The organism is Pseudomonas sp. S2_F07 (assembly GCF_054668325.1).
Window position 1 is genome coordinate 3,777,556 of the sequence record NZ_CP162758.1, and the last position, 837,445, is coordinate 4,615,000.

The 837,445-nt window shown below is 60.1% G+C and carries 719 protein-coding genes, 7 tRNA genes, 4 rRNA genes, 17 pseudogenes and 1 riboswitch (2 of these 748 running past the window's edge); of the genes and pseudogenes, 377 read left to right on the plus strand and 370 right to left on the minus strand.

What is annotated here, in order from left to right:
• The 6 genes from AB4O40_RS17180 to AB4O40_RS17205 all read left to right on the plus strand — a co-directional run.
• Positions 1-115: the end of an aspartate ammonia-lyase gene (locus AB4O40_RS17180; protein ID WP_046038891.1), read on the plus strand. Its footprint begins 1,310 nt before the window's first position; 115 of the gene's 1,425 nt are visible here — the last part of the coding sequence; its start codon lies beyond the left edge, outside the window; it ends in the stop codon at positions 113-115.
• A 485-nt stretch (positions 116-600) separates the two neighbouring features.
• Positions 601-2,052 carry an alanine/glycine:cation symporter family protein gene (locus AB4O40_RS17185; protein ID WP_056726826.1) on the plus strand — a complete coding sequence of 484 codons (1,452 nt, stop codon included), beginning with the start codon at positions 601-603 and terminating at the stop codon, positions 2,050-2,052.
• A gap of 100 nt (positions 2,053-2,152) precedes the next feature.
• A complete protein-coding gene (locus AB4O40_RS17190; RefSeq protein ID WP_460053801.1) occupies positions 2,153-3,157 on the plus strand; it encodes an asparaginase in 1,005 nt (334 codons plus the stop codon).
• A gap of 105 nt (positions 3,158-3,262) precedes the next feature.
• Positions 3,263-4,261, plus strand: coding sequence for an AraC family transcriptional regulator (locus tag AB4O40_RS17195; protein ID WP_223542662.1), 999 nt, complete (start codon positions 3,263-3,265; stop codon positions 4,259-4,261).
• 137 nt (positions 4,262-4,398) lie between these two features.
• Positions 4,399-5,427 (plus strand): histone deacetylase family protein, encoded by a 1,029-nt coding sequence (locus tag AB4O40_RS17200; protein WP_460053800.1) that lies wholly within the window; start codon positions 4,399-4,401, stop codon positions 5,425-5,427.
• 15 nt (positions 5,428-5,442) lie between these two features.
• Positions 5,443-6,543 (plus strand): polyamine ABC transporter substrate-binding protein, encoded by a 1,101-nt coding sequence (locus AB4O40_RS17205; RefSeq protein ID WP_056726822.1) that lies wholly within the window; start codon positions 5,443-5,445, stop codon positions 6,541-6,543.
• A 50-nt stretch (positions 6,544-6,593) separates the two neighbouring features.
• Here the strand turns inward: AB4O40_RS17205 and AB4O40_RS17210 are convergent, their stop codons facing one another.
• Together AB4O40_RS17210 and pdxR are read right to left on the minus strand one after the other, a co-directional pair.
• Positions 6,594-7,052, minus strand: coding sequence for a hypothetical protein (locus AB4O40_RS17210; RefSeq protein ID WP_056726821.1), 459 nt, complete (start codon positions 7,050-7,052; stop codon positions 6,594-6,596).
• Positions 7,053-7,402: 350 nt separating this feature from the next.
• Complete coding sequence (gene pdxR / locus AB4O40_RS17215) at positions 7,403-8,956, minus strand: MocR-like pyridoxine biosynthesis transcription factor PdxR (RefSeq protein WP_223542664.1); 1,554 nt, start codon at positions 8,954-8,956, stop codon at positions 7,403-7,405.
• A gap of 92 nt (positions 8,957-9,048) precedes the next feature.
• Between pdxR and AB4O40_RS17220 the strand changes: the two genes are divergently transcribed.
• From AB4O40_RS17220 to AB4O40_RS17230, 3 genes are read left to right on the plus strand one after another with little or no spacing between them, the layout of a single operon-like run.
• The gene (locus tag AB4O40_RS17220; RefSeq protein ID WP_056726819.1) at positions 9,049-9,672 is read left to right on the plus strand and encodes an FMN-binding negative transcriptional regulator; all 624 of its coding nucleotides are present in this window, start codon (positions 9,049-9,051) and stop codon (positions 9,670-9,672) included.
• A 10-nt stretch (positions 9,673-9,682) separates the two neighbouring features.
• Positions 9,683-10,129, plus strand: coding sequence for a GNAT family N-acetyltransferase (locus AB4O40_RS17225; protein ID WP_056726818.1), 447 nt, complete (start codon positions 9,683-9,685; stop codon positions 10,127-10,129).
• 16 nt (positions 10,130-10,145) lie between these two features.
• Positions 10,146-10,826, plus strand: coding sequence for a GNAT family N-acetyltransferase (locus AB4O40_RS17230; protein WP_056726817.1), 681 nt, complete (start codon positions 10,146-10,148; stop codon positions 10,824-10,826).
• A gap of 108 nt (positions 10,827-10,934) precedes the next feature.
• On the opposite strand, the gene oadA is transcribed toward AB4O40_RS17230, so the two are convergent.
• Complete coding sequence (oadA, locus tag AB4O40_RS17235) at positions 10,935-12,743, minus strand: sodium-extruding oxaloacetate decarboxylase subunit alpha (protein ID WP_409078199.1); 1,809 nt, start codon at positions 12,741-12,743, stop codon at positions 10,935-10,937.
• Positions 12,744-12,754: 11 nt separating this feature from the next.
• On the minus strand, positions 12,755-14,170 hold the full coding sequence (locus AB4O40_RS17240; RefSeq protein WP_008045577.1) for an acetyl-CoA carboxylase biotin carboxylase subunit: 1,416 nt from the start codon (positions 14,168-14,170) through the stop codon (positions 12,755-12,757).
• Positions 14,171-14,361: 191 nt separating this feature from the next.
• Here AB4O40_RS17240 and AB4O40_RS17245 point away from each other — a divergent pair, with 191 nt between their 5' ends.
• Positions 14,362-15,324: a LysR family transcriptional regulator gene (locus AB4O40_RS17245; protein ID WP_460053797.1), complete on the plus strand. Its 963-nt coding sequence runs from the start codon at positions 14,362-14,364 to the stop codon at positions 15,322-15,324.
• Here the strand turns inward: AB4O40_RS17245 and AB4O40_RS17250 are convergent.
• Together AB4O40_RS17250 and hexR are read right to left on the minus strand one after the other, a co-directional pair.
• Entirely contained in the window at positions 15,266-15,475 is a 210-nt protein-coding gene (locus tag AB4O40_RS17250; RefSeq protein ID WP_046038865.1) for a PA3496 family putative envelope integrity protein, read from the minus strand. The genes AB4O40_RS17245 and AB4O40_RS17250 overlap by 59 nt on opposite strands.
• A gap of 176 nt (positions 15,476-15,651) precedes the next feature.
• Complete coding sequence (hexR, locus tag AB4O40_RS17255; protein WP_007954250.1) at positions 15,652-16,518, minus strand: transcriptional regulator HexR; 867 nt, start codon at positions 16,516-16,518, stop codon at positions 15,652-15,654.
• Positions 16,519-16,854: 336 nt separating this feature from the next.
• Here hexR and AB4O40_RS17260 point away from each other — a divergent pair, with 336 nt between their 5' ends.
• Entirely contained in the window at positions 16,855-17,163 is a 309-nt protein-coding gene (locus AB4O40_RS17260) for a hypothetical protein (protein ID WP_056726814.1), read from the plus strand.
• A 248-nt stretch (positions 17,164-17,411) separates the two neighbouring features.
• Here the strand turns inward: AB4O40_RS17260 and AB4O40_RS17265 are convergent.
• Positions 17,412-17,728, minus strand: a pseudogene (locus AB4O40_RS17265) (transposase); the annotation flags it as partial.
• A gap of 200 nt (positions 17,729-17,928) precedes the next feature.
• Between AB4O40_RS17265 and AB4O40_RS17270 the strand changes: the two are divergent.
• A complete protein-coding gene (locus AB4O40_RS17270) occupies positions 17,929-18,243 on the plus strand; it encodes a hypothetical protein (protein WP_056726812.1) in 315 nt (104 codons plus the stop codon).
• Positions 18,244-18,314: 71 nt separating this feature from the next.
• On the opposite strand, the gene AB4O40_RS17275 is transcribed toward AB4O40_RS17270, so the two are convergent.
• Positions 18,315-21,185: an EAL domain-containing protein gene (locus tag AB4O40_RS17275; RefSeq protein ID WP_460053795.1), complete on the minus strand. Its 2,871-nt coding sequence runs from the start codon at positions 21,183-21,185 to the stop codon at positions 18,315-18,317.
• 256 nt (positions 21,186-21,441) lie between these two features.
• On the opposite strand from AB4O40_RS17275, the gene uvrD reads away from it, so the two are divergent.
• The 4 genes and pseudogenes from uvrD to AB4O40_RS17295 all read left to right on the plus strand — a co-directional run bounded on the left by uvrD (position 21,442) and on the right by AB4O40_RS17295 (position 25,418).
• Positions 21,442-23,625, plus strand: a complete 2,184-nt coding sequence (gene uvrD / locus AB4O40_RS17280) for a DNA helicase II (protein WP_056726810.1) — start codon at positions 21,442-21,444, stop codon at positions 23,623-23,625.
• Between the two features lie 21 nt (positions 23,626-23,646).
• A pseudogene (locus AB4O40_RS17285) lies at positions 23,647-23,784 on the plus strand (EamA family transporter); the annotation flags it as partial.
• Between the two features lie 209 nt (positions 23,785-23,993).
• On the plus strand, positions 23,994-24,872 hold the full coding sequence (locus AB4O40_RS17290) for a Tim44 domain-containing protein (protein ID WP_056726809.1): 879 nt from the start codon (positions 23,994-23,996) through the stop codon (positions 24,870-24,872).
• 138 nt (positions 24,873-25,010) lie between these two features.
• Positions 25,011-25,418 carry an SMI1/KNR4 family protein gene (locus tag AB4O40_RS17295; RefSeq protein ID WP_019694340.1) on the plus strand — a complete coding sequence of 136 codons (408 nt, stop codon included), beginning with the start codon at positions 25,011-25,013 and terminating at the stop codon, positions 25,416-25,418.
• 22 nt (positions 25,419-25,440) lie between these two features.
• Here the strand turns inward: AB4O40_RS17295 and AB4O40_RS17300 are convergent, their stop codons facing one another.
• The gene (locus AB4O40_RS17300) at positions 25,441-27,204 is read right to left on the minus strand and encodes a cation:proton antiporter (RefSeq protein ID WP_460053794.1); all 1,764 of its coding nucleotides are present in this window, start codon (positions 27,202-27,204) and stop codon (positions 25,441-25,443) included.
• Positions 27,205-27,490: 286 nt separating this feature from the next.
• Here AB4O40_RS17300 and AB4O40_RS17305 point away from each other — a divergent pair, with 286 nt between their 5' ends.
• Entirely contained in the window at positions 27,491-27,973 is a 483-nt protein-coding gene (locus AB4O40_RS17305) for an acyl-CoA thioesterase (RefSeq protein WP_056726807.1), read from the plus strand.
• A 93-nt stretch (positions 27,974-28,066) separates the two neighbouring features.
• On the opposite strand, the gene pdxY is transcribed toward AB4O40_RS17305, so the two are convergent.
• Positions 28,067-28,939, minus strand: coding sequence for a pyridoxal kinase PdxY (pdxY, locus tag AB4O40_RS17310; protein WP_056726806.1), 873 nt, complete (start codon positions 28,937-28,939; stop codon positions 28,067-28,069).
• 119 nt (positions 28,940-29,058) lie between these two features.
• On the opposite strand from pdxY, the gene AB4O40_RS17315 reads away from it, so the two are divergent.
• A complete protein-coding gene (locus tag AB4O40_RS17315; protein ID WP_056726805.1) occupies positions 29,059-29,472 on the plus strand; it encodes a DUF3301 domain-containing protein in 414 nt (137 codons plus the stop codon).
• A 4-nt stretch (positions 29,473-29,476) separates the two neighbouring features.
• On the opposite strand, the gene AB4O40_RS17320 is transcribed toward AB4O40_RS17315, so the two are convergent.
• Positions 29,477-30,448 carry a CobW family GTP-binding protein gene (locus tag AB4O40_RS17320; RefSeq protein ID WP_056726804.1) on the minus strand — a complete coding sequence of 324 codons (972 nt, stop codon included), beginning with the start codon at positions 30,446-30,448 and terminating at the stop codon, positions 29,477-29,479.
• A 27-nt stretch (positions 30,449-30,475) separates the two neighbouring features.
• Here AB4O40_RS17320 and AB4O40_RS17325 point away from each other — a divergent pair, with 27 nt between their 5' ends.
• Positions 30,476-30,832 (plus strand): hypothetical protein, encoded by a 357-nt coding sequence (locus AB4O40_RS17325; RefSeq protein WP_056726803.1) that lies wholly within the window; start codon positions 30,476-30,478, stop codon positions 30,830-30,832.
• 15 nt (positions 30,833-30,847) lie between these two features.
• Here AB4O40_RS17325 and zigA read toward each other — a convergent pair whose 3' ends face one another.
• On the minus strand, positions 30,848-32,053 hold the full coding sequence (gene zigA / locus AB4O40_RS17330; protein WP_056726802.1) for a zinc metallochaperone GTPase ZigA: 1,206 nt from the start codon (positions 32,051-32,053) through the stop codon (positions 30,848-30,850).
• Between the two features lie 142 nt (positions 32,054-32,195).
• Between zigA and AB4O40_RS17335 the strand changes: the two genes are divergently transcribed.
• From AB4O40_RS17335 to AB4O40_RS17365, 7 genes are all read left to right on the plus strand, one after another.
• The gene (locus AB4O40_RS17335) at positions 32,196-32,573 is read left to right on the plus strand and encodes a glutamine synthetase (RefSeq protein ID WP_223542670.1); all 378 of its coding nucleotides are present in this window, start codon (positions 32,196-32,198) and stop codon (positions 32,571-32,573) included.
• Positions 32,574-32,718: 145 nt separating this feature from the next.
• The gene (gene folE2, locus AB4O40_RS17340; protein ID WP_409078203.1) at positions 32,719-33,615 is read left to right on the plus strand and encodes a GTP cyclohydrolase FolE2; all 897 of its coding nucleotides are present in this window, start codon (positions 32,719-32,721) and stop codon (positions 33,613-33,615) included.
• Positions 33,612-34,280, plus strand: coding sequence for a metal ABC transporter ATP-binding protein (locus AB4O40_RS17345; RefSeq protein WP_056726801.1), 669 nt, complete (start codon positions 33,612-33,614; stop codon positions 34,278-34,280). The genes folE2 and AB4O40_RS17345 overlap by 4 nt, the downstream gene beginning before the upstream one ends.
• Positions 34,280-35,146 carry a metal ABC transporter permease gene (locus AB4O40_RS17350; RefSeq protein WP_056726800.1) on the plus strand — a complete coding sequence of 289 codons (867 nt, stop codon included), beginning with the start codon at positions 34,280-34,282 and terminating at the stop codon, positions 35,144-35,146. Before AB4O40_RS17345 ends, AB4O40_RS17350 begins: the two co-directional genes overlap by 1 nt.
• 11 nt (positions 35,147-35,157) lie before the next feature.
• Complete coding sequence (locus AB4O40_RS17355) at positions 35,158-36,033, plus strand: metal ABC transporter substrate-binding protein (protein ID WP_056726799.1); 876 nt, start codon at positions 35,158-35,160, stop codon at positions 36,031-36,033.
• Positions 36,030-36,590 carry a gamma carbonic anhydrase family protein gene (locus AB4O40_RS17360; protein WP_460053790.1) on the plus strand — a complete coding sequence of 187 codons (561 nt, stop codon included), beginning with the start codon at positions 36,030-36,032 and terminating at the stop codon, positions 36,588-36,590. Before AB4O40_RS17355 ends, AB4O40_RS17360 begins: the two co-directional genes overlap by 4 nt.
• Before the next feature lie 120 nt (positions 36,591-36,710).
• The gene (locus tag AB4O40_RS17365; RefSeq protein ID WP_223542672.1) at positions 36,711-37,589 is read left to right on the plus strand and encodes a His/Gly/Thr/Pro-type tRNA ligase C-terminal domain-containing protein; all 879 of its coding nucleotides are present in this window, start codon (positions 36,711-36,713) and stop codon (positions 37,587-37,589) included.
• 77 nt (positions 37,590-37,666) lie between these two features.
• Here AB4O40_RS17365 and AB4O40_RS17370 read toward each other — a convergent pair whose 3' ends face one another.
• The gene (locus tag AB4O40_RS17370) at positions 37,667-38,188 is read right to left on the minus strand and encodes a DUF3617 domain-containing protein (RefSeq protein WP_056726796.1); all 522 of its coding nucleotides are present in this window, start codon (positions 38,186-38,188) and stop codon (positions 37,667-37,669) included.
• 132 nt (positions 38,189-38,320) lie between these two features.
• Here AB4O40_RS17370 and cls point away from each other — a divergent pair, with 132 nt between their 5' ends.
• Entirely contained in the window at positions 38,321-39,760 is a 1,440-nt protein-coding gene (gene cls, locus AB4O40_RS17375; protein ID WP_056726795.1) for a cardiolipin synthase, read from the plus strand.
• On the opposite strand, the gene cfaB is transcribed toward cls, so the two are convergent.
• The 5 genes from cfaB to hflK (AB4O40_RS17400) form a co-directional block, all read right to left on the minus strand.
• Positions 39,757-40,941 (minus strand): C17 cyclopropane fatty acid synthase CfaB, encoded by a 1,185-nt coding sequence (cfaB, locus tag AB4O40_RS17380; RefSeq protein ID WP_056726794.1) that lies wholly within the window; start codon positions 40,939-40,941, stop codon positions 39,757-39,759. The two genes, cls and cfaB, sit on opposite strands and share 4 nt — an antisense overlap.
• Before the next feature lie 218 nt (positions 40,942-41,159).
• Complete coding sequence (locus AB4O40_RS17385) at positions 41,160-43,070, minus strand: cation-translocating P-type ATPase (protein WP_223542673.1); 1,911 nt, start codon at positions 43,068-43,070, stop codon at positions 41,160-41,162.
• Entirely contained in the window at positions 43,067-44,125 is a 1,059-nt protein-coding gene (gene hflK / locus AB4O40_RS17390) for a protease modulator HflK (protein ID WP_056726792.1), read from the minus strand. The genes AB4O40_RS17385 and hflK (AB4O40_RS17390) overlap by 4 nt, the downstream gene beginning before the upstream one ends.
• The gene (gene hflC, locus AB4O40_RS17395) at positions 44,122-45,162 is read right to left on the minus strand and encodes a protease modulator HflC (protein ID WP_223542674.1); all 1,041 of its coding nucleotides are present in this window, start codon (positions 45,160-45,162) and stop codon (positions 44,122-44,124) included. The genes hflK (AB4O40_RS17390) and hflC (AB4O40_RS17395) overlap by 4 nt, the downstream gene beginning before the upstream one ends.
• Positions 45,159-47,117 (minus strand): protease modulator HflK, encoded by a 1,959-nt coding sequence (gene hflK / locus AB4O40_RS17400; protein ID WP_460053787.1) that lies wholly within the window; start codon positions 47,115-47,117, stop codon positions 45,159-45,161. Before hflK (AB4O40_RS17400) ends, hflC (AB4O40_RS17395) begins: the two co-directional genes overlap by 4 nt.
• A 209-nt stretch (positions 47,118-47,326) precedes the next feature.
• On the opposite strand from hflK (AB4O40_RS17400), the gene lpdA reads away from it, so the two are divergent.
• Positions 47,327-48,727, plus strand: coding sequence for a dihydrolipoyl dehydrogenase (gene lpdA / locus AB4O40_RS17405; RefSeq protein WP_460053785.1), 1,401 nt, complete (start codon positions 47,327-47,329; stop codon positions 48,725-48,727).
• Between the two features lie 111 nt (positions 48,728-48,838).
• Here the strand turns inward: lpdA and AB4O40_RS17410 are convergent, their stop codons facing one another.
• Positions 48,839-49,312 (minus strand): Lrp/AsnC family transcriptional regulator, encoded by a 474-nt coding sequence (locus AB4O40_RS17410; protein WP_008045644.1) that lies wholly within the window; start codon positions 49,310-49,312, stop codon positions 48,839-48,841.
• 145 nt (positions 49,313-49,457) lie between these two features.
• Here AB4O40_RS17410 and AB4O40_RS17415 point away from each other — a divergent pair, with 145 nt between their 5' ends.
• Positions 49,458-50,087 (plus strand): LysE family translocator, encoded by a 630-nt coding sequence (locus AB4O40_RS17415; RefSeq protein WP_056726788.1) that lies wholly within the window; start codon positions 49,458-49,460, stop codon positions 50,085-50,087.
• 3 nt (positions 50,088-50,090) lie between these two features.
• Here the strand turns inward: AB4O40_RS17415 and AB4O40_RS17420 are convergent, their stop codons facing one another.
• From AB4O40_RS17420 to AB4O40_RS17440, 5 genes are all read right to left on the minus strand, one after another.
• On the minus strand, positions 50,091-52,205 hold the full coding sequence (locus tag AB4O40_RS17420) for a hypothetical protein (protein WP_460053783.1): 2,115 nt from the start codon (positions 52,203-52,205) through the stop codon (positions 50,091-50,093).
• Positions 52,192-53,388 carry a DUF3142 domain-containing protein gene (locus AB4O40_RS17425; protein WP_460053782.1) on the minus strand — a complete coding sequence of 399 codons (1,197 nt, stop codon included), beginning with the start codon at positions 53,386-53,388 and terminating at the stop codon, positions 52,192-52,194. Before AB4O40_RS17425 ends, AB4O40_RS17420 begins: the two co-directional genes overlap by 14 nt.
• Positions 53,389-53,497: 109 nt before the next feature.
• Positions 53,498-55,528 carry a pyridoxamine 5'-phosphate oxidase family protein gene (locus tag AB4O40_RS17430; protein WP_460053781.1) on the minus strand — a complete coding sequence of 677 codons (2,031 nt, stop codon included), beginning with the start codon at positions 55,526-55,528 and terminating at the stop codon, positions 53,498-53,500.
• A 63-nt stretch (positions 55,529-55,591) separates the two neighbouring features.
• On the minus strand, positions 55,592-56,218 hold the full coding sequence (locus tag AB4O40_RS17435; RefSeq protein WP_056726784.1) for a glutathione S-transferase family protein: 627 nt from the start codon (positions 56,216-56,218) through the stop codon (positions 55,592-55,594).
• Between the two features lie 119 nt (positions 56,219-56,337).
• Positions 56,338-57,240, minus strand: coding sequence for a LysR family transcriptional regulator (locus AB4O40_RS17440; RefSeq protein WP_414913585.1), 903 nt, complete (start codon positions 57,238-57,240; stop codon positions 56,338-56,340).
• Between the two features lie 563 nt (positions 57,241-57,803).
• Here AB4O40_RS17440 and AB4O40_RS17445 point away from each other — a divergent pair.
• From AB4O40_RS17445 to AB4O40_RS17465, 5 genes are all read left to right on the plus strand, one after another.
• Positions 57,804-58,961, plus strand: coding sequence for an AI-2E family transporter (locus tag AB4O40_RS17445; RefSeq protein WP_056726782.1), 1,158 nt, complete (start codon positions 57,804-57,806; stop codon positions 58,959-58,961).
• A 14-nt stretch (positions 58,962-58,975) separates the two neighbouring features.
• On the plus strand, positions 58,976-60,487 hold the full coding sequence (locus tag AB4O40_RS17450; RefSeq protein ID WP_056726781.1) for an efflux transporter outer membrane subunit: 1,512 nt from the start codon (positions 58,976-58,978) through the stop codon (positions 60,485-60,487).
• Entirely contained in the window at positions 60,480-61,598 is a 1,119-nt protein-coding gene (locus tag AB4O40_RS17455) for an HlyD family secretion protein (protein ID WP_223542681.1), read from the plus strand. The genes AB4O40_RS17450 and AB4O40_RS17455 overlap by 8 nt, the downstream gene beginning before the upstream one ends.
• The gene (locus tag AB4O40_RS17460; RefSeq protein WP_460053779.1) at positions 61,588-62,637 is read left to right on the plus strand and encodes a DUF2955 domain-containing protein; all 1,050 of its coding nucleotides are present in this window, start codon (positions 61,588-61,590) and stop codon (positions 62,635-62,637) included. Before AB4O40_RS17455 ends, AB4O40_RS17460 begins: the two co-directional genes overlap by 11 nt.
• 179 nt (positions 62,638-62,816) lie before the next feature.
• On the plus strand, positions 62,817-64,190 hold the full coding sequence (locus tag AB4O40_RS17465) for an MFS transporter (protein ID WP_460053777.1): 1,374 nt from the start codon (positions 62,817-62,819) through the stop codon (positions 64,188-64,190).
• A gap of 130 nt (positions 64,191-64,320) precedes the next feature.
• Here the strand turns inward: AB4O40_RS17465 and glmS are convergent, their stop codons facing one another.
• From glmS to rpmH, 21 genes are all read right to left on the minus strand, one after another.
• Entirely contained in the window at positions 64,321-66,153 is a 1,833-nt protein-coding gene (glmS, locus tag AB4O40_RS17470) for a glutamine--fructose-6-phosphate transaminase (isomerizing) (protein ID WP_056726778.1), read from the minus strand.
• A gap of 1 nt (position 66,154) precedes the next feature.
• Complete coding sequence (locus tag AB4O40_RS17475; RefSeq protein ID WP_008018362.1) at positions 66,155-66,931, minus strand: DeoR family transcriptional regulator; 777 nt, start codon at positions 66,929-66,931, stop codon at positions 66,155-66,157.
• Positions 66,932-67,133: 202 nt separating this feature from the next.
• Positions 67,134-68,501, minus strand: coding sequence for a bifunctional UDP-N-acetylglucosamine diphosphorylase/glucosamine-1-phosphate N-acetyltransferase GlmU (glmU, locus tag AB4O40_RS17480; RefSeq protein WP_056726777.1), 1,368 nt, complete (start codon positions 68,499-68,501; stop codon positions 67,134-67,136).
• Between the two features lie 113 nt (positions 68,502-68,614).
• Positions 68,615-69,040, minus strand: coding sequence for a F0F1 ATP synthase subunit epsilon (locus tag AB4O40_RS17485; RefSeq protein ID WP_007969909.1), 426 nt, complete (start codon positions 69,038-69,040; stop codon positions 68,615-68,617).
• A 45-nt stretch (positions 69,041-69,085) separates the two neighbouring features.
• A complete protein-coding gene (gene atpD / locus AB4O40_RS17490) occupies positions 69,086-70,465 on the minus strand; it encodes a F0F1 ATP synthase subunit beta (protein ID WP_008045671.1) in 1,380 nt (459 codons plus the stop codon).
• Positions 70,466-70,492: 27 nt separating this feature from the next.
• Complete coding sequence (atpG, locus tag AB4O40_RS17495) at positions 70,493-71,353, minus strand: F0F1 ATP synthase subunit gamma (protein ID WP_008045673.1); 861 nt, start codon at positions 71,351-71,353, stop codon at positions 70,493-70,495.
• Positions 71,354-71,403: 50 nt separating this feature from the next.
• Complete coding sequence (atpA, locus tag AB4O40_RS17500; protein ID WP_030132553.1) at positions 71,404-72,948, minus strand: F0F1 ATP synthase subunit alpha; 1,545 nt, start codon at positions 72,946-72,948, stop codon at positions 71,404-71,406.
• 21 nt (positions 72,949-72,969) lie between these two features.
• Positions 72,970-73,506, minus strand: coding sequence for a F0F1 ATP synthase subunit delta (locus AB4O40_RS17505; protein ID WP_008045680.1), 537 nt, complete (start codon positions 73,504-73,506; stop codon positions 72,970-72,972).
• A gap of 12 nt (positions 73,507-73,518) precedes the next feature.
• Positions 73,519-73,989: a F0F1 ATP synthase subunit B gene (locus AB4O40_RS17510; protein ID WP_008045681.1), complete on the minus strand. Its 471-nt coding sequence runs from the start codon at positions 73,987-73,989 to the stop codon at positions 73,519-73,521.
• Between the two features lie 58 nt (positions 73,990-74,047).
• Entirely contained in the window at positions 74,048-74,305 is a 258-nt protein-coding gene (gene atpE, locus AB4O40_RS17515; RefSeq protein ID WP_003097235.1) for a F0F1 ATP synthase subunit C, read from the minus strand.
• 133 nt (positions 74,306-74,438) lie between these two features.
• Positions 74,439-75,308: a F0F1 ATP synthase subunit A gene (gene atpB, locus AB4O40_RS17520; protein WP_056726776.1), complete on the minus strand. Its 870-nt coding sequence runs from the start codon at positions 75,306-75,308 to the stop codon at positions 74,439-74,441.
• Between the two features lie 16 nt (positions 75,309-75,324).
• Positions 75,325-75,732, minus strand: a complete 408-nt coding sequence (locus AB4O40_RS17525; RefSeq protein WP_008045685.1) for a F0F1 ATP synthase subunit I — start codon at positions 75,730-75,732, stop codon at positions 75,325-75,327.
• A gap of 148 nt (positions 75,733-75,880) precedes the next feature.
• Positions 75,881-76,753 carry a ParB/RepB/Spo0J family partition protein gene (locus tag AB4O40_RS17530; protein ID WP_056726775.1) on the minus strand — a complete coding sequence of 291 codons (873 nt, stop codon included), beginning with the start codon at positions 76,751-76,753 and terminating at the stop codon, positions 75,881-75,883.
• A 9-nt stretch (positions 76,754-76,762) separates the two neighbouring features.
• Positions 76,763-77,560, minus strand: coding sequence for a ParA family protein (locus AB4O40_RS17535; protein ID WP_056726774.1), 798 nt, complete (start codon positions 77,558-77,560; stop codon positions 76,763-76,765).
• A gap of 18 nt (positions 77,561-77,578) precedes the next feature.
• Complete coding sequence (gene rsmG, locus AB4O40_RS17540; RefSeq protein WP_007969895.1) at positions 77,579-78,223, minus strand: 16S rRNA (guanine(527)-N(7))-methyltransferase RsmG; 645 nt, start codon at positions 78,221-78,223, stop codon at positions 77,579-77,581.
• The gene (mnmG, locus tag AB4O40_RS17545) at positions 78,220-80,118 is read right to left on the minus strand and encodes a tRNA uridine-5-carboxymethylaminomethyl(34) synthesis enzyme MnmG (RefSeq protein WP_056726773.1); all 1,899 of its coding nucleotides are present in this window, start codon (positions 80,116-80,118) and stop codon (positions 78,220-78,222) included. The genes rsmG and mnmG overlap by 4 nt, the downstream gene beginning before the upstream one ends.
• 550 nt (positions 80,119-80,668) lie before the next feature.
• Complete coding sequence (mnmE, locus tag AB4O40_RS17550) at positions 80,669-82,039, minus strand: tRNA uridine-5-carboxymethylaminomethyl(34) synthesis GTPase MnmE (RefSeq protein WP_056726772.1); 1,371 nt, start codon at positions 82,037-82,039, stop codon at positions 80,669-80,671.
• 79 nt (positions 82,040-82,118) lie between these two features.
• The gene (yidC, locus tag AB4O40_RS17555; RefSeq protein ID WP_460053772.1) at positions 82,119-83,798 is read right to left on the minus strand and encodes a membrane protein insertase YidC; all 1,680 of its coding nucleotides are present in this window, start codon (positions 83,796-83,798) and stop codon (positions 82,119-82,121) included.
• 2 nt (positions 83,799-83,800) lie between these two features.
• Entirely contained in the window at positions 83,801-84,046 is a 246-nt protein-coding gene (gene yidD, locus AB4O40_RS17560; protein ID WP_010207715.1) for a membrane protein insertion efficiency factor YidD, read from the minus strand.
• The gene (gene rnpA, locus AB4O40_RS17565; RefSeq protein WP_056727027.1) at positions 84,039-84,440 is read right to left on the minus strand and encodes a ribonuclease P protein component; all 402 of its coding nucleotides are present in this window, start codon (positions 84,438-84,440) and stop codon (positions 84,039-84,041) included. The genes yidD and rnpA overlap by 8 nt, the downstream gene beginning before the upstream one ends.
• A 16-nt stretch (positions 84,441-84,456) precedes the next feature.
• Positions 84,457-84,591, minus strand: a complete 135-nt coding sequence (gene rpmH, locus AB4O40_RS17570) for a 50S ribosomal protein L34 (protein WP_003213577.1) — start codon at positions 84,589-84,591, stop codon at positions 84,457-84,459.
• Positions 84,592-85,157: 566 nt separating this feature from the next.
• Between rpmH and dnaA the strand changes: the two genes are divergently transcribed.
• From dnaA to gyrB, 4 genes are read left to right on the plus strand one after another with little or no spacing between them, the layout of a single operon-like run.
• Positions 85,158-86,678, plus strand: a complete 1,521-nt coding sequence (dnaA, locus tag AB4O40_RS17575; protein WP_056726770.1) for a chromosomal replication initiator protein DnaA — start codon at positions 85,158-85,160, stop codon at positions 86,676-86,678.
• A gap of 39 nt (positions 86,679-86,717) precedes the next feature.
• On the plus strand, positions 86,718-87,821 hold the full coding sequence (gene dnaN, locus AB4O40_RS17580; protein ID WP_007969885.1) for a DNA polymerase III subunit beta: 1,104 nt from the start codon (positions 86,718-86,720) through the stop codon (positions 87,819-87,821).
• Positions 87,822-87,841: 20 nt separating this feature from the next.
• Complete coding sequence (gene recF, locus AB4O40_RS17585) at positions 87,842-88,945, plus strand: DNA replication/repair protein RecF (protein ID WP_056726769.1); 1,104 nt, start codon at positions 87,842-87,844, stop codon at positions 88,943-88,945.
• Positions 88,946-88,950: 5 nt separating this feature from the next.
• Entirely contained in the window at positions 88,951-91,368 is a 2,418-nt protein-coding gene (gene gyrB / locus AB4O40_RS17590) for a DNA topoisomerase (ATP-hydrolyzing) subunit B (RefSeq protein ID WP_056727026.1), read from the plus strand.
• A 393-nt stretch (positions 91,369-91,761) separates the two neighbouring features.
• Here the strand turns inward: gyrB and AB4O40_RS17595 are convergent, their stop codons facing one another.
• The 4 genes from AB4O40_RS17595 to glyQ all read right to left on the minus strand — a co-directional run bounded on the left by AB4O40_RS17595 (position 91,762) and on the right by glyQ (position 96,173).
• Positions 91,762-92,541, minus strand: coding sequence for a lysophospholipid acyltransferase family protein (locus tag AB4O40_RS17595; protein ID WP_056726768.1), 780 nt, complete (start codon positions 92,539-92,541; stop codon positions 91,762-91,764).
• 83 nt (positions 92,542-92,624) lie between these two features.
• A complete protein-coding gene (gmhB, locus tag AB4O40_RS17600; protein WP_177336487.1) occupies positions 92,625-93,164 on the minus strand; it encodes a D-glycero-beta-D-manno-heptose 1,7-bisphosphate 7-phosphatase in 540 nt (179 codons plus the stop codon).
• Between the two features lie 4 nt (positions 93,165-93,168).
• The gene (gene glyS, locus AB4O40_RS17605; RefSeq protein WP_008045717.1) at positions 93,169-95,223 is read right to left on the minus strand and encodes a glycine--tRNA ligase subunit beta; all 2,055 of its coding nucleotides are present in this window, start codon (positions 95,221-95,223) and stop codon (positions 93,169-93,171) included.
• On the minus strand, positions 95,220-96,173 hold the full coding sequence (gene glyQ / locus AB4O40_RS17610; RefSeq protein WP_003187265.1) for a glycine--tRNA ligase subunit alpha: 954 nt from the start codon (positions 96,171-96,173) through the stop codon (positions 95,220-95,222). Before glyQ ends, glyS begins: the two co-directional genes overlap by 4 nt.
• 81 nt (positions 96,174-96,254) lie before the next feature.
• On the opposite strand from glyQ, the gene AB4O40_RS17615 reads away from it, so the two are divergent.
• The 3 genes from AB4O40_RS17615 (at position 96,255) to AB4O40_RS17625 (ending at position 98,052) form a co-directional block, all read left to right on the plus strand.
• Entirely contained in the window at positions 96,255-96,812 is a 558-nt protein-coding gene (locus AB4O40_RS17615; RefSeq protein WP_056726766.1) for a DNA-3-methyladenine glycosylase I, read from the plus strand.
• Between the two features lie 40 nt (positions 96,813-96,852).
• Entirely contained in the window at positions 96,853-97,740 is an 888-nt protein-coding gene (locus tag AB4O40_RS17620) for a lysophospholipid acyltransferase (RefSeq protein WP_008045719.1), read from the plus strand.
• A gap of 72 nt (positions 97,741-97,812) precedes the next feature.
• On the plus strand, positions 97,813-98,052 hold the full coding sequence (locus tag AB4O40_RS17625; protein WP_056726765.1) for a PilZ domain-containing protein: 240 nt from the start codon (positions 97,813-97,815) through the stop codon (positions 98,050-98,052).
• Here the strand turns inward: AB4O40_RS17625 and AB4O40_RS17630 are convergent, their stop codons facing one another.
• The 5 genes from AB4O40_RS17630 to def all read right to left on the minus strand — a co-directional run bounded on the left by AB4O40_RS17630 (position 98,053) and on the right by def (position 102,786).
• Positions 98,053-98,370 carry a tetratricopeptide repeat protein gene (locus AB4O40_RS17630; protein WP_177336489.1) on the minus strand — a complete coding sequence of 106 codons (318 nt, stop codon included), beginning with the start codon at positions 98,368-98,370 and terminating at the stop codon, positions 98,053-98,055.
• A gap of 174 nt (positions 98,371-98,544) precedes the next feature.
• Positions 98,545-99,921, minus strand: a complete 1,377-nt coding sequence (gene trkA, locus AB4O40_RS17635) for a Trk system potassium transporter TrkA (RefSeq protein ID WP_056726763.1) — start codon at positions 99,919-99,921, stop codon at positions 98,545-98,547.
• A gap of 22 nt (positions 99,922-99,943) precedes the next feature.
• Positions 99,944-101,254: a 16S rRNA (cytosine(967)-C(5))-methyltransferase RsmB gene (rsmB, locus tag AB4O40_RS17640; protein WP_409078211.1), complete on the minus strand. Its 1,311-nt coding sequence runs from the start codon at positions 101,252-101,254 to the stop codon at positions 99,944-99,946.
• Entirely contained in the window at positions 101,251-102,210 is a 960-nt protein-coding gene (fmt, locus tag AB4O40_RS17645) for a methionyl-tRNA formyltransferase (protein WP_409078212.1), read from the minus strand. The genes rsmB and fmt overlap by 4 nt, the downstream gene beginning before the upstream one ends.
• Before the next feature lie 69 nt (positions 102,211-102,279).
• Positions 102,280-102,786: a peptide deformylase gene (def, locus tag AB4O40_RS17650; protein ID WP_056726760.1), complete on the minus strand. Its 507-nt coding sequence runs from the start codon at positions 102,784-102,786 to the stop codon at positions 102,280-102,282.
• 184 nt (positions 102,787-102,970) lie between these two features.
• Here def and AB4O40_RS17655 point away from each other — a divergent pair, with 184 nt between their 5' ends.
• The 3 genes from AB4O40_RS17655 to AB4O40_RS17665 all read left to right on the plus strand — a co-directional run bounded on the left by AB4O40_RS17655 (position 102,971) and on the right by AB4O40_RS17665 (position 105,595).
• The gene (locus tag AB4O40_RS17655; RefSeq protein WP_056726759.1) at positions 102,971-103,795 is read left to right on the plus strand and encodes a hypothetical protein; all 825 of its coding nucleotides are present in this window, start codon (positions 102,971-102,973) and stop codon (positions 103,793-103,795) included.
• Between the two features lie 81 nt (positions 103,796-103,876).
• The gene (gene dprA, locus AB4O40_RS17660; RefSeq protein ID WP_460053767.1) at positions 103,877-104,983 is read left to right on the plus strand and encodes a DNA-processing protein DprA; all 1,107 of its coding nucleotides are present in this window, start codon (positions 103,877-103,879) and stop codon (positions 104,981-104,983) included.
• Between the two features lie 54 nt (positions 104,984-105,037).
• Positions 105,038-105,595 carry an L-threonylcarbamoyladenylate synthase type 1 TsaC gene (locus AB4O40_RS17665; protein WP_056726757.1) on the plus strand — a complete coding sequence of 186 codons (558 nt, stop codon included), beginning with the start codon at positions 105,038-105,040 and terminating at the stop codon, positions 105,593-105,595.
• A 151-nt stretch (positions 105,596-105,746) separates the two neighbouring features.
• Here AB4O40_RS17665 and AB4O40_RS17670 read toward each other — a convergent pair whose 3' ends face one another.
• Positions 105,747-106,724: an NADPH:quinone reductase gene (locus tag AB4O40_RS17670; RefSeq protein WP_056726756.1), complete on the minus strand. Its 978-nt coding sequence runs from the start codon at positions 106,722-106,724 to the stop codon at positions 105,747-105,749.
• A 163-nt stretch (positions 106,725-106,887) separates the two neighbouring features.
• Here AB4O40_RS17670 and hemF point away from each other — a divergent pair, with 163 nt between their 5' ends.
• Together hemF and aroE are read left to right on the plus strand one after the other, a co-directional pair.
• Positions 106,888-107,802, plus strand: a complete 915-nt coding sequence (gene hemF / locus AB4O40_RS17675) for an oxygen-dependent coproporphyrinogen oxidase (RefSeq protein WP_223542689.1) — start codon at positions 106,888-106,890, stop codon at positions 107,800-107,802.
• 13 nt (positions 107,803-107,815) lie between these two features.
• Complete coding sequence (aroE, locus tag AB4O40_RS17680; RefSeq protein WP_056726755.1) at positions 107,816-108,637, plus strand: shikimate dehydrogenase; 822 nt, start codon at positions 107,816-107,818, stop codon at positions 108,635-108,637.
• Between the two features lie 78 nt (positions 108,638-108,715).
• On the opposite strand, the gene AB4O40_RS17685 is transcribed toward aroE, so the two are convergent.
• From AB4O40_RS17685 to betC, 3 genes are all read right to left on the minus strand, one after another.
• Positions 108,716-110,284, minus strand: coding sequence for a SulP family inorganic anion transporter (locus tag AB4O40_RS17685; RefSeq protein WP_056726754.1), 1,569 nt, complete (start codon positions 110,282-110,284; stop codon positions 108,716-108,718).
• Positions 110,285-110,475: 191 nt separating this feature from the next.
• Positions 110,476-111,396, minus strand: a complete 921-nt coding sequence (gene choX, locus AB4O40_RS17690) for a choline ABC transporter substrate-binding protein (protein WP_056726753.1) — start codon at positions 111,394-111,396, stop codon at positions 110,476-110,478.
• Positions 111,397-111,412: 16 nt separating this feature from the next.
• Positions 111,413-112,927 carry a choline-sulfatase gene (betC, locus tag AB4O40_RS17695; RefSeq protein WP_409078213.1) on the minus strand — a complete coding sequence of 505 codons (1,515 nt, stop codon included), beginning with the start codon at positions 112,925-112,927 and terminating at the stop codon, positions 111,413-111,415.
• A 114-nt stretch (positions 112,928-113,041) separates the two neighbouring features.
• Between betC and AB4O40_RS17700 the strand changes: the two genes are divergently transcribed.
• On the plus strand, positions 113,042-113,992 hold the full coding sequence (locus AB4O40_RS17700) for a choline sulfate utilization transcriptional regulator (protein WP_056726751.1): 951 nt from the start codon (positions 113,042-113,044) through the stop codon (positions 113,990-113,992).
• Here the strand turns inward: AB4O40_RS17700 and AB4O40_RS17705 are convergent.
• Positions 113,989-114,651 carry an NAD(P)-dependent oxidoreductase gene (locus AB4O40_RS17705; protein ID WP_056726750.1) on the minus strand — a complete coding sequence of 221 codons (663 nt, stop codon included), beginning with the start codon at positions 114,649-114,651 and terminating at the stop codon, positions 113,989-113,991. The genes AB4O40_RS17700 and AB4O40_RS17705 overlap by 4 nt on opposite strands.
• 86 nt (positions 114,652-114,737) lie before the next feature.
• Between AB4O40_RS17705 and AB4O40_RS17710 the strand changes: the two genes are divergently transcribed.
• A complete protein-coding gene (locus tag AB4O40_RS17710; protein ID WP_056726749.1) occupies positions 114,738-115,064 on the plus strand; it encodes a DOPA 4,5-dioxygenase family protein in 327 nt (108 codons plus the stop codon).
• Here AB4O40_RS17710 and AB4O40_RS17715 read toward each other — a convergent pair whose 3' ends face one another.
• Positions 115,065-115,466 (minus strand): GFA family protein, encoded by a 402-nt coding sequence (locus AB4O40_RS17715; RefSeq protein ID WP_056726748.1) that lies wholly within the window; start codon positions 115,464-115,466, stop codon positions 115,065-115,067.
• Between the two features lie 432 nt (positions 115,467-115,898).
• On the opposite strand from AB4O40_RS17715, the gene AB4O40_RS17720 reads away from it, so the two are divergent.
• The 9 genes from AB4O40_RS17720 (at position 115,899) to AB4O40_RS17760 (ending at position 126,171) form a co-directional block, all read left to right on the plus strand.
• Complete coding sequence (locus tag AB4O40_RS17720) at positions 115,899-117,206, plus strand: CitMHS family transporter (RefSeq protein ID WP_056726747.1); 1,308 nt, start codon at positions 115,899-115,901, stop codon at positions 117,204-117,206.
• 85 nt (positions 117,207-117,291) lie between these two features.
• A complete protein-coding gene (locus AB4O40_RS17725; protein ID WP_056726746.1) occupies positions 117,292-118,059 on the plus strand; it encodes a TerC family protein in 768 nt (255 codons plus the stop codon).
• 288 nt (positions 118,060-118,347) lie between these two features.
• Positions 118,348-120,006 carry a Na/Pi cotransporter family protein gene (locus AB4O40_RS17730; protein WP_056726745.1) on the plus strand — a complete coding sequence of 553 codons (1,659 nt, stop codon included), beginning with the start codon at positions 118,348-118,350 and terminating at the stop codon, positions 120,004-120,006.
• A 56-nt stretch (positions 120,007-120,062) separates the two neighbouring features.
• Positions 120,063-121,439 carry a M16 family metallopeptidase gene (locus AB4O40_RS17735; RefSeq protein WP_056726744.1) on the plus strand — a complete coding sequence of 459 codons (1,377 nt, stop codon included), beginning with the start codon at positions 120,063-120,065 and terminating at the stop codon, positions 121,437-121,439.
• A gap of 140 nt (positions 121,440-121,579) precedes the next feature.
• Positions 121,580-122,608, plus strand: coding sequence for a DUF5924 family protein (locus AB4O40_RS17740; RefSeq protein WP_056726743.1), 1,029 nt, complete (start codon positions 121,580-121,582; stop codon positions 122,606-122,608).
• A gap of 54 nt (positions 122,609-122,662) precedes the next feature.
• Positions 122,663-123,811, plus strand: coding sequence for an ABC transporter permease (locus tag AB4O40_RS17745; protein WP_056726742.1), 1,149 nt, complete (start codon positions 122,663-122,665; stop codon positions 123,809-123,811).
• The gene (locus AB4O40_RS17750) at positions 123,808-124,611 is read left to right on the plus strand and encodes an ABC transporter ATP-binding protein (RefSeq protein ID WP_056726741.1); all 804 of its coding nucleotides are present in this window, start codon (positions 123,808-123,810) and stop codon (positions 124,609-124,611) included. Before AB4O40_RS17745 ends, AB4O40_RS17750 begins: the two co-directional genes overlap by 4 nt.
• A 1-nt stretch (position 124,612) precedes the next feature.
• Complete coding sequence (locus tag AB4O40_RS17755; RefSeq protein WP_056726740.1) at positions 124,613-125,551, plus strand: MlaD family protein; 939 nt, start codon at positions 124,613-124,615, stop codon at positions 125,549-125,551.
• Positions 125,548-126,171, plus strand: coding sequence for an ABC-type transport auxiliary lipoprotein family protein (locus AB4O40_RS17760; RefSeq protein WP_056726739.1), 624 nt, complete (start codon positions 125,548-125,550; stop codon positions 126,169-126,171). The genes AB4O40_RS17755 and AB4O40_RS17760 overlap by 4 nt, the downstream gene beginning before the upstream one ends.
• Positions 126,172-126,238: 67 nt before the next feature.
• Here AB4O40_RS17760 and AB4O40_RS17765 read toward each other — a convergent pair whose 3' ends face one another.
• On the minus strand, positions 126,239-126,889 hold the full coding sequence (locus AB4O40_RS17765; RefSeq protein ID WP_056726738.1) for an HAD family hydrolase: 651 nt from the start codon (positions 126,887-126,889) through the stop codon (positions 126,239-126,241).
• A gap of 26 nt (positions 126,890-126,915) precedes the next feature.
• Positions 126,916-127,461, minus strand: coding sequence for a gamma carbonic anhydrase family protein (locus AB4O40_RS17770; RefSeq protein WP_056726737.1), 546 nt, complete (start codon positions 127,459-127,461; stop codon positions 126,916-126,918).
• A gap of 88 nt (positions 127,462-127,549) precedes the next feature.
• Between AB4O40_RS17770 and prlC the strand changes: the two genes are divergently transcribed.
• Together prlC and AB4O40_RS17780 are read left to right on the plus strand one after the other, a co-directional pair.
• Positions 127,550-129,601, plus strand: coding sequence for an oligopeptidase A (gene prlC / locus AB4O40_RS17775; RefSeq protein ID WP_414913605.1), 2,052 nt, complete (start codon positions 127,550-127,552; stop codon positions 129,599-129,601).
• Positions 129,598-129,885 (plus strand): YheV family putative zinc ribbon protein, encoded by a 288-nt coding sequence (locus tag AB4O40_RS17780; protein ID WP_056726735.1) that lies wholly within the window; start codon positions 129,598-129,600, stop codon positions 129,883-129,885. The genes prlC and AB4O40_RS17780 overlap by 4 nt, the downstream gene beginning before the upstream one ends.
• A 41-nt stretch (positions 129,886-129,926) precedes the next feature.
• Here AB4O40_RS17780 and AB4O40_RS17785 read toward each other — a convergent pair whose 3' ends face one another.
• From AB4O40_RS17785 to AB4O40_RS17795, 3 genes are all read right to left on the minus strand, one after another.
• Positions 129,927-130,571 (minus strand): phosphatase domain-containing protein, encoded by a 645-nt coding sequence (locus AB4O40_RS17785; protein ID WP_223542695.1) that lies wholly within the window; start codon positions 130,569-130,571, stop codon positions 129,927-129,929.
• A gap of 126 nt (positions 130,572-130,697) precedes the next feature.
• On the minus strand, positions 130,698-131,282 hold the full coding sequence (locus AB4O40_RS17790) for a hypothetical protein (protein ID WP_409078215.1): 585 nt from the start codon (positions 131,280-131,282) through the stop codon (positions 130,698-130,700).
• Positions 131,283-131,384: 102 nt separating this feature from the next.
• Positions 131,385-131,684, minus strand: coding sequence for a hypothetical protein (locus AB4O40_RS17795; RefSeq protein ID WP_223542697.1), 300 nt, complete (start codon positions 131,682-131,684; stop codon positions 131,385-131,387).
• Between the two features lie 243 nt (positions 131,685-131,927).
• Here AB4O40_RS17795 and AB4O40_RS17800 point away from each other — a divergent pair, with 243 nt between their 5' ends.
• The 3 genes from AB4O40_RS17800 (at position 131,928) to AB4O40_RS17810 (ending at position 135,578) form a co-directional block, all read left to right on the plus strand.
• Positions 131,928-132,986: a PA0069 family radical SAM protein gene (locus AB4O40_RS17800; RefSeq protein WP_409078216.1), complete on the plus strand. Its 1,059-nt coding sequence runs from the start codon at positions 131,928-131,930 to the stop codon at positions 132,984-132,986.
• Between the two features lie 243 nt (positions 132,987-133,229).
• The gene (locus AB4O40_RS17805; RefSeq protein ID WP_008045785.1) at positions 133,230-133,961 is read left to right on the plus strand and encodes a carbonic anhydrase; all 732 of its coding nucleotides are present in this window, start codon (positions 133,230-133,232) and stop codon (positions 133,959-133,961) included.
• Positions 133,962-134,051: 90 nt separating this feature from the next.
• Positions 134,052-135,578, plus strand: a complete 1,527-nt coding sequence (locus AB4O40_RS17810; protein ID WP_056726730.1) for a SulP family inorganic anion transporter — start codon at positions 134,052-134,054, stop codon at positions 135,576-135,578.
• 57 nt (positions 135,579-135,635) lie between these two features.
• Here the strand turns inward: AB4O40_RS17810 and AB4O40_RS17815 are convergent, their stop codons facing one another.
• A complete protein-coding gene (locus AB4O40_RS17815; RefSeq protein ID WP_056726729.1) occupies positions 135,636-136,286 on the minus strand; it encodes a hypothetical protein in 651 nt (216 codons plus the stop codon).
• 369 nt (positions 136,287-136,655) lie between these two features.
• On the opposite strand from AB4O40_RS17815, the gene coxB reads away from it, so the two are divergent.
• From coxB to AB4O40_RS17835, 4 genes are all read left to right on the plus strand, one after another.
• Positions 136,656-137,783 (plus strand): cytochrome c oxidase subunit II, encoded by a 1,128-nt coding sequence (coxB, locus tag AB4O40_RS17820; protein WP_056726728.1) that lies wholly within the window; start codon positions 136,656-136,658, stop codon positions 137,781-137,783.
• An 82-nt stretch (positions 137,784-137,865) separates the two neighbouring features.
• Positions 137,866-139,458, plus strand: a complete 1,593-nt coding sequence (ctaD, locus tag AB4O40_RS17825; protein WP_056726727.1) for a cytochrome c oxidase subunit I — start codon at positions 137,866-137,868, stop codon at positions 139,456-139,458.
• Positions 139,459-139,575: 117 nt separating this feature from the next.
• Entirely contained in the window at positions 139,576-140,127 is a 552-nt protein-coding gene (locus tag AB4O40_RS17830) for a cytochrome c oxidase assembly protein (RefSeq protein WP_056726726.1), read from the plus strand.
• Between the two features lie 25 nt (positions 140,128-140,152).
• A complete protein-coding gene (locus tag AB4O40_RS17835) occupies positions 140,153-141,040 on the plus strand; it encodes a cytochrome c oxidase subunit 3 (protein ID WP_056726725.1) in 888 nt (295 codons plus the stop codon).
• A 16-nt stretch (positions 141,041-141,056) separates the two neighbouring features.
• Here the strand turns inward: AB4O40_RS17835 and AB4O40_RS17840 are convergent, their stop codons facing one another.
• The gene (locus AB4O40_RS17840) at positions 141,057-141,260 is read right to left on the minus strand and encodes a twin transmembrane helix small protein (protein ID WP_007969817.1); all 204 of its coding nucleotides are present in this window, start codon (positions 141,258-141,260) and stop codon (positions 141,057-141,059) included.
• A 71-nt stretch (positions 141,261-141,331) separates the two neighbouring features.
• Here AB4O40_RS17840 and AB4O40_RS17845 point away from each other — a divergent pair, with 71 nt between their 5' ends.
• The 5 genes from AB4O40_RS17845 to AB4O40_RS17865 are packed head-to-tail and all read left to right on the plus strand — an operon-like array spanning position 141,332 to position 145,231.
• Positions 141,332-142,072 (plus strand): SURF1 family protein, encoded by a 741-nt coding sequence (locus AB4O40_RS17845; protein ID WP_056726724.1) that lies wholly within the window; start codon positions 141,332-141,334, stop codon positions 142,070-142,072.
• Positions 142,038-142,631 (plus strand): hypothetical protein, encoded by a 594-nt coding sequence (locus AB4O40_RS17850; RefSeq protein ID WP_056726723.1) that lies wholly within the window; start codon positions 142,038-142,040, stop codon positions 142,629-142,631. Before AB4O40_RS17845 ends, AB4O40_RS17850 begins: the two co-directional genes overlap by 35 nt.
• A 10-nt stretch (positions 142,632-142,641) precedes the next feature.
• The gene (locus AB4O40_RS17855; RefSeq protein ID WP_056726722.1) at positions 142,642-143,712 is read left to right on the plus strand and encodes a COX15/CtaA family protein; all 1,071 of its coding nucleotides are present in this window, start codon (positions 142,642-142,644) and stop codon (positions 143,710-143,712) included.
• Complete coding sequence (gene cyoE, locus AB4O40_RS17860; protein WP_056726721.1) at positions 143,700-144,599, plus strand: heme o synthase; 900 nt, start codon at positions 143,700-143,702, stop codon at positions 144,597-144,599. Before AB4O40_RS17855 ends, cyoE begins: the two co-directional genes overlap by 13 nt.
• Complete coding sequence (locus AB4O40_RS17865) at positions 144,596-145,231, plus strand: SCO family protein (RefSeq protein ID WP_460053755.1); 636 nt, start codon at positions 144,596-144,598, stop codon at positions 145,229-145,231. Before cyoE ends, AB4O40_RS17865 begins: the two co-directional genes overlap by 4 nt.
• A 76-nt stretch (positions 145,232-145,307) precedes the next feature.
• Here AB4O40_RS17865 and AB4O40_RS17870 read toward each other — a convergent pair whose 3' ends face one another.
• The 3 genes from AB4O40_RS17870 to AB4O40_RS17880 form a co-directional block, all read right to left on the minus strand.
• Complete coding sequence (locus tag AB4O40_RS17870) at positions 145,308-146,078, minus strand: MetQ/NlpA family ABC transporter substrate-binding protein (protein WP_056726719.1); 771 nt, start codon at positions 146,076-146,078, stop codon at positions 145,308-145,310.
• A gap of 73 nt (positions 146,079-146,151) precedes the next feature.
• Positions 146,152-146,826 carry a methionine ABC transporter permease gene (locus tag AB4O40_RS17875; RefSeq protein ID WP_056726718.1) on the minus strand — a complete coding sequence of 225 codons (675 nt, stop codon included), beginning with the start codon at positions 146,824-146,826 and terminating at the stop codon, positions 146,152-146,154.
• Positions 146,826-147,833 carry a methionine ABC transporter ATP-binding protein gene (locus AB4O40_RS17880; protein ID WP_056726717.1) on the minus strand — a complete coding sequence of 336 codons (1,008 nt, stop codon included), beginning with the start codon at positions 147,831-147,833 and terminating at the stop codon, positions 146,826-146,828. The genes AB4O40_RS17875 and AB4O40_RS17880 overlap by 1 nt, the downstream gene beginning before the upstream one ends.
• Positions 147,834-148,043: 210 nt before the next feature.
• On the opposite strand from AB4O40_RS17880, the gene katE reads away from it, so the two are divergent.
• The gene (katE, locus tag AB4O40_RS17885; RefSeq protein ID WP_460053752.1) at positions 148,044-150,182 is read left to right on the plus strand and encodes a catalase HPII; all 2,139 of its coding nucleotides are present in this window, start codon (positions 148,044-148,046) and stop codon (positions 150,180-150,182) included.
• Positions 150,183-150,316: 134 nt separating this feature from the next.
• Here katE and AB4O40_RS17890 read toward each other — a convergent pair whose 3' ends face one another.
• Genes AB4O40_RS17890 through zur form a run of 4 tightly spaced genes read right to left on the minus strand, consistent with a single transcriptional unit; the run spans position 150,317 to position 153,119 of the window.
• Complete coding sequence (locus AB4O40_RS17890) at positions 150,317-151,033, minus strand: PA5502 family lipoprotein (protein WP_056726715.1); 717 nt, start codon at positions 151,031-151,033, stop codon at positions 150,317-150,319.
• Positions 151,034-151,070: 37 nt separating this feature from the next.
• Positions 151,071-151,859: a zinc ABC transporter permease subunit ZnuB gene (znuB, locus tag AB4O40_RS17895; RefSeq protein WP_046042679.1), complete on the minus strand. Its 789-nt coding sequence runs from the start codon at positions 151,857-151,859 to the stop codon at positions 151,071-151,073.
• Entirely contained in the window at positions 151,852-152,637 is a 786-nt protein-coding gene (znuC, locus tag AB4O40_RS17900) for a zinc ABC transporter ATP-binding protein ZnuC (protein WP_056726714.1), read from the minus strand. Before znuC ends, znuB begins: the two co-directional genes overlap by 8 nt.
• Positions 152,637-153,119: a zinc uptake transcriptional repressor Zur gene (gene zur / locus AB4O40_RS17905; protein ID WP_056726713.1), complete on the minus strand. Its 483-nt coding sequence runs from the start codon at positions 153,117-153,119 to the stop codon at positions 152,637-152,639. Before zur ends, znuC begins: the two co-directional genes overlap by 1 nt.
• 66 nt (positions 153,120-153,185) lie before the next feature.
• On the opposite strand from zur, the gene znuA reads away from it, so the two are divergent.
• Positions 153,186-154,106: a zinc ABC transporter substrate-binding protein ZnuA gene (znuA, locus tag AB4O40_RS17910; protein ID WP_460053746.1), complete on the plus strand. Its 921-nt coding sequence runs from the start codon at positions 153,186-153,188 to the stop codon at positions 154,104-154,106.
• 79 nt (positions 154,107-154,185) lie between these two features.
• On the opposite strand, the gene AB4O40_RS17915 is transcribed toward znuA, so the two are convergent.
• Positions 154,186-155,139 carry a homoserine kinase gene (locus AB4O40_RS17915; protein WP_056726711.1) on the minus strand — a complete coding sequence of 318 codons (954 nt, stop codon included), beginning with the start codon at positions 155,137-155,139 and terminating at the stop codon, positions 154,186-154,188.
• Between the two features lie 57 nt (positions 155,140-155,196).
• Positions 155,197-155,487 (minus strand): DUF2782 domain-containing protein, encoded by a 291-nt coding sequence (locus tag AB4O40_RS17920; protein WP_015092908.1) that lies wholly within the window; start codon positions 155,485-155,487, stop codon positions 155,197-155,199.
• 74 nt (positions 155,488-155,561) lie between these two features.
• On the opposite strand from AB4O40_RS17920, the gene polA reads away from it, so the two are divergent.
• A complete protein-coding gene (gene polA, locus AB4O40_RS17925; protein WP_056726710.1) occupies positions 155,562-158,366 on the plus strand; it encodes a DNA polymerase I in 2,805 nt (934 codons plus the stop codon).
• Between the two features lie 323 nt (positions 158,367-158,689).
• Here polA and yihA read toward each other — a convergent pair whose 3' ends face one another.
• Positions 158,690-159,334 carry a ribosome biogenesis GTP-binding protein YihA/YsxC gene (gene yihA / locus AB4O40_RS17930; RefSeq protein ID WP_046042671.1) on the minus strand — a complete coding sequence of 215 codons (645 nt, stop codon included), beginning with the start codon at positions 159,332-159,334 and terminating at the stop codon, positions 158,690-158,692.
• Between the two features lie 191 nt (positions 159,335-159,525).
• Between yihA and AB4O40_RS17935 the strand changes: the two genes are divergently transcribed.
• From AB4O40_RS17935 to AB4O40_RS17965, 7 genes are all read left to right on the plus strand, one after another.
• Positions 159,526-159,816, plus strand: coding sequence for a c-type cytochrome (locus AB4O40_RS17935; RefSeq protein WP_008002190.1), 291 nt, complete (start codon positions 159,526-159,528; stop codon positions 159,814-159,816).
• Between the two features lie 45 nt (positions 159,817-159,861).
• The gene (locus AB4O40_RS17940; RefSeq protein WP_056726709.1) at positions 159,862-160,491 is read left to right on the plus strand and encodes a c-type cytochrome; all 630 of its coding nucleotides are present in this window, start codon (positions 159,862-159,864) and stop codon (positions 160,489-160,491) included.
• A 200-nt stretch (positions 160,492-160,691) separates the two neighbouring features.
• The gene (locus AB4O40_RS17945; protein ID WP_056726708.1) at positions 160,692-161,333 is read left to right on the plus strand and encodes a thiol:disulfide interchange protein DsbA/DsbL; all 642 of its coding nucleotides are present in this window, start codon (positions 160,692-160,694) and stop codon (positions 161,331-161,333) included.
• 14 nt (positions 161,334-161,347) lie between these two features.
• Complete coding sequence (locus AB4O40_RS17950; protein ID WP_056726707.1) at positions 161,348-162,226, plus strand: endonuclease/exonuclease/phosphatase family protein; 879 nt, start codon at positions 161,348-161,350, stop codon at positions 162,224-162,226.
• Positions 162,223-164,202, plus strand: a complete 1,980-nt coding sequence (locus AB4O40_RS17955) for a GGDEF domain-containing protein (RefSeq protein WP_409078222.1) — start codon at positions 162,223-162,225, stop codon at positions 164,200-164,202. The genes AB4O40_RS17950 and AB4O40_RS17955 overlap by 4 nt, the downstream gene beginning before the upstream one ends.
• 92 nt (positions 164,203-164,294) lie before the next feature.
• The gene (locus AB4O40_RS17960) at positions 164,295-165,074 is read left to right on the plus strand and encodes an N-acetylmuramoyl-L-alanine amidase (RefSeq protein ID WP_223542701.1); all 780 of its coding nucleotides are present in this window, start codon (positions 164,295-164,297) and stop codon (positions 165,072-165,074) included.
• 76 nt (positions 165,075-165,150) lie between these two features.
• Positions 165,151-166,764, plus strand: coding sequence for an EAL domain-containing protein (locus AB4O40_RS17965; protein ID WP_056726704.1), 1,614 nt, complete (start codon positions 165,151-165,153; stop codon positions 166,762-166,764).
• 7 nt (positions 166,765-166,771) lie between these two features.
• Here the strand turns inward: AB4O40_RS17965 and AB4O40_RS17970 are convergent, their stop codons facing one another.
• Together AB4O40_RS17970 and algB are read right to left on the minus strand one after the other, a co-directional pair.
• Positions 166,772-168,562, minus strand: a complete 1,791-nt coding sequence (locus AB4O40_RS17970) for a KinB sensor domain-containing domain (RefSeq protein WP_056726703.1) — start codon at positions 168,560-168,562, stop codon at positions 166,772-166,774.
• Between the two features lie 10 nt (positions 168,563-168,572).
• On the minus strand, positions 168,573-169,919 hold the full coding sequence (gene algB, locus AB4O40_RS17975) for a sigma-54-dependent response regulator transcription factor AlgB (RefSeq protein ID WP_460053741.1): 1,347 nt from the start codon (positions 169,917-169,919) through the stop codon (positions 168,573-168,575).
• A 436-nt stretch (positions 169,920-170,355) separates the two neighbouring features.
• Here algB and AB4O40_RS17980 point away from each other — a divergent pair, with 436 nt between their 5' ends.
• From AB4O40_RS17980 to AB4O40_RS17995, 4 genes are all read left to right on the plus strand, one after another.
• Positions 170,356-170,643, plus strand: coding sequence for a hypothetical protein (locus AB4O40_RS17980; RefSeq protein WP_223542702.1), 288 nt, complete (start codon positions 170,356-170,358; stop codon positions 170,641-170,643).
• Between the two features lie 71 nt (positions 170,644-170,714).
• Positions 170,715-170,879: a DUF1328 domain-containing protein gene (locus tag AB4O40_RS17985; protein ID WP_003177151.1), complete on the plus strand. Its 165-nt coding sequence runs from the start codon at positions 170,715-170,717 to the stop codon at positions 170,877-170,879.
• 836 nt (positions 170,880-171,715) lie between these two features.
• Positions 171,716-173,047, plus strand: coding sequence for a glutamate/aspartate:proton symporter GltP (gene gltP, locus AB4O40_RS17990; RefSeq protein WP_056726700.1), 1,332 nt, complete (start codon positions 171,716-171,718; stop codon positions 173,045-173,047).
• A gap of 115 nt (positions 173,048-173,162) precedes the next feature.
• Complete coding sequence (locus AB4O40_RS17995; RefSeq protein ID WP_046042661.1) at positions 173,163-174,392, plus strand: nucleoside recognition domain-containing protein; 1,230 nt, start codon at positions 173,163-173,165, stop codon at positions 174,390-174,392.
• Here the strand turns inward: AB4O40_RS17995 and AB4O40_RS18000 are convergent.
• Positions 174,374-175,471: an aminopeptidase gene (locus AB4O40_RS18000; RefSeq protein WP_223542703.1), complete on the minus strand. Its 1,098-nt coding sequence runs from the start codon at positions 175,469-175,471 to the stop codon at positions 174,374-174,376. The genes AB4O40_RS17995 and AB4O40_RS18000 overlap by 19 nt on opposite strands.
• Positions 175,472-175,530: 59 nt before the next feature.
• Between AB4O40_RS18000 and AB4O40_RS18005 the strand changes: the two genes are divergently transcribed.
• Together AB4O40_RS18005 and AB4O40_RS18010 are read left to right on the plus strand one after the other, a co-directional pair.
• Positions 175,531-175,953 carry a PA0061/PA0062 family lipoprotein gene (locus AB4O40_RS18005; protein ID WP_056726698.1) on the plus strand — a complete coding sequence of 141 codons (423 nt, stop codon included), beginning with the start codon at positions 175,531-175,533 and terminating at the stop codon, positions 175,951-175,953.
• A gap of 40 nt (positions 175,954-175,993) precedes the next feature.
• Positions 175,994-176,413: a PA0061/PA0062 family lipoprotein gene (locus AB4O40_RS18010; RefSeq protein WP_056726697.1), complete on the plus strand. Its 420-nt coding sequence runs from the start codon at positions 175,994-175,996 to the stop codon at positions 176,411-176,413.
• Positions 176,414-176,418: 5 nt separating this feature from the next.
• On the opposite strand, the gene AB4O40_RS18015 is transcribed toward AB4O40_RS18010, so the two are convergent.
• Positions 176,419-176,652 carry a DUF1161 domain-containing protein gene (locus tag AB4O40_RS18015; RefSeq protein ID WP_056726696.1) on the minus strand — a complete coding sequence of 78 codons (234 nt, stop codon included), beginning with the start codon at positions 176,650-176,652 and terminating at the stop codon, positions 176,419-176,421.
• 178 nt (positions 176,653-176,830) lie between these two features.
• Positions 176,831-177,262 carry an OsmC family protein gene (locus AB4O40_RS18020; RefSeq protein ID WP_223542704.1) on the minus strand — a complete coding sequence of 144 codons (432 nt, stop codon included), beginning with the start codon at positions 177,260-177,262 and terminating at the stop codon, positions 176,831-176,833.
• Positions 177,263-177,502: 240 nt separating this feature from the next.
• Here AB4O40_RS18020 and AB4O40_RS18025 point away from each other — a divergent pair, with 240 nt between their 5' ends.
• Positions 177,503-178,504 (plus strand): LLM class flavin-dependent oxidoreductase, encoded by a 1,002-nt coding sequence (locus tag AB4O40_RS18025; RefSeq protein WP_056726694.1) that lies wholly within the window; start codon positions 177,503-177,505, stop codon positions 178,502-178,504.
• A 68-nt stretch (positions 178,505-178,572) separates the two neighbouring features.
• On the opposite strand, the gene AB4O40_RS18030 is transcribed toward AB4O40_RS18025, so the two are convergent.
• Both AB4O40_RS18030 and AB4O40_RS18035 read right to left on the minus strand, forming a co-directional pair.
• Complete coding sequence (locus tag AB4O40_RS18030) at positions 178,573-178,794, minus strand: DUF1161 domain-containing protein (RefSeq protein WP_056726693.1); 222 nt, start codon at positions 178,792-178,794, stop codon at positions 178,573-178,575.
• A gap of 121 nt (positions 178,795-178,915) precedes the next feature.
• On the minus strand, positions 178,916-179,131 hold the full coding sequence (locus AB4O40_RS18035) for a dodecin (protein ID WP_008045871.1): 216 nt from the start codon (positions 179,129-179,131) through the stop codon (positions 178,916-178,918).
• A gap of 157 nt (positions 179,132-179,288) precedes the next feature.
• Between AB4O40_RS18035 and AB4O40_RS18040 the strand changes: the two genes are divergently transcribed.
• A complete protein-coding gene (locus AB4O40_RS18040) occupies positions 179,289-179,612 on the plus strand; it encodes an ElaB/YgaM/YqjD family protein (RefSeq protein WP_056726692.1) in 324 nt (107 codons plus the stop codon).
• Here AB4O40_RS18040 and AB4O40_RS18045 read toward each other — a convergent pair.
• Positions 179,609-180,502, minus strand: coding sequence for a LysR family transcriptional regulator (locus AB4O40_RS18045; protein ID WP_056726691.1), 894 nt, complete (start codon positions 180,500-180,502; stop codon positions 179,609-179,611). The two genes, AB4O40_RS18040 and AB4O40_RS18045, sit on opposite strands and share 4 nt — an antisense overlap.
• 124 nt (positions 180,503-180,626) lie before the next feature.
• Between AB4O40_RS18045 and trpB the strand changes: the two genes are divergently transcribed.
• Together trpB and trpA are read left to right on the plus strand one after the other, a co-directional pair.
• Positions 180,627-181,847: a tryptophan synthase subunit beta gene (gene trpB / locus AB4O40_RS18050; RefSeq protein ID WP_056726690.1), complete on the plus strand. Its 1,221-nt coding sequence runs from the start codon at positions 180,627-180,629 to the stop codon at positions 181,845-181,847.
• Positions 181,847-182,659, plus strand: a complete 813-nt coding sequence (gene trpA / locus AB4O40_RS18055) for a tryptophan synthase subunit alpha (RefSeq protein WP_015092933.1) — start codon at positions 181,847-181,849, stop codon at positions 182,657-182,659. The genes trpB and trpA overlap by 1 nt, the downstream gene beginning before the upstream one ends.
• Positions 182,660-182,721: 62 nt before the next feature.
• Here the strand turns inward: trpA and AB4O40_RS18060 are convergent, their stop codons facing one another.
• From AB4O40_RS18060 to AB4O40_RS18105, 10 genes are all read right to left on the minus strand, one after another.
• Positions 182,722-184,683: a DUF7844 domain-containing protein gene (locus tag AB4O40_RS18060; protein WP_056726689.1), complete on the minus strand. Its 1,962-nt coding sequence runs from the start codon at positions 184,681-184,683 to the stop codon at positions 182,722-182,724.
• A complete protein-coding gene (locus AB4O40_RS18065; protein ID WP_056726688.1) occupies positions 184,680-185,000 on the minus strand; it encodes a DUF2388 domain-containing protein in 321 nt (106 codons plus the stop codon). Before AB4O40_RS18065 ends, AB4O40_RS18060 begins: the two co-directional genes overlap by 4 nt.
• A 28-nt stretch (positions 185,001-185,028) precedes the next feature.
• The gene (locus tag AB4O40_RS18070; RefSeq protein ID WP_056726687.1) at positions 185,029-185,346 is read right to left on the minus strand and encodes a DUF2388 domain-containing protein; all 318 of its coding nucleotides are present in this window, start codon (positions 185,344-185,346) and stop codon (positions 185,029-185,031) included.
• A gap of 107 nt (positions 185,347-185,453) precedes the next feature.
• Positions 185,454-185,771, minus strand: coding sequence for a DUF2388 domain-containing protein (locus tag AB4O40_RS18075; RefSeq protein ID WP_056726686.1), 318 nt, complete (start codon positions 185,769-185,771; stop codon positions 185,454-185,456).
• A gap of 324 nt (positions 185,772-186,095) precedes the next feature.
• Positions 186,096-186,311 (minus strand): DUF1127 domain-containing protein, encoded by a 216-nt coding sequence (locus AB4O40_RS18080; RefSeq protein ID WP_008018491.1) that lies wholly within the window; start codon positions 186,309-186,311, stop codon positions 186,096-186,098.
• Between the two features lie 319 nt (positions 186,312-186,630).
• Positions 186,631-188,124, minus strand: a complete 1,494-nt coding sequence (locus AB4O40_RS18085) for an acetyl-CoA hydrolase/transferase family protein (RefSeq protein ID WP_223542707.1) — start codon at positions 188,122-188,124, stop codon at positions 186,631-186,633.
• Between the two features lie 213 nt (positions 188,125-188,337).
• Positions 188,338-189,774, minus strand: a complete 1,437-nt coding sequence (locus AB4O40_RS18090) for an NAD(P)(+) transhydrogenase (Re/Si-specific) subunit beta (protein WP_460053733.1) — start codon at positions 189,772-189,774, stop codon at positions 188,338-188,340.
• On the minus strand, positions 189,771-190,124 hold the full coding sequence (locus AB4O40_RS18095) for an NAD(P) transhydrogenase subunit alpha part 2 (protein ID WP_056726684.1): 354 nt from the start codon (positions 190,122-190,124) through the stop codon (positions 189,771-189,773). Before AB4O40_RS18095 ends, AB4O40_RS18090 begins: the two co-directional genes overlap by 4 nt.
• A gap of 11 nt (positions 190,125-190,135) precedes the next feature.
• Positions 190,136-191,257 (minus strand): Re/Si-specific NAD(P)(+) transhydrogenase subunit alpha, encoded by a 1,122-nt coding sequence (locus tag AB4O40_RS18100; RefSeq protein WP_056726683.1) that lies wholly within the window; start codon positions 191,255-191,257, stop codon positions 190,136-190,138.
• Positions 191,258-191,693: 436 nt separating this feature from the next.
• Positions 191,694-192,593 (minus strand): LysR family transcriptional regulator, encoded by a 900-nt coding sequence (locus AB4O40_RS18105; RefSeq protein WP_056725192.1) that lies wholly within the window; start codon positions 192,591-192,593, stop codon positions 191,694-191,696.
• A gap of 157 nt (positions 192,594-192,750) precedes the next feature.
• Here AB4O40_RS18105 and AB4O40_RS18110 point away from each other — a divergent pair, with 157 nt between their 5' ends.
• The 8 genes from AB4O40_RS18110 to rrf (AB4O40_RS18145) all read left to right on the plus strand — a co-directional run bounded on the left by AB4O40_RS18110 (position 192,751) and on the right by rrf (AB4O40_RS18145) (position 201,186).
• Positions 192,751-193,932: an acyl-CoA dehydrogenase gene (locus AB4O40_RS18110; RefSeq protein WP_056725194.1), complete on the plus strand. Its 1,182-nt coding sequence runs from the start codon at positions 192,751-192,753 to the stop codon at positions 193,930-193,932.
• A gap of 11 nt (positions 193,933-193,943) precedes the next feature.
• A complete protein-coding gene (locus AB4O40_RS18115) occupies positions 193,944-195,164 on the plus strand; it encodes a CaiB/BaiF CoA transferase family protein (RefSeq protein ID WP_056725196.1) in 1,221 nt (406 codons plus the stop codon).
• Between the two features lie 574 nt (positions 195,165-195,738).
• Positions 195,739-197,275: ribosomal RNA gene (locus AB4O40_RS18120) — 16S ribosomal RNA — on the plus strand.
• Between the two features lie 122 nt (positions 197,276-197,397).
• Positions 197,398-197,474, plus strand: a tRNA-Ile gene (locus AB4O40_RS18125).
• Between the two features lie 10 nt (positions 197,475-197,484).
• Positions 197,485-197,560, plus strand: a tRNA-Ala gene (locus AB4O40_RS18130).
• A 234-nt stretch (positions 197,561-197,794) separates the two neighbouring features.
• Positions 197,795-200,688: ribosomal RNA gene (locus AB4O40_RS18135) — 23S ribosomal RNA — on the plus strand.
• Positions 200,689-200,845: 157 nt separating this feature from the next.
• Positions 200,846-200,961, plus strand: a 5S ribosomal RNA gene (rrf, locus tag AB4O40_RS18140).
• Positions 200,962-201,070: 109 nt separating this feature from the next.
• Positions 201,071-201,186, plus strand: a 5S ribosomal RNA gene (gene rrf, locus AB4O40_RS18145).
• Together the 16S, 23S and 5S rRNA genes with 2 tRNA genes alongside form the textbook arrangement of a ribosomal RNA operon.
• Positions 201,187-201,289: 103 nt before the next feature.
• On the opposite strand, the gene AB4O40_RS18150 is transcribed toward rrf (AB4O40_RS18145), so the two are convergent.
• From AB4O40_RS18150 to AB4O40_RS18170, 5 genes are all read right to left on the minus strand, one after another.
• Positions 201,290-201,757, minus strand: a complete 468-nt coding sequence (locus AB4O40_RS18150; protein ID WP_409079476.1) for an SRPBCC family protein — start codon at positions 201,755-201,757, stop codon at positions 201,290-201,292.
• Between the two features lie 22 nt (positions 201,758-201,779).
• Positions 201,780-205,187, minus strand: a complete 3,408-nt coding sequence (locus tag AB4O40_RS18155) for a non-ribosomal peptide synthetase (RefSeq protein WP_056727023.1) — start codon at positions 205,185-205,187, stop codon at positions 201,780-201,782.
• Positions 205,188-205,200: 13 nt separating this feature from the next.
• Positions 205,201-206,130, minus strand: coding sequence for a diiron oxygenase (locus AB4O40_RS18160; protein WP_460053729.1), 930 nt, complete (start codon positions 206,128-206,130; stop codon positions 205,201-205,203).
• A complete protein-coding gene (locus tag AB4O40_RS18165) occupies positions 206,127-206,903 on the minus strand; it encodes a DUF3050 domain-containing protein (RefSeq protein WP_056727021.1) in 777 nt (258 codons plus the stop codon). The genes AB4O40_RS18160 and AB4O40_RS18165 overlap by 4 nt, the downstream gene beginning before the upstream one ends.
• Positions 206,904-207,627: 724 nt before the next feature.
• Positions 207,628-208,338: a GntR family transcriptional regulator gene (locus AB4O40_RS18170; RefSeq protein WP_056727020.1), complete on the minus strand. Its 711-nt coding sequence runs from the start codon at positions 208,336-208,338 to the stop codon at positions 207,628-207,630.
• A 196-nt stretch (positions 208,339-208,534) separates the two neighbouring features.
• Between AB4O40_RS18170 and lapG the strand changes: the two genes are divergently transcribed.
• Together lapG and lapD are read left to right on the plus strand one after the other, a co-directional pair.
• Positions 208,535-209,227, plus strand: coding sequence for a cysteine protease LapG (gene lapG / locus AB4O40_RS18175; RefSeq protein ID WP_056727019.1), 693 nt, complete (start codon positions 208,535-208,537; stop codon positions 209,225-209,227).
• 14 nt (positions 209,228-209,241) lie between these two features.
• On the plus strand, positions 209,242-211,188 hold the full coding sequence (lapD, locus tag AB4O40_RS18180) for a cyclic di-GMP receptor LapD (RefSeq protein ID WP_056727018.1): 1,947 nt from the start codon (positions 209,242-209,244) through the stop codon (positions 211,186-211,188).
• 45 nt (positions 211,189-211,233) lie between these two features.
• Here lapD and AB4O40_RS18185 read toward each other — a convergent pair whose 3' ends face one another.
• Positions 211,234-211,572, minus strand: a complete 339-nt coding sequence (locus AB4O40_RS18185; protein WP_056727017.1) for a hypothetical protein — start codon at positions 211,570-211,572, stop codon at positions 211,234-211,236.
• A gap of 146 nt (positions 211,573-211,718) precedes the next feature.
• Positions 211,719-225,596, minus strand: coding sequence for a retention module-containing protein (locus AB4O40_RS18190; protein WP_460053726.1), 13,878 nt, complete (start codon positions 225,594-225,596; stop codon positions 211,719-211,721).
• A 356-nt stretch (positions 225,597-225,952) separates the two neighbouring features.
• Between AB4O40_RS18190 and AB4O40_RS18195 the strand changes: the two are divergent.
• From AB4O40_RS18195 to AB4O40_RS18225, 7 genes and pseudogenes are all read left to right on the plus strand, one after another.
• Positions 225,953-227,301, plus strand: a pseudogene (locus tag AB4O40_RS18195) (TolC family outer membrane protein).
• Between the two features lie 42 nt (positions 227,302-227,343).
• The gene (locus AB4O40_RS18200) at positions 227,344-229,500 is read left to right on the plus strand and encodes a type I secretion system permease/ATPase (RefSeq protein WP_056727010.1); all 2,157 of its coding nucleotides are present in this window, start codon (positions 227,344-227,346) and stop codon (positions 229,498-229,500) included.
• The gene (locus AB4O40_RS18205) at positions 229,490-230,854 is read left to right on the plus strand and encodes an HlyD family type I secretion periplasmic adaptor subunit (RefSeq protein WP_056727009.1); all 1,365 of its coding nucleotides are present in this window, start codon (positions 229,490-229,492) and stop codon (positions 230,852-230,854) included. Before AB4O40_RS18200 ends, AB4O40_RS18205 begins: the two co-directional genes overlap by 11 nt.
• Positions 230,855-231,237: 383 nt before the next feature.
• Positions 231,238-232,125, plus strand: a complete 888-nt coding sequence (locus AB4O40_RS18210) for a TauD/TfdA dioxygenase family protein (protein ID WP_056727008.1) — start codon at positions 231,238-231,240, stop codon at positions 232,123-232,125.
• Between the two features lie 18 nt (positions 232,126-232,143).
• Positions 232,144-233,169: an ABC transporter substrate-binding protein gene (locus tag AB4O40_RS18215; protein WP_056727007.1), complete on the plus strand. Its 1,026-nt coding sequence runs from the start codon at positions 232,144-232,146 to the stop codon at positions 233,167-233,169.
• Between the two features lie 5 nt (positions 233,170-233,174).
• Positions 233,175-234,035: an ABC transporter ATP-binding protein gene (locus tag AB4O40_RS18220; RefSeq protein ID WP_460053722.1), complete on the plus strand. Its 861-nt coding sequence runs from the start codon at positions 233,175-233,177 to the stop codon at positions 234,033-234,035.
• A gap of 21 nt (positions 234,036-234,056) precedes the next feature.
• Positions 234,057-234,923 carry an ABC transporter permease gene (locus AB4O40_RS18225; RefSeq protein WP_223542292.1) on the plus strand — a complete coding sequence of 289 codons (867 nt, stop codon included), beginning with the start codon at positions 234,057-234,059 and terminating at the stop codon, positions 234,921-234,923.
• 109 nt (positions 234,924-235,032) lie between these two features.
• On the opposite strand, the gene AB4O40_RS18230 is transcribed toward AB4O40_RS18225, so the two are convergent.
• The gene (locus tag AB4O40_RS18230; protein ID WP_460053720.1) at positions 235,033-235,998 is read right to left on the minus strand and encodes an RHS repeat-associated core domain-containing protein; all 966 of its coding nucleotides are present in this window, start codon (positions 235,996-235,998) and stop codon (positions 235,033-235,035) included.
• A gap of 182 nt (positions 235,999-236,180) precedes the next feature.
• Here AB4O40_RS18230 and AB4O40_RS18235 point away from each other — a divergent pair, with 182 nt between their 5' ends.
• The 8 genes from AB4O40_RS18235 (at position 236,181) to AB4O40_RS18270 (ending at position 246,283) form a co-directional block, all read left to right on the plus strand.
• Positions 236,181-237,101: a LysR family transcriptional regulator gene (locus tag AB4O40_RS18235; RefSeq protein ID WP_056727003.1), complete on the plus strand. Its 921-nt coding sequence runs from the start codon at positions 236,181-236,183 to the stop codon at positions 237,099-237,101.
• Between the two features lie 224 nt (positions 237,102-237,325).
• Positions 237,326-238,858, plus strand: coding sequence for an MFS transporter (locus AB4O40_RS18240; RefSeq protein WP_056727002.1), 1,533 nt, complete (start codon positions 237,326-237,328; stop codon positions 238,856-238,858).
• Positions 238,859-238,884: 26 nt separating this feature from the next.
• A complete protein-coding gene (locus AB4O40_RS18245) occupies positions 238,885-239,949 on the plus strand; it encodes an HlyD family secretion protein (RefSeq protein WP_460053718.1) in 1,065 nt (354 codons plus the stop codon).
• A complete protein-coding gene (locus AB4O40_RS18250) occupies positions 239,946-241,508 on the plus strand; it encodes an efflux transporter outer membrane subunit (RefSeq protein ID WP_409079065.1) in 1,563 nt (520 codons plus the stop codon). The genes AB4O40_RS18245 and AB4O40_RS18250 overlap by 4 nt, the downstream gene beginning before the upstream one ends.
• 79 nt (positions 241,509-241,587) lie before the next feature.
• The gene (locus tag AB4O40_RS18255) at positions 241,588-242,361 is read left to right on the plus strand and encodes an efflux RND transporter periplasmic adaptor subunit (protein WP_056726999.1); all 774 of its coding nucleotides are present in this window, start codon (positions 241,588-241,590) and stop codon (positions 242,359-242,361) included.
• The gene (locus AB4O40_RS18260; RefSeq protein WP_056726998.1) at positions 242,358-243,677 is read left to right on the plus strand and encodes an efflux RND transporter periplasmic adaptor subunit; all 1,320 of its coding nucleotides are present in this window, start codon (positions 242,358-242,360) and stop codon (positions 243,675-243,677) included. The genes AB4O40_RS18255 and AB4O40_RS18260 overlap by 4 nt, the downstream gene beginning before the upstream one ends.
• Entirely contained in the window at positions 243,678-245,774 is a 2,097-nt protein-coding gene (locus tag AB4O40_RS18265; RefSeq protein ID WP_460053716.1) for an efflux RND transporter periplasmic adaptor subunit, read from the plus strand.
• An 11-nt stretch (positions 245,775-245,785) separates the two neighbouring features.
• Positions 245,786-246,283 (plus strand): GNAT family N-acetyltransferase, encoded by a 498-nt coding sequence (locus AB4O40_RS18270; protein WP_056726996.1) that lies wholly within the window; start codon positions 245,786-245,788, stop codon positions 246,281-246,283.
• Between the two features lie 22 nt (positions 246,284-246,305).
• Here AB4O40_RS18270 and AB4O40_RS18275 read toward each other — a convergent pair whose 3' ends face one another.
• Both AB4O40_RS18275 and AB4O40_RS18280 read right to left on the minus strand, forming a co-directional pair.
• Complete coding sequence (locus AB4O40_RS18275; RefSeq protein WP_056726995.1) at positions 246,306-246,617, minus strand: DUF6916 family protein; 312 nt, start codon at positions 246,615-246,617, stop codon at positions 246,306-246,308.
• Positions 246,618-246,672: 55 nt separating this feature from the next.
• Positions 246,673-247,260, minus strand: coding sequence for a phage tail protein (locus AB4O40_RS18280; protein ID WP_409079067.1), 588 nt, complete (start codon positions 247,258-247,260; stop codon positions 246,673-246,675).
• A gap of 313 nt (positions 247,261-247,573) precedes the next feature.
• On the opposite strand from AB4O40_RS18280, the gene AB4O40_RS18285 reads away from it, so the two are divergent.
• From AB4O40_RS18285 to cysC, 4 genes are all read left to right on the plus strand, one after another.
• On the plus strand, positions 247,574-248,410 hold the full coding sequence (locus AB4O40_RS18285; protein WP_056726993.1) for a sulfotransferase family protein: 837 nt from the start codon (positions 247,574-247,576) through the stop codon (positions 248,408-248,410).
• Positions 248,411-248,541: 131 nt separating this feature from the next.
• Complete coding sequence (locus AB4O40_RS18290; protein ID WP_460154576.1) at positions 248,542-258,210, plus strand: Ig-like domain-containing protein; 9,669 nt, start codon at positions 248,542-248,544, stop codon at positions 258,208-258,210.
• A gap of 44 nt (positions 258,211-258,254) precedes the next feature.
• Positions 258,255-259,769, plus strand: a complete 1,515-nt coding sequence (locus AB4O40_RS18295) for a TolC family protein (protein ID WP_056726992.1) — start codon at positions 258,255-258,257, stop codon at positions 259,767-259,769.
• Complete coding sequence (gene cysC / locus AB4O40_RS18300) at positions 259,753-260,358, plus strand: adenylyl-sulfate kinase (RefSeq protein ID WP_056726991.1); 606 nt, start codon at positions 259,753-259,755, stop codon at positions 260,356-260,358. The genes AB4O40_RS18295 and cysC overlap by 17 nt, the downstream gene beginning before the upstream one ends.
• Positions 260,359-260,370: 12 nt before the next feature.
• On the opposite strand, the gene AB4O40_RS18305 is transcribed toward cysC, so the two are convergent.
• Complete coding sequence (locus AB4O40_RS18305; protein WP_460053713.1) at positions 260,371-261,129, minus strand: slipin family protein; 759 nt, start codon at positions 261,127-261,129, stop codon at positions 260,371-260,373.
• A gap of 2 nt (positions 261,130-261,131) precedes the next feature.
• The gene (locus AB4O40_RS18310; RefSeq protein WP_056726989.1) at positions 261,132-261,665 is read right to left on the minus strand and encodes an NfeD family protein; all 534 of its coding nucleotides are present in this window, start codon (positions 261,663-261,665) and stop codon (positions 261,132-261,134) included.
• 199 nt (positions 261,666-261,864) lie between these two features.
• Between AB4O40_RS18310 and AB4O40_RS18315 the strand changes: the two genes are divergently transcribed.
• The 11 genes from AB4O40_RS18315 to AB4O40_RS18365 all read left to right on the plus strand — a co-directional run bounded on the left by AB4O40_RS18315 (position 261,865) and on the right by AB4O40_RS18365 (position 271,007).
• Entirely contained in the window at positions 261,865-262,326 is a 462-nt protein-coding gene (locus AB4O40_RS18315; protein ID WP_056726988.1) for an aminoacyl-tRNA deacylase, read from the plus strand.
• Between the two features lie 138 nt (positions 262,327-262,464).
• Positions 262,465-262,710, plus strand: coding sequence for a DUF2789 domain-containing protein (locus AB4O40_RS18320; RefSeq protein WP_056726987.1), 246 nt, complete (start codon positions 262,465-262,467; stop codon positions 262,708-262,710).
• Positions 262,711-262,792: 82 nt separating this feature from the next.
• Positions 262,793-263,038 (plus strand): type II toxin-antitoxin system prevent-host-death family antitoxin, encoded by a 246-nt coding sequence (locus tag AB4O40_RS18325; RefSeq protein ID WP_046040690.1) that lies wholly within the window; start codon positions 262,793-262,795, stop codon positions 263,036-263,038.
• Positions 263,028-263,327: a type II toxin-antitoxin system RelE family toxin gene (locus AB4O40_RS18330; RefSeq protein ID WP_460053710.1), complete on the plus strand. Its 300-nt coding sequence runs from the start codon at positions 263,028-263,030 to the stop codon at positions 263,325-263,327. Before AB4O40_RS18325 ends, AB4O40_RS18330 begins: the two co-directional genes overlap by 11 nt.
• 132 nt (positions 263,328-263,459) lie before the next feature.
• Entirely contained in the window at positions 263,460-263,888 is a 429-nt protein-coding gene (locus tag AB4O40_RS18335; RefSeq protein WP_056726985.1) for a MarR family winged helix-turn-helix transcriptional regulator, read from the plus strand.
• Complete coding sequence (locus AB4O40_RS18340; protein WP_409079070.1) at positions 263,885-265,957, plus strand: FUSC family protein; 2,073 nt, start codon at positions 263,885-263,887, stop codon at positions 265,955-265,957. Before AB4O40_RS18335 ends, AB4O40_RS18340 begins: the two co-directional genes overlap by 4 nt.
• A complete protein-coding gene (locus tag AB4O40_RS18345) occupies positions 265,954-266,163 on the plus strand; it encodes a DUF1656 domain-containing protein (protein WP_056726983.1) in 210 nt (69 codons plus the stop codon). Before AB4O40_RS18340 ends, AB4O40_RS18345 begins: the two co-directional genes overlap by 4 nt.
• Complete coding sequence (locus AB4O40_RS18350) at positions 266,160-267,047, plus strand: efflux RND transporter periplasmic adaptor subunit (RefSeq protein WP_223541566.1); 888 nt, start codon at positions 266,160-266,162, stop codon at positions 267,045-267,047. Before AB4O40_RS18345 ends, AB4O40_RS18350 begins: the two co-directional genes overlap by 4 nt.
• Positions 267,044-268,492, plus strand: a complete 1,449-nt coding sequence (locus tag AB4O40_RS18355) for an efflux transporter outer membrane subunit (RefSeq protein ID WP_460053709.1) — start codon at positions 267,044-267,046, stop codon at positions 268,490-268,492. The genes AB4O40_RS18350 and AB4O40_RS18355 overlap by 4 nt, the downstream gene beginning before the upstream one ends.
• 93 nt (positions 268,493-268,585) lie before the next feature.
• Positions 268,586-269,221, plus strand: coding sequence for a hypothetical protein (locus AB4O40_RS18360; protein ID WP_056726980.1), 636 nt, complete (start codon positions 268,586-268,588; stop codon positions 269,219-269,221).
• 280 nt (positions 269,222-269,501) lie between these two features.
• The gene (locus tag AB4O40_RS18365) at positions 269,502-271,007 is read left to right on the plus strand and encodes a YdgA family protein (protein ID WP_460053707.1); all 1,506 of its coding nucleotides are present in this window, start codon (positions 269,502-269,504) and stop codon (positions 271,005-271,007) included.
• Between the two features lie 70 nt (positions 271,008-271,077).
• Here the strand turns inward: AB4O40_RS18365 and AB4O40_RS18370 are convergent, their stop codons facing one another.
• Positions 271,078-272,607: an FAD-dependent oxidoreductase gene (locus AB4O40_RS18370; protein ID WP_460053706.1), complete on the minus strand. Its 1,530-nt coding sequence runs from the start codon at positions 272,605-272,607 to the stop codon at positions 271,078-271,080.
• Positions 272,608-272,746: 139 nt separating this feature from the next.
• On the opposite strand from AB4O40_RS18370, the gene AB4O40_RS18375 reads away from it, so the two are divergent.
• Together AB4O40_RS18375 and AB4O40_RS18380 are read left to right on the plus strand one after the other, a co-directional pair.
• Positions 272,747-273,307 (plus strand): YbhB/YbcL family Raf kinase inhibitor-like protein, encoded by a 561-nt coding sequence (locus AB4O40_RS18375; protein WP_460053705.1) that lies wholly within the window; start codon positions 272,747-272,749, stop codon positions 273,305-273,307.
• 56 nt (positions 273,308-273,363) lie between these two features.
• On the plus strand, positions 273,364-273,633 hold the full coding sequence (locus tag AB4O40_RS18380) for a hypothetical protein (protein WP_414914090.1): 270 nt from the start codon (positions 273,364-273,366) through the stop codon (positions 273,631-273,633).
• A gap of 76 nt (positions 273,634-273,709) precedes the next feature.
• Here the strand turns inward: AB4O40_RS18380 and AB4O40_RS18385 are convergent, their stop codons facing one another.
• The 4 genes from AB4O40_RS18385 to AB4O40_RS18400 form a co-directional block, all read right to left on the minus strand.
• Positions 273,710-274,039: a hypothetical protein gene (locus tag AB4O40_RS18385; protein WP_095945016.1), complete on the minus strand. Its 330-nt coding sequence runs from the start codon at positions 274,037-274,039 to the stop codon at positions 273,710-273,712.
• 61 nt (positions 274,040-274,100) lie between these two features.
• A complete protein-coding gene (locus AB4O40_RS18390) occupies positions 274,101-274,631 on the minus strand; it encodes a DUF5384 family protein (RefSeq protein WP_056726974.1) in 531 nt (176 codons plus the stop codon).
• A gap of 11 nt (positions 274,632-274,642) precedes the next feature.
• Entirely contained in the window at positions 274,643-275,152 is a 510-nt protein-coding gene (locus AB4O40_RS18395) for a hypothetical protein (protein WP_056726973.1), read from the minus strand.
• A 318-nt stretch (positions 275,153-275,470) separates the two neighbouring features.
• A tRNA-Arg gene (locus AB4O40_RS18400) sits at positions 275,471-275,547 on the minus strand.
• Between the two features lie 349 nt (positions 275,548-275,896).
• Here AB4O40_RS18400 and gabD point away from each other — a divergent pair.
• From gabD to AB4O40_RS18415, 3 genes are all read left to right on the plus strand, one after another.
• Positions 275,897-277,339, plus strand: coding sequence for an NADP-dependent succinate-semialdehyde dehydrogenase (gene gabD, locus AB4O40_RS18405; protein ID WP_056726972.1), 1,443 nt, complete (start codon positions 275,897-275,899; stop codon positions 277,337-277,339).
• A gap of 196 nt (positions 277,340-277,535) precedes the next feature.
• Positions 277,536-278,813, plus strand: a complete 1,278-nt coding sequence (gene gabT, locus AB4O40_RS18410) for a 4-aminobutyrate--2-oxoglutarate transaminase (RefSeq protein ID WP_007994487.1) — start codon at positions 277,536-277,538, stop codon at positions 278,811-278,813.
• Between the two features lie 135 nt (positions 278,814-278,948).
• A complete protein-coding gene (locus tag AB4O40_RS18415; protein ID WP_056726971.1) occupies positions 278,949-280,163 on the plus strand; it encodes a response regulator in 1,215 nt (404 codons plus the stop codon).
• Positions 280,164-280,205: 42 nt separating this feature from the next.
• Here the strand turns inward: AB4O40_RS18415 and AB4O40_RS18420 are convergent, their stop codons facing one another.
• Both AB4O40_RS18420 and desA read right to left on the minus strand, forming a co-directional pair.
• The gene (locus AB4O40_RS18420; protein WP_056726970.1) at positions 280,206-281,195 is read right to left on the minus strand and encodes a GGDEF domain-containing protein; all 990 of its coding nucleotides are present in this window, start codon (positions 281,193-281,195) and stop codon (positions 280,206-280,208) included.
• A 216-nt stretch (positions 281,196-281,411) separates the two neighbouring features.
• Positions 281,412-282,596: a delta-9 fatty acid desaturase DesA gene (gene desA, locus AB4O40_RS18425; protein WP_056726969.1), complete on the minus strand. Its 1,185-nt coding sequence runs from the start codon at positions 282,594-282,596 to the stop codon at positions 281,412-281,414.
• A 146-nt stretch (positions 282,597-282,742) separates the two neighbouring features.
• Between desA and dibA the strand changes: the two genes are divergently transcribed.
• From dibA to AB4O40_RS18455, 6 genes are all read left to right on the plus strand, one after another.
• A complete protein-coding gene (gene dibA / locus AB4O40_RS18430) occupies positions 282,743-284,662 on the plus strand; it encodes a phosphodiesterase DibA (protein WP_409079077.1) in 1,920 nt (639 codons plus the stop codon).
• 203 nt (positions 284,663-284,865) lie between these two features.
• The gene (gene oscA / locus AB4O40_RS18435; protein ID WP_056726967.1) at positions 284,866-285,048 is read left to right on the plus strand and encodes a sulfur starvation response protein OscA; all 183 of its coding nucleotides are present in this window, start codon (positions 284,866-284,868) and stop codon (positions 285,046-285,048) included.
• A gap of 143 nt (positions 285,049-285,191) precedes the next feature.
• Positions 285,192-286,205: a sulfate ABC transporter substrate-binding protein gene (locus AB4O40_RS18440; protein WP_056726966.1), complete on the plus strand. Its 1,014-nt coding sequence runs from the start codon at positions 285,192-285,194 to the stop codon at positions 286,203-286,205.
• Positions 286,206-286,274: 69 nt separating this feature from the next.
• Entirely contained in the window at positions 286,275-287,093 is an 819-nt protein-coding gene (cysT, locus tag AB4O40_RS18445; protein WP_007972956.1) for a sulfate ABC transporter permease subunit CysT, read from the plus strand.
• A gap of 12 nt (positions 287,094-287,105) precedes the next feature.
• On the plus strand, positions 287,106-287,975 hold the full coding sequence (cysW, locus tag AB4O40_RS18450) for a sulfate ABC transporter permease subunit CysW (protein ID WP_007972954.1): 870 nt from the start codon (positions 287,106-287,108) through the stop codon (positions 287,973-287,975).
• Between the two features lie 3 nt (positions 287,976-287,978).
• Positions 287,979-288,968 (plus strand): sulfate/molybdate ABC transporter ATP-binding protein, encoded by a 990-nt coding sequence (locus AB4O40_RS18455; RefSeq protein ID WP_056726965.1) that lies wholly within the window; start codon positions 287,979-287,981, stop codon positions 288,966-288,968.
• Between the two features lie 89 nt (positions 288,969-289,057).
• On the opposite strand, the gene AB4O40_RS18460 is transcribed toward AB4O40_RS18455, so the two are convergent.
• Entirely contained in the window at positions 289,058-289,582 is a 525-nt protein-coding gene (locus AB4O40_RS18460) for an Mpo1 family 2-hydroxy fatty acid dioxygenase (RefSeq protein WP_056726964.1), read from the minus strand.
• A gap of 83 nt (positions 289,583-289,665) precedes the next feature.
• On the opposite strand from AB4O40_RS18460, the gene AB4O40_RS18465 reads away from it, so the two are divergent.
• Positions 289,666-290,352: a Crp/Fnr family transcriptional regulator gene (locus tag AB4O40_RS18465; protein ID WP_056726963.1), complete on the plus strand. Its 687-nt coding sequence runs from the start codon at positions 289,666-289,668 to the stop codon at positions 290,350-290,352.
• 208 nt (positions 290,353-290,560) lie between these two features.
• Here the strand turns inward: AB4O40_RS18465 and AB4O40_RS18470 are convergent, their stop codons facing one another.
• On the minus strand, positions 290,561-291,565 hold the full coding sequence (locus tag AB4O40_RS18470) for an AraC family transcriptional regulator (RefSeq protein WP_223541553.1): 1,005 nt from the start codon (positions 291,563-291,565) through the stop codon (positions 290,561-290,563).
• A gap of 100 nt (positions 291,566-291,665) precedes the next feature.
• Here AB4O40_RS18470 and AB4O40_RS18475 point away from each other — a divergent pair, with 100 nt between their 5' ends.
• Positions 291,666-292,739: a fatty acid desaturase gene (locus tag AB4O40_RS18475; protein WP_223541552.1), complete on the plus strand. Its 1,074-nt coding sequence runs from the start codon at positions 291,666-291,668 to the stop codon at positions 292,737-292,739.
• Between the two features lie 131 nt (positions 292,740-292,870).
• Here the strand turns inward: AB4O40_RS18475 and AB4O40_RS18480 are convergent, their stop codons facing one another.
• Genes AB4O40_RS18480 through AB4O40_RS18490 form a run of 3 tightly spaced genes read right to left on the minus strand, consistent with a single transcriptional unit; the run spans position 292,871 to position 296,907 of the window.
• Entirely contained in the window at positions 292,871-294,481 is a 1,611-nt protein-coding gene (locus tag AB4O40_RS18480) for an arylsulfatase (protein ID WP_460053698.1), read from the minus strand.
• A gap of 15 nt (positions 294,482-294,496) precedes the next feature.
• Positions 294,497-295,312: an ABC transporter ATP-binding protein gene (locus tag AB4O40_RS18485; protein ID WP_056726959.1), complete on the minus strand. Its 816-nt coding sequence runs from the start codon at positions 295,310-295,312 to the stop codon at positions 294,497-294,499.
• Positions 295,309-296,907, minus strand: coding sequence for an ABC transporter permease (locus tag AB4O40_RS18490; RefSeq protein WP_223541549.1), 1,599 nt, complete (start codon positions 296,905-296,907; stop codon positions 295,309-295,311). Before AB4O40_RS18490 ends, AB4O40_RS18485 begins: the two co-directional genes overlap by 4 nt.
• A 279-nt stretch (positions 296,908-297,186) precedes the next feature.
• On the opposite strand from AB4O40_RS18490, the gene AB4O40_RS18495 reads away from it, so the two are divergent.
• Positions 297,187-298,200: an ABC transporter substrate-binding protein gene (locus tag AB4O40_RS18495; RefSeq protein WP_056726957.1), complete on the plus strand. Its 1,014-nt coding sequence runs from the start codon at positions 297,187-297,189 to the stop codon at positions 298,198-298,200.
• A 78-nt stretch (positions 298,201-298,278) separates the two neighbouring features.
• On the opposite strand, the gene AB4O40_RS18500 is transcribed toward AB4O40_RS18495, so the two are convergent.
• The gene (locus AB4O40_RS18500; RefSeq protein WP_223541548.1) at positions 298,279-299,199 is read right to left on the minus strand and encodes a LysR family transcriptional regulator; all 921 of its coding nucleotides are present in this window, start codon (positions 299,197-299,199) and stop codon (positions 298,279-298,281) included.
• A 183-nt stretch (positions 299,200-299,382) separates the two neighbouring features.
• Here AB4O40_RS18500 and AB4O40_RS18505 point away from each other — a divergent pair, with 183 nt between their 5' ends.
• From AB4O40_RS18505 to AB4O40_RS18545, 9 genes are all read left to right on the plus strand, one after another.
• A complete protein-coding gene (locus tag AB4O40_RS18505) occupies positions 299,383-300,303 on the plus strand; it encodes a TauD/TfdA dioxygenase family protein (RefSeq protein ID WP_056726955.1) in 921 nt (306 codons plus the stop codon).
• A gap of 134 nt (positions 300,304-300,437) precedes the next feature.
• Complete coding sequence (locus AB4O40_RS18510; RefSeq protein WP_409079081.1) at positions 300,438-302,798, plus strand: TonB-dependent receptor; 2,361 nt, start codon at positions 300,438-300,440, stop codon at positions 302,796-302,798.
• Between the two features lie 258 nt (positions 302,799-303,056).
• Complete coding sequence (locus AB4O40_RS18515) at positions 303,057-303,866, plus strand: energy transducer TonB (protein ID WP_056726953.1); 810 nt, start codon at positions 303,057-303,059, stop codon at positions 303,864-303,866.
• A gap of 44 nt (positions 303,867-303,910) precedes the next feature.
• Positions 303,911-304,636, plus strand: coding sequence for a MotA/TolQ/ExbB proton channel family protein (locus AB4O40_RS18520; RefSeq protein ID WP_460053695.1), 726 nt, complete (start codon positions 303,911-303,913; stop codon positions 304,634-304,636).
• Between the two features lies 1 nt (position 304,637).
• Positions 304,638-305,039 (plus strand): ExbD/TolR family protein, encoded by a 402-nt coding sequence (locus AB4O40_RS18525; protein ID WP_007972930.1) that lies wholly within the window; start codon positions 304,638-304,640, stop codon positions 305,037-305,039.
• Positions 305,040-305,327: 288 nt separating this feature from the next.
• Positions 305,328-305,909 (plus strand): alpha/beta hydrolase, encoded by a 582-nt coding sequence (locus AB4O40_RS18530; protein WP_008045411.1) that lies wholly within the window; start codon positions 305,328-305,330, stop codon positions 305,907-305,909.
• 55 nt (positions 305,910-305,964) lie between these two features.
• The gene (locus AB4O40_RS18535) at positions 305,965-306,894 is read left to right on the plus strand and encodes a sigma 54-interacting transcriptional regulator (protein ID WP_460053694.1); all 930 of its coding nucleotides are present in this window, start codon (positions 305,965-305,967) and stop codon (positions 306,892-306,894) included.
• A 239-nt stretch (positions 306,895-307,133) separates the two neighbouring features.
• A complete protein-coding gene (locus AB4O40_RS18540) occupies positions 307,134-307,916 on the plus strand; it encodes a MetQ/NlpA family ABC transporter substrate-binding protein (RefSeq protein WP_056726949.1) in 783 nt (260 codons plus the stop codon).
• Between the two features lie 466 nt (positions 307,917-308,382).
• The gene (locus AB4O40_RS18545) at positions 308,383-309,543 is read left to right on the plus strand and encodes an RHS repeat-associated core domain-containing protein (protein WP_460053692.1); all 1,161 of its coding nucleotides are present in this window, start codon (positions 308,383-308,385) and stop codon (positions 309,541-309,543) included.
• Positions 309,544-309,578: 35 nt separating this feature from the next.
• On the opposite strand, the gene AB4O40_RS18550 is transcribed toward AB4O40_RS18545, so the two are convergent.
• Positions 309,579-310,775: an AAA family ATPase gene (locus AB4O40_RS18550; RefSeq protein WP_460154577.1), complete on the minus strand. Its 1,197-nt coding sequence runs from the start codon at positions 310,773-310,775 to the stop codon at positions 309,579-309,581.
• Positions 310,776-310,952: 177 nt separating this feature from the next.
• On the opposite strand from AB4O40_RS18550, the gene AB4O40_RS18555 reads away from it, so the two are divergent.
• From AB4O40_RS18555 to AB4O40_RS18565, 3 genes are read left to right on the plus strand one after another with little or no spacing between them, the layout of a single operon-like run.
• Positions 310,953-312,056, plus strand: a complete 1,104-nt coding sequence (locus AB4O40_RS18555; protein ID WP_056726946.1) for an efflux RND transporter periplasmic adaptor subunit — start codon at positions 310,953-310,955, stop codon at positions 312,054-312,056.
• The gene (locus AB4O40_RS18560) at positions 312,053-313,117 is read left to right on the plus strand and encodes an efflux RND transporter periplasmic adaptor subunit (protein ID WP_460053691.1); all 1,065 of its coding nucleotides are present in this window, start codon (positions 312,053-312,055) and stop codon (positions 313,115-313,117) included. Before AB4O40_RS18555 ends, AB4O40_RS18560 begins: the two co-directional genes overlap by 4 nt.
• Positions 313,114-316,164: an efflux RND transporter permease subunit gene (locus AB4O40_RS18565; protein ID WP_056726944.1), complete on the plus strand. Its 3,051-nt coding sequence runs from the start codon at positions 313,114-313,116 to the stop codon at positions 316,162-316,164. Before AB4O40_RS18560 ends, AB4O40_RS18565 begins: the two co-directional genes overlap by 4 nt.
• A 98-nt stretch (positions 316,165-316,262) precedes the next feature.
• On the opposite strand, the gene AB4O40_RS18570 is transcribed toward AB4O40_RS18565, so the two are convergent.
• The 13 genes from AB4O40_RS18570 to AB4O40_RS18630 form a co-directional block, all read right to left on the minus strand.
• On the minus strand, positions 316,263-316,892 hold the full coding sequence (locus AB4O40_RS18570; RefSeq protein WP_223541539.1) for a class I SAM-dependent methyltransferase: 630 nt from the start codon (positions 316,890-316,892) through the stop codon (positions 316,263-316,265).
• Between the two features lie 139 nt (positions 316,893-317,031).
• The gene (locus tag AB4O40_RS18575) at positions 317,032-317,388 is read right to left on the minus strand and encodes a DUF6124 family protein (protein ID WP_056726942.1); all 357 of its coding nucleotides are present in this window, start codon (positions 317,386-317,388) and stop codon (positions 317,032-317,034) included.
• A 360-nt stretch (positions 317,389-317,748) separates the two neighbouring features.
• Positions 317,749-318,393, minus strand: a complete 645-nt coding sequence (locus tag AB4O40_RS18580; RefSeq protein WP_056726941.1) for a methionine ABC transporter permease — start codon at positions 318,391-318,393, stop codon at positions 317,749-317,751.
• Entirely contained in the window at positions 318,383-319,504 is a 1,122-nt protein-coding gene (locus AB4O40_RS18585) for a methionine ABC transporter ATP-binding protein (RefSeq protein ID WP_460053689.1), read from the minus strand. The genes AB4O40_RS18580 and AB4O40_RS18585 overlap by 11 nt, the downstream gene beginning before the upstream one ends.
• Before the next feature lie 2 nt (positions 319,505-319,506).
• Positions 319,507-320,316, minus strand: a complete 810-nt coding sequence (locus AB4O40_RS18590; protein WP_056726939.1) for a MetQ/NlpA family ABC transporter substrate-binding protein — start codon at positions 320,314-320,316, stop codon at positions 319,507-319,509.
• A 129-nt stretch (positions 320,317-320,445) separates the two neighbouring features.
• On the minus strand, positions 320,446-321,798 hold the full coding sequence (locus AB4O40_RS18595; protein WP_460053687.1) for an LLM class flavin-dependent oxidoreductase: 1,353 nt from the start codon (positions 321,796-321,798) through the stop codon (positions 320,446-320,448).
• Positions 321,799-322,992, minus strand: a complete 1,194-nt coding sequence (locus tag AB4O40_RS18600; protein WP_056726937.1) for an SfnB family sulfur acquisition oxidoreductase — start codon at positions 322,990-322,992, stop codon at positions 321,799-321,801.
• Positions 322,993-323,030: 38 nt separating this feature from the next.
• Entirely contained in the window at positions 323,031-324,263 is a 1,233-nt protein-coding gene (locus AB4O40_RS18605) for an SfnB family sulfur acquisition oxidoreductase (RefSeq protein ID WP_460053685.1), read from the minus strand.
• A gap of 223 nt (positions 324,264-324,486) precedes the next feature.
• Positions 324,487-325,251 (minus strand): hypothetical protein, encoded by a 765-nt coding sequence (locus AB4O40_RS18610; protein ID WP_223541529.1) that lies wholly within the window; start codon positions 325,249-325,251, stop codon positions 324,487-324,489.
• A gap of 480 nt (positions 325,252-325,731) precedes the next feature.
• A complete protein-coding gene (gene tcyN / locus AB4O40_RS18615; protein WP_056726934.1) occupies positions 325,732-326,487 on the minus strand; it encodes an L-cystine ABC transporter ATP-binding protein TcyN in 756 nt (251 codons plus the stop codon).
• Positions 326,488-326,491: 4 nt separating this feature from the next.
• Entirely contained in the window at positions 326,492-327,157 is a 666-nt protein-coding gene (gene tcyL / locus AB4O40_RS18620) for a cystine ABC transporter permease (RefSeq protein WP_046040764.1), read from the minus strand.
• Positions 327,157-327,957: a cystine ABC transporter substrate-binding protein gene (tcyJ, locus tag AB4O40_RS18625; RefSeq protein WP_056726933.1), complete on the minus strand. Its 801-nt coding sequence runs from the start codon at positions 327,955-327,957 to the stop codon at positions 327,157-327,159. Before tcyJ ends, tcyL begins: the two co-directional genes overlap by 1 nt.
• A 294-nt stretch (positions 327,958-328,251) precedes the next feature.
• A complete protein-coding gene (locus tag AB4O40_RS18630) occupies positions 328,252-329,244 on the minus strand; it encodes a D-cysteine desulfhydrase (protein WP_056726932.1) in 993 nt (330 codons plus the stop codon).
• 190 nt (positions 329,245-329,434) lie between these two features.
• On the opposite strand from AB4O40_RS18630, the gene epsC reads away from it, so the two are divergent.
• Positions 329,435-330,361, plus strand: coding sequence for a serine O-acetyltransferase EpsC (gene epsC / locus AB4O40_RS18635; RefSeq protein WP_056726931.1), 927 nt, complete (start codon positions 329,435-329,437; stop codon positions 330,359-330,361).
• 348 nt (positions 330,362-330,709) lie between these two features.
• The gene (gene betT, locus AB4O40_RS18640) at positions 330,710-332,665 is read left to right on the plus strand and encodes a choline transporter BetT (RefSeq protein WP_223532864.1); all 1,956 of its coding nucleotides are present in this window, start codon (positions 330,710-330,712) and stop codon (positions 332,663-332,665) included.
• Positions 332,666-332,674: 9 nt separating this feature from the next.
• On the opposite strand, the gene AB4O40_RS18645 is transcribed toward betT, so the two are convergent.
• Together AB4O40_RS18645 and AB4O40_RS18650 are read right to left on the minus strand one after the other, a co-directional pair.
• Positions 332,675-332,935 (minus strand): hypothetical protein, encoded by a 261-nt coding sequence (locus AB4O40_RS18645; RefSeq protein ID WP_056726929.1) that lies wholly within the window; start codon positions 332,933-332,935, stop codon positions 332,675-332,677.
• A 166-nt stretch (positions 332,936-333,101) separates the two neighbouring features.
• Entirely contained in the window at positions 333,102-333,842 is a 741-nt protein-coding gene (locus AB4O40_RS18650) for an SDR family oxidoreductase (protein WP_056726928.1), read from the minus strand.
• A 120-nt stretch (positions 333,843-333,962) separates the two neighbouring features.
• Here AB4O40_RS18650 and AB4O40_RS18655 point away from each other — a divergent pair, with 120 nt between their 5' ends.
• Both AB4O40_RS18655 and mgrA read left to right on the plus strand, forming a co-directional pair.
• The gene (locus AB4O40_RS18655) at positions 333,963-334,853 is read left to right on the plus strand and encodes a LysR family transcriptional regulator (RefSeq protein ID WP_460053683.1); all 891 of its coding nucleotides are present in this window, start codon (positions 333,963-333,965) and stop codon (positions 334,851-334,853) included.
• Between the two features lie 134 nt (positions 334,854-334,987).
• The gene (gene mgrA, locus AB4O40_RS18660) at positions 334,988-336,025 is read left to right on the plus strand and encodes an L-glyceraldehyde 3-phosphate reductase (protein WP_056726926.1); all 1,038 of its coding nucleotides are present in this window, start codon (positions 334,988-334,990) and stop codon (positions 336,023-336,025) included.
• Between the two features lie 175 nt (positions 336,026-336,200).
• On the opposite strand, the gene tauD is transcribed toward mgrA, so the two are convergent.
• From tauD to AB4O40_RS18695, 7 genes are all read right to left on the minus strand, one after another.
• The gene (tauD, locus tag AB4O40_RS18665; RefSeq protein ID WP_056726925.1) at positions 336,201-337,043 is read right to left on the minus strand and encodes a taurine dioxygenase; all 843 of its coding nucleotides are present in this window, start codon (positions 337,041-337,043) and stop codon (positions 336,201-336,203) included.
• An 80-nt stretch (positions 337,044-337,123) separates the two neighbouring features.
• Entirely contained in the window at positions 337,124-337,957 is an 834-nt protein-coding gene (tauC, locus tag AB4O40_RS18670; protein ID WP_460053681.1) for a taurine ABC transporter permease TauC, read from the minus strand.
• A complete protein-coding gene (gene tauB / locus AB4O40_RS18675) occupies positions 337,954-338,748 on the minus strand; it encodes a taurine ABC transporter ATP-binding subunit (protein WP_056726923.1) in 795 nt (264 codons plus the stop codon). Before tauB ends, tauC begins: the two co-directional genes overlap by 4 nt.
• Before the next feature lie 15 nt (positions 338,749-338,763).
• On the minus strand, positions 338,764-339,741 hold the full coding sequence (tauA, locus tag AB4O40_RS18680; protein ID WP_046040783.1) for a taurine ABC transporter substrate-binding protein: 978 nt from the start codon (positions 339,739-339,741) through the stop codon (positions 338,764-338,766).
• A 226-nt stretch (positions 339,742-339,967) separates the two neighbouring features.
• On the minus strand, positions 339,968-341,551 hold the full coding sequence (gshA, locus tag AB4O40_RS18685) for a glutamate--cysteine ligase (protein WP_056726921.1): 1,584 nt from the start codon (positions 341,549-341,551) through the stop codon (positions 339,968-339,970).
• Positions 341,552-341,795: 244 nt separating this feature from the next.
• Positions 341,796-342,179: a PaaI family thioesterase gene (locus AB4O40_RS18690; protein WP_056726920.1), complete on the minus strand. Its 384-nt coding sequence runs from the start codon at positions 342,177-342,179 to the stop codon at positions 341,796-341,798.
• The gene (locus AB4O40_RS18695) at positions 342,179-344,503 is read right to left on the minus strand and encodes a Tex family protein (protein WP_056726919.1); all 2,325 of its coding nucleotides are present in this window, start codon (positions 344,501-344,503) and stop codon (positions 342,179-342,181) included. Before AB4O40_RS18695 ends, AB4O40_RS18690 begins: the two co-directional genes overlap by 1 nt.
• A gap of 359 nt (positions 344,504-344,862) precedes the next feature.
• Here AB4O40_RS18695 and ompR point away from each other — a divergent pair, with 359 nt between their 5' ends.
• Positions 344,863-345,603 (plus strand): osmolarity response regulator transcription factor OmpR, encoded by a 741-nt coding sequence (gene ompR / locus AB4O40_RS18700; RefSeq protein WP_056726918.1) that lies wholly within the window; start codon positions 344,863-344,865, stop codon positions 345,601-345,603.
• A 115-nt stretch (positions 345,604-345,718) separates the two neighbouring features.
• A complete protein-coding gene (locus AB4O40_RS18705) occupies positions 345,719-347,032 on the plus strand; it encodes an ATP-binding protein (protein ID WP_056726917.1) in 1,314 nt (437 codons plus the stop codon).
• 169 nt (positions 347,033-347,201) lie between these two features.
• On the opposite strand, the gene rimK is transcribed toward AB4O40_RS18705, so the two are convergent.
• Both rimK and rimB read right to left on the minus strand, forming a co-directional pair.
• A complete protein-coding gene (rimK, locus tag AB4O40_RS18710) occupies positions 347,202-348,107 on the minus strand; it encodes a 30S ribosomal protein S6--L-glutamate ligase (RefSeq protein ID WP_007972871.1) in 906 nt (301 codons plus the stop codon).
• Positions 348,104-348,583 (minus strand): retropepsin-like aspartic endopeptidase RimB, encoded by a 480-nt coding sequence (gene rimB, locus AB4O40_RS18715; protein ID WP_007983163.1) that lies wholly within the window; start codon positions 348,581-348,583, stop codon positions 348,104-348,106. Before rimB ends, rimK begins: the two co-directional genes overlap by 4 nt.
• Positions 348,584-348,799: 216 nt before the next feature.
• On the opposite strand from rimB, the gene AB4O40_RS18720 reads away from it, so the two are divergent.
• From AB4O40_RS18720 to AB4O40_RS18730, 3 genes are all read left to right on the plus strand, one after another.
• Positions 348,800-349,207: an RNA-binding S4 domain-containing protein gene (locus tag AB4O40_RS18720; protein WP_008045331.1), complete on the plus strand. Its 408-nt coding sequence runs from the start codon at positions 348,800-348,802 to the stop codon at positions 349,205-349,207.
• Between the two features lie 363 nt (positions 349,208-349,570).
• Positions 349,571-350,473 carry an Hsp33 family molecular chaperone HslO gene (gene hslO, locus AB4O40_RS18725; protein WP_056726916.1) on the plus strand — a complete coding sequence of 301 codons (903 nt, stop codon included), beginning with the start codon at positions 349,571-349,573 and terminating at the stop codon, positions 350,471-350,473.
• Positions 350,474-350,653: 180 nt separating this feature from the next.
• Positions 350,654-352,195, plus strand: a complete 1,542-nt coding sequence (locus tag AB4O40_RS18730; protein WP_056726915.1) for a phosphoenolpyruvate carboxykinase — start codon at positions 350,654-350,656, stop codon at positions 352,193-352,195.
• A 730-nt stretch (positions 352,196-352,925) separates the two neighbouring features.
• On the opposite strand, the pseudogene AB4O40_RS18735 reads toward AB4O40_RS18730, so the two are convergent.
• Together AB4O40_RS18735 and AB4O40_RS18740 are read right to left on the minus strand one after the other, a co-directional pair.
• Positions 352,926-353,051 (minus strand): annotated as a pseudogene (locus AB4O40_RS18735) (hypothetical protein); the annotation flags it as partial.
• Between the two features lie 3 nt (positions 353,052-353,054).
• On the minus strand, positions 353,055-353,447 hold the full coding sequence (locus tag AB4O40_RS18740; RefSeq protein WP_056726914.1) for a hypothetical protein: 393 nt from the start codon (positions 353,445-353,447) through the stop codon (positions 353,055-353,057).
• 203 nt (positions 353,448-353,650) lie between these two features.
• On the opposite strand from AB4O40_RS18740, the gene AB4O40_RS18745 reads away from it, so the two are divergent.
• Together AB4O40_RS18745 and AB4O40_RS18750 are read left to right on the plus strand one after the other, a co-directional pair.
• Positions 353,651-353,815 carry a hypothetical protein gene (locus AB4O40_RS18745; RefSeq protein ID WP_411741808.1) on the plus strand — a complete coding sequence of 55 codons (165 nt, stop codon included), beginning with the start codon at positions 353,651-353,653 and terminating at the stop codon, positions 353,813-353,815.
• Positions 353,816-353,999: 184 nt separating this feature from the next.
• Entirely contained in the window at positions 354,000-355,619 is a 1,620-nt protein-coding gene (locus AB4O40_RS18750; protein WP_409079088.1) for a hypothetical protein, read from the plus strand.
• A 1,136-nt stretch (positions 355,620-356,755) separates the two neighbouring features.
• On the opposite strand, the gene AB4O40_RS18755 is transcribed toward AB4O40_RS18750, so the two are convergent.
• From AB4O40_RS18755 to AB4O40_RS18775, 5 genes are all read right to left on the minus strand, one after another.
• On the minus strand, positions 356,756-357,109 hold the full coding sequence (locus AB4O40_RS18755) for a DUF1493 family protein (RefSeq protein ID WP_223541936.1): 354 nt from the start codon (positions 357,107-357,109) through the stop codon (positions 356,756-356,758).
• Positions 357,106-358,383, minus strand: coding sequence for a type II toxin-antitoxin system HipA family toxin (locus AB4O40_RS18760; RefSeq protein ID WP_409079089.1), 1,278 nt, complete (start codon positions 358,381-358,383; stop codon positions 357,106-357,108). Before AB4O40_RS18760 ends, AB4O40_RS18755 begins: the two co-directional genes overlap by 4 nt.
• Positions 358,380-358,871, minus strand: a complete 492-nt coding sequence (locus tag AB4O40_RS18765) for a helix-turn-helix domain-containing protein (protein WP_056726909.1) — start codon at positions 358,869-358,871, stop codon at positions 358,380-358,382. The genes AB4O40_RS18760 and AB4O40_RS18765 overlap by 4 nt, the downstream gene beginning before the upstream one ends.
• Before the next feature lie 203 nt (positions 358,872-359,074).
• Positions 359,075-359,371, minus strand: a complete 297-nt coding sequence (locus tag AB4O40_RS18770; protein WP_056726908.1) for a hypothetical protein — start codon at positions 359,369-359,371, stop codon at positions 359,075-359,077.
• 434 nt (positions 359,372-359,805) lie between these two features.
• Complete coding sequence (locus tag AB4O40_RS18775; RefSeq protein WP_056726907.1) at positions 359,806-360,096, minus strand: hypothetical protein; 291 nt, start codon at positions 360,094-360,096, stop codon at positions 359,806-359,808.
• Between the two features lie 449 nt (positions 360,097-360,545).
• Here AB4O40_RS18775 and AB4O40_RS18780 point away from each other — a divergent pair, with 449 nt between their 5' ends.
• The 3 genes from AB4O40_RS18780 (at position 360,546) to AB4O40_RS18790 (ending at position 364,550) form a co-directional block, all read left to right on the plus strand.
• Positions 360,546-362,480: a RecQ family ATP-dependent DNA helicase gene (locus AB4O40_RS18780; protein ID WP_056726906.1), complete on the plus strand. Its 1,935-nt coding sequence runs from the start codon at positions 360,546-360,548 to the stop codon at positions 362,478-362,480.
• Positions 362,481-362,726: 246 nt separating this feature from the next.
• On the plus strand, positions 362,727-363,953 hold the full coding sequence (locus tag AB4O40_RS18785; RefSeq protein WP_409079090.1) for a 3-hydroxyacyl-CoA dehydrogenase: 1,227 nt from the start codon (positions 362,727-362,729) through the stop codon (positions 363,951-363,953).
• A gap of 174 nt (positions 363,954-364,127) precedes the next feature.
• On the plus strand, positions 364,128-364,550 hold the full coding sequence (locus AB4O40_RS18790; protein WP_007972849.1) for an acyl-CoA thioesterase: 423 nt from the start codon (positions 364,128-364,130) through the stop codon (positions 364,548-364,550).
• A gap of 66 nt (positions 364,551-364,616) precedes the next feature.
• Here AB4O40_RS18790 and AB4O40_RS18795 read toward each other — a convergent pair whose 3' ends face one another.
• The 4 genes from AB4O40_RS18795 to AB4O40_RS18810 form a co-directional block, all read right to left on the minus strand.
• The gene (locus AB4O40_RS18795) at positions 364,617-365,105 is read right to left on the minus strand and encodes a glycine zipper domain-containing protein (RefSeq protein ID WP_056726904.1); all 489 of its coding nucleotides are present in this window, start codon (positions 365,103-365,105) and stop codon (positions 364,617-364,619) included.
• Positions 365,106-365,459: 354 nt separating this feature from the next.
• A complete protein-coding gene (locus tag AB4O40_RS18800) occupies positions 365,460-367,808 on the minus strand; it encodes an FdhF/YdeP family oxidoreductase (protein WP_460154578.1) in 2,349 nt (782 codons plus the stop codon).
• Entirely contained in the window at positions 367,805-368,644 is an 840-nt protein-coding gene (fdhD, locus tag AB4O40_RS18805; RefSeq protein ID WP_409079092.1) for a formate dehydrogenase accessory sulfurtransferase FdhD, read from the minus strand. Before fdhD ends, AB4O40_RS18800 begins: the two co-directional genes overlap by 4 nt.
• Before the next feature lie 92 nt (positions 368,645-368,736).
• A complete protein-coding gene (locus AB4O40_RS18810; protein ID WP_056726901.1) occupies positions 368,737-369,624 on the minus strand; it encodes a LysR family transcriptional regulator in 888 nt (295 codons plus the stop codon).
• Between the two features lie 128 nt (positions 369,625-369,752).
• Here AB4O40_RS18810 and lysM point away from each other — a divergent pair, with 128 nt between their 5' ends.
• Positions 369,753-370,193, plus strand: coding sequence for a peptidoglycan-binding protein LysM (lysM, locus tag AB4O40_RS18815; protein WP_007972838.1), 441 nt, complete (start codon positions 369,753-369,755; stop codon positions 370,191-370,193).
• A gap of 95 nt (positions 370,194-370,288) precedes the next feature.
• On the opposite strand, the gene yrfG is transcribed toward lysM, so the two are convergent.
• Positions 370,289-370,951 (minus strand): GMP/IMP nucleotidase, encoded by a 663-nt coding sequence (gene yrfG, locus AB4O40_RS18820; protein ID WP_056726900.1) that lies wholly within the window; start codon positions 370,949-370,951, stop codon positions 370,289-370,291.
• Between the two features lie 88 nt (positions 370,952-371,039).
• Between yrfG and nudE the strand changes: the two genes are divergently transcribed.
• Both nudE and cysQ read left to right on the plus strand, forming a co-directional pair.
• Positions 371,040-371,606, plus strand: coding sequence for an ADP compounds hydrolase NudE (gene nudE, locus AB4O40_RS18825; protein ID WP_056726899.1), 567 nt, complete (start codon positions 371,040-371,042; stop codon positions 371,604-371,606).
• Positions 371,603-372,430 carry a 3'(2'),5'-bisphosphate nucleotidase CysQ gene (gene cysQ, locus AB4O40_RS18830; protein WP_460053674.1) on the plus strand — a complete coding sequence of 276 codons (828 nt, stop codon included), beginning with the start codon at positions 371,603-371,605 and terminating at the stop codon, positions 372,428-372,430. Before nudE ends, cysQ begins: the two co-directional genes overlap by 4 nt.
• A gap of 133 nt (positions 372,431-372,563) precedes the next feature.
• Here the strand turns inward: cysQ and AB4O40_RS18835 are convergent, their stop codons facing one another.
• The 4 genes from AB4O40_RS18835 to rfbC all read right to left on the minus strand — a co-directional run bounded on the left by AB4O40_RS18835 (position 372,564) and on the right by rfbC (position 376,898).
• A complete protein-coding gene (locus AB4O40_RS18835; protein WP_056726897.1) occupies positions 372,564-373,019 on the minus strand; it encodes a thioesterase domain-containing protein in 456 nt (151 codons plus the stop codon).
• A 40-nt stretch (positions 373,020-373,059) separates the two neighbouring features.
• Entirely contained in the window at positions 373,060-374,454 is a 1,395-nt protein-coding gene (locus AB4O40_RS18840) for a sigma-54-dependent transcriptional regulator (protein ID WP_223541939.1), read from the minus strand.
• Positions 374,451-376,259, minus strand: coding sequence for a sensor histidine kinase (locus tag AB4O40_RS18845; protein ID WP_223541940.1), 1,809 nt, complete (start codon positions 376,257-376,259; stop codon positions 374,451-374,453). The genes AB4O40_RS18840 and AB4O40_RS18845 overlap by 4 nt, the downstream gene beginning before the upstream one ends.
• Before the next feature lie 93 nt (positions 376,260-376,352).
• Entirely contained in the window at positions 376,353-376,898 is a 546-nt protein-coding gene (rfbC, locus tag AB4O40_RS18850) for a dTDP-4-dehydrorhamnose 3,5-epimerase (protein WP_056726895.1), read from the minus strand.
• Positions 376,899-377,086: 188 nt separating this feature from the next.
• On the opposite strand from rfbC, the gene AB4O40_RS18855 reads away from it, so the two are divergent.
• The 10 genes from AB4O40_RS18855 (at position 377,087) to AB4O40_RS18900 (ending at position 387,016) form a co-directional block, all read left to right on the plus strand.
• On the plus strand, positions 377,087-379,999 hold the full coding sequence (locus tag AB4O40_RS18855) for an aminotransferase (protein ID WP_056726894.1): 2,913 nt from the start codon (positions 377,087-377,089) through the stop codon (positions 379,997-379,999).
• A gap of 322 nt (positions 380,000-380,321) precedes the next feature.
• The gene (gene aguA, locus AB4O40_RS18860; RefSeq protein ID WP_409079096.1) at positions 380,322-381,428 is read left to right on the plus strand and encodes an agmatine deiminase; all 1,107 of its coding nucleotides are present in this window, start codon (positions 380,322-380,324) and stop codon (positions 381,426-381,428) included.
• Positions 381,429-381,672: 244 nt separating this feature from the next.
• Positions 381,673-381,885, plus strand: coding sequence for a hypothetical protein (locus tag AB4O40_RS18865; RefSeq protein ID WP_008003171.1), 213 nt, complete (start codon positions 381,673-381,675; stop codon positions 381,883-381,885).
• A gap of 221 nt (positions 381,886-382,106) precedes the next feature.
• Positions 382,107-382,778: a DsbA family protein gene (locus AB4O40_RS18870; protein WP_460053670.1), complete on the plus strand. Its 672-nt coding sequence runs from the start codon at positions 382,107-382,109 to the stop codon at positions 382,776-382,778.
• 261 nt (positions 382,779-383,039) lie between these two features.
• Positions 383,040-384,326, plus strand: coding sequence for an OprD family porin (locus AB4O40_RS18875; protein WP_409079098.1), 1,287 nt, complete (start codon positions 383,040-383,042; stop codon positions 384,324-384,326).
• 248 nt (positions 384,327-384,574) lie between these two features.
• The gene (locus AB4O40_RS18880; protein WP_056726890.1) at positions 384,575-384,892 is read left to right on the plus strand and encodes a hypothetical protein; all 318 of its coding nucleotides are present in this window, start codon (positions 384,575-384,577) and stop codon (positions 384,890-384,892) included.
• Complete coding sequence (locus AB4O40_RS18885) at positions 384,882-385,166, plus strand: helix-turn-helix domain-containing protein (protein WP_056726889.1); 285 nt, start codon at positions 384,882-384,884, stop codon at positions 385,164-385,166. Before AB4O40_RS18880 ends, AB4O40_RS18885 begins: the two co-directional genes overlap by 11 nt.
• A 220-nt stretch (positions 385,167-385,386) precedes the next feature.
• Positions 385,387-385,608, plus strand: a complete 222-nt coding sequence (locus AB4O40_RS18890) for a tautomerase family protein (protein WP_056726888.1) — start codon at positions 385,387-385,389, stop codon at positions 385,606-385,608.
• On the plus strand, positions 385,605-386,261 hold the full coding sequence (locus tag AB4O40_RS18895) for a DsbA family oxidoreductase (protein WP_460053668.1): 657 nt from the start codon (positions 385,605-385,607) through the stop codon (positions 386,259-386,261). Before AB4O40_RS18890 ends, AB4O40_RS18895 begins: the two co-directional genes overlap by 4 nt.
• Before the next feature lie 44 nt (positions 386,262-386,305).
• On the plus strand, positions 386,306-387,016 hold the full coding sequence (locus tag AB4O40_RS18900; protein WP_056726886.1) for an SDR family NAD(P)-dependent oxidoreductase: 711 nt from the start codon (positions 386,306-386,308) through the stop codon (positions 387,014-387,016).
• Positions 387,017-387,342: 326 nt separating this feature from the next.
• Here the strand turns inward: AB4O40_RS18900 and AB4O40_RS18905 are convergent, their stop codons facing one another.
• From AB4O40_RS18905 to AB4O40_RS18975, 15 genes are all read right to left on the minus strand, one after another.
• Positions 387,343-388,131, minus strand: a complete 789-nt coding sequence (locus AB4O40_RS18905; RefSeq protein WP_112196099.1) for an SIR2 family NAD-dependent protein deacylase — start codon at positions 388,129-388,131, stop codon at positions 387,343-387,345.
• On the minus strand, positions 388,131-388,685 hold the full coding sequence (locus tag AB4O40_RS18910; protein ID WP_112196100.1) for a non-canonical purine NTP pyrophosphatase: 555 nt from the start codon (positions 388,683-388,685) through the stop codon (positions 388,131-388,133). Before AB4O40_RS18910 ends, AB4O40_RS18905 begins: the two co-directional genes overlap by 1 nt.
• Entirely contained in the window at positions 388,675-389,658 is a 984-nt protein-coding gene (locus tag AB4O40_RS18915) for an adenosine deaminase family protein (protein ID WP_112196978.1), read from the minus strand. The genes AB4O40_RS18910 and AB4O40_RS18915 overlap by 11 nt, the downstream gene beginning before the upstream one ends.
• 253 nt (positions 389,659-389,911) lie before the next feature.
• Positions 389,912-391,054 carry a beta family protein gene (locus AB4O40_RS18920; protein WP_112196101.1) on the minus strand — a complete coding sequence of 381 codons (1,143 nt, stop codon included), beginning with the start codon at positions 391,052-391,054 and terminating at the stop codon, positions 389,912-389,914.
• Entirely contained in the window at positions 391,051-392,271 is a 1,221-nt protein-coding gene (locus tag AB4O40_RS18925; RefSeq protein ID WP_460053665.1) for an ImmA/IrrE family metallo-endopeptidase, read from the minus strand. Before AB4O40_RS18925 ends, AB4O40_RS18920 begins: the two co-directional genes overlap by 4 nt.
• On the minus strand, positions 392,261-392,539 hold the full coding sequence (locus AB4O40_RS18930; RefSeq protein WP_058418254.1) for a type II toxin-antitoxin system HigB family toxin: 279 nt from the start codon (positions 392,537-392,539) through the stop codon (positions 392,261-392,263). The genes AB4O40_RS18925 and AB4O40_RS18930 overlap by 11 nt, the downstream gene beginning before the upstream one ends.
• Before the next feature lie 493 nt (positions 392,540-393,032).
• Positions 393,033-394,010: an integrase domain-containing protein gene (locus tag AB4O40_RS18935; protein ID WP_460053664.1), complete on the minus strand. Its 978-nt coding sequence runs from the start codon at positions 394,008-394,010 to the stop codon at positions 393,033-393,035.
• A gap of 1,052 nt (positions 394,011-395,062) precedes the next feature.
• Positions 395,063-396,052 carry an Abi family protein gene (locus tag AB4O40_RS18940; RefSeq protein ID WP_223541969.1) on the minus strand — a complete coding sequence of 330 codons (990 nt, stop codon included), beginning with the start codon at positions 396,050-396,052 and terminating at the stop codon, positions 395,063-395,065.
• A gap of 281 nt (positions 396,053-396,333) precedes the next feature.
• Positions 396,334-396,409: transfer RNA gene (locus AB4O40_RS18945), tRNA-Thr, on the minus strand.
• Positions 396,410-396,487: 78 nt separating this feature from the next.
• Positions 396,488-397,312, minus strand: a complete 825-nt coding sequence (locus AB4O40_RS18950) for an FkbM family methyltransferase (RefSeq protein ID WP_460053662.1) — start codon at positions 397,310-397,312, stop codon at positions 396,488-396,490.
• A gap of 343 nt (positions 397,313-397,655) precedes the next feature.
• A complete protein-coding gene (locus AB4O40_RS18955) occupies positions 397,656-398,885 on the minus strand; it encodes a methyltransferase (protein ID WP_460053660.1) in 1,230 nt (409 codons plus the stop codon).
• Positions 398,866-399,555 carry an ABC transporter permease gene (locus AB4O40_RS18960; protein WP_056725836.1) on the minus strand — a complete coding sequence of 230 codons (690 nt, stop codon included), beginning with the start codon at positions 399,553-399,555 and terminating at the stop codon, positions 398,866-398,868. The genes AB4O40_RS18955 and AB4O40_RS18960 overlap by 20 nt, the downstream gene beginning before the upstream one ends.
• Positions 399,552-400,247: an ABC transporter permease gene (locus tag AB4O40_RS18965; RefSeq protein WP_056725834.1), complete on the minus strand. Its 696-nt coding sequence runs from the start codon at positions 400,245-400,247 to the stop codon at positions 399,552-399,554. The genes AB4O40_RS18960 and AB4O40_RS18965 overlap by 4 nt, the downstream gene beginning before the upstream one ends.
• Before the next feature lie 72 nt (positions 400,248-400,319).
• Positions 400,320-401,069: an ABC transporter substrate-binding protein gene (locus AB4O40_RS18970; protein WP_015093061.1), complete on the minus strand. Its 750-nt coding sequence runs from the start codon at positions 401,067-401,069 to the stop codon at positions 400,320-400,322.
• A 13-nt stretch (positions 401,070-401,082) separates the two neighbouring features.
• Positions 401,083-401,856: an ABC transporter ATP-binding protein gene (locus AB4O40_RS18975; protein ID WP_007972784.1), complete on the minus strand. Its 774-nt coding sequence runs from the start codon at positions 401,854-401,856 to the stop codon at positions 401,083-401,085.
• 564 nt (positions 401,857-402,420) lie between these two features.
• Between AB4O40_RS18975 and gabP the strand changes: the two genes are divergently transcribed.
• The gene (gene gabP, locus AB4O40_RS18980; RefSeq protein ID WP_460053657.1) at positions 402,421-403,812 is read left to right on the plus strand and encodes a GABA permease; all 1,392 of its coding nucleotides are present in this window, start codon (positions 402,421-402,423) and stop codon (positions 403,810-403,812) included.
• 77 nt (positions 403,813-403,889) lie between these two features.
• Here gabP and vapC read toward each other — a convergent pair whose 3' ends face one another.
• From vapC to AB4O40_RS19010, 6 genes are all read right to left on the minus strand, one after another.
• Positions 403,890-404,297, minus strand: coding sequence for a type II toxin-antitoxin system tRNA(fMet)-specific endonuclease VapC (gene vapC / locus AB4O40_RS18985; RefSeq protein ID WP_056725829.1), 408 nt, complete (start codon positions 404,295-404,297; stop codon positions 403,890-403,892).
• Positions 404,297-404,527, minus strand: a complete 231-nt coding sequence (gene vapB / locus AB4O40_RS18990) for a type II toxin-antitoxin system VapB family antitoxin (protein ID WP_056725827.1) — start codon at positions 404,525-404,527, stop codon at positions 404,297-404,299. Before vapB ends, vapC begins: the two co-directional genes overlap by 1 nt.
• A 168-nt stretch (positions 404,528-404,695) precedes the next feature.
• Positions 404,696-405,145 (minus strand): hypothetical protein, encoded by a 450-nt coding sequence (locus AB4O40_RS18995; RefSeq protein WP_056725825.1) that lies wholly within the window; start codon positions 405,143-405,145, stop codon positions 404,696-404,698.
• A 6-nt stretch (positions 405,146-405,151) separates the two neighbouring features.
• Positions 405,152-405,568: a hypothetical protein gene (locus tag AB4O40_RS19000; RefSeq protein WP_008046520.1), complete on the minus strand. Its 417-nt coding sequence runs from the start codon at positions 405,566-405,568 to the stop codon at positions 405,152-405,154.
• Between the two features lie 108 nt (positions 405,569-405,676).
• Positions 405,677-406,651 (minus strand): alpha/beta hydrolase family protein, encoded by a 975-nt coding sequence (locus AB4O40_RS19005; RefSeq protein WP_409079112.1) that lies wholly within the window; start codon positions 406,649-406,651, stop codon positions 405,677-405,679.
• Positions 406,652-406,719: 68 nt separating this feature from the next.
• Positions 406,720-407,469: a DUF1016 N-terminal domain-containing protein gene (locus tag AB4O40_RS19010; RefSeq protein ID WP_460053654.1), complete on the minus strand. Its 750-nt coding sequence runs from the start codon at positions 407,467-407,469 to the stop codon at positions 406,720-406,722.
• A 253-nt stretch (positions 407,470-407,722) separates the two neighbouring features.
• Here AB4O40_RS19010 and AB4O40_RS19015 point away from each other — a divergent pair, with 253 nt between their 5' ends.
• A complete protein-coding gene (locus tag AB4O40_RS19015; protein ID WP_409079114.1) occupies positions 407,723-408,172 on the plus strand; it encodes a carboxypeptidase regulatory-like domain-containing protein in 450 nt (149 codons plus the stop codon).
• A 123-nt stretch (positions 408,173-408,295) separates the two neighbouring features.
• Here the strand turns inward: AB4O40_RS19015 and AB4O40_RS19020 are convergent, their stop codons facing one another.
• Together AB4O40_RS19020 and AB4O40_RS19025 are read right to left on the minus strand one after the other, a co-directional pair.
• The gene (locus AB4O40_RS19020; protein ID WP_409079115.1) at positions 408,296-409,087 is read right to left on the minus strand and encodes a TSUP family transporter; all 792 of its coding nucleotides are present in this window, start codon (positions 409,085-409,087) and stop codon (positions 408,296-408,298) included.
• Between the two features lie 41 nt (positions 409,088-409,128).
• Complete coding sequence (locus tag AB4O40_RS19025) at positions 409,129-410,208, minus strand: hypothetical protein (RefSeq protein WP_460053653.1); 1,080 nt, start codon at positions 410,206-410,208, stop codon at positions 409,129-409,131.
• A gap of 144 nt (positions 410,209-410,352) precedes the next feature.
• Between AB4O40_RS19025 and AB4O40_RS19030 the strand changes: the two are divergent.
• Positions 410,353-410,505: pseudogene (locus AB4O40_RS19030) on the plus strand (carboxypeptidase regulatory-like domain-containing protein); the annotation flags it as partial.
• 65 nt (positions 410,506-410,570) lie between these two features.
• Here AB4O40_RS19030 and AB4O40_RS19035 read toward each other — a convergent pair.
• The 8 genes and pseudogenes from AB4O40_RS19035 to AB4O40_RS19070 all read right to left on the minus strand — a co-directional run.
• Positions 410,571-411,944, minus strand: a pseudogene (locus AB4O40_RS19035) (calcium-binding protein); the annotation flags it as partial.
• 162 nt (positions 411,945-412,106) lie between these two features.
• A pseudogene (locus AB4O40_RS19040) lies at positions 412,107-413,624 on the minus strand (nidogen-like domain-containing protein); the annotation flags it as partial.
• A gap of 88 nt (positions 413,625-413,712) precedes the next feature.
• Positions 413,713-414,633 (minus strand): annotated as a pseudogene (locus AB4O40_RS19045) (calcium-binding protein); the annotation flags it as partial.
• Between the two features lie 1,596 nt (positions 414,634-416,229).
• Positions 416,230-416,305 (minus strand) — tRNA-Phe (locus AB4O40_RS19050).
• A gap of 102 nt (positions 416,306-416,407) precedes the next feature.
• Entirely contained in the window at positions 416,408-416,680 is a 273-nt protein-coding gene (locus AB4O40_RS19055) for an oxidative damage protection protein (RefSeq protein WP_007989188.1), read from the minus strand.
• On the minus strand, positions 416,677-417,744 hold the full coding sequence (gene mutY / locus AB4O40_RS19060) for an A/G-specific adenine glycosylase (protein ID WP_056725809.1): 1,068 nt from the start codon (positions 417,742-417,744) through the stop codon (positions 416,677-416,679). Before mutY ends, AB4O40_RS19055 begins: the two co-directional genes overlap by 4 nt.
• A complete protein-coding gene (locus AB4O40_RS19065; protein WP_409078516.1) occupies positions 417,741-419,972 on the minus strand; it encodes an AsmA family protein in 2,232 nt (743 codons plus the stop codon). Before AB4O40_RS19065 ends, mutY begins: the two co-directional genes overlap by 4 nt.
• Positions 419,973-420,050: 78 nt before the next feature.
• Positions 420,051-420,455: an acetyl-CoA sensor PanZ family protein gene (locus AB4O40_RS19070; RefSeq protein ID WP_223541784.1), complete on the minus strand. Its 405-nt coding sequence runs from the start codon at positions 420,453-420,455 to the stop codon at positions 420,051-420,053.
• Between the two features lie 232 nt (positions 420,456-420,687).
• On the opposite strand from AB4O40_RS19070, the gene AB4O40_RS19075 reads away from it, so the two are divergent.
• The 7 genes from AB4O40_RS19075 to AB4O40_RS19105 all read left to right on the plus strand — a co-directional run bounded on the left by AB4O40_RS19075 (position 420,688) and on the right by AB4O40_RS19105 (position 426,483).
• On the plus strand, positions 420,688-422,352 hold the full coding sequence (locus AB4O40_RS19075; RefSeq protein ID WP_056725802.1) for an OFA family MFS transporter: 1,665 nt from the start codon (positions 420,688-420,690) through the stop codon (positions 422,350-422,352).
• 247 nt (positions 422,353-422,599) lie between these two features.
• Positions 422,600-423,193, plus strand: coding sequence for an imidazoleglycerol-phosphate dehydratase HisB (gene hisB, locus AB4O40_RS19080; protein ID WP_003218037.1), 594 nt, complete (start codon positions 422,600-422,602; stop codon positions 423,191-423,193).
• Complete coding sequence (gene hisH, locus AB4O40_RS19085; RefSeq protein ID WP_056725801.1) at positions 423,193-423,831, plus strand: imidazole glycerol phosphate synthase subunit HisH; 639 nt, start codon at positions 423,193-423,195, stop codon at positions 423,829-423,831. The genes hisB and hisH overlap by 1 nt, the downstream gene beginning before the upstream one ends.
• Positions 423,832-424,089, plus strand: a complete 258-nt coding sequence (locus tag AB4O40_RS19090; protein WP_007989200.1) for a DUF2164 domain-containing protein — start codon at positions 423,832-423,834, stop codon at positions 424,087-424,089.
• Between the two features lie 42 nt (positions 424,090-424,131).
• Positions 424,132-424,869: a 1-(5-phosphoribosyl)-5-[(5-phosphoribosylamino)methylideneamino]imidazole-4-carboxamide isomerase gene (hisA, locus tag AB4O40_RS19095; protein WP_409078518.1), complete on the plus strand. Its 738-nt coding sequence runs from the start codon at positions 424,132-424,134 to the stop codon at positions 424,867-424,869.
• A gap of 9 nt (positions 424,870-424,878) precedes the next feature.
• Complete coding sequence (hisF, locus tag AB4O40_RS19100; protein WP_007972752.1) at positions 424,879-425,649, plus strand: imidazole glycerol phosphate synthase subunit HisF; 771 nt, start codon at positions 424,879-424,881, stop codon at positions 425,647-425,649.
• Positions 425,650-425,727: 78 nt separating this feature from the next.
• A complete protein-coding gene (locus tag AB4O40_RS19105) occupies positions 425,728-426,483 on the plus strand; it encodes a substrate-binding periplasmic protein (protein WP_056725798.1) in 756 nt (251 codons plus the stop codon).
• A 145-nt stretch (positions 426,484-426,628) separates the two neighbouring features.
• Here the strand turns inward: AB4O40_RS19105 and AB4O40_RS19110 are convergent, their stop codons facing one another.
• The 4 genes and pseudogenes from AB4O40_RS19110 to gpmI form a co-directional block, all read right to left on the minus strand.
• Complete coding sequence (locus AB4O40_RS19110; protein WP_409078519.1) at positions 426,629-427,405, minus strand: divergent polysaccharide deacetylase family protein; 777 nt, start codon at positions 427,403-427,405, stop codon at positions 426,629-426,631.
• A gap of 1 nt (position 427,406) precedes the next feature.
• Positions 427,407-428,726: a S41 family peptidase gene (locus tag AB4O40_RS19115; protein ID WP_056725795.1), complete on the minus strand. Its 1,320-nt coding sequence runs from the start codon at positions 428,724-428,726 to the stop codon at positions 427,407-427,409.
• Positions 428,727-428,757: 31 nt separating this feature from the next.
• Positions 428,758-430,051 (minus strand): annotated as a pseudogene (locus AB4O40_RS19120) (murein hydrolase activator EnvC family protein).
• A 251-nt stretch (positions 430,052-430,302) separates the two neighbouring features.
• Entirely contained in the window at positions 430,303-431,832 is a 1,530-nt protein-coding gene (gene gpmI / locus AB4O40_RS19125; RefSeq protein ID WP_409078520.1) for a 2,3-bisphosphoglycerate-independent phosphoglycerate mutase, read from the minus strand.
• Between the two features lie 153 nt (positions 431,833-431,985).
• On the opposite strand from gpmI, the gene AB4O40_RS19130 reads away from it, so the two are divergent.
• From AB4O40_RS19130 to secB, 3 genes are read left to right on the plus strand one after another with little or no spacing between them, the layout of a single operon-like run.
• Positions 431,986-432,399, plus strand: a complete 414-nt coding sequence (locus AB4O40_RS19130; RefSeq protein ID WP_008047735.1) for a rhodanese-like domain-containing protein — start codon at positions 431,986-431,988, stop codon at positions 432,397-432,399.
• Position 432,400: 1 nt separating this feature from the next.
• Positions 432,401-432,655 (plus strand): glutaredoxin 3, encoded by a 255-nt coding sequence (gene grxC, locus AB4O40_RS19135; RefSeq protein WP_008047737.1) that lies wholly within the window; start codon positions 432,401-432,403, stop codon positions 432,653-432,655.
• 56 nt (positions 432,656-432,711) lie between these two features.
• Positions 432,712-433,197 (plus strand): protein-export chaperone SecB, encoded by a 486-nt coding sequence (secB, locus tag AB4O40_RS19140; RefSeq protein WP_008047739.1) that lies wholly within the window; start codon positions 432,712-432,714, stop codon positions 433,195-433,197.
• 161 nt (positions 433,198-433,358) lie between these two features.
• Here secB and trmL read toward each other — a convergent pair whose 3' ends face one another.
• Entirely contained in the window at positions 433,359-433,814 is a 456-nt protein-coding gene (gene trmL / locus AB4O40_RS19145) for a tRNA (uridine(34)/cytosine(34)/5-carboxymethylaminomethyluridine(34)-2'-O)-methyltransferase TrmL (RefSeq protein ID WP_056725791.1), read from the minus strand.
• Between trmL and AB4O40_RS19150 the strand changes: the two genes are divergently transcribed.
• The gene (locus tag AB4O40_RS19150) at positions 433,813-434,253 is read left to right on the plus strand and encodes a hypothetical protein (protein ID WP_056725789.1); all 441 of its coding nucleotides are present in this window, start codon (positions 433,813-433,815) and stop codon (positions 434,251-434,253) included. The two genes, trmL and AB4O40_RS19150, sit on opposite strands and share 2 nt — an antisense overlap.
• Before the next feature lie 536 nt (positions 434,254-434,789).
• Here the strand turns inward: AB4O40_RS19150 and ntrC are convergent.
• The 6 genes from ntrC to glnA form a co-directional block, all read right to left on the minus strand.
• Positions 434,790-436,226, minus strand: coding sequence for a nitrogen regulation protein NR(I) (ntrC, locus tag AB4O40_RS19155; protein WP_056725788.1), 1,437 nt, complete (start codon positions 436,224-436,226; stop codon positions 434,790-434,792).
• Positions 436,223-437,308, minus strand: a complete 1,086-nt coding sequence (gene glnL, locus AB4O40_RS19160) for a nitrogen regulation protein NR(II) (RefSeq protein ID WP_056725787.1) — start codon at positions 437,306-437,308, stop codon at positions 436,223-436,225. Before glnL ends, ntrC begins: the two co-directional genes overlap by 4 nt.
• Positions 437,309-437,535: 227 nt before the next feature.
• Positions 437,536-438,156 carry a DUF4124 domain-containing protein gene (locus AB4O40_RS19165; RefSeq protein WP_223541781.1) on the minus strand — a complete coding sequence of 207 codons (621 nt, stop codon included), beginning with the start codon at positions 438,154-438,156 and terminating at the stop codon, positions 437,536-437,538.
• The gene (locus AB4O40_RS19170) at positions 438,153-438,668 is read right to left on the minus strand and encodes a DUF4124 domain-containing protein (RefSeq protein WP_056725784.1); all 516 of its coding nucleotides are present in this window, start codon (positions 438,666-438,668) and stop codon (positions 438,153-438,155) included. Before AB4O40_RS19170 ends, AB4O40_RS19165 begins: the two co-directional genes overlap by 4 nt.
• A gap of 25 nt (positions 438,669-438,693) precedes the next feature.
• The gene (locus tag AB4O40_RS19175) at positions 438,694-439,116 is read right to left on the minus strand and encodes a cupin domain-containing protein (protein ID WP_056725783.1); all 423 of its coding nucleotides are present in this window, start codon (positions 439,114-439,116) and stop codon (positions 438,694-438,696) included.
• Between the two features lie 178 nt (positions 439,117-439,294).
• A complete protein-coding gene (gene glnA, locus AB4O40_RS19180) occupies positions 439,295-440,701 on the minus strand; it encodes a type I glutamate--ammonia ligase (RefSeq protein ID WP_008002929.1) in 1,407 nt (468 codons plus the stop codon).
• Positions 440,702-441,029: 328 nt separating this feature from the next.
• Between glnA and thiI the strand changes: the two genes are divergently transcribed.
• Together thiI and typA are read left to right on the plus strand one after the other, a co-directional pair.
• Positions 441,030-442,484 carry a tRNA uracil 4-sulfurtransferase ThiI gene (gene thiI, locus AB4O40_RS19185; RefSeq protein WP_056725781.1) on the plus strand — a complete coding sequence of 485 codons (1,455 nt, stop codon included), beginning with the start codon at positions 441,030-441,032 and terminating at the stop codon, positions 442,482-442,484.
• A 139-nt stretch (positions 442,485-442,623) separates the two neighbouring features.
• Complete coding sequence (gene typA / locus AB4O40_RS19190) at positions 442,624-444,444, plus strand: translational GTPase TypA (protein ID WP_007989225.1); 1,821 nt, start codon at positions 442,624-442,626, stop codon at positions 444,442-444,444.
• A gap of 159 nt (positions 444,445-444,603) precedes the next feature.
• Here the strand turns inward: typA and AB4O40_RS19195 are convergent, their stop codons facing one another.
• The gene (locus AB4O40_RS19195; protein ID WP_056725779.1) at positions 444,604-445,044 is read right to left on the minus strand and encodes a YkgJ family cysteine cluster protein; all 441 of its coding nucleotides are present in this window, start codon (positions 445,042-445,044) and stop codon (positions 444,604-444,606) included.
• Positions 445,045-445,300: 256 nt separating this feature from the next.
• Between AB4O40_RS19195 and AB4O40_RS19200 the strand changes: the two genes are divergently transcribed.
• From AB4O40_RS19200 to AB4O40_RS19220, 5 genes are all read left to right on the plus strand, one after another.
• A complete protein-coding gene (locus tag AB4O40_RS19200) occupies positions 445,301-447,751 on the plus strand; it encodes a glycogen/starch/alpha-glucan phosphorylase (protein ID WP_460053645.1) in 2,451 nt (816 codons plus the stop codon).
• Positions 447,752-447,922: 171 nt separating this feature from the next.
• The gene (locus AB4O40_RS19205) at positions 447,923-451,129 is read left to right on the plus strand and encodes a DUF2339 domain-containing protein (protein WP_460053643.1); all 3,207 of its coding nucleotides are present in this window, start codon (positions 447,923-447,925) and stop codon (positions 451,127-451,129) included.
• Complete coding sequence (locus tag AB4O40_RS19210; protein ID WP_460053642.1) at positions 451,126-452,499, plus strand: DUF3999 domain-containing protein; 1,374 nt, start codon at positions 451,126-451,128, stop codon at positions 452,497-452,499. The genes AB4O40_RS19205 and AB4O40_RS19210 overlap by 4 nt, the downstream gene beginning before the upstream one ends.
• Before the next feature lie 203 nt (positions 452,500-452,702).
• A complete protein-coding gene (locus AB4O40_RS19215) occupies positions 452,703-453,713 on the plus strand; it encodes a class 1 fructose-bisphosphatase (protein WP_007975526.1) in 1,011 nt (336 codons plus the stop codon).
• Between the two features lie 3 nt (positions 453,714-453,716).
• Positions 453,717-454,319 (plus strand): DUF924 family protein, encoded by a 603-nt coding sequence (locus AB4O40_RS19220; RefSeq protein ID WP_460053640.1) that lies wholly within the window; start codon positions 453,717-453,719, stop codon positions 454,317-454,319.
• 136 nt (positions 454,320-454,455) lie between these two features.
• Here the strand turns inward: AB4O40_RS19220 and AB4O40_RS19225 are convergent, their stop codons facing one another.
• Entirely contained in the window at positions 454,456-455,220 is a 765-nt protein-coding gene (locus tag AB4O40_RS19225; RefSeq protein WP_460058086.1) for a methyl-accepting chemotaxis protein, read from the minus strand.
• Between the two features lie 141 nt (positions 455,221-455,361).
• Positions 455,362-456,348 (minus strand): annotated as a pseudogene (locus AB4O40_RS19230) (cache domain-containing protein); the annotation flags it as partial.
• Between the two features lie 281 nt (positions 456,349-456,629).
• Here AB4O40_RS19230 and AB4O40_RS19235 point away from each other — a divergent pair.
• Complete coding sequence (locus tag AB4O40_RS19235) at positions 456,630-456,884, plus strand: hypothetical protein (protein WP_056725770.1); 255 nt, start codon at positions 456,630-456,632, stop codon at positions 456,882-456,884.
• Between the two features lie 30 nt (positions 456,885-456,914).
• On the plus strand, positions 456,915-457,484 hold the full coding sequence (locus tag AB4O40_RS19240; RefSeq protein WP_056725768.1) for a lipocalin family protein: 570 nt from the start codon (positions 456,915-456,917) through the stop codon (positions 457,482-457,484).
• A gap of 117 nt (positions 457,485-457,601) precedes the next feature.
• Here the strand turns inward: AB4O40_RS19240 and AB4O40_RS19245 are convergent, their stop codons facing one another.
• A complete protein-coding gene (locus tag AB4O40_RS19245; RefSeq protein ID WP_409078523.1) occupies positions 457,602-458,966 on the minus strand; it encodes a formimidoylglutamate deiminase in 1,365 nt (454 codons plus the stop codon).
• Positions 458,967-459,112: 146 nt separating this feature from the next.
• Between AB4O40_RS19245 and hutC the strand changes: the two genes are divergently transcribed.
• The 17 genes from hutC (at position 459,113) to mdoH (ending at position 480,699) form a co-directional block, all read left to right on the plus strand.
• Entirely contained in the window at positions 459,113-459,823 is a 711-nt protein-coding gene (gene hutC / locus AB4O40_RS19250) for a histidine utilization repressor (protein WP_162135916.1), read from the plus strand.
• Positions 459,820-460,389: a HutD/Ves family protein gene (locus AB4O40_RS19255; protein WP_409078524.1), complete on the plus strand. Its 570-nt coding sequence runs from the start codon at positions 459,820-459,822 to the stop codon at positions 460,387-460,389. The genes hutC and AB4O40_RS19255 overlap by 4 nt, the downstream gene beginning before the upstream one ends.
• Positions 460,390-460,831: 442 nt before the next feature.
• Positions 460,832-462,514, plus strand: coding sequence for a urocanate hydratase (hutU, locus tag AB4O40_RS19260; RefSeq protein ID WP_056725762.1), 1,683 nt, complete (start codon positions 460,832-460,834; stop codon positions 462,512-462,514).
• Positions 462,515-462,725: 211 nt separating this feature from the next.
• Positions 462,726-463,694 (plus strand): ABC transporter substrate-binding protein, encoded by a 969-nt coding sequence (locus tag AB4O40_RS19265; protein ID WP_056725760.1) that lies wholly within the window; start codon positions 462,726-462,728, stop codon positions 463,692-463,694.
• Between the two features lie 70 nt (positions 463,695-463,764).
• Positions 463,765-464,616 (plus strand): ABC transporter permease, encoded by an 852-nt coding sequence (locus AB4O40_RS19270; RefSeq protein WP_046039591.1) that lies wholly within the window; start codon positions 463,765-463,767, stop codon positions 464,614-464,616.
• Positions 464,613-465,443 (plus strand): quaternary amine ABC transporter ATP-binding protein, encoded by an 831-nt coding sequence (locus AB4O40_RS19275; RefSeq protein ID WP_007975542.1) that lies wholly within the window; start codon positions 464,613-464,615, stop codon positions 465,441-465,443. The genes AB4O40_RS19270 and AB4O40_RS19275 overlap by 4 nt, the downstream gene beginning before the upstream one ends.
• 108 nt (positions 465,444-465,551) lie before the next feature.
• Positions 465,552-467,075 carry a histidine ammonia-lyase gene (gene hutH / locus AB4O40_RS19280; RefSeq protein ID WP_056725759.1) on the plus strand — a complete coding sequence of 508 codons (1,524 nt, stop codon included), beginning with the start codon at positions 465,552-465,554 and terminating at the stop codon, positions 467,073-467,075.
• Positions 467,076-467,188: 113 nt separating this feature from the next.
• Positions 467,189-468,721, plus strand: coding sequence for a histidine ammonia-lyase (gene hutH / locus AB4O40_RS19285; protein WP_056725757.1), 1,533 nt, complete (start codon positions 467,189-467,191; stop codon positions 468,719-468,721).
• Between the two features lie 124 nt (positions 468,722-468,845).
• A complete protein-coding gene (locus AB4O40_RS19290) occupies positions 468,846-470,252 on the plus strand; it encodes an amino acid permease (RefSeq protein WP_056725755.1) in 1,407 nt (468 codons plus the stop codon).
• A 17-nt stretch (positions 470,253-470,269) separates the two neighbouring features.
• On the plus strand, positions 470,270-471,475 hold the full coding sequence (gene hutI / locus AB4O40_RS19295; protein WP_056725752.1) for an imidazolonepropionase: 1,206 nt from the start codon (positions 470,270-470,272) through the stop codon (positions 471,473-471,475).
• Positions 471,476-471,485: 10 nt separating this feature from the next.
• The gene (gene hutG / locus AB4O40_RS19300; RefSeq protein WP_056725750.1) at positions 471,486-472,289 is read left to right on the plus strand and encodes an N-formylglutamate deformylase; all 804 of its coding nucleotides are present in this window, start codon (positions 471,486-471,488) and stop codon (positions 472,287-472,289) included.
• A 280-nt stretch (positions 472,290-472,569) separates the two neighbouring features.
• Positions 472,570-473,526, plus strand: coding sequence for a choline ABC transporter substrate-binding protein (locus tag AB4O40_RS19305; RefSeq protein ID WP_460053636.1), 957 nt, complete (start codon positions 472,570-472,572; stop codon positions 473,524-473,526).
• A 58-nt stretch (positions 473,527-473,584) separates the two neighbouring features.
• Positions 473,585-474,490, plus strand: coding sequence for an alpha/beta hydrolase (locus AB4O40_RS19310; RefSeq protein WP_460053635.1), 906 nt, complete (start codon positions 473,585-473,587; stop codon positions 474,488-474,490).
• Positions 474,491-474,594: 104 nt separating this feature from the next.
• On the plus strand, positions 474,595-475,566 hold the full coding sequence (gene pip, locus AB4O40_RS19315) for a prolyl aminopeptidase (protein ID WP_056725745.1): 972 nt from the start codon (positions 474,595-474,597) through the stop codon (positions 475,564-475,566).
• Positions 475,563-476,000 carry a D-aminoacyl-tRNA deacylase gene (gene dtd, locus AB4O40_RS19320; RefSeq protein ID WP_008047807.1) on the plus strand — a complete coding sequence of 146 codons (438 nt, stop codon included), beginning with the start codon at positions 475,563-475,565 and terminating at the stop codon, positions 475,998-476,000. The genes pip and dtd overlap by 4 nt, the downstream gene beginning before the upstream one ends.
• Before the next feature lie 321 nt (positions 476,001-476,321).
• Positions 476,322-478,136: a glucan biosynthesis protein gene (locus AB4O40_RS19325; protein WP_056725743.1), complete on the plus strand. Its 1,815-nt coding sequence runs from the start codon at positions 476,322-476,324 to the stop codon at positions 478,134-478,136.
• The gene (gene mdoH / locus AB4O40_RS19330; RefSeq protein WP_056725741.1) at positions 478,129-480,699 is read left to right on the plus strand and encodes a glucans biosynthesis glucosyltransferase MdoH; all 2,571 of its coding nucleotides are present in this window, start codon (positions 478,129-478,131) and stop codon (positions 480,697-480,699) included. Before AB4O40_RS19325 ends, mdoH begins: the two co-directional genes overlap by 8 nt.
• Positions 480,700-480,811: 112 nt before the next feature.
• Here the strand turns inward: mdoH and AB4O40_RS19335 are convergent, their stop codons facing one another.
• The 11 genes and pseudogenes from AB4O40_RS19335 to ubiE form a co-directional block, all read right to left on the minus strand.
• A complete protein-coding gene (locus AB4O40_RS19335; protein WP_409078611.1) occupies positions 480,812-481,684 on the minus strand; it encodes a methyl-accepting chemotaxis protein in 873 nt (290 codons plus the stop codon).
• 30 nt (positions 481,685-481,714) lie between these two features.
• Positions 481,715-482,749 (minus strand): annotated as a pseudogene (locus tag AB4O40_RS19340) (methyl-accepting chemotaxis protein); the annotation flags it as partial.
• A 161-nt stretch (positions 482,750-482,910) separates the two neighbouring features.
• Positions 482,911-483,618 carry a 16S rRNA (uracil(1498)-N(3))-methyltransferase gene (locus AB4O40_RS19345; RefSeq protein WP_460053632.1) on the minus strand — a complete coding sequence of 236 codons (708 nt, stop codon included), beginning with the start codon at positions 483,616-483,618 and terminating at the stop codon, positions 482,911-482,913.
• A complete protein-coding gene (gene tatC / locus AB4O40_RS19350; protein WP_007989278.1) occupies positions 483,615-484,409 on the minus strand; it encodes a twin-arginine translocase subunit TatC in 795 nt (264 codons plus the stop codon). Before tatC ends, AB4O40_RS19345 begins: the two co-directional genes overlap by 4 nt.
• Entirely contained in the window at positions 484,406-484,858 is a 453-nt protein-coding gene (tatB, locus tag AB4O40_RS19355; protein ID WP_082562979.1) for a Sec-independent protein translocase protein TatB, read from the minus strand. Before tatB ends, tatC begins: the two co-directional genes overlap by 4 nt.
• A 10-nt stretch (positions 484,859-484,868) precedes the next feature.
• Positions 484,869-485,141, minus strand: coding sequence for a twin-arginine translocase TatA/TatE family subunit (locus tag AB4O40_RS19360; protein ID WP_007989280.1), 273 nt, complete (start codon positions 485,139-485,141; stop codon positions 484,869-484,871).
• 25 nt (positions 485,142-485,166) lie between these two features.
• Positions 485,167-485,499: a phosphoribosyl-ATP diphosphatase gene (locus AB4O40_RS19365; protein ID WP_056725734.1), complete on the minus strand. Its 333-nt coding sequence runs from the start codon at positions 485,497-485,499 to the stop codon at positions 485,167-485,169.
• Positions 485,492-485,893 (minus strand): phosphoribosyl-AMP cyclohydrolase, encoded by a 402-nt coding sequence (gene hisI, locus AB4O40_RS19370; protein WP_007975565.1) that lies wholly within the window; start codon positions 485,891-485,893, stop codon positions 485,492-485,494. Before hisI ends, AB4O40_RS19365 begins: the two co-directional genes overlap by 8 nt.
• 81 nt (positions 485,894-485,974) lie before the next feature.
• The gene (ubiB, locus tag AB4O40_RS19375; protein WP_056725732.1) at positions 485,975-487,579 is read right to left on the minus strand and encodes a ubiquinone biosynthesis regulatory protein kinase UbiB; all 1,605 of its coding nucleotides are present in this window, start codon (positions 487,577-487,579) and stop codon (positions 485,975-485,977) included.
• A complete protein-coding gene (locus AB4O40_RS19380) occupies positions 487,576-488,199 on the minus strand; it encodes a ubiquinone biosynthesis accessory factor UbiJ (RefSeq protein ID WP_223541772.1) in 624 nt (207 codons plus the stop codon). Before AB4O40_RS19380 ends, ubiB begins: the two co-directional genes overlap by 4 nt.
• Positions 488,199-488,969 (minus strand): bifunctional demethylmenaquinone methyltransferase/2-methoxy-6-polyprenyl-1,4-benzoquinol methylase UbiE, encoded by a 771-nt coding sequence (gene ubiE, locus AB4O40_RS19385; RefSeq protein WP_007989286.1) that lies wholly within the window; start codon positions 488,967-488,969, stop codon positions 488,199-488,201. The genes AB4O40_RS19380 and ubiE overlap by 1 nt, the downstream gene beginning before the upstream one ends.
• A gap of 155 nt (positions 488,970-489,124) precedes the next feature.
• Here ubiE and AB4O40_RS19390 point away from each other — a divergent pair, with 155 nt between their 5' ends.
• The 3 genes from AB4O40_RS19390 (at position 489,125) to AB4O40_RS19400 (ending at position 490,939) form a co-directional block, all read left to right on the plus strand.
• Positions 489,125-489,400 (plus strand): polyhydroxyalkanoic acid system family protein, encoded by a 276-nt coding sequence (locus AB4O40_RS19390; RefSeq protein ID WP_015093124.1) that lies wholly within the window; start codon positions 489,125-489,127, stop codon positions 489,398-489,400.
• A 245-nt stretch (positions 489,401-489,645) separates the two neighbouring features.
• The gene (locus AB4O40_RS19395) at positions 489,646-490,068 is read left to right on the plus strand and encodes a phasin family protein (protein WP_056725728.1); all 423 of its coding nucleotides are present in this window, start codon (positions 489,646-489,648) and stop codon (positions 490,066-490,068) included.
• Positions 490,069-490,078: 10 nt separating this feature from the next.
• Entirely contained in the window at positions 490,079-490,939 is an 861-nt protein-coding gene (locus tag AB4O40_RS19400) for a phasin family protein (RefSeq protein WP_056725726.1), read from the plus strand.
• A gap of 132 nt (positions 490,940-491,071) precedes the next feature.
• Here the strand turns inward: AB4O40_RS19400 and AB4O40_RS19405 are convergent, their stop codons facing one another.
• From AB4O40_RS19405 to AB4O40_RS19450, 10 genes and pseudogenes are all read right to left on the minus strand, one after another.
• On the minus strand, positions 491,072-491,689 hold the full coding sequence (locus AB4O40_RS19405) for a TetR/AcrR family transcriptional regulator (RefSeq protein WP_460053630.1): 618 nt from the start codon (positions 491,687-491,689) through the stop codon (positions 491,072-491,074).
• Between the two features lie 59 nt (positions 491,690-491,748).
• Complete coding sequence (gene phaC / locus AB4O40_RS19410) at positions 491,749-493,431, minus strand: class II poly(R)-hydroxyalkanoic acid synthase (RefSeq protein WP_460053628.1); 1,683 nt, start codon at positions 493,429-493,431, stop codon at positions 491,749-491,751.
• Between the two features lie 116 nt (positions 493,432-493,547).
• The gene (gene phaZ / locus AB4O40_RS19415) at positions 493,548-494,402 is read right to left on the minus strand and encodes a poly(3-hydroxyalkanoate) depolymerase (RefSeq protein WP_056725721.1); all 855 of its coding nucleotides are present in this window, start codon (positions 494,400-494,402) and stop codon (positions 493,548-493,550) included.
• A 155-nt stretch (positions 494,403-494,557) separates the two neighbouring features.
• Positions 494,558-496,237, minus strand: a complete 1,680-nt coding sequence (gene phaC / locus AB4O40_RS19420; RefSeq protein ID WP_056725720.1) for a class II poly(R)-hydroxyalkanoic acid synthase — start codon at positions 496,235-496,237, stop codon at positions 494,558-494,560.
• Positions 496,238-496,495: 258 nt separating this feature from the next.
• Positions 496,496-496,867 (minus strand): gamma-butyrobetaine hydroxylase family protein, encoded by a 372-nt coding sequence (locus AB4O40_RS19425; RefSeq protein WP_056725718.1) that lies wholly within the window; start codon positions 496,865-496,867, stop codon positions 496,496-496,498.
• Positions 496,868-497,010: 143 nt separating this feature from the next.
• Positions 497,011-498,348, minus strand: coding sequence for an HslU--HslV peptidase ATPase subunit (gene hslU / locus AB4O40_RS19430; RefSeq protein ID WP_056725716.1), 1,338 nt, complete (start codon positions 498,346-498,348; stop codon positions 497,011-497,013).
• A gap of 54 nt (positions 498,349-498,402) precedes the next feature.
• Positions 498,403-498,933 (minus strand): ATP-dependent protease subunit HslV, encoded by a 531-nt coding sequence (gene hslV, locus AB4O40_RS19435; protein ID WP_007975582.1) that lies wholly within the window; start codon positions 498,931-498,933, stop codon positions 498,403-498,405.
• Between the two features lie 233 nt (positions 498,934-499,166).
• Positions 499,167-499,868: pseudogene (locus AB4O40_RS19440) on the minus strand (SPOR domain-containing protein); the annotation flags it as partial.
• 12 nt (positions 499,869-499,880) lie between these two features.
• Complete coding sequence (argS, locus tag AB4O40_RS19445) at positions 499,881-501,617, minus strand: arginine--tRNA ligase (protein WP_460053626.1); 1,737 nt, start codon at positions 501,615-501,617, stop codon at positions 499,881-499,883.
• A gap of 183 nt (positions 501,618-501,800) precedes the next feature.
• Positions 501,801-504,020, minus strand: coding sequence for a primosomal protein N' (locus AB4O40_RS19450; protein ID WP_056725711.1), 2,220 nt, complete (start codon positions 504,018-504,020; stop codon positions 501,801-501,803).
• Between the two features lie 295 nt (positions 504,021-504,315).
• Between AB4O40_RS19450 and rpmE the strand changes: the two genes are divergently transcribed.
• From rpmE to AB4O40_RS19465, 3 genes are all read left to right on the plus strand, one after another.
• Complete coding sequence (gene rpmE, locus AB4O40_RS19455) at positions 504,316-504,534, plus strand: 50S ribosomal protein L31 (protein ID WP_008047849.1); 219 nt, start codon at positions 504,316-504,318, stop codon at positions 504,532-504,534.
• A 35-nt stretch (positions 504,535-504,569) separates the two neighbouring features.
• Positions 504,570-505,358, plus strand: coding sequence for a thermonuclease family protein (locus tag AB4O40_RS19460; protein ID WP_056725710.1), 789 nt, complete (start codon positions 504,570-504,572; stop codon positions 505,356-505,358).
• Positions 505,359-505,540: 182 nt separating this feature from the next.
• Entirely contained in the window at positions 505,541-506,809 is a 1,269-nt protein-coding gene (locus AB4O40_RS19465; protein ID WP_056725708.1) for a malic enzyme-like NAD(P)-binding protein, read from the plus strand.
• Between the two features lie 256 nt (positions 506,810-507,065).
• On the opposite strand, the gene AB4O40_RS19470 is transcribed toward AB4O40_RS19465, so the two are convergent.
• Positions 507,066-509,507, minus strand: coding sequence for a penicillin-binding protein 1A (locus AB4O40_RS19470; RefSeq protein WP_411741804.1), 2,442 nt, complete (start codon positions 509,505-509,507; stop codon positions 507,066-507,068).
• A gap of 216 nt (positions 509,508-509,723) precedes the next feature.
• On the opposite strand from AB4O40_RS19470, the gene AB4O40_RS19475 reads away from it, so the two are divergent.
• From AB4O40_RS19475 to gspM, 24 genes are all read left to right on the plus strand, one after another.
• Positions 509,724-510,788, plus strand: a complete 1,065-nt coding sequence (locus tag AB4O40_RS19475; RefSeq protein WP_460160108.1) for a pilus assembly protein PilM — start codon at positions 509,724-509,726, stop codon at positions 510,786-510,788.
• Positions 510,788-511,354 (plus strand): PilN domain-containing protein, encoded by a 567-nt coding sequence (locus tag AB4O40_RS19480; protein ID WP_460053624.1) that lies wholly within the window; start codon positions 510,788-510,790, stop codon positions 511,352-511,354. Before AB4O40_RS19475 ends, AB4O40_RS19480 begins: the two co-directional genes overlap by 1 nt.
• Complete coding sequence (locus AB4O40_RS19485) at positions 511,351-511,974, plus strand: type IV pilus inner membrane component PilO (protein WP_223541764.1); 624 nt, start codon at positions 511,351-511,353, stop codon at positions 511,972-511,974. Before AB4O40_RS19480 ends, AB4O40_RS19485 begins: the two co-directional genes overlap by 4 nt.
• Entirely contained in the window at positions 511,971-512,495 is a 525-nt protein-coding gene (locus AB4O40_RS19490) for a pilus assembly protein PilP (RefSeq protein WP_056725698.1), read from the plus strand. The genes AB4O40_RS19485 and AB4O40_RS19490 overlap by 4 nt, the downstream gene beginning before the upstream one ends.
• A 13-nt stretch (positions 512,496-512,508) precedes the next feature.
• Positions 512,509-514,578: a type IV pilus secretin PilQ gene (pilQ, locus tag AB4O40_RS19495; protein WP_056725697.1), complete on the plus strand. Its 2,070-nt coding sequence runs from the start codon at positions 512,509-512,511 to the stop codon at positions 514,576-514,578.
• Between the two features lie 4 nt (positions 514,579-514,582).
• Positions 514,583-515,101 (plus strand): shikimate kinase AroK, encoded by a 519-nt coding sequence (aroK, locus tag AB4O40_RS19500; RefSeq protein ID WP_056725695.1) that lies wholly within the window; start codon positions 514,583-514,585, stop codon positions 515,099-515,101.
• 150 nt (positions 515,102-515,251) lie between these two features.
• The gene (gene aroB, locus AB4O40_RS19505; RefSeq protein ID WP_460053622.1) at positions 515,252-516,352 is read left to right on the plus strand and encodes a 3-dehydroquinate synthase; all 1,101 of its coding nucleotides are present in this window, start codon (positions 515,252-515,254) and stop codon (positions 516,350-516,352) included.
• A gap of 10 nt (positions 516,353-516,362) precedes the next feature.
• On the plus strand, positions 516,363-517,958 hold the full coding sequence (locus tag AB4O40_RS19510; RefSeq protein WP_056725691.1) for an AAA family ATPase: 1,596 nt from the start codon (positions 516,363-516,365) through the stop codon (positions 517,956-517,958).
• Positions 517,959-518,307: 349 nt separating this feature from the next.
• Positions 518,308-522,753: a glutamate synthase large subunit gene (gene gltB / locus AB4O40_RS19515; RefSeq protein WP_056725690.1), complete on the plus strand. Its 4,446-nt coding sequence runs from the start codon at positions 518,308-518,310 to the stop codon at positions 522,751-522,753.
• A 32-nt stretch (positions 522,754-522,785) separates the two neighbouring features.
• On the plus strand, positions 522,786-524,204 hold the full coding sequence (locus AB4O40_RS19520) for an FAD-dependent oxidoreductase (protein ID WP_007975602.1): 1,419 nt from the start codon (positions 522,786-522,788) through the stop codon (positions 524,202-524,204).
• A 252-nt stretch (positions 524,205-524,456) separates the two neighbouring features.
• The gene (gene hemE / locus AB4O40_RS19525) at positions 524,457-525,524 is read left to right on the plus strand and encodes a uroporphyrinogen decarboxylase (RefSeq protein WP_056725688.1); all 1,068 of its coding nucleotides are present in this window, start codon (positions 524,457-524,459) and stop codon (positions 525,522-525,524) included.
• A gap of 290 nt (positions 525,525-525,814) precedes the next feature.
• The gene (gene gbpA / locus AB4O40_RS19530; RefSeq protein ID WP_460053619.1) at positions 525,815-527,281 is read left to right on the plus strand and encodes an N-acetylglucosamine-binding protein GbpA; all 1,467 of its coding nucleotides are present in this window, start codon (positions 525,815-525,817) and stop codon (positions 527,279-527,281) included.
• 59 nt (positions 527,282-527,340) lie between these two features.
• Positions 527,341-527,907, plus strand: coding sequence for a cytochrome b (locus AB4O40_RS19535; protein ID WP_236709757.1), 567 nt, complete (start codon positions 527,341-527,343; stop codon positions 527,905-527,907).
• Positions 527,908-527,911: 4 nt separating this feature from the next.
• The gene (locus AB4O40_RS19540; RefSeq protein WP_409078537.1) at positions 527,912-528,454 is read left to right on the plus strand and encodes a hypothetical protein; all 543 of its coding nucleotides are present in this window, start codon (positions 527,912-527,914) and stop codon (positions 528,452-528,454) included.
• An 8-nt stretch (positions 528,455-528,462) separates the two neighbouring features.
• The gene (gene gspD, locus AB4O40_RS19545; RefSeq protein WP_460053617.1) at positions 528,463-530,382 is read left to right on the plus strand and encodes a type II secretion system secretin GspD; all 1,920 of its coding nucleotides are present in this window, start codon (positions 528,463-528,465) and stop codon (positions 530,380-530,382) included.
• A gap of 4 nt (positions 530,383-530,386) precedes the next feature.
• Entirely contained in the window at positions 530,387-531,859 is a 1,473-nt protein-coding gene (gene gspE, locus AB4O40_RS19550) for a type II secretion system ATPase GspE (RefSeq protein ID WP_460053616.1), read from the plus strand.
• Between the two features lie 3 nt (positions 531,860-531,862).
• The gene (gene gspF / locus AB4O40_RS19555; RefSeq protein WP_223541760.1) at positions 531,863-533,071 is read left to right on the plus strand and encodes a type II secretion system inner membrane protein GspF; all 1,209 of its coding nucleotides are present in this window, start codon (positions 531,863-531,865) and stop codon (positions 533,069-533,071) included.
• 3 nt (positions 533,072-533,074) lie between these two features.
• Positions 533,075-533,530: a type II secretion system major pseudopilin GspG gene (gene gspG, locus AB4O40_RS19560; RefSeq protein ID WP_056725671.1), complete on the plus strand. Its 456-nt coding sequence runs from the start codon at positions 533,075-533,077 to the stop codon at positions 533,528-533,530.
• A 42-nt stretch (positions 533,531-533,572) separates the two neighbouring features.
• Positions 533,573-534,001, plus strand: a complete 429-nt coding sequence (locus tag AB4O40_RS19565) for a type II secretion system protein GspH (protein WP_460053612.1) — start codon at positions 533,573-533,575, stop codon at positions 533,999-534,001.
• On the plus strand, positions 533,994-534,377 hold the full coding sequence (gene gspI, locus AB4O40_RS19570) for a type II secretion system minor pseudopilin GspI (RefSeq protein WP_460053611.1): 384 nt from the start codon (positions 533,994-533,996) through the stop codon (positions 534,375-534,377). The genes AB4O40_RS19565 and gspI overlap by 8 nt, the downstream gene beginning before the upstream one ends.
• Positions 534,370-534,912 carry a type II secretion system protein GspJ gene (locus tag AB4O40_RS19575; RefSeq protein WP_056725666.1) on the plus strand — a complete coding sequence of 181 codons (543 nt, stop codon included), beginning with the start codon at positions 534,370-534,372 and terminating at the stop codon, positions 534,910-534,912. Before gspI ends, AB4O40_RS19575 begins: the two co-directional genes overlap by 8 nt.
• Entirely contained in the window at positions 534,909-535,760 is an 852-nt protein-coding gene (locus AB4O40_RS19580) for a type II secretion system minor pseudopilin (protein ID WP_460053609.1), read from the plus strand. Before AB4O40_RS19575 ends, AB4O40_RS19580 begins: the two co-directional genes overlap by 4 nt.
• Complete coding sequence (gspL, locus tag AB4O40_RS19585) at positions 535,757-536,863, plus strand: type II secretion system protein GspL (RefSeq protein WP_223541758.1); 1,107 nt, start codon at positions 535,757-535,759, stop codon at positions 536,861-536,863. Before AB4O40_RS19580 ends, gspL begins: the two co-directional genes overlap by 4 nt.
• A complete protein-coding gene (gene gspM / locus AB4O40_RS19590) occupies positions 536,860-537,291 on the plus strand; it encodes a type II secretion system protein GspM (protein ID WP_056725659.1) in 432 nt (143 codons plus the stop codon). The genes gspL and gspM overlap by 4 nt, the downstream gene beginning before the upstream one ends.
• Here the strand turns inward: gspM and AB4O40_RS19595 are convergent.
• Positions 537,284-538,564, minus strand: coding sequence for an MFS transporter (locus AB4O40_RS19595; protein ID WP_413966567.1), 1,281 nt, complete (start codon positions 538,562-538,564; stop codon positions 537,284-537,286). The two genes, gspM and AB4O40_RS19595, sit on opposite strands and share 8 nt — an antisense overlap.
• A 118-nt stretch (positions 538,565-538,682) precedes the next feature.
• On the opposite strand from AB4O40_RS19595, the gene AB4O40_RS19600 reads away from it, so the two are divergent.
• On the plus strand, positions 538,683-539,585 hold the full coding sequence (locus tag AB4O40_RS19600) for a LysR family transcriptional regulator (RefSeq protein WP_056725655.1): 903 nt from the start codon (positions 538,683-538,685) through the stop codon (positions 539,583-539,585).
• A 520-nt stretch (positions 539,586-540,105) separates the two neighbouring features.
• The gene (locus AB4O40_RS19605; RefSeq protein WP_414914182.1) at positions 540,106-540,372 is read left to right on the plus strand and encodes a DUF6124 family protein; all 267 of its coding nucleotides are present in this window, start codon (positions 540,106-540,108) and stop codon (positions 540,370-540,372) included.
• Between the two features lie 93 nt (positions 540,373-540,465).
• Here the strand turns inward: AB4O40_RS19605 and AB4O40_RS19610 are convergent, their stop codons facing one another.
• From AB4O40_RS19610 to AB4O40_RS19700, 19 genes are all read right to left on the minus strand, one after another.
• Positions 540,466-541,692 carry a beta-ketoacyl-ACP synthase gene (locus AB4O40_RS19610; RefSeq protein WP_056725652.1) on the minus strand — a complete coding sequence of 409 codons (1,227 nt, stop codon included), beginning with the start codon at positions 541,690-541,692 and terminating at the stop codon, positions 540,466-540,468.
• The gene (fabG, locus tag AB4O40_RS19615) at positions 541,692-542,420 is read right to left on the minus strand and encodes a 3-oxoacyl-ACP reductase FabG (protein WP_056725650.1); all 729 of its coding nucleotides are present in this window, start codon (positions 542,418-542,420) and stop codon (positions 541,692-541,694) included. The genes AB4O40_RS19610 and fabG overlap by 1 nt, the downstream gene beginning before the upstream one ends.
• Positions 542,420-542,878 (minus strand): hotdog family protein, encoded by a 459-nt coding sequence (locus AB4O40_RS19620; protein WP_056725648.1) that lies wholly within the window; start codon positions 542,876-542,878, stop codon positions 542,420-542,422. The genes fabG and AB4O40_RS19620 overlap by 1 nt, the downstream gene beginning before the upstream one ends.
• On the minus strand, positions 542,875-544,071 hold the full coding sequence (locus tag AB4O40_RS19625; RefSeq protein ID WP_409078547.1) for a beta-ketoacyl-[acyl-carrier-protein] synthase family protein: 1,197 nt from the start codon (positions 544,069-544,071) through the stop codon (positions 542,875-542,877). Before AB4O40_RS19625 ends, AB4O40_RS19620 begins: the two co-directional genes overlap by 4 nt.
• Complete coding sequence (locus tag AB4O40_RS19630) at positions 544,068-544,592, minus strand: hypothetical protein (RefSeq protein WP_056725644.1); 525 nt, start codon at positions 544,590-544,592, stop codon at positions 544,068-544,070. The genes AB4O40_RS19625 and AB4O40_RS19630 overlap by 4 nt, the downstream gene beginning before the upstream one ends.
• A gap of 93 nt (positions 544,593-544,685) precedes the next feature.
• Positions 544,686-545,933 (minus strand): NAD(P)/FAD-dependent oxidoreductase, encoded by a 1,248-nt coding sequence (locus AB4O40_RS19635; protein WP_409078548.1) that lies wholly within the window; start codon positions 545,931-545,933, stop codon positions 544,686-544,688.
• A complete protein-coding gene (locus AB4O40_RS19640) occupies positions 545,920-547,080 on the minus strand; it encodes a sodium:proton antiporter (RefSeq protein ID WP_460053605.1) in 1,161 nt (386 codons plus the stop codon). The genes AB4O40_RS19635 and AB4O40_RS19640 overlap by 14 nt, the downstream gene beginning before the upstream one ends.
• Positions 547,077-549,416, minus strand: a complete 2,340-nt coding sequence (locus AB4O40_RS19645; protein ID WP_460053604.1) for an MMPL family transporter — start codon at positions 549,414-549,416, stop codon at positions 547,077-547,079. Before AB4O40_RS19645 ends, AB4O40_RS19640 begins: the two co-directional genes overlap by 4 nt.
• On the minus strand, positions 549,400-549,948 hold the full coding sequence (locus tag AB4O40_RS19650; RefSeq protein ID WP_223541756.1) for an outer membrane lipoprotein carrier protein LolA: 549 nt from the start codon (positions 549,946-549,948) through the stop codon (positions 549,400-549,402). Before AB4O40_RS19650 ends, AB4O40_RS19645 begins: the two co-directional genes overlap by 17 nt.
• Before the next feature lie 197 nt (positions 549,949-550,145).
• Positions 550,146-550,571, minus strand: a complete 426-nt coding sequence (locus AB4O40_RS19655) for an acyl-CoA thioesterase (protein ID WP_056725634.1) — start codon at positions 550,569-550,571, stop codon at positions 550,146-550,148.
• Positions 550,564-552,108, minus strand: coding sequence for an HAL/PAL/TAL family ammonia-lyase (locus AB4O40_RS19660; RefSeq protein ID WP_056725628.1), 1,545 nt, complete (start codon positions 552,106-552,108; stop codon positions 550,564-550,566). Before AB4O40_RS19660 ends, AB4O40_RS19655 begins: the two co-directional genes overlap by 8 nt.
• Positions 552,089-553,030, minus strand: coding sequence for an LpxL/LpxP family acyltransferase (locus AB4O40_RS19665; RefSeq protein ID WP_056725620.1), 942 nt, complete (start codon positions 553,028-553,030; stop codon positions 552,089-552,091). The genes AB4O40_RS19660 and AB4O40_RS19665 overlap by 20 nt, the downstream gene beginning before the upstream one ends.
• Positions 553,027-553,761 carry a glycosyltransferase family 2 protein gene (locus AB4O40_RS19670; RefSeq protein ID WP_414914188.1) on the minus strand — a complete coding sequence of 245 codons (735 nt, stop codon included), beginning with the start codon at positions 553,759-553,761 and terminating at the stop codon, positions 553,027-553,029. Before AB4O40_RS19670 ends, AB4O40_RS19665 begins: the two co-directional genes overlap by 4 nt.
• Positions 553,762-553,907: 146 nt before the next feature.
• Positions 553,908-555,587 (minus strand): acyl-CoA synthetase family protein, encoded by a 1,680-nt coding sequence (locus tag AB4O40_RS19675; protein WP_056725604.1) that lies wholly within the window; start codon positions 555,585-555,587, stop codon positions 553,908-553,910.
• Complete coding sequence (locus AB4O40_RS19680) at positions 555,584-556,129, minus strand: COG4648 family protein (protein WP_056725603.1); 546 nt, start codon at positions 556,127-556,129, stop codon at positions 555,584-555,586. The genes AB4O40_RS19675 and AB4O40_RS19680 overlap by 4 nt, the downstream gene beginning before the upstream one ends.
• On the minus strand, positions 556,126-556,380 hold the full coding sequence (locus tag AB4O40_RS19685; protein WP_007992314.1) for an acyl carrier protein: 255 nt from the start codon (positions 556,378-556,380) through the stop codon (positions 556,126-556,128). The genes AB4O40_RS19680 and AB4O40_RS19685 overlap by 4 nt, the downstream gene beginning before the upstream one ends.
• Positions 556,381-556,389: 9 nt before the next feature.
• Positions 556,390-556,650 (minus strand): phosphopantetheine-binding protein, encoded by a 261-nt coding sequence (locus AB4O40_RS19690; RefSeq protein ID WP_056725601.1) that lies wholly within the window; start codon positions 556,648-556,650, stop codon positions 556,390-556,392.
• Positions 556,631-557,440 (minus strand): lysophospholipid acyltransferase family protein, encoded by an 810-nt coding sequence (locus AB4O40_RS19695; RefSeq protein ID WP_223541755.1) that lies wholly within the window; start codon positions 557,438-557,440, stop codon positions 556,631-556,633. Before AB4O40_RS19695 ends, AB4O40_RS19690 begins: the two co-directional genes overlap by 20 nt.
• Complete coding sequence (locus AB4O40_RS19700; protein WP_056725598.1) at positions 557,416-558,141, minus strand: beta-ketoacyl synthase chain length factor; 726 nt, start codon at positions 558,139-558,141, stop codon at positions 557,416-557,418. Before AB4O40_RS19700 ends, AB4O40_RS19695 begins: the two co-directional genes overlap by 25 nt.
• A gap of 356 nt (positions 558,142-558,497) precedes the next feature.
• Here AB4O40_RS19700 and AB4O40_RS19705 point away from each other — a divergent pair, with 356 nt between their 5' ends.
• Positions 558,498-559,268: a ParA family protein gene (locus AB4O40_RS19705; RefSeq protein ID WP_015093167.1), complete on the plus strand. Its 771-nt coding sequence runs from the start codon at positions 558,498-558,500 to the stop codon at positions 559,266-559,268.
• A gap of 93 nt (positions 559,269-559,361) precedes the next feature.
• On the opposite strand, the gene trxC is transcribed toward AB4O40_RS19705, so the two are convergent.
• The 6 genes from trxC to AB4O40_RS19735 all read right to left on the minus strand — a co-directional run bounded on the left by trxC (position 559,362) and on the right by AB4O40_RS19735 (position 567,716).
• Positions 559,362-559,796: a thioredoxin TrxC gene (gene trxC / locus AB4O40_RS19710; RefSeq protein ID WP_056725595.1), complete on the minus strand. Its 435-nt coding sequence runs from the start codon at positions 559,794-559,796 to the stop codon at positions 559,362-559,364.
• Between the two features lie 73 nt (positions 559,797-559,869).
• Complete coding sequence (gene selO / locus AB4O40_RS19715; protein WP_460053599.1) at positions 559,870-561,333, minus strand: protein adenylyltransferase SelO; 1,464 nt, start codon at positions 561,331-561,333, stop codon at positions 559,870-559,872.
• Between the two features lie 48 nt (positions 561,334-561,381).
• Positions 561,382-564,750, minus strand: a complete 3,369-nt coding sequence (mscK, locus tag AB4O40_RS19720) for a mechanosensitive channel MscK (protein WP_056725591.1) — start codon at positions 564,748-564,750, stop codon at positions 561,382-561,384.
• 34 nt (positions 564,751-564,784) lie between these two features.
• Positions 564,785-566,527 (minus strand): potassium/proton antiporter, encoded by a 1,743-nt coding sequence (locus tag AB4O40_RS19725; protein WP_056725589.1) that lies wholly within the window; start codon positions 566,525-566,527, stop codon positions 564,785-564,787.
• Positions 566,528-566,847: 320 nt separating this feature from the next.
• Positions 566,848-567,276, minus strand: a complete 429-nt coding sequence (locus AB4O40_RS19730; RefSeq protein WP_460154583.1) for a hypothetical protein — start codon at positions 567,274-567,276, stop codon at positions 566,848-566,850.
• Between the two features lie 170 nt (positions 567,277-567,446).
• Complete coding sequence (locus AB4O40_RS19735; protein WP_460053595.1) at positions 567,447-567,716, minus strand: hypothetical protein; 270 nt, start codon at positions 567,714-567,716, stop codon at positions 567,447-567,449.
• 130 nt (positions 567,717-567,846) lie between these two features.
• Between AB4O40_RS19735 and AB4O40_RS19740 the strand changes: the two genes are divergently transcribed.
• From AB4O40_RS19740 to AB4O40_RS19755, 4 genes and pseudogenes are all read left to right on the plus strand, one after another.
• A complete protein-coding gene (locus AB4O40_RS19740; RefSeq protein WP_056725587.1) occupies positions 567,847-568,056 on the plus strand; it encodes a hypothetical protein in 210 nt (69 codons plus the stop codon).
• Positions 568,053-568,355 (plus strand): cell division protein ZapA, encoded by a 303-nt coding sequence (locus tag AB4O40_RS19745; protein WP_007981180.1) that lies wholly within the window; start codon positions 568,053-568,055, stop codon positions 568,353-568,355. The genes AB4O40_RS19740 and AB4O40_RS19745 overlap by 4 nt, the downstream gene beginning before the upstream one ends.
• Before the next feature lie 263 nt (positions 568,356-568,618).
• Positions 568,619-569,497, plus strand: a pseudogene (locus tag AB4O40_RS19750) (cache domain-containing protein); the annotation flags it as partial.
• A 204-nt stretch (positions 569,498-569,701) separates the two neighbouring features.
• Complete coding sequence (locus tag AB4O40_RS19755; protein WP_460160158.1) at positions 569,702-570,409, plus strand: methyl-accepting chemotaxis protein; 708 nt, start codon at positions 569,702-569,704, stop codon at positions 570,407-570,409.
• 119 nt (positions 570,410-570,528) lie between these two features.
• On the opposite strand, the gene AB4O40_RS19760 is transcribed toward AB4O40_RS19755, so the two are convergent.
• Both AB4O40_RS19760 and putA read right to left on the minus strand, forming a co-directional pair.
• On the minus strand, positions 570,529-572,331 hold the full coding sequence (locus tag AB4O40_RS19760; RefSeq protein WP_409078554.1) for an acyl-CoA dehydrogenase: 1,803 nt from the start codon (positions 572,329-572,331) through the stop codon (positions 570,529-570,531).
• 259 nt (positions 572,332-572,590) lie between these two features.
• On the minus strand, positions 572,591-576,541 hold the full coding sequence (gene putA / locus AB4O40_RS19765; protein WP_460053593.1) for a trifunctional transcriptional regulator/proline dehydrogenase/L-glutamate gamma-semialdehyde dehydrogenase: 3,951 nt from the start codon (positions 576,539-576,541) through the stop codon (positions 572,591-572,593).
• A gap of 460 nt (positions 576,542-577,001) precedes the next feature.
• Between putA and putP the strand changes: the two genes are divergently transcribed.
• The 5 genes and pseudogenes from putP to AB4O40_RS19790 form a co-directional block, all read left to right on the plus strand.
• Entirely contained in the window at positions 577,002-578,486 is a 1,485-nt protein-coding gene (putP, locus tag AB4O40_RS19770) for a sodium/proline symporter PutP (RefSeq protein WP_460053592.1), read from the plus strand.
• A 290-nt stretch (positions 578,487-578,776) separates the two neighbouring features.
• A complete protein-coding gene (locus tag AB4O40_RS19775) occupies positions 578,777-580,180 on the plus strand; it encodes a PAAR domain-containing protein (protein ID WP_409078555.1) in 1,404 nt (467 codons plus the stop codon).
• Positions 580,180-580,563 carry a hypothetical protein gene (locus AB4O40_RS19780; RefSeq protein ID WP_409078556.1) on the plus strand — a complete coding sequence of 128 codons (384 nt, stop codon included), beginning with the start codon at positions 580,180-580,182 and terminating at the stop codon, positions 580,561-580,563. The genes AB4O40_RS19775 and AB4O40_RS19780 overlap by 1 nt, the downstream gene beginning before the upstream one ends.
• A gap of 540 nt (positions 580,564-581,103) precedes the next feature.
• Positions 581,104-581,433 carry a hypothetical protein gene (locus AB4O40_RS19785; protein WP_409078557.1) on the plus strand — a complete coding sequence of 110 codons (330 nt, stop codon included), beginning with the start codon at positions 581,104-581,106 and terminating at the stop codon, positions 581,431-581,433.
• 21 nt (positions 581,434-581,454) lie between these two features.
• Positions 581,455-581,565, plus strand: a pseudogene (locus AB4O40_RS19790) (sodium:solute symporter family transporter); the annotation flags it as partial.
• A gap of 87 nt (positions 581,566-581,652) precedes the next feature.
• On the opposite strand, the gene AB4O40_RS19795 reads toward AB4O40_RS19790, so the two are convergent.
• Positions 581,653-582,147, minus strand: coding sequence for a DUF2165 family protein (locus AB4O40_RS19795; protein ID WP_056725574.1), 495 nt, complete (start codon positions 582,145-582,147; stop codon positions 581,653-581,655).
• 207 nt (positions 582,148-582,354) lie between these two features.
• Between AB4O40_RS19795 and AB4O40_RS19800 the strand changes: the two genes are divergently transcribed.
• Positions 582,355-583,191 carry a 23S rRNA (adenine(2030)-N(6))-methyltransferase RlmJ gene (locus AB4O40_RS19800; RefSeq protein WP_223541749.1) on the plus strand — a complete coding sequence of 279 codons (837 nt, stop codon included), beginning with the start codon at positions 582,355-582,357 and terminating at the stop codon, positions 583,189-583,191.
• A gap of 99 nt (positions 583,192-583,290) precedes the next feature.
• Here the strand turns inward: AB4O40_RS19800 and msrA are convergent, their stop codons facing one another.
• From msrA to aceE, 5 genes are all read right to left on the minus strand, one after another.
• Complete coding sequence (msrA, locus tag AB4O40_RS19805) at positions 583,291-583,941, minus strand: peptide-methionine (S)-S-oxide reductase MsrA (RefSeq protein ID WP_409078558.1); 651 nt, start codon at positions 583,939-583,941, stop codon at positions 583,291-583,293.
• Positions 583,942-584,140: 199 nt separating this feature from the next.
• Entirely contained in the window at positions 584,141-586,834 is a 2,694-nt protein-coding gene (locus AB4O40_RS19810) for a putative bifunctional diguanylate cyclase/phosphodiesterase (protein WP_056725568.1), read from the minus strand.
• Positions 586,835-587,063: 229 nt separating this feature from the next.
• Entirely contained in the window at positions 587,064-588,458 is a 1,395-nt protein-coding gene (locus AB4O40_RS19815; protein WP_409078559.1) for an alkaline phosphatase D family protein, read from the minus strand.
• Positions 588,459-588,730: 272 nt separating this feature from the next.
• Positions 588,731-590,695 (minus strand): dihydrolipoyllysine-residue acetyltransferase, encoded by a 1,965-nt coding sequence (aceF, locus tag AB4O40_RS19820; protein WP_409078560.1) that lies wholly within the window; start codon positions 590,693-590,695, stop codon positions 588,731-588,733.
• An 11-nt stretch (positions 590,696-590,706) separates the two neighbouring features.
• Positions 590,707-593,352, minus strand: a complete 2,646-nt coding sequence (gene aceE, locus AB4O40_RS19825) for a pyruvate dehydrogenase (acetyl-transferring), homodimeric type (RefSeq protein WP_056725562.1) — start codon at positions 593,350-593,352, stop codon at positions 590,707-590,709.
• A gap of 383 nt (positions 593,353-593,735) precedes the next feature.
• Here aceE and glnE point away from each other — a divergent pair, with 383 nt between their 5' ends.
• From glnE to AB4O40_RS19900, 15 genes are all read left to right on the plus strand, one after another.
• Entirely contained in the window at positions 593,736-596,675 is a 2,940-nt protein-coding gene (gene glnE / locus AB4O40_RS19830) for a bifunctional [glutamate--ammonia ligase]-adenylyl-L-tyrosine phosphorylase/[glutamate--ammonia-ligase] adenylyltransferase (RefSeq protein WP_056725559.1), read from the plus strand.
• A gap of 307 nt (positions 596,676-596,982) precedes the next feature.
• A complete protein-coding gene (gene waaF / locus AB4O40_RS19835) occupies positions 596,983-598,017 on the plus strand; it encodes a lipopolysaccharide heptosyltransferase II (protein ID WP_056725557.1) in 1,035 nt (344 codons plus the stop codon).
• A 1-nt stretch (position 598,018) separates the two neighbouring features.
• Positions 598,019-599,080, plus strand: coding sequence for a lipopolysaccharide heptosyltransferase I (gene waaC / locus AB4O40_RS19840; protein ID WP_460053588.1), 1,062 nt, complete (start codon positions 598,019-598,021; stop codon positions 599,078-599,080).
• On the plus strand, positions 599,080-600,201 hold the full coding sequence (locus tag AB4O40_RS19845; RefSeq protein WP_223541743.1) for a glycosyltransferase family 4 protein: 1,122 nt from the start codon (positions 599,080-599,082) through the stop codon (positions 600,199-600,201). The genes waaC and AB4O40_RS19845 overlap by 1 nt, the downstream gene beginning before the upstream one ends.
• Positions 600,202-601,008, plus strand: a complete 807-nt coding sequence (gene rfaP, locus AB4O40_RS19850; protein ID WP_056725551.1) for a lipopolysaccharide core heptose(I) kinase RfaP — start codon at positions 600,202-600,204, stop codon at positions 601,006-601,008.
• A complete protein-coding gene (locus AB4O40_RS19855; protein ID WP_046039745.1) occupies positions 601,008-601,742 on the plus strand; it encodes a lipopolysaccharide kinase InaA family protein in 735 nt (244 codons plus the stop codon). Before rfaP ends, AB4O40_RS19855 begins: the two co-directional genes overlap by 1 nt.
• On the plus strand, positions 601,739-602,491 hold the full coding sequence (locus AB4O40_RS19860) for a lipopolysaccharide kinase InaA family protein (RefSeq protein ID WP_414914203.1): 753 nt from the start codon (positions 601,739-601,741) through the stop codon (positions 602,489-602,491). Before AB4O40_RS19855 ends, AB4O40_RS19860 begins: the two co-directional genes overlap by 4 nt.
• Positions 602,491-603,942, plus strand: coding sequence for a lipopolysaccharide kinase InaA family protein (locus AB4O40_RS19865; RefSeq protein WP_460154584.1), 1,452 nt, complete (start codon positions 602,491-602,493; stop codon positions 603,940-603,942). The genes AB4O40_RS19860 and AB4O40_RS19865 overlap by 1 nt, the downstream gene beginning before the upstream one ends.
• Positions 603,943-604,183: 241 nt before the next feature.
• On the plus strand, positions 604,184-604,519 hold the full coding sequence (locus AB4O40_RS19870) for a YceK/YidQ family lipoprotein (RefSeq protein ID WP_460053586.1): 336 nt from the start codon (positions 604,184-604,186) through the stop codon (positions 604,517-604,519).
• A 167-nt stretch (positions 604,520-604,686) separates the two neighbouring features.
• Positions 604,687-606,444 (plus strand): carbamoyltransferase family protein, encoded by a 1,758-nt coding sequence (locus tag AB4O40_RS19875; RefSeq protein ID WP_056725542.1) that lies wholly within the window; start codon positions 604,687-604,689, stop codon positions 606,442-606,444.
• Positions 606,428-607,558 (plus strand): glycosyltransferase, encoded by a 1,131-nt coding sequence (locus AB4O40_RS19880; RefSeq protein ID WP_460053584.1) that lies wholly within the window; start codon positions 606,428-606,430, stop codon positions 607,556-607,558. The genes AB4O40_RS19875 and AB4O40_RS19880 overlap by 17 nt, the downstream gene beginning before the upstream one ends.
• Entirely contained in the window at positions 607,558-608,454 is an 897-nt protein-coding gene (locus AB4O40_RS19885) for an antimicrobial resistance protein Mig-14 (protein WP_056725538.1), read from the plus strand. Before AB4O40_RS19880 ends, AB4O40_RS19885 begins: the two co-directional genes overlap by 1 nt.
• Before the next feature lie 8 nt (positions 608,455-608,462).
• Positions 608,463-609,905, plus strand: a complete 1,443-nt coding sequence (locus AB4O40_RS19890) for a PIG-L deacetylase family protein (protein WP_460053582.1) — start codon at positions 608,463-608,465, stop codon at positions 609,903-609,905.
• Complete coding sequence (locus AB4O40_RS19895; RefSeq protein WP_056725537.1) at positions 609,902-611,056, plus strand: glycosyltransferase family 4 protein; 1,155 nt, start codon at positions 609,902-609,904, stop codon at positions 611,054-611,056. The genes AB4O40_RS19890 and AB4O40_RS19895 overlap by 4 nt, the downstream gene beginning before the upstream one ends.
• On the plus strand, positions 611,053-611,937 hold the full coding sequence (locus AB4O40_RS19900) for a glycosyltransferase (RefSeq protein WP_056725534.1): 885 nt from the start codon (positions 611,053-611,055) through the stop codon (positions 611,935-611,937). The genes AB4O40_RS19895 and AB4O40_RS19900 overlap by 4 nt, the downstream gene beginning before the upstream one ends.
• Positions 611,938-611,982: 45 nt before the next feature.
• On the opposite strand, the gene AB4O40_RS19905 is transcribed toward AB4O40_RS19900, so the two are convergent.
• Positions 611,983-613,206 carry an acyltransferase family protein gene (locus tag AB4O40_RS19905; RefSeq protein WP_056725531.1) on the minus strand — a complete coding sequence of 408 codons (1,224 nt, stop codon included), beginning with the start codon at positions 613,204-613,206 and terminating at the stop codon, positions 611,983-611,985.
• Positions 613,206-615,068: an O-antigen ligase family protein gene (locus tag AB4O40_RS19910; protein WP_056725529.1), complete on the minus strand. Its 1,863-nt coding sequence runs from the start codon at positions 615,066-615,068 to the stop codon at positions 613,206-613,208. Before AB4O40_RS19910 ends, AB4O40_RS19905 begins: the two co-directional genes overlap by 1 nt.
• A 154-nt stretch (positions 615,069-615,222) precedes the next feature.
• On the opposite strand from AB4O40_RS19910, the gene msbA reads away from it, so the two are divergent.
• Both msbA and hldE read left to right on the plus strand, forming a co-directional pair.
• On the plus strand, positions 615,223-617,025 hold the full coding sequence (gene msbA, locus AB4O40_RS19915; protein ID WP_056725526.1) for a lipid A export permease/ATP-binding protein MsbA: 1,803 nt from the start codon (positions 615,223-615,225) through the stop codon (positions 617,023-617,025).
• A gap of 252 nt (positions 617,026-617,277) precedes the next feature.
• Positions 617,278-618,699 (plus strand): bifunctional D-glycero-beta-D-manno-heptose-7-phosphate kinase/D-glycero-beta-D-manno-heptose 1-phosphate adenylyltransferase HldE, encoded by a 1,422-nt coding sequence (hldE, locus tag AB4O40_RS19920; RefSeq protein WP_046039763.1) that lies wholly within the window; start codon positions 617,278-617,280, stop codon positions 618,697-618,699.
• 156 nt (positions 618,700-618,855) lie between these two features.
• Here hldE and AB4O40_RS19925 read toward each other — a convergent pair whose 3' ends face one another.
• From AB4O40_RS19925 to AB4O40_RS19940, 4 genes are all read right to left on the minus strand, one after another.
• Positions 618,856-619,821 (minus strand): metal ABC transporter ATPase, encoded by a 966-nt coding sequence (locus tag AB4O40_RS19925; protein ID WP_223541741.1) that lies wholly within the window; start codon positions 619,819-619,821, stop codon positions 618,856-618,858.
• A gap of 32 nt (positions 619,822-619,853) precedes the next feature.
• The gene (locus AB4O40_RS19930) at positions 619,854-620,666 is read right to left on the minus strand and encodes an aldo/keto reductase (protein WP_223541740.1); all 813 of its coding nucleotides are present in this window, start codon (positions 620,664-620,666) and stop codon (positions 619,854-619,856) included.
• On the minus strand, positions 620,663-621,838 hold the full coding sequence (locus AB4O40_RS19935; protein WP_223541739.1) for an NAD(P)/FAD-dependent oxidoreductase: 1,176 nt from the start codon (positions 621,836-621,838) through the stop codon (positions 620,663-620,665). The genes AB4O40_RS19930 and AB4O40_RS19935 overlap by 4 nt, the downstream gene beginning before the upstream one ends.
• A gap of 147 nt (positions 621,839-621,985) precedes the next feature.
• Positions 621,986-622,318: a DMT family transporter gene (locus AB4O40_RS19940; RefSeq protein ID WP_015093202.1), complete on the minus strand. Its 333-nt coding sequence runs from the start codon at positions 622,316-622,318 to the stop codon at positions 621,986-621,988.
• A gap of 103 nt (positions 622,319-622,421) precedes the next feature.
• On the opposite strand from AB4O40_RS19940, the gene AB4O40_RS19945 reads away from it, so the two are divergent.
• Both AB4O40_RS19945 and waaA read left to right on the plus strand, forming a co-directional pair.
• Positions 622,422-623,342, plus strand: a complete 921-nt coding sequence (locus AB4O40_RS19945; RefSeq protein WP_460053579.1) for a LysR family transcriptional regulator — start codon at positions 622,422-622,424, stop codon at positions 623,340-623,342.
• Positions 623,335-624,612, plus strand: coding sequence for a lipid IV(A) 3-deoxy-D-manno-octulosonic acid transferase (gene waaA / locus AB4O40_RS19950; protein WP_223541738.1), 1,278 nt, complete (start codon positions 623,335-623,337; stop codon positions 624,610-624,612). Before AB4O40_RS19945 ends, waaA begins: the two co-directional genes overlap by 8 nt.
• A 100-nt stretch (positions 624,613-624,712) precedes the next feature.
• Here waaA and AB4O40_RS19955 read toward each other — a convergent pair whose 3' ends face one another.
• Positions 624,713-626,152 carry a TolC family outer membrane protein gene (locus AB4O40_RS19955; protein ID WP_056725518.1) on the minus strand — a complete coding sequence of 480 codons (1,440 nt, stop codon included), beginning with the start codon at positions 626,150-626,152 and terminating at the stop codon, positions 624,713-624,715.
• 205 nt (positions 626,153-626,357) lie between these two features.
• A riboswitch (TPP riboswitch) is annotated at positions 626,358-626,463 on the plus strand.
• Between the two features lie 165 nt (positions 626,464-626,628).
• Between AB4O40_RS19955 and thiC the strand changes: the two genes are divergently transcribed.
• Together thiC and cytX are read left to right on the plus strand one after the other, a co-directional pair.
• Complete coding sequence (thiC, locus tag AB4O40_RS19960; RefSeq protein WP_056725516.1) at positions 626,629-628,518, plus strand: phosphomethylpyrimidine synthase ThiC; 1,890 nt, start codon at positions 626,629-626,631, stop codon at positions 628,516-628,518.
• 159 nt (positions 628,519-628,677) lie between these two features.
• A complete protein-coding gene (cytX, locus tag AB4O40_RS19965; RefSeq protein WP_414914211.1) occupies positions 628,678-629,970 on the plus strand; it encodes a putative hydroxymethylpyrimidine transporter CytX in 1,293 nt (430 codons plus the stop codon).
• Here cytX and AB4O40_RS19970 read toward each other — a convergent pair.
• Positions 629,939-630,685, minus strand: coding sequence for an RsiV family protein (locus tag AB4O40_RS19970; protein WP_102669298.1), 747 nt, complete (start codon positions 630,683-630,685; stop codon positions 629,939-629,941). The genes cytX and AB4O40_RS19970 overlap by 32 nt on opposite strands.
• A gap of 224 nt (positions 630,686-630,909) precedes the next feature.
• On the opposite strand from AB4O40_RS19970, the gene AB4O40_RS19975 reads away from it, so the two are divergent.
• From AB4O40_RS19975 to AB4O40_RS20015, 9 genes are all read left to right on the plus strand, one after another.
• A complete protein-coding gene (locus AB4O40_RS19975; protein ID WP_056725510.1) occupies positions 630,910-631,527 on the plus strand; it encodes an NUDIX domain-containing protein in 618 nt (205 codons plus the stop codon).
• A complete protein-coding gene (locus AB4O40_RS19980) occupies positions 631,518-631,970 on the plus strand; it encodes a DUF1249 domain-containing protein (protein ID WP_007977461.1) in 453 nt (150 codons plus the stop codon). The genes AB4O40_RS19975 and AB4O40_RS19980 overlap by 10 nt, the downstream gene beginning before the upstream one ends.
• A gap of 112 nt (positions 631,971-632,082) precedes the next feature.
• Entirely contained in the window at positions 632,083-632,898 is an 816-nt protein-coding gene (cpdA, locus tag AB4O40_RS19985) for a 3',5'-cyclic-AMP phosphodiesterase (protein ID WP_056725508.1), read from the plus strand.
• A gap of 205 nt (positions 632,899-633,103) precedes the next feature.
• Complete coding sequence (locus tag AB4O40_RS19990) at positions 633,104-633,712, plus strand: YqiA/YcfP family alpha/beta fold hydrolase (protein ID WP_056725505.1); 609 nt, start codon at positions 633,104-633,106, stop codon at positions 633,710-633,712.
• A gap of 50 nt (positions 633,713-633,762) precedes the next feature.
• On the plus strand, positions 633,763-635,667 hold the full coding sequence (parE, locus tag AB4O40_RS19995; RefSeq protein ID WP_056725503.1) for a DNA topoisomerase IV subunit B: 1,905 nt from the start codon (positions 633,763-633,765) through the stop codon (positions 635,665-635,667).
• Complete coding sequence (locus AB4O40_RS20000; protein WP_056725501.1) at positions 635,667-636,656, plus strand: esterase-like activity of phytase family protein; 990 nt, start codon at positions 635,667-635,669, stop codon at positions 636,654-636,656. The genes parE and AB4O40_RS20000 overlap by 1 nt, the downstream gene beginning before the upstream one ends.
• Positions 636,653-637,177 (plus strand): retropepsin-like aspartic protease family protein, encoded by a 525-nt coding sequence (locus tag AB4O40_RS20005; protein ID WP_056725499.1) that lies wholly within the window; start codon positions 636,653-636,655, stop codon positions 637,175-637,177. The genes AB4O40_RS20000 and AB4O40_RS20005 overlap by 4 nt, the downstream gene beginning before the upstream one ends.
• A gap of 7 nt (positions 637,178-637,184) precedes the next feature.
• The gene (gene parC / locus AB4O40_RS20010) at positions 637,185-639,455 is read left to right on the plus strand and encodes a DNA topoisomerase IV subunit A (RefSeq protein ID WP_095943185.1); all 2,271 of its coding nucleotides are present in this window, start codon (positions 637,185-637,187) and stop codon (positions 639,453-639,455) included.
• 204 nt (positions 639,456-639,659) lie between these two features.
• Complete coding sequence (locus AB4O40_RS20015; RefSeq protein WP_056725495.1) at positions 639,660-640,373, plus strand: PqiC family protein; 714 nt, start codon at positions 639,660-639,662, stop codon at positions 640,371-640,373.
• Positions 640,374-640,658: 285 nt separating this feature from the next.
• Here AB4O40_RS20015 and AB4O40_RS20020 read toward each other — a convergent pair whose 3' ends face one another.
• Complete coding sequence (locus AB4O40_RS20020) at positions 640,659-642,176, minus strand: AhpA/YtjB family protein (RefSeq protein WP_056725493.1); 1,518 nt, start codon at positions 642,174-642,176, stop codon at positions 640,659-640,661.
• Positions 642,177-642,311: 135 nt separating this feature from the next.
• Between AB4O40_RS20020 and serB the strand changes: the two genes are divergently transcribed.
• Complete coding sequence (serB, locus tag AB4O40_RS20025) at positions 642,312-643,526, plus strand: phosphoserine phosphatase SerB (protein ID WP_056725491.1); 1,215 nt, start codon at positions 642,312-642,314, stop codon at positions 643,524-643,526.
• A gap of 119 nt (positions 643,527-643,645) precedes the next feature.
• Here the strand turns inward: serB and asd are convergent, their stop codons facing one another.
• From asd to AB4O40_RS20040, 3 genes are read right to left on the minus strand one after another with little or no spacing between them, the layout of a single operon-like run.
• A complete protein-coding gene (gene asd, locus AB4O40_RS20030) occupies positions 643,646-644,506 on the minus strand; it encodes an archaetidylserine decarboxylase (protein ID WP_056725489.1) in 861 nt (286 codons plus the stop codon).
• Positions 644,507-644,524: 18 nt separating this feature from the next.
• Entirely contained in the window at positions 644,525-645,340 is an 816-nt protein-coding gene (locus AB4O40_RS20035) for a rhodanese-like domain-containing protein (RefSeq protein WP_056725488.1), read from the minus strand.
• Between the two features lie 41 nt (positions 645,341-645,381).
• Positions 645,382-646,920, minus strand: a complete 1,539-nt coding sequence (locus AB4O40_RS20040; RefSeq protein ID WP_223541734.1) for an HDOD domain-containing protein — start codon at positions 646,918-646,920, stop codon at positions 645,382-645,384.
• 167 nt (positions 646,921-647,087) lie between these two features.
• On the opposite strand from AB4O40_RS20040, the gene motA reads away from it, so the two are divergent.
• Both motA and motB read left to right on the plus strand, forming a co-directional pair.
• A complete protein-coding gene (motA, locus tag AB4O40_RS20045) occupies positions 647,088-647,939 on the plus strand; it encodes a flagellar motor stator protein MotA (RefSeq protein ID WP_015093220.1) in 852 nt (283 codons plus the stop codon).
• 161 nt (positions 647,940-648,100) lie between these two features.
• Positions 648,101-649,147, plus strand: coding sequence for a flagellar motor protein MotB (gene motB / locus AB4O40_RS20050; protein WP_460053573.1), 1,047 nt, complete (start codon positions 648,101-648,103; stop codon positions 649,145-649,147).
• Between the two features lie 51 nt (positions 649,148-649,198).
• On the opposite strand, the gene AB4O40_RS20055 is transcribed toward motB, so the two are convergent.
• The 4 genes from AB4O40_RS20055 to rsgA all read right to left on the minus strand — a co-directional run bounded on the left by AB4O40_RS20055 (position 649,199) and on the right by rsgA (position 652,292).
• The gene (locus AB4O40_RS20055) at positions 649,199-649,690 is read right to left on the minus strand and encodes a toll/interleukin-1 receptor domain-containing protein (protein ID WP_460053571.1); all 492 of its coding nucleotides are present in this window, start codon (positions 649,688-649,690) and stop codon (positions 649,199-649,201) included.
• Complete coding sequence (locus AB4O40_RS20060) at positions 649,690-650,649, minus strand: caspase family protein (protein WP_409078569.1); 960 nt, start codon at positions 650,647-650,649, stop codon at positions 649,690-649,692. The genes AB4O40_RS20055 and AB4O40_RS20060 overlap by 1 nt, the downstream gene beginning before the upstream one ends.
• 2 nt (positions 650,650-650,651) lie before the next feature.
• Positions 650,652-651,059, minus strand: coding sequence for a TIR domain-containing protein (locus AB4O40_RS20065; protein ID WP_056725477.1), 408 nt, complete (start codon positions 651,057-651,059; stop codon positions 650,652-650,654).
• A gap of 201 nt (positions 651,060-651,260) precedes the next feature.
• The gene (gene rsgA / locus AB4O40_RS20070; RefSeq protein WP_007978809.1) at positions 651,261-652,292 is read right to left on the minus strand and encodes a small ribosomal subunit biogenesis GTPase RsgA; all 1,032 of its coding nucleotides are present in this window, start codon (positions 652,290-652,292) and stop codon (positions 651,261-651,263) included.
• Between the two features lie 107 nt (positions 652,293-652,399).
• On the opposite strand from rsgA, the gene orn reads away from it, so the two are divergent.
• Together orn and AB4O40_RS20080 are read left to right on the plus strand one after the other, a co-directional pair.
• Complete coding sequence (orn, locus tag AB4O40_RS20075; protein WP_223541729.1) at positions 652,400-652,942, plus strand: oligoribonuclease; 543 nt, start codon at positions 652,400-652,402, stop codon at positions 652,940-652,942.
• A 158-nt stretch (positions 652,943-653,100) separates the two neighbouring features.
• Positions 653,101-653,712 (plus strand): trimeric intracellular cation channel family protein, encoded by a 612-nt coding sequence (locus AB4O40_RS20080; protein ID WP_056725470.1) that lies wholly within the window; start codon positions 653,101-653,103, stop codon positions 653,710-653,712.
• On the opposite strand, the gene queG is transcribed toward AB4O40_RS20080, so the two are convergent.
• The gene (queG, locus tag AB4O40_RS20085) at positions 653,694-654,773 is read right to left on the minus strand and encodes a tRNA epoxyqueuosine(34) reductase QueG (RefSeq protein ID WP_460053568.1); all 1,080 of its coding nucleotides are present in this window, start codon (positions 654,771-654,773) and stop codon (positions 653,694-653,696) included. The two genes, AB4O40_RS20080 and queG, sit on opposite strands and share 19 nt — an antisense overlap.
• A gap of 63 nt (positions 654,774-654,836) precedes the next feature.
• Between queG and AB4O40_RS20090 the strand changes: the two genes are divergently transcribed.
• The 12 genes from AB4O40_RS20090 to AB4O40_RS20145 all read left to right on the plus strand — a co-directional run bounded on the left by AB4O40_RS20090 (position 654,837) and on the right by AB4O40_RS20145 (position 669,841).
• Positions 654,837-656,336 (plus strand): NAD(P)H-hydrate dehydratase, encoded by a 1,500-nt coding sequence (locus AB4O40_RS20090; RefSeq protein WP_460053566.1) that lies wholly within the window; start codon positions 654,837-654,839, stop codon positions 656,334-656,336.
• Positions 656,324-656,794 (plus strand): tRNA (adenosine(37)-N6)-threonylcarbamoyltransferase complex ATPase subunit type 1 TsaE, encoded by a 471-nt coding sequence (tsaE, locus tag AB4O40_RS20095; RefSeq protein ID WP_056725465.1) that lies wholly within the window; start codon positions 656,324-656,326, stop codon positions 656,792-656,794. Before AB4O40_RS20090 ends, tsaE begins: the two co-directional genes overlap by 13 nt.
• Positions 656,795-658,225 carry an N-acetylmuramoyl-L-alanine amidase gene (locus AB4O40_RS20100; protein ID WP_056725463.1) on the plus strand — a complete coding sequence of 477 codons (1,431 nt, stop codon included), beginning with the start codon at positions 656,795-656,797 and terminating at the stop codon, positions 658,223-658,225.
• Positions 658,222-660,132, plus strand: coding sequence for a DNA mismatch repair endonuclease MutL (mutL, locus tag AB4O40_RS20105; protein WP_056725462.1), 1,911 nt, complete (start codon positions 658,222-658,224; stop codon positions 660,130-660,132). Before AB4O40_RS20100 ends, mutL begins: the two co-directional genes overlap by 4 nt.
• Positions 660,132-661,103, plus strand: coding sequence for a tRNA (adenosine(37)-N6)-dimethylallyltransferase MiaA (gene miaA, locus AB4O40_RS20110; RefSeq protein ID WP_056725461.1), 972 nt, complete (start codon positions 660,132-660,134; stop codon positions 661,101-661,103). The genes mutL and miaA overlap by 1 nt, the downstream gene beginning before the upstream one ends.
• 93 nt (positions 661,104-661,196) lie before the next feature.
• Positions 661,197-661,457, plus strand: coding sequence for an RNA chaperone Hfq (gene hfq / locus AB4O40_RS20115; protein ID WP_003221112.1), 261 nt, complete (start codon positions 661,197-661,199; stop codon positions 661,455-661,457).
• A gap of 12 nt (positions 661,458-661,469) precedes the next feature.
• Positions 661,470-662,771: a ribosome rescue GTPase HflX gene (hflX, locus tag AB4O40_RS20120; protein ID WP_008048071.1), complete on the plus strand. Its 1,302-nt coding sequence runs from the start codon at positions 661,470-661,472 to the stop codon at positions 662,769-662,771.
• Between the two features lie 96 nt (positions 662,772-662,867).
• On the plus strand, positions 662,868-664,043 hold the full coding sequence (gene hflK / locus AB4O40_RS20125; RefSeq protein WP_056725459.1) for an FtsH protease activity modulator HflK: 1,176 nt from the start codon (positions 662,868-662,870) through the stop codon (positions 664,041-664,043).
• Positions 664,043-664,912: a protease modulator HflC gene (hflC, locus tag AB4O40_RS20130; RefSeq protein WP_056725458.1), complete on the plus strand. Its 870-nt coding sequence runs from the start codon at positions 664,043-664,045 to the stop codon at positions 664,910-664,912. The genes hflK (AB4O40_RS20125) and hflC (AB4O40_RS20130) overlap by 1 nt, the downstream gene beginning before the upstream one ends.
• 312 nt (positions 664,913-665,224) lie before the next feature.
• Positions 665,225-666,412: an ATP phosphoribosyltransferase regulatory subunit gene (locus tag AB4O40_RS20135; protein WP_056725456.1), complete on the plus strand. Its 1,188-nt coding sequence runs from the start codon at positions 665,225-665,227 to the stop codon at positions 666,410-666,412.
• Positions 666,413-666,466: 54 nt separating this feature from the next.
• Entirely contained in the window at positions 666,467-667,756 is a 1,290-nt protein-coding gene (locus AB4O40_RS20140) for an adenylosuccinate synthase (RefSeq protein ID WP_046039830.1), read from the plus strand.
• 150 nt (positions 667,757-667,906) lie between these two features.
• Positions 667,907-669,841, plus strand: a complete 1,935-nt coding sequence (locus tag AB4O40_RS20145; protein ID WP_460053563.1) for a methyl-accepting chemotaxis protein — start codon at positions 667,907-667,909, stop codon at positions 669,839-669,841.
• A 90-nt stretch (positions 669,842-669,931) separates the two neighbouring features.
• Here AB4O40_RS20145 and AB4O40_RS20150 read toward each other — a convergent pair whose 3' ends face one another.
• The 4 genes from AB4O40_RS20150 to AB4O40_RS20165 form a co-directional block, all read right to left on the minus strand.
• Positions 669,932-671,488 carry an ABC transporter permease gene (locus AB4O40_RS20150; protein WP_056725451.1) on the minus strand — a complete coding sequence of 519 codons (1,557 nt, stop codon included), beginning with the start codon at positions 671,486-671,488 and terminating at the stop codon, positions 669,932-669,934.
• Positions 671,488-672,498 carry an extracellular solute-binding protein gene (locus AB4O40_RS20155; protein ID WP_460053561.1) on the minus strand — a complete coding sequence of 337 codons (1,011 nt, stop codon included), beginning with the start codon at positions 672,496-672,498 and terminating at the stop codon, positions 671,488-671,490. The genes AB4O40_RS20150 and AB4O40_RS20155 overlap by 1 nt, the downstream gene beginning before the upstream one ends.
• Positions 672,499-672,680: 182 nt before the next feature.
• Positions 672,681-672,767: transfer RNA gene (locus tag AB4O40_RS20160), tRNA-Leu, on the minus strand.
• A gap of 167 nt (positions 672,768-672,934) precedes the next feature.
• Positions 672,935-673,021: transfer RNA gene (locus AB4O40_RS20165), tRNA-Leu, on the minus strand.
• 225 nt (positions 673,022-673,246) lie between these two features.
• Between AB4O40_RS20165 and rnr the strand changes: the two genes are divergently transcribed.
• The 11 genes from rnr to AB4O40_RS20220 all read left to right on the plus strand — a co-directional run bounded on the left by rnr (position 673,247) and on the right by AB4O40_RS20220 (position 690,045).
• Positions 673,247-675,874 (plus strand): ribonuclease R, encoded by a 2,628-nt coding sequence (gene rnr, locus AB4O40_RS20170; RefSeq protein ID WP_056725446.1) that lies wholly within the window; start codon positions 673,247-673,249, stop codon positions 675,872-675,874.
• A complete protein-coding gene (gene rlmB / locus AB4O40_RS20175; RefSeq protein ID WP_007973273.1) occupies positions 675,871-676,638 on the plus strand; it encodes a 23S rRNA (guanosine(2251)-2'-O)-methyltransferase RlmB in 768 nt (255 codons plus the stop codon). Before rnr ends, rlmB begins: the two co-directional genes overlap by 4 nt.
• 289 nt (positions 676,639-676,927) lie before the next feature.
• The gene (gene rpsF, locus AB4O40_RS20180; RefSeq protein WP_008048087.1) at positions 676,928-677,350 is read left to right on the plus strand and encodes a 30S ribosomal protein S6; all 423 of its coding nucleotides are present in this window, start codon (positions 676,928-676,930) and stop codon (positions 677,348-677,350) included.
• Between the two features lie 28 nt (positions 677,351-677,378).
• Complete coding sequence (gene rpsR, locus AB4O40_RS20185; protein ID WP_002551829.1) at positions 677,379-677,609, plus strand: 30S ribosomal protein S18; 231 nt, start codon at positions 677,379-677,381, stop codon at positions 677,607-677,609.
• 36 nt (positions 677,610-677,645) lie between these two features.
• A complete protein-coding gene (locus tag AB4O40_RS20190) occupies positions 677,646-678,539 on the plus strand; it encodes a YybS family protein (protein ID WP_056725445.1) in 894 nt (297 codons plus the stop codon).
• Positions 678,540-678,558: 19 nt separating this feature from the next.
• Entirely contained in the window at positions 678,559-679,005 is a 447-nt protein-coding gene (gene rplI, locus AB4O40_RS20195; RefSeq protein WP_007973276.1) for a 50S ribosomal protein L9, read from the plus strand.
• Positions 679,006-679,113: 108 nt separating this feature from the next.
• A complete protein-coding gene (dnaB, locus tag AB4O40_RS20200) occupies positions 679,114-680,511 on the plus strand; it encodes a replicative DNA helicase (protein WP_056725443.1) in 1,398 nt (465 codons plus the stop codon).
• A gap of 188 nt (positions 680,512-680,699) precedes the next feature.
• Complete coding sequence (locus AB4O40_RS20205) at positions 680,700-683,003, plus strand: YgiQ family radical SAM protein (RefSeq protein ID WP_056725442.1); 2,304 nt, start codon at positions 680,700-680,702, stop codon at positions 683,001-683,003.
• A 301-nt stretch (positions 683,004-683,304) separates the two neighbouring features.
• Positions 683,305-686,580: a transglutaminase family protein gene (locus AB4O40_RS20210; protein ID WP_056725440.1), complete on the plus strand. Its 3,276-nt coding sequence runs from the start codon at positions 683,305-683,307 to the stop codon at positions 686,578-686,580.
• Between the two features lie 88 nt (positions 686,581-686,668).
• Entirely contained in the window at positions 686,669-689,155 is a 2,487-nt protein-coding gene (locus AB4O40_RS20215) for a circularly permuted type 2 ATP-grasp protein (protein ID WP_223541724.1), read from the plus strand.
• Positions 689,155-690,045 (plus strand): transglutaminase family protein, encoded by an 891-nt coding sequence (locus AB4O40_RS20220; protein WP_223541723.1) that lies wholly within the window; start codon positions 689,155-689,157, stop codon positions 690,043-690,045. Before AB4O40_RS20215 ends, AB4O40_RS20220 begins: the two co-directional genes overlap by 1 nt.
• Before the next feature lie 224 nt (positions 690,046-690,269).
• On the opposite strand, the gene AB4O40_RS20225 is transcribed toward AB4O40_RS20220, so the two are convergent.
• Both AB4O40_RS20225 and AB4O40_RS20230 read right to left on the minus strand, forming a co-directional pair.
• Positions 690,270-690,449 (minus strand): hypothetical protein, encoded by a 180-nt coding sequence (locus AB4O40_RS20225; protein ID WP_007973286.1) that lies wholly within the window; start codon positions 690,447-690,449, stop codon positions 690,270-690,272.
• A gap of 68 nt (positions 690,450-690,517) precedes the next feature.
• A complete protein-coding gene (locus tag AB4O40_RS20230) occupies positions 690,518-691,105 on the minus strand; it encodes an LOG family protein (protein WP_056725436.1) in 588 nt (195 codons plus the stop codon).
• Between the two features lie 344 nt (positions 691,106-691,449).
• Between AB4O40_RS20230 and azu the strand changes: the two genes are divergently transcribed.
• Positions 691,450-691,896 (plus strand): azurin, encoded by a 447-nt coding sequence (gene azu / locus AB4O40_RS20235; protein ID WP_056725433.1) that lies wholly within the window; start codon positions 691,450-691,452, stop codon positions 691,894-691,896.
• A 150-nt stretch (positions 691,897-692,046) separates the two neighbouring features.
• Here the strand turns inward: azu and nadE are convergent, their stop codons facing one another.
• The 3 genes from nadE to AB4O40_RS20250 all read right to left on the minus strand — a co-directional run bounded on the left by nadE (position 692,047) and on the right by AB4O40_RS20250 (position 695,136).
• Positions 692,047-692,874, minus strand: coding sequence for an ammonia-dependent NAD(+) synthetase (gene nadE / locus AB4O40_RS20240; protein ID WP_056725430.1), 828 nt, complete (start codon positions 692,872-692,874; stop codon positions 692,047-692,049).
• Between the two features lie 4 nt (positions 692,875-692,878).
• A complete protein-coding gene (gene pncB, locus AB4O40_RS20245) occupies positions 692,879-694,105 on the minus strand; it encodes a nicotinate phosphoribosyltransferase (protein ID WP_460053557.1) in 1,227 nt (408 codons plus the stop codon).
• Between the two features lie 119 nt (positions 694,106-694,224).
• Positions 694,225-695,136, minus strand: a complete 912-nt coding sequence (locus AB4O40_RS20250) for a LysR family transcriptional regulator (RefSeq protein ID WP_056725427.1) — start codon at positions 695,134-695,136, stop codon at positions 694,225-694,227.
• Between the two features lie 175 nt (positions 695,137-695,311).
• On the opposite strand from AB4O40_RS20250, the gene amaB reads away from it, so the two are divergent.
• The 10 genes from amaB (at position 695,312) to AB4O40_RS20300 (ending at position 706,385) form a co-directional block, all read left to right on the plus strand.
• On the plus strand, positions 695,312-696,802 hold the full coding sequence (gene amaB, locus AB4O40_RS20255) for an L-piperidine-6-carboxylate dehydrogenase (RefSeq protein WP_056725425.1): 1,491 nt from the start codon (positions 695,312-695,314) through the stop codon (positions 696,800-696,802).
• A 144-nt stretch (positions 696,803-696,946) separates the two neighbouring features.
• Entirely contained in the window at positions 696,947-698,230 is a 1,284-nt protein-coding gene (gene amaA / locus AB4O40_RS20260) for an L-pipecolate oxidase (RefSeq protein ID WP_414914235.1), read from the plus strand.
• A 362-nt stretch (positions 698,231-698,592) separates the two neighbouring features.
• Positions 698,593-699,726: an ABC transporter substrate-binding protein gene (locus AB4O40_RS20265; protein WP_056725421.1), complete on the plus strand. Its 1,134-nt coding sequence runs from the start codon at positions 698,593-698,595 to the stop codon at positions 699,724-699,726.
• A 237-nt stretch (positions 699,727-699,963) separates the two neighbouring features.
• Positions 699,964-700,878 (plus strand): ABC transporter permease subunit, encoded by a 915-nt coding sequence (locus tag AB4O40_RS20270; RefSeq protein ID WP_008048116.1) that lies wholly within the window; start codon positions 699,964-699,966, stop codon positions 700,876-700,878.
• A gap of 3 nt (positions 700,879-700,881) precedes the next feature.
• On the plus strand, positions 700,882-702,165 hold the full coding sequence (livM, locus tag AB4O40_RS20275; protein ID WP_056725420.1) for a high-affinity branched-chain amino acid ABC transporter permease LivM: 1,284 nt from the start codon (positions 700,882-700,884) through the stop codon (positions 702,163-702,165).
• Positions 702,162-703,037, plus strand: a complete 876-nt coding sequence (locus AB4O40_RS20280) for an ATP-binding cassette domain-containing protein (protein WP_056725418.1) — start codon at positions 702,162-702,164, stop codon at positions 703,035-703,037. The genes livM and AB4O40_RS20280 overlap by 4 nt, the downstream gene beginning before the upstream one ends.
• Positions 703,034-703,750: an ABC transporter ATP-binding protein gene (locus tag AB4O40_RS20285; protein ID WP_056725416.1), complete on the plus strand. Its 717-nt coding sequence runs from the start codon at positions 703,034-703,036 to the stop codon at positions 703,748-703,750. The genes AB4O40_RS20280 and AB4O40_RS20285 overlap by 4 nt, the downstream gene beginning before the upstream one ends.
• A gap of 293 nt (positions 703,751-704,043) precedes the next feature.
• Positions 704,044-704,292 (plus strand): hypothetical protein, encoded by a 249-nt coding sequence (locus tag AB4O40_RS20290; protein ID WP_056725415.1) that lies wholly within the window; start codon positions 704,044-704,046, stop codon positions 704,290-704,292.
• A gap of 297 nt (positions 704,293-704,589) precedes the next feature.
• Complete coding sequence (locus AB4O40_RS20295; protein ID WP_056725413.1) at positions 704,590-705,351, plus strand: SDR family oxidoreductase; 762 nt, start codon at positions 704,590-704,592, stop codon at positions 705,349-705,351.
• 128 nt (positions 705,352-705,479) lie between these two features.
• Positions 705,480-706,385: a cation diffusion facilitator family transporter gene (locus AB4O40_RS20300; protein ID WP_056725411.1), complete on the plus strand. Its 906-nt coding sequence runs from the start codon at positions 705,480-705,482 to the stop codon at positions 706,383-706,385.
• Positions 706,386-706,408: 23 nt separating this feature from the next.
• On the opposite strand, the gene AB4O40_RS20305 is transcribed toward AB4O40_RS20300, so the two are convergent.
• The 7 genes from AB4O40_RS20305 to AB4O40_RS20335 all read right to left on the minus strand — a co-directional run bounded on the left by AB4O40_RS20305 (position 706,409) and on the right by AB4O40_RS20335 (position 711,561).
• Positions 706,409-707,542: an AGE family epimerase/isomerase gene (locus AB4O40_RS20305; protein ID WP_056725393.1), complete on the minus strand. Its 1,134-nt coding sequence runs from the start codon at positions 707,540-707,542 to the stop codon at positions 706,409-706,411.
• Between the two features lie 166 nt (positions 707,543-707,708).
• Positions 707,709-708,281 carry a HupE/UreJ family protein gene (locus AB4O40_RS20310; protein ID WP_056725392.1) on the minus strand — a complete coding sequence of 191 codons (573 nt, stop codon included), beginning with the start codon at positions 708,279-708,281 and terminating at the stop codon, positions 707,709-707,711.
• 29 nt (positions 708,282-708,310) lie between these two features.
• Positions 708,311-708,925, minus strand: a complete 615-nt coding sequence (gene ureG, locus AB4O40_RS20315) for an urease accessory protein UreG (protein ID WP_046039876.1) — start codon at positions 708,923-708,925, stop codon at positions 708,311-708,313.
• A gap of 22 nt (positions 708,926-708,947) precedes the next feature.
• Complete coding sequence (locus AB4O40_RS20320; RefSeq protein WP_056725391.1) at positions 708,948-709,622, minus strand: urease accessory protein UreF; 675 nt, start codon at positions 709,620-709,622, stop codon at positions 708,948-708,950.
• The gene (gene ureE, locus AB4O40_RS20325) at positions 709,619-710,119 is read right to left on the minus strand and encodes an urease accessory protein UreE (RefSeq protein ID WP_223541721.1); all 501 of its coding nucleotides are present in this window, start codon (positions 710,117-710,119) and stop codon (positions 709,619-709,621) included. Before ureE ends, AB4O40_RS20320 begins: the two co-directional genes overlap by 4 nt.
• Positions 710,120-710,327: 208 nt before the next feature.
• Positions 710,328-710,960: a TetR family transcriptional regulator gene (locus AB4O40_RS20330; protein WP_056725389.1), complete on the minus strand. Its 633-nt coding sequence runs from the start codon at positions 710,958-710,960 to the stop codon at positions 710,328-710,330.
• Positions 710,961-711,132: 172 nt separating this feature from the next.
• Positions 711,133-711,561 (minus strand): hypothetical protein, encoded by a 429-nt coding sequence (locus AB4O40_RS20335; protein WP_223541720.1) that lies wholly within the window; start codon positions 711,559-711,561, stop codon positions 711,133-711,135.
• A 388-nt stretch (positions 711,562-711,949) separates the two neighbouring features.
• Here AB4O40_RS20335 and AB4O40_RS20340 point away from each other — a divergent pair, with 388 nt between their 5' ends.
• Positions 711,950-714,019, plus strand: a complete 2,070-nt coding sequence (locus AB4O40_RS20340; RefSeq protein WP_460053551.1) for an AsmA family protein — start codon at positions 711,950-711,952, stop codon at positions 714,017-714,019.
• Between the two features lie 89 nt (positions 714,020-714,108).
• On the opposite strand, the gene AB4O40_RS20345 is transcribed toward AB4O40_RS20340, so the two are convergent.
• From AB4O40_RS20345 to AB4O40_RS20355, 3 genes are all read right to left on the minus strand, one after another.
• Entirely contained in the window at positions 714,109-714,807 is a 699-nt protein-coding gene (locus tag AB4O40_RS20345; RefSeq protein ID WP_460053550.1) for a hypothetical protein, read from the minus strand.
• 72 nt (positions 714,808-714,879) lie between these two features.
• Complete coding sequence (locus tag AB4O40_RS20350) at positions 714,880-715,653, minus strand: hypothetical protein (RefSeq protein ID WP_460053548.1); 774 nt, start codon at positions 715,651-715,653, stop codon at positions 714,880-714,882.
• Between the two features lie 240 nt (positions 715,654-715,893).
• Positions 715,894-716,796, minus strand: coding sequence for a LysR substrate-binding domain-containing protein (locus tag AB4O40_RS20355; RefSeq protein ID WP_460053547.1), 903 nt, complete (start codon positions 716,794-716,796; stop codon positions 715,894-715,896).
• Positions 716,797-716,917: 121 nt separating this feature from the next.
• Here AB4O40_RS20355 and AB4O40_RS20360 point away from each other — a divergent pair, with 121 nt between their 5' ends.
• The 3 genes from AB4O40_RS20360 to AB4O40_RS20370 all read left to right on the plus strand — a co-directional run bounded on the left by AB4O40_RS20360 (position 716,918) and on the right by AB4O40_RS20370 (position 718,860).
• On the plus strand, positions 716,918-717,556 hold the full coding sequence (locus tag AB4O40_RS20360) for an FMN-dependent NADH-azoreductase (RefSeq protein WP_056725382.1): 639 nt from the start codon (positions 716,918-716,920) through the stop codon (positions 717,554-717,556).
• Positions 717,557-717,862, plus strand: a complete 306-nt coding sequence (locus AB4O40_RS20365; protein WP_056725381.1) for a DMT family transporter — start codon at positions 717,557-717,559, stop codon at positions 717,860-717,862.
• 107 nt (positions 717,863-717,969) lie between these two features.
• Positions 717,970-718,860: an esterase/lipase family protein gene (locus tag AB4O40_RS20370; RefSeq protein WP_414918287.1), complete on the plus strand. Its 891-nt coding sequence runs from the start codon at positions 717,970-717,972 to the stop codon at positions 718,858-718,860.
• Positions 718,861-719,004: 144 nt separating this feature from the next.
• On the opposite strand, the gene AB4O40_RS20375 is transcribed toward AB4O40_RS20370, so the two are convergent.
• Entirely contained in the window at positions 719,005-719,880 is an 876-nt protein-coding gene (locus AB4O40_RS20375) for a DMT family transporter (protein WP_056725378.1), read from the minus strand.
• A 97-nt stretch (positions 719,881-719,977) separates the two neighbouring features.
• On the opposite strand from AB4O40_RS20375, the gene AB4O40_RS20380 reads away from it, so the two are divergent.
• The 3 genes from AB4O40_RS20380 (at position 719,978) to AB4O40_RS20390 (ending at position 722,332) form a co-directional block, all read left to right on the plus strand.
• Positions 719,978-720,772, plus strand: a complete 795-nt coding sequence (locus tag AB4O40_RS20380) for an AraC family transcriptional regulator (protein ID WP_056725376.1) — start codon at positions 719,978-719,980, stop codon at positions 720,770-720,772.
• Positions 720,773-720,836: 64 nt separating this feature from the next.
• Entirely contained in the window at positions 720,837-721,148 is a 312-nt protein-coding gene (locus AB4O40_RS20385) for a PsiF family protein (RefSeq protein ID WP_056725374.1), read from the plus strand.
• Between the two features lie 170 nt (positions 721,149-721,318).
• A complete protein-coding gene (locus AB4O40_RS20390; RefSeq protein WP_056725372.1) occupies positions 721,319-722,332 on the plus strand; it encodes an AI-2E family transporter in 1,014 nt (337 codons plus the stop codon).
• Between the two features lie 143 nt (positions 722,333-722,475).
• Here the strand turns inward: AB4O40_RS20390 and AB4O40_RS20395 are convergent, their stop codons facing one another.
• Positions 722,476-723,750, minus strand: a complete 1,275-nt coding sequence (locus AB4O40_RS20395) for an Hsp70 family protein (protein ID WP_008001051.1) — start codon at positions 723,748-723,750, stop codon at positions 722,476-722,478.
• 298 nt (positions 723,751-724,048) lie between these two features.
• On the opposite strand from AB4O40_RS20395, the gene AB4O40_RS20400 reads away from it, so the two are divergent.
• Both AB4O40_RS20400 and AB4O40_RS20405 read left to right on the plus strand, forming a co-directional pair.
• Positions 724,049-724,996: a DnaJ C-terminal domain-containing protein gene (locus tag AB4O40_RS20400; protein WP_056725369.1), complete on the plus strand. Its 948-nt coding sequence runs from the start codon at positions 724,049-724,051 to the stop codon at positions 724,994-724,996.
• 27 nt (positions 724,997-725,023) lie between these two features.
• Positions 725,024-725,329, plus strand: a complete 306-nt coding sequence (locus AB4O40_RS20405; RefSeq protein ID WP_056725368.1) for a chaperone modulator CbpM — start codon at positions 725,024-725,026, stop codon at positions 725,327-725,329.
• A gap of 195 nt (positions 725,330-725,524) precedes the next feature.
• Here the strand turns inward: AB4O40_RS20405 and AB4O40_RS20410 are convergent, their stop codons facing one another.
• Positions 725,525-726,652 (minus strand): sensor histidine kinase, encoded by a 1,128-nt coding sequence (locus AB4O40_RS20410; RefSeq protein WP_056725367.1) that lies wholly within the window; start codon positions 726,650-726,652, stop codon positions 725,525-725,527.
• Between the two features lie 247 nt (positions 726,653-726,899).
• On the opposite strand from AB4O40_RS20410, the gene AB4O40_RS20415 reads away from it, so the two are divergent.
• Positions 726,900-732,170, plus strand: coding sequence for a dermonecrotic toxin domain-containing protein (locus AB4O40_RS20415; protein ID WP_460053542.1), 5,271 nt, complete (start codon positions 726,900-726,902; stop codon positions 732,168-732,170).
• Positions 732,171-732,236: 66 nt separating this feature from the next.
• Here AB4O40_RS20415 and ureC read toward each other — a convergent pair whose 3' ends face one another.
• The 24 genes from ureC to AB4O40_RS20535 form a co-directional block, all read right to left on the minus strand.
• Positions 732,237-733,937, minus strand: coding sequence for an urease subunit alpha (gene ureC / locus AB4O40_RS20420; RefSeq protein WP_056725357.1), 1,701 nt, complete (start codon positions 733,935-733,937; stop codon positions 732,237-732,239).
• 169 nt (positions 733,938-734,106) lie between these two features.
• Entirely contained in the window at positions 734,107-734,415 is a 309-nt protein-coding gene (locus AB4O40_RS20425) for an urease subunit beta (RefSeq protein WP_056725355.1), read from the minus strand.
• Complete coding sequence (locus AB4O40_RS20430; protein ID WP_056725354.1) at positions 734,415-734,948, minus strand: GNAT family N-acetyltransferase; 534 nt, start codon at positions 734,946-734,948, stop codon at positions 734,415-734,417. Before AB4O40_RS20430 ends, AB4O40_RS20425 begins: the two co-directional genes overlap by 1 nt.
• 6 nt (positions 734,949-734,954) lie before the next feature.
• Positions 734,955-735,488 carry a GNAT family N-acetyltransferase gene (locus AB4O40_RS20435; RefSeq protein ID WP_056725353.1) on the minus strand — a complete coding sequence of 178 codons (534 nt, stop codon included), beginning with the start codon at positions 735,486-735,488 and terminating at the stop codon, positions 734,955-734,957.
• Positions 735,489-735,497: 9 nt separating this feature from the next.
• A complete protein-coding gene (locus AB4O40_RS20440; RefSeq protein WP_056725351.1) occupies positions 735,498-735,800 on the minus strand; it encodes an urease subunit gamma in 303 nt (100 codons plus the stop codon).
• A 157-nt stretch (positions 735,801-735,957) separates the two neighbouring features.
• Positions 735,958-736,797 (minus strand): urease accessory protein UreD, encoded by an 840-nt coding sequence (locus AB4O40_RS20445; protein WP_056725350.1) that lies wholly within the window; start codon positions 736,795-736,797, stop codon positions 735,958-735,960.
• 414 nt (positions 736,798-737,211) lie between these two features.
• Entirely contained in the window at positions 737,212-737,910 is a 699-nt protein-coding gene (urtE, locus tag AB4O40_RS20450) for an urea ABC transporter ATP-binding subunit UrtE (RefSeq protein ID WP_056725349.1), read from the minus strand.
• Between the two features lie 46 nt (positions 737,911-737,956).
• A complete protein-coding gene (gene urtD, locus AB4O40_RS20455; RefSeq protein ID WP_056725346.1) occupies positions 737,957-738,829 on the minus strand; it encodes an urea ABC transporter ATP-binding protein UrtD in 873 nt (290 codons plus the stop codon).
• Positions 738,826-739,905 carry an urea ABC transporter permease subunit UrtC gene (urtC, locus tag AB4O40_RS20460; RefSeq protein WP_056725344.1) on the minus strand — a complete coding sequence of 360 codons (1,080 nt, stop codon included), beginning with the start codon at positions 739,903-739,905 and terminating at the stop codon, positions 738,826-738,828. Before urtC ends, urtD begins: the two co-directional genes overlap by 4 nt.
• Positions 739,905-741,407: an urea ABC transporter permease subunit UrtB gene (urtB, locus tag AB4O40_RS20465; protein WP_056725342.1), complete on the minus strand. Its 1,503-nt coding sequence runs from the start codon at positions 741,405-741,407 to the stop codon at positions 739,905-739,907. The genes urtC and urtB overlap by 1 nt, the downstream gene beginning before the upstream one ends.
• 155 nt (positions 741,408-741,562) lie before the next feature.
• Positions 741,563-742,828 (minus strand): urea ABC transporter substrate-binding protein, encoded by a 1,266-nt coding sequence (urtA, locus tag AB4O40_RS20470; RefSeq protein WP_007996683.1) that lies wholly within the window; start codon positions 742,826-742,828, stop codon positions 741,563-741,565.
• A 225-nt stretch (positions 742,829-743,053) separates the two neighbouring features.
• Complete coding sequence (locus tag AB4O40_RS20475; RefSeq protein WP_223541711.1) at positions 743,054-743,353, minus strand: hypothetical protein; 300 nt, start codon at positions 743,351-743,353, stop codon at positions 743,054-743,056.
• Positions 743,354-743,498: 145 nt separating this feature from the next.
• Entirely contained in the window at positions 743,499-743,921 is a 423-nt protein-coding gene (locus AB4O40_RS20480) for a hypothetical protein (protein WP_056725333.1), read from the minus strand.
• Positions 743,922-744,118: 197 nt separating this feature from the next.
• Positions 744,119-745,129 (minus strand): FecCD family ABC transporter permease, encoded by a 1,011-nt coding sequence (locus AB4O40_RS20485; RefSeq protein WP_056725332.1) that lies wholly within the window; start codon positions 745,127-745,129, stop codon positions 744,119-744,121.
• On the minus strand, positions 745,126-746,085 hold the full coding sequence (locus AB4O40_RS20490) for an ABC transporter substrate-binding protein (protein ID WP_409078584.1): 960 nt from the start codon (positions 746,083-746,085) through the stop codon (positions 745,126-745,128). The genes AB4O40_RS20485 and AB4O40_RS20490 overlap by 4 nt, the downstream gene beginning before the upstream one ends.
• Entirely contained in the window at positions 746,082-746,870 is a 789-nt protein-coding gene (locus AB4O40_RS20495) for an ABC transporter ATP-binding protein (RefSeq protein WP_056725330.1), read from the minus strand. The genes AB4O40_RS20490 and AB4O40_RS20495 overlap by 4 nt, the downstream gene beginning before the upstream one ends.
• Positions 746,871-747,026: 156 nt before the next feature.
• Positions 747,027-748,406, minus strand: a complete 1,380-nt coding sequence (locus AB4O40_RS20500) for a PepSY-associated TM helix domain-containing protein (RefSeq protein ID WP_056725328.1) — start codon at positions 748,404-748,406, stop codon at positions 747,027-747,029.
• Positions 748,407-748,518: 112 nt separating this feature from the next.
• Complete coding sequence (locus AB4O40_RS20505) at positions 748,519-750,636, minus strand: TonB-dependent copper receptor (protein WP_056725326.1); 2,118 nt, start codon at positions 750,634-750,636, stop codon at positions 748,519-748,521.
• A 192-nt stretch (positions 750,637-750,828) separates the two neighbouring features.
• Positions 750,829-751,284 (minus strand): DUF2946 domain-containing protein, encoded by a 456-nt coding sequence (locus AB4O40_RS20510; RefSeq protein ID WP_056725324.1) that lies wholly within the window; start codon positions 751,282-751,284, stop codon positions 750,829-750,831.
• A gap of 21 nt (positions 751,285-751,305) precedes the next feature.
• A complete protein-coding gene (locus tag AB4O40_RS20515) occupies positions 751,306-751,785 on the minus strand; it encodes a copper chaperone PCu(A)C (RefSeq protein WP_056725322.1) in 480 nt (159 codons plus the stop codon).
• Positions 751,786-751,832: 47 nt separating this feature from the next.
• Positions 751,833-752,231 (minus strand): DUF2946 domain-containing protein, encoded by a 399-nt coding sequence (locus tag AB4O40_RS20520; protein WP_082562974.1) that lies wholly within the window; start codon positions 752,229-752,231, stop codon positions 751,833-751,835.
• A gap of 252 nt (positions 752,232-752,483) precedes the next feature.
• Positions 752,484-753,212, minus strand: coding sequence for a cobalt-precorrin-6A reductase (locus AB4O40_RS20525; RefSeq protein WP_409078588.1), 729 nt, complete (start codon positions 753,210-753,212; stop codon positions 752,484-752,486).
• Positions 753,209-754,306, minus strand: coding sequence for a cobalt-precorrin-5B (C(1))-methyltransferase (locus AB4O40_RS20530; protein WP_056725316.1), 1,098 nt, complete (start codon positions 754,304-754,306; stop codon positions 753,209-753,211). Before AB4O40_RS20530 ends, AB4O40_RS20525 begins: the two co-directional genes overlap by 4 nt.
• A complete protein-coding gene (locus AB4O40_RS20535) occupies positions 754,299-755,510 on the minus strand; it encodes a bifunctional cobalt-precorrin-7 (C(5))-methyltransferase/cobalt-precorrin-6B (C(15))-methyltransferase (protein ID WP_056725315.1) in 1,212 nt (403 codons plus the stop codon). The genes AB4O40_RS20530 and AB4O40_RS20535 overlap by 8 nt, the downstream gene beginning before the upstream one ends.
• A 168-nt stretch (positions 755,511-755,678) precedes the next feature.
• Here AB4O40_RS20535 and cobG point away from each other — a divergent pair, with 168 nt between their 5' ends.
• The 6 genes from cobG (at position 755,679) to AB4O40_RS20565 (ending at position 761,773) form a co-directional block, all read left to right on the plus strand.
• Complete coding sequence (gene cobG, locus AB4O40_RS20540; RefSeq protein WP_056726314.1) at positions 755,679-757,001, plus strand: precorrin-3B synthase; 1,323 nt, start codon at positions 755,679-755,681, stop codon at positions 756,999-757,001.
• On the plus strand, positions 756,994-757,620 hold the full coding sequence (locus AB4O40_RS20545; RefSeq protein ID WP_056725313.1) for a precorrin-8X methylmutase: 627 nt from the start codon (positions 756,994-756,996) through the stop codon (positions 757,618-757,620). The genes cobG and AB4O40_RS20545 overlap by 8 nt, the downstream gene beginning before the upstream one ends.
• Positions 757,620-758,351, plus strand: a complete 732-nt coding sequence (locus AB4O40_RS20550) for a precorrin-2 C(20)-methyltransferase (RefSeq protein WP_056725311.1) — start codon at positions 757,620-757,622, stop codon at positions 758,349-758,351. Before AB4O40_RS20545 ends, AB4O40_RS20550 begins: the two co-directional genes overlap by 1 nt.
• Entirely contained in the window at positions 758,351-760,054 is a 1,704-nt protein-coding gene (cobJ, locus tag AB4O40_RS20555) for a precorrin-3B C(17)-methyltransferase (RefSeq protein ID WP_056725309.1), read from the plus strand. The genes AB4O40_RS20550 and cobJ overlap by 1 nt, the downstream gene beginning before the upstream one ends.
• A gap of 206 nt (positions 760,055-760,260) precedes the next feature.
• A complete protein-coding gene (locus AB4O40_RS20560) occupies positions 760,261-761,076 on the plus strand; it encodes a hypothetical protein (protein WP_056725307.1) in 816 nt (271 codons plus the stop codon).
• Positions 761,077-761,122: 46 nt separating this feature from the next.
• The gene (locus AB4O40_RS20565) at positions 761,123-761,773 is read left to right on the plus strand and encodes a hypothetical protein (protein WP_056725305.1); all 651 of its coding nucleotides are present in this window, start codon (positions 761,123-761,125) and stop codon (positions 761,771-761,773) included.
• Between the two features lie 84 nt (positions 761,774-761,857).
• On the opposite strand, the gene AB4O40_RS20570 is transcribed toward AB4O40_RS20565, so the two are convergent.
• The 14 genes and pseudogenes from AB4O40_RS20570 to gcbA all read right to left on the minus strand — a co-directional run bounded on the left by AB4O40_RS20570 (position 761,858) and on the right by gcbA (position 780,521).
• Positions 761,858-762,454: a MarC family protein gene (locus AB4O40_RS20570; RefSeq protein ID WP_008053960.1), complete on the minus strand. Its 597-nt coding sequence runs from the start codon at positions 762,452-762,454 to the stop codon at positions 761,858-761,860.
• Between the two features lie 66 nt (positions 762,455-762,520).
• Entirely contained in the window at positions 762,521-765,298 is a 2,778-nt protein-coding gene (locus AB4O40_RS20575; protein ID WP_056725303.1) for a hybrid sensor histidine kinase/response regulator, read from the minus strand.
• 100 nt (positions 765,299-765,398) lie between these two features.
• Positions 765,399-766,694, minus strand: coding sequence for a phosphoribosylamine--glycine ligase (purD, locus tag AB4O40_RS20580; protein WP_056725301.1), 1,296 nt, complete (start codon positions 766,692-766,694; stop codon positions 765,399-765,401).
• 189 nt (positions 766,695-766,883) lie between these two features.
• Complete coding sequence (purH, locus tag AB4O40_RS20585) at positions 766,884-768,491, minus strand: bifunctional phosphoribosylaminoimidazolecarboxamide formyltransferase/IMP cyclohydrolase (protein WP_056725299.1); 1,608 nt, start codon at positions 768,489-768,491, stop codon at positions 766,884-766,886.
• Between the two features lie 82 nt (positions 768,492-768,573).
• Entirely contained in the window at positions 768,574-768,894 is a 321-nt protein-coding gene (gene fis / locus AB4O40_RS20590) for a DNA-binding transcriptional regulator Fis (RefSeq protein WP_015093301.1), read from the minus strand.
• Positions 768,891-769,902: pseudogene (gene dusB / locus AB4O40_RS20595) on the minus strand (tRNA dihydrouridine synthase DusB). The gene fis and the pseudogene dusB overlap by 4 nt, the downstream one beginning before the upstream one ends.
• Before the next feature lie 184 nt (positions 769,903-770,086).
• Positions 770,087-771,331: a DUF3426 domain-containing protein gene (locus AB4O40_RS20600; protein WP_460154588.1), complete on the minus strand. Its 1,245-nt coding sequence runs from the start codon at positions 771,329-771,331 to the stop codon at positions 770,087-770,089.
• A gap of 30 nt (positions 771,332-771,361) precedes the next feature.
• Positions 771,362-772,240, minus strand: a complete 879-nt coding sequence (gene prmA, locus AB4O40_RS20605; RefSeq protein WP_460053532.1) for a 50S ribosomal protein L11 methyltransferase — start codon at positions 772,238-772,240, stop codon at positions 771,362-771,364.
• Positions 772,241-772,470: 230 nt separating this feature from the next.
• The gene (gene accC / locus AB4O40_RS20610) at positions 772,471-773,829 is read right to left on the minus strand and encodes an acetyl-CoA carboxylase biotin carboxylase subunit (RefSeq protein WP_056725293.1); all 1,359 of its coding nucleotides are present in this window, start codon (positions 773,827-773,829) and stop codon (positions 772,471-772,473) included.
• Between the two features lie 17 nt (positions 773,830-773,846).
• Positions 773,847-774,311: an acetyl-CoA carboxylase biotin carboxyl carrier protein gene (gene accB / locus AB4O40_RS20615; RefSeq protein WP_056725291.1), complete on the minus strand. Its 465-nt coding sequence runs from the start codon at positions 774,309-774,311 to the stop codon at positions 773,847-773,849.
• Positions 774,312-774,359: 48 nt separating this feature from the next.
• Positions 774,360-774,812, minus strand: a complete 453-nt coding sequence (gene aroQ, locus AB4O40_RS20620; RefSeq protein WP_460053531.1) for a type II 3-dehydroquinate dehydratase — start codon at positions 774,810-774,812, stop codon at positions 774,360-774,362.
• A gap of 132 nt (positions 774,813-774,944) precedes the next feature.
• The gene (locus AB4O40_RS20625; RefSeq protein WP_223541705.1) at positions 774,945-776,690 is read right to left on the minus strand and encodes a protein-disulfide reductase DsbD; all 1,746 of its coding nucleotides are present in this window, start codon (positions 776,688-776,690) and stop codon (positions 774,945-774,947) included.
• A 161-nt stretch (positions 776,691-776,851) separates the two neighbouring features.
• Positions 776,852-778,798 carry a methyl-accepting chemotaxis protein gene (locus tag AB4O40_RS20630; RefSeq protein WP_223541704.1) on the minus strand — a complete coding sequence of 649 codons (1,947 nt, stop codon included), beginning with the start codon at positions 778,796-778,798 and terminating at the stop codon, positions 776,852-776,854.
• A gap of 52 nt (positions 778,799-778,850) precedes the next feature.
• Positions 778,851-780,521 carry a diguanylate cyclase GcbA gene (gene gcbA, locus AB4O40_RS20635; RefSeq protein WP_056725282.1) on the minus strand — a complete coding sequence of 557 codons (1,671 nt, stop codon included), beginning with the start codon at positions 780,519-780,521 and terminating at the stop codon, positions 778,851-778,853.
• Positions 780,522-781,007: 486 nt separating this feature from the next.
• Between gcbA and AB4O40_RS20640 the strand changes: the two genes are divergently transcribed.
• The 6 genes from AB4O40_RS20640 (at position 781,008) to AB4O40_RS20665 (ending at position 787,770) form a co-directional block, all read left to right on the plus strand.
• Complete coding sequence (locus AB4O40_RS20640; protein ID WP_046039967.1) at positions 781,008-782,075, plus strand: DUF2333 family protein; 1,068 nt, start codon at positions 781,008-781,010, stop codon at positions 782,073-782,075.
• Between the two features lie 3 nt (positions 782,076-782,078).
• The gene (locus AB4O40_RS20645) at positions 782,079-782,636 is read left to right on the plus strand and encodes an NUDIX hydrolase (RefSeq protein ID WP_056725280.1); all 558 of its coding nucleotides are present in this window, start codon (positions 782,079-782,081) and stop codon (positions 782,634-782,636) included.
• A gap of 280 nt (positions 782,637-782,916) precedes the next feature.
• A complete protein-coding gene (locus tag AB4O40_RS20650; protein WP_008053936.1) occupies positions 782,917-783,288 on the plus strand; it encodes a translation initiation factor Sui1 in 372 nt (123 codons plus the stop codon).
• 219 nt (positions 783,289-783,507) lie between these two features.
• Positions 783,508-785,421, plus strand: a complete 1,914-nt coding sequence (gene speA / locus AB4O40_RS20655) for an arginine decarboxylase (protein WP_056725278.1) — start codon at positions 783,508-783,510, stop codon at positions 785,419-785,421.
• Positions 785,422-785,653: 232 nt separating this feature from the next.
• Positions 785,654-786,973 (plus strand): type VI secretion system Vgr family protein, encoded by a 1,320-nt coding sequence (locus AB4O40_RS20660; protein ID WP_223541703.1) that lies wholly within the window; start codon positions 785,654-785,656, stop codon positions 786,971-786,973.
• On the plus strand, positions 786,970-787,770 hold the full coding sequence (locus AB4O40_RS20665) for a DUF4123 domain-containing protein (RefSeq protein WP_223541702.1): 801 nt from the start codon (positions 786,970-786,972) through the stop codon (positions 787,768-787,770). The genes AB4O40_RS20660 and AB4O40_RS20665 overlap by 4 nt, the downstream gene beginning before the upstream one ends.
• Before the next feature lie 32 nt (positions 787,771-787,802).
• Here the strand turns inward: AB4O40_RS20665 and AB4O40_RS20670 are convergent, their stop codons facing one another.
• Positions 787,803-789,152 (minus strand): MATE family efflux transporter, encoded by a 1,350-nt coding sequence (locus AB4O40_RS20670; RefSeq protein ID WP_223541701.1) that lies wholly within the window; start codon positions 789,150-789,152, stop codon positions 787,803-787,805.
• A 97-nt stretch (positions 789,153-789,249) separates the two neighbouring features.
• The gene (locus AB4O40_RS20675; protein ID WP_056725270.1) at positions 789,250-789,543 is read right to left on the minus strand and encodes a hypothetical protein; all 294 of its coding nucleotides are present in this window, start codon (positions 789,541-789,543) and stop codon (positions 789,250-789,252) included.
• 156 nt (positions 789,544-789,699) lie between these two features.
• On the opposite strand from AB4O40_RS20675, the gene AB4O40_RS20680 reads away from it, so the two are divergent.
• From AB4O40_RS20680 to AB4O40_RS20700, 5 genes and pseudogenes are all read left to right on the plus strand, one after another.
• On the plus strand, positions 789,700-790,002 hold the full coding sequence (locus AB4O40_RS20680; protein WP_007971343.1) for a MazG-like family protein: 303 nt from the start codon (positions 789,700-789,702) through the stop codon (positions 790,000-790,002).
• On the plus strand, positions 790,002-790,751 hold the full coding sequence (locus tag AB4O40_RS20685; protein ID WP_056725266.1) for a methyltransferase domain-containing protein: 750 nt from the start codon (positions 790,002-790,004) through the stop codon (positions 790,749-790,751). The genes AB4O40_RS20680 and AB4O40_RS20685 overlap by 1 nt, the downstream gene beginning before the upstream one ends.
• Before the next feature lie 12 nt (positions 790,752-790,763).
• On the plus strand, positions 790,764-791,372 hold the full coding sequence (locus AB4O40_RS20690) for a DUF4136 domain-containing protein (protein WP_056725263.1): 609 nt from the start codon (positions 790,764-790,766) through the stop codon (positions 791,370-791,372).
• A gap of 56 nt (positions 791,373-791,428) precedes the next feature.
• Positions 791,429-791,992 carry a DUF4136 domain-containing protein gene (locus tag AB4O40_RS20695; RefSeq protein ID WP_056725261.1) on the plus strand — a complete coding sequence of 188 codons (564 nt, stop codon included), beginning with the start codon at positions 791,429-791,431 and terminating at the stop codon, positions 791,990-791,992.
• Positions 791,993-792,139: 147 nt separating this feature from the next.
• Positions 792,140-794,121, plus strand: a pseudogene (locus AB4O40_RS20700) (pilus assembly protein TadG-related protein).
• Here AB4O40_RS20700 and AB4O40_RS20705 read toward each other — a convergent pair.
• Positions 794,118-796,859: a PAS domain-containing sensor histidine kinase gene (locus AB4O40_RS20705; protein ID WP_460053525.1), complete on the minus strand. Its 2,742-nt coding sequence runs from the start codon at positions 796,857-796,859 to the stop codon at positions 794,118-794,120. The pseudogene AB4O40_RS20700 and the gene AB4O40_RS20705 sit on opposite strands and share 4 nt — an antisense overlap.
• The gene (locus AB4O40_RS20710) at positions 796,856-797,296 is read right to left on the minus strand and encodes a TadE/TadG family type IV pilus assembly protein (protein WP_056725254.1); all 441 of its coding nucleotides are present in this window, start codon (positions 797,294-797,296) and stop codon (positions 796,856-796,858) included. Before AB4O40_RS20710 ends, AB4O40_RS20705 begins: the two co-directional genes overlap by 4 nt.
• A 75-nt stretch (positions 797,297-797,371) precedes the next feature.
• Here AB4O40_RS20710 and AB4O40_RS20715 point away from each other — a divergent pair, with 75 nt between their 5' ends.
• The 3 genes from AB4O40_RS20715 to AB4O40_RS20725 all read left to right on the plus strand — a co-directional run bounded on the left by AB4O40_RS20715 (position 797,372) and on the right by AB4O40_RS20725 (position 799,773).
• Complete coding sequence (locus tag AB4O40_RS20715) at positions 797,372-797,842, plus strand: prepilin peptidase (RefSeq protein WP_056725252.1); 471 nt, start codon at positions 797,372-797,374, stop codon at positions 797,840-797,842.
• A 114-nt stretch (positions 797,843-797,956) separates the two neighbouring features.
• Positions 797,957-798,730 carry a response regulator transcription factor gene (locus AB4O40_RS20720; RefSeq protein ID WP_460053523.1) on the plus strand — a complete coding sequence of 258 codons (774 nt, stop codon included), beginning with the start codon at positions 797,957-797,959 and terminating at the stop codon, positions 798,728-798,730.
• Between the two features lie 782 nt (positions 798,731-799,512).
• Entirely contained in the window at positions 799,513-799,773 is a 261-nt protein-coding gene (locus tag AB4O40_RS20725) for a DUF6124 family protein (RefSeq protein ID WP_056725249.1), read from the plus strand.
• Here AB4O40_RS20725 and AB4O40_RS20730 read toward each other — a convergent pair.
• From AB4O40_RS20730 to cpaB, 5 genes are all read right to left on the minus strand, one after another.
• Positions 799,770-800,660 carry a type II secretion system F family protein gene (locus tag AB4O40_RS20730; protein WP_056725246.1) on the minus strand — a complete coding sequence of 297 codons (891 nt, stop codon included), beginning with the start codon at positions 800,658-800,660 and terminating at the stop codon, positions 799,770-799,772. The two genes, AB4O40_RS20725 and AB4O40_RS20730, sit on opposite strands and share 4 nt — an antisense overlap.
• A gap of 2 nt (positions 800,661-800,662) precedes the next feature.
• Entirely contained in the window at positions 800,663-801,547 is an 885-nt protein-coding gene (locus AB4O40_RS20735; protein ID WP_460053521.1) for a type II secretion system F family protein, read from the minus strand.
• 9 nt (positions 801,548-801,556) lie between these two features.
• Positions 801,557-802,837 carry a CpaF family protein gene (locus tag AB4O40_RS20740; protein ID WP_056725242.1) on the minus strand — a complete coding sequence of 427 codons (1,281 nt, stop codon included), beginning with the start codon at positions 802,835-802,837 and terminating at the stop codon, positions 801,557-801,559.
• Entirely contained in the window at positions 802,834-804,024 is a 1,191-nt protein-coding gene (locus AB4O40_RS20745; protein ID WP_056725241.1) for an AAA family ATPase, read from the minus strand. The genes AB4O40_RS20740 and AB4O40_RS20745 overlap by 4 nt, the downstream gene beginning before the upstream one ends.
• Before the next feature lie 119 nt (positions 804,025-804,143).
• Entirely contained in the window at positions 804,144-805,091 is a 948-nt protein-coding gene (gene cpaB, locus AB4O40_RS20750) for a Flp pilus assembly protein CpaB (protein ID WP_460160109.1), read from the minus strand.
• Between the two features lie 322 nt (positions 805,092-805,413).
• Here cpaB and AB4O40_RS20755 point away from each other — a divergent pair, with 322 nt between their 5' ends.
• Positions 805,414-805,623, plus strand: a complete 210-nt coding sequence (locus AB4O40_RS20755; RefSeq protein WP_056725239.1) for a Flp family type IVb pilin — start codon at positions 805,414-805,416, stop codon at positions 805,621-805,623.
• Between the two features lie 67 nt (positions 805,624-805,690).
• Positions 805,691-806,104, plus strand: coding sequence for a response regulator (locus tag AB4O40_RS20760; RefSeq protein WP_056725238.1), 414 nt, complete (start codon positions 805,691-805,693; stop codon positions 806,102-806,104).
• A 598-nt stretch (positions 806,105-806,702) separates the two neighbouring features.
• Here AB4O40_RS20760 and AB4O40_RS20765 read toward each other — a convergent pair.
• A complete protein-coding gene (locus AB4O40_RS20765; RefSeq protein ID WP_460053518.1) occupies positions 806,703-807,557 on the minus strand; it encodes a MaoC family dehydratase in 855 nt (284 codons plus the stop codon).
• A 2-nt stretch (positions 807,558-807,559) separates the two neighbouring features.
• Positions 807,560-808,912, minus strand: a complete 1,353-nt coding sequence (locus AB4O40_RS20770; RefSeq protein WP_460053517.1) for a 3-oxoacyl-ACP reductase — start codon at positions 808,910-808,912, stop codon at positions 807,560-807,562.
• 216 nt (positions 808,913-809,128) lie between these two features.
• Here AB4O40_RS20770 and AB4O40_RS20775 point away from each other — a divergent pair, with 216 nt between their 5' ends.
• Positions 809,129-810,406, plus strand: a complete 1,278-nt coding sequence (locus AB4O40_RS20775; protein WP_056725235.1) for an acetyl-CoA C-acetyltransferase — start codon at positions 809,129-809,131, stop codon at positions 810,404-810,406.
• Positions 810,407-810,545: 139 nt separating this feature from the next.
• Here AB4O40_RS20775 and AB4O40_RS20780 read toward each other — a convergent pair whose 3' ends face one another.
• Together AB4O40_RS20780 and AB4O40_RS20785 are read right to left on the minus strand one after the other, a co-directional pair.
• Complete coding sequence (locus tag AB4O40_RS20780; protein WP_409078614.1) at positions 810,546-811,313, minus strand: methyl-accepting chemotaxis protein; 768 nt, start codon at positions 811,311-811,313, stop codon at positions 810,546-810,548.
• A 138-nt stretch (positions 811,314-811,451) separates the two neighbouring features.
• Positions 811,452-812,594 (minus strand): annotated as a pseudogene (locus AB4O40_RS20785) (cache domain-containing protein); the annotation flags it as partial.
• A gap of 343 nt (positions 812,595-812,937) precedes the next feature.
• Between AB4O40_RS20785 and AB4O40_RS20790 the strand changes: the two are divergent.
• Positions 812,938-813,831 (plus strand): PA4780 family RIO1-like protein kinase, encoded by an 894-nt coding sequence (locus tag AB4O40_RS20790; protein WP_056725232.1) that lies wholly within the window; start codon positions 812,938-812,940, stop codon positions 813,829-813,831.
• A 149-nt stretch (positions 813,832-813,980) separates the two neighbouring features.
• Here AB4O40_RS20790 and cueR read toward each other — a convergent pair whose 3' ends face one another.
• The 3 genes from cueR to AB4O40_RS20805 all read right to left on the minus strand — a co-directional run bounded on the left by cueR (position 813,981) and on the right by AB4O40_RS20805 (position 817,237).
• On the minus strand, positions 813,981-814,379 hold the full coding sequence (cueR, locus tag AB4O40_RS20795; RefSeq protein ID WP_056725231.1) for a Cu(I)-responsive transcriptional regulator: 399 nt from the start codon (positions 814,377-814,379) through the stop codon (positions 813,981-813,983).
• Positions 814,376-816,769, minus strand: a complete 2,394-nt coding sequence (locus AB4O40_RS20800; protein ID WP_460053515.1) for a heavy metal translocating P-type ATPase — start codon at positions 816,767-816,769, stop codon at positions 814,376-814,378. Before AB4O40_RS20800 ends, cueR begins: the two co-directional genes overlap by 4 nt.
• Positions 816,770-816,856: 87 nt before the next feature.
• Positions 816,857-817,237 (minus strand): hypothetical protein, encoded by a 381-nt coding sequence (locus AB4O40_RS20805; RefSeq protein WP_056725229.1) that lies wholly within the window; start codon positions 817,235-817,237, stop codon positions 816,857-816,859.
• A 148-nt stretch (positions 817,238-817,385) separates the two neighbouring features.
• Here AB4O40_RS20805 and AB4O40_RS20810 point away from each other — a divergent pair, with 148 nt between their 5' ends.
• Together AB4O40_RS20810 and AB4O40_RS20815 are read left to right on the plus strand one after the other, a co-directional pair.
• On the plus strand, positions 817,386-817,583 hold the full coding sequence (locus AB4O40_RS20810; RefSeq protein ID WP_046043755.1) for a cation transporter: 198 nt from the start codon (positions 817,386-817,388) through the stop codon (positions 817,581-817,583).
• Between the two features lie 90 nt (positions 817,584-817,673).
• A complete protein-coding gene (locus AB4O40_RS20815; protein ID WP_223542143.1) occupies positions 817,674-818,870 on the plus strand; it encodes a multidrug effflux MFS transporter in 1,197 nt (398 codons plus the stop codon).
• 8 nt (positions 818,871-818,878) lie between these two features.
• Here AB4O40_RS20815 and AB4O40_RS20820 read toward each other — a convergent pair whose 3' ends face one another.
• Positions 818,879-819,052, minus strand: a complete 174-nt coding sequence (locus AB4O40_RS20820) for a hypothetical protein (RefSeq protein WP_008050343.1) — start codon at positions 819,050-819,052, stop codon at positions 818,879-818,881.
• A 237-nt stretch (positions 819,053-819,289) separates the two neighbouring features.
• Positions 819,290-820,303 (minus strand): zinc-binding alcohol dehydrogenase family protein, encoded by a 1,014-nt coding sequence (locus AB4O40_RS20825; RefSeq protein ID WP_409078606.1) that lies wholly within the window; start codon positions 820,301-820,303, stop codon positions 819,290-819,292.
• A gap of 124 nt (positions 820,304-820,427) precedes the next feature.
• Here AB4O40_RS20825 and AB4O40_RS20830 point away from each other — a divergent pair, with 124 nt between their 5' ends.
• Positions 820,428-821,357, plus strand: coding sequence for a LysR family transcriptional regulator (locus AB4O40_RS20830; RefSeq protein WP_056725223.1), 930 nt, complete (start codon positions 820,428-820,430; stop codon positions 821,355-821,357).
• Between the two features lie 314 nt (positions 821,358-821,671).
• Entirely contained in the window at positions 821,672-822,406 is a 735-nt protein-coding gene (locus AB4O40_RS20835; protein ID WP_056725222.1) for a helix-turn-helix domain-containing protein, read from the plus strand.
• A gap of 54 nt (positions 822,407-822,460) precedes the next feature.
• Here AB4O40_RS20835 and AB4O40_RS20840 read toward each other — a convergent pair whose 3' ends face one another.
• From AB4O40_RS20840 to AB4O40_RS20865, 6 genes are all read right to left on the minus strand, one after another.
• Positions 822,461-823,414: an adenosine deaminase gene (locus tag AB4O40_RS20840; protein ID WP_008021924.1), complete on the minus strand. Its 954-nt coding sequence runs from the start codon at positions 823,412-823,414 to the stop codon at positions 822,461-822,463.
• An 82-nt stretch (positions 823,415-823,496) separates the two neighbouring features.
• On the minus strand, positions 823,497-824,462 hold the full coding sequence (locus AB4O40_RS20845; protein ID WP_056725221.1) for an isopenicillin N synthase family dioxygenase: 966 nt from the start codon (positions 824,460-824,462) through the stop codon (positions 823,497-823,499).
• A gap of 160 nt (positions 824,463-824,622) precedes the next feature.
• Positions 824,623-825,705 (minus strand): BMP family ABC transporter substrate-binding protein, encoded by a 1,083-nt coding sequence (locus tag AB4O40_RS20850; protein ID WP_056725220.1) that lies wholly within the window; start codon positions 825,703-825,705, stop codon positions 824,623-824,625.
• Positions 825,706-825,950: 245 nt separating this feature from the next.
• The gene (locus AB4O40_RS20855) at positions 825,951-827,309 is read right to left on the minus strand and encodes an 8-oxoguanine deaminase (RefSeq protein WP_008050330.1); all 1,359 of its coding nucleotides are present in this window, start codon (positions 827,307-827,309) and stop codon (positions 825,951-825,953) included.
• A 163-nt stretch (positions 827,310-827,472) separates the two neighbouring features.
• A complete protein-coding gene (locus tag AB4O40_RS20860) occupies positions 827,473-828,162 on the minus strand; it encodes an SDR family oxidoreductase (RefSeq protein ID WP_056725219.1) in 690 nt (229 codons plus the stop codon).
• A 19-nt stretch (positions 828,163-828,181) separates the two neighbouring features.
• Positions 828,182-828,538, minus strand: a complete 357-nt coding sequence (locus AB4O40_RS20865; protein ID WP_056726313.1) for a MerR family transcriptional regulator — start codon at positions 828,536-828,538, stop codon at positions 828,182-828,184.
• Between the two features lie 82 nt (positions 828,539-828,620).
• On the opposite strand from AB4O40_RS20865, the gene AB4O40_RS20870 reads away from it, so the two are divergent.
• On the plus strand, positions 828,621-829,055 hold the full coding sequence (locus AB4O40_RS20870; RefSeq protein ID WP_460053512.1) for a hypothetical protein: 435 nt from the start codon (positions 828,621-828,623) through the stop codon (positions 829,053-829,055).
• Positions 829,056-829,127: 72 nt separating this feature from the next.
• Here AB4O40_RS20870 and AB4O40_RS20875 read toward each other — a convergent pair whose 3' ends face one another.
• From AB4O40_RS20875 to AB4O40_RS20900, 6 genes are all read right to left on the minus strand, one after another.
• Positions 829,128-830,054 (minus strand): ABC transporter permease, encoded by a 927-nt coding sequence (locus AB4O40_RS20875; RefSeq protein WP_460053511.1) that lies wholly within the window; start codon positions 830,052-830,054, stop codon positions 829,128-829,130.
• Positions 830,054-831,160, minus strand: a complete 1,107-nt coding sequence (locus AB4O40_RS20880) for an ABC transporter permease (RefSeq protein ID WP_223542139.1) — start codon at positions 831,158-831,160, stop codon at positions 830,054-830,056. Before AB4O40_RS20880 ends, AB4O40_RS20875 begins: the two co-directional genes overlap by 1 nt.
• An 11-nt stretch (positions 831,161-831,171) precedes the next feature.
• Positions 831,172-832,737: an ABC transporter ATP-binding protein gene (locus tag AB4O40_RS20885; RefSeq protein WP_409078608.1), complete on the minus strand. Its 1,566-nt coding sequence runs from the start codon at positions 832,735-832,737 to the stop codon at positions 831,172-831,174.
• 539 nt (positions 832,738-833,276) lie between these two features.
• Positions 833,277-833,858, minus strand: a complete 582-nt coding sequence (locus AB4O40_RS20890) for an IMPACT family protein (RefSeq protein ID WP_056725214.1) — start codon at positions 833,856-833,858, stop codon at positions 833,277-833,279.
• A 6-nt stretch (positions 833,859-833,864) separates the two neighbouring features.
• Positions 833,865-834,515, minus strand: a complete 651-nt coding sequence (locus AB4O40_RS20895; RefSeq protein WP_008050321.1) for a TetR/AcrR family transcriptional regulator — start codon at positions 834,513-834,515, stop codon at positions 833,865-833,867.
• Between the two features lie 72 nt (positions 834,516-834,587).
• Complete coding sequence (locus AB4O40_RS20900) at positions 834,588-835,508, minus strand: LysR family transcriptional regulator (protein ID WP_056725212.1); 921 nt, start codon at positions 835,506-835,508, stop codon at positions 834,588-834,590.
• A gap of 139 nt (positions 835,509-835,647) precedes the next feature.
• Between AB4O40_RS20900 and aptA the strand changes: the two genes are divergently transcribed.
• Positions 835,648-836,997 carry an omega-aminotransferase AptA gene (gene aptA / locus AB4O40_RS20905; RefSeq protein ID WP_056725210.1) on the plus strand — a complete coding sequence of 450 codons (1,350 nt, stop codon included), beginning with the start codon at positions 835,648-835,650 and terminating at the stop codon, positions 836,995-836,997.
• A gap of 74 nt (positions 836,998-837,071) precedes the next feature.
• Positions 837,072-837,445: the 5' end (the start) of a CoA-acylating methylmalonate-semialdehyde dehydrogenase gene (locus AB4O40_RS20910; protein WP_056725206.1), read on the plus strand. It continues 1,120 nt past the right edge of the window; 374 of the gene's 1,494 nt are visible here — the first part of the coding sequence; its start codon is at positions 837,072-837,074; its stop codon lies beyond the right edge, outside the window.

An 837,445-nucleotide genomic window follows, 5' to 3' on the forward strand; every position in this document is an offset into this window, starting at 1 on the left:
CCGCGGCGTGCTGGAACTGGTGCGCGAAGAAGGTCTGCTCGACGAAGCCATGCTCGCCGACATCTTGCGCCCGGAAAACATGATTGCTCCGCGTCTGGTGCCTCTGAAGGCATAACCCGACGCGTTACTTGTAGCACCGCTCACCAGGTCGAGGGACTAGACACCTCTCACCTTTTGAGGGCTTGGGGATTTAGTCCCCAGGCCCTTTTTTTTAACTTCTTCGCGGGCAGGACGTTAAATGTTTTGTGTATTTGATACCGCCAAGATCGCAGCCTTCGGCAGCTCCTACATGTTTGACGTACACCTGTAGGAGCTGCCGAAGGCTGCGATCTTTTGATTCTGCAGCACCTCGTTTCGTCGCTTGCACCACTACTGTGCAGACGGGCGCGCCACTGATCGGTATAGTGCCGCCCCTCTTCGCATGAGCGGTCGTCGGTAGCGAGGCCACAACCCATGCGAAACCCGAACTAATAACAAACCCGCGATATGAAACCGGGACGAACGTCGAACCGCCCATTGTGCCGTGCGCCAAGGGGTGTAACTCGATGTGTCTGTCCGGCCAGCATTGTTGCCTACACAAAAAACAGCGAGGAATAATCCATGCTCGAAGTCATTAACGACTTCCTCTCAGGGAAAGTACTGATCGTGCTCATTGTCGGGCTCGGTAGCTACTTCACGATCCGCTCGCGTTTCGTTCAATTGCGTCACTTCTTCCACATGTTCGCGGTGTTCCGCGACAGCCTCAAAAGCAGCGCCGGGCAACTCAGTTCGTTCCAGGCCCTGATGCTCAGCCTCGCCGGCCGCGTCGGTGCGGGCAACATCGCCGGTGTCGGCATTGCCGTGACCCTCGGCGGCCCCGGTGCCGTGTTCTGGATGTGGGTGACCGCGCTGGTCGGTATGTCCAGCAGCTTCTTCGAATGCTCACTCGGCCAGCTCTACAAGCGCTGCGATTCCGAAGGCCAGTTCCGTGGTGGCCCGTCTTATTACATCCAGCACGGCCTGCAAAAACGCTGGCTGGGCATGCTGATGGCGTTCCTGCTGCTGGTAACGTTCGGCTTCGCCTTCAACGGCCTGCAAGCCCACGCCGTGACGCACTCGCTGAACAACGCCTTCGGCCTCGACACCACTTACACCGGCATCGGCCTGGCCGTGCTGTTGGGCCTGGTGTTCATCGGGGGGATCAAGCGCATCGCCAAGGTCGCCGACCTGTTGGTGCCGGTGAAAACCCTGGTGTACATCGGCGTGACCCTCTACGTGATCGTGCTGCAGTTCGACCATGTGCCGGGCATGCTGATGACTATCGTCAAGAGCGCCTTTGGTCTGGACCAGGCCTTCGGCGGACTGATCGGCAGCGCCATCGTCATGGGCGTGAAGCGGGGCGTGTTCGCCAACGAAGCCGGCCTGGGCAGTGCGCCGAACGTAGCGGCTGTCGCGGCGGTCGAGCACCCGGTGGCACAAGGTGTGGTCCAGGCGTTCAGCGTGTTCCTCGATACCTTCGTGATCTGCACCTGCACCGCGCTGCTAATCCTGCTCTCCGGCTTCTACACCCCGGGCTTCGAAGGCGACGGCATTGCCCTGACCCAGAACTCTCTGGCCGCCGTGGTCGGTGACTGGGGCCGGATGTTCATCTCCGTGGCCCTGGCTTTGTTCGTGTTCACCTCGATCCTCTACAACTACTACCTGGGCGAGAACAACCTGCGCTTTTTGATCGGTGAAAACCGCAAGGCGCTGATGGGCTATCGCGCGCTGGTACTGGTGCTGATTTTCTGGGGCGCCATCGAAAACCTCGGCACCGTATTTGCCTTCGCCGACATCACCATGACCATGCTCGCGTTCGTCAACCTGATCGCGCTGTTCCTGCTGTTCAAGGTCGGCATGCGCATCCTGCGTGACTACGATGACCAGCGCGCCGCTGGCATCACCACGCCGGTATTCGATTCGAGCAAATTCCCGGATCTGGATCTGGACCTGAAAGCCTGGCCGGCGAACCCGCCAGCACCCACCGCCAAAGCTGAAGCTGCTCCGGCAGGCGTGACCGCAGCGCAACGCTGATCGGTAGAAAACCGGGCGCATCCCCTGCGCCCGACGTGACACAGCTTGCAACCGGCGTCATGCTCGGAAACAAGCTGTCATCATTTTTGGAGAACCTCCCATGAATGCCCCGATCTATCCCGCCGCTCAGCACGTCATGGTGCTCTACACCGGCGGCACCATCGGCATGCAGGCCAGCGCCAACGGCCTGGCCCCGGCATCCGGCTTCGAAGCGCGGATGCGCGACTACCTGCACAGCCAGCCCGAGCTGGTGGTGCCGCAATGGCGCTTTCGTGAAATGTCGCCGCTGATCGACAGCGCCAACATGACCCCGACGTATTGGCAGCAGCTGCGTGAAGCCGTGGTCGATGCGGTGGATGTTCAGGGCTGCGACAGCGTGCTGATCCTGCATGGCACCGACACCCTGGCCTACAGCGCAGCCGCGATGAGTTTCCAGTTGCTCGGCCTGCATGCCCGCGTGTGCTTCACCGGCTCGATGCTGCCAGCTGGCGTGACTGACAGCGACGCCTGGGAAAACCTCGGCGGCGCGCTGGTTGCGCTGGGCCAGGGCCTGGCGCCGGGCGTGCATCTGTACTTCCATGGCGAACTGCTGGACCCGACCCGTTGCGCCAAGGTACGCAGTTTTGGCCGTCATCCGTTCAAGCGACTGGAGCGTCAGGGTGGTGGCGTGAAAGCGACTTCGGTTCCGTCGCAGCTGAATTACCACCAGCCCAAACAATTGGCGTGCGTCGCGGTGCTGCCGCTGTTTCCCGGCATCGGCGCCGAAGTGCTGGATGGCTTGCTCGACAGCGGCATTCAGGGCCTGGTGCTGGAGTGCTACGGCAGCGGCACCGGCCCGAGCGACAACCCCGGGTTTCTCGCCAGCCTCGCACGTGCGCGGGACAACGGCGTGGTCGTGGTAGCCGTCACGCAATGCCACGAAGGCGGGGTTGAACTGGACGTCTATGAAGCCGGCAGTCGCTTGCGCGGTGTGGGCGTGTTGTCCGGTGGCGGCATGACCCGTGAGGCGGCGTTCGGCAAGTTGCATGGGGTGTTGGGTGCGGGGCTTGATACGGAGGAAGTCCGTCGGCTTGTCGAACTCGACCTGTGCGGCGAACTGAGCTGAATCAACACATAACCCTGTGGGAGCGGGCTTGCTCGCTCCCACATTGGGACTCTCACCCGGCATACAACTTGCTGCGCTCCAGCCACCCCAAGGCTGGAAGTCCTCATGCTCCACTCCCACCTCACCACGCTCAACGCCGTCTCCCTGGTACTCGATGCCTTCAAGGCACAAGGCTTGTCCAGCGAAGCGCTGCTGGCCGGAAGCGGCATCAGTGCGGCGGATCTGAACCGTGCCGACACGCGCATCACCACCAATCAGGAAATGCAGGTCTGTGCCAACGCCGTCGCCCTCAAGCGCGACATCGGCCTGGAACTGGGCCGGCGGATGCACGTTTCCTGCTACGGCATGCTCGGTTACGCCCTGCTCACCAGTGCCACCTTCGGTGACGCTTTGCGTCTGGCGATGCGCTACCCGGCGCTGCTGGGAACACTTTTCGAACTGAGCCTGGAGGACGATGGCGAGCGCATCTGGTTCGCCGCCGCCGATTACCGCGAGAGCCCGGCCATGGCGGTGTTCAACGCCGAGTTCTGCCTGGTGTCGCTGAAAGTCACCTGTGACGACCTGCTCGGCCATTCCCTGCCCTTGCTCGGCGCACGCTTCGAACATGCCGCGCCCGACTACGAAGCGACCTACGCCGAACACTTCAACTGCCCGGTGCACTTCGACGCGCGGAACAATGCCTTCGCCTTCGACAAGCGCTGGCTCGACCAGCCACTGCCGCTGGCCGATGTCATCACCCATCAAGCCATGGCCGAACGCTGCCGCAAACAGAACATCGAGTTCACCGGGCGTCAGGCCTGGCTGGGACGGATCCGCCAATTGCTCAGCGCGCAACTGAATGCCGCGCCCGGGCTGGAAGGGCTGGCCGAGCAAATGAACTGTTCGGCGCGTACCTTGCGCCGGCATCTCAAGGACATGGGTTGCAGCTATCAGGAACTGCTCGACGAACTGCGCTTCGAGCAGGCCAAGCAAATGCTGTGCGAGGATCAGTTGCCGATCTATCAAATTGCCGAGGCGCTGGGCTTCAGCGAGACCGCGAGCTTTCGCCATGCGTTTGTGCGCTGGAGTGGTGTGGCGCCCAGCCAGTTCCGGCCACACGGATAAACCTGTGGGAGCAAGGGGCGAATTTCGGTCAAATGTTTTGGCCGTATCGATCCCCTTTTGGCCTTTCCTGCCGTTCTCCGATTCGTCGTGCGCCGCAACACTGGGGGCAACCGAATCAGCCCTGCGGAGAACAACAAATGCTGACGATCTACTCTGACGATCACCACCTGCACCATGGCCGCTGTGAACTCATCGACGGCCAGCTCAAGCCGTGCTTCGAGATGCCTTCGCGCGCCGACCACGTGCTGCAACGCGTGCAGAACCAGAACCTTGGCCCAGTCGAAGCGCCAAAGGACTTCGGTCTTGAGCCCATCGCGCGCATCCACACTCGCGACTACCTCGACTTCTTCAAGGGTGCCTGGACGCGCTGGACCGAATTCAACACCGACGGTGACCTGCTGCCCTACACCTGGCCTGCACGCACCTTGCGCCCGATCAAACCCACCAGCTTGCACGGCCAACTCGGTTATTACAGCTTCGACGGCGGCGCCCCGATTACCGCCGGCACCTGGCAAGCGGCGTACAGCGCAGCACAGGTCGCCCTCACCGCCCAAGCGGAAATCCAGCGCGGCGCCCGATCTGCTTTCGCCCTGTGCCGCCCACCGGGACACCACGCCGCCAGCGATTTGATGGGCGGTTATTGCTACCTCAACAACGCCGCCATCGCCGCCCAGGCGTTCCTCGATCAGGGCCACAAAAAAGTTGCGATCCTCGACGTCGATTACCACCACGGCAACGGCACCCAATCGATTTTCTACGAGCGCAGCGACGTGCTGTTCACCTCGATTCACGGCCACCCGGAAGCCGAGTTCCCGTTCTTCCTCGGCTATGAAGATGAACGCGGCGAAGGTGCTGGCGAAGGGTTCAACTTCAACTATCCGTTGGCCGCCGGTTCAGGCTGGGATACTTGGAGCGCAGCGCTGGAACAAGCCTGCAAAGAGATCGAAAGCTACGGTGCCGACATCATCGTCGTGTCCCTGGGTGTCGATACCTTCAAGGACGATCCGATCTCGCAATTCAAACTCGACAGCCCGGATTACCTGGCCATGGGCAAGCGCATCGCAGCGCTCGGCAAACCCACGCTGTTCGTCATGGAAGGCGGCTATGCCGTGGAAGAAATCGGCATCAATGCCGTAAACGTTCTCGAAGGTTTTGAAAGCGCTTAATGAGGAAGTAGAAGAATGAAAAGTCTTAAGCGTTTTATTTTTCCAGCCCTGTGCGCCACGCTGCTCAGCGGCACCGCACACGCGGAAGAGCGGACGTTGCGCGTCTACAACTGGTTCGACTACATCACCCCCAAGGCCCTGGAAGACTTCAAGACCCAGAACGCCCAGACCAAACTGGTCTACGACATCTTCGACACCAATGAAGCACTGGAAGCCAAGCTGCTGACCGGCAACTCCGGATACGACGTGGTGGTGCCGTCCAATGTGTTCCTCGCCAAGCAAATTGAAGCCGGGGTATTCCAGCCCCTGGACCGCAGCAAGCTGCCGAACTGGAACCACCTCGATCCCAAGCTGATGAAGCTGATCGAAGCCAACGACCCGGGCAACAAGTTCGCCGTGCCGTACATGTACGGGACCATCCTGATCGGATTCAACCCGGACAAGGTCAGGGCAGCCCTGGGCGCCGACGCGCCGGTAGACAGCTGGGACCTGATCTTCAAGGAAGAGAACATCAGCAAGCTCAAGCAGTGCGGCGTCGCCTTGCTCGACTCGCCTTCCGAGATTTTGCCGCTGGCCCTGCAACACCTCGGCCTGGACCCCAACAGCAAGAAGCCCGCGGACTACGCCAAGGCTGAAGCACTGCTGATGAAGATCCGTCCGTACATCACTTACTTCCACTCGTCCAAGTACATGGCCGACATTGCCAACGGTGACATCTGTGTCGCAGTCGGTTATTCCGGCAGCTTCTCGCAAGCCGCCAACCGCGCCAAGGAAGCCAAGAACGGTGTTGTTGTCGACATGCGCCTGCCGAAAGAAGGCGCGCCGATCTGGTTCGACATGCTGGCGATTCCGAAAGGGGCGAAAAACCCCGAAGACGCCTACACCTTCATCAACTACCTGCTGCAGCCGCAAGTGATTGCACCGGTCAGTGACTTCGTGGGGTATCCGAACCCGAACAAGGACGCCACGGAACTGGTCGATCCGGCGATTCGCAACAACCCCAACCTGTATCCGACCGACGCGGCGATGGGCACGCTCTACACCCTGCAACCGCTGCCGCGCGATGCCGAACGTGCGCGCACCCGGGCCTGGACCAAGATCAAGTCCGGGACTTGAGATAAGAAAAACCTCCTGCCGTTGCTGGCAGGAGGTTTTATTGTTAGAACTCAGGCCAGGCGATGCAAATTGGCCACCTTGAAAGTTGCTTCAATTTCTTTGTAAGGCGACTCTTCAATCAACTTGACGTTGAATGAGCCAGAGAACTCCTGTTGATTACCTTCACCACAAATATGAGCTCGACCAGACTCCGCAGGATATTCCAGATTCGGCTCCCCTGCATTTTCTATCATATAGCCGATGGTGACTTTTCCATCGAGACTGACATCATGCTCTCCGTCACCAAGATCTTCATCCGCCGCCACCGATATATATCGCCGATTATTTCCCTCATTAATGACTCCCACCACAATCTTTACACCAAAACTGATAAATCCTTGAACGTCATCGGCGTTAAAGGCCGCACCATCAATCGTTGCAGTAAAGTGGTCGCCCGTTACCTGCCGCAGGCCCTGGCACCTCGTTGCTTCCAGCGCTGCTTTCAGGCACTTTGCGTGTAAATGTTTCATAGTAATATTCCTTGATGAGTCCAAGCAAAAAAACACCCGAATTCAGGTCATGACTTCATAGAATCGAATGATAAATAAACTTATAAAACGGCAATAAGAATACACAACAGAAATTATCGATTTCGCTTGCGTGCACACTTCCTCCGTTACGCACAAATTATTTATGCGCATTGATGTGCTCGGTCAATCCTGAAAGTGTTTCATATAACTTTGTTACAACTACAACTTCGACATTTAACCATGTAGCCTGGCTACGACGTGGTGGGTTACCTGACCAGAAAAAGGACACCACAGAACTGTGTCGACCCGGCGATCCGCAGCCCCCCGTCGTTATCAAGACCTCGCACGTTTCAGCCAGCACGCCACACCGTCCGCAACCGTTGCAGCGCCGCCTCGATGGCCTTTTCGGGCACCGCGGCAAATCCCAGTACCAGACCGGCGCGTTGATCCATCGGGGTTGCGCAATCCGGCAGCCAATAACTGCTCAAGCCGTTGACCTCGACATCGACACTGCTCGCCAACTCGATCAGCTCGCGTTCACGGGCCACGCTGTCGACCGGCACCGTCATGTGCAGCCCTGCGGCGACGGTGGGCAGCTTGCCAATGCCTGGAATATCCAGCGGCCAACCGTTGAGCAAGGTATTGCGCCGACTCAGCGCCGCACGCCGCATGCGCCTTATGTGCCGCTGGAAATGCCCGGCTGCCATGAACTCGGCCATCACCGCCTGGGTGCTGACTTCGGAATGCCGTACGTCCACTGCACGTCGTTGCGCAAACGCCTGCACCAGCCCCGGCGGCAGCACCAGATAACCGAGACGCAATGCCGGAAACGCGACCTTGCCGAACGTGCCGACATACAACACCCGCCCGTGACGATCGAGTGCCGCCAAAGGCGCCAGTGGCGCGCCGCTGTAGCGGTACTCGCCATCGTAATCATCCTCGACGATCCAGCCTTGGGTGCGCTCGGCCCAGGCTAGCAGTTCCAGACGTCGCGCCAGGCTCATGACCACGCCGGTGGGATACTGGTGGGACGGCGTGACGTAGGTCAGCCGACAATCATCGAGTGCTGACAGTTCGCTGCAATTGATACCCTCGCTGTCCACCGCCACCCCGTGTAACCGCGCCCCCGCCACGGCAAAGGCATGACCGGCCGCCCGATACCCCGGATTTTCAATCGCCACCCCGTCGCCGGGCTCCACCAGCAACTGTGCACAAAGGCTGATTCCCTGCTGCGCGCCACTGGTGATCAAAATTTGCTCAGCTGTGCATTGCATGCCCCGCGAACTGCGCAAATACGCGGCGATCATCCCGCGCAGGCGTGCATCGCCTGCCGGGTCGCCGTAGCACAGCTGTTGAAAATCCGGCTTGCGCCAGAAAGCCGCATTCAGCTTGGCCCAGACCTCGAATGGAAACAGATCGAACGCCGGGACACCCACCCGAAATGCCCGGGGCGGACCGCTCGGAGGATTGGCTAAATGGTTGTTTTTGACCCGGGTCAACGGGTCGTTGTGGATAACTTTGCTGGATGAATCCACAGGTAAATCGAGCCATTTTGTGGATAAGGCTGTGGGTAACCCTGTTGAAAACCCTGTGGATACTTTTGTGGATAGTTTTTTTGCCGGCACGGTTGCCTGGGGCAATTGCGCGACATAAGTCCCGTCGCCTACCCGCCCTTCGATAAACCCTTCGGCGTACAACTGATCGTAGGCGCGCACCACGCTGTTACGGGAAATCGCCAGCGCGGCAGCCAGATCACGACTGGCCGGCAGACGCGTACCGCTGGCCAGTCGTCCGTCGAGCACACGCGTGCGCAATGCCTGGTAGAGCTGACGACTCAGCCCCTGGCGACGATCAAGTTCGATACCCGCCGGGTTGAAGGTCAGGGACAGTGGTTCGCTGGTCATCGTAATGGACCCATGAAATTGGTCGTTAATGGCTCTTACAACAGACCAATAGCCTGCCTAGGATGCAGGCATTCGCCAAGGAAAATATCTCCATGTATACGCCACGTGCTTTTGCCATCGACGAGTTGTCCCAACTGCATGAACTGATCCTCGCCACCCGTCTCGCCATATTGGTGACCCATGGTGAAAGCGGCCTGCAAGCCAGCCATGTACCGGTGCTGCTGCACTGCGAACAAGGTTCGAACGGCACGTTGTACGGGCATCTGGCCAAAGCCAATCCACAATGGAAAGACCTGCGCGACGGCGCCGAAGCCCTGCTGATATTTGCCGGTGCCGACGCCTACGTCAGCCCTGGCTTCTACCCAAGCAAGGCCGAACACGGCAAAGTCGTGCCTACCTGGAACTACGTCGCCGTACACGCCTACGGCCGAGCCGAAACCTTCAGCGATGGCGGACGGCTGCTCGACATCGTCAGCACCCTCACCGATCGTCATGAAGCTGGCCGCGCCCAACCGTGGTCAGTGGCCGATGCCCCCGCCGATTACATCGACGGCATGCTCAAGGCCATTGTCGGTTTCGCCATTCCCATCGACCGTCTGGAAGGCAAGCGCAAACTCAGCCAGAACCGCAGCCCCGCCGACATCGCCGGTGTGCGCGAAGGCCTGGCCGCCAGCCCCGACGTCAACGACCAAAGCCTCGCCCAATTAATGCGCTAAGGAGGTAACCATGAGTCAAATCGACATTCGCCAAGTCACCGCCGGTGATCACGCGGCCTGGTTGCCGCTGTGGCAAGCCTACCTGCGCTTCTATAAAACCGAACTGCCGGAGGCCGTTACCCAAAGCACCTGGCAGCGCATGCTCGATCCGAACGAGCCAACCCACGCCGCCCTCGCCTGGGCCGACGGCAAAGCGGTGGGCATGGTGCATTTCATCTACCATCGTTCGAACTGGGCCATAGAGAACTCCTGCTACCTGCAGGACTTGCTGGTGGTCCCGGAAACCCGTGGCACCGGTGTCGGCCGCCAGTTGATCGAATTCGTCTACACCACGGCCAAGGCCGACGGTTGCAACAAAGTCCACTGGCTGACCCACGAAACCAACGCCACCGCGATCCAGCTCTACGAGCGCATCGCCGAACGCCCGGGTTTCATCCAGTTTCGCAAAGCCATCTAAGTTCAAGGAGAACAGCATGTCGATTTCACTCGCCGACTGGAAAGGCGTCCCGGCCCCCACGACTCAACTGATCGAAGGGCGTTACATCCGCCTGGAAAAACTCGACCCGGCGCGCCACGGCGACGACCTGTTCAACGCCCTGCAAGGCCCCGGCGCCGACCCGAAGCTGTGGGACTACCTGCCTTACGGCCCCTTCCCTGAGCGCAGCGTCTTCAACGACTGGCTGAACAACCACGCGGCCAGTAGCGACCCGTATTTCTTCAGCGTAATCGACCGCGCCAGCGGCGAGGTCCAGGGCATACTCAGCCTGATGTCCATCGTCCCGGCCCAGGGCCGCATCGAAATCGGCCACGTTACCTTCGGCGCCCCGATGCAGCGCTCGCCGAAAAGCACCGAGGCGGTTTACCTGTTGGCCAAGGAATCCTTTGCCCTGGGTTACCGTCGCCTGGAATGGAAATGCAACAACGCCAACGCCCGCTCCAAATACGCGGCCGAGCGCCTGGGCTTCAGTTTTGAGGGAGTGTTCCGTCAGCACATGGTGGTCAAAGGACAAAATCGGGACACCGCGTGGTACTCGATTCTGGATTCGGAATGGCCGGCGATTGGCGCCGGGTTCGAGAAGTGGCTGAGCGATGAGAACCAAACCGCCTCGGGTCAGGTTAAAGGGTTGGTGGAGTGCAGAACGCAACAGTCCTGAATCCATAAAACCGCAGTCTTCGGCGAAGGCCGCGGGTTGAATTTCGGGCGAAAAAAAGGGGAGCACATGCTCCCCCGAGGTATAAAGCGTTGTATCGCGGCTGTTAACTCAGCCTTCGATCTCGATCAGGATCTCGCCCGGGTTCACCCGGTCGCCCTTGGCCACGTGAATGGCGGTGACTTTACCGGCGATGGCTGCCTGGACTTCGGTTTCCATCTTCATCGCTTCGGTGATCAGCACGGCCTGGCCTGCCTTGACGGTGTCGCCTTCCTTGACCAGCACGTCGACGATGTTGCCCGGCATGGTGGTGCTGACGTGACCCGGTGCAGTGGCTTGCTTGCGCTTGCTGCTGCCGCCGCCGACGAATTCGTTGAGCGGCTCAAACACCACTTCTTCCGGCATACCGTCGATGGACAGGTAGAAGTGACGCTTGCCCTCGGCCTTGACGCCGACGCCGGTGATGTCGACGCGGTAGGTTTCGCCGTGAACGTCGATGACGAACTCGGTTGGCACGCCTTCCCCACCAACAGAAGCGACGCCGCCGGCTTCAGGAATCGGCAGCAACACTTCAGGGGTCAGGGTGCCGGCAGCACGTTCTTCGAGGAACTTGCGACCGATGTCCGGGAACATGGCGAAGGTCAGTACGTCTTCTTCAGACTTGGCCAGTGCACCGATGTCGGCACGCAGCTTGGCCATTTCCGGCTTGAGCAGATCGGCCGGACGAACGTCGATCACTTCTTCGCTGCCGATGGCCTGGCGACGCAGTTGTTCGTTCACGGTGCCCGGCGCCTTACCGTAACCGCCTTGCAGGTACAGTTTCACTTCGTTGGTGATGGTCTTGTAGCGCTCGCCGGCCAGCACGTTGAAGAACGCCTGGGTGCCGACGATCTGCGAAGTCGGAGTCACCAGCGGCGGGAAGCCGAGGTCTTCACGAACCCGCGGGATTTCGGCCAGCACTTCGCTCATGCGATTGAGTGCGCCCTGCTCTTTCAACTGGTTGGCCAGGTTGGAGATCATCCCGCCCGGTACCTGGTTGACTTGAACACGGGTGTCGACGGCGGTGAATTCACTTTCGAACTGGTGGTACTTCTTGCGCACGGCGTAGAAGTACAGGCCGATCTCCTGCAGCAGCTCCAGGTTCAGGCCGGTGTCGAACTCGCTGCCTTTAAGGGCGGCGACCATCGACTCGGTACCCGGGTGGCTGGTGCCCCAGGCGAAACTGGAGATCGCGGTGTCGATGTGGTCGGCACCGTTTTCGATGGCCTTCATTTGGCACATCGCGGCCAGACCAGCCGTGTCGTGGGAGTGAATGAACACTGGCAGCGATTGCTCGGCTTTCAGCGCCTTGACCAGTTCGCCGGTGGCGTACGGGGTCAGCAGGCCGGCCATGTCCTTGATCGCCACCGAGTCGCAACCCATGGCTTCCATTTGCTTGGCCTGGCTCACGAAGGCCTCGATGGTGTGCACCGGGCTGGTGGTGTAGGCGATGGTGCCCTGGGCGTGTTTGCCGGCGGCTTTCACCGCTTCGATGGCCACGCGCAGGTTACGCACGTCGTTCATGGCGTCGAAGATGCGGAACACGTCGATACCGTTGACCGCCGCCTTGGCGACGAAGGCCTTGACCACGTCGTCGCTGTAGTGGCGGTAGCCCAGCAGGTTCTGGCCACGCAGCAGCATTTGCAGACGGGTGTTAGGCAGCGCCGCGCGCAGTTGGCGCAGACGCTCCCACGGGTCTTCTTTCAGGAAGCGAACGCAGGCGTCGAAGGTCGCGCCGCCCCAGCATTCCAGTGACCAATAGCCGACTTTGTCGAGCTTGTCGCAGATCGGCAGCATGTCTTCGGTGCGCATGCGAGTGGCGAGCAGCGATTGGTGGGCGTCGCGCAGGATTGTGTCGGTAACGTGGATTTGTTTGCTCATTGTTCTATTCCTCACAGGCCTGCGTGGGCGGCGATGGCGGCGGCGATGGCCAGGGCCAGCTCTTCGGGTTTGCGCTTGATCGAGTAGTTGGTCAGTTCAGGGTGGCTTTCAACGAAGCTGGTGTTGAACTGGCCGCTACGGAATTCCGGGTTACGCAGGATTTCCTGGTAGTACGCGGCGGTGGTCTTGACCCCTTGCAGACGCATGTCGTCCAGGGCGCGCAAGCCACGGTCCATCGCCTCTTCCCAGGTCAGCGCCCACACCACCAGTTTCAGGCACATCGAGTCGTAGTACGGCGGGATGGTGTAGCCGGTGTAGATTGCCGTGTCGGTGCGCACGCCAGGGCCACCGGGGGCGTAGTAACGGGTGATCTTGCCGAAGCTCGGCAGGAAGTTGTTCTTCGGGTCTTCGGCGTTGATCCGGAATTGCAGGGCGAAACCACGGTGGTGGATGTCTTCCTGCTTCACCGAAAGCGGCAGGCCGGAGGCAATGCGAATCTGCTCACGGACAATGTCGATACCAGTGATTTCTTCGGTGATGGTGTGTTCCACCTGCACCCGGGTGTTCATCTCCATGAAGTACACCTCGCCCTCGGCGAGCAGGAACTCCACGGTACCGGCGTTCTCGTATCCCACGGCCTTGGCTGCGCGCACCGACAGGTCACCGATGTAGGCGCGCTGTTCCGGGGTCAGTTGCGGGCTCGGGGCGATTTCGATCAGCTTCTGGTTGCGGCGCTGGATCGAGCAGTCACGCTCGAACAGGTGCACCACGTTGCCAAAGCTGTCGCCAAGAATCTGTGCTTCGATATGCTTCGGATTAACGATGCATTTTTCCAGGAACACTTCCGCCGAACCGAACGCCTTGGTGGCTTCGGAAATGACACGCGGGAAAGCCTGTTCGAGTTCTTCGCGGCTGTTGCAGCGACGAATGCCGCGGCCGCCACCACCGGAAGTGGCCTTGAGCATCACCGGGTAACCGATGCGATCGCCTTCGGTCAGGGCTTCTTCAATTCCCGACACGTTGCCTTCGGTGCCCGGGGTCACCGGTACGCCGGCCTTGATCATGCTGCGGCGCGCTTCGGTCTTGTCGCCCATACGGCGAATCACTTCAGCCGACGGGCCAATGAATTTGATCCCGCGTTCGGCGCAGATCTCCGCCAGCTCGGCGTTTTCCGAAAGGAAGCCATAGCCTGGGTGCAGTGCATCGCAACCGGTTTCCACCGCCAGATTCACCAGCTTGCGCGGGTTCAGGTAACCGGCCAGCGGCTCGGCACCAATGCTATGGGCCTCGTCCGCACGCTTGACGTGCAGAGCATGACGGTCGGCATCGGAGTAGATCGCGACCGAGCGAATGCCCATTTCGGCGCAGGCACGTACGATTCGTACGGCAATCTCACCACGGTTGGCGATCAGGATCTTTGTTATCACTTGGAGGTTCCCTTGAGCCGGTGGTACCCACGACCTGCTAGACCCAGGTCGACGCGTGACCAAATGTTTCAATTTGGTCGCAGGTCCACACTAGCGCCCACAAGGGATTAACAAAAATGAATAAAAATTGGGTCGTGCATAAGTAAAGACTTATAGTTGATTCACCAACCAGCGACGAGAGCGACCAGATAATGCGTAAGTCATTGATGCGTATGACTTTGCGGCAATTACAGATCTTCAACGAGGTCTGTGATTTGCGCTCCTACAGCCGCGCGGCCGAGGAAATGTCGCTCACACAACCTGCCGTCAGCCTGCAGATTCGTCAACTTGAAGAGCTGATTGGTCAGCCTTTGTTCGATTACGTCGGCAAAAAACTCTACATGACCGAAGCGGCTGAAGCGTTACAGCGGGCCAGCCGGGATATTTTCGGGCGCCTGGAAAACCTCGACATGCAGCTGTCGGACATGCAGGGCTCGTTGCAGGGGCAGCTGAAACTGGCGATCGAATCCAGCGCCAAATACTTCGTGCCGCATCTGTTTGCCGCGTTCAAACGCCAGCACCCGGAAGTGAACCTGCAACTGACGGTGGTCAACCGTGGCCAGGTCATTCGGCGCCTGTCGGACAACCGCGACGACCTGGTGATCATGTCCATGGTGCCCCAGGACATGGGCCTGGAATTCCTGCCGTTCCTGAACAACCCGATCGTCGCCGTGGCGCCACCGGATCACCCGCTGTGTCATATGGGGCCGCTGCGCTTGCAGGATCTGGAGCCCTACACACTGCTGCTACGCGAACCCGGCTCCGGGACACGGCTTGCGTGCGAAGAATACTTCAAAGAGAAGCGCGTGCACTTCAACCAGACTCAGGAAGTCTCGTCTGCCGAAGCTCAGCGTGAATGTGTGCTGGCAGGCCTGGGCGTTGCGCTGTTGACGCGCCACGCCCTGAGCCTCGAGCTGGCAACCGGTGGGCTGATCGAGCTACCGGTCGAAGAGCTGCCACTGTTTCGCAGTTGGTGCCTGGTGCAGGCCAAGGCGAAACGCCTGTCACCGGTGGCTCACGCCTTCCTGGCGTTTATCCGCAGCGAACGGATTCAGATCAGCGCGCTGGTTGAGCGTTTCGACGGGACGCCGAGGGAGATGCCTGCCAGAAATTGAGTTCCAATTCCGGGAAATCGCCTATTTCGGCCAGAAGCTGACGGCGTTCGCAGCGATCTTCAATGGCGCGACGGAATTCCATGCGGCGCTGATCTTCTTGCTGACGACGGGTTTTGACAGCGCTGTTGCGTTCTTCGTAGGGCATGGCCATTTCGAGTCTCCCAAGGCGAGTACGGGAGTTTCAAGATAGGCGCGGGGGATGACGGTTTGGCGGCTTGGGCGTTACAGGGAGATGAACATTCAGAAGCAAAGATCGCAGCCTTCGGCAGCTCCTACGCAGGAACGCGAATACCTGTAGGAGCTGCCGAAGGCTGCGATCCCTTGATCTTAGTCGTCAAGCGCTTTCACCGACTTGGGCGACAGCCGCAAGCTGCGCAGGCTGCGCTTGACGCTCTTGAGGTGGTTGACCAGGCTCGGGCCACGCGCCATGGCCACGCCCATCGCCAGCACGTCGATCACCACCAGGTGGGCGATACGCGAAGTCAGCGGCGTATAGATTTCAGTGTCTTCATGCACATCGATCGCCAGATTGACCGTAGACAGTTCAGCCAACGGCGTCTGGCTCGGGCACAAGGTGATCAACGAGGCACCGCTTTCGCGCACCAGGTTGGCGGTGATCAGCAGGTCCTTGGAGCGCCCGGACTGGGAAATGCAGATCGCCACGTCGGTTGGCTTGAGCGTCACGGCCGACATCGCCTGCATGTGCGGATCGGAATACGCCGCAGCAGTGAGCAGCAGGCGGAAGAACTTGTGCTGGGCGTCCGCGGCGACCGCACCCGAGGCGCCAAAGCCGTAGAACTCCACACGCTGGGCCTGGGACATCAGCGTCACCGCCCGCTGCAACTCCAGCGGATCGAGCTTCTCGCGAACCTCCATCAGCGTATGCAGGGTGGTGTCGAAGATTTTCAGGCTGTAGTCGGCGACCGAGTCATCCTCATGGATCGCAAACTGGCCGAAACTCGCACCTGCCGCCAGACTCTGGGCCAGCTTCAGCTTCAGGTCCTGAAAGCCGGAACAACCGATGGCACGGCAAAAACGCACGATGGTCGGTTCGCTGATGCCCACGCTGTGGGCCAGGTCGGCCATGGAGCTGTGCATCACGGCCGCAGGATCGAGCAGCACGTGGTCGGCGACCTTGAGCTCCGACTTGCGTAACAGGTGGCGAGACTGGGCGATGTGTTGCAGCAGATTCAAAGGGCTGGACTCTTTGTTATTGGCAGGTGCCGGGGATGTAGCACGCTTGTAGTTATACTACATGAATCGGCTTTTTGCCTGCTCAATGCGTTACCGAATCCCTCGATTTCACGCGCGGGCACCTCATGTAGCCCTCGTCGACAGATGCAAGCCAGTGATCGATCAGGCCCACGAGAAAAAGACAGCTTCTGCTCCAGCCACTGGAAGTTCATATAACAATAAAATCAAACATACAAATTTACATAGTCCACCAACAAACACCACCATTAACATATTCAACCTTGCTACATTAATTTCGCAGGAGCAAAACAACCTAATCAAAAGGAACTGAATACAATGAGCATTCAAACAAAAAACTGGACAGCACAAATTAACCGCATGCCTGGCGCCACTTATTTTCGAGTGTCTGGTACCGTAACTGTTACTGACTCAGGCATTATGCCAAAGCTTGTGCCAAGCCAGGTACAAGACACTCCCTTCCTGCCTCTGGAACTGATCCTTGAGGATCAAAAAGGCATTTTGCCAGTCTTAACAGACAGAGTTGTAGAATACAAAATACCTGGAATCCACGCCGTAACCAGCGTTGGAATTTTTTATAACGGAGAATTATTGCACCACATTGACAAAGTAATAATAACTGACTAATAACTTGTCATTCTTACGCAATACCGGGCCTCCCGCCTAGCAACTAATAACGGGAGTGGGGATTGCGATAACAATTCATTCGGTGCGCTACTCTCTTGGGGATGGTCTGACGTAGCGATGTGTTTCTGGCTGACTTCGGTCACCGCCGATTTTGAAAGTGACGCATCGATCCAAAAAACGCTGAGATCACTCACGCCCCCCTGTTTTTTAGCCGTCGCGAGCACCTCGCGGCGGCTATTCCCCACACTAAGGCGCATCTCTACTGCATGGCTCAGTAAATATCGGCGGGCCATCCACAGATTCGACAGTGCAAACAGCGTCACCCGCTGTGCGGTGTTCTTGGCCAGCCACGAAAGCCTGTCTTCACATAACCGAACTGGCGCTTGATCACCCGGAACAGGTGCTCGACCTTCACCCTTACCTGCGCCTCGGCTTTTTCGATCTTGCGCCTGGCTTTGTACAGGACGCTGCGCTTGCGCAGTTTTTGGTAGGTGCTACGCCGGGCGGCAATTTTCCAGATGACCTGGCGACCTTCATGCTCGGGGCGTTTCTCCACGCCGGTATAAGCCACCAACTAGTGCTTTTCCAGCAGGCGACAGAAGTTGAAGATCGTGGTTTCGTCGGCGGATCACTGCAGCCGAACCAATTCAATAGCTGCACACACCGCCTTACAAATCCAACCAACTTAACTCAAGCGTGACAAACCACGGCTGGATATATTAATTCCGCAGGAAGCAAAAAAATCATTTAAAGGAGCTACCTATCATGACCATTAAAACCAAAGACTGGTCCGCACATATTGACGGCATGCCTCCCGGCACCTGGATCAACGTCGAGGGCACCGTAACCGTTGCCCACTCTGGCATCACTCCGAAGCTGGAAATGGCCAACGCCTGCGAACCGCGCCTGGAGCTTAAATTGGAAAGTTCCAATGAAACGTCACTGCAGGTTGAAACCGATAAGCGTGTTAGATATTTCGCATGGGGGAATTACAACTCCGATTTCAAGTTCACCAGCGTTAGTATCTTCTACGAAGGCAAGTTGCTGCACCATATTGATAAAATAACGTTTACTAGCTAAAAGCATAAACTGCTTCCGGCAATTCAGGCGTCCCGCAGCCTCGTCTGCCTGATAGACGGGACGCCACCGTCTCAGCTTGCGGCTTGCGTGTGCAGTAAACCCGCCAACGTCTCGGCCTCAACTGGACGGCTGATCAAATAGCCCTGTACTTCATCGCAGCGCTCGGCTTTCAGGAACTCAAGCTGTTCTTCCCGCTCCACCCCCTCCGCCACGACCTTCAGCTTCAGGCCGTGAGCCATGGCAATGATTGCCCGGGTAATCGCCGCGTCTTCACTGCCCTCCCCCAAGCCACGGATAAACGCCTGATCAATCTTCACGTAGTCCACCGGGATTCGCTTGAGATAGCTCAGGGAGGAGTAACCGGTGCCAAAATCGTCAATGGCCAGTTTCACTCCGAGATCACGCAATTGCTGGAAGGTTGCGATGATGTGCTCGACGCTGTCCAGCAACTGGCTTTCGGTGAGTTCCAGCTCCAGCAGTTGCGGCGCCAGCCCGGTCTCTTCCAGCACCTGCCGCACCAGGCTGACCAGCTTGCCCTGGCGCAATTGATGCACCGACAGATTGACCGACACCCGTATCGCGTCCAGCCCCTGCCGTTGCCACTCACAGGCTTGCCAGCAGGCCTGACGCAGCACGAACTCACCGATCGGGCCGATCAATCCGGTTTCTTCAGCCAGGCCGATGAAATCCCCCGGCGGCACGCGTCCCATGGTCGGATGATCCCAACGCACCAAGGCTTCGGCGGCATTCAATCGGCCAGTGGCCAGGCACAGTTTCGGCTGGTAAAACACCTTCAGTTGTTTGTCTTCGATGGCTTTGCGCAGATGGTTTTCCAACTGTAAACGCTCCAGCGTGCTGGCTTGCAAGCTGTCGGTGTAAAACTGAAAATTATCGCCACCCAGATGTTTGGCGTGCTGCATCGCCATGTTCGACTGACTGACCAATGCCGATATTTCCCGCGCGCTGTCCGGCAGCAGGCTGATGCCCATCGATGCGCTGACCACCAGCTCATGCCCGTCAATGGTCACCGGCAAACGCAATTTGTTCGCCAGACGAGTCGCCACCCGGGCCAGGCTCGAAAGGTTACCGTAGGAATTGAACAGCACGGCAAACTCATCACCGGAAAGGCGTGCGATGGTGTCTGCTTCAGGCAATGCATTCACCAGTCGCCGGGCCATTTTCTGCAACAACTGGTCGGCGACTTCATGCCCCAGGCTGTCGTTGAGTTGCTTGAACCGGTCGAGATTGATGTGCAGCAACGCCAGGCTGCGGTAACCGCCCTGTCGCACCCGTTGATGAGCCTCGCTGAGTCGCTCGCGAAACATCGCGCGGTTGGCCAGACCGGTAAGTTCGTCGTAATGGGTCAGATAGCGCATGCGCTCTTCGGATTCTCGGCGAGCCGAGAGATCGGCGAAGAAACCCACAATATGGCTTACATTTCCCCGGGTATCGCGTACAGCATTCAGTTGCAGCCATTGCGGATACATCTCGCCGTTCTTGCGGGCTTCCACCAATTCGCCTTGCCAGCTCCCTTGCTGCTCCAGTGCCTGATGTATTGCAGCGTAATGCCGACGAGCATCGCGACTGCATGGCAACTCAACGACGTTGCGTCCGATCATGTCGTCGATGTCATAGCCGGTCACCTGACTGAAGGCTTGATTGATCGCGATCAGGACGTAGTTCGGATCGAAAATCACGATCCCTTCGCTGGCCGCCTCGAATACGGTTGCCGCCAGTTGCCGCTGCTCTTCCAGGCCTTTGCTGGCGCTGATATCGCGACGAGTGCCGACCATGCGAATCACCCGGCCGTTGTCGGCACGCTCGACTGCCCGCCCGCGGTCCTCGATCCAGACCCAGTGGCCATCGCCATGCCGCACGCGATACTCGATTTGATAGTCCTCGGTGCGGCCCTTCAAATGCTCGACCAGCGCCCTTTTCAGCCCAGGAAGATCCTCAGGGTGAAGGCGCGGCTTGAGGTGACGCAGTATCGCCGTGACCTGTTCCGGCTCCAGGCCGAACAATTCCTGAATCTGTGTGTGATGGACTTCGTCGGTTTGCAGATTCCAGTCCCATAACCCCAATTCGCTGGCTTTCAACGCCAGCGCCAGACGCGCCTCACTCTTGCTCAGCGCCTGGTTGGCGGCGTCCAGTTCCAGGCTGCGTTGAGCGACTCGGTTTTCCAGGTCGACCTGGATCTCTCGCAACTCGTCCTCGGCACGTCGGCGCTGCTCTATCTGAGTGGCCAGCTTCTGATTGAGCTGATCACTGCAGCTTTGCGCCTGCTGCAGATGCTCGATCAGTGCCTGATTCTGAAAGCGTCGCATCAAGCCCCGATCGATCAATCGATTCACCTGCCAGGCAACCACGCTCAACGCACCGAGCAGGATCAGCCCGAACCAGCCCCAACCTTGCTGCTGTTCGTCAGCGCCCCAAAACATATAGGCGATGGCCGGCAACAGGCAGGGCAAGGTGAATGACAGAAAGGCCGGCAAGCTGACCGCATAAGCCACGCTGGCCGAGAGCGCCGCGGCACCGATGAGGCCGAAGACCCAGGCTTGCTGAATGAAGTTATCGGCAGGAACCAGGGCAATGCCGGCACCTGCCAGCGTCAGACCGGTGAGACCGGAGCCCAGCAAAAACATCCGTCGCCAAACGGGATGGGCCTGACGGTTGGGAATGGCCGAGTCGAAGGCTGCGACCTGAATCACCCGCAATGCCACCAACGACAACAACCACACCAGCCAGACACTGACCAGAAAATAGCGCTGCGGGCTCCAGAGCAAACCGGCGCAGACCAGGCCATTGATCAGCATGAACAACGTGGGCAGCAGCGAACCTTGATACAACAGGCGCGTGCGTTCGACCGCCATTTCCATGGCGTACTGTTTACGGATCACCCGAGGCTCCACAGTGGGGCCCGACAGGTCGAAGCTGAGGGTCATAGGCGATGTTCTTGTTCTTATAATGATGAGCATGTGCCCGAAACTGCTCGGAGCATACACAAGCAATTGCCCGGACCAAACTGCTGCTGATCAATAAATCGCCAAATTTTTCGGCTGCCGATGCCGCTGAAAATGCTCAAGGCACGCCCCGCCAACGCCTGCAGCCGATGACTGACCAGTCGTCCTTCACATAACTTTCATCGGTTAAAGCAAAGCGGGGTTTGCCCGGTGTGTCGCGGCCCCCTAGAATGCCCCGATGCGCGATGATCTCTCCCTTCTGCTGAACTCCCTCAACGATGCCCAACGTCAGGCCGTAGCGGCCCCCGTGGGTCGTCAGTTGGTCCTGGCCGGTGCTGGTTCCGGTAAAACCCGAGTGCTGGTGCACCGTATCGCCTGGTTGATCCAGGTCGAAAACGCCTCGCCCCACTCCATCCTGTCGGTGACCTTCACCAACAAGGCCGCTGCCGAGATGCGCCAGCGCATCGAGCAACTGATGGGTATTAACCCGGCCGGTATGTGGGTCGGCACCTTCCACGGCCTGGCGCACCGCCTTCTGCGGGCGCACTGGCAGGAAGCGGGCTTGAGCCAGACCTTCCAGATTCTCGACAGCGATGATCAGCAACGACTGGTCAAGCGGGTGATCCGCGAGCTTGGCCTGGACGAACAGCGCTGGCCGGCCCGTCAGGCCCAATGGTTCATCAACGGTCAGAAAGACGAAGGCCTGCGCCCTCAACACATCCAGGCCAGCGGTGACCTGTTCCTGGCGACCATGCGCGGCATCTATGAAGCCTACGAGGCCGCCTGCCTGCGTGCGGGTGTCATCGACTTCTCCGAATTGCTGCTGCGCGCCCTCGATCTGTGGCGTGATCACCCAGGCCTGCTCGCTCACTATCAAAAGCGCTTCCGGCACATCCTGGTGGACGAGTTCCAGGACACCAACGCCGTGCAATACGCCTGGTTGCGCCTGCTGGCCAAGGGTGGCGACAGCCTGATGGTCGTAGGCGACGATGACCAGTCGATCTACGGCTGGCGCGGCGCGAAAATCGAGAACATCTACCAGTATTCCGAAGACTTCCCGGACGCCGAAACCATTCGCCTGGAGCAAAACTATCGCTCCACCGCCGGCATCCTGAAAGCTGCCAACGCCTTGATCGCCAATAACACCGGACGCCTGGGCAAAGAGCTGTGGACAGACGGCGGCGAAGGCGAAGCGATCAACCTGTACGCAGCCTTCAACGAACACGACGAAGCACGCTACGTTGTCGAAACTATAGAAAGCGCGCTGAAAACCGGCTTGTCTCGTAGCGATATCGCGATTTTGTACCGCTCCAACGCCCAATCGCGGGTTCTGGAAGAAGCCTTGCTGCGCGAGCGCATTCCCTACCGTATCTATGGCGGCCAGCGCTTCTTCGAACGCGCCGAAATCAAGAACGCCATGGCCTACCTGCGCTTGCTTGAAGGTCGTGGCAACGACGCCGCGCTGGAACGGGTGATCAACGTGCCGGCCCGTGGCATCGGAGAAAAAACCGTCGAAGCGATCCGCGACCATGCGCGCCACAGCGATGTGTCGATGTGGGAAGCGATGCGCCAACTGGTGGCCAACAAAGGCCTGACCGGTCGTGCGGCCGGCGCCCTTGGCGCGTTTATCGAGCTGATCGAGAACCTCGCCGCCAAGTGCATGGAAATGCCACTGCACCTGATGACCCAGACCGTCATCGAGCAGTCGGGGCTGATCGCCTATCACGAAGCGGAAAAAGGCGAGAAAGGCCAGGCCCGGGTAGAAAACCTTGAGGAACTGGTCAGCGCCGCACGCAATTTCGAAAACAGCGAGGAAGACGAAGAGCTGACGCCATTGGCAGCGTTCCTCGGTCACGCATCGCTGGAGGCCGGCGACACCCAGGCCGACGAGCACGAAGACAGCATCCAGTTGATGACTCTGCACAGCGCCAAAGGCCTGGAATTCCCTTACGTGTTCCTGGTGGGCATGGAAGAAGGCCTGTTCCCGCACAAGATGAGCCTGGAAGAACCCGGCCGCCTTGAGGAAGAACGTCGTCTGGCCTACGTAGGCATCACCCGGGCCATGCAGAACCTGGTGATGACCTATGCCGAGACCCGACGCCTCTATGGCAGCGAGACCTACAACAAGGTGTCGCGTTTCGTACGCGAAGTTCCGAAAGGCCTGATTCAGGAGGTGCGGCTGTCCAACAGCGTCAGCCGCCCGTTCGGTGGCAACCAGTCGATGAGTGGCAGCAACCTGTTCAGCGGCAGCGAGATTCCGCAGACCGGCTTCAGCCTGGGCCAGACCGTACGCCACTCGGTGTTTGGCGATGGCGTGATCCTCAACTTCGAAGGCGCCGGGGCCCAGGCCCGGGTGCAGGTGAACTTCAGCGAAGGCAGCAAGTGGCTGATGCTGGGTTACGCCAAGCTGGAAGCTATTTAAGGTCACACTGACAGTTTATCTGTGAAAGCGAGCCTGGCCTTGATTTTGTACGCCACGGGCCAATATCAATCATTGGGATCGATCTCTACGCAGAGCTATCTGTTCCTGCTGTTGTCGGGCCTTGCCACCGGTGCATCGTGGATCTGCTATTTCCCCGCATCGGTGTCACTGGTTTCCCTGCGACGCCAGGCAAGCGTCCTACAAGCCCTGTCCACTCATCTGACAGATCAAAGTCAAAAGGCCTTATTGCACTGACTGGAGCTGAACACGACCTGTCAGGCAAAAGCCCGAAACACTCTGCCGCTAGCCAGTAACACTTCACCTGTGCAACATGGCGCGCGTGCCTTCCACAAATGGGAATTCCCTTTATGAAACGTTTTCTTAGCATCGCCATGGCGTTGTGCATCGGCCTGACGATGAGTCTCGACGTCAATGCCGCCAAGCGCTTCGGTGGTGGCAAAAGCGCAGGCGCTGCGCCGACTCACCAGACCAGCCAGATGGCTCCTTCTTCTCCAGGCATGGGCGGCGCTGCGGCGACCGCTGGTGCTGCCGGTGCCGCTGGCGCTGCCGCCAAGGCTGGTGGCGCTTCGCGCTGGCTCGGCCCGCTCGCCGGTATCGCGGCCGGTGGCCTGCTGGCATCCATGTTCATGGGTGACGGCTTCCAAGGCATGCAGATCTTCGACATCCTGATCATGGCCGTCATTGCGTTCCTGGTCTTCCGCTTTATCGCCGCCCGTCGTCGCAAGCAGCAGGAGCAGTACGCCCCGGCCGGCCACGCGCCGATGCAACGTGAGGCGTTCGAACAAAAGCCTGCCGGTGGTTCGATCTTCGGTGGCTCGGCAGCACCTGTTGCCGCTCGCCCGGTGATCAACGCGCCAGCCTGGTTCAACGAAACAAACTTCGTCGAAGCGGCGCGCAATCACTTCCAGTCCCTGCAACAGCACTGGGACGCCAACGAAATGGACAAGATCGCCGAGTTCGTGACCCCGCAAATGCTGGAGTTCCTCAAGCGTGAGCGTGCTGACCTGGGCGACGGTTTCCAGTCCACCTACATCGATAACCTCAATGTACAACTGGACGGCGTGGACGATCGCGCCGACAAGACCATTGCCACCCTGACTTTCACTGGCGTGTCGAAAACCTCGCGTTTCGACCAGGGCGAAGTCTTCAGCGAAAGCTGGAACATGGAACGTGCACAAGGCGAAAACCAGCCTTGGCTGGTAGCTGGTATCCGCCAGAACGGCTGACTCCCTCCAGCGCTTCACTTGCAGTAAACAAAACCCCGGCCTCGGCCGGGGTTTTCTATTTCGCGGTTGCATCTATAGCAAGCTACTGTATAAACCGCCCCATATAAACCGCGCCATACAAGCAAGAGGATCCCGGACGTGGAAGAAATCATCGAACAACTGCGTGAAGCCAACGAACCGGTACCGGTCCCCTTGGAATTGCCCGACGAAGACCTGCTGGTCGAAATCGAAGAACAACTGTTCATCGACATTCCGTTCGTCTTCAGAGAGTTTCTGCTGACCGTCAGCGACGTGGTATACGGCAGCCTGGAACCGGTCACCGTGACTGACCCGCAATCCCACACTTACCTGCCCGACGTTGCCGCCAACGCCTGGGACGCCGGGGTCGATCGCAGCATGATTCCGATCTGCCAGGACGGTGACAATTACTACCTGGTCGAAGAAGACGGCACCGTGGTGCTGTGGTTGGCCGAAGAAGAGCTGCTCGCCGAAGAAACCTGGGAATCGGTATGGCACTGGGCGCGGGACGTCTGGCTGGAAAGTTGATCCAGTCAACGCCGCTGGGTGGTCAATGCCCGGACGACTCCTTGTGATTATCGAGGGTTTCCAGCAACGCCACCTGCATCCGCGTATGCACGCGAATGAACCAGCGCCACAGTAGCGCCGCCACGGCGGCCGCGACTACGGCGATCAATACCAGCAACTTGTTGGTCGGCAGAATACTGGCCGACAAGGCTGCCAACAGCAAAAAGATCACCAGCAGCGACAGGATCGGGATCACTTCGGCGATTACCCGGCGCACTCGCTGCGTATGGCGCCCGGCCATCTCCGGCTTCACGCCCATTTCCGCCAGCAACATCGACAGCGCCTTTAGCTTGCGGTACGCCGCAATCAAAAAAGGCAGCGATAACAGCAGCGCCCCACCCCAAATCAACGCCTTTTGCCAGCTCGGATCACTGATCCAGCCTTGCAGGTAAGCCGACATGCGTTCGGCGAAGTACGCGCCCGAAAAGAAGATTGCGATCACGAGCGCCAGATTGACTCCCACCTGCAGCAAAATCCTGCGAATCATGGATGCCAGTAACGCGCCCTCACCCTGAGGCTGGATGCTGCGCAGCCATTCGCCATACATCCCCAACACCCGTCCCAGGCGCTCTGGCATGACGCTGGCAAGCTTGATCGACAATGGATCCGCCGCGCGGATCAGATAGGGCGTCAGCAGGGTCGTGATCACCGAAACTGCCACAGCCACGGGGTACAGAAAGTTACTGGTGACCTGCAACGTCATGCCCAGTGCCGCGATGATGAAAGAGAATTCGCCAATCTGAGAAAGACCCATCCCGACCCGCAGCGAAGTGCGTCCGTCATTACCGGCGATAAATGCACCGAGGCCGCAGGACAGCATCTTGCCAAGCACCACGGCTATGGTGATTACGGCGATTGGCCAGGCGTACTGAAGCAGGATCGCCGGATCGAGCATCAGCCCGATGGCCACGAAGAAAATCGCACTGAAAAGATCGCGGACCGGTTCAATCAGTCGTTCAATTTTCAGCAGTTGCCGGGATTCCGCCATGATCGCGCCGATCAGGAATGCCCCGAGGACCATGCTGTATTCAAGCTTGACTACCAGCAGGCAGAAGCCAAAACACAGGCCCAGTACCGTGATCAGCAGCATTTCGTTGCTGTCGAATCTGGCGACGTAGGCCAGCAACCGCGGCACCATCAGGATGCCGATGACCAACGCGACGATCATGAACAGCGACAGCTTGCCGACCGTGGACAACACTTCACCGGAGCTGACCGTGCCGCTGACCGCGATGCTGGACAGCAGCGCGATGATGCCGATGCCCAGGATGTCTTCGACGATCAGCACTCCGAATATCAACTGGGCAAACCGCTCGTTCTTCAGCTTCAGATCATTGAGCGCCTTGACGATGATGGTGGTCGAGGAAATCGCCAGGATCGCGCCGAGGAACAGTGAGTCCATGGTGTTCCAGTCGAACCAGCGACCGATCTCGTAGCCGATCCAGATCATCAGCACGATTTCCAGGAATGCCGCGATGAATGCCGTGGCACCGACCTTGAACAACTTGCGCAGGCTGAACTCCAGGCCCAGACAGAACATCAGGAATATCACCCCGAGTTCGGCAAGGGTCTTGATGGTTTCTTCGTCATGGATCAGGCCGAACGGCGGGGTATGCGGGCCAATGATGAACCCGGCGACGATGTATCCCAGCACCACCGGTTGTTTCAGGCGATGGAAGACCACGGTGACCACACCTGCGATCAACATGATCACTGCCAGATCCTGAATGAAACTTATGGCATGCATGGCGTGAGACTCCCTGGGTGGCATTGCTCGATCCCCGGACGCAGGAAATATCTGATCGAGCAGAACAAAAATCGGAATTGCACGTAGGAAATGCCCTTGAGACAGGGCTTTTTGCAGGGTAACACCGCGACTTCTGGCAGAAAGGCGGTGCAATATATGGAAACAGATCGATCCGGCGTGACGGCGACCCTGCACCCGGCGTCCCGATAACTGTTGGTTTGAAAAAACCACTGAGGCACCCGCAGAGGTGCATCCCTCAAACCTGGCCTTGACCCGTGAGAATGCTATGGAACCCGGAAACGCCCAGCTGTCGATGACGGTATTGATGACCCCCGACATGGCCAACTTCTCTGGCAATGTCCACGGCGGCACCCTGCTCAAATACCTCGACGAAGTGGCCTACGCCTGCGCCAGCCGTTATGCCGGCCGCTATGTGGTGACCCTGTCGGTGGATCAGGTCATTTTCCGCGAGCCGATCCATGTCGGCGAACTGGTGACCTTTCTCGCCTCGGTCAACTACACCGGCAACACCTCCATGGAGGTGGGCATCAAAGTGGTGACCGAGAACATCCGCGAACGCTCGGTGCGCCACACCAACAGTTGCTTCTTCACCATGGTCGCGGTGGATGACCAGCGTAAACCTGCATCGGTACCGCCGCTGCAACCGGACAACAGCGAGAGCAAGCGCCGCTTCATCCAGGCTCAGCAGCGTCGCCAGATTCGTCAAGAGCTGGAAAAGCGTTATCAGGAGATCAAGGGCGACGCTTAAAGCTAAAGATCGCAGCCTGCGGCAGCTCCTACAAGTAGGTCACATTCCCTTGTAGGAGCTGCCGCAGGCTGCGATCTTTCTGCCCAAATCTGATTAAAAACTGATCGAGGTCGCCTCAAACCGCACCCGCGGATGCGCAATCCGATCCTGAGCCCGAACCAGTTCCAACTCGTAGCTGGCACAGGCCTGGGTTTCCAGCAGCACTTCATGCACCGCCGACGCCGCGAACTCGAACGCGGCCACCAGGCTGTCGCCCAACAGCACACGGGCCAGGAACAGGCCGGACGTCAAATCGCCCACGCCCACCGGCTGACGCGGGAACGCCAGCAACGGGCGCTGCAAATGCCAGCCGCCTTCGGCCGTCACCAGCAGCATCTCGAAGACCTCCGCCGGTTTACCGGGGTAGTCCAGATGCTTGACCAGCACCGCTTTCGGACCGCGCACCAGCAATGCACGCGCCATTGCCAGGCAATCGAACAGCGATTGCGGCTTGCGCCCGGAGAAGCTGTCTAGCTCCAATTGGTTCGGGCACATGAAGTCCGCCACGGCGGCGGCCTCTTCCAGCAGGAAATCACTGACTTCCGCCGGAACACTGCAGCCCTTCTCCGGATGCCCCATGACCGGGTCACACAGGTACAGCGCCTTGGGGTTCATCGACTTGATCCGCTCCACCCCCGTCAGGATCGCCCGGCCCTGGGCCGCACTGCCGAGGTAACCGGAGAGCACCGCATCGCAGTTGCCCAGCTCGCCAATCGCCGCGATGCCTTCGACCAGGTCAGGAATCTGGTGTGGCGCCAGCACTTCACCGGCCCACTGACCGTACTGGGTGTGATTGGAGAACTGCACGGTGTTGAGCGGCCAGACATTCACCCCGACCCGTTGCATCGGGAAAACCGCGGCACTGTTGCCGGCGTGACCGAATACCACGTGGGACTGGATAGCGAGCAAATGCGGTGTACGTTTCATGCGGTGGATTTCCGTAAAACGATTGAAATTCTAGCCGCGCAGTATGCGACTAAACGCAGCCTGTACGACAGACCAGCGACACAGTTAAGCTGACACTATCTTGTTGGAGCACCCTGTTGATGCTGACCCTTGGAAATATATTCGTGCTGATGCTGTTCGCCACTGCCGGCGCATGGCTATGGCACAACCACGGCTTGCGCGAGCGCGCGCTGGAACGGGTCAAGCAGCATTGCGGCAAGCTCGGGATTGAATTGCTAGACGGCAACGTGGCCTTGAAAAGAATCGCCTTCATCAAGGATGCCAGTGGTCGGCGACGCCTGGCCCGTGTGTATAACTTCGAATTCACCGTAACCGGCGAAAGCCGCCACAACGGCACCATCACCCAGTTCGGCGCTCACAGCGCACAGATTGAACTGGCGCCCTACCCGGTCCCGTTCGACGAAACCGAACCAGTGGTCGACGTGGCGAAACCTCGCGCGGAAGTGATCGAGCTGAGTCAGTGGCGTCAGGACCATACCAAGTGGCGGCCTTGAGCCGTTAACCCGATCCGGATCGGCACGCAGCCAGCTCACGCTGCAACTGTTCTGCATTCTGCGCTTCACTGAAAATCAGCTCGATACGCGAATCCTGCCGCCATTCACTGGGTTGCCAGTCCAGCGCCGAGTTATCCACCGCGTTCGCCGAGATCCAGCCGCTGGCACTGTGGATAACCAGCTTCGCCCGCCTCCAGCCAAGGCTTTCAAGCCACCGGCCAACCAGAGCGGCATCAAACACCTGGCTTGGGTGCCAACGCCATCCGATGCTCCAGCCTCCGTCCTGTTCCTGACGCAGGCAAATGGGCAACGCGGGATCGCTCCAGACTGCCGGCAGCTGCGCCAATCCCTTGGGCACGACGAAGTTATCCACACCTGCCCGCGCTTTGGCATTCAACCCCGGCAACTCGCTCAAGGGTAAAGCCGCCTGTTGCGTCCAGCACAGGGGGAGCGGCGGCAATTGCCCGGCGATTCGCTGGCGGATGTCTTCTTCGAGACCTTCAGACTTGTTCAACAGCAGCAGTCCCGCATGGCCCAGCGCTTGCTGCTGAACATCCGGCAGCGGTTTGCCTGCGGCGAGCGCCTGGGCATCCACCACCAGCACACAAGGCTGGACGGCCAACACGCCTTGCCACGGCGCTTCGTTCAATTGCCTGAGCAACTGCGCCGGATGCCCCAGTCCCGAGGGCTCTATGAACAGCCGATCCGGTTGTGCCTTGCGCAACAAGCGCCCAAGACCAATCTGAAACGGTGCACCGTTGACGCAACACAAGCAACCCCCGGCCACTTCCCCCAGTGCGATACCATCGGCGTCCTGGGTCAGTAGCGCAGCGTCGAGACCGATCTGGCCAAACTCGTTGATCAATACTGCCCACCGCTCGCCAGCCGGGCGCTGGGCCAGCAGGTGCTTGATCAGGCTGGTCTTGCCGGCGCCCAACGGGCCGGCAATGACATGAGTGGGGATATTCTGCAGCATGGTTGATGATTTCTGAGGAGGTGGTGGATGCGGTTGATCGGCTTGTCGTTGCTCCTGGCACTCGTTTCAGGCGAGGCGCTGGCCCAGGCTTGTGTGGTTCACAGCCAGGGCGAGCGGCTTGACGTCCAGGTTTGCCAGCAGAACCGCAACATCCCGCCAAAACTCTTCGCCGATGGTTTCTGCCAACCAAACCTGGCGGGACAGAAAGTCGATGTGCAGTACGTCGATCAATGCCCCGGCGGCGCATTTGGTATCTGCAGCAACGCCCAAGTCGCCAATATGCCCTACCGACAGGATATTCACTATTACGGCGTTGCCACCGACGCGGCGTATCTGCAGCCATACTGCGAGGCCCGGAGCCAGGGCATCTGGCTCAAGCCTTGAAGCGCCAGTAGTGGATCAGGCGGCTTCTTCGTACCAAGGGCCGAATGGATCAGGCAGCAAACGCCAACCCTCTACGCCCAGCGCCATTTCCTCATCGGTCAGCAGGCATGCGTCCAGCTCAGCCGTGAGTTGCGTGAAGTCGATGTCCTGGCCGATGAACACCAGTTCCTGGCGGCAGTCTCCGCTGTCGGCGGTCCAGTTTTTCATGATCCCGGCGGTACTTTCTTCGTCCTGCGGCCATTGGTTTTTCGGTACAAAGCGCCACCAGCGCCCGGCAAAACCATAGCGCATCAAACCACCGGCCTGAGACCAGCTGCCGGCGTCCATGTGCTTGCTCGCCAGCCAGAAAAAGCCCTTGGAGCGCAGCAGCTTGCCGTTATCCCAAGGACCGTCGATGAAGTTGAAGAAACGCTGCGGATGGAACGGCCGGCGCGCCCGGTAAGCACTGGAAGCAATACCGTACTCCTCGGTTTCCGGCACGTGTTCGCCGCGCAGTTCCTGCAGCCATCCCGGTGCCTGGGCAGCCTTTTCGAAGTCAAAACGACCGGTGTTGAGAATCTTGTTCAAGGGGATTTCACCCATCGCCATCGGAATGATTTCCGCCCGGGCGTTGAGCCGCTCAAGTATGGCGATCAGCTCCTCGCGTTGGTGGCTGCTGATCAAGTCGATCTTGCTGAGCAAAATCACATCGGCGAATTCGACCTGCTCGATCAACAGATCGGTAATCGAACGTTCGTCTTCTTCCCCAAGGGTTTCTCCTCGGGAAGCCAGGCTTTCGGCAGCCTGGTAATCGATCAGGAAGTTCATGCCATCGACCACCGTGACCATAGTGTCGAGACGAGCGATGTCGTTGAGGCTTTGGCCGCTTTCATTGCGAAAGGTGAAGGTTTCCGCTACTGGCAGCGGTTCGGAAATACCGGTGGACTCGATCAGCAGATAGTCGAAGCGACCCTCCCTGGCGAGTTGACTCACCTCCTCAAGCAAGTCTTCACGTAACGTACAGCAAATACACCCGTTGCTCATCTCGACCAACCGTTCTTCAGCGCGATTCAGGCTGACATCGCGCTGGACTTCGGTGCCATCGACGTTGATTTCGCTCATATCGTTGACGATGACTGCAACTCGCAACCCATCGCGATTACGTAGTATGTAATTAAGAAGTGTACTTTTTCCGGCGCCTAAAAAGCCGGAGAGAACGGTCACGGGAAGTCGATTGGACATCTGCATATTCCTCACAGGGATGCCCGGTCGCTGTGTCGGGCCTACACAATGTTATACTGTAACAATGCAAATAAACCATCCCATCTTGCCCGACAGTGCAAAGGACAGGATGCTGAACGCCGCTCCCCTCGCGAGAAAGCCCATGCGCAACGCCCTTAAATCTGCATTGATCATGCTTTCCCTGTTGGTGGCTGCCGACGCGATGGCACAGGTCCCGACCCTGGCCAAATGCACCCGCAGCGCCAATCTGCTGGCCTGCGAGGATGCGCAGGGCAACGCCTACAGCGTCAACACCGTCGGCAACACCCTTTATCTGCGGGGCTTCGAAACGGCCGGAAAACGCTATTGGGCGCAGACCAACAGCCGCTACGGCCAGCTGACGTTTTTCACCGGTATCGCTTCCGATGGCGAGGCCTGGGTTGGCTACAACCGGCGCGTCGGCTGGACCACGATCAACCGGTTTTCCAGCTCCGGCGGCAGCAGCGCCAGGTTCACTTGCAGCCGGATCGCTGGCTGTTAGGCCTCTTTGTTTTTCTGTTGATGGCGTGAAATCAGGCTGAGCATGTGGTGGTTGCGCGTGATGAAAGTCCGTTCATGAAAAAGGCATCGCCGATTTTATTGTTATACTATAACATGACAAATCAACTCCCACGATGGACCTGCTCATGAATGCGCTGACTCTGCCGGATATCGCCGCGCAGGCCTCACGCCAAGCCCTTCCACTGGAGTGGGTGGGCATGTGCGGCATTGCTCTTCCCGTTTTTTTTGATGGCCAACGATTGAACGCAAAAGCCGATGCCGGCGTTAGCCTCGACGATGGCAACGCGCGCGGCATTCATATGTCACGGCTCTATCTGGCGCTTGAATTGCTGGAGCAGGAAAACCTTTCACCGGTTTTATTGCGGCGGGTTTTGCAGCGCTTTCTTGATAGTCATGAAGGGCTGTCGAGTAGCGCACACCTAAGCATTCACGCCGATTTGTTGCTGAAAAGGCCGGCGCTGATCAGTCCATTGGCCGGCTGGAAAAGCTATCCAGTGACCATCGAAGCGCGCTTGAAAAACGCAATGTTCCACGTGGAACTAAAAATCGACGTGCCTTATTCCTCAACCTGCCCGTGTTCCGCAGCCCTTTCTCGACAGTTGATTCAGCAGCAGTTCATCGATGATTTCGCCAACAAGCCACCGCAACACGCCGACGTTTTAGCCTGGCTCGGCTCCCCGAACGGCATCATCGCTACCCCCCACAGCCAACGCAGCAGCGCAAAGTTGCGCGTACGGTTGGCCGATTTTTTGGACGAGTTGCCTCTGATCGCCATCATCAACGACGCCGAAGCCGCACTCGGCACCGCCGTTCAAACAGCGGTAAAGCGCGCCGACGAACAGGCCTTCGCCCTCGCCAATGGTCAGAACCTGATGTTCTGCGAGGACGCCGCACGCCGTTTGAATCTGGCCCTGAAGCGCTCCACAGGTATCAATGCCTTCCATATTCGTGTGACCCACGCCGAAAGCCTGCACGCCCATGACGCTGTAGCCGAAAGCCGTTTCAGCTGGGAGCTCGCATGATTGCTTGCCACGCTTTACGTTGGGGCGCACCTGGGCAGCCACTCACGCCAGCGCTGGACCTCGAACTGTCGCAGGGCAGCCTGACCGCCATCATCGGTGCGAACGGCTCCGGGAAAAGCAGCCTGTTGAAGGTCATCGCTGGCCTGCAAAAACCGTTGGCCGGAAAGGTTCGACTGAGTGTTCCACTCAAGCGCAGTCTGTCGTTCCTGCCCCAGCAACAACACCTGGACAGGCAATTTCCGATCAGCCTTCAGGCATTGATTGCCGCCGGTTTCTGGGGCAGCAAACAGTCACCGGAGATCCGTAGCCAACGACTGAAAACCGTCCTTGAAAACTGGTGCTTGAACGGCCTGGAAGATCGACCGTTGATGGCCCTCTCCGGCGGCGAATTGCAACGCGCCCTGCTCGCCCGATTGAGCCTGACCGATGCACCCTTGCTGTTGCTGGATGAACCCCACGCGGCCCTCGATGAAGTCGGCCAGGCATTGCTTTGGAAGCACATACACCAATGGCACCTTGAAGGCCGGACACAGGTGGTCGTGTGCCATGACCTCGCCGCTGTCCGCGAGCACATCCCACACACGTTGCAGATCAAAGGCAGCGGTTGCGTATACGGTCCGAGCACCGAACTGATCAGCCAACCACCACAAACGCAGGTGGCCTGATGATCGCTGCCGCGCATCTTTGGCAACCGTTCCACGAGTTCGTGTTCATGCGTCGGGCGCTGCTGGGCGGTTTGCTCCTGGCGTGCAGTACGGCGCCTCTTGGAGTGTTTCTGATCCTCAGGCGCATGAGCCTGATCGGCGATGCGGTCGCCCACGGCATCCTTCCCGGTGCGGCCCTGGGATTCTGGTTTGCCGGCTTGAGCCTCCCGGCGTTGACCATCGGCGGTCTCGGCGCTGGCCTGAGCATGGCCGGCCTTGCAGCCTGGATTACGCGGCGAACCGGCCTGCGAGAGGACGCCAGCCTCGCGGCGATCTACCCGATTTCCCTGGCCGGTGGCGTACTGATTCTCGGCATCGCCGGCAAACGCCTGGACCTGTTGCACCTGTTATTTGGCTCGGCGCTGGCGGTCGACGGCCCGACCTTGACCGGCATGCTTTGGGTCTCGGGCCTGAGCCTGATGGCCATGGCATTGATCTACAAACCACTACTGCTCGACACCCTCGACCCGCTTTTTCTGCAAACGGTCAGCCGACTCGGCCCCTTGGCCCACGGCGTATTCCTGACGCTGGTGGTGTTGAATCTGGTCATCGGTTTCCAGGCGATCGGCGCGTTGATGGTGGTCGGCCTGATGATGCTGCCTGCCGCCGCGGCGCGCTTCTGGAGTCGTCGTCTGCCGGTGCTGATCGTCGTCGCCGCCTTGCTCGGCAGCCTCTCGGTGTGGCTCGGTTTATTGATCTCGTTCTATTACTCGCTGCCCAGTGGCCCGGCAATCGTGCTGGTGGCCGGCGGTGGGTATCTGTTGTCCGTGGTGTTCGGGCCGGTGCACGGCTTGCTACGCCACCCGCCTTTGCTCACATCCCAATGAGGTGTTACCCGATGCGCGCTTTACTCGTGCTGTTCAGCTTGATGGTGTCGATGTCGCTGTCTGCCGCCGAAAAACTTCAGGTGGTCACCAGCTTCAGCATCCTTGCCGACATGACCCGCCAGGTCGGCAAAGATCATATCCAGATCACCAACATGGTCGGCCCGGACGCGGATGCCCATACCTACGAGCCGACACCGGACGACGCCAAAGCGCTGCTCAAGGCCAGGCTCATCATCAAGAACGGCCTGGGTTTCGAGCCCTGGCTGGATCGCCTGGTAACGAGCACAGAGACCCGGGCGCCAGTCATCAGCGCAAGCCACGGCGTCATCCCGCGTAGCCTGGATGAAGACGGCGAAACCGTTCCTGATCCGCACGCCTGGCATAATCTGGCGAACACCGAACTGTACATCGCCAACATTACCAAGGCGCTGATTGCCGCCGACCCGGCGAACGCCGCCGACTATGAGCGCAACAGCCAGGAGTACCTGAAACAGGTCTATGCCCTGCTCGCCGAAGCCAAGGCCAAGCTCGGTTCACTGCCACCGGGCAACCGCAAGATCGTCACGTCCCATGATGCCTTCGGTTATCTCGGCCAAGCCTACGGCATCGAGTTCATGGCGCCTCAAGGCCTGTCCACCGAGCGCGAACCTTCAGCCGCCGAAGTGGCCGCACTGATCACCCAGATTCGTCAAGCCAAGGTCAAGGCGGTGTTCATGGAAAACATCAAGGACGCACGCCTGCTCAAGCAGATCGCGGATGAAAGCGGCGCGCAGATCGGCGGCACGCTGTACTCCGATGCCCTGGCGGCGAGCGGTCCGGCCAGCACCTTCACCGGGTTGTTCGAGTACAACCTCAACACCCTGTACAACGCGTTGAGCAAGCCATGATCCGCAAGAACCCTTCCGGAGATTTACCGCTGATTGCCGAGTCGGCCTACGTCGACAAGACGGCGATCATCTGCGGCAAAGTGGTGATCGGCGAGAACGTGTTCGTCGGGCCCTACGCGGTGATCCGCGCAGACGAAGTCGATGACTCAGGCGACATGCAGCCGATCACCATCGGTGCCAACTCGAACATCCAGGACGGCGTGGTGATCCATTCCAAATCCGGTGCGGCGGTGACCATTGGCGAGCTCAGTTCCATCGCCCACCGCTCGATCGTGCATGGTCCCTGCATCGTGGGCAATCGAGTGTTCATCGGCTTCAACAGCGTACTGTTCAACTGTGTGGTCGGTGACGGTTGCGTGGTGCGGCACAACTCGGTGGTGGACGGTCGTGACCTGCCTGAAGCCTTCTACGTGCCCTCCACCACGCGGATTGGCCCCAACACCGACCTCTCGCAATACCCGCCGGTAAGTGTCAGTGCCTCGGAGTTTTCCGAAGACGTGGCGCGCACCAACGTCGATCTGGTGCGCGGCTACAAAGCCCTGCAAAACGAGTTCTGACGCGGGTGGCCAAAAACAGCCATCGTGTCAGGACAAATTGCCTGGCACGACAAACGTCTTAATGTTTACCCCTACGGTTTATGCGATAACGCTCGTTAGAAGCACGTGAGTACGCCGACCATGATCCAGATCACCCTGCCCGATGGTTCATTGCGTGAATACGACCAGCCACTGTCCGTGCACGAGATGGCCGCCAGCATCGGTCTCGAACTGGCCAGCGCAGCCGTAGCGGGTCGAGTCAATGGTGTATTGGTGGACTGCGAATACCTGATCGAGGCGGATGCCCGCGTCAGCATTGTCACCCCCCGGGAGCCGGATGGCCTGGAGATCCTGCGCCGCTCCTGCGCGTTGATGCTGGCCATGGCGGTCAAGCAACTGCACCCTCATGCGCAAATGCGTGCGGGAAAGGAATTGGGTGACGGTTTCTTTTACGAGTTCACAGTCGAGCAACCGCTGACCCCGGCAGACCTGCCCCTCATCGAAGCGCGCATGCAGTCACTGGCAGCGACCAATCACTCGATCCGTCGACGGCCGGCGCGCGAAGCAGTGCCGCTGTACCGTCTGGGGGACACCGAGTACCAAAGTCACGGACCGCACGTCCCCACCACCAAAGTCTTGCAGGCCTTTGCCCTCGATCACATCAGCGGCACGTTACAGCAACGGATCTACGGCACCTGCTGGTCCAGCCATCAGGAACTGCAACACTGGCGCGTTCCACCCCATGTGGTCGTCGTGAGCATGGATGACCGCCAGGCGACTTATGCCCAAGCGGTGACCGAATCCTTGCGCCAAAAAGGCGTGCGCGCCAAGGCCGATCTGCGAAACGAAAAAGTCCGCTACAAGATTCGCCAGCACAGCCAGACCGTGCCGTACCTGGTCGTGGTTGGTGAAAAGGAACAGGCTGGGGGGTTTGTCAGTGTGCGCAGCCGCACGGGGGAGGATTTTGGCCGGATGGCTGTCGAGGCGGCGTGTGAGTGGTTGAGTCGGCCGGGGATCTAGGAGGCTGGGTGGACGCCTTCGTCGGATCGTCGCCCGGAGCAAGCGGGCTTGCTCCGGGCGGCGATCCGACGAAGCTTTTAAGCTCTCGGCTTCACAGTGCCACAATCCTGCCCCAACCAGACGGCGCGGGATTCGAGGCTGCCCTTCTGCTGAATGCCGGTGGCGTTGAACGTCCCGTTGACCTTGGTGGTGAATTCGCGATCACTGAGGAACGTCGCCACGCCGGCACCCTGGGCTCTCGGGCAACTGAAACGGAATTTCCACTGATTGCCGGAGCGGTCGGTGATTTCCTGTTTGCAGCCAGACTGCGGATCGGTCAGCGGGATGTTGTCGGTCTTGACCTGCTCAGGGGTCAGGCACGCCCGGATCCCTTTTCCGCCCATGGTGATGCCCTGCTTTTCCAGTTGGGCGCGCTGCTCAGGGGTCATCTGGCTCTGGATCTGGCCGAGGATCAATTGCAGGTCCGGCATATTCTGCTCGTCGACCTTCATGTTGCTCGTGGTCATCTCCCACAATCCTGGTTGCAGCATTTGCGCGTGAGCCGCCACAGGAAGTGCCAAACCCAGTGCCATGGCCAAACCCAGCAGACGAACGTTCATCGAGTAACTCCTGATCAGTAGTGGCCGTTAGACGTCAGCCGCAAGCTTCGGTTCATGGGCGAATTAATTAGCGACATTCTGCACGGAACATGGTCTGTTAAGCACTGAATCTTCAGGAGCAAGGCAGCCCCCATGGATTATTTCGGACCGCATATTTTCGGTTATACCATCGCCCTGTTGCACTCGCTGGGCATGATCGCGGCCATACATGCTGTGTTGACCGTCCGTACCGCCCAAGGCTCGATCGCCTGGGCTCTGTCGCTGTTTTTCATCCCTTACCTCACGCTGATCCCGTACCTGATGTTCGGCCGCAGCACCTTTGATGGCTATATCAAGGCGCGGCGGCAGGCCAACGAGGAGATGCGCAAGGCCGTTTCCGAACTCAACTGGCGACCCTGGGTAGAGGAAGCGCTCACCGCCCGCGCGTCTTCTGCCTACGCCTCACTCAGAGCCATGCCCAAGCTCGGACACATGCCCTGCCTGGCCAATAACCAGACGCGACTGTTGATCAACGGCCAGGCGACATTCGACGCCATTTTTGATGCCATCAGCCAGGCCAAAGAAGCCGTGCTGATCCAGTTTTTCATCGTCCACGACGACCGCCTAGGCCAACTCCTGCAGACTTTGCTGTTGAAGAAAGCCGCCGAAGGCGTGGCGATCTACCTGTTGTATGACCGAATCGGCAGTCACTCCCTGCCCAACGGGTACGTGCAGGCTTTGCGTGATGGCGGAGTCGAGGTCAAGGCTTTTGGCCCCCGTAGTGGCTGGTTCAATCGCTTTCAGGTGAACTTCCGCAACCATCGCAAGATAGTGGTCGTAGACGGCATTCTCGGCTTCGTCGGCGGGCACAACGTCGGTGATGAATACATGGGCGAAAAACCGCCCCTGGCCCCCTGGCGCGATACCCACGTGCAAGTGCGCGGGCCAGTGGTGGCGTGCATGCAGGAGTCTTTCGCTGAAGACTGGTTCTGGGTGGCTCATGCCCTGCCGCCACTGATCCTGCCCGAGGTTTACCCGGAAGACGGCGTGCTGTGCCAGTTGCTCGCCAGCGGCCCGGCAGACGCCTACGAAACCTGCTCTCTGTTCTTTGTCGAAGCGATCCATGCGGCGACGGAACGGGTCTGGATCACCAGCCCGTACTTCATCCCCGATGAAGCCGTGTTCGCAGCGTTGCGCCTGGCGGTGCTGCGGGGTGTGGATGTACGGCTGCTGTTGCCGTCTCGACCCGACCACCGAATCGTCTACGCCGCCTCCAGCCTCTACGCCTTCGAAGCCGTGCGCGCCGGTGTGCGGGTGTTCCGTTACGAGCCCGGATTCCTGCACCAGAAAGTGGTGTTGATCGACAGCGAAATCAGCGCCATCGGCAGCGCCAACCTGGACAACCGGTCGTTCCGGTTGAATTTTGAAGTGATGCTGCTGACCGTCGACCGCGCCTTTGCCGCCGAGGTGGAACAGATGCTCAACGATGATTTCGCCAACGCCCACGAAATCGCCAAAGGAGAAGGCCGGGAGACCCACCGCCTGCAGCAGGTCGGCATGCGGGTCGCCCGACTTATTTCGCCGGTTCTCTAGAGGTAGATATCGTCACGGGTCCATGGCAGTTCATGACTGCCATCGGCGTGGGCCTTCACCGCGAGAATCTGGTGCAGGTTGATCCAGCCCCGGGCAAACGCGTAAGCGCAACCGGCCAGGTACAGCCGCCAGATACGCAGGGCTTGTTCCGGTACGAGTTTGGACGCCGCTTCGAGGTTGTCCTCCAGGCGCTCGCTCCAGTGATCGAGCGTGCGTGCGTAGTGCAGGCGCAAGCTTTCGACGTCGACGATCTCCAGCCCGGCCTCACTGATCTCGGCAGAGATCATTGAAAGGTGCGGCAGTTCGCCGTTGGGGAACACGTATTTCTCGATGAATTCGCCGGCACCGCGTCCCACCGGACGGCCATCGGTGTATTTGGCGGTGATCCCGTGATTCATCACCAGGCCGCCCTCTTTCACCGCACCGAACAGGGTCTTGCAGTACTCCGCCAAATTGGCGTGGCCGACGTGTTCGAACATGCCGACGCTGACAACCTTGTCGAAACGGCCATCCTGCGGCAGATCGCGATAGTCGAGCAGTTGCAGTTCGACCAGATCCTCCAGGCCCTCCGCTTTTACGCGTTCCCGGGCCAGGGCCAACTGCTCCTTGCTGAGGGTGATACCGAACACTTTCGCGCCAAACTCCCGCGCCGCATAACGCGCCAATCCGCCCCACCCGCAACCCACATCCAGCAGATATTCGCCGGGCTGCAGGCGCAGCTTGCGGCACAAATGACGGAACTTGGCTTGCTGGGCCTGCTCGAGGCTTTCGCTGCCGGTCTCGAAGTAAGCGCAGGAATACGCCATATCGCTGTCGAGCCACAGTTGATAGAACGCGTTGGAAAGGTCGTAGTGGTAGGAAATCGCCTTGGCGTCAGTCTCTTTGTCATGGGCACTACGGACAGGCTGGTTGTCGTCGTCTTCGTCCAGCAACGCCTGGCTCCATTCATCGCAGACGCGGATCACTTCGCTGATGGAGCCTTCGAGTTCCAGTTTGCCTTCGACAAACGCAGCACCGAGGGCGTCCAGGCTTGGATGGGTAAACTGAGTGACCATTTGTGGATCCTTGACCACAATCGTGACGCTGGGCGCCGGTCCCAGATTGAGTTCATGGCCATCCCAGAGTCTCAGGCGAAGCGGTAATTGCAGATTCTGTAAGGCCGGTGGAAGTTGCGCGAGCATGGAAATTCCCCTTGTTTCAGACGTCTGATCAGAGGGTAGACCATCTTTGAAAAATAGCTGGCTATCGAATTAACAGCCGTTTTCAATGATTCGCGAAGCCCACACCTGCCGCCGCGAACGCACAAAAAGATGTGCCCTCATTTCCAATGACTACGAACCGGGCGCACAGTTCTAAAAAAGATTAAGCACCGTGATCACCCGGTTTAGAGCATTCGCATTCAGGCTTCGTCCTTGAGCTTGAGCAACGGCTCCTGAAACCGCAGCAAACGACCGGCGTTACCCAACACCAGCAAGGTGCTGAGGTTATGCAGCAGCGCCGCAATCATCGCCCCGGCAGCGCCGAGCCAGCCAAACGCGGCGAAGGCCACGATAGCCAGGGTCCAGCCCAGACCGATGACCACATTCACCTGTAATGTCTGGCGGCACTGACGACTCAGGCGCACGCAGGTGCCGAGGCGGCGCAGGTCACTGCCGATCAGCACGATGTCCGCCGATGCCAGGGCGATGTCCGCACCGCCCGCGCCCATGGCCACACCCACCACGCCAGCCTTGAGGGCCAGGGAGTCGTTGATGCCATCTCCGACCACCATCGGCCGGAAACCGCTGTCGATTTCTTTCAGCACGCGGTTGAGTTTGTCTTCGGGCAGGGCTTGCGCTTCGACGTCACTGATCCCGACATCCCGAGCGAGCGTTTGCGCGACGCTGTGGCGGTCACCGGTGAGCAACAACTGGCGACCCAAGCCCAATTCACGCAACTCACCCAAGGCAAACTGCGCCTCGGGTTTGACGCTGTCGGCCAACAACAGCCAGGCGAGGAATTCACCATTGAGCGCCAACCCGGCAATCGGACCGTCATGATCGGGAACCGCCGTTGTGCTGATGCCCAGTTGCGCAAACAACTCCGGCCGACCGAGCGCCGCTTTGCCCTGCCCGGTCATCGCCACCACGCCCAGGCCCTGGCGCTCATGAATGTCGGAAAGCAGCAGGAAATGCTCCTGGGTCACCAACCCCGCGAGCGCACGACTGACCGGGTGACTGCTGGCCGAACCGAGGCTGGCAGCGAGCGTGAGGACATGGCTGCGATCCTCCAGCGGGCTGTCGATGGATTGCAGGCGCAAGGTGCCGAAGGTCAGCGTCCCGGTCTTGTCGACCACCAGCGAAGTCAGGTCCGCCAACTCTTCGAGGAACGCAGAACTGCGGATCAGAATCCCGTGGCGTGCCGCTACCGCCACCCCGGCAATCGCCGTCGCCGGTGCCGATAACACCAGCGCACAAGGACAGGCCGCCACCAACACGGCGAGCATCGCTTGAGCGTTGTTGGTGATAAACCAGGTCACCGCCGCCAGCAGCAACACCAGCACCATATAGCTGCCGGCGTAACGCTCCAGCAGACGAGTGATCGGCGGTTTCGAGCGCTCGGCGTTTTGCATCAGGGCGATGACTTTGCCGAGGGTCGACTCCTGGCCGGTGCGGGTCACCTCAATCCGCAGCAAACCGTCGAGGTTGATCGCGCCACCGAACACCGACATGCCGACGCCCGCCTCCATCGGTACCGATTCGCCAGTAATGGAGGCGGTGTCCAGACTGGCCTGACCGGACAATACCCGACCATCCGCCGGCACCCGGTCCCCCGCGCGGACCTCAATCAGGTCGCCGGCCTTGAGCGTGCCATTGTCGACTTCGATGACGGAGCCGTCCGCCTGAACTTTGCGCGCGTGACTGCGGGTCAGTTTGCCGAGGGCGTGAATCGCCTCCTGGGAACCGATCACGCTGCGCTCCTCCAGCACGTGACCGAAGATCATGATGATCGGCAACAGAGCCGCCGTCAGCAGATCCCCGGTGGCCCAGGCACCCAGCATGGCCAGGGCGATCAATTGATCGGTGATGCCATGCAAGCTTGGATAGCGCAGGCTGTACCAGGCCGAGCGCATGACCGGCACGGCGACCAACAACGAGGCAAACCCCAGCAGCAGTTGGCTGACGCCGGTCTGTTCCGGCGCCAGCCAGCGCCAGATCAAGCCCAGCGCGAGCAGGCCCAATGCAAGCATGGCCAGGGTCAACTGGCGCGCGGCGCGGCGCTGTTCGGCCGAAGACAACAGGCTCGGTGCAGCGGCGATTTGAGCAGTCATTGTGCAGCTCCCTGAATGATCAGGCGGGAATCGTCTTTGGGATCGACCGTCGTGACCGAACCGGCCTGGCCAAGAATTTTCGGCATCCGCTCGCGATAGATGCGCAGCAGCATTTGCGGGTCAGTGCCCTGTTGTTGCGCCTTGGCCAGGCTCAACACCGTGGCCGTGTCGGTGGATGCTTTGGCCAGTCGTTCACTGGCCTGGGCATGGGCGACTTGCAGTGTTCTGTCGGCTTGCTCGTTGGCAGTTTGCGTCAGCTTTTCGGCTTCGGTACGCGCATTAGCCACGGCTTTGTCGGCCTGCTGACTCGCTGTGAGTACCGCATTGAAGGCATTGACCGCCGGGCTTGGCAGACTCGATTGCACATCGACCCGCGCCACTTCGATCCCCAGTCCCTGCCCCGTCGCGGTGAGTTCGGCCAGCCGTTGATTGATGCCCTGTACCAGATCGCCTCGTAAGCGCTCGCGTCGCTCCGCCGCCTGACTGTCAGCGCCGATCAATTCCGGGCGAGCGACCAGGATAGTGTCCAGATCCCGTGCGGCGCTGAGTGCCACAGCGCTACGGGTGACCAAGCGATCCAATGCGGGCAACACATGTTCGCCTTGAAGCACAAAGGCGTAGGGTTCGGTGACTTTGTAGAAAACCCGCACATCGAGTTGCACGACACCGGCATCACCCGTTAGCAGATAGCCGGAGCCTGCAAGGGCATCGCTGATGGGCGTGGCAAAACTGGCCACGCGATCTGCCTGCATCGCGGCACCACTGCGCAACAAACCTTCCACCCGACGCTCGATCACCCGATCCGCCGCTGGCAACAAAATCACCTGCTCGAACGGTTGCGGCCAGGCCAACAACAGCCCGGCATTCTGAATGCGATCCAGCGCGCCGAAATGCAAAACCACTGCGCGATTCTGCGGGTCGATCTGCCGCACATTGGAAAACGCCCACGCCAATGCCGCCAACACCGTTACCGCATACAAGGCCAGAAACGCCAAGCGCCCAGCCTGAATCCAAGGGCTGCTCAACTCATTTGTTCCACGTGGAACCAAACTCATGGCTGCGATCCGGATTTGTTGTCGAGGCTTGGCGGACCGTCAACCAACACCCGGAACGGTGCGGCATCGGTGCGCAAAATCAGCTTGGTCCCAGGCGTCACCACCGTGCCCAAAGTGTCGAGCGAGCGCAGCAGGTTGTAGAGCTGCGGCGACCCCGCGTAGGCGCGACCGTAAATCTGCGCCGCTTCCACCCGCGATTGCGCTTCGATATCTGCCGCTTTCACGGTGGCATCAGCCTGCACAATTCGCGCATCGCGCTCGGCGGCGGAACGAATTTGCGCGGCCTCGCGCTTGCCGATGGCCGTGCGCTCAGTGGCGATGGTTTCACGCTCGGCGCGCATCCGGTCGACCGTCGCAGTGAGCGTCACCGAAGGCAGCGTCAATCGTTCGATGCCGACCTGCAACACGCGCACGCCATACGTGGTGAGCAGCTGCTGATCGATTTGCTTGCGCAGTTGTGTTTCGAAATCGGCGATACGCACTTGGCTGGCATCGGTATTGACCAGGCTCGCCAAATCAAAACTGCTGGCAGTGGTTTCCAGTGCGGAGCCGACAAAGGTACGAATCTGCCGCGCGGCTTCATCAGGCTGGTTCTGCACCGCGCGCATGAAACGTTGCACATTGTCCGGATCGCCCTGCACCTGCCAAGCCACGTAGGCCTGAACAATGATGCGCAAACCGTCCCGGGTGCCGACATCCTGCAAACCGCTGGACGTGGTGCGCAGCCGTAGATCCACCGGGATTGCCGCCTCGAACGGTGCCGGCCAGCGCCAACCCAGGCCGGGCTCCAGCAAGACTCGCGATGGATTGCCGAAGCGCGTGATCACTGTGGCTTCCCCCGAACGCACCTGAACCACGCTTGCAGCGGCGACCGCAAACGCCACCAGCAATGCCGCCCACCCCATCCGACGCCATGGGAATGGACCAGCCTCCTGAGGATCGCCGTGGTGATGGTGATGGCCGTGGTGGTGATGCCCGCCATGACCGTGATCGTGTCCGGCGTGGTCATCGTGATCGTGCGTATGGGACTGGCTCAATTGGCAGCTCCTGGCTGAGCGGTTTTACGCGACGGCGCAGGGTCAACCGGCAGCGTGAAAGTACGGAGGTCGATGGTCGGCGCGTTGCTGCTGCCGCCTAGACGATGATCGAGCACCAGCAACTTGGCGTTGGCCAAACCCTGGGACAACTGACTGAAATACTGCTCCAGCAAGAAGGCCTGGCCAGCGCTGGCATAGGCCTTTTGCTCAGCGTTGAATTTCAGGTTCGCGGCCTCGGCACCAGCATTGATTTCTCGGGCGCTGGCCGTCGCCTGATCGTGGGCAATACTGGCCTGCAACTGAGCCTGATTGATGGCCTCGGCAGCGGCGCCGTGTTCTCGGGCGATCAAGGCTTGCGCGCCAATCTGCGCCGCTTGCACGCCGTGATAGGCATTGGCTGCACCGGCCGGAGGATGAATCGCCTCGACCACCGTGGCGAGAATTTCCACGCCGCTGTCGAGTTTTTGCAAGTCAGCCTGGACGGCGCGGCCAATTTCTTCGGCCAGCCCTACCCTGTCCTCGCCAAGCAAACCGTCGAGTGTGCGCGAGGCGAAGTCGTGAACCAGGATTCGGCTGGCGGTGCTGCGAATCAACATCGGCACATCGGCACTGTTATAGGTTGCGGCCAATGCCGCCTGATCGCTCAGCCCGATGCGATAGACCAATCTCACGTCCATGTTGACGATCTGAAAGCTCTGCTTGTCGGCTCGGCTGCTGGCGATCACCTGGGATTTATCGTTCACATGGCTGGCGTCCCAGAGGCGATTGGCGATTGTCGGGGCCGGGCCTTCCGCAGGGTCTGCCTGAGCAGGGGCCGTGGTTTCTCCAACACTGGTAGCCAACTCGTGAACCACGCCATTCTCGACGTTCAACACCCGGCCCAATGGCCAAGGTAGACCCATGTGCAAACCTGGGCCAAACACCTCCACTGGCTTGCCGAATCGCTCGTAGATGCCACGCCCTTGCAGGGCAATCTCGTGAATGCCGGTCAGCGACCAGCCAACCAGCGACACCACCGCCAACACCGGCAGGAACGCCCGACGCATGTAAGTGAAGGCCCAGATCTGTCGCAGGTCGATGCCGAAGCGGTTATGCAATTCGTGCTGCAACGCCAGCAATGGCTGTGGTGGCCAGCGCAGCATGTCGGCGACAAAACTGCGCGCCAACAGCTCCGGCTCAAGGCGGTCCCGGCGCGGGCTGAACAGTGACAACACCGCGCGCAGCAACAGTTCTGCCGCCACCAGCCCCGGCAGCAGTCCGATCAACACCGCCAGGCGTATAGGCCATACCGAGGTTTCATCGGCAAACAACAGACAAAAAGCACCGAGCACCAGGCTGATAATCGCCACACGAGTCAATTGCGCCAACGCAGCGGCTTCAGGCCATTGCGCGGTGTTTTCCTGAGCCAGATGGCGCTCCATCACCAACAGGCCGAATGCCAACAGTAAGGAGCACGCTGCCCCGACAGTGGCCGACAGGCCCAGCGCTGCCGGAGGCAACGCGAGGTTCCAGGCCTGTTCCACGCCCAATAGCGCCAACAATGCCCAGCCGCCAAGCCACAGCGTCGGCGCGCCGATTTGCCCCAGCAGGTGCTGCGATTGCTGGCTGATCCGGTCCAGCAAACGCTCATACCACCCCGAAGGCGCGACAGACTCGTCGACAACGACCACCGGCACTTCGGGATTCATCGCCAGCGCACGCCACTGGGTTACCCACCAGGCCGATTGCAAACCGGCCATCAGCACCACAGACGCCGCGCTCAGGTTCAGCAGCAACGCCGGCCACAGTGTTTGCGACGAAAACAGCCCGGCAAACAGCGCCAGCAACACACCCACCGACGCGAGTACGCCCGCACCGATGGCGAACTGGCGCAAACGCCGCCCTTGAATGAACGCCTGCTGAAAGCGCGGCAACCCGGCTAACGGCGCTTGATCAACATCGAGATCGACTTGCATACCACTCCAGAGTGTCTTCGCTTACAGGGCCATTCGTTACGATATAACGGAAATGGTGAAATTTCCGTATTCAAGCGCGCTATCTAAAGATGCCCAACCTGTCGCTTGGCTGAAGCCTTGACCGAAATGCAGCCGAACGCACATATTACGATCGTAATTTTATCAAGGAACTACTTTTACCCATCCCCTTTCGATCCAGGAGTACATCCATGAGCACTTATGACGTCGTGATACTTGGCGGTGGCCCCGGCGGTTACAACGCGGCGATCCGCGCCGGACAACTGGGTCTGAAGGCCGCCTGCGTGGAAGGACGCGCCACACTCGGCGGCACCTGCCTGAACGTTGGTTGCATGCCATCCAAGGCGTTGCTGCATGCCTCCGAACTGTACGACGCGGCCATGGGTGCGGAATTCGCCAACCTGGGGATCGACGTCAAACCCAGCCTCAACCTCGCCCAGATGATGAAACAAAAAAATGAAAGCGTTACCGGGCTGACCAAGGGCATCGAATTTCTTTTTCGCAAGAACAAGGTCGACTGGATCAGAGGCTGGGGCCACATCGATGGGCCGGGCAAAGTCACGGTGACCGATAGCGCCGGCGGCAAGACAGTACTGAGCGCCAAGGACATCATCATCGCTACCGGTTCGGAGCCCACGCCCCTGCCCGGTGTAGACATCGATAACAAACGCATCCTCGATTCCACAGGCGCCCTGGCACTGACCGAGGTGCCCAAGCACCTGGTGGTGATCGGCGCCGGTGTGATCGGCCTGGAACTGGGTTCGGTCTGGCGCCGCCTTGGGGCGCAGGTGACGGTGGTCGAGTTTCTCGACCGGATCTGCCCCGGCGTGGACATCGAAGCCGGCAAAACCCTGCAGCGCTCCCTGAGCAAGCAAGGCTTGAGTTTCAAATTGAGTTCAAAAGTGACCAGCGCCACCAGTTCCGCCAATGGCGTTCAGCTCAGCATCGAGCCTGCCGCTGGCGGTGCCGCCGAGTTGCTGGAAGCGGATTACGTATTGGTAGCCATCGGGCGCCGACCTTATACACAGGGCCTGGGCCTGGAGAACGTCGGCCTCGCCACGGACAAGCGCGGCATGCTCGCCAACAAAGGGCATCGCACAGATGCCGCCGGGGTCTGGGTGATTGGCGACGTGACCTCGGGTCCCATGCTCGCCCACAAGGCCGAGGACGAAGCCATGGCCTGCGTCGAGCAGATTGTCGGCAAGGCGGGCGAGGTCAATTACAACCTGATCCCCAGTGTGGTCTACACCAAACCGGAACTGGCCAGTGTCGGCAAGACCGAAGAGCAGCTCAAGGCTGAAGGCCGGGCGTACAAGGTCGGCAAGTTTCCCTTCACCGCCAACAGCCGGGCGAAGATCAACCATGAAACCGAAGGCTTCGCCAAAGTGCTGGCCGATGAGCACACGGACGAAGTCCTGGGCGTGCATTTGGTTGGCCCGAGCGTCAGTGAAATGATTGGCGAATATTGCGTGGCCATGGAGTTCAGCGCCTCGGCCGAAGACATCGCGCTGACCTGCCACCCACACCCGACCCGCTCCGAGGCCTTGCGTCAGGCGGCGATGGATGTGGAAGGGATGGCGACGCAGATGTAATCCAAAGGACTGGCGGTGACGGGGCCACCGCCTTCGCGAGCAGGCTCGCTCCCACAAGGTTTGCGCTGTACCTGTGGGAGCGGGCTTGCTCGCGAAGGCAGGCGACTCGGTCTAAAGCGGCAAATGCTCCAGCGGCAGCGATCCCGGGGCCTTCACCGTATGAATCGCAAAGTTGCTGCGAATGTCGCTCACCCCCGGCAGCTTCAGCAAACGCCCGGTGAGAAAGCGGTCATAGGCACGCAAGTCCGGCACCACCACCTGCAGCAGAAAATCCGACTCCCCCGACACCAGAAACGCCGAAATCACCTCGGGCAATGCCGTCACCGCCAGGCGAAAGGCTTCGGCTTGTTCATCGTTGTGACGCTCGACCTTGACCCCGACAAACACCGTCAGCCCCAACCCCACTTCATCGCGATCCAGATTGGCCTGGTAGCCGCGAATCACCCCCGCCTCTTCAAGCATTCGCACCCGGCGCAAGCAAGGCGATGCCGACAGGCCGATCTCGTCTGCCAGTTGCACATTGCTCAGGCGGCCGTCCCGTTGCAGCGCGGCGAGAATCTTGCGGTCGTAAGCGTCCAGTTTCATGGTTTGGCAGATCCTGATGATTCAAGCTTGATTAAGTGGCAGATTATGCCAATACACGAGCGGATAGAAGCTGACAACGCAAGCACCTGCCCCGCCCTCCAGCCCTAGACTGGCACGACCAAATCGACAACGAACGGGGTGCAACATGCAAGGTCTCTGGCTGTTTTTCATGGCGCTGGCAGTGGTCTATCTGTTGCCGGGGCCCGACATGATCCTGCTGTTGCAGACCGGTGCCCGTCAGGGCAAAGGCGCCGCGCTATCTACGGCCGTGGGACTGGGCATCGCCCGGGGTTGCCATGTGGCATTGGCGGCGCTGGGGCTGGCGGCACTGTTCAAGGCCGCGCCATGGACCTTCGACCTGGTGCGCCTGGCCGGCGCCGCGTATCTGCTGTGGATCGGCATTCAGTGCCTGCGAACCACGATGCTGCCGAGCCTCACCAGCGCCGACACCACCGGCGAAAAACCACGTTGGGGCACGGCCATCCGACGCGGACTGCTGACCAACCTGCTCAACCCCAAGGCACTTTTGTTCTGCTCGGTGCTGCTGCCGCAATTCATCAACCCACAGGCCGGGCCGGTGCTCGGGCAATTTGCGACCTTGGGCGTGGTGCTGGTCGGCGTCGGTTTGCTGTTCGACAGCGCATACGCCCTGGTCGGCGCGGCACTCGGCCGTTGGCTGCAACGCAGCCCCTCAGCCCAGCGCCTGCAACAATGGTTGTTCGGTAGCCTGTTGATCGGTTTCGCCGTACGGTTGACCTTTGTGCAACAGGCTTGAACCTCACTGCGCCTTGCGGCGGCGATTGATCAGGAGTAATGCCGCCGCCGTGACCACAATCACGCCGCCATACTGCAACGGCTTCTTGTACGGCCGCAGCGCTGAACGCACGGCATCGGTAACCTGGGTCACGTAGCGCTTGTCGGCGTTCTGGAAGTCGGGATACGGGCATTGATGACCGAAATTGAACGCCCAATCCACGTACGGCCCCTCTTTGACATAGCGCTGGTAGAAAGCGTTTTCTTCTTCAAGACTGCTGTTCCAGCCTGCAGCCGCGCACAGCACTGCCGCAAAGGCCTGGCTGGTGTGAGGCAAATTGTCGGCCGCACGGCTGGCCAATGCCGTGGCCACAAAACGATAGTGATAACGCTCATCGGGCTGAGCAACGCTGGCCTGCTGGCGCTTCACTTCGCCCACGGTTACTAACGGCCCGACCTTGAGTTCGGTACTTTCCAGACTGTAGTTGCCGCCGAATGTGGCGTAATCCGGGGCCATTTCATAACCGAGGATTTCCATTCCCCACGTGCGCGCGACCCCGGCCGAGTTAAACAGCGCAGCAGCGCGAGTCGTGGGCCACCAGGCAGAATCCGCCTCTTTGCGTAATATTGCGTATGACTTGGCCTTGTTCTGCAAGTCGACGTTATCGAAGTACGCCGGCGCCTCCTCGTAATGCCCCTCGCGCAACAAACGTCGCCCCAGCAGATTGCGCAGGCTCGCCGCCACCGGCAAGGGCACATAATTGTCGCGGTCCTGCTGGCTGAGCGGCGGCGGTGCTGGCACCTGCGTGTCGACGTAGTGCTTGAGTTCTTCGAGGGTCAACACGCGCTCGGCAACGGTGGCAGCGTCGAACCAGTAAATGCTTTGGCTGCGATACAGCTGATCGAAGGCCTGCAGGTAATCCCCGCGTTGCAGCGCCAGGATCGCACTTTCACCCTCGACCCGGCATTTGGGCTGAAGCGTTTCGTAATCGTAGTCCGGTGTGCGGCGCTCGCCCCAGGATTCATTCTGCGGGAAGGCCTGGGCTGCTTTGGCATAGGCTGCGGCGGCCGCACTCTTATCACCCTCGCGCACCGCCAGCTTGGCCCGCAACCACCAGGCCAATCCGCCATCGCCGGCATGTTCGAGGAAAGCCTTGGCGCTGGCGTAATCACCCTGTTGATAATTCATCGCTGCCAGGCGGTCGGCGTTTTCGAGACTGCCACGAGTGCTGTTTTGCAGCAGCTTGATCATTTTCTGTTCGTTGGGCGGTTGATCGCCGAACGACCAACCCAACCGGCTGATCAGCGACGCGGTCACCAATTGCTGCACGGGTTGGCCCTTGAGCAACTCGGCTACTTGATCCTCCGGCAGCGTCATCAGGTCCGCCATCAACAGTTTCAGTGAGGTGTAACCTACTGCGGATCCGTGCAGATTCTGCGTGGCGTAGAGCTCGATGGCGCGGTTCCAGTCGCCGGCGGTGCGTACCACCCGGGCTTCTTCACCGAGGCTGGCGACACCCAGTTCCAGTGGGTCGCTGAAACCGTCGATGCTCAGTTGCCGGGTTTGCTCGAAGGCCTTGGCGGATTGTTCGAGCAGACCCGGAGCCGCATTGGCTTCGGCGCTCATGGCGAACAACGCGCGACCCAACGAGTAAGCCGCCCAGGTGCTGCGCGAAGCCCGTTGCTCGGCGGGCAAGGCCAGCACTTTCTTGAAATACCCGGCGGCCAAGGCGGGATCACCCGCGCCAAAAGCCACAGCGCCGGCCAGATACAATCTGAGCTCAGGCGGCAGTTGCGCCCCTTCGGTTTCAACCTGATGGGCATCCGTCAGGCTGCGCAGGTGTTTCACCAACACCTGTTGCTCAGCGGAAAGTCCCGCCTGCTCGGCTTGATCCCGCAGCGCTACAGCATCAGGTTCATCCGAGTAGTCGACGTTGGCGGTGACGTTCTTCAATCCGTTGATGGCGTGGCCGAGGCGGCTGATTTCGAAGCTGAAGTTGCCTTCCGGCAGTTCCGCCAACGACTGGCCACGGTTATCCAGCAGGCGCATGGGGAAGTCCGGGCCGCAGGCCAGCGCCGAACCCAGCGGCAGGCTTAGGCTCAGGCAAAGCAAATGACGCGGCCAGTTACGGGTGAACATTCGAACCTCCTTGATCAATGTGTGCGCAGCGAGCCCAACCAATGGCACGCTGTCCGCCGGCCGGTATTCGGCCATCGCGCAGGCGGGTGAAGGTAAGCAGATCCGGACGCTGTTGCAACGCGTAACCGGCCAAGGCATCGGCTCCCTCACAACCGCTGACCGCCAGTGTCAGGCGTTCGGGCCAGGCGCGGTCGAGGTTGCCTTGGTTGCTGATGCCGATGTCATAGAGGCCATTGTCGGCCGAGAGTTTCAGCGCCAACTGACTGTCGAGCACATCTCCACGCGCCACGGCGCGCAAGGTGGTCAGGCTCCAGGCCCGACGGTCGTTGGCCAATGGCAGGCGAAACCAGATCAGGCCCGCCAGATGTTTCGGTGGATCGGCCCGCAGCTCGGTACCGAGGGTGCGCAATGACTGCGGATCGGCGAGCAACTCCCGGCGCAGGCCTCCGCGCTCCACCGTGACTTCGCTTTCCACAACGGGCGCGCCACCCGCCGATGGCAGCAACCCCACGCCATAGGCTGGCAGCGCCAGATAGAAAGGTTTTGTCGTGATTCGGCTCCAGGCCTTCACCCATTGCCGGGCCTGATCGGCATCAAACAAACCACGACGCGGATCGCTCACCGCGTGCACCTGCAACACGCTGCTGTCGACTGTGGATAACAACGCCGGCAGTTCGCGACTGTCGAGCCAGGACGGCAACGCGGTGATGCTCAGGGGCAGCGACGTCGGCAGTGCTGCGCGCAACTGCGCGAGAAACTGGCGGTAGGCCGGCAGCCGAGCGTTACCGGCATCGTGGTCGATTTCCACGCCGGCGAGGTTCACCTCCTGCCCCTGCCAATCGCTGATCACCTGCCGGATTTGCGCGGTGATCTCATCCTGATCCAGCGCCTTGAGCTGCCCATCCAGGCGAATCACCGCAATCACCGGCCGACCATCACGCTTGAGCAGTGCCGGATCAATCCGGGCCTGACTCCAGCCGGCGTTGGGGAAAGCCTGCAAGGCCAGCACCCGCAGGGTCGAAAAATCGGCGCGGCTGTCCCGAAGGGCGGCGTCGTGGGCCGGTGTCCACTGCCGCTGCCAGACGTAAAGCTGTTGATCCAGCGGCGGTGCATCCTGTCTTTCGCAACCGGTGGTGAGCACCAGCGCCATCAGCAAGACCATCGAGCGAGTGAAAAAAACCATTGAAACGCCTGTTCCTGAAATGCAGAAAGGGCCTCTGCGGCCCTTTTTAGTTCTGCTCACTACCCTACCCAGCCATCGACCGGCGGGCAATGTTCGCCTGCAATGATCTTCAGATATCGAGTACCAACGGCTGCGCCCCCTGCGCCGGAATCGCACAGCAAATCAGCACCTGTCCGTCATCCGGCACCTCCGCTGGCGGCAGTGGGTAATGCACCTGGCCGCTGATCAGGCGCGTCTTGCAGGTGCCGCAGGAGCCGCCGCGACAGCTGAACTCCGGACGCAGGCCACGGCTTTCCGCCAGCTCCAGCAAGCTGCCGCCGTCTGGCTGCCAACGCGCCTCCTTGGCCGAACGCTGGAACATCACGGGCACGGATGTGGTGGCGGCGGACGGTTGCTCGATGACCACCGCATCGGGGTCCGGTCGCCGCCGCAAGGTGGACGGGCCGAAGGTTTCGGCGTGAATCCGCGAATCGCGAATGTCCAACTCGCGCAAGCCGTCGTACAGCGCCTGGGTAAAACTCCCGGGACCACAGACGACAAAATCCGGCTGATCGTAGTCCTCGACTGTCAGCAGATCCTTGAGCAGCACGACGTCGATCCGTCCACCGAGGTCGAAATCCTCTCCTTGCATCGCTTCGGCTTCCGGTTGGCTAAGCAAGCGCACCACCCGCACCGCGTCTCCGGCATCCTCGAGCAAGCGATCCAGCTCCCGGCGAAACGGCTGGTCGGCCAGCGTGCGCGAACTCTGGATTAACCAGGTCGGCCGTATACGACGGGTACGCAATCCTTGGTAAACCACCTCCCGCAGCATCGACAACAGCGGCGTGATGCCGACCCCGGCAGCCAGCAACACCAAAGGCCGACGCTCATGGGGCGCCACGGTGAAATGACCTTGTGGCGCCCGTGCTTCCAACAGGTCACCAACACGAATCTGCTCATGCAAATGCGTAGACACCCGCCCGTCACGCTTCACGCTGATGCGGAAAAAATCATCGGACGGCGCGCTCGATAAACTGTACGTGCGGATTTGCACATCGCCGTCAATGTTGAAGCGCAGGGGCAAATGCTGCCCGGCCTGGAACAGTGGCAACCCGGCCCCATCGGCGGACTCCAGGTAAATCGAGCGAATGCTGTGGCTTTGCGCTTCAATCCGCGCCACCCGCAACGGCCGCCATTGATCGCCCAGGGCCTTGGCCTGCAAACGCGCCTTGGCCTGCTCCCAGGTGCCAGTGAGCAAACTGGTGGGTGAAACACCGTCGAAACGCCAGCGCAACGCCAGGGCGGCGGGGCGACGTACCACCTGCTCGACATCGATTGTCCACAGGCGCTCGGCGCCCTGGAACGCCTCGACCTGAGGGCCGTCCAGGATGATTTCTGTGCGCCCGCTGAGCTGCAGCAAATCACCGGTATTGAAATCGATGAACAACAACCCGGCCCGGGGATTGAGCAGCAGGTTGCCCAAGGTGTTGAAATGCAGGTTGCCGGCGAAGTCCGGGATGGTCAGGCGATTGCCTTCCACCTGTACGAAACCGGCCTGACCGCCGCGGTGAGAAACATCCACCGAGCGTTCACCGTCGACGTCCACATAACTGGCAACGAAGAAGGTGTCCGCCTCGGCGATCATGGCTTTGGCCGCATCATCCAGTTCGCTGAAGTGCTGGGCGACACGCGTCGAGGGATCGGCCAGCGGCACCGAGCGAAACTGGCGCAGCTGAATGTACTGCGGGCAATTGCCGAAGGACTGATCCACCGTCACCGCGAAACCGTCCTTGGACATGGCGCGGACATGCCCATTGATGCGATTACGGCGGCGAGTGTGCAACTCGATGCCCAACAGGCCGATGGCCGAGCCGTCGCTCAACTGCGCGGGATCATCAAAGGCCGGCAGGCTGCGAAACTGCAGCAAGCCAGGTTCCGGCGAGTGCGCAAAACCGGGCTGACCTTCCAGGATGCTGGCCCAGGGATGACCCTCAGCATCCACCGCTGCGTACAGCATGAACGGCAATTGCTGATAGAAGGTTCGGTGCTGGTCCGGCATCTCGCTACGAATTACCTTACGACCGAACGCCTCCATTCGTTCGGCAACGCCCACATGCGCCTGCAATTGTTTCTCGCCGGCATGCCAGGGTGAACGGTCCATACGGCTGCTCCCTTGCGCCTGTGGCGCAGAACGGGGCGGCCCGGCAACACCGGGCCACCAGCATCAGGCGGTTTTTTGCAGGCCGGCGACGGTGCGTGGCATGCCGACAAACCCCGGCAAGGCTTCGATGCGGGCCAGCCAGGCGCGAATGTTGGCGTACTCGTCCAGCGACACATTGCCCTCAGGCGCGTGGGCGACGTAGCTGTAGACGGCGACGTCGGCAATCGTCGGTTCAGTGCCGGCCAGGTACGGCGTACTGGCCAGCTCGTGATCGATCACTTTGAGCACGGTATGGGCGTAGGCAATCACTTCTGCTGCGTTGTAAGGCGCGCCAAACACAGTGATCAATCTTGCCCGGGCAGGGCCGAAGGCAATCGGACCGGCAGCCGCCGACAACCAGCGCTGTACCTTGGCGGCCCCTACGGGATCAGCCGGCAGCCAGCGACCGTTGCCGTACTTTTGCGCCAGGTAAACCAGAATTGCGTTGGAATCGGCCAACACCACGCCTTGGTCATCAATCACCGGCACCTGACCGAATGCATTGAGCGCCAGAAACGCCGGTTGCTTGTGTTCGCCCTTGGCGAGGTCAACGAAGATCAATTCCGTCGGCAATTTCAGCAGGGACAGCATCAACTCGACACGATGAGCGTGGCCGGAACGTGGGAAGTTGTAGAGTTTGATCGCTTGCATGGTCGACACCTCGGGTGAGTGCTGCTGTTCAGGAGTGAGATGGGTCATATCTTCTACTCACATCTAAACCAACAGAATCACCAGCCAACGCAATCCATTATTTCAGCGGGTGAAATAATTCAACGCGTGAGCGCCGGATGCTCGCGCAGGGTCTTCACCGCGAAATCGACAAAACTGCGCACCCGGGCCGGCGCTTTACGCCCGCCCTGATAGACCACATGGATGGGCAATGGTGGCAGTTCGAATTCGGCCAGGATGATTTCCAGCTCGCCGGCAGCCACCTTGCTCGCCACTTGATAAGACAGTACCCGGGTGAATCCCAACCCCAGGCAGGCAGCCGTGATGGCCGCCTGATTCGCCGTCACCACCAGCCGTGGTTCAGCCCGGACACTCAAGGTTTCGCCGTCTTCAATGAATGGCCAACTCCTGAGTTGGCCAATTGCCGAGGTCGCGATAATCGGCGCCTGGGCCAGCTCCCGGGGATGCCTGGGCCGACCATGGCTGGCCAGAAATTGTGGTGAGGCGCAGATCACCCGACGCACCTCGCCGACCCGAATCGCATGCTGGTTGCTGTCGGGTAGCTCGCCGATACGAATGGCCACGTCGACGCCCTCCTCGACCACGCTCACCACCCGGTCCACCAGCAGCGCGTTGATGCAGACCTCGGGGAATTGCGTCAGATAATTCACCATCAACGGCGTGACAAACAGCTCGCCAAACAAGACCGGTGCGGTGATGGTCAGTTGCCCACGGGGATGGATATGGCTGCCTGCTGCCGAGTCCTCGGCTTCCTGTACCTCGGCGAGAATTCTCCGACAGTCCTCCAGGTATCGCTGGCCGGCCTCGCTCAAATACACACTGCGCGTGGTACGCGTGAGCAGTTGTGTGCCAATCCGCTTCTCCAGCGCCGCTACCGCTCGGGTGACACTGGCCGCCGACAGGCCCAAACCCCGCGCCGCCGCCGAAAAACCCTGCTCCTTGGCGACAGCAGCGAAGACCTGCATTTCCTGGAAGCGGTCCATGGGACTGTCCTCATTTCAGATAGATAAATCGCAACCGAAGACCGGAATTTTAATCGTTCAACTACATAGTTGGGCCCGCGACCATCAGGTAGAGCAATGGGCTACTGCACTCTAGCGCCGGCACCGTAAAAACCAAGCGTGTCACAAACCTTGATTATTGATAATTAATGAGGATTATTTTCTTGCGAGGGGTGCGACTGTTGGCAATTATCCTGAGCAGCCCGCTGCAACGGTTAATGCCCGGTAGAGAAAAAGAGCCATTGGTTCAGCTTCCAGACCGCTTCAGGCAGGGGCTCGCAGCGGACTCCATCAACTACAGCAGAATTCCAGCCTGTATAAACGGGCGGAATATACGACTGCTCCTATACTACAAACCACCCCGTTACCTATTGGGTTTTTGGTAGGTACCTCGTTGATGTTTTCTCTACTTAAAGTAAGGCGTTATGGGTTTTTTAACGCTTGGACGGCTGTCCGTCGATCCTGCTTTTTTGGATTCCCTTAGTAGGGAAGAGTTGAACTTCAACGGCCTGGCTAACCTGTGTGACACCGCAAGGAGTTCGACAATGTTGCGCACTAACATTTCCGCTAGAGCACTGTCCGGTGGTTTGCTCGACGTACTGATTCGCGCCGGGCTGATTACGGTGCTGGTACTGTTTTGCTTCCAGATCTTCCACCCCTTTCTCAACCTGATGCTCTGGGCAATGATTCTGGCCATCACCCTGTATCCACTGCATGGGCTCATCAAGCGCAAGCTGGTCAACAAGGACGGTCGTGCCGCCACCCTGATCGTGGTGGTAGCCCTGGCTTTGCTGATGGTGCCGATCTACTTGCTGGGCACCTCGATCAGTGAGTCGGTCCAGGCCACCCTGGCGATCCTCAAGTCCGATACGTTGCAGATTCCGCTTCCCAGCGAAAAAATCGCCTCCTTGCCACTCATTGGCGAGCCGCTCTATGGCTACTGGATGCAGGCCGCCACTGACATGAGTAGCGTGGTGATGAAGGTACTGCCCTATATCAAGTCCGTCGGCCTGACCTTGTTGGGCAAAATGGCCGACGTTGGCGTGGGCTTTCTATTGTTCATCGGTGCCCTGATCATTGCCGGCGTGTTCATGGCCTACGGCGAAAATGGCGAAAGAAGCGCCCTTGCCATCACCTCGCGCCTTTCCGGACCAGAACGTGGCCCTCGCATTACTGTGCTGTGCACTGCGACCATCCGCGCGGTCGCCCAGGGCGTAGTGGGCATCGCGTTTATCCAGATGTTGCTGGTTGGCGTGGGCTTCGTGCTCATGGGTGTCCCCGGTGCCGGGCTGCTGGCCATGGTGGCGCTGTTGATGGGAATCATGCAATTGCCGGTGCTGCTGGTGACCATCCCGGTGATCGCTTATGTCTTCGCCACCGAAGGGACCAGCCTGGCCACCGTCGTGTTTGGCATCTACAGCCTGATCGCCGGGATGGCCGACAACGTCCTCAAGCCATTGATGCTGGGTCGTGGCGTCGATGTCCCGATGCCGGTGATTCTGATTGGCGCCTTGGGCGGCATGGTGAGCGGCGGCTTCATCGGTTTGTTCATCGGGCCGGTTGCGCTGGCGGTGGGCTACCAACTGTTCTGGCAATGGGTCCAGGACCAACCGACTGTCGAGGTCCTGAACGAGACACCCGAGATCGAGGCGTTGAACGAGACACCGACGATAGAGGCAACGAACGATCAGCGTCCTGTCTGAGGAGTTTGCGCTTGATGCCACGCCCTGCTCGCATCAGCCGGCTTCTGCTCTGTGGCACCGTCGTCCTGGGGGGCTGCGTACAACTGGGCCCGGATTTCCAGTCGCCGGCCCAGCCCTGGGTCGACCACTGGAACAGCCCGGCCCTGGAGATCGCCGGCCAACAACACGCGCAACCTGACAGCCGTCAATGGTGGCGCGTGTTCAACGACCCGGTGCTGGACCATTTGATGGCCGAAGCCGATGCCCACAACCCCGACCTGCACGTCGCTGGCCTGCGGGTCATGGAGTCCCGGGCGCAATTGGGTATCGCCCTGAGTGGACGCTACCCGCAATTGCAGCAGGCCAGCGCCGACAGCCTGTACCTGAACCGTCGACAGTCGGGCGGCGCCAACCCCCAGGACACGAATTTCTGGCAACACAGCGTCGGCTTCGATATCGGCTGGGAGCTGGATTTCTGGGGGCGTTTCAGCCGTGCCATCGAGTCGGCCGATGCGTCCTGGTTTGCCGCCCAGGCCAACTACGAAAATGCCCTGGTGCTGTTGCACGCGCAGCTGGCACAAAACTACTACGCCTTGCGCACCGCCGAGGCGCGCCTGGCCATCGCCCGCAGCAACGCCAAACTGCAAAAACGCAGCTACGAGATCACCGAGCGCCTGTTCAACAGCGGGGCCGAAGCCGAACTCGATCTGCAACAAGCCAAAACCCAGTACCTGGGCACCCTGAGCACCATCCCGGACTTCGAGAGCCAGGTGGCGAGCCTGCGCAATGCGTTGTCCACCCTGATCGGCCAGCCGCCCGGCTCGATCCCTGACCTCAATCGCAACACCGGCTTAGTGCCGCTGCTCGATACCGCGGTCTTGCAAGATGTGCCGGCCAACCTCCTGGTGCGACGCCCCGATGTACGCGCTGCCGAGCTGCAAGTAGCAGCGCAGTCGGCATTGATCGGTGTGGCCGAGACCGACCTGTACCCCTCCATCAGCCTGCTGGGCAGCATCGTCTGGTCCGCCAGCTCGCTCAATGGTGCGTCCAACACCCTCGACATGGTGGCCGGCCCCAGCCTGCGCTGGGACATCTTCGACCACGGCCGGATCACCAACAACGTTCGCGTGCAGGACGCGCGCTTGCAGCAATTGATCGTTATCTACCAGGACAGCGTGCGCCAGGCGGCACGTGAGGCCGACGATGCCGCGACCGGCTTGATCAAGGCACTGGAGCGCGACCAAATTCTCAGTGACGCATCGGTGGCCGCCCAACGTTCGGTGACCCTGGCCAACGCCCAATACCGCGAAGGCTATTCGGATTTCCAGCGCGTGCTGGATGCCCAGCGAGCCCTGTTTGCCCAACAGGATACCTATCTGGTCAACCGTGGCACCGCGGTCAACAGCCTGATCGCCCTGTACAAGGCCTTGGGCGGAGGCTGGTACAGCGACCAGCCGATAGTCGACCCGGCCACCCGCAAACAAATGCAAGAACGGACCGATTGGGGCGATCTGCTCGACGAACCGAAGGAAAGTGCCCATGACTGACAGCCAACAACCGGCCGCCGAGAAAGCCCCGGCACCCGCCGCCGACCCTGCGAAAAAAGCGATCAACTGGGTGGTGCTGCTGATCATCCTGAGCCTGGTCTGGTACCTGATGGCCGACCGCTACACCCCCTACACGCAACAGGCACGGGTGCAGGCCTTCATTGTACCGGTGGCCGCCGAGGTATCCGGTCGGGTGACCAAGGTGCATGTACGCAACAACCAGGACGTCAAGGCCGGCGAATTGCTGTTTGAAGTCAATCCGGAGCAGTACCAGATCGCCGTCGATCGCGCCCGCGCCGACCTTGAATCGACCCGTCGCCAGGTAGGCGCCAACACCGCCGGCGTCGACTCCAAGCAAGCGTCCCTGCGTGCATCCCAGGCCAACGAGCTCAAGGCACGCCAGGACATCCAGCGGCTTGAACGCCTGTACAGCGAAGACCCGGGCACCATCTCCCTGCGCCGCCTGGAGATATCCCGCGCCACCCTGTCAGAGTCCATCAGCCAGGTCGCCGCTGCCAAGGCCGAAGTGCAACGTGCACGGGAACAACAGGGCGGTAACGAAGACGAAAACGCCCAGTTGCTCAGCGCCGCCAGCAACCTTGAAAAAGCCGAGCTGGACTTGGGCAATACCAAGGTCCATGCGCGCTCCGCCGGCCTGATCACCGACCTGCGCACCGATGTCGGCCAGTTCGCCGCCGCCGGTGCTCCGGTGATGACCCTGATCGCTATCCACGATGTGTGGATCAGCGCCGACATGACCGAAAACAATCTGGGAAGCGTGCAGCCCGGGACGCCGGTGTCCATCATCCTCGACGCCCACCCGGGCAGAATTTTCAAAGGCCATGTGCGCAGCGTCGGCTATGGCGTCGATATCGGCCAGACCACCCAGCCGGGCAGCCTGCCGACAGTAGAGAACAGTCGCGATTGGCTACGCCCTGCCCAGCGCTTTCCGGTCATCATCGAGTTCGAGCCCGGTGAGTTGACCGGCCCGCAAGGTATCCGGTCCGGCGGACAGGCCGAAGTCATGGCATTCCCGAGTGAAAGTAACCCGCTGAATATCCTGGGTCGCCTGTTCCTGCGCGTGATGAGCTGGATGTCCTATGCGTATTGAGCGTCCGGCCCGGGTTCAGCGCGCCCTGCGCCTGAGCTTCGGTACGGCGCTGTGCCTGGCGACGAGCTTTGGTCTGGCCCTGCCCATCCCGTTCCTCTCGCCGATGCTGGCGCTGATGATGCTGGCAGCGATGAACCGACCGTTGCCATTCAAGGCCAGCCTGGGCCTGATCCTGATCCTTATGCTGACCACCGGGACCGGCCTGCTGCTCATTCCCCTGCTGCGTTACTACCCGTTCAGTGGCGTGCTGCTGGTCGGACTGTGCCTGTTCATGGCCTTCGGTTATGGCCTGCGCGGCGGCAACCCGCTGGTGGCAACCTTCCTGGTGGTGGGCCTGACCTTGATCAGTTCGGCCGGAACCGCTGAATTCGCCTTGGCGCTTGAAGTGATCGTGGCCTTGGTCAAGGGCCTGTTCCTGGCCGTCACCACGCTGACCATCAGCCATTGGCTGTTTCCCGACCCCGCCAGTGCCCCCGCGGCCAAACCCGGCCCGAGCCTTACGCCAACCGAAAGCGGTTGGCTGGCGCTACGGGCCACGCTGGTGGTGCTGCCGACTTTCCTGCTGGCCATGATCGACCCGGCCAGCTACCTCCCGATCATCATGAAAGCCGTCAGCCTCGGCCAACAAAGCTGCGCGACCAGCGCTCGCACCGCCGGCCAGGAATTGCTCGGCTCGACCCTGCTCGGTGGCCTGATGGCGATCCTTTTCTGGTGCGCGCTGAGCCTGTTCGTCAACCTGTGGATGTTCTTTCTGTGGATGCTGCTGTTCGGATTGCTGGCGGCCAGAAAGCTCTATGGCCTGTCCCTGACCCGACAACCACCGAGCTTCTGGCTCAACAGCCTGGCGACCCTGATCATTCTGCTCGGCCAATCGGTGCAGGACAGTGCCGCGGGCAAAGATGTCTACACAGCCTTCGCCATTCGTATGGGCCTGTTCATCCTGGTGACCTTGTATGCCTGTGTGATGGTCTATCTGCTGGACACGCGGCGGCGTCGCCATGTCGCCAAGCCGGCACCTGAAGAGGGTCAGCCCGGTTGATAACACGGTACGAATCAGGAAAGCGTCTTGAATAAGTTAGAAAAGCCCCCCTCACATTCCTCGGACCCATCCAGTTACTGTAAGAAAACTCTCTAGTCAGTGAAGGCTGCATCCGTAACAAAAAGATTCTTGAACATCCTGCTTGTGCCGCCGCCCCTATCTGGATCAAAGATACATCCATGAATGGAAATTTTTCAGGTACTACTTGGGGTCTTCCCGATATCGACCGGCGCCTGCTGAAACTGCAATTCAGCTATTTGCTGATCACTCTGGGTGGACGGTGCAATCAACTGGCGGTGGCCTGGTGGGCCCTGCAGGTAACAGGCTCTGCGACCTACTTCGCCAACATGATTGCCTGTTCCATCGCGGCGGAAGTGTTAGCCAAACCCCTGCTGGGATGGCTGGGCGACAAGTACAACAAAATCCTCATCATCAAACTGACCTCATGGATCAGCCTGCTGACAGCGTTATTGATGGCGGTGCTGTCCGCCACGGAGGCGTTCAACCCTTGGGCGGTTGGCGTGCTGATGATGCTCAGCAGTGCGATCGTTGGCGTTCGCGACCCTCTCCAGGCGTCGATCATTCCTTTGTTTGCAGACGACGATAAAGTCTCCTTGGCCTTTCGGACCAAAAGTGTGATGTCGTCCTTATCTATTCTTCTGGGGCCGATACTTGCCAGCGGGTTGATTTACGGGTTCGGCATCACATTCGCCCTTGCCACCGATTTTTTTGCAATTCTCATCGCCGGTGCATTGATCGCAACCATCCCGGGCCACATCGGTGCAGTTGACCCATGCGAAAAAACACCACGTGCCAGTGGCTTCAGCATGATCTATTCCGGCTTCAAAGTAGTTTATGGCGTGAAAGTCGAATTTTACCTGGCGACTATTTCGATGCTGATCAATTTCGCGCTGTTTCCGTTTTTCACTATCTTGATCCCGCTGTATGTAAAGGACGTCATCCAGTACCCAGTCACTTACATCGGTCTTCTGGATTCGTGCTTCGGGCTGGGCATTTTGGCAGGTAGTTACAGAATCATCGGATGGTTATCCACCCGGTTACCTCGTGACATGTGCGTGTCCGCAGGTTTTGCGCTATTGGGAAGCAACCTCGTGGTGGTTGGGACTGTTTCATCGTCGTTCTTCATACCCGTAGCCTTTTTTGGCGGAGGTGTCGGCCTGATGTTGATCAACATTCCAACCTCTGCTGTGAGGTTGTTGGCGACGCCAAAGCTCCATCGCAACAGGGTTTTCGCCATAGTTTCATTTCTGTCTGCGGCGGCCAGCCCCTTGGGCAGCTTCGCGATGCCCTCCCTGATCATTTATCTAGGAGTCGAATTGACAATCACGCTGCTGGGCGCATTGGTTCTACTCTTGTCTTTACTGGTCTTTCTGGTACCCGATTTCACGACTTTCATGCGCTTGCGGGATACGCAGCTCAAAGATGCCTATCTGGTCAAATACCCTAAAGCGTTTACGCAGTGCGTGCCTCGACGTATAGCAACAAAAAGTCTAAGGAAAACATCAGAGACTGTGAATAAGTCTGAGTCCTAATACCAGACGATTTCCCTGGTAGGTCATAAACAAAATTTGGGCATATGGTGAAGACATAAAAGCCCCTGAAATCAGGGGCTCTTGTCAAAATTTATTGTCTGAAACCAGGTCTCTTTCACCTGTGGATAACTTATTCCACAGTAACCGACTTCGCCAAATTGCGCGGCTGGTCAACATCGGTGCCCTTGAGCACGGCGACGTAGTACGACAGCAGCTGCAGCGGGATGGTGTAGAGAATCGGCGACAGGATGTCGTGGATGTGCGGCATGTGCACCACGTGGGTGCCTTCACCGTTGGTCATGCCGGCCTTCTCGTCTGCGAAGACGATCAACTGGCCACCGCGGGCGCGGACTTCCTGGAGGTTGGACTTCAGCTTCTCCAGCAGTTCGTTGTTCGGCGCCACGGTCACCACTGGCATGTCGTTATCCACAAGCGCCAACGGGCCGTGTTTCAGCTCGCCGGCCGGATAGGCTTCAGCGTGGATGTAGGAGATTTCCTTGAGCTTGAGTGCCCCTTCCATCGCTACCGGGAACTGCGCGCCACGGCCGAGGAACAGCGTGTGGTGTTTCTCGGCGAACAGCTCGGAGATTTTTTCCACGGTGCTGTCCATGGCCAGCGCTTCGCCCAGACGGGTCGGCAAACGACGCAGTTCTTCGACCAGCGTCGCTTCGACGCCTTTGGCCAAGGTGCCACGAACCTGACCCAGGGAAAGCGTCAGCAACAACAGGCCAACCAGTTGCGTGGTGAAGGCTTTGGTCGATGCCACACCGATTTCGCGACCGGCCTGGGTCAACAGGGTCAGATCGGATTCACGCACCAGCGAACTGATACCGACGTTGCAGATCGCCAGGCTGGCGAGGTAGCCCAGTTCCTTGGCGTTGCGTAGCGCGGCCAGGGTGTCGGCAGTTTCACCGGACTGGGAAATGGTCACGAACAAGGTGTCCGGCTGCACCACTACCTTGCGGTAGCGGAATTCGCTGGCGACTTCGACCTGGCAAGGAATGCCGGCCAGTTCTTCGAGCCAGTAACGCGCGACCATGCCGGCGTGGTAACTGGTGCCGCACGCGACGATCTGTACGTTGCGTACTTTGGCGAACAGTTCGGCCGCCTGTGGGCCGAATGCCTGTACCAGTACCTGATTCTGGCTCAGACGACCTTCCAGGGTGCGCTGCACCACGGATGGTTGCTCGTGGATTTCCTTGAGCATGAAGTGGCGGAACTCGCCCTTTTCAGCGGCTTCGGCACCGTCGCGATACTGCACGGCTTCGCGCTCGACAGCCTGGCCGTTGACGTCCCAGATCTTCACGCTGTCGCGGCGGATTTCGGCGATATCGCCTTCTTCCAGGTACATGAAGCGGTCGGTGACCTGACGCAGGGCCAACTGGTCGGACGCCAGGAAGTTTTCCCCCAGGCCCAGGCCGATCACCAGCGGGCTGCCGCTACGGGCTGCGACCAGACGATCAGGTTGCTTGGAGCTGATCACTGCCAGGCCATAAGCGCCGTGCAGTTCCTTGACCGTTGCCTTGAGGGCCACGGTCAGGTCGCTCAGATCCTTGAGTTTGTGATTCAGCAGGTGAGCGATGACTTCGGTGTCGGTGTCCGAGGTGAACACATAACCCAGGGCCTTGAGTTGTTCACGCAGGGCTTCGTGGTTTTCGATGATGCCGTTGTGCACTACTGCCAGGTCGCCGGAGAAATGCGGGTGGGCATTGCGCTCGCACGGTGCACCGTGGGTGGCCCAGCGGGTGTGGGCGATGCCCAGACGACCGACCAGCGGCTCGTTGGTCAATGCCTGCTCCAGTTCACTGACCTTGCCCGGACGACGCAGGCGCTCGAGTTTTTCATCGTTGGTGTAGACCGCCACGCCAGCGCTGTCATACCCACGGTATTCGAGGCGCTTCAGGCCTTCGACGAGGATGGCGGTGATGTTACGTTCTGCGACTGCGCCGACAATTCCACACATGCTATTTCTCCTGACTGACAGCCGCGCATATCAAAGTGATGCCGCGGGCCTGAATCTGATCGCGAGCCTCAAGTGGCAGGCGTTCATCGGTAATAAGGGTATGGACACTGCTCCAGGGCAGTTCCAGGTTTGGAATCTTGCGGCCGATCTTGTCGGCCTCCACCATCACGACCACTTCGCGGGCGACTTCGGCCATGACTCGGCTCAGCCCGAGCAGTTCGTTGAAGGTGGTTGTACCGCGAACCAGATCGATGCCATCGGCACCGATAAACAACTGGTCGAAATCGTAGGATCGTAGTACCTGCTCGGCAACCTGCCCCTGAAAGGACTCGGAATGCGGGTCCCAGGTACCCCCGGTCATCAATAGCACCGGTTCGTGCTCAAGCTCGCTCAGGGCATTGGCGACATGCAACGAGTTGGTCATCACCACCAGGCCGGGTTGCTGGCCGAGTTCCGGGATCATGGAGGCGGTGGTACTGCCACTGTCGATAATGATGCGCGCATGCTCGCGTATCCGCGCGACGGCGGCACGGGCGATGGCTTGCTTGTATTTGGAAACCGGCTGACCAAGGTCCGCGACCAACTCCTGAGGCATGGTGATCGCCCCGCCGTAACGACGCAGCAACAGGCCATTGCTTTCAAGTGCCGCCAGATCCTTGCGAATCGTAACTTCCGACGTTTCGAAGCGCTTGGCCAACTCATCCACACTGACTTCGCCCTGCTCATTGAGCAAGGCGAGGATATTGTGACGACGCTGAGGGGTATTGCGCTTCGACATGAGCTGGTAAGTTTCGTTTCGAAAGATAACGGAAGCAATCAAAACCTATCAGCGAAACTTCGTCAAGCGCCATGCGATAAAAAGAGCTGTGGATAAGCTAAAAAAGATCGCAGCCCTCCGGCAGCTCCTACACAGGATTTTTGGTCACCCTGTAGGAGCTGCCAAAGGCTGCGATCTTTTGATCTAACGAACTGTGGATAACTCAGCTCTTCTTGATCTTCTCCGGCCGCTTCCAGCCATCGATGTTCCTCTGACGACCACGCCCGATGGCCAACTGGGATTTATCCACAGTTGAGGTAATGGTCGAGCCGGCCGCCGTGGTAGCACCATCCAGGATATCCACAGGCGCCACCAACGAGTTGTTGGAGCCAATGAACACATCTTCACCCAGCACGGTTTTCCACTTGTTCGCGCCGTCGTAGTTGCAGGTAATAGTGCCAGCACCGATGTTGGTGCGCGCGCCCACTTCGGCATCGCCCAGATAGGTCAGGTGACCGGCCTTGGCGCCTTCGCCCAGGTGAGCATTTTTCAACTCGACGAAGTTACCCACATGGGCTCGCGCTTCCAGCACGGTGCCTGGACGCAGACGCGCGAATGGGCCGGCATCGCTGCCTTCACCCAGAATGGCACCTTCGATATGGCTGTTGGCCTTGATGACCACGCCTTTGCGCAGGGTGCTATCCTTGATCACACAGTTCGGGCCGATCACCACATCGTCTTCGATGACCACCTTGCCTTCGAGGATCACGTTGATGTCGATCAGCACGTCGCGGCCTACTGTCACGTCTCCACGCACGTCGAATCGTGCCGGGTCGCGCAGCGTTACACCTTGAGCCATCAAACGACGACCGGCGCGCAATTGATAATGCCGTTCCAGTTCGGAAAGCTGCTTGCGGTCATTGGCGCCCTGCACTTCCATGGCATCGTGCGGCTGCTCGGTGTCCACCACCAGACCATCGCTCACGGCCATCGCAATGATGTCGGTCAGGTAGTACTCGCCCTGGGCGTTGTTATTGGAAAGTCGGCTCATCCAGTCGCCAAGACGGGCAAAAGGTAGCGCCAGAATGCCGGTATTGCCTTCGGTGATCTTGCGTTCAGCTTCGTTGGCATCTTTCTGTTCGACGATGGCCGCAACCTTGCCGGCAGCATCACGAACAATCCGACCGTAACCGGTCGGGTCATCCAGTTCGACGGTCAGCAAGCCCAACTGCTGCGGCCCCACCTTCTTGAGCAAGCGCTGCAGGGTATCGACTTCGATCAACGGCACATCACCGTAGAGCACCAGCACGGTGTCGGCCTGAATGAACGGCACGGCTTGGGCAACGGCGTGACCGGTACCCAGTTGTTTATCCTGCAGGACGAAGTTCAGGTCATCCGCCGCCAGGCGTTCGCGCACGGCATCGGCACCGTGACCGATCACGACGTGGATGCGCTGTGGATCAAGTTGCCGGGCGCTGTGGATAACATGGCCAAGCATGGAGTTGCCGGCAATCGGGTGCAAGACTTTCGGCAAAGCGGAACGCATGCGCGTGCCTTGGCCAGCAGCAAGAATAACGATTTCAAGAGACATGACTGGCTACCAATCCTGGGTGGTCAGCGGCTGCGACCAGGTTGTAAAAGTTGGAAAAGAAAAAAGGGTAGCCGAGGCTACCCTTTTTAATCAATCACACAACAAGTGCTGCCTTAGTGGCCGAACTTCTTGCGGATCTGCTGGACGGTGCGCAGCTGAGCTGCAGCCTCGGCCAGACGTGCGGCAGCAGAACCGTAATCGAATTCCGCGCCCCGCTCATGCAGTGCCTTCTCGGCAGCCTTGACGGCTTCCTGAGCGGAGGCTTCGTCCAGGTCGGCAGCACGTTGCACGGTGTCGGCAAGAACCTTGACCATGTTCGGCTGAACCTCGAGGAAACCACCGGAGATGTAATACACCTCCTCTTCCCCGCCCTGCTTGACCAGGCGGATCGGACCTGGCTTCAGATTAGTGATCAGCGGCGCGTGACCCAGGGCGATACCAAGATCACCCAGTGCACCGTGCGCAATCACCATCTCGACCAGACCGGAAAAGATTTCTCCTTCCGCGCTGACGATATCGCAATGGACTGTCATAGCCATCTGATTGCCTCAACCTAAATTAGCGCCCGTTGCCGGGCGCCGGGATTACAGTTTCTTGGCTTTCTCGATCGCTTCTTCGATGCCGCCAACCATGTAGAACGCTTGTTCTGGCAGGTGGTCGTAGTCACCGTTGAGGATGCCTTTGAAGCCAGCAATGGTGTCTTTCAGGGAAACGTATTTACCCGATGCACCGGTGAAGACTTCAGCCACGAAGAACGGCTGCGACAAGAAGCGCTGGATCTTACGAGCACGGTTTACCAACTGCTTGTCGGCTTCCGACAGCTCGTCCATACCCAGGATCGCAATGATGTCCTTCAGTTCTTTGTAACGCTGCAGAACATACTGAACGCCGCGAGCGGTGTCGTAGTGGTCCTGGCCGATTACGTTCGGGTCCAGCTGGCGCGAAGTCGAGTCGAGTGGATCGACCGCTGGGTAGATACCCAGGGAAGCGATGTCACGGGACAGAACGACGGTAGCGTCCAAGTGGGCGAAGGTGGTCGCTGGCGACGGGTCGGTCAAGTCATCCGCAGGTACGTATACCGCTTGGATCGAGGTGATCGAACCTTCCTTGGTCGAAGTGATACGTTCTTGCAGAACGCCCATCTCTTCAGCCAGGGTCGGCTGGTAACCTACTGCCGAAGGCATACGGCCCAGCAGTGCGGATACTTCAGTACCGGCCAGGGTGTAACGATAGATGTTGTCGACGAACAGCAGAACGTCGTTACCTTCGTCACGGAACTTCTCGGCCATGGTCAGGCCGGTCAGTGCTACGCGCAGACGGTTTCCCGGCGGCTCGTTCATCTGACCGTAAACCAGTGCCACTTTGTCCAGAACGTTGGAGTCCTTCATCTCGTGGTAGAAGTCGTTACCCTCACGAGTACGCTCACCCACACCGGCGAACACGGAATAACCGCTGTGCTCGATGGCGATGTTACGGATCAGTTCCATCATGTTTACGGTCTTGCCTACACCGGCACCACCGAACAGACCGACTTTACCGCCTTTGGCGAACGGGCAAACCAGGTCGATAACCTTGATGCCGGTTTCCAGCAGGTCGTTGCCGCCTGCCTGTTCAGCGAACGAAGGCGCTGGACGGTGAATGCCCCAACGCTCTTCGGTAGCGATTGGACCAGCTTCGTCGATCGGGTTGCCCAGAACGTCCATGATCCGGCCCAGAGTCGCTTTACCGACCGGTACGGAGATGGCTGCACCAGAGTCGACAACGTCCAGACCGCGCTTCAAGCCTTCGGTGGAACCCATCGCAATGGTACGAACCACGCCGTCGCCCAGCTGCTGCTGAACTTCCAGGGTGGTCCCGGCCGCGCTTTGTACAGTCAGCGCGTTGTAGATGCTCGGTACGCTGTCGCGTGGAAATTCCACGTCGATAACGGCGCCGATGATTTGAACGATACGTCCGCTACTCATAGCTGGATCCTCTGAATATTTGAACCGTTAAACCGCGGCAGCGCCGCCGACGATTTCCGAGATCTCTTGGGTGATCGCAGCCTGACGCGCCTTGTTGTAGACCAGCTGCAAATCGCTGATCAAATCACCGGCGTTGTCGGTAGCGTTCTTCATCGCGATCATCCGCGCAGCTTGTTCAGCCGCGTTGTTCTCGACCACCGCCTGGTAGACCTGCGACTCCACGTAACGGACCATCAAGCCGTCCAGCAGCTCCTTGGCATCCGGTTCGTAGAGATAGTCCCAGTGGTGCTTGAGGTCTTGATCCGGGGTTGCCACCAGTGGAATCAACTGCTCCACGGTAGGCTGTTGCGTCATGGTGTTGATGAACTTGTTGGACACCACGGACAGGCGGTCAATACGGCCGTCCAGGTAGGCATCCAGCATCACCTTGACGCTGCCGATCAGATCATTGATCGACGGCTCTTCACCCAGGTGGCTGATAGCTGCAACGACGTTACCGCCGAAGTTGCGGAAAAAGGCCGCACCCTTGCTACCAACGACACACAGATCGATCTCGACGCCGTTTTCGCGGTTTACCGCCATGTCCTTGACCAGGGCCTTGAACAGGTTGGTGTTCAAGCCGCCGCACAGACCACGGTCACTGCTCACTACGACATAACCCACACGCTTGATTTCGCGGTCGATCATGAACGGGTGGCGGTATTCCGGGTTGGCGTTGGCCAGATGCCCAATTACCTGGCGGATACGCTCCGCATAAGGACGGCTAGCAGCCATGCGCATTTGTGCCTTGCGCATTTTGCTGACCGCCACTTTTTCCATGGCGCTGGTAATCTTTTGCGTGCTTTTGATGCTCGCAATCTTACTGCGAATCTCTTTTGCGCCTGCCATGTAACACCTATCAGGTTAGCAAGCGGGAGCCTTGCGGCTCCCGCTGCGGCTTACCAGGTTTGGGTGGCCTTGAACTTCTCGATACCGGCTTTCATGCCAGCGTCGATTTCGTCATTGAAGTCACCTTTCACGTTGATCTTCGCCATCAAATCGGCGTGATCGCGGTTGAAGAAAGCAATCAGCGCTTGCTCGAAGCTGCCGATCTTGGCGATTTCAACGTCAGTCAGGAACCCACGCTCAGCGGCATACAGCGACAGCGCCATGTCAGCGATCGACATTGGTGCGTATTGCTTCTGCTTCATCAGCTCGGTAACGCGCTGACCATGCTCAAGTTGCTTACGGGTCGCTTCGTCCAGGTCAGAAGCGAACTGGGCGAATGCGGCCAGTTCACGGTACTGAGCCAGAGCGGTACGGATACCACCGGACAGCTTCTTGATGATCTTGGTCTGAGCGGCACCACCCACACGGGATACCGAAACACCGGCGTTCACTGCAGGGCGGATGCCCGAGTTGAACATGGCCGATTCCAGGAAGATCTGACCGTCGGTGATGGAAATCACGTTGGTCGGAACGAACGCGGAAACGTCGCCAGCCTGGGTTTCGATGATCGGCAGTGCGGTCAGGGAACCGGTTTTGCCGGTCACTGCGCCGTTGGTGAACTTCTCTACGTATTCTTCCGAAACGCGGGATGCGCGCTCCAGCAGACGGGAGTGGAGATAGAACACGTCGCCTGGGTAAGCTTCACGGCCTGGTGGACGGCGCAGCAGCAGGGAAATCTGGCGGTAAGCCACTGCTTGCTTGGACAGATCGTCATAAACGATCAGCGCGTCTTCACCGCGGTCGCGGAAGAATTCACCCATGGTGCAACCGGAGTACGGTGCCAGGAATTGCAGCGCAGGAGATTCCGAAGCACTGGCAGCCACGATGATCGTGTTGGCCAGGGCGCCGTTTTCTTCCAGCTTGCGAACCACGTTGGCGATGGTCGATTGTTTCTGACCGATTGCTACGTAGACGCAGAAAATGCCGCTGTTCTTCTGGTTGATGATCGCGTCGATCGCCAGAGCGGTTTTACCGATCTGACGGTCACCGATGATCAGCTCACGCTGGCCACGGCCGACAGGGATCATGGCATCGACAGCCTTGTAGCCAGTCTGTACAGGCTGGTCTACCGACTTACGCCAGATCACGCCTGGAGCAACTTTCTCGACCGCGTCGGTCTCGGTGTTGCCCAGTGGACCTTTGCCGTCAACAGGGTTACCCAGTGCGTCGACTACGCGACCCAGCAGTTCCTTACCAACCGGAACTTCCAGGATGCGGCCAGTGCACTTGGCGCTCATGCCTTCAGCCAGAGACTGGTATGCGCCCAATACAACGGCACCTACGGAGTCTTGCTCCAGGTTGAGGGCCATACCGAAGACGCCGCCCGGAAACTCGATCATCTCGCCGTACATTACGTCGGCCAGACCGTGAATCCGCACGATACCGTCAGATACGCTGACGACAGTGCCTTCGTTACGGGCTTGGGAGGTCACATCGAGCTTGTCGATGCGGCCCTTGATAATTTCACTTATTTCGGAAGGATTGAGTTGCTGCATTGCTCTGCTGCCCCTTCAAACTCAAGATTTCAATGCTTCGGCAAGTTTCGCGATTTTGCCGCGAATCGAGCCATCGATAACCAGGTCGCCGGCGCGGATGACGACACCACCAATAAGGGCAGCGTCCTCCGCAACTTGCAGGCGCACTTCCCGGTTGAGTCGTGCACTGAGAACCTTGGCGAGTTTGTCTTGCTGTTCTTGGTTCAATGCGAAAGCACTGGTCACTTCAACGTCTACCGACTTCTCTTGCTCGGCCTTGTACAGGTCGAATAGAGCGGCAATCTCCGGCAACAGCGGGAGACGGTCGTTTTCGGCAACGACGTGGATGAAGTTCTGTGCCTTGGCATCAAACTTGTCGCCGCACACGTCAATGAACGTGGCGGCCTTTTCTGCGCTCGTCAGTCGCGGGGCCTTGAGCACGCGCTGCATGGTGTCGTCTTCCGACACCGCTGCAGCCAGGCCGAGCATGGCTGACCAATTGGCCAGTTGCTGGTGGGCCTGAGCGTGCTCGAAGGCCGCCTTAGCGTAAGGTCGGGCCAACGTGGTCAGTTCTGCCATGATCGCCCTCGCTTAGATTTCAGCAGCCAGTTGGTTAACCAGCTCTGCGTGCGCGTTTTGATCGATTGTGGCACCCAGGATCTTCTCGGCGCCGCCGACTGCCAGCAAGCCCACTTGGGCACGCAGCGCGTCTTTGACACTGTTCAGTTCCTGTTCGATCTCGGCTTGAGCCTGAACCTTCACACGGTCAGCGTCGACACGGGCTTTTTCAACAGCCTCTTCGACAATCTGGTTACCGCGTTTCTTGGCTTGCTCGATGATTTCAGCTGCCTGAGCTTTCGCTTCGCGCAGTTGGTGACCCGCTTTCTCTTGGGCCAACTCCAGGTCGCGAGCTGCACGGCTGGCAGCGTCCAGACCATCAGCGATCTTCTTTTGACGTTCGTGCAGAGCCGCAATGACCGGAGGCCATACGAACTTCATGCAGAACAGTACAAAAATCAGGAACGCAACGGACTGGCCAATCAGGGTCGCATTAATGTTCACGCCAACACCTCGCAGTTACGTTGTCCATCACACCAAATTACCCGGAAGATCCGAGTAATTAGCCAGCGATTTGACCAACGAACGGGTTCGCAAAGGTGAAGAACAGAGCGATACCAACACCGATCATGGTTACGGCGTCGAGCAGACCGGCAACGATGAACATTTTAACTTGCAGCATTGGAACCATTTCTGGCTGACGCGCTGCGCCTTCCAGGAACTTGCCGCCCAGCAGGCCGAAACCAATTGCGGTACCCAGTGCGCCCAGGCCGATCAACAGTGCAACAGCGATAGCGGTTAGACCAACTACAGTTTCCATCTTTCCTCCCGACTTTTACGTCGTATGGTTTAGGTTTTTTAGATTAAAGCGGTAAAACAAATCGTTTCAGATGCCCCGTAAGGAGCACCTTCCCGTTTTACCGGGAAGGACATCAGACTAGTCGAGACTGGTCTTAATGGTTTTCTTCGTGTGCCATCGACAGGTAAACGATGGTCAACATCATGAAGATGAACGCCTGCAGGGTGATGATCAGGATGTGGAACACAGCCCACGCCCACTGCAGAACAACGCCCAGGCCACTAAGCCAGAGCAGACCGCTGCCGAACATCACAGCAATCAGAATGAAGACCAGCTCACCGGCGTACATGTTGCCGAACAGACGCAGAGCCAGGGAGATCGGCTTGGCGATCAGGGTCACGAATTCCAGCAGGAAGTTCACCGGGATCAGCAGGGCCTGAACGAAAATGTTCTTGCTGCCGAACGGGTGCAGGGTCAGTTCGCCGATGAAGCCGCCGATGCCCTTGACCTTGATGCTGTAGAAAATGATCAGTGCGAAGACCGAGATAGCCATGCCCAGGGTCGCGTTCGGGTCGGTGGTCGACACGGCGCGGAACGGGATGTGCGCATCACCGGAGATCAGGATGGCCAGCTGAGGAATCCAGTCGACCGGTACCAGGTCGACGGCGTTCATCAGGAACACCCAGACGAAGATGGTCAGTGCCAGCGGTGCAATCACCGGGCTACGGCCATGGAAGCTGTCTTTCACGCTGCCATCGACGAATTCGACCAATACTTCAACGAAGTTCTGCAAAGCACCTGGCTGACCGGAAGTCGCTTTCTTTGCCGCCATGCGGAAAAGAAGAACGAAGATCAGACCCAATGCGACCGACCAGCCGAGAGTATCGACGTGGAAAGCCCAGAAGCCCATTTCCTTGGCTTCTGCTGCGGTGTGGGCAAAGCCCCAGCCGCCGTTTGGGAGCTGACCGAAGGTCAGGTTCTGCAAGTGGTGCTGGATATAGCCCGAAGCGGTTGTTTCTGCCATGGTTGCCTCAAACGCCCTAAGGTCTCGAAAGTCTTGTTCTCATCAGCAGGGGAGCGAACCAGCTGACTGACTGAGTCAGCACGAAGGCACCGAATACTGCAATCGGCGCCAGTGGCTTCACACCTGCAAACACCAGTGCAAACAGCACTGCCGTCAAAATCAGTTTGCCTGCCTCGCCGGCATAAAAAGACCGGACGATGGACTGGGCCGCTCGAGCGCCGGAAAACCGAAATGCCCTGTGAGCGAAATAAACATTGGGTAGCAAGGCTATCAGGCCTCCGCAGAGTCCCGAGTACCCGGCAACGACTCCATATCGGTACCAAAGCGCCAAAGCGGCAATCAGCAATACGACAAATTGAGCCATTAACACCGGAAAAACTGCCAGGCGATGGAAGGGCAGGCGGTTTGGCGTGCGGGTTTCCATCACTTTTACTCTCCAATGGTCGGCTGCCGAAATTCAATAACTTGGCATAATTTGTGCCGACAAAATGCGCGCAGAGTATAGGGGCGGTTCTGCCCCTATTCAACTGTCAGGTAGTGATTTCCGACTGCGCGCTACATGAGGAAATGTTTCAGCGGATATGTGCAAGTACGCCTTGAAGCTCATCCAGTGAGTTGTAGCCAATCACCAACTGCCCTTTACCCTTCTTACCGTGGCGGATCTGCACCGCAGAGCCTAGGCGCTCGGCCAGGCGCTGTTCGAGACGAGCAATATCCGGGTCCGGTTTTGCCGCTTCCACAGGCTCCGGTTTACCACTCAACCACTGGCGAACCAGTGCCTCTGTCTGGCGCACGGTCAGCCCGCGTGCGACAACATGTCGCGCCCCTTCAACCTGTTGAATTTCCGGTAAACCGAGCAAAGCACGGGCATGACCCATTTCCAGGTCGCCGTGGGACAACATGGTCTTGATGACTTCCGGCAGGGAAATCAGGCGCAACAGGTTGGCCACGGTCACCCGCGACTTGCCCACGGCCTCGGCCACCTGTTGCTGGGTCAGCTGGAACTCCTGCTGCAAACGCTGCAGGGCCACCGCTTCTTCAATCGGATTCAGGTCTTCGCGCTGGATGTTCTCGATCAGCGCGATGGCGATCGCGGTTTCATCGGGTACATCGCGAACCATCGCCGGGATCGTTTCCTGCCCGGCCTGCTGGCTGGCGCGCCAGCGACGTTCGCCGGCGATGATCTCGAAGCGGCCGCCGCCGATCGGGCGAACCACGATAGGCTGCATGACGCCCTGGGCCTTGATCGACTGCGCCAGCTCTTCGAGCGCCTGCGGATCCATGTCACGACGCGGCTGGTACTTGCCGCGCTGGAGCAGATCAAGGGGAAGGTGCTGCAGCTCACGCAGATCGGCTTGCGCCGCTTGTTCTTCCAGCGAGCTGACAGTCGGACCACTCAACAGAGCATCCAGTCCACGTCCGAGACCTCGTTTCTTGACGGCCATGGGGATTCCTTAAGTTGCCTGAGCAGCGGCGATGCGTGAGTTTTTGCGTTGACGACGAACCATTTCGCCCGCCAATGCCAGGTAGGCAACGGCGCCTCGCGATGTTTTGTCGTACGCCAGCGCCGGCATGCCGTAGCTTGGCGCTTCAGCCAGACGGATGTTGCGCGGAATGACGGTGTCGTAGAGCTGCTCGCCGAAGTGTTCCTTGAGCTGCGCCGAGACATCGTTCATCAGGCTCAGGCGCGGGTCGTACATCGTACGCAGCAGGCCTTCGACCTTGAGGTTCGGGTTCAGCAGTTCAGAGATACGCTTGATGTTATCCACAAGATCGCTCAAGCCTTCAAGTGCGAAGTACTCGCACTGCATGGGGATAATGACCCCGTCGGCGGCAACCAGTGCGTTCAAGGTCAGCATCGACAGCGATGGCGGGCAGTCGATCAGAATGTAATCGTAGTTTTCCCGGATCGGCGCCAGCGCGCTGCGCAGACGGCTTTCCTTCATCTGCATTTCCAGCAGAACCACTTCGGCCGCGGTGAGGTCGCGGTTGGCCGGCAACAGCTGGTAACCACCATGCTCGGAGAAGTGCATGGCCTGGGCCAGGTCACATTCTCCGATCAGCAGGTCGTAGACCGAGTTTTCCAGGCCATGTTTATCCACACCGCTACCCATGGTGGCGTTGCCCTGTGGATCAAGATCGATCAACAGCACCCGGCGCTTGGTCGCGACCAGGGATGCTGCGAGGTTGATGCAGGTGGTGGTTTTGCCCACGCCACCCTTTTGGTTCGCAATCGCGAATACCTTAGCCATTCTTGCTTGTGTTCCCAATCATGCCGTGCGGCGCAGTATCAGCAGATGGCGTTGGCCTTGGCAACCAGGTACGGCCAGGGCGTGTTCGCTATCGAGGTGGAAGTCTGCCGGCAATGCTACCAGCTCATCGGCCGGATGAACGCCCTTCATTGCCAGCCAGCGTGTTTCGCTATCGCCGAGGTGGCGAGTCCAGTTGCTGAAGTTCTCCATGCTGCTGAACGCCCGGGAAATGATCCCGTTGAACGGTTGGGCAGGCTGGAATGCTTCGACGCGACTGTGGATAACTTGCAGGTTATCCAGTTTGAGTTCGAGTTTGACCTGGGTCAGGAAGCGGGTTTTCTTGCCGTTGCTGTCCAGGCAGGTCACCTGGGACTCGGGAAACAGGATCGCCAGCGGAATGCCAGGCATGCCGCCGCCACTGCCGACGTCGAGCCAGCGACCGTTTTCGATGAACGACATCACGCTCAGGCTATCGAGCAAATGACGGGAAACCATTTCGTCCGGATCACGCACGGCGGTGAGGTTGTAAGCCTTGTTCCACTTGATCAACAGGGCCAGGTAACCCAGCAACTGTGCGTGCTGGGTTTCTGTCAGCGTGACACCGAGTTGGCGAGCACCTGTGGATAACTCTTCTGCGTGTTGCGAAGTGACCAACGAACTCAAGCGCTTTGCTCCAACTGACGGCCCGCGCCGCGTTTTTTCAAATGAATCATCAACAGCGAAATGGCTGCCGGCGTAACGCCCGGGATACGCGAGGCCTGGCCCAGGGTTTCTGGACGGGTCGCGCCGAGCTTGCTCTGGATCTCCTTGGAGAGACCGGAAATATTCGTGTAATCGATATCCACAGGCAGTTTGGTGTCTTCGCTGGCGCGCAAGCGGGCGATTTCGTCCTGTTGACGATCGATGTAGCCGGCGTACTTGGTCTTGATTTCGACCTGCTCGGCAACCTGTGGATCTTCTGCGCCGCCACCGGTCACGGCGATCAGACCAGCGTAGTCGATTTCCGGACGACTCAAGAGATTGAGCAGGTTGTATTCGTGAGTCAGTGGCGTGCCGAATTTTTCGGCAATGGCATCGCCCTGTTCGGTGCCGGGGCGTACCCAGGTGCTTTTCAGGCGCTGCTCTTCCAGTTCGATGCTTTCGCGTTTTTTGCAGAAAGCTGCCCAGCGCAAGTCATCCACCAGACCCAGTTCGCGGCCTTTTTCGGTCAGGCGCAGGTCGGCGTTGTCTTCGCGCAGGATCAAGCGATATTCGGCGCGGGACGTGAACATCCGGTACGGCTCTTGGGTACCAAGGGTAATCAGGTCGTCGACTAACACGCCGATATAGGCCTCGTCGCGACGCGGGCACCAGGCCTCTTTGCCTTGCGCACGCAGCGCAGCGTTGGTCCCGGCCAGCAAACCCTGGGCACCGGCTTCTTCGTAACCGGTGGTGCCGTTGATTTGCCCGGCAAAGAACAGACCGCCGATGACTTTGGTTTCCAGGCTGTACTTCAAGTCACGTGGATCGAAGTAGTCGTACTCGATCGCGTAGCCCGGACGCACGATGTGCGCGTTTTCCATGCCGCGGATCGATTGCACGATCTGCAATTGCACGTCGAACGGCAAGCTTGTGGATATCCCGTTCGGATACAGCTCATGAGTGGTCAAACCTTCCGGTTCGATAAACACCTGATGGCTTTCCTTGTCGGCAAAGCGATGGATCTTGTCTTCGATCGACGGGCAATAACGCGGGCCGATCCCTTCGATCTCGCCGGCAGCGGAATACATCGGCGAACGGTCGAGGTTCGCGGCAATGATTTCGTGGGTGCGGGCATTGGTGTGGGTAATCCAGCAGCTGACTTGCTTCGGATGCTGTTCTTTGGACCCCATGAACGACATCACCGGGATCGGCGTATCACCCGGTTGCTCGGACATCACCGAGAAATCCACAGACCGGCCGTCGATACGCGGCGGAGTACCGGTTTTCAAACGACCCACACGCAATGGCAGTTCACGCAGACGGTGAGCCAGCGCGATCGATGGCGGATCACCGGCGCGACCGCCGGAAAAATTCTGCAAACCGATGTGGATAAGTCCACCGAGGAACGTGCCGGTGGTCAACACCACGGAATCGGCGAGGAAACGCAGACCCATTTGCGTGACAACACCACGGACTTGTTCCTGCTCGACGATCAGGTCGTCAGCGGCTTGTTGAAATATCCACAGGTTCGGCTGGTTCTCCAGGATTTCGCGGACAGCTGCCTTGTACAGAACCCGGTCTGCCTGCGCGCGGGTTGCTCGCACGGCCGGGCCTTTGCGGCTGTTCAACACGCGAAACTGGATACCGCCTTTATCGGTAGCCATGGCCATCGCACCGCCGAGGGCGTCGATTTCCTTGACCAGGTGGCTTTTGCCGATCCCGCCAATGGCAGGGTTGCAACTCATGGCACCGAGGGTTTCCACGTTATGCGTCAGCAACAGGGTTTTAACCCCCATACGTGCTGAGGCCAGTGCTGCCTCGGTACCGGCATGACCGCCGCCGATGACGATCACTTCAAAACGGGAAGGGAAATCCACCACGCACCTCGTGCCTGCTTAAGTAGGTAATTCAGGAATAGTTTGAGCTCAGGTTTTTGGACCTGGTCGACAAGTATAGGGACTTCGCCCTTCCTAAAGAACCCTTTGCACAAAATTTAACCAGCTGTGGAAAAGTCGGAGTTATAGAAATTAAAAAGAAAGAAATTTATTAAATCTTTGTTTTTATGTTTATTTCTATGCACCCTCATTTCTGTGGATAGATTGATATAGGCCTTTATTTTCAATGTGTACAGAGATTCAAAACCCTGTGTTCATGTGCCAATGAGGCCCTTGGATAACCGGTGTAAGCCTGTGGATGAAAGAGGTGGTTATCCACAGAGGTGGTTATGTTCAGTTTTCAGGCCCTGTTATCAACTGACCTTAGCCACGGTTATTCACAGGGCTTAATCCACAGAAAAGTGCCGTTTGCTCGAAATTCGGGTACAGGAATTGCGCTAAAGCAGACAAAGTCCGCTCGGCACTGGAGGTTTTTTTCAGAAATGGAGAGAACAGACAGGCACGAATGGCCTGTCTGTGAGTAACAGGTGGGCTACTTACCGATACAGAAGCTGGAGAAAATTCGCCCCAGCAGATCATCGGAGCTGAAAGCACCAGTGATTTCACCCAGCGACTGCTGAGCCTGGCGCAAATCCTCGGCCAGTAACTCGCCAGCGCCGGCCAGGGTCAATTGAGCGCGGCCATGCTCGAGGGCTGCACTGGCATGACGTAGCGCCTCAAGGTGTCGCCGGCGAGCGCTGAAGCTGCTTTCGGACGTTTGTTCATAGCCCATGCAGGCCTTGAGGTGTTCGCGCAGCAGGTCCAGCCCGACACCACCAGACTTGGCGCTCAGGCTGATGGTGACATGGCCGTCCGCGCTGACCTCCAGGGCAATGGCTTCGCCCGTAAGGTCGGCCTTGTTGCGGATCAGGGTGACTTTCGCGGGATCGGGACGGGTTTCGAGAAACTCCGGCCAGAGTGCGAAAGGATCGAGGGCTTCCGGGGCCGTGGCATCGACCACCAGCAGTACCCGATCCGCTTCGCCGATGGCTTTCAAGGCACGCTCGACGCCGATTTTTTCCACATGATCATCGGTATCGCGCAGGCCGGCGGTATCCACCACGTGCAGCGGCATGCCATCGATGTGGATATGTTCACGGAGCACGTCACGGGTGGTGCCGGCAATTTCGGTCACGATCGCCGCTTCACGCCCAGCCAGGGTATTGAGCAGACTGGATTTACCGGCATTCGGACGGCCGGCAATGACCACTGTCATGCCGTCACGCAGCAAGGCGCCCTGCCCGGCTTCGCGGATGACGGTGGATAACTCGTCGCGAACCTTGTCGAGCATGCTCAGGACGTGGCCATCGGCAAGGAAGTCGATTTCCTCTTCCGGAAAATCGATGGCCGCTTCGACATAGATGCGCAGGCCGATCAATTGCTCGGTGAGGTTATGCACACGCGACGAGAAAGCACCCTGCAGTGAGCGCAACGCGTTTCGCGCAGCCTGGGCAGAACTGGCTTCAATCAGGTCGGCAATGGCCTCGGCCTGGGCGAGGTCCAGTTTGTCGTTGAGGAAGGCGCGCTCACTGAATTCTCCCGGCCGGGCGAGACGGCAACCCAGTTCCAGGCAACGCTTGAGCAGCATATCCAGAACGATCGGACCACCATGGCCTTGCAGCTCCAGCACGTCTTCGCCTGTGAACGAGTTCGGGCCGGGGAAATACAAGGCAATGCCCTGGTCCAGCACCTCGTCGTTTTCACTGAAAAACGGACCGTAGTGAGCAAATCGCGGCTTGAGCTCGCGACCGCTGAAGGCCTTGGCCGCAACGCTGGCCAACGGCCCGGAAATACGCACGATGCCTACACCGCCTCGACCTTGAGCGGTGGCGACGGCTGCGATGGTTTCGCGAGGAACGCTCATAAACCGGTATCCAGACAAAAGTGACAGATAGCAAAACGCCCCACTAGGGGGCGTTTTGAGTGGTTATCCACAGTGTAAATCAGGCAGCTGCTTTAGCGGCTGCTTCGATCTTACGTGTGATGTACCACTGTTGGGCGATCGACAGGCAGTTGTTCACTACCCAGTACAGCACCAGACCGGCCGGGAACCACAGGAAGAAGAAGGTGAAGATGATCGGCATCAGCTTCATCACCTTGGCCTGCATCGGATCCGGAGGAGTCGGGTTCAGCTGCTGCTGGATGAACATGGTTGCACCCATGATGATCGGCAGAATGAAGAACGGATCCTTGATCGACAGGTCAGTAATCCACAGCATGAACGGAGCCTGACGCATCTCGACGCTTTCCAGCAGAACCCAGTACAGCGAGAGGAAAACCGGCATCTGCACGAGGATTGGCAAGCAACCACCCAGCGGATTGATCTTCTCTTTCTTGTACAGCTCCATCATGGCTTGCGACATTTTCTGCCGGTCATCGCCATGTTGCTCTTTCAGTGCAGCCAGTTTCGGTGCCACTGCACGCATGCGCGCCATGGATTTGTAGCTGGCAGCCGACAGCGGGAAGAAGATCCCTTTGATCAGCATGGTCAGGAAGATGATCGACCAGCCCCAGTTACCCACAATGGCGTGGATGTGTTGCAACAACCAGAAGATCGGTTGGGCGATGAACCACAGAATGCCGTAGTCGACCGTCAGTTCCAGACCTGGGGACAACTCTTTGAGCACGGCCTGGCTTTTCGGACCGGCGTACAGAACAGCGCTGGTCTCGGCCTTGGCACCCGGTGCAACACTCATCGATGGGCCGGTATAGCCGATGATGTAGTTGCCTTTGCTGTCTTTACGGGTCTGGACGACATTGTTTTCGCCCTTGGCCGGAATCCATGCGGTCACGAAGTAGTGCTGCAACCAGGCAACCCAACCGCCAGTGACGGTTTCTTTGAGCGGCGCCTTGTCCATGTCCTTCATGGACACTTTCTTGTACGGCTCGGAACTTGTCCACAGGGCGGCGCCCAGGTAGGTCGCGGTGCCGGTAGCCGTGGTCGACGAAGGATCGGCGCTGGCGTCGCGCTTCAACTGGGCAAACATCGCACCGGTCCAGGGCTGGGCGCTCTGGTTGTCGATCAGGTAGGAAACGGTTACGTCATACAAGCCACGTTTCACGGTGAAACGCTTGATGTAGTTGACGCCGTCCTTGCTGAACTTCAGGTCTACGACCATTTGGTCCTGACCGTCAGCCAGTTGATAAACCTTCTTCTCCGAGGAATAAACCGGACGACCGGCCGGATTTGCATCCGGACCGTTGGTGCCGATCAGACCGCTTTGCGCCAGATAAGTACGTTCGCCGCCGTTATCGAACAGCTGGAACGGAATTTCCGGGTGATCCTGACGACGCGGATACAGCGGCAGGGTCAACTGGGCAACATCGCCGCCTTGTGGGTCGATAGCCAGGTCCAGTACATCCGTTTTGATCTGGATGAGGTCCTTGCTCACAGCCGCCGGAGTTTCGGCAGGTGCGCTGGTGTCGCTTGCAGCACGTGGAATGTCGTCACTGGCGGAAGCGTTGGAGCCAGTTGCCGTTTCCGGCAGGCCCGGTGCAGTCGTACTGGAGGCAACATTCTGAGTCGGCAAGGCAGCCTGACCATAGTCCTGGTTCCATTTAAGAACCATAACGTAGGACACGATTGCCAGGGCGACGATCAGGATCGTGCGTTTGATATCCATGATTACTCGGCCATCGAAGAAGAACGGGAGGTAGGGATAGGTGGAACCGGGTCATAACCACCGGGATTCCACGGATGACAGCGACCTAAACGACGAAAGGTCAGCCAGCCACCGCGAAGAAGGCCATGATTTTCGATGGCTTCTAACGCGTAGCAGGAACAACTGGGGTAGAAACGACAGTGACTGGCCATCAGAGGACTAATGGCATAGCGGTAAAACTGGATCGGAACGAGTGCCAGTTTACGCATCTGGACTGTCTACCCCTACAGTTTCGGTTTTGACTGCTGGTACCGGCGAACTGCGAGCCAGACGCTTCCAGAGTTTGCCGAAATGCTGAATCAATTCGGGGTTTTCTACGTCGCCCAAACCTTTGCGCGCGACGATAACAATGTCCCAGCCGACCAGTGAATCCTGGTTCAGGCGAAACGATTCGCGCATCAGACGTTTGAGGCGATTGCGCTCGACGGAGAGCTTTACGCTCTTTTTCCCGATAACCAACCCGAGACGGGGGTGATCAAGATCGTTGTTGCGCGCAAGGAGCAGGAGATTTTTCCCCGGAACCTTGCCGGTAGGGGAGTCAAAGACTGCCTTGAATTGCCGGGGGGTAAGCAGACGCTTTTCCCGACTGAAGTCCTGACTCACCTCCAGTGCCGGATTATCAAACTGCCAGACGCGCACGACCTTTGGCGCGACGACGCGACAGGACGGCACGACCGTTCTTGGTAGCCATGCGAGCACGGAAACCGTGGGTACGAGCGCGTTTGATAGTGCTTGGTTGGAAAGTACGTTTCATTGTCGTGTTACCTGGTTCGTCCACAACGGGCCGGAATGGCCCCCGTTTTAAGAGACCGGGGATTCTAGAGAAAGCAAGCCTTCAGGTCAATTTCCAACCAGCGTTTCCTTATAAATAGATCTCCAGAGGTTTTTCGGCGCTTGCCCCTTACGTAGATATAAAAATAAGAAAGGAAAGTATTTAAAGCTTTTCTGTAAAGCTTATAAAAGCTAGGCCCGCACCCTTCTGTGGATAACTCAATTCAACCCTTGTTTTACCTGCTGTACAGAGAATGACAACTACAGTGGAAAACAGTGTTCAGCCTGTGCTGCGCTGTCGGATAACCTGTGTGTGAAAGCAGGCTTTATCCACAGGGTGGTTATCCACCGAGTTTCGCCCCCACTTGTGCAACGACCTTAACCCCGGTTATCCACAGAGCTTATGCACAGACCACTGGTCGCCTTTTTTGCGTATGAAAGGGTGATTCTTCTTGGTCGATGAACCACCTTCGTGTGGATAAGTCGGCGTCTGGTCGCTACAATGGCCGCTTGTTTTTGCCTCACCGGCTTTCAACTTAGGGGATATCCGTGTCAGTGGAACTTTGGCAGCAGTGCGTGGAGCTTTTGCGCGATGAGCTGCCTGCCCAACAATTCAACACTTGGATCCGTCCACTACAGGTCGAAGCCGAAGGCGACGAGTTGCGTGTCTATGCGCCCAATCGTTTTGTTTTGGACTGGGTCAACGAAAAATACCTGGGGCGTGTTCTCGAATTGCTCGATGAGCACGGCAATGGCATGGCGCCAGCGCTTTCCTTATTAATAGGCAGCAAACGCAGTTCGGCACCCCGTGCCGCGCCCAATGCTCCCCTGGCTGCCGCGGCTTCCCAGGCCCAGGCTGCTCAAGCGCCCGCCAGTCCGTCGCCGGCACCTGCCGCCGCGTCGACCAAGCGTGCGACGCAAAAAGTGGCCGAGGTCACCGAAGAAGAACCTTCACGTGACAGCTTCGACCCGATGGCCGGTGCCAGTTCGCAACAGGCACCTGTGCGCGCCGAGCAACGTACGGTGCAGGTCGAAGGTGCGCTCAAGCACACCAGTTACCTGAACCGCACCTTTACCTTTGAGAATTTCGTTGAAGGTAAATCCAACCAGTTGGCGCGCGCCGCCGCCTGGCAGGTGGCAGACAACCCCAAGCACGGTTACAACCCACTCTTCCTTTATGGTGGTGTCGGCCTGGGTAAAACCCACTTGATGCATGCAGTGGGTAACCATCTGTTAAAGAAGAACCCGAATGCCAAGGTGGTGTACCTGCATTCCGAGCGTTTCGTGGCGGACATGGTCAAGGCCCTGCAACTGAACGCGATCAACGAATTCAAGCGCTTCTACCGTTCGGTGGATGCGTTGCTGATCGATGACATTCAGTTCTTCGCCCGCAAGGAACGTTCCCAGGAAGAGTTTTTCCACACCTTCAACGCCCTGCTCGAAGGTGGCCAGCAGGTCATTCTCACCAGTGACCGCTACCCGAAGGAAATCGAAGGCCTTGAAGAACGCCTCAAATCCCGTTTTGGCTGGGGCCTGACCGTAGCGGTCGAGCCGCCGGAGCTGGAAACCCGCGTGGCGATCCTGATGAAGAAGGCCGATCAGGCCAAAGTCGAGCTGCCTCACGATGCCGCGTTCTTCATTGCCCAGCGCATTCGCTCCAACGTCCGTGAGCTGGAAGGCGCGCTCAAGCGTGTGATCGCCCACTCGCACTTCATGGGGCGCGACATCACCATCGAGCTGATTCGCGAATCCCTTAAAGACTTGTTGGCGTTGCAGGATAAACTGGTTTCTGTGGATAACATTCAGCGCACTGTCGCCGAGTACTACAAGATCAAGATCTCCGACTTGCTGTCCAAACGCCGTTCGCGTTCGGTCGCTCGTCCGCGTCAGGTCGCCATGGCGTTGTCCAAGGAACTGACCAACCACAGCTTGCCGGAAATCGGCGATGTGTTTGGCGGTCGCGACCATACAACGGTCTTGCACGCGTGCCGCAAGATCAACGAACTTAAGGAATCCGACGCGGACATCCGCGAGGACTACAAGAACCTGCTGCGTACGCTGACCACTTGATGAACACCAGCGCAGCTTATTAAGGCAAGGGACTAGACCATGCATTTCACCATTCAACGCGAAGCCCTGTTGAAACCCCTGCAACTGGTCGCAGGCGTCGTCGAACGCCGACAGACCTTGCCGGTACTTTCCAACGTGCTGCTGGTTGTCGAAGGCCAGCAATTGTCGCTGACCGGTACCGACCTGGAAGTCGAGCTGGTTGGTCGTGTTCAACTCGAAGAGCCGGCGGATCCGGGCTCCATCACCGTACCGGCGCGCAAGCTGATGGACATCTGCAAAAGCCTGCCGAACGATGCGCTGATCGACATCAAGGTCGACGAGCAAAAGCTTGTGGTCAAGGCTGGCCGTAGCCGCTTCACCCTGTCGACACTGCCGGCCAACGACTTCCCTACCGTGGAAGAAGGCCCGGGTTCGCTGACCTGCAGCCTGGAGCAAAGCAAGCTGCGTCGTTTGATCGAACGCACCAGCTTCGCCATGGCCCAGCAGGACGTGCGCTACTACCTCAACGGCATGCTGCTGGAAGTCTCCGCTGGTGTGATCCGCGCCGTGGCCACCGACGGTCACCGGCTGGCCATGTGCTCGATGCAGGCCGATATCGGTCAGCCGGATCGTCATCAAGTCATCGTGCCACGCAAAGGTATCCTCGAACTGGCACGCCTGCTCACCGAGCCGGACGGCAATGTCAGCATCGTACTGGGTCAGCACCACATCCGCGCCACCACTGGTGAGTTCACCTTCACCTCGAAACTGGTCGACGGCAAATTCCCGGACTACGAGCGTGTTCTGCCTAAAGGCGGCGACAAGCTGGTACTTGGCGATCGTCAGGCTCTGCGCGAAGCGTTCAGCCGTACCGCGATTCTGTCCAACGAGAAGTACCGTGGTATCCGTCTGCAACTGGCCAGCGGTCAGCTGAAGATCCAGGCGAACAACCCGGAACAGGAAGAAGCGGAAGAAGAAGTGGGCGTTGAATACAACGGCGGCTCCCTGGAAATCGGCTTTAACGTGAGCTACCTGCTTGACGTACTGGGCGTGATGACCACCGAGCAGGTTCGCCTGATCCTGTCCGACTCCAACAGCAGTGCGCTGGTACAGGAATCGGATAACGACGACTCGGCCTACGTTGTCATGCCGATGCGTCTGTAATCATGCCCAGCAGAAGCTAGATGTCCTTAAGTCGCGTCTCGGTCACCGCGGTGCGCAATCTGCACCCGGTGACCTTCTCCCCCTCCCCCCGCATCAATATTCTTTACGGCGCCAACGGCAGCGGCAAAACCAGTGTTCTGGAAGCCATCCATCTGCTGGGGCTTGCCCGTTCGTTTCGCAGCACCCGTCTGTTGCCGGTCATTCAATATGAACAACTGGCATGCACGGTCTTTGGCCAGGTTGAGCTAGCGGAGGGTGGGCATAGCGCCTTGGGCATATCACGGGATCGACAGGGCGAATTCCAGATCCGTATCGATGGGCAGAATGCTCGCAGCGCCGCGCAACTGGCCGAGATCCTGCCACTGCAGCTGATCAATCCGGACAGTTTTCGATTGCTGGAAGGTGCACCGAAGATTCGCCGGCAGTTTCTTGACTGGGGGGTGTTCCACGTGGAACCGCGCTTCATGTCAACCTGGCAGCGCTTGCAGAAGGCCCTGCGCCAGAGAAACTCTTGGCTTCGGCATGGTACACTTGACGCCGTTTCGCAAGCGGTTTGGGACAGGGAACTGTGCCAGGCCAGCGCTGAAATTGATGAATACCGCCGCGCTTATATCAAAGCCTTGAAACCAGTCTTTGAACAAACCTTGAGCGATCTGGTTGAGCTTGAAGGCTTGACGCTCAGCTATTACCGCGGCTGGGACAAGGACCGTGAACTGAGTACTGTGCTCGCCGGGTCTCTTCAGCGGGACCAGCAAATGGGGCATACCCAGGCCGGACCACAACGTGCTGATTTGCGGCTCAGACTGGGCGCGCATAACGCTGCGGACATCTTGTCCCGTGGCCAGCAGAAGTTGGTGGTTTGCGCATTGCGGATTGCCCAAGGTCACTTGGTCAGCCAGGCTCGACGCGGTCAGTGTATTTATCTGGTGGATGACTTGCCGTCCGAACTGGACGAGCACCACCGTCGCGCGCTTTGCCGCTTGTTGGAAGACTTACGCTGCCAGGTCTTTATCACCTGTGTAGATCACGAATTATTGAGGGAAGGCTGGCAGACGGAAACGCCAGTCGCTCTGTTCCACGTGGAACAGGGCCGTATCACCCAGACCCACGACCATCGGGAGTGAAGGCATTGAGCGAAGAAAATACGTACGACTCAACGAGCATTAAAGTGCTGAAAGGCCTGGATGCCGTACGCAAACGTCCCGGTATGTACATTGGTGACACCGACGATGGCAGCGGTCTGCACCACATGGTGTTCGAAGTGGTCGATAACTCGATCGACGAAGCTCTCGCCGGCCACTGCGACGACATCAGCATCATCATTCACCCGGATGAGTCCATAACCGTTCGTGACAACGGTCGTGGCATCCCGGTAGACGTGCACAAAGAAGAAGGTGTTTCGGCAGCCGAGGTCATCATGACCGTACTGCATGCCGGCGGTAAGTTCGACGACAACTCCTACAAAGTATCCGGTGGCCTGCACGGTGTAGGTGTGTCGGTAGTGAACGCACTGTCCAAAGAGCTTGTTCTTACGGTGCGCCGCAGCGGCAAAATCTGGGAACAGACTTACGTCCACGGTGTTCCACAAGAACCGATGAAAATCGTTGGTGAGAGTGAAACCACCGGCACCCAGATTCACTTCAAGCCATCGGCCGAGACGTTCAAGAACATCCACTTCAGCTGGGACATCCTGGCCAAGCGGATTCGTGAACTGTCCTTCCTCAACTCCGGTGTCGGCATCGTCCTCAAGGATGAGCGCAGCGGCAAGGAAGAGTTGTTCAAGTACGAAGGCGGCCTGCGAGCGTTCGTTGAATACCTGAACACCAACAAGACTGCGGTCAACCAGGTGTTTCACTTCAATATTCAGCGCGAAGACGGCATCGGCGTGGAAATCGCCTTGCAGTGGAACGACAGCTTCAACGAGAACCTGTTGTGTTTCACCAACAACATTCCACAGCGCGATGGCGGTACTCACCTGGTGGGTTTCCGTTCCGCACTGACGCGTAACCTGAATACCTATATCGAAGCCGAAGGTCTGGCGAAGAAGCACAAAGTCGCGACCACCGGTGACGATGCCCGTGAAGGCCTGACCGCGATCATTTCGGTGAAAGTACCGGATCCGAAGTTCAGTTCCCAGACCAAAGACAAGCTGGTTTCTTCCGAAGTGAAGACCGCGGTCGAACAGGAAATGGGCAAGTACTTCTCCGACTTCCTGTTGGAAAACCCGAACGAAGCCAAGCTGGTCGTCGGCAAGATGATCGATGCGGCACGTGCTCGTGAAGCGGCGCGTAAAGCCCGTGAAATGACCCGTCGTAAAGGCGCGCTGGATATCGCCGGCCTGCCGGGTAAACTGGCTGACTGTCAGGAAAAAGACCCTGCCCTTTCCGAACTGTACCTCGTGGAAGGTGACTCTGCTGGCGGCTCCGCCAAGCAGGGACGTAACCGTCGGACCCAGGCCATCCTGCCGCTGAAGGGCAAGATCCTGAACGTCGAGAAGGCGCGTTTTGACAAGATGATCTCTTCGCAAGAAGTAGGCACCTTGATCACCGCGCTGGGCTGCGGCATCGGCCGCGACGAGTACAACATCGACAAGCTGCGTTACCACAACATCATCATCATGACCGATGCTGACGTCGACGGTTCGCACATCCGTACCCTGCTGCTGACCTTCTTCTTCCGTCAGTTGCCGGAGCTGATCGAACGCGGCTACATCTACATCGCTCAGCCACCGCTGTACAAGGTCAAGAAAGGCAAGCAAGAGCAATACATCAAAGACGACGACGCCATGGAAGAGTACATGACGCAGTCGGCTCTGGAAGATGCGAGCCTGCACCTGAACGAGGATGCACCGGGTATCTCCGGCGAAGCCCTCGAGCGCCTGGTGAATGACTTCCGTCTGGTGATGAAGACCCTCAAGCGTCTGTCGCGCCTGTACCCACAGGAGCTGACCGAGCACTTCATCTACCTGCCAGCGGTGAGCATGGAGCAACTGTCCGATCACGCAGCGATGCAAGATTGGCTGGCCCAGTACGAAGTGCGTCTGCGCACCGTCGAGAAGTCGGGTCTGGTCTACAAGGCCAGCCTGCGTGAAGACCGTGAGCGTGGTGTGTGGCTGCCAGAGGTCGAACTGATCTCCCACGGCCTGTCGAACTACGTCACCTTCAACCGCGACTTCTTCGGCAGTAACGATTACAAGACTGTCGTTTCGCTAGGCGCTCAACTGAGCACCCTGCTGGACGACGGCGCGTACATCCAGCGTGGCGAGCGCAAGAAGCCGGTGACCGAGTTCAAGGAAGCCCTTGAATGGCTGATGGCTGAAAGCACCAAGCGTCACACCATCCAGCGATACAAAGGTCTGGGCGAAATGAACCCGGATCAGCTGTGGGAAACCACCATGGACCCAAGCCAGCGCCGGATGCTCAAAGTGACCATCGAAGACGCCATTGGCGCGGACCAGATCTTCAACACCCTGATGGGTGATGCGGTCGAACCACGTCGTGACTTCATCGAGAGCAACGCTTTGGCGGTGTCCAACCTGGATTTCTGATCCCGGTCGATACCAACGAAAAGGCCAACGCATTGCGTTGGCCTTTTTTATTGTCTCGCCGGAGCAACGCGCGGTCCCGTTGCGGCTCCTGTCTCACGATCTGTGGGCGAATCGAGTGTCGGATTAAGTTCGGTGGGATAGACATTCAGGCTGCAAATTCCGCTGTTTGCAGAATGAAACCGGGTGATCCAGGCCGCCCCGTCAGGTCGACAGCCAGTGTTTGTTCCAGGCATAAAAAAACCGGCTATATCAGCCGGTTTTTTTACGTCCAAAAAAAACTTATGCACGTTTTTATGGTTTTTATCATTCAAAAAAATATGTAAAAAAATCATAAGGTTACATACAAAAAACGACGGTTTTCAATGAAACGGTACACAGGTTATCCACAGAATCTCAGACAGCCACCTGATCGTTTGAAACCGGCGCTTGCGGAGCCGGTGGTAGCGAGCCCATTTCCCGTTGCATCTGCTCGTTCCACGCCTGGACCCGGTCGTTCAATTCAGCGATGGCTCGCGGTCCGGTGCCTGCGGCATACATCGGCTCGCCAATGATCACAGTGATGACGCCCTGCTTCTTCACCCAACCGGTTTTCGGCCAGAACTTGCCTGCGTTGTGCGCAATTGGCAGCACCGGCAATTCGGCGTTGACCGCCAAGGCGCTGCCACCGCGCGAGAACTTTCCAACGGTGCCGAAAGGAACGCGCGTGCCTTCGGGGAAGATCAGCACCCAGACATTGTCCTTGAGCAACTCATCACCCTTTTGCGCCACATGCTTGAGTGCGGCTTTCGGGTTGTCGCGATCGATGGCGATCGGTCGCAGCATGGCCATGGCCCAACCGAAGAACGGCACATAGAGCAATTCACGCTTGAGCACCTGGCTCAGCGGCGAGAAGTAGGCAGAGAGAAAGAACGTCTCCCACGTGCTCTGGTGATTCGACTGAATGACGCAAGGCCGTTCAGGTACGTTCTCGGCCCCCTTCACTTCGTAGCGAATGCCCAAAAACACTTTGCTCAGCCACAAGGCGCAGCGGCACCAGTACACGTTGATGAAGCGATAACGTGCCTTGAATGGCAGAAACGGCGCGATAAAAAAACTCAGGCTGCACCACAGCAAGGAGCTGGTGCCCAGCAGCAGGTAAAAGAGGAAGGTTCTGATGGCCTGCAATATCGACATGGTGACGTTTACCGTTGCGGGCAATACCCGCCTGTATAAAGCGCACTCCTGATCAATCCTTTGCCAGGAAATTCAGAAGCACTCTAATTGTGGATAAGTTCTGCGGCAATCGCCGCCAGATCGTCAAAAATCAATGTGCCAACCGGAAGGGTCAAGCCCTGAGTCTTTTCGCCTTTCCCGGTCTTTACCAAAACTGGCTGTGAATCGACGGCTTTGGCGGCTTCCAGGTCACCAAGGCTGTCGCCGACGAACCAGAGATTGGTCAGCGACACGTTGTAATGAGCGGCGATGGTTTTCAGCATCCCGGGTTTCGGCTTGCGGCAATCGCAGCCTTCGTCCGGCCCGTGCGGGCAATAGACGATCAGGCCGACTTCACCGCCCTGCTCCGCCACCAGCGCGCGCAAGCGCTCGTGCATGGCATCCAGGGTGGCGAGGTCGTAATAGCCGCGAGCGATACCCGACTGGTTGGTAGCGACCGCTACCGTCCAGCCGGCCTTGCTCAACTGCGCGATGGCTTCGATCGAACCGGGGAGTGGAATCCACTCCTCCACCGACTTGATGTAAGCGTCGGAGTCGTAATTGATCACTCCGTCCCGATCGAGAATCAGCAGTTTCAACAGCAATCCCTCAGCCCAGCAGCGAAATGTCGGCGACGCCGAGGAACAACCCACGCAGACGCGCCAGCAACGCATAACGGTTGGCGCGGACTTTTGCGTCCTCCGCGTTGACCATCACAGCTTCGAAGAACGCATCCACCGGCTCGCGCAGTGCAGCCAGGCGTGCCAGGGATTCGCTGTACTGACGCGAGGCGGCCATTGGCTGTACAGCCTGGTCAGCCTGCTGGATCGCCGAGTACAGGGAGAACTCGTTGGCGTTGTCGAAGTACTTGGCCTCCACGACTGTCGGAACGGAGCCTTCGACCTTGCTCAGCAAGTTCGACACGCGCTTGTTCACGGCGGCCAGGGCGGCGGCTTCCGGCAGTTTGCGGAAGGCCTGTACCGCTTGCACGCGCTGGTCGAAGTCCAGGGCCGAGCCCGGCTTCAGGGCACGTACAGACAGGTAGGTCGCGACATCGACACCTTCGTCTTCGTAGCGGGCACGCAGGCGGTCGAAGATGAACTCAAGTACCGATTCGTTCAGGCCGGCTGCCTTGACCTTGGTACCGAATGCATTCACAGCGAAGGCCACGGCGTCGTTCAGGTCCAGATCCAGTTGCTTCTCGATCAGGATACGCAACACGCCCAGTGCGGCACGGCGCAGGGCGTACGGGTCTTTGCTGCCGGTCGGCAGCATGCCGATACCGAAGATACCCACGAGGGTGTCGAGCTTGTCGGCGATGGCCACGGCCGCACCGGTCAGGGTGCTAGGCAGTTCAGCGCCGGCACCGCGCGGCATGTACTGCTCGTTCAGGGCCAGTGCGACATCTTCCGGCTCGCCATCGTTGAGGGCGTAGTAGTAACCGGCGACACCTTGCATCTCCGGGAACTCGCCGACCATCTCGGTCGACAGGTCGCACTTGGACAGCAGGCCCGCACGAGCAGCCCACGAAGCGTTGCCGCCAATGCGCGCTGCGATGTAAGCGGCGAGTTTGGAAACACGTTCGGCCTTGTCGTAGACGCTGCCGAGTTTTTCCTGGAACACCACGTTCTGCAGGCGCAGGTTGAAGTCTTCGAGCTTCTGCTTCTTGTCTTGCTTGAAGAAGAACTCGGCGTCGGTCAGGCGTGGACGAACCACTTTCTCGTTACCGGCGATGATCTGCTGTGGGTCTTTGCTCTCGATGTTGGCCACGGTAATGAAACGTGGCAGCAACTTGCCGTCGGCGTCCAGCAGGCAGAAGTACTTCTGGTTGTCCTGCATGGTGGTGATCAGGGCTTCCTGCGGCACGTCGAGGAAGCGCTCCTCGAACGAGCACACCAGCGGCACTGGCCATTCGACCAGCGCGGTCACTTCATCGAGCAGGGCTGGCGGAACGATTGCCGTGCCTTCCTGACGGGTGGCCAGCTCTTCGGTGCGCTTGCTGATGATCTCGCGACGCTCGTTGGCGTCGGCCAGAACGTAGGCGGCACGCAGGTCGGCCAGGTAGCTGGACGGCGAACCGATGCGCACGTTTTCCGGGTGATGGAAGCGGTGGCCACGGGAGTCGCGGCCGGCCTTCTGGGCGAGGATGGTGCAATCGATGACCTGGTCACCGAGCAGCATCACCAACCACTGGGTCGGACGAACGAACTCTTCCTTGCGCGCACCCCAACGCATGCGTTTCGGGATCGGCAGGTCGTTCAGGGAATCTTCGACGATGGTCGGCAGCAGGCTTGCGGTCGCCTTGCCGGCGATGCTCTGGCTGTAGCGCAGTTTCGGGCCGCTCTGATCGATTTCGCTCAGGTCGACGCCGCACTTCTTGGCAAAGCCCAGTGCCGCTTGGGTCGGGTTGCCTTCGGCATCGAACGCGGCCTGACGTGGGGGGCCGTCGAGGTTGATGCTGCGATCCGGCTGCTGGGTGGCCAGTGCGGTGATCAGCACGGCCAGGCGGCGCGGGGCGGCATAAACGGTTTTGCTCTCGTAGTTCAGGCCGGCAGCTTGCAGGCCCTTGTCGATACCGGCGAGGAATGCCTCGGCCAGGGTGTTCAGGGCTTTGGGTGGCAGTTCTTCAGTGCCCAGTTCAACCAGAAAATCCAGAGCACTCATTGTGCAGCCTCCAGCTTGGCCAGTACTTCATCACGCAGGTCCGGGGTCGCCATCGGGAAGCCCAGCTTGGCACGAGCCAGCAGGTAGGCTTGCGCAACGGAACGCGCCAGGGTGCGTACACGCAGGATGTATTGCTGACGCGCAGTCACGGAAATCGCCCGGCGCGCATCCAGCAGGTTGAAGGTATGGGAAGCCTTCAACACCATTTCGTAGCTCGGCAACGGCAGCGGCTGGTCGAGTTCGATCAGGCGCTTGGCTTCGCTTTCGTAGAAATCGAACAGTTCGAACAGCTTGTCGACGTTGGCGTGTTCGAAGTTGTAAGTGGACTGCTCCACTTCGTTCTGGTGGAACACGTCGCCGTAGGTCACTTTGCCGAACGGACCGTCAGCCCAGACCAGGTCGTAGACCGAGTCCACGCCTTGCAGGTACATGGCCAGACGCTCGAGACCGTAGGTGATCTCACCGGTCACCGGGTAGCACTCGATGCCACCCGCTTGCTGGAAGTAGGTGAATTGGGTCACTTCCATGCCGTTGAGCCAGACTTCCCAGCCCAGACCCCAGGCGCCGAGGGTCGGCGATTCCCAGTTGTCTTCGACGAAGCGGATGTCGTGGACCAGCGGGTCCAGGCCGACGTGCTTGAGGGAGCCCAGGTACAGTTCCTGGAAGTTGTCCGGGTTCGGCTTGAGGACCACCTGGAACTGGTAGTAGTGCTGCAGACGGTTCGGGTTTTCGCCGTAGCGGCCGTCAGTCGGACGACGGCTTGGCTGCACGTAGGCAGCGTTCCAGGTTTCCGGGCCGATGGCGCGCAGGAACGTTGCGGTGTGGAAAGTGCCGGCGCCTACTTCCATATCGTAGGGCTGAAGTACCACACAACCTTGCTCGGCCCAGTATTGCTGGAGGGCGAGGATCAAGTCTTGGAAGGTACGCACGGCTGGCGTAGGCTGGCTCACGAAATTCACCTGTTTCTTGGGCTGCGATTTAAAGAGCGGGAGTATACCCGATTCATTGCTGCGCACGCCCCCTGGAGCCTTATGCCACGCTGCTTTTGGTGTTCCGAAGATCCGCTGTACATGGCTTATCACGATCAGGAGTGGGGCACGCCGCTACGCGATGCGCAGGGTTTGTTCGAGTTGCTTTTGCTCGAAGGGTTCCAGGCCGGGCTTTCCTGGATCACTGTGCTGCGCAAACGCGAGCACTATCGCCAGGTGATGTTCGGCTTTGATGTCCAGCGCGTGGCGCAGATGAGCGATGCCGAAATCGACGAGTTGATGCTCGATCCCGGCATCATCCGCAACCGCCTCAAGCTCAACGCGGCCCGGCGCAATGCCCAGGCCTGGCTGGCGCTGGAGGACCCGGTGGCGTTTCTCTGGTCGTTCGTCGGTGGCGTGCCTGTGATCAATCATTTCAAGGATCGCAGTGAAGTCCCGGCCGTGACGCCGATCGCCGTGGAAATGAGCAAAGGCCTGAAAAAAGCCGGTTTCACGTTCGTCGGGCCGACCATTTGCTATGCGCTAATGCAGGCTTCGGGCATGGTGATGGATCACACCCGGGACTGCGACCGCTACGCGCAGTTGGCGAACGGCGGTTAGAATGGCCGCCTCGCGCACAGCACAAAATCAGGAGTGACCTGTGGATAAGTTGAAAGGCGCCTTGCTGGTAGGCGCTCTGCGGCTGTTTGCCCTGCTTCCGTGGCGGGCCGTGCAGGCCGTCGGCTCGGCGATTGGCTGGGTCATGTGGAAAACCCCGAACCGTTCCCGCGACGTGGTGCGGATCAACCTGTCCAAGTGCTTTCCGGACATGGACCCCGCCGAGCGCGAACGTTTAGTCGGACAGAGCCTTAAGGACATCGGCAAGTCCCTGACCGAAAGCGCCTGCGCCTGGATCTGGCCGGCCCAGCGCTCCATCGACCTGGTGCGCGAGGTTGAAGGCCTCGACATCTTGAAGGACGCCCTCGCCTCCGGCAAAGGCGTGGTCGGTATCACCAGCCACCTGGGCAACTGGGAAGTGCTGAACCACTTCTATTGCAGCCAGTGCAAACCGATCATTTTCTACCGCCCGCCGAAGTTGAAAGCGGTGGATGAATTGCTGCAAAAGCAGCGGGTGCAGTTGGGTAACAAAGTCGCCGCTTCCACCAAGGAAGGCATCCTCAGCGTCATCAAGGAAGTGCGCAAAGGTGGTGCAGTGGGCATTCCCGCTGACCCGGAACCGTCCGAATCCGCCGGGATCTTCGTGCCGTTCTTCGCCACCCAGGCGCTGACCAGCAAGTTCGTGCCGAACATGCTGGCCGGCGGCAAAGCGGTCGGCGTGTTCCTGCATGCCCTGCGCCTGCCGGACGGTTCCGGCTACAAAGTGATCCTTGAAGCTGCGCCAGAGGCCATGTACAGCACCGATACCGCGCAGTCCTGCGCGGCCATGAGCCAGGTGGTCGAGCGCTATGTGCGGGCATACCCGAGCCAGTACATGTGGAGCATGAAGCGCTTCAAGAAGCGTCCGCCGGGTGAAGAGCGTTGGTATTGAATCGATTGGCATGATCTGTGGATGACCCTGGACTCGGGGTTATCCACAACCGTTCACTCAAGGGCGCAGAAGATGTCCGAACACCGCAAGTCATTCCGCATCAAGATCAGTCACGAAAGCTTTGGCGATTGCCTGGGGCAGACGCGCAACCTGTCGACCACCGGCGTTTACGTCAAGCATCCGGGGTTGTCGACTTTGCCCAAAGGCGCGGTGGTTTACGGTCAGGTGCAGGGCTTACCCACAGGCGCGCCGCGGGTGCGTATGGAAGTAGTGCAGGTGGATGCCGAGGGAATCGGTTTGCGTTATCTCTGATCAGTACGCCTGACGCTCGAGCTTCTTCAGGAACACCGTCATTTCCTTTTCGGCCTGCTTGTCGCCATGGGCGCGAGCGGCTTCCAGACCTTGCTCCCAGGCTTGGCGCGCGGCCGTAAAGTCCGCCAGCGCCAGATGGGCCTTGCCCAGTAGTTTCCATGCCGCCGAATACTTCGGATCGAATTCGACGCAGCGTTGGAAATGCTCCGCAGCCTTGGCGTTTTCCCCCAGATCCAGATAGCCCTTGCCCAGGCCGAAGCGCAGCAATGAGTTATCCACACCCTTGGCGAGCATTTTTTCCAGGGATTCGATCATCAGTGGATTCCTTTTTGAGGTGTGTCAGGAAAATATCCGGTATCTGGAAGTCCGCTATCGCGAGCAAGCTCGCTCCCACAGTTGATCTTCAGAAACACAAATGCTGTGTACGACCGAGAACCCTGTGGGAGCGAGCTTGCTCGCGATGAGGCCAGTCTGATCGCCGAAAAATCCGGATCAGAAGAAGCTCAACCCCACATGAAACAGCTTCTCCACATCGCGAATATGCTTTTTATCCACAAGGAACAGAATCACATGGTCGCCCGCTTCGATCACGGTGTTGTCGTGGGCGATGATCACTTCTTCGTCGCGGATAATCGCACCGATGGTGGTGCCTGGCGGCAGGCCGATGTTCTCGATGGCCTTGCCGATCACCTTGCTCGATTTCGCATCGCCATGGGCAATCGCCTCGATGGCCTCCGCCGCACCCCGGCGCAGTGAGTGCACGCTGACGATGTCGCCTCGGCGCACGTGGGCCAGCAAGGTGCCGATGGTCGCCAGTTGCGGGCTGATGGCGATGTCGATGTCGCCGCCCTGGATCAGATCGACATAGGCCGGGTTGTTGATGATGGTCATCACCTTCTTCGCGCCCAGTCGCTTGGCCAGCAACGATGACATGATGTTGGCTTCGTCGTCGTTGGTCAGCGCCAGGAACAGGTCGGCGTCGGCGATGTTCTCTTCCATCAGCAGGTCGCGGTCTGAAGCACTGCCCTGCAACACTACCGTGCTGTCCAGTGTGTCGGAGAGATGACGGCAGCGCGCCGGGTTCATCTCGATGATTTTCACCTGATAACGGCTTTCGATGGCCTCGGCCAGACGCTCGCCAATCTGCCCGCCACCGGCGATGACGATGCGTTTATAGGTTTCGTCGAGACGGCGCATTTCGCTCATCACCGCGCGAATATTCGCCTTGGCGGCGATGAAAAACACCTCGTCGTCGGCCTCGATCACCGTGTCGCCCTGGGGCAGGATCGGCCGGTCACGACGGAAAATCGCCGCGACGCGGGTTTCCACGTTCGGCATGTGTTCACGCAACTGCCGCAGTTGCTGGCCCACCAGCGGCCCGCCGTAGTACGCCCGTACCGCCACCAGTTGCGCCTTGCCTTCGGCGAAGTCGATCACCTGCAAGGCGCCGGGGTGCTGGATCAGGCGCTTTATATAGTTGGTGACCACTTGTTCCGGGCTGATCAGAACGTCCACCGGAATCGCTTCGTTCTGGAACAGCTGCTCTTCGCGGGTCAGGTACGCGGCTTCGCGAACCCGGGCGATCTTGGTCGGGGTGTGGAACAGGGTATGGGCGACCTGGCAGGCGACCATGTTGGTTTCGTCGCTGTTGGTCACCGCGACCAGCATGTCGGCGTCATCCGCTCCGGCTTGGCGCAACACGGTCGGGAATGAGCCACGACCTTGTACCGTGCGGATGTCCAGGCGGTCACCAAGGTCGCGCAGGCGCTCGCCATCGGTGTCGACCACAGTAATGTCGTTGGCTTCACTGGCCAGGTGTTCGGCCAGCGAACCGCCGACCTGCCCTGCACCAAGGATGATGATTTTCATCCAGTCACTCCATTGAATCCATTTAACCGCGAGCGGCGGCGATCTTGATCAGCTTGGCGTAGTAGAAACCATCGTGGCCACCTTCCTGGGCCAGCAACTGGCGACCATGGGGCTGCTTGATGCCGGCCGCCGTGGCGAGGTCCAGTTCCCGGGCACCCGGCGTTCGGGCGAGGAAGGCTTCGATGACTTCGGTGTTTTCGGTCGGCAGCGTGGAACAGGTGGCGTACAGCAGGATGCCCCCGACTTCCAGGGTTTTCCACATGGCATCGAGCAACTCGCCCTGCAGCAGCGCCAGCGCGGCGATGTCGTCGGGTTGGCGGGTCAGCTTGATGTCCGGGTGACGACGAATCACGCCGGTGGCCGAGCATGGCGCGTCCAGCAGGATGCGCTGGAACGGCTTGCCGTCCCACCACGCCTGAGTGTCGCGACCGTCGGCGGCAATCAGTTCGGCGCTCAGTTTCAGGCGTTCGAGGTTTTCCCGCACTCGTACCAGTCGCTTGGCTTCAAGGTCTACGGCCACGACGCCGGCCAGTTTTGGCTCGGCTTCGAGGATGTGGCAGGTCTTGCCGCCCGGTGCGCAGCAGGCGTCCAGCACCCGTTGGCCTGGCGCGAGGTCGAGCAGATCGGCAGCCAGTTGCGCGGCCTCGTCCTGCACGCTGATCCAGCCCTCGGCGAAGCCTGGCAGGCCGCGCACGTCGGTGGCGGCTTCGAGCACGATGCCATCGCGGCTATAAATGCATGGCGTCGCGGCGATACCGGCGTCGGTCAACAATCCGAGATAGGCATCACGGCTGTGATGACGACGGTTGACCCGCAGAATCATCGGCGGATGCGCATTGTTGGCGGCGCAAATGGCTTCCCATTGCTCGGGCCAGAACGCCTTCAGGGATTTCTGCAACCAGCGCGGGTGGGCGGTGCGCACCACCGGATCACGTTCCAGCTCGGCGAAAATCGTTTCGCTTTCGCGCTGAGCATTGCGTAGCACAGCGTTGAGCAATGCCTTGGCCCAAGGCTTTTTCAGCTTGTCGGCGCAACCGACGGTTTCGCCGATGGCGGCGTGGGCCGGGACGCGGGTGTAGAGCAATTGATAGAGACCGACCAACAGCAACGCTTCGACATCGGCGTCGGCTGCCTTGAACGGCTTCTGCAACAGTTTGGCCGCCAGCGCGGACAAGCGTGGCTGCCAGCGTGCGGTGCCGAATGCCAGGTCCTGGGTGAAGCCGCGATCACGGTCGTCGACCTTGTCCATTTGTGTTGGCAGCGAACTGTTGAGCGAGGCTTTGCCGCTCAGGACTGCGGCGAGTGCCTTGGCGGCGGCCAAACGCGGATTCATTGAGCGTCCGCCGCTTGACCGAGGATCGTTCCGGTGGCGAATTTCTCACGGCGGCTGTTGAACAGGTCACTGAAGTTCAGCGCCTTGCCGCCGGGCAATTGCAGACGGGTCAGGCACAAGGCCTGCTCGCCGCAGGCGACGATCAGACCGTCCTTGCTGGCGCTAAGGATTTCACCCGGGGCGCCTTTGCCTTCAGCCAGATTTGCGGCCAGCACTTTCAGGGCTTCGCCGTTCAAGGTGCTGTGGGTGATCGGCCACGGGTTGAAGGCACGCACCAGACGCTCCAGCTCAACCGCCGGGCGACTCCAGTCGATGCGTGCTTCGTCCTTGTTCAATTTATGCGCATAGGTGGCCAGGCTGTCGTCCTGCACTTCGCCCTCCAGTGTTGCGGCGGCGAGGCCGGCAATCGCCTGGACCACGGCCGGCGGGCCCATTTCGGCCAGACGATCATGCAGGCTGCCACCGGTGTCTTCGGCGCTGATCGGCGTGGCGACCTTGAGCAGCATCGGCCCGGTATCGAGGCCGGCTTCCATGCGCATTACGGTCACGCCGCTTTCGGCGTCCCCCGCTTCCACGGCGCGCTGGATCGGCGCCGCACCACGCCAGCGCGGCAGCAGCGAGGCGTGACTGTTGATGCAACCCAGGCGCGGAATATCCAGCACCACTTGCGGCAGGATCAGGCCGTAGGCGACCACCACCATCAAGTCCGGCTTGAGCGCGGCCAGTTCCGCCTGGGCATCTTCGTTGCGCAGGGTCGGCGGTTGCAGCACCGGGATATTGTTCTCCAGCGCCAGTTGCTTGACCGGGCTTGGCATCAGTTTTTGCCCGCGACCGGCCGGACGATCCGGTTGGGTGTAGACCGCGACGATCTCGTAAGGGCTGTCGAGCAGGGCCTTGAGGTGTTCGGCGGCGAATTCGGGGGTGCCGGCAAAGACGATGCGCAGTGGCTCAGTCATGGGTGTTCTCTATTGCAAAGCATCTTGAAAAGAAAAAGGCTTGCCGCGGCAAGCCTTTGAAGGAGGGCATCAAGCGTTTTGGCGATGCTGTTTTTCCAGCTTCTTCTTGATGCGGTCGCGTTTGAGCGTCGACAGGTAATCAACGAACAATTTGCCGTTGAGGTGGTCGCATTCATGCTGGATGCACACCGCGAGCAGGCCTTCGGCGATCAGTTCGTAGGGTTGGCCATCGCGGTCCAGCGCCTTGACCTTGACCCTTTGCGGGCGATCGACGTTTTCGTAGAAGCCCGGTACCGAAAGGCAGCCTTCCTGGTATTGCTCCATCTCGTCGGTCAGGGGTTCGAATTCGGGGTTGATGAACACTCGCGGTTCGCTGCGGTCTTCGGAGAGGTCCATCACGACGATACGTTTGTGCACGTTGACCTGGGTAGCGGCGAGGCCGATGCCAGGCGCTTCATACATTGTTTCAAACATGTCGTCGACCAACTGACGCACTTCGTCGTCCACTACGGCCACTGGTTTGGCGATAGTGCGCAGACGCGGATCAGGGAATTCGAGGATGTTTAAAATGGCCATAAGCTTGATTAGTGCACGTGTGAAGTAAGGTCGGGTCGATGGCCTGGCGGTCCGAAGATGCAGGCTACCGTTGTAAAACGTAGCTCCCTTTTGTTGACAAGCAAGTCTTGATAAGCAAGCAGGGAGCGAGCCTCTGATGGCTCTGGCGTTTCACGCGAACGCACATAATAAAGGGATTCACCGCATGAGGAAATCACTACTCGCCCTGCTGCTACTGGCCTCGGCCGGTCTGGCCTACGGGCAAGTGCAACTTCGGGAAGATATTCCCACCATAAAGCTGTCGCCTCAGGTGCGTAGCAGCCCGGTAACCGAGGCTATCCCCGGTATTGCGCTGAAATCGATCAACAGCTTTTTGCTGAGCAACCGCATCGTCGACAAGGCCGAGGATTTCGACAAGGCGCCCTACATCGTCGCAGGCGATGCCGAGCGCGTGCTCAGTGGCGCGGGTGACCGCATTTTTGCCCGCGGCCATTTCGATCCGGCGCAACCGGCGTACGGCATCTTCCGCCAAGGCAAGGTCTACACCGATCCGCAGAGCAAGGAAATCCTGGGGATCAACGCCGATGACATCGGCGGCGGCGAGGTCGTGGCCATCGAAGGTGAGGTCGCCACCCTGGAGTTGCAACGCACAACCCAGGAGGTCCGCCTCGGCGATCGCTTGTTCGGCGGTGAGGAGCGCGCGATCAACTCGACCTTTACGCCCAGCACACCGAGCCACGAAATCAACGGTTTGATCATCGATGTGCCGCGTGGGGTCACGCAGATCGGCGAGTTGGACGTGGTAACACTGAACAAGGGGCAGCGCGACGGCCTGGCCGAAGGCAATCTGCTGGCGGTGATGAAGACCGGCGAAACCGTGCGCGACCGGATAACCGGTCAGCCGTTGAAAATTCCCGATGAGCGCGCTGGTCTGCTGATGGTTTTCCGTACCTACGACAAGCTCAGCTATGGGCTGGTGCTCAGCGCTTCGCGCTCGCTGTCGGTGATGGACAAGGTGCGAAATCCGTAAGAGAGCTTCACAAGTTACCAACAGAGTTATCCACAGCTTATTCCCGTTTGTACGGGTGCTTATTACGATCAAGGATGATCCATGTCGCTGCCTACTGTTACACCGGTTTCCCCCGCGGAACTGGAAGCTCGATTACGTCTGCACCGCTTGCCGGAACTCGGTCCGGCACGTTTCAAGAAGCTGCTTGAAGCCTTTGGCTCGGCGTCAAAAGCGATCAGCGCACCGGCCAGTGCCTGGCGCGCGCTGGGTTTGCCACTGGCCTGTTCCGAGGCCAGGCGTAGCACCGAGATCCGTGACGGCGCCAGTCATGCATTGGCCTGGCTGGAGCATCCGGCCCAGCATTTACTGATGTGGGACCAACCGGACTATCCGGCACTGCTGGCACAAATCAGCGATGCACCGCCGCTGTTATTTGTCGCGGGCGATCCGGGCATTCTGGAAAAACCACAACTGGCGATGGTCGGCAGCCGTCGCGCGTCCCGGCCAGGAATGGACACCGCTGCCGCGTTTTCCCGCAGCCTGGCCGGTGCCGGTTTTGTCATTACCAGCGGCCTGGCCCTGGGCATTGACGCCGCCGCGCACCAGGCCGCGCTCGACGTCGGTGGGCAAACAGTTGGTGTGCTCGGCACGGGGCTCGAGAAGTTTTATCCACAGCGAAACAGACGCCTGGCGGACGCCATGATCGCGTCGGGCAGCGCAGTGCTTTCGGAGTTTCCACTGGATGCAGGCCCCAGCGCCGGCAACTTCCCCCGGCGCAACCGGATCATCAGTGGTTTGTCTCTCGGGGTGCTGGTGGTCGAAGCCAGTGTCGCCAGCGGTTCTCTGATCACCGCGAGGCTGGCGGCGGAACAGGGGCGCGAGGTGTTTGCGATGCCTGGATCGATCCATCACCCCGGTGCCCGCGGCTGTCATCAGTTGATTCGGGACGGTGCGGTGCTGGTGGAAACTATCGAACATATCCTCGAAGCCTTGCGCGGCTGGCAACGACTGTCGTTATCCACAGAAACCTGCATCCCTGCAACGACTCACCCACTGCTGAAGCTGCTGCATGCCGCGCCTCACACCAGTGAAGCGCTGGCCGACGCAAGCGGCTGGGCCCTGCCGAAAGTGCTGGCGGCGCTGACGGAACTGGAAATGGATGGCCGCGCCGTGTGCGAATGCGGGCGCTGGTTTGCGCGGGTGAGCTAGGTTTTATAAACAAGATCGGTAAACTGCGCAGAGCCTAATTCTGGAGTGTTTTTCATGGTCAACAGTTGGCGTGTGCAACAAGCCGCGCAAGCAATTCGCGCCGGGGCGGTGATTGCCTACCCAACCGAAGCAGTCTGGGGCCTGGGTTGCGACCCCTGGGATGAGGAAGCGGTGGAACGTCTGCTGCTGATCAAGGGCCGGTCTGTGGACAAGGGGCTGATTCTGGTCGCCGACAACATCCGTCAGTTCGATTTCCTTTTCGAAGACTTCCCCGAATTGTGGATGGACCGCATGGCCAGCACCTGGCCGGGTCCGAACACCTGGCTGGTGCCGCACCAGAACCTGTTGCCGGAGTGGATTACCGGCGTGCATGAAACCGTGGCGCTGCGGGTCAGCGATCACCCTCAGGTGCGGGATTTGTGCGCGCTGGTCGGGCCGCTGGTGTCGACGTCGGCCAACCCGCAGGGACGTCCGGCGGCGCGTACGAGGATTCGCGTCGAGCAGTATTTCCGTGGCCAGGTGGATCTGGTGCTGGGTGGCAATTTGGGCGGGCGCAAGAACCCGAGCGTGATTCGTGATCTGGCGACCGGCAGGGTTGTGCGTCCGGACTAAAGCTGGATGGACATGTGGCGAGGGAGCTTGCTCCCGTTCGGGTGCGCAGCGCCCGCAAAAACTGCAGGCGCGTTATAACTGAAACTACACAGTTGCCGAATGCAGGGCTGCTGCGCAGCCCAACGGGAGCAAGCTCCCTCGCCACAGAGGGTTATGGCAGCAGAACAACCGAACCCGTCGTGCGCCGCGCCGACAACTCGGTCTGCGCCTTCGCCGCGTCAGCCAGTGGATAACGCTGGCTGATGTCCACGGTCAGCTTGCCGCCGATGATCATCTCGAACAACTCGTCGGCCATGCGTTGCAGGTTCTCGGCGTTGTTCGCATAAGTGCCCAGGGTTGGCCGGGTTACGTACAGCGAGCCTTTCCCTGCCAGGATCCCCAGGTTCACACCGTCGACCGCGCCGGACGCATTGCCGAAACTCACCACCAGCCCGCGTGGCGCGACGCTATCGAGTGAAGTCAGCCAGGTGTCCTTGCCAACACCGTCGTACACCACCGGGACTTTTTTGCCGTCGGTCAATTCCAGCACGCGTTGCGCGACATTTTCATGGCTGTAGTCGATGGTCGCCCAGGCGCCGTTGGCCTTGGCCAGCGCGGCCTTCTCCGCCGAGCTGACGGTGCCGATCAACTTGACGCCCAAGGCTCTGGCCCATTGGCAGGCCAGGGAACCGACCCCGCCGGCCGCGGCATGGAACAGGATGGTTTCGCCACCCTTGAGTTCATAAGTCTGACGCAGCAGGTACTGCACGGTCAGGCCCTTGAGCATCACGCCGGCGGCCTGTTCGAAGCTGATGGCGTCCGGCAGTTTCACCAGATTAGCCTCGGGCAAGACGTGAAGATCGCTGTAGGCGCCCAGAGGGCCGCTGCCATAGGCGACGCGATCGCCGATCTTGAAGCGGCTCACTTCGCTGCCCACCGCCTCGACCACGCCTGCACCTTCCGAGCCGACACCCGACGGTAGGGACGGTGGTGGGTACAGGCCACTGCGGTAATAGGTGTCGATGAAGTTCAGGCCGATGGCCTTGTTGGTCACGCGCACTTCCTTCGGACCTGGCTCGGCGGGCTGGTAATCCACATATTCGAGCACTTCGGGGCCACCATGGGCGCGGAACTGGATACGCTTTGCCATCAGAACTCTCCATAGGTCGTTTTACCAAGCTCCCTATCGGACTCCTAAGCTTGATCTTCGTCAACTGCGGCGGGGTGACTTGCGATGGTATGCTACGCGCCCATTTGCGCAGGCTGAGCTCCAATGGAGCGCCGCGTTGTTTTGCCCGATTCAAGGTGATGACATGACGACCCGCACCGAGGCCGTAAAAGCCTACCTGCTCGACCTGCAAGACCGTATTTGCGCCGCTCTGGAGGCCGAAGACGGTGGCACGCAATTCGTCGAAGACGCCTGGACCAGGCCGGCGGGCGGTGGCGGTCGCACCCGCGTGATAGAAAACGGCGCGGTGATTGAAAAGGGCGGCGTCAACTTTTCCCATGTCTTCGGCAGCGGTCTCCCACCGTCTGCCAGCGCTCATCGACCGGAACTGGCCGGCCGTGGCTTCGAAGCCCTCGGCGTTTCGCTGGTGATTCACCCGCACAACCCGCACGTGCCGACTTCCCACGCCAACGTGCGCTTTTTCATCGCGGAAAAAGAAGGTGAAGAACCGGTCTGGTGGTTTGGCGGCGGCTTCGACCTGACCCCGTATTACGGCAACGAAGAAGACTGCATCCACTGGCACCGTGTCGCCGAGCAGGCCTGTGCGCGGTTCGGCCCGGACGTCTACCCGCGTTACAAGGCCTGGTGCGACAGCTACTTCCACATCAAGCATCGTCACGAGCCGCGTGGCATCGGCGGGTTGTTTTTCGACGACCTGAACGAGTGGGATTTCGACACCAGCTTCGCCTTCATGCGCGCCATCGGTGATGCGTACATCGACGCCTATCTGCCCATCGTGCAGCGCCGCAAGAACGATGCGTTCACCGAAAAACAGCGGGAATTCCAGGAGTTCCGCCGTGGGCGCTATGTCGAGTTCAACCTGGTTTATGACCGTGGCACGCTGTTCGGCCTGCAATCGGGCGGACGTACCGAGTCGATCCTGATGTCGCTGCCGCCGCAAGTGCGCTGGGCCTACGACTGGAAGGCCGAGCCCGGCAGCGAAGAAGCGCGCCTGACCGAGTACTTCCTGCAAGACCGCGATTGGTTGGCCGAAGCCTGAACGAGGAATCCTGATGGACCGTTATGTCGTATTCGGTAACCCGATTGGCCACAGCAAGTCGCCGTTGATCCATCGCTTGTTCGCCGAGCAGACCGCGCAGAAGCTGGACTACAACACGCTACTGGCGCCACTGGACGACTTTTCCACCTGTGCCCGGACGTTTTTCCTCGAAGGGCGTGGCGCCAATGTGACGGTGCCGTTCAAGGAGGAAGCCTATCGGCTGGCGAACAGCCTGACGGCACGGGCGCAGCGGGCGGGCGCGGTGAACACCCTGAGCAAACTGGCCGATGGCAGTTTGCTGGGCGACAACACCGACGGTGCCGGGCTGGTGCGCGACCTGACGGTCAATGCCGGGTTCAGCCTCAAAGGCAAACGCATCCTGCTGCTCGGTGCTGGCGGCGCGGTGCGCGGTGCTTTGGAGCCGTTGCTGGCCGAGCAGCCGGCATCGGTGATCATCGCCAATCGCACGGTGGAAAAGGCCGAGTTGCTGGCGGAACTGTTCTGCGATCTGGGGCCGGTCTCGGCCAGTGGCTACGACTGGTTACGGGAGTCGGTGGACCTGATCATCAACGCGACGTCGGCGAGCCTGACCGGCGATGTGCCACCGATTGCTGCCAGCCTGATCGAGCCTGGCAAAACGGTGTGCTACGACATGATGTACGGCAAGGAGCCGACCTCGTTCTGCCGCTGGGCCAGCGAAAACGGCGCGGCAGTGGTGATGGATGGCTTGGGGATGCTGGCCGAGCAGGCAGCCGAGGCCTTCTTTCTGTGGCGCGGTGTACGCCCGGATACAGCGCCGGTATTGGCTGAGCTTCGCCGGCAACTGGCCCTTTAAAGTCAAAAGATCGCAGCCTTCGGCAGCTCCTACTGGTGATCACACAACCCGTAGGAGCTGCCGAAGGCAGCGATCTCTTTAATCTTCAAACCGGATCGGGCACTTCTGTGCCCCTTCCAGCTTCCTCAACTCTTCCACCACCTGCGGCCGGGCTCGGCGCAAGGTCAGGCTGCGGTCCTGGCGAAGCAGGCGCCGCGCTTCCTGGTGCAGCATTTCCACTCCTGAATAGTCGATGAAGTTGATCTGCTGCGCCTCGATCACCACGCGCGCGCCGTGCATGCGTTGCAGGCGCACTTGCAGGTAATGGCTGGCGCCGAAAAAGATCGAGCCGCCCACCCGCAGAATGTCTTCCTCGCCATCCCGCACATGCTGCACCCGTGGTTGCGATGTGCGCTTGAGGTAGAAAAAAAGCGAGGCCAGCACACCGGCGTAGATTGCCGTCTGCAATTCCAGCAGCAGGGTGGCGACGCAGGTCAGCGCCATGACCACGAATTCGGCGCGGCTGACCCGCAACAACGCGCGAATGCCGCGATGGTCCACCAGCCCCCAGGCGATCAACAGAATGCTGCCGGCCATGGCCGGAATCGGGATGTGCGCGATCAGGCTCGCGCCGAAGATCGCAAACAGCGCCACCCACAATGCCGAAAAAATCCCGGCCAGTGGCGAACAGGCCCCCGCTTCATAGCTCAGGCCTGAGCGAGTGAAGGAGCCGGCTGACAGTGATCCGGAAAAAAACGCACCGACGATGTTCGACAGGCCTTGGGCACGAACTTCCTGGTTCGCGTCGAGTAATTGCTGCGAACGTGCGGAGATCGAGCGGGCAATCGACAGGCTGGTGACCAACCCGAGCATTCCTACCGCTACCGCGCTGGGCAGCAGGCGCAGGATCAGATCAAGGTCCAGCGGCAATGGACTGAAGGGCGGCAGTTTGCCGGTAAAGGCGCTGACCAGTTGCACATGGCCGAACATTGATGGCCAGAGCCAAACCAGCAAGCCGCCGAGAACCAGGGTGATCAAGAGCGTCGGCCAGCGTGGCAGCAGCAGCTTGAGGATCACGCCCACCACCACCGTCGCCAGCCCCAGTGCCAGTGAAGGCTTGTCCATTTCGCCGAGATGGCGCAACAAGGTGATGAAGCTATCCAGCGCGGTAGCCTGACTGGGCAAGTCCAGTCCCAGCAGGTTAGGCAATTGACCGATGGCAATCACCACGGCGGCACCCAGGGTGAAGCCGAGCACCACCGAATGCGAGACGAAATTCACCAGTGCGCCAAAGCGCAGCAATCCCAGCATCCACTGAAAGAGGCCGGCAAGAAACGTCAGCAACAGGATCAACATGACGTAGTCCTGCGACGCAGGAACGGCCAGAGGACTGACGCTGGCGTACAAGACAATGGAGATGGCCGCCGTAGGACCGCAGATCAAATGCCACGACGAGCCCCACAGGCAAGCGATCAACACCGGGATGATTGCGGCGTACAGGCCGTATTCCGGCGGCAGGCCGGCAATCAGTGCGTAGGCAATGGATTGCGGCAACGCGAGAATCGCGCCGCTGAGGCCAACGATCAGGTCGCGACCGACACTGGCGCGGGTTTGCCGGGGCAGCCAGGTGAGGAAGGGGAAGAGTGAATGGCGGCTTGGCAGGGCCATGGGGCCTCTCGGTTGGGGATTTTGCGCAAGGGTAGCAGGACAACGCGATCATTGTGGCGAGGGAGCTTGCTCCCGCTGGACCGCGTAGCGGTCCCAAAAGGGCAATCACGATGTGTCTGACTCATCGAGGTAACCGGATTGCGTCTGCTGCGCAGCCGAGCGGGAGCAAGCTCCCTCGCCACAGGTAATCATCAGAGTTTCGCTTTGACCGCTGGCAGCGCATCCTTGCCGTCCACGGTCTTCACTCCATCGAGCCATTTATCCAACACCGCCGGGTTGGCCTTGATCCACGCCTTGGCTGCGTCGGCATTGCTGACTTTCTTGTTCACCACCTCGGCCATGATGCTGTTCTCCATGTCCTGGGTGAAGCTCAGGTTGCTCAGCAGTTTGCCAACGTTCGGGCAGGCCTGTGCATAACCTTTGCGGGTCAGGGTATGTACGCTGCCGGTGTCACCGAAGTATTTCTCGCCACCCTTCAGATAGTGCATTTTCAGCTGCACGTTCATCGGGTGCGGCGTCCAGCCGAGGAAGGTCACGAATTTCTGCTTTTTCACCGCGCGGGACACTTCCGCCAGCATCGCCTGCTCGCTGGACTCGACCAGTTTCCACTGGCCCATGTCGAAATCGTTTTTCTTGATGATCTCTTGCAGGGAGATGTTCGCTGGAGCACCGGAGCCGATGCCGTAGATCTTGTGGTCGAACTTGTCGGCGTATTTGTTCAGGTCGGCAAAGTTATGCACACCCGCGTCCCACACGTAGTCCGGAACAGCGAGGGTGAATTCGGTGCCGTCGAGGTTCTTCGCCAATTGCGTGACATCGCCGTTGGCGACGAACTTGTCATAGAAGCCCTGCTGCGCCGGCATCCAGTTACCCAGGAATACATCGACCTGGCCATCCTTCAGCCCGCCAAAGGTGATCGGCACCGCGAGGGTGTCGACCTTGGCCTTGTAGCCCATACCGTCCAGCAGAAACCCGGTGATGGCATTGGTCGCGGCGATATCGCTCCAGCCCGGGTCGGCCATTTTCACGGTCTCGCAACTCTGATCGGCAAACGCCGATGCACTGCCCAGAGCCAGGAGCCCGACCGTCAGTACTGTGGATAACCTTTGCATGGACTTCCCCTTAACATTATTGGTTTTGGCAGGGTTGTGGATAACGTGCTTTACGCTCCAGATCGTCGAGGTCGATGTGGTTGCGCATGTACTGCTGACTGGCGTCCACCAGTGGCTGGTGATCCCAGCTCTTCAGCTTGCCGAGGGTCAGCGCCTCGGCCACGAAGCGTCGGCGCCGCTGGCTGGCGAGCACCTGCTGGTGAATCGCCGGAATGTTCCATTTGGCCCGCGCTTCGACGAGAAAATCGTCGAACAACTGGCGATGTTGCGGCAAATGACTGAGTTCTTCCAGTTCGCGAGGGTCATTCTGTACGTCGAAGAGTAGGCAAGGGTCGTCTTCGCTGTAGATGAATTTGTAGGCACCGCGGCGAATCATCATCAACGGGCTGACGGTGCCTTCGGCCATGTATTCGCCAAACACCTCGTCGTGACCGCCCTGCCCTTGCAGGTGCGGGACCAGCGAGCGGCCGTCCAGCGGCAAGCCCGGTTCCAGCGAGCCGCCGGCCAGTTCGACGAAGGTTGGCAACAGGTCCGCCGTGGAAACACTGGCGCTGACCCGGCTGGCACCGAACTGCCCTGGTGCGCTGACTAGCAGCGGCACCCGAGCAGCCATTTCATACCAGTGCATTTTGTACCAGAGGCCGCGCTCGCCGAGCATGTCGCCGTGGTCGCCGGAAAACACAATGATGGTGTCATCAATCAGCCCGGTATCCTCGAGAGTTTGCAGGAGTTTGCCGACGTTGCTGTCGATATAGCTGCACGCGCCGAAATAGGCGCGGCGGGCGTCGCGGATTTTATCCACAGGCAGCGGCTTGTCCCACAGGTCGTAGACCTTGAGCAGACGTTGCGAGTGCGGGTCGAGGTCATGCGGGTCCGGGGTTACAGGCAGCGGAATGTCTGCATCGTCGTACAAATCCCAGAAAGCCTTGGGAATCGTGTACGGATCGTGTGGGTGAGTCATGGAAACGGTCAGGCAGAACGGCTGGTCGCCGTCCTCGCGAATATGGTCGAACAGGTACTGCTGGGCCTTGAACACCACCTCTTCGTCGAAATCCAGTTGATTGGTGCGCACGCACGGGCCGGCTTGCAGTACCGACGACATGTTGTGGTACCAGGTCGGGCGCACGTCCGGCTCATCCCAGTTCACTGCCCAGCCGTAGTCAGCCGGATAGATGTCACTGGTCAGGCGTTCTTCGTAGCCATGCAGCTGGTCTGGCCCGCAGAAATGCATCTTGCCCGACAAGGCGGTGCGGTAGCCGAGGCGGCGCAGGTAGTGGGCGTAGGTCGGTACGTCGGCGGGGAAATCGGCGGCGTTGTCGTAGGCACCGATCCTGCTCGGCAACTGGCCGCTGACGAGGGTAAAACGCGAGGGCGCGCACAATGGGCTGTTGCAATAAGCCGAGTCGAACACCACGCCTTGTGCGGCGAGGCGGCTGAGATTAGGCAGTTTGATGGGCGATGGGCCGTAGAACGGCAACATTGGCGCAGCCATTTGATCGGCCATGATGAAAAGAATGTTCTTGCGCTTCATGTGATCGCGGCATTCCATAGTGGATGTTTATGCGAGAGTGCTGGTTTCGAGAATGAAACCCTCACAGCTTGCGGTAAAGCCCACGCGCGGCAATGACTAGGATAAGCACAGCTTATGTATGACGCCCTTGGTGACCTGTCACTGGATCTGCTTCGTGCCTTCGAAGCGGCGGCCCGTCAGCGAAGTTTTACCGCCGCGGCGGTTGAGCTGGGCACCACGCAACCGGCCATCAGCCAGCAGATCAAGCGCCTGGAAGAGCAACTGTCGACACGCCTGTTCGATCGCATTTACCGTGGAATCGAACTGACTGAGGCCGGGCAGATCCTTTTCGAGCAGGTTCAGCTAGGTTTGCAGAATATCGACGCAGGATTGAGCGCGATCAGCGCACAGCAACAGCATGAAGTGCTGCAGGTGGCCACGGATTTTGCCTTCGCCGCCTATTGGTTGATGCCGCGTCTGCACCGCTTTCACGCGGCCAATCCGCAGGTGGATGTCAGCCTGGTCACCAGTGAACGCAGCCATAACATGCTACGTACCGATATCGATGTGGCGGTACTGTTCGGCGATGGCCGCTTCAAGCAGGGTGAAAGCCATTGGCTGTTCAGCGAAGAAGTGTTTCCGGTGTGCAGCCCGCAGTTGTTGAGCGAACGTCCCCTGCCCTTGCCGGCCCACGCATTGCTGGAGTTTCCGTTGCTGCACCTGCGTGGGGAGCACAGCAGTAACTGGTTCGACTGGAGTGGTGTGTTCCGCGAACTGGGCATCACTTCGCCCCCGGCACCCGGGCAGTTGCGCTTCGACAATTACACCTTGCTGATTCAGGCGGCGATTGGTGGCCAAGGCGTTGCCATCGGCTGGCGCCACCTTGTGGATAACTTACTGACGCAGGGGTTGTTGTGTCGACCGATCGGCGAAACGGTGATGTCGAGGCTGGGTTACTACGTGGTGTTGCCCCAGCGCAAACGACGCGGAGCGTTGATCCAGCAGTTTGTGGATTGGTTGATGGCAGAGCAGGCCAGCAGTGCGCAATCACTCAACGGCCTGACACTGCCGTCCATTGCGGTTTAGCTGTCGGTGGCGATGAAGTTGACGTGCTCTCGGATGTGCAGGTTCAAGTGCAATTCATCGGCAATGCCCGCGGCGGTGCGGGCCAGTCGTCCGAGTGGTTCGGCCAGTCCCGGCTCGAGGTTGCCCCCGATTTGGGCAAAATGTTCGATGGTCAGTCCCGGTATGCCGCGCGGTTCGTTAACCATCGTCCACTGCAAAGGGCTGCTCTGCAGTGCTTCGCGGATTTCCTCGGCGGCGTGACGTTCCAAGCTGTCCTCGGTTTCCGGATCGTCCAGCACGTCGAAATCACCCACCAGAAACAATCGGGCGATTTTTGCTGCCTGCATGCCATCGATTAGCGCATCTACTGCCAGCACCTGCTCTACCGGGCCCGGTACGATGGTTTTTTCCACGTGTTCGCTGCTGAACGGTAAACCTGGAGCGTCCAGTAGGCAGATGACCACGGAGCTGCCGGCCACACTCTGCTTGACCCGTTGCGCGTCGAACAGGTCGCCAGTCTTGGTGCGCAGCCCCGGACGGGGTGCCAGCGCATTGAGGTCATCGAGAATTGCGATCACTTCATGCTGGCGCCGCAGCATCTCAGCCATCAGCGCACTGCCCAAGCTACTCATGGCACCATAAAGCACCACTTTCACGACGGGGGTTTCGGCATTTTTCATGGCTGGGCTTCCTGTTTTCCAGCGCCTGTATGATGTTTGACCCGCAGGAACCAGCAAGGGTTCGAACAGTTTTCAGAGGGGTTCAGATGCAGCAGATCAGGGGTTACCACGCCCACGTTTATTTCGATGCCAGCACAATCGGGCTGGCGCGGGCCTTGTGTGAGCAGGCGGCGCAATTGTTTCCACTGAAAATGGGCCGCGTGCATGAGCGCCTGGTCGGTCCGCACCCGGACTGGAGCTGCCAGTTGGCGTTCGAGCCGCAGGTGCTGGGTGACGTGCTGCCGTGGCTGGCGCTCAACCGCAAGGGGCTGGTGGTGTTTCTGCACCCGGACACCGGCAACGATCTGCTCGACCACACCGAGCACGCGATCTGGATGGGCGCTATTCGGCCGTTGGACCTGACGGTTTTTTGATCAGAGTGTTTCTCCGGCCTCACCGGGCAGGTGTTCGTCCAGATGCAGCCACGGCAAGCGGCTGTCGGTCCAGATGTGCCGCTCGGCCGGCGCTTGCTCTGGATGGTCGAGGGTGGCGATGGTCAGGTCGATGCTTTTCGGGCTCAGGTGCGTCACCAGCGCCAGCTGCGCCCCGCAGTGGCCGCAGAAATATCGCGCGCAGGTGGATGAAGAATCATAGCGCGACGGCGTCCCGGCCAGCCATTGAAAGGCCGATACCGGCACGGTGATCCAGGTGGTCACGATGCCGCCGCTAACCCGTCGGCAAATCGAACAATGGCAGTGGGCGATATCGTGCAGCGGCCCGCTGAATTGATAGCGCAGTTGCCCGCAATGGCAGCCCCCGGTGTGAATTCTGTTCATGGCATTCCTCCTGATGCGTAGTTACCGACGTCTTCGTCGGATCGCCGCCCGGAGCAAGCCCGCTCCCACATTGGTTTTGTGTACGACTCAGATCCAGTGTGGGAGCGGGCTTGCTCGCGAAGGCCGTAACTCGGTTCACCTCCCCGCCCCAATCCGACGATCGGTTGCACATCCGGTCCTTGCTTTCATTGGCGAAAGCTGGCTGAAAGCTTCCCCGATTAGGATCGCCCCCACTACCGGCAACAGACCGGTTGGCCAATGCCAGCGTTTTATCGCTCGCACAGCCCATTTAACAACAACAATGGTGATTCTGATGTCCTCTTCTATCCGCCGCTTCGCTGCTACTCCGCCCGTACGTCTCGTGCTTCCCGTTCTGCGCTGATCCCGCCCGATCCGCCCATTCCCTAGCCGCGCTACGCCTGGAGTATTCCCATGCTGACTTTCCTTGGCTTCGCCATGGTCATCACGTTCATGTTCCTGATCATGACCAAGCGCCTGTCCGCGCTGATCGCCCTGATCATCATTCCAATCATCTTTGCCCTGTTCGGCGGTTTTTCGCCGAAGATCGGCCCGATGATGCTCGAGGGCATTACCAAGCTTGCGCCGACCGGCGTGATGCTGATGTTCGCTATCCTGTACTTCGCCCTGATGATTGACTCCGGCCTGTTCGACCCGGCTGTGCGCAAGATTCTCAAACTGGTCAAGGGCGACCCGCTGAAAGTTTCGGTCGGCACCGCCGTTCTGGCGCTCGTTGTCTCCCTCGATGGTGACGGCGCGACCACTTACATGATCTGCGTGGCCGCCATGCTGCCGCTCTACAGCCGTATCGGCATGAGCCCGCGGATCATGGCCGGCCTGATCATCCTCGCCGGTGGCGTGATGAACATGACCCCATGGGGCGGTCCGACCGCTCGCGCTGCCAGTGCGTTGCATGTGGACCCGTCCGACATCTTCGTACCGATGATTCCTGCGATGCTGGCTGGTGTAGTGGCGATCCTGGTCATTGCCTACTTCTACGGCAAGCGTGAGCGTGCACGCCTGGGTGAACTGCACCTGGTTGGCGATGAAATCGATCACAGCGAAATCAGCGTTTCGCAGTTCCCGGATGCCCGTCGTCCGAAGCTGATCTGGTTCAACGGCGCCCTGACCCTGGCCCTGATGGGCACCCTGATCGGTGGCCTGCTGCCGTTGCCGGTGCTGTTCATGGTGGCGTTCAGTATCGCCATGATCGTCAACTATCCTTGCCTGCAACAACAGAAGGATCGTGTCGCGGCCCACGCCGGTAGCGTGCTGGCGGTGGTCGGGTTGATCTTTGCGGCCGGTATCTTCACCGGTATCCTGACCGGCACCGGGATGGTCGACGCCATGTCGAAAAGCCTGTTGGCGGTGATTCCGGACTTCCTCGGCCCGTACCTGGCGGTGATCACGGCACTGGTAAGCATGCCGTTCACTTTCTTCATGTCGAACGATGCATTTTATTACGGCGTGTTACCGGTTCTTGCCGAAGCCGCCAGCCATTACGGTATAACCGCCGTGGAAATGGCACGTGCCTCGATCGTCGGTCAGCCCGTCCATCTGTTGAGCCCGCTGGTTCCATCGACCTACCTGTTGGTGGCCCTGGCAGGCATCGATTTCGGTGACCACCAGCGCTTCACCCTGAAGTGGGCAGTGCTGGTTTGTATCTGCATACTGATTGCTGCACTGCTGTTGGGGACTTTCCCGGTGTTCAGCACTCTATAAGCCCAAGACTCACCACTTCGGGTCCAGGCTTCGCTGTTTGAAGCCCGGGCCCGTTGTGGTTTAACAATCGCTCAAAGGAATACACATGGAATGGCTGACCAACCCTGAAATCTGGGTTGCCTTCTTCACCCTGACCGCCCTGGAAATCGTCCTGGGTATCGATAACATCATCATGATTTCGATCCTGGTCAGCCGCATGCCCAAGCACATGCAGGCACGCACCCGGATTTTCGGTCTGGCGCTGGCCATGATCACGCGAATCCTGCTTCTGCTGTCGATCACCTGGGTCATGCGCCTCACGGCGGACCTGTTCGTCGTATTCGGCCAGGGTATTTCCGGACGCGACCTGATCCTGTTCTTCGGTGGTCTGTTCCTGCTGTGGAAAAGCTCGCAAGAGATGTACCACGCGCTGGAAGGTGAAGATGAAAGCAACGACGAACCTTCGGGCAAGGGCGGAAACTTCCTCTACACCATCATCCAGATCGCGATCATCGACATCGTGTTCTCCCTGGACTCGGTGATCACCGCCGTTGGCATGGTCTCCCACGTACCGGTCATGGTCGCGGCAATCATCGTGGCGGTACTGGTGATGATGTGGGCATCCGGCACCATCAGTGAGTTTATCGACAAGCATCCATCGCTGAAGATGCTGGCGCTGTCGTTCCTGTTGATCGTCGGTACGGTGCTGATTGCCGAATCCCTGGACGTGCACGTGCCAAAAGGCTACGTCTACTTCGCCATGGCGTTCTCGCTGGCGGTGGAAGCGATCAACATCAGGATGCGCACTGCCATCGCGAAAAAGAAGAAACAGCAGGATCCGGTAAAGCTGCGCAAAGATATTCCGGGCCAGTAACCCGGTAGTACGCAACACCCTGTGGGAGCGAGCCTGCTCGCGATGGCGGTCTGTCAGTCAACATCAACGTTGGAGCTGATGGCCTCATCGCGAGCAGGCTCGCTCCCACTTTGTTTTTTGGCGGGTTGCATGAACGGGATTTCATGACAGTTTTGTTTCAATCCCTTCTTTGGCTATGCGATGCTGGCGCGCAGACCGTTAGCCAACTACAGCTTAAGTACAGAACGTAGAACGTTGCGCGGTACCGTCAACTTGCTCCTTTGGGGCGCTACACCACAGGGGGTCATTATGCTCACCCTGCTCAATTTGCTTTCTGCCGTGGCCCTGCTGATCTGGGGCACGCACATCGTCCGAACCGGCATCCTGCGGGTCTACGGCACCAACTTGCGGCATGTCATCAGCCATAACATGTCCAACCGCTGGCTGGCTTTCCTCTCCGGAATCGCTGTGACGGCGATGGTTCAGAGCAGCAACGCCACCGCCATGCTGGTCACTTCCTTTGTCGGCCAGGGCCTGATGGCGCTTACGCCGGCGTTGGTCACCATGCTCGGTGCCGATGTCGGTACGGCCTTGATGGCGCGGGTGCTGACGTTCGATCTGTCGTGGTTGTCGCCCCTGCTGATTTTTACCGGGGTGATTTTCTTTCTGTCGCGCAAGCAGACCCGACTCGGGCAGATGGGCCGTGTCGCCATTGGCTTGGGGTTGATCATTCTGGCGTTGCAACTGATTGTCGAAGCCGCGCACCCGATTACCCATGCCAAAGGGGTGAAGGTGATTTTCGCTTCGCTCACCGGCGACCTCCTGCTCGACGCCCTGGTCGGCGCGCTGTTCGCGATGGTTTCCTATTCCAGCCTGGCCGCTGTGTTGCTTACCGCGACTCTGGCGGGCGCCAACGTGATCAGCTTGCCGGTGGCCATCGGGCTAGTGATCGGTGCCAATATCGGCAGTGGTGTACTCGCTTTCCTCAGCACCAGCATGCAGAACGCCGCCGGGCGCCAAGTGGCGCTGGGCAGCCTGCTGTACAAACTGATTGGTCTTTTATTGATCATTCCGGTGCTCGATCCGCTGGTGCACTGGCTCGATGGCCTGGATTTCAGCCCTCAGGAAATGGTCATCGGCTTTCACCTGCTCTACAACATCGCGCGTTGCCTGATCCTGCTGCCAAGCGTTGGGCCGATGGCCAGGTTTTGTGCCTGGGTGCTGCCGGAGCGCCCGCTGGCCAACGGTACGGCCAAGCCCCGGCATCTTGACCCGACGGCGTTGGTCACCCCTGGCTTGGCGCTGGCCAATGCGGCCCGGGAAACCCTGCGCATGGGCGACCTGATCGACAACATGCTTGAAGCCATGCTGGATGTTTTGCACGGCAAGCAAACCGCCGTCACCCAGGAAATGCGCCGCCTGACCGACGATGTCGAAGCGCTCTACAGCGCGATCAAGTTGTACCTGGCGCAAATGCCCCGGGAAGATCTCAGCGATCAGGACAGCCGGCGCTGGGCGGAAATCATCGAACTGGCGATCAACCTGAAACTGGCCAGCGACTTGATCGAACGCATGCTGCGCAAGGTCCAGCAGCAGAAAACCTCGCAGCGCCGGTCGTTTTCCGAAGTCGGGCTGGACGAATTGACCGGGCTGCAAACTCAGTTGATCTCCAACCTGCGGCTCGGGATGTCGGTGTTTCTCAGTGGCGACCCGGAAAGTGCCCGCCAGTTGGTGCGTGAAAAACGTCGTTTCCGCGCACAGGAACGGCGCCTGGCCCACGCTCATGTCAGCCGCTTGCAACGAAAAATCGTGCAAAGTATCGAAACCAGTTCGTTGCACCTGGAACTGATCGCCGACATGAAACGTCTGAATTCGCTGTTTTGCAGCAGTGCCTACGTGGTGCTGGAAACATCGGAGACAGGTGCGCTGGTGGTCGACGATTTGAGCGACATCACTCATTCACCCTGAACGTCCGCAGTTGCCTGAAGTCTGTTGAACTTACGCCAGCCGTACGGAAGCTCGTTATGCGTTGTCTGTTGTTCGCTTGCCTGTTACTTGGCTCATTCCCGTCATTCGCTCTGGATCGCTTCCAGGTCGAGGGCTACACCCTGCGCAACGGTTTGCAGTTGCTGCTCAAACCCGGCACTGATCGCGGGCATGTGGCGATCCGGCTGGTGGTCGGCGTTGGCCTGGACGATTTCAAGTGTGAAGAAAAGGAGCTGCCGCATCTGCTGGAACACCTGTTGTTCAGCGGAATCGACGCCAGCGGCGAAGGCGGCCTGGAAGAAAGCATGCAGGCCCTGGGCGGTGAGTGGAACGCGTTCACCAGCAATGCCGATACGACCTTCGTCATCGAAGCCCCGGCGAAAAACCAGCGCAAGGTGCTTGACCTGTTGCTGGCGCTGCTGACCCAGACCCGCTTCGACGACAACGCCATCAACGCGGCCAAGCAAGTGGTCGAGCGTGAAGACGGCGGCCACTACTCGCACCTGCAACGCTGGCTCGATCGACAGGACCTCGGTCACACGGCCAGCAAACAACTGGCCGTGGAGCTGGGCCTCAAGTGCCCGGAGCGTGCGCAAGTCAATGACCTGACCCGTGAACAGCTGGAGCAGGTGCGCAAGGACTGGTATGCGCCGAACAACATGACCCTGATCGTGGTCGGCGACCTCGACAAGTTGCTGCCGGCCTATCTGGAGCGGGCGTATGGCGCGCTGGAAGCGATCACCCCCGGCGAGCATCCGCCGCTGCCGCAAATCCAGGCCAGCGCCGCCCATGAACGCACCTTGACCCACGGTCTGGTCGGCAACGGCGCCAAGTTACACTGGCTGGTGCCGGAGCCGGTACTGGAGGATGGGCACGATGAAACCTTCGATTTGCTCAAGGACTATCTGGATTGGGCGCTCTATCGCCAGTTGCGCCTGGCTCACGGTTTGTCCTACGGCCCGTGGGCGGAGCGCGAGGTGTTCGGCGGCGTGGGGTTCATGAGCCTCAATGCCGACCTTGAACGCGACGACGTGGCCGATGCCGAACAAGTACTTGAGGACCTGAAGGCCGGACTGCTCAAGGATGGCCTCAATGCCGATACCTTCAACCGCCTCAAGCAGGCCGCAATTGCCCGCCAGTCCTGGGCCGTGCAAGGCAACAGCGCGTTGGCCGACTACTACTGGAGCGCCATCGGCAACTACGAGGACGGTCGCTTCACCAACCCGACCCGGGAGCTGCAAGGGGTGACCCTGGAAGAAGCGAACAAGGCCGTGCGTGAGTTGCTCCTGCAACCGGGGTATTTGCGGATCGAGAAACCGTTGTTCAGTTATGACCAGTTGATGTGGCTGGCGGTCGGTGGGACGGGCTTGATCGTGTTGATGCTGGTGGGCTGGCGTTTGCATAGCAGGAAATAACCATTCCAGGTGACAACGGACTGAGAGGCCTTGCCGGTTCCCCCAGGTGCATGGTGTAACTGACCGTGAACCCTCGCCACAGAGCCGCACCAGCGGTACCCTGTCGAGGTTTTTTCCTACGACGACTGTGAAACCGCCGAATGCAAAACCTGACCTTTTTCGTACAGCGCATCCTCGAATTGATGAAGCGGTACCCTGGGGTCATTGCGCTCTGTGGTTTCATCTCGGGGGTGGGCAGTTTCATTCTGGTCGATCGCCAGCAAGGCCTGGCGAGCTGGATCACCACCATCATGCTGATCAGCTGGATCTGGCTGATGCTGGAAAACAGCCTGACCAAGCTGTTCAAGCGCATCTTCAAGCGAGAAATCCCGGAACCCTTGCTGCGTTACGCAACGCAGATGATCCATCAGGAAAGCCTGTTCTTTGTCCTGCCGTTCTTCTTCATCACTACGACGTGGAACAGTGGCCAGTTGTTTTTCACCGGGCTGCTCGGCGTCGCGGCGCTGATTTCGATCATCGACCCGCTCTACTACAAATGGCTGGCCCCACGGCGCTGGGCGTTTCTGGCCCTGCACACCCTGACCCTGTTCGCCGCGCTGCTCACCGCCTTGCCGGTGATCATGCACCTGACCACCGCGCAAAGTTTCAAATGGGCACTGGGTATCTCGGTGCTGCTGTCGTTCCCGAGCCTGGCGTCGATCTTCCCGATTCGTACCCTGCGCAATGCGCTGGCGATCTTGAGTATCACCTTGGGCATCGGCGCCGTTGGTTGGGAGCTGCGTTCGTGGGTGCCGCCAGCGACGCTGTGGATGACCGATGTGGCCATCAGCACGCAGATGCAAGACCGCACGCCGGGCGCCAGCCTCGACGAAGTCAGCGCCGAGCAGATTCGCAATGGCGGGCTCTACGCATACACCGCGATCAATGCCCCGCGTGGCCTGGACGAGCGGATTTATCACGTCTGGCAGTTCAACGGTAAAGAGGTCGATCGCATCCCCCTGGATATTCGTGGCGGGCGCAAGGAGGGTTACCGGGCCTGGACCCACAAGCAGAACTTCCCGGGCAACCCGGCCGGCAAATGGCAGGTTCGGGTGCTGACCGAAGATGGCCAGGTCATCGGCGTGCTGCGTTTCAAAGTCACGGACAGCACAGCGATCAAAGAAAAGTAATCCGGTTCGTGCTATTACGTAAATCTGCGTAATCACTGAACAAGCACGGAGCTTATGATCAGCAGCACGATGGCCGGCAACGCCCGATTGGACACGTCGATTACCCCAGCGCGGTTGCGGGTGACGGGCGACTGGACGCTTGCCCATTACGCTGACCTCAAGCTGTTGAGCGAAAAACTCCATGGCCAGTACGACGTCAACACCCCGATCGACCTCAATGGTCTAGGCGCCCTCGACACCGCTGGCGCCTCGCTGTTGGTCGAGCTGCTCGGCTCCGAGCGCCTCGGCCGTTCCGCCGAACACCCTGATTGCACACTCTCTGCCGCCGATCGTGCATTGCTGCAAACCGTCTACTGCTCGTTGACCGATTTCTGCGTACCGATCAAGGAACCGGAAGTCAGCGTTTCCATTCAGTTGCTGACCCGTATTGGCCGCGCGGTGGACACCGTCTGGCAGGACACCCTGCAACTGCTGGGTTTCGTCGGCCTGATCATCGAAACCATCGCCCGTGGCCTGTTCCGTCCCAAGCGCTGGCGCGTCACGCCGATGATCGCCCACATCGAACAGACCGGTCTCGACGCCGCGCCCATCGTTGCTTTGCTGACTTTTCTGGTGGGCGCCGTGGTGGCGTTTCTCGGCTCGACGGTGCTGGCCACTTTCGGCGCCACCGTCTTCACCGTGGACCTGGTGGGGTTTGCTTTCCTGCGCGAATTCGGTGTGTTGCTGACTGCAATCCTGATGGCCGGGCGCACCGCCAGTGCGTTCACGGCGCAAATCGGGTCGATGAAGGCCAACGAGGAAATCGATGCCATCCGCACCCTGGGCCTCGACCCCGTGGAGTTGCTGGTGGTGCCGCGGGTCCTGGCGTTGCTGATCGCCCTGCCGATGCTGACCTTCCTGGCGATGCTGTCGGGGATTATCGGCGGTGCCGTGGTCTGCGCGGTGGCGCTGGATATTTCGCCGGCGATGTTCCTGTCGCTGCTGCAAACGGACATCGGCGTTCAGCACTTTCTGGTGGGGATCGTCAAAGCGCCGGTGTTCGCCTTCCTCATCGCCGCCATCGGTTGCCTGGAAGGCTTCAAGGTCAGCGGCAGCGCTGAGTCTGTGGGCGCGCACACCACGTCGAGTGTGGTGCAGTCGATTTTCGTAGTGATCGTGATGGATGCGATTGCCGCGATGTTTTTCATGGAGATGGGTTGGTGAGTCGTATCCCCCGAGCGCCCTCCGAGGCGGTGATTGAAGTCCGTGGACTGTGCAACCGCTTTGGCCGCCAGAGCGTGCACGAAAACCTCGACCTGGACTTGTACAAGGGCGAGATCCTCGCCGTGGTCGGTGGCTCCGGCAGCGGCAAATCGGTGCTGCTGCGCAGCATTGTCGGGTTGCGCCAGCCCAGCGAAGGCGTGGTGAAAGTCTTCGGGAAAAACCTGCCGACCTTGTCCGAACACGAGCGTTCGCTGGTGGAGCGGCGATTCGGCGTGCTGTTCCAGAAAGGCGCGTTGTTCTCTTCGCTGACCGTGACCGAGAACGTCGCCCTGCCGCTGATCGAACACGCCGGCTTGAGCCGCAACGACGCCGAGCACCTGGCGGCGGTGAAAATGGCCCTGGCCGGGTTGCCGCTGTCGGCGGCGGAGAAATACCCGTCGTCGCTGTCCGGCGGCATGATCAAGCGCGCCGCCCTGGCCCGGGCATTGGCGCTGGACCCGGACATCCTGTTTCTCGACGAACCCACCGCCGGTCTCGACCCGATCGGCGCTGCCGCGTTCGACCAATTGATCCTGACCCTGCGCGATGCCCTGGGCCTGAGTGTCTTTCTGGTGACCCACGACCTCGACACGCTCTACACCATCACCGACCGGGTGGCGGTGCTGGCGCAGAAAAAAGTGCTGGTGGCGGATGCCATCGACAATGTCTCGGAAACCGACGATGCGTGGATTCACGAATACTTCCATGGCCCTCGCGGCCGCGCGGCATTGACGGCCGCCCAACAGCTCAATGAGGTCTGACATGGAAACCCGAGCCCATCATGTATTGATCGGCCTGTTCACCGTTATTGTGGTGACGGCCGCGCTGCTGTTCGGCCTGTGGCTGGCCAAGTCCAGTGTCGACACCGAGTTCAAGGACTACGAAGTCGTGTTCAACGAGGCGGTCAGCGGTTTGTCCAAGGGCAGCTCGGTGCAGTACAGCGGGATCAAGGTCGGCGATGTGATCTCGCTGCGCCTGGACCCGAAAGACCCGCGCCGGGTGCTGGCGCGAATTCGCCTGGCCGGCGATACCCCGGTCAAGGAAGACACCAATGCCAAGTTGGCCCTGACCGGCGTCACCGGGACTTCGATCATCCAGCTCAGCGGCGGCACGCCACAGAGCCCGACACTCAAGGGCAAGAATGGCAACCTGCCGACCATCGTCGCCTCGCCCTCGCCCATCGCCCGCCTGCTCAATGACAGCGAAGACCTGATGGCCGGGGTGACCACGCTGATGCATAACGCCAACCTGATGTTCTCCACGGAAAACATCGAGCGCATCAGCAATACCCTGGAGCACCTGGAGCAAACCACCGGGGCCATTGCCGATCAGCGCGGCGATATTCGCCAGGCCATGCAGCAACTGGCGTCGGTGGGCAAGCAGGCCAACACCATGCTGGAGCAGACCACGGCGCTGATGCGCAATGCCAACGGGCTGCTCAACGAGCATGGCAAGGAGGCGCTGGGCAGCGCCGAGCAGGCGATGAAGTCGCTGCAGGAGAGCAGTGCCACCCTCAACAAACTGATCACCGCCAATCAGGATTCGCTCAACAGCGGCATGCAAGGCCTCAATGGCCTGGGCCCGGCCGTTCGCGAGATGCGCGAAACCCTGAGTTCGTTGCGCACCATTACCACACGCCTGGAAGCCAACCCCAGCGGTTACCTGCTGGGCAGTGACAAGACCAAGGAATTCACACCATGAAGCTGATTCGGATTGCCCTCGTCGCTGGCTTCACGCTGATCAGTTCGTGCTCGATCCTGCCCAAGCCCGAGCCCTTCGAGGTCTATCGATTGCCATCGGCCCAGAGTGCATCGGCCAGCCATGGCACGCCGCAGCGCTGGTCGCTGCGCCTGAGCAAATTCCAGTCCAGCGAAGCGTTGAACAGTCCGAACATTGCCGTGATTCCCCAGGGTGATGTGATCAGCCACTACAAGGGTTCACGCTGGAGCGACCCGGCGCCGGTGCTGGTGCGCAATCGTCTGCTGGAAGGTTTCCAGTATGACGGACGGGTGCCATTGTTGAGCACCGATGACAGCATTTTCCAGACCGATCTTGAATTGGGCGGCAGCCTGCAGGCGTTCCAGACTGAATACCAGGGCATGAATGCCAGCGCGGTCGTGCGTCTGGATGCATTGCTGGTGCGCAGTTATGACCAGCGCATCCTCGCTAGCCGCCGCTTTGAAGTGCGCCAGCCACTCAGCGATGTGCAGGTTCCGGCGGTGGTGGTCGGGTTCGGTCAGGCGAACGATCAGTTGACCACGCAGGTGGTGAACTGGGCGGTTGAGCAAGGGCAGAAGTTAGCGCCACCGCCGAGACCTTGAGGAAGAACACAGTCCCCCTGTGGGAACGCCGCACCGCCGCTCCCACAGTTAATTTGTGCCGGCCTTATCAGCGCTGCAAAAACGCCTGATGCAACTCAGCCAGCGTTTCAAAGTGATACGCCGGCGCTTCGGCGCTCAACTCTTCATGGCTGCCGAACCCGTAGCCCACCGCCGCCGCGTCCAGGCCATTGCTGCGCGCGCCGATCAGGTCGTGCTTGCGGTCGCCGATCATCAGGGTGTTGGCCGGGTCCAGGCTTTCTTCGGCCATCAAGTGAGCGAGCAACTCCACCTTGTTGGTCCGGGTGCCGTCCAATTCACTGCCGTAAATCACCTTGAAGTGTTTGGCAAAGTCGAAATGCCGGGCGATTTCCCGGGCGAACACCCAGGGTTTCGAGGTAGCGATGTACAACTGACGCCCTTGTCCGCCCAAGGTTTCCAGCAGCGGCATGACGCCATCGAACACGCGGTTTTCGTAGAGACCGGTGACCTTGAAGCGTTCGCGGTAGAAATTCACCGCCTCCCACGCCTTCGGCTCGTCGAAGTCGTAGAACTGCATGAACGCCTGCAACAGCGGCGGGCCGATGAAGTGTTCGAGTTTCGCTAGGTCCGGCTCATCGATACCCAGTTTGCCCAGGGCGAACTGGATCGAACGGGTGATGCCTTCGCGCGGGTCCGTCAGGGTGCCATCGAGGTCGAACAAAACGGTTTGGTAATGCATGTCGAATCCTGAATAAGGGGGCCGGGTCAAAGCTGGTCGTAGCCTTCGGCCAGATGCAGATCCTTGAGCTTCACGTAGTTCGCCGCGCTGTAGGTGAAAAAGGCGCGCTCCTTGTCAGTCAGCGGGCGGATCTGCTTCACCGGACTGCCCACATACAGGAAGCCGCTTTGCAGATGCTTGCCCGGCGGCACCAGGCTGCCGGCACCGATGATCACATCATCGTCGACCACTGCGCCGTCCATGACGATGCTGCCCATGCCGATCAACACCCGGCTGCCTACCGAACAACCATGCAGCATGACCTTGTGGGCGATGGTCACGTCATCGCCGATCAGCAACGGAAAGCCGTCCGGGTTGAACGGCCCGGCGTGGGTGATGTGCAACACGCAGCCGTCCTGCACGCTGGTGCGCGCGCCGATGCGGATGCGGTGCATGTCGCCACGGATCACGGTCAGCGGCCAGACCGAGCTGTCTTCGCCAATTTCAACGTCGCCGATCACCACCGCCGAGCCGTCGACAAAAGCGCCTTTACCCAGCAGCGGCGTGTGGTTCTGATACTTGCGAAGGTTCACGATAGGGTTTCTCTCTGTTGCTGATAGCTGCGGTGAACGTCGATTGTAATTAAGATGGCTGCATGTTTCTCCAGCCAAGGTATCAACCGTGAGCGTGAACAACCCTCTTTTGCAGTCCTATGACCTGCCGCCGTTCTCCGCCATCCGCGCCGAACACGTACAACCGGCCATTGAACAGATCCTGGCTGACAACCGTGTCGCCATCGTCGAGATCCTCAAGACCCAGGTCAAACAGCCAACGTGGGCTGGCCTGGTGCTGGCGATGGACGAACTCAACGACCGCCTGGGCGCCGCCTGGAGCCCGGTCAGCCACCTCAATGCCGTGTGCAACAGCGCCGAACTGCGTGAAGCCTACGAGTCGTGCCTGCCGGCCTTGAGCGCCTACTCCACCGAAATGGGTCAGAACCGCGAACTGTTCCAGGCTTTCGAAGCCCTGGCCAACAGTCCGGAGGCCGCCGGTTTCGACGTGGCGCAGAAAACTATCCTGGAACACTCCCTGCGTGACTTCCGTCTGTCGGGTATCGACCTGCCGGAAGCCGAACAGAAGCGTTACGCCGAAGTGCAGAGCAAGCTGTCCGAACTGGGCAGCCGTTTCTCCAACCAATTGCTCGATGCCACTCAAGCCTGGACCAAGCACATCACCGATGAAGCCGCCCTCGCCGGCCTGACCGACTCGGCCAAGGCGCAAATGGCCGCCGCGGCTCAGGCCAAGGACCTGGACGGCTGGCTGATCACCCTGGAATTCCCGAGCTATTACGCGGTGATGACCTACGCCCAGGACCGCGCACTGCGTGAAGAAGTCTATGCGGCCTACTGCACCCGTGCGTCGGACCAGGGCCCGAATGCCGGCCAGAACGATAACGGCCCGGTCATGGAAGAAATCCTCGACCTGCGTCAGGAACTGGCCAAGCTGCTGGGTTTCAGCAGTTTCTCTGAGCTGAGCCTGGCGACCAAAATGGCCGAGTCCAGCGATCAGGTGCTGAGCTTCCTGCGTGACCTGGCCAAGCGCAGCAAGCCGTTCGCCACCCAGGATCTTGAGCAGCTCAAGGCTTATGCCGCTGAACAGGGCTGCCCGGATCTGCAAAGCTGGGACAGCGGTTTCTACGGCGAAAAACTCCGTGAACAACGCTACAGCGTGGCCCAGGAAGCCCTGCGCGCCTACTTCCCGATCGACAAGGTGCTCAGTGGCCTGTTCGCCATTGTCCAGCGCCTGTACGGCATCGAGATTGCCGAACAGAAAGGTTTCGACACCTGGCACCCGGATGTTCGCCTGTTTGAAATCAAGGAAAACGGCCAGCACGTAGGCCGCTTCTTCTTCGACCTGTACGCCCGCGCCAACAAGCGTGGCGGTGCCTGGATGGATGGCGCCCGCGACCGTCGTCGCACCGCTGGCGGTGTATTGCAAAGCCCGGTGGCCAACCTGGTGTGCAACTTCACCCCGGCCGACAGCGGCAAGCCTGCGCTGCTGACCCACGACGAAGTCACCACCCTGTTCCACGAGTTCGGTCACGGCCTGCATCACCTCCTGACCCGCGTCGAGCATGCTGGTGTGTCCGGCATCAACGGCGTGGCCTGGGATGCGGTCGAGCTGCCGAGCCAGTTCATGGAAAACTGGTGCTGGGAGCCGGAAGGACTGGCGCTGATTTCCGGTCACTATGAATCCGGCGAACCGTTGCCCCAGGATCTGCTCGGGAAAATGCTCGCGGCGAAAAATTTCCAGTCCGGCCTGATGATGGTCCGCCAATTGGAGTTCTCGCTGTTCGACTTCGAACTGCACGCTACCCACGGCGACGGCCGCAGCGTGCTGCAAGTGCTTGAAGGCGTGCGCGATGAAGTCTCGGTGATGCGTCCACCGGCCTACAACCGTTTCCCTAACAGCTTCGCTCACATCTTCGCTGGCGGTTACGCAGCGGGTTACTACAGCTACAAATGGGCTGAAGTACTGTCGGCCGATGCGTTCTCGAAGTTCGAAGAAGAAGGCGTGCTCAACGCCGATACCGGTCGTGCGTTCCGCGAAGCAATCCTGGCCCGTGGCGGCTCCCAGGAGCCGATGGTGCTGTTCGTCGACTTCCGTGGTCGTGAGCCATCAATTGACGCACTCTTGCGCCACAGCGGCCTGAGTGAGGACGCGGCAGCATGAGTGAGGGACCTGTGATTACGAAAAAACGCTTTATCGCCGGGGCGGTCTGCCCGGCATGCAGCGAGCCGGACAAATTGATGATGTGGAATGAAGACCAGGTCCCGCACCGAGAGTGCGTGGCCTGCGGTTACTCCGACACACTTAATGAGCAAGGGCTTTCGGTGCCCAAGGAGTTGGGTACGCGGGTTAACACCAGCGCACCCAAACCTGCCGACACCAAGGTTCAGGCGGTTCAGTTCTTCCCGAATCCGAAATTGAAGAAAAAGCCTGACGAACAACACTGAGTGAAAAAAAGCCCCCGTTGCGCCATGCAGCGGGGGCTTTTTTATTCGATGTGAGCGGACTTGAACCAGCTCTTCATCGAGCACGCGGCGAACGGGCTGGTGCTGCAGTCGCCATTGGCCAGGGCAGTGCGCAGTTTTTCCACATCAGCCTGCATCATGTAGCGGATGCCGTCCTTGAAGTGGGTACTGTCGCCAAAGCCGCCTTGGGTCATTTCGTTCAGTGCCTCTTCCTTGGTCCAGCCCTGCACCACCACCCTGTACATGGCCGCTATCAGTCCGGTCCGGTCGGAGCCATGCTTGCAGTGCATCAGCACTGGACCGTTGGCTTCGGCGGTTTGAATGGTACGCAGTGCCTTGAGTATGTCTGCATCATCTACGTGGTTGGTTCGATAAGGCAAATGAACTTGGGTGATTTTTGCCGTGGACAACCAGCTCGCGTCTGACTCGGGCAGAAAACTGACCACCGTGCCGACCCTGAGTCTTTCCAGTAACGGCAATGCCCCACTGTCCGGCAACGCACTGCGGTACAGCGTAGGCGACATCTGGAAAAGGTTGTACTGGACCTCGACTGGTTGCGCCCAGTCTGTTGGGCGAGTCGAGATGCTGTCGGCGGCAAGAGCTGGTGTGAGGTTGAACAATGCGACCAGCAACAGGCACATCGCAAGGATAAAGCGCAGTAAGGACATGCCCGAGTGACCGTTCAGGGAGAGAAAGGATGTTGGAATCCAGCTTCAACCCTGAGCGGTCAAAGGCCTGTGAGAGGACTGTCAATGAAACGTGAAAGGGTGTTGTCTGAGGTGACTGGCATGGACTTACAATTTGAGTTTGATGAATGATTTGACCAAGTCATCCATCCCCGGGACGTAAAAGATGCCGGAATGGGGATTGATCCTTCGTACTTTAAAATTTGCTCCATTGTCCACGGATAATGCAGTCATGAAATAGTCGAACTCCGGTTGATCACCATCTTCCATATCCAGCACTTCAATTTGCACCCCGATTCTCGGAGGAGGGACAGGTTCAATTGGTTTCTCTGGATCAAAGATATCAACAAGATCCTCTGGTTCAAGAGAGAGAAAAGCTCCGTCGCCAGGAGCAATTATCGGTTGACTGTAGAAGGCGAGAGCCAGCTTGGTAATGGCGTCGATATCTTTCTCATCAATACTTCGGTCTGGAGTTACGTTAATGTCAGACCATGGATCGTAGTCTAGTCTGTACTCTTCGATGTTCTCAGACTTTATGTGCAAGGTCATTGTCGTGACATTGCTGTAGAGGTTGAAAGATCGCTGGTCGGCACTATTGTCCGATTGTTTTCTTACTAACTTTATAATTACCTTATCAATTCCCGGTGTTTCTATCCGCTGTAGAAATACACCTGTATCGCCGGGTGTCCACATAATAATATCCCTATATATCCAATCTGCTACGCATGGACGTCATGCGTAGCAGGTCAAACCACATCGACATTCTCCTGTCGATTGCTTACTGCAAATCATCAATTATGGATTGACAATATCTGCATAAGCTTTGGCCAGTGCCAGCATTTTTACCTTGTCGGTTTCACCGATATTGCCATCACCCTCTACGTCTCTGACATTGTCAATACTGAAAGTCTGGCCACCGTCGCGAGACGAAGCAATGTAAATGGTGGAATCCAGCAGGCTCTCCGTCGGAGAGCCGTTACCATCCAGACTCGATTCTTTCAAAGCAAACTGCATGGAGACTAGCACTTCATTCGGGTCGACTATGGTAGGCCCAAGTTTTTGCAGAAAAATACCACGACGATTAAAAAACGACATTATTAAATCCCTTTAAGTTATTTCCATATGTCTGATTACAGCGACTAAACAATACAGACAAACATAATTTTTAGGCCACTCTTTATATGTAACTCTCAATTTCAAAGAGTTCTGGAGGCGTCCCATCCATGTTTGATGGTCAAGCTGTTAATTAGCCGTTTATACAAAAGGCGCCGAACGGCATTGGCTCGCCGATGAGTTCTGGTGTACTGTATAAGCATACAGTATGGTAAGGCGCTCACTATGAATATGCCATTGCCTCCTCGCGGACGCGGCACCGCGACCAACCCGCACAACCGCTTCGCCCCTAATCATTCGGTGGCCGAGGACGACGGTTGGTACCAGGAAGCACCCGTGACTCAAGGCACGGAAGTGCGCATCGAGACGGCGAAAACCATCATCACCCGCAACAATTCGCCGGACCTGCCCTTTGATCGCTCGATAAACCCTTATCGCGGCTGCGAGCATGGCTGCATCTATTGCTACGCACGCCCCAGTCACGCCTATTGGGACATGTCGCCGGGGCTGGATTTCGAGACAAAACTGATCGCCAAGACCAACGCCGTGGACGTACTGGAGGAGCAGCTGTCCAAACGTGGCTATCAATGCGCACCGATCAATCTGGGTTCCAACACCGATCCCTATCAGCCGATCGAGCGTGAATACAGGATCACCCGGCAAACCCTCGAAGTACTCCTGCGTTACCGACACCCTGTGACCATCGTCACCAAGGGCTCGCTGATTCTTCGCGACCTGGACCTGCTGACCGAACTTGCCAGCCAAAGACTGGTGGCGGTAATGATCAGCCTGACCACCCTGGATGACGAACTCAAACGCATCCTCGAGCCCCGTGCCGCAGCGCCCACGGCCCGGTTGCGGGCGATCAGGGTCATGCGCGAGGCGGGCATTCCGGTGGGCGTGCTGTGTTCACCGATGATTCCGATGATCAACGACAGCGAACTCGAAAGCCTGCTCGCCGAGGCCCATGCGGCCGGGGCGCAAAGTGCTGCCTACATGATGTTGCGCCTGCCGCTGGAAGTGGCGCCGCTGTTCGAAGAATGGCTGGGCGCCCACTATCCGCAGCGGGCGGCGCATGTGCTGAGCCTGATTCGCCAGAGCCGTGGCGGTGAACTCTACGACAGCCGCTTTGGTGCTCGAATGCGTGGTGAAGGCCCCTTCGCCGACCTGCTGGCACAGCGCTTTGCCAAAACCATCAAGCGCCTGGGGCTCAATCGCCGGGAAGGCTTTGACCTGGACTGCAATGCCTTTTGTCCGCCTGGTCGCCAAATGTCGTTGATTTGAGGACAATTGGCCTATGGTTGAGTACTGAAGATCGCGCTCACGCCTTAGGCTGGTCACGTTTTTTGTGACTTGGAACACGCATTCCAGAGCGTTTTATTCAGTTTCAATTAAGATTCGGCCGCTACCTTGTTCATCGAGTGACTGATGGGTCGAGATTTTTGGCCTGGATGTTTTTTAACAGCCACTGGCTTCACACCGGACCACCCGGGAAGACTCCCTGAGCCCGCCAATGAGGATGAATTGATGAGTGACAAGGATAAACAGCCGTTGGCTGCGTCGGCTTCAGCCCAACCCGAGGCCGAAACCGCCGATGCAGCGTTGCAGCATATCGTTGACGGCTTTTTGCATTTTCATCATGAGATCTTTCCTCAGCAGGAAGAGCTCTTCAAGAAACTCGCCACGGCCCAGCGGCCACGAGCGATGTTCATCGCCTGCGCCGATTCGCGCATTGTTCCCGAGTTGATTACCCAGAGCTCCCCCGGCGACTTGTTCGTGACCCGTAACGTCGGCAACGTCGTGCCGCCTTATGGGCAAATGAACGGCGGTGTTTCCACGGCCATCGAGTACGCCGTACTGGCGCTGGGAGTGCATCACATCATAATTTGCGGGCATTCCGACTGCGGCGCCATGCGCGCGGTGCTCAACCCGGACAGTCTGGAAAAAATGCCCACGGTCAAAGCCTGGCTGCGTCATGCCGAAGTGGCCAAGACCATGGTGCAGGAGAACTGCAACTGCTCTAGCGAAAGCGAAAGCATGCACATCCTCACCGAAGAGAATGTGATCGCCCAATTGCAGCATCTGCGCACCCATCCGTCGGTGGCCTCGCGCATGGCCAATGGTCAGCTATTTATTCACGGCTGGGTCTACAACATCGAAACCAGCGAAATCAAAGCGTACGACGCCGATCAAGGCTGTTTCCTGCCGCTTAATGGCAGCCTGCCAATTCCCGTGGCGACGCCCAAAGCGCGCTTCTAAACCCTCCTAAATCGTTGTGTGGTTCAGCCGAGGCTGCCGTTCAGGCAGCCTGGCTTTGCCATGCCTGAAGAAAACTTCGGGAGATTCACCATGCGTGCTGCTCGACTCAAAGCTGTTCTGCCACGGGAGCTGCTGGCTTCGGTGGTTGTGTTTCTGGTCGCCCTGCCCCTGTGCATGGGCATCGCGATTGCCTCGGGGCTACCGCCGGCCAAAGGACTGATCACCGGCATCATCGGTGGTCTGGTGGTCGGTTGGTTGGCCGGCTCGCCGCTACAAGTCAGCGGTCCGGCGGCGGGCCTGGCCGTTCTGGTATTCGAACTGGTTCGCCAACACGGTATCGCCATGCTCGGGCCCATTCTGTTGTTGGCGGGTTTGCTGCAACTGGTGGCTGGCCGTTTGAAGCTGGGCTGCTGGTTTCGGGTGACGGCACCCGCGGTGGTGTACGGCATGCTGGCCGGGATTGGTGTGCTGATCATCCTGTCTCAGGTGCATGTAATGCTGGATGCCGTGCCCAAACCCTCGGGCCTGGATAACCTGGCGGCCTTCCCGGCGGCGATGGCCCAGGCGTTGCCCTCGTTTGGCTGGCAAGCCGGGTTGCTCGGTTTGTCGACGATCGCCGTCATGTGGCTGTGGGAGAAATTCCGTCCGCAATCCCTGCGCTTCGTTCCTGGCGCGCTACTCGGCGTCGGTCTGGCCACGCTTGCCAGTCTAATGCTGGCGTTGCAGGTCAAGCGGGTCGAGGTACCGGCCAACCTGACGGAGGCCATCGACTGGCTAAAGCCAGCGGATCTGCTCAACCTGGCTGATCCGGCTTTACTGATCGCGGCGTTTGCGGTGGCCTTCATCGCCAGTGCCGAAACCCTGCTCTCAGCTGCCGCGGTTGATCGCATGCACAGTGGTCAGCGCTCGGACTTCGACCGGGAATTGTCGGCGCAAGGTATCGGCAACATGCTGTGTGGCCTGCTTGGGGCGTTGCCGATGACCGGCGTTATCGTGCGCAGTTCGGCGAATGTTCAGGCCGGCGCAACCACGCGGTTTTCGACCATTTTCCACGGCCTGTGGTTGTTGGCGTTCGTGCTGTTGCTGTCCAGCGTGCTGCAAAGCATTCCGGTGGCGAGCCTGGCGGGTGTGCTGGTTTACACCGGTTTCAAGCTGGTGGATCTCAAGGTCTTCCGTGGTTTGGGTCGGTACGGTCGGGCGCCGATGTTCACCTATGCGGCAACCGCGCTCGCCATTGTTTTCACGGACCTGCTGACCGGCGTGTTGATTGGCTTCGGCCTGACGCTGGTGAAGCTGGCGCTGAAAGCTTCGCGGTTGAAAATCAGCCTGATCGACCTGCCGCAGGAAGGGGAAATGGAATTGCGCCTGGTGGGCGCGGCGACCTTCCTCAAAGTGCCGGCGCTGACCCAGGTGCTGGGCAGTATTCCACCAGGCGTGACGGTGCATGTGCCGCTCAATAACCTGAGCTACATCGATCACTCGTGTCTGGAACTGCTGGAGGAATGGGGCCGGGCGAATGCGGCCAAGGGTTCGAAGCTGTTGATTGAATCGCGGGGGTTGAAGCGCAGACTCGAAGGCAGGGTTCGTACCAACACGGGCATAGGTGCGGCTGGCTGAAGCCCAATGTGGGAGCGAGCAAGCTCGCTCCCACAGGGGATTGTGTTTACCGGTGGATCAAGCCGCCGGCTGATCCAGTTCCAGGCCTACGCCCAAACGGCGGGACATGCACGGCCAGCGTTTCCACGCGGCACCGGTGTCCGGGCTATTGAGTTTGTCACGGTAGGCTTCCACCGACTCAAGTGCGAAACTTTCGTCGTTGAGCATCTCGTCAATGGTGTGATGCACCACTTCGTCCAGTTGGTTGGCAAATTCCTCACCGATCAATTGGTGAGCAATCAGGTTGGCGACAGTCATGTCCAAAGGGATCAGTGGCTGGCCGAAATGCTTGATGTACAGGTCGTTGACCTCTTCGACAAACCGGTGCGCCAGGTAAGCTTCATCCAGCAGGCTGTCGAGCCCGACATGGCCGGCCATGATGGCTGGCGGCTGGAGGAAGTACTGCTCGGCGATACTCAGCACCGGTTTGATCTGTGACTCAATGCCCGCTTCCCTTGCGACTTCATTGGCTGCATCCAGCAGATCGGGCACTTCTTCGATGTAGGCGGCGACAAATCGCGTCAGTACGCCGTTGGTATCGGCCTCCGGCAATTGGATCGCCGGGTGCAGATGAGGCAGCTTACTTTCCAGCTGACGCGTCAGCAGGCCGGTCTGGGCTTCGTGTTGTTGGGCTTTTTGGATCTGCTCGCGCAATGCGGCGGTGTTCATGAAAACTCCAGGAAACAAGGCAATGAAATAGGGAAGACATAACTTAGCTGGCTTACGAAAAATGCTAAGACGCATTTGTCATAATTATTTCATCCTTGAGACGGCCCCGTTATATCGGTTTGCCACCACTCGTCTGCATCCTTCTCCATTCGTGCCCTGCAACGCAAGTTAATGCTGTTTCAGATCATTTACGCCTTCGCATTGCGAGGTGAGAGTCGCTGTCTATACTCGGGGTGGAATGGAGTTAGCTGATGACGCCCGACTGCATATGCAGCAAGGCCCGGTGCTCAAGTTCGTAGTCTGATGCAGCCGCTCCCTTGCCGCAGGTGAAAGCCGGCGGGATAACAAGAACGATAAGGGGAACCCGCAATGATGCGACATCCACATGTCTGGATGGGCCTCCTGTTGTGGTCGATTTTCAGTCAGGCACAAGCGGCCTGGACTGTGAATATGGCGCCTGGAGCGACTGAAATCAGTCACGCAGTATTCGACCTGCACATGATCATTTTCTGGATCTGTGTGGTGATCGGCATCATCGTATTTGGTGCCATGTTCTGGTCGATGATTCTCCACCGCCGCTCGACCGGGCAGGTGGCCGCCAAATTTCATGAAAGCACCACCGTCGAAATCCTCTGGACCATCGTGCCCTTCCTGATCCTGGTGGCCATGGCGATTCCCGCTACCGCGACCCTGATCAAGATGTACGACGCCAGCGAGCCGGAAATCGATATCCAGATCACCGGCTACCAGTGGAAGTGGCACTACAAGTACCTGGGCCAGGACGTCGAGTTCTTCAGCAACCTGACCACTCCCCAGGATCAAATCCACAACAAGGAAGCCAAGGGCGAGCATTACCTGCTCGAAGTCGACAAGCCATTGGTGCTGCCGGTCGGCGCCAAGGTGCGCTTCCTGGTGACCTCCGCCGACGTCATCCACTCCTGGTGGGTGCCGGCTTTCGCGGTCAAGCGCGATGCGATTCCCGGGTTCGTCAATGAAGCCTGGACCCGCGTCGACAAGCCCGGCATCTACCGTGGCCAGTGCGCCGAGTTGTGCGGCAAGGATCACGGCTTCATGCCGACCGTGGTCGAGGTCAAGGAAAAGGCCGATTACGAAACATGGCTGGCCGAACGCAAGACCGAAGCCGCGCAGCTCAAAGAGCTGACCAGCAAGGAATGGACTCTCGACGAGCTCAAGGATCGCGGCGACAAGGTCTATCACACCACCTGTGTGGCCTGTCACCAGGCCGAAGGCCAGGGCCTGCCGCCGATGTTCCCGGCGCTCAAGGGCTCGAAGATCGCCACCGGGCCGAAAGATGCTCACCTGAGCATTGTCTTCCACGGCAAGCCTGGCACCGCCATGGCCGCATTCGGCAAACAACTCTCGGAAGTCGATATCGCGGCAGTCGTGACCTATGAACGTAACGCCTGGGGCAACAACAAGGGCGACATGGTCACGCCTAAAGAAGTGCTGGAGCTGAAACAGGCGGAAAGCAAATGACCCGGTCTATTGCGCACCTACGGAACCGGTCGGGGCTACGCACCCCGGCCTGCCCAGCCCATCTGTTTGCAGGAGACAGGACATGACTGCTGTAATCGATGAACATGTTCATACCGCCACCGACCACGCCCACGGCCCCGCCAAAGGCCTGATGCGCTGGGTGCTGACCACCAACCACAAGGACATCGGTACGCTGTACCTGTGGTTTGCGTTCTCCATGTTCCTGCTTGGCGGTTCGTTCGCGATGGTGATTCGCGCCGAGCTGTTCCAGCCGGGGCTGCAGATCGTCCAGCCGGAATTTTTCAACCAGATGACCACCATGCACGGCCTGGTGATGGTCTTCGGTGCGGTGATGCCGGCCTTCGTCGGCCTCGCCAACTGGATGATCCCGCTGATGATCGGCGCGCCGGACATGGCCCTGCCGCGCATGAACAACTTCAGCTTCTGGCTGTTGCCCGCGGCGTTCCTGCTGCTGGTATCGACCCTGTTCACCCCCGGTGGCGGGCCGAACTTCGGCTGGACGTTCTACGCGCCGCTGTCGACGACCTACGCGCCGGAAAGCGTGACCTTCTTCATCTTCGCCATCCACTTGATGGGGATCAGTTCGATCATGGGGGCGATCAACGTGATCGCCACCATCCTCAACCTGCGCGCCCCCGGCATGACGCTGATGAAAATGCCGTTGTTCGTCTGGACCTGGCTGATCACCGCGTTCCTGCTGATCGCGGTGATGCCGGTACTTGCCGGTTGCGTGACGATGATGCTGATGGACATCCACTTCGGCACCAGTTTCTTCAGTGCCGCCGGTGGCGGAGACCCGGTGCTGTTCCAGCATGTATTCTGGTTCTTCGGTCACCCCGAGGTGTACATCATGATCCTGCCGGCCTTTGGCGCCGTCAGCTCGATCATTCCGGCCTTTTCGCGCAAGCCGTTGTTCGGCTACACCTCGATGGTCTACGCCACGGCGAGTATCGCGTTCCTGTCGTTCATCGTCTGGGCGCACCACATGTTCGTGGTTGGCATTCCGCTGGTGGGCGAGTTGTTCTTCATGTACGCCACGCTGTTGATCGCGGTGCCGACAGGCGTGAAGGTGTTCAACTGGGCCAGCACCATGTGGCAGGGCTCGCTGACGTTCGAGACGCCGATGCTGTTTGCCGTGGCGTTCGTGATCCTGTTCTCCATCGGCGGTTTCTCCGGGTTGATGCTGGCCATCGCCCCGGCGGACTTCCAGTACCAGGACACCTACTTCGTGGTCGCGCACTTCCACTACGTGCTGGTGCCGGGGGCGATCTTCGGGATCTTCGCCTCGGCCTATTACTGGATGCCGAAATGGACCGGCCACATGTACGACGAAACCCTGGGCAAGCTGCATTTCTGGTTGTCGTTCATCGGCATGAACCTGGCCTTCTTCCCTATGCACTTCGTGGGGTTGGCGGGCATGCCGCGGCGGATTCCGGACTACAACCTGCAGTTCGCCGACTTCAACATGGTGTCGTCGATCGGCGCGTTCATGTTCGGCGCCACGCAGATCTTCTTCCTGTTCATCGTGATCAAGACCATTCGCGGCGGCCCGCCAGCACCGGCCAAGCCATGGGATGGGGCTGAAGGCCTGGAGTGGAGCATTCCGTCACCGGCGCCGTATCACACCTTCACCACACCGCCGGAAGTGAAATGAAACGCCTCGGTCCTGTGGGAGCTGGCTTGCCTGCGATGCATGCGACGCGGTGTGTCGGGCAGGCCGCTATCGCGGGCAAGCCCGCTCCCACAGAGTTCTGTGTGGAGGGCTTGGCCCATGGCTGACTCGATTTCGATGAAAAAACTGGTCACGCGCCTGCTGACCGTGGTGGTGGCGATGTTTGTGTTTGGCTTTGCCCTGGTGCCGATCTACGACGTGATGTGCAAGGCCTTCGGCATCAATGGCAAGACCGGCGGGCAGTACGAGGGTGAGCAAACGGTCGACACCTCGCGGCAGGTGCGCGTGCAGTTTCTGTCGACCAACACCGCCGACATGCCGTGGGACTTTTACCCCAAACATGATGAATTGACCGCGAACCCGGGGGCGGTGAACGAGATGATCTTCATCGCCCACAACCCCACCGATAAGCCGATGAGTGCCCAGGCCGTGCCGAGCATCGCGCCCAGCAATGCGGCGGCGTACTTCCACAAGACCGAATGTTTCTGCTTTACCCAGCAAGTGCTGCAGCCCGGTCAGCGGATCGAGATGCCGGTACGTTTCATCGTTGACCGTGACATGCCCAAGGATGTGAAGCACCTGACGCTGTCTTACACGCTGTTCGATATCACCGCCCGACATCCACCGGTAGCTGTAAACACTGGCGGCTGAGCGTGCCCGATAAGGAGAACAATAAATGGCAACTCATGAACATTATTACGTCCCGGCCCAGAGCAAATGGCCGATCATCGCCACGGTCGGGATGTTCGTCACGGTGTTTGGCCTGGCCACCTGGTTCAATGATCTGAAGGCAGCGCGTCCGGAATCCCACGGCCCGCTTATCTTTTTCGTCGGTGGGCTGTTGGTGGCCTACATGCTGTTCGGCTGGTTCGGTACGGTGATCAAGGAAAGTCGCGGCGGCTTGTACAGCGCACAGATGGATCGCTCGTTCCGCTGGGGCATGAGCTGGTTCATTTTCTCGGAGGTGATGTTCTTCATCGCCTTTTTTGGCGCGCTGTTTTATGTCCGTCATATCTCCGGGCCGGCGCTCGGTGGTGAAGGCGCCAAAGGCGTGGCGCACATGCTGTGGCCGAACTTCCAGTTCACCTGGCCGCTGCTGAGCAACCCCGACTCGAAACTGTTTCCGCCGCCCAAGGAGGTCATCAGCCCCTGGGGCCTGCCGTTGCTCAACACCGTGTTGCTGGTGAGTTCCAGCGTGACCGTGACCATTGCCCACCATGCCTTGAAGAAGGGCCATCGCGGCGCACTGAAACTCTGGCTGGCGCTCACCGTATTGCTCGGCTGTGCGTTCCTCACCTTCCAGGCCGAAGAGTACATGCACGCCTACCGTGAACTGGGCCTGACCCTGGGTTCGGGCATCTACGGCGCGACCTTCTTCATGCTCACCGGGTTCCACGGCGCCCACGTCACCATCGGCACCATCATCCTGTTCGTGATGCTGGTGCGGATCATGCGCGGGCACTTCGACAACGAGCACCAGTTCGGTTTCGAAGCGGCGACCTGGTACTGGCACTTCGTGGATGTGGTGTGGATCGGGCTGTTTGTTTTCGTCTATGTGCTCTGAGGCTGTGAGCTTTTAGTTACCAGGGGGCATGGGAAACCAGCTGGCCACTGAAAAAACCCCAGGTGATCAGGCCCAGGGTAATGGCGGCCAGAGTGACACGCACACTCAAGGCAATGACGAGGCGGTTTGAGCGGCTGTCGTCCTTGACCAGAAAAAACAGGCCGCTGAACAGGCTGACAACCGTGGCAATCAGCATCAGGACGATGGCTGCTTTGAGCATGGTGAGACTCCGGGGGGATAAGCGATGCACTTGAGTATAGCTATCGCGATGACCGACTTTCTGGCGATGCCATGAAGCGCTTTCGGCCGGGTATCGTGCCAACGCTGGTGGTGGTGCTGTTACTGCCGCTACTGGTGTTCCTGGGGTTCTGGCAATTGAGCCGGGGCGCGGAGAAAAGCGCGCTGCTGCAAACCTACGCCGAGCGCCGGGCCGCTGAGCCGATGGCCAGCACCGAACTGCAACACACGACAGACCCGGCCTTCCGTCGGGTTCACCTGTACGGCCGGTTTGATGCCGAACACAGCCTGCTGCTGGACAACAGTCAACGCAACGGCAGGGTTGGCGTCGAGCTGTTGCAACCCTTTCTAGATCAGGCCTCCGGGCTTTGGCTGCTGGTCAATCGCGGCTGGTTGCCTTGGCCGGAGCGCCGCACACCACCGCAATTCAAGACACCTGGCGAAGCAGTCAGCCTCGAGGCGTGGGTCTATGTCTCCCCCGGGGCGACGTTCCAATTGCACGCAGATCCCACAACGTTGACATGGCCGAAGCTGATTACGGCCGTTGAGCCAGACAAGCTCTGGACAGCACTGAACCGCGAAGGCTTTGCCTACGAACTGCGCGCCGAAACCGGCCCCGCCACCTATCAGGCCGACTGGCCCGTAGTCGCCATGGGGCCGGAAAAACACATCGCTTATGCCGTGCAGTGGTTCGCCATGGCGATCGCCCTGTTCGGCCTTTATCTCTATCTCGGCTGGCACAACGCAAAGGAGAAACACCATGGGAGCGGCCATGAATCCACCCAGCATGTCTGAGGCGAAACCGTCGGTGAACCGCCGCAAGGGCCGTATGCAACTGCTGCTGATCCTGCTCGGGGTGATCGGTCCGATGATCCTCGCCACCGGCATGTACAAGCTGAATTTCTGGGTGCCCGAGGGCCGCAGTTATCACGGCGAACTGATCGGCAACGGCCAGACCCGTGCGGACATCGGCGTGCAGGCCCAGGAAGAGCGTTGGCAGATACTGGTGACCGCGCCCAAGGATTGCGCGGTGGATTGTCAGCAACTGGTGTATCTGGCGCGGCAAATCCAGATCGGCCTGGGCCGCGATGCGTCCCGCGCCAGTCATGCATTGGCCGCTGCGCAGACGCTGAACAGCGATTACGAGTCTAAACTTCAACGCGAGTACCCGCAGTTGCAACGCTATTCGCTGGACTTGCCTGCCTACACTAAAGGCGCCCAGAGCAATGACACGCCGCATCTGTGGATCATCGACCCCCACGGCAATCTGGTGCTGCGCTACGACCCGTCGGTAAAGGGCAAGGACCTGCTCAACGATCTGCGCCACCTGCTGAAACTGTCGAACATCGGATAAGGGCATCGTCATGGCCAAGCCTGGATTTCGCCTCGCGTTGTTTGCCACCTTGCTGGCACTGATTGTGGTGTTGCTCGGCGCCTATACCCGCCTGACCCACGCCGGCCTCGGCTGCCCGGACTGGCCCGGCTGCTATGGCTTCATCAGCGTACCGAAAAGCGAAGCCCAGCTGGCCCATGCCGAATTGCATTTCCCGGACGCTCCGGTCGAGGCCCACAAGGGTTGGAACGAGATGGTCCACCGCTATTTCGCCGGCACGCTGGGGCTGTTGATCGCGGTGTTGGCCGGTCGTGCGTGGGTGCATCGCCGCCATCCCGGGCAACCGGTGAAGCTGCCGTTGTTTCTGTTGGCGGTGGTTCTTGGCCAGGCCGCGTTCGGCATGTGGACGGTAACGCTAAAGCTCTGGCCGCAGGTGGTCACCGGGCATTTACTGGGCGGCTTCGCGACCTTGAGCCTGTTGTTTCTGCTGACCTTGCGCCTGTCCGGTGTGCTGCCGGCGCTGACTGTGCCACGACGTTTACAGCACTGGGCGACGGCGGGGCTGTTGCTGGTGATCGGGCAAATCGCCCTCGGGGGCTGGGTCAGTTCCAATTATGCCGCGGTGGCCTGTATCGACTTCCCGACCTGCCACGGCCAGTGGTTGCCACCGGCGGACTTCGCCAACGGCTTTCACCTGACCCAGCACATCGGCCCGAACTACCTCGGCGGGCAACTGGACAGCGATGCTCGTACTGCGATTCACCTGACTCACCGTATTGGCGCCCTGTTGGTGACTTTGGTGCTGCTCGGTCTGGCCTGGCAACTGAAAACAGTCGGCATGACGCGCCTGGCAGGCCTGGTGCTGATTGCCCTTGGCGCACAAATCACCCTGGGCATCAGCAATGTGCTGTTCCATCTGCCGCTGCCGGTGGCCGTTGCGCATAACGCGGGCGGCGCGGCGCTGTTGCTGACCATGGTGTTGGTCAACTACCACGCCCGAACCAGTCTGGTCCGGGTCAAGCAAGCGCGCTGGCACTTCAGCCCGCGTAAACACTCAGCCGGGCCCATAACAATAAAAGGAGAGATGCCATGGCGATTCTGATCGGCGAACGTCCCAGTCAGGCGATCTGGCGTGACTACCTGGAACTGACCAAACCCAAAGTCGTGGTGCTGATGCTCATCACTTCACTGGTGGGGATGTTCCTCGCGACCCGTGCTGGAGTGCCGTGGACGGTGCTGATTTTCGGCAATCTGGGCATCGCCCTGTGTGCCGGTGGCGCAGCGGCGGTCAATCATGTGGTGGACCGGCGCATCGACGCGTTGATGGCGCGCACCCACAAACGGCCGCTCGCCGAAGGCCGGGTTTCGCCGACCGCTGCGCTGACGTTCGCGCTGGTATTGGCGGTCCTCGGGCAAGCCATGCTGCTGGCGTTCACCAACCCGCTGACCGCGTGGCTGACCCTCGCCTCATTGCTTGGCTATGCGGTGGTCTACACCGGATTCCTCAAGCGCGCGACTCCGCAGAACATCGTCATCGGGGGGCTGGCCGGTGCCGCGCCGCCATTGCTCGGCTGGACCGCCGCCACCGGTCACGTCAGCGCCGAACCGCTGCTGCTGGTGCTGATCATCTTCGCCTGGACCCCGCCGCACTTCTGGGCGCTGGCGATCCATCGCAAGGAGGAATACGCCAAGGCCGACATCCCGATGCTGCCGGTCACCCATGGCGAGCACTACACCAAGATTCACATCCTGCTTTATACCTTCGCATTGCTTGCCGTCAGCCTGATGCCTTATGTGATCCACATGAGCGGCACTCTCTACCTGGTCTGCGCGCTCGGGCTGGGCGCGCGGTTTCTGCAATGGGCCGTGGTGCTGTACCGTGGCACTCGGCCGCACGCGGCGATCAACACGTTCAAGTACTCTATTTACTACTTGTTCCTGTTGTTTATCGCCCTGCTCGTAGACCACTATCTATTGTTGAACCTATGACTCGAACCCAGAAAACCGTCTTCATACTCGTCGCCCTGGTTGCATTGATCCTGGGCCTGACCGTCAACAAGGTGCTGTCCGGGAAAAACCAGGGCGATCCGACGGCGCTGATCGACGCCGGCATCATCTTGCTGCCGCAGAGCCGTAATCTGCCGGACGTGACGATGACCAATCAGGACGGCCAGCCGGTCGCGATCAACGAATTGAAAGGCAAGTGGAGCCTGCTGTTCTTCGGCTACACCTTCTGCCCGGACATCTGCCCGACCACCCTCGCGCAGTTGCGGCAGATCAAGAGCGAGTTGCCGTCAGAGGCTGTGGATAAATTGCAAATCGTGCTGGTCAGCATCGACCCCAATCGCGATACGCCCAAGCAACTCAAGCAATACCTGGGCTACTTCGACCCGCAGTTCATCGGCCTGACCCCGGCGTCGACCGATGAGCTGCAAAAGATCGCCAACGCGGTGAGCATTCCGTTCATTCCGGCGGACACCAGCAAGCCGAACTACACCGTTGACCACAGCGGTAACCTCGCTGTCATCGGACCGGATGGCACTCAGCGCGGGTTTATTCGGGCGCCGTTGAATAATGCGAAGTTGGTGGCGCAGTTGCCGGTGATGCTCAAGCGCAACTAAGTGACACAGGGGTCTATATTTCAAGGCACAAAAAAGGGACGCACTTGGCGTCCCCTTTTTCGTTGCAGCAGTTCGATCAGAACGCCGGCACCACCGCGCCTTTGTACTTCTCGAGAATGAAGGCCTTCACTTGCGGGCTGTGCAGGGCAGCGACCAGTTTCTTCATCGCGTCGCTGTCCTTGTCGTCCGGGCGAGCCACCAGGATGTTCACGTAAGGCGAGTCGCTGCCTTCGATGAACAGCGCGTCCTTGGCCGGATCGAGCTTGGCTTCCAGCGCGTAGTTGGTGTTGATCAGCGCCAGGTCGACCTGGGTCAGCACGCGCGGGATGGTCGCGGCTTCCAGTTCGCGGATTTTCAGGTCCTTGGTGTTCTCGGTAATGTCTTTCACGGTCGACAGGATGTTGTTCGAATCCTTCAACTTGATCAGGCCGGCCTTGGCCATCAACAACAGCGCACGGCCGCCGTTGGTGGCGTCGTTCGGGATCACCACGTTGGCACCGCCAGGCAGTTCGGCAATGGTCTTGTACTTGCTGGAGTAAGCGCCCAGGGGCTCCAGGTGCACGCCGGCCACGGAAACCAGGTGGGTGCCCTTGGCCTTGTTGAACTCATCCAGGTACGGCTGGTGCTGAAAGAAGTTGGCGTCCAGGCGTTTTTCCGCGACCTGCACGTTCGGCTGAATATAGTCGGTGAATACCTTGACCTTCAGGTCCACGCCTTCTTTGGCCAGCGTCGGCTTCACGAATTCGAGGATCTCGGCGTGCGGAACCGGGGTGGCTGCGACGGTCAGGGTTTCAGCGTGGGCAGAGAATGCCGCAACGGCCGCGAAGGCCACGAGTAGTTTTTTCATTCAGCTAACTCCATGTGAGGTGCCCGCTTGCGGTGCCCGTTTGGCACCTGCCAGCGAATGGCCGGCTCATGTCTTACTTACGGGAAAAGTGGACGACCAATTTGTCGCCAACGGTTTGCAGTACCTGAACGAGTACCAGCAGCAACACCACGGTCACCACCATCACATCGGTCTGGAAACGCTGGTAGCCGAAGCGGATCGCCAGGTCACCCAGACCACCGGCGCCCACGACACCGGCCATCGCCGTGTAGGACACCAGTGTAATGGCTGTCACCGTAATTGCTGCGAAGATGCCCGGACGAGCCTCCGGCAGCAAGGCATTGGTGATGATCTGTCGCGTGGTCGCGCCCATGGCCTGGGTCGCTTCGATGATGCCGCGATCCACTTCACGCAGGGCGGTTTCCACCAGGCGTGCGAAGAACGGCGTGGCACCCACCACCAGTGGCGGGATCGCACCGGCGACACCGAGGGACGTGCCGGTGATCAACACGGTGAACGGGATCATCACGATCAACAGGATGATGAACGGCAGCGAACGCAGGATGTTCACCACCAGCGACAACATCGCGTAGACGCCTTTGGCTTCCAGCAACTGGCGCGGGCTGCACAGGAACAGCAGAACACCCAGGGGCAAACCGAGCAACACGGTGAACAGCAGCGAACCGCCGAGCATCAGCATCGTGTCGCCAGTGGCCAGCCAGATTTCGAACCAGTCGATATTGGCGAAGAAACTTGTCAGGGCTTCCATTAGCGCAGCACCTCCATGTGGACGTCGGCTGCGGTGAAGCGGGCAAAGGCCGCTTCCATGTCACCGCCGGTCACGGCCAGGGTCAGTTGCCCGTAAGGGATGTCTTTGATGCGGTCGATACGACCGGCCAGGATGCTGTAGTCCACACCGGTTTCCCGGGCGACAGTGCCCAGCAGAGGCGCGTAGGTCGCTTCGCCCTGGAAGGTCAGACGCAAGATGCGCCCCGGCACGTGAGCGAAGTCGTCACGCTGTTCGCTTTCGTCGATCTGCTCGTCTTCTTGCACGAAGCGCTTGGTGGTCGGGTGCTTCGGATGCAGGAACACCTCGGCCACCGAGCCTTGCTCGACGATCACGCCGGCGTCCATCACGGCTACCTGGTCGCAGACCCGGCGGATCACATCCATCTCGTGGGTGATCAAGACGATGGTCAGTTTCAGCTCGCGATTGATCTCGGCCAGCAATTGCAGGACCGACGCGGTGGTTTGCGGGTCGAGGGCGCTGGTGGCTTCGTCGCACAGCAGGATTTTCGGCTTGGTCGCCAGCGCACGGGCAATGCCGACACGCTGCTTCTGCCCGCCGGATAATTGCGCCGGGTACTTTTTGGCGTGGTCGGACAAACCGACTCGCGCCAGCAACTCGGCCACGCGGGAATCGATCTCGCTGCGCGACAGTTCGCCGGCCAGGGTCAGCGGCAGCGCCACGTTGTCGGCGACAGTCTTGGAGGCCAGCAGGTTGAAGTGCTGGAAAATCATCCCGACCTGCTGACGGAAGCGGCGCAGGCCGTTGGCGTCTAGAGCGGTGACTTCCTCACCGTCGACGATGATCTTGCCGCCGCTGGCGTTTTCCAGGCGATTGATCAGACGCAGCAGGGTACTTTTTCCTGCGCCGGAATGACCGATCAAGCCGTAAACCTGCCCGTTCTCAATCGTCAGACTGGTCGGATGCAGGGCGGGGATTTCCTTACCGGCGACGCGGTAGGTTTTATGGACGTTTTGAAACTCGATCACGTAGCGAACCTTGTGGGGCGCGTTAGAAAAGGATCAGCGGTTAGCCGGGCGCGCATTTTAGCCTGTCCGTATAGAGGTTCTTAGCATTTATTTCGCATTTGTCCTGTCATTTGGCAATAACGCGATCAAAGGTCAGAAAAAAGGAACGGCTGAAGAAATACGTCAGTCACTACTTAGGCCACTGGAATACGCCTGAGGAGTTCACGCCTGATGAGTATCAAGAAGCCTGCCGCCACCCAGAGTGCCCTGGCCGGGTCCGATACCCCGGACCGCCACAACACCAATGCCAAGCTCGACAGCCTGGAAACATTTCGCTCCGATGCCACTGAGCAGGCCTTGCGCACCAACCAGGGCGTGAAGGTGGCGGACAACCAGAACACCCTGAAGGCCGGGGGCCGCGGGCCGTCTTTGCTGGAAGATTTCATCATGCGTGAAAAGATCACGCATTTTGATCACGAGCGGATCCCGGAGCGCATCGTTCACGCTCGCGGGACCGGTGCCCATGGTTACTTCCAGAGTTATGAAAACCACTCTGTGCTGACCAAGGCCGGTTTCCTGCAGGATCCGGCGAAGAAAACCCCGGTCTTCGTGCGTTTTTCCACGGTGCAGGGGCCGCGAGGGTCAGGCGATACCGTGCGCGACGTACGAGGTTTCGCGGTGAAGTTCTTCACCGACGAAGGCAACTTCGACCTGGTGGGCAACAATATGCCGGTGTTCTTCATTCAGGACGCCATCAAGTTTCCCGATTTCGTGCATGCGGTCAAACCCGAGCCGCACAACGAAATCCCTACCGGGGGCTCGGCCCATGACACCTTCTGGGACTTTGTCTCGCTGGTGCCGGAATCGGCGCACATGGTGATGTGGGCGATGTCCGACCGGGCGATCCCGAAAAGTCTGCGCAGCATGCAGGGCTTCGGTGTGCATACCTTCCGCCTGATCAACGCCGAAGGAAAATCGCGGTTCGTCAAATTCCACTGGCGCCCCACGGCCGGCACTTGCTCGTTGGTGTGGGACGAAGCGCAGAAGCTTGCGGGAAAAGATGCCGACTACCACCGTCGTGATCTGTGGGAGTCGATCGAGATCGGCGACTATCCGGAGTGGGAGTTGGGGGTGCAGGTCATCGAAGAAGAAAACGAACATGCCTTCGATTTCGACATTCTCGACCCCACCAAGCTTATCCCCGAAGAGTTGGTCCCTATCACGCCGTTGGGCAAGATGGTGCTGAACCGCAATCCGGACAATTTCTTCGCCGAAACCGAGCAGGTTGCCTTTTGCCCCGGACATATCGTCCCGGGGATCGACTTTTCCAACGATCCTCTGCTGCAAGGTCGGTTGTTTTCCTACACCGACACGCAAATCAGCCGACTCGGCGGACCAAACTTTCACGAGATCCCGATTAACCGTCCGGTGTCACCCTTCCACAACGGCCAGCGGGATGCGCAGCACCGCACCACTATCGACAAAGGACGTGCCTCCTATGAGCCGAACTCCATTGATGGCGGCTGGCCAAAGGAAACGCCGGCCTCCGCTCAGGACGGCGGGTTCGATAGCTATCCGGAGCGCATCGACGCCAATAAGATTCGCCAGCGCAGCGAATCGTTCGCGGACCACTTCTCCCAGGCTCGCTTGTTTTTCCACAGCATGAGTGAGCATGAACGGGAGCACATCATCTCGGCCTATAGCTTTGAGTTGGGCAAGGTCGAGCGCGAAGCGATCCGCGCCCGGGAAGTGAACGAAATCCTCGTCAATATCGATCTGGAATTGGCCAGGCGCGTGGCGCAGAACCTTGGATTGCCTGCGCCCAGTCGAGGAACCGTCGAGGTGCGCAAAACCGCGCTGGATCATTCACCGGCATTGAGCCAGGCCAATCTGTTGCCGGAAAACATCAAGACGCGAAAAATTGCGATTTTGGCGGCGAACGGTGTCGATGGCGCCTCGATCGCTGCAATGAAGAAAGCGCTGAAAGCGGAGGGGGCCCACGGGATACTGTTAGGGCCGAGTTCGGCGCCAGTCAAAACGGCTGATGGCAAAACCCTTGCGGTCGAAGCTTCGATGGAAGGTTCTCCTTCGGTGGCGTTCGATGCGGTGTTCGTGCCGGGCGGAGCCGCGTCGATCAAGGCGCTGAGCACTGACGGAGTGGCACTGCATTACCTGCTGGAGGCATACAAGCATCTGAAGGCTATCGCGTTGCAGGGCGAGGCGAAGCAGTTGCTGGATGTGTTGAAGCTGGAGGCTGATGCGGGGTTGATCGTGGGTGCGGATGCGAAATTGATCAAACCGTTTTTGGCTGCAATAGGGCAGCATCGGGTTTGGGGTAGAGAGGCGAAGGCCAAGGCGATTCCGGCCTGAGAGTTTTACTGCCAGACAGGATGCCTTCGCGGGCAAGCCCCCTCCCACAGGGCTCCAGGTTGGTCACTTGTTTTGTGGCTAACTCGGGCATTGTGGGAGCGGGCTTGCTCCGGTCGGCGTTCCGACGATGCTTTTCAGGGTTTGCGCGGACTCAGAACCATCTGCGCCGGAACACTGCGCAAAATCTGCCGCTCCAGCTTCAGATCAAACTCAGGATCGAGCTTCTTCACTCGCTTGGTCAGCAAGTTAGCCAGCCAAGGGTAATCGTTGGTGCGTGGAGCCTGAATGCTTACATCACACTGAAAATTCACCACATCGGCGGCGATGGCATCCAGTTGGCGACGCAGTTTGCCCATATCGTTGATATTCAGTACGACAGTGGTGCTTTCAGCCATGGGGTCGATGACCTTGGCTTTTGGCTTGGCTTCGGCAGCCTTGAGGGCGGCTTCGGCCTTTTCCAGCTCGGCCTTGCGCGCCTGGGCAATCGAGCCGTTGACTCCGCCGGTCAGTGCCGGAGCCTTGGGCATCAACGCGCGGGCACGGCTCAGGGCGGTCGCGGCGGCATCCACGTCACCTTTTTGCAGTACGGTCTGGCTGCGGCGCAGATAGGCTTCGGCCAGTTGCCGCTGGTATTGCTCAAGGGAAGCATCGTTGGGCGATTCGGCCTGCAAGGCTGCCAATTGGTCTTCGGCGATGGCCAGTTCATCGCTGGCGATGTTTTGCTCCAGCTGCACGATGGCCATGGCCCGTGCATCGGCGGCCTTGGTGGCTTCCGATGGCGTGCTTTGGCAGGCGCCCAGCAGCAAAGAAAATGCGACAAGGAGCAGATAACGGGAGGCGAACGACTTCATTCCTGCGACTCTCTATTTGCGCAAAAAACGAGCAAGTCTACACCCCTCGACGGGGCAGAACAAAACTCAGCAGAAATAGCGCGGCGGCCGTCACCACAATCGACGGGCCGGCCGGGGTGTCCTTGAACCAGGACAACGCCAGCCCGCCACACACGGCGAGTATGCCCAGCAGGCTCGCGCCCAGTGCCATCTGCTCCGGCGAGCGGGCGTGACGTTGTGCCGCAGCCGCCGGGATGATCAGCAACGAAGTGATCAGTAACACCCCGACGATTTTCATCGCTACGGCAATCACCACGGCGATCAACAGCATCAAGGCCAGGCGTAATCCCGCCACCGGCAGGCCTTCGACCCTGGCCAGTTCTTCGTGCACCGTGATCGCCAGCAATGGGCGCCACAACGCAACCAGCAAGAGCAGTACAGCAGCACTGCCGCCAAGGATCCAGGCCAGATCGGTCGGGCTGATCGCCAGCAGGTCGCCGAACAGGTATGCCATCAGGTCGATCCGCACTTCGTGCATGAAGCTTAGTACCACCAGGCCCAGAGAGAGCGTGCTGGGTGCGAGAATTCCCAAAAGCGTGTCGGACGCCAACGGCTGGCGTTGTTGCAAGGTCACCAGCATCACCGCCAGCAGCAAGCAGCCAACAGTGACGGCAACGGTCGGGCTGACATCCAGCAGGAAGCCCAGGGCTACGCCGAGCAATGCCGCGTGAGACAGGGTGTCGCCGAAATAGGCCATGCGCCGCCAGACCACGAAAGACCCCAGCGGGCCTGCGACAACGGCCAGGGCCAAGCCTGCAAGCAGGGCGTAGAGCAGAAAATCAGCCATGCTTGCAGCTATCTCCGTGAACATGGGGTTGGCCCGGTGTGGGCGCCTTGACCACCGAGCCGTGCAAGTCGTGGGCGTGGTCGTGGTGGTGGTGATAAATCGCCAGGCTTTGTGCGTTTTTTCCGAACAGCTCGACGAAAGCCGGATCGCCACTGACCTGCTCGGGATGGCCGGAACAGCAGACGTGACGATTGAGGCAAACCACCTGGTCGGTGGTGCTCATCACCAGGTGCAAATCGTGGGAGACCATCAGCACGCCGCAACCGTGGCGGTCACGCAGGCGGGTGATCAGGCTGTACAGCTCAGCTTGGCCGGCCACGTCGACACCCTGTACCGGTTCGTCGAGTACCAACAGTTCCGGTTCGCGTAACAAGGCCCGGGCCAGCAACACGCGTTGCATTTCGCCACCGGAAACGTTTTGCACCGGGCTATCGATCACCTGTTCGGCGCCGACTTCCTTGAGTGCCGCCAAGGCCATCGCACGGTCCACGCCCGGTACCAGGCGCAAGAAACGCAGGACCGACAGCGGGAGGGTTGGATCGACGTGAAGTTTTTGCGGCATGTAACCGACCCGCAGTTTCGGCTTGCGCCAGACGCTGCCGCTGTCCGGTTTCAACAGGCCGAGCACGGCCCGCACCAGGGTGGTTTTGCCGGCACCATTGGGGCCGATCAGGGTAACGATCTGCCCCGGCTCGACGCTCAGTTCGATGTTGTCCAGCACCGGTTGCCCGGCGAACGTGACGGCAACCTGTTCAAGACGGATCAGCGCGTTGCTCATCAAGCCCCCTGGCAACCCGAGCAGAGACCGACCACTTCGACGGTCTGGCCTTCGACGACAAACCCGACATCCCTAGCGCTGGCGATGATCGCGTCGCTGATGGATTTTTGCTCAAGTTCGATCGCGGCGTGGCACGCACGGCAGATCAGGAACTGACCCTGGTGAGCATGTTCCGGGTGATTGCAGCCGATGAAGGCGTTGAGCGAGGAAATCCGATGGACCAGGCCGTTTTCCAGCAGGAAATCCAGCGCGCGGTACACCGTCGGCGGCGCGGCGCGGCGCCCGTCCTGTTCGCTAAGGACTGCGAGAATGTCGTAGGCACCCAGCGGCTTGTGGCTTTGCCACACCAGTTCCAGCACTCGCCGGCGCAACGCGGTCAGGCGCAGGCCTTGACGCGCGCACAGGGCATCGGCCTCGGACAAAGCGCTGTGAACGCAATGTGAGTGGTCGTGGGGACGGCTGGCGATCGGTGTTTTGAGCATGAGCGGCGACGACGATTGTGAGAGACGTTATTATGTTACCCGTTCTCGCCTCTTCGAGTGGTCATCGTGTCCCGACTTTTTTCTGTTTTTGTCGCATTTATCGCAAGTTTTCTGCTGATCGGTTCGGCGCAGGCCGAGGTCAAGGTCCTTACCAGCATCAAGCCTCTGCAGTTGATCGCGGCTGCAGTGCAGGACGGCGTGGCGATCCCCGAGGTTTTGCTGCCACCGGGTGCTTCGCCGCATAACTATGCGTTGCGGCCTTCCGACGTACGTAAGGTGCAGTCGGTGGACCTGCTGTACTGGATCGGCCCGGACATGGAAGGCTTCCTGCCACGGGTGCTCAATGGTCGTACGTTGCCTAACGTCGCCGTGCAGGATTTGCCGGGCATGAAACTGCGTCGTTTTGCCGAAGATAGCCACTCACACGCCGAAGAAGCCGACGAGCACGACCACGATCACCGTCCGGGCAGTCTGGATGCGCACCTGTGGCTGTCGCCGGTCAACGCCCGGGTCATCGCCACGAAAATGGCGGCTGACCTGATTGCCGCCGATCCTGCAAATGCCGCGCGCTATCAGAGCAATCTGAAAGCCTTCGACGAGCGTCTCGATGCGTTGGATGCGCGCCTGAAGAAACGCCTGGCCGATGTTCAAGGCAAGCCCTACTTCGTTTTCCACGAAGCCTTCGACTACTTCGAAGACGCCTACGGCCTCAAGCACGTGGGTGTGTTCAGCGTCGCGGCCGAAGTGCAACCCGGTGCCCAGCATGTCGCGGCAATGCGCGCGCGGTTGCAGGAAGTCGGCAAGACCTGTGTGTTCAGTGAACCACCGCTGCGGCCACGCCTGGCGGAAACCCTGGTGGCCGGACTGCCAGTGAAGCTGGCTGAACTGGATGCGCTGGGCGGGTACACGCCGGCGACCGCTCAGGGCTATGAGCAGGTGTTGGAGAAGTTGGGGAATGATCTGGCAGGGTGCCTGGAGTCGTTGTAACCGCTGAAACAAAAAGATCGCAGCCTTCGGCAGCTCCTACATTGCTCCGTAGGAGCTGCCGAAGGCTGCGATCTTTGCTTTAAAGGGCGAAAGGCAGCGGCGTATTGACCGTCTGGCGCTGCGCCAGGCGTAACTGGAACTCCATCGGATCGTGAATCAACACGTCCTGCCCGGCGAACGACTCCGCGGCGATCAAGCGTGACAACCAGAACCGTACGCAGGCGACCCGCAGCATGGTCGGCCACAACTCGGCTTCGGCGGCGGTGAACGGTCGCAAGGCCGCGTAAGCGCCGAGCAAGGCCCGCGCTCGTGGTCCATCGATCACGCCATCGTCGTCCGAGCACCAGTCGTTCAAGGCAATCGCCACGTCGTAGAGCATCGGCCCGGAGCAGGCGTTGTAGAAGTCGATCAACCCGGTCAGGTGCGTGCCTTCGAACATCGCGTTGTCACGGAACAGGTCGGCATGAATGTTCGCCCGTGGCAGTGCCAGGATTTTTTCTTTCTGCCGGGTGATTTCTTCCAGCGCCCGCTGCAGCAGCTCTTTCTGTTCGGCACCACCGAGGTGCGACAAAAACTGCGTGCCCTCTTCCAGCATCCAGTCCAGGCCGCGATCGGTTTTGCGCTTGATCATGTTGGCCTGGGTCGCCAGGTGCAGATGGCCGAGTAACTCACCTACCTGCGCGCAATGTTGCGCGTTGGCTTGCTTGATGTGTTTGCCGGCCAGGCGCGGTTGCAGCAACGCAGGCTTGCCCGCCAGTTCGCGCAAGGCCACGCCGTCGGTGGTGCGCAAGGCATAAGGCACCGGCAGGTCCGCGCCGTGCAGCACGTCGAGCAGTTCGATGAAGAACGGCATTTCCTGAACCGGGCCGCGCTCGACCAGGGTCAGGACAAATTCGCCCTGCTCCAGGCTGATAAAGAAATTGGTGTTTTCGCTACCGGCGGCAATCCCCTGGAAATCAAGCAGGCGGCCGAGGCCATAAGGGGCGAGAAAAGCTTCCAGCTCGGGCCGAGCCAGGGGGGTGAACACAGACATGTTTAAGCTGCCAGTACGGGCGCCGCTGTTGAGCCGGCGCCGATTGAAATTAAGAAACTACTTCCATTCGAAAATCTTCCACGACGGAATCAGCATATCGGGCTGATCCGAGCGGATAAAGTTACCGTCCGATCCATCTGCCCGCACCAGAAAGTACGGTTTTCCGCCCTTCGGTGTTACCTGAATGGCATACAGGAAGCCATTCTGGCGGTACTCCTTGATCGTGTTGTCGCCTTCCGTGCGAATAGTCACATCCGGTTCCGGCGATGGCGCATCGTCCGCCGCCATGACGGCCAGTGGTGTGATTGCAAACAAGCCAGCCAGCAACAGGCGATTTAGTGTGCGCATGATAACCTTGTCCCTTTGTCGTCAACGGTCCCGCTATTCTAGCGCCGGACCCGCCGAAAAGGTTGATCCTGCTCATGAGCCAAGCCCCCCTCGTCCTGGTGGACGGTTCTTCTTACCTGTACCGCGCCTTTCACGCACTGCCACCGCTGACCACGTCCAAAGGCCTGCCGACCGGCGCGGTCAAGGGCGTGTTGAACATGCTCAAGAGCCTGCGCAAGCAATATCCGAACAGTCCGTTCGCCGTGGTGTTCGACGCCAAGGGTGGGACTTTTCGCGATGAGATGTTCGCCGAATACAAGGCCAACCGTCCGAGCATGCCCGACGACATGCGCTTGCAGATCGAGCCGCTGCACCAGAGCGTGATCGCCCTGGGCTTCCCGCTGCTGTGCGTCGAAGGCGTCGAGGCCGATGACGTGATCGGCACCTTGGCCCGCAGCAGCGCGGCGGCGGATCGTCCGGTGATCATCTCTACCGGTGACAAGGACATGGCGCAACTGGTCGACGGTCACATTACCTTGGTCAACACCATGACCGGTAGCAGCATGGACGTGGAGGGCGTGAAGGAGAAATTTGGCGTCGCTCCGGAGCAGATCATCGATTATTTGGCGCTCATGGGCGATTCGTCCGACAACATTCCAGGTGTTCCGGGTATTGGCCCGAAAACGGCTTCCGGCCTGCTGGTCGGTGTGAACGGGGGCCTGACCGAACTCTATGCGCAGCTCGACATTGTGCCGACCCTGCCGATTCGCGGCGCCAAGACCCTGCCGGCCAAGCTCGAAGAGCACAAGGAAATGGCTTTCCTTTCCTATCGGCTGGCGACCATCAAGGTCGATGTGCCGCTGGACGTTGGGCTCGATGACCTGCAAATGGGTCCTGAAGATCCGGCCAAACTCTACGAGCTGTACACCCTGCTGGAATTCAAGAGCTGGTTGAACGACCTCGATAGGGATGCCAAGCGTCTGGAGCTGAGCGCTACCGCCGAGCCTGCACCGGCCGCCGATCTGTTCAGCGAACCAGAGGCCGAAGCGCCAGCCGCCGCTGCTGAAGCCGCCTATGAAACCATCCTCGATCAGGCGCGGTTCGATGCCTGGCTGGAAAAGCTGAACAACGCCAAACTGTTTGCCTTCGATACCGAAACCACCGGCATCGATGCGCAGCAGGCGCAACTGGTGGGCCTGTCGTTCGCGGTTCAGGCCAATGAAGCGGCCTACATCCCGTTGACCCATTCCTACATTGGCGTGCCGCAGCAGCTGGATCGCGATACGGTCCTGCGCGTACTCAAGCCGATTCTGGAAGACCCGAGCAAACTCAAGGTCGGCCAGCACGCCAAGTTCGACATGAACATCCTGGCCAACTGCGCCATCGGCGGCGATCAGGACAACGGCATTACCGTGCGTGGCATCGCCTTCGACACCATGCTTGAGTCCTACGTACTCAACTCCACGGCCACGCGCCATGACATGGACAGCCTGGCGCAGAAGTATCTGGACCACACCACAGTGAGTTTTCAGGACATCGCCGGCAAAGGCGTGAAACAGCTGACGTTCGACCAGATCGCCCTGGAGCAGGCCGGGCCCTACGCCGCCGAAGATGCAGATATCACCCTGCGCTTGCACCATGCCCTGTTCGAAAAGCTCTCGGCCATTCCGAGCCTGGCCAGCGTGCTGACCGACATCGAAATCCCGTTGGTACCGGTATTGGCGCGTATCGAGCGCCAGGGCGCATACGTCGACGCCGCCTTGCTGGGCGTGCAAAGCATTGAACTGGGCGACAAGATGGTGGCGCTGGAGCGTGAAGCCTTTGAGATTGCAGGTGAGGAATTCAACCTCGGTTCGCCCAAGCAGCTTGGCGTGATCCTTTACGAGAAGCTCGGCCTGCCGGTATTGAAGAAAACCGCCAAGGGCCAGCCGTCCACCGCCGAAGAAGTGCTGGCCAAACTGGCAGAAGACGACTATCGATTGCCGAAAGTGCTCATGGAATACCGCTCCATGAGCAAGCTGAAAAGCACCTACACCGACCGTCTGCCGGAGCAGATCAACCCGCGTACCGGGCGGATCCATACCTCGTATCACCAGGCAGTGGCGTCCACCGGGCGGCTGTCCTCCAGTGATCCGAACCTGCAGAACATCCCGGTGCGCACCGCCGAAGGGCGGCGCATCCGCCAGGCGTTCGTGGCCCCGGCCGGTTACAAGCTGCTGGCGGCGGATTATTCGCAGATCGAACTGCGGATCATGGCGCACCTGTCCCGGGATGAAGGGCTGATGAACGCCTTCCGCCACAATCTGGACGTACACACCGCGACCGCCGCCGAAGTGTTCAAGGTCGAACTGGCCGACGTGACCTCCAACCAGCGCCGCAGCGCCAAGGCGATCAACTTCGGCCTGATCTACGGCATGGGCGCGCAGAAGCTCGGCAAGGACATCGGCGTCGACACCAAGACCGCCAAGGCCTACATCGATACCTACTTCGCCCGGTACCCCGGCGTTCGCCAGTACATGGACCGCACGCGTGCCCAGGCCGCCGAGCAAGGGTATGTCGAGACGTTCTTCGGCCGTCGCCTGTACCTGCCGGACATCAATTCCAACAAGCCGCAAGAGCGCGCCGCCGCCGAACGCACGGCGATCAACGCGCCGATGCAAGGCACCGCTGCAGACATCATCAAGAAAGCCATGGTCGCGGTGGATAACTGGCTGAGCGTGTCGGGCCTCGACGCCAAAGTCATCTTGCAGGTGCACGATGAGCTGGTGCTCGAGGTGCGTGAAGACCTGGTCGACCAGGTTCGCGATGAAATTCGCGTGCACATGAGCGAGGCGGCGAAACTGGATGTGCCGTTGCTGGTCGAAGTGGGTGTTGGAAACAACTGGGATGAGGCTCACTGAGCCCCCTGAAAAGACCTTTTCTGCTGCGGCATAGTGCCGCGGCAGAAGGGCGCAAAAAACAGTTTGGTCCGAAGGGTTATCAGAGTTATTTCAAACCCATTTGAAAAAAATCTGAACTAATCTTGCACACCACCACTCAGAGTTACTGAATGGCTGGTGAAGCCCTTCGATGCTCCTATGTTGTGTTAAGTGTTGGCAGATATCTGGACCCCGCCCTAGCGGTCTAGAGCTTCAACCCCGGAACTTCTCCCTCCCCATATGAAGCCCGGGGTTTTTTTTGCCCCGAGAAAACTGCCCGCGTGCACCGCAGGCAGTTTTCGCACTTACTGGGCTTCTGCTTCGGCACCCTTGTCCGCCAGTTCCATCCAGCCGGCCAGTACGGTGTAGGCATCTTCCAGGCCCATGCGTTTCGGGGCCGAAAACAGCTGGATTGTCACCAGGTCGCCCCAGCCCTTGCGGATTTCCGCCTGAACCTTGAGCAGTGTGTTCTTGGCCGCGCCGTAGGTCAGCTTGTCCGCTTTGGTCAGCAGAATGTGCATCGGCATGCCGGCAGCCACGGCCCAGTCGAGCATCAACAGGTCGAAATCGGTCATCGGATGGCGGATGTCCATCATCAGGATCAGACCTTTCAAACTCTCGCGACCACCCAGATATGCCTCCAGGTGACGCTGCCAGTGTTGCTTGAGCGGGATCGGTACTTTTGCATAACCGTAGCCCGGCAGGTCGACCAGACGGCGTTCATCGTCTAGCTTGAAGAAATTCAACAGTTGCGTGCGCCCCGGGGTTTTCGAGGTGCGCGCCAGGCTGGCGTGCGTCAGGGTGTTCAAGGCACTCGACTTGCCGGCGTTGGAACGCCCGGCGAAGGCGACTTCGAAGCCCTCGTCATCCGGACATTGGTCGACTTTGGCGGCGCTGAGCATGAAGGTGGACTGTTGGCACAGACCGAGGATGGGATTCTTGAGTTGCATGGGATTTCCGATGTGGGCGGCGCCAGGAATGGGTGCGGCAAGCAGTGTCGCTTCCGTTTCAGTGACGCCAGTATATAATGCCGCAGATTTTGTGTGCGCTTTGTCCCAGCGTAGGATGAAGTTCACGAGAGCGACAGACCTTGATTGCGCACTAGAACGCAGCTCGCTCTCAACCCTGAAAAGGTCGTTTTATGACGAAATGGCTGCTAGCTGCCGGTGTATTGATGCCGCTTTACAGCGCTCAGGCTACACAGGATCCGGAAGCTGTGTACAACCGTGTTTGTGGTGCCTGTCATTCCGGCCAACTCCCCATGGCGCCGAAAAAAGGCGATCAGGAAGCTTGGACGCCGAGGTTGGCGAAAGGTATGGAGACGCTGGTGCAACACGTGACCCAGGGTTTCAAGGCGATGCCGCCGCGTGGTTTGTGCATGGACTGCAGTGCCGAGGATTACCAAGCCATCATCCTTTGGATGAGCGAGTAAGCCCGGTCCATAACTCTTAACCCTTAGCCGTAGTTGGATTAGCTGATGAAGAAATTGATCGTGAGTCTGCTGTTGACCGTGGGCATCTCCGGCATGGCCCATGCTGCAGGTGAGGCAGTACAACCGGGTGATGCAAAAGCCGGCCAGGCCAAAGCCGCCGTCTGTGGCGCCTGCCACGGCCCGGATGGCAACAGCATGGCGCCAAACTTTCCAAAACTGGCGGGTCAGGGTGAACGCTACCTGACCAAGCAATTGCACGACATCAAGTCGGGCAAGCGCACTGTTCTGGAAATGACCGGCCTGCTCACCAACCTGAGCGATCAGGACCTGGCGGACATCGCCGCCTACTTCGCCAGCCAGAAAGGTAGCGTCGGTGCCGCCGATCCGAAGATTGTCGCTCGCGGTGAAGCCCTGTTCCGTGGTGGTGACCTGGCCAAGGGCTTGCCAGCCTGCACCGGTTGCCACTCGCCAAATGGCGCAGGTAACGCGGCTGCCGGTTTCCCGCACCTGGGTGGTCAGCACGCTCAATACGTCGGCAAGCAACTGGTCGATTTCCGCAAGGAAGAAGGCGGCCGCACCAACGACGGCGATACCAAGCCCATGCAGAGCATTGCCAAGAAGCTGAGCGACGAAGACATCGCCGCGGTGTCCAGCTACATTCAAGGCCTGCACTAAGGCCGGCGGATCAGGCGTTGAGCGGCGAGCTTATCGCCTGCAGTGTTAACGCTCGATTAATCCGTCACAGCAAGTATAAAAAGGGTGGCCTTGGCCGCCCTTTTTTGTGGCCGCTGCCGTTACACTACAGAACTCAAGCCCGCCAGGATCTGTCCGATAACAAGTCGCGCGAGGCGATAAAATTTGTCCAGGAGTAAAGCATGCGTAATCTGATCATCAGCGCCGTTTTTGCCGCTGCCAGCCTGTTCGGCATGACTGCCCAGGCCGCTGACGCCCCCGCCGCGCCTTATGTCGAACTGACCAACCCTGTTCCGGTCGCCGTGCCTGGCAAGATCGAAGTGGTAGAGCTGTTCTGGTACGGCTGCCCGCATTGCTTCGCCTTCGAGCCAGTGATCAATCCGTGGGTCGAGAAGCTGCCTTCGGACGTGAACTTCGTGCGCATTCCAGCCATGTTCGGTGGCCCGTGGGACGCTCACGGCCAGATGTTCCTGACCCTTGAAGCCATGGGTGTCGAACACAACGTCCATGCCGCGGTGTTCAATGCCATTCAGAAAGAACACAAAAAACTGACCGACAAGAACGACATGGCCGACTTCCTCGCTACCCAAGGCGTGGACAAGGACAAGTTCCTTGCGACTTTCGACTCTTTCGCTATCAAGGGCCAGATCGTCAAGGCTCGTGAACTGGCCAAGAAGTACGAAATCTCCGGCGTTCCAACCATGATCGTCAATGGCAAGTACCGCTTTGACGTGGGTTCCGCCGGCGGTGCCGAACAGGCCTTGCAACTGGCCGACAAACTGATCGACAAAGAGCGAGCGGCTAACAAGGCTGCCGCCAACTAAGGGCAGTCACTGCCATGCGCCGATGGGGTACTGAACGCATCGTTGGCCTGCATGATCCGCGGGTCAACGAGCATCATCTGGAGTCCACGGGCTTGCCCGCAGACAGTCGTCTGCGCTTGCTCAGTTTCAATATCCAGGTCGGTATCAGTACCGAGCGCTACCGGCATTACCTGACCCGGGGCTGGCAGCACCTGCTGCCGCACACCGGGCGTGCCGATAACCTGCAGAAAATCGGCAATCTGCTGGGCGACTTCGATCTGGTCGCCTTGCAAGAGGCCGATGGCGGCAGCCTGCGATCAGGCTACGTCAATCAGGTCGAACACCTGGCCCAGCTCGGTGCCTTTCCCTACTGGTATCAACAACTCAATCGCAATCTCGGTCGCCTGGCCCAGCACAGCAATGGCGTGCTCAGCCGGTTGCGCCCATGGGCAATCGAGGATCATCCGTTGCCGGGGCCAAAGGGGCGCGGAGCCATTCTGGTGCGGTTCGGCGAAGGCCCGGAAGCGCTGGTGGTGGTCATGATGCACCTGGCGTTGGGCGCCCGGGCCCGCAGCCTGCAATTGGCCTACATCCGCGAGTTGATTGGCGACTACAAGCACCAGGTACTGATGGGCGACATGAACACCCATGCCAGTGACCTGCTGCAACATTCCCCGTTGCGCGATCTCGGCCTGCTTGCGCCGCAACTGGAAGCGACGTTTCCCAGCTGGCGCCCACAGCGCTGCCTGGACCATATCTTGCTGAGCCCGAGCCTGACCCTGGAAAAGGTCGAGGTGCTGGCACAGCCCATTTCCGATCACCTGCCGGTAGCGGTAGAGATTCGTTTGCCGGGTTCGCTCACGGCCGATGCATTGCCCGCATTGAGTCCTGCCCCTCGCGGAACCCCTGAATGAGCGACGAAGCACAGCGTTGGAAAGAGAAATACCTCAAAAGCATCGAACAACAGGAAAAGCTCGAACGTCGCTGGGACGCGCGGCTCGACTTGCTGCGTCGCGGGCTGGTGCGCAGCACCCTGGCGGCGGAAGGTACTGACCGCGCCGTTGACCAATGCATGAAAGAAATGCGCGAGGTCGTGCGCACCGACGACATGGACGCAGGCCTGGCCGCGCTGATTCCACGCCTTGAAAAGGCAGTGCTCGACTCGGAGCAGCGTCGGGAAACCCGGGTCAACCAGACCAGTGCCGCCCTCAATGCGCTGGTCACACAACTGCAAACATTGCCGTTGCCACGGGATGTGAGTCGGCCACTCAAGAGTTTCGCCAAGCAACTGGATGCGCGAGTCAGTCAGGCACGTGAGATACCCTTGCTGCTCAGCGAGCTGAGTGGCTTGCAGGGCAAGGCCCTGAGCCAGCTGGAGACCCCGACGGAGAATGGCCGGCCGGGCTTGCTGCAGCGGTTGTTCGGCGGTCGTGAAGCGGAGGAGGCAGCGGCATCAACGGTTATTTCTCCTGATCTGGTCTCTGTAGCCAGGAATCCTGCGGCAACTTTCCAGGTACCCCCCGCTGCGCGAGTTGAAGGTGAGTCTGCACCGACCGGGCCAACCGTGGCTGCGCCTGCTCCGGCAATCGTAGCTTTTGCCCACCCGGCTGTGGAACCTCAACCGGCCAGTGCCGTCGCGGCAGAAATCGAATCGGCCGGGCAGTCCGCCCCGGAAACCATCGCGACGACTCCTGAATCGGAAGCAAACCCTGACGAGCTGACCGCGCAAGTTTCGCCGGATAGCTTGCCTTTACCTCCGATGCCTATGGAGGATGTGGCCGTCGTCGATCAGGCGCTATCCGAACACGATATTCTCTATGCACTTCCGGATTCCCCCGAGCCCTCCTACAGCTCGGTGGCCAGTCACATCGAAGACACGCTGCTGGGGCTGCTCGACGACCTGACATTGCCCGAACGTCATCGCCCGCAAGCCGAATCCATGCGCGATCGTTTGAAAAACGGTCTGAACTGGTACGAATTGCTGCCGATCCTCGACGACTTCGCCACGTTGATGCTGGCTATTACCGACAGCGGCCAGCATGAGTTCGAAGCCTATCTGCAACGATTGAACGAGCGTCTCGAGTCGTTCCAGAGCAACTTGCAGGCCGCCACCGCAGGGCACGCCGACAACCGTTCGGCTGCGCGGCAGATGGATACGCAGATCCGTGAACAGGTCGATGGCCTGCAAAGCAGCATGCAGGAAGCGGCGGACCTGGAGGATCTCAAGCACGTACTGGAAAACCATCTCGAAGGCTTGCTGGGTACCATGGACCAGCACCAGAAACAACGCGATGAGCGCGAGCAGGAGGTCGCTGCGCGCTTGCACAGCCTGGCCGAACGGGTCGCCCATATGGAGCAGGAGGCCCAGGGTTACCGCGAGCACCTTGAAGAGCAACGGCAGAAGGCATTGGTCGACCCGTTGACCGGGCTGCCCAACCGTGCGGCCTGGAGCGAGCGCCTGGATCATGAAATCACACAATGGCAGCAACATGGCAACACGTTGTTGCTTGCCATGCTCGACCTCGATCATTTCAAGCGGATCAACGATAACTACGGGCACCTGGCCGGTGACAAAGTGCTGAAAATCATCGCCAGTGTGTTGCGCAAGCGGTTGCGCGGGACGGATTTCATTGCCCGGTTTGGCGGCGAGGAGTTTGTGCTGTTGATGCCATCCACGGTGCCAGCGGCGGGGTTGAAGTTGCTGGAAGCCTTGCGGGCCTCCATTGAGGCTTGTCCTTTCCACTTCAAGGGAGAGCCGGTGACCATCACCGTGTCTATCGGGATGACGGCGTTCAGGCCGGGTGAACACGGCGATCAGGTGCTTAAAAGAGCCGATCAGGCGCTGTATCGCGCAAAAAATGCCGGACGCAATCGCGTGGAGCCGGGCTGATCGTCAATTGTTCCATTTTGTTTGATTGCCGTCAGCCCGCCAGGCATTACGTTACACTGTTGCATTATTGTCTTGTGTGTACTGCCTTCGCCATGAAATATTTTGCTCTGATTGCGTCACTGATTCTGCTGGCCGGCTGCGCCGGCGGTCCCCGTTTTGACACCAGTCATCCCTCAGCCAATTACGACAGCCGTGTGCAGTTCGTGGTGGTGCATTACACCAATGCCTCGCTGGAGCGTTCGTTGCAATTGCTGACCCACGGTGAAGTCAGCAGCCATTACCTGATCGGCGACGACAAGGGCGCCACCATCTACAAGCTGATGGATGAAAATGTGCGAGCTTGGCACGCCGGGGAGAGCGAATGGAATGGCCGGACCTGGCTGAACTCCAGTTCCATCGGTATCGAAATCGTCAATCCGGGCTTCAAGGACACCCCGACCGGACGCGTGTGGTATCCCTACACCGAAGATCAGATCCAGTCGTTGATCGTATTGCTCAAGGACATCAGCAAACGTCAGGGCATCAAGCCTCGCGACATCATCGGCCATAGCGATATTGCACCTTTGCGCAAGCTGGACCCGGGGCCGCTGTTTCCCTGGAAGCGTCTGGCCGCCGAAGGCCTGGGTATCTGGCCGAATGAACAGGCGGTGGCGCGCCAGCAAATGTTGTTCGCCGAGCAGTTGCCGAGCATCAGCTGGTTTCAGGCGCAGTTGACCCGCCTGGGTTATGCCTCGCCACAAACCGGCGAGCTCGATGTCGCGACACGACATGTGATCGCGGCATTCCAGATGCATTTCCGTCCGGCGCACTTCGATGGCACTCCGGATGCGCAAACTGCCGCGCTACTTTTGGTGTTGAATCAGACAAAATAATGACGCCCGCCCGACGGTCAGGGCTTTTTTCCAATCAGCAGCTATAACTCATTGGTAATCCTTCGGATATTTCACAATGACCGCTGCTCGAGAGACCTTACGTAGTTGGTTCCATCGCCCCTGGTTCCTGGGGCTGATGTCTACTGTCTTGAGCGCAACGTTGTTGATGGCCGGCAGCCTGTTCGTTGCCATACACCAGGTCGAGCAAAACGAAAGCGAAGAAATGAATGCTCAGGGCGAACGCTTCCTCGCCCGCCTGGAACAGCTCTTCGGTCAACTGCGTGAAAGCCTTGACGACCTTGAAGCGCAACCGTTGCGCGGTTGCGATGCTGAAATGATCGCAACCCTGCAGCAGGTTTCGTTCAATTATCGCTTCGTCTACGAAGCTGCCTACATGGACTCCTCGCGAATCTGCTCCAATCGCCCCCGCCAGGAAGGGTTGTCGCTGAGTCGATCGCCAGACATCAAGGGCCCGACTTACAGCTATTGGCTCAACACCACCACCGAACCCGATGAAAACCGCGCCGCGCTGATGCTCGGGCGCGGGAATTTCCGGGTCGCGACCTCTCGCGGGCATTTGACCGATATGGTCGACCTGTCGCCGGGCAGCAGCCTGCTGGTAGTCCTGGACCATGGCGCGCGCGCGATTCCGGTGCTCGGCGCTTCTCAGGTATGGCCGCCGGACGAGGCCTGGCCACCGAAAAACCGTGATGCGCTGCAAATCACCCAGGCACGCCTGATATACCGGATGCCCACCGACAACCCGGAATATCAATTGGTGTTGATCAGCCCACGCACCGGCATGCATATCCCGGCGGTCTGGTGGTGGTTGCTGCCGGCCAGCCTCGCGCTGGGCATCTGCGTCGGGTTCCTGGTGTTTCTGCTGGTGCGCCAGCGGCAGTCGCTGGACGCCGAACTGACCGGCGCGATTCGCCGGGGCGAGTTGCAGGTGCTGTATCAACCGATCTTCGACCTCGATAGCCGCAACTGTGTCGGGGCTGAAGCACTGCTGCGCTGGCGCAGGCCGGACGGCACCCTGACCAGTCCCGACCTGTTCATTCCGATGGCAGAGAATACCGGGCAGATTCGCCAGATGACGGACTTCGTCCTGCAACGCCTGCTCGAGCAACTCGGCCAGTTGCTGCGTGCCAACCCGCAGTTGTACATCTCGGTCAATCTCGCGGCGTGTGATGTGATGGTTCCGCGGATCGGCCAGGTGATGGCGCGGTTGTTGACCCTGCACCGCGTCGCTGCGCGGCAAATTGCCTTTGAAGTCACCGAGCGCGGGCTGGTCGATGTGGTGGTGGCCCGGGAAAACCTGCAAGCGCTACGGGATGTCGGACACCAGGTGTTGATCGATGACTTTGGCACCGGCTATTGCAGCCTCGCCTATTTGCAAACCCTGCCGGTGGATTGCCTGAAAATCGACAAGGCGTTCATTGACGCGCTGGGCCATGACGCCGCCAGCAGCGGCGTGGCCCCGCACATCATTCACATGGCCCAGTCGCTGCACCTGAAGGTGATTGCCGAGGGCATCGAGCATGAGGCCCAGGCCGCGTTCCTGTGCAGTGAAGGCGTGAAGTTCGGCCAGGGCTGGCTGTTCGCGCGGGCGCTGAGCGCAGTGCAGTTCACTGAATTGATTACCCGGGGGCGACGTCGGGGAGGCCGGCGCCTGGATGACGAAGCGTGAGGGTGACCTAGACGGTCAGCGCCATGTAGAACTGAGTACCCTGCCCCGGCCGTGAATAGACGCCCATCCGCCCGCCATGCAATTGCACGATCTCCTTGCACAAGGCCAGGCCGAGCCCGGCCCCGCCTTTCTTGCGTCCGACCTGCACGAACGGCTCGAAGATCCGCCCCTGCTGGCCGTAGGCAATACCTTCGCCGTTGTCCTCGACGCTGATGATGACCCGGTCACCGTGGCGCCGGGCATGCAAACGTATCCGCCCGCCGGATCCGGTGTGCCGCAAGGCATTGTCGAGCAAGTTGTCGAGTACCCGCTCCAGTTGTGGCTGGTCGGCCTGTAACCGCGGCAAAGGCTCCTGCACCTCCACCAGCAGATTGATTTCCTGCTCTTCGGCCGCCGTGGCAAAGCGTGAGCGAGCCTGTTCCAGCAACGCCTCGATGGAACAAGGCGTCAGGGTGAGCTTCTGCAAACCGTTCTGGTAACGGGAGAAGTTCAGCAGGTCGTTGATCAACTGCATCAGCCGCTGCATCTCCTCATTCACGGTATCGAGCAGGTCGGCTTCCCGGGAGTCCTGGGCAAAGTGCGCGCGCTCACGGAACAATCCGAAGGCCATGTGCATGCCAGTGACTGGTGTGCGCAATTCATGGGAGGCGCGTAATACAAATTCGCTGCGTACCCGTTCGAAGGCACGCTGTTCCGTGACGTCATGCAGCACCATCACGGCGCCCAGAATATGGCCCTGGGTATGGCTGACCGGAGTCAGGCTGTAGGTCAGCAGTCGCGACTCGCCGTCGACTTCGACACTCAAGTCTTCCAGCGCCCGCTCCAGCGTGCCGCCGCGCAGTACCAGTTGCAGCTGCTCATCGAGCTCGGGGCGCTTCAGCGCCGTGCCCAACCCCTGACCCAGACGATCGGACTCCCAGCCCAATTGACGCTGGGCTACAGGGTTAAGGTGTTCCAGATGACCCTGGCGGTCGATCATCAGGAGTCCGTCGTCGATGCTATCGAGCACGGCCTGCAAACGCTGCTGACCGGCCAGCAGCTCATCGACGTTGGTGGCCTGATGTTCACGCAGTGCCTGGGCCATGATCCCGAAACGTCGGGTCAGCTGGTTCAGTTCCATCGCCGAAGAAATCGGCAGGGTGACATCGAAATTGCCCTGGCCGATATGGTCCGCCGCCTTGGCCAAGGCCTCGATGGGCTCCCCGAAACGTCGGGCGATAGCTTGCGCGGTCACGAAGCCGATGATCAGCACTGCCAGCCCCACCAGGCCAAGCAACCCTGCAATCAGCAATGCCTGCTCCCGGGCCTGTCGCTCGGTATCGCTGATGTTATCCAGTGCGCGCTTGTGCTCGGCGATCAGGCCATTGCGTAGTGCGTTGAATTTTTCCGTCAGGTTGTCGTGGCTGCTGAGCACATTCGACGGGTTCGGGGACGTTTCATAAGCCTGGATAAAGCTCTCGTAGTCGGCCTTGGCTTTTCTGAAGCCGTGCTCGCTTCCGGTATCTGCCGGCTCCTGGGCGATGCCTTCCTCCAGCAGTTCGAAGTAATGCTGCTTCGAGGCCGCGAAAGCGGCGGAGTCAGGCTTCTCGCTGAGCATGATGATCAATTGATCACCCAGGGTCTGACGCAGCTTGAGCCCCAGGTCCAGGGTGATGAAGTTATTGCGGATCAGTGCTTCCTGGCTGCCGGCCATCTGCATCACGCTGACCAACCCGAGCAAGAGCCCGAGCAACGCGACGGTGATCAGTGCGGAGATGCTCAGGAAAAGCCGGGTCCGTAATTTCATCGCCAGTTTCATCGGCGATTGCTCACAGGTTGTACTGCTTGCGCTTGCGGTACAGCGTCGAGGCGTCGATGCCCAGGGTTTTCGCCGCTTGATCCAGGGTGTCGGCGGTGGCGAGGACCGCGCCGATGTGGGCCTTTTCCAGCTCATCCAGGCTCAGTGCCGCGCCGATTCGCGGTGCATTGGTGACCGGGGTTTCAGCCATGCCCAGATGGCTGATCTCGACCCGCTCCTGCGGACAGATGATGCTCGCCCGCTCAATCACGTTGCGCAGCTCACGGATGTTGCCCGGCCAGCGATAACTCAGCAGCGCTTCCCGGGCCTCGTCGCTGAAGGCGCGCGCGGGACGGGCGTACTCCTTGACGAAGCGCGCCAGGAAACGGTCGGCCAGGTTGAGAATATCTTCGCGGCGTTCGCGTAGCGGTGGCAGGTGCAAGGTTATGACATTCAGGCGATAGAGCAGGTCTTCACGGAAACGACCATCGCGCACCATGTCCTCAAGGTTGAGGTTGGTGGCCGCAAGGATGCGCACATCGGCACGACGGGTCACCGGATCACCGATGCGCTCATATTCCTTGTCCTGAATAAAACGCAGCAACTTCGGCTGCAATGTCAGGGGAAAGTCGCCGATCTCGTCGAGAAACAGCGTTCCGCCATCAGCCTGGTTGACTCGCCCCAAGGTGCTTTCGCTGGCGCCGGTGAAGGCGCCGCGGCTGTGGCCGAAGAGTTCGCTTTCCATGAGCTCGGCGGTCAGCGACGGGCAGTTGATCGTGACGCAGGATTTCTTCGCGCGTTTGCTCCAGCCATGAATGGCTTGGGACAGTTCGCCCTTGCCGGTACCGGATTCACCCAGAATCAGAATATTGGCGTCAGTCGTGGCGACCTGACGGGCGGTTTCGAGTACCACTTTCATGGCTGGGCTGTGGGAGTCCAGACCATCCTTGGGCTTGCGCACCTCGCCTTCCAGGGCTTCCAGTCGCGCCGACAGTTGTCGAACTTCCAGTTGCTTGGCGGTTGCCAGACGCAATTGATCGGGGCTGCACGGTTTGACCAGATAATCGGCGGCACCGGCCTGAATCGCATCCACGGCCGTGTCGACGGCCGAGTGGGCAGTGACGATCACCACCCGCATCCAGGGCGCCTGGATACGCATCTGGGCCAGCACATCGAGGCCGTTGTCTTCACCCAGACGCAAATCGAGGAAGCACAGGTCGAAAACCTGTCGCTGCAACAGGGCATCTGCCTGCGCGGCGCTGGTGGCGGTGGCCACGCTGTAGCCTTCGTCTTCAAGGCAGTAACGGAAAGTACGCAGGATGGCGGACTCATCGTCCACCAGCAGAATGCGGCCTTGATGCTCAGTGGCGGATTCCATTTTCCTACGCTCCTTAAAGAATGATCTTAATTTAGTCCCGGAGAAATCGGGCAAGTTGCATGATTGATTCTGAGCCATTCCTGTCATGGCAGGGTAGCTCTCATCGGATGTATCGGTTAGCCACCTGACTTTGCGGGTCTTTTGATAGATACCCGGAATCTGCCAACGGCCAGCGTGAATTTCTGACCTCCGTACCCTCCTCTCAATTCAAAAAATTTACGCCTTCCTTCAGACCCGTCGTGCAATACGCACGACTGCATAGATGGCATCGTGCAGGATGCGCGCGAAGTGGTTTCCTTGGCGTTCATAACATATTGATATTAAAGGGAATTAATTCGTATCAAAGCTGGCATGCGCTCTGCAATTGTCTGATTAACCAGGGCATTCAAAAACAAGCGCCCGCTATCGAACCGACCCCAGTGGTAGGAGCCCCAGGATGAACCGTCAACGTGCCGCCCACCTGCAACTCTCGCCTGTGTATATCCAGCAAGGACTGTTTGCTGTTCTGGCGCTGTTGATTACCTTGCTTGGCGGCCAGCAGTTTCTGCGCTGGGAGCAGAGCCGGCAGCCGGAAGCGCCATGCCTGTCGATTCCGCATCCGACCCAAACCCATTTCAGCGCCGTCAGCAGTAGTCAGGCTGATAGCCCACCGATGCGCATGATGGATGTCGACCAGGCCGGGCCTGTGGGTGAGATACGTCATCAAGAGCGTTGGGTGTTTTAGACATAACTTCCGCCGCACCCCATGCGCCGGGAAATGCAGCACCTCTAAACAGAAGCGTAAGGAGAATCACCATGTTGAGCTGGGCAATCACATTCCTGATCATCGCCATCATCGCCGCTGTACTGGGCTTCGGTGGTATCGCGGGCACCGCCACGGGTATCGCCAAGATTCTGTTTGTCGTGTTCCTGGTGATGTTCATTGCTTCCTTCTTCTTTGGCCGTCGCGGTCGAGGCTGATATGAGAGGTTTGTTCAAGTCACTGGCAGCCGCCCTGCTGTTGGGCGGTAGTGCCATGGCATGCGGGCTGGCGTTTTCCCGACTTGCCTGAGGCCCCATCAAGGGCTTGCTGATAGAACAGAATTTGTACACGAAGGAGGCCAGCGCCTCTTTCCACCTGCGCCACCTGAGGAAGGCCGGCGCATGACCAAGGGGTCGGGACGTTCTGCCTGTTTCAGGGGCGGAGTGACCTACGGGTACAGGGAGTACCTGCGCAAGGGCCGGGTCAGGAGAAGCTACTGCGCAAGTTCGCCGGACCGCCAAGGCTCGACGGGCTTGCGAAGGGCTTGATCAAGCAACATATTGAAATAGAGCGCTCGTCTCTATTTCGTCAGTGTTATCCCGTCCTTATCCCTGTTACGTCGGAAAATACTTTTCTCGGTGTTTCATTGGTGACCGTATATCGAGAAAAATCACCTTTCTTTGGCCGCGATTTTTCCCTTCGCCCGGCGGGATTTTGCTGAAAAATCAACGCTCAGTCGCTGCTCAAAAAATATTCAATCTGCTCTGTGATGGCCGGTTCACGGCACTTATGCCTGCTGAAATGTCGTATTCGAACCGGTTGGGACGCGCGTTTCGCTAAAAAAACCTCATGCCGATTCTGCATAGGGTAGGCGTTTACGGCATTAGACGGCGCTTACCTGCATCGGAATAGTTGCGCCTTTTTTCGCCTGCCAGAGAGCGGCAAACACGCGCTCCGGGGCACCTTATACGGGGGGCAGATGCACTGGACTTTTTCGCCATAAGCGTTCCAGTTCGCGCATCTCCCTGAGTCAAACGCAAGTAAGGGTAAAAATATGAAGAAGGCAAAGCTTAGCCTCGCCTGGCAGATCCTCATCGGTCTGGTATTGGGGATAGCAATCGGTGCGCTGCTCAACCATTTCAGTGCCGAAAAAGCCTGGTGGATCAGCAACGTCCTGCAACCGGCAGGCGATATCTTTATCCGTCTGATCAAGATGATCGTGATCCCGATCGTCATCTCCTCTTTGATCGTCGGCATTGCCGGCGTCGGTGACGCCAAGAAGCTGGGGCGCATCGGCTTCAAGACCATCATCTACTTCGAGATCGTCACCACCATCGCCATCGTGGTCGGCCTGCTGCTGGCCAACCTGTTCCATCCGGGTGCCGGCATCGACATGAGCACCCTGGGCACTGTGGACATTTCCAAGTACCAGGCCACGGCGGCCGAGGTTCAGCATGAACACGCGTTCATCGAAACCATCCTCAACCTGATCCCGTCGAACATCTTCGCGGCCATGGTTCGCGGCGAAATGCTGCCGATCATCTTCTTCTCCGTATTGTTCGGTCTCGGTCTGTCGAGCCTGCAGGCGGACCTGCGTGAGCCGCTGGTGAAGATGTTCCAGGGCGTTTCGGAAAGCATGTTCAAGGTCACTCACATGATCATGAACTACGCCCCGATCGGCGTGTTCGCACTGATCGCGGTGACCGTTGCCAACTTCGGCTTCGCCTCGCTGATACCGCTGGCCAAACTGGTGATCCTGGTTTACGTCGCCATCGCCTTCTTCGCTTTCGTGATCCTGGGCCTGATCGCTCGCCTGTTCGGCTTCTCGGTGATCAAGCTGATGCGCATCTTCAAGGATGAGCTGGTACTGGCCTACTCCACCGCAAGCTCCGAAACCGTGCTGCCGCGCGTGATAGAGAAGATGGAAGCCTACGGCGCGCCGAAAGCGATTTGCAGCTTCGTGGTGCCGACCGGTTACTCGTTCAACCTCGACGGTTCGACCCTGTACCAAAGCATCGCGGCAATCTTCATTGCCCAGCTGTATGGCATCGACCTGTCGATCAGCCAGCAACTGCTGCTGGTACTGACGTTGATGGTCACCTCCAAAGGCATCGCCGGCGTACCGGGTGTGTCCTTCGTGGTACTGCTGGCCACCCTGGGCAGCGTCGGTATTCCTCTGGAAGGCCTGGCGTTCATCGCCGGTGTCGACCGTGTCATGGACATGGCCCGTACCGCGCTGAACGTGATCGGCAACGCCCTGGCGGTTCTGGTTATCGCTCGTTGGGAAGGCATGTACGACGACGCCAAGGGCCAGCGCTACTGGAACTCCCTGCCGCACTGGCGCAGCAAGGAAAAGCTGCCGGTAGGCGAGATTTCCAAGAGCTGATGTAATACCCCTTGTGGGAGCATCTGCCGCACCAGACAAACCCCGGAGAAATCCGGGGTTTGTCGTTTCTGGCCACCCCGCTATCATTCGCGGATCTTTTGGGGGGATTTGACTGATGCTCAATGGCCTGTGGCTTGGCTTCTTCATCGTGGCAGCCGTATCGGCGCTGGCCCAGTGGCTGATTGGTGGCAACGCCGGGATATTCGCGGCGATGGTGGAAAGCATTTTTGCCATGGCCAAGCTGTCGGTCGAAGTCATGGTGCTGCTGTTCGGCACCCTCACCCTCTGGCTGGGTTTTCTGCGCATTGCCGAGAAAGCCGGCATCGTCGAATGGCTGGCCAAGGCCCTGGGACCACTGTTCTTGCGCTTGATGCCTGAAGTCCCGCCGGGTCATCCGGCCATCGGCCTGATCACCCTGAACTTCGCCGCCAATGGCCTGGGCCTGGACAACGCCGCCACGCCGATCGGCCTCAAGGCCATGAAAGCACTGCAAGAACTCAATCCCAGCGCGACCGTCGCCAGCAACGCACAGATCCTGTTCCTGGTGCTCAACGCCTCCTCGCTGACCCTGTTGCCGGTGACGATCTTCATGTATCGCGCCCAGCAAGGGGCTCCGGACCCGACGCTGGTGTTCCTGCCGATCCTGCTGGCGACCAGTTGCTCCACCATTGTCGGCTTCCTGTCGGTGGCGTTCATGCAGCGCCTGCGCATCTGGGACCCCGTAGTGCTGGCCTACCTGATCCCCGGCGCCCTCGCCCTCGGTGCTTTCATGGCGTTGCTGGCGACCCTTTCGGCGACCGCTCTGGCCGGCCTGTCATCGATCCTCGGCAACTTGACGCTGTTTGGCCTGATCATGCTGTTCTTAGTGATCGGCGCGCTGCGCAAAGTGAAGGTCTACGAGGCTTTCGTTGAAGGAGCCAAAGAGGGTTTCGACGTCGCCAAAAACTTGCTGCCCTACCTGGTGGCGATGCTCTGCGCGGTAGGCGTACTGCGCGCGTCCGGGGCGCTGGACTTTGGCCTGGACGGGATCCGTCATCTGGTGGAATGGGCCGGTTGGGACACGCGTTTCGTCGATGCGCTGCCTACGGCGATGGTCAAACCCTTCTCCGGTAGCGCCGCCCGGGCGATGCTGATTGAAACCATGAAGACCTCGGGTGTGGACAGCTTCCCGGCACTGGTGGCGGCAACTGTCCAGGGCAGTACCGAAACGACGTTCTATGTCCTGGCGGTGTACTTCGGCGCCGTGGGCATCCAGCGTGCACGCCATGCCGTTGGTTGTGCATTGCTGGCCGAGCTTGCCGGGGTGCTGGGTGCGATCGGGGTTTGCTACTGGTTCTTTGGTTGATCGGCTCCGTCAGCCAAAGCCTTCAGCGCGGCCTTGCGCTCGTCCGTCGGCAAGGCGCCAAGCTTTTCCACGGCGGCGTAAAATTTAAGCCAGTCGCCATTCTCCTGCTGGAACAGTGCGGCAAAAGCCGGCACCCATTGGTCGTACAAGCCAAACGGCAATAGCCGGGCATTGTTCATGGGGGCATAGATCCAGGCGTCATAGCGTTTGTCTGCGTCCCACTGACTGTCGCGCAATTTCCGGTATTCGCTGCGCAAGCGCTCGAACTCGGCCGCCTTGCGCTGGCGCATTTGTTCAGTTGGCAGCGGCAAGGTGTAGAGCTTTTCCAGTCGGGTGCGGGTCTTGAGCACCAATTCAGTGAACTGGTCGCGCTGACGTGCCTGCGCATTGTTATCCGGTGGCAGCTGGCGGTAAGCGCGCCATTGGCGAGTACCTTCCTGCTCGACGAAGGTGGCGAAGGATTCGTTGAACTCCGTGTCGTCCTTCACATAGAAGCGCTGATGGGCCAGCTCGTGAAAGATCAACGTGGCCAGTCGCTCATCCCCCCAGCCCATCATCGAACTGATGATCGGGTCGTTGAACCAGCCAAGTGTCGAATAGGCCTCGACGCCGCCAATCGACACGTCCATGCCTTGCAAGCGTTGCAAAGCCGCTGCGCCGCGGGCTGCGCTCTGGCTGTAGTAACCGCGATAGGCCACGCAACCGGCTATGGGGAAACAGTGGTTTACGGGCTTGAGGGAAAATTCCGGCGTGGCGAAGACATTCCAGACGACGAAGGGACGCCCAATATCCGCGTACAAGCGGTAACTCTGGTTATCCGGCAGGTGCAATTGCTGGCTGGCGAAGGTTCGGGCCTTTTGCGATTGCTCCAGGTGTGTGCGCAGTTTTTGATCGCGCGCCGGGTCGGCAATCACGCTGGAAACAGGCTCCCTGGCTCGCAGCAACTGCAGTTGGCCGTTGGCCAGTTGGCTGTAATAGCTGGCGCTGGTGCAGCCGTTGAGCAACAAAAACAACAGGCTCGGAAACCAAACGCGAAAAACGCGATCAAGTAACCCAAGGCTAGGAAGCGGCCTGATCACAATAATTCTTCCTTGGAGAGTCTTTCCGCAAGACTATCCCGCTTGAATGGAGCTCCGCTATGCGCATGTTGATACTGACAGGAGGCCTGCTGATGCTGGCCGGCTGTGCTGGTTTCGGAATACCCCGCCACGATCCCGCGCAAGCCTGGATCGACCTGGACTCGAAGCAAGAAGATACGGCGCTGCAGGCGCTGGAGGTCGATGACAGGAACACCGACGATAAACGCTATTTCCAGGTTCAACCCGGTGGCCATGAGTTGACGGTCCGGTACCAATTCGCGGTCCAGCCCACCAATATCGGCCCAGACGCCGAGCCGTTGTGGCGCGATTGTCAGTTGAATGTGAAATTCAGCGACTTCAACGCGGGTGAGCGTTATCAGCTACAGGCAGGGAACATCGGGTTTCGGCCTTGGGCGAAACTCTACGATCAGCAGCGCAAAGTGATTGGGCGCGGCACGCCGGCAGGCTGTCAACACACCTGATCGGCGTTATGCTGGATGCATATCCCTTGGGACATCCATCATGCGCAGGTTGATGCTGTTACTCGCCGTCGGTGTTGTCGCGGGTTGCCAAAGCCCGATGCCGACACCCAATCCCAAAATGGCCTGGGTCGAATTCTCGACACCTTTCCCTAACGACAAGTTGTTGATGGCCGAAAGACTGGATAAACAACGCCTGCGCGACGGGCGTTTTTTCGAGGTCACGCCGGGCAGCCATGAACTGATCGTGCGTTTCGACTTTGAAGTACCCGGTGGCGGATTGGGCATGATGAGCGGCCCTTCGGAGCGGCTGTGCTACCTGACCATCAAATACGATCATTTCGAAGCCGGCCAGCGTTATGTGCTCGAAGGCCGTTCCATTGCCTTTACCCCCGGTGCCCGGCTGTACAACGCCAAACGCGAAATCGTTGCTGAAGACCGGGAATCCTACTGCCTGATGTGAATGGTTCAGCGGTCGTTTTTCTGGTAAATGATTTTCTTCGTGCCGTTTTCGCACGAGCCCACGACCATGTTCTGGTCATGAACCTCGTCGTTGGTGACGATTTCAAGCGTGTAGGAAGTGACGCCGCTGGCCTGGATCTTGGCTTCGATCTCGGCCTTGAGTTCTTCGCAGGGTTTCGGTGCCGCAAGGGCCGAAGTGGCCAGTGCGCAACAGATAAGCGCCAAGGCAAAACGTTTCATGGTGAAGCTCCTTTGAGGCAGCACGCACAATCGTGGTTTTCGCTGCTGTCATTTATTCGACCACAGTTTTAGCGGGCAAGTCTGTCGCGACGCAAAAAAGATCGCAGCCTTGAGCTCCTTTTACCGAATGATCCCGGCAGGTTGTGCAAGGCTGCGATCTTTTGTCTTCAATGAAAATCTAGCCGACCAACGTTGCCTCCAGGCTGATCTTCGCATTCAGCACTTTTGACACCGGACAGCCCTCTTTGGCCTTGTTGCTCAGCTCTTCGAACCGGGCCTGGGTCGCCCCGGGGATTTTTGCCTTCAGAATCAATTTAACTGCGGTAATCGCAAAACCGCCGTCCACATGATCCAGGGTGACTTCAGCCTGGGTATCGATGCTATCGGCCTTCAGGCCGGCATCGCCGAGAATCATGGAAAACGCCATGGAGAAACAGCCGGCGTGGGCCGCGCCGATCAGCTCTTCCGGGTTGGTACCCCGGCCGCCTTCGAAGCGCGCCTTGAAGCCATAGGGTGCTTCGCGGAGCACGCCGGTTTCTGTGGAAATCGAGCCGATGCCGGTTTTCAGATCACCTTCCCAATGAGCCGAAGCTTTCTTAACGATAGCCATGCCTGCCTCCTCAAGATTGACGCGAAACGTCGCGCCTTCGTGGTTTCCGTTTGCCTGGGTTGTGAGGATAGACGGTGGGGCAAAGTTCATCTCGTCCGATCAGTCTGCTTTTTTTGCGGGATTTTTTACCGGGCTATTGAAACTCGGGTATATGCCCTCATTGCATGAATCAGGCTTTTGGATTCGGCAGGTTTGCGTTCGCAAGAACAAACCTGCGCCCTCAATTGGAGAAGCAGGTTTATGAAACGACTGTCCGATATCAAGTTCTCGACCCTCGATCTGGTGCCGGTGCGCGAGAACGGCAGCGCGGCCCAGTCGCTGCGCAATTCGCTGGACCTGGCGCAGCACGTCGAGAAATTCGGCTACAACCGCTTCTGGGTGGCTGAGCATCACAACATGGATGGCATCGCCAGTTCCGCGACTTCGGTGCTGCTCGGTTATCTGGCCGGTGGCACGTCAACCATTCGAGTCGGTTCGGGCGGGGTGATGTTGCCCAACCACGCACCGTTGGTGATTGCCGAGCAGTTCGGCACCCTGGAAAGCCTTTATCCGGGCCGGATCGATCTGGGCCTGGGGCGCGCTCCCGGTTCCGATCAGATGACCGCACGTGCACTGCGCCGCGAACGCTCCGGCAGCGCCGACGACTTCCCGGAAGATGTGGCGGAACTGGTGCGCTACCTCGGGCCGCGTACCCCGGACCAACGCATCATCGCGATGCCGGGAACCGGGACCAATGTGCCGGTCTGGTTGTTGGGATCGAGCCTGTTCAGTGCGCAATTGGCCGGCGAGCGCGGTCTGCCCTACGCCTTCGCCTCGCATTTCGCTCCGCGCTACATGCATGAGGCGATTCGGGTCTACCGCAATCATTTCAAGCCGTCAGCCGTTTTGGACAAGCCCTACGTGATGCTCGGCGTGCCATTGGTGGCAGCCGATACCGACGAGCAGGCCGATTACCTGGCGACCTCGGTGTTCCAGCGGATTCTCGCCCTGATGCGTGGCCAAAGCCTGGTACAGCGTCCTCCGGTGAAGTCCATGGACGGCCTGTGGCTGCCCCATGAAAAAGATGCCGTGCACGATTTCCTTGGGCTGGCCATGATCGGCAGCCCGCAGAAAATCCGCGCCAAACTTGAGGTCCTGATCGAACAGACCCAGGCCGACGAGCTCATTTTCACCTGTGACCTGTACGAACATGCCGATCGCGTGCATTCCTACGAGCTGCTGGCGCAGGTCATGCGGGGTTGATACTCAAACGGCAGGCATAAAAAAGCCGGCGCCTTGGCGTCGGCTTTTTTATTCGGGCGAGAATCGGCCTACTTTTTATAGACGATCACTTTGGCGCCCTCTTCGCATTTGCCAACAACTTTCCCGCCGGCAGCGGCACCTTTGTCGACAATCTCCAGCGAATAACCGGATACGCCCTTGGCATCAAGTTTCGCTGCGATTTCGGCTTTCAGCTCTTCGCATGGCTTGCCGCCCGCCAATGCGCTCCCCGCAAGGCTCAACAAACCTACTGCCAACATAAACTTCTTCATCGGTTGCATTCCCTGGTCGGATCATAGGGGTAACCAGCCGTCAGCCGGACGCACTCATGGAGTGCTTTGCCATTCCCTATGGCATTCGACCGGCGTGCAAGTTCAGAAGACTAGCCCAAAGTCAGCTGCTGGCAATCCGGAATCCGACTTTCAAGGTCACCTGAAAGTGCGCAGCCTTACCGTCCCTGATGTGCCCACGGGTCTCGGTCACTTCAAACCATTCCATGTACTTGATGCTTTTGCTGGCCTCGGCCAGCGCGTTGTTGATCGCATCTTCGATACTGCTGGTGGACGAGCCGATCAGCTCGACTTTCTTGTAGGTGTGATGGTCAGACATGGCGTTCTCCTCGGCGTGTGAATTACAGACTAGCAGTGATTTTTCCTATTTCTTCTGTTGGCCGTTCTGAGGGTGAGGTTCAGATTTTCTGCACTTTCTCGAACCCGTGAAGTCCCAACCAACACACGCCACTCATCACCAATGCAGGAGAGCCACCATGGCCAACACCTCGTTACGTAAAGCCTCATTGCAAAGCATGGAAGCCGAGATCGAGAGTCTGCTCAAGTCTTTGGAAAGCCTGAAGGACGACACCTCGGACGAGTCGCGTAAAACCCTCAAGACCCTGAAAAGCAACGCCGAGAATGCCTTGAAACACTCGCGCCATCTGCTTGCCGATGCTTATGAAGAGGTCAAGGTCAAAACCCGCGAAACCGGGATTGCCACCCGGGACTACGCCCAGGACCACCCCTGGACAACTGCCGGTGTCGCCGTGGGCGCATTGGGCCTGCTGGCCGCTTATCTGTTGTGCAAGCGTGATTAATCCGCTCGACGCAGTTCGTTCTTGAGCCACTGCGCCAGTTGTCGGGCGCGCCCGTCCGCGGCGCGCTTGGGTAGCCACAACGCCAGTTGCGCCGGGGTTTCACTGAAGCCCCAAGGCGCAACCAGGCGCCCGGCCTTCAAGTCCTCCGTCACCAAGGGTTCGGGAGCAATCGCCACGCCCAGACCCGCGACGGCGGCTTCCAGCAAGTAATACAAATGTTCAAATCCCTGACCGTACTTCAGCGCCCTGGGGTCGAGCCCCCGTGGTTGCGCCCAGTTCGGCCAGGCTTGCGGGCGTGAGGTAGTGTGCAGCAAGGGTTCGTTCAGCAGCGCGGTTTCCGGCGCCTGCTTGAGCCGTTCATAGCCGACAAACCGCGGGCTCATGACCGGGCCGATGCGTTCGCTGGCCAGCTCAAAAACCTGCATGTCCGCCGGCCAGGGCGGCTCGGCAAATACCAGCAAGGCATCCAGCCCCGGTTTTCGCGGATCCAGATCGCCTTCGCCGGCCGACAAGTGCAGGCGCAAGTCCGGCAGGTCGGCATTGAGCCGCCCCAGTCGCGGGATAAACCAGCGCGCCAGCAGGCTTCCCGAGCAACCGAGCACGAATGGCGCATCGGCTGTGCTTTGTGTGAGTTCGGCGCAAACGCTGCGCAGGCGCTCGAAGGCTTCGCTGCTGGCATCACGCAGTCGCAACCCGGCATCTGTGAGTTTCAGGCCGCGACCGTCCTTGATGAACAGGCTTACGCCGAGGTGTTCTTCAAGCACCTTGAGTTGCCGGCTGACCGCACCGTGGGTGACGTGCAGCTGTTCCGCCGCCTGACTGACGCTGTTCAGGCGGGCAGTGGCTTCGAAGGCGCGAAGCGCGTTCAGCGGAGGAAGGTCATGGCTCATTTGATCTGTGAGTTTTCCTGACAGGTTGTGGCGATCTTATCGGTTTTCAGGTCGGGGCGTCAGGGGTAGAGTGAAGCCCACTATCTCTTTATGCATCACTTCACGCATTCAACTGGAGCGCCCCATGACCCAGACTAATCTGCGCAACGGCCCTGATGCCAACGGCCTGTTTGGCGCGTTCGGCGGCCGCTACGTTGCCGAAACCCTGATGCCGTTGATCCTCGACCTGGCCCGCGAATATGAGTTGGCCAAGGAAGATCCTGCATTCAAGGAAGAACTGGCCTACTTCCAGCGCGACTACGTCGGACGTCCAAGCCCACTGTACTTCGCCGAGCGTTTGACCGAGTTCTGCGGCGGCGCGAAGATCTACCTCAAGCGTGAAGAGCTGAACCACACCGGCGCGCACAAGATCAACAACTGCATCGGTCAGATCCTGCTGGCGCGGCGCATGGGCAAGAAGCGCATCATCGCCGAGACCGGCGCCGGCATGCACGGTGTGGCCACTGCCACCGTCGCTGCGCGTTTCGGTCTGGATTGCGTGATCTACATGGGCACCACTGACATCGAGCGTCAGCAGGCCAACGTGTTCCGCATGAAGCTGCTGGGTGCCGAGGTTATCCCGGTGGTAGCCGGTACCGGCACGCTGAAAGACGCGATGAACGAAGCCCTGCGTGACTGGGTGACCAACGTTGACAGCACCTTCTACCTGATCGGTACCGTGGCCGGTCCGCACCCTTACCCGGCGATGGTTCGCGACTTCCAGGCCGTGATCGGCAAGGAAACCCGCGAGCAGCTGCAAGCCCAGGAAGGTCGCCTGCCAGACAGCCTGGTGGCGTGCATCGGCGGTGGTTCCAACGCCATGGGCCTGTTCCACCCGTTCCTCGACGACCAGAGTGTCGAGATCATCGGCGTCGAAGCCGCCGGTTACGGTATCGAGACCGGCAAGCATGCGGCCAGCCTGAACGGCGGCGTACCCGGTGTGTTGCACGGCAATCGCACCTTCTTGCTGCAGGACGACGATGGCCAGATCATCGACGCCCACTCGATCTCCGCTGGCCTGGACTACCCGGGCATTGGTCCGGAACACGCCTGGTTGCATGACATCGGCCGCGTTCAGTACACCTCGGTGACCGACGACGAAGCCCTCGCTGCATTCCACCAGTGCTGCCGCCTGGAAGGGATCATCCCTGCCCTGGAAAGCGCCCATGCCCTGGCTGAAGTATTCAAGCGCGCACCGACCTTGCCAAAAGATCACCTGATGGTGGTCAACCTGTCCGGCCGTGGCGACAAAGACATGCAGACCGTGATGCACCACATGGAACAATCCAAGCAGGAGAAACACTGATGAGCCGCCTGCAAACGCGTTTTGCCGAACTCAAGGAACAGAACCGCGCCGCCCTGGTGACCTTCGTCACTGCCGGCGACCCGGGCTATGACACCTCCCTGGCCATCCTCAAGGGCTTGCCGGCGGCTGGTGCCGACGTGATCGAACTGGGCATGCCCTTCACCGACCCGATGGCTGATGGCCCGGCAATCCAGCTCGCCAACATCCGTGCATTGGGTGCCAAGCAGAATCTGGCAAAAACCCTGCAAATGGTTCGCGAGTTCCGCCAGGACAACAACGAAACGCCGCTGGTGCTGATGGGGTACTTCAACCCGATCCACATGTACGGCGTACCGCGCTTCATCGCCGAAGCCAAGGAGGCCGGCGTTGACGGCCTGATCGTGGTCGACCTGCCGCCAGAGCATAACGGCGAGTTGTGCGACCCGGCGCAGGCAGCGGGCCTGGACTTCATTCGCCTGACCACGCCAACCACCGATGATGTGCGCCTGCCGACCGTTCTCAACGGCAGCTCCGGCTTCGTCTACTACGTCTCGGTGGCCGGTGTGACCGGTGCCGGTGCCGCCACGCTGGAGCACGTCGAGGAAGCGGTCGCCCGTCTGCGTCGCCATACCGATCTGCCGATCAGCATCGGCTTCGGTATCCGGACTCCAGAACAGGCGGCGTCCATTGCGCGGCTGGCTGACGGTGTTGTGGTGGGTTCGGCGTTGATCGATCACATCGCCAATGCCACTTCCCCGGAACAAGCCGTCGATGGCGTTCTGAGCCTGTGCTCGGCGTTGGCCGAAGGCGTGCGTAAAGCCCGCGTCAGCTGAAGGTAAAGCTCCTGAACGCTGTAAACCTTGTGGGAGCAGGCTCGCTCCCACAAGGTGCGGTATCAAGGCAACTCTATCCCGCCTGATGCCTTGTGCAGTTTGCGCAGGTGCTCACCGATCTGCGTCACGTTGGCCTCGTTGGCGGCCATCTCGGCGGCGCGGCCCGGTTCAAGCAACGCCCTCACCTCCTTGTCCAGATCCCCGGACAGCGCCAGGAGTTGTTTCTGGCGCTGGCTGCTTTCCGCTTCCAGATGCTGCCATTCGCTCGGTTGTGGCAACCCGTAACCAGTGGTCCCCAGCAACTCTGCCGGGCGGCTGAGGAAGCCGCTGTTGGCGAGAATCTGCTTCAGTGTCTCGTTGGCCTTGTCCATGCCGCCGTTTTTAAGCTCCCGAGCGCCCAGATAGCGCTGCTTCACTTCGTCCTGGGCCAGCAACATCTGTCGACGGAAACTCGCCTGTTCCAGCAGCAGCAATGCTGCGCTGGTACGCAAATCGGCCTGTTCGAACCATTGCCGCCGCTCTGCGGCTTTAAGATCCAGCCACTCTTCGACAGTTTCCTGTTTGATCGGCATCTGCTTTTTCAACACTTCGAACATCGCTTGGTAGCGATCACGGAAGGAGTCGAAGCGATAACCCAGGCGCAGTGCTTCGCGAGGATCATCCAGCACGCTGGTATCGGCCAGACCGCGCCCCTTGAGCACTTCGAGCATGCCGTTGGGCATGATGTTGTCCAGACCAACCAGTTGCGGGTTGTTAGTGCTGCTACGCAGCAGTTTCAGTCCTTCTACCGCACAGTTATTGGACAGGAAGAAATAGTTGCCGTCGTAGCTCCAGTGCATTTCGGCGGCGTGCTCCACCACATCTTCGATCTCGCGGCGCGACAGGTTCAGTGGTACCGAGGCCAGGCTACGCAACTCGGTCTTGGTATATTCGTCGATTACCTGGGAAAGCGGCAGGACAAACAATCGCGACGGGTACTTGCCGACCAGCCCATTCCAGCTCGACATCTGCACATCACCGACAAATGCGCGGTATGACAGCACCAGATGCTGGTCCAGGTCCAGTCGGCAATCCGGTCCGCGAGGCCGGCCCGGTGCGCAGATGACCAGGCGCAACATGCTGTGACCCCAGTAGCTGAACAGGTTCTGGTTAGCTTCGGCCAACAGGTAATCGATGGCGTAAACCCGTTCAGGATCGACCTGTCCCAGTGGTGTTTTGGCGAAATCACTGCCGGCATTGAGGAAGGCGACGGTTTTGCCGCAAGCGTCTTTGGCAGCGGGTGCCCAGCCGAAGTGTTCTTTGTAGTAGCGGTACAACGCGGGACGACGGCAGGCATAGCTCGGATCGAGCAGGAAGTACTCGATATTGACCGCGACGAACTCCTTGGGGCTGCTCGTCTCGTAGATGTCCGGGCTGCGCGCGATCTGCCGGTTGTACTGTTCGCGTTCGCCACGACGGCCGACGTATTGCGGCCAGCCGGCGAGGTCGAGCAGGCGTGGATCATCGCTGAGGGTAAAGCGGCGGCCGGTCTGGCCGCGGCATTGGTCGGGGATGCCGACCAGCCCTGAGCTGCTGTCTTGGCGGGTACAGCGTTGAATCAGTGCACGCTCCGACTTTGGCCACAGGCGTGAGCGATCGTAGATGTGAGTCAGCTCGTGCAACACCGTGGCGAGCATTTCCCGGCGTACGGTGCCATGGGGGCGATGGGTTTTTTTGGTCGCGGCGCTGCCATCGGTGAGGCCGGCCAGCAGGTTGCGGTTCAGGTCGAGTTCGGACACCAGTGTCGCCTGACCGTAGGCATTTCTTGGCATGTCATCGGTCCAGCCGACATCGATGTGTCGATCGAGTTGCTCGACGAAGCGTGGCGGCAGTGCCTGCATGGCTTCATCGAGCAACGCCTGGCTGGCGTGCTGTTGCGCGGGTGTCAGACCTTCGGTCTTGAGCTGTAATTGAAGGCCGGCGTGGGCCGTGTTGCCGAACAGCAACAGGGCCCCGGCCAGCAGCCAGGCGCCTGGACGCTTCACAGTGCGAGGATGGCTTCAGCGAGATCCAGGTCACTGGCGTCACGGGCTTCCGGCACGCGGGTGCGCAGCAAATCGAAGGCTGATTCCAGATGAGCGCCACGTATGTCGCCATTGCTGGCAACGAAACTGGCGGCGTCGTCCTGGGCCTCGCGCACGATTTTCGAATCGCGAATGGACGTGGTGGTGTCGGAAGTGAAATCGAGGGTGCGCTGGGTAGCACGGATCAGGATATTACTGGTGGCAACCAGGGTATGTGCCTGGGCCACATCGGCCAACAGCAGCAGGCCTAAAGTGGCAGCAATCAGCGGGTTACGCATGGAATGACTCCAGAAAAAACAGGGATAACTATTGGACGAGAATTGCTTGTGCCAGTTCAAGGTCGCTGGCATGAAGTTTTACCTGGGTTCGGCGCAGATACCGCAGGGCCGACTCCAGTCGTGCGCCTCTTAGCTGGCCGTCACTGGCAATGAATGCCGCGGCGTCATCCTGGGCTGCGAGCAGCAGTTTATGGTCGAAGGGGGCGGAGGTCACCATGCTTGTGGCATATCCACTGGCCACGATCCCCTGGGTTGACAGGTTAAAGGCGTCGTAAGCATGGGCTGAACCTGAACAGGCAGCCGTAATCATGACTGGAGTGATCAACAGATTTGCAAGAAAACGCATGAGACTCGACAGTTAGAAGTGAGTCCCAAGGCTAGCGCAAGGCCCATTCCAGAGCCAGCACGGAAATATCGGGGCACGTCGAGCGTGTCCCCGAACAGAGCAGTCGATCAGATCGTCAGGATCGCCTGCGCCAGTTGTGCGTCGGTTGCGTTCAACTGGGGTGCCTGATGACGAATATGGTTGAGTGCGCTTTCCAGTTTCACCCCACGGATGGAACCTTCGCTGGCAACGAAGCTGGCGGCATCGTCACGCGCGGCGAGCACGATCTTGTCATCTTTGAATGAAGACGTGATGTCGGACGTCGCATCGGAACTGGATTTGAGTGCCCCAACGACTGCGTCGGTGGTCACGATAAAACTGGTGGCGTGGGAATTGGCAGCTACGGCAAGCAGGGCTGCAGCGCTGAGCAGGCGAAGTCGGGACATGGTGTAACTCCTAGGGTAAGCCGATTGGAAGATGGCGCAGTGTCTGCTGTGTCAGACGCTCGTTGCCCGCCAGGTTCTGATTGATAGTAGCTGTCTGTGCGTGACGCCGCGACAGTCTCATCGTGTTGATCTGGCGAAGTTTCCAGACTGTATCAAATCTGGTGAAGCAACTGTTCAGGTATAATTTTGGTTTGTTAAAACTGCACTGCTTTTTTCTTTCTTCTCCGAAACGACAAAGCCCGTCGTGGTTTCCCACGACGGGCTTTGTTTTTTCAATTCGGGTTGCTGGCGGTGGACCTTCAGGTCAGAGCCAGCGACGCTAACTTAGCGCCAGAACGGCTTGCTCAGCTCTTCGTAGCGTTGTGCTTCGCTAATCCCGGCATCAGCCAGCAGACGCGAATCCAGGCGAGCCAGTTGATGGCGGCTGGTGATGCGGCGCTGCCACAGCATCAGGTTGGCGATAACGCGCAGAGGCAGGGAAGCCTGGGTTTTTGCAGCAGTGTCTTCGAAGAACAGTTCGGAACTGAGTGTACGTTCCATGGTTGACATCCTTCCGCTTATGGCGGGATTAGGTAGTGGTTTAACTGGTGCCCATGATCCTCTTGTTTGCCTAGTCTCTGTAGATACAGTTCATCTGTATTGTGAGAGCTCAGTTAACTGTTTATAGGGGGTGTACTGGTCTAAATTGAGGCAACTGTACCTATCCGCACTATTAAGGTGCGAAATTGTTGTTTTTGTCCGAAAAGGTAGGAATTTTCCTTAGGAAATGACCAGTACAGCAGTACAGTTTTTTTCATATTTCGAAGAGGCAAGAGCAAGCTGACGAAACTGTGTTTGCGCCAGCTGCCATCTGTACTAATTACTTCTTCAGCATTTGCCCGGTTTCTTCCAGGTTGATGTGCCAGCTCAGGGCATCACGCAGGATGTGTGGGGTGTGCCCACCGATGGCGCACGCGGTGGTGAAGTAATCATTGAGCGCCTGGCGGTAATCCGGGTGCACGCACTGGTCGATGATGATCCGGGCGCGTTCCCGGGGCGCCAGGCCGCGCAAGTCTGCCAGGCCCACTTCGGTCACGAGGATGTCGACGTCATGTTCGGTGTGGTCGACATGGCTGACCATCGGCACCACGCTGGAGATCGCACCGCCCTTGGCGATCGACTTGGTCACGAACACGGACAGATGCGCGTTGCGCGCGAAGTCGCCCGAGCCGCCGATGCCGTTCATCATCCGCGTTCCGCAGACGTGAGTGGAGTTGACGTTGCCATAGATGTCGAACTCCAGCGCCGTGTTGATGCCGATGATGCCGAGGCGGCGCACGACTTCAGGGTGGTTGGAAATCTCCTGCGGGCGCAGGACCAGCTTGTCCTTGTAGCGCTCCAGATTGCCGAAGACGTCAGCATTGCGCCGGCTCGACAGGGTGATTGAACTGCCCGAAGCAAAACTCAGCTTGCCCGCATCGATCAGGTCGAAGGTCGAATCCTGCAGCACCTCGGAATACATCGTCAGGTCTTCGAACGGCGAGTCGATCAGGCCACACATCACCGAGTTGGCGATGGTGCCGATTCCGGCTTGTAGCGGGCCGAGCTTGTTGGTCATGCGCCCGGCTGCCACTTCCTGTTTGAAGAAGTCGATCAGGTGGTCGGCAATGGCCTGGGTCTCGGCGTCTGGCGCCAGCACAGTGGAGGGCGAGTCAGCCTGGTTGGTGACCACGATGGCGACGATTTTTTCCGGTGGAATCGGGATGGCGGTGCTGCCAATGCGATCGTCGACCTTGACCAGCGGAATCGGCGTGCGGGTCGGACGGTAGGTCGGAATATAGATGTCGTGCAGACCTTCGAGATTCGGGTTGTGCGCCATGTTGATCTCGACGATCACGTGCTTGGCGAAAATCGCGAAACTGGCCGAGTTGCCGACCGAGGTGGTTGGCACGATATGCCCTTGTTCGGTGATCGCTACGGCTTCAATCACGGCGATGTCCGGCAGCTTCAATTGCTGGTTGCGCAATTGCTCCACGGTTTCCGACAAGTGCTGGTCGATGAACATGACTTCACCGGCATTGATCGCCTTGCGCAGGGTGCTGTCGACCTGAAACGGCATGCGTCGCGACAACACACCGGCTTCGGTCAACTGCTTATCGAGGTCGTTGCCCAGGCTTGCGCCGGTCATCAGGCTGATTTTCAGCGGCGTGACCTTGGCGCGCTCAGCCAGCGCCTGGGGGACGGCCTTGGCTTCGCCTGCGCGAGTAAAGCCACTCATGCCGACGGTCATGCCGTCCTCAATCAGAGCGGCAGCGTCGGCAGCGCTCATCACTTTGTCCAACAACGAAGGCAGGCGGATACGGTCACGGTACATGGATTGTTATCTCGGGCAACAGGTAGCAGGACGTGCAGTCTAGTGAATTGCGCCGGCTTCTGTCCCGCTACCAAGGTCGCAATCGAGGCGTCTATTCCGGGCTTTTCAAGCAAAACACCGTTACCGGATCGGTAACAAAAGAATAGTTTGTCCGACGATTTGCACAAACAAAAACGCCCCGACGAGTCGGGGCGTTCCGTGTGCCGCAGAGGGTTACTCGACGGCCTTGACCATGTCTTCGATGACCTTCTTCGCGTCGCCGAACACCATCATGGTCTTGTCCAGGTAGAACAGCTCGTTGTCCAGGCCGGCGTAGCCGCTGGCCATCGAGCGTTTGTTGACGATGATGGTCTTGGCCTTGAACGCTTCGAGGATCGGCATGCCGGCAATCGGCGATTTCGGATCGTTCTTGGCGGCCGGGTTGACCACGTCGTTGGCGCCCAGCACCAGCACCACGTCGGCCTGGCCGAACTCGGAGTTGATGTCGTCCATCTCGAACACCTGGTCGTAAGGCACTTCGGCCTCGGCCAGCAACACGTTCATGTGGCCGGGCATACGACCGGCAACCGGGTGGATCGCATATTTCACGGTCACGCCGCGATGGGTCAGCTTCTCGGTCAGTTCCTTCAGTGCATGCTGAGCGCGTGCCACCGCCAGGCCGTAGCCCGGCACGATGATCACGGTGTCGGCGTTGGTCAGCAGGAAGGTCGCGTCGTCAGCCGAACCGGATTTCACCGGACGGGCTTCTTTGGAACCCGCCGGGCCGGCCGCCTCTGCCGTATTGCCGAAGCCACCGAGCAGCACATTAAAGAAGGAGCGGTTCATCGCCTTGCACATGATGTACGAGAGGATCGCACCGGACGAGCCCACCAGCGAGCCGGCGATGATCAGCATCGAGTTGTTCAGCGAGAAGCCGATGCCCGCCGCTGCCCAGCCGGAGTAGCTGTTGAGCATCGACACGACCACTGGCATGTCCGCGCCACCGATCGGGATGATGATCAGCACGCCGAGCACGAAGGCCAGGGCCAGCATCACGGCGAAAGCGGTGTAGTCACCGGTGAGCATGAAGGTCACGCCCAGGCCCAGGGTGGCCAGGCCCAGCAGCAGGTTCAGCTTGTGCTGGCCACTGAACTGTACCGGTGCCCCCTGGAACAGGCGGAACTTGTACTTGCCTGCCAGCTTGCCGAAGGCAATGACAGAGCCGGAGAAGGTGATTGCACCGATGGCGGCACCGAGGAACAGTTCCAGGCGGTTACCGGCCGGGATCGCGTCACCGAGTTGCTTGACGATGCCCAGCGACTGCGGCTCGACCACGGCAGCCACGGCGATGAACACTGCTGCCAGGCCGATCATGCTGTGCATGAAGGCGACCAGTTCGGGCATCTTGGTCATTTCAACGCGTTTGGCCATGATCGTACCGACAGTGCCGCCGATCAACAGGCCGACGATCACGTAGACGATACCGTCCTGGGCCAGTTCGGCACCCAGCTTGTAGATCAGGCCGACCGTGGTGAGGATCGCCAGGCCCATGCCGAGCATGCCGAACAGGTTGCCACGACGCGACGTGGTGGGGTGCGAGAGGCCCTTGAGCGCCTGGATGAAGCAGACCGAGGCGATCAAATACAGGGACGTAACCAGGTTCATGCTCATGCTTGCTGCACCTCAGCCTTGGCTGCTGTTGCGGTCTTGGCAGCCGGAGCTTTGGCCGCTTTCTTCTTGAACATTTCCAGCATGCGGCGGGTCACCAGGAAGCCACCAAACACGTTGACGGCGGCCAGGGCCACGGCCAGGGTGCCCATGGTCTTGCCCAGCGGGGTCACGGTCAGCGCCGCTGCCAGCATGGCGCCGACGATCACGATGGCCGAGATGGCGTTGGTCACGGCCATCAGTGGCGTGTGCAGTGCAGGTGTGACGTTCCAGACCACGTGGTAGCCGACATAGATCGCCAGCACGAAGATGATCAGGTTGTAGATACCGTGAGAGATCAGCATGTCTTCCATTGTTTTTATCCTCAGCCGTTCTTGCGCACGATCTGGCCGTCGCGGCACATCAGGCACGCGGCGACGATATCGTCTTCAAGGTTGATCACCAGTTGTCCTTCTTTATCGAACAACAGTTTCATGAAGTCCAGCAGGTTGCGGGCGTACAGCGCCGAAGCGTCAGCCGCCACGGCACTGGCCAGGTTGGTCGGGCCAACGATGGTCACGCCATGTTCGACGACCACCTGATCGGCCACGGTCAGCGGGCAGTTGCCGCCCTGGGCCGCCGCGAGGTCGATGACCACCGACCCCGGCTTCATCTGGGCCACGGTTTGCGCGCTCAACAGTGTCGGTGCCTTGCGGCCGGGAATCAGCGCGGTGGTGATGACGATGTCAGCCTGCTTGGCGCGTTCGTGCACGGCGGCGGCCTGGCGCTGCATCCAGCTGGCCGGCATCGGGCGGGCGTAACCGCCGACACCGACGGCGCATTCACGCTCTTCATCGGTCTCGTAGGGCACGTCGACGAACTTGGCGCCGAGGGATTCGATCTGCTCTTTTACCGCCGGACGCACGTCAGACGCTTCGATCACCGCCCCCAGGCGTTTCGCCGTAGCGATCGCCTGCAAACCGGCCACGCCAGCACCGAGGATCAGCACGCGCGCCGCTTTCACGGTGCCTGCCGCGGTCATCAGCATCGGCATGAAGCGAGGGTAGTGGTGAGCGGCCAGCAACACAGCCTTGTAACCGGCGATGTTGGCTTGCGACGACAGTACGTCCAGGCTCTGAGCGCGGGAGGTACGCGGCGCGGCTTCCAGGGCAAAGGCGGTAATGCCGCACTCGGCCATTTTGGCGATGGTTTCGTTGCTGAACGGGTTGAGCATGCCCACCACAACGGTGCCGCTTTTAATCAGCGCCAGCTCGCTGTCGCTGGGCGCGACCACCTTCAAAATCAGCTCTGCAGCAAACGCGTCATTGGCGCTGCCAATGGTTGCGCCTGCCGCTTCATAGGCACTGTCGACAACGCTGGCATTAATGCCGGCGCCGCTTTGTACAGTGACCTTATGGCCCTGGCCGATCAGCTTCTTGATGGTTTCCGGGGTTGCAGCAACCCGTGTTTCACCGGTCTGGGTTTCGAGAGGAACACCAATGTGCACGTCAAATCTCCTGCGTGATCTTATAGAGTAAACCCATGCACTACGGATGGTGCGGCTGGGGGCGGCCGATCAGCACGATCCCGCCAAATCAGGGCGGGGCGCGGCATTTTGCAGGCGAACTTTGTGCCCTTCAAGGGATTATGACGGGTGACGGAAAATTAACTACAAGTCACCCCGTGACCGAATGTCGCAACCAACCGGCTCAATCCCTTGTAGACCGTGCTTTTCAAGGATTCTGGCCGAAATTGAAGAATTTACACATCGGCCGTATGAATGATGCGGCATTGCCTTGAAATAGTGGCGCAAAGCCGCGTCATCAGGCGCTTGTGGGACGTTTGTACGACTTGTCGATACAGTTTGCTGTCATGCGACAAATACGTATATCTGTAGGGCTTTCATTTAGCTGACTACGGGGTCAAGTAACATTGTAGAGCCTTTATCCCTCTAGGCTGTAGCTGTGCGCCTGATTTACCAGCCAGTCACGAAATGCCCTCAACGACGCGGATTCGACCTTTCGCTCAGGAATCATCAGGTAGTAAGCCTTGATGCTGGACAGTGCCTGGGGGTTGGCGATCACCAGACGTTTCTCTTTCAACTCCCTTTGAATCAGGAACGGTGGGATCAGGGCAATGCCCATGTCGTGCATGGCTGCCTGGGCGAGCATGGAGAATAGCTCGTAGCGGGGGCCCGTCATGTCTCGCGGGACATTCAGGTGTTGGGAGTCGAACCATTGGCGCCAGGCATAGGGGCGGGTGGTTTGTTGCAGGAGAGGTAGGTCGGCGATTTCGCCGGGCGTCAGACAGGTCTTGTTTCCGAGCAGGTTGGGGCTGCAAACGGGCATCGGATTTTCACCCATCAACCTGTGGGATTCTGTACCCGACCAATCCGCATCACCGAAGTAGATGGCAGCATCAAAATCCGTGTCGGCGAACAGGAACGGCCGCGTGCGGTTGGTCAGGTTGACCGTCACTTCCGGGTGTTTCTGCTGGAAGTCCTTGAGGCGCGGCAGCAGCCATTGGGTGCCGAAAGTCGGAACTACGGCCAGCTCGATCACGTTGGTGCCCTGCTGGCCCATCACTGACAAGGTGTCGCGCTCAACGGCATCGAGCTGAGTGGCCACCCGACGGCTGTAGGAGAGTCCGGCTTCCGTCAGCTTGACCCCGCGCCGCGAACGTCGGAACAGCTCCACACTGAGGAACTCTTCAAGGCTGGCGATCTGTCGGCAAATCGCTCCTTGGGTCAGCGAAAGTTCCTGGGCGGCCTTGGTGAAGCTCTCGTGGCGTGCGGCAGCCTCGAAGCTGATCAGGGCGGTGGTGCTGGGTATCTTTCTGCGCATGTACGTCAATCTCACTAATACATCGCATAAAGGCTCTTTCGCGACGTTTCGGAGTGAGAAATTAGCACAACAGTATGCAAAATCCTCGTTTGCCGTAGCGCCGATCCGGGCCTAGGATCAGTCCACGTTATTTGACCCGATTCGAGAGGACACACTCATGGGCGGTAAAGCTAGCTTCAACTGGATCGATCCCCTGCTGCTGGATCAACAGCTCACTGAAGAAGAGCGCATGATTCGCGACACGGCTGCGCAATTCGCTCAGCAAAGCCTTGCGCCGCGCATCCTCGAAGCTTTCCGTCATGAGAAGACCGATCCGGCGATCTTCCGCGAAATGGGCGAGGTCGGCCTGTTGGGCGCAACCATCCCCGAGCAGTACGGTGGCAGCGGCCTGAACTATGTCAGCTACGGCCTGATCGCTCGTGAAGTCGAGCGCATCGACTCTGGCTATCGCTCGATGATGAGCGTGCAGTCCTCGCTGGTGATGGTGCCAATCAATGAATTCGGTACCGAAGCGCAGAAGCAGAAGTACCTGCCGAAACTGGCGTCGGGTGAGTGGATCGGCTGCTTCGGCCTGACCGAGCCTAACCACGGTTCCGACCCGGGCGCGATGATCTCACGTGCGCGCAAAGTCGAAGGCGGCTACAGCCTCACCGGCAGCAAGATGTGGATCACCAACAGCCCGATCGCCGATGTGTTCGTGGTCTGGGCCAAGGACGATGCCGGCGACATCCGTGGCTTCGTTCTGGAGAAAGGCTGGAAAGGCCTGAGCGCTCCGGCGATTCACGGCAAAGTGGGCCTGCGGGCTTCGATCACCGGTGAAATCGTGATGGACAACGTGTTCGTGCCGCAAGAGAACATTTTTCCGGATGTCCGTGGCCTGAAAGGTCCTTTCACTTGCCTCAACTCGGCACGTTACGGCATCTCCTGGGGTGCGCTGGGTGCAGCCGAGTTCTGCTGGCACACCGCTCGCCAGTACACCCTGGATCGTCAACAGTTCGGTCGCCCGCTGGCCGCCACTCAGTTGATCCAGAAGAAGCTGGCCGACATGCAGACTGAAATCACCATGGCGCTGCAAGGCTGCCTGCGTCTGGGTCGTATGAAGGACGAAGGGACCGCTGCAGTCGAAATCACCTCGATGATGAAGCGTAACTCTTGCGGCAAGTCCCTGGACATCGCGCGCATGGCTCGCGATATGTTGGGCGGCAATGGCATCTCCGATGAATTCGGTGTCGCGCGTCACCTGGTTAACCTGGAAGTGGTGAACACCTATGAAGGTACGCACGACGTCCATGCGCTGATCCTCGGTCGTGCGCAAACCGGCCTCCAGGCGTTCTATTAAGGAGAACGTCCATGGGCGCGCTATCGCATCTACGGGTACTGGATTTATCGCGGGTGCTGGCCGGGCCTTGGGCCGGGCAGATCCTGGCCGACCTTGGCGCTGAAGTGATCAAGGTCGAGCGTCCGGGTAACGGCGATGACACGCGCGCCTGGGGACCGCCGTTCCTTAAAGACGCTTATGGCGAGAACACCAGCGAGGCCGCCTATTACTTGTCGGCCAATCGCAACAAGCAATCGGTCACCATCGACTTCACTCGCCCTGAAGGGCAGAAGCTGGTGCGTGAGCTGGCGGCCAAGTCGGACATCCTGATCGAGAACTTCAAGGTCGGCGGTCTGGCGGCTTATGGTCTGGACTATGAATCGCTGAAGGCGATCAATCCGGATCTGATCTATTGCTCGATCACCGGGTTCGGCCAGACCGGCCCTTACGCCAAGCGTGCGGGTTATGACTTCATGATCCAGGGGCTGGGCGGCCTCATGAGCCTGACGGGGCGACCTGAAGGCGAAGAAGGTGCGGGGCCGGTGAAGGTTGGCGTGGCGTTGACGGACATCCTGACCGGGCTGTATTCGACTGTTGCGATCCTGGCTGCGCTAGCGCATCGGGATCACGATGGCGGTGGTCAGCATATCGATATGGCATTGCTGGACGTGCAGGTGGCTTGTCTGGCCAACCAGGCAATGAACTACCTGACGACAGGCAATGCGCCTAAACGCTTGGGTAATGCTCATCCGAACATCGTGCCCTATCAGGATTTTCCTACGGCGGATGGCGACTTCATCCTTACCGTCGGGAACGATGGGCAGTTCCGCAAGTTCGCGGAAGTGGCTGGGCAGCCGCAGTGGGCGGACGATCCACGTTTTGCCACCAACAAGCTGCGGGTGGCAAACAGGGCAGCACTGATTCCGCTGATCCGCCAGGCGACGGTGTTCAAGACAACCGCTGAATGGGTGGCACAGCTGGAACAGGCTGGCGTGCCATGCGGGCCTATCAATGACGTGGCGCAGATGTTTGCCGATCCTCAGGTCAAGGCGCGTGGGTTGGCTATCGAGCTGCCTCATGCACTGGCTGGGATGGTGCCGCAGGTGGCGAGCCCGATTCGACTGTCGCAAACGCCGGTGGAGTACCGTTTTGCGCCTCCTCTGCTGGGTGAGCACACGCTGGAAGTTTTGCAGCGGGTGTTGGGCCTGGATGCCGGGGCGGTGTCGGCATTCAAGGCTTCGGGCGTTCTCTGATAGGTCTCTTCTATATAGAGGGGTGTTTCGGCTCCTCTATATAGGCTCCCTTTGGGACGTTTTGCTGCTTATTGATAGAAAACCTAAATCAGTGCTTGACGGCAGATTCCAGATCTCTATAATTCGCCCCACTTCCGGCGCAGTCGAAACGGAAAACTCCTTGGCAAACAATGAGTTACGCAGTTTTCGACAGCAGGTTGCTTCAGTTCATCGAAGCCGAAAGGGAGTTGAAAAAGAGGTGTTGACAGCAGCGTGTAACGCTGTAGAATTCGCCTCCCGCTGATGAGAGATCTGAAGCGCAAGTGGTTGAAGTTGAAAAGGAAACTTGGAAAACTTCTGAAAATAACCACTTGACAGCAAATGAGGCTGCTGTAGAATGCGCGCCTCGGTTGAGACGAAAGATCTTAACCAACCGCTCTTTAACAACTGAATCAAGCAATTCGTGTGGGTGCTTGTGGAGTCAGACTGCTAGTCAACAGATTATCAGCATCGCAAGTTACTCCGCGAGAAATCAAAGATGTAACCAACGATTGCTGAGCCAAGTTTAGGGTTTTCTCAAAACCCAAAGATGTTTGAACTGAAGAGTTTGATCATGGCTCAGATTGAACGCTGGCGGCAGGCCTAACACATGCAAGTCGAGCGGATGACAGGAGCTTGCTCCTGAATTCAGCGGCGGACGGGTGAGTAATGCCTAGGAATCTGCCTGGTAGTGGGGGACAACGTTTCGAAAGGAACGCTAATACCGCATACGTCCTACGGGAGAAAGCAGGGGACCTTCGGGCCTTGCGCTATCAGATGAGCCTAGGTCGGATTAGCTAGTTGGTGAGGTAATGGCTCACCAAGGCGACGATCCGTAACTGGTCTGAGAGGATGATCAGTCACACTGGAACTGAGACACGGTCCAGACTCCTACGGGAGGCAGCAGTGGGGAATATTGGACAATGGGCGAAAGCCTGATCCAGCCATGCCGCGTGTGTGAAGAAGGTCTTCGGATTGTAAAGCACTTTAAGTTGGGAGGAAGGGCATTAACCTAATACGTTAGTGTTTTGACGTTACCGACAGAATAAGCACCGGCTAACTCTGTGCCAGCAGCCGCGGTAATACAGAGGGTGCAAGCGTTAATCGGAATTACTGGGCGTAAAGCGCGCGTAGGTGGTTTGTTAAGTTGGATGTGAAAGCCCCGGGCTCAACCTGGGAACTGCATTCAAAACTGACAAGCTAGAGTATGGTAGAGGGTGGTGGAATTTCCTGTGTAGCGGTGAAATGCGTAGATATAGGAAGGAACACCAGTGGCGAAGGCGACCACCTGGACTGATACTGACACTGAGGTGCGAAAGCGTGGGGAGCAAACAGGATTAGATACCCTGGTAGTCCACGCCGTAAACGATGTCAACTAGCCGTTGGGAGCCTTGAGCTCTTAGTGGCGCAGCTAACGCATTAAGTTGACCGCCTGGGGAGTACGGCCGCAAGGTTAAAACTCAAATGAATTGACGGGGGCCCGCACAAGCGGTGGAGCATGTGGTTTAATTCGAAGCAACGCGAAGAACCTTACCAGGCCTTGACATCCAATGAACTTTCCAGAGATGGATTGGTGCCTTCGGGAACATTGAGACAGGTGCTGCATGGCTGTCGTCAGCTCGTGTCGTGAGATGTTGGGTTAAGTCCCGTAACGAGCGCAACCCTTGTCCTTAGTTACCAGCACGTCATGGTGGGCACTCTAAGGAGACTGCCGGTGACAAACCGGAGGAAGGTGGGGATGACGTCAAGTCATCATGGCCCTTACGGCCTGGGCTACACACGTGCTACAATGGTCGGTACAGAGGGTTGCCAAGCCGCGAGGTGGAGCTAATCCCACAAAACCGATCGTAGTCCGGATCGCAGTCTGCAACTCGACTGCGTGAAGTCGGAATCGCTAGTAATCGCGAATCAGAATGTCGCGGTGAATACGTTCCCGGGCCTTGTACACACCGCCCGTCACACCATGGGAGTGGGTTGCACCAGAAGTAGCTAGTCTAACCTTCGGGAGGACGGTTACCACGGTGTGATTCATGACTGGGGTGAAGTCGTAACAAGGTAGCCGTAGGGGAACCTGCGGCTGGATCACCTCCTTAATCGACGACTCAGCTGCTCCATAAGTTCCCACACGAATTGCTTGATTCATTGAAGAAGACGATAGAAGCAGCTTTAAGCTCCAAGCTGATAGCTCCAAGCTAACAGTTGCGCGCTCGAAATTGGGTCTGTAGCTCAGTTGGTTAGAGCGCACCCCTGATAAGGGTGAGGTCGGCAGTTCGAATCTGCCCAGACCCACCAATTTTGTTATGGGGCCATAGCTCAGCTGGGAGAGCGCCTGCCTTGCACGCAGGAGGTCAACGGTTCGATCCCGTTTGGCTCCACCATATAACTGCTTCTGAAAGTTTAGAAATGAGTATTCCGATGTGAATATTGATTTCTAGTCTTTTGATTAGATCGTTCTTTAAAAATTTGGGTATGTGATAGAAAGATAGACTGAACGTTACTTTCACTGGTAACGGATCAGGCTAAGGTAAAATTTGTGAGTTGCTCTTAGGAGCTCAATCGAATTTTCGGCGAATGTCGTCTTCATAGTATAACCAGATTGCTTGGGGTTATATGGTCAAGTGAAGAAGCGCATACGGTGGATGCCTTGGCAGTCAGAGGCGATGAAAGACGTGGTAGCCTGCGAAAAGCTTCGGGGAGTCGGCAAACAGACTTTGATCCGGAGATGTCTGAATGGGGGAACCCAGCCATCATAAGATGGTTATCTTGTACTGAATACATAGGTGCAAGAGGCGAACCAGGGGAACTGAAACATCTAAGTACCCTGAGGAAAAGAAATCAACCGAGATTCCCTTAGTAGTGGCGAGCGAACGGGGACCAGCCCTTAAGTGGCTTTGAGATTAGCGGAACGCTCTGGAAAGTGCGGCCATAGTGGGTGATAGCCCTGTACGCGAAAATCTCTTGGTCATGAAATCGAGTAGGACGGAGCACGAGAAACTTTGTCTGAATATGGGGGGACCATCCTCCAAGGCTAAATACTACTGACTGACCGATAGTGAACTAGTACCGTGAGGGAAAGGCGAAAAGAACCCCGGAGAGGGGAGTGAAATAGATCCTGAAACCGTATGCGTACAAGCAGTGGGAGCCCACTTTGTTGGGTGACTGCGTACCTTTTGTATAATGGGTCAGCGACTTATTTTCAGTGGCGAGCTTAACCGAATAGGGGAGGCGTAGCGAAAGCGAGTCTTAATAGGGCGTCTAGTCGCTGGGAATAGACCCGAAACCGGGCGATCTATCCATGGGCAGGTTGAAGGTTAGGTAACACTGACTGGAGGACCGAACCGACTACCGTTGAAAAGTTAGCGGATGACCTGTGGATCGGAGTGAAAGGCTAATCAAGCTCGGAGATAGCTGGTTCTCCTCGAAAGCTATTTAGGTAGCGCCTCATGTATCACTGTAGGGGGTAGAGCACTGTTTCGGCTAGGGGGTCATCCCGACTTACCAAACCGATGCAAACTCCGAATACCTACAAGTGCCGAGCATGGGAGACACACGGCGGGTGCTAACGTCCGTCGTGAAAAGGGAAACAACCCAGACCGTCAGCTAAGGTCCCAAAGTTATGGTTAAGTGGGAAACGATGTGGGAAGGCTTAGACAGCTAGGAGGTTGGCTTAGAAGCAGCCACCCTTTAAAGAAAGCGTAATAGCTCACTAGTCGAGTCGGCCTGCGCGGAAGATGTAACGGGGCTCAAACCATACACCGAAGCTACGGGTATCATCTTCGGATGATGCGGTAGAGGAGCGTTCTGTAAGCCTGTGAAGGTGAGTTGAGAAGCTTGCTGGAGGTATCAGAAGTGCGAATGCTGACATGAGTAACGACAATGGGTGTGAAAAACACCCACGCCGAAAGACCAAGGTTTCCTGCGCAACGTTAATCGACGCAGGGTTAGTCGGTCCCTAAGGCGAGGCTGAAAAGCGTAGTCGATGGAAAACAGGTTAATATTCCTGTACTTCTGGTTATTGCGATGGAGGGACGGAGAAGGCTAGGCCAGCTTGGCGTTGGTTGTCCAAGTTTAAGGTGGTAGGCTGGAATCTTAGGTAAATCCGGGATTCCAAGGCCGAGAGCTGATGACGAGTGTTCTTTTAGAACACGAAGTGGTTGATGCCATGCTTCCAAGAAAAGCTTCTAAGCTTCAGGTAACCAGGAACCGTACCCCAAACCGACACAGGTGGTTGGGTAGAGAATACCAAGGCGCTTGAGAGAACTCGGGTGAAGGAACTAGGCAAAATGGCACCGTAACTTCGGGAGAAGGTGCGCCGGTGAGGGTGAAGGACTTGCTCCGTAAGCCCACGCCGGTCGAAGATACCAGGCCGCTGCGACTGTTTATTAAAAACACAGCACTCTGCAAACACGAAAGTGGACGTATAGGGTGTGACGCCTGCCCGGTGCCGGAAGGTTAATTGATGGGGTTAGCTAACGCGAAGCTCTTGATCGAAGCCCCGGTAAACGGCGGCCGTAACTATAACGGTCCTAAGGTAGCGAAATTCCTTGTCGGGTAAGTTCCGACCTGCACGAATGGCGTAACGATGGCGGCGCTGTCTCCACCCGAGACTCAGTGAAATTGAAATCGCTGTGAAGATGCAGTGTATCCGCGGCTAGACGGAAAGACCCCGTGAACCTTTACTATAGCTTTGCACTGGACTTTGAATTTGCTTGTGTAGGATAGGTGGGAGGCTTTGAAGCGTGGACGCCAGTTCGCGTGGAGCCAACCTTGAAATACCACCCTGGCAACTTTGAGGTTCTAACTCAGGTCCGTTATCCGGATCGAGGACAGTGTATGGTGGGTAGTTTGACTGGGGCGGTCTCCTCCTAAAGAGTAACGGAGGAGTACGAAGGTGCGCTCAGACCGGTCGGAAATCGGTCGTAGAGTATAAAGGCAAAAGCGCGCTTGACTGCGAGACAGACACGTCGAGCAGGTACGAAAGTAGGTCTTAGTGATCCGGTGGTTCTGTATGGAAGGGCCATCGCTCAACGGATAAAAGGTACTCCGGGGATAACAGGCTGATACCGCCCAAGAGTTCATATCGACGGCGGTGTTTGGCACCTCGATGTCGGCTCATCACATCCTGGGGCTGAAGCCGGTCCCAAGGGTATGGCTGTTCGCCATTTAAAGTGGTACGCGAGCTGGGTTTAGAACGTCGTGAGACAGTTCGGTCCCTATCTGCCGTGGACGTTTGAGATTTGAGAGGGGCTGCTCCTAGTACGAGAGGACCGGAGTGGACGAACCTCTGGTGTTCCGGTTGTCACGCCAGTGGCATTGCCGGGTAGCTATGTTCGGAAAAGATAACCGCTGAAAGCATCTAAGCGGGAAACTTGCCTCAAGATGAGATCTCACTGGGACCTTGAGTCCCCTGAAGGGCCGTCGAAGACTACGACGTTGATAGGTTGGGTGTGTAAGCGCTGTGAGGCGTTGAGCTAACCAATACTAATTGCCCGTGAGGCTTGACCATATAACACCCAAGCAATTTGACTACTCGAAAGAGCATCAGATTGCGGTGTGTGAAGACGAAACGAACCGAAAGTTCGAGATACTCACAAAACACCAAACTATCACATACCCAATTTGCTGAAGCGAGGCCATCCGGCCACGACTCAGTACCCGAATTTCTTGACGACCATAGAGCGTTGGAACCACCTGATCCCATCCCGAACTCAGCAGTGAAACGATGCATCGCCGATGGTAGTGTGGGGTTTCCCCATGTGAGAGTAGGTCATCGTCAAGATTAAATTCCGAAACCCCTATCTGCGTACGCAGGTAGGGGTTTTGTTTTTAGTAGAAGTCACCAGTTTTCACCGGCACGTTAAAGTTCTAACGGGCTGGTCACAGAATTTCTTGACGACCATAGAGCGTTGGAACCACCTGATCCCATCCCGAACTCAGCAGTGAAACGATGCATCGCCGATGGTAGTGTGGGGTTTCCCCATGTGAGAGTAGGTCATCGTCAAGATTGAATTCCGAAACCCCTGTCTGCTAACGCAGACAGGGGTTTTGTCGTTTCAGGGGTACTGAAAAGCTCGTTGTGGAGTCTCTCCACAACGGGCTTTTTCGTCTTAAGCAAACAGCTTCAGCACATTGTTCATCGCATCATCGGCAAAACCCTGTACGAAAGCCTTGAAGCCCGGTATCGCCTCGGCGCCACCTTGGGCAGGTTCGGCGATGATGGTCCAGGTGGCTCGGGACTGGCCCGCACCCAGTGGTTCAACGCTCATCGCTGCCCACAGATTGGCCACACCCAGGGTGTTGTAGATAGTGGTCCAGGTCATGTGCCGTGCCTGGTCGTCCCGGGAGTTGAGTTGCTCGACTACCAGGTTGCCATCCTTGAAAAACTTTTTGCGCAGCGATGACACACCATCACCGGTCATCTCAATGTGCGACAGCGCCGGGATGAAGCGATCGAAGCCGGCAAAATTGCCGACTACGGCCCATACCTGAGTGGCATCGGCAGGTACGTCCACCGAGGACGCCACGTGGCAGCCTTGAGGGTTTTTGATCAGCGTGTCGGGTTGCAGAGTGCTCATGGTCTTGCTCCGTTGGGTTGAGTCAGATGAAATTGATTTCTTTGAGGTAGTCGCAGCCGCGACGCAGCAGCGCCGGGGACTTTTGCGGGTAGTGCGTGCCCATCAGCCGAACACCGGCCTGGGCGTTGTCGTGACCGATCATCGAGATGTCGCCGATGTCCTCCTCGAAGCCGTTGAGGTAGAACCCCAGCACGCCGTACAACGCGTTGTCGCTGTCGACCCGACCCAGTTGCTGCTGCCAGTCGGCAACGCTGACCATCGCGAATTCGCGCCCTGCTTCGCGGAAGGACGCCACGTAGTTGTCCCAGCTCAAGGGCTCGGGGTTGTGCAGGTTGAATACCGCTTGCTCCGGCTGATAACGACTGGCGTGGAAAGCGATGAATCGGGCGAGAAAGTCCACCGGCATCAAGTCGAAGTTCAAGGCGAACTCCGGCACCTGCCCCAGCTGGATCGAGCCCTTGAGCATCAGCATCAGGCGATTCTTGTGCGGCTGGCACACGCCCGTGAGGCTGTTGAAACTGATGTTGCCGGGGCGGTAGAGATTGACCCGCACCCCAAGCTCCCGCGCCCGTTCGAGGATCCGCTCGCCGACCCATTTGGACAGGTTGTAGCCGTTCTTGATGTAGATCGGTGGTGTGGGTGCAGCCGGCAACTCAAGCACTCGGCCGTCGGCGGATATCGTGCTGGAGGCCGAGAGCGTCGAGACGAAGTTGAAGATTTTTTTGCTGCGTCCTTCGCACAGGCGCAAACATTCGAAAATCGGCTCGACGTTGTCACGGGCCAGCGACTCGTAATCGAGGACGTGATTGACGTTCGCCGCGTTGTGCACCAGTGCGCCAAACTCCTGATCCAGTCGCTGGTAAACCTCAGCCGCCAAACCGAGTTCCGGCCGCGTGATGTCTGCCGCGTAAACCCGCACCCGGTTCATATCCAGATGCTCCAGACGGTTCTCCCGCAACGCCTGGGCAAAGCGCTCGTCCGCCGATTGCCCGTTGCCATCGCGAACCAGGCAAGCGACTTCGCTGGCACCCCAGGCCAGCAACGCATCGACGATGTGTACACCGACAAAACTGTTGGCACCGGTGACGATCACCTTGTGCACATCGCCCATGCGGCTGACGGGCAGCGGCTGAACATCCAGCTCGCGGAAGGCATCGCGCATGGCCTGTTCGCTCAGCACTTCTTCGCTGCCGGAACCCCGCACCAAAGTCGCCAGTTTCTCGAGAGTGGGGAGTTCGATGAAACGGTTTATCGAGATGCTGCGCCCGAACTCCTCGCGCAATCGCAGGAGCATGCGCGACAGCAGGATCGAGTGCCCGCCCAGATTGAAGAAGCTTTCGTCGGTGGAAATATCGCTCGCCGGGAGCTCCAGCAACTCGGCCCAGATATCCAACAGCAGGGCCTCATCGGCGCTGGCGGGCAGACGTCGTGGAGAGTGCTCGGTGACGTTGAGCGCCAGCTCCAGAAGCGCCTTGCGGTCAACCTTGCCATTACTTGCATAGGGCATGGCTGTCAGCTCGGTCCATGCAAGGGGGCGCATGTAGTCCGGCAGGAGTTGTGTCGCGTGGGCCTTCAACTGGCGAACGCTATCGGGCTGGTCGTCCCGGGGCTGGGCAACGAAAGCCAGTATCCGTCGCTGGCTATCGATGACCACGGCAACCTGGCGGTACAACTGGCTGTCGCGCAGGCAGCGCTCAATCTCTTGCGGCTCGACCCGGAAGCCGCGAATCTTCACCTGATGATCACGCCGACCGCACAGCTCGATCCCTTCAGCCGTCCACTTTGCCATGTCTCCGGTGCGATAGACACGCAACCTCCGGCCATCAGGCAAGTTCAAGTGCAGATAGCGTTCAGCGGTTTGCTGCGGGTTGTTCAGGTAACCCAGGCACACACCCGGGCCGGCGATGTACAACTCACCAACGGTCTGTTCGGCCACGGGGTGAAAGTCGTCATCGAGAATCAACACCTGGCTGTTGGCGATTGGAGCGCCCAGAGAACGGTTGCTGTCGCCTGCCTGGAGTTTGCGCGCGGTAATCAGCACCGTGGCTTCGGTGGGCCCGTAGAGGTTGTAGAGCTTGCCCTGGCGGCTCAGTTGTTCGATGACCCACGGCTCGCAGACATCGCCGCCGGTCATCACATGATCCAGGCACTGCAATTGTTCCAGCGGGAGGATGCTCAACAAGGCCGGCGGTAAAAAGGCGTGGCTCAGTTGCCGATGACGAATCAGCTCCACCAGTTGCAGCGGATCGCGGCGTTGGTCATCGCCGGGCACGATCATCTCGGCGCCTTGCAACAGGGTGGGGAAGATGTCGATCAGCGATGAGTCGAATCCCAACGAAGAAAACTGTAATACCCGGCTCTGGCGGGTCAGCTGCACATAGTCGGCGTACCAGTGGGTGAAGTGCGCAAGGTTGGCCTGGCTGAGCAACACGCCCTTCGGATGACCGGTGGTACCCGAGGTGTAGAGCGCCATGCAAGGCGCATCGAGGTCGGGGCGTTGGCGCATCAAGGGTTGAGTGAGGTCTGCGTCATGGGCGTCGATTCTGCTGATGTCCAGCCCTGGCATCTCGTACGCCAGGGGATGCTCACCGTCATGCAGCAACAACACCGCGCCGGCATTCGACAGGATGTACTGCTGACGTTGCAACGGATGGCCCGGCTCCAGCGGCAAGTACACCGCGCCGCTGCCCAGGATCGCCAGGATTCCCGCATACAGCGCGCTGCATTTAGGTAAGCAGATCCCGATGACGACCGGGCCTTGATGCTGCTCCAGAAGCGGTCGCAGACGTTGCTCGATGGCGCGGCTGTGGGCGTGCAACTGGCGATAGTCGAGGGTGTCGCCGTCGATGCTCAAGGCCGGATGGTCGGCGCTCTGGATGCATTGCTGTTCCAGGCTTTCGATCATCGGCGTTAACGCGAGTTGCTGCAGTCTTGGGTCAGCGGTGGCATTGAGCCGATGCACGAACGTGAGGCTTTCCAGGAACCGCAGGCTCTCGATGCGCTCGAAGCGGGCAGATACGGCGGGTTCGACGAACCGAAAATAGTCGGCATCGCGCGAGTAGCGGCTGACCAGCAGCGCCACATGGTCAACCAGTGCTGTCATGGCCTGCATACGCAACGCCTGGCCGTTACCCGACGGTTCATCGGCGATGGGTGCGCGGCTCAGCAGTGTTGAACCATGCCAGCACAGTACGTCCAGCGATGGCAGGCCGGACGCCTGCGGCAGGCGAAGGCCCAACTGCAATGTCAGGCGTGGCGCCTGACAGGTGAACTCAAGCGACGTGCCATCGTCGATCAGTAGATCCGCAGGCCCCGGCATTTCGTCGAGTGCGGATATCCGCGTCAGTGAGTGACCGTGTTGTTCGAGTTCCAATGCCAGGTCGGTCAGGGCCTGGCTTTTTCCGGTGAGCAAGATGTCGAGACGTCTCATGATGGGCTCCTCGTCAAACCAGGTAGGCGCTGAGGGCGGTTTGTACGCACAGCGAATCGAGCAGCGAACTGCTGTGGAAAAACCGCACAATGTTGGCCACCAGCGGGTGATGGCGATTGATCGGGAAGGCCAGTGCAGACACTTCGTTCTTGAGGGCGTGACGCGTCGCGTCGTTGATCTGCAGTGCGTCGATCAAGCGGAAGTCGAAGGATTTCTGGATGTCGTTGGTCAGGTAATGAGCAATGAACACCGGCAGGATCTGCGCGATGCACTGGCGGTCTTCTGCACTTGCGGCATGCCAGTAGATGCGTACCAGCCGCGCCCAAAAACCGGAATGGCGCCCCTCATCGAGCAAGTGATCGGCCATCAGGCCCTTGATCGATTGCTTGACCGTGTCGTCCTTGGCGAACGCGGCGACATCACCGGTCACCGTGTTTTCGGCGATGGCCACACAGATCAGTTCTACGGCGCTGCGCAGGTGCTCCGGAGCGAGTGCCACGGCCACCGGTATCGCCCGGCTCAGCTCGATTTCATCCGGCAATTCAATGGGGGGGATGCCGGTCATGGCGATGGTCTGTTGCATGAAATCCATCGCCACCAGCGCGTGGTAATCCTCGTCCACCACCACAGTCATGGCGTCGTAGCGGCAGGCGAACGGAAACTCGACCGCAAAACGATTCTTGGCAATGCTGCGGGCGGTTCTGTCGACGATCTCGGTTTCGAAAATCACCACATCGCTGATGAACTTGTAGAGGGGCTGTACCAGGGCGAAGTCGCGCTGTTCCGGGCATTCGCGCAGAAAGGTTTCGCTTAACGCCAACGGTTGGCGGCTCAAGGGGTAGATCAGTTTGTCGTCGTTCTCCAGCACGCGGCGCGGGCGGGTGCGGATGGTCGCGCGGCTCTCCCAGGCGTCGGCGAAGGATTGGTAGTCGGCGGCGTTCATGCGTTCACCTCCACGACGTATTCGTTCATGCTCAGGCGCAACCCGTCCCACAGGGCGATACGACTTTCCACGGCAGCGATGGCGCTCGCATACACGTCTTCCTGCCGTTGCGGGTCGCTATCGACCAGTCGTGACAGGAGCTTTTCCGCTGCCGGGCCGTGGTCCTCGGAATCGACCTCAATGTGCCGTTCGAGGTAGTACCGGAAAGTCGGCGCTTGCTCGATGCCGATGCCCCAATCGTCGAGGATGCGCTGGAACATCTGCGGGATAACGCTCTCGCGACCGTGCAGAAACGCTGCGGCCACACTATGACCCGGCGCATGCAGTGCGGTGTGAAGCGTATGACGGACGAAATTGGCGGCCGCCGGATCGATCTTGACGCTCTGCAAGGCCATGTCGTAGTTCACGCCTTCTTGCTGCAGGGCCACGAAACGCTCGATGGCAACGGTGCAGGCGCCGACCTCGCGCATTGCATCCAGGTACAACTCGAAGTGGCTGTAGTGACCCAGAGCCGGGCGATCATCCGACTCCTCACCCAGTACGATCTCGTTGATCAACCGCGCGGCCTGGGGATCCTGCGGTGGAAGCCAGGGCAGTCGCACGCAGGTCAGCTCCTGTTGCAGGCGCTTGGTCAGCGACATGAAGTCCCATACGGCAAACACGTGGGTTTCCATGAAGCGTCGCAGGACCGGCAGCGAATGTATTTCAGAGAAGATCGGGTGTTTGCCAAGTTCTGATTTTTTTTGAAACAGACGTTCTTTAGTTGGTTTCATGGATGAGCCTGTAAATGATCCTTGGTGAGAAGTCATCAAGCACTGAAGTTCGTTGGAAGTTTTTTCCTGGCGAACGGGTACCTCAAACTAATTGATTTTTTTCAGTGCCATGGATGCCAAGTGGGTTAGGCGTTGCAGCCGTTTGTGGCTGGCGACGAAGAAAAACTAATACACATATAAAGTGTTGATCAAGTTGTTTTGTTGTTATTTCAATATTCAACTTTTTCGAGAATGACAAGTTCCAATAAAACTATTTAGGTTGGTTTTATTTTGGCGTAGTTACTCCTTCCGGCTTATATGAGTCAGAATTGAATAAAGAGTGAATGCCTCACTCGAAGTAACTTTTTACGGGCGTCGTTGGGAATGTCTGAGGGGGTGGAAGCGGGTCGCGAGCGATGCCGATCCTTCCGTTCCCGTGATGAGGCTCCTTCCTTCGCTTCTGGGGGCAGGGGTTGCTCCATTCGAACGGAGCGTCACCCGTTTTTTGTCCTGGTTATCCAGAGTGGGCGTAAATCGAGGTGGCCGCCATTACTGAGGCATCACGCAAATGTTGCAATGGTCGGGTTTCAAGGCGGCGAGGCGTTGCGGCGCGGTATGGCGCTGCAAGGGCGGCGTGGTATGGGGGAAGGGGATTTGTAATCAAATTATTCGCGGAGCATTTGGAGGGATGCGCGGCAAGCGGGGTGAACCCTTCGGTACGCTCCCCCGGGCTTGCCGCCGAGGGTTACTTCGACCTGTTCCTGGCCTGGACTTCAGGGCTGTTGAGGTAGCGCGTAATGACCTCGACCCCTCGGTTCAGGTGATGTTCGAGCAGCTTCACGGAGCGTTCGACGTCCCGCTCTGCAGCAGCCTGCAACAGTGCCTTGTGGTCATCCTGGGACAGTTTGCCCAGGCCCATGGCTTCCAGGTTGAAGCGCAGGAACCGCTCTTCTTCGTTCAGGCCGTCTTCGACCAGTTTCAACAGCCGGCGATTCGGCGCCTGGCTGTAAAGCGTCATGTGGAACAAGCGATTGAGCCGACCGATTTCGGTGTAGTCGCTTTCCGTTTCCAGTTCGTCGATGTAGCGGGCAGCCTCTTCGAGATCTTCTTCGCGAAGCAGTGGCACCGAGAGACGCAGGGCTTCGGATTCCAGCAGGATGCGCAGCGCGTAGGTTTCCACGGCATCGCCCTGGACCAGCGGCGCGACCACGGCACCCTTGTGGGCAACCACGTTGAGCAACGACTGTGCTTCGAGTTGGCGCAAGGCTTCGCGTACGGGCATGCGGCTGACGCCGAACAGGTCGGCGAGGTCTTGCTGGCGCAGGGCCGCACCGCAAGGAATGCGCCCGTCGAGTATGGCCGCGCGCAGGGTTTCTTCGATCACCGAGCGTGCCATGTGTGCGGGAATCGGCCCGTTGACCTTGATACGGCTGAGAGGGTTGGGCTTTTGTGTCACTAAACGCACCCTGATTGATGGAATATTTTTGGATCCAAATGACACTAGTAACTGACTGACTGCTTGTCAAACAGGCTCTCGAGTGCCTTTCTTGCAGTTTAGCGCGCCGCCAGTGATCTCACCGTGCCATTGTCTTTTTCCGGGCTAACCTTCACCATTCGAACGATTCCCTCCTGCCTATCCAGGATGCCTCGCATTGGCGGCAAGTTTAACGATCCCCCGGGTTTTACGCTGGCTGTGCAGCGCATTGCTGCTGACTGGCGTAATGCTGGGCAGCTTGAGCGCCGATTGGGATTTTTCCCTGATCAGCCGGCGGGCGCAGGCATTGTACGGACCTTTGGGAGAAGGTCAGCAACGCATTAATGATTGGCAATACTTATTGACTAGCCAGAAGCAGATCGGCGAGCTGGAACAACTCAATGTAGTCAATCACTTCTTCAACCAGCAGCTGCGATACGTCGAAGACATCGATCTGTGGCATGAAGTCGACTACTGGGAAACCCCGATCCAAGCCCTCTGGAAAGGCGCGGGCGACTGTGAAGACTACGCTATCGCCAAGTACTTCAGCCTGCGGCACCTCGGTGTAGCCAGTGAAAAGCTGCGTATCACCTATGTCAAGGCGCTGACCCAGAACCGTGCGCACATGGTACTGACTTACTACGCGAGCCCGGAAGCCGAGCCCCTGGTACTCGACAGCCTGATTGATGCAATCAAGCCGGCAGGCCAACGGAAGGATTTGCTGCCGGTCTACTCTTTCAATGCCGAAGGGATGTGGTTGCCGGGTGCCAAGGGCAATAAAAAGGTCGGCGATACCAAACGCCTTTCGCGTTGGCAGGATGTGTTGAAAAAAATGCAGGCCGAAGGATTCCCGGTCGAGACGACTAACTAGGAGCACGTGCTCAGATGTCTTTGTTCAAACAGCTGTTGATTGCTATCTGTCTGTTCCTGGTGGTCGCCTTCACCGGCAGTTTCATGGTCAGTCTGGAGAGCTCGCGTACTCAGTACGTCAACCAGTTGCGCTCCCATGCCCAGGACGCCGCGACGGCGCTGGCGCTGTCCCTGACACCGAACATCGACGACCCGGCGATGGTTGAGTTGCTGGTCAGCTCGATTTTCGACAGCGGTTACTACGCGAGTATCCGCGTGGTCGATCTGAAGACCGACCAGACCCTGGTCGAGCGTACGGGTATTCCGGCGGTCAACAATGTTCCGGACTGGTTCGTCAAACTGATCGGCCTTGAACCCGCCGGTGGTGATGCGATCGTCAGCCGTGGCTGGGAACAGGCTGCCCGGGTCGAGGTGGTCAGCCACCCGATGTTCGCGCTGGCCAAGTTGTGGCAAAGTGCTTTGGGTAGCCTGGGCTGGTTGCTGCTGTGTGGCGCGGTCAGTGCGGTACTCGGCGCGCTGTTGCTGCGTCAGCAATTGAGACCGCTGGATTACATGGTCAAGCAATCCCACGCCATCGCCCGGCGGGAATTCCTCAGCCTGCCGGAACTGCCGCGTACCCCAGAACTTCGCCGGGTAGTGCAGGCCATGAACCAGATGGTCGAAAAGCTCAAGGCGCTGTTCCAGGAGCAGGCCGAACGCAGTGAAAAACTGCGGGTCGAGTCCTATCAGGACTCGTTGACCGGGTTGGCCAATCGGCGATATTTCGAGATGCAACTGAATGCGCGGGTAAGCAACCCGGAGCAGGCCAGTTCCGGTTATCTGCTGCTTTTGCGGGTCAAGGATCTGGCCGGTCTCAACCAGCGACTCGGTGGCCAGCGCACCGATGAAGTGCTTAAGGCCGTCGGTGAGCAACTGTCTCGTGAGTGCGCCAAATACCCGGAAACCCAGAACCTGGTCACCCGTATCCGTGGCGGCGAATTTGCCGTACTGGCACCGGGGCTGGTGCGCGCGGAAGCGCTGCAATTGGCACAGAACCTCGACAGTGCCCTGGCCAGTCTTCACGCGACCGGCGCCACCGATGTGGCTGCCGTGGCGTCTATCGGCCTGGCGCCTTTTGCTCATGGCGACTCGCCGCAAACCGTTCTCAGCCTTGGCGACCAGGCGCTGGCGCAGGCCGAAGGCCAGGGCGAGCAGAACTGGGCCTGTATCGAGCACAGTCTCGCGGCCAGTGTCGGCGACGATCACCACGCCTGGCACCGGATGCTCGACCAGGCGCTGACACAGCGGCGTTTCGAGCTGTATTTCCAACCGGTAGTGGCCGCCCAGGACACGCAACTGGTGCTGCACTACAAAGTGTTGTCGCGACTGCTCGACGAACACGGCCAGACCATCCCCGCCGGGCGTTTTCTGCCCTGGCTGGAGCGCTTCGGCTGGACTGCACGTCTGGATCGGCTGATGCTCGAGCGGGTGCTGGAGCAAATGAGCGGGCATGAGGAGTCGCTGGCGCTGAACCTGTCGTCGGCTACCCTGGCCGACCCGCAGGCGCAAAACAAAATCTTCGAGATACTGCGCGCGCACTCCAACCTCGGCCCGCGCCTGACCCTGGAAATTGGCGAAGAGCAACTGCCTGACCAGGCGGTGCTGGAGCAACTGACCCGGCGCCTGCGCGAACTCGGGTTCTCCCTGAGCCTGCAACGTTTTGGTGGCCGCTTCAGCATGATCGGCAACCTGGCTCGGTTGGGGCTGGCTTACCTGAAAATCGATGGCAGCTACATTCGGTCGATTGACGAGGAGAGCGACAAACGCCTGTTCATCGAAGCGATCCAGCGAGCGGCGCACAGCATTGATCTGCCGCTGATTGCCGAGCGGGTCGAGACTGAAGGCGAGTTGTCGGTGATTCGCGAGATGGGGTTATACGGTGTACAGGGCCAGTTGTTCGGCGAGCCCAAGCCCTGGGGTTGATGTGATCGCTCCCACGCCGTGCGTGGGAATGATCGCAGGGGCGCGTCAGATCAGCCCGGTCTCTTCATCATCGATCAATTGGCTCAAGCCACCCAAGGCTTCACGGGCCTGGTTTCGGTCCATGAGCTTGGCCTGGGCCGCCGTCGGCAGGTCGGTGACGCGGATCACGCCTTTCTGGGTCAGCACCTGAATCAAGTCGTCGAGTACCCGGATCATTTCCAGGTCACTTTGCTTGAGCTGTTTGAGGCTGTTCTCCACAGCCGCGTTGGCAAACCAGGCCTGAATCTCATGATTGTCGGCCGCCAGCGTTTCCGTGGCCTCGGCGTAGGCGGCGGGTTCCACGCGTATCAACAGGCCCTGCGCATCGCGTTGCACGTAAAACATTGAGCATCCCTCGGAATGGAACCAGCGTCGTGCTGTCAGCAGCATAGGTCAACTGCACGCCAGTATGTGGCGCCGCGACGAAATCGTCACCGGGCAGTGGACGCAATCGTGACGACCGCCCCATAGGGGGCGGCCGTTTCCGTGCATCAGCTGTTGTTGTGATCGATTTTGATGGTCGGGTCGCTACCGGCAATCAGGTTGTGCAGGTTAGCGCTCGACCAATTGTTGCCTTCCAGCTTGATCGTCACGTCCGGCGTGGCGGCTGCGGCGTTGCCCGAGTTGAACTGGCCGGCCGAGCTGACTTGCAACGACGACACGCCATCGACGGTGCTGATCTTCAGGAAGTTGTCGATGGTGCTGCCGGTTTCGCCCTGCAACAGATCACGCAGGTCGATCCGGTCGCCTTCGCTGGCCTTGAAGTCCTTGATCACGTCGTTGCCGGTATCGCCCGCTTTCCAGACGAAGGTATCACCGCCGGAACCACCGATCAGGATGTCGCTGCCCTGTCCGCCCATCAACGTGTCGTTACCGGTGCCGCCGAGCAGGATGTCATTGCCCTTGCCACCGTCGAGGTTGTCGTTGCCGCCCGAGCCGAACAGGATGTCATTGCCGGCACCGCCCAGCAGGGTGTCGTTGCCGTCATGGGCACCGGACAGATCGAACGCGTTGTAATGCTCGGTGATGTATTGGTGCACATTACTGGTGGTGACTTTGCTGACTTCCACGCCGGATTGCTGCGCCACGAAGGCTTGCATGGCCTGGTAACCCTCGCCGGCAATGCCGTTGAAGCTCACCAGGTCGCCGAACAGGATGTCGTTGCCTTCGCCACCGCTGACGGTGTCGTGACCCGGCATCGTCGCTTCGGTGTGGCCGATGATCGAGTTGGCCAGATCCTTCGGATCGATGTTGGTTTGTGGCAATTGATTCGAGTCATACGGCTTCAGGTCGTTGAGGCTCACGCCGTTGTTGAGGCCAATAGCCTCGACATTCGACAGGTTGCTTAGCAGTGCAAAGCTGCCGGTGGAGTTGCTGGTGGTGTCCCAGTCAGTGCTGCTGCCGTCGCCGTCACGCCCCGAGAACTCGTAGGTGCCGTCACCCTGGGCATGCAGATAGCCGAAGTCCTTGGATGACCAGCTACTTCCGTTGCCGTTGCCGTTGCCATTTCCGTTATTGCCGTTGCTGCTCTTGGTCCAGACCGTCACTTGGCCCGAGGCGGAAATGTCGATCTGGTGCGTGCTGTCGGGGAACAGGCTGATCGCTTTACCCAACTGATAGTTACTGGTGGTGACCAGGCTATCGAGCGTTGTGCTGCCATACAGGGTCGGGTTGGTCGACTCGCCGCTCTGGTAGTAAGTCGGCTTGCCGTCAGTAATGAAATACGTGAGGTTCTTCGCCCCGGTGTTGGCCACGGCGTCCGCACTCTGGAACCAGTTGGCCGTGGTTTTGAATACGTCCTCGTAGTTGGTGCCGCCGCCGGACGACATCGAGTCCAGAGTCGCCTTCAACTGAGTCAGCGCATTCGAGTCATTGAGGTTCACCGACACCGACTTGTTGACCTGGGTGTCGAAGTCCACCAGGAAGATGTTCACCGTACCCGAGTTGCTGCCCAGGCTTTGCTTGAGGGTGTTGAACACCGACGTCAGCGAGTCCTTGGCCGAGCTGATCGACGACGAACTCATACTGCCGGAGCTGTCGACCATGAACGCGATGTTGTAGTTGGTGCCTGGCACCACGGTCAGGCCGCCGATGTCGGCGACGATGATGTCATTGCCGTCGGTGCCGGTGACGGTGTCATTGGCCGCGGTGGCGGTGACAGCGTTGTAGGCCGCCGGGTACACGGTCACGGGGATCTGCGAAGTGCTGCTGGCCGAACCACCCAGGGCCTCGGTGGAAGTCGAGGTCACGGTCAGGTTGAACTGGCCGTTGTAGTACGGTGGCGCGGTGACGGTCAGAGAGCCGAGGTTCCAGCCTGTCACATTGGCCTCGCCATTGGACGCGGTGACCGTGAAGGTATGTCCCGCGCCGTCGGTGAGCACCGAGCCGACCGGCATGCCGCTGATCTTCAGGCTCAGGCTTTCCGAGCCGTCGGTGTCGGTCAGCGCGGTGGTGATGGCGGACAGTTTCACACTGGTGCCTTCGGCGCCGGTATTGAGTTTGTAACCGTCGTAGTAGCCTTCGCCATTGGTGCCGTGCAAGTCGGACACGGTCACGCCGGCATTCACCAGGTCCGGGACGCCGGTGTAAATCGGTACGCCGGCACTGCTCAGGTCGATCGGCGTGCTGCCATTGACCGACAGGTTGACGTCATAGCTGCCCGGGCCACTCTGGTTGTGGTGGTAGATGTCCAGGGTGTAGTAGCCGCTGGTGGTCGGGGTGTACGAACCGTTGAGGTTGCCGCCCGCACCCCAGGTGATCGCAGCGACGTTCTTGCCGCCGATGGTCACCAGCAGGCTGTCATCGCCAATACCGCTGAAAGTGTAGGTCTTGCCGGCTTCGAGGTAGATCAGGCCGGAAGTTTTCGACGCCGTACCGGCGGTTACGCTACCGTCGGACTGCACGTTGGTCACGGTGCCTTTGGAGTTCGCCGTGCCAGCGGCGTCGATCACGTTTTTCAGCGTGGTCGAGTCCGCGCCATTGCCGCTGGTGCCCAGGCCCGACAGACCGGTCCAGACTTCCTTGATCAACCCGGTGGACCTTACGCTGTTGTCGGCAACGCTCAGGGTCGGGGCATCCGCCACTGGAGTGATGTCGATCTTGATCGTGCCGGTGTTGCCCAGCGTCTGGCCGTCGGTTGGCTGGAACTGGAGTTGCGCGTAGTCAGCCTTTTGGTCACCAGTGCCAGGGCCGTAACCGTCCACGCCCGACTCGTTAGCATCCGGCATGAAGCGAAGTTTGCCCGCGTCGATATCAGTCTTGCTGAACGTCTGGTTGGCGGCGACATCTTTCCAGGTCGAACCGTCCAGGTACTGCAGTTTGCCCTCGCCCGGCAGCTGGGTGATTTTCACGCCCAGGTTGGTGGCCGGACTGTCGATGTCGCTGACGCCGAAGGTCGACCAGCCGAGGATCAGCGGCGTGTCTTCGGTGCCGGTGACGTTGACCGGTGCTGCGACCGGTGCGTCATTGACCGCCACCACGTTGACCGTGGTGGTCGCGGTGTTGGAGTAGTTGCTGCCATCGGTCACCGTCACAGTGATGATGCGCGGCACGGTGCTCGGATCTTCACTGTTGTTGGTAAAGGTGATGTTTTTGATCTGCTGCATGTAGTCGGCCAGCGTCGCGTTACCTGACAGGGTCAGGGTGACGGTGCCGTTGGTGCTGTTGGCATTGATGGTAATGCCGTTGACGCTGTTGCCCAGGTTCAGGGCATCGCCGTCCTGACGGTTGGTCAGCACGATGGTCGCGCCGGTCAGCAGGGTGCTGTCCGGGTCGGTGATGCTCAGGTCGGTATCGCCAATCGACACGCCAGGGCCGGCAGTGTTTTCGGTGAACGTCACCTTGTAATCGGCTCCGGTGGCGCCGCTGGAGTTGTTGGCATCGAGGTCCAGTGCTGGCGGTGCGTCGTTGTCGATGATCGAAGTGCCGACGCTGCCGTTGGACGTGCTGATCTCCAGGTTCTCGAAGTTGCCTCCGGTGGCCGAGTCGATCTTGACCACGAAGTTTTCGGTGCTTTCGGTGATCCGGTCATCGATGGTCGAAATGTCGAACGGCACGCTGCTGGCATTCGCCGGGATCTTGACTGTCGTCACACCGGTGAAGTCCACACCATTGGCTGCGGTACCGGAGTAGGTCAGGGTTACGGTCACTTCACCGTGAGCCGGGTTGGTCAGCGCAAGGGTGTAATGTGCGGCCTGACCCTCGACGACAGATGTATCACCCGAGATGCTGATGGTGGTGACGTCACCGGTGTTGGCTGGCGTATTTGGCGTACCCGAACCTGCTTCGTCGGTGACGGCAGTGGTGAACTGGTCCTTGCCCAGGGTCAACTTCTCGAAATTGTCAGCGCCGCTGACCGATTCCAGTTTGTTTACGATGGACGGCTGGCCGCCGGTGTAGACGTCATCCTTGGCAATGATGGTGGCGGAACCGGTCGCGGTATTGGCTGGGACGGTGACTTTGGTGCCATCGGAGAGGGTGAACTCCAACGGGCCGTGGTTATTGACCGGCAGACCGGCCGCGTTGGTCAGGGTCACGGTGTAGGTGACCTGGCCGCCTTCGGCGACGGTGGACTTGTCGGCGGTCAAAGTGGCAATCACTTCGCTGACGGTGTCGGTGATGGCCACGTTGGCCGCGGTGCCGTCGATCACCAGGTTTTCGAAGGTCTGGCCGTCGACGCTGGCCGAACCGACGGTCAGGCTCAGGTTACTTGGGTCGCTGTAGACGTCGTCGCCCTGCACCGGTGCGGTGTAGATGGCCGACAATTTGCCCGCTTCAATGGTGACGGTGTCGCCATTGCTCAAGGTGACCTTGAGGTCGTGATCGAGTTTCTGGTCGACCTTGACGGTGAAGGTCGGCGCGAGGTTTTCCTGTACGCCGCCATTGCCTTCGATGCTGACGGTGACCTTGTCGCCCTGGCCTGATGGCTCATCGGTGACGGTGGTTGCGACCTCGGTCTGACTCAGGGTCAGTTTTTCGAAGTTGTCAGCACCGCTGACCGATTCCAGTTTGTTGACGATCGGCGCCTGGCCGCCGGTGAAGACGTCGTCGGCAGCGGCGATGGTCGCCGTGCCAGTCGCGGTATTGGCCGCGACGGTGATCTTGGTGCCATCGGAGAGGGTGAACTCCAACGGGCCGTGGTTATTGATCGGCAGACCGGCCGCGTTGGTCAGGGTCACGGTGTAGGTGACCTGGCCGCCTTCGGCGACGGTGGACTTGTCGGCGGTCAAAGTGGCAATCACTTCGCTGACGGTGTCAGTGATGGCCACATTGGCCGCGGTGCCGTCGATCACCAGGTTTTCGAAGGCCTTGCCGTCGACGCTGGCCGAGCCGACGGTCAGGCTCAGGTTACTTGGGTCGCTGTAGACGTCGTCGCCCTGCACCGGTGCGGTGTAGATGGCCGACAATTTGCCCGCTTCAATGGTGACGGTGTCGCCATTGCTCAAGGTGACCTTGAGGTCGTGATCGAGTTTCTGGTCGACCTTGACGGTGAAGGTCGGCGCGAGGTTTTCCTGTACATCGCCGTTGCTGGCGATGCTCACCGTGACCTTGTCGCCCTGATTGTCGGTCGGGGTGCCCGAACCGGGTTCGTCGGTGACCGTGGTTGCGACCTCGGTCTGACTCAGGGTCAGTTTTTCGAAGTTATCCGCGCCGGTAACCGATTCCAGTTTGTTAACGATCGGCGCTTGGCCGCCGGTGAAGACGTCGTCGGCAGCGGCGATGGTCGCCGTGCCAGTCGCGGTATTGGCTGGGACGGTGATTTTGGTGCCATCGGAGAGGGTGAACTCCAACGGGCCGTGGTTATTGATCGGCAGACCGGCCGCGTTGGTCAGGGTCACGGTGTAGGTGACCTGGCCGCCTTCGGCGACGGTGGACTTGTCGGCGGTCAAAGTGGCAATCACTTCGCTGACGGTGTCGGTGATGGCCACGTTGGCCGCGGTGCCGTCGATCACCAGGTTTTCGAAGGTCTGGCCGTCGACACTGGCCGAACCGACGGTCAGGCTCAGGTTACTTGGGTCGTTGTAGACGTCGTCACCCTGCACCGGTGCGGTGTAGATGGCTGACAATTTGCCCGCTTCAATGGTGATGGTGTCGCCGTTGCTCAAGGTGACCTTGAGGTCGTGATCGAGTTTCTGGTCGACCTTGACGGTGAAGGTCGGCGCGAGGTTTTCCTGTACGCCGCCATTGCCTTCGATGCTGACGGTGACCTTGTCGCCCTGGCCTGATGGCTCATCGGTGACGGTGGTTGCGACCTCGGTCTGACTCAGGGTCAGTTTTTCGAAGTTATCCGCGCCAGTAACGCTCTCGAGCTTGTTGACGATCGGCGCCTGGCCGCCGGTGAAGACGTCGTCGGCAGCGGCGATGGTCGCCGTGCCAGTCGCGGTATTGGCCGCGACGGTGATCTTGGTGCCATCGGAGAGGGTGAATTCCAACGGGCCATGGTTATTAATTGGCAGACCCGCCGCGTTGGTCAGGGTCACGGTGTAGGTGACCTGGCCGCCTTCAGCCACGGTGGACTTGTCGGCGGTCAAAGTGGCAATCACTTCGCTGACGGTGTCAGTGATGGCCACATTGGCCGCGGTGCCGTCGATCACCAGGTTTTCGAAGGCCTTGCCGTCGACGCTGGCCGAGCCGACGGTCAGGCTCAGGTTACTTGGGTCGCTGTAGACGTCGTCGCCCTGCACCGGTGCGGTGTAGATGGCCGACAATTTGCCCGCTTCAATGGTGACGGTGTCGCCATTGCTCAAGGTGACCTTGAGGTCGTGATCGAGTTTCTGGTCGACCTTGACGGTGAAGGTCGGCGCGAGGTTTTCCTGTACATCGCCGTTGCTGGCGATGCTCACCGTGACCTTGTCGCCCTGATTGTCGGTCGGGGTGCCCGAACCGGGTTCGTCGGTGACCGTGGTTGCGACCTCGGTCTGACTCAGGGTCAGTTTTTCGAAGTTATCCGCGCCGGTAACCGATTCCAGTTTGTTAACGATCGGCGCTTGGCCGCCGGTGAAGACGTCGTCGGCAGCGGCGATGGTCGCCGTGCCAGTCGCGGTATTGGCTGGGACGGTGATTTTGGTGCCATCGGAGAGGGTGAACTCCAACGGGCCGTGGTTATTGATCGGCAGACCGGCCGCGTTGGTCAGGGTCACGGTGTAGGTGACCTGGCCGCCTTCGGCGACGGTGGACTTGTCGGCGGTCAAAGTGGCAATCACTTCGCTGACGGTGTCGGTGATGGCCACGTTGGCCGCGGTGCCGTCGATCACCAGGTTTTCGAAGGTCTGGCCGTCGACACTGGCCGAACCGACGGTCAGGCTCAGGTTACTTGGGTCGTTGTAGACGTCGTCACCCTGCACCGGTGCGGTGTAGATGGCTGACAATTTGCCCGCTTCAATGGTGATGGTGTCGCCGTTGCTCAAGGTGACCTTGAGGTCGTGATCGAGTTTCTGGTCGACCTTGACGGTGAAGGTCGGCGCGAGGTTTTCCTGTACGCCGCCATTGCCTTCGATGCTGACGGTGACCTTGTCGCCCTGGCCTGATGGCTCATCGGTGACGGTGGTTGCGACCTCGGTCTGACTCAGGGTCAGTTTTTCGAAGTTATCCGCGCCAGTAACGCTCTCGAGCTTGTTGACGATCGGCGCCTGGCCGCCGGTGAAGACGTCGTCGGCAGCGGCGATGGTCGCCGTGCCAGTCGCGGTATTGGCCGCGACGGTGATCTTGGTGCCATCGGAGAGGGTGAATTCCAACGGGCCATGGTTATTAATTGGCAGACCCGCCGCGTTGGTCAGGGTCACGGTGTAGGTGACCTGGCCGCCTTCAGCCACGGTGGACTTGTCGGCGGTCAAAGTGGCAATCACTTCGCTGACGGTGTCAGTGATGGCCACATTGGCCGCGGTGCCGTCGATCACCAGGTTTTCGAAGGCCTTGCCGTCGACGCTGGCCGAGCCGACGGTCAGGCTCAGGTTACTTGGGTCGCTGTAGACGTCGTCGCCCTGCACCGGTGCGGTGTAGATGGCCGACAATTTGCCCGCTTCAATGGTGACGGTGTCGCCATTGCTCAAGGTGACCTTGAGGTCGTGATCGAGTTTCTGGTCGACCTTGACGGTGAAGGTCGGCGCGAGGTTTTCCTGTACATCGCCGTTGCTGGCGATGCTCACCGTGACCTTGTCGCCCTGATTGTCGGTCGGGGTGCCCGAACCGGGTTCGTCGGTGACCGTGGTTGCGACCTCGGTCTGACTCAGGGTCAGTTTTTCGAAGTTATCCGCGCCGGTAACCGATTCCAGTTTGTTAACGATCGGCGCTTGGCCGCCGGTGAAGACGTCGTCGGCAGCGGCGATGGTCGCCGTGCCAGTCGCGGTATTGGCTGGGACGGTGATTTTGGTGCCATCGGAGAGGGTGAACTCCAACGGGCCGTGGTTATTGATCGGCAGACCGGCCGCGTTGGTCAGGGTCACGGTGTAGGTGACCTGGCCGCCTTCGGCGACGGTGGACTTGTCGGCGGTCAAAGTGGCAATCACTTCGCTGACGGTGTCGGTGATGGCCACATTGGCCGCGGTACCGTCGATCACCAGGTTTTCGAAGGCCTTGCCGTCGACGCTGGCCGAGCCGACGGTCAGGCTCAGGTTACTCGGGTCGTTGTAGACGTCGTCGCCCTGCACCGGTGCGGTGTAGATGGCCGACAATTTGCCCGCTTCAATGGTGACGGTGTCGCCATTGCTCAAGGTGACCTTGAGGTCGTGATCGAGTTTCTGGTCGACCTTGACGGTGAAGGTCGGGGCGAGGTTTTCCTGTACGCCGCCATTGCCTTCGATGCTGACGGTGACCTTGTCGCCCTGGCCTGATGGCTCATCGGTGACGGTGGTGTCGACTGTGGTCTGACTCAGGGTCAGTTTTTCGAAGTTATCCGCGCCAGTAACGCTCTCGAGCTTGTTGACGATCGGCGCCTGGCCGCCGGTGAAGACGTCGTCGGCAGCGGCGATGGTTGCCGTGCCAGTCGCGGTATTGGCCGGGACGGTGATCTTGGTGCCGTCGGTCAGGGTGAATGTGAGTTCACCGTGATTGTTCAACGGCAGACCGGCCGCGTTGGTCAGGGTCACGGTGTAGGTGACCTGGCCGCCTTCGGCGACGGTGGACTTGTCGGCGGTCAGGGTGGCGATCACTTCGCTGACGGTGTCGGTGATGGCCACATTGGCTGCGGTGCCGTCGATCACCAGATTTTCGAAGGTCTGGCCGTCGACGCTGGCCGAGCCGACGGTCAGGCTCAGGTTACTTGGGTCGTTGTAGACGTCGTCACCCTGCACCGGTGCGGTGTAGATGGCTGACAATTTGCCCGCTTCAATGGTGACGGTGTCGCCGTTGCTCAAGGTGACTTTGAGGTCGTGATCGAGTTTCTGGTCGACCTTGACGGTGAAGGTCGGCGCGAGGTTTTCCTGTACGCCGCCATTGCCTTCGATGCTGACGGTGACCTTGTCGCCCTGGCCCGATGGCTCATCGGTGACGCTGGTGTCGACTGTGGTCTGACTCAGGGTCAGTTTTTCGAAGTTATCCGCGCCAGTAACGCTCTCGAGCTTGTTGACGATCGGCGCCTGGCCGCCGGTGAAGACGTCGTCGGCAGCGGCGATGGTTGCCGTGCCAGTCGCGGTATTGGCCGCGACGGTGATCTTGGTGCCATCGGAGAGGGTGAATTCCAACGGGCCATGGTTATTAATTGGCAGACCCGCCGCGTTGCTCAGGGTCACGGTGTAGGTGACCTGGCCGCCTTCGGCGACGGTGGACTTGTCGGCGGTCAGGGTGGCGATCACTTCGCTGACGGTGTCGGTGATGGCCACATTGGCCGCGGTACCGTCGATCACCAGGTTTTCGAAGGCCTTGCCGTCGACGCTGGCCGAGCCGACGGTCAGGCTCAGGTTACTCGGGTCGTTGTAGACGTCGTCGCCCTGCACCGGTGCGGTGTAGATGGCCGACAATTTGCCCGCTTCAATGGTGACGGTGTCGCCATTGCTCAAGGTGACCTTGAGGTCGTGATCGAGTTTCTGGTCGACCTTGACGGTGAAGGTCGGGGCGAGGTTTTCCTGTACGCCGCCATTGCCTTCGATGCTGACGGTGACCTTGTCGCCCTGGCCTGATGGCTCATCGGTGACGGTGGTTGCGACCTCGGTCTGACTCAGGGTCAGTTTTTCGAAGTTGTCAGCACCGCTGACCGATTCCAGTTTGTTGACGATCGGCGCTTGGCCACCGGTGAACACGTCGTCGGCAGCGGCGATGGTCGCCGTGCCAGTCGCGGTATTGGCCGGGACGGTGATCTTGGTGCCGTCGGTCAGGGTGAATGTGAGTTCACCGTGATTGTTCAACGGCAGACCGGCCGCGTTGGTCAGGGTCACGGTGTAGGTGACCTGGCCGCCTTCGGCGACGGTGGACTTGTCGGCGGTCAGGGTGGCGATCACTTCGCTGACGGTGTCGGTGATGGCCACATTGGCTGCGGTGCCGTCGATCACCAGATTTTCGAAGGTCTGGCCGTCGACGCTGGCCGAGCCGACGGTCAGGCTCAGGTTACTTGGGTCGTTGTAGACGTCGTCACCCTGCACCGGTGCGGTGTAGATGGCTGACAATTTGCCCGCTTCAATGGTGACGGTGTCGCCGTTGCTCAAGGTGACTTTGAGGTCGTGATCGAGTTTCTGGTCGACCTTGACGGTGAAGGTCGGCGCGAGGTTTTCCTGTACGCCGCCATTGCCTTCGATGCTGACGGTGACCTTGTCGCCCTGGCCTGATGGCTCATCGGTGACGGTGGTTGCGACCTCGGTCTGACTCAGGGTCAGTTTTTCGAAGTTGTCAGCACCGCTGACCGATTCCAGTTTGTTGACGATCGGCGCCTGGCCGCCGGTGAAGACGTCGTCGGCAGCGGCGATGGTTGCAGAGCCGGAGGTCCCGTTCGCTGGAACAGTTACCTTCGTACCGTCGGAGAGGGTGAACTCCAACGGGCCGTGGTTATTGATCGGCAGACCGGCCGCGTTGGTCAGGGTCACGGTGTAGGTGACCTGGCCGCCTTCAGCCACGGTGGACTTGTCGGCGGTCAAAGTGGCAATGACTTCGCTGACGGTGTCAGTGATGGCCACATTGGCCGCGGTACCGTCGATCACCAGGTTTTCGAAGGCCTTGCCGTCGACGCTGGCCGAGCCGACGGTCAGGCTCAGGTTACTTGGGTCGCTGTAGACGTCGTCGCCCTGCACCGGTGCGGTGTAGATGGCCGACAATTTGCCCGCTTCAATGGTGACGGTGTCGCCGTTGCTCAGGGTGACCTTGAGGTCGTGATCGAGTTTCTGGTCAACCTTGACGGTGAAGGTCGGCGCGAGGTTTTCCTGCACACCGCCATTGCCTTCGATGCTGACGGTGACCTTGTCGCCCTGGCCTGATGGCTCATCGGTGACCGTGGTTGCGACCTCGGTCTGACTCAGGGTCAGTTTTTCGAAGTTGTCTGCGCCAGTAACGCTCTCGAGCTTGTTGACGATCGGTGCCTGGCCGCCGCTGAATACGTCATCGGCAGCAGTGATGGTTGCAGAGCCGGAGGTCCCGTTCGCTGGAACAGTTACCTTCGTACCGTCGGAGAGGGTGAAAGTGAGTTCACCGTGATTGTTCAGCGGCAGACCGGCTGCGTTGGTCAGGGTCACGGTGTAAGTCACCGAACCGCCTTCAGCCACGGTGGACTTGTCGGCGGTCAGGGTAGCGATCACTTCGCTGACGGTGTCGTTGATAGCAACCGATGCTGGACCACTAATGACCAGATTCTCAAACGTCTTACCGGCAACGCTAGCATCAGCGATACCCAGCGAGGCGCTGCCGCCATCCTTGTAGACGTCATCACCTTGCGCCGGCAATGCATAGCCAACTTGAGTTGCGCCTGCGGCGATGACCACCGTCTGGCCGTTGCTGAGTGTCACCGTCAGGTCGTGATCCAGCTTCTGGTCGAGTTTGATGGTGAAAGTCGGTGCCTGGTTCTCCAGCACCGGACCAGCGCTTTCGATGGTAACGGTGACCGTGTCATTCACATCGGAAATCGTGGTGACTGCTGGAGTGTTGTTGAGCACCAGGTTTTCGAAGTTGCCACCGGTGGTACCAGTGATGGTGGTGCTGACGGTGCTGCCGTTGACATAAACGTCGTTGGCCGCCGTCGGCACGTTGACGCTGCCGCTGGTCTGGCCCGCTTCGATGGTGATGACCGAGCCGTTGCTCAAGGTCACGCTCATCGGTGTGCCGGCCGGATTGCTCAGGGTGGCGGTGTAGGTGATCTGGCCACCTTCGGTGATGTTGCCGGTAGCCGTGAGGGTCAGCCCGGTGGTGTCCACGGAATCGGTGATGGTGGTCACGGCCGGGGTGGTGTTGGGCACCAGGTTTTCGAAGTTGCCGCCGGTGGTACCAGTGATGGTGGTGCTGACGGTGCTGCCGTTGACATAAACGTCGTTGGCCGCCGTCGGCACGTTGACGCTGCCGCTGGTCTGGCCCGCTTCGATGGTGATGACCGAGCCGTTGCTCAAGGTTACGGTCATCGGCGTGCCGGCCGGATTGCTCAGGGTGGCGGTGTAGGTGATCTGGCCACCTTCGGTGATGTTGCCGGTAGCCGTGAGGGTCAGCCCGGTGGTGTCCACGGAATCGGTGATGGTGGTCACGGCCGGGGTGTTGTTGAGCACCAGGTTTTCGAAGTTGCCACCGGTGGTACCAGTGATGGTGGTGCTGACGGTGCTGCCGTTGACATAAACGTCGTTGGCCGCCGTCGGTACGTTGACGCTGCCGCTGGTCTGACCCGCTTCGATGGTGATGACCGAGCCGTTGCTCAAGGTCACGCTCATCGGTGTGCCGGCCGGATTGCTCAGGGTGGCGGTGTAGGTGATCTGGCCGCCTTCGGTGATGTTGCCGGTGGCGGTGAGGGTCAGCCCGGTGGTGTCCACGGAATCGGTGATGGTGGTCACGGCCGGGGTAGTGTTGGGCACCAGGTTTTCGAAGTTGCCGCCGGTGGTACCAGTGATGGTGGTGCTGACGGTGCTGCCGTTGACATAAACGTCATTGGCCGCCGTCGGCACGTTCACGCTGCCGCTGGTCTGACCCGCTTCGATGGTGATGACCGAGCCGTTGCTCAAGGTTACGGTCATCGGCGTGCCGGCCGGATTGCTCAGGGTGGCGGTGTAGGTGATCTGACCGCCTTCGGTGATGTTGCCGGTGGCGGTGAGGGTCAGCCCGGTGTTGTCCACGGAGTCGGTGATGGTGGTCACGGCCGGGGTGGTGTTGGGCACCAGGTTTTCGAAGTTGCCACCGGTGGTACCAGTGATGGTGGTGCTGACGGTGCTGCCGTTGACATAAACGTCGTTGGCCGCCGTCGGCACGTTGACGCTGCCGCTGGTCTGGCCCGCTTCGATGGTGATGACCGAGCCGTTGGACAGAGTGACGGTTACTGGCGTCTGCGCCGGGTTGGTCAGTGTCGCGGTGTAGGTAATCTGACCGCCTTCGGTGACGGTATTGCCGGCCGTCAGGGTGACTGTGGTGGCGTCGACGGTATCGGTGATCTGGGTCACGGCCGGGGTAGTCGGCGTCGTTACTGTGATGCCGTTGCCGCCGCTGGTGCCGGTGACAGTTACTTCGATCTGGGTCGCGTCATTATAGACAGTGTCGTTCGCAGCCAATGGCACGTTGACGGTGCCGGTGGTCGAGCCTGCGGGAATCACGATCACGGCGCCGTTGGACAAGGTAACGGTCAGGTCGCTCAGCGGTGCCTGGGTCAGGGTCGCGGTGTACACCAGCACGCCACCGGCCTCGGTGATGGTCGGCGTGGCACTGAGGCTGAGGACTGATTCACTCGGGGTATCGGTATCGGTATCGGTGTTGGTATTGAAATTGGCGTTGGCATTGGTGGTCTGGCCACCCGGGATTTCCAGGGTCGTTTGCCCGGCAGAGTTGATACCCGCGGTCGGGAAGCCAATGGTCGGGTCGACGCGGCCAGCCGTAGCATCGAGCATCACGAAGCTGTGACCGCCACCGGCGGCACCACCAGAACCCGACGCCGTCGGACCCGCAGCGGTGGCTTCAAGGTCTTTGGTCGGGTCGGCACCGGCGATAATGGCTTGTTGCAGCTCTTCAACGGACGGCGCCGCCTGCGCGGTGGCGGCTGCCAGATCAGTGCCTGAGTCCGGGGCGTCAGCGCTCCACTGGGTGTCACGGCCCAGATCCAGGGTGCGGCCATCGGCCAGCTCCAGGGACACGGCACCGGAAAGGCCAGTGTCGATCTGATCGCCGGCAAACAGCTTGTCGCCTTCAACGAGAACGCGGCGGATGCCCTCGGGGGACACCACGAAAACCTGACCGACAATGCTTTTGACGATGGCAACAACACTGCTCATTGAAGACTCTCCGGGGTGTCACGTTCAGTTGACTTCCATAGACCTGATGGCATCTGCGCCGACCAGACTGGACGTACATTGCAAAATAGATGCACAAGTTTGACGCATCAACTCGTCAATAATTTGGCTATATTTTTTCGCTATTAACTTTATGCCAAACTATTGACCTTCTGGATCCCATCCTAAACAATCGTCCCAGTAATGTCACATTGATATTTAAGCTGTGACCTGTCCTCGGTATGTGATCCAGTTCCGCTTTTGAACTTTCCGACATACGGTCATTTCGCTTGCCATCTTCCGACACAGCGCGTTCTTTTGCTGTGATTCAAGACAAGAAGTCCTGGGAAATTCCTACAATGCGTTCGCCTTTGTTCATGGCTCTACCTTTCGTCCTTTCCGCGTCATTCATCCAGGCGCAATCCTTACCAGAAGCCATGCAACAAGCGCTGGATGTCCATCCGGAGGTCCAGGCGGGCGTCAACAGCCGATTGGCAGCGGACTATCAGTTGAAAGCTGCGAAGGGGGGTACTTGCCACGGGTCGACCTGCTGGGCGGTTATGGTCGTGAAGGCACCGATAGCGTGACGACGCGAGATGGCAGCAACAATCACTTCGAAACCCTGAATCGCAGTGAGTCAAGTTTGCGACTGACCCAAATGGTCTTTGACGGTTTTGCGACGTCCAGCGAAGTCGGGCGTCAACAAGCCACCGTCAACTCCCGCGCCTACTCGCTGCTGAGTACCTCCGAGCGTACCGGGCTGACCGTGGCCCAGGTCTATCTCGACGTACTGACTCGCCGCGAATTCGTGCGCCTGGCCGAGGAAAACCTCAAGAGCCACCAACGCATTTACGACCAGATCCAGTTGCGCACCCAGCGTGGCGTCGGCAGCGGCGCCGACCTCGATCAGGCCGAGGCGCGGATGGCCCAGGCGCGCAACAACCTGATCACCGAGCAGACCAACCTGGCTGACGCCGAAACCAACTACCTCTCCGCTGTCGGCCAGATGCCGGATCAACTGGAGCGCCCGGCGAGTTTCATGGCGCTGATGCCGGCAAACCTGAATGAAGCCCGTGCACAGATGCTGGAAAACAGCCCGATCCTGCGCTCGGCCGAATCCGATATCGCCGCTGCCGAGAAGCAATACGACACGGCCAAGTCGACTTTCTACCCGCGCTTCGATGCTGAGTTGGGTCGCTCCGCGGACAACGACATTGATGGTCAGAACGGCCACAACAACGAATGGCAAGCCATGTTGCGCATGCGCTTCAACCTGTATGCCGGCGGCAGCAACAAGGCCGATCTGGAATCCAAGTCCTACCTGTCCAACCAGGCGCTGGACATCCGCAACAACGCCCTGCGCCAATTGAACGAAGAGCTGGGCCTGGCCTGGAACGCCCTGAACAATGCCAACGCGCAGGTGCCGATCGCCCAGCAATACGTCGATCACAGCACTGCCGTGCGTATCGCTTACCAGCGTCAGTTCAGCCTCGGCGAGCGTACCCTGCTCGATTTGCTCGACAGTGAGAACGAACTGTTTTCCTCCTCTCGCCGTCTGGCGGAGATCAAGAACATTCAGTTATTTACTCAGTACCGAATCAAGGCGACCATGGGCGAGTTGCTCAAGAGCCAGGGAGTGGTCGCACCATTGGCATCCGTTGTGCAGAACGACGTGAAGCCCAAGGTCCAATTGCCCGGTATGAATTGAGCAGGACCTTCGTTGTTCAATTGTTAGCCAAGAGTGCCGAGCGTGGAATCAGAAGTCAGTCGGGTTCAACTCATTCATGATCCGCGCGCGTTGCATGACGATCCGTTACTGGATGGTCTGCTCGCTCTTTGCATGCTGCACCAGAAACCTGCCAGCGCGGCAATGCTGACCACCGGCCTGCCGCTGTTCGAGCAGCGCTTGACTGTTGAGTTGCTGCCTCGTGCGGCCGCTCGCGCGGGGCTGCAAGGCCGGGTGCTGCAACGCAAGCTGGAGGATGTTCCGGCGATTGCCATGCCGGCATTGTTGCTGCTCAAGGACGGTCGCAGTGCCGTCCTGCTCGGCTGGCAAGGCGAAGATCAGGTGCGGGTGCTGCTCAGCGAAAGCGATGGCGGTGAGTCTCTGGTCAGCCGTGAACTGCTGGCCGACGACTATATCGGCAAGGTCTTTTTCGCCCAGCCGCAGCACAAGTTCGACGTCAATCACGGCACGCTGATTCCGCGTGCGCGCTCGTGGTTCCGCGATACCCTCAAGCGTTCGCGCTGGTTGTACGCGGACGCCATCGCCGCCAGTTTTCTGATCAACATCATTGCCATGGCCGCGCCGTTGTTCGTGATGAACGTCTACGACCGCGTCGTGCCGAACCAGGCCGAAGCGACGCTCTGGGTGCTGGCACTCGGCATCACGGGCGCCTACCTCTTCGACCTGATCCTGAAAAGCCTGCGCAGCCTGTGCCTGGATCTGGCCGGCAAGAAAACCGACCTGATCATCTCGGCCACGCTGTTCGAGCGCATCGTCGGCATGGCCATGAAATACCGGCCGGCGCGGGTCGGCAGCTTTGCCCAGAACATCCATGAGTTCCAGAGCCTGCGGGACTTCCTCGCCTCGCTGACCCTCACCAGCCTGATCGACCTGCCGTTCACGATTCTGATCTTTATCGTTATCGCGATCCTCGGCGGGCACTTGGTGTGGATACCGGTACTGGCATTCCCGATCGCCCTGGCCATCGGCTATGCCTTGCAGAAACCCCTGGTGGCGACCATGGAGCGGACCATGGCGCTGGGGGCCGAGCGTCAGTCTAGCCTGATCGAAACCCTGGCCGGCCTGGATGCGGTGAAGGTCAACAACGCCGAAAGCGAACGCCAGTATCAGTGGGAACAGACCATCGGCACCCTCAGTCGTCTTGAGTTGCGGGTGAAAATGCTCTCCGGCCTGGCGATGAACATCACCTTGCTGATCCAGCAGCTGGCCGGGGTGATCATGATCGTCTTCGGCGTGTACCAGATCATCGACGGTCACCTGAGCATGGGCGGCCTGATTGCCTGCTACATGCTCAGTGGCCGTGCACTCAGCCCGCTGGCGTCGCTGTCCGGGCTGCTGACTCGTTATCAGCAGGCGCGGGTGACCATGACCTCGGTCGACCAGATGATGGAGCTGCCACAGGAGCGCAATTTCGAAGAACGTCCGCTCAGCCGCAAGGTGCTGCAGGGCGGCATTGAGTGCCGCCAACTCAACTTCACCTACCCGCAACAGCAGAACCTGGCGCTGAAGAACATCAACCTGTCGATCAGTCCCGGCGAGAAGGTCGGCATCATTGGCCGAAGCGGCTCGGGCAAGAGCTCGTTGGCGAAATTGCTGGTGGGGTTGTACCAACCAGATGACGGAGCGCTGTTGGTCGATGGAGTGGATATCCGCCAGATCGACGTCAGCGAGCTGCGCTACAACATCGGCTACGTGCCACAGGACATTCAATTGCTCGCCGGCACCTTGCGCGACAACCTGGTTTCCGGCGCGCGGTATGTCGAGGACGAACTGGTGCTGCAAGCCGCAGAGCTGGCCGGCGTCCACGAATATGCGCGCCTGCATCCGCAGGGCTATGAGCTGCAAGTCGGTGAGCGCGGGCAGAACCTGTCCGGTGGTCAACGACAAAACGTCGCCCTGGCCCGTGCATTGTTGCTCAACCCGCCGATCCTGCTGCTCGACGAGCCGACCAGCGCCATGGACAACACCGGCGAAGAGCGCCTCAAACAGCGCCTGGCGGCGGTGATCGAAAACAAGACCATGGTGCTGGTGACGCACCGGGCATCGCTGTTGTCGCTGGTGGATCGGCTGATCGTGGTCGACCGCGGGCAGATACTCGCCGACGGCCCGAAAGCCGCGGTGATGGAAGCATTGAAGAAGGGGCAGATCAGTGTTGCTTAAGTCGGGTAAGGATTCGATCCGTCGCTACTTCAAAGGCACTGCTTCACTTCAGGGCCAGCCGCTACCTGAGGTCAACAAGGCGTTGATCGAGGATGCGCCACGGGTGGTGCGACTGACGATCTGGGCGATCATTGCGTTCTTTGTGTTCCTGATGCTCTGGGCCAACTTCGCGGTAATCGACGAGGTGACCAAGGGCGACGGCAAGGCGATCCCATCGTCGAAGATCCAGAAAATCCAGAACCTTGAAGGCGGTATCGTTGCCGAGCTGTTCGTCAAGGAAGGCCAGATCGTTGAAGCCGGCGCACCGCTGATTCGCCTGGACGACACGCGATTTGCTTCGAACGTCGGTGAAACCGAGGCTGATCGGTTGTCGATGCTGCTGCGGGTAGAACGCCTGAGCGCCGAGGTCGAGGATCGCCCGCTGAACTTCCCCGAGGATGTGCTCAAGGCCGTGCCGGGTCAGGCCAAGAGTGAAGAATCGCTCTATATAAGCCGCCGCCAACAGTTGCACGACGAGATTGGCGGCTTGCAGGAACAGTTGATCCAGCGCCAGCAAGAGCTGCGCGAATTCACGTCCAAGCAGGCCCAGTATCGCCAGCAATTGGGCTTCCAGCGTCAGGAAATCAGCATGTCCGAGCCGTTGGTGGCCCAGGGCGCGGTATCGCCGGTGGAAGTTCTGCGCCTCAGGCGTGCCGAAGCGGAGACCCGTGGTCAGCTCGACGCCACCACCCTGGCCATTCCGCGTGCCGAGTCGGCAATCAAGGAAGTGCAGCGCAAGGTCGATGAAACCCGTGGCAAGTTCCGTAGCGAAGCCCTGACCCAACTCAACGAAGCGCGCACCGACCTGAACAAGGCCCAGGCCACCGGTAAGGCCCTGGAGGATCGGGTCAGCCGGACGCTGGTCACTTCGCCAGTGCGGGGCATCGTCAACAAGCTGCTGGTCAATACCATCGGCGGGGTTATCCAGCCGGGCAGCGACCTGGTGGAAATCGTGCCACTGGACGACACCTTGCTGGTCGAGGCGAAGATCCGCCCGCAGGACATCGCGTTCCTGCATCCTGGGCAGGAAGCGACGGTGAAATTCACCGCCTATGACTACACCATCTACGGCGGGTTGAAGGCCAAGCTGGAGCAGATCGGCGCCGACACCATCACCGATGAAGACAAGAAGACTACTTACTACATCATCAAGCTGCGCACCGACCGCAGCCACTTGGGCACCGATGAAAAGCCGTTGCTGATCATTCCGGGGATGGTGGCTTCGGTGGACATCATCACCGGCAAGAAGACCGTCCTCAGCTACCTGCTCAAGCCGATCATTCGCGCACGGGCCGAGGCCCTGCACGAGCGGTAATCTTCATCAAGGCTAATGACCTCATCGTCGGAACGCCGCCCGGAGCAAGCTCGCTCCCACAGTCGATCTGTGTTGAAACGCAATTTTTGTGTTTCCACTGACCCCTGTGGGAGCGAGCTTGCTCGCGATAGCGTCCGCCCAAACACCACAACCCTGTCAGAAAGTGACAAATAACGTCACACCGCGATTCCTCCATTCCCTTAGCAATCGCCATATAGTTATTCGTTAACGGTATTTAAATTTCAATTCTTATATCTATAAAGTTAATCTCCTGCGTACCTGCCGACCAATCGGCGCGCCGCACGACACGAACCAACACGGGACCTCCGTGAGTTTCTGATCGACGCGCGCGCCTTTGAGCGTGCCGTGCGTGGGAGTGATTTATGTCTGCAGCTTCAGCTTCGCCAAACATCGCGCCGCAATTCTTTGAAGTCCGCCCGTTCAGCGGAGCGGTGGGCGCCGAGATCATCGGTCTCGACCTGTCCCGCCCGATCAATGATCAGGATTTCGCACGCATTCACCGTGCGCACCTGGACCATCACGTGGTGGTGTTCCGCGACCAGCGCATCACCCCTGAACAACACATCGATTTCAGTCGCCGTTTTGGCGTGTTGCAGATCCATGTGCTCAAGCAGTTCCTGCTGGCGGGGCATCCGGAAATCCTCATCGTGTCCAACATTGTCGAAAACGGCCAGAACATCGGTCTCGGCGACGCCGGCAAGTTCTGGCATTCCGATCTCTCCTACAAGGAGCTGCCGAGCCTGGGCTCGATGCTGCATGCCCAGGAGCTGCCGTCGGAAGGTGGCGACACATTGTTCGCCGATATGCACAAAGCCTGGGACAGCCTGCCGCTCGCGTTGCGCAAAGCCGTGGAGGGTCGCTCGGCGGCGCACTCCTACACGGCGCGTTACAGCGAGACCAAGTTCGAAGGCAACTGGCGTCCGACCCTGACCCCGGAGCAACTCGCTCAGGTCGCCGAAGTGGTGCATCCGGTGGTGCGAACCCACCCGGAAAACGGCCGCAAGGCGTTGTTCGTCAGCGAAGGGTTCACCACCCGTATCGTTGGCCTGCCGGAAGACGAGAGCCAGCAACTGCTGACCGAGCTCTACGCCCACAGCGTGCTGCCGCAAAACATCTACCGCCATCAATGGCAGCCCCATGACCTGGTGTTCTGGGACAACCGTTCGCTGATCCACCTCGCCGCCGGATGCCCCAGCCATCTGCGCCGCAAGCTGTATCGCACCACCATCCAGGGCGACGCGCCTTTCTGATTTGCCGGAGATCTGATCATGTCCAAACGTCTTCCATTCGCACCGCTGGCCGCGGCCATCGGCCTGGGGTTCAGCCTGGTCGCCGGCAGCCTGGTGGCGCCGACCGTGGCCCACGCCGAAGGTGAAATCCGCATTGCCGAACAGTTCGGCATCGTTTACTTGCTGCTCAATGTGGTGCGCGATCAGAACCTGATCGAGAAGTATGGCAAGCAGGAAGGTATTGATATCAAGGTCGACTGGACCCAGCTCTCCGGCGGCGCGGCGGTCAACGATGCGTTGCTGTCGGGCTCGATCGACATTGCCGGCGCCGGTGTCGGCCCGCTGCTGACCATCTGGGATCGCACCCACGGCAAGCAGAACGTAAAAGCCGTGGCTTCCCTGGGTAACTTTCCGTACTACCTGGTGAGCAATAATCCGAAAGTCAAAACCATCGCCGACTTCACCGAGAAGGACCGTATCGCGGTGCCGGCGGTGGGTGTGTCGGTGCAGTCGCGCTTCCTGCAATACGCGGCGGCCAGACAGTGGGGCGACAAGGAGTTCAATCGCCTCGACAAGTACACCATCGCCGTTCCACATCCTGATGCCACGGCAGCGCTGGTAGCCGGCGGCACCGAGCTGAGCGGGCACTTTTCCAACCCGCCGTTCCAGGATCAGGAACTGGCCAATCCCAACGTGCACGTGGTGCTGAACACCTATGACCTGCTCGGTCCGAACTCGCCGACGGTGCTGTTCGCCACCGAGAAATTCCGCAATGAGAATCCGAAAACCTACAAGGCATTCATTGATGCGCTGACCGAAGCGGCCACGTTTGCCCAGAACGACAAGGGCGCGGCAGCCGACACCTATATCCGCGTTACCAAGGCCAAAATCGACCGCGCCGCGTTGCTGAAAATCATCGACAACCCGCAGTTCGAATTCAGCGTCACGCCGAAGAACACTTACCCGTTGGCCGAGTTCCTCTACCGCGTCGGCGCGATCAAAAACAAACCGGATTCATGGAAGGACTACTTCTTCCAGGACGCCAAGCCGCTGCAAGGGAGCTGACCGACATGAATGCCCCTTTGCAAGGCCACACGGTCAGCAAACCGATCGCGGCAGCCCAGGCGCTGCTGTCGGTCGATAACGTCAGCCTCGAATACCGCACCCCGCAGCGGGTAGTGCGGGCGACCCATCAAGTCAGTTTCGAGATCGATCCGGCGGACCGCTTTGTCCTGCTCGGGCCATCCGGTTGTGGCAAGTCGACGTTGCTCAAGGCCGCCGCCGGCTTCATCCAGCCAGTGGAAGGCGAGATCCGTCTGCAAGGCCAGCGCGTCGATGCGCCGGGACCTGACCGGATCGTGGTGTTCCAGGAGTTCGACCAACTGCCGCCGTGGAAAACCGTGAAGCAGAACGTGATGTTTCCACTGCTGGCCTCGAAAACCCTCAAGCGCAGGGAGGCCGAAGAGCGAGCGCTGCACTATCTGGAAAAGGTCGGCCTGGCGGCGTTTGCCGATGCCTATCCGCACACCTTGTCAGGCGGGATGAAGGCCGGGGTCGCCATCGCCCGTGCGCTGGCGATGCAGCCGAAAATCCTGTTGATGGACGAACCCTTCGCCGCTCTTGACGCCCTGACCCGGCGCAAGATGCAGGAAGAATTGCTGCTGCTCTGGGAGGAAGTGCGCTTCACGCTGCTGTTCGTCACGCACTCTATCGAAGAGGCGCTGGTGGTGGGCAATCGCATTCTGTTGCTGTCGCCCCATCCGGGCCGGGTGAGGGCGCAAGTCCACAGCCACCAATACGATTTGCACAGCCTCGGCGGTGTGGCGTTTCAGGAATCGGCGCGACGTATTCACCGGCTGCTGTTCGACGAAGGCCAATCACCGCAAGCCGAGCATGAACTGGATTTCGCCGACATCCGCATCGCTTATTGAGCCAGTTGAGAGGAGGGTCCGATGAGCTATTTATCATCCCCGCGTGAAGAGTTCGAAACGGTTTTGCAGCCGCTGACCAGCGTGCCGCTGGAGCGGGAATTACCCCTGGGCCAACGACTGTGGCAACAAGGTTGGTTGCGCAAAACCCTGATCCTGATCTTGCTCGCCGTGCTTTGGGAAGCCGTTGCGCGGTATCAGAACAACGACCTGCTGCTGCCGGGTTTTGTGCAAACCGCATACGCCTTGTACGACGGCCTGCTCAGCGGTGAATTGCTGGGTAAGGTATGGATTTCCCTGGTGGTGTTGCTCAAGGGTTACCTGATCGGCATCGTCCTGGCGTTTGCCCTGACGACACTGGCGGTGTCGACGCAATTCGGTCGCGATCTGCTTAGCACCCTGACCTCGATGTTCAACCCCTTGCCGGCCATCGCCCTGCTGCCGTTGGCGCTGTTGTGGTTTGGGTTGGGCCAGAACAGCCTGATTTTCGTGCTGGTGCATTCGGTGCTCTGGGCACTGGCGCTGAACACCTACGCCGGCTTCCTCGGCGTCTCGGAAACCCTGCGCATGGCCGGGCGCAACTACGGCCTCAAGGGCATGCGTTTCGTGCTGTTCATCCTGATTCCGGCGGCACTGCCGTCAATTCTCGCCGGGCTGAAAATCGGCTGGGCGTTTGCCTGGCGGACGTTGATTGCTGCCGAGCTGGTGTTTGGTGCGACCAGCGGCAAGGGCGGGTTGGGCTGGTACATCTTTCAGAATCGCAATGAGCTGTACACCGACAAGGTGTTTGCCGGGTTGGCGGTGGTGATTCTGATTGGGTTGCTGGTGGAGAACCTGGTGTTTGATTCGTTGGAGCGGGTGACGGTTAGGCGGTGGGGGATGGTGCGGTAGAGGAGGATAAGGTTGGTGGGACTACCCAGTCCGTGCAGCCGCATGCGGAAGACAGCTCTCCCAACCTTACCTAATACATTCGTTACTGCTTTGCGTTATAGCCTGGCTTTTAGTTTGGCGGCGGAACAACGACTATTAGCGGCGGAGGTGGTGGGACTGCTGGTTGTCTTATCGCCTGAATCGGATGAGCAAGATCTATTACAGGATAGTTGACGTGAGGAGCTCCGCTGGCCACCACAAAGGTTCTGCCCCGTTGCGATTCCGCGAAAGTATTGGCGTTCCAGAGCTTGAGTTTGGACGTTGCCTTTTCGTAACTCGGTGGTGATCCAAAATTACTCGGTCTTCCCGATAAGGTTTTAGCGTGACTTTTCCCCACCACAGGAATAGAGCGCTTCGAACCTGATGAAGCAGGTTCGATTGACACGTGATTGGGAAAGCTGTCAGTTCCCCATTTTGCTGTTCCGTGTAACTCCCCCCCATCGTTTCCCCAATTGATCTTGGGCTTCTTGCCGCCAATATAGTCAGCGGCGTCGGTAAGCGCGGACATGTCACTTGTTTTCGCAAATTTCTGACCTTTATGCATAGCGCGCGCTGCGGCAGCACCGTCTGCAATGCTCACGATATTTTTTGGTACTGGAACAGCCCGATAATTGGGCAAATGAAATTCCGAAGCCAGACTGCGTAACTTGGCAATCAAGGTTTGCCAGCTATGCCCCGTCGGATCCACCCGATTCACCGGATCCCCCACGCAATACATATACGCATTCAACCCACCCCCACGAAACGGGCTCCAGCTGTCCGGACTATGAAAACGCATCAACCGCGGGTTGTAGGCGCGGTAGCCGTTACCCAGCAAATACCAACCGATATCCGCCTCACGTAACTGGCCATTGAACCCCAGCCGTGTCTCGACTTTCTGCTGCGCGGACTGCTCGCCGTAGGCGGAGTAACCGATGGTTTTGGTTTGGCCATCGACGATTTCGCCAATGATGGATTGGCTGCGGTCGGTTGCCAGCAGCACTGCCCGGGGGGCGCTGCGGGTGCCTGAAACATCATCAGGTTTGGCTTGGCTCATATCGGGAGCTTCGTGGAAGTGGGGCGGGCCTTGAGTATTGCTCGCTTGAGTCAGGCTTGAGAACTATCAGAACTGATAGTGGTTCGAGCCGTACTTTTGGGCCGGTACAGTCAAAGCATCATTCGGAGGATGTTTGCTAGCATTGCATTTGACTCAACCAAGATCAGCCATGAGTGCTCACCATGCAACTCCCAGACATGAACCTGTTGGTCGCCCTCGACGCCTTGCTCGACGAGGGCAGTGTGGTCGGCGCCGCTCGGCGGATGAATCTGAGCCCGGCGGCCATGAGCCGGACGTTGACGCGCATCCGTGAAGCCATTGGCGATCCGATCCTGGTGCGCGCCGGTCGTGGCCTGGTGCCGACCCCCAAGGCGCTGGAGTTGCGCGAGCAGGTGCGCAGTGTGGTGGAGCAGGCCGGGTTGCTGTTTCGTTCGGCCGATGCGGTGGAGCTGAGCTCGCTGCGGCGGCGGTTCAGTATTCGGGCCAACGACTTCTTTGTCGGTGTCTACGGCGGCAAGTTGTTCGACACCCTTGATCGGCAGGCGCCGCACTGCGAACTGCGTTTCGTCCCGGAAGGCGATGGCGATGATGAGGCGTTGCGCGAAGGGCGGATCGATCTGAGCGTCAGCAACACCCGGCCGTTGACCCCGGAAGTGAAGATTCAGAACCTGTTTTCCACCCACTTCGTTGGTCTGGTGCGCGAGGATCATCCGCTGCTGGACGATGAGATCACGGCAGAGCGTTACGCGGGCTTCTCGCATATCAGCATGTCCCGGCGCGGCATTGCCCGGGGGCCGATCGATACCGCGCTCAATGCCCTGGGGCTGGAGCGGCGGGTGGCGGTGATCGCGCCGAGCTTTCATGCGGCAATGTTTGCCTTGCCCGATTCCGACCTGATTCTGCCGGTGCCCAAGGAAGCCTTGCTGAGTGTGCGACGGCTCGGCCTGAAGCTGCGCTCGTTCGACCTGCCGATCCCGTTGCCGACCCTGATGCTGACCCAGGCCTGGCATCCGCGTTTCGACAAGGATCCGGCCCACCGCTGGCTGCGTGAAACGCTCAAGGCGTGTTGCGATGAGACGTGGCTGGCTGCGCAGCCGGACTGAGGTCGAGCGCAATTTCCCCCTGTGGGAGCGGGCTTGCTCGCGAATGCGATTTGTCATTCAACATTGACACCGACTGACCCAACGCCTTCGCGAGCAAGCCCGCTCCCACAAGGGGTTTTGTATTGTTGCGTAAGACGCACTTATAACCTGCCGATAAGTTGATTTTCGTCAGGCATCACGCTTCCTAGAATGCTTCGGTCTTTCCACGCCGGAGCTTGCAGTACATGACTTCCCTTACGGTCACGGCACCTGTTGCTGCGGCCAGCATGGCAGCCGCTCCACCCGTCTTCGGCCCGCGGATCATCATCGGCCTGGTGGGCGTGTTGCTGGCGGTGCTGGTGTCGGGCCTGAACGAGATGGTGACCAAAGTCGCCCTGGCCGACATCCGTGGTGCGCTGGCCATCGGCTACGACGAAGGCACCTGGCTGGTGGCCTGTTACACCGCGACTTCCGTAGCGGCCATGGCCTTCGCGCCGTGGTGTGCGGTGACGTTCTCGTTGCGGCGTTTCACCCTGTGCGCCATCAGCCTGTTCACCCTGCTGGGTGTGTTGTGCCCCTTCGCCCCGAATTACGAAAGCCTGTTGTTGCTGCGCACCCTGCAAGGCCTGGCGGGCGGTGCATTGCCACCCATGCTGATGACCGTGGCCCTGCGATTTCTGCCCGCCAACGTGAAGTTGTATGGCCTGGCCGGTTATGCCCTGACGGCGACGTTCGGCCCGGGCCTGGGCACGCCGTTGGCCGGGTTGTGGACCGAATATGTCGGCTGGCAATGGACCTTCTGGCAGATAATCGCGCCGTGCCTGATTGCCATGGCCGCGGTGGCGTACGGCTTGCCCCGGGATCCGCTGCGCCTGGAGCGCTTCAAGTCCTTCAACTGGCGCGGTGTGCTGCTGGGTTTTCCCGCCATCTGCATGCTGGTGATCGGCATCCTGCAGGGCAACCGCCTGGACTGGTTCGAGTCCAGCCTGATCTGCGGATTGCTCGGCGGCGGGCTGTTGTTGCTGGTGCTGTTTTTAACCGGCGAGTGGTCGCAGCCGATTCCGTTTTTCAAGATGCAGATGCTCGGTATCCGTAACCTGTCTTTCGCCCTGCTGACCCTGGCGGGCGTACTGGTGGTGTTGCAGGCGGTGATCATTATTCCGTCCAGCTACCTGGCGCAAGTCCAGGGTTATCGCCCGGTGCAGACCGCGCCGATCATGCTGCTGGCGGCGCTGCCGCAATTGATTGCGCTGCCGTTGGTGGCGGCGCTGTGCAACTTTCGCTGGGTCGATTGCCGCTGGGTGTTGGGCATCGGCCTGAGCATGCTGGCGCTGTCGTGCGTCGGCGGCTCGCAACTGACGTCCGCGTGGATTCGCGACGATTTCTATGTGCTGCAATGGCTGCAGATTTTCGGTCAGCCCATGGCAGTGTTGCCGCTGCTGATGCTGTCCACCGGCAGCATCAACCCGATGGAAGGGCCGTTCGCATCGGCCTGGTTCAACACCGTCAAAGGCCTGTCGGCGGTCATCGCCACCGGGGTGATCGAGGCGTTGACCACGGCACGCCTGCATTTTCACTCGACCATGCTGGTCGATCGCCTCGGCAATTCGCCGCTGGCCGAGCACGACAGCGCAAGTCTCGCTCATCGTCTGCATGAGCAAGCCGTGGTGCTCACTTCCTCTGATCTTTACCTGTGCATGGCCGGGCTCGCCGTGACCTTGATCCTGCTGATTTTCTGGCTGCCGACGCGGATCTTTCCACCGCGCGCACCGACCTGAATGCTCCACTGATACAGAAGGCTTTTATGAACACTCAAGCAAAACAGAAAGTCGCGGTGGCCGTGGCCGCCGCGTTGGCCGTCGGCGTGTTGCTGTACCTGGCGATGCCCGGCCTGTTCGGCAAGCGTACCCGGCAGAACACCAACGATGCTTACGTCTCAGCGGATTTCACCCTGGTGGTGCCGCGGGTTGCCGGGTTTATCAAGCAAGTGCTGGTGGAGGACAACCAGCAGGTCAAGGCCGGGCAGTTGCTGGCACTGATCGACGACCGGGATCTACGCGCCGCCGCCGAGGCCGCCGATGCCGAAACGCTGGTGGCCGGGGCGCAACTGCAAAACGCCCGGGCGACCCTCGAGCGCCAGGCGTCAGTGATTGCCCAGGCGCAATCCTCGGTGGTTTCGGCCAAGGCGGAAGTGGCCTTTGCCGAGCACGAACTGAGCCGCTACAACCACCTCGCCGGGGTGGGCGCCGGCACGGTGCAAAACGCACAACAGGCAAAAACACGCATCGACCAGGCCTCCGCACGGCTGGCCAACGCTACGGCAGTACTGGCGGCGGAACGCAAGCAGGTGGAGATCCTCACGGCCCAGCGCGATGGGGCCGAAGGGGGGCTGAAACGGACGCAAGCGAAGCTGGAAATGGCCAGCTACGAGTTGTCCTATACGAGGATCGTCGCGCCTCAGGACGGCATGGTCGGCGAACGCGCGGTGCGGGTCGGCGCCTACGTCACGCCGGGCAGCAAAATCCTCGCGGTGGTGCCGCTGGCGCAGGCATACGTGATGGCCAATTTCCAGGAAACCCAACTGACGGATGTGCAGCCGGGGCAGGTTGTGCAAGTGCGCGTCGACAGTCTGGGCGGTGCGGCATTGAACGGTCGTGTCGAAAGCATTGCACCGGCCACGGGGGTGACGTTTGCCGCGGTCAAACCGGACAACGCCACCGGCAACTTCACCAAGGTGGTGCAGCGGATACCGGTGAAGATCGTGCTGGAGCCGGGACAGTCGCTGGCCGAGCGCTTGCGGGTGGGGATGTCGGTGGAGGCGAGTATTGATACGGCCACCGCCAAGGCGAAAGAGGTTGTTCAGCGATGAAGATATGCGTTGATCGCGCTGATGCCTTCGCGAGCAAGCCCGCTCCCACATTGAATCGCATTCCCATGTGGGAGCGGCGGTGCGGCGATCCGACTTGCTCGCGAAGAGGTCATCAGTCTCGCCTGATTTTTTCTGTCTTGCTTGTGCTGAGCCTGTCAGCCTGCACCGTCGGCCCGGACTTCCACAAGCCTGCGGCACAGCCAATCGCCGAATGGTCAAAACCATCAAGGGCAGCCGCCAGCCAGGCCATCGCCGAAACGATGACCGAGCGCTGGTGGGAGGTGTTCCACGACCCCAAACTTTCGGCCCTGAGCCAACGCGCCCTGACCGACAACCTCGACCTGAAGCTGGCCAGCAGCCGCTTGCAGCAAAGTCGCGCAGTTCGTCAGGTCATCACCGCCGAGCGCTACCCCAGCACGGCGGCCAGCGGTCGTTACGGACGCAACCGCAACAGTGGAGAAGGCCTGAACGACCCGTCAGGACACAACGGCCAGTCCGCATTCAACCTGTGGGATGCCGGCTTTTCCGCCTCCTGGGAACTGGATTTCTGGGGGCGCGTGCGGCGGGAAACCGAAGCGGCCGACGCCAACCTGGAAGTCGCCGAGAACGACCGACGCGGCGTGCTGCTGTCGGTGCTGGCCGAAACCGCCCAGGACTACATTCAACTGCGCGGTGTGCAGAACACCCGGCTCGTCACCGAACAGAATCTCGACGTTGCCCGCCATAGTCTGAAGCTCTCGCAGTTGCGCCTGGCCGACGGCGTCGCGACGGATCTGGATGTCGCCGAAGCTGCCGCGCAGGTGGCGGCCATCGAATCGCGCCTGCCCGCACTGGAGCTGCGCCAGTGGCAACTGATCAACGCCTTGAGTCTGTTGATGGGCGAACCGCCCCAGGCATTGGCGACGGAGTTATCCACAGACGCACCGGTGCCACAGACTCCGCGTCAGATCGCCATTGGCCTGCCATCGCAACTGGCTGCTCGTCGGCCGGACATTCGCCAGGCCGAAGCGCGGCTGCATGCCGCCACTGCCAGCATTGGCGTGGCCAAGGGCGATTTCTATCCGCGAATCACCCTGTCGGGGAACATCGGTTCCCAGGCCATGCAACTGAGCGACTTCGGCTCCTGGGGTTCGCGTTCGTTCGGGATCGGCCCGCAGTTCAGCTTGCCGTTGTTCGACGGAGGCCGCTTGCGTGGCGTACTCGAGTTACGCGAAGCACAACAACAGGAAGCCGCTATCGCCTATCAGCAAACCGTATTGCGCGCCTGGCATGAAATCGATGACCAGTTGACCGCCTACAACGCCAGCCAGTTGCGCCGCGACAGCCTGGCCGAAGCCGTGCGCCAGAACCGCATTGCTCTGGACACCGCGCAACAGCAGTACGTTGAGGGTGTGGTGGATTTCGTCACCGTACTCACTGTGCAAGGGGCGTTGTTGGCGACTCAGGAGCAGTGGGTCGAGAGTTCGACCGGCGTGTCGCTGGCGGCCGTCGGGTTGTACAAGGCTTTGGGTGGGGGGTGGGAGTCGGTGTATCCGTTGACCGAGACCGCGCAGCGTTAATACGCAGGGAATGATGGCCATCTGCTTGACGCTAGTCACCGCTGCCGTAGACTCGATTGATCCGAAAGGGAGTACGGTCATGCGGATTTTCTGTGTGTTGGGGTTGGTCTTCGTCGCAAGCGTTGTCCAGGCGCAAACGCCTGGGGCAGACGATCCGCTTGCGCAAATGGATGCAGGCGCCAGTGCTGCGACCAGCACCGAGGCTCGCGGTGTATTGCGGGCCCGGGATCAGGCCGTACTGGCCAGTGAGGTGCCTGGGCGGATTGTCGAGTTGCCGTTCAGCGAGGGGGAATCGTTCAAGAAGGGCGATACCCTGGCGCGGTTCGATTGCTCGGCCTATCAGGCGCAGCTCAATGCCGCTCAAGCGGCCAGCCGTGGCGCGGGTGAAGAGCTGGCGCACAACCGGCAACTGGCCGCGCTGAATTCGGTCGGGCGTTTCGAAGTGGCACGTGCCGAGGCCAAAGTCAGCGAAACCCAGGCGCAGTCCCAGGTGTATCAAGTGCAGGTCAAGCGCTGCAGCGTGCTGGCGCCGTTCGATGGCCAGGTCGTCGAGCGCAAGGTACAGCGCTATGAAAGCGTACCTGCCGGTGCACCATTGCTGGACGTGGTCGACAATCGCACCCTGGAAATCCACCTGCTGGTGCCCTCGCGCTGGATGGCCCGACTCAAGCCCGGCCAGACCTTCAGCTTTGTCCCCGATGAAACCGGCAAGCCATTGGACGCGACAGTCAAGCGCCTGGGCGCACGAATCGATGAAGGCAGCCAGACCCTGCTGCTGGTGGCCAGCGTGCCCGACGCCAGCGGGCTGCTGGCCGGCATGAGCGGCACGGCGCATTTCGCGGAGTCCAGGTGAACGCGCCGGTGAGCGGCGGTGCCGAACAGGTATTCGCACGTTTCCTTGATCTTGAGCGCCAGACCCGCGCAGCCCAAACGCCCGCCCAATTGGCCTACAGCCTGGTCAATGATGGCCAGGCACTGTTTGGTTTTCGCCATGCGGCACTGTTGATCGCCGGCAAGGTGCAGGCCGTGACCGGTGTCAGTACGGTGGAGCCGAACTCACCCTTTGTAGCGTTCGTCGAGCAGGCAGTGGCGCAGTTGTTCAAGGGCGAACAGTTGCAGCAGGCGCGGGTCGTTGCCGCCGATGTCCTCAGCGAGTCGCTGCAGGATGAATGGCAAAGCCTGTCGGCTGCGCAGGTGTTCTGGCTGCCGCTGATCGATCGCCAGGGCGAGGTGTTCGGCGGGTTGTGGCTGGCCCGGGATGTTGCGTGGAACCCTGCCGAACAAGTCCTGCTGGCGCAATTGGGCGATACCTACAGCCACGCCTGGCAGGCATTGCAACCGCGCAAGCCATGGCGTCTGCGCTGGACCCGCAAACGCCAGGCGCTGCTGGTCGCGTTGCTATTGCTCGGGCTGTTCATCCCGGTGCGCCAGTCCGTATTGGCACCGGCCGAAGTGGTGCCGCTGGGGGGGCGGGTCGTGGCCGCACCGCTGGACGGTGTGATTGCCGAGTTCCTGGTCAAACCCAATCAGACGGTGAAGGCCGGCGATCTGCTGCTGCGCTTCGAAAGCACCACGCTCAAGGCCCAGGCTGATGTCGCCGAACGTGCCCTCGGGGTTGCCGAGGCGGAGCTCAAGGCCAACTCCCAGCGTTCGTTCGCCGATGCCGAGTCCAGTTCGAAACTGGATTTGCTGGCTGCCCGGGTTGAGCAGAAACGCGCCGAGCGAGATTACGCCCGTGAACTGCTCAAGCGCAGCGAAGTGCGCGCCGAGCGCGATGGCATTGCGGTGTTTGCCGATGCCGAACGCTGGACTGGCAAGCCGGTGCAGACCGGCGAGCGACTGATGGAAATCGCCGATCCGACCCAGGCGCAATTGCGTATCGAGCTGGCGGTGGGGGACGCGATATCCCTGGAGCCCGGCGCTGAAGTCGCCCTGTTCCTCGACAGTGATCCGCTGCAACGGCATCTGGCCAGGCTCGAACGTTCGGCTTATGAAGCGCAACCCACGGCGGGCGGGCAATTGGCTTATCGGCTGGATGCGAATTTCGACGCGCCGCCTCCGCGCATCGGTTTGCGCGGCACGGCAAAAATCTTCGGTGACAGGGCGCCGCTGGCGTTGTACCTGCTGCGTCGACCGTTGGCCGGTTTACGTCAGAGCGTGGGCTTGTAAGTGAACCTGCCCGGTCTGCGTGCCGACCTGCAATTGTCCCCGGCAGCGCCGGCGCTGGACGGTGCGCCCAGCTGGACGCTGGCCGACCCGGTGCGGGGGCGTTACTTCAAGCTCGGTACGACGGCGATGCGCTTGTTGCGCCACTGGTCGCTGGGTGAGCCCGAGCAGGTCCTGCAAGCGGCCAATCGCGAACCGGGACTGGCGCTGGACGCTGCGGATCTGGAGCAGTTGCTGGTTTTTTTGCGCAGTCACGATCTGATTACCGCCCTCGATCCCCAGCAGCGTGCCAGTTACAGCGTTAAAGCGGATGCCCAGCGCCGGAGCCTGTGGCAAGTGTTGCTGCATCAGTACCTGTTTTTTCGTATTCCGCTGTGGCGCCCCGAGCGTTTTCTCAATCGCGCCTGGCCCTGGCTGGAGCGCTTTGGCCCGCAAGCGCTGCGCTATGGATTACCCGCTGTGCTGGGGTTAGGGGTGTTTCTGGTGTCGCGGGACTGGCAGCGATTTATCGCGACGTTTCCGCATTTGTTCAGCCTTGGCGGTGCATTGGCTTTTGGCGTGTCCCTGTTCTTCGCCAAGCTCTGCCACGAATTCGGTCATGCGTTCATGGCCAAGCGCGCCGGTTGTCGGGTGCAGAGCATGGGCGTGGCGTTCATGGTGCTGCTGCCGATGTTCTATACCGATGTCAGCGATGCCTGGCGGGTCAATGATCGCAAGGCCCGGTTGCTGATTGGCGCTGGCGGCGTGCTGGCGGAGTTGCTGTTGGCGTGCATTGCCTTGCTGGCGTGGTCGTTGCTGCCCGACGGTCCCGCCCGCACCGCGGCGTTCATGCTCGCCAGTGCCACGTGGATCACCACATTGGTGGTCAATCTCAACCCGTTCATGCGCTTTGACGGTTATTTTTTGCTCAGCGATTTCTGGCAGGTCGATAACCTGCAAGGTCGGGCGTTTGCCCTGTGCCGGTGGCGTCTGCGCGAGTTTTTATTCGGCTACGGCGCAGCGGCGCCGGAGCCTTGGTCGCCGACAGTGCAACGGCGTTTGCTGATCTGGGGGTATGGCTCGTGGTTATGGCGCGCGGCATTGTTTTTTGGGATCGCTCTGGCGGTCTATCACCTGTTTTTCAAGGTGTTGGGGATTTTCCTGATGCTGGTGGAGCTGATCTGGTTCATCTTTGTGCCCATCATGAGTGAGTGGCGCCAGTGGTGGAGCCGCCGCGAGCAGGCGCATGGACCGCGGGTGCTGCTCAGCAGCCTGGTGCTGCTCGGACTGTTATCGGTGCTTATCCTGCCTTGGCGCAGTGCCGTCGAGGTGCCGGCCATGCTGGAAGCGGGCCGGGTCAGCACCTTGCACGCGCCAGTGGCGGCACGGATCAAAGCCGTGAAGGTGCATGACGGACAGTCGGTGGCGCAGGGCGAAGTCCTGATCGAGCTGGAGTCCCCGGATCTCGATTCGCGCCAGGCTATTGCGCGCCGGGAAATCGAGATTCAGCAGTTGCAAATGCGCCGACAGGCCGGCCGCAGCGAAACGGCTTCCGATGCCGCCATCGTCGAGCAGCGCCTGGCCGAAGCGGTCGCCGAATACCGAGGGCTGGCGGCTCAGCGCGAGCGGTTGCTATTGCGTGCCCCCCATGCCGGCACCGTGCGTGACCTGCTGTCGCAATGGACGGTGGGGCGCTGGCTGTCGACCCGGGAGCCGCTGGCCGGGGTGGTCGAGGACGGCGTGCGCTTGCGCGGCTATCTGGCCGAGGCAGAGCTCTGGCGCGTGGCACCGGGCGCTACCGGACGGTTTATCGCCGATGATCCGATGCACCCGGCGATTGCGGTGCAATTGAGCGAAATCGACACCAACGGGGTGGCGTTTGTCGATCAGGAGGCACTGACTTCCGATCACCACGGACCGATTGCCGTGCGTCGCGATCAGCATCAACGGGCCGAGCCGGTACAGGCGCAATACGGCGCGCGGTTGATGACCCTCGAACCGGCGCCGACGCCGGTGCAGCCGTTGCGTGGCGTGGTCGTGTTGCAGGGCGGTGGCGAGTCTTTATTGGGGGGCGCCTGGCGACGCGTGGCGGCGCTGGGGGTCAGGGAAAGCGGTTTTTAAGGAGAGCGACGATGGCGAACAGCAGTGCTGTGGCAGCCGAAGGTTTGGTGGTACGGCCTTCGCTAGCCAGTGATGGGCCTTTTTTGCAGCGCCTGTATCAATCGGCCCGACCGGACCTGCAATGGATCGACGACAGTGTGGAGGTGGTCGAGCAGGTTGTGGCCCAGCAGTTCCAGGTGCAGGAGCAAGGACTGGGTGAAAACTTCCCCAATGCCATGCATTACGTGGTTGAGAAGCTTGGTACTGCGATCGGCGCATTGAGCACTGATTTCGGGCCGAACGAGATTCGCGTGCTGTATCTGGCCTTCATCCCGGCGGCGCGGGGGCAGGGGTATGGGCGGGCGGTATTGCAGGGGGTGCAGAAAGCCGCCCAACAGATTCGTTGCCCGGTGGCGACGGTGGTCTGGGCCAGCAATCCCCATGCGCTTGCGCATTACCTGGCGCTGGGCTTTGCAGTGCAGGAATACAACGTCGCGGCACAACGGCTGGTGTGGTATCCGCAAGGCTGAAGGCACTGCGAGCCAGAAAGGGTCAGTTGAAGGCGATGTAGAAGTAGCCTCGCTGCGGATCACGTCCCATCGAAGGCACCCGGGAAACGAAAATGTTTTCCACTTCGCCCAATTCCGGCAATTGCAGCATGCATAGACCGTCCACAAAATCGGTCGGGACCAGGCTGTTGAGCTCGACACTGAATGGCATGCGCTCACTGTTGCGCATGCGGGCGCCGGGTGAGTCTTCAAGGTGTTCGATCTGCATCGGCAATTCACTGCCGTCGGGCAGGCGTAGGGCGACGGTCTGGCCCAGCAGGGCCTGGAAATGATGGCTTTGAACCGCTTGCAACATGATCAGGCTCCGAAAAATGAACAGTGCCGGGGGGCGTGCGGCCCCCGGCGAATCTTCAGCTGCGCGATGGAAAATACCCTTGCAGGGCGATGCTGAAGTTGATGACCAGGAACGGGTTCATCACGCTCATGGGCTGGGCTCCGCCCGTGGAGGCAATCTCTCCGGTGACGGTGGTGCTCACGCCCTTGAGTGCCACCGCCGACGCTCCTTGTTGATCGGAGTAGATATTCGCCGTCCCCGGTCCGCCGCTCGAAGCGCCGATGAAGGAGTTGGTTGCAGTTGGCGCGTTTACGGGGTTGCTCGAGGGATTGGCCAGTTGCAGGGTAGTGGTGGCGGTCAGTCCGGACAACAGGTGGGTGTGGTTAGGCATGTTGCCGATGGTCGCGGTGACGTTTTCGGTACCGGAAATCTCGCCAATGGTGCGCGGGCTGAGATTGGTACCGGTGCCCTGGGCCATGGGTAAGCGGCCTTGCAGGTTGGGTAGCATGAAGGTGGTCTGGCCGTCGCCGCCGTAGTTCACGCCAATCAGCGAGAACAATGCACTCCATTGCGCAATGCTCAACGTCTGGCCATTGCAAAGGGCCCAGTTCTGGGGGGCGAAATCAAAGGCGAAAGGCTGGATAGTGCCGATAAATACTTCCATGAATCCTCATCCTTCAGGTTGGTGGTTGGCGCGCCACGCGGCTGCCAGGCACCTGGGGGTGTCGACTCCTTTTCTTTGCGTGGCTCGGTCACGCCACGTCACAGCGTAGACGTAGATTGTGGGTGTCGTGGCGAGGTTGTTTTGTCCGATGGACGCTCCCCCAGGGTTGTCGTCGTTAAAGTCCTTCACTGGTTGCGCAAAGCTCGGTATCAGGTCGGTTTAGCTTCAAATTGATATCAAAACACCACTAGTCGAGGCGTTATCGATCGACTACGCTTTGTCCTACAAAGGACTATCAAAACGGTGAAGGGACTTGCACCATTTTCATTTCATTTCCGGTTTGCCGCGCTCGGGCTCGACCCTGCTTTCTGCAATCCTGTTGCAGAACCCGCGTTTCCATGCCGGAATGACCAGCCCGGTGGGTTCCCTGTTTTCCGGTGTTCTGGAGCAGTGCAGCGCTGGCAGCGAGTTCGGCGCGGTGATCGACACCGACATGCGCCGCCGCCTGTTGCGCGGCCTGTTTGACTCCTTCTACGCCGACAAGGCCGACAAATCGGTGGTGTTCGACACCAACCGTCTTTGGAGCGCCCGGCTGCCGGCCATCAACGATCTGTTTCCCAGGGCCAAGGTGATTGCCTGTGTGCGCAATGTTGCCTGGATCATGGACAGCATCGAGCGGCTTTACCGCGCCAATCCCTATGAAAACACCAAGCTCTTCGGCGATGCCGTCGAGCGCAACACCGTCTATAGCCGTTGCGAAACCCTGGCCCAGCGCAATCGGCTGGTGGGATTTGCCTGGGCGGCGCTCAAGGAAGCCTATTACGGCGAACATGCCGACTCCTTGCTGATCATCGACTATGACTTGTTGACCCAGGCTCCGGAGCGGGTGCTGCGGCTGGTCTACGACTTTGTCGACGAACCCTGGTTCGAGCACGACTTCGAAAACCTGGCATACGACGCCCCGGAATTCGATCAAGCCCTCGGGGTGAACGGCCTGCACAAGGTCAGGCCCAAGGTTGCCGTCCAGGCCCGGCGCACCATCCTGCCGCCGGATCTGTTCAAGCAATACTCAGACTTGTCCTTTTGGCTCGATGGCTCTGCCAGCGCCGCCAATGTCATTCGTATGAAGTCCGACGCCGCGAACATTTGATCGCGGCGTTTTTCATTGATGCCTTACGTATATTCGTTCGAATTCGGGTGAGCAGCATGTGGTGGACCATTTTTGACGGGGCAAAGGCAAAGTCACGGGCAACCGAAGGCCAACGGACGCCAGCGGCGCCCATGATCATGTCCCTTGAACCGCGCATGCTGTTCGACGGCGCTGTCGCCGCCACGGTGGCCGATACCGCGGCCCAGGCCGATAGCCATTCCACAGCAGATGCCGCCAAGGCACCGACCGCCGATCACCCGACGGCCAGCAAGGACACCCACGGCCAGGCCGATGCCACACCGGCCGCCAGCCCCATTGCGGTGCCGGGGCAGAGCGTGGTGTTCGTTGACTCCCGGGTGAAAGAAGCCGACAGCCTGCTCCAGGGCGTCGCCCCCGGGACCCAGGTCGTGAAGCTGGACGCGGGCAAGGATGGACTGCAACAGATCGCCGACTACCTCGATCAGCATCAGGGCGTCAGCTCGGTGCAGATCATCGCCCACGGCAACGCCGGCGACCTGTGGCTGGGCGACAGCTATCTGTCGGCCGACAACGTCGCCGCCCGCAGCGCGGTGCTGGCGCAAATCGGCAAGGACATCAACGCTGGCGGCGACATCCTGATCTACGGCTGCTACACCGCCGAAGGCGAGCGTGGCCTGAGCTTTGTCGATTCGCTGGCGCAAATGACCGGCCGCGATGTAGCGGCTTCGAGCAACCGCACCGGTGTGGGCGGCGACTGGGATCTGGAAATCGTCACCGGCAACATCGAAAGCGCCAACGTGCTGTCGACACAAGCCATGAGTGATTACCAATGGGGCCTGGCCACCTGGACCGCCACCAACAACGCCAATACGGGCGTCGGCTCGCTGCGTGCCGCCATCGCCTCGGCGCAGAACGGTGACCTAGTCACCTTTAACAGCAGCATGACGGTGCAGCTGACGTCCGAACTGCTGATCAACAAGAACATCACCGTTGATGGCGACTTGAACAACGATGGCGCGGCTGACGTGATTCTCGATGGTCAGTACAGGACCCGAGTGATTGAAGTGGCATCTGGCAGTACCGTGACACTCGATGGCCTGGTGATCACCAGGGGCCTGGTGTCGGGCACGGGCGGCAACGGTGGCTACGGTGCCTCGGGCGCGATGGCCGGTGGCATTTTCAACGCCGGTATTCTTACCCTGAAAAACGTAACCGTGACTTCCAACGGCGCTTCCGGTGGCGGCGGTGGCGGTGGTGTCACGGGCGCCTTTTACGGCGGTGGCGGTGGTGGCGGCGGCGGTTTGGGCGGCCAGGGTGGCGGGCATGGCGGTTCGGCAGGGCCGGGTACCGGCACGTTGGGTGGTGGTGCGGGCGGCGGTGGCGCCGGTGGTTACGGCGGCGGTTATGACGCGACCCACATGGGCGGTCGCGGCGGTACCACCACTGGCGGTGCTGGTGGGGTGGGCGTTTCCTATTACAGCAACGGCGGTAACGGTTCGACGGCCACCAATGGCACGATTTCCATTGGCGGTGGCGGCGGCGGGGCCGGTTGGGACAAGGTGGGTGGCGCTGGCGGCAACGCGGTGGGCGGGATCTACAACGCCAGCAGCGGCACCATCACCATCATTGGCACGTCGACCATTAGCAACAACATTGGCGCCGGTGGCGGCGGTGGCGGTGGCGGTGGCCAGGGCAGCAATGCCAGCAATGGCGGTGTGGGCGGCCGGGGCGTCGGTGCGATCTGGAACAAAGGCACATTGTTGATCACGGCAGCCAACTTCGCGGCCCTGGCCGGTAATGCCGCGGCCAGTGGTGCAGGCGGTACCGCGCAGGGCGGGGGGACAACCGGCACCTCGCCGACCTCCGTTGCGACCATCTACAACGACGGAGGTGTACTCAACACCGCGTATTCGCCGCCGCCGACCGCGACCATTGTGGTCGCTGACACCACACTGAGCATCGGCGAAACGTCCTTGGTGACGATCACTTTCTCCGAGGTCGTGACCGGTTTCACCAATGCGGACCTGACCATCGCCAACGGCACGTTGACGGCCGTAAGCAGCGGCGATGGCGGCATCACCTGGACGGCAACGTTCACGCCGACCGCCAGTCTTTCCGATACGAGCAACGTCATTACCCTGGACAACACCGGGGTGATCAACGGTCTGGGCACCGCCGGCGTTGGTGTCACCAACTCCAATAACTACGCCATCGATACCGTGCGGCCGACGGCGACCATTGTGGTCGCGGATACGGCGCTGAGAATCGGCGAAACCTCGCTGGTGACCATCACCTTCAACGAAGCGGTCAGCGGTTTCACCAACGCCGACCTGACGATTGCCAACGGCACCTTGACCGCAGTGAGCAGCAGCAATGGCGGCATCACCTGGACAGCGACTTTCACTCCGACCGCCAGCATCACTGACACCACGAATGTGATCACTCTGGACAACACCGGGGTCAGCGACCTGGCGGGCAACGCCGGCAGCGGCACTACCGATTCGAACAATTACGCCATCGATACCGTGCGTCCAACGGCCACCATCGTGGTGACGGACACGGCGCTGAGAATCGGCGAAACCTCTCTGGTAACGATCACCTTCTCCGAAGCGGTCAGCGGTTTCACCAACGCCGACCTGACGATTGCCAACGGCACCTTGACTTCGGTGAGCAGCAGCGACGGCGGCATCACCTGGACCGCCACGTTCACCCCGAACGCGAGCATCAATGACACAACCAACCTGATCACCCTGAACAACACCGGGGTCAGCGACCTGTCGGGCAACGCCGGCAGCGGCACCACCGACTCCAACAACTATGCCATCGATACACTCCGACCAACCGCGACCATCGTGGTGGCGGACACTGCGTTGAGAATCGGCGAAACTTCACTGGTGACCATCACCTTCTCCGAGGCGGTGAGCGGTTTCACCAACGCCGACCTGACCATTACCAACGGCACCTTGACCTCGGTGAGCAGCAGCGACGGCGGCATCACCTGGACGGCGACCTTCACGCCGTCGGCGAGCATCACGGATACGACCAACCTGATCACCCTGGACAACACCGGCGTGGCTGATCTGGCGGGCAACGCCGGCAGCGGCACTACCGACTCCAACAACTACGCCATCGATACCGTGCGGCCGACGGCGACCATTGTGGTCGCGGACACGGCGCTGAGAATCGGCGAAACCTCGCTGGTGACGATCACCTTCAGTGAAGCGGTCAGCGGTTTCACCAACGCGGATCTGACCATCACCAACGGCACGTTGACTGCGGTGAGCAGCAGCAACGGCGGCATCACCTGGACCGCCACCTTCACGCCTTCGGCGAGCATCAACGACACGACCAACCTGATTACCCTGGACAACACCGGGGTCAGCGACCTGTCGGGCAACGCCGGCAGCGGCACCACCGACTCCAACAACTATGCCATCGACACGCTGCGCCCGACCGCCACGATCGTGCTGGCCGATACGGCGCTGGCGGCGGGCGAAACGTCACTGGTGACCATCACCTTCTCCGAGGCCGTGACCGGTTTCACCAACGCCGACCTGAGCGTCGCCAATGGCACGTTGACCTCGGTGAGCAGCAGCGACGGCGGCATCACCTGGACCGCCACGTTTACCCCGACCGCAGGGATCATCAGCGCGACCAACGTCATCAGCCTGGCTAATACCGGCGTGGCCGATCTCGCGGGCAATACCGGCAGCGGGATCAGTTCCTCGGGCAACTACGCCATCGATACTGCCCCGCCGACCGCGACGATTGTGGTGTCCGACACCGCGCTGAGAATTGGTGAAACGTCGCTGGTGACCATCACCTTCAACCAGGCCGTGAGCGGTTTCACCAACGCCGACCTGACCATCGCCAACGGCACGTTGACCTCGGTGAGCAGCAGCGACGGCGGTATCACCTGGACCGCCACCTTCACTCCGACTGCCAGCATCAACGATACGACCAACCTGATCACATTGGACAATACCGGTGTGCAGGCTGCCGCCAGCGGTAACGTGGGCAGCGGTACCACCGACTCCAACAACTACGCCATCGATACCGTGCGCCCGACGGCCACCATTGTGGTCGCGGACACGGCGCTGAGAATCGGCGAAACCTCGCTGGTGACGATCACCTTCAGTGAAGCGGTCAGCGGTTTCACCAACGCGGACCTGACGATCACAAACGGCACGCTGACCGCAGTCAGCAGCAGCGACGGCGGCATCACCTGGACCGCAACCTTCACGCCTTCGGCGAGCATCAGCGACACGACCAACCTGATCACCCTGGACAACACCGGGGTCAGCGACCTGGCGGGCAACGCCGGCAGCGGCACCACCGACTCCAACAACTATGCCATCGACACGGTTCGCCCGACCGCCACGATCGTGCTGGCCGATACGACGCTGAGCGCGGGTGAAACCTCGCTGGTGACCATTACTTTCTCCGAAGCAGTAAGCGGTTTCACCAACGCCGACCTGATCATCGCCAACGGCACTTTGAGCGCGGTCAGCAGCAGTGATGGCGGCATCACCTGGACCGCGACCTTCACCCCAACCGTCGGCGTGAATGATTCGAGCAATGTCATCACCCTGGCCAATACCGGCGTGACCGATGTGGCCGGCAATACAGGCAGCGGCACCACCAACTCCGGCAACTACACGATTGATACCGTGCTGCCGACCGCCACCATCGCGGTGGCCGACACCGAGCTGCTACTCGGTGAAACGTCGTTGGTGACCATCACGTTCAGCGAAGCCGTCAGCGGTTTCTCCAATGCCGACCTGAGCATCGCCAATGGCACCTTGAGTATCGTCAGCAGCAGCGATGGCGGTATCACCTGGACCGCGGCATTCACCCCGACCAATGCCATCACCGACACCAGCAACGTCATCACTCTGGATAACAGCGGTGTGCAAAACGGCTCGGGCAACGCGGGCAGCGGCACCACCGATTCCAACAACTACGCCATCGACACCGTGCGCCCGACGGCGAACATCGTCGTGGTCGACGATACGCTGGCCATCGGTGAAACCTCCCTGGTGACGATCACCTTCAGTGAAGCGGTGAGCGGTTTCACCAACGCAGACCTGACCGTCGCCAACGGCACATTGAGCAACGTCAGCAGCAGTGACGGCGGTATCACCTGGACGGCAACCTTCACGCCGTCCTCGAGCATCAACGACACCACCAACCTGATCACCCTGAACAACACCGGGGTCAGCGATCTGGCGGGCAACGCTGGCAGCGGCACCACCGACTCCAACAACTATGCCATCGACACGCTGCGCCCGACCGCCACGATCGTGCTGGCCGATACGACGCTGAGCGCGGGTGAAACCTCGCTGGTGACCATCACCTTCTCCGAGGCGGTGAGCGGTTTCAGCAGCGTGGATCTGAGTGTTCCCAACGGCACGTTGAGTGCGGTGAGCAGCAGCGACGGCGGCATCACCTGGACGGCGACGTTCACGCCAACCGTCGATGTCAACGACACGACCAACCTGATCACCCTGGACAATGCCGGGGTCAGCGACCTGGCGGGCAACGCCGGCACCGGTACGACCAATTCCGCCAACTTCACCATCGACACCGTGTTGCCGACCGCCACCATCGTAGTCGCCGATAACGCCCTGAGTGTCGGCGAAACCACGCTGGTGACCATCACCTTCTCCGAGGCCGTGAGCGGTTTCAGCAACGCCGACCTGAGTATCGCCAACGGCACCCTGAGCGCAGTGAGCAGCAGTGATGGCGGCATCACCTGGACGGCAACCTTCACGCCGACCGCCGACATCACCAACGCAAACAACCTGATCACCCTGGACAACAGCGGCGTACAGAACATCTCGGGCAACGCGGGCAGCGGCACCACCGATTCCAACAACTACGCCATCGACACCGTGCGCCCGACGGCGACCATCGTGGTCGCGGACACGGCGCTGGCGGTGGGCGAAACCTCGGTGGTGACTATCACCTTCTCCGAGGCGGTAACCGGCTTTTCCCTGGCCGACCTGACGGTGAGCAACGGTACTCTGAGCAATCTCAGCACCAGCGATAACATCACATATACCGCGACATTTACTCCGACGGTTGGCGTCACCGACACCAGCAACCTGATCACCCTGGACAATAGCGGTGTGATCGACGGGGCGGGCAACGTCGGCAGCGGAACCACGGACTCGAACAATTACGCGGTCGACAGCCAACGCCCGACCGCGACCATTGTCATGGCCGATTCAACCCTGATTGCCGGTGAAACGACCCAGGTGACTATCACCTTCAGTGAGGCAGTGAGCGGTTTCACCAACGCCGATCTGAGTGTTCCCAATGGTACGTTGAGTGCGGTCAGCAGCAGCGACGGAGGCATCACCTGGACGGCGACGTTCACGCCGAACGTCACGGTCAACGACACGACCAACCTGATCATCCTGGACAACAGCGCAGTCGCGGACCTCGCAGGCAACGCCGGCAGCGGTACGAGCAACTCCGCCAACTTCACCATCGACACCGTGTTACCGACCGCCACCATCGTGGTCGCCGACAATGCCCTGAACGTCGGCGAGTCCTCGCTGGTGACCATCACCTTCAGCGAAGCAGTGAGCGGTTTCAGCAACGCCGACCTGACCATCGCCAACGGCGCCCTGAGCGCGGTGAGCAGCAGCGATGGCGGCGTCACCTGGACGGCAACCTTCACGCCGACCGCCAACATCACCGACGCCGCCAACCTGATCATCCTGGACAACAGCGGCGTGCAGAACGCCTCGGGCAATGCGGGCAGCGGCACCACCGACTCCAACAACTACGCCATCGACACCCAGCGCCCGACCGCCACCATAGTGGTCGCTGACAATGCCCTGAGTGTCGGCGAAACCACGCTGGTGACCATCACCTTCTCCGAGGCGGTGAGCGGTTTCACCAATGCCGACCTGACCATCGACAATGGCACCTTGAGTGCGGTGAGCAGCAGCGACGGAGGCATTACCTGGACGGCTACCCTGACACCGTTGACGGGTATCGCCGACACCAGCAACCTCATTCGGCTCGATAACAGCGGTGTTCAGGATGCGGCGGGCAACGCCGGCAGCGGGAGCACGGACTCGAACAACTACGCGATCGACAGCCAACGCCCGACCGCGACCATTGTCATGGCCGACACCGACCTGCGTCCCGGCGAAACGACCCTGGTGACCATCAGCTTCAACGAAGCAGTCAGTGGTCTGGACAGTTCAGATCTGAGCGTCGCCAACGGCACCCTGAGCGGGTTGAGCAGCAGCGACGGTGGCGTTACCTGGACCGCGACGTTCACGCCGACCGCCAGCATTACCGATACCAGCAACCTCATCACCCTGGACAACACCGGTGTCACCGACGCGGCAGGCAACGCCGGGAACGGGGTGACCAACTCGGCGAATTACCTGGTGCAAACCAGCGTGCCAACCGCCAGCATCGTGATCGCCGATACGGCGCTCAAGGCCGGCGAAACGAGCCTGGTGACCATCACCTTCAGCGAGGCCGTCAACGGTTTCAGCAACGCCGACCTGACCCTCGCCAACGGTACATTGAGCAACGTCAGCAGCAGCGACGGCGGCATCACCTGGACGGCGACCTTTACGCCAACCTCGGACGTTAGCGATGCCAGCAACCTGATCACGCTCGACAATAGCGGCGTGGCCAATGGTTCGGGCAACGCGGGGTCGGGCACCACCGACTCGAACAATTTTGCCATCGACACCGCACTGCCCACCGCGACCATCGTGGTTGCCGACACGGCGCTGAGTACCGGTGAAACCTCATTGGTGACCATCACCTTCAGCGAAGCGGTGAGCGGTTTCGACAACAGTGACTTGACCATCGCAAACGGCATCCTGAGCAATGTCAGTTCCAGCGACGGCGGGATCACCTGGACCGCCACCCTTACCCCGACGGCCGATCTCACCGACACCAGCAACACCATCGCGCTGAACATGGCGGGTGTGCAGGATGTGGCCGGCAATGCCGGCAGCGGTACGGTCAACTCCAATACCTACACCATTGACACCCAAGGCCCGACCGCGACCATCGTGGTCGCCGACGGTACGCTGGCGGCCGGTGAATCGACCTTGGTAACCATCACGTTCTCCGAGACAGTGAGCGGCTTCACCAACGCGGACCTGTCCATCCCCAACGGTACATTGAGCGCCGTGAGCAGCAGCGACGGCGGTGTGACCTGGACCGCGACCTTCACGCCAACCGCCAACGTGAAGGACACGACCAACCTGATCAGCTTGAGCAACGCCGGGGTGTCCGACCTCGCGGGCAATGCCGGAACCGGCATCAGCAACTCGGCCAGCTTCACCATTGATACCGTGCTGCCGACGGCGACCATAGTGGTAGCCGACACGCAACTCGGCATCGGTGAAACCACCACCGTGACCATCACTTTCAGTGAAGCGGTGAGCGGTTTCGACGTATCGGACATCAGCGTTGCCAACGGCGTGTTGTCGAACCTGAGCAGCAGCGATGGCGGCGTGACCTGGACCGCGACCCTGACGCCGACCGCCAATGTCAGCGACGCAACCAACCTGATCGTGCTCGACACCGGTCGCGTGCAGGACAATGTCGGCAACTTCGGCGCCAGTATCGCTATCTCCAACAACTACGCGCTCGATGCGACCCGGCCGACGGTGAGTATCGTGGTTGCCAACCCGAACCTCGGTATCGGCCAGACCACTACGGTGACCTTCACCTTCAGCGAGGCCGTCAGCAACTTCGACCTGTCCGACTTGAGCGTGACCAATGGCGACCTGAGCAACCTCGGCAGCAGCGATGGCGGCAAGACCTGGACGGCGACGTTCACGCCGACGGCCAATGTCACCGACCCAAGCAACTTCATCGCCCTGGACACCCGCAACGTCACGGATCTGGTGGGCAACACTGGCAACACGGTGGCGGTGTCGAACAATTACACCCTCGACAGCGAACTGCCAACCGCCACCGTGGTGATCGCCAATCCGAACCTGGGCGTGGGCCAGACCTCGCAGGTGACCATCACCTTCAGCGAAGCGGTCAGCGGTTTTGATTTGTCCGACATCAGTATTGCCAACGGCACCTTGTCCGACCTGAGCAGCAGCGACGGCGGCAAGACCTGGACCGCAATGCTGACACCGACCGCCAACGTCAATATCGCCAGCAACGCGATCAGCATCAACCGCGCCGGTATCAGCGACATGGCCGGCAACAGTGGCAGCGGCGTGAGCCAGTCCGACAATTTTGTCATCAACACGGTGCCGACCTCATCGGTTGTCGTCGTAACGGTAGACCCCGAGTTCCAAAGCAGCACCCCGGTGACGCTGCCCGATGTGCCCAACGTGCCGCTGCAACCGAGCATTTTCACGCCTCCGACGGGCAACCTCACTTCACCATTGACCTTCCAGCCATTGTTCGAACAACGGGTGATCGGCAACGGTATCCGGCCGTTGGGCGATATTTTCATGAACCACGGCGCATTGACCCCGAGTTTCATCGCGCAGGTTTTCAGCAGCACTGACGGCGGTGGCGATGGCTCGGGACATGGTTTCCTCGGTTTCGGTGGCGGTGACGGTGGTGTGTTCAGCACCAGCACGCTGTCGAGCCTGTTCAATCAGGACAGCAGCAGCGAGCGCGATTCGTTGAACGCCTTCGGCAGTCAGTCGATCAAGTCCGGCGATGTTTCCCAAGGGCTGCGCGGGGTATTTGGCGCACCGACCCTGGGCCAGCAATTGCAACAACTCAAGGACAACGAGCAGCAGCAGGTCGCCAACCTGGCCGCCGCTTTGAAACTGGCCGGCATCGGCGAAATGCAGGCCTGATGAGAACTTTCACTTTTGATGCGGCACCCAGGGGCGATGCAAGGATGAATAGAAGTCATAAGTTGTTTGGAGTCAGTCTGCTGGCACTGGCGATCAGCGGATGCGCAGTCACCAGTGAGCCGATCGAACGCAGTGTCAGTGAGCAGCGGGCCAAAAGTGACCTGCAAAGCATGTACAAGGGGCAGGAGCCCCTTGCCGGCCCGTTGACCCTGCACCAGGCCATGGCCCGTGCGGTGAAGTACAACCTTGAAGGCCGGTTGAAAATCATGGAGGAGGCCCTGGCCAAGCGTCAGCTCGACCTCGCCAGTTTCGACATGCTGCCGCGCATGGCGCTGGACGCCGGATACGTGGGCCGCAACAACGTCAACGCCTCCAGCAGCCAGAGTGTGCGCACCGGTACACAGTCCCTGGAACCTTCGACCTCCCAGGACCGCGACCGTGATGTAGCGGACCTGACGATGGTCTGGAACGTGCTCGATTTTGGTGTCAGTTACATCAGCGCCAAGCAGCAGGGCGACCAGCGCCTGATCGTTCAGGAACGTCGGCGCAAGGTGATCAACACCATCGTCCAGGACGTGCGCTCGGCGTATTGGCGGGCGATGGCCGCCGAACGCCTGCTCACGCAGATCGACAGCCTGATGGCGCGGGTTGAAACCGCGCGCAACGACAGCCAGAGCATGAGCCAGCAACGCATTGGCGATCCGGTGCAGGCCCTCGGTTATCAGCGTTCGCTGATCGAAGCGACACGCCAACTGGAGGAGCAGCGCCGTGCCTTGTCTCTGGCGAAGACCGAACTGGCGACCCTGATCAACCTGCCGATGGGCACCGAGCTGACCCTGGCGACCGATAACGGTTATGAGATTCCCGAGCTCAAGATCGATCTGGCCACTCTCGAACAGGAAGCCCTGACCAGCCGCCCGGAACTGCGCGAACAGGATTATCAGGCCCGCATCAGCGCTGCCGAGACCCGCAAAGCCATGTTGCGCCTGCTGCCGGGCCTGGAGTTCTCCGCCGGCGGACATTACGACAGCAACTCGTTTCTGGTGGAGCAAGGCTGGGCCGATTACGGCGTCAAAGTCACCTGGAACCTGTTTAACGTGATCTCGGCTCCCGCGGCGATCAACGTGGCCAAGGCTGGTGAAGAAGTCGCCACCGCGCGCCGTCAGGCGATGTCGATTGCGGTGCTGGCGCAGCTGTATGTGGCCAATGCCAATTACCGCGAGGCGTTGCGCCAGTTCAAGACCAATCAGCAATTGTCGGACATCGACGGGCAAATCGTCGGTCAGTTGCGCAATCGTCACCAGGCGGACGGCATCGGTGAGCTGGATCTGATCCAGGGCGAACTCAACACCTTGCAGGCCGATCTGCGTCGTGACCTGTCCTACGCCGACCTGCGCAACGCCTACGGGCAAATTTTCGCCAGCGCCGGCCTCGATCCGCTGCCGGATCAGGTGCAATCGACGCAAGTCCAGTCCATCGCCACGGCCCTGGCCAACCGCGAAGCGGCTTGGGCGGCGGGTGATATCACGGTTCCGGTGGCCCATGCCCCAGCGCGTTGATGTGAAGCCCCCGACCGCCAGCATCAGCCGTGCCCGGCGCGAGCAACGCAACGGCCATCGCGGCGCGGCGATCCTGCTGACCGGTCTTCCGGCGGCGGGCAAGTCGACCCTCGCGCAAGCGCTGCACGCCGAGTTGTTTGCACGCGGGCTGCAGAGCGTGGTGCTCGATGGTGACGGGTTGCGGGTAGGGCTCAACCAAGACCTTGGCTTCAGCGACAGCGATCGTCAGGAAAACATCCGTCGCGCCAGCGAACTGGCGGCGTTGCTGGTGGAGAACGGACAAATCGTGATCCTGGCGATGATCGCGCCCCTGGTGGAGCTGCGCGATGTGTTCGCCCGGCGGCTCGGTGACGATTATCGCGAAGTCTGGTGCAGTGCGACCCTGGCGGTGTGCGAGCAACGTGATCCAAAAGGTCACTATGCTCGCGCCAGGCGCGGCGAATTGATGGGGTTTACCGGGGTGTCCGCACCGTATCAGGCGCCGGTTGATGCGGCGCTGGTACTCGACACCGGAGTACAAACGATCGAGGCTTGCCTTGATCGACTGTTGACCTGGCTTGGCGAAGCCGAAGTGTTGCCCAGGTCCTGAACCGGTCGGCGTTCAGGCTTTCGACGACAAATCCGCCATGCCCTTGAGCAGCTCGATCGGCAGTGGAAAGACAATGGTCGAGCTCTTGTCGCCGGCAATCGAACTCAAGGTCTGCATGTAGCGCAACTGCATGGCCCCCGGCTGTCGGCCGAGCATTTCGGCGGCCTGCATGAGCTTTTCCGAGGCCTGCAATTCACCCTCGGCGTGGATCACCTTGGCTCGCCGTTCCCGTTCTGCCTCGGCCTGCCCGGCGATGGCGCGGATCATCGATTCGTTGAGGTCCACGTGCTTGATCTCGACGTTGGCGACCTTGATGCCCCAGGTGTCGGTCTGGGCGTCGAGTACTTGCTGGATGTCCAGGTTCAAGCGTTCGCGTTCTGCCAGCAGTTCGTCCAGTTCGTGTTTACCCAGCACTGCCCGCAGCGTGGTTTGCGCCAATTGGCTGGTAGCAGCCAGGAAATCCTCGACCTGGATGATTGCCTTCTGCGGATCGAGTACGCGGAAATACAGCACCGCGTTGACCTTGACCGACACGTTGTCGCGGGTGATCACGTCTTGTGGCGGCACGTCCAGCACCACGGTGCGCAAATCGACCCGGACCATTTGCTGGACCACCGGAATCAGCAGGATCAGGCCAGGGCCCTTGACCTGCCAGAAGCGCCCGAGCTGGAACACCACCCCGCGCTCGTATTCGCGCAGGATGCGGAACGTCGACCCCGCCAGTGCGATGATCAACAATAGCAGCGCGACAAGACCCAATTGCAAACCCATGACTATTCTCCGCCCGGCGCCGCGTCAGTCGCGGCCACTTGCAGCAGCAAGCCCTGGCGCCCCACCACCCGCACCCGTTGCCCGGGGTGCAGCGGCGTTGCGCTGAGCACTTGCCATTGTTCTCCTTGCAGATGAACCCAGCCGCCACAGGCGTTGCCGAGCTGTACTGAAGTGACCGGCGTTTCGCTGCCGACCAGCCCGGCATCACCGCTGACAGTGTGGCGCGGTCGGGTCTTCAGGGCATGAAACACCAGGTAAACCAGTAACAGTGCACTGACCAGTCCCAGGCCGATCATCAGTGGCACGGGCACATCGGTATTGGTCAGGATCACCGCGCCGATCACGAACATCACGATGCCGCCCAGGCCGATCACACCGTAATTGGGCAGGGCCGCCTCGGCGATCAGGAACGCGATGCCGAAGGTGATCAACCAGATCCCGACGGGGTTGGGCAACAGCACCACAACCGTGTCGGCGGCGCAGGCCGATCCGCTCAACGCCAACAGCAACGCAACTGCACAGCAACGCGTGTTCACTTGACCCTCCGGGAGAGTCGTGGAGTGGCTCTGTATACAGTTTAGTTGAGCCTTGGCCGGTATGAATTTTGCTCAACTGCCGTCGACATCCGATGGGCAGATTTCCCGCCGGATCGCGCTGACGGGCCTAGACTTTTACTACGCAAGCCAAGCTTTAATCATCGTCCGCAAGCGATCGTGGCGGACACCGAGGTGCATCATGCGTATGGCAAGAACCGTGCAGCGAAGCCTGGAAAAGGCTCAATGCGAATATGACATCGTCAGCCACCCACACTCGGCCAGCAGCCTTGAAACGGCGCGGGTCGCAGGTATTCCCGCCGAACGGGTGGCCAAATCGGTGATCCTCGACGATCACCATGGGCATTACCTGATGGCCGTGCTGCCCGCCAGCCGTCACCTTGACCTGAGCAAAGTCCGCAACAGCGGTGAGTGGCAGGTTTCCCGCGAAAGCAACCTGGCGCACCTGTTCGATGATTGCGAACGCGGTGCCGTACCGGCGCTGGGTGAGTCCTATGGGTTGGAGGTGGTGATCGATCCGCTACTGACCCGGCAGAAAGACATCTATCTGGAGGCCGGCAACCACGTCAACCTGGTGCGCATGGACATGCCCGAGTTTCTGAAAATGGTGCCGCATGCCGAGGTGCGGGAGTTGAGTCATTGAGTTTTGTTTCGTCAATGCTGCCATCTTCGCGGGCAAGCCCGCTCCCACAGGTTTTGTGATCGACTCAGAACCGTGTGGGAGCGAGCTTGCTCGCGATGACCGCGCAGCGGTCCCTTAATCAGTTCACAGGAGCTAGACATGGAAAGCCCAACCCACAACCTTCCCTCCCTGTTCAAGCAACTCGGCCTGCCAGACGATGCCGAAAGCATCGATAAATTCATCGCCACCCATTCACCACTCAAACCGGAGTTGCACCTTGCGGATGCATTTTTCTGGAGCCCGAGCCAGGCGGATCTTCTGCGTGAAGAGATACTCGATGACGCGGATTGGGCGGAGGTGGTGGATCAGCTGGATGTGCTGTTGAGGAAGGGGCGGGGGATCTAGAAAACTGATAGGCGGTGCTCAACCTAGGTTGCTCTGATCACAGTAATTGACCAGAATTAAGACCTTATTTGAGGTCTTAATTATGCAAAGTGTTTTGGCTGATATGGCTGTCAGCGTGTCTGAACTAAAGAAAAACCCCTCTGCCGTTTTGAATGGCGCCCATGGAGGGCCCGTCGCAGTGCTCAATCACAATCGCGTCATGGGGTATATGGTCCCTGCCGATGTGTTCGAAGCCATGATGGAGCGCCTGGATGATTTGGAATTGGCGGAAATCGTGCGTTCTCGTCGTCATGAAACACCGATCCCGGTAACGCTGGATGACTTATAAGCTCGAATTTCTGCCATCTGCACGCAAAGAATGGGACAAGCTGGGGCACACGCTACGTGAGCAATTCAAAAAGAAGTTGGCAGAGCGGCTCGAAATGCCTCGAATCCCTTCCGACTCACTCCATGGCATGCCCGACTGCTACAAAATCAAGTTGAAGTCATCGGGGTATCGACTCGTCTACGAGGTGATAGATGAGCGCATCGTCGTTTCTGTCGTTTCTGTCGTTTCTGTCGTTGCAGTAGGAAAGCGCGAACGCAGTGAAGTGTATGAGCGTGCCAGGAAACGCTGATGGCTCTCGGCAGGTCGCTGTTACGTATTTGTTTCAAAACTTGACGGAAAATCCCTCTCAATGCAATATTGATAGTTAGCAAACTAACAGTGTGTATTGTCCCTCGTGCCGAATAACCTCGACGTTCTCCAGATGAACATCAGCAGCGCCATGGTGGTGGCCGCCAGGCATTGGCGCAAAATCTGCCAGACCACGCTGGCCAACTATGGAATCTCCGAAGCCTGTGCCGTTCCGCTGTTGATGATCGGGCGTCTGGGCGAGGGTGTGCGTCAGGTGACGGTGGCCCAGGCAGCAGGGATGGAGAGCCCGTCGCTGGTGCGCCTGCTCGATCAGTTGTGCCATGGCGGCTACGTCTGCCGCACCGAAGATGCACAGGACCGCCGCGCCAAATGCCTGAGCCTGACCGAAACCGGTCGGGAGCTGGTGCAGGCGGTCGAAGTGGAGCTGGTGCGCTTGCGCCACGAAGTCCTTGAAGGCATTGACCAGAGTGATCTGGAGGCTACGCTGCGGGTACTGAGAGCATTTGAAGCGGCCACGCCGCCATCGGTGGCGAACCCTTGAACGGATTTTTCTCTGGCATGCCCCCGGCGCGGGACTGGTTCTACGGAGTCCGCACCTTCGCCGCATCAATGATCGCGCTGTACATCGCCCTGCTCATGCAAATGCCGCGTCCGTACTGGGCGATGGCCACGGTGTACATCGTTTCCAGCCCGTTTCTCGGCCCTACCAGTTCCAAGGCGCTATACCGGGCGGTTGGCACCTTTGTCGGCGCTGCGGCGGCGGTTCTGTTCGTGCCGATGTTCGTGCAGAGCCCCTACGTGCTGGTGGTGGTGATTGCGCTGTGGACCGGGACGCTGCTGTTTCTGTCCCTGCATTTGCGCACCGCCAACAACTACGCCTTGATGCTCGCCGGCTACACCTTGCCGTTGATTGCCCTGCCGGTGGTGAACAACCCGCTGGGGGTATGGGACGTGGCCGAGGCACGGACCGAAGAAATCTTTCTCGGCATCGCCGTGGCGGCGGTGGTCGGCGCGATGTTCTGGCCCCGGCGCCTGGCGCCGGTGTTCAATGATTCGGTGAGCAAATGGTTTACCGATGCGTCGACCTACAGCCTGCGCTTCCTTAGCCGCAACGTGCAGCCTGAAGAAGTCAGCGCGCTGCGCGCATCGATGGTCGCCACGTTCAACTCCCTGGAATTGATGATCGGTCAGTTGCCCCACGAAGGCTCGCGACCGCAGACAGTGCGCAATACCAAGGAATTGCGCGGTCGGATGATTCACCTGCTGCCAGTGATCGATGCCCTCGACGACGCGCTTTACGCCCTGGAACGGCGCACCCCGGAGCTTGTGGACAAGTTCGCACCCTTGCTGGCCGCCACCACCGAATGGCTCGAACACAAGGATGCCGATCTCGACCGCTGGCAAACCCTGAAGGCTCAACTCGAGGCCCTGCAACCGGCTCCCGAAGCGCTGGATGAGCGCAAGCAACTGCTTTTCTCCAACGCCATTTACCGTCTCGGCGAGTGGATCGATTTGTGGCAGGACTGTCGCAGTCTGCAGTACGCCATCCAGTGCGAAAGCCAGGACAGCTGGCGCGCGGTGTATCGGCACTGGCGGCTGGGGCGGCTATCGCCGTTCCTGGATCGCGGCCTGATGTTTTATTCCGCTGCATCGACCGTTACGGCAATCATTGTCGCCTCGGTATTGTGGATTCTGCTCGGCTGGACCGATGGCGGCAGCGCGGTGATCCTGGCAGCGGTGGCTTGCAGTTTCTTTGCCTCGATGGACGACCCGGCGCCGCAGATTTACCGGTTCTTTTTCTGGACGGCGATGTCGGTGGTGTTCGCCAGCCTCTATCTGTTTCTGGTGCTGCCCAACCTGCATGACTTTCCGATGCTGGTGCTGGCGTTTGCCGTGCCGTTCATTTGCGTCGGCACCCTGACGGTCAAGCCGCAGTTTTACCTGGGCATGCTGCTGACCCTGGTCAACACCTCGTCCTTCATCAGTATTCAGGGCGCTTACGACGCGGACTTCCTCAGTTTCGCCAACTCCAACCTGGCCGGCCCCATGGGGCTGCTGTTCGCGTTCATCTGGACCCTGATCGCCCGGCCGTTCGGTGCCGAACTGGCGGCCAAGCGCCTGACCCGTTTCAGCTGGCGTGACATCGTCAGCCTCTCCGAGCCGGCCACTTTGTCCGAGCATCGGCTTCTGGGCATACGGATGCTCGATCGGCTGATGCAGCATCTGCCGCGCCTGGCCATGACCGGCCAGGACTCCGGCGTGGCGCTGCGGGAAGTGCGGGTGGCGTTGAACCTGTTGGACCTGCTCGCTTATACGCCGCGAGTCCTTGGCGTGCCGCAGGTGCTGTTGCGCCAGGTGGTGGCCGAGGTGGGCGAGTACTTCAAGGCCTGTCTCAAGGCTGGTGAGCGCTTGCAGGCACCGAGTCCGTTGCTGATGACCCTCGACCGCACGCGCCGCGCTCTCAGCGGTGCCGGCGATGATGAGACCCGTCGGCATCTGCTGCACGCCCTGAGCGGCCTGCGCCTGGCACTGTTGCCCGGCGTCGAGTTCGTCGGCTCCGCCGAGTCCGAAGAACCGCTTCCCCATGGCATTGATGGAGCGCCTTTATGATCGGTGACCTGGATTTGAGCGGGGTGTTCCTGCCCACGCTGCTGGTGCTGATGGGCATTACTTATGTGTTGTACCTGTTGGTGCACGGGGTGCTGGCGCGCCTGCACTTTTACCGTCTGGTCTGGCACCGGGCATTGTTCAACGTGGCCCTCTACGCCTTGCTGCTTGGCGCGGTGGACTCACTCAGTCGATACCTGATGACATGAAAAAACCGTTTTTAACCCTGGGTCGCGTGGTGTTGACCCTGCTGATCGTGAGCTTCGCCGTTGTCGTGGTCTGGCGCATGGTGATGTATTACATGTTCGCGCCCTGGACCCGCGACGGGCACATCCGTGCCGACATCGTGCAAATCGCGCCGGATGTCTCCGGGCTGATCCAGCAAGTGGAGGTGCGCGACAACCAGTTGGTCAAGCGCGGCCAAGTGCTGTTCAGCATCGATCCGGACCGCTTCAAGCTGGCCCTGCGCCAAGCGAAAGCGGCAGTCGCCGACCGCGAGGAAACCCTGGCCCAGGCCCAGCGCGAGGCCAAGCGGAACAAGGGGCTTGGCAACCTGGTGCCGGGTGAACAACTGGAAGAAAGCCAGTCGAAAGTGGCCCGCGCCCAAGTGGCCTTGATGGAAGCCCAGGTGGCGGTGGACAGCGCACAGCTCAACCTCGACCGCTCGGTGATCCGCAGCCCGGTGGACGGCTACGTCAACGACCGTGCGCCACGGGCCCAAGAGTTCGTCAGCGCCGGGCGACCGGTGTTGTCGGTGGTCGACAGCAACTCGTTCCATATCGATGGTTATTTCGAAGAAACCAAACTGAACGGCATCCATATCGGGCAAAGCGTCGACATCCGGGTGATCGGCGACAATGCGCGCCTGCGCGGGCATGTGGAGAGCATCGTCGCCGGTATCGAAGACCGCGACCGCACCAGCGGCAACAACCTGCTGCCCAACGTCAACCCGGCCTTCAGCTGGGTGCGGCTGGCCCAGCGGATTCCGGTGCGCATCGCTTTCGATGACGTGCCGGAAGATTTCCGCATGATCGCCGGGCGCACCGCCACGGTATCGATCATCGACGATCAGAAACGGGAGCCGGCGCAATGAGCAAGGCCTCGGGTTTGGCGGTCGCCGGATTAGGCTTGCTGCTGTCGGCGTGTCAGATGGTCGGGCCGGATTATCATTTGCCCGAAGAGGCGGCTGTGCATCGCTCGGACCTCCAGGGTGATCTGGCGGTAGACGGTAAAACGGTGGTTTCCGCACCGGTGCCGGCCGACTGGTGGCGCCTGTACAAGGATCCGCGACTCGACCAGCTGGTGCAGCAGGCCATGGCCTCCAACACCGATTTGCGTGTGGCGGCGGCCAGCCTGTCGCGGTCTCGCGCACAGGTTGATGAAGCCGAAGCGGCGGGCGGCTGGAGCGGCGGCGTGCAGATGGGCGCCCAGCGCTTGCAGGAGTCCGGCCAGGCTTTCCTGCTGCCGGAAAAAGTGCCGGTGGCGAACATCGGCGATATCGGTATCAGCGCGTCGTACCAGTTCGATCTGTTCGGTACCCTGCAGCGCGGCATCGAAGCGGCCAAGGCCAATGCCGATGCGACGCAGGCCGCCGCCGATACCGCACGCATCACCGTAGTGGCCGACGTGGTCCGGGCCTACACCCAGGTGTGCGCGGCCAATGAAGAGCGGGAAATTGCCCAGCACTCCCTCGACCTGCAAGCCCAGAGCACCACGCTGATCCAGCGTCTGCGCGATGCCGGGCGTGGCGACGAAACCCAGGTCACCCGCTCGCAGACCCAATTCAAATCCCTGCGCGCCGACATGCCGCGTTATGAAGCGGCGCGTCAGGCCGGGCTTTATCGCTTGTCGATGTTGCTGGCCAAGCCGGTGGACCAACTGCCGGCCGGCACCGCCACCTGCGACGAGTTGCCGAAAATCGCGCAATTGATTCCGGTGGGCGATGGCGCCGCATTGCTCAAGCGTCGTCCCGATGTACGGCAGGCCGAGCGTCGGCTGGCGGCCGCGACGGCCGGTATTGGCGTCGCCACGGGCGAGCTGTACCCGAACATCAGCATCGGCGCGACCATCGGTACCGTCGGTATCCTCGACGATCTCGGCGACCCGTCTACCAACCGCTGGGGCTTCGGTCCGTCGCTGACCTGGAACGTGCCGACCAACGGCGCCCGTGCGCGCATCCGCGAAGCCGAAGCGGTGACTCAGGCGACCCTGGCACATTTCGACGGGGTGGTGCTCAACGCCATTCGCGAGACCCAGACCGGCCTGGCCCAGTACACGGCATTGCTGCAACGTCGCGACGCACTGGCCGATGCCGAGCAATCGGCAAAACTGGCGTCTGACCAGACCCACCGCTTCTTCCAGGCCGGCCGCGCCTCGTTCCTGGCCGACCTGCAGGCCACCCGCACCTACATCGATGTCACGGCGCAACTGGCTGCCGCGAACACCCAGGTTGCCGCCAGTCAGATCGATTTGTTCCTCGCCTTGGGCGGCGGCTGGGAAAGCGGACGAACGCAAGCGTCGAACTCCGGCAAACCCTGAGGCCGTTGCTATGCTTTGAAGTGTTGGAGGGGCGCCCCGTACAAAGCGCCCTTTCTTCGCACAAGGCTCGCGCAGGTCAGGGGGAAACCAATAATGAAAAACCCTTATGCTCTCGGCTTCTGGTGCGCCATCGTGGCGTTGGTGCTGCTGTCGGCCACCTATTTCTACGGCATCATGCTGGCCCTCCAGATCGACAAGGCTCTGGCGTTCCTCGACAGTGCCGCCGCACTGATCGCGGTGATGTCCATTGCGGTGGTAGCCTGGGCCTCGGTCCAGAATCAACGCACCAAGAAAAGACAACTCGAACAAGGCAAGACCCTGGTCCTGATCTGGGACACCAAGGTGGCGCTGCGTCGTGTCGAAACGGTGTTCGACCGTTATTTCTGGGGCAGTTACTGGCAACCGGGGCGCACCTTTCAGGAAGTCATGGGCGAATTGACCGGCACGCCGCTGGAAAAAAGCCTCGAAAGCCTGAAAAAACAGTGCCTGGCGCTGGACCGACAAGTGGCTGACGACGGTCGGCACTGGCTCAGCAATGCCCGGGAGCTGGCGGATGTCGCCACGGCCATGGCCCGTGAACGCTATCAACTGGATGTTTGCGACACGCGCACGGAAGTGACCGGCGGGGCGGTGATCAACCGCGACTTCGAAGTGCTGGTGTACACCTGGACTGCAAGGCTCAAAAGTTTTGATCATCAACTGGATGAAATCGAGGTCCAGTATTCCTGATTTTGTGGTGGCTGTTATGCCGCCTTCGCGAGCAAGCCCGCTCCCACAGGGATTACGCCATACCTGTGGGAGCGGGCTTGCTCGCGAAGGCGATTGCATTGACTGTGAATATCTCCAGCCGTGTGACCACCCCAAGACACTCTTTCACCTTTAAACATTGGGCCGTTCGTCGCACCCGGTGCTAATCTGCAACTCACTTTCAGCGCTGTCGAGCCGCAACCCGTCATGGGTTCAGGGAAGACGACCTCACTTTCAACAACGGACATTGAACGGGTCATACATGAATAAATCAGCAGGCTTGCTACTGGGAATTGTTGTCGCGATCGGTGCCATCAGCGCAGGCGGAGCCTGGTTCACCGGCACCAAAATCGAAGGTGTACTGAACACCTCGATTGCCGATGCCAACAAGGAATTGCAGGCGGCGATGGTCGGTTCCAACGGCACTGCGTCGCTGGAACTGGTGTCGCTGGAGCGTTATGTATTCAGCAGCACCGCGCACTATCGCCTCAAGGGCGAAGGCGAAATGTTCGGCGAAGCGCCGGTCGAGTTGCTGTTTGTCGATCACATCGAACACGGCCCGTTGCCGTTCTCGCGCCTGATGTCGCTCAAGTGGCTGCCGGTCCTGGCGACCAGTCACTACGAGCTGGAAAAGACCCCGTACACCGAGAAGTGGTTTGCCGCCGCCAAGGGCAAGTCCCCGCTGAGCGGCGTGGTCAATATCGGCTATGACAACGCTACCAATGGCACCTTCGAGTTGCAGCCGCTGGAAATGGCCCTGGATGACAAGTCGAGCATGAAATTCTCTGGCTTGAGCATGGACATCGATGCCAGCGCCAAGGCGCAGAAGGTCAAGGCCAACGGCTACATGGACAGCCTGAAGGTGACCACCGTTTCCGAAGACCAGGCGCCGGTGCAGGTTGAGTTGAACGGCCTGACCCTGGCCAGCAACCTGACAAAAAGTACCTACGGTTTCTACACCGGCGAGAACGTCGTTGAACTGGCCAGCGGCAAATCGACCTTCGGCGTCAAGCAGTCGGTGCTGGACTTCAAGAAGTTCGAAATGAAGAACCTGACTGAAGAAAAGGGCAGCAACGTCTCCGGACGTGCCGACTACAAGGTCGGCGACGTGTCCTTCAACGGCAAGACCATCGGTTCCGGTGCGCTGGCCATGAGCCTGAAGAACCTCGACATTCCGGCGACCCTGTCGTTGATGCAGGTTTACCAGAGCAAGCTGCAGCCGTATGAAAGGGCGGCGGCCGAAGCAACAGCGGCCGGCCTGCCGGCGCCAGAGCTGAAACTGACCGAAGCCGAAGAGGCGCTGCTCAAGTCCAGCCTGGAAAAACTGCTGGCGGCCGGACCACAAGTGGCCCTGGAAAACCTGTCGTTCAACACCGCCAACGGTGAGAGCCGCGCCAACATGGTGCTCGACCTGACCAAGCCACAGACCATTGATCTGCCGACCGATCAACTGGTCAGACAGCTGATTGCGCTGCTCGACTTCAATCTGCAAGTGTCCAAAGCCATGCTGGTCGATGTGCTCACCGTGCAATCGCAAATCGACGGTCAGACCGACGCCAAGCTGATTGCCGACCAGGCCACCGCCACCGCGGACATGTTCAGCAGCATGGCGGTCGGCAGCCAACTGGCAAAACTGGACGGCAACAACATCGTCACCAACTTGCGTTACGCCAACAATCAAGTGGACTTCAACGGCCAGAAAATGACCGTTGAAGAGTTCGCCAGTTTTGTAATGAGCAAGTTCGCAGATACCAGTGCCACCGAATAACGGCGGCTGCTAACCCTGCAACGCCCGGCCTCTGCATCGCGCAGGCGCCGGGCGTTTTGCTGTCCGGCCCCTAGGGGACGTCACGGATCAGGCGCCATGCCTCTTCCCAGGGCAACGGTTGTTTCATCCGCTCGGCGAGCATCGCCATGGCCCGGTCCATCTCGCAGGCTACCGCCGCCGACACCACGCCGTTTTTTCCGAACAGGCCTATGAATGGCGGATCGAAAGGGTCGCCCTTGAACTCGACTTCGTCCCAAGCCTGGGCGTGGCCGAGGTAGTCGTAGGTTTTACCGAAATGCCAGGTCCAGAAAAACGGCACGTCGAGGTAGTGCTCGTCAGCGCCCAGCATATTGGCCGCGGCGATCCGTGCCTGCTGTTGGGCCAGTCGCCAGTGTTCGATGCGCAGGTATTGGTTGTTCAGCGGGAACGTGGCGATATCGCCAGCCGCCCAGAGGCCGTCGGCCACGCGCATTGCGCCGTCGACACGCAGCGACTGGTCTTGCTCCGTTGGCAACCCGGTAAAGGCCGCAGTGGCTGGCGTGACGCCAATACCGACCAGCACCAGATCGGCCGCCAAGTGTTCGCCATTATCCAGGCGCACGGCCTCGACCTTGTCCGTCCCTTCGATCTGTACCGCATTGCCCTGGGTATGAAACACGACGCCATGGGCTTCATGTCGTGCGCGAATGGCCTTGCCGACCGTGTCACCGAACTGTTTGGCAAACGGCACTTCGTGACGGGCCAGCACGGTCACGTTCAGGCCAAGCTGGCGCAGGGACGAGGCGGACTCCATGGCAATGAAACTGTCGCCGATGATCACCACCCGCTGGCCGGCGCTGGCGCTGTCGAGAATCTGCTGCGCATGGGCTTTGGAGCGCAGGACGAACACTTGCGGCAGGTCGGCGCCCGGCAGCGTCAGCGGATTGGGTACGCCGCCGGTGGCCAGTAGCGCGGCGTCGTAGGCCAGTGATTGGCCGTCAGTCAGCCGCAGCGTCCGGTTTGGCGCATCCAGGCTTGCCACTTCGCCTCGCAGGCGCTCGATCCGCTGCTTGCGGTAAAAATCCTCGTCACGCAGCGGCGGGACTTCGTCCAGCGGCATCTCCCCGGCGATCACGTATTTGCTCAGCGCGGTGCGGTCGTATCCGGAATCGGCTTCGCGGTCGATCAACAACAGCCGGCCGCCGAAACCTTTCTCGCGCAAACACGCTGCCGCTGCCGTGCCTGCCGCGCCAGCGCCGACAATGATGAAGGTTCGTGGATCGTCGGCCGGTGGCGCGTGGCCACCCGACATCGGCTGGTCGCCGACCCAGATATCGCCGTCACGGACTTCGAGGGGATAGCGCTTGAGGCTGTCCAGGGCTGGCGGTTCACACAGCCCGCCATCCTCGATCCGGAACTGCGCCTTGTGCCATGGACACGTCAGGCGTCCGTGGCATATCGCGCCGTCCGCCAGCGGGGCTCCGGCGTGCGGGCATTCGGCCTGATAAGCGCGCAGTTGTTCGCCGGCCCGCAACAGCAGGATCTTGCTGTCCAGGACCTGCACTTCCAGACCCCGGTCTTCGGGCACATTGGCGACACGCGCAACGCGATGCAGAGTCATGATCGCTCTCCAGTCAGACGTTTCACTTATGAGTCTGGTACTTATCGCGAGGTTCAGCCAATTGCCCCTGCCACGGCGTGAACGGTCCGGCTATAGTTTGCACGCCGACGACGGCCCAACACGCACAAGGTGCTCCGGTATGCCCCGATTGACCTCAATGAACCCTTGGCTCGCGGCCTTGGCAGTCGCCCTTTGTGTGCAGTTTCCGGCGCAGGCCCAGGAGCGCTTCACCCTGAACATTCCCGGCGTCTCCGATGACCGCCTGTTCACGTCGGCCGCCGCCAGCGACTCCGCGGGTTGTGGCGGACATAATATTTCTCCGGCCTTGAACTGGAACGCCGGCCCGGCAGCCACCCAAAGCTACGCCATCGTCATGCACGACCCAGACGGCCAGAAAGGCCAGGGCGTCGATAACTGGGTGCACTACGGCATCAAGGCCGGCACCCACCAGATCCCGGCCGGCGCCGGGAGCAAACCCGGCCTCGAGGGCGTCGGCGGTACCAACAGCAAGGCAACCACCGGCTACATCGGCCCTTGCCCGCCCGTTGGCGACAGTGCGCACCACTACATCATCCAGATCTACGCCCTGGACCTGCCCCCGGACGCCTTGCCCGCCGGTCTGACCCGTGCGCAGTTGCTGGAAAAAATCAAAGGCCATGTCCTGAAAAACAGCAGCGTGGTGCGGCGCTATCACCGCTGAAGGCTGATCGCCCCAGCGGATTTGCAGACAACTGAAGTGCGCGGCATTCCGGGGATTTGGCATCCACCCCCGAAAGCGCGCACTATCAGGCTATAGCCGATGCGTTGGAGGATGCCGTGGCAAAAAAAATCGACCGCATCGCCCAAATGCTCAGCTGCCCACAAAAGGGCGAGGAACTGCGGCGAGCGATTACCGAGAGTCGCAAGGATTTTCTGCTGAACCAGCCGGAAGAAGACGTTGTTGAAGACGACGACCTCGAAGAGGAGCTTTTCGAGGACGACGAGGACGATGATGAGTACGACGAGTTCGACTGGACGACAGAATGAAAAAAACCGCCTCGGCGGTTTTTTTGTGGGTCCAGGCTAAAGCCCTGAGGGGCTGTATCTGGCGTACTTGATAGTGTCAGAGCCCATTGGGGAGAAACTTGGTTGCGCCGCTGACATCGTCGATTTTCTTGATGCGAAAGGCTTTCAGGCACGTTTCGTCGCGGGTGTTGGCGTCAGAGCAAAATTGCTTGATGAAGTCGGCAAAGACCATGTCCTGGCCATTAACGGTGAGGACGCGCTTGTAATATTCACCATTGATACCTTGGGCTTGACGACTGGTCGTCATCTCCTGATCCACCACCAGGCGTCCGTGCAGGTCGACAGCTGGAACCTGGGCTTTGGGGTCTTCTTTGGAGCAGGCGCTCAGCAGTAGTCCCGCGGCAATCAGCGTACATAAACGCAGCATATGAATTCATCTCTGATAACGGATGCCCCGGACCAGGGTCCGGGGAAGATCGATAGGAAGATTACTCGCCGAACAAGCGGCTGGAGCGGTTGACTTCAGCCTTGCCGGAGTCTTCCAGCAGAGACTTGGCACCGGAGGTCACATTGCGTGCCGAGTCGGCTTCAGACTGGATCACATCGGTGCGTGCCGCGCTGTCACGCAACTCCGCATCGATGTAGTCGTTGGCGCGTGCGGTGCGCGCGCGCTTGGCCTGTAGTGCCAGGCGGCGCTCTTCCAGCTCCAGTGCGCGCAACTCGTCTTCGAAGCCTTCTTCACGGGTTTGCACACGCTTGTGTTCAAGTTCTTGTGTCTTGCGCTGCTCAAGAGCCCTTTGCTGCGCAGCTTGCTGTGCCACTGCCCGTTGCCGACGATCAGCAGCGCTACGGGCCTCCTCGCGTGACCGCTCGGCTGCCGCCTGGCGGATGCGTTCGGCTTCGGCGGCCGCTTCAGCCTGTTTGGTTTGCTGTTCGATTTGATACAGATTGTCGAATTGGCCCGCCAATGTCGGCATGGCGAGCAGTGCGAAGACCGAGCCGAAAACAATATGTTTCATGTCCGACCCCCTTAGCTTTTCTTGGGTTCTGGACAGGTCGCATTCGGCTGAATGCGTGTTTCGTTGGAGATCGTCATCACCATCAGAGATATTTCGCCAACCTTGAACTCACAAGGGCGACCCACCTGGGCAGAAGTGAAGATCTTGCCGCTTTCGGAATAACCAATCAGCACGCCCGGTACCAGGGTGGTGTCATTGACCATCGAGCCCGCCATGGCGCCTGCAGCGCCACCGGCTACACCGCCGACAATGGCCGTGTCAGTGTTTTTAGTGTTGCCCAGTGCGGCACCACCGATCAGACCCAGTACCCCGCCCGCCATCATGGCTGCTTTTTTGTTCTTTTCGTTGCTGACTTTAATCTTGCTCGGCGAAATCGTAAGGATTTTGACGGTTTTAGCTTCCTGCTGAGTGTTTACCTGACTGGCGTCGAATACATCTGCCTGATACTCCTCACCGCTCGTTTGGCAACCAGCAAGAACGGCAGCAATCGAAAGCACCAGGCAGCGTTTTAACATCATCATTTCTAATATCTCTATGAGCGTAAGAAATCCCGAGCGGGACAATCCATTGTGATTTGAGGCAATGTGCCATCATTTTAATCAAACTCAAGAAGATAAGGCCAAGGAAACTTTGGAGAGGATGTGGATCAGGTGCCTCAGGCAGCAGTGGGATAGCGCGTCGTCATGCGCAAATTTCGGGTGGCAGTTTCAACGCCCGCAGCAGGCTGCCGATGCCGTTCGCCGAAAAAGCCAGAAGGTGTAAACCTTATTCAGGACGAAACAACACCCACAAAAAAGCCCCAGGCCCATAAAGGCCTGAGGCTTTCTCGTTACAACGTATGGTGCACCAGGCGGGATTCGAACCCACGACCCCTGCCTTCGGAGGGCAGTACTCTATCCAGCTGAGCTACTGGTGCAGCGGGCGCCATGATACGCATATGCACTGCGGGCGTCCATGCTGCTGAATCGCCTGCGTTTTTTCAAAGCGGTAACGCGCGTTTGCTACGTTGATCAGAAAAAATAGGCAAAAGCGTCGTTTTCGTTCTTTTTTTCGAACAGGCTATTGTCCTTTACCCCCTTTGATCCTAGGATTCGTTTGAGATTTCAAACGCTCTTGTCTGGGTGCTGAACCGCACGATTTGAATCAGTGCGCTATTTATGTGCTTCAGCCCGGTGAATGATTTCCCTGACGGCAGCCTATCGAGGCGCCTTTCTACAATCATAATTTGCTCCGCATTCGTTGCGGTGCTGTTAAGGAAAGCCGACATGCAGCTTAAAGACACCCAGTTGTTCCGCCAGCAAGCCTTCATCGATGGCGCGTGGGTCGATGCGGACAATGGTCAGACGATCAAGGTCAACAACCCGGCAACGGGCGAAATTCTGGGCACCGTGCCGAAAATGGGCGCTGCCGAAACCCGCCGTGCGATCGAAGCCGCTGACAAAGCGCTGCCGGCCTGGCGTGCACTGACCGCCAAAGAGCGTGCGACCAAGCTGCGTCGCTGGTATGAGCTGATCATCGAGAACCAGGACGACCTGGCTCGCCTGATGACTCTGGAGCAAGGCAAGCCATTGGCCGAAGCCAAGGGCGAAATCGTTTACGCCGCTTCCTTCATCGAGTGGTTCGCCGAAGAAGCCAAGCGCATCTATGGTGACGTGATTCCGGGCCACCAGCCAGACAAGCGCTTGATCGTGATCAAGCAGCCAATCGGCGTGACCGCTGCAATCACCCCGTGGAACTTCCCGGCTGCAATGATCACCCGTAAAGCCGGCCCGGCCCTGGCCGCCGGTTGCACCATGGTGCTCAAGCCTGCTTCGCAAACTCCGTTTTCCGCCTTCGCCCTGGCCGAACTGGCCCAGCGTGCCGGCATCCCGGCTGGCGTGTTCAGCGTTGTTTCCGGCAGCGCCGGTGACATCGGCAGCGAGCTGACCAGCAACCCGATCGTGCGCAAGCTGTCCTTCACCGGTTCGACCGAAATCGGTCGTCAACTGATGTCGGAATGCGCCAAGGACATCAAGAAAGTGTCCCTGGAGCTGGGCGGCAACGCGCCGTTCATCGTGTTCGACGACGCGGACCTGGATAAGGCCGTCGAAGGCGCGATCATTTCCAAGTATCGCAACAACGGTCAGACCTGCGTCTGCGCCAACCGCCTGTACATTCAGGATTCGGTCTACGACGCGTTCGCCGAGAAGCTGAAAGTGGCTGTGGCCAAGCTCAAGATCGGTAACGGTCTGGAAGACGGCACCACCACTGGCCCGCTGATCGACGAAAAAGCCGTGGCCAAGGTGCAAGAGCACATCGCTGACGCCATTTCCAAAGGCGCCACCGTGTTGTCCGGCGGCAAGCCGATGGAAGGCAACTTCTTCGAGCCGACCATTCTGACCAACGTGCCGAACAACGCTGCCGTGGCCAAGGAAGAAACCTTCGGTCCATTGGCTCCACTGTTCCGTTTCAAAGACGAAGCCGACGTGATCGCGATGTCCAACGACACCGAGTTCGGTCTGGCCTCGTACTTCTATGCTCGTGACCTGGGCCGTGTGTTCCGTGTGGCTGAAGCCCTGGAATACGGCATGGTCGGCGTCAACACCGGGTTGATCTCCAACGAAGTCGCGCCGTTCGGCGGCATCAAGGCCTCGGGCCTGGGCCGTGAAGGCTCCAAGTACGGCATCGAAGATTACCTGGAAATCAAATACCTCTGCCTGGGCATCTAAGCTCGAAGGTATAAGCCGAGAAGGTATTGCTTGAAACGCAAAGGGCACGAGAGCGCTGTTCCTTTGCGTGCGTAAAACCGGAATTTTCTCTGTGACCGGGAACACTGTGGCAGTCGATCATCGCATGCTGCCGCCGTTGCTCCCCGTCGCTTTATCCTTGAACCACGCCGCCCGATGAGCGGTGAATGAGGAATGTATGAGCAAGACTAACGCTTCTTTGATGGCCCGCCGTACCGCCGCTGTTCCACGTGGTGTTGGCCAGATTCACCCGATCTTCGCCGATTCCGCGAAGAACGCGACCGTAACCGACGTTGAAGGTCGTGAGTTCATCGACTTCGCCGGCGGTATCGCTGTGCTGAACACCGGCCACGTGCACCCGAAAGTCATCGCCGCCGTGACCGAGCAGTTGAACAAGCTGACCCACACCTGCTTCCAGGTTCTGGCCTACGAGCCGTATGTGGAAGTGTGCGAAAAAATCAACGCCAAGGTCCCAGGTGATTTCGACAAGAAAACCCTGCTGGTGACCACCGGCTCCGAAGCCGTGGAAAACTCCATCAAGATCGCCCGTGCCGCCACTGGCCGTGCCGGCGTGATCGCCTTCACCGGCGCTTACCACGGTCGCACCATGATGACCCTGGGCCTGACCGGTAAAGTCGTGCCTTACTCGGCCGGCATGGGCCTGATGCCAGGCGGCATCTTCCGCGCGCTGTACCCGAACGAACTGCACGGTGTGAGCATCGACGATTCGATCGCTTCCATCGAACGCATCTTCAAGAACGACGCCGAGCCGAAAGACATCGCCGCGATCATCATCGAGCCGGTTCAGGGCGAAGGCGGTTTCTACGTCGCGCCTAAAGAGTTCATGAAGCGTCTGCGTGCCCTGTGCGACCAGCACGGCATCCTGCTGATCGCTGACGAAGTACAGACCGGCGCTGGCCGTACCGGTACGTTCTTCGCCATGGAGCAGATGGGCGTTGCTGCCGACCTGACCACCTTCGCCAAATCCATCGCTGGCGGCTTCCCGCTGGCCGGTGTGTGCGGCAAGGCCGAATACATGGACGCCATCGCTCCAGGCGGCCTGGGCGGCACCTATGCCGGTAGCCCGATCGCTTGTGCCGCGGCCCTGGCCGTGATGGAAGTGTTCGAAGAAGAGCACCTGCTGGATCGTTGCAAGGCTGTTGGCGAGCGTCTGGTAACCGGCCTGAAGGCCATCCAGGCCAAGTACCCGGTGATCGGTGAAGTCCGTGCCCTGGGCGCGATGATCGCTGTCGAGTTGTTCGAAAACGGCGACAGCCACAAGCCGAACGCTGCAGCCGTGGCGTCGGTTGTGGCCAAGGCTCGCGACAAGGGTCTGATCCTGCTGTCTTGCGGCACCTACGGCAACGTTCTGCGCGTCCTGGTACCGCTGACCTCGCCGGACGAGCAACTGGACAAAGGCCTGGCGATCATCGAAGAGTGCTTCTCCGAGCTCTGATCCCCGGTGTGACCTGATCCACAAAAAACCCGCTTCGGCGGGTTTTTTCATGCCCCTGGAAACAGATCCCGCGCATTAGCGCTGTATCGAATGGCCAGCATTGGATAAGGTTCCTGCATTGCCAGGGAGAGCTGTATGACAACTGTCATTTTACCCGCCGTTCCAAGAGTCCTGATTGCCGAGGCCGACCCCTGGTCCCGGGATCTGCTCAAGGAAGTGTTATTGAACGTACGCTGCGATGCCCGGCTGGATCTGTGCGCCGATGGCCAGCAAGCGCTGGAGCTATTGGCCGCCCACCCCTATGACCTGGTGATCGCCGATTGGGAGTTGCCGGGCGTCGATGGCCTGAATGTCCTGCGCAATGTCCGTCAGCGCAAACGCAACCCGCCGCTGCCCTTCATCCTCATGAGCAGTCGCAACGACAGTGCCAGCGTGCGCGAGGCCTTGCCGCTGGTGCCGGCCGCGTACCTGACCAAGCCCCTGAATATGCAAAGCCTGACCCAACGGTTGCAGGGGTTGCTGCTGAACGCTGGCGAAGAAGTCTCGTGCGAAGTGCCGGCGCTGGCACCGGGCATGACGTTGTCGGTGTTTCTGGAGCGTCGCCGGGAATTGGCCGACGGCGCGCCGCTGATGACCGACGTGCAAGTGGCGGTCAAACGCAGCCTCAATCCCAACGGCCTCGACCTGACGGTGCTGGAAGACGAAATCCGCACCGATCCGCAGGTAACGGCCGTGTTGATCGCCGCTGCCAACAGCGCGGCCCAGCACCACGGCAGCGGTGTGCAAACCCTGTCCCAGGCGCTGCATCGCCTGGGCACCGGGCAGAGCATGAACCTGATTCTCGGCCTGGCGCTCAAGCGCAGTGCCCGGCTCAGCGATCCGCAATTGGCCGACTATGCCGAGCGCTACTGGGATCTATCGCTGCACACCGCCGAATACGCGCGAACCCTGGCGCGCCTGCTCGATCTGGATCAGGAGCGCTGTTATTGCGCCGGCATGTTGCATCGACTCGGCGATCTGGCGTTGCTGCGCTGTTTGCAGGAATGGAAACAGGCCGGTGGCGAACTGGACGAGCAGGAGGAAGTGGGTGAAGCGCTGGTTGAATTTGGCGCGGCCTATGGTTCGGCCTTGCGCACGCGCTGGCGCCTGCCGCTGGAGTTGCGGGAGCTGATTGCGGCGGCCTACCAGCTCGGTGGCGGGGTTTACTCCCGCGAAGCGCTGGTGATGAACATGGCGGCGCAGATGGCGCGCCTGACCGAGCATGAGGGCATTGAGGCGCTGGCGAAGAGCCGGACGGCGCGGTTGCTCAAGATCGGTTTGCCGGAGTTGATGCGTTTGCGCAGGAAATAAGGGCGAACGCGATTCCCTGTGGGAGCGGGCTGTGGTGACCTGTCAGGCAGTGACAATCCGGTTCTTGCCCTCGCGCTTGGCCCGGTACATCGCGGCATCCGCCCGGGAAAACAGGTTCTCCACGTTTTCGTCCGCGGCGCTCAGGCAGGTCAGGCCCTGGCTGACGGTGATGCCAAACGTCTGGCCTTCATGGGTGAAACGCATTCGCTGAATCTGCTGTTGCAAGCGTTCCGCCACTTGCAGGGCCATCTGCGGCGTACAGCCGGGAAACACCGCTGCGAACTCCTCACCGCCAATGCGCCCGAACAGGTCGCCACGACGCAACGCCGCGCGGCCGCTATCGGCGATGCATTGCAACACGTTGTCGCCTTCCTGGTGACCGTAGGTGTCGTTGATGATTTTGAAGTCATCGATGTCCAGCATCAGGAACGACAGCGGTTGGCCCCGTTGCCGGGCGTGTGCGAATTCCTGGTGGGCGCATTCGAAGAAATGCCGGCGATTGCTGCTTTGGGTCAGGGCGTCGGTGGTTGCCAGGCGATGCAGCTCGCTTTCCATCCGCTTCTTGTCGGTGATGTCTTCGGCGATGCCGACGATGATCACGGGTTGCCCCGGTTCGGCCTGGCGGTTGACGTAGCATTTGTCGCTGAGCCAGCGTACCTGGCCATCGGCGGCAATGATTCGATACTCGCGGTCTTCGACGGCGCCCTTGTCCAGCACCTCGGCCAGGCTGCGCTCGGCATAGTCCAGGTCGTCAGGGTAAATGCTGTCGCGCCATTGGTTGCAGTCGACCAGCAGCCGATCAGCCGAACGGCCAAAGATCCGTTCATAGGCGGGGCTGACGTAAAGCACCTGGCGGGTTTCCCAATCGAAGGCCCACAGCACCGCGTTGACGCTCATCAGCAAGGTATTGAGCAACTGTTCGCGTTCGCTCAGGCGTGCGACTTCGCCTTGGGCATGCATCAGCGCTATCAGGGTCTGCGCGGCCTCGGGCCCATGTGACGGAGATGAGTCTTGCAGGTTTTTCTGGGCCATCGACACAAATCTCAAAGGGCATGCCGCGTGTTAGTTCGCGGCCAACACCAAGCCCGCCGGGGATGGCGAAGTGTCTTTGAGATAGGGCTTTTCGGGTGAAGTTCCCACCCTTTGTCACGAGAGAGCTGGCTCCCGCCGGGCGGTACTGATGGCGCGATATTGCAGTCACACCACATAACCCAGTGGGAGCGAGCAAGCTCGCTCCCACTGGGTTTTTCAGACAGCGGCAGGGCGCAGGGAGTAGGTCTTCAACTGATCGGCGAAGTCGCGCAGGGATTGAATCCCGCTGGCTTCGGCTTCGTGTACCCAGTCCTTGATGGCCGCGAGCATGTCGTGACCATTTGAGCTGGTCTTGACCCAGATCTGCTGCAGGGCCAGGCGTTTCTCGTAAATTACCTTCAGCGCCTGACTGTGCTCGAGCATGTTCTGGATGCGTACATGGTGTTTGTCATCCAGCAGGCTGGTCTCCCGCGAAAGCAGGCGCTTGGCCCGGTGGAACTGGTGGCGTACCGAGTGATCGACCTTTTCCAGCTCTTGCTTGACCAGCGGGCCGATCACCAATTTGCGGTACTGGGCCATGATCTGGAAGCGGTTGTTGAGGATCGCCATGGCGGTGTCCATGTCCAGGTTGCCCTTGCCTTCGACGCGATGGGCAATCGGTGCAACCCGCTGAACCTTGGCCAGGCGCAGGAAGCTGAAGACTTTAATCCACGCCCAGCCCAGGTCGAATTCCCACTTCTTCACCGACAATTTTGCCGAGTTAGGGTAGGTGTGATGGTTGTTATGCAGTTCTTCGCCGCCAATCAGGATGCCCCAAGGCACCAGGTTGGTCGCCGCATCGCGGCATTCGAAGTTGCGGTAGCCGATGGCATGGCCCAGGCCATTGACCACGCCGGCGGCCCACACCGGGATCCACATCATCTGGATGGCCCAGATGGTGATGCCGATGGTGCCGAACAGCAGCAGGTCGATAACACCCATGATCGCGATGCCCAGCAGCGGGTATCGGCTGTAGAGGTTGCGCTCGATCCAGTCTTCGGGGCAGTTCTTGCCGTAGATGCGCAGGGTCTCGGGGTTTTCCGCTTCGGCGCGGTACAACTCGGCGCCTTTGCGCAGCACCGTGGACAAACCCTTGATGACCGGGCTGTGCGGGTCATCGACGGTCTCGCATTTGGCGTGATGCTTGCGGTGGATGGCGGTCCACTCGCGGGTGTTCTGCGCCGTGGTCAGCCACAGCCAGAAACGGAAGAAATGCTTGAGCCCCCCATTCAGCTCCAGGGAGCGATGGGCGGAGTAACGATGCAGATAGACCGTGACGGCGATGATCGTGACGTGGGTCATCAGCAGGGTGACTGCTACCAGCGACCAGGGCGACAAGCCAAGAAAACCTTCGTACCACATAGGCTGTAGGGCCCTCGATAAAGAAAAAACAGCCGTTGCATTATCACTAAGCCCACACAGAAAACCAGTCGCCCTTTCAGATAAGAGTGGCTGGATGTGTCTTTCAACTATAATTCCAAACTTTTTGTAGGGACATGGATTGCCGGATGTCAGCCACCTATCGCGATGCCTTGCGCGCAGCGCTGCTCTATCTGTTGCTTTCTGTGGTTTGGCTGCAGATCAGTGGCTATTTATTAAACAGTTTCTTCGATAGCTCTGCCGAGCGACTGCGATGGCAACTGATCAACGGTTATGTCTGGGTGCTGTTCAGCGCCGGGTTGATCTTCATTGCCCGGGCGCGGCTGCTGCGGTGTCTGGGTATCGGCGCCAAACTGCGTGAGCGCGATGCCGACCGCATGCGCTTGCGCCAGGCGGCGGCCGTGTTCGACTGCACCCGCGAAGGCGTGCTGGTTACCAATCGGGAAGGCCTGATCATCCATGTAAACCGGGCGTTCATGGAAATCACCGGTTACGGGTGTGAGGACGTGCTGGGACAGCGGCCCAGCCTGTTCAAGTCCGGGCGACATTCCCCTGAGTTCTATCAGGTGATGTTTGCCTCGCTCGCCAGTGTCGGGGAGTGGAGTGGGGAAATCTGGAACCGGCGTAAAAGCGGCGAAATTTACCCGCAATGGCAAACGATCCGCCTGATCCATGACGATTTCGGCCGGCCGAGCGAATATGTGGCGGTGTTTTCCGACATCAGTGCAATCAAGAACTCCGAACACGAACTGATGCACCTGGCGCACCACGATCCGCTGACCGACCTGCCGAACCGCCTGCTGTTCACCGACCGCGCCGAACAGGCCCTGGCCTCGGCACAGGTGCACAAGCGTGGCTGCGCGCTGCTGATGATCGATCTCGATCACTTCAAGATGATCAACGACAGCCTCGGGCACAGCATTGGCGACCAGTTGCTCAAGGCTGTGGCCGAGCGCCTGGACGCCATGTTCGGTCCGGGCATCACCTTGGCTAGGCTGGGCGGAGATGAGTTCGCCATACTTGCCGAAAGCTGTCCGCAACTGGTTCAGGCCGCTGCGTTGGCCCAGCGGATCATCGATGGTCTTAAAGAGCCGTTTCTTATTGATGGGCACCCACTGTCCATCAACACCAGCATCGGCATCAGCCTGTTCCCCAGCGATGCCTTGAGTGTCGAGCAACTGCTGCGCAATGCCGACTCTGCACTGTTCAAGGCCAAGAGCACGGGGCGCAATGATTATGCCCTGTACACCGAAGAGCTGACGGCCCATGCCCAGCAACGGGTGGAGATCGCCTTCGAGTTGCGCCGAGCCCTGGAACGGCAGGAGCTGCGGGTCCATTACCAGCCGGTTCACGACCTCAAGACCAGCCGCCTGATTGGCGTCGAGGCGCTGGTGCGTTGGCAGCACCCGCAGCGGGGCCTGGTGTCGCCGGCGGAATTCATTCCGGTCGCCGAACGAACCGGTCTGATTGCTGAAATCGATGCCTGGGTCATGGCGCAGGCGTGCCGGCAGATGTGCCAGTGGCAGCAGGGCGGGGTGGTGTTGTCGTTTGTCGCGGTCAACGTTTCTTCGCGCCTGTTCGCCCGCCGTGAGCTGTATCGGCAGGTGGCGCAGGTCTTGCGTGAAACCGGGCTGGAACCGGCGTTTCTGGAGCTGGAAGTTACCGAAAGCGCGGTGATGGAGGACCCGGAGGTCGCGCTGGAGCAGATGCATCGCCTGCGCGAACTGGGTGTGCGCCTGGCCATCGACGACTTTGGCACCGGTTATTCATCGCTGCTGCGACTCAAGCGTCTGCCGGTACAAAAGTTGAAAATCGACCAGGGCTTCGTCGCCGGATTGCCGTGGGATGAGGATGATGCAGCGATTTCGCGGGTGATCATTGCCCTGGCCCAGAGCATGGGTATGCAGGTGCATGCCGAGGGGATCGAGCAGGTCGAACAGGCAGCTTTCCTCCTCGAGCAGGGGTGTGATCTGGGTCAGGGTTACTGGTTCGGGCGGCCGGTGTCGGCGGCGCAGCTCGATTGGATGCATGCGCCGGTGATCGGATAGGCGCAAATCCTGTGGGAGGTTTTTTGGTGTGTCTGAAAAGGGGTGATTCACCTCAAGCCCTTGTCCCTTCAGTTAATCTCTTCTGGTTATATAAACATTCTTAAATAGTCTTTTTAAGAATATCTACACCTCTCTAGTATTGCTCTCAAGCCGCAAGCAGTGCCGACACTGCGAGGCAACCTCTCAGTTGAAGGAGCAGCAATATGAGCGCATCCCTGCGTAGCGTCGACGGTCAAGACGAAGCCACCATCCTGCGTGAAATCCAGAGTGCCCTGCGCGATCTGCGCTTTGGTGCCGTGGAAATCACCGTGCACAACGCCCAGGTGGTGCAGATCGAGCGCAAAGAAAAATTCCGTTTGCAGCAGCCGGGCAACAAGTCGGGCTGAAGGGGATCGCAGCCTGCGGCAGCTCCTACAGAAGCACGCAATCACCTGTAGGAGCTGCCGAAGGCTGCGATCTTTGAACCGGCAACGCGATTCCAGAAATCCATAAAAAAGCCAACAAACCAAGAATTCCAGGAGCTTTCACCATGTCGTCGATTCGTCATTTCGCTTTGGCCGCCCTGGCCAGCGCCCTTTTTGCCGGTTCCGCCGTTGCCAAGGACTACGAGTTGCTCAACGTGTCGTACGACCCGACCCGCGAGCTGTACCAGGACTACAACGCCGAGTTCATCAAGTTCTGGCAGAAGGATCATGCGGGCGACACCGTGAAGGTCCAGCAATCCCACGGCGGTTCGGGCAAGCAAGGCCGTGCGGTGATCGATGGCCTGCGTGCCGACGTCGTGACCCTGGCCCTGGCCGGTGATATCGACGAAATCGCCAAGCTCGGCAAAACCCTGCCGGCCGACTGGCAAAAACGCCTGCCGGACGCCAGCACGCCCTACACCTCGACCATCGTGTTCCTGGTGCGCAAGGGCAACCCTAAAGGCATCAAGGACTGGGGCGACCTGGTCAAGAATGACGTCTCGGTGATCACGCCGAACCCGAAAACCTCCGGCGGTGCACGCTGGAACTTCCTCGCGGCCTGGGCCTATGGCTTGAAAGCCAATGGCGGCGACGAAGCCAAGGCCAAGGAATACGTACAAACCCTGTTCAAGCACGTGCCAGTGCTGGATACCGGCGCTCGCGGCTCGACCATTACCTTCGTCAACAACGGTCAGGGTGATGTATTGCTGGCCTGGGAAAACGAAGCCTTCCTGGCCCTGAAAGAAGAGGGCGGCGCCGACAAGTTCGACATCGTCGTGCCTTCGCTGTCGATTCTCGCCGAGCCACCGGTGGCGGTGGTCGACAAGAACGCCGAGAAAAAGGGCAACGAGCAGATCGCCGAAGCTTACCTCAAGCACCTGTACAGCCCGGCCGGCCAGGAAATCGCGGCGAAGAACTTCTATCGTCCACGTGACAAGGACGTGGCCGCCAAGTACGCCCAGCAGTTCCCGAAACTGGAACTGGTGAGCATCGACAAGGACTTCGGCGGCTGGAAAACCGCACAGCCGAAATTCTTCAATGACGGAGGCGTGTTCGACCAGATCTATCAGGCGCAGTAATCTTAAATAGCCATCAACGAGCCCCGGATTCACCTCCGGGGCTCAGTGCGTTCTCAACCAAGGACTTTTATGTCGCGTCGTATCTCCCCCGTCATACCCGGCTTCGGGCTGACGCTGGGCTACACCTTGGTGTACCTCAGCCTGATTGTGCTCATACCACTGGCGGCAATGTTCGTGCATGCCGCTCAACTCACCTGGGATCAATTCTGGGCAATCATCTCGGCGCCACGGGTGCTGGCCGCGCTTAAGCTCAGCTTCGGCACCGCCCTGTGTGCCGCGATCATCAACGGCATCATCGGCACGCTGTTGGCCTGGGTATTAGTGCGCTATACCTTCCCTGGACGAAAAGTGATCGATGCAATGATCGACTTGCCGTTCGCATTGCCCACGGCGGTGGCCGGTATTGCACTGACAGCGTTGTACACCCCTACCGGTCTGGTGGGTCAGTTTGCAGCGGATCTGGGTTTCAAGATCGCCTACACCCCCCTGGGCATCACCCTTGCCCTCACTTTTGTGACACTTCCATTCGTAGTACGTACCGTACAGCCAGTATTGGCGGATATTCCCCGTGAAGTGGAAGAAGCGGCGGCGTGCCTGGGTGCAAAACCCTTGCAGGTCTTTCGCCATATCCTGCTGCCGGCACTGCTTCCGGCATGGCTCACCGGTTTCGCCTTGGCCTTTGCCCGCGGGGTCGGCGAGTACGGTTCGGTGATTTTCATCGCCGGCAACATGCCGATGAAAACCGAGATTCTGCCGCTGCTGATCATGGTCAAGCTCGACCAATACGATTACACCGGCGCTACCTCCATTGGTGTACTGATGCTGGTGGTTTCCTTCGTCCTGTTGCTGCTGATCAACTTGTTGCAGCGGCGCATCGAAACCCCATAAGGAGGCGCACCCATGTCCCAATCGTCTATTGCTGCCGCTTCCTCGAACGCTGCCCGTCGTGGCAGTGCGACTTCGCGGCGAATCCTGATCGGCCTTGGCTGGCTGATTTTTGCGCTGTTCCTGTTGTTGCCGCTGTTCATCGTGGTGTCCCAGGGCCTGAAGCTCGGCCTCGGGGCGTTCTTCACTGCGATCTTCGAGCCGGACGCGCTGTCGGCACTGAAGCTCACGGTCATCGCCGTACTGATCTCCGTGCCGCTGAACCTGGTGTTTGGTGTCAGCGCCGCCTGGTGCGTGAGCAAGTACTCGTTCCGCGGCAAGAGCATGCTGGTGACTTTGATCGACCTGCCGTTCTCGGTGTCGCCGGTGATCGCCGGTCTGGTCTATGTGCTGATGTTCGGCGCCCAGGGCCTGTTCGGCCCATGGCTGCAGGACCACGACATCCAGATCGTCTTCGCCCTGCCGGGCATCGTGCTGGCGACGATCTTCGTTACCGTGCCGTTCGTGGCTCGTGAGCTGATCCCGCTGATGCAGGAGCAAGGCACCCAGGAAGAGGAGGCCGCGCGCCTGCTAGGGGCCAACGGCTGGCAGATGTTCTGGCACGTCACCGTGCCCAACATCAAATGGGGCCTGATCTACGGCGTGGTGTTGTGTACCGCGCGGGCCATGGGGGAATTCGGTGCGGTGTCGGTGGTTTCCGGGCACATTCGCGGGGTGACCAACACCCTGCCGTTGCACGTCGAGATCCTCTACAACGAATACAACCACGTGGCCGCGTTCGCCGTGGCGAGCCTGTTGCTGATCCTGGCGCTCTTCATCCTGCTGCTCAAGCAGTGGAGCGAAAACCGTATTAACCGCCTGCGCGCCAGCGCCGCGGAGGAATAATTCATGTCGATCGAAGTGCGTAACGTCAGCAAGAATTTCAACGCGTTCAAGGCGCTGGACAACATCAGCCTGGACATCCAGAGCGGTGAACTCGTCGCGTTGCTCGGCCCGTCGGGTTGCGGCAAGACCACACTGCTGCGGATCATCGCCGGCCTGGAAACCCCGGACCGGGGCAACATCGTGTTCCACGGTGAAGACGTTTCCGGCCATGACGTGCGGGATCGCAACGTCGGTTTCGTGTTCCAGCACTACGCCTTGTTCCGCCACATGACGGTGTTCGACAACGTCGCGTTCGGCCTGCGCATGAAGCCGAAAAACCAGCGCCCGAGCGAAAGCCAGATCGCAACCAAGGTTCACGAACTGCTGAACATGGTGCAACTGGACTGGTTGTCGGATCGCTATCCGGAGCAACTCTCCGGCGGTCAGCGCCAGCGCATTGCCCTGGCCCGAGCGCTGGCGGTGGAGCCGAAAGTGCTGCTGCTCGACGAGCCCTTCGGCGCTCTCGACGCCAAGGTTCGTAAAGAACTGCGCCGCTGGTTGGCGCGTTTGCACGAAGACATCAACCTGACTTCGGTGTTCGTGACCCATGACCAGGAAGAAGCGATGGAAGTCGCCGACCGTATCGTGGTGATGAACAAGGGTGTGATCGAGCAGATCGGTTCACCGGGTGACGTCTACGAAAACCCGGCCAGCGATTTCGTCTATCACTTCCTCGGTGACTCCAACCGTCTGCACCTGGGCGAAGACAAGCACGTGCTGTTCCGCCCGCACGAGGTGTCGCTGTCACGCCATGAGCTGGAGGATCACCACGCGGCTGAAGTGCGCGATATCCGTCCGCTGGGCGCGACGACACGGGTGACGTTGAAGGTCGAGGGGCAGAGCGATCTGATCGAAGCCGAAGTGGTCAAGGATCACGACAGCCTGGTTGGTTTGGCAAAAGGCGAGACGTTGTTCTTCAAGCCGAAGGTCTGGCAGAAGGTCGCCAACATCTAAGGTCAAAAGATCGCAGCCTGCGGCAGCTCCTACAGTGGTACAGCTTTCCTCTGTAGGAGCTGCCGCAGGCTGCGATCCGTTAAAGCGGCCTAAGCCGCCGCATTTTTGCGATTGACCCGAACACCCCCCGCCCTCGCCTCAATCTGCTCTTTGAGCTCATGCCGCATCCCCAGCATGAAGGCCAGTTCAGCCACCACGAACAGCGGCCCGACAATCAACCCGGTCACGTCATCGACAAATGCCGGTTTGCGCCCTTCGTAGTGATGGCCGACAAACTGGATCGCCCAGCCGATCACGAACATCGCCACGCCGCTGCCCAGCCAGACCAGCGTGCTTTGCTGCGCCAGCGCATGGCCTGCCCACACCGACAGCCCGAGCAATACCGTCATCAACACGCCCAGGCGCAACTCCAGGCGCAGGTAAAACCATGCCGATGCCAGCGAAACGAGCACCGCCGGAGACAGCCACGCGCCACCCATGGACCATTCCGGCCGAGACAGCAACACCGCGACGGCCACCACGATCAGCGGAATGCCGATAAAGTGCGAGGCGATGTTGCGCGGGTCACGGTGGTAGGCGGCGTATTGACTGAGGTGGTCGACGAGGCTTTTCATTGTTGTTCTCCTGTGGGGTGATTGATCATGCCCCGGGGTTACTTCCCGCTCTGTCAGCCAGGCGACAATCTCTAGGAGTTTTCATGGATATGCAGGTCTGGCGTCCACGCCTGATGAGCGGTCAGTGGTTCAGCCATTTGCCTGTTTCCCTACAGGATAGCCTGCTGTCGGCGGCCAGGCTGCGGCGCCTGTCGCCGGGCCAGCGGCTGTTCAAGCGTGGCGATCCGCCCTGTGGTCTGTACGCAGTGCTTGAGGGCGCGGTGCGCGTCGGTGCCGTGAGCGAGCAGGGCAAGGAAGCATTGCTGAGCCTGGTGGAGCCGCCGCACTGGTTCGGTGAAATCTGCCTGTTCGACGGTCAGCCGCGCACCCACGATGCCTGCGGCGTGGGCCAGTGCACGCTGCTGCACATCCCCCAGAACACCTTGCTGGCGCTGCTCGACGAGCATCCGCGGCACTGGCGGCAACTGGCATTGCTGATGAGTCAGAAATTACGCATGACCTTCATCAACCTCGAACAACTGAGCCTGTTGCCGGCCCCGGCCCGGCTGGCGCACCGCTTGCTGATGATCGCCGAAGGCTATGGCGAGACCGCCCCACCGCGCCGCGTCCTGCAACTGCCACAGGAGCAGCTTGCCGCCATGTTGTCGCTGTCGCGCCAGACCACCAACCAGATCCTCAAGGAGTTGCAGGGGCAGGGGATCATCGGGCTGAGTTACGGCGAAATTGAAATCCTTGATGCTGCCCGATTGCGGGAACTGGCCACAATCTGAAACTCGACGCATATCCCTTGTGGGAGCGAGCTTGCTCGCGATGACAGTGTGTCAGTCTCCAGGTATGTCGACTGACAGTCCGCTATCGCGAGCAAGCTCGCTCCCACAGGGGATCTGGGTGAATCAGAGATTTGTGGTCACCGAAAAAACTGTGGGAGCGAGCTTGCTCGCGATGGGGGCAGATCAGCCAACTCACTGTCCGGATCAATCACTGCAACCCATCCCGAAACTGCCCAGGCGTCATCCCCGTCCAGCGCTTGAACGCACGGCTGAAGCTGCTGGTGTCGGCAAACCCGAGCAGATAACTGATTTCGCTCAACGAACATTGCGGGTCACGCAAGTGCAGCAGCGCCAGATTTTCGCGGCTTTCATTGAGCAGCGTGTCGAACCGGCAGCCTTCATCGGCCAGGTGCCGTTGCAGGCTGCGCAGGCTCAGGTGCAGGGCCTTGGCGATGTGCTCGGCGCTGGGTTCGCCTTCGGGCAGTTGTTCTTCGATGGCGTCGCGGACCTTGCGCTCCCACGTCAGCGGCTTGAGTTGCGCCAGGGTGCGCTTGAGCACGGTTTCGTTGTGTTCGGCCAACTCCGGGTTGGCGTCGTCCAGGTGGCTGTCGAAGTCGATGAGGGCGAACTCCAGTCGGTCTTCGTCGGCACCGAAGTGCACGGGCGAGCGAAAGACTTTATGCCATTGATGCGCGTCTGCCGGCTCCGGACGGCGCAGGTAGGTCGCCAACGGCGCGTAATCACGACCCAGGCGATTGCGGCAGGTGCGCACGTAAATCGCCATGAACGCATCGATGGCTTCAAAGGCCGGGGCCGGGTTGCCCAGCGGAATTTTCAGACTGAAACAGTAGCGATCCTCGGCGCGGGTCAGTTCCAGTTCCAGGGCGTCGCTGACCACCTGGTAATAGCGCACGATGCGCTCGAACACTTCCCGCAGGCTGCCGCTGGCCACCAGCGCATAACCCAGCGCATGGAAAGTGGTCGGGCTGACGAAACGCGACACCCGCAAACCGATCGCCGGGTCGCCGCTGGCCTGCACCGCCAGATTCCACAGGTACGTAGTGCCCGACAGTGGGTAGCGCGCGTTCGGGTCGTCCATCAATTGTGGGTCGAGCCCCGCTTGCTGGCACAGGGCGGTGCTGTCGATGCCCAGGGCATCGAGTTGCTTGCGCAGGGCACGGGTCCAGCTGGCGAGGGAGGTCGGTTCAGTCATGCTGATTGGCGCTTCCAGTCAACAGGTTGGCGTTCTCGGCTACCGCGTTGCGAGGCTTCGCAAGGCAGGATGCAACCATCAATAACCAGAGGATGGAAGCATGGACGGTACTTCTGCAAGTCCCCAGCGACTGAATGCAGCCCAACGATCAGCACATATTCGCCAAGTGGTGCTGGCCAGAGGCGTCGCACTGCGCGAGCAATACCCGATTCTCAAGCACCAGGACGCCCTCGGCGCGGGCATTCTGGCCTTCGCCGTGGCCGGCATGGTTGGTTCGGCGACGCTCTACATGACCGGGCACATGGCGTGGTGGGCGTGCCTGTTGCTCAACGCTTTTTTCGCCTCGTTGACCCATGAGCTGGAACACGACCTGATCCACAGCATGTATTTTCGCAAGCAGAAGGTGCCGCACAACCTGATGATGGGGTTGGTGTGGCTGGCGCGGCCGAGCACTATCAATCCGTGGATTCGCCGCCATCTGCACCTCAATCACCACAAGGTGTCGGGCTCTGAAACCGACATGGAAGAACGCGCCATCACCAACGGCGAGCCATGGGGCATCGCGCGATTCTTGATGATTGGCGACAACATGATGTCGTCGTTCATCCGCATGCTGCGGGCCAGGACCTGGGCGCAAAAGATCAGCATCGTCCAGCGCACCCTGAAGGTCTACGCACCGCTGGCGCTGATGCATTGGGGCGCGTGGTACGTGTTTCTCGGTTTCCACGCAGCGAACGGCGTTGCGCATCTGGTGGGCGCACCGATCGAGTGGTCGGCGACCACGTTGTCGGTGATGCAGGTGATCGACATCGCGGCGGTGGTGATCATCGGCCCCAATGTATTGCGCACGTTCTGCCTGCACTTCATCAGCTCGAACATGCACTACTACGGTGACGTGGAACCGGGCAACGTGATGCAGCAGTGCCAGGTGCTGAACGCGTGGTGGCTGTGGCCGTTGCAGGCGTTCTGCTTCAACTTCGGCAGCAGCCACGGGATCCATCACTTTGTGGTGAAGGAACCGTTCTACATCCGTCAGTTGACTGTGCCGGTGGGACACAAGGTGATGCGCGAGATGGGTGTGCGGTTCAATGATTTCGGCACGTTTGCGCGGGCTAACCGGTTTGAGGGCAGGGAAGAAGTGGCTGTGCAAAAGGTGCGTACAGTCGGGGTTTGATTGGGTGTGTTTGATGGCCCCATCGCGAGCAAGCTCGCTCCCACAGGGTTTGTCGGTGTGAATGCGATCTTTGCATCACATCGGCCACTGTGGGAGCGAGCTTGCTCGCGATAGCGGTATATCAGGCAATATCAATCCGGCTGAAACGGCGACTCACTCAGGATCACCCCAGTCTCATCCACATACCGCTGCCAATGCTCGATCAAGGCACTGAGCTTTTCCGGCTGACTCGACGCCAAGTCGTGAATCTCCCCCGGATCATTGCCCAGGTCATACAACTGCCAGGTTGCCGGCCCCACCGGTCCCGGGATGTACACTGCCTTCCATTGCCCTTGCCGAATCGCCCGTCGTCCGAACAATTCCCACCCGGTAACGGTGTGCTCGTCATGCACTTGCGCCGTCTCGCCCGACAGGAACCCAAGCCACGACTTGCCGCGAACTTGCGCCACGGGTTTGCCGTGCCATTGCTTGCCCGGATGGCGCACGCCGGCGAGGTCGAGAATGGTCGGCGTGATGTCCATCACTGTGCCGAAACCGTGGCTGATCTGCCCCTTGAGCGGCAGCTGCGGATAGTGCACCAGCGCCGGAACACGGATCCCGCCTTCGGTGGTGAAGGCTTTGAACAGCCGCGACGGCGCGGTCGCCACTTGCGCCCAGTTCGGCCCGTACCAGACGTAGGAGTTGGCGCGGCCGATGTTGTCCAGGCTGTTGTCGTAATGCTGGTTGAGATAGGTCAGCAACTGCGGGCCGAATTTCGGAAAGGCCTCCAGCAACGCCCCTTCGGCGCCGTTATCGGACATGAACAGGATGAAGGTGTTGTCCAGTTGCCCCTGCTGGCGCAAGTAATCGATGACGCGCCCGATGTTCCAGTCCATGCGTTCGACCATTGCCGCGTAGACCTCCATGGCCCGCGCCGAAATCTGCCGTTGCTCGTCGCTCAGGGCATCCCATTGTGCAGTCAACTGGATCAACGGATGGGGCTCGACATCGGCTTCGATCAACCCCAGGTTCTTGAGCTTTTCCAAGCGCTCAAGTCGCAGTACTTCAGGGCCGGCGTCATAGCGCCCGCGGTACTTTTCCACCACCTCGGCCGGCGCCTGCAGCGGCCAGTGAGGTGCGGAAAACGGCAGGTAGGCGAAGAACGGTCGAGTCTGATCACGCTCCTTGAGGTATTGCAGCAGCTTGTCGCCAAAGGCATCGGAGGAATAGAAATCCTTGGGCAGTTCATCGATGAATTGGTCGTCTTCGATGTACAGCGCCGGGGTGGATTTCAGCAGCCGTGGCGTCGTTTCATCGTAGGTCGGCTCGAAGCCGTAATGGTTGGCCGCGCCGGGCAACAGCGAAAACGAACGCTCGAAACCCCGGGCGTGGGGCGCAAGTTCGGCGGTCAGGCCCAGGTGCCATTTGCCGCTCATCAAGGTCTGGTAACCGGCCTCGCGCAGCAGCTCGGGCAGGGCGACCACGCGGTCGTTCAGGTGTCCTTCGTAACCCGGTTTGCCGATCAGGTCCGGGGTCAATGCTTCGGCCATGGTGCCGATGCCGGCGATGTGGTGATCGGTGCCGGTGAGCAGCATTGAACGGGTCGGCGAGCAGGTTGGCGCGGTGTGGAAATCGGTCAGGCGCAGTCCATTGTTGGCCAATGCATCGAGGTTCGGTGTGTTGATTTCGCCACCGAAGGCGCCGATGTCGGAAAAGCCCAGGTCGTCGGCCAGGATCACTAGAAAGTTGGGACGTTGCGGCATCAGGAATTTCCTTTTTCAGTAGGCAATGAAGGACAGCGGCAGATCGCGGACCTGCACCGGCACCGGGGGCTGGTAGTGATCGTCGCTGGTGAGTTCGTGAAGCAGTTCTTCGCGCAGATGGTGGAAGTCGAAACTGCTGCGCTGGCGCGGATGGGGCAGGGCAATGTCGACCACTTGCTTGATCCGCCCCGGACGCGGCTCCATCACCACTACGCGGTCGGCGAGGAAAATCGCTTCCTCGACATCGTGGGTGACCAGCACTGTGGTGATTTTTGCCCGGGCGCGGATCGCCAGCAGTTCGTCCTGCATCTGCTGGCGAGTCAGCGCATCGAGGGCGCCGAAAGGTTCGTCCAGCAGCAGAATCCGTGGGCTGGCCACCAGGCCGCGAGCGATGGCCACGCGCTGCGCCATGCCGCCGGAGAGTTGGTGCGGATAGGCGCGGGCGAAGTCGCCCAGGCCCACCAGTTCGATGAAGTCATGGATGCGCTTGTGCTTTTGCGCAGCGCTCAAGGGCTCGTTGACCAGGCCCAGGCCGATGTTGTCGGCCACGCTCAGCCACGGGAACAAGCGGTGTTCCTGGAAGACGATGCCACGCTCGCCGCCGATGCCGGTGACGGCTTTTCCGTCGACGCTGATCTGCCCGCGAAACTGCGTATCGAGGCCCACCAGCAAACGCAGCAAAGTGGATTTGCCGCAACCGCTGGAGCCGACGATGGCGACGAACTCGCCCTCGGCGATGTCCAGGTTGAATTCGCGAATGGCCTCAAGTGTGAAGCCGTCGACGTCGAAGGTTTTACCCACGTGATTGAAGCTGACAATCGGTGCGTTCATGCGTGTCTCCAGCGAGTGGCGCGGATTTCCAGGCGTTGGCCAATGAGGTTGAGCAGGGCACCGGTCAGGCCCACCAGCAGCATGCCGGCCATGATCAGGTCCATGCGCAGCAGTTGCTGGGCGCCGATCATCTGGCTGCCGATGCCGCCGTTGGACGGCATGAAGTACTCGGCGCCGATGGTGCCGAGCCAGGCGTAGATCAGGCTCAGCCTTAGCCCTGCAAAAATCCCCGGGGCTGCACCCGGTAGCACCAGTCGACCGAGGCGCTGGCGCAGGTTCAGGCGCAACACCTGCGCGGCTTCGTTGAGTTGTGGTGAGAGGTTGGCGACGCTGCGTTGGGTGGCGATGAACAGTGGGAAAAAGGCGGCGAGAGCAACGAACACCCACTTGGCCAATTCCCCCAGACCGAACCACGCGGTGAGCAGCGGCACCCAGGCGAAAATGGCGATCTGGCGGATGGCGGCGAGGGTGGGGCCGAGCACCCGGTCACTGGTGCGCGACAACCCCAGCAACAGCCCCAAGGCAAAACCGAGCCCGCCACCGAGCAGCAATCCGCCAAGTGTTCGGCCCAGGCTCAGGGCCATGCCGCCAAGCAGTGTGCCGTCGAGCAAACCGTCCTTTGTGGTCTGCAGGACGGCCAGCGGGGTGACCAGAATGTTCGCGTCAATCCATTGCTGATCCGAGGTCAGTTGCCACAATGCCAGAAGCGCCAGTGGCAGCAGCCACGGCTGCAATCGCTGCCAGCCGTGATAACGCGGCCCGCGACGGATTTCGGCGGTGGCCGGGTGCGGCCAGTGCACCAGTTTCCTGTCCAGCAGACCGATGCCGCGATCCATCGCCACGCCGATCAGGCCGATCACCACGATGCACACGAACACGATGTCGAGCATGAACAGCTGCCGCGCCCAGACCATCAGGTAGCCGATGCCTTCACTGGAAGCGAGCAGTTCGACAGCGAGCAGTGAAGTCCAGCCGGCGGCCAGCGCGAGGCGCACACCGGCCATGAAGGCCGGCAGCGCGGCAGGCAGCACCAGGCGGCGGATCAACAGGTGCCTGGGCAGGCGCAACACGGCGGCGGCTTCGCGCAGCTTGGGTTGTGCATCGCGTACACCGACCAGCGTATGCAGGGTTACCGGCACCACAATGGCCTTGATCAGCACCACCAGCTTCAGCACTTCCCCTATGCCGAAAAACACCATGAACAACGGAATCCAGGCCAAGGTCGGGACTTGGGCCAACCCGGCGAAGGTTGGAAATACCAGGCGCTCCAGTCGACGACTGAAACCCAGTGCCGCACCCAAAACAGCACCGGCGCTGATCCCGGCCAGCAGTCCCCAGAACAAGCGTTGCAGGCTGATCCACAAATGGCTCCACAACTCGCCTTGGGACAGTTCCACCGCGCTGTTCCAGACCAGGCTCGGCGCCGGCAGGATCTGCTCACTCATCCAGTGATTGCGGCTGGCGAGCCACCAGAGCGTGAACAGGGTGATCGGCAGCAACCAAGGCAACAGGCGACGATTCAGGCTGGGCCAGAGGCGCTGGTTTTCCAGTGGTGGCGCGGCCAGCGGCAGGCTGAGAAGAGAAACACGGGCCATGGATGACCTCCGTTGTCGGCGTATGCAAAAACGATCTATAAAAAACAAAATCAATGCTATTGAGAAATAAGCAAAGCCATTTAAGGCCTCCAGTTCAGCTGCATCCAATGCATTCGAAGAATATTTTCGATGCCGTTACTGCATACCTGTCCAAGAGCCCCGGATGCGTTGATTTAGATCTAAATGGTCTAAAAATGTGAATTTATAGTATTTAAGTGTTGGTTCCACTTCGGCCTACTTTCGGCTCCTCAACGCCCGTTGCCCCAAGGAGCCGCACCCATGAACCTTCCCTTCAAACGTGTCATCAGTCTGTTCGCCGCACCGGCCCTGGCGGGGCTGCTGGCTTTTACGGCCAACGCCGATGAGCTCAAGGAAATCCGCATCGCCGTGCCGGACCTGAGTGCCGGGACCCAGCACAGTGGTGGCGGGGTCGTGGATGTGCTGCGTGATCAACAGATCTTCGAAAAGGCTTTCGCCGATCAAGGCATCAAGATTCAGTGGAGCTTCTTCAAGGGCGCAGGCCCGGTGATCAACGAAGCGTTCGCCAACGGTCAGGTGGACTTGGCCTACCTCGGCGATCTGGCGGCCATCATCGGCAAGTCCAATGGCCTGGATACGCGACTGCTCAGTGCCTCGGCGCGCGGGGTGAAGCATTACCTGGGCGTGGTGCCGGGGTCGGGGATCAAGACCCTGCACGACCTCAAGGGCAAACGGGTGGCCATCTTCCGTGGCACCGCCAGCCAGTTGTCCTTCGATGCGGCGCTGGCCAGCCAGGGGTTGAGCGAGAAGGACGTGAAAGTCATCAACCTCGACTTCAACGCGGCAGTCGCGGCGCTGGCGGCGAAGCAGATCGATGCCTCGTGGGGCGGTTCCGGGCTGACGGCGCTGCAAGCCAAGGGGCTGGCCGAGTTGCCGCTCAATACCAAGGATCTGGGCGGTGCCGGCAGTGTGCAGGCGGTATTGATAGGGACCGGAAAGTTTGTCGAGGCGCATCCGGAGGCGGTGGCGAAACTGCTCAAGGCCCAACAGCAGGCCGTAGAGTGGCTGACCCAGGACAGCAACAAGGACGCCTACATTCAACTGGTGTCCGGGCTGGCGAGTTATCCACCGGTAATTCTTTCTCAGGATTTGAAGGATCAGAAACTGAGCGAGGTGTTCCCGTCGACGCTCGATCCGGTGTTCCTTGGCAAATTGCAGGATGCCGTGGATCTGGCTTCGCAGCAGAAGCTGATTCGCAAGCCATTCAAGGTGAGTGATTGGGTGGCGCCGGAGTTGGCTGCGGCCAGGCTTTAAATCTCAAAAGATCGCAGCCTTCGGCAGCTCCTACATTGATCAGTGTAGGAGCTGCCGAAGGCTGCGATCTCTTGATCTTCAAACAGCAACGGCCGTCTGCTGCCTGTCCACCGCCACCAACGTCTCGATCATCGCCCGCGCCGCCGGCGACAAGCGGAATCCGGTGCGACTGACGATCCCGCACCGTGCATTCATGCTCTCGATGTTCTGCGGCAGGTTGCGCCAGTGCAGCAGCACCAGTGAACCCTGGGCGATGTCTTCAACAAACGCTTCTTCAGTCCCCACGCCAATCGCATTCGATTGCAGCACCACTTTCACCAGCGCCGGGAAATGTTCGGTCTCGATGCTCGGTGAAAAATCCACCCGCCCACTGAGGTTCGCCAGCAGTTTTCGAATGCCTGGCGGGATCATCGTGGTCGCCAGCGGGTAATCGAACATGTCATTGGTCGACAGGCTTTCCTTGGCCAGCAGTGGATGCCCCGGTCGGCAGAAAAACACACCGCGCTTGGGCGTCAGGGCATGGGTCTGGAAATTCGGATCGGACTCGAAATGGCGGATGTCGGCGATGAAGAATTCGATCTCCTCACGGCTCAGCGCACGGCTGAGTTTTTCCCAGTTATCCACCTCAAAGCAGGTGCGCACTTTCGGATGCGCGTTGATGAATTGCGCCACCGCATCCGGCACCAGTTTCACCGCCGGTGCCGGGCCACAACCGAAGCGCAGTTCACCGGCATCGAGCTTGGTCATCTGCGTCACTTCAGCGTTCAAGAGGGCCGCTCCCTGCACCAGGCTGCGGGCATGTTGCAGCACCACCAGGCCTTCGGGGGTGGGGCGCAAATCCTTGTTGCCACGGTCCACCAGAACACAGCCGAACTCATGTTCGAGCCCCTGGATGCTGCGGCTGAAGGCAGGCTGGGTAATGCCCATGGCCTCGGCCGCGCGCACGAAACTGCGGTGTTCGTCGAGGGCGATGAAGTAACGCAACTGGCGAAGATCCATATGCTTTTCCGGCATCCTAAAAATAGTTCGAAGGCATTTGCGACGAGGGTTGACTGAGGTTTTAAATGCAACCTCTTATTCCGTCAACGAAGCATGTAGATATCTATTAGATCTAAACAGAATATAGATAGAGCAGTGTTTCGCGGCCGGTTCAACCGCAAGCAGTCCGATGAGGGTTTACCCATGAGCAATGCCGCTTTCGCAGTACAACCTGCTGTTCACGCGCTTGAAATCCATCCGGTGGCCGGTCGCATCGGTGCCGAAATCCGTGGTGTACAGCTTTCGGGCGAGCTGGATGCCGCCACTGTTGAAGCCATTCAACAGGCACTGCTGCAATACAAAGTGATCTTCTTCCGCGAGCAGACCCAGCTCGACGATCAACGCCAGGAGGCGTTCGCCCACCTGCTCGGCGAGCCGGTGGCGCACCCCACCGTACCGGTGCGCGAAGGCACGCGTTTTCTGCTGGAACTGGACGGTGCCGAAGGCCAGCGAGCCAGCTCGTGGCACACCGACGTGACCTTTGTCGAGGCCTACCCCAAAGCTTCGATCCTGCGCTCGGTGGTGGCCCCGGCTTTCGGCGGCGACACCCTGTGGGCCAACACCGCCACTGCCTATGACGGGTTGTCGGTGGAACTGCGTGAACTGGCCGACAAGCTGGTCGCCGTGCACAGCAATGAATACGACTACGCCGGCAGCCGGCCCGATGTCTCGGCCGAGAAGCTGGAGCGCTATCGCAAGATCTTCACCTCGACCGTCTACGAGACCGAACACCCGGTGGTCCGCGTACACCCGATCAGCGGTGAGAAGAGCCTGTTGCTGGGGCATTTCGTCAAGCGCATCAAGGGCTATTCCCAGGCCGATTCGGCGCACCTGTTCGGCTTGCTGCAAAGCCATGTGATCCGCCAGGAAAACATCGTGCGCTGGCGCTGGAAGGCCGGTGATGTGGCGATCTGGGACAACCGCTCCACCCAGCATTACGCAGTGGATGACTACGGGACCCAGGACCGCATCGTGCGCCGGGTGACGCTCAAGGGCGAGGTGGCGGTGGGTGTGAACGGGCAGGTCAGCCAGACGGTGAAAGGGCCGGATATCGACGGCGTCTGAGCTGACGCTATCGCCAGCGGGCTCGCTCCCACACTGACCGTGTGAACACTGGAGATCCCCTGTGGGAGCGAGCTTGCTCGCGATGGCGGCCTGGCAAGCAACAAAGAATTTACTTTGATCGGGAACCCTGCCTTATGAGTCCGTTGCACGTCGCTTCAACCTCTTCACCCCAACGGCTCAAACGCCTGCCCCTCGCGCTATTGCTGGCCGGCAGCGCCAGTTGGATCCAGGGCTATGCGGCCGAAAGCGCTACCCCGGAAACCACCCCCGTTAAAACCGCCACGGCCGACAGCGCGCAACTGGAAACCGTGACGGTCACCACTCGCCGCCGCGAAGAAAGCTCGCAGGATGTACCAACGCCAATGAGCGTGGTCAGCGGCCAGACCCTGGAAACCCAACGGGTCTATCGCATCCAGGATCTGCAGCAGCTGGTGCCTAGCGTCAACGTCGCCTACATGCATGCGCGCCAGTCCAGCGTGTCGATCCGAGGCCTGGGCAATAACCCGGCCAGCGATGGCCTGGAAGGCAGTGTCGGCCTGTACATCGACAACGTTTACCTGGGCCGTCCCGGTATGGCCGTATTCGACCTGATGGACATCGAGCAGCTCGAAGTGCTTCGCGGTCCGCAGGGCACCTTGTTCGGCAAGAACACCACCGCCGGGGTGATCAACATCAGCACCCGCGCGCCGACCTTCACCCCTGAACGCAGCATCGAATCTTCGGTGGGCGAGGACGGATACTTCCAGACCAAAGGTACGATTTCCGGCCCGTTGAATGACGAACTGGCCGGACGTTTTTCCGCGTATCGCACCCGCAGCGATGGCGACATCAAGAACGAATTCGACGGCCACGATTTAAATGGTGGCTCCCGCGAAGGCTTCCGTGGGCAGTTGCTGTTCAAGCCCAACGAGTCATTCAACCTGCGCTGGATCGGCGACTACAACGAGGAAGATTCCAGCGCCGGCACACGTGTGCTGTACAGCACCGGCCCGACCATCAATGGCACCAACCTGTATCAGACCCGGGCCAACGCGGCGGGCGCGACACTGGTTGACGGCACGCACCGCAAGGTCAACCTGAACAACGAACAACACGTCACTGTGCATCAGGGCGGTACCTCGGTCGAGGCCAACTGGACATTGCCAAGCGACTTCACCCTGACCTCTATCAGCTCCTATCGCTGGTGGAATTTCACCCCGCGCAACGATGACGGCCTGAACGTAACCGCCTTCTACAACGCTGGTGTTTCGGTGGAGGATAAGCAGTACTCACAGGAGTTCCGCCTGGCGTCGCCTACCGGTGGATTCTTCGATTACGTGCTCGGCGCCTACTACTTCGGTTCCGACCTGGACAACAAATCCTTCACCTATTACGGCCCGCAAGCGGACATCTGGAGCGGTACGCCAAACGGTGCGTTGAACAACATCGACAGCGTCGGCAACGGGCATATCGAAACCAACAGCTTTGCGCTGTTCGCCCAGGGCACCTGGCACCTGACCGAACGCCTGGACTTCACCGCCGGGCTGCGTGGCACCTATGAAGAGAAAAACGCCAATGTCACGCGCGATGCACCGGTCGGTGGCGTTGCGGTAACCGGTGCGGCGGCCGCGGCGAGGCGTGGTCGTGCCGGCGCATACGATTCCGGCGATCTGAATCAGTACAGCTCCAGCCCCTCGGGTTTGTTGAACCTCAGTTACCGCCTCACCGACGACCTGCTCACTTACGCCACCTTGTCCCATGGCGAAAAATCCGGCGGGGTCAACCTGGCGGTGGGCACGGCACCGGTTGCCGGCGCCGACTCGCTGCTGATCGGCACCGAGCGCGCCAACAATGCCGAGCTCGGTTTCAAGAGCACCCTGTGGGACCGTCGCCTGCAACTCAACGCCAACCTGTTCTGGACCCAGGTCAATGGCTACCAGACCAACGCCTACGACGACGTCAATCGCGTGCAATACCTGACCAACGCCGGTTCCGTGCGCTCCCGTGGCGTGGAGTTCGAAAGCACCCTGATCCCGCTGCGTGGCCTGACGCTGAACATCAACGGCTCGTACAACGACGTCAGCTACCTCTCCTACAAGGATGCACCGTGCCCGCCGGAAGTCAGCCTGGCGCCGGGCGCTCCAGCGTCCTGCGACCTCAGCGGCCATCAAGTGGTGGGTGCTTCGAAATGGATCGGCAACGCCAACGGCGAATACAAATGGAACCTGAGCAACGGCTTCGAAGAGTACGTCACCGCCAGCTATGCGTTCCGCTCCAAAGCGGTGGGCACGGTGGAAGATTCGGACTTCGGACAGATCCCGAGTTATGCGGTGGTCAACCTGTCCACCGGCCTTCGCGGCGACTTCAACCAGGGGCAGTGGGACGTTTCGCTGTGGCTGAAAAACGCCTTCGACAAAACCTATTACACGACGCTGTGGACGGCCGCCAATGGCGGTTATGAAGGCCTGCTCGGCACCCCGCGGACGCTGGGCGTGACCGGTCGATATGACTTCTGACGGCGAAAAACCATGCCTTGGATGAATACTTTCAATGCGGGCAAGGCATCGGTTTTTCCCCGCTACGCCGGAGCCCTTGAACGGCGGGCTCTGGCGGTGGATTGATGGTTTATATATTCGCTTAAGGTCTAAACATAAGTTTAAACATTACTTTAAGAACTAAGCGTTCAAGCCAATGATTGCTCTACCGGGACGTCGTCGGGGGATGTTCAGTACGACGTTCCGGTAGTCCGCAAAGAGACCGCAGGGAGTTAAACAATGGGCAATGTCCAGACCGCCGCCAGCGCCCATGAAGTGCTGTGGCGCCAGGCACCCGGTGGTGAGTTGGTCGACCTCGGCCGACCGCACCGGGTGCCCTTGGGCCAGTTGCGTTTGCAGCGTGCGCCCAAAGACGTCCTTCGCCGACGAGAAGCGATCGTGCTGGGCGTGCTGGCGTTGCTGGTGCATGGCGCGGTGATCTATTGGGTCAATCAGCAACCGACCACCGTGCTGCCCATCGTGCCACCGGAGATTCCGCCGATGACCATCGAGTTCTCGCGTCCGGCGCCACCGGTGGTCGAGCCGCCGCCACCGCAACCTGTCCAGCCTGTGGTGGAGCCGCCTCCTCCCGTGGAAGACGAACTGGCGGTGAAACCTCCTCCACCGAAGCCGGTTCCCAAGCCCAAACCGGTGGCCAAACCGTTAGTGAAACCGGCGCCAAAAGCCGTTGAACAACCACCTGTGCCGCCACAACCGGTAGCGCCTGTCGCGGCCCCGGCGCCACCTGCACCTCCAGCGCCCGCACCTGTGACACCGGCCTCGGCCACCGCCGGTTACTTGAAAAACCCGGCGCCGGAATACCCGTCGCTGGCCCAGCGTAAAGGCTGGGAAGGCACGGTGTTGTTGCGCGTGCATGTGCTGGCCAGCGGCAAGCCCGGCGAGATCCAGCTGCAGAAAAGCAGCGGTCGCGATGCACTCGACGAAGCGGCGCTGAACGCGGTGAAACGCTGGAGTTTCGTGCCGGCCAAGCAAGGTGATGTCGCCCGGGACGGCTGGGTCAGCGTGCCTATCGATTTCAAGATTCATTAAACCGAAACCAAATTCGCGCGAAACGTTTACACGAGGAATACACCATGACGTTACTGGCATCTCCACTTGAATCCATCGAAAGCGCGGTGATCTGGCTGCTGGTGGTTTTTTCCGTCGCGACATGGGGTCTGGCATTGCTCAAGGGCGTGCAGTTCGCTCGACTCAAGTCACAGGATCGAAAGTTTCATCAACAGTTCTGGGCGGCTTCGAGCCTCGACTCGGCGGCAGAGCTGAGCGAAACCAGGCCAGGGGCGGCAGCCCGGGTTGCACAGGCCGGTTATGCGGCCATCCAGGTGGGCGAGACGCCGCAGGCGGCGGACTTGAGTCAGGCGATCAATCATCAGGATCGTCTGGAGCGTGCCTTGCGTCAGCAGATCGTGCGTGAGCGTCGGTCGCTGGAAACCGGGTTGGCGGTGGTCGCGAGCATTGGCAGCACCTCGCCGTTCATTGGTTTGTTCGGCACGGTGTGGGGAATCATGGAAGCGTTGAAAGGCATCAGCGCGGCGGGCTCGGCAAGTCTTGAAACGGTCGCTGGACCGATTGGCGCGGCACTGGTCGCCACCGGCGTCGGGATCGCCGTCGCGGTGCCGGCGGTGCTGGTTTACAACTATTTTTTGCGTCGTTTGAAACTGACGGCGGCGGACCTGGATGACTTCGCCCACGACTTCTACAGCCTGGCGCAGAAGAGTTCGTTCCGTGTGCTGATCCACCCGACGGCGCACAAGGCGGTAGCCCAGGGCAATGCGCACAAAGTGAAGGAGGCGTCCTGACATGGCCTTCTCCACGCAAGACACTGACGAGGTGCTCAGCGAGATCAACGTGACACCGTTGGTGGATGTGATGCTGGTGTTGCTGGTGGTGTTCATCGTCACCGCACCGCTGCTGACCAACGCGATACCGATCAACCTGCCCAAGACCGAAGCGGTGGCGCCGGTGGAGCAGAAAGACCCCTTGGTGGTGAGCATCGACGGTGCCGGCAAACTGTTTATCAACAAGGACGAGATACAACCGGACTTGCTGGAGTTCAACCTCAAGTCGGCGAAGGCCAAGGACCCCGAGGTGCGCGTGCAGTTGCAGGCGGACGATGGGGTGAATTACGGCGAGGTGGCGCGGGCCATGGCGTCGATTGAACGGGCAGGGATTACCAAGTTGTCGGTGATTACTGCGCGTTAACAGATTTTCGTTTTCCGGGGCCGTCTCCTTGGCAGGGTGCGGCCCTTTTTTTTCCTCGATTTCAGCAGCACCACTAATCCCCTGTGGGAGCGAGCTTGCTCGCGAATGCGGCGTATCAGTCGACATAAATATTGCCTGACCGGACGCTTTCGCGAGCAAGCCCGCTCCCACAGTCGATGGTGTTTATATTCGATATAGATCTTAACAAATAGCTTCTTATTCCTTAACGAATATAAATCCTCTCCCTATACTCGACCGGGAACAGACACGCAGCAGGAGAGCTCCCCCATGCGCAACGAATCAATTCGCTACCTGATTGTGCCGGGCTGGCAAGGATCGCCAGAAGATCATTGGCAAAGCCACTGGCAGAACAGCCTGCCGAACAGCGCACGGGTGGAACAGGCCGACTGGCTGACGCCGCGCCGTGAAGACTGGGTCGCGGCGCTGGCCGAGGCGATTGCCGCCGACAGCACGCCGGTGATTCTCATTGCCCACAGCCTGGGCTGCATCACCGTCGCCCATTGGGCCGCGAGTGCCCCCGTGCAGTTTTTGCGTCAAGTGCGCGGCGCCTTGCTCGTCGCGCCGGCCGATGTCGAACGCCCGGCCTGCGCGCCGGCCTTGCGCAATTTCGCGCCGATCCCGACGGATCTGCTGCCGTTCCCCAGCCAGGTTGTCAGCTCCGACAACGACAGCGCCGTCAGTGCACCACGGGCCTTGGAGCTGGCGCGTAACTGGGGCGCCGAGGCGGGGATTCTGGCGGGGGCGGGGCATATCAACGTGAAGTCCGGTCACCAGCGTTGGGAGCAGGGTTTTGCCTACCTCTATCGACTGCAAAACCGCATGGAACACCACGCCCTGCGCCGCGCTTGAACACTTTCCTTATTTAACGCCCCCGTCTCCCGGCGGTTTTGGGCGGGAGTCTGCCATGAGCTTCGAAACCTTCGGCCAGCCACTGCTGACCTTTCCCGATGCTGAAAAAAGTCCCCTGAGCATCCGTGCCAAGGCGCTGGTGTTTGTCGATCCACGGTCACGGCAATTACGTGAAGACCTTGAACAACTGGCCACGCGTTCAGTGTCAGTGCTTATCCGTGGCGAAACCGGCACCGGCAAGGAGTTGCTGGCCCGCCATATCCACCGCGCCAGTGATCGCGGCGGGTTGTTCGTCTCGGTCAACTGCGGGGCCATCAGCCCGACCTACGCCGACGCCGAGTTGTTTGGCTATGCGGCGGGCAGCTACAGCGGCTCGGCGAGCAGCCGCGCCGGGTGGTTCGGTTCGGCCAACGGCGGCACGTTGTACCTGGACGAAATCGGCGATTTGCCGTTGCCGATCCAGATCAAATTGCTCGCCGCGCTGGAAAACCACGAAGTCACCCGCGTCGGTGCCCAGCAACCGAGCCCGGTGGACGTGCGACTGGTGGCGGCCACCAGCATCGATCTGGCCCAGGCGGTTGCCGCCGGAAAATTCCATGAACGGCTCTATCACTACCTCAGCGAAGGCCAGCTCGAACTGCCGGCGCTGCGCGAGCGCACGGGTGACATCCTGTCGCTGGCCGAATACTTCCTCGGGATCTACAGCCAGCGTCTCGACTTGCCTGTGCCGCTGATCAGCGAAGCGGCGCAGCTTGTGCTGGAACGCCACAGTTGGCCGGGCAATACCCGGGAGCTGGAAAACATCATTCACTTTGCACTGCTGGTGAGTACGGGCGACGAGATTTTGCCGGAGCATTTGAACCTGCCCGAGACGTTGGTTTCTTTGGGGCAAATTGAGCAGCAAATAAAGTATGTCTTTTCCAACGGTACGCCTGAGGAGCACCAGGCACTGAAGCAATTGCTGCTTACGACCGGGCTTTTGTAGGAGCTGCCGCAGGCTGCGATCTTTTGATTTCCGGCGGCCTCAATGCCATCAAAGTCAAAAGATCGCAGCCTGCGGCAGCTCCTACGTGAACAAAATGGAATATGAAGCTGAATAAACGTTATTGTTCGGGAATAAAAAATCCCGGTATTGTCCGCTTCACGCCAGCGATAGCACTTCACTGGCACTCTCATATTCAAGCCGTCGCCACAAGCGACTGTGATTTTCGATAAGGACACTGCATGAAAAAGGTTCTGTTGTTCACCGCACTGGCGGCTGCCCTGACCACGGGTCTGGCCCAGGCTGGCGAGAAGCTGGTGGTTGCCGCGACTCCGGTGCCACACGCCGAGATCCTTGAGCTGATCAAGCCAACCCTGGCCAAAGAAGGCGTGGACCTGGAAATCAAGGTTTTCACCGACTACGTTCAGCCGAACGTGCAGGTCGACCAGAAGCGTCTGGACGCCAACTACTTCCAGACCCTCCCGTACCTGAAGAGCTTCAACGAAGGCAAAGGCACTCACCTGGAAACCGTGATCGGTGTTCACGTTGAACCCTTCGGCGGCTACTCGAAGAAAATCAAAACCCTGGCTGAACTGAAAGACGGCGCGACCATTGCCATCCCGAACGAAGGCAGCAACAGCGGCCGTGCCCTGATCCTGCTGCAGAAGGCTGGCCTGATCGAGTTGAAAGACCCGAAAAACGCCGTGTCGACCCCGAAAGACATTGCCAAGAACCCGCACAACTTCAAGTTCAAGGAGCTCGAATCGGCCATGTTGCCGCGTGTGCTGGATCAGGTCGACCTGGACATGATCAACACCAACTACGCACTGGAAGCGGGCCTGAATCCGGCGAAAGACGCGCTGATCATTGAAGGTGCCGATTCGCCTTACGTGAACTACCTGGTGGCCCGTCCGGACAACAAGGACAGCGTCGCCATCCAGAAACTGGCCAAGGCCCTGACCAGCCCGGAAGTAAAAGCATTCATCGAGAAGAAATACAGCGGCGCGGTATTGCCGGCGTTCTGATTCGCGAAGCAAACCCCTTTAAGGTTTCAAACGCCGACGGCTGATTTAGCGTCGGCGTTTTTTATGTGTGCTGGTTTTATGCTCCGCAACCCAGCGGGAGCAAGCTCCCTCGCCACAAAAAACAACTCCGGGGGCTGCTGTAACCTTCAAGCCGGCTTGGTCTTCAAGGCCCTGCGCAACGCCATCAAGAGTTTCACAATGTCCTGCGGATCCAGCCGTTGCGGCGGTTGTACGTCTGCCATGTTCTCGTCCTTGTGAGGTTTTGGCCGGGAGTCTGGCCAAAAGTGGTTCGTCCTTGGAGCAGCGTTTCGAAAAAAAGATCCTTCCTACGGTGTAAGGGAAAGTAGCTGTCCTCTCTTGTCTGGGCAAACCCGGGCGTCAGTTTTCTCCCTGCACTAACAGTTCTGCTAGGTGCCGGCGTATTCAAACGGGTGCAAACTGCTTCCCTCGCCGGGAGTTGACCCTCATGAGCGCATTGACTCACCCCCTCAATCGCTACCGCTATGATGCCCTGGACCGGTTGGTCGAACTGGAGCCGTCGGAGCTGGAAAAACTGACCCGTTTCTACTGCGGCGAACATCTGGTGACGCAACTGAAAGGTCAGGGTGGGCACTGTGTGCTTCAACACGACAGGCAACTGCTGGCAGTGCAATCGTTTGACGGCGTCGAGCGCAACAGCCAGTTGCTGGTCACCGATCAGCAACGTTCGGTATTGCAGTTGGCCGGACCTGACGGAGTTGTGCGCCAGGTCTACGCGCCCTACGGTCATCGGCGGCTCGAAAGTGGTCCCGGCAGTTTGCTCGGATTCACCGGCGAAGCGCTCGATCCGGCCACCGGTCATTATCTGCTGGGCAACGGGCATCGGGCGTTCAACCCGGTGCTGATGCGCTTCAACAGCCCGGATGGCCTGAGTCCGTTTGGGCGGGGTGGGTTGAATCCGTATGCGTATTGTTTAGGCGATCCGGTGAATTTCAGTGATCCGACTGGGCGGTTCGTCAATGTGCTCAAGATATTCACCAGCGGCGCAGGCCTGTTCAGTTCGCTCATCACGCTGAAGCCCTCTGTACCTTTTAAAGTTGCTAACAAGGCTTTGGCGAATGGAGCCGCATTTCGAGCAAGTCCTAAGCAATTCGCTGGTGCAACGGCCTCCGTTACCGCCGGAATCATGGGGGTTGGAGTGGCTGCGACAGGTTTGGCGAGCACCATTATTGCTGCGATTGACCCTGAATCTCCGTTGATCACACCGTTGGCTTTTGTATCCGCAGCACTGGCGACCGGTGCTGTTCTGGGCAGGGTGGGTTCGGCCTGGGTTGGGCGCGATCCAAAAGCCATCGCTGGGTTGAAGGCACTGGGTGAAAAACAATCAGGTGTGAAAGGTATCGCGGTATCCAGGAACCCGAGGCCCTCGAGCATTTCGTTACAGCGAAATCATGGGCCTTCTGCACCCGATTTATCACAGTTCACTCCAGTGCCTTCCGCACCGTCACCTAGACAGTTTGATGTACGACCTTTTGACTGGATGACACCAGAAATCGATGCTGTGCTGAACAAGCTTGGTGGTAAAGCACCATTGTTCGACTTCGGTTCGTCGCGGCGTAGTTCCATAAGCAGTATTCGCAGTACTTAGCTCTGTAAATCCTACTTCTGGAGGTTTACTTGACTTCAATCCGGCCAATACCACGCCGGCTCATCCAGCATCCGTTGCCCGACAATCCCGGTCTGCCCGAGATTCTTCTCCAGCACGATGCAGTTGCACTCCGGGTCCTCCTGCAACGCCGAAATCAAACGCCGGGCATGGGACACCACCCACACCTGGCAATGTTCTGAAGCGCGGATGATCAAGCGTGCCAGCGCCGGCAGCAGGTCCGGGTGCAGGCTGGTTTCCGGTTCGTTCAGCACCATCAACGTCGGCGGTCGTGGCGTCAGCAGCGCCGCGACCAGCAGCAGGTAACGCAACGTTCCGTCCGACAGCTCGGCGGCCGACAGCGGCCGCAACAAACCTTCCTGAAAGAACTCGATGGCGAAGCGCCCGCCAGGCAGTGGTTCGATGTTCAGTCTGGCGCCGGGGAAGGCGTCGCTGATCGCCGTCCGTAAAGCCTCGGGATCACCGATTTCGATGATCGTCTGCAAGGCCGCCGCCAGGTCGCGTCCGTCGTGGTGCAGCACCGGCGTGCGGGTGCCCAGTTGAGGTTGTCGTGCCGGGGCGTCGGCATCGCTGCGAAAGTGATCGTAGAAGCGCCAGCGGCGGATGAACTCGCGCATTTCCAGCACTTCCGGTGAGCCGCGCAGGCTGCCGACCTGATCGAACAGGCTGTCGAAAGTCGGTGTGTGCTGCGCCAATACATCCCACTTGCGATCGGCGCGGGCGCGGATCATCGGGCCGTCACGATCGACCAGCAGACTGGCCGGGCGATAGAACGCCCCGGCCCACAGGCATTCGCGTTTGATCTGCGGGTCGAGGCTGAAATAAGACGGTATTGGCGAGTTGCGCCCGGGGAGCATGAAATGGCCATTGGAATCGGGCAGGCCGAGGCTGATCGAGTAGCCGAAGTCCTCTCCCGCAAACCCCAGTCGAAGGCGTTTGACGCCCTGACGCACGGTGGGCTCGATAGCGACTTCGCCGGTGCGCATGCGCCGGCAGATGTTTTCCGGCCCGGCCCAAAAAGTCGAATCCAGGCCTCCTTCACGGGCCAGGGCATTGACCACGCCGCCGTGGGCGGTTTCCGCCAGCAGGCGCAGCGCGCGGTACAGGTTGGATTTGCCGCTGCCGTTGGGACCGGTGATCAGAGTCAGCCGGCCCAGCGGGATCACCAGTTTGTTGATCGAGCGGTAATTGGCCACGGCGAGAGTCTTGAGCATGTGGGTTCCTGAGGCGGGATCGACCGGGGCTCATTGTCAGGCATGCACAGGCGTCTATGGCAAGTGTTTCAGGGCTAAAAAAGTGTGAACTTTTTCTTCATAAGACGCTCGTGCAAGGTTCCCATCCTGTTCTAAGCTCTCTGTCGTGTTGTACGTGAAAAAGGCCAAGGAGTTTGCATGGTGGTTCCCGGATTGAAAGTAGTAATGGCCTTGAGTGTCGTCACCCTGCTGACGGCTTGCGACGAAAAAAAGCCCGTGCAGGAATACCTGCCACGGGTGTTCGTGCAAGTCGTCAAGCCGGCGGATTACGCGGCCTCGATTACCCTCACCGGTGATATCCAGGCACGGATACAGACGGAGCTGTCTTTTCGTGTAGGGGGCAAGATCATCCAGCGCTCGGTTGACGTCGGTGATCGAGTGACAGCCAAACAAGTGCTGGCCCGGCTCGACCCGAAGGATCTACAGACCAGTGTCGATTCGGCCCAGGCGCAAGTCGTCGCCGAACAGGCGCGGGTGACCCAGAGTGCGGCGGCGTTCGTGCGCCAGCAAAAACTGCTGCCCAAGGGTTACACCAGCCAGAGCGAATACGACTCGGCCCAGGCGGCCTTGCACAGCAGTCAGAGTGCCTTGAGCGCCGCCAAGGCGCAGTTGGCCAATGCCAAGGATCAACTGAGCTATACGGCACTGATCGCCGATGCGCCGGGGATCATTACCGAGCGCCAGGCAGAGGTTGGCCAGGTGGTGCAGGCAACCATGCCGGTCTTCAGCCTGGCCCGTGACGGCGACCGGGATGCGGTGTTCAACGTCTATGAATCACTGCTGGCCGAGAAGCCGAAAGATCAAACCATCGTCCTCAGCCTGCTCGACAACCCGGCGATCAAGACCACCGGCACCGTGCGCGAAGTCACCCCCTCGGTGTCGGCGCAATCCGGCACCGTGCAGGTCAAGGTCGGTCTCGACAAACTGCCCGACGGCATGCAGTTGGGCTCGGTGGTGAGTGCCACGGCCAGGGGATCGGGCAAGTCGGTCATCGAGTTGCCGTGGTCGGCACTGACCAAAAACATCAGTGAGCCTGCTGTCTGGATTGTCGACGACAAGGGCAAGGCCCAATTGCATTCGGTCACCGTCAGCCGCTACCTGACCGGCAAGATCATCATCAGCGACGGGTTGAAGGACGGCGACAAAGTCATCATCGCGGGCGGACAACTCTTGCACCCGGACATGGAAGTCGAAATTGCCGAAAACACTTACAAGGATCTGACGTGGGGAGCCAAGCCATGAAGCCTTTATGGGCGTTGTCCATCGGGCTGGTGCTGAGCGCCTGTTCCAAAAGCGAACCGCCGCCGGCGCCGGTACGGCCGGTGCTGTCGATCAAGGTCCAGACCTTGAATGAAGAGGACCTGGGCCGCTTCGCCGGCAGCATCCAGGCGCGCTATGAAACCGATACGGGTTTCCGTGTGGGTGGGCGAATCGCCAGCCGTAACGTTGATGTCGGCACCGAGGTGGAGAAGGGTACGCTGCTTGCCACCCTCGATCCTTCCGACCAGCAGAACCAATTGCGCTCGGCCCAGGGCGATCTGTCGAAAATCCAGGCGCAACTGATCAACGCCAAGGCCACGGCCCAGCGCCAGCAAGCCTTGTTTGACCGTGGGGTTGGCGCGCAAGCGCAACTCGACGAGGCCAATACCGACCTGAAAACCACCCAGGCTTCACTCGATCAGGCCCGGGCGGCCGTCAACCAGAGCAAGGACCAACTGGGCTACACCGAACTGCGCGCCGACCATAAAGCCGTGGTCAACCAGTGGAGTGCCGAGGCCGGGCAAGTGGTGTCGGCCGGTCAGCAAGTGGTGACCCTGGCGCAACCGGACATCAAGGAAGCGGTGATCGACCTGCCCGATACCCTGGTCGATCAACTGCCCAGCGATGTGGTGTTCCTGGTCGCTGCGCAGCTGGACCCGAGCATCAACACCACCGCCATCATCCGCGAAATCGAACCCAAGGCTCAAAGCGCCACACGCACCCGTCGCGCCCGCCTGACCCTGGCCGAAACGCCACCGGGCTTTCGCCTGGGTACGGCCATCAGCGTCACCCTGAGCTCGGCGATCAAGCCGCGTATCGAATTGCCGGTCACCGCACTGCAGGAGGTCGATGGCAAACCACGTATCTGGGTGATTGATGCACAGAGTAAAACCGTCTCTCCCCGTGACATCCAGGTGATCAGCCGTACCGACAGCACCGTGGTGCTGGCTGGCGGCGTGAAGAACGGCGAGCGGGTGGTCAGTGCCGGTGTGAACAGCCTCAAACCGGGGCAGCAAGTGAAAATCGACGAGGACAGTCAATGAAAGGGCCTTTCAACCTCTCGGAATGGGCCCTCAAGCATCAGTCGTTCATCTGGTATCTGATGTTCGTCGCATTGCTGATGGGTGTGTTCTCGTACTTCAACCTGGGGCGCGAAGAAGACCCTTCGTTCACCATCAAGACCATGGTGATCCAGAGCAAATGGCCGGGGGCGACCCAGGAGGAAACCCTCAAGCAGATCACCGACCGGATCGAGAAGAAGCTCGAAGAACTCGACTCCCTCGACTATGTGAAAAGCTACACGCGCCCCGGTGAGTCCACGGTGTATGTGTACCTGCGCGACACCACCAGTGCCAAGGACATTCCGGAGATCTGGTATCAGGTACGCAAGAAGATCAACGACATCAAGTACCAGTTCCCGCAAGGCATACAAGGGCCGTCGTTCAACGACGAGTTCGGTGACGTCTTCGGCTCGATCTACGCCTTCACCGCCGACGGCCTGACCCTGCGTCAGTTGCGCGACTACGTGGAACAGGCACGCATGGAAATTCGCGGCGTGCCGGGGTTGGGCAAAATCGAAATGGTCGGCCAGCAGGATGAAGTGCTGTACCTGAACTTCTCCACACGCAAACTCGCAGCGCTGGGTATCGATGAGCGTCAGGTGGTGCAGAGCCTGCAAACCCAGAACGCCGTGACCCCGGCGGGTGTCATCGAGGCCGGGCCGGAGCGGATTTCGGTGCGCACTTCAGGGAAGTTCGCTTCGGAGAAAGACCTGGCCGAGGTCAACCTCAAGCTCAACGACCGCTACTATCGTCTGGCCGACATTGCCGAAATTCGTCGCGGCTATGTCGATCCGGCCTCGCCGGAATTCCGCTACAACGGCAAACAGGCCATCGGCCTGGCGATTGCCATGCAGACGGGGGGCAACGTCCAGGCGTTCGGCAAGGCCTTGCACGCCCGGATGGACCAGTTGACCGCCGACCTGCCGGTGGGTGTCGGCATTTACAACGTCTCCGACCAGGCCGTAGTGGTGGAAGAGGCCGTCGGCGGTTTTACCAGTGCCTTGTTCGAGGCGGTGGTGATCGTGTTGCTGGTCAGCTTCGTCAGCCTCGGCGTGCGCGCCGGGCTGGTGGTGGCGTGCTCGATCCCGTTGGTGCTGGCGATGGTGTTTGTGTTCATGGAATACAGTGGCATCACCATGCAGCGGATTTCCCTCGGTGCACTGATCATCGCCCTCGGCCTGCTGGTGGACGATGCGATGATCACCGTGGAAATGATGGTCACGCGCCTGGAGATGGGCGAGACCAAGGAGCAGGCGGCGACCTTTGCCTACACCTCCACGGCGTTCCCGATGCTCACCGGTACGCTGGTGACAGTGGCGGGCTTCGTGCCGATCGGCTTGAACGCCAGCTCCGCCGGTGAGTACACCTACACCCTGTTTGCGGTAATTGCCTGCGCGATGCTGGTGTCGTGGGTAGTGGCGGTGCTGTTTGCGCCGGTGATCGGCGTGCACATTCTCAGTGCCAACGTGAAGCCCCATGAAGGTGAACCCGGGCGCATCGGCAAGGCGTTCAACGGTGGGCTGCTGTGGTGCATGCGCAATCGCTGGTGGGCCATCGGCATTACGGTGCTGTGTTTTGTGTTGGCGCTGTTCAGCATGCGTTACGTGCAGAACCAGTTCTTCCCGTCTTCGGATCGCCCGGAAATCCTGGTTGATCTGAACCTGCCGCAAAACGCCTCGCTCGACGAAACCCGCCGGGCTGTCGATCGCCTTGAAGCCACGCTCAAGGACGATCCGGACATCGTGCGCTGGAGCACCTACGTCGGTCAGGGCGCGATCCGTTTCTACCTGCCACTGGACCAGCAACTGCAAAACCCGTTCTACGCGCAGTTGGTGATCGTCAGCAAAGGCCATACCCGTGAAGCCATGATGCAGAAGCTTCGCGAGCGCTTGCGCAACGACTTCGTCGGCATCGGCGGTTATGTCCAGGCACTGGAAATGGGCCCGCCGGTAGGGCGTCCGATCCAGTACCGGGTCAGCGGCAAGGACATCGACCAGGTACGCCGACATGCCATCGACCTGGCCACTGAGCTGGACAAGAACCCGCACGTTGGCGAGATCATCTACGACTGGAACGAGCCGGGCAAAGTCCTGCGCATCGACATCGCCCAGGACAAGGCGCGGCAATTGGGGCTGTCTTCCGAGGATGTGGCCAACCTGATGAACGGCATTGTCAGCGGCCAGACGGTGACTCAGGTCGATGACGACATTTACCTGATCAACGTGGTCGGGCGCGCGGTGGATTCCGAGCGCGGAACGCCGGAAACCCTGCAGAACCTGCAAATCGTCACGCCTAGTGGCACGTCGATTCCGCTGCTGGCGTTTGCCACGGTGCGCTACGAACTGGAGCAGCCGTTGGTATGGCGTAGGGATCGCCTGCCGACCATCACCATCAAGGCGGCGATTCGTGACGAAATCCAGCCGACGGACCTGGTGAAAATCCTCAAGCCATCCATCGACGCTTTCGCAGCCAAACTGCCGGCGGGCTACAAGGTCGCCACCGGTGGTACGGTGGAGGAAAGCGGCAAGGCCCAGGGGCCGATTGCCAAGGTTGTGCCGCTGATGCTGTTCATGATGGCGACCTTCCTGATGATCCAGCTGCACAGCGTGCAGAAGCTGTTCCTGGTGGCCAGTGTCGCGCCGCTGGGGCTGATTGGCGTGGTGATCGCGCTGGTGCCTACCGGTACGCCGATGGGCTTCGTGGCGATCCTCGGGATCCTGGCGCTGATCGGTATCATCATCCGTAACTCGGTGATCCTGGTGACCCAGATCGAAGAGTACGAGCAGAAGGGCTACGCGCCGTGGGATGCGGTGGTGCAGGCCACCGAGCATCGACGTCGGCCGATCCTGCTGACCGCCGCGGCGGCGAGCATGGGGATGATCCCGATTGCCCGGGAAGTGTTCTGGGGGCCGATGGCCTACGCGATGATCGGCGGGATCGTCATCGCCACCTTGCTGACGCTGCTGTTTTTGCCGGCGCTGTATGTGGCCTGGTACAAAATTCGCGAGCCGAAGAAAGAGGCGCAGTAAAGGCGAGCGCTTCGCGCTCATCGCGAGCAGGCTCGCTCCCACAGGTTGACCGCGTTCAATTGTGGGAGCGAGCTTGCTCGCGATGGCGTCCGAATTGACTACACAGCCTTACGCCAGACACTCGCCAACCAAGGCTGCTGCTCCCGCGGCAGCCCTGCAGGCCGGTAGTAATGCTCCAGCTCCACAAACCCCGCCTCGATCAACAAATGCTGCCAGGCCGCCAGGTCGTGATACGACCCATAACGCGGTCCGTTCCAGCCTTCCTGATTTTCGCCACGGGGATTGGAACTGAACAACACACCACCCGGTTTCAGCGCTCCCCACAATTGCTTCAACACCCGTGGTAATTCCTGACGCGGAACATGAAACAGCACCGCGTTGGCAAAGATTCCGTCGAAACGCTCGGCCGGCAGATCAAGCTTCAGGAAGTCCTGCTGCCACACCTCGCACCCGCTGTCCTCACGGGCCATCTGCGCGAACTTTTCCGAACCGTCGAGGCCGACCGCCCTGTGGCCCATGCGGGTGAACGTCTGCAGATCACGTCCCGGCCCGCAGCCAAAATCGAGAATGTCGAAAGGCGCCTCGCCCTGAATGTGCCGCAGCAGGGCATCGATGTTCTGGCTGACATCGTGATCGCGCGTGCCTTCGCGGAAACTTTCGGCCGTCGAGTTGTAGTGGCCCAAGGTCGTGGTGGTGATCTGTTCGAGGTCGTCGGGTGTTTGCTTCATGGTCGGCTGCGCAGGAAAAAGGAGATGTGTTGACTATAAGCGCTTTCGCGCTTTGAAAGATCGCAGCCTGCGGCAGCTCCTACGTGTGAACGCCAAACTCTGTAGGAGCTGCCGAAGGCTGCGATCTTTTGGCCTTGGCTCAGCCCTGCTTCATCCCCAAACACTCAATGGAGTGATCCACCATCGCCTTGGCAATCTCCAGCAAATGCCAGATCGAGTACACCATCGCCCGGTCGGCACCCTTGAGTTGATCGCCACACTGATACGCCGTGACCGAAGCACAACGCAGCAGATCGGCGACATAGAGCTGGGTGTCTTCAAAACTCACGTCCTTGCTGACGTTGTAGAAGCGCATTTCATCGGGGGGTGTGGGTTGCTTGCCGGTGAGGTGGAAATCGATGGCGCGGTAAAGCGCGGAACGATCCCTGAGCAAATCGTCGGTGACGGTTTCGGTGGTAGGGTTTTCGGGAGGTGGATCGGGAACGGATTTCTTCATTGGTAAAACTCCTGGTATCTATTGGAGCCAACCGATATCGCGACTAAACGAACAGGGGTGGCGGCTGCACGCAGGTTAGTCGACCGGTCACCAGGAAACCCGGCGCACCCAAGGGTGCCCTGCGCACAGCCACCATAAATTTCAGATAATAAAAAATACCTGACATGAGGTGGCGCTGTACGCCTGGTAAGATCCGGGCGACTAAACCCGATCACTGATGAGCAGTGACGGACCGAGACTAGCCACGGAAAATGGCAGGCGCAAGCGAGCGAAATGATCTAGGAAACGTCCTGCAAAAGAAAGGGAACGGGCCTTCGGAATCGCTGATTTTCCTGTGCGAAATATCGCTAGGATCTTCACTTACCGCTTATTCAACCCCCGCGCCAACCGATCCCCACCCAATTGAATCACCGCCACCACCGCCACCAGCAACACAATCACCGTCAGCATGATCTGGCTATCAAAGCGCTGATACCCATACCGATAGGCAATGTCCCCCAGTCCACCGGCGCCAATCGCCCCGGCCATGGCCGAGGAGTTGATCATGGTGACCAAGGTGATGGTGAACCCGCCCACAATCCCGGGCAGCGCCTCAGGCAACAACACATGCCAAACGATGTGCCAACGCCGACAGCCCATGGCTTGCGCCGCTTCGATCAACCCATGATCGACCTCGCGCAGGCTGACTTCGGCAATGCGCGCAAAGAATGGCGTAGCGGCGATGGTCAACGGCACCACGGCCGCCCATACGCCGTAGGTGGTGCCTACGATCAATCGGGTGAACGGAATCAGCGCCACCATCAAAATCAGGAACGGAATCGAGCGAAACAGGTTCACGAATGCACCCAGTGCGCGGTTCAGTGCCGGGGCTTCGTAGATGCCGCCCCTGGAACTGGTGACCAGGATCACCGCCAGCGGAATGCCCGCCAACAGCGCGATCAATGACGACACGCCGACCATCAAGAACGTGTCGATGAAACCTTGCAGCAAGCGGTCAAACCACATAGCCCAGTACCTCCACTTGTTGCGCCCATTGGCCGGCGCGTTGACGCAATTGCTCGGCACCGAGAGTCGAGCCGGTCACTGCCAGCAGCAGTTGCCCGAGGGCATGGCCCTGAATCCGTTCCACGCCGCCTTGCAGCAATCGCACACGGCCTCCGAGGGCGCTGAACAGTGCCGCCAGGTCCGGTTCGTCGCGTTGGCTGCCGGTGAACTGCAAGCGCAGGACCACGGCTGCGTCGCTGGACTTTGGCTGCGCCTGCAAACGGCTTTGCAGCTCTTTGGGCAATGCATGTTGCAACGGCGCCAGCATTGTCTTGCTGACCTCATGCTGCGGATTGCCGAACACTTCCCACACCGGGCCTTGCTCGACGATGCGCCCATGCTCCAGGACAACCACGCGATCACAGATCTCACGGATCACCGCCATCTCGTGGGTGATCAGCACAATGGTCAGGCCCAGGCGCTGATTGATCTCGCGCAGCAGGCCGAGGATCGACTGCGTGGTCTCCGGGTCGAGCGCCGAGGTGGCTTCGTCGCACAGCAGAATTTCCGGGTCATGTACCAGCGCCCGGGCAATGCCCACGCGCTGTTTCTGCCCGCCGGACAACTGCGCCGGGTAAGCCTTGTGCTTGGCCTGCAAGCCCACCAGCTCCAATAGTTCACGGACCTTCTGCTCGCGTTGTTCCTTGGGCACGCCGGCGACTTTCAGCGGCAGTTCGACGTTCTGCCAAACGGTCTTGGCCGACATCAGATTGAAGTGCTGGAAGATCATGCCGATGCGCCGACGCAGCGCCACCAGGCGGTCTTCGTCGAATTCGCCGATGTCCACTTGATCGATCAGCACCCGACCGCTGCTCGGTTGTTCCAGGCGATTGATGGTGCGGATCAGCGACGACTTGCCGGCGCCGCTGCGACCGATGATGCCGAACACTTCGCCGCGCTGGATCGCCAGGTCGATGCCGTGCAACGCGGCCACCGGGCCTTGCTGGCCGTTGTAGGTTTTACCCAGATTGATGAAGCGCACATGAGCACGATTGAGCTCGGGATGCAGCTCGGTTTGTTCAGCGCGTTGAGGCTCTGGAAGCTCCAGTCGCCGTTGAATGGCGGCGGTCATGTTCAGCTTTCCCAACCGGCTTGATAGAGCTTGCCGTGGGCCTTATCCAGCGCGGCGCGCACCGCGGGTGAGTGCTGGTAGATGTCGACGAACTTGATCAGGCGCGGGTCGGTTTTGCTCTTGGGCTGGATCACGAACTGAATCACGTACTCCTTGTGATCGAGGCCGTCGAACAGCAGCGCAGAGCCTGCGTCGAAGGTTTTCGACAAGCGAATGTAGGCCGGGTAGCCCTGCACCAGATCGGCGTCGTCATAGGCGCGCACCAGTTGCACGGCTTCGACCTGGAGGATCTTGATGTGCTTCGGGTTGGCGATGATGTCTTCTTCGGTGGCCTTGTAGCCGACGCCGGGCTTGAGGGTGATCAGGCCGGCCTTGGCCAGCAGCTGCAAGCCACGACCGCTGTTGATCGGATCGTTGGCGATGGCCACGCTGGCGCCTTGCGGCAGTTCGTCGAAGCTTTTGTATTTCTTCGAGTAGAGGCCGACGTTGTTGATGATCCCGGGGGCGAACGGCACCAGGTCGAAACCTGATGCTGCCTTGGCGTTCTCCAGGAACGGGATGTGCTGGAAGTAGTTCACGTCGATGTCGCCTGAAGCCAGGCTGACGTTCGGTGCGATCCAGTCGCTGAACTCCACCAGTTCGACTTTCAGGCCTTGTTTGCCGGCTTCTTCGACCGCCGCTTCAAGGGGAATGGCGAAGGCGGCGGTGGTGCCGATTTTCAGTGGGGCGTCGGCGGCGAAGGTTACCGAGCTGAACAGGCCGAGGGCCAGGGCCAGTGCTTTGACTGGGTGGGAGAGGTAGTTCTTTTTCATGATGAGTTATCCAGTCAGTGCATTAAGTTTGTGGTGTCTGTTCGGGCCTCATCGCGAGCAAGCTCGCTCCCAAAGGGGTTTTGTGAACACCCGAGATCCACTGTGGGAGCGAGCTTGCTCGCGATGCTTTTAGCGGCGGTAAGCCGAACCGGTATGTTGCTCAGGCAAATGCGCCTCTCGCTGAAACAGCTTTTCGCGCAAGGTGCCGCTGTCGTACGCCGTCTTGTACGAGCCCCGCCGTTGCAACTCGGGGATCACCAGTTCGATGAAATCCTCATAGCTTTCCGGCGTGACAATCCGCGTCAGGTTGAAACCATCCAGCCCGGTTTCGGCGATCCAGGATTCCAGTTCATCCGCCACTTGCTGCGGTAAGCCGACCACGGTGATGTAACGCCCGCCGAGGGCGTGTTGTTCCAGCAGTTTGCGTCGGGTCCAGTCGTTGTTTTGCAGGTGTTTGGTGGCGGACTGGATCGCGTTGCTCTTCACATACTGGATCGGCTCGTCGATTTCATATTGGGAAAAATCGATCCCGGTGGACGCCGAGAAGTGCGCAACACCGGCCTCGGCACTGGCGTAGCTCAAGTATTCGGCGTGCTTGGCCCAGGCCAGCTCTTCGGTGGCACCGACGATCACGTTCAGCCCCATGAACACCTTGATGTCCTCGGGGTTGCGCCCGGCTTCGACGGCGCTGGCGCGCACCTTGTCCACCTGTGCCTTGGTCGATGCCTTGGTCTGGCCGCTGATGAACACGCACTCGGCATGTCGCCCGGCGAACAGCAAGCCGCGATCCGAACTGCCGGCCTGGAACAGCACCGGCGTGCGCTGCGGCGAGGGTTCACACAGGTGATAACCCTCGACCTGATAGAACTCGCCCTTGTGCTCGACCTTGTGCACTTTGTCTGGCAGCGCGTAGATCCGTTGCTGCGGATCGTTGAGTACCGCGCCGTTTTCCCAACTGCCTTCCAGGAGTTTGTAGAGCACCTCCAGGTACTCGTCGGCCTGGTCATAACGACGGTCATGCTCGACCTGTTCGCTCAGACCCATGGCCTTGGCGGCGCTGTCGAGATAGCCGGTGACGATGTTCCAGCCGACACGCCCACGGCTCAGGTGATCCAGCGTCGACAGGCGTCGGGCGAACAGATACGGCGCTTCGTAGGTGAGGTTGGCGGTCAGGCCGAAGCCGAGGTTTTTCGTCACTGCAGCCATGGCCGAGACCAGCAGCAGCGGATCGTTGACCGGCAACTGGATCGACTCTTTCAACGGCACGTCCACCGAGTTCCGGTAGACGTCGTAGACCCCGACGATGTCGGCGATGAACAGGCCGTCGAACAGCCCGCGCTCCAGCAGCTGCGCCAGTTCGGTCCAGTATTCGATCGTGTTGTAGCGGGTGGACGTATCGCGCGGGTGCGTCCACAAGCCATGGTTGATGTGCCCGATGCAGTTCATGTTGAAGGCATTGAGCAGGATCTTTTTCTTGGCCATTCAGATGGTCCCCCGCAGTGGCGGGTTTTCATCGTTGAGGTAGTAATTGCCGACGGCGTGGTACTTCCAGCGCACCGGGTCGTGCAGGGTATGCACCCGAGCGTTGCGCCAGTGGCGGTCGAGGCCGTGTTCGATCAGGGTCGCCTGGCTGCCGGCCAGTTCGAATAGTGTGCTGCCGGCGGCCAGGGAGATTTCGGTGCTGAGGGCGCGGGTTTCGGCGACGGCAATCGACGCCGCTGCGACGGTCTCGGCGTTCGTGTCGGCCTGGGCCTTGTCGAGGTATTCACCGGCCCGCTCCAGCAGTGCCTCGGCGGCGTGCAGGCGAATGCTCAGGTGGCCGAAGCTCTTGAGGGTCAATGGATCGTCCGTGGCTTTTTCGTGGGTGGCGTCGATCCACGGCCGGGTTTTGGTGCGCACGAAGTGCAGCGCATCTTCATACGCGGCGCGGGCGATGCCGGTGTCGATGGCGGCATGGAGAATCTGCGCCAGCGGGCCGACCGGGGTCGGGCGCTCGAAAGCGCTTTGAAAGGGGATGACATCTTCAGCAGCAACAAAGACATCTTCGAACACCACCGAACCGCTGCCGGTGGTGCGCTGGCCGAAGCCGCTCCAGTCGTCGATCACACTCAGGCCCTTGCTGTCGCGTGGCACGAACGCCAGTTGCTGCACACCGTTTTCATCCACCACCGAGGTGGGAATGCGCTGGGCGTAGATCGCGCCCGTGGCGTAGAACTTGCGACCATTGATGCGATAGCCGCTGCCATCGCGAGTCAGGCTGGTGACCCGATCGTGTGCGGTTTTGGTGCCGAGTTCAGCCAACGCATTGCCGAAGCGCTGACCGGCCAATACTTCGGCGTACAGGCGTTGCTTCTGCTCGTGGCTGCCGTTCACCCGCAGTACTTCGAGGGCATAGAAATGGTTCTGCGGAATCTGCCCCAGGGAGCCGTCGGCCCGGGCGATCAAGGCGATGACGTTGGCCAGGGTGATGTTGGAAACACCGGCGCCGCCGTATTCCTTTGGCACGCTGATGCCCCACAGGCCCGAGCGGGAAAACACTTCCAGTTCCGGGTGTGGCAAGCGGCGTAAACGGTCGCGTGTGGCGCTGTCGCGTTTAAAGTCTTCGGCAAGGTCGCTGGCGACGACCAGGGCTTGCTCATCGCTGGTGATGACCGCGACGTGGTGAGAACTTGTCATGTGTTTCTCCAGAGCTCTGGTAAAAAGTGTTCTGGTCGTCAGATCCAGGAATGGCGATTGGGCAGCGTGCCGTTGAGGCGATAGGCGCCGACCGCGTGATACTTCCAGCGCACCGGGTCGTGCAGGGTGTGCACCCGGGCGTTGCGCCAGTGGCGGTCGAGGTTGAATTCGGCGAGGGTCGCGCGGCTGCCGGCCAGTTCGAGCAGCTTTTCGCTGGCCAGCAGCGAAATCTCGGTGGTCAGCACTTTGGCTTCGGCCACGGCAATCGAGGCGCGGGCGGCGGACTCGGCGGTGAAAGGTGCGGCGCTGACATCATCGAGCACTTGCCCGGCCTTGCGCAGCAGCGCTTGGGCGGCGTGCAGCTCGATTTTCAATCTGCCGATATCGGCGATCACGTACAGGTCATCGCTGGCCCGCTCGACCTTGGCGTCGATCCACGGCCGGGCGCGGGTTTTCACGAAGTCGATGGCGTCGTCGATGGCGCCTCGGGCGATACCGGCGTCGATGGCCGCTTGAATCAGCTGCGAGACGGCACCCTGGATGTTCGGCGTGTCATTGATCCGCCAGTTATCCACCACCAGTTCAGGATCGGCCTGCACGTTGTTGAGCAAAATCGTGCCGCTGGCGGTGGTGCGCTGACCAAACCCGGACCAGTCATCGACGATGCGCAATCCAGGTGTGCCGCGCCGGATGAAAGCCAGCACTTGCTTGCCGTCATCGTTCAACGCTTTGACCGCGACCCAATGGGCGAACAGTGCGCCGGTGGAATAGAACTTCTGGCCGTTGAGGACGCCGTCAGCGGTGATGCGCGCCTTCAGTTCCAGAGTGTTTTTGGTGCCGCGTTCCGGCCCGGCATTACCGATGCGCCAGCCATCAAGGACACTTTTGAACAGCAGATTTTTCTGCGCTTCGGTGGCGCTGCCGAGTATCAGGTTAAGAATGCCGAACTGGTTTTGCGGGATCTGCCCGAGCGCCGGGTCTGCCGCGGAAATGATCGCGAAGACCTCGGCCAGGGTGACGAACGAAACCTGCGGGCCACCGTACTCGCGGGGGATGGAAATGCTGCCCAGGCCGCTGCGGGTGAACTGTTCTATTTCAGACCATGGGAGCTTGCGCTGCCGGTCACGTTTGGCCGCTTGCAGGCGGGCGACTTGCGCCAGCTCGTGGGCCGCCTTGATGGCTTGAGCGTCATTGCGCAAGACTTTTGCGGGCAACAACAGCGGGGCGATGTCCAGGTCACTCTGGACGTTTGCATCTGCCAGACTGGACATCAGTGCCGCTCCTTGGCTGCACGCAATGCCCTGGCGATCTGCACTGGGGTGATTGTGTTCCGGACCATACCTACCTCACATCTTATGGAAGCGCCGCTTGTGGCCGCGCATGAAAACAAGGATGTCCGGTGGTCCGGTGTATATACCCTAAACGTGTATAAATATTTTATGAACTAACTTTTAGGAATATGCATAGAAGGATGATTCCGCCAAAGAGGCCTCTTCATCGTCTACGGGGTTCGGCGGCCTTGAGGGGCTGTTTCTTCGGGACTTTCAGATAAGTGTTTGCACAACCAATCTTCAGCGTGCGGGCTGGAGCCCAGCGGGAGTTGTTGCCCACTCGGTCGAGAATGCAGTACGTCACCTCCAGCCGCAGGTCTTCGCCGGCTTCGAGGATGATGGCCGGCGGAATCCAGACATGAATCGGCTGGCCCACATCGGCGGACTTGATCCGTGGCAGATCCATGCGCACATCGCCCCAGCGCAGGGTGATTTCATCGTCGACGGCCATGTTCAGGTACGGCTCGATGGTCAAGGGAACACCGCGTTTGACCTGGCTCGGATTGACCCCCTGACGGCGAATCGCCTCGGGAATGCTCACCGGTGCCAGGCACTGGTTTTCATCGCCGCACAGCTCGGAAGGTTGGCCGCCTGGGCAGTCGAGTTTGATCTGCACGTTTTGGCTGGCCGAAATCACCGAGTCTCGACCCACCTGCATGACCCGGTAGTGAATGCGCGAGGTACCGTTGGCGACAAAGCTTTCAGGCACCCGCAACTGCACCGGTTGGCCGACATCGCTGGCCTTCAGCACGCGGGAGGCCACGTAGCAGCTATCCCAGAACAGTTCGATCAGGTCGCCTTCGTCCATGGCGGGGTAGGGCGCCACATCGATCAGCAGGTGCGCCGCACAAGTGACGTTGATGCCGGTCTTGTTGGATTGCGCCAGGGTCGGGGCCACAAGCCCGGATTTGTTCGAGGTGCTTTTCATGAAGTCTCCTTGAAGTTTTGCAACGAAGTCCGTTTCTGGGAAATCAAAAACTAAATATCGAACAGCAAAACCATTCATTACTTTTAATTGAAATAATGAGTTTGGCGTGATGAGTGACGTCGGTTGGAGACTAGATAAGAGTCAGGGGGAGTAAGTGTCAATGAGATTTATTAGTTATGGGTGAAGTGTGCTGTTATTCAGAAAGTTCCTACGGTACGAAGTAAGTAAACCATGGCGGCGTGTCGAATTTGTCCGCTGAAAGTGTCTAAAGCCGGGCGGCTTGGCGTGCGTGGTCGGCCAGGTGTTGTGAAAGGAACCTGGTGGGGAAAGGGAGGTTAATTGTTATTGTGCAGATATATGTACCGCGCGCGCGTACAAGATATGTATGTCGAATAGATTGGGTTAGTTTGGTATTGATAAAGTATTTTTTGCGATGGTGTCACTTCCATCCATGGAAGATGACCATTGTTGAACGGGTTGTTAGTTGTGGCTGTTGTTCAGGAACTTGCTGAGAAACTGTTTGGTTCGCTCTTCTTTCGGGTTGGCAAACAACGCCTTCGCTTCGCCTTGCTCGACGATCACGCCCTTGTCGAAAAACACCACGCGATTGGCCACGTCCCGGGCAAAGCCCATTTCGTGAGTGACGATCACCATGGTGCGATTCTCTTCGGCCAGGCCGCGGATAGTCGCCAATACCTCGCCCACCAGCTCCGGGTCGAGGGCCGAGGTCGGTTCATCGAACAGGATCACTTCCGGTTCCATCGCCAGCGCCCGGGCAATCGCCACGCGCTGTTGCTGACCACCGGAGAGGCGACGCGGATAGGCGTCTTCCTTACCCGCCAGGCCTACCTTGGCCAATAGCTTTTTACCCAGGGCAACGGCATCGGCGTGCGCGATCTTCTTGACGATGATCGGGCCTTCGATAACGTTTTCCAGCGCGGTGCGATGGGGGAACAGGTTGAAGTTCTGGAACACGAAACCCACGTGTTGGCGCAAGCGCCGCACCAGGCTCTGCTGCTGGTTCAGGGGACGGCTGGTATCGACTTCGATATCACCGACCTTGATCCGGCCGCTGGTGGGCTCTTCCAGAAAATTCAGGCAGCGCAGGAAGGTGGTCTTGCCCGAACCACTAGGGCCGATGATCGCGACCACCTCGCCTTCCTTGACCTCAAGATCGATGCCGTTGAGCACGACTTGACCCTTGAACTGCTTTGTCAGTTTTTCCACGACAATCATTGGGTCAGGACTCCTGGTCGTGCCGATTGACCCGCGCTTCCAACTGGTTCTGCAGGTGCGAAAGCACGGTTGCGAGGACCCAGTAGATCAGTGCGGCGGCAAGATACATGGTGAAGATTTCGAAGGTGCGAGCGGTGATCAGCTGCGCCTGACGGAACAGTTCCGGCACCTGGATGGTGGCGGCCAGCGCGGTGTCCTTGACCAGCGAAATGAAGCTGTTGCCCAGCGGCGGCAATGCGGTGCGCATCGCCTGCGGCAGGATGGCCCGGCGCAGGGTCTGCGCGCGGGTCATGCCGATACTGGCAGCCGCTTCCCACTGGCCGCGCTCGATGGAGCTGATCGCGGCACGCAGGATTTCACAGGCGTAGGCGGCCATGTTCAGCGAGAAGCCGATCAGGGCCGCCGGCAGCGGATCCAGTTCCAGACCCAATTGCGGCAAGCCGTAATAGATCACGAACAGTTGCACCAGCAACGGCGTGCCGCGAAAGAACGACACGTAGATGCGGGCGATCCAGCTCACCAGTTTGAAGCGCGACAGGCGCATCAGCGCCAGACCGAAGCCCATCACCAGGCCGAAGAACATCCCGCCCAGGCTGAGGATGACCGTGTAATACGCGCCCTTGAGCAGAAAGGGCGCGGAGTCCAGTGCGAGTTGGAAAGCTTCTCCCATTATTGAGTGACGTCAGCGTTGAAGTATTTTTCCGAGAGCTTTTTCAGGGTGCCATCGGCGCGCAGCTTATCGATTGCCTTGTTGACCGCGGCCAGCAGTTCAGGCTCGCCTTTGCGCAGGGCAATGCCGGCTTCCTGGCGGGAGAACGCATCACCGGCGGCGGTGGTGTCCTTGGCCTTCTTGGCGTATTCCAGCGCGGCCAGGCGGTCGATCAGAATGGCGTCGATACGGCCGACACGCAGGTCCTGGAACTTGGTCGGATCATCTTCGTAGGTGCGGATGTCAGCGGTCGGCACATTGGCCTTCACCCACTCTTCGTAGTTGGTGCCCAGGCCTACACCGACTTTCTTGCCAGACAGGTCGGCGGCGGACTTGATGTTCAGCTCGGCGGCCTTCTTCGTCAGCACCAGCGCCTGAATACCGGAAACGGTGTAGGGTTCGGAGAAGTCATACTTCTTCTTGCGCTCTTCGGAGATGGTCACCTGGTTGATCACTGCGTCCAGACGCTTGGATTCCAGGGCCGCGAGGATGCCGTCCCATTTGGTTGGTTGCAGCTTGACCTTCACGCCCAGTTCTTTGGCCAGGGCTTCGGAGAACTCGACTTCGAAGCCGGTCAGCTTGCCGTCGGCGTCGACGAAACTGAATGGTGGGTAGGTGCCTTCCAGGCCGACGTTGATTACGCCTTTGTCCTTGATTTGTTGCAGTTGCTCACCGGCAACCGCCTGGCCAATCAGGCCGGCGCTCAGTGCCAGGCCCAGCGAACCCACCAGCAGATTGCGACGTAGTGCGGAAAAATTCATGACAAGCCCCTGTGTTTTCTTATGGAAGACGCTTTAGGAAAGTTGGCAAATTCGGGATTTGGACGACTGCGATATCCTGCCCTAATGCAGCTTATGCGTCTCGCTGCAAATTCGCCTGCGGCGTGACTATAAGATGATGCCTATAGAATTGAAAATAATGAATATTATTTTTGTTATTCGTTAATTGCATATGCGTTTCATGGAAAAGATCGCAGCCTGCGGCAGCTCCTACATGGATCGGCATGCATCTGTAGGAGCTGCCGCAGGCTGCGATCTTTTGATCTTCTGAATCGCTTACAGAAAATCCTTATAGGCAAACAACGCCGGCGCGCCACCGGTGTGCAGGAAAATAATCGGACCCTCGTCGAACCGCTGACGGCCGATCCCGTCCAGCAAGCCGGCCATGGCCTTGCCAGTGTAGACCGGGTCCAGCAGCAAGCCTTCGTGACTCGCCAGCAGCTTCACCGCCGCCAGTGTGCCGGCATTCGGCTCGCCATAACGCGGGGCGAAATACTCGTCCCACAACTCGACCTTGAAAGCCTCCGGCAGATTCACGCCCAGCAACTCGGCGGTGCGTTCGGCCAGGCCTTGAACCTTTGGCCGCTGATCTTCATCGCTGCGCGAAACCGTCACGCCGATTACTGGCAGATTCGGCAGTGCTTCACTCAGGGCCAGTGCCAGGCCGCTGTGGGTACCGGCGCTGCCCGAGGCCAGGACCACGGCGGCGAACTTCAGGCCGGTATCCTTGATCTGTTCGGCCAGTTCCAGACCGGCACGCACGTAGCCCAGGGCGCCCAGCGCATTGGAGCCACCGATCGGCACCAGGTACGGCTTCTTGCCGTTGCTGCGCAGTCGGTTGGCCAGGGCTTGCAGTTGCTCGTCGGCGTTGTCGAGGTTTTCCACCAGTTCGACCTTGGCATCGAACAGGTCGAGCAGCAGGCGGTTGCCGTTGCCGGTGTAATTGCTGTCGTCAGTGCCGAGAGGATTTTCCAGAAGGGCTACGCAGCCCAGGCCCAATTTTGCGGCAATGGCGGCTGTCTGCCGTACGTGGTTCGATTGCAGCGCGCCCGCGGTGATCAAGGTGTCGGCGCCCTGGGCCAAGGCATCGGCGGCCAGGTATTCGAGTTTGCGCAGCTTGTTGCCGCCCATTGCCAGCGGCGTCAGGTCATCGCGCTTGACGTACAGGTCGCGACCCAGCCAGGTCGACAGGCGTTCGAGTTTTTCCAGGGCGGTGGGCTGACCGAGCAGGTCGAGGCGGGTAAAGCTGGCGAGCTGTTGTTTGATCATGAGTCCGTACTGGCGGTTGAAGATCTCAGGACTATAGGCACGCCAAAAAGTTGGGGCAACCGCCAATCGCTTATAGCCAATCGAAATGAGTACAGCACTATTGGTTCTTAATTTGCCTCGCGGCCCTTGCCGTAAAGTAATCGCCGTCAGTGCGGCCAGACAGTCCGGCCGCCCGTGAGGAGTTTTTACCGTGAGTGAGCGTTCCAGCCATTGGCAATTGCAGACCATCGTCAGCCAGCTGCGCACGGCACGTGAACAGTGGCGTGCACAAAACGGCCGGGCCACCGGCGAGCAGGGCGGTCGCGAATTGCCTTCCCGCGCAGCCATGGCGGACATTCTCGAGGCCCTGTGCGGTGCGTTGTTCCCGATGCGCCTGGGGCCGGTTGACCTGCGCGAAGAGAGTGAAGACTTCTATGTCGGTCATACCCTGGATGTGGCGCTGAATGCGCTGTTGGCCCAGGCGCGACTCGAATTGCGCTACGCCGCTCGCCACAGTGCCCAGGCCGAGACTGAAGTCGAAGCCAAAACCATCCAGATCATTCAGGACTTTGCCCTCGCGTTGCCTGGGTTGCGCAGCCTGTTGGACAGTGACGTGCTCGCGGCCTATCACGGTGACCCGGCGGCCCGCAGTGTCGATGAAGTGTTGTTGTGCTATCCGGGGATTCTGGCGGTGATTCACCATCGTCTGGCCCACCATTTGTATCGCGCCGGGTTGCCGCTGCTGGCGCGGATCAGCGCGGAAATCGCTCACTCGGCCACCGGCATCGACATTCACCCCGGCGCGCAGATCGGCCGCAGTTTCTTCATCGACCATGGGACGGGTGTGGTGATTGGCGAGACGGCGATCATCGGCGAACGCGTGCGGATCTATCAGGCGGTGACCTTGGGCGCCAAGCGCTTCCCGGCGGACGAAGATGGCCAACTGCAGAAAGGTCAGCCACGGCACCCGATTGTCGAGGATGACGTGGTGATTTATGCCGGGGCGACGATTCTCGGGCGGATCACCATCGGCCAGGGCTCGACCATTGGCGGCAACGTCTGGCTGACCCGCAGCGTGCCGGCGGGCAGCAACCTGACCCAGGCGAGTTTGCAGTTGGATGATGGGGCGCAGAAGTGAGGATGTAGGAGCTGTCGAGTGCAACGAGGCTGCGATCTTTTCCAAGCGCGCCGCGAACCAAAATCAAAAGATCGCAGCCTGCGGCAGCTCCTACAGAACACCTCTAAATTCCGCGTAAAACCTTTCCTTGAGCTAGCGTAACAACACCACCGCCGAGCCCTGCGATTAGTCCTTAGCCCCCTATCCATGTTTAACTTGAACGTTCATTCAAGTTAAACCGGCGGTTCGCTGCCCGCTCACAACAGGAGGCTTGCCTTTGCTGAGTCCGATTTTCACAGCCACTTTCTACCCCTTCGAGGTGCACCGAACATGAGTGCATCGTCCATCCCTCCAAGCGGTCTGATCCGCATGAATCCGCCGGTGTTCTGGTTCTCGGCGAGTTTCATTCTGTTGTTTGGTGTCGTTGTCATCGCCATGCCGGAGCAGGCCGGTGCCTGGTTGCTGGCGGCGCAAAACTGGGCGGCCAACACGGTCGGCTGGTATTACCTGCTGGCGATGACCCTGTATCTGGTCTTCGTGGTGGTCACCGCCTTGTCCGGCTACGGCAAGATCAAGCTCGGTGCCGACCACGACGAACCCGAATTCAGTTATCTGTCCTGGGCTGGCATGCTGTTCGCCGCCGGGATCAGCATCACCCTGTTTTTCTTCTGCGTGTCCGAGCCGCTGACCCACATGCTGCAACCGCCCCAAGGCGAGGCCGGTACGGCGGATGCGGCGCGCCAGGCGATGCAGATTCTGTTTCTGCACTGGGGCCTGCATGGCTGGGGCGTGTTCGCCTTTGTCGGCATGGCGCTGGCCTACTTCGCCTACCGGCATAACCTGCCACTGGCCCTGCGCTCGGCGCTGTATCCGCTGATCGGCAAGCGTATCAACGGCCCCATCGGCTACGCGGTGGATGGCTTCGGCATCATCGCCACGGTGTTCGGCCTCGGTGCCGACATGGGCTTTGGCGTGTTGCACCTCAACTCGGGCCTGGACTATCTGTTCGGCATCGCCCACACCCAATGGATTCAGGTCGGCCTGATCACCCTGATGATGGGTGCTGCGATCATCGTTGCCGTATCCGGCGTCGACAAGGGCGTGCGGGTGATGTCCGACATCAACATGCTGCTGGCCTGCGCGCTGCTGCTGTTCGTATTGTTCGCCGGCCCTACGCAGCACTTGCTCAACACCCTGATCCAGAACCTCGGTGATTACCTCGGCGCCTTGCCGATGAAGAGTTTCGACCTCTATGCCTACGACAAACCCAGCGACTGGCTGGGCGGCTGGACGGTGTTCTACTGGGCCTGGTGGATTGCGTGGTCGCCGTTCGTGGGCTTGTTCATCGCACGGATTTCCCGTGGTCGCACCATCCGCGAGTTCGTCTTCGGCGTGCTGTTGATTCCGCTGGGCTTTACCCTGGCGTGGATGTCGATCTTCGGCAACAGCGCCATCGATCAAGTGCTCAACCACGGCATGAGCGCGCTCGGTATGTCGGCCATCGACAATCCGTCGATGACGCTCTACCTGCTGCTGGAAACCTACCCGTGGAGCAAAACCGTCATCGCGGTCACGGTGTTTATCAGCTTTGTGTTCTTCGTCACCTCCGCCGACTCCGGCACCGTGGTGTTGTCGACGCTGTCCGCCAAGGGCGGTAACCCCGATGAAGACGGGCCGAAATGGTTGCGGGTGTTCTGGGGCGCGATGACCGCCCTGGTGACCAGCGCGCTGCTGTTCTCCGGCAGCATCGATGCGTTGAAGTCGGCGGTGGTCCTGACCTCGTTGCCGTTCTCGCTGATCCTGCTGTTGATGATGTGGGGGCTGCACAAAGCGTTTTATCTGGAGTCGCAGAAGCAGATTGCGCAGATGCATTCCTTGGCACCGGTGTCCGGTTCACGGCGGGGTGGCTGGCGTCAGCGTTTGAGTCAGGCGGTGCATTTCCCGTCGCGGGATGAGGTCTACCGCTTCCTCGACACGACGGTGCGCCCGGCGATTGAAGAAGTGTCTGCCGTGTTCATCGAAAAGGGTTTGCACGTAGCGACACACCCGGACCCGGCCAATGACAGCGTCAGCCTGGAAATCGGCCACGGCGATCAACATCCGTTTGTTTATCAGGTGCAGATGCGCGGTTACTTCACGCCATCGTTTGCCCGTGGCGGCATGGGTTCCAAGCAACTCAACAATCGCCGCTACTACCGGGCCGAAGTGCATTTGAGCGAAGGCAGTCAGGACTACGATCTGGTCGGCTATACCAAGGAGCAGATCATCAACGACATCCTCGACCAGTACGAACGGCACATGCAGTTCCTGCATCTGGTGCGCTGATCAAGGCCTTCATGTCTCGGTGGTCAACACCATGAACAACACCAGCGCCGCCACCGGGACACCGAACACGGCGCTACCGACCGCCAGTTCGGTGCTCAATGGCTGGCCGGCATGCACTATGCCGACTGCGCCGTTGATCAGCGTCAGCGCCAGCCACAGCACGATAAAACAGTAGGCCAGGGTCTGACGGGTAAAGCCGATTTTCTCGCCGATATAGAGCATCAACGCCAGGAGGATCAGGCCGAAGGTTGTGATGATGGTGGTGTGCATGAACTGTCCCGCCCTTCAGATGTGCATTGCTTTGGAGGCAGCCATCGCGAGCAAGCTCGCTCCCACAGGGGATTTCCCTTGAGCACAAATTTTGTGAGCAACCAAGATCAATGTGGGAGCGAGCTTGCTCGCGATTGGGGGCGCTGCGGTCTCAGTGTGAACTCAGTTAAACCAACCCGCCATTCACCCGCAAAATCTGCCCATTGACCCAACCCGAATCCGGCCCCGCCAGAAACGACACAACACGGGAAATATCCTCCGGCTGCCCCAGGCGCTCCAGCGGCGCCATCTTCGCGAAATTCTGAATCTGCTCCTCACTCTTGCCGTGTAAAAACAACTCAGTCGCCACCGGCCCGGGAGCCACCGCATTGACGGTGATGTTGCGCCCGCGCATCTCTTTGGCGAACACCTGGGTCAGGGATTCCACTGCCGCTTTGCTGGCGATGTACACCGCGTAACCCGGCAGGTTCATGCCGACGGTGCTGCTGGAGAAGTTGATGATTCGGCCACCGCTGTTCAGGCGGGTCGCCGCTTCACGCAGGATATTGAAGGTACCGCGAGTGTGGATGTTGAAGGTCTGCTCGAACAGTTCGTCGCTGTGTTGCGCCAGCGGCAGGACCTTGAGGATGCCGGCGTTGTTCACCAAAACATCGACCTTGCCGAACTGGGTTTCAACCTCGTCGAACATCCGGCGCACGTCGTCGGCATTGGCCACATCGGCCTTGATCGCTATGGCCTGGTGGCCGGCCTGACGCAGCTCCACCACCCGTTTCGAGGCTTCGGTGGCGCTGCTGGCGTAGTTGATGGCAACGGCGAAACCTTCGCTGGCCAGTTGTTTGGCGATGACCGCGCCGATGCCGCGGGAGGCACCGGTCACGATGGCAACTTTCGGAGTTTGTGCAGTCATGTTGATGTTCCTGTTGATGGGGTGTGAAGCCAATTTCACATGTTTACTCAGGCCGATAAATGCACGAGAGTTGCCTTGACTGTTCAATGATTGCCAACAATCGAGTGCCTGGAGTGAGCTGTGGACCAAGTCAAAGCGATGAAGGTTTTTGTGCGGATCTACGAGCGCAGCAGCTTCACGCAGGCTGCCGATGACCTGAACCTGCCCCGCGCAACGCTGACCCATACGTTGAATCAGTTCGAGGCCTGGCTGGGTACGCGTTTGTTGGAGCGCAGCACGCGTAAAGTGCGTCCGACGCTGGATGGCGAGGCGTACTACCTGCGTTGCGTGCAACTGCTGGCAGAGCTGGAGGAAGCGGAGTTGGCGTTTCGCGGCGTGGCCCCGAAGGGGCGGCTGCGGGTGGACTTGCACGGGACATTGGCCAAGCACTTCGTGATCCCGGCATTGCCGCAATTCATGGCGCGTTATCCCGACATCGAGCTGTCCATCAGCGAGGCTGACCGCCAGGTCGACCTGATCACCGAAGGTATCGATTGCGTGTTGCGGGCGGGAACATTGGGTGACTCCACGCTGATCGGCAAACGTGTCGCCAACCTGCGTCAGATCACCTGCGCCAGCCCCGCCTATTTGCGCAAATACGGCGAACCGAAAAGCCTCGCCGACCTCAGCCGGCACCGTGCGGTGAACTACGTTTCGCGCACGACGGCCAGGTTGTTCCCGTTTGAATTCATGGTGGACGGTGAACTCAAGGAAGTGGCCATCGACGGTGCGGTATCGGTGTTCGGCGCAGAAATCTACGCCGCCTCGGCGATTGCCGGGCTGGGCCTGATCCAGTGCCCGCACTACCGAATGGAAACGCAGATCTCCCAAGGCCTGGTGCAGGAAGTCCTCGTCGACATCCCTCCGCCATCAATGCCGGTATCGGTGTTGTACCCGCACAACCGACACATGTCGCCCAGGGTCCGGGTGTTTGTGGACTGGTTGGGAGAGGTGTTTGCGGGGGCACGGTAGCTTGTTGGCGGGGAAATACGTGAAACGTTTCAGTCATTAGTCGAATCAGGGGTTTTCTGGCGTTTGTCCGGGCGTATGCTGAGCGACTGGCAAAGCAGTCGATATCAGATTCAAGACCGACAAGAGAGGATTCGATGACCTACACCGCTGCCGAAAACCGCTACGACTCCATCCCCTACCGCCGCGTGGGCCGCAGCGGGCTGGTGCTGCCGGCACTGTCGTTGGGCCTGTGGCACAACTTCGGCGACAGCACGCCGATCGGTACCCAGCGCGCATTGTTGCGCACGGCGTTCGACCTGGGCATCAACCATTTCGACCTGGCCAACAACTACGGCCCGCCGTATGGCAGCGCCGAGATCAACTTCGGCCGTTTACTGCGTGAAGACTTCAAGCAGTACCGCGACGAGATGATCATTTCCAGCAAGGCCGGCTGGGACATGTGGCCCGGCCCTTACGGTCAGGGCGGCGGTTCGCGCAAGTACGTGCTGGCCAGCCTCGACCAGAGCCTGCAACGCCTGGGCGTGGACTACGTCGACATCTTCTACTCCCACCGTTTCGATCCGGACACCCCGCTGGAAGAAACCGCCAGCGCACTCGCCACGGCGGTGCAGCAGGGCAAGGCGTTGTACATCGGCATCTCGTCGTACTCCGGGGTGAAAACCCGCGAAATGGCGGCGTTGCTCAAAGAATGGAAAGTGCCGCTGCTGATTCACCAGCCGGCCTACAACCTGCTCAATCGCTGGGTGGAAAAAGACCTGCTCGATACCACTGATGAACTCGGTACCGGCGTGATTGCCTTCACTCCGTTGGCCCAGGGTTTGCTGACCGACAAATACCTCAACGGCGTGCCGGCGGATGCGCGGGTCAACCGTCCGGGCGGTGGTTCGTTGCAGGCATCGCATTTGTCAGAGGCCAACATCGCCCAGGTGCGGGCACTCAACGAAATCGCCAAACGTCGCGGCCAGAGCCTGGCGCAACTGGCGTTGGCCTGGACCCTGCGCGACCCCCGGGTCACTTCCGCGTTGATTGGCGCGAGTCGACCGGAGCAGATTATCGAGAACGTCGGGGCGTTGAAGAACTTGAGCTTCAGTGCAGAGGAACTGGCGGAAATTGACCGGTTTGCCCAGGAGGGCGGGATCAATCTTTGGGAGAAGCCTTCGACGGCTGAATAAGTAGTTGGCGCCGGATTATTCGGCGCCTTTCAGATCGCCATCGTCGGAACGCCGCCCGGAGCAAGCTCGCTCCCACTGGTTTGGCGGTGTTCACAGGTTTTGTGTACGCCACGGACACTGTGGGAGCGAGCTTGCTCGCGATGAGGCCATCAATGTCAGTACAAAAACTGGCTGTTCACCGAAAAAACGGCACATCCCCCAACACCGTCGCCCGCTGCATCACCCGCCGCGCCGGCCGGTAATCATCCACCGCGTAATGCTGGGTCACGCGGTTATCCCAGAACGCGATGTCGTCCTGCTGCCAGCGCCAGCGAATGGTGAACTCCGGCCGCGTTGAATGGGCGAACAGGAACTTCAGAATCGCCTCGCTCTCGGTTTCCGACAGCTCGTTGATCTTCGAAGTGAAACCTTCGTTGACGAACAGCGAGCGGCGCCCGCTGACCGGGTGCGTGCGGATCACCGGGTGCGACAGCGGCGGATTCTTGCGCCGTGCTTCTTCCCACTGGACCAGTGCCTCGGGCGTGTTGCCGTAGCGCTCCAGCGGAAACGAACGGGTGAAATCGTGGGTGGCGGTCAGGCCTTCGAGCAAGGTTTTCAGCGGTGCCGACAGGGCTTCGTACGCGGCAATCCCGCTGGCCCACAACGTGTCGCCGCCAAACTCCGGCAGCAGCTTGGCGCTGAGCACGGCGCCCATGGCCGGGGTCGGCAGGAAGGTCACGTCGGTGTGCCAGATAGCGTTATCGCGCACGTCGGTGACGGCGGTGTCGAGGATCAGCACTTCGGGTTGCTCCGGCACATTCGGGTAGATCGGATGAATGTGCAGGTCGCCGAAATTCGCGGCGAATCGCGCCTGTTGCTGTGGCGTGATCGGCTGGTTGCGGAAGAACAGCACCTGATGCTTGAGCAGGGCCTGTTCGATGGCATCGCGTTGCTCCAGGTTCAGCGGCTGGCTGATGTCGATGCCACTGATCTGTGCGCCGAGGGCGGAGCTTAAGGGGACGATGGTCAAGTCACTCATGGTGATTCTCTTGAAATTCGGGGGTGTTGATTACTGTGGGAGCGAGCTTGCTCCCACAGGGTTTCTCACAGGGAAATTATTCAGTGAGCCTGGCCATGCCACGGCACCAGTTTGCGTTGCAGGGCACGCAGGCCCAGTTCCATCGCGAAGGCGATCAGTGCGATCACCAGAATCCCCAGTACCACCACATCGGTGACCAGAAACTGCGCGGCCGATTGCACCATGAAGCCCAGGCCGCTGGTGGCGGCGATCAATTCGGCGGCGACCAGGGTCGACCACCCTACGCCGAGGCCAATGCGCACACCGGTCAGAATGTCCGGCAAGGCACTCGGCAAAATGACGTGGCGAATCAACTGCACGCGGGTTGCGCCCAGCGACTGCGCGGCACGCAATTTGGCCGGGTCGACCGTGCGCACACCGGTGGCGGTGGCGATGGCAATCGGGGCGAAGATCGCCAGGTAGATCAGCAGCACTTTGGACAATTCACCGATGCCGCACCAGATCACGATCAGCGGCAGATAGGCCAACGGAGGGATCGGCCGGTAGAACTCGATCAGCGGGTCGAGCACGCCACGGGCGATACGGTTGACACCGATAGCGATTCCCACCGGCACGGCAGTGAGAATCGCAAAGCCGAGGCCCAGGCCGATGCGGCTCAGGCTCGCGCCGAGGTGCTGCCACAGGGTTGAATCCATGTAACCCGAGGTCGCCAGCAGCCAGCCTTTTTGCAGAACGGCAGAGGGCGGCGGCAGGAACAGCGGCTCGATCAAGCCGGTCGCCGTCACGGCCCACCAAATAGCAACGAGAGCGACCAGTGTCATCACACTGATCCACCGGGTGCTCAAACGGCGACTTGCCGCAATCACGGCTGAGCCTGGCGTTATCGCTGCGACGGGAATTTCATAACTGCTCATGCGCGCTCCTGCCGCTGGGCGGCACTGCGTTGGGAGAACACTTTGGCGAGTACGTGTTCGCGGGTTTCGATAAAACGCGGGTCGGACTTGATTGAGCGAGCCGACTCACCGGCGGCATAACGCTGACCGAAATCGAGGCTCAGACGCTCGACGATTTGCCCAGGGTTGGGCGCCAACAGAATCAGGTCGGTGGCGAGGAATACGGCTTCTTCTATGTCGTGGGTAATCAGGAACACCGGTTTGGCGGTGCGTTGCCAGACTTGCAGCAACAACTCCTGCATTTGCTCGCGGGTGAAGGCGTCGAGGGCTCCGAAAGGTTCGTCCATCAGCAACACGCGTGGGTCGGCGGCGAGGGCGCGGGCCAGGCCGACACGCTGCTTCTGGCCGCCCGAAAGTTGCCAGATGCGGCGCTGTTCAAAACCGGACAGATCGACCAGGGCGAGCATTTCCCGGGCGCGAGCTTCGCGTTTGTCCCGGGCGATACCGGCCAGCTCCAGGCCGAACCCGACGTTGGCCAGCACGTTTTGCCACGGCAGCAGCGCGTCGTCCTGGAACACCACGCCGCGCTCGGCACTCGGGCCTTTGACGGGCACGCCGTCGAGGGTGATGCGCCCGGCGCTGGGTTCGACGAAGCCGGCAATCAGGTTCAACAGCGAAGTCTTGCCACTGCCGGACGGGCCGAGGGCGACCAGCAGTTGCCGGGGCCCCAGGCTCAGGGAGATATCCGCCAACACCGGTTCCGGGTTGCCGGGGTACTGTGCGCTGATGCGCTCCAGCTGTAGCAAGGCCATCGCGTTGACTCCCGATCAGTTGGTGATGAACTTGGCGCTGACGTACGGCGCGTAGTCCGGCAGTACCGCCTCGACCTTGCCTTGTTCCTTGAGGAACGCCGCCGTGTCGGTGATGGCTTTGGTGGTCGGCGCGCCGAGGGTGAGCACCTGGTCAGCCGCTAGCGGGTAGACGTTGCCTTGCAGCAGCAATGGAATGTCGCTGGCCTTGGCGCCAGACAGTTTTACAAGCTTGTCGACGTTGCCCTGATTGGCCAGCCAGGCTTGTGGGTCTTTGCGGTAATCGGCGTAGGCGTCCAGGGTCACTTTGGCGAACGCGGTGACGATCTCCGGGTGCTTCTCGGCGAAGTCCTTGCGCACGATCCAGGCGTCGAAGGTCGGTGCGCCGAACTTGGCCAGCTCACCGGAGGTGATCAGTACCTTGCCGTTTTCCTTGGCGACACCGAGGGCCGGGTCCCAGACGTAAGTGGCGTCGATGTCACCGCGTTTCCAGGCAGCAATGATCGCGGGCGGAGCCAGGTTGAGGACGGTGACTTTCGATGGATCAATGTTCCAGTGCTTCAGCGCAGCCAGCAGGCTGTAGTGGCCGGTGGAAACGAACGGCACGGCGATTTTCTTGCCGATCAGGTCTTGCGGGGTCTTGATCCCGGAACCGTCGCGGGCGACCAGGGCTTCGGCAGCGCCGATCTGGGTGGCGATGAGGAAGGTTTCGACCGGGACTTTACGAGTGATCGCAGCGGTCAGGGGGCTGGAACCGAGGTAGCCGATCTGCACGTCGCCGGAGGCAATGGCGGCGATGATATCGGCACCGTTGTCGAATTTGCGCCAGCTGATATCAGCCTTGGTGGCCTTTTCGTAAGCGCCGTCAGCCTGGGCGACTTTCGCCGGGTCAACGGTGGTCTGGTAGGCGACGGTGAAGTCGGCTGCCTGGGCAAAAAAACTTGCGGTAGCCAAGGAAGCGGCCGCCAGCAAGCGAAGAGGGAAAGTCAGTTTCATCAGAAAGCTCCTTGTCAGGCGACCGAATGTCGGCGTGAGAAAGAGACTAAATGATCTAAGAATTCTAAAATAAATAACTTTTTCGAATTAGCTTATGAGGCGAAAACCCGGTGAGTCATTGTGAATGGGCTGGAAACAAAAAGATCGCAGCCTTCGGCAGCTCCTACAGGAAACGCATTCCAATGTAGGAGCTGCCGAAGGCTGCGATCTTTCTTACAGGCGCCGATTAGTTACTGATCGCCAGAATGCTCGCCTGGTATGCCCCGACGAACACATCGAAATCACCGACTTCGTTCTGCTCCAGCTCAGCCTGCTGAGCCAGCGACGAACGCGCCCGCTCTTCAAACTTCGCCTGCTCCTCAGCCGGCAACGGCTCGCTGCGGAAGAACTCGGCATGGACCTGGCTCTGGCGCAGGGAGAACTGGGCGAAGCTTTCCTTGTGTTCAGCCATCGCCGCCAATACCTGGGCCGACGGCGTCAGGGACGGGTCCTGGACCTTCGACATCTGGGCGTCCAGCGCCTTGCTGTGGGCATCACCGCCATGGCTCTGGTCGAGCATCGCCGCCAGAGGAGCGATTTTTTCCAGCAGCTCGCCGGCCCATTCCTTCAGGTCAACCGGCTGGCCATCCCGCTGCAGTTGCAGGCCCGGACGGCGACCTTCCTTGACCACGCTGAGGAAGTTCGAGGTCGCGTTGCCGCAACTGGTGTTGGTCAGCAGCGGGCTGTCATTGAGTGCGCAGTACAGCAGGAACGCATCGAGGAAGCGTGACTCGGTGAGATCGATGCCCATCGGCAGGAAGGGGTTGATGTCCAGGCAGCGTACTTCGACGTACTGGATGCCACGGGCCATCAGCGCCTGGATAGGGCGCTCGCCGGTGTAGGTCACGCGTTTCGGGCGGATGTTGGAGTAGTACTCGTTTTCAATCTGCAGAATGTTGGTGTTGAGCTGTACCCACTCGCCATCCTGGTGGGTGCCGACTTCGACGTATGGCGCATACGGCGTGGCCACCGCTTTGCGCAGGCTGTCGGTGTAGCTGTTCAGATCGTTGTAGCACGGCGTCAGGCCGGCCTGGGCGTTGCTCTGGTAACCCAGGTCGCTCATGCGCAGGCTGGTAGCGTACGGCAGGTACAGGGTATGCGGGTCCAGTTGTTCCAACTGGTGCGAACGACCGCGCAGGAAGCCGGCGTCCAGTGCCGGTGAAGCACCGAACAGGTACATCAGCAGCCAGCTGTAGCGGCGGAAGTTGCGGATCAGCGCGATATAGGACGACGACTGGAAGTCGCGGTCGGTGCCGACAAAGCCTTCGGCCTGCTTGAGCAACGGCCAGAGTTTTTCCGGCAGGGAAAAGTTGTAGTGAATGCCGGCAATGCACTGCATGGTCTTGCCGTAACGCAGGGCCAGGCCCTTGCGGTACACGTACTTGAGCTGCCCGATATTGGACGTGCCGTAATAGGCGATCGGGATGTCTTCCTCGGCCGGCAACGGGCACGGCATCGATGGGCTCCACAGATACTCGTTGCCGAGCTTGCTGTAGGCAAAGCGGTGAATGCTGTCCAGGCTCGCCAGTGTGTCCGCCGGGTCGGGCAGGGCCGGGGTGATGAACTCCAGCAGCGACTCGGAATAGTCGGTGGTGATCTGTTCATTGGTCAGCGCGGAACCCAATTCTTCCGGGTGCGGCGTTTGCGCCAGGCGACCTTCATCGGTCACGCGCAGGCATTCACGTTCGATGCCGTGAAGGCACTGTTCGAGCAGAGAGAGGTTAGCGCGCTCGCCGAGCAGAGCCAGGCGGCGGTTGAGAAGTTCGCTCAAGTTGGATTCCTTCACGCGTCAGTCGCCCCAATATGGGGGTGGGCAAGACGGTCTACAAGGGTGAAGTTAAAACTGGCGTTTTCGCCTGGTTTTTTGAACTCGCCGCAACTAATGTGGGAGCGGGCTTGCTCGCGAAGACGGTGTGTCAGTCAGCACAGATGCCACCTGATACACCGCCTTCGCGAGCAAGCCCGCTCCCACAGGTTGCGTTCTGCTGAAATTAACTCAAATCGATAACGAGTAGCTACAGGACAGCGAACGTGCCTTGTGCTTTTGCGACCAGTTTGTCGCCCTGCACCACATCGGCCTCGACCACCAATGTGCGGCGACCCGGGTGGATCACCCGCGCCGTGCACATCACCTCGCCGTCAGAGACGGCGCGGATGTAGTTGATCTTGCACTCGATGGTCGCGCTCTGCTGGTCAAAGCCGTGGGTGCTGGAACAGGCCAGCCCCATGGCAATGTCCACCAGGCTGAACAAGGCCCCGCCGTGCAGCTTGCCGCCGCGATTGCGCAGCTCGGGTTCCAGCGCCAGGGCGACTTGCGCCACCCCGGTTTCCAGACTGTGCAAGCGGCAGCCCAACAGCTTGAAAAACGCGCTTTCGGTCAGCCCGGCGGGAATGTCCATCAGCGTTTCTTCAACTGCTTGGCATTGGCGAACAACGAAGCCATGGCATTGTTGCTCGGTGCTGCCGCCGTGGTTTCCTTGCGCGGTGCGGTGTTCTGGGACTGGCGTGGCGCCGACCCCGGACGCGCGCCGCGAGCGCCGTCGATTTTCTCGCCCGGGGTGTCGCTCATGCGCATCGACAGGCCTACGCGTTTGCGCGGGATGTCGACTTCCATGACCTTCACTTTCACCACGTCACCGGCCTTCACCGCTTCCCGTGGATCCTTGATGAACTTCTCCGAAAGTGCGGAGATGTGCACCAAACCGTCCTGATGCACACCGATATCGACGAAGGCCCCGAAGTTGGTCACGTTGGTCACCACGCCTTCGAGGATCATGCCCAGTTGCAGGTCCTTGAGGTCTTCGACGCCTTCCTGGAACTCGGCGGTCTTGAACTCGGGACGCGGGTCACGCCCAGGCTTTTCAAGCTCCTGGAGGATGTCGGTCACGGTTGGCAGACCGAAGGTTTCATCGGTGTACTTCTTCGGATCGAGACGCTTGAGGAACGCGGCATCGCCGATCAGCGAGCGGATGTCACGCTCGGTTTCAGCGGCGATGCGCTGAACCAGCGGATAGGCTTCCGGGTGAACCGCCGACGAATCCAGCGGGTTTTCGCCATTCATGACGCGCAGGAATCCGGCGGCCTGTTCGAAGGTTTTCTCGCCCAGGCGCGCAACTTTCTTCAGCGCTGCGCGGGTCTTGAACGCGCCATGCTCGTCGCGATGGCTGACGATGTTCTGCGCCAGGGTCGCGTTGAGGCCGGAGATCCGTGCCAGCAGCGCTACGGAAGCCGTGTTCACGTCGACACCGACGGCGTTCACGCAGTCTTCGACAACCGCATCCAGGCCACGGGCCAGTTTCAGTTGCGACACGTCGTGCTGGTACTGGCCGACACCGATGGATTTCGGGTCGATCTTCACCAGCTCAGCCAACGGGTCTTGCAGGCGACGGGCAATCGACACGGCGCCACGGATCGACACGTCGAGGTCCGGGAATTCCTTGGAGGCCAGCTCCGACGCCGAGTAAACCGATGCACCGGCCTCGGAAACCATGACCTTGGTCATCTTCATGGCCGGGTATTTTTTGATCAGTTCAGCGGCCAGCTTGTCGGTCTCGCGGCTGGCGGTACCGTTGCCGATGGCGATCAGGTCCACCGAGTGCTTGGCGCACAGGGCGGCGAGCACGGCGAGAGTCTGGTCCCACTTGTTGTGTGGCACGTGCGGGTAAACCGTTGCGTGATCCAGCAGTTTTCCGGTGGAGTCGACCACGGCGACCTTGCAACCGGTGCGCAGGCCCGGGTCGAGACCCAAAGTGGCGCGCGGGCCGGCCGGGGCCGACAGCAGCAGGTCGTGCAGGTTGTGGGCGAACACGTTGATCGCCTCGGTTTCCGCGCCATCGCGCAGCTCGCCCAGCAGATCGGTTTCCAGGTGGGTGTAGAGCTTGACCTTCCAGGTCCAGCGCACCACTTCGCCCAGCCATTTGTCGGCGGCGCGGTTCTGGTTCTGGATGCCGAATTGCTGGCCGATCATGCCTTCGCACGGGTGCATGGTGCCCGGCAGTTCGTCGCCGACTTTCAGCGCGGAGCTGAGGATGCCTTCGTTACGGCCACGGAAAATTGCCAGCGCGCGGTGCGACGGCATGCTTTTGAGCGGTTCGTCGTGTTCGAAATAGTCGCGGAACTTGGCGCCTTCCTCTTCCTTGCCGGCGATCACGCGGGCACTGAGGGTGGCTTCCTGCTTCAGGTAATTGCGCAGCTTGTCCAGCAGGCCCGCGTCTTCGGCGAAGCGTTCCATGAGGATGTACTTGGCGCCTTCGAGGGCCGCCTTCACATCGGCCACGCCTTTTTCCGCATCAATAAAGCGTGCGGCTTCGGTTTCCGGGCTCAGGGACGGGTCGTTGAACAGGCCGTCGGCCAGCTCGCCGAGGCCGGCTTCCAGGGCGATCTGGCCCTTGGTGCGGCGCTTCTGCTTGTACGGCAGGTACAAGTCTTCGAGACGGGTCTTGGTGTCGGCGAGCTTGATGTCGCGCTCAAGTTGCGGGGTCAGCTTGCCCTGCTCCTGGATGCTGGCGAGGATGCTGATACGCCGTTCGTCGAGTTCTCGCAGGTAGCGCAGGCGCTCTTCCAGATGACGCAATTGCGTATCGTCGAGGCTGCCGGTCACTTCTTTCCGGTAACGGGCGATGAAGGGAACGGTAGAGCCTTCATCGAGTAGCGCGACGGCCGCTTCGACCTGTTGTGGGCGTACACCGAGTTCCTCGGCGATGCGGCTGTTGATGCTGTCCATAAAACCACCTGACAAATTGTGAAAGCAGGCTCGCAGGCGCCGGGATAGGGCCTGGGCGAGTCTGGTTGAGCGGCCTGGCCTGCGCCGCTACCTGGATCAAAAGGTATCCCGTTGACCCGTGAAATCGAACAATTACTGCCGGCGCCATGAAAAAAATGGTGTCGGTCTGTAGTACCTGTCTGATGTTGCCTGACACAAAAGGCCGCGCATTATAACCAGCGTTCCGGCATTCGGGGACATCGCGGATGCAGGTGCAATGGCCGGTTTTCTGGCGCTAGAGGAAAAATCTGCTAACAATGCACACGGTGCGTATAACGGCAGCTACGCCATAATGCGTGCCGAGATCAAAGGAGCATCCAATGAGCAGCACTGCACAAACTGCTGAAGGCGAAAAAATTCTTATCGTTGACGACGATCCGGGGCTCAGCAGCCTGCTGGAGCGTTTTTTCGTCAGCAAAGGCTACCGCGCCCGCGCCGTACCGAACACCGAGCAAATGGATCGCCTGCTGGCGCGCGAAGTGTTCAACCTGGTCGTCCTCGACCTGATGTTGCCCGGCGAAGACGGCCTGACTGCCTGCCGCCGCCTGCGCAACGCGAACAACCAGATTCCGATCATCATGCTCACCGCCAAGGGCGACGAGCTGAGCCGCATCAAGGGCCTGGAGCTGGGTGCCGACGATTACCTGGCCAAGCCGTTCAACCCCGATGAACTGATGGCTCGCGTCAAGGCGGTATTGCGTCGCCAGTCGGCTCCAGTGCCTGGCGCCCCGGGCAGCGAAGACGAAAGCGTGACCTTCGGTGACTACGAATTGTCCCTGGCCACCCGCGAGCTCAAGCGCGGCGAAGAAGTGCACATGCTCACCACCGGTGAGTTCGCTGTACTCAAGGCCCTGGTGATGAACGCCCGTCAACCGCTGACCCGCGACAAGTTGATGAACCTGGCCCGTGGCCGCGAGTGGGATGCCCTGGAGCGTTCCATCGATGTGCAGATTTCCCGTCTGCGCCGGATGATCGAGCCTGATCCCTCCAAGCCGCGTTACATCCAGACTGTCTGGGGCGTGGGCTACGTGTTTGTACCGGATGGTGCCGCCACCAAGTGATTGGCGATTTGTAGGAGCGGGTCACGCGGACAGCGGATCAATCGATCCTGTCCGCAGACTCGCGACCCGCAATATGCGAGCATCGCTCGCTCCTGCAAGTGTTTAACGGTTATCCATGAAAACCCCCGTTTGGTTCCCCCAGAGCTTCTTCTCCCGCACCCTTTGGCTGGTGCTCATCGTCGTACTCTTCTCCAAGGCACTGACCCTGGTTTATCTGCTGATGAACGAAGACGTGCTGGTGGACCGCCAGTACAGCCACGGTGTCGCCCTGACGCTGCGCGCCTATTGGGCGGCCGATGAAGAAAACCGCGGCAAGATTGCCGAGGCCGCGACCTTGATCCGGGTAGTGGGTGCCGGCGTGCCGGAAGGCGAACAGCACTGGCCTTACAGCGAGATCTACCAGCGGCAGATGCAAGCGGAGCTGGGTGCCGACACTGAAGTCCGGCTGCGCATGCATTCGCCACCGGCGCTTTGGGTCCGGGCGCCAAGCCTGGGCGATGGCTGGCTGAAAGTACCGCTTTATCCCCATCCGTTGCGCGGCCAGAAAATCTGGAACGTGCTGGGCTGGTTCCTCGCGATTGGCCTGCTGTCCACCGCTTCGGCCTGGATCTTTGTCAGCCAGCTCAATCAACCTTTGAAGCGTCTGGTGTATGCCGCGCGGCAACTCGGCCAGGGCCGTAGCGTGCGCCTGCCAATCAGCGATACACCGAGTGAGATGACCGAGGTTTACCGCGCCTTCAACCAGATGGCCGAAGACGTCGAGCAGGCCGGTCGCGAGCGTGAACTGATGCTGGCCGGAGTGTCCCACGACTTGCGCACGCCGTTGACCCGCTTGCGCCTGTCCCTGGAATTGATGGGCGATCACACCGACCTGACCGACGACATGGTGCGCGACATCGAAGACATGGACGCAATTCTCGATCAGTTCCTGGCGTTCATTCGTGACGGGCGCGACGAGTCGGTGGAAGAGGTTGACCTGAGCGAGCTGGTCCGTGAAGTTGCCGCGCCGTTTAACCAGACCGAAGAAAAAGTGCGATTGCGCCTGGAGCCTATCCAGCCGTTTCCGCTGCGTCGGGTATCGATGAAGCGGCTGCTGAACAACCTGATCGGCAACGCGCTGCATCATGCCGGAAGCGGTGTAGAGGTAGCGGCGTATGTGTCCGGGGACACCAGCGCACCGTATGTAGTGCTGAGTGTCATGGACCGTGGCGCCGGGATCGACCCTTCGGAGCTGGAGGCGATTTTCAATCCGTTCACCCGCGGTGATCGTGCCCGGGGTGGCAAGGGTACCGGGTTGGGATTGGCAATCGTGAAGCGGATTGCTTCGATGCATGGCGGCAACGTTGAGCTGCGCAACCGCTCGGGCGGAGGGCTGGAAGCGCGGGTGCGGTTGCCGTTGGGGTTGATGCTGCCGCGGGATGCCGTTTAAAACCTGATTTTTTCAGTGGGGCTGATGGCCCCTTCGTCGGAACGCCGCCCGGGGCAAGCCCGCTTCCACAATGATCGTGTTGAACACAAATTTTATGTCCACTGAAGATCACTGTGGGAGCGAGCTTGCTCGCGATGGCGGCATCCCTGCCGCTACAAGGCTTGGGGGTTTAACCCTTCCCTTTGGTCCGGGTCATATTCGGCCCGCCATTCTTCTCCAGATGTTCAATGATGATCCCCGCCACATTCTTCCCGGTGGTGGTCTCAATCCCCTCAAGCCCTGGCGACGAGTTCACTTCCATCACCAACGGCCCGTGATTGGAGCGCAGGATGTCGACGCCTGCCACCGCCAGCCCCATGACCTTCGCCGCACGCAACGCCGTCATGCGCTCTTCCGGGGTGATCTTGATCAGGCTCGCGCTGCCACCGCGATGCAGGTTGGAGCGGAATTCGCCGGGTTTGGCCTGGCGCTTCATCGCTGCAATCACCTTGTCGCCGACGACGAAGCAGCGAATGTCCGCACCACCGGCTTCCTTGATGTACTCCTGAACCATGATGTTCTGCTTGAGGCCCATGAACGCCTCGATCACCGATTCCGCGGCCGTGGCGGTTTCGCACAGCACCACGCCGATGCCCTGGGTGCCTTCCAGCACCTTGATCACCAACGGCGCGCCGTTGACCATTTCGATCAGGTCGGGAATGTCATCGGGGGAGTGGGCAAACCCGGTCACCGGCAAGCCGATCCCGCGACGGGACAACAATTGCAGTGAACGCAGCTTGTCCCGGGAACGGGCAATGGCCACCGATTCGTTGAGCGGAAATACCCCCATCATTTCGAACTGGCGCAACACTGCGCAGCCATAAAAGGTCACGGATGCGCCGATCCGTGGAATCACCGCATCGAAACCCTCCAGCGGTTTGCCGCGGTAGTGGATCTGCGGCTTGTGACTGGCGATGTTCATGTAGGCGCGCAAGGTGTCGACCACCACCATTTCATGGCCACGCTCGGTACCGGCTTCGACCAGACGACGGGTGGAATACAGACGCGGATTCCGCGACAGCACAGCGATCTTCATGCAACACCTGTGGAGGAGGTAGATACCGGGAACACCGGCTTGTCTTGTACATACTTGATGCCCGGATTGACCACCAACTGGCCGTGGATCAGGGCTTTGGAACCGAGCAACAGGCGATAACGCATGGACTTGCGGCAGGCGAGCGTGAACTCGACCCGCCAGACCCGATCACCAAGGGCCAGGGTGGTGCTGATCACGTATCGCACCTGCGCGTGACCGTTTGAGCTTTTAATGGTTTTCATCGTCACCAACGGAGCTTCGCAGCGTCGGTGGCGCAGTTGTACGACGGAACCCAGGTGGGCGGTAAAACGCACCCACTGCTCACCATCGCGCTCGAACGGCTCGATTTCGGTGGCGTGGAGGCTTGAGGTGCTGGCACCGGTGTCGATTTTTGCCCGAAGGCCGGCGACTCCCAAATCCGGGAGCGCCACCCACTCGCGCAGACCGACAACGGTCAAATGGTCAAATGTCTTCAATAGTGCTCAACCGGTAGAAACCGCTCGGGCCGCATGCGGCCGGATTCGCGGTATTCACGCAGAATAATGATTAAAAGGCGACAGATATCTACGGCCCGGATTTCCAGCCTCCCAGGGAGGTTATGGAATGTCGGCATTGTAATCCGAGCCGGTGAAATTCTTGGTACGTCAGAAACGGTAGTACAGTTCACCAATATTTCAGAATGAGGAAATTCCATGGCACAAAAAAACGAAGAGGACGACAAAGTCCGCCTCGATAAATGGTTGTGGGCTGCACGATTCTACAAAACCCGCGCCCTGGCCAAGGCAGCGATTGAAAGCGGCAAGGTGCATTGCCGGGGCGAACGCTGCAAGCCGGGTAAAGAGCCACGAATCGGCGATGAGTTCGTGATTCGCACCGGTTTCGAGGAGCGCACGGTGGTAGTCCTGGCACTGTCGATCGTTCGTCGCGGCGCACCGCAGGCGCAAACCTTGTATGCCGAGACCCTGGCCAGCATCGCCAAGCGCGAAGAGGCCGCGGCGCAAAGAAAGGCCGGAGCCCTGGGCGTGAGCACCGACGGTAAGCCGAGCAAGAAGCAGCGGCGGGATTTGTTCAAGTTTCGTGGCAGCAGTAACGACGACTGATACAGATATTGCTCGGGCGAGTGCCGCGTACTCGCCAGGTTTCACCGCGCCTTCAGGCCAAGACTTGCAATTGACCCGGTGCGCATCCATATCTGTGCCTGGCCAGCAGTGCATTGCATGGACGATATCGCCGCTCGTCGAAAATCACACACAGTCTCTGACCTGTAGGCCATAACCACATTGCCAGCAGTGCAGGGCGGGAAACGACCTGGAACCCATCAGCGCTTATTCCACCTTGCTTGGATCAGGCCCGGATTGTTCATAAAATGCCTTTCATGGCTGAACGTTGCGCACCCGAGGGGTGGCGCAAGGTCAATTTCCTGTTTCCTGTAACCATTTTCACTACTTCAGATACCCAGACCTATGACCGATCACGCGGATAACGACTTCACCCAACGCTTCATCTTCGATGACAGCGACACCCGTGGCGAGCTGGTCTCGTTGGAGCTCAGCTACGCCGAAGTCCTGGCCAAACACGCCTACCCGCAGCCGGTTGCGCAACTGCTCGGCGAGCTGATGGCGGCCGCGTCGTTGCTGGTTGGCACGATGAAGTTCGATGGCTTGCTGATTCTGCAGGCCCGTTCCGAAGGCCCGATCCCGCTGCTGATGATCGAGTGCTCCAGCGAGCGCGACATCCGTGGTCTGGCCCGTTACGACGCGGACCGCATCGCTGCCGATGCAACCCTGGCCGACCTGATGCCGGACGGCGTGCTGGCATTGACCATCGACCCGAAACAGGGCCAGCGCTACCAGGGCATCGTCGACCTCGACGGCGCCACCCTGTCCGAATGCTTCACCAACTACTTCGTCATGTCCCAGCAAGTCGGCACGCGTTTCTGGCTGTACGCCGATGGCCGCCGCGCCCGTGGCCTGTTGCTGCAACAACTGCCTGCCGACCGTTTGAAAGACGAAGACGAACGCGCCGCCAGCTGGCAGCACATCACCACCCTGGGCGGTACGCTGACCGCCGATGAGCTGTTGGGCCTGGACAACGAAACCGTGCTGCATCGCCTGTACCACGACGAGCAGGTGCGTCTGTTCGATGTGCAGAAGCTGCGCTTCCGTTGCAGTTGCTCGCGCGAACGATCGGCCAATGCGCTGGTCAGTCTGGGTATGGAAGACGCGCAGCAACTGGTGGTCGAACACGGTGGCAACATCGAAATCGATTGCCAGTTCTGCAATCAGCGCTACCTGTTTGACGCGGCCGATGTCACTCAATTGTTCGCCGGCGCGGGTATCGAGACGCCGTCAGATACCCGTCACTAAAACGATTCAGCGCAGGTAAATTCACTGCCTTGTGCCGGATTAACGCCGTTACGACAGGAGGGGCCTACTCTTTTTGGGCTTTTCTGGCATAATCCGGCCCACTTTTTTCGCGGTAGTAGTGCACGACTTTCTACTACAAAAACGTTTGGAGCACTCGGCCACTGGCCGACGGGGAACCTCATGACGCAAGCCAACAATGCCGTGTACACCGATCTGAGTGTTGATGATCTGGTTAAAGAAGCCCTCAATCGCGGTGAAGGCGAGCTTGCCGATACCGGCGCACTGGTTGTTCGTACCGGTCACCGTACCGGCCGTTCGCCAGTCGACCGTTTCATCGTTGAAGAGCCAAGCACCCAGGCCGCTATCGCCTGGGGCCCGATCAACCGCAAGTTCCCGGCCGACAAGTTCGACGCCCTGTGGGCTCGCGTTGAGGCATTCAACAACGCGCAAGAGCATTTCGTTTCCCACGTGCATGTAGGTGCGGCTTCCGAGCACTACCTGGCCGTGAAGATGACCACCCAGACTGCCTGGCAGAACCTGTTCGGCCGTTGCCTGTTCATCAACCCGGCTCAGTACAACCCGGCGGGTCGTGACGAGTGGCAGGTCCTCAACGTTGCCAACTTCGAGTGCGTGCCAGAGCGTGACGGCACCAACTCCGACGGCTGCGTGATCCTCAACTTCGCACAGAAGAAAGTGCTGATCGCCGGCATGCGTTACGCCGGTGAAATGAAGAAAGCCATGTTCTCGGTGCAGAACTTCCTGCTGCCGGCTGCCGACGTACTGCCAATGCACTGCGCCGCCAACATCGGCGAAGAAGGCGACGTGACCCTGTTCTTCGGTCTGTCCGGTACCGGCAAGACCACCCTGTCGGCCGACGAAAGCCGTTACCTGATCGGTGACGACGAGCACGGCTGGGGTGAAGGCGTCGTGTTCAACATCGAAGGCGGTTGCTATGCCAAGTGCATCGACCTGTCCGAGAAGAACGAGCCGGTTATCTGGAAAGCCATCAAGCACGGCGCGGTACTGGAAAACGTCGTTATCGACGATGCCAAGCACGCCGACTACGCCGATGTCAGCCTGACCCAGAACAGCCGCGCCGCCTACCCGCTGGAGCACGTTGCCAAGCGCTCCGAGAAGAACCTCGGTGGCGAGCCGAACGCTGTGATCTTCCTGACCTGCGACCTGACCGGCGTGCTGCCGCCAGTGTCGATCCTCAACGAAGAACAAGCGGCTTACCACTTCCTGTCCGGTTACACCGCTCTGGTCGGTTCGACCGAAATGGGTTCGGGCAGCGGCATCAAGTCGACCTTCTCCACCTGCTTCGGCGCACCGTTCTTCCCGCGTCCGGCCGGCGAATACGCTGAGCTGCTGATCAAGCGCATCCGCGGCTTCGGTTCCAAGGTCTACCTGGTCAACACCGGCTGGACCGGTGGTGGCTACGGCGTCGGCAAACGCTTCAACATCCCGACCACTCGTGCCGTGATCGCAGCGATCCAGAGCGGCGCGCTGATCGGTACCGAGACCGAGCACCTGGATACCATCAACCTCGACGTGCCAGTGGCCGTACCGGGCGTTGAGACTGGCCTGCTGAACCCACGCAACACTTGGGCCGATAAAGCCGCCTACGACGAAGCCGCCAAAGCACTGGCCGGCCTGTTCATCGAGAACTTCAAGAAGTTCGAAGTGAGCGACGCGATCAAGGCTGCGGGTCCAAAGCTGTAAGTGTTGGATTGAGCTAACGAAGAAGCCGCCCCTCGGTTATTCCCCCCCTCTTGGGAATACATAGTTAGGCCCTTTTCAGCCAGTTACTGCATCAATACCCCTCTATGAGGGGTATTTTTTTATCCGTAGATGTGAAAGCCATACCATGATTTAGCATGGCATGTAGGCGAGGCCCAGTCTTATGCATGACCACGTTGTGCTCCTCGGCAGAGTTTGCAGGTTCCGGCGAGTTGACCGTGTGTACGGATAGATGCTGACAGCTTCAGGGGCTCACACCGAATTCTCCAGCCGCACTGGGTTGCGACTATCACGGCAAGCACTTTGGCGCTCCGTATCTTGACGCTCAGTGCATTGATGGTTTTCTCTGGGACGAAGACAGCTGCGATGAACCGGGTGGCGCTTTGCATAACGGCGGCGATATTCCATGCCCGAAATGCAATGCAGCCGAATACGCCGCCGAATATGGGGATACAAAAGATGAGTGACGAACAGACCTACCCCCGCGTCATCCGCGTCGAAGCCAACACCAACCTCAAGCAGATCGGCGTCCAGCCCGGCTGGTTCGTCCGCGCCGGTTCCTGCTCGATCTGGTTCGAGGTGCAGCACGTGTATGACAAAGCAATACTGGTCGCCACCCGCGATCCGCGCCGCGTCTCAGACGTGGTGAGTGTGGGGAACTCTTCAGCGCAATTAACGAGGTGTCGAGCGTGGCCCCGCCTCACAGCCACTGGATCAAGCTCGACCGTAAGTTGCCCCACTCGCGACGCTCCAGGGTCATTAGCTCGGCCGGCTTGCTATGCCCCACCAACCATTCGCCGACCACCCAGGTGAAGTCACTGCCGTACAGATCGCGGTTGAGCTACTGCTCAACGCCGCCCAGTTCTTCATTGAGGCCGTCCAGTTGCCCGAGCTGGTTGTACGTCGCTTGGCCTTGGCTGTCCTTAACAAGTGGGCTCCAAAGCATGAAGTGTCGGCTGTACTCCGACAGGTACTTGTTTGCGTACTCAATGTCTCTTGAGAATTTATCGGTGAGTTTCTGTACGTTGTTGGGCCGTTTGTCCTTGACGTACTGGAGTCCTGTAGTCAGGTGAATGGCAACCTCACAAATGTAGACCTGCTTCTCTTTGAGATTGATGCCCACAACGTCGATCTCGCCGTGAGCCTCAACGGGGTAGAGATTGGTTTGAATGAAGTCGCATTTGCGGATGTACCGCAGATACGATGACACCAGTTGCTCTCCGACATTCAGCACCACGATCTCCCTAGCGGCTAACGATTAAGCCAAAGGGCGGCAGCACGGCGGGCGCTTCGGCAGCTTGCCGGTCGTGCCCGGCGCCGGCACTGCACATGCCATTGCTCGATAGCGTATCCAGGGTATCGGCCAGCCTTTGCCCCCTTGCCCTGGCAAGCATGGATGCGTCCAATGAACTGCCAGTGGAGATCTACAACTACTCGATGAACCTGGATATTGCCAAGGTCATCGCCACAGCCCCCCTTCCCTACGCCTGTGAGGTCGTGCCTACACGCAGACCTATGAGGACTCCAAGGGTCAGTAGCATATCCTTGAATACCTTGTACGGGGTGATGGCTGCAGCGGCGGCTGATGCGCCATTGAAGTAAGTCCGTGGCGGCTGTTCGAGGAATTAGCCGCCACGCCTACCGACGGGTGCTCCTTGAGCGCCTCCAGGAAAGTCTTCCACGGAGGCGACTCGAGCGGGCCTTGGTATAGTCCCATTGGACGAAGAATGATGCTTGCGCGCGCTCGACAATGGCGGCTTCTCAATTAATCCGGAATTTGCCAATCATGCCAACAAATATCCATGAGCGCAGGTCCAGGAAAAAGATCTATATTCTTCTGTCAGCTTCGATGCTGGTGCTGGCCTGTATTGGTATAAAGTTCCTGGTTGCGGATAAGCTGCCCCTCTCGCTGACCGCCTTTCGGGAGATCCTCGGGGGGGCTGGCGATATTGGCCACCTGGCCAACGGATCGGCAAACCGCGAATTTCAAGTGGCAGACGGAATCAGGGTGCCAACGCTGGTTGGAAGCCACCCGCTGATTCCGCACCCCCTGTCGAGACTGCCTATGCCAGACCATCCATTTCTTATGGATGAAACCGCGAGCGGCGGGGTTCATGGGGATACGTATAATTCCAGTACCACGCCATATGCGGGGCCTCTCGGGATCGCGCCAATAGCGACATATGTGCCGACACGCCCCGGCAACGAGATTTCGATGTGCACGCCCATGCTCATGACGCCTGGTGAAAAACTGGCGTCCTTGTGCGTCGGCTTGGGCAATCCGAGCCAGCTGGTGCTTTTTGATCCCAAGAACAATTTCAAGGTCGCGGCGCAGGTCGCCACGACCAGCAAGAAAATGAATTTCCTGGAGCCGGGAATGGGATGGTACACCGGCCTCGACGCTCTGGGTCGGGCCATCGTGGCGAACCCGGAACAAAAAGTTCAGATATATTCTATTGTTGGAAGCAATGACCAATACAAATGGTCTCTTGAAAAAGAGTATGACCTAAGCAGCGCCTTGCCTGATGGCCAACCAATTTCAGATGTTCATCCTGACTGGAAAAATAATCTCTGGTTTAGCACGATGTATGGCTATGTCGGCTACATCAACCAAATGACCGGCAAGATAGAACGTATGAAACTTCCGGGGGGTGAGGTTTCAGGTACGGCACTGGCGTTGAACGCGGATGCGACGTTCGTACTCACTACCATGGCACTTTATCGCTTTGAAATAGATGATGATGGAAAGATTATCACTCGCTGGCGATATGAATATGGACAGTCCAACTCAAGTGGTGATTTGACCGCTCCGACGCTGTTCGATGAAGGTAAGTTGATCTCATTCGGTTTGAACGATGACTCGCATCGCTTTGCGAGGGTGCTGGTACTTAAAACCGATAGCGCAGCAATGGCAAGCAGCTCCAGGGTCGTATGTGAGCATCCCGTGTTTAAAGAAGATAGAGGATATCTTGATAATACATTTGTGGGTTACGGAAAGTCACTTGTAATTCAAAATAATTATGGGTCGAAGTTCTTTGAACCGGCAGCATCCGAACCCGGGCTTGCCAGAGTCGATGTCAGGCCTGGATACAGTGGATGCAACACGATCTGGGAGAATTACGCGGTTTCGTCAAAGGTTCCACCCAAACTTTCGACTGCCGATGGTTATGTTTATCAATACACTATGAAATCGGGCGATGGAGACAAGCTGGGCGCATTTTATCTCAGTGCCCTCGATTTCCAGACTGGCAAACTAGCTTCAGAAATATTTATTGGAAGTGGAAAGAGGCTGGACAGCCCGATGCTGTCAATCAATTTCCTGCCTGGCGGTGTGATGGTTGCCGGCGTGCGGAACGGGTTGGTCACGTTGAGAGATCGCCCCGAGGCAACGGCCGGTGCCAGATAGGTTCAAATTGTGCCCAGACCTGTCGGTGACCATGGTGCGCGAGTTCGGTGTGAAGGCTTCCTGCTGGTTCTGAACACAACGGATGGCCCCGGCCCGGACGGCCCGGGGCATCGAAATCCTCAGGGTCACTTAGCCTCCAAGACGAAGGACTTTGGAACGTACCGTCCGCATTTCAACGGGCTCAATGCGGACAAGTGAGGAGCAAGCAGTTGAAATCTATCGGACGAATGATCAGTCTGTGCGGGATGGCTTTGGCTATCGGCGTGCCTGCGAGTATGACGGCTTGACGACGTAGGCTTCGGCGCTGGGCGTGATTGCAGCCACCAATGAAGCGGTCGAACACGCCGAGGTGGTGATGCTGGTGTCGATCTTCGGTGCCATCAGGCTGCAAAAGGGTCGTGACAATAGGGGACAGACCACGGTTATCTATTTCGATTTTTGTCTGACTAATCGTGGACTGTCCATGGTTATCCCCGCTGCGCGAACTACAGAGTGGCCAGGGCGGTAACGCCCACTACAGGCCGAATATACGAATGCAACCGCACTGACGACAGGGTTGGAGGAGCTTTACTCACTACTTGTGAGGAGTGTCCATATACGCATTGTTTGTTAGGTGCTATTTGAACCTAACCAGATTTATGTAGGATATGCCCTTCATGCCCATTTGGGACTCTGTGTGGGCTGACTCAATGTAAGCGTTTCTAACTCCGCACTGGCATAATTTGTTGATATGGTTTTTGATTGCACCTTCAGTGCTGTGGTCGAAACTAAATGCACTGCTGCCCTCTACAATGCATATTTCTTTGGTCATGCCATTTTCTATGGCCTGATTCTTTGTTTGATATACCGTGACCTCGCAGCTTGGCTCTACGCGGACAGCGTCGACCCCGATCGACAAGCCATTCTCGCATCGCCGACTTCCTTCGAGGAGCTTGTCGCCCTTGCGAAGGGAGAGATTTGCCAGATCCGCTTGGTAGCGATACATCGCTAACTCAGATGGGCCAGACCCTTGACCAGGTTGGCTTCTGAGCTATCCGCCCCTGAACTATGTACCGTTACGGTATAAGTCTTGAGAGGGCGGTTTTTTTGTGCGCAAAATTCGGTTTTTCGCGGGCAAGTCAGAATGCGTCGGGCCGTCATAGACCTTCGAGCTCATCCGTGTCCCAGCGTTGGGCCTTGATGGCCCGGTAGAGCATGTCGAGGGTCAATGGCACCTTCTCGCCGCGACCCTTGGCCTTTCGCTTTAGATTCACGTCAAAGCCGTCGGGCTGGAAATAGCGATAACTGTCGAAATCCACGAAATCGATGGCGAAGTGGTCTTCCAGGGTTTCGATCAAATGCCGGGCGTCTGCACCGTTGCAGCCCAGGTCGAAATTGATCGAGGTGCCGAGGTTGATGGTTTTGCGTTCGGGGAAGCCGAGTTCTTCATGCAGCAATTGCATGAGTTGCTGCATCAAGTCGTCGTCGGGGAGGTTGGGGGCGAGGTTCATGACGTAGGCTCCGCTAATCGAAATGCAGGCGCCATATTATCCTGCTCACGTTTCGATAGCCCCAATGCCCCCGCTAGTGTTGGCCATTGGCTGACAACTTCTTTGAAGCTGTCGATGATGTTTTCTGCATCCGCACGACTGACCCGAAAATACTCTGCCACTTCCCGGGCCAGCTCCAGATCCAGTGCGTTATCGGTATCGGTGATGTTGAGCTTCAAGCCGTCGGCATAGGCCACCGGGTTCATGTCATAGGCGGCAGACAATCGCCATCCACGACCCGGATCAAGGATAAAGCCATGGTTACGCAGGTGGTCGTCGCTGTTGGAGACCAGGATGTTGAACACAATCCGAGACCACAATTCCCGTAAGTCTGCTTTGGTTTCCGAGCCGTGCTCCATGAGCACTTCAGCCAACTCAAGGTAGCTCGCGCCGACTGAGGCATCGTCACCGTCAATGCGATCAGTCATGGTCATGCCTGAGGCAAAGTGCAGTCGGCCACCCCGTTCAGTGCGGTCGAAGCGCTTGACCATGAAGCAATGATGATCACTGGCATAGCGTCGGGCGATACCGGTCGCGACTCGCAGACCACAATGATTGGCCAAGGCATTCACCACCAGTTCCCAAGCGCCAATGTCATAGTCATCGCGGGTGCTGGGGAACTTGGCAATCCACAAGTGCCCCTGCTCGTCTGCAACGCTGGCCTTGGGGCGGGCGCCACCCAGTGAGCCTCCTGGTGCGATCAGCATTCTCAGCCACTCGCGGCCATCGAGTGAGGTGTTGTCCGGATCGTTTTCCAGAGCTCGGCTTGCTTGTTCCAAAGCCCGCAGCTCAATGAACGGTGGGGCGGCCACGCCATCACGATCATCGAGAAAGTTGCCTTGGTCATTGAGCTTGTAGCGGATTGCACCGACCCGATAGAGATCATGCACGCCTAACAGGAAATCCGACTCTTGGAGCTTGCTGCCTTTGGCAGCCAGGCCGTCGCGGATATCGCGCTCCAGTCGTCGCTTCATCAGTAATTGACCCCACCGATCCGGGCTTGAATCAGCGAACACGCCAAATCGGTTTTGATGTTGCCCCGGGAACTGACGACCTTCATAGAGCCCGATTCGAGGGTCCAGGGGTGTGAAGTTCAACTCGGGATCTGCCAGCGCAGCCTTGTCGTACTCAAATTCGAAGACTTCTGTGGAGCGGGCCTTTCGGGCATGCAGGAAGCCGAGACGTCTGGGTCCATTCAAGGATTCCCAATCGGCATACACCGCAATCTGAGTCATTTATCACCCGTCGTGGACTTGGTTTTTTTCTGGGTCAACAGATTGGAAAGCGAGTGGGTGTTGAAGGGGTAGTCAGCGGATAGGTCTGCTGTGCTGGCGCTTTCAATCACTCCAGTGCCTTTTTCAGGTATTGGAGCATTTGTTTTCACTGCACTCGTTCTGCGTGTTCGCTGGCTTGAGCCTGCGGTGGAGGTGGTGCTGGATTTCAGTTGTGCGTCCTGCAGTTGACGGCCCACTTCATCGGCTGCCGCGAGTTTGCTCAAGTCTTTTTCCAGACCCAGAACTTGCATGACAGACAGGTAGGCTCCGATGGTCACCCCTGAGCCACCTGATTCCAGGGAGCGCAAAGTTGTCAGTGACATGCCCGCCCTCTCAGCGACTTGTTTAGCTGTGAGTTTGCGGCGTAGGCGAGCGAGTTTCAGTCGCTCGCCGAACTCGGAAAGTAGTCTGGAAGCGGCGGGCAAGAGTGGAGCTGTCTTCTTGGCCATGTGCCAATATTCCTTCATTAGGGCGCTATAACTGCCAGAATAATAGCACTTAAGGAAAAGGTGAGCTGCGATTGGGACATTGAAAAAGACACCATTCTCGTGACGCTGATTTCCTTAAGGAAGGGATGATAACTGCCATTATTCCAGCTGTTTTTTATTTAAATAGCCAGAATAATGCCACTTAGGTGCTCTGATGAATGGCGTCAGGCTGGGGCTTTCCAGTTCAGCATGCGTTGTTGGGCGACCTTGAGCAGGTCGCAGCCGTCCTGGGTCAGCAGGTAGAGCGCGTGGGTGATGTGCGGGATGTCTTCGAGACCGCCGTGTTTGAAGCATTGGCAGTGCAGGGTTTGCAGCAGTTCGCTGGAGGCCCGGATGCGCTGGAGGGCGGCTTCGAGGATGTCTTGGGGGTTGGCCTCTGTGTCGATGATCAGGGGCGGGGTGTCGGTGAGGTTGGTGTGGAGTGGGCGGTAGCGATTTGGAAACGGGTTCAGAGTTGACATGGCATGTACTCGGTTTGTTGTTAATTAACCGCCAGCACCGTGACCAAACGATGGGAGGCGGACTGTGCGCAGGCTTGGTCAACCGAGAACAACAACTCGGCTCGCCCGAAGGCGTCCCGCACACAGTCGCCATGACAATGCACTGCGAGGACATAGATGTCCGCGGCGCGAATGATGGCACAACTATGTGCGTTGTTCTCAGGTGACCAAACCTGATCGCTGATTTGGCAGCGACAGTCCGGACTATATGTTCGAGCCACTGGCTGGCGATAGCCGACAAGTTGTCTTGTTTTGTAGGACCTTGCCGAAGCTTCCATAGGTCGTTGCTGACGGAGTTATCCACAGCGAAATATCCAGAACTTGCATGTCCGCAGAAGGACCGCGTTATCGTTCTTCGCGAGCAGGCTCGCTCCCACAGGCGGTTGTGGTGTTTTTCAGCCGGTGAGTTTCGGCAAGCGCTGGCGGGCGATGTCGAGCAGGTCATTGCCGTCCTGGGTCAGCAGGTACAGCGCGCTGACGATCTTGGGGATGTCGCTGGCATTGGCCTGTTTGAAGCACATGCAATAGAGGGTTTCGAGCAGGTCGCTGGCGGCGTGGATGCGTTGTCGGGCGGCGTCGAGGATCTCGAAGGGGTCGGCCTCGGTATCGATGACCAGCACCGGGGTTTCGCTGTAGCGGGTCTTGAGTGGGTGGTAGCGGGTTGTCAGTGAGTCGGGGTTTTTCATTGAATGGGTCCTGTGCGAAATCGGCAAGTGTTCCCGGCAGGCCGAGACACTGTTTTCAGCCGCGCTGGAAACTATAGGAGGGTATGGCGTTACGGGACAAGACGGCTGAGATCGACAGGCTTTGTAAGGGTTTTGTCATATTTTGAGGAAGCGGACTACACGTTGGGGCTGGGTTTTCAACGTGGAATGGCGAGAGGTAAAAATGCTTACAGCGTTTTCAGCCGCTTCGCAGTAAATCTCGGTAGAGGGGGCCTCGGACAATGTCGGGTATTTCGAGTTTTGCGGTGGGTGTGCTGGCCTCTTCGCGAGCCTGCTCGCGAAAGCGATCTCAAGCCCTTCCAGCCATCCGCTGTATGATCCGGTATCGTTTTTGCCCCCGACCTTTTCTCGACTCGCTGCGATCGCCGGCCAGGCTTTTGACTCCGCAGCAGTCAACGGAGTGACAGCTTATGCACAACACCCTGGAACAGGTTTTCGGTTATCCACAATTTCGACCCGGTCAGGAGGCGGCCGTCAGTGCCGTGCTGGCGGGGCGCTCGGCGGCGGCGATTTTCCCCACCGGTTCCGGCAAGTCCCTTTGCTACCAATTGCCGGCGCTGTTGCTGCCGCACCTGACGCTGGTGGTCTCACCGCTGCTGGCGTTGATGCAGGATCAACTGGCGTTCCTGCAACGCCACGGCATCTCGGCGGGCAGTATCGATTCGGCGCAGAGTCGCGATGACGCCAGCGATGTCATGACCCGGGCAAAATCCGGCGAACTGAAGATTTTGATGATCTCCGTGGAGCGCCTGAAGAACGAGCGCTTCCGGCATTTTTTGCAGCAAGTACCGATTTCGCTGCTGGTGGTGGACGAGGCGCACTGCATTTCCGAATGGGGACATAACTTTCGCCCGGACTACCTCAAGCTTCCCGACTATCAACGCCAGTTCAACATCCCTCAGGTGTTGTTGTTGACCGCAACGGCGACGCCCAAGGTCATCGCCGACATGCAGGCGAAATTCGCCATCGCCGCCAACGATGTGGTGACCACCGGTTTCTATCGTCCGAACCTCAATTTGCTGGTGGAACCGGTTCGCGGAGCGGACAAGCGCAGGCGTCTGGTCGAATGGATGAGCCAGCGTCCGGACCAGCCGAGCATCGTCTATGTCACCTTGCAGAAAACCGCCGAGCACATCGCCGAACATCTGAACCGCAACGGCATTCAGGCCGAGGCTTATCACGCCGGGTTGCCCCATGAGCAACGGGAAGCGATCCAGCGTCGATTCATGGGCGGGCAGTCCAATTGCATCGTCGCCACCATCGCTTTCGGCATGGGCATCGACAAGAGTGACATCCGCAACGTGGTGCATTTCGACCTGCCCAAATCCATCGAAAACTACAGCCAGGAAATCGGCCGCGCCGGGCGTGACGGGCAGCCGTCGGACTGCCTGGTGTTGGCCAACCGCGACAGCCTCAACGTGCTGGAGAACTTCGTCTACGGCGACACGCCCGAGCTCGATGGCATCCGTTGCGTGCTTGACGAGATGCATGCCGCCGCAACCGAAGGGCAGTGGGAGTTTCTGCTGGGGCCGTTGGCCGATCAGAGCAATATTCGCCAGTTGCCGCTCAAGACCTTGCTGGTGCAGCTCGAGTTGCGCGGGTTGATCGCCCCGCGCTACGCGTACTACGCCGAGTACCGTTTCAAGTATGTTCAGGAGCCCGAGGCGCTATTGGCACGCTTCGAGGGCGAGCGCAGGGATTTTGTCGCGGCGATCATCCAGACCTCCAGCCGCGCACGGACCTGGGCCACGGTGAATTTCGAGGCGTTGTACGAGCAGCATCAGGCCGAGCGCAGTCGGGTGGTCAAGGCACTGGATTACTTCCAGGAGAAGGGCTGGGTGGAGCTCGAAAGCAAGCAGATGACCGAGGTCTACAGCGTGCTGCAAAGCGGGTTCGACAGCGCCGCGTTGAGCGAGGAACTGCACGGCTATTTCACTCGGCATGAGCGCACCGAGGTCGCGCGGATTCACGCGATGCTGGACCTGTTCGCCACCGACCGTTGCCTGGGTTATCGCCTGGCCGAGTATTTCGGCGACCACAATGCGCCGCAGCAATGCGGGCATTGTTCGGTGTGTCATGGGCAAGTGGCGCGGCTACCGGCACCACCGGAGTTGCCGGCCCTTGTGGATAAGAATTTCGAGGCACTGTGTGGCGGTTTTATCCACAGGCACGAGCAGCACACGGGCAACGTGCCCTCGGCTGAACGCGTGACACGGTTTCTGTGCGGGATCAGTGTGCCGTTGTTCACCAGGCTCAAGGCGCGGTCGATTTCGGGGTTTGCGGCGCTGGAGGATTATCCGTATGCCGGGGTGCGGGAGTGGGCCGAGCAACATCTGGCAGGCTGAACCGTGGTCCTTGTGGGAGCGGGCTTGCTCCGGGCGGCGATCCGACGAAAGCGGTGGGTCAGTCACCATCACTGCCACTAGATGGATCGCCTTCGCGAGCAAGCCCGCTCCCACAGGGGTTTTCGGTGTGCTCAAAGGGCTACATCCATCCGCTGAATGTTGCTCATCACAGGAATAAATTTCAAAAAAACCTGGTGGCTGACTATGGTGGTGGCTGTCTTCGGATCGCCAACAAGAGAACAAAACATGAGCCAGACACCGTCGAATATTCAGCGCGCCGCCGTCATCGGCGCGGGCACCATGGGCCGTGGCATTGTCATGTGCCTGGCCAACGCCGGAGTGGCCGTGCAGTGGGTCGACAACAATCCGCAAATGCTGGAGCAAGCGCTGGCCACCGTGGCCGACACCTACGCCCACAACGTGCGCCAGGGCCGCATTGACCAAGGCGAAGCCGATGCCCGTGTGGCGCGGGTTACGGCGGCGGATGGTTATGTGGCCATCCGCGAGGTCGACCTGGTCATCGAAGCGGTGTACGAAAACCTTGAGCTCAAGCAGAAAATCTTCCGCGAGCTCGATGGCCTGCTCAAGCCTGAGGCGATTCTGGCGAGCAATACTTCGGCGCTGGACATCGATGCCATCGCTGCGGCCACACGTCGGCCGCAACAAGTACTGGGCCTGCACTTCTTCAGCCCGGCGCACATCATGAAACTGCTGGAAGTCGTCCGTGGCGCGCAGACTGCACCGGCGGTACTCGACGCGGCGCTGGCGCTCGGCCAGCGCATGGGCAAGGTCAGTGTGGTGTCGGGCAATTGCGACGGTTTCATCGGCAACCGCATGCTCAATACCTATGTGCTCGAAGCGCGAAAAATGCTGCTGGAAGGCGCTTATCCCTACCAGGTTGACGCTGCGCTGCAGGGCTTCGGTTTCGCCATGGGGCCGTTCCGCATGTTCGATGTGGTGGGCGTCGACCTGCAATGGCGCTCGCGCCAGCTATCCGGCATCGGGCAGGATGCGCCGGAGGTCCAGGTGGATAATCGTTTGTGTGAGCAGGGACGTTTTGGCCAGAAGAGTGGCAACGGTTTTTACCACTATGAACCCGGCAGTCGTCAGGCCGAACACGATCCGCAGGTGGATGCACTGGTGCTTCAAGTCAGTGAGGAGCTGGGGTTCCAGCGCCGCGAGATCGGCCCGGAAGAAATTCTCGAGCGCTGTTTGCTGGCACTGGTCAACGAAGGCGCGAAGATCCTCCAGGAAGGCATCGCCGGGTCGGCCCGCGATATCGATCTGGTGTACCTCAACGGTTACGGTTTCCCGGCGGACAAGGGCGGGCCGATGGCCTGGGCCGATCAGCAAGGGCTGGCGGACATTCACCGGCGCTTGATGGACCTTGAGACGCGTCAGGGCGATCACTGGCAACCGGCGCGGGTGATTGGCGAGTTGGCGGCAGCCGGCAAAGGCTTCGCTGACAAGTGATTGTTGTGGCGCCTGTGAGGGCGCCTTCGCGAGCAAGCCCGCTCCCACACTGTTACTTCATTGCCTGCAAAATTTGTGTCCGGCGATGATCCATTGTGGGAGCGGGCTTGCTCGCGAAGAACGATAACGCGGTTTTCGCCTTAGACTGGCGAACCCACTCAGGAATCAACACCAATGCCCCAACGCACCGACTATCCGCACTTCCAGCCCATCACCACCCGCTGGCACGACAACGACGCCTACGGTCACGTCAACAACGTGACCTACTACAGCTTCTTCGATACGGCAGTGAACACTTACCTGATCGAAGTCGGCGGCCTGGATATCCATGATGGTGAGGTGGTGGGGTTCGTGGTGAGTTCTTCCTGTGATTACTTTGCTTCCATTGCCTTCCCGGACCGCATCGAGATCGGTCTGCGGGTGGGCAAGCTGGGCAACAGTTCGGTGCAGTACGAACTGGCCGTGTTCAAGCAAGGAGAAGACGAGGCCTGCGCGGCGGGGCGCTTTGTGCATGTGTTTGTCGATCGTGCATCGAATCAACCCGTGGCGATTCCTGCCGGGTTGCGCGGGGCACTGGAACGTCTGGTGGTTCAGTAAGGCAAAAAAAATCGCAGCCCTTGGGCTGCGATTTTTGTTGTACTCACCAGCGAGGCGCTCGAGGCCTTAGTCGCGGTAGTACTTGTGGTGGTGCTTGCGATGGCCATAAGCATGGCCACGGCCCGGATGGCCGTCACGGTAGTAACGACGATCGTCATGGCCGCGATACGAACGATGACCGCCGTCTTCATCATCGTAATCTTTGCCCATGTAGTTACCCAGCGCGCCACCAGCACCGCCGCCCGCTGCGGCGCCGATCAGGCTGCCAGTGGTGCCGCCCACGCTGCGGCCGACCACGTTACCGCCCGCTGCACCCAACGCACCGCCAAGGGCTGCTTCGCCACGGCTGTGCTTGTTTGCGCCGACGGCGCTACCACCCGCGCCACCCAGGGCCGCGCCGATAGTGGAACCTGTGCTGCCGCCTAACGACTGACCGACGACCGAGCCTAAAACCCCGCCCAATGCGCCGCCTACACCGGCTTCGGTGGTGCCGCCAGCAGACGCGATACCGCTGACCAGGCCAAGGGACAACAAGAGAATCGAGGAGAACTTCATGGAGGAACCTCAAGGGGATGACGGCGCGATCCTGAGGCTCTGGAATGGGCGTGACAATCGAAATCCGACGAATAACACGACTTGTATACAATATTGCAAGTTACTGTTTTTTGGGCGGAACTTAACGTTTTTTTGCAGGTCTTTTACTACTTCGCAAAGGCCGTTTTCATGAGGAAACGGCCTTTTTTGTGGGCGAAAGGAAAGTGCAGGGTCCGGAGTTTTTGGTGATTGGTCTGGCCCCATCGCGAGCAAGCTCGCTCCCACAGGGATTTCAGTCGAACGCAGATTATGTGAACAACAGAAAAAGACTGTGGGAGCGAGCTTGCTCGCGATGGGGCCAGTTCAGACAACACATTAAGCAGACCTGGCCATGATCAACCCGGTCTCACTCGCCGCTTCCAACCGGATCGCCACGAATTTCGATGTCGGCGTATCACTGCCATCGCCGATGCTTTCCAGCGGCACCAACGGGTTCACCTCCGGATAGTAGGCCGCCGCTTGCCCGGCCGGGATATCAAACGCCAGCAGGGTGAAGCCTTTTACCCGACGTTCCACGCCATCGTCCCAGAGCGAAACGATGTCGGCCTTTTGCCCCGGCTTGAAGCCCAGGCGAATGATGTCGGCTTCGTTGACGAACAACACATCGCGCTGACCTTTCACGCCGCGATAACGGTCGTTGAGGCCATAAATGGTGGTGTTGTACTGATCATGGGAACGCATCGATTGCATGATCAGGTCCGGCAGTACTCCGGTGGCGCGGGTGCGTTCGTGCACCAGGTCTTTGGGCAGCGCGTTCGAGCGGAAATTGGCCCGGCCCGAAGCGGTGCTCCACTTGCGTGCGCCGGCACTGTTGCCCAGGTAGAAGCCGCCCGGGTTCTTGATTTTCTCGTTGAAGTCCTTGAAGCCGGGAATGGTCTCGGCGATCAGGTCGCGGATGCGGCTGTAGTCGGCCACCAGCCAGTTCCAGTCCACCGGGTGGCTGCCCAGGGTCGCGGCAGCGATGCCGGCCAGGATCGCCGGTTCCGAGCGCATCTGGTTCGACAGCGGCTGCAGTTGGCCATTGGAGGCGTGGACCATGCTGAACGAGTCTTCGACGGTGATCGCTTGCGGGCCTTGGGTCTGGATATCGATGTCGGTGCGGCCCAGGCACGGCAGGATCAGCGCGTCCTTGCCGTGGGTCAAATGGCTGCGGTTGAGCTTGGTGCTGATCTGCACGGTCAGGTCGCAGTTTCGCAGGGCCTGGAACGTGCGCGGGCTGTCTGGCGTGGCCTGGGCGAAGTTGCCGCCCAGACCGATGAAGACTTTCGCCCGCCCTTCAGCCATCGCATGAATCGCCTCGACCACGTTGTGGCCGTTGTCGCGTGGCACCTTGAACTGGAAGCGTCGCTCCAGGACATCGAGGAACGCGGCAGGAGGGCGTTCGTTGATGCCCATGGTCCGGTCGCCCTGCACGTTGCTGTGACCACGCACCGGGCACAGGCCGGCACCCGGCCGGCCAATGTTGCCGCGCAGCAGCATCAGGTTGGCGATTTCCTGGATGGTCGCCACCGAATGGCGGTGTTGGGTGATGCCCATGGCCCAGCACATGATGACGTTCTTGCCCTTGGCGTACATGCGCGCCGCTTGCTCGATTTCCACCAGGCTCAGGCCGGACTGCTCGACGATCTGCTCCCAGGGGGTGTCGTCGATGACGGCCAGGTATTCCAGCACGTTGACGCTGTGCCCGTTGAGGAAGTCGTGGTCGAACACCGCCGGCTCACCGGTTTTCTGCGCGTCACGCTCCCACAGCAGGAGGAATTTCGCCATGCCGCGCATGATCGCCATGTCGCCACCCAGGGCCGGGCGGAAGAATGCGGTGTTGGTCGGCTTGTCGCCATTGGTGAGCATTTCGATCGCGTGCTGGGGGTGCTGAAAACGCTCCAGGCCACGCTCCTTGAGCGGGTTGATGCACACCACTTGGGCGCCGCGCTTCACCGCTTCGCGCAGCGGTTCGAGCATCCGTGGGTGGTTGGTGCCGGGGTTCTGGCCCCAGACGAAAATCGCATCGGCGTGTTCGAAGTCGTCGAAGGTCACGGTGCCTTTGCCGACCCCGACGCTTTGTGACAACGCGACACCGCTGGCCTCGTGGCACATGTTCGAGCAGTCAGGGAAGTTGTTGGTACCGTAGGCGCGCACGAACAGCTGATAGAGGTACGCCGCTTCGTTACTTGCCCGGCCCGAGGTGTAGAACTCGGCCTGATCCGGGCTCGACAGGCCGTTCAGGTGTTTGGCGATCAGGGCGAATGCGTCGTCCCAGCTGATCGGCTTGTAGCGATCGGTCTCGGCGTCATAGCTCATCGGCTCGGTCAGGCGGCCCTGATACTCGAGCCAATAGTCGCTTTGCTCCAGCAGCGACGTGACGCTGTGCTTGGCGAAGAACTTGGCATCGACACGGCGTTTGGTCGCTTCCCAGTTCACCGCCTTGGCGCCGTTCTCGCAGAACATCACCATGCCCTTTTCCGGAGAATCGCCCCAGGCGCAACCCGGGCAGTCGAAGCCACCGTTCTGGTTGGTCTTGAGCATGATGCGCAGGTTCTTCAGCGCGTTGTCGCTGGTCAACCAGGCCTGGGCCACGCTGATCAGTGCCCCCCAGCCACCGGCCGGGCCTTTGTAGGGCTTGAAGCGAGGGACGGGTTTCTGGTCGGCCTGACGGTGTTGACTCACGCTTGATTCTCCAACGTTGGGCTGTAGACCCGCGGTGCATTCTTCTGAGGCAGATGGATGAGATTGAGGTTGTGGCGACGGGCCCATTGCACGGCAAGGCCCGTGGGCGACGACAGGCTGACCAGGGTCTGGATGCCAGCGCGCAAGACTTTCTGGATCAATTCGAGGCTGCAGCGGCTGGTGACAATCGCCAGGCCGCCAGCGGTCGGGATTTTTTGCCGGATCAATCCGCCGATCAGTTTGTCGAGGGCGTTGTGCCGGCCGATGTCTTCGCGGCCCAGCAGCAACTCGCCCTTGTCATTCATGAACACTGCGGCATGCACCGCACCGCAATGTTGGCCCAAGGGCTGGAAGGCACCGATGCGCTCGCGCAGGCCATCAAGCCATTCGACAGGCGGCAATGGGGCGCCGGGCAATACCCGAAGGTCAGGCAACGCCTGCTCGACTGCTTCCACGCCGCACAACCCGCAACCGCTGGTGCCGGCCAGTTGCCGACGCTGCTGCTTGAGGTTCCAGAACGCGCGGTTGGCGATGGTCACTTGCGCGTATTGCGCCGATCCCGAGCCGCTGAGTTGCAGGTCATAGATGTCCGTGGCGTCCTGGATGATGCCGCTGCCCAGGCTGAAGCCGACGATGAAATCTTCCAGGTCCGTGGGCGTCACCAGCATGACCGCCTGGCTGATGCCGTTGAAGGCAATCGCCAGCGCGACTTCCTCGGCCAGTGCGGTGCTGGCCGATTCGGAGTATTCGAGATTGCTATAGCAGTACGTCTGGCTTGCGGAGGGCGCGGGCGCTTCGAGGGCAGGCGCCGCGCATGCAGGGCGCTTGGTGTTCATGGCATCACCGACGGTTTGATCAGCTTTAAGACTAGGCGCGGCAAGTTGTCACGTCTAATCGCTAATACTGATCTACCGATAGATGCCGTCGATCAAGCGCCGATCAGCGATTGTTGATAGAGGGCAAAACAGGCTTCTGCCAGCGCCGAGCGTGGCGCGCTGCGACGCATGATCAGCCCCAGGCGGCCGAGGGTCTGGGCGTTCTCGATCGGTTGCAGGCGCAAGTGTTCGGTCAGGCCTTCGAGGCCGCCGTTCAATGGCATTACGGCGCAACACAAGCCGCCGTGCACGGCTTGTAACAGTTGATGCACGGCATCGGTCTGCAGCAACGGTTGCGGGGTCAGGCCACGGCTGTGGAAGTTGTGGTCGATGGACTGACGAAAGTGCATGCCGCTGGTGAGCATGCCCAGCGGCAGTTCGATCAAGGATTCCCAGCTCAGCGGTGCCTCGCCAAAGCTGAAGAAGCGTTGATCATAGAGCAGGCCCATGCGGGTTTCGCTGAAGGCCAGTGAGTCGAAGTGTTCGGTATCGAGGCGTTCCAGGTAGGAAACGCCGAGGTCCAGGCGATTGTTCGCCAGTTGCTCGAGGATCTGCTCGGAACTCAGGGCCGAGAGTTCGAAGCGCAGGTTTGGGTGCTCGGCGTGCAAGCGTTGCATCAGTGGCAGCGGATCGAAGCTCGACAACGGCACTACGCCCAGGCGCAAGGTGCCGACCAGATTGCCGCGACAGGCGGCTGCCTCGGCGTACAAGCCGTCGTAGGCCGCCAACACCGTGCGCGCCCAGGCCAGCACCCGCTCGCCTGGCGCGGTGAAGCCTTCGAAGCGCTGGCCGCGATTGACCAACGGCAGGTCGAGTTCTTCTTCGAGGCTGCGCAGGCGCATGGACAGGGTCGGCTGAGTGATGTGGCAACGCGCGGCGGCCTGGCCGAAATGGCGGGTTTCGTCGAGCGCGATGAGGAATTTCAGCTGCTTGATGTCCATCTGCGCTCCAAGGGGTGGGAAGGTGCGGATTCTATCGCAAGCGGGGTCATTGGTCGGGTTGGATTCGCAGGTGACGACCGTGGTCTAGGCTCTGACGTCTGGAACCCGAAACCCAAGGAGAGTGCACCATGAGTCTTTTGAGCTTTGTGAAGGAAGCAGGCGAAAAATTGCTGGATTTGCTGACGCCAGGTAACGCCAACGCCAGTGAGCAGTTGAAGGAGCACATCAGCAAGGTCGGCCTGGGCAACCCGAATGTGCAGGCGACGGTCGACGGCGACAAGGTCACGGTGACCGGTGAAGTGGCGAGCCAGGAAGAGAAGGAAAAGATTCTGCTGGCGGTGGGTAATATCGCCGGGGTTGGCAGTGTGGATGATCAGATCACCGTGACCGGCCCGGTCGTGAAAGCGGCGGTATTTGTCACCGTGGTGAAGGGTGACACCCTCAGCGCGATTTCCAAGCGCGTGTACGGCGATGCCAACAAGTACAACAAAATCTTCGAGGCCAACAAGCCGATGCTGTCGCACCCGGACAAGATCTATCCGGGGCAGTCGTTGCGGATTCCTGAGTAACACGAGGCCCGTAGGAGCTGCCGCAGGCTGCGATCTTTTGACCTTGACGCAATTAAGATGAAAAGATCGCAGCCTGCGGCAGCTCCTACGGTCAATCAAAGTCCCGCAATCAAATCCCGATAATCCCCGACCGCCGCAAACTCCGCCGTATCCTTCGGCCCCTTGCGGCTGTCCGGCTCGCGCACGGCCAGCAAATGCGCCACGCCGAAGTCCCGCGCGCTGCGCAGGATCGGCAAGGTGTCGTCGATGAACAGGCTGCGCGCCGGATCGAAATCGATATCGGCTTGCAGCGCATCCCAGAATTGCGGGTTTTCCTTGGGGAAGCCGTAGTCATGGGAACTGATCAAGCGTTCGAAGTAGGGCGCCAGTTCGATTTTTTCCAGCTTCAACGACAGCGCATCCCGATGGGCATTGGTGATCAGCACCACGCGCTTGCCCGCCCGTTTGATCGCCGCCAGAAAGGTGTCGGCATCCGGACGCAGGGCGATCAGGTGCGCGGTTTCCAGTTTCAGGTCGCGCACCGACAGCTTCAGTTCGGTGCTCCAGAAGTCCAGGCAGTACCACTGCAACTGGCCGGCATTGCGCTCGAACAACGGCTGCAATTCCATCTCGGCCATGGCCCGGCTGACCCTGTGCAGTTCGGCGTAACGCTGGGGCAGGTGCTCCATCCAGAAGTGATTGTCGAAATGCAGGTCCAGCAGCGTGCCGTCCATGTCCAGCAGAACGGTATCGATGTCGGACCAGGGTAATGAAGGCATGGCAACGTCTCGGGCAGTAGAAAGATTTCTGGCGTAAACAATCGGGAAAGCCGCGTTATAGTAGCGCGTTCACGCCAAGGAGCTTTGCATGCGCCAGAAACCCACCATACTCGCCCGCGAAATTGTCGCCACCAGTCGATTGTTCTGCGTGGAAGAGATGAAGCTGCGCTTTTCCAACGGCGTGGAGCGTACGTATGAACGCCTGGTCGGCAAGGGCGCCGGGTACGGCGCGGTGATGATCGTGGCGATGCTCGATGCCGAGCATGCGGTGCTGGTCGAGGAGTATTGCGGCGGCACGGATGCATATGAAATGTCATTGCCCAAGGGCTTGATCGAGCCGGGTGAAGACGTGCTGGCGGCGGCCGAGCGCGAACTCAAGGAAGAGGCCGGATTTGGCGCGCGGCAACTGGAGCACCTGACCGAGTTGTCGCTGTCCCCCGGTTACATGAGCCAGAAGATCCAAGTGGTGCTGGCCACCGACCTCTACGAAGAGCGTCTGGAAGGCGACGAGCCCGAGCCGATGCGGGTGGACAAGGTCAATCTGCGTGAACTCTCGGCGCTGGCGCAAAACCCGCAGTTTACCGAAGGCCGTGCCTTGGCGGCGCTGTACCTGGCCCGAGACCTGTTGACTCAGCGCGGAGCGTTCCAGCCATGAATTTCCCACACCCGATGATGGCATCGGTGATTGAACTGGCTTTGCAGGCCGGTGATGCGATCCTGCCGTTCTGGCGCACAGGCACGGCCGTCACGGCAAAGGCTGATGATTCGCCGGTGACCGCTGCCGACCTGGCTGCTCATCACCTGATTCTGGCCGGGTTGACGGCGCTCGATCCGAGCATCCCGGTGCTCTCCGAAGAGGACGCCAACATTCCCCAAAGCGTGCGGGCCGGCTGGCAGCGCTGGTGGATGGTCGATCCGCTGGATGGCACCAAGGAATTCATCAGCGGCAGCGAAGAGTTCACCGTCAACATCGCGCTGATCGAAAACGGTCGGGTGGTGTTCGGCGTGGTGTCGATGCCGACCAACGGGCGTTTTTACGTCGGTGGCGCTGGCCTCGGTGCCTGGCGCGGCGATAAAGGTGGTACGCCCGTGGCGATCAAGGTGCGTGATGCATTAGCGCCCGGTGAGTCCTTCACCGTGGTGGCCAGCCGTCGCCATTCGAGCCCGGAGCAGGAGCGCTTGCTGGCCGGGTTGAGCGCCAGCCTTGGCGAGCTGCAACTGGCCAATATCGGCAGTTCGCTGAAGTTTTGCCTGCTGGCCGAAGGCGCCGCGGATTGCTATCCGCGCCTGGCACCGACTTCCCAGTGGGACACGGCGGCAGCGCAAGGTGTGCTGGAAGGCGCGGGCGGTGAAGTACTGGAGTTGAGCGGTGAGCCGTTCAGCTATCCGGCGCGGGAGTCGCTGTTGAATGCGTTCTTCCTGGCATTGCCGGCGAAGGCAGCCTGGCGGGAGAAGCTGCTGGAATTGGCGCGGTCTTGAGATTCACACCTTTTTGTGGCGAGGGAGCTTGCTCCCGTCGGGGCGCGAAGCGGCCCCAATGCTTTATTGCGGCTACTGTGTAGCCTGACGGGAGCAAGCTCCCTCGCCACAGGGTTTCTTACCGATCTGAAGTTCAGCGGTGCAACACGTACTGCCCGACAAACCTCACCGCATCCTCATCACGACCTTCATTGACGACCCGCGTATGCAGCGTCAACCGCGCTCGGCTGTATCGCTGGAAGGTGGTCAGGAATTTCTTCCAGATCACCGGGTCCGGCGCCTGGCAAATGGCGTGGGCATCCCCCGTCACCGGCAGCGGATAGCTGATCTGCCCTTCCTGAATCACGATGTGCCCGTCGGTAATGCCTTCCTCCTTGAGGCGCAAATGCAGCCATCCCCAACCGGCCAGGACCGCGCCGCAATACAGGCTGCCGCCGAACATGGTGCTCTTGTGGTTGACGTTGGCTTCCAGCGGCAAGTGCAGGCGCAGTTGCTGGTCATGCCAGTCGAGCACTTTGAGGCCCATGTCCCGGGTGAGGGGAATGTCATGATGGAGAACGGATTCCAGTTGTCGACTGTCGCGGCTCATTCAGGGGCCTCTGGCGTGAAGTGGATGATTGGACGGTAGCTCAGTCGAGATCGTCAGGGTGGGCCGAGGCACCACTGTCGGCGAAACTCAGACCGTGCTTGCGCAGTTTGTCATGCAAGGTCTTGCGCGGAATGCCGAGGGCTTCGGCAACGCTGCGCACGGAGCTGTGCGAGCGTGCCAGTTCGGCGGCGATGAGGGTTTTTTCGAAGTTCTCCACTTGCTCGCTCAAACCGCCGCTGACGACTTCGACCCTGTTGCCAGCGCCGCCATCCGGCGTGCTGTTGTCGAGGGCCAGTTCCAGCCCGAGGGCAAAACGTTCGGCGGCATTTTGCAGCTCGCGCACGTTGCCGGGCCAGGTGTGGCGCAGCAGCAACGCACGTTGCCCCGGTTGCAGTTCATGGGGTGGCAAGCCGTGGCGGGCACTGGCTTCATCGGCAAAATGCTGGAACAGCATCAGCGCATCTTCGCCCCGTTCACGCAGCGGTGGAATCCGTAGCGGCGCGACGTTCAGGCGGTAATACAGGTCGGCACGGAAACGCCCCTGATCCGCCGCCTGGCGCAGGTCTTCCTTGGTGGCGGCAATGATGCGGATGTCCAGCGGGATCAGTTGATTGCCGCCCAGGCGTTCGACCACCCGCTCTTGCAGCAAGCGCAGCAACTTGACCTGCACATCCAGGCTCATGCTTTCGATTTCATCGAGGAACAGCGTGCCGCCATTGGCGAATTCGAACTTGCCGATGCGACGTTTCTGCGCGCCGGTGAAGGCGCCGGGCTCGTGGCCGAACAGTTCGCTTTCGACCACCGATTCGGCCAGGGCACCGGCGTTGATCGCCACGAACGGACCGTTGCGACGGCTTGATAAATCGTGCAGCGCCCGGGCCACGACTTCTTTGCCAGCGCCGGTTTCGCCGAGGATCAGCACGTCGGCCCTGGTCGCCGCCAAGGCGCCGATCTGCTCGCGCAGGCGCAGCATCGAAGGTGAGTGGCCGACCAGGCGCGTGCTCAGCTCGTTGCGGTCGCTCAAGGCCAACCGCAGGCTGCGGTTGTCCAGCACCAGTCGGCGCAGGGCCAATGCGCGGCGTACGCTGTCGAGCAGGGCGTCACTGGCGAAGGGTTTTTCCAGAAAGTCATAGGCTCCGGCGCGCATGGCCTGCACGGCCAGCGGCACATCGCCGTGGCCGGTGATCAGCAGCACCGGCAGCTCCGGATCCTGGGCGTGCAGTTCGGTCAACAGTTCGAGACCGTCCATGCCGGGCATGCGGATGTCGCTGACCACCACCCCTGGCCAGTCACGTTCAAGTTGTGTGGCCAGGCCCTTGGCTTCGGCCAGTGGCAGGATTTTCAGGCCGGCCAGATCCAGCGTTTGACTCAGGGCTTGGCGCAAGTGGGGATCGTCGTCGATCAACACGACCTGAATGCGGTTGTCGATGGTCATGCACTTCGGTCCTCGGACGGTTGCAGGCTCACGCCCGGTGCGCCTGCGCGCAGCTTCAGGGTAATCAGGGCGCCGCCCTCCTTGTGGTTGGCGAACGACAGTTCACCGCCGAAGGCGCGCATCAGGGTTTCGCAAATCGCCAGCCCCAGGCCGAGGCCCTGGGTGCGGGTCTTGGTGGTGTAGAACGGCTCGCTGGCGCGCCCAAGGGCTTCCATGCAAAAGCCTGGGCCGTTGTCGCGAATGTACAGGTTGACGCCATCGGCCGTGGATTGGGCACTGAGCCAGAGTTTACGTGGCGGGCCTTTTTCCGTCAGGGCGTCCAGGGCATTGGCCAGCAGGTTGCCGAGCACCTGGCGCAGGCGGGTTTCCCCGGCCTCGACCCACAGGGTGGCGGCGGGCAAGTCGCGGATCAGTTCGACTTCCATGCTGCGTCGACGCTTGGCCAGCAAGGCCAGGGCATCGTCCAGCGCCGGTTGCAGGGCGACGCTTTCCGGGGCGTGGCGGTCGCGCCGGGCAAAGGCGCGCAGGTGGGCGATGATCGAGGCCATGCGACCAGTCAATTCGCTGATCAGCTTGAGGTTGCCTCGGGCGTCGTCGGTGCGCTGGTGATCGAGCAATACTTCGGCGTTTTCCGCGTAGCTGCGAATTGCTGCCAGCGGCTGATTGAGTTCGTGGCTGATGCTCGCCGACATGGTGCCCAGCGCCGACAATTTGCCGGCCTGCACCAGATCATCCTGGGCGCGGACCAGCTCTTGCTGGGCCTGCTCGCGTTCCAGCACTTCCTGTTTCAGGCGTCGGTTCAGGCCCTCGAGATCGCTGGTGCGCTCGGCGACCCGGCCTTCCAGCTCGCGGCGGGCCTTGGCTTCGAAAGCGATGCGTTCGAGGTAGTGGCGACGGCGCTGCATCATCAGGCCAAGCAACAGCATCAACACCAGCAACGTTGCACCACCGATAGCCACCACCGTGCGCACCGGGCGGTCGATCAAGGTGCGCGGAGCGAGGATGCTGACGTCCCAGCCGGTTTCAGCGATCTGCCGGGTCTGGGTCAACCAGGCATTGGTATTGAGCTTCAGCGGTTTTGGATCGCGGGTTGGATAGGGCTGGATCGCCGTGATGGCTTTGCTTTCGTCTTCGCTCAACGGGCGGGTCGAGCGGAATCGCCACTCCGGTCGCGAGGTGAGAATGACCACGCCGTTGTGGTCGGTCAGCAGCAGTTGTTCCGGGGTTTTGCCCCAGAGGCTTTCGGTGTGGTCGAGGTCGACCTTGACTACCAGTACACCAACGATTTTTTCGCCATCACGTACGCCGGCGGCAAAGAAGTAACCGCGCTTGGCGGATGTCGTGCCCAGGCCGAAAAAGCGCCCGAGGCGCCCGGCCATGGCTTCGCTGAAATACGGCCGGAAGGAAAAATTACGCCCGACAAAACTGTCGTGTTTGTCCCAGTTGGAGGCGGCCAGGGTCTTGCCGGTGGCGTCCATCAGGTACATGACTTCGGCACCGGTCTGGGTGGCGATGTTTTTCAGCAAGCGGTTGGCATTGCCTTGGGTGACGCCATCGTCCGGCGCGCCGAGCACGGCACGCAAGGCCGGCAGGTCGCCGAGGATTTGCGGCAACACTTCATAGCGGTGCAGGGTACCCAGCAGGTTGGCGACGTAGAGGTCGAGGGTCTGACGATTCTGGCTGGCCAGCTCGCTGCGGTAGTAACGCTCGGCGAGATGCTCCAGCGGCCACAGCAACGGCGCCAGGCACAGTGCCAGCAGGGCCAGGCTGCGCCAACGGGGTCTGGGAGGAAGAGTTGGTTTCATGAGCAGCATGCGCCTGTGGGTACAGGCGCATTATGCCTAGGCTTGCCCGCCTTGGGTCAGTTGCATCTTGATTGGCGAGTTTCAGCCGGCCTGTCAGGCAAAGACATCGGCGTCCCTGAAAAATACCCCGGCCTGATCTTTCGCCGACAGCTGCGGCGTGCCTTGCAGTTGCCAGTCGATGGCCAGGTCCGGGTCGTCCCAGCGAATGCTGCGCTCGGCCGATGGCGTGTAGTAGTCGGTGGTTTTGTAAAGAAACTCGGCAAATTCGCTCAAGACCACGAACCCGTGGGCGAAACCTTCCGGGACCCAGAGCTGGCGATGATTGGCGGCAGACAGGCGCACAGCGACCCATTTACCAAAGTGAGGCGAGCTGCGACGGATGTCTACGGCGACGTCCAGCACTTCACCGACCGTGACGCGAACCAGTTTTCCCTGGGTATTTTCCAGTTGGTAATGCAGGCCGCGCAGCACGCCCTTCTGCGAACGGGAGTGATTGTCTTGAACGAATTCAGTCTCCAGCCCGGTGGCCTCTTTGAATGCCCTGGCGTTGAAGCTCTCGTAGAAGAAACCACGTTCGTCACCAAAGACCTTGGGTTCGAGGATCAGAACACCGGGCAGGTCGGTGGTCACTACATTCATGGTGGCTCTCCAGCAGTGTGCGTTTAATGGCCGCCATTCTTGCGCAAAGTGCTGATCGAGGCGAGTACCAGAACAAAACCTGTGGGAGCAACTGTGTTCACAAATGCCCTCATACCAGTTCCGGGGGGTTGCGTATCGCCCGAACCAGTGGCGATATAGGCGCCTAATAAAATTTCAGGGGTCGTTGTATGCCGCTCGCCACGTTGATTCATCGCGCCAGTTTGCCCAGCCCGCAGGTGTCTGCGGAGCAAGCGCTAGGGCTGCTGGAAGAACATTACGGGTTCAGTGGCAGGTTGCAGGCCCTTGGCAGCCAGCAAGACCTGAACTACCGCGTCGACAGCGAGCGGGGACGTTTCGTCCTGAAAATCTGCCGTGGCGACTACTCGGTACTGGAACTCCAGGCACAACATGCCGGGCTCAAGCATCTGGGCGAACATCCCGATGTACATGTGCCGCGTGTTATCACGGCGAAAAACGGTGCAGACCTGCTGTCGCTGGACGTGGATGGCCAGGCGGTCCACGTTCGCCTGCTCGACTACATCGAAGGCCAGCCGCTGACGAGCCTCGGTCGTTTCACCCCGACGGTGGTGTCCGGCTTCGGGCGCCTGTGTGGTGAAATGGACCTGGCCCTGGCGGATTTCGACCATCCGGGGCTGGAGCGAACCCTGCAATGGGACGCCCGCCATGCTCACGCCCTGATCGCGCATTTGCTGCCGTTGATCAAGGATGAGGCCCAGCGCAAATTGCTCATCGAAGCGTCCGCGCAAGCCGAGCGGCATTTGCAGCCACTGCAGGACAAACTGCCGGTGCAGGCCATTCACATGGACATCACCGACGACAACGTGGTGTGGCAGCGCGATGCGCAGCGCCATTGGCAGCTGCAAGGCGTGATCGATTTCGGCGATCTGGTGCGCACCTGGCGCATTACCGATCTGTCGGTGACCTGCGCAGCGCTGCTGCATCATGGCGAGGGCGATCCGTTCTGCATTTTGCCGGCAATCCAGGCCTATCACGCGGTCAACCCGTTGCAACACGAAGAACTGCTGGCGCTGTGGCCGCTGATTGTCGCCCGCGCGGCGGTGTTGGTGCTCAGCGGCGAACAGCAGATCAGCATCGATCCTGGCAATGCCTACAGCCGCGACAATCTGGTCCATGAATGGGAAATCTTCCGTGTGGCCACGTCGGTGCCGTTGGCGCTGATGGAAGCGGCGATCCTCACCGCCGTCGGCCAGAACCTGCCCACCATCGGCAGCGAAGGTTTCGCACCGCTGTTGCCGAACCTGGTGGGGCGAGAGTTCGCGCTGATAGACCTGGGCGTGCTCAGTCCGCATTTCGAGGCCGGGAATTGGGAGCAGGAGGGCGTCGATCAGCGCCTGCTGGATGAAGCGGCCGCGGCACATGGCCTGGCGGCCAGTCGTTATGGGCAATACCGCCTGTCCCACACCCGCCCGGACAGCGCAGCTGAACCGGACACTTGCCCGTTGCACGTCGAGTTGCGTGTGCCTCAGGGCACGGCGGTCGAAGCGCCGTTTGCCGGGGTGGTGCATCATCCATCGGCGGGCGTGCTGCAACTGGACGGCCCGCAATTGAGCGTGCGGCTTTGGGGCGTCACGCCGTCGCTGCACAGCGGCGCTGCCTTGGTCAAAGGCCAGGTACTGGGTTCGGTCAGCGGGCCATTGATCGTGCAGTTGTGCCGTGGCGCGTCGATCAATGCGCCGTTGTTCTGTACGCCTTCGCGCGCGGCGGCCTGGCAGGCGTTGTGCCCTTCGCCGGCGGCGTTGCTGGGTCTGGCCTGTGACGCCGAAGCCGAACTCGACGGCCCGACCTTGCTGGCCCGGCGCGATGCCAGCTTCGCCCGCACGCAAAAACACTATTACGTCGACCCGCCGCGTATCGAGCGTGGCTGGCGCAACCATTTGATCGACATGCAGGGCCGCTCCTACCTCGACATGCTCAACAACGTGGCGGTGCTGGGCCACGGCCATCCACGCATGGCCGCCGTTGCCAGCCGCCAGTGGTCGTTGCTCAACACCAACTCGCGCTTCAATTACGCAGCCGTGGCCGAGTTCTCCGAACGTTTGCTGAAGCTGTCCCCTGACGGCATGGATCGGGTGTTCCTGGTCAACAGCGGCAGCGAGGCCAATGACCTGGCGATTCGCCTGGCGTGGGCCTACAGCGGCGGCCGCGACATGCTCAGTGTGCTGGAGGCCTATCACGGCTGGACGGTGGGCGCGGATTCGGTGTCGACCTCGATCGCCGACAACCCCAAGGCCTTGAGCAGCCGTCCGGACTGGGTACACCCGGTGACCGCGCCAAACACCTATCGCGGTGAATTCCGTGGCCCCGACAGCGCGCCGGATTACGTGCGCAGCGTCGAACACAACCTGGCGAAAATCGCCGAGCAGAATCGCCAACTGGCCGGGTTCATCTGCGAACCGGTGTATGGCAATGCCGGCGGTATCTCGTTGCCCCCAGGCTATTTGAAACAAGTCTATGCCATGGTCCGGGCTCGGGGCGGCGTGTGCATCGCCGACGAAGTGCAGGTCGGCTACGGGCGCATGGGCGATTTCTTCTGGGGCTTCGAAGAACAGGGCGTGGTGCCGGACATCATCACCATGGCCAAGGGCATGGGCAACGGCCAGCCACTGGGCGCGGTCATCACCCGCCGGGAAATCGCCGAGGCGCTGGAAGCCGAGGGTTACTTCTTCTCGTCCGCAGGCGGCAGCCCGGTCAGTTGCCAGGTTGGCATGGCCGTGCTGGATGTGATGCAAGAAGAAAAACTCTGGGAGAACGCCCAGGTCGTGGGCGGGCATTTCAAGAAGCGCCTCGAAGCATTGATCGATATTCATCCGTTAGTGGGCGCGGTGCACGGTTCCGGTTTCTATTTGGGTGTCGAACTGATCCGCAACCGCGAAACCCTGGAACCGGCCACCGAAGAAACCACCGCACTGTGCGATCGTTTGCGTGAACTGGGGATCTTCATGCAGCCGACCGGCGATTACCTGAACATCCTCAAGATCAAGCCGCCGATGGTCACCTCGCGCCAAAGCGTGGATTTCTTCGTGGACATGCTGTCGAAGGTGCTCGCGGAGGGGCTGTAAACACATCCCCCTGTAAATGCGGGCCAATGTGGGAGCGGCGGTGCGACGATTCGACTTGCTCGCGAAGAGGCCGGTATATCCGACGCAAATATTGCGCCTGGAATGCCGCTTTCGTCGGAACGCCGCCCGGAGCAAACCTGCTCCCACATGGATGGTGGTTTTAATTCGATTGATATCGGCTTTTTATCGGTTGTTTTTGTAACGGAGGATGTAAGGTGCTTCAAAAGCCGATATTTATCGGATATAAAGTGGCCAGTCCACGGCGTGTACCAATGCGCTTCCATTTCTGTCAGGTATCAATGTCACTCCGGAGTCCTGAGCCATGACCACGTTGAACAGCACCCCTCGCGCCGACGGCTTCTACATGCCAGCCGAATGGGCACCCCAAACCCAGGCCTGGATGATCTGGCCCGAGCGCCCGGACAACTGGCGCCTGGGTGGCAAACCGGCACAAGCCGCCCACGTGGCAGTGGCCAAGGCCATCGCCCGCTTCGAACCGGTAACCGTGGCGGTTTCCGCCGGCCAGTACGAAAACGCCCGCGCCCGTCTGGATGTGCCGAATATTCGTGTGGTTGAAATGTCCAGTGACGACGCCTGGGTCCGCGACACCGGCCCGACCTTTGTCATCAATAACAAGGGTGAAGTCCGTGGCGTGAACTGGGATTTCAATTCGTGGGGCGGTTTTGACGGCGGCCTGTATTCGCCGTGGAACCGTGACTCGCAGGTCGGCGGCAAGATCCTCGAGATCGAGCGCAGCCCGCGCTACCGCACCGAAGGCTTCGTGCTGGAAGGCGGTTCGATTCACGTCGACGGCGAAGGTACCCTGATCACCACCGAAGAATGCCTGCTCAACCGCAATCGCAACCCGCACATGAGTCGCGCAGAAATCGAAGCGGTCCTGAGTGCGAACCTGGCTGTGGATAAAATCATCTGGCTGCCGGATGGCTTGTTCAACGACGAAACCGATGGCCATGTGGATAACTTCTGCTGCTACGTGCGCCCGGGTGAAGTGCTGCTGGCCTGGACCGATGATCCGCAAGACCCGAACTACCCGCGCTGCCAGGCAGCGATGAAAGTGCTGCAAAGCAGCACCGACGCCAAGGGCCGCCCGTTCACGGTGCACAAGATGCCGATCCCGGGTCCGCTGTTTGCGACCGAGCAAGAGTGCGCCGGTGTCGATCCGGTCGACGGTACGCAGGAACGTAATCCGACTGTTCGCCTGGCCGGTTCCTACGTGAACTTCCTGATCGTCAACGGCGGCATCATCGCGCCGTGCTTTGACGATCCGCAGGATGGCCCGGCAAAGGAGATCTTGCAGAACCTGTTCCCGCAACATGAAGTGGTGATGGTGCCTGGTCGCGAACTGTTACTGGGGGGCGGCAATATTCACTGCCTTACCCAGCAACAACCCGCGCCGCACAAGGAGTGAGTGAAGCCGTAACAGCTTGAGTTGATTGCAAAATTCCTCAGGCTGTCGATCAGCCACCATTGTTGCGCGGAGCCCGCGGCCCTACAGGCCTGCGGGCTTTTTTGTATCTACAAGGACACACTTCAGAAACCTTGGCACAGCTCTTGTATCTCTGCTGTTGTAACTCGGGGAGGGGGAGGACTTCGATGTTCTGTCATAAACCTTGGATAAGTTAGCCGCTCACAAACCGGGAGAGAGCGCTGAAATGAACGCCGAAGTGAATGTTGTGGGCGAAAAGGCGTTGCATCCCCTGGCAGTAAATAGCGAATCGCTCCAGATCCTGGCGCACTGGTTCAAGTCCAATGGAATGCGTCAGATCAGCGAAACTGATCCGCGCCGGACGATGATCGAGCGTTACCCTGCTGGTTTATTCAGCGAAGCGGAACTGGATGCGTTGTGGGATGTGATGGAAGGATAAGAAGAAAAACAACGGATTGAACAAGAAAAGCGCTGCCGGGATGGCAGCGCTTTTTTTTGCCCGCCGATTCATGCAATCACCAAGACCTCACAGGGTTTTGTGAGGCAACCATTCGACCGATTCAAGCAACAGACTGAAAGCCAATCCGGCGTTTTTCCGGGGCCGCTGCGGCACTAACCTGCCGACATCGAATTTTCCTGAATTTCTGTCGGAGCTTTCCCATGATCCTGCATTACATCTACGACCCCTTGTGCGGTTGGTGCTACGGCGCCAAACCGCTGGTGCAAGCCGCCCAGGCTGTGTTGCCCGTGATTGCACACGGTGGCGGCATGATGACGGGGGCCAATCGGCAAAAGGTTTCGCCACAACTGCGCAATTACGTCATGCCTCACGACCGGCGCATCGCCGAATACAGCGGGCAGCCGTTCGGTGAAGCCTATTTCGAAGGGTTGCTGCGTGATCACAGCGCTGTGTTCGATTCAGCGCCACCCATCGCTGCGGTGCTGGCTGCCGAGCAAATGACCGGTCGCGGGCTGGAGTTGCTGGGAAATTTGCAAAGTGCTCACTACGTTGAGGGGCGCCGCATCGCCGACGAGTCGGTACTGTTTGAACTTGCCCAGGGCATGGGGCTGGACCGCGAAGCCTTCGAAAAAACCTTCAGGTCGGCCGACACCGAAGGCCATATCAGGAACAGCCGTGCTCTTCTGGCCAAGGTCGGCGGGCAGGGCTTTCCGACCCTGGCGCTTGAGCACGATGACCAATTCACCCTGATCGATATCGGGCCATGGCTAGGCAAGCCCCAGGCATTTGCGCAGTGGCTGGGTCAGTCGCTACCTGATCAGGGGGCATCCATTTCCGTAGCAGCCTGTGGCCTCAATGGCTGCGATGATTGAATATTCCTGCCGCGTAAAGCCATTTCTTAGACGGTTTTCGCCTGTTTTTAGAAGATTCATGAAATTGACACATCGTTGAGGGCGCAGCTACGATTCGGCCCAACGCCTGTGGCCGACTGCCACGATCAACAATTATAAAAAGGCCCGCCGCGAGAAATCGTGGGCGGGCCTTTTTGTTTTCGCCATGAAAAAAGAGCGCGATAGCGCCGTTTCGGCCGTTCGACACAGCGCGTATCAACCGGAAATAAGGAAAAGAACACGATGTTGAACAAGCGAATCAGCCTGATCGCTCTGGGGATGTTGAGTGCGACACAGGCCATGGCGAACGACCAGGCCGAATCCAAGGGTTTTGTTGAAGACAGCAGCCTCAAAGTGCTGCTGCGTAATGCTTACATGAACCGTGACTACAAAGACGGCAACCCGGATAAATCCGAGTGGGGCCAGGCGGCCATCGGCACGTTCTCGTCCGGCTTCACCCAAGGCACAGTCGGTGTGGGGGTGGACGCTTTCGGCCTGTACGCCCTGAACCTGGAACGCAGCGAGGACCGTAGCGGCGCGCAAGGCATCGATTTCTTCAAGAAGGGCGACAGCGGCCAACCGGCCGACGACCTGTCCAAGGGCGGCGCGGCGATCAAGTTCCGCCTGTCCAGCACCACCCTGACCTACGGCGACCAGATGCCGGCCCTGCCGGTGCTGAACTACGACAACTCGCGCCTGCTGCCGGAAAGCTACACCGGCACCTTGATCACCTCCAAAGAGATCAATGGCCTGCAACTGGACGCCGGTCGCTTCACCGCCGAGTCGCGCAAAAGCGCCGAAGGCCGTGACAGCGGTGGCTTGAAGTCGATCAACGTATTGGGCGGTAGCTACCAGTTCACCGAGCAATTCAAGGCTGCGCTGTACGCTTCCGACGTCGAAGATGTGCTGAAGAAGCAATACGTGAACGCCAACTACGTGTTCCCGATCGACAAGGATCAGTCCCTGACCCTGGACTTCAACGGCTACCGCACCAAGCTGGAAGATTCCTACGTCCGCGAAAACGGTATCACCGGCGACGACAACAAGATCTGGAGCCTGGCGGCCACCTTCATCACCGGCCCGCACTCGTTCACCCTCGCTCACCAGCGCAGCACCGGCGACAGCAACCTGGGCTACGCCTACGGCGGCTACCAGAAAGACCAGGGTCGCATCGGCGACGGCGGCAACACCATCTACCTGGCCAACTCCTACTGGTCCGACTTCAACGCCGAAGACGAACGCAGCTGGCAACTGGGCTACGGCCTGGACTTCAGCACCTTCGGTGTACCGGGCCTGAGCTACAACGTGGCCTACGTGCGCGGTGACAACATCACCACGTCCACCAGCGAAGGCGGCACCGAGCGCGAGATTTTCAACCAGATCAAATACGTCGTCCAAAGCGGCCCGGCCAAAGACCTCAGCGTGAAACTGCGCAGCTCCGTCCTGCGCGTGTCGCAGAAGTCGAGTGAGTACAACGTCAGCGGCAATGAAGTGCGTGTGTTTGTGGATTACCCGATCAATATTTTCTGATGATGGGTTGTGGTATCGAGGTCTGATGCAAGGCTGAGAAAAAAGAAGAAGCCCCGACTGGTTCGGGGCTTTTTTGTGCTGTTGATGTGCTCATGTCGTCAAAACTCGATTTTGGTAACACGTCTTCCGAACGTGTCGTCTGCGGCGACATGTTCGGAAGACGTGTCGCAAAAAGTGGAAAATTGCGACACGTCTTAGCACTTCAAATCGATTGCTCGCATATACGGCAATGCCGTATAGTTGGGTCCATGTTCACGATTATCGAAACCGAAATTTTCAAGCGTTATGCTGAATCCATCTGGGACGATGGCGAACGTCATGAATTCATTACCTGGCTGGCGGCTAATCCGCTGGCCGGCGATGTGGTTCCTGGCAGCGGTGGTCTTCGCAAGGTCCGTTGGTCCCGTAACGGGATGGGCAAACGAGGCGGTACCCGTGTCATTTACTACAACACGCTTTCTGAAGGCTCAATCTGGTTGTTAATCGCCTACACCAAGGCGAAGTTCGACAATTTACCCGCGGCCTTCCTCAAGCAACTGAAGGAGGAAATCAGCAATGGTCAATGAACTGGAGCAATTCCAGCAGGACTTGCTGGACTCTGTGCGTCAAATGAAAGCAGGCAAAGCCGCTCGCGTGACAGAGGTGCCGTTGTCTACGGCAGCTGAAGCACGGGCCAAAGTCGGTGTATCTCAAAGTGCATTCGCCAAGCTGATTGGAGTCAGTTTGCGAACGTTGCAGGATTGGGAGCAGGGGCGGCGGCAACCGACGGGAGCAGCGCAGACGCTGTTGCGTGTGGCGAGTCAGCATCCTGAGGCATTGCGTGACCTTCAAGCGATTTAGCTAAGAAGGCAAACTCCATTCTCAACACATCGCCGACTTTTGAGAAAGTCGGCAGGTTTCTCGATGGGCGCCAGTACTTTGCATGCCTTCTCTTTAATTCATTACACCACGTAACGAATGAAGTTCCCGCCCCCACCTTTATCCCCTCCCGCCAACCCCATACATTCATCTCCAACGCCTCTCCCATCATCCCGACGGGAAGGTCACTGGAGTTGCCCTCATGCCTTTCGTAACCGTACGCATCACCCGCGATGGCGTTACCACAGAGCAGAAAGCTCAGGTCATTGCCGAGATCACTGAAACACTGGAGCGCGTGCTCAATAAACGCCCTGACCTGACCCACATCGTGATCGAGGAAGTCGACACCGATAACTGGGGTTACGCCGGAATCACCACCACCCAGTACCGCAAGCAACTGGCCGAGACGCAAGGGCAGTCATGACGTCCTCCGTCACCATCGATTTCATTTCCGATGTGGTGTGCCCCTGGTGCGCACTGGGGGCGACGGCGCTGGAGCAGGCGATCGAGAACGTGGCCGGGGAAGTCTCGGTCGAGCTGACCTACAAGCCATTTGAGTTGAACCCGGACATGCCGGCCGAAGGTGAGCAAGCGGTCGAGCACTTGATGCGCAAGTACGGGAGAACGGCCGACGACGTCGCCGCCGGCAAGGCCATGCAGATCGCTCGCGGCGAGGCCATCGGCTTCAAGTTCGATCTGGAGAAGCGCACGCACTTCTACAACACCTTCGATGCGCACCGCTTGTTGCTGTGGGCGTTGCAGGAAGGCCGGCAGGTCGAGCTGAAGAAGGTGCTGCTACGGGCCTACTTCAGCGAAGGCCAGAACCCGAGCGATCACTCGACGCTGGTGCGCCTGGCGACTGAAGCGGGGCTGGATGCGGCAGGTGCGAGCGAGGTGCTGGCGTCCGACGCATTCGCCAGCGAAGTGCGTGAGCTTGAAATTTATTACCGCCAGCACGGCATCAACTCGGTCCCGGCCATGGTGCTGAACGGTCGCCATCTGGTGTCCGGTTCGCAATCGGTCGAGTACTACGAACAGATGTTGCGACAAATGGCGAACGCCCCGGCCGAAGCCTGATTACAGATTTTCTACCCCATTCTTTATTGTCAGAGGTCTTCATCATGAGCATTTCGAAAAAAGTCATCGTAATCACCGGCGCATCCCAGGGGCTCGGCGACGGTATGGTCAAAGCCTTTCGTGAACTCGGTTACCGGATCGTCGCCACTTCGCGCTCGATCAAGCCGTCCACCGATCCGGACATTCACACCGTGGCCGGTGACATCGGCGAGCCGGAAACCGCCCAGCGTGTCATCCGTGAAGCGATGTCCCGTTTCGGTCGCATCGACACCCTGGTCAACAACGCCGGGATCTTCATCGCCAAGCCGTTCACCGCGTACACCGCAGAAGACTACGCCAATGTGTTGTCGGTGAACCTCAATGGCTTCTTCTATATCACCCAACTCGCCATCGCCGAGATGGAAAAGCAAGGCAGCGGCCACGTCGTCAATATCACCACCAGCCTGGTGGACCACGCCATCGACGGCGTGCCATCGGTATTGGCATCGCTGACCAAGGGCGGCCTCAACGCAGCAACCAAATCCCTGGCCATCGAATACGCCAAGCGCGGGATCCGGGTGAACGCGGTCAGCCCGGGCATCATCAAGACCCCGATGCACGGCGAAGAAACCCACGCAGCACTGGGCAATCTGCACCCGGTCGGTCACATGGGCGAGATCGATGATATTGCGCAAGCGGTCGTGTATCTGGACGGCGCCAAGTTCGTGACTGGCGAAATCCTGCACGTGGACGGTGGTCAGAGCGCGGGGCACTGAAAGCGCTTTTTCAAACCCCGGAAACAACAAAGCCCCTGCATTTCTGCAGGGGCTTTGTTTTGTATGGTGCGGCATCAGGAGTCGAAAAATCGGACTTTTTTAATTCAATACAATGAGATAACAGCTATGGTTAATCTGCTATACCCCTAAAGCTACCCTAAGATTTTGCAGTTTTTTCGCTAGGGATTATTCCCATAGCAGGTGCAACGATGTGGTTAATAAATTTCAGAGTCTGCTTTTAGACTTTTGGCCTGCTGAGAGCCATCTTTAAAATCAGGCCGAAGTCGTAAATTTCTTTGATTTAGGCTGCTAAAGCTGCATTTGAGTTATACAAAATTCTCTAAAAATTCCGCGAGAGCATCTCCTTGGGAGTCTACCTGAGAGGAAAGCATGTTAATTCCCCATTGGTTAAGAATGGCTTCTTGGACGGGGTTTGGTCTAGGTGAAAATATGTATGACCGAGGCTGTGCCTCACTATTGCAGTTGGCCTTCCAGATTTTGGATAACTTGTAGAATAGGAACCTTAAATTTATATCGGCAAGTCGGTAACCAATGAATAGTACTGATTTGCCAAGCACGTCCGATCGCAATTTAATATCTAGAGGTGTTTCGAATTCTAATCTTTCAAAATAACTAGTTTCATCAAGTACTATCGAGGTGTCATCATCGAAGTCTCCGTGAAACTTAATTATTTGAGTGCTTCCAGGTCTTATTTTAGTTACGTCAGATACTGATGCTATTTTGGTGTATGGCTTTTGGAAGTGATCGAATGTGTTTTCGAGCCATCGATCATAGTTTGTAGTATAAATTATTGGAAAGTTGGCTTTTGCAATCAGTTCATGAATTTTCGACGATTCGATATTGATAGTCGGAGCATGCCAGCTTCGGTCCATCCAGCTTCGGAGGGGACCGATACTACCTTTTTTGATCCTATAATATTCGGCAAGGGCGTAATGATCGCCAAATGTCTTATAAATCTCAGGGTCATACCCTAGTTCTTGAGCGATTTTGTCGATCAGTTCGCCCCAAGATGGAAGCCCCAGATTGGTGGATACTCCAGCACCAACGAAAAGTATAACGTTGCCTTGCTTAAAAGATGATAGTAACTGTTCCATCAAGTATTTCCATCTTTAAGAAACTGTTTAAATTTATCGAATGCAATACGCCTCATCGATATGTCATTTTTTCTATCCCCCATTTCCGCGAAAGTTTCAGTAAAGCCTTCTGGAATAAAAACACAATCCCACTGAAAGTCTCTGTTTCCTCGGGGTTCAGCAGATATGGTGCCTTTTATTGCACCTTCAAAAAGATGGATTTTCATAGAGTCGCAATATCCAATTATCGTTTTTGCGACCAAGTTAGTATTTTCCCCGGATCCAAACAGGGTCGAAAATTTGTCAGCTTGAAGCTTGTCCCAAAAAATCTGTGTTAATCCACCTGGGAAGCCATTGAGGCTGTCAATATAGAGACCAGTATGCTCGACGAAAACAGGACGTCCTATTATATTGAAAGCCTTCAGTAATTTATCTCTGACCAAACTATCAACATTCTCAGTTTGGATTTCATCAATTGAGTATCGGGCAGCAACGACCTCTACTCCAGTATCCTGAAGTATTTGTTGGACTTCTTGGACTTTGAAGTTGTTTTTTGAAACAAATCTAATTTTCATTTTGATCTTCCATGAAGCTATATTTTCTTTGTAAGGTCAGCATGTTCTCGAGGATGGCACTATTTTCTGTTTCTTTATAGAACTCATTATAGTCATCGCTAATGCTCGCACCGTGAATCGCCGGATTGTCCGAGCAAATAACGAATGGTACACCGAATTTTATGAACTCGCATACAGGGTGGGACTCGCTTGATTTTACAGCACCTGTTAGGCGGTTGCTAATAGGGCATACCTCTACACATATATCGCGCTTGTGCATCAATTCCATGATTTTAGTTGATTTGAATGCGGCTGTACCGTGTCCAATCCTGTCAGCATCAAACTCGGTGATAGCTTCTATAATATTTTGGGGGTTGCCTGTTTCCCCTGCGTGTATAGTGACTTTTAATCCTAAATCAGATTTTGCTTTCCGATATAACTGAGGGAGTTCTGTTGGAGATACGGTATCTTCGTTGCCAGCTAAATCTAGTCCTACTATTATTCCGGGCTTACCAATAGATGCATAAGCGGCTAAGAGGGTACGTAGATGTTCCGCAGCGTAATCCCCGCGTGAAACCGTTAATATCAGCCCGCCCCTAATACCGTATTTTAATGAGGCGCTGTAAATCTCTTCGGTCAACCACAAGAGCGCCTCGGGTACTGTGACGTTATTAAGGAGTGCAAGATAAATTACGCTACTCCGTAACTCGACAAACTTTACATTCTGAGCTGCTAGGTTTTCGAATGCACTAAAAACCATTAAATTGAGAGCTGTGCGACCTTGAGGAATAAGCCTTAAAACTTGCCAAGGCTTTAGATATGTCTGAAGGTCAGGGGAAGGTGTAAACCTGGTGAGGTCTCTTTCTAAATTAAAATTATCAGGAATTTCTGCTCCCTGCTGCTGGAGTAAATCAATAACTAGGCGAGTACTGACGAGGCCATTTAAGTGTACGTGTAGCTCACCCTTTTCCATGCTTTTAAAATCGTGTTCCATCAGAGAGGTCTTCATCAATAAAAAGTTGATCTAGAGGCTAAATTGCGCTGGTAATATGAAGGGTGCGAAATAGGCAGTAAAGATCTCTAGGCTTATAATTGGTAACAAGGCTTTAGACGCAGTTACAAGCTGAAAATCCTTGGGTGACGATTTTATTAGATCCGGACTCATCGAGTCCGGACGTACTGCTGGGGGGCATCCCATACCCCCTTTTGATATATTGGTCCAGAAGCTAATTATCTTGGAAATTACTTCAAGAGCTCAATTCGCTTTCTTCTAAACTTGAACCAATAACGGATAGCTCAAAGTTGTTAACTTCGGCCATCACATAGGCCAGATGGTGGCTAGTGTCATTGGTAATCCATTGTGGGTGACCCCCCATACACTCTTTCTTGCTGCATTCTAAAATACGGTTATCACCCCAGCTAAAGGTTTCCCCCATATAGTATCTAGACTCAACAACAGTTTTGGCGAGCCCCCACATTTGTTGACCTTTTCCAGGAAGCTTCATGGAGTGACCGCGAACTATGAAAAAGTGCTTATCGATCGTATATCTGATTTTTCCATTAGCGTGAGGGTTTCGAATGCCTTCGTTACTCGACGGACCTCGTACACCATAGTCACTATAGATGATCCGCAATTTCGGATTGCTTTGACGGATCGCTTGCCATACCAACATTTCTTTGCGTGGAATGATATCTGATGTATCGGGTTTCTTTACAGCTAGATCAATTGATTTAGGCAGTGAGCATCCTGATACAGCAATGTAGCTGAATGCGTATTTTTCAAGGATAGAAAGAATTGAATCTACCTTATCCAGCATGTCTACAACGGACCAACCGGTCACGTCGCCAAAATCAATTAGGCAAGAGCAGTTGCTTGGTTCAAGTGACAAACCGTCTAAGATAGACTCAATGTTCTCTTCGAAAAACTCTGGCTCTTCGGTGTCCTCTAAGGCTTGAAGATCAAGGCGTATACAGGATTGATGTAAAAGTTCTGGATCTAAGTTTTGTAGTGCCAATCGATAAGCTTGGTTTTCCCAGCGGTCATATCCGATTATTGGACGGATATTAACTCCGAGCGCAGTGAGTCTGCCATAAATATATTGGACGATATGCTCTCCAGACTCTACAGTCGCGTCTGGTTGCCAATGGAAGGCATCGACCATCGATGTTCTGCCTTTCCATACAGCGGCAATCCTATCAGTCACTTCGTTTAGGTACGCTGTGGTCAGATGAGCGCATCCTTCAAAACGCTTTGCTTCAGTAATGTTCTTGCCGATACGTGGGATTTCAAACAAAGGACAAGTTCGGTCGGCAGTTATCTTGCTCATTTGAGCAACTGCTTTGAATTCGCTATCCATTGCTTTGAGAACAGGTATGTATCGAGGGGTCATTTGAAAACCTCGTAATCAGCTGTGGATAAAAACAACGATTTTACTTGGTGCTGCCCTGTCAAATCTGGAAAGCTACTATAATTTCCAGATTCTTTCCTCAATCTACCGGCAATTATAGCTGGATGGATTCTAAGCTCTCTTGCTAATGCCTCTATGTTTTCTCTATTTGGGGAGATAAAGGCATCACTTCTTCTCCAGATTCCTCTAGGAATAAATGCCTCTCGCGCCAATCGATTGGCTTCCGCCTCACGCCGATCCTCCGACTCTGTATTAAGATCGTCTAAAAAGGCATCTTCATTCCCTACATGCTTCCAAATATGGGCGACCTCATGAAGCAGCGTGAACCAGAAGTTGTCTAGCCTATCGTATCTCAGTGTTAACGCGACAATTGGAGTGCCATCATTATCTTTCAGAGCTGCACCGTCCAATTGAGTGCCTTTAAGGTGAGGCTCAATTACTACTGCTATTCCTTGCCTTTCCAAATACTCTACAGCAAGTAGCGGGCCGCGTTCCGACCAGCTAAGTTGTGCGAGCTCTCTTAAAAAATTGCTGGAAATATTTTCACTGTTGAACGGGCCAAGTTTTGGTTTTCTTATACGTGCGGATTGTATTACTCTAGCTAGCCAAGCATAAAGGGAGTATTGGGTTGTTGGAGATTTTGCTTCTCCCGAAAGCGTTCTTCGAAATGCTGCGGCTCCGAACTGTAATCCTGCGTCTGAGATGAAATGTTTAACAATATCTTCAACCGAAGTTTTTGCTTGAAATGAAAAGTTTTGCAGCCATCCCCTACGTGTCATTTCTTTAATTGGAAATTTCGACCAATCTATATCTTGTTTTGTTTGCTCGTTATCAGGGGTTGATAAACCTATAAGAGTTTCTGCAGATATGCCCAGTCCAAGTGATAACGCTCGAATCATTTGAACGGTTAAAGGTCTTTTTCTATTTAAAACTTCTGAAACCCGACTGCTGGTACCGAAGTAGGGAACGAGGTCTGCCTGCTTCAATCCCTTTTCTTGCATGCGAAAGAGAATTGCATCAATTGGATCTGGCGGCTCAACTGGGTACTTACTATTTTCGTAGGCTTCAAGTAGGACAGTGAGTACTTCAAGTCTGTCACTATCAGTAGTGTAAAGGGATGGATTTTTGGCCATCAGTACCTGAACTTCTTCAAGGTATGCTCGGTACTGTTCGTCTGTCCGGATAACCTTAGTGTCCATGGGTGTCTTCGCTAACTTTTAGATCTGTAATAAGGGCTACACCCTGCGGGAAGACGATTAACAGTTGTATCGTTAAGCCGCCATTACATACAGGGAATAAAAACGTACCATTGCCAGTGTTTTTGGCATTTGGGAATTGGCTGCTCACTTCAGTGGGATGCTTCCAGTGAGCGCTCATGACCTCAGACGCCCAGGTTCGCACCCACTTCTCAATTTCGCTGCCGATGCCTTTCAAGCTGGCTAGCTTTTCACGTCCGATGAGTCGCATATTTTTTCTTCCCGATTTGGGAGGATAATGCTCGGATTAGATAAGGCTGTCAATATCCCAATTTGGGAAAACTATCTATGCGTAAGCGTCAGTGCTTTTCCCACGAAGGCTTTCGCGTGATGGTTGGCTCTCTTGGGGTGGGGCGGAAATCCACAAGGTCGTTTCTCCTTGTTTTGACTGACTATCATTCCCACAAGCTATGGGTCTAGAGCAGACAATTTGATGGTACGTAACGTCCAGGTCTTTCCGGCCCTTTTGCAAACCAAATGCGCGGTAACCAGATAGTAGGCCCGTGTGTAGGGGGAGTGCTGGGCTAGATGAATGTCGAAAAACCAGACGAGATGCTTTCGTTGCCAGGTCCAAGGATTGTCTCGTTGCCAGCGATCAGAGATCGCCGCTTGAATGATCTTTGCCTGGCGTATATGACGCTCGCGTGTGGCATGCGATCCGGTCAGGACGGCAGCCAGGAAAAGCTCGATGTCGAATGGCTTACTCACGTCCTACCGCCGATATAAGCTGACACAATGTCGACCCTGCCGTGGCCCAGTTCATAGCTGATTTTGGTTCTGGTTTCCTGATCGAGACGCGGGTCGAGCTGGTAGCATCTGCCTCCGTTGATCGGCGCTTGATGGTGGGAGAGCTGCTCATAGCGTTCGCACGCATAGGCCGCCCGCAATTCGTGAAACCCTTTAAGGTTGTGCGTATGGAGGATGTCCCGGGCAGGCCGAACGACGCACTGCCTGAAGTCGCGAAAGCTTTCGTGCGGAGCTAACAGGTTGCGGCTACCGTCGGGCGAGACTTGTTCGGCAAACCTCAGCGCGTCACGAATATGATCATCTACCGTAATCCATCGATGTGCCGGCGCACCCGAGCGCCCACCTTTGGTGCCATCCTGGATGTTGATCCTGCCGAATTGGTTTGCCTCACGTTTTAGGCGTACAAGGTCGGCCAAGATAGCCTCTCGCAAGCGCATTCCGGTGGCTCTTGCCAACTGTGTAATAGCGGCGGCACGGGGATGCTGTTCGCGAAGCGCGTCGATAATGCGTATCACCTGTTCACGATCCTGACCTTGCGGTATCGCTGAGCGGACCGTGGTGCGCTGCATTCCCAGCTCTTTGCTCGGACTCGGTACTTTTACATACTGATCACCGCGAAGCGCGGCCATGGTCCGATTCACACTAGACAGTCGGTTTTGTGCAGTGGCGATGGCCAGCTCGCCTTGTTCAACTTGATTTCGGAGGTGCCCGGCGTAGTCCTGCAAGGTCTGCCGATCAATTTGCCGCGCATCGTTGAACCCCGGTCCATCTTTTGATCGACACCATCGTACAAATGCTTGCCACCGATCACTGTGTGCTTTGACGGTCCCGTAATGCCCGTCGCCAAACAGATCTCGTAGCGCTTGCGGCCCGGCATAGCTCAGTTGCCGACCATAGCCAAAATTGCGCCCGTCACGTTTACCTACCAGTGCCATGATCGAACTCCTCTCGAAGCCAAAACTTTTAAAACCTTCCCCACGTCATCCCGCCAAGAATGCTGAGTGTTATCAGGGATCAAGGCCCCTGCGACCTGTGAGGGTTGTCCACTAACGCGGGACTGGCGGCTCCTTACGACCGGGAGCTTGGGCATCTCATGATCTGGCCTCCTGAGCACTTCCGAAGAAGTGGGCGGGTGGAGGCAGCACTGGCTGACGAGACCAACGCCTGAAGATCCTGAGCCGGGTGAAAGCAGCGATGCGATGACCGGGGCATACCTGACTGTCAGTCAGGTGCAGTCCATTCCCCTGGTCTGCGGCACCATCATCGGCATCGCTGTTGCTGGTGACTTCGGTGTTTGTCACGTCGATTGTCACGAGGGGGAATGCCGCAAAGCCTTGTACGAGCTGGGCTGCAGCAGCGACAGGAACGCCCGTCTCTTTCCGGGAGAAAGAGACGGGCGCAGGTTGGCGCAAGGAAATGGCCAAGCGGATAGGTTGCTGCAGGGCAGCTATGAAAGGGGATGAGTTGCCGCAGTGGGCATACTGGTAAAAGTAGGCATCCATCACATCGCTGTGACCGTGCGAGCCACCGGACGCTAATCGCACTTCGGGAGAACCACCACCGTGTGGCGTAGCCTTAAAGGTTCTGGCTACCTGGGTTGCTGTCAACGACAGCGCTTTGCCCGATCTTTTCTACGCCTGTGGATAATTCGGGTCAAGGCTCGAATTATCGGGGGTTCTGCGGTTGTGGATGAAATTATCCCCCGGCGGAAATGAGTGGTTTCCCACAGACAGTTTGGTGGGCTTTAGATTTTTTAAGTGAGGTCCATCCAAGCAGGGCGGCATTGCAGTTCCGCTTGGATGGACCCGCGTGGAAGGGTGCGGTGATTTCACAGGCTTACCCATGTTTGAATGCGCCACGGCTTTTTTTTCGGGGCGGTGATGTTGTCGTCGACTGGGTGAGCGGATTCATGGACTCGATGGGGGCAGACCACGATTTTCGGCTTGAGTGATCGTAGGAAATTAATCGTGGTCTATTTCTGGCTTCCTTACTCCAAACACCATTGCTGCTGACGTTTCCAATCATTTGGAAATCCCATGAGTCTCAAATAACCCAGTTCCTGCTGATCCACTATTTCGGCCAGGCGAAATTTCCACTGGCTGTCTGGACTGATCAAGTCGGTTAGATAGGCCAGCATCGTCAATACGATGTATAGCCGCTGCTTGGGTTGAGGCCGGTCGGCAGGCGCATTTGGGATGGCCCATTCTTTGGGTAAGGATGGTCGAATCGAGAGCTCTCGGTTCCATAGTCGTGAGTGGTGGGCGCAGCAGTTTCGAATGAAGGTCAGGGTGTGGAGCCAGGAGGCCAATACTTCGAAGGGCAGATTGAATCTGCTAGCGATCGCTTTCTTGTCGACGCTTTTGCCTATGGCATTGAAGAGGGTAGATACCGTGCCAAGGCTGAGCTCTTCCAGAACAGCCCAGGCGGGCGGCAACTCAGGATGGGCATAAGTCGACCCGTAGAATCGAAAATAGTTATCGCGCATGCGATTTTCAATCCGCTGTTGCTGGACCCCATCAGCCTGACGGCTCTTTTTTATGCGATCAATCTCACGTCCAAGTTTGTTCCGTTCCTTGCTCAGATGATCTCGCAGGGGACGCAGAAGATCAGAATGTGAATATGACGAGGAGAAGACTGACGCGTCAGCTATCCAGTCAGGCCCATACTTAGGGCACATGTGATTGCTGATAGTCGCTCGTATGGCGACTTCGACACGTTCGATGGCATCCATGGTTATGCGTCGCAACGAACCATCGAAGCGGTAGATGTCGACGACTGCTTTCAGAGTGCTACCGGGCTTGAAGGTGTGTTCAGGGTCTGGCTCCTGGAAGGGGCGCATGTAAGGGCTCAGGCGAAACAGCGTGACCACTTCGAGAAAGCGCATGGCCCGATCGTCGTTGGCGACGTGCAGGCCTCGTTGCTTTAGCAGTTCCAATTGCTGTTCTACGCTGAGGGCCGGCTTGTCGAAGGGCCTCATGTAGTTTTCTCCAGACAAAAAAAACCCGCACGATTTGAGCTTGCTGACTGGGTCAACCTAGGCTTGGCGGGTGTGTTGGGGTGCATTATAGGTAGGTGTAAGAGCCCGTCAACGTCGCGCTGACGTGAAATTGTAACGGGTAAGCGCGCGGGCAATGTTTGGTTTGTATACGGAGATAAGGCGTTGTTGGTCTTATCGCAGCAATGTGGCCGCTTCTAGGGGAGTTTCCACCCCCCAGAAACAACAAAGCCCTCGTATTTCTACGAGGGCTTTGTTTTGTATGGTGCCGGCACCAGGAATCGAACCCGGGACCTACTGATTACAAGTCAGTTGCTCTACCATCTGAGCTATACCGGCGTGTCAGGGCGACGATTATAGCGATTGGCTGGCTTCTGTAAACCCCTGAATTCTGACTATTTTTGCACGAGCTTCAGGTCAGGTGCGCAGCAGGGTTTTCTTGAGTTTCTGGATGGCTTGCCAGGCTCGACTGTTTTGCATCGCGCGCAGCTGTGCTTCGGCCTGTTCGGCGCGTTGCAGGGCGGCGGCGAGTTGGTGTTCGGCGTCGCTGACGGGGTGGCTGAAGTTGTGGCCTTTGCAGAACTGGAACTCGTCCAGGTTGCAAGGCGGGATGTCGAAGGCGGGTTTGAGGTTCAGGTGTTCTTCGGCGAGGTAGTAGGTGTTGATGCCGTCGAACAGGATGGAGTGGTAGCCGGCGTCGGTGACCAGGGTTTCCCAAGTCTGGTCGCGGGCCCAGGGGGTTTCGATGAGGATCACCCATGGCCGCCATTGGCTGAAGTCCATGCCGCGCAGGACGGTTTCTTCGTGGCCTTCGACGTCGATTTTCAGGAAATGGATATCGCGGTCCCGGGCGTGTTCTTCGCAGATGGAGCTCAGGGTGCGGGACTTGATCGTTTGGCTGCGCACGTCCATGCCGGCGTCTTTGTGCAATTTCGCCATGGTCGGATCGAGGGTCGAGAGGCCGGTGCCGGCGATGCCGTAGAAGGTCAGGTCGTCAGCACTTTCCCCGGCCGCGCATTGCAGGTTGGTGTCTTTGGGACGTTGCTGGCACAGGGCTTCGTAGTAGTTGGGCATCGGTTCGACGTTGATGCCGGTCCAGCCATGGTCATAGAACGCCTTGGTGACTGAGTCATGGGTGGGGTGGTTTGCCCCGACGTCGATGTAGAAGCCGTTCTCAACGGTTTTGAGGGCGCGCCACAGGCGTATGTCTTCGAAATTCTGTGCGTATGAAATGAACGTCACTGGGGCATCCTGTCGGAGGAATGTTCTTGTTTGTGGCCGCGCTGCCGGCGCCCTTGCGTGTGTGTATATCAAGAGTAATGAAAGGGTGCAATTTCCCCTGTCTACGGTCCGGGATTAGGCGTTTATGTCGTTTTGATTAAATGCTTATGCACAATGCGATTGGCAGCGCACCGGGTTTAGGCCGAATTTGTGGATCTGTTCTCATTTGTCCGCAAATACCTGTTTTTTCGATTTTTTATTCGGGTGTACAAAAAATGAACAGTGTGGATTTAGTCCTGAAACCTGCATGGATATTGGATCCACGATAATTCCATCAACAGAGTTATCCACAGGTCGGATGCGTTTAGGCGCGTTCGGCCAGGAGCAGGAAATTACGCGGCGTGAGCGGGGTTTCGCAGAAGGTGCCGACGCGGACGCTGTAGCCCCGCTCGGCGAGGAAAAGTGCCCGATCAAGGACCAGCCAAAGCTCCAGCGGGCGTCGGAAAAGTCCGCGCAGTAGTTCAAGGTTGCGCACTTCGGCCAGTCGTTGCCAACCGGCGGCTTCGAGGGCTGGCCAATTTTGCGGGCCGATTGTGGATAACTCTTTGAGTGCGGCCAGGTGATGGCAGTAATCGGCGAAGGGTTTGTCCAGCCAGGCGCTGGGCAGGGAAGGGGTTGGCAGGTACTCGTCCAGGCCGCGCAGTTGCCGTTGCAGCAAGTCGAAGCCCAGGCGCCGGGCCATGGAGGTGTCGCGTTGACGTCGCACGCGGGTACCGGCGGTAACGGTTTCGCTCATGGGCAGCGCGAGGTCGTCGAGGGAAAGCTGTAGGCCGGAGCCATTGGCGGCCGAGGAAATCGGCGAGTATTGGGCAAGACTGATTCGGTTGTAGCAGCACGGTGCAATGGCGAGCTGTTTGCAGCCTGTGGCGCTGGCGAGTTGAATCAACCGCACATGCAAATCACCACAGGCGTGAAGCGCGACGGGCGTGTGATACGCACGCAGTAGACAAGCGGCGTCTGCCGCGAGCACATCCTGTTCGATATGCAGCGCATGCAGGTGATGGCGCTGGCTGAGTGCCTGGCCGCTGGTGACCAGTGCCGGGTCGTATTCCAGGCATGTCAGTTGTTGCCCCGGTTGCAGCAGGCGGCGGCCCAGATGTCCCTTGCCTGAGCACCAGTCCAGCCAATGCTGCGGTGCCTCGGAAAACTGCAAGCGACTGGCGAAGGCTTCGATCTGCTGCCATTTGCGCCCCGGTACATCGACGTTCAATCGATGGCCGGCCGCTTCGAGCATGCGCGCGGGCAATTCATCCACGGCACTCAAGGCAACGGACATTGTTGCCAGGCAAGCAAAGGGTTCGGGTGCATTCAGGAGGGCGGGTTGGTTGTGAGCGTTTTCCGCGTTTTCCAGCGTTCGCTCGCGTAGCCATGCGGCCAGCTCCGGGTAGGACGCTTCCCAAGGCAGCTGTAGATGAGTGAACGGCCGAGGTTTCCACAGTGCCTGATGCTCTGTCAGAAAAGCATCCAGCGCGGTGAAACGGGCGAGCAGGGCCTCGCCCGTCAACACGCCGGTATCAACGCCCTTGGCAGGCATCGACGCGCAACCAGCGCTCCAGCAGCTTGAAGCCACGCACCAGCACGTAAGCCATTACCAGGTAGAACATGCCCGCGGCGAAGAAGATCTCCACCGGCAGGTAGGTCCGGGCAATGATGGTGCGGGCCATGCCGGTCAGTTCCAGCAGGGTCACGGTGCTGGCCAGGGCGCTGGCCTTGAGCATCAGGATCACTTCGTTGCTGTAGGCCGGCAGGCCGATGCGCGCGGCGCGCGGCAGGATGATGTAGAACAGTGCCTTGGGCCTGGACATGCCCAGCGCCCGTGCCGCTTCGATCTCGCCCGGTGGAATCGCCTGGATGGCGCCCCGCAGGATTTCCGCAATGTAGGCCGCGGTGTGCAGGGTCATGGTTGCCGTGGCGCACCAGAACGGATCGCGCAGGTACGGCCACATCGAACTGTTACGGACCGCGTCGAACTGCGCCAGGCCGTAGTAGACCAGGAACAGCTGGACCAGCAACGGCGTGCCACGGAAAAAGAAAATGTAGCCGTAGGGAAATGCCCGCACCCACCACAGGCGCGACGAGCGGGCGATGCCCAGTGGGATGGCCAGCAGCAAACCGGCGATCACGGCGATGGCCACCAGTTCGAGGGTCAGGGTTGCGCCTTGGGCCAGTTTCGGCAGCCACTTGATGATGACTTCCCAGTTCATTGGGTGCTCCTCGCGAAGCCGCGAGCGGCACGTTTTTCCAGCAAGTGCATGCCGGTCATCGCCAGCACCGTCAGGCTCAGGTACATGAACGCGGCCACCATATAGAAGGTGAACGGCTGTTTGGAGACGGTCACGCCGATTTGCGCGTGACGCATGATTTCTTCCAGGCCGATCACCGACACCAGCGCGGTGTCCTTCATCAGGATCATGAACAGATTGCCCAGGCCGGGCAGGGCGATGCGCCACATCTGCGGCATGATCAGTTTGGTGAAGATGCGCCACTTCGACAGGCCCAGGGCCACGCCGGCTTCACGATGGCCTTTGGGAATGGCGAGGATCGCGCCGCGAAACACTTCCGTGGCGTAGGCGCCGAAGCACAGGCCCAGCGCAATCACGCCGGCGGCGAAGGCGTTGAGTTCAAGGTCGGGGTTGCCGAAGAACTCGCCCAAGGCACGCATCAGGTTGACCGTGCCGAAGTAGATCAACAGCACCCAGAGCAATTCCGGGATGCCGCGAACCAGGGTCGAGTAAGTGCCGCCAAGCCATTGCAGCGGCTTGTACGGGGAGGTCTTGGCCAAGGCGCCGAGCAGACCGAGTACCAGCCCCAGGCACAGGGCCGAGAGTGCCAGTTTCACAGTCATCAGCGCGCCAGCGGCGAGCGCCGGGCCGAATCCGTAGAGGTCGATAATCATGGATTTCTTTTCAAATCGCGGCAGGCAAGGCCGAGAACCGGCGCCATCAGGCGCCGGTCAGGCAGGTCAGTATCAATAGATGCTGAACGGGAAGTACTTGTCGTTGATCTTCTTGTAGGTGCCGTCAGCGACGATTTCTTTGAGCGCGGTGTTCAGCTTCTCGCGGATCGGGTCCTTCTTGCGCACGGCAATACCGATCTTGTCGCTTTCTTCCACCGGGTCGCCCTTGAACTCGTAGCTACGGCCAGCGTCGCTTTTCAGCCATTCGTAGTTGACGTACTTGTCGGCCAGGATGCCGTCCAGGCGGCCGGAAGTCAGGTCGAGGTAGGCGTTTTCCTGGGTGTCGTAGAGCTTGATGGTGATGTCGTCACCATAGTTGTCTTCCAGGAAGGTGCCGGCCAGGGTCGCGCGCTGGGCGCCGATGATCTTGCCTTTGAGCGCCGCCTTGTCGGTTTTGAAGTCGATGTCTTTCTTGGCGATGAACTGCAGCTTGTTGGAGTAGTACGGGTCGGTGAAGTCCACCGCTTGCTTGCGCTCGTCGGTGATCGACATCGAGGAGATCAGGAAGTCGAACTTCTTGGCGTTCAGGGCCGGGATGATGCCGTCCCAGTCGGAGGTCACGACGGTGCACTCGACTTTCATCTTGGCGCACAGGGCGTCGCCGATCTCTTTGTCGAAGCCGACGACATTGCCACTGGCATCTTTATTGTTGAACGGCGGGTAAGCCGCTTCGATGCCCATCTTCAGGGTTTCGGCCATGGCACCGGCGCTGAACGCCAGGGTGACGGCGGCAGCCAGGAAGACCTTTTTGTAGTTCTGCATGTGGGTAGCTCCGTTAGCGGTTGCTGGACATGAATTGTTTGCAGCGCGCCGAAAGCGGGTTTTCGAACACCTGCTGTGGCGATCCTTGCTCTTCTACCAGGCCCTGGTGGAGGAACACCACTTCGCTGGAGACCTGACGGGCGAAGCCCATTTCGTGGGTTACGAGCAGCATGGTGCGGCCTTCTTCGGCCAGCGCGCGGATGACATTAAGTACTTCCTGGACCATTTCCGGGTCAAGCGCCGAGGTCGGCTCGTCGAACAGGATGACCTTGGGCTGCATGGCCAGGGTGCGGGCGATGGCCGCCCGTTGTTGCTGGCCGCCGGACAACTGCGCCGGGTACGCGTGGCGCTTGTCGGCGATACCGACCTTGGCCAGCAGGGCTTCGGCCACTTCGATGGCTTCGGCCTTGCTCTGGCCGAGTACGCGGCGCGGGGCTTCGATGATGTTGTCGAGCACGCTCATGTGCGGCCACAGATTAAAGTTTTGAAATACAAAACCGATTTCGCTGCGCAGGCGATTGATCTGCTTGCCGTCGGCGGCCACCAGTTCACCGTTCTTCGCGGCCTTGAGCTTGAGTTCTTCGCCGGCGACCAGGATCTGGCCTTGGTGCGGATTTTCCAGCAGGTTGATGCACCGCAGGAACGTGGACTTGCCGGAGCCGGAGGAACCCAGGATCGAGATCACGTCGCCGTCGCGGGCGGTCAGCGAGATGCCTTTGAGCACCTCCAGCGAACCATAGCGTTTGTGCAAGTTGCGGATTTCAAGCGCGGGCGTGGCCTCAGCCATGTGCGTTCCTCATATATGTTGCGCTCCTGCTGTTGGCGGCCTTCCTGGCGAGGCGGCCAACCTAGCATAGCGTTTCAATGGCAGCCAACAGCGCTACGGACGGTAAACGGCTGGTGCGTGGCAGGTTGTCGCATCGGCGCAGCAGACTGTCGCCCCATCAACAACCGAACAGCCGTTTGAACCTTGCCTGTCGATAAAAGGCGCGGTGGCTGCCGCAAAAAAAGGCGCGATGTTGCCAGCTTTGGCAGGGTGTTGGAAGCGCTATCCGGCCAAATGCACCGCTTGTGCACTTTTAATGTGCGCGGAGCCATTTTCAGGTGTGTTTCCGGTGCGCTGATTCACCCCACAAAGTGGGTGGCAGGGTAACGTTCTGGCAAAGTGCCATTGAATTCAATGGGTTGCGATGACTGTCCGGTCGGGGTGAGATCGCCGGGTTAGAGGGTTTTGAAATATTTTGGCGCAATTATTGCGTGCAGAATCCAGAACGCCCTGTTGGCTTCTTTTTACGAGAAGGTTCGCCGAACGGGATGCACGCATTCGCTTCTCCTTACAAAGGTAGTTTTAATGAGCAGTACCCAAAGCTCTAGTGGCCTCGAACAGGGGCTCAAACCGCGCCACGTGACCATGCTGTCGATTGCCGGGGTTATCGGCGCCGGCTTGTTCGTTGGCTCGGGTCACGCCATCGCCGCTGCAGGTCCGGCTGTTCTGTTGGCTTACGCCGCCGCCGGTATGTTGGTGGTGCTGGTGATGCGCATGCTCGGCGAAATGGCCGTTGCCTCGCCGGACACCGGTTCGTTTTCGACTTACGCCGACCGTGCGATCGGTCACTGGGCCGGTTTCACCATCGGCTGGCTCTACTGGTGGTTCTGGGTGCTGGTAATTCCGCTGGAAGCCAACGCCGCTGCGACCATCCTGCATGCCTGGTTCCCTGGCGTGGACATCTGGGCCTTCGCCCTGGTCATCACGATGTTGCTGACTGTGACCAACCTGTTCAGCGTAAAGAACTACGGTGAGTTCGAGTTCTGGTTCGCCCTGATCAAAGTGCTGGCCATCATTGGTTTCATTGTTCTGGGCCTCATGGCGATCTTCGGCTTCCTGCCGGGCAGCCAGGTCAGCGGTGTTTCGCACCTGTTCGACACCCAGGGCTTCCTGCCAAACGGCATGGGCGCAGTGTTGGGTGCGATCCTGACCACCATGTTCTCCTTCATGGGCACCGAGATCGTGACCATCGCGGCCGCCGAATCGAAAGATCCGGGCAAGCAAATCTCCAAGGCCACCAACTCGGTGATCTGGCGGATCGGCTTGTTCTACCTCGTGTCGATCTTCATCGTTGTGGCCCTGGTGCCATGGAACGACCCGATCCTGGCCAGCGTTGGTTCTTACCAGACTGTGCTTGAACGCATGGGCATCCCGAACGCCAAGATGATCGTCGACATTGTGGTACTGGTTGCCGTGACCAGCTGCCTGAACTCGGCGCTCTACACGTCGTCGCGCATGATGTTTTCCCTGGGCAAGCGCGGCGATGCGCCGGCGATGTCCACGCGCACCAACAACAGTGGCACGCCTTACTGGGCGGTGATGCTGTCCACCGGTGCCGCGTTCCTGGCAACATTCGCCAACTACGTGGCTCCGGCTGCGGTGTTCGAATTCCTGCTGGCCAGCTCCGGTGCCATCGCACTGCTGGTGTACCTGGTGATTGCGATTTCGCAACTGCGCATGCGTAAGCAGCGTATCGCGCGCGGCGAGAAAATCGCCTTCAGCATGTGGTTGTTCCCGGGCCTGACCTACGCGGTGATCGTCTTCATCGTCGCGGCCCTGACCATCATGCTGTTCCAGGATGCCCATCGCGTGGAAATTCTTGCGACCGGCTTGCTCAGTGCCCTGGTGGTAGCGACCGGCTTGCTGGTGGCTCGCCGCCGCAAGCTGGAAAAACGCGGCGCGGTAGTGCTGAACTGATTCATACCGCGTAATGCAAAACGGCCGCTGTCAGTGATGACGAGCGGCCGTTTTTGTTTCTGTCGATTGTCCTGTGTTCAGTCGACATGAGCCCAGTCTTCTACGCGTAACCCTGGAACTCGCTCAAACTCCCGCAGGTTGTTGGTGACCACGATAAACCCGCGTGAGCGTGCGTGCCCCGCGATCATCTGGTCGTACGGGTCTATGGGTTTGCCTGCCTTTGCCAGCTCGGATCGAATCATTCCGGTGTGTGCTGCTGCTTCGTTGTCGAAGGGCAGGACTTCAAGTCGGGCGGCGAAGCCCTCGATGACCGCCAGGTTTTTTTCGGGCGCTGCTGATTTTTCCGCGCCGTAGATCAGCTCCATCAGCGTAACCGCACTGATGCACAGTTGGCCGTGATGACGGTTGAACGCCTCCCGTACCACCTGTGGTTTGTTCTTGATGGTGAAGATGCAGATGTTGGTATCGAGCATGTACTTGATCATCAGAACGACTCACGCTCCTGATCGGCGGGTTGCTCGCGATCGGTCATGAAGTCTGCCGTGATGCTTTCGCCATCGAACCAACTGTCCCAGGTTTCACCGGCGGGCGTGATGATTCGGCTTCGACCTACGGCGACGACGTCGACTCGTTTCACGTCGCTTGGCATGGCTACAGCTTTCGGCAGGCGAACGGCCTGGCTTCGATTGCTCATGAAAAGGGTTGTCTGTTCCATTTGGACCTCCTGCGCTTTTGCTGGTGCGATGAGTCCAAAGGATAGGTTTTGTGTTGGATATGTCAACGGGATATACGTGGTGCCTGACGGAAGGAATGCGCTCGATCAGAGCCAAAAAGGCCGCTGTCAGTGATGACAAAAGCGGCCTTTTTTGTTTGGGCGTAACCCTTACTCGGCTTTTTCTTCCGGCGCTTCCAGCGACTCGCGGTAGACATCCAGTGCAGCGCCGAAATCGGCGATGAACTGTGGCTCGCTCAGCCATGCCTGGGCGGCGTCGCGGTCCATGCCGTCGGCCCACATGCGGTAGTCGATCAGCATGTCGGCGGCCAGGTGGGTGGCGGCCATGCCTTCGTCGTCGGCGTTTTCCATGTCCAGCAGTTCTGGATGGTCGATGATGATAAAGGCGAGGTCCGTCAGCAATACCGAGAGCATTTCGCTGCGGCTGACCGCTTCGGCGTCACGCATTTTGCTGAACATCGCCAGGGTGTATTCCGGGATTGGCTCGCCGAAATCGGGCAGGTCCTGATCCACGATGGATTTTCTGCCGACCATGCGGATCTGCTTGGCTTTGGCTTTTGCGCGCTTGGCGCGTTTCTGTTGCTTGTTCAGGGAGGCCATGGGAACTCAGTTCGGTTTCTGTTGGGTTTGCGCGGCAATGGCGTCGGACGCCGCCACGTAGTCGGCCTGAAAGGCCGGTGATTCGATCCACGCCAGGGCGCCGGCTTCGTCGGTTTCGGCCGACCATTGGCGATATTCGATCAGAGCAGCGAGGATGAAGTCTGTCGCTGTTTCCTCGCCTTCCTGCTCCAGTACCAGTGCGATAAGCGGATGTTCCAGAAAGGCCGCGCACATGGCCTGCTGGCTGATCTTTTGTGCGTCGATCATCTCTTTGAACATGTCGGTCAGGTCCACCGACTCGAAGTCGATGCGATCGTCGTTCGGGTCCAGTTCCACCGGCGCGGCAGCCCGCTGGGTGCGGTTCTGCTTGGCCTTGGCCTTGGCGCGGGAGGCGCGTTTTTGCTGCTTGTTGGCGGAGGCCATGGGCGTCGTTCCGTATTCGTTGAAGGGGCAAAGGGCCTAGGGGGCGTTCTCAATTAGTTTTCCCGTCAGCAAACCCGGCGCGGCGTGAAAACTAATTGAGAACGCCCCCTAACTGCGTGGCACTCGCCGCCCGGGGGTATCGGGGGCCAGTTCGCCGTTTTGCAGCCAGGCCAATGCAATGGGCCATAGTGTGGCTTGGTATGCGCTACGAAAAAAGGCGAAATGTCCGACTTCTTCTTCGCCGATGTCTTCGGGATGGATGCGCAGGTGAGAGTTTGAGCTGCCGGTGAAGTAGCCAAGCAGGCGCTCGATGGCAGGGACCGTGCCGTAGGGATCGTCGCTGATGCTGATGGCCAGGGTTTGCGCGGTGACGTTGGCAAAGGGCAACTGCCCGGTGGTTTTGCTGATTGTGCGGCCGCTGGCGCGTTTCTCGTAACGGGCAGTGGAGAGACTCCAGTCACGGACCACGCCAGCAGGTGTGTCTTCCAGCCAGCCAAGGCGTTTGCCCGGAAAGTAGCCGTAGATCATCGTCACCAGTGGCATCAGCACATGCCACTTGCCGAACATGCGCCAGCGATGGGTCGGCGCATAGTCGCGCCAGTAGGCGAATTGCGCACCGACCGTCACCAGGCGCCGGATCAGGTGCCCGGACGCCCCCAGGCCCGCTGCACAGCCGCCAAAGCTGTGGCCGACCACATCGACAGGCTGCCCCGGGAACTCACGCTGTGCGCGCTTGAGCATCGCTTCGAAATCCAGCGCTCCCCAATCGGTCCACGAGGCTTGAAGCCCCTTGAGCGATGCCGGACGCGACTCGCCGATGCCGCGGTAGTCATAGGTGATGACATCGAAGCCGTGGGCGAACAGATAGTCGGCAAAACGTGAGTAATGCCGGCAACGGACTGACGTGGCGGCATTGATGATCACTACCGGACGAGCGGCGTCTTGAGAGGCGTGTCGCCAGGTGAAGCCACCGAGGATGAAACCGTCCGCGGCGGTTTCCTTGAACGGCTTGCCAGGGATGGTATCCGGCCGCGGCAGCTCGATGCGCGTGGGGGCCAGTGGAGGCGTGTCCTGCAAATTCATCGGCGTCAGTCCTTTGCGGGTAGCTGCCAACGATAGTCTTGATGCCGTTGATGGACAATCCGTTCGCCTCAACGCGGTTGTTGATTGGTCAAGCGCTCTTCAAGTGCCGCTCGCTCCCGATCCAGTGCATCACGCAGTTCCTCTTCACTCGGCAGGACAAGCTTGTACTTGCTGGCCAGCAATTGTTCGATCAGCGCTTGTTCGATCTCGCTTTCCTGAAGCTTGCCGGCATTGGGTAAACCAAGAAACTCCAGTACCACCGGATCACGGATGAAATCCCGAGGGCTGGCCTTCATGTTTTGAATGTGGGTGGCGGCCTCCTGCTTGACGCTGCCGCGATCGCGACTCGCCAGCAGGCGTTCGTAGTACAGCGTATTGATCTGGCGCTCCAGCGCTCGGCTTGACCAGTTTTGGGTGGCTGATTCGTTCATGTACCAGAGACGAGCGCTGTCGTTGTCGACCCGAAGCAGGTGGCGGTAGTGGGTCCAGCTCAATTCGTGACGCAGTGCGTCACGAATTGGAAAGGCTTGATAGAACAGACGCATATACCGAAGGTTGGACGCGTCAAATCCCTTTCCGAACTCCGCAGTTAGCACTTTGGCCAAGGTCGATAGTAACTCTTTGCCATACCTGGCCCGTCGCGCGCCGTTCTGTTCGAACTCAACAATGTGCCGGCCAATCTGCCAGCAGGTTTGCACTTGCACGGTATCGACCGCCCGAAGCACTTTCTGACGTGCCTGATGGATCAATTTACCAAGGTTGCCAAGCAGTGATGCCAGATGTGGGTCGTGAGTGTCGTTGGGGGTGAGGGTTGTCATGAAGTCTTCCGCAGCAGGTTGAACAGCGAAAGAGAATGACAAGTGTGCACCTTTCGAAGATGCCGGGGATTACTGAAAAACAGACAGGAAATACCGGGTTGTCCGGCAGGACGGGTCTGATGGCAAGCGAGGGTTGAGGAGCAAATGGCGTAGTACGTTTCGTACTCAGGCCAAATCAATCTAAACCCCTCCCTCCGGCTGGAAATCCAAAGAGTGTAACGATTGGGTTCTGCAGAACCCGGGAGTCGTCATCATGAAATACCTCCATACACTCCTGTTGCCCCTCACCGCTGTAGGCATGCTGATGTATCCAGCGATGACACCTGCCGCCAGCCTTGAGCCCATCGACAGCCAGGGGGTGCAGGTGCAAAGCCAGGAACAAAACGGCATCACCTACCTGTCGGGCGGTATCGGCGAGGATGAGTCCAAGGCCATCCAGCAGACCACCGGCTATAACCTGCACATGACATTCTCTGTCGGGACGGGAAATGAATACACTCCAGACGTGAATGTGGTTATTCAGAAAGCCCCGGGGCAGACCGTGTTGACGCTCAATGGCGCCGGCCCGCTGGTCTACGTGAAACTGCCGGCCGGTAAATACACGGTCATTGCGACGCATAACGGCGAAACACGGCAGGACGTTGCCGATGTTGGCAGTGGTGCAGCCCGTAATCTGGTTTTCCACTGGAATGATGCGAGTTAGCGAGAGTCTGTAAATCAAGAAGCGCAATCAGACCCTGGATCCTGTAATTCAGGGTTTCTTGTATGTGGTGTCATGAACGGCGTACAGACCCGTCTTGGGCGCCGATCATTTTCGACGTGATGATCATAACGACGCCAATGTCTGGATGAGTGCAACGCGTAAAGGGTTGGTTTCTACGCTCAGCAGTTTGATGGCCAACGCGCAGCAGACCACGATCAACATAGGTTTGATCAACCGTGGTCCAACCCGGACAGCGGCCCGTGCACCCAATTGAGCACCGACGAAGGCCGCCAAAGCCATGGCTATGGCTACCGGCCAGATAATCACACCTTTGGTGATAAAGACCGACAGAGAACCGAGATTACATGAGGCGTTGGCAAGTTTGGTAAAGCTCATGGCCCGCATCATGCCCAGGCCGCAGAGCAGTACGAATCCGACGATAAAGAAAGAGCCTACACCGGGGCCAAATATACCGTCGTAGAAGCCCAGAATCGGCGCAACGCTAAACGAAAAAAGCAGAATGCCAATTCTCTTGCGTCGATCTTCATTGGCCAGCTTTGGAGAAAGCGCAAAATAGATGGCTACCAGAATCAGCATGATAGGTACGCAAACTTCCAGGTAGCGCTTATCAATAGAGCTGACCAGCAAGGCTCCACTGGCGCCGCCAATAAATCCGCAGACAACCAGGAAGCGACCTTCGCGCCACTCGATCATTCCTTTGCGAGCAAAGGTTACCGTTGCCGAAACGGTTGCCGAAGCGGCCTGGAACTTGTTCGTGGCAATCGCACTGATGGGATCCACCCCAGCCAGAAACAGTGCAGGCAAGGTTATTAATCCTCCGCCACCTGCTATTGCATCAAAAAAGCCGGCGCAAAATGCGACGAGCGCTAATAGGCTAATTACATCCCAAGACATTCCGATTCCTCTTTTACAGTTACTGGCAAGTCATCCAAAAGTCAGCCCTGCAGCCTCAGCGGGTCTTCTGAAATAACGATAGGAGACGAAAATTTCGACAGGCCAAAAATGCGAACTAGCACCCGTCTGTTGTCTTGGATGATGTCCCGTCCGTGCAGCGCCCGAACGTTATTGATGAGCAAGGCGGACTCTTGCGTCAGCGTGTATTCGATTGGCGTTGCTTCGCGCACACCCTGGCATAGGGCGGCATAGGCCGTTTTGACGAAACGTGAGGCATTGCCGTTTACCGAAAATCGGTATGAGTTGAAACGGGCCGCGAACCCGACGTTGTCATCGAATTCCAGAATTGAAACATTGTGACCATCCTCTCCCTTGCCTCTGACAAAGGAGTCACTGCGGGTGAACTGAAAGCTCCCCGTAGTCAGCGCGAGGCAGTTGGTTATGCCGATTTTTTCGAGTATGGGAGGCAGTGGAATGACTCGTGTCGGTTCCAGGCTCGGGTTCCACAAAGCTGAGAGTATCAGCGACGACGGCGAGGGTGAGTGTCCGTCTTTCGCGTTTATGGCGCACCGGTAGGGCGCCTCTGTGTGTGGGCCTAGCGCCAGGCCGGAGTGGGAGCTCAATTCTTTGATGTCCGGCTCTGCAGGGATTCTGGTCAGTCCGCCGCCCTTGAAGTTGGCCACCAGTCGAACCAGTTTTCCGTCATTGTCCATGTCGTAGGCAAAGGCCCTGTTATCTACCAGTTTCAATAGGATCTGATTGCGGGCGGCCAGGCAAAGGACGTCGCTTCGGTTTTCCAGGGAAGTCTGATCTGGTAATTCATCTGGAGGGCTGGCGTCTGAGATTTTTTGCAACCCATCAAAGATCAATACGGAAATAAGGCCATCGGAATAGGCACTCAACAGTTCGCATTGGTCTTTCGAGAACGAGAACTTCAATTCAATAGCCGCCAAAGCGGCTTTGGACTTGGCTCCCGGTGCCTGTGGCCCACCGATGGCGGCCAGTTCTTCGGCGAATGTGTGAAGCAACGTTGACTGCGGAATATCAAAGCTGAAAGTTCTGATTTCTTGTTCGGTAAAAAGCTCTGCGGTTTCGACGTCTGGTTGAGCGGCGTCAGTCATTTTCTACATCCCTGCTGTGTATCTGTTGCTGGTTATGCGGCAGCTCCTCCTTTAATTCTGCACAAACTGTTAATCGTCGTATGTCATCCATTTCCGTTAAAGCAGACGGAGCGTTCTGACAGGCCGGGGGGGCAACCAGGAATGGCCAGCCTTGAGCCCATCGACAGCCAGGGGGTGCAGGTGCAAAGCCAGGAACAAAACGGCATCACCTACCTGTCGGGCGGTATCGGCGAGGATGAGTCCAAGGCCATTCAGCAGACCACCGGCTATAACCTGCACATTCACTTTCCCGCGGGCATATAAAACCCTGAATCCTGCGATTCAGGGTTTCTTGGTACTTTGGTGTCAGAGACGACCCTCTATCAGGCAATCAGGTCGGCAGTTTGCAAGTTGCTCACCCCCACCAACTGAATTTCGAACTCCGCTGCCGTGTCGGCGTCGGTGCTGCCGTAGAGAATGCCGCCGGCGAACCGCAACTGCCCTGCGGCATTGCTGCTGAAGGCGCTGGAGCCGATGAAGCTGAACGCATCGTTGGCCACCGTCGCCAGGTTGGCGTCCAGGGTCGACAGGTCGATCTTGTCGCCTTCGCTGGTCTTGAAGTCGCCAATGACATCGCGCAGGGCGGCGCCCAGGCCCATTTCACTCAAGGCATTGAAGTCGAACTTGTCGGCCCCGGTGCCACCATACAGCTTGTCCAGGCCCGTGCCGCCGATCAGCAGGTCGTTGCCGGCGCCACCGGTGAGCGTGTCGTTGCCGGCACCGCCGATGAGGGTGTTGGCGGCTGCGTTGCCGGTCAGCTTGTCGTTGTAGTTGCTGCCCGTGAGGTTTTCGAAGTTCAACAGGGTGTCTGAACCGGAACCACCGGTGGCTTGCGCGGTGGTCAGCGCCAGGGTGGCCGTGACCGCTGCGGTGGCGTAGGCATAGGACGCGGTATCGATACCGGCGGCGCCATTGAGGATGTTGTTGCCGGCCCCGGCGTCGATGACGTTGTTGAGGCTGTTACCGGTGCCGTTGGCAGCGCCGGTCGCCAGCAGGCGCAGGTTCTCGACATTGTCAGTCAGGGTGTAGGCACCGAGGGAGCTATAAACGGTATCGATGCCACCGGTGCTGGCGGCAGCATTGGTTTCGCTGACGATATCGCCGGCGTTATCGACGTAGTAGAGGTCGGAGCCGTCGCCGCCGATCAGGCGGTCGGCACCGGCAGCGCCGTTGAGTTGGTCGCTGCCCAGGCCACCGCTGAGGGTGTTGGCGGCCGCATTGCCGGTCAGCCTGTCGTGATAGTTGCTGCCCGTGAGGTTTTCGAAGTTCAACAGGGTGTCGGAACCGGAACCACCGGTGGCTTGCGCAGTGGTCAGTCCCAGGTTGACCGTCACCGCCGCCGTGGCATAGGCATAGGACGCGGTATCGATACCGGCGCCGCCATTGAGGATGTTGTTGCCGGCACCTGCATCGATGACGTTATTGAGGCTGTTACCGGTGCCGTTGGCAGCGCCGGTCGCCAGCAGGCGCAGGTTCTCGACATTGTCAGTCAGGGTGTAGGCACCGAGGTAGCTATAAACGGTATCGATGCCACCGGTGCTGGCGACAGCATTGGTTTCACTGACGATATCGCCAGCATTGTCGACGTAGTAGAGGTCGGAGCCGTCGCCGCCGATCAGGCGGTCGGCACCGGCAGCGCCGTTGAGTTGGTCGCTGCCCAGGCCACCGCTGAGGGTGTTGGCGGCCGCATTGCCGGTCAGCCTGTCGTGATAGTTGCTGCCCGTGAGGTTTTCGAAGTTCAACAGGGTGTCGGAACCGGAGCCACCGGTGGCTTGCGCAGTGGTCAGTCCCAGGTTGGCCGTGACCGCCGCGGTGGCGTAGGCATAGGACGCGGTATCGATACCGGCGGCGCCATTGAGGATGTTGTTGCCGGCCCCGGCGTCGATGACGTTGTTGAGACTGTTACCGGCGCCGTGGACAGTGCCGGTCGACAACAAGCGCAGGTTCTCGACATTGGCGCCCAGGGTGTAGGTCCCGAGATAGCTGTTAACGGTATCGGTACCACCGGTGCTGGCGACAGCATTGGTCTCGCTGACGATATCGCCGACATTGTCGACGTAGTACACGTCAGAGCCATCGCCGCCAGTCATCTGGTCGGCGCCACTGCCGCCATCGAGGGTGTCGTTGCCGGCCCCGCCATTGAGGGTGTCGTTATCTGCGCCGCCGATAAGGATATTGGCCAGGGCATTGCCGGTCAGCGTGTCGGAGTCATCGGTACCGATGATGCCTTCGATAGACACGAATGTATCGTAGCCTTGGGACGTATATTGTGAGTTGGTGTTGGACAGATCGACGCTGACGCCATAGTTGGAGTAGGCATATGAAACAAAGTCGGTGCCCGCCGCGCCATTGAATACATTGTTTGATGTGTTGCCGACAAAGGTGTTGTTCAGGGCGTTACCTGTGCCGTTGATACTGCTGCTACCAGTCAGTATCAGGTTCTCCAGGTTGTCACCGAGTGTATAGCTGATTTCTGCCTGAACGACGTCGGTACCCTGGTTGGCAAGTTCAACAAGCGTATCCAGCGCATCCACGATATAGGTGTCGTCTCCCAGGCCGCCCAAGAGCCTGTCGCTGCCCGCTGCGCCGTAGAGCACATCATTTCCGGCGAAACCATTGATGACGTCATTGCCCGATGAGCCATAGAGCGAGTCATTCCCGGCCGTTCCTTGCATGTTGTCATTGCCGGATGTGCCGCTGACGATGCTGAACTTGTAATAACCGGCTACCCCTGTGTTACCAAGGGTGGTTTCCAGCCCGAGAATGGCGGATTCATTGCCCGATTGTGGCAGTTCATACCAGGAGGAACCGTCGCCGGTCGAGTAACCGGCACGGGCAACGGTTCCTCCCAGGCCGTCGGTACCGCCACTGGCGCTACCGGTCGTCCAGTTGATGGTTTCATATCTGAAGATGACATCGAAGTTGCCGTTGCCCTTTCCAACCAGCTGGAGTTGGAAGGCATTGAGCTTATCTACCTTACTGTTGTAGTAACCGACGTCATCCCAGGTAACGGTCAGCGTGCCATTGCCTGCGGTATTGAAGTCGTAATAGACCAGATTGCTGCCCGTCGATGTGCCACCCGGCGTGGCACTGACCGTTGTGCCACGGGTATCGACGTCGGCAAAAAAGGGAGCAATCATCGGCCTGCTGGAATCTTGCATGCCGTAGGGGGTATAGGTGGAAAGACCGCCGCCGAATGTGATGTTTCCGTTGTTGTTGACGGAAATGTCGGTGTAGTTGGTGCCGAAGAAATTGAGTCCGGCAGCCCCGAAAACAGTGCTGATATCAATGTAAGAGGTGTAGCTGTCATCGTTTCGAGTCAGCTGGTTCTCCCCGAAACCCGATGTACCACCAAGTCCGTTTATCAAGCTAGCCATATCAACACCCCTGTCATTTATTTAAAACTTTCTTGTCAGTTTGTTTTCGGGACAACCATGGAACATCGGATAGGCAACGTCTGACTGATCAGGCAATCAGGTCGGTAACTTTCAGTGTGTTCACCCCCAGCAACTGAATTTCGAACTCAGCGGCCGTGTCGGCGTCGGTGCTGCCGTAGAGAATGCCGCCGGCGAACCGCAACTGCCCTGCGGCATTGCTGCTGAAGGCGCTGGAGCCGATGAAGCTGAACGCATCGTTGGCCACCGTCGCCAGGTTGGCGTCCAGGGTCGACAGGTCGATCTTGTCGCCTTCGCTGGTCTTGAAGTCGCCAATGACATCGCGCAGGGCGGCGCCCAGGCCCATTTCACTCAAGGCATTGAAGTCGAACTTGTCGGCCCCGGTGCCACCATACAGCTTGTCCAGGCCCGTGCCGCCGATCAGCAGGTCGTTGCCGGCGCCACCGGTGAGCGTGTCGTTGCCGGCACCGCCGATGAGGGTGTTGGCGGTTGCGTTGCCGGTCAGCTTGTCGTTGTAGTTGCTGCCCGTGAGGTTTTCAAAGTTCAACAGGGTGTCTGAACCGGAGCCACCGGTGGCTTGCGCGGTGGTCAGCGCCAGGTTGGCCGTGACCGCCGCGGTGGCGTAGGCATAGGACGCGGTATCGATACCGGCGCCGCCATTGAGGATGTTGTTGCCGGCACCTGCGTCGATGACGTTGTTGAGGCTGTTACCGGTGCCGTTGGCAGCGCCGGTCGACAGCAGGCGCAGGTTCTCGACGTTGTCACCCAGGGTGTAGGCGCCGAGGTAGCTATACACTCTGTCGGTGCCGCCGGTACTGGCCGTGGCATTGGTTTCGCTGACGATATCGCTGGCGTTGTCGACGTAGTAGAGGTCGGAGCCGTCGCCGCCGATCAGGCGGTCGGCACCGGCAGCGCCGTTGAGCGAGTCATTGCCGGCGCCGCCGTTTAGATGATCGTTGGCGCGGCCACCTGTAAGCGTGTCGTTGCCCGCGCCGCCGTCGATGATCACGCTGCCGGCGCCGGTCCAGGTCAGGGTGTTGGCCAAGGTATCGCCTGTCAGGCTGGAAACCTTGTTGCCGTTCGCGTCAAAACGCTGGGTATAAACGTCAACTTGCCCATTGACCACAGAGGACTCCCAGGCAATCACATAACCGCCATCGGCCAATGTAGTCACCTGGGTGAACATTTGATTGCCGGTAGTGGTGGTATTGATGCGGGTTTCGCTCCCAACCTTGACGCCGCTGGCATTGAAGAGTTGGGCGAAGATGCCATTTACATCACCGGTGCCCTGGCCTGCCCAGGTCACCAGATAACCGCCCCCCGTCATGGCGGTGACATCAGGCTCTTCCTGATTGCCTGCGGTGGTGGTGTTCACCCGGGTTTCTGCGCCCACTTTTACGCCGGCGGCATTGAAAAGCTGCGCGTAGACGTCGCCAGGGGCATCGGTTTCGTCGTCGCCATCGCCATCGTCGGGAGCTGATTGCCAGGTGACGACATAGTTACCATTACTCAGAACCTTGATCATGGGGTCTGTCTGATCGTCGGCAACCCTGGTGTTGATGCGAATTTCTCCACCCGATTTGCTGCCGTCGGCCTTGAACCGCTGACCGAAAATACCGGATGTATCGCCTGTTCCGTTACCCTCCCAAACCACCATCATGCCGCCATCGGCAAGACCGGTGACCGTAGGGCCATCCTGGTCGTACTGAGTGGTGGTAGAGACGCGTGTTTCTGCACCAGTCTTTGCGCCGCTGGCGTTATAGCGTTGCAGGTAACCGCCCCAACCGCTGCCGTCCTGGCCGTACGAAGCCCAGGACACCACAAAACCGCCATCTTTTAGCGCGGTGATCTGCGCACTGTCCTGGATGCCGTTTCTGCTTGTGTTGACGATGAACTCGCTTCCAACCTTGGCGCCATTGGCGTTGTAGACCTGGGCGGCGATGTCCGACATATCGTCAAAGCTGTCCGATTGCCAGGCGACCACGTAGCCACCGTTGGCCAGTGCGGTAATGGTGGGATCTTCCTGTGCGCTGTTCGTAACGCTGTTGACGAGGGCGGGCCCGCCTGTCTTCACGCCACTGGCGTTATAGCGCTGGGTGTAGATGTAATCGGTGGAGCCTGTTCCCTGATCGCTCCACGCCACGATGTATCCACCATCTTTCAGAGCCGTGAGGGAGGGCTCGGAGTGATAGCCAGTCGTAGGGTTGACGCGAATTTCGCCCAGGGTTGGCATTGCAAATTCCTTTTATGCAAAGAGAAAGCGGAAGTGCCTGGCAGTCTACAGGGCAAAACGATGGCGTCAAACTGCCATCAGTCAGACGATCAAATCGGTAGCTCCAGGCTGTTTGCCCCTGTCAGCTGTGTTTTGAACCCGGCAACTGAGCCTGCGTCAGTGGATGCGGCTTGGGTGAGTTCTCGGCGATAGCTTCAAGCATTTCGAAAGCTATCTGTTTTTGAGAGGCGGGAGTGAGAATGGCTGGAATGACGGGTCAAGGGGAAAGTGTGAGGGACCTGGTCCGGCGGCCGTTAAATCGCAGGCAATAAAAAACCCCAAGGAATCATCTTCGCTTGGGGTTTTTCGGTATTTTGGTGCCCAGAGACGGAATCGAACCGCCGACACGGGGATTTTCAATCCCCTGCTCTACCGACTGAGCTATCTGGGCAACGGGGCGCATTAAACGGGTTTTTCAGGGGGTCGTCAAGCAAGTTTTCAAAAAAATTTAATTATTACCGTCGCTTACGTTCCGACCCCCGATAAATCGGGGTTATTCCGACGGCGGCACGTAGCCTTCGGCCTTGGCGTAATCCTCGCCGGAGAAGTACTTGTCCATTTCGCCTTGAAGATATTTGCGATCTTCGGCGTTCATCATGTTCAGGCGTTTTTCGTTGATCAGCAGGGTCTGGTGCTTCTGCCAGTCGGCCCAGGCCTTTTGCGAGACGTGGTCAAAAATGTCCTGGCCTTTGGCGCCCGGGAAGGGAGCGCGCTCCAGGCCTGGCAATTCTTCTTTGTACTTGCGGCACATGATGGTGCGGGTCATGACGAATCTCCTGCGTTCAATACGGCGGCCGCGCGTTCGAGCAAGGTTTTGACCGGGGCGGCAAGGCCCAGGCGCGGCGGGGTGGCGAGGTTATACCAGAGCCAGTCAGCCTCGGCCACGTGATGGCCGGCCTCCTGGACCTGAACCAGCCAGGGTTCGATGGATAACTGAAAATGGCTGAAGGTGTGCACCAGGTTCGGCAATGCCTGTTGGGCGCCCAGTTCCAGCGAGTGCTGTGATGCAAGGTGCGGCAGGTCGTCGAGGTCGTCGAGCTCCGGCAGGCTCCACAAACCGCCCCACAGGCCCGTGGACGGGCGACGGTAAAGCAGGATCGCGCCTTCGTCGTTGGCAAGCATCGGCATCAATGTGCGTTTCTGCGGAATCGCCTTGCGCGGCTTGGGAATCGGGTAGCGGGTTTCCAGGCCGAGCATGTGCGCCTCGCAGCCCTTTTCCAGCGGGCACAGCAGGCAGCTCGGTTTGCTGCGGGTGCAGAGCGTGGCGCCCAGGTCCATCATCGCCTGGGTGTAGGCGTTGACCCGATCGTGCGGTGTAAAGCGCTCAGCGCTGGCCCAGAGCTGTTTGGCGACCTTTGGCTCGCCTGGGTAGCCCTCCTGCGCGGTAAAGCGCGCCAGCACCCGTTTGACGTTGCCGTCGAGGATCGGTGCGCGCAGGCCCATGCTGATGCTGGCAATGGCGCCTGCGGTGGACAGGCCGATCCCCGGCAAGTCAGTGAGTTTTTCCACGTCCCGGGGGAATTCGCCGCCGTATTGCTCGACGACGATCTTCGCGGTCTTCTGCAAATTGCGCGCGCGGGTGTAGTAACCCAGGCCCGTCCACAGGTGCAGCACTTCGTCTTCCGGCGCCGCTGCCAGGGCTTCGACCGTAGGCAATGAGGCCATGAAGCGGTCGAAGTAGTTCAGCACGGTGCTGACCTGGGTCTGCTGCAACATGATTTCCGAAACCCACACCCGATACGGGTTGATGCCTTGTTGCCAGGGTAAATCGTGACGGCCGTGGCGATCGAACCAGTCCAGCACCGCCGTTGAAAACTGTTCGGCTCTCATTGCTTGAACAGCCCCTTGAGCGCGTCTTTCAGTTTCGGGTCGACCTTGTCGCCCCATTTCTCGTCGATTTTTTCGCTGATCCTGTCGCCAGCCAGTTTGGTCGCGACCTGGCCCATGCGGTCATTATCCAGGCGGCAAGCCTTGGCGCCCAGTTCCAGCGGGCCGCGGCAGCGCAGTGGCCACTCGATGCCGACAAACTTGTCGCCGACCTGGCAGGCCGGGTCCGGCATGGCGCTGGTATCGCCTTCGACGATGATGCCGACGCGGTAGTCCATGCCCAGCACTCGCAGATCGATGTCGCCGTCACCGTTGACGGTCATTCCCGGGATACGCACTTTCAGGTCCGGATTGCTGGCCACGCCGTTACGCAAGGTCAGGTTGCCTTTGAGTTCCTGGAACGGTGTGTCCTTGCCCCGGGGTTCGCCGTTGAGGGTTTTGCGGTTGAGCGTGGCGATGCCTTTGCACAGCTGTTGCTCAAGGTTGGCGTTGAGCAGCACGCCATTGTTGATGACGAAACTGGCGTTGCCATTGAGGGTTTCGATCAACGCTTTCTGGCTGTTACCGCTGCCGGTCAGGCTGCTGTTGAGCGTGACCAGGCCTTTGACCGGCGGGTTCTTGCCCTGGCTTTCGAGGATTTTTTCTGCCGGTACCCGGCTGATCTTCGTCTGCAGGTTCAGCGCCGGCACTGGCTGGCGTACATCGAGCGTGCCGGTGGTTTCGAAGTTGCCCTCGTACAGGTCGCCGCGCAGGTTGGCCAGTGTCAGCAGGCCGCCCTGGCCGGTGGCCTTGAGTGCTGCGTTATGGATCGGCAGTTTTTGCAGGGTCAACTGGCCGAAGTTCAGGTCGGCGTCCACATCGAGCTTGCTCAAGCGTTCCACAGGCAGCAGGCGCTCGCTGCTCCAGGCGTCCTTGGTCGGTGCGGGTGGCAACGGAGTGCTGCCGGCGCCGGCCATGGCATCGGCTTCGGTGCTGGCGACTTCGGCCTGGCGCACTTGTGTCGCGCTATTGGCCTCGGCGGATTTTGGCGGCAGGTAACGGTCGACGTTGAAGGTGTCGGCCTTGAGTACTGCGCGCAGCGATTGCCTGGCGAAGTCTTCGACGGCGATGCGGCCGCTGAAGGTGCTGTCGTCGACTTTCAGGTTGAGGTCGTCGAGCGCCAGGCTGGTGGGTGTTGCTGCCAGACGGCTGACCAGTTCGACCTTGCTCAGGCTGCCTTCGGCCATGGCCGGGAGTTTCTGGCCGATGCTTTCGACGAATTTCGCCAGGTCGAACTGGGCAATCGAGATGCCGCCGCTGACCTGTGGGGTCTTGTCGAGGTCGTTGACCTTCAGTTCACCCAGTGCCCGCAATTGGTTGGCGGAGATCTTGATGCCTGTCCACTCGGCGACATTGGCGGCCTTGTCCAGCACCAACTGCCCCTGGGCGGAGAACGTCATGGTCTTGCCTTGCAACGGGTCGCCGGTCACTTCACCGGACAACTTCATGTCTTCGAGCTGATAGCGCTGCAGTGCACGTGCGATGCGCACCTCACCATTGAGCTCGGTACGCACTCGCAGTGCCGGCTGGTTGGCTGACAGGAAGGCCGTGAGCTTGAGCGGAATGTTGACGGAGTCGTGAACCGCGCCGGTGCTCAACTGGATGCTTTCGGCGCTGAAACTCTTGCCGGTTTTTTCGTCGCTGTATTCGACCCGAGCGTTGTTCACGGTCAGGCTGTCGATGTCCAGCCGGATCGGCTGCGGCGGTTTTTCGGCCGCGACGCTGGCTTCGGGCGCAGGTTCACTCGCTGCGGGCGCAGTACCGGTCGTGTCGGTGTTGGCCGCTGCCGGCACCTTGCCGACGTCTTCCCAATTGCCGTGGCCGTCCTTGTCGCGGTTCAGGCGCAGGTTCAGGCCCTCGACGCGCACGTCGCTCATCTGCACTTCACGGCGCAGCAGCGGCAGTACGCGCACCGATAGGCCGAGCATCTGCAAGTCGGCAAACGGCTCGGCCGGCTTGACCAGGGTCGCCACACTGGCGTCGTGCAGCTCCAGGCCCAGCCACGGGAACAGGCTCCAGCCGATATCGCCATTGAGCGTCAGCTCGATGTGGGCCTTGTCGCGGGCAATCTGGCGGATCTCGTCTTTGTAGTCGTTGGGATCGAAGAGGTGGGTCAGGGCAAAGCCCAGCGCCACAATGATCAGCAACAGCCCGAGAAGTACCAGACCCAGGATTTTGCCGAACGCTTTCATGGGCGAGTCCTTGTAATTAATCGAATTCAAAATTTAGCCGAGGAGTATAGCGCCCCCGAACAGGCGACCGGTCAGTGTTCACGCCGGCAATATATCCAGCGGAAGTTTCAGCTTGGCGGCCAGCGCCTGAGCCTCCAGATGCCCGGCGGGCGCCAGCAGGCGCAGGGGCATGCCCGATTGCGCGGCCATTTTCCGGGCTTCGGCGACCAGTCGCTCGGCAACACCACGGCGACGGGTAATCTTTCGCACACATATTAGGGACAAGTGCCAGGCGTCTTGGTGCCTTTGCAAGCGGGCCGCGCCCAGCAGGCGATCATTGAAGCGTCCGGCGATCAGTGTGCCGTCGCGCAGACAGTCTTCGATCAACTGCGAGGCCCCGGTAAACGGGGGGAACAGCCAGTCCGGGGCGTCGCTGTAGATCTTCTGCAGATCCTGCCGATCCTGGGCAGTGGCTTGGTTCAGCGGCTCGACAATGATCGGCATGGGGATTCCTGTGAGGTCATGAAGCGATAGAGATCAGATGACGTACAAAAGGTGATGTCAGTTTGGTTTTTCTGTCACTTGCAAATGGTAACCTTTGCCCGTTCGTCCGTCCTTCTGCGACCTGTTGTCGCACAACAAGGTGCTCCACCCAAAAAAACGGTCATGCCTGCGTGCATGGAGGCCGGGAGCGGACCGTGGCTGGCGAACCATACTGATAATTGGGGGATACACAATGACCACGAGCATCACGGCGGACGGCTTCAGCGCCGACCAGCCTGCGTTCCTGTCCAAGGAGCGGATCATCGCCAAGCCCGGTTTCAATCGTTGGCTGGTGCCACCGGCCGCGTTGGCCATCCACTTGTGCATCGGCATGGCCTACGGCTTTTCGGTGTTCTGGTTGCCGCTGTCCAAGGCGCTGGGCATCGCCGCTCCAGTGGCCTGCGCACCGGACATGAGTTTTATCGCACAAGTCTTTTCGTCCCAGTGTGACTGGCCGATCTCGATGCTTGGCTGGATCTATACCCTGTTCTTCATCTTCCTGGGTTGCTCGGCCGCCATCTGGGGTGGCTGGCTGGAACACGCCGGACCGCGCAAGGCCGGTGTCGTATCGGCGCTGTGCTGGTGTGGCGGCCTGCTGATTTCGGCGCTGGGGGTATACACCCACCAGATCTGGCTGATGTGGATCGGCTCCGGGGTCATTGGTGGTATCGGCCTGGGCCTGGGTTACATTTCGCCGGTGTCGACCCTGATCAAATGGTTCCCGGACAAGCGCGGCATGGCGACCGGCATGGCGATCATGGGCTTCGGCGGTGGCGCAATGGTCGGCGCTCCGCTGGCGGCGGCGCTGATGGGGCATTTCGCTTCGCCAACCAGCGTCGGCGTGTGGCAGAGCTTCCTGGTGATGGCCGCGATCTACTTCGTGTTCATGATCGGTGGCGCGCTGTCCTACCGCGTTCCGCCAACCGGCTGGAAGCCTGAAGGCTGGACGGCCCCGGCGAAAAAAGCCTCGAACGCGATGATCACGCATCGTCATGTTCACGTGAATGTGGCCTGGAAGACGCCGCAGTTCCGTCTGGTGTGGCTGGTGCTGTGCCTGAACGTATCGGCCGGTATCGGCATCCTCGGCATGGCGTCGCCGCTGCTGCAGGAAGTGTTCGCGGGCAAGCTGCTGGGCAATGACCTGGCCTTCGGTCAACTGGATGCCTCGCAACTGGCTTCGATTGCCGCCATCGCTGCCGGTTTCACCGGTTTGTTGAGCCTGTTCAACATCGGCGGGCGTTTCTTCTGGGCTTCGTTCTCGGATTACCTGGGCCGTAAAAACACTTACTTCGTGTTCTTCGCCTTGGGCTTTGCCTTGTACGGACTGATTCCGAACCTGGGTCATCTGGGCAGCATTGCGCTGTTCGTGGCGGCGTTCTGCATCATCCTGTCGATGTATGGCGGTGGTTTCGCGACTGTTCCTGCGTATCTGGCAGACCTCTTCGGTACGCAAATGGTCGGTGCGATTCACGGTCGTTTGCTGACCGCTTGGGCTGCTGCCGGTGTGCTCGGCCCTGTGCTGGTGAACTACCTGCGTGAATACCAGCTGAGTATCGGTGTCGAGCGTGCGGCGGCTTACGACATCACCCTGTACATCCTCGCCGGCCTGCTGGTACTGGGTTTCCTGTGCAACCTGCTGGTGCGTCCGGTGGCGGACAAATACTTCATGACCGACGCCGAACTGGCCGCCGAACAGGCGCTGGGCCATGACAAAGGCGCTGACAGCAGCACCGTGCTGGAGTGGAAAGCCGCGCCGGGTACCAAGCCGCTGGCGATTGCAGCGTGGCTGGTGGTGGGCATTCCGCTGGCGTGGGGTGTGTGGGTGACCTTGCAGAAGACGGCGGTGTTGTTCCATTAAAAACTTCGGTGCCTGACGGGTGTTGTGTCAGGCACATTTGCTCAATGCCAAAAGATCGCAGCCTTCGGCAGCTCCTACACCGACCGTAGGAGCTGCCGAAGGCTGCGATCTTTTGCTTGTATGGACATGTCTATCGCCGACACCCCCGAATTCACTCCGTCAGGGATATCACCTCTCGTGTTTCTGTTTGGCGCCCGCACGCCTATAATGGCTGCCTTTTTCGCCCAATGATTTTGCGGAGCTGGTGATGGCCGAACGTAAGGCGTCTGTCGAGCGCGACACTCTGGAAACCCAGATCAAAGCCTCGATCAACCTCGATGGCACCGGAAAGGCCCGATTCGATATCGGTGTTCCTTTTCTTGAGCACATGCTGGACCAGATCGCCCGTCACGGGCTGATCGACCTGGATATCGTCAGCAAGGGCGACTTGCATATCGATGACCACCACACGGTGGAAGACGTCGGTATCACCCTCGGCCAGGCATTTGCCAAAGCCATCGGCGACAAGAAAGGCATCCGTCGCTACGGCCATGCCTACGTGCCGCTCGATGAAGCGTTGTCGCGCGTGGTGATCGACTTCTCCGGTCGTCCAGGCCTGCAGATGCACGTGCCGTACACCCGCGCCACCGTTGGCGGCTTCGACGTTGACTTGTTCCAGGAATTCTTCCAGGGCTTCGTCAACCATGCATTGGTCAGCCTGCACATCGACAACCTGCGTGGCACCAACACCCACCACCAGATCGAAACCGTGTTCAAGGCATTCGGCCGCGCCCTGCGCATGGCCGTCGAGCTCGATGACCGCATGGCCGGGCAAATGCCTTCGACCAAGGGCGTCCTGTAATGCAGACAGTCGCGGTTATCGATTACGGCATGGGCAACCTGCACTCGGTGGCCAAGGCCCTCGAGCACGTCGGTGCCGGCAAGGTGCTGATCACCAGCGATGCCAGCGTGATTCGCGAAGCCGACCGGGTGGTTTTCCCCGGCGTCGGCGCGATTCGCGATTGCATGGCGGAGATCCGTCGCCTCGGTTTCGATTCCCTGGTGCGTGAAGTCAGTCAGGACCGTCCGTTCCTTGGCATCTGCGTGGGCATGCAAGCCTTGCTCGACACCAGCGAAGAGAACGACGGCGTCGACTGCATCGGCCTGTTCCCGGGCGCGGTGAAGTTCTTCGGCAAGGATCTGGTCGAAGATGGCGAACACCTGAAAGTCCCGCACATGGGCTGGAACGAAGTGAAGCAGAAGGTCAGTCACCCGCTGTGGCACGACATTCCGGACATGGCGCGGTTCTACTTCGTGCACAGCTACTACATCGCTGCCGCCAACGCGCGGCAGGTGGTCGGTGGCGGTCACTACGGTGTCGATTTCGCCGCGGCGCTGGCCGAAGGCTCGCGTTTCGCCGTGCAGTTCCACCCGGAGAAAAGCCATACCCATGGCCTGCAGTTGCTGCAGAACTTCGCTGCGTGGGACGGTCGCTGGTAAATGGCAGTCAAGAAGAAACCCCCGATCCTGACCCTCACTCCCGAGCAAGAGAGCGAGGCCAATCGCAAGATCAAGCGTTTCATGGAAGACCGCTTCGAACTCGACCTCGGCTCGTTCGAGGCGGCGGAGATTCTTGAGCTGTTTACCCGTGAAATTGCTCCGCACTATTACAACAGGGCGATTTTCGATGTGCAGGCGCACCTCAAAGAGAGGTTCGAAAGCATCGAAAGCGACCTGTGGGCGCTCGAGAAAAACTGATTTCCGAGCCAAGCTGAACATTCAAATTTGAAGGTTTGCCAGATGCTGATTATTCCCGCTATCGATCTTAAAGACGGTGCCTGTGTTCGTCTGCGCCAGGGCCGCATGGAAGATTCCACGGTGTTCTCCGATGACCCGGTGAGCATGGCTGCCAAGTGGGTGGAGGGCGGTTGCCGTCGTCTGCATCTGGTCGACCTGAACGGCGCGTTTGAAGGCCAGCCAGTCAACGGCGAAGTGGTCACCGCCATCGCCAAGCGCTATCCGAACCTGCCGATCCAGATCGGCGGCGGCATCCGCTCCCTGGAAACCATCGAGCACTACGTGAAAGCGGGCGTGAGCTACGTGATCATCGGCACCAAGGCCGTGAAAGATCCGGCCTTCGTTGCCGAAGCCTGCCGCGCGTTCCCGGGCAAAATCATCGTGGGTCTGGACGCCAAGGACGGTTTTGTCGCCACTGACGGCTGGGCTGAAATCAGCACCATCCAGGTGATCGACCTGGCCAGGCAATTCGAAGCCGACGGCGTGTCTTCGATCGTTTATACCGACATCGCCAAAGACGGCATGATGCAGGGCTGCAACGTACCGTTCACCGCCGCACTGGCTGCTGCAACAAAGATCCCGGTGATCGCTTCCGGCGGCATCCACAACCTGGGTGACATCAAGACCCTGCTCGACGCCAAGGCGCCAGGCATCATCGGCGCGATCACGGGCCGTGCGATCTACGAAGGCACCCTCGATGTCGCTCAAGCGCAAGCTTTCTGCGATTCGTACAAAGGCTGAGGACTGATCATGGCGCTGGCCAAACGCATCATCCCTTGCCTGGACGTGGACAACGGCCGGGTGGTCAAGGGTGTGAAATTCGAAAACATCCGCGACGCCGGTGACCCGGTGGAAATTGCCCGTCGCTACGACGAGCAGGGCGCCGACGAGATTACCTTTCTCGACATCACCGCCAGCGTCGATGGCCGCGACACCACGCTGCACACCGTCGAGCGCATGGCCAGCCAGGTGTTCATCCCGCTGACCGTGGGCGGTGGCGTGCGTACCGTGCAAGACATCCGCAACCTGCTCAATGCCGGTGCGGACAAGGTTTCGATCAACACCGCAGCAGTGTTCAACCCGGAATTCGTCGGCGAAGCCGCGCAGCATTTCGGTTCGCAATGCATAGTGGTGGCCATCGACGCGAAGAAGGTTTCCGGACCTGGCGAAACCCCGCGCTGGGAAATCTTCACCCATGGCGGTCGCAAGCCAACCGGCCTCGACGCCGTTGAGTGGGCGAAGAAGATGGAAGGCCTGGGTGCTGGCGAAATCCTGCTGACCAGCATGGACCAGGACGGCATGAAAAACGGTTTCGACCTGGGCGTCACCCGCGCCATCAGCGACGCACTGGGCATTCCGGTGATCGCCTCCGGCGGTGTCGGCAACCTGCAACACCTGGCCGACGGCATTATCGAAGGCCACGCCAGCGCGGTATTGGCGGCGAGTATTTTCCACTTCGGCGAATACACCGTGCAGGAAGCCAAGGCCTATATGGCCCATCGCGGAATCGTGATGCGTTAAACAAACCGGTACAGGCTAGTGGACACCATGGCATACCCAAGGCACTCTTGGGTACGCCATGGATTTCGGTAGCCAGACATGCTTAAACGCTTTCTTCTCGTCCTTGCCAGCGCTTCTCTGTTGTTGATCAGCGGAGCAAACGCTAAAGACAGCCCCGATACCGACCTGGTGTTGCTGACAGAGAACTTCCCGCCGTACAACATGGCGAAGAACGGCAAGAACTTCGCTCAGGACGAGAACATCAATGGCATCGCCACCGATATCGTCCGCGAAATATTCAAGCGCGCCGGCATTAGCTACAGCCTGACGTTGCGTTTCCCTTGGGAGCGGGTCTACAAACTCGCCCTGGAAAAACCCGGTTACGGCGTATTCGTCATGGCGCGCCTGCCCGATCGCGAAAAGCTATTCAAATGGGTCGGTCCGATTGGCCCGGACGACTGGATCATGCTGGCCAAGGCTGACAGCAAGATCACCCTTGAAACCTTGAATGACGCGCGCAAATACAAGATCGGCGCCTACAAGGGCGACGCCATTGCCGAGACGCTTGCCAAGCAAGGCCTCCAGCCGATCGTTGTGCTGCGCGATCAAGACAACGCCAGGAAACTGGTCAACGGTCAGATCGACCTGTGGGCCACCGGTGACCCGGCCGGGCGCTATCTGGCGCGCCAGGAAGGGGTCAGCGGGTTGAAAACCGTACTACGTTTCAACAGTGCCGAACTGTACCTGGCACTGAACAGGGGCGTGCCGGACGAGACGGTGGCCAAGCTCCAGGCGGCGCTGGACCAGATGCGCAAGGAAGGTCGGGTGGATGAGATCATGGCGCAGTATCTCTAGGATCAACACCAACCCTTTAGTCATGCCTGAGCCCCTGTGGGAGCGAGCTTGCTCGCGATAGCGATCTGTCATTCAACAATGATGTCGACTGACACGACGCCATCGCGAGCAAGCTCGCTCCCACAGGGATTTTGCGGTGTAACTGCTAGCGGTATACGCCATCCTTTCCATGTGCCGCAGTCGCCCGGTTACCGCGCACACTGATCATCTGCCGGATATCAATCCATTCGATCCCCTGGGCCTTGAGCCTGGGTAATTCACGCTCCAGCACCGCCAGCGTCTGCGGATACGGATGACCGATCATCACCGCCGAGCCCTGCTTGCGCGCGAGGCTGATCGCGGTTTGCAGCTGGATCAGGATCGCCGCCTCAGTACGCTCATCGTCGAGAAATACATCCCGTGAAACGCTCGCCAAACCGATCTTCTGCGCTTGGGCGGCGGCCACGGTCTGGGCGCTGGTACGGCTGTCGACGAAGAACTTGTGCCGGCGCTGCAAATCCGCCATCAACCACGCCATGGCGACTGGTTGCGCGGTCATGCGGCTGCCCATGTGGTTGTTGATGCCGCTGGTATACGGAACCATTTTGAATGCGGCGTCCAGGCGCTTTTCCAGCTCTTCGACGGGCAGCTCGGGGTGCCAGGCGAACGGTCCGGTGGCCGGGTCCATGGGCATGTGCAGGATGACGATCTTGCCGGCGCGATGGGCTTCGCGGGCTAATTCGGTGGCGTGGGGTGTGTCGGGCATGATTGCCGTGGTCACAGGGCCAGGCAGGGCGAGTACGCGGCGATCCCGGGGCAGGTTCTGCCCCAGGTCATCGATGATCAGGCTCAGGTAGGCTCTATGGGGCGTGGATCTGGCGGGCTCTGCGTGAGCAACACCCGCCAGACAACACAACAGACCGATCAGCAACCGCAGAAACATCTCAACGGCCGGATGTGATGCTCAGCCCTTTGAGCAGGCTCAGGGCCTGGGCCAATTGGTAATCATCGTCCTGCGGCATCGGCTTGGCTTTGCCGCTGGAACCGGTCGGTTTGTCGGCGCCGCCGTTGCCGTTGCCCAGGTGACCCTGCAAGTCGGCTTCCTTGAAGTAGTCGCTGTCCTGCTCGCTGGTGATCTTGGCCTTGCGCACTTCGATGTCCGGCACGATGCCCTGGGCCTGGATGGAGCGGCCGTTCGGCGTGTAATACAGCGCCGTGGTGATCTTCAGTGCGCGCTCGTTGTTAAGCGGCAGAACCGTCTGTACCGAGCCCTTGCCGAAGCTGGTGGTGCCCATCAGCACGGCGCGTTTCTGGTCCTGCAGGGCACCGGCGACAATTTCCGAAGCCGAGGCGCTGCCGCCGTTGATCAGCACGACCATTGGCACCGCTTCACTTTCGTCCTTGCCGGTGGCTGAGAAACGCAGCTCGGAGTTGGCGATGCGGCCCTTGGTGTAAACGATCAGGCCCTTGGTGATGAAGTGGTCGACCACTTCCACCGCCGCTTGCAACACGCCGCCCGGGTTGTTGCGCAGGTCGAGAATGATGCCCTTGAGCTTCTTGCCGTTTTCCTTGCGCAGCTTGGCCAGGGCCTTGGAAACTTCTTCGCCGGTCTTGACCTGGAACTGGGTGATGCGGATATACCCATAGCCCGATTCCAGCAACTGGCTCTTCACGCTCTTCACCTGGATGACGGCGCGGGCCAGGGTTACGTCGAACGGCGTGCCACCGTCGCGCACCAGGGTCAGGGTGATTTTCTGGCCGATCTTGCCGCGCATCTTGTCGACGGCTTCGGTCATGCTCTGGCCGCGGGTCGGTTGGCCGTTGATCTTGACGATGAAGTCGCCGGCCTGAATGCCGGCCTTGGAGGCCGGAGTGTCGTCAATGGGCGACACCACCTTGATGAAGCCGTCTTCGGCGCCGACTTCAATGCCCAGGCCGCCGAACTCACCGCTGGTGCTTTCCTGCAACTCGGCGAAATCTTCAGGGCCCAGGTAGGCGGAATGCGGATCGAGGTTGCTGAGCATGCCCTTGATGGCGTTTTCCAGCAGGGTCTTGTCGTCCACCGGTTCGACATAAGCGGCCTTGATCCGGTCCATCACCTCGGCAAAGGTGCGCAACTCATCCAGCGGCAGTGGCGCCTTGGTGGTCGCAGCAGTGCCCGCAGGCGCAACCGCCGGCGCTGGTTGAGCGGCAAACGCCAGAGGCGCGCCGATCACCAGGGCGATCGTCAGGGCCAGCGAGGTAAGGCGGGACAAATGCAGCATGTCTAACAAACTCCTGAATTAGGTAACGCACTTATCCTTGCGCGCGGCACCATTGCGCCGGATCACTCGGGTGACCCTGCTGACGAATCGCGAAATACAATGCCGGTGTATCTTGTCCGCCACTGCTACCCACAGTGGAGATGGACTCACCGGCTTTTACCACGTCACCCGCAGACTTGAGCAGCGTCTGGTTGTGACCATAAAGACTCAAAAAGCCGTTGCCGTGGTCGAGGATCACCAGCAACCCGGCGCCTCGCAGCCAGTCGGCAAACACTACGCGACCACCATGCACCGCATGCACGGTGCTGCCGGCAGACGCGCTGATCATCACGCCATCCCACTTGGTCCGGGCATCGTCGCCACGGCTTTCACCGTAGCGCGCCAGCAGTCGACCATCGACAGGCCAGGGAAGTTTGCCGCGGGTTGACGCAAACGGGCCGCCAAAAGTCTCGCCGGAACTGGAAACCAGAGCGCCAGGCGTTGATCTGACCGGTTTGCGTGGGGCGTCGTCGCTGGCATCTGCCTGCGCCTGGGCCTCACGTAAACGCTTTTTTTCGGCTTCCTGCTGGGCAATCAGCGCTTTTTGCCGCGCTTCTTCTGCCTCACGAGCCTGGCGCGCCAGGGTTTCTTCAATGGTTTTAAGGACTTTAGACAGGTCTGCCTGATCCTGCTCGCGTGCCGCCAGTTTCTGATCGCGAGCCTTTACGTCGTCATTGAGTTTGGCCAGGACTTGCTGGCGCTCCTTGCGGACTTTCTCGAGCTCGTCACGCTGGGTGTCGAGGCTGCTTTGCTGCACCAGCAATTGCGCCTGCTGCATGGCGATGTCTTTCTCGACATTGGACAGTTGGCGCAGGGTCTCGTTGAAATTCTTCAACTGCTCCAGGCGAGCCTGGCTCAGGTAGTCGTAATAGGTGAGGGTACGAGCGAATCTTTCCGGATTCTGCTGGTTGAGCAGCAGCTTGAGGTATTCCTGGCGACCGTTCTGGTAGGCCGCCCGGGCCTGGATGGCGATCAATCGCTGTTGTTCAATACGCGCGCTCTGGAGTTTTTTTCTCTGCATCGAGGCGCTGCAGCTCGGCTTCGCTTTTCTTCAGCTCTTTTTGCAGGGCATCGACCTGCTTCTCGAGCTTGCCCATTTCGGTTTCGGTACCCTTGAGCTCTTTCTGCACACCGGACTTTTCTTCCTGCAACTTGCCCAGCAGCTTCTTCAGCTCGGCAATGTCCTGACGCGTGGCGTCCAACTGTTGTTGGGTATCTGCGCGCTCGTCAGCAAAGGCCGGTTGGAGCAGGCAAGTCAGAGCTAGGGCTATCAGGACGCGGAGCATAGGGGCGGGCGGCACCAGGGAAAGGGACGGCCTAGTATGCCCGCCATGGGCGGCAAAAAAAATGCCCATTTCTGACTGTGTGATGACTGGAGCAAGCGACAGACTGAATTCCATTTCGAAAACTCCATAAACCACTGTGGAAGCGGGCTTGCTCGCGATGGCGTCCGATCATTCAACATAGATGTTGGCTGTCAGATTGCTATCGCGAGCAAGCTCGCTCCCACAGGTTTTGTGGCGTTTTGGAGATCCGGTCAGACCAGAATCGAAGTCCCGGTCATTTCCGCCGGTTGCTCAAGGCCCAGCAACTTGAGCATGGTCGGCGCCACGTCCGCCAGAACGCCGCCCTCGCGGACCTTCAGGTCGCGCTTGCCGACATAGATGAACGGTACCGGCTCGGTGGTGTGCGCAGTGTGCGCCTGGCCGGTGGTTTCATCGGACATTTGCTCGACGTTGCCATGGTCAGCGGTGATCAAGGCTTCGCCGCCGACTTTTTCCAGGGCATCGACGATGCGACCCACGCACTGGTCCAGGCACTCAACGGCCTTGACCGCCGCTTCGAACACGCCGCTGTGGCCGACCATGTCGCCGTTGGCGTAGTTGACCACGATCACGTCGTAACGCTGGTTTTCGATGGCGTCGACGATGCGGTCGGTGACTTCCGGTGCGCTCATTTCCGGTTGCAAGTCATAGGTGGCGACTTTCGGCGAGGGGATCAGGATGCGTTCTTCGCCCGGGAACGGTTCTTCGCGGCCGCCGGAGAAGAAGAAGGTCACGTGGGCGTATTTTTCGGTTTCAGCGATGCGCAGTTGGGTCTTGCCGTTTTTCGCCAGGTAGTCGCCCAGCACGTTTTCCAGGCTGCCGGCGGCGAAAGCCGAGGGCGCGGGGATGCTGGCGGCATATTGGGTCAGCATGACGAAACCGGCCAGTTTCGGCTGGCGGGCACGCTCGAACTCACTGAAGTTGTCTTCGACGAACACGCGGGTCAGCTCGCGGGCACGGTCGGCGCGGAAGTTCATGAACACCACGGCATCGCCGTCTTCGACTTTTACCGGCTCACCGATGGAGGTGGCCTTGACGAATTCGTCGCTCTCGCCACGCTCGTAGGCCGCTTGCAGGCCTTCCTGGGCGGTGGCGGCGTTGAATTCGCCCTGGCCATCGACAATTAGGTTGTAGGCCTGGGACACGCGGTCCCAACGGTTGTCGCGGTCCATGGCGTAGTAGCGGCCGATGATGCTGGCGATCCGGCCCTTGCCCAGGGCCTGGAAGGTCGCGTCCAGCAGCTCGATCGACGACTGCGCGCTTTTCGGCGGGGTGTCGCGGCCGTCGAGGAAGGCGTGCAGGTAGATGTTTTGTGCGCCGCGCTTGAAGGCCAGTTCGGCCATGGCGACCAGGTGATCCTGGTGGCTGTGCACGCCGCCATCGGACAGCAGACCCATGAAATGCACGGCTTTGCCGGCGGCGACGGCTTTGTCCACCGCAGCGCAGATGGTCGGGTTCTCGAAGAACTCGCCGTCACGGATCGATTTGGTCACGCGAGTGAAATCCTGATACACCACGCGGCCGGCGCCCAGGTTCATGTGGCCGACTTCGGAGTTGCCCATCTGGCCATCCGGCAGGCCGACGTCCATGCCGCTGCCCGAGATCAGGCCGTTCGGCACGGTGGCCCACAGACGATCCAGTACAGGCTTCTTCGCCGCGAAAATGGCGTTGGATTCGGGATTGTCGCTGTGACCGAAGCCGTCGAGAATCATCAGGACCAAAGGTTTAGGCGTGGTAGTCATGGAATCCACTCGTGGCTGAGGTAAAAGGGGTAATGGAAAAAGGGAGTCGCAGTTTAAAGCGAAGTTCCGGCCGCGTCACCGCCGGACGGGGTTTGGCCCACCATAGTGGCTGTGTATACTGGCCGACATTTTAACGCCCTGGAACCTCCTTCGATGGTTGCTAACCTGATTCAATTTGCCACTAACCACTACATTCTCGTCGGTATCTTCGTCGTACTGCTGGCGTTGCTGATTGCCTATCAAATGCAGGGCGGCGGCCGTAGCCTGAGCACCGGCGAACTGACCGGGCTGGTCAACAAGGACGCAGGCGTGGTAATCGACATTCGTCCGACCAAGGATTTCGCCGCCGGTCACATTGTCGGCGCGCTGAACATTCCCCAGGACAAACTGACCGCCCGCGTTGGTGAGCTGGAAAAGCACAAGGCCAAGACCATCATCCTGGTCGACGCCATGGGCCAGACCGCTGGCACCCACGCCCGCGAACTGATGAAATCCGGCTTCACCGCCGCCAAGCTGTCCGGCGGTATCTCCAGCTGGAAAGCCGACAATCTGCCGCTGGTGAAGTGATATGAGCAGCGTCGTCGTCTATTCCAGCGATTACTGCCCTTACTGCTCGCGAGCCAAGTACCTGCTCGAGAACAAAGGCGTGGCCTTCGAAGAGATCAAGGTCGATGGCAAGCCGCAGGTGCGCGCTGCGATGGCCCAGAAGGCCGGGCGTACGTCCGTGCCGCAAATCTGGATCGGCAGCACACACGTGGGCGGATGTGATGATCTGTTTGCCCTGGAGCGCGCCGGCAAGCTCGACGCGCTGCTCAGGGCCTGACGGCAATATCCCAAACAAGCAAACCTAAAAGAACCCTGGATCAAGAAGGATCTGCGATGACTGACCAACAGAACACTGCTGCGAACGAAGAAGAAACTGCACCGCAATTCTCCTTGCAGCGCATTTATGTGCGTGACCTGTCCTTCGAAGCTCCGAAAAGCCCGGCGATCTTCCGCCAGCAGTGGGAGCCGAGCGTCGGTCTGGATCTGAACACCCGTCAGAAGACGCTGGAAGCTGACTTTCACGAGGTCGTGCTGACCCTGTCGGTTACCGTGAAAAACGGTGACGAAGTGGCGTTCATCGCTGAAGTGCAACAGGCCGGTATCTTCCTGATCAAGAATCTGGACGACGCCTCGATGAGCCACACCCTGGGTGCGTTCTGCCCGAACATCCTGTTCCCGTACGCTCGCGAAACCCTGGACAGCCTGGTGACCCGCGGTTCGTTCCCGGCACTGATGCTGGCTCCGGTGAACTTCGATGCGCTGTACGCGCAAGAGCTGCAACGCATGCAGGCTGCTGGCGAGACTCCGACCGTTCAGTAAAAGCTTCGTTTGCTCCATGAAAAAAGCGCCTCCGAAGGCGCTTTTTTCATGGAGCAAACGAAACCTTCGAGTAGGAGCTGCCGAAGGCTGCGATCTTTTGATCTTGAAAATCAAAATCAAAAGATCGCAGCCTTCGGCAGCTCCTACATTGGGTCATGGTGTTACTTGAAGTCGTTCTGACGCCAGGCTTCGTACACGGCCACTGCCACGGTATTGGACAGGTTCAGGCTGCGGCAGCCCTCGCGCATCGGCAGGCGCAGGCGTTGCTCGCTCGGCAGGGCGTCTAGCACCTCGGCGGGCAAGCCCCGGCTTTCCGGGCCGAACAGGAACGCGTCGCCCGGGACGAAGCTGGCATCGTGGAACGGCCGCGAACCCTTGGTGGTGAAGGCGAACAGTCGTGGATGGCCGAGGCTCTCCAGGCAGCTGGCAAGGTCCGCGTGGCGTTGCAGGGTGGCATACTCGTGGTAGTCGAGGCCGGCCCGGCGCAGGCGCTTGTCGTCCATCTCGAAACCCAGCGGTTCGATCAAATGCAGGTGGCAGCCACTGTTGGCGCACAGCCTGATAACGTTGCCGGTATTCGGCGGAATTTCTGGTTGGAAAAGGATGACGTGAAACATGCACGGCTCCGAAGGCAAAGATGACGCGCATTCTACGCCGCCAGAAGGCGTGCGTTCGAAACTATTCCTGCGGGTAATGGGCTCGCTGGCGATTGTCGGGGTGATGGTCGGGATGATGATCGGTCGCCTGACCACGCCGGACCCCAGTCAGTTGCAGCAGGTGGAAGTGACGAACGACGGGCTGGTGGTGTGGTTCAACAATGAGCCCAAGACCCACGGCGAGATGGTTGATGGCAGTGTTGCGCTACTGTTTGGCGCCGAGGGCAAGGCGCAGAAAGGTCAGCTCAAGCTCGGTGGCAAGGACGTGAACTGGCGGGTACGTTTGAGCGATGGGGGGTTGTTGCTGACACTGGTGGCGGCCCGGCCTCTGCAGGGCCAATGGGCCGGTAGCGAGGTCGATGACCGCTGGCGGCTGGAGATCCATCTCCGGGAGCAATAAAAGAGGGAATCCCCGGCCTGCCTGTACCAAGGTTCCCGAAACGGGAGGCTCGTCGCGAGTGCGGTGTGAGCCTGGTGTAAAGAAGGAACCCCTGACCTGCCTGTATCAAGGGCCCCAAAACTGCGGGGCTCGTCGCGGGTGCGGTGTGAGCCCGATGTAAAGAGGGGAATCCCCGGCCTGCCTGTACCAAGGTCCCCGAAACCGGGTGGGTGAACTGATTCACCTGAAAGGGTTGTTGCAGGGGGCGTGCCAGTTTTCACAAAGAGAAACAAAAAATCGCTTTGAAGCGCTGAAAGCCCCGGAATTCGGGGCTTTCGTGTTTTTTCGAAAGGGATTCGGTTGCGAAAGCAGGCGGGGATTCGAAGCTGTTTTTGTGCGCGATTGCGGTTCACGGTGCATTGCGGCGGTGCATGGGGCGTTGTTATCGGCCAAAAAAGATCGCAGCCTTCGGCAGCTCCTACTGGGTCTTGCGTACGACTGTAGGAGCTGCCGGAGGCTGCGATCTTTTCGCTTGCGACTAAACTCGAAAGCCAGATTTAACCCTCATCCCCCTCATCATCATCCCCGCCATCAACCTTCATCCCCAATTCCTTGATCTTGCGGGTCAGGGTGTTGCGTCCCCAGCCCAGCAAGACGGCGGCATCGCGGCGGCGACCGGCGGTGTGCTTGAGGGCGGTCTCGATCATGATCCGCTCGAAGGCTGGTACAGCGCTGTCGAGCAGGCTCGACTGACCACGGGCCAGTGCCTGGTCAGCCCACTGGCGCAGGGCCTGTTCCCAGTTGGTGACCGGTGCCGAGTCCTGCGGCAGGCTCAGCAGTTCCGGCGGCAGGTCGCCGATGTGCACTTCGCGACCCGAAGCCATCACCGTGATCCAGCGGCAGGTGTTCTCCAACTGACGCACGTTGCCGGGCCACGGCAGGTTCTTCAGGTATTCCTCGGTTTCACTTTTCAGCAGCTTAGGCTCGACCGCCAGTTCCTGGGCGGCGCGGCCGAGGAAGTGCTTGGCCAGGGTCGGGATGTCTTCGCGACGATCCGACAGGCGCGGGATATGGATGCGGATCACATTGAGGCGGTGGAACAAGTCCTCTCGGAATTTCCCGGCGTGCACCAGGGTTTCCAGATTCTGGTGAGTCGCAGCGATGATGCGCACATCGACCTTCACCGGCACATGACCACCGACGCGGTAGAACTCGCCATCGGCCAGTACCCGCAGCAAGCGGGTCTGGGTGTCGGCGGGCATGTCACCGATCTCGTCGAGGAACAGCGTACCGCCATCGGCTTGTTCGAAACGCCCGCGACGCAGGTTGGCGGCGCCCGTGAATGCGCCTTTCTCATGGCCGAACAGTTCGGATTCCATCAGGTCCTTGGGGATCGCCGCCATGTTCAGCGCAATGAATGGCGAAGCGGCGCGCGGGCTGTGACGGTGCAGCGCGTGGGCCACCAGCTCCTTGCCGGTACCCGATTCACCATTGATCAGCACGGTGATGTTGGAGTGGCTCAAGCGCCCGATGGCGCGAAACACTTCCTGCATCGCCGGCGCTTCGCCGATGATTTCCGGGGTGCGGGTCAGGGTCGGGGGCACTTCCAGGCCCTGTTGTTCCTGAGCGTGCTGGTTGGCGCGCTTGACCAGGGAAACCGCTTCGTCGACATCGAACGGCTTGGGCAGGTACTCGAAGGCGCCGCCCTGATAGGACGCGACAGCGCTGTCCAGATCGGAGTGCGCGGTCATGATGATCACTGGGAGCCGTGGGTGCTGTTCGCGAATCCGCGCCAGAAGGTCCAGGCCACTGGCGCCGGGCATGCGGATGTCGGAGATGATCACGTCCGGCTGCTGGCGCGCCAGGCGGCTCATCACGCCATCGGCGCTGTCGAAGCTTTGCGTGGTCATGCCTTCCTGTTGCAAGGCTTTTTCCAGGACCCAACGGATAGAACGGTCGTCATCGACGATCCACACGGTTTCACTACGGCTCATGTCGATGTGGCTCCTTGTTCCAGTGGCAGAAAGATCGAGAAGGTGGTGTGGCCGGGGTGGCTGTCACATTCGATCAGGCCCTGGTGCTGGCTGATGATGTTCTGGGTAATGGCCAGGCCCAGCCCGGTACCGTCCGGACGACCGCTGACCATGGGGAAGAAAATGGTTTCCTGAAGTTCTGCCGGGATGCCCGGACCGTTGTCGATGATCTCGATCTTGGTCACCAGGCGATGGCGTACGTGGCCGATGGTGAACTGGCGCATCGCGCGGGTGCGCAGGCTGATGCGACCCAGGCGCAGTTCGTTCTGGCTGCTGATGGCCTGCATGGCGTTGCGCACGATGTTCAGCACGGCCTGAATCATTTGCTCGCGGTCGATCAGGACGTCGGGAATGCTTGGATCGTAGTCGCGCACCAAGGTGATGCAGCCCTGGCTTTCGGCCTCCACCAGATGGCAGACACGCTCAAGCACTTCGTGGATGTTGCACATGGCCAGCGACGGCAGCTTGTTGGAGCCGAGCATGCGGTCCACCAGGTTACGCAGGCGGTCGGCTTCTTCGATGATGACGTTGGTGTAGTCGCGCAGGCTTTCTTCCGGCAGTTCCCGGGCCAGCAATTGTGCCGCGCCGCGTATCCCGCCCAGGGGGTTCTTGATTTCATGGGCAAGGCCGCGCACCAGCATCTTGCTGGTTTCCTGTTTCGACAGCTGTGCTTCTTCCTTGGTGATCCGCAGCAGGCGGTCACGGGGGTGGACTTCGAGCAGCAGCATGGTGTCGCCGTTGCTCAGGATCGGCGTTACCGCGTAGTCGACGGTCAGGGTCTGGCCGGTGAGGGCGGTGAGCATCGCTTCGCGCTTGGTGAACGGGTGCGCTTGCTCGACGGCCTGGCGCAACGAGTTCAGCGCCTCGGTCGATTCGGTAAACAACTCACTGATGAACTGTCCATGGCTGCGCTGACCGCTGATGGCCAGCAGCATCTCCGCCGCCGGGTTCATGTACTCGAGGCGCAGTTCGGCGTCGAGCAGGATGGTGGCAGTGGTGAGGTTGTCGAGTAGCAAACGGTGGAGCGCGTCGCTAATGGTCATCGGGACCTCTTTTAGGGCAGAGCATGCGCAAAAAAACGCTGGTACGGGCAAAATGCAAAAACCAAACCAAGGCTCCGAAAAGAAGCGCTCAAGGCCTGAAACAGGCGTTTGACGCTCGTTTGCGTGGCGTTCTGCCAGCTTTCGCGGGTACTTTCGAACCAAAATGGGTTGGAATGTGAGTGCGGTGCAAGCTATTGCACCAATATAGTGCGCAAACCTGAATGAGGTTAGAAAAGTCTCAGGAAAGGATTTTTTTCTTCGCCAGGTTTGTCGCTGAGCGGGCATTCCGGCCGCTGGCCGTAGTCTTCGAGGACACAGGGTTTGATTCTGCGCTTCTGGGCGAGAGACGTGCGCTGCATGTGGAAAGGCTGGCTGGCGGTGCGTTCGACGATGCGTCCCTGTTCGTCGAGGATTTCCACGGACAGGGTATGGCTGCCGCGATCGATGTTGCTCAAGGCGAACACCGGGCTCAGGCCGGGGTCGGCGGTGGGCTGGCCGTCGAGCAGCAACCGGTAACGGTGGCCGGGTTGCAGGGCGGGTTCGTTGGTGGCGCTGATGATGACTTCGCCGGTGTTGCTACGGATGGTTGCGTCGGGTTCCGGGATCAGGATGCGCAGCACCTCATAGTGGAACAGCGCTTGTACTTCGGGGCTGCTCTGGGCAAGCGATGGCGCTGCACTGGTGGGAGTGGCCGCTATTCGATTGCTCGTTATCAGTGGTACGCGCCTGGCGTCGCCGGGTTTGGGCTGGTCGGTGAAAACCCGATTGCCCTGAGCATCGAGATACATGAAGACCTCTGCCGAGGCGGGCAGGGCGATCAGGCAGGCGATCAGTAACCAGGCCTTCAAGGCTTGTGCACCCGCTGTACGGTGAATGTCACCGCCGGGCTCTGCTGCACAACATTTTCGCCATCGATCACTTGTACGGCGAGACGGTGTTCGCCGCGATCGATGTTCACCAGTTGCAGGGTCGGTACATTGCCTGGCTCGCCGTAGGGTTGACCGTCCAGCAGCAGGCGCAACAGGTGAGGGCGTTGCAGGTGCGGTTTGATCAGTACGTTTATCGTGAAGGTGCCATTGTTGGCGCGTAACGCTTCTGTGGTGGGCAGGCCGGTGAGTTCCAGTTTTTCGTAGGCGCCGTGGATTGGCTCGGGGATATTGCCTGCCTGAGGTTGCGCAAGATCGCCGGGTGGTTGGCGTTCGATGCTGTTGAGTGGTGGCAGATCCACCGCCCGGGCTTCAACGCCATCGGGCGGTTGATTGCTGTAGGCGGTATTACCGGCAGCATCGGTGTATCTGTAGATTTGGGCCATCACAGGAAAAATGAAGGACAGCAGTAGAAGGAGTAAAAGTGGCCGCATTCGGACTTCCTGTGTGAAGCAAGGACTACTCCGCCAATGGAATGCCTTCGCTGCCAGCATAGAACACAACAAGTTCTACCGGTTCATCGCCGGTGACGCCGCGATGGGTGATGTTGACCATTTCGGCCAGCGCTTCGCCTGGTTTGATACGCCGGGTCTGGCCGCTGTTCCTGTCTTCGACTATCAGCTCGCCAGAGAGGATGTAAGCCGCGTTGGGAATCGGATGAGTGTGCCAGGGGAGTTTGCTATTGGCAGGGATCGTGAGTTTGAGCACGGTCAGTTCGGGCGCGGCGTCCGGGTAGCGAATGTAAGGTGTGTTATCCCACGACTTGCTGCTTTGCAGCAGGATTTCCCGTTTGATTTCTGTCGGCTGGGGGATTGTGTTGCAGCCCAGGAGGGCGAAGGTGGTGAGAGCGGCCAGTAGCGTCTTGAGTGGGAAGGTTTTCATCATTCCATCCGTTGATTGCAGGTAGTGAGCAGGCTACGAGTCATTCAAGTTGGTTGATGCCGGACGATGCCGTGTGTGCCCGAGGAGATGTCGGGTTTCATTGTCGGAAGTTGCCCACAAAAAAGGCCTCCCGAAGGAGGCCTCTTTTTGTCACGCCGCGTGTTGCGACGCTACCGGATCAGCAGCTGTAGTACAGCTCGTATTCCAGTGGGTGTACGAAGGTACGTACCTTGATTTCTTCTTCGCTTTTCAGGGCGATGTAAGCGTCGATGAAGTCGTCGCTGAAAACGCCGCCTTTGGTCAGGAACGCACGACCTTTGTCCAGCTCTTCCAGGGCTTCTTTCAGGCTGCCGCAAACTTGTGGGATCTCTTTGGCCTCTTCAGGCGGCAGGTCATACAGGTTTTTGTCAGCAGCGTCGCCAGGGTGGATCTTGTTCTGGATGCCGTCCAGGCCAGCCATCAGCAGTGCGGCGAAGCACAGGTACGGGTTGGCAGCCGGATCCGGGAAGCGTGCTTCGATACGGCGGGCTTTCGGGCTCGACACGTAAGGAATACGGATCGAAGCGGAGCGGTTGCGAGCCGAGTAGGCCAGCATCACTGGAGCTTCGAAGCCTGGAACCAGACGCTTGTAGGAGTTGGTTGCCGGGTTGGTGAAGCCGTTCAGGGCCTTACCGTGCTTGATGATGCCGCCGATGAAGTACAGGGCGGTGTCGGACAGGCCGGCATAGCCTTCGCCTGCGAAGGTGTTCTTGCCATCTTTCCAGATGGACATGTGTACGTGCATACCCGAGCCGTTGTCGCCGTACAGAGGCTTAGGCATGAAGGTCGCGGTACGGCCGTAGGCATCGGCAACGTTGTGCACGACGTACTTCAGGGTTTGGGTTTCGTCGGCTTTCTTCACCAGGGTGTTGAACTTGACGCCGATTTCGTTCTGGCCGGCAGTCGCCACTTCGTGGTGGTGAACTTCGACGGTCAGGCCCATTTCTTCCAGTGCGTTGCACATGGAGGTACGGATTTCGTGGTCATGGTCGAACGGCGGAACCGGGAAGTAGCCGCCTTTGACGCCTGGACGGTGGCCTTTGTTGCCGCCTTCGATGTCCTGGTCGGACATCCACGAACCTTGTTCGGAGTAGATCTTGAACATGGAGCCGGAAATGTCGGACTTGAACTTCACCTGGTCGAAGATGAAGAACTCTGGCTCTGGACCTGCGTATACGGTGTCACCGATAGCGGTGGCTTTCAGGTGCTCTTCGGCGCGCTTGGCGATCGCACGTGGGTCGCGGTCGTAGCCTTGCATGCTCGAAGGTTCGATGATGTCGCAGACCAGGATCAGGGTCGGTTCTTCGGTGAACGGATCCAGGACGGCGGTGGAGTCGTCCGGCATCAGGATCATGTCGGAGGCTTCGATGCCTTTCCAGCCAGCGATGGAGGAACCGTCGAACATTTTGCCGACTTCGAAGAAGTCGTCATCCAGCGCATCGCGAGCCGGCATGGTCACGTGGTGCTGAGTGCCTTTGGTGTCCGTGAAGCGCAGATCAATCCACTTGACGTCATGATCTTTGATGAGTTGAACCGACTTCGACATAGTGTCCTCCGGGTGGCTTCGGGCTAGTAGTGGATGCCCTTAAATGTGGGTGATGCCGGCGCGAATACTCTGCCAAGGCAACCTGCCTCACAAGGGAGCAAATTGCATGCCAGTGCCCCAGCATGGGTTTTTTGCCCCAAAAACACGCTTGCGGGGGCATATTGCGCTTTAAAGCAGAAAATCTCGCCCTGTAATGTGGCGCCGCTTCCTACAAATGACCTGTTTTGGTGCGCGCGAAACCTTCTGCACATTAACTGGTTAAACCTTGAGCAATTTCCGCTATAATCCGCGCCCCCCTTTTTCGGCAGGCCATGCGCGCGCTGTTTCCATGAAATTAATCGTAAAAGTCTTCCCCGAGATCACCATCAAGAGCCGCCCGGTACGGATGCGTTTCATCCGTCAATTGGCCAAGAACATCCGTGCCGTGCTCCGCGATCTGGACCCGGCCGTGGTGGTGAACGGCGTGTGGGACAACCTCGAGCTGGAAACCCGTGTCAGCGACCCAAAGGCCTTGAAGGAGATGGGCGAACGCCTGAGCTGCATGCCGGGCATCGCGCATTTCCTGCAAATCGATGAGTACCCGCTGGGCGATTTCGACGACATCGTTGAAAAGTGCAAGCAGCACTACGGTGATGCACTGGCCGGCAAGATCTTCTCGGTACGTTGCAAGCGCGCCGGCAAGCACCCGTTCAGCTCGATCGATATCGAAAAATATGTCGGCAGCCAGTTGCGCCGTCAGTGTGGTGCCGCCGGGATCGACCTGAAAAAGCCGGAAATCGAAGTCCGGATCGAAGTTCGCGACCAACGGTTGTTCGTGATCCACAGCCAGCACAACGGCATCGGCGGATATCCGCTGGGCGCGCTGGAGCAGACCCTGGTGCTGATGTCCGGTGGCTTCGACTCCACCGTGGCGGCCTACCAGATCATGCGCCGCGGCCTGATGGCGCATTTCTGCTTCTTCAATCTGGGCGGACGTGCCCACGAACTGGGCGTCATGGAAGTCGCGCATTTCATCTGGAAGAAGTACGGCAGCTCCCAGCGCGTGCTATTTGTCAGTGTGCCGTTCGAAGAAGTGCTGGGCGAAATTCTCGGCAAAGTCGATAACAGTCATATGGGCGTAGTATTGAAGCGTATGATGTTGCGCGCTTCGTCCCAAATTGCCGATCGACTGCACATCGACGCACTGGTCACCGGTGAGGCGATCTCCCAGGTGTCGAGCCAGACGTTGCCGAACCTGTCAGTGATCGACTGCGTGACCGACAAACTGGTCCTGCGCCCACTGATCGTCGCGCACAAGCAGGACATTATCGACACGGCCAACGAAATCGGCACCGCCGATTTCGCCCGGCACATGCCGGAATACTGCGGCGTCATCTCGGTCAATCCGAAGACCGCGGCCAAGCGCCATCGCGTCGAGCATGAAGAGAAAGAATTCGATATGGCGGTACTCGAGCGTGCGCTCGAAAACGCCAAGCTGGTGCCGATCGATCGCGTGATCGATGAACTGGGCCAGGATTTGCAGATTGAAGAAGTCAGCGAAGCGCTGGCCGGTCAGATCGTCATCGACATCCGTCACCCGGATGCCGCTGAAGACGACCCGCTGGACCTCGCTGGCATCGAGGTACAAACGATGCCGTTTTATGCAGTTAACGCTCGTTTCAAGGAACTGGACCCTACTCGCCAGTACCTGCTGTATTGCGACAAAGGCGTGATGAGTCGCCTGCATGCCCACCATTTGCTCAGTGAGGGGCATGCCAATGTGCGCGTTTATCGACCGAGCTAAGTGCCCGGGGCTGTTTGCCTGTGGCCTGCGTCACCGGCCCCCCGATGCCACCGTCAAGCTGTAACGGCTTTCACGGACGCTACTGTTAATCGCTGCCAAGACTTGTCAGCACACCGAATCCTCTGATCGAGATACACAAGTGATCGAAAATCTACGCAACATCGCCATCATTGCCCACGTTGACCATGGTAAGACCACCCTGGTAGACAAACTCCTGCGTCAATCCGGCACCCTGGAGCGCAACGAGCTCAACGACGAGCGCGTGATGGACTCCAACGACCAGGAAAAAGAGCGCGGTATTACCATCCTGGCGAAAAACACCGCCATCAACTGGAACGGCTACCACATCAACATCGTGGACACCCCGGGCCACGCCGACTTCGGCGGCGAAGTTGAGCGCGTAATGTCGATGGTCGACTCCGTTCTGCTGCTGGTTGACGCTCAAGACGGCCCTATGCCGCAAACCCGTTTCGTGACCAAGAAGGCTTTCGAAGCCGGCCTGCGTCCGATCGTGTGCATCAACAAGGTTGACCGTCCAGGCGCGCGTCCGGACTGGGTTCTGGACCAGATCTTCGACCTGTTCGACAACCTGGGTGCCACCGAAGAACAGCTGGACTTCAAAGTCGTCTACGCCTCGGCCCTGAACGGTATTGCCGGTCTGGACCACACCGAAATGGCTGAAGACATGACCCCGCTGTACCAGTCGATCGTCGACAACGTACCGGCGCCGGCTGTTGACCGTGAAGGTCCGTTCCAGATGCAGATCTCCGCACTGGACTACAACAGCTTCCTGGGTGTTATCGGTGTTGGCCGTATCGCTCGTGGTCGCGTCAAGCCGAACACCCCGGTTGTCGCTATCGGCGCCGACGGCAAGAAGCGTAACGGTCGTATCCTGAAGCTGATGGGTCACCACGGTCTGCACCGTGTGGACGTTGAAGAAGCTGCTGCAGGCGACATCGTATGCATCAGCGGTATGGACTCGCTGTTCATCTCCGACACCCTGTGCCACCCGGACACCGTTGAAGCGATGAAGCCGTTGACCGTCGACGAGCCAACCGTTTCCATGACCTTCCAGGTAAACGATTCGCCATTCTGCGGTAAAGAAGGCAAGTTCGTGACTTCCCGTAACATCAAGGAACGTCTGGACAAAGAGCTGCTGTACAACGTTGCACTGCGCGTTGAAGAAGGCGACTCGGCTGACAAGTTCAAGGTTTCCGGCCGTGGCGAACTGCACCTCTCGGTACTGATCGAAACCATGCGTCGCGAAGGCTTCGAAATGGCTGTAGGCCGTCCGGAAGTGATCATCCGTCTGGTTGACGGCGTGAAGCACGAACCGTTCGAAAACGTCACCATCGACCTGCCGGAAGAATCCCAGGGCAAGGTGATGGAAGAGATGGGCCTGCGTAAGGGCGACCTGACCAACATGGTGCCGGATGGCAAGGGTCGTGTACGTCTGGAATACAACATCCCTGCTCGTGGTCTGATCGGTTTCCGTAACCAGTTCCTGACCCTGACCAACGGTGCTGGCATCCTGACCTCGATCTTCGACCGTTACGACGTGATGAAGTCCGGCGACATGTCCGGCCGTCAGAACGGCGTTCTGGTTTCGGTTGAAACCGGCAAGGCACTGACCTACTCCCTGGAAACCCTGCAGGCGCGTGGCAAGCTGTTCGTAGAACACGGTCAGGAAATCTACAACGGTCAGATCGTTGGTCTGAACAGCCGTGACAACGACCTGGGCGTCAACCCTACCAAGGGCAAGAAGCTCGACAACATGCGTGCTTCGGGTAAAGACGAAACCATCGCCCTGGTTCCACCTGTTCGCTTCACCCTGGAACAGGCTCTGGAATTCATCCAGGACGACGAGCTGTGTGAAGTGACTCCTAAGTCCATCCGTCTTCGCAAGAAGATCCTGGACGAAAGCGAGCGTACCCGCGCTGCCAAGAAAGCCAAGGCATAAGATTTAGCCCGGCTTAACGAAAACGCCCCCGGTCGAAAGGCCGGGGGCGTTTTTGTTTGTCTGAAGCCATAAAAAAGATCGCAGCCTTCGGCAGCTCCTACAAAAGCACAGTCGTGCGCATTTCTGTAGGAGCTGCCGAAGGCTGCGATCTTTTCAGGCTTAAAACTTTTCCAAAGTCCGGCGGCTGCTGCTCTCGCGCTCCACTTCCTTGGGCTTGTACGCACAATACCCCGGCCGCGGGCCGATTTTCGGGTGATTGCGGCAAGTATCCGGGCGCTTTTCATAAATAGTGCACAGACGGCTCTTACGATCCAGGTAGTAGCAATCGTTGTTGCTCATGCGCTGGAGGGTGAAGATTCCTGACTTCTGGTTGAAACGCTCGACCAAACCTTCCTTTTGCAGGCGTTTGGCGATGTTCTTCGGCGGGTCACCCAGCTCGAATTCATCGACTACGCCGATACGGACCAGATCCTTGATCTTGACCTCGACCGGCAGGGTGCAGCAGCTGGACATGCACGAGCCGCACATCGGGGCGGAGTACTTGGCCCAGGTATCGAGTCGGTCGATCTCCGCGGCGGCGATCAGGTTCGGCTTCATCATCGGTTGTTACCAGCGTGTGCATCAGGGCGCGCGATCATACCGGGACTGGTGGATTTTTGAACAACCTTTCGCCAGTTTTTTTCACGGACGGCGCAAACAACCGGAAAATAGGCACGAGCCCTGCATTGATTCAGGCACAAGACAACGCAATGTCGATCCAGCTCGCATTCAAAGGAAAAACTGCCGAACCAGAGCCTCTACCGCCTGTCAGACCGACTAGGCTCAGACAACTCCAAGCTCGCTCGAGGTCCTATCGATGACTCAAGAACCACTTGTTCGCGAAGCAGAGGTGGCCGCATTCCGCGACGCCGTCTTGACCAAACTCACTTATGCAGTGGGTAAAGACCCGGATCACGCCTTCGACCACGATTGGTTCGAAGCCATTGCACTGGCCGCGCGGGATCACATGGTCGAGCACTGGATGGACCACACGCGGCAGATCTACCGCAAAGGCCAGAAGCGCGTTTATTACCTCTCCCTGGAGTTTCTCATCGGCCGGCTGCTCTTCGACAGCCTGAGCAACCTCGGCCTGCTCGACGTGGCCCGCGAAGCCCTGACCGAACTCGGCGTCGACCTTGAGCGCATTCGCTTGCTGGAGCCCGATGCGGCCCTGGGCAACGGCGGCCTCGGGCGTCTGGCAGCGTGTTTTCTGGAAAGCATGTCGACCCTCGGCATCGCCGGTCATGGCTACGGTATTCGTTACGAACACGGCTTGTTCCGCCAGGCTATCGTTGATGGCTGGCAACAGGAGCAGACCGAACACTGGCTGGATTTCGGCAACCCCTGGGAGTTCGAGCGCCCGGAGGTGGTTTACCCGATCGGCTTCGGCGGCGGTGTCGAGACCGTGACCGATGACAGCGGCAAGTCCAGGCAAGTCTGGCACCCGGCGGAAACCGTACGGGCCATTGCGTATGACACGCCGGTGGTCGGTTGGCGCGGGGCAAGCGTCAACACGCTGCGTTTGTGGCGCGCCCGGGCCATGGAAGATCTGCATCTGGAGCGTTTCAACGCCGGCGACCACCTGGGCGCCGTGGCCGAAGTGGCCCGGGCCGAAAGCATCTCCCGGGTGCTGTACCCGGCGGACAGCACCGAGGCCGGCCAGGAATTGCGCCTGCGCCAGGAGTATTTCTTCGTTGCCGCCTCGTTGCAGGATTTGCTGCGCCGCCATCGCAACATGCACACCTCGGTGCTGACCCTGGGCGATCACGCTTCGATCCAGCTCAACGACACTCACCCCTCGATTGCCGTGGCTGAGCTGATGCGGCAACTGGTCGACGTCTATGACGTGGCATGGGACGCGGCGTGGCAGATCACCGTCGATACGCTGTCCTACACCAACCACACATTGCTCCCCGAAGCGCTGGAAACCTGGCCGGTAGGTTTGATGGAACGCATGTTGCCGCGGCACATGCAGATCATTTACCTGATCAACGCCCAGCACATCGATTCCCTGCGGGCCAAAGGCATCCACGATTTCGATGTGCTGCGCGCGGTATCGCTGATCGAGGAAGACAACGGTCGCCGGGTACGCATGGGCAACCTGGCGTTTCTCGGCTCCCACAGCATCAACGGTGTGTCCGGGTTGCACACGCAACTGATGCGTCAAACGGTGTTCTCCGAACTGCACAAGCTCTACCCGGAGCGGATCAACAACAAAACCAACGGCATCACTTTCCGCCGCTGGCTGTATCAGGCCAATCCCGAGCTGACCTCGATGCTGGTCGATACCCTCGGCCCCGAAGTGCTGGATAACCCGGAAGAGCGTTTGCGCGCCCTCGAACCGTTCGCCGAGAAAAGTGCATTCCGCAAGGCGTTTGCCGAGCAACGCCTGCACAGCAAGAAAGCCCTGGCGTACCTGATTCATGAGCGGTTGGGTGTGGCGGTCAACCCGGCGGCGATGTTCGACGTGCAGGTCAAGCGGATTCACGAATACAAGCGCCAGTTGCTCAACCTGATGCACACCGTGGCGTTGTACCAGGCGATTCGCGCGGAACCTGAAATCGACTGGGTACCACGGGTGAAGATCTTCGCCGGCAAGGCGGCCGCCAGTTATCACCAGGCCAAACTGATCATCAAGCTGACCAACGACATCGCCCGGGTGGTGAACAACGACCCGACCGTGCGCGGCTTGCTAAAAGTGGTGTTCCTGCCCAACTACAACGTCAGCCTGGCGGAGAGCATCATTCCGGCGGCGGATTTGTCCGAGCAGATCTCCACCGCCGGGTTCGAAGCGTCAGGCACCAGCAACATGAAATTCGGCCTGAACGGCGCGCTGACCATCGGCACCCTGGACGGGGCCAACGTGGAAATGTGCGACCGCATTGGCGCCGAGCACATGTTCATCTTCGGCCTCAGCGCGCAGCAGGTGGAGGCGCGCAAGCAGAACCATGAGTTCAGCGCGGTGCCGGATATCGCCGCGTCCCATCGTCTGAATGATGTGCTGCAGGCGATTCGTGGCGGGGTGTTCTCGCCGGATGATCCGTCCCGTTATGCCGGGTTGATCGATTCGCTGGTGGACTACGACCGCTTCCTGGTCTGCGCCGACTTCGATTCCTACTGGCACGCCCAGATGCGCGTCGAAGCCCATTGGCACGATTCGAAGGAGTGGTGGCGTTCAGCCGTGTTGAGCACGGCGCGGATGGGCTGGTTCTCCTCGGACCGGACCATTCGCGAGTACGCCACGGAAATCTGGAAGGCACTGGAGTAAGTCTTCAGACCGGCGGATATACTGGCGCGCCGGAAAAGATCGCAGCCTTCGGCAGCTCCTACAGGATCGCGTAATACCGCGACTATGTAGGAGCTGCCGAAGGCTGCGATCTTTATGGATACGGCTGAGCTAATCTTTCCGGATTGGCCAATGCGCTTAGGGATATCGACCATGCAATGGATGTTCATGCTGATAGGGCTGGTGCTCGGCTGGATACTTGACGAGTCATTCAGCGATGCGCTGCTGGGCGCGTTACTCGGATTGGGTATCGGCCAGGCCCTTCGCTTGGCTCGCATGGACTCGCAGGCCGTCGAGCAGCTGCGTTTGCTGGAGCAGGCCCAGGTCGCGCTGCACGCGGTCGAGCAACGGCTGGCGCTGCTCGAGGCATCGGGCGTCAAGGCGCCGCAAGCCCGCGAACCATTTGCCTCACCTGAAACCATCCTTGATGAAGTACCTGTCGCAGCCCCGGATTTGCTCTGGGAGCTACCGCCCGAACTCGAGCCGGTAGCCGTCGCAGCCAGCGAAACCAAGCGTTTGCAGCCTGTCGATGCCTGGAGGTCCGAGCCGTCCGCTCGCGAACCACAGCCACCCGTCACCCCGCGTGGCCCGAACTTCATCGATCGTGCCATCAGCCGTGCCCGCGCCTGGTTGTTCGGCGGCAATACCGTGTTGCGGGTCGGCGTGGTGCTGCTGTTCCTCGGCCTGGCCTTTCTGCTGCGCTATGCCACCGAAGGCGTGGTGGTGCCGGTTGAGTTGCGTTACGCAGGTGTTGCGGCGGCGGCCTTGGGGCTGCTCGGGCTGGGTTGGTGGTTGCGAGCGCGCAACAACAGTTATGCGTTGATCCTGCAAGGTGCCGGGATCGCCGTGCTGTACCTGACGGTGTTTGCCGCGATGCGCCTGCATCCGCTGCTCGATCCCTCGGCCGGGTTTGGCCTGCTGGTGGCGGTGACGGCATGTTCGGCGATTCTCGCCATTACCCAGGACTCCCTGGGGCTGGCCGCCGCTGCCGCACTGGGTGGATTCGCCGCGCCGCTGCTGGCCTCCACCGGTGCCGGTAGCCACGTCGCACTGTTCAGCTATTTTGCCCTGCTCAACGCCGGCATCTTCGCCATCGCCTGGTTCAAGGCCTGGCGGCTGTTGAATGTCATCGGGTTCAGCGGCACCTTCGGTATCGGTTTCGCCTGGGGCCTGCGCTCCTACTCGCCGGAGCAGTTGTGGAGTACCGAGCCGTTCCTGATTCTGTTTTTCCTGATGTACCTGGCCATTGGTCTGCTGTTCGCCCGGCGCAGGCTGCTGGAAATGAGCGATGCACCGGCAGAGGGCAGTCGCGAATCGCTGCTGCAGTGGTCGGCGGGCAAGGGCAACTACGTCGACGGCACGCTGCTGTTCGGTCCGCCGCTGGTGGGTTTCGGTTTGCAGTTTGCATTGGTGCAGCATCTGGAGTTCGCGGCGGCGTTCAGTGCCTTGGCGCTGGGCATGATTTACATGGGGCTGGCCCGTTGGCTGATGGCCGGGCGCACGCTGTTGCTGGGGGAAACCTGCCTGGCCCTGGGTGTGATCTTCGCCAGCCTGGCGATTCCGCTGGGGCTCGATGCACGCTGGACGACGGCGGCGTGGGCGGTGGAAGGCGCGGGGATCTTCTGGCTCGGTCTGCGCCAGCAAAGGCCCGTGGCCCGGGCCTTTGCCTTACTCCTGCAACTGGGGTCGGCGCTGGCGTTTCTCAGCGAACTGCACGACAGCGAGAGCAGCCTGCTCGGCGGTGTACCGCTGGGCGCGTTGTTGCTGGGCGTCGCGCTGCTGTTCAGCTTCTACCAATTGCGTAAAGCCCTGCGGGAACAGATCAGGCCTTGGGAACTGAAAGGTCTGCCAATCCTGGCGTGCCTCGGGCTGTCGTTTCTCTATTTGCTGGCGCCGTTGTTTTTCTTCAGCCACGGCACGGTGATCAGTTGGGCCCTGGCCGGGGCGCTGACGTTGTTGGTTGGCTTGCGCCTGCCATCGCGCACCTTCGTGTTCAGCGCGCTCGCTGTGCAACTGTTGGGTGGCGCGTTGTTCCTGGCGACGGGGCCGCTGTTCAGTGAAGAGCTGAACCCCTTGGCTCATGCCGGATTCTGGGCGCCGCTGGTGTTGGGGCTGGCGGCGATGGTCGGGGCCTGGCGTTTGCAGATTGGTCATTCGCTTGGAGTATTCGAAGGGCTGAGCCTGTTGCGATTGTCCCAGGCGTTGCTGGTGTGGGGCGCAGGCTGGTGGGCGTTGGCCTGGGTCATCGAAGTGCTGCATTTTGCGCCGTTGCCGATGCGGGCGCCTTTGTTGTTGGGCATCGCGGCCGTGAGTGTGGCCCTGTGGACGGTAGTGGCGCTGCGCCTGAAATGGCCATCTCTTGGGGCACTCGGCACGGTGTTGATTCCCGCAGCGGCACTGGTGCTGCTCGCGGCCTGGCACTCGCGTTATCACCCGGCAGCCAACGTCGGCTGGCTGGCGTGGGCCGCCGTGTTCGTGGTGCATTTCATGTCCCTGCGACGCCTGGCGCCCATGCTGCCGGCGCGCGCGACGAGCGTCGCCCATGTGCTCGGCTGTTGGTTGTTGATGGGGGTGCTGGCTCTGGAGTTGCGTTACGGCTTGCTGGTGTTGTCCGAGCAATACAACGCCTGGCGCTGGTTGGGTTGGGCGATTCTGCCCAGTCTGTACCTGGTGCTGATGGCGGCACCTCGCGCGTGGCCGTGGCCGGTGTCGGCGTATCCGCGCGAATACCGTGTATACGCCGCCGCGCCGTTGGCGTTGTTGATGCTCGGCTGGTTCTGGCTGGCGAATGTCGCCAGTGACGGCAACGCCGAGCCACTGCCTTACGTGCCATTGATCAACCCGCTGGAACTGGGCCTGTTGTTGGCGCTGTTCGGCGTCTATGTCTGGTCCCGCAGCGCCATGACACAACTGGCGGTCCGCGAGGATTACGCCGCCATCGCCACGCAAGGGGTCGCAGGTGCCTCGCTGTTCGTGTTCTTTACTGCGTTGGTGATGCGTACGGCACACCATTGGAGTGGGGTGCCGTTCGAGCTGGATCTGTTGCTGGCGTCGATGCGGGTGCAAGCCGGCCTGTCCATCGTCTGGACCTTGATGGCCCTGAGCCTGATGATCGGCGGCCATTTGCTTCGCCGCCGTGAAGTCTGGTTGATCGGCGCGGCCTTGATCGGCGTGGTCGTGGCCAAGCTGTTCTTTGTCGAATTGAGTAACCGCGGCGGGCTGGCGCGGATCGTGTCGTTTATCGGTGTCGGTGTATTGCTGCTGGTGGTGGGCTATTTCGCCCCGCTGCCGCCCAAGCGTGCCGAAGCTGAGCCGGATAACGAGAAACCGGTCCCGGAATCCGAAGGAGTGTCGTCTTGAGTCAGAAGCTTAACCTGGGTTGGCTGGGGGCTGTCGCCATGGGTGTGGTGTTATCGGCGGTTGCCCAGGAAAAACCGGCGGACTTCGCCACTCAAGTGCCTTTGTCGGTGACGGGCGAAGGCCCCTGGTATCGACTTGAACTGCCTCTGAACGTACAGCTGAATGCACGGCAGACGGACCTGAGCGACGTGCGTGTGTTCAACGCCGTGGGCGAAGTTCAGGCTTATGCCTTGGCCCGGGAGTCGGCGCGGAGCAATGAAACCCGCACCTTGAACGAGGTGAAATGGTTTCCGTTGTACAGCTCGTTGGACGCCACTGAAACCGCGCCGAGTGTGCGGGTGCAATCGAACACCAACGGCACGTTGGTCCAGGTGCAGCCCTCCAGTCAGCTGGAGGCAGGCGAGGAGGAGTTGCGCGGCTGGTTGCTCGACGCATCGTCTATCAAGGCACCGTTGCAGCAGTTGGTTCTCGACTGGATCAGCGAGCGCGACGGATTCCAGCGTTTCACCATCGAAGCCAGCGATGATTTGCAGCATTGGCAGTCCTGGGGCGAAGGGCAGGTGGCGCGCCTGACCTTTTCCGACGAGCGGGTCGAACAGCATGAAGTCAACCTGCCGGGCCAGTCGGCACGCTACCTGCGGTTGCTGTGGATCACCCCGCATTCGGCGCCGACACTGACTTCGGCGCAACTGCAAAGCGCCAATATCCGCAGCCTGCCGCTGCCGTTGGTCTGGTCCCAGGCGTTAGCCGGCAGCAGCGTGAAGGCGGGCGAGTACACCTGGCAGCTGCCGATGGGGCTGAATGTCGAGCGGGTGCAGGTCGAGTTGAGCCAGCCCAACAGCCTGGCGCCAGTGAGCCTGGCCGGCCGGCGCGACAGCAGCCTGCCATGGCAGTCGTTGGGCGGCGGTTTGCTCTATCGCCTGACCCAGGACGGTCAGGACGTGGTGCAAAACCAATTGCAGCTGTCAGGGCAAATCGTCCAGCAATTGAAACTGACCGTGGATGAACGCGGCGGTGGCCTGGGTGATCAGGCGCCGACGCTGAAGTTTGCCGTGCGCGCCACGCAACTGGTGTTCCTGGCGCGTGGGCCGGGGCCTTACACGCTGGTCGTGGGGAATTCGACGGCGAAGGCGGCGAACTTGCCGCTGTCGACGCTGATTCCGGATTACAGCCCGGCAAAACTCGCGACCCTGGGCCGGGCCAAGGTGGATGTCGGGGCGGTGGTCTCGAATGCGGCGACAGAGAAAAGGCTGGCGACGACGGACACCCAGTGGAAGACATTCGGCTTGTGGGCGGTGTTGTTGCTCAGTGTCCTGTTCCTGGCAGCGATGGCGTTCAGCCTGCTACGCAAACCGCCAGCCAAATCCTGAAGAAGGCTGGCGAATGCGTTCGCCCGGTCAATGAAAATACCGAAATGACCGCAGTTCTCAGGCTCTCATCCAGCCCATTTCCAACTACGCTCATCCCCGCGCATGAACTCTCTTCGGCCGATCACGTCTGATAGGAGGAAATGCGCCCCGACTCGCGTTAAACTGCGCGGGTTTTTAGCCCCCCCATTCCTCCGGAGCCTTCCATGTCCCGCGTTACCTTGAGTCGCTATTTGATTGAGCAGACCCGCAGCAACAACACTCCTGCCGATCTGCGCTTCCTGATCGAAGTGGTGGCGCGTGCCTGCAAGGAGATCAACCACGCCGTGTCCAAAGGCGCCCTGGGTGGTGTTCTGGGCAGCATGGGCACTGAAAACGTCCAGGGCGAAGTGCAGAAGAAGCTCGACGTGATCTCCAACGAGATTCTGCTCGAAGCCAACGAATGGGGTGGTCACCTGGCCGGCATGGCGTCCGAAGAAATGGACAACGCCTACCAGATCCCGGGCAAATACCCGAAAGGCGCGTACCTGCTGGTATTCGACCCACTGGACGGTTCGTCGAACATCGACATCAACGCCCCGGTCGGCACCATCTTCTCGGTACTGCGTTGCCCGAACGAATACCTGAGCCAGAACGAGCCCTTGAATGAAAAGGCCTTCCTGCAGCCAGGTACACAGCAAGTGGCCGCCGGTTACGCGATCTACGGTCCGCAGACCATGCTGATCCTGACCCTGGGCGACGGCGTGAAAGGCTTTACCCTGGACCGTGAAATGGGCAGCTTCGTACTGACCCACGAAAACATCACCATTCCTGAAGCCACCCAGGAATTCGCCATCAACGCGTCCAACCAGCGTCACTGGGAAGCACCGGTACAGCGCTACGTCAGCGAATTGCTGGCAGGCGATGAAGGCCCGCTGAAAAAGAACTACAACATGCGCTGGGTTGCCGCGATGGTCGCCGACGTGCACCGCATCCTGACCCGCGGCGGTCTGTTCATGTACCCACGCGACAGCCGCGAGCCGTCGAAGCCGGGCAAACTGCGCCTGATGTACGAAGCCAACCCGATGTCGTTCCTGGTCGAACAAGCGGGCGGCGCGTCCACCGACGGCCATCAGCGCATCCTCGACATCCAGCCGGAAGGCCTGCACCAGCGTGTTGCGGTGTTCCTCGGTTCGAAAGAAGAAGTTGCCCGCGTCACGGCTTACCACAAGGAGTAAACCATGACCGCGCCCTGGCAGCCGTTGCTTGATTGGTGGTTCGGAAACTCCGGGTCAGCGAGGGAAGTGGCGGCGCAGAAGGGCAGGTTGTGGTTTGGCAAGCGCGACAGCCAGGACCTTGAAGCGCGCGAGCGTTTTGGGGACTTGGCCGAGCAGGCACTGGCCGGCGGATTGACCGAGTGGATGCAACGTCCCGAAGGTTGGCTGGCCCTGGTGCTGTTGCTCGATCAAATCCCGCGAATGATCTTTCGCGATACTCCAAAAGCATTCTCCGGCGATTCCCGCGCACAGAAACTCGTGGCCCAAGGCATTGCGGCGGATTTCGATCGGCAGTTGCAGCCGATTCAGCGGGTGTTCATCTATTTGGTGTTCGAGCACAGCGAAAACCTTGCGGTGCTGAATGAAGGTGTCTCGCGTTACATCGAATTGGTGGCGCAGCAGCCGGAGGTCGATCGGGCGTTGTTCGCCGATTATCTGGACTTTGCCGAGCGGCATCAGAGGGTGATTGCGCAGTTTGGGCGGTTTCCGCATCGCAATGCGGTGTTGGGAAGGGAATCGACGGCTGAGGAAATTGAGTTTCTTTCGGGGCCCGGGTCTCGGTTCTAATTTTTTCGTCGCTGCTGATGCCGTCTTCGCGAGCAAGCCCGCTCCCACAGTGGATCTTGGTCGTACACAAAGTTTGTGTCCACTGAAGATCAACTGTGGGAGCGGGCTTGCCCGCGAAGGGGCCGGTGAGCGCGCCTTAGATCCTGAAACTTCCGACTAGCTGCTTCAAACGCGCCGCTTGCTGCTCTAGATCGGCACACGCACGCAAGGTCGACTGCAGGTTCTCCACACCTTCCTGGTTCAGTGTGTTGATCTCGGTGATGTCGACGTTGATCGACTCCACCACGGCCGTCTGTTCTTCAGTGGCGGTGGCGACCGACTGGTTCATGCCATCGATCTCCCCGATGCGCAGGGTCACGCTCCCCAGTCGCTCGCCCGCCTGGTTGGCGATGCCGACGCTGCTTTCGCTCTGGCGCTGGCTGTCGGTCATGATGCCCACCGCTGCCCGGGCGCCGACTTGCAGCTCTTCGATCATCGTCTGCACTTGTTGCGCCGAGTCCTGGGTGCGGTGAGCGAGGTTGCGCACCTCGTCGGCAACCACCGCGAAACCACGGCCGGCCTCACCGGCTCGCGCCGCTTCAATCGCCGCGTTCAGTGCCAGCAGGTTGGTCTGCTGGGAGATGCTGGTAATCACTTCCAGGATCTGCCCGATGTTGACCGTGTTGCTGTTGAGGGTCTCGATGTTGCCGCACGAATCGCTGATCTTGGCCGACAGTTGCTGCATCGCAGCGATGGTTTTATCCACTACCTGTTGGCCGTCTTCGGCCAGGCTGCGGGCATCGCTGGAATGTTGCGAGGCGAGGGCGGCGTTTTGGGCGATTTCCTGGGCGGCGGCACCGAGCTGGTTGATCGCCGCGGCCACGCTGTTGGTGCGCGAGGCTTGCTGGTCGGAGTTGAACATCGACGAGTTGGAAGCGGCCACCACCCGCAGCGCCACTTCGTTGACCTGGCCGGTGGCTGAGGATACTTCGATGATCGAGGTGTGAATGCGTTCGACGAAACGGTTGAACGACAGCCCCAGCGCGCCGAACTCGTCGTGGCCGTGAATGACCAGGCGCTTGGTCAGGTCACCTTCGCCTTCGGCGATGTCGTGCATGGCGCGACCCATGGTCAGCAGCGGCTGCATCAACAGGTTGATCAGCATGCCCAGCAGCACAATGATGATCACCACGGCAATCACCATGGCAATGATCGCCGAGGTGCGGAACTCGCTGAGCATCGAGAACGCGGTGTCCTGGTCGAGCACCAGAGCCACGTACCAGTCCGCCGACGGTACGCCGTTGACGTGGGTGAAGGAGATGAACTGGCGCTTGCCGTCGATCTCGACCTCTTTCATGCCCGGGCTGACTTTCGGCGCACCGTTGGGGTAGGCCTCGGTCAGGTTCTTGAGTACCAGCTTGCTGTCCGGGTGAATCAGGATCTTGCCGTCGGCACCGACGATGAACGCATGGCCGTGACCGCCGAAGTTCAGCGAATTGATGATTGCACTGACGCTGGACAGGTCGATGTCGGCGCCGGCGACACCAATCATCTGGCCCTGATGCAGCACCGGGGTGGCGACGGTGATTACCAGCTTGCCGGAGGAGGCGGCGATGTAGGGTTCGGTGACGATGGTCTGTTGCGCGCTGTTGGCCGCCTTGTACCAGCCGCGGGCGCGCGGGTCGTAGTCCGCCGCGCGGTTGCCCGCCGGGACCGAGAACATCACGCCGTCGGTGCCACCGAAGTAACTCAGCTGGAAGTTGCCGGTGTAGGCGGGCAGGTCGATGATCCGTTTCAGGCCAGCGGGAGCATTGCCGTCGGCGTTGATCTGTTGGGCCATCGACTGCAGCAATTGCATGCGGCTTTCCAGCCAGGTCTGGATGTTGCTGGTGGTCAGGCTGCCGAGTTCCTGCATCGAGGCCTCGGTACTGTTGCGCAAGGTTTCGCGCTGGCGATAGTCGTTGAACAGGATGAAACAAGCGAATGCGACGGCCACCACGAGGGCGGCAGCCAGCAATATCTTGTGGCTGAACTTCATGTTTCGGGTCATGGATGAGCTACCGCAGAGGGGCTGTTCGACAAAATGGGAGAGCAAGCGCCAGCGACGTGGCTTTGCGTTGCATTTATGTCGACTGAACGGCGCCAAAGATTAGGCGGATTTTCTGAAAAACGATGAAATGCCCGGTAAACAGGCAAAGTGGCTGATTTTCGGCAAAAGGTAGACGAGTGGCCCGATAAATAGCCTGCCGGGCAGGGAACCAGACAGGGGTTTTCTCTTCTAAGCTTCAGCTTGGCAGCCATGCCAATCCCCTACGCCCCCGGAGTTTCACCATGTCGTTGCGTTCCATCGCCCTGCTTTCGTTCTGCGTATTGCTCGCTGCCTGCAGCAAGGTCAATCAGGAAAACTACTCGAAGCTCTCCGCCGGCATGGCCAAGGCCGAAGTGGAGACCCTGTTGGGCAAACCCGCCGATTGTTCAGGCGCGCTCGGCATGTCCAGCTGCACCTGGGGCGACAAGAACAGCTTTATCAGCGTGCAGTTCGCCGGTGACAAAGTGCTGATGTTTTCCGGCCAAGGCCTGAAGTAAACCGGGGCGATCGCCCACGGGAGAAAAATAATGAAGCGGTTATTGATCATCCTTTTTGCCGGCCTGGTGTTGGCCGGCTGTGCCACGTCTGGCCCGGACCCGTTGGCCCCCAAGACAGTCAATAGCGTTAACCTCAAGCGCTACCAGGGCACCTGGTACGAGCTGGCTCGCATGCCGATGTACTTCCAGCGCGACTGCGCGCAGTCCGAAGCCCATTACACGCTCAAGCCCGACGGCAACGTCGCGGTCTTGAACCGCTGCCTGACGGCGCAGTGGCAATGGGAAGAGGTCAAGGGCACGGCTTATCCACAGACGCCCGGCAAGAACGACAAGCTGTGGGTCGAGTTCGATACCTGGTTTTCCAGGTTGATCCCGGGTACGGCGAAGGGCGAATACTGGGTGCTGTATGTCAGCGATGACTACAAGACCGCCATCGTCGGTGATCCGAGCCGCAAGTATCTGTGGCTGTTGTCGCGCACGCCGACCGTGAACGGTGTGGTGCGTGAGGAGCTGCTGAGCAAGGCGCGTCAGCAGGGTTACGACACCACGCGGCTGATCTGGCGGGCATCGGAACAGCAGATGGCGAAGACATCTAACTAGCGGTGCGACTGAAAAAGATCGCAGCCTGCGGCAGCTCCTACATCGATCCGGTTGGTCGCAATCATGCGGATAAACACGGAACCTGTAGGAGCTGCCGCAGGCTGCGATCTTTTGCTTTTAACCGAGCAAGTCGCGCAGGACCTGGGTGAAGGCGCGGCTGCTTTCCTCTTCGTCCGCATGCCGACCGTCACGCACGACCCATTGGCCATTGACCAGCACATCACGCACCTGGCGATCGCCGCCGGCAAACAACCAACGGTTGAGAATCCCGTCGCCACTGGCCGTTGCCAGGTACGGATCGTTGCCGTCGAGCACCAGCCAGTCGGCGCGCTTGCCGACTTCCAGGGCGCCAATCGGCTGGCCCAGTGCCTGGGCGCCGCCATCCAGCGCCGCATCAAACAGCGTACGACCGACCATTGGCTGATCTGCGCCATACAAACGATTTCGACGCTGGTCGCGCAGACGTTGGCCGTATTCCAGCCAGCGTAATTCTTCCACCACGCTCAACGACACATGGCTGTCGGAACCGATGCCCATGCGACCGCCCTGGGCGAGGAAATCCACCGCCGGGAAAATCCCGTCGCCCAGGTTGGCTTCGGTGGTCAGGCACAGGCCCGCGATGGCGCGGCTCCTGGCCATCGACGTGACTTCTTCCGGGTTGGCGTGGGTCGCGTGGACCAGGCACCAGCGCTGATCGACATCGACGTTTTCATACAGCCATTGCAGCGGACGACGACCGCTCCAGGTCAGGCAGTCGTCGACTTCTTTCTGCTGCTCGGCAATGTGGATGTGCACCGGGCATTGCTTGTCGCTGGCCGCCAGCACTTCGCTGATCTGCTGCGGTGTTACCGCGCGCAGCGAGTGGAAACACAGGCCCAGTGCTTGCGCCGGTTGCTGCGCCAGCACCGGTTGCAGGCGCGATTGCAGCTTGAGGTAGTTTTCGGTGCTGTTGATGAAACGGCGCTGGCCTTCGTTCGGAACCTGGCCGCCAAAACCGGAATGGCTGTAGAGCACTGGCAGCAGGGTCAGGCCGATACCGGCGGAACCCGCAGCCTGGCTGATACGCAGGGCCAGTTCGGCCGGGTCCGCGTAAGCCTGGCCATTGATGTCATGGTGCACGTAATGAAATTCCGCCACCGACGTGTAACCGGCCTTGAGCATTTCGATGTACAGCTGACGGGCGATGACGCCGAGTTGCTCCGGGCTGATTTTTCCGACGAGGCGATACATCAGGTCGCGCCAGGTCCAGAAACTGTCGTTCGGATTGCCCGCCACTTCCGCCAGCCCGGCCATGGCCCGCTGGAAGGCGTGGGAGTGCAGGTTCGGCATGCCAGGCAACAGCGGACCGCTTAACCGTTCGGCGCCATCTGCGTTGGAATCGGCCTGGATATGGGTCAATACGCCGTCGGCGCTGACCTCAAGACGTACATTGTTGGCCCATCCACTAGGCAGCAGCGCGCGTTCGGCAAAGAAGGCGGACATGGTTCAGCACCCCATCGTGTGTTATTTGTATATACATATACAGACGTTTGCCTGCCCGGTAAACTCCGGCAAGCTAGCGACATCAATCAAATGACCAAGGATTAACCGTGCCGACTCCGCCTCCAGTCTCTCCGTTGGCCGCGAACATGGGCGACAGTCCGGCGCCCTTGTACGCCCGCGTCAAACAAATGATCACCCAGCAAATCGACAGTGGAAACTGGCCGCCGCACTACCGCGTTCCGTCGGAAAGCGAGCTGGTCAGCCAGTTGGGCTTCAGCCGCATGACCATCAACCGCGCCCTGCGCGAGATGACCGCCGATGGCCTGCTGGTGCGCATGCAGGGCGTCGGCACGTTCGTCGCCGAGCCGAAAAGCCAGTCTGCGCTGTTTGAAGTGCACAACATCGCCGACGAAATCGCCTCTCGCGGCCATCGCCACACCTGCAAGGTCATCACGCTCGAAGAAGAAGCCGCCGGCTCCGAGCGCGCCCTGGCCCTGGACATGCGCGAAGGGCAGAAGGTGTTCCATTCGCTGATCGTGCATTTCGAAAACGATATTCCGGTGCAAATCGAAGACCGTTTCGTCAATGCGCTGGTGGCGCCGGACTACCTTAAACAGGACTTCACCCTGCAAACGCCCTACGCCTACCTGAATCAGGTCGCGCCGCTGACCGAAGGCGAGCACGTGGTTGAGGCGATCCTGGCCGAGCCGTCCGAATGCAAATTGCTACAGATTGAAAAAGGCGAGCCGTGCCTGCTGATCCGTCGCCGCACCTGGTCCGGTCGTCAGCCAGTGACCGCCGCTCGCTTGATCCACCCCGGTTCCCGTCATCGTCTGGAAGGTCGGTTTCATAAATGAATCAGTTGAAGGTTTTACGCGCCAAAGATTACCCGCGCATGCCGTGGAAAAACGGCGGCGGCAGCACCGAAGAGATCACCCGCGATGCCGGCACCGGCCTGGATGGCTTTGGCTGGCGCCTGTCGATTGCCGACATTGGCGAATCGGGCGGCTTTTCCACCTTCGCCGGTTACGAGCGAGTGATCACCGTTTTGCAGGGCGACGGCATGAGCCTGACGGTGGATGGCCAGGACACTCGGCCACTGTTACCGCTGGACCCGTTTGCCTTCAGTGGTGAAAGCAAGGTTGCCTGCACATTGCTGGGCGGGTCGATTCGTGATTTCAATCTGATTTACGCGCCGCAGCGTTATGCCGCGCGGTTGCAGTGGTTGAGCGGTGAGCAGCGGTTCTTCAGTTCAGCGGGCACGGTGTTGGTGTTCAGCATCAGCGATGCGCTGGAAGTTGTGGTCGGTAACAGCGCTTCGAAGCTCGGTCGTCATGACTGCCTGCAACTCGACGGTAACGCTAGCCTGCTGGAAATCTCCGTCAATGGCCCATGCTGTGTGATTGAGCTGGCCGCACGCTGATTCTGAATTTTCAAAGGATCGCAGCCTTCGGCAGCTCCTACAGGATGCACACCATCCCATGTAGGAGCTGCCGAAGGCTGCGATTTTTTGCATTTCAGCGTTCCCGAAAGCGCACCACTTTGTTACCGAATGCCCCAGCGTGGCGCAATACCACGCTCAAGTAACAAAATCCCCTCGCCACAAAAATCCCCCCGAAAATTTTTCATCTACGCCAGAACCCTTGTTCCAGGCGCTCTCCAGCCATTTCCGAATTTTTCTTGAATGCTCATCCAACAAGTTGGCCGCTTGATTGCATATGCTTGTATGTACAAGTAAAGACGTATGTGTATGAGTCACGAGGACTCAACCATCGTCCACTGATTCGCTGGTGTGCACTGATGCCCATTGGCTTGCTCGCCCACTGCCTGGGTTGGTTTGGATTGATTGCTGAGGAGTCTTTTTCGTGACTGACATTAAACCTACTAAGTTTCGTGACGTTGAAATCCGTGCCGCACGCGGTAACAAGCTGACCGCCAAGAGCTGGCTGACCGAAGCGCCGCTGCGCATGCTGATGAACAACCTCGACCCGGAAGTCGCCGAGAACCCTAAAGAACTGGTGGTTTACGGTGGTATCGGTCGCGCTGCGCGTAACTGGGAATGCTACGACAAGATCGTCGAAAGCCTGACCAACCTGAACGACGACGAGACCCTGCTGGTGCAATCCGGCAAGCCGGTCGGCGTGTTCAAGACCCACAGCAACGCCCCGCGCGTACTGATTGCCAACTCCAACCTGGTTCCACACTGGGCGAGCTGGGAACACTTCAACGAACTGGACGCCAAAGGCCTGGCCATGTACGGCCAGATGACCGCCGGCAGCTGGATCTACATCGGCAGCCAGGGCATCGTCCAGGGCACCTACGAAACCTTCGTAGAAGCCGGTCGCCAACACTACAACGATGACCTGAAAGGTCGTTGGGTCCTGACTGCGGGCCTTGGTGGCATGGGCGGCGCCCAGCCTCTGGCTGCAACCCTGGCCGGCGCTTGCTCGCTGAACATCGAATGCCAGCAGGTCAGCATCGATTTCCGTCTGAAAAGCCGCTACGTCGATGAGCAGGCTACCGACCTCGACGACGCTCTGGCCCGCATCGCCAAATACACTAAGGAAGGCAAGGCGATTTCCATCGCGCTGCTGGGCAACGCCGCTGAAATCCTGCCGGAGCTGGTCAAGCGTGGCGTGCGCCCGGACATGGTCACCGACCAGACCAGCGCCCACGACCCGCTCAACGGTTACCTGCCTGCCGGCTGGACCTGGGACCAGTACCGCGCTCGCGCCAAGACTGAACCTGCCGCTGTGATCAAGGCCGCCAAGCAATCGATGGCCGTGCACGTCAAGGCGATGCTCGAGTTCCAGAAAATGGGCGTACCGACCTTCGACTACGGCAACAACATCCGTCAGATGGCGCAGGAAGAAGGCGTGGAAAACGCATTCGACTTCCCGGGCTTCGTACCGGCCTACATCCGTCCGCTGTTCTGCCGTGGCATCGGTCCGTTCCGTTGGGCTGCGCTGTCGGGCAACGCTGAAGACATCTACAAGACCGACGCCAAGGTCAAGGAACTGATCCCGGACGACGCCCACCTGCACAACTGGCTGGACATGGCCCGCGAGCGCATCAGCTTCCAGGGCCTGCCAGCACGTATCTGCTGGGTTGGTCTGGGCCTGCGCGCCAAGCTGGGCCTGGCGTTCAACGAAATGGTGCGCAGCGGCGAGTTGTCCGCGCCAATCGTGATCGGTCGCGACCACCTGGACTCCGGTTCGGTATCGAGCCCTAACCGCGAAACCGAATCGATGCAGGACGGTTCCGACGCCGTTTCCGACTGGCCACTGCTCAACGCTCTGCTCAACACCGCAAGCGGCGCGACCTGGGTGTCCCTGCACCACGGCGGCGGCGTTGGCATGGGCTTCTCCCAGCACTCGGGCATGGTGATTGTCTGCGACGGTACTGATGAAGCGGCCGAGCGTATCGCTCGCGTGCTGCACAACGACCCGGCCACCGGCGTCATGCGTCACGCCGATGCCGGCTACCAGATCGCCATCGACTGCGCCAAGGAACAAGGGCTGAACCTGCCGATGATTACCGGCAAGTAATGCTTGCTCTGTAGGAGCTGCCGCAGGCTGCGATCTTTTGATCTTGATCTTTTAATCGCAGCCTGCGGCAGCTCCTACAAGAGATCACGACGTTGCAGACCTAACAACAAGCGAAGTCGGTCGCGCTGCGGCGCAGGCCTGATTGGACGTGGACAGGGCTGGATGCCTCTTGACTGCCGTAAGCCAATTCATGATTAGGAGCGTCACAACAATGAAATCGAACAAGACCCTGCTGACCACATTGCTTTCCATGGGCCTGCTGGCCAGCGCTGGCGCCACTCAGGCGGCGGGTTGGTGCGAGTCGGGCAAACCGGTGAAGTTCGCCGGTTTGAACTGGGAAAGCGCCATGCTGCTGACCGACGTGATGCAAGTCGTGTTGGAGAAAGGCTACGACTGCAAGACCGACAGCCTGCCGGGCAACTCCATCACCATGGAAAACGCCCTGAGCAGTAACGATATTCAAGTGTTTGCCGAAGAATGGGTCGGCCGCAGCGAAGTCTGGAACAAGGCCGAGAAGGCCGGCAAGGTCGTCGGTGTCGGCGCGCCGGTGGTTGGCGCGATCGAAGGCTGGTACGTGCCGCGCTACGTGATCGAAGGCGACGCCAAGCGCAAGCTGGAAGCCAAGGCTCCGGACCTGAAAAACATTGCTGACCTGGGCAAATACTCGGCGATCTTCAAGGACGCCGAAGAGCCGTCCAAGGGGCGTTTCTACAACTGTCCGGCCGGTTGGACCTGTGAGCTGGACAACAGCGAAATGCTCAAGAGCTACGGCCTGGAAAGCACCTACACCAATTTCCGCCCAGGCACCGGCCCGGCGCTGGATGCCGCGGTGCTGTCGAGCTACAAGCGTGGCGAGCCGATCCTGTTCTACTACTGGTCGCCAACGCCGCTGATGGGCCAGATCGACGCGGTGAAACTCGAAGAGAAACCAGGCGTGAACAAGACCGTGGATATCAAGGTCGGCCTGTCCAAGACTTTCCACGACGAAGCCCCGGAGCTGGTGGCCGTGCTGGAAAAGGTCAACGTGCCGATCGACCTGCTGAACCAGAACCTTGGGCGCATGACCAAAGAGCGGATCGAATCACCAAAACTGGCCAAGATCTTCCTGAAGGAACATCCTGAAGTCTGGCACGCATGGGTGAGCGAAGACGCAGCCAAGAAAATCGACGCGGCCTTGTAGGTCGAGCTTCTCCGGCTGTCGGCAACGGCAGTCGGATGCTTGATCGCAACCCCTTGATTGAGAGTCTCTTATGTTTCCCGAAAGCTTTACCTTTTCCATCGCCGACTGGGTCAACGGTTGGGTCGATTCGCTGGTCACCAACTACGGCGACGTGTTCCGGCACATCTCCGACACCCTGTTGTGGGCCATCGTCAATCTTGAAGGCCTGCTGCGTGCCGCACCCTGGTGGCTGATGCTGGCGATCGTGGCCGGTGTGGCCTGGCATGCGACCCGCAAGGTCGTGACCACTGCCGTCATCGTTGGTTTGCTGTTCCTGGTGGGAGCGGTCGGCCTCTGGGACAAACTGATGCAGACCCTGGCGCTGATGATGGTGGCGACGATCATTTCGGTGTTGATCGGCATTCCGCTGGGCATTCTCTCGGCGCGCAGCAATCGCCTGCGTTCGATACTGATGCCGTTGCTGGACATCATGCAGACCATGCCGAGCTTCGTGTACCTGATCCCGGTGCTGATGCTGTTTGGCCTGGGCAAGGTCCCGGCGATTTTCGCCACGGTGATCTACGCCGCGCCGCCGCTGATCCGCTTGACCGATCTGGGCATTCGCCAGGTCGACGGCGAAGTGATGGAAGCGATCAACGCCTTCGGTGCCAACCGCTGGCAGCAACTGTTCGGCGTGCAACTGCCGCTGGCCCTGCCGAGCATCATGGCCGGGATCAACCAGACCACCATGATGGCCCTTTCGATGGTGGTGATCGCCTCGATGATCGGTGCCCGTGGCCTGGGTGAAGACGTGCTGGTGGGGATTCAGACCCTCAACGTCGGACGTGGCCTTGAAGCCGGTCTGGCGATCGTGATTCTGGCTGTGGTGATCGACCGCATTACACAGGCGTACGGTCGCGCACGGCATGAGGTGAGCAAATGAACAACGCAACCGTGAGCAAGATCGAAGTCAAGAACGTCTTCAAGATTTTCGGCAACCGTGCCAAGGACGCCCTGGCCATGGTCGGCCAGGGCAAGACCAAGGACCAGGTGCTGGCCGAAACCGGCTGCGTGGTCGGCGTAAACGACCTGTCGCTGAGCATCGGCAGCGGCGAGATCTTCGTGATCATGGGCCTGTCGGGTTCCGGCAAGTCGACCCTGGTCCGCCACTTCAACCGCCTGATCGACCCGACCAGCGGTGCGATCCTGGTGGACGGCGTGGACATCCTGCAATACGACATGGAAGCCCTGCGCGAATTTCGTCGGCGCAAGATCAGCATGGTGTTCCAGAGCTTCGGCCTGTTGCCGCACAAGAGCGTGCTGGACAACGTCGCCTACGGCCTGAAAATCCGTGGCGAAAGCAAAGCCATGTGTGCCGAGCGTGCGCTGCACTGGATCAACACCGTGGGCCTCAAGGGCTACGAAAACAAATACCCGCATCAGCTCTCCGGCGGCATGCGCCAGCGTGTGGGCCTGGCCCGCGCCCTGGCGGCGGACACCGACATCATCCTGATGGACGAAGCGTTCAGCGCCCTCGACCCGCTGATCCGCGCCGAAATGCAGGACCAGTTGCTGGAGCTGCAAAAGACCCTGCACAAGACCATCGTCTTCATCACCCACGACCTCGACGAGGCCGTGCGCATCGGCAACCGCATCGCGATCCTCAAGGATGGCCGCCTGATTCAGGTCGGCACGCCACGAGAGATCCTGCATTCGCCGGCGGATGAGTATGTAGACCGCTTTGTGCAGCGTCGGGCGGCGGTAGTTTAAGGCTCTAAAAGATCGCAGCCTGCGGCAGCTCCTACAGAAGTGAGCCGTACTCGGTGTAGGAGCTGCCGAAGGCTGCGATCTTTTGATTTTATTTAGATGAGGTTGAAGATGTCCCAGGCTGAAAAAATCGTTATCACCGAGGCGCAGGTCAGTTGGCAGGACGTGGTCGCCGTTGCTCGTCATGGCGCACAGCTTGAGCTGTCGGCGCCGATCTGGGCGCGCATCGAAAACGCGCAGGCCATCGTCCAGCGCATCGTTACCAGTGGCGAACGTGCCTACGGCATCAACACCGGCCTGGGCGCGCTGTGCAACGTCTCGCTGCAGGACGAACAACTCAGCCAGTTGTCGCGCAACACCTTGCTCAGCCACGCCTGTGGCGTTGGCGCGCCACTGACCAACGAGCAGACCCGCTCGATCATGTGCGCCGCCGTCGTCAACTACAGCCACGGTAAATCCGGCCTGCACCGTCAGGTCGTCGAAGCCCTGCTGGCCCTGCTCAACCGTGGCATCACGCCGCAAGTGCCGTCCCAGGGTTCCGTGGGCTACCTGACCCACATGGCGCACATCGGCATCGCGCTGTTGGGCGTTGGCAATGTCAGCTATCGCGGCCAGGTCGTTTCCGCGCAGCAAGCGCTGGCCGAAGAAGGCCTGCAACCGGTCAAGCTTGGTGCCAAGGACGGTTTGTGCCTGGTCAACGGTACGCCGTGCATGACCGGCTTGAGCTGCCTGGCGATTGCCGATGCCACGCGCCTGCTGGAATGGGCCGACGTGATCGGTGCCATGAGCTTCGAGGCCCAGCGAGGGCAGATCGACGCCTTCGATGCCGAGATCATCGCGCTCAAGCCGCACCCTGGCATGCAACAGGTCGGGAACAACCTGCGGGCCTTGCTCGACGGCAGCGAAGTGATTGCCCAGAGCAAAGGCATCCGTACCCAGGACGCCCTGAGCATCCGCTCGATCCCGCAGGTGCACGGCGCCGCTCGCGACCAATTGGTACACGCGAGCAAACAGATCGAAACCGAACTCAACGGCACCACCGATAACCCGCTGGTGCTGGGTACTGCCGACAGCTATCGCGTGGTGTCCCAAGCCAACCCCCACGGCCAGTCCGTGGCAATGGCGGCGGACCTGCTGGCGATTGCCATGGCGGAAATCGGCTCCATCGCCGAGCGTCGCCTGGACCGTTTGATCAACCCGCACGTCAGTGGCCTGCCGGCCTTCCTGGTGGCCAACCCGGGGGTGAACTCCGGGATGATGATCGTGCAATACGTCGCCGCTTCGCTGTGCGCGGAAAATCGTCAACTGGCACAACCGGCGGTGCTGGATAACTTCGTGACGTCGGGCCTGCAGGAAGATCACCTGAGCCTGGGCACCAACGCCGCGCTGAAGCTGCACCGCGCGCTCGAAAACTGCACGCAGATCCTCGCCATCGAGTATTTGCTGGCAGCCCAGGCGTTTGAATTTTTGAAAGAACAACGCTTCGGCGCCGGCACCGATGCGGCCTGGCGTCTGCTGCGCGAGCATGTTGCCCCCTACGACCAGGATCGCTGGTTGGCACCGGACATCGCCGCCGCTGCCGCTGTATTGAAAGACCCGACTTTGCTGCACAACACTTTTCCCAACCTGAACTGATTTCAACAACACCAGCGTGCCAAGGCGCGGCTCCCCAAAAGGCAGACGCGACGGACAACGGACATCTCCGGAGCGTCTGGTGAGTTAACAACAACTCTCAAAAGGAGCACAAAATGACTGCGCTAAACCTGATTCCCGGCCAACTGAGCCTCGCCCAACTGCGTGACGTCTATCAGCAGCCGGTGAAACTGACCCTCGACCACAGCGCCTCGGCCCAGATCGAAGCCAGCGTTGCCTGCGTGGAACAGATCCTCGCCGAGAACCGCACCGCCTACGGCATCAACACCGGTTTCGGCCTGCTGGCCTCGACCCGCATCGCCAGCGAAGACCTGGAAAACCTGCAACGCTCGCTGGTGCTGTCCCACGCCGCCGGTGTCGGCCAGCCGATCAGCGATGAGCTGGTGCGACTGATCATGGTGCTCAAGGTCAACAGCCTGAGCCGTGGGTTCTCTGGCATCCGCCGCGTGGTGATCGACGCGCTGATCGCCCTGATCAACGCCGAGGTGTACCCGCACATTCCATTGAAAGGTTCGGTCGGTGCTTCCGGTGACCTGGCGCCTCTGGCCCATATGTCCCTGGTGCTGCTGGGCGAAGGCAAGGCACGCTACAAAGGCGAGTGGATGGAAGCCACCGAAGCGCTGAAAGTTGCAGGTCTGACCCCGCTGACCCTGGCCGCGAAAGAAGGCCTGGCGCTGCTCAACGGCACTCAGGTGTCCACCGCTTTCGCCTTGCGTGGCCTGTTTGAAGGCGAAGACCTGTTCGCCGGTGCCTTGGCCCTGGGCGGCCTGACCGTTGAAGCGGTCTTGGGCTCGCGTTCGCCGTTCGACGCCCGCATCCACGCTGCCCGTGGCCAGAAAGGCCAGATCGACGCCGCCGCCGCTTACCGCGACCTGCTGGGCGAGCGCAGCGAAGTGTCCGACTCCCACGAAAACTGCGAGAAGGTACAAGACCCGTACTCCCTGCGCTGCCAGCCACAAGTCATGGGCGCCTGCCTGACCCAGTTCCGTCAAGCGGCCGAAGTACTGGCGATCGAAGCCAACGCCGTTTCCGACAACCCGTTGGTGTTCGCCGCTGAAGGTGACGTGATCTCCGGTGGCAACTTCCACGCAGAACCAGTGGCCATGGCCGCTGACAACATGGCGCTGGCCATCGCCGAAATCGGCTCCCTGAGCGAGCGCCGTATCTCGCTGATGATGGACAAGCACATGTCGCAACTGCCGCCGTTCCTGGTGGCCAACGGTGGCGTGAACTCCGGTTTCATGATCGCCCAGGTGACCGCGGCGGCACTGGCCAGCGAGAACAAGGCATTGTCCCATCCGCATTCGGTGGACAGCCTGCCGACTTCCGCCAACCAGGAAGACCACGTTTCCATGGCTCCAGCGGCTGGCAAGCGTCTGTGGGAAATGGCCGAGAACACCCGTGGGATTCTCGCGGTGGAATGGCTGGCGGCAGTGCAGGGCCTGGACCTGCGCAACGGCCTTAAGACTTCGCCAAAGCTGGAAAAGGCCCGTGCCATCCTGCGTAACGACGTGCCTTTCTATGAGAAGGACCGGTTCTTTGCGCCGGACATCAATGCGGCGTCTGAATTGTTGGCCTCGCGTTGCCTGAACGAACTGGTGACGGCGAAGTTGCTGCCTAGCCTGTAATTGCCCCTTCGCGAGCAAGTCGAATCGTCGCACCGCCGCTCCCACATGGATCGCGTTGAACCTGTAGGAGCTGGCTTGCCAGCGATTCGATTTAGCGTCGAATAACAATAATTAGGGACGAGAAATGCAACAGCCAGAAAAAGGTTTGAAACGCGGGCTCTCTGCCCGACATATTCGCTTCATGGCGCTGGGGTCGGCAATCGGCACCGGGCTGTTTTATGGATCTGCCTCGGCCATTCAAATGGCCGGGCCTGCGGTACTGCTCGCTTACCTGATCGGCGGCGCGGCGGTGTTCATGGTCATGCGCGCCCTCGGTGAGATGGCGGTGCACAACCCGGTGGCCGGCTCTTTCGGCCAGTACGCCAGCACCTACCTGGGGCCGATGGCAGGCTTCATCCTCGGTTGGACCTACGCATTCGAAATGGTCATCGTCGGCATGGCCGACGTCACTGCATTCGGTATTTACATGGGCTTCTGGTTCCCGGAGGTTTCCCGCTGGATCTGGGTGCTGGGTGTCGTTTCCATCGTTGGCGGCCTGAACTTGTGCAACGTCAAAGTCTTCGGTGAAATGGAGTTCTGGCTGTCGCTGCTCAAGGTCGCGGCCATCGTCGCGATGATCCTGGGCGGTTTCGGCATCATGTGGTTCGGCATCAGCTCGGCCCCAGGCCAGGCGACCGACATCAGCAACCTCTGGAACCACGGCGGTTTCATGCCCAATGGCATGGGCGGTCTGATCGCTTCGTTCGCGGTAGTGATGTTTGCGTTTGGCGGTATTGAAATCATCGGCGTAACGGCAGGTGAAGCCAAGGATCCGCAGCATGTGCTGCCCCGGGCGATCAATGCCGTACCGTTACGGATCCTGCTGTTCTACGTGCTGACGATGCTGGTGCTGATGTCGATCTTTCCATGGCAGCAGATCGGCAGCCAGGGCAGCCCGTTCGTGCAGATTTTCGACAAGCTGGGGATCAGCTCGGCGGCCACCATCCTCAATATCGTGGTGATCACGGCGGCGATTTCGGCGATCAACAGTGACATCTTCGGCGCTGGCCGCATGATGTTCGGCCTGGCCCAGCAAGGGCATGCACCCAAGGGTTTCGCCCGCCTGTCGCGCAATGGCGTGCCATGGATGACGGTGGTGGTGATGAGTGCCGCGCTGTTGCTGGGTGTGTTGCTGAATTACCTGATCCCGGAAAACGTGTTCCTGTTGATCGCTTCCATCGCGACCTTTGCCACGGTGTGGGTCTGGCTGATGATTCTGGTGACCCAGGTGGCCATGCGCCGGTCCATGAGCGCCGAGCAGGTGGCACAACTGAAATTCCCGGTACCGCTGTGGCCTTATGCGCCAGCGGCGGCGATTGTCTTCATGCTGTTCATCTTCGGCGTGCTGGGCTATTTCCCGGACACCCAGGCAGCGCTGATCGTCGGCGTGGTCTGGATCGTGTTGCTGGTGCTGGCCTACCTGACGTGGGTGAAACCGGCGGCGGGCCAGGCAGCCCTGGTGACACAGGACCCTGTTTTTTCTCATCGATAACCTAATGGAGGCCACGGATGAAAACTCTCTGGCAACACTGTCACGTCGCAACCATGGCACAAGGCGTCTACTCGATCATCGAGGACGCGGCCATCGTGACGTCAGGAGCGCACATTGAGTGGATCGGCCCACGCGGTGAATTGCCGGCGGGCGAGTACCCGGCCGTCAATGATTTGAGTGGGGCCTGGGTCACGCCGGGCCTGATCGATTGCCACACTCACACGGTGTTCGGCGGTAACCGCAGCGGTGAATTCGAACAGCGCCTGCAAGGCGTCAGCTACGCGGAAATTGCCGCCAGCGGTGGCGGTATTGCCAGCACCGTGCGCGCCACCCGCGCAGCCAGCGAAGATGAACTGTTCGCCAGTGCCGCCAAGCGCCTGAAAAGCCTGATGCGTGATGGTGTCACCAGCATCGAAATCAAGTCCGGCTACGGCCTGGACCTGGCCAACGAACGCAAGATGCTGCGCGTGGCCCGTCGCCTCGGCGCCGAACTGCCGGTCAGCGTGCGCAGCACCTGCCTGGCGGCTCACGCCTTGCCGCCGGAGTACAAGGATCGCGCTGACGACTATATCGATCACATCTGCGCCGACATGCTCCCGGCCCTGGCCGCCGAAGGTCTGGTCGATGCGGTGGACGCGTTCTGCGAGTACCTGGCGTTCTCCCCGGCACAAGTCGAGCGGGTGTTCATCACCGCCCAGAAACTGGGCCTGCCAGTGAAGCTGCATGCCGAGCAGTTGTCGTCGCTGCATGGCTCGAGCCTGGCGGCGCGTTATCACGCATTGTCCGCCGATCACCTGGAGTTCATGACCGAGGACGACGCCATTGCCATGGCCAAGTCCGGGACGGTCGCGGTGCTGTTGCCCGGCGCCTTTTACTTCCTGCGCGAAACCCAATTGCCGCCGATGGAAGCCCTGCGCAAGCACGGCGTGAAGATCGCCATCGCCAGCGACCTCAACCCGGGCACCTCGCCGGCACTGTCGTTGCGCCTGATGCTGAACATGGCTTGCACCTGCTTGCGCATGACCCCGGAAGAGGCCCTGGCCGGCGCGACGATTCATGCCGCCACCGCACTGGGCATGGCTGACACCCATGGTTCGCTGGAGGTCGGCAAGGTCGCGGATTTTGTCGCCTGGCAAATCGATCGTCCGGCCGACCTGTGTTACTGGCTGGGCGGCGACCTGGAAAAACGCGTCGTGCGCCACGGCGTCGAATCAAGTCTGTAGGAGATCTGTTGTGGATAAGGTTCTGAACTTCAAACAAGGCCGCGTACCGCTGCTGATCAGCATGCCCCACGCTGGCGTGCGCCTGACACCTGCGGTCGAAGCCGGGTTGATCCCTGACGCGAAAAGCCTGCCGGATACCGACTGGCATATCCCGCAGCTTTACGACTTCGCCGCGCAACTGGGTGCAAGCACCCTGGCCGCCGAGTACTCGCGGTTCGTCATCGACCTGAACCGGCCATCCGACGACAAGCCGCTGTACGTGGGCGCGACCACAGGCCTGTACCCGGCCACGCTGTTCGACGGCGTGCCGTTGTTCCGTGAAGGGCTGGAGCCGTCGAAAGAAGAACGTGCGACTTATCTGGAGCAGATCTGGACGCCGTACCACAGCACCTTGCAGCAGGAGCTGGCGCGGCTGAAAGCCGAGTTCGGCTATGCGCTGCTGTTCGATGCGCACTCGATCCGCTCGATCATCCCGCACCTGTTCGACGGCAAGCTGCCAGACTTCAACCTCGGCACCTTTAACGGTGCCAGTTGCGATCCACAGCTTGCGACCCGTCTGGAAGCGATCTGCGCGCTTCACGACAACTACACCCACGTACTCAACGGGCGCTTCAAGGGCGGGCACATCACCCGTCATTACGGTAACCCGGCAGAAAACATTCATGCGGTGCAGCTGGAGTTGGGGCAGTGCACCTACATGGATGAGTTCGTGCCGTTCCGTTATCGCCCGGACCTGGCGGAGCCGACGCGGGTGGTGTTGAAGGAGTTGCTGCAAGGGTTGCTGGCCTGGGGCGAGAAGCACTACAACCGTTAATACTGTCGCAAAACCCTGTGGGAGCGAGCTTGCTCGCGATGGCGTACTGTCAGGCAACATTAATGTCGGATGTTATGGCCTCATCGTCGGAACGCCGCCCGGAGCAAGCTCGCTCCCACAGGTTTTCATATGCCTCAACATCTGCACATGACAGTCGCCACCGTGCAAAACACGGTCGCCACAGGTCGCTTTCACCACTCGTCCGCTGCGTAATGTTCTGGCCACGGTGCACAAAGACACCGCCCCGACAATAATCCGCTGCCGCACGAGAATGCTCACTATGACAAGCCCCAAAGGTCTGTTCACCCGCTGTCTCTCAATCTTCTGCGGCACCGCTCTGTTGGGCGCCGGCGCCATGGCCGCGGACGACGCCTCCTGCAAAACCGTGCGTATGGGCGTGGTCAACTGGACCGACGTGATCGCCACCAGCGGCATGGCCGATGTGCTGCTCAACGGTCTGGGCTACGAAAGCAAGCAAACCAGCGCCGTACAGCAAATCATCTTCGCCGGTATCCGCGACAAGCGCCTGGACATCTTCCTTGGTTACTGGAAGCCGGCGATGGATAAAAACATCGCGCCCTTCGTGGCTACCAATCAGGTCAAGGTCATGGACAAGCCAAGCCTGGCCGATGCCCAGGCCACCCTCGCGGTCCCGGATTATGTGGCAGCGGCGGGCCTGAAAACCTTTGCCGACATCGCGAAGTTCAAGGATCAGCTCGGCGGCAAGATCTACGGCATCGAGCCGGGCAGCGGCGCCAACACCACGATCAAGACCATGATCGAAACCAATCACTTTGGCCTCAAGGACTTCAAACTGATCGAGTCCGGTGAAGCCGGCATGCTCGCTGCCGTTCAGCGGGCGGTGAATCGCAAGGAGTTCGTGGTGTTCGTCGGCTGGACCCCGCACCCGATGAACATCAACATGAAGATCGACTATCTGACCGGCAGCGAAGACGTCTACGGACCGAATGAAGGCGCCGCGACGGTCTCCACCGTGACTGCACCGGATTACGCCCAGCGCTGCCCGAACGTCAATCGGTTGCTGGAAAACCTGACGTTCACCGCCGCCCAGGAAAGCCAGTTGATGGTGCCGATCATGGAGCGCCAGACGGCTCAGGATGTCGCGAAAAAATGGCTGCGTGACCATCCCGAGGACTTGCAGCGCTGGCTGGCGGGTGTCAGCAGTTTCGATGGCAAGGACGGCGTGGCCACGGTTCAGGCCAGCCTGAAGAACTGATCCCTGTCTGATCAAGTCCTGTGGGTCCCACACATTTCCCTGAACGAGCACCAGGCTCATGGCTCCATACCCGCTTTCCAAACAGATGACGGCTTTCGTCGACAAAACCCTGAGTTTCAACAGTACCGACAGCAGTATCACCGGGTTGCGCCAGGCCTACAGCGAGATGTGCCGGGCATTTACCCCGGCACGTCCCGCCGGGTTGCAGGTGGTCGATTTCGAGTTGGACGGTGTTGCGGTTCGTTCCTATCAGCCACCGGCCAGCGGTGCGTCGTGCATCGTTTATTTGCATGGCGGTGGCTGGGTGGTGGGGGACCTCGATTCCCACGACTTCATCTGCGCCGAATGGGCATCGACACTCGGTGTACGGGTGATCGCCGTCGATTACCGTCGGGCACCGGAACATCCGTTTCCCGCCGCGTTCGATGATTGCCTGACGGTGTGGCGAGCACTGCGCGCCGGGCCGTTTAAACTCGACCCCGAGCGCACGCTGGTGGCCGGCGACAGTGCCGGTGGCAACCTGGCGGCGGCGTTGTGCCTGGCGCTACGCGATGCCGGTGAGCCGCTGCCGTGCGCGCAGGTGCTGATCTATCCGGGGTTGGGTGGCGATCACCGGCTGCCGTCGCGCAGTGAGTGCATCGACGCGCCGTTACTCAGCAGTAGTGACGTCGATTACTATCACGCGCTTTACCTGCAAGGCACCCGCCATCCGAGCGCCTGCGCCATGCCATTGCTCGCCACGGACTTCAGCGGACTGCCACCGGCATTGATCGCCGTGGCGCAATTCGACCCGTTGCGTAATGACGGCGTGCTGTATGCCGAGCGACTGAATGCCGCGGGCGTGATTGCCACTCTGTATGTCGGCGAGGGTTTGGTCCATGGCTGTTTGCGGGCCCGCGGGCAGGTAACCGAGGTCGATGCGCTGTACGAAACCCTGTTTGGTTATCTTGCGCAAAGACTCTGACTTCGCGCGGGCATGCTCATTGACGTAATTCGGGTTTATGATGCCGGACGGCAGAATAATAGAAGTCCCCCCAGGGATGACCTCGACCCCTTACGGAGTGCGCAATGCAGACTTTGTACCCGCAGATCAAACCCCACGCCCGGCACGATCTGGCCGTCGACGAAACCCACACCCTGTACGTCGACGAAAGCGGTTCACCGGAAGGTTTGCCGGTGGTGTTCATCCACGGTGGCCCCGGCGCCGGATGTGATGCCCAAAGTCGTTGTTTCTTCGATCCAAACCTCTATCGCATTGTCACCTTCGATCAGCGCGGTTGCGGTCGATCCACCCCCCACGCCAGCCTGGAAAACAACACTACCTGGGACCTGGTCGCCGACCTCGAGCGGATTCGCCAGCACCTGGGCATCGATAAGTGGGTGCTGTTTGGCGGTTCCTGGGGTTCGACCCTGGCGCTGGCCTACGCACAAACCCATCCTGAGCGGGTACACGGCCTGATCCTGCGCGGGATCTTTCTCTGCCGCCCGCAGGAAATCGAATGGTTCTACCAGGCCGGCGCCAGCCGCCTGTTCCCCGATTACTGGCAGGACTACATCGCGCCGATCCCGCTGGACGAGCGCGACGACTTGCTCACCGCGTTCCACAAGCGACTGGTCGGCAACGACCAGATCGCCCAGATGCACGCGGCCAAAGCCTGGTCCACCTGGGAGGGCCGTACCGCGACCTTGCGTCCCAACCCGCTGGTGGTCGATCGCTTCTCCGAACCACAACGTGCGTTGTCGATTGCCCGCATCGAATGCCACTACTTCACCAACAATGCCTTCCTGGAGCAGAACCAGCTGATTCGCGACATGGGCAAGATCGCCCATTTGCCTGGTGTGATCATCCATGGTCGCTATGACGTTATCTGCCCGCTGGATAACGCCTGGGAATTGCATCAAGCGTGGCCGAACAGCGAACTGCAGGTCATCCGCGATGCCGGTCATGCCGCTTCCGAGCCGGGCATCACCGACGCGCTGGTACGCGCCGCCGATCAGATGGCCCGGCGTCTGCTCGACCTGCCGCCTGAAGAAGCATGAAGGGTCTGCTACAGCGTGTGCGCGGCGCGCGGGTCGAGGTCGCGGGCGAGATCGTGGGTGCCGTCGATCAGGGATTGCTGGTCCTGGTAGCCGTCGAGCCCGACGATACGCGGGCCAGCGCCGACAAACTTCTTAATAAACTGCTTAACTATCGGGTATTCAGTGACGCCGAGGGCAAGATGAATCTGTCCCTGGCGGATGTGGGCGGCGGGCTGCTGCTGGTCTCTCAGTTCACCCTGGCTGCCGATACCAAAAGCGGGCTGCGTCCGGGTTTCTCGACCGCGGCCCCTCCGGCGCTGGGCGAGGAGTTGTTCGACTATCTATTAAGCAAAGCGAAACAGGTGCATGGCACTGTGGCATCAGGTAGATTCGGCGCGGATATGCAGGTGCACCTGGTCAATGATGGCCCGGTAACCTTCCTGTTACAGACCTGAAAGCGTTTGAAACAAGTTTTTACGCTCATTTCGACTGAAAACAGGGCTTTTTCGCGATAAATACTTTGTTACCCCTGATGCGTTGTAACGCGGCCTACTAGATAATCCCGCGCTACGGGGATCAGCGTTCGTTGGTCCATTTTGACTTAGGTAGAGACTTGTCCGGATCCGATTGGGGAATCATTTCGCCCCAGCGGAGTCGGAACAATGCTCGCCAACTTGGCAAGAGTGGTTTGCAAGGGCGGTTTTTTCAGACCGTACACCGTGCAGGCCCTTTAACTGGCCGTTGGTTTTTTGATCTGTTTTCGGCGAGGGTTGCTCGTGATTGTTAGTCCCTGTAACGCACCAAAATTGTCTGCCAAACGGTTACGCAGCGCCCTGGTAGCGGGCTCTGCACTGCTCTGCCTGCTCAGCGCCGGTCAGCTTTGGGCATTCAGTCTGGATGATGTATCGGTCAAGGCAAAAGAGCTGGCCGCGCAGAAATACGAAGCGCCGCGCAGTAACCTGCCGAACGAGTTCCGCGACATGAAATTCGCGGACTATCAGAAAATTCGTTTTCTGACGGAAAAGGCCGAGTGGGCTGATCAGAAGACGCCGTTCAAGCTGTCCTTCTATCACCAGGGCATGCATTTCGATACGCCGGTGAAAATCAACGAAATCACCGCCAACACCGTCGAAGAGATCAAATACGATCCGAGTCGTTTCGACTTCGGCGACTTGCAGTTCGATCCAAAGGCCACTGAACAACTGGGTTATGCCGGTTTCCGTGTGCTGTACCCGATCAACAAGGCCGACAAGCAAGACGAAATCATGACCATGCTTGGCGCGAGTTACTTCCGCGTCGTCGGCAAGGGTCACGTCTATGGTTTGTCCGCTCGCGGCATGGCGCTGGATACCGCATTGCCGTCCGGCGAAGAATTCCCGCGTTTCCGCGAGTTCTGGATTCAGCAGCCCAAGCCAGGCGACAAGCACCTGGTGATCTTCGCCCTGCTGGACTCGCCGCGTGCCACCGGCGCCTATCGCCTGACCCTGCGTCCGGGCAGCGACACCATCGTCGACGTCAAGGCGCAGATGTTCCTGCGTGACAAGGTCGGCAAACTGGGCATTGCCCCGTTGACCAGCATGTTCCTGTTCGGCGCCAACCAGCCGTCGAAAGTACTGAACTACCGTCGCGAGCTGCACGATTCCAGCGGTCTGGCGATCCATGCCGGCAACGGCGAGTGGATCTGGCGTCCGCTGAACAATCCGAAACACCTGGCCGTGAGCAACTTCAGCGTGGAAAACCCGCGCGGCTTCGGTCTGCTGCAGCGTGGCCGCGACTTCAGCCATTACGAAGACCTCGACGACCGTTACGACAAGCGTCCAAGCGCCTGGATCGAGCCGAAGGGTGACTGGGGCAAAGGCACAGTCGACCTGGTCGAGATTCCGACCGCCGACGAAACCAACGACAACATCGTTGCCTTCTGGAATCCGGAAAAACTGCCGGAACCTGGCCAGCCGCTCGATGTCGCTTATCGTATGCACTGGACCATGGATGAAGCCTCGATTCACGCGCCGGACAGCGCCTGGGTCAAACAGACCCTGCGGTCCACGGGTGACGTCAAGCAGTCCAACCTGATTCGTCAGCCGGACGGCAGCGTTGCCTACCTGGTGGACTTCGAAGGCCCGTCCCTGGCGGCATTGCCGGCCGATACGGAAGTTCGCAGCCAGGTCAGCGTCGGCGACAACGCCGAGCTGGTGGAAAACAGCGTGCGCTACAACCCTGAAACCAAGGGCTGGCGCCTGACCCTGCGGATGAAGATCAAGGACCCGGGCAAGTCCACCGAGATGCGTGCCGCGCTGGTGCAGAACATCGTGCCGGCGGACCTGGCCAAGACTTCGATTCCAGCGTCGAACTCGTCGGTTGCCAAGGCCGACAAGGTTGCCGCCAAGCAACAAGAGAAAGCGGACAAGGAAGCCAGGCAAGCGGAGGCCAAGCAGGCCGAAGCCAAGCCTGTTGCAGATGCCAAGGACCAGGCCAATAAAGACGCCAAGCAGCCTGTTGCTGCCGACGCGGCCCCAGCCACACCGGAATCGGCACCGACTGAAGAAGTCCTGACCGAAACCTGGAGCTATCAGTTGCCTGCCGATGAGTAACTCTCAAGTACGGCCAGAAACTCTTTCCGAGTATCTGGCGCATCTGCCGATGACCGACCAGCAGCGCGCGGAACTCGCGGGCTGCCAGTCTTTCAGCGAATTGCACGAACGCCTGTCATCGTCGACGTTCGACGCCCCGACCGAAGCCGCCCAGGCTTCGGTGGGCAAACGCCTGACCCTGAGCACTGCCGAAGAGCTGCAGGACGCGGAAATGCTGGTGCTCGACGCCAACGGCCGGGTCTGCCTCAAGGCGACCCCGCCGATCCGGCGGACCAAGGTCGTGCCGGAGCCGTGGCGCACCAACATTCTGGTGCGTGGCTGGCGCCGGATGACCGGTCGTACCAACCCGCCGAAGCCGCCGAAGGACGAACGTGTCCTGCCGGCCGCACGCTGGCGCACCGTGGGTTCGATCCGTCGCTACATTCTGTTGCTGCTGATGCTCGGCCAGACCATCGTCGCCGGCTGGTACATGAAAGGCATCATGCCGTACCAGGGCTGGTCGTTCGTCGACCTCGAAGAAGTCTTGCACCAACCGCTGCTGCAAACCGCCACGCAAGTGCTGCCGTATGCCTTGCAGACCAGCATCCTGATCCTGTTCGGGATTCTGTTCTGCTGGGTGTCGGCCGGTTTCTGGACCGCGCTGATGGGCTTCCTCGAATTGCTGACCGGTCACGATAAATACCGTATCTCCGGTAAAAGTGCCGGCAACGAGCCAATTCCGAAGGATGCACGCACCGCTTTGGTGATGCCGATCTGCAACGAAGACGTGCCTCGTGTATTCGCCGGCCTGCGCGCGACGTTCGAGTCGGTGGCGGCCACGGGTGACCTGGACCGCTTCGACTTCTTCGTGCTCAGCGACAGTAACGACGCTGACATCTGCGTTGCCGAGCAGCAGGCCTGGCTGGACGTCTGCCGTGAAGCCGGGGGCTTCGGCAAGATCTTCTATCGCCGTCGCCGTCGTCGCGTAAAACGCAAAAGCGGCAACCTCGACGACTTCTGCCGTCGCTGGGGCGGTGACTACAAGTACATGGTCGTACTCGACGCCGACTCCGTGATGAGCGGCGAGTGCCTGACCAGTCTGGTGCGCCTGATGGAAGCCACGCCGGACGCCGGGATCATCCAGACCGCGCCACGGGCGTCGGGCATGGATACCCTGTATGCGCGCATGCAGCAGTTCGCCACTCGCGTGTATGGCCCGCTGTTCACCGCCGGCCTGCACTTCTGGCAGTTGGGCGAGTCGCACTACTGGGGCCACAACGCGATCATCCGCATGAAGCCGTTCATCGACCACTGCGCCCTGGCGCCGTTGCCGGGTAAAGGCGCGTTCTCCGGCTCGATCCTGTCTCACGACTTCGTAGAAGCCGCGTTGATGCGCCGTGCTGGCTGGGGCGTGTGGATTGCCTACGACTTGCCGGGCAGCTATGAAGAACTGCCGCCGAACCTGCTGGACGAACTCAAGCGTGACCGTCGCTGGTGCCACGGCAACCTGATGAACTTCCGCCTGTTCCTGGTCAAGGGTATGCACCCGGTGCACCGCGCGGTGTTCCTGACCGGCGTGATGTCCTACCTGTCGGCGCCGTTGTGGTTCTTCTTCCTGGTGCTGTCGACCGCGCTGCTGGCGGTCAACACGCTGATGGAGCCACAGTACTTCCTCGAACCGCGCCAACTCTATCCGCTGTGGCCTCAATGGCACCCGGACAAGGCGATTGCGCTGTTCTCGACCACCATCGTGCTGCTGTTCCTGCCGAAGCTGCTGAGCATCATCCTGATCTGGGCCAAGGGTGCGAAAGAGTTCGGCGGCAAGTTCAAGGTGACCCTGTCGATGCTGCTGGAGATGCTGTTCTCCATGCTGCTGGCGCCGGTGCGGATGATCTTCCACACCCGTTTCGTCCTCGCCGCGTTCCTCGGCTGGGCCGCGACCTGGAACTCGCCGCAACGTGACGACGACTCCACGCCATGGAGCGAGGCGGTCAAGCGCCACGGCCCGCAAACCCTGCTGGGCTTCTTCTGGGCCATGCTGGTGATCTGGCTGAACCCGAGCTTCCTGTGGTGGCTGGTGCCGATCGTCGGTTCGTTGATGCTGTCGATCCCGGTATCGGTGATCTCCAGCCGCGTCGGCCTGGGCCTGAAGTCACGTGACGAGAGCCTGTTCCTGATCCCTGAGGAATACAATCCGCCGCAGGCCCTGCTGGCGACCGACCAGTACACCCACGAAAACCGCTGGCATGCGCTGAACGACGGCTTTGTCCGTTCGGTGGTCGACCCACAACAGAATGCCCTGGCGTGCTCGTTGGCGACCTCCCGGCACAATCAGGCCGAGCCGATTGAATGGCTGCGGATCGAGCGGGTTCGCCACGCGATGAAGGTTGGCCCGCAAGGGTTGACCAACAACGAGAAGGTGCAACTGCTGAGCGACCCGGTGGCCTTGGCTCGCTTGCATGAGCAGGTCTGGGGCGAAGGTCACCCAGAGTGGCTGGGCGCCTGGCGCGAGTCGGTCAAGGCCGACCCTCACGCGCCGCTGCTACCGCTCAAGCCAATGAGCGAACAGCCTCAGTTGGCATAATAAAAAAACCCGCGAAAGCGGGTTTTTTTTGTCTCAGAAAAAGCTTTTGCTGAAGATATGTCAGTCACTTCGTGTTGTTGCAATCGCGAGCAGGCTCGCGATGGGTATGCCGTCAAACCCTGAACTTGCCCACCAGCATCTGCAAATGCGTCCCCAACCGCGCCAGCTCAACGCTGGACGCTGCGGTTTCCTCGCTCGCCGCCGAGGTCTGATCCGACACATCCCGCACGTTCAGCACGCTCCGGTTGATCTCTTCGGCCACGGCGCTTTGCTGTTCGGCGGCAGCAGCAATCTGCTGGTTCATCGCCTGGATCGCCGACACCGTGCGGGTGATGCTTTCCAGTGAACCGCCGGCGCGGCGGGTCAGTTCAACGCTACTGTCGGTCAGGGTGCGGCTGTTGTCCATGATGGTCGCGACTTGCTGGGTGCCGTTTTGCAGGCCGACGATCAGCTCTTCGATCTCTTCGGTGGACTTCTGGGTGCGCTGGGCCAGGCTGCGGACTTCGTCGGCGACCACGGCAAAACCACGCCCGGCTTCACCGGCGCGAGCAGCTTCAATCGCGGCGTTGAGGGCCAGCAGGTTGGTTTGTTGGGCCACGGACTTGATGACGTCGAGCACGCTGCCGATCTTGTCGCTTTCGCGCTTGAGTTCACCCATGGCCTCGGTGGAGTGGCCGACTTCCTTGGCAAGGCGTTCGATCTGGGCGATGGCTTCAGCGACCACTTTGTCGCCCTCACGGGCCTGTTGGTCGGCGGCGACGGCGGCTTCGGAGGCCTCTTCGGCGTTGCGCGCGACTTCCTGTACGGTGGCGGCCATTTCGTTCATGGCGGTGGCGACCTGATCGGTCTCGACCTTCTGGCTGTTGACCCCGGCGCTGGTCTGCTCGGTGACGGCAGACAGCTCTTCGGCGGCGCTGGCGATCTGCGTGACGCCATCGCTGATGCCGCCGATCAGTTCGCGCAAGCCCTGGGTCATGCTTTGCATGGCACGCTGCAACTGGCCGAGCTCGTCGCGACGCTGGGACGTCAGGTTGTGGGTCAGGTCGCCACTGGCGACGCGCTGGGCCACGACCAGGGTCTGGTTCAACGGAATGATGATCTGCCGGGTGATCGCCCAGGCGGCCAACAGGCCGAAGGCGATGGCCAGCACGGTGGCGAGGGTCAGCATGTTCTTGGCGTGGGCGGCGTCGGTATCACGCACGACGGTTTGCGAGGCGGTGAGTTTCTGGCTCATGTCCAACAGGATTTCGCCTTGGGCAGACATGCGTGCCAGAGCCTTGGCGCTGGCCACCTGAGAGTCGCGGAACTGGCTGACGGCGGCGCGATAGGCCTTCAGCGAGTCAGTTGCCTGTTGCAGGTTGGCGATGTTTTCTTCAGGCAGTTTGGCCGGCAGGCTCTCGAGGTTCTTCAGGGCATTGTCGATTGCGTCTAGGGCTGGCTGTTCGGCTTCGCTCTTGCCGCTGTAGGTGTAGCCACGCACCTGGAAGCGCGCCTGCTGGATCAGTTTGCTCAGGTCGATCACGCTGTTGAACGCCGCCACGCTGTCACCTTGCAGCATGGATTGTTCCACTTCGGCGACGCGGGCCACGGCGTTGTCGGCGGTGGCGCCGAGTTTGCTGCGGGCATCTTCGCGGTTGGCACCGGCCTGGATCATGGCGGCGAATGCTTGTTTGTATTGGCTGACGGCGGCCAGTTGCTGGTCGATCATGGCAATGTCGACGGGCTGTTCGATCATCTGGCGAGCAGCTTGCAGGCTGGTGTCGATCTTGCCCAGCAGGTCATTGACGGTACCGGGGCCTTGTTCGCCGCGACGCGTTTCGTAGTCCAGGCGGGCGATGCGCAGGTCTTTGGTCAGCCCGTTGATCTCGGATATGAAACCGAGTTTATCGCCACGACTGGTCACATCGCTCAGGCCGGTCCAGCCGGTAAATGTGATCAGCAATGTCAGCAGCAGCACCAGACCGAAGCCGACGCCCAGCTTGCGGTTTACGCCTACGTTTCCCAGCTTATCGGCCAGCCATTGGTACATGCTGCAATTCTCCCGAACCATGCATTGGTTTTATGGGAGGTATATCGGCCGTGGGCAGATAATCTGTAGGCGCGGTCTGACGAGCGGGTAGGAGCTGCCGAAGGCTGCGATCTTTTGATTTTGATTTTTTAAGATCAATAGATCGCAGCCTTCGGCAGCTCCTACGAAAGGGATGGTGTTGGTTAGAAGAGGCGTGCGAGCAGGGCGGTAACGGCGGTTTCGACGCGCAGGATGCGTTCGCCCAGCTGAACTGGTTGCAGGCCGGATTTGCCCAGCAGGTCGATCTCGTAAGGAATCCAGCCGCCTTCCGGACCGATGGCCAGGGTTACCGGTTCACTCAGCGCACGAGGGCAGGGCGGGTAATGGCCGGGATGACCCACCAGCCCAAGAGTGCCCTCGGTGATGGCAGGCAGGCGGTCTTCAACGAAGGGCTTGAAGCGCTTCTCGATCACGACTTGCGGCAGTACGCTGTCCCGGGCCTGTTCGAGGCCGAGGATCAGCTGCTCGCGAATCGCCTCGGGCTCCAGGAACGGGGTCTGCCAGAAGCTCTTCTCGACGCGATAGCTGTTGACCAGCACGATACGCGGCACACCCATGGCCGCCACGGTCTGAAACACCCTACGCAGCATCTTGGGTCGTGGCAGGGCCAATACCAGGGTCAATGGCAGCTTGGCCGGTGGGGGCTGGTCGAGGGTGACGCGCAATTGCGCTTCGTCGGCGCCCAGGCGCAGCACTTCAGCCGAGCCCATCAGCCCGCCGATCCGCCCGACGCGCATGCTGTCGCCCACTTCACAGCGGTGGACTTCCTGCATGTGGGTCAACCGGCGATCACGCAGGACCACGCGGTCGGCCGCAATGAAATCGGCCTCTTCGAGGAGCAGCAGGTTCACGCTTGAGTCGCTGGCGGCTGGTCGTTGTGATCGTCAGCCGGCTGGTCGTCCGGATGCTCGCCACGCTTGCTGATCAGACTGCCAAACAGGATGCCGATCTCGAACAACAGCCACATCGGCACGGCCAGCAGGGTCTGCGAGAAGATGTCCGGTGGCGTCAGGATCATGCCGACCACGAAGCAGCCGATGATCACGTACGGGCGGATCTTCTTCAGGTACTTGACGTCGACCACGCCGATCCACACCAGCAGCACCACGGCCACCGGAATTTCGAACGCCACGCCAAAGGCGAAGAACAGCGTCATGACGAAATCGAGGTAGCTGGTGATGTCGGTCATCATTTCCACGCCGGCCGGGGTGGCGGAGGCGAAGAACTTGAAGATCAGCGGGAACACCAGGAAATAGGCGAACGCCATGCCGGCGTAGAACAGAAAGATGCTGGAGACCAGCAAGGGCACGGCGATGCGCTTTTCATGCTTGTACAGGCCTGGGGCGATGAAACCCCAGATCTGGTGCAGGATCACCGGGATGGCCAGGAACAGCGAGACCATCATTGTCAGCTTCAGTGGCGTCAGGAACGGCGACGACACGTCAGTGGCAATCATCGTCGCGCCAGCGGGCAGGTACGCGCGCAGCGGCGTGGAGACGAAGGTGTAGATCTGCTGGGTAAAGGCGAACAGCCCGGCAAAGATGATGAAGATCGCCGCTACGCAGCGCAGCAGACGGGTACGCAACTCGGTGAGGTGCGAAACCAGCGGCATGTGCTGGTCGTTTTCAGGAAGATCGCTCATGGGGCTCGCGGCGGCAGTGTTGGGTCATGAGGGGCCGGCGCAACGGGCGCAGCCGCAGGTGTAACGGGTTCAACCGCAGTGGCTGCAACAACAGGCGCAGGTTCGACAGGCGCGACAACGGGAGCGGGTGTCGGGTCGACGGCAGCGGCAGGCGCATGAATCGTCTGCGCGCCCACGTGCTCCACCGGCGTCGGCTCCTGCTGGGTCGGCGTGAAGATTTTCCGCGCCTCCTGCTCAAGCGACAGGATGTGCTCGTTGTGCAGTTGCCGACGGATTTCGTCGGCACCGATTTCACGTTCAACTTCCTGTTTGATTGCGTTGAAGCTGCGCTTCAGGCGCCCGACCCACAGGCCAGCGGTGCGCGCAGCGCCCGGCAAGCGCTCGGGACCCAGCACCAGCAGGGCGACGAGGCCGACGAGCAGCAGTTCAGAGAAGCTGATACCAAACATTAGTCAGTGCTCACACGTCTTTGCGGATCGGCTCTTCGACTTTCTGTGCCTGCACGTCGATGGTGTGCGGCTGATTTACAGAGGCCTGAGGCTGTACCGGTGGAACCGGTTGGGCCGGGGTCGCATTCGGATCGGCCGGTTTTTCGTCATCGTTCATGGCTTTCTTGAAGCCCTTGATCGACTCGCCGACGTCGGTGCCAAGGTTTTTCAGTTTCTTGGTGCCGAACACCAGTACCACGACCACCAGGATGACGATCCAGTGTTTCCAGTCAAAAATGCCCATGCTGCTGCTCCTCTCTAATAGTTATTCAGGCGGACGGGCGCGAGGCTTTCTCGGCGTGTCCGGAGAGACCGAAACGACGGTCCAGTTCATCGAGTACAGCCTGTGGATGCTGCCCCAGTTGGGCGAGCATGACCATACTGTGGAACCACAGATCGGCGGTTTCGTAGATCACATCGCTGCAGTCGCCGCTGACGGCGGCGTCCTTGGCGGCGATGATGGTTTCGACCGACTCTTCGCCGACTTTTTCCAGAATCTTGTTCAAGCCCTTGTGGTACAGGCTGGCGACGTATGAGCTGTCGGCAGCGGCGCCTTTGCGCTCTTCCAGTACCTCGGCCAGACGGTTCAGCGTGTCACTCATGTTTGTGCCCTGCGCAATAGATGGCGTGCGGATCTTTCAGGACCGGGTCGACGGTTGTCCAGTCGCCGTTCTCATAGACGCGGTAGAAGCAGCTCTGGCGGCCGGTATGGCAGGCGATGTCGCCGATCTGCTCGACCATCAGGATGATGACGTCGGCGTCGCAGTCCAGGCGCATCTCGTGCAGGGTTTGCACATGGCCGGACTCTTCGCCCTTGCGCCACAGCTTGCCACGCGAACGTGACCAGTAAATGGCGCGGTTCTCGGCAGCGGTCAGTTCCAGTGCTTCGCGGTTCATCCAGGCCATCATCAGGACGCGCCCGGTCTTGTGATCCTGGGCAATGGCCGGCACCAGGCCGTCAGCGTCCCACTTGATCTCGTCCAGCCAGTTTTTCATCTTCGACTCCGACAGCGGGCTCGACACTTCAATAGCCGAGCTCAGGCGTTCAAACAGTGTGCCAGTCGTTCACACAACTGGCTATCGGCGCACGACCAGATACAAACCGACCGCCATCATGATTCCCGCCGGCCAATAGGCCAACTGGTTCAGCGGACCGCCCGCGGCAAGGACGGCGCCACCGGCCAGGTGGGCCGTACCGAGCAGGCGCAGGAACCAGTCATCACGGCGTCGGTGCCACGAAGGCGGCGGGTTGAGGGCATGGGGTTGTGACATGCGCTCGAGCAGGTCGCGGGCCATGTTGGCCAGGTGCGGGATCTGTTCGAACTGGCTGTGCACATTGCCGAGCAGGGCTTTGGGGCTGACCCGCTCGCGCATCCAGCGTTCGAGGAACGGCTGCGCGGTGTTCCACAGATCGAGGTCCGGGTACAGCTGGCGGCCCAGCCCTTCGATGTTCAGCAGGGTTTTTTGCAGCAGGACCAATTGTGGCTGCACTTCCATGTTGAAGCGGCGCGCAGTCTGGAACAGGCGCATCAGCACCTGGCCGAAGGAAATATCTTTTAACGGTTTTTCGAAGATCGGCTCGCACACGGTACGGATCGCTGCTTCGAACTCGTTGAGTTTGGTTTCCGCCGGCACCCAGCCCGAATCAATGTGCAACTGCGCCACGCGACGGTAATCGCGCTTGAAGAAGGCGAACAGGTTGCGCGCCAGGTAATCCTGGTCTTCCGGGGTCAGGCTGCCGACGATGCCGCAGTCGATGGCAATGTACTGCGGGCTCCACGGATTCACGGTGCTGACGAAAATGTTGCCAGGGTGCATGTCGGCGTGGAAGAAGCTGTCGCGGAACACCTGGGTGAAGAAAATCTCCACGCCACGTTCGGCGAGCATTTTCATGTCGGTGCGCTGGTCGGCAAGAGTCGCCAGATCGGTGACCTGAATGCCGTAGATGCGTTCCATCACCAGCACTTTCGGCCGGCACCAGTCCCAATAGACTTGCGGCACGTACAGCAGCGGCGAGCCTTCGAAATTGCGCTTCAACTGGCTGGCATTGGCCGCCTCGCGCAATAGGTCGAGTTCGTCGTAGATGGTTTTTTCGTAGTCGCTGACCACGTCCACCGGGTGCAGCAGGCGCGCATCGGCCGAGAGTTTTTCGGCGGCGCGGGCGAGGATGAACAGCCACGCCAGGTCTTGGGCGATCACCGGCTTGAGGCCCGGGCGGATCACCTTGACCACGACTTCTTCACCGGTTTTCAGTTGCGCGGCATGCACCTGCGCCACCGAGGCCGAGGCCAGCGGTTCGACGTCGAAACGGCTGAACACTTCGCTGATTTTCTTGCCCAGCTGTTCTTCGATCAGCTTGACCGACACTTGCGAGTCGAACGGCGGCACCCGGTCCTGCAACTTCATCAGCTCATCGGCGATGTCTTCGGGCAGCAGGTCGCGGCGGGTGGACAGGATCTGTCCGAACTTGATGAAGATCGGCCCCAGGTCCTGTAATGCCAGGCGCAAGCGCGCGCCACGGCTCAGGTCCAGGGTCTTGCGTGGGAACCAGCGCCACGGCAAGGCATAACGCAGTGCCCGCAAGAACCAGGGCAGTGGCAGGGCGAACAGCAGGTCATCGAGGCGGTAACGGATCACGACGCGCTGGATGCGCAACAAACGGCGGACGGCAAGCAGCTTCATGCGTTATCGCTTGGGTCGAGGGATCGGGAAAGGCGCTCGAAACGCGCCTCGAGACGTTCCAGATCGAGCTTGATCTGGTCCAGTTCACTGAATCGGGCTTCGGCCTCGCGCTGACCGACGAGGGTGCGCGATTCTTCGGCCAGGTATTCGCCCAAGTTCTGGCCCAGGCTGGCAAAGCCTTGTTGATACCAGCGGGCGCGGCTGCGCAGGTGACCGCCGACCAGCTGCGTGGCTACCGGGCCGAGCCAGCGCGACAGCTCGTACTCCCAGTCCAGTTCGAGGTCCTGGAGGATCGCCGCCAGTTCCAGCAGCACGCCGCTGTCGCCATCGAGTTCGACTTCAGGGCTGTGCAGGATCGAGGTCTTGTCCTTGCTCATCGCCAGTTTCAACAGGCTCGAGGCTGGTGCACGCAAGGTGCAATCGGCGCCGGTTTCCCACTGGGAGGCGAGCATCAGGCCTTCGTCGCTGGGCAGGATGAACAGTTGCAGCGCCGGGCTGCGGCAATCGACGGCAATCACTTTGCCGGTCAAGTGCGCCAGCCGCGGCAGCGCCGTGCTGTCGAGACGCAGCCCCCGGTTCAGGCCGAGTTCAACGCTGGCGAGCAGGCCGGCGAGCAGCATCAGGGCTTGATGCCGCGGTGCAGGGCAACGATGCCTGCGGTCATGTTGTGATAGGTCACGCGATCGAAACCGGCCTCGACCATCATCGACTTCAGGGTTTCCTGGTTCGGGTGCATGCGGATCGATTCGGCCAGGTAGCGATAGCTTTCCGAATCGTTGGTGATCAGCTTGCCCATCAGCGGCATGAAGGCGAACGAGTAGGCGTCGTAGGCCTTGGACATCAGCGCGTTGGTCGGCTTGGAGAACTCCAGCACCAGCAAACGGCCGCCAGGCTTGAGCACGCGCAGCATCGAGCGCAGGGCATCTTCCTTGTGGGTCACGTTACGCAGGCCGAAGGCGATGGTCACGCAGTCGAAATGGTTGTCCGGGAACGGCAGTTTTTCCGCATCGGCCTGGACGAATTCGACATTGCCGGCCACACCGAGGTCCAGCAGGCGGTCACGACCGACCTTGAGCATGGATTCGTTGATGTCGGCCAACACGACCTGGCCGGTCGGGCCTACCAGGTGCGAGAACTTGCGGGTCAGATCGCCGGTACCGCCGGCGATGTCCAGCACGCGGTTACCGGTGCGCACGCCCGACAATTCGATCGCAAAACGCTTCCACAGGCGGTGCATGCCGCCCGACAGAAGGTCGTTCATCAGGTCGTACTTGGCGGCTACCGAGTGGAAAACCTCAGCGACTTTTTCCGCTTTCTGGCTTTCCGGAACGTTTTTGAAGCCGAAGTGAGTGGTGGGTTCGGCATCGCTGCCTTTGCGCTGATCAGTCATATCGCTGTCACCAAAAGAGAATGCGCGACATTCTAATCCCCAAGGCATGCTTTGTCTTGGCAAGGCTGAAGGTAAGATGGGCAACCATCGGGACGTTTTGACGCAGCAGAGGTCAAGATGCCTCGGGAAAGCATCCATAAAGCAGGAGTCATTCGATGGCCCGTATTAGTGTTGAACGTGCCCATGGCCTGGGTAAGGAAGCGGCTCGCGAAAAGGCCGACAAGCTGGCGCAGAAACTTTCCGACCAGTATGGCCTGGAGCCGCAGTGGTCCGGCGACACCCTGAACCTCAAGCGCTCGGGTGTGAAGGGCGCGGTGCATGTCAGTGAAGACTCGATCAAGGTCGACGTGGAACTGGGCCTGATGATGTCGGCCATGAGCGGCATGATCAAGGCGGAAATCGAGAAGGCGCTGGACAAGGCGTTGGTCTGATTTCTGTTTGAAATGAGATCCCCCTGTGGGAGCGGGCTTGCTCGCGAAAGCGGTGCGTCATTCAACATTGATATTGACTGACCTGACGCCTTCGCGAGCAAGCCCGCTCCCACATTTGTTTTGTGGCGAAGCCAAAGGTTTATGTCAGTTGTTAGGGTGCCGTTTCTAATTTTTCTCCCTACTTTGTGCCCAAGCCCGACAATTTCGCGGGCAGTTCCTCAAACCTTCTGCGCGTGAGGTGCACCATGGCCAAAGTTATTTTGAAGAAAAAAATCGACCCGTCGACTGGCACGCTGGGCGACGTCAAATCCTATGCCCGCAAGATCTGGCTGGCAGGCCTGGGTGCCTACGCCAAGGTCGGCCAAGAGGGCAGCGAGTACTTTCAAGAGCTGATCAAGGCTGGTCAGGTTGTTGAAAAGAAAGGCAAAAAGGTAGTTGCCGAGAAACTTGAAGCGGCCAATGCCGAGATCGATGAAGCCAAGAGTGAAGTCAGCACTTTCAAAGGCCGTGTCGAAGTTCAACTCGACAAGGTCGAGAAGGCGTTCGACACGCGTGTCGCAAGTGCCTTGAATCGTATCGGTATTCCGTCTAAACATGACGTTGAGACACTCTCTGCTAAGCTCGATGAGCTGACGGCATTGCTCGAACGTGTCGCGCGTAAATCTTAAGGAGAACGGGATGGCTGTTAAAAAGAAAACCGAAAAAGAAGGCAGCTCGTGGATCGGGAAGGTTGAAGATTACTCCCGAAAAATCTGGCTGGCTGGTTTAGGCGTGTACTCGAAGATCGACACTGACGGCAGCAAACTCTTCGATGCATTGGTTAAAGACGGCGAGAAAGCCGAGAAGCTCACCAAGAGCGCTGTTGGCAAGACTGTCGACGCCGCCAAGGACTCCGCTTCTTCGGCCAAATCGCGTATCAGCGGCGTGAAAGATCGCGCACTGGGCAAGTGGGATGAGCTGGAAGGTGCTTTCGACAAGCGTCTGAACAGCGCCATTTCGCGTCTGGGCGTACCGAGCCGCAACGAAGTCAAGGCACTGCACAGCAAGGTCGAAACACTGACCAAGCAAATCGAAAAACTGACCGGTGCCAAGGTTGCGCCTGTTGCGGCGAAAACCGCGGCAGCCAAGCCTGCTGCCAAACCGGCCGCCAAAACCGCAGCCAAGCCACTGGCAAAAGCAGCGGCCAAACCTGCTGCCAAGCCTGCGGCTAAAACTGCAGCCGCCAAACCGGCCGCAGCCAAACCAGCGGCCAAGCCGGTTGCCGCAAAAGCCGCCGCTAAACCTGCGGCTAAACCGGCCGCCAAGCCTGCAGCGAAAACTGCAGCGGCCAAGCCAGCAGCCAAACCCGCTGCAGCGAAAAAACCAGCGGTGAAAAAGCCGGCAGCTCCAAAAGCCGCCGCGCCAAAACCAGCAGTGGCAGCTGCCAAACCGGCAACACCGGCAGCTCCGGTCAGCGCATCGAACTCCGCGACCGCACCGACCCCCGCTGTCACCCCGACTGTCGCGCCAGCTCCAACGACGCCAACCAGTCAGTCCTGATTTTCAGGGCTCAAGAAAACGCCCGGCCTGTGAAGGCCGGGCGTTTTTGTTTGTGTATAGAAAAAGATCGCAGCCTTCGGCAGCTCCTACAGGGCAATCGTAGGAGCTGCCGAAGGCTGCGATCTTTTGATCTTAATGGTCTTCCAGATACTCCATCGCCATCTGTTCGGTTGCAGCCTTCATCGACGGCAGCAGGTGCGGCGCCACCAGCATCATGATCTGGTAAACCACCAATCGCACCTCGCCCTGACGATCCAGGATCCGCTGGTAATCCAGTGAGAACAGCAGCGTCATGGTGATCTGTTCCACCAGTTGCCCCAGTGCCTGGGTATCGCTGACCAGCAGTCCTTGCGCCTGCAACCGCGCCAGCAGCGACGCCAGTGTGCGCTTGAGTGCATTGAGCAGATTGCGAATGCCCTTGGCCAGTTTCGGCAGGCGCCCGGCGAGGTTCGACAGGTCCTGGAACAGGAACCGGTAGTGGGACAGGCGCTCGACGATCAGGTGCAGGAACAGCCAGTATTCTTCGGGTGCCAGTTCGGCATCGGCCGGTGGATCGAGCAAGGGCGCCAGTTCTCCTCGGAAGCGCTCGAACAGCCCGAGAATCAGCGGTTCCTTACCGTGGAAGTGGTAGTAGAGGTTGCCCGGGCTGATGCCCATTTCATTGGCAACTTCCATGGTGGAGACATTCGGTTCGCCCTTTTGATTGAACAACTGCAGGGCACATTCGAGGATCCGGTCGCGGGTTTTCATCCAGTCTTCTTAATGATCGGGTCTTGCCACGGCCGACAGCGGCCGTGGCTCGTTGAACGTCAGCGCACGCGCACGTAAGTACCGGGTGCCGCCTCCATCGGTGGATAGTTCTGGTTGCCGAGGGCCATGTGGGTTTCCTTCTGCGCGCCGGAGCGTTCCTGAATCCAGCTCAGCCACAGGGTCCACCAACTGCCGTCGACACGCTTGGCGTCGTAGTACCAGGCACGGGGGTCGCTGCTCAGTTTGCCGTTCTCGACGTAGTTGGCTTTCGGGTTGCTCGGCGGGTTGAGGATGCTCTGCACATGACCACTGTTGGACAGCACGAAGCGGCGCTCGCCACCGAGCAACAGCGTCGAGCGATACACCGCGTCCCACGGCGTGATGTGATCGTTGATGCCGGCGACGCTGAAGCTGTCGACGGTGACCTTCTGCAAGTCGATCGGTGTGCCACACACTTCCAGGCCACCCGGGTGAGTCAGCGGGTTGTGTTTGAAGAAGTCCAGCAGGTCGCCATGCAGGGCGGCCGGTAGACGCGTGTTGTCGTTGTTCCAGTAGAGGATGTCGAACGCCGGTGGCTCCTTGCCCAACAGGTAGTTGTTGACGAAGTAGCTCCAGATCAAATCGTTGGGGCGCATCCAGGCGAAGACCTTGGCCATGTCGCGGCCGTCCAGCACACCTTTCTGATAGGAACGGCGCTTGGCCGCTTCCAGGGTCTGTTCGTCGGCGAACAGCGTCGCGGGGCTATCCATCTGACTGTCGAGCAGGCTCACCAGGTAAGTCGCGCTGGACACCCTGCGCAGTTGCCGTTTGGCCTGCAAGTGACCCTGCAATGCGGCAATGGTCAGCCCGCCGGCGCAGGCGCCCATCAGGTTGACCTCCCGTGCGCCGGTGATCGCCCGGCAGACGTTCATGGCTTCTTCCACGGCTTCCACGTAGGTCGAGAGCCCCCATTCGCGATGGCGCACATCCGGGTTGCGCCAGCTGATCATGAAGGTTTGCAGGCCGTTTTTCAGGGCGAACTGGACGAAGCTGTTGTGAGGGCTCAGGTCGAAAATGTAGTACTTGTTGATTTGCGGCGGCACCACCAGCAGGGGCTTGGAGTACTGCTTTTCGCTCATCGGCTTGTACTGGATCAACTCCAGCAGCTCGTTGCGAAACACCACGGCACCGGTGGTGGTGGCGACCGTCTTGCCAACCTCGAACGCTTGCTTGGTGACTTGCCGGGGCAGGCCATCGTTGTGCAGCAGATCGTCCACCAAATGGCTGATGCCGCGCACCAGGCTGTTGCCGCCGGAATTGAACAGCTCCTTGACCGCCAGTGGATTGAGCAGAGTGTTGGAGGGCGATACGGCGTCGTTGAGCAAGGCGAAAGCGAAGTGGGCGCGGGCACGGTCGTCCGGGCTCATGTCGCTCTCGTCGATCCAGCTCTTGACCTGTTTCTGCCAGCTCAGATAGGCCTGCAGGCTACGCCGATAAAACGGGTTGAGGCTCCACGCCGGATCAGTGAAGCGGGCGTCCTGCGGATTGGTCGGATGCAGGGTTTCGCCCAGCAGCACACGGCCAAGCTGACCGCCGAGTTTGAGGGCATGTCGGGCGCTGTGCACCGGATTGCGCAAGCCATGGGCGGCCACACTGCGCAGGGTCGACAGCAGATCCCGACCGCGCAGACCGGTAATCGCACTCTGTGCATTGATGAACGCGGCGGGAGTCGGTAAAGAATCCCTCGTTGGTTTCTCGCGCATGAGTCAACACTCCTTCGTCTTCAGGCCAAAAACAAACACACCGAACCAGAACACCATAGACGCTGTAACGGGTTGTTGCGCGGCGTGGCGTCCTGCCGACCGCTGATGCAGCGGTTTTAGCCGCCTAATGGCGCCGGACGCGGATGCATCACCGCGCGCTGGCGCTCCTCTTCCAGGAATTTCATGATGATCGGGGCCACCGCTTCAGCCCGGGTAATCAGGAACAGATGCCCGTCATCGATGATGTGCAACTGGGCGTTGGGAATCCGCCAGGCCAGCACGCGCATGTTGATCAACGGGATCAGAGGGTCATCGTCGCCGGCCAGTACCAGGGTCGGCTGGCGGATCTTGTGCAGCCAGTGGATGCTGGTCCAGCCGAGGCCGGCAAACAGCTGCCAGTAGTAACCGAGCTTGCCCGCCGAACGCACCTTGGCCGCATGGCTCGCGGCCAGCGTCGGGTCGCGACGGAACGCACCACCGTAGATCATCGGTGCAATGCGGATCACGTGGGACGGCTGGATGTAGCGTCGCGGGCTGGCCATCATCCACAGCACTTTCGGTTTGCCCGGCACCATCACCGCACCCGCCGCCGTCGCGGCCAGCACGAGTTTCTTGCAGCGTTCCGGATAGTCGAAGGCGAACTGCTGGGCCAGTGCGCCCCCCCAGGACACGCCGATGACGTTGACTTGCCCATAGTCGAGATAGTCGAGCATGCGCGCCGTGAGTTTCGCCAGGCTCGGAAAACGATAAGGCCGGTTCGGTGTTGACGAACCGCCAACGCCGGGTACGTCGAAGGCGATGACTTCCAGGTCCGGGTCCAGTGCCGCGATGAACGGGAACACCAGCTCCAGGTTGGCGCCGATGCCGTTGAAAATCAGCAGGGGCGTCAAGTGAGGCTTGCCGGGGCGTACCGCCGTGCGGAGCGTCTGGCCATCCAGATCGACGGTACGGAATATGAAGGGTTGCGGCATGCTTCTGGCCCTGTGGGTCGCTTTTTCCAATTCATCCTCGCCCCCTGTGGGAGCGAGCTTGCTCGCGATAGCGGAGTGTCAGTCAGCGCATATGCCAAACCTGCCACCGTCATCGCGAGCAAGCTCGCTCCCACAGGGAAGTTGAGGTGTGTCAGTTACCGCTCGTGTACATAGGTGCCCGGTGCGGCTTCACCCGCTGGATAGGCCTTGTTGCCCAGTTTCAGCGGAGCTTTTTTCAGATTGCCCGAACGCTGTGCTTGCCACGCCTGCCAGTGCAGCCACCAGGAGTCGGCGTGCTTGGTCGACTCTTCCTGCCAGTCATCAGCATTGGCGGGCATTTCGGTGCTGGTCATGTAGCGCGATTTCGGATTGCCCGGCGGGTTCAGAATGCTCTGGATGTGCCCGCTGCTGGACAGCACGAATTCAACGTTGCCGCCGAACAGTTGCGCCGACTTGTAGCAGGAACGCCACGGGGTAATGTGGTCGCTGGTGCCGGCCAGCGAGAAGATGTCGGCGGTGACCTTCTTCAGATCGATCGGCGTACCGCACACTTCCAGTGCATCGGCACGGGTCAACGGGTTACTTTTGAACATCTCGATCAGGTCGCCATGGAACGCGGCGGGCAACCGGGTGGTGTCGTTGTTCCAGAACAGGATGTCGAATACCGGCGGCTCGTTGCCCAGCAGGTAGTTGTTGACCCAGTAGTTCCAGATCAGATCGTTGGGGCGCATCCAGGCGAAGACCTTGGCCATGTCGCGGCCTTCGAGCACACCAGCCTGGTACGACTGGCGCTTGGCGGCTTCGAGGGTTTGCTCGTCGACGAACAGGGCCACGTCGCTGTCCAGGGTGGTGTCGAGCACACTGACCAGCAGGGTCAGGGCGTTGACCTTGTTCTCGCCGATTGCCGCATAGTGGCCCAGTAGCGCGGTGCAGGTGATGCCACCGGAGCAGGCACCGAGCATGTTCACGTCTTTGCTGCCGGTGATGGCGGTGACCACATCAACCGCTTCCTTGAGCGCTTCGATGTAGGTCGACAGGCCCCACTCGCGCTGCTCCTTGGTCGGGTTGCGCCAGCTGACGATGAAGGTCTGCATGTTGTTGCGCAGGCAGAACCGCGCCAGGCTCTTTTCCGGGCTCAGGTCGAAAACGTAGAACTTGTTGATCTGTGGCGGTACCACCAGCAGTGGGCGTTCATGCACCTGCTCGGTGATCGGCTTGTACTGGATCAGCTCCAGCACGTCGTTGCGAAAGACCACCGCACCCTCGGTCACGCCAAGGGTCTTGCCGACCTCGAATGCGCCCATGTTGACCTGGCTCGGCATGCCGCCGTTATGCACCAGGTCCTTGGCCAGGTGCGAGAGGCCATCGAGCAGGCTCTTGCCACCGGTTTCGAAGAAGCGCTTGACCGCCGCCGGGTTGGCCGCCGTGTTGGTCGGGGCGAAGGCCTCGGTCATGAGGTTGATCACGAAGTGCCCGCGGCTGACGTCCTTGGCCGGCAGGTTACTGTCGTCGATCCAGTCGTGGAGTTCCTTGCGCCACGCCAGGTAGGTTTGCAGATAGCGTTTGTAGAGCGGGTTCTGGCTCCAGGCCGGATCCGCGAAACGACGGTCATCGCTGGTCGGTAGCAGCTCGGATTTACCGAGCAGCACGTTCTTGAGTTCAAGGCCGAAATGAGCGACATGCTTGGCGCTGTGAATCGGTTGCTTGATGGCCTGCCTGAGCACCATTCGAGCAGAAGCCAGTAGATCCTTTCCACGCAGTCCAACGACAGGATTCAGCCCCAAGGTGTTTTCCGAGGCTTGACTCTTCAAGTCATCGTTATTCTTGTTACTCATCTACGACGCTCCATTGTCCTGAGACGAGTACCGGGTCCTGCTGTGTAGTCACACAGCCAATGCCAGGTACTACTGCTCGGGGTGACCGTTAATACTGCATCGCTGCTTTTTAATGCAGAGAGCACTGCAGGGAACTTGCCAGTTCCATTGGTTACCCGAGTTTAATTTTTTTCGCAAGCAGGCCAATCGGCGGCCCTGGAGCGGAGCATTCAAACAGATGAAATTAGAAAATGCCCTCTAAAGAGCAAGAGGCTCGGATTAGAGCATCAGCCTGACGACGGATTCGTTCGGATCGCGGGTTTTTCCGGCGGCTTTGAGCTCGGCCAGATAATCTTCCCAGAGTGCGTCATAACGTCGCCCCAACTCGTACAGATATTCCCAGGTGAACAAGCCGCTGTCGTGGCCGTCGTCGAAGGTCAGTTTCAGTGCGTACTGACCGGCCGGTTCCAGCTTGGTCAGTCCTACGTTGATCTTGCCAAATTGCAGGATGGGTTTGCCATGGCCCTGGACCTCGGCGGAAGGAGAGTGCACGCGCAGGAACTCGGCGGGCAGGGTGTATTCCTCGCCGGACGCGTATTTGAGCGTCAGGGTTTTCGAGGCTTTGTGCAGCTTGATGTCGGTGGGGATCATGGCCGGATGTCCGCTTTGTGGAGATCCTTGTGGGAGCGAGCTTGCTCGCGATTGCGGTATCACATTCAACATGAATATCGAATGAGATGGCCTCATCGCGAGCAAGCTCGCTCCCACAGGTTCTCTATCGCTGTAAGAGTTGCTTACAGGATATAACGGGACAGGTCTTCGTTCTGCGCCAATTCGCCCAAGTGGCTGTTGACGTAGTCGGCGTCGATCTGGATCACCTTGCCGTCATGGACGCTGGCCAGGTCACCGGCGCTGAACGACACCTCTTCGAGCAGGCGCTCGAGCAGGGTGTGCAGGCGACGGGCACCGATGTTTTCGGTTTTCTCGTTGACCTGCCAGGCGATTTCCGCGATGCGCTTGATACCGCTGGGCTGGAACTCGATGCCCAGGCCTTCGGTTTTCAGCAGTGCGCAGTATTGCTCGGTGAGCGAGGCGTGAGGCTCGCTGAGGATGCGTTCGAAGTCCTCGGGGCTCAGGGCCTTGAGTTCGACACGGATCGGCAGGCGGCCTTGCAACTCGGGCACCAGGTCGCTCGGCTTGCTCAGGTGGAACGCACCGGAAGCAATGAACAGGATGTGGTCGGTCTTGACCATCCCCAGCTTGGTGTTGACGGTGCAGCCTTCGATCAGCGGCAGCAGGTCGCGCTGCACGCCTTCGCGGGATACATCGACGCCACCGGAATTGCCACGCTTGGCCACTTTGTCGATTTCGTCGATGAACACGATGCCGTGCTGTTCGACCGCTTCCAGGGCCTTGGCCTTCAATTCTTCATCGTTGACCAGGCGGCTGGCTTCTTCGTCGCGCACCAGCTTCAGCGCTTCCTTGACCTTGAGTTTGCGGGCTTTCTTCTTGCCCTTGCCCATGTTGGCAAACAGGCTTTGCAACTGGTTGGTCATTTCTTCCATGCCCGGTGGCGCGGAGATATCGACGCCGGCCATTTCGGCGACCTCGATTTCGATCTCCTTGTCATCCAGCTGACCTTCGCGCAGGCGTTTGCGGAACAGCTGGCGGGTATTGGAGTCGGCCGTCGGGGCGTCGTCGCTGCTGAAGCCCATGCGTGCCGGTGGCAGCAGGGCGTCGAGGATGCGCTCTTCGGCGGCGTCTTCGGCGCGGTGGCGAACCTTGACGATTTCCTGTTCGCGCAGCAGCTTGATCGCGGCATCGGCCAGGTCACGGATGATCGATTCGACGTCGCGGCCGACATAGCCGACTTCGGTGAACTTGGTTGCTTCGACCTTGATGAACGGCGCGTTGGCCAGTTTTGCCAGGCGACGGGCGATCTCGGTTTTACCGACACCGGTCGGGCCGATCATCAGGATGTTCTTTGGCGTTACTTCAACACGCAGCTCTTCAGGCAGCTGCATGCGGCGCCAGCGGTTGCGCAGGGCAATGGCGACGGCGCGCTTGGCATCGTCCTGGCCGATGATGTGGCGGTTGAGTTCGTGGACGATTTCACGGGGAGTCATGGACATAGTATTTAAAGGACCTCAAGCAAGAATGAGCCGTGGCGCGGGGCCGAAACAGGCTTACTCGGCGCAGTCCTGCTCCTCAATGGTCTGGGTGTGGTTGGTGAATACACAGATGTCGCCGGCGATACCGAGGGCGGTTTCGACGATCTCACGGGCCGACAGATCAGTCTTTTTCAGCAGCGCGCTGGCCGCGGCCTGGGCGTAGGCGCCACCGGAACCCATGGCAATCAGGCCGTCTTCGGGTTCAACCACATCGCCGTTGCCGGTAATGATCAGGGAGGCGTCCTTGTTGGCGACCGCGAGCATGGCTTCAAGGCGGCTCAGGGAGCGGTCGGTGCGCCATTCTTTGGCGAGTTCGACGGCGGCGCGCACCAGGTGGCCCTGGTGTTTTTCAAGCTGGCCTTCGAAACGTTCGAAGAGGGTAAAGGCGTCGGCGGTGGCACCGGCAAAACCGGCAATGACCTGACCGTGGTACAGGCGGCGAACTTTTTTCGCGTTGCCTTTCATCACGGTATTACCAAGGGAAACCTGGCCGTCGCCGCCCATGACGACTTTGCCGTGGCGGCGAACTGAAACGATGGTGGTCAAGGGAAGAGTCTCCACGCAGCGGGGCGAAAATGCCTTATGCCCATTCATATGGGGGTGGTGGAGAGGATTTCAACCGCGTAGCGGAAGAGGGGACGGGCGGCGTGTTACAAATGGAGATATGTGGTGTTGGAAATGACGCCATCGCGAGCAAGCTCGCTCCCACAGGGTTAGCGTAAAACCCTGTGGGAGCGAGCTTGCTCGCGATGAACGATGACGCGGTGGTTCTGAAGGGATCAGCGGCTCTGGCGTTGTTGTAACAACAAATTGCTGAAACCTGCACCGGCCAATTGTTTCTGCGCGGTGGTCAGTTGTTCGCGGTTGCTGAACGGACCGACCAGCACCCGATACCAGGTTTCGTCCTTCACCGTGCCGGACTCAACCGCCACGGCCTGGCCCAGCAGGATGATCTGTGCCCGAACCTTGTCCGCATCGGTCTCTTTGCGGAACGAGCCAGCCTGCAGGAAGAACTTGGTCACCGGCGCAGCCTTCACCGGCGGCGCAGGAGGCGGCGTAATCCCGGCCAAGGCAGCCTGGGCGCGAGCCGTGTCGATCTTCGCCGCTTCGGCCGGGGTGACCGGCGTGGTCGGGATAGCCGGCACTTGCGGTGTCGGCAGGGTTTTCTCCGGCACGGCATCCGGCGGCACGATGACTTCCGATTCCGGCAGCAAGGTGTAGAAGTCGTACTTCGGCTTCACCGGTTGCGTCGGGCTCGGCGGGGTCTTGTTGGCCTCGGCGATCTTGCTGGCTTTCTGCTGTTGCTGTTGCTCGACTTTCTCACGCTTGACCGTGTCGCTGCCCTTGCCCGGTTCCAGCTTCATCAGGAATACGATGAAGGCGCCGACCGTCAGGCCGATCGCCATCCACAACCAACCCGGGATCGGTTGCTTTGCAGGAGCTTGGTAACGGCTGGCGCCACGCTTGGGTGCAGGTTTTTCTTGGCAGCCAACTTACATGCGCTCCAGAGTTTCCAGGCCCAAGAGTTCCAGGCCTTGCTTGAGGGTGCGTCCGGTCAGCGCGGCGAGGCGCAAGCGGCTCTGCATTTGTGCCGGGGTATCGGCGGCGAGGATCGGGCAGTTCTCGTAGAAGCTGGAGAACAGGCCGGCGACGTCGTACAGGTAGGTGCAGAGGATGTGCGGGGTGCCTTTTTCGGACACGTTGTTCAGGATCTCGCCGAACTGCGCGAGCTTCGCCGCCAGTTCGTGTTCGTGGGCCGCTTCGAGGACGATCTGGCCGTCGACTTCGCTGAAGTCCTTGCCGAGTTTGCGGAACACACCGGCCACGCGGGTGTAGGCATACAGCAGGTACGGTGCGGTGTTGCCTTCGAAGTTGAGCATCAGGTCGAAGTTGAAGCTGTAGTCGCTGGTGCGGTGCTTGGACAGGTCGGCGTATTTCACTGCGCCGATGCCCACCACCTTGGCGATGTTGCGCAACTCGGCTTCGGCAAGTTCCGGGTTCTTGTCCTTGACCAGGGTGTAGGCGCGCTCCTGGGCTTCGGTCAGCAGGTCGATCAGCTTCACGGTGCCGCCATCACGGGTCTTGAACGGACGACCGTCCGCGCCGTTCATGGTGCCGAAGCCCATGTGTTCCATTTCCATTGGATGGGTCACGAAACCGGCCTTGCGCGCCACGGCAAACACTTGCTGGAAGTGCAGGGCCTGACGCTGGTCGACGAAGTACAGCGCGCGATCGGCCTTGAGCTTGCCGCTGCGGTAGCGCACGGCTGCCAGGTCGGTGGTGGCGTAGAGATAGCCGCCGTCAGCCTTGACGATGATCACCGGCAGCGGGTCGCCGTCGGCATTCTTGAACTCGTCGAGGAACACGCACTGGGCGCCGTTGCTCTCGACCAGCATGCCTGCGGCCTTCAAGTCGTTGACCACGTTGATCAGGTCATCGTTGTAGGCGCTTTCGCCCATCACGTCAGCCATGGTCAGTTTGACGTTGAGCAGTTCGTAGATCTTCTGGCAGTGGGACAGCGAGATGTCCTTGAACTTGGTCCAAAGTACCAGGCAGTCGGCGTCGCCGGCCTGCAACTTGACCACCAGGCCACGGGCGCGGTCGGCGAATTCTGCGGATTCGTCGAAGCGTTGCTTGGCGGCGCGGTAGAAGTTCTCCAGGTCCGACAGCTCGTCGCTGGTGATCGGGTTTTCCTGCAGGTAAGCCATCAGCATGCCGAACTGGGTGCCCCAGTCGCCGACGTGGTTTTGACGGATCACGGTGTCGCCGAGGAATTCCAGCACACGGGCCACGCCGTCGCCGATGATGGTCGAGCGCAAGTGGCCGACGTGCATCTCTTTGGCCAGGTTCGGCGCCGACAGGTCGACCACGGTGCGCTGCACCGGGCCAGCCTTGCGCACGCCGATGTGGGCGTCGGCCAGGGCAGCGTCCAGGCGCGTGGCCAGGGCGTCGGTGTTCTGGAAGAAATTCAGGAAGCCGGGGCCGGCGATTTCGGTCTTGGCGACATTTTCGTCAGTCGGCAGCGCGGCGATGATTTTTTCCGCCAGGTCGCGGGGCTTCATGCCGGCCGGCTTGGCCAGCATCATGGCGATGTTGCTGGCGAAATCGCCGTTCTTCTTGTCGCGGGAGTTTTCCACCTGGATCGCCGGCGACAGGCCTTCAGGCAACACACCTTCGTTGACGAGTTGGGTGATGGCTTGTTGGATCAGCTGGCGGATGGTGTCTTTCATGGTCTTCTCTTTCGACCGCAGGCGCGGCGGCGCATCATGCGCTGGTGGAAAAACTGGGCATTATCCGTTGCGAAGACGGGCTTGCCAACCATAGCAGGCAGGATATGGATGTGTGGTGACAAAAGAGGCAAAGATCGCAGGGTAGGAGCTGCCGAAGGCTGCGATCTTTTGATCTTGACCTTCTTAATACAAATCCACCGGATCAACATCCAAAGACCAGCGCACCGCCCGTCCACTCGGCATCTGCTCCAGCAGCAGCAACCAACTGGCCAGCAATCGATGCAAGGGTGCCCGCGCCGTAGCCTGTACCAACAGCTGCGCACGATAACGCCCGGCCCGGCGCTCCATCGGTGCCGGGACCGGTCCCAGTAGCTCGATTCCCGTCAGATTCTGCTCGGCCAGCAAACGCTCCGCCTCGCTGCAAGCCTCATCGAGGAAGCCTTCGGCCTGGCCCGGTTTATGCGCCTCGGCCCGCAGTAGCGCCAAGTGCGCAAATGGCGGCAGGCCGGCAGCGCGTCGCTCGCTCAAGGCTTGCTCGGCAAAGGCGAAGTAGCCCTGCTCGGTCAGCTGGATCAGCAGCGGATGGTCGGCCAGGTGTGTCTGGATAATCACCTTGCCCGGCTCTTCGGCGCGACCGGCACGGCCGGCGACCTGGACGATCAGTTGAGCCATGCGCTCGCTGGCGCGGAAGTCACCGGAGAACAGGCCGCCGTCAGCGTCAAGGATCGACACCAGCGTCACCCGTGGGAAGTGGTGACCCTTGGCAAGCATCTGCGTGCCGATCAGGATGCACGGCTGGCCTTTTTGAATGGTCGCGAACAACTGGTTCATCGCATCCTTGCGCGATGTGCTGTCGCGGTCGACCCGCAGCACCGGATAGTCCGGGAACAGAATCGCCAGGCGCTCCTCGGCCCGCTCGGTGCCGGCGCCAACGGGGCGCAGATCGACCTTGCTGCACTTCGGGCACTGGCGCGGCACGCGTTCGACGTAGCCGCAATGGTGGCAGCGCAGCTCGCCGTAACGCTGATGCACGGTCATCCGCGCATCACAGCGCTGGCACTCGGACATCCAGCCGCAGTCATGGCACAGCAGGGTCGGGGCGAAGCCGCGGCGGTTGAGGAACACCAGGACCTGCTGCCCGGCGGCCAGGGTCTGGCCGATGGCTTGTTGCATCGGCCCGGAAATGCCGCTGTCCAGCGGGCGGCTTTTGACATCCAGACGCAGGAAGCGCGGCTGTTTGGCGCCGCCGGCACGCTCGTTCAAGCGCAGCAACCCATAGCGACCGGTGTAGGCGTTGTGCAGGCTTTCCAGCGAAGGGGTGGCGGAGCCGAGGACAATCGGGATGTTTTCCTGTCGCGCCCGCACCAATGCCAGATCACGGGCGTGATAGCGCAAACCTTCCTGCTGTTTATAGGAGCCGTCGTGCTCTTCGTCGATGATGATCAGGCCTGGGTTCTTCATCGGTGTGAACAGGGCCGAGCGGGTGCCGATGATGATGTCGGCCTCACCGTCCCGGGCGGCCAGCCAGGCCTCGAGGCGTTCGCGGTCATTGACCGCCGAATGGATCAGCGCGATCCGGGCATTGAAACGCTGTTCGAAGCGCGCCAGGGTCTGCGGGCCGAGGTTGATTTCCGGGATCAGCACCAGCGCCTGCTTGCCGGCCTCAAGGGTTTCGCGGATCAATTGCAGATAAACTTCGGTCTTGCCGCTGCCGGTGACGCCGGCCAGCAGGAACGCGTGATAACTGTCGAAGCCGGCGCGAATCGCCTCATAGGCAGCGCGCTGCTCCGGGTTCAGCGGGAGTTCCGGTTGCGCCAGCCAGTGTTCGTGGCGTGCACCCGGGGCGTGCCGGCGGATCTCGACCTGCACCAGGTCCTTGGCCAGCAGCAAATCCAGGCTGTCCTTGCTCAGCATCAGTTTGCTCAGCAATTGATGGGCGACGCCGTGGGGGTGCTGGGCCAGCGTGGCCAGGGCTTCACGCTGGCGCGGGGCGCGGGCGATGCGCGGATCATCGAGGCTTGCCCCCGGCACGGCAGACCAGAAACGCTCCTGGCGCGCTTCAGCCAGCTCACCCTGGCGCAGCAAAACCGGCAGCGCCCAGCTCAAGGTGTCGCCAAGGCTGTGCTGGTAATACTGGGACGTCCACAGACACAACTTGAACAGCGCGGGTGGCAGCGGTGGCGTAGCGTCAAGCAGGGCCAGGGCCGGCTTGAGCTTCTCGACTGGCACTTCGCTGGTGTCGGTGACTTCCACCAGAATGCCGATCATCTCGCGCCGGCCAAACGGTACCCGCAGGCGCATGCCGGGGTGCAACTGGGCGCGCAGTACGCCAGCCGGAGCGCGGTAGTCGAACAGGCGGCGCAGCGGCGAAGGCAGGGCGAGGCGCAAAATGGCGTCGGGCACGCGGGGGGATCTCGGTTAGCAGGCAACATAAAGAAGGGGTGGACGCAGATCAATTGTGGGAGCGGGCTTGCTCGCGAAGAAGGAGTGTCAGTCAACGCATTTATCGCCTGACACACCGCTTTCGCGAGCAAGCCCGCTCCCACATGGGAATGCGCTTGAGGCCGGGAGCCTAGCAGACGGTCGGTCTCAGGGACAGCTTGCGTGATCAGGATTGTCTGGTAGAATCCGCGGCCTAATTACGTGCGGTATTCAACAATAGTGTTGGGTGGCGGCACGCTAGCCTGAGGAAGACACCATGAAAGCTGATATCCATCCAGAATACCCGGCAGTTGCTGTTACCTGCAGCTGCGGCAACAAGTTCGAAACCCGTTCGACCTTCGGCAAAGCCCTGGCGATCGACGTTTGCAACGAATGCCACCCGTTCTACACCGGTAAGCAGAAGACTCTGGACACTGGCGGCCGCGTACAGCGCTTCGCCGACCGTTTCGGTGCTTTCGGCGCGAAAAAGGCCTAAGGCCAATCAACTTGGGAAGCCGTTCCGGTTTTTCCATGCTGATGAAAAAGGCGTCCCTCGCGGGCGCCTTTTTTATGTCCGCGATTTGGCTATCCGGCGCCCAGGCGTTTTGCCCGGCACCCGGCGGCCTGACGCCCGTCGCGGTGCAGCGGGTGGTGGACGGCGACACCCTGCGCCTGAGCGATGGCCGCAGCGTGCGCATGATCGGCTTGAACACGCCGGAGCTGGGCAAGAATGGCCGTTCCGACGAACCGTTCGCCGTGGTCGCGCGCAAGCGACTTGAAGCCCTGGTGGCGGCGAGTGACGGGCAGGTTGGTTTGCTGCCCGGCAAAGAAAGCAAAGACCATTACGGTCGCACCCTGGCTCATGTCTACGGTGCCGATGGCGCCAGCCTCGAAGCGCAAATGCTCGCCGAAGGCCTGGGGTTTCAGGTGGCGGTGGCACCGAATGTCGATCTGGTCGCCTGTCAGCAAGCCGCAGAAAACAGCGCTCGGCAGGCCGGGCTCGGTGTGTGGCGCCAGTCGCCTGTACTGAAGGCGGAGCAGATCAGCACTTCCGGCTTTGCCGTGCTCAGCGGTCGTGTGAGCAAGGTTCAACGCAATCGCGGCGGGGTTTGGATCGAATTGCAGGATTCGGTTGTATTGAAGGTTGCGCCCAATCTGCTGGGACGGTTCGATGCAGCCTCGCTGGAACGGCTCGAAGGCAAGCAGATCGAGGCGCGCGGTTGGGTGCTGGATCGTTCGCGACGTGGCGGACTGAAAGAAGGTCAGGCGCGCTGGATGTTGCCCTTGACCGACCCGGCGATGTTTCAAGTGATGCAGTGATAAAAAATTGTAGACATTTTTTCTGTCGATTGTGAACAGTCTAGCCCTTGTGTGCTGTGGCTCTTGGCCCAAAGTCGTAGGGCCGGGCGCTTGACAGGGGTGACCGGTCAGTCTTGTGGGGATTTTGCGAGGCGCGTATCCTCGCTGACCAGTCTGTCCAACAGTAAAAGCGGAATGCCAAAATGTCTGATCTGAAAACTGCCGCTCTCGAATATCACGCCAATCCTCGTCCAGGGAAGCTGAGTGTCGAGCTCACCAAGGCCACCGCTACCGCCCGCGACCTGTCGCTGGCCTACAGCCCGGGCGTAGCCGAACCAGTACGCGAGATCGCCCGCGATCCTGAACTGGCCTACAAGTACACCGGCAAAGGCAACCTGGTTGCAGTCATTTCCGATGGCACCGCGATTCTCGGCCTGGGTAACCTCGGCCCATTGGCTTCCAAGCCAGTGATGGAAGGTAAAGGCGTGCTGTTCAAGCGCTTCGCCGGCATCGACGTTTTCGACATCGAAGTCGACTCCGAAAGCCCGCAAGCCTTCATCGACACCGTCAAGCGCATCTCCATCACCTTCGGTGGCATCAACCTGGAAGACATCAAGGCACCGGAGTGCTTTGAAATCGAACGCGCTCTGATCGAGCAGTGCGATATTCCGGTATTCCACGATGACCAGCACGGCACCGCTATCGTGACCGCCGCCGGCATGATCAACGCGCTGGAAATCGCTGGCAAAACCCTGCCGGAAGCCAAGATCGTCTGCCTGGGTGCCGGCGCTGCCGCTATCTCCTGCATGAAGTTGCTGGTGAGCATGGGCGCCAACATCGAAAACATCTACATGGTCGACCGTACCGGCGTGATCCACTCCGGCCGTGACGACCTGAACCAGTACAAGGCTGTGTTCGCTCACGCGACCGACAAGCGCACCCTGGCTGACGCCCTGCAAGGCGCTGACGTGTTCGTTGGCCTGTCCGGCCCGAACCTGCTGAGCGCTGAAGGCCTGCTGTCGATGGCGCCGAACCCGATCGTGTTCGCGTGCTCGAACCCTGATCCGGAAATCTCCCCGGAGCTGGCGCACGCGACCCGTAACGACGTGATCATGGCCACCGGTCGTTCCGACTACCCGAACCAGGTCAACAACGTACTGGGCTTCCCTTTCATCTTCCGTGGTGCCCTGGACGTTCGCGCCAAGCGCATCAACGAAGAAATGAAAGTGGCTGCGGCCAACGCCCTGCGTGAACTGGCCAAGCTGCCAGTACCTCAGGAAGTGTGCGACGCCTACGGCGGCATCAAGCTGGAATTCGGTCGTGAGTACATCATTCCGAAGCCAATGGATGCCCGTCTGATCACCCTGATCTCCGATGCCGTGGCCAAAGCTGCGATCGAGACCGGCGTGGCGACCCTGCCGTATCCGAAGAACTACCCGCTCAAGAGCGTGGATGACGTGTTCAACGGCTAAGCCGTTGTAGCGATTCAATGAAAGCCCCGGCTTGTGAGAGTCGGGGCTTTTTTGTGCCTGACAGTTTTGCGCCGCCTATGAGGGCCTCTTCGCGAGCAAGCTCGCCCACAGTGGGCGATGGTGTTCATCGAATTTATATACGCCGCTGATTCCTGTGGGCTTGCCCGCGAAGAGGCCGGATCAGTCAATATCAAAACAGGCAGGCAAAAAAAGCCCCGCACTTCTTTCGAAGGCGGGGCTTTTCAACTTGCAGCTATCAGAACAAATCGATCGGCGCCGCTTCATCCGCTGGCAGCGGGCTGCCAGGTGCCAGGCCGTTGCCCAGTTCGTTCCCCGACGGTGGCGTATCTTCGACCTTGAACAGCTCGAAGTAGGCCCCTGGCGTGCCCGGGCTGGCCGCGCGGCCGCTGATCGGATCGACTCGCAGGCTGAGGATGCCTTCTGGCTCCGGTTGCGTATGCGGCGGTTTGCCTTTGAGCGCGGCGCCCATGTAGTTCATCCAGATCGGCAGCGCGACGGTGCCGCCGAATTCCTTGCGACCCAGGCTTTCCGGTTGATCGAAACCGGTCCACACGGTCGTCACGTAATCGGCGTTGTAACCGGAGAACCAGGCGTCCTTGGATTCGTTGGTCGTACCGGTCTTGCCGGCAATGTCAGGGCGGCCCAGGGCTAGCGCGCGACGACCGGTGCCGAGCTTGATCACGTCCTCAAGCATGCTGTTGAGGATGTATGTGGTGCGCCCGTCAACGATGCGTTCGGCCACGGCGGGTGCTTGTGGCATCGGCGTAGTGCCCGGGGCTTCGCCTGGCGTCGCGTTGACGGTGAAGGCTTGAGGGACGGCTGGCGCGGCAATGCCATCGCTGGCGGCGCCGCCCTGAGGCACGCTCGGCGGGTTGGCGACGAACAGCGTGTCGCCGTTGCGGCTTTCGATCCTGTCGATGATGAACGGGGTGATCTTGTAGCCGCCGTTGGCGAAGGTGCTCCAGCCGGTGGCGATTTCCATTGGCGTCAGGGTCGCGGTGCCCAGCGCCAGGGACAGGTTGGGTGGCAGGTCCTGTTTGTTGAAGCCGAAGCGCGTGATGTAGTCGATGGTCTTGCCCACGCCCATCGCTTGCAGCAAGCGGATCGACACCAGGTTGCGCGACTTGTACAGCGCCTCACGCAGGCGAATCGGGCCGAGGAAGGTGTTGGTGTCGTTCTTCGGACGCCAGACCTTGTCCAGGTACTCGTCGACGAACACGATCGGTGCGTCGTTCACCAGACTGGAGGCGGTGTAGCCGCTATCCAGTGCGGCGGCGTAGACGAATGGCTTGAAGCTCGAGCCTGGCTGGCGCTTGGCCTGCAGTGCGCGGTTGTAGTTGCTCTGCTCGAAGGCGAAACCGCCGACCAGCGAGCGAATGGCACCGTTCTGTGGGTCCAGGGATACCAGTGCGCCCTGGGCCTGCGGGATCTGGCTGAACTTCAGCGAATTGTCAGGCTGACGCTGCACGCGAATCAGATCGCCGACCTGGGCCACGTCCGAAGGTTGTTTCGGGTTGGCCCCCATGCTGTTGGTGTTCAGGAACGGTCGGGCCCACTTCATGGTGTCCCAGTTCACGTGTTCCTGGCCGGTGCGGGTCAGCACTTGCAGGCCGCTCTTGTCGACCAGGGTCACGATGGCCGGTTCCAGGCCGCTGATGGTGCGTTGTTTGGTCAGCTCGGTTGCCCAGGCTTCGCGAGTCTTGCCCGGCAGCCGCGACTCGGGCCCGCGATAGCCGTGGCGCTGATCGTAGGTCATCAGGCCTTCGTGGACCGCGGTGTTGGCCAGTTCCTGGAGATCGCTCGGCACCGTGGTGGTGACGCGGAAGCCTTCGGTATACGCGTCGCTGCCATAACGCCCGACCATTTCGGCACGGGCCATTTCGGCGATGTACGGGGCGTTCACTTCCGGAGTCGGCACGTGATAGCTGGCGTTCAGCGGCTCGTTGACCGCAGCGGTGTAGTCGGCCTCGCTGATTTTCCCGAGCTTGTACATGCGCCCCAGGATCCAGTCGCGACGCTCCTTGCTGCGCGCCGGGTTGGCCAATGGGTTGAAGCGCGACGGCGCCTTGGGCAGGCCGGCAATCATCGCCATCTGCGCCAGGCTGACATCGCGGATCGATTTGCCGTAATAGACCTGCGCCGCCGCCTCGATGCCGTAGGCGCGGTTACCCAGATAGATCTTGTTGACGTACAGCTCGAGGATCTCGTCCTTGGTCAGCTGGCGTTCGATCTGCAGGGCCAGGAGGATCTCGGTGGTCTTGCGTGAAAAGCTGCGTTCGCTGGTCAGGAAGAAGTTCTTCGCCACCTGCATGGTGATCGTGCTGCCGCCGGACTGGATGTGTCCGCTTTTGACCAGCTGGGTCGCGGCACGCATCAGGCTGCTCGGATCGACGCCGTAGTGGTTGGCGAAATTGTCGTCTTCAGCACTTAGTAACGCATTGATGAAGTTGGGGGGAATGTCGGCGAAACGGATCGGTGTACGGCGCATTTCGCCAAATTCTGCGATCAACTTGTTATCGCTGCTGTAGACCCGCAAAGGGATCTGCAACTGGATGCTTCTCAGCGCCTCCACGGACGGAAGTCCGGGACTAAGGTAGAGGTACGCCCCGCTCAGACCCAGAAGGAGTCCGCAGAAAACCGCGACGATGGACCAACCGAAAAACTTCAGCAGACGAATCAAGGCTTTTGGATATCCAGGGTAAAAATGAATTGGGCAACAGGGTTCAGGCTAAATCAGAACGACCCGCGCTTGAGCAAATGCGGAAAAAAACGCTGGGCATTATAAGCATTTTTCTGATCGGGAGCGCGGCTGGCGCTGCTGTCAAGACGGGCGGATTGAACGCAATGGACATTGCAGAGTCCGTAACTCACGGAAAGTCATAGGGAATTGGTAGTGCCAGGACTCTTCAACAAAAAATCCAATACGCTCTTGGGAATCGATATCAGCTCCACCTCGGTGAAACTTCTTGAGTTGAGCCGTCAGGGCGAGCGCTACCGGGTCGAGGCGTATGCGGTCGAGCCGTTGCCGGTCGGCGCGGTGATCGAAAAGAATATCGCCGAACTCGAAGGCGTGGGGCAGGCCCTTGCGCGCGCGCTGGCCAAGGCCAGAACCGGCCAGAAGAACGTGGCCGTGGCCGTGGCGGGCTCGGCGGTGATCACCAAGACCATCGAGATGGAGGCCGGACTTTCCGAGGACGAGATGGAAAGCCAGCTGAAGATCGAGGCCGATCAGTACATTCCTTATCCCCTGGACGAAGTCGCGATCGACTTTGAAGTACAGGGCACCTCCGGGCGCAATCCCGAGCGCGTCAACGTGCTGCTCGCCGCTTGTCGCAAGGAAAACGTCGAGGTCCGCGAGGCCGCCCCGGCCCTGGCGGGGCTGACCGCTCGTGTGGTCGATGTCGAGGCCTACGCGCTGGAGCGCTCATTCGAATTGCTGGCCAGTCGGCTCACGGTTTCCGGGGGACCTTCGACGGTCGCCGTGATCGACATCGGCGCCACCATGACCACCCTGAGCGTGCTGCACAACGGGCGGATCATCTACACCCGCGAACAACTGTTTGGCGGTCGGCAACTGACCGAGGAAATCCAGCGTCGCTACGGCCTGACGCTGGAGCAGGCGGGGCTGGCGCAAAAGAAGGGCGGTTTGCCGGATGACTATGCAGGTGAGGTCTTGCAGCCATTTCGAGAGGCGCTGGTGCAGCAGGTGTCGCGCTCGTTGCATTTCTTCTTTGCCTCCGGCCAGTACAGCACCGTCGACCATGTCCTGCTGGCTGGCGGTACCGCATCGATCCCGGGGCTGGACCGTTTGATCGAGCAGCAATTGGGCACGCCGACCCAGGTCGCAAACCCTTTTTGCGATATGACTCTGGGCAGCAAGGTCAATGGTGCTGCCCTGGCGAGTGATGCCCCGGCGTTGATGATCGCCTGCGGTCTGGCCCTCAGGAGCTTCGACTGATGGCACGGATCAACCTTTTACCCTGGCGCGAGGAGCGGCGTGAAGTTCGCCGCAAGCGTTTCCTTCTGACCCTGGTGGCGGTGATGGTGGGCACGATGGGTGCGGTGCTGGTCGCGAACCAGCTCATCAGCGGTGCCATCGACCGGCAAGTCGCCCGTAACAATTACATTGGCAAGCAAGTCGCCGAGATCGATGAGCGGATCACCCGGATCAATGATCTCAAGGCGCGCCGCCAGCAACTGGTCGAGCGCATGGGCGTCATCCAGGACCTGCAAGGTAATCGCCAGATCAGCGGGCGAATATTTGACCAATTGGCGCGAGCCCTGCCCGACGGCGTGTATTTCACCGAGGTGAAAATGACCGCAAAGACCCTGTCCATCACCGGCGCCGCGCAATCCAACAACCGTGTTTCGGATTTGATGCGCAACCTGGAGGCATCAGACTGGTTCGATGCGCCGAGCCTGACCGAAGTCAAGGCCACGGCTGCCGGTCAGGTGGGGCAGGCCAACGCCTTCCAGCTGACCGTTCGCCAGACTCAGCCCGCAAAACCGGAGGAAGGCAAATGAGTCTGTCTGAATGGTTTGAAGGGCTGCGCAAGATCGACATCAATGATCTGGATACCAGCAACATGGGTTCCTGGCCGCCGGCGATCAAGTGTCTGGTGGCTGGTTTGCTCGTGCTTCTGGTGCTGGCCTTTGGCTATAGCTTTTCCACCCGCGACCTTGTGAGCCAGCTCGATCTCAAGCGCGAAGAGGAGTCGGCACTCAAGGAACAGTTCGCCGACAAGGCCCGCATGGCGGCGAATCTGGATCTCTACACCCGGCAGTTGAAGGAGATGGAGAGCGCCTTCGTCGTGCTGTTGCGTCAACTGCCCAGCGACACCGAAGTGCCCGGCTTGCTGGAAGACATCACGCGTACGGGCCTGGGCAGCGGCCTGGAGTTCGAAGAGATCAAGTTGCTGCCTGAAGTCGCCCAGCCGTTCTACATCGAACTGCCGATCCAGATCACGGTCACCGGGGACTACCACGACCTGGCCACTTTCGTCAGTGGTGTGGCCGGGTTGCCGCGAATCGTCACCTTGCACGATTTCGACCTTGCCCCCGTCAGCCCCGAGGGTGGTCCGAAGCTGCGCTTGACCATCCTCGCCAAGACCTACCGCTACAACGACAAGGGACAGCATCAATGATCCCGGGACGTTGTTTTGTGGTGGTGTTGCTGTCTGCCCTGTCCGGTTGTGGCGCAGGCGATGACTACACCGATCTGGACGCGTACATGAACGAAACGCGCCTGCATGGGCCGGGGAAGATTGAACCAACGCCGGTATTCCGGTCTTACCCGGCATTCACTTACAACGCGGCGAATCTGCGCAGCCCGTTTTCGCCGCAGATCAGCACTGATCTGGCGGCCCGGCGCAGGGGCTCGCACAACGTCAAACCCGACCCGGGTCGGGTCAAGCAATACCTCGAAGGCTTCAACATCGAGCAGTTTCAAATGGTCGGCACCCTTTCCAATGCGACGGGCTCCTATGCCCTGCTGCGTGGGGCGGGTGGGGTGCACCGGCTGAAAGTCGGCGATTACCTGGGGCGCAACGACGGACGGATCGTTGCGATCAGCGGCTCTCAGGTCGATGTGGTTGAAATTGTCCCGGATGGTCAGGGTGCTTGGCTGGAGCGTCCCCGGACCATTTCCTTGAAAGAGCACTCATAGTGGAACTCCAATAATGAACAGGATTCTTTCCACCGTCGGCCTTTCGCTATGGATAGCGTTGTTGTCGCCGATGGTACAAGCAGCCAATCTCAAGGCGCTGGATGTCGCTGCGCTGCCCGGTGACCGTGTCGAGTTGAAGTTGTCGTTCGATGCACCACCCCCGGTGCCCCACGGCTACACGACGGATTCGCCGGCCCGGATTGCCCTGGACTTGCCGGGTGTCGCCAGTCAGTTGGCCAGCAAGACTCGCGATCTCGGCAGTGGAAATGCCCGCAGTGCAACGGTGGTGGAAGCCCGGGACCGTACGCGATTGATCATCAACCTGGCCCAGTCGGCCCCGTACGACTCGCGAATTGAAGGCAACAATCTGCTGGTCGTCGTCGGGCAGGGAGTCAAACCGTCGACATCCAGGCCGGCGGCCACAGCAATGCCGGTTCCGGCTCGGGCCGCCGCGACGGCGGGCAAGGTCATTCGGGGTGTGGATTTCCAGCGGGGAACCCAGGGCGAAGGCAACGTGGTGATCGACTTGTCGGATCCATCGATTGCACCCGACATACAAGAGCGCGAAGGCAGGATCATCGTCGGATTTGCCAAAACCTTATTGCCCGAGCGATTGCGCGTGCGACTGGACGTGAAGGATTTCGCCACGCCCGTGCAGTTCGTCAATGCCAGCGCGAGCGGCGATCGAGCCACCATCAGTATTGAACCCGGCGGCACGTTCGATTACTCGACCTATCAGACTGACAACAAGCTCACTATCAGCGTTCGCCCGGCGACGGTCGACGAACTGCAAAAGCGCAATGCCGGGCAACAGGCCTATAGCGGCGAGAAGCTATCGCTGAATTTCCAGGACATCGATGTGCGCTCGGTGCTGCAACTGATCGCCGATTTCACCAACCTCAATCTGGTGGCCAGCGATACGGTCCAGGGGGGAATTACCCTGCGTCTGCAGAACGTGCCGTGGGATCAGGCGCTGGATCTGGTGCTGAAAACCAAGGGGCTGGACAAGCGCAAGGTCGGCAATGTCCTGCTTGTTGCGCCGGCCGATGAAATTGCTGCCCGTGAGCGTCAGGAGCTCGAATCGCAGAAGCAGATTGCCGATCTGGCGCCGTTGCGTCGGGAGTTGTTGCAGGTCAATTACGCCAAGGCGGCGGACATCGCCAAGCTCTTCCAGTCAGTGACCAGTGCTGAAGCGAAGCCCGACGAACGGGGGTCGATCACTGTCGATGAGCGCACCAACAATATCATTGCCTACCAGACCCAGGACCGGCTGGATGAGTTGCGCAGGATCGTTACGCAGCTGGATATCCCCGTGCGTCAGGTGATGATCGAGGCGCGCATAGTCGAAGCCAACGTCGACTATGACAAAAGCCTCGGGGTGCGCTGGGGCGGTTCGATACAGAACAAGGGCAACTGGAACACCTCCGGCGTCAGCAATGGGCTCAATGGGTCATCGACCATCGGCACGCCCGGCAGTACCAGCACCAACTCACCGTTCGTCGACATGGGTGTAGCCAACAACACCTCGGGAATCGGCATCGCGTTCATCACCGATAACGTCTTGCTGGACCTGGAACTTACGGCCATGGAGAAAACCGGCAACGGGGAAATCGTCTCACAGCCCAAAGTGGTCACGTCCGACAAGGAAACCGCGAAAATCCTCAAGGGCACCGAGATTCCCTATCAGGAAGCCAGCTCCAGCGGCGCGACTTCGGTCTCGTTCAAGGAGGCTTCGCTGTCGCTGGAGGTGACGCCGCAGATCACGCCCGACAACCGGATCATCATGGAGGTCAAGGTCACCAAGGACGAACCGGACTTCCTGAACAAGGTTCAGGATGTACCGCCCATCAAGAAAAACGAAGTCAACGCCAAGGTCCTGGTCAACGATGGCGAGACCATCGTCATTGGCGGTGTTTTCTCAAATACTCAGAGCAAGGTTGTAGATAAGGTGCCATTTCTTGGCGATGTGCCGTATCTTGGCCGCCTTTTCCGGCGTGACGTGGTTTCGGAGAAAAAATCCGAGCTGTTGGTATTCCTCACTCCGCGTATCATGAATAATCGGGCGATTGCTGTGAGTCATTGATTCTGTGCGAAATTTGATTCTTGTTGGACCGATGGGTGCTGGAAAAAGCACCATCGGCCGGTTGCTGGCCAAAGAGCTGCGCCTGCCATTCAAAGATTCCGATAAGGAAATTGAATTGCGCACGGGCGCCAATATCCCTTGGATCTTCGATAAGGAAGGCGAACCGGGCTTTCGTGATCGCGAGCAGGCAATGATTGCCGAGCTGTGCGATTACGACGGTGTGGTGCTGGCGACAGGCGGGGGCGCGGTCATGCGCGAAGCCAATCGTCGGGCACTGCATGCCGGTGGGCGTGTGGTTTATCTGCATGCGTCGGTCGAGCAACAGGTCGGCCGTACGTCTCGCGACCGCAATCGGCCATTGTTGCGTACCGCTGATCCGGCCAAGACCCTTCGGGATCTGTTGGCGATCCGCGATCCGCTTTATCGGGAAATTGCCGACCTGGTGGTCGAAACCGATGAGCGGCCGCCACGAATGGTCGTACTCGACATTCTGGAGCGCCTGCAGCAGTTGCCACCCCGTTAAAGCGCCGCGGGAAATGCGCTATCCTCGGCGTCCGCCAGGACCACTCCAGGTTGTGGCGGATGGCTACCGAGCGGCGTCACACCAGATGAGGCCGTGGATATTCGTTAACTCAGGGCAGAACGCCTGATTCCATCTTCACTGTGGGGACACATGCAGACACTCAAGGTCGATCTGGGCGAGCGCAGCTACCCGATTCATATTGGCGAAGGTTTGTTGGATCAGCCTGAGCTGCTGGCCCCGCACATTCGCGGACGGCAAGTAGCAATCATTTCCAACGAGACGGTTGCGCCGCTCTATCTCGAGCGTCTGACCCGCAGCCTGGCGAAGTTCTCGGTGATTTCCGTGGTGCTGCCCGACGGCGAAGCCTTCAAGACCTGGGAAACCCTGCAACTGATTTTCGACGGCCTGCTGACCGCCCGGCATGATCGGCGCACCACGGTGATCGCCCTCGGTGGCGGTGTGATCGGTGATATGGCCGGCTTTGCCGCCGCCTGCTACCAGCGCGGCGTCGATTTCATCCAGGTTCCGACCACGCTGCTGTCGCAGGTCGACTCCTCGGTGGGCGGCAAGACCGGGATCAACCATCCGCTGGGCAAGAACATGGTCGGCGCCTTCTATCAGCCGAACGTGGTGCTGATCGATACCGCCAGCCTCAACACCTTGCCGGCGCGCGAGCTGTCCGCCGGGCTGGCCGAAGTCATCAAGTACGGGCTGATCTGTGATGAGCCGTTCCTGACCTGGCTCGAAGACAACGTCGACCGCCTGCGCAGTCTGGACCAGCAAGCCCTGACCTATGCCATCGAGCGCTCCTGCGCGGCCAAGGCGGCGGTGGTCGGTGCCGATGAGAAAGAGACGGGCGTTCGTGCCACTTTGAACCTGGGCCATACGTTTGGCCACGCCATCGAAACCCACATGGGCTATGGTGTATGGCTTCATGGTGAGGCAGTGGCTGCTGGCACCGTAATGGCGCTGGAAATGTCCGCGCGACTCGGCTGGATCAGCGAGCAGGAGCGTGATCGCGGTATTCGTCTGTTCCAGCGTGCGGGGCTGCCGGTCATTCCGCCGCAAGAGATGACAGAAGCCGATTTCCTCGAACACATGTCCATTGATAAAAAAGTGATCGACGGTCGTTTGCGCCTGGTGCTGCTGCGCCACATGGGCGAAGCGGTGGTGACCGACGATTATCCGAAAGAGGTTCTACAGGCCACGCTGGGGGCAGACTACCGCGCCCTGGCTCAGCTTAAAGGTTAATAAGAACACGATGACTAGTTTGCATGCCGACGAGGCTTTCCTCGGCCATTACCAGTTGAGTCATGACCCTTTTGCTCCACGGGTACCTGGCTTCAAATTTTTCCCGGCCCAGCGCAAACCCGTGCTGGGACAACTGCATCACCTGGCTCGCTACAGCCAGTTGCTGCTGGTAGTCACTGGCCCCGAAGGCAGTGGCAAGACCCTGTTGCGTCAGGCCCTGGTCGCCAGCACCAACAAGCAATCGGTACAAAGTGTGGTGGTTTCTGCCCGCGGCGCCGGCGATGCGGCCGGTGTGCTGCGTCAGGTGGCCCAGGCGCTGAACGTCGGCCAGGCTGATGCCGACGCGATTCTGGCCCAAGTGGTGCAACTCGCACTGACCGGGCAAGAAGTCTATCTGCTGGTCGATGACGCCGAACAACTCGACGAATCCGCCCTTGAGACTCTGATGGTCCTGGCTGCCGGCGCGCCTGAGGGTCGCCCGCATGTGTTCCTGTTCGGTGAGACCTCGCTGATCGGTCAACTTGAGGCTCTGCATCTCGAGGAAGAGCGCTTCCACGTCATCGAGTTGCAGCCCTACACCGAAGAAGAAACCCGTGAATATCTGGAGCAGCGGCTCGAAGGCGCGGGTCGCGGTATCGAACTTTTCACCGCGGATCAGATCTCTGATATTCACGAAAGCTCCGAAGGCTGGCCTGGCAGCATCAATCAGGTCGCCCGCGATGCAATGATCGAAGCCATGATCGCCAGCCGCTCAGCGGTCAAGCGTCCAAAAATGGGGTTCAATATGCCGAAGAAACACGTATTGGCGATTTCCGCCGTGGTCGTGGTCGCGGTAGCTGCCGCCTGGTTGATTCCGGGTCGCAACAAGGCGCCGACCACCGGTGCACCGACCAATGAACAGGCGCAACTGCCGCTTGGCCAGGGTCAGCCAGCCGCGAATGGCGGTGCTCCGGCCGTCGAATTCGCCGGCAGCACGCAGCCGATGCCATTGCCGTTGGTCGGTAACTCGCAACCGGTCATGCGCGCCCCACTGGCTGAAGCCGCGGGCGGCATCACCGAAGGCGATGATGGCGTTCCGGTAGAAGGCTCCAGCGCTACGCCGCCGACCGTTACGACTACTGCACCACCAGCGGGTGTACCTGCCGGCCCTGCGCCGACACCAGCGGCCAAGCCTGCGCCTGCGCCGACTCAGGTCGCCACTGCCAAGCCTGCGCCTGCTCCAGTGGCCAAGCCAGCTCCAGCTCCAGCTCCAGCCAAGCCAGCCGTTGCCGCGGCGACCAAGCCTGCCGAGAAAGCCGCTCCGGCGGCCAAAGCTGCTGGCGGCACCTGGTACGCCGGTCAGGCACCGGGTAACTACGTGGTGCAAATCCTCGGCACCAGCTCCGAGACCGCCGCACAAAGCTTCGTCAAGGAGCAGGGTGGCGAGTACCGTTATTTCAAGAAAGTCCTCAATGGCAAGCCGCTCTACGTGATCACCTACGGCAGCTTCGCCAATCGTGATGCAGCCGTTTCCGCCATCAAGGCCTTGCCAGCGAAGGTTCAGGCTGGTAAACCTTGGCCTCGCACTGTCGCCAGCGTCCAACAGGAACTGGCAACAACTCGCTGAAGATTCGGCGGCCTTACCCAGGCCGCCTCTCCAAGCACCTCAAAATTTCTACAAGTGCGCGCAACCTTCCGGGCTGCGTGCCTTGTGGTGTCTGCGTCACAGTAGTCTTTGAGTCGTTGCGGTCAGAATTAAAAAAAGTTTTGACTAGCACAGCAGATCGCTTTAAACCTTTCACAAATGCGACATAGATTTGCGACATTTCGTCGTCAAATTTGTGAGCCTCCGTGTCGGTGTGTACAATGACCTCCCTTTTGCCCCCGCAAAGCTGGCGTACGTTCGGCGCGGTTGGTAAGTGGTTGAATTGAAAAGAAATTTGCTTCGCGAGAAGCAGCCTGGTGAGAAAGTGTCTATGAAAGCAGGTCTGTACCAACCAGATGAATTCAAGGATAACTGCGGTTTCGGCCTGATTGCTCATATGCAGGGCGAGCCCAGTCATACCCTTTTGCAAACGGCCATCGAGGCCCTGACCTGCATGACCCACCGCGGTGGGATTAATGCCGACGGCAAGACCGGTGACGGTTGCGGTCTGCTGATTCAAAAGCCGGACGTGTTCCTGCGAGCCATCGCCCAGGAAACCTTCGGCGTCGAAATGCCCAAGCAATACGCTGTGGGCATGGTTTTCTTCAACCAGGACCCGGTCAAGGCCGAAGCCGCTCGCGAGAACATGAACCGCGAGATCCTGGCCGCCGGTCTGCAACTGGTCGGCTGGCGCAAAGTGCCGATCGACACCAGCGTCCTCGGCCGCCTGGCCCTTGAGCGCCTGCCGCAGATCGAGCAGGTGTACATCGGCGGTGAAGGCCTGAGCGATCAGGACATGGCCGTCAAGCTGTTCACCTCCCGTCGTCGCTCGTCCGTGGCCAACGCTGCCGACACTGACCACTACGTGTGCAGCTTTTCCCACAAGACCATTATTTACAAAGGCCTGATGATGCCGGCGGACTTGACCGCCTTCTATCCGGACCTGAGCGATGAGCGCCTGCAAACCTCGATTTGCGTGTTCCACCAGCGCTTCTCCACCAACACCCTGCCGAAATGGCCGCTGGCTCAACCGTTCCGCTTCCTGGCGCACAACGGCGAGATCAACACCATCACCGGTAACCGCAACTGGGCCGTGGCCCGTCGCACCAAGTTCACCAACGATCTGATGGACCTGGAAGAACTCGGCCCGCTGGTCAACCGTGTGGGTTCCGACTCCTCGAGCATGGACAACATGCTGGAGCTGATGGTCACCGGTGGCATCGATCTGTTCCGTGGCGTGCGGATGATCATTCCGCCTGCGTGGCAGAACGTCGAAACCATGGACCCGGATCTGCGTGCGTTCTACGAATACAACTCGATGCACATGGAACCGTGGGACGGCCCGGCCGGCGTGGTAATGACCGACGGTCGTTACGCGGTGTGCCTGCTCGACCGTAACGGTCTGCGTCCGGCGCGTTGGGTCACCACCAAGAACGGCTTTATCACCCTGGCCTCGGAAATCGGTGTCTGGAACTACCAGCCTGAAGACGTGATCGCCAAAGGCCGCGTTGGCCCGGGCCAGATCTTTGCCGTGGACACCGAAACCGGCCAGATCCTCGACACCGACGCGATCGACAACCGTCTGAAGTCCCGTCATCCGTACAAGCAATGGCTGCGCAAGAATGCCCTGCGCATCCAGGCGACCATGGAAGACAACGACCACGGTTCGGCGTTCTACGACGTCGATCAGCTCAAGCAATACATGAAGATGTATCAGGTCACGTTCGAAGAGCGCGACCAGGTGCTGCGTCCGCTGGGCGAACAGGGCTACGAAGCCGTGGGCTCGATGGGCGACGATACGCCGATGGCCGTGCTGTCCCAGCGCGTGCGCACGCCGTACGACTATTTCCGCCAGCAGTTCGCGCAGGTCACCAACCCGCCGATCGATCCGCTGCGTGAAGCCATCGTCATGTCGCTGGAGATCTGCCTCGGTGCCGAGCGCAACATCTTCCAGGAGTCGCCGGAACACGCCTCGCGCGTGATCCTCAGCTCGCCGGTCATTTCCCCGGCCAAGTGGCGCTCGCTGATGAACCTCGATCGTCCGGGTTTCGAACGCGCGATCATCGATCTGAACTACGACGAAAGCGTCGGCCTCGAAGCGGCGATCCGCAACGTCGCCGATCAGGCTGAAGAAGCCGTGCGCGCCGGTCGTACCCAGGTTGTGCTGAGTGACCGTCACATTGCCCCTGGCAAGTTGCCGATCCACGCGTCCCTGGCCACAGGTGCTGTGCACCACCGCCTGACCGAAAAAGGCCTGCGTTGCGACTCCAACATCCTGGTGGAAACTGCGACTGCGCGTGACCCGCATCACTTCGCCGTGTTGATCGGTTTCGGCGCCTCTGCCGTCTATCCATTCCTGGCTTATGAAGTGCTGGGCGACCTGATCCGTACCGGTGAAGTACTGGGCGACCTCTACGAAGTATTCAAGAACTACCGTAAAGGCATTACCAAGGGCTTGCTCAAGATCCTGTCGAAGATGGGCATCTCGACCATCACCTCGTACCGTGGTGCGCAGTTGTTCGAAGCCATCGGTCTGTCCGAGGAAGTCTGCAACCTGAGCTTCCGTGGCGTGCCAAGCCGCATCAAGGGTGCGCGTTTCGTCGACATCGAAGCCGAGCAGAAAGCCCTGGCCACCGAAGCCTGGAGCCCGCGCAAGCCGATCCAGCAAGGCGGCCTGCTGAAGTTCGTCCACGGTGGCGAGTACCACGCCTACAACCCGGACGTGGTCAGCACCCTGCAAGCCGCTGTGCAGCAGGGCGACTACAGCAAGTTCAAGGAATACACGTCGCTGGTGGACAACCGCCCGGTGTCGATGATCCGCGATCTGCTGAAAGTCAAAACCCTGGACACGCCGCTGGACATCAGCGAGATCGAACCACTGGAATCGGTGCTCAAGCGCTTCGACTCCGCCGGTATCTCCCTGGGCGCCCTGTCGCCGGAAGCTCACGAAGCCCTGGCCGAAGCCATGAACCGCCTCGGTGCGCGCTCCAACTCCGGTGAAGGCGGCGAAGACCCGGCGCGCTACGGCACCATCAAGAGCTCGAAAATCAAGCAGGTTGCCACCGGCCGTTTCGGTGTGACCCCGGAATACCTGGTCAATGCTGAAGTGCTGCAGATCAAGGTCGCCCAGGGCGCCAAGCCCGGCGAGGGTGGTCAACTGCCAGGCGGCAAGGTCAACGGTCTGATCGCCAAGCTGCGTTACGCAGTGCCGGGCGTGACCCTGATTTCGCCACCGCCGCACCACGACATCTATTCGATCGAAGACTTGTCGCAGCTGATTTTCGACCTGAAACAAGTCAACCCGAAGGCGCTGGTCTCGGTGAAGCTGGTCGCAGAAGCGGGCGTCGGTACCATCGCCGCCGGTGTGGCCAAGGCCTATGCGGACCTGATCACCATCTCCGGCTACGACGGCGGCACCGGCGCATCGCCGCTGACCTCGATCAAATACGCGGGCGCTCCGTGGGAACTCGGCCTGGCCGAAACCCACCAGACCCTGCGCGGCAATGACCTGCGCGGCAAAGTCCGGGTACAGACCGACGGCGGCCTGAAAACCGGCCTCGACGTGATCAAGGCTGCGATCCTCGGCGCTGAAAGCTTCGGCTTCGGTACCGCGCCAATGATCGCCCTGGGCTGCAAATACCTGCGTATCTGCCACCTGAACAACTGCGCCACCGGCGTCGCGACCCAGAACGAGAAGCTGCGCAAGGATCACTACATCGGTACCGTCGACATGGTGGTGAATTTCTTCACCTACGTCGCCGAAGAAACCCGTGAGTGGCTGGCCAAGCTGGGCGTGCGCTCCCTCGAAGAACTGATCGGCCGTACCGATCTGCTGGAAGTCCTCGAAGGCCAGACCGCCAAGCAGCATCACCTGGACCTCACTCCGTTGCTGGGCAGCGACCACGTACCGGCGGACAAGCCGCAGTTCTGTGGCGTTGAACGCAACCCGCCGTTCGACAAGGGCCTGCTGGCCGAGAAAATGGTCGACATGGCCTCCTCGGCAATCAACGACCTGAGCGGCGCCGAGTTCGACCTGGATATCTGCAACTGCGACCGCTCCATCGGCGCACGGATCTCCGGCGAAATCGCGCGTAAACACGGTAACCAGGGCATGGCCAACGCGCCGGTCACGTTCCGCTTCAAGGGCACGGCAGGGCAGAGCTTCGGCGTGTGGAACGCCGGTGGCCTGCACATGTACCTGGAAGGCGACGCCAACGACTACGTCGGCAAGGGCATGACCGGCGGCAAGCTGGTCATCGTTCCGCCGAAGGGCAGCGTCTACCGCACCCAGGACAGTGCCATCATCGGCAACACCTGCCTGTACGGCGCCACTGGCGGCAAGCTGTTCGCCGCCGGCACCGCGGGCGAGCGTTTCGCCGTGCGTAACTCCGGTGCCCACACCGTTGTGGAAGGCACTGGCGATCACTGCTGCGAGTACATGACCGGTGGTTTCGTCTGCGTATTGGGCAAGACCGGGTACAACTTCGGCTCTGGCATGACCGGCGGTTTCGCCTACGTGCTCGACCAGGACAACAGCTTCGTTGACCGGGTCAACCACGAACTGGTGGAAATCCAGCGGATCAGCGGCGAGGCGATGGAAGCCTATCGCAGCCACCTGCAACGCGTGCTGAACGAGTACGTCGAGGAGACCGACAGCGAGTGGGGTCGTGAACTCGCCGAGAACCTCGATGATTACGTGCGTCGTTTCTGGCTGGTCAAGCCCAAGGCGGCCAACCTGAAATCGTTGCTTTCCAGCACCCGTGCCAACCCGCAGTGATATGCGCCTGAAGAGTTTGATGAGGTTTTAAAATGGCTGAACGTCTGAATAATGACTTCCAGTTCATCGAGGTCGGGCGCAAGGATCCGAAGAAGAAACTGTTGCGTCAACGCAAGAAAGAGTTCGTGGAAATCTACGAACCCTTCAAACCCCAGCAGTCGGCCGACCAGGCCCACCGCTGCCTGGGTTGCGGTAACCCGTATTGCGAATGGAAGTGCCCGGTGCACAACTTCATTCCCAACTGGCTGAAGCTGGTGGCCGAGGGCAACATCCTCCAGGCCGCCGAACTGTCGCACCAGACCAACACCCTGCCGGAAGTCTGCGGCCGGGTGTGCCCGCAGGATCGTCTGTGCGAGGGTGCCTGCACCCTCAACGACGGCTTCGGCGCGGTGACCATCGGTTCGGTGGAGAAGTACATCACCGACACCGCGTTCGCCATGGGCTGGCGCCCGGACATGTCCAAGGTCAAGCCGACCGGCAAGCGTGTCGCGATCATCGGTGCCGGGCCTGCGGGCCTGGGCTGTGCCGACGTGCTGGTGCGCGGCGGCGTGACCCCGGTGGTGTTCGACAAGAACCCGGAAATCGGCGGTCTGCTGACCTTCGGCATCCCCGAGTTCAAGCTGGAAAAGACCGTGCTGAGCAATCGTCGCGAAGTCTTCACTGGCATGGGCATCGAGTTCCGCCTCAACACCGAGGTGGGCAAGGACGTGACCATGGAGCAACTGCTCGAAGAATACGATGCGGTATTCATGGGCATGGGCACCTACACCTACATGAAGGGCGGCTTTGCCGGGGAAGACCTGCCGGGCGTGTACGACGCGCTGGATTTCCTGATCGCCAACGTCAACCGCAACCTGGGCTTTGAAAAGTCGCCGGAAGATTTCGTCGACATGAAAGGCAAGAAGGTCGTGGTACTCGGCGGCGGCGACACGGCGATGGACTGCAACCGTACGTCGATCCGCCAGGGCGCCAAGTCGGTGACCTGCGCCTATCGTCGTGACGAAGCGAACATGCCGGGCTCGCGCAAAGAGGTGAAGAACGCCAAGGAAGAAGGCGTGAAATTCCTCTACAACCGCCAGCCGATCGCCATTGTCGGTGAAGACAAGGTCGAAGGCGTGAAGGTGGTCGAGACCCGTCTCGGCGAGCCGGACGCCCGTGGCCGCCGTAGCCCAGAGCCGATCCCGGGCTCCGAAGAGATCATCCCGGCCGACGCCGTGGTCATCGCTTTCGGTTTCCGTCCAAGCCCGGCGCCGTGGTTCGAGCAGTTCGAAATCCAGACCGACAGCCAGGGCCGCGTGGTGGCGCCGGAACAAGGTCAGTACAAGCACCAGACCAGCAACCCGAAGATCTTCGCCGGTGGCGACATGGTGCGCGGTTCCGACCTGGTGGTGACGGCGATCTTCGAAGGCCGTAATGCCGCCGAAGGGATCCTGGATTACCTGGGCGTGTAACCCCGCCCCGGAACTAAATGTAATACCCCCTGTGGGAGCGAGCTTGCTCGCGATAGCGGTGGATCAGTCAGCAGAGATGTTGAATGTGAAGCCCTCATCGCGAGCAAGCTCGCTCCCACAGTCGTTTTGTGGTGAGTCAAATACTGCATTCCACCGCGACAAATTGACCCGATAGACAAAAGGCTGACCTGCAACCGTGCCTTTTGCTCCCGGCTCTGAGAAAATGCCCTCACTTTTTTTCCGGATGCCGACATGACTGCCCTGAAGAACGACCGTTTCCTGCGCGCCCTGCTCAAGCAACCCGTAGACGTCACCCCCGTGTGGATGATGCGTCAGGCCGGTCGCTACCTGCCTGAATACCGCGCCAGCCGTGCCAAGGCCGGCGATTTCATGAGCCTGTGCATGAACCCGGCGTTCGCTTGCGAAGTCACGATGCAGCCGCTCGACCGCTATCCACAACTGGATGCTGCGATCCTCTTCTCCGACATCCTGACCATCCCCGATGCCATGGGTCAGGGCCTGTATTTCGAAACCGGTGAAGGTCCGCGCTTCAAGAAAGTCGTCAGCACCCTGGCCGACATCGAAGCCCTGCCGATTCCTGATCCGCACAAAGACCTGGGTTACGTGATGGACGCGGTCAGCACCATCCGCCGCGAACTGAACGGCCGCGTACCGCTGATCGGTTTCTCCGGCAGCCCGTGGACCCTGGCGACCTACATGGTCGAAGGCGGCTCGTCGAAAGACTACCGCAAGACCAAAACCATGCTCTACGACAACCCGCAAGCCTTGCACCTGCTGCTGGACAAGCTCGCGCAGACAGTCACCAGCTACCTTAACGGCCAGATCATGGCCGGTGCGCAAGCGGTACAGATCTTCGACAGCTGGGGCGGCAGCCTGTCGGCGGCGGCGTACCAGGAATTCTCCCTGGCCTACATGAAGAAAATTGTCAGCGGCCTGATCCGCGAACACGAAGGTCGCAAGGTGCCGGTCATCCTGTTCACCAAGAACGGTGGCCTGTGGCTGGAAAGCATCGCTGATGCCGGCGCCGACGCACTGGGCCTGGACTGGACCTGCGACATCGGCAGCGCCCGTGCCCGTGTTGGCGACAAGGTCGCGCTGCAAGGCAACATGGACCCGACCGTGCTCTACGCGAAACCCGAAGCCATCCGTACCGAAGTCGGGCGCATCCTGGCCAGCTACGGCAAAGGCAGCGGCCACGTATTCAACCTCGGCCATGGCATCACGCCGGAAGTCGATCCGGAACATGCTGGTGCATTCCTGCGCGCGGTACATGAGCTGTCGGCGCAGTATCACGAGTAGCGATTGCCCGTTTTCACAAAGCCTGTCCCGCCTCGCGCCGGACAGGTTTTTTTGTGCCGTTTAAAAGCTCAAAAAATAAAGCATCACCAACTGTAAGAATGTTTTCTTTCTTTGTCGGATTGAGACATGGAGAGACTGTTCCTGCCTCGCGTGGTGATTACTCCTACATAGAATTTTCCTCCATCCCCGTAAGGTTCCAGGCCCTTGTCCGGCGTATTGCCGAACAATCACGAAGCGAACAGGGGCGCCCACTAGGCGCCCTGTTTTCGATAAGCAGTCTGGAATACATCATGAAAATTACATTTGATAAAAGAAGTGCTTTAACGGCCTGCACTTCATCGATGATCCTGTTATCGGCAATGCTGGCCTCTCAAACCGTTTCCGCCCATGGCTATCTGGAAGTGCCGCCGTCGCGCGCGCTGGCTTGCCAGAAAGGCTTGAACACCAACTGCGGTGGCGCCCAGTACGAACCGCAGAGTGTCGGTGAAACCTTCAAAGGCTTTCCGGCGGGCGTCGGCGGTGCTCCCTTGCAGGGGCCGGTCGATGGCAAGATCGCCAGCGGTGGTCACTCGCTGTTTTCTGCCATGGATGCACAGTCCGCCACCCGTTGGCACCTGACTGAAATCAAGGACCGCAACATCGATTTCAAGTGGCATTACACAGCGGTTCACCCGGCTACCAAACACGAGTATTTCATCACCCGCAACGGCTGGAATCCGAACGAATCGCTCAAGCGCGCCACTTTCGAAAGCACGCCGTTCTGCACCATCGACGGCGGTAACAAGCGTCCGGAGTCCAGCGACAAGCACAACTGCAACATTCCGGCAGACAAGTCTGGTCATCACGTCGTCCTGGCCATCTGGACCGTGGGCGATACCGATGCCGCGTTCTACAACGCTACGGATCTGAACATCCTGGCGGAGCCTGAACTGCCTGGCGGCTGGTCCTCCGTAGGCAGCATTGCGCCTTCGACGGCGCTGTTGGTGGGCGACAAGGTCAAGGCCCGCGCATTCACCGGCAATGGCGAGAGCCCGGACTACAGTGTCGAAATCAGCATCGATAACGCTGTAGAAGGCACGCCGCAAAACTGGTCGTTCAAGCTGGCAGAGAAAATCAACCAGACCCACACCCTTGTTCGCGCCGGTATCCGCGACGAGAGCGGCAATGTCGAGCCGGTCAAAGGCACCAACAGCCTCTACGCACAAAAAGAAAGCGGGGTAGTGCGCTACGAAGTGCAACTGGACATGAAGGAGGACACCGCTGCGCGCATGTCGGTGGCCTCGCAGCAAGCCGAATACGTTCTGGATAAGGGCCGGGCGAAGGTCGAGTTCAGCATGATCGCGAACCGTGCGATGAACGTCGAAGCCACTTTGCTCGACCAGAACAACAAACCGGTAGGCACCACCTCGGCACAAGTGGCCAGTGGCTCCACCTCGCTGTCCATGGATGTGCGCAGCAACCCGGGCGCGCACACCTTGACCCTGGTCGGCACCACCCTGGATGGCCGCACGACCCGTCAGGACACCCAGACCACCCAACTGACCGGTGAGGGCGCCGGCATCGAATACGATTTCGTGTTCCCTGAAGGCCTCAGCGACTACGCCGCCGGTACCAAGGTGCTGCATCCGAAGACCAACGAAGTCTTTGAGTGCAAACCGTTCCCCGAGTCGGGTTACTGCAAGCAGTACAGCCCCTCCGCCAACGGCTTCGAACCGAGTGTCGGTGCTCACTGGCACATGGCGTGGAACAAGTTGTAAGTCCCCCTCGTAGCACTTCAGGCGATCGGTAGCCGATCGCCTGAAGCTTTATTCCCTTGATGTTGATCGAGTTGAAAATGACGGTTTCGGGTTATTCCAGACTGCGCGTGCTGCTGCATTGGTTGTCTGCGGCGGTGATCCTGTGGACCTTGCTGTCTGGTTTTCTTGTGGCCGGTTTCGAGGTGTCTGCGCACATCAAGGAATCGGTTGCGTTCTTCAATGTTTCACTGACAACAGTGTTCATACCGTTTTACCTGTGGCGCCTGTTTCTGTTTTTCACTCATACCCGTTTTTCGGGCCTGAGGTCGTTGTCGCTTGTCGAAGTGCTCGCACTGTTCGTGCACTCATCGATTTACCTCATCGTCGGGGCCGTCCTGGTGACCGGCGTGTTGATGATGGATCGCCCGATCAATGTATTCGGGGTTATCGGGATCGCTCAACCGTTAAGCGATCCATGCCTGATCGCCCTGTTTGTTACGGTCCACACGTGGGCGTGTGTGGTGTTGTCGCTGCTGCTGGCCGTCCACATCGGTGCCGTCATCGTGCATGAGGCCTGCAACCGCCGGGTGCTGCAACGGATGTCTTTGCGTCTGTGTGGCAAGCCTGGGGCCGGGCGACTTGAGTGAGGCCATGGTGATGCTTTCGCGCGAACGCTTGGCCGGACTGGTCTTGCTCCTGGGCAAGGCGAGCCTGCTGGTCGTGCCGCTGGCCTATGGGGCGTTCCTGGGCTGGCAGGAGTGGCGCTATCGCGAACAGTTGATGCTGCCAGCGCCGGTCGAAACCTCGCGAACCGCACCCGCACCCCGGCAAACGCTCGACGCAACGGCGGTTGCAACGGTGCTCGGTCTGACGACGGGCGCCGAGTTGCTGCCGAGCGCGGAACCGCTGACCTTGAAGGCAAGCTTCGTCGTCACTCATGGCTTGTCCCGGGTGTTACTGGCGGACTCACAAGGCGCGCGCATCTACCAGGTCGGCGAGCGCTTGCCCGGTGGCAGCGTCTTGCGTCGCGTCGAGCCCGACCACGCGGTGTTGTGGAGCAAAGGCCGAGAGGAACTATTGACGCTCCAGCCTCCCGCAGCGGGTTTTCTGCAACGGCTCGATCCCCACGGCAAGCCCCAAGTGCCCAGCGTTTCTCCGCGTTTTTTTAGCCCGCTTGCCGGGTCGACAGAGTGATCAAGTTCATGAATAGCTTTCTCGGTGCGCAAGCACTGCGACCGGTGATTTTTTTCGTCGCCATGGTGGTAACGCTTTCCCACGGCGCGCTTCTGGCCGAGGAAGAAAAATGGCAGCTGGCGATGAACAACGCAGAGCTGCGCGACATCGTCGAAGAGATCTCCAACATTCTGGGGACCACCGTGGTGCTGGACCCCAAAGTCTCCGGTCGCGTCACGGTCATGTCCCGACAGGCCCTCGATCGTGAAGGCGTGCGTCGGTTGTTCTATTCGGTGCTCGACGCCCACCACTTCACGGTGATTGATGAGGGCGACCGGATCCTCATCACCCCGGTTGCCGAGGCCAAGACCCGGGCCGGCCAGGGCACGGTGAAAACCACTACGGCGTCGCAGTTCGTGACCGAAGTCATCGGCTTGAACACCAGCAGTGCCTCCGATATCGCCGGGCTGGTGCGACCGTTGGTGTCTGCCAATGGTTATGTCGGCCCTTCGGTGTCGGCCAATGCGTTGGTGCTGACCGACACGGCTGCCAATGTGAAGCGCATCGCGCGGGTGATCCGCGAACTGGACTCCGGTCAGAACAACCTGCACGCGGTGGTCCCGCTCAAGCATGCCCTGGCGGGCGATGTCGCGCCGGTTATCGAGGCCTCCATGGGCAAGCGCAATACCGATTCAGCGATACAGGTACTGGCGGACACCGGGACCAATCGCCTGGTTTTCATTGGCCCGCCGGTCGTTCGCCAGCGCTTGATCGAACTGGCCCGAGGTCTCGATACGCCGGCTACCACGACCCTCGACAATGCCCGGGTGATTCGCCTGCGTCACAGCGATGCCAAGCAGTTGGCCGAGATCCTGGAGTCGATGGGGCAGGGCAGAAAGCAGACATCCGCCATCGGCAACGCCAAGGACACGTCTGGCGGTGCAAGCTTCATGATCAAGGCCGACGAAAGCCAGAACGCGCTGGTGCTGATCGCCGAGCCGGCGCAGGTACGGACCATCGAAAACATCGTGCGCCAGCTGGACCAGCCACGGGCCCAGGTGTTGATCCATGCCGCCATCGTCGAAATCTCCGGCGACATCGCTGAGGCCGTCGGTGTGCAGTGGAACCTCAGCACAGGTGACGCCAAGGGCTTCATCAACTTTCCCGGCACCGACATTCCGATCGTCGGCGGGTTGAAGTTCGACGAGAAAAGATCGGCGCCGGAGGGGGCGATCCTGCAACTGGGCGGCGACCGCTTCGGTGCGCTGATTTCGGCCTTGGCCAGCAACACCCACAGCAACCTGCTGTCCACGCCGAGCCTGTTGACCCTGGACAATCAGGAAGCCGAAATCATCGTCGGCCAGAACGTGCCGTTCAAGACCGGCTCCTACGCCACCAACAGCAACGGCGCGGAGAATCCGTTCACCACCGTCGAGCGCAAGGACGTCGGCATCAGCCTGAAGATCAAGCCTTACATCAACGAAGGCTCGACGCTGCGCCTGGAGGTCGAGCAGGAAGTGTCGGACATCGCGCCGTCGGTGTCGGGCATCGATTCCTCGGACCTGATCACCAACAAGCGAGCACTCAAGAGCACCATTCTCGCCGACGATGGCGAAATCATCGTGATCGGCGGCCTGATCAGGGACAGCGTGCGCACCCAGAAAAGCGGCGTGCCGCTGCTGCGAGACATTCCCTACCTCGGCGCGTTGTTCCGCTGGAGCCGCGACACCCAGACCAAAAGCAACCTGATGGTGTTCTTGCGCCCGACCATCGTGCGCAGCAAGGAAGACCTGTCTCAGGTCAGCCAGCAGCGTTACAACGCGCTGCGTGACTTGAGCAAATCAGGGGCGGGGGAAAACAACTCGCTGTTGCTGCCTTCCGAGGCGCGCGGGTTGTTCGAACCGGCCAGCGACGCGCCAGTGTTCGATTTGCGCGGCAAGGCGCAGTGAATCCATGAGCGAACTCTGCGAGCAATTGCCCTTCGGTTTCGCCCGGCGTTTTGGTGTGTTGCTGGAGCATGACGGCGACGAGCTGCGCATTGCCCTGCGCAGTGATGCGCCGCTCACCGCATTGGCGGAAGCGCGCCGGGTGTGCGGACGGACGTTGCCATTTCAAATCGTCGGGGCCGATGAGTACGCCTCGCGCCTGGCGGCGGCCTATCGCGAGGGGCACAGTGCGGTGGAGCAGGTTGCCCAAGGGCTGGACGAAGAACTGGACTTGCTCAGCCTGGTCGATCAGGTCCCGCAAACCGCCGACCTGCTGGAGCAACAGGGCGACGCACCGATCATTCGCCTGATCAACGCGCTACTCGGTGAAGCAGTGCGTGAGCATGCCTCGGATGTGCACCTGGAAACCTTCGAGCAGTACCTGTCGGTGCGCATGCGGGTGGATGGCCAACTGCGTGAAATGCTCAGGCCCAAGCGCGAACTGGCGACGCTGTTGGTGTCGCGGATCAAGGTCATGGCGCGCCTGGACATCGCGGAAAAACGCGTGCCCCAGGATGGGCGAATGGCCTTGCGCCTGGCCGGGCATGAAGTCGATGTACGGGTCTCGACGCTGCCTTCGGCCCACGGCGAACGGGTGGTGCTGCGTTTGCTCGACAAGCAGGCCGGGCGCCTGGACCTGCATCGGCTGGGCATGCCGGACGATACCCTCGCGGCCCTGCGCCAGTTGTTGGGCAAGCCCCACGGCATTTTGTTGGTGACCGGGCCGACCGGTTCCGGCAAGACCACCAGCCTGTACGCCGCCCTGAGCAGCCTGAATGACCAGACCCGCAATATTCTCACGGTCGAAGACCCGATCGAATATCACCTGCCGGGTGTCGGCCAGATGCCGGTCAACCCAAAGGTCGACATGACCTTCGCCCGGGGCCTGCGGGCGATTTTGCGCCAGGATCCGGACGTGGTGATGGTTGGCGAAATCCGTGACCGCGAAACCGCCGAGATCGCTGTCCAGGCGTCCTTGACCGGGCATCTGGTGCTCTCGACCCTGCACACCAACAGCGCGGCCGGCGCGGTCACGCGGCTGGTAGACATGGGCGTCGATGCCTATCTGTTGGCGTCCTCGCTGGTGGGCATTCTGGCCCAGCGCTTGCTGCGCACCTTGTGCCCCCATTGCAAGGTTTCGTACCTCGCCGACGCGGCAGCCTGCCAGCGCCTGGGGCTCGACACCAGCACGTCGCACACCCTGTTCAAGGCTTCGGGCTGTGAACAGTGCCAGCACGGCTATCGCGGCCGCATCGGCATTTACGAGCTGATCAGCGTGACGCCCGCCGTCTCGGCGCTGATCCATCAGGGCGCCAGTGAGCAATTGCTCGTCGACGAAACACGCAAGGTCTCGCGCAGCCTGTTCCAGGACGGGCGCCAGCGGGTGCTTGAAGGGTTGACCAGCCTCGATGAATTGCTGCGTGTGACCCAGGAGAACTGATCGATGCCGACCTTCGACTACCGCGCCCACGATGCCCAGGGACGATCCTGCAAGGGACGGTTGGAGGCCGATGGACCCCGCCATGGGCGACAGTTGTTGCGTGAGCGTGGTTTGTGGCCGCGTGTCTTGATCGAGGTCAGGGTTGGCGGCGGTGCGGGCCAGCGGTCGCGAGGTGGACGCCTGAGTGCCGCTGATCTGGCGCTGTTGACGTTGCAACTGTCAACGCTGGTTCAGGCCGGACTGCCCCTTGAGGAAGCGCTCGATGCGGTGGCGAAGCAGAGCTCAAAGCGCAAGGTTGCAAGCTTGCTCTCGGCGGTCAGGAGCCGGGTAATGGAAGGTCACGCCCTGGCCTCGGCACTGGGGCAATTTCCCCGGGCCTTTCCCGAGTTGTTCCGCGCCACCGTGGCCGCTGGAGAGCGCTCGGGGCATCTGGGCCAAGTGCTGGAGCAACTGTCGGGCTACACCCAGGCCCGCCAGGCCTCGCGACAAAAGATCCAGATGGCCCTGGTGTACCCGTTGATCCTGATGTTGGCCAGCGTGGCAATCGTCGGTTTTCTGCTCGGTTACGTGGTGCCGGATGTGGTGAAGATCTTCGTCGACAGCGGCCAGCGGTTGCCCTGGCTGACCCGGGCGCTGATCGGCGTGAGCAACGGCCTGCGCGACCATTTCCTGTTGTTGATGGGCGTGCTGGCGGTGCTGCTCGGCCTGTGGCGCTGGAGCTGGCAGCAGCCGCAGTGGCGTCTGCGCTGGCATCGTTGGGTGCTCAATGCACCCGTCATCGGTGAAGTGCTGCGCGCCATGGAAGCCGCGCGGTTTGCCAGCACCCTGGCAATCCTCGGCAAAAGTGCCGTGCCCTTGGTGGACGCCCTGGAAATTGCGGCCGCAGTCATTGGCAACCTGACCATCCGCGCGCGGATGGTCGATGTCGCCCGCTCGGTCCGCGAAGGCGCAACGCTGACCCGTGGCCTGGAGATGAGCGGCGACATCCCGCCGATGATGCTGCACATGATCGCCAGCGGCGAACGTGCCGGCGAACTCGACCGCATGCTGGCCCGGGCCGCCGAACAACAGGAAAACAGCCTCGCCGCGCGCATCGCGCTGGTGGTGGGCCTCTTCGAGCCGGCCATGCTGGTGCTGATGGGCGGCGTCGTGCTGCTGATCGTCATGGCCATCCTGCTCCCGATTCTCAGCCTCAACCAATTGGTGAATTGATCCATGCAACCTGTCCGCAAAAACCTTTCCCGCGCGCAACGCGGTTTTACCCTGATCGAAATCATGGTGGTGGTGGTCATCATCGGCGTGCTGGGGGCCATTGTGGTGCCGCAGTTCATGAGCCGCCCCGATCAAGCCAAGGTCACTGCCGCCAGAATCGATATCCAGGCCATCGCCACCGCCCTGGAAATGTACCGCCTCGACAACGCCCATTACCCCTCGACCCAGCAAGGCCTGGAAGCGTTGGTCAAGCGTCCTTCCGGACTGCCCGTGGCGCGGGGCTGGAACCCCCAGGGTTACCTCAAGAGCATGCCGGTCGACCCGTGGAACACGCCTTATCAGTACCTCAATCCGGGTATGCGATCGGTAGACGGCACTTACGACCTGTATTCCCTGGGCGCCGATGGCGCAGCGGGCGGCGAAGGGTTTGCAGCCGAAATCGGCAATTGGGGCCATTGATCCGTGGGCTACCGCTGCCGGGGGTTTACGTTATTGGAGCTGATGATCGTGATTGTCGTGGTTGGCGTCTTGCTGGGCATGGTGAGCTTTGTCGGTGGGGGCAGTCCCGCGCGCGAGGTCAGGCAGGTAGCCGAGGCGATGGTGCAGGTGATTCATCAATTGCGTGAGCGTGCGGTGTTCGAGGGGCAGGAATATGGCTTGCGGCTGGGTACCGATGGCCACCGAGTGATGCGCCGGGGTGATGGCGGGTGGGAGCCGGTGGAGGGGCTGACTACCTGGCCTTTGAGCATACGAGTACGTTTGCAGCAGGATGGCTATGGGGTAGGGCTGGACGCTGACGAAGGACCGCCGCAGTTGCTCTTGCTCAGCAACGATGAAACCAGTGCCTTCACGCTGACATTCGAGTCCGGCGACAGGACCTGGCTGAGCCTGTCCGGCGATGGTATCGGCGAGGTGGTGATCGATGACTAGTCGGCCACCCTTGTCGTCCATGGGCGGCTTCACGCTGCTGGAAATCATGGTGGCCCTGGCGGTCTTCGCGACACTGGCGGCAGCCGTGCTGTCGGCCAGTCAATACGCGGTGAAGCAGCGCGGCGCCGTCGAGACTCGGCTGTTCGCAGCGTGGCTGGCGGACAACCGCTTGAACGAATTGCGCCTGCAATCGGGCTTGGCGGCCGGTCAGCAGCAACAGATCGTGTCCATGGATCAACGCGACTGGGTGCTGCAACAGCACATCAGCGCCACCGGCGATCCGCGTTTGCTCCAGGCCGACATCCAGGTCAGCCCGGCGAACAGTGCGCACGCCTTGCATCGTGCCAGCGGCTGGATACTTGCGGTTCATGACTAGGCAGCGTGGGTTCACCTTGCTGGAGCTGGTTATCGCCCTGGCCATCTTCGCCGTGCTGGGGCTGGCCAGTTGGGGTTTGTTCGATAGCGTGCTGCGAGTGCAACAGGGCACGGCGGCCCACGAGCGAGCACTCAGGAGCCTGCAACGAGCGATGGCGGTGATCGAGCGGGATCTGCTGCACGTCACCGCACAGCCGGTGGTGCTCGCCGGGCCGCTTTTGCAGTTCCAGCGCAGTCACTGGCGCAACCCTCTGGACCAACCCCGCAGTGAGCGCCAGATGCTGAGCTATCGGCTCGACGGCGGCGTGCTGTGGCGCGAAAGCCAGGGCGAAGGTACGGAGTTCGTGCAGCGGCAAAAGTTGCTCGAAGACGTTCGCGAATTGGGCTGGCGTCTGTTCGACAGCCAGTCCGGCTGGGTTGCTCATTGGCCGGCCGGGCAGGACGCGAAGGCGCCCATGGCGCTGGAGGTGCAAGTCTCTGTCGGGCGCTTCGAATCGATTCGTCGGGTGTTGCCGATGCCGGGTGCATTGCCATGAACGGGCGCCAACGCGGCATTGCCTTGATCAGTGTATTGCTGGTCATGAGCCTGGCACTGCTGATCATCGGCGGCGTGTTGCGCAGTCATCACCTTGCGTTGCAAAGCAGCGGGCAACAATTGCAGCAGATACAGCTGCGGCAGCTCGCATCGGGCGGGGAAACCTGGGCGTTGTTGCTGTTGCGCGATGCGTTGCAGGACGCGAAAAAACCCGTCGAGCGGATTCAAGGCTGGACGGCCATGACGCCGGGTTTCGACGTTGAAGATGCGCAGATACGAGTCGATATCGAGGACCTCGCCGGACGCTTCAACCTCAATGCGTTGTTACGCCAGGGTCAGGTGGATCAAGTCACCCTCAACCGTTGGGCGCGCCTGCTTGAATTGCTCGATCTTCCTCCTGTGCAACTGAGCCAGGTCGGGCCGCTGCGGGAACTCAGCCAGCTGCGCTTGCTGCCCGGCATTGACGCTCGCTTGCTGCAGCGGCTGGAGCCTTGGGTGGCGCTGCTGCCCACCGAAGCCGCCTTGAACATCAACACCGCGCCGGCACTGCTGTTGAGAGCACTCGGCGAGGTGGACGCCGCGACCGCCGATGCGCTGGCGCGTCAGGCGGCAACAACGCCTTGGGCGAGCGTCCAGGCGTTTACCCAGGACCCCTTGCTCTCCGGGCAGGGCCTGAGCAGTCACGGACTTGGCACCCAAAGCCGCTGGTATCGGATAAGGGTGCGGGTGACCCGGGACGGGCGCGAACTGCACCTGGCCACGGATATCGGGCACGACCCCAAGACTCGACAACTGACAGTGCTGCAACGACGTTTTCTTCCCATGAGCAGCCACGAGAGACCGCGATGAACACTTGGCTTTACCTGACCGCCGAAGGGCAGGACGCGCCATCAGGCCTCTGGCCCTGCGTCCTGTGGTCAAAAACCGGTCAACGCCAGCCGATGCCACTGAATCAGGCGGCCTCGGCATTGCAAGGCCAGGTAGTCGATGTGCTAATGCCCATGGAAATGTGCAGTTGGGTTCGCAGCGAGCCATGGCCGTCGCGACGCAGGCCCGAAGCCCAGGCCATGGCCTACGCCGTGGAAGATCAACTGAGTGAAGCGCTGGAAGGCGTGCATCTGAGCGTTGGCGCTCGTGATCGTGACGGCTGCTTCCCGGTCATGGTCATTGGCCGTGAACGGTTGGCCGCCGTGCTCGACTTGCTGCGAGAGGCGGGCATTGAGGTGCGCGGGGTGTTCGTCGATGCCGATCTGTTGTCCGGCGATCAGCCGTGCGGAGCATGGTGGTTCGGTCGCTGGTTGTTGGGTGCAGGCCTGTCGGCGCGCCTCGCGATATCGCAAGACGACCTGGCTCTGCTCACTCCGTTATTGCCCAAGGACATGCAATGGCTGGATGCCCGTGAGGCCCCCGCCGTCATCGACCAATGCCTGACCCAGTGCCCAACCCGGGCCATCAACCTGCTGCAAGGCGCATTTGCCCCACGGGGCAAGCGTCTGCCCTGGCGCGCCGGCGGGTGGGCGTTGTTGATGCTGGCGCTGTTGACCTGGGGTGCCAGCGAAACGCGCATCCGCTTCCTCGACAGCGAAGCCCGCCGCCTGGCCACCCAGAATGAACAGCGATTCAAGGCGCTTTACCCGGAGCAAAGCCGCATCGTCGATATGGCTGCGCAACTCAAGGCCCTGCAAAGCCAGCCTGTGGATTCGCAAAACAGCCGCATTGCCGGGCTGATCCGGTTGATCGAACAGGTGATTGGCGCCAGCCCGGTCGAGGTCCAGCGCATCGAGTTTCGAGCAGGCGAAGGCTGGAAAATCCAGCTGACCGCCAGCGGTTTTACCGAGCTGGAGCAGTTGCGCGAACGCGGGCGACAACAAGGCATGCCCGTGCGGCTCGACAGCGCGAACAAAACGGCTGGCCGGGTACACGCCACCCTCACCGTGGAGGACGGGGCATGAAGCAGGCATGGCGGCGCATTTCCGTGCGCGAACAACGGCTGTTGCAAGTGTCGGGGACTTTTTTGTTGGCGGTCGTGGCTTTCAGCCTGATCTGGCAACCGACCCGGCAGCGACTGGAAACCGCCGAGCGACAGTATCAACAGCAGGCGGGGCTGGCCGCGCAACTGCAACGGGCGTTACCGCGCAGCGATGTCCCCGTCGACAGCGAAAAACCGCTATCGCTGCGCATCAGCGAAAGCGCCGCGGCGACGGGGCTGGAGATCCGTCAGATGGAGAGCGACACCGATCTGCTGCGCGTGACCCTCAATGGCAATGCACAACCGTTGATGCAGTGGCTCGACGGCATGGAGCGCAACGGTGTCGCGTTGCAATCGCTGACCCTGGAAAAACGCGACGATGCCCTGGAGGCACGGGTGGTGCTCAGGTAGTCGAGGTGTTCTGCGGCAACAACGGCAACTTCGCCAGCTTCAACGCGACCAGTAGCGCAATCACCAACAGCGTGCCGATGAACAACCCGATGCCGTTCCAGCCGCCCAGGTGCCAGAACACGCCACCCACCGTACCGGCGATGCTCCCCCCGGCGTAGTAGCTGAACAGGTACAAGGACGATGCTTGTCCCTTGGCCCTGGTGGCGCGGCGGCCGATCCAGCTGCTGGCCACCGAGTGGGCGCCAAAGAAGCCGAAGGTAAAGATCAGCATGCCGATGATCACCAGCGGCAGTGGCGTGAACATCGTCAGGGCCAGGCCAACGATCATCAGCGCGATGGTGCTCCAGAGCACTTTGCGGCGACCGAGTCTGTCGGCCAGCGAGCCGATTTTCGCTGAGCTGTAGATGCCCGACAGGTACACCACCGACAGCAACCCGACGAAGGCCTGTTCCATGTGGTACGGCGCGGCCAACAGGCGATAGCCGATGTAATTGAACAGCGTGACGAATGCGCCCATCAACACAAAGGCTTCAAGAAACAGCAGCGGCAACCCGGCGTCGCGAAAGTGCATGGTGAAACCGTCGAGCAGGCTGCGCGGGTGCAGCGAGCGGGCGCGGAAGTTGCGCGATTCCGGGAGGATTTTCCAGAACAGCGCCGCGGCGATCAGCGCCAGGCCACCGATCACCAGCATCGCCGTGTGCCAGCTGACGAAGTCGATCAATACCCCGGTGATCAAGCGTCCGCTCATACCGCCAATCGCGTTGCCACCGATGTACAAACCCATGGCGAGGCCGATGTGCTGTGGGTGGATTTCTTCGCTCAGATAGGTCATCGCAACCGCCGCCAGACCGCTCAACGACAATCCAATCAGCGCACGCATCAGCAGCACACCGTGCCAGCTCGGCATCATCGCACTGGCCATGGTGCACAGCGCCGCGGCGAACAATGCGGCCACCATCACCGGTTTACGCCCGATACGGTCGGAAATCGGGCCGGTGATCAGCAGGCCGATGGCAAGCATGCCAGTGGCGATGGACAGGATCAGGCTGCTCTGCGCCGCGTTGATGGAATACTCGTCGGACAGCAGCGGCATCATCGGTTGCACGCAGTAGAGCAGGGCGAACGTCGCGAAGCCGCCGCAGAACAACGCCAGCACCGTGCGCATGAACGCCGGGGTGCCTTTTTCGATGTAGATCTCCGCCAGCTCAGCGGCAATAGCGTCCGGTGCTGCGGGAGGAACTTCATGGGCGAGTGGGGCGACAGCAGTTTTCACGGGGGACCTCGGAGGACGCAGCCGGTCAGGCAATGAAAAAAGCATATAGCTGGCTAATGATTCAATCCAATATATTGTTCGACCTGTTTGATAGCTTTAACGACCTAATGGGGTTTCCATGGAATTGCGTCATCTGCGCTACTTCATCGCTGTCGCCGAAGAACTGCACTTCGGCCGCGCCGCACAGGTGCTGGGCATCTCCCAGCCACCGCTGAGCCAGCAGATTCAGGCGCTGGAGCAGGAAGTCGGCGCGCGGCTTTTCGAGCGTACCAATCGTCGGGTCGAGCTGAGCGAGGCCGGTCGGCTGTTTCTGCAAGAGGCACGGCTGGTGCTGGCGCAGGTCGACAAAGCGGCGGATGTCGCGCGACGGGCGCAACTGGGCGAGTTGGGTGAACTGAAAATCGGCTTCACCTCGTCGGCACCCTTCAACTCGACCATTCCCCAGGCGATTTTCTCTTTCCGCCAGCGCTTCCCGGCGGTGCACCTGAACCTGCGGGAAATGAGCAGCACCCAGGTGGCCGATGCGCTGGTGGACGAGTCGATTGAAGTCGGCATCATGCGCCCGCTCGGGCTGCCGGACTGCCTTAGCGTGGTCGAATTGATGCGCGAGCCGCTGGTCGCGGTACTCAGCTCCAAGCACCCGTTGGTAGAGGGCAGCGAGGAGGGCTTGTTTCTGTCAGCCCTGGCGCTTGAGCCCTTTGTGTTTTTTCCGCGCAGCTACGGCAGTGGCCTGTATGCGCAGTTGCTCAGCCTGGCGCGGGACTCCGGCTTCAGCCCGCACTTCGCCCAGGAGGCCGGTGAGGCGATGACCATCATCGGGCTGGTGGCGGCGGGGCTCGGTGTGTCGGTGCTGCCGGCGTCTTATCAGCGGATGCGTATTGACGGTGTGGTCTATCGCCCGCTGCTCGATCCGGCGGCGGTGTCAGCAGTTTGGCTGGTGCAGCGCAAGGATCAGAAGTCGGCGATGGCCAAAGCGTTTGTTGAACTGCTGACAAGAAAGGTTGAGCCTTTGCAGGCGTGACTGCTGCGCAGTCAATCGCGAGCAAGCTCGCTCCCACAGTGGGTGGTATGGCGAGCATTGTGTTCACAGCGCTGGACCCTGTGGGAGCGAGCTTGCTCGCGATGGCGTCCGAGAGAACACCAAAAAGACTAGCTGTATGGAGCAAGAAGCATCAGTCCTGCCGGAAGCTTCACCACCCGCCGTGGGACATTTCCGAAATCCTTCGCAAAGGCTACAGCGCCTTGCGACGTTGCCTGCAACTACTCCAGAATCCGCCGGCTTGTGCGCTTTGAGGGCCATCGCTAACTTGATTCGTGTCACTGATGGTCAGTGATCGGGTTTAGTAGCCCGTGTTTTCGCTAAGTGCATTTGCGCTCCTGATAGGCAGGTATGTCTGTACCTGCCCTTGACGGTAGCTGTGCGCAGGGCGCCTTCGGGCGCGCCGGTTTGGCGAAGACCCGGTCTACTAACCTGCGTACAGCTGCCACCCTTTTGATTCGTAGCGACACGGTGTCGGCTCCACTTTTCTGGGCGCTGAATCATGACCAATAAAGCAAAAAAACGGTCGGATACCGAACCGGTTACCTCACGCCAACCCGGCCAAATCTTCCTCGTCGCTCCTGAAGTCGACAACCACACTCTGCTGGAGTACGCCTGTGTTTCACTGGCATCAGCCAATGCCATGGCGAGCGACTTCGCGAGGAGTCTGAACGGAGCGCAAAGCAACACCCTGCTGGGCATTCAGCAGTCGATCATGCTGGGGGAAATGGCGGTGAATCGGGTGTTTGATAATCTCGACTCGCCCTGATAGTTACATCGCACATTAACAAGATCGCAGCCTTCGGCAGCTCCTACGGGTTCCTTGTAGGAGCTGCCGAAGGCTGCGATCTTTTGACGTTGATTAAGACCAGCGCTTGAAAATCAGCGAAGTATTCACCCCGCCAAACGCAAAGTTATTGTTCATCACGTACTGGTTGCTCATCTGCCGGAACTCGCCGCGCAGGTAGTCGAGCTTGCCGCAATGCGGGTCGACTTCGTCGAGGTTGAAGGTGTGGGCGTACAGGTCGCGGTTCATCATTTCAATGCTGAACCAGGACTCCAGCGCACCGCAGGCGCCGAGGGTGTGGCCGAGGAAGCTTTTCTGCGAGCTGATCGGCATGTGTTCGCCGAACAGGCTGCTGGTGGCCAGGGTTTCGGCGATGTCGCCCTGTTCGGTGGCGGTGCCGTGGCCGTTGACGTAGCCGATGTCCGACGGTTTCAGCCCGGCGTCTTCCAGGGCCAGTTCCATGGCCCGGCGCATGGTGACTTGTTCGGGACGGGTAGTGTGCTGGCCGTCGGCGTTGCTGCCGAAACCGACGATCTCGGCATGGATGCGCGCACCACGGGCCAGGGCGTGTTCCAGTTCTTCGAGCACCAGCATGCCGCCGCCTTCGCCGATCACCAGGCCGTCGCGTGCGGTGTCGTAAGGGCGCGGGCTGCGTTGCGGGGTGTCGTTTTTCAGGCTGGTGGCGTAGAGCGCGTCGAAGACCATGGCTTCGGTCGGGCACAGTTCCTCGGCGCCCCCGGCGAGCATCAGTGGCAGGCGCCCGAACTTGATGGCCTCGTAGGCATAGCCGATGCCCTGGCTGCCGCTGGTGCAGGCGCTGGAGGTGGGAATCAGGCGACCGGTGAGGCCGAAAAAGATGCTGATATTGGCTGCCGTGGTGTGCGGCATCATGCGCACATAGGAGTTGGCGTTCAGGCCCTCGGCCACTGAGTTGAGCAGCATGTTGCCGAACGCCTTGATCTCGTCGGTGCTGCCGGTGGAGGAGCCGCAGGCGACGCCCATGCGCCCGTCCTTGATCGATTCGTCACCCAATAATCCGGCGTCGGCCAGTGCAAGTTCCGACGCGCCGACGGCCAGCCGCGAAACCCGGCCCATGCTGCGCAGTTGCTTGCGGGTCCAGTGGCTCGGCACCTTGAAGTCATCGATGGGGCCAGCCAGGCGCGTGTTGAGTTCGGTAAAACGATCCCACTCGTCCATCCGGCGGATGCCGCTGCGGTTGGCCGCGAAGTTGCCGGCGATGGTCTCCCAGTCGCTGCCCAGTGAGGTGATGCCGGCCATGCCGGTGACGACGACGCGCTTCATCAGCACAGGCCTCCGTTGACGGCCAGAACCTGCCGGGTGATGTACGAGGCTTCCGCCGACATCAGGAAATTCACCGCGCCGGCCACCTCTTCAGGGGTGCCCATGCGTTGTGCGGGGATCATTTTCATCAGTTCTTCCACCGGCACGTTCTCGTCGAGCATGGCTGTGTCGATCAGGCCGGGTGCGACACAGTTAACGGTGATTTTGCGCTTGCCCAGCTCGATCGCCAATGCCTTGGCCGCGCCGATCAACCCGGCCTTGGAGGCGCTGTAGTTGACCTGGCCACGGTTGCCGATCAGCCCCGACACCGAAGTGATGCAGACAATCCGCCCGGCGGCGCGACGACGGATCATCGGCATCATCACCGGGTGCAGCACATTGTAGAAACCGTCGAGGTTGGTGCGCATCACCACATCCCAATCCTCCTCGCTCAGGGCCGGAAAGGCACCGTCGCGGGTCAGCCCGGCATTAAGCACCACACCGTAATAGGCACCGTGGGTTTCCACGTCGGCTTCGAGAACTTCCTTGCAACGGGCGCGGTCGGACACGTCGAACTGCAGGATGCGCGCACGACGGCCCAGGGCCTCGACTTCGGCCTTGACGGCTTCGGCGTCGGCCAGGCCGCTGCGGCAATGCAACACGATATCGTGCCCGGCCTGGGCCAGGCGCAAGGCGATGGCGCGGCCGATGCCACGGCTGGAACCGGTGACCAGTACGGATTCAGTCATCACTGGACTCCTTCGGGTTCATGGAGATATTGAGCGGCCTGGGGTGGGCGGTACACGTTCAGACGGGCGGTAACGTGAATGCCGGGGGCGTTGATGTGGCATTCGAACACGCCCATGCCGTTATCGTCTTCCAGGGAGCGAATACCGTGGATGGTCAACTCGGTACCGGCCGGAAAACTTTCGACGTTGCATTCGAATTTGCGGCTGCCGAGCAGGAAGCCCAATTCCACCTCATCACCGCGCTGGCGCGCATGGCAACCGGCGAAGGCGGCCACGCTCTGGGCCATCAGTTCGATGCCGACCCAGGCCGGCAGGCTGCCGTCGGGGAGATTGAACAGGCCATCGGGCTTGACGGTCAGGCGCGTGTGAATCTGCTCTTCATCGAACGCCAGGATCCGGTCGATCAGGATCATGTCGCCAGCGTGGGGCAGCAATTCAGCGATCGGCCAGTCAATCATGGGGCGTCTCCGATAATCAGGCTGACGTTGTTGCCACCGAAGGCAAAGGAATTGCTCATCAGGTAGCGAGGTGCAATGGACGTCAGGCGCGTGGCCGGGGTCACCCATTGCAGCGGCGGCAATTCGGGGTCGGGCTGTCCGTCCCAGACGTGTGGCGGCAGGGCATGCTCGCGATTGTCCGGGCTCAGGCTCAACCAGCAGAACGCCGCTTCCAGCGCCCCGGCGGCACCGAGGGTGTGGCCGGTCATGGGTTTGCTCGACGAACAGGGCACGCCGGCCGGGAACAGCGTCGCCACGGCCTGGCTTTCCATGGCGTCGTTGTGCTGGGTGGCGGTGCCGTGCAGGTTCAGATAAGCGATCTGCTCTGGTTGCAGGTTGGCGCGGCCCAGGGCTTTGCGCATCGCTTGCAGGGCGCCACGACCAGTCGGCTCCGGGGCGGATATGTGATGCGCATCGGAACTGGCGCCGCTGCCGAGCAAGGCAATCGGCTGGCTGTCGCCTGCACGCCTGGTCATCAGGAACAGCACCGCCGCTTCACCAATGTTGATGCCGTTGCGGTTCACCGAAAACGGATTGCAGCGTTGCTCCGAGACCGCTTCGAGCGCCGAAAAACCGTTGAGGGTCAGCTTGCACAAGGTGTCGACACCGCCACACAGCACCGCGTCGCAAATGCCCAGGTCCAACAGGCGCTGGGCGCTCATCAAGGCCCGGGCGCTGGAGGTGCAGGCCGTGGAAATGACATAGGCCGGCCCGCTCAACTGCAGCCACTCGGCAAGGAAGTCCGCCGGTGCCCCGAGTTCCTGTTGCTGATAGTCGTACTCGGCAGGGAACTGTTTTTCGCGCAGGTAATGCGCCAGGCTCTGGCTGGCCTCGTCGATGCCCGAGGTGCTGGTGCCCAGCACTACACCGATGCGGTCGCGGCCGTAGGTCTGGATCGCGCTGTCGATGTCCGGGCGGATTTGCAGCGTGGCTTCCAGCAATAACTGATTGTTGCGACTGTGATGGCGCGACATATCGGCTGGAATGCTTGCCAGTTTGCCCTGGACCGCACCGACCTGCAGCGTGCGTTGTGGCACCCAACCGGTTTGTTCGCGCATGCCGCCGCAGTCGCCGACAAACAGGTTGCGGGCAACTTCCTGCTTGTCGCGGCCCAGCGCGCAGACCAATCCGAGGGCATTGAGGTAAGCCGTCATGGCGTTTCACCGCTCAGGGGGGTGACTTGATAGGCCGGACCACGCGGTAGCTTCAATTCAAAATTCTGCGGTTGTACGTAGTGGATGTCCCAGCGCTCGGGCAGGTACCGTTGCCTGCCGTGCTGCCAGGCGCCGGGATAGTTGGCCGCCAGTTCATCTTGCGGCGTCAGCGCAAACAGCAGCGCCGCGAACAGCTCCCGGGCTCGCGGATTGGGCGGTAATAAACCATCGGACTCCCAGGTTTTATCGACCAATTTCTGGCGGGCCTGGGGAATGCCCAACAGGTCCATCATCGACCAGCGGATACCCGCCTCTTCACGCTGGATCACCAGCACCCAGTCCTCGCGTTCGTCGGCCTGCCCGCGCTGGATGTGCAATTGCAGTGGCAGCGGCAGATCCGGATTGTGCACGGGCAGCGGCGCCCGGCCGGCGCAGGCGCTCAAAAGCAGGGTTGCGGCGATTAACAGCAATCGCAATGCACTGGCTACCCCTGTGCAGTTCAAGCGACGGCTAATCAACATCACACAGTTCCTTCAAAAGGTTTTGCGCGCCACCACATTGACCAGAGGGTCTTCCCGTTGGCCAAAGGGGGCTGGCTTGCACACACAAGTGGTTCATGACGCATCCCTTGCACAGAATTCTGATATCACCTTCAACCGGCGCCTGGCTTCGCTGACGAACGGGTTGCTTTGATCCCAGGCATATCCGGCAAGTATGGAGCTGATCATCCTGCGGATTTCCGGCGAACTGCCCTCATGGAAGATCACATCCTGGAAGGTCCCCGCGTACCAGCCTTCGACGTAGCAGCGGAACGTGTCGACGCCGCGCTTGAGCGGTTCGGCGAACTCGGTTTGCCAGTCGACGGCTTCGCCTTGCAGCTGACGGTGCAAAACCCCGGCGGCCATGCTCGCCGAACGCATGGCGATGGTCACGCCGGAGGAAAACACCGGGTCGAGGAATTCCGCGGCATTGCCCAGCAGCGCGAAGCCCGGACCGTGCAGGGTTTTGACGTTGGCCGAGTATCCGCCGATGGTTCGGGCCTCGGTATCCCACTGCGCATTTTGCAACACGCTGGCCAGGCTTGGCGTCTCGGCAATAAAGCTGCGCAGGCACTCGTCCAGATTATCGCTGCGGCCGGCGAAACGTTCCTCGGCGGCGACCACGCCGACCGAGCAACGCCCGTTACTGAACGGGATGGTCCAGAACCATACGTCGCGCAGGGTCGGGTGAGTGGTCACCAGGATCTTGCTGCGATCGAAGGTCGGGAGGTCGATACGGTCTTCGACGTGAGTGAACACGGCCTGACGCACCGGGAAGTTCGACGGCGCCTCGAGGTCGAGCAAGCGCGGCAGTACGCGGCCGTAGCCACTGGCATCGAGCAGGAAACCGGCCTCGACGCGGTACTCGCTACCGTCTTCGCGGCGCACGCCGAGCTGCGGTTTTCCGGGGGCAATGTCGACGTCGACGATGGTTTCGCCATAGCGGATCTCCACGCCTTGCAACGTAGCCTGATCGGCCAGCAGCTTATCGAAATCGGCACGCAGGACCTGATATGTCGTCGATTTGCCGTGGCTGAACGTCTCGCCGAAATCGAACGCGCTGTAGCGCTCGCCCCAGGCAAACGCGGCACCGGTTTTCAGCTGGAAGCCGGCGGCGTTGACGGCGTCGAGCATGCCCGCCTCTTCGACGAAATCAAGGCAATGGGCCAATAGGCTTTCACCGATGGAAAACCGTGGAAAATGCTGGCGCTCGATCACCAGCACATCGTGTCCCTTGCGCTTGAGCAACGCGGCGGCGATGGCGCCGGATGGACCGGCGCCGATGACCACGACCTGGCGACATTCCATTTCAACGGTTGGCATGGGGGCTCCTTGCGGGGACAGCGGCTTTCAGGGGAATTCGGTGCATGCCGGTCAGGGCTGGCAGCAGTGTAGCGATCAGGCCCATCAGCATCAGGGCAAAGTACAGCGGCGGGCTGATGAGTTGTTGTTGCAGCAGCAGGTTGAGAAAAACGATCTCGCTCAAGCCGCGGATGTTCAGCAGCACACTTTCCCGCCAGCGGCTGGCGCCCTGGAACGAGGCCCCGGCCCAGCCGAGGCCGAGCCAGTTGCCCAGCAGTTTGCTCAGCATCGGCAACAGCAGCAGGGCGAGCAGTTGCCCCCAACCGAGGCTGTCCATCGCGCTGTGCACATTGATCTGCACAATGCCGAACGTAAGGATCAGCGGGATGGCGATGTACGTCTGCAAGCGGCCCATCCACACGGCTGGCAGTGGCAGGACCAGTGGGGCTTTCAGCGCGGCCATGATCAACACATAGCCGATGCCGAAAATCAGCGCATTGAGCTTGAAGTGTTCGGCGACGACCAGCAGGGCGAAAAAGCTCAGGCTGTAAAGCCATGTCTGGCGCAAACCGAGCAACCGCAGCAGCACCGGCAGGCACGCGCCGGCCAACGGCAGCAACAGGCTGCTCAGGTGCAGGCTGCCCTGGGCGATGCCGAACAGCGTCCAGCAGGCGAGGTCGATGAGGATCGCGGTTTGCACCAGACGTCGGGTGGCGGCGGGTGGGTAATCGATGTGCCGCAGGTACAGGTACAGCACCGGAATCGCGGTGATGGCGAACAACAGGCCGACGGCCAGCGAGCTGATCCACGGTTGTGCCGGCAACAACCAGACCGCCGTGGCCAGGCCGCAGGCAAACGGAATGCAAAAGCTGGGAAGGGCGATTTTCAGGCTTTGGCGATCCAGTTGCAGGTCGATCACATCGCTGAGGATGTAGCCCAGCAACAGGGCAAAGCTCAGGCTGTAGAGGTTCTTCAGCCAGCCCGGCGACACCAGCAGCGCACCGCTCAATTGCCATTGGGGCTCGATCCAGAAATACATCAACAGCGGCAGGCCAAGGGTCGCCAGCAGCAACTGGCTGACGATGGGAATCAAGCCGAAATGCCGGCCGACACGGGTCGCCAGGGCGAACAACACCAGCGCCATCGCCCAGAACAGAACGACCATCATATTGCCCGCTCCATGGCCGTGGGCTCATGCACCTGGCGACCGGCCCACGGCGCGAGCAGGAAGCTGAAGATCAGGCCCAGGCTCACCGACAGCCCGAAGTTGCTCACCGCCGGGGTGCTCGACACCGCCAGCAGGCCGAACGACAGCCAGGTGGTCAACGCCGCCAGCAGGGTGCCCAGCAGGCTCACGGCTGCGCCGCCGACCTGTTCGCGCATCAGGATCGCGTAATCGACGCTGATCGCCGTCACCAGCAGCAGGCCGAACAGGCTGAACAGGGTCAGCGGCTGCCCCAGCCAGCCGAGACTGGCCAGGCTGCACAACGCCGCCAGCAGGGGCAGGGACACGATTCGCAACGCGCCGCCGAGGCCGAATGGCAGGATCAGCACCAGCACGATCAGCACGCAGGAGGCGAGCTTCAGTTCAGCGGCACTGATTTGGGTGGCCGCGAAGACGTTGTTCAACTCACCCAGTCGATCCACCAGTGTCACGCCGGGCAAGTCCTCGCCCTGGAGCCGCAGCAGGGCCGGGTTGTTGATGCCTTGCAGGCTGACCATCGCCGCCACGCCGTCATCGGTCGGCCCCAGCCACAAGGGCCGGTAGGGTTCTGCCAACGGGCCGCTGAGCGCTGCGTCGATGTCCACGGTCGGCAGTGCCTGTAGCTTCGTCAGCTCGGCTTGCAGCGCCTCGGCCGGTACGCCGATGTCGAGCAAGGGTTGCCAGAAGGAAGGCAGTTTGTTCAGCGTTTCGCGCACCTGTTGCTGTTCGTTCGGCGGGCTGACCAGTTGATTGAGCGACAGATAGCCCTGGAGCTTTTCCAGGCCAATCAATTGATCCAGCCGCTCTCTCAGGGCGGTCTGGCGTTCGAGCAACTGCTGCTGATCGGCGGCGCGTATCAGGAAGAACTGGCTGGTGGGTTGATAGCCGGTGATCCGGGCAATGGCCTGGGCTTCGTCGGTCAATTGTTGCGGCGCGCTGATCCACTGACGAATGTCGTTTTTGCTGCCCAGTTGCAGCAGGCCAGCCACGCAAAAAGCGATCAGCAGTGCCAGCAAGACTGGCGTTTTCAGGTGTTTGAGCAGTGCTTCACGACAGCCCAGCAAAAACTCGCAAACGCGCAATGGCCATTGCGCCGGGCGCAGGTCTACGCCCTTGAGCAATGCCGGCAGCAGGCACACGGCGGACAGATAGGCACCGAGCAAACCGGCGGCGGAGAACACGGCAATCTGGGTCAGCGCCGGGAAGGGTGTCCAGGCCAGGGCCAGATAGCCGATGCCGCTGGTGATCAGGCTCAGGGTCAGCCCGGGCAGGGTCAGGCGCAGGGCCGGCCAGCTGTGCCAGGGTTTCAGGCTCCAGCTCTTGGACAGGTAATGCAGCGGGTAGTCGACGGCGACACCGATCAGGCTTGAGCCCAGTACCAGGGTCATCACGTGCATATGGCCGAACAACGCAACGCAGGCCACCGCACCGCAGAGCATGCCCACCAGCACCGGCACGAACGCCAGCAAGACGCGCCAGCGCCGGAAGGCCAACAGCAGCAGCAACAAAATCCCCACGGTGGCACCGCCACCGACCCAGGTCATCTCCCGGGCGGCCTGTCGTTGACCGCTGGCGGCGTACAACAGGCCGCTGGCGGCGAGCAGTTGCACGTCGTGCCGGGCGGCTTCCTCGCGGCTGTGTTCAAGCAGGTCGGCCACCTGCAGCGGCAGGTTCATGTCGAAGGCGTTGCCGGTGGTGCGCGCGCGCAGCAGCACCCAGCTCTTGCCATCGGCATCGGCGACCAGGGCGCCGCTGCCGATGTCCAGTTGCACCGAACCACGTTGCGGCTGGCTGTTCTGGATGCGCCCGGTCAGGCCCAGCCAGTCGTCCTGGCTCGGCACCAGGCTGTACCCGTTGAACGGGTCGAACAACGCTTGCACCCGTTGCTGGATAAAGGTGTCGGGGTGCTCGATCAGCAGTTGCCGGTCCGCCGCCTGGAGCATCGCCAGGCGACCTTGCAGCAATTGTGTGCGCAACGCCGGCAAGTCGGCTTGCAGGGTCCACTGGACCTTTTCGAACAAGCCGCTGGCCTGCCATTGCTCGCCGAGTGTCTGCGCCATGGCGACGGCCTGCTGGCGATCACTGTGGCCGACCAGCACCAGCATTTCGCGGTTCAGCGGCTCTTGCATGCGTTGTTCAGCGCGCAGTTCCAGAGCGTCGGGCGCCGTACCGGGCACCAGGTCCATCAGGTTGGCCGACAGCGGCGCGGCGTCACGCCATTGCCAACCGGCGAGCGCCAGTACTGCCAGCAGCAGGATCAGGAACAACCGTGGCAACCACCGTTCACTCGGCAAAGTCATGCTGCTCCGCGTCGCTCAACGGCTGGCTGCTGGTGCTGTCCTGCATGCGCAATAACGTACTGTCGCCCTGGGTCTCGAGCAGTTCGATGCTGTGCACCAGTTCTGCGCCGGTAATGTTGATCTGGTTGAACACCTGCTTGAGCAGCATCGAGCGCGGCAGCAGCGTGAGTTTCCAGTTCTGCGCATCGCCGCTCAGGGACAGTTCGAAATCCCGTTGCAGGCCACTGCTGTCACCTTGCAGCACGGCGAGGAACAAACGGTTCTGCTCGGCACCGGCGCTTTTGCCCGGCAGCATTTGCCAGACAATGCCGTCGCGCCGGGCAATGCCTTTGGCGGTGATGCGATAGTCCTGTTGCAGTGGCGTTTTCAGCAGCCACAACAAGCCGTGGTTTTTGGCCAGCACGAACGTGCCCTTGCTGGTCAGCGGCTGGGACAGGGCGCGCAGGTGTTTTTCCTGGATGAAACTGCCGTGGATCACCTCGGGCCTGGCCAGTTGATCGCTGAGTTGTTGCAGGTCGAAGGCACTGGCCATCGACGACACCCCGAGTAACGCCAAAACACTGAGGAATTTGAACACTGAGAAACGTGGCGAGCGAGCTTGCTCGCGCTGGGCTGCGTAGCGGCCCCAATACGTCAGCAAACCTCGGCGGGGTTGCGAGTGCTGCGCACTCGAGCGCGAGCAAGCTCGCTCGCCACAGGGGGGGCGGCTGGTCTCAAGGGAAATATCGATCATCCCAGTACCCTCTCAACCGCGTCGGTGAACACTGTCGGCGAGGCCAGTTGCATCTCGCGGCTGGCGATGTCGACGGCCACCTGTACCGACATGGCTCGGGTCAGGCGCTCACCGGTTTGCAGGTCGCTGATCAGGTAGTTGATCTTCAAGCGGTTCTCCCACTCCACCAGGTTGGCGCGCACGTTGAGCGTCTGGCCGAACACCGCGCCGCGCACGTAGCGCAATTGCAGGTCGATCACCGGCCAGGCATAGCCGGATTCGTTCATCGCCGTGTAGTTGTGGCCGATCTTGTCCAGCAGCGCACAGCGGGCCACCTCCAGGTATTTGACGTAATGGCCGTGCCAGACCACGTGCATGCTGTCGACGTCAAAGAACGGTACGACGATTTCCGTGTCGGTGTAGAGAAATCCCTTGCTACGCATGCAGCCTCCAGTGTTGTTCGGCGATGCGTTGCAGGCACAGGCGCAATTCGCCTTCCAGCGCGCGGTCTTCGATGACCGGTGGGAAGTCCTTGGCCAAGGCTTCGTGCATGGTCGCCAAAGCGGGTGGCAGGGGGCGTGCATCTTCGGCCTGGCCGCGCAGCCAGACGCCCTGATTGGCCGCCAGCAGCGTGGCGGCCGCCACTTGTTCGGTGAGTTCCAGCACGCGGATCGCATCCCGGGCGGCGATGGTGCCCATGCTGACCTTGTCCTGGTTGTGGCATTCGGTGGAGCGCGAGAAGACGCTGGCCGGCATGGTGTTCTTCAGGGCTTCGGCAGTCCAGGCGCTGGTGCCGATCTGCACCGCCTTGAAGCCGTGGTTGAGCATGGCGCGGTCGGCCGTGGCACCCGACAGGTTGCTCGGCAAGCCATGGTTGTAGCGCTCGTCCACCAGCAGCGCGAGTTGTCGATCCAACAGGTCGGCGACGTTGGCCACGAGGTTTTTCAGGCTGTCCATGGCGAAGGCGATGTGGCCTCCGTAGAAGTGCCCACCGTGCAGCACTCGCTCGGCCTCGGCGTCGATGATCGGGTTGTCGTTGGCACTGTTGAGCTCGATCTCGATGAATGAGCGCAGCCAGTTCAGGCTGTCGGCCAGTACGCCCAGCACATGGGGGGCGCAACGCAGGGAGTAGCGATCTTGCAGACGATGCAAGGGCGCGGTGGGCGCGTCGATGGCCAGATCCTCGCGCAACCACGCGGCGACCTGCATCTGCCCCGGGTGTGGCTTGGCGGCGAACAGGCGCTCGTCGAAGTGCTCCGGGTTGCCTTGCAGGGCGACCACGTTCAGCGCGGTAATGCGCGTGGCCAGGTGCAGCAGGTAATCGGCGCGGGCGTACGCCAGGCAGGCCAGCCCGGTCATCACTGCGGTGCCGTTCATCAGCGCCAAGGCTTCTTTCGGACGCAACACCAGTGGCTGCCAGCCGAGTTCGCGGTGCACATCGGCAGCTTGCCGGCGCTCGCCGCGGAACATCACCTCGCGTTCACCGGACAGCGTGGCGGCCACGTACGAAAGCGGCGTCAGGTCACCACTGGCGCCCACCGAGCCTTCCTCTGGAATCAGCGGCAGGATGTCGTGTTCAAGGAACGCCTGCAGGCGCTCCAGCAGCTCCACTCGCACTCCGGAAACACCGTGGCACAACGACTGCAAACGCGCCGCCAGTACCGCGCGGGTGGCCTGGGCGTCGAGCAGTTTGCCCAGGCCACAGCCGTGGAAGGTGTACAGGTGACGGGGCAGCGCCTCGACGTGATGCAGCGGCACCGCGACCACGCAAGAGTCGCCGTAACCGGTGGTCACGCCGTAGATCACGCCTTCCTTGTCCAGCAGAGAGTCCAGAAAACGCGCGCCCTTGGCGATGCGCTCGCGGTAGGCGGGATCGCTTTGCAACAGCGTCGGCACTTTGCGGTTGGCCAGTGCCAGCACATCTTCTATGCGCAAAGGGCGTTCGCCGAAGGTTACCGGCTCAAGCGTTGGCGTCGTCATCGGTCTTCCAGAAAGGGTAAAAGTTGAACCATTGTTGGGGCGCTTCAAGGCAATAGTGACCCAAGCGTTCGGCGTAGCGGGAGGCCCACTGATGAATGACCTGTTCGCGGTCAGTACGTTTCCAGGTGATTGCCTCAGCGAACGGCTCGATGGTCAGTCGATAGTCACCGTCGGGCTTTTTCAGGCACAGCAGCAGGTTGACCGGGCATTTCAGCAGGCCGGCCAGCAACCACGGGCCCTGGGGGAACCTGGCCGAATGACCGAGGAAGTCCACGGTCGCGCAGCGTCCGCCATGCAGCGGCACGCGGTCGCCGGCGATCGCCAGCCACTCGCCACGCTCCAGGCGCTCGCTCAGTTGCAGCATGATCCCGGGGTCCAGTTCGCTGACCTGGATCAAGCGCAAATTGGTCGCCCCGGCTTCACCCAGTAAACGGTTGAACTGTTCGGCGTGCTTGGTGTGCACCAGCACGTTCATCGTGACCTTTTCGCCGATCTCCGCCAGTGCGCGGCAGACTTCCAGATTGCCCAGGTGTGCGCCCACCAGCATCTGCCCGCGGGCACCGCGCAGCTGGTCACGCAGCAGCGCCGGGTCGATGATTTCGATTTGTTCGATGCTCAGCTTGCCGTTCCAGACGTCGAGTTTGTCGAGCATCGAATCGGCGAAAGCCATGAACTGGCCGAACACCCGCCAATGGCTCGGGCGCAATTCGCTGCGACCGCTCCAGTCGGCCAGCCGTTGCTGGTATTGCCAGGCACTGTGTCGGGCGCTGCGACCGAACAGGAAAAAGTACAGGACGATGCCGTACAACACTGGGCTCAGTACTCGACGGCCCAGCACTTTGGCGCCGAACGCGGTGAGCTTCATCAGCCAGAAACTGCCCCGTTCTTTGCGGTCGGCCCAGTGTTGCTTGTCTGCACTCATGCCCGCCACCGTCGCCAGAGGATCACTGGCGCACGCAGCAACATGCCGAAGAACAGCCGCGTGTGCATGCTGGAAATCAGGACGTTGTCGTGGAACATCCGAAAGTGCGAAACGCCGTCCAGCGGGTAATGGACCTTGGTTTGCAGCCATAACATCGGCTGATTGCGCCAGGACAGGCGCACCAGGATGTCCGAGTCGAAGTCCATGCGCTTGCCGATTTTTGCTGACTCGATCAACGCCAGGACCGGTGCCAAAGGGTAGACCCGGAAACCGCACATGGAGTCGCGAATCTGCAATGACAGGGTGTTGATCCAGACCATGACGTGAGTCAGGTAGCGTGCATACAAACGGCCTTTCGGCACGCTGGCGTCATATTGCGGATAACCGCAAATCAACGCTCGTGGGTAGCGGCGTGACTGTTCGATGAAGCGTTGGACGTCCTGCAAATCGTGCTGGCCATCGGCATCCACCTGTAAGGCATGGCTGAAACCCAGGCGCGAAGCTTCGCGCAAACCGGTCATGACCGCGCCACCCTTGCCCTGGTTTTCGGCCAGGCGGATCAGGTAAACCATTTCACGCTGGGCCAGGCGATCCAGCACCCGGGCGCAACGCGGGCTGCTGGCATCGTCCACCAGGATGCACGGCAGATGGCTGGCGATCAGCGCATCGACCACCGTGGTAATGGCTGTTTCGTGGTTATACACCGGGACGATGGCGCAGGGGCTATGCATGTTGGTGTACACCTGAAAGACCGAGGTGCCTGCTTCGCGAGCAAGTCGAATCGTCGCACCGCCGCTCCCACAGGGGGGCTGTGTCGTTCACAAATCCAGTGTGGGAGCGAGCCTGCTCGCGATTGAGTGCGCAGCACTCACCCGGCTTATGCATGCGCCGCCTCCAGCAAGATCCGCCCGCTGGAGCAGGTGGCGGTTTCGTCGCGATAGGTGAAATACAATTTGCCGCGGGCCGGGTCGAAGCGCAGGTGCAGCTGGATTTCATCTCCCGGGCGCACCAGTTGCTGGAACTTCAAGACTTCCATGCCGGCAAATTTTTTCGGCAGGTTCATCAATTGCCGGCCCAGGCTCAGCGCCCAGTCCACCTGCACCACGCCAGGCAACACCGGCGCCGTGGGGAAGTGTCCGCTGAAATAGGCCAGGTCCGGTGGCACCGCCAGTTGCAGGCTCCACTCGCCATCGCTTTCGGTTTGTTCCAGCACTTCGGGCGCCTTGGGGCGCGGCGCCAACAGCAGGGCGTCGACGTCGGCCTGGGGCAGTTTGCCCTGAGCGTTCAGCGGCAGTTGGCGCAGCAGGCGCCAGCGTCTTGGCAGGGCCAGGGCTTCGCAGTGTTGGCTCAGGTGCTGGCGCAATTGCTCGGTGAGGCTGCGTCGCCCCTGATTGCGCAGCACATGCAGACCGGCATCGCTCAGCACCAGCAATGCCCCCAGGGAGGCGCGGTTTTCCTGAACGACACCGAGCCGCGCTTCGATGACCCATTCATGGGCCGTCAGCGCTTGTTCCAGCATCGGCAGCGAGATGCGTTTTTCTTCCAGCTTGACGATCCGGTCCAGTCGCCCAAGCAATTCGAAACGACCGTCGACAGAGATACGCACGGCATCGGCCGTGTGTTCGACATGGCCATGGGGCAAATACGGCGAAGCGATCAGCAGTGCACCGTCACTGTCCTGGGTCAGCGTGACACCGGCAAAGGGCTGCCAGAGTTCCGCGCCCTGACGCCAGGCGATTCCACCGGTTTCCGAACTACCGAAGATCTCCGTTGGCCATTGCCCCAGACGCTCATGCAGGCTCTGTGCAGCCTCGACCGGCAATGCGCCGCCGGAGGAAAACACCCGGCGTACGGAACTCAAGGCAGGCCAGTCGAGGTTGTCGCCCATGCGCTTGAGCAGCGCCGGGCTGGCCACCCAGGCGAAGGCCGGGTGCTCGCGGCTGGCGCGTTGCAGGTCTTCCGGAAAGGCCAACTGCCGACGTACGAACGGGCGCCCGGCGCATAGCGGCCACAGCACCCGGAACAGCAGGCCGTAGATGTGCTGGGTGGCGACGCTGCCAATGATGCATGCCGGGCCCAGGTCGGCGCCCCACAGCTGTTCCAGGACTTCGACTTCATTGGCCAGTTGGCGCAGGTTTTTTTCGATGCGCTTGGGTTCGCCACTCGAGCCGGAGGTGCACAGGCTGAGTCGGCAGTTATCCAGGTCCAGGGCGGCGGCACTCAGTGGCTGCTGTTGTAGGTCGCCAAGGTGCGCATCGTCGGGCTGATCGCTCAGCCACAGATCGACTTCACCTGACCAGCGTTGGCGGGTCTGGGGTTGCAGGTCGGACGGCAGCAGCACACTGACTCCGGCACGCCAGGCACCGAACAGGGCAATCGCCAGGTCGGCGGCATCCTCAAGGTGCACGGCCATCTGCCGCACACCCCGGGCTTGCAGGCCGGCGGCCAGGCGCAGTGCCTGTTCGCACAGTCGGGCGTGATCCAGTGCCGGGGCGGTCGTTACGGCACGCTCAGGCTGAGCCTTGAGCAGCAGGTGCTCAAGTTTTATCCAATTCATGGGCGGCCTCGTACCCTTTGTCGTATGAGCCATTCAATGGCAAACATCAGGCCTATCAATCCGTAGGAAATCAGCCCGGTGTACAGCGTCCACCAGCTCAGCGGCGCCCAGAGTGTCAGGGCGGCGGCACACAAACCGTTGCATAGAAAAAAAACGCTCCAGGCGATGGTTACCTGACGGGTGTAGCGAATACCCTTGGCGGGCAAATGCGGCTCGCGTACCCGGGCCAGGCGTTCAACGATCGGTGGGCCGAATATCAGGCTCGATCCGAACAGCGCCAGCATGAAACTGCTGATCAGCACCGGATACCAGCGCAACAGCGCCGGGCTGTCGAACAGTGCCAGCAACAGGCAGAACATAATGGCCACCGTGGCCATCCACCGGCTGCCAGGCCGTCGCTTGCCGGTCAGCGCCCGGCCCAGCCACAGTGCGCCCAGCAGCATCCCGAACTGCCACGGGGCGAAATGCTCCATGCCGAAATACACCGCAAAGGGATACAAAAGGCCCGCCAGCAGCAGGCCGAGGCCAATCAGTCGATTCATGCGGCCGGTTGAACCAGACGGTAGACCGCCTCGACCACGTCACTGACGGTACGCACCGATTTGAATTCTTCGGCGGCGATTTTCTTGCCGGTCTGACGTTTGATGTGATCAATCAGGTCGACCGCGTCGATGCTGTCGATTTCCAGGTCCTGATACAGGTTGGATTCCAGGCTCACACGCTCAGGGTCCAGCTCGAAAAGCTCGACCAAGGCATCGCGCAGGGTGTTGAAAATGTCGTCACGAGTTTGCATGGTCCGGTCTCAAGCTGCCTGTTTTGCAATGACGAACGCCGCAAGGCTCGCCACGTTACTGAAGTGATTGCGCGTGTCCTTGGCATCGGCGTCGATCTTGATGCCGTATTTTTTCTGGATGGCCAGGCCCAGTTCCAGGGCGTCCACCGAGTCCAGGCCCAGGCCTTCGCCGAACAGGGTCTGCTCATTGCCGATGTCGTCGGCACTGATGTCTTCCAGGCCAAGGGCGTCGATGATAAGCATTTTGATATCACGGTGCAGATCGCTCATCTTCGGCGAGCTCCTTAATAAAGTAAGAATGTAGATAATCGTTGAGCTTGCGCGAGGCCTGCGGAGCCGGCCCCTGCGTGGCGAAGGTCTGTGGGTCTATATCGGCCCCGACCCGAAAACTGAAGTGCACGCGCCGCTTGGGGATGCGATACCAGGGCTCGGCCTTGGTCAATGTGGTCGGGCTGACTTTGATAATGACCGGGGTGAGGATTTTCGCACCCCGCAGGGCGATTGCCGCGCCGCCCCGATGAAAGGCCGGCGGCTGGCCGGGTCGGGTGCGCGTACCTTCCGGGAAAATGATCAGGGTCTGGCCGTCTTTCAGCGCGTCGGCAGCCGCGTCGAGCATGTCCATGCTGCCGTCGTTGCTGATGTATTCGGTGCAGCGCAGCGGCCCGCGAGTGAAAGGGTTTTCCCAGAGGCTTTGCTTGACCACGCAGTTGGCGTGACGCACCAGACCGATCAGAAAGACCACGTCGATCAGCGATGGGTGATTGGCAATGATCATTTGCCCGGGACGACCGAGTTTTTCCGCGCCTTCAATGTTATAGGTCAGTACCCCGGTACGGGCCATGAAACGCACAAAAATCCAGAAACAGCGGCTGACCGTTTGCCGGGCCCGCAGCCGATGGGTCCGGGCGTCGCCCGGCAGGCAGTTCAGCACAGGGAAAATCACCAGGCGCAGGCACAGCCCGCCCAACCCGAACAGGGCAAAGCTCGCGGCGGTGGCCAGCAAGCGCCAGTGGTAGGCGTCGCGGTTTTTCTCGGTCACGGGTTGCGTTGCCAGGTCCATACACGATTTTTCCAGGCATGTTGGCAGGTGGTTTGCTGGCCGAGCAGCGTACGCAGCAGATTCAGCGCGTGGGGCCAGCGGGATTTGGACAACGCATCCGGGGGGCTGTTCAGGGACAACCGCCAGTCGGTGCCGGGCGTGATCAGCAGGCCGACGGCATAAGGGAACGGTACGTCGTCGATCCAGGTCGAGTAAGCCTCGGGCGGCCGCTCTTCGGTGACTACCAGCAGTACCGCGTCAGCGCCTTCAGCCAGCAGCGCGGCAGCTTCGAGCATGCCATGTTCCAGGCCATCGCCTGCGGCGGCCAGGGCGGTCATTTCGCTGGTTTCACCACGCATGATCGACCACAGGCCAATGATCGCGTTATGCACCGACAAGCTGAAGCGGGTTGGCGACAGCGGTTGATCGGTGGCCAGGTCGCTGAGGATCTCGATCGTGCGGGGCGTTTCGCCGTGACGGGAAACAAAGACCAATGGCAGATCCTGCCGACCTTCGGCCAATGGCCAGCCGACACTGAACGCCATGCGCGCCAGACGGCTGAGCCGCCGACGCTGCATGGCCGGCAGAAAGGAAACGTCGGGAGCGGCATCGCTGTCCGGCAGCACAACCGGTTGTCGGCACCAGGCCTGCCAATCGGACACGCTATCAAGCCCAGGGGCCCAGGCGCGCCATTGGGCGATGTTGAAGTTGATCACAGACATTCATTCCACCCTCACGGGCTTACTTGACGCGGGGGAGTGGCCGAAAGCCGGGACTTACCCTGCGTGGCGTTTGGCGCCGAGTGGCGCGCATTATCCCGGTGCCGGGAACGTGTAGCAAATGCTGGTTACATTTTGCTCAGCAAGATGAAGCGACTGGCTCGCAAAAATTGAACGATTGGTAATTATTCACAGAATTATGACTCCGTCTGTCAGTTCTGGCGTCGAATCGCCGGGCTGTTCAGGGCCTTTCAAGCAGGAGAAGGCAACTGACTGTGTAGTCCTTGCACTGGTGAGGTAGCGTAGCCATGCCGGGGACCACTACACTCGGTCATTCTTTGATACACGGAGGTTTTGACATGCGGCGCGTGGTGTTCAATCAGAAAGGTGGCGTTGGCAAATCCAGCATTGCCTGCAATCTGGCGGCGGTCAGTGCCAGCGAGGGTTTTCGCACCTTGTTGGTGGATCTCGATGCCCAGGCCAACTCCACTCAGTACCTGACGGGGCTCACCGGTAGCGATATCCCGATGGGCATCGCCGATTTCTTCAAGCAGACGCTGTCTTCCGGGCCGTTCTCCAAAAAGAATCAGGTCGACATCTACGAAACCCCCTTCGATAACCTCCATGTCATTACCGCCACCGCCGAACTGGCGGACTTGCAGCCAAAACTTGAAGCCAAGCACAAGATCAACAAGCTGCGTAAGTTGCTTGAAGAGCTGAGCGAAGACTACGACCGGATTTACCTCGACACCCCGCCCGCGCTGAACTTCTATGCGGTTTCAGCGTTGATTGCCGCTGATCGTGTATTGATTCCCTTCGATTGCGACAGCTTTTCACGCCAGGCACTGTATGGCCTGATGGCGGAAATCGAAGAGTTGAAGGACGACCATAACGAAGGCCTGGAAGTCGAAGGCATTGTCGTCAACCAGTTCCAGGCCCGCGCCAGCCTGCCCCAGCAGATTCTCGATGAGCTGATCGCCGAAGGCCTGCCGGTGTTGCCGGTGTACCTGGCCAGCTCGGTACGCATGCGCGAATCCCACCAGGCCAATACGCCACTGATCCATCTCGACCCGCGGCACAAGCTGACCCAGCAGTTTGTCGAGTTGCACAACCTGCTGGAAAACGCCTGAAGATCAAAAGATCGCAGCCTGCGGCAGCTCCTACAGATTGGGCGCTGATGTCCTTGTAGGAGCTGCCGCAGGCTGCGATCTTTCCGGGCAGTCTCAGATCCCCTGGCTACGCAACCAGCTCATCAACTGCGGTAACGGAAAAGCCCCGCTCTGCCGGGCGACTTCCCGGCCGTTCTTGAACAGGATCAGGCTCGGAATCGAGCGAATCCCCAATTGCGCCGACAACTGCTGGTTCGCCTCGCTGTCCAGCTTGGCCAGTCGGCACTTGCCCACCAGTTGCCCGGCCGCCTGCTCGAACACCGGTGCAAACGACTTGCACGGCCCGCACCAGTCCGCCCACACATCCACCAGCAGCGGCAGATCGCCCTTGATCTGGCTGGCGTAGTCGCTTTGTTTCAATTCAAACGGTTTGCTCAGCATGACTTCAGCCTTGCAGCGCCCGCACTTCGGGTGGTCGTTCAGGCGCTCGGCGGGAATGCGGTTGAGGCCGTTGCAGTGGGGGCAGGGGATGAGGAGTGGGTCGGTCATGACAAAACGTCCAGTCGAAAGCGAATGATCCTTATCTGGAGACAGGACTGCAGATTTTCAATCGTGCAGTGCCTCACGACGAACAACTGATCTCCAGGTGCTTGCCCCATTCCGGTGGTCGCTCGGCGTAGCTTTGCATCCCCGGTTGTTCCTCGAACGGATTGCTCAGCACGGCGTGTAGCCGGCGGACTTCCGAGTAGTCGCCGTTCTGCGCCGCCTCGATGGCCTTCTGCGCCAGGTAGTTGCGCAGGATGTACAGCGGATTGACCGCGTGCATCCGCTGGCGGCGCTGCTGTTGATCAAGCGTACCTTCACGTGCCACCCGGGCGACGTAGAGTTCGCCCCAGGCATCAAAGCCCTTGAGGTCGACGAAGTCATCACGCAAGCGGGTGATGGCCTGTTCCGGTGCTTCATCACCCAGGCGGCGGAAAAACAGGCTGTAGTCGACGCCGCTGTTTTGCATGAGTTGCAGCAGGTTCTCCAGCAATTTCTGGTCGTCATCCTCCGCGGTGGCCAGGCCGAGGCGGCGGCGCATCAGGTCCTGGTAATGAGCCTGGAACAGCGGCAGGTACAGGCCGAGGGTTTCGCGCAGGGCTTCGACGCTGATGAACGGCGTCAGGGCCTGGGCCAGGGCGCTGAGGTTCCACTGGCCAACTGGCACCTGGTTGCTGAAGGAGTAACGGCCCTGGTCGTCGGAGTGGTTGCAGATGAAGTTGGCGTCGAAGTCGTCGAGGAAGGCGAACGGGCCGAAATCGAAGGTGATGCCCAGGATCGACATGTTGTCGGTGTTCATCACCCCGTGGCAGAAGCCATACGCCTGCCATTTGGCGATCAGTTCGGCATTGCGCTCCACCACTTCGCGGAACATCGCCAGGTACGGCTCCGGTTGTTCCAGGCACTGCGGAAAATGCATGGCCAGCACGTGATCACCCAGCTCTTTCTGCTGCTCGGGGCGCTTGGTGTAGTAGAAGTATTCGAAGTGCCCGAAGCGCACATGGCTCGGCGCCAGGCGCAGGACCATGGCCGCGCGCTCCTGTTTTTCGCGCCACACCGGGGTGTCGGAGCCGATCACGCACAGGGCGCGGGTGGTCGGGATATTCAGCGCGTTCAGGGCTTCGGAGGCGAGGAATTCGCGGATCGACGAACGCAGTACCGCCCGGCCATCGCCCATGCGTGAGAACGGCGTCTGGCCGGCGCCTTTTAGGTGCAGGTCCCAGTGTTCGCCAGCCTCGTTGTACACCTCGCCGAGCAACAGGCCACGACCGTCGCCCAGTTGCGGGTTGTAGGAACCGAACTGATGCCCCGAATAGACCATCGCCCTTGGAATTGCGTCGGCCCAGAGCTTGTGGCCGCTGAACAGTTCGGCGAACTCCGGGGTTTCGGCCACGGCCGGGTCGAGGTCCAGCAGCGCCATGGCGGCGGGGCTGGCCACGACCAGGCGCGGATTATCGATGGGCTCGGGCAGCACATGGGCGGAAAACGCATCGCCCAGGCGGTCGAAGCGGTTATCGAAAGTGAGTTCGTCGAGGGCTTTCAAGGGCCGGCTCCAGCAGAATGTCCGAGCATTCTGCTGGGGAAAGTCCGGTTAGTCGAGTTTGGCGGCGGGCGGTTCTTGCGCTGGCTTGCCGTCGACGATCGGCACGATGGTTTTCGCTTCCGGTTCGATCGGCACCATCTTGTATTCCTGGCCGTGCAGGTTCTTGAGGTAGACCTCCATCTGCCGGAACGAGATGTTGATGTGCTGCTTCTTGAACTCGCGGTTGATGAAGCGGTTGACCTCGTCGAGCACCGGGTTGCGGTCGCCGAGATCGCGCACGTGCATGCGCAACTCGTGGTCGAGGGTGCTTTCGCCGAAGTTGAGGAAGTACACGTGGGGTTCCGGGTCTTTCAGCACGCGCGGGTTATCCCGTGCGGCCTTGAGCAGCAGCTCTTTCACCAGGTCCAGGTCCGAGCCGTAGTCGACGCCGAGCTTGAGGGTCACCCGGGTGATGGTGTCGGTCAGCGACCAGTTGATCAGTTGCCCGGTAATGAACGTCTTGTTCGGGACGATGATGTCCTTGCGGTCGAAGTCGGTGATGGTCGTGGCACGGATGCGAATCTTGCTCACGGTGCCGGACAGGTTGCCGATGGTGATGGTGTCACCGATCCGCACCGGGCGTTCGAACAGGATCATGATGCCGGAAATGAAGTTGGCGAAGATCTCCTGCATGCCGAAACCGAGGCCGACCGACAGGGCCGCCACCAGCCACTGCAGCTTGTCCCAGCTCACGCCGAGGGTCGACAGCGTCGAGACGAAACCGACGCCGGCGATCACATAAGACAGCAGTGTGGTGGTGGCGTAGGCGCTGCCCTGGGCAAGATTCAGCTTCGACAGCACGAACACTTCGAGCAAGCCCGGCAGGTTGCGTGCCAGGGCGAAGGTGATGCCGATGATGATCAGCGCGCCGAGCATGTCGCCGATGCTGATCGGTACCATGCTCATGTTGGCGCCGGTACCGCTGGTGTATTCGTAGAGGGTGACGTTGTCCAGGTACGAGAACACCGTGATCAGGTCGGCCCAGACCCAATACAGTGCCGCCATGAAGCCGCCGAGCAGTGCCAGGCGGATCAGGCGCAGGGACTGTTCGTTGACCTTCTCGATGTCCATCGTCGGTTCTTCGATCACCGCTTCGCCATCGCCGGCCTCTTTGGCGGCCAGCCGCTTGGCCAGGGCGCGCTGGTAGGCCAGGCGCCGCGCCGCCACACTGAGGCCGCGCACGAAGGTGGCTTCGATCACCAGCCAGAACATCAGCAGGTACAGGGTGTTGATCAAGCGGTCGCTGAGCTTCAGTGCGGTGTAGTAGTAGCCGAAGCACACCGCCACGAACAGGGCGACGGGCAGGGCGGTGAACAGGACCCCCACCAGTTTGCGGAACAGCGAAGCGTTTTCGTGGGTCGGGCTGCTGCTGAGCAGGCGGCTGAGCAGCAAGGTCATCAAGGCGTAGCAGATCAGCACCACCGGCATGCCGAGCACGTCATCGGCCAGTGCCGCCGGTTGCAGTTCGGCAACGGCGACGACGGTCACCAGTGCCATCACCACGATACCGAGGCGGCGGATCCATCTGCGCAGGAATTCCACCTGGGGCTTTTCCCAACGGAAATGCAGTTCTGCCACACCACCTGGCGCGAGGATCCGGTAGGCGGTGTAGAACACCAGCCAGGCCCCGGCCATTTGCAGCAGCGCCGCGCCCATATTGGCGTTCTGTCCACGGGCGTCGATCTGCAAGGCCAGCCCGCACAAGGCGAGGCCCAGGGAAACCGGCATCGCCAGCAGAATGTTGATCAGAATCGCCTGCGGCGTGTGCCACTGGCTATCGCGCTTGAAGTGACCGATGTCCTGGTGAACCTTGTTCAGTCGCGCGTACAGATTCTTGCGCCGCCACAGCAACGCGCCGATCAGCAGGGCCAGTGGCAGGAACAGCAGTGGGCGCTGGGTCAGGCCGTCGGTCAGTTCGCTCAGGCTTGACAGTACCGGCAGCGAATCGAGTTGCCGCTGCAGGCGATCCGGCACGCTGTGAATCCACTCCAGGTCCAGCGGCTTGTTACTGGGAATCCAGAACATCTGCTCATCCAGGGTCGCCCGCAGGCTTTGCGCGGTGCTGAGCAATTGCTTCTGGTTCAGTTGCAGGGTGATGGATTCATTGAGCACCGCACTCAGCTCGCGGTTCAGTCGCTCCAGCAGGTCGGCGCGGGTGGTGGCCAGTTCCATCAGGCTTTTGCGCAGCTGCGCCGTGACTTGCTCGGGGGGTTGGGTCGACAGCAGGTTTTCGACGTAGGTGGTCGGGTTGCTCAGCAATTCCCGTTGCTGGCTGACTTCGAACTGATACAGGCGAATGTCGGCGATCTGGTCGGCCAGGTTGCGGTCGAGCCGCAGGCGCGGCAACGCCTGTTTCTGTTTGTAGAGAATCTTCGAGAGCAGCAGGCTGCCTTTGAGTACGTTGATTTGCTCGTCCAGGGCCGCATCGCTCTGGGTCAGGCTGTCCAGTTGCTGCTTGGTCTGCAGGTTCTGCTGGGTGACTTCGTTCAGGCGGTCGGTGCTTTTGAGCAGGTAGTCCGAGAGCTTCAGGTTGGCCGCGCTTTCGGTGGCCAAAAGGCTGCTGCCGCCGGCCTTCTGCGCTTCGATGGATTGCTGGGTGACCGTTTCCTGGGACAACGCCAGGCGCTTCTGGTTGATCAGGGTTTGCAGTTCCTGGATTTCCCGATCCAGGCGGTCGGACCGCTCCGACAACAGGTCATGCTGGCTGTTGCCGAGGTCTTGCAACTGGGTATTGCCGGCCAGTTCCTGGCGCCGCAACGGGATCAGGGCGTTCAGCGCTGCCAGCTCGGCATTGAGCTGGTCGCGCTGCTCGGGGCTCAGGGTCTTGCCGGCGTCTTTGCCGTTCTTGAGGGTGTTGTTGATCTGCTGAATGCGCGTCTGGCTGCTGGATATCTCCGCCTGGGCGCGCTCGGGGCGAGTCTGGGCGGTGATGATCAGGCTGTTGGCGTCGGCCAGGGCCTTTTGCAGGTCGCTTTGCTGGGTGGAGCGCTCGGTGAGCAATTGTTCCAGCTGCTGGATCGGTTCCTTGGCGAAACGCTGCGCCACCGGCACCACGGAACTGGCCTTGAGGCGGGTCAGTTCACGCTGGTTCTCGATGGTCTGTTTGGGCGCACTGCTCAATTGCTGCTTGAGCGCGATCAGCTTCTGCTCGTAGTCGCGCTTGTTGTTGAGCTGGTTCAGCGTGCCTTGCAGGACCGATTGCAGGGCCTTCTGATCGGCTTCCGGCAGTTTGCGGTCGGAAATCTTGTCCAGGCTCGCTTGCACGGCTTCGCTGGAAGGCGGTTCGGCCGCTTGCGCCGCTTGCGATAAACCAAGGGTGCCGACAGAGAGACTCAAACCCAAAAGGGCAATGGCGAAAATGGAGCGCAGGTTAGGCATAAAGACCGGTCAAGCAAGTGATAGTGGAAGCAGTTTAGAGGAAGAGTCCGGGACCCGGGCGACTTCCTTCGGGGAATCTGACGCCCACTTTACCGATCTTGTTCCCGTCCATGACGGCCACGGTCCAAATGGTGTTGTTCCATTCCACCTGGTCACCCACCACCGGCGCGCCCCCAACCTTCTGGGCAATGAAGTGGCCCAGGGACATGTCCGGATCGATGCCTTCGACCTTCAGGCCATACAGTGCCGCAACCGCGGCCAGCTGGGCGTCTCCTTCGAGTACGAAGTCGCCGAAGAAACGCAGATCGAGGCCCCGTTGCGGCGCTTGGCTGAAGAGTTTTCCGAGGGCCGGCAGGTTGTGTTCATGGCCGATAACACACAGCAAATCATCGACTTCCAGTACCGTACTACCCGACGGATGGAGTAATTGTTGGCCACGAAACAAAGCGGCGATACGGGTGCCTTCGGGCATTTTCAGCTCGCGCAGGGGCGAACCGATGCACCATTTTTCCGCGCCGAGGCGATAGACGAACAGCTCCCACTCGCTGGTGACGTGTACTTCCAGGGCCGAGCGGGAGATGGGCGCCGGCTCCGGGGGCACCGTCACCTTTAGCAGCTTGGCGACCCATGGCAGGCTCGTGCCCTGAACCAGCAGCGACACCAGCACGATAAAGAACGCGAGGTTGAAGTACAGCTGGGCGTTGGGCAGGCCGGCCATCAGCGGGAACACCGCGAGAATGATCGGGACCGCGCCGCGCAGGCCGACCCAGGAAATGAAAGCCTTCTCGCGACCATGAAATGCCTTGAACGGCAGCAGGCCAACCATCACCGACAGTGGCCGGGCAAACAGAATCATCCACAGCGCCAGGGCCAGTGCCGGCAAGGCGATAGGCAGCAGGTCGTGAGGCGTCACCAGCAGCCCCAGCACCAGGAACATGCCGATCTGCGCCAGCCAGGCCATGCCGTCGAGCATGTGCAGGATGCCGTGGCGGCTGCGCACCGGACGGTTGCCGATTACCAGGCCGCAGATGTACACCGCCAGGAAGCCGCTGCCGTGCAGGGCGTTGGTCAGGGCAAAGACGACCAACCCGCCGGCGATGACCAGAATCGGATACAAACCGGTGGCCAGATTGATGCGGTTGACCAATTGCAGCATCAGCCAACCGCCACCAAGACCGATGACGCCGCCGATACCGAACTCGCGCAGCAAGTGGGTCAGCAGGCTCCAGTGCAGGCCGGTCTGGCCGCTGGCGAGCATGTCGATCAGGGTGACGGTGAGGAACACTGCCATCGGGTCGTTGCTGCCGGATTCGATTTCAAGGCTGGCGGTTACCCGTTCATTCAGGCCCTTGCCACCCAATAGCGAGAACACCGCGGCGGCGTCGGTGGAGCCGACGATGGCGCCGATCAGCAGGCCCTGGATCAGATTCAGGTTGAACAGCCATGCGGCCGCCATGCCGGTCAGCCCGGTGGTAATCAGCACGCCGACCGTGGCCAGAGAGAGCGCCGGCCATAACGCCACGCGAAAACTCGACACTCTGGTGCGCAAGCCACCGTCGAGCAGGATCACTGCCAGTGCGAGGTTGCCGACCAGATAAGCCGTGGGGTAGTTATCAAAAAGAATGCCGGCGCCATCGACACCGGCCACCATGCCGACGGCCAGGATGATCACCAGAATCGGGATGCCGAGGCGGGACGAAAGTGAGCTCACCAGAATGCTTGCACCTACCAGCAACGCGCCGATCAAGAACAGGCTGTTGATGGTCGTCGCATTCAAAGGCAGTACTCCAGAAAGCTGAAAGGCGGGCGCAAACTGACCATGCAGTCTGCGTGCCAGCGATTCTAACCTGTTGAATTGCGTCGCTGTCAAAAAAGGTTTGAGGGCGCCTGCTCAGATGCTATCTCTATGATTGGCTTGCTGTTGTGTTGATGAAAGATCCATTCGAATGGGGACTGTTAGTTTTCCGCTCAAGTCTTAAATTGAGTGGGATGTTTAATTGGCAAAGTACAATAGGTTTTTCAAGAAAGAAGCGATTGTTTTGCTGGTTTTTTGAGTTCGCTTTGGATAGGTGCTGTTAGATTGTTTGCTACGATGTGTCAGGACCATCCAGAATCGACGATGTCTCCCAGGCGGACGAGACCTTTTACTGAAATGACCATCATTGATGATTTAGCGCTTTGTCCTTTTACGAGGATATTACTCTGGTTGTTGTGAGGTAAGTAATCCAGAAATGCATCGCCCGGATTCCTGAATTCAGAAATGTCCGAAAGATTGAAGTTCAGTGAACCCACTCCGGCATTTTTCAAGGCTGTTGACATGTCGATGCGGTCTTTGCCTGTTTCGAAATTGGCGATGTATTGAGATTTTCTGGATGCTTCGAGAAATTCGATTATGCCATAGGTGACGCCGCCTCTATCGTTTGGTGTCAAGGTAATGCCGGGGCTTGTTGCCGTGTCGCTGTGCTGTGGGGCGGGGTCTGCAGTTGTAGAAGTAAGGGGGGTGAAGCTATTTTGATTTTCAATCATGATGAATTAGCTCTCGTTGGTATGTAAGTAGGGGGTTGTGATAGTTTTTAGTTTGATCCGCTATTCGGCGATGAGTAGATTGTTCCATGGTCTGAGTTGCCATTGCGAGCGAGGGTTTTATTCGAAGTGTGTCATGGTTGTTTTGTTGTGCTAATTGGTGGTGTGAACAATTATTTAGGTTTGTCGCGGTTGTCTTGAGTGTCGGGTTCTTCAGTGCACCATTTTTTATATTGAATTGGCGCTGTTGTACCGAATCGCGGGAAGTTGGATTGAGTGAGGTAATGGTGGGGATGTTTATTTGTTTCGTTATCCGCCGTGGCGGTCCGTTCGATTTCATTGTTTTGTCGGGTCAGAGAGGCAAAGTGGTGAGGGGCGAAAATCCGCAGCAGGGGTATCGCACAAACGCCATGGCGACGAAGTGCAGGAACCAGATCGGGCAATCACAGTCTCTACAGTTCGCGAGAAAGGTCACTCGTCAGCAAAATCAAGGCTTTGCGCCTGTATAACCCTGGCATCCAGGGTGACTTTTCTTTATCGTACGCGCCCTTTGAAAATGCCCGGAAAATCAAAATGTTGGAAGCATCCCTTAGCCAATTGGAACAACTGGTCAGCGACCTGGTGCAACAGAACCAGAACCTGGCCGCGGAACTGGCCCAGGCCAAAGATGAAAACGAAAGCCTGCAACTGAGCCTGATGGAGCACGAAGAAAAGCAAGGCGCCACGGCGGCTCGCATCCAGGCCCTGGTTGAGCGCGTCAGCGCAGGCCCTGTCAGCGCATGAGTTACAACGCCGCAGGGGTAAAAGTCGTCTCGATCCTGGGGGAGGACTATTCGATCAAGGCACCGGCCGGGGAAGAACAGACCCTGCTGGACGCCGCGATGATGTTGAAGGCAGCCCTGGCCGAAACCAAGAGGAAGTACCCGACGCTGATCGGTGACCGACTGCTGGTGCTGGCGGCGATGAATCTGTGCTCCCAGCAGATCGAAATGCAGAAGCAGCACAAGCTCGAACTCGACCGTTACCAAGAGCAAGTCAGCGCCACGGTTGAAGTGATTTCCAAGACGATCAATCAGGCCTGATCGGCTTTGCGCACAACCAAAGAATAAATTGTCGGTTGGCTTGTATACAATCGGCACGGCTGTTGCAGTGTTTCAGCCTCTTATTCTTTGGGGGGTGCTCCATGCAGTTCTGGCGACGCAGTATTCAATGGCAGTTGATCCTGAGCATGGGCACCGCTCTGCTCGTCAGTATCCTGATCGTGGTTGGCATTTATACCCTGGTGGTCAACCGCCTCGCCCAGAGCTATCTGGTCGAGCAAGCCTTGCCGTCGAGCATCGAAGCGATGCGCAACGATATCGAGCGGATCCTCGTTCAACCCCTCACCGCCGCCAAGGACATCGCCAGCAACAGCATGGTGCGCAACTGGTTGGCCGGGGGTGAAGACAGTGCCCAAACCGCAAGCTTCGCGCAGTACCTGGAAGGCATCCGCGCCGAGCACAAAGCCTTTACCGCGCTGATCATCGGCACCGCGTCCAGCCATTACATCAGCGAAAAAGGCCTGGACCGCACCCTCAGTCGTTCCAATCCCAAAGACGCCTGGTTCTACTCGTTCCTCGACAGCAACCAGCCGCGCACCCTCAATATCGACAATGACACGGCGACCGGAGAATTGGCGCTTTTCATCGATCTCAAGGTGGAGCAGGCGGGCAAAATCGTTGGTGTTGCGGGTCTTGGCCTGAGCATGAAAGAGCTGTCGGAGCTGATCCACAACTTCAGCTTCGGAGAGCGCGGCAAGGTCTATCTCGTGCGTTCGGATGGTTTGATCCAGGTGCATCCCGAGGCGCAATTCAGCGGCAAACGTACCTTGGCCGAGCAGATTGGTGCTACGGCAGCGCAAGCGGTGATGGGTCAACTCTCTACCTCCAAAGCGTCCGCCACCAACAGTGGCTTCCAGCGTGATGGCGAAGATTATCTGGCGTTGAGCTTGCCGCTGCGCGATCTCGGCTGGACCCTGGTGGCCGAAGTGCCACAGTCGCAGATCTACGCCGAAGCCCGCCGCGCCATGTGGGTGAGCAGCGGGATCGGTCTGGCTGTCGCGCTGGTGTGCCTGTTGCTGGTAGTACTGCTGGCCCGTGGGTTGGTACGACCGATTCGTCAGGTAACAGCGGCACTGGTTGCCATCGGTAGCGGTGGTGGAGATTTGACCCACCGGTTAGATTCCAGCCGTGCCGATGAGCTGGGCGACCTGGCCCGTGGGTTTAATCGGTTCCTGGACAGCCAGCGCGACATGATTGGTGAAGTGCTGACCACCAGCGAACGCCTGCGCACGGCGGTGGTTCAGGTGGCCAAGGTTGTGGATAACACCGCTGAACGCTCCGGTCGCCAGCAGGAAATGACCGACATGGTCGCCACTGCTGTCCATGAAATGGGCCTGACCGTTCAGGAAATCGCGCAGAATGCCGGCAACGCAGCAGTCGCGTCGCAAACCGCTCGGGATGAGGCGATGCAGGCGCGGGAAGTGGTGGGTGGCTCGATCCGCCATATCGAAAGCATGTCTGACGAAATCGGCATCGCGGCCAGTGCTGTGGGTGAGTTGGCGCATCAGGTGGCGTCCATCGATCAGGTGCTGGCGGTGATTCGCGGGATTTCCGAACAGACCAATTTGCTGGCGCTCAACGCCGCTATCGAAGCGGCGCGGGCCGGGGACATGGGGCGCGGGTTTGCCGTGGTGGCCGATGAAGTGCGGACGTTGGCGCGACGCACACAGTCATCCACCGACGAGATCCAGCAGATGATCGGCAGCCTCAAGCAAGGCGCGGAGAATGCGGTGTCCTCGATGCATTCGGGGCAAGCGGCGACGGGCACGGGTGTTGAGTCGAGCCAGCGCACCGGGGCTTCGTTGACCGCGATTACCGGGCAGGTCGAGCGCATCAGCGACATGAACCATCAGGTGGCGACGGCGACGGAAGAGCAATCGGCGGTGACAGAAGAGATCAACCGTAACGTGCAGGGCATTTCCGATCTGGCCCGGGCGACGGCGGGGGAGGTCAGGGCCTGTCGGGATGATTGCCAGACGTTGCAGCGCTTGGCGGATGATCTGGCGCGGCAGATGGGGGGATTCAAGCTGAGCTAGAAGCTCAAAATCAAAAGATCGCAGCCTTCGGCAGCTCCTACATGGATCTGATATACACCCTGTAGGAGCTGCCGAAGGCTGCGATCTTTTTTGTGGCCATTACACCAATCTATACCTGATCAGAACCACTCATCCTGCATCCCCAGGCAAACATCATCCCGCGCCTCAAGAATCGCCAGCTCATGGTGACAGCCCGGTACTTCCCACGTCAGGAAATACCGCGCCGCCTGCAGCTTGCCTTTATAGAAGCTCACATCCGCCGCACTACCCTTGGCCAAACCTTCCTCGGCACGGATCGCCTGCTCCAGCCAGCGCCAGCCAATCACCGTGTGACCAAACACCTTCAGGTACAACGCCGAGTTCGCCAGGCTGCTGTTGACCTTGCCTTGGGCCAGGTCGGTCAGCAGGCCGATGGTCACGGTTTGCAAACGAGCAACCAGTTTTTCCAGCGGTTCACGCAGCGGCGTCAATGAGTCAAACGCCTGTGCTCGCTCGCCAGTGTCGGCGATCAGGCGGATCAGTTGCTTGAGTCCCGCGCCGCCATTCTGCGCCAGTTTGCGACCCAGCAGGTCCAGTGACTGAATACCGTGGGTGCCTTCGTGGATCGGGTTCAGGCGGTTGTCGCGGTAATACTGCTCCACCGGGTATTCGCGGGTGTAGCCGTGGCCGCCGAGGATCTGGATCGCCAGTTCGTTGGCCTTCAGGCAGAACTCCGACGGCCAGGATTTGACGATCGGCGTCAGCAGGTCCAGCAGTTCATGGGCCTGTTTGCGTTCGGTTTCGGTCGCAAGGGTCGTGGTGTCATCGAACAGCCGCGCTGCGTACAGGCCGAGGTCAAACGAACCTTCGACGTAAGCCTTTTGTGTCAGCAACATGCGTTTGACGTCGGCGTGATTGATGATCGCCACCGGCGCGGTGTTCGGGTCCTTGCTGTCCGGCACGCGACCCTGCGGCCGCTCGCGGGCGTATTCCAGCGAATACAGATAGCCCGCGTAGCCAAGCATCACCGCGCCCATGCCGACGCCGATGCGCGCCTCGTTCATCATCTGGAACATGTAGCTCAAGCCCTGGTGCGGCTTGCCCACCAGATAGCCGACACATTCTCCGTTATCGCCGAAATTCAGCGCGGTAGAGGTGGTGCCGCGCCAGCCCATCTTGTGGAACAGACCGGCGAGCAGCACGTCGTTGCGTTTGCCGAGGCTGCCGTCGTCGTTGACCAGGAATTTCGGCACAATGAACAGCGAAATGCCCTTCACCCCGGCTGGTGCGTCCGGCAGCTTGGCCAGCACCATGTGCACGATGTTTTCCGACAGCGGGTGATCGCCACCGGAAATGAAGATCTTGTTGCCCTTGAGGCGATAAGTGCCGTCGGACGCAGGTTCCGCGCGGGTACGAATATCCGACAGTGACGAGCCGGCGTGGGGTTCGGTCAGGGCCATGGTGCCGAAAAAACGCCCGTCGATCATCGGTTGCAGGAAGCGCTGCTTCTGTTCGTCAGTGCCGAAGCTTTCGATCAGGTTGGCCGCGCCCATGGTCAGGAACGGATAAGAGGTCGAAGCCGCGTTGGCGGACTGGAAGTGCGAAAAACAGGCTTGGGACAGCAAGGTAGGCAGTTGCATGCCACCAGCGTCGAAACTGCGCGCGGCGTTGAGGAAACCGGCTTCGAGGAAGGCATCCACCGCCGGTTTCACCTCTGGAATCAGAATCGCCTGACCGTTCTCATAGCGCGGCTCGTTCTCGTCGCCCTTGCGGTTGTGCGGGGCGAAGAACTTCTCGGCAATGCTGCGGGCGGTGCCAATGGCCGCATCGAAGGTCTCGCGATTGTGCTCGGCGAAACGCTCACGCTGGGTCAGGCCCTCGGCATCGAGGACTTCATACAGCTCGAAAGCCAGATTGCGGGAACTGAGCAACGTCTCGGACATGGCGACCTACCTTTTATTGGAATGGGCCGAGTCTAGGCTGGCGAATTTATGCTGAATAGCATGATTGATGAGCGTGATGGTGGGGCAGAGCAGAGCCTTAACAGGCACCACAAAACAACTGTGGGAGCGAGCTTGCTCGCGATGAGGCCATAACAGTCAACATCACTATCGACTGTTATGCCGCTATCGCGAGCAAGCTCGCTCCCACAGGGATTGTTGCTGACCCGGGCACCTGTTGCAGGTGCCCGGATTGTCGGATTTAACCGATCGTCATCAGACTGGCATTACCACCCGCCGCAGCCGTGTTGACGCTCAACGCCCGCTCGATCACCAGGCGTTCCAGCGCAATGTTGGTTTCGCCTTGCGACAGGCCCTGCACGCCAACGATGGCACCGGCACGCTTGGCAACCTGCTGGCACACCGCACGCAACTGATCGGAATGGCCGTGATGCACAACCGCATCAATCACCACTTCGTCCTTGTTCCAGTCGGAAACCAGCTTGATGCGCGCCTGAATGTCCTTCGGCAGACGTGCGAACAAGGCCTTGGTCATGTCAGCTTCCGGCCATACCGCCGAACCACCGACTGCCAATACCGCCGCCAGTTGCGTCAGCAGGTCGCCTTCGACTTCCGCCAGGCACAGCACGTGTTCGCGTGGCAGGATCGCGTAGCTGTTGCGCTCGCCGGTCGGGCCGGCCAGAACGCGGGTGATGCCGCTTTGCGATTGCGCGGCGAACTGTACGCACAGGGTGCTCAGATCGGCGAACTTGTGGCTGTCGGCCCAGGCTTTCAGGGCGTTCAGCGGCTTGCTCATGGCGTCGCGCAGGCGAACGTCCGGTGCTGCGGCAGCATCGCCACGAGCGAAGGATTGTTCGATCGCATCCGCAGGACGGGTCGACAACAGGCGGTACAGATACAGCGGACCACCGGCTTTCGGGCCGGTACCCGACAGGCCTTCGCCGCCGAATGGCTGCACGCCGACCACTGCACCGACGATGTTGCGGTTGACGTAGACGTTACCGGCGTTGACGTTGTCGATCACCTTGGCGATGGTCTCGTCGATGCGGGTGTGCACACCCAGGGTCAGGCCGTAGCCGGAAGCGTTGATCTGGCCGATCAGTTGATCGATGTCCTTGCGCTTATAGCGCACCACGTGCAGCACCGGGCCGAAGATCTCCCGCTGCAACTCGTCGAAGCTTTCCAGTTCGATCAGGGTCGGCATCACGAAGGTGCCGCGTTTGACCTCTTCAGCGTCGGCGATGGCCACCTGGTACACGCTGCGACCTTTGTCGCGCATGGCCTGGATGTGCTTCTCGATGCCAGCCTTGGCTTCGGCGTCGATGACCGGGCCGATGTCCACGGACAGGCGCTCAGGGTTGCCGAGACGGCTTTCGGCCATCGCACCCTTGAGCATTTCGATGACACGGTCAGCGGAATCTTCCTGCAAGCACAGGACGCGCAGGGCCGAGCATCGCTGGCCGGCGCTGTCGAAGGCCGAAGACACCACGTCGATCACGACTTGTTCGGTCAGCGCTGAGGAGTCGACAATCATTGCGTTCTGGCCGCCGGTTTCGGCGATCAGCGGGATCGGACGGCCCTGGCTGTCCAGGCGGCCGGCAATGTTGCGTTGCAGCAGGCGAGCGACTTCGGTGGAACCGGTGAACATCACGCCTTTGACGCGATCGTCGCCGACCAGGCCGGCACCGACGGTTTCACCGCGACCCGGCAGCAGTTGCAGCACGCCTTCCGGAATGCCGGCTTCGAGCAGCAGGCGCACGGCCTGAGCCGCGACCAGCGGAGTCTGTTCCGCAGGCTTGGCCAATACAGGGTTACCAGCGGCCAGCGCAGCAGCCACTTGGCCACTGAAGATAGCCAGCGGGAAGTTCCACGGGCTGATGCATACGACTGGGCCCAACGGACGGTGAGCGTCATTGGTGAAATCGTTGCGTGCCTGCACCGCGTAATAACGCAGGAAGTCCACGGCTTCGCGCACTTCGGCGATGGCGTTGGCGAAGGTCTTGCCGGCTTCGCGAGCCAGCAGGCCCATCAGCGGCTGGATCTCGGCTTCCATCAGATCGGCGGCACGTTCCAGGATCGCGGCGCGTTCGGCTGGCGGGGTGGCCTGCCAGATCGGCGCAGCGTTGAGGGCGCACTGGATCGCGTTGTCGACGTCTTCGACGGTCGCTTCCTGCACATGGCCGACCACATCGCGCAGATCGGACGGGTTCAAGACCGGTGCCGGCGCTTCGCTGCTGGAGGCGCAACCGAGCATCGGCGCCGCTTTCCAGTGGTTGTGCGCGGTGGCGAGCAGGGCGCAGGACAGGGACGCCAAACGATGTTCGTTGGCCATGTCGATGCCGCTGGAGTTGGCGCGCTCGGAGCCGTACAGGTCACGTGGCAGCGGAATGCGCGGGTGCGGCAGGCCGAAACCACCTTCCACGGTCGCCATCTGCTCGATGCTGGCTACCGGATCGGCCACCAGTTCCTGGATCGAAATCGACTGGTCGGCAATACGGTTGACGAACGAGGTGTTCGCGCCGTTTTCCAGCAGACGACGTACCAGGTACGCCAGCAGGGTTTCGTGGGTGCCGACCGGAGCGTACACGCGGCACGGACGGTTCAGCTTGCCTTCGGAGACTTTGCCTACAACCTGTTCGTACAGCGGTTCACCCATGCCGTGCAGGCACTGGAACTCATACTGGCCCGGGTAATAGTTCTGACCGGCGATGTGATAAATGGCCGACAGGGTATGGGCGTTGTGCGTGGCGAACTGCGGGTAGATGACTTCCGGTACCGACAGCAGCTTGCGGGCGCAAGCGATGTAGGAAACGTCGGTGTACACCTTGCGGGTGTAGACCGGGTAGCCTTCCAGGCCTTCGACCTGGGCGCGCTTGATTTCGCTGTCCCAGTACGCGCCTTTTACCAGGCGGATCATCAGGCGATGACGGCTGCGGCGAGCCAGGTCGATCACGTAGTCGATTACGTACGGGCAACGCTTCTGGTAAGCCTGGATCACGAAGCCGATGCCGTTCCAGCCAGTCAGTTGCGGCTCGAAGCACAGGCGCTCGAGCAGATCCAGCGACAGTTCGAGGCGGTCGGCTTCTTCGGCATCGATGTTCAGGCCGATGTCGTATTGCTTGGCCAGCAGGGTCAGCGACAGCAGGCGCGGGTACAGCTCGTCCATCACGCGCTCGTACTGGGCGCGGCTGTAGCGCGGGTGCAGGGCGGACAGCTTGATCGAAATGCCCGGGCCTTCATAAATCCCGCGACCGTGGGAGGCTTTGCCGATCGAGTGGATGGCTTGTTCGTACGAGGCCAGGTATTTCTGGGCGTCGTGCTCGGTGAGTGCGGCTTCACCCAGCATGTCGTAGGAATAGCGGAAGCCCTTGGCTTCGAACTTGCTGGCGTTGGCCAGGGCTTCGGCGATGGTTTCGCCGGTCACGAACTGTTCGCCCATCAGGCGCATGGCCATGTCGACGCCCTTGCGGATCATCGGCTCGCCGCTCTTGCCGATGATGCGGCTCAGGGACGACGTCAGGCCCGCTTCGTTGTGCGTGGACACAAGCTTGCCGGTCAGCAGCAGGCCCCAGGTGGCGGCGTTGACGAACAGCGACGGGCTGTTGCCCAGGTGCGGGTGCCAGTTACCGGTGCTGATCTTGTCGCGGATCAGGGCGTCGCGGGTGCCTTTGTCCGGGATGCGCAGCAGCGCTTCGGCCAGGCACATCAGCGCCACACCTTCCTGGGACGACAGGGAGAATTCCTGCAACAGGCCCTGAACGATGCCGGCACGGCCGCCGGCGCTCTTCTGGTTGCGCAGTTTTTCAGCAATCGAGGCGGCGAGTTTGTTGGTGGCCTCGGCCATCGGTGCCGGCAGGCGAGCCTGCTCGATCAGCATCGGCACGACTTCCGGCTCAGGGCGACGGTAGGCGGCGGTAATCGAGGCGCGCAGTACCGATTGCGGCAGGATGCTTTCGGCGAATTCGAGGAAGCACTGGTGGGCGTGATCCAGAGGCGCATCGACGCTGTCGTCGGAATCCTTGGTCAAACCGTTCAGCTCGGACAGGGTTGCACCACCCTCGAGTTTTTCCAGGTAATTGAAGATTGCCTGCTTGATCAGCCAGTGCGGCGTGCGATCAATCGAGGTCGCGGCGGCCTTGAGGCGTTCGCGGGTCGGGTCGTCAAGTTTGACCCCAAGGGTGGTGGTAGCCATGTTTTTATCCTCATGTTTGCCACGACTGCGTGGCATCAGCTGGCGGCAAGATTAGCCGTGCGACTGTTGAGGTGCAACCGGGTGCAACCCTTTTTTTGTCGGAATATTACGCAGCTCGTCAGGAAATAAATTCTGGTACCACGGTCCCGCCTCTGCTTGGTGCTTTTTAGGTTGGTCAGCCTCCGTTCTTGCTCCGAAAAGGAGCAAAAAACCAGGTTTGAAATTTATTTCCGACTGGGTGCAACTTATTCTCGAGAAACTGGTTGCACCTTATTTGCTTTGTTGAATAGCATTCGCGCCCAAGGTGCAACCCGGAAAAAACCGGGTGCTCCGGCTGATGGCTTTCCTGGGGAAACATCAGTCATAAATGCGCGGGAATCCGGATCGTCTGTCAAACGTATGCGTTTGCGAGCGGTTCACCAGCCGCCGCTACATAAAAACAAAGCCAGGGCGTAACTTAATGAGCGTAAGCAATCCAACCCTGATCACGTTCGTGATCTACATCGCAGCAATGGTGCTGATCGGCTTGATGGCCTATCGCTCCACCAACAACCTTTCCGACTACATTCTGGGCGGCCGCAGCCTGGGCAGCGTTGTGACCGCACTGTCCGCCGGTGCCTCCGACATGAGCGGCTGGTTGTTGATGGGCTTGCCCGGCGCGATCTACATGTCCGGTCTTTCCGAAAGCTGGATCGCCATCGGCCTGATCGTCGGCGCCTACCTGAACTGGCTCTTTGTCGCTGGCCGTCTGCGTGTGCAGACCGAGCACAACGGTGATGCACTGACCCTGCCGGACTACTTCGCCAGCCGTTTCGAAGACAAAAGCGGCCTGCTGCGGATCATCTCCGCGGTCGTGATCCTGGTGTTCTTCACCATCTATTGTGCTTCCGGCATCGTGGCCGGTGCCCGTCTGTTCGAAAGCACCTTCGGCATGTCCTACGAGACGGCGCTGTGGGCCGGTGCCGCGGCGACGATTGCCTACACCTTTATCGGCGGATTCCTGGCTGTAAGCTGGACCGATACCGTACAAGCCACCCTGATGATCTTCGCGTTGATCCTGACGCCGGTTATCGTGCTGCTGGCCACCGGCGGCGTCGACACCACTTTCCTGGCCATCGAAGCGCAAGATCCAAGCAACTTCGACATGCTCAAGGGCACCACTTTCATCGGCATCATCTCGCTGATGGGCTGGGGGCTGGGCTACTTCGGCCAGCCGCACATCCTGGCGCGTTTCATGGCTGCCGATTCGGTTAAGTCGATCGCCAAGGCCCGTCGCATCTCCATGACCTGGATGATCCTGTGCCTGGGCGGCACCGTGGCTGTCGGCTTCTTCGGTATCGCCTACTTCTCGGCGCACCCGGACATGGCTGGCGCAGTCTCCGAAAACCACGAGCGTGTGTTCATCGAACTGGCCAAGATCCTGTTCAACCCATGGATCGCGGGTATCCTGCTGTCGGCCATCCTGGCTGCCGTCATGAGCACCCTGAGCTGCCAGTTGCTGGTGTGCTCGAGCGCCCTGACCGAAGACTTCTACAAGACCTTCCTGCGTAAATCCGCTTCCCAGGTTGAACTGGTGTGGGTCGGCCGTGCCATGGTGCTGTTGGTGGCTCTGGTTGCGATCGCCCTGGCGTCCAACCCGGAAAACCGTGTACTGGGTCTGGTGAGCTACGCTTGGGCCGGTTTCGGTGCCGCATTCGGTCCAGTCGTGCTGATCTCCGTGATCTGGAAAGGCATGACCCGCAACGGCGCACTGGCCGGTATCCTGGTCGGCGCGATCACCGTGATCGTCTGGAAACACTTCGAACTGCTGGGCCTGTACGAAATCATCCCTGGTTTCATCTTCGCCAGCCTGGCGATCTACTTCGTCAGCAAAATGGGCACGCCGACTGCCGGCATGTTCCAGCGTTTTGCGGCGGCAGAGAGTGATTATCGTCTGAACAAGTGATGAGTGATGGGTTGAACTCTTCCCGTCCCTGATAAAAGAACGGCTCGCAGCTTTATGTTGCGGGCCGTTTTTTTTTGCACACCTGGTCCAGGGAACTGGCGTTGGTACCCCAATATCCGTGGTCCTTTTCAGTGTTGGTCGTGAGAAATTTCCTGATTTTCTCGGCCATCTTGAGTTTCATCTCTGTCCACGTACTTTGCGTTAAGCCACTCATCCCGAGTCGGCTTACCGATCGTTAACAGTGGTGCGCTGCCCATGACTGGGGCGGCAGTAGAGAGGGAGATCAATCAATGACTGAAGGGCATTTTATCCGCTTGGGTGACAAGACCACGTGCGGAGGCAAGGTAAAGGACGCCGATACACGCGTCATGATGTATGGCCTCGCCCATGCGCGCGAAGGCGATCCGGTCACCTGCGGCGTGGACGGCCAAACCTACAGGATTGAGGGCGGTATTTCCTACATGGTGAGTCATGGACGATTGGTGGCCGGCACGCTGGACAGTTTCAGCGGTTGCCCTTGCAAGGCGACTCTGATCGCATCGGATTTCACAGGCTCGTATGGATCCAGCAGAAGTGCTGCACCGCACGCCGCACGGGCCGTCAGACAACCGTCTGCCCTAGCCACGAGCAACCCGGTAGCATCGCCATCATCACTCGCGACCGCGCGGAGCAATCCGAAACCGATACCGTTCAATACATCGGTCCAGGAGCCTGGTTTTTACGTCGTTCCCAAAAGCACCACCCGGGAACAACTCGAGGCCTCGCTGTTCACCCTGCGCGACCCAGCGGTGATGGGCAAATTCAAGTTGCTCAATCCCAACCTGGGCGACGTCAAGGCCGGCTCGATGATCGTGCTGAGCGATCCCAATAACTTCCAGTGCACCCGCGAAGAAGCCCTGCTCATGGACGTAGCGGCCAAGACCAACCAGGTGCTTGCATCGCTCAGCCCGGAAGAGGCGGATTTCATGGTGCAACACCGTGATGCCATCCAGACCTTTCTGACCTATGGCTCGGGCGCAATAGGTGTCGGCGCGAGTATTCTCAAAAATAATCTGGATAACGTCAGCGAAACCCTGAAAAAAATCGAAGCGTTGCATCAACATTCATTTCTGCGCGATGGCCACCTGAGCTCACCGACGTTTGTGGCAGAACGGCAAAAGCTGCTGGCACAACTCGATAGCCACCTGACCAGCCTGACGCGCAAAGGCATTGGTTTCCCCGACCACCCCAACTTGAATCGGGCGCTGTTCCTCTCGCCTCCCAGTCTGGTTCATCGCTGGACGGAAGCTGGCGGCGTGGGGCAGATGCCGGGTTACGCGACTCATCTTGAGGGGGTGGCCAAAGCATCAAAATACATCAAGTACGGTGGCTGGGTCGGCACGGCTATTGGTGGCGGGGCATCTGCCTTGAAAGTTCAGGATGTGTGTTCGGCGGGAAATACCGAGGCCTGCAAGCGAGTTAAATTTACTGAGGCGGGGAGTTTCGCCGGTGGAATCGCAGGCGGCGCAGTAATAGGTACAGCCTTAACCGCTAAGACAGTTGGTGGGATTTGCCTCGCGGTCGGCGTGACCACGGCAGGAGTCGGAACCTTGGTCTGTGGCGTGGTGGTGGTGACAGCTGGATCGTTAGTAGGCGGCGCAGTGGGTAACGGGCTTGGCGAGTTATTTGGCGACATCGTTTACGAGATGAATTAATGACCCCGGGGAAATTGATTTTCGGCGCTTTCGGTGGCGCAGTCCTGCTGACGATATTCATTTGGATGGGGTTAGCACTTTACTTGTCCTACACCAAGATTGACGTGATGCTAAAACATCTGAAAAACAGTACTGCGGTCATGGCTTTATCTCACTATCGGCGTCTCGGAGCATGGGGCCACTTGCATTTGATTGCGGGAATCGCAGCACTTGTCGCGTTCCCTGATCGCTATATTAAAAATGGCACTCTAAGTGCTGACGACATAAACAGTCTTCCTGCTTCACTCAAGCGCAAACTTGTCATTTGGCGCTGGGGAGTGCTGATTCTTTGTGGATTGCTTTTGTTGCTCGGTGGAGTTGGTGCAGCCACTGACTGGATATAGTTAAAGTCCTCATGAAGATCAGATCGATTTAAATAATCTTCCCTCCACAAAAAATGGGCACCCAACCCGGTTGGCGTGCCCATTCTTCATGCCACTTTCCCGTCAGGCGGGTTGGGAGGATGCCTTACGGATTAACACTATCCTTCAACGGCTTGCCCAGCTTGAGCGCAACAGTCTCAAATCTCTTTGATGGATTGGGGGGTGCTGCGAATTTTCCGGGCAGGGTCCTCGGACGTTTCCTTCAAAACCTAGCGGTTTTCATGAACTGGTACGACGCGAGTTCCGTCGATAGTCTTTGGTGGTCACTGACAATTCAGTGGTGGGGTGTAGGAACCCGTTAAGACCATGAGACACGCTTGGCATCGACACCTGATTTGCGGCCTCTAACGTGCGCCCGTAAGATCTGTTGCGGCGGCTGTGCGCGGGCACGCTTCGGCGTGGTCGAGTTCTCTGGTCTCGATATTCCTACCCCGCGTATGGCTGCCACCCAAGCCTGTAGGAAGGCCCATGGTAGCCCCCACTTCTACCAGAGGTTAAAAAATGAAAACAATTCACCCCGACCCACCCTACGAAAAACCAATCCCCCATCCCGACAACCGCTTCATGGCATTGACCAGCAACTGCACCGATATGCCCACTCTGTTCGTCGACACCCACGTGCCACTCGACATCCTCACCGACGCCGCCAACTACAGAATCCGCACAGTTACCCAAGTGCTTGAGAACCTGTCGATGCGCGGTTCGATCGAGTGCGAGTCCTTCATCCTCAGCGATTTCGCCTTGCTCTGCGCAATTACGTTGCGCGATGGCTGTGATGTGCTGGATGTGGTTGGGCGGCGGTTGCGGGGGCGGCCTACAGCGGCGGCGTAGGTGTCGCCACAAGATCAAAAGATCACGGGCTTCATCTTCGCCAGCCTGGCGATTTACATCGTCAGCAAATTGGGCGCGCTGTCTGCGGGCACGCTGCAGCGATTCGCCGCGGCGGAAAGGACTTCATGCTGAGCAAATGAGGTTTTCAGCGAGGCATTAGCTTCCTGATTGAAGAAGACGGCACGCATCCGATGGATGCGGGCCGTTTTTTATTGGGGATCAGTCAAGATCGGCATCGGGCTGATTCAGAAAGATCAGCACACCCAGTATTGCCATGTAGAACCTGAAGGCTGCGTCCTGACCATTCCAAATATCGGATTGCCACATCAGAAACCACTCGCCTCCAACAACCATGAAGCCGAAAAACCACACGAAAAACCCTGTCGTCAAACCCGCTACGGCCCACTTCCTGGCCAGTCTGAACTCATGCCCACCGGCTGACCGCGAGCGCCAGAGCTGTAGTGCGCCGTAGCCAAGAAGTCCACAGGTAATGGCTTCGCCAAGGATGATCAGCCAGTAAGCTCCATGCCACACCCAAGGCAGATCAATTGCGCGATACCGGGCGGCGTTGTCAGGGAAGGTGGTATCCATGCTCAGCACATGCCGGACGAAGTTGAAGTTGGAACTGTAGTCGGTGATGTTGTTGAACACGGTCATGAAGGCGAATGCGGCGAGCGCCAGGGTCATTGCAATCTTTGCGTAGCGAATGGTCATTTGTGCGTCCTTTGCTTTTTTCGACAAAGAACGCTATCACGCCGGTTTGCAGGTTCGGGAATCTTCCTGTTGTGAGGCGTTTCTGAATTTGTCGATCGATGGTGCGTGCTTGTTGCCGCTATGAATGCTCGAAGTGTCCGCTCAGCCGCCAACCCCTGACTTGCCGGCCGGTAAAAGGTAAACTTCCCGGCCTTCGCAGGAGCAGCCATGAATTATCGTCACGCCTTCCATGCCGGCAATCACGCCGATGTGTTCAAACACCTGACCTTGACCCGCCTCATCGCCCTGATGTCGCGCAAGGAGCAGCCGTTTGCCTATCTCGACACCCACGCTGGCATCGGTCTGTATGACCTTCAGGGTGATCAGGCCAACCGTACCGGCGAGTACCTGGAAGGCATTGCGCGTTTGTGGGATCAGCCGGATCTGCCGATCCTGACCGCTGATTACATGCAAGTGCTGCACGAGATGAACCCGGATGGCCAGTTGCGCTATTACCCGGGGTCACCGGAGCTGGCACGACGCCTGACTCGTCCGCAAGACCGCGTGTTGCTCAACGAGAAACACCCGGAAGACGGCTTGCTGCTCAAGGACAACATGGCCGGTGATCGCCGGGTCAAGGTGCACCTGGGTGAAGGCTGGCATGTGCCGCGAGCCTTGCTGCCGGTGCCGGAGAAGCGTGCGGTGATGCTGATCGATCCGCCGTTCGAGAAGCTCGACGAGATGCAGCGCTGTGCCGCGTCGTTGAAGGAAGCGATTGGCCGGATGCGCCAGACCGTGGCGGCTATCTGGTACCCGGTAAAGGATCAGCGCGCGCTGCGTCGCTTCTATCAGGACCTGGCCGGTACTGGTGCGCCGAAGTTGTTGCGGGTGGAGTTGCTGGTGCATCCGCTGGATACGCCGAACAGCCTGAACGGTTCCGGGCTGGCGATTGCCAATCCGCCTTGGGGGCTGGAGGAAGAGTTGCGTGAACTGCTGCCGTGGTTGTCCCGGAAGCTGGGGCAAACCCAGGGTGGGTGGCAGATGGATTGGTTGATTGCCGAGTAGTAGCTGCATGATCAAAAGATCGCAGCCTGCGGCAGCTCCTACAGGGCTATGCGTACACCCGTAGGAGCTGCCGAAGGCTGCGATCTTTTGTTTTGGCGATCAGATCGGGCAGGTCACGCCGGTACCACCAATGCCGCAATAACCTTCCGGGTTTTTCGCCAGGTATTGCTGGTGATACGTCTCGGCAAAGTAGACGGTCGGGGCCTGGTCGATTTCGGTGCTGATTTCACCGAGACCGGCCTTGGACAGCTCGGCCTGGTAGGTTTCCTTGCTCTTGAGCGCCGCGTCCAGTTGTTCCTGGCTGGTGGCGTAGATCGCCGAACGGTACTGGGTGCCGATGTCATTGCCCTGGCGCATGCCCTGCGTCGGGTTGTGCAGTTCCCAGAACATCGCCAGCAGTGCTTCGTAGCTGACCCTGGCCTTGTCATACACCACCAGCACTACTTCGGTGTGGCCGGTCAGGCCCGAGCAGACTTCTTCGTAGGTCGGGTTCGGGGTGAAACCGCCGGCGTAGCCGACCACGGTGCTGACCACGCCTTCGCGCTGCCAGAAGCGGCGTTCCGCACCCCAGAAGCAGCCGAGGCCGAAGATCGCGAAGTCGACGTCTTCGAAGAACGGGCCGAGCAAGGGGGTGTCTTTAAACACAAAGTGCTTTTCAGGCAGGGTCATCGCGGTTTCGCGACCGGGCAGAGCTTGTTCTTTAGTCGGGAGCACGTTTTTGTTCACCAGAATTTCCGAGCGCAGAACCATGATCAGTCCTCTCAGTCAGGTTGGGTTGTAAATAAACAGGCCGTCAGTGTGCCCAATACCTGCCCGATACGCACTACCTTGTGGGAGCGGGCTTGCTCGCGAAGGCGTTGAGTCAGTCAGTAACCACGGCTCTGACACACCGCATTCGCGAGCAAGCCCGCTCCCACAGGTTTTTTGTCATCCACAGGTTCTGTGTCTGTCAGGCGATTGGGCCACGGGGGTAGCGTTTGAGCTTGTCGACCAGCTCATTGCCCGGGATCGGACGGTCGAACAGGTAGCCCTGGCCGACGTCGCAGCGGTGACGGCGCAGGAACGACAACTGCTCGGCGGTTTCGATGCCTTCAGCCACGACCTTGAGCTTCAGGTTGTGGGCCATGGCGATCACCGCGGAGGTGATTTCCATGTCGTCCTGGTTGTCCGGGATTTCGTGGATGAAGCTTCGATCGATCTTGATGATGTCGATGGGGAATTTTTTCAAGTAGCTGAGCGACGAGTAACCGGTGCCGAAGTCGTCCATGGCCAGGGTCAGGCCCAGGCGCTTGAGCTGGTCGAGTTGCAGGTGGGTGTCTTCGGTGGCTTCCAGCAGCAGGCCTTCGGTCAGCTCCAGCTCCAGCAAATGAGCCGGCAGGGCTTCTTCCTTGAGGATGTTGGCAATGGAGGCCACCAGGTCCGGATCGGAGAACTGCTTGGGCGACAGGTTGATCGCCACTTGCAGGTTGCCCAGGCCGGCGGCGGTCAGCGCTTTGCTCATGCGGCAGGCCTGGCGGGCGATCCATTTGCCGATCGGAATGATCAGCCCGGTTTCTTCGGCGACGCTGATGAACTGGTCCGGGCGGATCATGCCCTTTTCCGGATGGTCCCAGCGCAGCAGTGCTTCCATACCCAGCAGGCGACCGCTGCGCAGGCACAGCTTGGGCTGGTAGAACACGTCGAGTTCGTTCTGGGTCAGGGCGCGGCGCAGGTTGTTTTCGACGAACAGCTTGTAGCTGGCCTCGGCGTTCAGCGCTTCGGTGAACACTTGCACCTGGTGTTTGCCGTTGGCCTTGGCCTTGTGCAGCGCTAGCCCGGCGTTGCGCATCAGGGTTTGCGGGTCGCGCCCGTGCAGCGGCGCGCAGGCCAGGCCCACGGAGCCAGTGACGCTGATCAACTGGTTGTCGACGAACATCGGTTTGTCGAGGGTCGCCAGCAACTGGTTGGCTACTTGCTGGCCTACCGTGAGGTCGCTGTTGTCCAGCAACACGGCGAATTCGTTACTGGCGAATCGCGCCAGGCTGCCGCTCGGGATCAGACTGTTGCGCAGGCGTCGGGCCAGGCTGATCAGCAGTTTGTCGCCGGTCTGGTGGCCGAGGCTGTCGTTGATCCGCTTGAAGTTGTCGATGTCCACCAGCAACAGGCTGATCGGCGCATCGCTGTCACGGGCGAAGCGTTCATCGAGGTTGCGGATGAACGCCGGGCGGTTGCCTAGGTTGGTCAGGTTGTCGGTGTAGGCCAGGCGCTCGATACGCTGCTGGGCAAGCTTGGTCTGGGTGATGTCTTCGTAGATGCCGATGTAGTGGGTCAGCTCGCGGTTGTCGCCGTAAACCTTGGAGATCGACAACTGGCCCCAGTAGGGTTCGAGGTTTTTCCGGCGGCTCTTGAATTCGCCCTGCCAACTGTTGCTCTTGGCCAGCGCCGAAGGCGCATCGAACAGCAGCTCGCTGAGGTTTTCCAGGGCCGGCAGTTCTGACAGGCGCTGACCGTGCACTTCTTCGGTGGAATATTGGGTGATCGCGGTGAAGCTCGGGTTGACGTATTCCACCACACCATCGCAGTTGACCAGCAAGAAGGCGTTGGCACTTTGTTCGACTGCGCGCTGGAACAGGTGCAGGGCGCTGGTGGCTGTTCGCCGATTGTGGTTGCTGATGACCTGGGCAAACTGGTCCGCCAGTTCTCCGGCGAAGGCAATTTCATCCGACTGCCAGTCGCGGGTCGCCCCGGTCTGCTCCAGGCACAAAACGCCGACCACTTGGCCATCGACGCGGATACTGGCGTCGAGCATTGCGTTGACATCGCGCGGGCGCAGGCTTTCAGCCATTTCCCGGGTACGCGGGTCGCGCATGGCGTTATGGGCGTCGATGGCACGGCCGGTGTGCAGGGCGTCGAGGTAGTCGGGGAAAACGCTGACATCGATCGGTTGCGGCAGCAGGTATTGCTGATTCGTGCGGTGATAGGCCGAGATCGGCACCAGCATCGAGCCTTCGAGGTGCCACAGGCTGGCACTGTCGATTTCGTAGATGTTGCAGGCGCTGCGGGTGATCAGCTCGGCGGCTTCGCGCAAGGAGTTGTTGCTGCTGTAGCGTTGTCGGGTGAGCAGCAGGATCAGGTCCTGCTGGGCACGCACCCGCTCCAGGTGCAGCAGTTGCTCCTGCTGGGCACGCTGATTGAGCTCCAGGGCGATTTGCAGGCGCGAGTTCTGGGTTTCCAGATCCAGGGCCGCTTGCAGCGGGTCATCCTCGAACAGGCCGTCGATGACCAGCAGGTAGCCGCGCAGCAGGTGTCGATTGTGTTGTTTGAAGGCTTCGCCCAGTTCAAGCAGGGTCAGGGAGCCAGAGGTGGTGTGCAGGGTGTAGCGGATCAGGTAATGCGTGCTTTCGCTCAGTTGCTGCTGGATCGCGTCGTGCAGTTGATAGCGCGCTTGCGGTTCCATCAGGCTGGCGTAGGGCGAGCCCACCAGCGCACACAGCTCAACGGCGGGGAGGCCGAACTGGCGTTCGCAATTGGGGTCGAGAAACAGCAGCGCCCAGCTGGGTTCATTAAGCCGTTCGAAACGCAGCATGCCGAGCCGCGAGGGCACAGGCAACTGCGTCACTACCTCGGCCACCATACGGCTGGCGGCATCGGGTTGGCTTTTCATGGAGGGAAACTCGCTTCGAATATGCTGAACGCGCCGGGCTCTCGCCCTCTTTACTGTTGCCTGCGGCAAGGTTGCATCATTGCGACACCGACTGACAAGAGAGATGAAGGCCAAGTGCTATAAGAATATGTCGGCAGGTGCGAAGATTTCTGAAGTTTCCAGTGAAAAGTATTGCTATTGATCAGGTCGCAGCCTTCGGAGTCGTCTCGAAGGCCGTGATTTTTTGCCGTCAACGCAATTCAATGGCTGTCGATTGCAATAGCTCGCCATCGCGATCGTGGTAATTGACCCGGATGCGTTTTGCGTCGATAACCAGATGCGCGAAGTTATCCTGACTGATGACTTTACCGGTCAGTTCCTGCCGATATTCGCCTGCGGCGGTCCGTGCCAGCGGACGGTCGAGGATAAAGCCGGATTGACTGGCATAGGGCAGCAGCCTGGAGTTGCACAGGGGCGACGAGACGATGGTGTGCACTTCGAAGCCCGGGTCTTCGCTGTGGGTCAGTCGGCTGGTCATGGAGGCGTGGACGTCACCGGCAACGAATATGACATTCTTCAGCCGGTACAAACGAATGGTCTCCAGCAACCGCAGCCGTTGCGCGGGAAATCCGGCCCAGGCATCATTTCCGTTTTGCCTGGCATCGGGGAAGAACATCACACTGGTGACCACCAGTTTGACCCGCGCAGGGCTGTGGATCAGCCATTGGCACAAGGCATATTCTTGTTCGTTATCAAGCAGGCGCCGATCATTGGCGGATAGATTGCGCCGGGTGCGACCATCGGTGACAAACCATTCGATATCGCCATCGCTGAACTGATACCAATAGTGCTTCGCCAGTCGGCTGATCCGGCCATCGTCAAATAATTCAAATACCGGGCTGTGGCTGGCTTGATATATCTCATAAGCACTTATGGCGTTGTTATATAAAATATCATCGCCTGATTTTTTCTTGTCTGGCCAGTTATCTTCAATTTCGTGATCGTCGAGGATCATGTAAGTCGATATATTGGCCATTAATCTGGAAATATGTGGCTGAGAGAACGCCGCACGGTATTTCGCAAGTATTTGCTGATATTCGCGATCAGGCGCGAAAAAATTCAAATCGTCGACATAGATCTGATCGCCAGTCATCAACATCGCGCTGACCGGCGGGTCGGCTTGCTGTGCCAGCTGAGCAATCGAGGCAAATATCCGGTCGCCCCACTCTGGCGCCGACGCAACGCCGGCGGTCATTCTCAGGTAGCGACATGAGCCGACGAAATAGCCACGTGGCGTGGCGAACGAGCCGGAACGCGTACGCAAGTGATAGAGCTCCTTCGGCCATCGCAGCGGTAGTTCCTGCAGTGAATCCGCGGTGTGCCCGGCACTCCTGGTACTGAACCAGCCGGCCTGGTATTCATATTCGGTATCGGGCGCCAGGTTATCGAGAACCAGGACATCGGACATATCTTGCAGACTTGTCAGCTTTGCAAAGATTGTTTCGATCCATTGTTCATGCCCGGATCGGCGATAACGGATGCCGGCAAATACGGGTGCATTCTTTTGTGCTGCGCCACGCACAAATATACGTGCATGATTAGTTGTAGTGTGGCCAATAATTGGCCCAATAGTTGGTTTGAACATGCTTGAGTCCATTCGCTGCCAGTTAATGGATAGTTGGTTGTTTCGGATGTAATGGAGGGTATTCAGCCAAGACTAGTTATTTGGCCTGAATAAATATCTGGCAGAAATGGATTCGATTTGTGGGCGATATCAGCCACAAATGTAGGAAGACGTTTTAAGTAAAAGTTTCAGGCAAAAAAAAGCCCCGCCAAATTGGCGGGGTTGAGGTACGAGCGTGGCGCTCGGAAACGTGGAACGCAACTGGCCCTCCGGTGAAGGAGGGCCGGTCGGTGTTACAGGAGCATGGTGCGGATGTCGCCCAGCAGATCGCTCAGACGCTTGGTGAAGCGTGCAGCAGCGGCGCCGTTGATCACACGGTGATCGTAGGACAGCGACAGTGGCAGCATCAGTTTCGGCTGGAAGGCTTTGCCGTCCCAGACTGGCTGGATGGTTGCCTTGGAAACACCGAGGATCGCCACTTCCGGCGCGTTGACGATCGGCGTGAAGCCGGTGCCGCCAATGTGGCCGAGGCTGGAAATGGTGAAGCAGGCGCCTTGCATCTCATCCGACGAAAGCTTCTTGGTCCGGGCTTTTTCAGCCAGGGAAGCAGCTTCGGCGGCCAGTTGCAGCAGGCTCTTCTGGTCGACGTTCTTGATGACCGGTACCAGCAGGCCATCCGGAGTGTCGACGGCGAAGCCGATGTTCACGTATTTCTTGCGGATGATCGCTTTGCCGCTTGGCGCCAGCGAGCTGTTGAAGTCCGGCAGTTCCTTGAGCAGGTGCGCACAGGTCTTGAGCAGCAACGGCAGGATGGTCAGCTTGACGCCGGCCTTCTCTGCAACGGCTTTCTGGGCAACGCGGAACGCTTCGAGCTCGGTGATATCCGCCGAGTCGAATTGCGTCACGTGCGGCACGTTCAGCCAGCTGCGGTGCAGGTTGGCTGCGCCGACCTGCATCAGGCGGGTCATCGGCACTTCTTCGATTTCACCGAAGCGGCTGAAGTCCACGACCGGAATCGGCGGGATGCCCGCGCCACCGGTTGCACCGGCAGCAGCGGCCGGCGCTTCCTTGGCCTTCTGCATCATGGCCTTGACGTAAACCTGCACGTCTTCCTTCAGGATGCGACCGTGCGGACCGCTGGCGCCAACGGCACTCAGCTCGACACCGAATTCGCGGGCCAGTTGACGCACGGCAGGGCCGGCGTGAACTTTTGCACCCGGCCTGGCTGGCGCGGCGGCCGGCGCAGCAGCAGGTGCAGCGGCGGCGGCGGCAGGAGCAGCAGCTGGAGCAGGTGCGCTCGGAGCGGCAGCAGCAGCGGCAGGTGCCGGTGCGGCGGCCGGAGCGGCGCCTTTGACTTTCAGTTTCAGGATCAGGTCGCCGGTACCGACTTCGTCATCGAGCTTGATGGAAACGCTTTCCACCACGCCAGCGGCAGGCGATGGAATTTCCATGCTCGCCTTGTCGGATTCCAGGGTGATCAGCGACTGGTCGGCCACAACGGTGTCGCCGGCCTTGACCAGGACTTCGATGATCTTGGCCTTGCCCGCCGAACCGATGTCCGGAACGTGGATGTCCTGAACGCTGTCGGCAACCGGTGCAGCCGGAGCTGCTGCAGGAGCAGGCGCAGCGGCGGCAGCTGGAGCGGCAGCCTGGGCCGGAGCAGCAGCCGGTGCCGCAGCACCCGCCACTTCCAGATCCAGGATCAGGTCGCCGGTGCCGACTTCGTCGTTGAGCTTGACGCTGATGGCCTTGACCACGCCAGCGGCTGGCGACGGGATTTCCATGCTCGCCTTGTCGGACTCCAGGGTGATCAACGATTGATCAGCCGCGACGGTGTCGCCGACCTTGACCTGGATCTCGATGATCTGGGCCTTGCCCGACGAACCGATGTCCGGCACGTGCACTTGCTGAACGCTGGCGGCAGCCGGCGCAGCAGGGGCAGGCGCGGCGGCAGGTGCCGCAGCCGGTTTGGCCTCAGCCTTGGCAGCCGGTGCAGGGGCAGCCGCAGGGGCCGCTTGCGCGGCACCTTCGACTTCCAGTTCCAGCAGTTCGTCGCCTTCTTTCAGGCGATCGCCCAGCTTAACTTTCAGGCTCTTGATGATACCGGCCTTCGGCGCAGGCACTTCCATGCTCGCCTTGTCCGACTCAAGTGTCAGGATGCTCTGGTCGGCTTCGATACGGTCGCCGACCTTTACAAACAGTTCAATTACTTCACCTTCACCGCTGCCGATGTCAGGTACGCGAATGAGTTCGCTCACAGAATCTCTCCTCAGCAGTCCAGTGGGTTGCGTTTTTCCGGGTTGATACCGAACTTGGCGATGGCTTCAGCCACAACCTTAGGTTCGATGTCACCACGGTCAGCCAGTGCTTCCAGGGCTGCCAACACCACGAAATGACGGTCGACTTCGAAGAAATGACGCAGTTTCTTGCGGCTGTCGCTGCGGCCGAAACCGTCGGTGCCCAGGACTTTGAATTCCTTGGACGGTACCCACTGACGGATCTGCTCGGCGAACAGTTTCATGTAGTCGGTAGAGGCGATGACCGGACCTTTACGGCCGTTCAGGCACTCTTCGACGTAGCTCAGCTTAGGCTTCTGGCCCGGGTGCAGACGGTTGGTGCGCTCAACGGCCAGGCCGTCGCGACGCAGTTCGTTGAAGCTGGTAACGCTCCACACGTCGGCGCCGACGTTGAACTCTTCGCGCAGGATCTTCGCTGCTTCACGGACTTCACGCAGGATGGTGCCGGAGCCCATCAGCTGAACGTGGTGCGCCGCTTCGCGGTTGTCTTCTTCGAGCAGGTACATGCCTTTCTTGATGCCTTCTTCGGCACCGGCCGGCATGGCTGGCTGCTGGTACGACTCGTTCATCACGGTGATGTAGTAGAAGACGTCCTGTTGCTCTTCGGTCATCTTCTTCATGCCGTCCTGAATGATCACCGCCAGCTCGTAGCCGTAGGTTGGATCGTAGGTGCGGCAGTTCGGGATGGTCGCGGCCAGCAGGTGGCTGTGACCGTCTTCGTGTTGCAGGCCTTCACCGTTCAGGGTGGTACGGCCGGCGGTGCCGCCGATCAGGAAGCCACGGGTGCGGCTGTCGCCAGCGGCCCATGCCAGGTCGCCGATACGCTGGAAGCCGAACATCGAGTAGAAGATGTAGAACGGCAGCATCGGCTGGTTGTGGCTGGAGTACGAAGTACCGGCAGCGATGAAGGAGCTCATGGCGCCCGCTTCGTTGATGCCTTCTTCGAGGATCTGGCCCTTCTGGTCTTCCTTGTAGAACATCACCTGGTCTTTATCGACTGGCTCGTAGAGCTGGCCGACGGAGGAGTAGATGCCCAGCTGGCGGAACATGCCTTCCATACCGAAGGTACGGGCTTCGTCCGGGATGATCGGTACGATGCGCGGGCCGATTTCCTTGTCCTTGACCAGTTGCGCGAGGATTCGCACGAAGGCCATGGTGGTGGAGATTTCGCGGTCGCCCGAGCCGTCCAGGATCGCCTTGAGGGTGTCCAGTGGCGGAGTCGGGATGTTGAAGCTCTTGGCGCGACGCTGAGGTACGAAGCCGCCCAGTGCGGTACGGCGCTCGCTCAGGTAACGGGCTTCGGCGCTGCCTTCTTCCGGTTTGAAGAACGGCAGGTTTTCCAGTTCATCGTCCTTGACCGGGATGTCGAAGCGGTCGCGGAACAACTTCAGGCTTTCGACATCGACCTTCTTGGTGTTGTGCGCAGTGTTTTTCGCTTCGCCGGCACCGGTGCCATAACCCTTGATGGTCTTGGCCAGGATGACGGTCGGTTGTTCTTTGTGGTTGACCGCTTCGTGGTACGCCGCGTAGACCTTGTACGGGTCGTGGCCGCCACGGTTGAGCTTCCAGATCTCGTCGTCGGACAGGTCTTCGACCATTGCCTTGAGTTCTGGCGTGTTGAAGAAGTGTTCACGTACGAACGCGCCGTCTTTGGCTTTGTAGTTCTGGTATTCGCCGTCGATGACTTCGTCCATGCGGCGTTGCAGGATGCCGTCGACGTCCTTGGCCAGCAGTGGGTCCCAGAAACGGCCCCAGATGACTTTGGTCACGTTCCACTGGGCACCACGGAACACGCCTTCGAGTTCCTGGATGATCTTGCCGTTGCCGCGAACCGGGCCGTCGAGGCGCTGCAGGTTGCAGTTGATGACGAAGATCAGGTTGTCCAGCTTCTCGCGGCCGGCCAGGGAGATCGCGCCCAGGGATTCCGGCTCGTCGCACTCGCCGTCGCCCAGGAAGCACCAGACTTTCTGTTTGCCTGGCTGGATGAAGCCACGGTGTTCCAGGTACTTCATGAAGCGTGCCTGGTAGATCGCCTGGATCGGGCCCAGACCCATGGATACGGTCGGGAACTGCCAGAAGTCAGGCATCAGCCAAGGGTGCGGGTAGGACGACAGGCCTTGACCATCGACTTCCTGACGGAAGTTGTTCATCTGGTCTTCGGTGATGCGGCCTTCCATGAATGCGCGGGCGTAAACGCCTGGCGAGGTGTGGCCCTGGAAGTAGATCAGGTCGCCGCCGTGTTCTTCGGTCGGGGCCTGGAAGAAGTAGTTGAAGCCGATGTCATACAGGGTCGCACTGGAAGCGAAGCTGGAGATGTGACCGCCGAGGTCAGAATCCTTCAGGTTCGTACGCATTACCATGGCCATCGCGTTCCAGCGTACCAGCGAGCGAATGCGGCGTTCCATGAACAGGTCGCCAGGCATGCGTGCTTCGTGGGTTACCGGGATGGTGTTGCGGTAAGGCGTGGTGATGGCGTAAGGCAACTGCGAACCGCTGCGGGTCGCCAGTTCACCCATACGGGTCATCAGATAGTGAGCACGGTCTTCGCCTTCTTTGTCGAGAACCGATTCCAGGGCGTCCAGCCATTCCTGGGTTTCGACGGGATCGAGGTCTTGCATGGCTTGCTCCAGGGCGGAAAGGCTTCCAGAATCGGTTGCCTGAGTTTGCGACTGGCCTTGTGGGCAGACGATATAAATTCTTGGATTGCCGATAGGTTGTTCCGGCGGCGTGTAGTTTTACTACAAATCTTCCGGCATTTCAGCCCGGCTAATGTATATACGAGTAGTAAAACTACAGATGAGCGGCTTGTGGCCCCCGGCTGCGTTGTGAGAATAATCGTTAAGGTTGGTCTTTTTCCAACTACAAAAGGTAAAAGCTTGATGCTGGCTGCCAAAATTAAAGAAATTTCAGCTATTTCTAACTTTTGTTCGACACTCCCTCAGGTAGTGGGTTTTCGAAAACCACTACATGCAGTCCGTTGTACGCCGATCAAGGATAGACCATGAGCCTCCCCTCGCTTGCCGAACTGCCCGCCATTCTCCTGCCGTTTGTCACTCGCGCCGAGCAGTCGTTCCGGGCTGCTGTGGCCGCCCTGGACGATGATCACGGGCTGTCTGCCTGGACGCCGGAACGCTGGGCGCAATTTGCCCGCGTCACCGCCGCCAGCGATTTTGTGATTGAACAGTGTGTTCGTGACCCTTTGATGTTGCTGGAGCTGGTGCAGTCCGGTGAGCTGGACCGCAGCTTCGCTCCCGGTGAGTTATGCGGGCAGATCGCGGCCGCCGTAAGCGCGGCCGAGACCGACGATCTGCTTGGCCGCGTCTTGCGCCGCCAGCGTGCACGCCATCAGGTGCGGATCATCTGGCGCGACCTGACACGCCAGGCCGACTTGATCCAGACCTGCCGCGACCTTTCGGACATGGCCGATGCGAGCATCGATCAGGCCTATCAATGGTTGTACACGCGGCATTGTCAGCAGTTCGGCGTGCCGACCGGGCGGCGCAGCGGCGAGCCGCAGCAGATGGTCGTTCTTGGCATGGGCAAGCTCGGTGCCGTGGAGTTGAACCTGTCGTCGGACATCGACCTGATTTTCGCCTACCCCGAGGGTGGCGAAACCGTCGGCGTCAAACGCCCGCTGGATAACCAGGAGTTCTTCATCCGTCTGGGCCAGCGGCTGATCAAGGCCCTGGACCCGATGACTGTCGACGGCTTTGTATTCCGCGTCGACATGCGCTTGCGTCCCTACGGTTCGGCGGGCGCACTGGTGCTGAGCTTCAACGCGCTGGAGCAGTATTACCAGGATCAGGGTCGCGACTGGGAGCGCTACGCGATGATCAAGTCGCGGGTAGTGGCCGGGGATCAAGTCGCCGGCGCGCAACTGCAGGAGATGCTGCGGCCATTCGTTTACCGGCGTTACCTGGACTTCTCGGCCATTGAAGCGCTGCGCACCATGAAGCAGCTGATCCAGCAGGAAGTGCGGCGCAAGGGCATGGCCGACAACATCAAGCTCGGTTCCGGCGGTATTCGCGAAGTCGAGTTCATTGCCCAGGCATTCCAGCTGATCCACGGGGGGCGGGACCTGAGCTTGCAGCAGCGCCCACTATTAAAGGTACTGGGCACGCTGGAAGGCCAGGGTTATCTGCCGCCGGCCGTGATCAGCGAGCTGCGTGAAGGCTACGAATTCCTGCGTTATACCGAACACGCGATTCAGGCGATTGCCGATCGCCAGACGCAAATGTTGCCTAATGGCGAGCAGGATCAGGCGCGCATTGCCTTTATGCTCGGTTTCGCCAACTGGACGGCGTTCCACGAACAACTGATGTACTGGCGCGGCCGTATTGCCTGGCACTTCGGGCAGGTGATTGCCGATCCCGATGAAGAGCAGGGCGCCGAAAGCGAAGTGGTGGTCGGCGGTGAGTGGTTGCCGCTGTGGGAAGAGGCCCAGGACGATGAGGCTGCCTGCCGCCAACTGGAAGAGGGTGGTTTCAAGGATGCCCCAAAAGCCTTGAAAGCCTTGGCCGGCTTGCGCGGTAGCCCGCAATTGAGGGCGATGCAGCGTCTGGGGCGCGAGCGTCTCGATGCTTTTATTCCGCGGTTGCTGGCACAGGCCGTGGAACATGACAATCCGGACCTGGTACTGGAGCGGGTGCTGCCGCTGGTCGAAGCCGTGGCCCGTCGTTCCGCGTACCTGGTGCTGTTGACCGAGAACCCCAGTGCATTGCGGCGTTTGCTGACGCTGTGCGCGGCGAGCCCGTGGATCGCCGAGCAAATCACCCGCTTCCCGCTGTTGCTCGACGAATTGCTCAACGAAGGCCGGCTGTTCAAGCCGCCACTGGCGCCAGAACTGGCGGCCGAATTACGCGAGCGCCTGACACGGATTCCCGAGGACGACCTCGAACAGCAAATGGAAGCCCTGCGCCACTTCAAGCTGGCGCACCGCTTGCGGGTGGCTGCTTCGGAAATCGCCGGCAGCCTGCCGCTGATGAAAGTCAGCGATTACCTGACCTGGCTCGCCGAGGCGATCCTGGAGCAAGTGCTGGCCCTGGCCTGGCGCCAGACCGTGGCCAAGTACGGCACGCCGCTGCGCACCGATGGCACCTTGTGCGATCCCGGCTTCATCATTGTCGGTTATGGGAAAGTCGGCGGCCTGGAACTCGGGCATGGTTCGGACCTGGACCTGGTGTTCATCCACGACGGCGATCCGCAGGCTGAAACCGATGGCGTGAAACCCATCGATGGCGCGCAATTCTTTACCCGGCTGGGGCAGCGGATCATTCACTTGCTGACGGCGCAGACCAACTCCGGGCAGTTGTATGAAGTGGACATGCGTCTGCGGCCATCCGGTGCGTCGGGCTTGTTGGTGAGCTCCTTGGGGGCGTTTGCCCGCTATCAGGAGAACGAAGCCTGGACCTGGGAACACCAGGCGCTGGTGCGGGCGCGGGTGTTGGTGGGCAGCCAGGATGTCGGCCAGGCCTTCGAGAAAGTCCGCGCCGCGATATTGGGCAAAACCCGTGATCTACCGACCCTGCGCCAGGAGGTCAGTGAGATGCGCGCCAAGATGCGCGATAACCTGGGCAGCAAGAGCACCGCGGCCGGCACCGGGGCAAATGCCTTCGAAGCCACGGCGCCGTTCGATATCAAGCAGGACGCCGGTGGTATCGTCGATATTGAATTTATGGTGCAATACGCGGCCCTGGCGTGGTCCGAAACACACCCGCCATTGCTGCGCTGGACAGACAATATCCGCATTCTGGAAGAGCTGGAGCATGAAGGGCTGATGCCGGTCGAAGATGCCAGCCTGTTGCGTGAAGCGTATAAAGCGTACCGTTCCGCCGCCCACCGGCAGGCCTTGCAGAAGGACCCGGGGGTGATTCCGGGCGACCAGTTCGCGGACGAACGGCGGCAGGTCATGCGGATCTGGCGTGAGCTGGGGCTAAGCTGAAACGGGATATTTGATACGCCCAATATCCCCTGTGGGAGCGGGCTTGCTCGCGAAGGCGGAGTGTCAGTCAATAGTGATGTTGGATGTGACGGCCCCTTCGCGAGCAAGCCCGCTCCCACAGTAGATCTGCAGTGTCATGCGGATCGAGGTACACCAATACCCAATGTGGGAGCGAGCCTGCTCGCGATAGCGGAGTGACACTCGACAGCAATGTTGAAGGTGATGACCCATCGCAAGCCGCCGTGCTCCCGCAGAGATTCTCGAGGCGGGGAGGCGTAGGCCTCCCCGGTTCGTTTATGGAAACCACATGAAAATTCTGATCGTTGGGCCCAGTTGGGTCGGTGACATGGTGATGGCGCAGACACTTTTCCAGTGTCTGAAACAACGCCACCCGCAATGCGAAATCGACGTGCTGGCCCCCGAGTGGAGCCGGCCGATTCTTGAGCGCATGCCCGAAGTTCGCCAGGCCTTGAGCTTTCCGCTCGGTCACGGTGTCCTGGAGCTGGCAACGCGTCGGCGCATCGGCAAATCCCTGGCTGGCCAGTACGACCAGGCGATCCTGCTACCCAATTCCCTGAAGTCGGCACTGGTGCCGTTCTTTGCCGGCATCCCGAAACGCACCGGCTGGCGTGGCGAGTTCCGCTATGGCCTGCTCAACGACGTGCGCACGCTGGACAAGGATCGTTATCCGCTGATGATCGAGCGCTTCATGGCCCTGGCTTACGAGCCTGGCGTTGAACTGCCAAAACCCTATCCGCGCCCGACACTGCAGATCGACCCGGTTACCCGCGAAGCGGCACTGGCCAAATTCGGCCTGACCCTCGACCGCCCGGTGTTGGTCCTGTGCCCTGGTGCCGAGTTCGGTGAATCCAAGCGCTGGCCGTCCGAGCATTACGCCGCGGTTGCCGAAGCGAAGATCCGCGAAGGCTGGCAAGTCTGGCTGTTCGGTTCGAAAAACGATCACGCCGTGGGCGAAGACATCCGCGCGCGGCTGATTCCCGGCCTGCGTGAAGAATCGGTCAACCTCAGCGGCGGCACCTCGCTGGCTGAAGCCATCGACCTGATGTCCTGCGCCGATGCGGTGGTGTCCAACGACTCCGGATTGATGCACGTTGCCGCCGCGCTGAACCGCCCGCTGGTCGCGGTCTACGGCTCGACGTCGCCAGGTTTCACGCCACCGCTGGCCGAGCACGTCGAAGTCGTTCGCCTGGGTATCGAATGCAGCCCATGCTTCGACCGCACTTGCCGTTTCGGCCATTACAACTGCCTGCGCCAGCTCATGCCGCAAGCGGTGAACGAAGCCCTGCAGCGGTTGCAAGGCACTCCGGTCGAGGTCAAATAGCTTGCGGGTTCTGTTGATCAAGACGTCATCGTTGGGCGACGTCATTCATGCGTTGCCGGCGTTGACCGACGCTGCACGGGCGATTCCCGGCATCAAATTCGACTGGGTGGTGGAAGAAGGCTTTGCCGAGATCCCGACCTGGCATCCAGCGGTGGACAAGGTGATTCCGGTGGCGATCCGTCGCTGGCGCAAAAACATCTGGCAGACCATCAAGAGCGGTGAGTGGAAGCGCTTCAAGCAAAGCGTTCGCGCCACGAAATATGACTTGGTGATCGACGCCCAGGGCTTGCTGAAAAGCGCCTGGCTGACCCGTTACGTCAAGGCCCCGGTGGCCGGCCTCGATAAAAGCTCGGCGCGCGAGCCCATCGCCGCGCGCTTCTACAATCGACGCCTGGCCGTTGCCCGCGGGCAGCACGCGGTGGAGCGAGTGCGTCAGTTGTTCGCCATCGCGTTGGGCTATGACTTGCCCAAAGGCCTGGGCGACTACGGCTTGAATATCGAGCGCCTGGTGGAATTGCCGCGCAAGAATCCGTACGTGGTGTTTCTGCACGGCACCACCTGGGACACCAAACACTGGCCAGAAGCCTATTGGCGCGAGCTGACCGAACGGGTCGGCTACCTTGGGGTCGGGGTGAAACTGCCTTGGGGCAATGCCGTGGAAAAGGCCCGCGCCGAGCGTATCGCTGCCGGTTTCAAACACGCCCAAGTGTTGCCCAAACTGAATCTGGCCGGTGTCGGCAAGGTACTGGCGGGCGCGCAAGCCTGCGTGGCGGTAGACACCGGCCTGGGCCATCTGGCCGCCGCGCTGGATGTGCCGACGCTGTCGCTGTTCGGCCCGACCAATCCGGGCCTGACCGGCGCCTATGGCAAGGTGCAGATTCACCTGGCCAGCGATTTCCCTTGTGCTCCGTGCCTGCAAAAGAAATGCACTTATCAACCGACGGCTGAAGATGCCCGTCAATTTGACCTGAAACGCGAGTGGCCGTTGTGCTTCACGCGTCTGAATCCCGAGCGTGTCGCCAGCCGACTGAGCACGTTGTTAATGGCTGAGGAGCTGCGCTGATGCAATTGGCATTTGTCTTGTACAAATATTTTCCCTTTGGCGGTTTGCAGCGCGACTTCATGCGAATCGCCCTGGAGTGCCAGAAACGCGGCCATCAGATTCGCGTCTACACGCTGATCTGGGAAGGCGACGTCCCTCCGGGTTTCGAAGTGCTGGTGGCGCCGGTCAAGGCGTTCTTCAACCATCGGCGCAACGAAAAGCTCAGCGAATGGATGGAAGCGGACCTGGCCAAGCGCCCGGTCGACCGCCTGATCGGCTTCAACAAGATGCCGGGCCTGGACGTCTACTATGCCGCCGACGGCTGCTTCGAAGACAAGGCGCAGAACCTGCGTAACTCGCTGTATCGCCGTTGGGGCCGCTATCGCCATTTCGCCGAATACGAGCGGGCGGTGTTCGCCAAAGAGGCGAAGACCGAAGTACTGATGATTTCCGAGGTCCAGCAGCCGCTGTTCATCAAGCATTACGACACTCCACTGGAGCGCTTCCACCTGCTGCCACCGGGTATCGCCCAGGACCGTCGCCGACCGGCGGATGCCGATGAAATTCGCGCCGGGTTCCGTGCTGAGTTCAATCTCAAGGACGACGAACTGCTGCTGGTGCAGATCGGTTCCGGGTTCAAGACCAAGGGGGTGGACCGCAGCCTCAAGGCCCTGGCGGCATTGCCCGCTGATCTGAAGAAGCGCACCCGGCTGTTTGTAATTGGCCAGGATGACCCCAAATTATTCCAGATGCAGAGTGCGACATTGGGGTTGGGCGACAACGTCACCTTCCTCAAGGGGCGTAGCGATATCCCGCGTTTCCTGCTGGGTGCCGATCTGTTGATTCACCCGGCGTACAACGAAAATACCGGCACTGTGCTGCTCGAAGCCCTGGTGGCCGGCCTGCCGGTGCTGGTGAGTGCGGTGTGCGGTTACGCCCATTACATCGCCGAGGCCGATGCGGGCCTGGTGCTGGACGAACCGTTCGATCAGGCGCAGCTGACGCAGTACCTGACCGGCATGTTGAACGACGCTCAAGCAAGGGCGGCCTGGAGCCGCAACGGTCTGGCCTTCGCCGAAACGGCCGACCTCTACAGCATGCCGCAGCACGCGGCCGATGTGATTCTGGCGGAGCGCGCTTAAATGAAGTTGATGCTGGCTGAACCGTTCAAGAGCCTTTGGGCCGGACGCGACCCGTTCGCCGAAGTCGAGGGGCTCAAGGGTGAGGTGTACCGCGAGCTGGAAGCACGCAGGACATTACGCACGGAAGTCGACGGCAACGGGTTTTTCGTGAAAATCCACCGTGGCATCGGCTGGGGCGAAATCTTCAAGAACCTGCTCACCGCCAAACTCCCTGTACTGGGTGCCGGTCAGGAGTGGCAGGCCATTCAGCGCCTGCAGGAAGTCGGCGTGCCGACCATGACCGCCGTTGCGTATGGCGAGAAGGGTAGCAACCCGGCCGACCAGCACTCGTTCATCGTGACCGAAGAGCTGGCGCCGACGGTCAGCCTGGAAGACTTCAGTATCAACTGGGTCAAGCAGCCGCCCGAGCCAAAACTCAAGCGCGCGCTGATCGCCGAAGTCGCACGCATGACTGGCATGATGCACCGCGCCGGGGTCAATCACCGCGACTGCTACATCTGCCATTTCCTGCTGCACACCGACAAGCCGGTGACCTTTGATGACTTCAAGCTCTCGGTGATCGACCTGCACCGTGCCCAGACCCGCCCGGCGATCACCTCGCGCTGGCGCAACAAGGACCTGGCCGCGCTGTACTTTTCCGCGCTGGACATCGGTCTGACCCGCCGCGACAAGCTGCGCTTCCTCAAGGGCTATTTCCAGCAGCCGCTGCGCCAGATCCTGAGTGAAGAGGCGTCTTTGCTGGCCTGGCTCGACGGCAAGGCCAACAAGCTCTATGAGCGTAAACAGCGATACGGGGATGCGCTCTGATGTCGGGTTGGAAACTGGATCCGGCCTACAGCGAGCTGGCCGATGACTTTGGCAGCCTCGAGGCTGTGTTTGCACTGCAAGGCGAGCGTTTGACCAGTGACGTGCTCTCGGAGGTCATCCGTGTCGAGCGCAATGGCGTCAACTATTACGTCAAACGGTATGTGGGTGCCGGCAAAGGCTTGCGGCGTTACCTGGGCAAGCCTCGGGTGAAGATGGAATGGCAGAACCTCAAGCGCTTCGCCAAGTGGGGCATTCCCACTGCCGAAGTAGTGGCCTGGGGGCTGGAGCGGCGCGGTGCGGCCTACGCTCGCGGCGCGATGATTACCCGGGAACTGCCGCGCACCGAAGACTTGTCGGCACTGGCCGAGCGCCGCGACCCGAAGCTGTCGGATCGCGCCTGGGTCGATACCGTCAGTCGCCAGTTGGCCCAATACACCCGGACCATGCACGACCACCGCTTCACCCATAATGATCTGAAGTGGCGCAACCTGCTGATCGACGATGAGGCTCGAGTGTTTCTGATCGACTGCCCCAACGGCGATTTCTGGCGCGGTTTCTGGCTCAAGTACCGTATTACCAAGGATCTGGCGTGCCTGGACAAGGTCGCCAAGTATCAATTGTCGGCTACCCAGCGCCTGCGCTTTTACCTGCAATACCGCAACCGGACCCGGCTCAACGCTGCGGACAAAAAACGCATCCGGCATGTGGTGAGATTTTTCGAGGGACGCGAATGACTGATTTTCTGGCCGCTGAGGACCGTGCGCTGCTTGAGCGCCATGGCCTCGGCACGTTCGAGGCGCTCTGGGCCAAGCAGCTCGATGCGGTGGACGAACCCAACACCGGTCGCGGTGGCTGGAGCAGCGTGTTTCGGCTGGATCTGGAAGGTCATGGTTTTTACCTCAAGCGTCAAAGCAACTACCTGACCCGCACCTTGCGCGCACCGTTCGGCGAGCCGAGTTTCGCTCGCGAGTTTCGCAACATCTCCCGTTACCGGAAGATGGGCATTCCGGCGCTGGACGCGGTGTTTTACGGGGAGCGCAAGGTCAATGGCGAAGTCCGCGCGATCCTGATGACCCGCGCCCTGGACGGTTGGGACGACCTCGACTCGCTGTTGCAGCGCTGGGCTCAATTGAGCCCTGAGCAGCACTCGGAAATCCTCAAGGCCAGTGGCGAACTGGCCCGGCAGCTGCACGCCGCACGCCAGGTGCATGGGTGCTTTTATCCCAAGCACATTTTCATGCGCGCCACCGGCAACGGCTATCAGGCTCAATTGATTGACCTGGAAAAGACCCGGCCGCTGCTGTACGGGCAGCGTGACCGAATCAAGGATCTGGAACCGCTGACGCGTCGCGCGCCCGAGTGGGGCGAGTCGCAACTGCGGCAATTGCTGGCCGCCTATCTGGATCAGCCGCAGGACAGCTCGCTGATCGACAGCTGGCTGCAGCGGTTGACCGCGCGGCGCAGCCAGAAGAGGCCACGCTGATGCGATTGTCCGAACTGAAGTCTGCCGGCCGTACCCCAGGCTTGCCGCTGAGCGTTTCGCTGGCCGACGCCGCCGGCCCCGCCGAGTTGCAATTGCTGAGCCTGTTGCGGGTGTTGCCGGGGCAGCGTTATGTCGGTGCCGGCGTCTGGCGTGGCCGGCCGGTGCTTGCCAAATTGCTGGTCGGCAGCAAGGCTGCACGGCATTTTCAGCGTGAACTGGACGGCGTGCGCCTACTGTCTGCCCAGGGGCTGACCACGCCGCAGTTGTTGGCCGATGGCCTGAAGGACGGCGAGGGTGGCTGGCTGCTGTTTGATTTCCTTGAGCATGCCGAAAGCCTGGGCGACACCTGGAAGCAGGTTGAGCAGCAGCCCGTACTGTCCGATGGGCAAGGCGCGGTGCTGGCCGAGGCGTTGGGCGCGATCGGTCAGATGCATCGCAAGGGGCTGTGGCAAGAAGACCTGCATCTGGACAACCTGCTGCGCCAGGGCGGGCGCCTGTACCTGATCGATGGCGCGGGCATCTGCTGCGAGACGCCTGGCCAGCCGCTGTCCCGGCAGAAGGTCCTGGAAAACCTCGGGGTGTTCTTCGCCCAGTTGCCGAAGTCGATCGAACCCTTCATTGAAGAGTTGCTGGTGTATTACCTGCTCAGCAACGGCGAACACGCCTTGCCCATGGAAGCGTTGCAGAAGCAGATCGACAAGGTCCGCAGCTGGCGCCTCAAGGACTTCCTGATCAAGGTCGGCCGCGAGTGCACGCTGTTCAGCGTCCAGCGCGGGGCCTTCGGACTACAGGCGATTCGCCGAGAGGAAGTGCCGTCGATGGTGCCGGTGCTGGAGCAGGCCGATGCCTTGCTCGATCAGGGGCATCTGTACAAGACCGGCGGTGCGGCGAGTGTCGGCAAGGTCGAGGTGGATGGCCGCACGCTGGTGATCAAGCGCTACAACATCAAGGGTTTTGCTCACTGGCTCAAGCGTTTCTGGCGCCCGAGCCGGGCCTGGCATTCCTGGCGCGAAGGCAACCGCCTGGCATTCCTCGGGATTGCCACGCCCAAGCCGCTGGCGTTGCTGGAAAAGCGTTTCATGTGGCTGCGCAGCCGGGCTTACCTGATCACCGAGTACCTGCCGGGGCCGGACATCATCGAGCGTTTTGCGCCGTATGTGGAACGTGGCGATGCACCGCAAGCCGAACTGGCGGCACTGGATCATCTGTTCGCCGAATTGATTCGCCTGCGCATCAGCCATGGCGACTTCAAGGGGCATAACCTGTTCTGGCAGCAGGATCGCTGGGCGTTGATCGACCTCGACTCGATGTGCCAGCACGGCTCCCTCGGCAGCTTCGCCCCGGCGTATGCCGGGGATCGCGCGCGGTTCATGCGCAATTGGCCTGAAGGTAGTGCCCTTTACCAGGTCATCGATCAGCGTCTTCCCAAGGACATCTCAGGCGCTGCTTAAGCCGCTATCGCGAGCAAGCTCGCTCCCACAGGGATTGGTGGTGAACACAAAACCTGTGAACACCTCAGTTCAAATGTGGGAGCGAGCTTGCTCCGGGCGGCGTTCCGACGATGAGGCCGGAACTGCCAACCAAGAAAGCAGACAAGTTCTTGTGAACCGTCCTACGCGATCTTGGGAAGTCATGAACTGTGGCCAAAATTGCCCCGATGCTAGTTTGCCCGACGTTCTCGGAGGGCAGGCAGTGACGATCAAAATGGCAGTTTCAGCGGGTGTTTTATCAGTGGCGCTAACGGGCTGCGGGACCGCCGCCACCGTCCTGCTGGATGAAGCCCAGGCCGCGCAGGGGCTGCGCCGGCAAAAGACCTATTGCCAATCCATTCCCCGGGTCTTCAGCGGCCTGGCCTACGACTTCTGTGTATTGAATGCGCCGCCAGACCCTACGGGCATCCTTGTACCGCTCGTATTGGTGGACCTGGCCGTGTCCGGCGCGCTGGACACCGTTGTCTTGCCGTACACGATTTACCGGCAAAGCGTGGACGGCAATATTTCCATCTATTGGCGACCTGCACGCGGATAAAAAGAAGCCGCGAGGCCCCGGCCGTAGTTGCATGCCGCTTGCGGCTAGAGGTTTGCCGTCGCTTTTACGCTATAATCCCGCCCTTTAGCTGTCTCTCGCCCCTTGCGAGGGCACATTAATTTTTGAGGCGCTTGCGCCTGCATGCAGACTAAAGAGGCTAGACCCCTGTGGCATTGACGATTCTTGGCCTGTCCGGCGCCCTTAGCCATGATCCTTCCGCAGCCCTGTATATCGACGGCAAGCTGGTCGCGGCGGCTGAAGAGGAGCGCTTCGTACGCGATAAACATGCAAAGAACCGCATGCCCTACGAATCGGCGAAATTCTGCCTGGAACAGGCCGGCATCAAGCCGTCCGACGTTGACGTGGTCGCGATTCCATTCGCCCCGATCAGCCTGTTCGGCAAGGCCCGCTGGCAGTACGCCAAGCGTTACTGGTACGCCCCGGACCGCGCCCTCGACGCGATCCTGATGGGTAACCGTCGCTACAAGCGCTATCGCAACAAGATCGTCTGGTGCCTGGAGCAATTGGGTTTTGATCCGAAGAAGATCAAGATCGAGCCGGTCGAACACCACCTGGCCCACGCCTCCAGCGCTTATCACTGCTCCGGTTTCAAAGAGAAAACCGCGATCCTGGGTATCGACGGCAAGGGCGAGTACGCCACGACCTTCTTCGGTTATGGCGAAAACGGCAAGATCCACAAGATCAAGGAATTCTTCGATCCGGACTCCCTCGGCGGCCTGTATGGCGCGATCACCGAGTTCCTCGGTTTCGATATGCTCGACGGTGAGTTCAAGGTCATGGGCATGGCGCCGTACGGCGACGCCAGCAAATACGATTTTTCGCGCCTGGCTTCGTTCGAAAATGGCGAACTGGTGATCAACACCGACTACGCCAACGTCATCGGCCTGCGTCGCTACAAAGAGAAGGGCAAGGGTTACTACTTCTCGCCGAAGCTGATCGAGTGGCTGGGTCCCAAGCGTGAAGGCGACATCGCCGACGAGCCGTACATCCACTACGCCGCCAGTATTCAAGCGCTGTTCGAAAAAATTGCGCTGCAGATGATCGACCATTACCTGGGCGACGTGCTCAAGGAAACCGGCAAGCTGGCCTACGCTGGCGGCTGTGCGTTGAACGTCAAGCTGAACCAGAAAATCATCGCCCGCGACGACGTCAAAGAGCTGTTCGTACAGCCTGCATCCGGCGATGCCGGCACAGCAGTCGGTGCCGCGGCCTATGTGTCCCACGCCCGTGGCGTGCCGGTCGAGAAGATGGAACACGTCTACCTCGGCCCGTCGTACAGCAACGAGGACGTGATTGCCGCATGCGCCCGTCATGAGAACAAGCCGACCTGGCGCAAGCTCGACAACATGCCCGAGCAGATCGCCAAAATCATGGTCGATGGCAACCCGGTGGCCTGGTTCCAGGGCCGCATGGAGTTTGGTCCGCGCGCCTTGGGCGGTCGTTCGATCATCGGTTGCCCGAGCATTGCGGGCGTGGCTGACCGCATCAACCACCAGATCAAGTTCCGCGAGCGCTGGAGGCCTTTCTGCCCGTCGATGCTCGACACCGTGGCGCCACAGATGATCAAGATCGATCACCCGGCCCCGTTCATGACCTTCACCTTCGAAGTGGCTGAAGAGTGGAAGACCCGCGTGCCCGAAGTTGTCCACGAAGACGGTACCTCCCGAGCCCAGGTGCTCAAGCGCGAATACAACCCGCGCTACTACGACATGATGAAAGCGCTGGAAGTGCTGACCGGCAACGGTGTGTCGCTGAACACCTCGCTCAACCGTCGCGGCGAACCGATGATCTGCTCGCCGACTGACGCCCTGAACATGTTCTTCGGTTCGGATCTACAGTATCTGATCATGGAAGACATCCTGGTGGTCAAAGAGGGCGCGAACGCCTATGACACGTTCGGCTGAACGCCATGTGCTGCAGTTCTGCCACGGCTATGACGGGCCGTTCCTGGACTGCGCACGGCAGTACGCCAGCCTGTTCGCGGGGACCGGTTATCGAGTGACCACGGTGTTTCTCACCGGGGTTGCCGATGCCGAAGTCGCCGCGGGCTGCGCCTCCGACGAAGTGCTGTTCATGGAGTACAGCTCCAAGGCCATTCGTGGCCTCAAGCTGGGTGCCATCGGCGATCTGCGCAAGATCGCCGCATCACGCAACTTCAGTTTCTGCATCGCCCACCGCTTCAAGCCGATCTATATCGCCTTGCTCGGCACGTCGTTGCCGGTGATTGGCGTGCACCACGCTTTTGACGATTACAAGCGTGGCAGCCGCAAACTGTTCGCGCATATTTTCCGCAAGCGTTTGAGTCTGCTCGGTGTGTCCGACGCCGTGCGCGACGACATGCGCCAATGCCTGCCGAAGTGGCCGGCTTCGCGGATCCAGACCTTGTACAACCGTATCGATGTGGACGCCTTGCAGGTGACCCAGGTGTCGGCTCGCGAGGCCCGGGAAACCCTCGGTTTGTCGGCGGATGCGTGGATCGTCGGCAACGTCGGACGGCTGCATCCGGACAAGGACCAGGCCACGCTGCTGCAGGGATTCGCCGAGGCGTTGCCGGGGTTGCCCGCCAACAGCCAACTGGTGATTCTCGGCAAAGGGCGCCTGGAGGAGGACCTCAAGGACCAGGCCCGGGAACTGGGTATCGGTGACCGGGTTCTGTTCCTCGGTCAGGTGCCGGACGCGCGTAACTACTTCCGGGCCTTCGATGTGTTCGCCCTGAGTTCCGATCACGAACCGTTCGGCATGGTGCTGCTGGAGGCCATGGCCGCTGGCGTTCCTTTGCTCGCCACGGCGTGCGGCGGAGCGAAAGAGGTGGTCGAAGGCGTAGGCATCCTGTTCCCGTTGGGCGATGCCGGGCGTCTGGCCCAAGGGCTGCAACATCTGCACGGTATGGATGATCAGCAGCGTCGGCAGTGTGCCGGGTTGATGCTCGAGCGCTTGCGCGAACGCTTCTCCGATCGCGCAGTGCGCGATGCTTTCTGGCACTTGCCGCACGTTACCGAACTGGCACAGAGGGGCTGATGCTCAACCGATTTCAAGGCTGGCGCGAGCGTGGCTGGGCGGTAGTCGACGCCTCGACTTACGCCGAAACCTGGCAGCGTTATGGCGGCAGCGTCGCGACTCATCCCATGGTGGTCGAGCGGCTGGCGCAACTGGCTGACATTCCGGTGCGTTACCTGGCCTGGGTGCAGGGCGACGATGTCAAGGCGGCGATCCCGACCTGGGGTCGCGACCTGGCCTTGTCCAAGGACGTGCTCAAGCGTCGCGGCAAGAAGGGTCTGTTCGACCTCGGCAACGCCGAGATCATCCTGCCGGCCGCCGCCGATACCCAGGCGCCTTTGCGTCATCGCGCGCGGTATCTGTCGGCGCTGAACGAAGGCCGTTTCACTGGCATCAAGTTGCAAGCCGAACAACTGGCCATGGCCCGCACGCCCGAAGAGCTGTCGAAAAAATTTCGCTATAACCAGCGCCGCGAATTGCGCTTGCTGGAAGAGGCCGGTGGCGTGGTGCGGCCGGTGTCCGAATTTTCCAGTGCTGAGTTGGCGGCGATTTACTGCGACTTGTTCCAGCGCCGCTGGGGTTTCCCGGCGACGGGTGCCGAGCGCATGGCCGAGGTCATCGAGTTGCTGCGCGAGTTGCTGATCGGCTCGGTGATTTTCCTCAACGATGCGCCGATTGCGATTCAACTGGTGTACCGCGTCGAAACCCCGCAGTGGATCAGCGTCGAATACATCAATGGCGGGGTCGATCCCGAGACTCGCGAGTTCAGCCCCGGCAGTGTGTTGAGTTTCCTCAATACCCAAAGCGCCTGGGAACATGCCCGGGCCCAGGACAAGCCGTTGCGCTTTTCCTTCGGTCGCGCCGACCGTGAATACAAGGATCGCTGGTGCAACCCCGTGCCGGTGTTCACCGTATGAGCCAAGCCATGAGTCGCAAACAGCAACTGCTCAAGCGCCATCGGCGCAATAAACGTATCGGCCTGCTGATTGCGCTGGTGCTGTTGATCGTCATTGGCGTGCTGGTGGCCTGGTGGTTGCCGCTGGTGCTGGCGGTTCTGGGCTGGATTGCCCACGAAGCCTGGTTTGCCGACCATCTGTTCTACTCACCGAAAGACGATTATCAGTACAGCTTTCCCCCCTACACGCCCCAGCCCAAGGTGCACCTCAACGGTGAACATTTGCGGCTGGACGAGGGCGTGATGCTGGTCGACGACGCGACGCTGGTGCTGGCCCTGCGGGTAAAAAGCACCTGGCTGGGTCGTTTTTTCGATCCGCTGGTCGAGTTGGCGGGGGGTGAAAACCCTGACCGGCAAACCTTCGAACGGGGCGTAAACGGCCTGCGTTACCTCAATCTCAGCGGTCAGGCTCAGGCGCTGTCCCGTGGTGACCTGCGCTTGCGCGGGCGTTTCTGTCGCGTGTTCGGTGAGCCTGTGCTCTGGGCGCTGGAGCACCCGGATTACCGGCGCCAGCGGGTTATGGTCGTCGCGCCCCACGCCGATGACGCCGAACTGGCGGCCTACGGTTTGTACAGCCAGGCCGACGAAACCTGGATCGTCACACTGACAGCGGGTGAAATCGAAGCCGGACACTACCGGCAGATGGGGCTGAACAAGGTCGATGCGGCCCGCTTGAAAGGCCGTCTGCGCACCTGGGACAGCATCGCCGTGCCACGTTGGGCCGGTGTGCCCGAGGCCCGCTGCGTACAACTGGGTTATTTCTGTCTGCAACTGGCGAGCATGCAGGCCGCGCCTGCGGTGGCGGCAGGGTCGCGGGAAGCGGACCTGAGCGATACCCGGCTGTTCCGTCAGTTGAATCCTTTCACGCTGCCCGGCGATGCCGATGGCGCGCCGACCTGGAACAATCTGCTGGCGGATCTGCGTGAGTTGCTGCTGCGGGCCCGTCCCGAGGTCATCGTTTTGCCGCATCCGACCCTCGATCCGCATCCCGATCATATCTGCGCCCAGGCTGCAGTCCTCGAAGCCTTGCAAGGCCTGGACTGGCAGCCGTCCACGCTATTGGGTTATGCCAACCACCTGCACGACAACGACCGCTGGCCGATGGGCGATACCGGTGATGGCATCGCCTTGCCGCCTGCTTTCGATCCGGCCCAACCGATGCAGCCTTATTGCCTGCCCTTGCCGCTGGAGCAACAGCGCGACAAGGCCATGGCGTTGGGCATGATGCACGACCTGCAGCCGGCGATGCCGTTCAAGCGTCGCTTGCGTCGGTTGATACAACGTTTGTTGGCCGGCCGGTTGCCGCCCACTTATGGCGAGAACGAATTCTTTCGCAAGGCCGTCCGGCGCCACGAGCTTTTGTGGTCCGTCAAGCACACACCAGGCAACGTTTCTCAGCGGGGAGAGTTATGAGTCAGCGGTCAAAGGTCCTGCAACTGCAGCCTGACTACAACGTCAAAGCCCATGATTTCGCCGACCTCGCGGAGCAAATCGTCAAGGCCCTGCCCAGCGATCGCTATGAGGTGACGGCTGCGTTTCTGCGCGGCAAGCCCGGGCCGGGCGAAGCGGTGAGCCGGGCTGATCGTTCGGTGTACTTCGAATTTTCCGACAAATCCCTCAAGGGCATGCGCCTGCGGGCCATGTGGCAGCTGTACAAGTTCTGCCGCCGGGAAAAATTCGATGTGGTGATCTGCAACCGCTTCAAGCCGGTGAACATGATGCTGGCGCTCAACCGCTGGTTGAAAGTGCCGTTGTGCATCGGCATTTCCCACGGCTTTGGCGAGTACGACCGTTTTTACCGGCGCCGCCAGACCCAGCGCCTGATCGATCGTCACTGGCGCTTCGTCGGCGTGTCGCCTGCGGTGAAACAGTATCTTCTGGACTGTGACTGCGGCTTCACCGACCAGAATACCTACGCCATCACCAATGCCATCGACATCGAGCAAGCCGAAGGCCTGCAACACAGCCGTGAAAAGGCCCGTGAAATGTTGGGCATCGATCCGTCGGTGCGGCTGATCGGTGCGTTGGGGCGACTGGTGCCGGTCAAGGGGCATGTCTATTTGCTGCAGGCCTTTGCCGCACTCAAGGACAAATACCCCAATACCCAGCTGGCGATCATCGGCGCCGGCCGCGAAGAGTCGCGCCTGGCCGCGGAAATCGACCGCCTCGGCCTAAGTGGCCGCGCCCATTTGCTGGGGTTCAAGGAAATTGCCCTGCAGTACATCCGCGCTTTCGATATCTGGACCATGCCTTCTTTGGCCGAAGGCCTCGGGCTGGCGCTGCTTGAAGGCATGAGTGGGCATTTGCCGGTGATTGCCTCGAACGTGCCGGCCATGTTGCCGCTCATCGAGGGGGCCGGTGGCCTGGCGATTACGCCGAAGGATGTGCCGACGTTGCAGGCGGCGCTGGACACTTACCTTGGCCTTTCGGATGACGAGCTCAAGGCCAAGGGCGAGCAGGCTTTTCGTTATTTGCAACAACACCATGACATCGAGGAGTTCCGTCGCGAATACCTCAACCTGATCGACTCCGGCCTGGAACAGGCCCGCAAGGAACAGCCATGAACGACGCGCAACCCATCGTCACGGTCATTATCGCGTCGTACAACCACGCCCCTTACATCGAGGAAAGCATTCTCAGCGTCCTCAACCAGACCTACCGGAACATCGAGTTGCTGGTGGTCGACGATGGCTCGAAGGATGACAGCGTCGAGCGGATCAAGGCGTTGCAGGCTGTTCATGGTTTCGACTTCCGGGTTCAGGAAAACCAGGGGCTGACCAATACCCTCAACGGTGCGATTGCCCGGGCAAAGGGCAGCCTGATCGTGCCGTTCGGTTCGGATGACATCATGCTGCCGGAGCGAATCGCCACCCAGGTCGCGCATATGGACGGCAAGCCAGAGGTCGGCATTTGCGCCGGTAATATCGAACTGATCGATGCCGACGGCAATCTTTACCCCGAGAAGCGCCAGCGCCGGGATGTGCCGTTCCGTCGCCTGGACTTCGATGACATGTTCCTGGAGCGCAAGCCCTATCCTCCGGCACCCACCCTGATGATCCGTCGCGAAGCGCTGGACAAGGTGGGCGGTTTCGACCCGACCATTCGCCTGGAAGACTTGCTGATCGAATTGAAGGTGACCCATGCCGGCTACTTCATCGATGGTCTGAATGTGTTGATGGCGCGCTATCGCAAGCATGCCACCAACTCCTACAAGAACCACCGCTTCATGATCGACAGCATCCTGCGCACCTACGCGCTCTTCAGCGATCACCCGCTGTATGACGAGGTGCGCTACAAGTTTCTCAATTCCATGTTCCTCAAGACCGCCAACCGTGATCGCAAGCTGGCGCGGGAGTTGCTGGCGCAGATTCCGTTCAAGGCCTGGAACAAGAAAACCTGGCGTGGGTTGGGCCGTATGTATTTCTCACGGGTGGAGAAAGACTGAGCCAAAGGCTGGATTCAAGGGGGCGTGATATGCCGCGACCATTGCTCAACGTTGTTGAGCCGTCTCCTCGGGAAGTTCTTTCCCCGGTTTCCTGTTCTGGCGCAACCAGTGCAGGGTTTTCTTGCCGGCATTGATGCCGGGCTTTTCGATGTACAGGTAAGTCAGGCTGCCGATGATGATCAGCAGGCAACTGCACGCGGCCATCAACGGCAGGAAGACCCAGGCTTGCCGGGCGTCAAGGTGCAATATCGGCGGTAGTCGCTGCACCAGTACCCAGAGCACGAAGCCGTGCAGCAAATACGTGCTGTAGCTGATTTCCCCCAGCCAGCGGATGCTGCGTGGTCTCAGGGCGCCGAACAAAGTGTTGCCGGAGGCCACGATCACAAAGAACAGTGAAAGCAGCAACAACGCTCCCAGGTTGAATGCCCGGTTGAATGCTGTAAAGGCGATCGCCAAGGCGAGCAGGGCGATGATGCCCGCCAGCGGAGACAGGCTCCAGGCGACCCATTGTGGACGGCGAATCCAGTACGCCGCAGCGATGCCTCCGAGGAAGCTGGCCAGGAAGTGCTTTTTCAGCGAGTGTTCCCAGCCGACCACCTGGTACAGGGTGTAAATGCCGATCAGGCACAGCACTGTCTGCATCCAGCCGCCGCGATAGATGAACACCATGGCGGCCAGTGGCAGGGCCAGGTAGAAAAACACCTCGTACCCCAGCGTCCAGGTGACGTTGGAGATCAGCATGCCGGTCTGCTGGTACTGGTTGACGTCTGGCCGGTCGAAGATCAGCCAGGCCAGGGTCTGGCCAATGAGTTGGGTGCCGGAGTCCTTGAGTTCCCAGTCCTGCAAATAGAACACACAGGCAAACACGGTCAACATCAGCGGCAGGTAGAGCGGGTAGAGGCGAAACAGTCGGGATACCGCAAATGCCAGCCAGTCGTGTTGCCGCCCGTGGGTGAGCAGGCGGTCCCAGAACAGAAAGCCGGTGATCATGAAAAAGAGGGCGACGCTGCCCTGGCCGAGCTGCGAGTAGAAGTTGCTCGGCGGAAAATCGATCACACCGGTTTGCAGAAAAATCCAGGTAATGATCGAGTGATGGACAAACACGCCGAAGGCCAGATACCCGCGTAAGCCGTCGATGCCGGCAAAGCGGCTTTCGCCGGAGTGCTCCAGCTGTCGGGTGAATCTCGGCACACTGCGCAACAATAGCGCAGCGGTCGCGATGGCGAGCAGGTAAGCCGTCATCGCGATCAGCGGGTTGGTTTCTATCATCAGTGAGCCTGGGCTGGAGGACTCCCGGCCAGCACGTGCCTGTGCAAATTATCCACGTCGGCTTTCGAAGCCGTCGCGGCGTATCCCAGCAGCAGCGCTTCGAAGTGATCCTCGAACAACCAATGCCGATCTGATGCGTAGCGCTGCATGTGGCGCAGATTACGCCGACGAAGGGAAGGGCTCAATGCCGAGGGGTAAATTCGCAGGTCGGCCAGGTCGATCAGGCCGAACTCGCCGTCCTCCAGCACCAGCACATTGCCCAAGTGCAGGGAGCGGAAGTAGACCCCCTGCTGGTGCAGTTGAGCCATGAATTTACCGAAGCGCTCCACCAGTGCCTGGCGCACCGCCGGGGCGGTGATGCCTTGCAGGATCTGGCGCAGCGTGTTGCCCGGCAACGGGGAGTAATGCACAGCGGTGCTGCCGTCTTCGAACCGGTAAAGATCGAGGATGTGCGGTGTCGGAATGCCCATGCTGCGCAGTTGCACGCTATTGACGGCAAAACGGTCGGAGTAGGGCGTGAAACTACCCGAGGTATACCAGCGGCGGCGGCGGAACAGCTTGAGAAAACTGCCATCACTCAGGCGCAGGACCTTGGGGCCAAGACCATCCTCTTCGATGATCCGGGCATCGGCAGTCAGCTGTTGCAGGGTGCCTGGTGTCGCGGTCCTGATTGGCATGTCCAGCAGGCGCCGGGCCCGTTGATTGATGCTCAATGCGGCAATCAGCGCCAAGGGGATCCACAGCAGGAACCAGTGCTCCTTGGGGCGAGAGATGATCCCGCCACCTTCAGTCAGGCCCGCGCCGATACCGAAGGCCAGCCAGGCTGAGGCAATGATAAACAGCGGTTGCACGCGATGGCGCCGGCTGCTGATGAAGCCCCATGCGAGAAAGAACAGCCATGGCAGCAGGCCGATAATGCCGACGTAGTAGAGCACGCCCAAGACAAAGCTATGGGGCTCCTGAAGGTTGTAGCCTACGCCGGGGTCCAGTCTCAGTACGGCGTTGTAGCCGTGCCCGATCCATGGGTGCTCGGCGATCCGGTCCAGGGTCAATTGCCAGAGCTCGATGCGGAAGGAACTGCCTCTTTCGAAGATTTTGTCCGCAAATAACGCGAAAGTCGCAGTACCGGCGAAGAACATGGCGCCAAGCATGAACACCGAGCGTCGATTCCAGCAGATGAAACACAGCCATAGCGCAGCCAGCGTCAGTGCAACCAGTGGGGTCCTGGAGCCGGTGGCCAGCACTGCGGCGAACATGATCGCCATCGCCGGTACGCTCAGCCAAAGTATCTGGCGTCGCTTGCAGGTCATGCTCAGGCTGAGCCAGTAGGTGCAAAAAAAGCCGAAAACGTGGGAGCTGAGCAGTGGGTTGTCGAAAGCGCCTACACCGATCAGGCGCATTTCCGGTTGATAGATCTGGTCGAACCTGTACAGGTTGTAGGCAGAAATGACCAGTGCCACCGTCGCGGCGCAGAACAGCAGGGGCTGGATGATTTCGCTGCGAAAGCGCACCAGCAGGTAGCAGCCAACAAACAGCAACAAGGTGTGCAATGGCGGTTTGAACTGGCCAAAGTCGATGTCGTCGTCTGGCCTCCAGCACAGGCTGAGCAGTGCCCACGCCATAAACAGCAGGACTGCAATGACGATCGGTTCGCGCAGCAACTCTTTGCCGAGCCGCGGCCGCAGGCACAGCGCAAACAGTGCTGGAATGCTGAACAGGCCATAGTAAAGCTTGTGATGCACACTGCGTCCCGGCAGGAAAAACAGCGCACAAAGCAGCAATAAATAACCGAGCGGAAGGATCCACAAACAAATGAAATCGAAGATTCTGTTGGACGTGCTGTTCAAAGCGTTTAATTGCATGCTGGGTAACTTATTCCTGAATTGAGCGACCATACCAAGGCAGGGACATCTGGTGGCTATTTGACGCGCCACAATACACAGACTGTATGCGATTGCCAGAACCCTGGGGAAGCTGTGGTAAAGTCAGCGTCCTTTTCATCGACATTCGCGTGATATGACCGACTCCAGTCTCTGCGCAAGCCCATCGAGCTTGAAAATCTACTTCCGCCTGCTCGGCTATGTCCGGCCGTATATCAGCCTGTTCCTGATCAGCATCGTCGGTTTTCTGATTTTCGCTTCGACGCAGCCAATGCTGGGCTACATCCTGAAGTACTTCGTCGACGGTCTATCCAATCCTGAAGCGGTGCTGTTTCCAACCGTGCCCTACCTGCGGGATCTGCAACTGCTACAGGCGGTGCCGTTGTTGATCATCCTGATCGCCGCGTGGCAGGGGTTGGGATCGTACCTGGGCAACTATTTCCTGGCCAAGGTTTCCCTGGGCCTGGTCCATGACTTGCGGGTCCAGTTGTTCAACAACCTGCTGGTGTTGCCAAACCGGTATTTCGACAAGCATAACTCGGGGCACCTGATTTCCCGTATCACCTTCAACGTGACCATGGTCACGGGGGCGGCAACAGATGCGATCAAGGTCGTAATCCGTGAAGGCATGACGGTGATCTTCCTGTTTGCCTCGCTGTTGTACATGAACTGGCGCCTGACGCTGGTCATGGTCGCCATCCTGCCGCTGATCGCCCTCATGGTGCGCACGGCCAGCAAGAAATTCCGCAAGCAGAGCAAGAAGATCCAGCTGGCCATGGGGGACGTGACGCATGTGGCGTCCGAAACGATCCAGGGCTATCGCGTGGTGCGCAGCTTTGGCGGTGAAAAGTACGAAGAGAAACGCTTCTTCGATGCCAGCCAGGGCAACACCGACAAGCAATTGCGCATGACCCGCACCGGCGCCATCTACACGCCGTTGCTGCAACTGGTGATCTACACCGCCATGGCCGTGCTGATGTTCCTGGTGCTGTTCCTGCGGGGCGATGCGTCCGCTGGCGACATGGTGGCCTACATCACCCTTGCTGGCCTGCTGCCCAAGCCGATTCGCCAGCTGTCCGAAGTCAGCTCGACCATCCAGAAGGGCGTGGCCGGTGCCGAAAGTATCTTCGAGCAACTGGATGTCGAGCCTGAAGTCGATACCGGCACCGTCGAGCGTGATGTCGTCAGCGGTCGCCTGGACGTGCGCAACCTCAGCTTTACCTACCCTGATACCGAGCGTCAGGTGCTCAATGACATCAGTTTCTCGGTCGAGCCCGGGCAAATGGTGGCGCTGGTGGGGCGTTCGGGCAGCGGCAAGTCGACCCTGGCCAATCTGATTCCGCGTTTCTATCACCACGACAAGGGCGAAATCCTCATCGATGGCGTCGAAGTGGAACAGTACAAGCTGTTGAACCTGCGTCGGCATATCGCCCAGGTGACTCAGCACGTGACCCTGTTCAGCGACACCGTGGCCAACAACATCGCTTATGGCGACCTGGCTGGCGCACCCCGTGAAGACATCGAGAAAGCGGCCAAGGATGCCTACGCGATGGACTTCATTGCCCAATTGCCCGAAGGCCTGGACACCCAGGTCGGGGAAAACGGCGTGCTGCTGTCCGGTGGCCAGCGCCAGCGCCTGGCGATTGCCCGGGCACTGTTGAAGAATGCTCCGCTGCTGATTCTCGATGAGGCGACTTCGGCACTCGATACCGAGTCCGAGCGGCATATCCAGGCAGCCCTGGATCATGTCATGAAAGGTCGCACCACGCTGGTGATCGCTCACCGCCTGTCGACCATCGAGAAGGCCGACCTGATCCTGGTCATGGATCAGGGGAAAATCGTCGAGCGCGGCACCCATGAACAACTGCTGGCGCAAAACGGCTACTACTCGCGCCTCAACGCGATGGGCCTCGACGCCCCGGCCGAAGACATCGCCTGACCCCGAAAGGGCGAGCCTGGCTCGCCCTTTCACACTCCTGGCGTGCAACGCGTCCGGTGATTTGTATCCAGACCATTACGCTTCTTGACCAAGCCGGAATAAATCTCGGCAACGTGCTGTCGTCTGGCGGATTTTTTGCTCAAAAAATGAGCAATAAACCCCGGCGAATCATCCGGTTGCAGCCACCGCACTAGCCGACACCAACCCTGTGTTAATATCGCGCCCCTGTTCATTCTGTATGTGGGTTGCACCATGAAGTTGTCCATGCCGCGATTCGATCAAGCCCCTGTCTTGGTAGTCGGCGATGTCATGCTCGACCGTTACTGGCATGGTGGTACCTCACGGATTTCTCCTGAGGCACCGGTGCCGGTGGTCAAGGTCGATCACATCGAAGACCGCCCGGGCGGTGCTGCCAACGTTGCCTTGAACATTGCCGCCCTGGGGGCTCCAGCCTCGCTGGTCGGTGTAACCGGCGACGATGAAGCCGCCAACAGCCTGGTCAACAGCCTCAAGGGCGCCGGCGTGCGGGCCATCTTCCAGCGCATTGCGCACCAGCCGACCATCGTCAAGCTGCGGGTCATGAGCCGCCACCAGCAACTGCTGCGTATCGACTTCGAAGAACCCTTCGCCACCGACGCGCTGGCGCTGGCCGCGCAGGTCGACGAGTTGCTCGAAGGCATCAAGGTGCTGGTGCTGTCCGACTACGGCAAAGGCGCGCTGAAAAACCATCAGGCGCTGATCCAGGCCGCCCGTGCCCGTGGCATCCCGGTGCTGGCCGATCCCAAGGGCAAGGATTTCTCGATCTACCGCGGGGCGAGCCTGATCACGCCAAACCTCAACGAATTCGAAACCATCGTCGGTGGTTGCGCCGACGAGCACGAATTGGTGAGCAAGGGCGCGCAGTTGATGCACGACCTGGACCTCGGTGCCTTGCTGGTGACCCGTGGCGAGCACGGCATGACCTTGCTGCGCCCGGATCATCCGGCGCTGCACCTGCCGGCCCGGGCCCGTGAAGTGTTCGACGTGACCGGTGCCGGTGACACAGTGATTTCCACCCTGGCGGCCGCGATTGCCGCTGGCGAAGAACTGCCCCATGCGGTGGCCCTGGCTAACCTGGCGGCGGGTATCGTGGTCGGCAAACTGGGTACGGCAGCCATCAGTGCACCGGAACTGCGTCGTGCGATTCAGCGCGAGGAGGGTTCCGAGCGTGGAGTGCTGGGTCTTGAACAGCTGTTGCTGGCGGTCGATGACGCCCGCGCGCACAACGAGCGGATCGTGTTCACCAACGGTTGCTTCGACATCCTGCACGCCGGTCACGTGACCTATCTGGAACAGGCGCGGGCCCAGGGCGATCGCCTGATCGTGGCGATCAACGACGATGCATCGGTCAGCCGCCTGAAAGGGCCGGGCCGTCCGATCAACAGTGTCGACCGGCGCATGGCCGTACTGGCCGGCCTGGGGGCGGTTGACTGGGTGATCAGCTTCTCGGAAGGCACTCCGGAAAACCTGCTGAGCGCGGTCAAGCCGGACGTGTTGGTCAAGGGCGGCGACTACGGGATCGACCAGGTGGTCGGCGCGGACATTGTGACGGCCTACGGCGGTACCGTGAAAGTGCTGGGGCTGGTGGAAAACAGCTCCACTACTGCCATTGTCGAGAAGATCCGCAAGTCTTGATTGTGGCGAGGGAGCTTGCTCCCGCTGGGTCGCGTAGCGGCCCCAAAGCCATGCACCGCGGTTTTTCAGGCGGACCGCGTCTGGTGGTTTCACGACTGCTGCGCAGCCGAGCGGGAACAAGCTCCCTCGCCACAAAAGCCCCGCTCCTGGTTCTTGCTATCGTGCCGCCTTGCGCGGCACAATTTTCTTCAGCAGCAATTTGGCCTTGCCGCGCAATCGCGCCAGGCCCGAATCCTTCCCCGGCGGGGTCAGACCCTGCTGCCTCACCCAGTCCTTCCAGCGAATTCGTTCGTCGCGAACCAGCCAGCCCTCCTGTCGGGCAAAACTCTCGGCCAGGTACAGTCCGCGCGTGCTGGCAGGGTATAGCTGATCCTTTTTCAAGGTGTAGAGCTCAGCCATCGGGTGGCCGTCCTGCAAGGGCATCAAGTACAGATCGGGGCGCTTGCGGTCGAGGCGGGCGACGAGTTGATCACCTTCCAGTCGTTCGTCGACATGGAACAGGCTCAGGGATTTGGCATCCTTGGGAACGTCCAGGCGCAAGTCGTAGATCAGTTGCAGCGAGGCGGTTGGCAAATGCACGTAAGCCCGCGGGCGCTCTATCAGCATCAGGTTGGCGCAACGTACCGGCCGCGCCGAGCCGGACAGTGGCGACAAGCGAAACGGCAGGGCTTCGCGGTAATGCAGGGCGGCCGAGTAGGGCGTCGGCAGCCAGGTGTCATTGAAGCGCCCACCGAGCCAGCCTTCCGGGGTTTCCAACAGGCACTCTTCGGCTATCTCCTGGATCGCCGTGTGCAAGGGCAGGTTCAGTTCATGGGCCGGCACGTACCCGGAGATCAGCTTGAGCACCACATCGCCGCGGTCCTGCCGGCGTTGGCGCACCAGCACCCAATAGTCGCGATTCTGCCAATGCAGGGTCAGGCGCACCGAAACCCCGAGGTTGGCCAGTTCCAGGGCAAACCGTTCGCTGTCGCCAACCGTCACCGGCCGACGACGTTGCAGGGTCTGGGAGAAATTCAGCGGCCTGCCGACGCTCTGGTAAGCCAGGCCTTCGGGGGTCGCTTCGACGAATAACGGCAGGGTCTTGAAGTTGCTCGGGTTCTTTCTGATGAGCGTACGCGACATGTCGGCTCCTGCTTAAGGCCGCGTGGGCGGCGTCAGTGGCTACGTAGGACCTGGGCAACGGTCGCGACATTGTGGGCGAGGTGCAGCGGATTGATGGTCCCGACAATAGCACTGGCAACACCCGGATGTTCAAACAACAACTCGAAACTGGCGCGCACCGGATCCACGCCCGGACTCAGGCAGACATGACCACTGGCGAGGGCTTTCTTGACCAGAATGGCTTTGCCGTGTGCAGCAGCATAGTCAATGACGGCCTTCTCGTTTTGTTCGTTGAGATTGTAGGTGACCATCGCGCAGTCGCCTTGCTCGAGCGCTTTCAGGCCGCCGTCGACGGTTTTGCCGGAAAAGCCGAAACCGAGAATCTTGCCTTCGGCCTTGAGCTCGGCGAGGGTGTCATAGACTTCGCAGTCATTGAGGATCGCCAGGTCATTACCATCGGAGTGAACCAGCACCAGGTCGATGAAGTCTGTTTCCAGGCGTTGCAGGCTGCGCTCCACCGACATACGTGTGTGTGCGGCGCTGAAATCGTGACGGGACTGGCCGTCGGCAAACTCTTCGCCGACCTTGCTGACAATCACCCAATCCTGACGCTGGCCGCTCAGCAACGGGCCCAGGCGTTCTTCGCTGCGACCGTAGGCCGGGGCGGTATCGATCAGGTTGATGCCCAGGTCGCGGGCGAGTTTGAGCAGCATGCGTGCTTCGTCGTCATCGGGAATCTGGAAGCCGTTGGGGTACTTCACCCCTTGGTCGCGGCCCAGTTTCACCGTGCCCAGGCCCAGGGGGGAAACCAGCAGGCCGGTGCTGCCCAGCGGGCGATGCAAGTCGTGCAGGGTCGGTTGGCTCATGGCAGCAGTTGCTCCCAGGCGGGTACGCCCATCGGTGGCTTAGGCAGTTCAGGCAGCGCTGCCGGGTGGCTTGGCCGGATACCGTCGCGGGTCAGGCTGGCGATGACGCGGTCGGCGAAGTCCGGTGCCAGGGCGAGCTTGGTCGGCCAGCCCACCAGCAGTCGACCTTCCTCGGCCACAAAGGCGTTGTCGGGACGGGTCAGGCCTGATTGCAGCGGTTCGGCGCGATCCACGCGCAAGGTCGCCCATTGCACCGTGCTCAGGTCGATCCATGGCAGCAATTGGCCGAGTTCTTTCTGTGCGGTGGCGATCTGCTCGGCGGGTTCACGGGTCACGCCTTCGGATTCCGCGATATCGCCGCCCAGGTACCAGACCCATTGGCCATCCGCCGCCGGGTGCGTGGTCACGGTGATGCGCGGTTTGGTGCCACCACCCAGGCAGTGGGCGTACAGCGGTTTGAGGCTTGGCCCCTTGGCGATGATCATGTGCAACGGGCGGCGCTGCATGGCGGGCTGGCTCAGGCCCAGCGTTTCGAGCAATGCCGCGGTTCCGGCGCCGGCGCTCAGGACGATGCGCTGGGCACGGATCTCGCGCTCGTCCACCTTCAGGCCGACCAGCACGCCGCCTTCGAGCAGCGGCTCGATCGTCTGGCCGGCGAGCAAGCCATCGCCGGCCAGGTCGGCCAGGCGCTGGATCAGGCTCGGCACATCGACCACCAGTTCCGCCAGGCGATAGACCTTGCCCTTGAAGCGCTTGTCTTGCAGGGCTGGCGGCAATTGCTCGCCCTTGACCTGATCGACGCGACCGCGCACGGCTTTGCTGGCAAAGAAACTGGTGAGGTTGCCGGCGAGGGTGCCGGGGGACCAGAGGTAATGGGCTTCGGACAGCAGGCGTACGCCGGACAGGTCCAGCTCGCCGTTACCGGCCAAGGCTTCACGCCAGCGACGTGGCATGTCGGCGATGGCTTCCGAGGCACCGGTCAGGGCACCATGCAGCGCGTATTTGGCGCCGCCATGGATGATGCCCTGGGACTTCACGCTCTGCCCGCCGCCGAGGCTGGCGCTTTCCACCAGCACGGTCGAAAAACCCTGGCGACGCAGGCGCGCATTCAGCCAGAGGCCGGCGACACCAGCGCCGACAATCAGCACGTCGGTGGAAATAACGGATGGCATTCGGCGACCTCAGTGTTCAAGACGAGGGCGCAGTATACAGATTCATGGATTGGAGCTGAGACGGGAAAAGGATCGCAGCCTGCGGCAGCTCCTACGGGTGGGTCCGGTCTGCCTTTGTAGGAGCTGCCGCAGGCTGCGATCTTTTTATCAATGCCCGGCAGTCTTGGAGAACAGCTGGATAACCACGACGCCCAGCACAATCAACGCCATCCCCAGCATCGCCGGCACGTCCAGCTTCTGCCCATAGATAAACAGCGCGGCGACGCTGACCATCACGATCCCCATGCCGGCCCACACGGCGTACGCCACGCCCACCGGAACGCTGCGCACCACCAGGGTCAACATCCAGAAGGCGATCCCGTAACCGACGATGACCAGCACCAGTGGCAGCGGGGTGCTGAAGCCTTTGACCGCTTTCATCGAAACAGTGGCAATCACTTCGGCGCAGATGGCTATGGCCAGGTAGTAGTAAGCGGTCATGGGTCAATCCTCGTGTGAAGTGTTGCTCTCTGAGGTCGGCATTCTAGAGATTCGCCAGATGCGGTAAAGTCATTACCTATCTGTTTAGAAGATGGGTTGGGCCATGAGCATGCAATGGAATCTGGAGCAGCTGCGGTTGTTTGTCAGCGTAGCGGAGCAGCGTTCGTTTTCTGCCGTGGCGCGGGATCAGCGCAAGGCGCAGTCGGCGGTCAGCAGTTCGATAGCGTTGCTGGAAGAAGACCTGGGCGTCAGCCTGTTCGACCGCAGCAGCGGTCGTCAGCCGAAACTCACTGAAGCCGGTACCGCTTTGCTGGACGAAGCGCGGGAAGTATTGCGCCAGTGCGAACGACTCAATGGCCGGGCGCTGGCGATGATGCGCGGGCAGGAAGCGCGACTGCGTGTGGCGCAGGATGAGGCGATGCCTTATCAGCCGATCATCGAAAGCTTCGAGGCCCTGGCGGAAAAATTTCCCAGCCTTGAAGTGCAGTTGACCAGCGCCGCCCAAGGCGATGTGGCGCGCAAACTAGTGGAGCGGCGCGCCGACTTGGGGTTGCTGTTCTTTCACGATCAGATTCCCGAGGCGCTTGAGCGGCGGGTGCTGGGCAGCGTGGAAATGGTTACGGTGTGCGGCAAGGATCATCCGTTGGCGCGCAAAAGTGCAGTGGACGGCCAGCAGCTGGCGCAACATCGGCAGTTGCTGATGTCCACGGAGTCGAGCATTTATCCCGGCAGTGATCCGGCCAGCCCGCAGGTCTGGCGTGCCGACAGTTTCTATGTGATGGCCGAATGGCTGGTGCGCGGCCTCGGCTGGGCCTGGTTGCCGCGCCACGTAGTGCAGTACCCGACCTATCAGAACCAGATGGTCGAGCTGGTCAGCGAGTGGACCCCGCCGGCCCTGGTGGTGGAGCTGGTATGGCGCCGGGATGAACCGCTCGGTCCGGCCGCGCGCTGGCTCGCCGAACGTTTTGCCGTGCACTTGCAGGCGATAGGCGAAAAAGCCGATAAACTCCGCCGCCATGAATAGAACTCTCTACACCGCGCTGTTTTATCTGGGGCTGCCATTGGTAGCGATTCGGCTTTGGCTGCGCGCGCGCAAGGCGCCGGCTTATGCCAGGCGTATCGGCGAGCGCTTTTCCTACGGAATGCCGGCGATGAAACCGGGCGGCATCTGGGTGCACGCCGTGTCGGTGGGCGAAAGCATTGCGGCCGCGCCGATGATCCGCGCCTTGCTGGCGCGTTATCCGGATCTGCCGATCACCGTGACCTGCATGACGCCGACCGGTTCGGAACGCATCCATGCACTGTTCGCCAATGAGCCGCGCATCCAGCACTGTTATCTGCCTTACGACCTGCCTTGCGCTGCCCGGCGCTTCCTCGATCGGGTCCAGCCGAAACTGGCGGTGATCATGGAAACCGAACTGTGGCCCAACCATATCCATCAATGCGCCAAGCGCGGGATCCCCGTGGCACTGGCCAATGCGCGGCTGTCCGAGCGTTCGGCCAGGGGCTATGGCCGGTTCCCCAGGCTGACCCAGCCGATGCTGGCCGAGATGAGCCTGTTCGCGGTGCAGACCGAAGCCGAGGCGCAACGCTTGCGCAACCTGGGCGCCCGGAACGAAACCGTCGAAGTAACCGGTTCGATCAAGTTCGACCTGACCATCGACCCGCAACTGCTGGAACGCGCTGTTGAACTGCGCGGGCAATGGCGGGCACTGGAACGACCGGTGTGGATCGCGGCCAGTACCCATGACGGCGAAGACGAGGTGGTGCTGGCGGCTCATCGTCAGTTGTTGGCCAGTCACCCCGATGCCCTGCTGATTCTGGTACCGCGTCATCCGGAGCGCTTCAATTCGGTGTTCGGGTTGTGCCAGCAACAGGGGTTTGCCACGGTCCGCCGTTCCAGTGGCGATGCGGTCAGCGCAAATACTTCAGTGCTGCTGGGCGACACCATGGGCGAGTTGCTGTTTCTCTACGCCCTGGCTGACAGCGCATTCGTCGGCGGCAGCCTGGTGCCGAATGGCGGGCATAATTTGCTGGAGCCAGCAGCCTTGGCTAAACCGGTATTGAGCGGTCCGCATCTTTTCAACTTCCTCGAAATTGCCGCGCAGTTGCGCACTGCCGGGGCGTTGCAGGAAGTGGAGGATGCCGAAGGGCTGGCGGTGGCGGTGCAGCGGCTGTTCGAACTGCCGCGAGATGCGCAGCGCATGGCAGAGGCCGGGTTGAAAGTGATGCGCACCAATCAGGGCGCATTGCAGCGCTTGCTGGACGGGTTGGGGCGGTTGATCGGCCAATAGACCGAGTCGTCGGACAGAAAAGGATCGCAGCCTGCGGCAGCTCCTGCACGGGATTGATATTCATCCTGTAGGAGCTGCCGCAGGCTGCGATCTTTGGTTTTTACTGATCAGGTCGCGCTTTCAACTGCTCCTCTGCCGCCTTGGCCAGATCCGGTGGCAGGAAGTCCTTGTCCGGGTTGTAGTTCGGATTGAGCCAGCGTGCCAGGACTTGCAGATCCCCCGGATTCAACGTGCCGGCCTGTTGCTTCAAGCGCAGGTTGTCGAGGATGTAGTCGTAACGGGTGTTGTTGTAGTCGCGTACCGAGGTGTAGAGCTGACGCTGCGCATCCAGCACGTCGACGATGTTTCGCGTACCCACCTGATAGCCGATTTCAGTCGCTTCCACCGCGCTCTGGTTGGAGATGATCGATTGCTTGCGCGCCTGTACCTGCTCGACATCGGTGTTCACCGCGCGGTGCAGGTCACGGGTGTTTTCCACGATGCTGCGGCGCAGGGATTCGCGTTGCTGCTCGGTCTGGTCCAGTTGTGCATAGGACTGACGCACCTGGGAGTTGATCAGGCCGCCGCTGTAGATCGGGATATTCAGTTGCAGGCCCACGGTCGTTTGCTCGACGTTGCCGCCGTAGGGTTGGCCCAAGGGAACCGGATTGCTGAAGCCCAGCGCATCGTTGTCGCCTTTCTCGTACTTGGCGACCGCGTCAACCGTTGGCAAGTGCCCGGACCTGCGCTGCTTGACAGTTTGTTCGGCGGCGCTGACGGCATAGTTGCTGGCCAACAGATTGAGGTTCTGCCTGCCCGCGGTTTCGACCCAGGCCTTGGCGTCGTTCGGTACTGGCGGCAGGATCGGCAGGTTATGGCTGATGCCCCAGATCGAGTTGTACTGGCGGTTGGTCAGGGTGATCAATGCTTCAAAGGCGTCGTCCACCTGGCGCTGCGCAACGATGCGGTTGGCGCGTGCGGTGTCGTAGCTGGCCTGTGAGTTCAATACGTCGGTCTTGTCCGAGAGGCCGACATCGAAACGCTCGTTGGATTGATCGAGCTGGCGTTTGAACGCCGCTTCTTCGGCCTTTGTCGAGGCCAGGTTGTCCTGGCTGCGCAGCACGTTGAAATAGCTGTCAGCGGTTTGCAGGATCAGGTTTTGCTCGGTCGCCGAAAGTTGCAGGGCAGCCTGTTCGTTGACTTCCTTGGCGGCCTGGAACTGGAACCAGCGATCGGCGCGGAACAAAGGTTGCGCCAAAGTGGCCTGGTAGGAATGAGCATCGCGGTTGGTCGTGCCCGAAGGTTGATCGAGCGACGTACGCACCTCGGCAACATTGGCGCCGCCCGAGAGGTTCGGCAGCAGCCCGGCGCGGGCCTGGGGCACGACTTCTTTCTGCGCGCCGTATTGGGCGATGGCAGCCGCCAGGTCGGCGTTGTTGTTGACGGCTTCCTGATAAACGCTGACCAGGTCCGTCTTGGCCGATAAGGGCGCATCTGCTGCCCAGGCCATTCCGTTGGACGCACAAGACACGGCGAGGGCCAGTGAGAGTTTGCGCAGCATAGACGATCCCTAGAATTGATATTACAGAGGTAATTTGAGCGCCAAGGCTAAGGCCATGGTTTGACAGCGTCAATGAGCGGCTCAGCGTAGCGAGTGTAGTTGTGCATTGGGGCCGCAACAATCCTGATACTGCGTGTAATTACGCCATTCATCACGGTAATTGCAGTGGGGTTGGCGTTCTTTGCCAGTTGTGTCTAGACTGGCCGGGTTCTTGTCGGGGTGCCTTGCTATGAGGCTGAGATCGAATAATTTCGGATCCCGTTGAACCTGATCAGGTTAGCGCCTGCGTAGGGAACAAGATTTCTCGTCACCCGGCGAGTCCTCTTGTGCTTCGTCCGGGATGTTGTTCGACAATCGAACACCCCTCGAGCACTGAGCACAGCACAGCTGGTTTCTCCAGCGCCCGTGCGTCCATTCGTTTACAGGTTCGCTCCGACAAAAATCCACTGCCTGGATGTGTGTCTGGAGAGCCCGTGATGACTACAAAATCAAAAATCGCCACCAACCTGAGTGACTCGGCCAAGGTCGATCAGCAATCGGTTCAGCCGTTTACCCGCTCGCAAAAAATCTATGTCCAGGGCACTCGCCCGGACATCCTCGTGCCGATGCGCGAAATCAGCCTTGATGTGACGCCGACCGACTTCGGCGGCGAGATCAATGCACCGGTCGTGGTGTACGACACCTCGGGCCCGTACACCGACCCCAACGTCATCATCGACGTGCGCAAAGGCCTGGCCGACGTGCGTTCGCCGTGGATCGAATCCCGTGGCGACACCGAGCGCCTGAGCGGCCTGAGTTCGAATTTCGGCCAGGAACGCCTTGCCGATCCTGAGCTGACAAAGCTGCGCTTCGCCCACGTCAACAACCCGCGTCGCGCCAAGCCGGGCGCCAACGTCAGCCAGATGCACTACGCGCGCCAAGGCATCATCACCGCCGAGATGGAATACGTCGCCATCCGCGAAAACATGAAGCTGGAAGTGGCCCGCGCCGCCGGCCTGCTGGACCAGCAACACGCCGGCCACAGCTTCGGCGCCAGCGTGCCGAAAATCATCACCCCCGAATTCGTCCGTGACGAAATCGCCCGTGGCCGCGCGATCATTCCGGCCAACATCAACCACACCGAACTGGAACCGATGATCATCGGCCGTAACTTCCTGGTGAAGATCAACGGCAACATCGGCAACAGCGCCCTGGGTTCGTCCATCGAAGAAGAAGTGGCGAAACTGACCTGGGGCATTCGCTGGGGTTCGGACACGGTCATGGACCTGTCCACCGGCAAGCACATCCACGAAACCCGCGAGTGGATCATCCGTAACTCGCCGGTGCCGATCGGTACGGTGCCGATCTACCAGGCCCTGGAAAAAGTCGGCGGCGTGGCCGAAGACCTGACCTGGGAGCTGTTCCGCGACACGCTGATCGAACAGGCCGAGCAGGGCGTCGACTACTTCACCATCCACGCCGGCGTGCTGTTGCGCTACGTGCCGATGACCGCCAAGCGCGTGACCGGCATCGTCTCCCGTGGCGGTTCGATCATGGCCAAGTGGTGCCTGGCGCATCACAAAGAGAACTTCCTCTACACCCATTTCGAAGACATCTGCGAAATCATGAAGGCCTACGACGTCAGCTTCTCGCTCGGCGATGGCCTGCGTCCGGGCTCGATTGCCGACGCTAACGACGAAGCGCAGTTCGGCGAACTGGAGACCCTTGGCGAGCTGACCAAGATTGCCTGGAAGCACGACGTGCAGTGCATGATCGAAGGCCCGGGCCACGTGCCGATGCAGTTGATCAAAGAGAATATGGACAAGCAGCTGGAGTGCTGCGACGAGGCGCCGTTCTACACCCTCGGCCCGCTGACCACCGACATCGCACCGGGCTACGACCACATCACCTCCGGCATCGGTGCGGCGATGATCGGCTGGTTCGGTTGCGCCATGCTCTGCTACGTGACACCGAAGGAACACCTGGGCCTGCCGAACAAGGATGACGTGAAGACCGGGATCATCACCTACAAGATCGCCGCGCATGCCGCCGATCTGGCGAAGGGGCACCCGGGCGCACAGATCCGCGACAATGCCTTGAGCAAGGCGCGTTTCGAATTCCGCTGGGAAGACCAGTTCAACCTGGGCCTGGATCCGGACACCGCGCGTTCGTATCACGATGAAACCCTGCCGAAGGATTCGGCCAAGGTCGCGCATTTCTGCTCGATGTGCGGGCCGAAATTCTGCTCGATGAAGATCACCCAGGAAGTCCGCGAGTATGCGGCCAACCAACGGATCGAAGCGGTCGACGTGGACGTTGCCCAGGGCATGGCCGAACAGGCCGAGCGCTTCAAGCAGGAAGGCAGTCAGCTGTATCAGAAAGTTTGATCTGAGCTGAAGTCGGCGGTGTTTTCACCGCCGCCATCGCGAGCAAGCTCGCTCCCACATTGGAATGCATTCCTCTGTGGGAGCGAGCTTGCTCGCGATGGCGTCAGACCAGTCAGCGAAGATCCGAATAACAAAATGTGTCCCTCTGAGATAACACCCTTGAGCATTCAACCCAGCACTTATTCTCCCGATATCGCGGTGCCGACCGACAATCGTGTGTTCGGCGGTCGCGACCTGTTTTCCCTGTGGTTCTCCCTCGGCATCGGCCTGATGGTGTTGCAGACCGGCGCATTGCTCGCGCCAGGCCTGGGCCTGTCCGGTTCGTTGCTGGCGATTTTCCTCGGCACCCTGGTCGGCGTTTTGCTGCTGGCCGCGGTTGGCGTGATTGGCAGTGACACTGGCCTGTCGTCGATGGCCGCGCTCAAGCTCAGCCTCGGTGCCAAAGGCGCGAGCCTGCCGGCGGTGCTGAACCTGCTGCAATTGATCGGCTGGGGTTCGTTCGAAATCATCGTCATGCGCGACGCCGCCAGTCTGTTGGGCGCAAAGGCGTTCAGCGACGGTAGCTGGCTGTCCAATCCGATAATGTGGACGCTGTTCTTCGGTGCGCTGGCGACCCTGTTGGCTGTCAGCGGCCCGTTGACGTTCGTCCGGCAGATCCTGCGCAAATGGGGCATCTGGCTGCTGCTGGCCGCGTGCACCTGGTTGACCTGGAACCTGTTCGCCAAGGCTGATCTGGCCGCATTGTGGGCCCAGGCCGGTGACGGTTCGATGCCGTTCGCCGTGGGTTTCGACATCGCCATTGCCATGCCGCTGTCGTGGTTGCCGCTGATCGCCGACTACTCGCGCTTCGGCAAGCGGGCGAAAAACGTCTTCGGTGGCACCGCCATCGGTTTCTTCATCGGTAATTTCTGGCTGATGAGCCTGGGCGTGGCCTATACCCTGGCGTTCGCGCCGAGCGGTGAAGTCAATGCCTTGCTGCTGGCGCTGGCCGGTGCCGGCCTGGGGATTCCGCTGCTGCTGATTCTTCTGGATGAATCGGAAAACGCCTTTGCCGATATTCACTCGGCGGCGGTGTCCAGCGGGATTCTGTTGCGCGCCAAGGTCGAGCACCTGGCCCTGGCCATCGGCGTTATCTGCACGCTGATTGCCCTGCTGGCGCCGTTAGCCCAGTACCAGAACTTCCTGCTGCTGATCGGCTCGGTGTTTGCGCCGTTGTTCGGCGTGGTGCTGGTTGACCACTTCATCCTGCGCAAGCGCAGCGCCCAGGTGGCCTCGGCCGCACTGCGCTGGCCGGCGCTGCTTGCCTGGCTGGGCGGGGTCAGCACCTATCACTTGTTGGCCAACCTGTATCCGGATATCGGCGCAACCCTGCCGGCACTGGTCGTGGCAGGGTTGCTCCAGCTAGTGCTGGGCCGGGCCTTCAGTTACGGCCGGGAAACAGCTCGGGCTTGATGATGCCGTTCAGGCGAGGGTAGGGGATCTTCAGTTCGACATGGCCCAGCGCGTAAGGCGCGATGGTGCTGGTTTCGTACTTGAGGATCACCCCGCCGTAGGTCAGCGCCACGTTCTGGGTTTTCTGGAACGGCCAGCTCTTCACGAACTCCGGTTCCTGATCGAGCTTGGTGCTGATCAGCCAGCTGTTGTGTGCCACTTGCGCGGCTTTCCAGAATGCGTCTTCCTGCCCTGGCACCAGCATGTCCGACAGTGTCAGCACTTTATGCTGTTGGCGTGAATAGTTGATGAAACCTCGTCCTGGGGTGCCGTGGGCACCGCCGGTGTCCAGGTAGCTGGACAATTCGACGATCACCAAGCCGTCATGCTGCTCACGTACCTTTGCCTGCAGATAGCTGCTGAAGCGCGGGCCGGCGGTGCGTAAAAACTCTTCGCGATAGGCCGCCAGGGTCGGGGCAACCGGCGCGTCGGGCGAGGTGCGGGTCATTTGCAGCAGGCGCTTTTCGATGATTCCGTCCAGCGCAGGCTCGTCCGGGAAGTGCAGGGTGTCGATGTTGACCAGCGGGCAATCCGGATTGCTGCAACCGGGCTTGAGTTGCTCGGAGGCGTCGCGGGTGGTCTCCAACGGCGTCCGGTAGTTGGGCTGGAACAGGCTCGCGCAAGCGCCCAGGGTCAGGGCGATAGCGGCCACGGAGGCGATTTTGAAAAGCGACATGAGCGTCCTTTCTGAAACAGGGGAAGGCAAAAAGTTACCGGCTTCGACTCTCAACAAAGCAGTCAGTTCGCCACTAAGCTAATTAGAGTGGGTTTCGCCCTCACCGTCCATCCCGCTGACAGGAAAGGGGCTGCATCAAACGTCACGGGCGCGTTAGGATGGCGCGAAGTCGAGGCCCAGGAAAAAAGCACCTCGAACAGGACTTGCAGTAAAAGAGGATAGTCATGACGGATTTTGCCAACGCCATTCCGACCGCCGTTGATATCGTGCGGCGCGAAAAGTGCTACGAGGGCTTCTACAAACTCGAACGCGTGCACTTGCGCCACGAATTGTTCGCCGGGGGCATGAGCCGCGAGATCAATCGCGAAGTGTTCGTTCGCCATGACGCAGTGTGCATGCTGCCTTACGATCCGCAGCGCGATGAAGTGGTGCTGATCGAGCAGTTTCGCGTCGGCGCCATGGACAAGACCGACAACCCGTGGCTGATCGAACTGGTCGCTGGTCTGATCGACAAGGATGAAGTGCCGGAAGCAGTTGCTCACCGCGAGGCGCAGGAGGAAGCTGGGCTTGAAATCGGGGCGCTCTGGCCGATCACCAAATACTTTCCATCGCCGGGCGGCAGCAACGAATTCGTGCATCTGTACCTGGGGCGTTGCGACACTACCGGGGTTGGCGGCCTGCATGGGCTGGAGGAAGAGGCAGAAGACATCCGCGTCACGGTCTGGGCTTTCGAAGATGCCCTGCAAGCCGTGCGCGACGGGCGTATTGCCAACGCGGCGAGCATCATTGCCTTGCAATGGCTGGCTTTGAACCGCGTTGAAGTGAGGGGGTTATGGTCGTAAACAAGCTGCGCGATCGCTATCGGGTGGACCTGGTGGGGCTGCAAGCGTCCTGCGAGGCGAACTACGCGCGCTTGATGCGACTGCTGCCGGACATGCGCAGCGAGCCCGCCGCGCGGCGCATCGCCGTGACCCATGGCGATCAGATGCTCGGTGTGCTGGCCCTGGAAGTCCTGCTGACCTGTCCTTACACCACGACCCTGCAAGTGCGTCAGGAGCACAGCCTGCCCTGGCTGCCGGTGCCGCAACTGGAAGTGCAGGTCTATCACGACGCGCGCATGGCCGAAGTGGTCAGCGCCGAACATGCACGACGCTTTCGCGGCATCTATCCTTACCCGAATGCCTCGATGCACCAGCCGGACGAAAAGGCCCAGCTGAACATGTTTCTGGGCGAATGGCTGAGCCATTGCCTGGCGCTGGGGCATGAGTACGAAGTCGTACGTTAGTTGTGAAGCGCAGTTGTGAACTGCGTCAGGTTCACAGATTTCCTCTTTCGATCGTCCCCCAGCATAATTGCGGCACTTACCCATCCCCGTGATCACGCCCTGGGAGAACGCCTTGCCGAGCGTATCCACATTGACCACCGCCGATCCGGCGTTGCTGGTGCAACTCTCCGACAGCCACCTGTTTGCCGAAGTGGACGGCGCGTTGCTGGGCATGAACACCCGCGACAGCCTGCAAAAGGTCATCGAGCTGGTGCGCGCGCAACAGCCACGGATTGACTTGATCCTGGCCACGGGTGATCTGTCCCAGGACGGGACGCTGGAGTCTTACCAACAATTTCGCGACATGACGCGTCAGCTCGATGCACCGGCGCGCTGGATTCCCGGCAATCACGACGAGCCACGGATCATGGCCGAGGCGGCGGTGCAGAGCGCTTTGCTGGAACCTGTGGTGGATATCGGCAACTGGCGGGTCACCTTGCTCGATTCGGCGGTGCCAGGCTCGGTGCCGGGATATTTGCAGGATGAACAGCTGCAGTTGCTCGCCCGCTCGTTGAGCGAAGCGCCGGAACGTCATCATCTGGTGTGCTTGCACCATCACCCGGTTTCGATTGGTTGCGCCTGGATGGAGCCTATCGGTCTGCGCAATCCCGAGGCGTTTTTTGAAGTGCTGGATCGTTTTCCACAGGTGCGTGCCGTGCTGTGGGGGCATGTGCACCAGGAAATCGATCAATTACGTAACGGCGTACGTCTGATCGCCTCGCCGTCGACCTGCATCCAGTTCGAACCCGGCAGCGAGGATTTCAAGGTCGGGGAACAGGCGCCGGGCTATCGCTGGCTGCGGTTGCTTCCCGACGGGCGGCTGGAAACCGGGGTGGAGCGGGTGACCGGGTTTGATTTCACTGTGGATTACGGTTCCAGCGGTTACTGATTTTTCATTTTTTCTGGAAAACCTAGTTGCGCCCTTCGCGAGCAAGCCCGCTCCCACAGGGGGGCTTGTGACCGACGCAGGCCCAGTGTGGGAGCGGGCTTGCTCGCGAAGGCGTCTACACAGACGCCGTGAATTCCGCGGATATCCCCGATTCCCCCAGGTCCCTGTAAACTCCGACTCTTTAGCCGACGCACAGGGAGCTCAAATGTCCGGTTCGATCCTTTATATCCACGGCTTCAACAGCTCGCCGTTGTCGAAGAAGGCCTGTCAGTTGGTCGAGGTGATGGAGCGTCTGGGCCTGAGCGAACACTTGCGCGTTCCGGCGTTGCACCACCATCCGCGTCAGGCTATCGAGCAGCTGGAACAGGCGATTGCCGAGCTGGGGCGGCCACTGCTGGTCGGCAGCTCGCTCGGCGGCTACTATGCCACTCACCTGGCCGAGCGCCTTGGCTTGAAAGCCCTGTTGATCAACCCTGCCGTCAGCCCGCACCGGATGTTCGACGGCTTTCTGGGGACGCAGAAAAACCTGTATACCGAAGAGACTTGGGAAATGACCCACGACCACGTGACGGCCCTGGCCGAACTGGAAGTGCCGGCGCCCCAGGATCCACAGCGTTATCAGGTATGGTTGCAGACAGCTGACGAAACGCTGGACTATCGCCTCGCCCAGCAGTATTACCGGGCATGCGCCTTGCGTATCCAGGCCGGCGGCGATCACGGTTTCCAGGGTTTTGCCACGCAACTGCCGGCCATGTTGAGTTTTGCCGGCATTGGCGCCGATTTGTATCAGGCAATCGATTTCACCGCATTGTGAGCGATAGCCCCATGAATTCTTTTTTCACCGAACACTGACGACGAGACCCCATGGCCACTCCCAGCGCTAGCTCTTATAACGCAGACGCCATCGAAGTCCTCTCGGGCCTCGACCCGGTGCGCAAACGCCCCGGCATGTACACCGACACCAGTCGGCCGAACCACCTTGCCCAGGAAGTCATCGACAACAGTGTCGACGAAGCCCTGGCCGGGCATGCCTCATCGGTGCAGGTGATCCTGCATGCCGACCATTCCCTGGAAGTCAGCGACGACGGCCGTGGCATGCCGGTGGACATTCACCCCGAGGAAGGTGTTTCGGGTGTCGAGCTGATCCTCACCAAGCTGCATGCCGGTGGCAAGTTTTCCAACAAGAACTACCAGTTCTCCGGCGGTCTGCACGGGGTGGGTATTTCCGTGGTTAACGCCTTGTCCACCGAAGTGCGGGTGCGGGTCAAGCGTGACGGCAACGAATATCAGATGACTTTCGCTGACGGTTACAAAAAGACCGAGCTGGAAGTGATCGGTACCGTCGGCAAGCGCAACACCGGCACCAGCGTGTACTTTGCGCCGGATCCGAAATACTTCGACTCCCCGAAATTCTCCATCAGCCGCCTCAAGCATGTGCTCAAGGCCAAGGCCGTGTTGTGCCCGGGGCTGCTGGTCAGCTTTGAAGACAAGGCCACCGGCGAGAAAGTCGAATGGCATTACGAAGACGGCCTGCGTTCCTACCTGGTGGATGCGGTCAACGAATTCGAGCGCCTGCCGGACGAGCCGTTCTGTGGCGCTTTTGCCGGTAACAAGGAAGCGGTGGACTGGGCGCTGCTGTGGCTGCCGGAAGGCGGCGACGCGGTGCAGGAAAGCTACGTCAACCTGATCCCGACCGCCCAGGGCGGCACCCACGTCAACGGTTTGCGCCAGGGCCTGCTCGACGCCATGCGCGAGTTCTGCGAGTTCCGCAGCCTGTTGCCGCGTGGTGTGAAGCTGGCGCCGGAAGACGTCTGGGAGCGCATCGCCTTCGTGCTGTCGATGAAGATGCAGGAACCGCAATTCTCCGGCCAGACCAAGGAGCGCCTGTCGTCCCGTGAAGCGGCGGCGTTCGTCTCCGGTGTGGTCAAGGATGCGTTCAGCCTGTGGCTCAATGCCAACCCGGAAACCGGCATGCTGCTGGCGGAACTGGCGATCAACAACGCTGGCCGTCGCCTCAAGGCCAGCAAGAAGGTCGAGCGCAAACGCATTACCCAAGGCCCGGCGCTGCCGGGCAAGCTGGCCGACTGTGCCGGGCAGGACCCGATGCGTTCCGAGCTGTTCCTGGTGGAAGGTGATTCCGCCGGCGGTTCCGCCAAGCAGGCGCGGGACAAGGAATTCCAGGCGATCCTGCCGTTGCGGGGCAAGATCCTCAACACCTGGGAAGTCGACGGCAGCGAAGTGCTGGCCAGCCAGGAAGTGCACAACATCGCCGTGGCCATCGGCGTCGACCCGGGCGCGGCGGACATGAGCCAGCTGCGCTACGGCAAGATCTGCATCCTCGCCGACGCCGACTCCGACGGTCTGCACATCGCGACCTTGCTCTGCGCCTTGTTCGTCCAGCATTTCCGCCCGTTGGTGGATGCCGGTCACGTCTATGTCGCGATGCCGCCGTTGTACCGCATCGACCTGGGCAAAGAGATCTACTACGCCCTCGATGAAGCCGAGCGCGATGGCATCCTCGATCGCCTGGTGGCCGAGAAGAAGCGCGGCAAGCCGCAGGTCACCCGATTCAAGGGTCTGGGCGAAATGAACCCGCCACAGCTGCGCGAAACCACCATGGACCCGAACACCCGGCGCCTGGTGCAGTTGACCCTGGAAGATTTCGAGGCCACCTCGGAAATGATGGATATGCTGCTGGCGAAGAAACGCGCCGGTGACCGCAAGACCTGGCTGGAGTCCAAGGGCAACCTGGCCGAGGTGCTGGGCTGATGCGTCTGGGCTTTGCCCTGGCCTGTGGGTTGCTGCTGACGTCGATTACGGTATCCGCCGAGCCGGCGCCACAGCTGCGCGTGTTGTCCGGGCATGTCATCGACGGCATGCGCGGCGGCAACCTGTCCGGGCTGGCGCAGTGCGGCAATGACCTGTGGGCGGTTTCCGACCGCGACGATGGCCAGATCTACCGCCTCGATACCCGCGAATCCGTGTGGCAGGCACAAACGGTGCACATCGACGTACCGACGGTGCCGGACAGCGGTTTGCCCTGGGGGCTGAAGTCTCGCGTCTGGGGGGCTTCGTTCGTGCGTGGCGGCGATCTGGACTTCGAAGGCATCACCTGTGACAGCGCCGGCAATCGCTACATCGTCAGCGAAGGCCATGCCGCTGTCTTGCAAGTGCCGCCAACGGGGCCTGCCACCTGGCTTAAAATTTCGCCGATGATGGTTCGCGAGGCACGGGCCAGAGGCCTGCTGTTGCAATTCAATGCGTTGTTCGAAGGGCTGGTGATCAATCCGGCGGGGGATCGGATGTGGCTCGCCGCCGAGCGTCAAGGCCGGGGGTTACTGATGATCAAGCGCCAGCAGACGTTGTGGGATTGCGACGGTGGTTGCGTGCTGCTGAGCGAGGCGGGCATGGAAATGCAGCCCGAGCAGTTTCCCCGTGCCAAGCCTGTCCCGCGGGATTTTTCTGACCTGTCGCTGTTCAACGGCAAGCTGTTCACCCTTGACCGCAATGCCTTCCAGATCTGTCGCCGGGATGCGCAGACGGCCAAGGTCGAGCGCTGCTGGTCGTACGCCGCCGAGTTGTTGGAGGAGAGCCGTCGTTATTCACAGAACTACGGGCTGGAAGAAGCGTTGATCGTGGATGCCGATGGCGCCTGGATCGGTGTCGACAATAACTTCGGCGCGCGCGCCGATGGCGAAGTCCGCCCGGTGGTCTGGCGCTTCGCCGCACCGGAAGGTGGCTGGAGTGCCAGGCCATGAGACAACAAAGCCCGGGGCAGCGTATCGGCCGGGTGTTCATGGTGCTGGCCTGGTGTGCGGCGCTGTTTCTGGCCACGCGGTTTTTCGCCCAGTGGGAAGCGCGTCAGCAAAATCCGAATGTGGTGGTCAGTTCGGAGCAGGGCGAAGGTTTCATCGAGGTGAAACTGGTGAGCAATGTGCAGGGGCATTTCGTCGCCAGCGGCCAGATCAACGGCCAGCCGGTGGACTTCATGCTCGATACCGGGGCGACCGATGTGTCGATTCCGGCGGGCCTGGCCAAGCGCTTGAAGCTCGAAGAAGGATTCGGCGTGACCCTGAGCACGGCCAACGGCCTGAGCCAGGGCTATCGCACCCGTATCGAGCGCCTGCAACTGGGCGACATCGTGCTACGGGATGTACGCGCACTGGTGGCCCCGGGGCTGCACGGCGATCAGGTGTTGCTCGGCATGAGCGCACTGAACAAACTTGAATTTACCCAGCGCGGTGGCACCATGCTGCTGCGCCAGACAACGAACCGATGAGGCCCGCATGAGCGACTCCCTTGATCTCAGCCTGGACGGTGTAGAACGCCGGTCACTGGCTGACTTCACCGAAAATGCCTACCTCAACTACTCCATGTACGTGATCATGGACCGTGCCTTGCCGCATATCGGCGACGGTCTGAAACCGGTACAGCGCCGCATTATTTATGCGATGAGCGAGTTGGGGCTGGACGCCGATTCCAAGCACAAGAAATCGGCGCGTACCGTCGGTGACGTGCTCGGTAAGTTCCACCCCCACGGCGACTCGGCCTGCTACGAAGCCATGGTGTTGATGGCCCAGCCGTTCAGCTATCGATACACGCTGGTCGACGGCCAGGGCAACTGGGGGGCGCCGGACGATCCCAAGTCCTTCGCCGCCATGCGTTACACCGAAGCGCGGCTGTCGCGCTATTCCGAAGTGCTGCTCAGCGAGCTGGGCCAGGGCACGGCGGACTGGGGCCCGAACTTCGACGGTACCCTCGACGAACCGCTGGTGTTGCCGGCACGTTTGCCGAATATCCTGCTCAACGGCACCACCGGTATCGCCGTGGGCATGGCCACCGACGTTCCGCCGCACAACCTGCGGGAAGTCGCCACGGCGTGCGTGCGTTTGCTCGACGAGCCCAAGGCCACGGTCGAACAGCTCTGTGAACACATCCAGGGCCCGGACTACCCGACCGAAGCGGAAATCATCACCCCGCGCGCCGACCTGCTGAAAATCTACGAAACCGGTCGCGGTTCGGTGCGCATGCGCGCCGTGTATCACATCGAAGACGGCGACATCATCGTCACCGCGCTGCCACATCAGGTCTCGGGCGCCAAGGTGCTTGAGCAGATCGCCGCGATGATGCAGGCCAAGCCGTCCAAGGCACCGCAAATCGCCGACCTGCGTGACGAATCCGACCACGAAAACCCGTGCCGGATCGTGATCATTCCGGGCGCGCGAAAAAACTTCGACCACGATGCCCTGATGCAGCACCTGTTCGCCAGCACCGAGCTGGAGTCGAGCTACCGGGTCAACATCAATATCATCGGCCTGGACGGTAAGCCGCAGCTGAAGAACCTGCGGGCGCTGCTGGTCGAATGGCTGGAGTTCCGGGTGCAGACCGTGCGTCGTCGCCTGCAATTCCGCCTCGACAAGGTCGAGCGTCGCCTGCACCTGTTGGACGGTTTGTTGATTGCCTACCTCAACCTGGATGAAGTGATCCACATCATCCGTACCGAGGAACACCCGAAAGCCGCGCTGATCGAGCGTTTCGCCCTGAGCGAAATCCAGGCCGACTACATTCTCGATACCCGTCTGCGTCAGTTGGCGCGACTGGAAGAGATGAAGCTGCGTGCCGAGCAGGATGAACTGCTCAAGGAACAAGCCAAGCTGCAAGCCCTGCTCAGCAGCGAAACCAAGTTGAAAAAACTGGTGCGCAGCGAGCTGATCAAGGACGCTGAAACCTACGGTGATGACCGTCGGTCGCCTATCGTCGAACGTGCCGAAGCCAAGGCCCTGACCGAGCACGATCTGCTGCCGAACGAGAAAGTGACGGTGGTGCTGTCGGAAAAAGGCTGGATTCGCTCCGCCAAAGGCCACGAAATCGACGCCACCGGGCTTTCCTACAAGGCCGGGGACGGTTTCAAGGCGCTGGCAGCCGGGCGCTCCAACCAGTTTGCCGTGTTTATCGACTCCACCGGACGCAGTTATTCGGTGGCCGCCCACACCTTGCCGTCGGCCCGTGGCCAGGGCGAACCGCTGACCGGTCGCCTGACGCCGCCGCCAGGGGCGAGTTTCGAATGCGTGTTGATGCCCGAAGACGACGCGTTGTACGTGATTGCCTCCGACGCCGGCTACGGTTTCGTGGTCAAGGGTGAAGACCTGCAAGCCAAGAACAAGGCGGGCAAGGCCCTGTTGAGCCTGCCGAACAACGCCAAGGTCATGCTGCCGCGCCCTGTGGCCGATCGTGAGCAGAACTGGCTGGCGTCGGTGACGACCGAAGGTCGCCTGCTGATATTCAAGATCAGCGACCTGCCACAATTAGGTAAGGGCAAAGGCAACAAGATCATCGGGATCCCCGGTGAACGAGTGGCCAGTCGTGAAGAGTATGTGACGGACATCGCCGTATTGCCGGACGGTGCAACACTGGTGTTGCAGGCCGGGAAACGTACCTTGTCACTGAAAGCGGACGATCTCGAACACTACAAGGGTGAACGTGGTCGTCGTGGCAATAAGTTGCCGCGGGGCTTCCAGCGGGTAGATGCGCTACTCGTCGAAAGCCCGGTCAACTGAGCGCTACTGCGTTCAGTTGACCGAAGAACGCGAGTTTGAGGCGCCGATCTACGATTTAACCCGTAGTTCGGCGCTTTGCGCTGGAGTCGGAACGCATATTCACGGATGATATGGCCTTTCAAGCGCCGGCACTGCCGCGCGTTCTTCATATTTATTGAGTATTTTCACTGTGATCAGCCTTTTTGCGATCACCTGGATGGGACGATGACTGCTCTGCGCCTTCCTTTTATTCTTTTGCTCGCCGGCGTTCTTGGCCTGGCGGGTTGCAGCGTTCACCAACCGGTGTCGTTGTATCAGCTGGACGCGGGTAGTCCGGTTCAGCCCGCACAGAACGCGGGCATGGCGGTATTGTTGGGGCCTGTGACCGTGGCCGACTACCTGCAACGCGAAACCCTGTTGCAGCGCCAGCCCGATGGCAGCCTGCAAGCCTCGACCGACGGTCGTTGGGCTGGCAGCCTTTCGTCGGATATCGATCAACTGCTACTGCGTCAGGTCGCAGGTCGCCTGGACAGCCAGCGCGTAGTGCTGGCCCCGGCAACACTGGGCTTTACACCGGACGTCCAGGTCCTGCTGACTATCACGCGCCTGGATTCGGGTGAAAAACAGCCGGCGATCCTCGACGCGCAATGGCGCCTGATCGACCGTCGCGGGCAGGTCCGCGACAACCGCATCATCCATTTGCAGGAACAGCATGCCGGTACCACGGCGGCTCAGGTCCAGGCACAGGGCGTGTTGTTGCAACGCCTGGCCGAGCAATTGTCGGTGGCGCTCAAGCCCCTGGCCAATCAGCCGCCGATCGCCGAAGCCCCGCGCAAGCCGGCAGCCAAGGCGCCAGCACCTGCGGTAGAACAGGAAAAGCAGCCGAAGATCCCGATGGCCGCGCCGATTCGTACGGATATGGAAGTGTTCCGCTTCTAAGGCTGGATGGATTTGAAACAAAGCCCGCATAGATGCGGGCTTTGTTGTTTCTGCAGGATGGAGATATCTGGCGTCAGTTCCGGCCTCTTCGTCGGAACGCCGCCCGGAGCAAGCCCGCTCCCACAATTATCTCTGTGAACACAGATCTTGTGTACGACCACGTCCCCTGTGGGAGCGGGCTTGCCCGCGAAGAGGCCAGAGCAGGCCACAAAAAAGCCCGCAGGCGATCGGTCATCTACGGGCTTGCAGGCTTAAAGGCTAAAAGATCGCAGCCTTCGGCAGCTCCTACGCGCGGCGCTCATGCATCCGCGCCAATTGCCGCTCCAGCATCGATGGATACGGCTCCATCAACCGCTCCACGCAGCAAGCCCCCTCAGGGCTGGCAATCGGGCGGATCCGTGCGCGCTGGCGGATTAACGCGTCGTCACTGATCTTGCGCTCCACCAGCAGCAGGTTGCGGCTGTGTTGCGACAGGGCCAGGGCGTCCTGGGCGGGATCGGTCAGCAGCAGGTCGATCTGGCTCAGGCCGAACAGTTCGTCGCCCAGAGTCAGGCCCAGTTGCAATTGCAGGGTGATGCCACTGTCCGCGACTTCGATCTGCAACTGGTGGCCCAGGGCCCGCAGCAGTTCGCCACAGCAGATGGCGTTGGTCAGGTAATCGTCGCCGCTGTCTTCTGTGTGGAACAGCATCAACGTGCTGCCATCGTTCAAGGTCTCTACTTCGCCCTGATACAGCGAGGCGGCCTGGTCGAGGCAATCGCGATAGCGTTCGAGCAGTTCTTCAAGACGTGCCCGCGGCAGGCGACGCAGTTGCTCCTGGGAGCCCAGTTGCACCGCCAGCACCGCGCTGTGTTGCGGCACGTTCGGCGTGGGTTTGCGAACCACCGGTTGTGGGGCGCTGTCGAGCGACTCGTCGCGCAGATCGGCGAACGGGTCTTCATCATCGTCGTCTTCGACGGTGCTGACGATCTGCCGTGGCGCTGGTTTGAGCGCCGCTACCGGACGGCTCTCGTCGAAACTCGGGTCGCGCAGGTTACGGACTTCGAAGGCCGGGTCGGCCTCGTCATCCATGTCGTCGAATTCCGGCTCCGGTTCCGGCACAGGGGCGGGCTCCGGGGCGAAGTTGGCGTGCAGCTGGCGCGCCAGGTCGCCGATTTCGTCCTGGCGGTCGGTGGCCGGGGTGTATTCGTCGATATTGCGCAGCCATACCCGCAATTGCAGCAGTGGCGTTGAGAGATAACGCCCCATGCGCAGGCTCAGGGCCAGGGACAAAGCCAGCAGGATGGCGCTCAGAATGCCCATGCTTTGCAGGCTGATGGTCATCGGCTGCTGGAACTGGTCCATGTCCAGGCTGATGCGCAATTGCCCGGCAGTCACGTCCTGGAAGGTGATCTTGCTCTGGTACATGCCCTCGGCTTCACCCAGCAGGCCATGCTTGGGACGCTGGCCGGATTCGGCGAGGATGCGGTTGTCCGGGCTGTAGATGGCGGCGTGGGCCACCAGCTTGTTCTTGGTCAGGTTATTGAGCAGCACATTGAGGCTGAGGATGTCATTGGACACCAACAGCTCGGTGGCCGAGGTGGCCGTCTGCGTGGTCAGGCTTTCGCCCAGCGCATCCGCCTGCTCGTGCATGGCCTGCTTGAACTGCAGGCCCATCACACCGGCATAGATGACCAGGGCCAGGGCGACCAGGATCACGTTATGGCTGGCGATGCGCAATGCAATCGGTACACGGCGGTGACGCAGTGCCCGGAAGATCAGCAGGAAGAAGTTGTCGGTTTTTACTGGCGTAGGCCGGTTCACTTGAGCTCGGCTCTTTTGTCCGTGGAGTTGACGCGCAGTATAGCGACAGGCCCTAGACCGTCAAAGCGCTCACGGTGCCCGATGGTCACTGAAAGTGGGTAGAATGCGGTTTTTTTCCACCTGCGGGGGTGCGCCTTGCGCGAAATCGTCCTGATAAACATCACGGGAGTCGACCGTCCGGGTCTGACTGCGGCCATTACCGGCGTTCTGGCCCAGGGTGGTGTGAACATTCTCGACATCGGTCAGGCGGTGATCCACGACACCTTGTCGTTCGGTATCCTGGTTGAAATTCCCGACACCGAACAAGGCAGGTCCGTGCTCAAGGACATCCTGTTCAAGGGCTATGAGCTCGATCAACAGGTGCGTTTCACGCCGGTGTCCGAAGAGGATTACCAGCAGTGGGTCGGCAACCAGGGCAAAAAACGCCACATCGTGACCCTGTTGACCCGCAAGGTGACGGCCGGGCAGTTGCAGGCCGTGAGTTCGATCACCGCCAAATATGGCCTGAACATCGACCACATCGATCGTCTGTCCGGGCGCATGCCGCTGGACACGCCGGCCGACAAGGGCAAGGGCTGCATCGAGTTTTCCGTGCGTGGCGAAGCGGCTGATCCGCAGGCGCTGCGTGCCGAATTCCTCAGCGTTGCCCAGGAACTGAATGTCGATATTGCCTTCCAGGAAGATTCGCTGTTCCGTCGCAACCGTCGCCTGGCTGTGTTCGACATGGATTCAACGCTCATCGAAGCCGAAGTGATCGATGAACTGGCCAAGGCTGCAGGCGTCGGCGACAAAGTGTCGGAAATCACCGAGCGGGCGATGGCCGGCGAACTGGATTTTCGCGCCAGCTTCAAGGAACGCCTGGCCTTGCTCAAGGGGCTGGACGTCAATGTGCTGGACTCCATCGGCGCCTCGCTGCGCCTGACCGAAGGTGCTGAAACCCTGTTCGCCGAACTCAAGCGCCTGGGCTACAAGACCGCGATTCTGTCAGGTGGCTTCACCTACTTCGCCAAGCAATTGCAGGCCAGGCTGGGTATCGACTACGTGTTCGCCAACGAACTGGAAGTGGTCGACGGCAAAGTCACCGGCGTGGCGGTCGAGCCGATTGTCGATGCGCAGCGCAAGGCGGATTTGCTGAAGGAACTGGCACACAAGGAAGGCTTGCGCCTGGAGCAGACCATTGCGGTCGGCGATGGTGCCAACGATCTGCCGATGCTGGCGATTGCCGGGTTGGGTGTGGCATTCCGCGCCAAGCCGCTGGTCAAGCAGTCGGCGAAGCAGGCGATTTCCACCCTCGGGCTGGATGGCGTGTTGTATCTGCTGGGCTTCCGCGATCGCGACGGCCAGCTCTAGGCACCACAAATAAATGTGGGAGCGAGCTTGCTCGCGATAGCGGTGTATCAGTCAACGAAGATGTCGACTGACACTATGCAATCGCGAGCAAGCTCGCTCCCACATTAGATCTCTACAGATCAGGCCTTTGGCAGGCCCATGCCCTGACCCATCTGCACCGCAGTACCGGCGGTCATTTCTTCAGCCCACTTCACCTGATCCGGCCCGAACAGCACGACAGCGGTCGAACCCAGTTTGAAGCGTCCCAGCTCCGCACCTTTTTCCAGGTGGATCGGCGCGCGCGCGGCTTCGTCGTAGCGGAAGGTTTTCAGCTCGCGCTTCGGCGGCGTGACCAGGCCGGCCCACACCGTTTCAATCGACGCCACGATCATCGCGCCCACCAGCACCACGGCCATAGGCCCGCGCTCGGTGTCGAAAATGCACGCCACGCGCTCGTTGCGGGCGAACAGTTCCGGAACGTTTTCAGCGGTGGTCTGGTTGACCGAGAACAGACGGCCCGGGATGTAGACCATCTCGCGCAGGGTGCCGGCCAGCGGCATGTGCACGCGGTGGTAGTCCTTCGGCGACAGGTAGATGGTCGCGAAGTCACCACCCATGAACGGCGCAGCATTTGCCGCATCGCCACCCAACAGTTCCAGCACGCTGAAGCTGTGGCCCTTGGCCTGGAACACGCGGCCGTGCTCGATCGGGCCGAGCTGGCTGATCGCACCGTCGGCGGGGCTGAGGATCGCGCCAGGGGTTTCGTCCAATGGACGGGCACCGTCTTTCAATGCACGGGTGAAGAACGCGTTGAAGTGCTCGTAGGCGGTCAGGTCTTCGACCAGCGCCTGGGACATGTCCACCTGATAACGCTTGGCGAACCAGGCGGTAAAGGCATTCTTGAACCAGCGAACGCGGCATTCGGCGATGCAGCCGGCCAGTCGCGAGAGCAGGTTGTGGGGCAGCAGGTACTGGCCGAGGAGAAACAGACGCTTGTTCATTAACGGTCCTTAAAAATCTTAAATTTCTACCGGGGTATCGGGATGGTTGCCCCATTCGCCCCAGGAGCCGGCGTAGCCTTTGACCCGCGGATAACCGAGGGATTTGGCCACCAGATAGGTGAAGCCAGAACGATGGTGAGTCTGGCAGTGGGTAATCACTTCTTTGTCTTTGCTGATCCCGAGTTGTTCGAGGATCTGCGGCATGTCGGTGCGGATGCGCAACTGGCGTGCCCGATCCATGCCCGCGGTCCATTCGAAATTGACCGCGCCGGGAATGTGCCCGCCCTTGGCTGCCAGGACTTTCTCGCCGGAGTACTCCTGCGGCCCGCGTGCATCCCAGATTGCCAGGTCGGCGGCGCCGAGACGGCTTTGCAGGTATTCGCGGGTGGCGGTGGGTTCGTCGTGCAAGGTCAGTGAAACCGGGCCGCCCACCGGTGGCGGGATCTGGATCGACATGGGCAAGCCTTCCGCCAGCCAGGCCGTCAGGCCGCCGTCGATATAGTGGTACTTGCTGTGGCCGATGACATCCAGCAGCCAGATGAAGCGCCCGGCCCAACCGCCGCCTTCGTCGTCATACACCACGTAGATCGCGTCGGGGTTGTGTCCCAGTTCACCAAACAGCGCTTCGAGTGCTGCCTGCGGGGGCATCAGCCCCGGGGCGGGGGCCTGGCCGAGCTGTGTGCGTTTCGGGTCGACAAAGCGTGCGCCGGGAATGTGCCCTTCGGCGTAGCGGGCGGGACTGGTCAAGTCCACCAGAATCAGTTCGCGGGCGTCGAGGCGAGGGAGCAAGTCGCTCGGCTCGATCACCAGCGGCAAGCCAGAGAAGTCAGACATGTGAGGTCTCCAGAGCACAAAAGGGAGGATTGTAACGCAGCTTATTGGCCACGGTGGCTAAAGCTGTGCAGGGCTTTTTCGATGCACTGCGCGGTTTTGCCGAAGGCCTGTACGGAAATTTCCGAAAACGGCCCGCCGCCTTGATCCGCCACGATGATCATGATCACCCGGCCATTGTTGACCAGCGAGCGCAGCAGCAAGTGTTCACCATTGAACTGCGAACGCAGGCTGTTGGGCAGCAGGGCCGAGAATTGCGCGTTGTTGGTTGGCGTCAGTCGCACCTGGGCCTGTTGCGCGAGCAGGCGTTGCAACACGTTGCTCTGGCTGACCACGAAATTCAACCCGGCAGCCTCCTTCGGCAGGCCGGCCGTTTGGTGCACGCGCAGATTGGCGTGGGTGCGGTCGGCCATCAGGATCATCACCCGGCGCATGCCGCAGGCCACGAGGGCGTCCCGGGCGGCGATGGTCAAGTGCATGGCATTGGTGAAACGACTCGGCTCGACCAGCAGTTCGGCGCATTGCTTGCGCCACTTCGCCAGGTCTTCGGCGGTGGGTGCCGCTGCCGGCAGCAAGCCTGCGTGGACACGGTTCATGCCCCACGGCCAGATCAGCGACTCGGCGGGGTGCCAGAGGTCGGGCATGGCGTGTTGGCGTGCGCTGTTGGCGGCTTGCTGGTGCAGTTGTTGCTGCAGCTCGTCCATCGGCATTTGCAGGTAAAGGCTGGTCAGGTACTGCCAGCGCTCACTGTGGGGGCTGTCCCAGGCGTGTTGCGCCGACAGCGCCAGCCCGTTGGCCAGCAGCACGGTGTTGGCCGGTTGATTGAGCCAGCGGCGCAGGGTCGGATCGTCATCGAGGCGGTTCTGCTGGCGCAGTGGATGCTCGCTGTCACGGGCAATACGCAGGACCTTCACCAGTTCCCGCTGCTCGGTGAGCAGCAGTCGATAGCCTTGCTGCACCCAGATCGGCAGGTGCCAGACCTCCACCAGTGCCTGGCCAATCTCCAGCAGGCGTACGCCAAACAGTTGCTGTTCGACTTTGCGTGCCGATTCACCTTTATGGATGACCCGCAGCTCCCAGTCTTCGAGCAGTTTCGGATGGGTCAGCGCCAGCGGCCACAGGGGCGAAAGAAACAGCAGGCTGCCCCAGTGGATGTCCTGCCACAGGCGCGCCAGGCGACTGGCAAAAAAGCCGTTGGCCTGTTGCGTGGCGTGCTGGCTGATCATCTGCAACTGACGCAGGGCTTTGGGAATCTCGGACTGGGGTTCGGCGGGCAGGCGCGCGAGCAGTTCTTCGGTGCGTTTCAGGCCGAGGCGATTGATCGCAACTTCAAGGTTTTCCGCAGGCTCGGTCATGCCGCCGTGGGTATGCCGGTTGGCTTCGCGAATCACGCTCAAGGCCAGGGCCGGGCTGCCTTGCATGAGGTCGGCGATATCGCGCAACGAGCTGCGATTGTCGCGGATGGCCTTGCAGACCCGGTCGTGGCTGGCTTGCGGAACCGGCAGGCGCACGCCATCGAGAAGCTTGACCCAGCCTTCGAGAGTGGTCGGTTTCGGGGTTGGGGCGTTCGTTTCGTTAACCATGGTGGGAGGCGATCATCGTCAACAGTACCTGTGCCCGCAAGGGGTCAAATTAGCTTTTCGCCTGAACTGGCTATAGTCTGGCGCAGTTTTGCCGATAAGTAGAAGAAGAGATTTTTTAACTTCCGAATATGACCTTGAACCCGACTCAGTAAGTGCTCTCCTAACCTATGGCTAAAATTATCGGCATCATCGTCGTATTCGCGAGCGTGCTCGGCGGATACGTGCTTTCCCACGGCAAGATTGCCGCCCTGATCCAGCCTTTCGAGGTCATGATCATCGGCGGCGCGGCCCTCGGCGCCTTCTTGCAGGCCAACCCCGGCTATATGACGATGCACGTGCTCAAGAAGTCCCTGAGCATGTTCAGTTCGCGTTTCAACCACGCCTTCTACCTGGAAGTGCTGGGCCTGATCTACGAGATCCTCAACAAGAGCCGCCGCGAAGGCATGATGGCCATCGAAGGCGACATCGAAGATGCCGCCGCGAGCCCGATCTTCGCCAAGTACCCGACGGTGCTGAAGGACGAGCGCATGACCGCGTTCATCTGCGATTACCTGCGCATCATGTCCTCCGGCAACATGGCTCCCCACGAGCTGGAAGGCTTGTTCGACATGGAACTGTTCAGCCTCAAGGAAGACCTTGAGCATCCATCCCACGCCGTCAACGGCATCGCCGATGCCATGCCCGGTTTCGGTATCGTCGCGGCGGTACTGGGGATCGTGGTGACCATGGCTTCGTTGGGTGAGGGCGACCAGAAGTCCATCGGCCTGCACGTGGGTGCGGCACTGGTGGGTACCTTCTTCGGTATTCTCGCCGCCTACGGCTTCTTCGGCCCGCTGGCCCATTCCCTGGCCCACGATGCCAAGGAAGAGCTGAACGTCTACGAAGCCATCAAGGCCTCGCTGGTGGCTTCGGCTTCCGGCATGCCGCCATCGCTGGCCGTGGAATTCGGGCGCAAGGTCCTGTACCCGGCGCACCGTCCAAGCTTCGCCGAGCTGGAACAAGCGGTTCGCGGTCGTTAGTGCTTTGTTTCGCAAATACGTTCCTTTTTGGCGAGTGACTGTTGTTGCCAGACAAGGCGCCGCGACGAGTCATAGCCCGCTATGGCGAGGAGCGGCAACGCAGTATGGCGACAACAGGCACCGTCAAAAAGGAACAGTATTTGTGAGACAGAGCACTCTCCATGGAAAATAACCAGCCGATAATCATCAAGCGCGTCAAGCGCATCGCCGGCGGGCATCACGGGGGCGCCTGGAAAATCGCCTTCGCCGACTTCGCCACGGCGATGATGGCGTTCTTCCTGGTGTTGTGGCTGCTGTCCACCGCCACGCCGGAACAGAAGATTGCCATCGCCGGTTACTTCAAGGACCCGATCGGCTTTTCCGAAAGCGGCACGCCCTACATCATCGATCTGGGCGGCACACCGACCCTGGCGCCGGAAAACACCCTCAACCCGGAGGTGAAGTCCCAACCACAACCGGACAAGGTCACCATCGATACCGATCAGGTCGAAGGCATGGCCGAGCAGGTCGAAAAAGAGCGCCTCGAACTGTTGCTGCAAGAATTGCAGAACAAGGTCGAAGAAAACCCGCAGATGCAGAAGTTCAAGGACCAGATCCTGTTCGAGATCACTCAGGACGGCCTGCGCATCCAGATCATGGACGCGGAAAACCGCCCGATGTTCGACTCAGGCTCAGCTCGCTTGAAGCCGTATTTCGAAGACATCCTGCTGGCCATGGCCGACACCATCAAGGCGGTGCCGAACAAGATCAGCATCAGCGGCCACACCGATGCCAAGCCATACACCGGCACCGGTGATTTCGGTAACTGGGAGCTTTCGGCCAATCGTGCCAACGCCGCACGGCGTGCGCTAGTGGCGGGCAGCTATCCGGATGCTCAGGTGGCACGGGTGGTCGGCTATGCCTCGTCGGCCCTGTTCGATCGCGAGCATCCGTTCAACCCGGTGAACCGCCGTATCGACATCGTCGTACTGACGAAAAAAGCCCAGCGTGCGATCGAAGGCTCGCAAGGCGCGGAGCCTGCTCCTGATGCACCGCAAGGTTTGGCCGCTCCGGGAGCTGCACCGGCTGAGCCGGTCGATCCGAACGCGTTGCCGGCGGACAAGGAGCCTCTGCCGGCTCATGAACTGCGTGAGCGTCTGAACCTGTTCGACGACCCGGCACCGAAACCGGGCGAGCCAGCCAAACCGGCTGAACCGCCCAAACAGTGACCGATAAAAAAGCCGACAGCGATGTCGGCTTTTTTGTCGGCGTTTTCTACGTTAAAAGCCGCGGATGACTCGGGACTTGAGGTCGGCGTGAAAGCGATCCGCATTGGATTTGTTGACGCTGCGCACCGACTCGCTACCGGTCACCGAATCCAGTGACATCGAACGCTTGAGCGTCGACTCGTTGCGATAGGCATCGATAAAGAACTCGATGTCCCGGTCGCTGGTCAGCTTCGGCCACTTGTCCAGGAACAGTGGCAGCTCGGTGGGGCCGGTCTTGAACGAGCAGATGCGTCGGTTGGTGATGGTCGCCTCGCCGATTTCGAACGGCACCCACCAGGACAGCGCGGTTTTTTCCGACACTACCGCCAACAGGTGCGTGCATTCGCTGATGTTGCGGGTGATCACCCCGGTGATGTCGTCGGTGGTCTGGGATTCGGCATCCAGCACGTCGAGGTAGGTCTTGATGTTGGCCTGGATCAGGCGTGTGTTGATGTGAACCGCGTGGGCGCGGTCCATGTGGCGGTAGCTGATAAACACTGGCATCAGAAATGTCCCTTGATCGCGAGTTCGCGGTAATAGGCGCCGAGGGCGGTGAGGCGGCAGCCGGTGGCGTGGATGGCGGCGTAGTACATGTGTTCGGCGTCCACCGGTTCGACCAGGCTGTGGCGGTTGCACTTTTGCAGTTGGGCGAAGACCTCGCCCTGTTCCGGGTTGAACTCGGGTTCGGTGGGCTCAAAGCTGGGGGCGAGGGGGTACACCGACTCCGCTTCGGCAAACCATTCGGGGAGTTTGCGCAGGATCTCCTTGGGGATCAGCGGCGACACTTCGCGCAGGGAGATGAACTGCGACACGTTGGTCTTGAACACCGGACGCTGTTCCCAGGCATCGAGGGCGTTGTCGACAAACGAATAAAGGCTGCCGGGGGTGATCTTGCCCAGGATGTTCGCTGCGCCACCGTGCAGGGCCTGGAGCAACAATCCGGTGAACACACCGTGCTGCACGCCCTCCATCGCCGGTTCTTCCTTTTTGCAGGCGGTCAGGATGGTCATGCCTTCGCCGACCACGCTGCCCTCACTGCGCAAGGCGCGCAGTTCGCCGGCCGAACCGCTCTGGCAACAGTCGAGAATGATCACTTTGTTCTTGATCTTCGTGGCCTTGCTCGCCCAGTTGAGAATGTCGCTGAGGCGAATCCCGTCCTTGGCACTCTTGTAATCCTGCGGGATCAACATGCCTTCGTCGGTGTCAGTGTCGAAGCTGCCGTGGCCGGCGAAATACAGCAGCGCGACATTGCAGTCCCCGGCAAACAGCTCACGGATCTGGTCTTCGAGTTTTTCCCGACTCAGATAGTCCTCGGCGGAGGTCAGTACGATGTTCTTGAAGTTCGGATCGCCATTGGCGTCGGTCTTGAGCACGGAGGCCATGGCCATGGCGTCATTGCTGCAGCCGCTCAGGCGTGACACATGGGTGTAGTCGTTGATGCCGATAAACAGTCCCTTGCGCATGGTTACACCGCCGTATGCTGGCGGATCGCATCGATGATGCTGTTGGTGTTCCACGCACATTCGGCATGTGCCGCGTCACGTACCACCGTGGAAATGCGCTCGGCACCGAACGGCTTGATCGCAATGATCACCTTGCCCATGCGCTTGGCGATCTCGATTTCCTTGTTGATCCACTTGCTGTAGGTGGAATACATCCCGGCCATGATCAATACCGCCGAACACGGGCGGATCTTGTTTTCGATGGCCTCCTCAAGTTGTTTGTCGGTTTTCGCGCCGACAATCGGGTTGTCCGGCGGTACCGAAAAATTCTTGTACGTGAAACCGGGCTTGGCGTTGAGCAGGCGCACGAGATTGTCGTGGGCGTCGGAGTAGTTCCACGAGTGGCTGATGAACAGGTGGTAGGTTTGCATGGGTGTCCCTCGGAGTCGCTGGAGTGCGAAGAGGGTTTGAACTTAGGCGAATGCAGCGCGGCCACAAGGTGTCGGCGCGGAAAGAGAAATGCCCTACAAGCGAGCGTGCGTACGTCTTACAGAAAGGTCTGATGTTTAAGAGGGGGGGGAAGATCCAGCCGTCGGCCGCCCCGCTGAAGGCAGGGCGGTCGGCACGTCTGTTTAGTAGCCGTTTTCCGGCAGGCTGGCGATGATCGAGCGGTAGCTGTTCATCCGTTGCTGCTGCACGCGGCCGTCTTCCAGGGCCTTGAGCAGGGCGCAACCCGGTTCGCGGTCATGCTTGCAGTCACGGAAGCGGCAGGTGCCGAGGAGGTCGTTGAACTCGATGAAGCCGGCTTCGACGTCGGCACGGCTGACGTGGCCCAGACCGAATTCGCGGATACCCGGGGAGTCGATCAACTCACCGCCACCGGGGAAGTGGAACAACCGCGCGGTAGTGGTGGTGTGGGTGCCCTGGCCGGACAGTTCGGACAACGGGCCGACGCGGGTTTCGACATCCGGCAGCAGGCTGTTGACCAGCGACGACTTGCCGACGCCGGACTGGCCGACGAATACGCTGATGCGTCCGTCCAGCTGTGTCTGCAATTGCTCCATGCCGTTGCCGTGGTGCGCCGACACTTCCAGCACCGGATAGCCCAGGGTGCGGTATACGGCGAGCAAGGCGTTCAGTGCAGGAGCGTTGTTTTCGTCGATCAGGTCGAATTTGTTCAGCAGCAACAGTGGCTTGATGCCTGCATGTTCGGCCGCCACCAGGTAACGGTCGATCAGGTTGGCATGGGGCTCGGGCAGCGGTGCAAACACGATGACGATCATGTCGACGTTGGCCGCAACCGGCTTGAGCTGACCACGGCTGTCAGGACGACACAGTTCGGTGTTGCGCGGCAGTTGCGCCACGATCACGCCGATGCCCTGGTTGCCGGCACGCCAGACCACCTGATCGCCGGTCACCAGCGCCGGCAGGTTGGCGCGCAGGTGGCAACGGAACACCTGGCCGGCCAGTTCGCCATCACGGGCCTCGACTTCGACCTGCACACCGAAGTGCGCGATCACCAGACCGTGCTGTTCCGGGCCCAGATCGCCGCCCTCAAGCGCCTCGACGGCCGAGGACTCGCGTTTGGCGGCGCGGGCAGCGCGTTCGCCCTGAATCTTTTCGATGCGCCAGTTTTGACGACGATTGAGTTGGCGTTTGGCCATGGGTGTTCCGTATCAAGAATGCAGCGATTAGGTAAAACGGCCGCGAGTTTAGCACGCCCGGCCACCGGCCTAGGCTAAACTGCGCAGCATTGCCTAGGAGCCGACACATGCAAAACCCACAGAACCTGATCTGGATCGACCTGGAGATGACCGGTCTGAACCCTGACACGGACGTCATCATCGAAATGGCCACCATCGTCACCGACAGTGACCTGAACACCCTGGCCGAAGGCCCGGTGATCGCCATTCACCACAGCGACGAAATCCTCGCTGGCATGGACGAGTGGAATACTCGTCAGCACGGCGGTTCCGGGCTGACCCAGCGGGTTCGCGACAGCCGCGTCAGCATGGCCGAAGCCGAAGCCGAAACCATCGCCTTCCTGGAGAAGTGGGTGCCGAAGGGCAAGTCGCCGATCTGCGGCAACAGCATCTGCCAGGACCGTCGCTTTCTTTATACCCACATGAAATCTCTGGAAAGCTATTTCCACTACCGCAACCTCGACGTTTCCACGCTCAAAGAACTGGCTGCGCGCTGGGCACCGGATGTGCGTGACAGCTTCAAGAAGGGCAGCACCCACCTGGCGCTGGACGACATCCGCGAATCGATCGCCGAGTTGCAGCACTACCGCAAGCATTTCATCAAGTTCTGATACGGCCCACGGTCCTTATGTAGGAGCTGCCGCAGGCTGCGATCTTTTGATCTTGAACACCAAAGTCAAAAGATCGCAGCCTGCGGCAGCTCCTACAGGGGGGTTGTAGGCTTTGGTGAAGTGAGTAGACTGCGCGCCTTTTTGCAAGGATCGCCACCATGCTGCTGATGCTCTATCTGATCGCCATCACCACCGAAGCCATGACCGGCGCCCTCTCTGCCGGCCGTCGCGGCATGGACTGGTTCGGTGTGGTGCTGATCGCTTGCGTCACGGCGTTGGGGGGCGGTTCGGTACGTGATGTGCTGCTCGGGCACTATCCGCTGACCTGGGTCAAACACCCGGAATACCTGGTGCTGACCACGGCTGCCGCCATGATCACGGTGTTCACGGCGCGCTGGATGCGCCATCTGCGTTCACTTTTCCTGGTGCTCGATGCCATGGGGCTCGTAGCCTTCACCCTGATCGGCTGCATCACCGCCCTGGAAATGGGCCATGGCATGTTGGTCGCCTCCGTCAGTGGCGTGATCACCGGCGTTTTCGGCGGCATCCTGCGGGACATTTTCTGCAACGATATTCCGCTGATCTTCCGGCGTGAGCTCTATGCCAGCGTTTCGTTTGCGGCGGCGTGGTGTTACATGCTGTGTATCTACCTGCAATTACCCGATGGGCAATCGATTCTGATCACCTTGTTCGGCGGTTTTCTGCTGCGCTTGCTGGCGATTCGTTTTCATTGGGAAATGCCGAAGTTCGTCTACAACGACGAAGCCTGACGTTCAGCGTGTTGCCGCAATGCCCACTCGACATGCTCACGCACCAGTTCCGAAGGGTGCTCCCGACGAGCCTTAAGCGCCTCCAGCACCGGAATCGTTGAAGGCGCATTCCCCAGCCCCACCGCCAGGTTGCGCAACCAGTTTTCGTAACCGGTCCGGCGTAGCGGCGAGCCTTCGGTGCTGCTCAGGAATTTGTCCTCATCCCACATGAACAGTTCCGCCAGTCCGGCATTGTCCAGATTGTGCCGCGGCTTGAAGTCGCCTTCACCGGACGGGTGGGCGAAGCGGTTCCACGGGCAGACGATCTGGCAGTCATCACAGCCGAACACCCGATTGCCGATCAGTGGGCGCAGGTCTTCAGGGATCGCGCCTTTGAGTTCGATGGTCAGGTAGGAAATGCAGCGTCGGGCATCCAGCACATAGGGGCCGACGAAGGCGTTGGTCGGACAGATGTCGAGGCAGGCGCTGCACCGCCCGCAATGTTCGGTGGCGTGGGGCGGGTCGACTGGTAGTGGCAGGTCGACGAACAGCTCGGCGAGAAAAAAGTAACTGCCGGCCTTGCGATTCAAGACCAGGGTGTTTTTGCCGATCCATCCAAGACCCGCCTGTTCGGCGATGGCTTTTTCCAGCACCGGGGCACTGTCAACAAAAGCGCGGAAGCCAAATGGTCCAATCTCGGCCTGAATCTTTTCTGCCAGTTGCTGAACGCGTTTGCGGATCAGCTTGTGGTAATCGCGACCCAGGGCATAACGGGAGACGTAGGCTTTTTCCGGTTGGGCGAGCATTTTTGCCATCTGCGTGTCGCCGGACAGGTAGTCCATGCGCAGGGATACCACGCGCAACGTACCCGGCACCAGCTCTTCGGGGTGCGAGCGTTTGCTGCCGTGGGCGCCCATATAGTCCATTTCGCCGTGGTAGCCAGCTTCGAGCCAGCGTTCCAGGTGCTGCTCATGCTCGGCCAGGTCGAGGCCGCTGATGCCGACTTGCTGAAAGCCAAGCTCGCGGCCCCAGTCCTTGATGGATTGGGCGAGGGCGGGCAGGTCTGTGGTAATAGCGGGCATGAGACGAGAGAAACCGGAGCTGAGGTGCGTATAATTCTGCCAGACATCGGAGCCCGAAGACGCATGCCGCACACTAAAGATGAATTACCCGACGCGCTGTACAGTGCCGCCCAGGTGCGAGCGCTCGACGCGAGCCTGATCGCCGCCGGCACAGCGGGCTTCGAATTGATGCAGCGCGCGGCGCGGGCGACGTGGCGGGCGCTGGTGCGGCAATGGCCGACCGCGAACGAACTGAGCGTGCTGGCCGGGCATGGCAATAACGCAGGCGACGGCTACCTGGTGGCTGTGTTGGCCCAGCGTGCCGGTTGGTCGGTGCGGGTGCTGGCGGTGGGGGATCCGCAGCGCTTGCAGGGGGATGCGGCGTTGGCCCATGCCGAGGCGGTGTCCGAAAACGTGCTCATCGAGCCCTGGACGGCACAATCCGGATTGCGCGGCATCGTGCTGGATGCTTTGCTTGGCACCGGTCTGAGCGGTGACGTGCGTGATCCCTATGCCAGCGCCATCGTCGCGATCAATGCCAGCGGGCTGCCGGTTGCGGCGGTGGATATTCCGTCAGGGTTGTGTGCGGATACGGGGCGCATCCTTGGTCATGCCGTGCATGCCGACCTGACGGTCACGTTCATTGGCTTGAAGGTGGGGTTGTTCACCGGCGAGGCGGCCAATGTGGTCGGTGAGTTGGTGTTCAACGACTTGCACGCGGACCCACAGCTAATAGAAGGCGCTGCTTTCTCCGCCCGTCGCCTGACCGCTGCTAATCTGCCGCGTCCAATGGCGCGGGCACAGGCTTCCCACAAAGGTAAGTTCGGCCATGTGTTGCTGATCGGTGGCGACCGTGGGTTGGGTGGCGCGATCCTGCTGAGCGCGCAAAGTGCGCTGCGCAGCGGAGCGGGCATGGTGTCGGTGGCGACCCGCAGCGAACACGTGTCCGCCGCGCTGGCGCGGATCCCCGAGGCGATGGTGCTGGGCACTTCGTCGGCCAATCAATTGATGGGGTTGCTTCAAAAAATTTCTGTGTTGGTTGTCGGCCCGGGGCTGGGCCAGGCTGGATGGGGGCGCAGCTTGTTGTCGGCCGCTGCCAATGCACCGCTGCCGCAAGTCTGGGACGCCGATGCGCTGAACATGTTGGCCGGGGAGCGTGTGAGTTTGCCCGGTAATTGCGTGATCACTCCGCATCCGGGCGAAGCGGCACGCTTGCTTGGGGTGAGCACTGCCGACGTTCAGTCTGACCGTCCCGCCGCAGCCCATGCCTTGAGCAAAAAATATACAGCTGTCGTCATCCTGAAAGGTGCCGGCAGCCTGATCGCCCATCCCGATGGGCGTCTGGCGCTGTGTCATCAGGGGCACCCGGCCATGGCCACCGCCGGTTTGGGCGATGTGCTGGCCGGTCTGGTCGGCGCATTGCTGGCCCAGGGCATGGAGCCATTCGACGCAGCCTGCCTGGCGGTCTGGCTGCACGCCAATGCCGGGGCGCAACAAGGAAAATCGGGCCGTGGGCTGGCGGCCAGTGATCTGATCCCAGCCATTCGTCAATTGTTGGAGGAGCAAGCACCGTGTCTGAAGTAACCCTGTATCTGGCCGATGAGCTGGCCATGAGCGACTTTGGCGCACGCATTGCCCGAATCACCCAAGGCCATGGCCTGATCTTCCTTGAGGGTAACCTGGGGATGGGCAAAACCACGTTGTCCCGAGGCATCATCCGCGGTCTGGGGCATGTCGGGGCAGTCAAAAGCCCGACCTTTACCCTGGTTGAGCCCTACGAGATCGGCGACATTCGCGCCTTCCATTTCGATTTGTACCGTCTGGTCGATCCGGAAGAGCTAGAGTTCCTCGGTATCCGCGACTACTTCGAAGACGATGCCCTGTGTCTGATCGAATGGCCCGATAAAGGTGCAGGCTTTTTGCCAAAGCCTGACCTGACCATTACCATTAGCCCGCAAGACAGCGGGCGTTCGCTGAAAATTTTATCCCAGGGCTCGCGTGGCGAGGCCTGGTGTGCCGCTTTGGCATTGGAATCCAAATAGATGATGGGGTTAGGTATGCGCTTTCGCGCGTTGGTGGCTGCCGTAGGGGTGTTGTTTTTGGCGGTGACCGTCGACGCTGTGGCCGATTCGAAGGTCAACAGTGTTCGTCTGTGGCGGGCACCGGACAACACGCGACTGGTGTTTGACCTGACCGGCCCGGTGCAACACAGCGTTTTTACCCTGACGGCTCCGGATCGCCTGGTCATCGACATCAATGGCGCGACCCTCGGTGCGCCGCTCAACGTCAATACCTCGAACACCCCGATTACCGCCATGCGCTCGGCCCAGCGCACGCCGACCGACCTGCGGGTGGTCATCGACCTGAAAAAGGCCGTGACGCCGAAAAGCTTCTCCCTGGCACCGAACGCCCAGTACGGCAACCGGTTGGTGGTCGATCTGTTCGATAACGCCGCAGACGCCGCGCCTCCTCCAGCGCCGACACCGTCGGTCGCGACTGTGCCTGCCGTACCGGTCACGCCGACGGAGCCTGCTATCAAATTGCCGCCAGCCCCGGCCGGCAAGCGCGACATCATTGTGGTGATCGACGCCGGTCACGGTGGCGAAGATCCGGGGGCTTCCGGCTCCCGAGGCCAGCGCGAGAAAGACGTGGTGCTGCAGATCGCCCGCGAAACCCAACGCCAGGTCAACGGCATGAAAGGCTTCCGCGCCGAACTCACCCGTACCGGCGACTACTTCATTCCACTGCGCGGCCGTACCGAAATTGCCCGCAAGAAAGGCGCAGACCTGTTCGTCTCGATCCACGCCGACGCCGCGCCTTCTGCCGCCGCTTTCGGTGCCTCGGTGTTTGCCCTGTCTGATCGCGGCGCGACTTCCGAGACCGCCCGTTGGCTCGCCGACAGCGAAAACCGCTCCGACCTGATCGGTGGCGCCGGCAACGTCAGCCTCGATGACAAGGACCGCATGCTCGCCGGCGTACTGCTTGACCTGTCGATGACGGCATCCCTGACCTCCAGCCTGAACGTTGGCCAGAAAGTCTTGAGCAACATCGGCCGGGTGACACCGCTGCACAAGCAACGGGTCGAACAGGCCGGGTTCATGGTGCTGAAATCGCCGGACATACCGTCGATCCTGGTGGAAACCGGGTTTATCTCCAACGCCAACGAAGCCTCCAAGCTTGCCGCGTCGAGCCACCAGCAGGCGCTGGCGCGTTCAATCAGCAGCGGCGTGCGCCAGTTCTTCCAGCAGAACCCGCCACCGGGCACTTATATTGCCTGGCTGCGCGACTCCGGCAAGATTGTGCAGGGGCCGCGTGATCACCGCGTCAACCCGGGCGAGACCCTGGCGATGATCGCCGTGCGCTATCAGGTTTCGCCCGCGACCCTGCGCAGCGCCAACAACCTGTCGAACGATGAGCTCAAGATCGGTCAGCACCTGACCATTCCGGGCACTGAACTGGCGGCCAAAGAATGAATCAGGTCGTGAACAACGGCGCGCGAATCGAGCTTCTCAGCCCGCGACTGGCGAACCAGATTGCCGCGGGTGAGGTGGTCGAGCGGCCGGCTTCGGTGATCAAGGAACTGCTGGAAAACAGCCTGGATTCCGGCGCCAAGCGCATCGACGTCGATGTGGAACAGGGCGGCGTCAAGCTGCTGCGGGTGCGCGACGATGGCAGCGGCATTTCCGCCGATGACCTGCCGCTGGCCCTGGCCCGTCACGCCACCAGCAAGATCCGCAACCTGGAAGACCTCGAACAGGTCATGAGCCTGGGGTTTCGCGGCGAGGCCCTGGCATCGATCAGCTCCGTTGCGCGCCTGACCCTGACTTCCCGCACCCGCGACGCCGATCAGGCCTGGCAGGTCGAGACCGAAGGTCGTGACATGGCGCCCCGCGTGCAGCCTGCGGCCCACCCGGTGGGCACTTCGGTTGAAGTGCGCGACCTGTTCTTCAACACGCCAGCGCGGCGCAAGTTTCTCAAGACCGAAAAAACCGAATTCGATCACCTGCAAGAAGTGATCAGGCGCCTGGCCCTGGCGCGCTTCGATGTGGCGTTCCATCTGCGCCACAACGGCAAGACCATCCTCAGCCTGCACGAGGCCCATGATGATGCGGCCCGTGCCCGGCGCGTGGCGGCGATCTGCGGTCCGGGTTTCCTGGAGCAGGCATTGCCGATCGAAATCGAGCGCAACGGCCTGCATCTATGGGGGTGGGTCGGCTTGCCTACCTTCAACCGCAGCCAGGCCGACCTGCAGTATTTCTTCGTCAATGGCCGTGCGGTGCGCGACAAGCTGGTGGCCCACGCGGTACGCCAGGCCTATCGCGACGTGCTGTTCAACGGTCGGCATCCGACGTTTGTGCTGTTTTTCGAGGTCGATCCGACCGGCGTCGACGTCAACGTGCACCCGACCAAGCACGAAGTGCGCTTCCGTGAAGGGCGCATGGTTCACGATTTCCTCTACGGCACCCTGCACCGCGCCTTGGGCGATGTGCGCCCCGACGATCAACTGGCAGCGCCGGTCGCCACGGCCATCGTCCGGCCTACCGGCCTTGAAGCCGGTGAATTCGGGCCCCAGGGCGAAATGCGCCTGGCCGCCAATGCGCTGCTGGAACAGCCACAGGCTCAGCCGTCGTTCAATACGCCGGCGGGCTCGGGTTCGGGCGCGGGTTATCAGTATCAATACACGCCGCGACCGCAGTCCGGTGTGCCTGTCGCCGAAGCGCAGGCTGCCTATCGCGAATTTTTTGCGCCGCTGCCCGAGGCTAATGCCGTCGCGCTCCCGGAGGGGCAGGACGACATCCCGCCGCTGGGTTATGCACTGGCCCAACTCAAGGGCATCTACATTCTTTCGGAAAACGCCCAGGGACTGGTGCTGGTGGACATGCATGCCGCCCACGAGCGGATTATGTATGAGCGTTTGAAGGTGGCGATGGCCAGTGAGGGCCTGAGCGGCCAGCCGTTGCTGGTGCCGGAGTCCCTGGCTGTCAGTCAGCGTGAAGCCGATTGCGCCGAGGAACATGTCGCCTGGTTCCAGCGCCTGGGCTTTGAATTGCAGCGCCTGGGCCCGGAAACCCTGGCGATCCGGCAGATCCCGGCACTGCTCAAGCAGGCCGAGGCCAACCGGCTGGTCGCCGACGTCTTGGCTGATCTGATGGAATTCGGCACCAGTGACCGCATTCAGGCGCACCTGAACGAATTGCTCGGGACCATGGCCTGCCACGGCGCGGTTCGTGCGAATCGGCGCCTGGCCTTGCCGGAAATGAACGGTCTGCTGCGTGACATGGAAAACACCGAACGCAGCGGTCAATGCAACCATGGCCGACCGACCTGGACCCAACTGGGCCTGGACGATCTGGACAAACTGTTCTTGCGCGGTCGTTGATGAGCCAGTTCCCACCTGCGATTTTCCTGATGGGCCCGACCGCCGCCGGCAAGACTGACCTGGCCATCGAGCTCACAAAGGTCCTGCCTTGCGAGTTGATCAGCGTCGATTCGGCGCTGGTCTACCGTGGCATGGACATCGGCACCGCCAAGCCCTCCAAAGAGTTGCTGGCGCAATACCCGCATCGTCTGATCGACATTCTCGACCCGGCCGAGAGCTATTCGGCCGCGGATTTCCGCCGTGACGCTCTGGAAGCCATGGCCGATATCACCGCGCGCGGAAAAATTCCGCTGTTGGTGGGCGGCACGATGCTCTATTACAAGGCTTTGGTTGAAGGTCTGGCGGATATGCCGGCCGCCGATCCCGAGGTCCGCGCGCAAATCGAAGAAGAGGCTGAGCGCCTTGGCTGGCAAGCCTTGCACGACCAGTTGGCGGTCATTGACCCGGTTTCCGCGGCGCGGATTCATCCGAACGATCCGCAGCGTTTGAGTCGAGCACTGGAAGTTTATCGTGTTAGCGGTCAGAGCATGACTGCCCTGCGTTTGCAACAAAGTGCGCAAAGTACTGAAGCAGCCGCTTCGGGACACCAACAATTGCCCTATACTGTCGCGAACTTGGCCATTGCTCCGGCAAATCGTCAGGTACTTCACGAGCGAATTAAACAAAGATTCACTTTAATGTTGGAACAGGGATTCATTGACGAGGTCGTAGCCCTGCGTAATAGAGGTGACCTGCATGCCGGGATGCCGTCTATACGTGCAGTAGGCTACCGCCAGGTCTGGGACTACCTGGATGGCAAGCTGACGTCAGCCGAGATGCAGGAGCGTGGAATCATTGCCACGCGCCAATTGGCGAAACGCCAGTTCACCTGGCTGCGCAGTTGGACTGATCTGCATTGGCTGGACAGTCTGGATTGCGACAATCTGCCGCGCGCCTTGAAATACCTTGGGACCATCTCCATATTGAGCTGAGTCCTTGCAATTGCCGTCTATCCTTGGGGGTGTGGCGGCCAAAGCCATCTGATTACCTATTTTTTATATTGAATCCTTAAAGGAGTGCGGCACATGTCAAAAGGGCATTCGCTACAAGACCCTTACTTGAATACTTTACGTAAAGAGAAAGTTGGGGTGTCCATCTACCTGGTCAACGGTATCAAGCTGCAAGGCACGATCGAGTCTTTCGACCAGTTCGTTATCCTGCTGAAAAACACCGTAAGCCAGATGGTCTACAAACACGCTATCTCTACAGTGGTGCCGGTTCGTCCAATTCGTCTGCCTAGCGCAACCGAATCCGATGCAGGTGACGCTGAGCCAGGTAACGCCTGATAGGAGTCTCCTTTGTTCTTTGAGCGCCACGGTGGTGGTGAGCGAGTCATCCTCGTTCACTTGGATGGACAGGACCCTGAGGCGCGCGAAGATCCGCAGGAGTTTCAGGAACTGGCTAATTCGGCGGGTGCCGAGACCGTTGCGTTTTTTAACGTGCCGCGTCATCGGCCAACCGCCAAGACCCTGATTGGCAGTGGCAAGGTCGAGGAACTGCGCGACCTGGTCAAAGCCGAGCAGGCCGATCTGGTGATTTTCAATCACATCCTCACACCCAGTCAGGAACGTAACCTCGAACGTGTTTTCGAGTGTCGCGTGATCGACCGTACCGGTTTGATTCTCGATATTTTCGCCCAGCGCGCCCGTACCCATGAAGGCAAGCTCCAGGTCGAACTGGCCCAGCTTGACCACATGAGCACCCGGCTGGTTCGTGGCTGGACTCACCTTGAGCGCCAAGGTGGCGGTATCGGTATGCGTGGCCCGGGTGAAACCCAGCTGGAAACCGACCGCCGTTTGCTCCGGGTTCGCCTGCGGCAGATCAAGGGGCGGCTGGAGAAAGTGCGCAGCCAGCGCGAACAGTCGCGCCGTGGCCGATCGCGTGCGGATATTCCTACCGTGTCGCTAGTGGGGTACACCAACGCCGGTAAGTCCACGCTCTTCAATAACGTGACGAAATCCGACGTCTACGCAGCTGACCAATTGTTTGCCACGTTGGACCCGACCCTGCGTCGTCTGGATATAGACGACCTGGGGCCGATTGTCCTGGCGGACACTGTGGGTTTCATTCGCCACTTGCCCCACAAGCTGGTCGAAGCATTTCGGTCTACCCTCGAAGAGTCGAGCAACTCCGATCTGTTGTTGCACGTGATCGATGCGGCCGAACCGGATCGCATGTTGCAGATCGAGCAGGTAATGGTGGTGCTCGGCGAGATTGGTGCTCAGGACTTGCCGATCCTCGAGGTCTATAACAAACTCGATTTGCTTGAAGGCGTTGAGCCACAAATCCAGCGCGACGAAAACGGCAAGCCCCAACGGGTCTGGCTGTCGGCGCGTGATGGCAGTGGTCTGGAATTGCTTGAGCAAGCCATTGCCGAGTTACTGGGCAGTGATTTGTTTGTCGGTACCTTGCGCTTGCCGCAACGATTCGCTCGACTGCGTGCGCAGTTCTTCGAACTCGGTGCGGTGCAGAAAGAAGAACACGACGAAGAAGGCATCAGTTTGCTGGCCGTTCGTTTGCCCCGGGTCGAGTTGAATCGACTGGTAAGCCGCGAGGGATTGCAGCCGATGGAATTCATCGAGCAACACACTTTGCAATAAAAGCCTGAGAAAGCGGTTGTGCCGTGGTGACAGGCATTCTGTAGCATTGGTCGGCGCGCCGTGGGTGCGTCTTTGCTTTATCAGATGGAGAGCGCTATGGCTTGGAATGAGCCGGGTGGCAACTCGAATAATCAGGATCCTTGGGGTGGCAAGCGTCGTAACAACGGCGATCGCAAGGGGCCACCGGATCTCGACGAGGCCTTCCGAAAGCTGCAGGAAAGCCTGAACGGTTTGTTCGGTGGCGGTAAGAAACGTGGTGGTGACGATGGTGGTGGTCCGGGCAAGAGTGGCGGCTTTGGCGGCCTGCTCGGCATCGGCCTGGTCGTGTTGGCCGCCGTTTGGCTGTACAGCGCGGTTTATGTCGTCGACGAGCAGGAGCAAGCTGTAGTGCTGCGCTTCGGCAAGTACTACGAAACCGTGGGGCCGGGCCTGAATATCTACTTCCCGCCGATCGACAAGAAGTACATGGAAAACGTCACGCGTGAGCGTGCCTATACCAAGCAGGGCCAGATGCTGACTGAAGACGAGAACATCGTCGAAGTGCCGCTGACCGTGCAGTACAAGATCAGCAACCTGCAGGACTTCGTGCTGAGCGTCGATCAGCCGGAAATCAGCCTGCAGCACGCGACCGACAGCGCCTTGCGCCATGTGGTGGGTTCCACCGCGATGGACCAGGTCCTGACCGAGGGTCGTGAGTTGATGGCCAGCGAGATCAAGGAGCGTCTGCAACGCTTCATGGACACCTATCGCACCGGTATCACCGTTACCCAGGTCAACGTACAGAGCGCAGCGGCACCGCGTGAAGTCCAGGAAGCCTTCGATGACGTGATCCGTGCCCGTGAAGACGAGCAGCGTTCGCGCAACCAGGCCGAAACCTATGCCAACGGCGTCGTGCCGGAAGCTCGTGGTCAGGCCCAGCGTATCCTTGAGGATGCCAACGGTTACCGTGACGAGACTGTCTCGCGCGCCAAGGGTGAGGCCGATCGCTTCACCAAGCTGGTCGCCGAGTACCGCAAGGCCCCTGAAGTCACCCGCCAGCGTCTGTACCTGGACACCATGCAGGAAGTCTTCACCAACACCAGCAAGGTTCTCGTGACCGGCAACAAGAACGGCCAGAACAACCTGCTGTACTTGCCGCTGGACAAGATGGTCGAAAGTGGTCGCAGCACCAGCACTCCGGTGACCAGTGCGGCAGCCACCAGCAATGAAGCGAATGCGCGTGCGGCAGCTGATCTGCAGCAACAGCAAGCACGTACCAGGGAGAGTCGCTGATGAGCAATAAATCGCTGATCGCCCTTATTGTCGGCGTCGTCGTGGCGATCGCTGCCTGGAACTGCTTCTACATCGTGGCTCAGACCGAGCGTGCGGTGTTGCTGCAGTTCGGTCGCGTGGTCCAGACCGATGTTCAGCCAGGCTTGCATGTGAAAGTGCCTTACGTTAACCAGGTGCGTAAATTCGACGCACGCCTGATGACGCTGGATGCACCGACACAACGCTTCCTGACGCTGGAAAAGAAAGCTGTGATGGTCGATGCCTACGCCAAGTGGCGCGTGAAGGACGCAGAGCGTTACTACACCGCGACTTCCGGTCTCAAGCAGATCGCCGACGAGCGTCTGTCCCGTCGTCTGGAATCGGGACTGCGTGACCAGTTTGGTAAGCGCACCCTGCACGAAGTGGTGTCGGGTGAGCGTGATGCGCTGATGGCGGATATCACGGCTTCGCTGAACAAGATGGCCGAGAAAGAGCTGGGCATCGAAGTGGTCGATGTTCGGGTCAAGACCATCGACCTGCCCAAAGAAGTGAACCGCAGCGTGTTCGAACGTATGAGCACCGAGCGTGAGCGTGAAGCTCGCGAGCACCGCGCCAAGGGTAACGAGCTGGCCGAAGGCATTCGTGCCGACGCCGATCGTCAACGTCGCGTGCTACTGGCTGAAGCCTATCGTGAATCCGAAGAGGTTCGCGGTGACGGCGATGCCCAGGCAGCTGCGATCTACTCCAAGGCCTACGGTCAGGATCAGGAGTTCTACGCGTTCTACCGTAGCCTGCGAGCCTACCGTGAAAGCTTCGCGAACAAATCCGACGTATTGGTCCTCGACCCAAGCAGCGACTTCTTCCACTACCTGGAAAAAGCCAAGCCTTGATACGGCGTTGACCTGATTTATCCCCCGCCGGGCGGCTAAAACCTCTGGCGGGGTGATCCTTTGGGAAAACGTGTGTATGATGCGGCAGCCGGGAAATTCCCGGCTTTTTTGCGTCTGCATGTTTGATTGCTGTTTTAAAGCAGATGCCGGGCCGATTGGCTCGACAGTTTTTCGAGGAAAGTGGTTGGCGAAGCCGGTAGAAGGGCTTTTCGCTCCGTCGCTCATGCGCGTGGTTTGTGCGCAAGCCGATCATTTTCTGCTTCACTCAAGGCTCGCCGACAGGCTGGTCGCCCGGAGATAGGGGAAGGCGTAATGGCAACGGTAGACCGCTGGCTTCTGCCAGATGGCATCGAAGAAGTACTGCCACCGGAAGCTGCGCGCATTGAAGTCGCGCGTCGTCAGGTGTTGGATCTGTTCCAAGGCTGGGGTTACGAGTTTGTCGTGACTCCCCATATCGAGTACCTGGAATCCCTGCTGACCGGCGCAGGCCAGGACCTGGATCTGCGCACCTTCAAGGTCATCGACCCGCAATCGGGCCGTCAGATGGGTTTCCGTGCCGACATCACGCCGCAAGTGGCGCGCATCGATGCGCATACCCTGCGTCGTGAAGGTCCAAGCCGCCTGTGCTATGCCGGTAGTGTCCTGCACGCTCAGCCTCGCGCCTTGTCGTCCTCGCGCAGCCCGATTCAACTGGGTGCCGAGTTGTACGGCGACGGCAGTCCGAGCAGCGACGTCGAAGTCATCAGCCTGATGCTGGCCATGCTGCAACTGGCCGATGTGCCGGATGTGCACATGGACCTCGGCCATGTCGGTATCTACCGTGGCCTGGCCCGTGCCGCCGGTTTGTCCGGTGAAGTCGAGCAGCAGTTGTTCGATGCCTTGCAACGTAAGGCCATCGACGAGGTCATTACCTTGACCGAAGGCTTGCCTGCCGATCTGTCGGGCATGCTGCGGGCGCTGGTCGACCTGTGTGGCGGTCGTGAAGTGCTGGCTGCAGCCCGCGAGCGTCTGGCCAAGGCGCCGGCACCTGTTCTGGCCGCGCTGGACGACTTGCTGGCGATTGCCGAGCGGCTGTCCGTGCGTTTCCCTGAGCTGCCGCTGTATTTCGACTTGGGCGAGCTGCGTGGCTACCACTACCACACCGGTGTGGTGTTCGCCGTGTTCGTGCCGGGTGTTGGCCAGTCCATTGCCCAGGGCGGTCGCTACGACGACATCGGCGCCGACTTCGGTCGCGCCCGTCCGGCAACCGGCTTCTCCACCGATTTGAAAACCCTGGTGACCCTGGGGCGTGCTGAGATCGAGCTACCGTCTGGCGGTATCTGGATGCCTGACAGTACGGATGCGGCACTCTGGCAGCAGGTTTGCCAGTTGCGCAGTGAGGGTCAGCGTGTCGTTCAGGCCTTGCCTGGACAACCTTTGGCCGCCGCCCGTGAAGCGGACTGCGACCGGCAATTGATTCAGCAGAACGGGCTTTGGCAAGTATCGCCACTGGCTTCTTGAGTTTTCCTGCCGGCTGCTGCCGGCACCAAGTTTGCGCGAATGAGGACAAGTGTTATGGGTAAGAATGTCGTAGTCCTGGGCACCCAATGGGGTGATGAGGGCAAAGGCAAGATCGTTGATCTGCTGACCGAACATGCTGCCGCCGTAGTGCGTTACCAAGGTGGCCACAACGCTGGCCACACTCTGGTGATCGACGGCGAGAAGACCGTCTTGCACCTGATCCCGTCGGGCGTGCTGCGCGAAGGCGTGCAGTGCCTGATCGGCAACGGCGTGGTGGTTGCACCTGACGCCCTGCTGCGCGAGATCACCAAGCTGGAAGAAAAAGGTGTGCCGGTGCGCGAGCGCCTGCGTATCAGCCCGTCCTGCCCGCTGATCCTGTCCTTCCACGTAGCGCTGGACCAGGCTCGTGAAAAGGCCCGTGGCGAGCTGAAGATCGGTACCACCGGTCGCGGCATCGGCCCGGCCTACGAAGACAAGGTTGCACGTCGTGGCCTGCGTGTGGGCGACCTGCTCAACATGCCGCGCTTTGAAGACAAGCTGCGTGAACTGGTGGATTACCACAACTTCATGCTGGTGGGTTACTACAAAGAGCCAGCCATCGAATTCGACAAGACCCTGGCCGAATGCAAAGAATACGCTGAGCTGCTCAAGCCGCTGATGCTCGACGTGACTGCCGAGTTGCACGACCTGCGTCGCGCTGGCAAGGACATCATGTTCGAAGGCGCCCAGGGTTCGTTGCTGGACATCGACCATGGCACCTACCCGTACGTGACCAGCTCTAATACCACCGCTGGCGGCGTTGCTACCGGTTCGGGTGTTGGCCCCATGTTCCTGGACTACATCCTGGGCATCACCAAGGCTTACACCACGCGTGTAGGTTCGGGTCCATTCCCGACGGAGCTGTTCGACGAAGTCGGCGCGCACCTGGCTAAACAAGGTCACGAGTTCGGCGCGACTACCGGCCGTGCTCGTCGTTGTGGCTGGTTCGACGCTGTTATCCTGCGTCGCGCTATCGATGTGAACAGCATCTCGGGCATCTGCCTGACCAAGCTGGACGTGCTTGACGGTCTGGAAACCATCAACATCTGCGTCGGCTACAAAGATGCAGAAGGCAAGGCCGTTGCCCCGACTGATGCTGACAGCTACGTGGGCCTGCAGCCTGTGTACGAAGAAGTGCCGGGCTGGACCGAATCGACCGTGGGCGCCAAAACCCTGGAAGAGCTGCCAGCTAACGCTCGTGCTTACATCAAGCGCGTCGAAGAGCTGATCGGCGCGCCGATCGACATTATTTCGACGGGCCCGGACCGCAACGAAACCATCGTCCTGCGCCATCCGTTTGCTTGATAAGTTGTTGATGTAAAACACAAAGGCCCCTTAATTGGGGCCTTTGTCGTTTATGCCTGTTGGACGGCATGACCTTTGCTATTAGCTTTGCCTAAAACGTCACTTTTGGCGTGCCATCAATTTAATGGCGCTTTTGCAGAGGGATATCAAGTGTCGGCCGTTCTCTCATTGTTACAAAGCCGTTTGTTGCGGCCCGTGTTCGTTACCCTTGGTATCGCCCTTTTGGTGCAGGTGCTGGTAGCTGTCGCTCTGACCCGGAGCACGGTGACCGCGCTGGAGGCCGATCTGGGCATGCGCCTGGGTGCGGACAGCCAAAAGCTTTCCGCTGAGCTTGAGCAGGCGGGGCGCGAAGTCACGTCGAGCCTCGACAGTCTCTCCACCAGTACCCGCCAGCGCCTGACGGCCGGTTTGTCCTCGCGACTGAAGGACGAGCAGGCGCAGTTGCGCGCAACGCTGGAAAAAGACCTGAAGGACTCCGCCGGCGACATGGCGCAGCTTCTGGCTTCCGTCGCGCCCCGCGCCATGTGGGACAACGACGTTCCGACACTTTCCGAGTTCGCTCGCCGCGCCCAGCGCAATCCCAACGTGCTGTTCGTGGTGTATGACGACGCCACCGGCCAGCACCTGACGCGCTACCTCAACCGGGAAAACCCGATCAACAAGGCGTTGCTGGAAAAAGGCCAGGGCGAGCGTGCGCTGGACAAGGTGCTGGATGCGGCGAAGAACGATCCTTCGGTGTTCTACATCGAGGCCCCGATCAATCCTAATGGCGTAGAAATCGGCAAAGTCCTGATGGGGGTCTCGACCGCTTCGGTGGAGACTGACTTGGCGGCCCTCGACAAGCGCTTCTCGGCCTTGATCGCCAGCAGCGATCAACTGGTGGGCGACAGCCTCAAGGGCGCGGCCGCCGACAGCGCCACGGCCATGCGCTCGCGCCTGCAGTCGGCGCAGTCCACGGCGGCTGAAATGAAGGCCAATACCACCAGCACCGTGCAGGAAGCCGCTACGACATTGCGCTGGCGCATCGGCGTGTGTCTGGCGGTGGTGGGTTTTGGTGTCCTGCTGTTGTTGGCGGTGGTACTCGGTCGCCGAGTGGTCAATCGCCTGAAAATGCTGATCATTGCCATGGATGACCTGGCGGCGGGCGAGGGTGATCTGACCAAGCGTGTGCAGATCAACAGCAAGGATGAAATCGGCGACATGGCCTCGGCGGTCAATCGCTTTGTGGATAAGTTGCAGCCGATCGTGCGCGAGGCCGGTGATGTAGCCCAGCGTACCGGTGTGGAAATCGGTGCCATGACCTTGCGCAATGCCGGTGCGGATGCGGCGGCTGGCATGCAGCGTGATGAGGTGGCGGAAAGTTTGCGCGCCTTGTCGCAAATGGCTGATGAGGCCCAGTCGGAAAGCCACGCCATGCAGGCGGCGCTGAAACAGGTGGTGGATATTCGTCAGGCGACTGACGAAAACACCCGGACCTCGGCGAAAGTCGGCAGCCTGATCGAGGCGTTGGCGGGTCAGGTCAACACTGGCGCCCAGGTGATCGAGCGTCTGGCGCAGCAAAGTGAGCAGATTGAGGTGGTGCTGACAGTGATTCACGGGATCGCCGAGCAAACCAACCTGCTGGCGCTGAACGCGGCGATTGAAGCGGCGCGTGCCGGCGAGACCGGGCGCGGGTTTGCCGTGGTGGCCGATGAGGTACGGGCGCTGGCGAGCAAGACACAAAGCTCCACCGGCGATATTCAGGCGCACATCGTCGCGTTGCAGCAAGGCGCGCGTGAAGCGGTGGCGGCGATTGGTCAGGCCGGGCGCCAGGCCAATGAGGGTTTGCTGGTGCTGCGCGACAGTGCGCGGTTGCAGCAGTCGGTGCAGGCATCGGTCGAGCAGGTCCATACGGCGATCGGTCTGGCCACCCAGGCGGCGGCGCATCAGGCGCAGGGCGCGCAGGCAGTGCGGGGGCGGGTCCAGACCATTCACGCCCAGGCCGAGAAGGCGGCGCAGGCAGTGGTGGAGACCACGGCGAGCGGTAAGGTGCTCGATGGTCTGGCGGCGCAGTTGAAGGCGAGTCTGGGGCAGTTCAGGGCTTAAAAGATCAAAAGATCGCAGCCTTCGGCAGCTCCTACAGGGGGCTTTGCGTTTCTCTGTAGGAGCTGCCGAAGGCTGCGATCTTTTGCTTTGTCAGCGGCTTAGATACATCCGGGTCGTCAGCAGATAGACCGGCAACCCCGACACCACTATCAACAACGCCGCATAGGGCGCCGCCGCCGCAAACTCCACGTTCGCGGTATGCGCCCAGACTTCCGTCGCCAGCGTGTTGAGTCCGGTTGGACTCAACAGCAAGGTCGCCGTCAGTTCCTTCATCGCATCCAGGAACACCAGGGCAAAAGCCGCCCCCAGCGCCGGGAAAATAATCGGCAGTGTCACTCGGCAGAAAGCACTGAATGACGAGGCGCCCAATGTGCGTGCCGCCTCCTCGAGTTGTGGCGCCGCCTTGTTCAGGGCGGTGCGGATCGGCGCCTGGGCCAGTGGCAGAAACAGCAGGGCATAGGCGATCAGCAGCAATGCCGAAGTCTGGTAAAGCATCGGCACGTAGTGCAGGGCGAAATACACCAGAGTCAGGGCAATGACCAGTCCCGGCAGCGCATGCAGCAGATACGGCAGACGCTCGGCCCAGATCGCCAGCCGGCCTTTGTGGCGCACGACCAACAGGCCGACTGGAACCGCCAGCACCAGGCACAGCGCCGCGCCACCCAGCGACAGTGCTAGGGATGACAGCAATGCTTCGCCAATTGCCGCCGCGGGAAAGGCTGCCGATGATCCCACCGCAAGCCAATAGGCCAGCATGCCCAGCGGAATCCCGCTGCCAATGATTGCCAGCAGCAGGCAGTAAAACTGTCCCGCCATGGCCCATGGGCCCAGTTGAACCTGTTCCGCGCGTCGCGCCGCACCCTGGCCGGTGCGCACGTGTCGACCCTTGCCGCGCACGCGCAACTCCAGCCACAGCAGTGCCAGGCACAACATCAGCAGTACGGCGGAGAGCATTGCCGCGTTGGCATTGCTGAACTCCAGTTCGAACTGTTGATAGATCGCCGTGGTGAAGGTTTGCAGGCCGATGATCGACAAGGCGCCGAACTCCACCAGCATGTGCAGGGCAATCAGCAGCGAACCCGCCAGCAGCGAAGGCCAGAGCAGGGGCAGGGTGACCTTGAAAAATACGCCCCAACGATTCTGCCCCAGCGTGCGCGCGGACTCTTCGAGGGATGGGTCAAGGTTGCGCAGTGTTGCCGCCACGGGCAGGAAAATCAGCGGGTACTTGGACAGGCTCATTACCAGGATAGCCCCGCCAAGTCCCTCGAAATGAGCGCTGAGGGAAACCCAGGTGAAGCTGCTGACAAAGGCTGGAACGGCGAACGGCAGGCAGAGGATCACGCCCCACAATCGTCGGCCCGGCAGATTACTGCGCTCCAGCAACCAGGCCAGCGACAGGCCGATTACCCCGCAAACAGCGGTGACCCCAATCATCAGTGCGAGTGTGTTGCGCAGCAAGCCGAACACATAAGGTCGCCAAAGCAAATGCAGCGCTTGTGCCCAGCCCGCCTGCCAGGCTTTCAGGCCGACATACAGCAGAGGCAGGAGACTGAGCGCCACCAGCAGCAACACAGGCAATATCAGCCAGATAGACGGCCGCTTGCGCCGTGGTGCGCAGGCGTGATGCGCGGACAGTGAGGCCCCCATCAATTCAGGCCAACATCGCGTTCCAGGTCCAGCGCTTCTTCGGCGTTGCCGAGGTCGGCAGGCGTGACTTTTGGTGCTTCCAGTTCGCTGAATGGCTTGAGCCCGCGATCTGATTCCATGCCTTTGTGCAGCGGGTATTCGGCGGTGGTCTGGGTGATCACGCGCTGGCCTTCTTCACTGGCCATGTAGGCGAGCAATTGCTGGGCTTCTTTTGGATGTTTGCTGGATTTCAGGACGGCAGCGCTGGAAACGGTGATCAGCCCACCGACATCGCCGCCAGTGAAGTAATGCAGCTTCGAATCGAGCTGGCCTTTTTCACGCTGCAGGGCGAACCAGTAGTAATTGTTCACCAGCACGGTGGCGACTTCGCCATTTTCCACCGCTTTCAATGCAACCATGTTGTTGCTGTAGGTCTTGCCGAATGCGCGCAGACCAGTCAGCCACTCTTCGGCTGCGTCCATGCTGTGGACCTTGATGATCGCCACCGCTTGTTCCTGGAAAGCGCCGCTGGTAGGAACGAAACCGACCTTGCCTTGCCATTTCGGATCGGAGAACTCCATCACCGAGGTTGGCAGGTCTTTTTCATCGATCAGCTTGGGGTTGAACGCAACGACGCGCACCCGGGCGGTCACGCCAATCCAGGTGCCGTTGCCAGCGACGTATTCCTTGGGCAGAACGGCCAGCGTGGCGTCATCCGTCTTGGCCAGCAGGCCTTGTTCGCCGAGTTTGTTCAGTGGCGGCGATTCTTCGGTGTAGATCACGTCGGCGGGGGAGCGATCGCCTTCTTCGACGATCTGGCTGGCGAGCTGGTTGCTACTGCCTTTGCGCACATTGACGTGGATCCCGGTCTTGGCTTCGAAGGCTTTGGCGACTGCGTCGCCGACTTCTTTGTGCTGGCCGTTGTAGAGGGTCAGGGCAACCGGGTCGGCGGCTTGGGTGAGGGGAGTGGCGAGTGCCAGGCCGAGGAGGGTGGTGATCAGGCCGCGGCGCAGGGTATTTCGAAACATCATTCGCAGGGTTCCTCACTGTCACATTGCAAAAACTTGTAACAATGATAAACGATATTGCTTCTCAAATGCGCTTTGTGAGGTGAGCTCCTGCAGGGGCGTGTGTGGTTTTCAAATGCCAGAAACGCAAAAACCCGCTTTCGCGGGTTTCTGTGAAATCCAAGGTCTTAACCTTGGATTTGAATTGGTGCCCAGAAGAAGACTCGAACTTCCACGACCTTGCGGTCACCAGCACCTGAAGCTGGCGTGTCTACCAATTTCACCATCTGGGCATTCATCTTCAGCGTTGCCGCTGTTGATGTGGCGCACTATACGGAGAGCATTTTGATCTGTAAACCCCTGATTCTAAAAATAATAAACCAGTGGTCAAAAATGCAAAAACCCGCTTTCGCGGGTTTTTGTGTGAGCCTTGAAATTGAACTAATCTCAAGCTCGAAATTGGTGCCCAGAAGAAGACTCGAACTTCCACGACCTTGCGGTCACCAGCACCTGAAGCTGGCGTGTCTACCAATTTCACCATCTGGGCAGTATCGGCAACGTTGTCCGTCGTCGATGGCGCGCACTATACGGAGCGTCTTTTTAACTGTAAACCCCCGAGGTCAAAAAAACCTGGAAAATTTCGCCAGTGGTCTACAAAACTGCTTTGCGGTGTCGATACAGGGCTTTAGATGGGTCGTCTTAGCCTGAAATTTCCCGTTTCATTACGCCTATGCCAAACTAACCCGCATATAGACAAGGTGAAAACTCTCTAATGGCCGATTGGCAGTCCCTCGATCCCGAGGCCGCTCGTGAAGCGGAAAAATATGAAAACCCTATTCCTAGCCGCGAATTGATCCTTCAGCATCTTGCTGATCGAGGTTCGCCTGCTAACCGCGAGCAACTGGTCGAAGAGTTTGGTCTGACCACAGAAGACCAGATCGAAGCCCTGCGCCGCCGTCTGCGCGCCATGGAGCGCGACGCTCAACTCATCTATACCCGTCGCGGCACTTATGCGCCGGTGGACAAGCTTGATCTGATCCTGGGTCGCATCAGCGGTCACCGCGACGGCTTCGGCTTCCTGGTGCCGGACGACGGCAGCGATGACCTGTTCATGAGCCCGGCGCAGATGCGTCTGGTGTTCGATGGTGACCGTGCCCTGGCCCGTGTATCTGGCCTGGACCGTCGCGGTCGCCGCGAAGGCATGATCGTCGAAGTGGTGTCCCGCGCTCACGAAACCATCGTCGGCCGCTACTTCGAAGAGGGCGGCATCGGCTTCGTGGTTGCCGACAATCCGAAGATCCAGCAGGAAGTGCTGGTGACGCCAGGTCGTAACGCCAACGCGCAGATCGGTCAGTTCGTCGAAGTGAAGATCACTCACTGGCCGACGCCACGCTTTCAGCCGCAAGGCGATGTGGTTGAAGTCGTGGGCAACTACATGGCGCCGGGCATGGAGATCGATGTCGCCCTGCGCACCTACGACATTCCTCACGTCTGGCCTGACGCCGTGCTCAAGGAAGCCGGCAAGCTCAAGCCGGAAGTCGAAGAGAAAGACAAAGAGAAGCGCATCGACCTGCGCCATCTGCCGTTCGTCACCATCGACGGCGAAGATGCCCGCGACTTCGATGATGCGGTCTATTGCGAAGCCCGTCCGGGCAAGCTGCGCCTGTTCTCGGGTGGCTGGAAGCTGTACGTGGCGATTGCCGACGTATCCAGTTACGTGAAGCTCGGTTCGGCGCTGGATGCCGAAGCGCAGGTTCGCGGCAACTCGGTGTATTTCCCCGAGCGCGTGATCCCGATGCTGCCTGAGCAGCTGTCCAACGGTTTGTGCTCGCTGAACCCGCAAGTCGATCGTCTGGCCATGGTTTGCGAGATGACCATCTCCAAATCCGGCGAAATGACCGACTACTGCTTCTACGAAGCAGTGATCCACTCCCATGCCCGTCTGACCTACAACAAGGTCAGCGCCATGCTGGAAACGCCGAAAGCCACCGAAGGGCGCAAGCTGCGCGGTGAGTACACCGACGTTGTGCCGCACCTCAAGCAACTGTACTCGCTGTACAAGGTGTTGCTGGCGGCCCGTCACGTACGTGGCGCGATCGATTTCGAAACCCAGGAAACCCGGATCATCTTCGGTTCCGAGCGCAAGATCGCCGAAATCCGTCCGACCGTGCGCAACGATGCGCACAAGCTGATCGAGGAATGCATGCTGGCGGCCAACGTGGCCACCGCCGAGTTCCTTAAAAAGCACGAAATCCCGGCGCTGTATCGTGTCCACGATGGTCCGCCACCGGAGCGTCTGGAAAAGCTGCGCGCCTTCCTCGGCGAGCTCGGCCTGTCCCTGCACAAAGGCAAGGACGGTCCGTCGCCGAAGGATTACCAGGCATTGCTGGCCGGTATCAAGGATCGTCCGGATTTCCACCTGATCCAGACCGTCATGCTGCGTTCGTTGAGCCAGGCGGTGTACAGCGCCGATAACCAGGGCCACTTCGGCCTGAATTACGAGGCGTACACCCACTTCACTTCGCCGATCCGTCGCTACCCGGACTTGCTCACGCACCGGGCGATTCGCAGCGTGATCCATTCGAAGCAGAACACCCCGCACGTTCGCCGTGCCGGTGCGATGACCATTCCGAAAGCGCGCATCTATCCGTACGACGAAGCGGCCCTGGAGCAACTCGGCGAGCAGTGCTCGATGAGCGAGCGCCGTGCCGACGAAGCGACCCGCGACGTAGTGAACTGGCTCAAGTGCGAGTTCATGAAAGACCGCGTGGGCGAATCGTTCCCGGGTGTGATCACCGCCGTGACCGGTTTTGGTCTGTTCGTCGAGCTTACAGACATTTATGTCGAAGGCCTGGTGCACGTCACCGCGCTGCCGGGCGATTACTACCACTTCGATCCTGTGCACCACCGCCTGGCCGGTGAGCGTACCGGTCGCAGCTTCCGCCTGGGCGATACCGTGGAAGTGCGGGTCATGCGCGTCGACCTCGACGAACGCAAGATCGACTTCGAGATGGCCGAGAAAACCATTAGCGCGCCGATCGGCCGCAAGAAGCGTGGCACCGAAAGCACCGCACCCGCAGCGAAAGTCGAAGCAGAACCGGCCCCGGCAAAAACCGGTCGTCGTCCTGCCAAGGAAAAGGCTGTAGAAGCCTATCGTCCGAGCGATGCGGCGGCGAAAAACGCCGAAGTGCGCAAAAGCCGTGAAATGAAGCAGGCGTTGCTGGCCGGTGCGAAAAGCGGCGGTAAAGCGGCGTCTGGGGGAAAGACCAGTCGGTCGACGCCTGACAAGGCCGTCGGCGGCAAGCCAGCCAAACCGAGCAAACATCGTAAAGGTCCGCCAAAAGCGGGCTCGGCTCCAGCCAAGAGTGGCGGGGCGCGTAAACCTAAGGCCAAGCCATGAGTCAGTTGGAAAAGATCTACGGCGTACATGCTGTAGAAGCGTTGTTGCGTCACCACCCGAAACGCGTGAAGCAGATCTGGTTGGCCGAAGGTCGCAATGACCCTCGGGTCCAGACGCTGATCGAACTGGCCAACGAAAACCGGGTCCAGGTCGGCCAGGCCGAGCGCCGTGAAATGGACGCCTGGGTTGAAGGCGTGCACCAAGGTGTGGTCGCGGACGTGAGTCCGAGCCAGGTCTGGGGCGAGGCGATGCTCGACGAGTTGCTCGATCGCACCGACGGCGCGCCGTTGTTGCTGGTGCTCGACGGCGTGACCGATCCGCACAACCTCGGCGCCTGCCTGCGTTCCGCCGATGCGGCGGGTGCGCTGGCGGTGATCGTGCCGAAGGACAAGTCGGCGACCCTGACTCCGGTTGTACGAAAAATCGCCTGCGGCGCGGCGGAAGTGATTCCGCTGGTTGCCGTGACCAACCTGGCGCGCACTCTGGAAAAACTCCAGCAGCGCGGCTTGTGGGTTGTCGGTACGGCCGGTGAAGCTGAGGTCAGCCTGTATGATCAGGATCTGACCGGCCCGACCATCCTGATCATGGGCGCTGAAGGCAAGGGCATGCGTCGCCTGACCCGCGAGCATTGCGACTACCTGGTGAACCTGCCGATGGCCGGCAGCGTCAGCAGCCTCAACGTTTCCGTGGCGACCGGCGTTTGTCTGTTCGAGGCGCAGCGCCAGCGCAGTGTCAAAGCCAAGGCTGCTGCCAAGAAATCCTGATCCACGCAGGCCCCCGTAGGAGCTGCCGAAGGCTGCGATCTTTTGATCTTGAAAATCAAAGTCAAAAGATCGCAGCCTTCGGCAGCTCCTACAGGTGTTCGGCATGTGGTTGAGGTGATTGTTCAAATAATCACCAATTACCTTGCACCTCCCTCGCCCCTTCTCTACAATTGCGCCCCTTGCTGCGATGGCAGGCACCAACGTGTCTAGCGTCCGCAAGTCCATAAGTGTCATTCACTCCTTGTCTGACCGCTTTTGAGCGGCAGGCTACAACCCGTAAGGAGCATTCATGCGTCATTACGAAATCATCTTTTTGGTCCACCCGGATCAAAGCGAGCAAGTCGGCGGCATGGTTGAGCGTTACACCAAGCTGATCGAAGAAGACGGCGGCAAAATCCACCGTCTGGAAGATTGGGGCCGTCGTCAACTGGCCTACGCAATCAACAATGTTCACAAGGCTCACTACGTGATGCTGAACGTTGAGTGCACTGGCAAGGCCCTGGCCGAGCTGGAAGACAACTTCCGCTACAACGATGCAGTGATCCGTAACCTGGTCATCCGTCGCGACGAAGCCGTTACCGGCCAGTCCGAGATGCTCAAGGCTGAAGAAAACCGCAGTGAGCGCCGTGAGCGTCGCGACCGTCCTGAGCACGAAGGCGCTGAAAGCGCTGATAGTGATGACAGCGACAACAGCGATAACGCTGACGAGTAATCCACGGACCTTTTAAGGAGCCAATTACATGGCACGTTTCTTCCGTCGTCGTAAATTCTGCCGCTTCACCGCTGAAGACGTGAAAGAGATCGATTACAAAGATCTCAACACTCTGAAAGCCTACGTATCCGAGACCGGCAAAATCGTTCCAAGCCGCATCACCGGTACCAAAGCTCGTTATCAGCGTCAGCTGGCCACCGCTATCAAGCGCGCCCGCTTCCTGGCCCTGCTGGCCTACACCGACAGCCACGGCCGCTGAGACCGGGCAGTCGACACGTAGCAAAGGATTGAATGCATGCGGGCCATAGCTGAGTTCATCATGCGCGGCCGTATGCAGGCCACTCTGGTAGTGGCTGGATGCGCGGCATTGCCGTTGTTGTATTGGTTGGGTGCTGCCGCCGGATGCCTTGTGCTCCTGCGGCGCGGATTGAGGGACGCCTTGGGCGTTCTTGCTCTGGGACTGCTGCCGGCATTGGCCTGGTGGCTTTACTCCGACGACCCACGGGCACTTCTGGTGCTGCTGGGGTCTGCGAGCCTTGCGTTGGTTTTGCGCGCAAGCGAGTCCTGGAACCGCGTGCTGCTGGTCAGCATAGCGATGGGAGTGGTGTTTTCAGTGGTGTTGGGGACAGCTTTTGCTCCCCAGATCGAGATGCTGGCGCAGGCTTTGATCAAAGTCATGCCGTCGCTCCTCGGCGATGTCTACCAGAAGTTGTCGGTAGACGAACAAGCGCGTTTCGCGTCCCTGATTGCACCGGTCCTGACCGGCCTGATTGCGGCGTTGTTGCAAATCGTCAGCTTGCTGAGCCTGCTTGTCGGGCGTTACTGGCAGGCGTTGTTGTACAACCCGGGCGGTTTTGGTCGCGAGTTTCGCGCCATCCGCATCCCGCTGTTGCCAGCGATGTTGCTGCTGGCGTGCATGCTTCTGGGGCCGAATCTCGGTTCACAGATGGCCATGTTGACGCCGTTGTGCAGCGTACCGCTGGTGTTCGCCGGGCTGGCCCTGATTCATGGGCTGGTGGCGCAGAAGCGACTGGCCAGGTTCTGGCTGGTGGGGTTGTACGTGACGCTGTTGCTGTTCATGCAGCTGATCTATCCGTTGCTGGTGGTCCTGGCCATCGTCGACAGCCTGATTGATTTTCGCGGTCGTTCGGCACCGAAAGATGCCGATAACGCGAACGGTGAAGGTTAAAAGTTAAGAGGATTTTCACATGCAACTGATCCTTCTGGAAAAAGTCACCAACCTGGGCAACCTGGGTGACAAAGTGAACGTTAAGGCTGGTTACGGTCGTAACTACCTGCTGCCTTACGGCAAAGCTACCGCTGCGACCCCAGCCAACCTGGCTGCGTTCGAAGAGCGTCGCGCTGAGCTGGAAAAAGCTGCAGCAGATCGCAAAGCATCGGCTGAAAGCCGCGCTGCCCAACTGGCCGAGCTGGAAGTGACCATCACTGCCACCGCTGGCGACGAAGGCAAGCTGTTCGGTTCGATCGGTACTCACGACATCGCTGACGCACTGACCGCCTCCGGCGTTGAAGTGCAGAAGAGCGAAGTTCGTCTGCCGAACGGCACCATCCGCAACGTAGGCGAATTCGACGTAGCCGTGCACCTGCACGCCGAAGTTGAAGCCACCGTACGCGTTGTCGTGGTAGCAGCTTAAGCAGCACTTGTCGGCTGGCACCCTCGGGTGCTTGCCGGTAACATCGGGCACGATCCTGTTTACAGGTCGTGCCCTTTGTCTTTCTGATTCCTCCAATTTCAAGTGGCCATGAACGATATCTCCGCTCCTGAGCAATACGATCTGCAAACCGCCGCGCTGAAAGTGCCGCCGCATTCCATCGAAGCCGAACAGGCTGTGCTCGGTGGTCTGATGCTGGACAACAACGCCTGGGAGCGTGTGCTCGATCAAGTCTCCGACGGCGATTTCTATCGACATGACCACCGCCTGATTTTCCGTGCGATCGCCAAGCTGGCCGATCAGAACATGCCGATCGACGTCGTGACCCTGTCCGAGCAACTGGACAAGGAAGGTCAGACTTCTCAGGTCGGCGGCCTCGGTTACTTGGGCGAACTGGCGAAAAATACCCCGTCCGTCGCCAACATCAAGGCCTATGCGCAGATCGTTCGCGAGCGGGCGACGTTGCGCCAACTGATTGGTATCAGTACCGAAATCGCCGACAGCGCGTTCAACCCTGAAGGTCGCACCGCCGCCGAGATTCTTGACGAAGCCGAACGGCAGATCTTCCAGATCGCCGAGGCCCGGCCAAAAACCGGTGGCCCGGTGGGCGTCAACGACCTGCTGACCAAGGCCATCGACCGCATCGACACCTTGTTCAACACTGACAACGCCATTACCGGCCTGTCCACGGGTTACACCGACCTCGACGAGAAAACCAGCGGCCTGCAACCGTCCGACCTGATCATCGTCGCCGGCCGTCCATCGATGGGTAAAACCACCTTTGCGATGAACCTGGTGGAAAACGCCGTGTTGCGCAGCGAGAAGGCCGTCCTGGTTTACTCCCTCGAGATGCCAGGCGAATCGCTGATCATGCGTATGCTGTCCTCCCTGGGCCGTATCGACCAGACCAAGGTCCGCTCCGGTCAGCTTGAAGACGACGACTGGCCGCGCCTGACCTCGGCGGTCAACCTGCTCAACGACCGCAAGCTGTTCATCGACGATACCGCCGGCATCAGCCCGTCGGAAATGCGCGCGCGGACCCGCCGCCTGGTACGTGAACACGGCGAAGTCGGCCTGATCATGATCGACTACCTGCAACTGATGCAGATCCCGGGTTCCAGCGGTGACAACCGGACCAACGAGATTTCCGAGATCTCCCGATCCCTGAAAGCCCTGGCCAAGGAATTCAACTGCCCGGTGGTGGCACTTTCCCAGCTCAACCGTTCCCTGGAACAGCGCCCGAACAAGCGCCCGGTGAACTCCGACTTGCGGGAATCCGGAGCGATCGAGCAGGACGCCGACGTGATCATGTTCGTGTATCGCGACGAGGTGTATCACCCCGAGACCGAGCACAAGGGCATTGCCGAAATCATCATCGGCAAGCAGCGGAACGGGCCGATCGGCTTTATTCGCCTGGCCTTCATCGGTAAGTACACCCGCTTCGAGAACCTGGCGCCGGGTAGCTACAATTTTGATGATGACGAGTAATTTGTAGCGACTGATCGGTCCTCATCGCGAGCACGCTCGCTCCCACAGGGATCACATTGAACCTGTGGGAGCGAGCTTGCTCGCGATGGGGTCACCGCAATTTCCGACCACAGCCGTCGGAATTGGTCAAAATTTGTGCTATATTCCGCGCCCGCGAAATTCAATGAAAGCCAACACCGGTTATCGACATGCAAGCAGCCAAGCCGTTATTTGACTATCCCAAGTACTGGGCCGAATGTTTCGGGCCAGCGCCGTTCCTGCCCATGAGCAGGGAGGAGATGGATCAGCTCGGCTGGGATTCCTGCGACATCATCATCGTCACCGGTGATGCCTACGTCGATCACCCGTCGTTCGGCATGGCAATCATCGGCCGGCTGCTGGAGTCCCAGGGTTTCCGCGTCGGGATCATTGCCCAACCGAACTGGCAGTCCAAAGACGACTTCATGAAGCTCGGCGAGCCGAACCTGTTCTTCGGTGTCGCGGCCGGCAACATGGACTCGATGATCAACCGCTACACCGCCGACAAGAAAATCCGTTCCGACGATGCCTACACGCCAGGTGGCCTGGCCGGCAAGCGTCCGGACCGCGCCAGCCTGGTCTACAGCCAGCGCTGCAAGGAAGCCTACAAGCACGTGCCGATCGTGCTCGGCGGCATCGAAGCGTCCCTGCGCCGCATCGCCCACTACGACTATTGGCAGGACCGTGTGCGTAACTCGATCCTGATCGACGCCAGCGCCGATATCCTGCTTTACGGCAACGCTGAGCGTGCGATTGTCGAAGTCGCCCAGCGCCTGTCCTACGGCCACAAGATCGAAGACATCACCGATGTGCGCGGCACCGCGTTCATCCGTCGCGACACGCCGCAGGGCTGGTACGAAGTGGACTCCACGCGTATCGACCGTCCGGGCAAGATCGACAAGATCATCAACCCGTACGTGAACACCCAGGACACCCAGGCCTGCGCCATCGAGCAGGAAAAAGGTTCGGTCGAGGATCCGCAGGAAGCCAAGGTCGTGCAGATCCTGGCCAGCCCGCGCATGACCCGTGACAAGACCGTGATTCGTCTGCCGTCGGTGGAAAAGGTCCGTAACGACGCGGTGCTCTACGCCCACGCCAACCGCGTGTTGCACCTGGAAACCAACCCGGGCAACGCCCGTGCGCTGGTACAGAAGCATGGCGAAGTCGACGTCTGGTTCAACCCGCCACCGATTCCGATGACCACCGAAGAAATGGACTACGTGTTCGGCATGCCTTATGCGCGCATTCCGCACCCGGCGTACGGCAAGGAGAAGATCCCGGCCTACGACATGATCCGTTTCTCGGTGAACATCATGCGTGGCTGCTTCGGCGGCTGCACCTTCTGCTCGATTACCGAGCACGAAGGCCGGATCATCCAGAACCGTTCCCACGAGTCGATCATTCGCGAAATCGAAGAAATTCGTGACAAAGTCCCGGGTTTTACCGGCGTGATCTCCGACCTCGGCGGCCCCACCGCGAACATGTACCGCATCGCCTGCAAGAGCCCGGAAATCGAATCCGCGTGCCGCAAGCCATCGTGCGTGTTCCCGGGTATCTGCCCGAACCTGAACACCGACCACTCGGCGCTGATCCAGCTGTACCGCAGTGCCCGTGAGTTGCCGGGTGTGAAGAAAATCCTGATCGCTTCCGGCCTGCGTTACGACCTCGCGGTCGAGTCGCCGGAGTACGTCAAGGAACTGGTGACCCACCACGTCGGTGGCTACCTGAAGATCGCCCCGGAACACACCGAGGAAGGTCCGCTCAACCAGATGATGAAACCGGGCATCGGCAGCTATGACAAGTTCAAGCGCATGTTCGAGAAGTACTCCAAGGAAGCGGGCAAGGAGCAGTACCTGATTCCGTACTTCATCGCGGCCCACCCGGGCACCACCGATGAAGACATGATGAACCTTGCCCTGTGGCTCAAGGGCAACGGCTTCCGTGCCGACCAGGTGCAGGCGTTCTACCCGTCGCCGATGGCCACCGCCACCGCGATGTACCACTCGGGCAAGAACCCGCTGCGCAAGGTCACCTACAAGAGTGACGCGGTAACCATCGTCAAGAGCGAAGAGCAGCGTCGTCTGCACAAGGCGTTCTTGCGTTATCACGACCCGAAAGGCTGGCCGATGCTGCGTGAGGCACTGACCCGCATGGGTCGCGCCGACCTGATCGGGCCGGGCAAGAACCAGTTGATTCCTTTGCACCAGCCGTCGACCGACAGCTACCAGAGCGCCCGGCGCAAGAACTCGACGCCGGCCGGCAGCCACAAGGTTGCAGGGGAAAAGACCACCAAGATCCTGACCCAGCACACCGGCCTGCCACCACGTGCCAGCGATGGCGGCAACCCGTGGGACAAGCGCGAACAGGCCAAGGCCGCGGCGTTCGCCCGCAACCAGCAGGCGGCCAAGGAACGCAAGGACGCGGCCAAGGGCAAGGGGCCAAAGCCGACCCGCAAGCCGGTCGTGCCGCGCTAAACCTCGCTTGAGCTGAACAGAACGCCAACCTTCGGGTTGGCGTTTTGCATTTAATTCCAAAATCAAAAGATCGCAGCCTTCGGCAGCTCCTACAGGTGTAAGCCATTCCAATGTAGGAGCTGCCGAAGGCTGCGATCCTTTATCTTCGCCACATTTACGTGCAATCGATACAAACCATTTCCCTGCATCGCCCGATTTTGGTGCTGTACTGCCTCAGGCAACCGAAGAAAGCGCCAGTGCTGCTGGATGGCATAAGTCTTGCGCGCTTTCCCAAACGCTCAAGGCTCGCAGGAGGCACGCCGTGTCGATTCATGTCGCATTGCACCACGTCACGCATTACCGCTATGACCGCGCTGTCGAGCTCGGCCCGCAGATTGTTCGCCTGCGTCCCGCTGCCCACAGCCGCACGCGGATTCTGTCCTATGCGCTGAAAGTCTCCCCCGAACAGCACTTCATCAACTGGCAGCAGGACCCTCAGGGCAATTACCTGGCGCGGCTGGTGTTCCCGGAAAAAACCGAAGAATTGCGAATCGAAGTCGATCTGCTGGCCGAAATGGCGATCTTCAATCCGTTCGACTTCTTCCTCGAACCCTACGCGGAAAAAATCCCCTTCACCTATGCCGCGGATGAGCGCAAGGAGCTGGCGCCGTACCTGGAAACCCTGCCACTGACGCCGAAGTTCAAGGCCTACCTGGACGGCATCGACCGCACTCCGTTGCCTGCCGTGGACTTTCTCGTCGCGCTCAACCAGCGCCTGAGCGAAGACATCGACTACCTGATCCGCATGGAACCCGGCGTACAAACACCTGAGCACACTCTCGATCAGGCCTCCGGTTCGTGCCGCGACTCCGCGTGGTTGCTGGTGCAATTGCTGCGCAACCTGGGGCTGGCGGCGCGTTTTGTGTCGGGTTACCTCATCCAGCTGACCGCCGACGTCAAAAGTCTCGACGGGCCGTCCGGCACCGAAGTGGATTTCACCGACCTGCACGCCTGGTGCGAGGTGTACTTGCCCGGTGCTGGCTGGATCGGCCTGGATGCGACTTCCGGGCTGTTTGCCGGTGAAGGACATATTCCTTTGGCCTGTAGTCCCGATCCGTCCTCAGCGGCGCCGATCAGTGGCCTGGTGGAACCCTGCGAGTGCGAATTCAGCCACGAAATGTCCGTGGAGCGGATTTGGGAGGCACCACGGGTCACCAAGCCCTACACCGACGACCAGTGGCTGGCGATCCAGGCCCTGGGCCGGCAGATCGATGCCGACCTGCTGGAGGGTGATGTACGCCTGACCATGGGCGGCGAGCCGACCTTCGTGTCCATCGATGACCCGGACGGCGCCGAATGGAATACCGCGGCATTGGGGCCGGATAAACGACGGTTGTCCTCCGAACTGTTCCAACGCATGCGTAAACACTACGCGCCCCAGGGGCTGGTGCATTTCGGGCAAGGCAAGTGGTACCCCGGCGAGCAACTGCCGCGCTGGTCGCTCAATTGCTACTGGCGCCGTGACGGCGTGCCGATCTGGCACAACAGCGCGCTGATCGCCGACGAGCAGGAAGACTACGGCGCCGACGGAGCACTGGCCGGGCGTTTTCTGGCGAGTGTCGCCGAACGCCTGAAAATTCCGACACGCTTTGTTTTTGCGGCCTACGAAGACAATTTCTATTACCTCTGGCGCGAAGGGATGCTGCCGCAAAACGTCAGCGCCGAAGACTCGCGCCTGGAAGAACCTCTGGAGCGTGCGCGCCTGCGCAAAGTATTCAGCCAAGGCCTGGACAAGGTGATTGGCCAGGTCCTTCCATTGGCGCGCACTGCCAAGGGCGATCAATGGCAGAGCGGCCGCTGGTATTTGCGCGACGAGCACTGCCGACTGGTGCCAGGGGACTCGCCGCTGGGCTATCGCTTGCCGCTGGGTTCGCAACCCTGGGTGAAAGCGGCGGAATATCCGTTCATTCATCCGCAAGACCCGAATCAAGACTTCCCGCCGCTGCCCGACACCACGCAACTGCAAAGCCAAAGCGAAGCTGCCGAGGTGCAGGAACGCGCACCGAAGATCGACGAGTCCGCCGACTGGCTGACCCGTACCGCCTTCTGCGCCGAGGCGCGGGCGGGTCGGTTGTACCTATTCATGCCGCCGCTGGAACGGGTCGAGGACTATCTCGAACTGGTCGCTGCCATCGAAGCCACCGCCGAAGAGCTGATGTGCCCGGTGTTGCTGGAAGGCTACGAGCCGCCGAGCGATCCACGCCTGAGCAACTTCCGCATCACCCCGGATCCGGGGGTGATCGAGGTCAACGTGCAGCCGTCCGCGACCTGGGATGAGTTGGTCGAGCGCACAGAATTCCTCTACGAAGAAGCGCGCCAGACCCGGCTGACCACCGAGAAATTCATGATCGACGGCCGACACACCGGCACGGGCGGCGGTAACCACTTTGTGCTGGGTGGCGCGACGCCGGGGGACTCGCCGTTTTTGCGTCGCCCGGATCTGCTGCGCAGCCTGATCAGCTACTGGCACAACCATCCGTCGCTGTCCTACCTGTTTTCCGGATTGTTCATCGGCCCGACGTCCCAGGCGCCCCGTGTCGACGAAGCGCGCAACGATGCCTTGTACGAGTTGGAAATTGCCTTCGCACAGATGCCTGAACCGGGTGAAGAATGTCCGCCATGGTTGGTGGACCGGCTGCTGCGCAATCTGCTGATCGATGTGACCGGCAATACCCACCGTGCCGAGTTCTGCATCGACAAACTCTATTCGCCGGACGGTGCCACCGGGCGCCTGGGGTTGCTGGAGCTGCGTGCGTTCGAGATGCCGCCCCATGCCCGAATGAGCCTGGCGCAACAGCTGTTGCTGCGGGCGCTGGTCGCGCGGTTCTGGCGCGAGCCCTATGCACCGCCGAAACTGGCGCGCTGGGGCACGGAGCTGCACGATCGCTTCCTGTTGCCGCACTTTATCGAGCAAGACTTCGCCGATGTCATCGTCGACCTCAACGCCGCCGGTTATCCGGTGCGGGCGGAATGGTTCGCCGCGCATCTGGAGTTCCGTTTCCCCAAGGTTGGCGACTACGCCGTCAGCGGCATTGCATTGGAACTGCGCCAGGCGCTCGAACCCTGGCACGTGCTGGGCGAAGAGGGCGCCATGGGCGGTACGGTGCGTTACGTGGATTCGTCGCTGGAGCGCTTGCAGGTCAAGCTCAGCGGCTTGCCGCCCCAGCGTTATCTGCTGACCTGCAACGGCATTCCGGTGCCCTTGCAGCCCACCGGACGTGTAGGCGAATTCGTCGCGGGCGTGAGATTTCGCGCCTGGCAACCGGCCAACTGCCTGCAACCGACCATCCCGGTGCACGCGCCGCTGGTGTTCGACCTGCTCGACACCTGGATGCAGCGCTCGCTGGGCGGTTGCCAGTACCACGTGGCCCATCCGGGCGGGCGCAACTACGACAGCTTGCCGGTCAATGCCAATGAAGCGGAGAGCCGGCGAATGGCGCGGTTCTTCCGCATCGGACACACGCCGGGAAAACTTCCTGTACCCAATGTGGAAATTAATGACGAGCTACCTATGACACTCGATTTGCGACGTTTCTAAACCGTACGCGACGCTCGGATTTTTCGTATATCCGGGCGTCACGAGCCTGCGTTAGTCTGACCGTTCATTGCTGTCTGCCGAGCTTTCCATGCCTGACCTGCTAGACCGCTACCCGCTGACGGCGGGCACCTATCACGAACTGCTCGACGACAGTGGCGCCGTGCGCCCGCACTGGTGCCGGCTGTTCGAGCAGTTGCAACGCAGCACGCCGGCGCAGCTGGTGCAGCGTCAGGCCCTGCTGACCCGGCAGATTCAGGAAAACGGCGTTACCTATAACGTCTATGCCGATCCCAAGGGTGCGGACCGGCCGTGGGAGCTGGACCTGCTGCCCCATGTCATCGCAGCTGATGAGTGGCAACAGTTGTCGGCGGGCATCGCTCAGCGGGCGCGCTTGCTCAATGCCGTGCTGGCTGACCTTTACGGTCCGCAACGGCTGATTGCCGAAGGTCTGCTGCCCGCCGAGCTGGTGTTCGGTCACAACAACTTCCTTTGGCCCTGCCAGGGTATCAGCCCGCCCGACGGGGCCTTTCTGCATCTGTATGCCGTGGATCTGGCGCGCACACCCGATGGTCGCTGGTGGGTGACGGCGGATCGTACCCAGGCGCCTTCGGGAGCCGGGTATGCGCTGGAAAACCGCACGATTGTGTCCCGGGCCTTTCCCGAGTTGTACCGCGATTTGAAAGTGCAGCACCTGGCCGGGTTCTTCCGCACCTTGCAGGAAACCCTTGCCCGTCAGGCCCCGAGTGACGGGGACGCGCCGTTGGTGGTACTGCTGACACCGGGGCGTTTCAACGAAAGCTATTTTGAACATTTGTATCTGGCTCGCCAGCTCGGTTATCCGCTGGTGGAGGGCGGCGACCTGACGGTGCGCGACGCCACGGTCTACTTGAAAACCCTGAGTGGCCTGCGTCGGGTTCACGCGATCATGCGTCGGCTTGATGACGATTTCTGCGACCCGCTGGAACTGCGTACCGACTCAGCCCTCGGCGTGCCGGGCCTGCTGGAAGCCGTGCGGCAGGGGCGGGTGCTGGTGGCCAACGCCCTCGGCAGCGGAGTGCTGGAGTCGCCCGGTTTGTTGGGCTTCCTGCCGAAGATCAATCAATTCCTGTTTGGCGAAGAACTGATCCTGCCGTCCATCGCCACCTGGTGGTGTGGCGAAGCGCCGGTTCTGGCCCAGGCCCTGGAGAAACTGCCGGAACTGCTGATCAAGCCGGCGTTTCCGTCCCAGAGCTTTGCTCCGGTATTTGGCCGGGATTTGAGTGAAAAACAGCGCCAGGAACTCGCCGAGCGCATGCAGGCTCGGCCCTACGCCTATGTGGCGCAAGAACTCGCGCAGTTGTCCCAGGCGCCGATCTGGCAAGCCGAAGACGGTCAATTGCAACCCCGCGCCATCGGCATGCGCGTGTATGCGGTGGCCAGTCGCGAGGGATATCGGGTATTGCCCGGTGGCTTGACCCGGGTCGCCGCCCAAGCCGATGCCGAAGTGGTGTCGATGCAGCGCGGCGGCGCCAGCAAGGATACCTGGGTGTTGGGCGAGCGTGCGCCCAGTGGCGAACAATGGAAGGCCCAGCGCAACATCGGCGTTCACGATCTGGTGCGGCGCGATCCGTACCTGCCGTCGCGAGTCGTGGAAAACCTGTTCTGGTTCGGTCGTTACTGCGAGCGTTGCGACGACAGTGCCCGTTTGCTGCGCATCATGCTGGCGCGCTATGTCGACGGCGACGACCCGCAAGCCCTGCAGGCCGCTGTGGACCTCGGCGAACGGCTGATATTGCTGCCCGAGGAGGGCGAGTTGCAGGAGCGCCTGTTGGCGGCGTTGCTCGGTGATGACTGGCCGTTCAGCCTGCGTTCCAACCTGCAGCGCTTGCAGTGGGCTGCTTCGCAGGTGCGCGGCAAGCTCTCGCGGGAAAACTGGCAGGCGCTGGTGGAGTTGCAGCGCGAAGCCATGGAGCTGGAAACCGAAGAGCCGGATTTCGGCGAGCTGCTGGATTTCCTCAACCGTCTGGTGATGTCCCTGGCGGCGCTGTCCGGCTTTGCACTGGACGACATGACCCGGGACGAAGGCTGGCGTTTCCTGATGATTGGCCGACGGATCGAGCGCCTGCAATTTCTCAGCGGCAGCCTGGCGGCCTTCCTTCGGGGCGCCGGGGCTTTTGACCAGGTCGGGCTGGAATGGCTGCTGGAACTGGGCAACAGCAGCATCACCTACCGTTCTCGATACCTGGCGGTGGCACAGTTGATCCCGGTGCTCGACCTGCTTTTGCTCGACGAGCAGAACCCTCATGCCGTGTTGTTCCAGTTGAAACTGGTGACCCGCACCCTCAAACGTCTCAACGATGACTTTGGCGTGCCGCGTGAAGCCGCGTTGCCACAATTGGTCGAGCGTCTGGCGCGATTCGATCTGGGCTGCCTGGAAAACCCGCTGTTCGGCGACGCCAGTGTTCGCGCCGCCATCGAGGGGCTGGCCGCGCTGCTGCAAGAGATCGCCGACGCCAGCGGGCAGGTTTCCGATCGCCTGGCGCTGCGGCATTTCGCCCATGTCGATGATGTCAGCCAACGCACGGTGTCCGTCTGATGAGTGCTCATTACCAGATTTTCCACGACACCCATTACCACTACGACAGCCCGGTGTCCCTGGCCCAGCAACTGGCGCATTTGTGGCCGCGGCCTTGTGCCTGGCAGCGCTGCACCGACCGGCAATTGCAGATCAGCCCCGAGCCGACCTCGCGTCGGGATGAACTGGATGTGTTCGGTAATCCGCTGACCCGGCTGGCGTTCGAGCGTCCTCATGATGAATTGCTGGTCAACGCCAGCCTGACCATTGAAGTGCTGCCCCGGCCTGCGTTGGACTTCAATCGGTCACCCGCGTGGGAACAGACCCGTAGCGCGCTGACCTACAGCAGCCAGCCGCTGTCGCCCGAGCTACTCGAAGCCTGCCGATACCGGTTTGAATCGCCGTATGTGCATTTGAAGAAAAACTTCGTCGAGTTCTCGCAAAGCTGTTTTCCGCCCGGTCGAGCGTTATTGCTCGGCGTGCAGGCGCTGATGGAGAAAATCTTCAGCGAGTTCACCTTCGATGCCGAGGCGACCCAGGTGGCGACGCCGCTGGTGGAGGTGCTGGAGCGTCGGCGCGGGGTCTGTCAGGACTTTGCCCACCTGATGCTCGCTTGCGTACGTTCCAGAGGGTTGGCGGCGCGCTACATCAGCGGCTACTTGCTGACTCAGCCACCCCCGGGCCAGCCTCGGCTTATCGGCGCCGATGCGTCCCACGCCTGGGTCTCGGTGTTTTGTCCGGTGCTGGGGTGGGTGGATTTCGATCCGACCAACAATGTGCAACCGGCACTGGAGCACATCACCCTGGCCTGGGGCCGGGATTTTTCCGATGTGTCGCCGTTGCGGGGGGTGATTCTGGGTGGGGGCAACCATGATCCGGAAGTGCGTGTGACCGTGATGCCACTGGATTAACGCAGGTCAAAATGTGGGAGCGGGCTTGCTCGCGAAAGCAATTTCATATTCAACAAGGATGTTGCCTGACACTGCGCTTTCGCGAGCAAGCCCGCTCCCACAGGGGATGTGCAGTGGTTTCTGGAAAGGGGTATTTCAGACTGGCCTGTGAGGGTCGACAGCAAAGCTGCCAACCCTGGACACAGATCCGGTGGGCCTGATCAGGTTATCGGGCCCGGAGGTTCTCAGGCGTCAGGCGCCGAGTCTTTCGGTGCATCAACATCGTCTTCTGCCGCCACTTCACCCTCAGGGTTCAGTGCCGCTTCTTCAGCTGTAGCTTTCTTGCGCTGAAGCTTTTCCTCTTTCTTCTGCTCCTTGGCCAAGTCTCTCTGACGTTTGGCGAAGGAATAATTAGGTTTAGCCATGGGCGATCCTCTGGGGTCGAAGGTGAGGTTGAGCGGCGCATATTCTGCCCTGTATCGGTGCCGAGCCGTTAGCTGGGTTTTTGCTCGGCCCATTTTGGCGCTACGGACGGTTGCCAGGCATCCAGAGCATCGAGCAGGGTTTGCGGCGATTCGCTCACTTGCAGCATGTCACGGTGCTGCCCGCGAACGAAGCCTTCGCCGACGATGTGATCAAGAAAAGACGTCAATTTGCTGTAGAAACCGTTCACTTCCAGCAAACCCAGCGGTTTTCCGTGGTAGCCGAGCTGGCCCCAGGTCCAGACTTCGAACAGTTCTTCGAGGGTGCCAAGGCCACCGGGCAGCGCGATAAAGGCATCGCTTAGCTCGGCCATCCGGGCCTTGCGCGCGTGCATGCCATCGACGACTTCCAGGCGAGTCAGGCCGCTGTGGCCGATTTCCTTGTCCTTGAGGCTTTGCGGGATGATGCCGATCACTTCACCGCCGGCCGCCAGGGCCGCATCGGCGACGATGCCCATCAGGCCCACGGCGCCACCGCCATACACCAGGGTCAGCTTGCGCTCGGCCAACGCCCGGCCAAGGGCCACGGCTGCTTCGCGGTAAGCCGGGTTGGTGCCGGTGCTGGCACCACAAAATACACAAACGGATATTAAAGACATGCCTTGCTCCATGGTCGATCAGGGCCACAGAGTAAAGGCAGGCGCACGGCACTCCAAGGGCTAGACTTGTTGTTCCGGAGTTTCGTACGTACCGCTGGCGCCGCAGGCATAGGCGGCGAGCAAACTGCACAACAGGCTGTTGATTGACATGACAGACGTTCCATTTGAAGGGGGACGGTCTGATGATAGGCCCGGGCCAGACGCTTGGCCGGTAGATATTTCGCATCGGTGTCATAGCGCGAAAGTTGTATACAATTTTTGATTCAAGTCATATGAACTTGCGAGGTTTTCAGGCAGTCTTCTGTTTATTCGCGATTTCGTTAACCCTGCCTTGGAGATTCACCATGTTTGCCAAACTTGTTGCGGTATCCCTGTTGACACTGGCTAGCAGCCAATTGATGGCTGCAGAGTGCAAAGTCACTGTCGACTCCACCGACCAGATGTCTTTCGACACGAAGGCCATTGAAATCGACAAGAGCTGCAAGACGTTTACCGTGGAACTCAAGCACTCCGGCAGCTTGCCGAAGAACGTCATGGGCCATAACTGGGTGCTGAGTAAAGAAGCCGACATGCAGCCGATCGCCACCGACGGCCTGAGCGCCGGCATCGACAAGAACTACCTGAAGGAAGGCGACGCCCGCGTGATTGCCCACACCAAGGTCATCGGCGCTGGCGAGACAGACTCGGTGACCTTCGATGTGTCCAAGCTGGATGCGGCTCAAAAGTACGGTTTCTTCTGCTCGTTCCCGGGTCATATCTCGATGATGAAAGGCACCGTTACCCTGAAGTAATCGAATCGTAGTCATAAAAAAAGCGTCCTTAGTGGACGCTTTTTTTGCACTTGTAGGAGCTGCCGCAGGCTGCGATCTTTTGATCTTGAACATCAAAAGATCGCAGCCTCGTTTTACTCGACAGCTCCTACACGCTCCTGCGCGCAGGCGTTACGGCGCAAACGGCATCACCCGCTTGTGATGGGTCTTGTTGTACGTATCAACAATGATCTTGAACGCCTCTTCACGCACCGGTTCGCCGTGCAGGAAGGCGTCGATCTCGGTGTAGGTCACGCCGTGGGAGGCTTCGTCCGGTTTGCCCGGCGACAGGTCTTCAAGGTCGGCGGTCGGGACTTTCTCCACTAGCGACTCCGGCGCGCCGAAGCTGCGGGCGATGGCGCGGACCTGGTTTTTCACCAGGCCACTCAGTGGCGCCAGATCGCAGGCGCCGTCACCGAACTTGGTGAAGAAACCCATCACCGCTTCCGCCGCGTGATCGGTGCCGATCACCAGGCCATGGGCCGCGCCGGCGATGGTGTACTGGGCGACCATGCGCATGCGCGCCTTGGTGTTGCCGAGCACGAAGTCCACCGACACCGCATGTTTGCCTTCGAAGGCCGCCACTTCATTGGCCAGGGATTTGACCGCCGCGCCGATGTTCACGGTGTGGCGCTCGTCCGGCTTGATGAAGTCCACCGAAGCCTGGGCGTCGTGCTCATCGAACTGGGTTTCGTAGGGCAGGCGCACGGCGATGAACTTGTAGGCGGCATCACCGCTGCGCTGGCGCAGTTCACGGACGGCCCTTTGGGCCAGCAGGCCAGCGGTCAGGGAGTCGACACCACCACTGATGCCCAGTACCAGGGTCTTGAGCCCGGAGTTGACCAGGCAGTCCTGAATGAAGGTCACCCGCCGGGCGACTTCGGCCTCAAGGGCGGCTTCGTCGGCGAATGGCGGCTGGACCTTGAGCTGTTCAGCAATCTCACGCTGTACGGCTTGCATGAATTCACTCCTTGCTTGATGTACTTGAAAGGGTGGCAGGAACCTGGAAAACGTGTCGCAAGTAAGCGACGAAATTCGGGTCTTTGCAGTGCGTCTTGCCTGGCTCGTCGGAGATCTTCGCCACCGGCTGGCCGTTGCAGGCGGCCATTTTAAGCACGATGCTCATCGGTTCGACACCCGCAATATCACAGGTCAGGTTGGTGCCGATGCCGAAGCTGACATTGATCCGACCGCGCAGCGCCCGGAATATTTCCAGGCACTTGGGCAATGTCAGGCTGTCGGAGAAGGTCAGCGTCTTGCTCATCGGGTCGATGCCGAGCTTGTGATAGTGGGCGATGGCTTTTTCCGCCCAGACCACCGGATCGCCTGAATCGTGGCGCAAACCGTCGAAAAGCTTGGCGAAAAACAGATCGAAATCGCCGAGGAAGGCATCCATGGTGATGCAGTCGGTCAGGGCAATCCCCAGCAGGCCACGGTATTCGCGGACCCAGCAATCGAGGGCGGCGATCTGGCTGTCGATCAGCCGCGGGCCGAGTTGTTGGTGCGCCATGATCCATTCGTGGGCCATGGTGCCCAAGGGTTTCATGTCCAGTTCCCGGGACAGGTGCACATTGCTGGTGCCGACGAAGCGTCCGGGGAAATCGTGCTTGAGCACGTTCACCACTTCTTCCTGCACCCGATACGAGAAGCGACGGCGGGTGCCGAAATCGGCCACCTGCAATTCCGACAATTCATCACTGCTGGCGTTGGCACTCAGCCAGTCGAACTTGCGGTAGAGCTGCTCGCAGGCCTGCTCCAGCACGACTTCGCGGTAGCGATAGCGGTTGCGCACCTCGCTGACCAGGGCCAGCAGCGGCACTTCGAACAGGATCACATGCAGCCAGGGGCCACGCAGGCGGATAAACAGCTCACCGTTTTCGATGCCGGTGTGGATGTAGCGCAGGTTGAAGCGAAACAAACCGAGAAAACGCAGGAAGTCCGGCTTCAGGAAGCTGATGCGCTCCAGAAAGCTCAACTGGTCGGCGCTCAGGCTCAGTTCGGACAGGCGCTCGATCTGGAAGCGGATTTCCGCCAGATACGGGCGCAAGTCCTCGCCGTTACGGCACCGAAACTCCCATTCGACTTCGACGTTCGGGTAGTTGTGCAGCACCGCCTGCATCATCGTCAGTTTGTAGAAGTCGGTGTCGAGCAGGTTCTGCACGATGCGATCGGCAAACACACTCTCGCTCATAACGGGAATCTCCAGCGTTGCAGCGGTATTGATCGGTGGCGCTAGTGGCGCATATCAGTAGCAAGGAATGCCAGCGATTTCTTGGAACGCAGCGGATTCCACAGGGATTGTGCAGGGGCTTAATGTTGCACCGCCTCCGGGCTATCGATCTGCTCCAGCATCCACTTCACAAAGTCCCGCACCTTGGGCACTTCCGCCGAGTGCTCCGGGTATGCAAGGTAATAGGCGTCGGTGCTGGGCATTGCATGCTGCCAGGGAATGACCAGCTTGCCGTCAGCCAGTTCTTCCTCCACCAGAAAACGCGGCAACAACGCTACGCCGCAACCGACCTGGGCGGCGCGGATGCACATATAAAAGGTTTCGAAGCGCGGGCCGTGGTAGCTGTGCTCGGTGTGGTAGCCCTGATGGTCGAACCAGTCATGCCAGGCCTGGGGGCGGGAAGCGTTTTGCAGCAGGACCAGGTCCGTCAGTTGCGTCGGATCGGTAAACGGTGTGTCCGGCAGGCTGCCCGGGGCGCACACCGGCACCAGCTCTTCGCCGAACAGCTTCAGGCATTCGGAACCCGGCCGCGAACCCTGGCCGAAATAGAACGCCAGGTCGCTGCGACCTTGCAGCAAGTCGTCGGCTTCCTGTTCGCTGCACAGGTCCAGGTGGATCGACGGATGCCGCAGGCGCCAGCCTTTCAGGCGCGGCACCAGCCAGCGTGCGCCGAAGGTCGGCGGTGTCGAGACGCGCAGGACTTCAGTCTCGCCGCCGTAGGAACGCAGGTAATGGGTCGACATCTCGACCTGCGTGAGGATTTTTCGCACCTCAACCAGGTACAGGTCGCCAGCCGGCGTCATCTGCAGGCGTCGGCGCACCCGGCGAAACAGCAGGTGCTGCAACAGCTCTTCGAGTTGTGCGACCTGTTTGCTCACGGCGCTCTGGGTCAGGTTCAACTCTTCGGCGGCCCGGGTGAAGCTCAAATGCCGGGTGACGGCCTCGAAGCACTGCAACGCAGCGATCGATGGCAAGTAGCGTTTATTCAGCATGGGCGGTCCTTGGTTCTTGTCTCTTTATTGCCAGCAATGCACAGCATGAATAAACGGAATGATATCTCTCTTAATGGTCGTTTGTTGAGTAACCTCCGGGCAGCTAAAACTACAGGTCTGATCAGCCGTGAATTTCCGGCTGCACGTGTTCTGTCTTTTGCTTGAGGAGTGACCCATGGTTGCCGCATTGCTTGATCGTCTAGGTGTGAACCCGGCCCTGTACCAGAACGGCAAAGTGCCGGTGCATTCGCCGATCGATGGCAGCACGATTGCCGCCGTGAACTGGGAGGGCGCTGCTGAAGTCGAGCAGCACATCAGTCGCGCAGATCATGCGTTCGAACTGTGGCGCAAGGTCCCGGCGCCGCGCCGTGGCGAGCTGGTACGGCAACTGGGTGACATCCTGCGCGAATACAAGGCCGACCTCGGCGAGCTGGTGTCCTGGGAAGCCGGCAAGATCACCCAGGAAGGCCTGGGTGAAGTTCAGGAAATGATCGACATCTGCGACTTCGCCGTCGGCCTGTCACGCCAGTTGTACGGTTTGACCATCGCCTCCGAGCGTCCTGGCCACCACATGCGCGAAACCTGGCATCCGCTGGGCGTTGTCGGGGTGATCAGTGCATTCAACTTCCCGGTCGCGGTATGGGCCTGGAACGCCACGCTGGCGCTGGTCTGCGGCAACCCGGTGATCTGGAAACCGTCGGAAAAGACCCCGCTGACCGCACTGGCTTGCCAGGCGCTGTTCGATCGCGTGCTGAAGAACTTCAGCGATGCCCCACCGTACCTGAGCCAAGTGATCATTGGCGGTCGCGATGCCGGCGAAGCCCTGGTCGATGATCCGCGTGTCGCGCTGGTCAGCGCCACCGGCAGCACCCGCATGGGCCGTGAAGTGGCACCGAAAATCGCCGCACGTTTCGCCCGCAGCATCCTGGAACTGGGCGGCAACAACGCAATGATCCTCGGTCCAAGCGCCGACCTGGACATGGCCGTTCGCGCGATCCTGTTCAGCGCCGTCGGCACCGCCGGTCAGCGCTGCACCACCCTGCGTCGCCTGATCGCCCATGAGTCGGTGAAAGAGGAAATCGTCACCCGCCTGAAAGCGGCGTACTCGAAAGTGCGTATCGGCCATCCGCTGGAAGGAAACCTGATCGGCCCGCTGATCGACAAGCAAAGTTTCGACAACATGCAGGATGCGCTGGAGCAGGCCTTGAGCGAAGGCGGCCGGGTGTTTGGCGGTGAGCGTCAGCTGCAAGACAAGTTCCCGAATGCCTACTACGTTTCACCGGCCATCGTCGAAATGCCCGAGCAGAGCGATGTGGTGTGCCACGAAACCTTCGCCCCGATCCTGTACGTGGTCGGTTACAGCGACTTCCAGGAAGCCCTGCGCCTGAACAACGCCGTGCCACAAGGCCTGTCCTCGTGCATCTTCACCACCGACGTGCGTGAAGCCGAGCAGTTCATGTCGGCGGTGGGCAGTGACTGCGGCATCGCCAACGTCAACATCGGCCCGAGCGGCGCGGAAATCGGCGGCGCGTTCGGTGGCGAGAAAGAAACCGGCGGCGGTCGTGAGTCCGGCTCCGATGCATGGCGCGGCTACATGCGCCGCCAGACCAACACCGTGAACTATTCGCTGGAGTTGCCGTTGGCGCAGGGCATCACCTTCGATTAAGTATTGATTGTGAAGCTGGAAAGATCGCAGCCTTCGGCAGCTCCTACGGGACTGTGGCTGGCTGCGATTTTGTAGGAGCTGCCGCAGGCTGCGATCTTTTGGCGGCGACAACGAGGTGGGTTAGGTTTCTGTTGGAGTCTGGCAATGCCGTTACGCGAAGAGTGTCTGTGGGAAAAACTGACGCCGCAAAGGCCGGACAATTCGCCCCTCAAGGGTGAGGTTTCGGTAGATGTCTGCGTCATCGGCGCCGGATTTACCGGTTTGTCGGCGGCGGTGCATCTGCTGGAGCAGGGCAAGTCCGTTTGTGTGCTGGAGGCCCATCGTGCCGGCCATGGTGGTTCGGGGCGCAACGTCGGGCTGGTCAATGCCGGGATGTGGATTCCCCCGGACGAGATCGAAGCCGGGTTTGGCGAGGCGGTCGGCAGCCAGCTCAACCGCATGCTGGGGGCGGCGCCTTCCCTGGTGTTCAGCCTTGTGGACAAGTACAACATCGATTGCCAGTTGCGCCGCGAAGGCACGCTGCACATGGCGCACAACGCCCGTGGCGAAGCCGACTTGCGCAGTCGTGAAGAACAATGGAAACGACGCGGTGCGCCGGTGGAATTGCTCACCGGCCAGGCCTGCGAACAAGCCACCGGCACGAAAAAGATCGCCGCCGCGCTGCTCGATCGCCGCGCCGGCACGCTCAACCCGATGGCCTACACCACGGGGCTGGCCAAGGCGGCCATCGGCCTGGGCGGTCAATTATTCGATCATTCCCCGGTCACCCGACTCGAGCGTCAGGGCCAACGCTGGTCTGTGCAAACCGCCCAAGGCTCGGTCATGGCCGAGAAAGTGGTGATTGCCTCCAATGCCTACACCGAGGGCGACTGGACGGAACTGCGGCGCAATTTCTTCCCCGGTTATTACTATCAGGTGGCCTCGGCCCCGCTGACCGAAGAGGCCGCCCGGCAAATTCTGCCCGGAGGACAGGGTTCCTGGGACACCCGACAGGTGCTCAGCAGTATCCGTCGAGACAAGGACGGTCGCCTGCTGCTTGGCAGCCTGGGTAATGGCAATCAGAAACCGGCCTGGTTCCTCAAGGCCTGGGCCGACCGGGTGCAGCAACATTACTTCCCTTACCTGAAACCGGTGGAATGGGAGTGCACCTGGACCGGTTGCATCGCCTTTACCCCCGATCATTTGATGCGCCTGTTCGAACCGGCGCCCGGTTTAGTGGCAGTCACCGGTTACAACGGCCGGGGCGTGACCACGGGAACAGTGGTCGGCAAGGCCTTTGCCGATTACCTGTGTAACGGAAATCCTCAAGCGCTTCCGATTCCTTTCGCGCCCATGCAGCCATTGGCCGGGGTAGGGTTGCGCAGCTGTCTGTATGAGGCGGGATTCTCGCTGTATCACGCAGGCCAGTGCCTGCGGATCGTGATCTGAAGGTTGTTTTTTGCAGTGGGGAGCGGCGCTTTTTCGATCTGCGGCTAGCCTGTAGTGGTGCGGGTTGTAGCAGTCTCGCACCAGCAGTGTGCACTTCGGTGACGCACGTTGTTACAGGCTGGTTGCACGTCGTTTAAAGCCGCGGTTGCAATGATGGCGCAGTCGGGTTGCGCCTCAAAAAAATAATGGTACTACCTTCAGCGGTTTAGACGGTTGCACGCCCAATGAAAATGGGATCGAAACAGTCGAAATAACAAGAAAGCAGCGACTTTTTTCAGAATAAAAAACCGATGGCACGGCCCTTGCTCTGAGCATTCAGTGAAGTCGCAGTGCCAATTAAAAAAACCATGGAGCACCACCTCATGTCCCAGACGTTTTACAAGAAAGGTTTTCTGGCCCTCGCAGTGGCAACTGCGCTGGGTGTTTCTGCGTTTGCTCAGGCTGACATCAAGATCGGCGTAGCGGGACCCATGACTGGCGCCAACGCGGCATTTGGCGAACAGTACATGAAGGGTGCACAGGCCGCGGCCGATGCGGTCAACGCGGCGGGCGGGGTCAACGGGGAAAAAATCGTACTGGTCAAGGGCGATGACGCCTGCGAACCGAAACAGGCTGTGACGGTCGCCAAAGACCTGACCAACCAGAAAGTCGCCGGCGTGGTCGGTCACTTCTGCTCCTCGTCGACCATCCCGGCTTCCGAGATCTACGACGAAGCGGGCATCATCGCAATCACTCCAGGCTCCACCAACCCCGCCGTTACCGAACGCGGCCTGAGCGCCATGTTCCGTATGTGCGGGCGTGACGACCAGCAAGGCATCGTGGCCGGCGACTACATCGTCGACGTGCTCAAGGGCAAGAAAGTGGTCGTGCTGCACGACAAGGACACCTACGGCCAGGGCCTGGCGGATGCCACCAAGGCTCAGCTGGTCAAGCGCGGCGTAACGCCTGTGCTGTATGAAGGCCTGACCCGTGGCGAGAAAGATTTCAGCACCATCGTGACCAAGATTCGCGGCGCCGGCGCTGACGTCGTCTACTTCGGTGGCCTGCACCCGGAAGCCGGTCCTCTGGTGCGTCAACTGCGTGAGCAGGGTCTGAAAGACGTCAAGTTCATGTCCGACGACGGCATCGTGACCGACGAACTGGTGACCACCGCTGGCGGTCCGCAATTCGTTGACGGGGTGCTGATGACCTTCGGCGCCGACCCACGCCTGCTGCCAGACAGCAAGACCGTGGTAGACGCCTTCCGCAAGGCCGGTACCGAGCCTGAAGGCTACACCCTGTACGCCTACGCTTCGGTCCAGGCCCTGGCAGCAGCCTTCAACGGCGCCAAGTCCAACAAGGGCGAAGAAGCGGCTGCATGGCTGAAGAAGAACCCGGTCAAGACCGTCATGGGCGAGAAGACCTGGGACAGCAAGGGCGACCTGAAAATCTCCGACTACGTGGTTTACCAGTGGGACAAGGATGGCAAATACCACCAGCTGGAAAAACAGAAGTAAGGGCTGACTCGATCAACTGACCCACAGTCCTCCTGTGGGAGCGAGCTTGCTCGCGATTACGGACTGACAGGCGACAACTTTGTTGAATGTTCAACCGCTATCGCAGGCAAGCCAGCTCCCACAGGGTCCGTGGTGGCCTGCCTGATCGTGGCTGACATTGCTCCGACGTAAATCTGTATTTTCCTTAGAAGAACCGCACAGCCACATGTGCAGGTTCTCATTGCGTGAGATTGCGTTATGGATGGTATTTTCCTGCAGCAACTGGTCAACGGCCTGACCCTCGGGTCGGTCTATGGCCTGATCGCCATCGGCTACACAATGGTCTATGGCATCATCGGCATGATCAACTTCGCCCACGGCGAGGTTTACATGATTTCCGCTTACCTCGCGGCAATCAGTCTGGCTCTGCTGGCTTACTTCGGTATCGAATCTTTCCCGCTGCTGATGCTTGGCACACTGATCTTCACCATCGTCGTCACGGCGGTGTATGGCTGGGTCATCGAGCGCGTCGCCTATAAACCCCTGCGTAACTCTACCCGACTCGCACCGCTGATCAGTGCGATCGGTATCTCCCTGATCCTGCAAAACTACGCACAGATCTCCCAGGGCGCGAAGCAACAAGGCGTTCCGACTCTGCTCTCGGGTGCCTGGCGCGTTGATATCGGTACCGGTTTCGTTCAGTTGACCTACACCAAGGTCTTCATTCTGGTCGCAGCGTTCGTCGGGATGGCCGCGCTGACCTACATCATCAAGTACACCAAGCTCGGCCGCATGTGCCGTGCAACCCAGCAAGACCGCAAGATGGCTTCGATCCTGGGGATCAACACCGATCGGGTGATTTCCTACGTGTTCATCATTGGTGCAGCGATGGCGGCCCTGGCCGGTGTGCTGATCACCATGAACTACGGCACATTCGACTTCTATGCCGGCTTCATCATCGGGATCAAGGCGTTCACCGCCGCGGTGCTCGGCGGGATTGGCTCACTGCCCGGCGCGATGCTCGGCGGGATCATTCTCGGGATTTCCGAGTCGCTGTTTTCCGGTCTGGTGAACTCGGACTACAAAGACGTTTTCAGCTTCTCGCTGCTGGTCCTCGTTCTGGTCTTTCGGCCTCAAGGCCTGCTCGGCCGTCCTCTTGTGTCGAAGGTGTAAGCGATGTCTTCAACCACTAAAAAAACCATTGATATCAAAAAAAGTCTGGTTGACGCGATTCTTGCCGGCCTCATTGCCCTGATTGTGTTCGGGCCGATTGTCGGCGTCGTTCTCGATGGCTATGGCTTCAACCTGGAAACCACCCGGGTGGCGTGGATCGTGGCGATCGTCATGGCCGGCCGCTTTGCCCTGAGCATGTTCCTGCAGACATCCAAGGGCCTGAAAATCCTCGAAGGCTTTGAAACGACAGGCTCCGGGGTGCATGTGCTGGCGCCGGACTACAAGTCGCGGTTGCGCTGGATCATCCCGCTGATGATCGTCATCGCCGTGGTGCTGCCGTTTTTCTCCAACTCCTACCTGCTGGGCGTGGTCATCCTCGGGCTGATCTACGTGCTGCTGGGGCTGGGGCTGAACATCGTGGTCGGCCTGGCCGGCCTGCTCGACCTCGGTTATGTGGCGTTCTACGCCATCGGTGCCTACGGCCTGGCGCTCGGTTATCAATACCTTGGCTTGGGTTTCTGGACGGTGTTGCCGCTGGCGGCGATTACCGCGGGGTTGGCCGGCTGCATTCTCGGCTTCCCGGTGCTGCGCCTGCACGGTGACTATCTGGCGATCGTGACCCTGGGCTTCGGCGAAATCATTCGCCTGATCCTCAACAACTGGTTGTCGCTGACTGGCGGCCCGAACGGCATGCCGGCACCGCTGCCGACCTTCTTCGGCCTGGAATTCGGCAAGCGGGCCAAGGATGGCGGCGTGCCGTTCCATGAGTTCTTTGGCATCGCCTACAACCCGGATGTGAAGTACTACTTCATCTACGCGGTGCTGTTCCTGGTGGTGCTGGCCGTGCTGTACATCAAGCATCGCCTGACCCGCATGCCGGTCGGCCGCGCCTGGGAAGCCCTGCGCGAAGACGAAATCGCCTGCCGCTCCATGGGCCTGAACCACGTGCTGGTCAAGCTCTCGGCGTTCACCATTGGTGCCTCGACGGCCGGTCTGGCCGGGGTGTTCTTCGCCACCTACCAGGGCTTCGTCAACCCGACCTCGTTCACCTTCTTCGAATCGGCCCTGATCCTCGCCATCGTGGTACTGGGTGGCATGGGGTCGACCATAGGCGTGGTGATTGCCGCCTTCGTGCTGACCGTCGCCCCTGAGCTGCTGCGTGGCTTTGCCGAGTACCGAGTGCTGCTGTTCGGCATCCTGATGGTGTTGATGATGATCTGGCGACCGCGCGGCCTGATTCGGATCAGCCGTACCGGTGTGACCCCGCGTAAAGGAGTAGCGCCATGAGCGAAGTCGTACTCAGTGTAGAAAAGCTGATGATGCACTTCGGCGGCATCAAGGCGTTGAGCGATGTCAGCCTGAAAGTGCACCGCAACTCGATCTTCGCCCTGATCGGCCCAAACGGCGCCGGCAAGACCACGGTGTTCAACTGCCTGACCGGTTTCTACAAAGCTTCCGGCGGCAAGATCGAACTCAACATTCGTGGGCAACAGACCAACGTCATCAAGTTGCTGGGCGAGCCGTTCAAACCAACGGATTTCGTTTCGCCGAAATCCTTCGCCAGTCGGCTGTTCTACAAGGCATTCGGCGGCACCCACCTGGTGAACCGTGCTGGCCTGGCGCGGACCTTCCAGAACATTCGCCTGTTCAAGGAAATGTCCGTTCTGGAAAACCTGCTGGTGGCCCAGCACATGTGGGTCAACCGCAACATGCTGGCCGGCATCCTCAACACCAAGGGCTATCGCAAGGCCGAAAGCGATGCACTGGACCACGCGTTCTACTGGCTGGAAGTGGTGGACCTGGTGGACTGTGCCAACCGCCTGGCCGGTGAACTGTCCTACGGCCAGCAGCGCCGCCTGGAAATCGCCCGTGCCATGTGCACCCGACCGCAGATCATCTGCCTCGACGAACCGGCCGCCGGCCTCAACCCTCAGGAAACCGAAGCGCTGAGCGCGATGATCCGGCTGCTGCGCGACGAGCATGATCTGACGGTGGTGCTGATCGAACACGACATGGGCATGGTAATGAGTATCTCCGATCATATCGTGGTGCTGGACCACGGCATCGTCATCGCCGAGGGCGGACCCGATGCGATTCGTAACGATCCGAAAGTGATTGCGGCCTACCTGGGCGCCGATGAAGAGGAAGTGGTGCTATGAGCCAACCCATCCTCGAACTCAAGGAACTGGACGTGTTCTACGGGCCGATCCAGGCCCTTAAAGGCGTCTCGCTGCACATCAACGAAGGGGAAACCGTCAGCCTGATCGGCTCCAACGGCGCCGGCAAGTCGACTCTGCTGATGTCGATCTTCGGCCAGCCACGGGCAGCCGACGGGCAGATCCTCTATCAGGGCGTGGACATTACCCACAAGTCGTCCCACTACATCGCCTCCAACGGCATCGCGCAGTCGCCGGAAGGGCGGCGGGTGTTCCCCGACATGACCGTCGAGGAAAACCTGCTGATGGGCACCATCCCTATCGGTGACAAGTATGCCAAGGAGGACATGCAGCGCATGTTCGAGCTGTTCCCCAGGCTCGAAGAGCGGCGTACCCAGCGGGCGATGACCATGTCCGGCGGCGAGCAGCAAATGCTCGCCATCGCCCGGGCCCTGATGAGCCGGCCCAAGTTGTTGCTGCTCGATGAGCCGAGCCTGGGCCTGGCGCCGATCGTGGTGAAGCAGATCTTTGCAACGCTACGGGAACTGGCCAAGACCGGTATGACCATCTTCCTGGTGGAGCAGAACGCCAACCACGCCCTGCGGTTGTCGGACCGGGCGTATGTGATGGTCAACGGCGAAATCCGCATGACCGGCACCGGCAAGGAGTTGTTGGTCAACGAGGATGTGCGTAACGCCTATCTCGGCGGGCACTGAGTCTGCTCTGTCATGCACAAGCCCCGGCGCGCAATCGCCGGGGCTTTTTTACATCTCCAATAACCCACTAATCCCTGTGGGAGCGAGCTTGCTCGCGATAGCGGTGTGTCAGTCACCACGATGCAAGCTGTGCCCCGGTCATCGCGAGCAAGCTCGCTCCCACAGGGTTTTGGCATGCCTGCGGGAAATTGTGGAAAACAATATTCCCAAGCTCCGAAACCGCGACATAAAGCCGCTGCAAATAGTTGTTTTGTCACAGTTTTGACTTGTCCCCGTTTACTGTGGAACCGGCTGTGAATAACGTGGGAGTAGCTGGCTGGAGGCCTTTTAAACCGTGGCTTGCAGAGGGGTGGTTGTTTTTTGATCAAGTGTTTTTGCGCAGCTTGAAGGCCGCTTTGTCAACCTTTTTGTTCCGGGCGCAAGAGCGTGAAATCGGGGTGGACAAGCCTGTGGATAAGTCTGTGACTAAACTCTGGAAAGACTCGGCTGAAGGCCGTGGTTACTGGCTTGGCGCCATCGTCGGTTTGACCCATCAGTCATGAAAATGGCCAAGGGCTACACAGCAGGCGGTCGAGGGTCAAGCGAAAAAGTTTCAAAACCCCGCGCAAAGCCTTGTGGATAGCGGCTTGCAGCTTTTCCACTTGCCCCCAAAGACTGTGGACCGGCCTGTGGATAACGTGCGCGCACATGGCTGTAGGCCGCGCTGGTCAAGGGCTTGCCGGGATTGAGCGTTTTTTGAACAGATTGAACGGTGGTTGCCGCTGTGAACAAGGCCGGGCATGCTGCCTGCTGATTTTCTATTCCAATGGCTGGCGATCAGCCGAAGCAAGGAGAACACGATGTCCAACACCCTGTTTATTACCGGCGCGACCTCCGGTTTTGGTGAAGCCTGTGCCCGTCGTTTTGCCGAGGCCGGCTGGAAACTGGTGCTGACTGGCCGTCGTGAAGAGCGCCTCAATGCACTGTGCGCCGAGCTGTCGAAGCAGACCGAAGTCCATGGCCTGGTGCTCGATGTGCGCGATCGCAAGGCCATGGAGGAGGCGATTGCCAATCTGCCGCCATCCTTTGCCAAACTGCGCGGGTTGATCAACAACGCCGGGCTGGCCCTGGGGGTTGATCCGGCGCCCAAGTGCGACCTGGACGACTGGGACACCATGGTCGATACCAACGTCAAAGGCCTGATGTACAGCACCCGTCTGCTGTTGCCGCGCCTGATTGCCCATGGTCGTGGTGCCGGTATCGTCAACCTGGGGTCCATTGCCGGCAACTACCCGTACCCGGGCAGCCACGTTTATGGCGCGACCAAGGCTTTCGTCAAGCAGTTCTCCGTGAACTTGCGCTGCGACCTGCAAGGCACGGGCGTACGGGTCAGCAACATCGAACCAGGCCTGTGCGAGAGCGAGTTCTCGCTGGTGCGTTTTGCCGGTGACCAGGAGCGCTATAACGCCACTTACGCCGGTGCCGAGCCGATTCAGCCGCAGGACATCGCCGAGACCATCTTCTGGGTGCTCAATGCCCCGGCGCACATCAACATCAACAGCCTGGAACTGATGCCGGTCAGCCAGACCTGGGCCGGGTTTGCAATCGAGCGTAAGTCTTAAGACCGCGTAACGGCCCTTCGCGGGCTTGCTCGCGAAGGGGGCGGAACTGGCAGTGCAAGACATCAGCTAGACTCCTCACCCAACAACTCCGCCACACCCGGCGGTCTAGAGGTATTAGAGGAGATCAAGTGAGTAATCGAGGCGAGCAGTCGCTGCTCAAACAATCGACCTTCCTGATGCTTGCCGTGACATTCGCCGGGATCATCACCGGGTTTGTTTCGGGCGCCCAATCCATCCTGTTCGATGGCTTCTTTTCGTTGATCGCGGCCTTCATCAAGGTCCTGATGCTGATTACCGCCCGGCTGATCGCCAAGGAAAGCAACCAGCGCTTCCAGTTCGGATCCTGGCACCTGGAGCCCATGGTGCTGGTGATCGAGGGCAGCTTCATTTTCCTGGTCGCCGTTTATGCCTTTCTCAACGGTGTGTTCGGCATCATCAGTGGTGGCCGCGAGGTCGAACTGGGGCTGGTGATTTTCTACGCGGCGTTCTTCACTGTCGTTGAGCTCATTTATTTTTTCTACGTCCGCCAACGCAATCGCACACTCAACTCATCGCTGATCCAGTTCGACAACATCAGTTGGCTGGTGGACGCGATGCTGTCGGCGGGCCTGCTGGTGAGTTTTCTCATCGCGCTGCTGCTCAAGACTCAGGGTTATGACAAGTGGGCGGTGTATGTCGACCCGATGATCCTGATCCTGCTGGCCCTGGGCATGCTCCCCCCGGCGTTCAAAATCCTCGGACCGGCCTTGCGCGATGTGCTGGGGATCGTCCCGGATCAACTGGACGACAAGGTGCGTCAGGTGATGGAGGTGGCGAAGGTCGAGCATGGTTTCGACGATTACATTTCCTACGTGCAGAAACACGGCAGGGCCTGTTTTATCGAGATTCACATCGTATTGCCGAAGGATTACTGGCTCGACGGTGTGGGGCAACTGGACAGTTTGCGCGAGGAAATTTCCGCGAAGCTTGGCGAGCCGGATGCCGCGCGATGGCTGACCATCAGCTTTACCGGCGATCGCAAGTGGATTGAGTGATTGGACTCCCCCTCGCCACAAAGTCAGCCGAGATATTGCGCCAGCCCGCGATAACAGGTCGCCAGGTGATAGGGCGTGGTCGAAGGCATGTCGCGGCGGCTGACTTCACCGTGCTCGTCACGGCATTCGTACCAGCCGCCGGCATGCAGCGAGCGCTGCTGCAAGGCTTGCAATTGACGCAGTACAGCCACTTCGCTGTCCGGACGCAGCGTCAATGCGCGCAAGTACTCGGCCTGGGCCCAGATACGCTGCGTGGCATCCCGCACGCCGCCCTGCGCTGCGAAGTCGAGCATCGCCCGCACGGCACCCGTCTGCTGATCGACGCCCGCTTGCTCGGTAAAGGCAAAAGCCCGCTCCAGATCGGCATGCAGCGTCGAATTGCGTAACAGCGCCGAGGATTCCAGCAGGAAATACCACTCGAACTGATGCCCCGGTTCAAACCAGTTATCCACAGACCCCAGCGGCTTCTCCATCAACACGCCGTGCTGCGGATCGATGAAGCGCGCGTGCATGGCTGTGCATAACTCGACGAGCGCCTGTTGCACGTCGGGGTCTTCGCGCACCGACAGGGTGGCGAGGAAAGCTTCGGCCAGGTGCATCAGCGGGTTTTGCAATGGGCCGCTGTCCAGCGACGACCAGTCGCGCTCGAGCGTGGCTTCGTACAGGCCGTCGTCCGTGGCGAAGCGCTGCGCGACCACTTCCAGCGAGGCGTTGAGCACCGACTCCACCAGCGGCTCGCGGACCTTGTCCCAATAATGGGCGCAAGCGAACAGGATGAAGGCGTGGGTGTAGAGGTCCTTGCGCTGATCCAGCGGCGCACCTTGTGCATCGACGCTGTAGAACCAACCTCCGTGCTCGGCATCGTGAAAGTGCCGCTGCATCGAGCGGAACAACGCGGCGGCACGCTCTTCGGCGCCCGGCACCTGACCGATCAGGCCGGCAAACAGATACAACTGCCGCGCACAGGCCATGGCTCGGTAGCGTTGCGCTGGCAGCGGTTGGTGTTCGGCATCCAGCGCCTCGTAGGGCAACGCCATGTCGGCGTTCCAGCCCGGACCTTGCCAGAGCGGCACGATGACGTTCAGGAAGTGCTGTTGCACCGAGGCGAACAGGGCGGTCAATTCGGGCTGAGAGGCGGAGCGGGAAACAGGCGGCATTGGCTGGCGTCGTCACGGCAGGGGCGATTGCGCGACATGTTAGCAGAGAGGCTGACTCGACGGATGCGATCCTCGTAGGAGCTGCCGCAGGCTGCGATCTTTTGATGTGGATTTTGAATGCAAGATCAAAAGATCGCAGCCTGCGGCAGCTCCTACAGGGAGGGGGTTAGCCCGCCAGCAACCACACCCCGGTCGCCGCCGAAGCCGCGCCTGCCAGTCGAACCAGTGGCGCAGCTGCTTGCGGCAACACCCGCACGACTGCATAACCCGCCGCATGCAACACCGCTGTCGCCACCACAAACCCGACGGCATAGGTCCAGGGACTCGACATGTCCGGTAGCTCAAGACCATGGGCCACGCCATGGAACAGCGCAAACAACGCAGTCGCACCCACCGCCATCACCAACGGTGGACGCACCGCCAAGGCAACCGCCAACCCCAAAGCCAACACGGAAGCGGCAATCGCGCCTTCCAGTCCCGGCAGGTTCAATCCTTCAAAACCCAACAGCCCGCCAATCAACATAGTGCCAACAAAGGCGCACGGCAGCGCCCAACGCGCAGCACCTTGCTGCTGTGCCGCCCACAGGCCGACGGCGAGCATCGCCAGCAAGTGATCGAGGCCGCCAAGCGGATGGCTGATGCCGGCGATCAAGCCGTTGTCGCCATGCCCCGGATGGGCGAAGGCGAGGGTCGGGGCCAGCAGCAGGGCCAGGGCGCCGAGAATGCGTTTGAGTGTCATGGATAAGCTTCCTTGTTGATAAGTCTTGATCAGGCCGCGGTCAGCAAACCCTGGCGTTCGATGAAGGCGATGATTTCTTCCAGGCCCAAACCGGTTTTCTGATTGCTGAACACGAACGGCTTGCCGTTGCGCATGCGCTGGGTGTCGCTGTTCATCATCTCCAGCGAAGCACCGACCAGCGGCGCCAGGTCGATCTTGTTGATCACCAGCAGGTCGGATTTGCAGATTCCCGGCCCGCCCTTGCGCGGCAGCTTGTCGCCGGCCGAGACGTCGATCACGTAGATGGTCAGGTCCGACAGTTCCGGGCTGAAGGTCGCGGAGAGGTTGTCGCCCCCAGACTCCACGAGAATCAGGTCCAGCCCCGGAAAACGTCGGTTGAGCTGATCCACGGCTTCGAGGTTGATCGAGGCGTCTTCGCGGATGGCCGTGTGCGGGCAGCCGCCGGTTTCCACGCCAATGATGCGTTCCGGCGCCAGGGCTTCGTTGCGCACCAGAAAGTCGGCGTCTTCGCGGGTGTAGATGTCGTTGGTCACGACGGCCAGGTTGTAACGCTCGCGCAGGGCCAGGCACAGGGCCAGGGTCAGGGCGGTTTTGCCGGAGCCGACCGGACCGCCGATGCCGACGCGCAGGGGTTGTGTGTTCATGTGATTCTCCAAAATAGGGGCCCTAGGAACGGAACAGACGGCTGTACTGGCGCTCGTGTGCCATACACGCCAGGGACAGGCCGAAAGCGGCGCTGCCGTAGTGATCGGGATCGATTCGGGTGGCGTTCTGTTGCGCTTGTTGAAGCAGTGGCAACAGTTCGCTGGTCAGGCGTTGGGCGGCCTGCTGACCCAGGGGCAGGGTCTTCATCAGCACGGCCAACTGATTTTCCAGCCAGCTCCAGAGCCATGCGGCCAGGGCGTCCTGCGGGCTGATCTGCCAGGCGCGTGCGGCCAAGGCCCAACCCAGGGCCAGATGCGGCTCGCTGCGTTGATCGAGGAAGGCACGGGCCGGCGCGTCGAGTTCCGGCAAGCCATTGAGCAATTGCTGCAACGAGTAGCCCATCTGCCGGCTCTCCTGATGCAGCTCGCGGGTTTCGCGACTGGCGCGATGCGCTTCACAGTTCTGCAGCAACTCGTCCCAGTTTTCCTCGCTGGCGGCCACGCAATGGGCGAGCAACAGCGGCGCTTCGAAGCGCGCCAGATTCAGCAGCAACTGATCGCTGATCCAGCGTCGCGCACTGTCGGGGTCGTGAACACGGCCGTTATCCACAGCCATTTCCAGCCCTTGGGAGTAGCTGTAGCCGCCAATCGGCAGTTGTGGACTGGCCAGGCGCAGCAGCGCCCAGGCCGGGTTCATGTGCGTACGCCGAACTGGTGCAGTTTCGGCGCGTAGTTGAAGTCTTCATCGCCGTGGCGAGAATGATGATGACCACCGCCGTAGGCGCCATGTTCCGGCTGGAACGGCGCCTCGATGTTCACGGCAACGGCACCGAGTTGTTCGAGCATGGCCTTGAGAACGTAATCGTCGAGCAGGCGCAACCAGCCGTCGCCGACCTGCAGGGCAACATGGCGATTGCCCAGGTGATAGGCCGCCCGGGTTAATTCGAAGGCATTGGCGCAGGTGACGTGCAGCAGTTGTTCGGGGCGGGCGCAAACGCGCACGATTCGCCCGTCTTCGGCTTGCAGGCATTCGCCATCATGCAATGGCGGCTGGCCGCGCTCCAAAAACAACCCGACGTCTTCGCCTTCGGCACTGAAACAGCGCAAACGGCTTTTGCTGCGGGCTTCGAACGTCAGGTGCAGTTCGGCAGCCCAGGCGGGTTGAGGGTCGATTCTGCGATGAATCACCAGCATCGGAAGGCTTCCAGCAATGGACAATGCTCAGGCTAGAGCAAGGGGCTTGCCAATCGACATGATGCGTAGGAAATGGCTGACGGAGATGTGGGATGCGCGACGATGGGGTGAGTTTTTTGGTTGAAGTTGGTGCGTTGTTTTTGATTTTGCACCAGGTTGAAGCGATCAAGCTCAATGTGGGTTTTGGAGCAGTCTGAAACGAGGGGCGTTACTCAGTACTTCCAAGCCCTTGCCAATGCTTGAGGCCGATAAAGATGAATCGCAACTGCTGGGTGATTTTTGCCTGGGGCGTCAGGTGCTCGGGCAAGGCCTCGGTTGGCGGGTCGATGATGTCTGGCAGAGTAGCGAACACGCTCTTGACGATCAGGTCCGCCATGACGCTGAGGTCGGCGATGCCCAGATGCTGCAGTTTCGGCATCAGTGACAAATCCGCCGCCAGGTCCGAGCTGATGTTTTCACGCAAACGGCCGATGGCCTGGCGCACCGGTAGCGAACCGCCGTATTGCTCGCGTGCGAGAAACAGGAACTGCGATCGGTTGGCGCTGACTACGTCGAGAAAGATCCGCACCGAGGCATCGATGATGCCGCCCATCACGAATTCGTTGTGTCGTACCAGGCGAATGGTTTCGCGGAATGTCTGGCCGACTTCGCTGACCAGCACCAGGCCCAATTCATCCATATCGGCAAAATGCCGATAGAAACCGGTCGGTACGATCCCGGCGGTTTTCGCGACTTCGCGCAGGCTCAGGCTGCCGAATCCTCGGCCGCCATCCATCAGGCGCCTAGCAGCGTCCATCAGGGCATTACGGGTTTGTTGTTTCTGTTCGGCGCGGGGCAGCATCGCAAGGGCGTTTTCTGGACAGGGACGCGGCGCACTCTAGCAAATCGGCTTTGCCGGCGTCGAACGACTGTGGGGGATCAAGCGGGAGAAGTGCCGCATCTATCAAGCGGACCGCTGAAAAGTCAAAAGCCCAATCCGGGGATTGGGCTTTTTTTCAGGGCGGCCATGGGGCTTAGCTCACGGCGCTGTTGCGTTCGATCACACGGTCACCACCACCTTCAGCGAGGGTTTGACCTTGTGGAGTACGGTCGGAGCCATCAGCAGCGAGGGTCTGGCCTTGTGGGGTGCGATCCGAACCATCAGCGGCAAGGGTCTGGCCTTGTGGGGTACGATCGGTACCATCGGCTGCCAGGGTTTGGCCTTGAGGAGTACGGTCCGAGCCATCCTGAGTGATCAGGCCTTTTTCTTTCAGGCGATCATTGCCGCCTTCGGCAAGGGTCTGGCCTTGTGGAGTACGGTCGGAGCCATCGGCGGCAACGGTCTGGCTGAACGCCGAGTGGTCTTGTTTCACTTGTGGGGTGGCCTGGTCAGCGGCTGGCAGGGCAAAGGCAGTGCTGGCCAGCATCGAGAGTGTAAGGCTAAGCAGTAATTGGCGTTTCATGATCGTTGTGCTCCTCGGGGGTGCGAAAAATTGGGTACGAGAGCAATGCTACTCTCGATAAATCGATATGAAAGTTCATAAACGCAATGGTAATAATCAATGGAATTGATTGTTTGCTGCGAAGGCTCTAAACCAGGCGTTTCAGGCGAGTTGTCCTGCCCCGAAATGGGTATTTTCGACTCATCTTCGACAGGCAGTAGTGCGGGGGGCGGTAACGCTGAATGACTGATTGGTCAGCTTTTGACTGGGTGAATTCAGCGAAATCGGTCTTTCGATTAAACCTGCCGGGTTTTTATCAGTCGTAACTCTCATGGCGAGCCGTTTGCGGCTCACCGTTTCACATGTGCGTCGCAGTCGGGGCGCTCAGTCGTATCAGGAGCCCTGTGCAATGACGCGCACTCAAAAGACGTTGGTCTGGACCCTTTCCACTTTCCTTAGCTTGTTGATGGTGCTGGTGCTGATCATCGTGTTTTTTGACTGGAACCGGATCAAACCGCCGCTCAACGCCAAGGTTTCCGAAGAGCTGCACCGCGCTTTCGCCATCAACGGCAATCTGTCGGTGGTCTGGCAGCCCGAGCCCGATGAAAGCGGCTGGCGCGCCTGGGTGCCGTGGCCTCATGTGGTGGCCGAAGACTTGAGCCTGGGCAATCCTGACTGGTCGAAACAACCGCAGATGGTCACCCTCAAGCGGGTGGAGCTGCGTATTTCACCCCTGGCATTGCTGGCGCAGCGGGTGGTGATCCCGCGTATCGATCTCACCGAACCCAATGCCCAACTGCAACGCCTGGCTGACGGGCGCGCCAATTGGACCTTCAAATTCGACCCGAAGGACCCGGACGCCGAGCCTTCGAGCTGGGTGGTGGATATCGGTGCGATTGGCTTCGACAAGGGCCATGTCACCCTCGATGACCAGAACCTGAAGACCCAGCTCGACGTGCTGATCGATCCATTGGGCAAACCGATCCCGTTCAGCGATATCGTCGGCGACAAGGCGGCGAAAGCCGCGCAGGAAAAGGGCTCGTCACCCCAGGATTATGCGTTCGCCCTCAAGGTCAACGGCCAGTACCACGGCCAGAAACTCGCGGGCCAGGGCAAGATTGGCGGGCTGTTGGCGTTGCAGGACGCGGCACGGCCGTTTCCGCTTCAGGCACAGGTAAAGATCGCCGATTCCAGCGTTGAACTGGCCGGCACCCTGACCGATCCACTGAACCTGGGTGCCCTGGACTTGCGCCTGAAACTGGCCGGCACCAGCCTGGGCAACCTCTACCCGCTGACCGGCGTGATCCTGCCGGACACGCCACCTTATGCCACCGATGGCCACCTGATCGCCAAGTTGCACGAGGCAGGTGGTGCGGTGTTCCGCTATGAACAATTCAACGGCAAGATCGGTGAAAGCGACATCCACGGCAATCTGACCTATGTGGCCAGCCAGCCACGGCCAAAACTCAGCGGCTCGCTGCTGTCCAATCAATTGCTATTCGCTGACCTGGCGCCGCTGATTGGTGCCGACTCCAACGCCGAACAGAAGGCCCGGGGCGGTGACAGCAAACAACCGGCGGACAAAGTGCTGCCGGTCGAAGAGTTCAAGACCGATCGTTGGCGCGATATGGATGCTGATGTCGAGTTCACCGGCAAGCGCATCGTGCACAGCGAAAAGTTGCCGTTCAACGACCTCTATACCCACCTGGTACTCACCGATGGCGTACTCAGCCTCGAACCGCTGCGTTTCGGCGTGGCCGGCGGTAAGCTGGATGCGCAGATTCGCCTGAACGGCCACGCCGATCCACTGGAGGGGCATGCCCAACTCACGGCCCGAGGCTTCAAGCTCAAGCAGTTGTTCCCCGGCTTTGAACCGATGAAAACCAGTTTCGGCGAACTCAACGGCGATGCTGATATCAGCGGGCACGGCAATTCGGTGGCCAAACTGCTGGGCAGCGCCAATGGCAATCTGAAAATGCTGATCAACGATGGCGCCATCAGTCGCGAGTTGATGGAGCTGGCGGGCCTGAACGTCGGCAACTACGTGGTCGGAAAAATCTTTGGCGACAAGGAAGTGAAGATCAACTGCGCGGCGGCCGACTTCGGTATCCAGTCCGGCCTGGCAACTACTCGCCTGTTTGTGTTCGACACCGAGAACGCCATCGTCTACATCGACGGCACCGCTAACATGGCCACTGAACAACTGGACCTGACCATCACGCCGGAATCCAAGGGCTGGCGCCTGATTTCATTGCGCTCGCCGCTGTATGTGCGCGGCAAGTTCATCAAGCCCGATGCCGGGGTCAAGGCCGTGCCGCTGATGTTGCGCGGAGCCGGGATGGTGGCGCTGGGCGTGATCGCCGCACCAGCGGCAGGGTTGCTGGCGCTGGTGGCACCGAGTGGTGGCGAGCCGAACCAATGTGCGCCATTGTTGGAGCAGATGAAGGCGGGCAAGGCGCCGAAGACTGTGAAGTACTGACGCCAATTCTATGATCCTGCAGCACTTCACTAAGTATCTCGAAGTGCTGTGCTGCCTGTATAAAATTTCTTTTTGTCGGTGCCAAAAATTTACCGAGAATCTTGGATTCGAATTATTTCGGCAGTAATACTGTCATCGAGATATGCGTCAACTTCAACTCTGAGGTCTTCGTACGTGGACTCGTCAAAAGTGCTGGATAATAGCCAGGTATTAAAGTCATCTTTGTTGGTTGTATCGAGCACAGGGTTGTTCAAAATGCCGATATCGAGATATTGACCGCTCTCGATAGTAATTCTCAGTGTGTGCACGATTTTTTCGTGGTTGATAAAGGTCAATAGGATGTCAGTGCTCGTCTTTTTTTCTGAAGTGTCGCCTTTTTTGTTATCCTGGTAGCTTGTAGTTGTGTGGGCGTTAAAACGGGTAGTTAGGGCCAATATTGATGGCGAATCCTTGGGCTGCTCCTTCAGTACGGAAAACGCATGGTCAAGTGTTTGTCGATCGTTCTCTGAAAGTACATCGCCATAAGCTTGCAGCGAGATAGTGTACAAGCTTTCTTCGTTGGAATGAGTGTTGGTTTGATCTAAGCTGCAGGTCACCCAGCTCAGGTCTGCGACAGTTTTTGTATAGGTTGACCACACCTCGTCGCTGTTGGTGCTATTAGCTTCGGCTACTAAATGGCCAGTGAGGCTTGAATGTAAAATGTCATTTTTGAATTTTTCGGAGTGTTCTCCAGAAAAGATAACAATATTGCCGCTGACAATGTAGAAGTCTAAATTGGAAGTTGGCATTTTTGGCTCCAGATATATTCGTTTGTTAAAGTCGACAAGTTTCGTCGACTTTAACATGGCCTGTGCGTGGCATTAGACCGGCTTTAGTTTTGGGAGCTTCCTGATCTTCGATTTAGCTTCGTTCAGAAAGACTTCGCGTAGCTCTCCGCGCAAGTCGTCAAAAATGGCGTTGTCCAGATAAGTGTGCATTGCTCCTGATTTTATGGTGGTGGATTGTTTGGTGGTCTTCCAGAACAGAAAGCTTGTTGTGCTTTCCTGATTGTCCAGTGCGATGGTGTTCAAAACCATATTCACTTGCCCGTTGCTATCAAGCCATGCCGGGGCAATGTCGAACTTTGATTGTTTTCCAAGCTTTTTATTTGACTCAAATAACGTGATCGATTCTTCATCACCCTGGATGGCGGTGATGGCTTGTTTTGCGAGGTTTGTCAGTAAGTTTGCATTGTTGCCAACTAGTCCTTTTATTACATCTATGGCGACTTGGTCCATTGTCAGGTTTATGCCCTTGATAGTCACGTCCTGAAGGTTTTTTGCTTGAATTACCCAGCCCAGATCACTTAATCCTTTTGTGTAGTATTTATACCATTCAAACTGTTGTGTGGTATCCGGGTATTCTATGTCGGCTGCATTCTGCATAACCAGTTTGCAGAGGTTGACATCTGATATCAGGCTTTCAGAGAATCCCGGGAGAAATATATTCACACTGTCAGGAGTTACAAATCCATTTGGGCCATTGTTATCGTGTGGAGGTGTGGGTGTTTCATTGAGCGATAAAAAAGATCGAATGGCTTCTGGTTTAAGAGGGGGGAGCGTATTGATAAATTCCAAGCGTTGTTCAATGTTCATATAGAATCCTTTCTAACGAGTTTTGGTGATCGTTTGGTTGCGGCTCAAGCTTAAGCTGAATAAAGGTAAAGTCTATTTTGATGTTGTTACTTTTAATGTTTGGGTTGGTTTGTATTCTGGCTTGCAGGGCTGCGGTGTATAATTAGGTTTTAAAGTTGAGGGCGTCTCTAGATGTTTGAGTTGCGGGGGCGGTACAGAGGTTTTTTATAAGTGCACTCTCTGCTTAGTTGTCGAAGGTTCCTATCTTTGAAATAGGCGGGATAATTGAGTCTCCTCCTGCAACCACGCAAAAAACGCTCGAACCGGGGGATGCCGCTCGCGCCCCGGCACGCACAGTGCGCTGTAGCCGGCGCCATCGACCTGGATGTCCCCGCGGTACGGCAACAACAGGCCACTGGCCACGCTTTCCGACACCAGAATATTGCTCGCCAGCACCAGACCTTGCCCGGCAATCGCGGCTTGCAGGGCGTAGTGTTCTTCGTCGTATTCACGCACGGCGGGCTGGCCGTTCAACCATGTTTCACCGGATCGCGCACACCAGGCCTCCCAGCCGTGGGCATAGAGCTTGGAGTTGTGCCAGCGCACGCTGATCAGCACCGGTGTGCGACTCGACGCCAGGGCCACTTGTTCGGGCGAACCGTAGACACCGAAGGATTCATCGAACAGGCACTGGCCGTACAGGTTGGGGTAATCATCGAGGCTGTAGCGCAGCACCAGATCGACACTGGCGTCCTGATGCAGATCGATGACCTCGCAGTGGGTATCGAGGCGCACGTTGATGTTCGGGTGACGGGCGTAGAAGCGTCCAAGCCGTGGCACCAGCCACAGGGCGGCGAAGGCGGCGGTGGTGGAAACTGTCAGGTTGGCGCCGCTGCGTTGTGGGCGCAGGGTATCGACACTTTGCGCCACTTCGAGGAAAGCACCGTGCAGGCTCTGGAACAGCCGTTCGCCGCATTCGGTCAGGCGTACCTGGCGTGGCAGGCGCTCGAACAACGGCACACCGAGCCAGCTTTCCAGGGAGCGGATCTGGTGTGACACCGCCGTCGGGGTGACGGACAGTTCTTCGGCGGCAGCCTTGAAGCTCAACAGGCGTGAGGCGGATTCGAAGGCCCGCAGGGCGGTCAACGGCAATGAGGCAAACATTCAACACTCCATGGATGAAATAGATTCATCCAGACTGATTTCTTCTCATTTGAACGAGGACGTTGGTCAGCTTCAAGCTGCAAGCCACAAGCCGTTTGAGTTTAGTCCTGAGGAGAGACAGATGAGTAGAATTCTTGCTGTTCACGCCAGTCCCCGTGGTGAGCGTTCGCACTCCCGGCGTTTGGCCGAAGTGTTTCTAGCGGCCTGGCAGGCCCGTCATCCACACTCACAGTTGACCCGACGCGAAGTCGGTCGGACGTTGATACCGCCGGTCAACGAGGCATTCGTGGCTGCCGCGTTTTACCCCGAGCCCGACGCTCGGCCGCTGTCGATGCAGGCTGACCTGGCCCTCAGTGACGAACTGGTTGGCGAACTGCTTGGCCACGATGTGTTGCTGATATCCACACCGATGCACAACTTCAGCGTACCCAGCGGTCTCAAGGCCTGGATCGATCAGATCGTGCGGGTCGGGGTGACCTTCGATCACAGCCTGGACAATGGCGTGGCTCAGTACGAGCCGTTGGTACAGGGTAAAAAGGCCCTGATCATCACCAGCCGTGGCGGCTTCGGTTTTGGCCCGGGTGGCGAGCTCGAAGCCATGAACCATGCCGATACGCTACTGCGTACGGTGCTCGGATTCATCGGCATCACGGACGTCACCGTGGTGGCTGCCGAGGGCGAAGAGTCCACCGAGCGCAGCTTTGAAATATCTGCCGCCGAGGCTGAGCAGCGTCTGTTGGCGCTGGCCGGGGAGTTCTAGGTGGCCTGGCTGTTTCTGCTGGTCGCCGCCGGGTTCGAAGTCACCTTCGCCATGGGCATGAAGTACGCCGAGGGCTTCACCCGTCTCTGGCCTTCGCTGATCACCGTGGTCGCCGCTGTGGGCGGGATCTACTTCCTGACTCTTGCCATGCGCGAGTTGCCGGTGAGCATCGCATACCCGATCTGGACCGCCATCGGTTCGCTGGGCACGGTGTTTCTCGGTTTCGCGCTGCTGGGTGAAAGCCTGAGCGTGATCAAGCTGGTCTCGGTCGGGCTGATCGTGGCGGGCGTGGTGGGGTTGAAGTAGGGCCGATGACATAGACTTGTCGTCGAGTTGTCATCTTCGCAGGCTTAGCTTGGCGGATGTCTTGCATCCCGCCTTGCATCAACACCCGACCACAAGGATGTCCACCCATGTCGCAAGGTTCTGCCCCGCGCTACCCGCTGGTGTTGGTCCCGGGAATGCTCGGGTTCATCCGGTTGGTGCTTTATCCGTACTGGTACGGGATCGTCGAGGCGTTGCGCCGTGGTGGTGCGGTGGTGTTCGCGGTGCAGGTCTCGCCGCTCAATTCGAACGAAGTGCGCGGCGAGCAATTGCTGGTGCGTATCGACGAAATCCTGCGGGAAACCGGAGCCGCCAAGGTCAACCTGATCGGCCACAGCCAGGGCTCGCTGACCGCCCGTTATGCAGCGGCAAAGCGTCCTGACCTGATCGCTTCGGTGACCTCGGTGGCGGGGCCGAACCACGGTTCGGAGCTCGCCGATTACCTGCACGAGCATTATCCCCATGACAGCGTCCGTGGTCGTCTGCTGAGCGTTTTGCTACGGATGATCGGGGTGCTGATGGGCTGGCTGGATACCGGTTACCGCGGGCCGAAGCTGCCGGTGGATATCCATGCGTCTCATCACTCCCTCACCAGTGCTGGCGTGGCGCTGTTCAACCAGCGTTATCCACAGGGCTTGCCTGACACCTGGGGCGGTCACGGGCCGGAACAGGTCAACGGCGTGCGCTATTACTCCTGGTCCGGCACCTTGCAACCGGGCATTACCGATCGCGGGCGCAATCTGTTGGACGGCACCAACCGCACTTGCCGGCTGTTCGCTAAAACCTTCGTCCGCGAAGCCGGGCATTGCGACGGCATGGTCGGGCGCTACAGCTCGCACCTGGGCACGGTGATTGGCGATGAGTATCCGCTGGATCACTTCGATATCGTCAACCAGTCGCTGGGGCTGGTGGGCAAGGGGGCCGAACCGATCCGGCTGTTTGTCGAGCATGCGGCGCGGCTGGCGGCGGCAGGCGTCTAGACCGCCTGTGGCGAGGGAGCTTGCTCCCGTTCGACCGCGCAGCGGTCGCAAATCGATCATTGAGTCTTGGGTGAATGAATAGGGGCTGCTGCGCAGCCCAACGGGACGGTGCGGCGATCCGACAAGCTCCCTCGCCACAAAAAGCTAGGCGCGACCCAATACCGTCGTCCATCGCTCGGAAACAATCACTCCACCCAAGGTCAATACCCCGCCCACCAGGTGATACAGCGCCAGTTGTTCATGCAGCACCACCGCCGCAATCAGGGCGGTAATCAGCGGCAGCAAATTGAAGAACTGTGTGGTCCGGCTCGGTCCCAAACGCACCACGGCCTGCATCCACGCCAGCGGCGCGACCATCGATGCCAGCAGGCAGGCGTACAGCACCAGCGGAATGTTCTGCAGGGTCGGGCCAACTTTCGGTGAGGCGATGAACAATGGAAACAGCACCACCACGGCCACCAGCACCTGCAGATACAAGAGCACCAGCGGCGGCAGTTTCAGTTGCCATTTTTTCAACAGGGTGCTGTAGACCGCATAGGCCAGGGTGGCGATCAGCATCATCGCGTCGCCCAGGTTGACCCCGTGTTCCAGCAATGTGCCAAGGCTTCCGGACGACACCACCACCAGGACACCGGCAAACGACAGTACCGCACCGGCCAGGGCGCCCATGGTCAGGCGCTGGCCGAGACTGATGATCGCCATGGCGAGCGACATCAGCGGCATCAGCGACAGGATGATGCCCATGTTGGTGGCCGAGGTCAGGCTCGCGGCGAAGTACGCCAGGCTTTGATAGACCGCCATGCCGAGAACACCGAGGACAAAGATCTTGCCCAGCTTTGGGCGGATCAGTGGCCAATGGGCGAGCACCGGTTTGAGCATGAAGGGCGTGAACAGCAACCCGGCCAGCAGCCAGCGGTAGAAACCGATCTCGGCGGGGAAGATCGCCCCGGCCGACATTTTGGTGATCACGGTGTTGCCGGCCCAGATAAAAATGGCCAGCAGGGGATAAGCGTATTGCATCGGGAAAAACCAGAACGTTAATGAAGGGCAATTATCCTCTTGTCTGGATGCAAGCCTATACTTCGATCCAGACAACCGGCCCCTGATGACGGACAGCATGAGCAGTAAACACATCGACCTGCTGGATTTCAGCGAACTGCCGTCGGCGGTGTACTTCCGCTACGCCGATTTCGACGCCCACGAATACGCCGCGCCCCATCGACATCCTTGGGGGACGCTGGAATATGCCGCCCACGGCGTGCTGCACATGGACGTCGAGGGCAGCCGCTTCATGTCGCCACCGCAATACGCGGTGTGGGTGCCGCCGCAGATCGAGCACAGCTTCTACAGCCACCAACCGGTCAACTACCGCGCGGTGTGCCTGGCACCCAAGGTCTGCGCCGACCTGCCGCCGCGAGCCTGCACCCTGGCCATCAGCGACGTCCTCAAGGCGATCCTCAAGGACTTCGCCGCCCGGGACGTGAAAATCCCCGAACAGGCCGCCGACCAGCGTCTGGCCCAGGTATTGGTGGACCAGTTGCAACAGGCCCCGGTGCACGAGTGCTACCTGCCCTATGCCAGCAGCCCCGGATTGCTCGGGATCCTGGAAGCGCTGCAGGCCGAACCGGGGGACAATCGGCCGCTGTCGGAATGGGCCGCACGCATCCATGTCAGCGAGCGCACCCTGGCGCGGCAGTTCGTGCGGGAACTGGGCATGAGTTTCGGTGAGTGGCGCCAGCGCCTGCGTTTTCTGGCGGCGATCGAAGCGCTGGACAGCCCGCGCAGCATTCAGGAAATCGCCTTCGACATGGGCTACAGCACCGGCTCGGCGTTTATCGCGATGTTCCAGCGCCAGGCCGGATGTACGCCGGAGCAGTATCGGCGCAGCCATCTGGAGAACAGGAAGGTGTAACAGGGGTTGTCTACACTCCAGTGCAAGGCCACGCCCCTCGGTGTGGCGACCAGGAGAAAACTCCATGAAGATGATGCGTGTCCCTTTGTTGATGATCGGTTTGCTGCTGTGCTCCCAGGGCTTTGCCGCCAATACGGCCCAGCAAGAGAAGATGACCACCTGCAACGCCGACGCTACGGCCAAAAGCCTCAAGGGCGACGAGCGCAAAGCTTTCATGAGCACCTGCCTGAAGGCGACTGCGCCGGCAAACGATGCTGGTAAGACCTTGACCCCACAGCAAGAGAAGATGAAGACCTGCAATGCCGACGCCGCCACCAAAGCCCTTAAGGGGGATGAGCGCAAGGTGTTCATGAGCGATTGCCTGAAGAAAAAATAAACTAGGGCTGAAAAATTTTGGAGCTGTGAGGGCCCCATCGCGAGCAGGCCAGTCGAGGCACTGCAAACATCCAGGGCCCCCACTAAGGTCGCCCCACACAATCCCTAGTGCTCGCACCGGATCGCTGGCAGACTGCCAATCCTTTTTACGCCGTTCGTTTTTGAGGCTGTATGCCAACGTTTTCTCAGCGTCAAGTCTTGCTGGTCATCAGCTGGGTCATCATTTTTGGCGGGCTGCTGCTGGTCCTGCCGCTGCGGTTGCTGCCCAGCCTGCTCGCCGGATTGCTGGTGTTCGAACTGGTCAACATGCTCACCCCGCAACTGCAACGGCTGATCGAAGGCCGGCGTGCGCGCTGGCTGGCGGTGGCATTGTTGGGGACTCTGATTGTCAGCGTGCTATCGCTGATCTTTGCCGGTGCCTTCAGCTTCCTGCTGCACGAGGCGGAAAACCCCGGTGCCTCCCTCGACAAGTTCATGGGAGTGGTCGACCGCGCGCGCGGGCAACTGCCGCCGTTCATCGACGCCTACCTGCCGGCCAGTGCCGCGGAATTCCGCGTGGCGATTGGCGAGTGGGTCAGCAAACACCTCAGCGATTTGCAATTGGTGGGCAAGGATGCGGCGCACATGTTCGTGACCTTGCTGATCGGCATGGTGCTGGGTGCGATCATTGCCTTGCAGCGTGTGCCGGACCTGACCAAGCGCAAGCCGCTGGCTGCGGCGCTGTTCGAACGCCTGCACCTGCTGGTCCAGGCGTTTCGCAACATCGTGTTCGCCCAGATCAAGATTTCCCTGCTCAACACTGTCTTCACCGGGATTTTCCTGGCGGTGATCCTGCCGATGTTCGGGATCAAGCTGCCGCTGACCAAAACCCTGATCGTGCTGACCTTCCTGCTCGGCCTGCTGCCGGTGATCGGCAACCTGATGTCGAACACTTTGATCACCATCGTCGGTTTGTCGTTGTCGATCTGGGTCGCTGTGGCGGCGCTGGGTTACCTGATTGTTATCCACAAGCTCGAATACTTCCTCAACGCGCGCATCGTCGGCGGGCAGATCAGTGCCAAGTCGTGGGAGTTGCTGCTGGCGATGCTGGTGTTCGAGGCCGCGTTCGGCCTGCCGGGGGTAGTGGCGGGGCCGATTTACTACGCGTATCTGAAGAGTGAGTTGAAGCAGGTGGGGATGGTTTGATCTGCTTCGGATCTAGAAGTTGATCAAATTGTGGCGAGGGAGCTTGCTCCCGCTGGGTCGCGCAGCGGCCCCCTTATCCCTGAAAAGAAGGGAACTGCTGCGCAGTCCTACGGGAGCAAGCTCCCTCGCCACAGAGATTGTGGTCAGTCCATAGAGCCGTAGCGCTTGGCCGCTTCAATCGCCAAACCGCTACCGATACTGCCAAAGATGTTCCCTTCCACATGCCGCGCCTTCGGCAACATCGCCGAAACACTGTTGCGCAGCGCCGGAATCCCGCTCGAACCACCGGTGAAGAACACGGTATCGACCTGGTCGACCCGTACGTCGGCGTCCGCCAGCAGTTGGGTGACGCTGTTGCGCACCCGCTCCAGCAGGCTGTCGATGGCCGACTCGAACAGCGCCCGGCTCAGGTCCACGCTCAGGCCCGCTTCAATGCGGTCCAGTGGCACGTGGCGATTGTCGGCGTGGGTCAGCTGGATCTTGGTTTCTTCCACTTCCATGGCCAGCCAGTGTCCGGCACGCTGTTCGATCAGCTTGAACAGGCGGTCGATACCGCCGGTGTCTTCGATGTCGTAGCGCATGCTGCCCAGGGCCAGTTGCGATTTTTGCGAGTACACCGAGTTGATGGTGTGCCAGGTCGCCAGGTTCATGTGGTGGCTGGTGGGCATGTAGGCGCCGCTCTTCATGCGGCTACCGTAGCCGAACAGTGGCATCAGGCCTTGCAGGCTGAGCTGTTTGTCGAAGTCGGTTCCGCCGATGTGCACACCGCCGGTGGCGAGGATGTCTTCGTGGCGGTTATCCACACCCCGACGCTCCGGCGACAGGCGCACCAGGGAGAAGTCGGAGGTACCACCGCCGATGTCGACGATCAGCACCAGCTCTTCTTTCTCGATGGTCGACTCGTAGTCGAACGCGGCGGCAATCGGCTCGTACTGGAACGAGACCTCCTTGAAGCCGATCTTGCGCGCCACGTCGACCAGAGTGTCTTCGGCTTCCTTGTCGGCCATCGGGTCATCGTCGACAAAAAACACCGGGCGACCCAGCACCACTTCTTCGAATTCCCGACCGGCGGACGCTTCGGCGCGGCTCTTGAGCTGGCCGATGAACAGCCCGAGCAGGTCCTTGAACGGCATCGCCGTGCCCAGGACGCTGGTGTCGTGCTTGATCAGCTTGGAACCCAACAGGCTCTTGAGCGAGCGCATCAGGCGGCCTTCGTAGCCTTCCAGGTACTCGTGCAATGCCAGCCGGCCGTACACCGGGCGACGTTCTTCGATATTGAAGAAGACCACTGACGGCAGGGTGATCTTGTCGTCCTCCAGCGCGATCAGCGTTTCCACGCCGGGGCGCAGCCAGCCGACGGTGGAGTTGGACGTGCCAAAGTCGATACCCAAGGCACGGGCTGGAGATGCGTTGTTCATGTCTTTCAGGTTCCGGTTAAAAAACGGCCGCGCAGTGTATGTCAGAGCGCGCCAGATTCGAAGGCCGGTTATCTGCTAATTCTTCGCGGACAATGCCTTGAAAGATGGGTGATCCCCCCCAAACTACCCTGCATCAACCGGACAGCCGCGGGAGTGCTCGCAAGAAGCCCCGTCTGCTGCCGATAAACTTCTGCCGCGCCGCCCGGTCACAAACTTGAGATCGGTCAAACCAATGGCTGCAAACAAGCGCATGCTGTGGCCTGTGGCGCGATTCTGATAACGGATGGTGATTCCCTCGATGGACTTCAAAGACTATTACAAGATTCTCGGTGTGGAGCCGACCGCAGACGATAAGGCGATCAAGGCCGCCTATCGCAAGCTGGCGCGCAAATACCACCCCGACGTCAGCAAGGAAAAGGACGCCGAGTCCAGGTTCAAGGACGCCTCGGAAGCTTATGAAGCGCTGAAAAGCGCCGACAAACGCGCCGAATACGATGATTTGCGCCGCTATGGCCAGCACGGCCAACCGTTCCAGGGACCACCAGGCTGGCAAAGCCGTGGCGGTTTCGGTGGCGGTGGCCAGGACACGGGCGATTTCTCGGACTTCTTCAGTTCGATCTTCGGCAACCGTGGGCCTGGTTTCAGTGGTGGTGGACAGTCGCGTCGCAGTACCGGACGTCGAGGGCAGGACGTGGAAATGGAGCTTGGGGTTTTTCTCGAAGAAACGCTGTCGACCGAGTCGAAGAAGGTCACCTTCCAGGTGCCGCAGTACAATGCGGCCGGCCAGCATGTGAGCAACACCAGCAAGAGCCTGAACGTGAAGATTCCGGCCGGTGTGAGCGACGGCGAGCGCATTCGCCTCAAGGGGCAGGGCGCTCCGGGCGTGGGTGGCGGGGCCAATGGCGACCTGTACCTGACGATCCGTTTTGCGCCGCACCCGAAATTCGACGTCGAAGGCGAGAACCTGATCATCACCTTGCCACTGGCACCGTGGGAGCTGGCGTTGGGCGCTGAAGTCGCCGTGCCGACCCTGACCGGCAAGATCAACCTCAAGGTACCGGCGGGCAGCCAGAATGGCCAGCGCATGCGTGCCAAGGGCCATGGCCTGATGAACAAGGCCGGTGAGCGCGGTTATCTGTTCGTGCAACTGAAAGCCGTGATGCCGAAGAAATCCGACGAGGACATCAAGGCCCTGTGGCAGGAGCTGGCGAAAAAAGCCGCGTTCGACCCGCGAGAGCATTTTTGATCCCATGGAACCAAGGAGTCACTGACTATGAGCAGTCCCCTGATCGTTCAACTGGACATGGCAGAATTCTGTGAGGCGGCCGGGCTGTCGGACGTCTACGTGATCGAAATCGTCGAGCACGGCATCCTCGAACCTCAGGGCGCCCAGCCCAAGGACTGGGTTTTCAACGACTACGAGCTGACCCTGGCCAAGCGCGCCGCCAAGCTGCGGCGCGACCTTGACCTGGAATGGGAAGGCGTCGCCCTGGCGCTGGACCTGCTCGAAGAAGTCCAGCAACTGCGGGCCGAGAACCGCATGCTCAAGCAGAGGTTGGGGCGGTTGGTGGTGGAGTAACTCAAAGAGTGGCACCCAACCTGTGGCGAGGGAGCTTGTCGGATCGCCGCACCGTCCCGTTGGGCTGCGAAGCAGCCCCAAAAACATCCAGTCAGCACATTTCAACAGGTTCAGCGCAATTGCAGGGCTTGCGACCGCTTCGCGCTCGAGCGGGAGCAAGCTCCCTCGCCACAAAAGCCTCCCCTCGGCAAACGTCTAGACCTTCCTCGGCAACACCACGGTAAACGTCGTGCCATCTATCTCACGGGAACTGACTTCAATCGCTCCCTGATGGGCATCAACCACTTCCTTGACGATAAACAACCCCAACCCAAGGCTGGTCGTAGGCTCGCCGAGTTCTTCGCTGGCACTGCGCACCAGCGGGTCGAAAATCGTCGGGATCGCATCGCAGGGGATCGGGGCTCCGTCGTTGTGCACCGTCAGTCGGACGCTGTCAGCCTCGCCCCTGAGGCGCAGCGTCACTTCGCGTTTGCTTGAGCCGTGCTGCAATGCATTGCCGATCAGGTTTTGCAGCATCTGATCGAGCCGGCGCGGGTCCCAGGTGCCGCGGGTGTCGCCCTGCACATCCAGGGTCGGATTGCATTCCGGTTGACTGGCACAGGCCCGGGCAATCGCTTCGCGCGCGGCTTCGGCCAGGTCCATGGGCGCCAGCTCGATCGGCAGGCGCTTGCCCAGGCGGCTGCGCACCAGTTCCAGCAAGTCCCCGACCATCACCGCCAGGTGCCCGGTACTGCGCAGGATATTGACCGCGCACTTGAGCGCATCATCGTCGAGCTCGGCTTTGCGCAGCAGCAGTTCAGTGGACATGCTCACCGCCTGCAGGGGCGCGCGCAGGTCATGGCCGAGGATCGCCAGAAAAATGTCCCGTGAACGATTGACCTGCTCGGCATATGTGGCCGTGGATTCGGCGAGGGCTTCGTCGATGGCTTCGTTGAAACGGATCATGTCCTGGAAGTAGGCCAGGTCAGGCGATTGCAGGCTGTTGACCCACAGGCGGATGACACAGGCGCGCAGGTGACGGAATTCGCTGGTCATCTGCACCAGATCAAAACCCACGGTGTGACGCAGTTCGCCGTGGCTGGCGCCGGCCTCGTCGAGGCTGGGGGTTTTCTCCGGTCCTTCGCCGCGCGCCTTGGCCGCCTGTTCGGCAGGTGTCTGGGGTTTGCGCATGTCCCGGGCCGCGGCCAGCAGGATCGACCGGGCATGGTCGCGCAAGGCGGCGCTATCCATGTTTTCGGCGGCCGGGGTGATGGTTTTGGCGAACAGCTCCCACTCATCGACGATGCGATCAACGTGTAACACGATGAATTCGGAAAGACGCATGGCGGTTACCTGTTCATGAATCGGGGGCGGCGAGTCGAATAGTAGTCCCTTTGCCGGAAAAAACACGACCGCTCATGCAGTGGCACAGGCGGACGTGCCGATGGCGGTAGATATATGTTTTTGGCTCCCTGAATTTCGATCCCCCGGAGCCATTTCGGGGGGGCGGCCAAGCAGTTATTTGGACTTTTGTTTCAGGTGCAGGTGAATAAGCTGGTGGTTCTTTTCCTGTCATCAAGGTGATTCAAAAGTGTCTGACTTGCATGGAAGCAACTCACAGAAAATACCGGACGGAGTGTCCATCGATAGTCACGGGATACATTACCGTCGTGCAAATGACGTGATACCGGGAGCCATCAAAAATGCGCCGGTAGAGAGGTTGAAGTCCCTGCTTGCGCTCGAGCCGCAAATGCCCGAGTGGTATAGCGGCGCGCGGGAAGTCGACCGTCAATATCTCAAGCGGTTGATTGATGAACGTTGGCGTTTACAAGACGTACTGGACCAGACCCGGGGCGAGTTGAAGCATGACATCAACGCCTTCGCCGAACCGCTGCTCAAAACGGCTTTGCAATCGAAATTCACCACGGTCGAGAACTTCAACGAGCTCACCGTACAGCTCGAGGTGCCGAGCAAGTTCATTATCGGCATCGATACCGGGGCCAGTCGTGTGCGCGAATCCACGTTGCTGGAAGCTGCGCTGCACAACTTCGAACAAGACGAAACGGCACCTGACGCGTTGCGCAACAGTTCCGGTGTTTACCGCAGGGACAGTCGGGGCAGTCTCAGCCTTGAACCGGCCATCACCCTCCCGGCGTTTGCAGCCTTGTGCCGAAGCCTGGATATCGGCGGGCAATACCGACGACACATCAAGTCCGTCCTGTTACCCAGTACCCCACAGGCACAACGGACCTTGCAGCGGGATTCGGTGGCCAGTGAAAAGTCGGCTTTTCATGTGGCGGCGCTGATTGCCCGATTGAGGGGGGATATCAGTGACCATGCCTTCGGAACATTGAACAAGGTGCGTGAGGGCCAGGCAAACATCGAACTGTATAACCAGCCATTGCTTTGTCATCGGTTGTCGCTGATGGGCTTTCGAATGACTGGCATCGTGCTGTTCAGCGCAGTCATTGAGCCATCGCAAGTAAAACGCGAAGTTGAAGCGTTGACGCCGGAGCTGTTGAGTTTCTGGATAGACTGGTCGCGCCGCCTCTCGGTACTGCCGGGCCAGGCATATGATCAATTCAAACTGTTGCAAGCCTTCTTTGCCAATGGACCGCAGGGGCTGAGCGATGAACTGTTGCGCCGCGAGGATATTTATCAACAAAGTCGTTTGACCGGTTCGTTGATCGCCTATGTCCCGGATGATCCGGAGCATCCCTTCAGGGAGTATCCGTCGCTGACAGCGTTCATGAAAACGCTGCTCGGTCAGTTGAGAAATGCCGATTACCAAGCCTTTTTCAGCCGTTTTGTAGCTCAGAAGGACAAAGGACTTTTTTTCTCCCGGGTCAACGAACGACTCACGACCTACGCCTGGCACGAGCGCGAGCCGCTCGACATGGGGCCGTGGTGGCGTGAAACCGCGGTTGAAAACCCCGATGCGGAGCCCATCACCAACCAGATTACGGGTGAACTGTGGGTGGCGCTGTTTCTGGAGCGCCGCGACAAGGCCATCGCCGATGCCAGGCTCATTGCCGTGCCGACTGACGACGAGGATGCCAATGCACGCTTCAAACGCTTGACCAGTTACCTGTCGATCGGCTGGAACGTATTCAATTTTGCCGCAATGCTGGTGCCCGGACTGGGCGAAGCCATGCTCGGTATCATGGTCGCGCAGATGCTCGCCGAGGTCGCCGAAGGCATCGAGGACTGGAGCAAGGGCGACAAGGAGCAAGCCTCTGCCTACTTCAATGGGGTCTTGATCAACTTCGCGCAATTGGCACTCATGGGTGCCGGGCATGTACTGCCCGGCACCGGCGTCACGCCGATCAAAGTGTCGCCGTTTGTCGAGGGCCTCAAACCCGTGGAAGTCGGCGGCAAGGAGCGTTTGTGGAGCCCTGACCTCGGTCCCTATGAACAGCCGATCGTGTTGCCCGATGGAGCGAAGGCCAGTGACACAGGGCTGTACCGTCATCAGGATCAGGACCTGCTGCGCCGCGATGACAAATGTTACGCAGTCAAACAAGACCCGGCCACCGGCCGGCATCGACTTCAACACCCGACTCGCGCCGATGCCTATCAGCCGCTGGTGGAGCACAACGGTGCCGGCAGTTGGAAGACGGAGCTCGACCAACCGCTCGAATGGGACAGGAGGCAGATACTCAGGCGTCTGGGCGCTTCGGTGGATGGACTTTCCGATGAAACCCTGGAGCAGATTCTGACCGCCAGTGGCGTGCACGAAAATCTGCTGCGCCGGCTTCACGTCGAACAGCAGACCCCTCCCGCACTGCTGGCCGATACCCTCAAGCGCTTCAAGGCCCATACCGATGCGCAAGCCTGCGCGGAGCAGATTCTGGCCAACCGGATCGGCGAGGAATGGGCCGATTACGCCGTGCGAATCATGACCGAAATGAGGGGCTGGCCCGATGACAAGGCCATTGAAGTCTTCCAGGGGCCGGGACTGACCGGGAAGGCGATCAAGGACGGTTATGCCCAGGCGTTACCGGCCAATACGTTGCAGATGAGCTGGTCCGACCTGCTGGCGGGGGCGCTGCCCGAGCGCGTGGTGGGGTTCCTTGATGAACAGGCGCTTCGTGAACTGCTCGGCGAATGGTTATCCGGTGACTCGCAGAAGCGTACCGAAGCGTTGCGCGAACAATGGGCAACACGGGTGGGGCAGCGCAAGCGCAAGTTGTTCGACCTTCTGTACAGTCGTCGGACCCGTTCGGACGATCCCTTGGTGAATCTGCTCAAGGGGGATTTTGCCGAAATCTCGCTCAGCCAGGCGCAAGAGTTGCTGGGTGAGGCGCATCCTTCGGACGTACGACACCTGAACGAAAAAAAACGCGTGCCCTTGCGCCTGGCGGAACAAGCCCGCAAGGACGCCGAGCAATTGCGGATGACACGGGCCTATGAAGGCCTTTACCTCGATGCCTTGCATAACGCTGATACCGCGCGCCTGGAGTTGCACTCCCTGGCGGCCTTGCCAGACTGGCCGGCGGATGCGCGTCTGGAGGTTCGTAAGAATTCATTCGAGGGAACGTTGACCGACAGTCTCGGCCCCGTCGACGCGCCGATCCGCAAAGTGCTGATTCTGGGTGAGGATGGCAAATACGAAGCGCGCGACGACAGCGATCAACACCTGCACGGCGCGGACAATGTGTATGCCGCGGTGCTGCATGCGTTGCCGGATTCGCAACGAACGGCCCTGGGCTTCGGCATCAACGAGGCCGCGCGGTTGGAGCAAACGATAAAGGCACATCCGCTGGATCGTCAGGTATTTGAGCCGATTCTGCGGGACAACCCGAACTTCAAGCCGACTTACGATCCGACCGTCATGCGCCTGCGCGGCGGCATGCGTGGCTATGCTCGACAAGCACCGAATGGCATGGGGTTGCGGCGACGGGCTCGTGCGCTGTATCCGGGTTTTACCTCGGAGGAGGTCGAGACGCTGCTGGCGGAGGTACGCCAGGGCGAAGGTACGGCGCATGAACGACTGGCCGTGCTCGAGGCCGAGTTCAACCAGTTGAACCGCGCCCTGCAACGCTGGTTGGACTCGCCGACGAAGTCCTTTCGTTTTAGCCCGGCGGGCATGGCGGAGTGGCGTGCGCGAAACAATATCTACAAAGTACTCAGGCAATGCTGGCAGCGCACCGGGCCCGAAGGTATGGAAGCGGTGGGTGTGCTGCATCCGCAGTCCTTGAGGTTCGACAATATTCCAAAGTTGAGCGAGCTTCTGGATACCCTGCCGAAACTGGAGGCCAACTTCGATCATGTCACCGAGTTGAGCCTGAGCGGGGGCCGGTTGCGCGGCGAGCACATGTCATTCCTCGACTCGTTTCACCGGGTGCGCTATCTCAATCTGCAAGAAAATCTGCTGACGGAGCTGCCGCAGGCGGTGGAGGACATGCCCCATCTCACTTGCCTGTATCTTGGTGGCAATAACATTGAACTGGATGCATTGGCGGTAGACCGCCTGAAGAACTTGACGCGCATGATGTTCCTGCACATGCACGGCAACCCGCTGAAGCTCATTCCGAACATCAGCCGAATGCCGTATTTGCAGGTGCTGTTGCTGGGCGAAACAGGGCTGGACAGCTGGCCTGTCGGTTTGTTTTCGCAATCGCGGCCGCGCAGTATTTATCTTGATCTGAGCGGTAACCCGATCAGCCGGATACCCGAGGTCGCGCCCGGTTCATTTCGAGCAGAGCTATTGGCGCGTACCGTGATCAGTCGTTCCCCGCGCTGGATCTCGCCGGAGGATCTCGAGATCCTCAAGTCTTACATCGAGTCGGTTGGCATGGATCCGGAACGTCCCTATCCGCCTCGCAGCGTAATGGATAGCAAGAACTGGAAGTCGGGCATGACCGAGCGGCAATGGCAGATAAAACAGGAAGTCTGGGATGCGGTCGAGGATGAATTCGATTCAGTGCCGTTCTTCAATGAAATCCGCAGGCTCACCGAATCCGCCGACTTCAAGGCCGGCGGGACCTATCGGTCAGAACTGACCGGCAAGGTCTGGCGCATGCTCGAAGCCATGGCCAGCGACAGTGAACTGCGCATCAGGCTGTTCAGCGAGGCGGCAACCCCCACCGAGTGCGTGGATGGCGGTACACAGTTGTTCAATGCCATGGGCGTGCAGGTGTTGGTCCACGAAGCTTACGCCCTGGAGCGTGCGGACCTGATCGAAACGCAATTGCTGGAGCTGGCCCTGGGCAAGTCCCGGCTCGATGAACTCGGTGCCATTGCCCGTACGCGTGTTTCTGAACGGTGGGCGAAGGGAGAGCGGTACCGCCGCTACGACGCCGATGGCGAAGTGACCGGCACTATCGATGAAGTGGAAGTGCACCTGGCCTACATGACCGAACTGGCGGAACGCCTGGATCTGCCGTGGCAGGCACGGGGCATGCAGTTTCGCAAGATCGCCAAGGTGAGCAAGGAGATGATCGAGGCAGCGTTCCAGCGGATCAAGGCGCTGGAGGAGGGCGAGTTGCTGATTGATCGAATCGTTGAACAACCGCTCTGGCGAACCTGGCTGGAGTCGACTTACCGCGAGGAATTGAATGGCTTGAAGCGCCGGATCGACGCGACCATCGATTTGCAGGATGCGTTGCAGCGCAGGGCCGAAGGCACGGGGCTGACCTCCGAGGAAAAGGCTGCGGTGGAGGTGGAAATCAAAGGGCTGTGCAGTGAATTGGGCAAAAGTGAAGCTGACTTTGCCGATGGCAAGCTGATGACTGACGAGCAATATGTTCAAGCCTTGGAAGACATCGATCTGCAGATTACGCAGTTGCTGAAAAAACTGACACGCGAAGCGATGATTCGGGCCAAGCTGGATCGGCTGCGGATTGAAACCGCCCAGTAACCACGGAAAAAACAAAAGCCTCGCCACAGGGTGTGCGAGGCCTTTGCTCGTGTCGTGGTTGCCGGGTCAGAACAGGAAGTAACGCTGGGCCATCGGCAAGGTTTGCGCCGGCTCACACCACAACAACACGCCGTCGGCCTTGACCTGGTAAGTCTGCGGATCAACGTCGATGTCCGGCAGGTAGTCGTTGTGAATCAGGTCGGTTTTCTGCACGTCACGGCAGCCTTTGACCACGGCGATTTTCTTCTTCAAGCCCAGGGCTTCGGGCAAGCCCGCCTCCTGCGCGGCCTGGCTGATGAAGGTCATGCTGGTGGCATGCAGTGAGCCGCCGAAGCTGGCGAACATCGGGCGGTAGTGCACCGGTTGTGGCGTCGGGATCGAGGCATTGGCGTCACCCATCAGGCTGGCCGCAATGGCACCGCCCTTGAGAATCAGCGTCGGCTTCACGCCAAAAAACGCCGGGCGCCACAGCACCAGGTCGGCCCATTTTCCCACTTCGACCGAGCCCACTTCATGGCTGATGCCGTGGGTGATCGCCGGGTTGATGGTGTACTTGGCGATGTAGCGTTTGGCGCGGAAGTTGTCGTTGCCCTCGCCATCACCGGGCAACGGGCCGCGCTGCTTTTTCATCTTGTCGGCGGTTTGCCAGGTGCGGGTGATGACTTCGCCGACGCGGCCCATGGCCTGGCTGTCGGAGCTGATCATCGAGAACGCACCGAGGTCGTGGAGGATGTCTTCGGCGGCAATCGTCTCGCGGCGGATGCGGCTTTCGGCGAACGCTACGTCTTCGGCAATGCTCGGGTCCAGGTGATGGCAGACCATCAGCATGTCGAGGTGTTCGTCGATGGTATTGCGGGTGAACGGCCGGGTCGGGTTGGTCGAGCTCGGCAACACGTTGGCAAAGCCGCAGGCCTTGATGATGTCCGGCGCATGACCGCCACCGGCACCTTCGGTGTGATAGGTGTGAATGGTGCGGCCCTTGAAGGCGGCGAGGGTGGTTTCGACGAAGCCGGATTCGTTGAGCGTGTCGGTGTGGATCGCCACCTGGACGTCGTACTGGTCGGCGACGCTCAGGCAGTTGTCGATGCTCGCCGGGGTGGTGCCCCAGTCTTCGTGCAGCTTGAGGCCGATGGCGCCGGCCTTGACCTGCTCGATCAACGGTTCCGGCAGGCTGGCGTTGCCCTTGCCGGTGAGGCCGATGTTCATCGGGAACGCGTCGGCGGCCTGGAGCATGCGCGCCAGGTGCCACGGCCCGGAGGTGCAGGTGGTGGCGTTGGTGCCGGTGGCCGGTCCGGTGCCGCCACCGATCATGGTAGTGACGCCGCTCATCAACGCTTCTTCGATCTGCTGCGGGCAGATGAAGTGGATGTGGGTGTCGATGCCGCCAGCGGTGAGGATCATGCCTTCGCCAGCGATGACTTCGGTGCTGGCGCCAATGGCGATGTTGACGTTGGGCTGGATGTCCGGATTGCCGGCCTTGCCGATCGCCGCGATGCGCCCGTCCTTGAGACCGACGTCAGCCTTGACGATGCCCCAGTGGTCGATGATCAGCGCGTTGGTGATCAGGGTGTCGACCACCTCGGCGGCCAGCAACTGGCTCTGACCCTGGCCGTCACGGATGACTTTACCGCCACCGAATTTCACTTCTTCGCCGTAGGTGGTGAAGTCCTGTTCCACTTCGATCCACAACTCGGTATCGGCCAGGCGGACCTTGTCACCGACAGTGGGACCGAACATGTCGGCGTAGGCTTGACGGGAAATCTTCATGTGTTCGCCTTGGAATTCAATTGATTTTGAGACCGCTCGCATTACTCGCTATCGCAGCCTCGCTGCGCTCGGCAGCTCCTACGGGTGTTCACACTGCATTCGCGCGCCCGGTCTCTGTTGGGGCTGTCGAGCGAAGCGAGGCTGCGATCTTTTGGGAGCACCGCATTTGTCAGTCGAGATCACCCATGATCCTGCCGGCAAAGCCGAACACCCGACGATGCCCCGCCAGATCCACCAACTCCACCTCGCGGCTCTGCCCCGGTTCGAAGCGCACGGCGGTGCCGGCAGGGATGTTCAAGCGCATGCCACGGCTGGCGGAACGGTCGAACGTCAGGGCGTCGTTGGTTTCGAAAAAGTGGTAGTGCGAGCCGACCTGGATCGGCCGATCGCCACTGTTAGCCACTTTCAGGCTGATCGTGCGCCGGCCGGCGTTGAGTTCGATCTCGCCGGGCTGGATCTGGTATTCACCGGGAATCATCAATGGGCTCCTTGGAGAATCTTGTAGTACAGGGCGGTCGGCTTGTAGCGGCCGCTCGGGTCGCAGGCGTAGTCGGGGATTTCACCGGCGCGGGTATAACCCAGCGATTGGTAGAAAGCTTCGGCGGGCGAACCGGCTTCGGTGTCGAGGTAAAGCATGCCGCGCTTGTGCTGCAGGGCAGCGGCCTCCAGGGCGCTCATCAGTTGCTGGCCCAGACCACGACGCCGCGCATGTTCGCGAACCAGCAGTTTCTGCACTTCGCCACGGTTCAGACCGTTGGCTTTCTGGCACAGACTCAGCTGTACGCTGGCCTGCACCTGCTCGTCCTTGACCACCACCCATAGCAACACATTGCCCTTGTTCAGGTTGTCCTGGACTTCATCAAAATAGGCATGGGCCTGGGTCGCATCGAGGTCAGCCATGAAGCCGACACTGGCGCCATAACCGACGGCATCGAGCAGCAGATCGATCAGGCCCTGGCGATAATGCGCAAAGCTTTCAACGTTGACTCGTCGCAGTTGGGCGGGGTTCATGGGCGATCACTCCTTGTTGGCGGCGGGTGGTTGCGCGCCAGGATTGAGGGTCAGTTGCATGAAGGTCAGGTCCAGCCAGCGGCCGAACTTGGTGCCGACCTGAGGCATTTGCCCGGTGGTGATAAAGCCGATGCGCTCATGCAAGCGAATGGAGGCGGCGTTACCGCTTTCGATGGCAGCAACCATCACGTGCTTGCCGCAGCCTTTGGCGCGCTCGATCAGCGCATCCATCAGTTGTGGACCGAGGCCGTTGCCGCGCTGGTCGCTGCGCACATAGACCGAGTGCTCGACGGTGTGGCGAAAACCGTCGAAGGGTCGCCAGTCGCCGAACGAGGCGTACCCGAGCACCGTATTGTCGGCATCGACAATCACCAGGACCGGATAAGCCTGGGAATGCCGGGCGTTGAACCAGGCCTGTCGATTGCCGAGGTCGACCGCCTGTTCGTTCCAGATCGCCGTGGTGTTGAGCACCGCGTCGTTGTAGATGTCGCGAATGGCTGGCAGGTCGGCATGCTCGGCATCGCGGATGTGGTAAGTCATGGCGCGGCCTCAGGCGATGGGTTGGTGGACGGTGACCAGTTTAGTGCCGTCGGGGAAAGTGGCCTCGACCTGGATTTCCGGGATCATTTCCGGGATGCCATCCATCACTTGTTCGCGGGTCAGCAGGGTGGTGCCCAAGTGCATCAGGTCGGCCACGGTCTGGCCGTCGCGGGCGCCTTCAAGCAGGGCTGCGGAGATGTAGGCCATGGCCTCCGGGTAATTGAGTTTCACGCCGCGAGCCAATCGCCGCTCGGCCACCAGGCCGGCGGTGAAGATCAGCAGCTTGTCTTTTTCACGTGGGGTCAGGTCCATCGTAGACATCCATAATCGGCAGTTAAAAGGTGTGGGACCTGTGAGTACAAATCCCCTGTGGGAGCGAGCTTGCTCGCGATGGCGTCGGCACATTCAACAAAAATGGTGCCTGATACATCGCTATCGCGGGCAAGCCCGCTCCCACAGAAAGCATGATTCAGGTGTTCCATATTCGTGGAGGTATTGCTTCGCGGCCAAGCAGCGCAGGCCTGAGCAATCGCCACAAATCAATCAGCCACCCCCGCGCCAACAACGCTTCACTGGCCAGGCACCGTGCAACCAGCAATCCCGGCAACTGCGAAAGATCCCCGCGCACGTCGTTGGGCAGCGAGCGGCAGGTTTCCAGCAAGTCGCTATCGATTTCCCCGGTCACCAGCAACGTCGCAAATACCGGTCGCCCATCGAGCCCGATGGGCGAATCCAGCAAGCCGTCCGCCCCGACAATGCGCTGGCGTTCGTGCCAGAGCAACTGGCCGTCGCGGCGGATATCCAGTTGCGCCTGGAAGTACCCGAGATCGAAGCGCTCGCCACTGGCCGGACGGCCCAGGGCCACGACGTCCCAGTAGAACAGTCGCGCATCGCCTTCAAGGTTGATGCAAGTGCTGAGTTCAGCCTGGGCCGCGCTGAAAATGATCGTCTCCTGGGGCAGCCATTCCAGTGTCGCACCGGCCGCCACCTTCAACTTCAGCTGCTGATAGGCGGGGCCGGCGGCGCGATACCACTTGGCCGCGCCGGGGCTGGTGATTTGTGCCCAGGCATCGCGCTCGACGCTGGCCGAGATGTCCAGCCGATCACCGCCGGCAATTCCACCGGGCGGGTGGACGATGATGTGCTGGCAGACTTCCGGCCCTTCGGCATACAGGTGTTTTTGCACCCGCAACGGACCTTGGTGTCGACGCTGGACCGGGCGCGTGCTGTCGTCGAATCGTGCGTAACCCAGCTCCAGCTCGGCGTGCCAGCTGGGGGTAAACAAGGCACCAGAAGCGGGAAGAGTCATAGTCAGTGCTTATCGTGAGGACATCACGATGGTTGCAAAGGCTGTGCCGCAAGGTATCGCAGCAGGAGGCGGTTATTGCCGGATTGAGCGCACCAATAGGGGGAGACTCCTGAAATGTAGAGAACCAAATTGGTGCATTGTCCCTTTTTAGACATACCGGAGTATGCAGAACAGACTGCCCGGTCTTACCCCCGCTACAGCGCAGATCAGATCAAGTTGCATCAGGCGTTGCCTTCGACAGTCGATCTCGCGACAGCTTTCAGGCATGTCGATGTCTTCAAGAACAATTACACCTCAAGTCACGATGGTTCTTTGGTGGCCTACTCCATCAATCCACAAAACGCATCCGGCAATCCTGGATTCGGGCTGGGTTCCACGCCCGAAAGTCGAATCAAGAGGATCGTGACCATTGGCTCAGATCGTGACTAGCCCACGCACGCCCTCGGCCTCCATGTTTTCCCCGCGACCCTGTTGCACGATTTCGCCCCGGGACATCACCAGGTATTGGTCGGCCAGTTCGGCGGCGAAATCGTAGAACTGCTCGACCAGCAGGATTGCCATGTCGCCCCGGGCCGCGAGCTTTTTGATCACGGCACCGATCTCCTTGATCACAGACGGCTGTATGCCTTCGGTGGGTTCGTCGAGGATCAGCAGGCGAGGGCGGCTGGCCAGCGCACGGCCGATAGCCAGTTGTTGTTGCTGGCCGCCGGACAGGTCACCCCCCCGGCGTTGCTTCATTTGCAGCAGCACCGGGAACAGCTCGTAGATGAACGCCGGGACTTCCTTCGCTTCGCCGCCGGGAAAGCGCGACAGGCCCATCAACAGGTTTTCTTCCACGGTCAGGCGGCCGAAGATCTCCCGGCCTTGCGGTACGTAGGCGATGCCGGCATGCACACGCTGGTGCGGCTTGAAGGCGGTAATCGGTTTGCCTTCCCAGTTCACTGCGCCTTCCTTGGCTGGCAGCAGGCCCATCAGGCATTTGAGCAGGGTGGTCTTGCCCACGCCGTTTCGGCCGAGCAGGCAGGTGACTTCGCCGACCTTCACATCAAACGTCAGGCCGCGCAGGATGTGGCTTCCGCCGTAGTACTGGTGCAGTTTTTCGACTTGCAACATTTCCAGATTCTCCTCAGATCCCCCTGTGGGAGCGGTGTTCACATGTCTATCGACCGAGATAAACCTCGATCACCCGCTCGTTATCCTGCACTTGTTCCAGCGACCCTTCGGCCAACACGCTGCCTTGATGCAACACGGTGACGTGATCGGCAATCGAACCGACGAAGCTCATGTCGTGCTCCACCACCATCAGTGAGTGCTTGCCGGCCAGGCTCTTGAACAGCTCGGCGGTGAACTCGGTTTCGGCGTCGGTCATGCCCGCCACCGGCTCATCGAGCAGCAGCAATTGCGGGTCCTGCATCAGCAACATGCCGATCTCCAGGAACTGCTTCTGACCGTGGGACAGCAAACCGGCGGGGCGGTTGACCGATGGGGTCAGGCGAATGGTCTCGAGTACTTCGGCAATGCGGTCTTTTTGCTGGCCACTCAAATGTGCCCGCAGGCTGGCCCACACCGACTTGTCGGTTTTCTGCGCCAGCTCCAGGTTTTCAAACACGCTCAGCGCTTCGAACACCGTCGGTTTCTGGAACTTGCGACCGATGCCAGCCTGTGCGATCTGCACTTCGCTCATTTGCGTCAGGTCCAGGGTTTCGCCGAACCAGGCCTTGCCGTGGCTGGGCCGGGTCTTGCCAGTGATCACGTCCATCAGGGTGGTCTTGCCTGCGCCGTTGGGGCCGATGATGCAACGCAGTTCGCCGACGCCGATGTACAGGTTCAGATTGTTCAGGGCGCGGAAGCCGTCGAAGCTGACACTGATGTCTTCCAGGGTCAGGATGGTGCCGTGGCGCGTATTCAGGCCTTTACCGGCACGCTGACCAAGACCGATGGCATCGCGGCTGCTGCCGGCGTCGCGGTTGGGTTCCAGGGGTGGAAAGAACGCCGGTTCGAGCATGAATTCAGCGGTTGCAGTGACTCTCATTGCTCACCTCTTTTCTTCAACAGACCGATTACGCCCTTGGGCAAGTACAGGGTCACGACGATGAACAGCGCGCCGAGGAAGAACAGCCAGTACTCGGGAAACGCCACGGTGAACCAGCTCTTCATACCGTTGACCACGCCGGCACCGAGCAACGGACCAATCAAGGTGCCACGCCCACCCAGTGCCACCCAGACGGCCGCTTCGATCGAGTTGGTGGGCGACATTTCACTCGGGTTGATGATCCCCACTTGCGGCACGTACAGCGCACCGGCCAGGCCGCACAACACTGCGCTCAACACCCACACGAACAACTTGAAGCCACGCGGATCGTAGCCGCAGAACATCAGGCGATTTTCCGCATCGCGCAGCGCGGTCAGCACCCGACCGAACTTGCTTTGCGCCAGGCGCCAGCCGATGTACAGGCTCGCCACCAGCAACAGCACCGTGGCGAAAAACAGCACGGCGCGGGTACCCGGTTCGGTGATGCCGAAGCCAAGAATGGTGCGGAAGTTGGTGAAGCCGTTGTTGCCGCCGAAGCCGGTTTCGTTGCGGAAGAACAACAACATGCCGGCGAAGGTCAGGGCCTGGGTCATGATCGAGAAATACACGCCCTTGATCCGCGAGCGGAAGGCGAAGAAGCCGAACACCAACGCCAGCAGTCCCGGAGCCAATACCACCAGGCACAGGGTCCAGAGGAAGCTGCTGGTGCCGGTCCAGAACCATGGCATTTCGGTCCACGACAGGAAGGTCATGAACGCCGGCAAACCATCGCCCGAGGCCTGGCGCATCAGGTACATGCCCATGGCATAGCCGCCGAGGGCGAAGAACAGGCCGTGGCCCAAGGACAGCAGGCCTGCGTATCCCCACACCAGATCGAGCGCCAGGGCGACGATGGCGTAGCAAAGGATCTTGCCTACCAGCGTCAGCGTATAGGCGGAAACATGCAGCGTGCTGTCCGGCGTTAACAACGACAGCAGTGGTAACGCCAGCAGCAAAACGAGGATCACCGCGCCGATGGCAATCGTGACTTTGGGGCCGGCCTTTTGTGTAGCCTTGAGCATCAGGGGCTGGTTCATCAGTCGATCACCCGTCCTTTGAGTGCGAAGAGGCCTTGCGGACGTTTCTGGATGAACAGAATGATCAGCGCGAGGATGAGGATCTTGCCGAGCACGGCACCGATCTGCGGTTCCAGAATCTTGTTGGCGATGCCCAGGCCGAACGCAGCAAAAACACTACCGGCCAACTGCCCGACACCGCCGAGCACCACCACCAGGAACGAGTCGATGATGTAGCTCTGGCCGAGGTCCGGGCCGACGTTGCCGATCTGGCTCAGGGCCACGCCACCGAGACCGGCGATGCCCGAGCCGAGGCCGAAGGCGAGCATGTCCACGCGCCCGGTCGGTACTCCGCAGCAGGCGGCCATGTTGCGGTTCTGGGTGACGGCGCGAACATTCAGGCCGAGGCGAGTCTTGTTCAGCAGCAGCCAGGTCAGCACCACCACAAACAACGCAAAGGCAATGATGACGATGCGGTTGTACGGCAGCACAAGGTTCGGCAGCACTTGAATGCCGCCCGACAACCAGGCCGGGTTGGCCACTTCGACGTTCTGCGCGCCGAACACCAGGCGAACCAGTTGAATCAGCATCAGGCTGATGCCCCAGGTGGCGAGCAGGGTTTCCAGCGGACGGCCGTAGAGGTGGCGAATCACCGTGCGCTCCAGCGCCATGCCGATGGCCGCGGTGACGAAAAACGCCACCGGCAGCGCGATCAGTGGATAGAACTCGATGGCCTGCGGCGCGAAGCGCTGGAACATCAGTTGCACCACATAGGTCGAGTAGGCGCCGAGCATCAGCATCTCGCCGTGGGCCATGTTGATCACGCCGAGCAGGCCGAAGGTGATCGCAAGCCCTAATGCCGCGAGCAGCAGGATCGAGCCAAGGGACATGCCGCTGAAGGCCTGGCCGAGCATCTCGCCGACCAGCAGTTTGCGTTTGACTTGAGCGAGGCTGGTTTCAGCGGCGGTACGCACATTCGCGTCGGTTTCAACACCGGGCTCCAGCAGGTTTTCGAGGCGAGTGCGGGCTAGCGGATCACCGGTTTCGCCGAGCAAGCGCACAGCGGCGAGGCGCACGGCCGGATCGCTGTCGACCAGTTGCAGATTGGCCAGGGCCAGGCTGAGGGCGGCATGAACGCTCTCGTCCTTTTCGCCCGCCAGTTGCTGATCGAGGAATTTCAATTGCGCCGGCTTGGCACTTTTCTGCAATTGCCGCGCGGCGGCCAGACGGAGTTTAGCGTCGGCGGCAAGCAACTGATGACTGGCCAGGGCCGTGTCGATAAGACCCCGCAGGCGGTTGTTCAGGCGCAGGGTTTTTGGCTGGCCGTCGACGGTCAATTCGCCGAGTTGCAGGGCGTTGATCAGTTCGATACGGGCCGGATCGGGTTGCGCGGCCCAGGTTTCCAGCAGCCGGGCTTGCTGCACGGGATTGGCGGCGACGAAGTCTTCGGCGTCACCGGCGTGGGTGGCCATCGGCAGCAAGAGCGCGATCGCCAGAAGAAATCGGTACAGGGCAGTGGGCATAGAGAGTCGCCTTGCTCGGACTAAATGTGGGAGCGGGCTTGCTCGCGAAAGCGGTGTGTCAGTCACATAAATGTTGGATGTGCCGCCGTCTTCGCGAGCAAGCCCGCTCCCACCGGGAGTTGTGTTGGGCCTGAACTACCGTCAGGCCCAATGGCTCAGTTACTCTTCACCGCATACTCCGGCTTCTTGTCGTTGCCCGGGATGAACGGGCTCCACGGCTGGGCGCGGATCGGTCCTTCGGTCTGCCACACCACGTTGAACTGACCGTCAGACTGGATCTCGCCGATCATCACCGGCTTGTGCAGGTGGTGATTGGTCTTGTCCATGGTCAGGGTGTAGCCGGACGGCGCGGCAAAGGTCTGGCCGGCCAGGGCTTCGCGGACTTTGTCGACGTCGGTGGACTTGGCTTTTTCCGCCGCTTGCGCCCACATGTGGATGCCGACGTAGGTGGCTTCCATCGGATCGTTGGTCACCGCCTTGTCGGCGCCCGGCAGGTTGTGTTTCTTCGCATAGGCTTTCCAGTCATCGACGAACTTCTTGTTCACCGGGTTCTCGACCGATTCGAAGTAGTTCCACGCCGCCAGGTTGCCCACCAGTGGCTTGGTGTCGATGCCGCGCAGTTCTTCTTCGCCAACCGAGAACGCCACGACCGGAACGTCGGTGGCCTTTAGGCCCTGGTTGGCCAGCTCTTTATAGAACGGCACGTTGGAGTCACCGTTGACGGTGGAGATAACCGCCGTCTTGCCGCCAGCCGAGAACTTCTTGATGTTGGCGACGATGGTCTGGTAGTCGCTGTGACCGAACGGGGTGTAGACCTCTTCGATGTCCTTGTCGGCCACGCCTTTGGAGTGCAGGAACGAACGCAGGATCTTGTTGGTGGTGCGCGGGTAGACGTAGTCGGTGCCGAGCAGGAAGTAGCGCTTGGCGCTGCCGCCTTCTTCGCTCATCAGGTATTCAACGGCGGGGATCGCCTGCTGGTTCGGCGCTGCGCCGGTGTAGAAGACGTTCGGCGACATTTCTTCGCCTTCGTATTGCACCGGGTAGAACAACAAGCCGTTGAGTTCTTCGAACACCGGCAGTACCGATTTGCGTGACACGGAAGTCCAGCAACCAAACACCACGGCGACCTTGTCCTGGGTCAGCAACTGACGACCCTTCTCGGCGAACAGCGGCCAGTTCGATGCAGGGTCGACCACCACCGGCTCGAGCATCTTGCCGTTCACGCCGCCCTTGGCGTTGATCTCGTCGATGGTCATCAGCGCCATGTCTTTGAGCGACGTTTCGGAGATCGCCATGGTTCCGGACAACGAATGCAGAATACCGACCTTGATGGTCTCGGCCGCCTGGACAGTCCAGGTCATGCCCATCGCGGCAATGGATGCCGAGAGTGTGAAAGCCTTGATCAAACTGCGACGCTTCATTGTGCGATCTCCATGAACTTATGAGTTTTCTTGGTTGGCAGATGCGGACTACTGAAGCTGTGTTTTGCAAGGGCTGTGCCCGGTCGGCAAAAGGCAGGGGAATGTCGTTTTAGAGCGGTTGCGCGGTTTGAGGGCGCACCATGAAGGAACGAGGTCGGGGCCGTGGTGCGAGGAGGTGCGTCATTGTGGTGCTGCCGCATGGCGGCAGTTGCGGGACAATGGTGGTCAGTTCACGCCGGGCCAGGAATCCACATACTTGATGGTGAAGTCAGGGTAGGAGTCAACGATCTGGATCTTGTAGTCGGGGTACTGGTCAACAATCTCCCATTTACCGACGGAGTCGGGCCACTGAGTGACTTTCTGGACTTTCAGATCAGGCCAGCTGTCGTCAATTTTCACCTTGTAGTCAGGGTAAGAATTGACGAACTGAATCTTGCCGTAAATTTTCGAAACATCGACCGTGGTGTCAGCCAGCACGGTGCCGGTGCCGAAAGCCAACAACGAGAGAACAAACGTTTTCAACATGGAACTCATCCTGAGATTATGCGGACTCGCAGTCTAAGGGCAGATCATCGACGGCGCATCAAATCGATAAAAAACAGACGCCATCGCGAGTGGCCCGCTCCCACAGGACTCAACGATGGCGTATCAGCGTCGTAAACGGGGACCGTCAGCTTTTAATGCAAGTTTCAAAGCCATGCCCGCCACCCTCGTACTCCGGACCGTAGTAGTACTTGGTGAATGAAGCTTTTCCGTCAGGGGTTGTAGCGAGTTTCGCAATCCCGACGCCGTAATCCTTGAGCGACGGATCCGTATGGGCAAAGTAAATCGCCAGGGAACTCAAGTTGGCGGCAGCAAATCCTTCATATCGGGAGTTGTCGAGCAACGTCAGCGTAAAACCGTAGGCACCGTGTTCGCCGGTACTTTGTTCGGCATTGAGCTTCATCTCGACAACACCTTCAAACGCACCGATATGACTGTCCATTCCGGTGCATTGATACCGACCGCTGTAGTCAACGCCAGTAAAGGGTGGCTGCACTGCCCATGCGGGCGCTGAAACAAGTGCAATGGATGCGATGAACTTCTTGAACATGTTTACCTCTTTCCGCTCTTGTAAGAATTGTGGCGATTAAGTTGTAGGAATAATCGTCATTGAAGTGCGCGAGCGTTTTATGGGTGAGCTCGCGAGTGCGGAGTATGAACATGATGGTGTACTTGTTAAGTGTTAACTCAATACGAGTTTTTTCCAAGCGTAAATGCAGTTCTGAAATTTTTTAATTAACCATGGCGTTAACGACGTCGCATCAGGCCGATGAAGAACAACCCGCCAATTGCTGCGGTGGCAATACCGATAGGCAAGTCTTCGGGGGCGATCAGTGTCCGGGCGGCAACGTCGACCCAAACCAGAAACACGCTGCCGAGCAACACGCACACCGGCAGCAATCTTCGGTGTTCAGCCCCGACCAGGCGCCGTGCAATGTGCGGCACCATCAGCCCGACAAAACCGATCGAGCCGCTGATCGACACCAGCACCCCGGTCATCAATGACGCAATCAGAAACACTCGCAGGCGCACGGTACGAGCATTCAAGCCCAGGGTCACCGCTGTTTGCTCGCCGGCCATCAGCGCATTCAGTGGTCGCGCCATGCCCAGCAATAACATCAACCCAAGCAACACACTGGCTGTCGGCACCTCCAGCAGCTCCCAGCGAGCCAACCCGAGCCCGCCGAGCATCCAGAACATCACCGCCGAACTGGCTCGATGGTCGCCCATGAACAGCAGCAAATTGGCAATCGCCATCATCACAAAGGACACTGCCACGCCGCACAGCAACAAACGATCACTGTCGAGGCGACCGTGGCGGCTGGCGATCATCAGCACCACCAGCATGCTCAGCAATGCACCGATAAATGCCGCGATCGGCAAGGTCAGCAGGCCAACGATTTCGCCCACATGCAACACCACGATGACTGCGCCCAAGGTCGCGCCGGACGTGACGCCGAGCAGGTGCGGGTCAGCCAAAGGGTTGCGTGTGACCGCTTGCAGCACCGCGCCGATCAGCGCCAGCCCGGCGCCCACCAGCGCGCCGAGCAGCATGCGCGGGACACGAATCAGCCAGACGATATGTTCCTGTCCGGGGTTCCAGTCCGACACACCGACACCGAACAGCTTGTGCAACAGGATGCGCCACACCACATCCAGCGGCACCCGCGCCGGGCCGAAACCCAGGGACACCACGCACGACACCAGCAACAGGGTGCCGAGGGCGATCAGCAACAGGGCGTAGCGACGGTTGATCATTCGCCGTGGAAACCCTTGGCCAGGGTGGCGACCGCCAGTACGTTATCGATCCCCGGCGTGGCCTGCACGTAAGGGATGACGATGAAACGCCGGTGCTTGATCGCGTCCACCGATTGCAGGGCCTTGTTGCTCAGCAGGAATTGAATCTTCTGCTCGGCAGTGACTTCGCTGTAGTCGACGATCACGATCACCTGCGGGTTGCGTTCGACCACGGTTTCCCAATTGACCCGGGTCCAGCTCGCTTCGACATCCTCCAGGATATTGCGCCCGCCAGCGGCATCGATCAGCGCTTGTGGCATGCCCAGTCGCCCCGAGGTCATGGCCCGGTCTTCGCCGCTGTCGTACAGGAACACCCGCGGTGTTTGCGCGGGCAGGCCTTTGCGAATATTCGCGACTTGCGCCTGCATGTTCGCGATCAGGGCATTGGCGCGGTCCTGCACGTCGAAGATTCTGCCGAGGTTGCGCAGGTCGTTGTAGGTGTCTTCGAGGCTGGCCGGCGGGCGCTTCATCACGAAGGCACAGGATTCGCTCAGCTCATACACATTGATGCCCAGCGGTTGCAGGGTTTGTGGCGTGAGGTCGCCGCCGATGCGCATGCCGTAGTCCCAGCCGGCGAAGAAGAAATCGACGTTGGCATTGAGCAGGGTTTCCACTGACGGGTACTTGGCCGCCAGTTCCGGCAGGCCTTCGAGAATGCCCTGCATCTCGGGCGTCACGGCCTTCCAGCCACTGATGCCGCTGTAACCGGCCATCCGGGGCTTGAGGCCGAGGGCGAGCATCATCTGGGTCATGTTGATGTCGTGGCTCAGGGCGTGTTGCGGTGCCTGCTTGAAGGTCACCTCGCGGTTGCAGCTTTTGATTGTCAGCGGGTAACGGGTGGCTTCGGCCAATGCCTGGGCGCTGCCCAGCAGCATCACGAGTGGGAGGCAGGAGCGCAGCAGGGAACGCAAAGTCATGGTTGGGTTATCCAGGTGATTCGTGGGTAGCCGTGCAGTGGATGTTCATCGATCAGCGCTTGGACGCCGAACACATTGCGCAGCAACGCAACCGTCAGGACGTCTTTCGGTGTGCCGCTGGCGACGATACGACCATGGTTGATCACGTACAGCCGATCACAAAAAGCCGCCGCCAGATTGAGGTCGTGGATGCTCGCCAGGGTGCCGATATTCAGGCGTTTGACCAACTGCAGCAGCTCAAGCTGATAACGCGGATCGAGGTGGTTGGTCGGCTCGTCAAGGATCAGCAGTTGTGGTTGCTGGGCCAGGGCGCGGGCAAGGATGACCCGCTGCTTTTCACCTCCGGAGAGGGTGGCGAACCCGTGGTCTTCGAAGCCATTGAGGCCGACGGACTCCAGGGCCTGATTGATCAGGTCGCGGTCTTCAAGGGTATCGCCATCAAACAAGCTTTTGTGCGGCGTGCGGCCCATGGCGACCACTTCCTCGACGGTGAGGCCGAACGCATCAGGGAATTCCTGCAGCACTACGGCGATGCGTTGCGCGCACCAGCGTGAGGATTGTTTCCAGACGTTCTGGTGATCGAGCCTGACTTCGCCGCTTTCCGGTTTACTGAAGCGCCAGGCACACCGCAACAGGCTGGTCTTGCCACTGCCGTTGGGGCCGATCAGCCCGACGAACTCACCGGCGGCCACGTGTAGCGAGGCATCACGCAGCTGGAATTGATGGTGGCAATGGCCGTGACCCAGAGGGGACCAGGTGAGGTTTGTGAGGTTCAGCGAGGTCATGCAGTGGCTCTTGAGGTGATGCTGATGGCCCCTTCGCGGGCAAGCCCGCTCCCACAGGTATTGCGCAAATCCTGTGGGAGCGAGCTTGCTCGCGATGGGGCTGAGGTGATGCGCGGGGAGTTTACAGTGCCTTTCGCCCCGCGCATCTCGCCTGTTTCATGATGAAGATGAGGCGCTCTCAGTCTGCCGGGTGAAACGTGACAGCAGCACGCGATCGAACACCCATACCACCACCAGCGAAGCGCCCACCATCGGGAAGGCTACCGCCAGGGCGAACATGATCACCATCGCGGTTTTCCATTTCGGCAGGTCGTGGCGTAGCGGCGGCACGCCGAGTTTTCCTTGCGGGCGGCGCTTCCACCAGATCACCACGCCGCTGACCGCGCTGAGCAAAATCATCAAACAGATCAGCAACACGACGATCTGGTTGAACACGCCGAACATCTTGCCTTCGTGCAACATCACGCCGATTTCCGTGGCGCGGGCGACGCTGCCGTATTGCTCGAAACGTACATCGGCCAGGACCTTGCCGGTGTACTGATCGATGTGCAGCGTGGCGTCATTGCGCGGGTCGTCGGCGAATACGGCGATGGTGAACACGCCGGTTGCAGTGGTCGGCAGGGTGATGCTGTAGCCCGGTTCGACCTTGCGCTCGCTGGCAATGTTTTGTACGTCCTGCAGGCGGATGGTCGGCGATGCCGGACCGGCCGCTGCGCTGTCGTGGGCCATGTGCCCGGCATGGTCGCCGGACATCGGCATCGGCGTGTTTTCCATGGCCCACGGCACGGTCTGGCGGGTGGCGGTGTTGAGGCTGCGCGCCTCGACGTCGGACTTCGGCACGTCATCCCACATGGCTGCCGGGAACACGTTCCACACTTCGGCGTACTGCTTGCCCCAGAAGCCGGTCCAGGTCATGCCGCTGAGCAACATCACCAGCAGCAGGGACGCGCCCCAGAATCCGGTGACCGCGTGCAGGTCACGCCACAATATGCGACCACGACTGTTCAGGCGCGGCCACAAAATGCCTGCCGCCTGACCGCGCGGCCACCACAGGAAAATGCCGGACACCACCAGCACCACGCCCCAACCGGCGGCCAGTTCGATCAGTCGGTCGCCAACGGTGCCGATCATCAGCTCACCGTGAATCGACCGGGCAATGGCTTGCAGGTTCTTCTTGGCGTCTTGTTCGCCGAGGATGTCACCGTGGTACGGATCGACGAAAACGTTCAGCTCCTTGTCATCGTTGAGTACGACAAACTGCGCGCTGCGCTCGGCGTTGACCGGCGGCAGGTATTGGGTGACCTGGCCTTGTGGATAAGCCATTTTCACCCGTGTCAGCAGGTCGTCGGCCGAGACGGTGTGATGACCGGCCGGAACCTTGAGCAGGCTGCTGTACATCAGCGAGTCGAGCTGCGGTTTGAACAGGTAGACGGTGCCGGTCAGGGCCAGCATCACCATGAATGGCGCAACGAATAATCCGGCATAGAAATGCCAGCGCCAGGCCAGGTTGTAGAAATTCACTTTGGGCTGTTTCATCACGTGTGCTCCGCTTGGCTGGATCTTTTTTAGTTGTTTGTTTTGCGGTTGCTGTGCAACCGATCGCGAGCAGGCTCGTTCCCCTGTAGGAGCGAGCTTGCTCGCGAAGCTTTTAGAAACTCATATCCACCTTGGTCCAGAGCGTTCGCCCCGGCTCCTTGATGGCTTGCGGGTCATTGGCCGGATAGCCGAAACCGGCGTTGCCGGCCAGATTCAAGTGCTCGGCGTAAGCCTTGCCGAACAGGTTGTCGACGCCGCTGCTGACCTTCCAGTTGCTGTTGATCCGATAGGCACCGTTGAGGGAGAACACGCCGAAGCCCGGCGTTTTGCCGAAGTCCTTGCCGACCACGTTGCCCTTGTTCTGGTCGATGCGGTTTTGCGCGGCAACCACTCTCCACAGTGCGCCGGCGCTCCAGTTGTCTTCGCTGTAGGTCAGGCCGAAACGGGCATCCAGCGGCGGCATTTGTGGCAATGCACTGCCATCGCTGCTGTTCTTGCCCCAGGCGTAGGCCAGGGTCGCGTCGGCTTTCCAGTTGTCGGTGAGGTTGTAGGCGGCGCCCAGTTCACCGCCCATGATTCGCGCGTCGATGTTTTCGGCTTGCGAGGTCGTACCCATCATCGTCGGGGTGTAGTTGAACAGGATGTAATCGCGCACCTGCCCGACATAAGCCGATGCCCAGGCTTCGAGGTCTTCGGTCTTGTATTGCAGGCCGAAATCGAGCTGGGTGGTTTTTTCCGGCTTGATCGAATCGAAGGCATTGACCGAACCGGCGGGGCCGGACTTGGGTGAAAACAGCTCCCAGTAATCCGGGAATCGCTGGGTGTGACCGAGGCCGGCATACAAGGTGGTCGGGCTGTCGGCCAGGTCATGCTCGTAGCGGATGAAACCGCTGGGCAGGGTATCGGCGCGGGTGTCGTCGGCGGTCGGATTCGGGCGGGTCATCATGCCCGAGCCGATGGTCTGCCGAAAATCCTTGGCCGAGGCACGGTCCAGGCGTGCGCCGCTGATCAGGCGGTCACGGTCGGCGGCGTACCAGGTCAGTTCGCCGAACACGCCGTAGTTATGGAAGTCGGCATCCTTGGTGTACGGCAGGTCCTTGTAGGTGTCGACACCCATGGCGCCGCGCTGGCGATGCTCGTTGGTCTGCGCGTCGATGCCGCTGATCAGTTGTACATCGGCCCAGCGCCAGGTGCCCTTGACCCGTGCGCCGAGGGTGCGGCGGTCGACGTTGGAGGCCATGGGCCCGGACATCATTCCGGTACCGGACGGCGTGCGCAGGGTGTAGTTGTCCATCACGTGGTCGGCGTAGTTGTAGTAGATCTGCGCCTCGACCTTGTCCAGAACCTCGCCGATGTTGGACTGCTCGAAGCGCAATCCGAGGCTCTCGCGCAGGAACTGCGAGCCGTCCATGCCGCGCCCGGCGTAGCGGGCTTCACCATCGCCACGGCCGGCGGTCAGTTCCAGCAAAGTGTCGGTATTCGGCGTCCAGCCGATGGCCACGTCGCCGTTCCATTTGTCATAGCGCGACGCCACGGTGTCGTTGTTGCCGTCCTGGTAGTCGTCGGAGTGCGCGGTGTTGCCGATGACCCGCACATAACCCGACTGACCTCCGGCTGCGGCGTCCACCAGTTTGTCGAAGCGACCGTAGGAGCCGGCCAACACGCTGGCGTTGACCCGCGTGCCGAGTTCGCCGAAGTGCTCCGGCTCGCGATCGAACAGGATGGTCCCGGCCGAAGAACCCGGCCCCCACAGCACGGTTTGCGGGCCTTTGATCACGGTGAGTCTGTCGTAGGTTTCCGGCGAGATGTAGGAAGTCGGAGCGTCCATCCGGCCCGGGCAGGCGCCGAGCATCATGCTGCCGTTGGTGAGGATGTTCAGCCGCGAGCCGAACATGCCGCGCAGCACCGGGTCACCATTGGTGCCGCCATTGCGCACCATGGCAAAGCCGGGGATGGTCTTCAGGTAATCGGCGCCGTCGCTGGCCGGCACCGGTTGGCGCGGGTCCTTGGGGTTGGTGACGATGGTCAAGGGCGAGCTGGGCGCCACGGCGGTAATCACCGTCGGGCTCAACTCTTCACTATGACCGGCGTGATCATCGGCCAGCGCAGAAGGCGCCAGCAAAGCACCGCACAGGATGGCGGTGGCGTGCCTGAAACGAACGCCGGATTCGTTCAGGGCATAAGAGGCTTGGGCAGGGCTCAAGCACGGGACAGCGGAAAACCTGGACATGACAATTTCCATCGAACAGTCGTAAACGACACGGCCGGCAGCCTGAAGCTGTCCCTGTGGGAGCGGGCTTGCTCGCGAAAGCGGTGCGCCAGACAACATCAACGTTGACTGACACTCCCTCTTCGCGAGCAAGCCCACTCCCACAGGTTGCGTTGGCTGTCTTGCGGGCCGTGTGAAATCAGAAGTGAGTGTTTACGCGACGATGGGCGGGGCGCGGGTGCGGGCGCCGGGGAAGAAGGTTTGCCGGGCATGGCCCAGGCGCACAGAGGGTGTAGTGAAGGTGTTGACGGGCGGGATGACGAAGTTGGCGAAAGACACGCCACCGGTCAGCGCCGGGCAATTGAACAGCAGGCTGCAATAGCCGCACTTTTCCCACAGCACATGGTGCCCGGGGGCTGGCGGGCAATGCTCGGCGTTGGCTTGCGTGGCATGGTCGGCATGCTCCATTGCCGACATGTCCATCGGCATGTCCATGCTCATACCCGCAGGCATGGTCATCGACATGGCGCGCGAATCCATCGGCATCGACTGGGAAATCAGCGGACCGATAAAGATCATCAACATGGCGAACAGGCTGATCCAGCTGCCGCGTGTCAGGCTCAATGCCTGATTGCGTGACCTGGATGACCTGGCGCTAAGCGGGCGCATGGGCGTATTCAGCGCGGGTGGTTATTGCGCGTGCTTGTGTTCTTGCATGGCGTCCGGCGCCTGTTTCTGCACCGCGACTTCGACTGTCACGTCACCGGACTTTTCGAAGTGCAGTGTCATGGGGAAGCGCTTGCCGTCAGTGAGCAGGCTGCGGTCCTTGAGGTTCAGCAACATCACGTGATAGGCCATTGGTGCGAAGGTGACCTCGCCACCGGCGGGCACTTCCACGCTCGGTACGTGCTGCATTTTCATCATGTCGCCTTGCATCACGTGCTCATGCAGTTGCGCTTCGCCCGCAATGGGGGTGTCGACGCTGAGCAGGCGGTCGGCGGTCTGGCCTTGATTGTCGATCACGAAATACGCCGCAACGGTGGGCGCATTGGGTGGCAACTCCTGGGACCACGGATGCGCGATTTCCAGTTCGCCGACCTTGTATTCGTGTGCATTGGCAAAACAGGCAGGCAGCAGTAACGCAGCCAGAACGATGAGTTTGTTCAACATGGCAGTTCTCCGGAACGATTTAAAACGCAGTCAATTGCGAGAAAAAATCACACCAGAGGGGACGCGCGGGGGTTGAGACTCGGCCATTGCTGGCGCGGTGACGGGCTGTCGAGGGCGGTGGCGGGTAGGCTTCGGTTGGATTCGAAGTGCGCTAAATACAGCTGCGGCGAATGCCCCGGCAACGCCACCAATGGCGCAGAACCGGAGCAACACCAGCAATGCTGCATGTTGGAATGATCGTCGTTTTGCGGGGCTTTCTGTTCAAGGTCACCGATGGAAATCGCCACCATCCTGGCGCCGCTGGAGCTGCAGAAACTGCCCCACAACAACTGCTCGGCAGGTGAATTAGCCGTTTTTGCCATCGCTCCGGACATCGGCATGGCGAGCATGTTGAACAGCACTGCGAAGCAGGCTATCCAGGCAATTGCGAGCCGTTGTCGGGACATGGCACAAAATCCGTTTGGGTGGGCGATCAGGCGCGGGCTATTTAGCCTGATCAGGGCCGATAAGTAAAAAGGCGACGTGCGGTTTGGTGTCGCAGCGCCATCCTTTCGTAGCCTTCATAATAGTCGTGAATTTCAAAGCGTCAGTAGTGCTGGAGCTTTGTTCAGAATCCGCCGGACTATAGGGTGGAGACCTGGAGTGGATAATCCGTGTACTCCGAAGGTGTCGTAGGAAAAGTCCCGGCGGACGGGGGATCAGGAGCCGTCGAAGAGCGACAGGGTCGTCAGGATTTCTGTCACACCCTCAAACTCCCGATCAACTCCCGGCAACACCGGCCGCTTCAAGACAATCACCGGTACCCCACGCTCACGCGCCACTTCCAGCTTCGGCTCGGTCGCCGTGCTGCCGCTGTTCTTGCTGATCAGCACGTCGATGTTTCGCCGTTCGAATAACTCACGTTCATCGTCGATCAGGAAGGGCCCACGTGCGCCGATCACTTCGCAGCGCTCGTTGCCCGGGTACACGTCCAGTGCGCGCAGGGTCCAGAATTGCTCCGCAGGAATTTCGTTCAGGTGTTGCAGGGGCTCGCGACCGAGGGTGAACAGCGGTCGACGGAAGGGCTTCAGGGCATCGATCAGTCCGGCCCAATCGCTGACTTCCCGCCAGTCATCACTCGCCTGGGCTTGCCAGGCCGGACGGCGCAGCGCCCAGCAGGGAATGCCGCTCAAGCGCGCGGCGGTCGCGGCGTTCTGGCTGATACTGGCGGCGTAGGGGTGAGTGGCGTCGAGCAGCAGATCGATGCCTTCATCGCGAATGAATTGCGCCAGGCCTTCGGCACCGCCGTAGCCGCCGACGCGCACCTGGCATTGCAGATCGGTCGGCACCCGACCGACACCGGCCAGGCTGTAGATATGCTGCGGTCCCAGCGTGCGGGCAATCGCCATGGCTTCGGTCACGCCGCCGAGCAACAGGATGCGTTTCATTGAAATGCTCCGGCATGGCCAACGATCCCGCCCTGGCGATCGATGGCGAAGACTTCCACCTGAACCTGCGCCGGCACGACGCTACGGGCAAAGTCCAGGGCGTGCTGACAGACTGCATCACCCAGGGCGACCCCGGCTGCGGCGGCCATGGCCAGCGCCTGCTGGCTGGTATTGGCCTCGCGGATGTTTTGCTGCAACGCCGCATCGGCGCCGACCTGTGCTGCCCATAACGCCAGTTGCGGCAGGTCGATGCTCGAATGACGGCTGTGCAGATCCATGTGCCCGGCCGCCAGTTTGCTGATCTTGCCGAAACCACCGCACAGGCTGAGTTTATCCACCGGTACTTTGCGCAGGTGCTTGAGCACGGCACCGACGAAGTCGCCCATTTCGATCAAAGCGATTTCCGGAAGGTTGTAGACCCGGCGCATGGTGTCTTCGCTTGCATTGCCGGTGCAGGCGGCAATATGCAGGTAACCGTTGGTTTTCGCCACGTCGATGCCCTGATGGATCGAGGCGATGTAGGCCGCGCAGGAAAACGGCCGGACGATGCCGCTGGTGCCGAGGATCGACAGGCCGCCAAGAATGCCAAGGCGCGGGTTCATGGTTTTCAGTGCCAGTGCTTCGCCGTTCTCGACATTGACCGTGACCTCGAAACCACCGCTATAGCCGAGTTCGTCGGCCAGTCGGACCAGGTGTTCGCTGATCATTTTTCGTGGCACCGGGTTGATCGCGGGCTCGCCGACACCCAGCACCAGCCCGGGCCGGGTCACGGTGCCGACGCCGCGACCGGCCTTGAAGCGTGTCCCCGGTTCGCTGCTCAGGCGCACCTGGGAATAGAGCAGGGCACCGTGGGTCACGTCCGGATCGTCACCAGCATCCTTGAGAGTTCCCGCTTCGGCGCCGTCCTCGGTGAGGCGGCAGAACTCCAGGCGCATCTGAACCTGCTTGCCTTTGGGCAATACGATTTCCACCGCATCGGCCTCTGTGCCAGCCAGCAGCAGGCGCGCGGCGGCGAGGCTGGTGGCCGTGGCGCAGCTGCCGGTGGTCAGGCCACTACGCAGGGGGGCGGGTTGTTCGGCTGTTTCGTCACGCATCGAAGGGTTTCGTCACATCCAGCAAGGTAATCGGCAAGGCCTGGCGCCAAGTGTCGAAGTCACCCAGAGGTTGTGCTTGCGCGATATGAATGCGGGTCAACTCCCCGCCGTGTTGCTCGCGCCAGGCCATCAGGGTCATTTCACTTTGCAGGGTGACAGCGTTGGCAATCAACCGGCCTCCGGGTTTGAGTTCGGCCCAGCAGGTATCAAGCACGCCTTCTCGGGTGACGCCGCCCCCAATGAAAATCGCATCCGGTCGCTCCAGGCCGGCCAAGGCCTGTGGCGCATTGCCGCGAACCAGTTGCAGGCCGGGAACACCGAGGGCATCGCGGTTGTGTTCGATCAACCCTTGTCGGCCTTCATCGGCCTCGATGGCCAGTGCGCGGCAAGCGGGGTGGGCGCGCATCCATTCGATGCCGATCGAGCCACTGCCAGCGCCAACATCCCACAACAATTCGCCGGGGATGGGCGCCAGGCGCGCGAGGGTGATGGCGCGTACATCGCGTTTGGTCAGTTGGCCGTCGTGTTTGAAGGCAGAGTCCGGCAGGCCGGCCAGTCGCGACAGGCGCAGCGTGTTCGGCTCGGCGATGCACTCGATGGCGATCAGGTTCAGGTCGGCGATCAAAGGATCGCTCCAGTCATTGGCGATACCGTCGACACGCCGCTCGGCTTCACCGCCCAAATGTTCGAGCACGGTTATCCGGCTCGGACCGAAACCACGTTCACGCAGCAGTGCGGCGATGGCGGTGGGGCTGCCGCCGTCGTTACTCAACACCAGCAAGCGCACGCCGCTGAACAGTTGCGCGTTGAGTGCGGCGACGGGGCGGGCAACCACCGACAACGTGACCACTTCCTGCAAGGGCCAACCCATTCGCGCCGCAGCCAGCGAGCAGGAGGACGGCGCGGGAAGCGTCAGCATTTCGGCCGAGGGGAGTTGCCGGGCCAGGCTGGCGCCGACGCCAAAGAGCATCGGATCGCCACTGGCCAGGACGCAAACGGGCTCGCCACGGTTCGACAGCAGCGACTCAAGGCTGAAGGGGCTCGGCCACGACTGGCGCTCTCCGCGTATGCACGGCGGGAGCAAATCCAGATGCCGCTGGCCGCCGAAGACTTTCGAGGCACACAACAGCGCATGCCGGGCGTTCTTGCCCAAGCCCTTGAAGCCGTCTTCGCCGATGCCCACTACCGTCAGCCAGGGTGCCATGCCATTCCTCAATCACACGTTCAACGTTGTTGGGCGGCATGATAGCGCGGGTTCCTTGAGCTGACTGCCTTGTCTTCCCGACCGGAGTCTTTTCATGCAGCGAAGTAAAGCAGGCATAATACCGCGCACTTTCGCCGTGAACTGCCTCGCCACTTGTACGGGTCCGCCTTGAACGAACGTCCGCTGTCCGCTGCCTTACGCCCCTCGGCCTGTCCGGGGTTGCTGCGTATTGTCCCGGCGCTGGATGGCGGCATCTGCCGGATCAAGTTGGACGGTGGTTCGATCAGTAGCGACCAGGCGGAGGCCGTGGCGTCTGCGGCAGAGCGTTATGCCAGCGGGGCGATCGAGGCGACCAACCGGGCCAACCTGCAGATTCGTGGCATCGGCAACGAGCAAGCGGCGTTGATCGACAGCCTGCTGGCCGCCGGCCTGGGGCCGCGTACGGCGGCTGGCGATGATGTGCGCAACCTGATGCTCAGCCCCAGCGCCGGGATCGACCGGCGCATGCTGTTCGACACTCGCCCGCTGGCCGGGCAGATCCTCGCCACACTGCAAAGCCAGGAGGCGTTCCACGACCTCAGTGCCAAGTTCGCCGTGCAGCTTGATGGCGCTGAAGAACTGACGATGCTCGAACATCCCCATGACCTGTGGCTCTCGGCGTTTGAACAAGACGGCGAGCAACGGTTGGCGTTCGGCCTGGCGGGATGCCCGACGGACAGCCCCGCCGGTTCGGTTGCGCTGGCTGACGGGCACGCACTGGTGGTCACGGTCCTTGAGTTGTTCCTTGAACTGGCGCGCCCCGAGCAGACGCGAATGCGCCATTTGCTGGCCGAGTACCCGGTCGAGGGCATGCTGTCTCGACTGGCCGAGCGAGTACCGGTGCAAACCGTTGTCGGTTGGCAGCGGGTTTTGGGCTCCAGTGATTTGCACATGGGGGCCCATCCCCAGGCCGAGTCCGGTGTTGTATATGTGGGGGCCGTCCCGCCGCTGGGGCGACTCGATCCCGCGATGCTGCGGGGTGTGGCACAACTGGCACGCAAGTTCGGTGATTCCAGTCTGCGCTTCACACCCTGGCAAAGTCTGCTGGTGCCCAATGTCCGCGCGGAAAATGCCGCCGAGGTATTTCGGCAATTGCAGTCTCTTGGCTTGCAGTGTGAAGCCGATCAGCCATTGTCCCGGCTGATCGCCTGCACCGGCTCAAACGGTTGCGGTAAAGGCCTGGCCGAGACCAAGGGCGATGCCCTGCAACTGGCCGCAGTGCTGCACCGCCATGGACCGGCACTGAACATACACCTGAGCGGTTGCCCGCGTTCCTGCGCCGCCGCGCATACGGCGCCCGTCACATTACTGGCTGTCACCCCCGGTCACTACGATCTCTATTTTCGCGATGCAGCGCAGCCGGGTTTCGGCGCGCTGCACGCACGCAACCTTACTATTGAAGCGGTCGCGACCTTGCTCGACGCCCGCTCACGGAGCCCCCTTGATGCTTGATTACATCCGCGACGGTCAGGAGATCTATCGCAACTCCTTCGCGATCATTCGCGCCGAGGCCAACCTCGACCGAATCCCGGCCGATCTGGAGAAACTCGCGGTCCGTGTCATTCACGCCTGCGGCATGGTCGATGCCATCGACGGCTTGCAGTTTTCCGAAGGGGCGGGCAAGGCCGGGCGTGATGCGCTGGCGGCCGGTGCGCCGATTCTGTGCGATGCGCGGATGGTCTCCGAAGGCGTTACCCGCGCGCGCCTGCCAGCGAACAATCCGGTGATCTGCACCTTGCGCGATGAGAGCGTTCCGGAACTGGCCCGTGAATTGGGCAATACCCGCTCCGCCGCTGCGCTGGAGCTGTGGCGTCCGCATCTTGAAGGCAGCGTGGTGGTGATCGGCAACGCACCGACGGCGTTGTTCTATCTGTTGGAAATGCTCGACGCCGGCGCGCCGAAACCGGCGTTGATCCTCGGCTTCCCGGTGGGCTTCGTCGGTGCCGCCGAATCCAAGGCTGCGCTGGCGGCCGACAGCCGTGGCGTGCCTTTTGTCATCATGCAAGGTCGCCTGGGCGGAAGCGCCATGGCCGCCGCCGCCGTCAATGCCCTCGCCACGGAGATCGAATGATGCAGCAACCTGGACGATTGATCGGCCTTGGTGTCGGCCCCGGTGATCCCGAACTGATTACCGTCAAGGCACTAAGGTTGCTGCGCGAGTCGCCGGTAGTGGCGTACTTCGTGGCCAAGGGCAAGAAGGGCAACGCCTTCGGCATCATCGAGGCGCATCTGCAGGAAGCGCAGAATTTGTTGCCGCTAGTGTACCCGGTGACCACAGAAGCCTTACCGGCGCCGCTGTCCTACGAGCAAGTGATCAGCGACTTCTACGATGACGCCGCCAATGAACTGGCGACGCATCTGGATGCCGGCCGCGACGTGGCGGTGATCTGCGAAGGCGATCCGTTCTTCTACGGCTCCTATATGTACCTGCACGATCGGCTCGCCGAGCGTTATCAGGCTGAAGTCGTTCCCGGCGTATGCTCGATGCTTGGCGGCGCCTCGGTGCTCGGTGCGCCGCTGGTGTATCGCAATCAGAGTCTGTCGGTGTTGTCCGGCGTGTTGCCGCACGACGAACTCAAGCGTCGCCTGGCCGATGCCGATGCGGCGGTGATCATGAAGCTGGGGCGCAACTTTCCCAAGGTTCGCCAGGTACTGGAAGAACTCGGCCTGGCCGAGCGTGCGCTGTACGTCGAGCGTGCGACCATGGCCAATCAGAAGATCGTGCCGCTGGATCAGGTCGAGCCGATGTCCTCACCGTACTTCTCGTTGATCATCGTTCCTGGTGAAAGGTGGCAAGGCTGATGACCCGTCCAGTTCCGGCGATTGTCATTCTTGGCAATGGCAGCCTCGCTACCGCACGCAGCATTCAGCAGGTGTACCCCGAATCCCTGATCCATGGCCTGGCCGAACGGGTCGACGGCGCGGATCGGGCCTATCACGAGTTCGGTGCGACCCTGCGCGAGTTCTATCAACAGGGCACACCGATCATTGCCCTGTGCGCGGCCGGGATCGTGATCCGTACGCTGGCGCCCATGTTGCTGGAAAAAGGTGTCGAACCACCGGTATTGGCGGTGGCCGAAGACGGCAGTGCCGTGGTTCCCCTGTTGGGCGGTCTTGGCGGCGTGAATGTCATGGCCCGGGAAATTGGCGCTGCGCTTGAGGTATCCGCTGCGATCACCACCAGCGGGGAGTTGCGTTTCGGCACCTGCCTGCTCAATCCGCCGAGCGGCTATGCCCTGGGCGATCTGGAGTCGGGCAAGCGTTTCGTTTCCGATTTGCTGGCTGGCGAAACGGTGCGCATTGAGGGTGAGGCACCGTGGCTGGCGCAGGCGCAGTTGCCCGAAGATGCGCAGGCCCGACTGGCGGTGCATGTCGGTCATGCCGAACGGGCTCCCGCGGTTAACGAATTGTTGATCTACCCGCGCAATGTGGTGGTCGCCGTGAAAGCTGATCTGGTGAACGTCGCGGAGGCTGTGCGCGAGGCCTTGCATCAGGCAGGGATCGCTGGGCAGTCGCTGGCCTGTCTGTTGGCCGACGACACCGAAATGGCCAGCGCGGCGTTGCGTGAAGCAGCGCTTGAATTGGGCGTGTCGTTGCGCTTTGCCCCGGCAGGGACCGTGCTCGGCGAACGTCTGCGTACTGCCGTGGGCCAACCCGTCTCCATGTTTGGTAACGACACTGTTGCCATTGCGGTAGCAGAGCAACCGCTGGACCCGTTGCAGATTGGCCGGCCTCGTGGTCGTTTGGCCGTGATCGGCCTGGGGCCAGGTGCTGCCGAGTTGATGGTGCCGGCTGTGAAGGCTGAACTGGCCCGCGCCAACGATGTATTGGGCTACGAAACCTACGTGCGCATGGCCGGGCCGTTTCGCGACGATCAAGTGCTGCATTGCACCGACAACCGCGAAGAGATGCAGCGTGCCCGCCACGCTTTCGAACTGGCGGCCCAAGGGCGCTCGGTGGTGGTGGTTTCTTCAGGCGATCCGGGGGTTTTCGCCATGGCCGCTGCGGTGCTTGAGGCGCTGCACGAGTCCACCGACGTCCATTGGCACAACGTCGATCTGGAAATTCTGCCGGGGGTTTCCGCATCGCTGGCGACGGCCGCCCAGGCCGGTGCGCCGCTGGGGCATGACTTCTGTGTACTGTCGCTGTCGGATAACCTCAAGCCATGGGCAATCATCGAGAAACGCCTGGATCTGGCCGCACAAGCCGATCTGGCACTGGCCTTCTACAACCCGATCTCGCGTTCACGACCATGGCAACTGGGCCAGGCACTGGACATCGTCGCCAGGCACCGTGTGCCTGAGACTCCTGTGGTGTTGGGGCGGGATATCGGGCGTCCGGGGCAAACGCTGCGGGCCACCACTCTTGGCCAGTTGACCCCGGATCAGGTCGACATGCGCACCATGGTGTTGATCGGTTCATCCCTGACCTGTGTTTTTCCTCGCGCTGGAGGCGGAGAGTGGGTCTACACGCCTCGTTGGTACCCACGCAAACCGGCTACCTGAGTGAAAGCGACTTTGCTCAAAGCTCGCCGATGTTCAAGTTAATAAGTCACTGATGGTAAAGCCTGCGGCTGACGAAAGTTGTCGCGGGCTTTTTTCTAATAACTCATGAAATAAGTTCTAAGTATTTTTACTTTGACCGGTTCAGCTCTGCGCTTTAGTTTTCAGCTGGTCGCATGAGGCGGCTTATTTATTAAAAGGAAGTTTAAATGACCGATATAAGTAATTACTCAATGGCTCAAGTCGCATTTGATGATGCCATGCAGGATAGGTATTTCAAAGGCGTTGCGGCAGAACTACAGAACGTCGCGCCAAGAGTGCGGACTAAGCGTTCGATCTCGATGCTGAGCACCGCATCGAGTGATTCGTCGGCGCAAGGTGTGGGGTCTTCGGTAGTAGGCTCCTCGCTGGTGGTCTTCGACCAGGCGCTTTCGGAAGACGACAGGCAAGATGCGCTGGACTGCCAGCAGTTTGCTGAAGCGGTGGTCCGGCGCCTGCCCAAGGAAACCAGTAACGAAGAGCGCTACCTGAAGTACAACGAGGCATTGTTGGCGGCGGGCTGGGTGACGGAAAGCTTCACCTACAAGAAATATGTCAGCAAACAGCTCACCATCACGATGAATGAGGCCGTGTTGCAGGTGCTGGCGACCGTCATTTCCGGAGGTTCGAGCAGCGTCCTGGACCTGGTGGCGTCGGGTTTCAGCAAGCTTAAGGGCGATAATGAGGCACTGAAGATTGTCGATGCCGGCAGCAAGAAAAACGACGTCGTCAGCTTCAAGGCTGTGCCTTGCATTGCAAGGCCAGGCGGTGGCATGTCCATGTTGATGGGCGGCCTTGACTTGGTGGACAAGGAATACAACGGCAATTTTTTATTCGTGACTTACAATACCCGAGGATTGCAGATTTTCCAGGGCGCGGGTGTGCGCAAGTTTAATCGGCGTGCATTTGATCGAAAGAAAAGCATGATTTATTCCTATAACGACGAGTTTGGCGATGGCCTTTTCAAACAACTGACAGGCCAATAAGGTTGGCGGGCTTAATCGATCAGGATACTGACTGTGTGGGGTGAATATGCCAGCGTCTGTTAATGCTGTTGTAGTGGGCGGTTGCTTATTGTCTTTTGCGCAAAGTGTGGACTTGCAAGATCAGCAGGATATTCAGGACTGTCTGTTGTATGCGGAGTTGGCGGCCAATGAAAAATATCCGGGGCAGGCGTCGAGGAAGGCCTGGTTCGATTACTTTCAAGGGCGATTGCTCAAGACGGGATACACACTCAAGACCATCGTTCCGGCGGAGCCGATCCGGGTCAATAGTGTCCACCAGTTGCTCAGTGCCAGCTACCGCGTGATGGGCAGCGTGGGCGTGGAGCGCTTGGGCCAGCTCTTCAAGGACACCTATAAAGCGTTGCGGCTGGATGAGTTTGCCTGGGAGTTCTTTCGCAGCAATGTTGCCAAAGGCGGCTCGGGTATCCTCAAGTGCGCGCCTTGCGAGCGACTCGCCTCGGGTGAAGTGATCGTCTGCCTGCTTGGCTTGCGCTACAGCGCGACCGTGATTGAAAGTGACTTTTTCCTGTGGCGCGAGTTCGATCGAGAGCTGGCGATCATTCCCGATGGCGGGGTGTTCGTGTTCGACCGACGGGCGTTTGAAAACTACCGTAAACGGGTCCATGAGAAAATCGAAGCTTATTCGAAGAAGGTGTTCGTGCGTAAACTTCAGTCCTGATTAAAAGGCTTTGCCCGCAGTAAACGACAAGGCCCTGTGATTGATGCACAGGGCCTTGTTTTCGGGTTTGCACAAGCCATCGCTTCAGGGCACCAGGTAGCCCTTGACCCCGGTGAAGATGATCTGCGCTGCCAGTGCGCACACGAACAACCCCATCAGTCGGCTAACGATCTGTAGCCCCTGGTCGCCGAGAATGCGCTCGATACGACCGGACAAAAACAGCACCACGCCAACGGTAAAACTGGCCAGGGCAATGCTGACAATGGCCGTGAGCTTGTCGTCCCAGTGCGGCTGGCTCACGCCCATCACCAGCAAGGCACCGATGGTGCCGGGGCCAACCGTCAGCGGGATGGTCAGCGGAACGATGGTGACATCCTGCTGCACGTTATCGGTCTGTACTGCCGATTTGCCTTGGGCCATGCCCAGTGCCGAGATGAACAGCACGCTGCCGGCACCGATACGAAAGGCATCCACGGTGATGCCGAAAACACTGAAAATCACCCGGCCGAACAAATACAACAGCACACTGGAGACCAGCGTGGCGACCGCTACTTTCCAGGCCAGCCGACGCTGTTCCTTGCGCGAGTAACCACGGGTCAGGCTGATGAAGCAGGACAACACGAAGAATGGGCTGTAGAGCACCAGCATCTTCAGGTAAACACTGAACAACACATGGAGCATGGTGCCGGGCTCACTGGCGAGGGAAGTCGAGGGGGGAGTCTATCAGGGGTTGCGCAGTCTGTCGGCTCAGGACGTTTGGGTTGTTGCGCGATTGTGCTGGTCACGCTGGGCGACCCAGTGCTCGATCAATTCACGCAGCTGCGACAGTTCCACCGGCTTGGCCATATGTCCGTCCATGCCGGCCTGGCGTGCACGCTCTTTGTGTTCGGCCAGGATATGGGCAGTCAATGCCACCACGGGGGTACGGACCCGCTGATTGCCGACTTCCCAGGCACGCAATTGCTGGGTGGCCGAGAAGCCGTCGAGGATCGGCATTTCACAGTCCATCAGCACCAGGTCGTAACGTTGGGCCTTCATTGCCTGTAGGGCCTCTTCGCCGTTGCAGGCGGTATCCGGTTGCAGGTTGAGCTTGCTCAGCATGCCGCGGATCACCTTGGTCGAGATGCTGTTGTCTTCGGCCACCAGGATGCGGAAGTCGCTGGGGACCTTGACCGGTAGTGCCGGGCCGTTTGGCAGTGGTTGCGTGACGACCAGGCCTTTGTTGCGTTGGGTCAGCTCGTCGGCCAGGGTGGTCTTGAGGGTGTAGCCGGCCACCGGTTTGGCGAGGATGCGCTTGATCCCGGAGTTGCGCGCGATGATCTTGCTCGGCGCATTGCTGATGCCGGTGAGCATGATCAACAGGATGTCATGGTTCAGGCTGGGGTCTTCCTTGATCTTGGCCGCCAGTTGCATGCCGGTCATGCCGGGCATGTTCTGGTCCAGCAGGACCACATCGAAGTAATCGCGCAAGTGAGCCTTGGTGCGCAGAAGGGCCAGCGCCTCCTTGCCGGAAGACGCGGCGCTGACGTTCAGGCCCCAGGCGCTGCACTGCTGCACCAGCACCTTGCGGCAGGTGTCATTGTCGTCCACCACCAATACCCGCGCACCCTGCAGCGGGCCGTCGAGGTCGGAGGTCGGGTGCTCGAGACGATCCGGGTCCAGCGGCAGGGTCAGCCACAGGGTGCTGCCCTGGTTGTTGCCGCTCTTGATCCCGAATTCCCCCTGCATCAAGCGGATCAGCTGGCGGGCAATTACCAGCCCCAGGTTGCCGCCCAACTGGGTGGCTGAAAGAAAATGCCGGCTGTGCAGTTCGGCGTGCATCAGGGCGTCGCGTTCTTCGGCGTCCATGGGCTCGCCGCTGTCCTGCACGGCGATACGCAGGCGTGGTTTGGTGTTGCGCTCGTCGAGCGCAACGACGATCAGGATTTCGCCTTCATCGGTTTTTTTCAGGGCGTTTTCAAGCAGGCTCAACAGCGTCTGGCGCAAGCGTGTCGGGTCACCGCTGATCACCCGGGGCACTTGCGGCTGGATGAAGCTGATCAACTCGACGTTTTGCTGCTCGGCCTTGGCGCGGAAGATGCTCAGGCAATCCTCGATCAGTGCATTGAGGTCGAACTGCACATCGTCCAGTTCGATCTGTCCGGACTCGAGTTTGGAGATGTCGAGAATTTCGTTGATCAGTGTCAGCAGCTCGTTGCCAGCGCTGTGGATCGTCTGCACATAGTCGCGTTGCTTGACCGATAGCGGTGTGCCCAGCAGTAGCTCGGTCATGCCGAGGACGCCGTTCATCGGAGTGCGGATCTCATGGCTGATCTTCGCCAGGAACTCGGCCTTGGCGTTGATCTCGGCGTTGCTGGCTGCCAGGTCACGACTGATGCTGAAGCGGTCTTCGGTGATGCGGCGCTGGCGCTCGCTCAACGCAATGCTCATCAACAGGCCACTGATGCAGATGAACACCAGCAAGATGGTGATCAGGCCATGGGGTTCGACCAGGGTCAACCCCAACAGGGCGGGCAGGATGACCAGTGTCCCGAGGTTGAACACCACCATGGCTGCCACGAAGAGGCGAGCCGGGCGATAACCTTTTTGCCAGTGATAGGCGCTGATGAACAGCATGCTCAGGCCTGCCAGCGCTACCAGGCCGTAGGTAATGAAGTTCAGCGGCAAGGTATTGACGAACAGCAGCATCAGGCCGCAGGCGGTGATGAGCAGGATCTCGCCAAGCAGCAACCGGTTCAGCGGATGCGGCCCGAGCGGGGCGAAGAAACGATAGGCAAGCATCAGGCCGCAGGGCGCAGTCATTATCAATGCCAGGTAAGCCCCCGGCGTTTGCAGTGCATGCCAGTCCGGCAGCCAGGGACCGGCCAGGTTCAGCAACAACAGCAGGCTGAGCATCAATAACCCTTCGCACGTCGCCAACCAGAGGGCGCTGCGCGAGCGGGTGTAGGTGTAGCGGATGAGGTTGTGCAGGATCAGCATGGCGATGCAACCGAACAACAGGCCATAGATCAGGGTCTGGTTCTGGTTGGCGGCCGAGAGGATCGCCGATTGCAGGGTGATATAGGGCCGTAACTGGTGGTCGGAGGCCAGTCGCAGGTACACGTCGAGGGGGTTGTCGCTTTGCGGCAGGGCCAGCATGAAGTCGCTGCTGGGCAATGGTCGCTCGGATTGGGGGCGTTCGTTGCCCGTGCTGGATTGATCGATCAGCTTGTCGCCGTCCAGAACGTACATGTTGAACTGGCGCAGGTCAGGCGCGAACACGCGCAGCAACTGTTCGTGTTTGCCCGGTGCAAGCCTGAATCGCAACCATAGCGCGCCATCGGGTTCGGCTGCGGTAAGGCGGTCGAGTTCGATAGGGCTGAATTGATTGGTGTAGCGTGCGGAACGGATGTCGCTCAGTTGCAGGTCGCCCTGTTCGTCGAGCAATACCGCCCAGCCACTGCCTTGCGCGGCCTGGGCCGGAAGCATGCAGAGCAAGGTCAGCAAAGTGACGGTCAAGCTTATGGCAATCCTGAGCCAGCGCACGGCGAAATCCCTTCGTTAGGTTGATGCCAGAATATAACGATGCGCGGCGCCGGAATAGCCAGGCAATAAACGGTGTTCATTGCCTGGCGCGGTGCATACCTTATTCCTGATTTTCGCCACGCTCGCGGGCAATGGCGCGGTAGCCAATGTCCTTGCGATAGAAGCAGCCTTCCCAGTCAATCGAAGCCGCCAGCTTGTAGGCCTGCTGCTGTGCAGCATCGACGCTGGCACCCATGGCCGTGGCGCAAAGCACCCGACCACCGGCCGTTACGACTTGACCGTCCTTGAGCGCAGTACCGGCGTGGAAGACTTTGCCTTCCAGTGCTGCCGCTGCGTCCAGGCCATTGATGGCCGCGCCTTTGGTGTAGTCGCCAGGATAGCCGCCGGCGGCCAGCACGATGCCGACGCTCGGGCGTGGATCCCATTGTGCTTCGACCTTGTCCAGCGCCTGGGCCAGAGCGGCCTCGACCAGCAGCACCAGGCTCGACTGCAGGCGCAGCATCACCGGTTGGGTCTCAGGGTCGCCGAAGCGGCAGTTGAATTCGATGACTTTTGGGTTACCAGCCTTGTCGATCATCAGACCGGCGTACAGGAAACCAGTGTAGACGTTGCCCTCCTCGGCCATGCCGCGCACGGTCGGCCAGATCACCAGGTCCATGACGCGCTTGTGCACTTCGGCGGTAACCACCGGCGCCGGGGAGTAAGCACCCATGCCACCAGTGTTTGGACCGGTGTCGCCGTCGCCGACGCGTTTGTGGTCCTGGCTGGTGGCCATCGGCAGCACGTTCTTGCCGTCGACCATCACGATGAAACTGGCTTCTTCGCCGTCCAGGAACTCTTCGATGACCACGCGCGAACCCGCATCGCCAAAGGCATTGCCGGCCAGCATGTCGCGCACGGCGTCTTCGGCTTCGGCCAGGGTCATGGCGACGATCACGCCTTTACCGGCGGCCAGGCCATCGGCCTTGATCACGATCGGAGCGCCTTTTTCACGCAGGTAAGCCAGGGCCGGCTCGATCTCGGTGAAGTTCTGGTAGTCGGCAGTCGGGATCTTGTGGCGCGCCAGGAAGTCCTTGGTGAAGGCTTTCGAACCTTCCAGCTGCGCAGCGCCAGCGGTCGGACCGAAGCAATCCAGGCCACGGCTGCGAAACAGGTCCACAACACCGGCAACCAGCGGCACTTCAGGGCCAACGATGGTCAGGGAAACGTTTTTCTCGGCAAAGTCTGCCAGTTGCTCAAGCGCCAGTACGTCGATGGCGACGTTCTCGCACTTGGCTTCGATGGCGGTACCGGCGTTGCCCGGAGCCACGAATACCTTCTGCACGCGCGGATCCTGAGCCACTTTCCAGGCCAGGGCGTGTTCACGGCCACCGCTGCCAATGATCAAAACATTCATTTCAAAAACCTCGGATGACGCTAATTCTGTTTTAGAACCTAAAGCGCTTTACGCCTTAGGAGGTTGCAATGACGCCGGTAGATGCAAGGCGGAGCCCACCTCGATGAGCGGAGTTGCCTTTTGGCAATGAGCATCATCGAGGTGGGCTCCAACGCAGCAGATGCCGGCGTCAGTGCGACCGTTGCCGTATTAGTGACGGAAGTGGCGCATGCCGGTGAACACCATCGCGATGCCGGCTTCGTCGGCAGCAGCAATCACTTCAGCATCACGCATCGAGCCGCCTGGCTGGATCACGGCAGTCACGCCCGCCTTGGCCGCATTGTCCAGACCGTCGCGGAACGGGAAGAAAGCGTCGGAAGCCATCACCGAACCGGCTACCTGCAAGCCAGCGTGCTCAGCCTTGATGGCAGCAATACGCGCGGAGTTCACACGGCTCATCTGACCGGCGCCGACACCGATGGTCTGGCGATTCTTGGCGTAGACGATGGCGTTGGACTTAACGTACTTGGCGACTTTCCAGGCGAAGATCAGGTCGTGGATCTCTTGCTCGGTCGGGGCGCGCCTGGTCACGACTTTCAGGTCGTCGGCGCCGATCATGCCGATGTCGCGGCTCTGTACCAGCAGGCCACCGTTGACGCGCTTGTAATCCCAGGCAGCAGCGCGGTCAGCCGACCACTCGCCGCAGGCCAGCAGGCGCACGTTGGCTTTGGCGGCGACGATGGCGCGGGCCTCTTCGCTGACGCTTGGGGCAATGATCACTTCGACGAACTGACGCTCGACGATGGCCTTGGCGGTCTCGGCGTCGAGCTCGCGGTTGAAGGCGATGATGCCGCCGAACGCGGATTCGGTGTCGGTAGCGTAGGCCAGGTCGTAGGCCTTGCGGATGCCGCCTTCGGCATCAGGGCTGACAGCCACGCCGCACGGGTTGGCGTGCTTGACGATCACGCAGGCTGGCTTGACGAAGCTCTTCACGCATTCCAGCGCAGCGTCGGTGTCGGCCACGTTGTTGTACGACAGTTCCTTGCCTTGCAGTTGGGTCGCGGTGGCGATGCCCACTTCGGCAGGTTTGGCTTCAACGTAGAACGCCGCGCTCTGGTGCGGGTTCTCGCCGTAGCGCATTTCCTGGGCCTTGATGAACTGGCTGTTGAAGGTGCGCGGGAACTCGCTGCGACCGGAGGTCGAGAGGGTTTCAGCCGCCTGGTTCACGGTGCCCATGTAGTTGGCGATCATGCCGTCGTAGGCGGCGGTGTGCTCGAATGCCTTGAGCATCAGGTCGAAACGCTGAGCGTAGGTCAGGCCGCCGGCCTTGAGGTTTTCCAGGACGCTGGCGTAGTCGCCGGCATTGACCACGATGGCCACGTCTTTATGGTTTTTTGCTGCCGAACGGACCATGGTCGGGCCGCCGATGTCGATGTTCTCGATGGCGGTCGGCAGGTCGCAGCCTGGCTTGTTGATGGTGGCTTCGAACGGGTACAGGTTGACCGCAACCAGGTCGATCGGCTTGATGCCATGCTCGTTCATGATGGCGTCGTCGATGCCGCGACGACCGAGGATCCCGCCGTGGATTTTCGGGTGCAGGGTCTTCACCCGGCCGTCCATCATTTCGGCAAAACCTGTGTAGTCCGCGACTTCCACTGCGGCAACGCCGTTGTCCTGCAGCAGCTTGAACGTCCCGCCGGTGGAGAGGATCTCGACGCCCAGGGCTTCAAGCTCCTTGGCGAATTCGAGGATCCCGGTCTTGTCGGAAACGCTGATCAAGGCGCGGCGGATCGGCAGGCGGGTAGTCTGGTCGGTCATCTCAATTTCCATCAAAAGCAAAGGAAGTCAGCAAAAAAGGCGACCGGTTTTACGCGGGCGCCTTTCTGGTTTGATTGAATGCTTACAACAAATCGTACTGCTTGAGTTTCTTGCGCAGCGTGCCCCGGTTAAGCCCGAGCATCTCGCTGGCCTTGGTCTGGTTGCCCTTGACGTAGTTCATCACGCACTCGAGCAGGGGAGCCTCGACTTCGGAGAGCACCAGGTTGTACACATCCGTGACGGCAGCGCCCTCAAGGTGGGCGAAATAATTGTGCAGCGCCTTCTCGACACTCCCGCGAAGGGTCTGGCCTTCTTCGCTTGGCGTATTGAGGTGCTGTTTCAAATTCACGTTGTCGCTCACGGGTGTTGTTCCACTCACTAAAGTCTCGGTCATCATCGTCATGCGGCCACCCACTCTCCGTCCCCTGTCAGGCTCTTGTAACGCTCGGCGAAAAATCCCCGAACGTTGGCGCATTGTGCATCCGTACCATCCAAACGATTGAAGTGGGCGCGAAACTCCCTGGCGCCCGGCAGGGTTGCGAGATACCAGCCCACATGCTTTCGAGCAATGCGCACGCCCATGACATCACCATAGAAGGCGTGCAGGGCAGCCAGATGCTCTAGCAGAATGCGTTCCACCTCGATCAGTTCCAGCGCCGGGAGCTTCTCGCCGGTGCGCAGGAAATGGTCGATCTCGCGAAAAATCCATGGCCGCCCCCTGGGCAGCCCGGCCAATCAACAGGCCATCGGCACCGGTCGCGTCGAGCACGTACCGGGCTTTTTCCGGCGAATCGATATCGCCATTGGCGAAGACCGGAATCGACACCGCCTGCTTGATCGCGGCAATGGTGTCGTACTCGGCAACACCTGTGTACAGGTCGGCACGGGTGCGGCCATGCACCGCCAGCGCCGTAATGCCTGCCTGTTCGGCGATCTTTGCCACCGTCAGGCCGTTCTTGTTGTCCCGGTCCCAACCGGTCCGGATCTTCAGGGTAACCGGCACATCGACCGCAGCCACGACGGCCTGCAGGATCTCGGTTACCAGGGGTTCATCCTTCAACAGCGCGGAACCGGCCGCCTTGTTACAGACTTTTTTTGCCGGACAGCCCATGTTGATATCAATGATCTGTGCACCCATTTCAACGTTGGCACGGGCGGCGTCCGCCAGCATCTGCGCGTCCCCACCGGCGATCTGTACCGAGCGAGGCTCGGGATCACCTTCGTGGATCATGCGCATGCGCGACTTGCGGGTGTTCCACAAACTCATGTCGCTGGTGACCATTTCCGAGACGACCAGTCCCGCGCCCAAGCGCTTGCACAGCTGACGAAAGGGCTGGTCGGTGACTCCCGCCATGGGGGCGAGAATCAAGCTGTTATGTAATGTGTATGGGCCGATGCGTACCGCCGACATAGGACTTCCCTGTTGTGGGGCCGGATCATGAGAGTTCGAAAAAGGGTTGGCATGATACCCGCTCTCGATGACTGGATAAAGGCTGAATTGAACAAATTCTGAACAGTTATTCTGTTATTACCCGTGGTTTGGTTCGCCTGGGGCAGTCAGAAAGCCGACGTGAATCCGGGAGCAATGAAGCGTTTCACTCCGGAGAGTGAAAGCTCAGACTGTAGTTCACGGCCTTGGCACCTGGGTCGAGAATGTCCAGGGCGATGTGGATCGGCGTTTGCGGAGGCATTTCCGCCATGCCTTCGAGATCGCCATTGAGGTACTCTCCAGGCTTGAAGCGACGACTGGCGATCAGATGGCCATTGAGGTCGGCGAAGCGCAGCTCCAGCAACGGGAAGGGCTGGGAGAAGGGCGCGCGGTTATAGATGATCGCATCGACCACCAGGGCACCATTGAACTCGGGATGACTACGTACCACCAGGTTGCTGCTTTTGATCTTCGCGATGTCGACTTTGGAAGGCACGGTGCAGCCGATTTGCGGGCACAGTTGCTGGAACCACGGGCGATATTGATCCTGTCGCGCCAGTTCGTCGAAATGGTAGGCAATGTACTGGCCGGCGAGGGCGCCAGCGGCAATCAGCACCAGCAGCAGCCAGAACAGGCGTCGGCCCCAGGGCGAGCGGCGTTTTTGCCAGTCCAGTTGCAGCGGGTCGTCGGTCAGGTCTTGCAGCACTTCGGCACGCACGCCCGGTTCGCTGCGTTCGCGTCGCTTGCGCAGCGGTTCGATCGAAGGCAAGTTGTCGTCGATTTCCCTCTCGTCGGCGGCCGACAGGCGTTCGTGGTTCAGCGGTGCATCGAGAGGGTCGTGCAGTCGCAAATGAGGTGGCAGCGATTCTTCGTCGAGATCAACCGGTTCCAGGGACAGCGAAGGTTCGGTGCGCGAGGCTTTGCTCGGTTCGACCGTCGGCTCTGGCGTTTCAAGGCTGTCGAGCGGTTCGTCGAGTTGCGCACGATCGGCCGCCGACTCACTGAACAGGCTGTCGGACCACGGCTCCTCGTCATCCTGCCCGGTGCTGTCGCGACGGGCACTCAGCGAGTCGTCGCGATGGCGGCCGAGTTCGGTGGTCGGCTGGATTTCCCGCTGCTCGAGCCGGGCGAGCTCTTCGTCGAGGTCGAGACTGTCCAGGTCCAGTTCGGTCGCGCTCCATTGCTTTTGGCTGATGGCGCGCGGTGGAGATGGCTCAAGGGGCTCCTCAGGCTGCACGGGCGTCGTGACCGGTGATTCCTTGCCGGACTGCTCAAGCAACTGCCTGGCGGCATTGAACACCTGCAGGCAGGAGCCGCAACGAACCACCCCGCGAGCCACGCTCAACTGGGCATGGCTGACGCGGAAGCTGGTTTGGCAATGCGGGCACTGGGTGACGAAGCTGTCGGTCATGCGGCGATCCGGATTATGCAGGCGCTCATTCTAGCGCCGACGGCCAGTGATGCGCACCCAGCCATCGCGATTGGCGATCGGGTCCAGATCGAAGTCCTTGGTGTAGGCGGCAGCGACTTCATCGCCCTGTTCGGCGAGGATGCCCGACAGCGCCAGGCGACCGCCCGACTTGACCAGGCCCGACAGCTGTGGCGCCAGGGACACCAGCGGACCGGCGAGAATGTTGGCCACCAGCACGTCGGCCTGCACCTGCGGCAGGTCTTGCGGCAGATACAATGGAAACAGTTCATCGGCGATACCGTTGCGCCCGGCGTTGTCGCGGGAGGCTTCCAGCGCCTGCACGTCGATATCGGTGCCGACGGCTTCCCCGGCGCCCAGCAACAGTGCGGCAATCGCCAGAATCCCCGAGCCGCAACCGAAGTCCAGCACGTTGCAGTCTTTGAGGTCCTGACCGTCGAGCCATTCCAGGCACAGTGCGGTGGTCGGGTGGGTGCCGGTGCCGAACGCCAGGCCCGGGTCCAGCAGCAAATTCACGGCGTCAGGTTCTGGTGCGGCATGCCAGCTCGGCACGATCCACAGGCGCTGGCCGAAACGCATTGGCTGGAAACCATCCATCCAGCTGCGTTCCCAGTCCTGGTCTTCGATCACTTCGCTGTGGTGCTCGGGTAGCGGGCTGCCGGTCAGCAGTTCCAGATGGGCCAATACCGGGCCTGGCTCGGTGCCACCTTCGAACAGGGCCAGCAGGTGCGTGTGCGACCACAGCGGCGTGGTGTTGAGTTCCGGCTCGAAGATCGGCTGATCTTCGGCGTCCATGAAGGTCACCGACACGGCGCCCACTTCAAGGAAAGCGTCTTCATAGGTTTCGGCTTGTTCTGGGCTGATGGCGAGACGTACTTGCAGCCAAGGCATGGCGGGCACCTTTGAAAAATATTGATTGCAGCCTGGCGGGCTGCGAGAAGGACGCAAGTTTACGCGAGCGCGGGGCAGAAGACGACTATAGGGGTGAAGCAAAAAGATCGCAGCCTGCGGCAGCTCCTACAGGGGAACGCATTTCAAATGTAGGAGCTGCCGAAGGCTGCGATCTTTTGAACTTAAACAACAAAGCCGCCCGAAGGCGGCTTTGTCGATGGGGTCGAAGCTTAGTGCTTCTCGCCAGCCAGCTTGTGCTCGAGGTAGTGAATGTTCACGCCCCCTTTGCAGAAGCCTTCGTCGCGGGTCAGGTCGCGGTGCAGCGGGATGTTGGTCTTGATCCCGTCGACCACGATCTCGTCCAGCGCATTGCGCATGCGCGCCATGGCTTCGTCACGGGTTGCCCCGTAGGTGATCAGCTTGCCGATCAACGAGTCGTAGTTCGGCGGAACGGCATAACCACTGTACAGGTGCGAGTCGACGCGAACGCCGTTGCCGCCTGGGGCGTGGAAATGCTTGACCGTGCCCGGGCTCGGCATGAAGGTTTTCGGGTCTTCGGCGTTGATCCGGCATTCCAGCGCGTGCCCGCGGATGACCACGTCATCCTGGGTGAACGACAGCTTGTTGCCGGCGGCGATGCTCAGCATCTCCTTGACGATGTCGATGCCGGTGACCATTTCCGAAACCGGGTGCTCTACCTGGACACGAGTGTTCATCTCGATGAAGTAGAAGCGACCGTTTTCGTACAGGAACTCGAAAGTGCCAGCGCCCCGGTAGCCGATGTCGATGCAAGCCTTGACGCAGCGTGCGAGTACTTCCTCACGTGCGTTTTCGTCGATGCCCGGTGCCGGCGCTTCTTCGAGAACCTTCTGGTGACGGCGTTGCAGCGAGCAGTCGCGGTCGCCCAGATGGATAGCCTGGCCCTGGCCATCGGAAAGGACCTGGACTTCCACGTGACGCGGGTTGGTCAGGAATTTTTCCAGATAGACCATCGGGTTGCCGAACGCCGCGCCAGCTTCGGTACGGGTCAGTTTCGCGAAGGAGATCAGGTCTTCTTCTTTATGCACAACGCGCATGCCGCGACCACCGCCGCCGCCAGCGGCCTTGATGATCACCGGGTAACCGACTTCGCGACCAATGCGCAGAGCGGTTTCTTCGTCTTCCGGCAGCGGGCCGTCAGAGCCCGGAACAGTCGGAACGCCGGCAGCGATCATGGCGTGCTTGGCCGATACCTTGTCGCCCATCAGGCGAATGGTTTCGGCTTTCGGGCCAATGAACGCGAAGCCGGAGTTCTCGACCTGCTCGGCGAAGTCGGCGTTTTCCGCAAGGAAGCCGTAGCCCGGGTGAATGGCGGTAGCGCCAGTCACTTCGGCCGCGGCAATGATTGCCGGAATGTGCAGGTAGGAGTGGGCGGCCGATGCCGGACCGATGCAGACGGATTCGTCTGCCAGGCCCAGGTGCATCAGTTCCTTGTCGGCCTTGGAGTAAACGGCGACGGTCTTGATGCCCATCTCTTTGCAGGCGCGCAGGATCCGCAGGGCGATCTCACCGCGGTTGGCGATCAGAACTTTTTCCAACTTCGCAGTCATCAAAGGCTCTCCGCGGTTCAAACGATGGTGAACAGCGGTTGGTCGTACTCAACCGGCTGGCCGTCTTCGACGAGGATGGATTCGATCACACCGCTGGTTTCAGCTTCGATGTGGTTCATCATCTTCATGGCTTCAACGATGCACAGGGTGTCGCCTTTCTTCACGGTCTGGCCGACTTCGACGAAGGACGGCGAGCTTGGCGAAGACTTGCGATAGAAAGTACCGACCATCGGCGAACGGGCAACGGTGCCGTTCAGTGCTGGCGCGGCGGCGGCAACAGGTGCGGCAGCGGCAGCCGGAGCGGCGGCAGCGACAGGCGCGGGGGCCGGAGCGTGCATTGGAGCTGGCGCGTAGTACTGCTGAGCCGGGGTCTTGCTATGACGGCTGATGCGTACGGACTCTTCGCCTTCCTTGATCTCGAGCTCGTCGATGCCGGACTCTTCCAGCAATTCGATCAGTTTCTTAACTTTACGGATATCCATGAATCATCAACTCCCAAGGGTCGGTCAGGGGCGTTTAACGCTTGTTGTTCAAGCTGTTGCCTGTATTTGAAGCTGCTCTAGGGCGGCCTCCAGGGCCAGTCGATAACCGCTGGCGCCAAGGCCGCAGATCACTCCCACCGCTACGTCGGAGAAGTAAGAGTGATGGCGGAAAAGTTCGCGTTTGTGCACGTTAGACAAATGCACTTCGATGAATGGGATGCTCACCGCCAGCAGCGCGTCACGTAATGCGACACTTGTATGTGTAAAAGCTGCTGGGTTGATCAGAATGAAGTCCACGCCTTCGCTGCGGGCAGCGTGGATGCGGTCGATCAATTCGTACTCGGCGTTGCTTTGCAGGTGCAGCAAATGGTGACCGCCTTCGCGGGCACGGCGTTCCAGGTCCTGGTTGATCTGAGCCAGCGTCGTGGCGCCATAGGTGCCCGGTTCACGAGTGCCGAGCAGGTTCAGGTTGGGTCCGTGCAGAACGAGTAACGTCGCCATCGGCGGTTCCTATGTTATCTGTGAGCAATTGTCAGAACCCGGCGACTATGCCGCAAAGCCTTTGTGACTGTCCAGTTCTCTGCAATAGCCAGCACGATGACCGATGTTTGCGCGAAATATATGACTGCTTGATTAAATTTGGTCATTCGCCCTGGCAACACGTTCGGCGAAGTCCCTGGCGTTGATCTCGCCGATCACCCGAACATCGGCGCGTTCGACACCGTCCTTGCCAAAAAACATCAGGGCCGGTGGCCCGAACAACTGGTAACGGTCGAGCAGGGCGCGTTGCTCGGCGTTGCTGGCGGTGATGTCGAAGCGAATAAGCCGGTAGCCCTTGAGGCGTTCGATGACGACAGGGTCGTCCAGCACCTCACGCTCGATGACTTTGCAGCTTATGCACCAGTCGGCGTACCAGTCGAGCAGCAGCGGTGTGCCGGATGCGCGTGCGTCGGCGAGTGCTCGGTCCAGATCGGCCGGCGTGCTGACGGTTTGCCAGGTGCTGGCGTTTTGCGCGGGGCCGTTGTTGGCAACGATACGGGGCTGGCCGATCGGGTTGAGCGGGTCGGTCTGGCCGCTGAAGGCGCCGTACCAGCAGGCCAGTGCGTAAAACAGCAGGAACATGCCGAGCAATTGGCCCAGGCGTTTGCGCGGTGGTTTATAGACGAACTCCAGCGCTCCCATGAACAGGCCGACGCCGCCGGCCAGCAAACCGATGAGCAACAAGGTGACCTGACCCGGCAAGACGCGGCTGAGCAGGCCAACGGCCAACCCGAGCAATAACACGCCAATCGCGTTTTTCACGTAGACCAGCCACGGACCGCTTTTCGGCAGCCAGGCTGCGCCACCGGTGGCCACCAGCAACAGCGGCGCGCCCATGCCGAGGCCGAGCATGAACAGTTTCAAGCCGCCGCCCAAGGCATCGCCACTGGCGCTGATGTACAGCAGCGCGCCGGCCAATGGCGCCGAAACACAGGGTGAGACCAGCAAGCTGGAGACCACGCCCAACACTGCGGCGCCCCACAATGACCCGCCTTCGGTGCGGCCGGCGATGCGGTCCAGGCGACTGCTGATGGCGTGCGGCAACTTGAGCTCGAACACGCCGAACATTGCCAGGGCAAACACGGCGAAAAACATCGCGAACGGCACCAACACCCAGGCCGACTGCAGTCGCGCCTGCAGATTGAGTTGGGCACCGAACAGGCCCATCAGGGCTCCGAGCAGGGCAAAGCAGGCGGCCATTGGCAGCACATAGGCCAGCGACAGATTGAAGCCGCGCCAGCCACCGACCTGACCGCGCAGTACCACGCCGGACAGGATCGGCAGCATGGGCAGCACGCATGGCGTGAACGTCAGGCCCAGGCCCGCGAGGAAAAACAGCGCCAGTTCGCGCCAGCTCCATGGATAAACCGTCGCCGGAGCGCCGCTGCCGTCGATGCTCAGGCGCTCGGTTTCCGGTGGATAGCACAGGCCTTTGTCGGCGCATCCCTGATAGGTCACGACTAGGGTGAAGGCGCGTTGGTCGGTGCGCGGCAACTCGACGTCGAGAATGCCGTGATAGACCTCGACATCGCCGAAGTATTCATCGTGCTTTTTCTGACCGTCGGGCAGTTTCGCCGCTCCGAGGGCGACATCGGCCGGATCGGCGCGAAATTGAAAGCGGTGGCGGTAGAGGTAATAACCTTCGGTGGCGACGAAACGCAGCTTTATCGATTGCGGCGTGCTCTCTACCAGGCTCAGCCGGAAAGCTTCGCGCACCGGCAGGAAGTCGGCGCTGTTGTTGATCGAGCCCAAGGTGGAGTTGGGTCGGTTCTCCAGCAAGCCAGTGGCGCTGGCCGGCAGGGCGAACACTAAAAACAGCAGGCAAAGCAAACGGCGCATGACGATCTCGCGTATCGGAATTGGGGGGATGATAGCTGAGAGAGCATGGTCACATCGAACTGCGTAGGAGCTGCCGAAGGCTGCGATCTTTTGATCTTGCTCTTGAGAGGCAAAGTCAAAAGATCGCAGCCTTCGGCAGCTCCTACAGTGAAAGCGATTTATCAGACGCGAAAAGCCTGAACGGCCGTATGTAATCGCCCACCCAGCACCAGCAAATTCTCCCCTTGCTCACGCCCTTGGCCAATGCGCAGCAGGTTATCCCCGCCCAGCTGGTGAATCCGCTCACTGTGGTCCCGGATTTCGCTGACAGCGCCGCTTTGCTGGGCGGTGACATCAGCAATGCGTACCGCCGTGGCGGAAATGGTCTGGATCGCCCCCACGATCTTATCCAGTGCCCCATCCGCGGCCTGGGCCTGGCCGGCGGTCGCTTCGGCATGTGCGACCTGGGCGCGCATGCCTTCCACCGATTGCCGCGCGGCGGTTTGCAGTCCTGCGATCAGCGTCTGGATTTCTGCCGTGGCCCCGGCGGTACGTTGCGCCAGTGAGCGCACCTCTTCGGCCACCACTGCAAAGCCTCGGCCCATTTCCCCGGCCCGGGCCGCCTCGATGGCGGCGTTCAAGGCCAGCAGGTTGGTCTGGTCGGCAATCGAGCGGATTACCGTCAGCACGCCGCCGATGGTGGCCGACTCTTCAGCCAGGTGTTCAATCATTTGCGCATTGCCTTGCACTTCATCCACCAGCGCATGCAGACCCGTGAGGCTCAGGCCGATGACTTTCTGTCCGTGCTCCACGGCCAGGCCGGCGTGGCGGCTGGCGTCGGCGGCCTGGCTGGCATCGCCGGCGACTTGTTGAATGGTCGCTTCCAGTTCGCTGAGGGAGTCACGGATCAGTGCCGTGTCACCGGCCTGATGCTCGGCACCGTCGTGCAGGTCGTTGCTCAGGTCGGCCAGGGTGCGGCTGCTGTCGGCCACCTGCTCGGCGTTGCGGCGAATGGTCCCCACCAGGTCCACCAGATAGGCGCGCAAGCGGTTGAGGGAGGCTTCAATGTCATGCAATTCGCGGTTGGTGCTGCCCAGTTGAATGTCGCGGCTGAAGTCGCCTTCGGCCCAGGTCGAGAGGGCCGGGGCGAGGTTGGTCAGGGTTCGGGCGAGTTTGCGCTGCAGGGTGTCGATCAGCAGGGCGATCAACAGAATCAAGCCGATCATCACGCCTTGCATCACCCGCACTTCACCCTGGATCTGCCCGTGCTGGGCGCGTACTACCGGTTCCAGCCCGGCAATGGCCTGTTGCACGTCGGCGATTTTCAGGTGGGTCGCCGCGCTGAGGTCGGCGCGCTTCTGGATTTGATCGCGGGTGCGCGAAAGCTCGGCCGGGTAGCGGGTGAGCAGGCTGTTGAGCTCACGCTTGAGGCCCACGCCGGCATCTTCGGCAACGGTTTTTTCCGTGTTCTCAAGGCCCATCATCGAGGCGAAATCGTCGGTGTTCGATTCGCTGCTGGTGGCTACGCCGAGCAAAGGCAGGGCGTCCAGTTTTTCAGCCTGGGTGCGGATGTTGGTCACTTCGCGTTCGACATCGGAGGCCAGTTCACTGCGGCCGCTGCTGACCAGTTTGTCACGGGCCAGGGACAATTTGCCCAGGTGTTGCGATGCGGTGAGCAGCGGCGTCAGGTAAGCCGCATTGCCGCTGGCGTACTGGCTGAGTTGATCGAGACTGGCGCCCAGTTCCCGCTCGGCCTGCAGCAGCAAGGCCTGCGGATCGCCTGCCAGCTTGCCGGCGGCCAGCAGGTCGGTCTTGCTGAATTCTTCAAGGGTCCAAAGGCTTGGGCGTAACGCCTCGGCCAGGGCCGGTGGCAATTCGCCGAGTTCTTTTTGCAGGCTGTCGATGCCTTGAGCGGCAGTGCTCAGGCGCAACGCGTCGCCGCTGCCCAGGTAATCCTCGACACTGCGGACGACGTCATTGTGAAATTGCTGCGACAGGCCCAGGTAGCGCTCCATTAATAGATACGGACGCTCAAGGGCTTTCTGCGACCACCACAGCGTAGCGCCGAGGGCCACGCACACGGCCACCAGAAGGAGGGTATTGAGATTGGTCAGCAGCTTCAGGCGCATCACGGACTACCAACGGCAGAAATGGTAAGCGCCTGAAGTTATTGCGTTTCTGTTACAGGCTTATGACCGTATCGGTCGATTCCGATAAAAAAGTGGCACTTTGCTTTGATGTCCGGGCCGCCTGGACGCGATTGCGTCCGCCGTGTTTGGCGCGGTACAGCGCTTCGTCCGCCTGGCTGGCCATCATCAGGCTGTCGGAGCTTTCGCAAAGCTCAACCACTCCGGCGCTGAAGGTGCACCACAGATCCTCGGGTTGCGCGGGGTAGTGAATCTCGGCAAAGCGCTGACGGATTTCATCGAGCACGTTGTAGGCCGCTTCGATATCGGTGTCCGGCATGACGATGGCGAATTCTTCGCCACCGTAGCGGCCGATGAAGTCGGTTTTGCGCAGGCGTTGCTTGAGAAACAGCGCCAGGCTCTTGATCACCCGGTCGCCCATGGGGTGGCCGTGGCTGTCGTTGACCCGTTTGAAGTGGTCGATGTCGAGCATGGCAAAGCTCAGCGGCTTGCTTTCGCGGCGGGCGCGGAACGAGCAGTCTTCGAGCAATTGCAGGATGTGCGTGTGGTTGTACAACCCGGTGAGGCTGTCGCGGACCATCCGTGCCTTGAGGTTGCGTGCCCGGGCCGCACGATTGCGCACGGTGGTGATCAGGTGCCGGGGCTTGATCGGTTTGGTCAGGAAGTCATCGCCGCCTTCGCTCATGGCGTCGAGTTGTTTGTCCAGGTCGTCTTCGGCTGACAGGTAAATGATCGGCACGCTGACGTAACGGTCGTTATGGCGAATGACCTTGGCCAGTTCCGTACCGGTGCAGGCCGGCATGTACATGTCGAGGATGATCAGGTCCGGCTGGAAATCCGCCAGTTCGGCCATCGCCTGGATTGGCTCGATCAAGGTGCGGGTGACGATCCCTGCGCTGTTGAGCAAGCGCTCGGTGTGCAAGGCCTGGGCGCGGGAGTCGTCGATGATCAGTACTTTATAAGGCTCGTACTGGGCGACGCAGGTCAGGACCTCGATCTTCTCCAGCAGGCTCGACGCTTCGAGGGTGCCGGTGAGGAATTCCTGGCCGCCGGCGCGCACGGCTGCCAGGCGGGTCGGAGTGTCGGTTTCGTGCAGGCTGAAGAACAGCAGTGGCAGTTGATGATCGAGGCCTTCCTGGGCTTCGGCGGCCAGTTTCAGGCCGACGCCGGTGCCACTGAAGTCCACGTCCATGACAATCGCCGCCGGCAGGCGCTCGACCATCGATGAGCGAAACGCGTCTACGCTGTCCAGGGACTGGGCGCTGAGGCCGAAGAATTCCAGTTGCTTGGCCAGGCGCTCGGCACGGTCGTGATCCTGCAGCATCACGTAGATGGGCTTGCGCAGCGGCGGCAGGAAGGTTTGATCGAGTTGGTCGCCATGGCGCAGGCCGGTGCGTGACAGGCGCTGCATCAAGCGATTGAGATCGGTGATCAGGCCGCTGCTCAGGCGTCCGCGATTGGCGTCGACTGCCTCAAGGGACTGACCGATGTAGCGTGCCAGTTGCGTGTGTTCCGGTTGTTCGAAGCGCTCGGCGAAACGCAGCAGGCGCAGATTGGCCTCGCTCAGTTCCGAAAGGTCGGCGGTGGACCACTCACTGCGTTGCAGGCGCTGCCATATCTCAAGAATCTGACGAGCCTGATGAATTACCCGCTGGGCAAAGTGGTGCTTGAGGCGCTCGCGGCTGGGATCTTCTGGCTCGGTCATATCCTGACTACTAGTTAGGGTGCACACTGAGGTCGAGTGGTGGCTCTATGCTAGCACCACTTATCCATTGCATGAGTGCTGTACGTCAATAATCTGCAATGTGACTTCATTCAGTTTGTGACTGGTCGGTCTTGTTCGAGTCTTTCAAGTCGCGGTTCGCAAGGGGCATAGTGCTTGAATCAGGGCACTTGGCGGGTGCGGGGCGGAAATGGGCGAGCAGCTGACAACTGGTCATTGATGATTTTTTACCGGTGCTGATCGGTCCGGTTTTTTGAATTTCAGAGGGTCGGGGATTCCCTTAGGGTGGCAATCCAAACCATTAGGGGGGATTTCGATGGTCGCGACGTCGTCGGCTGCACAGGTACTCCTTTGATCTGCAAGCCCGGTAATTTTTCGTATCGGTGCGATGGCGGGTGCCGGGCCAAGGCACGTTGTTGTATGGTTGTGGTCGAACCGTTGAACTCAAGAGCTTGAAAGGAAATCGCCATGCTGGACTGGAAGAACCGCACAGACAGTGCGCCTGAACGTGCCGCTGAACCGAAGTCGGAGACCCGCAGTTATCTGGGTGGTCTGTTGTTCAGCCGGGCGCTGGCCACTCTGCTGGGCATCTACCTGTTGGTGGCGAGTGTCCTGGGCTGGTACTGGAGCCAGGAGCCGGCGCTGTTCCCGGTCCAGCAAACCGCGCAACTGGCGGCCGAGAAAGAAGGCAAGCAGATGGTCGTCGGCTACACCACGGTGGAAACCCTCAAGACCGTCGCCGGCACCTTGCTGACCAAGCCAGGCGGCTATATTTCCAACGACCGATTCCCGCCAGGCCTGTGGATGGACAACATGCCGAGCTGGGAATATGGCGTGCTGGTGCAGGTCCGTGACCTGAGCCGGGCACTGCGTAAAGACTTCGCCCGTTCGCAGTCGCAGTCGGCTGAAGACGCTGACCTGGCCAAGGCCGAGCCGCGTTTCAACTTCGACAACAAGAGCTGGGTGCTGCCATCCAGTGAGTCCGAGTACCAGGAAGGCATTAATTCCCTGAGCCGCTATCAGGCGCGCCTGTCCGATCCAAACCAGAAGAGCGCGTTGTTCTATGCCCGCGCCGACAACCTGAACAACTGGCTGGGTGACGTCGGCACCCGTCTGGGCTCGCTGTCGCAACGGCTGTCGGCCAGTGTGGGCCGGGTCAAGCTCAACACTGCGCTGAAAACCGAGGTGGTGACGCCGGGTGTGGCGCCGCAAGTCGATGAGGAAATCGTCGAAACCCCATGGCTGCAGATCGACAACGTGTTCTACGAAGCTCGCGGCCAGGCCTGGGCCTTGTCGCACTTGTTGCGCGCCATCGAAGTCGACTTCGCCGATGTGCTGGCCAAGAAGAACGCCACGGTCAGCGTGCGCCAGATCATTCGTGAACTGGAAGCGTCGCAGGAGCCGGTGTGGAGCCCGATGATCCTCAACGGCAGCGGCTTCGGCGTATTGGCCAACCACTCGCTGGTCATGGCCAACTACATTTCCCGGGCCAACGCCGCGGTGATCGATTTGCGCCAATTGCTCAATCAGGGCTGAGTCATGGTCGATAACGCCAGGGAAGCCGCGCACCGTGCGGCCTCCGATGCCGAACAGATCGCCTGGGTCGACGAACAGGACAACCTGCTCGGAGCCCTGGTCCGTTCCGATTTGCGCGAGCGCGGGCTGATCGGGCGCGGCACCTACATTATGTTGTTCAACTCCGCTGGCGAACTGTGCGTACACCGACGCACCCTGAGCAAGGCGATCTATCCCGGTTACTGGGACGTGGCGGCGGGGGGCATGGTGCTCGCCAGTGAAACCTACGCCGAGTCGGCGGCAAGGGAGCTGGAGGAAGAGCTGGGCGTAAGTGGCGTGGAGCTGACTGCCCATGACCACTTTTTCTTCGAGGACACCGGCAATCGCCTGTGGTGTTCGGCGTTTTCAGCGGTATGGGACGGACCGTTGATCCTGCAACCCGAAGAGGTGCTCGAAGCGCGCTTTATCCCCGTCGATCAGGTCATGCTGGAAATCGAGCAAAAGCCTTATTGCCCGGACTCTCTGGCAGCGTTGAAGCGCTATTTGCGCTCACGCCGGATCGACGTCGCAAAACAGCTATAAATTGGCGCCGATTGGCTCTTAGCAATCGGCGTTTTTGCCGTTACACTGCGCGACCTTTTCAAGCTGAACCGGCATTGCCCGTTGTAGGAGCTGCCGCAGGCTGCGATCTTTTGACTTTGCTTTCGCGTCGAAATCAAAAGATCGCAGCCTCGTTGCACTCGTCAGCTCCTACAAAGAGTCGTACCGTTTCAGTAGCGCTGCCCCTGCCTGAGTGGGGCTTCGCGGTCGATAGCCTTCCCAAGTGCTGCGACCAGTCTTTGTCCTCCGAAGAGGATTGCCGGTGGCCAAAAAAGCCGCATCCTTCGCCGCCTTGGGCGGCCTGGTATTTTCCACCGACGCAGGTCGTCATTGCCCGGAATGCAGTAAGCCGGTGGACGCCTGCATCTGCAAACAGACCGTTATCCCGGCCGGCGACGGCATCGCTCGCGTGCGTCGCGAAAGCAAGGGCCGTGGCGGCAAGACGGTGACCACCATCACCGGCGTGCCGTTGGCTGAAGACGCGCTCAAGGACCTGGCCACGACGTTGAAGAAACGTTGCGGTACCGGTGGGGCGCTGAAAGACGGTGTCATCGAAATCCAGGGCGATCATGTCGAGCTACTCTTGGCAGAACTGATCAAGCTCGGTTTCAAGGCGAAGAAGTCCGGCGGCTAGCAGCCTCTGTGAAAACCACCTGCGGCTTGATCCGGTCCTGATGACATTCAGGTCCGGCATCGTCTACATGGTTTTCACAGAGCCTGTTCATGACCGGTATCTAAACTCACTGCGGTCGGCGGGGTCTATTGCCTCGTTGACGAACCGTCATTTTCATTCTTTAGACTGCGCCGGCCTGAACCCAGGCGACGCACTATGACTTCTTTATAGGGGACTTCGATGTCCGTACGACGCACACGCAAAGACGATGGCAGCCAATGGACAGTTGCGGACAGCCGCAGTGTTTACGGGATTCGCCATTGGGGGGCCGGGTATTTCGCGATCAATGACGCCGGTCGCGTCGAAGTTCGTCCGAACGGTCCGAGCAGCTCGCCTATCGACCTGTACGAGCAAGTCGACCAGCTGCGCAAAAGCGGCCTGTCCTTGCCGTTGCTGGTCCGTTTCCCGGACATCCTGCAAGACCGCGTGCGTCAGCTGACCGGCGCGTTCGATTCGAACATCGAGCGTCTGGAATACCAGAGCAAATACACCGCGCTGTACCCAATCAAGGTGAACCAGCAGGAAGCGGTGATCGAGAACATCATCGCTACCCAGAACGTTTCCATCGGCCTGGAAGCCGGCTCCAAGCCTGAGCTGCTGGCAGTGCTGGCATTGGCGCCGAAGGGCGGCACCATTGTCTGCAACGGCTATAAGGACCGCGAATTCATTCGCCTGGCGTTGATGGGCCAGAAGCTCGGCCACAACGTGTTCATCGTGATCGAGAAAGAATCCGAAGTCGGCCTGGTGATCGAAGAAGCCAACTCGCTCAAGGTCAAGCCTCAAGTCGGCCTGCGCGTGCGCCTGTCATCCCTGGCCTCGAGCAAGTGGGCGGACACCGGCGGCGAGAAATCCAAGTTCGGTCTGTCGGCGGCGCAACTGCTGTCGGTGGTCGAGCGTTTCCGTGCAGCCGGCCTGGACCAGGGCATTCGCCTGCTGCACTTCCACATGGGTTCGCAGATCGCCAACCTGGCGGACTACCAGCACGGCTTCAAGGAAGCGATCCGTTACTACGGCGAGTTGCGCAACCTTGGCCTGCCGGTGGACCACATCGACGTCGGCGGTGGCCTGGGCGTTGACTACGACGGTACGCACTCGCGTAACGCCAGTTCGATCAACTACGACATGGACGATTACGCCGGTGTCGTGGTCGGGATGCTCAAGGAGTTCTGCGATGCGCAGAGCCTGCCGCACCCGAATATCTTCTCCGAAAGCGGCCGTTCCCTGACCGCGCACCACGCCATGCTGGTGATCCAGGTGACCGACGTCGAGAAACACAACGACGACGTGCCGCAGATCGAGAACAAGGAAGCGCTGCCGGAAACCGTGCAGTGGCTGGTGGACCTGCTGGGTCCGACCGACATCGAAATGGTTACCGAAACCTACTGGCGCGCCACGCACTACATGAGTGATGTTGCCTCCCAGTACGCCGACGGAAAGCTGACCCTGGCCGAGAAAGCCCTGGCCGAGCAATGCTACTTCGCTGTTTGCCGTCGCCTGCACAACTCGTTGAAGGCACGCCAGCGTTCCCACCGTCAGGTGCTGGACGAACTCAACGACAAGCTGGCCGACAAGTACATCTGCAACTTCTCGGTGTTCCAGAGCCTGCCGGACACCTGGGCCATCGACCAGGTCCTGCCGATCATCCCGCTGCACCGTCTCGACGAAGAGCCGTTGCGTCGCGCGGTGCTGCAAGACCTGACCTGTGACTCCGACGGCAAGATCAACCAGTACGTCGACGAGCAGAGCATCGAGACCAGTTTGCCGGTGCATGCCCTGAAGGAAGGCGAGGACTACCTGTTGGGTGTGTTCCTGGTCGGTGCCTACCAGGAAATTCTTGGCGACATGCACAACCTGTTCGGTGACACCGACTCGGTGAACATCTACCAGAACGCCGACGGCAGCGTGTACCACGCCGGTATCGAAACCCACGACACCATCGAAGACATGCTGCGTTACGTGCACTTGTCCCCGGAAGAACTGATGACCCACTACCGCGACAAGTGCGCCAGTGCCCGCATCAGCGCCACCGAGCGAACGCAGTTCCTCGATGCCTTGCGTCTGGGGCTGACCCGTTCGTCTTACCTGTCTTCCTGAGGTAAGGGGCACGCTCATCAGGTTGTCTGAAAATTTTCCGTTCGCTGCGGAAATTTCAGATGACCTGGTGCGGCAATTCTTCTATTCCAGACGAAATTTCCAGCATCTTCGACAACCCAGCGCATTTGGTCTTCTTTTCGCGTAGGTTATTTCCTAATTTGTATTTCGGCACTCTACTCGGCCATGTCTCTCAGCGAGAATCCCCGGCCGCCCCTCCTGTAGAGAAACGCCGATGTTCAATCCAGTCAGCGAACCTTCATTTCGTCTGGATGTAGCAGGTCTGCCCGACTCCTTAGAGGTCCTGGCCTTTACCGGCAGAGAAGCCATCAGCGAGCCGTTCGTGTTCGACCTGAATCTGCTGATCGATGACCCGGAGCTTGACCTTGCCAGTTTGCTGTACCGCCCGGCCTCCCTGCATTTCGGGCCAGCCGAAAGTCACGTGCATGGACAATTGCATGAAATCGTCCAGCGCGATCACGCCTCGGCACCCCGGCTCTGTCAGGTGCGCCTGGGGCCAAGACTGGCTTGCCTGGCCCAGCGTTTCAGCCAACGAATCTTCAGCGCCCGTTCAGTGCCACAAATCCTCGACCAGGTGCTCAAGGAGCACGGCATTACCGGCATGGATCGACGCCTGGAACTAAGCGGCGAATACCCACCCCGGGATTTTTGCACGCAATATCGAGAGTCAGACCTGCAATTTCTCCAGCGACTGTGCGCCCGGGAAGGGCTTCACTACCACTTCGAACACGGGGCTCGCGGGCACTGTGTGGTGTTTGGTGATGACCGGCAGCATTTCCCAACCGGCGAACCTGCGGTATTGCGCGGCGAAGGCGAACGGCCGGCGGTGCGGCAGTTCGAACGCCAGCGCCGCGGTGGGACAGCGCTGCAGAGTGCCGAATGCCGGACGGACCTGACGACCTTGCGCAGCGGTCGGTTGATGCCGTTGTCCGGTCACCCGGCTGCCGATTGCAATCGGCTCTGGTTGCTGACCCACGTTGAGCATTGGGGCAGCCAGGATACAACGACGCCCTACTACAATCAGGCCCGTACCCTGCAGTGGCCGGCACCCATCGAGCCGCCCTGTGCGACGGTCCAACCAAGGATGCATGGCCCGCAACGGGCGTGGGTGGTCGAGGTCGATGAGCCCGGCCCCGACCCGGCAAGGCCGGTACCGGTGCAATTCGACTGGCTTTATCAGGGCGAAGGTGCGGCGCCCAGTCATTGCTGGCTGCCCTTGGCCAGGCAGTTGCAGGCCTCGACGTTATCGCCGTTGCGGGAAGGAACTGAGCTGGTCGTGAGTTTTTTCGAGGGCGATCCCGATCAACCGCAGATAACCGGGGTGCTGCATGCGCCGGCAACGGTTGAAGCGGTGGACGCTGTCACCCCCGAGCCGGGCTGCACCCATCATGAGGGCGTGGAGCAATGGTTGCGTTCGGGGGAGCCATTGCTGATGTTGTGCCTGCTACCCGGTGGCGGCAGTTTCAACCATTGCGCACAGGCTTTGTGTACCTGTCGTCTGGCGACGCAGCTTGGCCAGAGCTCTGGAGCATGATCGCCACATGCACGCCCGAGGCGCCCCCGCAGTGGCTGTTGCTGGATGTGCCGGGCACGCCGCAGGCGGGTGTCACACTTCGGCAGATGTTTGCCCAGGCCCGATGCTTCGGGTTGTTCGAAGGTACGGAGTGGCATGCGCTGCATGAACAGGGGCCGGTCCTGGTCGATCTGCACACCTGCCCGGCACTGGCCGATTTATGCTTCGTCGACGGACAACGCTGGCCCGGATTGCTGATGCACAGTGAAGCCGGCACTGCGTTGTTGCTGGCGCATTTGCGACGCATGCTCACGGTCACGCTTGGTCTGCACCGGGCCCTTTTGAATTACTACAACCCAATCACGGCCAGCTATTTTTTCGATGCCTGCGATGCCGTTGAGCTGAGTCGCTGGCTAGGGCCTATCCACCAGTTACGCTGGTTCGGCGGTAGTTGGGGCGACCGCGCGATGGGATGTCAGGGCTGGCAGCGCTTGTCCAACCCGGGGTTGGCGGTCAGCCCGTTGGCCGTCGAGGAAAGTCTAAGCGCCGGGCAGCAGGAAAAACTGCAAACCTGCCTGCTCGAACAGCATGCCTGGCGCTGGAACCGATCCACCGGTGTCGATTTCCTTCGTCTGTGGACCTATGTGCAGGAAGGGCTGGCGCTGGCTTTCAGCGAGCGCCCGGTACTTGATGGCTGGATATGGCTACGCCTGCAGCATCCCGATGCCGTGCCCGTGCAGCCGCTGCCGGGCGGGACTCAACAGGAGCGACTCGATAGCCTGCGTCGGCTGTGGCAGAACGATCCACCCTGGCCGTGAGGGCCGAAATTGATTGCCGGGGCCGCGCCCGATCAGTGAATGCCGCCGGCGAACCAGCCATCGTTTCGGCGCAGGCGCCAGGCGATCACACCGAGGGTCAGGCTGCGCAACAGCATGAACAACAGAAAGGTTATCCACAGGCCATGGTTGCCTCCGCCTTGCAGCGCCCAGCCGAAGGGCACTACCAGCGCCACGGTGAGCAGCATGCCGTTGCGCATTTCCCGGGCGCGGGTGGCGCCGATGAACAGGCCGTCGAGCAGGTAACTCCAGACGGCAATCAGCGGCAGTACGGCGAGGTAGGGCAGATAGATGAAGGCGGTGTCGCGCACACTTTGAATGTCGGTCTGCATCTCGATGAACAGATGCCCGGCGAACAGAAACAGCGCGGCAAAGCCCAGGCTTGCCAGCAACGACCAGCCACCGGCCACCACCAATGAACGGCGCAGGGCATCGCGGTCACGGGCGCCAAGCGCATGTCCGCACAGGGCTTCGACGGCGTGGGCCAGGCCATCGAGGGCGTGGGCGGTCAGCAGCAGACCATTGAGCAAAAGAGCGTTGGCCGCGACCGTGGCGTCGCCCAGTCGTGCGCCTTGCACCGTGATCAGGAAGAACACCGATTGCAGCGCCAGGCTGCGGATGAAGATGTCGCGGTTGACCGCCAGCAGTGGCCGCCAACTCTGCCACAGCGCCAATGCTGCCCAGACGATATGGCCGGGGTAGGCGCGCAGGGCTTTGCGGGTCATCAGCAAGCCAATCAGTGCACCGGTCCATTCGGCAATCACCGAGGCCCTGGCCGCACCGACAACGCCCCATTCCAGGCCGAGGACGAACCACAGGTTCAGGGCAATGTTGACCAGGTTGGTGCTCAGCAGAATCGCCAGGGGCGCCCGGGCGTTCTGGGTGCCGAGAAACCAGCCGACCAGTGCATAACTGGCGAGCGCTGCCGGCAGGCCGAACAGGCGGGTGTGGAAGAACTCGCGGGTCAGTTGATCGAGCTCCGCCGACGGTTGCATGAAGTGCAACGCGACCCCGCTCAAAGGCACGCCCACCGCCCCCAGGACCACGGCCAGGCCAATGGCGAGCAGCAGGCCCTGCAAGAGAATCTGCCGCAAGGCCGCGCCATCCCCGCGCCCGGCCGCCTGGGCGGCGAACCCGGTGGAGCCCATGCGCAGAAAGCCCATGGCCCAGGCGAGGAAGGTGTACAGACTGGCCCCGACCGCGACGGCGCCGAGTTGGTGGGCATGAGGCAGGTGACCGATGACGGTGCTGTCGACCAATGCCACCAGCGGTACGGAAATGTTTGAAAGAATCATCGGCGCAGCGAGCGCCCAGACCCGGCGATGGGTAGGGCGGTCGCGCCAGTCGGCGGTCAGGTTGGACATGCAGGCTCCTTGGGGGAGCGGGCATTGTAGCGGCACATCGAGAGCAAACCGCGATCAAATGTGGGAGCGGGTTTGCTCCCACAGGTGTCCAGTGGTGTCAGTGGATGATCCAGCTGAGCAACCAAAGCCCCAGCACCAACCAGATGATCCCCATGATGAACGATGCATTGAGAAAGGCGCGGATCGCCGACCACAGCAGTATCAGCCCGAGGATCAAGGTCACGATGCTGATGACCGAGGTATCCATGCCCAGCGCCTGGGACAGGCCTTCGACAAAATTGCTGCTGGCGTTGCTCAACAGATTGAACAGCCCGCTGAGGGCATCAACGATGAAGCGGATGATCGAGCCGAGTACCTGGCCGAGCCATTCGGAAAAACCTTCTACCTGCATGGAGTGAACGTCCTGATTAAAGAGAATTGAGTCTTGGGCTGTCGATCATGCTGCCGAGTTCCCACAAGCATAGAGGGTTGCACGCAGAGCGTGCACCTTCTGCCCCTTGCCTTCACCTGTGATCCCCCCGAAGCTATACGCCTTCAGGAGAGCCCGATGAACCTTGTTGAACTGACCGAACGCCTGCACGCCATCCGTGACCGCAATGACTGGCGGCAATTTCACAGCCCGAAAAACCTGGCCATGGCCGCGAGCGTGGAAATGTCCGAACTGGTGGAAATTTTCCAGTGGCTGACCGAAGACCAGTCACGCCAGTTACCGGCGGACAAACTTGCCCACGCCGGGCAGGAAGTCGGTGACATCGTGCTTTATCTGTTGCTGTTGTGCAGCGAGCTGGGCCTGGACATGGAAGCCGTGGTGCGCAGCAAACTGGCGGACAGCGAACGGAGGTTCAGCTGATGAGCGACCGTCATTTCGATCAACTGGCGACCCGTTTCGCCGAAAAAATCTACGGTGGTGCCAAAGGCGCGATCCGTCTCGCGGTGTTGCAGGCCGACCTGACCGAAATCCTGCCCGACCGGCCGCTGCGCGTGCTGGACATCGGCGCCGGCCTTGGCCACATGTCGTTGTGGCTGGCCCAGCGCGGCCATCAGGTGACCCTCGCCGAGCCCGCCGAGCCGATGCTTGAAGGCGCCCGCCAGCGCTTTGCCGAAGCCGGGCAGAGCGCCACGTTCATTCAGGCACCGTGGCAGGAGCTGCTCGGGCAGCTCACCGAGCCCTACGACCTGGTGCTGTGCCACGCCGTGCTGGAATGGCTGGCCGAACCCCACGCCATCCTGCCGGTGCTGCATCAACTGACCAAGGCCGACGGCTGGCTGTCCCTGGCGTTCTATAACCGCGACGCGCTGATTTATCGCAACTTGCTCAAGGGCCATTTCCGCAAGATGCGCAAGAACGACATGGCCGGTGAAAAGCAGAGCTTGACCCCGCAACAGCCCCTTGATCCGCGCGAGCTGGCGGCGCAACTTGAAGGTCTGTGGAAGGTCGAAACCATGAGTGGCGTGCGGGTTTTCCACGATTACATGCCAGTGGAGTTCCAGGCCCGCGCCGAGCTGGCGGACCTGCTGGAAATGGAACTGGCCCACCGTCGTCATCCGGGCTTTGCCGGGCTTGGGCGATATTTGCACTGGATCTGTCGGCCTGTCTGATCGGAGCACGCAATGAAAAGTCATTCAGGTGTGCTGGTGTTCTGCCTGGGGCTGGCGGCCTGTCAGGGCAGCAACCCCTATGTCGCCACGTCCAACCCATTGCCACCGGCGCCGCCCCAGGCCGCCAAGACCTTTGACCGCAGCGCTTACCCGGCAGCCCCCCGTGACTATGGGCGCTACCGCAGTTGGGCGTGGCTCGACGGGCATTTGCCACCGGGCACCGCCTGGGCCGACTCGGCGCAGATCGCCGAAGCGGTCAGCAATGCGCTGGATCAACGCGGCTTGCGCCCGCTGCACGATAATCGACCGGCCGACCTGTTTGTCAGCGCCGACCTGCGGATGGAAACCCGCTTGCGCCAGGTTCAGGACGACTATTACGGCGGCGGTTATGGTGGCTACAACGGCTATGGCCCTGGATATGGCGGGTACGCCACTGTACCGGTCGTTCGTACCTATCAGGAGCAAGTCGTAGTGGTTCAGGTGGATATGTATGACGCCAGGAGCGGCCAGCCGGTGTGGAGCGCCAGCGCTGAAACCGGTAACCGGGGCAGCGAAAGCGAGCGGGCCGATGCCATACGGCAGGCTGTGGAAAAGGCAATGTCGGCGTATCCTCCCAGTTAGCTTCTTATCGAATAAGAAGCATTTCGCAGGATCATGCCTTCAACCGGAGACTCATCATGTTCCGCCGTTTTGTTTTACTGGCAGTGGCCGCGCTACTCAGTGCCTGCGCCGCCAACCAGGTCAATCATGACTTCGACGCCAGCCGCGACTTTGCTGCCTATCGCAGCTGGACCTGGAAAGAGCCCGCCCTGCAATACCGTCCCGATGATCCACGGATCAAGAGCGACCTGACCGAACAGCGCGTCCGTCAGGCGGTTGCCGATCAACTGGATCAGCGCGGTCTGCGCCCGGCCGCCGCAGGCGCCAAGGGCGATTTGAATGTACAGACCTACCTGATTGTCGAAGAGCGGCAACAACAGGTGACCACCAATTACGGCGGCGGCTGGGGTAACCCGTGGTATGGCTACTACGGCGCCCCCATGTATAACGAAACCCGCAACGTCAGCTACAAAGTGGCGACCATCCAGATCGACCTGCTCGATGGCAAGGACGGCAAGCTGGTGTGGCGTGGCAGTGACGAACAGATACTCAGCCGCACGCCGAACCCGACCGATCGTCGCGATGCCATCTGGGAAACGGTCACGCGGATATTGGCTAACTACCCACCGCACGCATCCTAGAATCAGTCAGCCCCTGAACCCCTGTGCCTCACAGGGGTTTTTTATTGCCTGAAGTGGCAAGTTGCCAGCAGTCTCGGCCGCCCTTGTCTACACTGCTTTTCACCAACGGAGGTTGCGCCCGGCCGTGCGCCGGCAAAGGAGTGCGCCATGTCTCCCCGCCTGCAGTTTTGCGGCCCGGCCCGGCAACGGGGGGCGATCGGCTTGATGGCTGCATTGACCCTGACTCTGGCGTTGGCATTCATGTTGTTGGTGGTCGATACCGGCAGGCTGTATCTGGAAAAACGCAGTTTGCAGCGCGTGGCAGACATGGCCGCCCTTGAGGCTGCCACCAGGGGGGAGACTGTTCCGGCGGCTCAACCGCTAACACCTATGCCACGGCCAGCGCGCAACGAAATGGTTTCGCCATTCCCTCCACTGGACGCGTACTGGCTGTGGCGTGTGGTGCGCTGACCCTGGATGCCAACAACCTTCGGGTATTCGCTGCCGACCCAAGCAAAAGCGAGGCTATCCGGGTTATTGCCAGCCATGTCGTGCAACAGAGTATTGCCGGCGGCATCGGCGCGTTGGCCGGCGGCGCACCGACGGGTTCAACGCTGACGCTGAGCGCTACGGCGGTCGCTGCGTTGCCGCCTCCCCTGGCTTCATTGACGATCCGCAGTGCGGTCCTGACCTTTGATACCAGCAAGGCCGCCATTACCAGTCTGCTTTTCGGAGGGTTGCTGGGAGGCAACGTCAGTATCAGTGCGGCGGGCTGGAACGGGTTGGTCAATACCGACATCAGCCTGCTCGGCTACCTCAACCGGTTGAAAATCGACCTCGGCCTGACTGCGGTTGGCTACGATCAGGTACTGGGTAATACGATCAATGTCAGCCAGTTGATCCAGACCGCCATCAACGTACTGGACCCCAACGGCACACTTGGAGCATCTGCAACCATTGTCAGCCTGCAAGCGTTGAAGGTGGCAGCGGGTACGACGTCCGTTGTGCTGGGTAACATGTTGCATGTTGAAAGCGGCACCGACATTTCGACCCTTGCCGTGAACCTCAAAGCCTTCGATCTGATTGAAGGGTTTGTACAACTGGCCAACAAGAAGAATGCCGCGGTCGCGACCTTGCCGATCAACATCGCTGGCCTGGCGCAGATCACGGCACGGGTGCAGGTGATGGAGCCCCCGCAACTGTCGGCCATCGGCAATCCAAAAAACGCGGCATTGGCCCCTTTGGGCCCCAACCGCATCTATGTACGCACGGCTCAGGTCAAGACGTTGTTGTCGATCAACCTGCCCGTGCTGGACGCCATCACGCCTCTGGTCAACGCTGTCATCGATCTCGCTTCACCCCTGGCCAATATCCTGAACTCATTGTTTGATTGGGACCTGGTGGGCGTTGTCAACGAATTGACCTGCGCGGTGCTCGTGCCGTGCGACACGCCGGAAATCAAGCTGTTGCCACCTCCGATACGCATCGACGTGGCCCTGGAGGCGGCCGGTGCCTGGAGTTATGTCACGGCTTACAGTTGTGTGAGTACGACGAACAAAAGCCTGACGACCAGCACCACCACCACGCTGATCGGTTTGAAGATCGGGCAGATCAATCCCGCCGATGTGTTTGGCTCACCCGCTGTTCCACCCAGCAACCACGTCAATCCCCTGAAGGTCATCGACATCGGCGTGCAGACCTGCAAGCGGCTGCTGATCCTGTCCCTGACCTGCTACAACCATCAGCCCGGTGTTGGCGGCAGCATCGATCTCATGGTCAACACCGCGGTTGCCCAAAATGCCAACATCCCCCACGTCTATTCCGCACCGGCGGCTGCCAACCTGCCGGAGATCAATCAGCCACCGTTTTACTACGCCTTTACCACGACCAACATCGTCAACAGCCTGAACACCACTGTGAGTAACCTTGGTGTGAACATGTATGGGCCGTCGGGCAGCATCGTGGGAGGCTTGGGCAGTATTTTGAGTGAGGTCACGACTGCGTTGGTCAATGCGATCAATACGGTACTCAGCCCGTTACTGGATACGCTGATCAATACGTTGCTGGCGAGCCTGGGGATCGACCTGAACAAAGTCGAAGTGGGTGCCAACCTCAGTTGTCATTCGGGTCGAGCGGCGCTGGTGATCTAGTCCGGCGTCACAATCGGCAGTTCGATGCAGAAACGCGCACCTTCGCTGGTGTTTTGCACGCTCAGTTTTCCGCCCATATGCTCGACGATGCCGTAGCTTACCGAGAGCCCCAGACCGGTGCCGACACCCACCGGTTTGGTGGTGAAGAACGGCTCGAAAATCCGCTCCAGCAAACGCGGGTCGATACCGCCGCCGTTGTCCTCGACCCACAAGCGTACCGAGTGCGTATCCCGTTCGGTATACAGCGAAATCCACGGTTTGAAATCGGGGTTGGCCTCGCGCTCGCCGAGCAATGCATCACGGGCGTTGACCATCAGGTTGATCAGCACCTGCTCAAGCTGATCGACGTAGCCGCGCACCAGCACTTCAAAACCGGTCTCGCTGATGCGCAGGTCGACGCCTTTGCCGCGCATTCCTTCGGACAACAGCGCCAGCGTGCCTTCGATGGCCTTGGCCGGGTTGAATGGCTGCTGCTCGATTTCCGAACGGCGGCCGAACACCCGCATGTGGTCCACCACCCGCGCGGCGCGCTGCACCTGGGTGTCGATGCGAGTGAGCTTGTCGATCAGGTAATCGACTTGTACATCACCGTTATTGAGGCGCTTGAGTACGTTGACGATGGCCATGCGCATGACGTTCAGCGGCTGGTTGATCTCATGGGCCAGGCCGGTGGCCATTTCACCGAGGGTGGCCATTTTCGCGCTTTGTGTGAGCTGCTGCTGCGAGCGCCGCACCTCGGTGTTGTCGCGCCCCACGGCCTGGACCTCGAGCAACCGGCCCTGTTCATCGAACACCCCGCGATCGGACCAGACCCACCAGGCGTGTTCGCGGCCGGGCAGTTGCAGGTTGATCTCGGCGGTACTGACCGGAAACTCGGGGCTCAACTGGTCCAGCCGTCGAGTGAATGCCTCGCGCTGTTCCCTGGACATCCAGTTGCCCAGATTCATCCCCGGCAATTGCTCGGGCGCCAATTCCAGGTAGGTGGCCAACGGGCGGTTGCCGAAGGTCAGCGTCAGATCCGGCTGGTAGCGGCAGATCATCGCCGGCGAGTCTTCCACCAGAATCCGGTAGCGTTCTTCACTTTGCCTGACCTGTTCAGTGGCCTGGGTCGCTTCGGTGATATCCAGCCACAGACCCACGGCTTCCACCGGCAAGCCGAGGTCGTCGCGCAACAACTTCGCTTCGTCCAGCAGCCAGTGATAGTCGCCGCGACTGTCGCGCAACCGATAGCGGGCGCGCACCGAGCCTTCACGCAGCAACAGCCGCGTGCGCTCGAAATACTGCGGGCGGTCGTCGGGATGTACCCGTTCAACCAACGCCCCGGGCGCACAGTCGGCGAGGGTCCAGCCGAGCAGTGGCAACAGGCTGTCGCTGAAGAACACCGGTTGCAACACACCTTCGACATAGCGCTGTACGTAAATCACCGCCGGAGAGCTGGCGATCAGATTGTCCAGGCGTGCGCGGGCGGCGGCGGCGATCTGCTCCTGGTTCTTTATGTCGCTGATGTCGAGCATGAAACCCACCAGCCGACGGTTTTTCCCCGCGCCCAGGGCCTGGCCTTGCAGGCGATACCAGATGGGTTCGGGCGCATTGTAGGGGCGATACAGGCGCACACACAGCAGCAGGGGAATGCCCTGCGTCTGCAAGTCTTTCAGGCGCATGCGCAGCTCTTCGCGGTCGACGGGATACACCTGTTCGAGCCAGTCCTGCACGGATAAACGCGATGTTCCAAGGTTCAGGGTGGTGACCAGCGAAGGCGCCAACTGAACCTCGTCGCTGTCGCTGAAGACTTCCCACCAGCCTGTTCCCAGCAAGGCTTGCAGCGATTCCAGGCGTTCCAGTTGCAGATGATGCCGATGCTCGCGCAGGCGCCCGAGCAAGGGGCTGGCGAGCGCGGCGGTGATTTGCAGCCAGTCGCGTTCCGTGACATCGGGGGCGCGTTGTTGCGCCGTGAAGAAACCGCACAGCAACCAGGCAACCACCCCTTGCGCATCGTGATAAGGCACGGCGAAGCCATCGGTATTGCCGAACGTGCCCTGCAGGCGCGGGTGTTCGCGCGGGGTCAGGTGCTGCGGTGCGGAGCCGCTCAGACTGTCCAGCCCCGTGCCCAGGCGTTGACCGTTTTGCCAAAGTTGCGCTGCATCAAGGGCCGCGTAGTGCTGGTAAATTTGCCAACCCTGTTCCTGCTCATCGAGCAAGGCCAGGGCAATGCACGGGATCTGAAAGCGCTGGGCCAGGCTTTGCAGTTGTTCGGCCAGCATCTCGGGCAGGCGAGTCAGGCTACACAGGCGCAACTGTCCGGCGATTTGCAGCGCCAGCACCTGGCATTGTTCGCGGTTGCGCGATTGCCGGCGTTCGAGCAGCAAGTCACCGATGTCCAGCATCTGCAACAGCCAGGCATCGGCCAAGGGTTGCACCCAGCCGCGCAAATGTAGCGGCGGACCGTTGAGGCTGCAGAAGTCCAGGTCCAGGGTTTGTCCCTGCCAGTCCGCTGGCGAGCCTTCGATGACGAGGCTGCTGTGGGGCAACAGGAAGTCGAGCAGGTGCGGTGCCTGTGCGCTGGGGGGATGCTGGGCCAGCAAGTGCCGCAGCGGACCGCTCAATTGAACGACACGCCCCTCGGCATTGAGTTGCATCTGCAATCCGAAGCTGTGCACCTGCAGTGCCTCCGGCGGCTCCGGTGGCGGCGGCGGGTGTCGGTGGAGCAGGCGCCCGAACAATTTGTCCCCGGCACTCAAAATTGCAGGCTCGCACTGGCCGTGAGGGTCGCCGGCAGATTGGGTACCTGACCGATGCCGGGCAGGTTCAGGAACGGGATGACGGCGCTGATTTTATTGGTGGGGTAACTGATGCGCACTGTCAGCAAGCCGCCCACATAAGTGACGGTGGCATCAGTGGCGACATTGAAGTTCAGGGCCGGCGCAATCCAGGCCGTTTGCGTGGTCAGCTCCGTCTTGGCGCGGGCGATCAGCGCGGCACTGTAACCCGGGGTGGCCGGGTCCAGCGCCACGCTGCGGCGTACGGCTTCGGCGGTCGACTGGTTGAATGACTGCATCAACAGCAGCGGCAGGCTGTAGCTGATGATGCCGTAGAACACGCCAAAAAAAATGATGAACACCAAGGCGAATTCAATTGCGGCGGCACCTTTTTGTTTGTGGGGGAGGCTGGCTTTCATGAGTGCGTCTACCCTGACCAACACTGAGTAATGTCAGCATAGAATCATTCAGCCAAAACGGACGTTTTTTACCGAATGCAGAGCTTTGTCCTACTGATCTGGCTGGCGCTGTGCGCCGCACAGGATGCCCGGCAACGGCACATCGCCAACGGCCTCACCCTGGGCGGCGGTGCCCTGGCCCTGGCATGGTTGCTGTGGAGCGGCACGACCTGGCTGGGTGCCGAGGCACAACAGGGTGGCTGGGCCTTTTTGTTGGCCCTGGGCTTCACGCTACCGGGCTATGCCATGAAGCGAATGGGTGGCGCCGACGTGAAACTCATGGCCGCCCTGGCTCTTGCGACGGACGGTATGCACGTGCTCGGCACGTTTATTGGCGCCGGATTGGCCAGCGTTTTCTGGCTGCTGCTGGCGCCAAGAGTCTGGCTTCATATGGGTCAAGGGCTTAGAACCCATCTTTTTTACATGGCACCTGAACTGTCAAGGAAGCAGCCATTTGCACCCTTCGTGCTGGTGGGGCTGATTCTGACATTTGCCTGGTTCCGCTAGCCGACCCTTTTGTGTACATAGCCGCAAACTACGTCTACTTTTCAGACAGAAGTTGTACAGCCGCTGGCTGTCGCTGAGGGACGGGTCAACCTTTGACCTGACAGGGAGTTACTCGTGAGCAAGTTTACTTCGGCAGTAAAAGTCCTTGTGGTCGACGATGCGCCATTGATCGTTGAAGAGCTTTGCGAGTTTCTGGAGGGCAAAGGTTACCGTTGTGTTCCCTGCGAATCGGGCTATCAGGCGATCGAGCGTTTCAACGAAGACCTCGATATCGGCCTGGTGCTACTGGACCTTCACATGCCCGGCATGGACGGTATTGAGCTGATGCAGGAGTTGCAGCGGCTATCGGGCAAGCACCGGGCGTTCGAGGCGATCATGCTCACCGGGTGTGCCGACAAGCAGGATGTGATCAAGGCCCTGCGCGCTGGCGTTGCCGACTATTACCAGAAGCCGATCGATCTGGATGAGTTGTTCGAGGGTATGCAGCGGCAGGAAGTGGCCTTGCAGGAGAGGCACAAGAACCTGCAGTTGGGGCATTTGAATCAGAAGCTGCAGTATCTGTCCGAGTCGATCGATGATCTGTACCAGGATCTGGACAAGGTTCGGCGTGGGCCGCATGCGGCTGACGCGGGTGTCGCTGATGGTGATGTGGTGGAGGTTCCGGCGATGTTCAATCAGCTGTCACCGCGGCAACTGGACGTGGCGCGGTTGGTGGGCAAGGGGCAGACCAATTATCAGATTGCCTGTGAGTTGGGGATTACCGAGAACACGGTGAAGTTGTATGTGTCGCAGGTGTTGCGGTTGACGCATATGCATAATCGGACGCAGTTGGCGTTGGCCTTGTCGCCCAGTGGGACCGTGGGGCGGCAGCGGGTTACGGCGCACTGAGGCTTGGCGGCCTCTGGGCCGACCATGCTGGTGGTTTAGGTTGAGTACATATCCGTTGCTGCGGTAACGGCTGCTTATGGTTCCGCTCTTACAGCGGGTCACTTTTGGCAAACGCCCCAAAAGTAACCAAAAGGTCTCGCCCCTTACGTACGGCCCCTCGCTTAGGCTCGGCGTTCCTTCGCTGCGGTATTCATCCGGGGGCATTGCCCTCCGGTCGGCTTCGCTTCGACCTACATGCAATGAGTTCGACTGCGTCGAACGGCGCTACGCGCCAATCCCCGGATAAACACCTCCGCTCAGCCTTCCGAGGGGGCGGGTGGATCAAGATCAAGAGCTGCAGGCGAGCTAACGCTCGGCCTGATGAGTGGTGAAGAGCGACGCGGTGTACGCCGACCTGTCTTTGCCTTTCTGTGGGAGCGGGCTTGCCCGCGATGACGTCCTTTCAGCCAACACATTCCTGTGTAGTTTTCCTCAAACCCCTGGGAAATCTCCGACACGCTTTTCAGGTTGTCCGTCGGAAGCGCGATCTCTAGCCTTTGTCGGTCGCTGCAAAATCAGTGACCGGGCTGTCGCGGCCTTTTAGTCTACTTGGTGCATAATCCACCGGCTCAAACCGGAGCGCTTCGGTGCTTGTCGTTTGATGTAATGGTGGCTGTGCGCGGGATACCTTCGGGTATGCCGGGTTTCCAAGTAGCTCGGTCCGCGACCCCGCGTACAGCTGCCACCCTTGATTGCTGTCGCGGCGATCAGTGGCAGCTCCATCTCATACTTGGAGCTTCACCATGATCAAACCCACCCCAAATCCCCCAAAACCTGTCACCCACAAGCCAGGCACGATGTTTGTCATCGCCCCGAATATCGACACCGAAACCCTGCTGGCCCACGCCTGTGAGTCACTGGCGTCGGCGAGTGTGATGGCGAGTGATTTCGCTGGGTTTCTGCAGGGCTCGCAGCGCAATACGATGCTGGGGATTGCGCAGGTGATCATGCTGGGTGAGCTGGCGGTGAATCGGGCGCTGGATAATCTCGATCCGCAGGATTAGTGCCCAAAGGACCTGGCCAGGGCCGTGAAGCCCGGGCCGGCCAGGACGATCAATAACGCCGGGAAGAGAAACAGCATCATCACCACGGACATTTTGGCGGACATTTTGGAGATGTATTCCTGCAGGCGCGTCAGGCGTCGGTCGTCGAGCAACTGTTTGAGCGCCAGCAGGGATTTCATCGCGCCGCCACCCTGATGGATCAATTGTTGAAGGATCACGCAGGTGTCGGTGAACTCGTCTACCGCAAGCAAGCGGGTGGTCTTGTTCAACTCTTCGCCCAGTTCCAGGCCGGAGTCGACGCGGGTCAGAATCAGGCGCAGTTCATGGGTCAGGACGGGCAGCAACTGCCTGCCCTCCTGGCTCAGCACACGCAGGGATTGCTCCACCGCCATGCCGGATTCGAACAGGGTGCGCAGCAGTGCAATGAAGGTCGAGGTTTCGGTGGCCAGTTGTTTTTGCCGACGCTGTGCGGCGGCGGCCAGCCAGCGCTTGGGCAACAGATAGCCGGCGCTGGTGGCGAGCATCGGGGCGATCCAGTGGTTCTCCACATTCGGGAAGAACAGCCCCTGGATCAGCAGGCACAAGGACAGCGCCAACATCGGCACACCCACCTGCAAGGCGGCGAACAGCGAGCGTTGGCGTACGCTGCGCCAGCCCAGGCGGTTGAGCAGGGCCTGGGTTTCGTTGTCCATTTTGACCGACTGCTGCCCCAGCCGACTGGCACCCAGGGCATGCAGCAGTTGGGTGAGGTGGCTATCACCGGGCGCCTTGCCATCCAGGCGCTGGGCCACTTGGCGTGCCCGTCGGCTTTGGTCCAGCAAGGCGCTGAGCAACAACAGCGCAGCCCCGAAAAGCAGCAGTGCGCTCACCAGCAAGAGCATCGTCATATTCATAGGCTACGCAACATGCGCCAAAGCGCCAGGCAACCGAATACCTGAAATCCGAAGGCACTCGCCAGCATGATTTGCCCCGAGCTGTCGTGCCACATGGAAAGCAGGTAGGTTGGATTGGTGAGTAGAAAGTAGCCAGCGACCGAGACCGGCAGCAGGGCCAGGACCACGGCAGTGATGCGGGTTTCGCCGGTCATGGCCTTCAACTGGCGAGCCGCTTGCTCGCGCTCGCGGATCATCTTGATCAGGTTTTCCAACAGCTCACTGGCATTGCCGCCGTAGCGGTGGTTGACCTTCAAGCCGAGTGCGAGCAGGCGTAGTTCGTCTTTTTCGTACAGTTCGGCGAAGTCCGAAGCGGCGTCTGCCAGGCTGACCCCCAGTTGCACATTGCGTTGAATCCGGCCCATGGCATTTTTCAGCGGGTCTTCGGCCGCATCGATGGCGCCGAGCACGGCATCGGCCAGGGTTCGCCCGGACTTCAGGCTGCGTACGGCATGGTCGAGCAGCATCGGCAGTTGGTCGATCATGCGACTGAGGCGACGCTGATAACGCCAGCTGACGAATAGTCGTAGCACCACCGGAGGCACCAGCAGCGCCAGTAGCGCGCCGATCCAGCCACCCAGGGCAATCCCCAGCAGCACCCCGAGTATCCAGAACACCAGCCATTGGCCCAGGCGTTCGGTGGGGCGTCCGAGACCGGCACGCAGGAACGCCCGCTCAAGGCCCGCCCATGATGACTTCTGCACGGCCCGAAGCGGTTGTCCCTGGTTCAGGCGTCCCAGAATCCGTTCGTTGCCGGTCTGGCGCAAGCCGCTATAGAGCAGGCGCAGCGCCAGGCCGAGAAAGATCAGGCAAACGAGGATGAGCAGCGCCGGTTTGAGCATGCCGTGACCTCAGTACGCCGAGGGAGACAGCGCCGAGTCCCGGCGCAATTTGTCGCCAGCCGGGTTCACGGCTTCACGCAGGAAACCAAATCCGGTGTGGCGGTCGAAACGGAACAGTGTGTTGGTGACATACACGTCGTCGCGCACACCAACGACTTCCACCACTTCACTGACGCAGCGGCGACCGTCGGGCAGGCGCGTGAGTTGGATGACCACGTCGAGCGCCGCGCAGATCATTTGTCGCAGGGTGCGTTCGGCGATGCTGCGGCCGGTCAAGCCCACCAGGGTTTCCAGGCGCAGCAGTGCATCCTGGGCGTTGTTGGCGTGTACGGTACTCATCGAACCGTCGTGGCCGGTGTTCATCGCGGTCAGCACATCGACCACTTCGACGCCGCGAATCTCACCGAGGATGATCCGGTCCGGGCGCATCCGCAGGGCGTTGCGAATCAGGTCGCTGGCTTTCACCTCGCCATGGCCTTCGGCATTCGGTGGACGGGTTTCCAGGCGCACGACGTGAGGGTGGCCCAGTTGCAGTTCGGCGACGTCTTCGATGGTGACCAGTCGTTCGTGGGGGTTGATCAACTGGCTGAGAATGTTCAGCAGCGTGGTCTTGCCGGTGCCGGTGCCGCCGCTGATCAGGATGTTGCAGCGCTTGCCCACGGCTTCATGAATGAATTCGAAGATCCCGTGATCGATGGTTTGCATCGCGATCAGGTCGGAGCTTTTGAGCATGTCCTGGCGGAACTTTCGGATCGACAGGCACGGGCCATCGAGGGCAATCGGCGGAATGATGGCGTTGACCCTGCTGCCGTCCGGCAGGCGCGCGTCGACCATGGGCGAGGACTCATCGAGACGTCTACCCAGGGGCGCGAGAATCCGTTGCATGACACGTTCGACGTGGTGCGAATCGATAAAGCGCAGGTCACTCAAGTGCAGCAAGCCTTCGCGTTCGACAAATACCCGGTGCGGCCCGTTGACCAGAATCTCGGTCACCGTCGGGTCGCGCAGCAGTACTTCCAGAGGGCCGAAACCGGTGAGTTCGTCGACGATCTCTTCGGCCAGGCGCTCCATTTCATAGCGGGAAATCGCCAGGTGCAAACGCGCGATGTACTCGGCCACCTTGTCGATCACGAACTGCGACAGCGCCTGGCGCGAACCCTCCAGCAGGTTTTTCCCCGACTCTTCGATGGCGTCGATGATGTAGCGGTGCAGCACCAGTTTCAGGCCTTCGTGGTCGGTGTTGCCGATTGCGCCGCGATGGGGGGAACCGAAGAGTTTTTCACTGCTCATTGTGCGCCCCTCAAGCGGTTGAACCAGCCGGTCTTGGGTTTGGCCAGGCCTTCGGAATGCTTGGCCAGGCGCTCGCCGAGGGCGCGCAGGCCCTGGGTGAGGCCCTCGCGTGGGGCCAGTTCGAACAGGGTCAGGCCCTGGTTCTTGGCGTTGAGCCGCACTTCCGGGCTGTAGGCGAGGGTGGCGATGATCTCCAGGCCGAACGTCTTGCCCAGGGTGTCGGAGTCCGGTGCGACGCTACGCAGGTAGCGGTCCACGAGCAGTTTGGCGTGATCGAGCTTCATGCCTTTTTCGCGCCACAAGTTGAGCACCGTGAGGTTGCGGCGGCAGTCGAGCACGTTCTGGTCGGTGTACCACAGCAGTTTGTCGCAATGGCTGACGAAGGTGCGCAGCGCCTCACTGTCGGGTTGACCGGTGAGGTTTACCACGATGTGCTGGAAGTGTTGGCGCAGGGCGCTGAGCAACATGTACAGCTCAGCGGCGCTGGTGTGTTCCAGCGGTTCATCGCCACTGGCGTAGGCGAGGATGCGCAGCCCGGCTTCGCAACTGGTGAAGGCGCTGTCGATCAGTGTCGCGTCCAGGCGTCGCAAGTGGCGCAATGCATCGCCGAAATGAAACGAGCTTTCAAGGCCCAGCAGCGCCAGGCTATCGCCCCGGGGTAATCCAAGGTCCAGCAGCAGCGTGTGCTGACCGCTTTTTTGCACCACTTGCGCCATGTGTGTGGCCAGCAACGCGCCGTCGGCGCTGCTCTGCACGCCATACAGCACGGTCAGGCGGCCAAGGTGCGTGTTCGGCGCGACAGCGGGCAGGCGTTTGCTCAGGCGTCGCACCAGCCCCGCGACTTCACTTGAGCGTGAACCATAGGCCACGAAGTCCCTGGCCCCGGCACGCATCGCATTGAGTACAAGCTGGTTGTCCATGCCGTCGCCCAGCGCGACGATCGCCAGCATCGGTTTGGCTTCCAGTGCGCTTTCGATCAACGCGCTTTGGGTGACCACGTGGTCGCGGTCCAGGCCGATGAACACCAGGCTGGCGCAGGTCACGTCCACCAGTGCCAACAGTTCGTCGAGGCTGCCGCCACCGGCGCTGACCACCTGGCCCAAGGGCGCAAGGGCACCTTGCAGCCATTCCAGGTCGGTGCTGTTGCGCGTGATCGCGAGGAAGGTTTGACTCAGGTTCTGGCTCATTGCGGTAACTCGCTACGTGATACCGCACTCGCCGGCAGGCCGCCGAGCAAATTGGCCCGGATCAAGCCGTTGAACAATGGCGTAAAAGGTCTGCGCATGGAAAGGCATCCTTGCTCGACTCAGGGTGTTTGTTGGGTGATCTCGTTACCGCGAATGACTTCCACGCTCTGCTTGCGCGGCGCGGCGCCAGAGCTGGTGGTGACAGGTTTGGGTGGCCCGGTCATGGCCAACTGGCTGAATTGCAACAACTCGCGGTTGGCATTGGCCAGGTTGGCGGCAGAGCCGCTGTCGCCGGCCCAGTAGCGCGCCAGGCGTTTTTCATCGGCGCTACGCACGGCCAGGCGCAGCACGCCGGCCTGGGTCGCGAGCATCAGGCGGCTCACCAGTTGTTCAGGAACGGCGAGCAACACGGTCCGCGCCGCGGCGCGGGATTGATCCTGTTTGAGTTTTTCATCGGCGTTGCGCGCCGGGCTGGAAGGCTGGCCGTCGTTGGTCAACCCCAATTGCTCGCCGACCCCGAGCACCCGCAAGGCCGGCACCACGAGTTGAGCCGTTGGCTGAGGATTGAGGGTGTCCATGCGCAGGAACAGCAGCACATCGACATAGTCCCCCGGCGTCAGTTGCCCGGCGACTATGACCACTTCGTCTGTGGCGACCGCGAGGGCGCGCTCATTGGGGCGGATCATCCGCGACAGCTTGCTGCCGGCTTCGAAGCTTTCGTCGTTGAGCCAGCTGCCGGCGGTGAGGGCGCGCCAGGGGGTACGGCCAATCGCCTGGTCGAGGCTGGTCAGGCTGCCGACCGGGGCGGTGTGCAACTGTTCCAGGACGACATCGGCGGGGGTGACCGGGGTATATGGCGCGACATCGTTGACCAGCACGACCACCGGATGGCGGGTCGGGTCATTTGCCGACAGAGGTGCCTGTGGGATGGCCAGCGGTGCATTGGCGGTGGATTGGGCAACGGCCTCGGGGGCCGGTTGGCGACTCAATGAGAGTCCCCAGTAGCCGGTAATGATGGCGCCGACCAGAAACAGTCCGGCGAGGCCCAGAGTGACACGGCTGTTCATGAAGGCTCTCCCTTTCCTGCTGCGCAAACCTCGTCAAGTCCAACGAGACAACTTCGCAATCAGGCAGCTATGAACATGGAACTATTTCGCTATTTGACCGTAGCGCAGGTAGAGCAAAATGCCATTAGTGCGGGGAAAATATCTAACGGAAGTGCAAAGTTGCGATAAAACGACCTGTTTTTGACGTCAACGAAACGGTTAATGCTTTCGTATTAATGCGTATTTACAGTTGTTGGGCCTGGGAATGCCGACAATGCTGGTGCTGGCACTGGGGAATCATGTTGCGTCCGTGCAACACCCGTCGTCGTCCAGGAGAAATGCCATGTCTTTTTCCACGCTTGTTTTGAAGGTCGCTGCCGAAATCGCATATTACAAAGGCTTGATCAAGGATACCGAGGGGGCTTCAGGTATTGAGTACGCGGTTATCGCTGCCATGGTCGCGGTGGTTATCGCCGGGCTCAGTTCGGGCGTTGGGGATGATATTAGGACGGTGTTCGGCAATATCAGGACTGCACTGGTCCCTAGTTCCTGATTAAGGCATCGGAAATGCTGAAATCGGGTACTAACATCAGCGCTTCGTCCATTGCAGGTGTTACCTCATGAACACTCACGCACAGCCACGCCAACAGTTGCTTCTGGTGGATGACGAAGAGGACGCATTGCTTGAGTTGGCTGAGTTGCTGGAGGGTGAGGGGTTCAACTGCTTTACGGCCACTTCGGTCAAGCTCGCGCTGCAGCATCTGACCCGGCATCCCGATATCGCTTTGGTGATCACCGATTTGCGCATGCCGGAGGAGAGCGGCATGTCGTTGATCAAGCGCTTGCGCGAGCATACGTCGCGCCAGCATTTGCCGGTGATTGTGATGTCGGGGCATGCGGGCATGGATGATGTCAGTGACATGTTGCGCTTGCAGGTGCTGGATCTTTTTCGCAAGCCGATTTATCACGTGCGGTTGTTGGAGACGCTCAATAATCTGTTTCCTCAGCCGCAGGTTTATCTGGTCAAGCGTTGACTTGGCGGCCTCTGGGCCGACCATGTTGGTGGTTTGGGTTGAGTACATATCCATTTCTGCGGTAACGGCGGCTGGCGGTTTCGCCCTTACGGCGACTCACTTTTTTACAAGCGCCTAAAAAAGTAAGCAAAAAACGCTCGCCCCTTACGTACGGCCCCTCGCTTAGGCTCGGCGTTCCTTCGCTGCGGTATTCATCCGGGGGCATTGCCCTCCGGTCGGCTTCGCTTCGACCTACATGCAATGAGTTCGACTGCGTCGAACGGCGCTGCGCGCCAATCCCCGGATGAACACCTCCGCTCAGCCTCCCGAGGGGGCGGGTGGATCAAGATCAAGAGCTGCAGGCGAGCTAACGCTCGGCCTGATGAGTGGTGAGAAGCGGCGCGGTGTGGGCTGCTCTGCCTTTGCTCTTCTGTGGGAGCGGCGGTGTGGCGATCCGACTTGCCCGCGAAGACTGCCTGCCGGCCGACCTGACCCTGGTGGATGTACCTTGAACCTATGGGAGCGGGCTTGCCCGCGAAGGCGGCCTGAAAGCCGACCTGATTATCTGAGTGTACGCAGCCCATCAGGAGCACGCTTCCTCACCATAAATATCAGCCGTTCAGGCCACCGGTCGCCAATGCCCGACCATATGCTCCAGCTCCCCGAGACCCACCAATTGAAAGTCCCCACTCGGCCCCGGCGCACTGGCCAGCAACGTCACTTCACTGGGTAACCGTACCGGCTTCTTGAACTGCACTTCGATCTCGACATTCGCCACAGGCAGATGCCCGGCCAGCGCAGCCAGGGTGCGCGCCTTGTTCCACAGGCCATGGGCGATGGCGGTCGGGAAGCCGAAGAGTCGGGCGCTGGCCGCGCTCAGGTGAATCGGGTTGTAGTCGCCGGACACCTTGGCGTATTGCCGGCCGATGTCCGAGGGCGCTTTCCAGTGCTCGACTTCGCTCAGGGCCAGGCTCGGTACCAGGCTCTCTTCGAGCGGTTCGCCCTCGAGTTTGACGCCGCGACAGAGCATCCGGCTTTCTGCTTCCCACAGCGGGCCCAACTGATCGTCGAGTGTGGTCAGCAAATCGAACGTTGCGCCTTTGGCGTGGGGTAGCAGGTTCTGCACTTGCACGCTGACGCGCACTCGACTCACCCCGCCCATGGGGCGCAGTACACGAATGCGGTTGCTCAGGTGAATCAGACCCAACAGCGGGAACGGGAAGTCCCTGGCTGTGAGCAGTTGCATCTGCAAGGCAAACCCGAGGATGTGCGGGTAGGTCGGCGGCAGCAGGCCGTTGTCGGCGAAACCACAGACCTTGCGGTAGGCCGCCAGGCGCTTGGGATCGACTTCGACCCAGCAACGCAACCCCGAATCGGGCAGGTGGCTGCCAGTGATTTTGCGCCGTGTCGCCGCTCGTGCGTACAACCCCGGCAGGCCGGGTTCGCGGTTGAGTGTGTGCCAGTCGGTGATCATCCTTAAGCTCCCAGAACGCTTTGCCCACATACGCGCAATGCTTGCCCGGTGAACGCGCCGGTGCCCGGTTGCGCGAGCCAGGCCACGGCCTCGGCGACGTCCTGCGGCAGGCCGCCCTGGCCCAGCGAACTCATGCGCCGTCCGGCTTCGCGCAGGCCGAAGGGAATGTGTGCGGTCATCTGCGTTTCGATGAACCCCGGCGCCACGGCGTTGATGCTGATGCCGCGCTCTTGGAGCAGCGGCGCCCAGGCTTGTGCCATACCGATCAACCCGGCCTTGCTCGCCGCGTAATTGGTTTGCCCGCGATTGCCGGCGATGCCGCTGATGGACGCCAGCAGGATCACCCGGCCGTTGTCGTGCAGGGTGCCGCTGTCGAGCAGGGCTTTGGTCAGCACTTGCGGCGCATTGAGGTTGACCGCCAGCACCGCGTCCCAGAATTCCGGGGTCATGTTGGCCAGGGTTTTATCCCGGGTGATGCCGGCGTTGTGCACCACGATGTCGAGGCCATCGGGCAATTGTTCGATCAACTGCGCGGTGGCGTCTTCGGCGCAGATGTCGAGGGTGATGCTGCGCCCGCCGAGGCGCGCGGCGAGCGCTTCGAGATCGGTTTTGGCCGCAGGCACGTCAAGCAGGGTGACGTCGGCACCATCACGGGCCAGGGTTTCGGCGATGGCGGCACCGATACCGCGTGCTGCGCCGGTAACCAGAGCCTTGCGCCCGGCGAGCGGGCGTGTCCAGTCGGTGACTGGCGTCGCGCACGGATTCAAGCGAATGACCTGCCCGGACACGAAGGCGCTTTTCGGCGAGAGGAAAAACCGCAGCGGGCCTTCCAGCTGCGCCTCGGCACCTTCGCCGACGTAGATCAATTGCAGGGTGGCACCGCTGCGTAATTCCTTGGCCAGGGAACGGCCGAAACCTTCCAGGGCACGCTGTGCACTGGCGGCGAACGGGTCGCGCAGGGTTTGCGGGTCACGCCCGAGAATCACCAGGTGCGCACAGTGTTCGAGGTTCTTCATCAGCGGCTGGAAAAACTCGCGCAGTTGCTTGAGCTGATCGGTGTGCAGCAGGTCACTGGCGTCGAATACCACGGCCTTGAGTTTCGGTCCGTGGCCGGGAATCCAGGCCGTGGCCATCGAAGGCTCGGTGCCGTAGCTGTAGATCGCGTCGGTCAGGCGGTTGGCGAAGGCGTTGACGTGTTCGGTCAACGGCCCGCCGCCGATCAGCAGTGCGCCTTCCACAGGTCGCAACCGGCCCGCTTGCCAGCGCTCAAGCCTGGTCGGCGTCGGCAACCCCAGGGCGCCGACCAGGCGGTGGCCGATGGACGAATTGGCGAAGTCGATATAGCGGTCAGACATGGAACGCGCTCCGAAAGCTGGGGATCAAAGTGTGGACCACGAATGGCGATCAGTCGTTCGATCCACGAGATAAGGCCTACGCTTGGTCATTGTAGGAGCTGCCGAAGGCTGCGATCTGTTGATCTTGATTACAAAAAAGCCAAGTCAAAAGATCGCAGCCTTCGGCAGCTCCTACAGGGGGAGTTTCAATTTTGGCAATTTCATCAGGAGCTTTTCATGACCCAACTGCGCCGCGTCGCGATCATCGGCGGTAACCGGATTCCCTTCGCCCGCTCCAATGGCCCCTACGCCACGGCCAGTAACCAGGTGATGCTCACCGCCGCCCTCGAAGGCCTGATCGAGCGTTACAACCTGCACGGCCAGCGCATCGGCGAGGTGGTCGCCGGGGCGGTGCTCAAATTGTCGCGGGACATGAACCTCACACGTGAGTGCGTACTGGGTTCGCGACTGTCGCCCGCCACCCCGGCCTATGACATCCAGCAGGCGTGCGGCACCGGGTTGGAGGCCGCGCTGCTGGTGGCGAACAAGATTGCCCTGGGGCAGATCGACTGTGGCATTGCCGGTGGCGTGGACACTACCTCGGATGCGCCGATCAGCGTCAGCGAAGGCCTGCGCAAAATACTTCTGCAAGCCAACCGCGCGAAAACCACCGGCGACAAACTGAAAACCTTCCTGCAGTTGCGTCCCAAGCATCTGGTTCCCGAGTTCCCGCGCAACGGCGAGCCGCGTACCGGGTTGTCCATGGGACAGCATTGCGAGTTGATGGCGCAGACCTGGGACATCCCGCGCGAAGCACAGGATCAATTAGCGTTCGAGAGCCATCAGAAACTGGCCGCGTCCTACGCCGAGGGCTGGCACAACGACCTGATGACACCCTTCCTGGGCCTGACCCGCGACAACAACCTGCGCCCGGACTCCACGCTGGAAAAGCTCGCCGCGCTCAAGCCGGCCTACGAGAAAAGCGCCAAGGGCACCCTGACCGCCGGCAACTCCACGCCACTGACCGATGGTGCGTCACTGGTGCTGTTGGGCAGCGAGGAATGGGCCAAGGCACGCGGCTTACCGATCCTGGCCTACTGGCGTGACGGCGAGGCGGCGGCGGTGGATTTCGTCAACGGCGCCGAGGGCTTGTTGATGGCACCGGTCTACGCCGTGCCCCGGTTGCTGGCGCGCAATGGCCTGACCTTGCAGGACTTCGACTACTACGAAATCCACGAAGCCTTCGCCGCGCAAGTGCTGTGCACCTTGAAGGCCTGGGAAGATCCCGAGTACTGCAAAACCCGTCTCGGGCTCGATGCGGCGCTGGGCTCGATCGACCGCAGCAAGCTCAACGTCAAGGGCAGTTCATTGGCGGCGGGGCATCCGTTTGCCGCTACGGGCGGGCGCATCGTCGCCAACCTGGCGAAGTTGCTGGATGTGGCGGGCAAGGGGCGGGGACTGATTTCGATCTGCGCGGCGGGCGGGCAGGGCGTGACCGCCATCATCGAACGCTGAACACAGAACAACTGTGGGAGCGAGCTTGCTCGCGATGGCGGTGTGTCAGTCAACAAAGATGTTGAAACTGGTGGCCTCATCGTCGGAACGCCGCCCGGAGCACGCTCGCTCCCACAGGGTTTGGGGGTATGGCGACTAATTAGGTCCGGAACCTGCGCACCAACCCGTCCAGCTCACTGGACAACCCGGCCAGGCTCTGGGAGTCCAGGCGCGCCGAGTTGGCCAGTTCCGCCACCAATTGCGCATCGCCATGGATCTGGCTGATGTGCCGGTTGATGTCTTCGGCCACTTGATGCTGTTGTTCCGCCGCCGTGGCGATCTGGGTGTTCATGTCGCGGATCACGTCCACCGACTCGCGGATCTGTCCGAAGCTGTTGCGTGCCTCGCCGATGCGGGTCACCGATTGCTGGGACACTTCCAGGCTGGCGTGCATCTGATGGGCCACCTGGCTGGTGCGTTTGGCCAGATTGCCCAGCAGTCCGTCGATTTCCGCCGTGGAGTCGGCGGTGCGCTTGGCCAAGGCCCGCACTTCGTCGGCCACCACGGCAAAGCCGCGTCCCTGTTCACCGGCACGGGCCGCTTCGATCGCGGCGTTCAGCGCCAGCAGGTTGGTCTGTTCGGCGATCGAGCGGATGGTCCCCAGGATCGACTGAATGTCGTTGCTGTCGCGTTCGAGCTGTTGCATCGACTGGGCCGACTGTTCGATTTCCTGGCTCAGGCGATCCACGCTGTTCACCGCCGCGTCGATCTGCTGCTGACCTTCGCGCGCCTGGCGCTGGCCACTGTCGGCAGACTCCGCGGCCTGGCTGCAAGAGCGCGCGACTTCGTTGGCGGTGGCGACCATTTCGTGGAACGCCGTGGAGACCATGTCCACCGCTTCACGCTGGCGCCCGGCGGCTTCGGCCATGTCGCTGGAGACCTGGGTCGAACTCTTGGACGTGGCGAGGATCTTGCCCGCCGCGCCGCCGATGTTCTGGATCAGGTTGCGAATCGCGGTCAGGAACTGGTTGAACCAGTTGGCCAGTTGCGCGGTTTCATCGTTGCCACGGATTTGCAGGTTCTGGGTCAGGTCGCCTTCGCCCTGGGCGATGCCTTCCAGGCCGCTGGCCACGCTGCGGATCGGGCGCACGATGAGGCTGGCGAAACTGGCGCCGACGACAGCGAAGATGACAGCCAGGACGGCGGCGATGATGGCGATCAACCAGGTCAACTGGGTCGCGGAGCTCATCACGTCGTCCTGTTTGATCAGGCCGATGAAGGTCCAGCCCAGTTGCTCCGATGGCCAGACGTTGGCCATGTAGTGCTCGCCGTTCAGCTCCACTTCCACCAGGCCCTTGCCGGCCTTGGCCAGTTGCGCGTAGCCGTCGCCAAGGCTGTTCAGCGGTTTGAAGTTGTGTTCCGGTTGTTTCGGGTCCACCAGGACCATGCCGGTGTTTTCCAGCAGCATCAGGTAGCCGGTTTCACCGAGCTTGATCTGCTTGACGATTTCGGTGAGCTGCTTGAGCGTCACGTCGATGCTGACCACGCCACCGTTGGTGCCCAGTTTGTTGTCGATGGTGCGCACGGTGCTGACGTAGGTCGCGTCGTCCTGGGCCCAGTAGTAAGCCTCGGTGCGGAACGGCTTGCCCGGTTTGGCCTGGGCGGCCTTGTACCAGGGGCGCTGGCGCGGGTCGTAGTTATTGAGCTTCGGATCATCCGGCCACGACACATAGCCGCCCGCCGCGGTGCCGAGGATGGCATAGGCATAGGCCGGGTGGCTGTTGCCCAGGTCCTGGAGCAGGGCGAAGACTTTTTTGTCCGCCTCGCCCTGGGGGACGCTCTCGGCGTTGGCGGCCATGTAAGTCTTGAGGCTGTCGTCGGAGTTGCGGATCAGCGGTTGCTTGGCCAGGTAATCGACGTTCTGGCTGATGCCGTCAAAGAACAATTGCATGGCGTTGCTGACCTGACGAATCTCGCGGGCACTGCCGTCGACGAATTCGTCCCTGGCATCACTGCGCAGGTTCAGCACAACGAGGGTGGCGACCAGCACCACGGGCAGGCAGGCGATGATTGCAAACGCCCAGGTCAACTTCTGTTTGATGTTCATCCGCGCTCCAGATTTTCTTGTCGGCCCACGCAGTGCAGATGACTCGCGGTTTATTGGCAGCCGTAAACGTTCTTGGTCAACCCGGATCCTTGAGTGCGGCATCGCTATTGTTGGGGGAGCGATTGTCGGACAAATCACTTTGTCACTTAGGGCTTCGGCCGTTGTCGGAGGAAATTGAGGTCTGTTGGGAAAAATCCTACGGAAGGCATGAGTTGTGTTGTCAGCTTCTGTCGCAATTGCCCTCAATGCCCCTGCACAACAAGTGACGCAGGCTCGGCTATGATCTGGAACGACCCATGGCGGTCGTCGGTTTTACCTGATGAAATCGGTACATTGTGTGCATCTGCAATGTTCATAAGTCGGCAACCCCTCCCCCCGTGAGTGGATTGCCGTATAACGAATGACTTTCGCGTGTTTGGTAATAAAGGACCCACAATAAAAGCTGATGAAGACTCCAAAACGCATTGAACCCCTGATCGAGGACGGTCTGGTCGACGAGGTGCTGCGCCCACTCATGAGTGGTAAAGAAGCAGCTGTTTATGTGGTGCGCTGCGGCAACGAGTTGCGTTGCGCGAAGGTCTACAAGGAGGCGAATAAACGCAGTTTCCGTCAGGCGGCCGAGTACCAGGAAGGCCGCAAGGTGCGCAACAGCCGTCAGGCCCGTGCGATGGCCAAGGGCTCCAAGTTTGGCCGCAAGGAAACCGAGGACGCCTGGCAGAACGCCGAAGTGGCGGCGCTGTTCCGTCTGGCCAATGCCGGTGTGCGGGTGCCCAAGCCGTTCGACTTTCTCGAAGGCGTGCTGCTCATGGAGCTGGTGGCCGACGAGTATGGTGATGCCGCGCCGCGTCTGAACGATGTGGTGCTGGAGCCGGATCAGGCCCGCGAATATCACGCGTATCTGATTTCCCAGATCGTGCTGATGCTGTGTACCGGTCTGGTGCACGGCGACCTGTCCGAGTTCAACGTGCTGCTGACGCCGACTGGCCCGGTGATCATCGACCTGCCGCAGGCGGTTGACGCGGCGGGCAACAACCACGCGTTCAGCATGCTGGAGCGGGATGTGGGCAACATGGCGTCCTACTTCGGGCGGTTTGCGCCGGAGTTGAAGAAGACCAGGTACGCCAAGGAAATGTGGGCCTTGTACGAGGCCGGCACCTTGCACCCGGCCAGTGTCCTGACCGGCGAGTTCGCCGAAACGCAAGAGCTGGCCGACGTGGGTGGCATCATGCGCGAGATCGAGGCCGCGCGCCTGGATGAAGAGCGCAAGCAAGCCGTACGCGCGGCGGACGATGCTCCGCCGGGCAAGACCGAAGAACCGCCTCCGCCATGGATGCAGTGATCGGTTAAAGAAAAACCCGGCTTCGGCCGGGTTTTTTGTGCCCAACTGGCAATCCCTTGTAGGAGCTGCCGAAGGCTGCGATCTTTTGATCCAGATTTTTTAAGATCAAAAGATCGCAGCCTTCGGCAGCTCCTACCTATAGGCCTATTTCAGGGGCAACACCCCGACTCCAGATTCTTCAGAATCGGGCAATCCGGCCGATGATCGCCATGGCAGTGCTCGACCAGGTCCTGCAAGGTGTCGCGCAACTGGCCCAACTCGCGGATCTTCTGGTTCAACTCGTCGATGTGCTGGCGGGCCAACGCTTTCACATCGGCGCTGGCGCGCTGGCGGTCTTGCCAGAGGGTCAGCAACTTGCCGACTTCTTCAAGGGAAAACCCCAGGTCCCGCGAGCGCTTGATGAACGCCAGGGTGTGCAGGTCGTCATCGCCGTATACCCGGTAGCCGCTGTCGGTGCGATGGGCTGCCTTGAGCAGGCCGATGGATTCGTAATAACGGATCATCTTTGCACTCAGGCCGCTGAGGCGGGCCGCTTGGCCGATGTTCATCGGTTGTCCTCCAGGTCCTTGGGTTTCCAGGTTTTCAACAGTAGCGCATTGCTCACCACGCTGACGCTCGACAACGCCATGGCCGCACCGGCCAGCACTGGATTGAGGAAGCCGAACGCCGCCAGCGGAATGCCGATCAGGTTATAGACGAAGGCCCAGAACAGGTTCTGCCGGATCTTGGCGTAGGTCTTGCAGCTGATCTCCAATGCGGCCGGCACCAGTCGCGGATCGCCGCGCATCAGGGTGATGCCGGCCGCGTGCATGGCGACGTCGGTGCCACCCCCCATGGCGATGCCGATGTCGGCCGCGGCCAGTGCCGGGGCGTCGTTGATGCCGTCGCCGACCATTGCCACCACGCCGGTTTGTTTCAGCGCGGCGACTGTGGCGGCTTTGTCTGCCGGCAGCACTTCGGCATGCACATCCTGGATGCCCAGCGCCTCGGCGACGGCCTTGGCGCTGCCTCGATTGTCGCCGGTCAGCAGGTGGCTGCTGATGTTCCGTGCATTCAGTTGTTGCACCGCTTGCAGCGCGCCGGGCTTGAGGGTGTCACCGAAGGCGAACAGGCCCAGCACCTGTGGTTCGGGGGATTGTTCGATCAGCCAGGACAAGGTCCGGCCTTCGCTTTCCCACGCGGTCGCCGAATCAGCCAATGGCCCTGCATGCAAGCCGCTGTCTTCCAGCAGGCGCCGATTGCCCAGCGCCAGGCGACGCCCATCGAGGTTGCCGGCGATACCACGACCGGTCAGGGACTGGCTGTCGCTGACATCGGTCACCTTCAATCCACGCTCGGTACAGGCATCCAGAACAGCCTTGGCCAGCGGGTGCTCACTGCCGCGTTGCAGGGCGCCGGCCAATTGCAGCAGGCTCGCCTCATTCCCGTCGATGGCACTCAGATGAGCAATGCGCGGGGCGCCGGAGGTCAGGGTGCCGGTCTTGTCGAACACCACCGCGCTGACTTCATGGGCACGCTCCAGTGCTTCGGCATCTTTGATCAAAATCCCGTGGCGCGCCGCCACGCCGGTTCCCGCCATGATCGCCGTCGGCGTGGCCAGGCCCAGGGCGCACGGGCAGGCGATCACCAGCACCGCCACGGCATTGATCAGCGCGGTCTCCATCGGCGCGCCGTACAGCCACCAGCCGATCAGGGTGGCCAGGGCAATCAGCAGCACGGTGGGCACGAATACCTGGCTGACTTTATCCACCAGTTTCTGGATCGGCGCTTTTGCGGCCTGGGCGTCTTCCACCAGACGGATGATCCGCGCCAGTACGGTTTCCGCACCGAGGGCCTGGGTGCGCACCAGCAACCGGCCTTCACCGTTGATCGCGCCACCGGTGACTTTGTCGCCGGGCTGCTTGGGCACCGGCAGGCTCTCGCCGCTGATCAGGGCCTCATCGGCGTGGCTCTGGCCTTCAACTACTTCGCCGTCCACCGGGAAGCGTTCGCCGGGTTTGACCATCACCAGGTCATTGAGGCGCAGGGCACTGATGGCGACGTCTTGCTCGTGGCCATCGGTCACCCGGATCGCCCGTTCCGGGCGCAAGGCTTCGAGGGCTCGGATGGCGCTGGCGGTCTGGCGCTTGGCGCGGCTTTCCAGGTACTTGCCCAGCAGCACCAGGGCAATCACCACCGCCGAGGCTTCGAAATAAAGATGCGGCATGCGCCCGGCGGCGGTGGCCCATTCGTACAGGCTCAAGCCATAACCGGCGCTGGTACCCAGGGCCACCAGCAGGTCCATGTTGCCGGCTCCGGCACGCACGGCTTTCCAGGCGGCGACGTAGAACCGCGCACCGAAGATAAATTGCACCGGCGTGGCCAAGGCGAATTGCGCCCAGGCCGGGAGCATCCAGTGCACACCGAATGGCTGCAGCAGCATCGGCAATACCAGTGGCAAGGCGAGGGCAAAGGCGATGATCAAGGCCAGGCGTTCGCGGTGCAGGCGCTGTTGCTGATTGTCGGTTGGCGGGTGTTCGGCTTCCCAGATGCTGGCGCTGTAGCCAGCCTTTGTCACAGCGGCGATCAAGGTCTGCGGATCGACCTGGCCGAGCAGTTCAAGGTGGGCGCGTTCGTTGGCCAGGTTGACGCTGACGCTTTTCACACCGGCCACCTTGCCCAGCGCACGTTCGACCCGACCGACGCAGGACGCGCAGGTCATGCCGTCGATGCTCAGTTCCAGGCTCTGTTGCGGCACGCTGTAGCCGGCCTTGGCCACGGCATCCATCAGGGCCGGCAAGCTGTCGCTGGGTGCCTGGACCCGCGCCTGCTCAGTGGCGAGGTTGACGCTGACGGCACTGGCGCCAATGACTTTGCTCAAGGCGCGCTCGACCCGCCCGGCGCAGCTGGCGCAGGTCATGCCGGCAATCGGCAGGTCGAACGTGGTGGATTCGGACATCGGTCGCACTCCCTGTAGTAGATGACCACAGGATCAACCTTGCCATGCTGGCAAGGTCAAGTGCCATGATTCAGATCAAGCCGCCGCTCAGTAGCCGAGACCGGTGCGCTTGAGGTACATCCCTTCCTGCGTCATCGCGATCCGGTACTTGAGCACATCCCCGGCCTTGAGCTGGATATCCTGTGAGCCCGGAGCGAGCATGCCCGGATTGCAACCCGGCATCTGACCCGGAAGCAACTTGAGGCGCAGCGAGACGATGCCCGGCGGCAGGTTGAACGAGGTGCTCTGTTCCTGAAACAGTCGTGCCGCCAGTTGATCCTGGATGTACACACCGATCTCGCAGCTGGTCGCGACTTCCAGGCGCTCGCGGGAAATGATCAGCACGCCATAATCCTGAGCGGCATTGACCGAAGGCACGGCGGCGAAAAGGCTGAGAAAGCCAAACAGGCTGAAAACTGACCAGCGCATGGCTGAATCTCCTGAGTTCGAGTCATTGATGGACGCAGCTTGGCCGAGCGTCGCGCCGATTGCCAGCCCGGCAGCTAACTTCAGAACTTGACCTTGCCATGGTGGCAAGCTCGAAACTGGGCTCAACCCTCGGAAAAGGAGTCATCCCATGCAAGTGTTCAACGTTGAAGGCATGTCTTGTGGTCACTGCGTCAAGGCCATTACCCAGGCAGTCCAGGCTAAAGACCCTGCGGCCAGTGTGCGGGTCGATCTGGCGGCCAGGGAGGTCGGTGTCGAAAGTGCGCTGACCGCCGAACAGGTGATCGAGGCGATCAGTGAAGAGGGTTACGGCGTCAAACTGGCCTGAATTTGATAGTTAGCGAGCTACCGGAATGTTCAAGGCGTCCATGCGCGGCTAGACTGTCGGGCTGCCGACTTCTGCCCCACTGGATGCCTGATGAACTTTCGTACCATTCTGATTCTCGGCGCCTTGAGCGCTTTCGGTCCGCTGGCGATCGATTTCTACCTTCCGGCCTTCCCGGCCATGGCCCAGGCTTTCGGGACGGACGAAAATCACGTTCAGATGACGTTGGCGGTGTACTTCCTCGGCTTGTCCATCGGTCAGTTGGCCTATGGCCCGGTGGCGGATCGTTTCGGGCGACGCATTCCGTTGCTCATCGGTGTCGGCCTGTTCACCGCTGCATCCGTGGCGTGTGCCTATGCACCAAGCCTGGAATGGCTGATCGGCGCGCGTTTCATCCAGGCGTTGGGCGGCTGCGCGGGGATGGTGATATCCCGGGCGGTGGTCAGCGACAAGTGTGATGCGGTAGGGTCGGCGAAAGTCTTTTCGCAGCTGATGCTGGTGATGGGGCTTGCCCCCATCCTCGCGCCATTGCTGGGTGGGTTGCTGGTCAACACCACAGGCTGGCAGTCGATCTTCCTGGCCTTGACCGGTTTCAGTGCGCTGGCGGGGCTGGCGGTTGCGACGGGATTGCCGGAAAGCATGCCGGCCCACATGCCGCGTCAACCGTTGTCGGGTGCGCTGCGTCAGTACGGCCGGTTGTTGGCTGACCCGATATTTCTTGGCCATGCCCTGACCGGGGGCATCGCCATCGCCGGGATGTTTGCCTACATCGCCGGTTCACCGTTCGTGTTCATCAAACTCTATGGCGTCCCGGCGGAACATTTCGGCTGGCTGTTCGGCATCAATGCGGCGGGCTTCATTCTGGTGGCGCAGGTCAACGCCCGCTTGCTGGCCAAACGTGGTCCGGCGTTTTTGCTGGCGCGCGCCGTGTGGGTTTACCTGGCGGCCGGACTGACGCTGTTCGCGATCAGCTCCCTGCACACCGCTCAACTGTGGCCGGTGTTGCTCCCGTTGTTCGTCTGCATTGCCAGCCTCGGCTGCATCCTGCCCAACGCCTCGGCCTGTGCGATGAACGGGCAGGGCGCACGGGCCGGCAGCGCGTCGGCGCTGCTCGGTTGCCTGCAATTCAGCGTGGCTGCCGGCGCCTCCGCACTGGTGGGCGTGCTGCACGACGGCAGCGCCGTGCCCATGGCCATGGTCATCAGCCTGTGTGGAATTCTGGTGGTGAGCGCAGCGGTGCTCACCCGGCGTTTGCAAAATGCCCGGGCGTTGGCGCAAGCCCAGGTTTGAGGCCGGAGTCAGCCGGCTGCACGCTGCGCAAGGAGGACGGGAATCTGGTGAGGGGCCTGGATGCGGGCTTCAAGGGTGCGCGTGAAAGCGCGCGCTTCTGCTTCGCTGCGGAACGTCACAGCATGTTGGTCTAAGCGAACTTGCCATTGGGATTTTGCCAGTTCTTTTATCAGGATCTTCATAGCCGAACTCCTCTCGCAAAAGATGTCTCGTAAAAGAATGCCTCGCAGGAGATTCGATTGTAGTCCCGTATACGGTCACCATTGTGACAAGGATCAACTGTCTGACTGACGGTTTGTAACTAAAAAAAACGCGGCTTTTTCGAGGGGGCCACAGAGGCTGCCTGCGACCGGGATTGCCCGGTCGCAGGCGGAAAACAGCGGAAAGCGATGAAATCAGCGGTGGTTTTTTTCTGCGCTTCAGAATCCTTCCAGCACAATCTTGCCCTTGGCCTTGCCGCTTTCCAGCAGGGCATGGGCCCGGCGCAGATTGGCCGCGTTGATCGTCCCGAAGTGTTCGCCAACCGTGGTTTTCAATGTCCCGGCATCGATCAACCCGGCGACGCGATTGAGCAGGTTGTGCTGCTCGATCATGTCCGCGGTTTCAAACAGCGAACGGGTGTACATGAACTCCCAGTGCAGTGACAGGCTCTTGCGCTTGAGCTTGGTCACGTCCAGCGACTTGGGATCATCGATCAGCGCCAGTTTGCCTTGGGGTACCAGAGCCTCGATCAGTTGGTCCAGGTGCTGGTCGGTTTGCGTCAGGCTGGCGACGTGGGTGACCTGATCCACACCGGCGTGCTTGAGTGCTTCGCTCAGTGGCTGGCTGTGGTCGATCACCAGGTCGGCGCCCAGCTCTTTTACCCAGCTTTGGGTTTGCGCACGCGAAGCGCTGCCGATGACTTTCAGGGCCGTCAGTTGGTGAGCCAGTTGCGTAAGAATCGAGCCCACGCCACCCGCCGCGCCGACGATCAACAGGCTCTGGCCTTCATCGGTTTTGCCTTCGGCTACCTGCAAGCGCTCGAACAACAGTTCCCAGGCAGTGATCGCGGTGAGCGGCAGGGCAGCGGCTTCGGCGAATCCGAGGGTCTTCGGCATGTGGCCGACGATGCGCTCGTCCACCACATGCAACTCGCTGTTGCCGCCCGCACGGGCGATGGAGCCGGCGTAGAACACCTTGTCGCCGATCTTGAACAGCGTCACTTCACTGCCCACGGCCTTGACCACACCGGCCACGTCCCAACCCAGCACCTTGGCCGCGCCGCCCTCAGGCTGGACGTTCTGGCGCACCTTGGTGTCCACCGGGTTGACCGAGATGGCCTTGACTTCCACCAGCAAGTCGCGGGGGCCGGCGACCGGCTCCGGCAGTTCGATGTCTTGCAGCGCCTGGTCGTCACTGATCGGCAACGAGGCGTAGTAGGCAATGGCTTTCATGGGCGGCTCCGGAACACTGATAAAGAAGAGATTCGATGGGGCAGATGATTGGCTATTTCTACTGAAGATAAAACCGGCTAAAAGAGCAGTCTCTTTCAATATTTTTTTGATAATCGGAGCTCTGATGCTGCGTTTCGATGACTTGCAGTTGTTTGTCCGGGCGGCGGACCTGGGCAGTCTGTCCGCCGCTGCGCGGGGCATGGACATGTCGGCGGCGGTGGCCAGCGCGGCGCTCAAGCGCATCGAACAACAACTCGGCGCCCGATTGTTGGCCCGCTCGACCCGCAGCCTGCGCCTGACCGCCGAAGGCGAGGGCTTTCTCGAATACGCCCGCGCGGCCCTGAGCAATCTCGACGAGGGCCGGCGATTGCTGGCCAGTGGTCAGGACCAGGTCAGCGGGGTGCTGCAACTGTCGGCGCCATCGGACTTTGGCCGCAACCTGCTGCTGCCCTGGCTCGACGAGTTTCAACGCGAGCATCCGAAACTCACCGTGCGCCTGCTGCTGGGGGACCGCATCGCCGACCTGTTCCGCCAACCGGTAGACATTGCCCTGCGTTACGGAGAACCAGAGGACTCCAGCCTGGTGGCGCTGCCCATCGCCCCGCAGAACCGCCGGGTGTTGTGCGCCGCTCCCGGCTATCTGGCCCGGCATGGCGAGCCGCGGCATCTGGAGCAACTGGCACAGCACAATTGCCTGTTGTACATGCTCGGCAGCCGGGTCCACGATCACTGGAGTTTTCACGACGGCAAGCGCGAAGTCAGCCTGACCGTCAGCGGCGATCGTTTCAGTGACGATGCCGATGTCGTGCGCCTTTGGGCCGTGGCAGGTGCCGGGATCGCTTACAAGTCCTGGCTCGATGTGGCCGCCGATGTACTGGCCGGCCGCTTGAAGGTGCTGATGCCGGAACTGCTCTGTGAGCGCGCACCGTTGAATCTGTTGTGCGCCCATCGCGCACAGTTGAGTAAGCCGGTGAACCTGTTGCGTGAAATGCTTGCCGGACGATGCGCCCTTTTGAGTAGTCAATTTCCGGGCTTATCGGATATCGATCATTAGTCGCACGAAAAAAGAGAAATTTCCCTCAGGAACGATCACCACCTACGCCGGGCGGAGGAAAGGATCCGCCGACCAACCCGCATATACTAGCGCCCTCATCATGTCAGTAGCGTCGATCCCCAATGGCGGGTCCACGTTCGAGTCGGCCCGGCTGAACGTCATCCTTCTGGCCTACGCAGCATCGACCAGGCAGCGCAAATGAGTGAGCAAGGCGTTGCCGGGCTTATGGCAGTTTCCACGGATTGGCCGACGACACATTACTGGTCAAGATTTCTCTGGGCAGTAGACGAAACGATTCAACAGGGAGTGAATACATGGAACATGCACCTTGCATCAGCCAGATCGCCACGTTGCTGGCTGACCCAAAGCGCAGCGCAATGATGTGGGCCTTGATGGATGGTTCGGCGCGAACAACCGAAGAGTTGGCATTGCTGGCCGGTCTGTCATCGTCGTCGGCCAGTGCACATTTGGGGCGTTTGTCGGCCGGAGGTCTGCTGAAGGTTGAAAACCGCGGCCGCAAACGCTTCTTCCGCCTGGCCGCTCCCGAGGTCGGGGCGGCAATCGAAGCACTGGCCAGCGCGACCTTCGCCAGCGCCCCCCAGGATATTCCGGACGTATTCAAGCGCAATGCGCCTCTGGTCAAACCCCGGGCGGTGCGTTCGCCATTGTTGAGTGCCCGACTGTGTGACGATCACATGGGCGGCACCCTGTCCGCCGATCTGTATCAGCGACTGCTGGAGGCTGGCTGGATCGAGCACTTCGATCAGCGGGTCACGGTCACCCTCAAGGGCGCGACGGAATTGGCGGCACGGGGAGTGTTCATCCAGGCGCTGACCCATCACAACGGCAGGGTTGCCTGCGCGTGCCCTGACTGGAGCGAAAGACGTCCGCACTTGGGTGGCTCGCTGGGCGCGGCATTGTTGCAGTTGTTCATGCAGTCGGGGTGGTTGAGCCTGCCCAACGATTCCCGAGCCTTGCAGGTGACGGCTTCCGGGCAACGCGAGATCTGTCGCTTTGCCCGGGAAACCGAGTTGGAGATGGCGCTTTAGTGCACCGTTGCGGGAGCGAATGTACTCACTCCCACGGGGCATTGGCGCCGAACCTTACGGTTTCACCAACCGCGCATCGAGGCTGTTCTGCGCCAGGCGCCTGGCCTGATCCTGGGTCATGCCCAGATGGGTGTGCAGTGCATGGAAGTTCTCGGTGACATAGCCACCGAAGTACGCCGGGTCATCGGAGTTCACGGTCACTTTCACGCCGCGTTCCAGCATGTCGAGGATGTTGTGCTGTGACATGTGATCGAACACGCAAAGCTTGGTGTTCGACAACGGGCACACGGTCAGCGGGATCTGCTCGTCGATGATTCGCTGCATCAGGCGTTCGTCTTCGATAGCGCGCACGCCATGGTCGATTCGCTGGATTTTCAGCAGGTCGATGGCTTCCCAGATGTACTCGGGCGGGCCTTCTTCACCGGCGTGGGCGACGGTCAGGAAGCCTTCGTGACGGGCACGGTCGAACACGCGCTGGAACTTGCTTGGCGGGTGGCCCATCTCGGAGCTGTCCAGGCCCACGGCGACGAACGCATCGCGGAACGGCAGCGCCTGGTCGAGGGTTTTCTGTGCTTCGTCTTCGCTCAGATGGCGCAGGAAGCTCAGGATCAAGCCACTGGTGATGCCCAGTTGCTGCTCACCATCCTTGAGCGCGGCGGCGATGCCGTTGAGCACCACCTCGAACGGGATGCCACGGTCGGTATGGGTCTGCGGGTCGAAGAACGGTTCGGTGTGAATCACGTTCTGTTCCTTGCAGCGCAGCAGGTACGCCCAGGTCAGGTCATAGAAGTCCTGGGACGTGCGCAGCACATCGGCACCCCGGTAATACAGGTCGAGGAACTCCTGCAGGTTGTTGAAGGCATACGCCTTGCGCAAGGTTTCGACGTCGTTCCATGGCAAGGCAATCTTGTTGCGCTCGGCCAGGGCAAACAACAGCTCGGGCTCCAGCGAGCCTTCCAGGTGCAGGTGCAATTCTGCCTTGGGCAGGGCGTTCAGCCAGTCGTACATAATTCTTTTCTCATCAGGTGCAATGGTCGCCATTCTACAGAGGGTTGCCGCAACAATTGGTAAAACCTGACCAGGCGGTTCATCACATCGTTTCCAGTTCCCGTCGATAAGCGTAAGTATCGGCGAAGCGCGAGAGCAGGAACTCGGCGCAGGTGGTGGCCGGATATTTCGCCGGGTGCAATGCGTCCTGACAGCCGGGCAGGCAGTCGATGCGGGTGTCCGGGTGCGGTTCGGCGAAAAACGGCATCGAGTAACGATCCACGCCGAGGGGGCTGATCACCCGGTGCGGCGTCGACAGGTAACGGTCGTTGCTCCAGCGCGCCATCATGTCGCCGAGGTTGACCACGAACGTACCTTCGATCGGCGGTGCGTCGATCCATTCGCCTTTGACGTTGCGGACCTGCAAGCCACCGGCGGCGTCCTGATAGAGCAGGGTGATACAACCGTAGTCGGTGTGCGCCCCGGCACCTTGCTGCTCTTCGGAACTGGCGGTGTGGCGCGGCGGGTAATGAATCATCCGCAGTACGCTGACCGGGTCATTGAAACGTGTGTCGAAGAAATCGCGCTCAATCCCCAGCGCGATGGTCATGGCCCGCAACAGTGTTTGCGCCAGGGCTTGCATGTCGATGTAGTGCTGTTCCATCAACGCTTCCCAGCCGGGGATGGACGGATGGCGATTGGGCCCGCGCAAGGGTTTTTCCGCCAGTACGTCAGGGTGCCCGGCCGGCAGGTGCAGGCCCATGTCGAAGGTTTCCTTGAGGTCGCTGGGCTTGCTTGGGTCCAATTGCTCGGTGGCAATGGCGCCGTAACCGCGATGGTGACGGGTCTGGGTGATGTCGATCTTGAGCTTTTCGGCGGTGGGTTGGGCGAAGAAGCGCTTGGTATGGTCAAGCAGTTCGTCGATTCGCGCAGTGCTGATCGGGTGGCCCTTGATGTAGAAAAATCCCCACTCGCGGCAGGCCAGGTCGATTTGCCCGGCCACGGCTGGCCAGGCGGATGGGTCGTCGCTGTAGAGCGGGGTAATGTCGATGATGGGGAGTTGGTTCATGCGCAGTCCTTAAGAACGCTGAAGATCCAATGTGGGAGCGGGCTTGCTCGCGAAAGCGGTGTATCAGGCGACATCTATATCGACTGTGATGACGCCTTCGCGAGCAAGTCGGATCGCCGCACCGCCGCTCCCACAGGGGAGTTGTGCTGTGGCTGAGAACTTACTTCGGAATCTCGGCCTTCATGCCTTCCACGTAGTAATTCATCGACGCCAGTTCCGCCGTGGTCGCGCTCGCGCCCGCCGGGATTTTCTCGACCCCGGCCTGATCCTTGATCGGCCCGGTGAACAGTTGCAGCGCACCGCTCTTGATGTCGGCAATGAGCTGCTCGGCTTCGCTCTTCACCGACGCAGGCACCAGGTCGCTGATCGGCAGCTCAACGGTGCCTTCCTTCAAACCGCCCCAATAGTCCTGGGGTTTCCAGTCATGGTCGATCACGCTTTGGGTTGCCTGGACGTAGTGCGGGCCCCAGTCGTTGACGATGGAGGTCAGCACCGCTTTCGGCCCGAAGTGCGCCATGTCCGAAGCGTAGCCCACGGCATACACGCCGCGACGTTCGGCGGCCTGGATCGGCGCGGGGCTGTCGGTGTGCTGGAACACCACGTCCACGCCCTGGTCGATCAGTGCGTTGGCGGCGTCCGCTTCCTTGCCCGGATCGAACCACGAGTTGACCCACACCACCTTGATCTCGGTGCCGGGGTTGTACTTGTTCAGGGCCAGTTGGATGGCATTGATGTCGCGGATCACTTCCGGGATCGGGAACGAGGCGACGTAGCCGATTTTTTTGGTCTTGGTCATCTTCGCCGCGAGGAAGCCACCGACGTAGCGGCCCTCGTATGTCCGCGCCAGGTAAGTGCCGAGGTTCTTGTCCTGCTTGTAGCCGGTGGCGTGTTCGAAGGTCACCTTGGGAAACTGTTTGGCGACTTTCACGGTCGGGTTCATGTAGCCGAAGGAGGTGGTGAAGATCAGGTCGTATTTGTCCTTGGCCATGTTGCGGATCACTCGCTCGGCGTCGGCGCCTTCGGCGACGTTTTCCACGTAGTTGGTGGTGATCTGCGAGCCGAGTTTTTCCGCGAGTTCCTTGCGCCCCTGTTCATGCTGATACGTCCAGCCGTGGTCACCGATCGGACCGATATAGACGAAGCCGACTTTCAGCGGATCGGCGGCTGCGGCGGTCAGGCTGGCGCTCAAACCGATGGCTGCCGCAACGGCGCAAAGCAGCTTCTTCAACGGACGGTTGTGCATGAATTGGAACTCCATTTTGTTGTGAGGTTGGCTGGGCTCTCTGGCTTGCACAGGGCAATGCAAATTGCTGACCAACAAGACAACAAAACATGAATCCGCGGTGATGCTATCGCGAGCAGGCTCGCGACAGGTCCTTGAAGTCCGATAACAGTGCATGTCCTTGCACGGTTGCCATCCACTGGTGCGCCAATCCACAAAACCAATGTGGGAGCAAGCCCGCTCCCACATGTTTTACTCGGTGTTTGTCAGGTCCCTGCAATCAACTGTCGAGCCGCCTGGCTGTGGTCAGCAATCAAGCCTTTCAGATCCAGCCCTTCGACCTGCCCATCGATCACCCGCCACTTGCCGCCGACCATCACTCGATCCGCGCGATCAGCACCACACAACAGCAGCGCCGAGACCGGATCATGACTGCCGGAGAAGCGCAGTTCATCGAGCTTGAACATCGCCAGGTCGGCCTGCTTGCCCACCGCCAATTCGCCGATATCGGTACGGCCCAGCAGGCTTGCCGAACCCTTGGTCGCCCAGCCCAGCACGCGCTCCGGGGTGATCTTCTCGGCGCCGTAGCGCAGGCGCTGGATGTACAGGGCCTGGCGCGCTTCGAGCATCATGTTCGAGGCATCGTTGGACGCCGAACCGTCCACGCCCAAACCAAGCAAGGCACCGGCATCGGTCAATTCGATGCTCGGGCAGATGCCCGAAGCCAGGCGCATGTTCGAACTCGGGCAATGGCAAATGCCGGTGCCGGCGGCGCCGAGGCGGGCGATTTCGTCCGGGTTGAAATGGATGCCATGGGCCAGCCAGGTGCGCGGGCCGAGCCAGCCGACACTGTCCAGATAGTCCACGGTGCGCAGGCCGAAGCGTTGCAGGCAGAAATCCTCTTCGTCGAGGGTTTCTGCCAGGTGGGTGTGCAGGCGCACGTCGAGTTTGTTCGCCAGTTCGGCGCTGGCCGACATGATTTCCGGCGTCACCGAGAACGGCGAGCACGGTGCCAGGGCGATCTGGATTTGCGCGCCGTCACCGCGTTCGTGGTACTCGGCGATCAGGCGCTGGCTATCGGCGAGGATCACTTCGCCTTCCTGCACGGTCTGTTGCGGCGGCAAGCCACCGTCCTTTTCGCCGAGGCTCATGGAACCGCGGGTGAGCATGGCGCGCATGCCCAGCTCGCGAACGCTTTCGACTTGCACGTCGATCGCGTTTTCCAGACCTTCCGGGAACAGGTAGTGGTGGTCGGCGGCGGTGGTGCAACCGGACAGCAGTAATTCAGCCAACGCGACCTTGGTGGCGAGGGCGAGTTTTTCCGGGGTCAGGCGTGCCCAGACCGGGTACAGGGTTTTCAGCCACGGGAACAGCGGCTGATTGACCACCGGCGCCCAGGCGCGGGTCAGGGTTTGATAGAAGTGGTGATGGGTGTTGATCAGGCCCGGCAGGATCACATGTTCGCGGGCATCGAACACTTCATTGCACGGGGCGGACGGTTGTTGACCGGCGCCGAGTACTTCGACGATCAAACCGTCTTGCAGCACCAGGCCACCACGGGCATCGAGACCGTTGGAGGTGAAAATGGCGAGGGGATTCTTTAACCAGGTACGGGTCGCAGGCATGTTGGCCGGCTCCTCTGAAAGTTGGGTTCAGGGTTGCCAGCTCAGTGTTGCCCTGTCTGCTGATCCAGGTTCGCCGGGGAGGCGAGGTGCGAAGTGTCGATCAAAACGCTCTGGCGGGCAAGCCCAACCCGACAGGACAACACCCCCCTGTGGGCGGCGGTGATTACCAGGGAATGGTTTCGCCCCGGTAATTGATGAAGTGATGCCCGCCCTTGCCGACATACGCATTCACCTGATCGACCAGGCCACGGGTGCTGGTTTCCACGTCAATGTCCGCGCCTTCACCCCCCATGTCGGTTTTCACCCAGCCCGGGTGCAGCGACAGCACGGTGAGCCCGGTTTCGCCCAACTGAGTGACGAAGCTGTTGGTCATGGAATTCAGCGCCGCCTTGCTGGCCTTGTACAGGGCCAGTTCCGGCGCATCGGGCATGGTCACGCTGCCCAGCACCGAACTCATGAACGCCAGCACGCCGGTATCCGGGCGGATCCGGTCGACAAAACGCTGGGCCAGGTTGATTGGCGCCACGGCGTTGGTGAAAAACAGCTGGCCGACTTCGGCCATTGTCGCGCCGCCGTTCGGCGTCTGGACATCCGGCCCCTTGACCCCGGCATTGACGAACAACAGGTCAAACACATCCCCCTTGAGTTGTTGGCTCAGGGCGGACACCGCCTGCTGATCGTCCATGTCGAGCTTTTCGATCCGCACATCGCCCAGGGCCTGCAAGGCTTCGGCTTTTTGCGGGTCGCGCACGGTGGCGGTGACTTGCCAGCCATCGGCCAGCAGGGTTTTCACCAGCCCGAGGCCAAGCCCCCGGGAGGCGCCAATGATGAGTGCGGTTTTTGCCTTGGACATGAGTGGCTTCCTTGAAAGGTCAGGATTGTGGATTCAATGGACACTGTTGCCCGAGCCGTTGTTGCAACTCTTCGCGCAGCGCGCCGAGTTCGGCCATGCGGGTTTCGATCAGTTTGAGTTTGTCTTGCAGCAGCTGCGTGACGGCGGTGTCCGGATCGGGCGATTGCCAGATTGTAGCGACGCTGTTGCCGATCTCGCCGAGGGTAAAGCCCAGTCGTTGAGCGGTCTTGATGTATTGCACCAGTTGCACCACGTCTGGCGGATAGTCGCGATACCCGTTGGCGCTGCGTTGTGCCGCAATCAATCCGCGCTGCTCGTAGAAGCGCAGCGTGTCGCGGCTGACGGCGCTGGCCTGGGCTAATTCACCGATGCGCATCATGACGTCTCGAGGGGGCTTGACCCTGGAGCATACTCCAGGCTTTAGCCTTGTTGCTCCCTGGATTGATGGAGCAATGTCGATGTGGACTACAACGCAATATCGCCGGTTGGTGCAAGGCAGTGCCTGGTATGACCTGATCGTGACGGTCGCGTTCGTCACGCCGTGGAGTTTTGCTGCGTTGCATGGTCTTTTGACAGGGGTGAGCCAGGCGCTGAGTTTGCCCGGTGAGCTGCCACCGTTCGAACCGGTGCACATGCTGATGGCGAATCTGCTGGGGTCGATTGTCTGCGTATGGGCGGTGCTGCGGATTCGTGATCCGCAGCAGGTTTATGGACGGTATGACGCCGTGGGCAGATTCCTGTTCTCGGCCTGGCAGGCTTATGCCCTGATCCATGGCGCGAGTTCGATTCTGGTGGTTTTTCTGGTGTTTGAATTGGCGTGGGGCATTGCTCAGGTGTTGCCAGTGCGGACGCCATCGCGAGCAAGCTCGCTCCCACAAGGTTCTGCTGTGTGATCTGAATTGTTGCCATGCCAGCGATCCCTGTGGGAGCGAGCTTGCTCGCGATGAGGCCAGACCAGACAACCACTAATGCCCGGCCTGCCACGGCTGCCCCAACGACACCGGCGCATACAACCGCGTGCGCAGCGCATCCCGGGACAGCAATACCAACACCACAATGGTCGCGACATACGGCAGCATCGCCAGCAGACTGGACGGAATCGCCAGTCCCAATCCCTGCGCCACCAGGTGCAGGATGCTGGCGAGCCCGAACAGGTAGGCGCCGAGCAGCAGGCGCCACACCCGCCAACTGGCGAACACCACCAGCGCCAGGGCAATCCAGCCACGCCCGGCGCTCATGTTCTCCGCCCACATTGGTGTGTAAGCCAGGGACAGATATGCCCCGGCCAACCCAGCCATCGCACCGCCGAACAACACCGCCAGCGTGCGCACAGCCAGCACCGGCAAGCCCATGGCGCTGGCCGCATCCGGGTTTTCCCCGACCGCCTGGATGATCAGCCCGGCGCGGCTTTTCAGAATCACCCAGGCCACCAGCGCAAACAGCGCGAACGACAGATACACCAACAGGTCCTGGGCAAACAGCATCCGCCCGATCAGCGGGATTTCACTCAGGTAGGGAATCGCCATCGGCTCGAACCCCGCCAGTGGTTTGCCGACCCACGCTGAGCCGACGAAGGTCGACAGGCCCACGCCGAAAATTGTCAGGGCCAGGCCGGTGGCCACCTGATTGGCGTTGAACACCAGTGCCACCAGGGCAAACAGCGATGACAACAGCATCCCGGCGAGCATCGCCAGCAACACGCCGAGCCACAGGTGGCCGGTGTTGAACGCGACGATGAAACCGATCACCGCGCCAAACAGCATCATGCCTTCCTGGCCGAGGTTGAGGACGCCGCTTTTCTCGCAGATCAGTTCCCCCAGCGCCACCAGCAGCAACGGCGTACCGCAGCGGACCATGGCGTAGAAAATATTGCTCAGCAGATCGATATCCATCACAGCGCTCCTGCTTGTACGGCGGTGGTTTGTGCGCGGCGGGTCCAGCGCAGGTTCAAGCGCGGTCGGTAGAGGATCAGCACATCACTGGCCAGCAGGAAAAACAGCATCATGCCCTGGAACAATTGGGTGATCGCTTGCGGCAGGTTCAGGCTCATTTGTGCGCTTTCGCCGCCGATGTACAGCAGCGCCATCAACAGGCTGGAAAACAATATGCCGACAGGATTCAGACGGCCGAGAAATGCCACGGTGATCGCCGCATAGCCGTAGCCCGGCGAGACCTGCGGCACCAGTTGGCCGATGGGGCCGGTAACTTCGCAAACACCGGCAAGCCCCGCCAGGCCGCCGCTGATCAACAGAGCGAGCCAGATCAGACGCTTCTGGCGAAAGCCGACGAAACCGGCGGCCCGCTTGTCCAGCCCGAGCACCTTGATCTGGAAACCGACAAAGCTTTTTTGCAACAACACCCACACGGTCACCAACACGAGCAGGGCGAAGTAAACCCCGGCGTGGACCCGGCCATTTTCCATCAGCAGCGGCAAGCGGCTGGCGTCGCCGAACATCGCCGATTGCGGAAAATTGAAACCTTCCGGATCTTTCAGTGGCCCGTGCACGCAATACAACAAAAGGTTCAGGGCGATGTAATTGAGCATGATGCTGGTGAGGATCTCATTGGCGTTGAAGCGCGTGCGCAACCACGCCGTCAGCCCGGCCCACGCAGCTCCGGCCAAGGTGCCGGTGAGCAAGATCAGCACCAGCGCCCAGCGACTTTGCATGTCGACGATGTTCACTGCCAGCGCACTGCCGGCCAACGCACCGAGCAGCAGTTGACCTTCGGCACCGATGTTCCAGATGCGCGCCTGATAGGCGACGGCCAGGCCCAATGCGCAGAGCAGAATCGGCAGGGCTTTGACCAGCAGTTCAGATACGCCATACAGGTCGCTGACCGGTGCAATCAGCAAGGTGTGCAAGGTCAACAGCGGGTCGTGCCCGAGCGCGATAAACAATAAGGATCCACAGCCCAGGGTCAGTGCAGCCGCCAGCAACGGCGAGCACCACAGCATCAGGCGCGATTGCTGGCCGCGGGGTTCAAGAGAAAGCAGCATGTGACACTCCGTTAACGCGTGGCGGATGCGAGTGATTGAGGGGCACCGAACTGGCCGGCCATCCAGCCGCCGACATCGCTCAGGCGGGTATCGACGGTAGCGTGGAGCGCCGACAGTCGACCGCCGCACAGGGCGCCAAGGCGGTCGCTGATCTGGAACAGTTCGTCGAGGTCTTCGGAGATCACCAGGATCGCCGCGCCGGCATCGCGCAAGGCAATCAAGGCGCGGTGAATGGTGGCGGCGGCGCCGACGTCCACGCCCCAGGTCGGGTGTGCGGCGACCAGCAGTTTCGGACGCTGAAGGATTTCCCGGCCAAGGATGAATTTCTGCAAATTGCCCCCGGACAGGCTGCGGGCCGGCGCCTGGCTATCGGGTGTCTTGACCCCGAAACGGCGGATGATTTCCTCGGCCAGTGCTTCGACTTTGCCGCGCCGGATCAGGCCGTTGCTCACCAATCCTTGCTGGAAAGCGGTCAGCAGCGCGTTGTCCGCCAGGCTCAGCTCCGGCACCGCACCATGACCCTGGCGTTCGGCGGGGACGAACGCCAGGCCGAGTTGGCGGCGAGCATCGGGACGCAAATGGGCGACTGGCTCCCGGCCAAAACTTATCGTTGCGCTGGCGTTGCGGGGCAACAGTTCTTCGCCGCTGAGCAAGGCCAGCAACTCATCCTGGCCATTGCCGGCGACACCGGCGATGCCGACAATTTCACCGCGGCGCACTTCAAGGTCGATGTTGGCAAGCGAGCAGCCGAACGGGTCCGGGTTGTGCCAGGACAAGCCACGGACATCAAGGAACGCATCACCTCCGGTAACCTTCGGATAGTCAGCGATCAACTCCGCGGCTTCACCGACCATCAAGCGCGCCAGTTGCTGATCCGAACACTCGGCCGGCACGCAATGCCCGGCCACCCGACCGCCTCGTAAAACCGTTGCACTGTGGCACAACGCGCGCACTTCCCCGAGCTTGTGGCTGATGAACAAAATGCTGCAGCCTTCGGCGGCGAGCCGGCGCAGGGTAACGAACAAGTCATCGGCCTCCTGCGGGGTCAGCACTGAAGTCGGTTCATCGAGAATCAACAGACGGATGTCCTGCATCAGGCAGCGAATGATTTCCACCCGTTGCCGTTCACCGATCGACAGGCTGTGGACAAGTCGCTCCGGTTCCAGCGCCATGCCATAGCGCCGGGACACTTCGCGAATCTTCGGCTCAAGCTGTCTGGGCGTGCCTGCCGCCGCGCCCATGGCCAGGGCGATGTTCTGCGCCACGCTCAGGGTCTCGAACAGCGAGAAATGCTGGAACACCATGCCGATTCCCAAACCCCGGGCCTGGGCCGGGTTGCGCAGGCTCACCCGCTGACCTTGCCAGATCACTTCGCCGGAATCGGCGTGGGTGACGCCGTAGATGATCTTCATCAGCGTGCTTTTTCCCGCGCCGTTTTCCCCGAGCAGGGCATGGATCTCGCCAGGGGCAATGGTCAGGTCGATGGCATCGTTGGCCAGGCAACCGGGGTAGCGTTTGCTGATTCTGCGCAGTTGCAGGCGCGGAACCGTATCGGGGATTGGAGCGTGATTGGGCATGACAGGCTCAGTGCTGTTGGACTTGTGCCTGTGGATAAAGCAATTTTCTGGCCATTAGGTCAGGAAAACCTCGAAGCCCTGCGAGTAGAGGCGTTGAGTACGCAGCTTTCGGATGCGCTACGCAGAGTCCGGCACCACATGGGGGCAATGGCGCAAATCAAGCCCCTATTTTGCTCGCGTGCTTTTGCTCAAAAAATGAGCAATCAACCACAAGCCATACCGTGCAGGGCGCCGAGACGGCCATGAACGGGTTATCCACAGATTGCTCCACAGTATTTGTGTGCAAGCTCAGAGCACGGGCATAAGCACTAAGTGGCTTTCTTCTAAAGGCGATAAACCGTTGTAACTGTTTGTTTTTATTTGAATTTGATGTGCTTGATGGCAGATTGGACGAAAATTGAGCAAAGTCCGCAAAGCCGCATGACAGAAGGGTTACAGCGGTATGTGCTCAGGTTATCCACAGCCGGGTGCACAGCAGATGTGGGCAAATATGGAATAAGTGAAAAGCCGGCGTGCCCCAAAAGATCGCAGCCTGTGATTCAGCGCTGTAACAGAATGCGCCCGCGACTCAAATCGGCCAGTTGTGACTGCAAGGTGTCGATCTGCGCATCGCCCACGGCCAACAGCAACTCGACACCATTGGCGGTGAAGCTCTCATCCACAACCAATCCACCTGCCTCTGCCACCCGCAGCTTGACCAGGGCCAGCTCGGCAAATCCGCACGCGCAACGCAGCGGAACCCGGCTGATCAGCTCGATCTTCGGCGCAGCTTGCAGGCATTTGTTTGCACCCCCGCCATAGGCTCGGGCGAGCCCCCCGGTGCCCAGTTGGATGCCGCCATACCAGCGAATCACCAGCACCGCGACCTGATCGCAATCCTGTGCCTCGATCGCTGCCAGAATCGGCCGGCCTGCCGTACCGCCGGGCTCGCCATCATCGGTGCTGCGATACTGATCGCCGAGTTTCCAGGCCCAGCAGTTGTGCGAGGCATTCAAGTCGCTGTGCTGTTCAATGAACGCCTGGGCCTCGGCCGGGCTGGAGATCGGCGCGGCGAAGGTCATGAAGCGGCTCTTGCGAATCTCTTCGCGGTATTCGCAAAAACCGCTGAGGGTAAATGGCATAAGTGCTTAGATGGCAGGTTTCAGGCCGCAGCCCTTGAGAATGATGCGGATCAGGTTATCCCCGGCGTCTTCCATGTCTTGCTTGGTCAACCTGGTGCGCCCGGTGACGCGGCAGATCTGCGTGGCGAAGTCGGCGTAGTGCTGGGTGCTGCCCCACAACAGGAAGATCAGGTGCACCGGATCGACCGGGTCCATTTTACCGGCGTCGATCCACGCCTGGAATACGCCCGCACGCCCCTGGAACCAGGCGCGATAATCCTGGTTAAAGTACTCGGTCAGGCACTCGCCGCCGCTGATGACCTCCATGGCAAAAATTCGCGAGGCTTGCGGCTGGCGTCGGGAGAACTCCATTTTCGCGCGGATGTAGCGGGTCAAGGCTTCGCTCGGATCGTCCTCGGCGGTGAGGGTGTTGAAGGTACTGTCCCACAGCTCGATGATGTTGCTCAGCACCGCCACGTACAAACCAAGCTTGTTGGTGAAGTAGTAATGCAGGTTCGCCTTGGGCAGCCCGGCATTCTGGGCGATGGTGTTCATGCTCGTGCCTTTGTACCCGTGACGGGCGAACTCGTCTTCGGCGGCTTTGATGATGGTCTCTTCGTTTTTCTGACGAATGCGGCTGACGGGTTTTGCGCCGTGGGCAGGGACTTCAAAGGTCATAGGCACTTCCGAGAAGATGAGTGGGTGCGGCCAGTGCGTTGATAGCGTACCGGCAGGCTACAGACAAGTCTTTCAGCGCGTCGCCGCCAGACTCTCCAGAAAGCTTTCCAGCACAAGATGTGGGCGACGACCCTTGCGGGTGACCGATGCAAGGCTGAGATCATAGAAACGCGTTTTGGCTTTCAATGCGCGCAACCGGCCTTGCTGCACCCAAAGACTCGCGTAGTGATCCGGCAGGTAACCGATGTAGCGCCCGGTCAGGATCAGGAACGCCATGCCTTCGCGGTCCGAGGCGCTGGCGGTGCAGTTGAGCGCCTGGTAGTGAGCCTGGATTTCCGCCGGCAAACGGAAGGTGGGTGCGATGGCGTCCTGACTGTTCAGGCGTTCGTCGTCCAGCTGCTTGTCGTCGACATAAAACAGCGGGTGCCCGACTGCGCAGTACAACAGCGACCGCTCGCTATACAGCGGTTGATACTCCAGCCCCGACAGTGCGCTGGCCTGCGGTACCACGCCGACGTGCAGGCGACCGTCGAGCACGCCTTGTTCGACTTCATTGGGCGCGATCATGCGGATCTGGATCTGCACGTCCGGGCCGCGTTCTTTCAATTGCGCAAGGGCATGGGTGATGCGCATGTGGGGCAGGGTGACCAGGTTGTCCGTCAAGCCGATGATCAATTCGCCGCGCAAGTGCTGGTGCAGGCCATTGACCTCGGTGCGGAAGCTTTCCAGTGCACTTAACAGCTGCAACGCCGATTGATAGACCTCGCGGCCTTCTTCGGTCAGGGAAAACCCGGCACGTCCCCGTTGGCACAGGCGCAGACCGAGGCGCTGCTCCAGATCGCTCATCTGCTGGCTGATCGCCGAGCGCCCGATGCCCAGTACGGTTTCCGCCGCAGAGAAGCCGCCGCATTCCACCACGCTGCGGAAAATCCTCAGCAGGCGAATATCAAAGTCGCTGACCTGGGCCAGCGGATCGGGACGACGAGAGCTCATGCGGGTTACTCAAAAGTTTAGTAATGGGCTGACTGAACATTAGAAGAGTTGCATTTCACAGACTTTATCTCCGTGGCAATTTAGCTGCAACAACGGTTTTCAATCATTACGCCGCTTATTGCCTTGCGAGGTTTTGCCCATGAACTTGCCTGAAAACGCCCCGACTTCCCTGGCCAGCCAGCTCAAGCTCGATGCTCACTGGATGCCTTACACCGCCAACCGCAACTTCCAGCGCGATCCACGGCTGATCGTTGGCGCCGAAGGCAGCTGGCTGATCGACGATAAGGGCCGCAAGGTATATGACTCGCTGTCCGGTCTGTGGACCTGTGGCGCCGGGCACACCCGCAAGGAAATCCAGGAAGCGGTCGCCAAGCAGCTGGGCACCCTCGATTACTCGCCAGCCTTCCAGTACGGTCATCCGCTGTCCTTCCAGCTGGCTGAAAAAATCACCGACCTGACCCCGGGCAACCTGAACCACGTGTTCTTCACCGACTCGGGCTCCGAGTGTGCTGACACTGCCGTGAAGATGGTCCGTGCCTACTGGCGCCTGAAGGGCCAGTCGACCAAGACCAAAATGATCGGCCGTGCCCGTGGTTACCACGGTGTGAACATCGCCGGCACCAGCCTCGGTGGCGTAAACGGCAACCGCAAGCTGTTCGGTCAGGCGATGATGGACGTCGATCACCTGCCGCACACTTTGCTGGCAAGCAACGCTTACTCCCGTGGCATGCCGGAGCAGGGTGGTATCGCCTTGGCTGACGAACTGCTGAAGTTGATCGAACTGCACGATGCGTCGAACATCGCGGCAGTATTCGTCGAGCCATTGGCCGGTTCCGCTGGCGTGCTGGTTCCGCCTCAGGGTTACCTCAAGCGTCTGCGTGAAATCTGCGACCAGCACAATATCCTGCTGGTGTTCGACGAAGTGATCACCGGTTTCGGCCGTACCGGCACCATGTTCGGTGCTACCACCTTCGGTGTGACCCCGGACCTGATGTGCATCGCCAAGCAAGTCACCAACGGTGCGATCCCGATGGGCGCGGTGATTGCCAGCTCCGAGATCTACCAGACCTTCATGAATCAGCCGACACCTGAATACGCGGTTGAATTCCCCCATGGCTACACCTATTCCGCGCACCCGGTGGCTTGTGCCGCTGGCCTGGCAGCACTCGACCTGCTGCAAAAGGAAAACCTGGTGCAGAGCGTGGCCGAAGTCGCGCCGCATTTCGAAAACGCGCTGCACGGTCTCAAGGGCACCAAGAACATCATCGACATCCGCAACTTCGGCCTGGCCGGCGCGATCCAGATCGCCCCTCGTGACGGCGATGCCATCGTGCGTCCGTTCGAAGCCGGCATGGCGCTGTGGAAAGCCGGGTTCTACGTACGCTTCGGCGGCGACACCCTGCAGTTCGGCCCAACCTTCAACAGCAAGCCGCAGGACCTGGATCGTCTGTTCGACGCGGTCGGCGAAGTGCTGAGCAAGATCGACTGATTTCTCCTTCTATATACCTACAAGCAACAGGTGCTCCGAAGCGAGCACCTGTGGACAACTTTTCAGGAGCTTCCATGAGCGTTATTCCGCATTTGATCAATGGCGAACTGGTGACCGAGAACGGTCGCGCGGTTGATGTGTTCAACCCGTCTACCGGCCAGGCTATCCACAAGCTGCCGCTGGCGACCCGCGAAACCATCCAGAGCGCTATCGACGCGGCCAAGGCTGCATTCCCGGCCTGGCGCAACACGCCGCCGGCCAAGCGTGCCCAAGTGATGTTCCGCTTCAAGCAACTGCTGGAGCAGAACGAAGCGCGCATCTCGCAATTGATCAGCGAAGAGCACGGCAAGACCCTGGAAGATGCTGCCGGTGAATTGAAGCGCGGCATCGAGAACGTCGAGTTCGCTTGCGCGGCTCCGGAAATCCTCAAGGGCGAGTACAGCCGTAA

What these genes read in the sequence shown, in the direction of transcription:
- AB4O40_RS17185 (WP_056726826.1), top strand. Translation starts at nt 601, where the DNA reads ATGCTCGAAGTCATTAACGACTTCCTCTCAGGGAAAGTACTGATCGTG.
- AB4O40_RS17190 (WP_460053801.1), top strand. Translation starts at nt 2,153, where the DNA reads ATGAATGCCCCGATCTATCCCGCCGCTCAGCACGTCATGGTGCTCTAC.
- AB4O40_RS17195 (WP_223542662.1), top strand. Translation starts at nt 3,263, where the DNA reads ATGCTCCACTCCCACCTCACCACGCTCAACGCCGTCTCCCTGGTACTC.
- AB4O40_RS17200 (WP_460053800.1), top strand. Translation starts at nt 4,399, where the DNA reads ATGCTGACGATCTACTCTGACGATCACCACCTGCACCATGGCCGCTGT.
- AB4O40_RS17205 (WP_056726822.1), top strand. Translation starts at nt 5,443, where the DNA reads ATGAAAAGTCTTAAGCGTTTTATTTTTCCAGCCCTGTGCGCCACGCTG.
- AB4O40_RS17210 (WP_056726821.1), bottom strand. Translation starts at nt 7,052, where the DNA reads ATGAAACATTTACACGCAAAGTGCCTGAAAGCAGCGCTGGAAGCAACG.
- pdxR (WP_223542664.1), bottom strand. Translation starts at nt 8,956, where the DNA reads ATGACCAGCGAACCACTGTCCCTGACCTTCAACCCGGCGGGTATCGAA.
- AB4O40_RS17220 (WP_056726819.1), top strand. Translation starts at nt 9,049, where the DNA reads ATGTATACGCCACGTGCTTTTGCCATCGACGAGTTGTCCCAACTGCAT.
- AB4O40_RS17225 (WP_056726818.1), top strand. Translation starts at nt 9,683, where the DNA reads ATGAGTCAAATCGACATTCGCCAAGTCACCGCCGGTGATCACGCGGCC.
- AB4O40_RS17230 (WP_056726817.1), top strand. Translation starts at nt 10,146, where the DNA reads ATGTCGATTTCACTCGCCGACTGGAAAGGCGTCCCGGCCCCCACGACT.
- oadA (WP_409078199.1), bottom strand. Translation starts at nt 12,743, where the DNA reads ATGAGCAAACAAATCCACGTTACCGACACAATCCTGCGCGACGCCCAC.
- AB4O40_RS17245 (WP_460053797.1), top strand. Translation starts at nt 14,362, where the DNA reads ATGCGTAAGTCATTGATGCGTATGACTTTGCGGCAATTACAGATCTTC.
- AB4O40_RS17250 (WP_046038865.1), bottom strand. Translation starts at nt 15,475, where the DNA reads ATGGCCATGCCCTACGAAGAACGCAACAGCGCTGTCAAAACCCGTCGT.
- AB4O40_RS17260 (WP_056726814.1), top strand. Translation starts at nt 16,855, where the DNA reads ATGAGCATTCAAACAAAAAACTGGACAGCACAAATTAACCGCATGCCT.
- AB4O40_RS17270 (WP_056726812.1), top strand. Translation starts at nt 17,929, where the DNA reads ATGACCATTAAAACCAAAGACTGGTCCGCACATATTGACGGCATGCCT.
- AB4O40_RS17275 (WP_460053795.1), bottom strand. Translation starts at nt 21,185, where the DNA reads ATGACCCTCAGCTTCGACCTGTCGGGCCCCACTGTGGAGCCTCGGGTG.
- uvrD (WP_056726810.1), top strand. Translation starts at nt 21,442, where the DNA reads ATGCGCGATGATCTCTCCCTTCTGCTGAACTCCCTCAACGATGCCCAA.
- AB4O40_RS17290 (WP_056726809.1), top strand. Translation starts at nt 23,994, where the DNA reads ATGAAACGTTTTCTTAGCATCGCCATGGCGTTGTGCATCGGCCTGACG.
- AB4O40_RS17300 (WP_460053794.1), bottom strand. Translation starts at nt 27,204, where the DNA reads ATGCATGCCATAAGTTTCATTCAGGATCTGGCAGTGATCATGTTGATC.
- AB4O40_RS17305 (WP_056726807.1), top strand. Translation starts at nt 27,491, where the DNA reads ATGGAACCCGGAAACGCCCAGCTGTCGATGACGGTATTGATGACCCCC.
- pdxY (WP_056726806.1), bottom strand. Translation starts at nt 28,939, where the DNA reads ATGAAACGTACACCGCATTTGCTCGCTATCCAGTCCCACGTGGTATTC.
- AB4O40_RS17315 (WP_056726805.1), top strand. Translation starts at nt 29,059, where the DNA reads ATGCTGACCCTTGGAAATATATTCGTGCTGATGCTGTTCGCCACTGCC.
- AB4O40_RS17320 (WP_056726804.1), bottom strand. Translation starts at nt 30,448, where the DNA reads ATGCTGCAGAATATCCCCACTCATGTCATTGCCGGCCCGTTGGGCGCC.
- AB4O40_RS17325 (WP_056726803.1), top strand. Translation starts at nt 30,476, where the DNA reads ATGCGGTTGATCGGCTTGTCGTTGCTCCTGGCACTCGTTTCAGGCGAG.
- zigA (WP_056726802.1), bottom strand. Translation starts at nt 32,053, where the DNA reads ATGTCCAATCGACTTCCCGTGACCGTTCTCTCCGGCTTTTTAGGCGCC.
- AB4O40_RS17335 (WP_223542670.1), top strand. Translation starts at nt 32,196, where the DNA reads ATGCGCAACGCCCTTAAATCTGCATTGATCATGCTTTCCCTGTTGGTG.
- folE2 (WP_409078203.1), top strand. Translation starts at nt 32,719, where the DNA reads ATGAATGCGCTGACTCTGCCGGATATCGCCGCGCAGGCCTCACGCCAA.
- AB4O40_RS17345 (WP_056726801.1), top strand. Translation starts at nt 33,612, where the DNA reads ATGATTGCTTGCCACGCTTTACGTTGGGGCGCACCTGGGCAGCCACTC.
- AB4O40_RS17350 (WP_056726800.1), top strand. Translation starts at nt 34,280, where the DNA reads ATGATCGCTGCCGCGCATCTTTGGCAACCGTTCCACGAGTTCGTGTTC.
- AB4O40_RS17355 (WP_056726799.1), top strand. Translation starts at nt 35,158, where the DNA reads ATGCGCGCTTTACTCGTGCTGTTCAGCTTGATGGTGTCGATGTCGCTG.
- AB4O40_RS17360 (WP_460053790.1), top strand. Translation starts at nt 36,030, where the DNA reads ATGATCCGCAAGAACCCTTCCGGAGATTTACCGCTGATTGCCGAGTCG.
- AB4O40_RS17365 (WP_223542672.1), top strand. Translation starts at nt 36,711, where the DNA reads ATGATCCAGATCACCCTGCCCGATGGTTCATTGCGTGAATACGACCAG.
- AB4O40_RS17370 (WP_056726796.1), bottom strand. Translation starts at nt 38,188, where the DNA reads ATGAACGTTCGTCTGCTGGGTTTGGCCATGGCACTGGGTTTGGCACTT.
- cls (WP_056726795.1), top strand. Translation starts at nt 38,321, where the DNA reads ATGGATTATTTCGGACCGCATATTTTCGGTTATACCATCGCCCTGTTG.
- cfaB (WP_056726794.1), bottom strand. Translation starts at nt 40,941, where the DNA reads ATGCTCGCGCAACTTCCACCGGCCTTACAGAATCTGCAATTACCGCTT.
- AB4O40_RS17385 (WP_223542673.1), bottom strand. Translation starts at nt 43,070, where the DNA reads ATGACTGCTCAAATCGCCGCTGCACCGAGCCTGTTGTCTTCGGCCGAA.
- hflK (WP_056726792.1), bottom strand. Translation starts at nt 44,125, where the DNA reads ATGAGTTTGGTTCCACGTGGAACAAATGAGTTGAGCAGCCCTTGGATT.
- hflK (WP_460053787.1), bottom strand. Translation starts at nt 47,117, where the DNA reads ATGCAAGTCGATCTCGATGTTGATCAAGCGCCGTTAGCCGGGTTGCCG.
- lpdA (WP_460053785.1), top strand. Translation starts at nt 47,327, where the DNA reads ATGAGCACTTATGACGTCGTGATACTTGGCGGTGGCCCCGGCGGTTAC.
- AB4O40_RS17410 (WP_008045644.1), bottom strand. Translation starts at nt 49,312, where the DNA reads ATGAAACTGGACGCTTACGACCGCAAGATTCTCGCCGCGCTGCAACGG.
- AB4O40_RS17415 (WP_056726788.1), top strand. Translation starts at nt 49,458, where the DNA reads ATGCAAGGTCTCTGGCTGTTTTTCATGGCGCTGGCAGTGGTCTATCTG.
- AB4O40_RS17420 (WP_460053783.1), bottom strand. Translation starts at nt 52,205, where the DNA reads ATGTTCACCCGTAACTGGCCGCGTCATTTGCTTTGCCTGAGCCTAAGC.
- AB4O40_RS17425 (WP_460053782.1), bottom strand. Translation starts at nt 53,388, where the DNA reads ATGGTTTTTTTCACTCGCTCGATGGTCTTGCTGATGGCGCTGGTGCTC.
- AB4O40_RS17430 (WP_460053781.1), bottom strand. Translation starts at nt 55,528, where the DNA reads ATGGACCGTTCACCCTGGCATGCCGGCGAGAAACAATTGCAGGCGCAT.
- AB4O40_RS17435 (WP_056726784.1), bottom strand. Translation starts at nt 56,218, where the DNA reads ATGCAAGCGATCAAACTCTACAACTTCCCACGTTCCGGCCACGCTCAT.
- AB4O40_RS17440 (WP_414913585.1), bottom strand. Translation starts at nt 57,240, where the DNA reads ATGGACCGCTTCCAGGAAATGCAGGTCTTCGCTGCTGTCGCCAAGGAG.
- AB4O40_RS17445 (WP_056726782.1), top strand. Translation starts at nt 57,804, where the DNA reads ATGTTGCGCACTAACATTTCCGCTAGAGCACTGTCCGGTGGTTTGCTC.
- AB4O40_RS17450 (WP_056726781.1), top strand. Translation starts at nt 58,976, where the DNA reads ATGCCACGCCCTGCTCGCATCAGCCGGCTTCTGCTCTGTGGCACCGTC.
- AB4O40_RS17455 (WP_223542681.1), top strand. Translation starts at nt 60,480, where the DNA reads ATGACTGACAGCCAACAACCGGCCGCCGAGAAAGCCCCGGCACCCGCC.
- AB4O40_RS17460 (WP_460053779.1), top strand. Translation starts at nt 61,588, where the DNA reads ATGCGTATTGAGCGTCCGGCCCGGGTTCAGCGCGCCCTGCGCCTGAGC.
- AB4O40_RS17465 (WP_460053777.1), top strand. Translation starts at nt 62,817, where the DNA reads ATGAATGGAAATTTTTCAGGTACTACTTGGGGTCTTCCCGATATCGAC.
- glmS (WP_056726778.1), bottom strand. Translation starts at nt 66,153, where the DNA reads ATGTGTGGAATTGTCGGCGCAGTCGCAGAACGTAACATCACCGCCATC.
- AB4O40_RS17475 (WP_008018362.1), bottom strand. Translation starts at nt 66,931, where the DNA reads ATGTCGAAGCGCAATACCCCTCAGCGTCGTCACAATATCCTCGCCTTG.
- glmU (WP_056726777.1), bottom strand. Translation starts at nt 68,501, where the DNA reads ATGTCTCTTGAAATCGTTATTCTTGCTGCTGGCCAAGGCACGCGCATG.
- AB4O40_RS17485 (WP_007969909.1), bottom strand. Translation starts at nt 69,040, where the DNA reads ATGGCTATGACAGTCCATTGCGATATCGTCAGCGCGGAAGGAGAAATC.
- atpD (WP_008045671.1), bottom strand. Translation starts at nt 70,465, where the DNA reads ATGAGTAGCGGACGTATCGTTCAAATCATCGGCGCCGTTATCGACGTG.
- atpG (WP_008045673.1), bottom strand. Translation starts at nt 71,353, where the DNA reads ATGGCAGGCGCAAAAGAGATTCGCAGTAAGATTGCGAGCATCAAAAGC.
- atpA (WP_030132553.1), bottom strand. Translation starts at nt 72,948, where the DNA reads ATGCAGCAACTCAATCCTTCCGAAATAAGTGAAATTATCAAGGGCCGC.
- AB4O40_RS17505 (WP_008045680.1), bottom strand. Translation starts at nt 73,506, where the DNA reads ATGGCAGAACTGACCACGTTGGCCCGACCTTACGCTAAGGCGGCCTTC.
- atpE (WP_003097235.1), bottom strand. Translation starts at nt 74,305, where the DNA reads ATGGAAACTGTAGTTGGTCTAACCGCTATCGCTGTTGCACTGTTGATC.
- atpB (WP_056726776.1), bottom strand. Translation starts at nt 75,308, where the DNA reads ATGGCAGAAACAACCGCTTCGGGCTATATCCAGCACCACTTGCAGAAC.
- AB4O40_RS17525 (WP_008045685.1), bottom strand. Translation starts at nt 75,732, where the DNA reads ATGGAAACCCGCACGCCAAACCGCCTGCCCTTCCATCGCCTGGCAGTT.
- AB4O40_RS17530 (WP_056726775.1), bottom strand. Translation starts at nt 76,753, where the DNA reads ATGGCCGTCAAGAAACGAGGTCTCGGACGTGGACTGGATGCTCTGTTG.
- AB4O40_RS17535 (WP_056726774.1), bottom strand. Translation starts at nt 77,560, where the DNA reads ATGGCTAAGGTATTCGCGATTGCGAACCAAAAGGGTGGCGTGGGCAAA.
- mnmE (WP_056726772.1), bottom strand. Translation starts at nt 82,039, where the DNA reads ATGAGCGTTCCTCGCGAAACCATCGCAGCCGTCGCCACCGCTCAAGGT.
- yidC (WP_460053772.1), bottom strand. Translation starts at nt 83,798, where the DNA reads ATGGATATCAAACGCACGATCCTGATCGTCGCCCTGGCAATCGTGTCC.
- yidD (WP_010207715.1), bottom strand. Translation starts at nt 84,046, where the DNA reads ATGCGTAAACTGGCACTCGTTCCGATCCAGTTTTACCGCTATGCCATT.
- rpmH (WP_003213577.1), bottom strand. Translation starts at nt 84,591, where the DNA reads ATGAAACGTACTTTCCAACCAAGCACTATCAAACGCGCTCGTACCCAC.
- dnaN (WP_007969885.1), top strand. Translation starts at nt 86,718, where the DNA reads ATGCATTTCACCATTCAACGCGAAGCCCTGTTGAAACCCCTGCAACTG.
- recF (WP_056726769.1), top strand. Translation starts at nt 87,842, where the DNA reads ATGTCCTTAAGTCGCGTCTCGGTCACCGCGGTGCGCAATCTGCACCCG.
- AB4O40_RS17595 (WP_056726768.1), bottom strand. Translation starts at nt 92,541, where the DNA reads ATGTCGATATTGCAGGCCATCAGAACCTTCCTCTTTTACCTGCTGCTG.
- glyS (WP_008045717.1), bottom strand. Translation starts at nt 95,223, where the DNA reads ATGAGTGCTCTGGATTTTCTGGTTGAACTGGGCACTGAAGAACTGCCA.
- AB4O40_RS17615 (WP_056726766.1), top strand. Translation starts at nt 96,255, where the DNA reads ATGCCACGCTGCTTTTGGTGTTCCGAAGATCCGCTGTACATGGCTTAT.
- AB4O40_RS17625 (WP_056726765.1), top strand. Translation starts at nt 97,813, where the DNA reads ATGTCCGAACACCGCAAGTCATTCCGCATCAAGATCAGTCACGAAAGC.
- trkA (WP_056726763.1), bottom strand. Translation starts at nt 99,921, where the DNA reads ATGAAAATCATCATCCTTGGTGCAGGGCAGGTCGGCGGTTCGCTGGCC.
- rsmB (WP_409078211.1), bottom strand. Translation starts at nt 101,254, where the DNA reads ATGAATCCGCGTTTGGCCGCCGCCAAGGCACTCGCCGCAGTCCTGAGC.
- fmt (WP_409078212.1), bottom strand. Translation starts at nt 102,210, where the DNA reads ATGACTGAGCCACTGCGCATCGTCTTTGCCGGCACCCCCGAATTCGCC.
- def (WP_056726760.1), bottom strand. Translation starts at nt 102,786, where the DNA reads ATGGCCATTTTAAACATCCTCGAATTCCCTGATCCGCGTCTGCGCACT.
- AB4O40_RS17655 (WP_056726759.1), top strand. Translation starts at nt 102,971, where the DNA reads ATGAGGAAATCACTACTCGCCCTGCTGCTACTGGCCTCGGCCGGTCTG.
- dprA (WP_460053767.1), top strand. Translation starts at nt 103,877, where the DNA reads ATGTCGCTGCCTACTGTTACACCGGTTTCCCCCGCGGAACTGGAAGCT.
- AB4O40_RS17665 (WP_056726757.1), top strand. Translation starts at nt 105,038, where the DNA reads ATGGTCAACAGTTGGCGTGTGCAACAAGCCGCGCAAGCAATTCGCGCC.
- AB4O40_RS17670 (WP_056726756.1), bottom strand. Translation starts at nt 106,724, where the DNA reads ATGGCAAAGCGTATCCAGTTCCGCGCCCATGGTGGCCCCGAAGTGCTC.
- hemF (WP_223542689.1), top strand. Translation starts at nt 106,888, where the DNA reads ATGACGACCCGCACCGAGGCCGTAAAAGCCTACCTGCTCGACCTGCAA.
- aroE (WP_056726755.1), top strand. Translation starts at nt 107,816, where the DNA reads ATGGACCGTTATGTCGTATTCGGTAACCCGATTGGCCACAGCAAGTCG.
- AB4O40_RS17685 (WP_056726754.1), bottom strand. Translation starts at nt 110,284, where the DNA reads ATGGCCCTGCCAAGCCGCCATTCACTCTTCCCCTTCCTCACCTGGCTG.
- choX (WP_056726753.1), bottom strand. Translation starts at nt 111,396, where the DNA reads ATGCAAAGGTTATCCACAGTACTGACGGTCGGGCTCCTGGCTCTGGGC.
- betC (WP_409078213.1), bottom strand. Translation starts at nt 112,927, where the DNA reads ATGAAGCGCAAGAACATTCTTTTCATCATGGCCGATCAAATGGCTGCG.
- AB4O40_RS17700 (WP_056726751.1), top strand. Translation starts at nt 113,042, where the DNA reads ATGTATGACGCCCTTGGTGACCTGTCACTGGATCTGCTTCGTGCCTTC.
- AB4O40_RS17705 (WP_056726750.1), bottom strand. Translation starts at nt 114,651, where the DNA reads ATGAAAAATGCCGAAACCCCCGTCGTGAAAGTGGTGCTTTATGGTGCC.
- AB4O40_RS17710 (WP_056726749.1), top strand. Translation starts at nt 114,738, where the DNA reads ATGCAGCAGATCAGGGGTTACCACGCCCACGTTTATTTCGATGCCAGC.
- AB4O40_RS17715 (WP_056726748.1), bottom strand. Translation starts at nt 115,466, where the DNA reads ATGAACAGAATTCACACCGGGGGCTGCCATTGCGGGCAACTGCGCTAT.
- AB4O40_RS17720 (WP_056726747.1), top strand. Translation starts at nt 115,899, where the DNA reads ATGCTGACTTTCCTTGGCTTCGCCATGGTCATCACGTTCATGTTCCTG.
- AB4O40_RS17725 (WP_056726746.1), top strand. Translation starts at nt 117,292, where the DNA reads ATGGAATGGCTGACCAACCCTGAAATCTGGGTTGCCTTCTTCACCCTG.
- AB4O40_RS17730 (WP_056726745.1), top strand. Translation starts at nt 118,348, where the DNA reads ATGCTCACCCTGCTCAATTTGCTTTCTGCCGTGGCCCTGCTGATCTGG.
- AB4O40_RS17735 (WP_056726744.1), top strand. Translation starts at nt 120,063, where the DNA reads ATGCGTTGTCTGTTGTTCGCTTGCCTGTTACTTGGCTCATTCCCGTCA.
- AB4O40_RS17740 (WP_056726743.1), top strand. Translation starts at nt 121,580, where the DNA reads ATGCAAAACCTGACCTTTTTCGTACAGCGCATCCTCGAATTGATGAAG.
- AB4O40_RS17745 (WP_056726742.1), top strand. Translation starts at nt 122,663, where the DNA reads ATGATCAGCAGCACGATGGCCGGCAACGCCCGATTGGACACGTCGATT.
- AB4O40_RS17755 (WP_056726740.1), top strand. Translation starts at nt 124,613, where the DNA reads ATGGAAACCCGAGCCCATCATGTATTGATCGGCCTGTTCACCGTTATT.
- AB4O40_RS17760 (WP_056726739.1), top strand. Translation starts at nt 125,548, where the DNA reads ATGAAGCTGATTCGGATTGCCCTCGTCGCTGGCTTCACGCTGATCAGT.
- AB4O40_RS17765 (WP_056726738.1), bottom strand. Translation starts at nt 126,889, where the DNA reads ATGCATTACCAAACCGTTTTGTTCGACCTCGATGGCACCCTGACGGAC.
- AB4O40_RS17780 (WP_056726735.1), top strand. Translation starts at nt 129,598, where the DNA reads ATGAGTGAGGGACCTGTGATTACGAAAAAACGCTTTATCGCCGGGGCG.
- AB4O40_RS17785 (WP_223542695.1), bottom strand. Translation starts at nt 130,571, where the DNA reads ATGTCCTTACTGCGCTTTATCCTTGCGATGTGCCTGTTGCTGGTCGCA.
- AB4O40_RS17790 (WP_409078215.1), bottom strand. Translation starts at nt 131,282, where the DNA reads ATGTGGACACCCGGCGATACAGGTGTATTTCTACAGCGGATAGAAACA.
- AB4O40_RS17795 (WP_223542697.1), bottom strand. Translation starts at nt 131,684, where the DNA reads ATGTCGTTTTTTAATCGTCGTGGTATTTTTCTGCAAAAACTTGGGCCT.
- AB4O40_RS17800 (WP_409078216.1), top strand. Translation starts at nt 131,928, where the DNA reads ATGAATATGCCATTGCCTCCTCGCGGACGCGGCACCGCGACCAACCCG.
- AB4O40_RS17805 (WP_008045785.1), top strand. Translation starts at nt 133,230, where the DNA reads ATGAGTGACAAGGATAAACAGCCGTTGGCTGCGTCGGCTTCAGCCCAA.
- AB4O40_RS17810 (WP_056726730.1), top strand. Translation starts at nt 134,052, where the DNA reads ATGCGTGCTGCTCGACTCAAAGCTGTTCTGCCACGGGAGCTGCTGGCT.
- AB4O40_RS17815 (WP_056726729.1), bottom strand. Translation starts at nt 136,286, where the DNA reads ATGAACACCGCCGCATTGCGCGAGCAGATCCAAAAAGCCCAACAACAC.
- coxB (WP_056726728.1), top strand. Translation starts at nt 136,656, where the DNA reads ATGATGCGACATCCACATGTCTGGATGGGCCTCCTGTTGTGGTCGATT.
- ctaD (WP_056726727.1), top strand. Translation starts at nt 137,866, where the DNA reads ATGACTGCTGTAATCGATGAACATGTTCATACCGCCACCGACCACGCC.
- AB4O40_RS17830 (WP_056726726.1), top strand. Translation starts at nt 139,576, where the DNA reads ATGGCTGACTCGATTTCGATGAAAAAACTGGTCACGCGCCTGCTGACC.
- AB4O40_RS17835 (WP_056726725.1), top strand. Translation starts at nt 140,153, where the DNA reads ATGGCAACTCATGAACATTATTACGTCCCGGCCCAGAGCAAATGGCCG.
- AB4O40_RS17840 (WP_007969817.1), bottom strand. Translation starts at nt 141,260, where the DNA reads ATGCTCAAAGCAGCCATCGTCCTGATGCTGATTGCCACGGTTGTCAGC.
- AB4O40_RS17845 (WP_056726724.1), top strand. Translation starts at nt 141,332, where the DNA reads ATGAAGCGCTTTCGGCCGGGTATCGTGCCAACGCTGGTGGTGGTGCTG.
- AB4O40_RS17850 (WP_056726723.1), top strand. Translation starts at nt 142,038, where the DNA reads ATGGGAGCGGCCATGAATCCACCCAGCATGTCTGAGGCGAAACCGTCG.
- AB4O40_RS17855 (WP_056726722.1), top strand. Translation starts at nt 142,642, where the DNA reads ATGGCCAAGCCTGGATTTCGCCTCGCGTTGTTTGCCACCTTGCTGGCA.
- cyoE (WP_056726721.1), top strand. Translation starts at nt 143,700, where the DNA reads ATGGCGATTCTGATCGGCGAACGTCCCAGTCAGGCGATCTGGCGTGAC.
- AB4O40_RS17865 (WP_460053755.1), top strand. Translation starts at nt 144,596, where the DNA reads ATGACTCGAACCCAGAAAACCGTCTTCATACTCGTCGCCCTGGTTGCA.
- AB4O40_RS17870 (WP_056726719.1), bottom strand. Translation starts at nt 146,078, where the DNA reads ATGAAAAAACTACTCGTGGCCTTCGCGGCCGTTGCGGCATTCTCTGCC.
- AB4O40_RS17875 (WP_056726718.1), bottom strand. Translation starts at nt 146,826, where the DNA reads ATGGAAGCCCTGACAAGTTTCTTCGCCAATATCGACTGGTTCGAAATC.
- katE (WP_460053752.1), top strand. Translation starts at nt 148,044, where the DNA reads ATGAGTATCAAGAAGCCTGCCGCCACCCAGAGTGCCCTGGCCGGGTCC.
- AB4O40_RS17890 (WP_056726715.1), bottom strand. Translation starts at nt 151,033, where the DNA reads ATGAAGTCGTTCGCCTCCCGTTATCTGCTCCTTGTCGCATTTTCTTTG.
- znuB (WP_046042679.1), bottom strand. Translation starts at nt 151,859, where the DNA reads ATGGCTGATTTTCTGCTCTACGCCCTGCTTGCAGGCTTGGCCCTGGCC.
- znuC (WP_056726714.1), bottom strand. Translation starts at nt 152,637, where the DNA reads ATGAGCAACGCGCTGATCCGTCTTGAACAGGTTGCCGTCACGTTCGCC.
- zur (WP_056726713.1), bottom strand. Translation starts at nt 153,119, where the DNA reads ATGCTCAAAACACCGATCGCCAGCCGTCCCCACGACCACTCACATTGC.
- AB4O40_RS17915 (WP_056726711.1), bottom strand. Translation starts at nt 155,139, where the DNA reads ATGTCTGTGTTCACCCCCCTGGCTCGGCCCGAGCTGGAAGCTTTTCTC.
- AB4O40_RS17920 (WP_015092908.1), bottom strand. Translation starts at nt 155,487, where the DNA reads ATGCGCACACTAAATCGCCTGTTGCTGGCTGGCTTGTTTGCAATCACA.
- polA (WP_056726710.1), top strand. Translation starts at nt 155,562, where the DNA reads ATGAGCCAAGCCCCCCTCGTCCTGGTGGACGGTTCTTCTTACCTGTAC.
- yihA (WP_046042671.1), bottom strand. Translation starts at nt 159,334, where the DNA reads ATGCAACTCAAGAATCCCATCCTCGGTCTGTGCCAACAGTCCACCTTC.
- AB4O40_RS17935 (WP_008002190.1), top strand. Translation starts at nt 159,526, where the DNA reads ATGACGAAATGGCTGCTAGCTGCCGGTGTATTGATGCCGCTTTACAGC.
- AB4O40_RS17940 (WP_056726709.1), top strand. Translation starts at nt 159,862, where the DNA reads ATGAAGAAATTGATCGTGAGTCTGCTGTTGACCGTGGGCATCTCCGGC.
- AB4O40_RS17945 (WP_056726708.1), top strand. Translation starts at nt 160,692, where the DNA reads ATGCGTAATCTGATCATCAGCGCCGTTTTTGCCGCTGCCAGCCTGTTC.
- AB4O40_RS17950 (WP_056726707.1), top strand. Translation starts at nt 161,348, where the DNA reads ATGCGCCGATGGGGTACTGAACGCATCGTTGGCCTGCATGATCCGCGG.
- AB4O40_RS17955 (WP_409078222.1), top strand. Translation starts at nt 162,223, where the DNA reads ATGAGCGACGAAGCACAGCGTTGGAAAGAGAAATACCTCAAAAGCATC.
- AB4O40_RS17960 (WP_223542701.1), top strand. Translation starts at nt 164,295, where the DNA reads ATGAAATATTTTGCTCTGATTGCGTCACTGATTCTGCTGGCCGGCTGC.
- AB4O40_RS17965 (WP_056726704.1), top strand. Translation starts at nt 165,151, where the DNA reads ATGACCGCTGCTCGAGAGACCTTACGTAGTTGGTTCCATCGCCCCTGG.
- AB4O40_RS17970 (WP_056726703.1), bottom strand. Translation starts at nt 168,562, where the DNA reads ATGAAACTGGCGATGAAATTACGGACCCGGCTTTTCCTGAGCATCTCC.
- algB (WP_460053741.1), bottom strand. Translation starts at nt 169,919, where the DNA reads ATGGAATCCGCCACTGAGCATCAAGGCCGCATTCTGCTGGTGGACGAT.
- AB4O40_RS17980 (WP_223542702.1), top strand. Translation starts at nt 170,356, where the DNA reads ATGAACCGTCAACGTGCCGCCCACCTGCAACTCTCGCCTGTGTATATC.
- AB4O40_RS17985 (WP_003177151.1), top strand. Translation starts at nt 170,715, where the DNA reads ATGTTGAGCTGGGCAATCACATTCCTGATCATCGCCATCATCGCCGCT.
- gltP (WP_056726700.1), top strand. Translation starts at nt 171,716, where the DNA reads ATGAAGAAGGCAAAGCTTAGCCTCGCCTGGCAGATCCTCATCGGTCTG.
- AB4O40_RS17995 (WP_046042661.1), top strand. Translation starts at nt 173,163, where the DNA reads ATGCTCAATGGCCTGTGGCTTGGCTTCTTCATCGTGGCAGCCGTATCG.
- AB4O40_RS18005 (WP_056726698.1), top strand. Translation starts at nt 175,531, where the DNA reads ATGCGCATGTTGATACTGACAGGAGGCCTGCTGATGCTGGCCGGCTGT.
- AB4O40_RS18010 (WP_056726697.1), top strand. Translation starts at nt 175,994, where the DNA reads ATGCGCAGGTTGATGCTGTTACTCGCCGTCGGTGTTGTCGCGGGTTGC.
- AB4O40_RS18015 (WP_056726696.1), bottom strand. Translation starts at nt 176,652, where the DNA reads ATGAAACGTTTTGCCTTGGCGCTTATCTGTTGCGCACTGGCCACTTCG.
- AB4O40_RS18020 (WP_223542704.1), bottom strand. Translation starts at nt 177,262, where the DNA reads ATGGCTATCGTTAAGAAAGCTTCGGCTCATTGGGAAGGTGATCTGAAA.
- AB4O40_RS18025 (WP_056726694.1), top strand. Translation starts at nt 177,503, where the DNA reads ATGAAACGACTGTCCGATATCAAGTTCTCGACCCTCGATCTGGTGCCG.
- AB4O40_RS18030 (WP_056726693.1), bottom strand. Translation starts at nt 178,794, where the DNA reads ATGAAGAAGTTTATGTTGGCAGTAGGTTTGTTGAGCCTTGCGGGGAGC.
- AB4O40_RS18035 (WP_008045871.1), bottom strand. Translation starts at nt 179,131, where the DNA reads ATGTCTGACCATCACACCTACAAGAAAGTCGAGCTGATCGGCTCGTCC.
- AB4O40_RS18040 (WP_056726692.1), top strand. Translation starts at nt 179,289, where the DNA reads ATGGCCAACACCTCGTTACGTAAAGCCTCATTGCAAAGCATGGAAGCC.
- AB4O40_RS18045 (WP_056726691.1), bottom strand. Translation starts at nt 180,502, where the DNA reads ATGAGCCATGACCTTCCTCCGCTGAACGCGCTTCGCGCCTTCGAAGCC.
- trpB (WP_056726690.1), top strand. Translation starts at nt 180,627, where the DNA reads ATGACCCAGACTAATCTGCGCAACGGCCCTGATGCCAACGGCCTGTTT.
- trpA (WP_015092933.1), top strand. Translation starts at nt 181,847, where the DNA reads ATGAGCCGCCTGCAAACGCGTTTTGCCGAACTCAAGGAACAGAACCGC.
- AB4O40_RS18065 (WP_056726688.1), bottom strand. Translation starts at nt 185,000, where the DNA reads ATGCGTAACCCGCTGATTGCTGCCACTTTAGGCCTGCTGCTGTTGGCC.
- AB4O40_RS18070 (WP_056726687.1), bottom strand. Translation starts at nt 185,346, where the DNA reads ATGCGTTTTCTTGCAAATCTGTTGATCACTCCAGTCATGATTACGGCT.
- AB4O40_RS18075 (WP_056726686.1), bottom strand. Translation starts at nt 185,771, where the DNA reads ATGTCCCGACTTCGCCTGCTCAGCGCTGCAGCCCTGCTTGCCGTAGCT.
- AB4O40_RS18080 (WP_008018491.1), bottom strand. Translation starts at nt 186,311, where the DNA reads ATGGAACGTACACTCAGTTCCGAACTGTTCTTCGAAGACACTGCTGCA.
- AB4O40_RS18085 (WP_223542707.1), bottom strand. Translation starts at nt 188,124, where the DNA reads ATGTACCGTGACCGTATCCGCCTGCCTTCGTTGTTGGACAAAGTGATG.
- AB4O40_RS18090 (WP_460053733.1), bottom strand. Translation starts at nt 189,774, where the DNA reads ATGAGCATGAACCTGGTTACGTCCCTGTATTTGATCGCCTCGGTCTGC.
- AB4O40_RS18095 (WP_056726684.1), bottom strand. Translation starts at nt 190,124, where the DNA reads ATGGAAGACATGCTGATCTCTCACGGTATCTACAACCTGATCATCTTC.
- AB4O40_RS18105 (WP_056725192.1), bottom strand. Translation starts at nt 192,593, where the DNA reads ATGCGCAGAAAGATACCCAGCACCACCGCCCTGATCAGCTTCGAGGCT.
- AB4O40_RS18110 (WP_056725194.1), top strand. Translation starts at nt 192,751, where the DNA reads ATGGGCGGTAAAGCTAGCTTCAACTGGATCGATCCCCTGCTGCTGGAT.
- AB4O40_RS18115 (WP_056725196.1), top strand. Translation starts at nt 193,944, where the DNA reads ATGGGCGCGCTATCGCATCTACGGGTACTGGATTTATCGCGGGTGCTG.
- AB4O40_RS18150 (WP_409079476.1), bottom strand. Translation starts at nt 201,757, where the DNA reads ATGAGCACTCTGCAACCCGACACGCTGATCAAAAACCCTCAAGGCTGC.
- AB4O40_RS18155 (WP_056727023.1), bottom strand. Translation starts at nt 205,187, where the DNA reads ATGAGACGTCTCGACATCTTGCTCACCGGAAAAAGCCAGGCCCTGACC.
- AB4O40_RS18160 (WP_460053729.1), bottom strand. Translation starts at nt 206,130, where the DNA reads ATGAACGCCGCCGACTACCAATCCTTCGCCGACGCCTGGGAGAGCCGC.
- AB4O40_RS18165 (WP_056727021.1), bottom strand. Translation starts at nt 206,903, where the DNA reads ATGAAACCAACTAAAGAACGTCTGTTTCAAAAAAAATCAGAACTTGGC.
- lapD (WP_056727018.1), top strand. Translation starts at nt 209,242, where the DNA reads ATGTCTTTGTTCAAACAGCTGTTGATTGCTATCTGTCTGTTCCTGGTG.
- AB4O40_RS18185 (WP_056727017.1), bottom strand. Translation starts at nt 211,572, where the DNA reads ATGTTTTACGTGCAACGCGATGCGCAGGGCCTGTTGATACGCGTGGAA.
- AB4O40_RS18190 (WP_460053726.1), bottom strand. Translation starts at nt 225,596, where the DNA reads ATGAGCAGTGTTGTTGCCATCGTCAAAAGCATTGTCGGTCAGGTTTTC.
- AB4O40_RS18210 (WP_056727008.1), top strand. Translation starts at nt 231,238, where the DNA reads ATGTCTGCAGCTTCAGCTTCGCCAAACATCGCGCCGCAATTCTTTGAA.
- AB4O40_RS18215 (WP_056727007.1), top strand. Translation starts at nt 232,144, where the DNA reads ATGTCCAAACGTCTTCCATTCGCACCGCTGGCCGCGGCCATCGGCCTG.
- AB4O40_RS18220 (WP_460053722.1), top strand. Translation starts at nt 233,175, where the DNA reads ATGAATGCCCCTTTGCAAGGCCACACGGTCAGCAAACCGATCGCGGCA.
- AB4O40_RS18225 (WP_223542292.1), top strand. Translation starts at nt 234,057, where the DNA reads ATGAGCTATTTATCATCCCCGCGTGAAGAGTTCGAAACGGTTTTGCAG.
- AB4O40_RS18230 (WP_460053720.1), bottom strand. Translation starts at nt 235,998, where the DNA reads ATGAGCCAAGCCAAACCTGATGATGTTTCAGGCACCCGCAGCGCCCCC.
- AB4O40_RS18235 (WP_056727003.1), top strand. Translation starts at nt 236,181, where the DNA reads ATGCAACTCCCAGACATGAACCTGTTGGTCGCCCTCGACGCCTTGCTC.
- AB4O40_RS18240 (WP_056727002.1), top strand. Translation starts at nt 237,326, where the DNA reads ATGACTTCCCTTACGGTCACGGCACCTGTTGCTGCGGCCAGCATGGCA.
- AB4O40_RS18245 (WP_460053718.1), top strand. Translation starts at nt 238,885, where the DNA reads ATGAACACTCAAGCAAAACAGAAAGTCGCGGTGGCCGTGGCCGCCGCG.
- AB4O40_RS18250 (WP_409079065.1), top strand. Translation starts at nt 239,946, where the DNA reads ATGAAGATATGCGTTGATCGCGCTGATGCCTTCGCGAGCAAGCCCGCT.
- AB4O40_RS18255 (WP_056726999.1), top strand. Translation starts at nt 241,588, where the DNA reads ATGCGGATTTTCTGTGTGTTGGGGTTGGTCTTCGTCGCAAGCGTTGTC.
- AB4O40_RS18270 (WP_056726996.1), top strand. Translation starts at nt 245,786, where the DNA reads ATGGCGAACAGCAGTGCTGTGGCAGCCGAAGGTTTGGTGGTACGGCCT.
- AB4O40_RS18275 (WP_056726995.1), bottom strand. Translation starts at nt 246,617, where the DNA reads ATGTTGCAAGCGGTTCAAAGCCATCATTTCCAGGCCCTGCTGGGCCAG.
- AB4O40_RS18280 (WP_409079067.1), bottom strand. Translation starts at nt 247,260, where the DNA reads ATGGAAGTATTTATCGGCACTATCCAGCCTTTCGCCTTTGATTTCGCC.
- AB4O40_RS18290 (WP_460154576.1), top strand. Translation starts at nt 248,542, where the DNA reads ATGATCATGTCCCTTGAACCGCGCATGCTGTTCGACGGCGCTGTCGCC.
- AB4O40_RS18295 (WP_056726992.1), top strand. Translation starts at nt 258,255, where the DNA reads ATGAATAGAAGTCATAAGTTGTTTGGAGTCAGTCTGCTGGCACTGGCG.
- cysC (WP_056726991.1), top strand. Translation starts at nt 259,753, where the DNA reads ATGCCCCAGCGCGTTGATGTGAAGCCCCCGACCGCCAGCATCAGCCGT.
- AB4O40_RS18305 (WP_460053713.1), bottom strand. Translation starts at nt 261,129, where the DNA reads ATGGGTTTGCAATTGGGTCTTGTCGCGCTGCTATTGTTGATCATCGCA.
- AB4O40_RS18315 (WP_056726988.1), top strand. Translation starts at nt 261,865, where the DNA reads ATGCGTATGGCAAGAACCGTGCAGCGAAGCCTGGAAAAGGCTCAATGC.
- AB4O40_RS18320 (WP_056726987.1), top strand. Translation starts at nt 262,465, where the DNA reads ATGGAAAGCCCAACCCACAACCTTCCCTCCCTGTTCAAGCAACTCGGC.
- AB4O40_RS18325 (WP_046040690.1), top strand. Translation starts at nt 262,793, where the DNA reads ATGCAAAGTGTTTTGGCTGATATGGCTGTCAGCGTGTCTGAACTAAAG.
- AB4O40_RS18330 (WP_460053710.1), top strand. Translation starts at nt 263,028, where the DNA reads ATGACTTATAAGCTCGAATTTCTGCCATCTGCACGCAAAGAATGGGAC.
- AB4O40_RS18335 (WP_056726985.1), top strand. Translation starts at nt 263,460, where the DNA reads ATGAACATCAGCAGCGCCATGGTGGTGGCCGCCAGGCATTGGCGCAAA.
- AB4O40_RS18345 (WP_056726983.1), top strand. Translation starts at nt 265,954, where the DNA reads ATGATCGGTGACCTGGATTTGAGCGGGGTGTTCCTGCCCACGCTGCTG.
- AB4O40_RS18350 (WP_223541566.1), top strand. Translation starts at nt 266,160, where the DNA reads ATGAAAAAACCGTTTTTAACCCTGGGTCGCGTGGTGTTGACCCTGCTG.
- AB4O40_RS18355 (WP_460053709.1), top strand. Translation starts at nt 267,044, where the DNA reads ATGAGCAAGGCCTCGGGTTTGGCGGTCGCCGGATTAGGCTTGCTGCTG.
- AB4O40_RS18360 (WP_056726980.1), top strand. Translation starts at nt 268,586, where the DNA reads ATGAAAAACCCTTATGCTCTCGGCTTCTGGTGCGCCATCGTGGCGTTG.
- AB4O40_RS18365 (WP_460053707.1), top strand. Translation starts at nt 269,502, where the DNA reads ATGAATAAATCAGCAGGCTTGCTACTGGGAATTGTTGTCGCGATCGGT.
- AB4O40_RS18370 (WP_460053706.1), bottom strand. Translation starts at nt 272,607, where the DNA reads ATGACTCTGCATCGCGTTGCGCGTGTCGCCAATGTGCCCGAAGACCGG.
- AB4O40_RS18375 (WP_460053705.1), top strand. Translation starts at nt 272,747, where the DNA reads ATGCCCCGATTGACCTCAATGAACCCTTGGCTCGCGGCCTTGGCAGTC.
- AB4O40_RS18385 (WP_095945016.1), bottom strand. Translation starts at nt 274,039, where the DNA reads ATGCTGCGTTTATGTACGCTGATTGCCGCGGGACTACTGCTGAGCGCC.
- AB4O40_RS18390 (WP_056726974.1), bottom strand. Translation starts at nt 274,631, where the DNA reads ATGAAACATATTGTTTTCGGCTCGGTCTTCGCACTGCTCGCCATGCCG.
- AB4O40_RS18395 (WP_056726973.1), bottom strand. Translation starts at nt 275,152, where the DNA reads ATGATGATGTTAAAACGCTGCCTGGTGCTTTCGATTGCTGCCGTTCTT.
- gabD (WP_056726972.1), top strand. Translation starts at nt 275,897, where the DNA reads ATGCAGCTTAAAGACACCCAGTTGTTCCGCCAGCAAGCCTTCATCGAT.
- gabT (WP_007994487.1), top strand. Translation starts at nt 277,536, where the DNA reads ATGAGCAAGACTAACGCTTCTTTGATGGCCCGCCGTACCGCCGCTGTT.
- AB4O40_RS18415 (WP_056726971.1), top strand. Translation starts at nt 278,949, where the DNA reads ATGACAACTGTCATTTTACCCGCCGTTCCAAGAGTCCTGATTGCCGAG.
- AB4O40_RS18420 (WP_056726970.1), bottom strand. Translation starts at nt 281,195, where the DNA reads ATGGCCCAGAAAAACCTGCAAGACTCATCTCCGTCACATGGGCCCGAG.
- desA (WP_056726969.1), bottom strand. Translation starts at nt 282,596, where the DNA reads ATGTGGTACGAAGGTTTTCTTGGCTTGTCGCCCTGGTCGCTGGTAGCA.
- dibA (WP_409079077.1), top strand. Translation starts at nt 282,743, where the DNA reads ATGTCAGCCACCTATCGCGATGCCTTGCGCGCAGCGCTGCTCTATCTG.
- oscA (WP_056726967.1), top strand. Translation starts at nt 284,866, where the DNA reads ATGAGCGCATCCCTGCGTAGCGTCGACGGTCAAGACGAAGCCACCATC.
- AB4O40_RS18440 (WP_056726966.1), top strand. Translation starts at nt 285,192, where the DNA reads ATGTCGTCGATTCGTCATTTCGCTTTGGCCGCCCTGGCCAGCGCCCTT.
- cysT (WP_007972956.1), top strand. Translation starts at nt 286,275, where the DNA reads ATGTCGCGTCGTATCTCCCCCGTCATACCCGGCTTCGGGCTGACGCTG.
- cysW (WP_007972954.1), top strand. Translation starts at nt 287,106, where the DNA reads ATGTCCCAATCGTCTATTGCTGCCGCTTCCTCGAACGCTGCCCGTCGT.
- AB4O40_RS18455 (WP_056726965.1), top strand. Translation starts at nt 287,979, where the DNA reads ATGTCGATCGAAGTGCGTAACGTCAGCAAGAATTTCAACGCGTTCAAG.
- AB4O40_RS18460 (WP_056726964.1), bottom strand. Translation starts at nt 289,582, where the DNA reads ATGAAAAGCCTCGTCGACCACCTCAGTCAATACGCCGCCTACCACCGT.
- AB4O40_RS18465 (WP_056726963.1), top strand. Translation starts at nt 289,666, where the DNA reads ATGGATATGCAGGTCTGGCGTCCACGCCTGATGAGCGGTCAGTGGTTC.
- AB4O40_RS18470 (WP_223541553.1), bottom strand. Translation starts at nt 291,565, where the DNA reads ATGACTGAACCGACCTCCCTCGCCAGCTGGACCCGTGCCCTGCGCAAG.
- AB4O40_RS18475 (WP_223541552.1), top strand. Translation starts at nt 291,666, where the DNA reads ATGGACGGTACTTCTGCAAGTCCCCAGCGACTGAATGCAGCCCAACGA.
- AB4O40_RS18480 (WP_460053698.1), bottom strand. Translation starts at nt 294,481, where the DNA reads ATGCCGCAACGTCCCAACTTTCTAGTGATCCTGGCCGACGACCTGGGC.
- AB4O40_RS18485 (WP_056726959.1), bottom strand. Translation starts at nt 295,312, where the DNA reads ATGAACGCACCGATTGTCAGCTTCAATCACGTGGGTAAAACCTTCGAC.
- AB4O40_RS18490 (WP_223541549.1), bottom strand. Translation starts at nt 296,907, where the DNA reads ATGGCCCGTGTTTCTCTTCTCAGCCTGCCGCTGGCCGCGCCACCACTG.
- AB4O40_RS18495 (WP_056726957.1), top strand. Translation starts at nt 297,187, where the DNA reads ATGAACCTTCCCTTCAAACGTGTCATCAGTCTGTTCGCCGCACCGGCC.
- AB4O40_RS18500 (WP_223541548.1), bottom strand. Translation starts at nt 299,199, where the DNA reads ATGGATCTTCGCCAGTTGCGTTACTTCATCGCCCTCGACGAACACCGC.
- AB4O40_RS18505 (WP_056726955.1), top strand. Translation starts at nt 299,383, where the DNA reads ATGAGCAATGCCGCTTTCGCAGTACAACCTGCTGTTCACGCGCTTGAA.
- AB4O40_RS18510 (WP_409079081.1), top strand. Translation starts at nt 300,438, where the DNA reads ATGAGTCCGTTGCACGTCGCTTCAACCTCTTCACCCCAACGGCTCAAA.
- AB4O40_RS18515 (WP_056726953.1), top strand. Translation starts at nt 303,057, where the DNA reads ATGGGCAATGTCCAGACCGCCGCCAGCGCCCATGAAGTGCTGTGGCGC.
- AB4O40_RS18520 (WP_460053695.1), top strand. Translation starts at nt 303,911, where the DNA reads ATGACGTTACTGGCATCTCCACTTGAATCCATCGAAAGCGCGGTGATC.
- AB4O40_RS18525 (WP_007972930.1), top strand. Translation starts at nt 304,638, where the DNA reads ATGGCCTTCTCCACGCAAGACACTGACGAGGTGCTCAGCGAGATCAAC.
- AB4O40_RS18530 (WP_008045411.1), top strand. Translation starts at nt 305,328, where the DNA reads ATGCGCAACGAATCAATTCGCTACCTGATTGTGCCGGGCTGGCAAGGA.
- AB4O40_RS18535 (WP_460053694.1), top strand. Translation starts at nt 305,965, where the DNA reads ATGAGCTTCGAAACCTTCGGCCAGCCACTGCTGACCTTTCCCGATGCT.
- AB4O40_RS18540 (WP_056726949.1), top strand. Translation starts at nt 307,134, where the DNA reads ATGAAAAAGGTTCTGTTGTTCACCGCACTGGCGGCTGCCCTGACCACG.
- AB4O40_RS18545 (WP_460053692.1), top strand. Translation starts at nt 308,383, where the DNA reads ATGAGCGCATTGACTCACCCCCTCAATCGCTACCGCTATGATGCCCTG.
- AB4O40_RS18550 (WP_460154577.1), bottom strand. Translation starts at nt 310,775, where the DNA reads ATGCTCAAGACTCTCGCCGTGGCCAATTACCGCTCGATCAACAAACTG.
- AB4O40_RS18555 (WP_056726946.1), top strand. Translation starts at nt 310,953, where the DNA reads ATGGTGGTTCCCGGATTGAAAGTAGTAATGGCCTTGAGTGTCGTCACC.
- AB4O40_RS18560 (WP_460053691.1), top strand. Translation starts at nt 312,053, where the DNA reads ATGAAGCCTTTATGGGCGTTGTCCATCGGGCTGGTGCTGAGCGCCTGT.
- AB4O40_RS18565 (WP_056726944.1), top strand. Translation starts at nt 313,114, where the DNA reads ATGAAAGGGCCTTTCAACCTCTCGGAATGGGCCCTCAAGCATCAGTCG.
- AB4O40_RS18570 (WP_223541539.1), bottom strand. Translation starts at nt 316,892, where the DNA reads ATGAAGCAAACACCCGACGACCTCGAACAGATCACCACCACGACCTTG.
- AB4O40_RS18575 (WP_056726942.1), bottom strand. Translation starts at nt 317,388, where the DNA reads ATGAAGAAATCCGTTCCCGATCCACCTCCCGAAAACCCTACCACCGAA.
- AB4O40_RS18580 (WP_056726941.1), bottom strand. Translation starts at nt 318,393, where the DNA reads ATGTGGTTTGACCGCTTGCTGCAAGGTTTCATCGACACGTTCTTGATG.
- AB4O40_RS18585 (WP_460053689.1), bottom strand. Translation starts at nt 319,504, where the DNA reads ATGACCGCCGCCATTCAACGGCGACTGGAGCTTCCAGAGCCTCAACGC.
- AB4O40_RS18590 (WP_056726939.1), bottom strand. Translation starts at nt 320,316, where the DNA reads ATGAAAAAGAACTACCTCTCCCACCCAGTCAAAGCACTGGCCCTGGCC.
- AB4O40_RS18595 (WP_460053687.1), bottom strand. Translation starts at nt 321,798, where the DNA reads ATGGCCAAGAAAAAGATCCTGCTCAATGCCTTCAACATGAACTGCATC.
- AB4O40_RS18600 (WP_056726937.1), bottom strand. Translation starts at nt 322,992, where the DNA reads ATGACAAGTTCTCACCACGTCGCGGTCATCACCAGCGATGAGCAAGCC.
- AB4O40_RS18605 (WP_460053685.1), bottom strand. Translation starts at nt 324,263, where the DNA reads ATGTCCAGTCTGGCAGATGCAAACGTCCAGAGTGACCTGGACATCGCC.
- AB4O40_RS18610 (WP_223541529.1), bottom strand. Translation starts at nt 325,251, where the DNA reads ATGAAAAGCACCTCGAACAAATCCGGGCTTGTGGCCCCGACCCTGGCG.
- tcyN (WP_056726934.1), bottom strand. Translation starts at nt 326,487, where the DNA reads ATGATTGTCGTGGAAAAACTGACAAAGCAGTTCAAGGGTCAAGTCGTG.
- tcyL (WP_046040764.1), bottom strand. Translation starts at nt 327,157, where the DNA reads ATGGGAGAAGCTTTCCAACTCGCACTGGACTCCGCGCCCTTTCTGCTC.
- tcyJ (WP_056726933.1), bottom strand. Translation starts at nt 327,957, where the DNA reads ATGAATTTTTCCGCACTACGTCGCAATCTGCTGGTGGGTTCGCTGGGC.
- AB4O40_RS18630 (WP_056726932.1), bottom strand. Translation starts at nt 329,244, where the DNA reads ATGATCAAACAACAGCTCGCCAGCTTTACCCGCCTCGACCTGCTCGGT.
- betT (WP_223532864.1), top strand. Translation starts at nt 330,710, where the DNA reads ATGAATCCGCCGGTGTTCTGGTTCTCGGCGAGTTTCATTCTGTTGTTT.
- AB4O40_RS18645 (WP_056726929.1), bottom strand. Translation starts at nt 332,935, where the DNA reads ATGCACACCACCATCATCACAACCTTCGGCCTGATCCTCCTGGCGTTG.
- AB4O40_RS18650 (WP_056726928.1), bottom strand. Translation starts at nt 333,842, where the DNA reads ATGACTGCACAAACTCCGAAAGTTGCCATCGTGACCGGTGCCTCCCGC.
- mgrA (WP_056726926.1), top strand. Translation starts at nt 334,988, where the DNA reads ATGACCTACACCGCTGCCGAAAACCGCTACGACTCCATCCCCTACCGC.
- tauD (WP_056726925.1), bottom strand. Translation starts at nt 337,043, where the DNA reads ATGAGTGACTTGACCATCGTCCCCTTAAGCTCCGCCCTCGGCGCACAG.
- tauC (WP_460053681.1), bottom strand. Translation starts at nt 337,957, where the DNA reads ATGAGCAGTTATGAAATTCCCGTCGCAGCGATAACGCCAGGCTCAGCC.
- tauB (WP_056726923.1), bottom strand. Translation starts at nt 338,748, where the DNA reads ATGGCCTTGCTACAGCTGGAGCGCATCAGCGCACAGTACCCCGGCAAC.
- tauA (WP_046040783.1), bottom strand. Translation starts at nt 339,741, where the DNA reads ATGAAACTGACTTTCCCTCTTCGCTTGCTGGCGGCCGCTTCCTTGGCT.
- AB4O40_RS18690 (WP_056726920.1), bottom strand. Translation starts at nt 342,179, where the DNA reads ATGGACATTCCCGCCGGGCTGACCGAAAGCGCGTTTTTCAAGCTGTTG.
- AB4O40_RS18695 (WP_056726919.1), bottom strand. Translation starts at nt 344,503, where the DNA reads ATGGACAGCATCAACAGCCGCATCGCCGAGGAACTCGGTGTACGCCCA.
- ompR (WP_056726918.1), top strand. Translation starts at nt 344,863, where the DNA reads ATGAGCAGCACTGCACAAACTGCTGAAGGCGAAAAAATTCTTATCGTT.
- AB4O40_RS18705 (WP_056726917.1), top strand. Translation starts at nt 345,719, where the DNA reads ATGAAAACCCCCGTTTGGTTCCCCCAGAGCTTCTTCTCCCGCACCCTT.
- rimK (WP_007972871.1), bottom strand. Translation starts at nt 348,107, where the DNA reads ATGAAGATCGCTGTGCTGTCGCGGAATCCGCGTCTGTATTCCACCCGT.
- AB4O40_RS18720 (WP_008045331.1), top strand. Translation starts at nt 348,800, where the DNA reads ATGGCACAAAAAAACGAAGAGGACGACAAAGTCCGCCTCGATAAATGG.
- hslO (WP_056726916.1), top strand. Translation starts at nt 349,571, where the DNA reads ATGACCGATCACGCGGATAACGACTTCACCCAACGCTTCATCTTCGAT.
- AB4O40_RS18730 (WP_056726915.1), top strand. Translation starts at nt 350,654, where the DNA reads ATGACGCAAGCCAACAATGCCGTGTACACCGATCTGAGTGTTGATGAT.
- AB4O40_RS18745 (WP_411741808.1), top strand. Translation starts at nt 353,651, where the DNA reads ATGAACCTGGATATTGCCAAGGTCATCGCCACAGCCCCCCTTCCCTAC.
- AB4O40_RS18750 (WP_409079088.1), top strand. Translation starts at nt 354,000, where the DNA reads ATGCCAACAAATATCCATGAGCGCAGGTCCAGGAAAAAGATCTATATT.
- AB4O40_RS18755 (WP_223541936.1), bottom strand. Translation starts at nt 357,109, where the DNA reads ATGAACCTCGCCCCCAACCTCCCCGACGACGACTTGATGCAGCAACTC.
- AB4O40_RS18760 (WP_409079089.1), bottom strand. Translation starts at nt 358,383, where the DNA reads ATGACTCAGATTGCGGTGTATGCCGATTGGGAATCCTTGAATGGACCC.
- AB4O40_RS18765 (WP_056726909.1), bottom strand. Translation starts at nt 358,871, where the DNA reads ATGGCCAAGAAGACAGCTCCACTCTTGCCCGCCGCTTCCAGACTACTT.
- AB4O40_RS18770 (WP_056726908.1), bottom strand. Translation starts at nt 359,371, where the DNA reads ATGTCAACTCTGAACCCGTTTCCAAATCGCTACCGCCCACTCCACACC.
- AB4O40_RS18775 (WP_056726907.1), bottom strand. Translation starts at nt 360,096, where the DNA reads ATGAAAAACCCCGACTCACTGACAACCCGCTACCACCCACTCAAGACC.
- AB4O40_RS18780 (WP_056726906.1), top strand. Translation starts at nt 360,546, where the DNA reads ATGCACAACACCCTGGAACAGGTTTTCGGTTATCCACAATTTCGACCC.
- AB4O40_RS18785 (WP_409079090.1), top strand. Translation starts at nt 362,727, where the DNA reads ATGAGCCAGACACCGTCGAATATTCAGCGCGCCGCCGTCATCGGCGCG.
- AB4O40_RS18790 (WP_007972849.1), top strand. Translation starts at nt 364,128, where the DNA reads ATGCCCCAACGCACCGACTATCCGCACTTCCAGCCCATCACCACCCGC.
- AB4O40_RS18795 (WP_056726904.1), bottom strand. Translation starts at nt 365,105, where the DNA reads ATGAAGTTCTCCTCGATTCTCTTGTTGTCCCTTGGCCTGGTCAGCGGT.
- fdhD (WP_409079092.1), bottom strand. Translation starts at nt 368,644, where the DNA reads ATGAACACCAAGCGCCCTGCATGCGCGGCGCCTGCCCTCGAAGCGCCC.
- AB4O40_RS18810 (WP_056726901.1), bottom strand. Translation starts at nt 369,624, where the DNA reads ATGGACATCAAGCAGCTGAAATTCCTCATCGCGCTCGACGAAACCCGC.
- lysM (WP_007972838.1), top strand. Translation starts at nt 369,753, where the DNA reads ATGAGTCTTTTGAGCTTTGTGAAGGAAGCAGGCGAAAAATTGCTGGAT.
- yrfG (WP_056726900.1), bottom strand. Translation starts at nt 370,951, where the DNA reads ATGCCTTCATTACCCTGGTCCGACATCGATACCGTTCTGCTGGACATG.
- nudE (WP_056726899.1), top strand. Translation starts at nt 371,040, where the DNA reads ATGCGCCAGAAACCCACCATACTCGCCCGCGAAATTGTCGCCACCAGT.
- cysQ (WP_460053674.1), top strand. Translation starts at nt 371,603, where the DNA reads ATGAATTTCCCACACCCGATGATGGCATCGGTGATTGAACTGGCTTTG.
- AB4O40_RS18835 (WP_056726897.1), bottom strand. Translation starts at nt 373,019, where the DNA reads ATGAGCCGCGACAGTCGACAACTGGAATCCGTTCTCCATCATGACATT.
- AB4O40_RS18840 (WP_223541939.1), bottom strand. Translation starts at nt 374,454, where the DNA reads ATGACCATCGACAACCGCATTCAGGTCGTGTTGATCGACGACGATCCC.
- AB4O40_RS18845 (WP_223541940.1), bottom strand. Translation starts at nt 376,259, where the DNA reads ATGAAACCAACTCTTCCTCCCAGACCCCGTTGGCGCAGCCTGGCCCTG.
- rfbC (WP_056726895.1), bottom strand. Translation starts at nt 376,898, where the DNA reads ATGAATGTAGTGACCACCGACCTGCCCGGTGTTCTGATCCTCGAACCC.
- AB4O40_RS18855 (WP_056726894.1), top strand. Translation starts at nt 377,087, where the DNA reads ATGCCGCTCGCCACGTTGATTCATCGCGCCAGTTTGCCCAGCCCGCAG.
- aguA (WP_409079096.1), top strand. Translation starts at nt 380,322, where the DNA reads ATGACCACGTTGAACAGCACCCCTCGCGCCGACGGCTTCTACATGCCA.
- AB4O40_RS18865 (WP_008003171.1), top strand. Translation starts at nt 381,673, where the DNA reads ATGAACGCCGAAGTGAATGTTGTGGGCGAAAAGGCGTTGCATCCCCTG.
- AB4O40_RS18870 (WP_460053670.1), top strand. Translation starts at nt 382,107, where the DNA reads ATGATCCTGCATTACATCTACGACCCCTTGTGCGGTTGGTGCTACGGC.
- AB4O40_RS18875 (WP_409079098.1), top strand. Translation starts at nt 383,040, where the DNA reads ATGTTGAACAAGCGAATCAGCCTGATCGCTCTGGGGATGTTGAGTGCG.
- AB4O40_RS18880 (WP_056726890.1), top strand. Translation starts at nt 384,575, where the DNA reads ATGTTCACGATTATCGAAACCGAAATTTTCAAGCGTTATGCTGAATCC.
- AB4O40_RS18885 (WP_056726889.1), top strand. Translation starts at nt 384,882, where the DNA reads ATGGTCAATGAACTGGAGCAATTCCAGCAGGACTTGCTGGACTCTGTG.
- AB4O40_RS18890 (WP_056726888.1), top strand. Translation starts at nt 385,387, where the DNA reads ATGCCTTTCGTAACCGTACGCATCACCCGCGATGGCGTTACCACAGAG.
- AB4O40_RS18895 (WP_460053668.1), top strand. Translation starts at nt 385,605, where the DNA reads ATGACGTCCTCCGTCACCATCGATTTCATTTCCGATGTGGTGTGCCCC.
- AB4O40_RS18900 (WP_056726886.1), top strand. Translation starts at nt 386,306, where the DNA reads ATGAGCATTTCGAAAAAAGTCATCGTAATCACCGGCGCATCCCAGGGG.
- AB4O40_RS18905 (WP_112196099.1), bottom strand. Translation starts at nt 388,131, where the DNA reads ATGGAACAGTTACTATCATCTTTTAAGCAAGGCAACGTTATACTTTTC.
- AB4O40_RS18910 (WP_112196100.1), bottom strand. Translation starts at nt 388,685, where the DNA reads ATGAAAATTAGATTTGTTTCAAAAAACAACTTCAAAGTCCAAGAAGTC.
- AB4O40_RS18915 (WP_112196978.1), bottom strand. Translation starts at nt 389,658, where the DNA reads ATGGAACACGATTTTAAAAGCATGGAAAAGGGTGAGCTACACGTACAC.
- AB4O40_RS18920 (WP_112196101.1), bottom strand. Translation starts at nt 391,054, where the DNA reads ATGACCCCTCGATACATACCTGTTCTCAAAGCAATGGATAGCGAATTC.
- AB4O40_RS18925 (WP_460053665.1), bottom strand. Translation starts at nt 392,271, where the DNA reads ATGGACACTAAGGTTATCCGGACAGACGAACAGTACCGAGCATACCTT.
- AB4O40_RS18930 (WP_058418254.1), bottom strand. Translation starts at nt 392,539, where the DNA reads ATGCGACTCATCGGACGTGAAAAGCTAGCCAGCTTGAAAGGCATCGGC.
- AB4O40_RS18935 (WP_460053664.1), bottom strand. Translation starts at nt 394,010, where the DNA reads ATGGCACTGGTAGGTAAACGTGACGGGCGCAATTTTGGCTATGGTCGG.
- AB4O40_RS18940 (WP_223541969.1), bottom strand. Translation starts at nt 396,052, where the DNA reads ATGAGGCCCTTCGACAAGCCGGCCCTCAGCGTAGAACAGCAATTGGAA.
- AB4O40_RS18955 (WP_460053660.1), bottom strand. Translation starts at nt 398,885, where the DNA reads ATGCCTGCCAAGGGCGTTGATACCGGCGTGTTGACGGGCGAGGCCCTG.
- AB4O40_RS18960 (WP_056725836.1), bottom strand. Translation starts at nt 399,555, where the DNA reads ATGAACTGGGAAGTCATCATCAAGTGGCTGCCGAAACTGGCCCAAGGC.
- AB4O40_RS18965 (WP_056725834.1), bottom strand. Translation starts at nt 400,247, where the DNA reads ATGATTATCGACCTCTACGGATTCGGCCCGGCGCTCGCCGCTGGCGCG.
- AB4O40_RS18970 (WP_015093061.1), bottom strand. Translation starts at nt 401,069, where the DNA reads ATGCAGAACTACAAAAAGGTCTTCCTGGCTGCCGCCGTCACCCTGGCG.
- AB4O40_RS18975 (WP_007972784.1), bottom strand. Translation starts at nt 401,856, where the DNA reads ATGGCTGAGGCCACGCCCGCGCTTGAAATCCGCAACTTGCACAAACGC.
- gabP (WP_460053657.1), top strand. Translation starts at nt 402,421, where the DNA reads ATGAGCAGTACCCAAAGCTCTAGTGGCCTCGAACAGGGGCTCAAACCG.
- vapC (WP_056725829.1), bottom strand. Translation starts at nt 404,297, where the DNA reads ATGATCAAGTACATGCTCGATACCAACATCTGCATCTTCACCATCAAG.
- vapB (WP_056725827.1), bottom strand. Translation starts at nt 404,527, where the DNA reads ATGGAACAGACAACCCTTTTCATGAGCAATCGAAGCCAGGCCGTTCGC.
- AB4O40_RS18995 (WP_056725825.1), bottom strand. Translation starts at nt 405,145, where the DNA reads ATGGCCTCCCTGAACAAGCAACAGAAACGCGCCAAGCGCGCAAAAGCC.
- AB4O40_RS19000 (WP_008046520.1), bottom strand. Translation starts at nt 405,568, where the DNA reads ATGGCCTCCGCCAACAAGCAGCAAAAACGCGCCTCCCGCGCCAAGGCC.
- AB4O40_RS19005 (WP_409079112.1), bottom strand. Translation starts at nt 406,651, where the DNA reads ATGAATTTGCAGGACACGCCTCCACTGGCCCCCACGCGCATCGAGCTG.
- AB4O40_RS19010 (WP_460053654.1), bottom strand. Translation starts at nt 407,469, where the DNA reads ATGACAACCCTCACCCCCAACGACACTCACGACCCACATCTGGCATCA.
- AB4O40_RS19015 (WP_409079114.1), top strand. Translation starts at nt 407,723, where the DNA reads ATGAAATACCTCCATACACTCCTGTTGCCCCTCACCGCTGTAGGCATG.
- AB4O40_RS19020 (WP_409079115.1), bottom strand. Translation starts at nt 409,087, where the DNA reads ATGTCTTGGGATGTAATTAGCCTATTAGCGCTCGTCGCATTTTGCGCC.
- AB4O40_RS19025 (WP_460053653.1), bottom strand. Translation starts at nt 410,208, where the DNA reads ATGACTGACGCCGCTCAACCAGACGTCGAAACCGCAGAGCTTTTTACC.
- AB4O40_RS19055 (WP_007989188.1), bottom strand. Translation starts at nt 416,680, where the DNA reads ATGACCCGCACCATCATGTGCCGCAAGTACAAAGAAGAATTGCCAGGC.
- mutY (WP_056725809.1), bottom strand. Translation starts at nt 417,744, where the DNA reads ATGAGAGCCGAACAGTTTTCAACGGCGGTGCTGGACTGGTTCGATCGC.
- AB4O40_RS19065 (WP_409078516.1), bottom strand. Translation starts at nt 419,972, where the DNA reads ATGAAAGCGTTCGGCAAAATCCTGGGTCTGGTACTTCTCGGGCTGTTG.
- AB4O40_RS19070 (WP_223541784.1), bottom strand. Translation starts at nt 420,455, where the DNA reads ATGCCGATCATTGTCGAGCCGCTGAACCAAGCCACTGCCCAGGATCGG.
- AB4O40_RS19075 (WP_056725802.1), top strand. Translation starts at nt 420,688, where the DNA reads ATGACCACGAGCATCACGGCGGACGGCTTCAGCGCCGACCAGCCTGCG.
- hisB (WP_003218037.1), top strand. Translation starts at nt 422,600, where the DNA reads ATGGCCGAACGTAAGGCGTCTGTCGAGCGCGACACTCTGGAAACCCAG.
- hisH (WP_056725801.1), top strand. Translation starts at nt 423,193, where the DNA reads ATGCAGACAGTCGCGGTTATCGATTACGGCATGGGCAACCTGCACTCG.
- AB4O40_RS19090 (WP_007989200.1), top strand. Translation starts at nt 423,832, where the DNA reads ATGGCAGTCAAGAAGAAACCCCCGATCCTGACCCTCACTCCCGAGCAA.
- hisA (WP_409078518.1), top strand. Translation starts at nt 424,132, where the DNA reads ATGCTGATTATTCCCGCTATCGATCTTAAAGACGGTGCCTGTGTTCGT.
- hisF (WP_007972752.1), top strand. Translation starts at nt 424,879, where the DNA reads ATGGCGCTGGCCAAACGCATCATCCCTTGCCTGGACGTGGACAACGGC.
- AB4O40_RS19105 (WP_056725798.1), top strand. Translation starts at nt 425,728, where the DNA reads ATGCTTAAACGCTTTCTTCTCGTCCTTGCCAGCGCTTCTCTGTTGTTG.
- AB4O40_RS19110 (WP_409078519.1), bottom strand. Translation starts at nt 427,405, where the DNA reads ATGTTTCTGCGGTTGCTGATCGGTCTGTTGTGTTGTCTGGCGGGTGTT.
- AB4O40_RS19115 (WP_056725795.1), bottom strand. Translation starts at nt 428,726, where the DNA reads ATGCTGCATTTGTCCCGCCTTACCTCGCTGGCCCTGACGATCGCCCTG.
- gpmI (WP_409078520.1), bottom strand. Translation starts at nt 431,832, where the DNA reads ATGACTACCACGCCTAAACCTTTGGTCCTGATGATTCTCGACGGCTTC.
- AB4O40_RS19130 (WP_008047735.1), top strand. Translation starts at nt 431,986, where the DNA reads ATGGTTGCTAACCTGATTCAATTTGCCACTAACCACTACATTCTCGTC.
- grxC (WP_008047737.1), top strand. Translation starts at nt 432,401, where the DNA reads ATGAGCAGCGTCGTCGTCTATTCCAGCGATTACTGCCCTTACTGCTCG.
- secB (WP_008047739.1), top strand. Translation starts at nt 432,712, where the DNA reads ATGACTGACCAACAGAACACTGCTGCGAACGAAGAAGAAACTGCACCG.
- AB4O40_RS19150 (WP_056725789.1), top strand. Translation starts at nt 433,813, where the DNA reads ATGCACGGCTCCGAAGGCAAAGATGACGCGCATTCTACGCCGCCAGAA.
- trmL (WP_056725791.1), bottom strand. Translation starts at nt 433,814, where the DNA reads ATGTTTCACGTCATCCTTTTCCAACCAGAAATTCCGCCGAATACCGGC.
- ntrC (WP_056725788.1), bottom strand. Translation starts at nt 436,226, where the DNA reads ATGAGCCGTAGTGAAACCGTGTGGATCGTCGATGACGACCGTTCTATC.
- glnL (WP_056725787.1), bottom strand. Translation starts at nt 437,308, where the DNA reads ATGACCATTAGCGACGCGCTCCACCGTTTGCTACTCGACAACCTCACC.
- AB4O40_RS19170 (WP_056725784.1), bottom strand. Translation starts at nt 438,668, where the DNA reads ATGCGGCCACTTTTACTCCTTCTACTGCTGTCCTTCATTTTTCCTGTG.
- AB4O40_RS19175 (WP_056725783.1), bottom strand. Translation starts at nt 439,116, where the DNA reads ATGAAAACCTTCCCACTCAAGACGCTACTGGCCGCTCTCACCACCTTC.
- glnA (WP_008002929.1), bottom strand. Translation starts at nt 440,701, where the DNA reads ATGTCGAAGTCGGTTCAACTCATCAAAGATCATGACGTCAAGTGGATT.
- thiI (WP_056725781.1), top strand. Translation starts at nt 441,030, where the DNA reads ATGAAATTAATCGTAAAAGTCTTCCCCGAGATCACCATCAAGAGCCGC.
- AB4O40_RS19195 (WP_056725779.1), bottom strand. Translation starts at nt 445,044, where the DNA reads ATGATGAAGCCGAACCTGATCGCCGCCGCGGAGATCGACCGACTCGAT.
- AB4O40_RS19200 (WP_460053645.1), top strand. Translation starts at nt 445,301, where the DNA reads ATGACTCAAGAACCACTTGTTCGCGAAGCAGAGGTGGCCGCATTCCGC.
- AB4O40_RS19205 (WP_460053643.1), top strand. Translation starts at nt 447,923, where the DNA reads ATGCAATGGATGTTCATGCTGATAGGGCTGGTGCTCGGCTGGATACTT.
- AB4O40_RS19215 (WP_007975526.1), top strand. Translation starts at nt 452,703, where the DNA reads ATGTCCCGCGTTACCTTGAGTCGCTATTTGATTGAGCAGACCCGCAGC.
- AB4O40_RS19220 (WP_460053640.1), top strand. Translation starts at nt 453,717, where the DNA reads ATGACCGCGCCCTGGCAGCCGTTGCTTGATTGGTGGTTCGGAAACTCC.
- AB4O40_RS19225 (WP_460058086.1), bottom strand. Translation starts at nt 455,220, where the DNA reads ATGTTCAACTCCGACCAGCAAGCCTCGCGCACCAACAGCGTGGCCGCG.
- AB4O40_RS19235 (WP_056725770.1), top strand. Translation starts at nt 456,630, where the DNA reads ATGTCGTTGCGTTCCATCGCCCTGCTTTCGTTCTGCGTATTGCTCGCT.
- AB4O40_RS19240 (WP_056725768.1), top strand. Translation starts at nt 456,915, where the DNA reads ATGAAGCGGTTATTGATCATCCTTTTTGCCGGCCTGGTGTTGGCCGGC.
- AB4O40_RS19245 (WP_409078523.1), bottom strand. Translation starts at nt 458,966, where the DNA reads ATGTCCGCCTTCTTTGCCGAACGCGCGCTGCTGCCTAGTGGATGGGCC.
- hutC (WP_162135916.1), top strand. Translation starts at nt 459,113, where the DNA reads ATGGGCGACAGTCCGGCGCCCTTGTACGCCCGCGTCAAACAAATGATC.
- AB4O40_RS19255 (WP_409078524.1), top strand. Translation starts at nt 459,820, where the DNA reads ATGAATCAGTTGAAGGTTTTACGCGCCAAAGATTACCCGCGCATGCCG.
- AB4O40_RS19265 (WP_056725760.1), top strand. Translation starts at nt 462,726, where the DNA reads ATGAAATCGAACAAGACCCTGCTGACCACATTGCTTTCCATGGGCCTG.
- AB4O40_RS19270 (WP_046039591.1), top strand. Translation starts at nt 463,765, where the DNA reads ATGTTTCCCGAAAGCTTTACCTTTTCCATCGCCGACTGGGTCAACGGT.
- AB4O40_RS19275 (WP_007975542.1), top strand. Translation starts at nt 464,613, where the DNA reads ATGAACAACGCAACCGTGAGCAAGATCGAAGTCAAGAACGTCTTCAAG.
- hutH (WP_056725759.1), top strand. Translation starts at nt 465,552, where the DNA reads ATGTCCCAGGCTGAAAAAATCGTTATCACCGAGGCGCAGGTCAGTTGG.
- hutH (WP_056725757.1), top strand. Translation starts at nt 467,189, where the DNA reads ATGACTGCGCTAAACCTGATTCCCGGCCAACTGAGCCTCGCCCAACTG.
- AB4O40_RS19290 (WP_056725755.1), top strand. Translation starts at nt 468,846, where the DNA reads ATGCAACAGCCAGAAAAAGGTTTGAAACGCGGGCTCTCTGCCCGACAT.
- hutI (WP_056725752.1), top strand. Translation starts at nt 470,270, where the DNA reads ATGAAAACTCTCTGGCAACACTGTCACGTCGCAACCATGGCACAAGGC.
- AB4O40_RS19305 (WP_460053636.1), top strand. Translation starts at nt 472,570, where the DNA reads ATGACAAGCCCCAAAGGTCTGTTCACCCGCTGTCTCTCAATCTTCTGC.
- AB4O40_RS19310 (WP_460053635.1), top strand. Translation starts at nt 473,585, where the DNA reads ATGGCTCCATACCCGCTTTCCAAACAGATGACGGCTTTCGTCGACAAA.
- pip (WP_056725745.1), top strand. Translation starts at nt 474,595, where the DNA reads ATGCAGACTTTGTACCCGCAGATCAAACCCCACGCCCGGCACGATCTG.
- dtd (WP_008047807.1), top strand. Translation starts at nt 475,563, where the DNA reads ATGAAGGGTCTGCTACAGCGTGTGCGCGGCGCGCGGGTCGAGGTCGCG.
- mdoH (WP_056725741.1), top strand. Translation starts at nt 478,129, where the DNA reads ATGAGTAACTCTCAAGTACGGCCAGAAACTCTTTCCGAGTATCTGGCG.
- AB4O40_RS19335 (WP_409078611.1), bottom strand. Translation starts at nt 481,684, where the DNA reads ATGCAAAGCATGACCCAGGGCTTGCGCGAACTGATCGGCGGCATCAGC.
- tatC (WP_007989278.1), bottom strand. Translation starts at nt 484,409, where the DNA reads ATGAGCGATCTTCCTGAAAACGACCAGCACATGCCGCTGGTTTCGCAC.
- tatB (WP_082562979.1), bottom strand. Translation starts at nt 484,858, where the DNA reads ATGTTTGGTATCAGCTTCTCTGAACTGCTGCTCGTCGGCCTCGTCGCC.
- AB4O40_RS19360 (WP_007989280.1), bottom strand. Translation starts at nt 485,141, where the DNA reads ATGGGCATTTTTGACTGGAAACACTGGATCGTCATCCTGGTGGTCGTG.
- AB4O40_RS19365 (WP_056725734.1), bottom strand. Translation starts at nt 485,499, where the DNA reads ATGAGTGACACGCTGAACCGTCTGGCCGAGGTACTGGAAGAGCGCAAA.
- hisI (WP_007975565.1), bottom strand. Translation starts at nt 485,893, where the DNA reads ATGAAAAACTGGCTGGACGAGATCAAGTGGGACGCTGACGGCCTGGTG.
- ubiB (WP_056725732.1), bottom strand. Translation starts at nt 487,579, where the DNA reads ATGAAGCTGCTTGCCGTCCGCCGTTTGTTGCGCATCCAGCGCGTCGTG.
- AB4O40_RS19380 (WP_223541772.1), bottom strand. Translation starts at nt 488,199, where the DNA reads ATGCTGCTCGCCGGCCTGCTCGCCAGCGTTGAACTCGGCCTGAACCGG.
- ubiE (WP_007989286.1), bottom strand. Translation starts at nt 488,969, where the DNA reads ATGACTGATCAGCGCAAAGGCAGCGATGCCGAACCCACCACTCACTTC.
- AB4O40_RS19390 (WP_015093124.1), top strand. Translation starts at nt 489,125, where the DNA reads ATGGCCCGTATTAGTGTTGAACGTGCCCATGGCCTGGGTAAGGAAGCG.
- AB4O40_RS19395 (WP_056725728.1), top strand. Translation starts at nt 489,646, where the DNA reads ATGGCCAAAGTTATTTTGAAGAAAAAAATCGACCCGTCGACTGGCACG.
- AB4O40_RS19400 (WP_056725726.1), top strand. Translation starts at nt 490,079, where the DNA reads ATGGCTGTTAAAAAGAAAACCGAAAAAGAAGGCAGCTCGTGGATCGGG.
- AB4O40_RS19405 (WP_460053630.1), bottom strand. Translation starts at nt 491,689, where the DNA reads ATGAAAACCCGCGACCGGATCCTCGAATGTGCCCTGCAGTTGTTCAAT.
- phaC (WP_460053628.1), bottom strand. Translation starts at nt 493,431, where the DNA reads ATGCGCGAGAAACCAACGAGGGATTCTTTACCGACTCCCGCCGCGTTC.
- phaZ (WP_056725721.1), bottom strand. Translation starts at nt 494,402, where the DNA reads ATGCCGCAACCCTTCATATTCCGTACCGTCGATCTGGATGGCCAGACG.
- phaC (WP_056725720.1), bottom strand. Translation starts at nt 496,237, where the DNA reads ATGAGTAACAAGAATAACGATGACTTGAAGAGTCAAGCCTCGGAAAAC.
- AB4O40_RS19425 (WP_056725718.1), bottom strand. Translation starts at nt 496,867, where the DNA reads ATGATCCCCACCGACATCAAGCTGCACAAAGCCTCGAAAACCCTGACG.
- hslU (WP_056725716.1), bottom strand. Translation starts at nt 498,348, where the DNA reads ATGTCCATGACTCCCCGTGAAATCGTCCACGAACTCAACCGCCACATC.
- argS (WP_460053626.1), bottom strand. Translation starts at nt 501,617, where the DNA reads ATGAAAGACACCATCCGCCAGCTGATCCAACAAGCCATCACCCAACTC.
- rpmE (WP_008047849.1), top strand. Translation starts at nt 504,316, where the DNA reads ATGAAAGCTGATATCCATCCAGAATACCCGGCAGTTGCTGTTACCTGC.
- AB4O40_RS19460 (WP_056725710.1), top strand. Translation starts at nt 504,570, where the DNA reads ATGCTGATGAAAAAGGCGTCCCTCGCGGGCGCCTTTTTTATGTCCGCG.
- AB4O40_RS19465 (WP_056725708.1), top strand. Translation starts at nt 505,541, where the DNA reads ATGTCTGATCTGAAAACTGCCGCTCTCGAATATCACGCCAATCCTCGT.
- AB4O40_RS19480 (WP_460053624.1), top strand. Translation starts at nt 510,788, where the DNA reads ATGGCACGGATCAACCTTTTACCCTGGCGCGAGGAGCGGCGTGAAGTT.
- AB4O40_RS19485 (WP_223541764.1), top strand. Translation starts at nt 511,351, where the DNA reads ATGAGTCTGTCTGAATGGTTTGAAGGGCTGCGCAAGATCGACATCAAT.
- AB4O40_RS19490 (WP_056725698.1), top strand. Translation starts at nt 511,971, where the DNA reads ATGATCCCGGGACGTTGTTTTGTGGTGGTGTTGCTGTCTGCCCTGTCC.
- pilQ (WP_056725697.1), top strand. Translation starts at nt 512,509, where the DNA reads ATGAACAGGATTCTTTCCACCGTCGGCCTTTCGCTATGGATAGCGTTG.
- aroB (WP_460053622.1), top strand. Translation starts at nt 515,252, where the DNA reads ATGCAGACACTCAAGGTCGATCTGGGCGAGCGCAGCTACCCGATTCAT.
- AB4O40_RS19510 (WP_056725691.1), top strand. Translation starts at nt 516,363, where the DNA reads ATGACTAGTTTGCATGCCGACGAGGCTTTCCTCGGCCATTACCAGTTG.
- gltB (WP_056725690.1), top strand. Translation starts at nt 518,308, where the DNA reads ATGAAAGCAGGTCTGTACCAACCAGATGAATTCAAGGATAACTGCGGT.
- AB4O40_RS19520 (WP_007975602.1), top strand. Translation starts at nt 522,786, where the DNA reads ATGGCTGAACGTCTGAATAATGACTTCCAGTTCATCGAGGTCGGGCGC.
- hemE (WP_056725688.1), top strand. Translation starts at nt 524,457, where the DNA reads ATGACTGCCCTGAAGAACGACCGTTTCCTGCGCGCCCTGCTCAAGCAA.
- gbpA (WP_460053619.1), top strand. Translation starts at nt 525,815, where the DNA reads ATGAAAATTACATTTGATAAAAGAAGTGCTTTAACGGCCTGCACTTCA.
- AB4O40_RS19535 (WP_236709757.1), top strand. Translation starts at nt 527,341, where the DNA reads ATGTTGATCGAGTTGAAAATGACGGTTTCGGGTTATTCCAGACTGCGC.
- AB4O40_RS19540 (WP_409078537.1), top strand. Translation starts at nt 527,912, where the DNA reads ATGGTGATGCTTTCGCGCGAACGCTTGGCCGGACTGGTCTTGCTCCTG.
- gspD (WP_460053617.1), top strand. Translation starts at nt 528,463, where the DNA reads ATGAATAGCTTTCTCGGTGCGCAAGCACTGCGACCGGTGATTTTTTTC.
- gspE (WP_460053616.1), top strand. Translation starts at nt 530,387, where the DNA reads ATGAGCGAACTCTGCGAGCAATTGCCCTTCGGTTTCGCCCGGCGTTTT.
- gspF (WP_223541760.1), top strand. Translation starts at nt 531,863, where the DNA reads ATGCCGACCTTCGACTACCGCGCCCACGATGCCCAGGGACGATCCTGC.
- gspG (WP_056725671.1), top strand. Translation starts at nt 533,075, where the DNA reads ATGCAACCTGTCCGCAAAAACCTTTCCCGCGCGCAACGCGGTTTTACC.
- AB4O40_RS19565 (WP_460053612.1), top strand. Translation starts at nt 533,573, where the DNA reads ATGATCGTGATTGTCGTGGTTGGCGTCTTGCTGGGCATGGTGAGCTTT.
- gspI (WP_460053611.1), top strand. Translation starts at nt 533,994, where the DNA reads ATGACTAGTCGGCCACCCTTGTCGTCCATGGGCGGCTTCACGCTGCTG.
- AB4O40_RS19575 (WP_056725666.1), top strand. Translation starts at nt 534,370, where the DNA reads ATGACTAGGCAGCGTGGGTTCACCTTGCTGGAGCTGGTTATCGCCCTG.
- AB4O40_RS19580 (WP_460053609.1), top strand. Translation starts at nt 534,909, where the DNA reads ATGAACGGGCGCCAACGCGGCATTGCCTTGATCAGTGTATTGCTGGTC.
- gspL (WP_223541758.1), top strand. Translation starts at nt 535,757, where the DNA reads ATGAACACTTGGCTTTACCTGACCGCCGAAGGGCAGGACGCGCCATCA.
- gspM (WP_056725659.1), top strand. Translation starts at nt 536,860, where the DNA reads ATGAAGCAGGCATGGCGGCGCATTTCCGTGCGCGAACAACGGCTGTTG.
- AB4O40_RS19600 (WP_056725655.1), top strand. Translation starts at nt 538,683, where the DNA reads ATGGAATTGCGTCATCTGCGCTACTTCATCGCTGTCGCCGAAGAACTG.
- AB4O40_RS19605 (WP_414914182.1), top strand. Translation starts at nt 540,106, where the DNA reads ATGACCAATAAAGCAAAAAAACGGTCGGATACCGAACCGGTTACCTCA.
- AB4O40_RS19610 (WP_056725652.1), bottom strand. Translation starts at nt 541,692, where the DNA reads ATGAAGCGCGTCGTCGTCACCGGCATGGCCGGCATCACCTCACTGGGC.
- fabG (WP_056725650.1), bottom strand. Translation starts at nt 542,420, where the DNA reads ATGACTGAATCCGTACTGGTCACCGGTTCCAGCCGTGGCATCGGCCGC.
- AB4O40_RS19620 (WP_056725648.1), bottom strand. Translation starts at nt 542,878, where the DNA reads ATGATTGACTGGCCGATCGCTGAATTGCTGCCCCACGCTGGCGACATG.
- AB4O40_RS19625 (WP_409078547.1), bottom strand. Translation starts at nt 544,071, where the DNA reads ATGACGGCTTACCTCAATGCCCTCGGATTGGTCTGCGCGCTGGGCCGC.
- AB4O40_RS19630 (WP_056725644.1), bottom strand. Translation starts at nt 544,592, where the DNA reads ATGTTGATTAGCCGTCGCTTGAACTGCACAGGGGTAGCCAGTGCATTG.
- AB4O40_RS19635 (WP_409078548.1), bottom strand. Translation starts at nt 545,933, where the DNA reads ATGCCAACCGTTGAAATGGAATGTCGCCAGGTCGTGGTCATCGGCGCC.
- AB4O40_RS19640 (WP_460053605.1), bottom strand. Translation starts at nt 547,080, where the DNA reads ATGATGGTCGTTCTGTTCTGGGCGATGGCGCTGGTGTTGTTCGCCCTG.
- AB4O40_RS19645 (WP_460053604.1), bottom strand. Translation starts at nt 549,416, where the DNA reads ATGACTTTGCCGAGTGAACGGTGGTTGCCACGGTTGTTCCTGATCCTG.
- AB4O40_RS19650 (WP_223541756.1), bottom strand. Translation starts at nt 549,948, where the DNA reads ATGGCCAGTGCCTTCGACCTGCAACAACTCAGCGATCAACTGGCCAGG.
- AB4O40_RS19655 (WP_056725634.1), bottom strand. Translation starts at nt 550,571, where the DNA reads ATGCGTAGCAAGGGATTTCTCTACACCGACACGGAAATCGTCGTACCG.
- AB4O40_RS19660 (WP_056725628.1), bottom strand. Translation starts at nt 552,108, where the DNA reads ATGACGACGCCAACGCTTGAGCCGGTAACCTTCGGCGAACGCCCTTTG.
- AB4O40_RS19665 (WP_056725620.1), bottom strand. Translation starts at nt 553,030, where the DNA reads ATGAGTGCAGACAAGCAACACTGGGCCGACCGCAAAGAACGGGGCAGT.
- AB4O40_RS19670 (WP_414914188.1), bottom strand. Translation starts at nt 553,761, where the DNA reads ATGCATAGCCCCTGCGCCATCGTCCCGGTGTATAACCACGAAACAGCC.
- AB4O40_RS19675 (WP_056725604.1), bottom strand. Translation starts at nt 555,587, where the DNA reads ATGAATTGGATAAAACTTGAGCACCTGCTGCTCAAGGCTCAGCCTGAG.
- AB4O40_RS19680 (WP_056725603.1), bottom strand. Translation starts at nt 556,129, where the DNA reads ATGAATCGACTGATTGGCCTCGGCCTGCTGCTGGCGGGCCTTTTGTAT.
- AB4O40_RS19685 (WP_007992314.1), bottom strand. Translation starts at nt 556,380, where the DNA reads ATGCAAACTCGTGACGACATTTTCAACACCCTGCGCGATGCCTTGGTC.
- AB4O40_RS19690 (WP_056725601.1), bottom strand. Translation starts at nt 556,650, where the DNA reads ATGAGCGATCTGCACCGTGATATCAAAATGCTTATCATCGACGCCCTT.
- AB4O40_RS19695 (WP_223541755.1), bottom strand. Translation starts at nt 557,440, where the DNA reads ATGGACCTGGCAACGCAACCCGTGACCGAGAAAAACCGCGACGCCTAC.
- AB4O40_RS19700 (WP_056725598.1), bottom strand. Translation starts at nt 558,141, where the DNA reads ATGTCTGTGATCAACTTCAACATCGCCCAATGGCGCGCCTGGGCCCCT.
- AB4O40_RS19705 (WP_015093167.1), top strand. Translation starts at nt 558,498, where the DNA reads ATGCGGCGCGTGGTGTTCAATCAGAAAGGTGGCGTTGGCAAATCCAGC.
- trxC (WP_056725595.1), bottom strand. Translation starts at nt 559,796, where the DNA reads ATGACCGACCCACTCCTCATCCCCTGCCCCCACTGCAACGGCCTCAAC.
- mscK (WP_056725591.1), bottom strand. Translation starts at nt 564,750, where the DNA reads ATGCCTAACCTGCGCTCCATTTTCGCCATTGCCCTTTTGGGTTTGAGT.
- AB4O40_RS19730 (WP_460154583.1), bottom strand. Translation starts at nt 567,276, where the DNA reads ATGATTGAAAATCAAAATAGCTTCACCCCCCTTACTTCTACAACTGCA.
- AB4O40_RS19740 (WP_056725587.1), top strand. Translation starts at nt 567,847, where the DNA reads ATGTTGGAAGCATCCCTTAGCCAATTGGAACAACTGGTCAGCGACCTG.
- AB4O40_RS19745 (WP_007981180.1), top strand. Translation starts at nt 568,053, where the DNA reads ATGAGTTACAACGCCGCAGGGGTAAAAGTCGTCTCGATCCTGGGGGAG.
- AB4O40_RS19755 (WP_460160158.1), top strand. Translation starts at nt 569,702, where the DNA reads ATGGGCCTGACCGTTCAGGAAATCGCGCAGAATGCCGGCAACGCAGCA.
- AB4O40_RS19760 (WP_409078554.1), bottom strand. Translation starts at nt 572,331, where the DNA reads ATGTCCGAGACGTTGCTCAGTTCCCGCAATCTGGCTTTCGAGCTGTAT.
- putA (WP_460053593.1), bottom strand. Translation starts at nt 576,541, where the DNA reads ATGGCTACCACCACCCTTGGGGTCAAACTTGACGACCCGACCCGCGAA.
- putP (WP_460053592.1), top strand. Translation starts at nt 577,002, where the DNA reads ATGAGCGTAAGCAATCCAACCCTGATCACGTTCGTGATCTACATCGCA.
- AB4O40_RS19775 (WP_409078555.1), top strand. Translation starts at nt 578,777, where the DNA reads ATGACTGAAGGGCATTTTATCCGCTTGGGTGACAAGACCACGTGCGGA.
- AB4O40_RS19780 (WP_409078556.1), top strand. Translation starts at nt 580,180, where the DNA reads ATGACCCCGGGGAAATTGATTTTCGGCGCTTTCGGTGGCGCAGTCCTG.
- AB4O40_RS19785 (WP_409078557.1), top strand. Translation starts at nt 581,104, where the DNA reads ATGAAAACAATTCACCCCGACCCACCCTACGAAAAACCAATCCCCCAT.
- AB4O40_RS19795 (WP_056725574.1), bottom strand. Translation starts at nt 582,147, where the DNA reads ATGACCATTCGCTACGCAAAGATTGCAATGACCCTGGCGCTCGCCGCA.
- AB4O40_RS19800 (WP_223541749.1), top strand. Translation starts at nt 582,355, where the DNA reads ATGAATTATCGTCACGCCTTCCATGCCGGCAATCACGCCGATGTGTTC.
- msrA (WP_409078558.1), bottom strand. Translation starts at nt 583,941, where the DNA reads ATGGTTCTGCGCTCGGAAATTCTGGTGAACAAAAACGTGCTCCCGACT.
- AB4O40_RS19810 (WP_056725568.1), bottom strand. Translation starts at nt 586,834, where the DNA reads ATGAAAAGCCAACCCGATGCCGCCAGCCGTATGGTGGCCGAGGTAGTG.
- AB4O40_RS19815 (WP_409078559.1), bottom strand. Translation starts at nt 588,458, where the DNA reads ATGTTCAAACCAACTATTGGGCCAATTATTGGCCACACTACAACTAAT.
- aceE (WP_056725562.1), bottom strand. Translation starts at nt 593,352, where the DNA reads ATGCAAGACCTCGATCCCGTCGAAACCCAGGAATGGCTGGACGCCCTG.
- glnE (WP_056725559.1), top strand. Translation starts at nt 593,736, where the DNA reads ATGAGCCTCCCCTCGCTTGCCGAACTGCCCGCCATTCTCCTGCCGTTT.
- waaF (WP_056725557.1), top strand. Translation starts at nt 596,983, where the DNA reads ATGAAAATTCTGATCGTTGGGCCCAGTTGGGTCGGTGACATGGTGATG.
- AB4O40_RS19845 (WP_223541743.1), top strand. Translation starts at nt 599,080, where the DNA reads ATGCAATTGGCATTTGTCTTGTACAAATATTTTCCCTTTGGCGGTTTG.
- rfaP (WP_056725551.1), top strand. Translation starts at nt 600,202, where the DNA reads ATGAAGTTGATGCTGGCTGAACCGTTCAAGAGCCTTTGGGCCGGACGC.
- AB4O40_RS19855 (WP_046039745.1), top strand. Translation starts at nt 601,008, where the DNA reads ATGTCGGGTTGGAAACTGGATCCGGCCTACAGCGAGCTGGCCGATGAC.
- AB4O40_RS19860 (WP_414914203.1), top strand. Translation starts at nt 601,739, where the DNA reads ATGACTGATTTTCTGGCCGCTGAGGACCGTGCGCTGCTTGAGCGCCAT.
- AB4O40_RS19865 (WP_460154584.1), top strand. Translation starts at nt 602,491, where the DNA reads ATGCGATTGTCCGAACTGAAGTCTGCCGGCCGTACCCCAGGCTTGCCG.
- AB4O40_RS19880 (WP_460053584.1), top strand. Translation starts at nt 606,428, where the DNA reads ATGACACGTTCGGCTGAACGCCATGTGCTGCAGTTCTGCCACGGCTAT.
- AB4O40_RS19885 (WP_056725538.1), top strand. Translation starts at nt 607,558, where the DNA reads ATGCTCAACCGATTTCAAGGCTGGCGCGAGCGTGGCTGGGCGGTAGTC.
- AB4O40_RS19890 (WP_460053582.1), top strand. Translation starts at nt 608,463, where the DNA reads ATGAGTCGCAAACAGCAACTGCTCAAGCGCCATCGGCGCAATAAACGT.
- AB4O40_RS19895 (WP_056725537.1), top strand. Translation starts at nt 609,902, where the DNA reads ATGAGTCAGCGGTCAAAGGTCCTGCAACTGCAGCCTGACTACAACGTC.
- AB4O40_RS19900 (WP_056725534.1), top strand. Translation starts at nt 611,053, where the DNA reads ATGAACGACGCGCAACCCATCGTCACGGTCATTATCGCGTCGTACAAC.
- AB4O40_RS19905 (WP_056725531.1), bottom strand. Translation starts at nt 613,206, where the DNA reads ATGATAGAAACCAACCCGCTGATCGCGATGACGGCTTACCTGCTCGCC.
- AB4O40_RS19910 (WP_056725529.1), bottom strand. Translation starts at nt 615,068, where the DNA reads ATGCAATTAAACGCTTTGAACAGCACGTCCAACAGAATCTTCGATTTC.
- msbA (WP_056725526.1), top strand. Translation starts at nt 615,223, where the DNA reads ATGACCGACTCCAGTCTCTGCGCAAGCCCATCGAGCTTGAAAATCTAC.
- hldE (WP_046039763.1), top strand. Translation starts at nt 617,278, where the DNA reads ATGAAGTTGTCCATGCCGCGATTCGATCAAGCCCCTGTCTTGGTAGTC.
- AB4O40_RS19925 (WP_223541741.1), bottom strand. Translation starts at nt 619,821, where the DNA reads ATGTCGCGTACGCTCATCAGAAAGAACCCGAGCAACTTCAAGACCCTG.
- AB4O40_RS19930 (WP_223541740.1), bottom strand. Translation starts at nt 620,666, where the DNA reads ATGAGCCAACCGACCCTGCACGACTTGCATCGCCCGCTGGGCAGCACC.
- AB4O40_RS19935 (WP_223541739.1), bottom strand. Translation starts at nt 621,838, where the DNA reads ATGCCATCCGTTATTTCCACCGACGTGCTGATTGTCGGCGCTGGTGTC.
- AB4O40_RS19940 (WP_015093202.1), bottom strand. Translation starts at nt 622,318, where the DNA reads ATGACCGCTTACTACTACCTGGCCATAGCCATCTGCGCCGAAGTGATT.
- AB4O40_RS19945 (WP_460053579.1), top strand. Translation starts at nt 622,422, where the DNA reads ATGAGCATGCAATGGAATCTGGAGCAGCTGCGGTTGTTTGTCAGCGTA.
- waaA (WP_223541738.1), top strand. Translation starts at nt 623,335, where the DNA reads ATGAATAGAACTCTCTACACCGCGCTGTTTTATCTGGGGCTGCCATTG.
- AB4O40_RS19955 (WP_056725518.1), bottom strand. Translation starts at nt 626,152, where the DNA reads ATGCTGCGCAAACTCTCACTGGCCCTCGCCGTGTCTTGTGCGTCCAAC.
- thiC (WP_056725516.1), top strand. Translation starts at nt 626,629, where the DNA reads ATGACTACAAAATCAAAAATCGCCACCAACCTGAGTGACTCGGCCAAG.
- AB4O40_RS19970 (WP_102669298.1), bottom strand. Translation starts at nt 630,685, where the DNA reads ATGTCGCTTTTCAAAATCGCCTCCGTGGCCGCTATCGCCCTGACCCTG.
- AB4O40_RS19975 (WP_056725510.1), top strand. Translation starts at nt 630,910, where the DNA reads ATGACGGATTTTGCCAACGCCATTCCGACCGCCGTTGATATCGTGCGG.
- AB4O40_RS19980 (WP_007977461.1), top strand. Translation starts at nt 631,518, where the DNA reads ATGGTCGTAAACAAGCTGCGCGATCGCTATCGGGTGGACCTGGTGGGG.
- AB4O40_RS19990 (WP_056725505.1), top strand. Translation starts at nt 633,104, where the DNA reads ATGTCCGGTTCGATCCTTTATATCCACGGCTTCAACAGCTCGCCGTTG.
- parE (WP_056725503.1), top strand. Translation starts at nt 633,763, where the DNA reads ATGGCCACTCCCAGCGCTAGCTCTTATAACGCAGACGCCATCGAAGTC.
- AB4O40_RS20000 (WP_056725501.1), top strand. Translation starts at nt 635,667, where the DNA reads ATGCGTCTGGGCTTTGCCCTGGCCTGTGGGTTGCTGCTGACGTCGATT.
- AB4O40_RS20005 (WP_056725499.1), top strand. Translation starts at nt 636,653, where the DNA reads ATGAGACAACAAAGCCCGGGGCAGCGTATCGGCCGGGTGTTCATGGTG.
- parC (WP_095943185.1), top strand. Translation starts at nt 637,185, where the DNA reads ATGAGCGACTCCCTTGATCTCAGCCTGGACGGTGTAGAACGCCGGTCA.
- AB4O40_RS20015 (WP_056725495.1), top strand. Translation starts at nt 639,660, where the DNA reads ATGACTGCTCTGCGCCTTCCTTTTATTCTTTTGCTCGCCGGCGTTCTT.
- asd (WP_056725489.1), bottom strand. Translation starts at nt 644,506, where the DNA reads ATGAACAAGCGTCTGTTTCTCCTCGGCCAGTACCTGCTGCCCCACAAC.
- AB4O40_RS20035 (WP_056725488.1), bottom strand. Translation starts at nt 645,340, where the DNA reads ATGTCTGACTTCTCTGGCTTGCCGCTGGTGATCGAGCCGAGCGACTTG.
- AB4O40_RS20040 (WP_223541734.1), bottom strand. Translation starts at nt 646,920, where the DNA reads ATGGTTAACGAAACGAACGCCCCAACCCCGAAACCGACCACTCTCGAA.
- motA (WP_015093220.1), top strand. Translation starts at nt 647,088, where the DNA reads ATGGCTAAAATTATCGGCATCATCGTCGTATTCGCGAGCGTGCTCGGC.
- motB (WP_460053573.1), top strand. Translation starts at nt 648,101, where the DNA reads ATGGAAAATAACCAGCCGATAATCATCAAGCGCGTCAAGCGCATCGCC.
- AB4O40_RS20055 (WP_460053571.1), bottom strand. Translation starts at nt 649,690, where the DNA reads ATGCCAGTGTTTATCAGCTACCGCCACATGGACCGCGCCCACGCGGTT.
- AB4O40_RS20060 (WP_409078569.1), bottom strand. Translation starts at nt 650,649, where the DNA reads ATGCGCAAGGGACTGTTTATCGGCATCAACGACTACACCCATGTGTCA.
- AB4O40_RS20065 (WP_056725477.1), bottom strand. Translation starts at nt 651,059, where the DNA reads ATGCAAACCTACCACCTGTTCATCAGCCACTCGTGGAACTACTCCGAC.
- rsgA (WP_007978809.1), bottom strand. Translation starts at nt 652,292, where the DNA reads ATGGCCAAACGCCAACTCAATCGTCGTCAAAACTGGCGCATCGAAAAG.
- orn (WP_223541729.1), top strand. Translation starts at nt 652,400, where the DNA reads ATGCAAAACCCACAGAACCTGATCTGGATCGACCTGGAGATGACCGGT.
- AB4O40_RS20080 (WP_056725470.1), top strand. Translation starts at nt 653,101, where the DNA reads ATGCTGCTGATGCTCTATCTGATCGCCATCACCACCGAAGCCATGACC.
- queG (WP_460053568.1), bottom strand. Translation starts at nt 654,773, where the DNA reads ATGCCCGCTATTACCACAGACCTGCCCGCCCTCGCCCAATCCATCAAG.
- AB4O40_RS20090 (WP_460053566.1), top strand. Translation starts at nt 654,837, where the DNA reads ATGCCGCACACTAAAGATGAATTACCCGACGCGCTGTACAGTGCCGCC.
- AB4O40_RS20100 (WP_056725463.1), top strand. Translation starts at nt 656,795, where the DNA reads ATGATGGGGTTAGGTATGCGCTTTCGCGCGTTGGTGGCTGCCGTAGGG.
- mutL (WP_056725462.1), top strand. Translation starts at nt 658,222, where the DNA reads ATGAATCAGGTCGTGAACAACGGCGCGCGAATCGAGCTTCTCAGCCCG.
- miaA (WP_056725461.1), top strand. Translation starts at nt 660,132, where the DNA reads ATGAGCCAGTTCCCACCTGCGATTTTCCTGATGGGCCCGACCGCCGCC.
- hfq (WP_003221112.1), top strand. Translation starts at nt 661,197, where the DNA reads ATGTCAAAAGGGCATTCGCTACAAGACCCTTACTTGAATACTTTACGT.
- hflK (WP_056725459.1), top strand. Translation starts at nt 662,868, where the DNA reads ATGGCTTGGAATGAGCCGGGTGGCAACTCGAATAATCAGGATCCTTGG.
- hflC (WP_056725458.1), top strand. Translation starts at nt 664,043, where the DNA reads ATGAGCAATAAATCGCTGATCGCCCTTATTGTCGGCGTCGTCGTGGCG.
- AB4O40_RS20135 (WP_056725456.1), top strand. Translation starts at nt 665,225, where the DNA reads ATGGCAACGGTAGACCGCTGGCTTCTGCCAGATGGCATCGAAGAAGTA.
- AB4O40_RS20140 (WP_046039830.1), top strand. Translation starts at nt 666,467, where the DNA reads ATGGGTAAGAATGTCGTAGTCCTGGGCACCCAATGGGGTGATGAGGGC.
- AB4O40_RS20150 (WP_056725451.1), bottom strand. Translation starts at nt 671,488, where the DNA reads ATGGGGGCCTCACTGTCCGCGCATCACGCCTGCGCACCACGGCGCAAG.
- AB4O40_RS20155 (WP_460053561.1), bottom strand. Translation starts at nt 672,498, where the DNA reads ATGATGTTTCGAAATACCCTGCGCCGCGGCCTGATCACCACCCTCCTC.
- rnr (WP_056725446.1), top strand. Translation starts at nt 673,247, where the DNA reads ATGGCCGATTGGCAGTCCCTCGATCCCGAGGCCGCTCGTGAAGCGGAA.
- rlmB (WP_007973273.1), top strand. Translation starts at nt 675,871, where the DNA reads ATGAGTCAGTTGGAAAAGATCTACGGCGTACATGCTGTAGAAGCGTTG.
- rpsF (WP_008048087.1), top strand. Translation starts at nt 676,928, where the DNA reads ATGCGTCATTACGAAATCATCTTTTTGGTCCACCCGGATCAAAGCGAG.
- rpsR (WP_002551829.1), top strand. Translation starts at nt 677,379, where the DNA reads ATGGCACGTTTCTTCCGTCGTCGTAAATTCTGCCGCTTCACCGCTGAA.
- AB4O40_RS20190 (WP_056725445.1), top strand. Translation starts at nt 677,646, where the DNA reads ATGCGGGCCATAGCTGAGTTCATCATGCGCGGCCGTATGCAGGCCACT.
- rplI (WP_007973276.1), top strand. Translation starts at nt 678,559, where the DNA reads ATGCAACTGATCCTTCTGGAAAAAGTCACCAACCTGGGCAACCTGGGT.
- dnaB (WP_056725443.1), top strand. Translation starts at nt 679,114, where the DNA reads ATGAACGATATCTCCGCTCCTGAGCAATACGATCTGCAAACCGCCGCG.
- AB4O40_RS20205 (WP_056725442.1), top strand. Translation starts at nt 680,700, where the DNA reads ATGCAAGCAGCCAAGCCGTTATTTGACTATCCCAAGTACTGGGCCGAA.
- AB4O40_RS20215 (WP_223541724.1), top strand. Translation starts at nt 686,669, where the DNA reads ATGCCTGACCTGCTAGACCGCTACCCGCTGACGGCGGGCACCTATCAC.
- AB4O40_RS20220 (WP_223541723.1), top strand. Translation starts at nt 689,155, where the DNA reads ATGAGTGCTCATTACCAGATTTTCCACGACACCCATTACCACTACGAC.
- AB4O40_RS20225 (WP_007973286.1), bottom strand. Translation starts at nt 690,449, where the DNA reads ATGGCTAAACCTAATTATTCCTTCGCCAAACGTCAGAGAGACTTGGCC.
- AB4O40_RS20230 (WP_056725436.1), bottom strand. Translation starts at nt 691,105, where the DNA reads ATGTCTTTAATATCCGTTTGTGTATTTTGTGGTGCCAGCACCGGCACC.
- azu (WP_056725433.1), top strand. Translation starts at nt 691,450, where the DNA reads ATGTTTGCCAAACTTGTTGCGGTATCCCTGTTGACACTGGCTAGCAGC.
- nadE (WP_056725430.1), bottom strand. Translation starts at nt 692,874, where the DNA reads ATGCAAGCCGTACAGCGTGAGATTGCTGAACAGCTCAAGGTCCAGCCG.
- pncB (WP_460053557.1), bottom strand. Translation starts at nt 694,105, where the DNA reads ATGAGCGAGAGTGTGTTTGCCGATCGCATCGTGCAGAACCTGCTCGAC.
- AB4O40_RS20250 (WP_056725427.1), bottom strand. Translation starts at nt 695,136, where the DNA reads ATGCTGAATAAACGCTACTTGCCATCGATCGCTGCGTTGCAGTGCTTC.
- amaB (WP_056725425.1), top strand. Translation starts at nt 695,312, where the DNA reads ATGGTTGCCGCATTGCTTGATCGTCTAGGTGTGAACCCGGCCCTGTAC.
- amaA (WP_414914235.1), top strand. Translation starts at nt 696,947, where the DNA reads ATGCCGTTACGCGAAGAGTGTCTGTGGGAAAAACTGACGCCGCAAAGG.
- AB4O40_RS20265 (WP_056725421.1), top strand. Translation starts at nt 698,593, where the DNA reads ATGTCCCAGACGTTTTACAAGAAAGGTTTTCTGGCCCTCGCAGTGGCA.
- AB4O40_RS20270 (WP_008048116.1), top strand. Translation starts at nt 699,964, where the DNA reads ATGGATGGTATTTTCCTGCAGCAACTGGTCAACGGCCTGACCCTCGGG.
- livM (WP_056725420.1), top strand. Translation starts at nt 700,882, where the DNA reads ATGTCTTCAACCACTAAAAAAACCATTGATATCAAAAAAAGTCTGGTT.
- AB4O40_RS20280 (WP_056725418.1), top strand. Translation starts at nt 702,162, where the DNA reads ATGAGCGAAGTCGTACTCAGTGTAGAAAAGCTGATGATGCACTTCGGC.
- AB4O40_RS20285 (WP_056725416.1), top strand. Translation starts at nt 703,034, where the DNA reads ATGAGCCAACCCATCCTCGAACTCAAGGAACTGGACGTGTTCTACGGG.
- AB4O40_RS20295 (WP_056725413.1), top strand. Translation starts at nt 704,590, where the DNA reads ATGTCCAACACCCTGTTTATTACCGGCGCGACCTCCGGTTTTGGTGAA.
- AB4O40_RS20305 (WP_056725393.1), bottom strand. Translation starts at nt 707,542, where the DNA reads ATGCCGCCTGTTTCCCGCTCCGCCTCTCAGCCCGAATTGACCGCCCTG.
- AB4O40_RS20310 (WP_056725392.1), bottom strand. Translation starts at nt 708,281, where the DNA reads ATGACACTCAAACGCATTCTCGGCGCCCTGGCCCTGCTGCTGGCCCCG.
- ureG (WP_046039876.1), bottom strand. Translation starts at nt 708,925, where the DNA reads ATGAACACACAACCCCTGCGCGTCGGCATCGGCGGTCCGGTCGGCTCC.
- AB4O40_RS20320 (WP_056725391.1), bottom strand. Translation starts at nt 709,622, where the DNA reads ATGAACCCGGCCTGGGCGCTGCTGCGCCTGGCCAGTCCACAACTGCCG.
- ureE (WP_223541721.1), bottom strand. Translation starts at nt 710,119, where the DNA reads ATGCTGGTGATTCATCGCAGAATCGACCCTCAACCCGCCTGGGCTGCC.
- AB4O40_RS20330 (WP_056725389.1), bottom strand. Translation starts at nt 710,960, where the DNA reads ATGCTGCCCCGCGCCGAACAGAAACAACAAACCCGTAATGCCCTGATG.
- AB4O40_RS20335 (WP_223541720.1), bottom strand. Translation starts at nt 711,561, where the DNA reads ATGAAACGCCAATTACTGCTTAGCCTTACACTCTCGATGCTGGCCAGC.
- AB4O40_RS20340 (WP_460053551.1), top strand. Translation starts at nt 711,950, where the DNA reads ATGACGCGCACTCAAAAGACGTTGGTCTGGACCCTTTCCACTTTCCTT.
- AB4O40_RS20345 (WP_460053550.1), bottom strand. Translation starts at nt 714,807, where the DNA reads ATGCCAACTTCCAATTTAGACTTCTACATTGTCAGCGGCAATATTGTT.
- AB4O40_RS20350 (WP_460053548.1), bottom strand. Translation starts at nt 715,653, where the DNA reads ATGAACATTGAACAACGCTTGGAATTTATCAATACGCTCCCCCCTCTT.
- AB4O40_RS20355 (WP_460053547.1), bottom strand. Translation starts at nt 716,796, where the DNA reads ATGTTTGCCTCATTGCCGTTGACCGCCCTGCGGGCCTTCGAATCCGCC.
- AB4O40_RS20360 (WP_056725382.1), top strand. Translation starts at nt 716,918, where the DNA reads ATGAGTAGAATTCTTGCTGTTCACGCCAGTCCCCGTGGTGAGCGTTCG.
- AB4O40_RS20370 (WP_414918287.1), top strand. Translation starts at nt 717,970, where the DNA reads ATGTCGCAAGGTTCTGCCCCGCGCTACCCGCTGGTGTTGGTCCCGGGA.
- AB4O40_RS20375 (WP_056725378.1), bottom strand. Translation starts at nt 719,880, where the DNA reads ATGCAATACGCTTATCCCCTGCTGGCCATTTTTATCTGGGCCGGCAAC.
- AB4O40_RS20380 (WP_056725376.1), top strand. Translation starts at nt 719,978, where the DNA reads ATGAGCAGTAAACACATCGACCTGCTGGATTTCAGCGAACTGCCGTCG.
- AB4O40_RS20385 (WP_056725374.1), top strand. Translation starts at nt 720,837, where the DNA reads ATGAAGATGATGCGTGTCCCTTTGTTGATGATCGGTTTGCTGCTGTGC.
- AB4O40_RS20390 (WP_056725372.1), top strand. Translation starts at nt 721,319, where the DNA reads ATGCCAACGTTTTCTCAGCGTCAAGTCTTGCTGGTCATCAGCTGGGTC.
- AB4O40_RS20395 (WP_008001051.1), bottom strand. Translation starts at nt 723,750, where the DNA reads ATGAACAACGCATCTCCAGCCCGTGCCTTGGGTATCGACTTTGGCACG.
- AB4O40_RS20400 (WP_056725369.1), top strand. Translation starts at nt 724,049, where the DNA reads ATGGACTTCAAAGACTATTACAAGATTCTCGGTGTGGAGCCGACCGCA.
- AB4O40_RS20405 (WP_056725368.1), top strand. Translation starts at nt 725,024, where the DNA reads ATGAGCAGTCCCCTGATCGTTCAACTGGACATGGCAGAATTCTGTGAG.
- AB4O40_RS20410 (WP_056725367.1), bottom strand. Translation starts at nt 726,652, where the DNA reads ATGCGTCTTTCCGAATTCATCGTGTTACACGTTGATCGCATCGTCGAT.
- ureC (WP_056725357.1), bottom strand. Translation starts at nt 733,937, where the DNA reads ATGAAGATTTCCCGTCAAGCCTACGCCGACATGTTCGGTCCCACTGTC.
- AB4O40_RS20425 (WP_056725355.1), bottom strand. Translation starts at nt 734,415, where the DNA reads ATGATTCCCGGTGAATACCAGATCCAGCCCGGCGAGATCGAACTCAAC.
- AB4O40_RS20430 (WP_056725354.1), bottom strand. Translation starts at nt 734,948, where the DNA reads ATGAACCCCGCCCAACTGCGACGAGTCAACGTTGAAAGCTTTGCGCAT.
- AB4O40_RS20435 (WP_056725353.1), bottom strand. Translation starts at nt 735,488, where the DNA reads ATGACTTACCACATCCGCGATGCCGAGCATGCCGACCTGCCAGCCATT.
- AB4O40_RS20440 (WP_056725351.1), bottom strand. Translation starts at nt 735,800, where the DNA reads ATGGACCTGACCCCACGTGAAAAAGACAAGCTGCTGATCTTCACCGCC.
- AB4O40_RS20445 (WP_056725350.1), bottom strand. Translation starts at nt 736,797, where the DNA reads ATGACTCTTCCCGCTTCTGGTGCCTTGTTTACCCCCAGCTGGCACGCC.
- urtE (WP_056725349.1), bottom strand. Translation starts at nt 737,910, where the DNA reads ATGTTGCAAGTCGAAAAACTGCACCAGTACTACGGCGGAAGCCACATC.
- urtD (WP_056725346.1), bottom strand. Translation starts at nt 738,829, where the DNA reads ATGAGAGTCACTGCAACCGCTGAATTCATGCTCGAACCGGCGTTCTTT.
- urtC (WP_056725344.1), bottom strand. Translation starts at nt 739,905, where the DNA reads ATGAACCAGCCCCTGATGCTCAAGGCTACACAAAAGGCCGGCCCCAAA.
- urtB (WP_056725342.1), bottom strand. Translation starts at nt 741,407, where the DNA reads ATGCCCACTGCCCTGTACCGATTTCTTCTGGCGATCGCGCTCTTGCTG.
- urtA (WP_007996683.1), bottom strand. Translation starts at nt 742,828, where the DNA reads ATGAAGCGTCGCAGTTTGATCAAGGCTTTCACACTCTCGGCATCCATT.
- AB4O40_RS20475 (WP_223541711.1), bottom strand. Translation starts at nt 743,353, where the DNA reads ATGTTGAAAACGTTTGTTCTCTCGTTGTTGGCTTTCGGCACCGGCACC.
- AB4O40_RS20480 (WP_056725333.1), bottom strand. Translation starts at nt 743,921, where the DNA reads ATGTTCAAGAAGTTCATCGCATCCATTGCACTTGTTTCAGCGCCCGCA.
- AB4O40_RS20485 (WP_056725332.1), bottom strand. Translation starts at nt 745,129, where the DNA reads ATGATCAACCGTCGCTACGCCCTGTTGCTGATCGCCCTCGGCACCCTG.
- AB4O40_RS20490 (WP_409078584.1), bottom strand. Translation starts at nt 746,085, where the DNA reads ATGACTTTGCGTTCCCTGCTGCGCTCCTGCCTCCCACTCGTGATGCTG.
- AB4O40_RS20495 (WP_056725330.1), bottom strand. Translation starts at nt 746,870, where the DNA reads ATGACCTCGCTGAACCTCACAAACCTCACCTGGTCCCCTCTGGGTCAC.
- AB4O40_RS20500 (WP_056725328.1), bottom strand. Translation starts at nt 748,406, where the DNA reads ATGAAACAGCCCAAAGTGAATTTCTACAACCTGGCCTGGCGCTGGCAT.
- AB4O40_RS20505 (WP_056725326.1), bottom strand. Translation starts at nt 750,636, where the DNA reads ATGTCCAGGTTTTCCGCTGTCCCGTGCTTGAGCCCTGCCCAAGCCTCT.
- AB4O40_RS20510 (WP_056725324.1), bottom strand. Translation starts at nt 751,284, where the DNA reads ATGCGCCCGCTTAGCGCCAGGTCATCCAGGTCACGCAATCAGGCATTG.
- AB4O40_RS20515 (WP_056725322.1), bottom strand. Translation starts at nt 751,785, where the DNA reads ATGTTGAACAAACTCATCGTTCTGGCTGCGTTACTGCTGCCTGCCTGT.
- AB4O40_RS20520 (WP_082562974.1), bottom strand. Translation starts at nt 752,231, where the DNA reads ATGTCCCGACAACGGCTCGCAATTGCCTGGATAGCCTGCTTCGCAGTG.
- AB4O40_RS20525 (WP_409078588.1), bottom strand. Translation starts at nt 753,212, where the DNA reads ATGAAACGCATCCTGTTGCTCGGCGGCGTGACCGAAGCCATGGCGATT.
- AB4O40_RS20530 (WP_056725316.1), bottom strand. Translation starts at nt 754,306, where the DNA reads ATGCGTGACGAAACAGCCGAACAACCCGCCCCCCTGCGTAGTGGCCTG.
- AB4O40_RS20535 (WP_056725315.1), bottom strand. Translation starts at nt 755,510, where the DNA reads ATGGCACCCTGGCTGACGGTAGTGGGCATCGGCGAAGACGGCTTCAAG.
- AB4O40_RS20545 (WP_056725313.1), top strand. Translation starts at nt 756,994, where the DNA reads ATGCTTGATTACATCCGCGACGGTCAGGAGATCTATCGCAACTCCTTC.
- AB4O40_RS20550 (WP_056725311.1), top strand. Translation starts at nt 757,620, where the DNA reads ATGCAGCAACCTGGACGATTGATCGGCCTTGGTGTCGGCCCCGGTGAT.
- cobJ (WP_056725309.1), top strand. Translation starts at nt 758,351, where the DNA reads ATGACCCGTCCAGTTCCGGCGATTGTCATTCTTGGCAATGGCAGCCTC.
- AB4O40_RS20560 (WP_056725307.1), top strand. Translation starts at nt 760,261, where the DNA reads ATGACCGATATAAGTAATTACTCAATGGCTCAAGTCGCATTTGATGAT.
- AB4O40_RS20565 (WP_056725305.1), top strand. Translation starts at nt 761,123, where the DNA reads ATGCCAGCGTCTGTTAATGCTGTTGTAGTGGGCGGTTGCTTATTGTCT.
- AB4O40_RS20570 (WP_008053960.1), bottom strand. Translation starts at nt 762,454, where the DNA reads ATGCTCCATGTGTTGTTCAGTGTTTACCTGAAGATGCTGGTGCTCTAC.
- purD (WP_056725301.1), bottom strand. Translation starts at nt 766,694, where the DNA reads ATGAATGTTTTGATCATTGGCAGCGGTGGCCGTGAACACGCCCTGGCC.
- purH (WP_056725299.1), bottom strand. Translation starts at nt 768,491, where the DNA reads ATGACCGACCAGACTACCCGCCTGCCGATCCGCCGCGCCTTGATCAGC.
- fis (WP_015093301.1), bottom strand. Translation starts at nt 768,894, where the DNA reads ATGACGATGATGACCGAGACTTTAGTGAGTGGAACAACACCCGTGAGC.
- AB4O40_RS20600 (WP_460154588.1), bottom strand. Translation starts at nt 771,331, where the DNA reads ATGACCGACAGCTTCGTCACCCAGTGCCCGCATTGCCAAACCAGCTTC.
- prmA (WP_460053532.1), bottom strand. Translation starts at nt 772,240, where the DNA reads ATGCCTTGGCTGCAAGTACGTCTCGCCATCAGCCCAGAACAAGCCGAA.
- accC (WP_056725293.1), bottom strand. Translation starts at nt 773,829, where the DNA reads ATGACTGCGAAGTTGGAAAAAGTTCTGATCGCCAACCGCGGTGAGATC.
- accB (WP_056725291.1), bottom strand. Translation starts at nt 774,311, where the DNA reads ATGGATATCCGTAAAGTTAAGAAACTGATCGAATTGCTGGAAGAGTCC.
- aroQ (WP_460053531.1), bottom strand. Translation starts at nt 774,812, where the DNA reads ATGGCGACGTTACTCGTTCTGCACGGACCCAACCTGAACCTGCTCGGC.
- AB4O40_RS20625 (WP_223541705.1), bottom strand. Translation starts at nt 776,690, where the DNA reads ATGCGCCGTTTGCTTTGCCTGCTGTTTTTAGTGTTCGCCCTGCCGGCC.
- AB4O40_RS20630 (WP_223541704.1), bottom strand. Translation starts at nt 778,798, where the DNA reads ATGCGCCTGAAGCTGCTGACCAATCTCAATACCCTCCTTCTGGTGGCC.
- gcbA (WP_056725282.1), bottom strand. Translation starts at nt 780,521, where the DNA reads ATGACCGAGCCAGAAGATCCCAGCCGCGAGCGCCTCAAGCACCACTTT.
- AB4O40_RS20640 (WP_046039967.1), top strand. Translation starts at nt 781,008, where the DNA reads ATGCTGGACTGGAAGAACCGCACAGACAGTGCGCCTGAACGTGCCGCT.
- AB4O40_RS20645 (WP_056725280.1), top strand. Translation starts at nt 782,079, where the DNA reads ATGGTCGATAACGCCAGGGAAGCCGCGCACCGTGCGGCCTCCGATGCC.
- speA (WP_056725278.1), top strand. Translation starts at nt 783,508, where the DNA reads ATGTCCGTACGACGCACACGCAAAGACGATGGCAGCCAATGGACAGTT.
- AB4O40_RS20660 (WP_223541703.1), top strand. Translation starts at nt 785,654, where the DNA reads ATGTTCAATCCAGTCAGCGAACCTTCATTTCGTCTGGATGTAGCAGGT.
- AB4O40_RS20665 (WP_223541702.1), top strand. Translation starts at nt 786,970, where the DNA reads ATGATCGCCACATGCACGCCCGAGGCGCCCCCGCAGTGGCTGTTGCTG.
- AB4O40_RS20670 (WP_223541701.1), bottom strand. Translation starts at nt 789,152, where the DNA reads ATGTCCAACCTGACCGCCGACTGGCGCGACCGCCCTACCCATCGCCGG.
- AB4O40_RS20675 (WP_056725270.1), bottom strand. Translation starts at nt 789,543, where the DNA reads ATGCAGGTAGAAGGTTTTTCCGAATGGCTCGGCCAGGTACTCGGCTCG.
- AB4O40_RS20680 (WP_007971343.1), top strand. Translation starts at nt 789,700, where the DNA reads ATGAACCTTGTTGAACTGACCGAACGCCTGCACGCCATCCGTGACCGC.
- AB4O40_RS20685 (WP_056725266.1), top strand. Translation starts at nt 790,002, where the DNA reads ATGAGCGACCGTCATTTCGATCAACTGGCGACCCGTTTCGCCGAAAAA.
- AB4O40_RS20690 (WP_056725263.1), top strand. Translation starts at nt 790,764, where the DNA reads ATGAAAAGTCATTCAGGTGTGCTGGTGTTCTGCCTGGGGCTGGCGGCC.
- AB4O40_RS20695 (WP_056725261.1), top strand. Translation starts at nt 791,429, where the DNA reads ATGTTCCGCCGTTTTGTTTTACTGGCAGTGGCCGCGCTACTCAGTGCC.
- AB4O40_RS20710 (WP_056725254.1), bottom strand. Translation starts at nt 797,296, where the DNA reads ATGAAAGCCAGCCTCCCCCACAAACAAAAAGGTGCCGCCGCAATTGAA.
- AB4O40_RS20715 (WP_056725252.1), top strand. Translation starts at nt 797,372, where the DNA reads ATGCAGAGCTTTGTCCTACTGATCTGGCTGGCGCTGTGCGCCGCACAG.
- AB4O40_RS20725 (WP_056725249.1), top strand. Translation starts at nt 799,513, where the DNA reads ATGATCAAACCCACCCCAAATCCCCCAAAACCTGTCACCCACAAGCCA.
- AB4O40_RS20730 (WP_056725246.1), bottom strand. Translation starts at nt 800,660, where the DNA reads ATGACGATGCTCTTGCTGGTGAGCGCACTGCTGCTTTTCGGGGCTGCG.
- AB4O40_RS20735 (WP_460053521.1), bottom strand. Translation starts at nt 801,547, where the DNA reads ATGCTCAAACCGGCGCTGCTCATCCTCGTTTGCCTGATCTTTCTCGGC.
- AB4O40_RS20740 (WP_056725242.1), bottom strand. Translation starts at nt 802,837, where the DNA reads ATGAGCAGTGAAAAACTCTTCGGTTCCCCCCATCGCGGCGCAATCGGC.
- AB4O40_RS20745 (WP_056725241.1), bottom strand. Translation starts at nt 804,024, where the DNA reads ATGAGCCAGAACCTGAGTCAAACCTTCCTCGCGATCACGCGCAACAGC.
- cpaB (WP_460160109.1), bottom strand. Translation starts at nt 805,091, where the DNA reads ATGAACAGCCGTGTCACTCTGGGCCTCGCCGGACTGTTTCTGGTCGGC.
- AB4O40_RS20755 (WP_056725239.1), top strand. Translation starts at nt 805,414, where the DNA reads ATGTCTTTTTCCACGCTTGTTTTGAAGGTCGCTGCCGAAATCGCATAT.
- AB4O40_RS20760 (WP_056725238.1), top strand. Translation starts at nt 805,691, where the DNA reads ATGAACACTCACGCACAGCCACGCCAACAGTTGCTTCTGGTGGATGAC.
- AB4O40_RS20765 (WP_460053518.1), bottom strand. Translation starts at nt 807,557, where the DNA reads ATGATCACCGACTGGCACACACTCAACCGCGAACCCGGCCTGCCGGGG.
- AB4O40_RS20770 (WP_460053517.1), bottom strand. Translation starts at nt 808,912, where the DNA reads ATGTCTGACCGCTATATCGACTTCGCCAATTCGTCCATCGGCCACCGC.
- AB4O40_RS20775 (WP_056725235.1), top strand. Translation starts at nt 809,129, where the DNA reads ATGACCCAACTGCGCCGCGTCGCGATCATCGGCGGTAACCGGATTCCC.
- AB4O40_RS20780 (WP_409078614.1), bottom strand. Translation starts at nt 811,313, where the DNA reads ATGGCCGAAGCCGCCGGGCGCCAGCGTGAAGCGGTGGACATGGTCTCC.
- AB4O40_RS20790 (WP_056725232.1), top strand. Translation starts at nt 812,938, where the DNA reads ATGAAGACTCCAAAACGCATTGAACCCCTGATCGAGGACGGTCTGGTC.
- cueR (WP_056725231.1), bottom strand. Translation starts at nt 814,379, where the DNA reads ATGAACATCGGCCAAGCGGCCCGCCTCAGCGGCCTGAGTGCAAAGATG.
- AB4O40_RS20800 (WP_460053515.1), bottom strand. Translation starts at nt 816,769, where the DNA reads ATGTCCGAATCCACCACGTTCGACCTGCCGATTGCCGGCATGACCTGC.
- AB4O40_RS20805 (WP_056725229.1), bottom strand. Translation starts at nt 817,237, where the DNA reads ATGCGCTGGTCAGTTTTCAGCCTGTTTGGCTTTCTCAGCCTTTTCGCC.
- AB4O40_RS20810 (WP_046043755.1), top strand. Translation starts at nt 817,386, where the DNA reads ATGCAAGTGTTCAACGTTGAAGGCATGTCTTGTGGTCACTGCGTCAAG.
- AB4O40_RS20815 (WP_223542143.1), top strand. Translation starts at nt 817,674, where the DNA reads ATGAACTTTCGTACCATTCTGATTCTCGGCGCCTTGAGCGCTTTCGGT.
- AB4O40_RS20820 (WP_008050343.1), bottom strand. Translation starts at nt 819,052, where the DNA reads ATGAAGATCCTGATAAAAGAACTGGCAAAATCCCAATGGCAAGTTCGC.
- AB4O40_RS20825 (WP_409078606.1), bottom strand. Translation starts at nt 820,303, where the DNA reads ATGAAAGCCATTGCCTACTACGCCTCGTTGCCGATCAGTGACGACCAG.
- AB4O40_RS20830 (WP_056725223.1), top strand. Translation starts at nt 820,428, where the DNA reads ATGCTGCGTTTCGATGACTTGCAGTTGTTTGTCCGGGCGGCGGACCTG.
- AB4O40_RS20835 (WP_056725222.1), top strand. Translation starts at nt 821,672, where the DNA reads ATGGAACATGCACCTTGCATCAGCCAGATCGCCACGTTGCTGGCTGAC.
- AB4O40_RS20840 (WP_008021924.1), bottom strand. Translation starts at nt 823,414, where the DNA reads ATGTACGACTGGCTGAACGCCCTGCCCAAGGCAGAATTGCACCTGCAC.
- AB4O40_RS20845 (WP_056725221.1), bottom strand. Translation starts at nt 824,462, where the DNA reads ATGAACCAACTCCCCATCATCGACATTACCCCGCTCTACAGCGACGAC.
- AB4O40_RS20850 (WP_056725220.1), bottom strand. Translation starts at nt 825,705, where the DNA reads ATGCACAACCGTCCGTTGAAGAAGCTGCTTTGCGCCGTTGCGGCAGCC.
- AB4O40_RS20855 (WP_008050330.1), bottom strand. Translation starts at nt 827,309, where the DNA reads ATGCCTGCGACCCGTACCTGGTTAAAGAATCCCCTCGCCATTTTCACC.
- AB4O40_RS20860 (WP_056725219.1), bottom strand. Translation starts at nt 828,162, where the DNA reads ATGTCCAAGGCAAAAACCGCACTCATCATTGGCGCCTCCCGGGGGCTT.
- AB4O40_RS20865 (WP_056726313.1), bottom strand. Translation starts at nt 828,538, where the DNA reads ATGCGCATCGGTGAATTAGCCCAGGCCAGCGCCGTCAGCCGCGACACG.
- AB4O40_RS20870 (WP_460053512.1), top strand. Translation starts at nt 828,621, where the DNA reads ATGTGGACTACAACGCAATATCGCCGGTTGGTGCAAGGCAGTGCCTGG.
- AB4O40_RS20875 (WP_460053511.1), bottom strand. Translation starts at nt 830,054, where the DNA reads ATGGATATCGATCTGCTGAGCAATATTTTCTACGCCATGGTCCGCTGC.
- AB4O40_RS20880 (WP_223542139.1), bottom strand. Translation starts at nt 831,160, where the DNA reads ATGCTGCTTTCTCTTGAACCCCGCGGCCAGCAATCGCGCCTGATGCTG.
- AB4O40_RS20885 (WP_409078608.1), bottom strand. Translation starts at nt 832,737, where the DNA reads ATGCCCAATCACGCTCCAATCCCCGATACGGTTCCGCGCCTGCAACTG.
- AB4O40_RS20890 (WP_056725214.1), bottom strand. Translation starts at nt 833,858, where the DNA reads ATGCCATTTACCCTCAGCGGTTTTTGCGAATACCGCGAAGAGATTCGC.
- AB4O40_RS20895 (WP_008050321.1), bottom strand. Translation starts at nt 834,515, where the DNA reads ATGACCTTTGAAGTCCCTGCCCACGGCGCAAAACCCGTCAGCCGCATT.
- AB4O40_RS20900 (WP_056725212.1), bottom strand. Translation starts at nt 835,508, where the DNA reads ATGAGCTCTCGTCGTCCCGATCCGCTGGCCCAGGTCAGCGACTTTGAT.
- aptA (WP_056725210.1), top strand. Translation starts at nt 835,648, where the DNA reads ATGAACTTGCCTGAAAACGCCCCGACTTCCCTGGCCAGCCAGCTCAAG.